The sequence below is a fragment of the Pantoea sp. SOD02 genome, assembly GCF_024707505.1.
Taxonomy (GTDB): Bacteria; Pseudomonadota; Gammaproteobacteria; order Enterobacterales; family Enterobacteriaceae; genus Pantoea; species Pantoea symbiotica.
In genome coordinates, this window is sequence record NZ_CP102604.1 from 3565080 (window position 1) to 4227027 (window position 661948).

At 54.2% G+C, this 661948-nt stretch carries 634 protein-coding genes, 12 tRNA genes, 10 rRNA genes, 1 other RNA gene and 1 riboswitch (1 of these 658 running past the window's edge); of the genes, 261 read left to right on the top strand and 396 right to left on the bottom strand.

Going from position 1 to position 661948, the window contains the following annotated elements; all coding sequences use genetic code 11:
- Nucleotides 1–473 carry the 3' portion of an RNA polymerase sigma factor RpoD gene (gene rpoD, locus NR302_RS16395; RefSeq protein WP_008103440.1) on the top strand. Its footprint begins 1369 nt before the window's first position, so 473 of the gene's 1842 nt are visible here — the last part of the coding sequence; its start codon lies off the left edge, out of view; it ends in the stop codon at nucleotides 471–473.
- A gap of 63 nt (nucleotides 474–536) precedes the next feature.
- Here rpoD and mug read toward each other — a convergent pair whose 3' ends face one another.
- Together mug and NR302_RS16405 are read right to left on the bottom strand one after the other, a co-directional pair.
- Complete coding sequence (gene mug / locus NR302_RS16400; RefSeq protein WP_258143961.1) at nucleotides 537–1052, bottom strand: G/U mismatch-specific DNA glycosylase; 516 nt, start codon at nucleotides 1050–1052, stop codon at nucleotides 537–539.
- Nucleotides 1049–1636 (bottom strand): TetR/AcrR family transcriptional regulator, encoded by a 588-nt coding sequence (locus NR302_RS16405; RefSeq protein WP_258145209.1) that lies wholly within the window; start codon nucleotides 1634–1636, stop codon nucleotides 1049–1051. The genes mug and NR302_RS16405 overlap by 4 nt, the downstream gene beginning before the upstream one ends.
- Before the next feature lie 134 nt (nucleotides 1637–1770).
- Between NR302_RS16405 and NR302_RS16410 the strand changes: the two genes are divergently transcribed.
- From NR302_RS16410 to NR302_RS16425, 4 genes are all read left to right on the top strand, one after another.
- Complete coding sequence (locus NR302_RS16410) at nucleotides 1771–2553, top strand: SDR family oxidoreductase (RefSeq protein ID WP_258143962.1); 783 nt, start codon at nucleotides 1771–1773, stop codon at nucleotides 2551–2553.
- A 189-nt stretch (nucleotides 2554–2742) separates the two neighbouring features.
- Nucleotides 2743–2818, top strand: a tRNA-Ile gene (locus NR302_RS16415).
- A 431-nt stretch (nucleotides 2819–3249) separates the two neighbouring features.
- On the top strand, nucleotides 3250–4476 hold the full coding sequence (locus NR302_RS16420; RefSeq protein WP_258143963.1) for a hypothetical protein: 1227 nt from the start codon (nucleotides 3250–3252) through the stop codon (nucleotides 4474–4476).
- A 22-nt stretch (nucleotides 4477–4498) separates the two neighbouring features.
- A complete protein-coding gene (locus NR302_RS16425; protein WP_258143964.1) occupies nucleotides 4499–5560 on the top strand; it encodes a hypothetical protein in 1062 nt (353 codons plus the stop codon).
- A gap of 268 nt (nucleotides 5561–5828) precedes the next feature.
- Here NR302_RS16425 and NR302_RS16430 read toward each other — a convergent pair whose 3' ends face one another.
- The 26 genes from NR302_RS16430 to NR302_RS16555 all read right to left on the bottom strand — a co-directional run bounded on the left by NR302_RS16430 (nucleotide 5829) and on the right by NR302_RS16555 (nucleotide 24058).
- On the bottom strand, nucleotides 5829–6047 hold the full coding sequence (locus tag NR302_RS16430; protein WP_258143965.1) for an ogr/Delta-like zinc finger family protein: 219 nt from the start codon (nucleotides 6045–6047) through the stop codon (nucleotides 5829–5831).
- A gap of 62 nt (nucleotides 6048–6109) precedes the next feature.
- Nucleotides 6110–7210, bottom strand: coding sequence for a phage late control D family protein (locus NR302_RS16435; protein WP_258143966.1), 1101 nt, complete (start codon nucleotides 7208–7210; stop codon nucleotides 6110–6112).
- The gene (locus tag NR302_RS16440) at nucleotides 7207–7692 is read right to left on the bottom strand and encodes a phage tail protein (RefSeq protein ID WP_049850603.1); all 486 of its coding nucleotides are present in this window, start codon (nucleotides 7690–7692) and stop codon (nucleotides 7207–7209) included. The genes NR302_RS16435 and NR302_RS16440 overlap by 4 nt, the downstream gene beginning before the upstream one ends.
- Nucleotides 7689–10838, bottom strand: a complete 3150-nt coding sequence (locus NR302_RS16445) for a phage tail tape measure protein (RefSeq protein ID WP_258143967.1) — start codon at nucleotides 10836–10838, stop codon at nucleotides 7689–7691. The genes NR302_RS16440 and NR302_RS16445 overlap by 4 nt, the downstream gene beginning before the upstream one ends.
- A complete protein-coding gene (locus NR302_RS16450; protein WP_258143968.1) occupies nucleotides 10831–10950 on the bottom strand; it encodes a GpE family phage tail protein in 120 nt (39 codons plus the stop codon). Before NR302_RS16450 ends, NR302_RS16445 begins: the two co-directional genes overlap by 8 nt.
- 14 nt (nucleotides 10951–10964) lie before the next feature.
- Nucleotides 10965–11267, bottom strand: coding sequence for a phage tail assembly protein (locus tag NR302_RS16455; protein WP_179452110.1), 303 nt, complete (start codon nucleotides 11265–11267; stop codon nucleotides 10965–10967).
- Nucleotides 11268–11334: 67 nt separating this feature from the next.
- Nucleotides 11335–11850, bottom strand: coding sequence for a phage major tail tube protein (locus NR302_RS16460; protein WP_258143969.1), 516 nt, complete (start codon nucleotides 11848–11850; stop codon nucleotides 11335–11337).
- Between the two features lie 12 nt (nucleotides 11851–11862).
- A complete protein-coding gene (locus tag NR302_RS16465; protein ID WP_258143970.1) occupies nucleotides 11863–13032 on the bottom strand; it encodes a phage tail sheath protein in 1170 nt (389 codons plus the stop codon).
- A 111-nt stretch (nucleotides 13033–13143) separates the two neighbouring features.
- Nucleotides 13144–14112, bottom strand: a complete 969-nt coding sequence (locus NR302_RS16470) for a DUF6602 domain-containing protein (protein ID WP_258143971.1) — start codon at nucleotides 14110–14112, stop codon at nucleotides 13144–13146.
- A gap of 80 nt (nucleotides 14113–14192) precedes the next feature.
- Nucleotides 14193–14597, bottom strand: a complete 405-nt coding sequence (locus NR302_RS16475) for a tail fiber assembly protein (RefSeq protein ID WP_258143972.1) — start codon at nucleotides 14595–14597, stop codon at nucleotides 14193–14195.
- A gap of 2 nt (nucleotides 14598–14599) precedes the next feature.
- On the bottom strand, nucleotides 14600–15598 hold the full coding sequence (locus NR302_RS16480) for a phage tail protein (RefSeq protein ID WP_258143973.1): 999 nt from the start codon (nucleotides 15596–15598) through the stop codon (nucleotides 14600–14602).
- Nucleotides 15595–16203, bottom strand: a complete 609-nt coding sequence (locus NR302_RS16485) for a phage tail protein I (protein WP_258143974.1) — start codon at nucleotides 16201–16203, stop codon at nucleotides 15595–15597. The genes NR302_RS16480 and NR302_RS16485 overlap by 4 nt, the downstream gene beginning before the upstream one ends.
- The gene (locus NR302_RS16490; RefSeq protein ID WP_258143975.1) at nucleotides 16200–17114 is read right to left on the bottom strand and encodes a baseplate J/gp47 family protein; all 915 of its coding nucleotides are present in this window, start codon (nucleotides 17112–17114) and stop codon (nucleotides 16200–16202) included. The genes NR302_RS16485 and NR302_RS16490 overlap by 4 nt, the downstream gene beginning before the upstream one ends.
- Nucleotides 17101–17454, bottom strand: coding sequence for a GPW/gp25 family protein (locus NR302_RS16495; protein ID WP_258145210.1), 354 nt, complete (start codon nucleotides 17452–17454; stop codon nucleotides 17101–17103). The genes NR302_RS16490 and NR302_RS16495 overlap by 14 nt, the downstream gene beginning before the upstream one ends.
- Nucleotides 17454–18032 (bottom strand): phage baseplate assembly protein V, encoded by a 579-nt coding sequence (locus NR302_RS16500; RefSeq protein ID WP_258143976.1) that lies wholly within the window; start codon nucleotides 18030–18032, stop codon nucleotides 17454–17456. The genes NR302_RS16495 and NR302_RS16500 overlap by 1 nt, the downstream gene beginning before the upstream one ends.
- Before the next feature lie 591 nt (nucleotides 18033–18623).
- Nucleotides 18624–19070 carry a phage virion morphogenesis protein gene (locus NR302_RS16505; protein ID WP_258145211.1) on the bottom strand — a complete coding sequence of 149 codons (447 nt, stop codon included), beginning with the start codon at nucleotides 19068–19070 and terminating at the stop codon, nucleotides 18624–18626.
- Nucleotides 19063–19503 carry a phage tail protein gene (locus tag NR302_RS16510; RefSeq protein ID WP_258143977.1) on the bottom strand — a complete coding sequence of 147 codons (441 nt, stop codon included), beginning with the start codon at nucleotides 19501–19503 and terminating at the stop codon, nucleotides 19063–19065. Before NR302_RS16510 ends, NR302_RS16505 begins: the two co-directional genes overlap by 8 nt.
- The gene (gene lysC / locus NR302_RS16515) at nucleotides 19466–19714 is read right to left on the bottom strand and encodes an Rz1-like lysis system protein LysC (RefSeq protein WP_258145212.1); all 249 of its coding nucleotides are present in this window, start codon (nucleotides 19712–19714) and stop codon (nucleotides 19466–19468) included. The genes NR302_RS16510 and lysC overlap by 38 nt, the downstream gene beginning before the upstream one ends.
- Nucleotides 19599–20027: an Rz-like lysis system protein LysB gene (gene lysB / locus NR302_RS16520; protein WP_258143978.1), complete on the bottom strand. Its 429-nt coding sequence runs from the start codon at nucleotides 20025–20027 to the stop codon at nucleotides 19599–19601. Before lysB ends, lysC begins: the two co-directional genes overlap by 116 nt.
- Nucleotides 20024–20539 carry a lysozyme gene (locus NR302_RS16525; RefSeq protein ID WP_061720351.1) on the bottom strand — a complete coding sequence of 172 codons (516 nt, stop codon included), beginning with the start codon at nucleotides 20537–20539 and terminating at the stop codon, nucleotides 20024–20026. The genes lysB and NR302_RS16525 overlap by 4 nt, the downstream gene beginning before the upstream one ends.
- A complete protein-coding gene (locus NR302_RS16530) occupies nucleotides 20520–20732 on the bottom strand; it encodes an HP1 family phage holin (protein WP_009127601.1) in 213 nt (70 codons plus the stop codon). The genes NR302_RS16525 and NR302_RS16530 overlap by 20 nt, the downstream gene beginning before the upstream one ends.
- 3 nt (nucleotides 20733–20735) lie before the next feature.
- Nucleotides 20736–20939, bottom strand: a complete 204-nt coding sequence (locus NR302_RS16535; RefSeq protein WP_258143979.1) for a tail protein X — start codon at nucleotides 20937–20939, stop codon at nucleotides 20736–20738.
- Nucleotides 20939–21403, bottom strand: coding sequence for a head completion/stabilization protein (locus NR302_RS16540; protein ID WP_258143980.1), 465 nt, complete (start codon nucleotides 21401–21403; stop codon nucleotides 20939–20941). Before NR302_RS16540 ends, NR302_RS16535 begins: the two co-directional genes overlap by 1 nt.
- Before the next feature lie 98 nt (nucleotides 21404–21501).
- On the bottom strand, nucleotides 21502–22152 hold the full coding sequence (locus NR302_RS16545) for a terminase endonuclease subunit (RefSeq protein WP_258143981.1): 651 nt from the start codon (nucleotides 22150–22152) through the stop codon (nucleotides 21502–21504).
- 3 nt (nucleotides 22153–22155) lie between these two features.
- On the bottom strand, nucleotides 22156–23211 hold the full coding sequence (locus NR302_RS16550; RefSeq protein ID WP_258143982.1) for a phage major capsid protein, P2 family: 1056 nt from the start codon (nucleotides 23209–23211) through the stop codon (nucleotides 22156–22158).
- Between the two features lie 16 nt (nucleotides 23212–23227).
- Nucleotides 23228–24058, bottom strand: coding sequence for a GPO family capsid scaffolding protein (locus NR302_RS16555; RefSeq protein ID WP_258143983.1), 831 nt, complete (start codon nucleotides 24056–24058; stop codon nucleotides 23228–23230).
- Nucleotides 24059–24199: 141 nt separating this feature from the next.
- Here NR302_RS16555 and NR302_RS16560 point away from each other — a divergent pair, with 141 nt between their 5' ends.
- Nucleotides 24200–25966 carry a terminase ATPase subunit family protein gene (locus NR302_RS16560; RefSeq protein ID WP_258145213.1) on the top strand — a complete coding sequence of 589 codons (1767 nt, stop codon included), beginning with the start codon at nucleotides 24200–24202 and terminating at the stop codon, nucleotides 25964–25966.
- The gene (locus NR302_RS16565) at nucleotides 25967–27004 is read left to right on the top strand and encodes a phage portal protein (protein ID WP_258143984.1); all 1038 of its coding nucleotides are present in this window, start codon (nucleotides 25967–25969) and stop codon (nucleotides 27002–27004) included.
- A gap of 29 nt (nucleotides 27005–27033) precedes the next feature.
- Here the strand turns inward: NR302_RS16565 and NR302_RS16570 are convergent, their stop codons facing one another.
- The 11 genes from NR302_RS16570 to NR302_RS16620 all read right to left on the bottom strand — a co-directional run bounded on the left by NR302_RS16570 (nucleotide 27034) and on the right by NR302_RS16620 (nucleotide 33527).
- Nucleotides 27034–27684, bottom strand: coding sequence for a hypothetical protein (locus tag NR302_RS16570; RefSeq protein ID WP_258143985.1), 651 nt, complete (start codon nucleotides 27682–27684; stop codon nucleotides 27034–27036).
- Complete coding sequence (locus NR302_RS16575) at nucleotides 27681–28109, bottom strand: hypothetical protein (RefSeq protein ID WP_258143986.1); 429 nt, start codon at nucleotides 28107–28109, stop codon at nucleotides 27681–27683. Before NR302_RS16575 ends, NR302_RS16570 begins: the two co-directional genes overlap by 4 nt.
- Before the next feature lie 12 nt (nucleotides 28110–28121).
- Nucleotides 28122–29228 carry a hypothetical protein gene (locus NR302_RS16580; protein ID WP_258143987.1) on the bottom strand — a complete coding sequence of 369 codons (1107 nt, stop codon included), beginning with the start codon at nucleotides 29226–29228 and terminating at the stop codon, nucleotides 28122–28124.
- Between the two features lie 298 nt (nucleotides 29229–29526).
- The gene (locus tag NR302_RS16585) at nucleotides 29527–29784 is read right to left on the bottom strand and encodes a hypothetical protein (protein ID WP_210082113.1); all 258 of its coding nucleotides are present in this window, start codon (nucleotides 29782–29784) and stop codon (nucleotides 29527–29529) included.
- 112 nt (nucleotides 29785–29896) lie between these two features.
- A complete protein-coding gene (locus NR302_RS16590; protein ID WP_049850574.1) occupies nucleotides 29897–30085 on the bottom strand; it encodes a hypothetical protein in 189 nt (62 codons plus the stop codon).
- 101 nt (nucleotides 30086–30186) lie between these two features.
- Nucleotides 30187–32196, bottom strand: a complete 2010-nt coding sequence (locus NR302_RS16595; protein ID WP_258143988.1) for a replication endonuclease — start codon at nucleotides 32194–32196, stop codon at nucleotides 30187–30189.
- The gene (locus tag NR302_RS16600; RefSeq protein WP_258143989.1) at nucleotides 32189–32506 is read right to left on the bottom strand and encodes a DUF5405 family protein; all 318 of its coding nucleotides are present in this window, start codon (nucleotides 32504–32506) and stop codon (nucleotides 32189–32191) included. The genes NR302_RS16595 and NR302_RS16600 overlap by 8 nt, the downstream gene beginning before the upstream one ends.
- On the bottom strand, nucleotides 32503–32730 hold the full coding sequence (locus NR302_RS16605) for a TraR/DksA family transcriptional regulator (protein ID WP_258143990.1): 228 nt from the start codon (nucleotides 32728–32730) through the stop codon (nucleotides 32503–32505). Before NR302_RS16605 ends, NR302_RS16600 begins: the two co-directional genes overlap by 4 nt.
- Entirely contained in the window at nucleotides 32730–32960 is a 231-nt protein-coding gene (locus NR302_RS16610; RefSeq protein ID WP_258143991.1) for a DUF2732 domain-containing protein, read from the bottom strand. Before NR302_RS16610 ends, NR302_RS16605 begins: the two co-directional genes overlap by 1 nt.
- Before the next feature lie 67 nt (nucleotides 32961–33027).
- A complete protein-coding gene (locus NR302_RS16615) occupies nucleotides 33028–33366 on the bottom strand; it encodes a DUF5347 domain-containing protein (RefSeq protein ID WP_258143992.1) in 339 nt (112 codons plus the stop codon).
- The gene (locus NR302_RS16620; RefSeq protein WP_258143993.1) at nucleotides 33330–33527 is read right to left on the bottom strand and encodes a phage filamentation protein Fil family protein; all 198 of its coding nucleotides are present in this window, start codon (nucleotides 33525–33527) and stop codon (nucleotides 33330–33332) included. The genes NR302_RS16615 and NR302_RS16620 overlap by 37 nt, the downstream gene beginning before the upstream one ends.
- 37 nt (nucleotides 33528–33564) lie before the next feature.
- Between NR302_RS16620 and NR302_RS16625 the strand changes: the two genes are divergently transcribed.
- Nucleotides 33565–33816, top strand: coding sequence for a hypothetical protein (locus NR302_RS16625; RefSeq protein ID WP_258143994.1), 252 nt, complete (start codon nucleotides 33565–33567; stop codon nucleotides 33814–33816).
- A 201-nt stretch (nucleotides 33817–34017) separates the two neighbouring features.
- Here NR302_RS16625 and NR302_RS16630 read toward each other — a convergent pair whose 3' ends face one another.
- Both NR302_RS16630 and NR302_RS16635 read right to left on the bottom strand, forming a co-directional pair.
- Nucleotides 34018–34527 carry a phage regulatory CII family protein gene (locus tag NR302_RS16630; RefSeq protein WP_258143995.1) on the bottom strand — a complete coding sequence of 170 codons (510 nt, stop codon included), beginning with the start codon at nucleotides 34525–34527 and terminating at the stop codon, nucleotides 34018–34020.
- A 34-nt stretch (nucleotides 34528–34561) separates the two neighbouring features.
- On the bottom strand, nucleotides 34562–34798 hold the full coding sequence (locus NR302_RS16635; protein WP_061720369.1) for a hypothetical protein: 237 nt from the start codon (nucleotides 34796–34798) through the stop codon (nucleotides 34562–34564).
- Nucleotides 34799–34887: 89 nt separating this feature from the next.
- Here NR302_RS16635 and NR302_RS16640 point away from each other — a divergent pair, with 89 nt between their 5' ends.
- The 4 genes from NR302_RS16640 (at nucleotide 34888) to NR302_RS16655 (ending at nucleotide 37854) form a co-directional block, all read left to right on the top strand.
- Nucleotides 34888–35493 carry a phage repressor protein CI gene (locus NR302_RS16640; protein WP_258143996.1) on the top strand — a complete coding sequence of 202 codons (606 nt, stop codon included), beginning with the start codon at nucleotides 34888–34890 and terminating at the stop codon, nucleotides 35491–35493.
- A gap of 9 nt (nucleotides 35494–35502) precedes the next feature.
- Nucleotides 35503–36522: a tyrosine-type recombinase/integrase gene (locus NR302_RS16645; RefSeq protein WP_258143997.1), complete on the top strand. Its 1020-nt coding sequence runs from the start codon at nucleotides 35503–35505 to the stop codon at nucleotides 36520–36522.
- 37 nt (nucleotides 36523–36559) lie between these two features.
- Nucleotides 36560–37174, top strand: coding sequence for a hypothetical protein (locus NR302_RS16650; RefSeq protein ID WP_258143998.1), 615 nt, complete (start codon nucleotides 36560–36562; stop codon nucleotides 37172–37174).
- A gap of 485 nt (nucleotides 37175–37659) precedes the next feature.
- On the top strand, nucleotides 37660–37854 hold the full coding sequence (locus NR302_RS16655; protein ID WP_258143999.1) for a general stress protein: 195 nt from the start codon (nucleotides 37660–37662) through the stop codon (nucleotides 37852–37854).
- A gap of 380 nt (nucleotides 37855–38234) precedes the next feature.
- Here the strand turns inward: NR302_RS16655 and NR302_RS16660 are convergent, their stop codons facing one another.
- The 29 genes from NR302_RS16660 to NR302_RS16800 all read right to left on the bottom strand — a co-directional run bounded on the left by NR302_RS16660 (nucleotide 38235) and on the right by NR302_RS16800 (nucleotide 75013).
- A complete protein-coding gene (locus NR302_RS16660; RefSeq protein WP_258144000.1) occupies nucleotides 38235–39578 on the bottom strand; it encodes a VasL domain-containing protein in 1344 nt (447 codons plus the stop codon).
- Nucleotides 39579–39621: 43 nt separating this feature from the next.
- Nucleotides 39622–40032, bottom strand: a complete 411-nt coding sequence (locus NR302_RS16665; RefSeq protein ID WP_258144001.1) for a DUF1283 domain-containing protein — start codon at nucleotides 40030–40032, stop codon at nucleotides 39622–39624.
- A gap of 21 nt (nucleotides 40033–40053) precedes the next feature.
- A complete protein-coding gene (tssE, locus tag NR302_RS16670; RefSeq protein WP_258144002.1) occupies nucleotides 40054–40494 on the bottom strand; it encodes a type VI secretion system baseplate subunit TssE in 441 nt (146 codons plus the stop codon).
- Between the two features lie 2 nt (nucleotides 40495–40496).
- Nucleotides 40497–41030, bottom strand: a complete 534-nt coding sequence (gene tssJ / locus NR302_RS16675; protein WP_258144003.1) for a type VI secretion system lipoprotein TssJ — start codon at nucleotides 41028–41030, stop codon at nucleotides 40497–40499.
- The gene (gene tssG, locus NR302_RS16680; protein WP_258144004.1) at nucleotides 41005–42102 is read right to left on the bottom strand and encodes a type VI secretion system baseplate subunit TssG; all 1098 of its coding nucleotides are present in this window, start codon (nucleotides 42100–42102) and stop codon (nucleotides 41005–41007) included. Before tssG ends, tssJ begins: the two co-directional genes overlap by 26 nt.
- Nucleotides 42057–43820: a type VI secretion system baseplate subunit TssF gene (gene tssF, locus NR302_RS16685; protein WP_258144005.1), complete on the bottom strand. Its 1764-nt coding sequence runs from the start codon at nucleotides 43818–43820 to the stop codon at nucleotides 42057–42059. Before tssF ends, tssG begins: the two co-directional genes overlap by 46 nt.
- Nucleotides 43821–43849: 29 nt before the next feature.
- On the bottom strand, nucleotides 43850–44347 hold the full coding sequence (locus NR302_RS16690; protein WP_258144006.1) for a DUF805 domain-containing protein: 498 nt from the start codon (nucleotides 44345–44347) through the stop codon (nucleotides 43850–43852).
- A 46-nt stretch (nucleotides 44348–44393) separates the two neighbouring features.
- Nucleotides 44394–45110 (bottom strand): hypothetical protein, encoded by a 717-nt coding sequence (locus NR302_RS16695; RefSeq protein ID WP_258144007.1) that lies wholly within the window; start codon nucleotides 45108–45110, stop codon nucleotides 44394–44396.
- 20 nt (nucleotides 45111–45130) lie between these two features.
- On the bottom strand, nucleotides 45131–46714 hold the full coding sequence (gene tssA / locus NR302_RS16700) for a type VI secretion system protein TssA (RefSeq protein ID WP_258145214.1): 1584 nt from the start codon (nucleotides 46712–46714) through the stop codon (nucleotides 45131–45133).
- Nucleotides 46711–50100, bottom strand: coding sequence for an ImcF-related family protein (locus tag NR302_RS16705; RefSeq protein WP_258144008.1), 3390 nt, complete (start codon nucleotides 50098–50100; stop codon nucleotides 46711–46713). The genes tssA and NR302_RS16705 overlap by 4 nt, the downstream gene beginning before the upstream one ends.
- Nucleotides 50087–51247, bottom strand: a complete 1161-nt coding sequence (locus NR302_RS16710; protein ID WP_258144009.1) for a hypothetical protein — start codon at nucleotides 51245–51247, stop codon at nucleotides 50087–50089. Before NR302_RS16710 ends, NR302_RS16705 begins: the two co-directional genes overlap by 14 nt.
- 3 nt (nucleotides 51248–51250) lie before the next feature.
- Entirely contained in the window at nucleotides 51251–51517 is a 267-nt protein-coding gene (locus NR302_RS16715) for a PAAR domain-containing protein (protein ID WP_258144010.1), read from the bottom strand.
- Nucleotides 51518–51547: 30 nt separating this feature from the next.
- The gene (locus tag NR302_RS16720; RefSeq protein WP_258144011.1) at nucleotides 51548–51754 is read right to left on the bottom strand and encodes a hypothetical protein; all 207 of its coding nucleotides are present in this window, start codon (nucleotides 51752–51754) and stop codon (nucleotides 51548–51550) included.
- Between the two features lie 49 nt (nucleotides 51755–51803).
- Nucleotides 51804–52304 carry a hypothetical protein gene (locus NR302_RS16725; RefSeq protein ID WP_258144012.1) on the bottom strand — a complete coding sequence of 167 codons (501 nt, stop codon included), beginning with the start codon at nucleotides 52302–52304 and terminating at the stop codon, nucleotides 51804–51806.
- 179 nt (nucleotides 52305–52483) lie between these two features.
- Nucleotides 52484–53230 (bottom strand): hypothetical protein, encoded by a 747-nt coding sequence (locus NR302_RS16730; RefSeq protein WP_258144013.1) that lies wholly within the window; start codon nucleotides 53228–53230, stop codon nucleotides 52484–52486.
- On the bottom strand, nucleotides 53227–55104 hold the full coding sequence (locus tag NR302_RS16735; RefSeq protein WP_258144014.1) for a lipase family protein: 1878 nt from the start codon (nucleotides 55102–55104) through the stop codon (nucleotides 53227–53229). Before NR302_RS16735 ends, NR302_RS16730 begins: the two co-directional genes overlap by 4 nt.
- Entirely contained in the window at nucleotides 55104–57650 is a 2547-nt protein-coding gene (locus NR302_RS16740) for a type VI secretion system Vgr family protein (RefSeq protein ID WP_258144015.1), read from the bottom strand. The genes NR302_RS16735 and NR302_RS16740 overlap by 1 nt, the downstream gene beginning before the upstream one ends.
- A gap of 556 nt (nucleotides 57651–58206) precedes the next feature.
- Nucleotides 58207–58854, bottom strand: a complete 648-nt coding sequence (locus tag NR302_RS16745) for a hypothetical protein (protein WP_258144016.1) — start codon at nucleotides 58852–58854, stop codon at nucleotides 58207–58209.
- A 5-nt stretch (nucleotides 58855–58859) separates the two neighbouring features.
- A complete protein-coding gene (tssH, locus tag NR302_RS16750; protein ID WP_258144017.1) occupies nucleotides 58860–61466 on the bottom strand; it encodes a type VI secretion system ATPase TssH in 2607 nt (868 codons plus the stop codon).
- Between the two features lie 285 nt (nucleotides 61467–61751).
- Nucleotides 61752–62243: a type VI secretion system effector Hcp gene (hcp, locus tag NR302_RS16755; RefSeq protein ID WP_008105313.1), complete on the bottom strand. Its 492-nt coding sequence runs from the start codon at nucleotides 62241–62243 to the stop codon at nucleotides 61752–61754.
- 4 nt (nucleotides 62244–62247) lie between these two features.
- The gene (locus tag NR302_RS16760; protein ID WP_374990649.1) at nucleotides 62248–63771 is read right to left on the bottom strand and encodes an OmpA family protein; all 1524 of its coding nucleotides are present in this window, start codon (nucleotides 63769–63771) and stop codon (nucleotides 62248–62250) included.
- A 134-nt stretch (nucleotides 63772–63905) separates the two neighbouring features.
- Nucleotides 63906–64559, bottom strand: coding sequence for a type VI secretion system protein TssL, short form (tssL, locus tag NR302_RS16765; protein WP_258144019.1), 654 nt, complete (start codon nucleotides 64557–64559; stop codon nucleotides 63906–63908).
- Entirely contained in the window at nucleotides 64556–65893 is a 1338-nt protein-coding gene (tssK, locus tag NR302_RS16770; RefSeq protein ID WP_258144020.1) for a type VI secretion system baseplate subunit TssK, read from the bottom strand. Before tssK ends, tssL begins: the two co-directional genes overlap by 4 nt.
- Before the next feature lie 15 nt (nucleotides 65894–65908).
- On the bottom strand, nucleotides 65909–67456 hold the full coding sequence (tssC, locus tag NR302_RS16775) for a type VI secretion system contractile sheath large subunit (protein ID WP_258144021.1): 1548 nt from the start codon (nucleotides 67454–67456) through the stop codon (nucleotides 65909–65911).
- 29 nt (nucleotides 67457–67485) lie between these two features.
- A complete protein-coding gene (gene tssB / locus NR302_RS16780) occupies nucleotides 67486–67983 on the bottom strand; it encodes a type VI secretion system contractile sheath small subunit (RefSeq protein ID WP_154157404.1) in 498 nt (165 codons plus the stop codon).
- A 551-nt stretch (nucleotides 67984–68534) separates the two neighbouring features.
- Complete coding sequence (locus tag NR302_RS16785) at nucleotides 68535–69239, bottom strand: MgtC/SapB family protein (RefSeq protein ID WP_008103447.1); 705 nt, start codon at nucleotides 69237–69239, stop codon at nucleotides 68535–68537.
- Nucleotides 69240–69582: 343 nt separating this feature from the next.
- On the bottom strand, nucleotides 69583–71457 hold the full coding sequence (locus NR302_RS16790; RefSeq protein ID WP_258144022.1) for a TolC family protein: 1875 nt from the start codon (nucleotides 71455–71457) through the stop codon (nucleotides 69583–69585).
- 5 nt (nucleotides 71458–71462) lie between these two features.
- Nucleotides 71463–72704, bottom strand: coding sequence for an HlyD family type I secretion periplasmic adaptor subunit (locus NR302_RS16795; protein ID WP_258144023.1), 1242 nt, complete (start codon nucleotides 72702–72704; stop codon nucleotides 71463–71465).
- Nucleotides 72701–75013: a type I secretion system permease/ATPase gene (locus tag NR302_RS16800; RefSeq protein WP_258144024.1), complete on the bottom strand. Its 2313-nt coding sequence runs from the start codon at nucleotides 75011–75013 to the stop codon at nucleotides 72701–72703. Before NR302_RS16800 ends, NR302_RS16795 begins: the two co-directional genes overlap by 4 nt.
- Before the next feature lie 267 nt (nucleotides 75014–75280).
- Between NR302_RS16800 and ddlA the strand changes: the two genes are divergently transcribed.
- Nucleotides 75281–76375, top strand: a complete 1095-nt coding sequence (gene ddlA, locus NR302_RS16805) for a D-alanine--D-alanine ligase (RefSeq protein ID WP_258144025.1) — start codon at nucleotides 75281–75283, stop codon at nucleotides 76373–76375.
- Between the two features lie 14 nt (nucleotides 76376–76389).
- Here ddlA and NR302_RS16810 read toward each other — a convergent pair whose 3' ends face one another.
- The 3 genes from NR302_RS16810 to NR302_RS16820 form a co-directional block, all read right to left on the bottom strand.
- Nucleotides 76390–77814, bottom strand: a complete 1425-nt coding sequence (locus NR302_RS16810) for a sensor domain-containing diguanylate cyclase (protein ID WP_061720376.1) — start codon at nucleotides 77812–77814, stop codon at nucleotides 76390–76392.
- Nucleotides 77815–78108: 294 nt separating this feature from the next.
- Nucleotides 78109–79584 carry a SulP family inorganic anion transporter gene (locus NR302_RS16815; RefSeq protein ID WP_258144026.1) on the bottom strand — a complete coding sequence of 492 codons (1476 nt, stop codon included), beginning with the start codon at nucleotides 79582–79584 and terminating at the stop codon, nucleotides 78109–78111.
- A gap of 682 nt (nucleotides 79585–80266) precedes the next feature.
- Nucleotides 80267–81076: a 5'-nucleotidase, lipoprotein e(P4) family gene (locus NR302_RS16820; RefSeq protein ID WP_256698452.1), complete on the bottom strand. Its 810-nt coding sequence runs from the start codon at nucleotides 81074–81076 to the stop codon at nucleotides 80267–80269.
- A 109-nt stretch (nucleotides 81077–81185) separates the two neighbouring features.
- Between NR302_RS16820 and NR302_RS16825 the strand changes: the two genes are divergently transcribed.
- Entirely contained in the window at nucleotides 81186–81905 is a 720-nt protein-coding gene (locus tag NR302_RS16825; RefSeq protein WP_258144027.1) for a polyphenol oxidase family protein, read from the top strand.
- Between the two features lie 30 nt (nucleotides 81906–81935).
- On the opposite strand, the gene NR302_RS16830 is transcribed toward NR302_RS16825, so the two are convergent.
- The 4 genes from NR302_RS16830 to NR302_RS16845 all read right to left on the bottom strand — a co-directional run bounded on the left by NR302_RS16830 (nucleotide 81936) and on the right by NR302_RS16845 (nucleotide 86012).
- Nucleotides 81936–83255, bottom strand: a complete 1320-nt coding sequence (locus tag NR302_RS16830; protein WP_008103467.1) for a gluconate:H+ symporter — start codon at nucleotides 83253–83255, stop codon at nucleotides 81936–81938.
- Between the two features lie 79 nt (nucleotides 83256–83334).
- Entirely contained in the window at nucleotides 83335–84099 is a 765-nt protein-coding gene (gene idnO, locus NR302_RS16835) for a gluconate 5-dehydrogenase (RefSeq protein WP_061720380.1), read from the bottom strand.
- A gap of 9 nt (nucleotides 84100–84108) precedes the next feature.
- The gene (gene idnD, locus NR302_RS16840) at nucleotides 84109–85140 is read right to left on the bottom strand and encodes an L-idonate 5-dehydrogenase (protein ID WP_154155036.1); all 1032 of its coding nucleotides are present in this window, start codon (nucleotides 85138–85140) and stop codon (nucleotides 84109–84111) included.
- Nucleotides 85141–85310: 170 nt separating this feature from the next.
- Complete coding sequence (locus NR302_RS16845; protein ID WP_222185364.1) at nucleotides 85311–86012, bottom strand: response regulator transcription factor; 702 nt, start codon at nucleotides 86010–86012, stop codon at nucleotides 85311–85313.
- A gap of 487 nt (nucleotides 86013–86499) precedes the next feature.
- Here NR302_RS16845 and NR302_RS16850 point away from each other — a divergent pair, with 487 nt between their 5' ends.
- From NR302_RS16850 to NR302_RS16860, 3 genes are all read left to right on the top strand, one after another.
- Entirely contained in the window at nucleotides 86500–90174 is a 3675-nt protein-coding gene (locus NR302_RS16850) for an ATP-binding protein (protein WP_258144029.1), read from the top strand.
- Nucleotides 90175–90273: 99 nt separating this feature from the next.
- Nucleotides 90274–90897, top strand: coding sequence for a response regulator transcription factor (locus tag NR302_RS16855; RefSeq protein WP_258144030.1), 624 nt, complete (start codon nucleotides 90274–90276; stop codon nucleotides 90895–90897).
- A 322-nt stretch (nucleotides 90898–91219) separates the two neighbouring features.
- On the top strand, nucleotides 91220–93223 hold the full coding sequence (locus NR302_RS16860) for an NADPH-dependent 2,4-dienoyl-CoA reductase (RefSeq protein WP_258144031.1): 2004 nt from the start codon (nucleotides 91220–91222) through the stop codon (nucleotides 93221–93223).
- Here NR302_RS16860 and rlmG read toward each other — a convergent pair whose 3' ends face one another.
- Entirely contained in the window at nucleotides 93224–94342 is a 1119-nt protein-coding gene (rlmG, locus tag NR302_RS16865) for a 23S rRNA (guanine(1835)-N(2))-methyltransferase RlmG (RefSeq protein ID WP_008103480.1), read from the bottom strand.
- An 81-nt stretch (nucleotides 94343–94423) separates the two neighbouring features.
- Between rlmG and NR302_RS16870 the strand changes: the two genes are divergently transcribed.
- Nucleotides 94424–94924 (top strand): M48 family metallopeptidase, encoded by a 501-nt coding sequence (locus NR302_RS16870; protein ID WP_258144032.1) that lies wholly within the window; start codon nucleotides 94424–94426, stop codon nucleotides 94922–94924.
- On the opposite strand, the gene NR302_RS16875 is transcribed toward NR302_RS16870, so the two are convergent.
- Nucleotides 94921–96609, bottom strand: a complete 1689-nt coding sequence (locus tag NR302_RS16875; protein ID WP_258144033.1) for a chloride channel protein — start codon at nucleotides 96607–96609, stop codon at nucleotides 94921–94923. The two genes, NR302_RS16870 and NR302_RS16875, sit on opposite strands and share 4 nt — an antisense overlap.
- Before the next feature lie 139 nt (nucleotides 96610–96748).
- Between NR302_RS16875 and NR302_RS16880 the strand changes: the two genes are divergently transcribed.
- From NR302_RS16880 to sstT, 3 genes are all read left to right on the top strand, one after another.
- Complete coding sequence (locus NR302_RS16880; protein ID WP_258145215.1) at nucleotides 96749–97735, top strand: Gfo/Idh/MocA family protein; 987 nt, start codon at nucleotides 96749–96751, stop codon at nucleotides 97733–97735.
- Nucleotides 97736–97993: 258 nt separating this feature from the next.
- On the top strand, nucleotides 97994–98965 hold the full coding sequence (locus NR302_RS16885) for a TerC family protein (protein ID WP_258144034.1): 972 nt from the start codon (nucleotides 97994–97996) through the stop codon (nucleotides 98963–98965).
- A 232-nt stretch (nucleotides 98966–99197) separates the two neighbouring features.
- Nucleotides 99198–100445 carry a serine/threonine transporter SstT gene (gene sstT, locus NR302_RS16890; RefSeq protein ID WP_256697548.1) on the top strand — a complete coding sequence of 416 codons (1248 nt, stop codon included), beginning with the start codon at nucleotides 99198–99200 and terminating at the stop codon, nucleotides 100443–100445.
- Between the two features lie 42 nt (nucleotides 100446–100487).
- On the opposite strand, the gene NR302_RS16895 is transcribed toward sstT, so the two are convergent.
- The 3 genes from NR302_RS16895 to uxaC are packed head-to-tail and all read right to left on the bottom strand — an operon-like array spanning nucleotide 100488 to nucleotide 104849.
- Nucleotides 100488–101978, bottom strand: a complete 1491-nt coding sequence (locus NR302_RS16895; RefSeq protein WP_258144035.1) for a UxaA family hydrolase — start codon at nucleotides 101976–101978, stop codon at nucleotides 100488–100490.
- A 4-nt stretch (nucleotides 101979–101982) separates the two neighbouring features.
- A complete protein-coding gene (locus tag NR302_RS16900) occupies nucleotides 101983–103431 on the bottom strand; it encodes a tagaturonate reductase (RefSeq protein WP_258145216.1) in 1449 nt (482 codons plus the stop codon).
- Nucleotides 103432–103433: 2 nt separating this feature from the next.
- Complete coding sequence (gene uxaC, locus NR302_RS16905) at nucleotides 103434–104849, bottom strand: glucuronate isomerase (RefSeq protein WP_258144036.1); 1416 nt, start codon at nucleotides 104847–104849, stop codon at nucleotides 103434–103436.
- Nucleotides 104850–105222: 373 nt separating this feature from the next.
- Here uxaC and NR302_RS16910 point away from each other — a divergent pair, with 373 nt between their 5' ends.
- The 11 genes from NR302_RS16910 to NR302_RS16960 all read left to right on the top strand — a co-directional run bounded on the left by NR302_RS16910 (nucleotide 105223) and on the right by NR302_RS16960 (nucleotide 113267).
- Complete coding sequence (locus NR302_RS16910; RefSeq protein WP_008103499.1) at nucleotides 105223–106524, top strand: MFS transporter; 1302 nt, start codon at nucleotides 105223–105225, stop codon at nucleotides 106522–106524.
- A gap of 88 nt (nucleotides 106525–106612) precedes the next feature.
- Entirely contained in the window at nucleotides 106613–107386 is a 774-nt protein-coding gene (gene exuR / locus NR302_RS16915; RefSeq protein WP_008103503.1) for a transcriptional regulator ExuR, read from the top strand.
- Nucleotides 107387–107721: 335 nt separating this feature from the next.
- Nucleotides 107722–108399 carry a DedA family protein gene (locus NR302_RS16920; protein WP_008103505.1) on the top strand — a complete coding sequence of 226 codons (678 nt, stop codon included), beginning with the start codon at nucleotides 107722–107724 and terminating at the stop codon, nucleotides 108397–108399.
- On the top strand, nucleotides 108396–108764 hold the full coding sequence (gene mzrA / locus NR302_RS16925; RefSeq protein WP_154155024.1) for an EnvZ/OmpR regulon moderator MzrA: 369 nt from the start codon (nucleotides 108396–108398) through the stop codon (nucleotides 108762–108764). The genes NR302_RS16920 and mzrA overlap by 4 nt, the downstream gene beginning before the upstream one ends.
- Before the next feature lie 174 nt (nucleotides 108765–108938).
- Nucleotides 108939–109310, top strand: coding sequence for a DUF1090 domain-containing protein (locus NR302_RS16930; RefSeq protein ID WP_139221405.1), 372 nt, complete (start codon nucleotides 108939–108941; stop codon nucleotides 109308–109310).
- 35 nt (nucleotides 109311–109345) lie between these two features.
- On the top strand, nucleotides 109346–109651 hold the full coding sequence (locus NR302_RS16935; protein WP_008103512.1) for a YqjD family protein: 306 nt from the start codon (nucleotides 109346–109348) through the stop codon (nucleotides 109649–109651).
- 2 nt (nucleotides 109652–109653) lie between these two features.
- The gene (locus NR302_RS16940) at nucleotides 109654–110052 is read left to right on the top strand and encodes a phage holin family protein (RefSeq protein WP_175501688.1); all 399 of its coding nucleotides are present in this window, start codon (nucleotides 109654–109656) and stop codon (nucleotides 110050–110052) included.
- Nucleotides 110049–110333 carry a YqjK-like family protein gene (locus NR302_RS16945; protein ID WP_258144037.1) on the top strand — a complete coding sequence of 95 codons (285 nt, stop codon included), beginning with the start codon at nucleotides 110049–110051 and terminating at the stop codon, nucleotides 110331–110333. Before NR302_RS16940 ends, NR302_RS16945 begins: the two co-directional genes overlap by 4 nt.
- 206 nt (nucleotides 110334–110539) lie before the next feature.
- Nucleotides 110540–110950: a DoxX family protein gene (locus tag NR302_RS16950; RefSeq protein WP_008103518.1), complete on the top strand. Its 411-nt coding sequence runs from the start codon at nucleotides 110540–110542 to the stop codon at nucleotides 110948–110950.
- Nucleotides 110951–111030: 80 nt separating this feature from the next.
- Nucleotides 111031–112005, top strand: coding sequence for a glutathione S-transferase family protein (locus NR302_RS16955; protein ID WP_258144038.1), 975 nt, complete (start codon nucleotides 111031–111033; stop codon nucleotides 112003–112005).
- Between the two features lie 203 nt (nucleotides 112006–112208).
- Nucleotides 112209–113267 (top strand): NAD(P)-dependent alcohol dehydrogenase, encoded by a 1059-nt coding sequence (locus tag NR302_RS16960; RefSeq protein WP_258144039.1) that lies wholly within the window; start codon nucleotides 112209–112211, stop codon nucleotides 113265–113267.
- A 36-nt stretch (nucleotides 113268–113303) separates the two neighbouring features.
- On the opposite strand, the gene NR302_RS16965 is transcribed toward NR302_RS16960, so the two are convergent.
- From NR302_RS16965 to rsmI, 5 genes are all read right to left on the bottom strand, one after another.
- Nucleotides 113304–114263 (bottom strand): AraC family transcriptional regulator, encoded by a 960-nt coding sequence (locus tag NR302_RS16965; RefSeq protein ID WP_258144040.1) that lies wholly within the window; start codon nucleotides 114261–114263, stop codon nucleotides 113304–113306.
- A 92-nt stretch (nucleotides 114264–114355) separates the two neighbouring features.
- Nucleotides 114356–114685: a multidrug/spermidine efflux SMR transporter subunit MdtI gene (gene mdtI / locus NR302_RS16970; RefSeq protein ID WP_061720161.1), complete on the bottom strand. Its 330-nt coding sequence runs from the start codon at nucleotides 114683–114685 to the stop codon at nucleotides 114356–114358.
- Nucleotides 114672–115022 (bottom strand): multidrug/spermidine efflux SMR transporter subunit MdtJ, encoded by a 351-nt coding sequence (gene mdtJ, locus NR302_RS16975; RefSeq protein WP_061720162.1) that lies wholly within the window; start codon nucleotides 115020–115022, stop codon nucleotides 114672–114674. Before mdtJ ends, mdtI begins: the two co-directional genes overlap by 14 nt.
- Before the next feature lie 410 nt (nucleotides 115023–115432).
- An RNA gene (gene rnpB, locus NR302_RS16980) (RNase P RNA component class A) lies at nucleotides 115433–115811 on the bottom strand.
- A 33-nt stretch (nucleotides 115812–115844) separates the two neighbouring features.
- The gene (gene rsmI, locus NR302_RS16985) at nucleotides 115845–116708 is read right to left on the bottom strand and encodes a 16S rRNA (cytidine(1402)-2'-O)-methyltransferase (RefSeq protein WP_154154988.1); all 864 of its coding nucleotides are present in this window, start codon (nucleotides 116706–116708) and stop codon (nucleotides 115845–115847) included.
- A 62-nt stretch (nucleotides 116709–116770) separates the two neighbouring features.
- Between rsmI and NR302_RS16990 the strand changes: the two genes are divergently transcribed.
- Genes NR302_RS16990 through dolP form a run of 4 tightly spaced genes read left to right on the top strand, consistent with a single transcriptional unit; the run spans nucleotide 116771 to nucleotide 120331 of the window.
- The gene (locus tag NR302_RS16990; protein WP_258144041.1) at nucleotides 116771–118789 is read left to right on the top strand and encodes a penicillin-binding protein activator; all 2019 of its coding nucleotides are present in this window, start codon (nucleotides 116771–116773) and stop codon (nucleotides 118787–118789) included.
- Entirely contained in the window at nucleotides 118747–119142 is a 396-nt protein-coding gene (locus NR302_RS16995) for a YraN family protein (RefSeq protein ID WP_008103534.1), read from the top strand. Before NR302_RS16990 ends, NR302_RS16995 begins: the two co-directional genes overlap by 43 nt.
- A 14-nt stretch (nucleotides 119143–119156) precedes the next feature.
- Nucleotides 119157–119744 carry a DnaA initiator-associating protein DiaA gene (diaA, locus tag NR302_RS17000; protein WP_007890352.1) on the top strand — a complete coding sequence of 196 codons (588 nt, stop codon included), beginning with the start codon at nucleotides 119157–119159 and terminating at the stop codon, nucleotides 119742–119744.
- Nucleotides 119745–119758: 14 nt separating this feature from the next.
- Complete coding sequence (gene dolP, locus NR302_RS17005; protein ID WP_008103536.1) at nucleotides 119759–120331, top strand: division/outer membrane stress-associated lipid-binding lipoprotein; 573 nt, start codon at nucleotides 119759–119761, stop codon at nucleotides 120329–120331.
- A gap of 54 nt (nucleotides 120332–120385) precedes the next feature.
- Here the strand turns inward: dolP and NR302_RS17010 are convergent, their stop codons facing one another.
- Nucleotides 120386–121087 carry a pirin family protein gene (locus NR302_RS17010; protein WP_258144042.1) on the bottom strand — a complete coding sequence of 234 codons (702 nt, stop codon included), beginning with the start codon at nucleotides 121085–121087 and terminating at the stop codon, nucleotides 120386–120388.
- 129 nt (nucleotides 121088–121216) lie between these two features.
- Between NR302_RS17010 and NR302_RS17015 the strand changes: the two genes are divergently transcribed.
- Complete coding sequence (locus NR302_RS17015; protein WP_008103540.1) at nucleotides 121217–122116, top strand: LysR family transcriptional regulator; 900 nt, start codon at nucleotides 121217–121219, stop codon at nucleotides 122114–122116.
- Between the two features lie 184 nt (nucleotides 122117–122300).
- Here the strand turns inward: NR302_RS17015 and NR302_RS17020 are convergent, their stop codons facing one another.
- The 11 genes from NR302_RS17020 to pmbA form a co-directional block, all read right to left on the bottom strand.
- Entirely contained in the window at nucleotides 122301–124211 is a 1911-nt protein-coding gene (locus tag NR302_RS17020) for a transcription antiterminator (protein ID WP_179452061.1), read from the bottom strand.
- Between the two features lie 24 nt (nucleotides 124212–124235).
- Complete coding sequence (locus NR302_RS17025) at nucleotides 124236–124973, bottom strand: KDGP aldolase family protein (RefSeq protein ID WP_008103543.1); 738 nt, start codon at nucleotides 124971–124973, stop codon at nucleotides 124236–124238.
- On the bottom strand, nucleotides 124970–126091 hold the full coding sequence (locus NR302_RS17030) for a DgaE family pyridoxal phosphate-dependent ammonia lyase (RefSeq protein ID WP_258144043.1): 1122 nt from the start codon (nucleotides 126089–126091) through the stop codon (nucleotides 124970–124972). The genes NR302_RS17025 and NR302_RS17030 overlap by 4 nt, the downstream gene beginning before the upstream one ends.
- On the bottom strand, nucleotides 126075–127208 hold the full coding sequence (locus tag NR302_RS17035) for an amidohydrolase/deacetylase family metallohydrolase (protein WP_258144044.1): 1134 nt from the start codon (nucleotides 127206–127208) through the stop codon (nucleotides 126075–126077). The genes NR302_RS17030 and NR302_RS17035 overlap by 17 nt, the downstream gene beginning before the upstream one ends.
- 96 nt (nucleotides 127209–127304) lie before the next feature.
- Nucleotides 127305–127952 (bottom strand): DUF4310 family protein, encoded by a 648-nt coding sequence (locus tag NR302_RS17040; protein WP_258144045.1) that lies wholly within the window; start codon nucleotides 127950–127952, stop codon nucleotides 127305–127307.
- Nucleotides 127953–127964: 12 nt separating this feature from the next.
- Nucleotides 127965–128741 carry a DUF4311 domain-containing protein gene (locus NR302_RS17045; protein ID WP_007892190.1) on the bottom strand — a complete coding sequence of 259 codons (777 nt, stop codon included), beginning with the start codon at nucleotides 128739–128741 and terminating at the stop codon, nucleotides 127965–127967.
- 27 nt (nucleotides 128742–128768) lie between these two features.
- On the bottom strand, nucleotides 128769–129065 hold the full coding sequence (locus NR302_RS17050) for a DUF4312 family protein (RefSeq protein ID WP_008103551.1): 297 nt from the start codon (nucleotides 129063–129065) through the stop codon (nucleotides 128769–128771).
- Nucleotides 129066–129067: 2 nt separating this feature from the next.
- Nucleotides 129068–129424, bottom strand: a complete 357-nt coding sequence (locus tag NR302_RS17055) for an SFCGS family glycine-rich protein (RefSeq protein ID WP_008103553.1) — start codon at nucleotides 129422–129424, stop codon at nucleotides 129068–129070.
- A 17-nt stretch (nucleotides 129425–129441) separates the two neighbouring features.
- Nucleotides 129442–129780 carry a glycine dehydrogenase gene (locus NR302_RS17060; RefSeq protein ID WP_008103555.1) on the bottom strand — a complete coding sequence of 113 codons (339 nt, stop codon included), beginning with the start codon at nucleotides 129778–129780 and terminating at the stop codon, nucleotides 129442–129444.
- Nucleotides 129781–130033: 253 nt separating this feature from the next.
- Nucleotides 130034–130423, bottom strand: a complete 390-nt coding sequence (cybC, locus tag NR302_RS17065; RefSeq protein ID WP_258144046.1) for a cytochrome b562 — start codon at nucleotides 130421–130423, stop codon at nucleotides 130034–130036.
- Nucleotides 130424–130496: 73 nt separating this feature from the next.
- Complete coding sequence (gene pmbA / locus NR302_RS17070) at nucleotides 130497–131837, bottom strand: metalloprotease PmbA (RefSeq protein WP_008103558.1); 1341 nt, start codon at nucleotides 131835–131837, stop codon at nucleotides 130497–130499.
- Between the two features lie 115 nt (nucleotides 131838–131952).
- Here pmbA and yjgA point away from each other — a divergent pair, with 115 nt between their 5' ends.
- On the top strand, nucleotides 131953–132495 hold the full coding sequence (gene yjgA, locus NR302_RS17075) for a ribosome biogenesis factor YjgA (protein WP_258144047.1): 543 nt from the start codon (nucleotides 131953–131955) through the stop codon (nucleotides 132493–132495).
- Nucleotides 132496–132581: 86 nt separating this feature from the next.
- Here yjgA and mpl read toward each other — a convergent pair whose 3' ends face one another.
- Entirely contained in the window at nucleotides 132582–133937 is a 1356-nt protein-coding gene (mpl, locus tag NR302_RS17080; protein WP_008103563.1) for a UDP-N-acetylmuramate:L-alanyl-gamma-D-glutamyl-meso-diaminopimelate ligase, read from the bottom strand.
- 166 nt (nucleotides 133938–134103) lie between these two features.
- Here mpl and fbp point away from each other — a divergent pair, with 166 nt between their 5' ends.
- Nucleotides 134104–135111 (top strand): class 1 fructose-bisphosphatase, encoded by a 1008-nt coding sequence (gene fbp / locus NR302_RS17085; protein ID WP_008103565.1) that lies wholly within the window; start codon nucleotides 134104–134106, stop codon nucleotides 135109–135111.
- A gap of 26 nt (nucleotides 135112–135137) precedes the next feature.
- Here fbp and NR302_RS17090 read toward each other — a convergent pair whose 3' ends face one another.
- On the bottom strand, nucleotides 135138–135416 hold the full coding sequence (locus tag NR302_RS17090) for a helix-turn-helix transcriptional regulator (RefSeq protein WP_036648151.1): 279 nt from the start codon (nucleotides 135414–135416) through the stop codon (nucleotides 135138–135140).
- 91 nt (nucleotides 135417–135507) lie between these two features.
- Between NR302_RS17090 and NR302_RS17095 the strand changes: the two genes are divergently transcribed.
- Nucleotides 135508–135780 carry a helix-turn-helix domain-containing protein gene (locus NR302_RS17095; RefSeq protein WP_008103569.1) on the top strand — a complete coding sequence of 91 codons (273 nt, stop codon included), beginning with the start codon at nucleotides 135508–135510 and terminating at the stop codon, nucleotides 135778–135780.
- 103 nt (nucleotides 135781–135883) lie between these two features.
- Here the strand turns inward: NR302_RS17095 and NR302_RS17100 are convergent, their stop codons facing one another.
- Entirely contained in the window at nucleotides 135884–137446 is a 1563-nt protein-coding gene (locus tag NR302_RS17100; protein WP_008103571.1) for a methyl-accepting chemotaxis protein, read from the bottom strand.
- A 169-nt stretch (nucleotides 137447–137615) separates the two neighbouring features.
- Here NR302_RS17100 and NR302_RS17105 point away from each other — a divergent pair, with 169 nt between their 5' ends.
- From NR302_RS17105 to ppa, 3 genes are all read left to right on the top strand, one after another.
- Entirely contained in the window at nucleotides 137616–138029 is a 414-nt protein-coding gene (locus tag NR302_RS17105) for a lysozyme inhibitor LprI family protein (RefSeq protein WP_258144048.1), read from the top strand.
- A gap of 70 nt (nucleotides 138030–138099) precedes the next feature.
- Nucleotides 138100–138549 (top strand): DUF441 domain-containing protein, encoded by a 450-nt coding sequence (locus NR302_RS17110; protein ID WP_008103576.1) that lies wholly within the window; start codon nucleotides 138100–138102, stop codon nucleotides 138547–138549.
- Nucleotides 138550–138649: 100 nt separating this feature from the next.
- A complete protein-coding gene (ppa, locus tag NR302_RS17115; protein WP_007892166.1) occupies nucleotides 138650–139180 on the top strand; it encodes an inorganic diphosphatase in 531 nt (176 codons plus the stop codon).
- 53 nt (nucleotides 139181–139233) lie between these two features.
- On the opposite strand, the gene NR302_RS17120 is transcribed toward ppa, so the two are convergent.
- Genes NR302_RS17120 through NR302_RS17130 form a run of 3 tightly spaced genes read right to left on the bottom strand, consistent with a single transcriptional unit; the run spans nucleotide 139234 to nucleotide 145096 of the window.
- Complete coding sequence (locus NR302_RS17120; protein ID WP_101762883.1) at nucleotides 139234–139587, bottom strand: gamma-glutamylcyclotransferase; 354 nt, start codon at nucleotides 139585–139587, stop codon at nucleotides 139234–139236.
- Nucleotides 139588–139589: 2 nt separating this feature from the next.
- Entirely contained in the window at nucleotides 139590–143360 is a 3771-nt protein-coding gene (locus NR302_RS17125; RefSeq protein WP_258144049.1) for a translocation/assembly module TamB domain-containing protein, read from the bottom strand.
- Entirely contained in the window at nucleotides 143357–145096 is a 1740-nt protein-coding gene (locus NR302_RS17130) for an autotransporter assembly complex family protein (protein ID WP_179452050.1), read from the bottom strand. The genes NR302_RS17125 and NR302_RS17130 overlap by 4 nt, the downstream gene beginning before the upstream one ends.
- 452 nt (nucleotides 145097–145548) lie before the next feature.
- Here NR302_RS17130 and NR302_RS17135 point away from each other — a divergent pair, with 452 nt between their 5' ends.
- A complete protein-coding gene (locus tag NR302_RS17135; protein WP_008103583.1) occupies nucleotides 145549–146886 on the top strand; it encodes a hemolysin family protein in 1338 nt (445 codons plus the stop codon).
- A gap of 76 nt (nucleotides 146887–146962) precedes the next feature.
- On the opposite strand, the gene NR302_RS17140 is transcribed toward NR302_RS17135, so the two are convergent.
- Nucleotides 146963–147169 (bottom strand): DUF1107 domain-containing protein, encoded by a 207-nt coding sequence (locus tag NR302_RS17140; RefSeq protein WP_007892150.1) that lies wholly within the window; start codon nucleotides 147167–147169, stop codon nucleotides 146963–146965.
- A 314-nt stretch (nucleotides 147170–147483) separates the two neighbouring features.
- On the opposite strand from NR302_RS17140, the gene NR302_RS17145 reads away from it, so the two are divergent.
- Entirely contained in the window at nucleotides 147484–148047 is a 564-nt protein-coding gene (locus NR302_RS17145; protein WP_008103585.1) for a YtfJ family protein, read from the top strand.
- A 34-nt stretch (nucleotides 148048–148081) separates the two neighbouring features.
- On the opposite strand, the gene cysQ is transcribed toward NR302_RS17145, so the two are convergent.
- On the bottom strand, nucleotides 148082–148828 hold the full coding sequence (gene cysQ / locus NR302_RS17150) for a 3'(2'),5'-bisphosphate nucleotidase CysQ (protein WP_154154959.1): 747 nt from the start codon (nucleotides 148826–148828) through the stop codon (nucleotides 148082–148084).
- 293 nt (nucleotides 148829–149121) lie between these two features.
- Here cysQ and NR302_RS17155 point away from each other — a divergent pair, with 293 nt between their 5' ends.
- Nucleotides 149122–151068 carry a bifunctional 2',3'-cyclic-nucleotide 2'-phosphodiesterase/3'-nucleotidase gene (locus tag NR302_RS17155; protein WP_258144050.1) on the top strand — a complete coding sequence of 649 codons (1947 nt, stop codon included), beginning with the start codon at nucleotides 149122–149124 and terminating at the stop codon, nucleotides 151066–151068.
- A gap of 34 nt (nucleotides 151069–151102) precedes the next feature.
- Here the strand turns inward: NR302_RS17155 and fklB are convergent, their stop codons facing one another.
- Nucleotides 151103–151723, bottom strand: a complete 621-nt coding sequence (fklB, locus tag NR302_RS17160; RefSeq protein ID WP_008103590.1) for an FKBP-type peptidyl-prolyl cis-trans isomerase — start codon at nucleotides 151721–151723, stop codon at nucleotides 151103–151105.
- A 216-nt stretch (nucleotides 151724–151939) separates the two neighbouring features.
- On the opposite strand from fklB, the gene NR302_RS17165 reads away from it, so the two are divergent.
- Nucleotides 151940–152593, top strand: coding sequence for a LysM-like peptidoglycan-binding domain-containing protein (locus NR302_RS17165; RefSeq protein WP_308713586.1), 654 nt, complete (start codon nucleotides 151940–151942; stop codon nucleotides 152591–152593).
- 56 nt (nucleotides 152594–152649) lie between these two features.
- Here NR302_RS17165 and rplI read toward each other — a convergent pair whose 3' ends face one another.
- The 4 genes from rplI to rpsF are packed head-to-tail and all read right to left on the bottom strand — an operon-like array spanning nucleotide 152650 to nucleotide 154090.
- Nucleotides 152650–153099 carry a 50S ribosomal protein L9 gene (gene rplI, locus NR302_RS17170; protein WP_008103594.1) on the bottom strand — a complete coding sequence of 150 codons (450 nt, stop codon included), beginning with the start codon at nucleotides 153097–153099 and terminating at the stop codon, nucleotides 152650–152652.
- Between the two features lie 39 nt (nucleotides 153100–153138).
- Nucleotides 153139–153366, bottom strand: coding sequence for a 30S ribosomal protein S18 (gene rpsR, locus NR302_RS17175; RefSeq protein WP_002210155.1), 228 nt, complete (start codon nucleotides 153364–153366; stop codon nucleotides 153139–153141).
- A gap of 4 nt (nucleotides 153367–153370) precedes the next feature.
- Nucleotides 153371–153688, bottom strand: coding sequence for a primosomal replication protein N (gene priB, locus NR302_RS17180; RefSeq protein WP_007892027.1), 318 nt, complete (start codon nucleotides 153686–153688; stop codon nucleotides 153371–153373).
- Between the two features lie 6 nt (nucleotides 153689–153694).
- Nucleotides 153695–154090 carry a 30S ribosomal protein S6 gene (gene rpsF / locus NR302_RS17185; RefSeq protein ID WP_007892026.1) on the bottom strand — a complete coding sequence of 132 codons (396 nt, stop codon included), beginning with the start codon at nucleotides 154088–154090 and terminating at the stop codon, nucleotides 153695–153697.
- A 386-nt stretch (nucleotides 154091–154476) separates the two neighbouring features.
- Between rpsF and NR302_RS17190 the strand changes: the two genes are divergently transcribed.
- Nucleotides 154477–154683 (top strand): hypothetical protein, encoded by a 207-nt coding sequence (locus NR302_RS17190; RefSeq protein WP_061720184.1) that lies wholly within the window; start codon nucleotides 154477–154479, stop codon nucleotides 154681–154683.
- A 47-nt stretch (nucleotides 154684–154730) separates the two neighbouring features.
- Here NR302_RS17190 and yjfP read toward each other — a convergent pair whose 3' ends face one another.
- On the bottom strand, nucleotides 154731–155480 hold the full coding sequence (gene yjfP, locus NR302_RS17195; protein WP_008103597.1) for an esterase: 750 nt from the start codon (nucleotides 155478–155480) through the stop codon (nucleotides 154731–154733).
- A gap of 158 nt (nucleotides 155481–155638) precedes the next feature.
- Between yjfP and NR302_RS17200 the strand changes: the two genes are divergently transcribed.
- Nucleotides 155639–157570, top strand: coding sequence for a methyl-accepting chemotaxis protein (locus tag NR302_RS17200; protein ID WP_258144051.1), 1932 nt, complete (start codon nucleotides 155639–155641; stop codon nucleotides 157568–157570).
- Nucleotides 157571–157624: 54 nt separating this feature from the next.
- Nucleotides 157625–157948 carry a biofilm peroxide resistance protein BsmA gene (gene bsmA / locus NR302_RS17205; RefSeq protein ID WP_154154942.1) on the top strand — a complete coding sequence of 108 codons (324 nt, stop codon included), beginning with the start codon at nucleotides 157625–157627 and terminating at the stop codon, nucleotides 157946–157948.
- Here the strand turns inward: bsmA and NR302_RS17210 are convergent.
- From NR302_RS17210 to nnr, 15 genes are all read right to left on the bottom strand, one after another.
- Nucleotides 157925–159553: an isovaleryl-CoA dehydrogenase gene (locus NR302_RS17210; protein WP_258144052.1), complete on the bottom strand. Its 1629-nt coding sequence runs from the start codon at nucleotides 159551–159553 to the stop codon at nucleotides 157925–157927. The genes bsmA and NR302_RS17210 overlap by 24 nt on opposite strands.
- Before the next feature lie 185 nt (nucleotides 159554–159738).
- Entirely contained in the window at nucleotides 159739–160473 is a 735-nt protein-coding gene (gene rlmB / locus NR302_RS17215) for a 23S rRNA (guanosine(2251)-2'-O)-methyltransferase RlmB (RefSeq protein ID WP_007892019.1), read from the bottom strand.
- Nucleotides 160474–160581: 108 nt separating this feature from the next.
- The gene (rnr, locus tag NR302_RS17220; protein ID WP_154154936.1) at nucleotides 160582–163032 is read right to left on the bottom strand and encodes a ribonuclease R; all 2451 of its coding nucleotides are present in this window, start codon (nucleotides 163030–163032) and stop codon (nucleotides 160582–160584) included.
- Nucleotides 163033–163048: 16 nt separating this feature from the next.
- Nucleotides 163049–163492, bottom strand: coding sequence for a nitric oxide-sensing transcriptional repressor NsrR (gene nsrR / locus NR302_RS17225; RefSeq protein WP_008103609.1), 444 nt, complete (start codon nucleotides 163490–163492; stop codon nucleotides 163049–163051).
- Nucleotides 163493–163682: 190 nt separating this feature from the next.
- Nucleotides 163683–164981, bottom strand: a complete 1299-nt coding sequence (locus NR302_RS17230) for an adenylosuccinate synthase (protein WP_008103611.1) — start codon at nucleotides 164979–164981, stop codon at nucleotides 163683–163685.
- Between the two features lie 181 nt (nucleotides 164982–165162).
- A complete protein-coding gene (locus tag NR302_RS17235) occupies nucleotides 165163–165360 on the bottom strand; it encodes a DUF2065 family protein (protein WP_008103612.1) in 198 nt (65 codons plus the stop codon).
- 57 nt (nucleotides 165361–165417) lie between these two features.
- A complete protein-coding gene (gene hflC / locus NR302_RS17240; protein WP_258144053.1) occupies nucleotides 165418–166422 on the bottom strand; it encodes a protease modulator HflC in 1005 nt (334 codons plus the stop codon).
- 3 nt (nucleotides 166423–166425) lie between these two features.
- The gene (hflK, locus tag NR302_RS17245; RefSeq protein ID WP_008103614.1) at nucleotides 166426–167661 is read right to left on the bottom strand and encodes an FtsH protease activity modulator HflK; all 1236 of its coding nucleotides are present in this window, start codon (nucleotides 167659–167661) and stop codon (nucleotides 166426–166428) included.
- A gap of 171 nt (nucleotides 167662–167832) precedes the next feature.
- Nucleotides 167833–169113 carry a ribosome rescue GTPase HflX gene (gene hflX / locus NR302_RS17250; protein ID WP_258144054.1) on the bottom strand — a complete coding sequence of 427 codons (1281 nt, stop codon included), beginning with the start codon at nucleotides 169111–169113 and terminating at the stop codon, nucleotides 167833–167835.
- A gap of 80 nt (nucleotides 169114–169193) precedes the next feature.
- Complete coding sequence (gene hfq, locus NR302_RS17255) at nucleotides 169194–169511, bottom strand: RNA chaperone Hfq (RefSeq protein ID WP_008103618.1); 318 nt, start codon at nucleotides 169509–169511, stop codon at nucleotides 169194–169196.
- Between the two features lie 110 nt (nucleotides 169512–169621).
- Nucleotides 169622–170563, bottom strand: a complete 942-nt coding sequence (gene miaA / locus NR302_RS17260) for a tRNA (adenosine(37)-N6)-dimethylallyltransferase MiaA (RefSeq protein WP_036648157.1) — start codon at nucleotides 170561–170563, stop codon at nucleotides 169622–169624.
- Nucleotides 170556–172412, bottom strand: coding sequence for a DNA mismatch repair endonuclease MutL (gene mutL, locus NR302_RS17265; RefSeq protein WP_258144055.1), 1857 nt, complete (start codon nucleotides 172410–172412; stop codon nucleotides 170556–170558). Before mutL ends, miaA begins: the two co-directional genes overlap by 8 nt.
- A gap of 43 nt (nucleotides 172413–172455) precedes the next feature.
- Nucleotides 172456–174117, bottom strand: a complete 1662-nt coding sequence (amiB, locus tag NR302_RS17270) for an N-acetylmuramoyl-L-alanine amidase AmiB (protein ID WP_008103623.1) — start codon at nucleotides 174115–174117, stop codon at nucleotides 172456–172458.
- Nucleotides 174114–174590, bottom strand: coding sequence for a tRNA (adenosine(37)-N6)-threonylcarbamoyltransferase complex ATPase subunit type 1 TsaE (tsaE, locus tag NR302_RS17275; protein ID WP_258144056.1), 477 nt, complete (start codon nucleotides 174588–174590; stop codon nucleotides 174114–174116). Before tsaE ends, amiB begins: the two co-directional genes overlap by 4 nt.
- A gap of 3 nt (nucleotides 174591–174593) precedes the next feature.
- The gene (gene nnr / locus NR302_RS17280; protein WP_258144057.1) at nucleotides 174594–176111 is read right to left on the bottom strand and encodes a bifunctional ADP-dependent NAD(P)H-hydrate dehydratase/NAD(P)H-hydrate epimerase; all 1518 of its coding nucleotides are present in this window, start codon (nucleotides 176109–176111) and stop codon (nucleotides 174594–174596) included.
- Here nnr and queG point away from each other — a divergent pair.
- On the top strand, nucleotides 176110–177249 hold the full coding sequence (queG, locus tag NR302_RS17285; RefSeq protein ID WP_258144058.1) for a tRNA epoxyqueuosine(34) reductase QueG: 1140 nt from the start codon (nucleotides 176110–176112) through the stop codon (nucleotides 177247–177249). The genes nnr and queG overlap by 2 nt on opposite strands.
- A 433-nt stretch (nucleotides 177250–177682) precedes the next feature.
- On the opposite strand, the gene NR302_RS17290 is transcribed toward queG, so the two are convergent.
- The 4 genes from NR302_RS17290 to orn form a co-directional block, all read right to left on the bottom strand.
- Nucleotides 177683–177758: transfer RNA gene (locus NR302_RS17290), tRNA-Gly, on the bottom strand.
- A gap of 72 nt (nucleotides 177759–177830) precedes the next feature.
- A tRNA-Gly gene (locus NR302_RS17295) sits at nucleotides 177831–177906 on the bottom strand.
- Nucleotides 177907–177934: 28 nt separating this feature from the next.
- Nucleotides 177935–178010: transfer RNA gene (locus tag NR302_RS17300), tRNA-Gly, on the bottom strand.
- 299 nt (nucleotides 178011–178309) lie between these two features.
- Nucleotides 178310–178858, bottom strand: coding sequence for an oligoribonuclease (gene orn, locus NR302_RS17305; protein WP_008101955.1), 549 nt, complete (start codon nucleotides 178856–178858; stop codon nucleotides 178310–178312).
- Nucleotides 178859–178961: 103 nt separating this feature from the next.
- Here orn and rsgA point away from each other — a divergent pair, with 103 nt between their 5' ends.
- The 3 genes from rsgA to mscM all read left to right on the top strand — a co-directional run bounded on the left by rsgA (nucleotide 178962) and on the right by mscM (nucleotide 184345).
- Nucleotides 178962–180005, top strand: coding sequence for a small ribosomal subunit biogenesis GTPase RsgA (rsgA, locus tag NR302_RS17310; RefSeq protein ID WP_007891997.1), 1044 nt, complete (start codon nucleotides 178962–178964; stop codon nucleotides 180003–180005).
- Nucleotides 180006–180098: 93 nt separating this feature from the next.
- Nucleotides 180099–180995, top strand: coding sequence for an archaetidylserine decarboxylase (asd, locus tag NR302_RS17315; RefSeq protein WP_256697595.1), 897 nt, complete (start codon nucleotides 180099–180101; stop codon nucleotides 180993–180995).
- Between the two features lie 14 nt (nucleotides 180996–181009).
- A complete protein-coding gene (gene mscM, locus NR302_RS17320; protein ID WP_179452036.1) occupies nucleotides 181010–184345 on the top strand; it encodes a miniconductance mechanosensitive channel MscM in 3336 nt (1111 codons plus the stop codon).
- A gap of 52 nt (nucleotides 184346–184397) precedes the next feature.
- Here mscM and mdh read toward each other — a convergent pair whose 3' ends face one another.
- A complete protein-coding gene (gene mdh, locus NR302_RS17325) occupies nucleotides 184398–185333 on the bottom strand; it encodes a malate dehydrogenase (RefSeq protein ID WP_008101961.1) in 936 nt (311 codons plus the stop codon).
- A gap of 424 nt (nucleotides 185334–185757) precedes the next feature.
- Between mdh and argR the strand changes: the two genes are divergently transcribed.
- The 4 genes from argR to yhcN (NR302_RS17345) all read left to right on the top strand — a co-directional run bounded on the left by argR (nucleotide 185758) and on the right by yhcN (NR302_RS17345) (nucleotide 187707).
- Nucleotides 185758–186228 carry a transcriptional regulator ArgR gene (gene argR, locus NR302_RS17330; protein ID WP_008101964.1) on the top strand — a complete coding sequence of 157 codons (471 nt, stop codon included), beginning with the start codon at nucleotides 185758–185760 and terminating at the stop codon, nucleotides 186226–186228.
- Between the two features lie 489 nt (nucleotides 186229–186717).
- Complete coding sequence (gene yhcN, locus NR302_RS17335; protein ID WP_008101965.1) at nucleotides 186718–186981, top strand: peroxide/acid stress response protein YhcN; 264 nt, start codon at nucleotides 186718–186720, stop codon at nucleotides 186979–186981.
- 90 nt (nucleotides 186982–187071) lie between these two features.
- A complete protein-coding gene (locus tag NR302_RS17340; RefSeq protein WP_154154906.1) occupies nucleotides 187072–187338 on the top strand; it encodes a YdgH/BhsA/McbA-like domain containing protein in 267 nt (88 codons plus the stop codon).
- Nucleotides 187339–187440: 102 nt separating this feature from the next.
- A complete protein-coding gene (gene yhcN, locus NR302_RS17345; RefSeq protein ID WP_008101968.1) occupies nucleotides 187441–187707 on the top strand; it encodes a peroxide/acid stress response protein YhcN in 267 nt (88 codons plus the stop codon).
- 50 nt (nucleotides 187708–187757) lie between these two features.
- Here yhcN (NR302_RS17345) and NR302_RS17350 read toward each other — a convergent pair whose 3' ends face one another.
- From NR302_RS17350 to aaeX, 5 genes are all read right to left on the bottom strand, one after another.
- A complete protein-coding gene (locus NR302_RS17350) occupies nucleotides 187758–188027 on the bottom strand; it encodes a hypothetical protein (protein WP_036647722.1) in 270 nt (89 codons plus the stop codon).
- A gap of 25 nt (nucleotides 188028–188052) precedes the next feature.
- Nucleotides 188053–189507: an NAD-dependent succinate-semialdehyde dehydrogenase gene (locus NR302_RS17355; protein WP_258144059.1), complete on the bottom strand. Its 1455-nt coding sequence runs from the start codon at nucleotides 189505–189507 to the stop codon at nucleotides 188053–188055.
- A 111-nt stretch (nucleotides 189508–189618) separates the two neighbouring features.
- Nucleotides 189619–191571, bottom strand: coding sequence for a p-hydroxybenzoic acid efflux pump subunit AaeB (gene aaeB / locus NR302_RS17360; RefSeq protein WP_154154900.1), 1953 nt, complete (start codon nucleotides 191569–191571; stop codon nucleotides 189619–189621).
- A gap of 11 nt (nucleotides 191572–191582) precedes the next feature.
- Nucleotides 191583–192512 (bottom strand): p-hydroxybenzoic acid efflux pump subunit AaeA, encoded by a 930-nt coding sequence (aaeA, locus tag NR302_RS17365; RefSeq protein WP_008101975.1) that lies wholly within the window; start codon nucleotides 192510–192512, stop codon nucleotides 191583–191585.
- Nucleotides 192513–192522: 10 nt separating this feature from the next.
- The gene (gene aaeX / locus NR302_RS17370; protein ID WP_007891984.1) at nucleotides 192523–192726 is read right to left on the bottom strand and encodes a p-hydroxybenzoic acid efflux pump operon protein AaeX; all 204 of its coding nucleotides are present in this window, start codon (nucleotides 192724–192726) and stop codon (nucleotides 192523–192525) included.
- A 259-nt stretch (nucleotides 192727–192985) separates the two neighbouring features.
- Between aaeX and aaeR the strand changes: the two genes are divergently transcribed.
- Nucleotides 192986–193903, top strand: a complete 918-nt coding sequence (gene aaeR, locus NR302_RS17375; protein WP_008101977.1) for an HTH-type transcriptional activator AaeR — start codon at nucleotides 192986–192988, stop codon at nucleotides 193901–193903.
- 331 nt (nucleotides 193904–194234) lie between these two features.
- Here aaeR and tldD read toward each other — a convergent pair whose 3' ends face one another.
- The 8 genes from tldD to csrD form a co-directional block, all read right to left on the bottom strand.
- Nucleotides 194235–195680, bottom strand: a complete 1446-nt coding sequence (gene tldD, locus NR302_RS17380; RefSeq protein WP_061720201.1) for a metalloprotease TldD — start codon at nucleotides 195678–195680, stop codon at nucleotides 194235–194237.
- 64 nt (nucleotides 195681–195744) lie between these two features.
- Nucleotides 195745–199563 carry an AsmA2 domain-containing protein YhdP gene (gene yhdP / locus NR302_RS17385; RefSeq protein WP_258144060.1) on the bottom strand — a complete coding sequence of 1273 codons (3819 nt, stop codon included), beginning with the start codon at nucleotides 199561–199563 and terminating at the stop codon, nucleotides 195745–195747.
- 46 nt (nucleotides 199564–199609) lie between these two features.
- Entirely contained in the window at nucleotides 199610–201079 is a 1470-nt protein-coding gene (gene rng, locus NR302_RS17390) for a ribonuclease G (RefSeq protein ID WP_061720203.1), read from the bottom strand.
- Nucleotides 201069–201662, bottom strand: coding sequence for a nucleoside triphosphate pyrophosphatase (locus NR302_RS17395; protein ID WP_258144061.1), 594 nt, complete (start codon nucleotides 201660–201662; stop codon nucleotides 201069–201071). The genes rng and NR302_RS17395 overlap by 11 nt, the downstream gene beginning before the upstream one ends.
- Before the next feature lie 8 nt (nucleotides 201663–201670).
- Entirely contained in the window at nucleotides 201671–202159 is a 489-nt protein-coding gene (mreD, locus tag NR302_RS17400) for a rod shape-determining protein MreD (protein WP_008101987.1), read from the bottom strand.
- Nucleotides 202156–203190, bottom strand: coding sequence for a rod shape-determining protein MreC (mreC, locus tag NR302_RS17405; RefSeq protein ID WP_008101989.1), 1035 nt, complete (start codon nucleotides 203188–203190; stop codon nucleotides 202156–202158). Before mreC ends, mreD begins: the two co-directional genes overlap by 4 nt.
- Nucleotides 203191–203346: 156 nt before the next feature.
- Nucleotides 203347–204390: a rod shape-determining protein MreB gene (gene mreB, locus NR302_RS17410; RefSeq protein WP_007891976.1), complete on the bottom strand. Its 1044-nt coding sequence runs from the start codon at nucleotides 204388–204390 to the stop codon at nucleotides 203347–203349.
- Between the two features lie 310 nt (nucleotides 204391–204700).
- Nucleotides 204701–206647 (bottom strand): RNase E specificity factor CsrD, encoded by a 1947-nt coding sequence (csrD, locus tag NR302_RS17415; RefSeq protein WP_258144062.1) that lies wholly within the window; start codon nucleotides 206645–206647, stop codon nucleotides 204701–204703.
- A 324-nt stretch (nucleotides 206648–206971) separates the two neighbouring features.
- On the opposite strand from csrD, the gene msrP reads away from it, so the two are divergent.
- The 16 genes from msrP (at nucleotide 206972) to NR302_RS17495 (ending at nucleotide 221855) form a co-directional block, all read left to right on the top strand.
- Nucleotides 206972–207976, top strand: coding sequence for a protein-methionine-sulfoxide reductase catalytic subunit MsrP (msrP, locus tag NR302_RS17420; RefSeq protein WP_008101993.1), 1005 nt, complete (start codon nucleotides 206972–206974; stop codon nucleotides 207974–207976).
- On the top strand, nucleotides 207977–208579 hold the full coding sequence (gene msrQ / locus NR302_RS17425; RefSeq protein WP_258144063.1) for a protein-methionine-sulfoxide reductase heme-binding subunit MsrQ: 603 nt from the start codon (nucleotides 207977–207979) through the stop codon (nucleotides 208577–208579).
- A gap of 232 nt (nucleotides 208580–208811) precedes the next feature.
- On the top strand, nucleotides 208812–209264 hold the full coding sequence (gene aroQ / locus NR302_RS17430) for a type II 3-dehydroquinate dehydratase (protein WP_007891972.1): 453 nt from the start codon (nucleotides 208812–208814) through the stop codon (nucleotides 209262–209264).
- A gap of 21 nt (nucleotides 209265–209285) precedes the next feature.
- Nucleotides 209286–209756, top strand: a complete 471-nt coding sequence (gene accB / locus NR302_RS17435; RefSeq protein ID WP_008101997.1) for an acetyl-CoA carboxylase biotin carboxyl carrier protein — start codon at nucleotides 209286–209288, stop codon at nucleotides 209754–209756.
- Between the two features lie 11 nt (nucleotides 209757–209767).
- Nucleotides 209768–211117 (top strand): acetyl-CoA carboxylase biotin carboxylase subunit, encoded by a 1350-nt coding sequence (gene accC / locus NR302_RS17440; RefSeq protein WP_008101999.1) that lies wholly within the window; start codon nucleotides 209768–209770, stop codon nucleotides 211115–211117.
- A gap of 72 nt (nucleotides 211118–211189) precedes the next feature.
- Nucleotides 211190–211432 (top strand): YhdT family protein, encoded by a 243-nt coding sequence (locus NR302_RS17445; RefSeq protein ID WP_008102001.1) that lies wholly within the window; start codon nucleotides 211190–211192, stop codon nucleotides 211430–211432.
- The gene (panF, locus tag NR302_RS17450; RefSeq protein WP_258144064.1) at nucleotides 211422–212867 is read left to right on the top strand and encodes a sodium/pantothenate symporter; all 1446 of its coding nucleotides are present in this window, start codon (nucleotides 211422–211424) and stop codon (nucleotides 212865–212867) included. The genes NR302_RS17445 and panF overlap by 11 nt, the downstream gene beginning before the upstream one ends.
- Nucleotides 212868–212878: 11 nt before the next feature.
- Entirely contained in the window at nucleotides 212879–213763 is an 885-nt protein-coding gene (prmA, locus tag NR302_RS17455; protein ID WP_258144065.1) for a 50S ribosomal protein L11 methyltransferase, read from the top strand.
- Nucleotides 213764–213958: 195 nt separating this feature from the next.
- Complete coding sequence (locus NR302_RS17460) at nucleotides 213959–214687, top strand: carbonic anhydrase (protein WP_258144066.1); 729 nt, start codon at nucleotides 213959–213961, stop codon at nucleotides 214685–214687.
- 126 nt (nucleotides 214688–214813) lie between these two features.
- Entirely contained in the window at nucleotides 214814–215557 is a 744-nt protein-coding gene (locus NR302_RS17465; protein ID WP_258144067.1) for a carbonic anhydrase, read from the top strand.
- 310 nt (nucleotides 215558–215867) lie between these two features.
- Nucleotides 215868–216833: a tRNA dihydrouridine synthase DusB gene (gene dusB / locus NR302_RS17470; protein WP_036648759.1), complete on the top strand. Its 966-nt coding sequence runs from the start codon at nucleotides 215868–215870 to the stop codon at nucleotides 216831–216833.
- A 24-nt stretch (nucleotides 216834–216857) separates the two neighbouring features.
- Nucleotides 216858–217154 (top strand): DNA-binding transcriptional regulator Fis, encoded by a 297-nt coding sequence (gene fis / locus NR302_RS17475; RefSeq protein ID WP_007891954.1) that lies wholly within the window; start codon nucleotides 216858–216860, stop codon nucleotides 217152–217154.
- Between the two features lie 544 nt (nucleotides 217155–217698).
- Nucleotides 217699–218724 (top strand): amino acid ABC transporter substrate-binding protein, encoded by a 1026-nt coding sequence (locus NR302_RS17480; RefSeq protein WP_008105971.1) that lies wholly within the window; start codon nucleotides 217699–217701, stop codon nucleotides 218722–218724.
- Nucleotides 218725–218790: 66 nt separating this feature from the next.
- Nucleotides 218791–219969, top strand: a complete 1179-nt coding sequence (locus tag NR302_RS17485) for an amino acid ABC transporter permease (protein WP_008105973.1) — start codon at nucleotides 218791–218793, stop codon at nucleotides 219967–219969.
- Nucleotides 219970–219984: 15 nt separating this feature from the next.
- Entirely contained in the window at nucleotides 219985–221085 is a 1101-nt protein-coding gene (locus NR302_RS17490) for an amino acid ABC transporter permease (RefSeq protein ID WP_061720212.1), read from the top strand.
- 8 nt (nucleotides 221086–221093) lie between these two features.
- Entirely contained in the window at nucleotides 221094–221855 is a 762-nt protein-coding gene (locus NR302_RS17495; RefSeq protein ID WP_061720213.1) for an amino acid ABC transporter ATP-binding protein, read from the top strand.
- Nucleotides 221856–222005: 150 nt separating this feature from the next.
- On the opposite strand, the gene rrf (NR302_RS17500) is transcribed toward NR302_RS17495, so the two are convergent.
- The 7 genes from rrf (NR302_RS17500) to NR302_RS17530 form a co-directional block, all read right to left on the bottom strand.
- Nucleotides 222006–222121, bottom strand: a 5S ribosomal RNA gene (gene rrf / locus NR302_RS17500).
- Between the two features lie 36 nt (nucleotides 222122–222157).
- Nucleotides 222158–222233, bottom strand: a tRNA-Thr gene (locus NR302_RS17505).
- Between the two features lie 15 nt (nucleotides 222234–222248).
- A 5S ribosomal RNA gene (gene rrf, locus NR302_RS17510) occupies nucleotides 222249–222364 on the bottom strand.
- 106 nt (nucleotides 222365–222470) lie between these two features.
- Nucleotides 222471–225378: ribosomal RNA gene (locus tag NR302_RS17515) — 23S ribosomal RNA — on the bottom strand.
- 202 nt (nucleotides 225379–225580) lie between these two features.
- A tRNA-Ala gene (locus NR302_RS17520) sits at nucleotides 225581–225656 on the bottom strand.
- A 116-nt stretch (nucleotides 225657–225772) separates the two neighbouring features.
- Nucleotides 225773–225849, bottom strand: a tRNA-Ile gene (locus tag NR302_RS17525).
- Between the two features lie 73 nt (nucleotides 225850–225922).
- Nucleotides 225923–227462: ribosomal RNA gene (locus NR302_RS17530) — 16S ribosomal RNA — on the bottom strand.
- The 16S, 23S and 5S rRNA genes sit together here with 3 tRNA genes alongside, the layout of an rRNA operon.
- 491 nt (nucleotides 227463–227953) lie before the next feature.
- On the opposite strand from NR302_RS17530, the gene NR302_RS17535 reads away from it, so the two are divergent.
- Entirely contained in the window at nucleotides 227954–228508 is a 555-nt protein-coding gene (locus NR302_RS17535) for a gamma carbonic anhydrase family protein (RefSeq protein ID WP_008104705.1), read from the top strand.
- A gap of 9 nt (nucleotides 228509–228517) precedes the next feature.
- Here the strand turns inward: NR302_RS17535 and aroE are convergent, their stop codons facing one another.
- From aroE to dprA, 5 genes are read right to left on the bottom strand one after another with little or no spacing between them, the layout of a single operon-like run.
- Nucleotides 228518–229339: a shikimate dehydrogenase gene (gene aroE, locus NR302_RS17540; protein WP_258144068.1), complete on the bottom strand. Its 822-nt coding sequence runs from the start codon at nucleotides 229337–229339 to the stop codon at nucleotides 228518–228520.
- A 3-nt stretch (nucleotides 229340–229342) separates the two neighbouring features.
- Nucleotides 229343–229918 (bottom strand): L-threonylcarbamoyladenylate synthase type 1 TsaC, encoded by a 576-nt coding sequence (gene tsaC / locus NR302_RS17545; RefSeq protein ID WP_258144069.1) that lies wholly within the window; start codon nucleotides 229916–229918, stop codon nucleotides 229343–229345.
- Nucleotides 229915–230469, bottom strand: a complete 555-nt coding sequence (locus NR302_RS17550) for a type I DNA topoisomerase (protein WP_154157674.1) — start codon at nucleotides 230467–230469, stop codon at nucleotides 229915–229917. The genes tsaC and NR302_RS17550 overlap by 4 nt, the downstream gene beginning before the upstream one ends.
- A gap of 27 nt (nucleotides 230470–230496) precedes the next feature.
- Nucleotides 230497–230970, bottom strand: coding sequence for a DUF494 family protein Smg (smg, locus tag NR302_RS17555; RefSeq protein WP_007891699.1), 474 nt, complete (start codon nucleotides 230968–230970; stop codon nucleotides 230497–230499).
- Nucleotides 230942–232066 (bottom strand): DNA-protecting protein DprA, encoded by a 1125-nt coding sequence (gene dprA / locus NR302_RS17560; protein ID WP_154157675.1) that lies wholly within the window; start codon nucleotides 232064–232066, stop codon nucleotides 230942–230944. The genes smg and dprA overlap by 29 nt, the downstream gene beginning before the upstream one ends.
- Nucleotides 232067–232181: 115 nt before the next feature.
- On the opposite strand from dprA, the gene def reads away from it, so the two are divergent.
- The 5 genes from def to mscL all read left to right on the top strand — a co-directional run bounded on the left by def (nucleotide 232182) and on the right by mscL (nucleotide 236924).
- Nucleotides 232182–232694 (top strand): peptide deformylase, encoded by a 513-nt coding sequence (gene def, locus NR302_RS17565; protein ID WP_008104717.1) that lies wholly within the window; start codon nucleotides 232182–232184, stop codon nucleotides 232692–232694.
- A gap of 21 nt (nucleotides 232695–232715) precedes the next feature.
- On the top strand, nucleotides 232716–233660 hold the full coding sequence (gene fmt / locus NR302_RS17570; RefSeq protein ID WP_258144070.1) for a methionyl-tRNA formyltransferase: 945 nt from the start codon (nucleotides 232716–232718) through the stop codon (nucleotides 233658–233660).
- Nucleotides 233661–233705: 45 nt separating this feature from the next.
- The gene (gene rsmB / locus NR302_RS17575) at nucleotides 233706–234992 is read left to right on the top strand and encodes a 16S rRNA (cytosine(967)-C(5))-methyltransferase RsmB (protein ID WP_258144071.1); all 1287 of its coding nucleotides are present in this window, start codon (nucleotides 233706–233708) and stop codon (nucleotides 234990–234992) included.
- Nucleotides 234993–235023: 31 nt separating this feature from the next.
- On the top strand, nucleotides 235024–236400 hold the full coding sequence (trkA, locus tag NR302_RS17580) for a Trk system potassium transporter TrkA (RefSeq protein ID WP_007891694.1): 1377 nt from the start codon (nucleotides 235024–235026) through the stop codon (nucleotides 236398–236400).
- 110 nt (nucleotides 236401–236510) lie between these two features.
- Nucleotides 236511–236924: a large-conductance mechanosensitive channel protein MscL gene (gene mscL, locus NR302_RS17585; RefSeq protein WP_008104721.1), complete on the top strand. Its 414-nt coding sequence runs from the start codon at nucleotides 236511–236513 to the stop codon at nucleotides 236922–236924.
- On the opposite strand, the gene NR302_RS17590 is transcribed toward mscL, so the two are convergent.
- The 42 genes from NR302_RS17590 to fkpA form a co-directional block, all read right to left on the bottom strand.
- Nucleotides 236909–237160, bottom strand: a complete 252-nt coding sequence (locus tag NR302_RS17590) for an alternative ribosome-rescue factor A (RefSeq protein ID WP_008104722.1) — start codon at nucleotides 237158–237160, stop codon at nucleotides 236909–236911. The genes mscL and NR302_RS17590 overlap by 16 nt on opposite strands.
- A gap of 50 nt (nucleotides 237161–237210) precedes the next feature.
- On the bottom strand, nucleotides 237211–237648 hold the full coding sequence (gene zntR / locus NR302_RS17595) for a Zn(2+)-responsive transcriptional regulator (protein WP_154157681.1): 438 nt from the start codon (nucleotides 237646–237648) through the stop codon (nucleotides 237211–237213).
- Between the two features lies 1 nt (nucleotide 237649).
- Entirely contained in the window at nucleotides 237650–238021 is a 372-nt protein-coding gene (locus NR302_RS17600; protein WP_258144072.1) for a DUF1992 domain-containing protein, read from the bottom strand.
- Between the two features lie 113 nt (nucleotides 238022–238134).
- On the bottom strand, nucleotides 238135–238521 hold the full coding sequence (rplQ, locus tag NR302_RS17605) for a 50S ribosomal protein L17 (RefSeq protein WP_008104728.1): 387 nt from the start codon (nucleotides 238519–238521) through the stop codon (nucleotides 238135–238137).
- A 40-nt stretch (nucleotides 238522–238561) separates the two neighbouring features.
- Nucleotides 238562–239551, bottom strand: a complete 990-nt coding sequence (locus NR302_RS17610) for a DNA-directed RNA polymerase subunit alpha (protein ID WP_007891688.1) — start codon at nucleotides 239549–239551, stop codon at nucleotides 238562–238564.
- Nucleotides 239552–239576: 25 nt separating this feature from the next.
- Nucleotides 239577–240197, bottom strand: a complete 621-nt coding sequence (rpsD, locus tag NR302_RS17615; RefSeq protein WP_007891687.1) for a 30S ribosomal protein S4 — start codon at nucleotides 240195–240197, stop codon at nucleotides 239577–239579.
- Between the two features lie 32 nt (nucleotides 240198–240229).
- On the bottom strand, nucleotides 240230–240619 hold the full coding sequence (gene rpsK, locus NR302_RS17620) for a 30S ribosomal protein S11 (protein ID WP_004160563.1): 390 nt from the start codon (nucleotides 240617–240619) through the stop codon (nucleotides 240230–240232).
- Nucleotides 240620–240635: 16 nt separating this feature from the next.
- A complete protein-coding gene (gene rpsM, locus NR302_RS17625; RefSeq protein ID WP_034830736.1) occupies nucleotides 240636–240992 on the bottom strand; it encodes a 30S ribosomal protein S13 in 357 nt (118 codons plus the stop codon).
- Nucleotides 240993–241138: 146 nt separating this feature from the next.
- Entirely contained in the window at nucleotides 241139–241255 is a 117-nt protein-coding gene (gene rpmJ / locus NR302_RS17630) for a 50S ribosomal protein L36 (RefSeq protein WP_004160566.1), read from the bottom strand.
- Between the two features lie 32 nt (nucleotides 241256–241287).
- Complete coding sequence (gene secY / locus NR302_RS17635; protein ID WP_007891686.1) at nucleotides 241288–242619, bottom strand: preprotein translocase subunit SecY; 1332 nt, start codon at nucleotides 242617–242619, stop codon at nucleotides 241288–241290.
- Nucleotides 242620–242626: 7 nt separating this feature from the next.
- On the bottom strand, nucleotides 242627–243061 hold the full coding sequence (rplO, locus tag NR302_RS17640) for a 50S ribosomal protein L15 (protein ID WP_007891684.1): 435 nt from the start codon (nucleotides 243059–243061) through the stop codon (nucleotides 242627–242629).
- A gap of 3 nt (nucleotides 243062–243064) precedes the next feature.
- Nucleotides 243065–243244 (bottom strand): 50S ribosomal protein L30, encoded by a 180-nt coding sequence (gene rpmD, locus NR302_RS17645; RefSeq protein WP_007891681.1) that lies wholly within the window; start codon nucleotides 243242–243244, stop codon nucleotides 243065–243067.
- Nucleotides 243245–243249: 5 nt separating this feature from the next.
- On the bottom strand, nucleotides 243250–243750 hold the full coding sequence (gene rpsE, locus NR302_RS17650) for a 30S ribosomal protein S5 (protein ID WP_007891679.1): 501 nt from the start codon (nucleotides 243748–243750) through the stop codon (nucleotides 243250–243252).
- A gap of 14 nt (nucleotides 243751–243764) precedes the next feature.
- Nucleotides 243765–244118, bottom strand: a complete 354-nt coding sequence (gene rplR / locus NR302_RS17655) for a 50S ribosomal protein L18 (RefSeq protein ID WP_008104733.1) — start codon at nucleotides 244116–244118, stop codon at nucleotides 243765–243767.
- A gap of 9 nt (nucleotides 244119–244127) precedes the next feature.
- The gene (gene rplF / locus NR302_RS17660) at nucleotides 244128–244661 is read right to left on the bottom strand and encodes a 50S ribosomal protein L6 (protein WP_008104735.1); all 534 of its coding nucleotides are present in this window, start codon (nucleotides 244659–244661) and stop codon (nucleotides 244128–244130) included.
- Between the two features lie 13 nt (nucleotides 244662–244674).
- On the bottom strand, nucleotides 244675–245067 hold the full coding sequence (gene rpsH / locus NR302_RS17665; protein ID WP_007891668.1) for a 30S ribosomal protein S8: 393 nt from the start codon (nucleotides 245065–245067) through the stop codon (nucleotides 244675–244677).
- Between the two features lie 32 nt (nucleotides 245068–245099).
- Nucleotides 245100–245405, bottom strand: coding sequence for a 30S ribosomal protein S14 (gene rpsN, locus NR302_RS17670; protein WP_007891666.1), 306 nt, complete (start codon nucleotides 245403–245405; stop codon nucleotides 245100–245102).
- A gap of 14 nt (nucleotides 245406–245419) precedes the next feature.
- Entirely contained in the window at nucleotides 245420–245959 is a 540-nt protein-coding gene (rplE, locus tag NR302_RS17675; RefSeq protein WP_007891665.1) for a 50S ribosomal protein L5, read from the bottom strand.
- 14 nt (nucleotides 245960–245973) lie between these two features.
- Complete coding sequence (gene rplX / locus NR302_RS17680) at nucleotides 245974–246288, bottom strand: 50S ribosomal protein L24 (RefSeq protein WP_007891664.1); 315 nt, start codon at nucleotides 246286–246288, stop codon at nucleotides 245974–245976.
- A gap of 10 nt (nucleotides 246289–246298) precedes the next feature.
- Entirely contained in the window at nucleotides 246299–246670 is a 372-nt protein-coding gene (gene rplN, locus NR302_RS17685; protein WP_006120590.1) for a 50S ribosomal protein L14, read from the bottom strand.
- 169 nt (nucleotides 246671–246839) lie between these two features.
- The gene (gene rpsQ, locus NR302_RS17690; RefSeq protein ID WP_008104738.1) at nucleotides 246840–247094 is read right to left on the bottom strand and encodes a 30S ribosomal protein S17; all 255 of its coding nucleotides are present in this window, start codon (nucleotides 247092–247094) and stop codon (nucleotides 246840–246842) included.
- Nucleotides 247094–247282 carry a 50S ribosomal protein L29 gene (rpmC, locus tag NR302_RS17695; protein WP_007891662.1) on the bottom strand — a complete coding sequence of 63 codons (189 nt, stop codon included), beginning with the start codon at nucleotides 247280–247282 and terminating at the stop codon, nucleotides 247094–247096. The genes rpsQ and rpmC overlap by 1 nt, the downstream gene beginning before the upstream one ends.
- A complete protein-coding gene (gene rplP / locus NR302_RS17700; protein WP_002438716.1) occupies nucleotides 247282–247692 on the bottom strand; it encodes a 50S ribosomal protein L16 in 411 nt (136 codons plus the stop codon). Before rplP ends, rpmC begins: the two co-directional genes overlap by 1 nt.
- Before the next feature lie 12 nt (nucleotides 247693–247704).
- Complete coding sequence (gene rpsC, locus NR302_RS17705) at nucleotides 247705–248403, bottom strand: 30S ribosomal protein S3 (RefSeq protein WP_007891660.1); 699 nt, start codon at nucleotides 248401–248403, stop codon at nucleotides 247705–247707.
- Between the two features lie 17 nt (nucleotides 248404–248420).
- Complete coding sequence (rplV, locus tag NR302_RS17710) at nucleotides 248421–248753, bottom strand: 50S ribosomal protein L22 (protein ID WP_007891659.1); 333 nt, start codon at nucleotides 248751–248753, stop codon at nucleotides 248421–248423.
- 13 nt (nucleotides 248754–248766) lie between these two features.
- On the bottom strand, nucleotides 248767–249045 hold the full coding sequence (gene rpsS, locus NR302_RS17715; protein WP_001138115.1) for a 30S ribosomal protein S19: 279 nt from the start codon (nucleotides 249043–249045) through the stop codon (nucleotides 248767–248769).
- A 16-nt stretch (nucleotides 249046–249061) separates the two neighbouring features.
- Complete coding sequence (rplB, locus tag NR302_RS17720) at nucleotides 249062–249883, bottom strand: 50S ribosomal protein L2 (RefSeq protein WP_007891654.1); 822 nt, start codon at nucleotides 249881–249883, stop codon at nucleotides 249062–249064.
- A 17-nt stretch (nucleotides 249884–249900) separates the two neighbouring features.
- Entirely contained in the window at nucleotides 249901–250203 is a 303-nt protein-coding gene (gene rplW / locus NR302_RS17725; protein ID WP_007891652.1) for a 50S ribosomal protein L23, read from the bottom strand.
- On the bottom strand, nucleotides 250200–250805 hold the full coding sequence (gene rplD / locus NR302_RS17730) for a 50S ribosomal protein L4 (RefSeq protein WP_007891650.1): 606 nt from the start codon (nucleotides 250803–250805) through the stop codon (nucleotides 250200–250202). Before rplD ends, rplW begins: the two co-directional genes overlap by 4 nt.
- A gap of 10 nt (nucleotides 250806–250815) precedes the next feature.
- A complete protein-coding gene (rplC, locus tag NR302_RS17735; protein ID WP_008104741.1) occupies nucleotides 250816–251442 on the bottom strand; it encodes a 50S ribosomal protein L3 in 627 nt (208 codons plus the stop codon).
- 32 nt (nucleotides 251443–251474) lie between these two features.
- Nucleotides 251475–251786 (bottom strand): 30S ribosomal protein S10, encoded by a 312-nt coding sequence (gene rpsJ, locus NR302_RS17740; RefSeq protein ID WP_006120582.1) that lies wholly within the window; start codon nucleotides 251784–251786, stop codon nucleotides 251475–251477.
- 322 nt (nucleotides 251787–252108) lie between these two features.
- Nucleotides 252109–252591 (bottom strand): bacterioferritin, encoded by a 483-nt coding sequence (gene bfr, locus NR302_RS17745; protein ID WP_258144073.1) that lies wholly within the window; start codon nucleotides 252589–252591, stop codon nucleotides 252109–252111.
- 104 nt (nucleotides 252592–252695) lie between these two features.
- On the bottom strand, nucleotides 252696–252890 hold the full coding sequence (bfd, locus tag NR302_RS17750; protein ID WP_008104746.1) for a bacterioferritin-associated ferredoxin: 195 nt from the start codon (nucleotides 252888–252890) through the stop codon (nucleotides 252696–252698).
- Between the two features lie 178 nt (nucleotides 252891–253068).
- Nucleotides 253069–254253 (bottom strand): elongation factor Tu, encoded by a 1185-nt coding sequence (gene tuf / locus NR302_RS17755; RefSeq protein ID WP_179453205.1) that lies wholly within the window; start codon nucleotides 254251–254253, stop codon nucleotides 253069–253071.
- Between the two features lie 69 nt (nucleotides 254254–254322).
- On the bottom strand, nucleotides 254323–256437 hold the full coding sequence (gene fusA, locus NR302_RS17760) for an elongation factor G (RefSeq protein WP_008102189.1): 2115 nt from the start codon (nucleotides 256435–256437) through the stop codon (nucleotides 254323–254325).
- A gap of 93 nt (nucleotides 256438–256530) precedes the next feature.
- Nucleotides 256531–257001 (bottom strand): 30S ribosomal protein S7, encoded by a 471-nt coding sequence (gene rpsG, locus NR302_RS17765; RefSeq protein WP_007886246.1) that lies wholly within the window; start codon nucleotides 256999–257001, stop codon nucleotides 256531–256533.
- A 96-nt stretch (nucleotides 257002–257097) separates the two neighbouring features.
- On the bottom strand, nucleotides 257098–257472 hold the full coding sequence (rpsL, locus tag NR302_RS17770) for a 30S ribosomal protein S12 (RefSeq protein ID WP_006120575.1): 375 nt from the start codon (nucleotides 257470–257472) through the stop codon (nucleotides 257098–257100).
- 126 nt (nucleotides 257473–257598) lie between these two features.
- The gene (tusB, locus tag NR302_RS17775) at nucleotides 257599–257886 is read right to left on the bottom strand and encodes a sulfurtransferase complex subunit TusB (protein ID WP_154183308.1); all 288 of its coding nucleotides are present in this window, start codon (nucleotides 257884–257886) and stop codon (nucleotides 257599–257601) included.
- 9 nt (nucleotides 257887–257895) lie between these two features.
- Complete coding sequence (tusC, locus tag NR302_RS17780; protein ID WP_258144074.1) at nucleotides 257896–258255, bottom strand: sulfurtransferase complex subunit TusC; 360 nt, start codon at nucleotides 258253–258255, stop codon at nucleotides 257896–257898.
- Nucleotides 258255–258641 (bottom strand): sulfurtransferase complex subunit TusD, encoded by a 387-nt coding sequence (gene tusD, locus NR302_RS17785; protein ID WP_258144075.1) that lies wholly within the window; start codon nucleotides 258639–258641, stop codon nucleotides 258255–258257. Before tusD ends, tusC begins: the two co-directional genes overlap by 1 nt.
- Nucleotides 258641–259363 (bottom strand): transcriptional regulator, encoded by a 723-nt coding sequence (locus NR302_RS17790; RefSeq protein WP_007886240.1) that lies wholly within the window; start codon nucleotides 259361–259363, stop codon nucleotides 258641–258643. The genes tusD and NR302_RS17790 overlap by 1 nt, the downstream gene beginning before the upstream one ends.
- A 174-nt stretch (nucleotides 259364–259537) precedes the next feature.
- Complete coding sequence (fkpA, locus tag NR302_RS17795; RefSeq protein WP_008102198.1) at nucleotides 259538–260368, bottom strand: FKBP-type peptidyl-prolyl cis-trans isomerase; 831 nt, start codon at nucleotides 260366–260368, stop codon at nucleotides 259538–259540.
- Between the two features lie 280 nt (nucleotides 260369–260648).
- Between fkpA and NR302_RS17800 the strand changes: the two genes are divergently transcribed.
- Nucleotides 260649–260867: a protein SlyX gene (locus NR302_RS17800; RefSeq protein WP_008102200.1), complete on the top strand. Its 219-nt coding sequence runs from the start codon at nucleotides 260649–260651 to the stop codon at nucleotides 260865–260867.
- Nucleotides 260868–260910: 43 nt separating this feature from the next.
- On the opposite strand, the gene slyD is transcribed toward NR302_RS17800, so the two are convergent.
- The 4 genes from slyD to kefG all read right to left on the bottom strand — a co-directional run bounded on the left by slyD (nucleotide 260911) and on the right by kefG (nucleotide 264250).
- Complete coding sequence (gene slyD, locus NR302_RS17805) at nucleotides 260911–261465, bottom strand: peptidylprolyl isomerase (RefSeq protein ID WP_049851962.1); 555 nt, start codon at nucleotides 261463–261465, stop codon at nucleotides 260911–260913.
- Between the two features lie 191 nt (nucleotides 261466–261656).
- Nucleotides 261657–261851 (bottom strand): YheV family putative zinc ribbon protein, encoded by a 195-nt coding sequence (locus NR302_RS17810; protein WP_008101839.1) that lies wholly within the window; start codon nucleotides 261849–261851, stop codon nucleotides 261657–261659.
- A gap of 45 nt (nucleotides 261852–261896) precedes the next feature.
- On the bottom strand, nucleotides 261897–263699 hold the full coding sequence (gene kefB, locus NR302_RS17815) for a glutathione-regulated potassium-efflux system protein KefB (protein ID WP_008101837.1): 1803 nt from the start codon (nucleotides 263697–263699) through the stop codon (nucleotides 261897–261899).
- A complete protein-coding gene (gene kefG, locus NR302_RS17820) occupies nucleotides 263699–264250 on the bottom strand; it encodes a glutathione-regulated potassium-efflux system ancillary protein KefG (RefSeq protein ID WP_008101835.1) in 552 nt (183 codons plus the stop codon). Before kefG ends, kefB begins: the two co-directional genes overlap by 1 nt.
- 114 nt (nucleotides 264251–264364) lie before the next feature.
- Between kefG and NR302_RS17825 the strand changes: the two genes are divergently transcribed.
- Entirely contained in the window at nucleotides 264365–266269 is a 1905-nt protein-coding gene (locus NR302_RS17825; protein WP_154194085.1) for an ABC transporter ATP-binding protein, read from the top strand.
- A gap of 85 nt (nucleotides 266270–266354) precedes the next feature.
- On the opposite strand, the gene tauD is transcribed toward NR302_RS17825, so the two are convergent.
- From tauD to tauA, 4 genes are read right to left on the bottom strand one after another with little or no spacing between them, the layout of a single operon-like run.
- Nucleotides 266355–267194 (bottom strand): taurine dioxygenase, encoded by an 840-nt coding sequence (gene tauD, locus NR302_RS17830; protein ID WP_258144076.1) that lies wholly within the window; start codon nucleotides 267192–267194, stop codon nucleotides 266355–266357.
- Nucleotides 267191–268018, bottom strand: coding sequence for a taurine ABC transporter permease TauC (gene tauC, locus NR302_RS17835; RefSeq protein WP_008101829.1), 828 nt, complete (start codon nucleotides 268016–268018; stop codon nucleotides 267191–267193). Before tauC ends, tauD begins: the two co-directional genes overlap by 4 nt.
- A complete protein-coding gene (tauB, locus tag NR302_RS17840; protein ID WP_258144077.1) occupies nucleotides 268015–268782 on the bottom strand; it encodes a taurine ABC transporter ATP-binding subunit in 768 nt (255 codons plus the stop codon). Before tauB ends, tauC begins: the two co-directional genes overlap by 4 nt.
- Nucleotides 268783–268793: 11 nt before the next feature.
- Nucleotides 268794–269774 carry a taurine ABC transporter substrate-binding protein gene (gene tauA, locus NR302_RS17845; protein WP_374990632.1) on the bottom strand — a complete coding sequence of 327 codons (981 nt, stop codon included), beginning with the start codon at nucleotides 269772–269774 and terminating at the stop codon, nucleotides 268794–268796.
- A gap of 233 nt (nucleotides 269775–270007) precedes the next feature.
- Here tauA and NR302_RS17850 point away from each other — a divergent pair, with 233 nt between their 5' ends.
- Nucleotides 270008–270988: a LacI family DNA-binding transcriptional regulator gene (locus NR302_RS17850; protein ID WP_008101823.1), complete on the top strand. Its 981-nt coding sequence runs from the start codon at nucleotides 270008–270010 to the stop codon at nucleotides 270986–270988.
- 1 nt (nucleotide 270989) lies between these two features.
- Here the strand turns inward: NR302_RS17850 and NR302_RS17855 are convergent, their stop codons facing one another.
- Nucleotides 270990–271592, bottom strand: coding sequence for a LysE family translocator (locus NR302_RS17855; RefSeq protein WP_008101822.1), 603 nt, complete (start codon nucleotides 271590–271592; stop codon nucleotides 270990–270992).
- 60 nt (nucleotides 271593–271652) lie between these two features.
- Here NR302_RS17855 and NR302_RS17860 point away from each other — a divergent pair, with 60 nt between their 5' ends.
- The 3 genes from NR302_RS17860 (at nucleotide 271653) to NR302_RS17870 (ending at nucleotide 273821) form a co-directional block, all read left to right on the top strand.
- Nucleotides 271653–272669: a hydrolase gene (locus NR302_RS17860; protein ID WP_154157205.1), complete on the top strand. Its 1017-nt coding sequence runs from the start codon at nucleotides 271653–271655 to the stop codon at nucleotides 272667–272669.
- A 2-nt stretch (nucleotides 272670–272671) separates the two neighbouring features.
- Nucleotides 272672–272890 (top strand): YheU family protein, encoded by a 219-nt coding sequence (locus NR302_RS17865; protein WP_008101818.1) that lies wholly within the window; start codon nucleotides 272672–272674, stop codon nucleotides 272888–272890.
- A 61-nt stretch (nucleotides 272891–272951) separates the two neighbouring features.
- Nucleotides 272952–273821, top strand: coding sequence for a phosphoribulokinase (locus tag NR302_RS17870; RefSeq protein ID WP_008101816.1), 870 nt, complete (start codon nucleotides 272952–272954; stop codon nucleotides 273819–273821).
- A gap of 51 nt (nucleotides 273822–273872) precedes the next feature.
- On the opposite strand, the gene NR302_RS17875 is transcribed toward NR302_RS17870, so the two are convergent.
- A complete protein-coding gene (locus NR302_RS17875) occupies nucleotides 273873–274277 on the bottom strand; it encodes an OsmC family protein (RefSeq protein ID WP_008101814.1) in 405 nt (134 codons plus the stop codon).
- A 304-nt stretch (nucleotides 274278–274581) separates the two neighbouring features.
- Between NR302_RS17875 and crp the strand changes: the two genes are divergently transcribed.
- The gene (gene crp, locus NR302_RS17880; protein ID WP_003852956.1) at nucleotides 274582–275214 is read left to right on the top strand and encodes a cAMP-activated global transcriptional regulator CRP; all 633 of its coding nucleotides are present in this window, start codon (nucleotides 274582–274584) and stop codon (nucleotides 275212–275214) included.
- Between the two features lie 58 nt (nucleotides 275215–275272).
- Entirely contained in the window at nucleotides 275273–277351 is a 2079-nt protein-coding gene (locus tag NR302_RS17885) for a YccS/YhfK family putative transporter (RefSeq protein ID WP_179453216.1), read from the top strand.
- On the opposite strand, the gene NR302_RS17890 is transcribed toward NR302_RS17885, so the two are convergent.
- The 5 genes from NR302_RS17890 to ppiA all read right to left on the bottom strand — a co-directional run bounded on the left by NR302_RS17890 (nucleotide 277348) and on the right by ppiA (nucleotide 280697).
- Nucleotides 277348–278568 (bottom strand): aspartate aminotransferase family protein, encoded by a 1221-nt coding sequence (locus NR302_RS17890; protein ID WP_258144079.1) that lies wholly within the window; start codon nucleotides 278566–278568, stop codon nucleotides 277348–277350. The two genes, NR302_RS17885 and NR302_RS17890, sit on opposite strands and share 4 nt — an antisense overlap.
- Nucleotides 278569–278655: 87 nt before the next feature.
- A complete protein-coding gene (locus NR302_RS17895; protein ID WP_258144080.1) occupies nucleotides 278656–279231 on the bottom strand; it encodes an aminodeoxychorismate synthase component II in 576 nt (191 codons plus the stop codon).
- A 41-nt stretch (nucleotides 279232–279272) separates the two neighbouring features.
- The gene (locus NR302_RS17900) at nucleotides 279273–279866 is read right to left on the bottom strand and encodes a putative adenosine monophosphate-protein transferase Fic (protein WP_258144081.1); all 594 of its coding nucleotides are present in this window, start codon (nucleotides 279864–279866) and stop codon (nucleotides 279273–279275) included.
- A complete protein-coding gene (locus tag NR302_RS17905; RefSeq protein ID WP_008101805.1) occupies nucleotides 279856–280026 on the bottom strand; it encodes a YhfG family protein in 171 nt (56 codons plus the stop codon). The genes NR302_RS17900 and NR302_RS17905 overlap by 11 nt, the downstream gene beginning before the upstream one ends.
- A 98-nt stretch (nucleotides 280027–280124) precedes the next feature.
- Nucleotides 280125–280697 carry a peptidylprolyl isomerase A gene (gene ppiA / locus NR302_RS17910; protein ID WP_008101803.1) on the bottom strand — a complete coding sequence of 191 codons (573 nt, stop codon included), beginning with the start codon at nucleotides 280695–280697 and terminating at the stop codon, nucleotides 280125–280127.
- A 262-nt stretch (nucleotides 280698–280959) separates the two neighbouring features.
- Here ppiA and tsgA point away from each other — a divergent pair, with 262 nt between their 5' ends.
- Nucleotides 280960–282138, top strand: coding sequence for an MFS transporter TsgA (gene tsgA / locus NR302_RS17915; RefSeq protein WP_008101801.1), 1179 nt, complete (start codon nucleotides 280960–280962; stop codon nucleotides 282136–282138).
- Nucleotides 282139–282171: 33 nt separating this feature from the next.
- Here the strand turns inward: tsgA and NR302_RS17920 are convergent, their stop codons facing one another.
- On the bottom strand, nucleotides 282172–283455 hold the full coding sequence (locus tag NR302_RS17920; protein ID WP_154157210.1) for a cytosine deaminase: 1284 nt from the start codon (nucleotides 283453–283455) through the stop codon (nucleotides 282172–282174).
- A 372-nt stretch (nucleotides 283456–283827) separates the two neighbouring features.
- On the opposite strand from NR302_RS17920, the gene nirB reads away from it, so the two are divergent.
- From nirB to NR302_RS17945, 5 genes are all read left to right on the top strand, one after another.
- Nucleotides 283828–286368 (top strand): nitrite reductase large subunit NirB, encoded by a 2541-nt coding sequence (gene nirB, locus NR302_RS17925; protein ID WP_258144082.1) that lies wholly within the window; start codon nucleotides 283828–283830, stop codon nucleotides 286366–286368.
- Nucleotides 286365–286691 carry a nitrite reductase small subunit NirD gene (nirD, locus tag NR302_RS17930; protein WP_258144083.1) on the top strand — a complete coding sequence of 109 codons (327 nt, stop codon included), beginning with the start codon at nucleotides 286365–286367 and terminating at the stop codon, nucleotides 286689–286691. The genes nirB and nirD overlap by 4 nt, the downstream gene beginning before the upstream one ends.
- Before the next feature lie 30 nt (nucleotides 286692–286721).
- Nucleotides 286722–287525 (top strand): nitrite transporter NirC, encoded by an 804-nt coding sequence (gene nirC, locus NR302_RS17935; protein ID WP_258144084.1) that lies wholly within the window; start codon nucleotides 286722–286724, stop codon nucleotides 287523–287525.
- A 44-nt stretch (nucleotides 287526–287569) separates the two neighbouring features.
- A complete protein-coding gene (gene cysG, locus NR302_RS17940; RefSeq protein ID WP_258144085.1) occupies nucleotides 287570–288934 on the top strand; it encodes a siroheme synthase CysG in 1365 nt (454 codons plus the stop codon).
- Nucleotides 288935–289009: 75 nt separating this feature from the next.
- Nucleotides 289010–289456 (top strand): hypothetical protein, encoded by a 447-nt coding sequence (locus NR302_RS17945; RefSeq protein ID WP_154157214.1) that lies wholly within the window; start codon nucleotides 289010–289012, stop codon nucleotides 289454–289456.
- A 50-nt stretch (nucleotides 289457–289506) separates the two neighbouring features.
- Here NR302_RS17945 and trpS read toward each other — a convergent pair whose 3' ends face one another.
- From trpS to pilM, 12 genes are all read right to left on the bottom strand, one after another.
- Complete coding sequence (gene trpS / locus NR302_RS17950) at nucleotides 289507–290511, bottom strand: tryptophan--tRNA ligase (protein WP_154194058.1); 1005 nt, start codon at nucleotides 290509–290511, stop codon at nucleotides 289507–289509.
- Nucleotides 290512–290526: 15 nt separating this feature from the next.
- Nucleotides 290527–291204 carry a phosphoglycolate phosphatase gene (locus NR302_RS17955; protein WP_061719727.1) on the bottom strand — a complete coding sequence of 226 codons (678 nt, stop codon included), beginning with the start codon at nucleotides 291202–291204 and terminating at the stop codon, nucleotides 290527–290529.
- Nucleotides 291188–291871, bottom strand: coding sequence for a ribulose-phosphate 3-epimerase (rpe, locus tag NR302_RS17960; protein WP_008107883.1), 684 nt, complete (start codon nucleotides 291869–291871; stop codon nucleotides 291188–291190). Before rpe ends, NR302_RS17955 begins: the two co-directional genes overlap by 17 nt.
- A gap of 65 nt (nucleotides 291872–291936) precedes the next feature.
- Nucleotides 291937–292749, bottom strand: a complete 813-nt coding sequence (gene dam / locus NR302_RS17965; RefSeq protein ID WP_008107884.1) for an adenine-specific DNA-methyltransferase — start codon at nucleotides 292747–292749, stop codon at nucleotides 291937–291939.
- A 97-nt stretch (nucleotides 292750–292846) separates the two neighbouring features.
- Complete coding sequence (locus tag NR302_RS17970; protein WP_258144086.1) at nucleotides 292847–293884, bottom strand: SPOR domain-containing protein; 1038 nt, start codon at nucleotides 293882–293884, stop codon at nucleotides 292847–292849.
- Between the two features lie 61 nt (nucleotides 293885–293945).
- Nucleotides 293946–295034 (bottom strand): 3-dehydroquinate synthase, encoded by a 1089-nt coding sequence (aroB, locus tag NR302_RS17975; RefSeq protein WP_061719729.1) that lies wholly within the window; start codon nucleotides 295032–295034, stop codon nucleotides 293946–293948.
- A 39-nt stretch (nucleotides 295035–295073) separates the two neighbouring features.
- Nucleotides 295074–295595: a shikimate kinase AroK gene (aroK, locus tag NR302_RS17980; RefSeq protein ID WP_008107887.1), complete on the bottom strand. Its 522-nt coding sequence runs from the start codon at nucleotides 295593–295595 to the stop codon at nucleotides 295074–295076.
- 481 nt (nucleotides 295596–296076) lie between these two features.
- Complete coding sequence (hofQ, locus tag NR302_RS17985; protein WP_258144087.1) at nucleotides 296077–297336, bottom strand: DNA uptake porin HofQ; 1260 nt, start codon at nucleotides 297334–297336, stop codon at nucleotides 296077–296079.
- Complete coding sequence (locus NR302_RS17990; protein WP_258144088.1) at nucleotides 297281–297658, bottom strand: DUF2531 family protein; 378 nt, start codon at nucleotides 297656–297658, stop codon at nucleotides 297281–297283. The genes hofQ and NR302_RS17990 overlap by 56 nt, the downstream gene beginning before the upstream one ends.
- Nucleotides 297648–298142 (bottom strand): hypothetical protein, encoded by a 495-nt coding sequence (locus NR302_RS17995; RefSeq protein ID WP_258144089.1) that lies wholly within the window; start codon nucleotides 298140–298142, stop codon nucleotides 297648–297650. Before NR302_RS17995 ends, NR302_RS17990 begins: the two co-directional genes overlap by 11 nt.
- Nucleotides 298135–298677 (bottom strand): PilN domain-containing protein, encoded by a 543-nt coding sequence (locus NR302_RS18000; protein WP_258144090.1) that lies wholly within the window; start codon nucleotides 298675–298677, stop codon nucleotides 298135–298137. Before NR302_RS18000 ends, NR302_RS17995 begins: the two co-directional genes overlap by 8 nt.
- Nucleotides 298677–299486 (bottom strand): pilus assembly protein PilM, encoded by an 810-nt coding sequence (pilM, locus tag NR302_RS18005; protein ID WP_258144091.1) that lies wholly within the window; start codon nucleotides 299484–299486, stop codon nucleotides 298677–298679. Before pilM ends, NR302_RS18000 begins: the two co-directional genes overlap by 1 nt.
- A 149-nt stretch (nucleotides 299487–299635) precedes the next feature.
- On the opposite strand from pilM, the gene mrcA reads away from it, so the two are divergent.
- Complete coding sequence (mrcA, locus tag NR302_RS18010) at nucleotides 299636–302182, top strand: peptidoglycan glycosyltransferase/peptidoglycan DD-transpeptidase MrcA (protein ID WP_008107896.1); 2547 nt, start codon at nucleotides 299636–299638, stop codon at nucleotides 302180–302182.
- Nucleotides 302183–302233: 51 nt separating this feature from the next.
- Here mrcA and nudE read toward each other — a convergent pair whose 3' ends face one another.
- Nucleotides 302234–302800, bottom strand: coding sequence for an ADP compounds hydrolase NudE (gene nudE / locus NR302_RS18015; protein ID WP_008107898.1), 567 nt, complete (start codon nucleotides 302798–302800; stop codon nucleotides 302234–302236).
- Nucleotides 302801–303197: 397 nt separating this feature from the next.
- Here nudE and NR302_RS18020 point away from each other — a divergent pair, with 397 nt between their 5' ends.
- From NR302_RS18020 to pckA, 5 genes are all read left to right on the top strand, one after another.
- Nucleotides 303198–305339: an intracellular growth attenuator family protein gene (locus NR302_RS18020; protein WP_008107900.1), complete on the top strand. Its 2142-nt coding sequence runs from the start codon at nucleotides 303198–303200 to the stop codon at nucleotides 305337–305339.
- Between the two features lie 53 nt (nucleotides 305340–305392).
- Nucleotides 305393–306061 carry a GMP/IMP nucleotidase gene (gene yrfG, locus NR302_RS18025; RefSeq protein WP_258144092.1) on the top strand — a complete coding sequence of 223 codons (669 nt, stop codon included), beginning with the start codon at nucleotides 305393–305395 and terminating at the stop codon, nucleotides 306059–306061.
- A gap of 18 nt (nucleotides 306062–306079) precedes the next feature.
- A complete protein-coding gene (gene hslR / locus NR302_RS18030; protein WP_008107905.1) occupies nucleotides 306080–306481 on the top strand; it encodes a ribosome-associated heat shock protein Hsp15 in 402 nt (133 codons plus the stop codon).
- A 23-nt stretch (nucleotides 306482–306504) separates the two neighbouring features.
- Nucleotides 306505–307377, top strand: coding sequence for an Hsp33 family molecular chaperone HslO (gene hslO, locus NR302_RS18035; RefSeq protein WP_154157223.1), 873 nt, complete (start codon nucleotides 306505–306507; stop codon nucleotides 307375–307377).
- Between the two features lie 274 nt (nucleotides 307378–307651).
- Nucleotides 307652–309271, top strand: a complete 1620-nt coding sequence (gene pckA / locus NR302_RS18040) for a phosphoenolpyruvate carboxykinase (ATP) (protein ID WP_258144093.1) — start codon at nucleotides 307652–307654, stop codon at nucleotides 309269–309271.
- A gap of 90 nt (nucleotides 309272–309361) precedes the next feature.
- Here the strand turns inward: pckA and envZ are convergent, their stop codons facing one another.
- On the bottom strand, nucleotides 309362–310726 hold the full coding sequence (gene envZ, locus NR302_RS18045; RefSeq protein ID WP_008107911.1) for a two-component system sensor histidine kinase EnvZ: 1365 nt from the start codon (nucleotides 310724–310726) through the stop codon (nucleotides 309362–309364).
- The gene (gene ompR, locus NR302_RS18050) at nucleotides 310723–311442 is read right to left on the bottom strand and encodes a two-component system response regulator OmpR (protein WP_001157751.1); all 720 of its coding nucleotides are present in this window, start codon (nucleotides 311440–311442) and stop codon (nucleotides 310723–310725) included. Before ompR ends, envZ begins: the two co-directional genes overlap by 4 nt.
- Nucleotides 311443–311954: 512 nt before the next feature.
- Between ompR and yjbE the strand changes: the two genes are divergently transcribed.
- Nucleotides 311955–312197, top strand: a complete 243-nt coding sequence (gene yjbE / locus NR302_RS18055; protein ID WP_008107912.1) for an exopolysaccharide production protein YjbE — start codon at nucleotides 311955–311957, stop codon at nucleotides 312195–312197.
- Nucleotides 312198–312260: 63 nt separating this feature from the next.
- On the opposite strand, the gene greB is transcribed toward yjbE, so the two are convergent.
- A complete protein-coding gene (gene greB, locus NR302_RS18060) occupies nucleotides 312261–312749 on the bottom strand; it encodes a transcription elongation factor GreB (RefSeq protein ID WP_154157225.1) in 489 nt (162 codons plus the stop codon).
- A 192-nt stretch (nucleotides 312750–312941) separates the two neighbouring features.
- Here greB and NR302_RS18065 point away from each other — a divergent pair, with 192 nt between their 5' ends.
- Together NR302_RS18065 and NR302_RS18070 are read left to right on the top strand one after the other, a co-directional pair.
- Complete coding sequence (locus NR302_RS18065; protein ID WP_154157312.1) at nucleotides 312942–315266, top strand: Tex family protein; 2325 nt, start codon at nucleotides 312942–312944, stop codon at nucleotides 315264–315266.
- A gap of 116 nt (nucleotides 315267–315382) precedes the next feature.
- Nucleotides 315383–317068, top strand: coding sequence for an alpha-amylase family glycosyl hydrolase (locus tag NR302_RS18070; protein ID WP_258144094.1), 1686 nt, complete (start codon nucleotides 315383–315385; stop codon nucleotides 317066–317068).
- On the opposite strand, the gene bioH is transcribed toward NR302_RS18070, so the two are convergent.
- A complete protein-coding gene (bioH, locus tag NR302_RS18075; RefSeq protein ID WP_258144095.1) occupies nucleotides 317052–317822 on the bottom strand; it encodes a pimeloyl-ACP methyl ester esterase BioH in 771 nt (256 codons plus the stop codon). The two genes, NR302_RS18070 and bioH, sit on opposite strands and share 17 nt — an antisense overlap.
- 35 nt (nucleotides 317823–317857) lie before the next feature.
- Here bioH and gntX point away from each other — a divergent pair, with 35 nt between their 5' ends.
- Together gntX and nfuA are read left to right on the top strand one after the other, a co-directional pair.
- The gene (gene gntX, locus NR302_RS18080) at nucleotides 317858–318535 is read left to right on the top strand and encodes a DNA utilization protein GntX (protein ID WP_258144096.1); all 678 of its coding nucleotides are present in this window, start codon (nucleotides 317858–317860) and stop codon (nucleotides 318533–318535) included.
- Nucleotides 318536–318593: 58 nt separating this feature from the next.
- Nucleotides 318594–319169, top strand: a complete 576-nt coding sequence (gene nfuA / locus NR302_RS18085; protein WP_008107927.1) for a Fe-S biogenesis protein NfuA — start codon at nucleotides 318594–318596, stop codon at nucleotides 319167–319169.
- Nucleotides 319170–319208: 39 nt separating this feature from the next.
- On the opposite strand, the gene malQ is transcribed toward nfuA, so the two are convergent.
- The 5 genes from malQ to glpE all read right to left on the bottom strand — a co-directional run bounded on the left by malQ (nucleotide 319209) and on the right by glpE (nucleotide 325930).
- Nucleotides 319209–321263 (bottom strand): 4-alpha-glucanotransferase, encoded by a 2055-nt coding sequence (gene malQ, locus NR302_RS18090; RefSeq protein WP_258144097.1) that lies wholly within the window; start codon nucleotides 321261–321263, stop codon nucleotides 319209–319211.
- Between the two features lie 50 nt (nucleotides 321264–321313).
- Nucleotides 321314–323719 (bottom strand): maltodextrin phosphorylase, encoded by a 2406-nt coding sequence (gene malP, locus NR302_RS18095; protein WP_258144098.1) that lies wholly within the window; start codon nucleotides 323717–323719, stop codon nucleotides 321314–321316.
- A gap of 226 nt (nucleotides 323720–323945) precedes the next feature.
- Nucleotides 323946–324704 carry a DeoR/GlpR family transcriptional regulator gene (locus NR302_RS18100; protein WP_008107931.1) on the bottom strand — a complete coding sequence of 253 codons (759 nt, stop codon included), beginning with the start codon at nucleotides 324702–324704 and terminating at the stop codon, nucleotides 323946–323948.
- A gap of 42 nt (nucleotides 324705–324746) precedes the next feature.
- The gene (glpG, locus tag NR302_RS18105; protein ID WP_258145219.1) at nucleotides 324747–325571 is read right to left on the bottom strand and encodes a rhomboid family intramembrane serine protease GlpG; all 825 of its coding nucleotides are present in this window, start codon (nucleotides 325569–325571) and stop codon (nucleotides 324747–324749) included.
- Between the two features lie 32 nt (nucleotides 325572–325603).
- On the bottom strand, nucleotides 325604–325930 hold the full coding sequence (gene glpE, locus NR302_RS18110) for a thiosulfate sulfurtransferase GlpE (protein WP_008107933.1): 327 nt from the start codon (nucleotides 325928–325930) through the stop codon (nucleotides 325604–325606).
- 351 nt (nucleotides 325931–326281) lie between these two features.
- Between glpE and glpD the strand changes: the two genes are divergently transcribed.
- A complete protein-coding gene (glpD, locus tag NR302_RS18115) occupies nucleotides 326282–327790 on the top strand; it encodes a glycerol-3-phosphate dehydrogenase (RefSeq protein WP_008107935.1) in 1509 nt (502 codons plus the stop codon).
- 80 nt (nucleotides 327791–327870) lie between these two features.
- Here glpD and iolE read toward each other — a convergent pair whose 3' ends face one another.
- The 3 genes from iolE to iolD all read right to left on the bottom strand — a co-directional run bounded on the left by iolE (nucleotide 327871) and on the right by iolD (nucleotide 331854).
- Nucleotides 327871–328767, bottom strand: a complete 897-nt coding sequence (iolE, locus tag NR302_RS18120) for a myo-inosose-2 dehydratase (protein WP_061719747.1) — start codon at nucleotides 328765–328767, stop codon at nucleotides 327871–327873.
- Between the two features lie 65 nt (nucleotides 328768–328832).
- Nucleotides 328833–329846: a Gfo/Idh/MocA family protein gene (locus NR302_RS18125; RefSeq protein ID WP_008107937.1), complete on the bottom strand. Its 1014-nt coding sequence runs from the start codon at nucleotides 329844–329846 to the stop codon at nucleotides 328833–328835.
- 73 nt (nucleotides 329847–329919) lie between these two features.
- Nucleotides 329920–331854 carry a 3D-(3,5/4)-trihydroxycyclohexane-1,2-dione acylhydrolase (decyclizing) gene (gene iolD / locus NR302_RS18130; RefSeq protein ID WP_258144099.1) on the bottom strand — a complete coding sequence of 645 codons (1935 nt, stop codon included), beginning with the start codon at nucleotides 331852–331854 and terminating at the stop codon, nucleotides 329920–329922.
- A 549-nt stretch (nucleotides 331855–332403) separates the two neighbouring features.
- Here iolD and iolC point away from each other — a divergent pair.
- The gene (gene iolC / locus NR302_RS18135; protein ID WP_258144100.1) at nucleotides 332404–334317 is read left to right on the top strand and encodes a 5-dehydro-2-deoxygluconokinase; all 1914 of its coding nucleotides are present in this window, start codon (nucleotides 332404–332406) and stop codon (nucleotides 334315–334317) included.
- A gap of 288 nt (nucleotides 334318–334605) precedes the next feature.
- The gene (locus NR302_RS18140) at nucleotides 334606–335451 is read left to right on the top strand and encodes a MurR/RpiR family transcriptional regulator (protein ID WP_008107943.1); all 846 of its coding nucleotides are present in this window, start codon (nucleotides 334606–334608) and stop codon (nucleotides 335449–335451) included.
- An 82-nt stretch (nucleotides 335452–335533) separates the two neighbouring features.
- Here NR302_RS18140 and iolB read toward each other — a convergent pair whose 3' ends face one another.
- Together iolB and NR302_RS18150 are read right to left on the bottom strand one after the other, a co-directional pair.
- Nucleotides 335534–336349: a 5-deoxy-glucuronate isomerase gene (gene iolB / locus NR302_RS18145; protein WP_222235071.1), complete on the bottom strand. Its 816-nt coding sequence runs from the start codon at nucleotides 336347–336349 to the stop codon at nucleotides 335534–335536.
- 24 nt (nucleotides 336350–336373) lie between these two features.
- Nucleotides 336374–337879 (bottom strand): CoA-acylating methylmalonate-semialdehyde dehydrogenase, encoded by a 1506-nt coding sequence (locus tag NR302_RS18150; RefSeq protein WP_061719751.1) that lies wholly within the window; start codon nucleotides 337877–337879, stop codon nucleotides 336374–336376.
- A gap of 424 nt (nucleotides 337880–338303) precedes the next feature.
- On the opposite strand from NR302_RS18150, the gene NR302_RS18155 reads away from it, so the two are divergent.
- On the top strand, nucleotides 338304–339119 hold the full coding sequence (locus NR302_RS18155) for a TIM barrel protein (protein WP_258144101.1): 816 nt from the start codon (nucleotides 338304–338306) through the stop codon (nucleotides 339117–339119).
- Between the two features lie 153 nt (nucleotides 339120–339272).
- Here NR302_RS18155 and NR302_RS18160 read toward each other — a convergent pair whose 3' ends face one another.
- Nucleotides 339273–340496 (bottom strand): MFS transporter, encoded by a 1224-nt coding sequence (locus tag NR302_RS18160; protein ID WP_154157235.1) that lies wholly within the window; start codon nucleotides 340494–340496, stop codon nucleotides 339273–339275.
- A 226-nt stretch (nucleotides 340497–340722) separates the two neighbouring features.
- Between NR302_RS18160 and NR302_RS18165 the strand changes: the two genes are divergently transcribed.
- From NR302_RS18165 to NR302_RS18180, 4 genes are all read left to right on the top strand, one after another.
- Nucleotides 340723–341436, top strand: coding sequence for an ABC transporter ATP-binding protein (locus NR302_RS18165; RefSeq protein ID WP_154157236.1), 714 nt, complete (start codon nucleotides 340723–340725; stop codon nucleotides 341434–341436).
- Complete coding sequence (locus NR302_RS18170) at nucleotides 341414–342385, top strand: ABC transporter substrate-binding protein (RefSeq protein ID WP_176972628.1); 972 nt, start codon at nucleotides 341414–341416, stop codon at nucleotides 342383–342385. The genes NR302_RS18165 and NR302_RS18170 overlap by 23 nt, the downstream gene beginning before the upstream one ends.
- 3 nt (nucleotides 342386–342388) lie before the next feature.
- Complete coding sequence (locus NR302_RS18175; protein WP_154194025.1) at nucleotides 342389–344038, top strand: iron ABC transporter permease; 1650 nt, start codon at nucleotides 342389–342391, stop codon at nucleotides 344036–344038.
- Nucleotides 344039–344170: 132 nt separating this feature from the next.
- The gene (locus NR302_RS18180; RefSeq protein ID WP_008108172.1) at nucleotides 344171–345217 is read left to right on the top strand and encodes an AI-2E family transporter; all 1047 of its coding nucleotides are present in this window, start codon (nucleotides 344171–344173) and stop codon (nucleotides 345215–345217) included.
- A 35-nt stretch (nucleotides 345218–345252) separates the two neighbouring features.
- Here the strand turns inward: NR302_RS18180 and NR302_RS18185 are convergent, their stop codons facing one another.
- Nucleotides 345253–346197, bottom strand: a complete 945-nt coding sequence (locus NR302_RS18185; protein WP_258144102.1) for an ABC transporter substrate-binding protein — start codon at nucleotides 346195–346197, stop codon at nucleotides 345253–345255.
- A gap of 10 nt (nucleotides 346198–346207) precedes the next feature.
- On the bottom strand, nucleotides 346208–346972 hold the full coding sequence (locus NR302_RS18190) for a class II aldolase/adducin family protein (RefSeq protein ID WP_258144103.1): 765 nt from the start codon (nucleotides 346970–346972) through the stop codon (nucleotides 346208–346210).
- Between the two features lie 238 nt (nucleotides 346973–347210).
- Between NR302_RS18190 and NR302_RS18195 the strand changes: the two genes are divergently transcribed.
- Together NR302_RS18195 and NR302_RS18200 are read left to right on the top strand one after the other, a co-directional pair.
- Entirely contained in the window at nucleotides 347211–348815 is a 1605-nt protein-coding gene (locus tag NR302_RS18195; RefSeq protein ID WP_258144104.1) for an EAL domain-containing protein, read from the top strand.
- On the top strand, nucleotides 348790–349749 hold the full coding sequence (locus NR302_RS18200; protein WP_258144105.1) for a D-2-hydroxyacid dehydrogenase family protein: 960 nt from the start codon (nucleotides 348790–348792) through the stop codon (nucleotides 349747–349749). The genes NR302_RS18195 and NR302_RS18200 overlap by 26 nt, the downstream gene beginning before the upstream one ends.
- Here the strand turns inward: NR302_RS18200 and NR302_RS18205 are convergent.
- The 3 genes from NR302_RS18205 to NR302_RS18215 all read right to left on the bottom strand — a co-directional run bounded on the left by NR302_RS18205 (nucleotide 349741) and on the right by NR302_RS18215 (nucleotide 351595).
- Nucleotides 349741–350220, bottom strand: coding sequence for a hypothetical protein (locus tag NR302_RS18205; protein ID WP_258144106.1), 480 nt, complete (start codon nucleotides 350218–350220; stop codon nucleotides 349741–349743). The genes NR302_RS18200 and NR302_RS18205 overlap by 9 nt on opposite strands.
- Nucleotides 350221–350331: 111 nt before the next feature.
- Nucleotides 350332–350802, bottom strand: a complete 471-nt coding sequence (locus tag NR302_RS18210; RefSeq protein WP_258144107.1) for a hypothetical protein — start codon at nucleotides 350800–350802, stop codon at nucleotides 350332–350334.
- Nucleotides 350795–351595: a hypothetical protein gene (locus NR302_RS18215; protein ID WP_258144108.1), complete on the bottom strand. Its 801-nt coding sequence runs from the start codon at nucleotides 351593–351595 to the stop codon at nucleotides 350795–350797. Before NR302_RS18215 ends, NR302_RS18210 begins: the two co-directional genes overlap by 8 nt.
- Nucleotides 351596–351954: 359 nt before the next feature.
- Here NR302_RS18215 and proP point away from each other — a divergent pair, with 359 nt between their 5' ends.
- The 3 genes from proP (at nucleotide 351955) to NR302_RS18230 (ending at nucleotide 355635) form a co-directional block, all read left to right on the top strand.
- Complete coding sequence (gene proP / locus NR302_RS18220) at nucleotides 351955–353460, top strand: glycine betaine/L-proline transporter ProP (RefSeq protein ID WP_008108164.1); 1506 nt, start codon at nucleotides 351955–351957, stop codon at nucleotides 353458–353460.
- Between the two features lie 116 nt (nucleotides 353461–353576).
- A complete protein-coding gene (hemB, locus tag NR302_RS18225) occupies nucleotides 353577–354554 on the top strand; it encodes a porphobilinogen synthase (protein WP_258144109.1) in 978 nt (325 codons plus the stop codon).
- A 109-nt stretch (nucleotides 354555–354663) separates the two neighbouring features.
- Nucleotides 354664–355635, top strand: a complete 972-nt coding sequence (locus NR302_RS18230; protein ID WP_258144110.1) for a diguanylate cyclase — start codon at nucleotides 354664–354666, stop codon at nucleotides 355633–355635.
- A 30-nt stretch (nucleotides 355636–355665) separates the two neighbouring features.
- Here the strand turns inward: NR302_RS18230 and NR302_RS18235 are convergent, their stop codons facing one another.
- Nucleotides 355666–356688, bottom strand: a complete 1023-nt coding sequence (locus NR302_RS18235) for an alpha/beta fold hydrolase (RefSeq protein WP_258144111.1) — start codon at nucleotides 356686–356688, stop codon at nucleotides 355666–355668.
- Between the two features lie 317 nt (nucleotides 356689–357005).
- On the opposite strand from NR302_RS18235, the gene NR302_RS18240 reads away from it, so the two are divergent.
- Nucleotides 357006–357497: a helix-turn-helix domain-containing protein gene (locus tag NR302_RS18240; protein ID WP_258145220.1), complete on the top strand. Its 492-nt coding sequence runs from the start codon at nucleotides 357006–357008 to the stop codon at nucleotides 357495–357497.
- Between the two features lie 110 nt (nucleotides 357498–357607).
- On the opposite strand, the gene yfaU is transcribed toward NR302_RS18240, so the two are convergent.
- From yfaU to NR302_RS18270, 6 genes are all read right to left on the bottom strand, one after another.
- Nucleotides 357608–358408 carry a 2-keto-3-deoxy-L-rhamnonate aldolase gene (gene yfaU / locus NR302_RS18245; protein ID WP_258144112.1) on the bottom strand — a complete coding sequence of 267 codons (801 nt, stop codon included), beginning with the start codon at nucleotides 358406–358408 and terminating at the stop codon, nucleotides 357608–357610.
- Nucleotides 358409–358421: 13 nt separating this feature from the next.
- Nucleotides 358422–359708, bottom strand: a complete 1287-nt coding sequence (locus NR302_RS18250) for an MFS transporter (protein ID WP_258144113.1) — start codon at nucleotides 359706–359708, stop codon at nucleotides 358422–358424.
- Nucleotides 359709–359756: 48 nt separating this feature from the next.
- On the bottom strand, nucleotides 359757–360959 hold the full coding sequence (gene rhmD, locus NR302_RS18255) for an L-rhamnonate dehydratase (protein WP_258144114.1): 1203 nt from the start codon (nucleotides 360957–360959) through the stop codon (nucleotides 359757–359759).
- 13 nt (nucleotides 360960–360972) lie between these two features.
- A complete protein-coding gene (locus tag NR302_RS18260) occupies nucleotides 360973–361755 on the bottom strand; it encodes an IclR family transcriptional regulator (RefSeq protein WP_061719770.1) in 783 nt (260 codons plus the stop codon).
- Between the two features lie 177 nt (nucleotides 361756–361932).
- Nucleotides 361933–362514 (bottom strand): DUF1640 domain-containing protein, encoded by a 582-nt coding sequence (locus NR302_RS18265; protein WP_258144115.1) that lies wholly within the window; start codon nucleotides 362512–362514, stop codon nucleotides 361933–361935.
- Nucleotides 362515–362676: 162 nt separating this feature from the next.
- The gene (locus tag NR302_RS18270; protein WP_258144116.1) at nucleotides 362677–363678 is read right to left on the bottom strand and encodes a GlxA family transcriptional regulator; all 1002 of its coding nucleotides are present in this window, start codon (nucleotides 363676–363678) and stop codon (nucleotides 362677–362679) included.
- A gap of 100 nt (nucleotides 363679–363778) precedes the next feature.
- Between NR302_RS18270 and NR302_RS18275 the strand changes: the two genes are divergently transcribed.
- Entirely contained in the window at nucleotides 363779–364474 is a 696-nt protein-coding gene (locus tag NR302_RS18275; protein ID WP_008108153.1) for a cysteine hydrolase family protein, read from the top strand.
- Here NR302_RS18275 and NR302_RS18280 read toward each other — a convergent pair whose 3' ends face one another.
- Nucleotides 364475–364822 (bottom strand): hypothetical protein, encoded by a 348-nt coding sequence (locus NR302_RS18280; RefSeq protein ID WP_258144117.1) that lies wholly within the window; start codon nucleotides 364820–364822, stop codon nucleotides 364475–364477. It abuts the gene before it with no gap.
- 215 nt (nucleotides 364823–365037) lie between these two features.
- Here NR302_RS18280 and NR302_RS18285 point away from each other — a divergent pair, with 215 nt between their 5' ends.
- On the top strand, nucleotides 365038–366384 hold the full coding sequence (locus tag NR302_RS18285) for an autotransporter outer membrane beta-barrel domain-containing protein (protein WP_258144118.1): 1347 nt from the start codon (nucleotides 365038–365040) through the stop codon (nucleotides 366382–366384).
- On the opposite strand, the gene NR302_RS18290 is transcribed toward NR302_RS18285, so the two are convergent.
- Nucleotides 366381–367565: an NAD(P)/FAD-dependent oxidoreductase gene (locus tag NR302_RS18290; protein WP_071531663.1), complete on the bottom strand. Its 1185-nt coding sequence runs from the start codon at nucleotides 367563–367565 to the stop codon at nucleotides 366381–366383. The two genes, NR302_RS18285 and NR302_RS18290, sit on opposite strands and share 4 nt — an antisense overlap.
- 242 nt (nucleotides 367566–367807) lie before the next feature.
- Here NR302_RS18290 and pitA point away from each other — a divergent pair, with 242 nt between their 5' ends.
- Complete coding sequence (gene pitA / locus NR302_RS18295) at nucleotides 367808–369307, top strand: inorganic phosphate transporter PitA (protein WP_139221449.1); 1500 nt, start codon at nucleotides 367808–367810, stop codon at nucleotides 369305–369307.
- A gap of 45 nt (nucleotides 369308–369352) precedes the next feature.
- Here the strand turns inward: pitA and uspB are convergent, their stop codons facing one another.
- Entirely contained in the window at nucleotides 369353–369688 is a 336-nt protein-coding gene (uspB, locus tag NR302_RS18300) for a universal stress protein UspB (RefSeq protein ID WP_008108136.1), read from the bottom strand.
- 417 nt (nucleotides 369689–370105) lie between these two features.
- Between uspB and uspA the strand changes: the two genes are divergently transcribed.
- Entirely contained in the window at nucleotides 370106–370543 is a 438-nt protein-coding gene (gene uspA, locus NR302_RS18305) for a universal stress protein UspA (RefSeq protein ID WP_007889892.1), read from the top strand.
- A gap of 46 nt (nucleotides 370544–370589) precedes the next feature.
- Here the strand turns inward: uspA and rsmJ are convergent, their stop codons facing one another.
- The 4 genes from rsmJ to NR302_RS18325 form a co-directional block, all read right to left on the bottom strand.
- Nucleotides 370590–371339, bottom strand: a complete 750-nt coding sequence (gene rsmJ / locus NR302_RS18310; protein WP_258144119.1) for a 16S rRNA (guanine(1516)-N(2))-methyltransferase RsmJ — start codon at nucleotides 371337–371339, stop codon at nucleotides 370590–370592.
- An 8-nt stretch (nucleotides 371340–371347) separates the two neighbouring features.
- The gene (prlC, locus tag NR302_RS18315) at nucleotides 371348–373390 is read right to left on the bottom strand and encodes an oligopeptidase A (protein ID WP_258144120.1); all 2043 of its coding nucleotides are present in this window, start codon (nucleotides 373388–373390) and stop codon (nucleotides 371348–371350) included.
- Nucleotides 373391–373530: 140 nt separating this feature from the next.
- Nucleotides 373531–374505 (bottom strand): FKBP-type peptidyl-prolyl cis-trans isomerase N-terminal domain-containing protein, encoded by a 975-nt coding sequence (locus NR302_RS18320; RefSeq protein ID WP_258144121.1) that lies wholly within the window; start codon nucleotides 374503–374505, stop codon nucleotides 373531–373533.
- 127 nt (nucleotides 374506–374632) lie between these two features.
- Nucleotides 374633–375082, bottom strand: a complete 450-nt coding sequence (locus tag NR302_RS18325) for a hypothetical protein (RefSeq protein ID WP_258144122.1) — start codon at nucleotides 375080–375082, stop codon at nucleotides 374633–374635.
- A gap of 331 nt (nucleotides 375083–375413) precedes the next feature.
- Between NR302_RS18325 and NR302_RS18330 the strand changes: the two genes are divergently transcribed.
- Both NR302_RS18330 and NR302_RS18335 read left to right on the top strand, forming a co-directional pair.
- Nucleotides 375414–376256, top strand: a complete 843-nt coding sequence (locus NR302_RS18330) for a 23S rRNA (adenine(2030)-N(6))-methyltransferase RlmJ (RefSeq protein ID WP_258144123.1) — start codon at nucleotides 375414–375416, stop codon at nucleotides 376254–376256.
- 39 nt (nucleotides 376257–376295) lie between these two features.
- Nucleotides 376296–377108: a CPBP family intramembrane glutamic endopeptidase gene (locus NR302_RS18335; protein ID WP_258144124.1), complete on the top strand. Its 813-nt coding sequence runs from the start codon at nucleotides 376296–376298 to the stop codon at nucleotides 377106–377108.
- Here the strand turns inward: NR302_RS18335 and rnz are convergent.
- Entirely contained in the window at nucleotides 377105–378016 is a 912-nt protein-coding gene (gene rnz, locus NR302_RS18340) for a ribonuclease Z (RefSeq protein WP_258144125.1), read from the bottom strand. The genes NR302_RS18335 and rnz overlap by 4 nt on opposite strands.
- 126 nt (nucleotides 378017–378142) lie before the next feature.
- Between rnz and gorA the strand changes: the two genes are divergently transcribed.
- From gorA to NR302_RS18355, 3 genes are all read left to right on the top strand, one after another.
- Nucleotides 378143–379495 (top strand): glutathione-disulfide reductase, encoded by a 1353-nt coding sequence (gorA, locus tag NR302_RS18345; protein ID WP_258144126.1) that lies wholly within the window; start codon nucleotides 378143–378145, stop codon nucleotides 379493–379495.
- Nucleotides 379496–379744: 249 nt separating this feature from the next.
- Nucleotides 379745–380677: a nucleoside recognition domain-containing protein gene (locus tag NR302_RS18350; protein ID WP_258144127.1), complete on the top strand. Its 933-nt coding sequence runs from the start codon at nucleotides 379745–379747 to the stop codon at nucleotides 380675–380677.
- 260 nt (nucleotides 380678–380937) lie between these two features.
- The gene (locus NR302_RS18355) at nucleotides 380938–381717 is read left to right on the top strand and encodes an L-threonylcarbamoyladenylate synthase (protein ID WP_258144128.1); all 780 of its coding nucleotides are present in this window, start codon (nucleotides 380938–380940) and stop codon (nucleotides 381715–381717) included.
- A gap of 61 nt (nucleotides 381718–381778) precedes the next feature.
- Here the strand turns inward: NR302_RS18355 and NR302_RS18360 are convergent, their stop codons facing one another.
- Nucleotides 381779–382600 carry an SDR family oxidoreductase gene (locus tag NR302_RS18360; RefSeq protein ID WP_258144129.1) on the bottom strand — a complete coding sequence of 274 codons (822 nt, stop codon included), beginning with the start codon at nucleotides 382598–382600 and terminating at the stop codon, nucleotides 381779–381781.
- 95 nt (nucleotides 382601–382695) lie between these two features.
- Between NR302_RS18360 and NR302_RS18365 the strand changes: the two genes are divergently transcribed.
- The gene (locus NR302_RS18365; RefSeq protein WP_258144130.1) at nucleotides 382696–383598 is read left to right on the top strand and encodes a LysR family transcriptional regulator; all 903 of its coding nucleotides are present in this window, start codon (nucleotides 382696–382698) and stop codon (nucleotides 383596–383598) included.
- A 1-nt stretch (nucleotide 383599) separates the two neighbouring features.
- Here the strand turns inward: NR302_RS18365 and NR302_RS18370 are convergent, their stop codons facing one another.
- Nucleotides 383600–384241, bottom strand: coding sequence for a hydrolase (locus NR302_RS18370; protein WP_008108119.1), 642 nt, complete (start codon nucleotides 384239–384241; stop codon nucleotides 383600–383602).
- Nucleotides 384242–384494: 253 nt separating this feature from the next.
- Between NR302_RS18370 and NR302_RS18375 the strand changes: the two genes are divergently transcribed.
- On the top strand, nucleotides 384495–385412 hold the full coding sequence (locus NR302_RS18375; protein ID WP_258144131.1) for a bestrophin family protein: 918 nt from the start codon (nucleotides 384495–384497) through the stop codon (nucleotides 385410–385412).
- Between the two features lie 57 nt (nucleotides 385413–385469).
- Here the strand turns inward: NR302_RS18375 and NR302_RS18380 are convergent, their stop codons facing one another.
- The 4 genes from NR302_RS18380 to NR302_RS18395 form a co-directional block, all read right to left on the bottom strand.
- Nucleotides 385470–386366, bottom strand: coding sequence for an alpha/beta hydrolase (locus NR302_RS18380; protein WP_036649417.1), 897 nt, complete (start codon nucleotides 386364–386366; stop codon nucleotides 385470–385472).
- A gap of 160 nt (nucleotides 386367–386526) precedes the next feature.
- Nucleotides 386527–386874, bottom strand: coding sequence for a hypothetical protein (locus NR302_RS18385; RefSeq protein WP_008108113.1), 348 nt, complete (start codon nucleotides 386872–386874; stop codon nucleotides 386527–386529).
- A gap of 26 nt (nucleotides 386875–386900) precedes the next feature.
- The gene (locus NR302_RS18390) at nucleotides 386901–388250 is read right to left on the bottom strand and encodes a sodium:proton antiporter (RefSeq protein WP_061719793.1); all 1350 of its coding nucleotides are present in this window, start codon (nucleotides 388248–388250) and stop codon (nucleotides 386901–386903) included.
- A 53-nt stretch (nucleotides 388251–388303) separates the two neighbouring features.
- Nucleotides 388304–389509: an MFS transporter gene (locus NR302_RS18395; protein ID WP_258144132.1), complete on the bottom strand. Its 1206-nt coding sequence runs from the start codon at nucleotides 389507–389509 to the stop codon at nucleotides 388304–388306.
- 92 nt (nucleotides 389510–389601) lie between these two features.
- Between NR302_RS18395 and NR302_RS18400 the strand changes: the two genes are divergently transcribed.
- Nucleotides 389602–390534 carry a LysR family transcriptional regulator gene (locus NR302_RS18400; RefSeq protein WP_258144133.1) on the top strand — a complete coding sequence of 311 codons (933 nt, stop codon included), beginning with the start codon at nucleotides 389602–389604 and terminating at the stop codon, nucleotides 390532–390534.
- 79 nt (nucleotides 390535–390613) lie between these two features.
- Here NR302_RS18400 and NR302_RS18405 read toward each other — a convergent pair whose 3' ends face one another.
- From NR302_RS18405 to NR302_RS18440, 8 genes are all read right to left on the bottom strand, one after another.
- Nucleotides 390614–391123 carry a TIGR00645 family protein gene (locus NR302_RS18405; RefSeq protein WP_008109449.1) on the bottom strand — a complete coding sequence of 170 codons (510 nt, stop codon included), beginning with the start codon at nucleotides 391121–391123 and terminating at the stop codon, nucleotides 390614–390616.
- A 54-nt stretch (nucleotides 391124–391177) separates the two neighbouring features.
- Nucleotides 391178–393850, bottom strand: coding sequence for a two-component system sensor histidine kinase KdpD (gene kdpD / locus NR302_RS18410; protein WP_258144134.1), 2673 nt, complete (start codon nucleotides 393848–393850; stop codon nucleotides 391178–391180).
- A 45-nt stretch (nucleotides 393851–393895) separates the two neighbouring features.
- Nucleotides 393896–394465 carry a potassium-transporting ATPase subunit KdpC gene (kdpC, locus tag NR302_RS18415; protein WP_258144135.1) on the bottom strand — a complete coding sequence of 190 codons (570 nt, stop codon included), beginning with the start codon at nucleotides 394463–394465 and terminating at the stop codon, nucleotides 393896–393898.
- Between the two features lie 11 nt (nucleotides 394466–394476).
- Nucleotides 394477–396525, bottom strand: a complete 2049-nt coding sequence (kdpB, locus tag NR302_RS18420) for a potassium-transporting ATPase subunit KdpB (RefSeq protein WP_258144136.1) — start codon at nucleotides 396523–396525, stop codon at nucleotides 394477–394479.
- 7 nt (nucleotides 396526–396532) lie between these two features.
- Complete coding sequence (gene kdpA, locus NR302_RS18425) at nucleotides 396533–398212, bottom strand: potassium-transporting ATPase subunit KdpA (RefSeq protein ID WP_258144137.1); 1680 nt, start codon at nucleotides 398210–398212, stop codon at nucleotides 396533–396535.
- Nucleotides 398212–398301, bottom strand: a complete 90-nt coding sequence (gene kdpF, locus NR302_RS18430; RefSeq protein ID WP_081113208.1) for a K(+)-transporting ATPase subunit F — start codon at nucleotides 398299–398301, stop codon at nucleotides 398212–398214. Before kdpF ends, kdpA begins: the two co-directional genes overlap by 1 nt.
- 109 nt (nucleotides 398302–398410) lie before the next feature.
- Complete coding sequence (locus NR302_RS18435) at nucleotides 398411–399574, bottom strand: HD-GYP domain-containing protein (RefSeq protein ID WP_258144138.1); 1164 nt, start codon at nucleotides 399572–399574, stop codon at nucleotides 398411–398413.
- Nucleotides 399575–399737: 163 nt separating this feature from the next.
- Complete coding sequence (locus NR302_RS18440) at nucleotides 399738–401117, bottom strand: MFS transporter (protein ID WP_258144139.1); 1380 nt, start codon at nucleotides 401115–401117, stop codon at nucleotides 399738–399740.
- Between the two features lie 413 nt (nucleotides 401118–401530).
- Between NR302_RS18440 and NR302_RS18445 the strand changes: the two genes are divergently transcribed.
- On the top strand, nucleotides 401531–402445 hold the full coding sequence (locus NR302_RS18445; RefSeq protein ID WP_008109461.1) for a sugar ABC transporter substrate-binding protein: 915 nt from the start codon (nucleotides 401531–401533) through the stop codon (nucleotides 402443–402445).
- 93 nt (nucleotides 402446–402538) lie between these two features.
- Here the strand turns inward: NR302_RS18445 and NR302_RS18450 are convergent, their stop codons facing one another.
- Entirely contained in the window at nucleotides 402539–403030 is a 492-nt protein-coding gene (locus tag NR302_RS18450; RefSeq protein WP_258144140.1) for a GNAT family N-acetyltransferase, read from the bottom strand.
- A 64-nt stretch (nucleotides 403031–403094) separates the two neighbouring features.
- Between NR302_RS18450 and NR302_RS18455 the strand changes: the two genes are divergently transcribed.
- Nucleotides 403095–404927 (top strand): ABC transporter ATP-binding protein, encoded by a 1833-nt coding sequence (locus tag NR302_RS18455; RefSeq protein ID WP_061719804.1) that lies wholly within the window; start codon nucleotides 403095–403097, stop codon nucleotides 404925–404927.
- On the opposite strand, the gene NR302_RS18460 is transcribed toward NR302_RS18455, so the two are convergent.
- The gene (locus tag NR302_RS18460) at nucleotides 404924–406048 is read right to left on the bottom strand and encodes a GNAT family N-acetyltransferase (protein WP_258144141.1); all 1125 of its coding nucleotides are present in this window, start codon (nucleotides 406046–406048) and stop codon (nucleotides 404924–404926) included. The genes NR302_RS18455 and NR302_RS18460 overlap by 4 nt on opposite strands.
- Nucleotides 406049–406235: 187 nt before the next feature.
- Here NR302_RS18460 and NR302_RS18465 point away from each other — a divergent pair, with 187 nt between their 5' ends.
- From NR302_RS18465 to NR302_RS18475, 3 genes are all read left to right on the top strand, one after another.
- Nucleotides 406236–407135, top strand: a complete 900-nt coding sequence (locus NR302_RS18465) for a LysR family transcriptional regulator (RefSeq protein ID WP_154157279.1) — start codon at nucleotides 406236–406238, stop codon at nucleotides 407133–407135.
- 99 nt (nucleotides 407136–407234) lie between these two features.
- Nucleotides 407235–408176, top strand: coding sequence for a glutathione S-transferase family protein (locus NR302_RS18470; protein ID WP_258144142.1), 942 nt, complete (start codon nucleotides 407235–407237; stop codon nucleotides 408174–408176).
- Nucleotides 408177–408187: 11 nt separating this feature from the next.
- Nucleotides 408188–408793 (top strand): alpha/beta hydrolase, encoded by a 606-nt coding sequence (locus tag NR302_RS18475; protein ID WP_258144143.1) that lies wholly within the window; start codon nucleotides 408188–408190, stop codon nucleotides 408791–408793.
- Here NR302_RS18475 and NR302_RS18480 read toward each other — a convergent pair.
- The 5 genes from NR302_RS18480 to NR302_RS18500 all read right to left on the bottom strand — a co-directional run bounded on the left by NR302_RS18480 (nucleotide 408790) and on the right by NR302_RS18500 (nucleotide 411890).
- Nucleotides 408790–409587 (bottom strand): sugar phosphate isomerase/epimerase, encoded by a 798-nt coding sequence (locus NR302_RS18480; RefSeq protein WP_258144144.1) that lies wholly within the window; start codon nucleotides 409585–409587, stop codon nucleotides 408790–408792. The two genes, NR302_RS18475 and NR302_RS18480, sit on opposite strands and share 4 nt — an antisense overlap.
- Nucleotides 409588–409693: 106 nt before the next feature.
- Entirely contained in the window at nucleotides 409694–410071 is a 378-nt protein-coding gene (crcB, locus tag NR302_RS18485; protein WP_008109473.1) for a fluoride efflux transporter CrcB, read from the bottom strand.
- Between the two features lie 48 nt (nucleotides 410072–410119).
- Nucleotides 410120–410461, bottom strand: a complete 342-nt coding sequence (locus tag NR302_RS18490) for a type II toxin-antitoxin system RelE/ParE family toxin (RefSeq protein WP_258144145.1) — start codon at nucleotides 410459–410461, stop codon at nucleotides 410120–410122.
- 9 nt (nucleotides 410462–410470) lie between these two features.
- Nucleotides 410471–410698, bottom strand: coding sequence for a type II toxin-antitoxin system Phd/YefM family antitoxin (locus NR302_RS18495; protein WP_154193944.1), 228 nt, complete (start codon nucleotides 410696–410698; stop codon nucleotides 410471–410473).
- A 163-nt stretch (nucleotides 410699–410861) separates the two neighbouring features.
- Nucleotides 410862–411890: a zinc-binding alcohol dehydrogenase family protein gene (locus tag NR302_RS18500; protein ID WP_258144146.1), complete on the bottom strand. Its 1029-nt coding sequence runs from the start codon at nucleotides 411888–411890 to the stop codon at nucleotides 410862–410864.
- 135 nt (nucleotides 411891–412025) lie between these two features.
- Between NR302_RS18500 and NR302_RS18505 the strand changes: the two genes are divergently transcribed.
- Together NR302_RS18505 and NR302_RS18510 are read left to right on the top strand one after the other, a co-directional pair.
- Nucleotides 412026–412928, top strand: coding sequence for a GntR family transcriptional regulator (locus NR302_RS18505; protein ID WP_008109475.1), 903 nt, complete (start codon nucleotides 412026–412028; stop codon nucleotides 412926–412928).
- Nucleotides 412929–413102: 174 nt separating this feature from the next.
- On the top strand, nucleotides 413103–414455 hold the full coding sequence (locus tag NR302_RS18510; protein ID WP_008109477.1) for an MFS transporter: 1353 nt from the start codon (nucleotides 413103–413105) through the stop codon (nucleotides 414453–414455).
- Nucleotides 414456–414864: 409 nt separating this feature from the next.
- Here the strand turns inward: NR302_RS18510 and NR302_RS18515 are convergent, their stop codons facing one another.
- Nucleotides 414865–415779 carry a LysR family transcriptional regulator gene (locus tag NR302_RS18515; RefSeq protein WP_258144147.1) on the bottom strand — a complete coding sequence of 305 codons (915 nt, stop codon included), beginning with the start codon at nucleotides 415777–415779 and terminating at the stop codon, nucleotides 414865–414867.
- 2 nt (nucleotides 415780–415781) lie between these two features.
- Nucleotides 415782–416837 (bottom strand): dipeptidase, encoded by a 1056-nt coding sequence (locus NR302_RS18520; protein WP_258144148.1) that lies wholly within the window; start codon nucleotides 416835–416837, stop codon nucleotides 415782–415784.
- A 198-nt stretch (nucleotides 416838–417035) separates the two neighbouring features.
- On the opposite strand from NR302_RS18520, the gene NR302_RS18525 reads away from it, so the two are divergent.
- The 6 genes from NR302_RS18525 to NR302_RS18550 all read left to right on the top strand — a co-directional run bounded on the left by NR302_RS18525 (nucleotide 417036) and on the right by NR302_RS18550 (nucleotide 423687).
- Nucleotides 417036–418631 (top strand): ABC transporter substrate-binding protein, encoded by a 1596-nt coding sequence (locus NR302_RS18525; protein WP_258144149.1) that lies wholly within the window; start codon nucleotides 417036–417038, stop codon nucleotides 418629–418631.
- The gene (locus NR302_RS18530) at nucleotides 418631–419641 is read left to right on the top strand and encodes an ABC transporter permease (RefSeq protein ID WP_008106687.1); all 1011 of its coding nucleotides are present in this window, start codon (nucleotides 418631–418633) and stop codon (nucleotides 419639–419641) included. Before NR302_RS18525 ends, NR302_RS18530 begins: the two co-directional genes overlap by 1 nt.
- Nucleotides 419638–420537 (top strand): ABC transporter permease, encoded by a 900-nt coding sequence (locus NR302_RS18535; RefSeq protein WP_154157288.1) that lies wholly within the window; start codon nucleotides 419638–419640, stop codon nucleotides 420535–420537. The genes NR302_RS18530 and NR302_RS18535 overlap by 4 nt, the downstream gene beginning before the upstream one ends.
- Entirely contained in the window at nucleotides 420538–421365 is an 828-nt protein-coding gene (locus NR302_RS18540; RefSeq protein WP_258144150.1) for an ABC transporter ATP-binding protein, read from the top strand.
- Nucleotides 421366–421438: 73 nt separating this feature from the next.
- Nucleotides 421439–422179, top strand: coding sequence for an ABC transporter ATP-binding protein (locus NR302_RS18545; protein ID WP_258144151.1), 741 nt, complete (start codon nucleotides 421439–421441; stop codon nucleotides 422177–422179).
- Nucleotides 422176–423687 (top strand): serine hydrolase, encoded by a 1512-nt coding sequence (locus tag NR302_RS18550; RefSeq protein WP_258144152.1) that lies wholly within the window; start codon nucleotides 422176–422178, stop codon nucleotides 423685–423687. Before NR302_RS18545 ends, NR302_RS18550 begins: the two co-directional genes overlap by 4 nt.
- Before the next feature lie 233 nt (nucleotides 423688–423920).
- Here the strand turns inward: NR302_RS18550 and NR302_RS18555 are convergent, their stop codons facing one another.
- From NR302_RS18555 to mntP, 10 genes are all read right to left on the bottom strand, one after another.
- Nucleotides 423921–424757 carry a fumarylacetoacetate hydrolase family protein gene (locus NR302_RS18555; RefSeq protein ID WP_179453133.1) on the bottom strand — a complete coding sequence of 279 codons (837 nt, stop codon included), beginning with the start codon at nucleotides 424755–424757 and terminating at the stop codon, nucleotides 423921–423923.
- Nucleotides 424758–424865: 108 nt separating this feature from the next.
- Nucleotides 424866–425687: a M55 family metallopeptidase gene (locus NR302_RS18560; RefSeq protein ID WP_258144153.1), complete on the bottom strand. Its 822-nt coding sequence runs from the start codon at nucleotides 425685–425687 to the stop codon at nucleotides 424866–424868.
- 49 nt (nucleotides 425688–425736) lie between these two features.
- The gene (locus NR302_RS18565; RefSeq protein ID WP_154193930.1) at nucleotides 425737–426783 is read right to left on the bottom strand and encodes a P1 family peptidase; all 1047 of its coding nucleotides are present in this window, start codon (nucleotides 426781–426783) and stop codon (nucleotides 425737–425739) included.
- Nucleotides 426784–426785: 2 nt separating this feature from the next.
- Nucleotides 426786–427670, bottom strand: a complete 885-nt coding sequence (locus NR302_RS18570) for an ABC transporter permease subunit (protein ID WP_007891891.1) — start codon at nucleotides 427668–427670, stop codon at nucleotides 426786–426788.
- Nucleotides 427670–428599 carry an ABC transporter permease gene (locus NR302_RS18575; RefSeq protein WP_154193928.1) on the bottom strand — a complete coding sequence of 310 codons (930 nt, stop codon included), beginning with the start codon at nucleotides 428597–428599 and terminating at the stop codon, nucleotides 427670–427672. The genes NR302_RS18570 and NR302_RS18575 overlap by 1 nt, the downstream gene beginning before the upstream one ends.
- 92 nt (nucleotides 428600–428691) lie before the next feature.
- Nucleotides 428692–430233: a glutathione ABC transporter substrate-binding protein gene (locus NR302_RS18580; RefSeq protein ID WP_258144154.1), complete on the bottom strand. Its 1542-nt coding sequence runs from the start codon at nucleotides 430231–430233 to the stop codon at nucleotides 428692–428694.
- Between the two features lie 21 nt (nucleotides 430234–430254).
- Nucleotides 430255–432117 (bottom strand): ABC transporter ATP-binding protein, encoded by a 1863-nt coding sequence (locus NR302_RS18585; RefSeq protein ID WP_258144155.1) that lies wholly within the window; start codon nucleotides 432115–432117, stop codon nucleotides 430255–430257.
- Between the two features lie 18 nt (nucleotides 432118–432135).
- Complete coding sequence (gene dgcA / locus NR302_RS18590; protein ID WP_258144156.1) at nucleotides 432136–433101, bottom strand: N-acetyl-D-Glu racemase DgcA; 966 nt, start codon at nucleotides 433099–433101, stop codon at nucleotides 432136–432138.
- Nucleotides 433102–433103: 2 nt separating this feature from the next.
- Entirely contained in the window at nucleotides 433104–434111 is a 1008-nt protein-coding gene (gene dgcN, locus NR302_RS18595) for an N-acetyltransferase DgcN (protein WP_258144157.1), read from the bottom strand.
- A gap of 478 nt (nucleotides 434112–434589) precedes the next feature.
- Nucleotides 434590–435159, bottom strand: a complete 570-nt coding sequence (gene mntP, locus NR302_RS18600; RefSeq protein ID WP_008106659.1) for a manganese efflux pump MntP — start codon at nucleotides 435157–435159, stop codon at nucleotides 434590–434592.
- Nucleotides 435160–435443: 284 nt separating this feature from the next.
- Here mntP and NR302_RS18605 point away from each other — a divergent pair, with 284 nt between their 5' ends.
- The 4 genes from NR302_RS18605 to NR302_RS18620 all read left to right on the top strand — a co-directional run bounded on the left by NR302_RS18605 (nucleotide 435444) and on the right by NR302_RS18620 (nucleotide 438867).
- Entirely contained in the window at nucleotides 435444–435683 is a 240-nt protein-coding gene (locus tag NR302_RS18605; protein ID WP_007891898.1) for a DUF1158 domain-containing protein, read from the top strand.
- A gap of 534 nt (nucleotides 435684–436217) precedes the next feature.
- A complete protein-coding gene (mqo, locus tag NR302_RS18610) occupies nucleotides 436218–437828 on the top strand; it encodes a malate dehydrogenase (quinone) (RefSeq protein WP_061719828.1) in 1611 nt (536 codons plus the stop codon).
- A gap of 257 nt (nucleotides 437829–438085) precedes the next feature.
- A complete protein-coding gene (locus NR302_RS18615) occupies nucleotides 438086–438523 on the top strand; it encodes a DUF417 family protein (RefSeq protein ID WP_154193920.1) in 438 nt (145 codons plus the stop codon).
- A gap of 38 nt (nucleotides 438524–438561) precedes the next feature.
- Entirely contained in the window at nucleotides 438562–438867 is a 306-nt protein-coding gene (locus tag NR302_RS18620) for a hypothetical protein (protein WP_008106651.1), read from the top strand.
- A gap of 74 nt (nucleotides 438868–438941) precedes the next feature.
- Here NR302_RS18620 and NR302_RS18625 read toward each other — a convergent pair whose 3' ends face one another.
- Entirely contained in the window at nucleotides 438942–439529 is a 588-nt protein-coding gene (locus tag NR302_RS18625) for a LysE family translocator (RefSeq protein WP_154157301.1), read from the bottom strand.
- A gap of 136 nt (nucleotides 439530–439665) precedes the next feature.
- Between NR302_RS18625 and NR302_RS18630 the strand changes: the two genes are divergently transcribed.
- Nucleotides 439666–441156: a PLP-dependent aminotransferase family protein gene (locus tag NR302_RS18630; protein WP_008106646.1), complete on the top strand. Its 1491-nt coding sequence runs from the start codon at nucleotides 439666–439668 to the stop codon at nucleotides 441154–441156.
- Here the strand turns inward: NR302_RS18630 and NR302_RS18635 are convergent.
- Nucleotides 441123–441746: a glutathione S-transferase family protein gene (locus NR302_RS18635; protein WP_008106644.1), complete on the bottom strand. Its 624-nt coding sequence runs from the start codon at nucleotides 441744–441746 to the stop codon at nucleotides 441123–441125. The genes NR302_RS18630 and NR302_RS18635 overlap by 34 nt on opposite strands.
- A 113-nt stretch (nucleotides 441747–441859) precedes the next feature.
- On the opposite strand from NR302_RS18635, the gene NR302_RS18640 reads away from it, so the two are divergent.
- Nucleotides 441860–442708, top strand: coding sequence for a PhzF family phenazine biosynthesis protein (locus NR302_RS18640; RefSeq protein WP_258144158.1), 849 nt, complete (start codon nucleotides 441860–441862; stop codon nucleotides 442706–442708).
- A 70-nt stretch (nucleotides 442709–442778) separates the two neighbouring features.
- On the opposite strand, the gene NR302_RS18645 is transcribed toward NR302_RS18640, so the two are convergent.
- Nucleotides 442779–443537 (bottom strand): SDR family NAD(P)-dependent oxidoreductase, encoded by a 759-nt coding sequence (locus NR302_RS18645; RefSeq protein ID WP_061719832.1) that lies wholly within the window; start codon nucleotides 443535–443537, stop codon nucleotides 442779–442781.
- A gap of 115 nt (nucleotides 443538–443652) precedes the next feature.
- Here NR302_RS18645 and NR302_RS18650 point away from each other — a divergent pair, with 115 nt between their 5' ends.
- The 3 genes from NR302_RS18650 to NR302_RS18660 all read left to right on the top strand — a co-directional run bounded on the left by NR302_RS18650 (nucleotide 443653) and on the right by NR302_RS18660 (nucleotide 447229).
- Complete coding sequence (locus NR302_RS18650) at nucleotides 443653–444552, top strand: LysR family transcriptional regulator (RefSeq protein WP_036648956.1); 900 nt, start codon at nucleotides 443653–443655, stop codon at nucleotides 444550–444552.
- A gap of 45 nt (nucleotides 444553–444597) precedes the next feature.
- Nucleotides 444598–445605: an inner membrane protein YhjD gene (gene yhjD / locus NR302_RS18655; protein WP_154157305.1), complete on the top strand. Its 1008-nt coding sequence runs from the start codon at nucleotides 444598–444600 to the stop codon at nucleotides 445603–445605.
- Nucleotides 445606–445894: 289 nt separating this feature from the next.
- Nucleotides 445895–447229: an MFS transporter gene (locus NR302_RS18660; RefSeq protein WP_061719834.1), complete on the top strand. Its 1335-nt coding sequence runs from the start codon at nucleotides 445895–445897 to the stop codon at nucleotides 447227–447229.
- Nucleotides 447230–447396: 167 nt separating this feature from the next.
- On the opposite strand, the gene ilvC is transcribed toward NR302_RS18660, so the two are convergent.
- Complete coding sequence (gene ilvC / locus NR302_RS18665; protein ID WP_008106632.1) at nucleotides 447397–448872, bottom strand: ketol-acid reductoisomerase; 1476 nt, start codon at nucleotides 448870–448872, stop codon at nucleotides 447397–447399.
- Between the two features lie 161 nt (nucleotides 448873–449033).
- Here ilvC and ilvY point away from each other — a divergent pair, with 161 nt between their 5' ends.
- Entirely contained in the window at nucleotides 449034–449915 is an 882-nt protein-coding gene (gene ilvY, locus NR302_RS18670) for an HTH-type transcriptional activator IlvY (protein ID WP_008106630.1), read from the top strand.
- Here ilvY and ilvA read toward each other — a convergent pair whose 3' ends face one another.
- The 6 genes from ilvA to ilvL all read right to left on the bottom strand — a co-directional run bounded on the left by ilvA (nucleotide 449916) and on the right by ilvL (nucleotide 456476).
- On the bottom strand, nucleotides 449916–451463 hold the full coding sequence (gene ilvA / locus NR302_RS18675; protein WP_179453147.1) for a threonine ammonia-lyase, biosynthetic: 1548 nt from the start codon (nucleotides 451461–451463) through the stop codon (nucleotides 449916–449918).
- Between the two features lie 3 nt (nucleotides 451464–451466).
- Complete coding sequence (gene ilvD, locus NR302_RS18680) at nucleotides 451467–453317, bottom strand: dihydroxy-acid dehydratase (RefSeq protein ID WP_061719837.1); 1851 nt, start codon at nucleotides 453315–453317, stop codon at nucleotides 451467–451469.
- A 62-nt stretch (nucleotides 453318–453379) separates the two neighbouring features.
- Nucleotides 453380–454309 carry a branched-chain amino acid transaminase gene (locus NR302_RS18685; RefSeq protein ID WP_007888821.1) on the bottom strand — a complete coding sequence of 310 codons (930 nt, stop codon included), beginning with the start codon at nucleotides 454307–454309 and terminating at the stop codon, nucleotides 453380–453382.
- A gap of 18 nt (nucleotides 454310–454327) precedes the next feature.
- On the bottom strand, nucleotides 454328–454585 hold the full coding sequence (gene ilvM, locus NR302_RS18690) for an acetolactate synthase 2 small subunit (protein ID WP_008106624.1): 258 nt from the start codon (nucleotides 454583–454585) through the stop codon (nucleotides 454328–454330).
- Nucleotides 454582–456228, bottom strand: a complete 1647-nt coding sequence (gene ilvG, locus NR302_RS18695; protein WP_258144159.1) for an acetolactate synthase 2 catalytic subunit — start codon at nucleotides 456226–456228, stop codon at nucleotides 454582–454584. The genes ilvM and ilvG overlap by 4 nt, the downstream gene beginning before the upstream one ends.
- 149 nt (nucleotides 456229–456377) lie before the next feature.
- Nucleotides 456378–456476, bottom strand: coding sequence for an ilv operon leader peptide (gene ilvL, locus NR302_RS18700; protein ID WP_071531048.1), 99 nt, complete (start codon nucleotides 456474–456476; stop codon nucleotides 456378–456380).
- A 328-nt stretch (nucleotides 456477–456804) separates the two neighbouring features.
- Here ilvL and NR302_RS18705 point away from each other — a divergent pair, with 328 nt between their 5' ends.
- Nucleotides 456805–458325: a YifB family Mg chelatase-like AAA ATPase gene (locus tag NR302_RS18705; RefSeq protein WP_258144160.1), complete on the top strand. Its 1521-nt coding sequence runs from the start codon at nucleotides 456805–456807 to the stop codon at nucleotides 458323–458325.
- Between the two features lie 30 nt (nucleotides 458326–458355).
- On the opposite strand, the gene NR302_RS18710 is transcribed toward NR302_RS18705, so the two are convergent.
- A complete protein-coding gene (locus tag NR302_RS18710) occupies nucleotides 458356–458694 on the bottom strand; it encodes a DUF413 domain-containing protein (RefSeq protein WP_008106616.1) in 339 nt (112 codons plus the stop codon).
- Nucleotides 458695–458815: 121 nt separating this feature from the next.
- On the opposite strand from NR302_RS18710, the gene hdfR reads away from it, so the two are divergent.
- Entirely contained in the window at nucleotides 458816–459637 is an 822-nt protein-coding gene (gene hdfR / locus NR302_RS18715) for an HTH-type transcriptional regulator HdfR (protein ID WP_008106614.1), read from the top strand.
- 105 nt (nucleotides 459638–459742) lie between these two features.
- On the opposite strand, the gene NR302_RS18720 is transcribed toward hdfR, so the two are convergent.
- The 9 genes from NR302_RS18720 to btuB all read right to left on the bottom strand — a co-directional run bounded on the left by NR302_RS18720 (nucleotide 459743) and on the right by btuB (nucleotide 468296).
- Nucleotides 459743–459818, bottom strand: a tRNA-Trp gene (locus NR302_RS18720).
- An 8-nt stretch (nucleotides 459819–459826) separates the two neighbouring features.
- Nucleotides 459827–459903, bottom strand: a tRNA-Asp gene (locus NR302_RS18725).
- A gap of 102 nt (nucleotides 459904–460005) precedes the next feature.
- Nucleotides 460006–460121, bottom strand: a 5S ribosomal RNA gene (rrf, locus tag NR302_RS18730).
- 105 nt (nucleotides 460122–460226) lie between these two features.
- Nucleotides 460227–463134 (bottom strand): 23S ribosomal RNA (locus NR302_RS18735).
- Between the two features lie 202 nt (nucleotides 463135–463336).
- Nucleotides 463337–463412, bottom strand: a tRNA-Ala gene (locus NR302_RS18740).
- 116 nt (nucleotides 463413–463528) lie between these two features.
- Nucleotides 463529–463605: transfer RNA gene (locus NR302_RS18745), tRNA-Ile, on the bottom strand.
- A gap of 73 nt (nucleotides 463606–463678) precedes the next feature.
- Nucleotides 463679–465218: ribosomal RNA gene (locus NR302_RS18750) — 16S ribosomal RNA — on the bottom strand.
- Nucleotides 465219–465613: 395 nt separating this feature from the next.
- Entirely contained in the window at nucleotides 465614–466465 is an 852-nt protein-coding gene (gene murI, locus NR302_RS18755) for a glutamate racemase (protein ID WP_008109644.1), read from the bottom strand.
- Nucleotides 466410–468296, bottom strand: a complete 1887-nt coding sequence (btuB, locus tag NR302_RS18760) for a TonB-dependent vitamin B12 receptor BtuB (protein WP_258144161.1) — start codon at nucleotides 468294–468296, stop codon at nucleotides 466410–466412. Before btuB ends, murI begins: the two co-directional genes overlap by 56 nt.
- 68 nt (nucleotides 468297–468364) lie before the next feature.
- A riboswitch (cobalamin riboswitch) is annotated at nucleotides 468365–468546 on the bottom strand.
- A gap of 112 nt (nucleotides 468547–468658) precedes the next feature.
- Here btuB and trmA point away from each other — a divergent pair.
- On the top strand, nucleotides 468659–469762 hold the full coding sequence (trmA, locus tag NR302_RS18765; RefSeq protein ID WP_258144162.1) for a tRNA (uridine(54)-C5)-methyltransferase TrmA: 1104 nt from the start codon (nucleotides 468659–468661) through the stop codon (nucleotides 469760–469762).
- A gap of 76 nt (nucleotides 469763–469838) precedes the next feature.
- Here the strand turns inward: trmA and NR302_RS18770 are convergent, their stop codons facing one another.
- Both NR302_RS18770 and fabR read right to left on the bottom strand, forming a co-directional pair.
- Nucleotides 469839–470192 carry a YijD family membrane protein gene (locus tag NR302_RS18770; protein ID WP_008109647.1) on the bottom strand — a complete coding sequence of 118 codons (354 nt, stop codon included), beginning with the start codon at nucleotides 470190–470192 and terminating at the stop codon, nucleotides 469839–469841.
- Nucleotides 470193–470210: 18 nt separating this feature from the next.
- Complete coding sequence (gene fabR, locus NR302_RS18775; RefSeq protein WP_008109648.1) at nucleotides 470211–470855, bottom strand: HTH-type transcriptional repressor FabR; 645 nt, start codon at nucleotides 470853–470855, stop codon at nucleotides 470211–470213.
- 194 nt (nucleotides 470856–471049) lie between these two features.
- On the opposite strand from fabR, the gene sthA reads away from it, so the two are divergent.
- Nucleotides 471050–472450 (top strand): Si-specific NAD(P)(+) transhydrogenase, encoded by a 1401-nt coding sequence (sthA, locus tag NR302_RS18780; protein WP_008109650.1) that lies wholly within the window; start codon nucleotides 471050–471052, stop codon nucleotides 472448–472450.
- On the opposite strand, the gene oxyR is transcribed toward sthA, so the two are convergent.
- The 5 genes from oxyR to argC all read right to left on the bottom strand — a co-directional run bounded on the left by oxyR (nucleotide 472433) and on the right by argC (nucleotide 478112).
- On the bottom strand, nucleotides 472433–473350 hold the full coding sequence (oxyR, locus tag NR302_RS18785; RefSeq protein ID WP_008109652.1) for a DNA-binding transcriptional regulator OxyR: 918 nt from the start codon (nucleotides 473348–473350) through the stop codon (nucleotides 472433–472435). The genes sthA and oxyR overlap by 18 nt on opposite strands.
- Before the next feature lie 287 nt (nucleotides 473351–473637).
- Complete coding sequence (gene argH / locus NR302_RS18790; protein WP_061720278.1) at nucleotides 473638–475011, bottom strand: argininosuccinate lyase; 1374 nt, start codon at nucleotides 475009–475011, stop codon at nucleotides 473638–473640.
- Nucleotides 475012–475086: 75 nt separating this feature from the next.
- Nucleotides 475087–476304, bottom strand: a complete 1218-nt coding sequence (locus NR302_RS18795) for an argininosuccinate synthase (protein ID WP_258144163.1) — start codon at nucleotides 476302–476304, stop codon at nucleotides 475087–475089.
- A gap of 14 nt (nucleotides 476305–476318) precedes the next feature.
- Nucleotides 476319–477092 (bottom strand): acetylglutamate kinase, encoded by a 774-nt coding sequence (gene argB / locus NR302_RS18800; protein ID WP_007885411.1) that lies wholly within the window; start codon nucleotides 477090–477092, stop codon nucleotides 476319–476321.
- A 15-nt stretch (nucleotides 477093–477107) separates the two neighbouring features.
- The gene (argC, locus tag NR302_RS18805; protein WP_110868176.1) at nucleotides 477108–478112 is read right to left on the bottom strand and encodes an N-acetyl-gamma-glutamyl-phosphate reductase; all 1005 of its coding nucleotides are present in this window, start codon (nucleotides 478110–478112) and stop codon (nucleotides 477108–477110) included.
- 167 nt (nucleotides 478113–478279) lie between these two features.
- Here argC and argE point away from each other — a divergent pair, with 167 nt between their 5' ends.
- Both argE and ppc read left to right on the top strand, forming a co-directional pair.
- On the top strand, nucleotides 478280–479428 hold the full coding sequence (gene argE / locus NR302_RS18810; protein ID WP_258144164.1) for an acetylornithine deacetylase: 1149 nt from the start codon (nucleotides 478280–478282) through the stop codon (nucleotides 479426–479428).
- Between the two features lie 257 nt (nucleotides 479429–479685).
- Nucleotides 479686–482337, top strand: coding sequence for a phosphoenolpyruvate carboxylase (gene ppc, locus NR302_RS18815; RefSeq protein WP_008109660.1), 2652 nt, complete (start codon nucleotides 479686–479688; stop codon nucleotides 482335–482337).
- Nucleotides 482338–482422: 85 nt separating this feature from the next.
- On the opposite strand, the gene metF is transcribed toward ppc, so the two are convergent.
- The 3 genes from metF to metB all read right to left on the bottom strand — a co-directional run bounded on the left by metF (nucleotide 482423) and on the right by metB (nucleotide 487133).
- Nucleotides 482423–483319 carry a methylenetetrahydrofolate reductase gene (gene metF, locus NR302_RS18820; RefSeq protein ID WP_154157428.1) on the bottom strand — a complete coding sequence of 299 codons (897 nt, stop codon included), beginning with the start codon at nucleotides 483317–483319 and terminating at the stop codon, nucleotides 482423–482425.
- Between the two features lie 218 nt (nucleotides 483320–483537).
- Nucleotides 483538–485970 carry a bifunctional aspartate kinase/homoserine dehydrogenase II gene (locus NR302_RS18825; RefSeq protein ID WP_008109663.1) on the bottom strand — a complete coding sequence of 811 codons (2433 nt, stop codon included), beginning with the start codon at nucleotides 485968–485970 and terminating at the stop codon, nucleotides 483538–483540.
- A gap of 2 nt (nucleotides 485971–485972) precedes the next feature.
- Entirely contained in the window at nucleotides 485973–487133 is a 1161-nt protein-coding gene (gene metB / locus NR302_RS18830; RefSeq protein WP_008109665.1) for a cystathionine gamma-synthase, read from the bottom strand.
- Between the two features lie 274 nt (nucleotides 487134–487407).
- Between metB and metJ the strand changes: the two genes are divergently transcribed.
- Nucleotides 487408–487725 carry a met regulon transcriptional regulator MetJ gene (gene metJ / locus NR302_RS18835; protein WP_007885403.1) on the top strand — a complete coding sequence of 106 codons (318 nt, stop codon included), beginning with the start codon at nucleotides 487408–487410 and terminating at the stop codon, nucleotides 487723–487725.
- Between the two features lie 77 nt (nucleotides 487726–487802).
- Here metJ and rpmE read toward each other — a convergent pair whose 3' ends face one another.
- Nucleotides 487803–488018, bottom strand: coding sequence for a 50S ribosomal protein L31 (gene rpmE, locus NR302_RS18840; RefSeq protein ID WP_007885402.1), 216 nt, complete (start codon nucleotides 488016–488018; stop codon nucleotides 487803–487805).
- 210 nt (nucleotides 488019–488228) lie between these two features.
- On the opposite strand from rpmE, the gene priA reads away from it, so the two are divergent.
- The 6 genes from priA (at nucleotide 488229) to rraA (ending at nucleotide 495304) form a co-directional block, all read left to right on the top strand.
- Nucleotides 488229–490427, top strand: a complete 2199-nt coding sequence (gene priA, locus NR302_RS18845; protein ID WP_258144165.1) for a primosomal protein N' — start codon at nucleotides 488229–488231, stop codon at nucleotides 490425–490427.
- A 199-nt stretch (nucleotides 490428–490626) separates the two neighbouring features.
- A complete protein-coding gene (cytR, locus tag NR302_RS18850; RefSeq protein ID WP_374990650.1) occupies nucleotides 490627–491631 on the top strand; it encodes a DNA-binding transcriptional regulator CytR in 1005 nt (334 codons plus the stop codon).
- A 151-nt stretch (nucleotides 491632–491782) separates the two neighbouring features.
- On the top strand, nucleotides 491783–492697 hold the full coding sequence (gene ftsN / locus NR302_RS18855; protein ID WP_061720337.1) for a cell division protein FtsN: 915 nt from the start codon (nucleotides 491783–491785) through the stop codon (nucleotides 492695–492697).
- Nucleotides 492698–492786: 89 nt separating this feature from the next.
- Nucleotides 492787–493323 carry an ATP-dependent protease subunit HslV gene (gene hslV / locus NR302_RS18860; protein ID WP_008109674.1) on the top strand — a complete coding sequence of 179 codons (537 nt, stop codon included), beginning with the start codon at nucleotides 492787–492789 and terminating at the stop codon, nucleotides 493321–493323.
- Nucleotides 493324–493328: 5 nt separating this feature from the next.
- Nucleotides 493329–494666: an HslU--HslV peptidase ATPase subunit gene (hslU, locus tag NR302_RS18865; protein ID WP_008109676.1), complete on the top strand. Its 1338-nt coding sequence runs from the start codon at nucleotides 493329–493331 to the stop codon at nucleotides 494664–494666.
- 152 nt (nucleotides 494667–494818) lie between these two features.
- Complete coding sequence (rraA, locus tag NR302_RS18870) at nucleotides 494819–495304, top strand: ribonuclease E activity regulator RraA (protein ID WP_061720294.1); 486 nt, start codon at nucleotides 494819–494821, stop codon at nucleotides 495302–495304.
- Nucleotides 495305–495354: 50 nt separating this feature from the next.
- Here the strand turns inward: rraA and zapB are convergent, their stop codons facing one another.
- Nucleotides 495355–495594, bottom strand: a complete 240-nt coding sequence (zapB, locus tag NR302_RS18875; protein WP_007885384.1) for a cell division protein ZapB — start codon at nucleotides 495592–495594, stop codon at nucleotides 495355–495357.
- 420 nt (nucleotides 495595–496014) lie between these two features.
- On the opposite strand from zapB, the gene NR302_RS18880 reads away from it, so the two are divergent.
- The 3 genes from NR302_RS18880 (at nucleotide 496015) to glpX (ending at nucleotide 499509) form a co-directional block, all read left to right on the top strand.
- Nucleotides 496015–496863 carry an MIP/aquaporin family protein gene (locus NR302_RS18880; RefSeq protein ID WP_258144166.1) on the top strand — a complete coding sequence of 283 codons (849 nt, stop codon included), beginning with the start codon at nucleotides 496015–496017 and terminating at the stop codon, nucleotides 496861–496863.
- Nucleotides 496864–496893: 30 nt separating this feature from the next.
- Nucleotides 496894–498402, top strand: a complete 1509-nt coding sequence (glpK, locus tag NR302_RS18885; protein WP_008109683.1) for a glycerol kinase GlpK — start codon at nucleotides 496894–496896, stop codon at nucleotides 498400–498402.
- Between the two features lie 96 nt (nucleotides 498403–498498).
- Nucleotides 498499–499509, top strand: coding sequence for a class II fructose-bisphosphatase (gene glpX / locus NR302_RS18890; RefSeq protein ID WP_008109685.1), 1011 nt, complete (start codon nucleotides 498499–498501; stop codon nucleotides 499507–499509).
- On the opposite strand, the gene emrD is transcribed toward glpX, so the two are convergent.
- Nucleotides 499499–500695, bottom strand: coding sequence for a multidrug efflux MFS transporter EmrD (emrD, locus tag NR302_RS18895; RefSeq protein ID WP_008109687.1), 1197 nt, complete (start codon nucleotides 500693–500695; stop codon nucleotides 499499–499501). The genes glpX and emrD overlap by 11 nt on opposite strands.
- A gap of 289 nt (nucleotides 500696–500984) precedes the next feature.
- On the opposite strand from emrD, the gene fpr reads away from it, so the two are divergent.
- The 3 genes from fpr (at nucleotide 500985) to tpiA (ending at nucleotide 503316) form a co-directional block, all read left to right on the top strand.
- Nucleotides 500985–501731, top strand: coding sequence for a ferredoxin--NADP(+) reductase (fpr, locus tag NR302_RS18900; RefSeq protein WP_154194964.1), 747 nt, complete (start codon nucleotides 500985–500987; stop codon nucleotides 501729–501731).
- 106 nt (nucleotides 501732–501837) lie between these two features.
- A complete protein-coding gene (locus tag NR302_RS18905; RefSeq protein ID WP_258144167.1) occupies nucleotides 501838–502428 on the top strand; it encodes a YiiQ family protein in 591 nt (196 codons plus the stop codon).
- A 120-nt stretch (nucleotides 502429–502548) separates the two neighbouring features.
- Entirely contained in the window at nucleotides 502549–503316 is a 768-nt protein-coding gene (gene tpiA / locus NR302_RS18910; RefSeq protein WP_008109693.1) for a triose-phosphate isomerase, read from the top strand.
- Nucleotides 503317–503459: 143 nt separating this feature from the next.
- Here the strand turns inward: tpiA and NR302_RS18915 are convergent, their stop codons facing one another.
- From NR302_RS18915 to cpxP, 5 genes are all read right to left on the bottom strand, one after another.
- Nucleotides 503460–504218, bottom strand: a complete 759-nt coding sequence (locus NR302_RS18915; protein WP_258144168.1) for a CDP-diacylglycerol diphosphatase — start codon at nucleotides 504216–504218, stop codon at nucleotides 503460–503462.
- Nucleotides 504219–504326: 108 nt separating this feature from the next.
- The gene (locus tag NR302_RS18920; RefSeq protein ID WP_061720313.1) at nucleotides 504327–505316 is read right to left on the bottom strand and encodes a sulfate ABC transporter substrate-binding protein; all 990 of its coding nucleotides are present in this window, start codon (nucleotides 505314–505316) and stop codon (nucleotides 504327–504329) included.
- A 143-nt stretch (nucleotides 505317–505459) separates the two neighbouring features.
- Complete coding sequence (gene pfkA, locus NR302_RS18925; protein WP_007885343.1) at nucleotides 505460–506422, bottom strand: 6-phosphofructokinase; 963 nt, start codon at nucleotides 506420–506422, stop codon at nucleotides 505460–505462.
- A 209-nt stretch (nucleotides 506423–506631) separates the two neighbouring features.
- A complete protein-coding gene (gene fieF / locus NR302_RS18930; protein WP_008109699.1) occupies nucleotides 506632–507534 on the bottom strand; it encodes a CDF family cation-efflux transporter FieF in 903 nt (300 codons plus the stop codon).
- Nucleotides 507535–507736: 202 nt separating this feature from the next.
- Nucleotides 507737–508249 (bottom strand): cell-envelope stress modulator CpxP, encoded by a 513-nt coding sequence (gene cpxP, locus NR302_RS18935; RefSeq protein WP_008109700.1) that lies wholly within the window; start codon nucleotides 508247–508249, stop codon nucleotides 507737–507739.
- A gap of 150 nt (nucleotides 508250–508399) precedes the next feature.
- On the opposite strand from cpxP, the gene cpxR reads away from it, so the two are divergent.
- The 3 genes from cpxR to trmL are packed head-to-tail and all read left to right on the top strand — an operon-like array spanning nucleotide 508400 to nucleotide 510980.
- Nucleotides 508400–509098, top strand: coding sequence for an envelope stress response regulator transcription factor CpxR (cpxR, locus tag NR302_RS18940; protein WP_007885339.1), 699 nt, complete (start codon nucleotides 508400–508402; stop codon nucleotides 509096–509098).
- Entirely contained in the window at nucleotides 509095–510471 is a 1377-nt protein-coding gene (cpxA, locus tag NR302_RS18945) for an envelope stress sensor histidine kinase CpxA (protein ID WP_008109701.1), read from the top strand. Before cpxR ends, cpxA begins: the two co-directional genes overlap by 4 nt.
- A 35-nt stretch (nucleotides 510472–510506) precedes the next feature.
- Complete coding sequence (trmL, locus tag NR302_RS18950) at nucleotides 510507–510980, top strand: tRNA (uridine(34)/cytosine(34)/5-carboxymethylaminomethyluridine(34)-2'-O)-methyltransferase TrmL (RefSeq protein ID WP_154194958.1); 474 nt, start codon at nucleotides 510507–510509, stop codon at nucleotides 510978–510980.
- Here trmL and cysE read toward each other — a convergent pair.
- The 5 genes from cysE to NR302_RS18975 all read right to left on the bottom strand — a co-directional run bounded on the left by cysE (nucleotide 510977) and on the right by NR302_RS18975 (nucleotide 514090).
- Entirely contained in the window at nucleotides 510977–511792 is an 816-nt protein-coding gene (gene cysE / locus NR302_RS18955) for a serine O-acetyltransferase (protein ID WP_008109705.1), read from the bottom strand. The genes trmL and cysE overlap by 4 nt on opposite strands.
- Before the next feature lie 69 nt (nucleotides 511793–511861).
- Complete coding sequence (gpsA, locus tag NR302_RS18960; protein WP_154194956.1) at nucleotides 511862–512881, bottom strand: NAD(P)H-dependent glycerol-3-phosphate dehydrogenase; 1020 nt, start codon at nucleotides 512879–512881, stop codon at nucleotides 511862–511864.
- A complete protein-coding gene (gene secB / locus NR302_RS18965) occupies nucleotides 512881–513345 on the bottom strand; it encodes a protein-export chaperone SecB (protein WP_007885330.1) in 465 nt (154 codons plus the stop codon). The genes gpsA and secB overlap by 1 nt, the downstream gene beginning before the upstream one ends.
- A gap of 40 nt (nucleotides 513346–513385) precedes the next feature.
- Complete coding sequence (gene grxC / locus NR302_RS18970; RefSeq protein ID WP_007885328.1) at nucleotides 513386–513640, bottom strand: glutaredoxin 3; 255 nt, start codon at nucleotides 513638–513640, stop codon at nucleotides 513386–513388.
- Between the two features lie 18 nt (nucleotides 513641–513658).
- Nucleotides 513659–514090 (bottom strand): rhodanese-like domain-containing protein, encoded by a 432-nt coding sequence (locus tag NR302_RS18975; RefSeq protein ID WP_008109709.1) that lies wholly within the window; start codon nucleotides 514088–514090, stop codon nucleotides 513659–513661.
- 249 nt (nucleotides 514091–514339) lie between these two features.
- On the opposite strand from NR302_RS18975, the gene envC reads away from it, so the two are divergent.
- The 3 genes from envC to NR302_RS18990 all read left to right on the top strand — a co-directional run bounded on the left by envC (nucleotide 514340) and on the right by NR302_RS18990 (nucleotide 517749).
- The gene (gene envC / locus NR302_RS18980) at nucleotides 514340–515641 is read left to right on the top strand and encodes a murein hydrolase activator EnvC (protein ID WP_258144169.1); all 1302 of its coding nucleotides are present in this window, start codon (nucleotides 514340–514342) and stop codon (nucleotides 515639–515641) included.
- 3 nt (nucleotides 515642–515644) lie between these two features.
- On the top strand, nucleotides 515645–516541 hold the full coding sequence (locus NR302_RS18985; protein ID WP_258144170.1) for a divergent polysaccharide deacetylase family protein: 897 nt from the start codon (nucleotides 515645–515647) through the stop codon (nucleotides 516539–516541).
- Between the two features lie 131 nt (nucleotides 516542–516672).
- A complete protein-coding gene (locus tag NR302_RS18990; RefSeq protein WP_258144171.1) occupies nucleotides 516673–517749 on the top strand; it encodes a glycosyltransferase family 9 protein in 1077 nt (358 codons plus the stop codon).
- A gap of 87 nt (nucleotides 517750–517836) precedes the next feature.
- Here the strand turns inward: NR302_RS18990 and NR302_RS18995 are convergent, their stop codons facing one another.
- From NR302_RS18995 to rfaD, 4 genes are read right to left on the bottom strand one after another with little or no spacing between them, the layout of a single operon-like run.
- Nucleotides 517837–518736 (bottom strand): sugar glycosyltransferase, encoded by a 900-nt coding sequence (locus tag NR302_RS18995; RefSeq protein WP_258144172.1) that lies wholly within the window; start codon nucleotides 518734–518736, stop codon nucleotides 517837–517839.
- Nucleotides 518737–519699: a lipopolysaccharide heptosyltransferase RfaC gene (gene rfaC, locus NR302_RS19000; protein ID WP_258144173.1), complete on the bottom strand. Its 963-nt coding sequence runs from the start codon at nucleotides 519697–519699 to the stop codon at nucleotides 518737–518739.
- Between the two features lie 2 nt (nucleotides 519700–519701).
- Entirely contained in the window at nucleotides 519702–520745 is a 1044-nt protein-coding gene (gene rfaF, locus NR302_RS19005) for an ADP-heptose--LPS heptosyltransferase RfaF (RefSeq protein ID WP_258144174.1), read from the bottom strand.
- A 17-nt stretch (nucleotides 520746–520762) separates the two neighbouring features.
- Nucleotides 520763–521695 carry an ADP-glyceromanno-heptose 6-epimerase gene (gene rfaD, locus NR302_RS19010; RefSeq protein ID WP_008109718.1) on the bottom strand — a complete coding sequence of 311 codons (933 nt, stop codon included), beginning with the start codon at nucleotides 521693–521695 and terminating at the stop codon, nucleotides 520763–520765.
- A 231-nt stretch (nucleotides 521696–521926) separates the two neighbouring features.
- Here rfaD and NR302_RS19015 point away from each other — a divergent pair, with 231 nt between their 5' ends.
- Both NR302_RS19015 and tdh read left to right on the top strand, forming a co-directional pair.
- Nucleotides 521927–523135: a glycine C-acetyltransferase gene (locus NR302_RS19015; RefSeq protein WP_258144175.1), complete on the top strand. Its 1209-nt coding sequence runs from the start codon at nucleotides 521927–521929 to the stop codon at nucleotides 523133–523135.
- Nucleotides 523132–524160, top strand: a complete 1029-nt coding sequence (gene tdh, locus NR302_RS19020; protein ID WP_101760674.1) for an L-threonine 3-dehydrogenase — start codon at nucleotides 523132–523134, stop codon at nucleotides 524158–524160. The genes NR302_RS19015 and tdh overlap by 4 nt, the downstream gene beginning before the upstream one ends.
- A 33-nt stretch (nucleotides 524161–524193) precedes the next feature.
- Here tdh and NR302_RS19025 read toward each other — a convergent pair whose 3' ends face one another.
- Nucleotides 524194–525276 carry a glycosyltransferase gene (locus NR302_RS19025; protein ID WP_258145221.1) on the bottom strand — a complete coding sequence of 361 codons (1083 nt, stop codon included), beginning with the start codon at nucleotides 525274–525276 and terminating at the stop codon, nucleotides 524194–524196.
- Between the two features lie 205 nt (nucleotides 525277–525481).
- Here NR302_RS19025 and NR302_RS19030 point away from each other — a divergent pair, with 205 nt between their 5' ends.
- On the top strand, nucleotides 525482–526447 hold the full coding sequence (locus NR302_RS19030; protein WP_258144176.1) for a polysaccharide deacetylase family protein: 966 nt from the start codon (nucleotides 525482–525484) through the stop codon (nucleotides 526445–526447).
- Here NR302_RS19030 and NR302_RS19035 read toward each other — a convergent pair.
- The gene (locus NR302_RS19035) at nucleotides 526428–527459 is read right to left on the bottom strand and encodes a glycosyltransferase family 9 protein (protein WP_258144177.1); all 1032 of its coding nucleotides are present in this window, start codon (nucleotides 527457–527459) and stop codon (nucleotides 526428–526430) included. The two genes, NR302_RS19030 and NR302_RS19035, sit on opposite strands and share 20 nt — an antisense overlap.
- Before the next feature lie 165 nt (nucleotides 527460–527624).
- Here NR302_RS19035 and NR302_RS19040 point away from each other — a divergent pair, with 165 nt between their 5' ends.
- The 6 genes from NR302_RS19040 to coaD all read left to right on the top strand — a co-directional run bounded on the left by NR302_RS19040 (nucleotide 527625) and on the right by coaD (nucleotide 533512).
- Entirely contained in the window at nucleotides 527625–528614 is a 990-nt protein-coding gene (locus NR302_RS19040; RefSeq protein WP_258144178.1) for a glycosyltransferase, read from the top strand.
- A 73-nt stretch (nucleotides 528615–528687) separates the two neighbouring features.
- Nucleotides 528688–529764, top strand: coding sequence for a putative lipopolysaccharide heptosyltransferase III (gene rfaQ, locus NR302_RS19045; protein ID WP_258144179.1), 1077 nt, complete (start codon nucleotides 528688–528690; stop codon nucleotides 529762–529764).
- Complete coding sequence (locus NR302_RS19050) at nucleotides 529757–530890, top strand: glycosyltransferase family 4 protein (protein WP_258144180.1); 1134 nt, start codon at nucleotides 529757–529759, stop codon at nucleotides 530888–530890. The genes rfaQ and NR302_RS19050 overlap by 8 nt, the downstream gene beginning before the upstream one ends.
- An 85-nt stretch (nucleotides 530891–530975) precedes the next feature.
- Complete coding sequence (gene waaA / locus NR302_RS19055) at nucleotides 530976–532250, top strand: lipid IV(A) 3-deoxy-D-manno-octulosonic acid transferase (RefSeq protein ID WP_008109734.1); 1275 nt, start codon at nucleotides 530976–530978, stop codon at nucleotides 532248–532250.
- 3 nt (nucleotides 532251–532253) lie between these two features.
- Nucleotides 532254–533030 (top strand): glycosyltransferase family 2 protein, encoded by a 777-nt coding sequence (locus NR302_RS19060; RefSeq protein WP_258144181.1) that lies wholly within the window; start codon nucleotides 532254–532256, stop codon nucleotides 533028–533030.
- Nucleotides 533027–533512 (top strand): pantetheine-phosphate adenylyltransferase, encoded by a 486-nt coding sequence (gene coaD, locus NR302_RS19065; protein WP_008109737.1) that lies wholly within the window; start codon nucleotides 533027–533029, stop codon nucleotides 533510–533512. The genes NR302_RS19060 and coaD overlap by 4 nt, the downstream gene beginning before the upstream one ends.
- A gap of 1 nt (nucleotide 533513) precedes the next feature.
- Here coaD and mutM read toward each other — a convergent pair whose 3' ends face one another.
- The 4 genes from mutM to radC all read right to left on the bottom strand — a co-directional run bounded on the left by mutM (nucleotide 533514) and on the right by radC (nucleotide 535708).
- Complete coding sequence (gene mutM / locus NR302_RS19070; protein WP_154183186.1) at nucleotides 533514–534323, bottom strand: bifunctional DNA-formamidopyrimidine glycosylase/DNA-(apurinic or apyrimidinic site) lyase; 810 nt, start codon at nucleotides 534321–534323, stop codon at nucleotides 533514–533516.
- A 69-nt stretch (nucleotides 534324–534392) separates the two neighbouring features.
- Nucleotides 534393–534560, bottom strand: coding sequence for a 50S ribosomal protein L33 (gene rpmG, locus NR302_RS19075; protein WP_001051798.1), 168 nt, complete (start codon nucleotides 534558–534560; stop codon nucleotides 534393–534395).
- 11 nt (nucleotides 534561–534571) lie between these two features.
- Entirely contained in the window at nucleotides 534572–534808 is a 237-nt protein-coding gene (rpmB, locus tag NR302_RS19080; protein ID WP_007885297.1) for a 50S ribosomal protein L28, read from the bottom strand.
- Between the two features lie 243 nt (nucleotides 534809–535051).
- A complete protein-coding gene (gene radC / locus NR302_RS19085) occupies nucleotides 535052–535708 on the bottom strand; it encodes a DNA repair protein RadC (RefSeq protein WP_091004304.1) in 657 nt (218 codons plus the stop codon).
- 185 nt (nucleotides 535709–535893) lie between these two features.
- On the opposite strand from radC, the gene coaBC reads away from it, so the two are divergent.
- The 3 genes from coaBC to slmA all read left to right on the top strand — a co-directional run bounded on the left by coaBC (nucleotide 535894) and on the right by slmA (nucleotide 538263).
- Entirely contained in the window at nucleotides 535894–537114 is a 1221-nt protein-coding gene (coaBC, locus tag NR302_RS19090) for a bifunctional phosphopantothenoylcysteine decarboxylase/phosphopantothenate--cysteine ligase CoaBC (protein WP_258144182.1), read from the top strand.
- Complete coding sequence (gene dut, locus NR302_RS19095; RefSeq protein ID WP_258144183.1) at nucleotides 537092–537550, top strand: dUTP diphosphatase; 459 nt, start codon at nucleotides 537092–537094, stop codon at nucleotides 537548–537550. Before coaBC ends, dut begins: the two co-directional genes overlap by 23 nt.
- A gap of 116 nt (nucleotides 537551–537666) precedes the next feature.
- Nucleotides 537667–538263, top strand: a complete 597-nt coding sequence (gene slmA / locus NR302_RS19100; RefSeq protein ID WP_110868216.1) for a nucleoid occlusion factor SlmA — start codon at nucleotides 537667–537669, stop codon at nucleotides 538261–538263.
- 72 nt (nucleotides 538264–538335) lie between these two features.
- Here slmA and pyrE read toward each other — a convergent pair whose 3' ends face one another.
- Nucleotides 538336–538977: an orotate phosphoribosyltransferase gene (gene pyrE / locus NR302_RS19105; protein WP_008109749.1), complete on the bottom strand. Its 642-nt coding sequence runs from the start codon at nucleotides 538975–538977 to the stop codon at nucleotides 538336–538338.
- Nucleotides 538978–539026: 49 nt separating this feature from the next.
- Complete coding sequence (gene rph / locus NR302_RS19110) at nucleotides 539027–539743, bottom strand: ribonuclease PH (RefSeq protein WP_061720334.1); 717 nt, start codon at nucleotides 539741–539743, stop codon at nucleotides 539027–539029.
- A gap of 144 nt (nucleotides 539744–539887) precedes the next feature.
- Between rph and NR302_RS19115 the strand changes: the two genes are divergently transcribed.
- Nucleotides 539888–541072, top strand: a complete 1185-nt coding sequence (locus NR302_RS19115; protein ID WP_154157454.1) for a NupC/NupG family nucleoside CNT transporter — start codon at nucleotides 539888–539890, stop codon at nucleotides 541070–541072.
- Nucleotides 541073–541104: 32 nt separating this feature from the next.
- Here NR302_RS19115 and NR302_RS19120 read toward each other — a convergent pair whose 3' ends face one another.
- Entirely contained in the window at nucleotides 541105–541548 is a 444-nt protein-coding gene (locus tag NR302_RS19120; protein WP_179453168.1) for a DUF3574 domain-containing protein, read from the bottom strand.
- Between the two features lie 156 nt (nucleotides 541549–541704).
- On the opposite strand from NR302_RS19120, the gene NR302_RS19125 reads away from it, so the two are divergent.
- From NR302_RS19125 to NR302_RS19155, 7 genes are all read left to right on the top strand, one after another.
- Complete coding sequence (locus tag NR302_RS19125) at nucleotides 541705–542568, top strand: YicC/YloC family endoribonuclease (protein WP_258144184.1); 864 nt, start codon at nucleotides 541705–541707, stop codon at nucleotides 542566–542568.
- Nucleotides 542569–542749: 181 nt separating this feature from the next.
- A complete protein-coding gene (locus NR302_RS19130; RefSeq protein WP_258144185.1) occupies nucleotides 542750–543976 on the top strand; it encodes a site-specific integrase in 1227 nt (408 codons plus the stop codon).
- A 45-nt stretch (nucleotides 543977–544021) separates the two neighbouring features.
- Complete coding sequence (locus tag NR302_RS19135; protein ID WP_258144186.1) at nucleotides 544022–544738, top strand: hypothetical protein; 717 nt, start codon at nucleotides 544022–544024, stop codon at nucleotides 544736–544738.
- Nucleotides 544739–544856: 118 nt separating this feature from the next.
- Nucleotides 544857–545090, top strand: coding sequence for an AlpA family transcriptional regulator (locus tag NR302_RS19140; RefSeq protein ID WP_258144187.1), 234 nt, complete (start codon nucleotides 544857–544859; stop codon nucleotides 545088–545090).
- Nucleotides 545083–545451 (top strand): hypothetical protein, encoded by a 369-nt coding sequence (locus tag NR302_RS19145; protein WP_258144188.1) that lies wholly within the window; start codon nucleotides 545083–545085, stop codon nucleotides 545449–545451. The genes NR302_RS19140 and NR302_RS19145 overlap by 8 nt, the downstream gene beginning before the upstream one ends.
- Complete coding sequence (locus NR302_RS19150; RefSeq protein WP_258144189.1) at nucleotides 545448–547166, top strand: phage/plasmid primase, P4 family; 1719 nt, start codon at nucleotides 545448–545450, stop codon at nucleotides 547164–547166. Before NR302_RS19145 ends, NR302_RS19150 begins: the two co-directional genes overlap by 4 nt.
- Nucleotides 547167–547589: 423 nt before the next feature.
- Nucleotides 547590–548072: a type VI secretion system tube protein TssD gene (locus NR302_RS19155; protein ID WP_258144190.1), complete on the top strand. Its 483-nt coding sequence runs from the start codon at nucleotides 547590–547592 to the stop codon at nucleotides 548070–548072.
- A gap of 395 nt (nucleotides 548073–548467) precedes the next feature.
- On the opposite strand, the gene NR302_RS19160 is transcribed toward NR302_RS19155, so the two are convergent.
- Nucleotides 548468–548980 (bottom strand): DUF2778 domain-containing protein, encoded by a 513-nt coding sequence (locus NR302_RS19160; protein WP_258144191.1) that lies wholly within the window; start codon nucleotides 548978–548980, stop codon nucleotides 548468–548470.
- A 285-nt stretch (nucleotides 548981–549265) separates the two neighbouring features.
- On the opposite strand from NR302_RS19160, the gene NR302_RS19165 reads away from it, so the two are divergent.
- On the top strand, nucleotides 549266–549712 hold the full coding sequence (locus NR302_RS19165) for a P27 family phage terminase small subunit (RefSeq protein ID WP_258144192.1): 447 nt from the start codon (nucleotides 549266–549268) through the stop codon (nucleotides 549710–549712).
- 465 nt (nucleotides 549713–550177) lie between these two features.
- Here the strand turns inward: NR302_RS19165 and NR302_RS19170 are convergent, their stop codons facing one another.
- Both NR302_RS19170 and NR302_RS19175 read right to left on the bottom strand, forming a co-directional pair.
- A complete protein-coding gene (locus tag NR302_RS19170) occupies nucleotides 550178–552778 on the bottom strand; it encodes a S8 family peptidase (protein ID WP_258144193.1) in 2601 nt (866 codons plus the stop codon).
- Between the two features lie 21 nt (nucleotides 552779–552799).
- Nucleotides 552800–553771 carry an AAA family ATPase gene (locus NR302_RS19175; RefSeq protein ID WP_137386787.1) on the bottom strand — a complete coding sequence of 324 codons (972 nt, stop codon included), beginning with the start codon at nucleotides 553769–553771 and terminating at the stop codon, nucleotides 552800–552802.
- A 1060-nt stretch (nucleotides 553772–554831) separates the two neighbouring features.
- On the opposite strand from NR302_RS19175, the gene dinD reads away from it, so the two are divergent.
- Complete coding sequence (gene dinD / locus NR302_RS19180) at nucleotides 554832–555662, top strand: DNA damage-inducible protein D (RefSeq protein WP_258144194.1); 831 nt, start codon at nucleotides 554832–554834, stop codon at nucleotides 555660–555662.
- Nucleotides 555663–555722: 60 nt separating this feature from the next.
- On the opposite strand, the gene NR302_RS19185 is transcribed toward dinD, so the two are convergent.
- Together NR302_RS19185 and NR302_RS19190 are read right to left on the bottom strand one after the other, a co-directional pair.
- Nucleotides 555723–556235 carry a hypothetical protein gene (locus tag NR302_RS19185; protein WP_258144195.1) on the bottom strand — a complete coding sequence of 171 codons (513 nt, stop codon included), beginning with the start codon at nucleotides 556233–556235 and terminating at the stop codon, nucleotides 555723–555725.
- Entirely contained in the window at nucleotides 556235–557083 is an 849-nt protein-coding gene (locus NR302_RS19190) for a winged helix-turn-helix domain-containing protein (RefSeq protein ID WP_258144196.1), read from the bottom strand. The genes NR302_RS19185 and NR302_RS19190 overlap by 1 nt, the downstream gene beginning before the upstream one ends.
- A gap of 623 nt (nucleotides 557084–557706) precedes the next feature.
- Between NR302_RS19190 and NR302_RS19195 the strand changes: the two genes are divergently transcribed.
- From NR302_RS19195 to NR302_RS19235, 9 genes are all read left to right on the top strand, one after another.
- Entirely contained in the window at nucleotides 557707–558240 is a 534-nt protein-coding gene (locus NR302_RS19195; protein WP_258144197.1) for a fimbrial protein, read from the top strand.
- A gap of 76 nt (nucleotides 558241–558316) precedes the next feature.
- Entirely contained in the window at nucleotides 558317–560848 is a 2532-nt protein-coding gene (locus NR302_RS19200) for an outer membrane usher protein (protein ID WP_258144198.1), read from the top strand.
- A gap of 54 nt (nucleotides 560849–560902) precedes the next feature.
- A complete protein-coding gene (locus NR302_RS19205) occupies nucleotides 560903–561655 on the top strand; it encodes a fimbria/pilus periplasmic chaperone (RefSeq protein ID WP_258144199.1) in 753 nt (250 codons plus the stop codon).
- A 34-nt stretch (nucleotides 561656–561689) separates the two neighbouring features.
- Nucleotides 561690–562166: a fimbrial protein gene (locus NR302_RS19210; RefSeq protein ID WP_258144200.1), complete on the top strand. Its 477-nt coding sequence runs from the start codon at nucleotides 561690–561692 to the stop codon at nucleotides 562164–562166.
- 10 nt (nucleotides 562167–562176) lie between these two features.
- Entirely contained in the window at nucleotides 562177–562665 is a 489-nt protein-coding gene (locus NR302_RS19215; protein ID WP_258144201.1) for a fimbrial protein, read from the top strand.
- Nucleotides 562666–562701: 36 nt separating this feature from the next.
- Nucleotides 562702–563133 carry a fimbrial protein gene (locus NR302_RS19220; RefSeq protein ID WP_258144202.1) on the top strand — a complete coding sequence of 144 codons (432 nt, stop codon included), beginning with the start codon at nucleotides 562702–562704 and terminating at the stop codon, nucleotides 563131–563133.
- On the top strand, nucleotides 563133–563657 hold the full coding sequence (locus tag NR302_RS19225; RefSeq protein ID WP_258144203.1) for a fimbrial protein: 525 nt from the start codon (nucleotides 563133–563135) through the stop codon (nucleotides 563655–563657). The genes NR302_RS19220 and NR302_RS19225 overlap by 1 nt, the downstream gene beginning before the upstream one ends.
- Nucleotides 563623–564501, top strand: coding sequence for a hypothetical protein (locus tag NR302_RS19230; protein ID WP_258144204.1), 879 nt, complete (start codon nucleotides 563623–563625; stop codon nucleotides 564499–564501). The genes NR302_RS19225 and NR302_RS19230 overlap by 35 nt, the downstream gene beginning before the upstream one ends.
- Before the next feature lie 274 nt (nucleotides 564502–564775).
- Nucleotides 564776–566269 (top strand): PglL family O-oligosaccharyltransferase, encoded by a 1494-nt coding sequence (locus tag NR302_RS19235; RefSeq protein WP_258144205.1) that lies wholly within the window; start codon nucleotides 564776–564778, stop codon nucleotides 566267–566269.
- Here the strand turns inward: NR302_RS19235 and NR302_RS19240 are convergent.
- Complete coding sequence (locus NR302_RS19240; RefSeq protein ID WP_258144206.1) at nucleotides 566249–566656, bottom strand: hypothetical protein; 408 nt, start codon at nucleotides 566654–566656, stop codon at nucleotides 566249–566251. The genes NR302_RS19235 and NR302_RS19240 overlap by 21 nt on opposite strands.
- A 485-nt stretch (nucleotides 566657–567141) precedes the next feature.
- Here NR302_RS19240 and lpxP point away from each other — a divergent pair, with 485 nt between their 5' ends.
- From lpxP to NR302_RS19270, 6 genes are all read left to right on the top strand, one after another.
- On the top strand, nucleotides 567142–568065 hold the full coding sequence (gene lpxP, locus NR302_RS19245; RefSeq protein ID WP_008109757.1) for a kdo(2)-lipid IV(A) palmitoleoyltransferase: 924 nt from the start codon (nucleotides 567142–567144) through the stop codon (nucleotides 568063–568065).
- Between the two features lie 138 nt (nucleotides 568066–568203).
- A complete protein-coding gene (locus tag NR302_RS19250) occupies nucleotides 568204–569643 on the top strand; it encodes an efflux transporter outer membrane subunit (protein WP_258144207.1) in 1440 nt (479 codons plus the stop codon).
- Nucleotides 569644–569759: 116 nt separating this feature from the next.
- Nucleotides 569760–570902, top strand: coding sequence for an alanine racemase (locus NR302_RS19255; protein ID WP_258145222.1), 1143 nt, complete (start codon nucleotides 569760–569762; stop codon nucleotides 570900–570902).
- Between the two features lie 111 nt (nucleotides 570903–571013).
- Nucleotides 571014–571409, top strand: a complete 396-nt coding sequence (locus NR302_RS19260; protein WP_258144208.1) for a polyketide cyclase — start codon at nucleotides 571014–571016, stop codon at nucleotides 571407–571409.
- Between the two features lie 435 nt (nucleotides 571410–571844).
- A complete protein-coding gene (locus NR302_RS19265; RefSeq protein WP_008109761.1) occupies nucleotides 571845–572111 on the top strand; it encodes a hypothetical protein in 267 nt (88 codons plus the stop codon).
- Between the two features lie 74 nt (nucleotides 572112–572185).
- Complete coding sequence (locus NR302_RS19270) at nucleotides 572186–572830, top strand: oligosaccharide flippase family protein (RefSeq protein WP_154194915.1); 645 nt, start codon at nucleotides 572186–572188, stop codon at nucleotides 572828–572830.
- 80 nt (nucleotides 572831–572910) lie between these two features.
- Here NR302_RS19270 and NR302_RS19275 read toward each other — a convergent pair whose 3' ends face one another.
- Nucleotides 572911–573603 carry a LuxR C-terminal-related transcriptional regulator gene (locus NR302_RS19275; RefSeq protein ID WP_008109763.1) on the bottom strand — a complete coding sequence of 231 codons (693 nt, stop codon included), beginning with the start codon at nucleotides 573601–573603 and terminating at the stop codon, nucleotides 572911–572913.
- Between the two features lie 290 nt (nucleotides 573604–573893).
- Between NR302_RS19275 and NR302_RS19280 the strand changes: the two genes are divergently transcribed.
- The gene (locus NR302_RS19280) at nucleotides 573894–574511 is read left to right on the top strand and encodes a trimeric intracellular cation channel family protein (protein WP_008109765.1); all 618 of its coding nucleotides are present in this window, start codon (nucleotides 573894–573896) and stop codon (nucleotides 574509–574511) included.
- Here NR302_RS19280 and ligB read toward each other — a convergent pair.
- Entirely contained in the window at nucleotides 574449–576194 is a 1746-nt protein-coding gene (gene ligB / locus NR302_RS19285) for an NAD-dependent DNA ligase LigB (RefSeq protein ID WP_258144209.1), read from the bottom strand. The two genes, NR302_RS19280 and ligB, sit on opposite strands and share 63 nt — an antisense overlap.
- A gap of 240 nt (nucleotides 576195–576434) precedes the next feature.
- Here ligB and gmk point away from each other — a divergent pair, with 240 nt between their 5' ends.
- The 5 genes from gmk to recG are packed head-to-tail and all read left to right on the top strand — an operon-like array spanning nucleotide 576435 to nucleotide 582297.
- Nucleotides 576435–577058 carry a guanylate kinase gene (gmk, locus tag NR302_RS19290; RefSeq protein ID WP_008109768.1) on the top strand — a complete coding sequence of 208 codons (624 nt, stop codon included), beginning with the start codon at nucleotides 576435–576437 and terminating at the stop codon, nucleotides 577056–577058.
- Between the two features lie 57 nt (nucleotides 577059–577115).
- Nucleotides 577116–577391, top strand: a complete 276-nt coding sequence (rpoZ, locus tag NR302_RS19295; RefSeq protein ID WP_007885265.1) for a DNA-directed RNA polymerase subunit omega — start codon at nucleotides 577116–577118, stop codon at nucleotides 577389–577391.
- 20 nt (nucleotides 577392–577411) lie between these two features.
- A complete protein-coding gene (gene spoT, locus NR302_RS19300; RefSeq protein ID WP_061720533.1) occupies nucleotides 577412–579523 on the top strand; it encodes a bifunctional GTP diphosphokinase/guanosine-3',5'-bis pyrophosphate 3'-pyrophosphohydrolase in 2112 nt (703 codons plus the stop codon).
- A gap of 3 nt (nucleotides 579524–579526) precedes the next feature.
- On the top strand, nucleotides 579527–580222 hold the full coding sequence (gene trmH, locus NR302_RS19305) for a tRNA (guanosine(18)-2'-O)-methyltransferase TrmH (RefSeq protein ID WP_258144210.1): 696 nt from the start codon (nucleotides 579527–579529) through the stop codon (nucleotides 580220–580222).
- Nucleotides 580219–582297, top strand: coding sequence for an ATP-dependent DNA helicase RecG (gene recG / locus NR302_RS19310; RefSeq protein ID WP_179453161.1), 2079 nt, complete (start codon nucleotides 580219–580221; stop codon nucleotides 582295–582297). The genes trmH and recG overlap by 4 nt, the downstream gene beginning before the upstream one ends.
- On the opposite strand, the gene NR302_RS19315 is transcribed toward recG, so the two are convergent.
- A complete protein-coding gene (locus NR302_RS19315) occupies nucleotides 582294–582779 on the bottom strand; it encodes a MarR family winged helix-turn-helix transcriptional regulator (protein ID WP_258144211.1) in 486 nt (161 codons plus the stop codon). The two genes, recG and NR302_RS19315, sit on opposite strands and share 4 nt — an antisense overlap.
- 70 nt (nucleotides 582780–582849) lie before the next feature.
- On the opposite strand from NR302_RS19315, the gene NR302_RS19320 reads away from it, so the two are divergent.
- The 3 genes from NR302_RS19320 (at nucleotide 582850) to NR302_RS19330 (ending at nucleotide 587065) form a co-directional block, all read left to right on the top strand.
- Complete coding sequence (locus NR302_RS19320) at nucleotides 582850–583785, top strand: zinc-binding alcohol dehydrogenase family protein (RefSeq protein ID WP_258144212.1); 936 nt, start codon at nucleotides 582850–582852, stop codon at nucleotides 583783–583785.
- Nucleotides 583786–583877: 92 nt separating this feature from the next.
- Nucleotides 583878–585263, top strand: a complete 1386-nt coding sequence (locus NR302_RS19325; RefSeq protein ID WP_008109781.1) for an NCS2 family protein — start codon at nucleotides 583878–583880, stop codon at nucleotides 585261–585263.
- Nucleotides 585264–585385: 122 nt separating this feature from the next.
- Nucleotides 585386–587065, top strand: a complete 1680-nt coding sequence (locus NR302_RS19330; RefSeq protein WP_258144213.1) for an AsmA family protein — start codon at nucleotides 585386–585388, stop codon at nucleotides 587063–587065.
- A 51-nt stretch (nucleotides 587066–587116) separates the two neighbouring features.
- Here NR302_RS19330 and fabY read toward each other — a convergent pair whose 3' ends face one another.
- The 5 genes from fabY to typA all read right to left on the bottom strand — a co-directional run bounded on the left by fabY (nucleotide 587117) and on the right by typA (nucleotide 592032).
- Nucleotides 587117–588064 carry a fatty acid biosynthesis protein FabY gene (gene fabY, locus NR302_RS19335; RefSeq protein ID WP_008109787.1) on the bottom strand — a complete coding sequence of 316 codons (948 nt, stop codon included), beginning with the start codon at nucleotides 588062–588064 and terminating at the stop codon, nucleotides 587117–587119.
- Between the two features lie 59 nt (nucleotides 588065–588123).
- Nucleotides 588124–588561: a D-aminoacyl-tRNA deacylase gene (gene dtd / locus NR302_RS19340; protein WP_007885252.1), complete on the bottom strand. Its 438-nt coding sequence runs from the start codon at nucleotides 588559–588561 to the stop codon at nucleotides 588124–588126.
- Nucleotides 588558–589427, bottom strand: a complete 870-nt coding sequence (locus tag NR302_RS19345; protein WP_154183215.1) for a virulence factor BrkB family protein — start codon at nucleotides 589425–589427, stop codon at nucleotides 588558–588560. The genes dtd and NR302_RS19345 overlap by 4 nt, the downstream gene beginning before the upstream one ends.
- A 3-nt stretch (nucleotides 589428–589430) precedes the next feature.
- A complete protein-coding gene (gene yihX, locus NR302_RS19350) occupies nucleotides 589431–590027 on the bottom strand; it encodes a glucose-1-phosphatase (protein ID WP_258144214.1) in 597 nt (198 codons plus the stop codon).
- A 184-nt stretch (nucleotides 590028–590211) separates the two neighbouring features.
- Nucleotides 590212–592032, bottom strand: a complete 1821-nt coding sequence (gene typA / locus NR302_RS19355) for a ribosome-dependent GTPase TypA (RefSeq protein WP_008109794.1) — start codon at nucleotides 592030–592032, stop codon at nucleotides 590212–590214.
- Nucleotides 592033–592471: 439 nt separating this feature from the next.
- Here typA and glnA point away from each other — a divergent pair, with 439 nt between their 5' ends.
- The 3 genes from glnA (at nucleotide 592472) to glnG (ending at nucleotide 596609) form a co-directional block, all read left to right on the top strand.
- A complete protein-coding gene (glnA, locus tag NR302_RS19360; protein ID WP_008109796.1) occupies nucleotides 592472–593881 on the top strand; it encodes a glutamate--ammonia ligase in 1410 nt (469 codons plus the stop codon).
- A gap of 261 nt (nucleotides 593882–594142) precedes the next feature.
- Nucleotides 594143–595192 (top strand): nitrogen regulation protein NR(II), encoded by a 1050-nt coding sequence (gene glnL, locus NR302_RS19365; protein WP_008109798.1) that lies wholly within the window; start codon nucleotides 594143–594145, stop codon nucleotides 595190–595192.
- A 7-nt stretch (nucleotides 595193–595199) separates the two neighbouring features.
- Nucleotides 595200–596609 (top strand): nitrogen regulation protein NR(I), encoded by a 1410-nt coding sequence (gene glnG, locus NR302_RS19370; protein WP_008109800.1) that lies wholly within the window; start codon nucleotides 595200–595202, stop codon nucleotides 596607–596609.
- Nucleotides 596610–596658: 49 nt separating this feature from the next.
- Here glnG and hemN read toward each other — a convergent pair whose 3' ends face one another.
- Together hemN and yihI are read right to left on the bottom strand one after the other, a co-directional pair.
- On the bottom strand, nucleotides 596659–598032 hold the full coding sequence (hemN, locus tag NR302_RS19375) for an oxygen-independent coproporphyrinogen III oxidase (RefSeq protein ID WP_258144215.1): 1374 nt from the start codon (nucleotides 598030–598032) through the stop codon (nucleotides 596659–596661).
- Between the two features lie 236 nt (nucleotides 598033–598268).
- Nucleotides 598269–598790: a Der GTPase-activating protein YihI gene (gene yihI / locus NR302_RS19380; protein WP_258144216.1), complete on the bottom strand. Its 522-nt coding sequence runs from the start codon at nucleotides 598788–598790 to the stop codon at nucleotides 598269–598271.
- 555 nt (nucleotides 598791–599345) lie between these two features.
- On the opposite strand from yihI, the gene yihA reads away from it, so the two are divergent.
- Nucleotides 599346–599987, top strand: coding sequence for a ribosome biogenesis GTP-binding protein YihA/YsxC (gene yihA, locus NR302_RS19385; RefSeq protein ID WP_008109805.1), 642 nt, complete (start codon nucleotides 599346–599348; stop codon nucleotides 599985–599987).
- A gap of 395 nt (nucleotides 599988–600382) precedes the next feature.
- On the opposite strand, the gene polA is transcribed toward yihA, so the two are convergent.
- From polA to NR302_RS19405, 4 genes are all read right to left on the bottom strand, one after another.
- On the bottom strand, nucleotides 600383–603175 hold the full coding sequence (gene polA / locus NR302_RS19390) for a DNA polymerase I (RefSeq protein ID WP_258144217.1): 2793 nt from the start codon (nucleotides 603173–603175) through the stop codon (nucleotides 600383–600385).
- A 367-nt stretch (nucleotides 603176–603542) separates the two neighbouring features.
- The gene (gene dsbA / locus NR302_RS19395; RefSeq protein ID WP_008109808.1) at nucleotides 603543–604172 is read right to left on the bottom strand and encodes a thiol:disulfide interchange protein DsbA; all 630 of its coding nucleotides are present in this window, start codon (nucleotides 604170–604172) and stop codon (nucleotides 603543–603545) included.
- Nucleotides 604173–604198: 26 nt separating this feature from the next.
- A complete protein-coding gene (locus NR302_RS19400; protein ID WP_258145223.1) occupies nucleotides 604199–605185 on the bottom strand; it encodes a serine/threonine protein kinase in 987 nt (328 codons plus the stop codon).
- Nucleotides 605186–605231: 46 nt separating this feature from the next.
- The gene (locus tag NR302_RS19405) at nucleotides 605232–605507 is read right to left on the bottom strand and encodes a YihD family protein (protein ID WP_061720519.1); all 276 of its coding nucleotides are present in this window, start codon (nucleotides 605505–605507) and stop codon (nucleotides 605232–605234) included.
- 72 nt (nucleotides 605508–605579) lie between these two features.
- On the opposite strand from NR302_RS19405, the gene mobA reads away from it, so the two are divergent.
- Together mobA and mobB are read left to right on the top strand one after the other, a co-directional pair.
- Entirely contained in the window at nucleotides 605580–606155 is a 576-nt protein-coding gene (gene mobA / locus NR302_RS19410) for a molybdenum cofactor guanylyltransferase MobA (protein WP_258144218.1), read from the top strand.
- Complete coding sequence (gene mobB, locus NR302_RS19415; protein WP_258144219.1) at nucleotides 606152–606655, top strand: molybdopterin-guanine dinucleotide biosynthesis protein MobB; 504 nt, start codon at nucleotides 606152–606154, stop codon at nucleotides 606653–606655. The genes mobA and mobB overlap by 4 nt, the downstream gene beginning before the upstream one ends.
- 75 nt (nucleotides 606656–606730) lie before the next feature.
- On the opposite strand, the gene rrf (NR302_RS19420) is transcribed toward mobB, so the two are convergent.
- From rrf (NR302_RS19420) to NR302_RS19440, 5 genes are all read right to left on the bottom strand, one after another.
- A 5S ribosomal RNA gene (gene rrf / locus NR302_RS19420) occupies nucleotides 606731–606846 on the bottom strand.
- Between the two features lie 104 nt (nucleotides 606847–606950).
- A 23S ribosomal RNA gene (locus NR302_RS19425) occupies nucleotides 606951–609857 on the bottom strand.
- Between the two features lie 214 nt (nucleotides 609858–610071).
- Nucleotides 610072–610147, bottom strand: a tRNA-Glu gene (locus tag NR302_RS19430).
- An 89-nt stretch (nucleotides 610148–610236) separates the two neighbouring features.
- Nucleotides 610237–611776 (bottom strand): 16S ribosomal RNA (locus NR302_RS19435).
- Between the two features lie 402 nt (nucleotides 611777–612178).
- Complete coding sequence (locus tag NR302_RS19440; protein ID WP_258145229.1) at nucleotides 612179–612391, bottom strand: hypothetical protein; 213 nt, start codon at nucleotides 612389–612391, stop codon at nucleotides 612179–612181.
- Here NR302_RS19440 and mdtD point away from each other — a divergent pair.
- Entirely contained in the window at nucleotides 612330–613733 is a 1404-nt protein-coding gene (gene mdtD / locus NR302_RS19445; protein ID WP_154156969.1) for a multidrug transporter subunit MdtD, read from the top strand. The genes NR302_RS19440 and mdtD overlap by 62 nt on opposite strands.
- On the opposite strand, the gene rbsR is transcribed toward mdtD, so the two are convergent.
- From rbsR to NR302_RS19480, 7 genes are all read right to left on the bottom strand, one after another.
- The gene (gene rbsR, locus NR302_RS19450; protein ID WP_374990633.1) at nucleotides 613730–614722 is read right to left on the bottom strand and encodes a ribose operon transcriptional repressor RbsR; all 993 of its coding nucleotides are present in this window, start codon (nucleotides 614720–614722) and stop codon (nucleotides 613730–613732) included. The genes mdtD and rbsR overlap by 4 nt on opposite strands.
- A gap of 4 nt (nucleotides 614723–614726) precedes the next feature.
- Nucleotides 614727–615656: a ribokinase gene (gene rbsK, locus NR302_RS19455; RefSeq protein ID WP_258144220.1), complete on the bottom strand. Its 930-nt coding sequence runs from the start codon at nucleotides 615654–615656 to the stop codon at nucleotides 614727–614729.
- Between the two features lie 64 nt (nucleotides 615657–615720).
- Nucleotides 615721–616596: a ribose ABC transporter substrate-binding protein RbsB gene (gene rbsB, locus NR302_RS19460; RefSeq protein ID WP_008106759.1), complete on the bottom strand. Its 876-nt coding sequence runs from the start codon at nucleotides 616594–616596 to the stop codon at nucleotides 615721–615723.
- A gap of 26 nt (nucleotides 616597–616622) precedes the next feature.
- Nucleotides 616623–617594, bottom strand: coding sequence for a ribose ABC transporter permease (gene rbsC, locus NR302_RS19465; protein ID WP_008106756.1), 972 nt, complete (start codon nucleotides 617592–617594; stop codon nucleotides 616623–616625).
- Nucleotides 617591–619099, bottom strand: a complete 1509-nt coding sequence (rbsA, locus tag NR302_RS19470; protein WP_258144221.1) for a ribose ABC transporter ATP-binding protein RbsA — start codon at nucleotides 619097–619099, stop codon at nucleotides 617591–617593. Before rbsA ends, rbsC begins: the two co-directional genes overlap by 4 nt.
- Nucleotides 619100–619106: 7 nt before the next feature.
- Complete coding sequence (gene rbsD, locus NR302_RS19475; protein WP_008106751.1) at nucleotides 619107–619526, bottom strand: D-ribose pyranase; 420 nt, start codon at nucleotides 619524–619526, stop codon at nucleotides 619107–619109.
- Between the two features lie 172 nt (nucleotides 619527–619698).
- Nucleotides 619699–620094 carry a YgiW/YdeI family stress tolerance OB fold protein gene (locus NR302_RS19480; protein WP_154156966.1) on the bottom strand — a complete coding sequence of 132 codons (396 nt, stop codon included), beginning with the start codon at nucleotides 620092–620094 and terminating at the stop codon, nucleotides 619699–619701.
- Between the two features lie 180 nt (nucleotides 620095–620274).
- Between NR302_RS19480 and qseB the strand changes: the two genes are divergently transcribed.
- Together qseB and qseC are read left to right on the top strand one after the other, a co-directional pair.
- A complete protein-coding gene (gene qseB, locus NR302_RS19485) occupies nucleotides 620275–620937 on the top strand; it encodes a quorum sensing response regulator transcription factor QseB (protein WP_154156965.1) in 663 nt (220 codons plus the stop codon).
- Nucleotides 620934–622265: a quorum sensing histidine kinase QseC gene (qseC, locus tag NR302_RS19490; protein WP_258144222.1), complete on the top strand. Its 1332-nt coding sequence runs from the start codon at nucleotides 620934–620936 to the stop codon at nucleotides 622263–622265. Before qseB ends, qseC begins: the two co-directional genes overlap by 4 nt.
- 11 nt (nucleotides 622266–622276) lie before the next feature.
- On the opposite strand, the gene kup is transcribed toward qseC, so the two are convergent.
- Nucleotides 622277–624145: a low affinity potassium transporter Kup gene (gene kup / locus NR302_RS19495; RefSeq protein ID WP_008106742.1), complete on the bottom strand. Its 1869-nt coding sequence runs from the start codon at nucleotides 624143–624145 to the stop codon at nucleotides 622277–622279.
- A 297-nt stretch (nucleotides 624146–624442) separates the two neighbouring features.
- Here kup and ravA point away from each other — a divergent pair, with 297 nt between their 5' ends.
- The 24 genes from ravA (at nucleotide 624443) to NR302_RS19615 (ending at nucleotide 651205) form a co-directional block, all read left to right on the top strand.
- Nucleotides 624443–625939, top strand: a complete 1497-nt coding sequence (ravA, locus tag NR302_RS19500; protein ID WP_258144223.1) for an ATPase RavA — start codon at nucleotides 624443–624445, stop codon at nucleotides 625937–625939.
- Entirely contained in the window at nucleotides 625936–627396 is a 1461-nt protein-coding gene (gene viaA, locus NR302_RS19505; protein ID WP_258144224.1) for an ATPase RavA stimulator ViaA, read from the top strand. Before ravA ends, viaA begins: the two co-directional genes overlap by 4 nt.
- 67 nt (nucleotides 627397–627463) lie before the next feature.
- On the top strand, nucleotides 627464–629590 hold the full coding sequence (gene ovoA, locus NR302_RS19510) for a 5-histidylcysteine sulfoxide synthase (RefSeq protein ID WP_258144225.1): 2127 nt from the start codon (nucleotides 627464–627466) through the stop codon (nucleotides 629588–629590).
- 106 nt (nucleotides 629591–629696) lie between these two features.
- Nucleotides 629697–630158: a transcriptional regulator AsnC gene (asnC, locus tag NR302_RS19515; protein WP_258144226.1), complete on the top strand. Its 462-nt coding sequence runs from the start codon at nucleotides 629697–629699 to the stop codon at nucleotides 630156–630158.
- 154 nt (nucleotides 630159–630312) lie between these two features.
- On the top strand, nucleotides 630313–630753 hold the full coding sequence (gene mioC / locus NR302_RS19520; protein ID WP_064738315.1) for an FMN-binding protein MioC: 441 nt from the start codon (nucleotides 630313–630315) through the stop codon (nucleotides 630751–630753).
- Between the two features lie 442 nt (nucleotides 630754–631195).
- Nucleotides 631196–633085 carry a tRNA uridine-5-carboxymethylaminomethyl(34) synthesis enzyme MnmG gene (gene mnmG, locus NR302_RS19525; protein ID WP_258144227.1) on the top strand — a complete coding sequence of 630 codons (1890 nt, stop codon included), beginning with the start codon at nucleotides 631196–631198 and terminating at the stop codon, nucleotides 633083–633085.
- Between the two features lie 47 nt (nucleotides 633086–633132).
- Nucleotides 633133–633750, top strand: coding sequence for a 16S rRNA (guanine(527)-N(7))-methyltransferase RsmG (gene rsmG / locus NR302_RS19530; RefSeq protein ID WP_258144228.1), 618 nt, complete (start codon nucleotides 633133–633135; stop codon nucleotides 633748–633750).
- Nucleotides 633751–634463: 713 nt separating this feature from the next.
- A complete protein-coding gene (gene atpI / locus NR302_RS19535) occupies nucleotides 634464–634844 on the top strand; it encodes a F0F1 ATP synthase subunit I (RefSeq protein ID WP_008106725.1) in 381 nt (126 codons plus the stop codon).
- Nucleotides 634845–634852: 8 nt separating this feature from the next.
- Nucleotides 634853–635671, top strand: coding sequence for a F0F1 ATP synthase subunit A (gene atpB, locus NR302_RS19540; RefSeq protein WP_007893608.1), 819 nt, complete (start codon nucleotides 634853–634855; stop codon nucleotides 635669–635671).
- Between the two features lie 49 nt (nucleotides 635672–635720).
- A complete protein-coding gene (gene atpE / locus NR302_RS19545; RefSeq protein ID WP_003849523.1) occupies nucleotides 635721–635960 on the top strand; it encodes a F0F1 ATP synthase subunit C in 240 nt (79 codons plus the stop codon).
- A 107-nt stretch (nucleotides 635961–636067) separates the two neighbouring features.
- Nucleotides 636068–636538: a F0F1 ATP synthase subunit B gene (gene atpF / locus NR302_RS19550; RefSeq protein WP_007893603.1), complete on the top strand. Its 471-nt coding sequence runs from the start codon at nucleotides 636068–636070 to the stop codon at nucleotides 636536–636538.
- 14 nt (nucleotides 636539–636552) lie between these two features.
- Nucleotides 636553–637086: a F0F1 ATP synthase subunit delta gene (gene atpH, locus NR302_RS19555; protein ID WP_008106723.1), complete on the top strand. Its 534-nt coding sequence runs from the start codon at nucleotides 636553–636555 to the stop codon at nucleotides 637084–637086.
- A gap of 14 nt (nucleotides 637087–637100) precedes the next feature.
- Nucleotides 637101–638642, top strand: a complete 1542-nt coding sequence (gene atpA / locus NR302_RS19560; RefSeq protein WP_008106721.1) for a F0F1 ATP synthase subunit alpha — start codon at nucleotides 637101–637103, stop codon at nucleotides 638640–638642.
- A gap of 52 nt (nucleotides 638643–638694) precedes the next feature.
- Entirely contained in the window at nucleotides 638695–639561 is an 867-nt protein-coding gene (gene atpG / locus NR302_RS19565; RefSeq protein ID WP_007893596.1) for a F0F1 ATP synthase subunit gamma, read from the top strand.
- A 63-nt stretch (nucleotides 639562–639624) separates the two neighbouring features.
- Nucleotides 639625–641022: a F0F1 ATP synthase subunit beta gene (gene atpD, locus NR302_RS19570; protein ID WP_008106718.1), complete on the top strand. Its 1398-nt coding sequence runs from the start codon at nucleotides 639625–639627 to the stop codon at nucleotides 641020–641022.
- A 24-nt stretch (nucleotides 641023–641046) separates the two neighbouring features.
- Nucleotides 641047–641466 (top strand): F0F1 ATP synthase subunit epsilon, encoded by a 420-nt coding sequence (locus tag NR302_RS19575; protein WP_008106717.1) that lies wholly within the window; start codon nucleotides 641047–641049, stop codon nucleotides 641464–641466.
- A 209-nt stretch (nucleotides 641467–641675) separates the two neighbouring features.
- Complete coding sequence (glmU, locus tag NR302_RS19580; RefSeq protein WP_258144229.1) at nucleotides 641676–643046, top strand: bifunctional UDP-N-acetylglucosamine diphosphorylase/glucosamine-1-phosphate N-acetyltransferase GlmU; 1371 nt, start codon at nucleotides 641676–641678, stop codon at nucleotides 643044–643046.
- 250 nt (nucleotides 643047–643296) lie between these two features.
- Complete coding sequence (gene glmS / locus NR302_RS19585) at nucleotides 643297–645126, top strand: glutamine--fructose-6-phosphate transaminase (isomerizing) (protein WP_008106713.1); 1830 nt, start codon at nucleotides 643297–643299, stop codon at nucleotides 645124–645126.
- Between the two features lie 175 nt (nucleotides 645127–645301).
- Nucleotides 645302–646345: a phosphate ABC transporter substrate-binding protein PstS gene (gene pstS, locus NR302_RS19590; protein WP_008106709.1), complete on the top strand. Its 1044-nt coding sequence runs from the start codon at nucleotides 645302–645304 to the stop codon at nucleotides 646343–646345.
- 89 nt (nucleotides 646346–646434) lie between these two features.
- Nucleotides 646435–647397, top strand: coding sequence for a phosphate ABC transporter permease PstC (gene pstC, locus NR302_RS19595; protein WP_061719978.1), 963 nt, complete (start codon nucleotides 646435–646437; stop codon nucleotides 647395–647397).
- Nucleotides 647394–648281 carry a phosphate ABC transporter permease PstA gene (pstA, locus tag NR302_RS19600; RefSeq protein WP_008106705.1) on the top strand — a complete coding sequence of 296 codons (888 nt, stop codon included), beginning with the start codon at nucleotides 647394–647396 and terminating at the stop codon, nucleotides 648279–648281. The genes pstC and pstA overlap by 4 nt, the downstream gene beginning before the upstream one ends.
- 43 nt (nucleotides 648282–648324) lie before the next feature.
- Nucleotides 648325–649098, top strand: a complete 774-nt coding sequence (gene pstB / locus NR302_RS19605; RefSeq protein WP_007893584.1) for a phosphate ABC transporter ATP-binding protein PstB — start codon at nucleotides 648325–648327, stop codon at nucleotides 649096–649098.
- A gap of 14 nt (nucleotides 649099–649112) precedes the next feature.
- Complete coding sequence (gene phoU / locus NR302_RS19610; protein WP_007893583.1) at nucleotides 649113–649847, top strand: phosphate signaling complex protein PhoU; 735 nt, start codon at nucleotides 649113–649115, stop codon at nucleotides 649845–649847.
- A gap of 119 nt (nucleotides 649848–649966) precedes the next feature.
- A complete protein-coding gene (locus NR302_RS19615; protein ID WP_154195007.1) occupies nucleotides 649967–651205 on the top strand; it encodes an MFS transporter in 1239 nt (412 codons plus the stop codon).
- 83 nt (nucleotides 651206–651288) lie between these two features.
- Here the strand turns inward: NR302_RS19615 and yieH are convergent, their stop codons facing one another.
- Nucleotides 651289–651951, bottom strand: coding sequence for a 6-phosphogluconate phosphatase (gene yieH / locus NR302_RS19620; RefSeq protein WP_258144230.1), 663 nt, complete (start codon nucleotides 651949–651951; stop codon nucleotides 651289–651291).
- A gap of 151 nt (nucleotides 651952–652102) precedes the next feature.
- Between yieH and NR302_RS19625 the strand changes: the two genes are divergently transcribed.
- Nucleotides 652103–653416, top strand: coding sequence for an NCS2 family permease (locus NR302_RS19625; protein ID WP_258144231.1), 1314 nt, complete (start codon nucleotides 652103–652105; stop codon nucleotides 653414–653416).
- A 28-nt stretch (nucleotides 653417–653444) separates the two neighbouring features.
- On the opposite strand, the gene NR302_RS19630 is transcribed toward NR302_RS19625, so the two are convergent.
- Entirely contained in the window at nucleotides 653445–654191 is a 747-nt protein-coding gene (locus NR302_RS19630) for a 4'-phosphopantetheinyl transferase superfamily protein (RefSeq protein WP_008105307.1), read from the bottom strand.
- 295 nt (nucleotides 654192–654486) lie between these two features.
- Here NR302_RS19630 and NR302_RS19635 point away from each other — a divergent pair, with 295 nt between their 5' ends.
- On the top strand, nucleotides 654487–654996 hold the full coding sequence (locus NR302_RS19635) for a flavin reductase family protein (protein ID WP_061719984.1): 510 nt from the start codon (nucleotides 654487–654489) through the stop codon (nucleotides 654994–654996).
- A gap of 46 nt (nucleotides 654997–655042) precedes the next feature.
- Here NR302_RS19635 and NR302_RS19640 read toward each other — a convergent pair whose 3' ends face one another.
- The 8 genes from NR302_RS19640 to rpmH form a co-directional block, all read right to left on the bottom strand.
- Nucleotides 655043–655633 carry a malonic semialdehyde reductase gene (locus NR302_RS19640; protein WP_154156954.1) on the bottom strand — a complete coding sequence of 197 codons (591 nt, stop codon included), beginning with the start codon at nucleotides 655631–655633 and terminating at the stop codon, nucleotides 655043–655045.
- 142 nt (nucleotides 655634–655775) lie between these two features.
- Nucleotides 655776–657095: a type II toxin-antitoxin system HipA family toxin gene (locus tag NR302_RS19645; RefSeq protein WP_258144232.1), complete on the bottom strand. Its 1320-nt coding sequence runs from the start codon at nucleotides 657093–657095 to the stop codon at nucleotides 655776–655778.
- Entirely contained in the window at nucleotides 657095–657355 is a 261-nt protein-coding gene (locus NR302_RS19650) for a helix-turn-helix domain-containing protein (RefSeq protein WP_061719987.1), read from the bottom strand. The genes NR302_RS19645 and NR302_RS19650 overlap by 1 nt, the downstream gene beginning before the upstream one ends.
- Before the next feature lie 157 nt (nucleotides 657356–657512).
- Nucleotides 657513–658877: a tRNA uridine-5-carboxymethylaminomethyl(34) synthesis GTPase MnmE gene (mnmE, locus tag NR302_RS19655; protein ID WP_008105304.1), complete on the bottom strand. Its 1365-nt coding sequence runs from the start codon at nucleotides 658875–658877 to the stop codon at nucleotides 657513–657515.
- A gap of 84 nt (nucleotides 658878–658961) precedes the next feature.
- The gene (gene yidC, locus NR302_RS19660; RefSeq protein WP_258144233.1) at nucleotides 658962–660608 is read right to left on the bottom strand and encodes a membrane protein insertase YidC; all 1647 of its coding nucleotides are present in this window, start codon (nucleotides 660606–660608) and stop codon (nucleotides 658962–658964) included.
- A 2-nt stretch (nucleotides 660609–660610) separates the two neighbouring features.
- On the bottom strand, nucleotides 660611–660868 hold the full coding sequence (gene yidD / locus NR302_RS19665) for a membrane protein insertion efficiency factor YidD (protein ID WP_007893564.1): 258 nt from the start codon (nucleotides 660866–660868) through the stop codon (nucleotides 660611–660613).
- Entirely contained in the window at nucleotides 660832–661191 is a 360-nt protein-coding gene (gene rnpA / locus NR302_RS19670) for a ribonuclease P protein component (RefSeq protein ID WP_036648555.1), read from the bottom strand. The genes yidD and rnpA overlap by 37 nt, the downstream gene beginning before the upstream one ends.
- Nucleotides 661192–661205: 14 nt before the next feature.
- Nucleotides 661206–661346, bottom strand: a complete 141-nt coding sequence (gene rpmH / locus NR302_RS19675) for a 50S ribosomal protein L34 (RefSeq protein ID WP_003849659.1) — start codon at nucleotides 661344–661346, stop codon at nucleotides 661206–661208.
- Nucleotides 661347–661948: the final 602 nt, after the last annotated feature.

Here is a 661948-nt window from a genome sequence, read left to right on the forward strand (position 1 = left end):
TTGAGACCATCAACAAACTCAACCGTATTTCGCGTCAGATGCTGCAGGAAATGGGCCGCGAACCGACGCCGGAAGAGCTGGCTGAACGTATGCTGATGCCTGAAGATAAGATCCGCAAGGTGCTGAAAATCGCTAAAGAGCCAATCTCTATGGAGACGCCAATTGGTGATGATGAAGATTCGCATCTGGGCGATTTTATCGAAGACACCACGCTGGAACTGCCGCTGGATTCCGCTACCTCGGAAAGCCTGCGCTCAGCGACCCACGACGTGCTGGCTGGCCTGACCGCGCGTGAAGCGAAAGTTCTGCGTATGCGTTTCGGTATCGATATGAACACCGACCACACGCTGGAAGAGGTTGGCAAACAGTTTGATGTAACGCGTGAGCGTATTCGTCAGATCGAAGCCAAGGCGCTGCGTAAACTGCGTCACCCAAGCCGCTCAGAAGTACTGCGTAGCTTCCTCGACGATTAATCTTTGTCGAGACGAAAAAACCCCGGCTTGCCGGGGTTTTTTATTGCCTGAAGAGTCACTCTATCAAGCATTACTTTGCAGCCAATCATGCAGTTGACGATAGGATGCGGCCATCTCTTCCAGCGTCGCACGATTTAACCCGCTCGGATTAGGCAGCACCCACAAACGCGTTTCACCCAGCGTTTGCGGCTGCTCACCCCACTCAACTTTGCGCTGACGAAATGCTTTCTGGAAGGCATCTTTGCCCAACACCGCCAAGGCACGCGGTTGATAGTGCAAAATCTTTTGCTGCAAGCGTGAACCACCGTCGCGTAATTCATCGCCGTCCAACTCGTTAGCCTGCACCGTCGGACGCTCCACCAGCATGGTAATGCCACAGCCGGTTTCCAGCAGCCGCTGCTCCTGCTCGGGCTTGAGTAACTCGCGCGTAAAGCCCGCTTGGTAAATCACCTTCCAGAAGCGATTGCCGTGATGGGCGAAGTGAAATCCAGTGTGCGCCGACGACTTGCCCGGATTGATGCCACAAAACAGCACCTGTAAATCAGGCGCAATGATGTCGCGGATATCGTGCTCACTCATGCCATCTCCAGTCCGGCGCGTTGTTTTACCGATCGACGACTACTCGCCAGCATAGTGCGCGCTTCCTCGTCGTCCGGACAAGCGCGAGCCATTGCCACCGCACCAACCATCTCAGCCAAGATAGTGGTCGCCGCGTCATCCGCATGCGGATGATTAAGCTCATTTAGCGTCAACGCCAAACGCTGCCGCATTGCTTCACGCCGCTGTGAAAACAACGTACGCGCCTCGACGGGTAAATGCGCCATCTCACTCACCAGCGCAGGCAGCGGACAGCCTTCCCCCGGCGTGTTGCAATGCCGCTCGGATAAATAACTATCAATCAGCTGATTCAGTCGTTCAGCGGGATCGTTAATTGAGGTGATATCCGCAAAGCGTCGCGCTGAATCGGCAAACATCTCAGCGATCACCGCTTGTACCAGATCTTCGCGGGAGGCGAAGTGGGCATAAAAGCCGCCGTGCGTTAGACCGACGCGCTTCATCAACGCCGCTACGCCAATGCTTTCAGTGCCGTTCTCGCGCATCACCACCGAGGCTTCATCCAGAATGCGCTGTCGTGTACGCGCTTTATGGCTCAGCTTTTCCATCTTCATTGACTCCGACATCGTTGATGGCAATCAGTGTAATTATTACAACCATCATATTCTAGCTTGACGACAAATATTATGATCGTCATATTAAATCTCGTAAATATGATAATCATCATTTAGAGGAACACACCATGTCACAACAACTGGCTTTGATCACCGGCGCATCAAGTGGAATTGGCGCGACTTATGCGAAACAACTGGCAGCACGTGGCACAAACCTGATTCTAGTGGCACGCGATGAAGCCAGGCTCAATCTGTTGGCACAATCGCTGCGTGAAGCGCATGGCGTTGAAGTCAGCGTGCTGGCTGCCGACCTCACCAACCACGATGATTTGCTAAGAGTTGATCGCGAAATCCAGCAAAACAAAGCGATTACGCTGCTGGTAAACAATGCTGGTATGACTGTCGAAGGCGAATTCATTGACGGTGACATCGCGAAAATACAAACCATGCTGACATTAAATATCGTTGCGCTAACACAGCTGGCCCACAGTGCTGCACAGGCATTTCGTGCACGTCGCAATGGCACGATTGTGAATATTGCTTCAGTGCTAGCGCTGGTGAGTGAATCAGCTAATGGTGCATACAACGCCAGCAAAGCGTATGTGCTTTCCCTGACTCGTAATCTTCATCGAGAATTAGCCGAAAGCGGTGTGCGTATGCAGGCTGTGTTGCCAGGCTTAACGCGCACTGAGATCTTCGAGCGCGTAGGAAAATCTATTAACGATCTTCCCGCTGAGATGCTGATGGAAGTGGATGATTTAGTCTCGGCAGCGCTGCGTGGACTTGATGCCGGCGAGCTGGTGACAATCCCATCCGTGGAAGATGTGCAGCTTTGGCAGACTTATGAAGAGGCACGCATCGCCATATTGCCCTTCATCTCGCTCAACAAGCCTGCAACGCGCTATTTGTAGTATCGACAAACTTTCGAATGAGCCTGGTCTCAAAAAACGCTGATGATTGGGCGCTTAATAAGCGATAGAGCGTGGGATAGTAGATTTTTCTTTTTGAGATCAAAGAGTCAGCTATTGCTGTAATTTTCACCATCCAAATGGTGAACTCTGGATCACCCTAACAAGATACTCTATAATCCCCGCTCCGCTGGCCCCTTAGCTCAGTGGTTAGAGCAGGCGACTCATAATCGCTTGGTCGCTGGTTCAAACCCAGCAGGGGCCACCAAATTTAGTGATGTAAATCATGCAGTTAAGCCACCTTTTATGGTGGCTTTTTTGTTTTTTGAATCTATCATTGGCAGCAAAATGGCAGCAGATTTTTTCTATCACCACTCACTGCAGTATAATTCGACGAACCTAATCTTAGTTACAGGGTTAGAAAGGTAGTTTTCAGCACAAGTTGGCAATACTTATATCATCAGCTATAGATAGACCAATGCTAATGAGGAATGTTGTAGTTAGAAAGATCAGTTCAATTTGAGGAATACAACATTTGTCATTGAGATCATTGATACAAATTAGGTTTATTAAAGCTCTTTTAAAGATAAATTCGCTTGTAAACTAAAGTTTTTGTTTTCAAAAGGTGACTAGATCAGTTAAAAATAGGAATGAATAATTGGTTATCCTTCATACTGTTCAAAGGACTTGGAGCAAGAAATGTCAGAACAAAATTATATAAGCAAAATACAGGATACAAGGGTTGACTGTTGGTCTGCCTTAGTTGAATTCGATGTAAAAGATTATCTTGAACTTGCTGAGAAAGCTTACAAGGAAAGAGGTGGGATAAAACATCAACGTGATGCTTTGAAAACCACTACAGCTAAACGGATCCGTAGCAGGCTTGTCGAAGACTTAAGAAGAGGTGCGGTCATCCCTCCGTTGGTAATTGGCATAGTTGCTGATGACGAAGACTGGACAAGAATCGCGAGTATTTCACAAGCCGATCAAGTAAAGGAGTTACTTAAGAAATACTACGAAGATTTGTCTATTATTGATGGAATGCAACGTACAACTGCTCTTAAAGAAGCATTAGCTTTGGACGGCGAGGTTGGGGACCACCTAATAAGAGTTGAAGCATGGATTGCTAAAGGTACTGAAAGTTTAATATATCGAATGCTCGTTCTTAATACGGGACAGGTGCCTTGGAATCTTAAACAACAACTTGAAGTAGTTTACGCTCCATTAGTAAAAACAATCAGAGAAAAAGTTAGATTTCATAGACTCCTGTCTGGTTCTGATAGACGATGGAAAGGCGGGGAGTTCAAAACGGATTCATTGATTGAGTCTTATATAGCTTTTGGTTTACGCCGAACCGAGGTAGATACCCAAGAGAGTTTGGCTGATGAGTTCTCAAGGCTGGATATTGCAGAAGCACTAACAAATAAAAAGTATGATCATTATTTCTATAGAGTAGTACAAATGTTAGTAAACTTCGACATTGCTATATCAAGGTATAATGAAGTTGTCAATGAAGATACCGCAGATCCTTCTGATAGCTCTGATAGTTTAGAAGTCGGAATAAAATCGAGAAAACTGGTCAGGGGAAGGAATATATTTGATACTCAAGCTGCACGAGTGGGTTTCATAGTAGCTTGTGCCGTTAGTATTCTTGGCAGAGTAGGAATGGATAAAGAAGAAGATATTAGTGAAGAGAGATGCACCTCTTTAGAGAACTCTTGTAGTGAATTAGTTCAAAGGATAAATTCATTAGAGGTACAAGAATTAGAGAGCTTTTTACTATTAGATGTTTTAGCTGAGAAACTATCACGTAGACCGAGTTCTGCTGTGGGTAGATGGGAACGTTCTTTCTTTGAGTCCGCATTCCGTGTGCTAATTGAAGAAAACTTTAACGTACCAAATATGGAACCATGCTGGCGAGCTTGATATGTCTAGACAAAGAATTGAAATGTCAAAATATATTTTTGATAAAATACATGAATCCGCATCTTTACAGGATCCAATGTATACATCCGATGATCACGCAAGATGGCTGGTTCGTAAAGACCAAGCGGATATTGATATTATGAGTGATGCTGAGGTCAAATTTATTTTATTAGGTGTTAATAAACTTGTAGCAACTATCAAATATGAAAATGAAAATTACTTTTGTTTCAGTGGATTAGGTGAAGCTGTTAACCTTCCGGCCAATCTAGAAGAAATTGAGTCCACTCCGGGATTATTCGCATGTGTCATCTACTGTGCACAATTGAAATCTTTTGCCACAGCATCCCAAGCTAGAGACGCATTAGAGCAGCAATATAGAGGGGTTGATGAATATTCCGGGCATGCGCTTGAACAAATAGAGGATCTCTTCCAGAAATTATATTTTGCAAAAGCAAACATAGATGCCAGTTCAACTTACTTAAATAACTTAGATCGTGTGGCAGGAGCGTATATTGCGTCACAATATTTAAGTCATCCATTAGAAATTAACTATAATTTGCGTTCTAGACTTATTACATTTTTCGAAGCTGGTGATGAAACCATACCATTTAATTTACCTTTACAAGGTATTTTATCTTACAACTGGCCATCATTATTTCTAGACCTTTATCGATGCCTAGAGCAATTATACACAGTTATAAAATTAAAAAGTTTGGTTGAAAAATTACCATACAATGGCGCTCTTGCGGAACTAGCATATTTGCTTGAAGATCAATTATCATGGAGGCCTAAGGAGCAGGATGCATTAGCAAGTATATTATCCAGTTCAAATGAGGCAACTCGCTCAAAGGTAATATCTGCTTTTAATCCTGATACACAAAGCGGAATGGAGTATTCTGCAAGTAAATGTGCAGCCCACATTTATAAACTCAGAAATTCTCATGTCCATTTTCGTCCCGCAATGAAAGCTGAGACTAGATCAACGGAGCAATGGAATGAAATTGTAATAGCTATGTGTGATATGGTTGATGAAGTTTACGAGGCTCTTGGTAATGAGTTCCTCAAAAATAGGGTTAGCTCATAGTAATTAAAACTAAGTCGTTGATTAAATTTACATCTTCTTTAACCCTATCCTTCAGAATACATTACTAACAATAACTCCTGAAGGATAGCTATAAAAATAAATTAAAATCACATCTTCAATACTATTCGTTTACTCCCCCCTTCAATTAAATTATCATAAATCGCCCATTCATTTTTTAAGGTTAAATAATTATGCATTAACTAATGAATACTAAAACCATAATATTCAAACAGTCAAAGCCTAACGGGCAATAAATAAATCGCAATATTTAAAACCATAATTTTTGCTGCTGGTTTCTTCCCGGATGCGGAGGCACGGGTTTAACACTACCAGGCTTCATAATGATCTCAGAAACCGTTTCATGAGATTTAAACGTACAGCTGCAATTGATGTTCTGGCACTGGTTATATCGTTCTTTAGTTGTTGCTGATACCTGAAAGCTGCTGCGGGTATGTGCGGCATTCCCGCACAAAGGGCAATTCATCATAATGTCTTCTCCAAAACCCAATTGAGATTAATATTACTCAATTTAACCATTTTGAGATAGCACTATTCCATTTCAAGTGAATCTATTTTCACTTCAAGTTCAATACTTGTCGCATAACCGTTTTCCGCGCTCAGGCTGTGCGTCAGCGTTGTGATAATCCATTCCCCGGCATCAATCTGCTGTTTAAACCCGCTCACCTTTACAGGCATTTCCGTGTAGAGATCTGCGCGACCACGCGCCAGCTGAATAGAGAACGTAGCCACCCCGCGCTGTAGCCTTTCCCACTGCATTTTTGCGGCGCGCTCGGCGTTGGCCCGGTTCGCATAGGTGCGGCTCAGTACCAGCACGTTTTCATCCGTGCCGATCAGGTAGTCGCCCTGCTTCGCCTCCGGCTCCTTCTTCTGCGCGGCGGGCTTGCGGCGTTTACGCTTCACCGTGGCTTCCGGCTTTTTCTCCGGCTCACGGGTGTGCAGCCAGCTTGCGATCACGCCGGTGTAGGCGTCGCGGTCAGCCAGCGTAAAGCGATGGCCGTCGCCGTCCTTGCGCACGAGGGTGATGGCGGGCAGCACTTTGCCGCTGGCCGTTTTCCCCTGTCCCTGCCGGATAAACAGCAGGTTGCCGTTCTTGATGCAGGCCACCGCGCCGCACTGTTTCGCCAGCCGCATCAGGAAGCTGGCGTCTGACTCGTTGGTCTGGTCGATATGGTCCACGGCCATCTTCGCCACATCGTCGCCCATCGCCGTTTTAAGCTTGTGCCGCCCGGCAATCTCTTTCACCACCTCGCCGACGCTGGTCTGGTGCCACGACTTTTCGCGCTTCGTGTTGAGCGTCTGGCGGAAGTCCGCGCTGCGCGCGCGCAGGGTCAGCCGGTCCGGCGTGCCGCTGTGCTCGATTTCGTCCACGGTGTAGGTGCCTTTCGGGAAAAGCGCCTCACCTTTCCAGCCGAGCGCCAGCGACAGCTCAACGCCCCGGCGCGGCATCAGCAGCTGCCCGTCCGCGTCGTCCAGCTCGATGTCCAGCTGGTCCGCCTCAAAGCCGCGGTTATCGGTGAGCGTCAGGCTGATAAGCCGCTGCTCTATCTTCTGCGTGACGTCCGCCCCGGCAAGCTTCAGGCGAAAGGCGGGCGCGTTCGCCTGGTCGTTAATCCAGCTGCCCGCCATCATGAGAACAGCCCGCCCACTGCGGCGCCCACTTTACCGGCGGCGTCGGTGGCCGCGCCCTGCATGGCCGACAGCTGATCGCTGAGGCTGCCGAACATCTCACCCAGCGATTCGTCGGTGCGCTTCAGCGTCAGCGTGAACTCAATGCGCCGGCACACACCGTTGCTGAAAAATTCCGCCTTAGTCTGGCTTAGGCTCTCGATCACGAACATGCCGTAAATCGTGCCGCTGCCCTCAATCAGCGGCCACGCGCGGCCCAGCTCGGCAATCTGCTCCAGCGCGAACAGCGACAGCCTGCCGCCGGTGATTTCCGGCAGCAGCACGCCCGACAGCGTGATCGTGTCGTTATCCGGGCCGAGGAACTGCAGCGCGGGACGCACGCCCACGCGGCTGTTCGACGGGAAGCGCCAGCTGCGCTGCAGCTGCAATTCCTGATACGGCACCGTCTTGAGCATGAAAACAAACAGGCCCAGCGTCATCATCATGATTCAAATCCTCCACGGTCTCGGTAACTGCTGCGGGCGCGGGACTGCGCCTGCCGCTCTTTCGCCTCCAGCCTGCGCATCACCTCATCCACCACGTCCTGCGCGCTCTGGCCCGGCTGCTGCACGATGGTGATCGGCGCGTGAATGCTTACGGGTGCGGTAGCTGCTGCGGACTGCTGGCGCGGCGCGTCCTGCCGGTAGCTCTGCGCGGGCAGGCTCAACGGGTGCAGCGGCTTCGCCTCCGCCGTTCCGGCCGCCATGCCAAGCGTCATGGCCGCCATGGCCGCCAGCTGCGCGGTGCGTTTCCGGCTCGTCACGCTCACCGGTCCGCCGACGATTTCCGGGCCGTTCTCACCCACGACGCCAAACTGGCCCGCCGGGATATTGCCGCCGGTGTCGTACATGCCCGCAAACGCCGGGAAGCCGCCCGCTGGCAGCTTAACCCCGCCACCACTGACGCTGGCGGCCTGCGGTGCCTGCGGCAGCTTCGTGTTAGCCGACGCCTTGCTGACGAGGCCGAACTTATCCAGCAGCTCGCCGATCCCGGCCTTCAGGCTGTCCAGCGGATGCATGACCATGTTCAGCCCGTCGGCCAGCGCCTGCCCGAATGCTTTACCCTTCGCGGCGGCGCTGTCCAGCTCGGCCGCCGTGGACTGCACCGGCGACAGCAGGTCTTTAAACCAGCCGAACATCGCCTGCACTTTGTCACCAATCCACTGGAACACCGGCTGCAGCGGTGAAAACGCCTCGCTGATGGGACCGGCGGCGGCCCGGAAGCCGTCCACCACGCCGCCTAAATACGCTTTAATTGGCGCCCAGTATTTCCAGATAACCAGCGCCACACCCGCAAGTGCGGCTACGGCCAGCCCGACGGGACTCAGCAGCGCACCGAGCGCCCAGATTACGCCGGTCAGCACCGTGCGCAGCAGCGCCAGCGGCGACTTCACCAGCCACATCAGCGCACCACCGGCACCGCGCACCGACGCAGCCAGCGGCGCAAGGGCGGCACCGGCCAGACCGCGCACCTGCGCGCCCAGCGCCCGCACACCGGCCATCGGGTTACGGAAGGACGCAACCAGCGTCTGCCCGGCGTCCTGCGCCTTCTCATTGATTTTCTCCAGCGCGCCCTCGCGGAAGGCGTTGAGAATGCCGCCACCCTCTTCGTCATCATCACCGCCGCGCAGGGACGCCAGCGCGTCGCGGATTTTCTCCAGCCAGTTCACCGACTCCCCGGCCTCGCCGCCGCTAAACAGTGAGAACAGCTTTTTGATGCCGTCGCCGGACGACGCCAGACCGGGCGCAAGTTTTGAGAATGCCTTGCCCAGCCCGCCCAGCAGCGGCGAGAGCTTCGCCAGCCCTTTCAGGCCGAGCATGCTTAACCCGAAGCGCAGCATCAGGATCGGACCGAGCACGGCGGCCATGCCCACGGCGAGCGTGCCGAGCGCCAGCGTTACCGTTGCCACCACGGCGGCGATCTTCATCAGCCTGCCGACCAGCTCGGGATTGGACTCCACCCAGCGGCGCATGGTGCCGGTAACGCGCTTCACCGCGTCCATGATTTCCATCAGCGGCGCGCGCAGCGTATCGCCGAGGCTGCTCAGCGTGTTGGCCGCGCCGGTTTTCACCAGCAGCCACTGCGCGGACAGCGAATCCTTATTGATATCGGATTCTTTCTGCATGGAGCCATTGGCCGCGTTGCCCTGCGTCAGCTGCAGCTGGCGTCGCAGCTCCGGCATGTTGTTGGCGAGCTTCGCCGCGTCCTTGCCGAACTCCTTGCCGAATACCATGGTCATCGCGGTCAGGCGCTTGTCAGCAGGCAGATTGTTGACCTTCTCCAGCACGCGCTGGATGGTGCCCATCGCATCGGTAGTCATCTGCTTTTCAATGGCTTTCGGGTCCAGCTTCAGCAGCTCCATGCCGCCCATAAACGTCTTGCCCTGCATGGTGGCAACGGAGAGTTCGCGCACCATGGCGTTCGCCGCGCTGGCGGCGGTTTCCGACGTGGCGCCGAGGCTCAGGAACGTTGAGCCGAGCGCGGCCGCCTTGCGGTAGTCCAGCCTGTCCGCCACGCCGCCCATACGCTGCAGCACGTCGATGATGTCCGATCCCTTGGACATCGCATTGTCGTCCAGGTAGTTCAGCGCGTCGCCCAGCTGCTCGATGTTGCGGGTGGGGATTTTGTAGAGCTGCGCAATCTTGCCCAGCCCCTCGGCCAGCTCACCGGCGGGCAGCTCAAACGCGGTGGATGCCTTCGCCGCCGTGGTGGCAAACGCCAGCAGGTCGCGCTTCTGGTCCTCGTAGGAGTCGTTCTGGTTGGTCACGCCCATGCGCGCACCACCTTCGACCAGTGCGGCGTAGTCAATCGCGCCGTTGTCCATCGGCAGCTGCTCGCTGGCGACCTTAATAGCGGCCTGCATGTCGTAAAACTGCGCCGTGCGGTTGCCGTCGTTGTCGCGCAGGCCGTTAACCTGCTTCGCCACGCCCTTCATGGCGTCTTCCATGTCCGCCGAGGATTTTACGGCGGCCAGCACCGGCGCGCCCATCGCCAGCCCGGCCACGGTGGTCGCCGCACCGGCACCGGCAATTTTATCGCGCACCTCAAGCGAGCGGGCGTGGCGCTCCCGCAGCGCGTTGATTTTGGCCTGCTGCTCGCCGAGCCGCTTCAGCGACTTCTGCTGCCGGTCAATCGCCGCGCGCGTCTCGTCCGCACGGCTTTTCAGATCGCGCTGTGCCTGACTGAGTTTTTTAGTATCAACGCCGGATTCAGTGAGGGCGGCGCGCTGGCGCTGCACCGAACCCAACAGGCCGTTATAGGATTGCTGCAGCTCGCGCACGCGGTTCTTCGCCTGCTCCAGCACCCTCGCCTGCGCGGCGGTGGGCCGGTTAGTGGCGCTGAACTGCGTCGCCAGCTTCGCCGCCTCTTCGCGCGCGCCCTTGAGGTTATTGGCGGTAATAGCCAGCTGCGAGCGGGCTTTACGGAAGCCGTCGATGCGCGCGGCCTGCGCGTCGAGGTCCTTCAGGCTGGCGCGCGCGGTGCGCAGGGAATCGGCCAGCTCGCGGGTGCTGGCCTTTGCAGAACGGAAGGGGCGGGTCAGTTTGTCTACCGCGTTAAGAACAACCTGCAGGCGCAAGTCTTTATCACTCATCGCTGGTCCCTTGTCGCATTATCGCCTTATGCCGCCACTCCAGTACCTCGGTCAGCGTCATGAACTCGGTAACGGACGGCGGCCAGTGAAAGACGGTGGCAATGTCCGCCACCAGATCGTCTACCGTCAGGCCGTCGCTAAATCCGACAGCACCGACTTCTTCAGTAAAAAAGTGACCACCTCAACGGACAGGCTCACCAGATCGGCGGGGTCCATCTCGGTGATTTCCTGCGTGGTCAGCGCCGGGGTGGTGACGCGCGGCAGCACGGTGATCATCGCGTTTACGTCCATGTCCATCAGCGCCTGCAGGCGGGTGCCGCGCAGCGCGCCGGACTGCGGCTTGCGCACGACGATGCTTTTAATCTCGGTTTTGCCGCGCAGGATTGGGGTGTCCAGCTCAACGGTTTTTTCGGTGGTTTTGTCAGTCATGGTTATGGCTCGCTAAAAGGGTTAAAGGCGGCAGGGTTTCTCCTGCCGGTTTATTGCTACTGATTGATTACAGGCCCAGCGCGTTACGGTGCGCTTCCATCAAATCAACGCCATCAACGATGTGAACCATGTTCACCAGGTCAATCTCGTAGAGCACTTCGCCGTTAATGGTCAGCTTGGCGTAGCTGTTGGTGCCGGACACCTTGGTGGTGCTGGATTCGCCGGTCTTCCACTCGCCGGAGTCCAGCTCCTTGTGACGGCCACGCACGACCAGCTCCACCGCCTGCACTTCGCCGGTGTCGTCTCGCTGAATGGAGCCGGTAAAGCGCAGCTGCACGCCGTCCACGGTCAGGGTGCCCATCTGCTTGAACAGCTTCGCCTCAACGCCGCCGCAGGTGAATTCCGTATCCAGCGCGCCGTCGTCCAGGCCCATGTCGATGTCCACCGCACCGGCCATGCCGCCGCCGCGATACTTCTCGAACTTGCGGGTGACTTTCGGCAGCGTCACGGACTCGATCAGCCCCTGCCAGTTGTCGCCTGCGTTGAACAGGTTGAGGTGCTTGAGCTTGCGAGGTAATGCCATGATTCAGTCTCCTTATGCGCTGACGCGGCTGGCGAAATCGACCAGATACTGATCGGAAATGCGCTGGCGCAGCAGCAGGTTTTCCAGCGGCGGCACCGGCGTGTAGTCGTAGTCGATGAGCAGCTTGCCCGCTTTAAGCGTGTCCTTGTCGTTCACGCTCTCGTCCAGCCAGCAGTCCGCGCCGATGAGATAGCCCTGACTCACGAGGCTGCGCAGCTTGGCGCGAATGCCCTCGATAATGTCGCGGGCCAGCGACGGATTCAGCGCGCCGTCCACCGCCCACATGTGCGCCTCGGCCATGGTGTCGGCCAGCACCTGCGCGGTGCGGGTGTAGCACTCAAACGCAAACAGCGGGTCATCGCTCAGGCAGCGCGAACCCCAGAAGCGGAAGCCGTCTTTGCGAATCAGCGTGGTGATGTCGTTCTGGTTCAGCAGGCCGGAATCGGTGGCCGGATCCTGCAGGTCCCAGAACACGTCTTTGGAAATGCCGGTCACGCCGTTCACGCCGACGTTCGACAGGGATTTATGCCAGCCGGTTTGCTCGTCGATTTTGGCGCGCAGGCCCAGCGCGCGGGCGGTGGCGAAAGCGGTCGCGTCCGCCTTCAGCACGGTGTCAAAGTTGATGAAGTCCGGCCAGATGAGCATGCCCTCGCGCTGGCTGAAGTTCGCGCGGTAGGCAATCGCCTCTTCCACGCTCTGACAGCCGTACGCCGACAGGTAGGAAAAGCCGCGCAGGCTCTGCGCCACGCTCAGCAGCTCGGTAGCCACCGCCTGCGTATCGTGACCGGGCACGCCGAGAATGCGGGGTTTCACGCCGCACACCGCCTGCGCGGCCAGCAGCGCTTTCATGCCGGTGCGCTGGCCGTTGCTGACGCCGCCGATGATGTTGGCGGTGGTTTCAGCTTCGGTTTCGCCCTGCGGCACGCGCACGACGACGGTGACGGGTTTCGCCTGGTCGGCGATGGCGTCCAGCGAGCGCGCCAGCGTGCCGGACTCGCCAGCCTTACCGCTCGCGGTGAGTACGTCGGTCAGCAGTACCGGACGATTAAGCGGGAACGTGGCCGCGTCGGCGTCGTCGCCGGTGCAGACCATGCCGACAATCGCCGTGCTGATGGTTGTGATGGTTCGGGTGCCCTCGTTGATTTCCTCAACGCGCACGCCGTGGTGATAATCCTGTGCCATATGGCGGTTCTCCTGTGAAGGGGTTCCGCTATGGTTGGATAAATTTTTAATCAGTGCATTACGCTGGCGTTGTGCTATCTATCAGACAATCCATGAGTTAATTATTAATTATTACATGTTTTGCTTTGGATTAATTTCATGCAATCGCCCCTTCTTAAAAACATAGTTAGCATCTTCTGAACACATATCTCCACCACACTCCTTACACTTTTGATTTGAAATGATCCTCCCATTAAGAACCATATCTTTTCTGCCAAAGTTAGGAACGAAAAATTTCTTTTCCCCACACACTTGGCAAGTTATTTTTAGAGTAGGGAGTTCATATGAGGATACTACTGTGATTTCATTACCATTAGGAACAATATACTGCCCTAAAGAGGGTTGCCCTCGACTAAAAGCAACTGATTTATAAGTATTTGTCACCCCACCAATAAAGCTTAGAATTTCATCAAAATCATGGGTGCTCGTGAAACCGATCCAGTTGCCGTCATCTTCATACCAATACTCTCGACCAGCAACACAAATAGACCTTACAGGAATTTTACCTTTGCCATATATTTTTTTGTAACGTTCCGCCTCATTGATTTTTTTTCCACTTAAGTCAGAACTCAATGCAAACACAACAGAGCGCACTTTATCTATAGAATGTTCTTTATCATTACCTTCTTCATCTTTAATCCCATAAAGATAACTTAATTTATCCTCTAAAAATAAAGCGCTATTATGTGCAACTCTTAATTCTTTTGCAGTTAAATTTGTTTTGACCTCTATCGCATATAACACTGATTCAATTGGGAAAACACCAAGCTTACCATCGATTAATATTGGTGGGAGTATTGCCTTATTGTAAATTATGATATCTACTTGGTTAGACATTTTATTACCAAAGCAATCGATTATTTGTCCTGTACCTATACCTACGTCCGCAGGTAATAGTGGTTCAAATAGCTGACTAATCAAAATCTCCAAAACATTACCTTTAACCCCCTGATGGCTCAAGGTAGCTACTGCTTTTGCCTGAGCAATGGCTGATGCAACGCGACTTCTTAATAACTTTTGATACTGATTTTCTGAATTCATAAATTGATTCTCAGAACCATTCTAAGAGGAATTTTTTTGATTCTATAAAGCCAAATCAAATAAATAAACAGGATTGATAATTATACTGGCTGCTTAGGCCAGATAATCTTTAGCACTTCGCCAGAATTCGTGTCAACGCGGTTAAGCAGGACGCGGTACGTCATCCACGCTTTGAGGCTGGCGCTTTCATCGTCCGTCGCTATTCCGAGGCTGGCGGCATCCTGTAGCGGTGCGATGGCTTTATCGGCCACCGCCCGCAGGTCAAGCTTCATGGCGTCCAGCTGCGCGAGTTTTTCCTCATCGGTAAGCACCCGCTCGATAAGAATGGGTTTGCCGTCCATATCCGGCGTGATAAGCCTGCCCGCTGACTGACCATTAAGTAAGTCCATCCACTCTTCGTCAGTAATTGTAATGGCATCAACTGGAATGGCTGTATTGATTTCAGAATCATAAAAGGCGTTTGAATTAGCTGAATATTTCTTCATTTTTAGTACCCTACAACCAGCCAGAAAATACCCTGCGTGGTTGAACCCGCAGCTGCGGTATTTGTTATATCTATCGTCGATTTATTTCTGAGCTGTATGCCAACCGAATATTCCCCCGCGAGGTTAATCGACGAACCTTTGTTAGCAACGGCAACAAAGCCTGCGTTAGGAAACTCAATCGGCAACGTTACCGTCGTCATTGCCTGCTTGGTGTAAGTGCCCGATCCCCACTGAATAATCAGGCCGCCCGGCAGCTTCACGTAGCCAATTGCAACAAATGACTTTTCCAGACCGAGATTTTTTAGCGCTTCGGCGACCAGACCGGCATCGGCCATCTCTTTCAGGGCGTTTTTGGTCAGAGGATATTGCGTGTGTGGATTGGCGGCATCCGTGTGCTGCTTCAGTGCGTCGCCGCTGTACTTTTTCGCCTGCTCCAGCAGGGTGTCGGCATACTGCTTTGCCTCGGCCTGCAGCTGTTCCGCGTACTGCTTCGCCTGCTTCTGCAAATTATCGGCGTACTGCTTCGCCACAATCACGCCGTCGTCCACATACTTACGCGTTGCCAGCACCACCGACGGGTCGATTTTCAGCGTTACCGCGCTGGTGCTGTTCACGATGATAATCATGCGCACCGTCTGCGTGCGCCCGCTGCCCTCAGCAAGCTGCGGCTTGTAGGTTTCGGCGCAGTTAGCCACGGCAATCATCACGCCGTCGGCGTCAAACAGGCCAATCTCGCGGATCCAGAAGCCGCCCTCGCCCTCCGGGATAATCTGCTCGGCAATAATCTGGCTGCCGTTGGCGGCGTCAATCGTCAGCGAGTTTAGCGACGCGCGGCGCTTCTCACCGATGAGTTTCGTCTGCGCCGGGTCAGGCGTGGGCAGCGTGCCGCCACCGTCGCCGACGGCCAGCTGCGTGATGTTCACTTTAGTGCCGAGCGCGGCAGCATTGGCAAGCTTAGCCGCGCCCTGATTGGTCAGCAGGGCAAAATATTTTGTCGTCATGCGCTCACTTCCGTCAGGTCGATAAGATGCACCGTCGCGCCGGAATACACCGGCCCGCCGACGCTGATAAGTTCAGGGGTATAGGGATAAACGGTCAGCTCGTCGCCGCTGTAGCTGGCAACGGCCACCGGCACCGTGCCGTTTGCGTCCAGGGTGATTGAAAGCCCGATAAGATGGCGGCTGCACGGCTTGGCGTCCGCAATCACGCGTTCCAGCTCGTGATACATTTCCTCGGTGATGCCGGTATCCAGCACGCCCACGTCCAGCCGGAACGTGCCCGGCGCATCATTGGTTTTCCACCACTCAATCACGCGGATGAGATAGCCCAGCGGCTCCACCACGCGCCGGATCGCGCTGACGGTGCCCTTGTGCTGATGGATATAAAACGCGTCCTTCACCACCTTGCGCTTCACGCTTTCCGGCCAGCTTTCGTCCCAGCGGTCCACCGAAAACGCCCAGGCAAGATAGGGCAGAAAGTTCACCGGGCAGGTGTCCGGGTTCCACAGGGCGCGCAGCGGCACGTTCAGCCCGGAAATCCCGCTGCACGCCTGCGCCAGACGGCGCTCCAGCGCGGATGAGCCGGGCGGCAGCAGGCTGTTACTCATGACGCCACCCCGTCGTCCGCCACAGTTACGACGGTGCCGGTGCAGTTGCCCGCCTGCGTGCGGTCCATGATGATGTCGGCGGCGGGTTCAGTGATTTCCACCCAATCCACACCGGCCACGCGCAGCACCGCCCCATAAGACTCGCGGCGCACGCTGCGACCCAGCTTTTTCTGCTCAATAAGGTAGGCGGCAAGCCGCTCGTTTGCGGCCTCAAGACAGGGCGCGGCGGCCACGCCGTCGAACAGGTGCAGCTTCGCCTGCACGCGGTAGTCGTTGATGGTTGCAGCCTGCACGGATACGCGGTCTGCCACCGGGCGCACGCTTTCGTCATTCAGCGCTTTGTCCACTGTACTCAGTAAATCAGCGTCTGCCGCGCCGTTGCCTTCCCGGCTCAGCACGGTGACAAGAACCGTCGCCGGTGACGGGCTGATGGCGGACACGTCCTGCACACGCCCGTCCGCGCTGCGGGCGTGAAACTCGTAGGCCGCCGTCGGACCGGCAACCGATAAGCCTTCAAACGCTTCCGGCACGCGCACGCGCAGCGCGTCGTCCGATTCCATCACCGCCTCAACGGGCGGCACGGCGTCCGGGTTGGCCGGGGTGATGGTCAGGCGCTGCACGTTACTGCGCGCGGCCAGCTGGTCGAGGTCGCTGCCGAGCGCGTAAGCCACCATGACCGCCTGCGCCGCCTCGTTGATGCGCTGGCGTAGCAGGATTTCCCGGTAAACGCTTTCCTGCAGGCACTTCACAATCGGCTCAGATTCAAGCGCCAGCACGCGGCGGGTGGCGGCCTGCTCGTCCTCAGGATAGAGCGCAATCAGCGCCTCCTTACGTTCGGCCAGCAGCGTTTCAAAGTCCGGCACCTCGATCACTTCCGGTGCGGGCAGCTGCGAAAGGTCAATTACTGCCACTGTTCACCCCCGTAGGCACTGACATTGCGAGCGGTGAGCCGTCGGCGCGCTGGCCGGTCAGCTCAACCACCATGGAGCCATCAAAGGCGCTGGTTATGCCTAAAGAACTGAGGCGGATACGCGGTTCCCAGCGGCTCAGCGCCGTGTACGCCGCCGCCATTACCTGAAGGCGCACTACGTCGTTCTGCGGCTGGTCAATCAGCACCGATAGCAGCGAGCCGTATTCCCGTCGCCCGATACGGCTGCCTTCCGGCGTGATCAGGATGTCGCGCACGCTCTGGCGAATGTGCTCGGTGTCGGTGATGGCTGCTCCGGTGTCGCGGTTCATGCCGAGATACATCACATTGGTTCTCCTGAAATGTCGCCACCGGCTTTCACTTTGTCGTGTGCGTGCTTGTCAGCAATCACGCCGTTTGAACTCATTGGGCCGCCGCCCTGCGTCACCGCGCCGTTCATCACGGTTTCGCTATTGATGAGCATCTGACTTGCATCAACGCCCAGCTGGTCAGTGATCAGCTGAATGCCGTCGGCGGCTTCAATGCGCACGCTTTTGATGTTCTTAATCAACAGCTGGCCGGTGTCCGGCTCATACTGGAACCAGCCGCCGTCGTTGAACACGGTGGTGCTGCCGTTCTCTGAATAATCGGGCGGCGGGAAGGCGTCGGCATAAATGGCCGGCAGCGCGAAGGCAGTTTCGAGATTGCCGCCGAGGCTCAGCAGCACAACCTGCTCGCCAATGGAGGGTTGCCACCATGTGCGAGTATTCCCGGCGCGGAAGGTGAGCCAGTTAATCCAGTTGGTTTCAAGGTCGCCCGTTTTTACCCTGCATTGCCATTTATCCGGATCCACCTCGGACACGGTGCCGGTGCGGATCAGGTTGGTGATGAGGCGCATGATTTCGGTGAGTTGTGCATTCATTTGATTAGCTTGCGTCGAAAATGTCTCTATGGCATCTATATGTGAATGTTTGATAGATGGCACAACGCTTATAGAGGGAACATGAGGTTAATTTTCAACTTGCCAAACAGATTAATTGTCACCATAGGATTTATTGTTTTTTGCCTGATATTTATATTTAAACTCACACCCAATGATTTTAAAAACGAGTTTTACCTTGCAATCGCTATGTTTGTTTTATTAACACTACTGTCTGGCGTTCGAATTAGAATTGGACGGTCAGACACATTAAAAAACACCATTAACGCTTTGTGGAACTTTGAGACAGCCTGTGCCTTTTGTTATGGACTATACTTATTCGTCGACTACACAATTTATGGTATTGAGCAACCAGCACTTCTTACCTCATGGGCAAGAGAAAACCCGATCATGTTTACCTCTATGAGTTCTGCTCTTGCATTTGTAGCAATATTTCGCGCATCAATATCAATAGCCGAAATATTCAAAGACTCCATTTCTAAATCAAAACCTATAGGAAATACTCAGACGAAGGACGTTCCCGAAGAAATTTCATAATAGAATGAGGGGATAAAAGCACCTTTTATTAGGTGCTTATTGAGATAGCCAATTAGAAAGGATAACCTCAACATTATGCTCAGCCTCTGAATTAAAGCCAAGAAGCGGTCGGGATGCATATTTTACTTCTAGACCCTGCTTATTTATCCGCTCTCGCAAGCCGTAGTGGTGCACGCGAACCAGTCGCTGAACCGCAGGCAAAAACTCAATCACAGCTTCATTAGCATTTGCCCTCGCCTTCAGATATTTAGCAGTTTTCAGCTTCGCAAACATCTTGCGGCGAATGCGCCCCGGCTTGGTTCGCGCGGTGACGCGGCGCGGTTCCCATGCCGTGCCGTCCGGGCTGCGCTGCAGCGTGATGTTATTCTGCTGGATGCGCCGTACGTCGCGCGCCACTTCACGCAGCATCTTTGTGCGCATGGCCGGTTCAAGCTGCGACAGCAGCGCACCCAGCCACTCCTCGACCTCATGCAACTCAGCCACGGCGCACCGTCCAGCCTTCGTCAGCATCATCCGGCGCTTCCAGCTCCGGCACGGCCTCAACCGACATAACGCCGTCCACTTCTTTCACGATAACTCGCTCCGTCAGCTTCAGGTTTATGCTGATGTCGCAGCGATCATTGCCGAGAATGTCCGCCTCAAAGGTGAAAAGGCGCTCGCGCTCGGTTGCGTTCTGCAGCGCGTCCGGCTGGTTGACGCCGAGCCAGAATAAAACGGGCGCCATCAGCAGATTCTGGTCGCCGGTGAAGTCCGTCACCACCACGTTCAGGGTGTAACGGTACTCCCACGAAATCGACGTGGCGGAGGTGGCAACCACCGCGCCATTGTCCACGAACAGATGCAGGCGATCAGGGTTGTCGGCCACGTAAGGCACGGCTTTATTCAGGGCGTTTCGCAAGGACTGCGGCTTGTTCATCGTCTTTATCCTGACAGCTAATGATGGTGTCTACCTTGTCGGCGCAGGCCGCCCATGCGGCTTCGGTGTCGTCCAGCAGCGCCAACATGTCGCCATTACGGCGTGGCGCGGCTTCGTCCAGGCGGCACGGGGTGATTCGAGGACAGCCACTCACGGTAAGACTGACCTCCGGTGAGGGCCGGTCGCTGGCGCAGCCGGATAACAGGATCAGGCAAAGGGGCATCAGCCCAGCGGCGAAGCTCGTCATTTTCACGTTTGAGTTCCTCAATGGTGCGCTGCCGGTCACGCAACAGCGTGCCGTTCTGCTCGGCGGCGGCGTAAAGCTGCGTCTGCGCCCGGCTGCTGGTCTGAGTCAGAATGTTGAGGGCAATCAGCTGGCCGTTTTTCTGCGACAGCTTTTTGCCCTGCGCGGCTAAATCTTTCACCTGCGCGTCAATTTTGTTGTGGGCGGTACTGAGCCGCCACGACTGCACGCCTAGCGCGGCAATCAGAACGAGCACTATCGCCGCCAGCGCGCGCATCATGCTGTTACTCCTTTTAAGCACCATGCCAGCTCACGCTGTCGCCGGTTATCCAGCCCCTGATTAAATATGCCCTTCACGTACACCCAGCGCGGCAGCTGATAGCAGGCATCGCGCCAGCGCCCCTTTTTGATAAGCGCCACCATGGTTGAGCCGCAGGCGTTGCCGGTGCCGACGTTAAACGCCAGCGACACCAGCGCGTCGTAAAGTGACTGCGGCATAGAAACCGCAGCGCAGCGCGCCAGTGCCGCCTCAACGCGTAACACGTTGGTGATGAAATTCCCCGCCGCCTGCCGCTCGGTGATGATCCGGCCTGGCACCACACCAACGGTGTTACCAATGCCGTCGGTCCATTTTCCCGCGTCGCACAGGTACGGCTTCAGGCGGCAGCCCTCATAATCGGCGATCAGCTTCAGCCCCTCGACGGAGGTGTGCAGCTGCTGGAAACCCGGCATCGTCGCGGCGATAGCCAGCACCATGCCGACGGTGCAGCGCTTAACGGTTTGCAGATTCATACTCCTCCCGCGTGATGCGCCCGGCGGCCAGCAGCTGATAGGTTTTGCGCTTGTAGTACCAGCTGATGATTGCCATCAGCAGGCCGATTAATACCCCGGCCACGGTTGAAACGTCTTTTAGCGACATGTCGCCCAGCCATGCCATACCGACAGCAATAAACCAGACGATCCCGGCGCGGATTCTTTCCCACATGATTCAGTCCCATAGCTGGACGGCCTGCACGGTGGCCGCCGTCGTCACGTCCGGCAGCTCCACCTCCAGCCCGTGAGGTAAAATGGGGCCGTGCTCCGCCAGCCCCGGATTGGCCTGCAGCACCTGCTCCGTCATGCCCTGCGTGCGCCCGTAATGACGCCAGCAGATTTCGTCCACCGTGTCGTACTGCTGCGCGCGTACCTTCATCAGATCAGCTCAACGGTGCAGTGCGGCGCGTTCTGTACGCGGCTGATGGCCCAGCGAGCGTCGCGCCACAGGTCGCCGGTGGCGTCTTCCAGCTCTTCTCCGCGCTTCGCTGCGGCAGCGGTGGCGTCAAAGTCCTGATAACGCTCATTCAGCACCGCGCGCGCCCAGCACCACACCGCATTTTCATAGTGATGCAGCCGTACGCTGCGCCCGGCCAGCTGCTCCGACGGTACATCGGCCAGCCCGTTAAAGCCGCGCAGCTCCTGCTGTTCGCGCCACGGGTACAGCTCCGCGTTCACTTCCGCCATCGCGGTAAGCACCACCTGCTTCAGACGCTGCGGCGTCACCGTGCCGTCAACGCGCATCACGCTGCGAAACGTTGCCAGATCGATGTCCGGCCAGAATGAGTTGTTGGGAATAATTTCCGGCGTTCCCGTCGCCTTTTCCGGCGCTACAAACTGCATGCCTTATTTCTCCTGAATAGGTGGGCGGTGGACGGGGTTTTGATGCGGCGCTGCCTGTCGCCACCCCGTGCCGCCCCGCGCGTGGGCACGTCCGGTTATCAGCTGGCGTTGCGGATTTTCCGCTCCAGCTGCTCAATGTCTTTTTTCACCCCGCAGCGCTCGTCGAGCTGCATGGCCTGCTGCAGATGGTTCAGCGCGGAAACCGGCTGGCTTTCACGCAGCACCCAGCCGAGCGACTTATGCAGGCGGGCGCGCGACTGATCGGGCATATCCAGATCGCCAATCACGTCGAGCGTCTGCATCAGCAGTCCGGGGTCAAAGTCGTTTTTTGCCACAAGGGCGTTTTTTGCGGCGTCAGCCATCTCCTCGGCCAGCAGCGTCTGCACGTTGCGGTTAAAGCCCTGCGGCATAGACCAGCCGTGGCGGGTAGCGTGGCGGCCAATCTTGAGCGCCCCGGCATAATCACCGGCATCAATGCGCCACAGCATTACGTACATCAGCACGTCGTCCTGCTGCGCGCCGTCGGCGGCCAGCACGCCATCCACCCACGGCACGTATTTCGGCAGGACTTCCACCTTGATTTCGGCCTTCTTCACGGTGGACTGAATGCCCTTAAGGCGGCGGCGGTCTTCGCCAAGCTGCATCAGCATCAGCTCATAGCCGCTGGCGTGGCGAACACTGCCGCCCTGACGGGCGGCCTGTTCAGCCTGGACGCGCTGGCGGTGCTGCCGTGCGGGACTCAGGCTCATTGATTACGCTCCCGCGCCAGCGTTTGCTGAGAAGTCACCAATGGTGATGTTTTCAACCAGCGCGGCGCAGCGGTAGTCCTCAACCACATAGGCCTCATTGACCGATTCAAAGTTTTCAATGCGGTCACGTTTCGGGTTGTCGATGAGTGAGCGGCGGCGGGATTCTTCCTGCCAATAAATCGACAGGTTATCGAGGCGGGTGATCAGCACCGCATTAGCCGGGAAGTACGGCGCGCGCACCGCCTGCAGGCCGCCCATGCGTTTCTGGCTGATGATGAGATCGGCGGCCAGCTTGTTGGTGTTGTCCTGCTCGTTGTTAACCAGCGGGAAATACTTGTCCGCCAGCAGCTCGCGGCCACAAATGACCACCAGTTCGTCGTCATCCTGGAAAATCGGGTCAATCAGCTCGTTAACCGCATCCATCACCAGCGCGTCGAGGTTGGCATATGCGCCGCCGTTACCCACTTTCACCGGCTCGGCGGTGGTTTCGCCGTCTTTGGTGACGCTGCCCAGCACGTTGTCCGGCGCATCCTCACGCACCTTCTGCAGCCAGCCTTTATTCACGTCCTGCAGCAATGGGTTGGCGGTGCGGTTGGATGTTTTAGCGCGGGCAATACCGTTAAAGCCGATCATGATGCGGTCCAGCGCCTGACGCTTGACGATGGCGTCACGGATGCGTGTCTGGAAGTCCTGAAATTTCGCCCACAGGTCCAGCTTCGCGTAGGTCAGCGCTGTGTCAAAGTTGGTCTGCTCGCAACGGTATTCAACATCCGTCATGACCGTCGGATCGGTTGGCTCACGGTCTTTAGCCGTGGTGTCGGTGGTGCCAGCAATGGTGCTGCCGACGCCAAGCCCCAGCAGTTGGCCGGATTGCTCAGGCACGCCGATCACGTTGACCAGCGTCAGGAAGGCCGCCGACTGCTGAATGGTGTCTTCCAGCGTCTGCGCCACTGATGGCTCAACGTTAAACTTGCTGGACAACTCTTCAACCGGCACGCCGTTGAGTTTTGCCAGCTGCATCAGGTAGGCGTTGAAGGCAAAGCGGGTATTCTTTTTCATTGGATATGCTGCTCCTTTAGCAGTTGGTCATGTTCGCGGCTGGCGCATTGCCACCCGGCGCGCGCTGGCGGTAATCGGCACGGCTGTCTTCACGGCCCAGCTGTTGCTTTAGTTCGGTGAAATCGTTCACCTGTGTTTCCAGCAGGGATTCAAGCTTGCTCAGGCGCTCCGCCTGCTCGTCCAGCGCCTTGTCGGTGCGGGTGCTGAATTCCTGATGCTCGGTAGCAACCAGCTCAACCGCCTGATGCACGTCAGAAAATCGCGCGTCATCGGACAGCTGCTTTTTGCTGAACAGCGCGGTGATGCGGGCAAACAGCGCGGGCTTGTCCTCCACCTCTTCCAGCTCGATCGCAGTTTCAGTGGCGGCGGTGAACAGGTTTTCCGGGTGCTGTTTGCGGTTTGCCAGCGGGTTGTGTTGCGCGCTGGCGCTGAAGGCCAACATTTCGGTGCCGAGACTTGCCGGGTCGTCGGTGGCAGCCAGGCCAACCAGGTAGGCTTTGCCGGTGTCGGCAAACTTGGTGCTGACTTCCATGGAGGTGAAAAGCTTCTGGCCCTGCTTTACCAGCGCCACAAGAGAATCCGTCGGCAGGATGTCGGCATACAGCGCCAGCTTTCCGGCCAGCGGACCGTCGGTGATCTCCTCGGTGCCCAGCGCGCTTACCGTGCCGTAACGGTTAAAGGTGCTGTCTGGCGAGTACGATTTGATGTGTTCCAGATTGATGGTCGCGGTGTAAACCGCCGGGTTGTAGGCGGCGGCCATCTGCTCCAGCCATTCGCGGGAAATTTCACGCCCGTCCGTGGTGGCACCTTCCACCCCGATACGAAAACGCTTTGCTTTAACTGCCATAGGTCAGGCTCCGTTGGGTAAATCGCTTTGAAGCCTTATGTTTGCGGTTCAGAGGGGGTCAAACAACGCGGACACATTGTGCGGGCAGCCACACAACGGGAGACGGCAGAAAAGGGATCGGCGGGGCCGTATTTTGTGGCCATGACAACGACACTCGCCCCCGAAGACCTCGATCCCCGCAGGCAGGCTATGCTGCTGTACTTTCAGGGATACCGTATCGCCCGCATTGCTGAAATGCTGGGAGAGAAACCCGCAACCGTTCACAGCTGGAAGAAGCGCGACAAGTGGGGCGACTACGGCCCGCTTGACCAGATGCAGCTGACCACCGCCGCGCGTTACTGCCAGCTGATCATGAAGGAGACAAAAGAAGGGAGAGACTTCAAGGAGATTGACCTGCTGGCGCGTCAGTCCGAGCGCCATGCCCGCATCGGCAAGTTCAGCAACGGCGGCAACGAGGCGGATCTCAATCCGAACGTGGCGAACCGCAACAGCGGGCCGCGCAAGCCGCCGGAAAAGAACGTGTTTACCGACGAGCAGGTGGAGAAATTACAGGAGATTTTCCACGACTCGATGTTCGGCTACCAGCGCCAGTGGTGGGACGCGGGCAACAAGCACCGCATTCGCAACGTGCTGAAGTCGCGCCAGATTGGGGCCACCTACTATTTTGCGCGTGAGGCGCTGCTGGATGCGCTAACCACCGGACGCAACCAGATTTTCCTGTCAGCCAGTAAGGCGCAGGCGCACGTTTTCAAGCAGTACATCATTGAGTTCGCAAAAGAGGTGGACGTAGAGCTGAAAGGCGACCCGATGACGCTCAGCAACGGCGCGTGCCTGTACTTCCTCGGCACCAACGCCCGCACCGCGCAGAGCTATCACGGCAATCTGTACCTGGATGAATACTTCTGGATCCCGAAGTTTCAGGAGCTGCGCAAGGTGGCGTCCGGCATGGCGCTGCACAAGAAGTGGCGGCAAACCTATTTTTCCACCCCGTCCAGCCTCACGCACAGTGCCTATCCGTTCTGGTCCGGCGGCCTGTTCAATCGGGGCCGCGCCAAAGCGGACCGCGTGGACATCGACCTGTCGCACATGAACCTGTCGCCGGGCCGCTTCTGCGATGACGGCCAGTTCCGCCAGATTGTCACAGTAGAGGACGCCGTGCGCGGCGGCTGTAACCTGTTTGACCTCGACCAGCTGCGCCTCGAATACAGCCCGCCGGAATATCAGAACCTGCTGATGTGCGAATTTGTGGACGATCTGGCGTCCGTGTTCCCGCTGCAGCTGCTGCAGAAGTGCATGGTGGACAGCTGGGAAATCTGGAGCGACTTCGAAGCGCTGGCGCTGCGGCCGTTCGGCTGGCGTGAAGTGTGGATCGGTTATGACCCGGCGAAAGGTACGCAGAATGGCGACAGCGCCGGGTGCGTGGTGATCGCCCCGCCTGCCGTTCCGGGCGGTAAGTTCCGCATTCTGGAGCGTCACCAGTGGCGCGGCATGGACTTCCGCGCGCAGGCCGAGTCCATCAAAAAGCTGACGCAACAGTACAACGTGACCTATATCGGCATCGATTCCACCGGCGTCGGCCTCGGCGTGTACGAGAACGTGAAGATGTTTTATCCAGCGGTGAAGGAGTTTGTTTATAACCCGAACGTGAAAAACGCCCTGGTACTAAAGGCGTTCGACATCATCAGCAGCGGGCGTCTGGAGTTCGACGCCGGACATCTCGACATCGCGCAGTCATTCATGGCAATCCGCCGCGCCACCACGGCCAGCGGCAACCGCCCGACCTACGAAGCCAGCCGCAGCGAAGAAGCAAGCCACGCCGATCTGGCGTGGGCGACCATGCATGCGCTGGCAAATGAACCGCTACAGGGCGAAGCCGCCCATACCGGCAACATCATGGAGATTTTTTAAATGAGCAAACGCAGGAACCGCACGCGCACGCAGCCCGTGCAGCAGGAACTTATGACCGGCAGCCCGGCGGCAGAAGCGTTCACCTTTGGCGACCCGGTGCCGGTGCTGGACCGCCGCGAGCTGCTGGACTACGTGGAATGCGTGGTCATGGATAAGTGGTACGAGCCGCCGGTGAGCTTTGACGGGCTGGCACGCACGTTCCGCGCCGCCGTACATCACAGCTCGCCGATCAACGTGAAGCGCAACATTCTGACCAGCACCTTCATCCCGCATCCGCTCTTGAGCCAGCAGGCGTTCAGCCGCTTCGTGCAGGACTATCTGGTGTTTGGCAACGCCTACCTGGAGAAGCGCACCAACAGGCTCGGCGGCGTGCTGGCGCTTGAGCCGGCACTGGCTAAATTCACGCGACGCGGCACCGACTTAGACACCTACTGGTTTGTGCAGTACGGCATGAACACGCAGCCCTACGAGTTCACCAAAGGCAGCGTGTTTCACCTGATGGAGCCGGATTTAAATCAGGAAGTTTACGGCCTGCCAGAATACCTTTCGGCGATCCCGTCCACCCTGCTAAACGAGTCTGCAACGCTGTTTCGTCGTAAATACTACCTGAACGGCAGCCACGCCGGTTTCATCATGTACATGACCGACGCGGCGCAGAATCAGGAGGACGTAAACAATATCCGCCAGGCAATGAAGAGTGCCAAGGGGCCGGGCAACTTCCGCAACCTGTTTATGTACTCGCCGAACGGGAAGAAAGACGGGATTCAGATCATCCCGCTGTCAGAGGTGGCTGCTAAGGATGAGTTTCTGAATATCAAGAACGTGAGCCGTGACGACATGATGGCCGCGCACCGCGTGCCGCCGCAGATGATGGGGATTATGCCGAATAATGTGGGGGGATTTGGTGATGTGGAGAAGGCAAGTCGAGTCTTCGTTCTTAATGAATTGATTCCTTTGCAAAAAAGGATTTACGAGTTAAATGAATGGATTAGAGATGAAGTGATAAAGTTTGAAGATTACAACTTATTATTTAAATAGATACATTAAGCTCGGACTTTCCGAGCTTTTTATAAATCTGGATCTATTGGTTTATGGTGGAGAACAACTGGATAATGTACCACTTGATAATTTAGTTTTGTAACAGTGTGCATATGCTGACTATAGAAAACCAGTGGATTTTTCTCACAAGCATTGACATCAACTTTTTTGCAAGCATGAATTCTGGGAGCATTCTTTGTCAAAAAACCTTTCCAAGAAGCCATCATATCTGAGCAAAGTTTATTTTTGGTATAAATAATAAGTCCACCAGAAGAACTGTTTACTGTTCCGGTGCTGTAACGTTCGGTAAGCTGAGCATAACCTTTAAAAAGATAACGATATGATGAATGTTTTTTTGCTTCACCATGCCAGATGAAGTCACCAATTGTTATAGATATATCACAATGTCCACGTTGATTCTTTTCGTGACTTGCATCAATTCCCAGATGTCTATTTTCAATATGTGAAAGTAAGAAAAGGGTTAATTGGTCCTCTGACAAATCAAACGTTATCTTATTGCTATTTTGCTCGAGTTTACTTACTGCATAATCCAGCTCTTTGCGAATAAAAGAATTGAAATTTGCATGCGAGCACAAAGCGAACTGAACTCTTTGAATTGCATAATGAACTTTACTAAGTTGAAAGTCATTATCTAAATCATCAAGATTCATTGACATCATTCAGGGACCCTTTTGATATTACAAACAGTAAAAAAAGGGAACACATATTTTTTATAATCGCGCACTAACTCGCCGGTATAAGGATGCTCTAATAAATTACTTTCATTAGCATCAATAACGTCGGCTAGGCTAAGATTAATTGGGTCGTAATGGTCATCTATGAACTGATAATTTAACTTTAAGAAATTAATTTTTGGACTGCACAATACCTGAATAGCGGAATACAAATCAGATTTATCGTAATTAAAATCATTTTTTATATTCTTTCTGGTTATATCAAAAAGCAGATTGTAACTAATAAAAGTATTAGGCGAACGACGTGCTAACTCGCTGAGTTTTTCATGAAGCAGGCAAGCCAAAGCCTCGGCTTTAGGGCTTTCTGAGCAGACTTCATGTATGGTCGTATGCAAGTTAGCATCCTTCATTTTGATCTCCAGCTATAGTATCAGCTTCGTGAGAGTTTCAAAATCCTCTCTTGAGATGCATTTGCTCAGTATAGCAAAGTTTATCGGCGTTCCAGCGCTTCCATGAAGATAGCGACGGAGTGTTCCAGGAATGATTAACTCTACATTATCAGCTAGTTGTAATAACGGATTTTCCCTTTCAACTCTAATGCCGATTCGATACAAACCTATGTTACCTACGGCTTTAATACCTTCAAGATTAAAGATATCATGCCTTAAGTCTTTGTTAGAATCATTTTTCTTTTCTTTGTGTGTGGTGCCTTCAGGAGTAAGAAAAGATAGTTCGAACACCTTATATTCCAAGAGTGAAAAGGGCTTTTCTTCTTGCTTAAAAATTGGTTCGATGAGTGAGAAAAAGTCTCGTTCTTCGGACTCAAAACCGAACCCAGCAATGTTATAAAGTTCTCGAATGACCGTACCCTTGGCAAAAAGTAAACTTTCTCCAGCTATATTATTCCCAGCATCAATCAGCACGTGGATACTTGAGTTGATCTTATCAAAAATACACACATCAAAGCATTGAAGCTTTTCTTTTTTCGTAGCTATTATCTCATCATAATTACTATATTCAGGGATATTTTTAGGGGATATCTTTTCCCTAATTTTTTGCTCACGAACAGAACTAAAAAGAACTAATGACTGCTCATCGCTTTCAGAATAATGAATAACATCCAATCCATTTTTATTAGAGTTAATAATATCTTGCTCACTGAGAATAACATCAGACACTGACTCAGGATGCGATGCGACGTCCCAGTCAAAGTTTAATACTTTTGTTAGCTTGCTAATTACACTCTCATGAACTTTGAGACTGAAAAAGGCTTTATCTCCATATACCATTTGACCAAAAATCAAATTATTAATTGATTTTATTATCTCTTCAAATTTATCAACATTTCTTTCTTTAAGAGATGCAAGCTCCTCAATAATTTTCAAATGAGTTGCATCTCTACCTTTGCCACGCGCAAGACCTAAAGCAGAAATGATAGGTTTCGCTACATTCCATGGAAATCTTGTGACTAACGTCATTATTGATTTCATTTCTGCTTCACTAAGTACTGCCGGGACAATGCCTGTCATGTTAATTACCTGTCGAGAGTTCAACTGATGGTTGATGGCGAAAATTCTTAAAATAATTTTACAATTTACCCCATCATTAGAAAATGTTTCAAGCTTAAGCCACTTTTAATCACAATATCCTCCCACTATCAGCGAAACCTTCAGGCGCGCGCTCGTACCCCCGCCACGCCTGCCCGCTTTATGATGCGGTTTTCATGCACCTGCATAACATAAACGAAAGCCCGCCAGAACTGGCGGGCCGAGGGTAAAGCGATCCTTTTCGGATCATGCGAATTCATGCGGCATAGTCATGCACTCTTCACTCCAGTTTGAAGTCGTCCACAGAAGCGAGTTTGTGGGTGCCAATTCCTTCTGCTTCATTCAGAAAATCCATGCCCTGCCGTAAAGAAATGGGATATGGAATCTCAAGCATGAAAACGAAGTCGTAGGTTTTACCGAGCCAGTAACCACCGCCGCATTCTTTCGGCCGTTGGAAAAACACCCATTCACCTGGCTTGTAGTAAGTGAGTACCTCACCTCGGTAAACGATCTGGAATTTTTCGGGATTTTTAGCCATGGCTTAACGCCTCGCAACTCTCGTTATGTTCGGACTCACCTTCCGTAAGCATCCCGGCGTGATATGTAGCTTCCATCCGATCACATCTTGCTACGCGTGACATCTGAAAAAACTAATCTGAAGCGTGCATCATGCGCGAATATTCGTGGCTTCTGACTTTCCGCATCAGCTCATCGGTCAGTTCAGAGACCCACTGAATGGCAAGCTGCTTCTCGTCATCCGTGCAATCACTAGCAGCAACAAGTTTCATAAATAAATCAATACGCTGGAGCTTCATCGACTCCAAAAAATAATCTTGCATATTCCCTCCGCACAATGAACAACTGGTTATACGTACAGTATATTATGAGTTTCGAAATGTGAAATGTTTTTTTACCTTCCGTGAGAAATCCTCTGGACTAATCAGATGGTTATCTTTTGTTCCTGAAGTCTGCCGTTTCGGTAAAACAGCCGCATTCGCGCGCCGGAATTTATGCTGCACCCTCGGGAAAGGAGGCTAATTTCCTCTTCATGCCCCTCAAAACCACGGGCTTTTAGTTCCAGCTCTAACCGCCGGCGCTCCGGCCCCGTACAGTTATTGACAGAACTCCAAGGGGCGGCGATGCCGCCAGAAGGGCCAGCCTCCGCTGACGCATCGGCTAATTTGGCAACCGCTTCCCACTTCACCAGACGCGTAAATACTTCAGAATCTTGATAGTGAGGCGAGTAGATGCCCTGAACGCGCTGCACATCCTCCGCGTATTCGTTGCCCATTTCGGTAATCTCGTAGCAAAGGCGGATCACCAAATCATCACGTGCGACCAGCGGGCCACCCTGCGCCATGGTGTAAGACGCCCAGCAGCTGGCAACAGAAGCAGACGCCAGCACGGCGTCCATCTTCTCGTTTGGTAGGCGCGTATCGCCGAGACGGCGCAACTCGCGCCAAACAGTGACCGGCGCGCCGCCAATCTGCTGAAACTGGCGGATGCGCCAGCGAGACGCCCACGCGCAAACGGCTTTCGCCATATCACGCATGTTTGAGCCGGTTTCATCGTCCTTTTCGCCGTCCATTGCAAAGCCGTCGATATTTTTGGAGATGTATTTAGCGATGTAACCCGTGGCGCTGCCTTTGGTGGGATCGATAGGCTCAGCGTGAAAACGCGCTTTGCGCGCCTGCGGCGTGCTCAGTTCGTCGGCGTCTTCTTTGCTGGCATGCTCACGCATGATCTGCTGCACACACTCGCGATGTTCCGGCAGCATAAACAGTAGCATGTGCCAGTGTGGCGTGCCGTCATGATGCGGCTCCACCACGCGGAAACCGAAAACATGGATTTCTTCGCGTGACAGCGCGGCGCGAATGCGCGCCCAAACGCGGCATAAATAGCGCTGCGTATCGCGTGGGCTTGAACCGTTCCATTTGGTAATGAAACCGCCCTGGCTATAAACGGAGTGATAACGCGACGGCGCGGTGATTGTGTAAAAGTCCCCTACGCAGCCGGTTTCGTTGGCGATGTCTTCAAAGCCACGCATTCTAGTCATCAACTCGCGGCGGCGCATGGCCGGGTTCGCGGTGCTGCGGTTGACCATCTCATCCATCGCGACACGATCACCGGTCTCTTTGTTCATCAGGTCGTAGCGTTTGAAGAACTCGCGATTGCGTTTCTTCTGCTCGACCCATTCCGCCAGTGTGCCGCGTGAAACGTAAGGTGAAGCAGATTTTTGCACCTGCCCAACAGCGATTGCCATATGCTCACGCTGGAGATCACGCATCTGCTTAAGACGGCCGCGCCACCATTCAGGCGCCATCATGCGCAATAAACCGGATTGCGCCTTGCGCAGACTCAGCTCACCTTTGCAGGCTTTAAACTCCGCCCAATATGGCGGCTGCGTGCCGGTCAATGCGGCCAACTCAGCGACGTAGCGATAAGCAATGCAGGTTATGGTTTGCTCGTCCGCTTCCTGCGGCATTGAGGTTTTATCGACAAACTCAGCCAGGCTAAGCGAAAGATAGGATGCGACTTTATAAGCCAGATCGCGCACGTCCTGCCGGTCAAGCATGGGCAGACGATCAAGCAGCTTTATGAACGGCAGTTCATGTTGAGCGGCTTCATCAAGGCGATAGCGACTGCGAACCAGCTGCAGGCGTGGCAATACGTTCTGACCGATAGTCTGGCGCAGAAACGCATTGGCCCGACGGCGGCCATTATTTGCTGAGAGGATTTTGCTGTAGCGATCGGCAAAGTAACCTGCCAGATAATCCGGCATATTTTGCAGATATTGGCTGCGCCAGTTGTGGTCCTCTGGATTCACATTCCAGAGACGGCGCTCAGAAAGGGACATATCCGCCGGAGCGGACATGCCAAAGACTTCACGCCGCTGCTGATTTACGGCGTGATATTCACCAGTAAGGAGATCAGGAAGACTTTCAGACATGCGCGGCCTGAAGTTCAGCCAGCTCTTGCACTGCAGCCTCGACCAACTCAGCAATGCGGCGAGTTTCCGCTACAAAGGCCGCAGTTGTTTTCATCTGGCCGTGCAAAACATGGCGACCAATGACATCAACAGCCAAATCGCGCATGAGGAGCACTGCCGACTCATATACGGCCATGGTTTGCGGCACGCGCTGACGGACACCATCAACCTCAAGCCAGCTGAATTTCTCCAGCACCAACTGTTGCGGCCTGCCCGGCTCACTGGATTTCAACGCGCGCACTGCATAGCGATCATCAACCGGGACTCTCAAAGCGCGCCTCCTTTGTAATGCACGCTTTTCAGTTCGCTAATCTCTTTGCAGGTAACGCATAGCTCGACACCCGGCAATGCTCGGCGACGTGCTTCTGGAATAGCTGCATCGCATGACAGGCAGAAAAACTCACTCGCTCCTGCAGGACGGTGAATAGCCGTTGCCAGGTTGCGCGCCAGTTCTTCCTGAACGCGCTGCTGAACCAGATCCATTGAGTCGGCCATTAGAACGCCACCTCGATTTGCGCCTGTAGCTTTTCAACTTCTTGCTGTAGCAGCTCAGCAGCTTCAACGCATGACATCTCATCACGGCGAATAATCCAAGCCAGCATTTGAAGGCGAGAGATCATTAATTCCGCACGGTTTTGACGCTCCTCTTTACGTGCGTAATTAAGCATCATATCGAGTTCAATATGCGACTTAGTTTGTTTGGTTTGAGAGGTATTATTCAGCATGTATTCTTTCCTTGTTTAGGCAAAGTGAATCCCGGCGGGTTTACGCCATTTAATTTCTTTGGGTTAATTAGTTTGGAAGTGTTAGCTTCTTGGGAAATAAACTCACGACTGCGCGAAAGTGATTCATTGCACCTATCAGCGCGGAAATTTCGTCACTCGTCAATTCACTGTATTCAACGTTGTGACGTTCTTTATTGATGTTTGCCAAAAAGAAAATGGCACTCATCGCCCGGTTATTTTTTTCGTACTGTGGATCACGAGTATTACGCATATCACTAATGAACCGCTTTAGCTCATTACCGCAATCGCCGTACATCATGGTGCGAAGTGCGGCAATATGATTAAGCGCGCTAACTCGCTGCCCGGCGCTCATTTGAACAGTGATGCTTTCAGCTTTGTAAGCCATGTCGTTTTTTTCCTGTTGCCAGTTAAACCTGCCAGCAATTCGGCTTGAGAGTTTGCCGGATGCCAGCGCCTGCCTTCGTCATTCATAATCCAGCCGTGACCAAAGTGTGGAAGCTGCTGGCTTGGAGACTGGCGTTTCAAAAACCTCACAAAAACCTGCATAATTGTTCCCCTCTGCATGGAACGTAACGAGGACGCGATGCTTAACGAAAAAGAGATAGAACGCTTTGAACTCCTTGAGGAAGAAATTCACAAGCTACGAACTGAAACCAAAATCCAAAACTTAGTTATTTCGGGACTTCTTAATTGCCTCTTTAGTGATAATTCTAAAGATCACTCTCTTTTCTATTCTGCTATTCGTGAAGAACTACAAAAGGTTCAGCACGGTTCAGATATGCACCACGAATGTGTAAAAGGTGTTGAACGTTGGGTTGGTAAATACAACAGCTAACATTCAATAAGAGGTGATATTTTATTGCGTATCACTTCTTTTACTTTTTCACCGCGAAATCTTGTTCCATCATTCAATGTGAAGAAGTAACTCCCATCACATGTTATTGAAGGAAAACATATTGCAACGTCAGAGCTTTTCACTTCAGCCTGCCGCCCCTTCAGAATGAACTGATAAGTAAGTTCTCTAACCATAACCACCTCACCCAATGCCTATAGAAGCGCTAATTCCGCTGAGTACATCAGCAGTACCTGTAAGAGCTGGATTCGATTGAACTCGAGTCTGAACAGCTATCGCAGCTAAGGTCAGGCAGCGAATGCCGGCATTAACGTTCTGCACAAATCCACGCCGACAGGCCGAGGTAAATTTCTTCTGACTCACAACGCCCGCGGCTAACTGCCCGACTTCGGCGGTAGCTTTGAGGACATAAGCCGGTAAGTTCTCCTGAGCGATTTCGTTTACCGGGACGCATGGTAGGCATTGCAGTTGAGCCAATGCGCCATCAACCAACGTAGAGTCTTCCGTCAGGTCGGTCAGGATCAGCATTTCACGAACGGTAAGCTGATGGACCTGATCCGGGTTTAGCTTGTTACGGATGGTTTGCGGATTAAGCCCCGCCTTTTTAGCCAGCTGAATGATGTTGTGCTTTGCGGAAAACGCGCGGCACGCTTCATCAAAATGGCTTTGTGTGGAGACACTGAAATCAAACATGCTTAATACCTCACGTTATCCCAATATGGATGCATCAAGCCTGCATTGTGATTTCATGACCGGCTGCTGCTTCGATAATTAGGGCAAGCATGTTGATTTCGATAAGGCCGTTAACCCCATCCTTATTCCTGATAGGTAGGCGGTTTTCGCGGTACATCTGGCGAACAGTTCCTTTCTTGTAACCTGTGCGACGGCAGAACTCTTCGACAGTAATGTACGGTTCCGAAATCACGAGATTGATTGATGGGCGCATTGAAAGTTTACGGGTCATGATGCACTATCCTCTGTTGAGTTCTAGCCAACTCTATTCATCACTATTAAACACGTCTTGATACGACGAGTGAATATTAGGATCACAAATTGGAAAGGTCAACGAAAGATTTTACGAGTCGTAAAGCTCCAACTTTACCAGAGGGTGGTAAAGATCCCATTGAGCGCATCGTCCAGGCATACGGTTTTGCATCTCGACAGGCGCTGTGTCGGCACTTAGATGTGTCTCAAAGCACTATGGCTAACCGCATAATGCGTGGGAACTTTCCTGCTGATTGGGTTCTGATTTGCTCGATGGAAACCGGCACTTCCCTTGAGTGGCTGACATATGGACGCGGTGATTCAAACATCACAAATCAAGATCAATCATCAACCAAAATCGAACTCAGAAAAATCACAAATGGGAACTTCTCATCATCTGATTGGGTTGAATATGACGCTCTACTCTTACCAAGTGATATTAAAGCCCCACTGTTAGTACATTTCGAGAAACAGGATTACCTGGTAGATATGACCGCCGCAGAAATCACCGACGGTCTATGGCTCATTGAGATTGATAAGCTCATTAGCGTTAAAGAGCTGTACCGTTTTCCCGGCGGGCGCATCCGCGTTGAGAATGGAAAAGCCTCATTTGAATGCAAGGCAGATGACATCAAGGTTTTGGGCAAAGTCGTTGCCCGCACTGAGTACCTCTAAAGGCAAAGCATGGCAATAAACAAATTACCCAACGGGAAATGGCAGGCACAGGTTTTCCCAAACGGCCGTGATGGCAAAAGGATTCGCCGACAATTTGCGACAAAGGGCGAAGCACAATCTTATGAGAAGTTCGTAAAAGAGCAGGCTCATGATAAGCCTTGGCTGGGAGAGAAAGCAGATAAGCGGCGGGTAATTGAGTTGGTTGAATTGTGGTTCAACACGCATGGCATTACGTTGGCGGATGGTGAGAAGCGGCGAACCACAATGGCGTTCGCTTGCGAAGCAATGGGAAACCCACTCGCAACCGAGTTTAACGCGAAAATTTTTGCGTCTTATCGCGAGCAGCGTTTAAGCGGGAAGATCACCCGCTCCAGTCGAGTGAAGACGGTTACGCCGCGTACGGTGAACTTAGAGTTGGCGTATTTCAGGGCGATGTTTAACGAACTACGTCGGTTAGATGAGTGGACCGCACCGAACCCGTTAGAGAACGTGCGCGAGTTTAAAATCAGTGAATCGGAGATGGCGTATCTCACCATTGAGGAAATTAGAACCCTACTCGCCGAGTGTGAGAACAGCCGATCTAAAGATCTGACGACTATTGTGAAAATTTGCCTGGCAACTGGTGCACGATGGAGTGAAGCCGAAGGCTTGAAGGGCAACCAGATCCGCGCCGGTCAGATCATCTACGTGAAAACTAAAGGCAAGAAAAACCGCGCGGTGCCGATAACTGAAAAATTACAGGCTGAACTGCCATCCAGTAGGAAAGCGCAGGTGCTCTTTAAACCTTGTTACTCAGCCTTTAGAAAGGCCATGCAACGCGCTGGCATCGAGACACCTGCTGGGCAGCTAACGCATGTTTTACGTCACACTTTCGCATCTCACTTTATGATGAATGGCGGCAACATCCTTGTGCTCCAGCGTATATTGGGACATACAGATATCAAGGTTACAATGCGGTATGCACACTTTGCCCCAGATCATCTTTCAGAAGCGATGTTATTCAATCCATTACATCAGATGGATAGGTGAGGTAAATCCAAAATAGCTATTTGGTTATGGAGAGAATATGCCGACAATTGGAGAAAGAGTTAAGTACGCAATCGACCACATGGATCGCGGAGAGACCTATGCAGCATTAGAGCATGCTTGTAATGCTCTTGATGTAACATCACAACGTTACTACGGCCAAAAGAAGAGTAGTCGTAGTTATTTCAAAAACATCATCAAAGAATATTCTTGGCTAATTGAGTTTATGTCGCTTGGAGGAATAAATCTCGATGAAACAACATTCGACAACTTTCCAATTATTGAAGGTGTGCGTCAACCAATTCTAAAGCCTGATTTTTCAGATTTGATGTATCATGTTGTAAGATGTGGTCTTGTTCATAGTGATTCTTTATCAGACGGATTTTCATTCCATAAAGAAGCAACGCTTTTACTCGCAGAAAATACGATTATATTTCCTGAGAGTGTAGTTTGGGGAATACTTTCAATTACTATATTTTGCCCCATAAATAAAGACCAAACTACTGCTCCAGGCTATTGGATAGGCTCTTTTGAAAATCGGTTAGTCATCAACGATTTTTGGGGCAATGAGGGCATAGCACATCACCTTGCTAACAGATATCCCCGTCCAAGAGTAACTTTGGCCGATTTATCCAAACTTAAAAACGATCAATAAGTTTAGTAAAAGTGGCAGCAGAGCTCAACGCTATGTGCCACTTTTCATCACTACTCGGCCTAAAGAAAACATTAAAATCAGTAAGTTACTGATTTAACTCGCTTCGAATCGGAAATCATAGTCCGGATTTCGGATTAGCCATTCATCAATTAGTAGGCTCTGGCGCCTCAAAGAATTGCTATATTGCTGAGCTGATGCAGAAAAACTAGTGTAAGCAATGGCTTTTTTTTCATGTAACACCCTCCTGAATTTAGCAAAATTTTGGCATGCGTCCTGGGTAAAGAATGTGAATTAGCTCATTTTCATGCAATGGACTGACACGTTTTGATAGTGCCACTTGAATATTTAGTTGCCCCATCACTCAAGACGTTTAGTCGATAAACACCTACCTTTAATTTGAAAATATTTTTTACGACAAATATTGATATTTTCCAAGCCTACTACTATTAATTTTGATACTTATCTCAAATCATGCGGGGCAAGCTATGACAGAAAATACGCTTAGAGGCGGTTCCGGGAATTTCGCAGCTAATCGCGAACGCGCGGCTGAAGCGGGCCGTAAGGGAGGACACATCAGCGGTGGCAATTTCCGCAATGATCCTGACCGAGCTAGGGAAGCGGGTAGGAAAGGAGGGCAAATTAGTCGGCGTGGGAAATCATCCCCACTTACTACGCAATAAAAACTTTCCTCAAAATTTGCTATTCGCTATCTGAACGAGCGCTATAAGACCAAAATCTGGATGTGATGAGTTAGCTTTTATTGTCCTCAAAATTTACCAATAAATTGGCAGCAAAGTGGCAGCAGAGCGCAACGCTATGTGCCACTTTTCATCTCTATTCGGCCTGAAGAAAACATAAAAATCAGTAACTTACTGATTTTGCTCGCTTAAAAATGGGACTCATAATCGCTTGGTCGCTGGTTCAAACCCAGCAGGGGCCACCAATAAATTCAAAGGATTGCATTAATAATGCAAGCCTTTATTTTTTCTGGGGGTTCCATGGGGGTGCCAACCAAATTTTACTGAACCCGGACTTAAGATATTTAGTTCAACCGCAAATGCTACTCTCTTACAGTTGTGACCAACTGATGGTAACTAGCGATAAGCTGCTTTAAGTGCATTTCCGCTTGTGCTAATTGCTGTTGTGGAACTTCGCCACCTGATTGTTGTAACACGCGCAATTCCTCTTCCAGTGGCACCGTTCCGTTGAACGCCTGCGTCATATCATAGACCGCAGTTTTAAGCTCGCTAACCGTCAGATATTTACCGCGCTTCTCATCCAGCCCATTCAAACGCTGCGATAACGTATTTAGCTGTTCCATGCCCTGCTGCCATCCCTGCATTTTATCGGCAGGCAGCGCTGCAGCCTTTAGTTGTTTATTCCAGCGTTCACCCATCGTTTTAACGGTACCAGAATCCGGCAATAACTGATTGGCCTGCATCATTAGCGCATTACCGTGCTGTAGATTCCAGTCTGGCGGTTCGGCCAGCAGCCAGTTCAGTTGCTGCTGCGTTTGCTCCAACCATGCACCGTCGTTCAGCCATTCAGATGAATTAGCCTGCAGTTCAGCAACCATTTCCGGCTCAAGCGGCACTGGGAGCAGTGATACCGACGCCAGTAATTCCTGCTGCAACCGTGATTTCTGCTTAGCATGTTGTTCAACGAAATAACAAGCGGCGACGATGAGTGAGACACTCAGCAGCGTTGCGCTTACACCACTCATAAAAGCCCGGCGGCGAAGCCGTCCCATATCTGGCGCAGGTGCACCCGGCGCGGGTACGTACACCCAACCGCTGACTTCGGCATCCGCTAACGCCAGTGCAGGTTTCGCAGCCTGAATCTCTTCAGACAGAACGGCCATGGCTTCAGATGGCAACGCATCACAGCGCTCTAGCATCACCACCGCGCTGCGAATGCGATCCAGCAGCGGATCGATCTGGCTGAGCTGTCGCAGTTCAAGGCGTTGCAGATGATCGCCGGCTTCGCTGAGTAAGCGCGCTGCCTGACTGAGCGCCGTTAAGTCGGCTTCGGTTATGGTCTGAGTTCGTAAGAACTGCTGCAACCGACGACTCAGTCCGGCCAGCAGTTCGATACGCGTATGCGCCGGTTGCGGCCATAGCGTCGGCCATTCGCGGGTGATCAATGCCACCAGCACAGCCAAGCCTTCCGTCATGCCTGCCGTTCCGGCCGTATTAGCGCGCGAAAGCGTGTACCAAATGGCGCTTTGCAATTCGACTCCATTTTGTTCAAACAGCGTCAGGCAGAGCGCAGAGACATGCGGCCAATCGACATCCGGACGCGCCGGATGCGTTAGTTTCTGCATTTCCTGGCGCAGCGCGACATATTCTGCGAACGCGCGTGGATCGCCACCGGTTTTCACGTAGCGAGGTTGAGATGAAGTCATTGCTGTGTTCCGAAAGCCTTAATCAGGCGAAAAAGAAAGTTATTCAGATGGTAAGTTCGCGCCCAGTTTTGCTATCAAGACAACGTTTGGTTGACGGCTCCCAGTAGGCGTAAATATTTTGGCTGCTGACGCAGCGCTGCATACGCTCCTGTGGGTTATCCACAGCGCGCTGCGGCACTTTATTTTCAGGTTTTTGTGTAGTAATCGAAGATCGAGGAGTTGTGTGCGATGGTTTTTTATTAGCGGGTTTCTTTTCGGGGCTTCTCGCCGGCGCTACTGGTTCGCTTGCGAAGTAGTCAGCAGACTTTCTTTTTGCGCCATGACAGTGATAGCCGCCATTCTTACGATCGTTATGACAGCCTTCGGAATTAGTTCTGCCTGGATGCGCGCTGGCATCATTAACGGCACCGATACTGAGTAAAACCAGCATTCCGGATAACAGTAATTTCTTCATTTTCGACTCCATTCGTTCGTCTTAAACAGAAGCTTTAGCATCCAGATACTGTTGCTGTTTCATATGACGAATTAGCACACGCCCCTCCGGCATAAATGCCGTACCGTAGCGTACCAACCCTACATCCTTTAACTCGGCATCAATCGCGTAGCGCAGTTCACCGGGCTGCGTCTGCTCCAGCATCACCACATCAATGCGCTTCAGGCGCGGTTCATATTTCAGCAGCACACCAGAGAGCGTGTGCATCAACTGGTGCGCGGTGCCGGGCATGCCCTGGAGAATGCGCGTCATGTCCGGCAGGCCGTAATCCGGCAGGTGCGCCAGCGAACCGGCGCGGCTGTTGAGAATGCGCTGCATGTTGTCCAGCACCGATAAAATCACCTGGTTCTCTTCGCTGACACTCTCCAGCTCCAGATCACCTTCAAAATTGCCGTACAGGATGTCGTAAAGTGAAGGTGTCATAATTACTCCTTCTTCACGGCCAGCAACGTCAACGTCCCGTCGCCCAGCTCAATAATGCGCGCCTTGTCCGGATCGAGGTCGTCGCGCGTCAGCACCAGCCGCCATTTTTCATTCTGCTGGTCCGGTGACAAGAACATGCCAGCTACCGCGACAAACTGTGCATTCTCTTCCATTGGTACGTCGAGGCTCACCGATTCGCCGGGACGCACGCTCACCGCTTTCTCCGCCACTAAATCAGCCTTCAACGCCTGGCTGTCGGCAGCCAGCAGCGACGGATAATCTGAGCTATCAAACGCCTTGCGGTCTTTCAGCTGCCAGACGCGCACCACAGTGGTCAGCGCCGCGCCCTGCGCGTTGCGGTTAACGCCTTCGCGCGCGACAAAGTCGAGGTGCAGCGTTTTAATCTGTTTGTAGAAAATGGCTTTGGTCATCGAAACAGTGCCATCCGACACTTTCTGCGTCAGGCCGCATCCGCTGACGCTCAGCGCCAGAATAACGGAGAGTAGAGTTTTACCAGCGGTAATCACCTTCTTCATCGGTCTCAGTCCTTGATGTGTTGACCCGGACGCGCTCATAGCGGCCGAGCTGAATAGTAATGACGTCTTTTATTTTTGCACTCTGCTCCGCTAACTGCGGCAGCACGGCGGTGCGCCCCAGCTGCACAGCGCTGGCACTTTTGCAGCTTAGCTGCGTATCCGGCAGCAGCTGGCGCTCCACGCACAGCTCTAGCCGCGCATCTAGCTTCGCCCCGAGATAAACGTGCAGCATCGCCATAAAATCGCCGTGCAGTTGTCCGCCTGGCAGCCAGCCATTCACTTCATCGGGATTGCGGGTAAACAGCCGAATCAGCACCTGGCCGTTGACGTCGGTGGCGTGTGTGCCCATCACCGGGCGATTCTTCATGCTCACCGGCTGACGTACGCTCATCGCCAGTACGTTACGCTGCTCAATGCGGCGCGGCTCCCAGTGCTTAACTTCGGCACGTGTATCCGGTGCCAGCAGACTGATCAGCGAACTGACGCCCTCTCCAGTGCGACCCGGCAGCAGCATCACCGGCAGCAGCGCCAGAAAACGCGAGACTGGCGTTGCCACATTTTCGGCGCACCCTTTAATGCCCAGTCCGGCCAGCCCCAGCAAATACTGCGAGGTATTATCGCGACCACCATCTGCGAAGGTTGCCGGATAGGAATACTTGCGCCAGATGCGGTAGAACTGCGTGGTAAGACGGTGGTTGAAGATATCGAGGAAATCCTGCATCGCTTCATGCCCATCGCGACGCTGGGCGATGTCATCGATATACCGCGTTGGCAGCGGCGATTCGGTGCCATATAACCCCATAAAATTGACGCGCACCGTCGGCGGCAAACCAGGACGTGCAGGGTTTTCATAGCTACGGATTTCGCCCGCCGGGAAGCCCATGCCCGGATGCGGACGGAAGCGCACCGGCTCATGGCGTACCTGCCAACCGCTGCCGGGCACTGGCGCGTCGGGATTGCTTTGCTCAAGCAGCTGGCAAAAGCGGTAAAAGTTCATGTACGGCAGCCGGTCACCCAGCTGCGCAATTAGCCGGGCAGGCGCTGGCTGTGATTCTCTTTCCACCGGATGCATTTTCCTTCTGGCCGGATGATAAGGGAGAGCTGGATGAACTGGTTCATGTCGGCGTAAAGCGACAGGAAGCGGTTGAGCATCTCGCCGAAAAGGTTGATGTCGCCGTCACCGGTGAAACCGTTGCTGTCCAGAGTGATTTCCACCTCAAGACCACGCAGCAGATAACCGTTTTCAAAGCGCTGCAGGCGGTGATGCTGCACGTCGAGAATGGCGTCGAGCTTGCGGTTACACAGCTCGTCATCCTGCCAGTTGTAGAGCGCCAGCGTGCCGCATAGCACTTCTGCACTGCTCATCATATTGATGAAGCCCGAGCCAAGGTGGCTCAGCACGCGCCAGTGAAAGCGATCTTCTGCCGGTGGATAAGCGGGCAGCGTTGGACGACACAGGTTGCGCACCGTCACCGGCGTCTGTAATACCTGTTCGCAGCGATCCAGCAACGTGCTCTGCAGCGCCCGACGCGGCAGTTGACCGTTGGTGCCAGTGATGCGCAGCGACAGCGTATCTTTAGCCAGCTCCTGCCCCGCTTCCCATTGCTGCCCGCCGAGGATAAGCCAGGTATCGTGCAGTCCGGTGACGCCACGGCGCACGCGAGTGTGGAAGTAGCGCTCAGGTGCCTGACGACGCATCATGCCGCCCTTGTGGCGGAAACTGGAGAACGGCACATAATCCGCGCTGCCGCCAATCCCCGAACCGTTAACCGCATCCACCGCATAAATTTCGGTATGCCCATCCTGCAGGCGTTTAGGCCGCAGCAGATATTCACTCTCCAGCCCGCTGACCGTCAGCGGATCGGCTTCCAGCGTGAACAGGTTAATCACCGGCACGCAGTGCAGCCGCAGTGATTCATCCGTCACAGGCAGGTCGCTCTGCCACTGCGCGCTGAACACCACCTCAATATCGAAATACGTGAGGCCCGTCGGCAACGTAACGTTCTCCAGCCCGTTGAGATGTACGAAGCGGAATTTCTCCGGGAAAGTGAAATACTCCAGCAGCAACTGATAGCCGCTGAAAGCACTGTCGCCTTTCGGCCACAGGCGATCATCGTCACCAAAGCCGCCGGGACTGAACCAGCCGTCAAGCCGCGCACGCTCTTCCTGACCCGCGAGGCGGATATACAACGCCGCCTGGCGACGCGTCAGCATCTGGTGCAAAGCATTGCCAACCGGCACGTCTTCGCCCAGCCAGAAGCGCAGGCGGCTCAGATCGGTCTGATTCCAGTCGGCCTGACCGCTGCTGTTAATGCGGATGCGCAGCAGCGAGCGCCCGTCTGGTTCGGTTGCCATGGTCACGCCGGCTACTTCCAGCGGATTCAGCGTTAGCGCCTGCGTGGTGCGATAGCGGCACACGGTATTTTTCGGGCCAACCGGACGCGAATAGACTTCCAGTCCGGCTGGCGCGACCTCCGCCATTTTCATTTTTGGCAGGTCCGGCGTCAGCGCTACCACCGACAGCGACGGAATGGTGCGCAGGTAGTGCGGCCAGAGCATGCTGACCAGCCCTTCGGTCAGCTCCGGCAGGTCGTCATCAATTTTCTGACGCAGGCGACCAACGGAAAAGGCAAAGCCCTCCAGCAGACGTTCAACAAACGGATCCGGCGCGCCATCCCGATAAAGCTTGAGCATCGCAGCGCGATCAGGATGCGTGGCGGCAAATTCCTTCGCGGCATCACGCAGGTAGCGCATTTCGGTATCGTAATAGCGCAGGGTGAGATCTTTCATTATGTAGCTCTGATTTTATTTTTATTGCGTTAATGTGGAAGCGGTGATGGTCTTACTGAAGGTTTGCAACACAAATATGTCAGGTAAAAAATAACGCTCAAATTCAATACGAGACTTGCCCAAATCGATATAGAGAGTGCAATATTCCATGAAAAATGATTTGCAATACTGCTGACCAGAGCACCAAGGAATGCAGGAATAATAAAAATATTGCTAAGTAGCAGGCTACTAAACCACCAACCACTCCGACCAATATCATGCATTCTTCTTACGCCCAAAGACATAACAGGGATGATAAGGATGCTTATAAATAAAAGTTGAAGAGAAAACCCCATCGAAAGGAACAATAAAACATCAACTATGCCACTTCCGGTCAGAGTTAGCATTCCAGTTAATGCAGAATAGAAATTGAGAAACATTAAATTAACCAGAATGAAAACCCAAAATTCTTTCCGAGTCGCATATCCTTTATAGTTAAAGGTGTTGCGCCAGCCAGAAATGTAACATCGAACAATGATTTTGAACACCTCAAACCTCACTTATTGACATAATGCATATAATTAAAACCTATAATCATTGCATCGCATAAATCAAATAAAGAGGACTGAGAATGACATCACCTATCAAAGTAACAGGTGTCATTGCAAGGTTGAATGCCAGCTTTCCAGCATCAATGTTACTGGAAAAATAATCAGAGTAAAAACGGACTTGATAACTATCATTTAGAGATGAAGCATCCGGGAATGAATTTCCTAAGCGCTGTCTGTTTATGATAATTCCTTCGATGCTTACCAGTCGATGATAGTAACCATTAGTTGATTTAAATCCATTTCTTTCAAGCAATGTTTTTTGCGATGCCGTTAATTCAGCCACAGACTGTCTGGTCATGACATTCATTACTTGCTTAAAGGCAGCATTAACATTTTTATCATAATAGCTATTCACGCCGATATTTATGTATTTCTCATGATCATTCATTTTCAATGGGATATTTTTGATGATCGCATCTAAGGCGAGCAACTCATTACCATTAACTGTCACGAAGTAAATATTTTTCTCACCCACAAATCCAACACCATTTTCTGGAAGTCTGATGAAGTCTTTTTTATCTTTCCCCCCACTTACTGTCAGGCTTATGTTGTTATATTTAAATATGCCATTAACCCTGTCTGAAATTTTTATTTCTCGGTTATATCCTTTTGATTGATAGTCATTTAAAGTCCATAAGAGCTGAGTGCAACCGGTTAATAAACACACCATAACCAGAGCGAGTACACGAATAGATAACATTGCAACATCCTTTTGAATTATTAACCCAACAGCACCACAGCTCGCGCTGCATCAATATCCACCAGCCCGGCCAGCAGTAATTCCATTTCCGGCTGCATTCGTGCTTTATCCGCTTCACTACGCCCGGCGCGAGTGCGTAGGAGTTTTAACCGCCTCGATTTCACTTCAAACAGCAGCGACGGTTCCCACTGGCTAAGCGTCATGTCATCTGCGCTGCTATCCAGCCCGCTAAGCAGGTGCAGCGCCATTTCCTGACGTCCGAACTGCTCGGCGACGCGCGCCATCAGCAGGCGCAGCAGCCACCGCTGACGCGGTGAAGCATTTCCCGGTCGTTGCTGCAGCCAGTTCAGCGCGGTTTCAATGCCTTCACGGTCAGCCAGTTCCACCGCTTCGCTTTCCAGTTGCAGGATGTCATCTTCATTGCTGGCACCAGCTGACGCTGACGTCCCCTCACCCCAGCCAGGTTCGGTGTTCATCACCTGCTGCTGTATCCAGCCGAGCGTTACCTCATCGGCAAACGGCGTGCCGTCGCTGAACGCCAGCGTTTCCAGTCCAGTCAGGCGCGACAACAGCCCCTTGAGATCTTCCTGCACGATGGCGGCAAGCGTGGTATTGCCCGCGCGCGTCAGCGCCTGATGGATGTACCACTGCAGGTCAAGCCAGAAGTGATTGCCGCCGCGCGAAAACAGGCTGTCGGCCTGCTCGGTCAGCTCCTGCCAGCTCTGCTGTAGCCAAAGACGTTTAAGCTGCGCGCGCTGGTCGGCCTTTGGCGGCTCGATACGGCTTTTACCGTCGCCGGAAAGCGGCGGCAGTTGCAGCAGCGTGTCGTGGCGCAGGGATTTCATCAGACGGTGCGCAGCAAGCCAGCCGCCAGGTTGATCGCGCAGGTATTTCGACAGCGTGCGCGCCTGATCCAGCAACTCGCGCCCGGAGGCAATCGCCCCCATCTGTGGCGCAGCCGGACCGCTGGTTTGATGCTTATCGCCTTCACCCGCCGCCTGCGGCACCACCGCATCCGGCCCCCCCGCCTTGAGCAGCCGATTTTCCAGTGCCGCATACAGACTGCCCAGCCCGGCACCGCCGTGCTCCAGGCTCGCGTCTTCAATCAGCAACAGTGCGCCTGCGATACGCAACGCATCCTGTTTGGTGACTTCAGGATAGAGTGAAAGCGTGTCGAGCATGCGCGAACCGGCGGGCCAGCGCAGCGCCGCTTCACGGCTGCGCGCGCGTTGTGGATGCAGGCTGCTGCCAAACTGCGTCAGCAGCCCGGCCATTAATGAAAAGCCATCAGCCAGCCCGGCTTCGCCATCAAGCTGCAGGCGTGCCCAGCTGTACCAGGCCGCCACGCGGATGTCTTTGGTAGTGGTGGTGAGCAGATTTTCCGCCAGTTCGCAGATAAGTGTGGTGTCCGCCCCGGAAAGGCGGTTCACCTCCTCCTGCATCTGCTGAAAACCGTCGTGATAGGTCGGGTCTTCACCGGCGGGATTGTCCGCCGATATCGGCTGCAGCCAGTTATTCCACAGTGCAGTCTGCTGTTTTGCCAGGGCGCGCAGCGTCTCAGCATCGACACCGCAGGCGCTGATTAAGGATTTAAGCGGCATTATTCGTCCTCCGTGACGTTCAGGTCTTCCGGCGCGGCAGTTGTGGCGCTCTGAAGAAATATGTCTGACGGCAGCGTGAAATTGCGCAGCCGCAGTAGCGCCAGCGGGCCATCACCGGCCTCGGTGCGCAGAATGTAATTCAGCGAGCGGCCATCGGGCGCGGCCCAGCTCAGTTGCCAGCTGCTGCTGATACCCGGATTGGCGGTGACCTGCGCTTTGTCCAGCAAACGAATCAAGCCCCAGCCTCCCGGCATATCGCCATACAGGCGGGTGCCCGCCTCGGTGCTGACCCAGCTCAGCGTTGCGCCCGGCGCTTCGGTGTCTGCCGGCCAGGTGAAACGCTTCCAGGCGGGCATCTGGTTCACGTACTCCAGCTTCTGGCTGTCGATGGTCAGCGTCGTCTGCGAGACGCCTGCCGCCGTACCGGGACGCAGCTCAAAGTGCAGTCCCGCTTCACCGGTGGTGAACACCACGTCGGAAATCTGGCTCAGGGCGTTAATCGCTTTCAGGAATGCCGGGTTGAAGGTCAGCTCCTGCGCATTGATGCTGTCCGGCACCCAGCGCGTGCCTTCGCGGTGCAGCACGCCGTTAAGCCGGGTTTGCAGGAAACGAGTAATGCGGCCGGTATCGCTGTTGAGGTATTTCGCCAGCAGCGGCAGGGAAACTTCACTGCTGACGTTTTTAAACGGATAGCGACCGCCAAAGGCGCTGTTCCACTCGCTCACTACCGCCTGCTGCCACTGGGCGTTAAGGCTTTCAGCCGCCGGGCTTAACACCTGCTGCCAGGCCTGCTCCATCGGGCGCACAAACACCGTCTGACCAAAGCCGCTCCATTCCTGCCCCAGACCGGCGGCAATCAGGCTGCCGTAGTCGCGGGTTTCAGTCAGATCGACGGTTTTGCCCTGAAAAACCGTCTGTGCCAGCGTCTGCGTCATCGCCTGCGGATCGGCGGCGTTGGTGACCTGCTGCAGACGCAGGCGCACCTGCGTTACGCGGGTGAGGAAAGTGCGCAGATTCATCGACGACGAGTTGCCCTGTGCGTCGGTCAGCGACAGCAGCGGACCGAAGGTCGCATCCAGCGGACCGCTCGGCCCGGCATTCTGATCAATTGCCGGCAGCTTCTCTTTGCTGAACAGGTTCTGCGCCGACTTCACCAGCGAGTCGGCCAGCGCCCCGCCGGTCTGACCGGTACGCCCCTGCACGTTCAGCGTGTTCATCAACGCCACCAGCGGCGACTGGCGCACGTCGGCCATCAGCGTCAGCTGGTCAATGGCATCCGACAGCGTCGGCGCGGGCTGCAGGCGCAGGCTATTAAGAAAGTTCAGCCAGGCTGCGCTGTAGTCGGCAAAGTAGCGACTGGTAAGCTGTGCTTCCAGTGCATCAGGTGAGGATGTCTTACTGCTGGCGGGCGGATTATCGCCCAGCACCCAGTCCATCTCCTCGCGCCGGGCATTGGCCACTTTATCAATCGCGGGTTTCACGCCGTCGTCCCACGCCTGACGGGTGAACATACCCGGTACCACTTCATCAGTGCTGAACAGCAGCGCCGCATCGGTATCACCGGTCATATCGGCCAAGCGCATATCGGCGTAGTTGCGCGACACCTGCGCCAGCACCTGCTGATACAGGCGCGATTCACTGTTGCTGACGCCTAGCTGACGCACCAGCAACGCGCGCACCTGGCCTGTCAGTTCCTGGTCCGCCTTTAGTTTCCATTCAGGATGCGCAACCAGACCTGCGCCGTAAAACGCCATCAGTCCTGGAGCTGCGCCCTGCCAGTAGCCCGTACTGACATCCGCGCGCTGCGCCCAGTCCTGCATCAGCGCCTGGCTGAACCATGCTGCATCCATACGCTCTGGGCGCACCAGCATCAGCCATAGCTTGAGCTGGGCATAAGCCGGTTTGGCGAGCGTGTCACGCAGCGGGCTGTCTGGCGGCAGGTCAGCGACCGTCTGCAGCTCCTTACGCAGATGCGTGGCTGCCGCATCGCGCAGTAACGGCAGCGCCGCCTGCGCGTAACGCGACCAGAGCGCCGCCAGCAGCGCGTCGTTTTGATTCAGTCCAAGACGACTGTACCAGGGCGCACCGTGCTCCGCACGATGTTGCAGGCGCTGCATGGTTTTCTGCAGATCATAAAGCGCCATCAGACGCTGCTGCAGCGGTTGTCCGGTATCGGCCGCCTGCATTGCCTGCGTGTGGGCGTTGCTGATAACGCTGCTGTTGGTGGTGAATGACACCAGCAGGCCCGCGCCCCAGGCAATCACCGCCAGGCACGCCACGGATGCCAGCAGGCGCGCCCAGGAAAAGCCGCGACGCTGCGGACGCAGGTGCGCTGGCAGCGAAGTGAATGTGGACGGCAGCGCATCCCAGCGATTATCGCGGCCCCAGTGATTGGGCACCGCGCGTTCTGCACCTTCAGACGGCGGGCTGAATACCAGCCCCGCCAGCGGTAGCGGTCGGTACGGATTCTGCAGTGGTGCAATCAGCGCATTGAGTGTTTCAGGTTCACGCGTCAGCTGGTCTGCCAGGCTCAACAGGAAACGATGCTGCGGCGAACCTGCCGCCTGCTGAATGCCCTGGGTGGTGAGCTGCGCTGCCAACTCCACCAGTAACTTGTCTATTTTACCTGTAGTGAGTGTCTGAACGCCCACCGCCTGAGTCATGCGGCCCAGCTGCTTTTCGGCGCGCGGATGCAGTGACCAGACATAAAGCGGCAGTCGCCAGCCCAATTTCTCATAGCGTGCAGATAACGCGTGCGCAGTGGCGTCCATCATGGCAGCAGAAGGCAGCGCTGTGGCAGGCACGCCGGAAGTGTTGGCAAGATGGTCAGCAGCGGAGGTAACCCAGACCATCGCATCCACAGGTCGACGACGCAGACGTTTGAGGGCAGTCAGCCAGCTTTCATCGGGTGAGGATGCGGGATCGCCGCCCCACAGCAATAATGTGCCGCGATCTTCCTGCCAGAGCTGAGCCGTAAGACCTGGAGTCAGTTGCTCCACTTCAGCGGCAGTACCGGTTATCAGCAGGATGCGTGTTTTACGTCCCCAGGGCCGACCGTAGAGGTTACGCATGGCGTTACGGATGGTATCAACGGTGACATTGTGGGGCGGAGTCTGCCTGACGCGGCCTTCATCAGCGGGTAGCACATTTTTACGTTTTGCCTGTAACCGTGACCACTGTAATTTCATTGCGAGGCCGATTGTTTTGCCATGAAAAACGATCAGAAGCAGGAGCAGCGATACAGCAATTCCTAACAGCTTTGGTCCAATGCTGTAAAGCCCGATCGTCCCGCCCTTTGTCCAGATGACCAGCGCTATTGCCGCAGCAATCAACACAGTAAGGCTAAGGCGTCCCCACTTGCCACGCCACACTGAACTATCCTTCGCCATTCATCATATTTCCTATAGTTACGGTATTTATAAAACGTTTCTCACTATCCCTTGAAAGCATCAGGCAGTTCTCTTTCGTCAGCGCAGCAATATCGCCGGCGACAGCTACCAGAATCCAAGGTGAAAAAGGGCCACTAAGTCCAGCGTACTTTTCCAGCCAGTGGCATTGCTCTGGCCTCCAGGAGCCTTCATATTTGTTGGCGCAGGCCAAGAGAGTAGAAAAGTCATCGCCCCACTTCATGCTGTCACCCACAATTGCAGCCGTAGTGATCGCCTGTGACTGAATGGAAAAAAAGGTATCGAGTTCTGCCTTCAATGTTATACCCGTATCAAGCGACATAGGCCGAAGCAAGCGCGCATGATGGCTAAGCCTGTATTTTGTAGCCACATCATCAGAGGTCAGTAGGAGGGCTGCCAGCGCGTCACTGTATTTATCCCTGCCCTGAGTCTGATGAACCAGAATCAGATCCACATCCAGGGTCGGCGATTTAAGCCGCTCTTCGAGAGAGAGAAAAGACTTTGATTTCAAAATATTCACCACAGGAACCGGGCGAACAGAAGGCATATTTTTCTGCCAGGCTTCAGAGAAGTTTTTCCGCAGCAATAGATCTTCACTATGTGAATCAGTCAACAGTGTGACATTAAGGGGTAAATCAGTTGGAAGTTTTTCTAACGCATCGCGAACGCTACAAATTAATAAAGAAAGCCCATTTGTATTTTCCTGAAAATTGATGCGAATGGCTTGCTTAATAAATTGCTCGACATCCGGAAATGCCTGAAGCAGAGTTCCCGATGTCAGGTAGCGGGGGAGAATGGCACCGTGGTGCAGCACTGCGATATGACGTTTCGCCCACGTAGACCATTGTTGCTGGGCATAATTGGCTTCATCTAATTCAAATTGATACTTATCAAGAACATTATTATAACGCCAACCGCGTAGGCAAATGAGGACAAACCAGACAAATAAAGGACCTGCAGTAACTAACCACAGATTATACTTTTGGATTTCCCCTAACATCTGGTTAGCATGAAGCACAAATAACAGCACTCCAGTGACTAGAGCAGCAATACCAACAATAAGCCACATGATAAGTGAAGGTTCTTTGGGTAAACCTGCAACATTAGATTTCTGACGTTCCCAGCCCATCACTTATCCTATTGCGCAATCCGGCGCACTGGAAATAACCTGGCAACCACATTCACAATGGCAGCCGTCCACAACAATCGCTTTACCATCAGATAACCACTCCGTAGAGCCTTCAATAATCTGATTAGTACCGTGATCCTTTACCGGACAACTTATGTCATCTCCTATGAGAGCTACTTTTTTACCATTGACGATCATGGTTGATGATGCCGATATAACCTGACCTCTATGTGTTGTTTTATCGCCGAGCAATACAAATCCCTTAGACATATATCTCCTTATCATAAAATTTACAGTTTATTACTTAGCGAGCTTTTGTTTTACAAAATCATATTTTGTTTTTTCTGAATTAGGAAAGTGATGGTCTACGATTTTTTCACCATTTGGATAGATGAGAGTAAAACCCTCTCCTTTTTTTGCAGGAGGAATAGCCGTCACAAGCATATCTGGATGAAAAGTAGGCTTAAAAACAATGCTATTCGCATCATAAACACGGTAAGTCAACATTGGTTGACCTTTTATAGTTAGTGTTAATGTATCTTCAGCAGAGTTCTTCCTAATTAGAGGGAAGTAGTTTTTTTTCAATTTCTACAGCACCATAGACATTGTCATAATTCCCATCCCCTCGAGGAGGTGCATTTTTATCAAAAACAAAAACAATATCTGCTGGTATATTATTCTTAACACTTCCGCCAAAATGTTTCATGTTATGATATTGAAAATCAAACTTTATATTGCTCAACTTCCATTCACACCTACCTCCACCATCTATGGCAATACTACTACTTACCCTGTAGCTTCCCGTTTCTTTATAAAAAGGAACAGTCAAAAGGTGATAACCTGCCCGGGTCGTTACCCCCCCCGAAGAAGTGAATATTTTATCTCTGCATTTTTCAGAGCGGTAAATGATATCCATTGGTAAAATATCTACATCTACTGGTTTAACTACCGATAATTTAACCGTCTTACCATTTGTTGGTGGGGATAGTTCCTCTCCTCGCGTACAGCCGCTCAGGATTAAGAGCGGCATCAGGCATAGTATGTTTAATATTTTCATTACTCATATTCCTTACTTTCGCACGGAAACGTTCCAGGGCAGCTCTTCCATCAGGCATTTGCTCTGTTACTCTCAGGTGTCCCACGACTAAGCCGTGCAACGTACAAAACAGCCGGTTTATTTATTTTTAGAATAATGTAATGAAACGAGTGGCGGGTGATTTTTCGACATATATTAATTTAATTCATTAAATGTAGTTTCTTAAAATTAATCGGATCAGGTCCATTGGCATTGGTCGTTTGAGTTCCATCAGGATAAGTCGTAATCGAGTCCTCACCAAATTTCTCTGGTCCTAAAACATTAATAATCTTTTTAGAATGAACATTGGGTTTGAAAACAATAAGTTCAGAATTGCTAACTCTGTAAGTTAACATATCTTCATTTATTAACCTGAGGATTTTAGCATGGTCTATCATGCGGTCATTTCTGATAAGTGGGTAATAATCATCATTTATTTCAACGTTGCCAGACACGTTCATGTAGTGCCCATCTCCCCGAGGGGGAGGATTATTATCAAAAACAAAAACGATGTCATTGGAAATATTACTTTTAATATCAACCCCAAATTTCTTCACATCACTAAATTTAAACTGAAATCGTATATTACTGAGTTTCCATTCACACCTACCACCACCATTAATGGAGACATTGCCACTCACTAAATCATCAACGAACTCTTGTTTAAAAGGGACTGTAAGTAGGCGATAACCAGCACGGGTAGTTATTGAACCCGCAGAGGTGAAAACTTTATCTCTGCATTTTTCAGAGCGGTAAATAACATCCATCGGTAAAATATCCACGTCGGCAGGTTTAATTACCGATACTTTTACAGTCTTACCTCCAAATGGAGGAGATAAATCTTCTCTAAACACACAACCGCTTAGTAATAATAATGGCGGTAAGAATAATACATTTATCATATTCATTCGTTTAATTCCTTTTTTGTCTTGTCGAAACGATCCAGAATAGCATCTGACTCTGGCATCCGCTCTGTTACTCTGATGGTTTCTGCTACTAAACCCTGTAATGCAGAGAACATCCGATTTCTTTCCTTTTCATCATCAGGAATACCAGAATCTGACATCTGTTTCTCAAATGCGATCCTGCTTTCTTTTCGTTTCAGAGTGATATCATGAGACACCAACTCCACCAGTTGATTGTTAATATATGGCAGATAGGCTGAAGACATAGAGTGATTTCTAGGGTCGGTAAGTATAGAATCCAGATCCGGATTGGTATTTTTAGGGAAAAACTTCTTCATGCTTTCTATATTTAATGATCGAATAAATTGCACGTTATGATTTCTTGCCGAAATACTTTTATCTTCAGCCAGGGAAGGAATTAAATAATATTTTGTTTTTTTAGGTAATCTATACTTTATTCTGCGACATCTGGGAGCACTCATAGAGCCTTCGCATTGCAGGCTTTCCACCACCTGTGTGGTGTAATAGAACAGCACAATATCACCATGATGCCAAAAACTGTCGCCGACGGTTACACCGGAGATTTTCTGCGAAAGCAACTCAGCTACAGACCATGTAAAACCCAGCATGGTACCAACAGGGCCATAAATCTCATAAAACCAGTTATACAGGTTTACATCCATCGGGACGCTGGTGATACTATCTGAGTCATTAACGTGTCGGTAGTGAGTTATTTCAGAAAGATGCAAGATGGCATCAGCTGTAAAAACTCTAGGCATTCCATAGGTGTATAATAAAGGTTTAGTCGATTTCAACTCTGCAGCATAAGTTAACGCCAGCGCCCCGCCTAAGCTATGTCCACATAAGAATAATTTCTTCTTTTCATTTATAAATGTTTTTATGTCGTCAAAACTTGAAGGTGACTTATCCTTGGCACACTCAAACGCATCCAAAAAACCCTTATGAATTTTACCCGTTGGAGCGAGATAAGATGGGCACGCCTGTGGACTAAATGTGATGTCAGTTAACCAGTCTCTCACCTCTTGAGTACCACGCCAAGCTACAACGACATGTTCATCATTTGAGACATAAAATAACTGAGTATCATGCTGAATGATATTCCCGGCAGTGGTAACGAAGCGTGCGTTGATGTATCGCTGACTGAAGGGGACGTCTTTAACCACGACATAATAGTCGTTTTTATCACTTAATTTTGGGGCCGTGGATAGATCGATATATGCCTGTTCGAAATACTGAATGATCTTTTCTTCTGTTGAATAAGAAAGATCGGCCATTATCCCTAGATTATAAGCATTAACTATCGAGTAATCTGTTTGATGGTGCAGTATCAGTGACCAGGCCCGGAATGGACACACTTCAAAAACGTAACGACAGTTTAGCTTTTTTATCGTTTGACCGGAAAAGCGCAAATCCGGAAAGTGATATTTCGGTGGATTCGCTTTATCTTTCCATTCCGGCATCATATCAGGAAGGCTATCGCATAGATGACCTATTTTTAGATAACGATATTCGTATCCTTCCACAACCGCTTTGGGTTTTACGGTTGAATCATCCTCAGCACGTCCAAAGGGACGCAATGCCCTTTTTTCCATCTCGTCTGCAAGCGACTTTGCTTCAATATGTAAAATCAGCTCTAGCGGATGTAAACCCTCGATTCGAATGATGCCACTGGCGTCGCTTTTACCGGTATATGAAGCGCACTGACTACGTGTAGCGGCATTTTCGGCCACATACGGCATATTAGGGATGGGTTCTTCACGTTCATCCAGAAGCTGAATCTCAACCCAGTATTTTTTTTGTTTACCTGTCCAGGCATCTGGATATTTGCATTCCAGAGACGTAGTTGCTGTGCTCATTATTTTTCTTCCTTGATATCGGTCATTTCTTCATCCGGGAACTCAATTTTCAATGCTGATGGCATAGCTGTGAATATCCGCATTGTTTTTCCATGTTCATCAGAAACGCCTTCATACACCTCACCTTCTCCGGTGGTGACCCTGTAAAATGTAAAGGGTTGGATTTCACCACTTTCTAAATCTTTTAATGTAAAACCTTCACCGTATCCTTTAGGAAAGGTATGTGGTGGAGAGTCTAGCGTGGCTGGTCCCATTTTCTGCGCATTGGCGCATTTCAGAAGAATATTTCCAGGCGCACCTATCTCAATATTGCCACCGCTGAGTTTTATATAGGCTCCGCCACAAGTGATAGTCAGTTCCTGACTAGCGCTTACAGTGACTTTCCCTTCGGCGCTGCTTATCGTGATGTCTTGTTGTGCTGCTGCGTTAAGCTCGCCTTTCTGAGCCTGGATATCCAATTTCCCTGCGCCAGCAATCAACTGCATTCCCTCTCCCTGCGCAAACACGCTGACAGTTTTAGTAGCCGCTAGCGTGATTGACTCTCCAGCACTGATGTCCGTATTTTTCCCCGACATCAGACCAACGCTTGCTCCACCTGAAGCCATACGTACTGATTTGGGGCTGACAATTCCAATGCCTTCAGGAGCATGAGCCAAAATCCCTGCTTGCTTCAAATCTTCCAGCGCATTATTAAGTTCTTCATGAGAATCTGAGTCACCTTGGGTTGCTTCAGCTTTTTGAGCAATTTCGTTTAAGCTTTTTGCTAGCGATAGCGCGTTTTTAAGTTGCCGTATTGCCTCTTCCATATCCATCATGCGCCCTTGTGCACTTTGTTGTGCATCAGCCGAGATGAATACACCTTTGCCACCGCGAACGGCAACCCAGTCATCTGTTCGCAATTCCGCGCCTTCTCCCCGGAGCAGCCTGTCATCGTCGACGTTGTGGCCCAAATTCAGCTGAGTTTTACCAGCATATTCGGTACTGAGTTTGATGTGCTCCTCACCGCGCTTATCTTCCATGCGCAGCTTATTCAGCCCTGCGGTACGAATGACGTTGCGGGTGCTGTTTTTCTCTGTAACGTGATCGACGTGTCGCGAATCATGCAGCGCGTGAGCAATATAGGGTTGGTCAGGATCCCCTTCACGGAAGGCAATCGCCACCTCCGTGCCCTGTATCAGCGGGAAGTGGAAACCATACATATCACCGCCATAAGGTTTGGCGAGGCGCACCGGCATGCTTTCCTGGCCGCGATCTTTTCTCTCTTCATCTGCATCAAACACCACGCGGTACAGACCGGATGCATCCTGCCAGGCATAGATATCATTGTCTTTTGCGCTGGTGATGCGTGCGGTCATGGTGCCGCTGACTTTTGGACGCTCAAGCAATTCAGGACGCCAGCAGATCGTTTCACTGTAAGGAACTGCGCCTATCAACACACGCATTGCCGACTTTCTGCTGGCGATAAATCCCAGACGTACCAGAATCAAGGGATTCAGGAATAACTCTGGTAATGAAGGCGGGAAATTGGTGTCGGTAACAGTGATTACCTGACCTGCTGCGAGGCAAGGATCAGTGCTCGCTCCCGTTATCAGCGTTTGGCTGGCAAGGAAGCGTTCATGGTCGAGTCGCGCATAAAAGTTAGCTGTTTCTGCCGATGGATCGTACTTATCACCTGACTGTGGATGACGGGCTCGGTAGTTGTAAACCTTGCCGTAATTAGTTTCATCACCATCGCCACGCGTCATGTCTGCTTCCACAGAACGTAAAATATATTGTGCCTCACGATGGTTATAATCTTTAGCCGTAACACCCGCCTGAACTACCTGATGGTGCTGGCTCAGCCCCCAGATCGAATCAGTGCCTCCATCCCCCATTCCCGAAGGACTGCTTAGCGGCAATGTTTTACCTGCTTCGAATGCTGCCTGACTATCACCAAAATGAATAACTTCAGTACGAGCATCTTCCTGTACGCGGAAGTAATAGAAAATACCGACTTCTGCCAGCAATCGCTGGATAAAGGTCAGGTCACTTTCCTGATACTGATTAATTTGTTCGCGTTTCGGATAATCCTTTTTCAAGGTAAATTGATATTGCCAGCCCGCTAATCCATGCTCAGCGAGTATTTGCGCTACCACTTCAGGTACGGATTTATTGACGAAAAAACGATGGCTGCGAAATTGCTTTTCAAGTAGAGAAATAAAAGGCTTTATCTCAATTTCGTACAGAACTTGATCGGCTGATCCTTGCAAGCGACGGAAGCCAGTAACAATGCCATGCACAGTTTTACGCGTTATGCCCGGTAAAACTTTATCCAGAATGCCCGGGGTGTCCTGCATATGTAGCCAGACATTTTTTCGCAGCATTTGCTGCGGTTTAATATCTGACTCATCACTGGTGAACTTGATCGTGTAGCGATAGAGTTCACTCAAGTTTTCCTCAGCATCAAACTCTTCGACATCCGTTTGAAATACACAGTCAGGAACCTCAAGATAATAGCGATTGAGAGAAACCGGAAAGACTTTATTCAATAAGCTGGACAGGTTCATTTGTCCTCCATGACAAGAAAAGTTCTATTTATAGCTGGGCGTGATTAAATTCTGTTGCGACCGAATCTCGTAAGCAACCACATAAGAACACATCCGACAACTGTGATTGTTAATGATCCAATTCCCCACATCATCCGCTGAGGAAGTTCAGAAATAAAAAAGAAGTAATATGATAATACTGCACCTAAAAGGGCAATCTACATGCCTGATGCTAACAGAGTTTGGAGCACTACGAGATTATTCCATTGATTATCTTGCTAATGATATTGGACAATTTTTTCTTGATATTATTTGTGATGATCAAATTCATTGTACATCCTCTCAAAACTGAATTTGACCACTCGATAACCAATATACATTTGAACAAAAAAATAAATAGCAATAATATACTTATACTCTTTGCTTGAGAAAAATGAGTACCAGACCAGCATGACGACACCAGTTGTGCTAAGGATCGCACCTACTGCACGAACTGAAAGAGATGCTAGTATTAGCCCGGTTCGCTTAATGAATGAGTATTTCATAAATTAGCCTCGAATGAATTTCATCGATAGATTTAAGCCTTCAACCCTAGAAAGAAGAGCTCGCAAATCTTTTCAAATTCAAGCGGATTCTCATCGTGCATAATACAGGCTTTTTCGAAGGGGCCAACAATATCTTGAACAATGAAGTACAATAAATCCAAGTCCCCCATTCTCCTTAACTTGAAATAAATTTTAGGATTCGTTAACTCCAAACGCCTTGATGTATATATAGCTCTTGACGCCTCACTACCAAGGTATAATATCGTACCAACCACTGCACCAGCGAAAAAAGCACTTGTAGCATTGGCAGTTAAGGCCCGACCAAGGCTAAAACCTGTCAATTGAGAAAATGCCAACTTCCCAATCAAGTTTGCGCCTGTTCTATCAATCATGTCGGTTGTCTTTTCAAAATTAATTCTCGAAGTGAAATCATCCATAAACACGCCGATCACACGTTCAATGACTTCTTTCCTGAATGTACCCCGCTCTACTAATCCAGCTATTCGGTACTTGTCATTTTTATTATTTCTATAATGCTCTGTATCTAAACGGTCATACCCTAAGTACGCAATACTCACTGAGAAAGAAATGAACCCCTTTGCAAAATTTACTAAAACACCTGAATCGTCAAGACTAATCGCTCTAAGCATATCCCGGGCAATTTCTTTTGCGCTATCCATTGAGCTTATTCTCCAAACTCCATCACTACGCCCTCTTCATCATCCCAACCCAGCAAAAGCGTTTTGGGGCGTTGACTGGCGGCAATGTATTGCAGCAGTTGCTGACTCAAAACCGGCAGGATCTGCTGATTGAGCAGGCTGTCGACATTGCGTGCGCCGGTGTCTGGTAATAGACAAGCCGCAGTCAGTGCATCATAGAGACTCTCATCAATGCTCACGTTCAGGCCGTAATGGCGTTGCAGACGCTGGCTGACCTGGCTGAGCTTCATCTCCACGATGATGCGCATGGCGTTACGCGCCAGCGGGCGGTAAATCACCGTCTGGAAGCGCGCCAGCAGCGCGGGCTGGAAGTGGTCGCGCAGGATCGGACGCAGGCACTCCTGAAGGTCGGATTCGGCGGCTTCGGGCATTTCTTCCAGCAGCGGCATCAGCGCGTCGCTGCCGAGGTTGGATGTCATCAGAATCACGGTGTTGCGGAAGTCGATTTCGCGCCCTTCGCCGTCGCGCATAAAACCACGGTCAAACACCTGATAGAACAAATTGATGACGTCGCGGTGCGCCTTTTCCACCTCGTCGAGCAGCACCACGCTGTACGGACGCTTGCGCACCGCTTCGGTGAGGATGCCGCCCTGGCCGTAGCCGACGTAACCCGGCGGTGAGCCTTTGAGCTGGGAAACGGTGTGCGCTTCCTGGTATTCGCTGAGGTTGATGGTAATTAACGACTTCTCGCCGCCGTACAGCAAATCAGCCAGCGCCAGCGCGGTTTCGGTTTTGCCGGTGCCGCTGGTGCCGACCAGCAGGAACACGCCCTGCGGACCGTTTTCCGAAGTGAGTCCGGTTTTCGAGGCGCGCAGGCGCTGGGCAATGGCATTCAGCGCCGTGTCCTGCCCGACCACGCGGCTGGCGAGCTGGGTTTCCAGCGTCAGCAGCTCCGCCTGCTCATCCTTCATCAGCGACGACAGAGGCACGCCGGTCCAGTCGGCAATCACGCCCGCCACGATGCGCGCGTCGACGTCGGCGGTCAGCAGCGGCTCGCCGGGTTGTAATGCGTCGAGTTCGCTCTGGAGCTGCGCGATGGTATTGCGCTGCGCTGAGTCTTTGCGGGAGTCGAGCAGTTGCTGCATGCGTGCCTGCACGTCGGCGTAACGCTGCTCCAGCGCTTCAAGTTCTTCATCGGTTGAGGCAATCTGCGTGGCGATTTCAGTCAGGCGCTCCTGCGAAATAGCGCCGCCTAACGCTTCGTCGTCGAGGATGGCGCGCTGCTCGATGTTCAGCGCGTCGAGCTTCGCTCTTAAGCGGGTGATGGCTTCCGGTACCGTGTCCTGACTCATGCGCACGCGCGCGGCGGCGGTGTCGAGCAGGTCAACCGCCTTGTCCGGCAGCTGGCGGCCTGTAAGGTAGCGGCGCGACAGCGTGACGGCCGCGCGCACCGCCGCGTCGGTGATGTGCACGCCGTGGTGCTCCGCGTAGCGGGACTTGAGGCCGCGCAGCATCAGGCACGCGGCGTCGTCGTCCGGCTCGTCCACTTTGACCATCTGGAAGCGGCGCTCCAGCGCGGCGTCCTTCTCAAAATACTGTTTGTATTCGCTCCACGTGGTGGCCGCGATGGTACGCAGCTCGCCGCGCGCCAGCGCCGGTTTCAGCAGATTAGCCGCGTCCGCGCCGCCCGCTACGTTGCCCGCGCCGATGATGGTGTGCGCTTCGTCGATAAACAGCAGCACCGGATTGGGCGCGGCCTGCACTTCGGTGATGATGTTTTTCAGGCGCTGCTCGAACTCGCCCTTCACGCCCGCCCCCGCCTGCAGCATGCCGAGGTCCAGCGTGTGCACACTGACCGGCTTCAGGCTGTCCGGCACGTTGCCTTCAGCGATGCGCAGCGCCAGCCCTTCCACCAGCGCGGTTTTGCCCACGCCCGGCTCGCCGACCAGAATCGGGTTGTTCTTGCGGCGACGCGACAGGATATCGACCATCTGGCGGATTTCGTTGTCGCGGCCAAAGACCGGGTCGATTTTGCCGCTGCGCGCGTCGGCGGTGACGTCGCGGGTGAAACGGGCAAGCGCTTCGGTGGAGGAAGTTCTGGTTTCGCCAGGGGCGGTCTGTTCGATAGTGCTGACCGGCATCTCCGGTTGCTCCGCTTCCGCACGCTCGTCGGACTGTGCGTCCAGCATCGGCTGCAGGCGCTCAAGCTGGCTCATGCGCAGGTTGAGCAGCGGCCACAGGCCTTCGCACTGCGCAATTTTTGGCTGCTCGGACAGCGCCATCAGCAGATGAATGCTGCGGATTTGCGGGTTGTTATCAGATGCGGAGGCCATCAACCACGCCTGTTTCAGCAGTGCTTCGAGCGAAGAAGAAAGCTGCGGACGTCCGCGCACCGCGCGTGGCTGCCGGTCGAGAAACGCCAGCAGGTCCTGCCAGATGGCGTCCATACCCCACTCGTAGCGGCGCGCGATGATGGTGATGTCGCCCTCGCCCTGCTCCAGCAGCTTGAGCAGCCAGTGCTCTGGCTGGATTTCAGCGTGCGCGCGGGTCTGACACAGCGAGGCGGCGGATTCCAGCGCCTGCGCGCAGAACGGGTTGAGACGGCGCAGAAGCGCGGCTGACTGACTGTCCATAGCAAAATCTCCTGATTGGGGGCACGCTACCGCCCGTCGCCGTGTACCGAAGCGCATAGGGTCAGCAGATCTGAGGTGGAAATGACTTGTGGTTTCACCCGTCGAAGATGAAAGCAAAAGGCATCTGGCGTGGTGGGTATTAAGGTCGCCATAAATGGCGACCTTACGATCCGCCGGGTGTAAAAATCCCGGCCCGGCGGAGGAATTACGCTAAATAGTTCGTGTCGCAGGAAGGCGGCAAGCGAGCGCAGCCAACGCACCTGCGGCGCGAAATATGACGCGTAATCAGGCGGTGGCGCGTTCGTTCCAGGAATCGGAATGAATGATGTTGCCGTCTTTGTATGTCCAGGTGATTTTTTCGTAGCGCAGCTCAATCTGCTCCAGATGGTTGTGCTTCTCTTTCGACGGATCCTTCACGTCGTGCATCACCGGGTTGACCTTCACCACCTTCACGTTTTCCAGCTTGGTGTTGAAGTACTCCACTTCCTGGCCGGCGTCGCTGATGCGGTACCATTTGAACTCGGCAGACTTCAGCGTCTGGCCGGTGGTGACCGCCTTGTAAAGGTACGGGCTGGACGAGTCGATTTCCTTGGTGAACAGGAACGGCGTGTGAATACGCGTGCCGGTCAGTTTGCCGGTGTTGTTGTCGGTCGGGATGTACAGGTTATGTTCCTGCGCCACCACTTCGATGCTGCCTTCACGGTCCTGCACGTCCACCGATCCCTTGATGTCCGCACCGCCGTCGTCCTTCAGCCACAGATAAACCGGAATTGCCATGTTGTTACTCCTTTTCTTCATGATTGCCGTCACCATCCTGTGATGACGGAGGGATTGCGTCCGCTGCCTGGCAGGCGTCGGCCTGCGGCACCAGACTGATTTCTACCCGCCGGTTGGCCGCGCGACCTTCGGCGGTGTCGTTGCTCGCCATCGGGCGACTCTGACCGAAGCCCTGCACCGCGAAGCAGCTTTCGTCTACGTCGCCGGTGTCACGCATCCAGTCGCGCACGGATTCTGCCCGCTTCAGCGACAGGCGCTGGTTCAGCGCCGGATTGCCGGTATCATCGGTGTAGCCTGCCACCACAATCAGCCAGCCCGGCTTCGCCTTGATGCCGACCAGCGCGTTGACCAGCACCTTGGTTGAGCCGGTTTTAAGGTCAGACTTGCCGGAGTCGAACAGCGACAGGCTGTCGAGTCGTACGGTCTTCGGCCCTTCAACAATTTGCTGGATAACCGGCAGCGGTGGCGGCGGAGGCGCCCAGCTGTTGATGGCGGCGTCGACCGGCGCGAACAGGCGCATGCCCTGATACAGTCCCAGGCCGAGACGCAGCGGTTCACCGCCGCGCTGCCAGCCATCAAGCCGTGTGCGATCGGCGATTAACTGCGCGCGCGCGTTAACCTTCGGCTCTGCCGGTTCACCAGACAGGTGTGCCCACAGCGTCAGGTGGTCACCAATAGTGCGGATCAGCCGCTGGTTGTTGAGGAACGACGCCAGCAGCGCCAGTGCCAGAAATACCACCACAATCATGCCCGCCGCGCGCGCCAGCCGCAGGCGTCGGCTGATACCCTGCCTGCGCGGCAAGCCAGCCAGCAACGCATCTGGCAACGGCAGCGCGACATCGGTGCCTGCGGGAGCATAAGGCAGCGTGGTCAGCCCGGTGAGATGCTGCGCCCACAGGTTGTCCGCCAGCGCCGTCACCGGCGTCAGACAAATCCCTGCGCGGCAAGGCTTACTCTGCGTCAGCGGCGTAATGTGCTTTTCCTGCCACATCAGCAGACTGTCCAGCCACTGCATTTGCACCAGGCGCGACGGCTGCTCCCGGAACCATTCAGCCAGCGGCATCGTATCGTTGCCGGCGATGCACGCCTGCAGCGCCCCCTGGCCCGGCGTGATGCTGAACCATTCTGCTTCGTGGTTCGGATGTGATACCCAGCATGCAGTCCACAGCGGTGGTGCGCACTTCAGCACGCGGCGACACTGCAGCAGCGCACGCTGCCAGCCGTGAAAGTGGGAAGTAAAATGCTCAGCAGATGTGTGCTGCTCCGGCACCACTGCCAGCAGCAGCGAGACCTGTGGCAGCAGCGCCGGACGCTGAGTGGTGATGTAATCAGCCATCGCAGCGAGTTGCCCGGGCGCATCAACCGGCAGATACCAGCCCTGCGCGGTTTCACGCGGCTGATTGCCGGAGAACAGCGATGCACTGTCGCCACACACCAGCACTACCGCACCGCGAAAATCTTCAGGAGGCAGACGATCATCGGCCACAGCGATTTCCACATCACGCTGGCGTGCCTGCCGCCACAGCATCAGTCCGGCGACCAGCAACACCAGCAGGCACAGCGCCGCCGCAGTAATGCCCGAAAGCGGCCAGAAGCCGAGGATCAGCCACAATGTAAGCACTAAGGCCAGCACGATCAGCGCGTAATTACCGATACCGCGTCTCACTTGCCCATCCCCGATATACCGGACACCATCTGCGCCAGCCAGCCGTCGAGGACGAACCACAGGCCGCCAAGCAGCACGGCGGCGACCACCCAGCTCATCCAGTAAAAACGGCGACCTGTGCGCATGCCTGCCGGACGCACCACCAGCGGCGCATCCTGCGCCAGGGCAAACGGTGGCACATGCGTCGCCAACTCGCGCACCACGTCCTCGCGGCGTTCATCATCCTGCTCGCGATAATGGCCAACAAAACCCAGTTGTAACGTGCGATACAGACATGTCAGCACCGTCTCGTCCGCAGCGGGTTCGCGCAGCAATTCGCGAATACGTTCCCACAACGCCTCGCCACCGTTAAGCGAGTTAAAGAAACGCACCTGCAGCGGGTCACGGCTCCAGCGCAGCCAGCCGTCATCCTGCTGACCGCGGTTCAGCACCGCTTCGTCCAGCAACACACAAAAGGCGTACAGCATGTGGTCGCGATTGGCTTCGCTAAAACCCGCCTCCGTCAGCGCCTGGCGGGCATCGTTCACCCAGCCGGTAGCGCGACGATAGAGCGCATCGCCATTGTCAATCTGCTGACCGCAGCGTAGCTGGCTGACCATTAGCCAGCCGGCAAAGAAAAGGCGCTCGGTCAGCGCGTTATTGCTGTTCATGAGCGCAGTACCGCATAGAGTTCAAGTTTCAATTCGCCCAGCGATTCCGGGGTGTAGAAGGTGCAGCCGCCAGAATCGAGCATCGCGCGCGCCGCCGCCGTTGACAGGTCGAGCGCGAAATACTGGTTCTCCAGGCGCAGCGGGATAGCGGCAGGCACGTGCGGCAGCGGGCGGATGGTCATGCCGCTTAGCGCGATGTTGACCACCTCCGACACGTCGTCATGGCTGCCTGCTTTACACAGCAGCGGGAAGCGGCTCTGCAGCTCGTGGTTTGGCAGCGTGGAGCGCACCGACAGATAGAAATCTGCCCCTTCGCGCAGCCGCGCGTCGTGGAATCGCCCCTTCCACAGCACGCCTTCACGGCTTAGGTCGATGGAGATGACGCGCGATGGCAGGCTGGCTTCCAGCAAAGAATCCAGCAGCGAAAACAGCGGCGGAAACACCTGCTCCGGCGCGTCGTGCCGATAAGCCGGGATATTTCCGGCATCGTGTTCGAGAGAGAAAGTCAGCAGGCCGCCAGCCAGGCGCGCCAGCTCTCGGTACAGCAGTTCCGGATGACGGGTTGGTGACTGGAACAACTCCAGCAGCACCGGCTCGGCGCTGTTCAGTGCGTTGAGCAGCCAGAACAGCGAGACGTCGGCGACAGCAAAATCGGCCATGCGCTCGTTGCTCTCGCGGCGCAGCGCCATCAGTCGCTGACGGCGGGCACTCAGACGATGTAGCAGGTCACCCAGCGCTGTCAGCACCGCCGGACTGGCCGACAGCGACAGCATCGGTGGAATAAAGGACGCATCGCGTGTCCACTGTCCCTGCGCATTACGCACAAGGCGCGCCACCGGACAGGTGAGATACGCGCCGTTTTCCTGATTCGCAAGACGCAGACGCAGAGCAAAATGCTGCACGGCAATGCCGGTGCGCTCCTGCCCCGCCAGCTCTTGCACCTCTTCACGACCGGCCACCCAGCGGCGCGGACGTTCGCTGTCGCTGCCGTCGTCGAGATTACCGCCATTGGCGCTCAGCAACGGCAAAGCCAGCACCACTTCAACCTGTTCCTGGCCGGCTGCAACGGACAGGTCGCAGGCCGGTGGCAGGTTGTCGGAGAGCGCGGTGTCCGTCAGCGTTCCGTCGGGAAAGCGCACCGTCAGGCGGGTGGCGTTAAGACGTGACAGCGCCAGCGCGCCATCGTCAAATTCCGCATGGACCACGCCCCACGGATGCGCCAGGCCCATACGCGCCACTGTGTCGGCGACGTGAGCGTCCCACAGCGACTGCTGCTGAAACTGCTGCGGCGTCAGAAACGCCCCGTCTTCCCATAACGGTCGGTAGATTTTCATCGCGCCTCCTGCGCCTTAAGCCTTGGCCTTCGGCATCTGAGATACCAGCGACAGGTTCACGTCCATGCCTTCCACCTGGAAGTGCGGGATGGCGAACAGCTTGACGCGGAAGAAGCCCGGGTTGTCCTCGATATCTTCAACCAGCACCTTCGCATCGCGCAGCGGATGTGAAGACTGCAGCTCGTCACCCGGATCGGTCATCTCGGTCACCAGCGTGCGCACCCAAGTGTTCAGTTCCAGCTCCAGCAGGCGGCGATCTTTGGTGGTGCCGATGTTTTCGCGCTGGATCAGCTTCAGGTAGTGCGCGATGCGCGACAGCAGGAAGATGTACGGCAGACGCGCGTTGATGCGGCTGTTAGCGGTGGCATCGGCGGTGTCGTAGATTGCCGGTTTCTGCGTCGAGTTAGCTGAGAAGAAGCAGGCGTAATCACGGTTCTTGTAGTAAGAAAGTGGGATGAAGCCGAGGTTGGCGAACTCGAACTCGCGGGTTTCCGGGATCATCACTTCAGACGGGATTTTTACCTGGTTGCCGGTACCGAGATCGTACAGGTGGATTGGCAGATCCTGCACCGCACCGCCAGCCTGCGGGCCACGGATTTGTACGCACCAGCCGTTGCTGATGAAGCTCTGCACCATGTTAGCGGCGAAGGCGAACGAGGCGTTGGTCCACAGGTATTTATCATGGTCCGGGCCTTTCACCTCTTCGATGTAGTTGAAGCTGCGCACCGGCACGGTATCCGGGCCATACGGCAGACGACCGAGCACGCGCGGCATGGTCAGGCCGATGTAGCGTGAATCATCGGTGTCGCGGAACGACTTCCACTTGATGTATTCGGCGCGGTCAAAGTAGTTGCCGATGTCTTTAATCGCCGCCACTTCTTCCATCGACTCTTTGAGGAAGAACTGCGGACCAACAGAACCGATAAACGGCATGTGCGCGGAGGCCGCTACTTTCGACAGGTTGCGCAGCAGCGCGATGTCCTGTGCAGAAGCATCGAACTCGTAAGCTGAAATCACCGCGCCAATCGGCTCGCCGCCCGGCGTGTCGTATTCTGCCACGTAGGTCTGCAGATAGAGCCCGCTCTGGATGATTTCCGGCGCGTCTTCAAAGTCCTGACGCAGGTCGTCTTTCGACACGTCCAGCACTTCGATTTTCACGTTCTGGCGGAAGTCGGTTTTATCCACCAGCGACTTCAGGCCTCGCCACGCCGATTCCACTTTCTGGAACTCGTCGTGATGCATCACCGCGTCGAGCTGGCGGCTGATCTGGCGGTCCAGCTCAGCGATATGGTGATCCAGCAGGTTTTTATCCAGCTTCTCCACTTTCGCGCCGCTGATTTTCAGGCGCGTCAGGAACACCTGCATCGCGGCTGTCACGCGTTCGTCGGCGGTGGCATCAGACATCGCCTGATTGTCCTGCCAGACGTTGAGGTCGCTCAGCTCTGACACCGGATTGAGGTTGATTTTTTTTAACAGCGACGCGTAGACGCCGCCCGCAGCCGGGCGATCCAGCACGGTGGTTGCGCCGTTAGCATGGGTTTCATTCTGAACTGACATCAGCATTCTCTCTCTATAGTCCGTTACGGGGATGATCAGGCTTGATCGGTGGCTAACGCAGACAGCTCGCTGCGCAGTTCATCGCTGAGTGCCGGGTCTTTCAGGATGGCTTCCAGCTCTTTGCGGAAAGTGACGTTATCCAGCAGGTTAGATTTGAGGTCGCGCAGCAGATTGCGCATCGCCAGCATGGCGCGCAGCTGAGGGATTTGGCGGGCAACCTGCTCCGGCTCGAAGTCCTTCATATCGCGGAAGTTCAGTGCCACGTTCTCTTCGCTGCCGTCTCCGGCCAGCGTGTTCGGCACGGCAAATGACACCGCAGGCGCGATATCGGCCAGCACGCTGTTGAAGTTGTTTTTGTTGACGTTGATTTTTTCGCGTTCAGACAGCGGGCGGTCTTCCGCACCGTTACTGAAATCGCCGGTCACCAGCAGTTTGAGAGGAAGCTCGGTCTTCTTTGCCGCTCCACCTGTGTGCAGGTCAAGCTTGAGGTTGATGCGGGCTTTGGGGATTTCGTTCTGGTAAGAGTTGCTCATGTTTACTCCTTGTAAAAATGGCGCGGAAAGCACGCGTAGGCACACTTTCCCTGTGTGTTACCGCGCGAATATATAGCTGGAAATTTTGGAAGGCAACAAAGCAAGCTGATCTTTGCGAGCTGATTTATATAGGAAATTTCTTAAGATTTGAGTTAAATGACTGATGACAATTGAAATAACACCTAAGATAATTCTCGAAAAAATATTTTCACACTGGAACCTACTCACACAGCGGATACTTTTACGCGAATCAATAATTCAGTGTTGTTAACTTTTAACGAAGAGTGATTTTCTGGAACCTAAGTATTGTAACCATCGCTCCCGCTGGACGGTGCTGCGAGCGTCGCATCGAAGCTGGGCAGAACATCTATGTAAAAACTCATGGCAAGAAAAAACGAGCGGTGCGGATAATTGGAAAATTACAGGCTGAATTGCCATCGAGCAGGAAAGCGCTGAGCAAATAAATTCATATTATTAAGCCACCTCTTTCAAGATGGCTTTTTCTTCTTCATTCAAAGTGGCGATTAAATGGCGTCACGTTTGCTAAAAGATTAATCACGCTCCAACTCACTCACCTGCCATCTTACCGAACTCACCCCTTTCTCCAGGCTAATACGGCTCACCAGGCTTTCAAGCTGATCGGTTAACGTCGGATTACCAATCACCTCGGCATTTACTTCCATGCGATGCGGCGGATCCATATCTTCACTGTGCAGTGATTGTAGCCGTAGGCCGCTGCCGCCGAGCGTGTGCAGCATCAAGCTGCGAACCTGAACTTCATCCTGCGCGAGGCAGATGATTTGTACTTTGTAGTGTTGTATCGCTTCGGCGGCTGAGACGATGGTTTGACGGTTAATTCCCAAAGCCAATTCACGCAGCAGAATATTCGCGCACAAAATCACCATGCAGCCGATTGTTGCCTCCAGCAGCAATCCCATGCTGCACAGCACGCCAATGGCGGCGGTGCACCACAAGGTGGCGGCGGTATTCAATCCGCGAATGTTTAAGCCATCCCGCATGATCACGCCACCGCCGAGGAATCCGATACCGGATACTACATATGCTGCAACGCGCGACGCATCGGTGGCGATACCTGGCACGCTTTGTGTCATCAGAACGAAGAGACAAGCGCCGGTGCTGACCAGCGCATTGGTGCGCAATCCGGTCATGCGTTGACGTAACTGGCGCTCACTACCAATCAGCGCGCCCAAAACCAGCGCGACTGTGACGCGCAGTAAAAAGATTTTCCAATCCATGATAGACCTCACTCCGCAGCTCTTTATTTGCGGAACAACAGGTTAAAAAATGGATTACAGACAGTGCGAATACCGCTGGGAATCAGCTGCATTGTGCTTATGAAAAGGGGTGATTCTGGAAGGAAATCCACCGTCTTAACGCGCAGTTAAGACAGCGTGAAAGCTATCTTACCGCGAGGTCCTGCTGTAATCGTGTGGGACAAGTGTCCAATGCCGTTCTCCTCTTGGGTAAAAATTCGCCGCGATTCTAAAGTGGTTTGCGCCGCGTTGCCAACTCAAAAAGCCCGTTCGTTTACGTTGGGTTAAGGACAAGAAACCCGCCGAAGCGGGTTTATGTGCCAGTTTATCGTCCGGTCGTTAACCAACGACTCAATGTGCCCGAGTTAGCATACCCGCTGATAATGGCGGCATAGCTATCGAAACGGTTGCTGACTTCACTGACCTGGTTGTTGTACAGATCGCTTTCTGCGCTCAATACGTCCAGCAATGAACGGCGGCCTAAGTGATACCACTGATCAAAGAAGTCCTTGCGAATACGGTCGGATTCCACAATCAGGTTTTTGTACAGCACGGCGCGTTCCGCTGTTGAGTGTGCATTCTGGCTGGCAGCGCGTACACGGTTTTCCAGATCGCGGCGCTGCTCCTGCACCTGCTGACGGCTCGCTTCGGCACGCTTAATCGCCGCAATTTCCTGTGCATTGGTCGAACCACCGCGGAATAAGCCCCAGCTCACGTTGAGGCCGGTTTGCCATGCCTGCTGGCGCCCGAGCTGATCTTCACGGGTGTTTTTGCTAACCGTCCAGTTGAGCTTTGGCAGACCCGAAGCTTTGATCGCCTCCGCCTCTTTGAAGGCCGCTCGCTCTTCGGCGCTGGCGCGCAAGATCAATGGATGCACGTCCAGGCTAGTCAGTTGGCGATTTAAATCGCCAAAGGAAAGTGCCCACTTATCGCTGGCTGGTAAAGTCACGCGGCTGTTGCCCATCAGGCGATTCAGGGTGATTTCTACATCACGTGCGCGCGATTCGGCATTTTCCAGATAGCTTTGCGCTTGCAGCAAACGCCCTTTTGCCTGCGTCAGTTCACTACGACGTCCGGTATCTGACTGAACAATGCCGCTGAGCATTTTAGTCAGTTCTGCCATACGCCCCAGATATTGTTTGCTGATGGCAATGACATGCTGCTGTTTATTCCACTCAATCAACGCATTACTTACCTGCATCGCCAGATCTTCACGCTGTGCCTGCACTGACTGTAAGGCTGATTTAACGCGCTCTTCACGACTTTCAATGGTGCGACTGGTTTGGCCAAAGTCGATAAGGTTGGTCGCCACTGAAACACCTAATGATGGCGTATTCCCCTGGTATTCATAATTCTTCGTGCCACTACCAAACTCTTTGGTGGCGGATGCGGCGCTGACATCAACCTGCGGCCAGCGCTGGCCTTTTGCTTCATCTACGCTGGCTTCAGCCGCATCACCCTGAGCGATGTAGGACTTCAGCGAGGGGCTAATACGCCAGGTAATGCGCGCCGCTGAGAGAAACTTTTGACGAATTTCACTCTCGGCAACCGTTTCATTAGCCCCACCGCTCAGCGTCACCGGGGAAGTCACTGCAGCATCGGCTGAAGGCGTGCTTACAAAATTGATATTTGCCTGTGGGCTTTCCACTGGAGCATAAGTTGAGGTTTGCGCAGGTTGAGGCTGACTCACGTTCCGCGCCGGTTGCAGCGGATTGAACGGCTTTGGCTCGGGACGACGCTGTTCCTCAGTCAGGAAACCGCCACCCTGAATTTCAGCCGGCTGGCTCGGGTTGGCGCTGATCGTTGCCGCACGTTCGACGGCCTTAAGCTGTTGCGGAGCTTCAGCTATCGCAATTGGCGCAGCTGACGGCTGAACCGGCTGAGTAATAGCGGCCGCAGGTATCTGCCTTTCAGCGAAGATCGGCTGCTGCGCTGGCGTAGCGATTACTGGTCGCGCAACGTTTGCCGCAGATGCCGGTGGAGCAGACACTGGTGCCACAGGAACCGGCAAAGGCTGAGTTCGCACCGGCGCTGGAGCTGGTGCCACCGGACGTTGACCACTCATTTCCGCAAACATCATCAACTCACTGGTGGAATCAGCCATTACGTTGACAGCAGGTGCCATCACCACCGCAACACAAACGGCAAGCAGAGAGAGATGACGCGCCTGTGCATGGCGCATCTTGTTATTATTTTTCATGATTATTAACGCTCGCGGAATGCTTCTTTGGCTTTCAGGACCGGCTTCAGCAGGTAATCGAGAATGGTTTTCTCACCCGTGCGCACTTCGACGGTAGCGATCATGCCGGGAATGATCGGCAGCTCTTTATTGCCCGCGTGCAGCGTGCTTTTGTCCGTCAGGATCAGTACCCGATAGTAGGTATCATCCGGGCGTCCACTGGCCGCTTTTTGATCGTCTTTCAACGTGTCCGGACTGATGTACTCCACGTGCCCATCAAGTCCGCCGTAAATGGCAAAGTCATAGGCAGTGATTTTCACCTTCGCAGGCAAACCAGGACGCAGGAAGGCGACATCCGACGGACGGATTTTCCCTTCCACCAGCAGCTGCTCTTCCAGAGGAACGATTTCGAGGATGTGCTCACCAGGCTGAATAACCCCGCCAATGGTGTTCACGCGCACGTTTTTCACTGTACCGCGCACCGGCGCCACAATCGTGGTGCGATCAACGATATCGGCACGACCAATAAGGTTTTCGCTCACCTGGCTCAGTTCTAATTCCAGGCGGCCCAGCTCGGTGTGAGCATCAGATTGATAGCGGTTACGACGTTCAACGATTTGCGCCTGGATGTCATTTGCCTGACGCTGCATGCGCAGTAGTTCGACTTCCGACAACAGACCTTTGGCCGCTAATGGCTCAGCCAGATGAATCTCACGCATCGAAAGTGCGTAACTACGTTGCAATGAATTGATGCTGTCACTTAACGCACGTTTACGCGATTCATAGGCTTTGGTTTCCTGCGCCACCACAGCTGGATCGCTCTTCACCTGCTCATCAAACGCCAGTGGTAGTGAATAGGCTTCAGCACGAAGGCGCGCAATACTCCCCTTCAGACCCACCACTTTGCTCAGGACTTCGCGATAGCTGGATTGCGCGCGCGTCGGGTCAATTTTCAGCAGCACATCACCGCGATCCACCACCGTACCTTCACGCACATTCATTTCCGCCAGAATGCCGCCCTCCAGGCTTTGAATGACCTGTTCACGACTGCGTGAAATGACCTTGCCATCGCCTTTGGTGATCTCTTCCACCCGCGCGTAGTTGGCCCAGGTAATGCCCACGCCTAACACCGCGATGATGATCCACATCACCAGCTTGGAACCGGGCGTGGTTTGTGAAAGCAGAGAAGCCTGCACGTCATTCATAAATTCGGCATCAGCGGCGGACATCCCTTTCGCGCTCTTACGCCATGGCATTAACTTGCTCATACTGCAGCCTCCTCTGCTGCTGCTTCCGCTGGCATTGGCACCGCCGAAGCATCGTTAGCGGGAGCTGGCTCACGTACCGCCGGTTCAACCGCCTGACGCGGTTGTTGGCGCGCTTTATTTTTTCCTTCCAGCGCCGCCAGAACCTGCTCTTTAGGTCCGTCCGCGACCACTTTTCCTTCTTCCACCACGATGATGCGATCAACCAGCGCCAGAATGGATGGGCGATGCGTCACGACAATCAACGTGTGTCCTTCACTGGCACGACGTAAATGCGCGAGGAACTGATTTTCCGTCATGCTATCCATGGCGCTGGTTGGCTCATCCATCAGCAGTACTTTGGGACGCGTTAACAGTGTTCTCGCCAGAGAAACCAACTGACGTTGACCGCCGGACAAGCCTTCACCGCCCTCGCCGACCGTTAAATTGATCCCGCTTGGATGACGTGCGGCGACATGATCCAAACCGGTGAGATTCAGTACGCGCAGCAACTCATTAGCGGTAGCGTCTGGACGCCCAATCATCACGTTCTCGCGCAGCGTGCCGTAGAACAGGCGCGCATCCTGCCCGACAAAGCCAACAGCCTTGCGCCAGTCCGCAGGATCAATCTGGTTTACATCCAGACCATCGGCTGAAAGCTGGCCCTTCACCGGCTGGTAGAGACGCGCCATCACACGTAATAAGGTGGATTTACCGCTACCGATGCGGCCGAGAATCGCTATGCGTTCTCCGGCTTTGATGCTCAACGAGATATCTTTGAGAATCTCCGGGTTCGGCTTCATAGGCGGTGCTGGATAGGAGAAGTTGACGTTGGTCAGCGTGATCTCGCCACTTAGCGGCGGATCGGTGAGATAGGTTTTGCTGCTGTCACGATCGACAGGCATCTCCATCAGCTTATTGAGCGAGGTTAACGCGGCTTTTGCCTGCTGATAACGTACCGCCAGACCAATAACCTGGCCGAGCGGGCCGGTGGCGCGGCTGGCTAACATTACGGTGGCGATCATCGCACCCATGGTAAAGGTGCCTTCGTTGATCAGATAAACACCGGCCACCACCAACATCACCGTCTGGAACTGCTGCAGGAACGTCACCACGCCGGTCGCCAACGTCGAGTAGCGTTTGGATTTCATCGAGTTAGCCGATTGCAGTGCGCTGAAGTTTTCCCAGCGGCGCTGCATGTGCGCTTCGCCGCCAACTGCTTTCAGCGTTTCCATTCCTTCAACCGACTCGATCAGCACACCTTGTTTCAGTGAAGCGTCACGCAAATTCTCTTTCATGATGCGCGCCAGTGGCCACTGGATCGCCGCACTGACGATGATGATCAGCGGGATCATCATGAGTGGAATGATCGCCAGCGGACCGCTGATAAAGAAGATCACGCCGACAAACATCAGAATGAAGGGTAGATCGGAAATCGCCGCCAGCGTGGCGGACGCCACGAAGTCACGTACCGATTCATACTCACGAATCTGGTTGGCGAAGGTACCCGAGGAAGCCGGTTTATGCTCCATCTGGATGGAAAGCGCCTGGCGGAACAGCATACTGCCGAGCACTAAATCGGCTTTTTTACCGGCCATATCCAGCAGATGCGCACGCACAAAGCGCGTAATTGCTTCGAAGATCATCGCAATGGTGACGCCAATGGCCAGCGACCACAGCGTCACGAATGCCTGGTTCGGTACCACGCGGTCATAAACGTTCATGGTAAAGAAGATGCTGGAAAGACCGAGGACGTTGATCAATACCGCTGCAATTGCGGCGCTGCGGTAATAACGGCGATAACGCCACAACGTGCTAAATAGCCAATGGCCCTTAACTTCCGGCAGCATTTCACTGGCGCGCTCATCAATGATCGCCGTGGGCTTCGCCATAACAGCAAAGCCGGCGTAGATCTCATTGAGTTCTGCCAGGCTCATCTCGACTGCGGCCGCGCTGACTTCTGGCATCACCAGTTGGAAGCGCAACTCGCGTTGGTTCTCCTCATTGGTATGAATACGCCGTGACAGAACAATGCAACCGCCGCCCTCTTTGCGCAGCAGAATCATCGGCATTAACTGTTCCGGAAGATCCTGTAGACGACGCTCGACCATGCCGCCTGTGATACCGGCATTCTCTAACGCTGTCATGGCTTGTGATGGGGAGAGCAATGTCGCTTTTGGCAACCCTGCCACCAGCGCTTCTTCACTTTTCTCGCGTTTGTAGTGTTTGCAGATCCAAGCCACACTTTTTAACAGCGTGTCATCTACCGTGGTTTCAATACGAGCAACAGAACGCGCATCCTGCTCCACAGCATCCTGCTTCTGGTCGACCATTTCCCGACTCCTGTAAACCTGACAAAAAACGGTGAGCACATTGCCCACCGTTGCACCTGTTTGAATTGGGAAAATTCTGACAGAAGGCAGGTTTTCAGCCGTCCAAGACTTGTCTCAAACGGTTATGAATAATTGTTTAAACTCGTGACTGAGCGCGCTGAGAGGGGTTGTTTTACACGGTGTTATTCAGGAAAAAGCAAGGCTGTTGATGGCTGTCCTGGGCGTGTTATCTTACTGGCTCGCTTTATCGCAATCGGACGAATAGCAATGGTAAAACAGCGCGTAGGGATCGTGTTTGGCGGCAAATCAGCCGAGCATGAAGTGTCATTACAATCAGCCAAAAACATCCTCGAAGCCATCGATAAGAGCAAGTATGACGTGGTGTTACTGGGCATTGATAAACAGGGTGAATGGCATCTCAATGATGCATCAGGATTTTTGCTCAACGCTGAGAATCCGAAGCTGATTGCCCTTAATCGTTCAGGTGAAAATGTCGCGCTGGTACCAGGAAGTTCGTCCCAGCAGTTGATTACCCGTCAGCAAGCGCAGCCGTTGTCACAGCTGGATGTCATTTTCCCCATCGTGCACGGCACGCTGGGTGAAGATGGTTCGCTACAGGGCTTATTACGTATGGCGAATCTGCCGTTTGTCGGCTCTGACGTGCTCGGTTCTGCAGTCAGCATGGACAAAGATTTCACCAAGCGCCTGCTGCGTGATGCCGGGCTGAACGTCGCCCCCTGGCTGAGCGTGACGCAGGCACAGCGTGCGAGTATTAATGCTGAGGCCGTGATTGCGCGCTTTGGTCTGCCGCTGTTTATCAAACCGGCTAATCAGGGATCGTCCGTCGGCGTAAGCAAAGTGGACAGCGCTGAAGCGTTCGATGCTGCGCTGGATCTGGCCTTTACGTTTGACCGCAAAGTCTTAATCGAGCAAGGGATCAAGGGACGCGAGATTGAGTGTGCGGTGCTCGGCAACGATGCACCAGAAGCCAGCCCGTGCGGCGAAGTGGTAGTCCATGATGCCTTCTACTCCTACGACACCAAATATATCAGCGAAAGCGGCGCGCAAGTAGTGGTGCCAGCAGCGATCAGCGATGAAGCCAGCGAGGCAATTCGTCAAGTGGCGATTACCGCGTTTCAGGCGCTGGAGTGTTTTGGTATGGCGCGTGTTGACGTGTTCCTGACGGAAAGCGGCGAGATCATTGTTAATGAAGTGAACACCTTGCCCGGCTTCACCAACATCAGCATGTATCCGAAGTTATGGCAGGCGGCGGGCTTAAGCTACAGCGATCTGATTTCACGTCTGATTGAGCTGGCACAGCAGCGCCATCAGCAGACCAGCCAACTGAAAAGCAGCGTGTAAAAGGCGGACGTGGCTCAGGCCACGTCATTCATCATGCTTCGCGGCTCCATCGCCGGTGAGGTTTGATTACGGCCATTACGTTTAGAGAGATAGAGATTCTTATCCGCCGCTGACACTAAACGATTAATTACGCCAGGCCATTCACGTTCGCTCTGCGCACTGCCGCGCGCCAGACCTAAACTGGCGGTTACCGTTACCGTGTTGCCCTGAATCCAGAACTTCTCTTTAACCATCGCCTGGCGCACTGTCTCAGCAAGTTGATAGAGCTGGCTATGGCTACAATCGAACATCACCATCACAAACTCTTCGCCACCGAATCGACATACCATGCCACGATTACCGACCACGCGCTGAATGCGCCGCGCAATCTCTTCCAATACGCAATCACCGGCATCGTGGCCGAAATTGTCGTTAATAGCCTTGAAATAGTCGACATCGAGCATCACTACGCCCGCTTCCCGCTGTAACGAAAAAGGTTCATTTCTTAGACTTTCATACAGACCGGAACGGGACAGCAATTGGGTGAGGAAATCAAAATTAGCGCGCAGAGCAAGGCGATGATTCAGCTGGCGGATGGCATCCATGCTCACCGCCACCAGCAATGGGCTGAGCGCGACGGTAGCGACGCCGAGGCGTGCGGAGGTGAGATGGCTAATCGGCAGCAGTGCATCGTCACCCTGAATGTTCATGACGCCGTGCGACACCAGCACAATCTCGGTGATACCGGTTATCAGGATTACCAAACTGGTCAACGGAATCGGCAACACGATAGCGCACCAGATAAGCGCAGGAACCGGGAATGTCAGGCTGCCTGCCCCGCCAATCAATGCTCCAACGATCAGCGACAAGATGACCGCTGCCAGCGGCAGCAGTTTACCGGGATGCAGCAAGGTGCGCGGTGAAACGGTGCGCAGCGGGCGCGCCAGCATCACCGGCAGCAGCATCAGCGAAGTGGAGAACTGTTCGCTAAACCAGTCGCCCCACGCCACGATAAAGCGCGCATTGAAATCGATATCCTGCGCCCATGCGCCCCAGGTCGCACACGCCGCAGCGCCAAGAAAACAGGCGGGAAATATGCGCATCGCATTGAATACCTGACTGTTAGCGGAAGGACGCTGCAGATGTTTGATCAGCATGCTGACCGCGACGAGGATAAACAGAATATTGGCAAAATTGACGGTAAACGCTGGTAGCGCCCAGCCGGAAAATACCGTGTCGTTAAAAACCATCGCACTGAAACACACCAGATAACTGGAGGTGGTGTGCAAAAACGGATTCCGCACTATCAGTCCCGCCACCAGCGCATTCACCGGCCAGAACAGAGAGAACTCTTCGGGGATGCGTAAATGGCTGCCGATAAAGCAGAAAAACAGCGTAATGAAGAACAGCGTGAGAGCATTCTTTTTAAAATTATTCTCTTCAAACAGCATAACGCGCATACGTCTGAACCCTGTAACCTGGAAAGTGCCGCCATCAGCCATAGGCATCAGCAAGCATTAAACCGGAAATAACCGTGCGATGATTCGGTAATTAAGCAAGTGTTCGTCATCCTACTCTGCGGCTGGACGGCGCTCAACCTGCCATAAACAGCAGCGTCGGGCCAAATGGCATTGTGGAAACACCAGAGACAAAGGATCAAACTTGCGGCAATTATGCCCTGTAAAGAAAAAAATCGGCTATCCGAGATATCCGATTTTTCGTTTTAAAACCGCTATTCCAGCGCGGACTTATTGCTATTTCACCGCAACAGGCCACTGACTTAGACGAATGCCACGTTCACGCGCGTTTTCACCAAAGTCTTTTAGCACCGCTTTAACGTCGGGATCCATATACTCGGCGTTATCGTTATCCACAACGACCACGCTGTTTTCCGGAATCTCCGCCAGCAATCCCTGCAGTTTCGGATTGTGCATAAAGGTCAGATTTTGCTTGAGGCGTAAAACGTAGTGACCATCATGACGCGTGAGCTGCAAGGCGTTGCGATGGCTTTTATAGATGCTGTAGAGAATTTGGGTAGCGATGCCAATTCCAATGCCGGCCAGCATGCCAAACACAATAATCCCGCCGATAGTGGCAAGGAATGGCACATATTGCTGCGGCCCCATGCGTATCTGCTCAATGAACAGGCGCGGCGTGGCCAGCTTATAGCCGGTATAAAGTAGTACCGCCGCGAGGCTGGCAAGGGGAATCGCGTTGAGCAGATTACTGAACCACAGGCCGCAGATTAACAGCAGCACACCATGAATCAGAATCGACAGCTTGGTTTGCGCGCCAACGCTCACGTTCACCGAACTGCGCACGATCACCGCAGTAATCGGCATCGCGCCAAGGAAACCAGCCGTCAGGTTACCAACGCCCTGCGCAAACATCTCTTTGTTGGGAGAAGGAGCGGGATTTTGCGGACGCAGTTTCTTCAGCGCTTCCTGGCTGAGCAGGGTTTCAAGGCTCGCGACCAGCGCCAGCGTTATCGCCACCATCCACACCGCAGGGTTCTGCCACGCTTGCCAGTCTGGCGTTTCCAGCTCCTCAATCAGCGCCGACATGCTATCGAACGCAGGTAGCGTGATGCGCGGTAAGCCTTCTGCCAGCGCCGGGAACAGACGATCGCCAAATACCGTGGCGGCACAGCCCACCAGCACCGCCACCAGCGGACCGGGCATCCAGCTCAGCGCTTTAACCGATTTAATCAGCGGCGTGGTCCACAGCCAGAGAATGACTAAACCCACGCCAGCAACCAGCATCGCGCTGCTCGAAAATTGAAACTCCCCGTTAACCAGCGACAGCAGCTCGACATCGCCGGCCGCGCCGAATGCCACCGGAATTTGCTGCATGATCAGCAGAATACCAATCGCCGCCAGCATGCCTTTAATCACGCTGCTCGGCACCAGCGCGATAAAACGTCCGGCACGCAGTAAGCCAAACAGGCACTGCAACACACCCGCCAGAATCAGCGCGGTGAGAAAGGCGGAAAAGCTTCCTAGCGTGGCGATCGATGCGACCACAATCGTCACCAAACCCGCCGCCGGGCCGCTGACGGCAAAGCGCGACGGGCTCAGCGCAGTAACCAGCAAACCGCCAATCACACCGGTTAACAGACCAGCAAAGGGTGGCAATCCACTCGCCTGCGCGATGCCAAGACAGAGCGGCAGCGCGACCAGAAACACCACCAAACCAGCCGGAATATCCTGACGAAGCGTGCTTAAATTCATGGCGTTGATTCCTCTGCAGATTGCTGAATTAACCGCGCGCGGCGCTGCAAAGCCAGACTGCGATTTATCGCTAATAAGGGTTTCAGGGTCGTCACAATAATCTTCTCTCAACGTTTATAAATATCGCTTTCAGGAAAATAGCGACGTCATTAAACGCGGCCATGGAGAACAATTGAGGATGAAAGCAGAACTTCCTCACAGAAATTGTTTATAGACGCTTAAGCATAGTGTTGCATCAGGAATATTTCTGACGTCGACAAAGCGAGTCTTTTGGTAAGCAAAACTTCAGTAAACGTATGAATTCTGTAAGTTTATGCAATTGGATAAGCAATCGGCGATATCGATAAAAATCATTATTAACAGTTAAATAAGAGCATCTTTAAATATAATATTCGTAATGCAATTACAAAAATATACACGTAATAATGTTATGCCTTTCAAGTGGCGATAAGAATTAAACCTTTTGAGCTGGGAAGATTCCTAATTACAAAACTTATGATTAGCGGTATTCACTGCCATTGCGCCAGAAAGGCAATATAATTCACTATTCATTCTCAGTAAATTAAGCAAGAGATCAGGAAAACAATGAGGGGAATAATAGTTACGCAGGAGTGTAAATATAACTGGACCTGAAGAGGACATGAATGCGCCTGCCTAAGCAGACGCTATTTCACCTGACGAATTATTTACCGTTCCACGCTTTCATACGCGCTTCACGCACCTGCAATTGCTGTTCAGGCGTTAGTTTGTTGTAGTTTTCTGCCATGCCACTTTCCCAGTCGCCATACAGCGGGTTCGGTAACACGATGAATTGGGTGCCAAAACGCTGATGGTTGAGGCTCACGAACTGCTGACGCTGCGCATTTCCCTGATGCCAGGTTGAACCGCCAAAGTCATTCAGGTTGTCGCCCACATACAACACCACGTTGTAACCGGCGTTTTTCACCGCATCGAAGCGCTCTTGCTTGTTGGAATTGCCGGTGCTCAGGCGCACCGTCTTCTCACTCACGCCGCTGAAGCCCAACTTATTCAGGTTCTCCACCGTTGCGGCATAGTCTTTTTGATCGCGGTTGGAGATATAGAACATGGTGCCACCGTGGCTGTTGACGTAGTTAGCAAACTCCACTGCGCCCGGCACGGCGGTTGCCTGACGTGCCTGCGTCCATGCTGACCAGGTTTTACCCGAGAAGGGCTGGCCATTTTTTGCCTGCCACGCGCTGTAGGCGCTGTTATCGATCATCGTTTCATCTAAATCGACGATAACCGCTTTCGGTTTACCCGCCAGCGATGGCGCCTGATCAAAAGCCATGCGCGCGCTGTTAAACGCCTGCCAGCTCAATGCCTGATATTCGCCGGATTGCTGGAACCAGTTCACTGCCAGTACCGATTGCTGGCCGAGCTGTTGCTGAGCCTGCTGTTTGGCAGGTTGCGCGCAACCGGTCAACGCCAACGCGATTAAGCCGGACGCCGCCAGCAAAGTGGTTTTCTTCATCATTTCATCCTTAAGTGATTAGGGTCAGTTTTTGTAAAGCTTTAAAAATGTAGCAGTTAACGTAAGCTGTGGGCAGCAGAATGCAGCCGTTTGGTGAGAGGAGACACTTATGGCACAGCACCCGCACAGCGGACCACGATCAAGACTATTGAATGAGTTTTCCTGGCTGGAATATGCCTTTCAGCCGGCGGGCCAACCCGTTCCAGCCAATGCCGCTTACGGCCAACAGCGTCACAGCGCCAATGTGCTGCTGGCTAATCAAAACATCCCGCCTAAGCGTTGCGAATCAGATGGTTTGATTGGCGAAGATCATCTGCCGGTCGCGGTGTATACCGCCGATTGCCTGCCGGTGTTATTTGCCGATCCGCAACAGCAGCAAGTGGCGGCAGTGCACGCCGGATTAAAAGGCACGCTCGGCGGCGTGTTGAACAACGCGATTGATCGTCTGCTGGAACGCGACGCCAGCCGTGAAACGCTGCGTGTGGTCATCGGTCCGGCGATCGGGCCGTGCTGCTATGAGCTGGGTAACGATCTGGTGACACAGATGCAGGATCGTCACGATCTTCCGCCGTTACCCTATTCCACTCAGCAGCCGCATAACGCACAAGCGATCCGTCCGCAGGCGCGTGCCCAGCAAGATGGAATCTGGTTTGATTTGCCTAATCTGGCGCGGCGCTTGTTGTTACAGCGGGGAATAGTGGCGGAACATATTGAGGTGTTGAACGTCTGTACTTATTGCATGGCGGAATCGGGTTCCAGCTATCGCTACAACACCCATTTTGACAGCGGCTATCAGTCACGTTTCTCGTGGATCCGCACGCGTGGTTGAGGGCTTCACATCCTTGTGAAGCCTTGTCGATCAGTGAATTATTGCGTTGAGCGCCAGTACGCCGGCTAAACCGAGAATCGAGATCAACGTTTCCATCACCGTCCAGGTTTTCAGGGTTTCCACCACACTCAGGTTGAAGTAGCCTTTGAACAGCCAGAAGCCGGGATCGTTAACGTGTGAAGCGATCACGCTGCCGGAACCCACCGCCAGCACCATTAAGGCCGGATCGGCGTGCGTGGCTGCGATAATCGGCGTCACAATACCGGCGGTGGTGATGGCCGCCACCGTAGCTGAACCCAGCGCCACGCGCAGCATCGCCGCCACCGTCCAGCACATCAGCAGCGGTGACAGTGACGATCCCTTCATCATATCGGCGATGTAGTTACCCACGCCGCTGTCCACCAGCACCTGTTTGAACGCGCCGCCGCCTGCGATGATAAAGATGATCATGGCGATGGCGGCAATCGATTCGCCGCACATATCCATCACTTCTTCCATCTTACGGCCATTGCGCAGCCCCAACGTCAGCACCGCAATTACCACCGCGATAAATAGCGCTACCGCCGGATTACCGATGAATTCGAAGAACTGACGCAGCGCGTTCTCTTTCGGCGTGGTCAACTCGAAGACGGCGGCAATCGCCATCAGTACCACGGGAATGACTGCGGCAAAGATACTGATACCAAAGCCCGGCATCTCCTCTTCGGTGAAGATTTTTGGGTTATACAAACCTTCCGGTGGTGACTTCTCGAAGCTTTTAAGGAACTTCGAGAAAACCGGCCCGGCAATAATCACTGTTGGAATGGTGATTATCATGCCGTAGAGCAACGTTGTACCGAGATTGGCGCCAAAGATGGTGGCAATCGCCGTTGGGCCAGGATGCGGCGGCAGGAAGCAGTGTGTGACCGAGAGCGCGGCCACCATCGGCACACCAACATACAGCAGCGGCAAACCGGCAGCCGCCACGATAGTGAATACCAGCGGCAGCAGCAGTACGAAGCCGACCTCATAGAACATCGCCAGCCCGACGATCAGTCCGGTCACTACCAGCGCCCATTGCAGCCGCTCTTTACCAAACGCGGCGATCAACGTGGTGGCCACCCGTTGAGCGGCACCGGTATCGGAAACCAGCCGCCCCAGCATGGCGCCGAAGCCGAGGATCATCGCTAATCCGCCTAACGTGGAGCCGATACCTTTCTGGATCGAGGCCATCACATTCAGCGGCGTCATGCCTTCGGCGATACCGACCACCGCCGAGACAAACACCAACGCAATGAAACCATTGACCTTAAATACAATCATCAACACCAGCAGCAGTATCACACCCAGCACAATGATGGTTATTGGCATTTTTTATTATCCTTAGGAATACAGAGGGGTGATTAAGGTTTAGGCGCGGCCCGACGATAACGCCAGCCGCGCACAGGCATCACACCGCGACGCGCATGCCACCGTCAACGAACAGTAGATGCCCGTTAACGAAGTTCGACGCACCTGAAGCGAGGAATACCGCCGCGCCAATCAGCTCTTCCGGCTTGCCCCAGCGTGCGGCTGGCGTGCGCTTGGTGAGCCAGCCAGTAAAAGCAGGATCGTCAGCCAATGCTTGAGTCATCTCAGTAACGAAATAGCCCGGCGCAATAGCGTTGACCTGAATATTGTGACGCGCCAGCTCTACGCACATGCCGCGTGTCAGCATGGTCACCGCGCCTTTGGAGGCCGCGTAAGGCGTGATGGTGTCGCGCCCTAATTCGCTCTGCATCGAACCAATATTGATGATTTTACCCTGCTGACGCTCAACCATTTTTTTCGCCACGGTTTGTGAAACCAGGAATACGGCAGTCTGGTTTACCGCAATGACGTCATTCCAGTCCTGCTCCGGGAATTCCAGGAAAGGTCGGCGGCGCTGAATGCCGGCATTGTTTACCAGCACATCAATCGCGCCCCACTCCGCTTCAATCTCATCCACCGCCTGCTTAACCTGCGCCGATTGGGTGACATCAAACGCTTTGGCATGTGCACGGAATCCGAGCTCGCGCAATTGGGTTGCAGCTTTCTCTGCGCCTTCATGCGTGGTGGCGTTGACGATCACTTCGGCACCGGCTTCCGCTAAGCCGCGCGCCAGCAGGAATCCAATACCACGCGCCGAACCGGTTAGCAGCACACGCTTGCCTTCGAGGGAAAATAACTGGCTCATCACTGCTCCTTAGAAAGTTAACTGAACTTTAGCGGCACGGGTTTTATCGCCGGCAAACTGCAGCGCGGCATCAATATCCTGCAAGGCGAACTCGCCGCTGAACAGCGGCAACGGATTTACCACGCCAGTAGCCAGCCATTCGACGGCGGTGTTGAATTCATGGGTAAAGCGGAATGAGCCGACCAGATTAATCTCTTTGGCAATCAGCGCCATGATCGGGAAATTGGGGATGGTGCCGCCCATGCCAACCTGCACCAGCGTGCCTTTGGCGCACACCACATCAAGGCAGCGCTGCAGCGAAGAAGGATGGCCTGAGGCTTCAAACGCCACATCGAAATAGCCTTTGTCGGCGAGGTATGGCGCGAAATCGCCCTCTGCGGCATGAATCACGTCGGTTGCGCCCATCTGCTGCGCCATCTCCAGTGAACGCTCGCTGATATCGCTGCACACAATGGAGGCGGCACCGCGTGCTTTTGCTGCGGCCGCAATCAGGCAGCCAATTGGCCCCACGCCCGAGATAAACACGTGCTTGCCGGTGAGATCGCCCGCCTGCTGCGTGGCGTGAATGCAAACGGCCAGCGGCTCAGCAAATACCATGACTGTTTCATCAGCATCCTGCGGGAATGGCACGCATTGCGCGCTATCGACCACTTTATATTGAGTGAAACCGCCATCAACGTGTGGCACATACATGGCGCTGCCGAAGAAGCGCATAGTAGTGCACTGGTTTTCCTGATCGCGCTGGCAATATTTGCACGCACCACAGGGCTTGGAGGGATTAACCGCGACTTTTTGCTCAGGCTTGAGATTCGGGTTATCGCTCTCGACCACGTAGCCGATCACTTCATGCCCAAGGATCATCGGCATTTTGATCTCAAAACTGCCGACCTTACCTTCCTGATAGTAATGCAGATCGGAGCCACAAATGCCGCCGCGCGTAATGCGAACCAGCGTACCTTTGCCGTCCCATTTCACCTGCTGCTGCGCAACGCTGACTTGTTTTTTTCCGGTGATTACGCCGGATTGCGTATCGATATTCATAACATCCCCATAAGTGCTGTCGCAATGGGGGCCATCAGACCGGGTTATGCAGCTTTAAACTGTGATGAGGATCACCTAAAGGCATGTTACGGGAAGGTGTTACCTGGAACGTGAAGTATGTGATGTAGAAAGGAAAAAAGGCGGCCGTAATTGGCCGCCGCAGAACAGAATTAATAGCCTGACATCAGGTCGTGGCTGTATTTGAACAGCTCAGAATCGGAGCGCAAACCGAGTTTTTTCAGCGCAGATTGTTTCTGTCCGCTCACGGTTTTACGACTGCGTTTAAACTTCACGGCAATTTGCGACACGCTCAAACCGTCGAGGAAACAACGCACCACTTCCACTTCGCGCGGACTGAGGGTTTTCACCTTCTCATACATGTTGCCTTTGCTGCTGAAATCGAGGCTATCATCCAGTGACTCTTCGCTCATTACATAGAGATTCTCCACTTCGTAAGCGACTTCTTTGGACAAGAACAAACGTCCCTGCGCCACCTGACGAATCGCATGCGTAATTTCCTGCATGTTGTGGCTTTTACCAATAAAACCTTTCACACCCGCGCTGAGCACCATTTTGACGATGGCAGGACTTTCCATTGAGGATGAGATGAGAATTTTTTGCTGCGGATAGTGATTACGCAATTGTTTCACCAACGCCAAACCATCCAGTTCACGCTCACCCAGCAGGAAATCCAGTACCAGCACATCAACCACGGTATTTCTTAGCTGATTGAATAATTCATTACTTGAAGCCCAGGTTCCCACCAAATGAATATCGGGCTCATGTTTTAAACACAACTCGAAAACGGTACGGACCATTGGGTGATCATCAAGGACAGCAACACGCACTTGTTTATTGTGTGCATATACCATTTAAACATTCCTTTATTGCAATTTTAACTTTGTCCAATTGTGATAACCACACCGGTTGAAGTGACCTGATGATATTGAGACGTGAAAATTGAGATAACTTATTTATCTCATCATTATAATTCACAAAACTATTTCGCCAGAGAGTGAATAATTCACATTGCTTGACTGGTTTTCTATTCTCAGCGTAATGGATTTTTAGGCTGTCCACTCACGTCAAACTGCGAAAATTCTGACTTAACTACACAATAAGACCACATAAGAATTGTCTTGAAAGGATGATTTGCAGTTAACACTTTGAATAAAATGAACAATTAACAAAAAACACACTTTTAATTACTCAAGCATTTTCTTTATCAGCAGGCTGTTTTTTTGAGAATGGTCGCAAAACATTGATGCCACTTAAATAGAACGAGAGAAGCATTCAAATATCTCTATACTCCAATTCCCTCACTGTAATTAATATCATTAATTTTTTCGAGATGTTGCCGTGCTCAATTCGATCGCAAGTTTTCGCCGGACAGTGCTATTGCTGGTCGCTTTATTTTCCTGTACATCATCTGCAACGGAAAAAACACTGCAGCTTCTGGCTCGATATGATACTGCGCAACCCGCATTGCAATTAGCCGAACCCATTCCTTCGGAATTTCGCAACAAAGTGATCAAAGTCGCAGTAGCGGGTCAGCCGCAGCCTCCTTTATTTATGGATACCGACACGCGACGTTTTGAAGGGCTGAGTGCCGATTATCTCTCCCTGATACAAAGCATGCTCGATACCACCATCGAGCTCTATTACTACCCTGACTACAGCGCCGCGCAGAAAGCCGTGCTCAGTGGCGAGATGCAGATGCTGGCGATCAATGTTGTGTTACCCACTTCATCGCCACAACAGTTGATCTCAAGTGCACCATGGATGTTGGATTACAGCGTGGTTGGCTTTAAAGCAGAACACGCAATCAGCCTGAGTCCTTCACAGGGCCAACGTATCGCCTGGTCCGGAGCACCGCAACGACGCGAATATCTGGAAAGTAACTATCATGGCGACCAACTGGTGCGCTTTCCTGGCTATTATGATGCAGTTGCGTCCGTGGTTTTTAATCAGACTGGGCAGGTTTGGGGAAATGCCGCAACGCTAAATCATCTCAACCGATATCTGTTTGCTAATGCGCTTAAAATAGCGCCAGACGCACACAGTATTCCAATGAACGTTAGCTTTGGCATTAGTCCACACTTTCCCTTGCTGGCGAAAGCGGTTGATAAGGCATTGCAGCAAATTCCGCTGTCTATTCGCATGCAGATAGCCAAACGCTGGCAGCTTGATGTTCACCATGTTTTGCAACGTAATCCACTCGCATTAACCCTGGAAGAGGAGCAGTGGCTGAAGGATCACTCACGTATAAGCACCTTATTACCGACCAAATTAGCCCCGTTAAGTAGCCGTACAGCGAAAATGCCCTTCCTCGGCATGAGTGTTGATGTGCTGGAACTGATCGCCAATCTGACCGGTTTGAATTTCAGTAATCATGCGTTGGGAGCAGCATCACCTTCCAGCGATAAATATAATTCTCCTCGCCTGTTTCCCATGGATATCCTGGATCGGGAAGACGAGGCGCATCCTCAGTTAACAACCCGACCATGGCTGGTATCGCATTGGGTGATCATCCGCAATCAGAAACCCCGCAATATCGTCGGACGCGATTCCTTCCCCTTTGGCTCAGTACTAATGCTGAGCAATCAAACGATGAAAGAGTGGATGTTGCAGCATTATCCCCACCTTAGTTTAGCTAACAGTGATGATCCAATTGATGCCCTGCGCCAGTTGCAAGAGCACAAGATTGATGCCGTAGTGCTGCCAAAAATTTTTGCAGATTATCTGCTACGTAATCATTTTGGCGATGCGTTACATGTTGAGAGTACGCTGGGTGCCGATCCAGCACGTTTCGTTATGCGTGTTGAGCCCGGTAATGAAATGTTGGTCAGCATTCTCAATAAAGCCTTATTAGCGATCCCTCCAGAAACACTGTTCAAACTGCTGGCGCAGTGGCGGCAGGCAGAAACCCCTTTTATTAGCGCTTCATGGCAGAACTATAAACAGGCGATCCTGATGATTGTTTCAGTTTCGTCCGGGCTGATTGTGCTTATTTTGTTGTGGAACCGTCATTTGCGTAAGGTCATTCAACAGCGCATTCAGGCCGAAAATGCGTTAAAGAATCAACTCAATTTCACCCATACTCTATTTAATGAATCGCCGGTCGCGATGTATATTCGCGACAAAAATACCCGGTTGGTTGACTGTAACAAAGCCTATTTGCGCTATATGAATTTCCAGCGTGAAGAGGTGATTGGCAAACGGCTATCCGACGTATTTACAGGCAATAATGCCAGCATCCAAAGTATTGAAGAGGGTTATCAGCAAACCTTGCGCGATGGCGAAGCCGTGATGCGCGATATCCATATGGTATTTGATCAACAACCTCTCCAGCTCTACAACTGGACATTACCTTTTCGCGATCGTCTCGGCGATGTAGCAGGCGTAATTGGTGGCTGGCTGGATGTGACCGAACGTAATGCGCTGTTGCAGGAGTTGCAGCTGGCAAAAGATGCGGCGGATAAAGCGAATCGTTCCAAAAGCGAATTCCTCGCCAGTATGAGCCATGAGATCCGCACCCCGTTGCATGCCATTATTGGCTTGCTAGAGCTGGAAACACGTTCGCAGTCCACGGATTCACTTTCAGAGAATATTCGTGTTGCCTACAGTTCAGCACACGCATTGTTATCATTAATTGGTGATGTACTCGATCTTTCAAAGATCGAATCCGGTATCTATCAACCCACGCCGGAAACTGTCTATTTGCCGGATGTCATTGAGCAAGCTGTCGCACTGTTCCGCAACAAAGCCGAAAGCAAAGGGATTGATCTGCGAGTGGAAATGGATATTGCTGCCTATTGGGTGAAAACCGATCCATTAATGATCAATCAGATCCTTTCCAATCTTTTAAGCAATGCCATTAAATTTACCGACGAAGGCACGGTCACTGTGGTGCTAATGCAAGGTATCGCGCAGGAGGAGGAAGGCAGCGAATTTGTTATTGAGGTGAGCGATAACGGCTGCGGTATGACGGAAGATCAGCAATGTGCCATCTTTGAGCCTTTTGTGCAGGTTGGCGAACGCCATCAACAGCAACTTGGCACCGGATTAGGGTTGAGCATCTGCCGTAATCTCGCACATTTACTGGATGGAGAACTGATTGTGGAAAGTGCACCAGGCGAAGGAGCTGTCTTCTCCTTTTACTTTCGTGCTCCGCAAGGCGAACCACGCGATCAGACACAACCACATCTGTCACATCCCTTGTTTTCTGACAAACTGTCAGTGCTGGTGATTGACGATCATGCCCCAAATCGCTTGTTACTTGGCAAGCAGCTTGAGTTGTCAGGTCATCAGGTGGTTGTCAGCGAAAGTGCTGCCGAGGCCCTGACGCTTTGGCAGCAAGCACCACTGCGTTTTGATTTAATCATAACTGATTGCAATATGCCGACAATGAACGGCTTCCAGTTTGCCGAGGCACTCCGGCAATATGAGCATCAGCATCATTTACCGCCCATTATGTTATTTGGCCTTACGGCCTCAGCCGAGCAGCACATAATGCAACGCTGTTTACAATCCGGCATGGATGACTGTCTTTTTAAGCCTCTAAATCTGGATAGACTGCTGGCGCAGATTGCACACTGTACCCGGCGGAATCCTACTAATGCAGAGCAATCTTCTGCAGCAGTAGAGCTCATTGAGGATGAAGATGCCGCCGGGATGATAGAAACCGGTATTACCCATTTCCCACCGCTCTTAACCCAGTTAGCCGAGCGCGATGCTGAAAGTTGTTTAGCGTTGATTGCCAGCATCCGTAATAGCCACGATGAATTAATGACTGAATTACAACATACGCAAGAAGCGAGTTCGCTCTCCCAGCTCGGTCACAAACTTAAAGGTGGTGCCGCGATTCTTAATGCGCATGCACTGGTAAAATTAGGACGCCAATTAGAGGTGCATCAGGAGGAGGGTTATGATGCGCAGATATTAATGCAGAAAATCAGATTGGAACTAGACCGTGTAAATCTAAATCTATTAGAATTCTCAGAGCTTCACCTTAAAAATCTTCCCTTTTCTTAGAATCATAATCTTATCGAGACATTTCTCGGTTCGCCCTATTAATTCGCCGGACATAATGACCTCCAACGTCATCATTATGGTGCCGTTAAAGGGAGAGATATGTTTAATGCAAAAATTCTCATCATCGATGAGCATCGCTTGGTTGCCTCCGGCATGCAGGCTTTATTATTAATGAATGGTTTTAATTGTGTCACTACTGCGCACACAATTAACGATGGAATTGATGACGTCATTCATCAACACATTGATATACTAATATTAGATCCTGATTTTAAAGAAAAAAATGGCATTGCATTTTTACGAGACATAGTTAAATCAAAAACTTGGATGAAAGTTATTATAATAAGCCAGGGAGGAATTAATCCCTCTTCCATACAGTCACTTAGTCAGGGTGCAAATGGATTCGTATCAACATATGATCCCATCCAAACGCTGATCGCCGCCATTGGCTGTGTATCAAACAACGTCAATTATCTACCGGGTGACATTCTGGATAAACGCCAGCGTTATGCGAATGAGCAAGACATGCTCTCAAGACTTACTGACCGTGAAAATTTTATTCTTAGACAGTTAGCTCAAGGAAAGTCAAATAAAACCATCGCTTGCGAACTGGGATTAAATAATAAAACAATTAGTACTTACAAAACAAAAATATTCCAAAAACTTGAGTCAAAAAACCTGGTTGATATCATTGAGCTTGCACGTCGAAATGGAGCATGTTGAAAGAAAAATCAAGACTAGTCTTGCGGATTGATTGTGTTATGACATGGCATGATACGCCTTGTCCTTACCCCGGACAGTTTTTAAAAAGATTGAGTTTTAATGGAATTAACAACCACAGAGCTAATTTATTAGCCCCTTCTTCATGCTATTACAGGGCGAGTAGGTTTCTTCCCGTGCCTGGCGAGAGAAATCCTATACTTTCGTCTGCGACTTACCGCCCTGCTTTTTTTTGAAGTTTCTCACAGGCTGAACGCCACATACTTCCTTCCCTGCAAAATCCCGCTAGAGTTCACTCATCCGACCACTTTCTGAGTATGTGATCATGTCTGAACATTATGCCCACCTGTTCGCCCCGCTGGATTTGGGCTTTACCCAACTTAAAAACCGTTTTCTGATGGGCTCGATGCATACCGGATTGGAAGAACACGCCGATGGCGCAGAGCGTCTCGCCGCCTTCTACGCTGAGCGCGCGCGTGAAGGCGTGGCGCTGATTGTCACCGGCGGTATTGCGCCCAATCCGCAAGGCGTGGTGGCACAAGGCGGAGCGATCCTAAACCAGGAGAGTCAGTGCAACTGGCACCGCGTCATCACTGATGCGGTGCATGCAGAAGGTGGGAAAATCGCGCTGCAGATTCTGCATGCTGGCCGCTACAGCTATCAACGCGATCTGGTTGCCCCTTCGGCGTTGCAGGCACCGATCAATCCTTTTACGCCGCAAGCGCTTAGCGATGCGGATATCCATCAAACCATTCAGGACTTCGCGCACTGCGCCAAACTGGCGCAACAGGCTGGCTATGACGGCGTGGAGATCATGGGTTCGGAAGGTTATCTGATTAATCAGTTTCTGGTAGCACATACCAACCAGCGTGAGGATGACTGGGGCGGCGATGTGGCGCGACGTCAGCGCTTTGCGTTAGCTGTGACGCAAGCGGTGCGCGATGCCGTTGGCAGCGACTTCATCATTATCTTCCGCCTGTCGATGCTCGATCTGGTGAATAACGGCAGTTCGCTCGAGGAAACGCTGTCGCTGGCGCAAGCGCTGGAGCAGTGTGGCGTTACGCTGTTTAACAGCGGTATTGGCTGGCATGAAGCGCGCATTCCTACCATCGCCACTTGCGTGCCGCGCGCCGGTTTTGCCTGGGTCACGCAGCATCTGCGCGAGCGCGTGTCGGTGCCGGTCATTGCCACTAACCGCATCAACCATCCCGATGTGGCAGAACAACTTCTGCGTGACGGCATCGCCGATATGGTTTCGATGGCGCGCCCTTTCCTCGCCGATGCGGCTTTCGTTCGTAAAGCAGGAACCGGCCAGCCCGATGCCATCAACACCTGCATTGCCTGTAATCAGGCCTGCCTCGATCAAATCTTTGTCGGCAAAGTCACCTCTTGTCTGGTGAATCCACGCGCCTGCCATGAAACGCTGATGCCGGTGATCGCCACCGAACAGCCGAAGCAGTTAGCGGTGGTGGGTGCTGGGCCCGCAGGCATGGCGTTCGCGCTGCAGGCGGCGGAGCGCGGCCATCAGGTCACGCTGTACGAAGCCGACGCACAAATTGGCGGGCAGTTTAATATCGCCCGGCAGATTCCCGGCAAGGCCGAATTCAGTGAAACGCTGCGCTATTTCCGTCATCAGCTTGCTGCCGCAGGCGTAACCGTTAAGACGGATCACCGCGTAGACGTAGACGAACTGGAAGCTGCTGACGAAGTGATTATCGCCACCGGTATCTTGCCGCGCCAGCTGGCGATTCCCGGCATCGATCATCCCAGCGTGCTGAGCTATCTCGACGTCATACGCGATAAAAAACCGGTGGGTAAACGCGTGGCGATTATCGGCGCGGGCGGCATTGGTTTTGATACCGCCGAGTTTCTGCTGCATCAATCCAGCCATGATGATTTTTACCAAAGCTGGGGCATCGACCGAAGCCTGCAGGCGCGTGGCGGTTTGATTGCGCCACAGCCACAGCCCGCCGATCGGCAAATCTGGCTGCTGCAACGTAAATCCGGCAAGCCGGGCGCAGGCTTAGCGAAAACTACTGGCTGGATCCACCGCGCCAGTTTGCAGGCGCACGGCGTGCAGATGTGGGGCGACGTAGAGTATTTGCAGATTGATGATGCCGGATTACATCTGCGTCATCAGGGCGAAGCGATAACGCTGGCGGTAGATAACGTGGTGATTTGTGCCGGACAGGAACCGCTGCGCCTGCTGGCGGACCAGCTCAGTGCGCGAGGTAAATCAGTTCGGGTGATTGGCGGTGCAGATGTGGCGCAGGAGCTGGATGCTCGCCGCGCCATAGCTCAGGCGACCGAACTGGCGCTGAATATCTAATTAACGCAGTTTGACCGAACGCAGCACCACGAACTTGGCGTTGGACGCCACCAGTTCGCAGTTACCAAACAGCTTTTTCATTTTGACGTGATAGCCGAGGTGGCGGTTGCCGACGATGCGCAACTCGCCGCCATACTGCAGGCAGCGTTTGGCATCACGCAGCATTTGCCACGCCAGATGATCGGTCACCGCGTGCTGCTGATGGAATGGCGGGTTGCACAGTACCGCGTGCAGGCGATCGGACGGGAAGCCACTCAGCACGTTGTTAACGCGGAACTGACAGCGCGCCATATCCTGCGGACGGTTCACTTCTACGTTCAGTTTGCTTGATGCCACCGCCATGTAGGATTCGTCATAAAACAGCACGTCCGCGTTCGGGTTCTGTTCCAGCGCCAGCAAGCCAATCACGCCATTGCCGCAACCCAGATCGAGAATCTCACCTTCAATGTCAAAAGGCAGATGCTGCATAAAGAAGCGTGCGCCCACATCCAGCGACGCGCGGGAAAACACGTTGGCATGGTTGTGGATTTGGTATTCAGAATCATCCAGCGGCCAAACGGTGGTCGCAGGCTGATCCGCTAATTGAGGCGCGGTGTAGCGGCTATAAATCAGACGCGCTTTTTTCCACGCCAGCGAGGTTTTGCTCTCGCCGAGGATACGCTCGAACAGCTGCAGCGTGGAGTTGTGAATGTCTTTGGCTTTCGCCGCCGCCAGAATCAGCGTGTCTGGCGTGATCACTTCGCGCAATGCACGCAGTTGATGCTCCAGCAGCGCCAGCGCTTTGGGGATTTTGATCATCACCACCGCCGGCGCGGCGGGCAGTGGCGCCAGGCTATCGATAAAGTGCACCTGATCTTCATCCATCTCATTGAGACGCAGGTTCTGTTTTGCCGCCTGTTCGCTCAGCAGCGAATCGCTGACGTGCCACACAGGACGTGCGCCCAGCCCGCAGGTCAGCGCACCAAAGCTGTCGTTGAACACCAATACCGGGCCCTCTGGCAGCTCTTGCTGCAGCAGATATTCATCGGCGGAATCCCACGCCTGTAGCGGGCTTTCCTCACGCATTGGCGGGAAGCGGTGCAGCGTCAGCGTGCGATTGGTCAGTTCAAGTTGGCTCATGGAATCTCCGGCGTGGTACACTTTGCGCGATTTTCGCCCTAAAAAGGGGGCGCAGTATACTGTCTTTCGCCGGGAATCCCAATGTCATTAATCTATCTGCAGGGTTACCCTGAAAACATCCTCGAGCAGGTTCAGACGCTGATCGAACATGAGCGTTTAGGTTCATTTCTTCAGCAACGCTATCCCGATACGCACAATATCGTCAGCGACCGCGCGCTCTATGATTACACCCAGGCGCTGAAAAACCGCTACATGCGCAGCGCGCCGCCGGTGAGCAAAGTGATTTGGGACAATAAGATCAAGGTGATGAAGCACGCGTTGGGGCTGCATACGGCGATTTCGCGCGTGCAAGGCGGCAATCTCAAAGCCAAAGCGGAGATACGCATCTCCACTTTCTTCCGCCTCGCACCGGAAGCGTTTTTGCGCATGATCGTGGTGCACGAGCTGGCACACCTCAAAGAGAAAGATCACGACAAAGCGTTTTACCAACTCTGCTGCCACATGGAACCGGATTATCATCAGTTGGAGTTTGACGCCCGCTTGTGGATGACCGACCAGGCGATGCGCGGCAACGCGGCTTAAAGAAACTCCTGCGCTTTTTGAATCAAACTGGTTTTGGTCAGTGCGCCCATAAAACGGCGCTCCTGCGGATTATTCAGCACCGGCAAGCGCTCAAGCGTGACGCGGGCAAAAGCTTCCCAACCTTCACGCATGCTTTGATTCTGATAAATGCAGGGAAAATTATTGTCCATCACGCTGCTGACTGGCGAATGCAGCGTGATCTCCTGCGACAGCACCTTGCGTGAGATATCGTGAATCGACACCACACCAAGAAATTGCCCTTCGCTATTAATCACATACACATAACGTTCACGCTTGAGTGAGCTCACCGCCAGCGCCTGTCCCACCGACTCTTCCGGCTGCAGCGCCGCGCCGGGAATGATCAATTGGTCGACGCGCATGTTATCGAAATCATACTTGGCTTCGGAACGGCTGAAATGACTGCTCACCACCGGATAAGTGCTGGACGATTGCAGGCGATAGACCACCATCGACGCCAGCACCGACGCGATCATGATCGGGAACAGTAGGCTACTATTCAGCGTCATCTCTAACACCATCAGCATCGCCATTAACGGTGCCTGACTGACCGCCGCCAGCACCGCCGCCATGCCGATTGCCGCATACAGCAAGGTATTGCCAACCGGTAAATGCAGCATCACGCCCATCTGCGCCAGCGCCACGCCGAGCAGTGCGCCGATCAATAATGAAGGCGTGAACAGCCCGCCCACCGCGTTGGAGCCAACCGATAACGTTGTCGCCAGCGTTTTCAGCACCAGCAATCCCAGCAAGCCCATCAGTAGATATTGGCCATCGATGATTTTGACAATCACTTCGTAACCGTTACCGAGAATATCGGTGGAGATCAGCGCCAGAAAGCCCACCGCTAATCCACCCGCGCCCAGCCGTAACGGCAGCGAACGCACCCGGCCAAACAGCGCCTTGCTGCGCGCAATGAGTTTTATTAGCAGCCAACCGGCGATTCCAGCGACAAAACCAATCAGCAACGTCATTAGCAAGCTGCTGATATCCATCTGAAACAGCGCTTCGGATAACGGATAGAGCGCGCTGCGGAAACCCAGCGACCACATGGTCATTACCGCCACCGCCGACGAAACAATCAACGGAATCAAGCGTTGCAGCGCCGAGATACCAAACGCGATTTCCGCCACAAATATCGCCGACGCCAGCGGAGCGTGATACACCGACGACAGCCCGGCAGCAGCGGCCATCGCCACGATATCGCTGTTGCGCAGATTGAGCGATTTGGGCAGCCAGCGCCCGATTAAACTGCCGCTCAGCGCCGATAGCTGCACCATCGGCCCCTCTTTACCAATCGATGCGCCGCTGCCGATACTGGCAATCGACGACAGCGCACGGAACAGCGAAGTTTTGGTCGGCACCGCATCAAGGCGCGCATTAATTACTTCCAGATAATCGGTCTGCACCGTTTCCTGTTTCTCAATCGCCACCGCATAGCGCAGGAAAAAACCGGCTATAACGCCACCCGCGCCCACCAGCAGCGGCCAGAAGATCCACGGCCAGACATGCATCGCCACGGTGATTTCGTTATCGCTGTTGAACAGCAGGCGGTTAATGACATCGATCACGCCGCGAAAAGCCAGCGTCACCAGCGAGGCCACGCATCCAACGGGGATGGCGATCAGTAATGTGGTCCAGTTCAGAGCATGTTTACTTCCACTCACCCGCGCGTCCCCGCTAAGTCGGTTAAAAAGTTGTGCGGCATCATCATATTGGAATGCGGATCTCAGGATCAAATTTCGCCTGCCTGGCGCTCAGATGAACATGTTACTCTGCCGTTTTACTTTAGCAGGAGAGCAGCACGTGATTCGTTTCGCCATCGTGGGAACCAACTGGATTACCCGCCAGTTTATCGACGCCGCGCATGAAACCGGCAAGATGAAGCTGAGCGGCGTCTATTCGCGTAATCAGCAGCAGGCCGACGCTTTTGTGGTGGATTATCCCTGCAAGCTGACCTTCACCTCACTGGATGAACTTGCCGCCAGCAGTGAGATTGATGCGGTGTATATCGCCAGTCCGAATGCGCTGCACAGTGAGCAGGCGATACTGTTTATGTCGCACGGCAAGCATGTGATTTGCGAGAAGCCGATGGCGTCTAACCTGCGTGAAGCCGAGGCGATGATTGCCTGCGCACGCCAGCATCAGGTGGTGCTGTTCGAAGCCTTTAAAACCGCCAGCCTGCCGACGTTCCTGCAACTGCAAAAAACGCTGCCACAATTGGGCAAACTGCGTAAAGCCCTGATCAACTATTGCCAGTACTCCTCGCGTTATCAACGCTATCTGGATGGCGAGAACCCGAATACCTTTAATCCTCGCTGGTCGAACGGCTCAATCATGGATATCGGCTTTTACTGCCTCGCCGCCGCCGTCACCTTGTGGGGTGCGCCGCAGCAGGTCAAAGCGCAAGCTTCCCTGCTGGAAAGTGGCGTTGATGCGCATGGCGTGGTGGTGCTGGGCTACGGCGATTTTGATGTCACGCTGTTGCACTCAAAAGTCAGCGATTCACTGATCCCGAGTGAGATTCAGGGTGAAGCGGGATCGCTGATAATTGAAAAGATATCCGAATGCCAGCAACTGCGCTTAATCCCGCGCGGCGGCGAGAGCCAAAACCTGACGCAGCCGCAGCACATCAACACCATGCTGTATGAAGCCGAAACCTTCGCCAAATTGGTAGAAGCCGGTGAAGTTGAGCATGCGGGGTTAGAAACCTCGCGCATTACGGCGCAACTGCTCACGGAAATCCGCCGCCAGACCGGCGTGGTATTCCCGGCAGATCAGGCTGAAGTGTAAATATTGCAAAACATTTCTGGAGCCCTCTTGAAAGCGATTATCGAACTCCGTATGTTGAGCGCTGCAAAGGGGAGTAACTTGTAAGCTGATTGATCGTCATTACGATGCGCCACGCATCCGGTCGTCAGGCAACCCGGAACCTATTCTGAGTTGTAAGTGAGACCTTGCCGGAAGGCGAGGTTTGCTTGCAGCACGATCAAAGCGGCTGACGTCTTCTGACTTCAGCCGCTTTTTTTATTTCTGGAAAAGGATACGACTATGCACTCAGTTGGCACACCGTTACTTTGGGGCAGCTTCGCTGTTGTAGTGCTCATCATGCTGGCGATCGACCTGCTATTGCAGGGCCGACGCGGCGCACAAACCATGTCATTCAAACAAGCAGCGGTTTGGTCGCTGATTTGGGTTTCAGTTTCACTGCTGTTCAGCGCCGCCTTCTGGTGGTATCTCGACGGCACCGCCGGGCGCGAAGTCGCTACCGCACAAACTCTCGCCTTCCTCACCGGCTACGTTTTAGAAAAAGCGCTGGCGGTGGATAACGTTTTTGTCTGGCTGATGCTGTTTAGCTACTTCGCCGTTCCAGCCAATTTGCAGCGCCGCGTGCTGATTTATGGCGTATTGGGCGCGATTGTACTGCGTACCATCATGATCTTCGCTGGCAGCTATTTGGTTACCCAGTTCAGCTGGATTCTTTACGTATTCGGTGCCTTCCTGCTGTTCACCGGCCTGAAAATGGCGCTGGCGAAAGAGGATGATGACAGCACGGTTGGCGACAAGCCGGTGGTGCGCTGGCTGCGAAAGCATCTGCGCATGACCGATAGCCTGGACGGTGAGAAGTTCTTCACCCGCAAAAACGGCGTGCTGTTTGCTACGCCGCTGCTGCTGGTGCTGATCATGGTTGAACTGAGCGATGTAATTTTCGCCGTGGACAGCATTCCCGCCATCTTCGCGGTGACCACCGATCCGTTCATTGTGCTGACTTCAAACCTGTTCGCGATTCTTGGCCTGCGCGCCATGTACTTCCTGCTGGCTAACGTGGCAGAGCGCTTCTCGATGCTGAAATATGGCCTGGCGATTGTGCTGGTGTTTATCGGTATCAAGATGCTGATCGTCGAGTTCTATCACATTCCTGTCGGCATCTCGCTGACGGTGGTGGGCGTGATTCTCGGCGGTACGCTGCTGATCAACGCCTGGGTGAACCACAGAAACGACCAGAAGAAGATCTCACCATAATCTTCTGCAGGGGCGCTAATCTCCCCTGCTTTGTTTCGCCAGTGGCAACCTTCGCCTTTTATATATCTGTCACACTTCCCATCATCAGCAGATCAAAAAACCGATCTGCCACGCATGCACAGAATTATCTCTTTCCTCATAAGCTCTTTTCCTTATACTCCGCCGGGCAAACCGTTGTGCGTGGTGGAACCGCGCACAATACTCATGACCGCAAATATAAAAAGACTGTGATATGCAAAACAACTTTATTGGACGTCTGGGCGCGCTGTTCGCAGGAAGCCTGGTAAAACAAATCATGATCGGCCTGGTGGCGGGCGTGGCGCTGGCGTGGTTCTCACGTGATGCCGCACTGGCCGTTGGCTTGCTGGGCGAGCTGTTCGTGCGTGCGCTGAAAGCCGTCGCGCCGCTGCTGGTTCTGGTGCTGGTGATCTCCTCGATCGCCAACCATCAGCAGGGACAGAAAACCAATATCCGCCCGATAATCATGCTGTATCTGCTCAGCACGTTCTTTGCTGCGGTTGTGGCAGTGATCTTCAGCCATCTGTTCCCTCAGACGCTGTCGATGAACGTCGGTGCCACGCAAATTACGCCGCCGTCGGGCATTGCCGAAGTGCTGCACGGTTTGCTGATGAGCATGGTATCGAATCCGATTGAAGCGCTGATGAACGCCAACTACATCGGCATTCTGGTGTGGGCGCTGGGATTGGGCCTGGCGTTTCGTCATGCCAGCCCAAGCAGCAAAGCGTTTCTTAATGACGCGTCAAATGCCGCGACCTGGGTGGTGCGCTGCGTGATCCGTTGTGCGCCGCTGGGGATTTTTGGCCTGGTAGCTTCAATCCTTGCCTCAACCGGTTTTGATGCGCTGTGGGAATACGCCAATTTGCTGGCGCTGCTGCTCGGCTGCATGCTGATTATGGCGCTGGTGATTAACCCGATGCTGGTGTTCCAGAAGATCCGCCGCAACCCTTATCCGCTGGTGTTTACCTGCATGCGTGAAAGTGGCGTCACAGCATTCTTCACCCGCAGCTCCGCGGCCAATATCCCGGTGAATATGGCATTGGCGAAGCGTCTCAATCTGGATGAAGACACTTATTCCGTATCGATTCCGCTGGGTGCCACCATCAGCATGGCCGGTGCTTCGATTACCATCACTGTGTTGACGCTGGCTGCGGTACATACGCTGGGTATTTCGGTGGATGTTCCAACCGCCATTCTGTTGAGTCTTGTAGCGTCGCTGTGTGCCTGTGGCGCATCTGGCGTGGCGGGCGGTTCGCTGCTGCTGATCCCGGTAGCCTGCAACATGTTTGGTATTCCGAATGATTTGGCGATGCAGGTAGTGGCGGTGGGCTTCATTATTGGCGTATTGCAGGATTCCGCCGAGACTGCATTGAACTCCTCGACGGATATTCTGTTTACCGCGGCCGTATGCCAGGCCGAAGCCGAGCGCGAGCCGCGTCGTACGGTTTCAGAATCGGAGTAAGGTGCGGTTATTGATTGGGTCGCCATGAATGGCGACCTGGTTCTACAACGTCACTCCGCTTTTAAAGATGGCTAACTCGCGGAAATCATTGGTTTCATTGCGCGCCGGTTGGCCATTGGCAATCGCCACAATCATATCGACGAAGTCCTTCAGCATCGCCGCCATACTCATCCCTTCAATCAAACGTCCGGCATTAAAATCGATCCAGTGCGGCTTCTTCTCGGCGAGCTGCGTATTGGTGGCGATTTTCACCGTCGGCACAAAACCGCCATACGGCGTGCCTCGTCCGGTGGTAAACAGCACCATGTGACATCCCGCGCCCGCCAGCGCGCTGGTGGCCACCGCATCGTTGCCCGGCGCGCTTAACAGATTGAGTCCCGGCGTATGCAGGCGCTCACCGTACTTCAGCACGTCCACCACCTGACTTTGCCCGGCCTTCTGCGTGCAGCCGAGCGACTTCTCTTCCAGCGTGGTGATGCCGCCGGCTTTGTTGCCGGGTGAGGGATTCTCGTAAATCGGCTGCTGGTGATCGATAAAGTAGCGCTTGAAGTCGTTAATCATCGCCACGGTTTTTTCAAAGGTGGCTTCATCGCGGCAGCGACTCATCAGGATACGCTCTGCGCCAAACATCTCTGGCACTTCGGTCAGCACCGTGGTGCCGCCGTTGGCAATCATCTGGTCGGAAAAACAGCCCAGCATGGGATTGGCGGTGATACCGGAAAAACCATCCGAACCGCCGCACTCCAGACCAAACTTCAGCTCGCTGAGTTTGCCCGGCTGGCGCTGATCTTCGCGCATGGCGCGATAGAGTTCGTGCAGGCGTTCCAGCCCCGCTTCCACCTCATCATCCTGCTTCTGACACTCCATGAACTGCACGCGATCGCTATCGAAACCACCAAGCGTTTCACGGAACACATCGACCTGATTGTTCTCGCAGCCAAGGCCAATCACCAGCACCGCGCCAGCATTGGGATGGCGCACCATATTTTGCAGCATGGTGCGGGTGTTCTCGTGATCTTGTCCAAGCTGCGAACAACCAAACGGATGGCTGAACAGATGCACGCCATCAATGCCTTCGGCGTCATTGGTCTCTTTCATAAAGCGCGTCAGGATTTGCCGTGCGATGCCATTCACGCAGCCGACGGTGGGCAGAATCCATAACTCATTACGGATGCCCACTTCACCGCTGGCGCGGCGGTAGATCTGCACGTCGCGGTCGCCTGCTTGCGGCGGCAGTTCGAGGAAATCGGGTTGATAGTCGTACTCATCCACGTCGCTCAAATTGGTGCGCGCATTGCTTGAGTGGATGATCTCACCGGCCGCAATCGGCTGAGTGGCGTGCGCGATCGGCAAACCGTATTTGATCACCAGCGCATCAGTCGCTAAAGGCTGCAACGCAAATTTATGCCCGCGCCCAACCTCCTGCTGCAAGGTGATCGTCTGTTGATTGATTTCGACCTGGGTATTGGCTGGCAAATCGCGCAACGCCACAGCAACGTTGTCGCGTGAATGTATTCTAATGGCATCTTGCATAGCGTTATCTCAGTTGTGTCAACGCCGTCCGCATCCCGTGGACGATGATGTTTTGCAGGTGTTGGCTGACCGCGGCGACTAATCCGGGCCGCTGAGTGAGATCTTCGCCCCAGTGATTGGCATCGCTGAGTACCGCGCGCACCAACTGTTCCGGAGTCTGTTTATCGTTATTTACCGCTGGCCACAGCTCAGCAAAACGCTGCAGCCAGTGTTCGTCATCCTGCAGCGGCCAGTGACGCTCGCCCTCTGCACCGCGATAAAAGGCCAGCAGCGCGGCAAAGGCGAAAGTCAGGCGCACAGGCCATTGACCGTTTTGCTGCTGCGACATCAGCAGTTGCGGCAGCAAACGGGTGCGGAATTTGGTCATACCGTTGAGAGCGATGGAGAGCAACGCATGGCGAATAAAGGGATTGCGGAAGCGACGCTGCACCGCGTCGGCAAAGGCGTGCAGCTCATCGCGTGGCAGATCCAGCGTGGGGATCACCTCGTCACGCAGCAGCGCATCGACAAAACCGGCCATCTGCGCGTCATCCATCGCTTCTCCGACGCTCTCCAGCCCGGCCTGAAACGCCACCGGCACCAGCGCGGTGTGTGCGCCGTTGAGGATCGCCACTTTTTGCGCTTTGTACGGCGTGATGTCGTCCACCAACTTCACTTCCGGTGCCAGCGCGTGCAGCTGCAGTTCCTGCGCCAGTGCGTCCGGCCCCTGAATCACAAACTGGTAATAGACTTCGCCCGCCACCAGATAGCGATCTTCATAGCCCAATGAAGCTTCGATCGCCGCGCTATCCGCCGGATAACCGGTGACAATGCGATCCACCAGCGTGTTGTAGAACGCGCAGTGATCCTGCACCCAGCGGGCAAACGCCGGCGGCAGCTGCCAATGCTGGCTGTAGCGCAGCACCAGCTCACGCAGCGTGTCGCCGTTGTAATCGATCAGTTCACAGGGCACCACCAGCCAACCTTTATCACTGGCGCCAGCAAAATGGTTGAAGCGCGCCCACAGCAGCTGCGTCAGCTTGCCGGGGAAGGAAGAGGCGGGCGTATCGTCCAGCCGATCCTGCTCTGCGAAGGCAATGCCCGCTTCCGTGGTATTGGAGAAGACAAAACGCATTTGTGGCGCGCGTGCCAGCGCGAGAAATTCGTCAAACTGTTGATACGGCTGGATTTCACGATTCACGCTGCGGATCAGGCGGGCTTCACTCACCTGCTCGCCCGCCGTATTTAGCCCGCGAATCAGCGTGGTGTACAAGCCATCTTGCTGATTAAGCGTCTCTTCCACCACGCGATTGCGCGGCCGCACCACCACCACGCCCGCATCGGTGTCTTGATGTTGATTAAGCCAGTCGAGTTGCCAGTCGATAAAAGCGCGCAGGAAATTGCCTTCACCAAACTGGATAACGCGTTCGCTATAGTGCGCGCCGGGAAAATCGTGACGGTTGAGTCGCTGCATCATCAGGCTCCCAGCTCAATGCCGAAGTAATCGCGCGCATTGTTGAAACTGATGTTCTGTACCATCTGCCCTAACAACGCTTCGTCGGCAGGCGCTTCGCCCCGCTCCACCCAATTGCCGATCATCTGGCACAGCAGACGACGGAAATATTCGTGGCGCGTGTAGGAGAGGAAGCTGCGGCTATCAGTCAGCATGCCGACAAAGCGGCTCAGCAGGCCGATTTGCGCCAGCTGTGTCATCTGGCGCTGCATGCCATCCAGTTGATCGTTGAACCACCACGCCGAACCAAATTGCATCTTGCCCGGTTCGCCTTCACCCTGGAAATTGCCCGCCATGGTCGCCAGCACTTCGTTATCGCGCGGGTTGAGGCAGTAAAGGATGGTTTTTGGCAGCGCGTTATTGCGGTTTTGCGCATCCAGCAGGCGCGCCAGCGGTATCGCCAGCGGTGCATCATTAATCGAATCGAAACCAACATCCGGGCCGAGGATATCGAACTGGCGGCGATTGGCGTTGCGTAGCGCGCCAATGTGATACTGCTGCGCCCAGCCACGGCGCGCATATTCGCTGCCGAGCCACACCAGCACGGCAGTTTTGAATTGGGCCGTCTCTTCAGCGGAAGGCGCTGCGCCTTGCAGTCGGTGCGCCAGAATGCCGTCCAGCGTGGCCTCATCCGCTTCCGCAAACAGCACCACATCCAGCGCGTGATCGGAGATTTTGCAGCCATGCGCAGCGAAGTGATCGAGTCGCTGGCTTAAGGCGCGGCGCAGATCGTCAAAGCGCAGCACGCTGACATCCGCTACCTGCTCTAAGCGCTGAATCCATGGCAAGAAGCTCTCCAGCTCAATATTGAAGGCTTTGTCCGGACGCCAGCTCGGCAGCACTTTGACGTCAAAGCTGTTGTCCTGCGCCAGCTTGCGGTGATGCTGTAAGTCATCGAGCGGATCGTCGGTGGTGCCGACCATTTTCACCTTCATCTGCTGCATGATGCCGCGTGCGCTGAATGCGTCCTGCGCCAGCAATTCATTGCACTGCTGCCAGATGCGTTCCGCGCTCTGTTCGTTCAACAGCACATCGGTGATGCCAAAAGGTCGACGCAATTCGAGATGCGTCCAGTGATAGAGCGGATTGCCGATGGTATGCGGCACGGTGCGCGCCCAGGCATTAAATTTCTCACGGTCGCTGGCATCGCCGGTACACAACGCTTCCGGCACGCCATTAGCGCGCATCGCACGCCATTTGTAGTGATCGCCTTTGAGCCAGATGTCATAGAGGTTGGTGAAGCGGTAATTATCGGCAATCTGCTGCGGCGGTAAGTGACAGTGATAGTCAAAAATCGGCTGGTCTTTGGCGTAGTCATGGTACAGACGACGGGCGAACTCGGTGTCGAGTAGAAAATCCTCACTCATAAAACGCGACATACCTGCTTCCTCATTTTGTAGCCAGATGGCTTTTAACTAAAAGTTATCATACCAATTTAGGCGAACGGCAAAATTGTTTGCGATCCGACTCACAATAATGACAGTTTCACTGTGGGTATATGGACGATCCTGTTGTGGATATTGCGTTAAATGGCTGTTTTAACGATCTTTCGTCCTATCACACACGCGCCGCAAGGTTTATGTGATGGCATTCAACTTTTGAAGCTGTATAACAAGTTAACCTCTCGCTCCGTTGCTAACGGGATTAATGGCACAGGCAAGGAACTGCGGGAGTGAGCAGCGCTGTTCACATCTTCCCGCTCCAGATAACTACAGCGGTAAAACCGCAACGACAGACTGGACGAGGTTAATAATGCGTAAGATCAAAGGGCTACGCTGGTACATGATTGGGCTGGTGACGCTGGGCACGGTGCTCGGCTACCTGACGCGCAATACCATTGCCGTTGCGGCGCCCACGCTGGAAACGCAGTTGGGTATCACCACGCAACAATATTCCTATATCGTCGCCGCCTACTCGGCGTGCTACACCATCATGCAGCCGGTGGCCGGTTATGTGCTGGACATGCTCGGCACCAAAATCGGTTATGCGGTGTTTGCCGTGCTGTGGGCGATCTTCTGTGCCGCAACCGCGATGGCGGGCAGCTGGGGCGGCTTTGCGCTGGCGCGCGGTGCGGTTGGCGCCGCCGAAGCAGCTATGATTCCGGCCGGCCTGAAAGCCAGTAGCGAGTGGTTCCCCGCCAAAGAGCGTTCGGTGGCGGTGGGCTATTTCAATGTGGGATCGTCGATTGGTGCGATGCTGGCGCCGCCGCTGGTGGTGTGGGCGATCATGGCGCACAGCTGGCAAATGGCGTTCATTATTACCGGCGTGCTGAGCATGGTGTGGGCCATCTGCTGGCTGGTGTTTTACAAACATCCCAAACAGCAAACCAAGCTGAGCGATGAGGAGCGTCACTACATCATTGCCGGCCAGGAACTGCAGCATCAAACCGGCAATAACAAGAAGATGTCGGCGCGCCAGATCCTGCGCAATCGTCAGTTCTGGGGCATTGCGCTGCCGCGTTTCCTCGCCGAACCGGCGTGGGGAACTTTCAACGCGTGGATACCGCTATTTATGTTCAAGGTGTACGGTTTCAACCTGAAAGAGATTGCCATGTTTGCCTGGATGCCGATGCTGTTCGCCGATCTCGGCTGCATTGTCGGCGGTTACTTGCCGCCGCTGTTCCAGCGCTGGTTTGGCGTCAATCTTATCGTCTCGCGCAAACTGGTGGTCACCATGGGCGCAGTGTTGATGATTGCGCCGGGCACTATCGGTTTGTTCACCAGTCCGTATGTCGCGATTGGGCTGCTGTGCGTCGGCGGTTTTGCCCATCAGGCGCTTTCTGGTGCGCTGATCACGCTCTCTTCGGATGTGTTTGGCCGTAACGAAGTGGCTACCGCTAACGGCTTAACCGGCATGGCGGCCTGGACTGCGAGCACCATGTTTGCGTTGGTGGTCGGGGCGCTGGCCGATACGCTGGGCTTCAGCCCGCTGTTCGCGGCGCTGGCAGTGTTTGATCTGTTAGGCGCGGTGGTTATCTGGACCGTCCTGAAAAACCAGCCGGTTTCTGAACTCGACGATCAGCCTGCGGTGCAGTCCGCTGCGGTACGCACCTAAGCTCATCGGGCTGGCATCGGCCAGCCCATTTCCTCTGTGCGGCTGAAGTGGTATAACAACTCAACTTTCTCCCACAGCGGACCGCGCAATGGACCTGACCGAATCACGACGCCTCTATCAACAGCTCGCCAGCGAACTCAAACGCCGCATTGAAGCAGCCGATTACCGGGTTGGCGACAAGCTGCCTGCTGAACGTCTGATTGCGGAAGAGATGCAGGTGAGCCGTACCGTGGTGCGTGAAGCGATCATCATGCTGGAAGTGGAAGGTTACGTGGAGGTGCGGAAAGGTTCCGGCATTCACGTGATCAGTAGCCAGCAGCAGAACCGCGTGGTGACCTCCAGCCAGCTGGAGTTCGCCAATTTCGGTCCCTTCGAGTTATTGCAGGCGCGCCAGCTGATTGAAAGCAACGTGGCTGAGTTTGCCGCCACGCAGGTAACGCGTCAGGACATCGTGGCATTGATGGCGATTCAGGAGAAAGCGCGTCAGGAAGATCATTCGCGCGATTCTGCGTGGGATATGGAGTTTCACGTGCGCATCGCACAATCGACGCAGAACAGCGCCTTAGCGGCGATTGTCGAGAAGATGTGGCTACATCGTCTGCATAATCCTTACTGGCTGAAGCTGCACGAACACATTGATGCCAAAAATATCACTAGCTGGTGTGACGATCACGACCAGATCCTCAAAGCCCTAATCCGCAAAGATCCCGCCGCCAGTAAGCTGGCAATGTGGCAACATCTGGAAAATACTAAGCAGATGCTGTTTAACGCCACCACCGACGATTTTGAATTTAACGTCGACCGTTACATGTTTGCTGAAAATCCGGTCATCCTGCCTGAAGGTAGCGAAAACCCACGCTGATCCTGCTTATTTTTCAGCCGTTTTGTTGCCGAAAAAGTCAGTTAGTCTGCAATAGTGTCAGCTCATGTAAAGCTCCTTTGGACCACCTGCGTCTAAAGGTAAAACTCCTGTGCGGCAGGCACTTTCCCCTGTCTGGATAACGTTATTTTTGTTACAGTTATCGCCCTTTTATTACCCTTTGCGACAGGGCTTTTATAAAGTCGCTGATTTAACAATCAATTCTGGAAGGATCCGGAAACTCCTGCTCAGGCTGCTTATCTAAAATGTATAACCAACGCCAGTCTGCGCCTAAGCCCCTCACGGGCACGTTTAACAATGATGTTCAGGAATGATTGATGGATATTTTGCAAGCATTGCTGCATGCCTTATGGCAGCAGGATTACGAAATGCTCTCCGACCCGACGCTGGTTTGGGCCATTTATGGCGTGCTGTTCATGATTCTGTTTCTGGAAAATGGACTGCTGCCCGCCGCGTTTTTGCCCGGCGATAGTTTACTGATTCTGGTGGGTGTACTGATTGCTAAAGGCACCATGGGTTTCCCGCTGACACTGCTGATTCTGACCACCGGCGCCAGCCTTGGCTGCTGGGTCAGCTACATTCAGGGTCGCTGGCTCGGTAATACGCCTACCGTGCAAAAATGGTTATCGCACCTGCCTGCGCAATATCATCAACGCGCCCACCGACTGTTCCATCGCCATGGCTTGTCTGCATTGCTGGTGGGTCGCTTTATTGCCTTTGTCCGCACCTTGCTCCCGACCATCGCCGGGCTTTCTGGCCTGAGTAATGCGCGCTTTCAGTTCTTCAACTGGGTAAGCGGCTTCCTGTGGGTGCTGATCCTTACCGTGCTGGGCTTCGCGCTGGGCAAAACTCCGATTTTCCGTCGTTACGAAGATGAACTGATGTTGTGCCTGATGCTGCTGCCACTGGTGCTGCTGGTGATTGGTCTGGTCGGTTCTTTAGTGGTGATTTGGCGCAAACGTCAGTCGACGCGTAACGGGAATTCACAGTCATGATCAAATTCCGTGGATTCCCAAGGCGTTTCCTGCCTTGGGCGCTGGGTGGCGCGTTGGCGCTGCTGGCGATCTGTTTCGTTCCGACCCTGATGCAGCATGAAACCGTGGTGCAGATTCGTGTCGCCAACAGCGGCACCAATCTGCCTGATGGTTTTTATCTCTATCAGCAACTTTCCGCGCAGGGCGTGCGTATCAAAAGTATTACGCCTTCAGGCGATGCGCTGGTGATTCATTTTGAGAATGAAGAACAGAGCCTCGCGGCGCAGAAAGTGTTGAAGCGCCTGTTGCCACAAGGCTTTGTCGTTGCCGCTGGCCCGCAGGCTTCGCAGCAATATCCCGACGCTAATCGCCCAACTTACAGCTAAATTTCACCGCCTGACGCTAAGCCAGGCGGTGAGCTAATCCTCGCTATCCCCGCGTCTTCTTTGAATTTTTTCGTCTGCTGTCTATCCTTAGAGGTAGCGTAAGCCTAAGACATGCTGGGAAGCCTCTCCTGTCTGCTCTCAGGCAGGTCATCAACAATGGAAGGTCACAACCTGATGAAACATCAATTACTGCTAGGTGCTATTCTTTTTTCACTCTCGGGTTCGCTGCTGGCGGCTGAATCGCTCTGCCAACAAAAAGAGCAGGATATTCAGCGCGAGATCGATATGGCGAAACAGCACGACAACCAGCGCCGCGTCACCGGGCTGGAGCGCGCGTTGACCGAAGTCCGCGCAGGCTGCACCGATGAGAAGCTGAAATCCGCACACAGTGAACGTATCGCCGATCAGAAGCACAAAATCGCCGAACGTGAGCGTGAGCTGAAAGAAGAGCGTCAGGACGGCGACAAGGACAAAATTGAGAAGCGCGAACGTAAGCTGGAAGAGGCGCAGCACGAACTGAAAAAGCTTGAAGCTGAACCTTATTAATCGGACTTAACTAAATGCTGTAAAAGGAGATTTCCATGGCTAAAGAATCAACATCTGAACATCTGCGCGCTGAATTGAAAAATCTGGCTGATACCCTGGAAGAAGTGCTGAGCAGCTCAGCAGATAAATCCAAAGGTGAGCTGGATAAGCTGCGTCATAAAGCGCGCGGCGCTATTGAAAGCTCCCGTGAACGTCTCGGCGATTCCGGCGAACGTATTGCACAAACCACGCGTGAAGCGGCGGAGAAAGCGGACGAATACGTGCGTGATAATCCGTGGCACGGCGTGGGTATTGGTGCAGCGGTAGGTATTCTCATCGGCATTTTAATCTCACGGCGTTAATGATGAGTGATAGTCAGCAAAGCCACGGCCCCGGCAAAGGGGTCTTTAACATCGGTCAACGGATAGTTACCACGCTGGTCAGCATGGTCGAGACGCGTGTCCGACTGGCGATTGTGGAACTGGAAGAGGAAAAGGCAAACCTGATTCAGATGCTGATGATGGTTGGCCTTACCATGCTGTTTACCGCTTTCGGTCTTATGAGCCTGATGGTGCTGATCATCTGGGCGGTGGATGCACAATATCGTTTGATGGCGATTGCGATTACCACTGCAGTACTGTTTGCGCTGGCGCTGATCTTCGGTTTGTGGACGTTATACAAATCGCGTCAGTCAACGCTACTGCGCCATACGCGTAAAGAGCTGGATACCGATCGCAAACTGCTGGAGGAGCATCGCTCATGAGCCGCCGCGAACGTGAAGCACGCATTCACGAACTGCTCAATCAGGTGCAGCAGCAGCGGCTTGATCTCAGCGCCGACAGCCGCGACTGGCTGACCAGCACCGCGCAATACGATCGCGGATGGTTAATCATCATCGGCATGCGTCGTTATCTGGCGATTGGCAGCAGCGCATTGGCGATTTGGTCGATTCGCAGCCCCAATCGCCTGCTGCGCTGGGCCAAACGTGGTTTCGGCGTCTGGAGCACCTGGCGCATGATCAAATCAACCCTGAATACTCGCTAATTCCTCTCTCTAAAACCGGATCTAGTCGATTCGGTTTCGCCCTCCTCAAATTTACTGAATAACATTGACAGTTTATCTCGCTTACAACTCTTTCAACCTGCGATTATCATCTTCCTCCATCAGCCCACTGAACTGAAACAACCGGTTCAAGGGGATTCAAAACCCGCAGGCCAACAACCTGCAACAAAACCTTGTTGGAGTAGATGATGAAAAAATTCGAAGACTCAGGCCTGCTGGTAGCTCGCGTATTAATGACCATTCTGTTTATCACCGCAGGCTGGGGCAAAATCACTGGCTACGCCGGTACCGCACAATACATGCAGGCGATGGGCGTCCCAGGCTTCCTGCTGCCGCTGGTTATTCTGCTGGAGTTCGGCGGCGGTCTGGCGATTCTGTTCGGTTTCCTGACGCGCTTTACCGCCCTGTTCACCGCTGGCTTTACCCTGCTGACCGCGTTCCTGTTCCACAGCAACTTCGCGGAAGGTGTTAACCAGCTGATGTTCATGAAAAACCTCTCCATCGCCGGTGGTTTCCTGGTGTTGGGTCTGGTTGGTCCAGGCGCTTACAGCATCGACCGTCTGATTCGTCAGCGCGTTCAGCCAGCGACCGCACGCTAAGCAGCATAAGCGTTAGAGAACACATATACTGAATAACAGGGGCGGGGATTTTCCTCGCCCCTTTTTATTATGGAGGGCTTATGGGACAGCTGATTGACGGTGTCTGGCACGACACCTGGTACGATACGAAGTCAACCGGTGGCCGCTTCAAACGCACAGAAGCCGTCTGGCGTAACTGGGTTACCGCCGATGGCAGCGCCGGTCCAACCGGCAAAGCGGGCTTCGCCGCTGAGCGTGGTCGCTATCATCTTTACGTCTCGCTTGCCTGCCCGTGGGCGCATCGCACGCTGTTGATGCTTAAGCTCAAGGGATTAGAAGAGATGATTTCAGTTTCGGTGGTGCATCCGCTGATGCTGGAGAACGGCTGGACCTTTGACGCCAGCTTCCCGGACGCCACCGGCGACGCGCTGTATCAAAAAGAGTTTCTCTATCAAATCTATCTGCACGCCGATGCGCACTATTCCGGCCGCGTGACCGTGCCGGTGCTGTGGGATAAAACCCAGCAAACCATCGTTAGCAATGAATCCGCCGACATCATGCGCATGCTCAACAGCGCGTTCGATGCGCAAGGTGCCCGTGCGGGTGACTATTATCCGGCGGTGCTGCGCGACAAGATTGATGAAGTGAACAGCTGGGTGTACGACACGGTTAACAATGGCGTGTATAAAAGCGGTTTTGCCACTTCGCAGGCAGCTTACGATGAATCGGTGACAGCGCTGTTCCATTCATTAGCGCGTCTCGAACAGATTCTCGGTCAACACCGTTATCTCACAAGCGACCAACTGACCGAAGCGGATTTGCGCTTGTGGACCACGCTGGTGCGCTTCGATCCGGTCTACGTCACCCACTTTAAGTGCGATCGTCACCGCATCAGTGATTACCGCAATCTGAGCGGCTTCCTGCGCGACATCTATCAAATGCCGGGCATCGCCGACACGGTCAATTTGCCGCACATCCGCCATCACTACTATTGCAGCCACAAAACCATCAACCCAAGCGGCGTGATTTCGCTGGGCCCAGCCTTTGACTGGGATGAGCCACACGGGCGAGGTTAACTTCCTCACCCAAACCCTCTCCTACAGGGAGAGGGAACTGTTAGTGCGATTAATCTTTCTCGCTCTGGGAGAAGGTTAGGATGAGGGTAAACCGCGCCGCTCCCGCCTCAGAGAAACAGGCAATTATCAGGCAGAATCAGACTCACTCTCCCGCCATCACCCTGGCTACAGTTGACGAACATTCACCGTAAACTGGAGCGACTATGAAAACCTACGGTTATGCTGCCCTGAGCGCTGACGCGCCGTTAACCCCGTTTGCCTTCGAGCGCCGCGCACTGCGCAGCAATGATGTGGCCATCGAAATCCTTTACTCCGGCGTATGCCACAGTGATTTGCATCAGGCGAGAAATGACTGGCAGGAGTGGGGCCCAACGGTTTATCCGCTAGTGCCCGGCCATGAAATAATCGGCCGCGTAATGGATATCGGCAGCGACGTTAAACGCTACAAGCCCGGTCAACTGGTGGCGGTCGGCACCATTGTTGATAGCTGCCAGACTTGCGATCAGTGTCGCCGCCAGGAAGAGCAGATGTGCCGCGAATTTCCAACGGTGACTTACAACGGCCGCGATCGCCAGACCGGCGACATCACTTACGGCGGCTATGCCAAACATGTGGTGGTGCGTGAAGAGTTTGTCCTGAATGTGCCGGAAGGACTCGATCCGGCGCGCGCTGCCCCCTTGCTGTGCGCCGGCATCACCGTATATTCGCCGTTACGCACCTGGAATGTTGGGCCAGGATCGCGCGTTGGCGTGGTGGGCATCGGTGGATTGGGTCATCTGGCGGTGCGGCTGGCGGCGGGCTTAGGTGCGGAAGTCACAGTAATTACCCGCAGCGCGGCCAAAGCCGAAGAGGCGCATCAACTCGGCGCAGAACATGTGCTCCTTTCTACTTCAGACGAGGCAATGCAGCAGGCAGCATCATCGTTTGATGTGATCATCGATACCATTCCAACCCGTCACGATGTCTCACCCTACGTGCAATTGCTGGATGTCGAAGGTGCGCTGGTGATTGTGGGCGCGCTCGGCAATATGGAAGCATTCAGTTCGTTACCACTGATTATGGGCCGCCGCCGCATTACCGGTTCACCTTCGGGTGGTATTGCGGAAACGCAGGAGATGCTGGATTTCTGCGCGCGCAAAAACATCCATCCGGATTGTGAAACCATCAATATGCAGCAAATCAATGATGCTTTTAAGCGCATGGAGCGAGGCGATGTGAAGTATCGCTTTGTGATTGATATGGCATCATTAACTGCCGATTAATGGCCGTTCAGCATCAGCCGGTGCACCCGGCTGATGCTAGCGTATCGCAATAGCCAGATTGCCTATTCCCGCCAGAAGTTGCTCCTTATCCCGCATCGGCGTCGCGCCAAACATGCGCTTATATTCACGATGGAATTGCGTCACGCTTTCATAGCCGACGCGGATTGCCGCACTTGATGCATCCACCGGCTCTGCAATCAGCAACCGGCGCGCTTCATGCAGGCGTAGCTGCTTCTGAAATTGCAGCGGGCTCATGGTAGTCATGCGGCGGAAATGGTGATGCAAAGTAGAAACGCCCATGCCCGCCAGTTGCGCTAACGCTTCGACTTTCAGCGGTTGTTCATAGTTTTCTCGCAGCCAGTTAATGGCAATTGAGACACGCTGGCTACTGGTTCCCGTCAAAACCGTTTCACGAAACACGCTGCCCGCTTCACTGGTTAAGATGCGGTACAGGATTTCGCGCTGAATGAGATCGCTGACATAGCTGCTGTTATGCGGCGAATCTTGATTAGCGAGATAGCGCAGCACCGCATGTAACAGAGCGCAGTCTGCCGCGCCCAGCGACATGCCAGTATTCTGCCGATTAATGCGGTTGCCATGCTGCTCCATATCGGCAATCACTTCCCGAGCCAGCGGTAAATTTAGCTGGAGCAGCAATGACATAAACGGGGCTTCTGCGCTGGCGTACGGGACTTCTGCAACGGTAGGCAAATTGACGGCGGTGAGGAAAAAACGCGACTCGTTATAGGTGTAAAGCGTATCGCCAAAGGAGACGCGTTTTTCACCCTGAATAATCAGCGAGAGGCTGGGCTCATAAATGTAGGACATTGGCGGTGTCGGCTCATGCAACTCGGCCATCATCACGCCGCGAAATGGCGTCACGATATTGGTCCGGTTGCCGGTATAGCGCTGTAAGTGTGCCGCAATCTCCTGACGCAACGTGGCGGTTTCCTCGCGTAGCGTGTTTGGCCAGCGATCGATCTGCTGAAGATGCATGCTATGTTCACCCGTGATTGAGCAGAGCAGAATGATCGCTAGCCTAAACTATTGCCGTCGCTAAGTTGAGGTGGATTGTGCGACCGGGCTCTTTAGGCAAACTTAATCAGCACCATACCGAGCAACAACAATCCCACGCCCAGCCAGCCAACCCGACTAAGACGCTGGCCAAACAGAATCCAGCCTGCTGCCACGGTGGCGACCAATCCCAGCCCGCCCCACAATGCGTAGGCTACCGTCAAATCAATCCCTTTCACCGCCTGCGCCAGCGCGCTGAACGCCGCCAGCACCGCCACCAGCGATAACACGCCAAACAGTGGACGGCGGAAACCGTTGGAGTATTTCAAGAAGATATTGGCGACAATCTCCAGGCCAATGGCCAGCGCCAGCCACGCGATATGTAGCCAGTTAAACGTTGCCATGGCGCAGCTCCTTGCGACTCAACGTGCCTGATTTGATTAGCACAATACCGAGGATCAGCGTCAGCAGGCCGGCGACTTTGACGGCGGATAAGGCTTCATCGAACAGCAGCACGCTAAACAGCGTAATAAACAGAATGCCAATGCCTTCCCACATGGCATACGCCACGCCAAGGGCAATCCGCTTGATGGCGAAGGATAAACAAATATAAGACAGCGCGATCATCACCAGCATAAAAATATAGCCGGCGTTGCCACCGTTTACGCTGGCCCATTTCATTGAGACGGTGCCAATAATTTCCGCGGCGATCGCCAGCGCCAATAAAATCCAATACAGCATGATTTCTCTCCTGAACGAGAAATAAACGCCACCCACGCGAAAATAAGCGTGTTAGCAAAGTTAAATTAAGAAGTCAGAATAGGAGAGAACGGAACTAAAGCGCGAAACGCCAGTGCTGATCGCAGATTGAGCAGTTTGATACAGAAAGGAAGGAAGAGAGTGAAGCCTTATTTGGCGCAAACATTTTGTCCATAAAATTACAACTTATCCACGTTGTTGCTTCTCGTCAGTGTGGATTAAATTTGTCCTCAGTAGTTAAACACGCGCTTATTCTGGCATAGCGGCAATAATGTTTTCAGGGATTTTCATTTCTTTACGTGGGAGAGTTTAATTAATTATGTGCGGGTTGATGCCCTCATCCTAGCCCCAGAAAACACAAAACCCGCCGAAGCGGGTTTTGTGTTTAAAAAAGTCGAAACTGACCGATAAGCCGGGTTCTGTCGTGGACAGTCATTCATCTAGGCCAGCAATCGCTCACTGGCTCAAGCAGCCTACCCGGGTTCAGTACGGGCCGTACCTTGTGAACCCCTATTTGGCCTTGCTCCGGGTGGAGTTTACCGTGCCACGAACTGTTGCCAGCCGCGCGGTGCGCTCTTACCGCACCCTTTCACCCTTACCTGATCCCATTACTGGGCCATCGGCGGTTTGCTCTCTGTTGCACTGGTCGTAGGCTTGCGCCCCCCAGGCGTTACCTGGCACCCTGCCCTATGGAGCCCGGACTTTCCTCCCCTTTGCCCGTCTCCCCCCGAAAGAGGACGACGACAAAGCGGCGACTGTCTAGTCAGCTTCGGCGCGGGATAATAGGCGATCTGCCAGCGTTTGTCACGCCTCTTGCTGCTCCAGCGCGTACTTATAGAGTGCGTTCTTCTTCACGCCATGAATTTCCGCCGTCAGCGCGGCCGCTTTCTTCAATGGCAGCTCTTTTTGCAGCAATGCCAAAGTACGCAGCGCCTCAGCCGGCAGTGCTTCTTCATCAGCTTTATGGCCTTCAACAATCAGCACCATTTCGCCTTTGCGACGGTTTTCATCTTCCAGCACCCACGCCAGCAGTTCGCCGACCGGCGCGCCTTGAATGGATTCCCACGTTTTGGTGATCTCACGCGCCAGCACCACGTAGCGCTCGCCGCCCCACACGCTGACCATATCTTGCAGGCTATCGATCAGGCGATGGGTTGATTCATAGAAAATCAGCGTACGCGGCTCTTCACCCAGCGCGCGCAGCACATCGCAACGTCCTTTGCTTTTGGCCGGTAGAAACCCTTCGTAACAGAAACGATCGGACGGTAACCCCGCGGCGCTTAATGCTGTAATCGCCGCGCAGGCGCCTGGCAACGGCACCACGCGCACGCCAGCTTCCCGGCAGCGACGTACCAAATGGTAGCCGGGATCGTTGATTAACGGCGTGCCGGCATCGGAGACCAGCGCGATGCTCTGGCCCTCTTGTAGCTTGGCTAACAGCACCTCAGCTTTCTGCTGTTCGTTGTGGTCGTGAAGTGCGAAGAGTCGCGCATTGATGGCGAAATGTTGTAGCAACAGCCCGGTATGACGTGTATCTTCCGCTGCGACTAGATCGACGCTTGAGAGCACCGTCAACGCTCGTTGAGTGATATCACCCAGGTTACCGATCGGGGTAGGAACGATATAGAGCGTGCTGGCAGAAATCTCTGCCCGATCGAGTTGTTTCATTGTTTCATCCGAATTGCCGATTTAATATTGAGCATCTTGAAAAAAACATCACTGGATACAGTATGCTTCCTTCAAAAGTCGTACGTCATAAAGCAGGACGCTTAGTACCTGTTCTTCTCGCTGGGCTGATTTTAGCCGCCTGTAGTGGTCAGGGACCGCAACAAACCTCTAACGTCAATATTCAGGGTCCTGCGACTGGCCGGTCTGACTATTATCTGCAACAGGTGCAGCAAAGCAGCGATGATAGCAAGACCGACTGGCAATTACTTGCCATCCGTGCCCTGTTGAAGGAAGGAAAGTATCCGCAGGCGGCGAATCAGCTCAATCAGCTGCCGCAGCAGTTAAGCGATGTGCAACAGCAAGAACTGCTGCTGTTGCGCGCGCAGATGCAGGTTGGTCAGCAGAATTACAGCGGTGCGCAACAACAGCTTGCTCAGGTCAAAACTGGCGATCTATCGCAGGATCAGCAGGTGCGCTACTACGCGTTGCAAATCGCAGCGGCACAGAATCGTCCTTCACTTCCGCTGCTGCGTGCCTATATTGCGCAGGAGCCGCTGCTGAAAGGTGCCGATCACCAGAGTAATATCGATGCAACCTGGCAAGCGCTGACGCAGATGACGCAGGATCAGATCAACAGTCTGGTGATCAATGCTGACGAAAATACGCTGCAAGGTTGGCTCGATTTGCTGAATACCTGGCGCGCAAATAGCCAGGATCCACAAATGCTGAAAGCGGCGATTCAGGACTGGCAGACGCGTTATCCGCAGAACCCAGGCGCGAAGACGCTGCCAACCCAGCTCAGCCAGGTGCAGAACTTCACCAAAGCGTCGACCAACACCATCGCGCTGCTGCTGCCGCTCAACGGCCAGGCGCAGGTATTTGCTAACGCGATTCAGAAAGGCTTCAACGATGCGCGCAATGGCGTGCTCAACGCGCCGGCACCGCAAGCCGCGCCAGCGCCTGCTGCAGCCGATGCCAGCGCACAGCCGCCAGCCGATGCCAATAGCGTTGTCAGCCCCGCCGTTGCCGGTAACACTCCGCCGCAAACCGAGCAGCCACAGCCAGCCGCACAACCAGCTGCGGCACAGGGCAACAGCAATGCGCAGGTAAAAGTGTATGACACCAGCAGCCAGCCGATTGCGCAGGTGATGCAGCAGGCTCAGCAAGATGGCGCCACGCTGGTGGTCGGCCCACTCCTAAAAAATGACGTTGAAACCGTTGCCAATAGCAACACTCCGCTAAACGTGTTGGCGCTTAACGAACCCGAACAGATCCAGAACCATCCGAATATTTGTTACTTTGCGCTTTCTCCTGAAGACGAAGCGCGCGATGCCGCGCACCATATCTACGAGCAAGGTAAACGCCAGCCGTTGTTACTGGTGCCGCGCAGCAGTTATGGCGACCGTATCAGTAAAGCCTTCGCGCAAGAGTGGCAAACGCTGGGTGGATCAACCGTACTGCAGCAGCGTTTTGGCGGTGTCGGCGAACTGAAGCAAGGCATCAACAGCGGTGCGGGTATCGCGTTAAGCGGCACGCCGCTGAACGTTGAGCCTGCGCAGTCGCAGAGCGTAGCGATTGCTGGCCTGACGATTCCTGCGCCGCAAACCAGCGCACCGGCACCAGCCGCTGATGCCAGCAGCGGTAGCGTGGATGCGGTGTACATTGTTGCCAGCCAGGATGAGCTGCAGCTGATCAAGCCGATGATTGCGATGCGTACCAGCAGCCGCAACAACACCGCGCTGTACGCCAGTTCACGCAGTGCGCAGGCGGGCGCAGGCCCGGACTTCCGTCTGGAGATGGATGGCTTGCAGTTCAGTGATATCCCGCTGTTGTCCGGTAGTAATCCGGGCCTGATGCAGCAGGCGGCGAAGTCGTTTAACAACGATTATTCGCTGGTTCGCCTTTACGCGATGGGCATTGATGCCTGGACGCTGGCGAATCACTTTAACCAGATGCGTCAGGTGCCAGGTTTTGCCATTGATGGCAACACCGGCAAGCTGAACGCCGACACGGATTGCGTGATCAACAGGAAGTTGGCATGGAACCAGTATCGTCAGGGACAGATCGTTCCGGTGCAGTAAACCGCCAGCGCATTGGCGCTGAGCAGGAACAACTGGCGCGTCGCTATCTGGAGCGCGCCGGGCTGCAGTGGTTCGCCAGCAATGTACGCTGTCGCAGCGGGGAAATTGACCTGATTATGCGCGACGCCGATTGCTGGGTATTTGTTGAAGTGCGCTATCGACGCGATGCGCGCTACGGCGGTGCCGCCGCCAGCGTAACGCGCCAGAAACAACAAAAGCTGCTGCGTGCCGCCGCACTCTGGTTGCTGGCGCGTGGCGGCAGTTTTGATACGGTGAATTGCCGTTTTGACATCATTGCCATTACCGGGCGTGAGCTGGAGTGGCTGCCCGATGCCTTTAATGCCGATGGATAGAACCAGGTGGTCTTGTGCAGGACAGAATTAAAGCGTGTTTTACCGAAAGTATTCAGACCCAAATCGCCGCGGCCGAAGCGCTGCCCGATGCGATTTCCCGCGCCGCGATGACGCTGGTGCAGTCGCTGCTGAACGGTAACAAAATCCTTAGCTGCGGTAACGGTGCGTCGTCGGCAAATGCCCAGCATTTTGCCGCCAGCATGATTAACCGTTTCGAGACGGAGCGCCCTAGCCTGCCTGCGCTGGCACTGAGCGCTGATAATGTGATGCTGACGGCAATTGGTAACGATCGTCTGCACGATGAAATTTACGCCAAGCAGGTTCGAGCGCTTGGTCAGGCTGGTGATGTGCTGCTGGCCATTTCCACCCGTGGCAACACCCGCGATATCGTCAAAGCGGTTGAAGCTGCGGTTACCCGCGATATGACCATCGTTGCGTTAACCGGCCACGACGGCGGTGAGCTGGCGGGCCTGTTGGGTCCGCATGATGTGGAAATTCGCATTCCATCACATCGCAGTGCACGCATTCAGGAAATGCATATGCTGACGCTGAACTGCCTGTGCGATTTGATTGATAACACTTTATTCCCACACCAGGAATGACTGAAGGAGCTCAAATGAAAGCATTGAACGCTGTCGCCATTCTCTTAACCGCCATGCTGCTGCAAGGCTGTGTTGCCGTGGTTGCAGGCGGCGCTGCCGTCGCCACCAAAACCGCCACTGACCCGCGCACCGTGGGCACGCAGGTCGATGACGGCACGCTGGAGCTGCGCGTTTCAAACGCGCTGGCAAAAGATGAACAAATCAAAAACCAGGCGCGCGTAGTGGTCACCGCCTATCAGGGCAAAGTGCTGCTGACCGGCCAGTCGCCAACCCCAGATCTGGCAAGCCGTGCCAAACAGATCGCCATGGGCGTTGACGGTGCCACCGAGGTGTACAACGAAATCCGTAGCGGACAGAAAGTCAGCCTTGGCACCTCGTCATCCGATACCTGGATCACCACCAAAATCCGCTCTCAGCTGCTGGGCAGCGATCAGGTGAAATCTTCGAACGTCAAAGTGACCACCGAAAATGGAGAAGTGTTCCTGTTAGGTCTGGTCACTGCAGAAGAAGCGAAAGCGGCGGCTGATGTTGCCAGCCGTGTGAGCGGCGTGAAGCACGTGACTACCGCCTTCACCATTCTCAAGTAAGCGTTACCGCAAAGTATCAGGGCGACTTAGGTCGCCCTTTTTTGTGCGTAAGGGTTAGGCGGGAAGGTCAATCACCAGCGCGCGCAGCGGCGTTCTGGCCTGCAGGCTAATCTGATTCTCATCGCTGAGGAACGCGCCGTCGCCGCAGCTTAGAGGCTGCTGATTGGCGCTGCTGGCCTGCACATCCAAAGAACCATGGATCGATTGCAGATAAGCGCGCGGCCCGTGCAATTTCACCGTGTACTGCTCGCCCGGCGCTAGCGTCACCTGATGCACCCAAACCTGCTGGCGCAGTTGCAGGCTGCCCTGCGCGCCATCGGGCGAGGCGATCAGCACGCTGGTTTGCTGCGGCAAATCGCGCTTCTGCAACAGCGGGTTTTCACGTTCAGGACAGGCTGCCAGCCACAGTTGCATGCGGGTTAACGGGCGATCTTTGCTGATGTTGATTTCGCTATAATTCACGCCCTGACGCGCAGAGAGCAGCATCGCCTCGCCTTCACGCGTCACCAGATGATTGCCTTCGCTGTCGCGATACTCGGCTTCACCTTGCAGCACCAAATTCAGCACATCGACTTGCGGATAGCTGCGCGGCTGGAAGGCGGCGCCCGGTGCCAGAATTTCCTGGTTGAGCACGCGCAGCGACGCGTAGCCCATTAATTTTGGATCGAAATAGTGGCCAAATGAGAAGCTGTAGCGCGCCTGCAACCAACCGAAATCGGCCTGGCCACATGCGGACGCGCAGCGGGTTGTCATCATGATAATCCTCCGACGCGCTGCGGTGAGATTCGACCGCAGGCTTGATGGGATCATGGTAAAAGTCTGGACGCCGGATTGTAAGCCAGTTAATCTGCCTGGCATGTTCAAATTTACTGACAGAGAATCGGCATGGCAAAAGACCGCGCGTTAACCCTTGAAGCTTTACGTGTGATGGATGCTATTGACCGTCGTGGCAGCTTTGCCGCTGCGGCCGATGAACTGGGTCGCGTCCCTTCCGCGCTGAGTTACACCATGCAGAAGCTGGAAGAGGAGCTGGATGTGGTGCTGTTTGACCGCTCCGGCCACCGCACCAAGTTCACCAACGTGGGCCGTATGCTGCTGGAACGTGGCCGCGTGCTGCTGGAAGCCGCCGATAAACTCACCACCGATGCCGAAGCGCTGGCGCGCGGTTGGGAAACGCATCTCACCATTGTTGCCGAGGCGCTGGTTCCTACCGAGCGTTTGTTCCCGCTGGTTGAGAAGCTGTCAGAAAAAGCCAATACGCAGATTTCGCTGATCACGGAAGTGTTAGCCGGTGCCTGGGAGCGGCTGGAACAGGGACGCGCCGATATCGTGATTGCGCCCGATATGCACTTCCGCGCTTCAACCGAGATCAACACCCGCAAGTTGTACAGCATTATGAGCGTCTACGTTGCCAGCCCGGATCATCCAATTCATCAGGAAGCTGAGCCGCTATCAGAAGTGACACGCGTGAAGTATCGCGGCATCGCGGTGGCAGATACCGCGCGCGAGCGTCCGGTGCTGACGGTGCAGTTGCTGGATAAGCAGCAGCGTCTGACGGTAAGCAGCATGGATGATAAACGCCGCGCGCTGCTGGCAGGTTTGGGTGTGGCGACTATGCCGTATCCGATGGTGGAGCAGGATATCGCTGAAGGTCGTTTACGCGTGGTGAGCGCCGAGTATACGCGAGAAGTGGATATTATTATGGCGTGGCGCCGCGACAGCATGGGTGAAGCCAAAGCCTGGTGTTTGCGTGAGATTCCGAGGTTGCTGGCGAAGCGCGGGTAATCTGATTGAGCAGGTCGCCATGAATGGCGACCCTACGGATTGCGCGTTTTGTAGGGTCGCCATTTATGGTGACCTCGTTGCAACCGCACCTATTACAACCCCAGGTCACCATAAATGGCGACCCTACGGATCGTGCGTTTTGTAGGGTCGCCATTTATGGTGACCTCGTTGCAAACCGCACCGATCACAACCGACTCAAACAATCGATCGCCACCGCTTTAAAACTGACAAAATCCGCGCAATCGCGCAGCCGCGTCATCGCTCTTTCGCGCAGGAAGGTGACGAACAGATCGTAAATCGCCATCGCCTCTTCGTATTCGCTCTTGCTGATCGCCAGCAGGAAAATCACCGACGCGGTTTCCTCGCCCCAGCTTACGCCGTGCGGTGCCAGCACCGTGTAGACCACGGTTTTCTGCGCCAGCAAGCCAAGTGAATGTGGCAGCGCGATGCCTTCGCCGAGCATGGTGCTGACAATCGCTTCGCGCTCTTCCACCGACGGATAAAAATCCGCATCGACAAAACCTTCGCTCTCCAGCTGATCGCACAGTAGGCGGAACAGATCCGACTGCGCCATCGGCTTATCCAGCACCATAAAGTGCTGGGCGTCGAAGTACTTCTCCAGCATGTAAGGGCGCGTGCGATCCACCAGCACCAGCTTGCCGAGCTGCTCCAGCTGGAACTCGGTTGGGAATGGCGACATCACCGCAATCGGCTTGTTCTTTTCAGAGAGCCGCGCGGTGGAGATGACAAAGTCTTCATCAATATGCTCGCGCAGTTCATAGTCGCGCTGAGACAGCCGCGCCGTTACCACCAATTGCGGGTATTTGCGCAGCAGCAGCGCCTCAATCATGCGTAGCGTCGAGTTGCCGCTGTCGCACACCAGCAGCACCTGCGGATGGCGTTGATAGCCAACGTCGTAATGCCTCTCCAGCCCGACGCCGATGTGCAGCACCAGAAAACCGATCTCGTTCTCACTGATGGTGTAAGGCGTGTATTTACCCCAGCTGGTAACCGCCGCCAGCGTCACATCGTAGGCCATTGGATAGTGCTGCTTGATATTGCTGAGCAGCGGATTGGGGATGTGAATCTGGTAGCGCACCCGCGTGATCATGGTTTTGATATGGGTGAGCAGATCGGCGCGCAGCTGTTCGTCGTGCTGCAGCCGATAGTTGTAATGGGTGTTGATGTAGTTCAGCAGGTAATCGACCAGCGCATCGGCGTCGTCGGCGTTGATGGTGCTGGGTGCCAGCGCCTGAATCTGGCGCGCAGCGATGTTAACCCGCAACCAGTTCTCTTCCGCCTGTGAAATCGGCTTGCCGACCAGCGGACGCATCAGGTTAATCAGATCGTGTGCCGCTTCGCGCACCTCATCGCCGACATCTTCCGCACCAGGATCGTTGAGCGGGAAACCTTCGCTGATGCGCCGTACCGCCACCGCGCAGTAGATTTGCAGATAGCGATCGCCCTCATCGCTGAGGCGAATAGCGTGCTGAGCAAAGCACTGTTGCAGCAAAGGTTCAAGCTGCGCCAGAATGCCGCTGTGCAGCGCTTCCACCGTCAGCAGCGGGCTGTCCGGCGTTTCCTGGTCGATCTGCCACAGTAAGTCGGTTAAGCAGGTGCGGATCGCCGCCTCGCTGCCGAACAGCTTCATGCCGTAATGTGGTTTGGTTTCGATATTGAGGTGATAGCGGCCCAGCCATTCGCGCACTTCCGCCATATCACTTTGCAGCGTGGCGCGGCTAACAAACCACTCTTCCGACAGATCTTCCAGCTTGATCGAATACGCCGCCGTCAGAAAACGCGTCAGCAGATAACGCACGCGCTCCTGCGAGGTTCGCGGCACGCGCAGCGGCGTGGCGCTCTCTTGCTGTAAGCGGCCAAAGCGCGCCGCATCGTCAATTTTGAGTTGATATCCCGCGCCGCGCGCCAGCACAAACTGCGCGCCGTGCTGTTCCAGCAGCGCGTTCAGCGCGGTGATATCGGTGCGCACCGTGCGCGTTGAAACGGAAAAGCGGCGTGCCAGCTCATCCTGCGGCAGCGTTTCATTTTGCAGCGCAGCAAAAAGCTGAGTCAGACGCTGATTGGGAAATCTCACGGAGCCTCACCTGTTACTCATTTGTTACAGCAGTTTCTTGCACGTTGCCAGAAGCTGACGCACATCGTCAATGCGCGTGTCGCCGCTTGCGCTATCGATAATCGAACTGTAGACGTGCGGGATCACTTTGCTGACGCCTGCGTCGAGCGCAATACGCACAATCTCTTCAAAGTTATTGAGATCGATGCCGCCGGTTGGCTCCAGCCAAAAGTCGTGACGCGCGCAGGCTTCCGCCACCGCACGATACTCATTCACCGCCTTCAGGCCGCCCATCGGGAAGTATTTCACCGAGCTGCCGCCCATGTCCTGCAACATGGCGATGGCGCTGTCGATTGGCACAATCGCGTCGGCGTTCTTTGAGCTGCGTGGGCCGGTAGAGATTTTCACCATGCCCGGCGTGCCGGTCGGTGAAATCAAACCATTCACCACGGTTTGGTTCTGGCCGAGCAGCGCACGGCTGGTCGCTACGCCGGTGAATACCTGATTGACGTGCTGCGGTTGCAGTACCGCCGAGATCTCACTCACCATCGCCGATTGGTTCGGATCGCCTGCGCCCAACCCCACGGACAGCGCATTGTCGATCAGCGCCGCATACTCGCGCATATCGGCAATGGCTTCTTCATTGCTGGCGTAGTTTTTTGACAACACGCCCACCAGCACATGGCCTTCTGCCGCCTGCCAGATCTCTTTGGCGTTCTGTTTAGAACCGGCCAGCACGTTGAGGCACAGGCGATCCTGATAGAAATTAGGGTTCAGACTCATGCGCGTTTTCCTCCGCTGATCAACGCCTGAATAGCGCTAAAGATGATGTGCAGCTGATCGGCGCTAACGCTGCGCACATCGGCTTCGATAATGCCTTCGTTGGCTTTGTAGCCACGGAAATAGATGGCGATGTCGCCGGTTTTCAGCGCCTGCACCAGTTCGCCGGTCGGCCAGCCGGTGATCGCTTCATCAAACTTGATTTCGGCACGCGCGATATCGCGTCCCGCCGCATCCCACACCACGCGCGCGCTGACGCCGTTCAGCGTGTTGAGGTTATCAATGAAAGGCTTCATGTTGGCGACCATTTCAGCGCCGGTGGTTTTTGGCTGCACCAGATAGTTTTCAATCGCCTGCGTCAAACCAAGAATGCCCTCTTTGCCGACCTTCATCGCGCGGCCAATACCGTTGCTCTGACGCTTCACCCACTCAACGTATTGCGTACGACCAATCACTAAACCGCTGGTCGGCCCTTCAATCGCCTTGGCACCGCTGTAAATCACCAGATCCGCGCCCATTTGGTAGTAGCACTGCAAATCTTCTTCTGCTGCTGCATCGACGATCAATGGAATGCCGTGTTTGCGCGCCACAACCGCCGCCTGCTCCACGCTGAGATGACTTTTCTGCACGCAGTGATGCGATTTGATATACAGCAGCGCCGCCGTGGTGGGCGTAATCGCCGCCGCCAACTGCTCAGGCGAACATTCGTTGCTGTAACCGGCTTCGATCAAACGACCGCCACCCAGCGCCACCATGCTGCCCACCGGCGCGCCGAAATTCACGTTGTGCCCTTTTGGCACCACGATGTCGTGCGGCACGTTGAGCGGCGCGGCGTGCAGGTTCTCCAGCAGCCAGTCGTTATCTTTCACAATCACCGCCGCCACGCTCTGCGCAATGCCCGCCGAGGCGCACGACACCACTACCGCGTTTTCTACATCCAGCAGTTTGGCGATGTAAGCGCCGGTCTTGTTGACCAGATCTTTCATCTCGAAGTAGTGATTCAGACCGTAGCTAACGGTATCCACCACATCCGCAGACGGCGTGGAAACACCGAGAATGGTCATGCGGCCCGAGGCGTTGATGACCTGCTTCAGGTCATATTTTTCATAAATCGAAGACATGATTCGCTTTCCCTTCATCAGTCAGATGCCAGTGACCGGCGATAACCACGGCCTGCGGCAAAATGTGTTGCTGACCCAAAACCTGTTCGCCTTCAGCATCGACGAACGGGCGGGCTTCCTCTTTGACGGTAAAAATGGTCAGGTCGGCGTCATAACCGGCGGTTAAGCGCCCTTTGCCCGCCAGACGCAGACCAGCAGCGGCATTTACGGTGACGCACTCGATGATTTGCGGCAGCGTCATGCCAATGCTGAAGAATTTCGACATCACGTGCGCCAGGCTATGTACCGGGCCGTTGATGCGGTTGCGGCAGTAAATGTCGGAACTGATGGTGTCGGGCAGAATGCCCTGCGCGATCGCCTGACGCGCTACCTCAAAACTGAAGCTGGCACCGCCGTGGCCGATATCCAGCTTCACGCCGCGCGCGATGGCATTTTTCACCGCCGCTTTCAGCTCGCCCTGCGGCGACAAGATACGGTTCGGCTTGCCGTTAAAGCAGTGCGTAATGATGTCGCCGGCGGTCAGCAGATCGGCGATCTCTTCCAGCACTGGCGGGTTGTTGCCGATGTGCACCATCAGCGGCAAATTGCCGGCTGCCTGCTGAATCGCCTTGGCGCGCACCAGCGGCTGAATGCCGTTCTCGCCCACCACGCTGCTGCTCATGCGCGCTTTCAGGCCGACGATAAAATCCGGACGGCGTTTCACCGCCTGCACCACCGCATCGCTATCGATCTGCGCCATATCGGCCAGCTCGTTTTGCGTCACAATGCCGGTGCGCGAAATGTTGATCAGCGCGCGCACTTCGGTGGTAGCCGAACGTGTGAGCTGATAAAAGTCGTCGATGTCATCAGCGCCGGTGCTGCCGGCATCCACCACCGTGGTGACGCCTTGCGCCATGCCAATGGTGTCGGCTTCGTCGTGATAAATCGGGGATTTGGGATAACAGTGCACGTGGCTGTCAATCCAGCCAGCGCTGACGTAGTAACGTCCCGCGAGATCGCGCTCCTGCTGTGCCGGGCCGCTTACCTCGCCGACGGCGGCAATTTTGCCGTGCTGGATGGCAATATCCACCAGCTGTTCGTCGCACAGACGTGCGCGGCGCAGAATCAGATCAAACATGCTTACTCCTTACTCATTAAGGTGCGCATAAATGCGCACCCTACGAAAATCGCTCCAACCCGCCGTAGGGTCGCCATTCATGGCGACCGTCCAGCATCAGAGAGAGATTGGGAACATCGCACCCAACACCATCGCGCCCAAAATCGCGCCGCCGGTGATCGGCTTATTCCACAGGTAGAACAGCAGCGCGCCCACCAGCGAACCGAGGCCAATCGGAATCGACGCAGCCATAGCCGACAAGATAATCAACGGCCCAAGGAAACGGCCCGATGCGTTACCCGCGCCCATCATCACGTCGGCGCCGTAGGTTGAGTCGCTCTGATTGATGGTGAACTTACGCGCCAGGATGATCAGATAACCAATCGCCAATCCCACCACCAAACCGGTGGCCAGTGAAGCGGCGAAGTTGGCGACCGGGAACACAATGCCTGCACCAAGCAGCAGCGCAGGTACGCCAAGGCCGACGCCGGTCTGGATCGCGCCGCCGATATCGAGAATCCCCACCAGCGAACCTTCGATAATGCGCGCGAACAGGAAGCTGGCACCGAATGCAGCCACCGCGCCGTACACCCCGGTTTCCATACCGGAACGCAGCATCGAGACAAACGCCACTTCGTTAAAAGCACCAATGCCGTACAGGTAATACATGTGCGTACCGGCAAACACGCCGGACGAGAGCAGGCCAACAAAAATCGGGAAAGACCAGTCGGCGTACCAGAACCCTTGGTTTTCGGTTTCGTTCATGCTGATGGCTCCTTATTTGCCGCTGACGCTGTTGTGGATCATATCCAGCCAGCCCGGAATACCCAGTTGGAAGGATTGCAGCAGTTTCATGTCGAAACCGCGGAAGAAGCCGCTCAAAGCAAACAGCAGCACGATGGCGAACATCATCACTTTGGTGACTTTGTTCCAGCCGCTCTCTTCCACACCTTTACCGATCAGGATACCCAGCACCAAACCCGGTACGGCGTTGCCCATGATCAGCTGCGCCAGGCCGCCGAAGATGGTGGCCCAGAAGCCGGATTTCTTACCGGCATCAATCGCTGCCAGCCAGAAGATCACTGGCATCACGGTGTTCACCAGCAGGTTAGCTGCCGGCACCAGCACTTTCACTGCGGTGACCTGCAAGGCCGCCGGAACTGCAGATGCGGTGCTGTTAAGGAAGGCCACCACAATCATGCCGATGATGCCGCAGGCAATCGCCATGCGTTTCGGGTTGTGCAGCGTTTCCGCCACGTTGCGGTTTTTCACCATCAATGCCGCCGCGCCCCAGTTCGGCAAAATGCGGTGATCGACGTCCTGCGTGAAGGAACCCGCTGCAACGGATGAAGCCCAGGCGTTAAAGAAGAAGCCGAGACCAAAGGAGAAGTGCGATGCTGGATCGCCTTCACAGGAATTGAGTTCACCCAAGGTACGGAACGCGCCCATACCTTGCGTGGTCGGTGCGTGGAACATGCGCGCTGCGCCCGCTCCTACCCCGACGCCAACCAATCCACCAATGATTAACGACTTAAACAAAATGATTAAAAACATGTCGTCGTACCCTTGTTGTCGTTTTTATTAAGTCGCTATGAAGTCCACCTTGTCGGTGTCGATCACAGTGACGCTGACGGTAATTTCCAGCTCAACGCTGTAATTCCGTCGCTCACGCGCGAGGAAGAAGAACAAGAATTTTTCCTTGCGCACGCTCTCCTGCGCGCGCAGCACCCGCACATCCATGGGTTCAATGCGCAACAGAATCTTTTGGCTGGTGCGCAGCACTTGCTGCTGCACCTTGCTCAGCGCATCGGCAAAGGCTTTTGCTTTACTGTCGCCTTTGCCCTGCACCGTTACCTGCGTCTCGTATTGCTGTTTCATACTTAGCTGCCGTGTTTTTTAGTCCAGGCCTGCACCAGACGCTCACCCAGCTCTTCTTTATCCATAAAGCCGAAGCCCAGCACGGTGGCACCTTCATTGATGGCGGTAACGCCTTCGTCAATCGAACGCATGCCGTGTTTGGCTTTGTAGCCATATTTGTTCTGCGCGGTAATCGCACCGGCGCCGCCGCTGCCGCAGAAGGAGATGCCGAAGTCAGCGTTTTCCGCTTTCATTACGTCGCCCAGCTTCATGTCGGCTGCCACGCCCGGCACCACCACCGCACGACCACCGGCTTTCTCGATGCCCGCAGCTACTTTCTGACCTTTACCCAGACGATCGCCAATCACTACAGTTACCATGTTGAATTCCTTAAAATTTAAGCTTCGTTTGCACGTGCAACTTCGATATGTACGGATAACAGCCAGGCTTCCTCTTTGGGCAGATTGCCAAACAGATCAACTACCTGCTGCGCCAGCGCCATGGTTTCCGGCGAGATATCTTCAAACAGCTCAGCTTCTACTTCCGGCAGCGCTTCGCCCGTCAGGGAGCGCGATGCCATCGCCCGGACATGCGAAGCCAGCATCTGCTGCTGCACGGCGTTGGCTTCGATGTGATGCGCGGCGTAGATCGCTGCAATTTGGCTTAACACCTTATCCGCCAGCGCCTGAATCGCTTCCGGCGTGCTCTGTTTCAGCGGGACAGCTTCACTCCTCACCTTGTTACTCCTGTTTACAGCGGACAATTACAGATAATTCGCGTTGAAAAGAAATTACGCTTTCCGCTGCAGGCTGTTGAGACGCATCTTTTCCACCTCAAAGTGGAAATCCCACGGGCGAGTGTGCGCCAGATCTCAGGACGCACGAAGTGTGCGAAACCGGTCACAAAATGCGAGAAATGATTGATTTACGCGGGTTAAAACGGAGAGAAGGCAAAGAGGAATAAGGCCAGCCGCAGGGCTGGCCGGTTTATCAGCGGAATTTCTTATGGTTGGCGTTGCGAATATCTTCCAGTTTCTTCGCTTCAGCCTTGGCTTCGTCCAGCTTGTTGGCTTGCGCCAGCTGATCGACCACATCGATCTGAGCAATCAGTGAATCCAAACCGGCGTGATAATCCTTGATCTGCGCGCTATCGGCCGCCTGACCTTCCAGTTTTTCCGGCGTGGATTGCTTAGCATCCGTCGCCGCCTGACGCATTTTGCCCAACGCAGTGTGCATTTCCTGCGCGTCGGAGGTTTTCTTCACCACGCTCAGACCATCTTTAAGCGCATCCATATCTTTTTCTAAATCGGCCGCAAACACGCTAGCCGTGGAGAACAACAGCGATAACGACAACACTGCAATCACATGCTTATTACGCATTGGTATTTCCTTTTATTATTGTCGGGCCAAAAAAAAAGCAGCCTTGCGGGCTGCTTTCAGAAAGCGATGACTCTTATTGTCCGGCGATTTTCATCTCCGGCAGCAGCACCGAACCGCATTGTATATTGCTGCGGGTTTCAATGTCGTTACCGACGGTTACCATATTGAGCCACATATCCTTGAGGTTGCCAGCGATTGTGATCTCGCTCACAGGATATTGAATCTCACCGTTTTCCACCCAGAAACCGGATGCACCGCGTGAATAGTCGCCGGTCATACCGTTGATGCTAGAGCCCATCATCTCGGTTACCACTAAACCGGTGCCCATCTGCTTCAGCATGTCGTCAAAGCTGTGGCCCTGGCCGGCAATACGCCAGTTGTGGATGCCGCCTGCGTGGCCGGTACTCTGCAAGCCCAGCTTGCGCGCCGAATAGCTGGTTAACAGCCAGTTCTGCAGCACGCCATCTTTAATGATGTCACGCGATTGGGTGCGCACGCCTTCGCTGTCGAATGGCGTGGACGCCAGGCCTTTCAGCAGGTGCGGATGCTCTTCAATAGTCAGCCACTCCGGCAGAATCTGCTTACCGAGCGAATCGAGCAGGAAGGTCGATTTGCGGTAGACGCTGCTGCCGCTGATCATGCCCACCAGATGACCAAACAAACCGGTCGCCACTTCCGGCGCAAAAATTACCGGCGCTTTCATGGTCGAGAGCTTGCGCGGCGCCAGACGTGCCAGCACGCGGCGGGCGCACTCGGCACCGACCCAATCGGCGCTTTTCAGATCGTCAAAAGAGCGGCCAATGGTGTACGCGTAATCGCGTTCCATGTTGCCATCCTGCTCTGCAATCACACAGCTTGAAAGCGAATGGCGGCTTGAGCAGTAGCTCTGCAACATGCCGTGGCTGTTGCCGAAGACTTTGATGCCAACGTGGCTGTTGAAGCTGCCGCCTTCGGTATTGGTGATGCGCTTGTCAGCTTGTAATGAAGCCTGTTCTGCCTGAGCGGCCAGTTCGATAGCGCGATCGGCATCGATCTCCCACGGATGGTAGAGATCGAGATCCGGCGCTTCAAACGCCAGCAGTTCGGGATCGGCCGGTGCGCCGAACGGATCCACCGAGGTGTAGCGCGCAATGTCGATCGCTGCCTGCACGGTGCGTTTGATCGCATCCGGGCTGAGATCGGTTGAGGAAGCGCTGCCTTTACGGTTTTGATGGTAGACGGTGATGCCGAGCGCACCATCGCTGTTGAATTCGACGTTTTCCACTTCGCCATAGCGGGTACTGACGCCGATGCCGGTAGTTTTCGTGACCGCCACTTCAGCACCATCGGTGCTGGCTTTTGCCAGTTCCAATGCCTGCGCGACAGCCTGTTCCAACACTTTACGTTGTTCTGCAACCTGAGTAGATACGTTCATCGACCTGCCGTCTAATCTTAAGTATGAATTGTTTGAGTCTATCAGACTCAGAGAACAATTTCGCAGTCGCCCGATAAACTGGTAGGATTAGCCTCTTTTTTTTGGGAGCCAAGAGATGACCAAGCAGCCCGATGACTGGCTCGACGATGTGCCGGATAATAATGACGAAGAAGACGAAGAGATTATCTGGGTCAGCAAAAGCGAAATTAAACGCGATGCCGAAGAGCTGAAACGCCTTGGCGCCGAGTTAGTTGATCTGGGGAAAAATTCCCTCGACAAAATTCCACTCGACGAACAACTGCGCGACGCGATTGAACTGGCGCAGCGCATCAAGAAAGAAGGCCGCCGCCGTCAGCTGCAGCTGATCGGTAAGATGCTGCGTGCCCGCGATGAAGATCCGATTCGTCAGGCGCTGGATAAGCTGAAGAACCGTCACAACCAGCAGGTTGCGCTGTTCCATAAGCTGGAGATTTTGCGCGATCGTTTGATCGAGCAAGGTGATGACGCGGTCGCTGAGGTGTTTAACCTCTATCCGCACGCCGATCGTCAGCAACTGCGCAGCATGATCCGCAACGCGCAGAAAGAGAAAGCCACCAATAAGCCACCAAAATCTGCCCGCCTGATTTTCCAGTATCTGCGCGAGCTGGCAGAAGCTTAAGCTTTCTGCGGACATGAAAAAGGTCGGCATGAATGCCGACCCTACGATGTCTTGTTGCAGGGTGGCCATTTATGGCCACCGCACCATCACCGCCCTAACCGCTCCAGCAGTTTCTGGTGAATACCACCAAACCCGCCGTTACTCATCACCAGAATCGAATCGCCTGGCTGGGCTTTCTTCGCCACCATTTCCACTAGCGTATCGATATCCGCGCTCCACTGCGCCGGCTGAATGCACGCCTCGGCCACATCGGAAACCTGCCACGGAATATGGTGCGGCTGGAACAGGAACACTTCGTCTGCGCGACCCAGCGATGGTGCTAACTCGTTCTTGCTCACGCCCATCTTCATGGTATTTGAACGCGGTTCCAGTACCGCCAGAATGCGTGCCGTGCCGCCCACTTTGCTGCGCAGCGCCGCCAGCGTGGCGAGAATCGCAGTCGGATGGTGAGCAAAATCGTCGTACACCTTGATGGCGTTCACTTCACCACGCAGTTCGAGACGACGACGGGCATTAATGAAGCTGCTCAGCGCTTCACCCGCATCCACAGGTTTCACCCCGACATGACGCGCCGCCGCAATCGCCATCAGGCCATTGTGCATGTTGTGCTCGCCCACCAGCGCCCAGTTCACTTCTCCAACTTTCTCGCCGTCGAGCCAGATCTCCCAATGTGACGAGTCCGGCGTCAGCTTTTTCGCCTGCCAGTGACCGTTATCGCCCACGCTTTCCTGCTCGCTCCAGCAGCCCATCGCCATCACTTGCTTGATGTTGTTATCGTGCTCCGGCAGCAGGATCTTGCCCTGGCCCGGTACGATGCGGATCAAATGATGGAACTGCTTCTGGATGGCGCGCAGATCGTCAAAGATATCCGCGTGATCGAATTCGAGATTGTTGAGGATCAGTGTGCGCGGGCAGTAATGCACAAACTTGGAACGCTTGTCGAAGAACGCGCTGTCGTACTCATCCGCCTCGATGACGAAGAATGGACTTTTTCCTAATTTTGCCGAAACCTCGAAGTTTCCTGGCACACCACCGATGATAAAGCCCGGTTCCAGGCCGCAGGCCTCGAGAATCCACGCTGCCATGCCGGCTGTGGTGGTTTTGCCGTGGGTTCCCGCCACCGCCAGCACCCAACGATCGCGCAGCACGAAATCGTGCAGCCATTGCGGGCCAGAGAGGTAAGGAATGTTGCGTTCCAGTACCGCTTCCACACAAGGATTGCCGCGCGTCATCGCGTTACCAATGATCACCAGATCCGGTTGCGGATCGAGCTGGCTGGCATCGTAACCTTCTGTCAATTCAATGCCTTGCTGTTCCAGCAACGTGCTCATCGGCGGATAGACATTGGCGTCTGAGCCGGTAACTTCATGTCCCAGCGAGCGTGCCAGCATCGCCAGTCCGCCCATGAAAGTGCCACAAATCCCGAGGATGTGAATACGCATAAAGAGATCCATTACTCAAAAGTTCGGCGCACAGTGTAACGCCGAGTTGAGAGGGAAGAAACGGATTAGGACTATGGTTTTTAAAGTTCAATCGGCTAAACTGCGCTCATACGTTGGTAGCTTGTTACAGCTGCTGCCACTCCATCGTAGATGCAGGGAATGTGTTATGAAAACGTTAGGCGAATTCATCGTCGAGAAGCAACACGACTTTCCACACGCCACAGGTGAACTGACGGCGCTGATTTCTTCCATTAAGCTTGGCGCTAAAATTATCCACCGCGACATCAATAAAGCGGGTCTGGTGGATATTCTGGGTGCCAGCGGCGTGGAAAACGTGCAGGGTGAGCAGCAGATGAAACTTGATCTGTTTGCCAACGAAAAGCTGAAAGCCGCCCTGAAAGCGCGCGGCGTAGTAGCCGGTATCGCGTCGGAAGAAGAAGACGAGTTCGTCATCTTTGAAGGCTCAGAGAATGGCAAATACGTTGTGTTGATGGATCCACTGGATGGTTCTTCCAATATCGACGTTAACGTTTCCGTCGGCACCATTTTCTCAATCTACCATCGCATCAGCGAGCCGGGCACGCCAATCACCGAAGCTGACTTCATGCAGCCGGGCAACAAGCAGGTTGCAGCGGGTTACGTGGTTTACGGTTCTTCCACCATGATGGTTTACACCACCGGCGTGGGCGTGCATGCGTTTACTTACGATCCGTCGCTCGGCGTGTTCTGCCTGAGCCACGAACGCATGACCTTCCCGGAGAAGGGTTACACCTACTCGATCAACGAAGGTAACTATATTCGCTTCCCGCAGGGCGTGAAGAAATACCTGAAGTTCTGTCAGGAAGAAGATATCGCCACCAAGCGCCCGTATACCTCGCGCTACATTGGTTCACTGGTGGCCGATTTCCACCGTAACCTCTTGAAAGGTGGTATCTACCTTTACCCAAGCACCGCAAGCCATCCGAAAGGTAAGTTGCGTCTGCTGTACGAATGCAACCCAATGGCCTTCCTGGCGGAGCAAGCGGGCGGTAAAGCCAGCGATGGTGCTAATCGCATCCTCGACATCCAGCCAGAAACGCTGCATCAGCGCTGCCCGTTCTTCTGCGGCAACGACGCGATGGTGGGCGACGTTGAACGCTTCATCCGTGAATATCCGGACGACCATTCAGCGTAATTTTTTCCCGCTGTACCAAGCCCGCCTTAGTGCGGGCTTTTTGTTTTCATATTTCTGATTTTGGCCTGCCGATCAATTAACGCGCCATCTTCCGCATAATAACGACTCGGCCAAATTTCTGCGGGTGAAATACCAATCGCTTCGGCAATTAATAATTCCCCTTTTGGCCACGGCCGCACTAATGCATTGGCGAGCGTGGTTGAACATAATCCAGATTGCCGCGACACCGCCGCCATTGAAGTTCCTTTCTTTCGCAGAGCAGCAATAATATCGGCAGGATGCCAGTCTTGTTTTGCATTATTCACGTAACTCTCCTTAGTCCGCTTATCTGTTCTATTTACGATACTACGTTACTCGTAGTATCTGACAAGCAGTAAATCTACGATTCTCGTAGCCATGAAATCGACCTCCTCTCTCCAGCTAACCTTCCAAAGACGCTTGAAACAAGCGCGTCTGGCTAAGGGTTTGTCTCAAAAAGGATTGGGGATTGCGGCGGGGATCGATGAGTTTGTTGCCAGCACGCGAATTAATCGTTACGAGAATGGAATTCATCAGGTTGATTTGGATACAGCGCAGCGATTGGCGGACGTATTAGAAATACCCGCAGCTTATTTTTACGCGGAAGATGATGCGCTAGCGGAAATCATTCGCACGCATAAAAGTAATTAAATTCCGGCTTAATGATTCGCTACGTCTAAATACGCGCTGCGATAAATTGATTATTGGGTCGCAATTTATAGCGACCCAACTTATTTCACACCTATTAACTTTATTACGCCGCAGACACGCGGAATTGCGCCATCGAATCCTGCAACTGCTGCGACTGCGCTTCCAGCGACTGCGTTGCGGCGCTGGCCTCTTCGACTAACGCGGCGTTCTGCTGCGCAGCCTCATCCATCTGCGTCACCGCCTGATTCACCTGCTCGATACCGCGACTCTGCTCTTCCGAGGCGATGGAGATCTCTTTCATCAACGTGGTGACACGCATTACTTCGCTGGAGATCTCATCCATGGTTTCACCGGCGCGCGTGGCCATGTCGCTGCCCTCTTGCACTCGCGTCTGCGATTCCGCGATCAGCTCGCGGATCTCTTTGGCGGCGGTAGCGCTGCGACCGGCCAGCGTGCGCACTTCATTGGCGACCACGGCGAAGCCGCGGCCTTGTTCACCTGCACGCGCGGCTTCGACCGCAGCATTCAGCGCCAGAATGTTGGTCTGGAAGGCAATGCCATCAATCACGCTGAGGATGTCGCCAATGCGATTGGAGCTTTGAGTGATCTCCTGCATCTTCTCCATCACGTAGCCAACCACTTCGGCACCACGATCGGCGCTGTCGGAGACATTGCTGGCAAGCTGATTGGCCTCTTTGGCATTGCTGGCATTGAGACGCACGGTGGCGGTGAGCTGTTCCATGCTGGCGGCGGTTTGCTCCAGCGAGGCGGCTGACTCTTCGGTACGCTGGGAAAGATGCACGGTGCCTGCCGCTAATTCGCGGCTGCCCACATCAATCTGCAAGCTGGCTTCGCGCACCTGACTGACCGAACTGCTAAGCGCCAGCTGCATATTCGCCAGCGCCTGATTGAGACGACCTAACTCATTCTTTCCGGCGGCTGGCAGCGGCTGTGATAAATCGCCCGCCGCAATTTGCTCCAGATGCAGAATTGCGCCGTCGAGTGGACGCAGCAGCAGACGACGCAGCAACTGCCAGGCCAGCGCAATCAGCAGCAAGGTCAGCGCCACGGAAACGCCAATCAGAATCTTCAGCTGCAGCTCATCATGCGCGGCCTGCGCCAGACGCGCCGCCGAGACTTCATTGGCGTAGATGCTAAAATCATTCACCGCTTTCGAGTAACTGGCCGCCAGCGCCGACTGTTTGCCCTCCAGCACCTGATAATATTCATCGGTGTACTGCTTTTTCAGGGCATCAATCATCGGCGTGATGCCCTCTTTCTCGTACGCGTTATAGGTCGCGACGACGGCATCAGCCAGCGTTTTGCCGTGAGCGGTGACCGTTCCGGCCTCCACAAAGGCCTGCAAATACTTATGAGAACTTTCTACTGCCGCCTGGGTTTGTTTGGTGACAACATCGCCGTCATCCAGTAAACCAATTTCAATTTTACGCACCGCCAATGCAGCGTTGGCGCGAGCGCGCATCAGTTCGGAACGACTTTGATACAAGGCGTTGAGCTCAATCCCCTGTATGCGGTTGAGCGCATCCAGTGATTGATTGCCTGCGTTGATGGCCGAGATGCCCATCGCGCTGACTGCCAGCAGCAGCAGCGTCATAAAAGCCAAAAGCGTGAGTAATGCAGTACGAATTGATAGCTGTTTGAACATGATTATCCCCGTTTGCAAGAAAAGGCAGAAATCCGCTAGCCCTAAAACGGAAAGATTATCGGCAGTTGATCGCGGAAACTTTATCCATTGTTGATGGTCAATTGGCTGACGATCACCCAGACTTCACTTTTACTGAAGTCTGCCCCAGCAAAATTTAAGGATTGAAACGATGAAAAAATGGCTCTCGATGGCGTGTTTGTTGGTCAGTGGTTTTGCTGCAGCGCAACAAAATCCTATCGATCAACAGCTCGAGCAGTGTCTGAATAAGGAATCCAGCACCGCCGGCATGTCTCAATGCTACGGCACGGCCAATAAAGCCTGGGATAAAGAGATGAACGCGCAGTACACCCAAGCGATGAAAAAATTAACTGGCGCGCCTAAAGACAAATTGCGCAGCGCCCAGCGCGCGTGGCTGACTTATCGTGACAGCTGGCTGGATGCCAGCCGCAGCTATTTTGTTAGCAGCCAGGGCACGATGGCCGCGCTATCGGTCGGTGCGCAGGGCGTGAGTCTGGTGCGCAATCAGGCGCTGATGTTGCAATCAATTAACAAAGGCAGTTGCGCCAACCCCGACGATTGTTGATTAATGTAAGCGTTTAATACGCTTAGCGCTGGCATCGGCCAGCGCGCCCATTAATCTGCAGGGAGAAACCATGGCTGCTTATGCCTCCACCATCATTCTTGTTTGCCTCGCCGTCCTCAGCTATTTCGTTCATAACAGCGCCGTTACCATTTCGATTCTGATCCTGCTGGCGATTAAGCTCACTCCGCTGTCGCAATTCTTTCCCTATGTGGAAAAACAGGGCATTCAGATCGGCATTATCATCCTCACCGTTGCGGTGATGGCGCCGCTCGCCAGCGGCACGCTGCCGGCTTCTTCGCTGTTGAAATCGTTCGCCAACTGGCAATCGATTATCGCGATTGTGGTGGGCGTTTTTGTCGCCTGGCTGGGCGGACGCGGCGTCAACTTTATGAGCGTGCAGCCGTCGGTTATTGGTGGGCTGTTGATTGGTACGGTGATTGGCGTGGCCTTCTTTCGTGGTGTGCCGGTCGGACCACTGATTGCTGCGGGGATCGTCTCGCTGTTTGTCACCGCGAAGTAGCGCCTTGGAGCATTCCGAAACGCCAAAAAGGGGGCATACTTTCAGAGTCAGTTGGCTATAATAGCCGTCACTCAACATATGACTAATGAAGGAAAGCCAGATGAGTTTGAACCAGGTGCCTGCAGGTAAAGAGTTGCCAGAAGATATCTACGTTGTCATTGAGATCCCGGCTAATGCCGATCCGATCAAATATGAAGTCGACAAAGAGTCTGGCGCCCTGTTTGTAGACCGTTTCATGTCTACCGCCATGTTCTATCCGTGCAACTACGGTTACATCAACCACACGCTGTCTCTGGATGGTGATCCGGTTGACGTACTGGTGCCAACCCCGTATCCGCTGGTGCCGGGCTCAGTGATCCGCTGCCGTCCAGTTGGCGTGCTGAAAATGACCGACGAGTCTGGCGAAGATGCCAAACTGGTTGCGGTTCCGCACACCAAGCTGAGCAAAGAGTACGATCACATCAAAGATGTGAACGACCTGCCAGAGCTGCTGAAAGCGCAGATCACCCACTTCTTCGAGCACTACAAAGATCTGGAAAAAGGCAAATGGGTGAAGGTTGACGGCTGGGACAACGCAGAAGCGGCCAAAGCTGAAATCATCGCCTCTTACGAGCGCGCGCAGAAGAAATAAGCCTCTTTTCTGCCATGCATAAAAAAACACCGTCCATTGGACGGTGTTTTTATTTATGCCTCTGTTTCGCCATCTCGCCTTAACCAGTCACCGCTCGCGATATGCGTGCGACCCGCGACTGAACGCTGATAGACATACAGCCAGGCACTGCCGTAAGGCGTCTGAATAAGCTGGCGTTTGTATTCGCCATTTTTGGTGCGCAAGGCATCAAGTTCGCCGAGCGTGCTGGCGTCAATGCGATACACCTCGCAATAGACGCTGCCTTCTCCTTCCACCACGCCCGGATAGTGACCCAGATTGTAGAGATCAAACCCCACAATCTGATGGTCGCCGAGCCACTGCGCATTCGTCATCCAATGACTGTTTCCCTGTTTGCGCCGTAAACTGCCATAGACAATTATTCGCATTGCTAAAACTCAAACTGATAGAGCAGATCCAGTGCCTGATCGAGACCCGACACGGCTTCTAAATAGAGTTTGGGCATCAGGCGATAACGCAAGGTTAAGGTCGCCAGTGAATCAAATATGCCAACACCGTATTTTACTTGTAGACCCGGCAACACGTAACCACTCACCTGCACCTGCTGGCTATCGCCTACGCCAGCGGTATCAACCGCGAGATTACTGACACCGAAGGTCTCGCCGATTTTACCCACAACCTGACCACTTTGCGCAACCCCCAATCCAACAAGCGCTGAAGTTAATGCGTTGCTGTCGCCATCGCTGTTGAGTCCCTGACCACGTAACAGGTAAGAAAGCGCTTCCTGCTGCGACATCGCCGGATCGGAGAACACTTCCACTTTCGGCTCATCCGCCAGGCCGGTTACGCGTAATCCGGCGGTGACATCGTCTTCGGTAGCCTCTGGATTACGGATCGCCTCGAGGTTGACGTAAGGCTGATCCGGCGGCCCAGCGAACTGCAGCTCACCTTTACGCACCACCAGATCCTGACCATACGCATGGAAGCGGCCGGATGGGATATTGATCTGGCCGTTTAAGCCCAGGCCATTTTTATCCTGCACCAGTTTGAGATCGCCATTCAGCTTGGCTTTCAGGCCAAACGCCGAAAGGCGCACATCATTACCGACGTGGATCACCAGATTGCTGTTAATCGGTATCGCGGCGGTTTTCGGCTGAATCGGCTTGAGATTTTGATCCAGCATCACCTCATCAGAAGAGACGCCGGTGGCGCTTTCCGGCACTTCCTGCACGGTGATGCGCGCCCACGGAATATCCACTCTGCCGTCGAGACTGAATGCGGCTGGTGTGGCCTCAAACACCAGATCCGGCGAGACATCCATGCGCACCATCGGCGGCACGGTGACGCGGATGCGGCTGCCTTGCGCTGCAACGCGCGCACGCCAGTTATCCAGCTGGCTCCAGTCGGCGTTACCGCTCAGGTTAAGATTGCCTTGCGCCGTCTGAATCATGCCGTTGAGCGTTGAGCTCATGCCGTTGAACACCATGTTGAGATTGGCGGCGGTGAGATCGACCGGCATAAAGCTGCCATCGACATCCACATCGCTCAGCCCCAACTGACCAAACACCTGCGGCTGCTGCAATGTGCCGCCAAGGCGCAGATTGCTGTTCAGATTGCCTTTGATTTTCTCGCCCTGCATCAGCGCCGGATTCAGCATCGCCAGCGAAATATTGCTGATGCCAATGTTGCCCGACAGCTGACGCTGGTTCTCCGGATCTGCGATCTGCACATTGCCGCTCAGCTGGCCGTTGTTGACGATATGGATCAGCCAGTCAAGCTGGGCGCGACCGTTACGCAGCGCGGCATTCAGGTTCAGCGTATCGAAGGCGATCGGCAAGGTGTTGCCCTGCACGTCCTGCTCCACTTTCACGCCGCTGCCTTTCAGCGCGACGGTGCCGGTTGGCAGCGCGCCGTCGGCGGTCCAGTTGACGCGCGCATCACCGCTGAACACGCCGTTCAGTTTGGTGGCATCGGTGAGGAACGGTTTGATCATCGCCAAATCGAAGCGGTTGAGCACCACATGCGCATGTCCGCTGGCACCGGCTTCAATCGGTTCCGGTACGCACAGCTGCGCGTTCGGATTCTGCCAGCAGTGCGGCCCAATGGTGGCGGTTTGCTTGCTGTTGAGGTAATCAATCGCCATCGCGCGCGTCAGTCGCCATTCGCCTACCGGCGTGTCGAAACGCGTGTTGTTGAGATTGCCCTGCCAGCGTTCGGTTTTGCGATCAAAGCTGCCGTTCAGCGCCAGCTGACCGGAAACCGGTTCGCCCTGTACGTCGAGCTTCAGCTGATGCTGCTTTTCGTTGCCGTCAGCGTTCAGCGTCAGCAGATTCACTTTCAGCGCATCCTGCTGCAATTGTTCCACACGCAGTTGCAGCTTACCGGCGATCTGATCGCTGGATTTCACATCGCCCTGTAACGCCACACGACGGATTTGCAACTGCTGCCAGCGCAAACCGGTAGCGGTGAGATCGGCCAGCAGCTGCGGCGCCTGTAAAGTACCGCGCGCTTTGACTGTGCCTTTGGCGACGCCGCCCAGGCCCGGCAGCGCGTTATCCAGATTTGGCGCATCAATGTTGGCATCAAGGTTAAGCGTGTCGCCCAGCTCGCCTTTCACGTCCAGATGGTTGCGGCCCAGCGCAATGTTAAGACCGGGCACTTTCCACTGGTTGTAGCTGTTGCCGGTCAAGGTACCTTTGGCGCTCACCGCGTTCTGTTTGACGTTCCCTTTCAGCTCCAGCTGCGGCACGCTGAGCTGCCATGTTCCGCCGTACAGGCTGCCGCGCGTGGCAATTTTGCCATCCAGCTTCGCTGGCCAATCCGGATACTGTTTGGCGGTGTTGATGCCGGAGAGCGTCAATTCGCTGCGCCAGCTGATGGCTTTGCTCCAGTCCACCAGCGCCGTCAGATCGATATTGCCCTGCAGCGCCGCCACGCGCAGCTTATCGAGGTTGAACTGCTGCTCGTTGCCTTTGCCGTCCAGCGCAATAGTCGCGGGCGGCACGCCTTCGCCTTTCACTGCGGTGCGCAGCGACATCACGTAATCGGTGGCTTTGCCTTTGAACTGATAATCGAGATTATCCGCCTGATACTGCACCGCGCCGGTGAGCGGCCAACGCAGCTGCGGGCTGGTGAGTTTCAGCGCCAGCGGTAAACCGGCAACCGCAAGTTGAGTGGTCGCATCCAGCTGCGCACGCACTGGACCGGAAAGATTCAGCCCAAGTTTCAGCTCATCACGCATCGCACCCGCGAGGTTCATTTTGATCTTCTCGCCCTTGATCGGGTCGAGATTGAGCGTGCCGTTAAGCGCGAAATTCACCGGCCAGTTATCGGCCAATGTTGCTTCACCGCTGGCGTTCACCTGCCCTTGCGGCGAATCGACATCGAAGGTTTCCAGCTGCAGATGGCGATCGGCGGTTTTGGCTTTTAACAACAGACGCGTGATTGATACGTCGGTATCGCCGGTAATGCGCAGCTGTTCACCCAGCAGCTCCTGCACGGTGATATCCAGCGGCAGCTGGAAGTCCGGCATGTCTGGTAACAGCGGCTTAGCGAACATGGCCTGCAACGTTTCTCCCAGCGGCTTTTCATCCGGCTGCGGCTGCTGCACTTTTGGCTGCACCACTTGCTCATCTACCACTTTGGCCGCTTTCGGCAGCGCAATCAGCAGGCTTTGGATATGAGTTGGCGTCAGCGTCAGCGCGCGATCCTGCCACTGCAGTCCGGTGGTGAAATCGAGCAGGGAAATCGCCGTGTCATCAACTTTAACGTTGATGTTGTGCAGCCCAACTTTGCTGAGCGTAATCGGATACGGCGTGCTGAGATTGGTGCTGCCGCTCTGCTCTTCCGGCGGCGGTGCGCTGGCCGGCGCCATTTTTTTGCTATCCACCACCACGCTGACATCCTGCAGCGCGATGTCATTCACACACACTGACGAATGCAGCAGGCAGTTGAGATTCAGCGCCAGATGAAAACGTCCGGCATCCACGCTGACGCCCGGCATTTCATACTTCACGCCGCTTAGCGTCAGGTCGCGCCAGCCACCTTCAATCTGTTTGATCGACAAACCTGGCACCCAGCGATCGGCGCCTTTCAGCAGCAGATGCAAACCCGGCGTGGTGCCCACCAGAAACGCGATGCTGCCAAACAGCAGCACCAGAAAAATACCGATGCCAATCAGGACCTTTTTCCACAGCTTCATAGTTCAGGCCCCAATCCTACATAAAATTGCAATCCATGCTCCTTGTCGTCGCCAATCGGCCGCGCGATATCAAACTTGATCGGCCCTACCGGAGATGACCAGCGCACGCCGAAGCCGGCGCCGGTTTTCAGGTTGCTCTGCTTGATGTCGTTGACCGCTTCACCAGAATCGACGAACACCGCGCCCCACCATTTGCCGGTCACATTGTATTGATACTCAAGCGAGCCGGTAGCCATTTTCGAGGCGCCGGTTAGCTTGCCATTGTCATCACGTGGCGATACGTCTTTGTATTTGTAACCGCGAATACTGCGATCACCACCGGCGAAGAAGCGCAGATCCGGCGGCACTTTGTCGAAGTCGTTGGTTTCAATCCAGCCAACATTGCCGCGCGCCACAAAGCGATGCTTATCGGCGAGCGTGCGAATCCAGACGTTTTGCGCCTGCAGGATGACGAAATCAACGTCCGAACCCCATGTGGTATCCGACACGTCGACCGAGTAACGCTGCGAATCGCCCCACGTAGGCATCAAACCGCCGCGCGAACGGGTGCGGTTCAGGCTGACGCCCGGATAGAGCAGCATGGTGGTGTTGGTGACGCTGGCCTGGGTAAAGTGATCGAGGCTCCAGCGCAGGTTGATCGCCTTCTGCCAGCCGCTGCTGCTGTCCCAATTACGCGACATCGCCAGCGTGGTGGTATCGGCTTTGGTGTCGTTGAGATCGGTGCGCTTCACGCCGCCGGAGAAGGTGTAATACTGCTCGAGCGGACTTTTCAGCAGCGGAACTTTGTAGCTGAGATCGAGCTGCTGCTCCGGCGCAGAGACGTAGGCGCTGGCGGCCAGGCTGTGGCCGCTGCTGTTAATCCACGGTTTTTTCCACGTGCCTTTAATGCGCGGCCCGACATCGGTGGAGTACCCGACGCCGGTTTCAATGGTGTTTTCCACGCGTGGCGATACCACCGCATTCAGCGGCAGCACTTTGGTTTGACGGCCTTTATCAAATTCAGGCGCGACCACCACCGAGTTGAACCAGCCAGTTGCCGATAAGCGGCGGTTGAGTTCCGCCAGATCGCGCGAGCTGTAGTGATCGCCCTTTTTGAACGGCACCAGATTTTGCAGATAGGCTTCGTCGATTTGCGAGCCCTGGAAACCGACATCGCCAAAACGGTAGCGCGGGCCGCTATCGTAATTGATGTCCCAGAAGGCTTCGCGTCGTTCGACTGAAACGCCAAGCTGGCTTTGCTTAAAGTCACCGTCGAAGTAACCATTACGCAATGCCAGGCTGGAGAAGCCGTTTTTAAATTTGTCGTAGTCGCCGTGATTGAGCTGCGTACCGACTTTCGGCGTGCCCTGTTTGACCCAGGCTTGATAATCCTTGTCGGTGCGGGCTTCACCTTCAATCACGATGGTGCTGCCGCCGATCTTGACTGGTTCGCCGGGCTTAACGTGCGCGATCAATACCGGACGACCACCTTGTGGCGGTGCCGGGCGCGATTCGAAATCGATCTCAGGTTCGTAATAACCCAGCGCACGCAGGCCTTCTTTGATCGCTTCTGCAACGCGCGCCTGGAAACGCCCGTCGTTCGACACCTCGTCAGTGCCGATAGTGGACAAGCGTGCCCTGACGTTCTTCTGTAAATCCCCGGTAAGACCGTCCAGTTGCAAGCGCACTTTGGCTGCCTCAACGGCAGGTGCAGCAAGCAACAGGCTGGCCAAACAATAAATATGAAATCGTGGCACACGTACTCCTGTTAATAATGCCGGCCCCTATTCCGCAGGGGCGTTTATTCTCTGGAAGGGTATCATCACCGCGCGTGTACCCATCAGCATAGCCGCCTTTTTTCTGCCTATCGGCGTAAACCCAGCGACTAAGCCAAATTGTGACCTATTGTCGGTAAATGGAGGAAGCGATACAACTGCCACGCCATTCTTCTGCGCCTGACAGCCGCTCACTCGGATTAATCCGAGCGCTTATCATGCCCCTATAGCGGCATGATAAGCGCTGCTGCTATAATCAGCGACCAGCAGGCCTCGCCTGCATCTTTTTCTGCCCCGACGTTAACCTTATCTTGTCGATATGGCGCAGACATTTTTGGCACGGATAGCCTGTTTGACTGGCAAGTACCGGACGTACGCCCACTCCCGCGCTGCCCAGGCCAAAAATGACAAGTGATTAACCCAACGGATCTTTTATGCTCGATAGCTTGCTTGTCATTCTTTTACTGATAGTCATCAGTTCATTTTTTTCCCTTTCGGAGATCTCGCTGGCAGCCGCCCGTAAGATCAAGCTGAAGCTGCTGGCTGACGAAGGCAACATCAATGCCCAGCGTGTACTGAAGATGCAGGAACAACCTGGCATGTTCTTCACCGTGGTGCAGATTGGCCTGAATGCCGTTGCCATCCTCGGCGGTATCGTCGGCGATGCCGCCTTCTCGCCCGCCTTTAATAGCCTATTCAGCCGCTTCGTGGCACCCGAATTGGCTGAACAGCTCAGCTTTATCTGCTCCTTCACCATCGTAACCAGCCTGTTTATTCTGTTTGCTGACCTGACGCCAAAACGCGTCGGCATGATTGCCCCGGAAGCGGTGGCGCTGCGCATCATCAACCCGATGCGCTTCTGCTTAGTGGTGCTGCGTCCGCTGGTGTGGTTGTTCAACGGCCTGGCGAACGTCTTCTTCCGCCTGTTCAAACTGCCGATGGTGCGGAAAGACGACATCACCTCAGACGATATTTATGCGGTGGTCGAAGCCGGTGCGTTGGCGGGTGTGCTGCGTAAGCAGGAACATGAGTTGATTGAGAACGTGTTTGAGCTGGAATCACGCACCGTGCCGTCATCGATGACCTCGCGCGAGAATGTGGTGTGGTTCGATTTACACGAAGATGAAACCACGCTGAAAACCAAAATTGCCCAGCATCCGCACTCCAAATTCATTGTCTGCGATGGTGATATCGACCACATCGTCGGTTATGTCGATTCCAAAGAGCTGCTGCTGCGTGTGTTGGGCAATCAAAGCCTGACGCTGAATAGCGGTGTGAATATTCGTTCTGCGCTGATTGTGCCGGATACGCTGACGCTCTCCGAAGCGCTGGAAAGCTTCAAAACCGCCGGTGAAGACTTCGCGGTGATCATGAACGAATACGCGCTGGTGGTCGGCATCATTACCCTGAATGACGTGATGACTACACTGATGGGCGATTTGGTGGGCCAGGGCCAGGAAGAGCAGATTGTCGCGCGTGATGAGAACTCATGGCTGGTGGAAGGCGGAACGCCAATTGATGACGTGATGCGTGTGCTGGATATCGATGATTTCCCGCAATCTGGCAACTACGAAACCATCGGCGGCTTCATGATGTACATGCTGCGCAAGATTCCGAAGCGTACCGACTTTGTGAAGTTTTCCGGCTACAAGTTTGAAGTGGTGGATATTGATAGTTACCGCATCGACCAGTTGCTGGTCACGCGTATTGATGAACGCCCGCCGGTGCTGAATGTGACCAAAAATACGGTGGATGATACAGAATCACTGTAGGGTCGCCATTCATGGCGACCAACCAACAACCGCACAAAAAACTGAGGGCGCCATCGGCGCCCTTTCTTATGCTTACTTAGTTGTACTCGGCTTGCAGCCGCAGCACCTGGCGATTGATTTCTGACATCACGCTGAGATGCTGTTTATCTTTGACACGCGGCAACATCACTTTGCCTTTATCAAACTCGAACGCGCCCACATCCTTGATGTACAACCTTCCTCTAAATAGCGTTTTTACATATTTCGCAATTTGCAGCGGATTATAGCGCTGGAAGATCTTCATGCTGTTTAACTCCTGAAAATGTTTAATACGCTCCGTCGTGACCAAATTTGGTACGAACCCATGAAGCGCAAATGAGGCATAACTATAGAGCATCCTTTCTTACCAATGTTCCGAAAAGGTGAATTATTTACTGAATTGACACATCATTACAGAATACTCTGTTATCAGCCTCACGAAACCCAGTATAAACCTTCACTCATTATGGAATTGTGGCATAGGTTGCAAACCTGTTAACTCATTGCGACAGACGCATCATCCATGCCTAATATTGCAGGAACATGAACAACTGGTCGGATCACCAAGGAGTTTGATAAATGCGTTTGAGACACACTGTGATAGCACTGGCACTACTGCTGCCTGGCCTGGCTTCGGCACATGCATTCAAACTGGGTGAACGCGTGCCCGCTGTTGGCGTTAACGACAAAGGAGAGCTGGTTTATCAACAAGATGAAGATAAGTTTAGCTATAAATCCTGGAATAGCGCGCAGCTGAGCGGAAAAGTTCGCGTTATCCTGCACATTGCCGGTCGTTCTTCGGCGAAAGAGCAGAACGCGGCGTTAATTGAAGCCATCAAAGCCGCGCATCTGCCGCACGATCGTTATCAAACCACCACTATCGTCAATACCGATGATGCGATTCCTGGCACCGGCATGTTTGTGCGCAGCAGCATTGAGAGCAATAAGCAGCAGTATCCGTGGTCGCAGTTTATCGTCGATAGCAACGGCAGCGCGCGTCAGGCATGGCAATTGGAGAAAGGGGGATCGGCGATTGTAGTGCTGGATAACACCGCACATGTGCGTTACGTCAAAGATGGTCCGCTGACGCAGGATGAAGTGCAGCAGGCGATGAAGTTAATTCATGAGTTGTTGCAGAAGTGAGTGAAGGTCGCCATAAATGGCGACCCTACAAATCTTAAAACAGTGATACGCGGAAACCAGGATTGAGGAACGATTCGCGCGGGGCGTAATCGAGAGTTTTGCCCTGCCAATCGTGGACATGCGCGCCGGCGGCAATCGCCACCGCATGGCCTGCGCCGGTATCCCAGATGTTAGTTGGCCCGAAGCGCGGATAAAGCTGCGCGCTGCCTTCGGCCACCAGACAGAACTTCAGCGATGAGCCAATTGCGGTGGTTTGATGCTCGCCAAGCTGATGCAGATACTCCTGCAACTCGGTATCGCTATCAAAATGCGAACGGCTTACCACCACCAACGGTGGACGCGCTTCACGCGCGTGGATCTGCGTCTGATGGCCGTTTTCTTCTTTCCAGGCTTTACCTTCAGCAGCCGAATACATCACGCCCAGCACGGGCGCGTACACCACGCCCAACACTGGTTTGCCGTTTTCGATTAGCGCGATATTGACCGTGAACTCGCCGTTGCGCTTGATAAACTCTTTGGTGCCATCCAGCGGATCGACCAGCCAGTATTTCTGCCAGTGCTGACGGACGTCCCAGCTCGGTGGATCCTCTTCAGACAGCACCGGCACCTCCGGCGAAAGCGCCTTCAGGCCTTGCACAATAACGCGATGCGCCGCGAGATCGGCCGCGGTGACTGGAGAATCATCCGACTTGCGGGTCACATCAACCGGCTCTGCACCGTTATAAACCTGCATAATGGCATCGCCCGCATCACGCGCCAGCTGACAAATTTTATCTAACATTCTTTACCTCTTTTCTGCTGATTCTGCCCGTCAGACACCAACCGCCAATCTGTTCTTATTTTAGCAGTTGTCATTCAACAGCCTGCGACTGCGCTGTCTGCTCCGGCAATCTATATGATTATCAATACCATAGTTCATCAGCGGCGGCTATGGCGGGATGCTGAATGCGCTTTTACCGCAGCCCGGCGGCAGATATTGGATGAAAGTCCGAGCTTCATCACAAATTGAAATGATAATTCGTCATGGTTTTACATTATTTTGAGAGGCCCATTGGACCGAACAAGGAGCAAGCGATGTTCAAAGCGAGCATGTCGTTATTGGCACTCTGTATTACTGCCGCCACGGTACAGGCTGCTACGGTGGATTTACGCATTCTGGAAACCACCGATCTGCACAGCAATATGATGGATTTCGATTATTACAAAGATACGCCGACGGAGAAGTTCGGCCTGGTGCGCACCGCCACCTTAATTCAGCAGGCGCGCGCCGAAGCGAAGAACAGCGTGCTGGTCGATAACGGCGATATTATTCAGGGCAGTCCGCTGGGCGATTACATGGCGGCGAAAGGGCTGAAAACGGGCGAAGTACATCCGGTGTATAAAGCGATGAACACGCTGGATTACACGGTCGGAAACCTCGGTAATCATGAATTCAATTACGGCTTACCCTATCTGCAAAAAGCGCTGGCCGGCGCGCGTTTTCCTTACGTCAATGCCAACATTATCGACGAGAAAAGTGGAAAACCGCTGTTTACGCCCTACTTAATCAAAGAAACCACGGTAACAGACCGTGACGGCAAGCCGCATACGCTGAAAATTGGTTACATCGGCTTCGTTCCGCCACAGATTATGGTGTGGGATCGCAACAATCTGCAGGGAAAAGTACGGGTTGATGACATCACTGAAACAGCGAAGCGTTATGTGCCGGAAATGCGCGCAAAAGGTGCTGAAATAATCATCGCTATTCCGCATTCCGGTTTGAGCAGTGAACCCTATCACGCCATGGCAGAAAATTCGGTTTACTACCTCAGCCAGGTTCCCGGCATCAACGCCATCATGTTCGGCCACGCTCACGCGGTGTTCCCGAGCAAAGAGTTTGCGGCAATTAAAGGCGCTGATATCGCCCAAGGCACGCTCAACGGTGTTCCGTCGGTGATGCCTGGCATGTGGGGCGATCATCTTGGTGTGGTCGATCTGGTGCTGAATAATGAGGGCGGCAAATGGCAGGTCGCGCAGGGCAAAGCCGAAGCACGCCCAATTTATGACAGCGCAGCGAAAAAATCGCTGGCGGCTGAAGATGCCGATCTGGTGAAAGTGCTGGAGCAGGATCACCGCGCTACGCGCGAGTTTGTTGCCAAACCGATCGGTAAATCTGCCGACGTGATGTACAGCTACCTGTCGCTAGTGCAGGACGATCCTACTGTGCAGATCGTTAACAACGCGCAGCGCGCTTACGTTGAGCATTTTATTCAGGGCGATCCTGATCTTGGTCGCTTGCCGGTGCTCTCCGCCGCCGCGCCGTTTAAAGCCGGTGGTCGTAAAAACGATCCCGCCAGCTATGTCGAAGTGGAAAAAGGTAATCTCACCTTCCGTAACGCCGCCGATCTCTATCTCTATCCCAATACGCTGGTGGTGATGAAAGTCAGCGGCGCGCAGGTGAAGGAGTGGCTGGAGTGCTCAGCGGCGCAGTTTAATCAAATCGATCCGCACAGCAGCAAACCGCAATCGCTGATTAACTGGGATTTCCGCACCTATAACTTCGATGTGATCGATGGCGTGCAGTATCAAATCGATGTCACACAACCGGCGCGCTATGACGCGGAATGTACGCTAATCAACAAAGGGGCTTCGCGCATTAAGGATCTCAGCTGGCAAGGCAAGCCTATCGATCCTGATGCCACTTTCCTGATTGCCACCAATAACTACCGCGCTTACGGCGGCAAGTTTGCCGGTACCGGCGATAAGTATGTTGCTTTCGCCTCACCAGATGAGAACCGCTCGGTGGTTGCCGCCTATATCAGCAGCGAAACCAAAGCGCATGGCGAAGTGAAACCGCAGGCCGATCACAACTGGCGTTTAGCACCGATTAATAGCACCACGCCGCTGGATATCCGTTTTGAAACCGCGCCTGGCGAAAAAGCGACGAAATTTATCGAGCAGCATGCCGATTACCCGATGAAAGCCGTGGGCAGCGATGAGATAGGTTTTGCGCTGTGGCAGGTGGATTTGCAGAAGAAATGACTAATAAGGGCGGCGATTGCCGCCCTCTTGCTACTTACAGAATTTCCAGCAGCTCAACTTCGAAGATCAGGGTGCTGAATGGCGGGATAGAGGCGCCAGCGCCGCGCTCGCCGTAAGCGAGGTTGTGTGGAATCGCCAGTTCCCACTTGGAACCGACTGGCATCAGCGTCAGCGCTTCGATCCAACCGGCGATTACGCCGCTAACCGGGAATTCTGCCGGCTCGCCACGTGCCACTGAGCTGTCGAATACGGTGCCATCGATCAGTTTGCCGGTGTAATGCACACGCACACGATCCTGACGTGAAGGGATTGGACCCTCGCCCTGGGTGATGACGCTGAACTGCAGACCGGTTTCGGTGCTGCTTACGCCTTCGCGCTGTGCGTTCTGCTCAAGGAAAGTCTGACCTTCTGCCGCCATCGCTTCTACACGCTCACGACGCACGCCTTCAGCGCGTTCGTGCACTTCACGCAGTGCGCGATGTACCACGTCAACCGGGACGGCCGGTGAGTTCCCTTCCAGCGCGTCGCGCAGTCCGGCGAGCAGTGCTTCTGGCTGCAGACCCTGCAGTCCAGACTCTTGCAGCTGCTGGCCTACCTGTAAACCGATACCGTAACTTGCTTGTGATTCGACGCTGTCGAATGAAGGGGTCGTCATCTTGATTCCTTAATCCCGGAGAAAAATAGAACCGGCAGCATACCAGCGCGGGCGGCTGGCGTAAAATCTCACGCGCCGCAGATGACATTTCCCGGCGAAACGGAAACAATACAGCGGTCAAATTTTTCAATGCTGCCAGGCACTTCCTGTCAGCATTGCTCATACTATAGCTGTGGCGAGGTTTTCACCTGCCACCGTCGGAACAAGAGAGAATACATGGGCCAGATCGCCCCACGACGTCGCAGGACGCGCGCACCGCGTACTTTATTACCTTGGTTGCAACGTTGGCTGCAGCGCATTCCGCGCAAAGCCGCCAGCGAGGAGGATTCACGAATGGCTTCCGATCACCCTTCCCGCGTTCCCGTCGCACTGCAGCGCGTCTGGCATTTGCTGGATGATGTGCGCTGGATGGATCCGCTGCCCGCTTTGCATCGTCGCGGCATTGTTATTGCCCTGCTGGTGCTGCTGCTGGCATTTCTTTGGCCGAGCAGTACGCCGCAGTATCCGGTTGAGCGTCCGGCAGACACTAACGCTAAAGAAGTACCAATGCAGGCGGAGATTTACGATAACAATCAACAGCAGAACACGCCGCCGAAAACCGATTCGCAGGGCGAATGGCGCACCTACAATGTGGCATCAGGCCAGACGCTGGCGCAGCTGTTCCGCGACAACAATTTGCCGGTGAATGATGTGTTTGCCATGGCGCGAGTCGAAGGTGATGGGCAGCCGCTGAGCGCATTGCAGAATGGTCAGCAGGTGAAGATTCGTCAGAACGCGCAAGGCGTGGTAACCGGTTTAACGGTGGATGGCAGCAACGGTCCGGTGCTGTTTACGCGTCAGCCGGATGGCAGCTTTATCCGCGCTCAGTAAAACGCAGAAACAAAAACGCCGGCGCAAGGCCGGCGTTTTCGCATTACTGAGTGAACTTACTCAGCAACTACATTCACAACCAGTTTAGCGAATACTTCGCTATGAATCTGGAAGTCAACTTCGTGCTCACCGGTGGTGCGCAGTACGCCTTCTGGAAGACGAACTTCGCTTTTAGCCACTTCAACGCCAGCTGCAGTTACTGCATCAGCGATGTCACGGGTACCGATGGAACCGAACAGTTTACCAGCGTCGCCTGATTTAGACGCGATGGTTACGTTGCCCAGTGCGTTGATTTTCTCTGCACGTGCGTTAGCAGCAGCCAGAACGTCAGCCAGTTTGGCTTCCAGTTCAGCGCGACGTGTTTCGAAGAACTCAACGTTTTTCTTGGTAGCAGGAACAGCTTTACCCTGTGGAACCAGGAAGTTACGAGCGTAGCCCGCTTTAACGTTAACCTGATCACCCAGGCTGCCCAGGTTTGCTACTTTATCAAGCAGAATAACTTGCATTACCTTATCCTCTTAAAGTCGTTAATGGACAACTACCGATTACTGATGACGATCAGTGTACGGAAGCAGGGACAGGTAGCGAGCGCGCTTGATGCAACGAGCGAGCTGGCGCTGGTATTTTGCACGAGTACCGGTAATACGGCTCGGGACAATTTTACCGCTTTCGGTAATGTAGTTTTTCAGTGTAGCGATATCTTTGTAATCAATCTCTACAACGCCTTCCGCGGTGAAACGGCAGAACTTGCGACGACGGAAATAACGTGCCATTTGGCTAGTCTCCAGAATCTATCAAATCAATCTGCTCGGCATGTAACACCATTCTGCTCTGACCATTGCGTGCCTGATGGCAGCTAATGAAGCCTTCGAGAGTGAGTTGCGTGCCGACCGTTATATGTTGAGTAATCACCTGATGGGTGCTGCCGCTGATAATCACCGGCATTTGACACCAGGCTTGCCGGTGGAAACCGGCTTCCTCTTGCACAGAACGATGCTCAAGCACGAACTGGCAATGAGGAATCCCTGACGGACTGACTTTTCGAACCGGCGTCTTGCACACAGTGCCAGACAGGCGCAGTCGATTTGCCGTCATGTCGGATTACTCTTCAGAATCCCCAGCATCTGAGTCATCAGCCGATTCGTTAGCAAAGTCTTCGCGGCGATCACGACGCTCGTCTTTAGCTTTAACCATCGGAGATGCTTCAGTTACCGCGTGCTTAACGCGCATAACCATGCTGCGGATAACGGCGTCGTTGAAGCGGAAGTTAGTTTCCAGCTCGTCAATCACTTCCTGCGGCGCTTCTACGTTCAGCAGAACATAGTGAGCTTTGTGCAGTTTGTTGATTGGGTAAGCCAGCTGACGGCGGCCCCAGTCTTCCAGACGGTGAATCGTGCCCTGTGCACCGGTGATAGCACCAGTGTAACGCTCGATCATACCTGGAACCTGTTCGCTCTGGTCAGGGTGGACCATAAATACGATTTCGTAATGACGCATCGATAGCTCCTTACGGATTATTCAGCCTCCTGTCAGGGTCAGCTGCGGCCCACGGAAGCAAGGAACGTTATAGGTTGCGAATCATTTAAAAAATGAAACACACCTCTGAATGCAGCTGAAAAATTGACGCGTAATCATACTGGCGTCCTCGCGGAAACTCAAGCGCACAATTCATCAAATGGCGACTATCGTGCCAGCTGATGCGACTTTTGTGCTATGTGAGATGCGTCAGAGAGTTAGCGAGCGTTTGATCAAATTCTCTGAACAAGGCGTTCAATGGGACGATCTGGCGGCAAGTTGGTTAAGAACTACACTATTTACAGGCGCAACGAATAATCCTATTTGCCGCGTCTGAGAGTGCAATCCCTGTGAGTCTGGAGTCGATTATGAAAATGATCATTTTCGCCACTTTACTGGGTCTCTTCCTGTCTCCACCCGCTTTTGCCAGCTCCGCTGACTACGCGCAGCAGATGAGAAGTAACAGCAACGCGGCATCAGGCTATGTCTACGTTAATAGGTTGGATGCGCCTGCAAGCAGTAACCCAGTCAGTGCCAATACCAGCGCCGCCGAACGGTTGTCATCACAACTTTAGTTCGGCAACTTAAACGGGCTGGCGCCAATCACGCCAACCCGCATTTTTTATAAATGGTGTTTAAAGAAACTGACCAGCGCCGTCAGGGCCGAAGGCGTGATTTTGTGGCCGATGTTCTTTTCGGAAAGCGCAGTCATCTGTTGATCGAGTTGCGCCTCGCCTAACGCTTTCTGCAGACGCGCCGTTTCGGCAAAGGGCACCACTTCATCCGCTTCGCCGTGCCACAGCAGCAAAGGTCGATTCGCCAGTTTCTCCAGTTGCTCGCTGGGATCGTACGGCGCCAGCGGCGCTAAACGCGCGGCAAAAGCCTCTTTCTGTTCTGGCGTACGCGCCACCAGCGGCGGAAACAGCGTATGACTCAGCTGCATGAAGTAGCCGGACCCCATTAAACACGCCACGCTGTGGATTTGCGGATAGCGCGCCATTGCGCCCAGCGCGGTCATGCCGCCCATCGAGGCTCCCGCCACGGCAAAACGCTCATCGGCAATCCAGTCGTTATCGCGCAGCACCTTTTCCAGCAACGGCACTTCATCGATGTTCTGTTTGAGGATCTCCCAGAAGTGGGTCATACGTGCATCGGTATCGCCGTTGTAGCGCGCGCCGTGCATGTCCGCATCGGGCATGATCACGCGGAAACCGGCCTGCGCCAGCGCCACGGCAAAGTAGCTGTAAACCTCTTTCGATGAGGTAAAACCGTGATAGAACAGCACCGTGGGTAAGCGCGCCTGGCGCTGCCCGGCCGGTGCTGCGTGAATACATTCGATGCCTGCCAGATTCTCCGTTGCCAACTCAATCATACCGCCTCCATTGAGAATGATTATCACTGGACTCAGTGTAAGCGCTGCCGGACAAAATGCGAGCCACTTCACATTAAGTTTGAATAATTTCTGCCCTAAACATTTAGCCCGCTTTGCCGTTGATCTTGTACCCCTTCAATAATCTCAAAAGGTACTTTATGAAGCGTCTTTCTCTCAGCGCCATGGGTCTCGGAATCAAGCTGTCTGTATTGACGTCTTTGAGCGTGGCAATTGTGCTATTTACTCTGACCTTAACCCTGAGCCATAACGCGGCACGTCAGCTGGAGCAGCTGGCAACCGATGATATGCAGAATCAGGTGCAAGGCATTAATGAAATGGCCACCATGTTCAACGCCACGCTGTCGGAAGAGGTGGCGAATTACACCAAACTGTTCCAAAGCTTCCTGCCAAAACGTTTTAGTCGCGACGACAGCGAACGTGTTCAGGTGGGCGAATTCAGCACGCCAACACTGCGAGCGGGATTGAAAACCCTCAACCTCGATCAAATCGCAGTGGATGATTTTCTCGATCGCACCGGTGCGGTATCCACCATCTTCGTGCGTGACGGCGAGGATTACATTCGTATCGCTACCTCGCTGAAAAAAGAGGATGGCAGCCGCGCGGTGGGCACCAAACTGGATCGCAGCAGCGCTGCCTGGCGCAGCATCAATCAGGGCACGGTGTATCGCGGCCTGGCGACGCTGTTCGGCCATCGTTACATCACGCAGTATCAGCCGGTGCAGGATAGCAGCGGTACGGTGATCGCCATCCTGTTCGTCGGGGTGCAAATCGATGCGCAGTATGCGCTGATGCGCGACAAAGTGCTGGCGCGCCATCTTGGCGACAGCGGCACCTTCTCGGTTTTGAACGGTGCGCCGGGCAGCAGCCAGGGCCAATATCTGTTTGATCGTCACGCTGAAGGCAAACTGCCGCGCTGGGATAACGCCACGCAGCAGCAACTACTTAGCCAGCCGAAGGGATTAGTGGCGGTTGAACTGGATGGCGAAACTAAACTGCTGGCGTGGCAGCAGTTGCCGGGGTGGAACTGGATTATCGCCGGTGAGGTGAGCCGTGCCAGCCTGCTGGCGCCGATCACACACAGCCGTAACCTGTTTATGACGATTGGGCTGGCGCTGGTGATCGCTTTTGCCATGGGCTTTATGTGGTACAGCTGCCGCGCCATCACGCGTCCTCTGCAGCAGGTGATCCATCTGGCAGAACAGTACGCCGCCGGTAATCTGCAGGCACATCTCGACTCTTCACGTCGTGATGAGATTGGTCAGTTGGTCAACGCGATTAACGGCATTGGCGATGGGCTGGAGAAAGTGGTCAGTCAGGTGCGTTCGGCGGCGCGTGAAATCAGCAGCGGCACCGATACCATCGCCGCCAGCAGCTCCAGCATCAGCGAGCAGATTGGACGCCAGGCCAGCAGCGTGGAGGAAACCTCGGCCAGCATGGAGCAGTTTGGCGCCACTGTGGCACAAACCGCGGCCAATGTGCGTCAGGCGATGGCGCTGGTCGGTGAAGCGGCTAACACCGTGAATCACGGCGGCAGCACCGTGGCACGCTCGGTGGAAACCATGTCGGAGATTCGCGTGGCATCGCAGAGCATCGCCGATATCACTCACGTGATTGAGTCAATTGCCTTCCAGACCAACATTCTGGCGCTCAATGCGGCGGTTGAAGCGGCGCGCGCCGGTGAACACGGTAAAGGCTTTGCGGTGGTGGCGGCGGAAGTGCGTGCGCTGGCACAGCGCAGTGCCACGGCAGCCAAAGAGATTGATGGCTTGATTGCCAGCTCAATCGATAAAGTGGCGGCCGGCCATACGCTATCCGAGCAGACGCGTGATGCGATGAGCCATATCGTCAATCACATCGAGCAGGTTAAAACGCTGATGGGCGAAATCAATATTGCCGCGCAGGAACAGGCGGCGGGCATTGGCCAGGTGAATCTGGCGATGAATCACATCAGCCAGGCCACGCATCAAAGCAGCGATATGATTAACCAGTCAGAAACCACCGCCAATCATTTGAGTAAGAAAGGTCATCATCTGACGCAGCTGGTGAGCATTTTTCATCTGAAGGACTAAAAGCCACAGGAAGATGGCTTACACTTGAGCCATCTTCCTGCTTCAGGAGTTGCTATGCGTACTCTCTATTTGGCCTTAACGCTGCTGCTCAGCGGCTGCGCCGCGTTCACCACCACGCCACAAGCTCCGCCGCCGCCCACGCAGCAAGCGCAGGAGATTTCACGCGCGCAAAGTTATGGTCTGCCAAAGCTCGGCAATATCACCGCCACCACACGCGGATCGCCGGATGATGCGCAGCGCGCTATTGCTGCTAAGGCCAATCAGGCGGGCGCGGTTTACTATCAAATTTTGATGCTGGATGAAACCACCATTCCCAGCTTCTGGTACGCCACCGCCATTCTGTATGGCGCGCCGTCAAGCGGCGCTGCAGCGCAATAGTAAGCGTGCGCAGAGATCGTCGCTCAATGCACACGTGCCGCGCAAATCAAGATGCTGCTGACACCAGCCATCAGCCAGCGGCGGCTCTGCCACTTTGAGCAGAATCGCGGCACTCGCCAGCGGCAGTAACTCGCGTGTGATCTCCCGCGCCTGCCCTTCGCGCGGATTCGCGAGCTGCAAGCGTAACTGCCGCCAGCGGCGATCAAAGTGACGATTACTGCCTTTCACCGCATCAAACTCATCATGCAGCATGGTCATCACCTCGGCGTGGCGGCCGAGCACGCGCAGGACATCCAGGCACATCACATTGCCGGAGCCTTCCCAAATGCTGTTAACCGGCATCTCACGATAAAGACGCGGCAGCTCGCTCTCTTCGCAATAGCCAATGCCGCCCAGCACTTCCATCGCTTCTGCCACAAAGGGCATGCCCGCCTGACAGACCACGAATTTGGCGGCCGGTGTGAACAAACGTGCGTACAAGCGTTCATGTTCGCTGGCCGGAGTTGACCAGGCGCGCGCCAGTCGCAACAGCAAAGCGGTTTGTCCTTCCAGCTGTAGCGCCTGTTGCGCCAGCACTGCGCGCATCAGCGGCTGATCGATAAGGTTCTTGCCCATCACCTGACGCTGCTGCGCATGGTGTACGGCAATCGACAGCGCACGGCGCATCTGGCCGTGGCTGCCCAGCGCACAGTCGAAGCGCGTCATGCTGCCCATCTTGAGGATCAGTCGCACGCCGTCGCCCTCTTCGCCCATCAGCCAGCCGATCGCATCCTGAAATTCCACTTCAGCGCTGGCGTTGGAACGATTGCCGAGCTTGTCTTTCAGTCGTTCGATGCGAATGGCGTTGCGCGAGCCATCTGGCAGCAAGCGGGGCAGGAAGAAGCAACTTAGTCCTTGAGAAGTCTGCGCCAGAATCAGATGCGCATCGCTTTGCGGGACCGAGAAAAACCATTTATGGCCGGTGATGCGATACGCTTCACCCGGCCCGCGCACGCCGAGCGGTTCGGCGCGTGTGGTGTTGCTCAACACATCGGTGCCGCCCTGCTTTTCCGTCATGCCCATGCCAATCAGCAGGCCGCGTTTCTTATTGCCCGGCAGATGATGCGCATCGTAACGATCGCTGAGCAGCGCTTCGCGCCAGTCAGCGTAGGGTTCAGGCAGATGATTTTGCAGCAGCGGAATGGCGGCGTGCGTCATGGTCACCGGACAGAGCGAGCCCGCTTCCACCTGTGCATGCAGGATAAAACGTGCGGCACGCGCCACCATCGCCTGCGGCTGTACATCGGGCTGCCAGCTGAGATTGTGAAGCCGGCTAGCGCACAATCCCTGCATCAGCAGATGCCAGGCAGGATGAAAACGCACTTCGTCGAGACGTTCGCCGCGCGCGTTGTAGCGCAGCAGCTCCGGCGCTTCAACGTTCGCTAAGCGGCCTAACTCAAGGGATTCGGCGCTGCCAAGTTGCAGGCCGACTGAAGCCAGCCATTCGCGATCCCAACTGGCGCCTTCGCGTGCAACGGCCTCGCACAGGGCGATATCACGCGTGAACAGGTTGCTGTTGCTGAGCGGATCGGGCTGGTTGAATACGGTGTGGGTGTGCCAAATCATACATATCCCCGTCATACTTCGAGCTACAGGTGCGTTGGCTGCGTGTGTTCACCCCAGTCACTTACTGATGTAAGCTCCTGGGGACTCACGCACTTGCCGCCTTCCTGTAACTCGAATTATTTAGGGTATAAGTATGTAGCTGTTTTGCAGTTATGCCTGGCCTGGAAATTTTTTTGCGGTGGGGATCACGCCTGACGCTGGCGAACGGCTTCGAACAAGCAGACGCCGGTGGCAACCGACACGTTGAGTGACGAGACGCTGCCGGCCATTGGGATGCTGATCAGCTCATCGCAATGCTCACGCGTCAAACGACGCATGCCTTCACCTTCCGCACCCATCACCAGCGCCATTGGGCCAGTCATTTTGCTTTGGTAAACGGTGTGATCGGCTTCGCCTGCGGTGCCAACTACCCAGACGTTGTATTCCTGCAGCAAGCGCAAGGTACGCGCCAGGTTGGTGACGCGAATCAACGGCACGTTTTCTGCCGCGCCGCTGGCGACTTTCTTCGCGGTGGCATTCAACGGTGCTGCACGGTCTTTTGGCACGATGACCGCATGCACGCCAGCGGCATCCGCGCTACGCAGGCAAGCGCCGAGATTGTGCGGATCGGTAACGCCATCCAGCACCAGCAGGAACGGCTTTTCGAGGCTCTGCAGCAGATCCGGCAAATCACCTTCCTGATACTGCTTGCCTGGCTTCACGCGCGCCACAATGCCCTGATGTACGCCGCCTTCAACCTGGCTATCGAGCCATTGACGGTTCGCCACCTGCACCGGGATTCCCTGAGCTTCCAGTGCGAGGATCAGCGGCTGCAGGCGACGATCTTCGCGGCCTTTAAGGATAAAGACTTCCTGAAAACGCTGAGGATCGCGCTCCAGCAGCGCCTGCACGCTATGAATACCAAAAATTATTTCACTCATTACTTTGCTCAAGGTTGGATTTAGATCGTTGAATACGGAGATTCGGGTGCGCATTAATGCGCACCCTGCAACGTTTTCGTCTGGTCGCCATACAAGGCGACCAAACTATCAGGCTTCGTCAGGCTGCTTCTTCGACGCACGCTTGGACTTGGTGGCGGCGGCGATTTTACGGGTTTTCTCGGAAACTTTTTTGCCTTTTTTCTCGCTTTTAGCCGGTTTCTCAGCAACGGCAGGCTTTTTCTTGTCGCCACGGAACGCTGAATCAGGCTCGAAAGTGCCCTTCTTACCGGCATCACGACGACGTTTAGCTGGCGGTTTGCCGCCGCGTTTCTCACGCTCGCGCTCGGTTTTGCCTTCGCCGCGCGGTACACGCTTGCTGGAAATCAGCGCGAAGTCGATTTTACGCTCGTCCATATGCACTGCATCTACGCGCACTTCCACCGCATCGCCCAGACGATAAGTGCGACCGCCGGATTCGCCAATTAGACGCTGCCCCACCGCATCGAAGCGATAATAATCATTATCCAGCGTCGAGACGTGCACCAAACCATCGATAAACAGATCGTTGAGACGCACGAAGAAACCAAAGCCAGTCACGCTGGAGATTACGCCGTTGAACACGGTGCCAACCTGATCCTGCATGAAGTCGCACTTCAGCCAATCAGCAACATCGCGCGTGGCTTCATCAGCACGGCGCTCGGTCAGCGAGCAGTGCTGGCCCAACTGCAGCATTTGCTGCATGTCGTAGTGATAACCGCCGGTCGGCGTGGTGATGCCATCCACTTCGCCGCGCTCTTTTGCCAGCAGATATTTGATGGCGCGATGCAGCAGCAAATCCGGATAACGGCGAATCGGCGAGGTAAAGTGCGCATAAGACGCCAGCGCCAGGCCGAAGTGCCCCCGGTTTTCAGGATCGTAAACGGCCTGCTTCATCGAACGCAGCAGCATGGTTTGCAGCATTTCCGCGTCTGGACGATCGGCAACTTGTTTCAGCAGAGCAGCATAATCGGTCGGATGCGGCTTAGCGCCGCCCGGCAGGCTTAAGCCCAGCTCATTCAACACGGTACGGAAGCTTTTGATGCTGTCTTCGCTTGGACGATCGTGATCGCGGAACAGCGCAGGCTCTTCATTTTTCTCAACAAAACGTGCCGAGGCGATGTTGGCGAGAATCATGCACTCTTCAATCAGCTTGTGCGCATCATTGCGTGAGGTGCGCTCAACGCGCTCAATGCGACGCTCGGCGTTGAAGATGAACTTGGCTTCATCGGTCTCAAACGAAATGCCGCCACGCTGCTCGCGCGCGGTTTCCAGCACCTGATACATGTTGTGCAGTTCTTGCAAATGGGGAACCTGCGCCGCGTATTGTTCACGCAGATCGGCATCACCTTGCAGAATGTTCCACACTTTGTTGTAGGTCAGTCGCGCATGGGAATTCATCACCGCTTCATAGTGTTTGAAACCGGTGAGTTTGCCGCTGGAGGAGATGGTCATCTCGCACACCATGCACAAACGATCAACCTGCGGATTCAACGAGCACAAGCCGTTGGAGAGAATCTCCGGCAGCATCGGGATAACCTGCGACGGGAAATAGACCGAGGTGCCGCGCTGATGCGCTTCATCGTCCAGCGGCGTGCCCGGACGCACGTAATAGCTGACGTCAGCAATCGCCACCCACAAACGCCAGCCGCCGCCGCGCTTCTTCTCGCAGAAAACAGCATCATCAAAGTCGCGCGCATCTTCACCATCAATGGTGACCAGCGGCAACTTACGTAAATCAACACGCCCAAGCTTCGCCTCTTCCGGCACTTCTTCTTTCAGCTTAGCGATCTGCTTCTCAACTTCTTCCGGCCAGGTGTGCGGGATTTCATGAGTGCGCACCGCCATATCGACCGCAAGGCTGGTGCCCATATCGTCGCCAAGCAGTTCCGTAATCTTGCCGAGCGCCTTGGTGCGACGCGTGGCACGTTGGGTGATTTCCACCACCACCACCGAACCCATACGCGCGTTGAGCGTTTCTTCTTGCGGGATCAGAATATCAAAGCTCAGGCGGCTGTCGTCTGGCACCACAAATCCGGTGCCCGCATCGGTGAAGTAGCGACCAACGATCTGGCTGTTACGCGGTTCAAGCACACGCACAACGCGCGCTTCGCGACGACCTTTACGATCGGCGCTGCCCGGCTGCGCCAGAATTACGTCGCCGTGCAGGCAGAATTTCATCTGTTCGGCAGAGAGATAGAAATCATCTTTCTGGCCTTCCACGCGCAGGAAGCCGTAGCCATCGCGATGACCAATCACTTTTCCGCGCAAGAGATCGAGACGTTCTGGCAGGGCGTAACATTGACGACGCGTAAACACCAGCTGACCATCGCGCTCCATGGCGCGCAGACGACGACGCAGCGCTTCCAGCTGCTCTTCGCTAGTGATATTCAATTCCTGCGCGATGTCATCGCGGTTGGTCGGTTTTTCCCGTTTTTCTAGCAGTGCCAGAATAAATTCGCGGCTTGGAATTGGGTTTTCGTATTTTTCAGCTTCTCTATCCTGAAAAGGATCTTTTGACATTACGGTTCCTCCGATGTCATTTAATTTGGATTGCCACCGGCGGTTCGGACAATAAAAGTTGGTACAGCGAATCGTTATCTTTGACCAAATCGGCCAGCGTATACTTGTCCAGTTCCTTGAGGAATAGCTGGACCGCATCGTGCAATGCTTTACGCAAACGACAGGCCGGCGTGATCACACACTCGTCGCAGTTCACGAGCTGCAATGGCTCCATTCTTCGCACCACATCGCCAATGACGATTTTTTCCGGGTCCATGCCTAAACGAATTCCGCCGTTTTTACCGCGTGTTGCGGCGACAAAGCCAGCCCGGCTCAGTTGGTTGATGATTTTAACCATATGGTTACGCGACACCCCGTAGGTATCGGTGACTTCGGTAATGTTGGTCTGCTTACCTTCCGGTAACGTCGCCATGTAAATCAGGGCACGCAGACCATAATCGGTAAAACTTGTTAGCTGCACATATACCTCAGTGAATCATCGAACGTTATGGTTATGCGCCGGTCGGCGTGATGTTTAAATATGATGATAAACCAGAGCGTGGTGGCCGGTGCGTTTTTTCTGGCAAGTATCGATATCTGCAAGAAAAAATAGAGTGAGTGGAGTCAAAGATTAGAAATACAAAGGCCGGACAGAGTCCGGCCTGAGGAGATTATGCGTCGAACGGGTCGCGCAGAATCATGGTCTCACTGCGGTCTGGGCCGGTAGAAATAATATCAATCGGCACACCGGTCACTTCTTCTACACGTTTGATGTAGTCACGTGCAGCTTGCGGCAGACCTTCCAGCGTCTTAACGCCGAATGTGGTCTCGCTCCAGCCTGGCATGGTTTCGTAAATCGGCTCAATGCCTTCCCAGCCTTCAGCCGCCAGCGGCGTGGTGGTCATTTCGCGGCCATCTGGCATGCGATAAGCCACACAGATTTTCACTTCTTTCAGGCCATCCAGCACGTCCAGCTTGGTCATGCAGAAACCTGACAGCGAGTTGATCTGTACTGCACGGCGAACGGCAACCGCATCCAGCCAGCCGGTACGACGACGACGACCGGTGGTCGCGCCGAACTCGTTACCTTGTGCACACAGGAACTCACCGGTTTCGTCGAACAGTTCGGTCGGGAATGGACCTGCACCAACGCGCGTTGAGTAGGCTTTGACGATACCCAGCACGTAATCAACATAGCGAGGACCAATACCTGAACCCGTCGCTACGCCGCCTGCGGTAGTATTCGATGAGGTCACGTACGGATAGGTACCGTGATCGATATCCAGCAGCGTACCCTGTGCACCTTCGAACATGATCAGGTCGCCACGCTTACGCGCGCCGTCCAGCAGATCAGACACATCAACCACCATGCTGGTAATGATATCGGCAACCGCCAGCGTATCACTCAGCACTTTTTCGTAGTCAACAGCGTCAGTTTTGTAATAGTTAACCAGCTGGAAGTTGTAGAAATCGACGATCTCTTTCAGCTTCACCGCAAAGGTTTCTTTATTGAAGAGATCGCTCACGCGCAGACCGCGACGTGCCACTTTATCTTCATAGGCAGGACCGATACCGCGACCGGTGGTGCCGATAGCTTTGGCGCCACGCGCTTTCTCGCGCGCCACATCCATTGCTACGTGGTATTGCAGAATCAATGGGCAGGCTTCAGAGATCAACAGACGTTCACGTACCGGCACACCGCGCTCTTCCAGACCTTTCATCTCTTTCATCAGCGCTTCAGGCGACAGTACAACGCCGTTACCAATGATGCTGGTGACGTTTTCACGCAGGATGCCAGATGGAATTAAGTGGAGGACGGTTTTTTCACCGTTGATGACAAGTGTGTGGCCTGCATTATGGCCACCTTGGTAACGCACGACGTAATTCGCGCGCTCTGTCAGAAGGTCTACGATCTTACCTTTACCTTCGTCACCCCATTGGGTGCCCAGTACGACGACGTTCTTACCCATTTTTTCAAAATCACCGATTGCTTAAAAATGGATTCTACCACCTGACTTTTACTCTTTCAGCACTTTTAGCATACGATTGCGCTGTTTTTTGCCTGAGTTTTGCTCAGCTCACAACATGTTGGGGGAACAGCGGCCAACAGACACAATTGAGTCGCGCGGCATCACAAAAAATTTACGCTGATTAACGCGCATGCATACTGATCATCGCGTAGATCACCACGCCGGCCACCACTAAACCGCCACCAAAACGATGCAAGAGGCGATCGGGTAACTGCGTCATCGCCAGGATCATGCGTCGCCAGGCGCGCGGCATAAACATCGGTCCAAGTCCTTCCAGCACCAAAACCAAAGCCAGCGCCATCCAGATGGTTGAATTCATGATTTTTTCCCAAAAAAAAGGCCGACAACATTGTCGGCCTGGACTTTATATCAGTTCTTAACGCGTGGCGTTAGAGGGCGCTTTCATATAGCGGAAGAAATCGCTATCCGGGCTTAGCACCAACACATCCTGATTATCTGAGAAGCTATTCTCATAGGCACGCAGGCTGCGGATAAAGGCGTAGAAATCCGGATCCTGGCTGAAGGCATCAGCAAACAGTTTTGCCGCTTCACCATCACCTTCACCGCGAGAAATCAGCGCTTCACGCTGTGCCTCTGCCAGTGTACGCGTGACCTGATAATCGGCCTGCGCACGCAGTTTCTCTGCCTCTTCCTGACCTTGTGAACGCTGACTACGCGCTACCGCTTCACGCTCGGCGCGCATACGGTTGTAGATCGCGTCAGAAACTTCAGTCGGCAGGTTGATCTGCTTGATGCGCACGTCGACAACTTCAATACCCAACGCAGCCATACTGTTCGGGTTTGGTGCCGGCTCGGTGCTGTTGGTTTCACGTTCTACACGTGCTGCCGCATTCGCAATTGCGTCATCCGCAGCTGGCGTCTGAACGTCATCATCATTACCTGCGCTACCGGTGTTCAGGGCATCACGCACGTCGGTGGTCAAACGGCCACGCGAATCGGTCACGATGTCTTTTACATCCAGACGCCCCATTTCAGAACGCAAACGGTCACTGAACTTACGTTTCAGCAGCACTTCAGCCTGAGAAACGTCGCCACCACCGGTTGCCAGGTAGTAACGGCTGAAGTCACTGATACGCCATTTGATATAAGAATCAACGATCAGGTCTTTCTTCTCTTTGGTAACAAAGCGGTCAGCCTGGTTATCCATGGTCTGAATGCGCGCATCCAGTGATTTCATGGTTTCGATAAACGGAATTTTGAAATGCAGACCCGGTGCATACACCAGCGGTTTGTTTTCGTCATCACGCAGAACCTTACCAAAGCGCAGCACGATGCCGCGTTGGCCTTCCTGCACCACGAACAGTGACGCGTAAAGCACCACCAGCACTACAATAATTACGGCGATGATTGGCTTACGCATCGATTACTCCCTCCCCTGGCGCTGGGTATCGTTGCGCAGCGCATTGGCGCGACGCTGATCCATGATGCTGTCTGGACTGTAAGATGAAGTATCTCCCCGATTCGCATTGCTATCGGACGACGAAGGAGACTTCATTAAATTCGTCATTTTCTGACCGCCCTGGCCAGATGCCTGACCACCGCGCATCAGTTGATCCAGTGGCAGAACCGTCAAATTGTTACCACGATCGCTGATCAACACCTTGCGGGTATGACTCAGCACGCGTTCCATGGTTTCAATGTAGAGACGTTCTTTCGTGATTTCTGGTGCAGCTTTATATTCCGGCAGCAAGCGGGCAAAACGTGCCACTTCACCCTGCGCTTCTAACACCGTACGTTCTTTGTAAGCACGACCCTCTTCGAGGATACGCTGCGCCTGACCATTAGCACGCGGCTGAACTTCGTTCGAATAAGCTTCAGCTTCACGAACGTACTGTTCACGGTTTTCACGCGCGGCAATCGCATCGTCAAATGCGGCTTTAACTTCTTCCGGTGGACGCGCCGCCTGGAAGTTTACGTCCAGCAGGGTAATACCCATGTTGTACGGACGGATGGTCTCGTCGAGCTCACGCTGAGTTTCGCTACGCACCACGGTACGGCCTTCCGTCAGGATGCGGTCCATGGTTGAGCGACCAATAACGCCACGCAAGGCGCTGTCAGTGGCCTGACGCAGGCTGTCGTCAGCGCTGGTCACGGCATACAGATAACGCTCAGGATCGGTCACGCGGTACTGTACGTTCATCTCAACGCGCACCACGTTCTCATCCGACGTCAACATCACGCCAGACGCGGCCAGTTCACGTACTGCTTCTACGTTTACGGCGCGAACCTGATCGACGAAAGTCGGTTTCCAGTTGAGGCCTGGCTCAACCAGATGGCTAAATTTGCCAAAGCGCGTGACGACGCCACGTTCCGCTTCTTTGATGGTGTAGAAACCGCTAGCCGCCCAGATAACGACCGCCGCTACAGCAACAATGCCAACTATTTTGCCACCGCTACCGCCGCTGCGTTGGCCATTGTCATTCTGTTTGCCACCGCCCAGTCCGCCGAGTTTTTTACTCAGCTTTCGGAAGATATCATCCAGATCAGGTGGTCCCTGATCGCGACCTCCTTTATTTCCCCCAGAGTTGCCGCCTTGATTATTGCTGCTTCCCCACGGGTCGCGGTCCTGTCCGTTATTTCCGGGCTGATTCCACGCCATGTTTCTACTCCATTTATTGTATTTACGGCTTACCCTTCATCTTTCAGATTGTAGCGGCGTTGGCTGCTTTCACTCATCCCGATCACTTACTGATGTAAGCTCCCGGGAATTCGTTCAATTGCCGCCTTGCTACAACCTGAAATCTTTTGGGTAAGATCGGTTAGGCAACGGTCAAACAATATAACTGGCTAGCGACGGCTCTTGTTTACACAGACGACGCCAATCAACGATCGGCATACGCACGTGTAAACTCACACAGCCATCATCTTCATTCCATTCTTTTTCTATAGCATGCAACTGATAAAAACGACTGCGTAAACGGCCTGCTTCCGGCGGCAGACGTAAATCGTACTGCGCAATTTCACCGGCTAAACGCTCAGAAAGCGCCTGCCACAGTAACGGCAGACCCACGCCGCTCTGTGCAGATAACCAAACGCGAATCGGTTGGTTCTCTTCGTTGCGATCGATACGTGGCTCAAAGCCCTCCAGCATATCGATTTTGTTCATGACCATCAGTGCTGGAATTTCATCGGATTCTATTTCTGCCAGCACTTCATTCACGGCTTCGATGTTGTCATTGATACGTAAATCAGCCGCATCAACAACATGGAGCAGCAGCGCTGCCTGACGCGTTTCCTGCAACGTAGCTTTAAACGCGGCCACTAAGTCATGTGGCAAATGACGAATAAATCCCACTGTGTCAGCCAGAACCACTTCACCAACGTCTGCAACGTTCAGGCGACGTAATGTCGGATCAAGCGTCGCAAACAGTTGATCTGCCACATAAACATCAGCGGAGGTTATTGCATTAAACAGGGTAGATTTGCCTGCGTTGGTGTAGCCCACCAGAGAAACGGTTGGCACGTCAGCTTTAGCACGTGATTGGCGGCCCTGATCGCGCTGCTTCTCAACACGCTCAAGACGGGAAAGGATCAGGCTAATTCGATTGCGTAGTAAACGACGGTCCGTTTCCAACTGGGTTTCACCCGGGCCACGTAAACCGATACCACCTTTTTGGCGTTCAAGGTGCGTCCATCCACGCACTAAACGTGTTGCCATATGGCGTAACTGTGCCAGCTCGACCTGTAATTTACCCTCATGGGTACGGGCGCGCTGAGCGAAAATATCAAGAATTAGGCCGGTGCGGTCAACGACACGACATTCGCACACACGCTCTAAATTACGTTCCTGGGCAGGAGTTAAGGCATGATCGAATAAAACGACCGATGCTCCACTCGCTTTCACCGCATCGGCAATTTCAACTGCCTTTCCTTCACCGACAAAATATTTGGGATGTGGCGCTTTACGGCTGCCCGTAATGACTTGCAGCGCTTCAACGCCCGCAGAAGAGACAAGAGTTTCAAACTCCTGCAAATCTTCCAGCTCTTTGTCTTGGGAGAACCAGATGTGTACCAGTACGGCCTGCTCACCGGCTTCATAACGGTCAAACAAGCTATAACCTCGCTAAAATAAAATAACCAGGACAGGAAAACGTGCTCGTTCTCCAGCCCTGGCTTTACGGCAGCGCAAAATTATTCTGCGTTATCGCCGTCTTGTTGTGGCTGCGACTGAGCGCCTTGGTTGCTTCCGCTGTGATGATAGTTGCTGCTACCACCGCTGCCGCCCGCGTTATTGCTATGGTGCGACACTGGGCGAGAAGGAACCACTGTAGAGATGGCGTGCTTATACACCATCTGGCTGACCGTGTTTTTTAACAGAATGACGAACTGATCAAAGGATTCAATTTGCCCTTGCAGCTTAATACCATTCACCAAATAGATCGAAACCGGTACACGTTCACGACGCAATGCGTTCAAAAACGGGTCTTGTAAAGATTGCCCCTTAGCCATTCTATCTTTTCCTTATATGCTTGTTGTTTGTTGCTTTAAGAACCGTGGTTCAGAAAAACTGCGTAAAAATTTGCGCACGATAACCAATCAATTGTACACAATCATCCCTGCTACGCACTAACTACCTTAAGCACCGCATTACGCGCTAACTCTGGCTCATCACTGTTTAACCAGTGTACTTCAGGCCAGCCACGTAACCAGGTCATCTGGCGTTTAGCGAGCTGCCGAGTGGCGCAAATTCCCCGATAAACCATTTCGTCGTAATCGATTTCGCCTGATAAATAAGACCACATCTGGCGATAACCTACACAACGAATGGAAGGCATGTCCGTATGCAAATCACCTCGCGCAAACAGTGCACGAGCCTCCGCTTCAAATCCTGACGCTAGCATCTGGTCGTAACGCAACGCAATGCGTTGATGTATCAGTTCGCGACTCGCAGGTGCGATTGCAAACTGGTACACGTCGTAGGGTAACGCTTCGCCGGAGGTTTTTGTCAGTTCCGTTAAAGTTTTACCCGAAATAAAAAAAACTTCCAGTGCTCGCGAAAGTCTCTGCGGATCATTCGGATGAATACGACTACCGGCGACCGGATCGATTTCACACAGCTGACGGTGCAGGGCTTCCCACCCTTTCTCCGCCGCCATTTGCTCTATTCGCTGACGCACCTCGGGATCGGCCGAGGGCAACGGCGACAATCCTTCAAGTAACGCCTTGAAGTAGAGCATGGTTCCACCAACAAGCAACGGAATCTTCCCCTTACGGGTGATCTCCGCCATTTCTGCCAACGCATCGCGACGAAATTCTGCGGCGGAATAGGCTTCCGCCGGATCGCGAATGTCCAGCAAACGATGGGGCGCCAGTGCTAACTCTTCTGCCGACGGTTTCGCCGTGCCGATATCCATCCCGCGATAGATTAAGGCAGAGTCAACGCTAATAAGTTCCACCGGAAGTTGCTGACGCAGCGAAATCGCTAATGCCGTCTTACCGGAGGCGGTAGGCCCCATCAAAAAAATTGCCTTTGGCCGGCTAGCCTGGTTTAGTTCACTCATGCTTCAACGCGTTCAGCGCGCTCTCAATCTCAATGGTCTGTAACAGACCTGAAGGCGGCGACTTCAGCAGTTGCGGGCAAAGCCTTTCCAGCTCTGCCAGCAGTGCAATCGCCTGCGAGTGATTCCAGTGAGCGTCTTCTGCATCATCGCGACGCGCCAGCCATTGGGCCAACGTGGATGCAGAAACCTCTTGCTGCCGGGCCAGGTAGCCTAACAGTTCTGGAATCAAGATTTGTAAATTTTGTGTTCGTAACGGTAAAGGCACCGCACGTAGCGTGACGTGCTGCCCTTCTCGTTGTAAATCAATGCCCATCTGGCTTAGCAGCGCGGCGTGCTCGGCGATAGCGGCCAGCTCCGGCGCGGCAATTTTCAGGCGTACCGGGATCAGCAATGGCTGCGGTTTTAAGCCCTCTTCGCCTGGTTGCAGCTGGGCCTGTTTTAGCCAGCGTGCCGCCACGGCCAGCGATAACAGTTGCAGCGCACTACCACGTTCCAGCAGCGCATAACGATCCTGTAAAACGCTTAACACGCGGCCAAAACTTTGCGCGTGGGCGGCCAGCGGTGCTTCACGTGTTTCCGGCTGACGCACTGGAGCCGCCGCAGGAACTGGCGCAGCGCGCGACGTTTCTACCACCGGCGTTTTCATCAACTGCTTATACGCATTGCCTTCACGCGCACTGTAAACCGGCTCCTTACTCTGCCAGCTCGCACCCGCCGCTGCAGAAGCGCCGCCGCTGCTGCGTGACGTGTTGCTGGGCTGGGCAAAGTGGTTCGCACCTGCCGCCTGACGGTTTTCTGGCTGCCACTTCGGTGCCGGTTCTTCGGCATGAGCGATGGGCAATTCCGGCACGCGGCTGGCTTGCAGCGCGCTCATCACGCCTTGCCAGATAAAATCATGTACCAAACGCGACTGATGGAAACGCACCTCATGCTTAGCCGGATGAACGTTGACATCCACCTGATGCGGATCGATCTCCAGATAGAGCACGTAAGCCGGCTGCTGATCGTCGCCAAGCTGCGTTTGATACGCCTGACGAATCGCGTGATTGATCAGCTTGTCGCGCATCATGCGTCCGTTGACGTAGCAATATTGCAGGTCGGTAACCTGGCGCGAGCCGTTGGGATCAGCGACCCAACCGCGCAGCGCTAAATCGTCGTGCTGCCACTCAATACGCAAAGCGTGCTGCATAAACGTAGTGCCGCAAATGGCACCTAAACGCCGCTCCCGCTGCGTATCTTCACTGACCGCGCGATACTGGCGCATCAACTTACCGTTGTGGCTAAGCGAAATGGCGACGTCAAAGCGTGCTAGCGCAATGCGACGAATCACCTCATCAATATGGGTAAATTCGGTCTTTTCGGTACGCATGAATTTGCGGCGTGCGGGCGTGTTATAGAATAAGTCGAGCACTTCCAGCGATGTGCCTACCGGATGCGCAGCCGGTTTCACCGTCACATCCATGTCGCGCCCTTCCGCATAGGCTTGCCAGGCTTCGCTTTGATCGGCGGTGCGTGAAGTCAGCGTTAAACGAGAAACAGAACTGATACTGGCGAGCGCTTCGCCACGAAAACCGAGGCTCATGATCGCCTCAAGGTCATCGAGCGAGGAAATTTTGCTGGTCGCATGCCGCGCCAATGCCATCGCCAGTTCGTCTTTGGCGATGCCGCAGCCATTGTCGCGAATGCGGATGAGCTTCGCGCCACCTTTCTCAATATCGACATCAATGCGCGTGGCACCGGCATCCAGGCTGTTTTCCACCAGCTCTTTTACGACCGACGCCGGACGCTCAACCACTTCGCCTGCGGCAATCTGGTTCGCCAGCTGCGGCGGTAAAATCTGTATTGGCATGGTGGTGATCCTTCTGGCTGGTTGGCTCACGAGGAGCCAACAATCAGGATTGCGGAATTTTTAAGTTTTGCCCCAGCATCACATTACTCGACTTCATATTATTCGCCTGCATGATGGCTTTCGAACTCACGCCATAGCGCGCGGCAATGGCCGTCAGCGAATCGCCGCGCACCACTTTATGCCGGGTTGGACGACTCGCCGCCGCCACGCTAACGCTGGATTTAGCGGGCACTTTCAGGCGCTGTCCTACCCAAACCACATCGCGCTTCAGGCTATTCATCTCACGTAACGTCGCCATGCTCACGCCATATTTTGCCGCGATGCCGGACAATGTTTCGCCACGCGTCACGGTATGACGCTGCGTCGCGCCGGTATATTGCACCGTGCCGGTCGCCGGGTTGCTGGCGACGCTAACCGCTGGTGCGCTGTCCAGCGGCCGGTTTTCCTCCTTTGGGATCGATTGCAGCGGATGCGTAAGGAAATAATTGCGCAGGCCTTTATAAATCGACTGAGCAATCTTCTCCTGATACGCGCTGCTGCCAAGCAGCCGCTCCTCCGCGGCATTACTAATAAAGCCGGTTTCGACCAGTAAAGAAGGAATATCCGGGGAACGTAAAACGCCAAGGCTGGCATGTTCCGGCAGACGTTTATGCAGCGGCGTAATACCGCGCAGCTGCTGCAGGACTTTGACGGCGACGTCATAGCCTACACGCTGTGAATGACCAAACTGCAAGTCCAGAACCGCCTGGCTGAGATAGGGATCGGCCTGGCTATTCGCCAGCAGATCGCCTGCGCCGCCCAGCAGCTCAGATTGTTTCTCTTTCTGTTCCAGCCAGTTCGCCATTTCATTATTTGCGCGCCGGTTAGACAGCACCCAAACTGATGCGCCGGTCGCCGAATGGTTTGGCGCGGCGTCAGCGTGAATGGATACCAGCAGGTTCGCGTTCTCTTTACGCGCCACTTCCGAACGGCCCATCACCGAGATGAAATAGTCGCCGTTACGCGTCAGCACCGGTTTGAACATCGGATCCTGATCCATCAGCGCTTTCAATTTACGCGCAATCGAGATGGTGACATTTTTCTCATGCAAACCATGCTGGCCTGATGCACCGGGATCCTGACCGCCGTGTCCGGCGTCAATCGCCACAATCACCACATCGTTGCGGCTAACCGAGTTGCCGGGACGCACGGTGGTATTGCTGCTGGTTACCGCAGTCACCTGATTGGCGTTGAACGGGTTGCCCTGGCTGCTGCTCTGCGGCTGGCTTTCACGCGCCGTGGTGACAGGCGCGGCAACGGCCGGACGTTTCGCTGGCTGCGTCCCACGAATGGTGAACACCACGCGATAATTACTGCCATCACGCTGGGTGCTGGCGCGCGTCTGTGCAGGCTGCGTCAGTTCGAACACCAGACGCAGACTTTGCTTATCTTTCGGTTGGCTATGACGAATGCGCTGCACAATATTTTCGCCGCTAAAATTCAGCGGCAGACCTTTAATCGCGCCGCTTTGACGAATATCGAGCACCACACGATTGGGATTATGCAGTGGGAAAAAGCCATACACCGGCTGACCGTTAAAGCTCAGTGTGACGGTGGCCTGGCTATCGCCATTTTCGACTTTGATATCCGATAACGTGGCAGACAACGCCGAGGCAGAAAACAGGCACAGCAAGCCCAGTACAATGATTCTCATCCGTGACATCATGCCGGATCCCTGCCTTGCTGGAATTGGGTTAACAGCGTTTCGCCCGTGGCGGAAACCGCACTAATTTCGGCTTCACGCGCCGCATCAACATAGCGCAACGTCAGCGCTAAATCGGGCTCAGGCAGCACGCCAGTTCCCTGCTGCGGCCACTCCACCAGACAAAGCGCATCGCCGGTGAAATAGTCGCGGATGCCCATAAACTCCAGCTCTTCGGGATCGGCAAGACGATAGAGATCGAAATGGTACAGCGTGCGAGAGCCGAGCTCGTAGGGCTCGACCAGCGTATAAGTTGGGCTTTTTACATTGCCTTGATGGCCGAGCGCCTGCAGAAAACCACGACTAAAGGTGGTCTTACCGGCACCCAAATCGCCATAAAGATAGATCACCAGCGCGCTGTTGCAGACGCGCGCCAATTGCGCACCCAGATTCAGGGTTGCCGCCTCATCGGGCAAAGGGATAACACAGGTCTTCATGCTTTATTGTTGGATCATCTCTGGATTAACAAACTGCCACAGCAGCTCGAACAAATCAGTGGCTAACATGCCGCGAGTACCGCGCTGACGCGCGACGGCATCGGCTGTTGCCCCATGCGCGACACAGCCTGCGCAGGCTGCATCAAGTAATGTCAGTTTCTGGCCGAGCAGAGCGGCAATAATCCCGCTCAGCACATCGCCCATGCCGCCGGACGCCATGCCCGCGTTGCCCACATCGGTAATCGCGATGTCACCCGCCGCGCTGGCAATCACCGTGCCCGCACCTTTCAATACCACCACGCCGCCGTAGCGTTTCGCCAGGGCGCGCGCAGCATGTAAGCGGTCACTCTCAATCTCGCTGGTTTTCACTCCCAGCAAGCGTGCAGCTTCGCCGGGATGCGGCGTAATGATGCGATTCTGACGGTTATCCTGCTTGATTGCCAGCAGGTTAAGCGCATCCGCATCCCAAAGCATCGGCTTTTCACTGGCCGCGATCTTTTTCAGTGCCTTCTGAGCCCAATCACGCTGGCCAAGCCCCGGCCCAACGGCGATTACATCCGCCCACTCCAGCGCCTGATCCAGACGTTCATCGTTCAGTGCATTAACCATTAGCTCCGGTCGCGCGGTGAGAATCGGGCCAATATTATCTTCATGCGTCAGCACGCGCACAAGTCCGGCACCGCTTCGCAATGCGGCTTCACCAGTCATGCGAATCGCGCCCGCCGTGCCGCTATCGCCGCCGACCACCAACAGCCGACCTTGGTCGCCTTTGTGTGAGGTCGCACGACGCGGCTTCAGCCAGCGCGTTAAGTCCCCGGCGTCATAGCGTGAAATCGGTGCCTGTTCAGCGGCAAGATACGCCGACAAACCCAACTCATGGTTATGCAGCACGCCAACGTAATCACGCGCTTTCCCGGTCAGTTGGCCGGGTTTCAGCGCAATCATGCTCAGCGTGTGATCGGCGATGACCGTCTCGCCCGGCGCCGTGCCGTTAGCCGCCAGCAAACCGGAGGGAATGTCGATCGCCAGCACCGGTGCGGCATGCGCGTTAATCAGCGTAATCAGGCGCTCGTAGGGATCCGCAGGCGCACGATTCAGGCCGGTGCCGAGCAGTGCATCAACAATCACATCAACCTTTTCCGGCCACGGCGCATCTGCCGCGTGAATCACACCGCCCGCCGCCAGCCATGCGTCTTGCGCCTGCTGCGCCTCTTCTGGCAAGGCTTTGCTGCCCGCGCACGCCAGCAGCGTTACGTTCAATCCTGCTGCTTGCGCCAGTCGCGCCACCACAAAACCATCGCCGCCATTGTTGCCGTGCCCGCACAGCACCAACCAATGATGCGCCTGCGGCCACAGTTGGCGGACTAATTCATAGCTAGCCTGGCCAGCGCGTTGCATCAGCTCAAACAGCGTTAAGCCCAGGCTATCGGCGGCATCGCGTTCCAGTTGTGCCATCGCCTGCGCAGGCCAGACAGAGTGTGGTAAACTGCGCGCGTTTGCTTCAATTGCCTGGTTTCTCATGTCATATCCTCTCGATCTTCAACAGCTCGCTCAACAAATCAAACAGTGGGGACGCGACCTCGGCTTCCAGCAGGTGGGTATTTGCGATACCGATCTGAGCGCCGAAGAGCCCAAACTGCAGGCGTGGCTGGATAAGCAATATCACGGCGAGATGGATTGGATGGCGCGCCACGGCATGATGCGCGCAAGGCCGCATGAGCTGCTGCCCGGCACGCTGCGCGTGATTAGCGTACGCATGAATTACCTTCCAGCCAAAGCCGCCTTTGCCAGCACCTTGAAAAATCCGCAGCTAGGCTATGTAAGCCGCTATGCGCTGGGCCGCGACTATCACAAAGTATTGCGCAATCGACTGAAAAAGCTCGGAGAAATGATTCAGGCGCACTGTGGCGAACTCAATTTTCGCCCGTTCGTCGATTCCGCGCCGATTCTTGAACGCCCGATTGCCGCTAAAGCCGGTTTAGGCTGGACCGGCAAACATTCGCTGATCCTAAATCGTGAAGCCGGCTCCTGGTTCTTCCTCGGCGAACTGCTGATTGATCTGCCGTTACCGGTTGATCAGCCGCAGGAAGAGCAGTGTGGACGTTGTGTCGCCTGCATCACTATCTGCCCCACTTCCGCTATCGTCGAACCTTACGTGGTCGATGCCCGGCGCTGCATCTCCTATCTCACCATCGAGTTGGAAGGCGCAATTCCCGAAGAGTTCCGTCCGCTGATTGGTAATCGAATTTATGGCTGCGACGATTGCCAGCTGATCTGCCCGTGGAATCGTTACGGTCAGTTAACCGATGAAGATGATTTTTCACCGCGCGCGGTGCTGCATGCGCCACCGCTCACCGAACTGTTCAAATGGGATGAAGCCAAATTTCTGCGCATCACTGAAGGTTCAGCGATTCGGCGTATTGGGCATTTGCGCTGGTTGCGTAACATTGCGGTGGCATTGGGCAATGCGCCCTGGGCAGAAGAAAATATGGAGGCATTAGCATCGCGTAGCGGCGAACATCCACTGCTTGATGAACATATTGAATGGGCGATTGCACAGCAGTTGCAGAAACGCGCGGCGCAAGCGGTGGAAGTGCAACCAGCGAAGAAACAGCGGCTGGTGCGCGCGGTTGAAAAAGGCCTGCCACGTGATGCTTGATTGAGCAGTCGCACAGAATAAAACGCTTTTCCACATGCTGTGAATAAAATTATCCAACGGAATAGTGACGGAGATCGTAATTTCGTCTAAAGGGTAAGATCACAGTCTGAAATACGTTTAACCACTTATAAATCAATCAATTAAACGATTATTGTAAATATTCACGTCGTGTTTAGCGCGCAGGGGTTTGTCCAGAGCTTGTGGATAACTCTGTTCAAAACAGTTTTAAACAACGGGGAAAACGCCGTCAGAACCTTGCAGGCACATTGTGGATAACCTGTAAGATAACTGCGTCAGACAACAAGCATTATCGGTGCTAGCGAGGCGTGCAAAATTTCCAGAAAAAAACGGTTTTGCATGCGATAAAAATATCAGCAGCAGTTTTAATTCTGATTGCGCCTAAGGGCAAATAACATTAGTGAATATAAAAATTTGGAGCGGGAAACGAGACTCGAACTCGCGACCCCGACCTTGGCAAGGTCGTGCTCTACCAACTGAGCTATTCCCGCATAATCTTCGTATTTTAGTTCGCTACTGCGTTGGCAAACTAAATCCGTGATTTGGATGGTTTACTGCAACTCTGGAGCGGGAAACGAGACTCGAACTCGCGACCCCGACCTTGGCAAGGTCGTGCTCTACCAACTGAGCTATTCCCGCATTAGAGGTTTACTACGCAACGAAAGTTTGGAGCGGGAAACGAGACTCGAACTCGCGACCCCGACCTTGGCAAGGTCGTGCTCTACCAACTGAGCTATTCCCGCATAATCTTCGCCTGTTTATTTGCTGCTGCGTTGGCTGCCTTCACTCGCACAGGTCACTTACTGATGTAAGCTCGCTGTGACTCGTTCAGTTGCCGCCTTGCATCAAACAAACATGCTCGATTCTGAACTTCGTTTTACTTCTCCGTTCCGAATTCCGAATCAAATTCTTCACCGGTACGGGGTGCGCATTATACGAGAAATCCTTTCAGTCGCAAGAGTCTAAAAGCAAAATTTTGCGCTTTCCGCGCGTTCGCTGCTTTTATCGACAACCTGATGATTTCCTGCGCACCCACTGTCGATTAAAGCTGCAAGAAGTGCTCGCGGTAGTACGCCAGCTCGGCGACGGACTCGCGAATGTCATCCAGTGCCTGATGGCTACCGGACTTTTTGAAGCCAGGCAAGATATCCGGTTTCCAGCGACGCGCCAGCTCTTTCAGCGTGCTGACGTCAAGATAGCGATAGTGGAAATAGGCTTCCAGTTCAGGCATGTACTTAAACAGGAAGCGACGATCCTGACCAATACTATTGCCGCAAATCGGCGAGGTGTTCGCCGGCACCCACTGCTTCAGGAACTCGATGGTGGCCAATTCTGCTGCACGGTCGTCATGCTCGCTGGCTTTAACACGCGCCACCAATCCGCTATTGGTGTGTGTGCGCACGTTCCAGTCATCCATCAAGGCCAGCTGCTCGTCAGATTGATGCACTGCGAACACCGGGCCTTCTGCCAGGATGTTCAGGTTGGCATCGGTCACGATGGTGGCGATCTCAATAATGCGATCGCGCTCCGGATCTAATCCGGTCATTTCGAGGTCGATCCAAATCAGGTTGTTTTCATTTCCAGCTGTCATGCGTTTCCCGCCTGTTGCCAAAGTCGTCATTAAACTCATTTCAGGTGTATCATAGACGTTTTGCCCAGCAGGGCGAAGCCTGGCGAAAGCCGTGAGAGGATGCGTGAGTAAAAACAAACTGTCGAAAGGTCAACAACGTCGCGTAAGCGCCAACCATCAGCGTCGTCTGCAGCAACGGAGCGATAAGCCGGAGCCGGATGATAGTCTGTTTGGAGAAGCGGCTGATGGCGTGGTGATCAGCCGTTTCGGCATGCACGCAGACGTGGAAGATAGCGAAGGCGTTGTGCATCGCTGTAACATCCGCCGCACTATTCGCTCGCTGGTCACCGGCGATCGCGTTTTATGGCGCGTCGCCATTGGCGGCGGTAAAGGGATCGTCGAAGCAGTACACGATCGCAAAACCGTACTAACGCGCCCAGACTTCTATGACGGCGTGAAACCGATCGCCGCCAACATCGATCAGATCATTATCGTTTCGGCGATCCTGCCGGAACTGTCACTTAACATTATCGATCGCTATCTGGTCGCCAGCGAAACGCTCGGCGTGGAACCGCTGCTGGTGCTCAACAAAACCGATCTTTTGGATGCCGAAGGCCGCGCGTTTGTTGACGAGCAGATGGAGATCTATCGCAATATTGGTTATCGCGTATTGATGGTTTCCAGCCACGCCAAAGATGGTTTGGTTGAACTGGAAAGTGCCTTAACCGGCCGCGTCAGCATCTTTGCCGGTCAATCTGGCGTAGGCAAATCGAGCCTGTTGAATAACCTGCTTGGCCTGGATGTGGCAGCGGAAATTCTGACTAACGATGTGTCGAACGTTTCTGGTTTGGGTCAACACACCACCACCGCCTCGCGCCTTTATCACTTCCCGGCGGGCGGCGATGTGATCGATTCACCAGGCGTGCGTGAATTCGGTTTATGGCATCTGGAGCCGGAACAAGTGACGCGCGGATTTGTCGAATTCCGTGAATTCCTTGGCAGTTGCCGTTTCCGCGACTGTAAGCACGATACCGATCCTGGCTGCGCCATCCGCGAAGCGGTAGAAGAAGGCAAGATCGACATCTCGCGCTTCGATAACTACCACCGAATTCTGGAAAGTATGGCGCAGGTAAAGACGCGTAAAAACTTTTCCTCCGACGCGGATTAAGCAGTACAACGGCACATTCGCCAACGCGCTGGGGCGCTGCTACAATCCGCCCCCCTTTTTGTTAACGATACGTAATTAAGCCAGGAGGCAACGGTGTTTGATCGTTTTAAACTCGGCCTGAATCATATTTTGCCCAAAAAAGGGCTCACCGAACTCGCCGGTTGGGGCGCCAGCCGTCGTGGTGGCTGGCTCACTAAAGCGGTCATCGACATATTTGTCTGGTACTACAAAGTGGATATGGCAGAAGCCAGCAAGCCACATACCGGCAGCTACCGCACCTTCAATGATTTCTTCGTGCGTCCGTTAAAAGAGGGCGCGCGTCCTGTCGATCCTGACGCCTCTTTACTGGCGCTGCCCGCCGATGGCGCGATCAGCCAGCTGGGCCGCATTGCCGGCGATCAGATCTTCCAGGCCAAAGGCCACACTTACAGCCTGCAGGCGCTGCTGGCCGGTAACGACGATCTGGCGGATCAGTTCCACGACGGCGAGTTTGTTACCACTTACCTCGCCCCGCGCGATTATCACCGCGTGCACATGCCGTGTAACGGTGTCCTGCGCGAAATGATCTATGTGCCTGGCGATCTCTATTCGGTCAATCCGCTGACCGCGCGTAACATCCCGAATCTGTTTGCGCGCAACGAACGCGTGATCTGCGTATTCGATACCGATCATGGCCCGATGGTGCAGATCCTTGTCGGTGCCACCATTGTCGGCAGCATCGAAACCGTGTGGGCGGGCACTATCACGCCACCACGCGAAGGTGTGATCAAACGCTGGCGCTATCCGTCTGCCGATCATGACGGTGCGGTCGTGCTGCTAAAAGGCCAGGAAATGGGTCGCTTCAAGTTGGGTTCAACGGTGATCAACCTGTTCGCTCCGAATCGCGTGAAGCTGGCGGAAAGCCTTGAAGCCGAAAGCAAAACCCGCCTCGGTCAGCCGCTGGCCATCGCCCTGCCTCAGCCTGGCGACAGCGTCTCACTAAGCAAATAACCGGAACCTCTCCCGTGCGTGTTCTCCTCTCCCTGCTGCTGAGCCTTGTGCTCAGCAGTTCTGTATTTGCAGCGACCGTTCCGCAATCCAGCCAGCTTAAGCAGGAACTGGATGCGGCTAAATCCGCAAAAAGCTCACCCGCGCAAACCGAACAGGTGCAGGCGCTGGAAGCGGCAATCAACTTCCTCAACGAGCGCGATGAGTCGCTGGAACGCGCGAAGCAGTATCAGCAGGTGATTGATGATTTCCCGCGCCTGGCGCGTGAATTACGCCAGCAGATCGCCACGCTGACGGATAGCAGCAAGGCGGTGCGCAGCAATATGAGCAGCGCCGAGCTGGATCAAGAGTTGTTGCAGGTCAGCAGCCAGCTGCTGGAGGAAGGCCGCCAGGCGCAGCAGGAGCAGGATCGCGCGCGCGAAATCAGCGATTCACTGTCGCAGCTGCCTCAGCAGCAAACCGATGCACGCCGGGCAATGACCGAAAGCGATCGCCGCGCGCAGAGTTCCTCAGCGGCGACCACGCCGTTAGCGCAGGCGCAGATTTACGCGCGTCAGGCGGAAAACGCTGCCAACAAAGCGCGCGTGGACGAGTTAGAGCTGGCACAGCTGTCGGCGAATAACCGTCAGGAACTGGCGCGTATGCGCGCCGAAGTGCATCAGCGCAAAGCCACCCAACTGGATAACTATCTGCAGGCGCTGCGCAATCAGCTCAACAACCAGCGCCAGCGCGAAGCTGAACTGGCGCTGGAGCGCACCGAGCAGCTGGCAGAAAACAGTGGCGATCTGCCGAGTTCGATCAGCGATCAGTTCCGTGTAAACCGCGAACTCTCCGCTGACCTCAATCAACAAGCGCAGCGCATGGATTTAGTCGCCTCGCAGCAGCGTTTAGCCACCAATCAGACCTTGCAGGTGCGTCAGGCGCTGAGCACGCTGCGTGAGCAGTCGCAATGGCTGGGCGCGTCCAATCTGTTGGGTGAAGCCTTGCGCGCGCAGGTCGCGCGTCTGCCTGAGATGCCGAAATCTCAGCAGATCGACAGCGAAATGGGCCAGCTGCGCGTGCAGCGTCTGCATTATGAAGATCTGCTCGAGCGCCAGCAGGATCTGCGCAAGTCCAAACAGGATGATGGCACGCCGTTCAGCAGTGATCAGGTACGCATTCTCGAAGCGCAACTTAAAACCCAGCGCGAGCTGCTGAACTCACTGATTTCCGGTTGCGATACGCTGATTCTGGAAATTACCAAGCTCAAAGTTTCCAATACGCAGCTGCAGGATGCCTTAGCTGAAGTAAAAGATGCGACGCATCGCTATCTGTTCTGGACCGCCGACGTTAACACCATCGGCCTGAATTTCCCGGTCGAGATGGCGCAGGATCTTAAGCGTCTGCTGTCGCTGGATACGGCTGGTCAGCTCGGTAAAGCGCTAGCGATGATGTTTACCAATCGTGAAACCGTGCTGCCGATTATTGGTGCCGTGCTGCTGGTGGGCTTCAGCATCAGCTCACGTCGTCACTACAACGCCTTTATGGAGCGCTCCGCCAGCCGTGTCGGCAAAGTCACGCAGGACCGCTTTAGCCTGACGCTGCGCACGGTATTTTGGTCGATTCTGGTGGCGGTGCCGCTGCCGGTGCTGTGGGCCGCGCTCGGTTACGGTTTACAGCATGCCTGGCCTTATCCGTTCGCCGTGGCGATTGGCGATGGCATCACCGCCACGCTGCCGCTGCTGTGGGCCTTTATGATCAGCGCCGCCTTTGCGCGTCCCGACGGCTTGTTTGTGGTGCACTTCCGCTGGCCGCAGGCGCGCGTGGCACGTGCGATGCGCTATTACTCGCTGTCGGTTGGGCTGATTGTGCCGCTGATCATGCTGCTGATCGCCTTTGCAAACCTGGACGATCCGCAATTCTCCGGCACGCTGGGGCGCGTGTGCTTCATCCTGATTTGTGGCGCGCTGAGCATCGTTACCGTTAGCCTGAAACGCGCCGGTATTCCGCTCTATCTGGATAAAGAGGGCAACGGCGATAACTTCGTAAACCGCATTCTGTGGAACCTGATGATCGCCCTGCCTCTGGTTGCTGCCCTCGCCTCCTGCATCGGTTATCTCGCCACCGCGCAGGCGCTGCTGGCGCGTCTGGAAACCTCAGTGGGCATCTGGTTCTTCCTGTTGGTGGTGTATCACATTATCCGCCGCTGGATGCTGATTCAGCGCCGCCGCATCGCCTTTGACCGCGCACGTCAGCGTCGTGCCGATATGCTGGCCAACCGTGCGCGCAGTGAAGAAGAGAAAGAGCAATCGACGCCGGCAAATGCCGACACCATCGAAATCGATGAGCCCAGCATTGACCTCGATGAGATCAGCGCGCAGTCACTGCGTCTGGTGCGTTCAATCCTGACGCTAATCGCCCTGGTTTCGGTGATTGTGTTGTGGTCAGAAATTCACTCGGCGTTTAGTTTCCTCGATAATATTCCGCTGTGGAATGCCAGCACTACCATTCAGGGCGTCGATAGCGTGCAGGCGATTACGCTGGGTGCGGTGTTGATTGCGATTCTGGTGCTGATTATTACCACGCAGCTGGTGCGCAATATGCCCGCGCTGCTGGAGCTGGCGCTGTTACAGCATCTCAGCCTGGCGCCGGGCACCGGCTACGCTATTACCACCTTGACCAAATATGCGTTGATGCTGATTGGCGGCTTGATTGGCTTCTCGATGATGGGCATTGAGTGGTCGAAGCTACAGTGGCTGGTTGCTGCGTTAGGTCTGGGTTTAGGCTTCGGGATGCAGGAGATTTTCGCCAACTTTATCTCTGGCCTGATTATCCTGTTTGAGAAACCGATCCGTATCGGCGATACCGTAACCATTCGCGATTTGACCGGCAGCATCACCCGCATCAACACGCGCGCCACCACCATTACTGATTGGGATCGCAAAGAGATCATCGTGCCGAACAAGGCCTTCATTACGGAGCAGTTCGTAAACTGGTCGCTGTCGGATTCGGTGACGCGTGTGGTGCTGACGATTCCGGCGCCGGCCAGAGTCAACAGCGATGAAGTGACCAACATTCTTAAGCAGGCGGCAGATCGCTGCACCTACGTGCTGGATATGCCGGCACCGGATGTGTTCCTGGTCGATTTGCAGCAAGGTATTCAGCTGTTTGAACTGCGTGTGCATGCGGCGGAGATGGGACATCGCATGCCGCTGCGCCATGAACTGCATCAGCTGATTCTGCGCGGCTTTGAGGAGCACGGCATTGAGATGCCATTCCCGCCGTTCCAGGTACGCATGGAGACGCTAGGAAAACAAAATCCCGCCAGCAACGGCGCGCCCGCCAATAAGACCTTCAAATCTGGCGGATTATAGAAACAAAACGCCCGGCAATTGCCGGGCGTTTTTTATTACTGCTAAGAGCCGATCACTTCACAAACTCTTCGCCCTGCGCGATATCTTTCTTCAGCGTTTCCAGCATGCCGTTCAGCGCCTGCTGTTCAAAGGCACTCAGCGTACCCAGCGGACGGCGCTCAACGATGCCGTTTTTACCCAGCAGCAGCGGCTGCGAGAAGAAGCGGGCATATTCGCCATCGCCTTCCACATACGCGCACTCCACGACGTTGGCTTCACCTTGCATGGCGCGAATCAATGACAGGCCAAAACGGGCCGCCGCTTGTCCCATCGACAGCGTTGCCGATCCGCCACCGGCTTTGGCTTCCACCACTTCGGTGCCCGCGTTCTGAATACGTTTGGTGAGATCCGCCACTTCCTGCTCGCTGAAGCTCACGCCTTTTACCTGCGACAGCAGCGGCAGAATGGTTACGCCTGAATGCCCGCCCACCACCGGCACTTCAATCTCGTTAGGCTGCTTGCCTTTCAGCGCTGCGACAAAGGTATTAGCGCGGATGATATCGAGGGTGGAAACGCCAAACAGGCGATTTTTGTCATACACGCCAGCTTTCTTCAGCACTTCGGCCGCAATCGCCACCGTGGTGTTGACTGGATTGGTGATCACGCCAATCAGCGCTTTCGGCGCCGTGCTGGCAACCTGTTCAATCAGGTTACGCACGATACCGGCGTTAACGTTAAACAGGTCGGCGCGATCCATGCCCGGCTTACGTGCCACACCTGCAGAGATCAGCACCACATCGGCACCATGCAGGGCAGGCGTAGCATCCTCACCGCTAAACCCTTCCACGGTGACTGCCGTTGGGATGTGACTGAGATCGACCGCCACACCCGGCGTTACCGGGGCAATATCGTAAAGTGAGAGAGCTGAGCCTGCGGGTAATTGCGTTTTGAGCAGCAGTGCGAGCGCCTGGCCAATACCACCAGCGGCACCGAGAACGGCAACTTTCATCCTGAACTCCTTATTAAGGTGGGGCAGAGATATGCCGAAAATCCATCAGGTTACGAGTTTAATCAACTTCTCAGGCGATAGCGACTAAACCTGTCGCGCCCTTAACACTACGCCGCAATCGGCTCCCGAGACATCTCCACTTCAGAAGTCGCCTGAATGATTCATTCGCAGCCAGAAGACAATGGACGGCAATGATCATCGATATTGTTGTTACCACCTCAATAATATAACAACTTTGCAACCTTCGCTTTGCGCGTCCACCCGCGATTTTGGTGCAACCTCATATTCTGTTATTATGCCCGCCCCGCAGGTCATTACCGCGATTCTCTCATCAGACTTATTGCATAAAAATTCATCTAAATGCATAATAATTTATCTGCCGTGGGCCTGTTGCCCTCTGCAACCCTCTTTTAATTGGTAGCTTATGCGAAACCCATCGAAACAAGACGACTTGATTAAGGCGTTTAAAGCCTTATTGAAGGAAGAGAAATTCAGCTCCCAGGGCGAAATCGTGCAGGCGTTGCAGGAAGACGGCTTCGAGAATATCAATCAGTCCAAAGTTTCTCGCATGCTGACCAAGTTCGGCGCGGTGCGTACGCGTAACGCCAAGATGGAAATGGTTTATTGCCTGCCTGCTGAACTCGGCGTACCCACCACCACCAGCCCGCTGAAGAATCTGGTGCTGGATATCGATTACAACGATGCATTAGTAGTGATTCACACCAGCCCGGGCGCTGCGCAGCTGATTGCGCGCCTGCTGGATTCGCTGGGCAAAGCGGAAGGGATTCTCGGCACCATCGCCGGTGATGACACCATCTTTATTACCCCTGCGCGCACCTTCTCAGTAAAACAGCTGTACGACGCGATTCTGGTTTTATTCGAACAAGAGCTATAAAACCCTGCTGCATACCGGCAGATCCTCTGCCGGTTATCTTGCCCTTCCCGCTTCATTCGTAACCAACCTGTGACAAACCCCTTTGTAAATAATAAGTTATCCATATGCTTAGCGGTTCTTTTCAAGCTAATAGATTGGTACGACCTTTGCGCCTGCTTAACCTTATGCGCTATTTTACACTGCTTTACACATCGTTCTCAGTGCCTTTCCCTTCTCCATGCGTATCAGCCAGCGAGATCAACCATGATCTTTCGCACTAAAAGATAATTTGATGTAGATCATTGTTTTTACGGCTAAATAACCACCTATGGTTAAGATCCAGGCGTTTTTTATAACTTCAGGTTCTAAAAAAGTGCCATAAGGATAAAGAATTACAACCAAACATTATTAGCTGGATATTAATTTCATGGGTGATTAGATCTATACTTAGTTTCGTGATGCAAATCACACGAAAGAAAAAGATAAAAATAGACGACGAGGAAAAATATTATGAACGTTAAAACTACTATCGCAACCCTGAGTGTTCTATCTGCTCTGTCATTTGGTGCTTTTGCAGCAGATTCTATTAATGCCGAACAGGCAGCGAATCTGCAATCCGCAGGCACCATCAGCGTCAGCGGCGTGGGCGGTTCTCCAATGGATATCCGTCAGCAGTTAAACGATAAAGCCGATCAGCAAGGTGCGAAAGCATACCGCGTGATCGAGGCGAATACCGGTGACAGCTACCACGCAACCGCTGAGCTGTATAAATAAGTTACTGACTTAAGACGCAATGTGAACGGCGACCCGTTTGAGACGCTCTTGCCTCTCAGGTTGCCGACCCCAATTTCAGGAGAGTGAATCATGAAAACCAAATTAGCTATCGCAGTACTGGGCCTGGCTTCTGTTCTTTCTTTTGGCGCGAGCGCCGCAAGCCTGGTTTCAAACGAACAAGCTGAACAGCTGCAATCCCTGAACCAAACCATCAGCGTGAGCGGTGTTGACGGCGACCAAACCAACGTTCGTCAGGAACTGTCACAGAAAGCCGATGCGCAGGGTGCTAGCCATTACCGCATTATTGAGAGCAACCGTGGCGATACCTTCCACGTTACTGCTGAACTCTACAAATAATCACTAATTGAACGTCCGGCGCCTTGAAGGCGCCAGGCAATAGATCGACGACCCGCCTACCCCTTTTCTGCCGCAGGTTGTTGATTAAACGAGGAGAAAATTATGAAAATCAAAACAACCATCGCAACTGCTACTCTGCTTTCCCTGTTCGCCTTTGGTGCTTCTGCAGCACAGCTGGTGACTGAACAACAGGCGCAGAATCTGCAACCTACCGGCAGCACTATTTCAATCAGCGGAACCGGCGGTTCGCCAATGGATTATCGTGCCGAGCTTTCTCAGAAAGCGGATGAGCAAGGTGCCAGCGCTTACAAAGTGATTGAAGCGAAAACCGGCGACAGCTATCACGTGACAGCTGAGCTGTATAAGTAATTCCTCGTCAATTAAGACGAACCCTTTGGCCCCGCTCGCCGGGGCCCTTTTTACTTTATATTGAAGCGGAGCTGGCCCTCCAGCTCCTCTTCTGCTTCATCAAATAGCAGGATCAATGCGCCATACCGGCGTTTCTGCCCTTTCCCCAGATTTACAAACTCAATCTCCAGCGGCAACGGCAGTTGCTCACCCACAATCGCATCCCAAAGATCGTCAAGATCGTTGATGGCGAGATCGGCTAGCGCAAAACGATCGCTAAACTGTCGATAAAAATGGGCTTGATCGACAATCTCATCGAAATCGAAACGCTCGGTTCTCATCATGACGCCCTCTTAGTTGTCGCGGCTAACTGAGTCCGCCGAGGTGCAACGCTTTGACTTCCAGATACTCTTCCATCCCCAACACCGAGCCTTCGCGTCCCAAACCGGACTCTTTCACGCCGCCAAACGGTGCCAGCTCGGTTGATACCGCGCATTCGTTAATACCGATCATGCCCGCTTCCAGCGCCGCTGAGACGCGGAATACTCGCTGCAGATTCTGCGTGTAGAAGTAAGCCGCTAGGCCATATTCAGTATTGTTGGCGCGCGCAATCACCTCGGCTTCATCGTCAAAGCGGAAGCAGGCTGCAACCGGACCAAACGTCTCTTCCTGCGCCAGCTTCATCTCTTCATGTGCTTCGGCGATGACCGTCGGTTGCCAGAAATTGCCGCCAAGAGGATGACGTTCGCCGCCAACCAGCAATTTGCCGCCTTTGCTTAACGCATCTTTGACGTGCTCTTCCACTTTCTCCAGCGCGGACTGCTCAATCAGCGGGCCAACAATCACGCCCTCTTCCACGCCATTACCGACTTTAAGTTTACCCACCGCATCGGCCAGCTGAGTGACGAAGCGATCGTACACCGCGTTATGCACATAGAAGCGGTTAACGCTAACGCACACCTGTCCGGCGTTGCGGAATTTGTTGGCAATCGCGCCCTGCACCGCCGCATCAATATCGGCATCATCAAACACGATATAAGGCGCATTGCCGCCTAACTCCATTGAGACTTTTTTCATGGTTTCGGCGGCATTACGCATCAGCGTTTTGCCCACCGCGGTGGAACCGGTAAAGGAGATTTTACGCACCGCTTTGCTGGCCATGATCGCGTCGCTGATGGCATGCGTATCGCCCGCCACCGCATTGAGCACGCCATCAGGCACGCCGGCTTTTTGCGCCAGCGCCAGCAGCGCGAAGGCGCTTAGCGGCGTGTTGTTAGCAGGTTTGATGATGCCGGTACAGCCAGCGGCCAACGCAGGACCGAGTTTGCGCGTCAGCATCGCCATCGGGAAATTCCACGGCGTGATCGCTGCGACCACACCAATCGGTTCACGCGTCGCCAGAATGCGCGAGCCCGGTTTTGCTGGCGGGATGATTTCACCGTTGGCGCGTTTCGCCTGTTCGGCAAACCACTGAATAAAGCTGGCGGCGTATTCCACTTCACCTTCGGCTTCTTTGAGCGGTTTACCCTGCTCGGCGGTCATCAACTGGCCGAGCCAGCTTTTGTTCTCAATGATCAGCTGATACCAGCGATTGAGGATTTCGGCACGCGCCTTGGCGGTTTTGTCGCGCCAGGCGGGAAATGCACGCTGCGCGGCGGCAATCGCCTGTTCGGTTTCGTGCTGACCGGCTTTCGCTACGTTGGCAATGACTTCGCCGGTAGCGGGATTGGTTACCTCAAAGGTCGCGCTGGCGTTACGCCACTGACCATCAGCGAAATAGCCGGTCTTGAATAATTCATGTTGTTGCAGGGAAGTGGACATCGGTTTTCTCCTGTCAGTTTGCGTCCTGTCAGGAAAGTATAGATGCCAATATCAGAGGTTTTTGTGTCAGCGTGGGATCTAAAAGGCCGCTGCACGTTGCAGCGGCCAGTTTCAGATTTGTATTAAGGTGTTCTGATACTTATCCAGCATCAGCGCCAGGCGTTTCACCGGTTCGGTGACGTTATCAGGTGCCGCATAGTGCTGCAGCTTCTCCTGATACACATCCAGCTCCTGCAGAAGCCGCTCGAAGTAATAGCGCCGCTTTTCATCGCTGGTCGCGGAGATAATGCGATCGGCGGTGTAACGCAGCTGGCGGTGATAGGCCGAGAGATCGGCATTCACCGGCACTTCGGCATTACGCAGGCGTTGATGGCCGATAATCAGCGTCAGCGCGATACGATACTTATCGATATCGCCGGGGAACAGGTTGAGCAGCAAGAACAGTTGCTGATACAGCGCCGGCAAGTGGTTTTCACGACGACGCGCCTGATTAGTAGTAAGCGCGGCAACCGCTGCATACATAAAGCGGTTCAGCAGCTTACGTCCGGTACGATCGCGCGATTTATCACGAATCAGCAGAATCACCATCATCGCCACAAAGCAGCCAATCACCTGGCCCAACACGTTATCAAGGAACACGTTGAACTCGAACTTCATCGGGTTATCCAGCACCAGCACATTGATGGTACCAATCAGCGCGCCTAGCGTACCTAACTGGCGGCGCTGCACGAAGATGCCGCCGATAAAACCCAGCGCGCCGATGGCGATACACAACAGCAACGCACTTTGCTGGGTCGCGGGCAGAATAAAGATGAAGTAAAGCGCGCCGAGCGGCACCGCAACCGTCATGCCGTAAAGGAAGTCTTTTGCCATCATCAACGGATTCGGCATACGCATTGCCAGCGCGGTAATCACCGCCAGCATCACCATGCAGCCGCTGCCGGATGTCCAGCCGGTATACAGCCAGAACAGAGAACCCAGCGCGGTGGCGACAAAGGTACGCACGCCGTTGATCATTGCGTGATGGGTTTCAGCGGAGCGCGCCTGAATCACCACTTCGCGCTGCAGAATGCTCTCTTCCAGCGTGGTAATGCGGCTGTTGCTTTTGATGCCGTTAATCAGCAGCAGATATTCGGTAGCTGCGCCGACCCAACTCGCCAGCGTCACCGGCACGGTTTTGCTGCTCACACCAATCAAGCGACGCATCACCTTCATGCGCTTATGCACATCGTTGACGTCGTTGACCTCTTTTTCGATCAGCAAACGATAGTGCGGTGGAATATATTCCGGGCGCGAGTTTTGAATCAGGAAGGTTTCGGCGGCCTGGGTGATCAGCGTCAGCGATAAGGTGTTGAGCATTTGCAGGCGGCGACTGGAGTTTTTCCAGCGTGACGATTCCATCATCAGTTGGCCGCGCATGCCGTTGAGCGCCGTGGTGCGACGCACTAACGCGCTCCAGGCTTTATCCACTTCGTCTTTATCTTCATGCGCAACGCACAGCTGTAGCAGTTTGTAGTGCGCCACCAGCAGCGCATCCACTTCCTGCTCAATCACTTTTTTGATCGAACGCGGCGAGAACAACATGTCGGCGAGAATCGCACACAGAATACCGATGACGATTTCACTGCAGCGCTCAACCGCAAACTGAGGAGCCAGCGTTAAGCCGCCGCTGGCATCCGCCGTGACCACGATGATCAGCGCGGTATAACCGGCGAGGCCGAGCGCATAGGAGTTTTCGACTTTGATCAGCGACGAGAGCCACACGCACATGCCAGCCCACATACAGCACAGCAGCAGCATCACCACCGGCGCACGCACCGTGGCAATCATGATGGTGAGCGCGGCAATACAGCCAATGAAAGTACCGATGATGCGCAGAATGCCGCGATAGCGCAGTGCGCCAGAATAGGGATCGCCCCCCGCAGCAAAGGCGGTACCACCGGCCACGATGCCGGCGGTCATCACCGCCCAACGCGGCGTTTCCAGATTGAAGTGAAAGCCAATCATCAACGCCGCAACCAGCGCGAAGGTGAGCTTCACCGGGAAACGCAAAAACTCAATCATATCGCCCTCGCTTAACCAAACTCACGCAGGCGATTGAACAACTGCGCCAGCGGCGAGACTTTGGTTTCGCGATCCTGCGCACCGGTGATCACCACTGTTGCGGTGGTACCCGCCGGGAAGCGGTTGCCCGGTTGCTCATCAAGACGAATACGCACCGGCACACGCTGCGCCAGACGCACCCACTCAAGATTCGAGTCGATGGTCGCCATGCCTTTGCTGTCGCTGCTGCTGCTGCTGTTGGTTACGCCTGCCGCGATGCTGTCGACGGTGCCGCGCAGCACTGCGTTGCTACCCAACGGCGTGATTTGCGCGCGGAAGCCAGGACGCACGCCATCCAGCTTGGTCTCTTCCATATAGGCCAGCACATAGAAGGAGTGCTGCTGTACCAGCGCCACGGCGACTGAACCGCGCGTGATAAATTCGCCCTGATAAACATTGAGGTTGGTGACCCAGCCGTCAGATGGCGCTTTGATGGTGGTGCGATCGAGGTCGATCACCGCCAGATCGCGCGTGGCAACGGACTTCGCCAACTGATGCTCGCTGGTTTGCAGATCGTTGTTGGATTGCTCAATCGCTTCACGCGACATAGCGCTGGTACCCAACTGATTGCGACGCGTGGCTTCACGGCGTTTTTCACTCACCAAAGCCTGGTAATATTCGACATCCGCCTGGGCTTCATCCAGCGCTTTTTGGTAGCGCGGACGGTCAACCACAAAAAGCGTATCGCCTTTTTTCACCAGTTGGTTATCGTGCACCGGCACGTCAGTGATGATGCCGGTGACGTCAGGCGAGATCGCCACGACATCGGCAGAGAATTTGGCATCACGCGTCCACGGTGATTCGGTGTAGAACACCCACGCGCGGAAGATGATCACGATGGCGATGACAACCAGCAGGAGTGTAATCGCGTATCGCGCGATTTTTCTTATTAGCGCTTTCACTTAAAGAACCTCAGACGAATAAACGGGATACAAGGTAAAACACACAGCAATACAGTGCGGTGTTAAACAGTGCGGGATGCCAAACCAGATCGTAGATCCCGCTGGGCGTCAGCACGCGTTTCACCAGCCAGAACAGCGCCAGTGAAACTAATAGTTCAACGAAGATGGGCGGAAAACTCAGCCCGAATACGACAAATACCGGAAGCACACTCATTTCGGATCCTTAGTTCGACCTTGCCGGATTGCACCGATACCTGCCCACATGCCGTGCGGCACGTTGGGTTTACGATCAGGGGATGACGGATAAACTGATGGCAACATTCAGGCCGCGTTGAGCTAATCATAGCGTATCATCGGGTTAACACAGCCATGTACAGGTGCAGTGAAGAGACCCAGCGACGCGTATAGTAACGCGCTTGACTATACGTTTTCTACATATTGTGAGCTAAATCACTTTTTAGCCAGAGTAAACAATGGATCGACTCAAAAGCATGTCCATTTTCGCCAAAGTGGTTGAATTGGGTTCATTTACCGCCGCAGCGCGCCAGCTACAGCTTAGCGTTTCGTCTATCAGCCAGATTGTCGCCAAACTGGAAGATGAGTTACAGGTCAAATTGCTTAATCGCAGCACGCGCAGCATTGGCCTGACCGAAGCCGGAAAGATCTATTTTCAGGGCTGTCGCCGCATGTTAGCGGAGGCTTCGCAGGTGCACGAGCAGCTGTATGCCTTCAACAATACGCCGATCGGTATTCTACGCATCGGCTGCTCATCGACGATGGCGCAAAATGTCTTATCGGCGATGACCAGCGAAATGTTACGCGAATATCCGGGTTTGAGCGTCAATCTGGTGACAGGCATTCCTGCACCCGATCTGATCGCCAACGGTTTGGATTTGGTGGTGCGCGTAGGTGCGTTGCAGGATTCGAACTTGTTCTCGCGTCGGCTGGGCGCGATGCCGATGGTGGTGTGCGCGGCGAAGAGCTATCTGGCGCAGCACGGCACGCCAGAGAAGCCCGGCGAGATCGATAATTTTTCCTGGCTGGAATACAGCGTGCGACCGGATAACACTTTTGAACTGGTTGCGCCCGAAGGATTAGTGACGCGCCTGACGCCGCAGGGCCGTTTCGTCACCAACGATTCGCAGACGCTGATTCGCTGGCTAAAAGCAGGTTGCGGTATCGCTTATGTGCCGTTGATGTGGGTGATTGATGAGATCAGCGCGGGAGAAATCGATATTCTGTTCCCGCAATATCACTCGGAGCCGCGCCCGGTGTATGCGCTCTATACCGAGAAAGATAAGCTGCCGCTGAAAGTGCAGGTCTGTATTGATTATCTGACCGAGTATTTCAAACAGGTGGCGCAGCAGTATCAGCAGCATCGGAAGGGTTGAGTTATTTTGTGATTAGTGCGGAAGCTGCAACGTCTGCTGCCACTGGATAGTGAAAACTGTGAATTTATCTAACACTGCAACAATGTTGAAAAGCTGACAGAGCCGCGCTGGGTTGTGGCAATCCGCAGCGCTGAACAGAGTGAGGCGGCCAGGATAAGCTCGCAGGACGCGAGCTTAAGGCGAAGCCGGGGCAGGAAGCCCCGTCTAAGCCGGTCCGTAAGGCTGCCAAACGGCGTGAAGGTACCGCGTAAGCGGCGCGAGGACCGCCACAACCCAGCGTGGTTCTGGCAGCGATAGCACCAAGGTCGCCATGAATGGCGACCCTACAGCATTAGGCTGTGCCACCTACGGTGATTTTATCCAGCTTCAGCGTTGGCTGGCCCACGCCAACCGGCACGCTTTGTCCCTCTTTACCGCATACGCCGACACCTTTATCCAGCGCCAGGTCGTTGCCAACCATTGAGATCTGCTGCATCGCCTCAATGCCGGAGCCAATCAGCGTGGCGCCTTTGACTGGCGTAGTCACTTTGCCTTTTTCGATCAGGTAAGCTTCTGAGGTGGAGAACACGAACTTGCCGGAGGTGATATCAACCTGGCCGCCACCGAAGTTCGGCGCATAAATGCCGTACTCCACACTTTCGATGATATCTTGCGGCGTCGATTTGCCCGCCAGCATGTAAGTGTTGGTCATGCGCGGCATTGGCAGGTGCGCGTAAGATTCACGGCGACCGTTACCAGTTGGATTAACGCCCATCAGGCGCGCATTCAGCTTGTCCTGCATGTAGCCTTTCAACACGCCATTTTCGATCAGCATGTTGTACTGGCCCGGCACGCCTTCATCATCGACCGCCAGCGAACCGCGCAGACCTTCAATGGTGCCATCGTCAACCACGGTACACAGCTCTGAAGCCACCAGCTGGCCCATTTTGCCGCTGAATACCGATGTCGCACGACGGTTGAAGTCACCTTCCAGACCATGTCCAACCGCTTCATGCAGCAACACGCCCGGCCAGCCCGCGCCCAGCACCACCGGCAACATGCCAGCGGGTGCCGCCACGGCAGAAAGATTGACCAGCGCCATGCGCACCGCTTCACGCGCCCAGGCATCGGCACGCACATCACCGCTCTCATCGGCGAGGAAGAATTCATAACCGGTACGCGCACCGCCGCCGCTTGAGCCACGTTCGCGTTTACCTTGATCTTCGACCTGCACGCTGATGGACAGACGCACCAGCGGACGAATATCTGCCGCCAGCGTGCCGTCAGTTGCCGCCACCAGCACTTGTTCGTAGACGCCGCTCAGGCTGGCATTCACTTCCTGCACGCGCGGATCGGCAGCGCGCGCCACTTTATCAACGCGATGCAGCAGAGCAATTTTGTCTTCACGCGTCAGGCTATCCAGCGGATTAACCGGCGCATACAGCGAGCGGTTCAGGACCGCCGATAAGGTATGCGCTTTGCCGTTGCCTTGCTCACGCACGATGCTGCGCGCCGCTTCAGACGACTGACGCAGTGCATTCAGGGAAATCTGGTCAGCGTAGGCGAAACCGGTTTTCTCGCCGCTAACGGCGCGGACGCCCACGCCCTGATCGATATGGTAAGAACCATCTTTGATAATTTTGTCTTCCAGCACCCAGGATTCGTGGAAACTGGACTGGAAATAGAGATCGGCATAATCCAGACGACGTTCTGAAAGCTGCCCTAACAGGGAGTAAAGGTCCTGCTGATTAATGCTGTTCGCAGTTAGCAACTGCTCACTTACCAGATTCAGAGTCATCGTTTCTCACTCATTATGTGCTCGGATAGTCATAGCCTGCGGCAATTACCCGACGGCGTCAAATTCACTTCTTATCGTCTTCGCGCGGTTTGCGCAGTACTTCATTGATTTCAGGCTTATCCAGCGGTCCGCTGATGTGGTAACGCAACAGCGAAATCTTATTCCACAGCGGCCCCAGTACTTTACTGGCCGCGAACACTGCTGCGCCAACCACCGGATTGATCACAAAGGCGGTGGCGACGCCGACCGAGGCGGAGATTTCCGGGGCAACCACCGCTTCCATGTCGATCTGACGCTTCACCAAATCGATGTTGCCCTTCATGGCGATATCCGCTTCAAGGCCATCCACCAGCAGGTTATCGGTGCGCATCACGCCGTTTTCAATCCACGCTGTGCCGTTAATCGAATCGAAATAGAAACCATCACTAAAGGTGTCGCTGAAATCGAAGCGCATCTTACGTAGCAAGGCATCAAAGCTAAACAGACGCAGCAACTGTCCCGCGCGACCGGTATTAACATCGGCGATCTGGCCTTTGCCAAAGTGGCTTTTCAGCGTACCGCTCAGCGTCTCTACCGATGGTTGCCACGGCGCAGAACGCCAGTGCAGATCGTAATCGAGTTTGAACGGTGCGTCGCGCAGCGGCGTGTTCATGCCAAACCAGTTGGCGGCGTCGTTAATATTTTCGCCGCTTAGGCTGCCCTTCAGCGAAGTGCGCTGATCGCCGGGTTTATTCACCCATTCGCCCGCCACATTCAATTTTGAGCTGCCAGAATCAATCGAACCGTTAGTAAGTGCTAACGTATCGCCTTGCGGCTGTAGCTTCGCCTGCATGTGACCGAATTTCTGTCCGCGCAGCCAGCACTCATCACAGTTAAGCTGTAATGCTGGCCAGCTGCTGAAGTTGATGTTGCTACTGTTACCGCCAAACGGCGATGATTTTCCGTCAGTTTTCTCAGCCCATTCAGGATTGTAGTAAAGATAGCTTAGGTTGATCTGCCACGGAGACTGCTGTGACGTCTGCAAACTACCACGTGCTTCACGGCTCTCCACCTGCAAACGCGTGTTGCCGCCTGTGCCCTGCGTCACGGTGGCGTTAACGTCGTGCCACTGCTGACCGCCGAGCGTCAGCGCTGGTGTGCGCAGAATGAAGTCGCCAGGCAGCAATGCACCGCCCACTTCAGGTTCGCCCTGCGCATTGCGTGAACTGCCTGCGCCAGCCATCATCCCCATCCAGGCTTCGCCATCCAGCGGCGGGAGATTCAGCTCCATGCCGCGTTTTTCCGGCAGCTTCGGTGTGCTTTTCGCATCGTTAAGCCAGATACCGCGATCAACGCGCAGCTGCGGCTCCAGAATCCAGCGGCTATTGAAACGATGGTGCTCGCGCACGCTACCGTTCAAGGTAAAGCCTTTTAGATCGCCATCCGCGTTGATGGTAATCGGCATCACTTCACCGGCCGCTTTATCCAGCGGCGCAGGTAAGTGACTACTTACTGCTTTACCCTCGCCTTGCAGTGCAACTTTGTAGGTCGCACCACCTTTGTGCGGCAACGTGATATCCACATTGCCCTGCCACGGTAAAGAGCCGCCTAACTGACGCGTGATGGCGTCCGGCAGCACCTTGAGTTTACCTAGCTGCCAATCGCCCAGCAGCTTGACGTTCACGCCAAAATCGTTGGGATTCTCTTGCGTGCTAAAACTCACGCCGGTTGGCTGCCCGAACCAGTTGGCTTGCAACTCTTCACTCTCCAGATTGCCGTTGTTGTAACGGAAGCGGCCGGTGAGATTGTTCAGCGTGGTTTTTAACGGTTTGATATGCAGCGTGTTGTTGTTCAGCACCACATTGCCGCTGGCGTGCACCTGCTCGCCATCCAACGGAATATCGAGATTGAGTTTGCCGCGCACATTGCCGCCAATCTGCAACTCCTGCAGCGCCGCGCCGAGTGTTGGCTTCAGCGGCGTTTGCTCGAAATAGTCGGCGATTTTTTTGCCTTCGCCGCTGATATCGCCATCGATAATCAACTTCTCTTTCAGGTAATCCGGAATCACCGCGCTGACATTGCGCGCATCAACTTCGCCGAGCTTGGTTTGCTCGGCTTTCATCCACAAACCGTTGTTGAGGAAGTCGAGATTGATGTCGAGATTTTCCAGTACAGGCCAGCCGGGCTGGAACTGGAAGGTGGAATTGCGCAGCGGTACCCAAACTTCAAACATGCCGTCATTGTGTTTGAACGGGAACAGCGCGGGATCGCCAGCAAACAGCAGCGTGGCGTTATCCACCTGCCCGCCTTTAATCGCATCACTGAGATAGTGTGTAAGATCGTGGCCCATTAGCTGCTGCGGGAAGTAGCGCCACGCATCGCCGGCATCGGTGACGCGAATCCCGGCGAGAATATCAAGGCGAGGCGCGGTCCCCAAATTCTGCTGGTAGCGGAAATCGCCGCGTGCCCACAGCGAACGCGCCTGCACATCCAGCTGATGTCCATCCAGCGTTAAGCCGTTGGCATCACGCAGCCAGTTAAGCTGGCCGGTGATCTGTTTGATTTGCAGCGGAGCCTGGAACATATCGCCGTACGGCACTTCCGCCTGACCCATCGCCACATCCAGCAAGCCATTGTTTAAGCTGCCGCTGGCGCTACCGCTGAGATTGCTGATACCCGGCAGCAATTCCCACTGTTGCCAGGCGAGATCGCGCCACTTCGCCTGCAAACGCGTTTGCTCCGGCTGCTGCAACGGGATATCCAGCGCCAGCGCATCAATGTGGCCGCGCGGTTGCAGTGAACGCCAGTTATCCAGCAAAGTCGGCGAAAGTGGCTTAAACAGCGGCACGATCGGTGCCAGACGTTCTAAGTCGAGTTGGGTGGCACGCACGCGCACTTCCGCCGCGCTGTTGGCGCCGAGCATCTGCTTATCTTCCGGCTTCCACAGCAGAGAAAAATGCCCCGGCGCCCACGCGATGCCGTCGGTGCTCAGGCGAGTTTGCGGTACCGAAAGGCTCCAGCCATTTTGGTAGCGCGACAAGTGTGCAGTTAAGCCATCGACCTGTAATTGATGATCGCCCTGCTCGCCGCGCCAGCGCGCACCGCCTTTGCTCAGCAGCAAATCACCGGCGTAGAGATCGCCATCACGCAAATTCGCCCACGCAGCCAGACTGAAACGCGCGCTTTCAAGGCTGGTGTTGTCACGCAGCCACGGACCAATCCACGGCCGCACATCCACATCATCGGCCTGCATCCAGATGCGGCCATCGCTGAGTAAGCCGTTGCTGTCGTTGAGATCAAGTCGTACCTGCACCACGCCATGCTGGCCGGTAAAGCTGGAAAGGCTCACTTCGCCTTCAGCGCGGTGACGGGTATTTTCGTTCAACCAGGTAAGGCGCGGAATCGCCAGTTCGGCGTGTTGGCCGGACGGCGTCAGAAAACGGATGCTGCTGTCGCGCAGATCGAAGTGATCGAACTGACGCAAAAACAGATCGTTGATTTGCGCCGGTTTGAAGCTGTTCTTCTGTTCGTCGCTGGTGAACAGCGGATGATTGGTTTCGAGATGCAGCTGCCAGAAGGTGAGATCGCGGAATTGCCAGCGCCAGTGCAGCAGCGATTGCCACACGTTGAGCGCCAGATTGACGCGGCCGATGGTGAGTTGACCATCTTCCTGCATCGAGATTTTGAGATCGCGCACCTGCAGCGTCGGGCCGAAATTCTCCCATTTCCCTTGCAGTTCGCTGGCATCGACCGTGACGCCGCTGACGCGTGAGATCGTCTGCAGAATATCGCTGCGATAACTGTTGAGGTGCGGCATCACGAGGCGCAACCCGCTGACCAGCAGCGCCACAATTACGATGATTGCGGCGAGCAGCAGTAACAAAATCCTCGGCAACCGCCTCACACACCTCTCCTTGCTGTCCGTTGGCTTACGGAACTTAACCTCACGATCACATCATGACGACATCAAACTGCTCTTGGGTATAGAGCGGTTCAACATGAACTTTGACCTGCTTACCGACGAAGATTTCCACTTCCGCCAGCGCGTGTGACTCTTCGCCCTTCAGCGCGTCGCCCACCGCCGGGGAAACGTACACCAGGAAGCGGTCGGAATCGTAGGCGTGATGCACGCGCACAATTTCACGCATGATCTCATAGCAGACGGTTTCCACCGTTTTCAAGGTGCCGCGCCCTTTGCACACCGGGCAATCGGCGCACAGCACATGTTCAATACTTTCTCGCGTACGCTTGCGCGTCATCTCCACCAAACCCAGCGCCGAGAAACCGTTGATGCCGGTTTTCACCCGATCTTTGCTCAGCGCACTCTCCAGCGAATGCAGCACGCGACGGCGATGTTCGTCGTTACTCATGTCGATGAAATCGATAATGATGATGCCGCCGAGGTTGCGCAGTCGCAGCTGACGCGCGATAGCTTGCGTCGCTTCAATGTTGGTATTGAAGATGGTTTCGTCGAGATTACGGTGTCCGACAAACGCGCCGGTATTGATATCCACCGTGGTCATGGCTTCGGTTTGATCGATGATCAGATAACCGCCGGACTTCAGCTCGACCTTGCGCTCCAGCGAACGCTGAATTTCGTTCTCGACATCGAACAGATCAAAAATCGGCTGCTTGCCGCTGTAGAGCTCCAGCTTGCTGGCCATTTCCGGAATGTATTCGCTGGTGAATTCCACCAGCAAATCGCAGGTCAAACGCGAATCCACGCGGATGCGATCCAGCGCGGCACCGGCGAAATCACGCAGTACACGCTGCGCTAACGCCAGCTCACCGTACAGCAGGCAACGCGTCTGATTACGTTTTTTACGCTCGCTGACTTTGGTCCACAAACGTTTCAGGAAAGCGGCATCCTGCGACAACTCTTCCGAACCAATGCCTTCGGCGGCGGTACGAATAATAAAGCCGCCGAGATCGTCACAGTGTGCCGCAACCACCGTTTTCAGTCGTTCGCGCTCGGCTTCGGTCTCAATACGCTGTGACACGCCAACGTGTGATGCGCCAGGCATGAACACCAGATAGCGCGAAGGCAAGGTAATATCGGTGGTTAGGCGCGCGCCTTTGGTGCCAAGCGGATCTTTCACCACCTGCACCATCAAATCCTGGCCGGGACGCACCAGTTCGCCGATGTCGCGCACCACAAAATTTTTCTTCTCATCACCCGCCACGCATTCGGTGTGCGGCATGATGTCGGAGGCGTGCAGAAAAGCGGCTTTTTCCATGCCAATATCGACAAAGGCCGCCTGCATACCCGGCAAGACGCGACTGACGCGTCCTTTATAGATGTTGCCCACGATGCCGCGTCGTGCTTCGCGCTCAATGTGGATTTCCTGCAGAATGCCGCCATCAATGTAGGCAACACGGGTTTCCGAAGGTGTCACATTTACCAGCAGTTCAGCCGTCATCTTGTCCCCTTAACGCCCGCAGTGACTGAAAATGACTCAGCAGCTCACCGGTCTCAACCAGCGGCAATCCCACTACGGCGTGATAGCTTCCATTAATCTTGCGGACAAAATTGCCGCCAAGGCCCTGAATTCCGTACGCGCCGGCTTTATCCATCGGCTCGCCACTGGCGATATAGTGCGAAATTTCCTCCGCCGTCATCTTGCGGAAGGTCACGTCCGTGGTCACCAGGCAATCCAGTTCACGCTGTTTATCAGCCAGCGCTACGGCGGTCATTACCTGATGGGTTTGTCCTGAAAGCTTACTCAGCATCGCGGCGGCGTGCGCGGCATCCTGCGGCTTTTCCAGTACCTCACCGTTCAGTACCACAATGGTATCGGCACCCAACACCGGCAGATCCTGCGGTGCTACCGCGACGCCCGCGCGCGCCTTATCTGACGCCAGACGACGCACGTAAACTTCAGCCGCTTCTTCTGGCTGACGCTGCTCTTCTACGTGGGTAATCAGGCGTTCAAATTGCAGACCAAGCTGCGTTAACAGCTCACGTCGACGCGGTGAACCGGATGCGAGGTACAGGCTAATCATAGTATTCCTTACTGAACAGCGAATTGACGGCGAATCTTTCTCATCAATAAGAATAGCCAGGGCCACAGGACGCCGTCGACCACACTACTCCAGAAGATTTCCGGGCGGAATGAGACGTTAATAACCAGGAATTCTGCCCAGAAAACAATCACATCCACCGCAAGGGACAGCACCATAACCATTAATGCCTGCTGCCACAACGCTAAGTTTCGGAATAACTGAAATTTAAAGGCCACCAGATACGCGATGATGCTGAATGCCAGCGCACGCACGCCCAGCGTTGAACCTGCTACCAGATCCATGATGCCACCGAGGAAAAAACCGGTACCAACATTCACCCGATGCGGCAGCGCCAGCACCCAGTAAATCAGGATCAGCAACAGCCATGAAGGCCGGAACATGAAGATCTGTTCCGGCCACGGCATGATTTGCAGGATGAGGGCAATCAGAAAGGACAGCCAGATAACCCATCGGCCCTGGCTGCGATATCGACTCAAGGCTGGCCTCCGCGTGTGTTCGCAGAATTCCCTTGCGAACGACTGCTATTAGCGGGTTGCGGTGGCCCCATTTGCTGTGATGACTGCAAAGTATCCGGTGCCGGTGGGCCCATTTCGCCTGCTGGCGGCAGAACCTGCGGCATCATCTGCATCAAACGTTCGTTGGCAACGCGATGCACTTCGTCCGGCGCCATTGGTGCTACGCCGTTACGATCTGCGCCCCACAGCAGCAGCAGATAGCGCAAACGCTGCAAGCCAGCCGCTGGACGCGCCTGAATCACCGTGTAAGCACGCTGTGTATCGACTTTCACCGAGGAGACCACGCCAACCGGATAACCTTCCGGGAAGCGGCCGCCCAGGCCAGACGTGACCAGCACATCGCCCACGCGAATATCGGTGTTGCCCGGCAGATGTTCCAGCTGCAGATCTTCGCTGCAGCCATTACCGGCGGCAATCACGCGAATATCGTTACGCAACACCTGAATCGGCAATGCATGCGATGCATCGCAAATCAGCAATACGCGGCTGGTAACCTGACCGACTGCAACCACCTGACCAACAACCCCTTTATCACTGATCACCGGCTGGCCTTCGTAAACACCGTTTACGCTGCCTTTGTCGATAACCACTTGATCGGTATAAGGATCGGTGCCGGTGGAGATCACCTGCGTCACCATCTTGTGCTCATCCTGGCGCAGCGGCGAGCCAAGCAGTTCACGCAGACGCGCGTTTTCCTGCTTATATTGCCCCAGCATCAGCAAGTCACTGTTTTTCAGGAAGAGCTCACGGCGCAGTGCTTTGTTTTCCAGCTCCAATTGCTGACGTGACGCCAGCGTTTCGGAAACGCCATCAAGAAGTTGTCTTGGCCCGTTGGCCAAAAAATAAAATGGACTGACCGACGTGTCCAGGTAGTTGCGAATCTGGGAAAAGGAGCTCACGCGGCTATCAGCGATAATAATCGCGATAGCCACAATGACTGCCAGAAAGAGGCGCAACTGCAGGGAAGGTCCCCTGCTAAAAATCGGCTTCATAAATTCTGCGTGTTCCTCGACATCAGGGAAGAAGCGTTAGCCGTATAGCCAACGCCTCCAGGGCTGGACGCATCTCGCCGTCGTGCGTTGCAGCAGCAGCGTCAGCATAGGCGCTATTCCCTGCGCAATTTGACCAGGGCCTTAGCCGTTGAGGAATTACTCCTCGCTGAACAAATCGCCGCCATGCATGTCGATCATTTCCAATGCTTTACCACCGCCGCGTGCTACGCAGGTCAGTGGATCTTCTGCCACGACCACCGGAATACCGGTCTCTTCCATCAGCAGGCGATCGAGGTTACGCAGCAATGCGCCACCACCGGTCAGCACCATGCCGCGCTCGGAGATGTCAGAAGCCAATTCTGGCGGGCACTGTTCCAGTGCAACCATCACCGCGCTCACGATACCGGTCAGCGGTTCCTGCAGCGCTTCAAGAATCTCGTTAGAGTTCAGGGTAAAGCCACGAGGTACACCTTCTGCCAGGTTACGGCCGCGCACTTCAATCTCATGCACTTCATCGCCCGGATAAGCAGAACCGATGCCGTGCTTGATGCGCTCCGCAGTCGCTTCACCGATCAGTGAACCGTAGTTGCGGCGGACATAATTAATAATAGCTTCATCGAAGCGGTCACCACCAATACGCACAGAAGAGGAGTAAACCACGCCATTCAGCGAGATCACTGCTACTTCAGTGGTACCACCACCGATATCAACCACCATCGAACCGGTTGCTTCAGAAACCGGCAGACCTGCACCAATCGCCGCAGCCATTGGCTCTTCAATCAGGAAGACTTCGCGCGCGCCTGCACCCTGTGCAGATTCACGGATGGCACGACGCTCAACCTGGGTCGCACCCACCGGTACGCAGACCAGCACACGTGGGCTTGGACGCATAAAACTGTTGCTATGCACTTGCTTAATGAAGTGCTGCAGCATTTTTTCGGTGACGAAGAAGTCGGCGATAACGCCATCTTTCATAGGACGGATAGCAGCGATGTTGCCCGGCGTACGGCCAAGCATCTGCTTAGCGTCATGACCGACAGCCGCTACGCTCTTTGGGGAGCCGGCACGATCCTGACGAATGGCAACCACAGAAGGCTCGTTCAACACGATGCCTTGTCCTTTCACGTAAATCAGGGTATTCGCGGTACCCAGGTCAATGGACAAGTCATTGGAAAACATGCCACGAAATTTTTTAAACATACTAAGGGATAATCCTGCAAGCTGGGGGCGGAAAATAAAATCCGCCTACTTTACCAACCACGCGAAGCCGCTACAAGGCGCAAAAACGTTCTGCTTCGGTGAAAAAATACGCTGAATACTTTTTTGGCCTGATCGTAGGGTCTTTTGCCGCAGTTAAATGGCGTTAACACGCCGTTTTAACCTAAATTCTCCCGGCGATAGCGGGCAAATTTCGACATAAAATCTAACATTTCCAGCCGCCAGCATCGCGCGCTCCGGCACTAATAAGCGAGAAAAACAGCCATCAGCCCGCAGTTCGCGCGCTGAAGGTTTAAATTCGATAACGTTGCGAGTGTTTCTTTACATTACTGTTGACCGGCAACGAGGGCGCAAAGAAATCGCCTTGCCCGCCAGAAACACCCAATCCCGACAGCGTTTGCCACTCCGCGCGCGTACGCACACCTGCGGCGAAAACCTGCGTTGGTGATGACTTACACACTTCAAGCAAACTCTGCACAAACAGCTGGTTCTCGGTACGTCGCTCAATGTTGCGTACCAAACCCGGCGCAAGTTTAATCACTTCAATCGGGAATTGCTTGATATAAGCGCTGCTCACCACCGTCAATCCGGCCTGATCCACCGCAATGCGACAGCCAAATGCCGTTAACATATGGAAAACCGGCACTAAACGGCTGATGTGTTGACAAACATCGGCCTCAGCAAGTTCAAATAAAAAACGTTTTCTTTGCGTTTTGCTGCACTGCAGCAGCAGTTTTTGCAGCCAGCGTTGGAAAGGCCGCTGCAACAGCGAGTCAATATTCACTGGTAGTGCCAGGGTTTCATCCGGCCACATTTCAGAGAGCGCCGCAATACGCGCCACCAGTTGGCGATCCCAGCTATCGGTCATACCCAGCTGCAACACCAGCGGCATAAACTCCGCCGACACCACTTCTTTGTCGCCATCGAACACGCGCGTCAGTAATTCGCGATGATGGACTTTTCCATCCAGCAGCACCGCCGGTTTTTGGTACATTCGCGGGCCACCACGATTGAGCGTGTTCTCCAGCAAGGTCCGCCAGCGCACGCTGCCGCGCCCCATGTCCAGCGTATTGCCTTCGCCAACCGACCAACTGTTGCCGCCCTGCAATGCCGCACGCCGCGTGGCCATCTCCACATTTTCCATCACCTGCGAGACACTTTGTCCGCTGCGCCACGCGCTGATGCCGATGTGGATGAGATCATCGCGATCGACCATGCGCATCGGCGGCAGTGAATCGACGGCATTGATCAGTTGGTCGGCAATGCTGTTGGCCTCTTTTAGAGTGCGATGCGGCAGCAAGACGGCGAAATCACTGCGGAAGTAACGTGCCAGCAATGCGCCCGGATAGCGCAGCACAAAGGTCGACAGCATATTAATCAGGTCAAACAGATACTCTTCCACCAGCGTTGGCCCAAGGGTTTCGTGCAGGGTATCGAGATCCGGCAGGCGCACCATCATCACCACGCCGTGCGTGCCGACATCTTCCTGATCTTCCAGCAACGTCGCCAACTGGTTATCGAAGAACAAACGATTGTTGAGACCGGTACGCGAATCCTGCGCCGCAAAGGTGCGAATTAAGGTATCGATGCGTAAACGCTGCTCGCCCGCTTCCTGCAAATCGCCCAGAAGCGTATCGATGGCGCGACTGGCTTTCGGCGGCCACTCCGCCGCATGCTCATCCGGGGAGCGGCGTTCCCCGGCCAGAATGCGATCGGCGCGCGCTTCTAGTTGTTCCATATTGTGCCAGCGCCGATTGAGCCAGCGGTTGGTCATAACCAGCAGCACACACATGATAGCGACGACAGTAAACAGGACCACCAGCGTATAAGTGCCGGTAAAGGAGCGAAACAGGGTTTTGGCGGGATCGAGCACCACTACGCGCAGTTCAAGGCCCGGCGAATGCGTCAGGGGCAAATCGAATTGCACAAAGCGATTGGGCTCATCTTCTAACATCGGATTTTCGTGGCGGGCTAAACTGAACACTAAGGTATCGCCATTCAGCAGCTGCATCTGTTCGGCATTGACCACCGGCATCATGCGCGTCAGCCACTGCGTGATCTCCTGCGGCGATTGTGAAGCCAGGGCTTTATCCACTTCAGTCGCCAGCGTTTGCATGCGCGTTTCTACACGCTGCTGCGACAGCCAGATAAAACTAAAAGCGCAGCCCACCAGCATCAATATCATCGCCAGTAAGCTTAATAAGGTAATAAACGCAGAAAATTTAGTTGTTAATCGCATCCCTGTGCCTGCATCACTGCGGTTATGAACGGTGTTAATCCGTAGGCGCCACTCTGACCACTGGCGCAAACCTGAGCAAAATAGCACAAATCAAGGTGTGATTCAGCGCCAGACTGGCATCAAAATCGCACATAACACAGCTTGATAAGCGCTACGGCGCGAGTATAGCGTTAAACCGTGATGGCCTGACTTTGCTACGGGCTTTTTCGTCCTATTCTCAAAGAGTGTGTTTTGCCAGGAAATTTCACATTTTTCCCCGCAAGTTCGCGCCTGACGCTGAAGTTGAGCATGCTGGTTATAACTTACTATTCACAGGAGAACGTCATGAACCTGAAGCACTTGCTCACAGAAGCCGACGTCACGCCAGAAAGCGTCTTTAATATGCGCCGCCGTCAGGTGCTGAAAGCGTTGGGATTAGGCGCAGCAGCAGCCAGTTTGCCAGGCACGGCGCAAGCCGATGTATTGAGCTGGTTTAAAGGCAATAACCGCCCGCCCGCGCCTGCTGGCAGAGATTTAGATTTCACTAAACCGGCCGAATGGCAGGCTGATTTGCCGCTCACGCCGTTTGATAAGGTGTCGGGTTACAACAACTTCTACGAATTTGGTCTGGATAAAGCCGATCCTGCCGCCAATGCCGGCACGCTGAAAACCGATCCATGGAAACTGCGCATCGAAGGGGAAGTTGCCAAACCGATCACGCTGGATATGGATGACATCTTCAAGCGTTTCGCAATGGAACAGCGCATTTATCGCATGCGCTGCGTCGAAGCCTGGTCGATGGTGATTCCGTGGGTCGGCTTCGAGCTTAACAAGCTTCTGAAACTGGCTGAACCCACCAGCAATGCACGCTATGTGGCGTTTGAAACGCTGTATGCACCTGACCAAATGCCCGGTCAGAAAGATCGCTTTATCGGCGGCGGGCTGGATTATCCCTATGTAGAAGGCTTGCGTCTTGATGAAGCGATGCATCCACTGACGCTGCTGAGTACCGGCGTATATGGCAAAGCGCTGCCACCGCAAAATGGTGCGCCGATTCGCCTGACGGTGCCGTGGAAATATGGCTTCAAAGGGATTAAATCGATTGTGAAGATCACGTTGACGCACGATCGTCCACCAACCACCTGGAGCCAGATCGCCGCCAATGAGTACGGTTTCTATGCCAATGTGAACCCGCATGTGAATCATCCGCGCTGGTCGCAGGCTACCGAACGCTTTATTGGCGCGGGCGGCATTCTAAAGGTTGATCGCCAACCTACGCTGCTGTTCAACGGCTACGCGAAAGAAGTGGCTTCACTGTATCGCGGGCTGGATTTACGGGAGAACTATTAAGTGCGCCTCACTTTACGCCACATCACTGCGTTAAAAGTCGTGCTGCATCTGGCGGCTTTTCTGCCGTTTGTTTATCTGTTTATGGCGGCGAGTCAGGGCTGGCTGAGCGCCGATCCGGCGAAAGATATCCAGCATTTTACCGGCAGAATGGCGCTGAAGTTACTGCTTGCCACACTGCTGGTCAGCCCGTTAACGCGCTACCTGAAACAGCCGCTGCTGATTCGTACTCGCCGTCTGCTCGGCGTGTGGTGTTTCGCCTGGGCCAGTTTGCATCTCACCAGCTACTACTTGCTGGAACTTGGCTACGATCATCTGCGTTTACTCGGCAGTGAGTTGATTTCTCGTCCTTATTTGTTACTGGGGATGATCAGCTGGACGATTCTCTTCGCCCTCGCTATCACCTCATTTCAACGCATGCAGCGCAAACTGGGTCGTCGCTGGCAAACGCTGCATAATGGCGTCTATCTGGTCGCGATCCTCGCACCTATCCACTATCTTTGGTCTGTGAAAGTATTGTCCCCGCAGCCGGTAATCTACGCTTTGCTGGCCATTGCGCTGTTAGCGTGGCGTTACAATAAGTTGCGTAAACTTCTCTCCAGATAATCCCCGCACGGTTGTGTTCCTCCCGCGAGATCTGTTAAAAAGTGTGGCCTTCGGGCCGCATTCGATCAACTTCGCAGATAAGACCAGTATTTTGCTGCGAATGTCGACGAAACGGATATAATGCCCGGCTTTATTGCAAGCGAAGTCTTCTTTTTCATCCTCAAGGGTGACAAACGCAAGATGGCGCGGTATTTTACGCGATGCCTTACTGATTGCAGGAGATAGCAGCAAGATGGCGCACAAATTTCACATACTGCTTTTGAACGGTCCCAATTTGAATTTACTGGGAACGCGCGAGCCTGATAAGTATGGTCACACCACGCTGGCGCAAATCGTCGGCGATCTGACGCAACAGGCCGATCAGCACCATGTGAAATTGAGTCATTTGCAATCGAACGCAGAGTTTCAGTTGATTGACCGTATTCACGAAGCCCGCGGCAACGTGGATTACATCATCATCAATCCTGCTGCGTTTACGCATACCAGCGTTGCACTGCGTGATGCCCTGTTGGCGGTTAGCATTCCTTTTATTGAGGTGCATCTCTCGAACGTGCATGCACGCGAACCGTTCCGACATCACTCCTATCTTTCCGATGTATCTGCCGGCGTCATCTGTGGACTTGGCGCTGATGGATACTCGTGGGCTTTACAAACGGCAGTAAAACGCCTGTCACATTCCAATTAAACAGAGTACGGAACCACACTCATGGATATTCGTAAAATTAAGAAACTGATCGAACTGGTTGAAGAGTCTGGCATCTCCGAGCTGGAAATCTCCGAGGGCGAAGAGTCCGTTCGTATCAGCCGTTCGCCTGCAAATGCCGGCTACCCAATGATGCAGCAAGCTTATGCTGCGCCAATGATGCAGCAGCAGCCTGCGCTGGCGACCGCTGTGGCACCTGCCGCACCGGCTGCAGCAGAAGCCGCTAAACCAGAAATCAGTGGCCACATCGTGCGTTCACCGATGGTGGGTACCTTCTATCGCACCCCAAGCCCAGACGCGAAAGCCTTCATTGAAGTTGGCCAGAAAGTGAATGCCGGCGACACCCTGTGCATCGTTGAAGCGATGAAAATGATGAACCAGATCGAAGCCGACAAATCCGGCGTCGTGAAGGCGATTCTGGTCGAAAGCGGCCAACCGGTTGAATTTGACGAGCCGCTGGTCATCATCGAATAACGAGGCGAAGCATGCTGGATAAAATTGTCATTGCTAACCGTGGTGAGATCGCGCTGCGCATTCTGCGTGCCTGCAAAGAGCTGGGCATTAAGACTGTTGCCGTGCACTCCACTGCGGACCGTGACCTGAAGCACGTGCTGCTGGCAGACGAAACCGTCTGCATTGGCCCGCCACCTTCGGTCAAAAGCTACCTGAACATCCCGGCACTGATCTCCGCCGCTGAAATTACTGGCGCGGTCGCTATCCATCCGGGTTACGGCTTCCTCTCTGAGAACGCCGATTTCGCCGAGCAGGTTGAGCGCTCAGGCTTTATCTTCATCGGCCCGAAAGCCGACACCATTCGCCTGATGGGCGACAAAGTGTCTGCGATTACCGCCATGAAGAAAGCCGGCGTACCAACCGTACCAGGTTCTGATGGCTCGCTGACCGACGACATGGAAAAAAACCGTGCCTTCGCTAAGCGCATCGGTTATCCGGTGATCATCAAAGCTTCCGGCGGCGGCGGCGGTCGCGGTATGCGCGTCGTGCGCAGCGACAAGGATCTTGAGCAATCCATCAACATGACGAAAGCGGAAGCCAAAGCGGCTTTCAACAACGACATGGTGTACATGGAGAAGTACCTCGAGAATCCACGCCACATCGAGATTCAGGTGCTGGCCGACGGCCAGGGTAACGCTATCTATCTGGCCGAACGTGACTGCTCAATGCAGCGTCGTCACCAGAAAGTTGTCGAAGAAGCGCCAGCGCCAGGCATTACGCCGGAACTGCGCCGCTATATCGGCGAGCGCTGCTCTAAAGCCTGTATCGACATCGGCTATCGCGGTGCGGGTACGTTCGAGTTCCTGTACGAAAACGGTGAGTTCTACTTCATCGAGATGAACACCCGTATTCAGGTTGAGCATCCGGTGACTGAAATGATCACCGGTGTCGATCTGATCAAAGAGCAGCTGCGTATTGCTGCTGGTCAGCCGCTGTCGATCAAACAGGAAGACGTGGTGATTCGCGGCCATGCGGTGGAATGCCGTATTAACGCCGAAGATCCGAATACCTTCCTGCCAAGCCCAGGCAAGATCACCCGCTTCCACGCGCCGGGCGGCTTCGGTGTTCGTTGGGAATCGCATATCTATGCCGGTTACAGCGTGCCACCGTACTACGATTCCATGATTGGTAAGCTGATTACCTACGGTGAAAACCGTGACGTGGCAATCTCGCGCATGAAAAATGCGCTGGCGGAACTGATCATCGACGGCATCAAGACCAACATTGAGCTGCAGATGAAAATCATGTCCGACGAAAACTTCCAGCAGGGTGGCACTAACATCCACTATCTGGAGAAAAAACTCGGCCTGCAAGAGAAGTAATCGCAGCGCAGAGCAAGACAGAGGCCGGTTAACTCCGGCCTTTTTCATTTTTGTCGCCTTTGAGGTTACATAATGGATTGGCGTTTTTTACAAGCGAACAAAGAGGCGCGCTGGTCGTTTTATCTGACGCTGGCCTACCTTGCCGTTTGGGGACTTTCTGCCTGGCTGGGCGGCAATGAGATCGGCTTCTTTGGCTTACCAAGATGGTTCGAGCTTTCGTGTCTGTTCGCCCCGCTGCTGTTTATTGTGTTGTGCTGGCTGATGGTGCGCGTGCTGTTCCGCGACATGTCGCTGGAGGATAACGATGGACTCTGAAATCATTCTTCCGCTGTTGGCCTATCTGGTGCTGATCGCCGCACTGTCGGTGTTTGCGATGCGCAAGCAGCGTCAGGGCAACTTCCTGAGCGAATACTTCCTCGGCAGCCGTTCGATGGGCGGCTTTGTGCTGGCCATGACCATCACCACCACTTACATCAGCGCCAGTTCATTCATTGGCGGCCCCGGCGCAGCCTATAAATATGGTCTTGGTTGGGTGCTGCTGGCGATGATTCAGGTGCCCGCCGTCTGGCTTTCTCTCGGCGTATTAGGCAAGAAATTCGCGATTCTGGCGCGTCGTTACAATGCTGTGACGCTCAACGACATGCTTTATGGCCGCTACGGCAGCACGTTGCTGATTTGGCTCTCCAGTATCAGTTTATTGGTGGCGTTTATTGGCGCGATGACCGTGCAGTTCATCGGTGGTGCGCGTCTGCTGGAAACCGCTGCGGGTATTCCTTACGACACCGGCCTGCTTATCTTCGGCGGCACCATCGCGCTCTACACCGCTTTCGGTGGCTTCCGCGCCAGCGTGCTGAACGATGCGATGCAAGGCATGGTGATGCTGATCGGCACCTTCCTGCTCCTCTTCGCAGTAATCCACCAGGCGGGCGGGCTGGAAAGCGCAGTAACCAAACTGCATAACATCGATCCACAACTGACGTCGCCGGAAGGCGTTGGCAATGTCATCAATCCAACCTTCCTTAGCTCGTTTGCGGTGCTGGTATGTTTCGGTGTGATTGGCCTGCCCCACACTGCGGTGCGCTGTATTTCGTATAAAGACAGCAAAGCGATGCATCGTGGCATTGTACTTGGCACCATTGTGGTGGTGATCCTGATGCTTGGCATGCATCTGGCCGGTGCGCTGGGCCGCGTGATTTTGCCCGATCTCACCATCCCCGATCGCGTGATCCCCACGCTGATGATTACCGTGTTACCGCCGATGGCGGCGGGCGTATTTCTTGCGGCGCCAATGGCGGCCATTATGTCGACCATTAATGCGCAGCTGCTGCAATCCTCCGCTACGCTGATCAAAGATCTCTACCTGCGTATTGCACCGCAGCACAGTGAAAATGAGGCGCGCCTGCGCATGCTGTCAGGCACTATCACTTTCGTGCTTGGTGTGCTGCTGCTGCTGGCGGCGTGGAATCCGCCCGATATGATTATCTGGCTGAATCTGCTGGCATTTGGTGGTCTTGAAGCGGTGTTCCTGTGGCCGCTGGTACTGGGATTGTATTGGGAGCGCGCCAATTCGACGGGTGCGATCAGCGGCATGCTGGTCGGTGCGGGATGCTACACGCTGCTTGCCAGCCTGAAAATTGAGTGGTGGGGTTTCCACCCAATCGTTCCGTCATTGACCTTAAGCCTGCTGGCCTTCCTGGTGGGTAATCTGTTTGGCCGCACGCCTGCAACGCATGCAGCGGCACTGGAATAAAGAGAAACGCTATGCCTTGGATTCAAATCAAAATTAACAGCACCGGCGAAAACGCCGAAACCCTGAGCGATGCGCTGATGGATGTTGGCGCCGTGTCGGTCACTTTCCAGGATACGCACGACAATCCTGTTTATGAGCCGCTGCCAGGCGAAACGTTGCTATGGGGCGATACCGATGTCATCGGCCTTTTCGACGCCGAAACCGAGATGAGCGATGTGGTGGCCGAGTTAAGTCAGCACCCGCTGCTGGGATCCGCGTTTCGCCATAAGATCGAGCAGATCGAAGACAAAGATTGGGAACGTGAATGGATGGATAACTTCCACCCGATGCGTTTCGGTGAGCGTCTGTGGATCTGCCCGAGCTGGCGCGATGTGCCGGATCCAGATGCCGTCAACGTGATGCTGGATCCGGGGCTCGCGTTTGGTACCGGCACGCACCCCACCACGTCGCTGTGTTTGACCTGGCTTGATGGCCTGGATCTGCAAGGCAAAACGGTGATCGACTTTGGCTGTGGCTCCGGCATTCTCGCTATTGCCGCACTAAAATTAGGCGCAGCGCAGGCGATCGGTATTGATATCGATCCGCAGGCGATTCAGGCCAGCCGCGATAATGCCGAACGTAATGGCGTCTCTGAGCGTCTGGCGCTTTATCTGCCTCATCAGCAGCCTGATAACTTGCAGGCTGACGTGGTGGTCGCCAACATCCTCGCTGGGCCGCTGCGCGAATTGGCGCCGCTGATTAGCGTACTGCCTAAAGCGGGTGGGCATCTTGGTTTGTCCGGCGTGCTAGAGAGCCAGGCTGAAAATGTATGCGAAGCCTATGCACAACAATTCGCCCTCGATCCTGTTGCAGTTAAAGAGGAATGGTGTCGAATCACCGGATTAAAATCGGCTTAAATACACTTAAAAAACTCATTTTTCGGCCTGAATTTACATTTCAGGTTGAGACCCATCTCAAAAAACCTTAATACTCGCTGTTAAGGTTTTCCTTTAGTTTTTTTGCTTTAAACTCCCGCCCAGGTATAGCGCTATCCCTATTTACGGTGCCATTTAGCGGCACATTGATCTCAATTATTTCCAGGTCACCCTATTATGAAATTTAAGATGAGTCTGGCTGCGCTGCTGATAGCGATGGCTCCCTTTTCCTATGCACACGATATCCATTGGTCCTATGAGTCACCTGAAAAATGGGGAGATTTAGGCGCTGCTTATCAAACTTGTAAAACTGGTGTAAATCAGTCACCTGTCAATATTCATAATGTTGTTAACGGTCAATTAAAATCACTGGATCTTGAATATCACGCAAAACAAAAATCCATCGTTAATAATGGACATACTATTCAAATCGATATTAATGATGGCGATACCTTCAAGCTGGATGATGAAATTTATACGCTCCGTCAATTCCATTTCCACGCACCAAGTGAAAACCGTATAGAGGGTAAATCTTTCCCTCTGGAAGTTCACTTTGTCCATTCAAATGAACATGGACAACTTGCGGTGGTCGGTGTGATGTTTGAAGCCGGCGAAGCCAATCCAGCCATTGAGTCCATTTTGCAGAACGTCCCATCCAAAGTTAACCAAGTGAAAGCGCTCAATAAGCCGTTAAACCTCGCAACGCTTATCCCAGACAATAAATCCTACTATCGCTTCAGCGGTTCTCTGACCACACCACCGTGTTCTGAAGGCGTGCGCTGGTTGGTAATGAAAGATTCCGTGCATGCTTCTTCAGCACAACTCGCTTCCTTTGCGCGCTTGCTTGGCGAACACGGTAACAGCCGTCCTGTGCAACCGTTGAATGGTCGTTTGATCGTCGAATAACTACCAGACAATCCAAGCCCGGTCTGGTTCTACCCTGTGACGTCTGTTACAGGGTAGTCATTTTCTCATCGCCACGTAATATCTGCGGCACGCCGCTTGCCGGTATACTTATTACTGAGATTGAGAATGAAAACCTCTCTTTTACTTAGCGTAATGTTGGCTTACAGCATTGGTGCGCAGGCAGCCTCTTCCCCTTCCGCACCACACTGGAGTTATGAAGGCAACGCTGGTCCAGATCATTGGGCCGAACTCTCTGCTGATTTCCAGACCTGCCATAACGGCAAGTTTCAGTCGCCAATTGATATTCGCCATACCATCGAAGGTCGACTGCCGCCCCTTAAGCTAGAGTTTCACACCGCAGCAGAAAACCTGGTCAACAACGGGCACACACTGCAAGTGAACGTGGATGATGAAGATGATTTTATGCTGGATGGCGAAACCTTCCGCCTCAAGCAATATCATTTCCATACCCCGAGTGAGAATCAAATCGACGGCCACTCTTATCCGTTCGAAGCGCATTTCGTTCACGCAAATGCAGATGGGGAAATAGCGGTCATCGCCGTGATGTTCGAGGTGGGGAAAGAGAACACCGCCCTCAATCCGATTATTGCTGCCATGCCTAAGCAGATAAATCAGGAAGTGGTCGTTAAACAGCGCATGGATTTAAAACCTCTCTTCCCAGAGGATCGCCATTACTATCGTTTTAGTGGATCGCTCACTACTCCACCCTGCACCGAGGGTTTACGCTGGCTGGTCATGAAGCATCCCGTCACGCTCTCACAATCACAGTTGCACGACTTCCAACTGGCGCTGAAAAACAGTAATAATCGCCCCCTGCAACCATTACATGGTCGACTGATTGTCGAATGATGATCTGACAACCCTTACGCTTATAAATTAGTACAATTAATAATCACATTGCCGTCATTTCTCTGGCTAATTACCTGAAGTGGCGGTTTTTATGTTGTGATTTCGGTCATGTTTTGAGAAAAATTTTTGTACACAATTTCAGCATATATTTTTAATCATATGAAATATAAAGATTAATACCTTTCCTTGTGCCTGATAAGTTGATTTCCCTGTTCTCTAACGGCGAATTGTTCAAAGTTTGGCCTTTCATCTTCTTTAAAAAATGCGTAATATACGCCGCCTTGCGAACAGTTAGGGTCACTTCTTTTTCATGCGCATTGGACAACATCAGCTACGTAATCGACTCATTGCTGCGCCTATGGCCGGAGTATCCGATAAGCCATTTCGCACCCTGTGTTATGAGAACGGCGCCGGTATGACTGTCTCCGAGATGCTGTCGTCGAACCCGGAAGTTTGGGCCAGTGACAAATCCCGTTTGCGTATGGTGCATAGTGACGAGCCTGGTATCCGCGCCGTGCAAATTGCCGGTTGCGATCCTGATGAGATGGCTGCTGCCGCGCGCATTAATGTGGCGTCTGGCGCGCAGGTTATCGATATCAACATGGGCTGCCCGGCCAAAAAAGTGAATCGTAAGATGGCAGGTTCAGCGCTGCTGCAACATCCGCAACTGGTGGAGTCGATTCTCACCGCGGTCGTCAATGCAGTGGATGTACCGGTTACGCTGAAGATTCGCACCGGCTGGGACAAAGAAAATCGTAATTGTGTAGAGATTGCCCAATTGGCTGAACGCTGTGGCATTCAGGCTCTCACCATTCATGGCCGCACGCGCGCCTGTTTGTTTGAGGGATTTGCTGAATACGACAGCATTCGGACAGTTAAGCAGAGCGTTTCCATTCCGATCATCGCGAATGGCGACATTACTGACCCGCATAAAGCCAGAGCGGTGCTCGACTATACCGGAGCCGATGCTCTTATGGTTGGCCGTGCCGCTCAGGGAAGACCGTGGATCTTCCGGGAAATCCAGCATTATCTGGACACAGGGGAGCTGCTGGCACCGAAGCCGCTGGCTGAAGTGAAGCAAATGCTGATTGGACATATACGGGAGCTGCACGACTTTTACGGTCAGCGCAAAGGATACCGTATTGCCCGAAAACACGTTTCCTGGTATTTGCAGGAAAGTGCTCCTGATGACCAGTTTCGGCGCACATTCAACGCCATAGAGGATGCCAGCGAACAGCTGGAGGCGTTGGAGGCATACTTCGAAAATCTTGCGTAAACGAAATAAAGAGCTGAAAGAACTATGTTCGAACAACGCGTAAATTCTGACGTACTCACCGTTTCTACCGTTAACTCTCAGGATCAGGTGACCCAAAAGCCACTGCGTGATTCGGTTAAACAGTCACTGAAGAACTATTTTGCTCAACTGAACGGTCAGGATGTGAGTGACCTGTATGAGCTGGTATTGGCAGAAGTCGAGCAGCCTCTGTTGGACATGGTGATGCAGTACACCCGTGGCAACCAGACCCGTGCAGCTCTGATGATGGGTATCAACCGCGGTACCCTGCGTAAGAAGCTGAAAAAATACGGCATGAACTAATCTGTTCGTTGCTGCGATAACGCCAGCCTTGCGGCTGGCGTTTTTGTTTCTGCATCACGAGTAATTTCCTGACGTTAGCAACGCATGAAACAATTGGCGCGATAATGGTAACGATAGTTGCAATTGCCGCAGTGATATCCTGCCCCTCTTAGCAACGCCTTTTCCTCCATTTTACTTCGCACTTATTTATCCTTTCATCACGCTTCAGCCCGCTCTCTCTGTGATCATCAACCGCTTCGGCCGTAAGCGTGAAAACTCATACATCCACTCCTGAGCGTTAGCTCACACTGCTTCCATATAGTGAAACTTTTTGCACTATTTGTGATCGTGTCGTCTCGTCATGCTGCCTTTTGGTGCGCCATATTAGCCAGAATCTTCTGAGTGCTTCAGTTTATTAAAAGATCTTTCCAGAGAATTCAGGATTCTGCAAACCTGGCATCAGGTTTGCAGAGTTGTGGATGGCTAACCACCACAGACAGAAAAAAGCGCACATTAAAGTGCGCGCAAACATAACAACACACGATATCGCCACACAGGATGCTTTATGAAAAAGATGATGCTTTCCACTCTGGTTGCTGCAGCCTCGCTGTTAGCCGTTGCTCAACAAGCGCACGCTGGCACCACGCTGGATGCCATTAAGAAGAAAGGTTTTGTACAGTGCGGCATCAGTGACGGCCTGCCAGGCTTCTCTTATGCTGACTCTAACGGCAAATTCACCGGTATTGACGTGGATGTGTGCCGCGCGGCCGCTGCAGCGGTATTTGGCGACGCAACCAAAGTGAAATACACCCCGTTGACCGCGAAAGAGCGCTTCACCGCGCTGCAGTCTGGCGAAGTGGACATCTTGTCTCGTAACACCACATGGACCTCATCGCGCGATGGCGGCATGGGCTTCCTGTTTGCAGGCGTGAACTATTACGACGGTATCGGCTTCCTGACTCACCAGAAAGCCGGTTTGAAAAGTGCTAAAGAGCTGGATGGTGCCACCGTGTGTATTCAGGCCGGTACAGATACCGAGCTGAACGTGGCTGACTACTTCAAAACCCACAAAATGCAGTACACGCCAGTGACCTTTGACCGCTCTGACGAATCCGCCAAAGCGCTCGACAGCGGCCGTTGCGACACCCTCGCTTCTGACCAATCTCAGCTGTATGCGCTGCGCATTAAACTTGGTAAGCCAGACGAGTTCATCGTACTGCCAGAAGTGATCTCCAAAGAGCCGCTGGGTCCGGTTGTGCGTCGCGGTGATGACGATTGGTTCACCATCGTTAAATGGTCGCTGTATGCCATGCTGAACGCGGAAGAGATGGGTATCAGCTCTAAAAATGTCGATGACATGGTAGCTAAGCCAACTACGCCGGATATGGCACATCTGCTGGGCGCGGAAGGTGACTTCGGTAAAGACCTGAAGCTCGATAACAAGTGGGCTTACAACATCATCAAACAAGTGGGTAACTATCAGGAAGTGTTCGACCGTAACGTCGGTAAAGACAGCGCACTGAAAATTAAGCGCGGCCAGAATGCGCTGTGGAATGCGGGCGGCATCCAGTACGCTCCGCCAGTTCGTTAATTCCGTCCTGCCAGTCGGGCACCGCATCCTGCGGTGCCCACGCGTAATCTTCACTGAGGTTTTAACATGTCGCAACGCCCAACCGTAAAAAGGGATTTTTCGTTCGGTAATCCTACGGTTCGCGCCTGGCTTTACCAGATCGTCGCGATTGTTGCCGTGCTTGCTGTGGTGGGATATTTAATCCACAACACCGTAATCAACCTGGCCAATCGTGGCATCACTTCCGGATTCGGGTTTCTGGATCGCAGTGCCGGCTTCGGCATTGTCCAGCACCTGATCGATTACACCGAAGGCGACACCTACGCGCGCGTGTTTATGGTGGGGTTGACCAATACCCTGCTGGTTTCCGCGCTCTGTATTGTATTCGCTTCGATCCTTGGCTTTGCCGTTGGTCTGGCTCGCTTGTCTGAGAACTGGCTGCTGCGCAAGCTTTCAACCATTTATATCGAGACCTTCCGTAATATCCCGCCGTTGCTGCAGATCTTTTTCTGGTACTTTGCGGTACTGCGTAACCTGCCCGGCCCGCGTCAGGCACTCAACGCTTTTGATTTGGCATTCGTCAGCAATCGCGGTTTGTATATCCCGTGGCCCGAGTACGCGCCTGGCACCTGGCCATTCCTGATCGCGCTGGCGTTAGCGGTGCTGGGTTGCGTGGCGCTGTTCCGCTACAACCGCAAGCATCAGTTAAAAACTGGCCAACTGCGCCGCACCTGGCCAGCTGCGGTTGGCCTGCTGGTGTTACTGCCGCTGATTGCTCATACCTTGTTTGGCGTTGCCATGCATTGGGATGTGCCGGAACTGCGTGGATTTAACTTCCGTGGCGGTTTCGTGATGATCCCTGAGCTCGCCGCGTTGACTCTCGCGCTGTCGGTTTATACCTCGTCGTTCATCGCCGAAGTGATTCGCTCCGGTATTCAGTCGGTACCGCATGGTCAAAATGAAGCCGCACGTTCGCTCGGCTTACCTAATCCAGTGACCATGCGTCAGGTGATTATCCCGCAGGCCATGCGTGTGATTATCCCGCCACTGACCAGCCAGTATCTGAATATCGTGAAAAACTCATCGCTGGCGGCCGCTATCGGCTATCCAGACATGGTTTCGCTGTTTGCCGGTACCGTGCTGAACCAAACCGGTCAGGCGATTGAAACAATCGCGATTACCATGGCGGTTTACCTGATTATCAGCCTGATCATTTCACTGCTGATGAACCTCTACAATCGCAAAATTGCGCTGGTTGAGCGTTAAGAGAACGGGATCATTATGTCTGTTACTACACATGAAACACCGCCGATTCCGACCAATCCACTCAGTAAGGCTTGGCTATGGGCACGCAAAAATCTGTTCTCCAGCTGGCTGAATACGCTGCTGACGTTGTTCAGCATCTGGCTTATCTGGAATGTGATTCCTCCAGCACTGAACTGGCTGGTATTTCAGGCTAACTGGATTGGTGAGACCCGTGCAGATTGCACCAAAGAAGGCGCATGTTGGGTGTTTATCCATGCACGCTTTGGCCAGTTTATGTATGGGCTCTATCCGCATGAGCTACGCTGGCGCATCAATCTGTCGCTGGTCATCGGCTTACTGTCGATCATTCCGATGTTCATCAAATCGATGCCGCGTCGCGGTCGCTATATCGCCTGCTGGGCGGTGGTCTATCCGATTGTGGTTTGGTTCCTGATGTATGGCGGCTATTTCGGTTTAGAGCGCGTAGAGACTCGCCAGTGGGGCGGCCTGACATTGACGCTGATTATCGCGTCAGTGGGGATTGCCGGCGCGCTGCCGTTGGGGATTTTACTGGCGCTGGGCCGCCGCTCAGAAATGCCGGTGGTGCGTACACTTTCGATCATCTTCATTGAGTTCTGGCGTGGTGTACCGCTGATCACCGTGCTGTTTATGTCATCGGTGATGCTGCCGCTGTTTATGGCGGAAGGCACCACCATCGACAAACTGGTGCGTGCACTGGTTGGCGTGATCTTGTTCCAGTCTGCGTATGTTGCGGAAGTGGTGCGCGGCGGTTTGCAGGCGCTACCGAAAGGCCAATATGAAGCTGCGGAATCGCTGTCGCTGGGCTACTGGAAAACCCAGATGCTGGTGATTTTACCGCAGGCGCTCAAGATGACCATTCCCGGCCTGGTGAACACCATCATTGCCCTGTTTAAAGATACCAGCCTGGTGATCATCATCGGCCTATTCGATCTCTTCAGTAGCGTGCAGCAAGCCACCGTCGACCCAACCTGGTTGGGCATGTCGACAGAAGGCTATGTGTTTGCTGCCATGGTTTACTGGATTTTCTGTTTTAGCATGTCGCGCTATAGCCAGTATCTGGAGAAGCGTTTTCACACCGGGCGTGCATCGCACTGAGGTTTAACATGACACAAACTATGACTAATGCGGCTGATGCCATGATGATTACACTCGAAAACGTTAACAAATGGTACGGTCAGTTCCATGTACTGAAAGACATCAATTTAAAAGTAAAACCACGTGAACGTATCGTATTATGCGGACCTTCTGGCTCGGGTAAATCGACGACAATTCGTTGCATCAACCACCTCGAAGAACATCAGCAAGGACGCATCGTGGTGGATGGCATTCATCTCAATCACGATGTGCGCAATATTGAACGTGTTCGTACTGAAGTAGGAATGGTTTTCCAACATTTCAATCTTTTCCCGCATCTTACCGTTCTGCAAAACTGTACGCTGGCGCCGATTTGGGTACGCAAAATGCCGAAGAAAGAAGCGGAAGAGTTGGCCATGCATTACCTCCAGCGTGTGCGCATTGCCGAGCATGCGCATAAGTTTCCTGGCCAGCTTTCCGGCGGCCAACAGCAACGTGTTGCGATCGCCCGCTCACTCTGTATGAAGCCGAAAATTATGCTGTTTGATGAGCCAACTTCAGCGCTCGATCCTGAGATGGTGAAAGAAGTGCTCGATACGATGATTGGCCTGGCAGAAGATGGCATGACCATGCTGTGTGTTACCCATGAGATGGGATTTGCGCGTACCGTGGCGGACCGCGTGATCTTTATGGATCGCGGTGAAATTGTTGAAGAAGCTCCACCTCAGGAGTTCTTCGCTAACCCGAAATCAGAACGTACGCGTGCATTTCTGTCGCAAGTAATTCATTAATATCCAGATAGTGAGATTGAAAATCGCCTCTGCCTCAAAGCAGGGGCTTTTTTATAACTGCAATTTTAATGGGGTGCTTTTGGGTGGCATTGAAGGTTTTGATGCATACAAAAAAGCCCTGAACTTTCGTTCAGGGCTTCTGTGTTTGATGCCTGGCAGTTCCCTACTCTCGCATGGGGAGACCCCACACTACCATCGGCGCTACGGCGTTTCACTTCTGAGTTCGGCATGGGGTCAGGTGGGACCACCGCGCTAAAGCCGCCAGGCAAATTCTGTAATTTACCGAACTCACGCTTTAAAACTGGTGCTGATACCCAGAGTCGAACTGGGGACCTCACCCTTACCAAGGGTGCGCTCTACCAACTGAGCCATATCAGCACACTTTAATTTGATGCCTGGCAGTTCCCTACTCTCGCATGGGGAGACCCCACACTACCATCGGCGCTACGGCGTTTCACTTCTGAGTTCGGCATGGGGTCAGGTGGGACCACCGCGCTAAAGCCGCCAGGCAAATTCTGCTGCAAAAACGAATAACATTCGCTTCCGCTAAATCTTTAATCCGTAAAACAAGCTGAAAATATCCGGTCTCTCAGACCAAAACGCCTCTGGCGTTGTAAGGTTAAGCCTCACGGGTCATTAGTACCGGTTAGCTCAACGCATCGCTGCGCTTACACATCCGGCCTATCAACGTCGTAGTCTTCAACGTCCCTTCAGGACTCTCAAGGAGTCAGGGAGAACTCATCTCGGGGCAAGTTTCGTGCTTAGATGCTTTCAGCACTTATCTTTTCCGCACTTAGCTACCGGGCAATGCCATTGGCATGACAACCCGAACACCAGTGGTGCGTTCACTCCGGTCCTCTCGTACTAGGAGCAACCCCCCTCAATTCTCCAGCGCCCACGGCAGATAGGGACCGAACTGTCTCACGACGTTCTAAACCCAGCTCGCGTACCACTTTAAACGGCGAACAGCCGTACCCTTGGGACCTACTTCAGCCCCAGGATGTGATGAGCCGACATCGAGGTGCCAAACACCGCCGTCGATATGAACTCTTGGGCGGTATCAGCCTGTTATCCCCGGAGTACCTTTTATCCGTTGAGCGATGGCCCTTCCATTCAGAACCACCGGATCACTATGACCTGCTTTCGCACCTGCTCGAGCCGTCACTCTCGCAGTCAAGCTGGCTTATGCCATTGCACTAACCTCCTGATGTCCGACCAGGATTAGCCAACCTTCGTGCTCCTCCGTTACTCTTTGGGAGGAGACCGCCCCAGTCAAACTACCCACCAGACACTGTCCGCAGCCCGGATCACGGGCCTACGTTAGAACATCAAACATTAAAGGGTGGTATTTCAAGGTTGGCTCCACGCAGACTGGCGTCCACGCTTCAAAGCCTCCCACCTATCCTACACATCAAGGCTCAATGTTCAGTGTCAAGCTATAGTAAAGGTTCACGGGGTCTTTCCGTCTTGCCGCGGGTACACTGCATCTTCACAGCGATTTCAATTTCACTGAGTCTCGGGTGGAGACAGCCTGGCCATCATTACGCCATTCGTGCAGGTCGGAACTTACCCGACAAGGAATTTCGCTACCTTAGGACCGTTATAGTTACGGCCGCCGTTTACCGGGGCTTCGATCAAGAGCTTCTCCTTGCGGATAACCCCATCAATTAACCTTCCGGCACCGGGCAGGCGTCACACCGTATACGTCCACTTTCGTGTTTGCACAGTGCTGTGTTTTTAATAAACAGTTGCAGCCAGCTGGTATCTTCGACTGGCTTCGGCTCGGGGAGCAAGTCCCTCTACCTACGCGCCAGCGTGCCTTCTCCCGAAGTTACGGCACCATTTTGCCTAGTTCCTTCACCCGAGTTCTCTCAAGCGCCTTGGTATTCTCTACCTGACCACCTGTGTCGGTTTGGGGTACGATTTCGTGTTACCTGGAGCTTAGAGGCTTTTCCTGGAAGCAGGGCATCAGTTACTTCACCACCGTAGTGGCTCGTCGTCACGCCTCAGCCTTAAGATATCCCGGATTTACCAAAGATATCAGCCTACACGCTTAAACCGGGACAACCGTCGCCCGGATAACCTAGCCTTCTCCGTCCCCCCTTCGCAGTAACACCAAGTGCAGGAATATTAACCTGCTTCCCATCGACTACGCTTTTCAGCCTCGCCTTAGGGGTCGACTCACCCTGCTCCGATTAACGTTGAACAGGAACCCTTGGTCTTCCGGCGAGCGGGCTTTTCACCCGCTTTATCGTTACTTATGTCAGCATTCGCACTTCTGATACCTCCAGCACCCCTCACAGGACACCTTCAACGGCTTACAGAACGCTCCCCTACCCAACAACACATAGTGTCGCTGCCGCAGCTTCGGTGCATGGTTTAGCCCCGTTACATCTTCCGCGCAGGCCGACTCGACCAGTGAGCTATTACGCTTTCTTTAAATGATGGCTGCTTCTAAGCCAACATCCTGGCTGTCTGTGCCTTCCCACATCGTTTCCCACTTAACCATGACTTTGGGACCTTAGCTGGCGGTCTGGGTTGTTTCCCTCTTCACGACGGACGTTAGCACCCGCCGTGTGTCTCCCGTGATAACATTCTTCGGTATTCGCAGTTTGCATCGGGTTGGTAAGCCGGGATGGCCCCCTAGCCGAAACAGTGCTCTACCCCCGAAGATGAGTTCACGAGGCGCTACCTAAATAGCTTTCGGGGAGAACCAGCTATCTCCCGGTTTGATTGGCCTTTCACCCCCAGCCACAAGTCATCCGCTAATTTTTCAACATTAGTCGGTTCGGTCCTCCAGTTAGTGTTACCCAACCTTCAACCTGCCCATGGCTAGATCACCGGGTTTCGGGTCTATACCCTGCAACTTAACGCCCAGTTAAGACTCGGTTTCCCTGCGGCTCCCCTATACGGTTAACCTTGCTACAGAATATAAGTCGCTGACCCATTATACAAAAGGTACGCAGTCACCCTGATAAATCAAGGCTCCCACTGCTTGTACGTACACGGTTTCAGGTTCTGTTTCACTCCCCTCGCCGGGGTTCTTTTCGCCTTTCCCTCACGGTACTGGTTCACTATCGGTCAGTCAGGAGTATTTAGCCTTGGAGGATGGTCCCCCCATATTCAGACAGGATACCACGTGTCCCGCCCTACTCTTCGAACTCACAGTATGTGCACTTTCGTGTACGGGGCTATCACCCGGTATCGCGCGACTTTCCAGACGCTTCCACTAACGCACAAACTGATTCAGGTTCTGGGCTGTTCCCCGTTCGCTCGCCGCTACTGGGGGAATCTCGGTTGATTTCTTTTCCTCTGGGTACTTAGATGTTTCAGTTCCCCAGGTTCGCCTCGCAACACTATGTATTCATGTTGCGATGATGCACTGAGTGCACCGGGTTTCCCCATTCGGACATCGTCGGCTGTAGCGGTTCATATCACCTTACCGACGCTTTACGCAGATTAGCACGTCCTTCATCGCCTCTGACTGCCAGGGCATCCACCGTGTACGCTTAGTCGCTTAACCTCACAACCCACAGGCGTTTTGCAACGCTGCAGACTGCAAGCATTTGAGAGACTCGAACATGTTGTTATTCATTTCTTATTACGGAGAAATGAACCAACACGTCGTTTCAATTTTCAGCTTGTTCCGGATTGTTAAAGAGCAATAACTTCGCAATGTACCCGAGGATACATTCTGAAGTTAGTTATCAACGTGGGGTCGTTGATGGTGGAGCTAAGCGGGATCGAACCGCTGACCTCCTGCGTGCAAGGCAGGCGCTCTCCCAGCTGAGCTATAGCCCCATAGAGTTTTGCAAAACGCGTGCTTACCAGGAGAATTCTTTCAGGTTCGAGGCGTGTCGATACGAAGCATACTCAAGTATGCGAGCTATCGGCACAACGTGGAAACTGGAAGAATTTGGTAGGCCTGAGTGGACTTGAACCACCGACCTCACCCTTATCAGGGGTGCGCTCTAACCACCTGAGCTACAAGCCTGCAGGCGTTTTACGCTCTTCTTTAATTTCATCAGACAATCTGTGTGAGCACTGCGCGGGAAGGTATCTTCAGGTAAGGAGGTGATCCAACCGCAGGTTCCCCTACGGTTACCTTGTTACGACTTCACCCCAGTCATGAATCACAAAGTGGTAAGCGCCCTCCCGAAGGTTAAGCTACCTACTTCTTTTGCAACCCACTCCCATGGTGTGACGGGCGGTGTGTACAAGGCCCGGGAACGTATTCACCGTAGCATTCTGATCTACGATTACTAGCGATTCCGACTTCACGGAGTCGAGTTGCAGACTCCGATCCGGACTACGACGCACTTTATGAGGTCCGCTTGCTCTCGCGAGGTCGCTTCTCTTTGTATGCGCCATTGTAGCACGTGTGTAGCCCTACTCGTAAGGGCCATGATGACTTGACGTCATCCCCACCTTCCTCCAGTTTATCACTGGCAGTCTCCTTTGAGTTCCCGGCCGAACCGCTGGCAACAAAGGATAAGGGTTGCGCTCGTTGCGGGACTTAACCCAACATTTCACAACACGAGCTGACGACAGCCATGCAGCACCTGTCTCAGAGTTCCCGAAGGCACCAAAGCATCTCTGCTAAGTTCTCTGGATGTCAAGAGTAGGTAAGGTTCTTCGCGTTGCATCGAATTAAACCACATGCTCCACCGCTTGTGCGGGCCCCCGTCAATTCATTTGAGTTTTAACCTTGCGGCCGTACTCCCCAGGCGGTCGACTTAACGCGTTAGCTCCGGAAGCCACTCCTCAAGGGAACAACCTCCAAGTCGACATCGTTTACGGCGTGGACTACCAGGGTATCTAATCCTGTTTGCTCCCCACGCTTTCGCACCTGAGCGTCAGTCTTTGTCCAGGGGGCCGCCTTCGCCACCGGTATTCCTCCAGATCTCTACGCATTTCACCGCTACACCTGGAATTCTACCCCCCTCTACAAGACTCTAGCCTGCCAGTTTCGAATGCAGTTCCCAGGTTAAGCCCGGGGATTTCACATCCGACTTGACAGACCGCCTGCGTGCGCTTTACGCCCAGTAATTCCGATTAACGCTTGCACCCTCCGTATTACCGCGGCTGCTGGCACGGAGTTAGCCGGTGCTTCTTCTGCGGGTAACGTCAATCGGTGAAGCTATTAACTCCACCGCCTTCCTCCCCGCTGAAAGTACTTTACAACCCGAAGGCCTTCTTCATACACGCGGCATGGCTGCATCAGGCTTGCGCCCATTGTGCAATATTCCCCACTGCTGCCTCCCGTAGGAGTCTGGACCGTGTCTCAGTTCCAGTGTGGCTGGTCATCCTCTCAGACCAGCTAGGGATCGTCGCCTAGGTGAGCCATTACCCCACCTACTAGCTAATCCCATCTGGGCACATCCGATGGTGTGAGGCCCGAAGGTCCCCCACTTTGGTCTTGCGACGTTATGCGGTATTAGCTACCGTTTCCAGTAGTTATCCCCCTCCATCGGGCAGTTTCCCAGACATTACTCACCCGTCCGCCACTCGTCACCCGAGAGCAAGCTCTCTGTGCTACCGTTCGACTTGCATGTGTTAGGCCTGCCGCCAGCGTTCAATCTGAGCCATGATCAAACTCTTCAATTTAAGTTTGATTTGCTGAAACACGTTCAGCGATGCTCATCTGTAAAACGTCATAATGAATTTCATTATGTGTTCACTCGTGAGGCTTTGATATTTTTTACGTCCGGAGACGCTGATATCAATCCTGCGAGTGCCCACACAGATTGTCTGATAAATTGTTAAAGAGCGTTGCGAACAGCGGCTGAACCGCCTGTCGCGAGGTGGCGTATATTACGCTTTCCTCTTTCGGAGTCAAACACTTTTTTCAGCGTTTTCATCCGGCGGGATGAATTTTTTCGCTCCCTGCTGAGCCGTCTGCGTTGCCGCTTTGCCGTCTCAGTGGTGGCGCATTATAGGGATCCGAATTTTTTGCACAACCCCTTTTTTCGATCTTTTTAATCGACTGGCGAGTTTTCACTCTTTTCGCTGCGATCGCGAGCGATCCGCTCAAAAATCATCTTGTTTATCCGCCTATTAAGCCGCAGGCTTGGGTAAAAACGTAAAAGGAGAAGATCATGTCTACAGCCCTACGACCTTATAAGAACCATTTTCCGCAACAAGGCGATCGCGTGATGATCGACAGCAGCAGCGTGGTGGTGGGTGAAGTACAACTTGCCGATGACGTAAGCATCTGGCCGCTGGTTGCGATTCGCGGTGACGTCAATAAAGTCGTGATAGGTAAAAGAAGCAATATTCAGGATGGCAGCGTACTGCATGTCACTCACAAGTCCACCAGCAACCCAGAAGGTTATCCGCTGATTGTCGGCGAAGATGTCACAGTAGGGCATAAGGCGATGCTGCACGGCTGTACTATCGGCAATCGCGTATTGGTTGGTATGGGATCCATTCTACTGGACGGCGTGATCGTTGAAGATGATGTGATGATTGGCGCTGGCAGTTTGGTGCCGCCGGGTAAACGGCTGGAAAGTGGCTACCTGTATTTAGGCAGCCCGGTTAAACAAGTGCGCCCGCTCAGTGAAGCGGAGATTGCCGGGCTGCTTTATTCGTCCAACAACTATGTGGGTTGGAAGAATGAATATCTCGATCAGGAAAGCCAAACTCATCCCTGATCGCCAACCTTATACCTGCTGCATCGATTGCTTCAGTTTGGCAATCACTGGCGTGATCTCTGGCATCACGCCATGCCATAAATGGAAAGCGTGAGCGGCTTGCCCCACTAACATGCCAACACCGTCCGCAAGATGTTGCGCGCCCTGCTGCTGACACCACACTAAGAATGGTGTCAAACCTTGTTGATAAAACATGTCGTAGCACCGCGTTTGCGCCTGAATTAGCGATGTGCCCAACGCCGGAACTTTGCCATCAACACCGCTTGAGGTGGCATTAATGATCAGATCAAATTGCTGATCTGCTAATTGCTCAAAGCTGGCCGCTTTAATATCTCCGCTATGCTGGAAAATCTCTGCCAGCTGCTCGGCGCGTTCCACGGTGCGATTCACCACCACCAGCGAACATCCGAATGAAAGCAGAGGCAGGATCACGCCACGCGCAGCACCACCGGCGCCCACCAGCAGAATTTGATCGCCGGGATGGATCATCTGCAATCGTTCCAGATCGCTGAGCAAACCGATGCCATCCGTGTTATCGCCGAAGATCTTGCCCTGCGCATCTTTCTTTAAGGTGTTAACCGCACCAGATAATGCTGCGCGCTCGCTGAGCTCATCAGCAAATTCCCACGCCTGCTGTTTAAAAGGCAGTGTGACATTGGCACCTTTACCGCCTTGCGCAAAGAAATCCGCGATCGACTGTGGAAATCCCTCAAGTGGCGCGCACTCCTTGCCATATTGATGCTCAATGCCAGTTTGCTCAGCGAACAGGCGGTGAATGAAAGGAGATTTACTATGCGCAATGGGATGACCAAAAACGGCAAAATTTTCCATGAATTAGCCCTGACGAATAAGTTCACCGCTAATGACGTCGCGGATTTCAGAAGGATTCAGTCGCCCACCTGTTTCAGCATGCAAGACCGGGAACTGCGGACCAAATTGCTTAGCAACCTCATCCGCATTACGGCATGGCGGTTCGCCGGAAAGATTGGCGCTGGTCGAAACCAGAGGTTTACCAAAACCACGACACAAAGCCTGTACGTCCGGATGATCGCTAACGCGAATGGCCAGTGAGTCGAAACGCCCGGTTAACCAGCGCGGCGTATGTGGCGAGGCGGGCACCACATAGGTCACCGGGCCTGGCCAACTTGCAAACATACGCTCGCGCTGCAGCACCGAGAGTTCACGATCTGCGATATAAGGTTCCAGCTGCGCGTAATCGGACGCAATCAAAATGAGTCCTTTCTCGACTGGGCGCTGCTTGAGCGCCAAAAGCGCCATTACGGCCTCTTCGCTATCGGGATCGCAGCCCAATCCAAATACGGCTTCGGTTGGATAGGCGATAACTTCCTGTTGCTGTAGCTTCTCAATGCAATAATCGAGACTACCCGCTGGATACTGACTTGGCTTCATGATGATGATTCGTCCTGGACGATAGGCTTACCGCAGCGTTTGCTGGCGCAGAAGCGCTTCATGCCTTGTGCGGTTTTCTTCTCTATTAATAATGGGAACTGGCAATGCGGGCAAACGCCTTCAACCGGCGCTGCGTTAAGGACAAACTGACAATCTGGATAGCGATCGCAGGAGTAGAAGGTTTTGCCATAGCGCGAGCGCCGTTGTACCAGTTTACCGTTCTGACATTGCGGACAGGCGATAGCTGTTTCATCTGGCTTATCGATGGTTTCGGTGTAATCACATTCCGGATAATGACTGCAACCCACGAACATGCCAAATCGTCCCTGACGCAGAACTTTGTCTGCGCCACACTGAGGGCACGCATGGCCTTCCAGTACTTTAACGACATTACCATCTCCCTGACTTTTCAATGGGCGGATGTAATCGCAGGTGGGATAATTCACACACCCCAGAAAAGGGCCGTGTTTGCCAGAACGTATAACTAATTCTGCCCCGCAAGCGGGGCAGGGATCGTGTTTAGGCACGGAGAATAGTGCTGATTTACTCATATTACCGGTTGCATCAATCGCAGATTATTAATGCAGCATACCTTCATTGACGTCGAATAACAGTTCTTCCATTTGCTGATAGGCGTTTTCACATCCTGGGATGTTAAACAGCACCATCAACACCACCCATTTGAGATCTTCAAGATCGAATTCGAGGGTATCAAGGGCCATTACACGTTCGATGACCATTTCGCGCGTTTCCATATTCAGCACCTGGACCTGTTCCAGGAACAAAATAAAACCGCGACATTCTGCATCTAAGCGCTGGTTTTCCTCTTCGGTGTAGATTCGCATTGAGAGCGGATCGTTTGCCATGAGTACAGGCGCAACCAAGCCTTCCTGATAATCCGCTAACCGTTCAAGCCAATTCAACGCATTGTAGATATCTTCACGATGAAAACCGGCATCGGTTAAATCATCGGTCAATTTATCCTGATCAACGCGCATTTCAGCTTCGTTGTGGATATACGTCTCAAACAAGTACATAAGTACGTCGAACATGGCATGCCCTCCTCAATCGGACATAGCCGCCGGGTACAGCTGCGATCCATCCTGCTAACTCCAGCTCCAGCAGGTGAGCTGCGATAACTGGCACAGGTTGGCCGGCACGTTCAGCGACGACGTCAACAGGTGTAACCTCATCACCTACGTTAGCCAACACAGTTGCAAATGGCAATGGCACATCGTCACTGTGTTGTGAATATATTGTTTCTGAACTGCTATCAGGCAACCATTGAAGTGTTGAATGTAAATCTTCAAGGATATTGTTGGGATGCGCCACCAGCAGCGCGCCTTGCTGGATAAGCCAGTGCGTTCCTTCACTGCCGGGATTGCCTAGCGCGCCGGGTAACGCATAAACGTTACGATTTTGTTCCAAAGCGTAGCGTGCCGTCACCAGCGATCCGCTTTTCAAAGTGGCCTCAATCACCAATACGCCAAGGCTTAAACCACTGATGATGCGATTACGTCGGGGAAAATTCACCGCATGCGGTGCCGTATCAAGGGGGAACTCCGAGATCAGTGCGCCACCGCCGGTGATGATCTCGCGTGCCAGCGCTTGATGACTTTTAGGGTAAATATGCTGTAGTCCGCTACCTAACACCGCCACAGTTTTACCCTGCGCTTCTAGCGCGGCATGATGCGCCACACCATCAATTCCACGCGCCAGGCCGCTGGTGATGGTCAATCCACTCAGCGCCAATTGCTGTGTAAACCAGCTTCCCCACTGCTTACCATAATGCGTGCAATGACGGCTGCCCACGACACCGATTTGGGGCGTCTGCAAGGCATCCAAACTTCCAGCGACATACAGCAATGAGGGTCTTCGACTGATTTCCGCTAACGTTGATGGATAATGTTCATCGATACAGGAAACTAGCTGATGCTGTTCATCCTGCAGCCACAGATGCGTTCGTTCTAACTGGCGTGGACACAGCACTTTAAACTGTTGTCGCTGGGTTTGGTTTAATCCCTGATCCTGTAAAAGATCGTCATCAACCTGAGCATTACTCTGCAATGCCTCCGCTAAATGTCTGACAACCTGACCGCTTAAGCCTTTCACATTTGCCAGCCTAAGCATCCATTCAATTCTCTCCATGCTGCACTCCCTGTCAGCCGCGCTATCATGCGGTGCAATGCTGTCAATCAGGCATCAAAAAGTCTACAATATGAGGCAGTAATCTTTTCTTTAACGCATACAGATCTGGATATTTATGTCAGTTTTGCAGGTATTACATTTCCCTGATGATCGCCTTCGCAAAATCGCTGCGCCGGTGGCAACCGTAAACGCAGACGTTCAGCGTATTGTCGACGACATGTTTGAAACCATGTACGCCGAAGAAGGTATTGGTTTAGCGGCGACTCAGGTCGATATTCATCAGCGCATCATTGTTATTGATGTTTCAGAAAACCGTGACGAGCGTTTGGTGCTGATCAATCCGGAACTGCTGGAAAAAAGCGGTGAAACCGGTATTGAAGAAGGCTGCCTTTCCATCCCTGAACAACGTGCTTTTGTGCCGCGTGCAGAGTGGGTAAAAGTGCGTGCGCAGGATCGCGACGGTAAAAGCTTTGAGCTGGAAACCGACGGTCTGCTGGCGATTTGTATCCAGCATGAAATCGATCATCTCGACGGCAAACTTTTCATTGATTATCTGTCGCCACTGAAACGTCAGCGTATCAAACAGAAGCTGGAAAAATTGGCCCGCCTTAACGCACGCGAAGATTAAGTGCTAATAGAAGGTTAAACTGTGTCTGCACCGCTCAAAATTATCTTTGCCGGTACACCTGACTTTGCAGCGCGTCATTTAGACGCGCTGCTTGCTTCTGAGCATCAGGTTGTTGGCGTCTTTACCCAGCCCGATCGTCCAGCCGGACGCGGAAACAAGCTTACGCCAAGCCCAGTCAAAGTCCTGGCACAGGCGCACGATATTCCCGTATTTCAGCCAAAATCCCTGAAGCCTGAAGAGAATCAGCATCTGGTTGCCGATCTGCAGGCCGATATTATGGTGGTGGTCGCTTATGGCTTGATCCTGCCAAAAGCCGTCCTGGTGATGCCGCGCCTGGGCTGTATTAATGTGCATGGTTCGCTGCTGCCACGCTGGCGCGGTGCGGCCCCAATCCAACGCTCTCTCTGGGCCGGCGATACCGAAACCGGTGTCACCATCATGCAGATGGATGTTGGCCTTGATACCGGCGATATGCTGCATAAACTCTCCTGCCCGATTACGGCTGAAGATACCAGCGCTTCGCTGTATGAGAAGCTGGCGCAACTCGGTCCACAAGGCATGCTGTTAACGCTGGATCTGCTGGCAAGTGGTAATGCCAAGCCTGAAGTTCAGGATGAAGCGCTGGTCTCTTATGCCGAGAAGCTGAGTAAAGAAGAAGCGCGTCTCGATTGGTCACTTTCAGCAGCGCAGTTAGAACGTTGTATTCGTGCCTTCAATCCATGGCCAATGAGCTATTTCATGATTGAAGAACAACCGGTAAAAGTCTGGCAGGCAACTGTTTTGCCGCATCAGAACAAACAACCCGGTGAAATCGTTCATGCTGATAAACAAGGCATTCAGATTGCAACGGCCGATGGTGTGCTGAATCTGGTATCGCTGCAACCTGCCGGTAAAAAAGCCATGTCCGCTCAGGACCTGCTCAATTCACGCCGCGAATGGTTCGTACCTGGAACCGTTCTGGCCTGATCTTCCAAGCCCGGTTTGACCGGGCTTTTTGTTTGATGAAATAACATGAAAAAAGCTACCAACTTGCGCAGCCTGGCCGCGCAACTCATTGAACGCGTTGTGGACAAAGGCGAATCGCTAAGTGCCATTTTGCCGGGCGCGCAAAAGACCTTATCCGATAAAGATAGCGCGCTGCTGCAAGAGCTATGTTTTGGCGTGATGCGCACGCTGCCGCAGCTGGAAGCCTTAATCGGCAAACTGATGGAGCGCACGTTAACTGGTAAGCAGCGAGTATTGCATTACCTGTTGATGGTTGGCCTTTATCAGCTGCTTTATACCCGCGTGCCGGCCCATGCTGCACTAGCAGAAACCGTAGCAGGTGCTGAAGTGCTGAAGCGTACGGCTTTGAAAGGCCTGTTAAATGGCGTGTTGCGCCAGTTCCTGCGTCAGCAAGAAGCGCTGTTAGCCGAAGTCGATCAGGGCTCGCAACGTTACTGGCACCCAAGCTGGTTGCTGAAACGTCTGCAAGCAGCATGGCCAGAACAGTGGCAACAGATTGTTGAAGCCAACAATCAGCGACCACCGATGTGGCTGCGCGTCAATCGCCAGCATCACAGTCGTGATGCCTGGCTGGCATTATTGCAGGCAGAAGAGAAAGTTGCTTTTCCTGGCGATGCGCAAGATGCATTGCGTCTGGAATCACCTGCTCCAGTTAGCCAGCTGCCGGGCTTCGATCAAGGTTGGGTAACGGTGCAGGATCTTTCAGCGCAACGTTGCGCACTGCTGCTTGAGCCAAAAGACGGGGAATCTATTCTCGATCTCTGCGCTGCTCCGGGTGGTAAAACCACACATATCCTCGAAATCGCGCCGCAGGCCAAAGTATTAGCGGTCGATGTTGACCCGCAACGCCTGCTCCGCGTGCATGAGAACTTACAGCGCTTAGGCATGCAGGCTGAAGTGCGTCAAGGCGATGGCCGTACACCGGCAGAATGGTGCGGTGATATGCAGTTTGATCGCATCCTGCTCGATGCGCCCTGCTCTGCCACAGGTGTAATTCGTCGTCATCCAGACATCAAGTGGTTGCGTCGCGATCGTGATATTCCTGAGCTGGCGAATCTGCAGCGTGAAATTCTTGAGGCCGTTTGGCCGCGTCTGAAATCTGGCGGCACGATGATTTATGCCACCTGCTCCATATTGCCGGAAGAGAACCACAATCAAATCAGCGCCTTTTTGGCAGCGCACAGCGACGCCGTGGCTGAGACGTTGCCACAGGGACAAACCAATGGCTGGCAGGTTTTCCCGACCATCGATGGCGGCGACGGCTTCTTCTACGCTAAGCTGATGAAAAAATAGTGCTGCGCACGCTGACAAGAGCATCTAAGCCATGAAAATCATTATCCTCGGCGCCGGCCAGGTCGGCGGAACCCTGGCAGAAAATTTGGTCGGGGAAAATAACGATATTACCGTCGTCGACAGCGATGCCACGCGTTTGCGCGTGTTGCAGGACAAATTTGATCTGCGCGTAGTGCATGGTCACGGATCCCATCCGCGTATTTTGCGTGAAGCCGGTGCTGAAGATGCGGATATGTTGGTGGCGGTAACCAACTCCGATGAAACCAATATGGTGGCTTGTCAGATTGCGTATTCGCTTTTCAATACGCCCAATCGTATCGCGCGTATTCGTGCCGCTGAATACTTACGCGATGCTGAAAAGCTGTTTGTGCCGGAAGCCGTGCCGATTGATCATCTAATCTCTCCTGAGCAGTTGGTGATCGACAATATCTACCGTTTGATTCAGTATCCTGGCGCACTTCAGGTGGTGAATTTTGCCGAAGGCAAAGTGAGCCTCGCGGTGGTAAAAGCCTATTATGGCGGCCCGCTGGTCGGAAATCCTTTGTCGATCATGCGTGAACATATGCCGCATATTGATACGCGAGTCGCGGCGATTTTCCGCCAGGATCGCCCAATTCGGCCGCAGGGTTCTACGATTGTGGAAGCCGGCGATGAAGTCTTCTTCATTGCTGCCAGCCAGCATATTCGCGCGGTAATGAGCGAAATGCAGCGTCTGGAAAAACCGTATAAGCGCATCATGCTGGTTGGCGGCGGAAATATCGGCTTTGGATTGGCGCAGCGCCTCGAAAAACAGTACAGCGTGAAATTGATTGAACGTAATCAACAGCGCGCGGCAGAACTAGCAGAGCGTTTGCACGATACCATCGTGTTTTACGGCGATGCTTCGGATCAGGAATTGCTGGCCGAAGAGCATGTCGATCAGGTGGATCTCTTCATTGCGGTCACTAACGATGATGAAGCAAATATTATGTCGGCCATGCTGGCCAAGAAAATGGGCGCTAAGAAAGTGATGGTGCTGATCCAGCGCCGCGCCTATGTCGATCTTGTTCAAGGCAGCGTGATCGACATTGCGATCTCGCCACAACAAGCCACCATCTCGGCGCTGCTTAGCCACGTACGTAAAGCAGATATCGTTGGCGTTTCTTCACTACGCCGCGGTATTGCAGAAGCCATCGAAGCTATCGCACATGGCGATGAAACAACTTCTCGCGTGGTTGGACGCCTTATAGAAGATATTAAGCTGCCGCCGGGAACCATTATCGGTGCTGTGGTGCGCGGTGATGAAGTGATCATCGCCAATGATAATGTGCGTGTTGAACAGGGCGATCACGTAATTATGTTCCTGACGGATAAGAAGTTTGTGCCCGATGTTGAGCGTCTGTTCCAGCCAAGTCCATTCTTCCTGTAAAAGCTGCGGGCGAAAGCCCGTCGTGAAAGTTTTGCTTAATCCATTGTTCTAATGGCAATTGCAGAAAGGTTTGTTAGACTTTAGCCATTGGCCAAGGCAAGGAGATAACAATGAGTTTATTCAAAGAGTTTCGTGATTTTGCAATGCGTGGGAACGTGGTTGACCTGGCAGTCGGTGTCATCATCGGTGCCGCTTTTGGTAAGATTGTTTCTTCACTGGTTGCCAATATCATCATGCCGCCACTTGGCTTGCTGATTGGTGGCGTCGATTTCAAACAGTTCAAGTGGGTACTAAAGCCAGCAGAAGGTGATATTCCTGCTGTAGTGATGGAGTACGGTAACTTTATTCAGACTGTATTTGATTTCGTTATTGTTGCCTTCGCAATCTTCCTGGCAATTAAAGTAATGAATAAGCTTTATCAGAAAAAAGAAGTTGAGAAAGCGGCACCTAAGCCAACAAATGAAGAATTACTGCTTACTGAAATTCGTGACCTGTTAAAACAACAAAATCACGATAAATTATGATGAAAAAGCCGCCCAAATGAGGCGGCTTTTTTGTCTCTAAAGAAGAAGACCAGTGATAAACTTTTCTGCTTATCACTGGCCTCCCAGTTACGTCCTTTAGCATGTTTGTTTTTACGTTGATAGCTGCCTTTTCCTTTCTGATTCTTTTCAACGCGCTGCCTAAACAGTGGATCATGTAATAATGCTTCAAGTGCATTGTCGTTGATTTTACCTTTTTGGTGCTGATAGCGAGTCATCTCTTCCTCCGGTTATTAACGGCGCAACTATATTCCTTCCAGCGCAAAATTCAATCCTTGCTACAACAAATTTCAGGCTGCGGCTCTTCACCTCTTTCCAGAGCTTCAAGTATTGAACAGCAGGCGCTGCTATGTGCGTCGCCGCAGCAGGTATCAGCCAAACGATGCAATGAACGCTGGATCGTCTGCAGTTCAGCGATCATGCCATTCACTTCATCCAAACGCTTCGCCACAATGGCTTTGGATTCCTGGCAAGTGTGATGTTCAGGATCGATGCGGATCGACAATAAACCACGAATTGATTCTAAGCTGAAGCCGAGTTGGCGGCCATAGCGAATGAAACGCAGTCGCTGTAAATCATCTTCATTATAAAGGCGAAAGCCGCCCTCAGTACGTACCTCGTGATTCATCATCTGCTGTTTTTCATAAAAGCGAATGGTGTCTGGCGTGACATCCGCCATTTTTGCCAGCTGGCCAATTCGGTACATGCTATTTCTCCCGCTGAAAATGATGATGGATGACGTCGCCATAATCGCCTCGCAAGAAGTCGGTACTGATTCCGGCTTGCTGGATTTTTATTTCTAACAGTGCTAAGCGTTTCGATAATTCACGTGCCTTGCCATCATCAGGATTCAGTTCACGAAGCAGATCATTTAACGCTAACGCTTCCCGACGCATTTCAAGTTCCGGTGGTAAGTGACCAAAGTTTTTCAATAGACGATATGCCGTGCGCAGTTCAACCGGCACTCCGCGGTCATCATCTAACTGTAAAGGCGCGCCTTCGCCGGGCAGATTACTCAGTTCACCTTTTTCCTGAGCTTCACGGATATGCTGCTCAACAAGTTGATCAATTAGCCACATAAGAACGTTCCTGACGGGTATATCTGCCATCAGCATAGCGAAAGGGGAGTAAATGGGAAGGAATTACGGACAATAAAAAACCCGCCGAAGCGGGTTTTTTACGATACTGCAAATTACTCTGCAGTAGCTTCTGCTTGAGCTTCTGGACGATCAACCAGCTCGATGTAAGCCATCGGAGCGTTGTCACCAGCACGGAAGCCACACTTCAAAATGCGAGTGTAACCACCGGCACGGCTCGCGAAACGCGGGCCCAGCTCGTTAAACAGTTTTGCCACGATCTCGTTATCACGAGTGCGGGCGAATGCCAGACGACGATTAGCTACGCTGTCGGTCTTGGCAAGAGTAATCAGCGGCTCAACTACGCGGCGCAGCTCTTTGGCTTTCGGCAGAGTCGTCTTAATGATCTCATGACGAACCAGAGAACCAGCCATGTTGCGGAACATAGCCTGACGATGGCTGCTGTTGCGGTTCAGTTGACGACCACTCTTACGATGGCGCATGACCTTATCCTTCTCAGTGAAACCTTAACCTGTGATCGGGTTATTCATCAGCAATGCTTGCTGGTGGCCAGTTTTCCAGGCGCATGCCCAGAGACAAACCACGTGAAGCAAGCACATCTTTAATCTCAGTAAGAGATTTTTTACCCAGGTTAGGCGTTTTAAGCAGCTCAACCTCGGTACGCTGTACCAGATCACCGATGTAGTGGATAGCTTCTGCCTTAAGGCAGTTAGCAGAGCGGACAGTCAATTCCAGATCGTCAACAGGGCGCAGCAGGATCGGATCGAATTCTGGTTTCTCTTCTTTCACTTCCGGCTGACGTACATCACGTAAGTCAACGAAAGCTTCCAGTTGTTCTGCCAGGATGGTTGCCGCACGACGAATCGCCTCTTCAGGATCGATTGTGCCGTTGGTTTCCATTTCGATGACCAGCTTGTCCAGGTCGGTACGCTGTTCTACACGCGCTGCTTCAACATTGTAGGCGATACGGTCTACAGGGCTGTAGCAAGCGTCAACCAACAGACGGCCGATTGGGCGCTCATCTTCTTCCGAATGAATTCGGGCAGAAGCCGGCACATAACCACGACCACGCTGAACTTTGATACGCATGCTAATAGATGCGTTTTCATCGGTCAGGTGGCAGATCACATGCTGCGGCTTGACGATTTCAACATCACCGTCGTGGGTGATGTCGGCTGCAGTCACAGGGCCAATGCCAGATTTATTCAGAGTAAGGATGACTTCATCTTTACCTTGAACTCTTACCGCCAACCCTTTCAGGTTAAGCAGGATTTCCAGGATATCTTCCTGTACGCCCTCTTTGGTGGAGTACTCATGAAGCACACCATCAATCTCAACCTCGGTCACCGCGCAACCCGGCATGGAAGAAAGCAGAATACGGCGCAGTGCGTTACCAAGAGTATGGCCAAAGCCACGCTCTAACGGCTCAAGGGTCACCTTGGCGTGCGTCGAACTCACTTGCTCGATATCTACCAGGCGCGGTTTTAGAAACTCTGTCACAGAACCCTGCATTGTGTCCTCTCTTTGGTACTAAGCTTTACTTAGAGTAAAGCTCGACGATCAGGTGTTCGTTAATGTCCGCAGACAGATCAGTACGTTCAGGAATACGCTTGAACACACCTTCCATCTTAGTAGCATCAACTTCCAGCCAGGTTGGCTTTTCACGCTGCTCAGCCAGCTCCAGAGCGGCCTTCACGCGAGATTGCTGTTTGGCTTTCTCACGGATGCTTACGACATCATTCGGAGATACCTGATAAGAAGCGATGTTAACAACGCGACCGTTCACCAGGATAGATTTATGGCTAACCAGCTGACGTGCTTCTGCACGAGTGGCGCCAAAGCCCATACGGTAAACAACGTTATCCAGACGACCTTCCAGCAGGGCCAGCAGGTTTTCACCTGTGTTGCCTTTCAGACGTGCTGCTTCTTTATAGTAGTTACGGAACTGACGCTCCAGCACGCCGTACATACGACGAACTTTCTGCTTTTCACGCAACTGGCCGCCGTAGTCAGACAGACGCGGTTTGCGCGCACCATGCTGACCAGGTGGTTGTTCAATTTTGCACTTGGTATCGATCGCGCGAACGCCAGACTTAAGGAATAAGTCGGTACCCTCACGACGGCTCAGCTTGAGCTTAGGACCCAAATATCTTGCCATTTTCTTTCTCCAACTAACCTAAAAACGGGCGATTAAACGCGACGTTTTTTCGGCGGACGACAACCGTTGTGAGGGATTGGAGTCACATCAGTAATATTAGTGATGCGGAAACCAGCAGCGTTCAGAGCACGAATTGTTGATTCGCGACCCGGACCCGGACCCTTAACCATAACTTCCAGATTCTTAATACCGTAATCTTTCACTGCTTCTGCACAGCGCTCTGCAGCTACCTGAGCAGCAAACGGAGTAGATTTACGTGAACCGCGGAAACCGGAACCACCGGCGGTTGCCCAACCCAGTGCGTTACCCTGACGATCAGTAATGGTAACGATGGTGTTGTTAAAAGATGCATGGACATGAGCCACGCCATCTGAGACTTGTTTTCTTACACGCTTACGTGCACGAACTGGTGCCTTTGCCATTATTTACTCACCCCGATTATTTCTTGATCGGTTTACGCGGACCCTTACGGGTACGTGCATTGGTCTTAGTACGCTGACCGCGAACTGGCAGACCACGACGATGGCGTAAACCACGATAGCAACCAAGGTCCATCAGACGCTTGATGCTCAGGGTGATTTCACGGCGCAGATCACCTTCAACAACGAATTTACCAACTGCTTCACGCAGCTGTTCAATTTGTTCTTCAGACAGCTCTCTGATCTTAACATTTTCAGCAATACCCGTTGAAGCGCAGATGGCTTTAGAACGAGTTTTACCGATACCGAAAATCGAAGTTAATGCGATAACGGTATGTTTTTGATCAGGAATGTTAATGCCTGCTATACGGGCCACTATGCACTCCTATAATTAAACAAATGCGTCCCATGCTGAAAAGCCCGTTTTCAGGATACTCAAATGGTAACGCATCGACATACAAAAGATTGGCTGGCTAATCTAGCCAGCTCAACCCGACTTTGCAAGAAAAATATGTGACAATATCAGCCTTGGCGCTGTTTATGCTTTGGCTCGGCGCTGCAGATCACACGTACGACACCGTCGCGGCGAATGATTTTGCAGTTACGACATAATTTCTTGACGGAAGCACGAACTTTCATTTTTACTCTCCGTAACTTCTCAAGCACCCGAATTAACGGCCGTAGCCTTTCAGGTTAGCTTTCTTCAATGCAGACTCGTACTGACTTGACATCATCAGAGTTTGCACTTGAGCCATAAAGTCCATGATGACGACCACTACAATGAGCAGCGATGTGCCGCCAAAGTAGAATGGAACTTTCATAGCATCACGCATGAACTCCGGGATCAGGCAGATAAAGGTAATATACAGTGCGCCGATTAAGGTCAGACGTGTCATTACTTTATCGATGTACTTCGCCGTTTGCTCTCCCGGACGAATTCCCGGTACGAATGCACCAGACTTCTTCAGGTTATCTGCTGTTTCACGTGGGTTGAAGACCAACGCCGTGTAGAAGAAACAGAAGAAGATGATTGCAGTCGCATAGAGTAGCACATAAAGCGGCTGTCCTGGTTGCAAATACAGCGAAATTGTTGTCAGCCAGTTCCAACCGGTACCGCCCCCGAACCATGATGCTATGGTCGCCGGGAACAGAATAATGCTGGAAGCAAAAATAGCTGGGATTACGCCCGCCATGTTCACTTTCAACGGTAAATGTGTGCTCTGTGCAGCATATACACGACGACCTTGCTGACGTTTAGCGTAGTTGACCACAATGCGGCGCTGGCCACGCTCGACGAAAATAACAAAGAACGTCACTGCAAATACTAGAACTGCAACCAACAGCAACAGAAGGAAGTGCAGGTCACCTTGCCGCGCTTGCTCGATGGTATGGCCAATGGCCGGCGGGAGGCCCGCAACAATACCTGCGAAGATAATGATCGAGATACCGTTACCGATACCTCGCTCAGTAATCTGTTCGCCCAGCCACATCAGGAACATTGTCCCGGTAACCAGACTTACAACAGCGGTAAAGTAGAATGCAAAGCCTGGATTCATTACCAGTCCCTGCATTCCAGGCATATTCGGTAAACCGGTAGCAATACCGATCGACTGGAATACAGCCAGAACCAGTGTGCCGTAGCGAGTGTACTGGCTAATCTTACGACGACCAGCTTCACCCTCTTTCTTAATCTCAGCTAACGCTGGATGAACCACCGTCAGCAGCTGGATAATAATAGAGGCCGAAATATACGGCATAATACCCAGTGCGAAGATTGAGGCACGACTGAGAGCACCACCAGAGAACATGTTAAACATTTCAATGATGGTGCCACGCTGTTGCTCAAGCAGTTTGGCAAGTACAGTGGCATCGATACCGGGGATTGGAATAAAAGAGCCAATTCGGAAGACAATGAGTGCACCGATTACAAACAACAGTCTGCGCTTCAGTTCACCAAAGCCACCTTTGGCACTTTGAAAATCTAATCCCGGTTGCTTTGCCATCTGCTACTTATTCCTCGATTTTACCGCCAGCAGCTTCGATTGCAGCACGAGCACCTTTGGTGACACGCAGACCGCGAACCGTTACCGGTGCAGAAACTTCACCAGAAAGAATCACTTTCGCGAATTCAATCTGAACACCGATAATATTGGCCGCTTTCAGCGTATTCAGGTCAACAATACCGCCTTCAACTTTCGCCAGATCAGACAAACGAACTTCTGTCGTGATCATTGCTTTGCGAGAGGTGAAACCGAATTTCGGCAGACGACGGTACAGAGGCATCTGACCACCCTCGAAACCGCGACGTACGCCACCGCCAGAACGAGAGTTCTGACCTTTGTGACCACGACCACCAGTTTTACCGAGGCCAGAACCGATACCACGACCCAGACGCTTAGAAGCGTGTTTAGACCCTTCGGCCGGAGACAGAGTGTTTAAACGCATCTCTTACTCCTCCACTTTCAGCATGTAGGAAATCGCGTTAATCATACCGCGTACAGCAGGCGTATCTTCACGCTCAACGGTGTGATTGATGCGACGCAGACCCAAGCCAACCAGAGTCGCTTTGTGCTTAGGCAGGCGGCCGATTGAACTGCGGGTTTGTGTAATTTTAATTGTCTTAGCCATCGTGATTACCCCAGAATTTCTTCAACGGATTTACCACGCTTGGCAGCGACCATTTCCGGAGAATTCATATTGCCCAGGCCATCGATAGTTGCACGAACCACGTTAATCGGGTTAGTAGAACCATACGCTTTAGCCAGAACGTTATGTACTCCAGCAACTTCTAAAACAGCGCGCATTGCACCGCCGGCGATGATACCGGTACCTTCAGAAGCTGGCTGCATGAACACACGAGAACCTGTGTGAGCACCTTTAACAGGGTGCTGCAGGGTGCCGTGAGTCAGCGCGACGTTAATCATATTGCGACGGGCTTTCTCCATCGCTTTCTGGATCGCTGCTGGAACTTCACGCGCTTTACCGTAACCAAAACCAACGCGGCCGTTACCATCACCCACTACAGTCAGTGCGGTGAAGGAGAAAATACGACCACCTTTTACAGTTTTAGATACACGGTTTACCGCGATCAGTTTTTCCTGCAGTTCGCCAGCTTGTTTCTCGATGTTTGACATCTTAGACCTCTACCTTAGAACTGAAGGCCAGCTTCACGGGCAGCATCTGCCAGTGCCTGGACACGACCATGATATTGGAACCCGGAACGGTCGAAAGAGACATTAGTAATGCCTTTCTCAACAGCGCGCTCAGCCAGAGCTTTACCTACAGCTGCAGCGGCGTCTTTGTTACCGGTATACTTCAGTTGTTCGGCAATAGCTTTTTCTACAGTAGAAGCAGCAACCAGAACTTCGGAACCGTTCGGGGCGATCACCTGTGCGTAAATATGACGCGGGGTACGATGTACCACCAGGCGAGTAGCACCCAGCTCTTTGAGCTTGCGACGTGCACGGGTCGCACGACGGATACGAGCAGATTTCTTATCCATAGTGTTACCTTACTTCTTCTTAGCCTCTTTGGTACGCACGACTTCGTCGGCGTAACGAACACCCTTGCCTTTATAAGGCTCAGGACGACGGTAGGCGCGCAGATCAGCTGCAACCTGACCAATCAGCTGTTTATCAGCGCCTTTCAGCACGATCTCAGTCTGAGTTGGACATTCAGCAGTGATGCCGGCCGGCAGTGCATGGTCAACAGGGTGAGAGAAGCCCAGGGCCAAGCTCACAGAGTTGCCTTTGACAGCTGCACGATAACCAACACCAACCAGTTGCAGCTTCTTGGTGAAGCCTTCGGTAACACCGATAACCATGCCGTTCAGCAGCGCACGAGCAGTACCTGCTTGTGCCCAACCATCCGCATAACCTTCGCGTGGAGCGAAAGTCAGGGCGTTGTCTGCATGCTTAACTTCTACAGCACTGTTGATAGTACGAGTCAGCTCGCCGTTTTTGCCTTTGATCGAAACTTCCTGACCGCTGAGTTTTACCTCTACGCCCGCAGGAACAACGACAGGTGCTTTTGCAACACGAGACATTTTATTCCTCCGATTACGCTACGTAGCAGATAATTTCGCCACCAAGACCAGCTTGGCGCGCTGCACGATCAGTCATGACACCTTTAGAGGTAGAGATTACAGCGATGCCCAGACCAGCCATTACTTTTGGCAGCTCATCTTTTTTCTTATAGATGCGCAGACCTGGACGACTAACACGCTGAATGCTCTCTACCACAGCCTTGCCCTGGAAATACTTTAAAGTAACTTCCAGCTCAGACTTGATATCGCCTTCGATTTTAAAATCTTCAATATAGCCTTCTTCCTTCAGCACGTTGGCAATTGCCACTTTCAGCTTGGAGGAAGGCATAGAGACCGCAACTTTGTTCGCGGCCTGACCGTTACGGATACGGGTCAGCATATCCGCGATCGGATCTTGCATGCTCATCTGTGTTACTCCCGTGATTCAAATGGTGACAATTACCAGCTAGCCTTTTTAAGACCCGGGATCTCACCGCGCATTGCGGCTTCACGGACCTTGATACGGCTCAACCCAAACTTCCGCAAGAAACCGTGCGGACGACCTGTCTGACGGCAGCGGTTACGCTGACGGGAAGGGCTGGAATCACGCGGCAGACTCTGCAGCTTGAGAACGGCATCCCAACGATCTTCGTCGGATGCGTTCACATCAGAAATGATCGCTTTCAGTTCTACGCGCTTGGCGAAGAACTTGTCTGCTAATTTCACACGCTTAACTTCGCGTGCTTTCATCGATTGCTTAGCCATTAAGTAACCCTACCTTACTTGCGGAATGGGAATTCAAAGGCAGCCAGCAGAGCACGGCCTTCATCATCAGATTTCGCAGTAGTGGTAATGGTAATATCCAAACCACGAACGCGATCGACTTTGTCATAATCGATTTCTGGGAAGATGATCTGCTCACGAACGCCCATGCTGTAGTTACCACGACCGTCGAACGACTTCGCAGATAAACCGCGGAAGTCACGAATACGTGGTACAGCAATAGTGATCAGACGCTCAAAGAACTCCCACATACGCTCACCGCGCAGAGTTACTTTACAGCCGATCGGATAGCCCTGACGGATTTTGAAGCCTGCAACTGATTTGCGTGCTTTGGTGATCAGCGGTTTTTGACCGGAGATTGCTGCCAGGTCAGCTGCTGCGTTATCCAGCAGTTTCTTGTCAGCGATCGCTTCACCAACACCCATGTTCAGGGTGATCTTCTCGACCCGAGGGACTTGCATGACAGAATTGTAGCCGAACTCTGTCATGAGTTTCTGGACTACTTCGTCTTTGTAGTAATCATGCAGTTTCGCCATCGTACTACTCCAAATTACTTGATAGTTTCGCTATTAGACTTGAAGAAACGGACTTTTTTGCCGTCTTCGAATCTAAAGCCTACACGGTCAGCCTTGCCGGTTGCCGCATTGAAGAGTGCAACGTTGGAAGCTTGAATAGCAGCTTCTTTCTCAACGATGCCACCTGGTTGGTTCAGGGCCGGAACCGGCTTCTGATGTTTCTTAACCAGGTTGATACCTTCAACGATGACTTTACCAGAAGTCAGGACGTTCTTTACTTTACCGCGTTTACCTTTGTCTTTGCCGGTAAGCACGATAACTTCGTCGTTACGACGGATTTTCGCTGCCATTGCTCGCTCCTTAGAGTACTTCTGGTGCCAGAGAGATAATTTTCATGAACTTTTCAGTACGAAGTTCACGAGTTACCGGCCCAAAAATACGCGTACCGATAGGTTGCTCGCTGTTATTGTTTAAAATAACGCATGCATTACCATCGAAGCGAATGACAGAACCGTCCGGGCGACGAACACCCTTCCTGGTGCGCACCACTACCGCTTTCAGGACATCACCTTTTTTCACCTTGCCACGAGGAATTGCTTCCTTGATGGTCACTTTGATGATATCGCCGACGCCTGCGTAGCGACGGTGCGAGCCACCCAGAACCTTGATACACATTACGCGACGTGCACCGGAGTTGTCGGCGACGTTCAGCATAGTCTGTTCTTGGATCATTTTAGTGCTCCGCTAATGTCAACTACTACTTCGGGACCCAAACCTCAGGTCGTTAAAAAGCCCCATAATTGAGGGCGCGGCATTATAACACCGGTTCTCGCACATGGGTAGAAAAAATGAACGGCTCACACGAGCCGTTCATTTTATTTTTTAGAGGAAGCGGATTCTATTACAGAACCGCTTTCTCTACAACGCGAACCAACGCCCAAGACTTAGTCTTAGACAGTGGACGGGTTTCGCGGATTTCTACCACGTCACCAATACCACATTCGTTGTTCTCGTCATGGATGTGCAGCTTAGTCGTACGCTTGATGAATTTACCGTAGATCGGGTGTTTCACGACACGTTCGATAGCAACAACTGCAGATTTCTGCATTTTGTCACTAATAACACGACCCTGCAGAGTACGGATTTTATCGGTCATTACGCCGCCTTCTCAGTCAGTAAAGTCTTAACACGTGCAACATTACGACGAACTTCTTTCAGCAGATGGGTTTGCTGAAGTTGGCCGGATGCTGCTTGCATGCGCAGGTTAAACTGCTCACGCAGCAGGTTAAGAAGCTCAGTGTTCAGCTCTTCAACGCTTTTTTCACGCAGCTCATTTGCTTTCATTACATCACCGTCTTAGTAACAAAGGTGGTTTTGATAGGCAGTTTTGCTGCTGCCAGCTTGAAGGCTTCACGGGCCAGCTCTTCCGGAACGCCGTCCATTTCATACAGGACTTTACCCGGTTGAATGAGGGCAACCCAATACTCCACGTTACCCTTACCTTTACCCATACGCACTTCCAGCGGCTTCTCGGTAATTGGTTTGTCCGGGAATACACGGATCCAAATTTTACCTTGACGCTTAACTGCACGGGTCATAGCACGACGTGCTGCTTCGATCTGACGAGCAGTCAGACGACCACGGCCAACAGCTTTCAGACCGAAAGTACCGAAGCTGACATCCGTACCTTGCGCCAGACCACGGTTGCGGCCTTTGTGCACTTTACGGAATTTCGTACGCTTTGGTTGTAACATCAGCGACTCTCCTTACTTACGGCCTTTACGCTGCTGCTTTTTAGGTTGAGCAGCCGGTTCCGGTTGTTCAACAGCAGCCATACCACCCAGGATCTCGCCTTTGAAGATCCATACCTTAACGCCGATTACACCATAAGTGGTGTGCGCTTCAGAGGTGTTGTAGTCAATGTCTGCACGCAGTGTGTGCAACGGTACGCGACCTTCACGGTACCATTCGGTACGTGCGATCTCGGCACCGCCCAAACGGCCGCTGACTTCAACTTTAATACCCTTCGCGCCCAGACGCATTGCGTTCTGTACAGCACGCTTCATAGCACGACGGAACATCACACGACGCTCCAGCTGTGAAGTGATGCTATCAGCAACCAATTTAGCGTCCAGTTCCGGCTTACGGACTTCGGCGATGTTGATCTGTGCAGGAACGCCAGCGATTTTCGCGACGACCGTACGCAGTTTTTCTACGTCTTCACCTTTCTTACCGATAACGATACCCGGGCGAGCAGTGTGAATAGTCACACGGATGCTCTTAGCCGGACGTTCGATAACGATACGAGATACAGACGCTTTAGACAGTTCCTTAGTAAGGAACTGACGGACTTTAAAATCGCTGTCCAGGTTGTCAGCGAATTCTTTGGTGTTCGCAAACCAGGTAGAGTTCCATGGTTTTACAATACCCAGGCGAATACCATTAGGATGTACTTTCTGACCCATTGCTAGTCTCCAGAGTCTCAGCGATCGGACACAACCACAGTAATGTGGCTGGTGCGCTTCAGGATGCGATCTGCACGACCTTTCGCACGCGGCATAATGCGCTTCATGCTTGGGCCTTCGTCTACGAAGATTTTCGCGACTTTCAGATCGTCGATATCAGCGCCATCGTTGTGTTCGGCGTTCGCAATGGCAGATTCCAGGACTTTCTTAACCAACACAGCAGCTTTCTTGTTGGTGTAGGTCAGAATATCCAGAGCCTGCGACACTTTCTTACCGCGAATCAGGTCTGCCACCAGGCGAACCTTCTGAGCAGAAGAACGAGCATGGCGATGTTGAGCAATAGTTTCCATCTCTTCCTCCTACTTATTTCTTCTTGGCTTTCTTATCTGCAGCATGGCCGCGATAAGTACGTGTCGGTGCAAATTCACCCAGTTTGTGGCCGACCATTTCGTCGGAAACAAAGACAGGAACGTGCTGACGACCATTATGGACAGCGATGGTCAAACCGATCATGTTAGGGAAGATCGTTGAACGACGGGACCAAGTGCGCAGGGGCTTCTTGTCACCGCTTTCCACCGCTTTCTCTACCTTCTTCAGCAAGTGCAGGTCAATAAAAGGACCTTTCTTGAGAGAACGTGGCATGGCTTATCCTCTAAAATTATTTGCTACGGCGACGTACGATAAATTTATCAGTACGCTTGTTGCTACGGGTCTTCTTACCTTTGGTCTGAACGCCCCACGGAGTTACCGGGTGCTTACCAAAGTTACGACCTTCACCACCACCGTGCGGGTGATCGACTGGGTTCATCGCAGTACCGCGAACGGTAGGACGAACACCACGCCAACGGGTTGCACCAGCTTTACCCAGTACGCGCAGCATGTGCTCAGAGTTGCCGACTTCGCCGAGAGTTGCACGACATTCGGATTCAACTTTGCGCATTTCGCCTGAACGCAGACGCAGGGTAACGTAGGAACCTTCACGCGCAACGATCTGCACGTAAGTACCAGCTGAGCGAGCAATCTGACCGCCTTTGCCTGGTTTCATTTCTACGTTATGAACGGTAGAACCCACCGGGATGTTACGCATCGGCAGGGTGTTACCTGCTTTAATCGCAGCATCAACGCCAGATTGAATCTGATCGCCGGCTTTCAGGCCTTTAGGGGCCAGGATGTAACGGCGCTCGCCATCTTTGTACAGAACCAGTGCGATGTTCGCAGAACGGTTCGGATCGTACTCAAGACGCTCAACAACTGCTGGGATACCATCTTTGTTGCGTTTGAAGTCAACAATACGGTAAGCCTGCTTGTGACCACCACCGATATGACGGGTAGTGATACGACCATTGTTGTTACGACCACCGGATTTGCTGTTTTTTTCTACCAACGGAGCAAATGGTTTGCCCTTGTGCAGCTCTGGGTTCACCACTTTAACTACGTGGCGACGACCCGGAGATGTCGGTTTACATTTAACAACTGCCATTGTCTTTCTCCTCCGACTTACTCAGCGCCGCCGACGAAGTCCAGATTCTGGCCTTCCTTCAGGGTGACGTAAGCTTTTTTCCAGTCGCTACGACGACCGATACGCTGTCCGTGACGCTTAACTTTCCCTTTAACTACCAGGGTGTTTACGTCTTTAACTTCCACTTCGAACAGCTTCTCAACAGCAGCAACGATCTCTGCTTTGGTCGCGTCTTTAGCAACTTTGAGAACGATGGTATTGGTTTTTTCCATCGCAGTAGATGCTTTTTCTGATACGTGCGGTGCACGCACTACTTTCAGCAGACGTTCTTCACGGATCATGCCAGCATCTCCTCAACTTGCTTAACTGCTTCCGCAGTCATAACGACTTTGTCGAAGGCGATCAGGCTAACTGGGTCGATGCCCGCTGCATCACGCACGTCAACCTTGTACAGGTTACGCGCAGCCAGGAACAGATTCTCATCCAGTTCACCGGTGATGATCAGCACATCTTGCAGCGCCATGTCTTTCAGTTTCTGTACCAGCAGCTTAGTTTTAGGCGCTTCTACAGAGAACGTCTCGACAACGATCAGACGGTCCTGACGTACCAGCTCGGACAGGATGCTTTTCAGCGCGCCGCGGTACATCTTTTTGTTAACTTTTTGACTGTGGTCCTGTGGACGTGCAGCGAAGGTCACGCCGCCTGAACGCCAGATCGGGCTCTTTACAGAACCTGAACGCGCACGGCCGGTACCTTTCTGGCGCCAAGGCTTTTTGCCTGAACCAGTAACTTCAGCACGAGTCTTCTGCGCACGAGTACCCTGACGAGCACCAGCGGCATAAGCAACAACAACCTGGTGAACCAGCGCTTCGTTGAAATCACGACCGAAGGTAGTTTCGGAAACAGTCAGCGCGCTCTGCGCGTCTTTCAGTACTAATTCCATTGCTATCCCCTTACGCCTTCACAGCTGGTTTAACAATCAGATCGCACCCAGTTGCACCCGGGACGCCACCTTTGACCAGCAGCAGGTTGCGCTCAGCGTCAACACGTACTACTTCCAGGCTCTGAACGGTTACGCGCTCATTACCCAGCTGACCAGCCATTTTCTTGCCTTTGAACACTTTGCCCGGAGTCTGGTTCTGACCGATAGAACCCGGAACGCGGTGTGACAAGGAGTTACCGTGTGTAGCGTCCTGGGTACGGAAGTTCCAGCGCTTAACGGTACCTGCGAAACCTTTACCTTTAGAGGTACCGGTAACGTCTACTTTTTTAACGTCAGCGAAAATCTCAACACTGATGCTCTGGCCAACAGAGAAATCTTCACCTTCGGTGCGGAATTCCCACAGACCACGGCCAGCATCAACGCCAGCTTTAGCAAAATGACCTGCTTCAGGCTTGCTCACACGGCTTGCTTTTTTAGCACCGGTGGTAACCTGGATAGCTTGGTAACCATCGTTGTCCAGGCCTTTGACCTGAGTAACGCGGTTTGCTTCAACTTCGATAACGGTTACTGGGATTGAAACGCCATCTTCAGTGAAGATGCGGGTCATACCCACTTTTTTACCGACTAAACCAATCATTGTATCAACCTCTCAATCGCTCGATGACCTGATTAACCCAGGCTGATCTGCACGTCAACACCGGCAGCCAGGTCCAGACGCATCAGAGCATCAACGGTTTTTTCAGTTGGCTCAACGATGTCTACCAGACGCTTGTGAGTGCGGATTTCGTACTGATCACGCGCGTCTTTGTTAACGTGCGGAGAGATCAGAACGGTAAAACGCTCTTTGCGGGTTGGCAGCGGGATCGGACCACGTACCTGCGCACCAGTGCGCTTGGCAGTCTCAACGATTTCCGCGGTTGATTGATCGATCAGGCGATGATCAAACGCTTTAAGACGGATACGGATTCTTTGGTTCGACATGAGACCAAGGCTCCAAACATTTTATAAACGAAAAGAATTACTACCCACATCCATTACGATTGATGGAGGAGTGTAATCGTTCAGCATATAACTCCCCAATTGGGAGTATTGTTAGGCGATACATAGACAGCTATCCCCTGCGATTCTGCTCGAATCGCGCCGCACCAATATCGGCAGGCCCGCGCATTATACGTAAATCTGTTTAGGAAGCAACCCGTGTTGTGTTTTTAACCACATCTATCTGGCTTAAGTCCCAAAAAAACCCGCGGCAATCGTTTTTGACTGGCGCGGGCTTGCATGACATTGCTGATTGGGCATAAGGCTAATGTTCGTTTTGATCTTTTAATTGAGACTGAAGATAATTTTGCAGGCCGAGTTTGTTCACCAAATCGAGTTCAGTTTCCAGCCAGTCAATGTGGCCCTCCTCTTCCGTCAGAATTTCAATCATCATGTCTCTGCTGACATAGTCATGAACCTTGTCGGCATAGGCTATCGCTTCGCGCAAATCCTTTGCGCCTTCCAGTTCTAATGTCAGGTCAGACTGCAGCATCTCCGGCACGTCTTCACCGATGCGTAATCGACCGAGATCTTGCAGGTTAGGAATCCCTTCAAGAAAAAGAATGCGTTCGATGTACTTATCAGCATGCTTCATTTCATCGATCGACTCATGATACTCAACGTTATTGAGCCGGGTCAGACCCCAATTTTTGAACATACGCGCATGAAGGAAGTACTGATTAATCGCAACCAGTTCATTCCCCAGCAATTTGTTGAGATGATTTATGATTTTACCGTCGCCCTTCATTTTGCTTCCTCCGCTTCCAACTAAATAGAGCGTAGATGCGGATGAAAGGAAGTCAAAAAAACGCGACAGTTATTGTGGGTATTTCGGAGTGCAGAATTAAGCTATCAGGCTATCTCTTTGTAGAGCGGCACGTTTTGCAGTTCATCTTCCATAATTTCCCGCGCAAAGCGCACGCACTTCCCACATTGCTTGCCAATGGGCACCAACTGGCGCAATTGTTGAATCGATTTGGGTTGATAGCGGCGAACCACTTCGCGCAGAGTTTTATCACTCACGGCATTACACAAGCAGACGTACATTTACTGCGGACTCCCGTACAATTTATGATCAAATTGTAAATGAGAATGGTTTTTATTTCAAACGCAGCTTTTATGTGGGATTAATCGAAACGGCAAAATTCAGACATAAAAAAAGAGCACCGAAGTGCTCTTTTTCATGCTGCGATGACTGCCGAAACAGCCATCGACATTAACGCAATTAAGCGATAATTTCAGCAACAACACCCGCACCAACAGTACGGCCGCCTTCACGGATTGCGAAACGCAGACCCTGATCCATAGCGATTGGCTTGATCAAAGTTACGGTCATTTTTACGTTGTCGCCTGGCATTACCATTTCAACGCCTTCTGGCAGTTGAACGTCACCGGTCACGTCAGTAGTACGGAAGTAGAACTGAGGACGGTAGCCTTTGAAGAACGGAGTATGACGGCCGCCTTCATCTTTAGACAGAACGTAAACTTCTGAAGTGAACTGGGTATGTGGCTTGATTGAACCCGGCTTAGCCAGAACCTGACCACGCTCGATGTCTTCACGCTTGATACCACGCAGCAGAACACCACAGTTCTCGCCTGCCTGACCCTGGTCCAGCAGTTTGCGGAACATTTCAACGCCAGTACAGGTTGATTTCACAGTATCTTTCAGGCCAACAACTTCAACTTCGTCGCCCACTTTAACGATACCGCGCTCAACACGACCGGTAACAACAGTACCACGGCCAGAGATTGAGAATACGTCTTCGATTGGCAGCAGGAACGGCTTGTCGATTGCACGTACTGGCTCTGGGATATAGGTATCCAGATGACCAGCCAGTTCAATGATCTTAGCTTCCCACTCAGCGTCGCCTTCCAGCGCTTTCAGAGCAGAACCACGTACGATTGGAGTGTCGTCGCCTGGGAAGTCATATGCTGACAGCAGGTCACGTACTTCCATCTCAACCAGTTCCAGCAGCTCTTCATCATCAACCATGTCGCACTTGTTCAGGAACACGATGATGTAAGGAACGCCAACCTGACGACCCAGCAGGATGTGCTCACGGGTCTGTGGCATTGGGCCATCAGTCGCAGCAACAACCAGGATCGCGCCGTCCATCTGTGCAGCACCGGTGATCATGTTTTTCACATAATCGGCGTGGCCTGGGCAGTCAACGTGCGCATAGTGGCGATTCGGGGTTTCATATTCAACGTGAGAAGTGTTGATGGTGATACCACGTGCTTTCTCTTCTGGCGCTTTATCGATCTCGTCGAATTTGCTTGCCTTACCGCCGTAGGTTTTAGCCAGAACGGTGGTGATTGCTGCAGTCAGAGTGGTTTTACCATGGTCAACGTGACCGATGGTGCCGACGTTTACGTGCAGTTTGTTACGCTGAAATTGCTCTTTCGCCATGGCGATAATTCCTTACGTTGTGCCTTCATGAGTCATGAAGGCATCAGTTCACAATTTTTAAACCGTAGCTTATTTGCTACGAGCTTCAATAACGGCCTGAGCGACGTTGTTCGGCGCATCATCGTACTTCAGGAACTCCATGGAGTAAGAAGCACGGCCTTTGGTCAGAGAACGCAGCTGGGTTGCATATCCGAACATTTCAGACAGCGGAACTTCAGCATGGATCTGAACGCCAGTAGCGTTAGATTCCTGTCCTTTGAGCATACCACGACGACGGCTAAGGTCACCGATAACGTCACCGGTGTTCTCTTCCGGAGTCTCTACTTCAACCTTCATGATTGGCTCAAGCAGCACTGGTTGTGCTTTCTTAAAGCCATCTTTAAAGGCCAAAGATGCAGCCAGTTTAAACGCCAGCTCAGAGGAGTCGACATCATGGTATGAACCGAAGTGCAGACGAACACCCAGATCTACTACCGGATAACCAGCCAGTGGACCTGATTTCAGCTGCTCCTGGAGACCTTTATCAACCGCAGGGATGTATTCAGTTGGAATCACACCGCCCTTGATATCGTTGACAAATTCGTAACCTTTCGGGTTAACACCTGGCTCCAGTGGGTACATGTCGATAACAACATGACCGTACTGACCACGACCACCAGACTGCTTGGCGTGTTTACCTTCGATATCGGTAACTTTCGCGCGAATCGCTTCACGGTAAGCAACCTGAGGTTTACCGACGTTCGCTTCAACGTTGAATTCACGCTTCATGCGGTCAACGATGATGTCGAGGTGCAGCTCACCCATACCAGCGATGATGGTCTGGTTGGTTTCTTCATCAGTCCATACGCGGAATGATGGATCTTCCTTCGCCAGACGACCCAGAGCCAGACCCATTTTTTCCTGGTCAGCTTTGGTTTTCGGCTCAACGGCGATTGAGATTACCGGCTCAGGGAATTCCATACGCTCAAGAATGATGACGTTGTCTGGGTCACACAGGGTGTCACCAGTAGTTACGTCTTTCAGACCGATCGCAGCGGCGATATCGCCTGCACGAACTTCCTTGATCTCTTCACGCTTGTTCGCGTGCATCTGAACGATACGGCCCAGACGCTCACGGTTTGACTTAACCGGGTTGTACACGGTGTCACCGGTGTTAACAACACCAGAGTAAACGCGGAAGAAGGTCAGGTTACCAACAAACGGGTCGGTAGCGATTTTGAACGCCAGTGCAGCAAACGGCTCTTTGTCATCGGAATGACGCTCAGCCGGCGTGTCTTTACCGTCGTCCAGCATACCGTTAATCGCGGTAACGTCAGTCGGTGCTGGCAGGTATTCAACTACCGCATCCAGCATCGCCTGAACACCTTTGTTCTTAAATGCAGAACCACAGGTAACCAGGATGATTTCGTTTTTCAGAACGCGCTTACGCAGAGAAGTTTTGATCTCTTCTTCTGTCAGTTCTTCACCGCCGAAGAATTTCTCCATCAGCTCATCAGAACCTTCAGCAGCGGCTTCAACCAGATTTGCACGCCACTCTTCAGCCAGTTCCTGCATATCAGCTGGGATATCTTCGTAAACGAAGGTAACGCCCTGATCGGCATCGTTCCAGTTGATCGCTTTCATTTTCACCAGGTCAACAACACCGGTGAAACCTTCTTCTGCGCCGATAGCCAGCTGAAGCGGAACTGGGTTTGCACCCAAGCGCACTTTCATCTGGTCAACAACTTTCAGGAAGTTAGCACCCATACGGTCCATTTTGTTAACGAACGCGATGCGTGGAACTTTATATTTGTTAGCCTGACGCCATACGGTTTCAGACTGTGGCTGAACACCACCAACTGCACAGTAAACCATTACTGCGCCATCAAGCACACGCATAGAACGCTCAACTTCGATGGTGAAGTCAACGTGTCCCGGGGTGTCGATGATGTTTACGTGGTGTGGTTCAAACTGCTTAGCCATACCAGACCAGAAACAGGTAGTCGCAGCGGACGTGATGGTAATACCACGTTCCTGCTCCTGCTCCATCCAGTCCATGGTTGCTGCGCCGTCATGAACTTCACCGATTTTGTGGTTTACACCGGTGTAGAACAGAACACGTTCGGTAGTTGTAGTCTTACCGGCGTCGATGTGCGCACTGATACCAATGTTACGGTAGCGCTCAATGGGTGTTTTACGAGCCATTTGATTCCTCTGATTCTTAGACGTTCTAAGTTAAAAAAGCCCAGCAGGTGAGTCACTGGGACGCCCGCTGGGTTTATAACAACTACGTTGCTGTTACCAGCGGTAGTGTGCGAACGCCTTGTTGGCTTCAGCCATGCGGTGAACGTCTTCACGTTTCTTAACTGCAGTACCTTTGTTCTCTGCAGCATCAGAAAGTTCGTTCGCCAGGCGGAGAGCCATAGATTTATCACCGCGTTTACGAGCAGCTTCTACGATCCAACGCATTGCCAGGGCATTACGACGAACCGGACGGACTTCAACTGGAACCTGGTAGGTAGAACCACCAACGCGACGTGACTTAACTTCGACAGTCGGACGTACGTTTTCGAGAGCAACCTCGAACGCTTCCAGGCCATCTTTACCAGCGCGTTGAGCCAGGGTATCAAGCGCGGTATAGACGATAGATTCAGCAGTAGATTTTTTACCATCTACCATCAGGATATTTACAAATTTAGCCAGCAGCTCTGATCCGAACTTAGGATCCGGCAGAATTTTACGCTGACCAATGACGCGACGACGTGGCATGGAAATACTCCGTTGTTAATTCAGGATTGTCCAAAACTCTACGAGTTAAGTTTGACATTTAAGTTAAAACGTTTGGCCTTACTTAACGGAGAACCATTAAGCCTTTGGCTTCTTCACGCCGTACTTGGAGCGTGACTGCTTACGGTCTTTAACACCTGAGCAGTCCAGCGCGCCACGAACGGTGTGGTAACGCACACCTGGCAAGTCTTTAACACGACCGCCACGGATCAGGATCACTGAGTGTTCCTGCAGGTTATGACCTTCACCACCGATGTAGGAGGTAACTTCAAAACCGTTAGTCAAACGCACACGGCAAACTTTACGCAGTGCTGAGTTTGGTTTTTTAGGGGTAGTGGTGTACACACGAGTACATACACCACGTTTCTGCGGGCAAGCTTCCAGCGCAGGCACGTTGCTCTTTGCAACTTTGCGTACGCGTGGTTTGCGAACCAGCTGGTTAACTGTTGCCATTAAATAGCTCCTGGGATTTAGCTTTTTGCTTCGTAAACACGTAATAAATCGCCTCGTATTACTACGAGGAGGCAGAATTTTAGGGCTGTGTCAAAAGGGTGTCAAGAAATAACCAGGTTTTCGCTCTTACCAAGCCACTTGTTGTTGGTGCTTCGCTGTCAACGCAACGAAACCAGTATAGTCCAAACGTGCTACTTTGGTCGAAATTTGCTCAATCAGGCCGCGCGCCGCCACATCTTCTTCTAATACCCACAGCGTAGCCGGCGATGCGCTAAGCCTGATTAACATCTGGCTGCCAGCCAACGCGGCGGTTACGCCATCCTGCAGTAAAAGCAGGTCGTCGCCTTCCTGCAATAAAAGCAGCAGGCTATCGATATCGCATTGCCAGGGAGATTGCAGCAACGTGTAGAGCATGATCAGTTCTCAGAATCGAATAACACGATGATAGGTAGCCAGCTTCTCGCGTAGTGATAAGGCATCCAGCACCTCAGCAGCCAGCACGCGTTCAGCCGCTAAACTTTGTCCGCGCGCCAGCAGCGAATCGGCGCAGACAAAACACTGGTCGATATCGTATAGCGCCAGCACGCCAAAGGTCGCGATGTAGTTGCGCGCCAGAATCTGCTCGGGTTGCTGGTCGCGATTGAGCTGTAGCACGCCATCCCCGATAAAGAACAAACCGATATCTTCGCTTAGCGCACCCGTCGAAAGTACCGCATCGAGCCCTTCCCTGCCCGCACTACTTCCGTGCGGTGCCTGAGTAAACAGAAACGCCACTCGGTTCATTAGAATTGCACCAGACGATCGCAGCCGAGCGCGGCTTCAGCCAGTGCACCCAAACCGCTGAGTTCAAAACCTCGCTGTAAATTGCTGCCCGCGAGTTGTAAGCGCGCGGCTTCCTGCGCGTTGGTTACTCCACGACGAAGTGCTGCGGCCACGCAGATATTCAACTCGGCACCACTTTCAGCGCGCAGTTGCTGCCATTCACGCACCATATCCACTTCATCGCTGGCCGGCGCGCTCAGTTGGTTAGCGTTCAACACGCCTTCACGATAGAAAAACACGCTCTCCAGCTGATGTCCGGCCTTGACTAGCGCACGGGCAAACAGCAGCGCGCTACTGGCGTGTTGCGTGCCGTATGCCGGTCCGGTGACCAGCAAGGTATAGCGCATCAGCGATCCTGCCCCTGAAAATCACCGCTTTTGAACTGGCGGATATAGAGGTAAACCGTGTGCTTGGAGATATTGAGGCGGTCAGCCACCTGGTTAATCGCGTCTTTAATGTCGAAGATGCCCTTTTCATACATATTGAGCACGATCTGGCGATTCTTAGCATTATTGGAGACGTTACGGTCAGCACTCACTTCTTCAATCGCGAATTCCAGCGTCTGCATCACCAGGTCTTCTACCGAACTGGCAAAGTTGACGTTGGAATCCACCTGCTGCATTTCCGGCGGCATAAAGGTCGACATAATTTGCGAGAACGGCACGTCGAGATTCATGTTGATGCACAGCAAGCCAATGACGCGCTGCTGACGATTACGAATCGCGATAGTGACCGATTTCATCAGCACGCCGCTTTTCGCGCGCGTGAAGTAGGCTCTGGAGACATTGCTATCTGCACCGTGCATATCGTGCAGCATACGCAGGGCCAAATCGGTAATCGGCGAACCCACTTTACGCCCGGTATGTTCACCGTTGGCGATACGCACCGCAGAACACTTCAAATCCTCCAGCGAGTGCAACACGATTTCGCAGTGCGAGCCAATCAGCATCGCCAGGCCATCGACAACGGCTTCGTATGATTTGAGGATATCGTAGTCTGCTTGCTCGAACGGACGTTGCTCCAGTAAATCGAAGTCAGTCAGTTCACCGGGATTGAATGGATTAGACATCGAAGACATTACCCTAAATGGCTGGAGCCTGTCTCGACAGCATTGGGGCAGACTCATATGGTGATAGTTAAGCAGGCGTTAGTCTGGCAAATGTCATGGTCTTTAGCCAGACCTTTACCTCTATCTCCGAAATAAAAACGCCGCCCGTAGGCGGCGTTATGCAGAAAGGTCAGATTACTGCGCTTTCTGATCGCCAGCGACTGGAGCTTGCGCTTTTTCATCCGCTTTCGGCGCGGGTTTGATGTCGAGCAGTTCAACATCAAACACCAGCGTGGAGTTAGCCGGAATACCCGGAACGCCATTTTTGCCGTAAGCCAGGTTCGGTGGGATCACCAGCTTAATCTTGCCACCTTTCTTCACGTGCTTCAGACCTTCGGTCCAGCCCGGAATCACACCGTCCAGACGGAACGACAGCGGCTCGCCACGAGTATACGAGTTATCGAACTCAGTACCGTCGATCAGCGTACCTTTGTAGTTCACAACCACAGTGTCGCTGTCTTTAGGCACATCACCGGTACCTTCTTTCTCTACCTGATACAGCAGGCCAGATTCGGTTTTCTTCACGCCTTTTTCTTTGGCGAACTTGTCAGCGTAAGCAGAGCCCTTATCGGAGTTCTCTTTCGCGTCTTTTTCCATCTTCGCCTGAGCTGCACCTTTCACGCGGCCTTCAAAGGCCTGCAGGGTTTGCTCGATCTCTTGATCAGAGAGTTTGCTCTTGCCGCCAAAGGCGTCCTGAACACCCGCGATCAACTGATCTTTATCCAGTTTGATGCCCAGCTTCTCTTGTTCCTTCAGAGAGTTGTCCATGTAGCGACCAAGGGACGCGCCAAGTGCATAAGCTGATTGCTGGTCTTCGTTTTTGAAGGCAGCATTTTTCGGTGCTTGCGGCGCGGCCTGAGCGGCGTCTGCTGGAGCAGCGGCGGTTTCTGCTGCCATTGCCAGCGGTGCATTCAGCGCGAAGGCCATGGTGGTAGCTAACAATGTGACTTTAAACAGTGAATTCATCCTTTCTCCAAAACCGAAGCCTCTAACCTCGGGAATCATTGCGGACTGAGGCCCACACTATAACTTTACGTGGCAGCGGCGAACACTCCCACAATGTAATTACCCGTTCAACCTCCGACCTTTTTTGCTTCAGGAAGTTTCATCAGAGATATAGGCGTTATGCGCCGTTTCAATGCAGCATGACGCGGAAAGGTAAAATATCAGGTGATTCTGAAGTGAAAGGCCGTAGAATCACGCCCGAAACAGACTAACGCGCAGCACCGCAAGATGAGGAAAGATCATGCAACCAACAGAATGGGAACAACGCCTTGAGGCGCTGGAGAGCAAGCTGGCTTTTCAGGAATACACCATCGATCAGCTCAATCAAACGGTGGTTCAGCATGAACTGGAGATGATCAGACTGCGTGAGCAAGTGCGTCTGTTAATCGATAAAGTGAAAGATAGCGCGCCGTCGATGATCGCATCACAGTCAGAAGAAACGCCGCCGCCACATTACTAAAAGAAAAGGCCACCCGAAGGTGGCCTCGCCAGCATCACACTGATTAGTGGCTGCAGCCGCAACCGCCAGTGCCACAGCCGCCCTGGCCGTGATCGTGACCATGGTCGTGGTCATGATCGTGATGATGACCATCCGCGCCATGCACGTGACCGTGCGCCAGCTCTTCTTCGGTCGCTGCGCGAATCGCCACAACTTCCACGTTGAAGTTCAGGTTCTGACCCGCCAGCATATGGTTACCATCAACCACTACGTGCTCATCTTCAACTTCGGTGATTTCAACCGGTACTGGACCTTGATCGGTTTCTGCCAGGAAGCGCATGCCAACCTGCAGTTCATCAACGCCCATAAACACATCTTTTGGTACGCGCTGTACGAGGTTGTCATCGTATTGACCGTAAGCGTCGTTCGCCGGGATATGCACGTCAAACTTATCGCCTACATCATGATTTTCCAGCGCTTTTTCCAGACCAGAAATCAGGGAACCATGACCGTGCAGATAGTCCAACGGTGCACTCACCGGTGACTCGTCAACCAACACACCGTCTTCGGTACGAACCTGATACGCCAGGCTCACCACCAGGTCTTTTGCTACTTTCATGATATCTCCTAACCGTTGAGAACTAAGATCCCGTCCCATTGGTCAATTTTGCGTGCAATAAACCAACCAGAAAGGTTCAAGACTGAGGATGCCAATAGTGTTGCGGCATACTGCTCAGCGTTAATGGCGCCGATTGTAGCGGAATTCAATCCCGCTGTAAGTTCAAGCTTAAAAAAAGCTGCGCCATTGCGCTACTCAGGATGAAAAACTCCGATCACTTGCTCGTTAGTGCGAACCTGATCGCGCACCTGCTTGTCAGCTTCACGCATCTGATGACCGCACTGAACACATTCCACCACTTCAACGTTGTTTTCACGCCACAACGCCAAGGTATCTTTTGCCTGGCACTTTGGACAAACCGCACCGGCTATAAAGCGTTTACGCATACTGTTTCCTGCCGTCGTTAATGAACGGATTAAGTAAGTATAGATCTACTCGTCATCCCAGCCGTCGAACTGGCGTTTTTCGTGCTGCATTTCGCGCTGGAAGATATCCTCCAGCTCGCGCCGCGCCTCACGCACACGTGAAACCTGCGCGCTGTCATCATGGCTTGGCACCAGTTCACGCAGCATGCGCATATCCAGACGACGGAAATGCTGCTGTGCGCGCTGCGCCTGATGCGGATGCATGCCCAGCGAGATCAGCGTTTTACGGCCCAGCTCCAGCGCACTGGAGAACGTCTCACGTGAGAACAGCGTGACGCCAGCCTGCAACAGTTCATGCGCCTCAACACGGCCACGCGCGCGCGCCAGGATTTCCAGCTGCGGGAAATGCTGCTGACACAGCTGCACGATGGTCATCGAGTCTTCCGGATCGTTACAGGTAATGACGATGGATTGCGCATTCTCGGCGCCCGCTGCACGCAGCAGCTCTAGCTCGGTGGCGTCGCCATAATAAACCTTATAGCCATATTTACGCATCAGGCTCACTGCAGAGATGTCGCGCTCCAGCACCGTAATACGCTTGTTGTTGGCCATCAGCAAACGGCCAACCACCTGACCAAAACGACCAAATCCCACCACAATGACCTGCGGCTGATCGTCTTCGACAAAGTGCTTCTCGGCATTTTCATCGGGTTCATTAAAGCGATGCGCCAGTAAACGGTCGATGCCGTTCATCAGCAGCGGCGTGGTCATCATCGACAACGTCACCGTTACCAGCAGCAGCGGCATTTGGTCGCCGCTGAACATTTTGGCCGAAGACGCCGCCGAGAACAGTACAAAGGCAAACTCGCCGCCCTGACTTAACACACCGGCAAACTGCTGGCGCTCTGAACTGCGCAGGCCATAAATGCGCCCCAGCACATACAGGACCAGCGTTTTCACCGTCACCAGAATCAGCACGCCCAGCAAGATTTCAGTGATGTGGGTATAAAGCACGCCGAGATTCAGCGCCATGCCAACCGAAATAAAGAACAAGCCCAACAGCAAGCCTTTGAACGGTTCGATGGCCACTTCCAACTCGTGACGATATTCACTTTCCGCCAACAGAATACCGGCGATAAAAGTACCGAGCGCCATCGACAGGCCGAGCGCGTCCATAAACAGCGCCGAACCCAGCACCAGCAGCAGCGAGGCGGCAGTAAACACTTCGCGTACACCGGATGCGGCAATAAAGCGCAGAATCGGTCGCAGCAGATAACGACCACCAATCAGCATCCCGCCAAACGCCAGCACTTTCATCCCGACTTTCAACCAGTCAACGTGACCGCTATCGCCGCCCGCCAGCAGCGGCACCAATGCCAACGCGGGAATCACCGCCAAATCCTGGAACAGCAGCACCGAGAAACCAAGCTGTCCCGATTCACTGCGGTTCATGCCTTTATCGCGCATCAGCTGCAGCGCCATCGCCGTGGATGACATCGCCAGGCCAATACCGCCAATCACCGCCGCCTGCCAGCTAAAGTCGGTCAGCCACAGCAATCCACCAAGAATGGCGGCGGAGATCAGCACCTGAGCGGCGCCCACGCCAAAGATAGAACGGCGCAGCGCCCAAAGTTTCGACGGATTCAGTTCCAGCCCGATGATGAACATCAGGAACACCACGCCGAGTTCGGAGAAGTGCAGAATCTCCTCAACGTCGCTGATGAAACCCAAACCCCACGGACCAATCGCAATACCGGCCAGCAAATAGCCCAGCACCGCGCCAATGCCGAGACGCGCCGCAATCGGCACAATCAGCACCGCCGCAACCAGATAAATGACGCCCGCCGTCAGTAACGTTTCGCCTTCCATCACACACCTCCTTGCGGCAGCGGTGAAGCCAGCCAGTCGCCGTACGCTCGCGCAAAATTACGCATCACTTCCGGCGTCTGCCGACGCGCCCAATGAATCACCATCGGCGTCATCCAGTGCATGCGACACATCTGCGCCGTCAGCTCAAACGGACGCATGATGTCACTCATCGGATAGCGATTCAGGCCGCTATGGTGATACGCCGCTTCCGGTTCGCCGGTGGTCACCACGCTGCGCCAGTATTTCCCTTCCAGCGCATTGCCATCCGGACCGCTGGCAAAGCCGCGCGACAGCACACGATCCAGCCACTCCTTCAGGAGCGCCGGGCAGCTGTAGGTATAAAGTGGATGTTGGAATACAACGATTTGATGTTCGCGCAGCAACTGTTGCTCATGGTGAATATCAATAAAGAAATCCGGATAGTGGGCGTATAAATCGTGCACCGTGACGTGGTCCAGTTCCATAGCCGACTGCAGCAAAACCCGATTAGCAATCGAATCCTGTGATTCCGGATGGGCGTAAAGCAGCAATATTTTGGGTGGCTGCGACATCGTTCCCCTCCAAAGCGTCGTCACGGCACAGGAATTCCGCTACCATGCTCGACGCAACAAATTTTCTCGAATTATGTTGCCGGTAAATTAACATATTCTGACGATACGGCGCTTATGATTGTCTTTTCAGCACTACAAATTCGCCGCGGCACCAACGTGCTGCTGGATAACGCAACAGCCACCATTAACCCAGGCCAGAAAGTGGGCTTAGTGGGTAAAAACGGCTGCGGCAAATCGACGCTGCTGTCATTGCTGAAGGGCGAAATCAGCAGCGATGCAGGTAACGCCACCTTCCCGAGCAACTGGGCGCTGGCGTGGGTCAATCAGGAAACCCCGGCGCTGAGCAAACCCGCGCTGGAGTATGTTATCGACGGCGACCGTGAATATCGTCAGCTTGAATCCGAATTAGCCGACGCCAATGCGCGCAACGATGGCAACGCCATCGCCTTGGTGCACGGCAAGCTGGACGCGATTCAGGCGTGGAGCATACCTGCTCGCGCCTCAAGTTTGTTGCACGGTTTGGGCTTTAGCCAGGAACAATTAATGCGGCCGGTGAGTGACTTCTCCGGTGGCTGGCGCATGCGCCTTAACCTTGCGCAGGCGCTGGTGTGCCGTTCCGATCTGCTGCTGCTCGATGAACCGACCAACCACCTCGATCTCGATGCAGTGATCTGGCTTGAACGCTGGCTGAAAAGCTACGAAGGCACGCTGGTGCTGATTTCGCACGACCGCGACTTCCTCGATCCGGTGGTCGATAAGATCATCCACATCGAACAGCAAACGATGTTTGAATACACCGGCAACTACAGCTCGTTCGAACGTCAGCGCGTCGCCAAGCTGGCGCAGCAGCAGGCGCTGTTCCAGAGCCAGCAGGAAAAAGTGGCGCACCTGCAGAAGTATATCGATCGCTTCCGCGCGCAGGCCACCAAAGCGAAGCAGGCGCAAAGCCGTATCAAAATGCTGGAGCGCATGGAGCTGATTGCGCCGGCGCACGTCGATAACCCATTCAGCTTCAGTTTCCGCGCGCCCGAAAGCTTGCCGAATCCGTTGCTAAAGATGGAGCGCGTCACCGCCGGTTATGGCGAACGCATCATTCTCGACGCCATCAAACTCAATCTTGTGCCAGGTTCGCGTATTGGCCTGCTGGGCCGTAACGGCGCGGGTAAATCGACGCTGATTAAACTGCTCGCCGGTGAGCTCGAGGCGCTGGATGGCAAAGTTGGCCTGGCGAAAGGCATCAAGCTCGGTTACTTCGCCCAGCATCAGCTGGAATATCTGCGCGCCGATGAATCACCGTTGCAGCATTTATCACGCATCGCGCCGAAAGTGCTTGAGCAGCAGCTGCGCGACTATCTTGGCGGCTTCGGCTTCCAAGGCGATAAAGTCAGCGAAATCACTGAACGTTTCTCTGGCGGCGAAAAAGCGCGTCTGGTGCTGGCATTAATTGTCTGGCAGCGCCCGAACCTGCTGCTGCTTGATGAACCGACTAACCACCTCGATCTCGATATGCGTCAGGCGCTGACCGAAGCGCTGATTGATTTCGAAGGCGCGTTGGTGGTGGTCTCGCACGATCGTCATCTGCTGCGCGCCACTACCGACGATCTCTATCTGGTGCACGACGGCAAGGTCGATGTGTTTGAAGGCGATCTGGAAGATTATCAGCAGTGGCTGAGCGATCTGCAGAAGCAGCAAGCGCAACAGGATGCCGCGCCGAAGCAGGATAATGGCAACAGCGCACAATCCCGTAAAGATCAGAAACGCCGCGACGCCGAACTGCGTGCACAAACGCAGCCGCTGCGCAAAGAGATCGAAAAGCTTGAGAAGCAGATGGCGAAGTGGCAGAGCCAGCTCAGCGATGCCGAAGCACAGTTGGCCGACAGCGCGATTTACGATCAGAGCCGCAAAGCCGACTTGAACGTGGCGCTGCAGCGTCAGGCCGAGAGTAAAGCCGCGCTGGAAGAGGTCGAAATGGCGTGGCTGGATGCGCAGGAACAGCTGGAGCAGATGCTGGCGAGTTAAGTGCAGTCTTTCCGGTCAGCATAAATGCTGACCCTACGCGCCCGCAGGCAGTTGTAGGGTCGGCATTCATGCCGACCTGGACTCATCAAAACGGCTTATCCCCCAACACCGTCGCACGATGCATTACTCTCCGCGCCGGATAATAATCCGCGTTGGCATAATGCTGCGTCACGCGGTTATCCCAGATCGCCACATCATTCTCCTGCCAGCGCCAGCGCACCTGGAACTCCGGTTTAGCGCTATGCCAGAACAGGAAGTTAAGCAGCGCATCGCTCTCTTTTTCGCTTAAGCCCAGCAAACGCGTAGTAAAACCTTCGTTGACAAACAACGCCTTGCGTCCGCTCACCGGATGCGTACGGATCACCGGATGCTGCACCGGCGGATTTTTGGCAACCGCTTGCTGCCAGCGCTGATGCTCTTCCTCGGTTTTACGGTATTTGTACTCCTGGAACGACTTCTTAAAGTCATGCTCCGCCTGCAACCCATTCAACAGCGTCTTAAACGGCTCAGACAGTGCTTCATAGGCCGCAATGCCGGTTGACCACAAGGTATCGCCGCCGCTTTCCGGCAGCAGTTTGGAAGCCAGAATCGAAATTGCCGGTGGCGTTTGAATAAAGGTGACATCGGTGTGCCAGTTGTCATTATCCGGCGGATTATCCTGATGGGTATCCAGCACGATGATCTCTTCTACGCCTTCCGCATGCGGATAGACCGGATGGATATGCAGATCGCCAAAGCGAATCGCCAGCGCGCGCTGCTGTTCCGGGGTAATTACCTGATTGCGCAGGAACAGCACCTGATGGCGCAGCAGGCCATGATAGAGCTGTTCAAACTGGGCATCACTCAGCGGACGGCTGAGATCGACATCGCTAACCTGCGCCCCGATATGCGGGCCCAAAGCGGTAAAAGAAAGTCGTTCGTTCATTGCTGTTCTCCATTCCAGGGCGTCAGTCGGCGCTGCAAGGCGCGCAGACCCAGTTCTAAGCCAAAGGCAATCAGGGCAATCACGGCGATACCGGCCAGTACCACGTCGGTGGCGAGGAACTCACCCGCCGACTGCACCATAAAGCCGAGTCCACGCGTAGCGGCAATCAGTTCCGCCGCCACCAGCGTTGACCAACCTACGCCGAGACCAATGCGCAAGCCGGTGAGGATTTCCGGCAGCGCGCCGGGCAGAATCACGAAGCGCAGCAGCTGCCAGCGCGATGCGCCCAGCGCCTGTGCCGCGCGAATCCGTACCTGCTGGGCATTCTTCACGCCCGCCAGCGTCGATAAGGTCACCGGCGCGAAAATCGCCAGATAAATCAGTAAGATCTTCGAGGTTTCGCCAATGCCAAACCAAATCACCATCAGCGGCAAATAGGCCAACGGCGGCACCGGGCGATAGAGTTCGATCAGCGGATCAAGCAAGCCGCGAATCGCCGGGCTCAGGCCCATGGCAATCCCGACCGGAATGCCAATCAGCGCGGCAAAGAACAGCGCCACCAGCATGCGCGCCAGGCTAGCGCCCAAGTGCTGCCAAAGCGTGGCATCCATAAAGCCTTGCGGGCTGGCAATCAATATCAGCTTCTGCAGCACCACTTGCGGCGGCGGTAAAAACAGCGGCGCCACTAAGCCGAGCGCGGTTATCGCCCACCACAACAGCAGCAACAGGCCAACGCTGAGCAGGCTGAGTGAGAACTGGCGCGAGAACGGCCAGCGCAGTCCGCGACGACGCGCTTGGGTTTTCTCATCAATCACCGCACTCATATAAACGCCTCACGCTGGGAAAACACCTGATTCAGTACATATTCGCGACGTTCGATAAACGCCGGATCGGATTTGATGCTGCGGCAAGGTTCCCCGGCGGCAAAGCGCTGGCCGAAATCGAGTTTCAAACGTTCCACTACGCGGCCCGGTCCCGGCGACAGCAGCACCAGTTCGCTGGCAAGGAACACCGCTTCTTCGATGTCGTGGGTGATCAGCAGAATCTGTTTACCGGTATCACGCCACAGCGTTAGCAGCAGGGTTTGCATCTGTTCGCGGGTAAAGGCGTCCAGCGCACCGAACGGCTCATCTAACAGCAGCAACTGAGGATCAGCCGCCAGCGCACGCGCAATGCCCACGCGCTGACGTTGACCCCCAGAGAGCTGCCAGATAAAACGCTTTTCTGCACCTTCCAGTCCTACTTTGCGGATTAAACGGCGTGCAATGCTATGGCGCTCCGCCTTCGCCATCCCCGCCAGTTGCAAGCCGAACGAAACGTTATCAATCACGTTGCGCCACGGCAGCAAGCCTTCATTCTGAAATACCACGCCGCGTTCCGCGCCCGGCCCTTCCACCTTTTTGCCATCCAGCGTAATGCTGCCGGATTCCAGCGGCAGAAAGCCGGCGATGAGGTTCAGCAGCGTGGTTTTGCCACAGCCGGAAGGGCCTAACACCACCAACAGGTCTCGGCTGCCCAGCTGCAGGTTGATGTCCTGCAGCGCGGGTTGTCCGGCGTAACGCGGATTGAGATTGGTGATGTTAAGCATGCGGCCTCCGGTTATTTCGCTAAGGGTGCAACGAAGCGCGTGGTAACGAAGCTGCTGTAATCGCTATCCGCTTCTGGCACTTTGCCCTGCTCTTTCAGGAAGCCGGCGGTATCGACAATCGCCTTGTTCACCGGCTTGCCGAGCTGCTCTACCTGCTGCTGCGCGGTGAGATAGGTGTTGCCTTTCACCAGCACCGGCACATCCGCTTCGGGTACACCGCTCAGGCGCGCCAGCTTGCTCAGATTGTCTGACTGCTTCAGCCATTGCTCCGGATTGGCAATGTAAGCTTGTTGCGCTTCAACGGCGCTGCGGGCAAAGGCGGTGACGATTTCTGGATGCTGCTGCGCGAAGTCTTTACGCACCACCCACACATCAAGCGTTGGCGCGCCCCACTTGCCAACCTGCGAAGAATCCGTCAGCACCTTGCCATCTTTCTCCAGCTCATTTACCGCCGGAGACCAGACGTAAGCACCGTCAATGTCACCGCGTTTCCAGGCAGCAATAATCGCCGGTGGCTGCAGGTTGACTAAGGTCACTTGCGAAGGCTTGATGCCCCAATGCTTGAGCGCGGCGAGGAAGCTGTAGTGCGTAGTTGAGATGAATGGCACGGCGATGCGCTTGCCAATCAGGTCTTTGGGATCTTTGATGGTTTTCTTCACCACCAGCGCTTCGGAGTTACCGAGCTGTGAGGCCAGCAGGAAAGCTTCAATCGGCAGCTTTTGCGTGGCGGCGACCGCCAGCGGGCTGGAACCGATATTGCCAATCTGGACGTCGCCCGATGCCAGAGCACGCAACACGCTGGCTCCGCTATCAAATTTGCGCCAGTCCACGGTGGCACCGCTCTCTTTGGCGAAGGTGTTATCCGCCTGCGCCACTTTGGCCGGTTCCGCCGACGTCTGATACGCCACGGTAACGTTGACCGCTTGCGCCTGGAACGCCATCAGGGCCAGAGCCGCTGCGACCGCCGTTATTGTTTTTTTCATCGCCATCATCATTCACCCCAATGTGTTTTTGTCTGAGCAGTTTCTCCAGCAAGAGTAATTTCATAAAGGAATTAAAAATTATCCCTAATGACGATCCGTTCTTAGATCAACATCGGGTAAGGCTATGCAGGAAATGCAAATGGAAAGAAAAGGGAAATCGGTAAATATGTCACGCGCTCACATAGCAGCTGTGATATTGATAGACATCTCATTTTTCACTCTTAACGAGCGGTCCTGAATCCATGTCGATTGAGAAAGTCGCACACCTGGCTGGCGTGTCAAAAGCCACCGTTTCACGGGTTTTGAACCAGAATCCCGGCGTGCGCCCGGACACGCGCGCCAAAGTGCTGGCGGCCATCGACATCTGCGACTATCAACCCAACTTACTGGCGCGTCAGCTTCGTACCTCGCAAAGCCATATGTTGTTAGTGCTGATCCCTGACATCACCAATCCGTTCTGCTCACGCGTGGTTCAGGGCATTGAAGCCGAAGCGGAAGCGCAGGGTTACCACATTCTGCTGTGTAACTCAGGATCGCAGCTGCGGCGCGAAGCGGCCTACATCGCCCTGCTCACCGGCAAAGTGGTTGATGGCGTGATCACCATGGATGCCGCCAGCAGTTTGCAGGAGCTGAAAGAATTGATTGGCGATGCGCCTTGGGTGCAGTGCGCCGAATACGATCCGGCGATCGCCGCCTCAAGCGTAGCGATTGATAATAAAGAAGCAGCTTTCGAAACCGTGCGTTATCTGGCGAGTAAAGGCCGACGCCGTATTGCGCTGGTCAACTGTGATATGCGCTACCTCTATTCGCATAAGCGCGAAGAGGGATATCGCGCGGCGCTGGAGCAGCTGGAACTCAGCTGGTGCGGCGTGGCTTACGCCGAGAATGTCACCTGCGAATCGGGCAGTGCGGCCTTGCGCGAACTGCTGACACAGCCGGAACGGCCTGATGCGGTGTTTGCAGTGTCGGATGTGTTGGCGGTTGGCGTAATACACGCAGCGCTGGAAGCGGGTTTACGCGTGCCGGAAGATTTAGCGGTGGTGGGATTTGATGGCATCAACTTTACCAGCAGCCTGAATCCACCGCTGACGACGATTGAGCAGCCGATGAATCGCATGGGTGTGCGCAGCGTACAGCTGCTGCTGCAACGCATCCGCCAGCCCAACTCGTCGGTAGTACATGAAGTGTTGCCGTGGAAGCGCGTTGAACGCGCTTCCAGTTAACTCAGCGCCAAATCAGCAATACGCACGCGGCGGTGAGCAAGCCCATCGCCAGATTGAACATTTTCCACGCGCGTGGGCTGCGCAGCAGACGTCCAATCAGCGAGCCAAAGCCCATCCAGATCACCCCGGAAACCACATTTACCATGAACATGCCGAGGCTGATCGCCAGCACCGAATGCAGATATTCGCTCCCCGCCAGGCTGAAGCTGGCCACCGCACCGAGCGCCATCAGCCAGGCTTTCGGGTTGATCAGCTGCAGCAAGCCGCCTTGCCAGAATGGCATCTGCTTCACCGTCACATCGTCGGTTTCCAGCTTTTCATACTCGGCGCTGGCGATTTTCCACGCCAGCCACAGCAGATAAAGGCTACCGGCAATCTTCAGGATGAGATGCAGCGAAGGATAAAGCAGGATGAGACCGCCAATGCCAAATGCCACCATCAGCAACATGACTTGCATACCAATCATGATACCAATGAGCAGCGGAATGGTGCGCAGGAAGCCAAAATTAGCACCCGAGGCGGTAAGTAACATATTATTGGGCCCGGGCGTGATGGCCGCGACCCAAAGAAAACCTAACATTGATAAAAAAAGACTCAGTTCCATGTATATTCGGGTGCTCCTCACCCAGTAAAGCGAACAACCCATCGAAGCTATCAGCGACTTATGCATCAGACAAGCCTTTACCCAAGCTATTTTGATCGCCCCAGCGGCGAGCGCTTTAAACCACTGCGCGGATTCAGTAACGCGCATCTTCAAACGCTGCTGCCGCGCATTCTGCGCCGCCGCGTCACGTTGCGTCCGCACTGGCAGCGTCTTGACCTGCCGGACGGCGATTTTGTCGATTTAGCGTGGAGTGAAGATCCGGCGCAGGCGCGTCATAAACCGCGCATGGTGATGTTTCACGGCCTGGAAGGCAGCTTTCGCAGCCCGTATGCGCACGGCCTGATGCAGGCGTGTCAGGCGCGCGGCTGGCTGGCGGTGGTGATGCACTTTCGCGGCTGCAGCGGCGAGCCAAATCGCTTAAAGCGCATCTATCACTCCGGTGAAACTGAAGACGCCACCTACTTCCTTAACTGGCTGCAACGCGAATGGGGCAGCGTGCCGACCGCCGCTGTCGGCGTTTCGCTGGGCGGCAACATGCTGGCTTGCCTGCTGGGTCAACAAGGTCACGATGTGCCGATTGATGCCGCCATCGCCATCTCGGCGCCGCTGGCGCTGGAGCCGTGCAGCGGCAAGTTGGACGTTGGCTTCTCGCGCTTCTATCAGCACTATTTGCTGACGCAGCTGAAAAAGAACGCCACGCGCAAACTGCGCGCCTGGCCCGGCACGCTGCCGGTCGATCTCAGCCAGTTACGCGCTTTCCGCCGCTTACGTGAGTTCGATGATGCGATAACCGCACGGGCGCACGGTTTTATTGACGCCAACGACTATTATCAACGAGCCAGCGCGATGCCGCTGCTCACCGGCGTGCGCAAACCGCTGCTGATCATTCATGCGCAAGACGATCCCTTTATGACCGATGCCGTGATCCCGCAACCTGACCAGCTGTCAGCTTCCATTCAGTATCAGCTGACGCAGCAAGGCGGCCACGTCGGTTTCGTCGGCGGCACCTTGCTTAAACCGAAAATGTGGCTGGAACAGCGCGTGCCCGACTGGCTCTCAACCTATCTGGATGTGTAATTGTGATTATTCCCTGGCAAGAACTCGAAGCGGAGACGCTGGAAAACCTGATTGAAACCTTCGTGTTACGCGAAGGCACCGATTACGGCGAGCAGGAACGCAGTTTACTGCAAAAAGTCGCCGATGTGCGCCGCCAGCTGGAGCGCGGCGACGTGGTGCTGGTGTGGTCGGAACTGCATGAATCGATCAATATTATGCCGAAGGGTGAATTCCGCGGCTGATGCACCCAGCGGCAATTCGTGGTAACAATGCTCATCGCCGGACCTCACAGGGAGCTCTGTTATGTCAGCCAGGCATCCAATTATTGCCGTCACCGGTTCCAGCGGCGCCGGAACCACCACCACCAGCCTCGCCTTCCGCAAGATTTTCCAGCAGCTGAATCTGCATGCGGCGGAACTCGAGGGCGACAGTTTCCATCGCTTCACACGTCCCGAAATGGACATGGCGATCCGCAAAGCGCGCGATCTCGGTCGCCACATCAGCTACTTCGGCCCGGAAGCCAATGATTTCGGCCTACTGGAGCAGACGTTCAAACATTACGGCCAAACCGGCCTCGGCGAATCACGCAAATATCTGCACACCTACGATGAAGCGGTGCCGTGGAATCAGGTGCCGGGCACTTTCACGCCGTGGCAGCCGCTGCCGGAAAACACCGATGTGCTGTTTTATGAAGGCTTGCACGGCGGCGTGGTCACGCAGCAGCAAAATGTGGCGGAGCATGTCGATTTGCTGGTTGGCGTGGTACCGATTGTTAACCTTGAGTGGATTCAGAAGCTGGTGCGTGACACCGGCGAGCGCGGCCATTCACGCGAAGCGGTGATGGATTCGGTGGTACGTTCGATGGAGGATTACATTAACTTCATCACGCCACAGTTCTCGCGCACCCACATTAACTTCCAGCGCGTGCCGACCGTTGATACCTCAAACCCGTTTGCCGCCCGCGAAATTCCCTCGCTCGACGAAAGCTTCGTGGTGATTCATTTCCGTGGCCTGGAAGGCATCGCGTTCCCCTATCTGCTGGCGATGATTCAGGGATCGTTTATTTCCCACATCAATACGCTGGTGGTGCCGGGCGGCAAAATGGGATTGGCGATGGAGCTGATTATGCTGCCGCTGGTTCAGCGACTGATTGAAGGGAAGCGAATTGAGTAGGTTTGGTGCGGGCTGTGAAAAGGGAGGCATGAATGCCTCCCCTACGACCGATTACAACTCGACAACCTCATAGCTGTGGGTAATTTCCACGCCTTTTCCGAGCATGATCGCCACCGAGCAATATTTTTCCGCCGACAGATCAACCGCGCGCGCAACCGCTTTATCGCTCAACGCTTTGCCGCTGACAATAAAATGTAGGTTAATGGTGGTAAAAATGCGTGGCGCCTCTTCACGGCGTTCTGAGGTGAGTTTCACTTCGCAATCGGCCACATCGCTGCGCCCTTTTTGCAGGATCGAAACCACATCAATGGCGCTACAGCCGCCCGCGGCCATCAGCACCATCTCCATTGGACTTGGCGCTTTATCACCGGAATTACCGTCCATTAATACCTGATGGCCAGATGAGGATTCTCCGAGAAAGGTAAGACCTTCCACCCATTTCACTCGTGCCTGCATTATTCTCTCTCCTGAAGCGGCGGTTTTGCCGCCAGAGTACGCTTTCACCTGACAAACAGCAATCCAGAGTAATCCCCCTTCTGCTGAAGCGAGACAACACAAGACAGCTCGCAAAAGCTGTGCTACAAACAGTGCTGAAAATATTTTCGTCATCACAGACGAAGGCCGGAAGAATCAAAAGCGTAGCTTAAGAGTCCACCCGGAATAATTTTTCCTTTACTGGAAACGCTCGACGATTAAACCGCCTGACAGGGAAAAATGCCCCCTGTATTTTGGGCACGATTACAACAGAGGATAATAGCGAATGGTTCTCGGCAAACCGCAAACAGACCCTACACTCGAATGGTTCCTGTCCCATTGCCATATTCACAAATATCCATCCAAAAGCACGCTCATCCATCAGGGTGAGAAAGCGGAAACGCTGTACTACATCGTAAAAGGTTCCGTAGCGGTACTGATTAAAGATGAAGAAGGCAAAGAGATGATTCTCTCCTACCTCAATCAGGGAGATTTCATTGGCGAACTCGGTCTTTTCGAAGAAGGCCAGGAACGTAGTGCCTGGGTACGTGCGAAGTCTGCCTGCGAAGTGGCTGAAATTTCATACAAAAAATTCCGTCAGCTGATTCAGGTAAACCCGGATATTTTAATGCGACTTTCGTCGCAAATGGCGCGTCGTCTGCAAGTCACATCTGAGAAAGTGGGCAACCTTGCCTTCCTCGATGTAACCGGACGCATCGCGCAAACGCTGCTAAATCTGGCCAAACAGCCAGATGCGATGACTCACCCAGACGGGATGCAAATCAAAATCACCCGTCAGGAGATTGGTCAGATCGTGGGTTGCTCACGCGAAACCGTGGGTCGTATCCTGAAAATGCTGGAAGATCAGAACCTGATCTCCGCACACGGTAAAACCATCGTCGTTTACGGCACCCGCTAATTTCTTCTCACCCACGGCGTGATGGCAACATCGCGCCGTTTCTATTTGCGATGAGCTGATGTGGCGCCGAATCATCTATCATCCCGAAGTTAACTATGCGCTGCGGCAAACGCTGGTGCTGTGCCTGCCTGTGGCTCTCGGCTGGCTGTTTGGCGATCTGCAAAAAGGTCTGCTGTTCTCATTAGTGCCGGCCTGCTGCAACATGGCGGGGCTGGATACGCCGCACAAACGCTTCTTCAAACGCCTGATTGTGGGTGGTTCGCTGTTTGCCACCGGCAGTTTCCTGATGCAAATCCTCACCGCTTACCAGATTCCGCTGCCGCTGATTTTGCTGGCGCTACCATTGCTGATTGGCGTGACCGGCGAAATCGGTCCGCTGCATGCGCGCTTGCTGCCCGCAACTTTGATAGCCGCCATCTTTACGCTCAGCTTAGTGGGACGCATGCCGATGTGGGTGCCGCCGCTGCTCTACATTGGCGGCACGCTGTGGTACGGCTTATTCAACTGGTTCTGGTTCTGGCTGTGGAAAGAGCAGCCGATGCGCGAGTCGCTCAGCCTGCTGTTCCGCGAACTGGCGGATTATTGCGATGCCAAATACACCTTACTGACGCAGTTAACCGATCCAGAAAAAGCGCTTCCACCGCTGCTGGCGCGTCAGCAAAAGGCGGTCGATCTCATCACCACCTGCTATCAGCAAATGCATATGCTGTCGGCCAGCCGCGATAACAGCCACAAACGCCTGACGCGCGCTTTTCAGGTGGCGCTGGATTTACAGGAACACATCTCGGTGAGTTTGCATCAGCCGGAAGAGGTGCAGAAGCTGGTTGAGGAGAGCCACGCCGAAGCGGTGATTCGCTGGAACGCCAAAATCATCTCGGCGCGGCTGCGCGTGCTGGCGGATGCGATTCTCTACCATCAGCTGCCAGACCGTTTCCACATGGAGAAACAGCTCGGCGCGCTGGAGAAAATTGCGCGCCAGCATCCGGATAATCCGGTCGGCAACTTCTGCCTGTATCACTTCAGCCGCATCGCCCGCGTATTGCGTACGCAGAAACCGCTCTACACGCGTGACCTGATGGCCGATCGCCAGCGCCGTTTGCCGCTGTTGCCGGCGCTGCGCAGTTATCTGTCATTCAAATCCACCGCGTTACGCACCGCGGCACGCTTCGCCGTAATGCTGATGTTTGGCAGTTCGCTGGCGCTGTTCTTTAACATCCCCAAACCTTACTGGATTCTGATGACCATCATGTTCGTCAGCCAGAACGGTTACAGCGCGACGCGCGTGCGTATCCAGCACCGTGCGCTGGGCACCTTTGCCGGTTTGCTGATCGCCGCCGCCTCATTACGGCTGGCGGTGCCGGAATCGATCACCTTGCTGTTTATGCTGGGGATCACGCTGGCGAGTTATCTGATCACGCGTAAATATTACGGCTGGTCGATGATTGGCTTCACCGTCACGGCGGTGTATTCGCTGCAGCTGCTGTCGCTCAATGGCGCGCAGTTTCTGCTGCCGCGCATGATGGATACCTTGATGGGCTGCTTGATTGCCTTCGCCGGGATGATTTGGCTGTGGCCGCAGTGGCAAAGCGGGCTGCTGCGCAAGAACGCGCACGATGCGCTGGAAGCCTATCAGGAAGCGCTGCGAATGTTGTTAGGCCCGGAACAGTCGCCGGAGAAACTGGCTTATCAGCGCATGAAGGTTAATCAGGCGCACAACGCGCTGTTCAACTCATTGAACCAGGCATCGAGCGAGCCAGGCTTTAATTTGCAATACCTGAAAGATATGCGCATGTGGGTTACGCACAGTCAGTTTATCGTCGAGCATATTAACGCCATGACGATTCTGGCGCGTGAGCACACCATGTTGACGGCGAAGCTAGCGGAACGTTATCTGCAATCCTGTGAAATCGCGCTGCAGCGTTGTCAGCAGCGGCTGGCGTATGACGGGCCGGGCAACGACAGCAATATTCTGGAAGCGCCGGAGAATCTCAATGAAGGGCCGGTGACGATTGTCGAACAGCATGTGAAGCGGATTTTGCAGCACCTCAGCGTGATGCACACCATCTCTTCGCTGGCGTGGAGCCAGCGACCGCATCATGGTCGCTGGCTCAAGGTGTTACGTCCGAAAGCGGATTAAGCAGCCAGCACCTTTTCAATCGCGCTGGCGAAACGCGTCATGCCTTCGGCGATATCGGTAGGTTCAATCACCAGCGACGGCACAAAACGAATCACGTCGGTACCGGCGGTGAGAATCATCAGCCCTTCCGCTGCAGAAGCATTGAGGATGTCACGCGCCTTGCTGGCGAACTGCGGCTTCAGCGCGGCACCAATCAGCAGACCTTTGCCACGAATTTCGCTGAAGATATCGAATTTGCTGTCGATGGCTTGCAGCGCTTCAACAAACTGCTGACGACGCGCTTCCACACCTTCCAGCACTTCTGGCGTATTGATGATATCCAGCGCAGTTTCAGCGATGGCACAGGCCAGCGGATTGCCGCCGTAAGTGGTGCCGTGAACGCCCGGCGCCATCACCGAGGCAATTTCGTTGGTGGTCAACATCGCACTGACCGGGAAACCGCCGCCCAGCGCTTTCGCGCTGGTAATAATATCGGGCTTGATACCGTAATGCTCATACGCAAACAGTTTGCCGCTACGTCCCATGCCGCTCTGCACTTCATCGAGTACCAGCAGCGCATTATGTTCATCGCACAGCGCGCGCAGACCTTGCATAAATTCTGGCGTGGCCGGCATCACGCCGCCTTCGCCCTGAATCGGCTCGACCACGATGGCGCAGGTGTGATCATCAATCACCGTTTTCACCGCATTGAGATCGTTGAACGGCACATGCACGATATCCGCCGGTTTTGGACCGAAGCCATCGGAGTATTTCGGCTGGCCGCCAACCGACACGGTGAACAGCGTGCGGCCGTGGAAGGCGTTATGGAAGGCGATGATTTTGCTTTTAAACGGGCTGTGTTTTTTGCAGGCGTAATAACGCGCCAGCTTGAATGCTGCTTCGTTAGCTTCCGCGCCGGAGTTACCGAAAAACACCCGATCGGCAAAGGTCGCGGCAATCAGTTTACTCGCCAGACGCAGCGCCGGTTCGTTGGTGAACACGTTGCTGGTGTGCCACAGCGTTTCGCCCTGGGTTTTCAGCGTTTCCACCAGCGCCGGATGACAATGCCCCAATGCAGTCACCGCGATCCCGCCAGAGAAATCGATATACTCTTTGCCCTGCTGATCCCACACTCGGCTGCCTTTACCTTTTACCGGCACAAACTGCGCAGGTGCATAAACAGGCAAAATAACGTTATCGAACGTTTCCCGGGTTACCGCTAGTTTTTCCGCTGCCATTGACGACCTCATCGGGTTATTTGTTGAGCTGATGTGAAAATATAATCACAAAATATGCATAAAAAATCACACGAAGGCAAACATAAGTTACGCGTTGAGGAAATTAGCCAGCAGCTGATGCCCTTGCTCACTGAGGATGCTTTCCGGATGGAACTGCACGCCTTCCAGCGGCAAGGTGCGATGGCGGAAACCCATGATCTCATCCGGCTGGCCGTCGCGCAGGGTCCACGCGGTGACTTCAAACTCAGCGGGCAGCGTATCGCGCGCCACAATCAATGAGTGATAGCGCGTCACGGTAAGCGGATTATTCAGATCGCGAAACACACCTTGATTAGCGTGCTGGATCAGCGAGGTTTTGCCGTGCATCACCTGGCGCGCGCGCACCACCTTCGCTCCATAGGCTTGCGCAATCGCCTGATGCCCAAGGCAAACGCCAAGGATCGGCACGCACCCGGCGAAATGGCGAATTGCCGCGAGCGAGATGCCAGATTGATCCGGCGTACACGGGCCCGGCGAAATCACCAGATGCGTCAGCGGCAGCGCTGCCATCTCTTCCAGCGTAATGGCGTCATTGCGCACCACGCGCACCTCCGCGCCCAGTTCGCAAAAGTACTGATAGAGATTCCAGGTGAAGGAGTCGTAGTTATCGATTAGCAGCAGCATAGCGCCCTCAGGCCAGTAAAAGCGACGCAATTCTACCCATTTTAGTTCGCCGGGCTCACCACTTTCGCAAACTGCGCGGTAAGCGGCGCCAGATCGCCTGCGACACCAGCCGAGATCGCGGCGCGCCACGCATCGCGTTCGAGTGTTTCCCACGCAAGCTGATAACCGGCATGCAGTGCCAGCTGCTCGAAGAAGATGCGCTGCGCGCGGCCATTGCCGGCGCGGAACGGGTGCAGTACGAAGATCTCACAGTAATAATGCGCGATACGCGCCACGAAAACTTCCTGCTCAAGGTCAGCCAGGCCGCGCTCTTCCTCCAGCGCCTGCATCAGCGTGTTGCCCTCTTTCTCGATGTACTCGCAATGACAATACGGCGTTTCATCGCGCCAGATATCGATGGTGCGCAATTCCCCCGCCCAGCTGTAGAGATCCTGAAACAGCCTGTGATGAATATGGCAAAGACGTGGCAAACCGATGCTGCGCTGGCCAAGTTCTAACGTCGCCAGGCGCGCGGTGCTGAAAGCCAGTTCCGCTTTGCGCAGTTGGGCTTCATCATGAATATCGAGACGATTCTTCAGCACACTGTCGTTGTGCCACAGATAGGGATCGCGAACCGCTAAGCTGTTATCCGCCATATTGCCTCCTCAGTGACGCCAGGCGTTCTTCGGCATGTTCGGCCTCGATGAGCGGCTCACTGGACGTGTAACCGGCCAGTCGGCAGCTGGCTTGATAGCTCGCAGCACGGCGCTGCTGCCACAAGGTGGCTTTCTGTTTCTCGGTGAGTTTGCTGGTCATAGCGCCTCCGGCAAGCAGTGAGCCCTAAGTATAAGCAGCAATTTTTTGCTTTGCCGGAGTGCAAATGACGCGCCAAAGGAAAATGGCGCGTTTAAGAATTAAGGCAGGACTTTGGCGGAGAGGATAACAATCGGTTTTGATGGCACATTTTGGTACGGACCGACATCTTTAGTCGGGACCTGCGCAATCTTGTCGATCACATCCTGGCCTTTCACAACTTTACCAAACACCGCATACCCGAAATCACGCTGACCGTGATCGAGGAAAGCGTTATCGGCTACGTTGAGGAAGAACTGGCTGGTGGCGCTATCTTTATCTGCGGTACGCGCCATCGAAATGGTGCCGCGCAGATTACGCAAGCCGTTGTCGGCTTCGTTTTTGATCGGCGCTACCGTTTGCTTCTGCTGCATATCGGTAGTGAAACCGCCGCCCTGAATCATAAAACCAGGGATCACGCGGTGGAAAATGGTGTTGTTGTAGAAACCATTGTTGACGTAATCAACGAAGTTTTTCACCGAAACCGGGGCTTTCTGGTTGTTCAGTTCGAGTTCAATATTGCCTGCAGAAGTGGTGAGCAGCACATGTGGATCTCCTTTTGCGGCAAGCGCGGCAGAAGATACAGAAGAGAGCGCTAACAGGGCAACCGCCGCTGTCAAAGTACGTTTAAGCATGAAAGATTCCTTACCATGGAGAGCTAGCTCAAAAACGAGATTGATTGTAAAGAGCATGTGATCCAAGAGCCAGCGTTTTACCGATATTTACGCGGATGTTGCTATTGTCATACTTTTGCCACCACGCAATCATTTGCGTGACTAAAATCACACTCTCAATGAAATATTTCCGCCTTGTTACACTCGTTGTTTATTAAGATCACAGCAACACTTACAATTCATGACACTTTTTGCCAATCTCGGCGCTTAACAGGTTCAGAACATGACAAACCGTAATCGCATTGGCCTTACCTGGATTAGCTATTTCTCCTATGCGCTCACCGGCGCACTGGTGATCGTTACCGGTATGGTGCTGGACAATATCGCGCAGTATTTCCAGCGCCCTATTTCAGAAATGAGCAACACCTTCACATTCCTTAATGCGGGCATTTTGGTGTCGGTGTTCCTGAACGCCTGGCTGATGGTGATTGTGCCGTTGAAGCGCCAGTTGATCTTTGGCTTCGTGCTGATGATCCTCGCCGTTGCGGGTCTGATGACCAGCCACGATCTCACCGTCTTCTCGCTGTGCATGTTCATCCTCGGCGTGGTGAGCGGCATCACCATGTCGATTGGTACCTTCCTGATCACCCATCTTTACGATGGTCGTCAGCGCGGCGCACGTCTGCTGTTTACCGATTCGTTCTTCAGCATGGCAGGCACCATCTTCCCGATCATCGCCGGTATTCTGCTGGCGCGCGCGCTGCCGTGGTATTGGGTTTACGCCTGCATCGGCATCATTTATGTCGCCATCTTTGTGCTGACGCTATTCATTGAGTTCCCGGTGCTGAAAAGCGAAGCGGCTAAGCCAGGCGTTGAGAAAGAGAAATGGGGCATCGGCGTGCTGTTCCTGTCGATTGCGGCGCTGTGCTACATCCTCGGTCAGCTCGGCTTTATTTCATGGGTGCCGGAATATGCCACCAAATCGATGGGCATGGATATCGCCGCTGCCGGTCAGCTGGTGGGTAACTTCTGGACCGCGTACATGGTCGGCATGTGGGTGTTCAGCTTCGTGCTGCGCTTCTTCGATCTGCAGCGCATCCTGATGGTGCTGGCCGCGCTGGCAACCGGTTTGATGTACTGGTTTGTCACCTCTAAAGACGCCAGCATGCTGCACTGGATCATCATGACACTGGGCTTCAGCTCAAGCGCGATTTACACCACCATCATCACGCTGGGTTCGCTGCAAACCAAGGTCTCTTCACCGAAGCTGGTGAACTTCATCCTGACCTGCGGCACCGTCGGCACTATGCTGACGTTCGTGGTAACCGGCCCAATCGTGGCGCAAGGTGGCGCACATGCCGCGCTCTCTACCGCTAACGGTTTGTACGCCGTGGTGTTTGTGATGTGTGTTCTGCTCGGCTTTGTGACCAAACATCGCCAGCACGGCCACGTAACGCACTAAGTTTGATGGGCGGACCTCGGTCCGCCCTGCTCCTCAGCGTTTGAAGGTTACCGCTTCTTTTTCCGCTAAATAGATCTCGCTGCTGGCGGGCTGCGTCGCTGCCACCAACACGCCTTTCCGCAGTGAATAACGTACCGGCACCTGACGCCGCACCGCATCAAATCCACTCTCCGCCGGCAGAATAATCAAACTGGCATCATTACCTGCCTCAATACCGTAATTCGCCAGCTGCATGGTTTTGGCGCTGTTCGCGGTAATCAGCTGCAAACCATTATCAATCTGCTCGTAGCCCATCAGCTGACAGACATGCAATCCCATATGCAGTACCTGCAACATGCTGGCAGTGCCGAGCGGATACCAGGGATCGAACACATCATCGTGCCCGAAACAGACGTTGATGTTTGCTTCCAGCAGCTCTTTCACCCGCGTGATGCCACGACGTTTCGGATAGCTATCAAAGCGCCCTTGCAGGTGGATATTCACCAGCGGATTGGCAACAAAGTTGATATTTGAGAGCTTGAGCAGACGGAACAGCCGCGAAGTATAGGCATTATTGTATGAGTGCATCGCCGTGGTGTGGCTGGCGGTGACGCGCTCGCCGTTGCCATCACGGTGCGCCAGCGCCGCCACGGTTTCCACAAAGCGCGACTGCTCATCGTCGATCTCGTCGCAGTGCACATCCACCAGCCGATCGTAGCGATTAGCCAGCGCAAAGGTTTTATGCAGCGACTCCACGCCATATTCGCGAGTGAATTCGTAGTGCGGAATCGCGCCCACCACATCCGCGCCCATGCGCAGCGCCTCTTCCAGCAACGCTTCGCCGTTGGGATAAGAGAGAATGCCTTCCTGCGGAAACGCCACAATCTGGATGTCGATCCACGGCGCCATTTCCGCTTTCACTTCCAGCATCGCTTTTAACGCGGTGAGCGTGGGATCGGAGACATCCACGTGAGTACGCACATGCTGAATGCCGTTGGCGATTTGCCACTTCAAGGTTTGCTGCGCGCGCTGTTTCACATCGTCATGGCTCAGCAGCGCTTTGCGCTCCGCCCAGCGTTCGATGCCTTCAAACAGCGTGCCGGATTGGTTCCACGCGGGTTCGCCGGCGGTTTGCGTGGTGTCGAGGTGAATATGCGGCTCGATAAACGGTGCGCTCGCCAGTCCGCCCTGCGCATCAAGCGCGTCTGGCTGTGCTGCGGTTTGCGGCGGCTGCGGGCGAATCTGCGCAATCTTGCCGTTATCGATTTCGATCTGCCACAAGCCCTGCTGGCCCGCTAAGCGCAGGTTGTTGATCCACTTCAGTGACGGGTTTGCCATGCCGTACTCCTGTAAAACACAAAACCTAAAACTAGCATGAAAAAGGAAAACCAACGTAGGGTTGCCGCGTATGGCGTAAGGCTTGTCAGATAAGCGTAAATCGGTCGCCATGAATGGCGACCCTACGGTGATTTTGTAGGGTGCGCATTCATGCGCACCTGGTTACATATGCAATTTATTGCTTAACTGAGCGGCATTACGCCATTTATGGCAACCAGAACAATAATCAACCAAATAAGCCACTTAACTAATTCGTTCAAAATCAGCCACATACCTCAAAATGGGTATATAGGGGCGCGCTTGATGTACATCAATAAGCGCCAAAAGCGCCGCGTTAAGGTAGGCGCAGATACCGCAATTTTTGAGGCAAGCATGAGCAAGCACAGTGTCGTTATTATTGGCAACGGCATGGTCGGCCACCGCTTTATAGAAGAACTTATCGACAAAGATCAATCCAGTGAGTTTGCGATAACCGTTTTCTGTGAAGAACCTCGCGTCGCCTATGACCGCGTCCACCTTTCCGCCTATTTTTCCCATCACACCGCCGAAGAACTCTCGCTGGTTCGCGAAGGATATTACGAAAAGCATCAGGTTAATCTGCTGCTCGGCGAACGTGCCATCACCATCAACCGCGACGAAAAACTGATTCACTCGAATACCGGTCGCGCGGTGCATTACGACACGCTGATTTTCGCCACCGGCTCTTATCCGTGGATTCCACCGATTAAAGGCGCGGAAGGCAGCGATTGCTATGTCTATCGCACCATTGAAGATCTCAACGCCATTGAAGCCTGTTCACGCCGCAGCAAACGCGGCGCGGTGATTGGCGGCGGCCTGTTAGGGCTGGAAGCGGCAGGCGCGCTGAAAAACCTTGGCGTCGAAACCCACGTCATTGAGTTCGCGCCGGTGCTGATGGCGGAACAGCTCGATCCTCAAGGTGGCGAGCAGCTGCGCCGTAAGATTGAGCAGATGGGCGTGCGCGTTCATACCGGTAAAAACACCCAGCAAATCGTCCATCACCCACAAGGCGGTAAAACGCTGGAGTTTGCTGACGGCAGCGCGCTGGATGTCGATTTCATTGTCTTCTCCACCGGCATTCGCCCGCAGGACAAGCTGGCTAAACAGTGCGGCCTGCAGCTTGGCGCACGCGGCGGTATCGCCATTGACGATCACTGCCAGACCAGCGATACAAACATCTTCGCCATCGGTGAATGTGCCGCCTGGCAGAACCGTATTTATGGCTTAGTCGCGCCAGGCTACAAGATGGCGCAAGTCGCCAGCGACCGGCTGGTTGGCCGCGATAACGCGTTTGCCGGAGCGGATATGAGCGCCAAGCTGAAACTGCTGGGCGTTGATGTCGGTGGCATTGGTGATGCGCATGGCCGCACGCCGGGCGCGCGTAGCTTCGTGTGGCTCGACGAGCAGAAAAATATCTATAAGCGCCTGATCGTCAGCGAAGATAACCGCACGCTGCTCGGCGCGGTATTAGTCGGTGATACCAGCGATTACGGCAATCTGCTGCAGCTGGCGCTGAATAACATCGCGTTACCGGAAAATCCGGCCTTGCTGATCCTGCCCGCAGGCAGCGGCGAGAAGCCGGTGATGGGCGCTGATGCGCTGCCGGACAGCGCGCAAATCTGCTCCTGCTTCGACGTCAGCAAAGGCGATATCGTCAAAGCGGTGCAAGGCGGTTGCCACACCGTCGCGGCGCTGAAAACCGAAACCCGCGCCGGAACCGGCTGCGGCGGCTGTATTCCGTTGATTACTCAGGTGCTGAATGCTGAACTGAGCCGTCAGGGCATCGAGGTCAACAATCATTTGTGCGCGCATTTCCCTTACTCGCGTCAGGAGTTGTATCACCTGATTCGCGTGGAAGAGATCACTTCGTTCGACGCGCTACTGGCGAAATATGGTCAGGGCTACGGCTGCGAAGTGTGTAAACCGACGGTCGGTTCGCTGCTGGCGTCCTGCTGGAATGAATATGTGCTGAAGCCACAGCTCGCGCCGCTGCAGGACAGCAACGACTTGTTCCTCGGCAATATCCAGAAAGACGGCACTTACTCAGTGATCCCGCGTTCGGCCGGTGGCGAAATCACGCCGGAAGGATTGATGGCGATTGGCGCCGTAGCGCGGCAGTACAATCTCTACACCAAAATCACCGGCTCGCAGCGTATTGGCCTGTTTGGTGCGCAGCGCGACGATCTGCCGGCTATCTGGACGCAGCTGATTGATGCCGGTTTTGAAACCGGACAAGCGTATGCCAAAGCGCTGCGCATGGCGAAAACCTGCGTCGGCAGCGTCTGGTGCCGCTTTGGCGTGGGCGACAGCCTCGGCTTCGGCATTGAGCTGGAGCATCGCTACAAAGGCATTCGCACCCCGCACAAGATGAAGTTTGGCGTCTCCGGCTGCACGCGAGAATGCGCCGAAGCGCAGGGCAAAGACGTTGGCATCATCGCCACCGAGAAAGGCTGGAACCTGTATGTGTGCGGCAACGGCGGCATGAAGCCACGTCACGCCGATTTGCTGGCCGCCGATCTCGATCGCGATACGCTGCTGCGCTACCTCGACCGCTTCATGATGTTCTACATCCGCACCGGCGACCGCCTGCAGCGCACCTCGCTGTGGCTGGAAAGCATGGACGGCGGCATTGATTATCTGCGCAGCGTGATTATCGATGACAAACTCGGCCTGAATTCACAGCTGGAAACGGAGCTGGCGCGTCTGCGCGCGGCGGTGGAATGTGAGTGGACCGCAACGGTGCAGGATCCACAACAGCAGCGCCACTTCAGCACCTTTATCAACAGCGATCGGCGCGATCCGCTGGTGCAGCATATCAACCAACGCGATCAGCATCGTCCGGCGCAACCCGCCGAGCGCATTGCGGTCACTCTGATTGAGGAGATCGACGCATGAGCCAGTGGCATTCGGTGTGTGAACTCAGCCAAATTCTGCCTGCGACCGGCGTATGCGCGCTGATCAACGGCCAGCAGATTGCTATCTTTCGTCCGCATGACGATGAGCAACTCTACGCCTTAAGCAATATCGATCCTTTCGCCCAGGCCAGCGTGTTATCACGCGGCCTGATTGCGGAGCACCAGCAGGCGCTGTGGGTGGCAAGTCCACTGAAGAAACAGCGCTTCCGCCTGAACGATGGCCTTTGTCTGGAAGACGAAGCGCGCTCGGTGGCGAGCTATCCGGTGCGCGTTAGCGATGGCAAGGTCGAGATCTGCGCCTGACAGCATTCCTTCACTTTATGAGACGTCACTATGTTTACTGACACCCTGAATAAATGCGCCGCCAACGCGGCGCGCATTGTGCGTACGGCGCAGCACAGCCCGCTGGCCTTCTGGATCAGCTCGGCGATGGCGGGCGCCTATGTTGGCCTGGCGATTATCCTGATCTTCACGCTCGGTAATCTGGTCGAACCGGCTTATCGTCCGCTGCTGATGGGAGCGACTTTCGGTATCGCCTTAACGCTGGTGATCATCGCCGGTTCCGAGCTGTTCACCGGTCACACCATGTTCCTGACCATCGGCGTGAAAGCGGGCAGCATCAAGCAAGGTCAGATGTGGTGCGTGCTGCCGCAAACCTGGCTGGGTAATCTTATCGGTTCAGTATTGGTCGCACTGATTTATTACTATGCGGCAGGTCCGCTGCTGCCGAATGCCGGATCGCTGCTGCACAGCGCGGCACTGGCGAAAACCACGCAGCCAGCCATGGCGCTGTTCTTTAAAGGCGCGCTGTGTAACTGGCTGGTTTGTCTGGCGATTTGGATGGCGGTGCGTACCGAAGGAACGGCGAAATTCATCGCCATCTGGTGGTGTTTGCTGGCGTTCATCGCTTCCGGCTACGAACACTCGATTGCCAATATGACGGTCTTTGCGCTGTCGTGGTTTGGTCAGCATAATGCGGACTTCACAATGAGCGGCATCGGCCACAACTTGCTGTGGGTGACGCTGGGCAATATGTTCTCCGGCATGGTGCTGATGGGCCTCGGTTATTGGTACGCCACACCGCAGGCGCAGCGCCCGCAGGCCGAAGCGCAAGCCGCGCCGCTTAAAACGGCATAACACTTTTTCAGCCCGCCTTGCGCGGGCTTTTTTCAGGATGAGCTATGGACTACTTTCCGCTGTTTTGCCGCCTGCAAGGCAAACGCTGTTTGCTGGTTGGCGGTGGCGATGTAGCAGAACGCAAAGCGCGTTTGCTACTGGACGCCGGTGCCGATTTGCAGGTTGGCGCGCTGGATTTCTCCCCCGCTTTTCAGCAGTGGGCACAACAGGGAAAGGTGACCTTATTACCCGGCGCGTTTAATGAGCGCTGGCTCGAGGATTGTTGGCTGGTGATTGCCGCCACCGATGATGATGCGGTTAATCAGCAGGTTGGCGATGCGGCGGAGTTGCGTCGCATCTTCTGCAATCTGGTGGATGCACCGCAGGAAGCCAGCGCGATAATGCCATCGATTGTCGATCGTTCGCCGCTGATGATTGCCGTGTCGTCTGGCGGTCGCGCACCGGTGCTGGCGCGTTTACTGCGCGAAAAACTCGAAGCGATGCTGCCACAACATCTTGGTGAGTTAGCGTCATTAGCTGGATCGCTGCGCAGTCGCGTCAAACGTACCTTTAACAGCATGGCGCAGCGGCGCGCCTTCTGGGAACGCTTCTTCGTGAGCGATCGGCTGGCGCAAACGCTGGCGAATGGCGATCGGCCACGCGCGCAACACATCGTCGAAACCTTGTTCGATGCGCCGCTGTTGCAGCAAGGCGAAGTGGTACTGGTCGGCGCCGGGCCGGGCGATGCGGGACTGTTGACGCTGAAAGGCTTGCAGCATATTCAGCAGGCCGATGTGGTGGTGTATGACCGCCTGGTCTCCGAACCGATTCTCAATCTGGTACGCCGCGATGCGGAGCGCATCTTTGTCGGCAAACAAGCCGGCAATCACTGCGTACCGCAATCGCAGATCAACCAGGTTTTACTTGAGCAGGCACAGAGCGGCAAGCGCGTAGTGCGCCTCAAAGGCGGCGATCCCTTTATCTTCGGTCGCGGTGGTGAAGAGCTGGAACTGCTGGCGCAGCACAACATCCCGTTTAGCGTGGTGCCGGGTATTACGGCCGCATCGGGCTGTGCTGCCTATAGCGGCATTCCGCTGACGCATCGCGACCACGCGCAGAGCGTGCGTTTCGTCACCGGCCATTTGCAGCAGCATGGCGAAATCGAGTGGCGCAAGCTGGCGGCAGAACAGCAAACGCTGGTGTTCTATATGGGGCTGGCGCAGGCGCCGGAAATCCAGCAGCAGCTGTTACAGCACGGCATGGATGCTGCGATGCCGGTAGCGATTGTGCAGAATGGCACCACGCCGCAGCAGCGCGTAGAGACCGCAACGCTGGCGGAACTGGCCACGCTGGCGCAGCAGTTTGCCAGTCCGGCTCTGATTATTGTTGGTCGCGTAGTGGAACTGCGTTCACAGTTACGCTGGTTCTGACACGGCAAAAAACTGTACAGCGCTGCGCTTTGTCGCCAGACTACAGGCCATCTTTCTCATCAATAAGGAGTTTCCATGCGCGTTGCTTCACTGGTTTGCGCGTTGTTATTGCCGTTGAGCGCGGTTGCTACCGCTGCACCCGTTACCTGGTCGAACGTGGTGGGTGAATGGCAAGTGGTGGCGGTAACGCCTAAGAAGGAAGTCGGCCAACTGTATATCAAGAATGATCCGCAGTTTATGGGCGCGCGCGTGGCGTTTAAGCCAAATGCGATAACCTGGACGCGCGGTACTGACGAGCGCAGCATCAATCCTTCCGTCGATAACTGCAACGCTAAACCACGTCTCAGCGCCGCCAATGGCGCGGGACAGGATCGTGATTTCACCTTCCGTTATGGCTTCAATGTGAGCTGTGGCAATCAGGCGTGGGGACCTGCGCCAGGCGCGGTGATCAGCGTGCTGGCTGACGGTAACGCCCGCTTGTTCTGGGATGGCGCGGAACTGGCGTTACATCGCATCAAATAAAAAACGGCGGGTCAAAATGACCCGCCGTTCTGTTCTATCCCACTAGCCGCTTACGGCTGTGCGACAAAGCCTACCGCTTCGTACACTTTCTTCAGCGTTTCCTGCGCATGGGCGCGGGCTTTCGCTGCGCCATCGCGCATCACCTGATTCAGCAGCTCTTCGTCGTTACGGAAACGATGATAACGCTCCTGCAGTTCGGTCAGCATGCCGGAAACCGCTTCAGCCACTTCACCTTTCAGGTGGCCGTACATTTTGCCTTCGAACTCTTGCTCCAACTGCGCAATGCTTTTACCGGTCACGCCCGCGAGAATATCCAGCAGGTTAGAAACGCCGGCCTTCTCTTTAACGTCGTAGCGCACCACTGGCGGCTCGGCGGAATCAGTCACCGCGCGTTTGATCTTCTTCACCACCGCTTTGGTGTCTTCCAGCAGGCCAATCACGTTGTTACGGTTGTCGTCTGACTTGGACATTTTCTTGGTCGGCTCAAGCAGCGACATCACGCGTGCACCCGATTTCGGAATGAACGGCTCAGGCACTTTGAACACATCGCCATACAGCGCATTGAAACGCTGGGCAATATCGCGGCTCAGCTCCAGATGCTGCTTCTGATCTTCGCCAACCGGTACCTGATTGGTTTGATACAGCAGGATATCGGCCGCCATCAGCACCGGATAATCAAACAGGCCTGCGGTGATGTTTTCCGAGTAGCGCGCGGATTTATCTTTAAACTGCGTCATGCGGCTCAGTTCGCCGAAATAGGCGTAACAGTTCAGCACCCAGCTCAGCTGCGCATGCTCTGGCACGTGCGACTGAACAAAGATGGTGCTTTTCGCCGGGTCGATGCCGCAGGCAAGATAGAGCGCTAAGGTATCCAGCGTGGCTTTACGCAGCGCGGTTGGATCCTGACGTACGGTGATGGCGTGCAGATCGACGATGCAGTAAATGCAGTGGAAATCATCCTGCATCTGCACCCACTGACGCAGCGCACCCATATAGTTGCCAATGGTCAGTTCACCGGAAGGCTGGGCGCCGCTGAAAACGATGGGTTTGCTCATGTTATGTCCTGATAATCACAGCCCGATAGCGGGCAAAAGTTCGTCAAAAGAGTCGAGAGTTAAATCGGGTTGGCTTGTCGCAATCGGCTCACCGTAGTTGTAGCCAAATGTCATACCGATGTTTGGTACGCCTGCCGCCTGGGCCGCGAGAATATCATTGCGGGAATCGCCGACAAACAGCAATTGTCCCGGAAGCACGCCAAAATGGCCGAGGACGAGGAAAATGGCCGCCGGATGGGGCTTTTTCACAATCACGTCGTCACCGCCGATAATCTGCGTGAAGTACTCAGCAATCCCGAGCGACTTCAACAGCGGCGCCACAAACGGCGTGGGCTTGTTGGTGACGATCGCCAGCGGCAGGCCTTTCGCCTGTAAAGCCGCCAGCGTCTCCTTCACCTGCGGGAACAGCGTGCTGCCCGCTTCCACCGTTTGCGCGTAATACTTATCAAATAGCGCACGCGCATCGCGTTGCTCTTCGGCATGCGGCTCGCGTCCCAGCGCCCAGGTCAGTGCGCGGGTCATCATCACGTCGGCGCCGTTACCAATCCAGGTCGAGGCCAATGCCAAACCCGGCGGCGGTAGCTGCAGATCGCTCAGCGCATGATCGATGGCTTGTGACAAACCGGGCGCGCTATCAACCAGCGTACCGTCGAGGTCAAACGCCAGCGCGCGGATATCAGTGAAATGAGCCATTAACTTTCTCCAGTTCGCCACGCATCTCATCGATCACTTTTTTGTAATCCGGATGACCAAAGATCGCCGAACCGGCCACAAACATATCAGCACCGGCGGCAGCAATCTGGCCGATGTTATCGATCTTCACGCCGCCATCCACTTCCAGACGAATGTTGTAGCCACTCTCATCAATCAGGCGACGCGCCTGACGCAGTTTGTCGAGCGTACCGGGAATGAAGGATTGACCGCCGAAGCCTGGGTTCACCGACATCAGCAGAATGATATCCAGCTTATCCATTACATAATCGAGGTAGTCGAGTGGCGTCGCAGGGTTGAATACCAGACCCGCTTTGCAACCGTGCTCTTTGATCAGCTGCAGCGTGCGATCAACATGCTCGCTGGCTTCCGGGTGGAAAGTGATGAAGGTGGCGCCCGCTTTAGCGAATTCCGGGATCAATGCATCCACAGGTTTAACCATCAGATGCACATCAATAGGTGCAGTGATGCCGTAATCGCGCAGCGCTTTCAGCACCATCGGCCCCATCGTCAGATTGGGAACGTAGTGGTTATCCATCACATCGAAATGGACCACATCACCACCTGCCGCCAGCGCTTTAGCTGTGTCTTCACCCAAACGCGCGAAGTCAGCAGCCAGAATTGAAGGGGCCAGTAAAAATTGTTTCATCCGATTCTCCCAATTTTGTGCGCCAGCCTGAGCTGGCGTAATGCCTTGGTCGCGGACGAAACAGGCTAGCGGAAAAGCGCCAGCAGTTCGTCGACTTGCGTGCGACCACTTATGCTTCGGCTGATGGAACGCCGGGCTTTGACTACATGTAAATCCGCATTCTGATACCACTCACGCGTGAGCAGCGTATCGTGATTTGAAATCAGTACCGGGATGCGGTTTTGCTGCGCCAGCTTATTGGCCAGTTCCGCCAGATGCTGCTGCTCGCGCAGACTAAAACTGTTGGTGTGGTAAGCGGTAAAATTCGCTGTCGCCGAAAGCGGTGCATACGGCGGATCGCAATAAACCACTGAGCCTTCAACGGCGTTGTTCAGAGTAACATCGTACGATTCACAGACAAAGGTCGCTTTTTGCGCCCGTTCGGCAAACCATAACAGCTCTGCTTCCGGGAAGTACGGCTTGCGATAACGACCAAATGGCACGTTAAACTCACCGCGCAAATTGTAGCGGCAAAGCCCGTTATAACCGTGGCGATTGAGATATAGGAACAGCACCGCGCGCTGGTATTCATCTTTGCTCGCATTAAAGGCGATGCGCTGCGCGTAGTAGGTTTCTGCCGTGTTGCCTTCAGCGTTGAAGAGCTGACGCGCGTCTTCTATGAAAGCCGCAGTTCGCGTTTTGACGATGTTATACAGATTGATGAGATCACCGTTGATGTCCGCCAGGTGATAGCGGTCATAATCGGTGTTGAGGAACACGGAACCGGCGCCGACAAAGGGTTCGATTAGACAATCACCTTGTGGCAAATGACGACGGATGTCATCAAGGAGCGGGTATTTTCCTCCGGCCCATTTCAGGAAAGCGCGATTTTTTTTCATGCTGTCGTGGTTATTACATCTTAATTATTGGCTGTGGTGAAACCGACAGCAGCTCTGCGCTTTAAACGGGGCCGCATGGTTGCGGCCCCACATCTCATTACTGACTTTCTTTCTTCACCTGGCTAAGCGGTTTTACCCACGGATTGGCTGCACGCACTTCCGCTGGCAGCGATGCCACGGCGCGTTTCGCATCGGCTGGCGTGGCGTAAGCGCCGCTCACCAACACATACCAAGGCTCGCCGTTACGCGTGGTTTTATACACGTGATAACCGCTCAGGTTCTGTTTTCTCGCCCAGGCGTTCAGGCTCTCTTCTTTCGACGCGCCACTTAACTGCAGCGTGTAGTTTCCGCCTGATGGCAGCGATTTGCTGGCACCGCTCGAACTGGCAGGCGCGGGATTACGCGTCGCGGTGGTGCGGGTATTGTTCTCTTTCACGGGTGCCGGTTTGGTGGCGGCCGGTGTTTTGTGCGGAGTCGATGCGTGCGTCTCGCGTGTACCGTTGTTGCTGGTGCGCGCTGGGGTCTCTGAACGCATCGCAGGCGGCGTAATCGCTTTACCGTTGCCGCTGACCGTGGCCGGCGCGGTTGGCAGCGAGCTATTACCCTGCGCGCCTTGTGCTGCGGCATCGACAGAACCTTGCTGATTGTTCAGCGCAGTATTGAGATCGCCCGGCAGCGTGACACGCTGCTGGTTGGCTGGCGTATCCACAGGTGCAGCTTGCGTCGGCGTAGAGGAGACTGATGGCATCGAGATGGATTGGCCGTCGCTGCCCGCTGGTGCAGCCGTGCCCGCTGTGTTTTGCGGTGCGCTGCCATCAGCAGAAGGCGTGGCGTTTTGCTGGCCGCTCATGGACGTCGATCCCGAAAGGTCGATGTTCTTTTCGCTGCCACCGGCAGAAGGTGCCGCGCCGTTATTTGCGGTATTGGTTGCAGGTTTCTTCTCGTCTGGGCCGGTTAATGCTGAACCAATCCCCAGCACCACCAACAGCAGAACCAAAATACCAATGCCCATCATCATATGTTGACGAGAAACCGGTACTTTCACTTTCGGCGCAGAAGACGATTTACGTGGCCGCGTCGGACGGCGGTCACTGGCGTCAGGTTTTAACTCGTCTTCCGGTTTGAACTCATCCATTTAGCCTCCTCCGTAAAACGACGCGCTTCCCACACGCCGCATCACCACTCACTTCTAATAATCAGGGTTTCTGGCAATCGTTGATTGCTGCCAGCACCATATCATGTGCCACACCGCCACGCACTTCAGAGCGGCCAATAGCGAGAGGCAGCACCAGACGCAGCTCGCCCGCCAGCACTTTCTTATCGCGCATCATGTGTGGCAAATAATCTTCCGCCGCCATGCTCGCCGGGCCATGTACAGGCAAACCAGCACGCAGCAACAGCGCGATAATGCGATCGGTTTCAGCAGAGGTGAACTGCCCTAAACGTTCAGCGGTACGTGCGGCCATCACCATGCCAGCCGATACGGCCTCGCCGTGCAGCCAGTTGCCGTAGCCCATGTGCGCTTCAATCGCATGACCAAAAGTATGGCCCAGATTGAGCAGTGCACGTACGCCAGTTTCGCGCTCATCAGCCGCAACCACTTCTGCTTTCAATTCGCAGCAGCGACGGATGCAGTAAGCCAGGGCTTTTTCATCCAGCGCCAGCAGAGCATCAAGGTTCTGCTCCAGCCACTGGAAGAATTCGCCATCAAGGATAATGCCGTATTTGATCACTTCCGCCAGACCGGACGCTAATTCGCGTGGTGGCAGAGTGGCCAGGCAATGGGTATCCACCACGACAGACGCGGGCTGATAAAACGCCCCAATCATGTTTTTGCCGAGTGGATGGTTAACCGCGGTTTTTCCACCAACGGAGGAGTCAACCTGAGACAGCAACGTGGTCGGCACCTGAATAAAGCGCACACCACGCTGATAGCTGGCTGCAGCAAAGCCGGTCAAGTCACCAATCACGCCACCACCAAGTGCAATCAACGTGGTATCACGACCGTGCGGCTTTTTCAGCAGCGCGGTGAATACCTCGTCCATAACCGCCAGCGTTTTGTACTGCTCACCATCAGGCAAAATGACCTGATCTACCTTAATGCCGGCATTGCTGAGCAGCGCTGACAGAGATTCAAGATAGATCGGCGCCAGTGTCTGGTTTGTCACCAGCATGGCATTGTCGCCTGCTTTGAGCGGCCAAAAAGAAGCCGGATCGTTAAACAGTCCGGCAGCGATGGTGATGGGATAACTGCGATCCCCGAGTGAGACAGTGATCTTCTCCATGATGACCGATACCTATTGCTGAGCCCTCAGGGCGCTGGATTAGTTCTTTTCCAGCATGTTGATGATCTGATTGGCCACCACTTTTGCACTTTGATCGTCAGTGCGAATAGTGACATCAGCGATCTCTTCATAAAGCGGATTACGTTCACCTGCGAGCGCTTCCAGTACTTCGCGCGGCGGTGATTCAACCTGCAACAGCGGACGCTTTTTATCACGCTGGGTTCGAGCAAGTTGCTTTTCGATGGTGGTTTCAAGGTATACGACCACACCGCGGGCGGAGAGACGATTACGGGTCTCGCGGGATTTGACTGAGCCGCCACCGGTCGCGAGGACAATGCCTTGCTTCTCGGTCAGCTCATTAATGATCTTTTCTTCACGATCGCGGAAGCCTTCTTCGCCTTCCACATCAAATACCCAGCCTACATCCGCTCCGGTGCGTCGCTCAATTTCCTGATCGGAATCGAAAAATTCCATATTGAGTTGCTGAGCCAACTGACGACCAATAGTGCTTTTGCCGGCACCCATCGGCCCAACCAGAAAGATATTGCGTTTCTCTGCCATTTTATCGGTATTACTAAGAATTCGTTGATGATACCCCGCGTTCAGCGTAGCTGGCGGGACAGGAACTGAGACCTCATGAGCGTTAACAAGAGTCAGACGGAAAATTATCTCAACACTCATGGCCGTTTGGCAACCGAATAAATTGCCCCCGGCGACCTCTTAACAGGACCGGTCTGTGGTTCGCGAGACGGTAACGCACCTCCGCTAATCCGCTATATTTCGTGCTACAGGCACGCTGGCCGGGGTCATCCACTGTAATCGCTTACCGATGTAAGCACAGTGCATTCACTCATTTAACGTCTTACTGGAGCTCGAATTATTTTGGAGATATTTCTTTTGACGTCAGTATCGCTTGTGACCAACGTCATTCGGAAGGTTATTCTGCCGCGTTCCGTTACACCGTTTTGAAAATCGCTAAACCTTGTAAGCTAATTCCAGCCCTGCGTCAACGCAGTTGGCCTCACAGAGCGAATTTTCCGCTTTATCCGGCAGTAAGCGCTGCTTCCCTGACCAGTCGGGGAGTAATAAAGATCACCAGCTCCTTTTTCTTCTGCTCATCGGTTTGCTGACGGAACAAATTGCCCAGTAACGGCAGATCGCCAAGCCAGGGCACGCGTTTTTCACTCTGCGAACGTTGCTGCTGGAAAATGCCGCCCAGCGCTAAGGTTTCGCCATCGCGCAGCGTCACCTGAGTCTCGATCTCCTGCTTATCAATACTTAGCACCTGATTGTCACCAATGTTCAGGCTGCGCCCCGGCAAATTCTGGCTCAGCCGCAATTTGAGCTGGATGCGGCCATTTCCCAGCACCACCGGTGTTACTTCCATACCCAAAACCGCTTCCTTAAATTCAATGGCCGTCGCGCCGCTGTTGCCTGATTTCACCTCATAAGGGATTTCCGTGCCCTGCTTGATGCTGGCGGTTTGCTGATGCGAGGTAAACAAGCGCGGACTGGCGATGATTTCGATTTGGTTCTCCTGCTCCAGCGCGCTCAGCTCGAGGTTGAGCAATTCGCCGCTGACCTGGCCCAACGTCACACCAGCGCGAAACGCCGTATTGCTCACCGCCAGTGGAATCTCAAGCAACGGGTTGCGAAGCGCTTGCGTCACCACTTCGGCCGGTGACGTGCCCCAGTTAACGCCCAGCTCACGCAGATGCTCTTCATTGATGGTGACGATGTGTGCGGTGAGCTCAACCTGCTCGAGCGGTAAATCCAGCGCTTTTAACCAGCGTTCGGTGTCACGCAGCGCCTCAGCCGTGTCACGCAGCAGCAAACTGTTGGTGCGGCTATCGACCGTGACGCTACCGCGCGGCGTCATCAACGAACGCTCGGCTTGCAGGCTACGATGAATATCGCTGGCGCTGGCGTAATGCAGCGTCACGGTTTGTTGCTCCAGCGGCGTTTGCTGTTTTTCCTCCTCGCGTTCCTCCTTTTCCTGTTGCACCTGCAGCTGTTGCCAGCTTTCCGGGTAGACCAACAAAACGCCCTCTTCCTGCACCACGGTGAGTTTTGCCAGCTGTGTGACCAGAGCAAGTGCACGATCCCAACCAACATTATCTAATCGCAGCGACAGTCGACCTTCAACGCCTGGCGCAATCAGCAGATTAGTCTGCTGATAATCGGCCAGCGCCTGCAAAATACGTTCAACTGGCGCATCATCAAACGTCAGGCTTAATCGGTCGTCATTAGCGCGCAGCGGCATGCTCAGACACAGCAGCATCAGTAACGTCATCCATTTCATAGAAACCTCCTTTTATTACCCATGTGATTTGCTGCGGCGTGCAGCTTTGTGCTGCACTCAATACCAGCGTGCGCGACGTAAGCTGCACGACCTGCCAGGGCGGCTGGGGGAAAGGCGCTTGATCATTCAGCCGATGGCTTTTGCCTTGTGGCGACACCAGCCACGCCACGTAGTGCGTCGCCGTGCCAATAATGCCCTGCAAACGCCAGCCTTCTGGGGCAGCCACCTGCGCCTGACACAGCGTTTCTGCCAGCGGCTGAAAAGGGTCGCGCGCCAACGCCAGCGAGCTACAGAGCAATAACAGTAATGCGCTACTCCGCATCGTCACTCTCCAGCCAAAGTTGCGTGTTCAATACGCCCTGCTCGGCTTGCAGCTGAAAGCGTTGTGGCACCGGTAATCGGGTGTTGGCTAATTCGCTAAACAACGGCAGAAATTGCGGCCAGATCAGCCTTAACTGCAGCTGTTGCGGCTGGCTATCCGGATGCCAGGCTTCCAGCTGATTGCCGCGCGCCGCCACGATTCGCTCCAGCGTTTGCTGAGCGTCTGCATCCTTTTTAGGTTGCTGAAGCAGACTAATCTCGCTCTGCAAGTCATCAATCGCCGGAAGTGAAGCCAGCTGTTTTAGCCGCTGTTGCTGCTGTTGCCGCATCTGTTCCAACTGCCGCGCTTGCACTTCACGCATCTGCTGTTGCGGACGAAGCAGCACAATCCACATCAGCGCAAACAGCAGCAGCGATAACATCAGCAGCCAAACCATACGCAGCGGCAGCGTTAGCATCAGCCAGCGCTGCAGGAGTTCATTCATCTGTCGCCTCCTGCACCCGCGCATGCAAAGCAAAGCGATAGTCGCCACCCGTCTCGCGCTTTACACTGCCCTGCTTTACGCTGCTGAACAGCGGCTGAGTCATGAGCTGATGACGAAAATCACTGACAGCCGCCATGCTCTGCGCCCGCCCTTCCAACACCAGTTGCCCTTGCCGACGTTCGAGGCGATTGAGCCACAAGGTGTCTGGCATTAACTCCGGCAGTTGCTGCCAAAAATGCTGCCAGCGCTGATGCTGATCTTGCCGTTGCAGCTGTGCCTGCTGCGCCTGAAGGAGTGATTCACGCAGCTTCAACAGCGATTGCTGCTGTTCCAGCTGTTGCTGCAGTGCGCTGAGGAGAGAGGTGATATCCATCAGCGCGTCCGTTTGTTGCTGCCGTGCAATGACGCCGCGCCACCACAGTAATGAGAGGATCAGCAAGGTGCAGGCCAGCGTGAGCGACAGCAGCGAGACACTCTGCTGGCGCCGCCGCTGCGATTGCTGGATGCGCCAGGGAAGCAGGTTGACCGCCAGCATCAGATATCCTCCGGGCGCAGCGCCAGCCCAAGCGCGATGGCAAAAATACCTTCCTGTGCAGGCAACGGCGGTTGCAGATAGTGCAGCAGCGAAAACGGCTTGCAGCGTTTAACCTGCTCCCCAGGCAAAACCTGAGTTGAGGTGCAGAATACGCTTTCCATCTGCGGGAAGGTTTCGCGCAGCTGCGCGAGGGTGAGAGGTTCAGTGGCCGCACCTGAAGTGGTGCTTTCCCCCACCAGCGTCCATAGCCAATGATCGCTAAGCGGATGAACCAATAAGTGGTTGTGGCGTAACGGCAGGCGCATGGCGATCTGCGTCAGCGCCAGGCTACTCAGCTCAAACACGTCCGGTCGCAGACCTGCCTGTTTGAGCGGCGTCAGCCATTGCGTAATCACCTCGCGCCGTGCCGCGGTAACGTAAAGCGGTGCATCCTTGCCCGGTGAGCGATAATCCAGCGACAGCGAAGCGGGTTCGACGGGAAACAGACGCTGTGCGGAAGCCGCCACATAGCGCCCCAGCGCGGGTTCACGCAGCGAGGTTTCCGGCAGCGGCAAAGTGCGTTGCAATACCAACTGCGGCGGCAGGCCAACGCGCAGTGAATAGCGCCTCGGCAGATGGCGCTGCCAGCGCCCTAACATATCCAGTAACGCAGGCGTGGTTTGCAGCACGCCGTTTCTTAACGTATCTTGCGGCAGCGTTTGTTGCCACCAGTGTCGCAACTGCCAACCATGACGTCGGCGTTCGATGCCAAGGGCACACAGTTGTCCGTTTTGGATATCCAGTCCAATTTGCCAGCGCTGAAAAGCCATACGCGCGATCTCCTTATCATTAAAAGGTCAGAGTGCTGATACCCCGGCAACTTCAAGCCTGACAGGTATATGAATGCGTCAGGCTTGTCTTTATACTACCGCGCGGTTGCTTATAAACTGCTCAAACGACAACAGATGGGAATTCTCAGGTGAAGTTCGTAAAGTATTTATTGATCCTTGCAGTGTGTTGCATTTTGCTGGGAGCCGGCACGGTTTATGGTTTGTACAAATACATAGAGCCGCAGCTGCCTGATGTGAACACATTGAAAGATGTGCGCCTGCAAACTCCTATGCAGGTTTACAGCGCGGATGGCGATCTAATCGCCCAGTACGGCGAGAAGCGCCGTGTCCCGCTGACCCTACAACAGATGCCGCCTGAGTTAATCAAAGCGTTTATTGCCACCGAAGATAGCCGTTTCTACGAGCATCACGGTGTCGATCCGGTGGGGATTTTCCGTGCAGCCAGCATTGCGCTGATGTCCGGTCACGCCTCGCAGGGTGCCAGTACCATTACTCAACAGCTGGCGCGTAACTTCTTCCTCAGCCCGGAACGCACCTTGATGCGTAAGATTAAGGAAGCGTTCCTCGCGATCCGTATCGAACAGCTGCTAAGCAAAGATGAAATCCTTGAGCTCTACCTCAACAAGATTTATCTCGGCTATCGCGCGTACGGCGTAGGCGCGGCGGCGCAGGTCTACTTTGGTAAACCTATTGATCAACTGTCGCTGAGTGAAATGGCGATGATTGCAGGATTGCCGAAAGCCCCTTCGACCTTCAACCCGCTCTACTCTCATACGCGTGCGCTGGCGCGTCGTAATGTGGTGCTGGCGCGTATGCTGGACCAAAACTACATCACGCAGCAGCAATATAACGACGCGCGTAACACGCCGCTGGCGGCCAGCTATCACGGCCCGGAAATCGCTTTCTCTGCACCATATTTAAGTGAAATGGTGCGTCAGGAGATGGTGAAGCGTTACGGCGACAGCGCTTATGAAGATGGCTACAAGGTTTACACCACCGTTACTCGCCATCTGCAGGAAGCTGCGCAGCAGGCGGTGCGTAACAATGTGATGGCGTACGACATGCGCCACGGTTATCGCGGCCCGACCAACGTACTGTGGAAAGTGGGCGAAGCGAGCTGGGATCAAACCCGCATCCAGAACGCGCTGAAAAATCTGCCGACTTACGGACCGCTGAATGCTGCGGTGATCACCAGCGCCAGCGCCGATCAAGCCACGGCAATGCTGAAAGATGGCAGCAGCGTCACGCTGAATATGGCGGGCGTGCGCTGGGCGCGTGCTTACAAATCTGACACGCTGCAAGGCCCAACGCCACGTAGCGTGACGCAGGTGCTGCAAGCCGGCCAGCAGATTTGGGTGCGCAAAGTGAATGATGATTGGTGGCTCGGCCAGGTTCCGGCGGTGAACTCCGCGCTGGTGTCACTCAATCCAGAAGATGGTGCGGTTCGCGCGCTGGTCGGCGGCTTCGACTTCAACCAGAGCATGTTCAACCGCGCAACCCAGGCGCTGCGCCAGGTGGGCTCCAACATCAAGCCATTCCTGTATACCGCAGCGATGGATCGCGGTTTAACCCTGGCATCGATTCTCAACGACGTGCCGATTTCGCGCTGGGATGCCGGTGCGGGTGCTGACTGGCGTCCGAAGAACTCACCGCCTACTTATGCGGGCCCAATCCGTTTGCGTCAGGGCTTAGGCGAGTCGAAAAACGTGGTGATGGTGCGTGCGATGCGTGCGATGGGCGTGGATTACGCGGCGGAATATCTGCAGCGTTTCGGCTTCCCGGCGCAGAACATCGTGCATACCGAATCGTTAGCGTTAGGCGCCGCGTCCTTTACCCCAATGCAGGTGGTTCGTGGCTACGCGGTGATGGCGAACGGCGGCTTCCTGGTCGACCCGTACTTCATCACTAAGATTGAGAACGAACAAGGCGGCGTGATCTTTGAAGAGAAACCGAAGATTGCCTGTCCGCAGTGCAACTTGCCGGTGATCTATGGCGATACTAAAAAGTCGGTCGCGCTGAACGAAGAGAGCGTTGAGAATGTCGCTACTTCCGATCAATCGCAGAACCAAACCGTGCCGCAGCCGGAGCTGGAGCAAGTTCCTGCCCAACCGCAGCCGGGTGGCGAGCAGCAGTATGCCCCGCACGTGATCAACACGCCGCTGTCATTCCTGATCAAGAGCGCGCTGAACACCAACATCTTCGGCGAGCCAGGCTGGATGGGAACGGGCTGGCGTGCCGGTCGTGACCTGAAGCGTAATGATATCGGCGGCAAAACCGGTACCACCAACAGCTCAAAAGATGCGTGGTTCTCCGGTTACGGTCCGGGCGTGGTGACGTCGGTGTGGATTGGTTTCGATGATTCACGCGCGCTGGGTCGCTCAACTATGTCCGGCGCGATTCCGGATCAGATCTCCGGTTACGAAGGTGGTGCGAAGAGTGCGCAGCCAGCGTGGGATGACTATATGAAATCTGCGCTGGAAGGCGTGCCGGTGCAGCCGCTGACACCGCCAGATGGCGTGGTCACCGTCAACATCGATCGCGGCACCGGCAAGTTGGCCAATGGCGGCAACTCGCGTCAGGAGTACTTCATCAACGGCACGCAGCCGACGGAGTATTCGGTGCATGATGTGGGCACCACCATCATGGACAACGGCCAAAGCCACGAACTGTTCTGATCAAAAAAGCCGGCAAATTTGCCGGCTTTCTTTTTTATACCATGATTAAATTTAGTAGCTTAAACGGCCCTGCTTCACCAGCCACTCGCGCACCATAAAAAGCGCACTGACGTTACGCGCTTCGCGGAAGTCCGGTTCCTCCAGCAGCGCCAGCAGATTATTCAGCGGCCAACGATGGACGATTAGCGGCTCCGGCTCATCACCTTCCAGTTTCTCTTCGTACAACCCTTCCGCCACCACAATGTTCATCTTGCTGGAGAAGTAAGAGGGCGCCATGGTCAGTTTGCCCAGCGCTTCCAGCTTTGTGGCACCAAATCCGGCTTCTTCTTTCAGTTCGCGATCGGCCGCTTCAAAGGCGCTTTCGCCGGGATCGATCAGCCCTTTCGGAAAGCCCAGTTCGTAACTTTCCAGACCAACGGCGTACTCCTGAATCAGGATCACGTCATCGCCAATAATCGGCACAATCATCACCGCTTCACGATCGGAAGGTTTCATGCGTTCATAGACGCGGCGCGCGCCATTACTGAAAGCGAGATCGACCGCTTCGATAGTGAACAGGCGGGAGCGGGCCACCGCTGCCACATTGAGGATGTCAGGTTTTTTCATTGGGGTTTTCATATCAGCCTCAAACTTAGCACAACCCTGTGAAACGTGATGACGCCAGCATACCGAAGCCAGAACTATTGTGCGACACGCAGCGTAAGTAAACTATGGTGACACACATTCACTTACGGCTGCTAACAACTTCTTGTTATCTATGCAGTTAAAAATTCACAATAAGTCAACGGTGTATTGTTAAATTCAGAAAATACCGATATTTAATTGAGTCATGTCTGGTTAACATCCCGTTGAGGAATAATCTAACAAACTATAATTAAATGATTTTGCGCGTTATTTTATCTGACTTTTCCCTTGTCAGAATGACATCTGCTCGCCAAAATTGACTTGTATTGATGGATTCACCGGGAGTAAATCGTTAACGTGAAGGCAGTTTTTTGGCTGGATTGAGCAAAGCATGAGCACTTATATTGTCATTCTGGCTGTCATGCTCGCCTGTTCCCTCTTAGCAGGTATCGGCTATTGGTACGCTATGCGGCATCGTCCGCCGTTGGCGAAACCACTGCCGTTTATCAGTCCGCCTAATCGCAAGCTCACCGACGAAGAACGCACCGCTGTTGAAAAGTACATTGCGCTCATCGCCAAACAGCAGCAACACAGCAGCGCACGCTCGGCAAAGAAGTCGCGCGAGCCTGAAGCGCTGACGCTCACCGCGCAAAGCAACAATGTTTACCCTGTCACCCGCTCCATCACCCGCTACGGCCTCTCCACTGACGATCCGCAGAAATGGCGTTACTACCTCGACGAAGTCGAAGTGCATCTGCCGCCGCTGTGGGAACAGTACATCGCCGAAGAGAACTACGTAGAGCTGATCCGCACGCAAACGCTGCCGCTGGTGATTTCGCTCAACGGACATTCGCTGGTGAATTACGCCGTGGAACAACCGGCGCTGCCGCCGCTGGTGCGCCCGATGTCCACCAACGCATCGATTCGCAAAGAAGAGAGCGAAAACGTTGAGTTGCTGCAGGTACGCAAAGAGACCTCGGAAGAGTATCAACTGTCACGCGCCGACGGCACGCGCGAAGCGGTCGCCATCTGTTTCGCGTTCCTGCTGTTCTTCCTGAGTCTGGTGCTGCCCGGCAGCCTGATGGGTTGGATTGCCCTGCTCGGCTGCCTGATGATTGCGGTTAGTCTGTGGTTCCTCTATCGCTTCCCTGGCGCCAAAGGCTTACGTGATGTGCATTGCCTGCGCGGTGCACCTAAACGCTGGGGCCTGTTTGGTGAATCCAATCAGGAGCAGAGCAACATCTCGCTGGGCATTATCGATTTAATCTATCCCGCACACTGGCAGCCGTATGTGGCGCATGATTTAGGCCAGACCACCGACGTCGAGATGTATCTCAATCGTCAGGTGGTGCGTCAGGGTCGCTTCCTGTCGCTGCAGGATGAAGTGCGGAATTTCCCGGTGCAGCGCTGGCGTAAAAATCTGGTGCTGGCATGCGGTTCGCTGCTGGTGCTGGTGATGCTGTTCACCTGGATTCCTCTTAGCATGCCGATCAAACTCAGCCTTGCGTGGGTGAAAGGCACCGAGAGCATTGAAGTGAATAGCGTGGATAAGCTGAATGCGCTGCCGCTGCATATCGGCGACAGCCTGAAAGTGGCTGGCACCGGCATGTGTTCGGTACCGGGCAATTACCAAAGCAATCGCAGCTACGCTTATATGCCGTTCGACTGCTCGGCGATTTACTGGAATAACGCCGCGCCGCTGCCACAGCCGCAATCGGATATCATCGATAAAGCCTCCGCGCTGCTCGATACCACCACGCGCCAGCTGCATCCCGAAACCAACACCGATCCCAAACTCAACCCGCAGCTGGCCTCGGCGATTCAGAAATCCGGGATGATTCTGCTGGATGATTTCTCCGATTTGGTACTGAAAACTCAGGATCTATGCAGCCAGCAGCAGGATTGTGTACGCCTGAAAAATGCGCTGGTGAATCTCGGCAACGCCAAAGATTGGGATTCACTGATTCACCGCGCGGATTCCGGCAAGCTGAATGGCATGAACGTGCTGCTGCGTCCGGTGAGTGCCGAAGCGCTGGAAAACCTGGTGAACACCGCCACGTCCAGCTTCTTCGCGCGTGAAACGCGTCGCGCGGCGGAAAACCTCAACAGCCCGCCGCCGGGTGGCTTCCTGATTATCAGTGATGAAGGTCGTCAGATGGTGACGCAGCCGCAGCCGTCGGTCGCGCTGTTTGATCTTGATGCACCTTCACAATGGCGCGAACTGCAACGCATGTCCGGCATGCTGCTGCACACACCGTTCGCCGCCAGCGGCATCATCACCAGCATTACCACCGATGCCAACGGCACACGCCATATCGCGCTGCATAACGAGCCGGATGCCATGGCGCAGTGGCGCTATTTGGGCACCGCGCTGTTGATGCTGGTGCTGATTGCCAGCGCGGTGATCAACGGCTTGCTGGCGCTGCGTCGTATTCATCGTAATCGCCTGCGCATGGCGGAAATTCAGCAGTATTACGATAAGTGCTTCAACCACAATCTGAACACTATGCAGAGCGTGCGCTCGCTGTTCTGAGCCCTTCCCTTCTGTGCTACCCTGTCGCCCACTTTTTTGCGGCGAGAAAGAAAATGCAGGTTACGCTTAACTGGTCAGAGATTGATACCGTGCTGCTGGATATGGACGGCACCTTGCTCGATCTCGACTTCGACCGCCACTTCTGGCTGGAACATGTTCCGGAAACCTTGAGCCGCGAACGCGCCATCACGCTGGGCGAAGCGCATCAGCTGATTGAGCAGAAGTATCAGGCCGTGGTGCATACGCTAAACTGGTATTGTCTCGATTACTGGTCGCAGGAGCTGGCGCTGGATATTCGCGCCATGACGTGGGAGAAGCGCCACCGCGCGGCAATGCGTGAAGATACGCTGCCGCTGTTGCAGGCACTGCGTGCCGCAGGTAAACGCACCATTCTGCTGACCAATGCGCATCCCTACAATCTGGATGTGAAACTGGAGCAGACCGGATTAGCTGCCCACCTTGATTTATTACTTTCCACCCATACCTTTGGATATCCGAAAGAGGATCCGCGTCTCTGGCAGGCCGTTCAGCAACATACTGCGTTTGACAGCGCGCGCACGCTATTCATTGATGACAGCGAAGCGATTCTGGATGCAGCGACAAGTTGGGGCATTCGCTGGTGCTTAGGCGTCAGCAATCCGGATTCCGGTCGGCCCGATCAATCTTTCCAGCGTCATCCGGCGGTAGGCGATTATCGTCAATTGTGCGAGACGCTGCGTTAAAGCAGGAGCCGCAATACCATGAAAGAGAAAGTGAGCGAAGGCGTGCGCCTCGATAAATGGCTGTGGGCCGCGCGCTTCTATAAAACCCGTGCGCTGGCACGTGAAATGGTGGAAGGCGGCAAAGTGCACTACAACGGTCAGCGCAGCAAGCCAAGCAAACTGGTGGAGCTGAATGCCGAATTAACGCTGCGTCAGGGCAACGATGAGCGCACGGTGGTGATCACCGCAGTGACCGATCAGCGCCGCCCGGCCAGCGAAGCCCAGGCGCTGTATGCCGAAACCGCCGCCAGCATCGACAAGCGCGAGAAAACTGCGCTGGCACGTAAGATGAATTCACTAACCATGCCGCACCCCGATCGCCGCCCGGATAAGAAAGAGCGCCGCGATCTGATGAAATTTAAATTGTCGGGCGATAAATAACGCGCCCCAACGAGAGAAACACTATGTCTACAAACGATCAACTGCACCGTTATCTGTTCGAAAACGTCGCCGTGCGCGGCCAGCTGGTAAATGTGACCGAAACCTGGCGTGAAATCGTCGAAAATCACGACTACGTTGAGCCGGTAAAAACCTTGCTGGGCGAGCTGCTGGTGGCCACCAGCCTGCTGACGGCAACGCTGAAGTTTGACGGTGATATCACGGTGCAGTTGCAGGGCGACGGTCCGCTGACGCTGGCGGTGATCAACGGTAATAACCGTCAGGAGTTGCGTGGCGTGGCGCGCGTACAAGAAGACGCAGAGATCGCACCGGGCAGCAGCCTGAAAGAGATGGTTGGCAACGGCTATCTGGTGATCACCATCTCGCCAGAGAAAGGCGAGCGCTATCAAGGCGTGGTTGGCCTGGAAGCGGATACGCTGGCGGGTTGTCTGGAAGATTATTTCATGCGTTCTGAGCAACTGCCAACGCGCCTGTTTATCCGCACCAGCGACAAAGGCGCAGCCGGTATTCTGCTGCAAGTGTTGCCTGCGCAAGAGTCGAACCTCGATGATTTCAATCACCTCGCTACGCTGACGGAAACCGTGAAAGGCGAAGAGTTGATCGAATTGCCAGCGACCGACGTATTGTGGCGTCTGTACCATCAGGAAGAAGCCACGGTGTTTGACCCAACGCCGGTGAGCTTTAAGTGCACCTGTTCACGCGAGCGCTGTGGCGAAGTGCTGAGCACGCTACCAGTGGAAGAAGTAAACGAAATCCTCGAAGAGGATGGCGAAATCGACATGAATTGCGACTATTGCAATTCGCATTACGTGTTTGATGCGGTAGACATTGCCGCCCTTCGCAACGCGCCAACCAACAACAGCGATCAAGTACATTAATCACCTGCCGGGCGGTTCATCCGCCCGCTTTCCTGCTGAACGTATCCCTATCATTTATCACGGTTATTAGCTAAATAACGCTGACTTTAGTTTCATAAGTGGCAGATTTCTCTACTTGTCACGTTCCAGCTCGCATTTCTGACTATCTTCTCTTTTCCGCCGTGCTCAGAAGAGTACACTGCGCGCGATCTGCCCTGCGTGGCTATGCAGGCAGGCAGCAGAATCACCCCATAAAAAATATGCAGTAACAGATACCGATTAAAGGAGCAGTCACATGCGCGTTAACGGCCTGACATCGCAAGACCTCGCCTCTATGGGCATCAGCGGCACCACTGAAGTGGTGTACAACCCTGATTTCGACACCCTGTTTCAGGAAGAAACTCGCCCAGAGCTGGAAGGTTATGCGCGAGGCATTCTGACGCAGAGCGGTGCTATTGCCGTGGATACCGGCATCTTCACGGGTCGCTCGCCTAAAGATAAGTACATCGTTCGGGATGACACCACGCGCGACACGCTGTGGTGGAACGATGTCGGCAACGGAAAGAATGATAACCAGCCGCTGTCACAGGAAACCTGGCAGGCGTTGAAAGATCGCTGCACCCAGCAGCTTTCCGGCAAACGTCTGTTTGTGATTGATGCATTCTGCGGTGCCAATCCCGACACGCGCCTCAGCGTGCGCTTTGTGATGGAAGTGGCGTGGCAGGCACACTTCGTAAAAAACATGTTTATCCGCCCGAGCGAAGCCGAACTGGCTCACTTCAAACCGGATTTCGTGGTGATGAACGCCGCGCAGTGCACCAATCCAGACTGGCAGGCGCAAGGACTACACTCCGAGAACTTCGTCGCCTTCAACCTGACCGAACGCATGCAGCTGATTGGCGGCACCTGGTACGGCGGCGAAATGAAGAAAGGTCTGTTCGCCATCATGAATTACCTGCTGCCGCTGAAAGGCATCGCTTCGATGCACTGTTCGGCTAACGTCGGTAAAGCGGGCGATGTGGCGGTGTTCTTCGGCCTGTCCGGTACCGGCAAAACCACTTTGTCCACCGATCCGGATCGCCAGCTGATTGGCGATGATGAACACGGGTGGGATGACGATGGCGTGTTCAACTTTGAAGGTGGCTGCTACGCCAAAACCATCAACTTGTCTGAGCAGGCGGAGCCGGAAATCTACCGCGCGATTCGTCGCGATGCGCTGCTGGAAAACGTGGTGGTGCGCGCCGATGGCACTGTTGATTATGCTGACGGCAGCAAGACCGAGAACACCCGCGTCTCGTATCCGATTGAGCATATCGAAAACATCGTGCAGCCGGTGTCAAAAGCGGGCCACGCCAAGCGAGTGATTTTCCTCACCGCCGATGCCTTTGGCGTGCTGCCGCCGGTTTCGCGCTTAACGCCGGAACAGACGCAGTATCACTTCCTGTCTGGCTTTACCGCCAAACTGGCCGGTACCGAGCGCGGCGTTACGCAGCCAACGCCAACCTTCTCCGCCTGTTTCGGTGCGGCGTTCCTGACGCTGCACCCCACGCAATATTCCGACGTGCTGGTGAAGCGGATGGAAGCGGCAGGTGCGCAGGCGTATCTGGTGAATACCGGCTGGAACGGCAGTGGTAAGCGTATTTCGTTGAAAGACACGCGCGCCATTATCAACGCGATTCTGGCCGGTGAGCTGGATGAGGTTGAGTCTGAAACCTTGCCGGTGTTCAACCTGCAGATGCCTAAAGTTCTGCCGCAGGTGGAAAGCGCGATTCTCGATCCGCGCCGCAGCTGGCCGACAGAAGCGGCCTGGCAGCAAGCCGCGCAGGATCTGGCGCATCGCTTTATTACGAACTTCGAGAAGTATACGGATAACGACGCCGGGAAGGCGTTGGTGCAGGCGGGTCCGCAGTTGTAAGTTAAAATCTGATGGGGCATTTGTGCCCATCAGATTTTGTAGGGTGGGCATTTATGCCCACCTGGTCAATAACCGCAACATTCCCAATGATCACGAACTGTGATTAATACTCACCACCGCCGTACTACTATTACCTTCCGGAATCGGCAACCACGCACGAATCCGTAATCCGCCGCGATCGCTATCACCAATCTCCAGCGAACCTTCATGCGCATCGATAATACGCTGCACAATCGCCAAACCAAGACCGGTGCCGCTGGTGCTGCGCGCGCTGTCGCCGCGCACAAATGGCTGGAACAGATGCTGTAGCTGATCCGGCTTGATGCCCGGACCATCATCTTCCACCTGGAACCATGCGCGGTTCAGCTCCTTGCCGCTGCTGACCTTAATCCATCCGTTGCCATAACGCGCCGCATTGACCACCAGATTCGCCAGCGCGCGCTTGATTGATAGTGGGTTGATATCCAGCATCAAATCCTCGGACATCACCGCATTCTCAATCTCGCGCTCGTAGCCGCTCTCTGCCGCCACCACTTCGCCCAGTACGCTGTTCAGATCGGCGCGCTCGGTCTGCATCTCCTGACCGGTGCGCAGATAATCGATGAACTGCTCGATGATCGCGTTGCACTCTTCGATATCTTTGTTGATCGACTCCGCCAGATAACCATCCTGCTCGCCCATCATCTCGGTGGCGAGACGAATACGCGTTAGCGGCGTACGCAAGTCATGGCTGACACCCGCCATCAACAAGGTACGATCGTCGGCCAACTGCTTCACGCCGGCCGCCATCTGGTTAAACGCCCGCGTCACCGAACGCACTTCCGACGCGCCGTATTCACGCAGCGGCGGCGGAATAATGCCTTTACCAACCTGTAACGCCGCATGCTCCAGATCCACCAAGGGTCGGTTCTGGATGCGAATAAACAGCCAGGCGCCGCCAATCGCCAGCAGCATAATCGCCAGCGTGTAGCGGAACAGCGGTGAGAAGTCGCCCTGATGAATTTCGGTGAGCGGCACGCGCACCCAGATATCTGGCGACAGCCAGGTTTTCAGCCACACCACCGGCGAGTTTTTATTCACCTCGACACGGACATCGGTGGGACCGCCCAGCTGCTGGCCCATCTGCTCACTGAGGAATTCGTAATGTTGCGCCCAGCGCAAACCGCTCTCTTCCGCCGCCGCGTTGGTATACAACGAGATGCCCAGCTCACGATAAATTTCGCGTCGGAAGGCCGGCGGCACTTCCAACTGAGTTCCATCTTCCAGCTGCAGCCGATCGGTCATCAACATACGCACTTCGTACGCGAGGACCTTATTGAACTGCTGCAAGCTGGGAAGAATGGCGAAATTGAGCACCACCAGATAGGTTGTTACCAGGCTGACGAACAGCAAGGTAACAATCAATAACAAGGTGCGGGCAAACGAACTGCGGGGTGAGAAGCGCAATCGCCTCATGCTTTGCTGCCGTCCGGAACGAATACGTAGCCAAGACCCCAAACGGTCTGAATGTAACGTGGATGCGCTGGATCTTCTTCCACCATGCGGCGCAGACGCGAAATCTGTACGTCGATGGAGCGTTCCATGGCGCTGTATTCACGGCCACGCGCCAGGTTCATCAGCTTATCGCGTGACAGCGGCTCACGCGGATGGCTCACCAGCGCTTTCAGCACGGCAAACTCACCGCTGGTCAGCGGCATTGGCTCATCTTCACGGAACATCTCGCGGGTGCCGAGGTTCAGCTTGAACTTACCGAAAGCGATAACCGCTTCTTCCTGCGATGGCGCGCCTGGCAGCTCATTGGCCTGACGACGCAGTACGGCACGAATACGCGCCAGCAACTCACGCGGGTTAAACGGTTTTGGAATGTAGTCATCCGCACCGATTTCCAGACCGACGATACGATCCACTTCCTCGCCTTTCGCGGTGACCATGATGATCGGCATCGGGTTGCTTTGACTGCGCAAACGGCGGCAAATAGACAAACCATCTTCGCCCGGCAACATCAAATCAAGCACCATCAAGTGGAAGGATTCGCGGGTTAACAGACGATCCATTTGCTCGGCGTTGGCAACGCTACGCACCTGAAAGCCCTGCTCGGTGAGATAGCGCTCCAGCAATGCACGCAAACGCATATCATCATCGACGACCAGAATTTTGTAGTTCTCTTGCATGTTCAACTCCCAAAGGCGCCATTGCCTGAGCCAATATTGTTAAAAAAAGAGGCCTCAGTGTGACAGTCATTAATGGTTTATATTCTAGCCGAAATTGTTACAAAGCATATTAAACAGCAGCTTATATTTATTTTTAGCCCTGAAATGCGCTTCGCTTCGCGTTTTTTATCTGTGCTTTCAAGCCGCTTAGCGCTTATCTGAAAATTTGGCGCGTTTTCTTTCTGTTACTGGTTCATGACAAAAAATCCCGCTACCAGAGAGGCGTTCAGAGCGATTTGGCTTAAGGTGATGGTGAAGAATAGGCCTGAGTTGTGGTGATGGCAGCATAAAATAGGGCATTTCTCATCGGGAGTGCGCATCTGTTTTCGGAACAATTCCCGAGCGCTGAAAAACAAGGCCAGCGTTAAATTAATTCCTACAAATCAATCAGTAATCTCCTCTTTCCTCTATTCTCACGATCTCCGACACTGGATTCGTACCTGCTGTTATTGAGTTCATGTGGAGAGAGAAAAATGAAAAAAACGGTAATTCTGCTGGGCGCACTGGTACTGACCAGCTTCACTCAGGTTCAGGCGGCCACCAGCGCGGGCGAAGCGGCTGGCGCGCAGGCATCCACCACGGCGAAAGGTAACTCAGACGCGATCGGTGTTGGCGCAGTCGGCGCACTGCTCGGCGTGGCGCTGGCAACCATGGGCGGCGGCGATAAAGGTGGCAGCAGCACCTCAACCACTACCGCGACCACGCCAGGTAAATAATGTCCGTAGGGTCGCCATTAATGGCGACCGCTTCACCCTTAACTGACCATTCATAACGCCCCGTTAAGGCGCCTCTTTCACATATTCAATGCTGTTAACGAACCACAACTTCTGCCCTTCCGGCGTGTTGACCACCACTTCGTCATCCACTTCTTTCTTGATCAGCGCGCGAGCCATCGGCGAATCGATTGAGATGTACTCTTTCATGGTCTCGCCATAAATTTCATCCGGACCAACAATGCGGAAACGCTTCACATCGCCCTGCTCATTCTCCACTTGCACCCAGGCACCAAAGAACACTTTGCCCTCCTGCTGCGGCGCGTAATCAACAATTTTTAGATCGGCGAGGCATTTGCGCAGATAGCGCACCCGGCGATCGATCTGGCGCAGCAGACGTTTGTTGTAGGTGTAATCGGCGTTTTCGGAACGATCGCCGAGGCTGGCCGCCCATGAGACGATTTTGGTGACTTCCGGACGCTTTTCATTCCACAAATGGTCGTGTTCGGCACGCAGCTTGTTATAGCCTTCGCGGGTAATCAGTTGGGTTTTCATGACTTCAACTCGTGGTGACGGCGGTTCTTCGCAGCAAAGAGGCTAACAATAAGCGACCGATTGACCATCAGCAAGATTGCGCGCGCTGCATTCAGAAAAAGACGGATTCGCGGGCCACTGGCTGGCAATTTTCGGCCTCATTCCGTATAACTGTCCGCTATTTCCAACCCTGTGTAAGCATTGTTAATGATGATGAAAGATTCACTGAGCCAGATTATCGCAGGTGAGCTGAAGGCACGCGCCGACCAGGTTGATGCTGCCGTTCGCTTACTTGATGAAGGGAACACCGTGCCGTTTATCGCACGTTATCGTAAGGAAGTGACCGGCGGACTCGACGACACCCAGCTGCGTTTGCTGGAGAGCCGTCTGAGTTACCTGCGCGAGCTGGACGATCGTCGCCAGTCGATTCTGAAATCCATCGACGAACAGGGCAAACTCACGCCTGAACTCGCCACCGCCATCAACAGCACGCTGAACAAAACCGAGCTGGAAGACCTTTACCTGCCATACAAACAGAAACGTCGTACGCGCGGACAGATCGCTATTGAAGCCGGTCTGGAACCGCTGGCCGACACGCTGTGGCAGGACCCATCTCAGGATCCCGAGCAGCTGGCCGCTGGCTACGTTGATGCCGACAAAGGTGTCGCCGACGTGCGCGCTGCGCTGGATGGCGCGCGCTACATCCTGATGGAGCGCTTTGCCGAAGACGCTACGCTGCTGGCGAAAGTGCGTGAATATCTGTGGAAGAACGCGCATGTGGTAGCGCGCGTGGTGGAAGGTAAAGAGGAAGAAGGCGCGAAATTCCGCGACTACTTCGATCACCACGAAGCGCTGAGCGGCGTACCGTCGCACCGTGCGCTGGCGATGTTCCGTGGCCGCAACGAAGGCGTGCTGCAGCTGTCGCTGAATGCCGATCCGCAGTTCGACGAAGCCCCGCGTGAAAGCTATGGCGAAACGCTGATCGCCGAACACCTCAAGCTGCGCCTGAATAACGCGCCGGCGGATAGCTGGCGTAAAGCGGTGGTGAGCTGGACCTGGCGCATCAAAGTGCTGCTGCACCTCGAAACCGAATTGATGGGCACCATTCGTGAACGCGCCGAAGATGAAGCCATCAACGTGTTTGCCCGTAACCTGCACGATCTGCTGATGGCCGCGCCTGCCGGCATGCGCGCCACCATGGGCCTCGATCCGGGCTTGCGTACCGGTGTGAAAGTTGCGGTGGTGGATGCCACCGGCAAGCTGGTCGCGACCGATACTATTTATCCGCACACCGGCCAGGCGGCGAAAGCGGCCACCGCCGTGGCGGCGTTGTGCGCTAAACATCAGGTTGAACTGGTGGCGATTGGTAACGGCACCGCCTCGCGCGAGACCGAGCGTTTCTTCCTCGACGTGCAGAAGCAGTTCCCGCAGATCAACGCGCAGAAAGTAATTGTCAGCGAAGCCGGTGCATCGGTCTATTCGGCATCCGAGCTAGCGGCGCTGGAGTTCCCGGATCTCGACGTTTCAATTCGTGGCGCGGTTTCCATCGCACGTCGCCTGCAGGACCCGCTCGCCGAGCTGGTGAAGATCGACCCGAAATCGATCGGTGTAGGCCAATATCAGCACGACGTCAGCCAAAGCCAGCTGGCGAAGAAGCTGGATGCGGTGGTGGAAGACTGCGTAAACGCCGTCGGTGTCGATCTCAACACCGCATCTGTGGCGCTGCTCACCCGCGTGGCCGGTTTAACCCGCATGATGGCGCAGAATATTGTCAGCTGGCGCGATGAAAATGGCCGCTTCCAGAACCGTCAGCAACTGCTGAAGGTGAGCCGCCTCGGGCCAAAAGCCTTTGAGCAGTGCGCGGGCTTCCTGCGCATCAACCACGGCGATAACCCGCTGGATGCCTCAACCGTGCACCCGGAAGCCTATCCGCTGGTCGAGCGCATTCTGGCCGCCACCGAGCAGGCGCTGAATGAGTTGATGGGCAATCCAGGCGGTCTGCGCGATTTGAATGCACGCGACTTCACCGATGAGCGCTTCGGCTTGCCAACGGTTACAGACATCATCAAAGAGCTGGAAAAGCCGGGCCGCGATCCGCGTCCGGAATTTAAAACCGCGCAATTTGCTGAAGGCGTGGAAACGCTTAACGATCTGCTGCCGGGCATGGTGCTGGAAGGCGCCGTCACCAACGTCACCAACTTCGGTGCTTTCGTTGATATCGGCGTGCATCAGGATGGTTTGGTGCACATCTCTTCCCTTTCCGACAAGTTCGTTGAAGATCCTCATCAGGTGGTGAAGGCCGGCGATATCGTCAAAGTGAAGGTGATGGAAGTGGATATGCAGCGTAAGCGTATTGCGCTCACCATGCGTCTGGACGAGCAGCCCGGTGAAAGCAATGCGCGCGGCGGCAACCGTAGTGCGGGCAAAGAAAACGCCCGCCCTGCGGCCAATAACAAAGGTCGCGGCAAACCGGCCAGCGCTCCGGCGGGCAACAGCGCGATGGGTGATGCGCTCGCCGCCGCCTTCAAAAAACGTTAAGTTCCTGCCTTAAACACGCGCGGAGACATCACGTCTCCGCGCGCATACCGCCTTGATAAATCTGCTCGTCCATCTACGCTTTGAAAAAATGACCTGCCGCGTGGCCCTGCGATCCAATGGATATTATCAACGCCTTAATCGATGAGATTTATCACGGCAGCTTTCCGGTCGCGGCACGTGAACGCCTGCTTTCGCACATTCGTGCCGCGCGCGATACGGTAAAACTGCCGCGCAAGGCACACTGGGATGAGAAAGATGTGGTGCTGATCACTTACGCCGATCAGTTCCGTGAACCCGAACAGCCAACCCTCGCCAGCTTCTCGCGTTTTTATCAGCAGCATCTGCAATCCACTTTCAGTCTGGTGCATTTGCTGCCGTTCTTTCCCTACTCATCGGACGATGGTTTCTCGGTTATCGATTATCACCAGGTCAATCCGATCTGCGGCGACTGGCAGCACATCAGCGCGCTGCACAGCGAAACGCGCCTGATGTTCGATTTTGTCTGCAACCACATGTCGGCACACAGCCGCTGGTTTCAGCACTTTCTGGCGCTGGATCCCGGTTGGGATGATTTCTTTATCAGCATGCCGCCCGCCACCGATCTCAGCGCGGTGACGCGCCCACGCACTTCGCCGCTGCTCACGCCGTTTGCAATGGCCAACGGCGAAACGCGCTACATCTGGACCACCTTCAGCGCCGACCAGATCGACCTCAACTTCGGCAATCCGGAAGTGCTGATTCGCATGGTCGATGTGCTGCTCGATTACCTGATCAAAGGCGCGGATTATGTGCGGCTCGACGCAGTCGGCTACATGTGGAAAACGCCGGGCACCAACTGCATTCACCTGCCGAAAACGCATCAGCTGGTGAAGCTGTTTCGCGCCATCGCCAATGAGGTGGCGCCTGGCACGGTGATCGTCACCGAAACCAACGTGCCGCATAAAGACAACATCAGCTATTTCGGCAACGGCAAAGATGAAGCGCAAATGGTGTATCAGTTTTCGCTGCCGCCGCTGGTGCTGCACGCTATTCATTCCGGATCGGCACGTGCGCTGCGTCAGTGGGCCAGCACGCTGGATTTAGGCGGCGGCACCACCACTTTCTTTAACTTTCTCGCTTCGCACGACGGCATTGGACTGAATCCGGCACGCGGCATTTTGTCGGAAGTGGAGATTGTGGCGTTGGTGCGCGATTTGGCGCTGGAAGGCGCGCTGGTCTCGTACAAGAACAATGCTGATGGCACCACCAGCCCATATGAAATCAACGTCACCTATTTTGATGCGCTGAATCAGCAAGGCGATGACGATGACACGCGGCTACGTCGCTTCCTGTTGGCGCACGCCATTCTGCTGTCGTTTCCCGGCGTACCGGCGATCTACATCCAAAGTATTCTTGGCTCGCGCAACGATAACGACGGCGTGCGCGCCGCCGGTCACAACCGCGCCATCAATCGTCAGAAATATGATCTGCATGAGATGGAGCAGTGGATCAGCGGCGGCAACCCGCTACGTCAGCAAGTGTATGAACGCCTCAGCGCACTGATTCAGCTGCGTACCCGACAATCCGCATTCCATCCCGATAACCCGATGACGCTGCTGGAGAGCGAGAATACCGTGCTGATGCTGCGTCGCCATCAGCCGGATAGCGAAGAGGGTTTGCTGTGCGTGTTTAATCTCAGCCACCATGACGTGACGACGCAGTTACCGCTGACGCGGCTTGTGCAGGATGTGATTAGCGGGGAGAAGCTGGATGGCAGCCAGCCTTTGACGCTGGCTGCGTGGCAGTTTATGTGGCTGCGGTAAACTCCGTGATCAGCTGCGTAAATTCATCCGGGTGAGAGATGAAAGGCGCATGCGCGGCTTTCTCCATTACCACCGAGGATGAATCTGGCCAGCGAGCATCCAGTTCCTCTGCAATACGACGCGGCACCAATCCATCGAGATAGCCGTAAATGCGCAGGAACGGCAGCGGCAGATCGTCGAGCCCGGCGCGCACATCATCCTGACGCAAAATCTCTAATCCCCCTTCCAGCACCTCAACCGACGGCATCGGCTGTGATAACACCACCTCTTTCAGCTGACGCGCATCCTGTCGTGCGTTTTCCGTGCCCATGGTTTGCAGTGCCAGAAAGCGCTCCACGGTGCGCTGGAAATCAGTGCTGAGCTGCTGCTGAAAACTTTGCAGCGTTTCGGGCTTGATGCCCGGCCATTCATCACGCGCGGTAAAACACGGCGATGAGGCGACGGTGATCAGCGCTGCAACGCGCTGCGGTTGGGTTAACGCCAGCTGGCTGGCAACTAATCCACCCAGCGACCAGCCGAGCAGCACCGCGCGATCGGGTAACTGTGGCAACAACTGTTGCGCCATTTCCGCTAAGGTCAGCGGCCCAAAACCCTGGCTGCGGCCAAAGCCCGGCAGATCCACCAGATGCAGGCGAAAATGCGGGGTGAGTCGCGGAATCATGTTTTGCCACACTTCGGCATTCAAACCCCAGCCGTGCAGCAGCACAAGATCGCGATCGCCCGTGCCTGTGGTGTGCCAGTAAAGCGAACTCATCGGTTACACTCCGGAAAAGTGAAAAGGAGGTCGCTATGCTACCAATCCCGGCACTGTGTTGGCTATGCCGCCTGCCGCTACAGATTGCCAGCCACGGCTTATGCAGCCGCTGCGTGCAGCAGATTCCGCGCCTGCCGGAACTCTGTCCTTGCTGCGGTTTACCCGCCAGTGGAACGCAACCGTGCGGGCGCTGCCTGCGCCGTCCGCCTTCGTGGCAGAGCCTGAGCTGCGTCAGCGATTACCTGCCACCGCTGAGTGATTGGGTGCAGCAGCTGAAGTTTTCTCGCGTAACCGCACTCAGAGTGATGCTGGCGCGGCTGATTTTGTTAAAATTGTTAACAATGCGTCGTGATTACCGGCTGCCGCGTGTAGATTTGGTGCTGAGCGTACCGCTGCATCGTCGGCGCGCCTGGCAACGCGGCTATAATCAGGCGGCGCTACTGGCAAAACCGCTGGCTCGCTGGCTGGGCTGTGAATATCGCGAAGGGGTAAAGCGTGTACGACACGGCGCGGTGCAGCACTCATTGAGCGCCAGCGCGCGCAAAAAGAACCTGCGCGGTGCCTTTCGCCTTGAAATGCCGGTGCGCGGACGCCATATCCTGCTTATCGACGATGTTGTGACGACCGGAAGTACCGTGGCGGAAATTAGCCGCATCCTGCTGGCGCAAGGCGCGGCCAGCGTACACATTGGTTGCCTGTGCCGTACCTTGTAGAGCGTCGGTGTTGGGCGTATTATAACCAAGTAATTTAGTCAACTATTGAGCAATCGCCATGATCGTTATTACTGATGCTGCGCAAGAGCACTTCTCAAAATTGCTGTCCAAACAAGAAGATGGCACTCAGATTCGCGTATTCGTCATTAATCCGGGTACGCCAACCGCAGAATGCGGAGTTTCTTACTGCCCACCCGATGCAGTAGAAGCGACTGATACCGAATTTAAGTTCGAAAAACTGTCAGCCTATGTTGATGAGCTGAGCGCACCGTACCTCGATGACGCAGAAATCGACTTTGTTACCGACAACCTCGGTTCGCAGCTGACGCTGAAAGCGCCAAACGCCAAAATGCGTAAAGTCTCTGACGATGCGCCGATGGTGGAACGCGTGGAATATCTGCTGCAAGCGCAGATTAACCCGCAGCTGGCTGGACACGGCGGTCGCGTATCGCTGATGGAAATCACCGATGACGGCATCGCCATTCTGCAATTCGGCGGTGGCTGCAACGGTTGTTCGATGATCGACGTGACGCTGAAAGATGGCATCGAGAAAGAGCTGCTGGCAGCCTTCCCTGAGCTGAAAGGCGTGCGTGATTTGACCGAGCACCAGCGCGGCGAACACTCGTACTACTGATTTAGCACGCGGCAGCGACCCGACGCTGCCGCGCGTTCTCTAACGCTTCCTGCGCCCTGTATTGACCGCAGTTAGCAAGCCCGGCACTTTTCCTCTAAACATCTCTTCTAAAGTGACGCTTAACTTGCGCCGCCAGTTCGGATATTCATCCACCGTGCCCGGCACATTGACCGGTGAAGACATAGCCAGCCAATCTTCTGGTTGCAGCCCCAGTAATGCGCTGTTAGTCCGCGCCAGATAGCGGTGGAAGCCGCGATTGAGCACCGGTGTGAAGGACACTCGGCTGGCAACGAAGCTTTGGCGCGCAGGCAACGTATTCATCTGATGCAGCGCATCTAATAGCGCCTGTTTTTGTTTATCCCTTTGTCCCAGCAAGGGAATCAACACGCTTTCTTTGTACAAGCCCAGTTTGTGCCCCAGAGAAAGATCCTTAAATCCCCAGAATCCCGCCAACGTCGGCAAATCATGCGTACTGGCGCTGGCAATCGACTGTGCGGGATACTCGTGCGGCTGACGGTAACTGCCATCGCCGTGCTGCTCGAAGAACAACACTTTCCACGAGAAAATACCGCTGTTGCGCAGCAGGCTGACGATCTCTTTCGGCACCGTCCCCAGATCTTCGCCGATCACCATGCAGCGATGGCGCTGACTCTCCAGTGCGAGGATCGCCAACAGATCGTGCACCGGATACGCCACGTAAGCGCCTTTATCCGCGCTTTCACCGTAGGGAATCCACCACAAACGCAGCAATGCCATGACGTGATCGATACGCAAGGCGCCGCAGTCGCGCATATTGGCGCGCAGCAGATCGATAAACGGTTGATAGCCACGCGCGCGCATCACATGCGGATCGAGCGGCGGCAAACTCCAGTTTTGTCCCTGCGGACCGAGACGATCCGGCGGCGCGCCGACGGATGCACCGAGTTTATACAGTTCCGGATCCTGCCAGGTTTCCGCGCTGCCCTGCGCCACGCCGACCGCCAGGTCGCGGTATAGTCCTACTTCCATGCCAAGTTGCTGACTGATCTGACAGCAGATGGCGAACTGCTCTTGCGCTACCCACTGCAACCAGCTCCAGAACTGAATTTCATCCTCGTGCTGCGCGCACCATTGCTGCACCTCCGGCAACAAGGCATTGCGCCAGCCTTCCGGCCAGTTCGCCCAACCCCATTCATCGGGATGTTGCTGGCTGCGCTCGGCGAGAATGCCATCAAACGCCGCCTGATAACGCAGATGATCGCCGCCTTCAACGATAAATTGCTGGAACGAAGCATCATCAGCGGCGCGAGGCTGAAAGCGCTGCCACGCAAAGCGCAGCGCCGTCAATTTCAGTTCGGCCACCGCGCTGTAATCGACAAACTTGGCCGCGCGCGCTTGCTCCAGCGCCTTACGTGTTTTCGCCATTTGCCACCAACGCTGCGCTGCTTCGCTGTGCTGGAAATCCTCCAGCCGGTTCACGTCGATATACAACACGTTGAGCCAGCGCCGCGAGGTTGGGCTGTAAGGACTGGCGTTTTCTGGCTGTGCAGGATAAAGCGCATGCAAAGGATTGAGGCCGACAAAATCACCGCCATAATCGGCGACCTTCTCCAGCATTTGCGCTAAATCGCCGAAGTCACCGATGCCCCAATTGTCATCCGAGCGCAGCGTGTAGAGCTGCACCAACGCGCCCCACAGTTTCTCGCCTTGCTCGATGGATTCGGGGATAAAGCAACGACGTGGCGCGATGATAATGCGCGTCTGCCACTGTTGGCGGCCTTTGCGCAACGTGAGCTGGTGATAACCTTGTGACAAACGCGGCGGCAATGTCAGCAATTCCCCGCCTTGCACCTCGCCTTTGAAGCTTTTGCCCTGTTCGGTTTGTAGCTGCCAGGAAAAAGTGCCGCTGCCTTGTGGCGTCAATTGGCGCTTGCTGCGTGCGGCAAAGACCTGCACCGGCGGCAGCGGTGGCGCTTTGCCGGTTGGCGTTTCCATGACCGCCAGCAGCGCGCGTTTGGTCTCATCGCTGATGGTTTCCGGCTCGCCGTGAGCGTTGATAAAGCGCAGCGAAATGCCGGCATCCTGTGCCGCCTGATCCAGCTTGTTAAGCGTCATTGCTTCTCCGAAATTTGTAGGATCGCCATTCATGGCGACCGAAATATCGATTATCGTGCCGCCTGCCAAATCCGCTGCTGGTAATCACGAATCGAGCGGTCAGAACTGAAACGGCCAGTATGTGCGGTATTCAGAATGGCCGCGCGCGTCCAGGCTTCCTGATTCTTCCACAACGCTTCCACCTGCTGCTGTGCGGCGATGTAGGCATCAAAGTCAGCCAGCACCAGCCAGGGATCGCCATTTTTGGTCAGGCTTTGCAGCATCAGGTCAAACGCGTGCTTATCGCCGTCGCTGAACTTGCCCTTCTCCAGCTCCTTCAGCAAACCATCCAGATAAGGATTCTGTTTGCGCAACTTTTTCGGGCTGTAGCCGCCCGCCTTCAGCGCCTTCACCTCGTCCACGCTGTTACCGAAAATAAAGATATTCTTCGCACCCACCGCTTCGGCAATCTCCACGTTGGCGCCGTCCAGCGTGCCAATGGTTAACGCGCCGTTCAGCGCCAGCTTCATATTGCCGGTGCCAGAAGCTTCATAACCGGCGGTAGAAATCTGCTCGGAGAGATCGGCGGCCGGAATCATCAGCTCTGCGGCGGTGATGCGGTAATCCGGGATAAACACCACTTTGAGGCGATCGCCGACACGCGGATCGTTGTTGATCACCTCCGCCACTTTGTTGATGGCATAGATGATGTTTTTGGCGAGGTAATAGCCGGGCGCGGCTTTGGCGCCAAACAGAAACACGCGCGGTACAAAATCGGGGTTATCCGGGTTATCGCGCAGCTGGCGATAGCAGTGCAGCATATGCAGCAAACTGAGGTGCTGACGTTTGTACTCGTGCAGCCGCTTAATCTGTACGTCAAACAGCGCATCCGGATTGATATCAATGCCGGTCACGCGCTTGATGTAGAGCGTCAGCCGCTGTTTGTTTTGCTGTTTGATGTCGCGGAACTGCTGACGAAACGCTTTTTTGCGGGCGAAAGGTGCCAGCCACGCCAGCGCATCAAGATCGTTGGCCCACTCAACCTGCAGGCTGTCATCGATCAGCGTCGACAGCAGCGGATTGCATTGTTTCAACCAGCGGCGCGGCGTAATGCCGTTGGTGACGTTATGGAATTTATTCGGCCACAGCAGGTGATACTCCGGGAACAGATCTTTCACCACCAGCTCGGAGTGCAGCGCCGCCACGCCGTTGACGGCGAAACAGCTCACCACGCACAGATTTGCCATGCGAACCTGACCGTCGGCCACCACCGCCAGCTTGTGCCAGGTGGCTTTGTCGTCCGGCCACTGTTTCTTCACCACCTTTTTCAGGCGGCGATTAATCTCACGGATAATCAACATATGGCGCGGCAGCAGGTCACGCACCAGCTTCTCATCCCAACGCTCCAGCGCTTCCGGCATCAGCGTGTGGTTGGTGTAGGCAAAGGTGCGACTGGTGATGTGCCACGCATCGTCCCAACTCAATTGATGCTCATCCAGCAGCACGCGCAGCATCTCCGGAATGGCGATGGTGGGATGCGTGTCGTTAAGCTGGATCACTTCGAAATCAGGCAAAGTGCGAATGGCGCGCCCGGCGAGATGATGACGCCGCAGAATATCGCCCACCGCGCAGGCGCACTGGAAATACTGCTGCATCAGGCGCAGCCGCTTACCTTCGGCATGATTATCATTGGGATAGAGCACTTTGGTCAGCTTGTCGGCTTCGATGCCTTGCTGCTCAGCCTGCAGAAATTGGCCGTTGTTAAACGCGGTGAGATCGAACGGCTGCGCGCTAGTGGCTTTCCACAGTCGCAGCGGCAAAGTAATGCCGTTGCGATAACCGACCACCGGCAAATCCCAGGCTTCACCTTTGAGGTGAATTTTAGGTCGCCAGAGGATGCTGCCATCGTGGTTCTCCTTTACCTTGCCGCCGAGGCCAACCTGCACATCCAGCGCGGCGTTATGGCGGAACCACGGATAGCGATCGCGCTGCCAATCATCCGGCGCTTCCTGCTGCTGTCCATCGGCAAACGTCTGGCGAAACAAGCCGTATTGATAATTGAGGCCGTGGCCCATCGCCGCCTGGCCGACGGTCGCCATTGAATCCATATAGCAGGCGGCCAAGCGCCCCAATCCGCCGTTGCCGAGTGCTGGATCCACTTCCTCTTCCAGCAGTTCGCTCAGTTCAATCTGATGTTCCGCCAGCGCGGCTTGCACCTCGTTGTACCAGCCAAGATTGAGAAGATTGTTGCCGGTTAAACGCCCCAGCAGAAACTCCATCGACAGATAGTTGACGTGGCGCTGCCCTTGTTTCGGTGGCGCAGGTGGTTGCGTCGCCAGCATTTCTGCCAGCACGCTACTCAGCGCCTGCCACCATTGGTGCGGTGTCATTTGCTGAGCGGAAGTGAGTCCAAGATGTTGCCATTGGCGAGTAAGAGCGGCGTCGAAACGTGTTTTATTGAATTTTTGCTGCGACATATCAATCCCTTCGTGTCCGTTAACGGTAAAGCCGGGGCGAGCGCAAGAGGTGAAAGGATAAGTAAAGCTGGGGCCGCAGAAAAAAGCGACAGGGAAATGTCAGTACCAGGAAAAAAATCGTGCACGCTGGGTATCGAACGGTCGCCATTCATGGCGACCTGGTGCGCATAAATACGCACTCAATCCTTTGTAGGGTCGACATTCATGGCGACCGTTTACCACGCTATCAACACAATTCGAGATGAACTTCGTGCTGCTCAATCACTTTCAGCACGCTAGCCGGCGGGCTTTGATCGGTATACATGTAATCAATCAGGCTCATATTGCCGAGGTTGACCATCGCATTGCGGCCAAACTTCGAGTGATCCACCACCAGCATCACGCAGCGTGAGTTTTCGATAATGGCGCGTTTGGTGCGCACTTCGTGATAATCGAACTCCAGCAGCGAACCATCCATATCAATGCCGCTGATACCGAGAATGCCGTAATCGAGGCGGAACTGCGAAATGAAGTCCAGCGTCGCTTCGCCCATGATGCCACCATCGCGCGTGCGCACTTCGCCACCGGCGATAATCACGCGGAAATCCGGTTTCGCCATCAGCAGAATCGCTACATTGAGATTGTTAGTCACTACGCGCAGATTGTTGTGGTTGAGCAGCGCATGCGCCACCGCTTCCGGCGTGGTGCCGATATCAATAAACAGCGTCGCGCCATCGGGGATCTGGCTCGCTACACGCTCGGCGATGCGCGCTTTCTCCGCCGACCACATCATCTTACGATCCTGCCATGCTGTATTTTCTGAGCTGGACGGCAACGCCGCCCCGCCGTGATGACGCATGATTTTGTTCTGATCGGCCAGGTCGTTCAGGTCACGCCGAATGGTTTGCGGGCTGACTTCAAAGTGATCCACCAACTCTTCGGTACTGACATATCCCTGACGCCGGACCAGATCGATAATGGCGTCATGACGTTGCGTCTGCTTCACATCTCTCTCCTCGGCTCGTAGCCGCTTCTTTTATTGGTGCTGCTAACGACGCGTAATCTTACGCGTATCAACAAATGCCATCGCTAAACCCACCAGCAAGCCGGTGACGTGCGCGGCGTTGGCGATCGACAGACCAAATGCGCCGTACCAGCCAATCACCAACCATACGACCGCGAAGCCAATCAGGCCGCGCTCAAGATAAATACCACTTTCGGGATCGCGCTCGCCGCGCAGCCAGCAGTAACCCATCAGCGCGTAAACCACGCCCGATAAGCCACCAAACAGCACGCCGCTAAACTTGGCCTGCATCCAGCCGGTTAGCAACGCCGAGATCAGCATAATCACAAACAGCTTGCCGCTGCCGAGACGCTTTTCGACCGCACCGCCGAGATACCACCACCACATCAGGTTGAACAGGATGTGCAGCAGCGAGAAGTGCAGCAACGCATGGCTAAACCAGCGCCACACCTGGAAATATTGCGAAGAGTCCGCCGGCCACGCCAGCCAATCCAGCGCCACATCATCACCAACGATCTGCATCAGGATAAACACCGCGATGCAGGCGACCATGATGGTCATGGTGAGCGGACCTGCGCGTTCGCGAATGCTCGCCCAGATGTTAGTGCGCTCGTAGCGCAAGCCACTTTCGGTACTGCCGCTATGCCAGCTGGCAGCCTGATAGCGCGGATGGTTGGGATCGCGCACAAACTGCGCGAGTTCGTTTTCGACCATCTCAAACTTACTGTCATCATCCAACATGATGACGAAGTGGCTTTCGCGCTCAATGCGTAGCGTCACGCCGCGTGTCGCCATGTAGTCGACAAACGCCTGCGCCATGCGCGGATTGTTAAACTGGGTGATGCGCATCATGCGGTGCTCTCCTTCCTTATGCGATGGGCTTAGGCGTCGCCGAGGGCAACCTGCGCCGGGAATGCCGCGCGCCAGGCGTCAAATCCGCCGTCAATGCTGTACGCCGCGCTGAATCCCTGGCCCAGCAAGAACTGCGCCGCGCCTTTGCTGCTGTTGCCGTGATAGCACATCACCAGCACCGGCAATGCCTGATTCGCGTTGGCGATGAAATCCGCCAGATTGTCATTGGTCAGATGCTGCGCGCCCGCCGCGTGGCCCATCATAAAGCTCTGCGGATCACGGATATCCACCAGCTGCGCACCTTGTGCCAGATGCTCTTGCGCCTGCAGGACATTAATACACTCGAAGGTTTCCATGGTGTCTCTCATTACTTGGTCACAATTAGCGGTTAAAAAATTACCGGTGTTGCTGCCAGGTCGCCATGAATGGCGCCCCTACGATTGCCCGGTGTAGGGTCGCCATTCATGGCAACCTAAACATGCTCAACTCATAAGCATTACACAATTAGCGCCTAGTTTAACCTGAGAAGCCGCCGCGATAACCTGACAACCTTTATGGTTATGTGATTTTTTTCCTGTCGGAATGTTAGCTATATCACGCAAAAATGTTTTTATTCAGTTAACCGCTGGCGTCGATGTTGGTTTCCGATTATTATTACGCTCGAAAACGAACATTTTAGAACTATTCCGAACATCGGAGGAGATGACGTGGAAACCAAAGACCTGATCGTGATCGGCGGCGGCATTAACGGAGCCGGCATTGCAGTGGACGCTGCAGGACGCGGACTGTCGGTGCTGATGCTGGAGGCGCGGGATTTGGCCTGTGCAACCTCCTCCAACAGCTCGAAATTGATTCACGGCGGCCTGCGCTACCTTGAGCACTATGAATTCCGCCTGGTGGGCGAAGCCTTAGCAGAACGTGAAGTGCTGCTGAAAATGGCGCCGCACATCGCTTTCCCGATGCGTTTCCGTCTGCCGCACCGTCCGCATCTGCGTCCGGCGTGGATGATCCGCATGGGCCTGTTTATGTACGATCGCCTCGGCAAACGCACCACGCTGCCGGGCAGCAAAAGCCTGCGCTTTGGCGCGGATTCGGCCCTCAAGCCGGAGATCACGCGCGGATTCGAATATTCTGACTGCTGGGTTGATGATGCGCGCATGGTGGTTCTCAACGCGCAGGAAGTGGAAAAACAGGGCGGCGAAGTGCGTACCCGCACTCGCGTGACCCGCGCCTGGCGTGAAGCCGGTTTGTGGATGGTAGAAGCCGAAGACATTGATACCGGCAAAACCTACACCTGGCGCGCTAAAGGTCTGGTCAATGCGGCCGGTCCGTGGGTAAAAGAGTTCTTCGACGATGGCCTGAAGCTGAAATCGCCGTACGGCATTCGTCTGATCAAAGGCAGCCACATTGTGGTGCCGCGCGTACACCGCGAAAAGCAGGCGTATATCCTGCAGAACGAAGATAACCGTATCGTGTTTGTCATTCCGTGGATGGACGAGTTTTCCATCATTGGTACCACCGACGTGGAGTACAAAGGCGATCCGAAAGACGTGAAGATCGATGACAACGAAATCAGCTACCTGCTGAAAGTGTTCAACGGACACTTCAAACAGCAGCTGAGCAAAGATGACATCGTCTGGACTTACTCAGGCGTGCGTCCGCTGTGCGATGACGAATCGGATTCGCCGCAGGCCATCACCCGCGATTACACGCTGGATGTGCATGACGACAACGGCCAGGCGCCGCTGCTGTCGGTGTTCGGCGGTAAGCTGACTACCTATCGTAAGCTGGCGGAACATGCGCTGGAGAAACTGACCAAGTACTACCCGAACATCGGCCCAGCGTGGACCAAAAACGCGGTATTACCGGGCGGTGATTTCTCTGGTTCACGCGATGATTACGCCGCTGGTCTGCGTCGTCGCTATCCGTTTATCAGCGAAGGTATGGCGCGTCACTTTGCGCGTACTTACGGCAGCCGCACCGAAGAGCTGCTGGCAGACGCGAAGAGCATCGACGATCTGGGCGAGAATTTCGGTCACGAGTTCTACGAAGCCGAGCTGCGTTACCTGGTGAAAAACGAATGGGTACGCGAGCTGGATGATGCGATTTGGCGTCGTACCAAACAAGGTATGTGGCTGAGCGCTGCCGAGCAGGCACGTATTGCTGAGTGGCTGGCGGTCAACGCACAGAAACCCGCGTTGTCGTTAGCGTCATAATATAAAAAAGGGGCGTCGTAAGTGACGCCCCGTTTATGTAGGGTCGCCATTCATGGCGACCTTTTCAATTCCTGCACTATTTACAAACCCGCATTCTCACGAATGTACTTACGCGCTTTCACCGCATATTCGAACGGATTGGCCAGCGCCGGATCCTGTTCTGCTTCCACCACCATCCAGCCTTTATAGCCGTAATCGTCGAGGATTTTAAACACCGGTTTGAAATCGATCACGCCATCGCCCGGCACGGTAAAGGTGCCTTTCTTCACGCCATCGAGGAACGACAGGGATTTCTCGCGCACTTCCGCGACCACGCTGTCGCGCACGTCTTTTAGATGCACGTGGAAAATACGCGGCAGATATTTGGTCAGCACATCCAGCATTGCCTGCTGTGAGCCTTCGGAATAGTAGATGTGGCCGGTATCGTACAGCAGGCCTACATTCTCATTGGTCGATTCCATAAAGCGATCAATCTCGGCTGGCGTCTGGATGCCTGTGCCCATGTGATGGTGCAGCGTCAAACGCATGCCTTTCTTCGCGGCAATCTCCGCCAGCTCGTTGTAGCCTTCCGCCGTTAAGCGCCACTCTTCATCGCTGAAAATCGGCTTCTGCTCCAGCACAGCCAGCGTGGTGCCCTGAATACTTTTGCTCTGCTCGGAGCAACCAATCACACGCGCGCCCATCGCATGCAGGAAGTTCATGTGATTGGTGAATTCGTCGATAGTTTTCGCTTTTTCGCCGTTGGCGAAGAAGGTGCTGAACCACGCATTGCAGATCTGAATACCACGGATATCCAGCATCGGCTTGAGAATCGCCGGATCGCGCGGGTATTTGCTGCCCACTTCGCTACCGGTAAAGCCTGCCAGCGCCATTTCACTGACGGTTTGCTGGAAGGTGTTTTCGCTGCCCAGCTCCGGCATGTCGTCGTTGGTCCAGCCGATTGGCGCAATCGCCAGTTTAACGTTGTCTTTGTTCATCTTGTTGTCCCTGATTCACAGAGGCGGCCGCTGAGCCGCCGAGGAGTATTTAGCGCACAGCTCAGTTATTTGGCGTAGAAATCCGGACGCGGCGGCATGGTAACCGGCTCGATTGCGCCGCTGTTCTGCGCTTTCTGGCAGGCATCGGCGGCCACGGAGGCAGCGAAACCATCCCAGGCAGAAGGTCCGGTAAGTTGGCCGTCTTTCACGTCATTAATAAACGCTTGCAGCTCAACGTCATACGCATCGATGAAACGATCTTTCCAGTCGGTCAGCAGCGGCACACCGAGACGCGCGTTTTTGCGTGTTTGGATCGCCGAAGGCTCAGGCAGCTTAGCGATGCCCTCTTCGCCCACCACTTCACACTGAATGTCATAGCCGTACGCACAGTTAACGAAGATCTCCACGTCAATGCGGATACCTTTCTGCGTTTCGAACAGCACGATTTGCGGATCTTTCAGCTTGGCGTGAGACTTCGACGTGGTACGCGGGAACACCACCTGCACGGTTTTGTAGTCGTCTTCCGTCAGCCAGCGCAGCACGTCCAGCTCGTGAATCAGAGTGTTGGTGATCGCCATGTCGGTGGTGTAATTCTCGCCGACGCTCTGGTTGCGGTGTGCGCAGTGCAGCATCAGCGGCTCGCCGATTTCACCGTCGGTAATCACTTTTTTCAGCGCGCGATAGCCGGAATCGTACGGACGCATAAAGCCAACCTGCACCAGACGTTTACCGTGTTTGATCTCGGCATCGACAATGCGACGGCAACCTTCCGCGCTCAGCGCCAGCGGCTTTTCACAGAACACCGGTTTGCCGGCCGCGATTGCCGCCAGCGTGAACTCTTCGTGGGTCGGATCCCAGGATGTCACCAGCACGGCGTCAACGTCTGGCGAGTTGATCACCTGATGACCATCCTGATAAACCTCGGCTTCGATATTCAGACGTTGCAGCGCAGCGCGCGCACCTTCCACGTTGATATCAGAAACTGCCACCACTTTCGCACCCTGCAAAACGTTATTGCAGCGACGAATGTGTTCCTGACCAATTGCACCGGTACCAATTACACCGAGTTTGAGCGTCATAATTACACCTGTAGATGTAGAGTCGGAAGAGTAAGGGTTAAGCAAGGCCGACGAACGCCGGCCTAAAAAAGATTTAGTACTTACGTGCTTGTTCGATATGCACGTTAAGGTTATCGGCCACTTTTTGCGTGCGCGTGGACGTCGAGGTTTGCGCCACGCCGACGTGCCACCAGCTGAAGTATTTGTGCACCATGGTTTTTGGCAGCACTTTGATGTCGAACAGCACGGAAACGGTCTGCTTCTGCGCATCGATCAGCGCGGCTTCCAGCTGCTCAAGCGTGGTGATGCGGTAGGTTTTGCAGCCGTAACCGCCGGCGATTGCCGCGAAGTCCACCGGCACAAAGCCGCCATCCAGCTTGCCGCCTTCCGGATTACGGAAGCGGAACTCGGTAGTGAAACTGTCCATGCCGTGTTCCATCTGCAGGTTGTTGATACAACCGTTGGTCATGTTATCCAGTAGCACCACGTTGATTTTCGCCCCTTCCTGAATCGACGTGACCAGCTCGGAATGCAGCATCATGAACGAGCCGTCGCCGACCATGACGTAGACTTCACGCTGCGGCTGCGCCAGCTTCACGCCCAGCGCGGCATTCACTTCGTAACCCATGCAGGAGTAGCCGTACTCAACGTGGTACGAGTTGTAATCTTTGGTGCGCCACACGCGTTGCAGGTCGCCCGGCAGACTGCCCGCTGCCGCGACAATCACCGCATCCTTTGGGAGCTGCTCGTTTAAGGTGCCCAGCACGCTGCTCTGCGTCAGCACCGATTTCGTCAGGCGCTCAAACTCCGCAAACAGCGCTTCGCGATCGGCGTGGTCGGCGATTTCCGGAATGAAATCGTCGGTGTTGTAGGTCGCGGCATAGACGCGCTGCGTCTCTTTCAGCAGCTTGCTTTGCGACAGCTCAATCTGGCCGCCCCAATGGTTTTCGAAACCTTTCAAACCACTTTCCAGCGCGGTTAAACCTTCACGCGCATCCGCCAGCAGCTGCACCGCATCCAGCTTGTAGCTGTCGAAGTTGCTGACGTTGAGGTTCAGATAGCTGACATCCGGATTCTGGAAAATCCATTTCGACGCGGTGGTGAAGTCGGTGTAACGCGTACCGATACCAATCACCAAATCGGCCTCTTTTGCCAGCAGGTTGGCCGCCAGACAGCCGGTTTCGCCCACGCCGCCGACATTCAGCGGGTGATCGGAAACGATGGTGCCTTTACCGGCCTGAGTTTCGGCAAATGGGATGTTGAAGCGCTCGGCAAATTTCAGCAGCGCATCACCAGCGTCGGAATATTTCAGGCCGCCACCGACAATGATCAGCGGCTTGTGTTTGCGTGCAATCAGCGCCAGCGCATCTTCTAATTGCGCGGCGGTTGGCAGACGGCGATCCAGACGGTGCACACGCTTCTGGAAGAAGTATTCCGGGAAGTCCCAGGCTTCGCCCTGCACGTCCTGCGGCAGCGCAATCGTCACCGCGCCGGTTTCTGCCGGATCGGTCAACACGCGCAAGGCGTTGATGCAGGCGGTCATCAGCTGCTCTGGACGGCTAACGCGATCCCAGTATTTGCTTACCGCGCGGAACGCGTCGTTGGTGCTGATGCTGAGATCGTGGCTCTGTTCGATCTGCTGCAAGACCGGATCCGGTTGGCGCGTGGCGAACACATCGCCCGGCAGCAGCAATAAAGGAATGCGGTTGGCAGTCGCGGTGGCGGCAGCGGTAATCATATTGGCCGCGCCGGGACCGACCGATGAAGTACAGGCGATAATCTGACGACGCAGCGACTGCTTGGCAAAACCAATGGCGGCGTGCGCCATGCCCTGCTCGTTACGGCCCTGATGCACCACCAGATCGCCGCTATCCTGCTCCAGCGCCTGTCCCAATCCCAGCACGTTGCCGTGACCGAAAATGGCAAAAATGCCTTTCACAAACTTGGTTTCAACGCCGTCAACGTTCAGGTATTGGTTATCAAGAAATTTTACCAGCGCCTGTGCCGTGGTGAGTCTGATTGTGCCCATATGCTTCTTCCTTTACATGCTGGTACCTGCGGCGAGGTACATCGCGGTTCGGGTAAAAACTGCCGTTCACGGCGCCCGCGGATTAAGTGAAACGTGAGGCGATTATAAACAAATATTTTTTTCATTAAACACGATTACAGAAGAAACATTTCATTTTGCGATGGAGATCAAATTCAGCAATGAAACGTGGGCTGCGCGAGACGCAAAAGGGGGAAAAGTGGAACAGTAAAAGGTCATTTGCCGGTCATAACGAAATTTCATTTCACTTCAGTAGCTTCCTTGATTCGCCAGCACTTTCCTGAGACCTGGCTCACAAGCCTGACTATCACTGAAACTCTCGGTGAATGCGCGGCCGCTTTGCGGCTTCGTCAGAGTTTTACCTGGCTCACAAAATCGTGATGGATGTTTCATTTCATATTGAATTTGGAATTTTTATTCCTCATACTGCGACCAAAGCCAATCAGGCACCTTGAGAACCCGGAAGCAAAGCGCTCGACGTTGGGCGGCAGCGCCCGCAGTGTCTGCTTATCACAGAAGGAAACAATAGGTATGAGTACACAACAGAAGCGGCTTGATGTGATTTGTATCGGACGCATCGCCGTCGACCTCTACGGTCAGCAAATTGGATCACGTCTGGAAGATATGACCAGCTTCAACAAATATCTCGGCGGATCTTCCGGCAACGTGGCCTACGGTACGGCCATTCAGGGCCTGAAATCGGCGATGCTGGCGCGTGTAGGTGACGAACATAACGGCCGCTTTTTGCGTGAAGAGCTGCAACGTGCAGGCTGCAACACCGATGGCCTGATTACCGATAAGCATCGCCTGACCGGGCTGGTGATCCTCGGGATCAAAGATGAAGAGAGCTTCCCGCTGATCTTCTACCGCGACAACTGCGCCGATATGGGGCTGGTGCCGGAAGATATTAACGAAGAGTTCATCACCTCTTCACGTGCGGTCGCCGTTACCGGCACGCACCTGTCGCATCCACAAACGCGCGCCGCAGTATTGAAAGCGCTGGAAATCGCCAAACGCAACGGCCTGCGCACCGCGCTGGATATCGATTATCGTCCGGTGCTGTGGGGACTGACTTCCCTCGGCGACGGCGAAACGCGTTTCATTGAATCGGGCGAAGTGACGCAACAGCTGCAGGAAGTGCTGCACTATTTCGATTTGGTGGTCGGAACGGAAGAAGAGTTCCATATCGCCGGTGGCAGCACCGATACGCTGACCGCGCTGAAAAATGTGCGTAAATCGAGCCAGGCCACATTAGTTTGCAAACGCGGTCCGCTGGGTTGCGTGGTGTTTGAGGGCGAGATCCCGGATAGCTGGGAACAGACCAAACTGCAGAGCGGCGTGCGTGTAGAAGTACTCAACGTGCTGGGCGCGGGCGATGCCTTTATGTCTGGCCTGCTGCGCGGCTGGTTGAACGATGAAAGCTGGGAGCAAGCGTGCCGTTACGCCAACGCCTGTGGCGCATTGGTAGTGTCGCGCCACGGCTGCGCACCAGCGATGCCAACCAAAGAAGAGCTGGATGATTTCCTCAGTCGCGATAAAGACGTGAAACGTCCGGATCTCGATGCGCGTCTCAATCACCTGCATCGCGTTACCACGCGTAAACAGCAGTGGCCTGAGCTGAATGTCTTCGCCTTCGACCATCGCAAGCAGTTGGCTGATATGGCGCGCGAAGCGGGCGTCAGCGAAGAGCGGATTCCACAATTGAAACTGCTGCTGCTACGTGCAGCAGAAGAAGCGGCTAACGAAGCCGGTCTGAATGAGAAGAGCGGCATCCTCGCGGATACCACTTACGGCCAGAAAGCGCTGAACGCGATTACCGGTAAAAACTGGTGGATTGGGCGTCCGATTGAACTGCCAAGTTCACGTCCGCTGCGCCTGGAGCACGGCAACATCGGCTCGCAGCTGGTCGACTGGCCGGCCGAGCACGTAGTGAAATGCCTGGTGTTCTACCATCCGCACGACAGCGCTGAGCTGCGTAAAGAGCAGGATGAGCTGGTGCTCGATGTGTGGAATGGCTGTAACAAGAGCGGGCACGAACTGCTGCTGGAACTGATTCTGCCGGAGAGCAATCCGGACCGTCATGAATCTTACTATTACGACATGCTGAGCCATTTCTACAGCCTTGGCATTCAGCCGGATTGGTGGAAACTGCCGCCGCTGTCTGCCGAGAGCTGGCAGGCGATCAGCGGACTGATCGAGCAGAACGATCCGCACTGTCGCGGCATTCTGTTGCTGGGCCTTGATGCGCCGGAAGAGACACTGAAAGCCGGTTTCGCCGCCGCCGCGCAAGCGCCGTGGGTGAAGGGTTTCGCGGTAGGTCGCACCATCTTCGGCCAGCCGTCACGCCAGTGGCTGCAAGGCGAGCTGGATGATAAAGCGCTGATTGAGACAGTTAAAGGCAACTACCTGCGATTGATCGGCTACTGGCGCGCTGTGCGCGGCTAATGATGCGTTCAATGATGATGAAGCGGCCCTGATGGGCCGTTTTTTTTGGTCACGCACCTTGTCCAGGTCGCCATAAATGGCGACCCTACGTGTCTGTTTGTAGGGGCGCCATTTATGGCGACCTGGTAACAGCATAACTCCCGCCCTGTTTGCCCCTCTTTTTGTGAGGCATTTCATAAACCGATGAAATAAGCGTCACGATGATGTCAAACAAATGAAATTTTCCATCCATCTGGTACTATAGCGCTCATTATCCAGCCATATTTTCTTTTTTAGCGGGCCGAAGTAATGACCAATAATCCAACGCAATTAACCTTGTTACAGGACGAGATCCGTCGTCGCTATGAGACGCTGAGCAAACGCCTGAAGCAGGTGGCTCGTTATATCCTTGATAACAGTAACAGCATCGCTTTCGATACCGTTGCCTCTATCGCGCAACATGCGGATGTCCCCCCTTCCACGCTGATCCGCTTTGCCAACGCGTTTGGCTTCAGCGGCTTCAACGAAATGAAACAGGTTTTCCGTCAGCACCTGATGGAAGAGACCGTGAACTACACCGAGCGCGCACGTCTGTTCCGCCAGACCGCCACCGACGACAGCGCCACCTCACCCGAGAGCCCGGCCGAAATCCTCAACGTCTTTACCATGGTGAACAGTCAGGCGCTGCAACAGCTGGCGATGCAGGTCAATCCAGATCAGCTGAATCGCGCGGTGAAAATGCTCGATGAAGCTGAGAACATCTACATCATCGGCCTGCGTCGCTCATTCAGCGTCGCATCGTATCTGGTGTATGCGCTGCGCCATCTGGAGCGTCGTGCGTTCCTGATCGACGGCCTCGGCGGCATGTTCACCGAGCAGTTGAGCATGGTGAACCCGAAAGACGTGGTGATCGCCATCAGCTACTCGCCGTACGCGCGTGAAGCGGTGGAGTTGGTTGAGCTAGGCGCTAAGCGTGGTGCGCATCTCATCGCCATCACCGACAGCCAGGTCAGCCCGCTGGCCGCCTTCAGCGATGTGTGCTTTGTGGTGCGTGAAGCGCAGGTGGATGGCTTCCGTTCGCAGGTGGCTTCGCTGTGTCTGGCACAAACGCTCGCCGTATCGTTGGCGCTGAACAACAACGTCACCAGCGAATAACTCTCGTAGGGTCGCCATTCATGGCGACCACCCAACAAAAAGGGCAGCCACCTGGCTGCCCTTTTTTACGTTGGTGCGCATGTTACGAACGCGGATACTGGTCGCTGTTCACCCAGGCGTGATCTTTCTCCCAGGTAAATTTCCACAGACGTTTTGGACCCGCCATCACGTTGAGATAGTAGTTATCGTAACCGGCAATGGTCGCCACCGGATGATAACCACGCGGCACCGTCACCACATCGCGATTATATGGCGCCATGCACTCGTCGAGTGAACGGTCGTCGGTATAAACGCGCTGCATGGCGAAACCTGGTTCAGGATCGAAACGGTGATAATACGTCTCTTCCAGATAGGTTTCGTCCGGGCTGTTTTTCTGGTCGTGCTTGTGACTTGGGTACGAACTGGTCGCGCCTTCATCGGTGTACACTTCCACCACCAGCAGACTGTCGGCCTCTTTGTTATCCGGCAGAATGTTGTGCACCAGACGCTGGTTACGCCCTTTACCACGCTGCTCAACGCCAACATCTTCCGGCGCAATCAGTCGCGCCGGCAGGTTGCCGCTGCTTGGTGCATTACACACCGCCAGCTCCAGATCGCTATCCGCATACACTTCCACTTCGTCGTTATGCGGGACGTACACCGAATAAGGTGGAATGCGTTCAAACGGCGACAGACGTTTACCGAGATTGGGGAATTCGGCGTGACGGGTTTTCACCGAAGCGAAGCCCGCCACCAGCACCAGACACAACTCTTTGTCGCCACTGCTCAGCTTCAGGCTCTGCCCTTTTTTCAGCAGATAGGCATCAAAGCCGACGTATTCCCAGCCCGCGCTTTCCGGCGTGACGTGCTGAATACGGCCGTTGCTGTCGGGTTTTTGCGCTTTCGAAATCAGAGACATCCTGTTCCTCCTTGTTGAGCGAAATTAGCCCAGCGTCGGCATGCTGAACTCAGATACGGTCTGCTGACCGCTCGGCCAACGCACGGTGGCGGTTTTCATGCGGGTATAGAAACGCACGCCGTCTGGACCGTGCACGTTCAACGCACCAAACACCGAACGTTTCCAGCCGCCGAAGCTGTGGAATGCCATTGGTACCGGAACAGGCACGTTAACGCCAACCATGCCGGCTTCGACGTTTTGCACGAACTCACGCGCGGTGTGGCCGTTGCTGGTGAAGATGGCGCTGCCGTTACCGAATTCGTGGCTGTTCACCAGCTGCAGTGCGCTGTCGAAATCGCTGGAACGCATGATGCTCAGCACCGGTCCGAAGATCTCTTCGCGCCAGATGGTCATATCCGAAGTCACGTTGTCGAACAGCGTGCCGCCAACGTAGTAACCTTCTGCATGGCCAGCAACCTGGATGCCGCGGCCATCAACCACCAGCTTCGCGCCTTCCTGCTCACCTTTGTCGATGTAGCCCAGCACTTTCTTCTGGTGCGCAGCAGAAACCACCGGCCCCATTTCATTCTCTTCGGCACCTTTCTGGATGCCAGGACCGACGCGCAGCGCTTTGATCAGCGGCGTCAGACGCGCAATCAGCTTGTCTGCGGTGTCGTCACCAACGGCGACAACAACTGGCAGCGCCATGCAGCGTTCACCCGCTGAACCAAACGCGCCGCCCATAATGGCGTTCACGGTGGCATCGAGATCGGCATCGGGCATCACGATGGCGTGGTTTTTCGCTGCGCCGAACGCCTGCACACGTTTACCGTGGGCGCTGGCAGTTTTGTAGATGTGCTCCGCCACGCCGGAAGAGCCGACGAAGCTGACTGCGGCGATACGCGGATCTTTGTACAGCTGCTCGGCATCTTCGTTAGACGAATGCACCACGTTGAATACGCCATCCGGCAGGCCGGCTTCTTTCAGCAGTTCAGCCATGCGCACAGAAGCCGATGGATCCAGCGCCGGTGGCTTGAGGATAAAGGTGTTACCGCACGCCAGCGCGATTGGGAACATCCACAATGGCACCATCGCCGGGAAGTTGAACGGTGTGATACCAGCAACAACGCCGACCGGTTGCATCAGCGAGTAGCTATCAACGCCGGTGCCGACGCTCGGTGAGTTCTCACCTTTAATCAGATGCGGAATACCGCAGGCATATTCGATCACTTCGATACCGCGCGTCAGTTCACCCAGCGCATCGGACCACACTTTGCCGTGCTCAGAGACGATCAGTGCCGCCAGCTCTTCGCGATGTTTTTCCATCAGCGCTTTAAAGTTGAACATCACACGGGCACGACGCAACGGCGCGGTTTTCGACCATTCCGGGAACGCGGCATGAGCGACTTCAATCGCCTTTTCCACTTCAGCAGCGGTGCTCTGCGTCAGTTCACGCACGACTTTGCCGGTCGCCGGATCGTACACGGGAATGGTTTCATTGCTGGCGCTGTGGGTAATTTTGCCGCCGATAAAGTTTCCTACGATAGTCATGTCGTTGCCTCTTAGATGTGAAGTTCCCTGCAGATAGCCCGTTCGAACCGCGACGCTGCGTGTGCAGGCAATACTTAAAGCGTGCTATGAAGCTATCGTAATGAAATGAATTTTTCAAATACTTCTTTTTGGAAAATTTCCTTTTAGCGGCATGGATCGCATTTTTTCCGCCTGCGCTGACAGCCGGGTGCAAATCCGCCCGTAGCGCTTCCCTACTGGCGCTACAGGTATGCCAAACCGCATCACAGCTAAGCCGTTGCGCGCACAGAATTTGTGTCTGAAATCTAGCTTCCACATGCAACGCGAAACGAAATATGAAATTTTTGCGAGGCAGATCCAATATCTGATATTTCATAATTCAATAATAATGAAATAAATGTTCTCTTTGCAGCACCGATACCGTATCCGTTTACAGGAGCCGCCTATGGCCATCGATCCAACCCGTTTCTGTATTAACCGTAAAATTGCGCCAAGGCTGTCGCTGGAAGTTTTCTTTCAGCTAGTGCAGCGTCTGGGATTGAGCAAGGTTGAACTGCGTAATGACATGCAGAGCGGCAAGGTCACCGATGATCTCAGCGTGGCGCAGCTGCGTGCGCTAACGGATAAGTACCACATTGAAATCGTAACGATTAACGCGCTCTATCCGTTTAACCGTGCCGATGAGGCGTTGCTGGCAAAAGCCGACGCGCTGCTGCAGGAAGCTCAAGCCATCGGCGCAAAAGCGCTGGTGATGTGTCCGCTGAATGAAGGGATTAAGATTTCGCCCCAGCAGACACTGGAAGCGCTGCAGGTGCTGGCACCGCGCTTTGAGAAGTATGGCATTCAGGGGCTGGTGGAACCGCTGGGCTTTCCGGTCAGTTCGCTACGCTCGGCGGTGCAAACGCAAAAGCTGATTCAGCAGGCAAAAGTACCGTTCAAAGTGCTGCTCGATACGTTCCATCATCATCTGTATGAGAACGCCGAAAACGAGTTCCCGCAGGAGATTGATATCAACCATATTGGGCTGGTGCATTTGTCTGGTGTGGAAGATACCCGCCCGACGGCGCAACTGACCGACGAAGAACGCATCATGCTCAGCGACCGTGATGTGCTAAACAGCGTGGCACAGGTGAAACGTCTGGAGATGCTGGGCTACAAAGGCGTTTATGCGTTTGAGCCGTTTTCGTCGGAACTGGAGACGTGGAATACCGCTGAGATTGAACGCCAAATTCGCTACAGCATTGAGTTGCTGCAAGCCTGAAAACGAACCCTTATCTGTGTCTGAAAAAAGACACTTTTTGTTAGTGTTGGCCTCGGTCGGAGGCCTTTTTTTTACACCGTTCATCTTTGCTAAACCAGGTGCGCATGGATGCGCACCCTACGTTGTAGGGTCGCCATTTATGGCGACCGCCTACTACGCGTTCTCTTTAATCTCCACCACAGGCTCTTCCGGCATCCGCTTAATCATCCGCAGCGTGCAGAACAGCGCTAAACACACCAGCAGCGCGGTGAGGAAATAGACCAGCGACACGCCAGCATAACTCATGATGAAACCGGCAATCGGCCCGGTGATACCCAGCGACAAATCCATAAAAGCGGTGTAAGTCGCAAGCGCGCTACCCTGATTCTGCTGCGGCACCACTTTTACCGCCACTACGCCAATCGCCGGGAACACCAGCGAAAAACCCGCGCCGGTGAGGAATGCGCCCATCTTCGCCATCCACGGATCGAACGAACCGGCCACCAGAAACAGGCCAACCGCTTCCACCGCGAAACAGATACTCGCCACGCGCAAACCGCCGAGCTTATTGATGGCATTGGGGAACAGCAGGCGCGTGCCGACAAACGCGGCACTGAACATGGTCAGCGCGAAGGCAGCGCCATCCCAGCCTTTATCCTGATAAAACAGCGTGATGAAGGTGGCGATCACGCCAAATCCGGCGGAACCCATCGCCAGAATCAGGCCAAAACCGTACACCTTGCTCAGCACGTCACGGAACGGCAGCGGCTTGGCTTTGCTGCCTTTCACCGGCGCACGCGGCAGCGCCAGCGCAATCGCCAGCACGCAAATAGCAATGATGATGCCGGAGAGCAGTAGCAAGCCGCCGCTGCGGAAAATCACCACGCCGAGCGGCGCACCGATCGCCATCGCACCGTAGGTGACAATGCCGTTCCACGAAATCACCCGGCCAATATGCAGCGAACCGACGCGCGCCACGCCCCACAGCGACGTACCGGTGCCGGAAAAGCTTTGCCCCACGCCGAGAATCACGCGCCCCAGACACAGCAGCACCAGACTCAGCACGCCCTGCCCATCACTGAGCGCCGAGAGCAGAATACAGATGCCGCTCAGCAAACAGCCCACCAGCCCCAGCACCACCACTTTTTTCGGCCCCCACAGATCGGCATAGCGTCCGGCGTGCGGACGGCTGAGCAGCGTGGCGATGTATTGCAGGCTGATCACTAATCCGGCCCAGAAGGCGTTGTAGCCCAGTCCGTCATGGACAAAGCCGGGCAGCACCGCCAGCGGCAAGCCGATAGTGAGATAGCTGGCAAAGTTAAACTTCACGATGGAAAGGATCAATAAATTGAGGCGAAAACGGCCGTGTTCAGGTGCGGCGGCAGGCAGGTCAGGCATGAGTGATTGCGCTCGTGGGTGACGGAATTTTCATAACAAGAGGATAACTATACGCCTTTTGGTTTTATCCGCATCAGTGAAATGCCCAGTTTTACGGTCATCATTTCGTCATATCGCGCTCGTAGACTCGCCCTCAATCAAATCCCAAAGAGGATAACAATCTGATGACGCCCCTGATTTCTCAGGCGCGCGTGCGTAACGCTAACTCCTTCGCGGGAGGTGGCCGATGACGCATGCCGCGCTGCCTATTGAACTGAAAAATCTCAGATGGTCGGTGGGTAACCTGACTATTCTGCACGATCTCTCCCTGACCATTCCCGCAGGCGAAATCCTGGCGCTGCTCGGCCCGAGCGGCTGTGGCAAAAGCACGCTTTTGAAACTGCTGGCGGGTTTGCTGCAGCCAAGCGCCGGTGAACTGTGGATTGGTGAACGCTGCGTGGCCTCGCCGCGCCACTGCGATGCGCCGGAGAAGCGCAACCTCGGCATGGTGTTCCAGGATTACGCGCTGTGGCCGCACATGTCGGTAGCGCAAAACGTCGCCTTTCCGCTGCGCATGCGCGGCATGAAAAAAGCCGCCGCGCGGCAACAGGCCGATGCCGCACTGGCTCAGGTTGGCCTCGCTGATTTTGGCGATCGCAAACCGGCGTTGCTTTCCGGCGGCCAGCAGCAGCGCGTGGCGCTGGCGCGCGCGCTGGTGGCGAAACCGGCCATTCTGCTGTTCGACGAACCGCTCTCTAACCTCGACCGCGACCTGCGTGAAACCCTGGTTCACACCATGGCGGATTTGCTGCGCGCGGCGGGCATCACCGCTGTTTACGTTACGCACGATCGCGAGGAAGCCAACACGCTGGCCGACCGCATCATTCACCTGGCGCAGGGCCAGATTGTTTCCGTTACTCACCTCTCAGGGGACCGCAATGCCATCTCTCAAGTCAGTTAAAACAGGAGCCATCAGCGCGATGATTTTGACTTCCGCCATCATGATCAACGATGCCCAGGCGCTGACGGTGTACACCGCCGGTCCGGGTTCGCTGTCGAAAAGTCTTGCCGCCGGGTTTGAAAAACAGACCGGCATCAAAGTGAATATTTTCCAGGCCACCACCGGCAAAGTGATGGCGCGTCTGGAAGCGGAACAGGCCAATCCGCAGGCCGATGTGCTGATCTCGGCTTCGTGGGATACCGCCGAAGATCTGCAACAGCGCGGCTGGCTGCAACCTTTCGAAAGTGCTAATGCAGCGAAGGTGCCGGATCAGTTCAAAACTGCCAACTATGTCGCGCAGGGAATTTCCGCGCTCGGCATCGTGTGGAATACGCAAAGCAATACGCCAGAACCGAAAACCTGGCAGGATCTCACCGCGCCCGCCTTTAAAGACAAAGTCACCACACCGGATCCGGCGCTGTCTGGCGCGTCACTCGATCTGCTGATTGGCCTGCAAAACAGCGAAGGCGAAAAAGCCTGGCAGCTGTTTGATCAGTTAAAAGCCAACGGCATGGTGATGAGCGGACCGAACGCGCAGGCGGTGACGCCGGTGCTGCAAGGCGCGAAAGCGGCGGTGTTTGGCGCGGTCGATTACGTTACCTATAACAACATCGCGCAGGGCGAGAGCGTGAAGGTGATCTTTCCGGAAAACGGCACCGTGGTCGCGCCGCGTCCGATGATGATCCTGAAAAGCAGCCAGCACGCAGATGATGCGAAGAAATTCGTCGATTACGTGCTGTCGGATGAAGGTCAGGAACAAGTAGCAAAAGCCTGGCTGATGCCAGCACGCACCGATATCAAAGCGCAACGTCCGCTGTTCACCGAGATCAAATTGTTGCCGACTAATCAGGATGGTAGCAGCGAGCGCTCGGCGGTGCTGAAGCGCTTTGGCGCCCTGTTCGGACAGTAAACGATGTCGCGTGCCCTGAATGGCTTGATTCTGCTGGCGTTATTGCTGCTGGTGGCGCTGCCGCTGCTGTTTATCGTGCTGCAAGCGCTGTTTCCTTACTTCGGTGAAGGCAGCTGGCGCGGCGCTTTTAGCGCTTTCCCGGCGCTGCTGGACGATCCGCAGCTGGCATCGATGTGGCTGGGCACGCTAAAAATCGGCGGCGGCGTGGCGCTGTGCAGTTTGCTGCTGGGCTTACCGCTCGGCGCACTGCGCGGCCTGTTCCGCCTGCCGGGCGCGGCGTTGTGGGATTTGCTGTTTCTGATCCCGTTTCTGACGCCGCCCTATATTGTGGCGCTGTCATGGACGCTGGCGCTGCAACGCAACGGCTATATCGAACAACTTACCGGCATCAACTTCGACAGCCTGCTGTTTAGCAGCAGCGGCATGATTGGCGTGATGACTCTGAACATCTTCCCGGTGGTCTATTTCGCGGTGTCGCGTTCGCTGCTGGCGAGCGGACAACGTCTCGCCTGGGTAGCGCGCGTGCACGGCGCATCGGCGTGGCGCGGCTTCTGGCACATCACCTTGCCGCTTACCTTACCGGCGTTGGCGGGTGGCGTGCTACTGGCGTTTACGCTGGCGATTGAGGAGTACGGCGTGCCCGCAGCGCTGGGTGCGCAGGCAAAGCTGACGCTGATGACCGTCGGCATTGAAACCAAACTCGCCGACTGGCCGATCGATCTGCCCGGCGCGGCGTCGTTGTCACTGATGTTGAGCCTGGTGGCGCTCACGGCGTGGCTGCTGCAGCGCAAACTGACCGGCAGCAGCGATGTCACGGCGGTTGGCGGTAAACCGACAACTCAGGAACTGGCGCATGCCGGCGGCTTACAAAACCTGATGCTGCTGCCGTTTGCTCTCACCGTGTTGCTGGCGGTGGTGCTGCCGCTCGGCGCGATGACCTTGAGCGGCTTACTGAATACGCTCTCCGGTGGATTGCATCTCAGTAATCTGACGCTACGCCACTTCGGCGCGCTGTTCAGTCAGCAAGGCGATGCGCTGGCGGCCTTCTCCACCAGCATCGGCCTGGCGCTTGGCGCGGCGCTGCTGACAGGCGCGCTGGGTTTTCTCATTGCCTGGCGCGTGTCGGAAGGAAAAACCCGTTTGCTGGCAATGATGGATGGCCTGGCGCTACTGCCTGCGGCGATGCCGGGCGTGGTGGTTGGCGTGGGTTTGATTCTGCTGTGGAACCGCGGTTTCTGGCCGGTTTCGCCCTATAACACGATGTTTATTCTGCTGCTGTCGTACAGCTGTTTGCTGCTGCCATGGCCGGTGCGCTATGTCAGTAGCGCGCTGCGTCAGCTGGCCCCAACGCTGGAACCGGCAGCGCGCGTGCACGGCGCATCACGTTTGCAGGCGCTGCGGCTAGTTGTGCTGCCGCTGGTGGCACCCAGCTTGCTGGCAGCAATGATGATGGTGTTTGCCGTGGCATCACGCGAGCTGGTGACCTCGCTGCTGCTGGCGCCGGCGGGCACGCAAACCGTGGCGATCTTTATCTGGCGTCAGTTCGAACAAGGTTCGGTGGGACAAGGTATGGCGATGGCTACGCTGACGCTGCTCGCCAGTTTGAGTTTGATGTTAGCTGCGACGGTATTGATGCGGCGTCAGGCCCGGTGATGATAATAATGGCGGTCGCCATAAATGGCGCCCCTACGGCACGGCGATCCGGATTTCTCTTTATCTTAAAAAACAGATGGTTAATTTCCATCAACTACACTCTCCTGAGCAAAAACCGTCTCAGGAGAGAGAATGAACAACCTGCTACAGGAAAAAATTGGCCAGAACATCCTGGTAAAACTGGCGATGCTGGTGATTATTCTGGCGGGCATTCGCGCCGCCTCGGACATTCTGGTGCCCTTCTTACTGGCCAGCTTCCTGGCAATCGTGCTCAATCCGCTGGTGACGATGTTGATGCGGCGCGGCGTCAAACGTGGCCTGGCGATTACCTTGGTGATCAGCGTGATTTTTATCGTCGTGCTGTTACTCATCGCTGTACTCGCCAGCTCGGCCAGTGACTTCAGTGATACCTATCCGCAAATCCGCGCCATGCTCGAACAGAAGCTGGCGGTGGTGCAACATTTTGCCGCGCGTTTTCATATCAACATCTCTACCGAAGCGCTGGCGGCACGCCTCGATCCCAACGTGGTGATGGACATGGCCACATCGGTATTGAAACAGCTGTCCGGCGCGATGACCAACGTGCTGCTGCTGATTCTCACCGTGGTATTTATGCTGTTTGAGGTGCGCCATCTGCCGTACAAAATGCGTAACGCGATGGTCAATCCGCAGATCCGCATCGCCGGTCTGCATCGCGCGTTGAAAGGCGTGACGCACTATCTGGCGCTGAAAACCTTGGTGAGTTTGATTACTGGCGTGGCCGTTTGGCTGTCGCTGCTGCTGCTCGGCGTGAAGTTCGCGCTGTTCTGGGGCGTGGTGGCGTTCATCCTTAATTTCATCCCCAATATCGGCCCGATCATCGCTGGCATTCCGCCGTTTATTCAGGCGCTGGTACTGAATAATATTTATGACGCCATGCTGGTGGCGGCGCTGTTCAGCGCGATTCACATGGTGTTCGGTAATATGCTGGAACCCAGATTGATGGGACGCGGGCTGGGACTCTCGACGCTGGTGGTGTTTCTGTCGTTGATTTTCTGGGGCTGGTTGCTGGGTCCGGTCGGCATGTTGCTGTCGGTGCCACTCACCAGCGTGACCAAGATTTTGATGGAAACCACGCCGGGCGGCAGCCGATTGGCCATTATGTTGGGTAATGGGCGGCCGGGTAAACGGGCGCGATAACAGCCAGGTCGCCATGAATGACGACCCTACGCCGCTTATTGAAACACGCTGTTATCAGTGATCGCCTGCACATCGACTTTGTTCGGCAGGATGTTTAACTCGCTGAACAAGTCCGATACCTTCTGCACCTTCGCCACATCATCCGGCGTCACGCCACGCACGCCGTGGGAAATACGCGCAGTAATCTGCTGCGCGTCCGCCGATTGCAGGCGCGTTAACTGCGCATACACCTCGTTATACTGCTGCGGATGCGCCAGCGCCCACTCGCGCGCTTTGGCAAGACGATGGGTGAAATCGGCAATCGCCGCGCGCTTGGCGGGATCGTCGAGCGAGCTTTGCGTGGCGGTGACAAACGACAGCGCGGTCGTCAGCCCTTTGCCGTCACGCAGCAGACGCGCGCCATGCTTTTCCGCAATGCCTAAATAGGGATCGAAGGTCGCCCACGCGGCAATCTGTCCTGAGTTGAACGCCGCGCTGGCGTCGGTCGGCAACACAAATCGCACCGGCACCGTATCACGCGGCACTTTCGCCTCTTCCAGCGCCTCATACAGCAAGTGCTGCGAGATACTGCCACGCGCCGACGAGACGACAACCTGCTTGCCGGCCAGATCCTTCACGCTGTGGATCGGCGAGTCGGCGGGCACGATCAGCCCGTTCGAACCGGCGTCACCGACATTGGTGGCGATGATCTTCAGCGGTACGCCGCCCGACGCCGCCATCAGCACCGGCAAATCGCCCGCGTACGAGGTATCCACCGCACCGGCACGCTGCGCTTCAAACAGTGGCGCCGCGCCCTGGAAGTTCGCCCAGCGATATTGATAAGGCGCGTCTTTCATCACATCAGCCGCTTCGATCAGCGAACGCAGATTGCGCGCCTGATCGCCCAGCACCAGCGTGACTTTACTTAAATCAGGCGCCGCCTGACTGCCAAACGCCGCGCACAGCAGCAGCGCAGAAAATACCGGTTTCAGCCATTTCATTGGGTGATTCTCAAAGTGCGTTGCGGTTGAGCTGGCGGATGTAAGCATCCCAGTGCAGCTGATATTTGCGCTGGCGAATGCTGTTATCAAACGCCTGCGCGGCTTTCTCGGCAACGGCATCTGGCAGAATAATCAGATCCGCGCCGCCCGATTGTGCCGCCAGTTGGGCCTGGCAGGCGCGCTCGAGGTAATAGAGGTTGTAGAAAGCTTCTTCAATGCTGCCGCCGCTGGTCAGCAGGCCGTGATTGCGCAGGATCAGCGCGTTGAGATCGCCAAGATCGGCCACGATGCGCTGCTGCTCGTCGAGATCCAGCGCGATACCTTCGTAATCGTGATAGCCAAGGCGATTATGGAAACGGGTGCTGTGTTGCGAAATCATCAGCAGGCCGTTGCGCTGTGCCGAGACGCCAATTCCCGCCGCAGTATGCGTATGCAGCACCGCATGGGCATCGGGCCGCGCGCGGTGAATCGCACTGTGAATAACAAATCCGGCAAGGTTAATTCCTAGCCCGGTTGGGTCGTCAATAATATTGCCGTCGATGTCGATTTTCACCAGCGTTTCCGCCTGGATTTCATCGAAGGTTTGCCCGAAAGCGTTGATAAGAAAGTGCGGCTGATCGCCCGGTACGCGCAGGGAAAAATGGGTGTAAATATGGTCGGTCCAGCGCAGCTTGGCCGCCAGATGGTAAGCCTGTGCCAGCTTGGTACGCGCCTGCCATTCGCCTTCGCTGATGCGCTGCCGTAACGATGTGACATCCAGGGTTTCAGTGCTCATTTCCGCTCCTCATTTCAGGTCAATGTGCTTACCTAACATCGTGGCATAGCGTTTTTGCCGCTGGGAAATGCCAATAACGGCAAAACATTGTCAGTAAACGCAAAGTGAGATTGATCATTGACCTGTATCAGACCGGTTTATTCTTAAATCGCTACCCTACACAGCCCTGTGAAAATGGTATGCTGCTGACGCCGCAACCGCAGCTTATGCGCGGCGTAAACCCACCGAGGATTGTCTGGTGCCACTAAAAAAACGACATCACGATTTTGGCTGGCTCTTAATTGTCTGCGCCGGGTTGTTACCCTTGGTGCTCGGCATCCTTTGTACCGCCATCGAAGCGCGCCATACCGTCCACCAACAGCAGATTTCCACCGCCAATACCTTGCTCACTCAGGCTGAAAAGATGAGTGATAACGCATGGGATATGATCACTGAGCTGCGTCAGTATCACTATCAACCTTGTGCACAAATCGAAGATCAGCTGCAGCGCGCCGGCACGCTCAATCCCTATTTCCGCTCCATTGGTATGCTGAAAGGCGGTGACATCAGCTGCTCGTCCGCCTTTGGCCTGAAACACGGCACATTAACGGAAATGATGCTGCAGCAGCCGCCGACGACCGGCAAAGCCTGGTGGAGTATTTCGGTGCGCGGCACTTACGGCGTACAGAATCGTCCTGCCGTGGTGTTTGTGCGCCAGCTCCCCGATACCAGCGGTTTTTGGGCGGTCATCGATGGCCAATATCTGATGGACTTTATGAACGCTATCGGCGGATCGCGTGGCTACCACATGAGCCTGCAATTTAGCGGCGGCGCGGTGATTGCCAGCGGACCGACTGACACGCGGCCTAAGCTGTATATGAAAAGTGAAGCTTTTCAGGCCGAATCCAACCGCTATCCCATCACCGTTAGTGTGACGGTTCCGGCTTCTGAGTTGCTGAAAGCCTGGCGTCAGGCGCTGTTCATCTTCCTGCCAATGGCGGCGATTTTCTCGATTCTGTTGATGATCCTCACCGCCAACTGGCTGCGTCGCCGTATCTCCTGGCACGATGAGATTGGCCGCGCCATCCGCGCGCGTCAGTTCTCGGTGCACTATCAGCCGGTTTACAGCAACACATTGCACGCCTGCGCCGGCGCCGAAGCCTTGCTGCGCTGGCAGCGCCCCAATGGCGACATGATTCGCCCGGATATCTTTATCAGCGCCGCTGAAGCCGAAGGCATGATTGTGCCGCTGACGCAGCATTTGCTGGAGTTGATGGCGGAAGATATTCAGGACTGGCAGGTCGAACCCGGTTTTCACATTGGGCTGAATCTGGCGGCGGAACATCTGCAACATGCCGATTTCGTGGCAGACATTGAGCTGTTTGCTGAGCGCATCAAAGATAAACAGATGTGTATTACTCTGGAGCTGACCGAACGCAGCCTGATTGAAGACGGTGAAATGGTGGCGCGTAAACTGCGCCATTTGCGCGCGCAGGGCATGAAAGTCGCGATTGATGATTTCGGTACCGGACACTGCTCGCTGACCTATCTGCTCACCTTCCCATTGGATTATCTGAAAATCGATCGCGGCTTTATTAACGCCATTGAAGGCCTCGACGTCGAAACGCCGGTGCTGGATGCGATTATTAATCTGTGCCACAAGCTGGAACTGGATGTACTCGGCGAAGGCGTAGAGACCGCAACACAATTTGAGTACCTGCGGCAGCGTGGTGTGATATTTATTCAGGGCTACTATTATGCCCGTCCGCTGGATAATGACCGGCTGCGTGCCTGGCTCAGCGAGCAAGGGCACAAGCCACTTCTCGTTGAGGAACATCATGAGCCTGAACTGCATCATTCTTGATGATTATCAGAACGTCGCCCAGTCGCTTGCCGATTGGGCGTCTCTCGCCCCGCTGGTTAACACCATTTCCCTGACTGAACACTTCGCCGACCAGGATGAACTGGTTAAGCACATCGTCCACGCCGACATTCTGGTGGTGATGCGTGAACGCACGCCGCTCAGCGCCGAGCTGATTGGCCGCTTGCCCAATCTGAAAATGGTCGTCACTTCCGGCATGCGTAATGCTTCCATCGATTTAGATGCCTGCGCAGAGCGCTATATCGCGGTATGTGGCACCGCCAGCAGCAGTGCGGCACCGCTGGAACTGACGTGGGGATTATTGCTTGGGCTGGCGCGCCATATCGTGCCGGAGAATCAAGCGCTGCGCAGCAACGGCGCGTGGCAGCACACCTTAGGCATGAGTCTGCAGGGCAAAACGCTGGGCTTGCTCGGACTGGGCAAAATCGGCGGCGAGATGGCAAAAGTAGCGCAGGCGTTTGGCATGAATGTATGTGCGTGGAGCCAGAATTTAACCGCTGAACGCGCCGCCGAATGTGGCGTTGAGCGCTCGTCATCGCTGGCTGCGCTGCTCAACCGCAGCGATGTGGTGTCGATTCATCTGGTATTGAGCGAGCGCTCACGGCATTTGATCGATGCGGCGGCGCTGGCGCAGATGAAGCCTGGTGCGCTGCTGATTAACACTTCGCGTGCCGGGATTGTTGATCAACAAGCGATGATCGCCGCGCTGCAATCGGGTCATTTAGCCGGTGCGGGATTGGATGTGTTTGAACAGGAGCCACTTCCTGCGGATCATCCGTTGCGTCTGCTGCCGAATGTGCTGGCGACGCCGCATCTCGGCTATGTTGCCGACAGCAATTATCACACCTACTTTACGCAGGCGGTGGAAGATATTCAGGGATGGTTGACCGGTGCGCCGCTGCGCTCGTTACTCTGAACGGCCTGCGCGACGTTTTTCCGCAATACGCAGCGCCACTTCAAGGCTATCTTCCGCCACTGCGCCATTCGGCAAATCCCGCTGGGCGTTGAGACGTTGATTAATGCGCTCCAGCGTCGGCGTTAACTGCCCCACTAATTGCTGATATTCATCAAGCTGGGTGATGGGTTGGTTACGTGCGATGCTGGTTTGTGTCAGCCGTTGTAGCTGACGAAAGCTCTCCATCGCCTGGCTGGTGAGTAATCCGGCCTGGCGCCAGCTTTTCAGGCGTTGCAGCAGTTCATCGGGTTGTTGCGCCAATAATGCCAGCTGCGCATCGGCTCGTTCGCCACAGTTAATCCACTCAATCGAGGTACTGGAAACGGCAGCCGTACGCGGTGCCGCAGGCACAAGATTGATAAGATTCCTTTCTACACTGTCGATCATCGACAGCCAGGGATTCTTAAAAGACTGGGCGTTTTTCCTCGACATGAACACTCCACCAAAGCACGGCGGCAGAGTATTACTGAATGCTTACAAACTGGCAAGCGGTGCTTACCGCCTCGCTTAATGGTAAGTTTTTCTTATTTATTTGCGCAACAATCAGGTATGGCAATAAAGCCGCGGCATACCAGAATAATTGATTATTTGATCGCCGTTCGGGAGTTGATACATCTGATAATAATCATTATGAGCGGCACGTGCTGAAGTGAAGAGAATTTGTATTGCGAGCGCTTCTGGCACCGTATCATCGGTCATCGCTTGCACTCTACGGGTATTCACCAGCATGAAATCCCCCTGACGATGCCAGGTACTGACAGAAACGCGGTTCAGCCGATATTGGCGATCTTGTAATGAGACCGTGCCGATAATCGTCGATGTGCCACTCCCATCCGCTTTAAAACGAGTGCGTACTGTCGCATTCAGCGTACCTGTGGGTTTTCCTTGATTGTCAATGCGATAGGGTACTTCGCACCACTCTGGTACCGGTACGCTTGGCCGAACTAACAAAACCAACGCCCACGGTAGGATGAACGCAACAAAAACAGCCAAACCCGGCAATAATTTACGCATCCGGTAACTCCTGAACAAACACCATCCACGATATGCACTCATTATCCTTTTGAGCAATCGGTCTGGCGCAGAGAAAAGCGCTGGTATGCACGCGGGTGCGCGACTGATTAATGTAGAGTAATGGCGGCGTCGCACCATCCATCAGGTGAGGCTTTAACTCATTAAAACGTCGCAGAGCGTCTTTAACGATAAAAGAGTTCTCTGAGAAGCTCTCTGCAATGAAGATCTGCGTTTGCGCCTCCTGACCATAAAATTTGTATTGCGTACCTTCATGCCTGGTTGGCGCAAACTCCTGACGCGCCACCAGCGCGAGCACCGCATTGATCACTAATACTGCCAACACAATTCCGCGCAACAGCCATGATTTTTTCTTCACAGCGGCCGCTTTTTTAACAGGTTCAGGCTGCAGCGTGACCGGCTTTGCAACTTCAGCTGCAGGCGGTGGAACATCACTGCAGGATTCAACGTCCACCTGTTCCGCCAACACACAGCCAATCAGCGGCACCTGATGAATGACGGCGCCCGGCGCATGAGCCTGTTGCGCCAGACGGTTAATCTCGGCAATTGAATGGGTTAACCGATCGGCAAACGGAATATCTGAAGGTTCACGCTGAAAGAGTACATGCAACGCCTGATTGCGCACCAGCTTCCCCTGCGCATTAAGCACGCGACGCAATACCGCGCTTTGCAGCGGACTTAACGCCACACGTTGTGCAGGAGAATTGAGTGGATAAAACACCTGTTGGTCGGCATCAAAGCAGAGACTTTTGGCAAATAAAACAAAGCGCGCCATATGAAACCTGATTTCCAAAAAAGCAACTCACGCAAGTATATGTAGTTTCGCCAGATGGCGCACGCTTACTGCAAACGGCGGTATGAAGTCGCGGCTTTTTTTCGACGCGTTTAAGAGGCTAACAGGCCACAGCATTAGCTAAAAAATAGCCAGTTAATGGTGAAAACATGACAAATATCACACTAAATCGGTATACTCTGTCGCGGTTGGCAATCATTACCCCCCTAATAATTGCCCGGCAGGCCAGGGAAAAACGTTATTTCCCGGCTATGCTTTAATTTTCTCAACGCCGCGGACTGTTGGCAGTTATTGAGTCCGCAGCGTTGAGGATTTTTCGAATTCCAATACAGGGTATCTGCATGAAACTACGTAGGAAGCGTGTAAAACCTATCGGGATTGATGATGTCACGATTATCGATGACTCCCGTTTACGTAAAGCCATTACCGCAGCCTCGCTGGGCAACGCGATGGAATGGTTTGATTTTGGTGTTTATGGCTTTGTGGCTTATGCGCTGGGTAAGGTGTTCTTCCCGGATGCTTCACCAAGTGTACAGATGATTGCTGCACTGGGTACGTTCTCAGTTCCGTTCCTGATTCGTCCACTCGGTGGTTTGTTCTTCGGCATGTTGGGCGATAAATATGGTCGCCAGAAAATCCTCTCTATCACCATTGTCATCATGTCGATCAGTACCTTCTGTATTGGCTTGATACCCTCTTATGCCTCGATTGGTATCTGGGCACCGATCCTGCTGCTGTTGGCAAAAATGGCGCAGGGCTTCTCGGTCGGCGGTGAATACACCGGCGCATCGATCTTCGTTGCCGAGTATTCGCCTGACCGTAAGCGCGGCTTTATGGGCAGTTGGCTCGACTTCGGTTCGATTGCGGGCTTCGTGCTGGGTGCGGGCGTTGTGGTACTGATCTCTACCATCATCGGTGAAGAGAAGTTCCTCGAGTGGGGCTGGCGCATTCCGTTCTTTATTGCGCTGCCGCTGGGCATCATTGGTTTGTATCTACGCCATGCCCTGGAAGAAACGCCGGCGTTCCAGCAGCACGTTGAGAAACTGGAACAGGGCGACCGTGAAGGACTGCGCGATGGCCCGAAAGTGTCGTTTAAAGAGATCGCGACCAAACACTGGAAAAGCCTGTTGGCTTGTATCGGTCTGGTGATTGCCACCAACGTCACCTACTACATGCTGCTGACCTACATGCCGAGTTACCTGTCGCATAACCTGCACTACTCGGAAGATCACGGCGTATTGATCATTATCGCCATCATGATGGGTATGCTGTTTGTGCAGCCAGTGATGGGTATGCTGAGTGACCGTTTTGGCCGTCGTCCGTTTATCATCATTGGCTCTATCGCGCTGTTTGCCTTCGCGATTCCGTCCTTTATGCTGATCAACAGCGGCGTGTTGGGCCTGATTTTTGCCGGTCTTCTGCTGATGGCGGTGATTCTTAATGCCTTTACCGGTGTGATGGCGTCGTCGCTACCTGCGATGTTCCCAACCCACATTCGCTACAGCGCGTTAGCAAGTGCCTTTAATATTTCGGTGCTGATTGCCGGTTTAACGCCGACACTCGCCGCGTATTTAGTTGAAGCCACTAACAATCTGTATATGCCAGCTTACTACCTGATGGTTGTCGCGGTGATTGGTTTGATTACCGGTATCTACATGAAAGAGACCGCTAACAAGCCGCTGCGCGGTGCCACTCCGGCGGCGTCGGATCTCGAAGAAGCGCGTGAAATCCTGCAGGAGCATCACGACAACATCGAGCAGAAAATCGAAGATATTGATGACGAGATCGCCAAGCTTGAGGCGAAACGTAAAAACCTGGTGCAGCAGCACCCGGACATCAACGAGTAATCTTCCCCACTCCCGCCGCCCGGCGGGAGTTTTCGTTTCCGCACACAATCCTTCATCCGCAGCTACGAAAAGGGGTAAACTATTGCCACTTTTTTAACCTGCATAAGTTGTAGAGCATGTCTGAATTTAATCTGATCCAGCGCCCAAGAAGGCTGCGTAAAAGCGCGTCAATGCGCGAAATGTTCCAGGAATCCAACCTCAGCATCAACGATCTGGCACTACCGATCTTCGTTGAAGAAGGTGTGGACGATTACGTGCCAATTAACGCCATGCCGGGCGTGGTGCGTATTCCAGAAAAACGTTTGGCGTATGAGATCGAACGTATTGCCAAAGCGGGTATTCGTTCAGTGATGACCTTCGGCATTTCCCACCATACCGACGCCACCGGCAGCGATGCCTGGAATGAAAACGGTTTGGTGGCACGTATGTCGCGTATCTGCAAAGACACCGTGCCAGAAATGATCGTGATGTCTGATACCTGTTTCTGCGAATACACCAGCCACGGCCATTGCGGCGTGCTGTGCGATCACGGCGTTGATAACGACCAAACGCTGATTAATCTCGGTAAGCAAGCCGTGGTGGCAGCGCAAGCCGGCGCCGACTTTATCGCCCCTTCTGCCGCGATGGATGGCCAGGTGAAAGCCATTCGTCAGGCGCTCGACGCCGCAGGTTTCACCGACACCGCTATCATGTCGTATTCGACCAAGTTCGCCTCCTCCTTCTACGGCCCGTTCCGTGAAGCAGCAGGCACCGCGCTGAAAGGCGATCGTAAGACTTATCAGATGAATCCAATGAACCGCCGTGAAGCGCTGCGCGAGTCGCTGCTTGATGAAGCGGAAGGCGCAGATTCACTGATGGTGAAACCAGCGGGTGCTTACCTCGATATCCTGCGCGATATCCGCGAACGCACCACGTTGCCGCTGGCGGCGTACCAGGTGAGCGGTGAGTACGCGATGATCAAATTCGCCGCACAGGCGGGCGCCATCGACGAACGTAATGTGATTCTGGAAAGCCTGGGCGCGATTAAACGTGCCGGTGCCGATCTCATTTTCAGCTATTTTGCCCTTGATCTCGCCGAGCAAAAAGTGCTCTGATTATCATTACGCCTGGCATCGGACATCGCATCACGTTGCCAGGCGCTTTCAGCCTTTATGGCACCAACACCAGTGTTTCAGTAATTCCATAATTAATAAGAGTAACGCGATGAAAGCACCTGCACTGCCTGCGGACGAGTCACATCGTCTGGCCCAGTTACGTGCGCTCAACATTCTGCACACGCCGGCAGAAGAGCGTTTCGACCGATTAACCCGCCTTGCTCGTCGTTTGTTTGGCGTGCCCGTCGCGCTGGTCAGCCTGCTGGAAGAGGACCATCAGTGGTTCAAATCAGCGGCCGGTTACGCTGCTACCACCGCACCACGTAATACCTCATTTTGTGGCCACGCAATCCTGCAAGATGATGTGATGGTGGTTGAAAACGCGCTAGAAGACGAACGTTTCCACGACAACCCATTGGTGAGCGGTGAAAACAGCCCAGTGCGTTTTTACGCCGGGTGTCCACTGCGCACGCCCGCCGGAGCCAAAATCGGCACGCTGTGTATTATCGATCACCATGCGCGCCAGTTCGATGCAGACGATATTCATACACTGCGCGATTTGGCCGCAATGGCGGAAGCGGAGCTGGTGGCTTTCCAGACCGCGACCTCAGATGAATTGACGCAAATCACCAATCGCCGCGGCTTTATGACGCTCGGCCAGCTGGCGCTGAATGAGTGCCAGGTGAAGCAGTTACCCGCCAGCCTGACGTTCCTCGATCTCGATCGCTTTAAAGCCATCAACGATACCCTCGGCCATCGCGAAGGCGACCGCGCGCTGATGGATTTTGCCGATGCCATGAAAGTGAGTTTCCGCCATGCGGATATCTTTGCCCGTTTGGGTGGCGATGAGTTTGTGGTGCTGTTTAACGGCTTGCAGCTCGCCGATGCCGAAGGCGTGTTGGCGCGCTTTGATGGTTTTCTGCAACAGCAAACCCAGAATCTTGAGCGGCGTTACGCCCTGCACTTCTCATCGGGCATTGTTGAGTTCGATCCTGACCATCCGCAATCGCTGGAACAGTTGCTGGAAGGTAGCGACGAACGGATGTACGCCGCTAAGAATGGGAAAAAGAAGCTGAGTTGATGTTGGTCGCCATGAATGGCGACCCTACGGTTAATTGCCAGCTAAATCCGCGATTAATGTCTGATTAAACTTCTGCGGCTCTTCCATTTGCGGCGCGTGGCCCATGCCGGGGAATTCGATTAAGCGTGCGCCAGGAATCAGCTGCGCCACCTGCTTGCCCAGCACGTTGTAATGTCCGAGTTTTGCTTTCACGTCCGGCGGCGCGATATCGCTGCCAATCGCCGTGGTGTCAGCGGTACCGATCATTAAGGTGGTTGGCACGCGCAGATCTTTAAATTCGTAATAAACCGGCTGTGTGAAAATCATGTCGTAGATTAACGCCGAGTTCCACGCCACTTTCTTGTGGCCCGGTCCGCTGTTTAGTCCGGCCAGCATATCGACCCATTTGTCATACTCCGGCTTCCACTGGCCGCTGTAATAAGTCTGCTGTTCATACTTCTTGATACCCGCCGCATCCAGCTTGAGTTCACGTTGATACCACTGATCCACCGAGCGCCACGGCGCGCCTTTGGCTTTCCAGTCTTCTAAACCAATGGGATTAACCAGCACCAGCTTCTGCGTTTGCTGTGGATACATCAGCGCATAGCGCGTCGCCAGCATGCCGCCGGTGGAATGCCCAACAATAATGGCGTTGTCGATACCTAGCTGCTGCAACAGCTGATGGGTGTTCTGCGCTAGTTGCTGGAAGGTGTATTGATAGTTAGCTGGTTTGGTAGAGCTACAGAAGCCAATCTGATCCGGCGCAATCACCCGATAACCTTTCTGGCTCAGCGCTTTGATGGTGTCGTCCCAGGTTGCGCCACAGAAGTTCTTGCCGTGCATCAGCACCACAGTTTTGCCGTTGGCTTGCTGCGTGGGTTTGACATCCATGTAACCCATACTCAGTGCTTGCTGCTGCGAAGAGAATTTAAAGTGCTGCAGTGGATAGGGATAGTGGAAGCCTTCCAACTGCTCGCCATACACATTGGCAGCGAGCGCCGGGGCGGTACCGCAGAGCGCGATTGATGCCAGAATAACGGCAAGTGACTGTTTTGGCTTGAAACGAAAATCCATAGCGCCATTCCTCAAGAGTGAAAACCTTCAGTCTGGCACGTTAATTCGCGTTAAGTATTGATGAAGTGTGCCGACAAAAAGCACACCTTTTACTATTAAGCATCACGATGCGATGAAAAATTTGAGTTAATAATAACGCCCGTTATTACGATAAATATTCAACACCATCACAACAAGAAAACCTGTAAATTCACGAAAACCAAGACCGGTCTTGATGACAAATAACAAAAGAGCCGAATAATCAGAAAACTTTACATTAATTGCAGAATGGAAAGATTAATTAAATTACACTCTGCAATTGTTAATGGAGGACTATGATGACACAGCAAAAATATAATGAAGGGGTAATTGATTCGGTAACCGAATGGATTATGGCTAACCTGGATCAACGTTTAAGCATCGATGATATCGCACTGAAGTCCGGCTACTCTAAATGGTATTTGCAGAAACTCTTTGCCCGCTATCACAATGAAACCCTGGCACGCTACATCCGCAAAAAGAAATTGGTTTACTGCATCAATGACTTAAAAGACAGTAACGCGCCGATTATCAGCCTGGCGGTTAAATACCATTTTGAAAGCCAGCAATCATTTACCCGGTCGTTTAAGCATGTATTGGGCTGCACGCCGCTTTATTGCCGCAAGCGCCAGCTCGATGATAAAACCAAACAAGCAATGCGTGAAAGTAGCGATCCCTGTGTGCTGTGTCGTCAAGCGGGTTTTGATGCCACAGAACGTGCTAAAGAGGTTGTTACGCCGGTAGCGCGCAACGATAGATTTCTGCCCCGGCTCAGTTGTGTGATGCGTTGATAAATAACGGTTCTTTTATTAACGCCTTTTAACGTCAACAGACTTATTCATTTCAATTAAATGACCTATTTCATCAATGAAAAACGGATGGCGCACCATCCGTTTACTCATTAGTAGTTCGATTTATTCGGCGCGATTAAACGCTTTTTAAAATGCGCGAGCCGATTATCTAGTGCATCGGTATAAAGCATGGTATCCACACCAACAGCAACAAAGTTTGCCCCCCAACTGATGGCGCGTTCTGCCATTTCAAGATTCACTGCCAGAAAACCGGCCGCTTTTCCTGCGCTGCGGATGCGTTTAATACTGTGCTCAATCACCTTCTGCACTTCAGGATGCGCTGCATTATCGGGATAACCTAATGAGGCGGATAAATCTGCCGGGCCAATAAATATCCCGTCAACGCCTTCTACTTCCAGTAACGCATCCAGATTATCAATCGCCGTTTTGCTTTCGGCCTGAATCAACAGGCATAACTCTTCATTGGCGCGCGCCATGTAATTTTCCACGCGTCCCCAACGCGCCGCCCGCGCCACGCCCGCTCCAACGCCGCGCGTACCGTAAGGCGGATAGCGCGTCGCCTGCACCAACGCTTTTGCCTGCTCGGCGCTATCGATCATCGGTACCAGCAAGGTGCGCGCACCGATATCCAGCACCTGCTTAATCAATGCGGTCTGGAATTCAATCGGACGAATCACCGGCTGGCTGCGATAAGGCGCGACCGCCTGCAATTGATGATAGAGATCCTGCACGGTATTCGGAGCGTGTTCGCCATCAATCAGTAACCAGTCGTAGCCGCTGGTGGCGGCAATTTCGGCCAGATACGACGAGGTGCTGCTCAGCCACAAGCCAATCTGCGTTTCACCTTTAGCCAATCCGGCTTTGAAAGGATTTTTTAATGGGTCCTGCATAGCTTCTCCTTACTCAATGACTTGCCTGCTGAGAGTGCGGCAACTGACGCTCCACTTTCAGGCTGAGGATAATGAGTGAACCGATGGCGGCAATCAGCGCCAGCGCCAGCAATCCGGCGGCGCTGCTGTTAAATTGCATCTCGGCATTTACGCGAATCAACGGCGCGAGGAAGCCACCCACAGCGCCAAACAAGTTAACGAAGCCGATGCCTGCCGCCAGCGCGGTACCAGAAAGCAGCTGCGTCGGCATGGTCCAGAACACCGGTTGCACGGCAATAAACCCCACCGCCGCGACGCTAAGCGCGATGATGGCCAACAGCGGCGAAACCAATCCGGACAAACCAATCCCGACCGCCGCCGCCAGCAAGGTGAACGCCGCCACCCGGCGACGCTCGCCGCTGCGGTCGGAATAGCGTGGAATCAGCCAGGTGCCAAACAGCGCGGCAACCCACGGAATCGCCGCCACCAGCGAGGCGAGGAAACCGACTTTGGTACCCAACAGCGCCGCCACTTGCGATGGCAGGAAGAAGATCAGCCCATATACCGCAATCTGGATGGTCATATAGATGATGGCGAGTTGCCAGACACGACCATTGCGCAGCGCATCACGCAGATGTGACGTCGGCTTTTGCTGCTCTTCGCTGTCCAGCTGACGTTGCAGCGCCTGCTTCTCCTCTGCGCTGAGAAAACGCGCTTGTGCTGGCGTGTCGTCGATATAGCTGAAGGTGAAAACACCGGCCGCCACCGCCAACAATCCTTCAATGATAAACATCCAGAACCAGCCGGGATGACCCAGTACGCCGTGCATTTCCAGCAGTGCGCCAGAAAGCGGTGAACCCAGCGTCAACGCCAGCGGCGCGCCCATATAGAACAGCCCCATTACGCTGGCGCGCTGCTGCTGCGGGAACCACAGCGAGGTGAGATAAATCATGCCGGGGAAGAAACCTGCCTCAGCAGCGCCGAGCAAGGTGCGCACCAGCAGGAATTTGGCTTCGGTATCAGCAAATGCCATCGCCGCCGAAAGAAATCCCCACAGCAGCGTGGTGCCGCCAATCCAGCTGCGCGCGCCGAATCGCTTCATCAGTAAATTGGCCGGTACGCCAAGCAGCGCGTACACCACAAAGAAGATTCCGGCACCTAACGCGTAAGCTTCATTACTCAGGCCGGTATCAAGTTGATACGCCTCTTTGGCAAAACCGATGTTGGCGCGGTCCAGAAACGCCAGCACGTAGAGCATCAACATGAAAGGAATAAGACGTGCGCGGTTCTTTTTAACCGCGCTTAACACCAGATTATCCATGGTAAAACCCTCACGCACGGCTGCGACGCGTCGTCGCAGCCGATGCGGTTAGTGTTGATAAGGACGCTTCAGTCCATCGCGATTCAGTTCCACGCCGAAGCCCGGTTTATCCAGCACCGATTTGTGCATGCGACCGTTAACCGGCACCGGTTCGTTGATCAGTAGCGGATCAAACTGCGGGCGCAGCGTGCTGCAATCCGGGCTGGTCATCAGGAATTCACTGAATGGGCTGTTGGTGAAGGTGATCACCGCATGATGCGAGTAAACCGAAGAGCCATGCGGCACTACCAATTGGCCGCGTGATTTCGCCAGCGCCGCTACCTCAACCAGCGTGGTCAGGCCGCCGCACCAACCCACATCCGGCTGCAGAATATCGATGCCGGTGTCTGCCAGCGTGCGGAACGATTGCAGCGTGCCGTGATGTTCACCGCTGGTGATCAACATGCCCTGCGGCGCTTGCTGTTTCAGCTGTGCGTAACCTTCGAACTGTTGCGGCGGCAAACACTCTTCCAGCCACTTGACGTTATAAGGCGCGCAAGCGTGCGCCAGTTTGGTGGCGAAATTGACGTCCTGACTCATCCAGCAATCAAGCATCAGCCAGAAATCCGGGCCGCAGGTTTCGCGATAGTGAGCGATGCGCGCCACCTCTTTTCGGATACCTTCATCGCCATCGTGCGGTCCCCACTGCACCGCCATTTTGCCACCGATAAAGCCCATCTTCTGCGCCAGATCCGGACGCGCACCGGTGGCGTAGAACTGCAGTTCATCGCGCACCGCGCCGCCCAGCAATTTGTAGACCGGCAGATCGGTGACTTTGCCGAACAGATCCCACAGCGCCAAATCGACGCATGAAATGGTGTTCATCACCAACCCGCCCGATCCGGCGTAGTACATGGTGGCGTTCATCATCTGGTCGTGAATCAGTTTGATATCGCTGACGCAGCGCCCTTCAAGAAAGCGGTTGAGATGCTTTTCCACGATGAAGCAGCCCATTTCGCCACCGGTGGTAATGGCGAAACCGGTTTGGCCGTTATCGGCTTCAACTTCAACAATTAGCGTGCCTAACACGTTGATGCCAAAGGATTGACGCGACTGCTCATACTGTTTGTATTTGCTCATTGGCGTGGCGACGTGGTCGTCAATCCAGTGATTGGCACCTTGATCGTGATAATCGCCGCCAGCCGCCGCTTTATCAGCGGTAGCGCCACCGGCAAAGTAGGCGCGGACAGTTTTAATTTTAGGTAGGGACATGCTCTTCTCCTGGTTACGAGGCGTGTTTTTCCGCCGGGCTACGCCAGCCCAGCAGACGGGAAATATCGCGGGCGCAGGCAATCACCTGACCAGCAAGGTAATCGCGTTTGTCGTCGTCAATCTCGAGTCGGGTACCCACCAGTGAAATGGCGGCAACTAATTGCTGGCGGGCATTGAAGATCGGCGCGGCAACGCAGCGCACATCGGGATAATCTTCACCGTTATCAAAGCTCCAGCCCTGACGGCGAATGCGTGCCAGCTCGGTGCGGAGCGCATCGGCATTGCGCAGCGAGGTTGGCGTCACAGCTACAAAGCGCATGTCGCTAATGATGCGTTCCTGCTCTTCAGGCCGTTGCCACGCCAGCAGACACTTGCCAATGCCCGAGCGATAGAGCGACAGGCTTTTCCCTTCGTGCGAGCGCACGCTGATGGTGGCGGCAGATTCGAGTTTGAGGATGTAGCAGGCGTGGCCGCCATCGAGGATGCCGAGGTGACACAGCAGATTGGTCTGCTGCATTAAGCGCGTCAGACGTGGACGCGCGATATCGCGGATATCCATGTGCTGCAACGCGTGGCCGGCAAACTCCACCAGCCGCGTCCACAGGCAGTAGTTGTTGTTGCGATCGATGGTGATCAGACGCTGTTTTTTCAGTTCAGCGAACAGCAGATAGGCGCTGCTTTTGGGAAGTGCCAGCGTTTCAATGATCTCGGCGGCGCTGCACGGTCCGTGCTGGGCAATAAAGTCGAGAATCGCAATGGCGCGCGTCAGCGCGGGGACAGGCGTAATTTCCAACATGCTGGACTCCAGTCTGATGATCTGGAGCGCAGTGTTGTGGTTTTAACCTCTAAGAAGTGTGCGCCGCTTCAAATTACGTGGCGCACAGTGCGTTTGGCGGCAACGGGTGTGCGGGAATGTGAATCGCGCCGCGCTACGAGTACAGCCGACTGTACTTGCAGCGCACAATCAGGAAATTTAAGAGAAAATGTATTTGATGGCTGCAATGACCATCGTAGTGGCCATCACCATTAACAAACGCTTTATCCAGCGCATATCGGTTTTCAGGGCAGAGACATCGGCTTTGATAACCTCAATGTCTTTTTCAATGCGATCAAGGCGAGCTTCGACTCTGGTCAGGCGCACATCTAACGCTTTTATTTCACCACTTAGTCGAACATCCAGATCTTTAATCGCATTAGTAAGCCGAAAATCAAGCTCCCTAATTACACCACTAAGTCGGTCATCCAGTTCTCGAATAGCACCGCTAAGCCGATCATCTAGTTCTTTAATCGCACCAGTAAGTCGAACATCCAGTTCTCTAATATCGCCACTTAGCCGGTCATCTAGCTCTTTAATCGCACCAGTAAGTCGAACATCCAGTTCTTTAATACTCCCTGTAATGCCTTCTCCGGCCTTCATCAAATCGGTACGAGATAACGCATTATCCTGCTGCATCTCGGTAAAGATCTCGACCATGGCTTCAGCTTGCTGGTCGCTGACGCCGGCCAGCTGCAGTGCTTTAAAAGCTTTATGTGTATTCATCATCGCGAGTGTCATCCGTGAAGCTCCTGAGTTGAGGTGAGGCGTAAGCCGACATCTTGCTCAGCGAGCGATTGTTGCACCATGTGACTGTTGGTATTTTGCGCGGCATTGCGAAAAATATCAATTAGTACAACAAGTAACGTGCGGACGGATGCGGGGCATCTCGCAAAATGGGCGTCAGGATCTGCCGCGAAAAGTTTTGCGGTATTGCAGCGGGGAGGTGTTGAGTTGCTTCTTGAAATGACGGCGCAGCATCAGCGGCGAGGAGAAGCCTGCTTTCTCGGCAATCAGTTCCACCGGCTGATCGGTTTTCTCGAGAAAACGCTGCGCCAGTGCCAGGCGCTGATTGACTAACCACGTGCTAAAACAGCCACCGGTGGTTTGATTGAAGCGCCGGGTAAAACTGCGGCGGCTCATCAAGGCTTTATCCGCCAGTTGTTCCAGCGTGAGCGCCTGCTGCAGGTTTTCTGTTGCCCAACTCAGCGCCGACATAAAACGATCGTTGCCCGCCGAATGATAAACCGGCTGTTCAATATATTGCGCCTGCCCGCCCTGCCGATGCGGCGGCACCACCAGCATACGCGCCACGCTATTTGCCACATCGACACCGCACTGTTCGCGCACCAGATGCAGACAGCAATCAATGCTCGCCGCCGTACCTGCTGAGGTCACAATTTGACCTTCGTCGATATACAGCACGTCGCGATCAATCGCCACATCCGGATAGAGCCGTTCGAAATCTGCCATCCAGCGCCAGTGCGTGGTGGCGCGGCGCTGACATAATAATCCGGCGGCACCTAATACGAATGCACCAAGGCACAAACCCACCACCTGCGCACCGCGCTGCGCCGCCTGCTGCAAAGCCTGCAGTAATTCTGACGGTGGCAGCACGTCAGGATCGCTCCAGCTTGGCACCACCACCATATCGACATTGGCCAGTTGATCTAAGCCGTGTTCGGCCAGAATGGAAAAGCCACTGTTGGTTTTTAACGGTCCGGGATGCGTGGCGCAGATCAGCAACTGATAGCACAACGCGCCGTCATCCTGAGCGGCTTTTTCAAACACCGCGCAGGGCACCGAAAGGTGGAAGGGAATGATGTCATCGAACACCACGATACCCACTTTGATGGGCGCAGCCGTGCCTGGCATTTTTGGCGCAAATTGAACGCTATTTGTCATCCGTTGTACTCCTTCACTCACGGCGAAATCGCCATACTGCACCACATCGGAGGCCGCGATGGCCTCTTCTTTCCGCTAAACCATCAAAGGATTATTAATCATGAAAAACATTTTCGCTTCAGGAACCTTAGCGCTGGCGATGGCGATTTCTGGCAATGCGTTCGCCGCCGAGACTAAGTCAGAAAAAGCACCAACCATCCGCACCATGAGCGGCGCCACTGCTACCACTTCACTTAACGCGAAGCAGACCGCGGTGATTGTCATCGATATCCAGAATGAATATTTCCCTGGCGGCAAGATGCCGATTCCTGATGGCATGCAGGCGCTGAACAACAGCAAACGTCTGGTGGCATTCGCGCATAAACACAATATGCCAGTGTTCTTTGTGCAGCATTTGGGTGAGGCGAATGGCCCGCTGTTTGCTAAAGGCAGCCGTTTCGCCGAGTTCCACAAAGATTTGCAGCCAGCTAAAGGTGACCGCGTGATCAGCAAAGCCACGCCAAGCTCGTTTGTGGGCACCGATTTGCAGAAACAGCTGGATGCGCTAGGCATCAAACAGTTGATTGTCACTGGCCTGATGACGCATATGTGCGTGTCATCAACCGCACGTGATGCCGTACCGCTGGGTTATTCGGTGATCATTCCGGAAGATGCCACCGCCACACGTGATTTGGCGACCTGGGATAACAAAGTGGTCGATCACAAGGTGTTACAGCAAGCCGCTCTGGCAGGTGTAGCCGATGTGTTCGCAGAGATTAAAACCACCGATCAGGTGCTTGCGCTGCCGGTGCAATAATCACTGAACCGGTTGGCCCGGTAGCAATTTCTCAGACATCAAACGGCGGCAGGATAAACTTTCCTGCCGCGCTTGCTGCTGCTGTTCAGGCGACAAATCCTGCCACACCGCTTGCAGATGATCAGCCAAACCCTGTTGGAAATGAATCTTCTGCAATGCGTAATCTGAATTACTGCCTTCAATTATCTGCTGCATATCCTGCGCGGTATTGCCGCGTCCATCGTGAGTCAGCGTACAGAACATGGCGATGTAATAGCCTTTGTCCTCATCGCTGTAATGCGGCATCAGCCACCAAACTGCAGCACTGATGATGATCAGCAACGGCACAATGAATTTGAGTTTTAACATGAATGGTTTATCCGCTGGAAAAAGGAAACGCGCGATAGTAACAGCATTCGGCTGGCCGCACATATTTTGCCGGCCGCATCCATAACGTAACCAGTTAACTGTGATCAGCTTCCGAGCAATTCATTTTGCCTGTCAAAACAAGACAGGTCTTAAATAGCTCGACTAACAGGTCACTATAAGTTGCAAACCCTTTCGCAATAAATCGACCAGATACGATGAACCTGACTCAGCTGACGCTGGCTATCGGTGCACTTTGTAGCTTCGAGCCGTTATATGCTAAAGAGATAAAACCCTTTTCTTCAGACATTCCACCGCTTCCTGTAAACCCCCTTTCTCACTCATCAACCGAAGCGGTTTTAGCGCCTTTATCCGAGCATCTCCATTCCGATTCGCTGTTGCATAACGCTAAACATGCAGCCGCTGACAGCTTAAAAATGGTGGGGAAATTTTTCGCACGAAACAGCTGGTATGATGATTTCAATCCGGCGGCCAATCGCCCGCATTTTCAGGGAAAGCTTGCCGGTAACAGACCCCACTTATTTTGGTTTTACCGTCTGCAGAGCTCAGTGATTGCTCCGCTTCCACCCGATCCGGATCTGATCGACCCCGTGCTCGATGGCAATCCACCTCCCCCGCCGCCACCCTTCGTGCCAAGACCTAAGCCACAAATCCCAGCCTATACCGCTCTGCCTGCCGCACTCTTTGGTATGGATGAAAATCTGCAAGCACGCTTCATCTATGATGCACAACTTGCAGGCCGGGATGGTCGCCCTAACCTGTTCATTTCTGGTTTCAGCGTTGATGAGCGCTATCGCAGCGAAGCCAATCACAACCAAAGTGAAAACCACTATTACGGCTGGCTGGTAGGCTTACGTGGATTACTGACGGAAGATGAGCAACGACAGCTGGCACTGAGTGTGGCGATCAGTAAAGGTCACTTCACTCTGGAGCCTTCACAGTCCAGCGGCAACAGCCACGGGCAGGTTGATACTCAAGGTATCAATGCGATGTTGAGCTGGCAGCCGCAGCATGGCCTGCAACTGGCTCTGCCGATTAGCTTCGGTCACTATCGCGGCAATATAAGCAGTGATGAAAAAGATAAAGTGGCGCAGGTAAAAGCCCGCAGCGCCAATATAGGTGTGGATGTTGGCTGGCGCTGGCAAGAAGGTTCACATGCTTTCACGCCGATGTTGGGCACCACCATGCAATGGGCACGCATCAAGGATATTCATGACAACGACAATCTACATATTGGTTATTCTCAGCAAAAACAGCTGCAGTTCTCTGGCGGTATGAAATATGACTTCAGCCCGACAGATAGCCTGAAATTTGGCCTTGAAACACGCTATATGCAGTACAGCGGCCATGCGGGCAATGTTGCGGTGGATAAAGATAATTTGCGCACAGGGCGTGGTGGCGAACACCTGGAGTTTAGCGGCGACGTTGGCTGGCAGCTGACTGAGAATGTTCAGCTTAATAGCCAGCTTAAGTGGCAACATCGCCTTAGTCAGGAAGGTGCCAGCAACTGGCAGACACAACTGGGTGTACAGATTGCCTTCTAAAGCGCCTGCGCGCACGCCCAGGCCGAGCTCCATGCCCACTGGAAGTTGTAACCGCCCAGCCAGCCGGTAACGTCCACCACTTCGCCGATAAAGAACAATCCCGGCACACCGCGCGCTTCCATGGTTTTTGATGACAGCTGGGTGGTGTCAACGCCGCCCAGCGTCACTTCGGCGGTGCGATAGCCTTCGGTACCGTTCGGCTGTACGCGCCACTGATGCAGCGTATTAACCAGCTCGCCCTGCTGCTTGCTGTTCAGCTGCTTCAGCGTGACGTCAGGAATCTGCTTCAGCTCCTGCAGCACCTCAACCAAACGTTTTGGCAGAATCTTCGCCAGGCTGTTTTTCAGGCTGAGGTTGGGATGCGCCTCGCGCTGCACATTGACGAAATCATCCAGCGAGGTGGCGGGTGATAAATCAATGGTGACGAATTCGCCCGGCTGCCAATAGCTGGAGATTTGCAGCACCGCAGGGCCCGATAAGCCGCGATGGGTAAACAGCATCGCCTCTTTAAATAAGGTGCCATCCTGCGCGGTGATGGTGGTTGGCAGCGCCACGCCCGACAGCGTATTGAGCTGTTCTAGTAGTGGTTTATGCAGGGTGAACGGCACCAATGCCGCGCGCGTGGGGAACACTTTCAGGCCGAACTGTTCCGCCACTTTGTAGCCAAACGGCGTGGCGCCGAGGCCCGGCATCGAGAGCCCGCCGCTGGCGATCACCAGTTTTTCGGCCTGCACCGAAGTACCGTTCAGCTGTAAGGTATAGCCGCTGTCGTCGCGCTCGACGCTCAGCACTTCACTGCGCAGGCGCAACGTCACCTGACCGGCATCACACTCTTTCAACAGCAGATCGACAATCTGCTGCGCGGAGTCATCGCAGAATAATTGCCCCAGCGTTTTCTCGTGATACGCAATGCCGTGACGATTGACCAGATCGATGAAATCCCACTGGTTGTAACGCGCCAGCGCCGATTTGCAGAAATGCGGATTGTGCGACAGGTAGGCCGCCGGTTCGGTGTGCATATTGGTGAAGTTGCAGCGACCGCCGCCCGACATCAAAATTTTGCGACCGGCTTTTTTGCCGTTATCCAGCAGCAGCACACGGCGACCCAATTGTCCCGCCTGCGCCGCGCAGAACATGCCAGCTGCGCCTGCACCAATAATGATAACGTCAAACTTTTCCACTGCTTTTATCCGCCTTGCCCGAAAGGCGCTGATTGTAGGGATTTGCGGCTTTTAGCGCCAGCTTCAAAAAAATGCCGTAAATGTGTCATAATGTAACTCACTAATTTTTAGCCGTTTTCAGCTAAATCTATACGCTGCATTACAATTTTAAGACAATAAAGAGCTATATTTTTCTTTCATATCGCGCACGTTGTCGCAGATAATGCGCCGCGTTCATGTCCTCCCAAAATGGCGTAACGTTTATGCTACATCTGTTTGCTGGTCTCGACCTCAGTACCAGCCTGTTACTGATTCTTGCTCTGCTGTTTGTATTGTTTTACGAAGCAATCAACGGTTTTCACGACACTGCTAACGCGGTCGCGACTGTCATTTATACCCGTGCGATGCGGGCGCAACTGGCGGTTGTCATGGCGGGTGTTTTCAACTTCTTAGGTGTTTTGCTTGGTGGATTGAGCGTGGCGTACGCCATCGTTCACATGCTTCCGACCGATTTACTGTTGAATGTCGGTTCGGCCCACGGTCTCGCCATGGTCTTCTCCATGCTGCTGGCCGCGATTATCTGGAACCTCGGCACCTGGTATTTGGGTTTGCCCGCCTCCAGTTCTCACACATTGATTGGCGCTATCATCGGTATTGGTCTCACCAACGCCCTGATGACCGGCACCTCGGTGGTTGACGCACTCAACCTGCCGAAAGTCATCAATATCTTCATGTCCCTGATTCTTTCACCGATTGTAGGTCTGGTGATTGCAGGCGGTCTGATCTTTATCCTGCGTCGCTACTGGAGCGGAACCACCAAACGTTCCCGCATCCACATGACGCCTGCTGACCGTGAAAAGATTGATGGCAAGAAAAAGCCACCGTTCTGGACGCGCATTGCCCTGATCGTTTCCGCGATTGGCGTGAGCTACTCTCACGGCGCTAACGATGGTCAGAAAGGCATCGGCCTGATTATGCTGGTGCTGATCGGCGTTGCGCCGGCGGGATTTGTGGTGAACCTGAATGCGTCAGGTTATGACATCACCCGCACGCGCGATGCCGTCAATCATCTGGAGCAGTATTATCAGCAGCACAACGAATCGCTGACGCACATGATGCAGCTGGCGCCGCCTGTGGTGCCAACGCCGGATGAATCGCTTGGCGGTCCGCAGGAGTTCCATTGCGACAGCAGCCGTGCGCTGCAGGCCATCGATCGTGCGCAACTGCTGCTGAACAATCTGCAGAGCTACGATCAGCTGACGGTTGATCAACGCAGCCAGATGCGTCGTCTGCTGCTGTGCGTTTCCGATACCGTGGATAAAGTGGCCAAGCTACCGGAAACCAGCGCGGAAGATAAGCGCTTCCTCAACAAGCTGAAAAGCGATTTGCTGGGCACCGTTGAGTACGCTCCGATCTGGATTATTGTTGCAGTGGCGCTGGCGCTGGGCATCGGTACCATGATTGGCTGGCGTCGTGTTGCCACCACCATTGGTGAGAAAATCGGTAAGAAGGGCATGACTTATGCGCAAGGTATGTCGGCGCAGGTAACAGCCGCAGTATCGATTGGCGTGGCCAGTTACACCGGTATGCCGGTTTCGACCACGCACATTCTGTCATCGTCGGTGGCCGGTACCATGCTGGTTGATGGCGGTGGCTTGCAGAGCCGCACCATCAAAAATATCGCTATGGCATGGGTCTTCACCTTGCCGGTGTGTATTTTGCTGTCAGGTGCGCTCTACTGGATTGCACTGAAACTGATTTAAGCAAAGCGCAGAAATATTCGAGGGCGACAGCGATGTCGCCCTTTTTTATTGCCAGATCGCCATCGCAATCAAGCTCACCACCACCAAAAAACAGAGCCCGCTGGTCAGTACAAACTGCCCGCGCACACGCTCACAGCGGCGAATGAACTCGTCGTCATGATGATCGTGATAGCGCTTCTCCCAGATATAGCGCACCAGCCGCACCTGCTTACTCGGCTGCCCGTGCGACGTGAAGAAACCCGCGCCATCCACATATTGATATAACAGCGGATCGCAACCGCGCAAAACGGCCAAAAGTGAGCGCAAAGAAGAGAAATAGCGCGCCATATTCACCAGACAAACCACACACAGAGCCCAAAAAAGCGCGATAGTGCTGATCATGTTCCCCTCCCGGCTGGAGCCACAACGACGTCGAACGCAGCGGGGAATTGCTGTAGACGCCGCACGGGAAATAAACCAGCCACTGAATGATGTCGATTGCATTGTTGTTATGCGAACCTGAGTGCGCGACTCATACGGCAGTGGCACTTATTTTCAGTGTAGGAGATCTGTTCAATTTTTTTCCAGCGATGATTTTCGTTCAGGGCGAGTGAAAAAGCCGATAACGCTTGATCTTCCTCACATGCGAACTTTCGCTTGCAGCATTTGTTAACAACTCTGGCTATACTCAGGACATAACAAAAACCGCCTGCAAGGCTGAAAAATTGGTTGGTGGCGCTTCATCGCCGTCTCGCGCAAAGGAATCGCCTACCGTGAAAGCAGGAAGATTGCCCCGAATCTTGAGAAAGGAGTTTTATCATGGCTTATAAACACATCCTGATTGCAGTAGACCTTTCCCCGGAAAGCCAGTTGCTGGTTGATAAAGCCGTTTCGCTGGCCCGTCCTTATGATGCAAAAATCTCGCTGATCCACGTTGATGTGAACTATTCAGACCTCTATACCGGGCTGATTGACGTCAATCTGGGCGACATGCAGAAGCGTATTTCTGAAGAGACGCACACCGCGCTGAAAGAGCTGTCGATCAATGCCGGCTATCCGATCAGTGAAACCCTGAGCGGCAGCGGCGATCTTGGCCAGGTGCTGGTGGATGCGATTAAGAAATATGATGTGGATTTGGTGGTGTGTGGTCACCATCAGGACTTCTGGAGCAAGCTGATGTCATCGGCGCGCCAGTTGATTAACACCGTGCATATCGACATGTTAATTGTTCCGCTGCGCGACGAAGACGAAGAGTAATCCGTAGGGTCGCCATTCATGGCGACCTTCCTCAAAACCACTCGATCTACCCCAGCGGCGGATAAATATCAAAACGATGGCTTTTGGTAACCACTGCATCCTGCGTCACCACGCCCGCTAACGGCGGCGCATAATCCGGACGCTTCACCACAATGCGCTTCTTCGCCAGCCGACGCGCCGGTTCCAGCAGCGCATCCGCATCGTTATCCGCACCCACCAGCGACTGAAACACGCGCATCTCTTTCTTCACCATCGCGCTTTTCTGGCGATGTGGATACATCGGATCGAGATAGACCACATCCGGCGCGGGCGTAATATCGCTCAGCGCTTGCTGGCTGACGGCGTGTAGCAGCGTTAGCCGATCGCGCAGCCAGCCGCCAATCTCCGCATCCTGATAGCCGCGACGCAAACCATCGTCCAGCAAAGCCGCGACCACCGGATGACGCTCCAGCATGCGCACGCGACAGCCCAGCGCCGCCAGCACAAACGCATCGCGCCCTAAACCGGCCGTCGCATCAACCACGTCTGGCAGATAACCGCTTTTAATGCCGACCGCTTTCGCCACCGCTTCGCCGCGACCGCCGCCAAACTTGCGCCGATGCGCCATCGCGCCCGAAACGAAATCCACGAAGATGCCGCCGAGTTTCGGCTCATCCCGCTTACGCAGCTCAAGGTGCTCGGCGGTTAACACCAGCGCCATCGTTGCCTGATCGTCCTGCTGCAAACCCCAGCGCTCGGCTAAATGTAATAAGGCGCCGTCTCCGGCGCCTGTTTCATCGATTAAACCAATTTTCACAAGCCGGCTTATCCCTGAATTCCGTAGTGTTCCAGCATCGCATCGAGCTGCGGCTCACGGCCACGGAAGCGTTTGAACAGCTCCATTGGCTCTTCGGAACCGCCACGCGTCAGGATGTTATCGAGGAACGACTGACCAGTCTGACGATTGAAAATGCCCTCTTCTTCGAAGCGCGAATAGGCATCGGCAGCCAGCACGTCGGCCCACAGATAGCTGTAATAACCGGCCGCATAACCGCCAGCAAAGACATGGCTGAAAGCGTGCGGGAAACGGCCCCATTCCGGGCTTGGCACCACGGCAACCTGCTTCTTCACTTCACGCAGGGTTTCGAGGATGCGCGCGCCTTGCGCGGGATCGAACTCGGTATGCAGACGGAAATCGAACAGGCCGAACTCCAGCTGACGCAGGATAAACAGCGCCGCCTGATAGTTTTTCGCCGCCAGCATTTTATCCAGCAGCTCTTTCGGCAACGGCTCGCCAGTTTCGTAGTGCCCGGAGATAAACGCCAGCGCTTCCGGCTCCCAGCACCAGTTTTCCATAAACTGGCTTGGCAGCTCGACGGCATCCCACGGCACACCGCTGATACCGGATACGCCCGGCGTTTCGATGCGCGTCAGCATATGGTGCAGACCGTGACCGAATTCATGGAACAGCGTGATCACTTCATCGTGCGTGAACAGCGCCGGCTTGCCCTGCAGCGGACGATTAAAGTTACAGGTGAGATAGGCCACCGGCTTCTGCAGGCTGCCGTCGGCTTTACGCATCTGGCCGACGCAATCGTCCATCCACGCGCCACCACGCTTGTGTTCGCGCGCATAGAGATCGAGAAAGAAACTGCCGCGCAGTTCGCCGCTTTCATCGAACAGGTCGAAGAAGCGCACGTCTGGATGGTAAACATCGACGTCTTTGCGCTCTTTAGCGGTGATGCCGTAAATGCGTTTAACTACCTCGAACAAGCCGCTCACCGCGCGCGCTTCCGGGAAGTACGGACGCAGCTGCTCATCGCTGATGGTGTAGAGATGCTGTTTCTGTTTCTCGCCGTAATACGTCAGATCCCACGGATTCATCTCGTCGACGCCGTGCTCTTTCTTCGCGAAGGCGCGCAGCTGAGCCAGCTCTTTCTCACCTTGTGGACGAGCGCGTTTCGCCAGATCGGTCAGGAAGTCGATCACCTGCGCCGGATTTTCCGCCATTTTGGTCGCCAGCGATTTGTCAGCGTAAGAGTCAAAGCCCAGCAGCTGAGCCAGTTCATGGCGCAGCGCCAGCTCTTCCGCCATCACCGGACCGTTGTCCCATTTGCCAGCATTTGGGCCCTGCTCGGAAGCACGCGTTGAATACGCGCGGTACAGCTCTTCACGCAGCGCAGCGTTGTCGCAGTAAGTCATGACCGGCAGATAGCTTGGGATATCCAGCGTCAGCAGCCAGCCTTGTTGCTCTTTGGCTTCGGCCTGTGCTTTGGCGGCGGCCAGCGCACTTTCCGGCATACCGGCCAGTTCCGCTTCATCGGTCACCAGCTTGCTCCAACCCATGGTGGCGTCGAGCACGTTGTTGCTGTAGGTCGAACCCAGTTCAGAAAGACGCGCCGCGATTTCGCCGTAGCGCTTCTGCTTCTCTTTATCGAGGCCGATACCGGACAGCTCGAAATCACGCAGGCTGTTATCCACCGCTTTCTTCTGCGCGGTATCCAGCGCCGCGTAGCTATCGCCCTCTTTCAGGTTGCGATACGCCTGATACAAACCTTCATTCTGGCCAACCCAGGTGCTGTATTCAGACAGCAGCGGCAGCGTTTGCTCGTAAGCTTCACGCAGCTCCGGGCTGTTTTTCACTGAGTTCAAATGGCTGACCGGCGAGAACAGGCGACCTAAGCGATCGTCGACTTCAGCCAGCGGCTGCACCAAATTTTCCCAGGTATAAGGCGCGCCTTGTGCCACAACGCGTTCTACCACTGCGCGGCAGTCATTTAGCGCTTCGGTAACCGCAGGAACCACATGTTCAGGTTTGATGGCAGAAAACGGAGGCAGCGAAAAAGGCGTGAGTAACGGATTGGTCATAAGCGCAGTCCTTTCATGATGAAGTAGTGGCGCGAACTTTCGCGCGACGCATTTTACTAACATGCGGCTTGATGGCATGAAAATCAATGCCACTAAGCCTGGACCAACGAAGAAAAGCCCGCCAGAAGGCGGGCTGAAGATTATTTAATCGCGAGTTGGTAGTGAATCACATCGTAAGGCGCCACCCACGGTGGCAGCGGTTCGCGTTCGAAGATATCTTTCGCCAGCGCCCATCCTTCTACGGCACCGCCGGTTCCCGTTAACGACATGCCTTCATATAGTAAAGGTGGCAGAGTGTTATCAAACGGCACTTTGTCATCAGCAAAATCGTTGATCACCTTGCCGCTCAACGTACTGACTTTCACACTCACCTGCACTTGCTGTTCAGGGATCAGCTTTGAATTAACTGATTTAACCGCAAACCAGTGTACGCCATTTTGGGTTGGCAGACTTTTGCGCTTATCGAGTTGCTTGTTCAATTGCGCATAGCCTTTCTCGATCAGCGAGCCCATATTTTTATTGATGGCGTCCTGCATTGCCGCATATCGCCGCGACATCTCTTCACTGCTCATAACCGAAGTGCCGGTTTGCAGTTGTGTGCTAAATCCCGCAATGAGCTGTTCAAGACTGATGGTGAGGCCGGTATCTTTCACCATCTGTAATTGAACAACCGCGTTGCTGGCGATGGATTGCCCCAGCATATAGCCATCGCGCTCGGCATCGGTTTTGGGTTCTGATAGCGGTGCCGCAGCTACAACGGTCTGCTTTTTAGCTGTTTCAAGTTCTGCGGTGAGTTTATCGCTGCTCGCATGTAGCCTCTTTTCCTGCTGTTCGTTCTCTAATTGCAGAGCGGCTTTCTGCTTTTCCAGTTCGATAACTTGCGCGCGCAGTTGGTTGAGCTGCGTCTGGAGTTCCGGCTGAACGGCGGGTTTTTGAATTATTTTTGGTGCAACCGGTTTTGGCTGCGATTTTTGAGTTTGTACTGGTACAGAAGGTAGCGTGCGCGCCGCATCGCCAAAGGCGTGCAACATCTCATCTTCTGCGGCCGCACAGGCCAACGCAGGTAATAATAATGCAGTGCAGAAAAGGACAAACGGCAGATGACGTTGTGTCATCACAATCTCCTGTAGCAGCCCTAAGAACACAAAAGGCTTCATCTCTATTATCAAAATAGAGATGAAGCCCATCCACAGCGCGAAATTTCGCGCTGCTACTTAGCGAGTGTGGTTAAAAACGCGAGGTTTAACCGGCCTGGCGAATAATCAGTTGCGACAGACGAGTCTTAATGCGGAAGCACAATTCACGAATCTGGAATTGATAACGTGGCATCACTAAATCATTAATATCCGCGCCAATCGTATCTTTAATTTGCAGATATTTATTGGTCTGCGCACCGATTTTCTGGAATTCAGCTTGATAGCTGGCATAGGAAGCCTGGCTATAAAGACGCATCGCGTCGAGCTCTTTGCGGCACTGCTGAATGTTGCTGGAACGGTCGTCACTGAATGAGGCAGTTGCTGGCTGAGCCGGAGCTGAAGCCACAAATGGCGTACCTTGTTGCTCTGGCGCATTTTGCGCTGCAGGCTGCTCTTCCGCGGTCGGCGGCGTAACCAAACTATGAGTGGGTTGTTGTTTCGCGCAGCCAGTCAGTACCAACAGGCTTGCCACCGCGACACCAGTCATTTTTTTCATTATTGTCACCAGGAGTTGTTTGAGATGCTTTAAGCAAAAAATTATACGGCTTTAACCGAAAAGTTTCCTGCCAGAAACACCTGGCATTTCGCTCGCGACCGTTTCGCTACCGGAAACTAACTTACTTAATCTGTAGTGAAATTTCGAGTATCGCGTTATTACACGGCTAACTTTCCTGAAGCAGGCTTGATCGCAATCGGCAAAAGCGACCCGTAGCCCGCAAACTTAAGCCCCGCGCCAAAACGTCAGCAATTTTTATGCAGCGCGGCTATAATCGCGCCACACACGATGTTTTGACTCCCTTTGATCCAACCGCGGACCCCCTTTCTTTATGCTGAGTTATCGCCACAGTTTTCATGCCGGCAACCATGCCGACGTGCTGAAACACACCGTTGAAAGCCTGATCCTCACCGCCCTGATGGAGAAGGAAAAACCTTTCCTCTATCTGGATACCCACGCCGGTGCCGGACGTTACCTGCTGAGCGGAGAGCACGCCGAGCGTACCGGTGAATATCTGGAAGGCATTGGCCGCATCTGGCAGCAGCCAGATGTGCCGGAGTTGCTCAAGCCGTATCTCTCGGCGGTGCGTAATCTCAATCCGCACGGCACCTTAAAGTATTATCCGGGTTCACCGTTGATTGCCCGCTTCCTGCTGCGTGAAGAGGACAAAATGGAACTGACCGAGCTGCATTCCAGCGATTATCCGCTGTTGCGCACCGAGTTCAGCAAAGATTCCCGTGCGCGCGTGGCGCGTGGCGATGGCTACCAACAACTGAAAGCCAAGCTGCCGCCGCTGAGCCGTCGCGGCCTGATTCTGATCGATCCGCCATATGAGATGAAAAGCGATTATCAGGATGTGGTGAAAGGCATTCAGGAAGGTTACAAGCGTTTCGCCACCGGCGTATTTGCGCTGTGGTATCCAGTGGTGATGCGTCAGCAGATCAAGCACATGGTTAAAGATCTGCAGGCCACCAATATCCGCAACATTCTGCAGATTGAGCTGGCGGTACGTCCGGACAGCGATCAGCGCGGCATGACGGCCTCCGGCATGATCGTGATTAACCCGCCGTGGAAGCTGAAAGCGCAGATGGAAGAGCTGCTGCCTTGGCTGCATCAGAAATTGGTGCCCGCCGGAACCGGTCACTTCAGCGTCACGCAGATCGTGCCAGAGTAAATTCGCTTACTACGTCGCCAGCCTATCAGGACAATTATCATGTGGATCATTCTGGCTGGCGCACTTGCTATGCTGTCGCCCGCCAAACGTTTTTCGGTACTGCTGCTCACGCTCGCCACTATTTTGGGGCTGTTCGAGGATGTGCTGGATTGGCCAGCGATGGTGCTGCTCGGCGCGATTGCCGTCATCGCCTGGATTCGCGTAGAAAATAACGCACGCTGGATTCAGCTGGTGAGCGAAGCCGCGCTGGTTGCCATCGCCATCGGCCTGTTTGTACACTTTTTCCCCGGTTTCAAAAATCCGCGTCAGGTGGAAGATGTGCAAACCGGGCCGCTCAGCCTGCCCTTTAGCTTCTCGTATAACTTCGATAAAGCGCTGATTCCGTTTGTGTTGCTCATATGCTTGCCGCAGCTGTTCCGCACTAAATCCGCGCCGCCGCGACTCAAAATCTTGTGGCTGGCGCTGCTGGCGGCGATTCCGCTGCTGCTGTATATCGCGGTTAAGTTGGGTGGCCTGGCCGTTGAACCACATTGGCCGGAGTGGTTGGGCAGTTTTATGCTGGCGAACCTGTTCTTCGTGTCACTGGCAGAAGAAGCGTTCTTTCGCGGCTATCTGCAACAGCGCCTGCGCCAGAAAGGCGGCCCCGTTGCTGCGCTGTTACTGACTTCGCTGCTGTTTGGCGTGTCGCATTTTCCCGGCGGGCCGCTGCTGATGGTGTTTGCCACCTTCGCCGGGCTGATTTACGGCCTCGCATGGCAGTGGAGCGGACGCCTGTGGGTCGCCACCGGCATCCATTTCCTGTTCAACATGACGCATCTGCTGTTTTTCACCTATCCGGCGCTACAGCACTAAACCTCGAACACCGCAAAATCATGTGCCAGCTCGGTCGCTGCAAACACCGACTGGCACTCCGCCAGCAGTTTCTCCCGATCCTTAGACAAATAACGCGAGCTGAAATGCGTAGCGATCATCCGCTTCGCGCCCGACTGTTTCGCCACTTCGGCGGCCTGAATGGTGGTTGAGTGGCCGCGTCCATTGGCTTTCTCCGCCAGCGCCGCCTCCAGCGTGGTTTCGTGCACCATCACATCGGCATTCGCGGCCAGCTGCAGCGCCACCTCGGTTGGTGCGGTATCACCAAATATCGCCAGCACTTTGCCTTTGGTTGCCGGGCCAAGATAATCGGCGCCATTGATCTCACGGCCATCTTCCAGCTGGATGCGCTTACCGGCTTTCAAATCCTGATACCACGGTCCGCGCGGTACGCCTTCTGCTTTCAGACGCGGCGCATCGAGGAAGCCCGGTTTATCATGCTGCTCGATGCGATAGCCATAACACTCAATGACATGATTCATCGGCCAGGCCGTCACGCGCACTTCACCGTCATCCAGCACCAAACCGGCTTCAATCTCGATAATTTCCAGCGGATAAGAGGTGTACGAGCCGCTCAAACTGAGCGCCGTTTCGATAAATTGACGAATACCTTTTGGTCCGTAAATAGTCATCGGTTCGGGGATGCCGGCCATTGAGCGGCTGGTAAGCAAGCCTGGCAGCCCAAAGATATGGTCGCCGTGCAGATGGGTGATAAAGATTTTCTCCAGCTTGCCCGGCTTTAGCGCAGAACGCATGTATTGATGCTGCGTCGCCTCGCCGCAGTCAAACAGCCAGGTATCGCCGCGTTTTGACAGCGTCAGCGCTATCGCGGTGACGTTACGTTGCAGGCTGGGCGCACCGCCGCCGGTGCCGAGAAATGTCAGTTGCATGCTATGCTTCCCTGTAATCGGACATAAAAATCAATGCTATTACAATCATAGGTGCAATCTTTGCGTCAATAATCGTCCTAGCGTTAAACTCTATGCCAATTTTCTTCCAACAGATGGACATAACGGATGACCAGACATTTTGACTACCTCGCCATCGGCGGCGGCAGCGGCGGTATCGCCTCGATTAACCGTGCAGCGATGCATGGCCAGAAGTGCGCGCTGATTGAAGCCAAAGAGCTGGGCGGCACCTGTGTCAACGTCGGCTGCGTACCGAAAAAGGTCATGTGGCATGCGGCGCAAATCTCTGAAGCTATTCATCTTTATGGGCCAGATTATGGCTTCGACACCACGGTAAACCGGTTTGACTGGTCAGTTCTGGTGAAAAACCGCAGCGCCTACATCGACCGCATTCACAGCTCGTACGACAACGTGCTGGGTAAAAACAAGGTTGAAGTGATCAAAGGCTTCGCGCGCTTTATCGATGCTAATACCGTGGAAGTGAACGGTGAAACCATTACTGCCGATCATATCCTGATCGCCACCGGCGGACGCCCAAGCCATCCCAACGTGCCGGGCGCGGAATACGGTATCGACTCTGACGGTTTCTTCGAGCTCGATGCGCTGCCAAAACGCGTGGCGGTAGTGGGCGCGGGTTATATCGCGGTGGAACTGGCGGGCGTAGTTAATGCGCTGGGCGCGGAAACACACCTGTTCGTGCGTAAGCATGCGCCGCTGCGCAGCTTCGATCCGCTGATCGTCGATACGCTGGTAGAAGTGATGCAGGCCGAAGGCCCAACGCTGCATACCGAATCGATTCCGAAAGCCGTGATTAAAAATGCCGATGGCAGCCTGACGCTGCAACTGGAAAGCGGCCACGAACAAACCGTCGATTGCCTTGTGTGGGCGATTGGCCGTGAACCAGCGACCGATAACCTCAATCTGGCGGTAACCGGCGTGGCGCTAAACGACAAAGGCTACATCAACGTCGATAAGTTCCAGAACACCAATGTCAAAGGCATCTACGCGGTGGGCGATAACACCGGCGCGGTGGAACTGACGCCGGTGGCCGTTGCCGCAGGTCGTCGTCTTTCCGAACGTCTATTCAACAATAAGCCGGACGAGCATCTGGATTACAGCAACGTGCCAACCGTGGTGTTCAGCCATCCGCCAATTGGTACCGTGGGCCTGACCGAACCGCAGGCGCGCGAACAGTACGGTGACGATCAGGTGAAAGTGTACAAATCCTCCTTCACCGCGATGTACACCGCCGTGACCCAGCATCGCCAGCCGTGCCGCATGAAGCTGGTGTGCGTTGGCCCGGAAGAGAAGATTGTCGGCATTCACGGTATCGGCAACGGTATGGATGAGATGCTGCAAGGCTTCGCGGTGGCGCTGAAAATGGGCGCAACCAAGAAAGACTTCGATAACACCGTAGCGATTCACCCAACGGCGGCGGAAGAGTTTGTGACGATGCGTTAATATTTCCTGTCGGAAATGAAAAACCAGCCATTAATTCATGGCTGGTTTTTTTATGGCTGCAATTTACATTCCGTTTTCTTCACTACTCAATAATGCATGCACAGGATAAGATTTATTTCTTTGCTGGCTGTCGCCATTAATGGCGACCCTACAACGCAGGGGGCGCATTAATGCCACCGAAAATTTAATGGCATTGCCAGTTTATATATTTTACGGGGAGAACGGTGTGAACAAAGGTCGGAAGCGGGCATGAATATTATCGATATCATTATGTCCGCAGGCAAAGCTTCGGTAGACGTGGCACTCTACACGTTGATTCCGATTATGGTGGTGATGTTATTCATCATGAAATATCTGGAGGTCAAAGGTCTACTGGATTTTGTCGTCCGTCATGCCACGCCGTTATTAAAACCCTTCGGTATTACCGGGCTGGCATTTTTTGCCATGATTCAGCTTAACTTCGTCAGCTTTGCGGCCCCGCTGGCGGCGCTGGCTATTATGGAGAAGCGCGGCACCTCCGATCGTCATATGGCGGCCACGCTGGCGATGCTGTTTGCCATGGGCCAGGCCAGCACCTTTTATCCGCTGATTCCGGCGGGATTACACTGGAGCACGGCGCTGATTATTTCGATCTGCGGCGGCGTATTAGCGGCAGCGGCAACCTATCACCTGTTTGGCCGTAAACTCTCCGATGCGGCGCTGTTAAATGAAGATGAAGCCGCCACCAGCAGCGAAACTAAAATGGGGCTGATTGGCATCATTAATAGCGCCGGTTCCGATGCGATTCGTCTGGCGCTGGGTTCGCTGCCGATGCTGATTATCTCGTTATCGGTGGTCGGTATTTTGAAGGAAGCGGGCGGGATTGAAATGCTGACGCGTCTGGTGTCGCCGCTGCTGGATAAGCTGAATATTTCCGAAGTCTATATTCTTCCGGCGCTGACCAAATGTCTGGCGGGCGGCACCGCCTATTACGGCGTGGTCGCGGGATTGGTGGAGAAGGGTTTATACAGCGCGCACAACATCAACGCGTCGGCCGGATTACTGATTCAAACCTTTGATTTACCCGGCATTGGGATTTACCTTGGCCTGTCGAGCCGATTCCCGCGCCTGTTCCGCTTTGCCGTGCCTGGCATTGTGCTCGGTATTGCGCTGCGTGCGACGGTGCACGCCATCCTGTTCTGATTATTGCTGGCGCTGAATCCACTTTTCAGCGCCATTGAGTAAATAACACTACAATTCTCAGGCGTTATTTATTATTAACCCTATTAATTTCATCGTTATTTTCACCCATTGCATTAGCGATAATTTTAGTACTATTATCGCAACAGACACATCTAAAATATAATTAATCCTGATGAAAGATCGGGTTAATTTACCAAACCCTTAAATTCATTGCAGGTAATATTCCTGTATATCCTTTTTATTGCAGGCGGGGTAAATCCATGAGCGGTAAGCAAATAACCTGGAATGGCGGATTACAATCAGAAGCCATCGATATTCTGGCGCAAGATGGCGGCATGATCGTTAGCCCAACCAAAGTGGGCTACATCATCATGACCTCCGACAAAGCCGGACTGGAGCGTAAGTTTGAAGCCAAGCAACGCAAGCGCAACAAGCCGGGCGTGGTGCTGTGCGGCTCGCTCGAACAGCTGCGTTCGCTGGCGCAACTCACACCAGAAATCGACCAGCTTTACCAGCGTCACTGGGATGAAGATATTCTGCTGGGCTGTATTTTACCGTGGCGCGACGATGCGCTGTCGCGTATTCCCGATGATGGCTCAAAAGAGCTGATGATGGATGGCCGTCAAACCAGCTGCTTCGTGATTAAATTCGGCAAGCCAGGCGAAAATATCGCAAAAGCATTGTGGGATACTCACGGGAAATTCTCCTTTGCCAGCTCAGCAAATCCATCTGGCCAGGGAAATCGCGGTTTGGTCGAAGGTATTGGCGAGCGCATTGAAGCCCGCGCCGATTTAATTATTGAAGCCAATGCTTACGTGAAATCCATTCAGCCTAACGATGCCAATAAAGTGCGCTATGAACAAGGCGTTATGGTATCGATGGTGGATAACGAAGGTCGTCTGATTCCACAGCAAAATGGCGAGCGCAAAATCACGCCGTGCCCGGTGCTGATTCGTAAAGGGTTGGATGTGGATAAAATTATGGCGCTGCTGTCCGAGATTTTCCCTTCATGGGATTACCGCCACGGCGATTATTATTGATTTGCGGTTTGGCGAGGTTTTCGTAGGGTGCGCATTCATGCGCACCTGGTTGCAGCCCTGATTACACATCCGCTCCAAACGCCACATCCCGTTGCCCGCGCAGTTCTGCCAGCCGGCTTTCCAGCGCCGTTTCGATATTCTGATACGCCGTGCTGCCGAGCGCTAATCGCAGCGGCATGCTGGGCTGATCCAGCGTGGCGATCATCGCCGTGACACATTTCCCGGCATCGCCGGCAATGGTGAAATCGCCCGAAAAAATCGCCTGACGCAGCTGGCCTGCGGCGTTATCGCGATAAACCTCCAGCGCATCGGCCACATCCAGACCAGCACTAAAATTGGTTGCGGTCGGGCCGGGCTCCACCAGCAGGAAATCAATGCCGAAGCTGGCAACTTCCTGGCGCACCGCTTCGACAAATCCTTCAATGCCCCATTTCGTTGCGTGATACAGGCTGAAGTTGGGATACGCGACTTGGCCGCCTTCGGAGGAAACCTGCGCGATGCGCCCGCCGCCCTGCTGGCGCAGGAAAGGGATCACCGCGCGAATCAGCTGGATTGAGCCGGTGAGATTGGTGACGATCTGACGCTCAATCTGCGCATCGCTCAACTCTTCAGCCGCGCCGAACAGACCGTAAGCCGCGTTGCTCACCACCACATCAATGCGATCGACGGCGGCAAAAGCGCGTTCAATCACGGGCGCGATGCTGGCGGTGTGCGCCAAATCCAGCGCAATAACCTGCAGCTGTTCACCATAGGTTTGCTGCAGATCGGCCATCGCCTGTTCACGCCGCACCGTTGCCAATACGCGATCGCCGCGCGCCAGTAAACGTTCACTCATCAATCGGCCCAGCCCGCTGCTGGCACCGGTAATTAACCAGGTTTTCATGTTGTGCTCCTCATATTGAAAACCTGATGGTAGATCGCTTTACTGGTGGAGATAATCCACCTAATCGCGCATGACCCGGTGAGGAAAAACCACCAATGAGACGTCCTTCCTGGCACGAACTGCAGGCCATCAAAACGCTGGGCGAGCAGCGCAGCTTTCGCCGTGCCGCTGAAATGCTCGGCTTAAAGCGCTCGTCGCTCAGCCATCTGGTAAAAACGCTGGAGCACAATCTTGGCGTACAGCTGTTTCAACGCACCACGCGCAGCGTGTCGCTCACCGATGCCGGGCAGCAGCTGCTCGATCGGCTTTCGCCGTTGCTGAATCAGATGGATGATTTGCTACACGACATCTCCGCCAGCCGTCATCAGCATTACGGCACGCTGCGCATCAGCGCCAGCGATGCCTCGATCGGTTTGCTGCTGGATCACGTAGTAGCGGACTTTAGCGCGCGCTATCCCGATATTCAGCTCGATTTCGCCGCGCAAGGTACGTTGGTGGATATCACCGCCGCCGGTTTTGATGCCGGCATTCGGCTGATTGAGGATGTGCCGCAGGATATGGTGGCCGTGCCGCTCGGCGGCCCGTTGACGTTTGTGACCGTTGCCGCGCCCGCTTATCTGGCAAGAAACGCATCGATTCTTCATCCGCGCGATCTGCTGCAACAGCAGTGCATCCGCCAGCGCTTGCCGAGCGGTAAACGTTATCAGTGGGAATATGCACAGGCGGGCGAAAAGCATGATATTGACGTACCAGGCACGCTGACATTAGACAGCAACGCGCTGATGGCGCAGGCCGCCCTCGCCGGTTTGGGCATTGCTTATGTGCCTTCGCTGTATGTGGAGAAAGAACTGCGCAGCGGCCAGCTGGTGGAGCTACTGGCCGATTGGCGGATGCAATCGGCGGGGATTGCGCTGTGGTTCCCGCCCAACCGACATCAATCCATGGCGCTGCGGCTGTTTATCGATGCGCTGAAAGTCAGCCTGCCGCGCCCAGTATGATTCAGGCGCTGCGCTGCGGCGCTTTGTGCACCATGGTGTAAGCGTAATCGACGCCCATGCCGTAAGCGCCGCTGTGTTCACGCACCAGATCCATCACCGCATCGTAGGTCTCTTTGCGTGACCAGTCACGCTGATACTCAAGCAGCACTTGCTGCCAGGTCACCGGCACCGCGCCAGCCTGCACCATGCGCTGGATAGAACGTTCGTGCGCATCGACGCTGGTGCCACCGGAAGTATCAGTCACCACATAGACTTCATAGCCCTCTTTCAACGCCATCAACGCCGGGAACGTCAGGCACACTTCGGTCCACAGCGCAGAGATAATCAGCTTTTTACGGCCGGTTTTCTCAACCGCTTCAACAAACTTCGCGTCTTCCCATGAGTTCATTGAGGTGCGCTCAATCGGCTTGGCTTCGGGATGGACCGCCAGCAGTTCAGGCCAGATGTAGCCGCTGAAGCTTTCCGTCTCCACCGAAGTGTAAATCACCGGCACGTCGAAAATTTTGCCGGTCTTCGCCAGAGCGACGGTGTTATTTTTGAGCTGCTGGCGATCGATATTCGCAACGCCGAAAGACATCTGCGGCTGGTGGTCGATGAAGATCAGCGTGGAGTTCTGTGGGTCGAGCAGATCGAATTTAGACATGATGTATTCCTCTAAAGTGGTTTTAAATTTGTGTGTTGTGCTGCTGGAATGAACTTTAGAGAAGGCGAGCAGGAAGAGATAACGCAAAGAATTTTACAACTTGTTCAAAGTGTTTTTAGAAGATTGATTTAAATAAATAAAATGGCATTTTCACCGTGTAATCTTCCTTAAAAAGACCCGGATTTAGCGTTGTTCAAGGGCACTGACCGGCGTAACCTGTCGCCACAAAACCTAAAAAATACACCATCGCAAAATGATCGTACGTCCTCATCAACACTGGTTTCTCCGGCTGTTTGACTGGCATGGATCGGTACTCAGCAACATCGTGTTCCGCCTGTCGCTCAACCTGCTGATGTCACTGATCGCCATCTTTGGCTATCCGTGGTACTCCACTTTCGGCATTCACCTCACCACCGCGCCTTTTAGTTTGGTTGGTGTGTCGATCGCCATCTTCCTCGGCTTTCGTAATAACGCCAGCTATGCGCGTTTTATCGAAGCCCGCACCTTGTGGGGCAGCCTGCATATCACCCAGCGCTCGCTGCTGCGGCAGATCAAAAGCATTCGTGGCGTGAGTGAAGAACAGGTGCGGGAATTTACCGGCTTGCTGCTGGCATTCTGCTGGTGCCTGAAACATCGCCTGCGTAAAACTGATGTGCAGGCCGATTTACAGCGTTTGCTGCCGGCCAACTGGCACAGCAAAGTGCTGCATCATCCCATGCCGACGTCGCAGATTTTATTGTGCCTGAGTGAATGGCTGGCGCAGCGCCGCGATGAAGGGTTGGTGTCGGACATTGTCTGGCAGAGCATTGATGAAAATCTTAATCAGCTGTCGGCGATTCTGGGCGGTTGCGATCGCATCGCCAGCACGCCGATTCCGTTCGCCTACAGCCTGATTCTGCATCGCACCGTTTACCTGTTCTGTACGCTGCTGCCGTTTGCGCTGGTGGCGGATTTGCACCTGATGACGCCGCTGGTGTCGATGTTTATCTCCTATACCTTTTTGTCGCTGGAAGCGCTGGCAGAGGAGCTGGAACATCCGTTTGGCACCGCACCAAATCATCTGCCGCTTGATGCGCTGTGCGTCAATATCGAACGCAATTTGAAAGCGATGAATGGCGATACACCGCTGCCGGAACCGCTGCAGCCGGACGCGAATTTTAATTTGACGTGATACGTAAGGTCGCCATTCATGGCGACCTTCCCAACACACGCACCAACCCGACCCGCTTTAACCCTGATTATCCAACCAACGCACATACGCCTGATCCCACAACGCGGCAGGCGTGCCCGCTTTGCCGAGACCAAATCCATGCCCGCCGCTGCTGAGCTCAATCAGCTCAACCGGCACGCGCATGCGGCGACAAGCGTCACGCATCATTTCGGTATTGTGGGGATTGGAGGTGTGATCGTCCTCGGCCTGCGCGAGGAAGGTCGGCGGATATTGGCGCGTCACGTAGTTTTGCACTGACCAGTTGGCTTCCTGAGTCGGCGTGGCGTTTTGGCCCACCATCATCAGATGCGTATTGGTGCGCTGATACGGCGCTTCAAGGGTGATCACCGGATAAATCAGCCCAACGCTATCCACATTCGGTCTGATCTGGTCCAGCGGATCCTGCGCCGGATAGGATTCGAAATCCGGACGCGCCGCCGCCATGCCGAGCAGATGGCCACCGGCAGAAAAGCCTAGCACATGCACTTTGCGCTCCATCGACCGCACCAGACGAATGGCGCGTTGCGCATCCTGCAGCGGCGCCAGATTGCCCGCCTGCCACTTCTCACCCGGTAAACGGTAGCTAAGCACATACACGGTATAGCCGCTGCCATTCAGCCAGCGCGCCACCGGCCAGGCTTCGCGGCCCATGCCGATAAAACGATAGCCGCCGCCCGCCGCCACAATCACCGCTTCGCCGTTGGGATTTTCCGGACGGAAACGCTGAATCGCGGGTGAGACAATATTGGTCCAGGAGCCGTGGCGATCGACTTTGAGCAAGCCTGAAGGGCCGCCGCCGCCGGGCGGATCGTCGGGCCACAGCGGAATGACGTCATCGCGAGCAAAGAGTTTGCCCGTGGTCATTGAGAGAACGGTTGCTCCAGTAGCCAACAAAAAGTGACGACGTGTAATCATCTTGCCCAGTGCCAGTATGCAAAAAATGCCAGCTTCAACAGCTGAATCTCATTATGTGACGCATGTCTGATTTCGACGTTGGCGATTATGTACGTAAATCGTACAAAAAAGCCATAAAAAAACGCGCCTGAAAAGGCGCGTATTCTTGCGATAAAGACAATCAGTCCTGTTGCTGGAACTGCGTCATTACCGTTTGTTCACATTGCGATTGGTCATGACGCAGTTTGCCGCGCTCATCCTCGCCCAACTCCAGCCACGCGCTAATCACTTCCTGCGCGATTTCTTCATTAAATTCAGGTTGCTGCATGGACGATGAAGACTGGCTGGCCGCGAGTTGTGACTTCAGCTTCTCCGTGTAGCCATCTAAATCGCTGGTCTTCTTTTCACTGCTCACCAGATGACACAGCTGGCTGGCATAAACATTCTCTTCCTGATTATTGTCACCGTCGGCAGCCAAGGCACCGGCCGACAGCGACAGCCCAACGAGGGCGAGTAATAACGCTTTCATAATAGGCTCCAATAATTTCCAATAAATCAGTTTTCGTTTTGTTCGGCGCGTGCGGCCTGACGGGCAGCACGCCAGTTTAACAAAGGCGTGACCGTGATGCCGTGCAACACAATGCTGCATACCACTAACGTCAGCGCCATATCCACCATCTGCTCCGCCTGCGGTCCACGCATGCCGTGCACCCATGCATAGGCAATATAATTGATACTGCCGATGCCGCGAATACCCAACCAGCCAATCAGCAAGCGTCGCATCAGCGGAATATCGCAGCGCCACGTGGTGATCCATACCGCCAGCGGACGCACCACCACAAACAGCAGCAGCGCGAGTCCGATACCGGTGAGATTCCAGTGCTGCGCCAGCGTAATGCCCAGCACCACCATCATGCCCGCCGCCAGCAAGCGCTCGATAGTATCACCAAAGGAGAGCGCATCGCCGATCACCAAACCCACCGATTTCACCATGCCGCTGCTGCCCTGCGCCATGCGCTGACCGGTATTAACGCGCGCTTCTGCCGGTAAGAAGCGCTCCTCTTCAGACATCTCATCTTGCGGATAGTGCTTCACCACGCGCAATTCCGCGCGACGTAACCCGACGCCGGCCGCAAAGGTGGCGAGGAAGCCCGACGCATCAACCGACTGCGCGGCGGCATAGCTCAACGCAATCAGCGCCAGTGCGAACAGATCGTTGGGTGCCACATCCTGATTGGCGGTACGTAAATGCGTCGCCAACTGGCCGATCAGCCAACCCAGCGCAAAGCCGATTCCCAGTCCGCCGCCAATCGCCCACAGCGCATCTTTGGCGAACCATTCGCCCAGCGCAGCGGTGCTCAATTCGCCCGGCTGCAACAGCAAAATCGCCAGCATCAGCAGCGGTAGCGCGGAACCGTCGTTCATGCCCGCTTCGCTGGAGAGCGCCACGCGCAGGGCGTCGTCGTCACGCGCATCATTCACGGAAATCAGGCTGGCGAGCACCGGATCGGTCGGCGCAACAATGGCACCAAACGCCAGCGACATCGCCCAGTCAAAGCCAGTGATCCAGTGCACCAGCAGCGTCATGCCGCCGACGGTAAGCAGCATCGCCGGAAACGCCAGCCTGACGCCAATCCGCCAGGCATGCGCGTTGAGCGGCAAGCGCAGTTTCAGCCCGGTGATAAACAGCGAGGCCGCCATGGCGATTTCGGTGAGATGCGCGGCGAGATTGGCGTGACCGATGATGTCGACTTGCAGCAGATTGAGCATCCACGGGCCACACAGGATGCCCGCGAACAGGTAGAGACCAAATGAGGTCACTGGCCCACGGTGAATCCACCCGGAAGCCAGTGACATAAGAAGTAGCAGACCGCCGGTGGCGGCGGTCCAGGCCAGGAAATTCATAACGCTCCGTTTTTAAATAACATTCTCCCTTAAGCCTGGCACATGTTAGGCGATCAGTTTTTCAGATGACGGCTGGCGAGGCGAATCATCAGGGCAAGCGCAGCGGCCAATGTTGAGAGTGCCACCACGCCGGTCCAGCCCCAATGTGCCAGCGCCAGGCTTCCCAGCGCCGCACCGGTTGCCATGCCGATAAACACCACGGTAAACATCAAGGCGTTAAGGCGGCTGCGTGCTTCCGGCGCCAGGCTGTAAACCAGCGTCTGATGCGCCACCAGCGTGGCCTGCACACCCAAATCAAAACCGATGGTGCTGATGATAATCAGACCCAGCTGAGCCGGCAACGGCAGCAGCGGCAACAAGAACATCAGCGCAAATGACACCATCACCAGCGTGGCACCGTACTGCGTAACACGCGCTGGACCGATGCGATCCGCCACGCTACCGGCTAACGGCGCGGCTAGAGCACCTGCGGCGCCCGCAAGACCGAATGCCCCGGCGACGGCGCTGTCCAGATGGAAGTTTTGACTGAGCATCAACGCCAGCGTTGACCAGAAGGCGCTAAAGCCCACCGACAACAAACCTTGCGCCAGCGCGGCGCGGCGCAGCGTTTGGTGGTGCTGCCACAGATGCGCCAGCGACAGCAGCAAACGCGGATAGCTCACCGAGGTGCCCGGCGTAAAGCGCGGCAGCACGCGCCACAGCGCAACGCTTATCAGCAACACCGCGACCGCCGCAATCATGTACATGGTGCGCCAGCCGAAATACTCCGCCACTACGCCGCTCACCACGCGTGACAGCAAAATCCCCACCAGCAATCCCGTCATCACCGTGCCGACGGTTTTGCCACGACTGCGCTCCGGCGCTAACGCCGCTGACGCTGGCACGATGTCCTGCGCCACGGTGGCGGTTAAACCGGTTACGAAGCTGGCGATCAGTAAGGCATTCAATCCGCCCGAGAAGCCACACAGCAGCAGCGCAGCAACCAGCAACAAGCCCTTAATCAGAATAATGGTGCGACGATCGTGACGGTCGCCGAGCGGGGCCAGCAGCAAAATCCCCAGCGCGTAACCGGCTTGCGTCAGCATTGGCACCATGCCGACGCTGCCGATCCCGACGTTGAACTGTTTGCTGATGATATCCAGCATCGGCTGGCTGTAATAAATCGATGCAACGCTGAGTCCGGCACCGGCTGCGAGCGTGAAGACCAGCGGCGCGGGCAGTTTTTCAGCTGGCATGGCTGACGTTGAGATGGCTGACATAGTGGATTCCCCCGTGAATGTGCGCTTATTAAAGCGCGTCGCCGCCATACGCGGTAGACTGCTCAAACACAGAACTGTTATGCGTGGTGCGTATGAACAACATCTCCAGCCTGGATCGCATCGAACTGATGCAGACCTTTATCCGCATCGTCGAGAGCGGATCGCTGTCAGCCGCAGCCACCCAACTCGGTACCACGCAGCCCACCATCAGCCGTCGCCTGCAGGCGCTTGAGCAGCGGCTCGGTCTCAAACTGATTATGCGCACCACGCATGCGCTGAAACTTACCGACGATGGCGAGCGCTGTTATGCGCAGGCGCGTCAGTTGGTGGCGACCTGGCATGCGCTGGAGGATGATCTCACCGGCGCCAGCGACGACCCGATTGGCACGCTGCGCGTGCGGGCGCCGCATGCGTTTGGGCAGGATCAGCTGATTGAACCGCTGATTGATTATCTGCATCGCTATCCACGCTTAAACGTGGAGTGGACGCTGAATGACCGCACGCCAGACTTCATCAGCGAAAACATCGACTGCGCGATTCAGGTGGGTGCGCCCAGCGATGCGTCTATCGTGGCGGTGTTATTGGCGGAAGTGCCGCGCTTTGTGGTGGCGGCACCGTCGCTGCTGGCCGCGCATCCGCCGGTTGAAGAGGTTTCGCAGCTCACCAATCTGCCGTGGCTGGCGCTGACCAGCTTTTATCGCAACGAAATTGCCTTGCAGCGTATTAGCGATGGTCAGCCGCTGAATCTGGCGATTGCGCCGCGTCTCGCCAGCGACAGTTTGTACGCGGTGCGCAAAGCGGCCATTGCGGGCATGGGCGCGGCGGTGGTGTCGTCGTGGGTGGTACAGGAGGATTTGGCGAAAGGGGATTTGATTCAGCTGCTGCCGGAGTGGCAAGCGCCGCCGCTGCCGGTGTGGCTGACTTATCCGTGGGCCAGCTATTATCCGGCGCGGTTACAGAAGTTTTTCGCCATGATTCGGGAAGTGATGCCGAAGTTAGCGGGAGCGCAGCCGCCAACGCGGTAGCGGAAATGAAAAGGTCGCCATAAATGGCGACCCTACGCGATGGTTTTGTAGGGTCGCCATTTATGGCGACCTGGATTCATCACATCTTCACCGCTTTCTTATCCCCCTTCGACATATTATCCAGCCAGCCCATCACAAAGGCCGACAGCACAAACGTCAGGTGGATAATCACGTACCACATCAGCTTTTCATTCTCGATGTTGCGCGCGTCCATAAAGATACGCAGCAGGTGAATCGATGAAATCGCCACAATCGAGGCCGCCACTTTGTTTTTCAACGAGCCGGAGTCCATTTTACCGAGCCAGCTCAGCTTCTCTCTGTGCTCATCAATATCCAGCTTGGAGACAAAGTTCTCGTAACCCGAGAGCATCACCATCACCAGCAAGCCGCCGACCAGCGTCATATCCACCAGCGATAGCAGCAACAGAATCAAATCGTTCTCCGCGATGGTGAAGACGTGCGGCAACAGGTGAAAAATTTCCTGGAAGAATTTGATGGTCAGCGCCAGCAGGCCCAACGAAAGTCCCATGTAAACCGGAGCCAGCAGCCAGCGCGATGAATACATCAGGTTTTCGATAAAACGTTCCATAAGTTCCCATTAATCAACAAACAAGTGGGCGAGTATAACCGAACTTATGTGAAGTTATTTCAGCCCTTCTTCAGAAATTTCCGGTGCGGCGGGCAGCGGCAATGACAAACGGAACACCGCGCCGCCTTCCGGCCGATTCTCCGCCCAGATGCGCCCGCGATGGGATTCGATAATGGTTTTACCGATCGCCAACCCCAATCCGACGCCCGGCACCGCTGACTCTTTATCGCCGCGCGCAAACTTGTCAAAAATACGCGTGAGGTTCTCCGGCGCGATGCCGGGACCGCTGTCCCACACCGCGATCTCCAGCCGATCGCGATCGCGCCACGCCCGAATACCGTGCTGCGCCGCGTTGCCCGCGTATTTCAGGCTGTTTTCGATCAGATTGGTAAACACCCGTTCCAGCATGGCGCTGTCGCCTTTGATCAGTACCATATCGGGCAAGTCGAGCATAAATTCATGGCCCTTCAGCGACGGGCCCATGCTGCTCAGCGCGCCGCCAATCACCTCATCCAGCGCCACCCACTCTTCGCGCAGATTGAGTCCACCTGATTGAATGCGCGCCATATCCAGCATGTTGCTCACCAGCCGGATGGTGCTCAGCGTCTGTTCGCGAATCTGATTGGCCTGGCCGACATACTTCGACTCTTCGCTGGCCAGATCGAGCATCAGCATTTCTGCCTGACCAAACAGCACCGTCAGCGGCGTACGCAGGTCGTGCGACAGCGCCGACAGCAGCGCATTGCGCAGCTGCTCGCGCTCGGCGGCCAGCCGCGATGCGGCTTCACTGTGCGATAGCGCCATGCGTTCCAGCGCGTTGGCGATCAGCACGGTGAAGGTTTCCAGTAAACGCTGCTGTTCGGGAATCATCAGCTGGCGCAGGTTTTCCGGTTCTACCACCAGCAAGCCGCGACAGTGATTGCCACTTTTCAGCGGCAGAATCTGGTACGGCACCGCAGGCAAGGTATCGGTGCCCGCGCCCGCCGGTTGGCCTTTGCTGTAACTCCATTTAGCGATGGCCAGATCCGGCGGCGTACCAATCGCCGTGTCGCCCACGGTTTGCAGCTCGCCCTGTTCATCCGGCAGCAGCAGCAAACTGCGCGCCTGCAAGGTGACATCAATGATGCGCTGGCTGGTGCTGGCGATATCCTGCGGCGTCAGGTCGCTGCCGAGCGCTTTCGCCATCTCATATAGATGCCGCGCGCGCTGTTCTCGATAGCGCGCCACTTTGGCCTGATAGCGCACGCCAGCGGTGAGATTCCCGACAATCACGCCCACCGCCAGCATCACCGCGAAGGTCACCAGATACTGCAAATCCGACACCGCAACGGTGCCGGTCGGCGCGACAAAGAACAGGTCGAAGGCGATGATGTTGATCACCGTGGCGAATACCGATGGCCAGCGGCCATAGCGCAGCGCCACCAGCACCACCGCCAGCAGATAAATCATCACGCTGTTGGCGGGATCAAACTCAACCAGCAGCCAGCGTCCAACGCCGGTGACCAAAATGCACAGCAGCAGCGCCATCAAGCAGCCGCGCAGATAGAGCCGCCATTTTTCGCTGCTGGCACGCTGGCCGCTGAGTGGATGCGGCGCATCGCGCACCGGTTCATCCAGCGCCACCACCAATAAATCGAGATCCGGGCCGAGTTCGCCGAGGCGCTGGGCAAAGCTGTCGCGCCGCCAGCGCCGTTGCGGCTGGCGACCGGTTACGATTTTGCCGAGATTGTGCTCGCGCGCGTAGCGCAGCACCGCGCGTGCTTCATCGGGATCGGAGAGCGTGGCGGTTTCCGCGCCAAGTTCCTGCGCCAGCTGCAGCGTACGCAGGATGGCGCGACGACGCGCTTCCGGCAGCCGATTGAGGCGCGGCGTTTCGACATACACCGCGTGCCATTCGCTGCCAAGTCGCGCCGCTAAACGTGCGGCGGTGCGCACCAGCTTTTCGCTGCCGGTATCGTCACCGATGCACAGCAGAATGGCATCACGCGTATGCCACACTTTGTCGCGGCCTTGCTGATCGCGCCAGGCGCGCATCTGGTCATCCACGCGATCGGCGGTGCGGCGCAGCGCCAGCTCGCGCAGCGCGAACAGATTGCCTTTACGGAAGAAGTTTTCGATGGCGCGTTCGGCGCGGTCGCCGACGTAGACTTTGCCCTCTTTCAGCCGCTGGCGCAGATCGTCCGGCGGCAGATCCACCAGCACCACTTCGTCGGCGCTATCGAAGAAGGGATCGGGCACGGTTTCACGCACCTGAATGCCGGTGACGCCGCCGACCACATCATTCAGGCTTTCCAGATGCTGCACGTTAACGGTGGTGATGACGTCGATGCCCGCTTCGAGCAGCTCTTCAATGTCCTGCCAGCGCTTGGGATGGCGCGAACCCTGCACGTTGGTGTGCGCCAGCTCATCCATCAGGATCACCGCCGGATGACGCGCTAATGCCGCATCGAGATCGAATTCAGCATGACGTGAACGCCCAGTGGCACGACGTGGTAACAGCGCCAGCCCGTTGAGCAGCGCGGCGGTCTCTGCGCGATCGTGGGTTTCCACCACGCCAGCGAGCACGTCGAGGCCTTGCGCGCGCAGACGCTGCGCCTCCTGCAGCATGGCGAAGGTTTTTCCCACGCCCGCGCAGGCGCCGAAGTAGATTTTCAGCTTACCGCGATGGCTGTCGCTGTGGTTTAGCAGTAGCGCATCGGGATCGGGGCGGGCAATTTCGTCGTTCATCGATCGTCCATTGAAAACGGTCGCCATTAATGGCGACCCTACGGTTTATTGCAAATCATCCAGCGCCAGATTGAGGCGCAGCACGTTTACCGTCTCTTCGCCGACAAACGGCAACAGCGGGCGTTCGGTATGGCGCACAATCAGCGCCTCAACATCCGTCAGCGCCATATTGCGCGCGGCGGCGATGCGCGGTGCCTGCCACAACGCGGCTTCTGGCGAAATGTCCGGATCTAATCCGCTCGCCGACGCGGTCACTAACTCCACCGGTACTGCTTTGGGTGCTTGTGGATTAGCCGCACGCAGCGCGGCGACGCGTTCCGCCACCGCTTTGTCCAGTGCCGGATTGCTGCCTGCCAGATTGCTGCCGCTTGAGGCCAGCGCATTATAAGGCGCATCGCCGGTCGCGGAAGGTCGGCCCCAAAAGTGGCCCGACTGATTAAATGCCTGGCCGATCTGCTCGGAACCGCGTACCGCACCATCCTGCTCAATCAGCGAACCGTTGGCCTGTGATGGGAACCACCATTGCGCCAGACCGGTAGTGAGCAGCGGATAGACCGCGCCGGTGAGCAGCGTAAGCACTATTAACAATACAATAGCCGGACGTAACTGACTCATTTCTCTTCTCCTTAAGCCAGACCAAGCAGCGTCAGCAGCAGGTCGATGGCTTTAATACCAATAAATGGCACCACTAATCCGCCCGCACCGTAAATCCACAGGTTGCGACGCAGCAGCGCCGCCGCGCTCAGCGGGCGATAACTCACGCCTTTCAGCGCCAGTGGAATCAGGAATACAATCACCAGCGCGTTAAAAATCACCGCCGACAGAATCGCCGAGTTCGGCGAATGCAGCCCCATCACGTTGAGCATATTGAGCTGCGGATAGGTGGCGGCAAACGCAGCTGGAATAATGGCGAAATACTTCGCCACGTCGTTGGCGATACTGAAGGTGGTGAGTGAACCGCGCGTCATCAGCATCTGTTTACCGATGTGCACTACTTCCAGCAGCTTGGTCGGATTCGAATCGAGATCGACCATGTTGCCGGCCTCTTTCGCCGCCTGAGTACCGGAGTTCATCGCCACCGCCACGTCAGCCTGCGCCAGCGCTGGGGCATCGTTGGTGCCGTCGCCGGTCATCGCCACTAAACGCCCTTCGGCCTGATACTGGCGAATCAGCGCCAGCTTGGCTTCCGGCGTCGCTTCCGACAGGAAATCATCGACGCCCGCTTCCGCCGCAATCGCCGCCGCCGTTAACGGGTTATCGCCGGTGATCATCACCGTTTTAATGCCCATCTTGCGCAGCTCGGCGAAGCGCTCTTTGATGCCGCCTTTAACGATATCTTTCAGCGCCACCACGCCCAGCACCTGCGCGCCTTCCGATACCACCAGCGGCGTGCCGCCAGCACGCGCCACCTCTTCCACGGCGGCATTCACTTCCAGCGGGAAACGGCCATGATTGGCTTCGATGTGGCGACGAACCGCATCGACCGCACCTTTGCGGATTAGGCGATCCTGCACGTTGACGCCACTCATACGCGTTTGCGCCGAGAACGGAATAAAGCTCGCGCCCATGCTGCTGAGATCGCGCTCACGCAGGTTAAATTTCTGCTTCGCCAGCACCACGATGCTGCGCCCTTCCGGTGTTTCATCGGCCAGCGACGCTAGCTGCGCCGCATCGGCCAGTTGCTGTTCGCTGACGCCCGGCGCGGGCAGGAACTGCGTCGCCTGACGGTTGCCGAGCGTAATGGTGCCGGTTTTATCCAGCATCAGCACATCGACGTCGCCTGCCGCTTCCACCGCACGGCCGCTGGTAGCAATCACGTTCGCGCCCAGCATGCGGCTCATGCCCGCCACACCGATGGCCGACAGCAAGCCGCCGATGGTGGTCGGAATCAAACATACCAGCAGCGCCACCAGCACCGTGATGCTGACCGGCGTGCCGCCATACGCCGAGAACGGCCACAACGTGACGGTTGCCAGCAGGAACACAATCGTCAGCGACACCAGCAGAATGGTCAGCGCCACTTCGTTCGGCGTTTTGCGGCGTTTCGCGCCTTCCACCATCGCGATCATGCGATCGAGGAAGGTTTCACCCGGATTGACGCTGCACTGAATCACCAACCAGTCGGAAAGAATGCGCGTACCGCCGGTCACTGAGGAGAAGTCACCGCCCGATTCACGGATCACCGGCGCGGATTCACCGGTAATGGCGCTCTCATCCACCGATGCGCCGCCCTCCAGCACTTCGCCGTCACACGGAATGATGTCACCGGCTTCCACCAGCACCACATCGCCTTTGCGCAGCGTATCGGCCGCCACGTTGTGCCACGCTGCGCCGTAGCGCGCTTCGGCCAGTTTTTTTGCATCGCTGGTTTTGCTGATGCCTTTCAGGCTGTTGGCCTGCGCCTTGCTGCGCCCTTCCGCCAGCGCTTCGGCGAAGTTGGCGAACAGCACGGTGAACCACAGCCAGATGGCGACGCCAGCGGTAAAGCCCGCGTTGCCGCTGAGCGTGCCACTGGCCATGCCCACCGCCAATACTGAGGTCAGCACGCTGCCGATCCACACTAAAAACATCACCGGGTTGCGGAACTGCACGCGCGGATCGAGTTTTTTCAGCGCATCCAGCATGGCAACGCGGGTTAGCGCCGCATCAAACAGCGCCAGTTGTTGACGACTCATGATTCCGTTATCCCTGAATAAGTTGCAGATGTTCCGCGACCGGGCCTAATGCCAGCGCGGGGATGAACGTCAATGCGCCCACCAGCAAGACGGTGCCAATCAGCAGCGCGATAAACAGCGGGCCGTGCGTTGGCAGCGTACCGTTGCCGACCGGCTGAATTTTCTTCGCCGCCAGCGAACCGGCAATCGCCAGCACCGGAATGATGATGCCGAAGCGGCCCACCAACATGCAGAAGCCGAGCAGCAGGTTCCAGAACGGCGTGTTGGCGCTCAATCCGGCAAAGGCGCTACCGTTGTTGTTAGACGCCGATGACACCGCATACAGCACTTCGCTGAAGCCATGAATGCCGGGATTGGCCATGCCGGCGCGACCGGCGTCGGTCATCATCGCCAGCGCGGTGCCAAGCAGCACCAGCGTCGGCGTCACCAGAATCGCCAGCGCGGTCATCTTCATCTCCCACACGTCGATTTTTTTACCCATGTATTCTGGCGTGCGACCGATCATCAACCCGGCGATAAACACGCCGAGCAGCACGAACAGCAGCATGCCGTACAGGCCAGCACCAACGCCGCCAAACACCACTTCACCCAGCTGCATCAACCACATCGGTACCATGCCGCCGAGCGCGGTGAAGGAGTCATGCATGGCGTTGACCGCACCACACGACGCCGCCGTGGTGATCACCGCAAACAAGCTGGAGTTGAGAATGCCGAAGCGCGTCTCCTTGCCTTCCATGTTGATGGCGCTGTCCGCGCCGAGCGCGAGGAAGTGCGGATTACCGCGCAGTTCGGCCCACATCACGGTGATCACCGCCAGCACGAACATGATGGTCATCGCCCACAGCAGCATGTGGCCCTGACGACGATCGCCCAGATGCTGACCAAAGGTGAAACAGAGCGCCGCCGGAATCAGGAAGATGCTCAGCATCTGCACGAAGTTGGTCAGCGCCGTCGGGTTTTCGAACGGATGTGCCGAGTTGACGTTGAAGAAGCCGCCGCCGTTGGTGCCGAGCATTTTGATCGCTTCCTGCGACGCCACCGGACCGAGCGGCAGCGTCTGCTGCGCGCCTTCCAGCGTGGTAAGCGCATGGTAAGGTTCGAAGGTTTGAATGCTGCCCTGGCTAACGAAGAACAGCGCCATCAGCAGGCTGATTGGCAGCAGCACGTAAACGGTAATGCGCGTCAGGTCGCGCCACGCGTTGCCGAGCGTCGCCAGCGAACGGTTGGCAAAACCACGAATCAGCGCAAACGCCACGGCGATACCGGTCGCCGCCGACAGGAAGTTCTGCACCGTGAGGCCCGCCATCTGACTGAAATAGCTCAGCGTGCTTTCCCCGGCGTAGGATTGCCAGTTGGTGTTGGTGACAAAGCTGATGGCGGTATTGATCGCCAGATCCCAGCTCAGATTAGGCAAATGCTGCGGGTTCAGCGGCAGCGCGGCCTGCGTCATCAACATCAGCAGCAGCAAGGCAAAACCCAGCGCGTTGAACAGCAGAATCGCCAGCAGATAGTGCGGCCAGCGCATGGCGTCGCCGTCGGCTCCGGCCAGTCGCCACAGCGCGCGTTCGGTACGCGGCAGCAGCGGCTTGTCAGCCACAAACAGGGCGAGATAACGTCCCAGCGGTTGTGCCAGCACCATCAGTACCAGCAGAAACACCGCAATTAGCATGAATGCATTCGCAGCCATCAGAATGCCTCCGCATTAAGCAGGGCATAAATCAGGTAGCCCAGAAGAACAAACACCAGCACGATGCCGGCTATCACGCCCACGCTCACAGCAACCTCCAGAGGATTTTGGTAGTGCTGCAAGCATGCGCGGCGCGGCATAAAGAAGAGGTAAAAAGGCGGGAAGCGGGCGTAAATAAAGTATAAAAATGGTGAAGAATTAAGCGCTTTCTAACGCCCAGATGCGGTTCAGATCGATGTTCTGCCACAAGCCGCTGTCTTCCGCGCCGGTGATGCTGTCGGTGCAGAAGCTGTCGCCGAGATCGAGCTCTTCCGGTTTCACTTCACGTTGCGCGTGCAGCGACCAGAACACATGCACTTTGGGCTTGAGCAACGATTTTTCGCCCGCCTGCACCACCAGCGCCACGCGCCCGGAAGCCAGTCGCACCAGCGATCCTACCGGATAGATGCCGATGGTGCGCACGAAGGCGTGCAGCAGCGAGTTATCGAAGTGGCCACGCCAGCTCAACATGTTGTGCATCGCTTCGGCAGGCGTCCAGCCTTTACGATAAGGACGATTCGAGGTGACGGCATCATAGACGTCGCACACCGATGCCATGCGCGCATACAGTGAGATCTCCTCGCCTTTCAGACCGTGCGGATAACCGTTGCCGTCGTATTTTTCATGGTGATGCAGCGCAATATCCAGCAGATCTTCACCGGCGTTAGCTTCCATTAGCATCTGCGCGCCGACAATCGGGTGCTGGCGCATCACGGTGAACTCTTCATCGCTGAGCTTGCCGGGTTTATTCAGAATCTCCAGCGGCACCGCGGCTTTACCCACATCGTGCAGCAAACCGCCCATGCCAACACGGCGTAGCTGATGCTCATCGAGGCCCATTTTTTTGCCCAGCGAGATCATCAAGCCGCACACCGCCATCGAGTGCAGATAGGTGTAATCGTCGTGATTCTTCAGACGCGCCACGCTCAGCAGCGCAGTGGGTTCGCGGGTGATCGAACCGGCAATTTGATCCACCAGATCAAGGGTGTAATCGAGGTCGAGGCCTTGCCCCATGCGCGCCTCGTTAAACATCGCCAATACCTGCGGTTTCCCCTGATTGAAGATGCTTTGCGCCTGATCCATCTCCTGGAAAAACGGGGTTTTAGGAATATCTTTTTTCGGCACAGGCGCAGCGGGCGCCTGAACCGATTTGTCGAGATCGATCCATAACTGCAGGATCCCCTCATTGCGGATCATCGCGATCTGGCGTTTATCAGTGATCAGCATTTGGTTGCGAATGCGCTTATCTTTGACCCACCAAACCTCAAGTTTGTGGATAAACATTCCCTGCCGCAGTTCGTCAACGTTAATCAGCTTTATCACGATATCGCTCCTTAATATCAGTGGGTGGTAAGGAGGTATCGGCAGCTGAGCAAAAAATCTTCAGGAGTGATTTGTGCGATCGGTGAGGTTTGCGAGATGGGTGCGCATAAATGCGCACATTACGATGGTGCGGGCTTTGACCAGGTGCGCATGAATGCGCACCCTACGTCGTAGGGTCGCCATTCATGGCGACCTGGGTTGAAATCTCCTGCTCCTCGCCAACGCGTTCAATCGGTCCCATCACCAGCAGGAACAGTAAAGCAGCGACTACGCAGTGCGCGCCGACAAACACCAGCCCAATGCTGTAGCTGCCGGTTAAGCCGACGATGATGCCGAACAGCAGCGGCGTGATAAAGCCCGCCATGTTGCCGATGCCGTTGAAGATCGCGCCCGCCAGGCCAACCGCTTCTTTCGGTGCGGTATCGCTGACAATTGTCCAGGTTCCGGCACCTGCAGCCACGCCTTTACCGAAGAAGGCGAACGACATAATGGCGATAATGCCGACGTTGCTGGGGATCACCGCCGCCAGAACCAGCGACGCCGCCATCAGCATGCCGACGATGTACGGCGTTTTACGCGCCCAGGATAAACTCCAGCCGTTTGCCAGCAGTTTGTCGGAGATATAGCCGCCGCTGATGCCGCCGAGGAAGCCAAACACCGCCGGTGCGATGGTGGCAAATCCGGCGTCGAGAATGTTCATGCCGCGCGCCTGCACCAGATAAATCGGGAACCAGGTGATAAAGAAGTAGCTGAGCGCGATGATGCAATATTGGCCGATGTAGGCACACCACAGCATGCGGTTGCTGAGCAGCTTTTTGAACATCGCTTTGCTCAACGGCGGACGCGCTTTCAACGTTTGTGCCGAATCGATATCGACCAGCGCGCCGCCCTGCTCAATGTAGCGCAGCTCATTTTCCGATACCCGCGGGTGATGGCGCGGGGTGCGCATAAAGCCCATCCAGACAAACACCGCCAGCACGCCAATGCCGCCCAGGACGAAGAACGGCCATTCCCAGCCGAAGCGCGACACCAGCCAGCCGGAGAGCGGTGAGAAGATGGCGACGGCAAAATATTGCGCCGAGGCGAAAAGTGAAGAGGCGCGGCCGCGTTCGGCGCTGGGGAACCACATGATCACCGCGCGCGCATTGGCGGGAAAACTCGGGGCTTCAATCAGGCCCAGCGCGAAACGCAGCGCAAACATCAATGTCAGCGCCATGGTCATGCCGCTGGAGAACTCGCCGACAAAGCCCATCAGCAGCGTGGAGATTGACCACAGCGCCAGCGTCACGCCATACACTTTTTTGGTGCCAAAGCGATCAAGGAACAGGCCGCCGGGGATCTGGCCGATCACATAGGCCCAGCTAAACGCCGAGAGGATCAGGCCAAGCTGGATCGCCGAAAGTCCAAACTCATCTTTGATCGCCGATCCCGAGATCGACAGGATCGAGCGGTCGGCATACGCCACCACGGAAAGAAACAGGATCAGGCAAAGGATCCAAACGCGTACGTGGCTGTTCTGTGGACGATTATTGGCTTTTAGCATGGGCTGAATTCCTCAAATGAAACACACTGGAATACCGCTTTATTTCCCCTGTGCAGCAACTATAGGAAGCGGTTTCAGCCGTGGTCATTGGGCGAATGGCGGAATCGACAGTGCTAATTAGCGCCAGATTTAGCAGCTGGCACAAAGTGAGGTGCGGCGCTGCACAGAACCTTAAAGATCCGCAAGCCTTTGCACCGCAATGTGCGCCAGCTCTAAGAAAATCCTTCTCAGCGCAACTATGAGCGCGCAAAGCAAAGACGCACCCGAGAGCAAAGTGTGCGCCTGGCTGCAAAATCCAACCTTGCTGATTGTCAGCCACGTAGCGGGCTCGTAGGCTGAAAATGATTTCATTGAGCCATTTTTTATCTTGATGAAACATTCATTCTAATAACAAGCTTACTCTGGAGTCTGCGATGAAAACCCTCAAGGCGATTGTGTTGCTCGGCCTGCTCTCAACATCAGCCTCGGCGCTGGCGGAAAAAATTGGCGTGTCGATGGCCTACTTCGATCAAAACTTCCTCACCATTATTCGCCAGTCGATTGATAAAGAAGCCAAAGCGCGCGGACTCGATATTCAGTTTGAAGATGCACGCGGTGACGTCGGACGTCAGACCGATCAGGTGCAGAGTTTTATCGGCGCGGGCGTGGATGCGATCATCGTTGATCCGGTTGATTCTGCCAGCACGCCGCAGCTCACCAAGCTCGCGCAGCAGGCAAAAATTCCGCTGGTGTACGTAAACCGCACGCCGGGCGATAAATCGCTGCCGGCCGGCGTGGTGTTTGTCGGCTCCGACGAGCGTGAATCCGGCACCTTGCAGATGGAAGCGCTGGCGAAAATGGCCAATTACAAAGGTAATGTGGCGATCATGATCGGTAATCTGACCGATGCCGGTGCGCTGCAACGCACTAAAGACGTTGAGCAAGTGGTGGCGAAATATCCCGGCATGAAAGTGGTGCAGAAACAGCCCGCCAACTACGCGCGCAACGAAGGCATGGATTTGATGAATAACTGGCTGGGCAATGATGAAGCAATTGATATCGTAGCGGCAAATAACGATGAGATGGCGATCGGCGCGGCGATGGCGCTGGCCAAGGGCAATAAAAAGGTGCTGGTTGGCGGCATCGATGCCACGCCAGATGGCCTGAAAGCGCTGTCGCAGGACAAAATTCAGGTCACAGTGTTCCAGGATGCGGTCGGCCAGGGCAAAACGTCGGTGGATGTGGCGCAGAAGCTGATCAAAGGCGAGAAAGTCGATTCACACGTATGGATCCCGTTCGAGCTGGTGACCAAAGAGAATATGCAGAAGTACGTTGATAAATCACAATAATTGCCGCCAAATCGTAGGGTCGCCATTTATGGCGACCGTAATGCGGGTTGGGTGCGGTTATCTACAAGGTCGCCATGAATGGCGACCCTACGGTTAACGTAATTGCGCCATCTGCACGATATCGTGATACTCGCCGTCGCGCAGGCAGGCTTTACGCTTCACGCCTTCGCGCTCAAAACCCAGCTTCTGATACAGACGCAGCGCGCGTTCGTTATCGTGGAACACTTCCAGCTCGATGCGCATAATGCCGAGCCAGTTAAAGGCGTAATCCATCGCGTTGCGGATTAGCTTTTCGCCAATGCCGCGCCCGCCAAACGCCGGATCGACGCCGATACCAAAACTGATGCTGTGACGCGTGCGTGGACGCTGCTCGACAAACAGCGTGAGCTCGCCAACTATCGCGCCATCGATCTCCGCAACAAAGCCGATGTATCCCAGTTCATCCATCTTTTCGAATTTTTTCTGCCAGGTCGCCACGCTCGGGCACGGCAGTTGCGTGGTCCAGCGATAAACGTCAGGATGGCTGTAAAGGCGTTGGTAGGCGGCGGCATCGCCCGGCTCACGGCCGCGAATGTGTAAATCCATGTCGGTAATCCCTTTTCACTTGCACTAAGCTGTTAACTCTCACCATTTCGGGAAGAGTGACTCTATGTTGTATCGCCGTTTTGAACGTTTTATCAATATTTTCCAGGATGCGCCAACCGATTCCCCGCCCGCCAGCGTCTGGCCGTTCTACTTCTACTATCTGCGTCAGGTGTGGCCGAGCTTCGTCGCGCTGCTGATTGTCGGGCTGGTGCAGGCGCTGATCGAAGTGGCGCTGTTTAGCTATCTCAGCCGCATCATTGACCTGGTTAATCACTCGACGCCCGCCTCGTTGTTCAGCGATAACTGGCAAATATTGTTGTGGATGGGCTTTGTGGCGCTGATTCTGCGGCCAGTGGTGATTGCCGCGCACGATATGCTGGTGCATCAAAGCATCAACCCAAGCATGACCAGCATGATCCGCTGGCAGCATCACAACTACGTGCTGCGCCAGAGCCTGAACTTCTTCCAGAACGATTTTGCCGGGCGCATCGCCCAGCGCATCATGCAAACCGGTAACTCGCTGCGTGATTCGGCGGTACAGCTGGTGGACGCCATCTGGCACGTGGTGATTTATGCGGTGACCTCGCTGGTGCTGTTTGCCGAAGCGGACTGGCGCCTGATGATTCCGCTGGTGATTTGGATTGTGGCGTACAGCGTGTCGCTGAGCTTCTTCGTGCCGCGCGTGAAACAGCGTTCGGTGGTGTCATCGGAAGCGCGCTCAAAATTGATGGGCACCATCGTCGATGGCTACACCAACATCGCCACCATCAAACTGTTCTCGCACAACGATCTGGAGAAGCGTTACGCGCGCGAAGCGATTCAGGAGCAAACCGACAAAACCCAGCACGCCAGCCGCATGGTCACCACCATGGATATCACACTCTCGACGCTCAATGGCTTGCTGATTGTCAGCACTTCCGGCCTGGCGCTGTGGTTGTGGAGCCAGTCGCTGATCAGCGTCGGCGCGATTGCGCTGGCGACCGGTTTGGTGATCCGTCTGGTGAATATGTCCGGTTGGATCATGTGGGTGGTGAACGGCATCTTTGAGAATATTGGCATGGTGCAGGATGGCCTGAACACCATTGCGCAGCCGCTGAGCGTGCAGGATCAGCCGAACGCGAAAAACATGCAGGTGACGCGCGGCCAGATTCGCTTTGAGGATGTGCGTTTTGATTATGGCGGCAGCCGTCAGGTAATTAATCGCCTCAACCTCAATATCAAACCGGGCGAGAAAATCGGTTTGATTGGGCCGTCCGGCGCCGGTAAATCCACCTTAGTGAATCTGCTGCTGCGGCTGTATGACATCAACAGCGGCCGCATTGTGATTGACGATCAGAACATTGCCGAAGTGACGCAGGAAAGCCTGCGCGGGCAAATCGGCATGATCACCCAGGACACGTCGCTGCTGCACCGCTCAATTCGCGAAAACTTGCTGTATGGTCGTCCGGATGCGACGGAAGAGGAGCTGCAGGCGGCGATTATCCGCGCACGCGCCGACGAGTTCATTCCGCTGCTCTCCGATCCGCAGGGCCGCACCGGCTTGGATGCGCACGTGGGCGAGCGCGGCGTGAAGCTGTCGGGCGGTCAACGTCAGCGTATCGCCATCGCGCGCGTGCTGCTGAAAGACGCGCCGATTCTGATCATGGATGAAGCCACCTCCGCGCTGGATTCCGAGGTGGAAGCGGCGATTCAGGAGAGCCTGGAAACGTTGATGCAGGGCAAAACGGTGATTGCCATTGCGCACCGTCTTTCAACTATCGCCAAAATGGATCGTCTGGTGGTGCTGGAGAAAGGTGAGATTGTCGAGATGGGCAACCACCGCGAGCTGCTGGCGCACGGCGGACTTTACGCGCGCCTGTGGCAGCATCAGACCGGCGGTTTTGTCGGCGCGGATTAATCACCACGCCGATACGGTAAGGCGTCGCGCGCTTCAATTGCCCAGCCGCGCACGCCTTCCCGTTCCTGCAGCAGAAAATCCCCCACCGCATCACGCAAGCCGGGATGGCACAGATAGTGCCATGAGTGCGTGATATGCGGTTCAAAGCCGCGCACTAGCTTGTGCTCGCCCTGCGCGCCCGCATCAAAACGCTGCAAACCTTCCGCGATGGCGAAATCCATGCCCTGATAGAAGCAGGTTTCGAAATGCAGCCGATCAAACTCCGCCAGACAACCCCAATAGCGGCCATACAGCGTGTTGCCGTCCATTAAGCAGAACGCCATGGCGGCTGGTTGGCCTTGCAGCGTCGCGATCACCACGCGAATCGAACGCGGCATGCGCTCCGCCAGCAGGCTAAAGAAGTGGCGCGTCAAATATGGTCGCTGGCCGCGCACCGCATAGGTGTTGGCGTAGCAGGTGTAGACGAAATCCCACTGATCTTCGCGCAGCTCATCGCCGCGATACCAGCTGAATTCAAAGCCGCTGCTCATCACCTGCTCACGCTCTTTGCGCAGCTGTTTGCGCTTGCGCGACATCAGCGTGTCGAGGAAATCCTGAAAATCACGATAGCCTTTGTTGTGCCAGTGATACTGCAAGCCAAGGCGCTCCAGCCAGTCCGGCTGCTGCTGCATGATTTGATTGGCGAACGGCGTGGTGAAGTTGATGTGTGCGCCGCTCAAACCCTGTTCGTAGAGATTATCCGGCAGCGCGCTGAGCAATTTCAGCACCGCGTCTTCGTCGCCCAGCAGGCGTGCGCCGGTCACCGGACTAAACGGAATCGCGCCCAGCCATTTCGGATAGTAAGGAATGCCGGCGCGTTGGCAGGCATCCGCCCACGCATGGTCAAACACATATTCACCGCGCGAGTGCCGTTTGCGATAGCCCGGAATGGCGGCACGCAGCGTGCCGTTTTCCCGCCACAGCAGGTGATCCGTCTGCCAGCCGTTTTCGGGCCGCACGCTGCCGCTCTCTTCTAATGAAAGAAGAAAGGCATGGCGTAAAAACGGTTGATCGTCAGGTAACAGCGCATCCCATTCGACGGCGGAGATCTCCGCCAGCGACGACAGATGTAGCAAAGACATTCACGGCTCCCGGCCAGATGAAAGCAGGCGCCTAGTTCAACAGGTTTTCCCGTGTGGGAAAAGGTGCAGCGCACTGAATGTGTAATCAGCAGATTTGACCCGATGCGCATTAATGCGCACCCTACGACGTAGGGTCGCCATTCATGGCGACCGATTAACATAAAACGCTGAACTAACAGGAAACGCCATGGATCGACTCGATTGTGACCGCATGTTTGTCGCCGTGCTGGAAGTCGGCAGCTTTGCCGGTGCGGCCGAACGCCTCGGCACCAGCAGTGGCCAGGCGTCGAAGCTGGTCTCCCGGCTGGAGCAGGAACTTGGCGTGCAGCTGTTTAAACGCAGCACGCGTGCGCTTTCGCCCACCGAAGTCGGTCGCGCCTATTACGAGCGGGTAAAAACGCTGCTGGAAGCCTTTGATACGCTGGATGCCACAGTGCGCGACAGCGCCACCACGCCGACCGGCCGCCTAAAAATCAGCGCGCCCGGCACTTTCGGTACGGCGGTGTTAGCCAGCGTGCTGGTGGAGTTCGCGCGCCATTATCCGCAGATCGAACTCGACGTGAATTTCTCCGATCGTGCAGTAAACATCGTCGATGAAGGCTTCGATATGGCGATCCGCATCGGCAAACTCGACGACAGCAGCCTAATTGCACGCCGCCTCGGCGATGTGCCGATTCGCGTGGCGGCCTCTTCCAGTTATCTGCTGCAACACGGCACGCCACAGCACTGGCGTGATTTGGCGGCACATCAGTGCATCAGCGATACCAACTTCCGCGATCCCTGGCATTGGCCGTTTGTCACGCCGTGCGGCGACAGCGTCAGCATGCCGATTCGTGGTCGTCTCTGTTTCTCGAATACTGAAGCCTGTTTGCAGGCAGCGATTGCCGGGCTGGGCATTGCGCGGCTGCCGGGTTTTATTGCCGCGCCCGCTCTGCAACGCGGTGAAATCGTCTCGATATTAGAGGAGTTCGCCACACCGCCGCTCGGCTTGTTCGCGCTCTATCCGCCGGCGCGTCATCTGGCGCAGAAAACCCGACTGCTGATCGATTTCCTCGCCGCCCATTTCCAGCAGCATCCGCCCGGCTGATTCCTTCCAATTTGGAAGCAATGAAAGCCATTTTGCCCGGATTATCACCCAACCAGCAGCGCTGTATGCTCACTCCATCAACACATAGGAGAGAAGACGATGCTGGTAAACGGTAAGTGGAGTGCAGAGTGGCATCCGGTGCAAGCCACCGATAAACAAGGCGGTTTTGTGCGCCAGACATCCAGTTTTCGTCACTGGATCACCGCAGATGGTTCCAGCGAATTTGCTGCCGAGCCGGATCGCTATCACCTCTATGTGGCACTGATTTGTCCGTGGGCTTCGCGCACGCTGCTGGCGCGCAGCCTGAAAGGGCTGGAGAAAGTGATCAGTGTGTCGGTGGTGGAACCGCAGCTTGGCGCGCAAGGCTGGCGCTTCGGTGATTATCCCGGCGCGGACCGCGACTGGCTAAATAAAGCCGAGTACATCCACGAGCTTTACACCCGCGCCGATGCCGATTTCACCGGCCGCGCCACCGTGCCGGTGCTGTGGGACAAAAAGGCGCAGACCATCGTCAACAACGAGTCGGCCGATATCCTGCGCATGCTGAACAGCGGCTTTGGCGCGCTGGCGGACGATCGCATTGATCTTTATCCCGAAGATCTGCGTGCAGAGATCGACGCGCTGAACGAATCGATCTATCCGCGCCTGAATAACGGCGTGTATCGCACCGGCTTCGCCACCACGCAGGTCAGCTATCAGCAGGCGTTTAACGATGTGTTCAGCCAGCTGGATGAGCTGGAGCTGCGTTTGCAGGATGGCCGCACCTTCCTGCTCGGCGAGCGCTTAACCGAAGCGGATATCCGCCTGTTCGTCACGCTGGTGCGCTTTGACGCCGCCTATCACGGCCTGTTTAAATGCAACCTGCGCCGCCTGCGTGACTATCCGCTGCTCGATCGTTATCTCAAGAGTATGCTGTCGGTTTCTGGCGTGCGTCAGACGGTGAATATCGACCATATCAAGCAGGGCTATTATTCGATTAAAGCGCTGAATCCCAACGGCATTGTGCCTGTTGGCCCGGATATGGCGGCCTACGGTTTATAAGGAGCTGTGCGATGGCAAAAGCGTTAGTGATTTTTTTACATGGCGTCGGGAGCAACGGCAACGACCTCGCGGTGCTCGGCGAACATTGGGCGCGCCTGCTGCCAGATGTGGCGTTTGCCTCGCCGAATGCGCCCTATCCTTTTGAACATGCGATGGGTTATCAGTGGTTTAGCCTGACCGGCATCACGCCTGAAAATCGCCCGGCGCGGGTGCGTGAAGCGCGCGCTGCCTTTGATGACACACTGCAACAGCTGATGGCGCAACACGGCATGGCGGATGCGTGGGACAAAGTGATTCTGGTGGGCTTTTCGCAGGGTTCGATCATGGCGCTGGATGCACTGGCTTCAGGCCGCTATCCGCTGGCGGGCGTGGTGGCATTTTCCGGTCGCCTGGCGTTTGATGGCGCGTTAACTCCGCAACAGTATACGCCTGCGCTGCTGATTCACGGCAAAGCCGATGATGTGATTCCGTTTAGCGAAAGCTCCTCAGCGGAGCAGCGTTTGCAACAGGCTGGCGTGACGGTGGAAGCGCGCTATGAAGCGGCCACCGGCCACACCATTTCATCGCAGGGTGCGATGGATGCCGCCGGTTTCATCGCGCAATGTTTGCAGGATTAAGGCCAGTAACGATTTAACGCCTGCCACGCCTTGTGCGCAGCCACCTCTGCTGGCTGCGCTTGCAACTTATCGTTAAACACTTCAATGCCGACCGGCCCGCTGTAACCGGCACTTTTCAGCTTATCGACAAAACGTTCCACTTCGATGATGCCATCGCCCGGCAACAAGCGCTGATGACGCGCATACTCGCTGAGCGGTTGCTTATCCTGCGGCGGCATTTCGGCCATGTCACACAACTGCACTTCGTAGATACGATCGGCAGGAATGCCATCCAGCTGAGACGCATCGCCGCCTAACGCGCAGATGTGGAACAGATCGACCACCAAACCGATATTCGGCTGGTCCAGCCGTTGCAGCCGTTCCCATGCCAGCGGCAGCGTATTATCCACGCTGCACCACGCCATCGGCTCATACATGATGCGCATGTTGTAGCGCGCGGCTTCCGACGCCATCCAACGTAAATCTTCATCAATGCGCGATGCTACGCAATCTTCACGCGTGCTGGCAGGTGCCTGAATGGTGTCGCAGCCAATGGTTTGGGCAATTTGAATGAACTGACGCAGCTCTTCGCGTTTTTGCTGGCGCTCACGATCCGGTGCACCGGTGAAATCGCGCAGCACCTGAACATTGGTGAAGCCAAGCTGTAACTGCTTTGCTAACTGTGGCGTACTGGCTTGCACATCGTCGCGCCAGATCTCAACCTGCTCGAAACCGGCGGCGCGTGCGGCACGCAGCTTCTCCTCAGGTTCACCGTTTAACAACACCAGGTTAAGGAATTTGGGGTTACGACGCATGACACAGCTCCTTAATCGTCCGGATAATCGGTGACACATTCTGTGCGTCACGCGCACAGAATGGCGATTAGTATCTACCTCTGAGGAGTTATTTCAAGCCTGAAGGTTATCCCAGCAGGTTTACAACGGCAAAACCGGCGAAGGTCATCAGCAGCGAACCGATGACATGCACCATCACGCTCGACATCGCCCACAGGTATTTGCCGGTTTGCAGCAGCCCGACAATTTCTGCTGAAAAGGTTGAGAACGTGGTTAAGCCGCCGCATAAACCGGTGACAATCAGCAATTTCCAGAAGGGATCGATGTGCGGGTTACGCATGAAGAAAGCCAGCGCCGCACCGATGATAAAACCGCCCACCAGATTCACCATCAAGGTGCCCGGCGGCAGATTGGGAAACAGCGCGTTAAAACGTAATGAGATCAACCAACGCAGCGAACAGCCAACCGCACCGCCCAGTACCACCGCCAGTAACGACTTCAACATAGTTTGGAGCTCCTGAAATGAATTACGCGCAGGGCCGCGACATGGCGATTAATGTACGAGTAAGCGTTTGAAAAGCAATTGTTGAATGCTTTGACGTTGTGACAACAGCACGTGAGCAGAAACGGTTTGATGCTCAACGGAGAATAAAATTCGATAGTTTTCACTGCTGTTAAATTCGCGGTAGCGTGTCACGCCCAAGGCGGCTAATTCTGAACATACCGCACAACTCAAAGGAAATTGATTCACTCGCGTTTCAAACTCATCAATCACACGTGCAATGATGGTTTGGTAGTCGTTGCCCAGGCGGCGATGGAAAGTGACGATCTCTTGCAGGCTCAAGCGAACCGTTGGCAGGTAGATGATGTTGAAGGGCTCTTCCGTGTGCGACATAGCTTGTCCTTAAAGATCCTCTAACAGCTGCTGGCGAGTCATCCCTTTACCGGCTGCTTTGTCTTCTTCCGACAGCGCCAGCAACTTCAGTAATGCCAGCGTCTCATCTCGTTCCTGACGCGCTTCCCAGGATTCAATAACGTAAGCAGGATTGCCGTTCTGTGTCACAAGAATCGGCTCAGAGAGATCGAGCGCGGCGGCATTTTTTTTGATGTAGCTAATGGTTTCAATTTTCATACACTCCTCCGAATCAGTCCAAATTTAGACTTTTTATAGATATTCGGCAATGACGTTTTGTGTGCTCAGGAGTTGAATCCAGGTGCGCATTAATGCGCACCCTACAAAACGTCACCGATCTGTCGTAGGGTCGCCATTCATGGCGACCGAACATCCCGGAGAATTACCGCTCGAAGTGAATTACGCCTTTAATCAGCTCCCGGTTATTAATCACATCCGCTTCAAAACGCTCCACCAGCGTTGAAAAATCATAATGACGATTCAGCATCATATCGGCACGAAGCTGCCCTTTCGCCATCAGTTCGCCGACTTTAGCGAAATCTTCCAGCGTGGCGTTGCGGCTGCCCATCAGCGTGGTCTCTTTTTTGTGGAACTCGATATCCGGGATCACCATATCGCCTTTATGCAGGCCGACAAACACGATGGTGCCGCCGTGACGAATCAGTTTCACCGCGCCGTTCATCGCCGCTGGACTGCCGGTGGCATCGATCACTTTAGCGGCCAAACGTCCGCCAAACTCCGCTTTAAGCTGCGCATCAAAATCGGCGTCTAATGGATTCACCGTCGCCAAACCCAGTTTCTGCGCCACGTGCGCACGGCGCTGCTCGCTGGTATCGGCCACCACCACTTTGGCACCCGCCGCCGCCGCAATCGCGGCCACGCCAAGACCAATCGGGCCTGCGCCCACCACCAAAACCTGCTCATCCGCCGCCACGGCCGCACGGCGCACCGCATGTGCGCTGATGGCGAAAGGTTCAATCAGCGCGGCGGCTTCCGGATCAACATCATCCACCGCCAGCAAATTGCTGCTCGGCACACTAAGAAATTCGCAGAAACCGCCATCCTGATGCACACCAATCACCGAGATGTTTTCGCAGCAGTTGGTTTTGCCGCTCAAACAAGCATCGCACTGCTGACAGGCAACGTAGGGAATCAGCGCCACGCGCTGGCCCAGCCTGAAGCCGCTGGCCTGGCTGCCGAGTTCCACCACTTCACCGCACAGCTCATGCCCCAACACGCGTGGATAGCTGAAGAACGGCTGATTGCCGGCCCAGGCGTGGATATCGGTGCCGCAAATCCCGGCGGCGATGGGTTTGATCAGAACTTCATTGGCGGCGGGTGTTGGCTTCGCGCGCTGCTGCCACACCATCTGGCGCGGCTCGGCGACCACCAGCGTTTTAATTGTTGTCATGGGCTTCTCCTGTGCTGTTGTCGCAGTTATGGCGAAAATCGCCGATGACAGCGTTTTGCGTTGGGGGAAGTGTGAAGCCAACCGCTTTTTTTGGGCTTTGTATGGTTTTTAATAGATAAAAAACCGGAGACGCGCATGAGCCGCAGCCAGAACCTACGTCAGAACGTGATTAACCAGATGCTGGAAGGCATTGCCAAACGGCATATCCGTTCGCCATTGCCACCGCAGGCGGCGCTGGCCGAAATGTTCAATATCAGCCGCACCACGGTGCGCCACACCTTGCAGCATCTGCATGAGCGCGGCGTGCTGGAAAAGGTGGATGAAACCTACGTTATCGTGCGCGATCCCAGCGATGAAGATGGTTTTAACGCCCTGACGCCGCCGATTGATCAGCAGGCGCTGCAGTTTGAGCAGACCTTTTTCAACCTGATTAATCAGCGTCAGCTGATGCCGGGCGATACTTTTAGCGAGCTGCAGTTAGCGCAGCAGGTGAAGGTCAGCCCGATTGTGGTGCGCGAATTCCTGCTGCGTTTTATGCGTTATGACCTGCTGGAGCCAGTGAGACGCGGACAGTGGCGCATGAAGAAGTTCGATCAGAAGTATGCCGAGAACCTGTTTGAGCTGCGTGAAATGCTGGAAACCCACGCGCTGACGCGTTTTCTCAATCTGCCTTCGCAGGATGAGCGCTGGATGCAGGCGCGCGACCTGCTGGATCGCCATCGTTCAATGCGCGACACCATCGCCAGCAATTACCGCCACTTTGCCGCGCTGGATAAAGAGATGCACACGCTGATTCTCTCCGCCGCCAACAATCCGTTTTTTAATCAGTCGCTGGAGATAATTTCCGTGATTTTTCACTCGCATTATCAATGGGATGAAACCGATCTTAAGCAACGCAATATCGTGGCGCTGGAGGAGCATATGGCGATTCTGACGGCGCTGATTAGCCGTCAGGATGTCGAAGCCTTGTGCGCCCTGCACAATCATCTCGGCACCGCTAAGACATCGATGATCCGATCTATCCGTCAGTACAATTAAAAACCGATTAAAAACCACAAAGCATTAGCTCCCGCACGAATCTGAAACATCTCCGCAACATCCCGATCTGATTGCTTCTAGTCTCGAAGTCAATCCGTTGGGGCAGCACCTTTTTGCTGCCGCAGGATCCCACTCAAACGCATAACGATAAGTACCCAGATCCGGGAGGTCGCAATGGAAAATACTTCGGCTCGTGGCCGCGAAAACGCGCCACAACCGGCTGCAGACGGGCAAGATTTTATCCCGGCACGCAGTGACGTGGTGCGCTCGCCGCGCATCAGAAAGATCCAGATTACCGCCATGTTGCTGCTGCTGTTCGCCGCCATGATCAACTATCTCGATCGCAGCTCGCTGTCGGTCGCCAATATGACCATCCGGGGAGAACTGGGTCTATCTGCGACCGAAATTGGCGTGCTGCTGTCAGCGTTTTCACTCGCGTACGGCTTAGCACAGCTGCCGTGCGGAGCGCTGCTCGATCGCAAAGGGCCGCGCATCATGCTGGCGATTGGCATGTTCTTCTGGTCGCTTTTCCAGGCGGCCGCCGGTTTGGTGCATAACTTCACCCAATTTATTTTGGTGCGTATCGGTTTAGGTATTGGTGAAGCGCCGATGAACCCGTGCGGCGTCAAGGTGATCAACGACTGGTTCAACATCAAAGATCGTGGCATGCCGATGGGTATGTTTAATGCCGCCTCGATGATTGGTTTATCCATCGCGCCACCGATTCTGGCCGCGATGATGATGGTGATGGGTTGGCGCGGCATGTTTGTCACCATCGGCGTGCTCGGCATGTTCCTCGCCATCGGCTGGTATCTGATGTACCGCGATCGCGATAACAACAAGCTGAGTGGCGAAGAGATTCACTATCTGCAGGCGGGCAGCGTGGCATCGCGCAAAGAGCCGCTGAGTTTTGCCGAGTGGCGCGGCCTGTTCAAGCAGCGCACCATGTGGGGCATGATGATTGGCTTCAGCGGCATCAACTACACCGCATGGCTGTACATCGCGTGGCTGCCGGGCTATCTGCAATCCACTTATAACCTCGACCTGAAAAGCACCGGTTTGCTGGCGGCGATTCCATTCCTGTTCGGCGCGGCGGGCATGCTGCTGAACGGTTATGTGGTCGATGCGCTGGTGCGTCGTGGCCATGATGCGGTGAAAGTGCGTAAGGTCTCTATCGTCACTGGCATGCTGTTGTCTGCTGCGTTTACCGCTTTCGTAACGCGTGCCACCGACACCACCAGCGCGGTGACCATGATCGGTATGGCGCTTTTCTGTATCCACTTTGCCGGTACATCGTGCTGGGGTTTGATTCACGCCAACGTCACGGCGCGCATGACCGCCTCGGTCGGCAGCATCCAGAACTTCGCCAGCTTCGTGTTCGCCTCGTTCGCGCCAGTGATCACCGGTTGGGTGCTGGATACCACCAAGTCGTTTAGCCTGGCGTTGATGATTTGCGCCGGTGTCACAGTGGTGGGTGCGCTGGCGTATTTGCTGCTGGTGCGTAAACCGATTACGGATGGGGTTTGAATGGTCGCCAGGAATGGCGTAATACATGTCCATTAAGCGCAGTGCGACTTTCGTTCGCCATGTGCTGAGGCAGTTGCAGCACCTTCGTGCGGCGACCGAGCAGAGGGCGTCTGGCCACGCCCTCTGCACTCCCGGGCCCTGCGCCAGCCCAACCCGCCGCTGCGCGGTACCTTCACTCATTCGCGATTCCTGACGGACCGGTGTCGATTCGCTCCTGCTCAACGCCACCTCTCGCCGCATCCATGCGGCTCATCCTGGAATCCCTCACTCGTTCAGCGGATTGGGATGTCGCCTCAACACCCGCGCTGCAGCAGCATTGCGTTTTCTTAACTCACAATCGCTACAAACTCCGTAGGGTCGCCATTCATGGCGACCTGGTGCGCATAAATATGCGTACCGGCAATCGGCATTACGTTGGGCGGGTGAAAAACTGCGATTCACACTGGCGCGCGATCTCCCACAGCTTGTTGCGAATCACCTGTTTTAGCTGCAGCGTGGATTGCGACTGCGGCTGATCGCGGCGGCTGATTAACATCACTTCAAACGGTAGCGGCTGCGCGACCGGCAACAGCTTGAGCTGGTCGGCATAGCGGCAGGCGGTAAACAGATCGACAATCCCGACGCCGCCGCCCGCCAGCACCATATCGGCAATCACCGAATAGGTTTTGATCGACAGCGAAACCGCTGGATTGAGTCCTTTATCGCGCAGCGCGCGGTGCAGCACGCGACCGAGCGGATCCTGATTCTGCATCATCAGCAGGTTGTTAGCGCACAGCCACTCCAGCGTCACCGGCTCATTGTGGGTGTGATTGCGCGGCAGCAACGCCACCATCGACGACTGAAACAGCGGCTCCGCCAGTAAATCCGCATCCACCTGCTGACCAAACACCAGCGCGAAATCGAGCTGATTAGCCATGATCATGCCGCACAAGGTGCTGAAATGCTCGGTAACCAATTCCACGCTGACCGACGCCGCCTGTTGTCGCCAGTTCACCAGCGCCGGTGCTAACACCATCTGACCAAACGCATGAGCGGCACCGACGCGCACCGTTTGCCCTTCGCCGTGCCGCAGTTGCTCGGTGAGCTGGGTAATCGCCTGTAAACGCTGATAGATATCTTCCACTTCCGGTAGCAAACGCCGCCCTTCTGCGGTCACCACCATGCCCTGCGCGCGCCGCTCAAACAGCGCAAAACCAAGCTGCTGCTCAGCGTGATTGAGCACGCGGCTGACATTCGGCTGCGACACATTCAGCAAACGCGCCGCCGCACTGATGCTGCCGGTCTGCACAATCGCCTGAAACACTTCAATATGCCGCAGCCGCATGATTATTCGCCCCAGGTGGCTTCAAGCACGCGCAGCCAGTTGCCGTGGCAAATCTTCTCCAGCAGCTCACGCGAATAGCCGCGTGCCGCCAGCGCCTGCACCAGCAGCGGGAATCCGGCCACGTCTTTCAGATCGCCCGGCATGGTGGCGCCATCGAGATCCGAACCAAAACCAACGCCATCTTCCCCGACTTTTTCCAGCAGATACTCAACGTGGCGCACGATGGCATCGACGCCGGTCGGCGCATGGCGATCGCCATCTTCACGCAGGAACGGCACGGCAAAATTGACGCCGACAAAGCCGTTGGTCTCGGCAATCGCCGCCAGCTGGCGATCGGTGAGATTGCGTGACTGCGCGCTGATCACATGCGCGTTGGAGTGGCTCGCCACCAGCGGCGCATCGCTGATTTCCGCCGTATGCCAGAAGCCTTTCTCATCCATATGCGACAAATCAACCATGATGCGGCGGCGATTACAGTCGCGTACCAGCTGCTTGCCCGCGGCCGTCAGGCCGTTGCCGATATCCGGCGACGAAGGATAGAGGAACGGCACACCGTCGCCGAACTGATTCGGGCGGCTCCACAGCGGCCCCAGCGTGCGCAAGCCGCTGGCATACAGCATGTCGAGCAGCTCGCCGTGGGTATCCAGCGCTTCAGCACCTTCCACGTGCATCACCACCGCTAACACCTTGTTTGCCATGCAGTGGCGGATATCGCGCACGCTGCGGCAAATCTTCACCTGGCCGTTCGAGGCCTGCTCAATGCGTAGTAGCAGCGCCAGCATAGAAAAGGTCGCGTCGCGCGCTGAGTTGATAATTTCCTGAGGAAAATCTGCGAGGTCTGGCGCACTTCTTGCAATCAGAGGGTAGGACGGCACCCAGGTGGCGAAAATGCCACCTAACATATTTCCCTGACGGATACGCGGAAAGTCCATTTGGCCCGTTTTGGTGCCAGTGAAAAATGCATTAACCGCGTCCGGCTGATGGTGCTGCCACAGCTTATTCAGCACATCGTTGTGGCCGTCAAAGACCGGAATATCGAGGGCAATCGAGTCAGACATGTTGTTCAGTTCCATGTTCGGGGGAAAGCGCAGCACTGCCAGCTGGCGGAGCAAATTGCACCAAAAAAGGGCGAGCACACGCGCGTGAAACAAATGGCTTAGAGCCGGTATTAATCCTCCGGCAGGTGCGTAAAGTCAAGACAAAAAACAATCAAATAACAATTTTTTATTTTACTTATCAATCAGTTGGGAGTTTACATGGTTACCAGAAGACGTTTTCTTGCAGGATGCACTGCTGTACCTGTTGTTTCCTACCTCAGCCTGAATTCTTCCTTTGCCGCGACGCCGCCGACCATGCTGGTGATCGCGATGCAACTCGATAACATCACCAGCCTCGATCCACACGAAAGCTTCGAAGCCACCGGCGGCCAGATTTGCGGCAACCTCTATCAACGTTTAGTCACGCCCGATCCCAAGCAAGCCGACAAAGTGATTGGTCAACTGGCGCAAAGCTGGGATGTCAGCAGCGATAACGGCACTTACACTTTTCATCTCGATCCGGCAGCTAAATTCGCCGATGGTTCGCCGCTCACCGCAGAAGACGTGGCGTTCTCGATTGAACGAATCGTCAAGCTGGATAAGAGCCCGGCCTTTATTATCAACCAGTTCGGCTTTACCAAAGATAACGTGACGCAGCTGGTGACCGCGAAAGATGCGCACACCGTTGAGATGAAACTCGGCGCGCCTGCTGCCGAAACCTTCCTGCTCTACTGCTTATCCGCCACCGTCGGCAGCATCGTGTCGAAGAAAGCCTGCCTGGCGAACCAGCAGAACAATGACTTCGGTAACGGCTGGCTGAAACAGCACAGCGCCGGTTCCGGTGCCTTTACCCTGCGCACCTGGAATGCCAGCGAAACGGTGATTCTGGAGATTAGCCCGCAATATGCAGGATCTAGCAAAACCAAACGCGTGATCCTCAAACACATCGCCGACCCGGCCGCGCAGGCGCTGATGCTGAAAAAAGGCGATGTCGATGCCGCGTATGACCTCACCACCGAACAGCTGCTGCAGGTGAAAAACGACAGCAGCGTGTCGCTGGTGAATCAGTCGCTGTCGGCCATCATGCTGATGTCGTGCAACACCAATAATCAGTACCTGAAAAAACCGCAGGTGTGGCAGGCGCTGAAGTGGGCGCTGGATTACGAAAGCATCCAGAAAAACATTCTGTCGATGAGTTTTGTCACCCATCAAAGCTTCCTGCCGAGCGGCTTCCCGGCGGCGCTGGACGATACGCCATTCCACAAAGATCTGGCGAAAGCCAAAGCGCTGCTGGCCGAGGCGGGTTATCCGGACGGTTTCGAAATCACCCTCGATCACTACTCAATGCAACCGTATCCGGACATCGCGCAGGCGATTCAAACGCAGTTGGGCGCGATTGGCATCAAAGTGTCGCTGATCGCCGCCGAAAACCGTCAGGTTCTGACCAAAATGCGCGCGCGTCAGCATCAGCTGGCATTGACGGTTTGGGGCGCCGATTACTTTGATCCTAACTCCAACACCGAAGCCTTCTGCGTTAACACCGACAACAGCGATAACGCGCGTGCGCGCACGCTGGCATGGCGCTGCAGCTGGTCAGACGAAGAGTTCAATAAACTCACCGAAAAGGCGTTGCATGAGCCAGATCCAGCGAAGCGCATCGCGCTCTATCAGCAGATTCAGCAGCTAGGCCGCGAGAAGAGCCCGTTCATTTTCATGATGCAGAAGACCAAAAACGTGGCCACCAGCAAAGCGCTGAGTGATGTCCACATGACCGTGCTGGAGCAGTGGCCGTATGCGCAGGTGAAAAAAGCCTGATGCCGTTACTGAAGAGAATCGTCAGCACCCTGGGAAGCCTGGTGCTGACGCTGTTTGGTCTGTCGGTTTTGACCTTTTTCATTGGCCGCGTCATGCCCACCGATCCGGTGCTGGCGGCGGTCGGTGATAACGCACCGCAATCGGTAGTTGAGCGCGTGCGTGCGGAAATGGGGCTGGATCAGCCCCTTTACGTGCAGTTTGGTCACTACCTTAATCAACTGCTGCATGGCGATCTCGGTAAATCGATTCTCACCTCGAATCCGGTGATTACCGATATCGCCCGCTTCTTCCCCGCCACCATGGAGCTGGCAACGGCGGCGATCATCATCGCGGCGCTGATCGGCATTCCGCTTGGCGTGTGGGCGGCGGTGCGTCAACGTTCGTGGGTCGATCAAACCATTCGCGTCATCTGTCTCGCCGGCCATTCACTGCCGGTGTTCGTGCTGGCGTTGCTGAGCCTGCTGGTGTTCTACGCGGTACTCGGCATTGCGCCCGGTCCCGGACGGCAGGACATCATCTGGCAGGATATGGTGCCGCAGGTCACTGGCTTTCTGACTATAGATTCGCTGCTGGCCGGGGAAACGGACGCCTTCTGGGATGCGCTGGCGCACATGGCGCAGCCGGTGCTGATTCTGGCCTACTTCAGCATGGCCTACATCACGCGTATGACGCGCACCTTTATGCTTAACGCGCTGAGCGGCGAGTTCGTGATTACCGCGCGCGCCAAAGGTTTGTCGTCACGGCGGGTGATTTGGCGGCATGCGTTTCCCACCGTGGCGGTTCAGCTGGTCACGGTGCTGGCGCTGACCTACGCCGGATTGCTGGAGGGCGCGGTGGTGACGGAAAACGTCTTCGCCTGGCCCGGTATCGGCCAATATCTCACCACGTCGCTGATGAACGCCGACATGAACCCGGTAATCGGCGCAACCTTGCTGGTCGGCACCGTGTATGTGCTGCTCAATCAGCTGGCTGACCTTCTCTATCGACTTTGGGACCCGCGCGTAAAATGATCTTCTTCTCACGAGAATGGCTGCTCGACGACACGCCCGCCAATCGTCGCCAGGCGGTGTGGGGACGGCGTTATCGCCTGTGGCTCAGCCTGCGCAGTAATCCACTGGCGATGGCCGGACTGCTGGTGGTGGCGGTGATGCTGCTGCTGGCGCTGTTTGCGCCGTGGCTGACGCCGTTCGATCCCGGCGTGCAGCATCTGGAAAACCGTCTTGCGGCACCTTCCGCCGCGCACTGGCTCGGCACTGATGAACTGGGCCGCGATGTCTGGACGCGCATTATCTACGGCGGCCGCACCACGCTCGGCATGGTGATCGCTGTGGTGCTGCTCACCGCGCCGCTCGGTCTGCTGATTGGCTGTATCGCCGGTTATGCCGGAGGTTTCATCGATAAAGCGCTGATGCGCCTGACCGATATCTTCCTCGCCTTCCCGCGTCTGATTCTGGCGCTGGCGTTTGTTGCCGCGCTGAAACCTGGCGTTGAGAGCGCGATTCTGGCGATTGCCCTGACATCGTGGCCGCCGTATGCGCGCCTGGCACGCGCTGAAACGCTGCAGTTCCGCCACAGCGACTTTATCGCCGCCAGCCGTCTGACGGGCGCGTCGCCGCTGCGCATTATTCTGCGCCACATCATGCCGCTGTGCGTGCCGAGCCTGATTGTGCGCGTCACGCTGGACATGAGCTCCATCATTATCACCGCCGCCAGCCTTGGCTTCCTTGGCATGGGCGCGCAGCCGCCGTCACCGGAATGGGGCACGATGATCGCCACCGCACGTCGCTTCCTGTTCAGCGAATGGTGGGTGCCATTGATGCCGTGTATCGCGATTTTTCTGACGTCGCTGGCGTTTAACTTTCTCGGCGACGGTCTGCGTGACGTGCTGGATCCCAAGGAGCGCTAAATGTTGGTGGAAATCGAGAACCTGCGCGTTGCTTTCCGCTCGCGCAGCGAAACCTTTGAAGCAGTGCGCGGCGTCAGTTTTAGCGTGGGCCGCGAGAAGTTCGCCATTGTCGGCGAAAGCGGTTCCGGCAAGTCGCTGACCGCGCGCAGCCTGATGCAGTTATTGCCGGGCAATGCGGAAGTCAGCGCCGATGTGCTGCGCTTCGACGGTATCGATCTGCGCGGTGCCAGCGAGAAAGTGCTGCGCAAAATTCGCGGCAAGCGCGTCGGTTTTATCCTGCAGGACCCGAAATATTCGCTCAACCCGGTGATGACCATCGGCCAGCAGATCGCCGAAGCCTGGCGCGAGCACAAAGGCGGCAGCCATAAAGCGGCGATGCAGGCGGCGATTGAGCTGCTGGAGCAGGTGAAGATTCGCGACCCTGAAGCCGTGGCAAAACGCTATCCGCATGAAGTCTCAGGCGGCATGGGCCAGCGCGTGATGATTGCCATGATGCTGGCGCCCGATCCGGAACTGTTGATCGCCGATGAACCCACCAGCGCGCTGGATGCCACGGTGCAGGCAGAGATCCTCAAGCTGATTGACGAATTAGTCTCGGCGCGCGGTATGGGGCTAATCCTGATCAGCCACGATTTGCCGCTGGTGTCGCACTTCTGCGATCGCGTGGCGGTGATGTACGCCGGCCGCATCGTCGAGCTGCTCGATGCCGGGCAGTTGCAGCAGGCGCAGCATCCTTATACGCGCGGTTTGCTGGCGTGTTTGCCGTCGTTGCGCCATCCGCGCGAGCGTTTACCCGTATTGCAGCGCGATGCCGCGTGGCGCGATTAATTATCGGCGCACAGCGTAGGGTCGCCATTCATGGCGACCGTTTAAATGGACGCACAGAATTTACAGGCTTCCCATGATTCAAATCGAAAACCTGCGCATCAACTTTGGTGCGCACACGGCGGTGAAAGACGTCAGCTTCTCGGTCGGTAACGGCGAAAGCTTTGGCCTGGTCGGTGAAAGCGGCTCGGGCAAATCCACCATCCTGCGCGCGCTCGCCGGACTGAATGCCGACTGGCAAGGCAGCATGTTGTTTGGCGGCATGCAGCTCAGCGCCAAACGCAGCCGCGCCTTCTATCGTCAGGTGCAGATGGTGTTTCAGGACCCGTTTGGTTCGCTGCATCCGCGTCAAACTATTGATCGCATCCTGCACGAACCGCTGCTGGTGCATCAGCTCGATCGCGCCGAACAGCGCATCAGCCAGGCGTTAGCCGAAGTGGGCTTGCCCGCCTCGGTACGTTTCCGCTATCCGCATCAGCTGTCGGGCGGCCAACGTCAGCGCGTGGCGATTGCACGCGCGTTGATCGCCGAACCGGAAGTGCTGCTGCTGGATGAGCCGACCTCGGCACTTGATGTGTCGGTGCAGGCCGAAATCCTGAATTTACTCAGCGACCTACGCAGCGAGCGCAAACTCACCTACATTATGGTGACGCACAATCTCGCGGTGGTAACGCACCTGTGTCAGCGCATTGGCGTGATGCAGAATGGCGAGATGGTGGAGCAGCTGAGCGCCGACGATCTGCGCGCGCGGCGCATCCAGCATCCGCATACCGCCCAACTTTTCGATCTCAGCATGACGCTGGAGGAACCGGCATGACCGCTAACTGGCAACGCGCCGCGGATGTCGCACAACAGATCACTGAAAGCTGGCAACAGCCGGGCGCGCCGGGCGGCGCAATGGTTCTGTTTGATGCGCACCAGATTCACTCAACCCACTGCGCCGGATTGGCCGATTTGGCGCAGCAAACGCCGTTCAGCGCCGACAGCGTGGTGCGTTTCGCCTCGATCACCAAACATCTGTTTGCCGCGCTGGTGACCGGGCCGGGACGCCGCTACCTCAAGCTCGACGATGCGCTGGCGCAGCATCTGCCGCAGCTGAGCGGAGCCAACGGCCAAATCACCGTCGGCCAGGCGCTGGATATGAGCAGCGGTTTGCCGGACGTGCGCGAAACCTTATCGCTGCTGGGATTGTCGGTGTACAACGCCACCCGCGCCGACGACCTGCTGGATTTTATCGCACGCGAAGGCGAGCTCAACTATGCGCCCGGCAGCGAAATCTCCTACACCAACACCGGCTATCGGCTGGTGGAAGAGGCGCTGAAAGCCAAAGGCGTGTTATTCAATGATCTGCTGCAGCAGTACATCTGCGATCCGCTGGATATCAATCTGATTGCGCCGGAAAGCTGGTTCGATATCGTGCCTGGTTTGGTGCCTGGCTACTGGCAAAACGGCGCGCAGTGGCAGCTCTCCAGCGCCGGTTTGCATCTCTCGGCATCGGGAAGCGTGACCGGCAGCCTGAATCATCTGACGCGCTGGCTGCAAAGCCTGCTGGCCGATAGCGGACCGGGCGCAGGCGTGCTGCAGCGCCTGAGCGCGCCGCGTAATCTCAACGATGGCCGCACCAGCGGATACGGTTTGGGCATTACCAGCTCGACGCTTGGCAGCCAGACGCTGTTTGGTCACGGCGGTTCGCATGCCGGTTATAAGAGCTATTTCCTGCTGCATCCGGAACTGAAAATCGGCGTGGCGCTGGTCGCCAACCGCGAAGATGTCACCACGTCGGAAAGCGTGCTGCGGGTGATGGCGGCGCTGCTCAACCGCGCGTTACCGGAGAAAGGACACGATTTAACGCCCGGACTTTACGTGGCGCAAGACGCCGCCGACTGGCTGGAGATCAAAGGCGTGACCGCCACCTGGCTCGGCGCAGGCGAAACCTTGTGGCGTGACGATGTGCACGGCACGGCGGTGTCGCTCTCCAGCACTTTCCCGATGCGGTTACGTCATGATGGTGCGGCGATTGTGGGAGAGATTGGCCATGCCGCACGACGTTTTGTACCGGTGCAGGCCGATCTGGCCAGTCTCGATAATCTGCAAGGCCGCTGGTTCGCGCCGCAGTGGCGCAGCGAGTTGGTGATTGAGGGCGACAGCTTAATCATGGGCATCGGCCCGGCGGCGATTCGCGCGCGTTTGCAGTCGCTGGGCAACAATCGGCTATTAGCCACCGCGCAGGATGGACCGTGGGAGAAGAGCTTCGCGATTGCGCGCGAAGGCGACACGCTGCGGCTGCTGTTGAACCGCAGCCGCGTGGTGACGTTTACACGTTAACGCATCATAATATTCCAGGTGCGCATTAATGCGCACCCTACAAAACCGCCGTAGGGGCGCCATTTATGGCGACCGTTTCGCGCACTTTCACGCCAGGTGCGCATTAATGCGCACCCTACAAAACCGTCGTAGGGGCGCCATTTATGGCGACCGTTTCGCGCACTTTCACGCCAGGTGCGCATTAATGCGCACCCTACAAAACCGTCGCAGGGGCGCCATTTATGGCGACCGTTTTATGCGATACGGTGACGTAATTTTCCGATCTTTTCGATTTCCACTTCAATCTCATCGCCGGGGAACATAAACAACGGTGGCGTGCGTTTTTTACCGACGCCGCCCGGTGAACCGGTGATGATCACATCGCCTGGCGATAGCGGGCTGAACGCGGAAATGTACTCAATAATCTTCGCCACCGGATGCACCATGCTGGCGGTGGTGTCGTTCTGCACTTCGCGCTGATTAAGCCAGGTTTTGATCGCCAGCTGCTGCGGATCGGGGATCTCGTCGGCGGTGGTCATCCACGGCCCGAAACCGCCGGTTTGCTGCCAGTTTTTCCCGGCGGTGAACCAGGTAAACTGCATGTCGCGCACCGTGGCATCCATAAAGCAGCTGTAACCCGCAACGTGATTCAGCGCATCGGCGGCTTTCACCTGATAGGCCGCTTTGCCAATGATCACCGCCAGTTCGCCTTCGTAATCAAATTCCTGCGTGGTAGCGGGTTTCAGCAGCGGCTGCTCGTGCGCCGCCAGCGAATCCGCGAAACGCACAAACAGCGTCGGCGCTTCAATCGTCTCGGCGAACTCTTTGCGTTTGTCGGCGTAGTTCATGCCAACGCAGAACACTTTGCCAGGATTTTCTACCACCGGCAGGAAGCGAATAGCGCTAAACGGATGATCAATGGGCTGTGAAACGAAAGCATCGAGATCGCTTAACGCGCCGCGTTGCAGCAAGGTTTTGAGATCCGGGCAGTCAGCACCGAGACGCGCGCCGATATCAATCACGCCCTCTTGCTGCACGATACCGTAACTTTTTCTTTCCTGGTCAATAAGATAAAAACTGCAGAGCTGCATGACTGCCTCGTTGTTATATATAAATTGCGCGCAGGTTAGCAAAATTCAGCAGGAAATGCGGACCGACCTGATGATTTAGCGCGGCCGCCATAAATGGCGCCCCTACGATCACGATTGTGTACTTGCCAGATAGGAGAAGGCACTCAGCAGGCTGATTAACGTGTTCATGTTGTCCGCGCGATAACCAACGGTGACCGCGTCAATGCGCGTCACGCCGGGAATCAGGCTAAACAGATCCGCCAATACCGGTTTGCTGGCTTGCAGCTGCATCTCATAAGGCGCGCTCAGCCGCGTGGTGCTGATCTGGCGTTTGCGCTGCACCGCAGCAGTTGCCGCAGCGCGAATGGCGTTTTGCGCTGCCTGCGGGCTGATGGATTCTGCACAGGTATGCGAGATGGCGCGTTTCACACAGACGTAATCCACCGAGGGATAATGCTCGGCAATCCAGCCTTTGAGCTGATCGTCACCGCTTACCAGCCACAGCGGCGTGCCCTGTTCGGCAGCGGCTGCGGCGTAGATGTCGGTCTCGCCCATCACCTTGCCGTTGATGTGAATGCGCCAGAACGCACGGCCATTAATGGTGTGCGCCAGCACGCCGGGTTCGCCCGCCGCGCTGTGATAGCCGATAAAGAACAGGCCATCAAACGGTTGCTGCTCAATGCCTTCCACCATTGATAAGCCGCGCGGTTTGCCCTGCACCATGCGCGCGCGGGGATCAATATTTTCCGCGCGCAGGTTGGTCATCTGCGCGTGGCTGTCGGCCACCACCACTTCCGTCGCGCCACCGGCAAAGGCGCCATCAATGGCGGCGTTGACTTCTTGTTCCATGAGTCCGCGCGCCAGTTGGTATTCCGCGTGGCCGGGAGAACACTGTTCCGGGCGCATTACGCCGGCGATGCCTTCGATGTCGGCAGAGATGAAGATTTTCATGAGGTTGGTTCCGTGCGGTTATTGGCAGAGGTCGCCATGAATGGCGACCCTACGATGCAGCTAATCGATCTAATACTTCGGTTAACGACGGGCGATGATGGCCGCGGAAACCGGTGACGGCTTCGGCGCTGAGTAAGGCATCCAGCACCGCGTGTTCGGTGGCATCGGCGGCGGCGGCGAGCATCGGTTCCAGCGTGGATTCTTCTGGCGGTTGCGGCTGTGGCTGGGTGGAAAATGCCACTGCAATATCGCCCGAACCGTGGCCCCAATAGCTGCCCAAGCGCCCCAAACCGGCACCGGCGCGTTTGGCGATGCGCTTCAGCTGACGCGCATCAAGCGGTGCATCGGTCGCCATAATAATGATGATGGAACCGGCATCGCGTTGCGGCGTCAGTTCCGGCAGCAGCGGCGCGATCATCTCACCCAGGCGCACGCCATCCAGCGTCAGCGCGGTCAACGCGCCGAAGTTCGCCAGCACCAGCACGCCCAGCGTGGCGTTGAGCGACGGAATGATGCGCGAGGCCGTACCAATGCCGCCTTTTAAACTGAAACAGCTCATGCCGCGCCCGGCACCAACGCTGCCGCGATCGAAATCTGCCGTGGCGTCATAGAGTGCTTGCTGCGCCATCGTCTCGGTGATCGCCAGCGCCTGAATATCGTTGAGCCAGCCGTCGTTGCACTCCAGCGCCAGCGGATTGACCGTGGGCAAGCTGCGGCCCAACTCGCTGTTACGGCTGATGGCATCGCGCACCAGTGTGGTAAACAGCGTGCCGACCGCCAGCGTGTTGCTTAGCAATATCGGCGTTTGCAGCACGCCCAACTCTTCAACCTGTACCAGGCCAACTGGCTTGGCGAAACCGTTAAACACCGCCGCCGCACAAGGCAGCGGCTGGGTAAACAGATTGTCGCCCGGCGGCACAATCGCGGTGACGCCGGTTTGCCGCTCGCCGTCGGCTAACGTGTAGTGGCCGACGCGCACGCCCGGCACATCGCTAATGCGATTGGTTGGCCCGCTGGCGCTGCGCGGTTGTCCCAGCTGGCGCTCGCTGCGCCAGCGTTGCAGCAGCAGGTCGCGCTGCAGTTGTTGAAAGTCCATGCTTAGCTCTTCAGTTTGGGATCGAGCGTGTCGCGCAGCGCATCACCCAACAGGTTGAACGCCAGCACGGTAATAAATATCGCCAGACCTGGAAACACGCTGACGTGCCACAAGCCAGCCATCATCATGCTGCGGCTCATCGCCAGAATATTGCCCCACTCCGGCACATCGGGTTCCGGTCCGAGGCCGATAAAACTCAGCCCGGCGGCGGTCAGAATACTGGTGCCGATACGCATAGTGAAATAGACAATCACGTTTGACAGCGTGCCCGGCAGAATGTGGCGCAGCAGAATCACGCGATCCGGCGCACCGGCACAGCGCACCGCTTCAACATACGCTGCCTGTTTCAGCGACAGCGTGGACGCACGCACGATGCGGGCAAACACCGGCACGCTGAAGATCGCTACCGCGATGATGACGTTGTTGAGTCCCGGACCGAGAATCGCCACCACCGCAATCGCCAGCAGCATGCCGGGAAAGGCGAACAGCACGTCGGAGCCACGCATAATCAGCATATCGATCCAGCGTCCGTAATAGCCCGCCAGCAGGCCGAGCAGCACACCAACCACCATGCCGAGCGTCACCGACAACACGCCGACATACAGCGAGATACGCGCGCCAAAGATGATGCGGCTGAACAGATCGCGGCCGAGTTCGTCGGTGCCCATCCAGTGCGTGCTGGACGGCGGCGATGATAGCGCCATCCAGTCCGGCGCCATTGGATCCCATGGCGCTAACCACGGTGCGAAAATGGCCACCAGCACCAGCAGCAGCACAAAGCCGCCGGAGACCAGCGCCAGCGGATTACGCACCAGCGCGTGCAGGAAATCGCGCCACGGCGAACGGATCGCCTCCTGCGCGTGGGCAGGCAGAGATTGCAGACTCATCAGGGCTCCTGTCGCAGGCGAATCGCTGGGTTGACCACGGCGTACAGCAGATCGACCAGCAGGTTAATGACAATAAATTCAAACACAAACAGCATAACTAACGCCTGGATCACCGGTTGATCCTGCGCTTTGATCGACTCGATCAACAGCCAGCCCAATCCCGGCCAGTTAAACACGCTCTCGACCACGATCGATCCGCCGAGCAGAAAACCGAACTGCAAACCGAGCATAGTGATCACCGGGATCAACGCATTGCGCATCACGTGTTTCCACGTCACCAGCCGATTGCGCAGCCCTTTGGCTTTGGCGGTGCGCACGTAATCTTCCTGCGCCACTTCGAGAAATGCCGAGCGGGTGAAGCGCGCCATCACCGCCGCCACCGAGGAACCGAGCGTGATCGCCGGTAATACGATGTCGCTGGGTTGGTTGAAGCCGCTGACAGAGAACAGGCCAAACGGCATGGCGACGAACTGGATCAGCAGCAGACCGAGCCAGAACGTGGGCATCGAGATGCCGCCGACGGCGACGCTCATTAAGGTCCAGTCCTGCCATTTACCGCGTTTCAGGGCGGCAAACACGCCGAGGAATAGGCCCAGAATCACCGACCAGGCAAAACCGGCCAGCGCCAGCCACAGCGTGGGCATAAAGCCCTGTTTGATCACCTCCAGCACCGGCTGTTGAGTGCGATAAGTGACGCCCAGATCGCCGCGCAGCAGGCCGCCGATCCAGTTGATATATTGCTGCGGCAGCGGATCGTTGAGTCCGAGATGCTGACGCGCTGCTTCCACCGCGGCCAAAGGCGCATCCGGTCCGGCGTAGATACGCGCCGGATCGCCAGGCAGCAGTTTGATGAAGCCGAAGACCAGCAGCGAGACCACCAGCAATACGGGGATCATCTCCAGCAGTCGGCGAATGATGTATGCGAACATGCGGTTCCTTTTGGTTGGGTGCGGATTGTTCCAGGTGCGCATGAATGCGCACCCTACAACGTAGGGTCGCCATGAATGGCGACCGCCAACCTTTACTTAAACGTCGCCTGATTAAACAGGAAGTTGCCATCCGGCAGCATCGACACTCCGCTCAGCGTGCTGCGTTTGCCGACCAGATTGTCTGGCGTGCCGAGGAAGGCGACTGGCGCCTCTTTCCACAACACTTTCTGTGCCTCGGCGTAGGCCTCGCCACGCTTAGCCGGATCGGCGGTGGCTAAGCCGCCAGCAATCGCTTTGTCGGCTTCGGCGTTGCTGAAGTACGAGACGTTATACGAGGTCGGCACCCAGGATTCGGTGGCGTAGAGTGGACGCAAGGCCCAATCAGCATCACCGGTTGATGTCGACCAGCCGCCGTAATAGAGATCAAATTCCGCCGCTTTCGGGTCCTTCACGCCCCACAGTTTGGCGTTGCGCGTGCCGGAATCCATCGGCGTTACCGTGGCGCGAATACCCACCGTTGCCAGCTGCGCTTTCAATACCTGCGCGGCACGCACGCTGGCGGTGGCGTTGGTGACCCACAGTTTAAGATCGAGGCCGTTCGGATAACCGGCGGCTTTCAGCAGCGCTTTGGCTTCATCCGGCGCATAGCGATAGTTCGGCGCGCTCTGCTTCTGGTAGAACTGCACGCCTTGCGGAATCGCCGAACTGGCCGGTTTGCCCATGCCGGCAAACGCCACTTTCAGCCACAGATCGCGGTCGATGGCATAGTTGATCGCCTGACGCACTCGGACATCAGCCAGCGGTTTGTGCTGGGTGTTGATCGCCATGTAATAGAGATAAATGCTCGGATCGCGCTGCACCGCCAGTTTGCTGTCGCTCTGCACGGTGGCGATCAGATCGGATGGCAGCGGCCAGATCGCATCCACCTGACCGGACTTCAGCGCCGCCACGCGCGTGGCATCTTCCGGGCTTGGCGAGAAGATCACGTTATCCACTTTCGGCCAGCCTTTTTGCCAGTAGCCGTCGTACTTCGCCAGCGTCACGGCTTTACCCGGCTGCCAGGTCACGAATTTGAAGGGACCGGTGCCGACCGGATGCAGGCGCAGCTGCGCTTCTTCCGGATACTGTTTGAGAATCGCCGGGCTCCACATCACCGCCGACGGATGCGCCAGCGTGTTGATGAAGGCACCAAAGGATTGGTTCAACTCGATTTTCACCTGATCCGGTGCCAGCACCGTCACTTTCGCAATCATCTTGTAGAGGCTGTTGCGCTTGAGGCCTTTGGTCTGATCGGCAAGGCGATCGAGGTTGGCTTTTACCGCTGCGGCATCGAACGGCGTGCCGTCCTGGAAGGTCACGTCTTTACGCAGCGTCAGGGTAAATTCGGTGGCGCTGTCGTTGCTGGTGTAGCTGGTGGCGAGCCACGGCTGCAGCTTCATCTTTGCATCAAACTGGAACAGACGTTCGAAGATGCCGCTCTGCACCGAGTAGCTGACGTTATCGGAGGTATCGTGCGGATCGAGGCCGGTGATGTCGGCATACATCGAAATGCGCAGATCCTGCGCCTGAGCAGCGGCGGCCAGCGAGAGGGTCAATCCCAGCGCGAGCGCAGTACGGCGGAAAATCGGGTTCATGAAATCTCCTGGTATTGAGGGTTAGCGCGAAACAAAATCAGCGACCCAGTGTTGCGGAGCAACCTGGCGATAACGCGGTTTAACGACCGTTTCTCCCACCTTGCGCAGCGGCGAAGGAATTTCGCCGTCCTCGAAAGTGCGGGGTTGACGGTTCTGGGGATCGGCCACCGGCACCGAGGCCAGCAGACGTTGGGTATAAGGATGTTGCGGCTGGTTGAACACCGATTGACGCGGCCCCAGCTCAACAATCTGGCCGAGATACATCACTGCCACGCGATTAGCGATACGTTCCACCACCGCCATATCGTGCGAGATGAAAATCCACGCCACGCCGGTTTGCTGTTGCAGATCCATCATCAGGTTCACCACCTGCGCCTGAATCGACACGTCCAGCGCTGAGACGGCTTCATCGGCGATGATCACTTTGGGTTTCAGTGCCATGGCGCGCGCAATGGCGATACGCTGACGCTGGCCGCCGGAAAATTCATGTGGATAGCGCTGCGCGTGTTCCGGCAATAAGCCCACGCTTTTCAGCAACGCATCAACCTGCGGCGACGCTTCTTCCAGCGACTTCACCATGCCGTGCAGCAGCAGCGGTTCGGCAATGGTGAAACCGACGGTGAGACGCGGATTGAGCGAGGCGTAAGGGTCCTGAAACACCATCTGGATTTCACGGCGCAGCGGCTGGAACTGCGCCTCTTTCAGGTTGGCGATTTCATTGCCCTGGAAATGAATGCTGTCGGCGTCGCTGTTGATCAGCCGCATCAGCGCACGACCGGTGGTGGATTTACCGCAGCCGCTTTCGCCAACAATCGCCAGGGTTTCGCCCGGCCACAGGCTGAAATCGATCTGCTCTACCGCGTGCACCTGATGGGTGAGCGCCGAGAAAATTCCGCTGCGAATCGGGTAGTACACTTTCAGGCCGCGTACATCCAGCAGCGGCGTTTCGTCGTAGCGCGCGGTGCGCTGCTCGCTGTTATCGCTGGAATTACTGCCCAATAGCGGAAAGCGCTGCGGCCATGCGTGTTCGCGCATATCGCCGAGCTTCGGCACTGCGGCCAATAATGCTTTGGTGTAAGGATGCTGCGGCGCGTTGAAGATTTCAGTTACCGTGCCCTGCTCAACTACTTCGCCGCGCAGCATCACCACCACGCGATCGGCGATTTCTGCCACCACGCCCATGTCGTGGGTGATGAACAGCACCGCCATCTGCTTCTCGCGTTGCAGGTCACGCAGGATATGCAGAATGCGCGCCTGCACCGTGACATCCAGCGCGGTGGTCGGCTCATCGGCGATCAGCAGTTGCGGATCGCAGGCCAGCGCCTGCGCAATCATCACGCGCTGGCGCATGCCGCCCGACAGCGAATGCGGATAACTTTTCATTACGCGATCGACATCGGCGATGCGCACCTGGCGCAGTAATTCACGTGCGCGCGCGTCGGCCTGACTTTTGTCGCTAATCTGATGATCCCGCAGCGCTTCGGTCAGCTGATCGCCGACGCGCAACACTGGATTGAGCGAGGTCATCGGCTCCTGAAAAATCATTGCCATTTCGCGGCCACGCAAAGCACGGCGCTGGGTTTCATTCAGTGTGGCAAGCTGATGCGCGTTGCCCTGACGATCGCGGAACTGCATGCTGCCGCGATCGATACGCCCGGATGCGGCCAGCAAGCCCATTACCGCCAGCGAGGTGACCGATTTACCCGAGCCACTTTCACCGACCACGGCGACAATTTCGCCCTGATGAATGTTAAAACTGATGCCTTTCAGCGCCTGATTTTCGCCGCTGCGGCCGCGAAAACTGACGCTGAGATCCTGAATCGCGAGCACCGGTGCTGAACCGGCAACGCTGGCGGCGTTGGGTGTAAGTAAGGTGTCCGTCATCGTTGCTCCGCGTGCGGGTTAAAGCCAGATTTGGCCTTGAGCGTAAGAAAGGAAGGGCGAGCTATCGGCGGCCAGCCAGATTGGGCCATCGAGATCGATATGCTCAGCGGCAATCGCCACCGGCAGCGCTGCTTCCATCGCCAATGAAGAGCCAAGCATGCAGCCGACCATCAACCGCATATCGCGCTTCTGCGCCTCTTCCACCATCGCCAGCGCTTCGGTTAAACCGCCGCACTTATCCAGCTTGATGTTGATCATCTCGTAGCGATTGCGCAGCTGCGCGATGTCTTCACGTGTGTGGCAGCTCTCATCGGCACACACCGGAATCGGGTGCGCGAAGCGCTGCAACTCCTGATCCTGGCCCGCCGGAAGCGGCTGCTCGACCATCGCGATGTTAAAACTCGCCAGCGCGTTGAACAGGCTGGGCAAATCCACGCCCGACCAGGCTTCATTGGCATCAATGATTAAGGTGGCGCGCGGCGCTGCCTGTCGAATCGCGGCGACTTTTTCCAGAATCTCGTCGCGATTGAGTTTGATTTTCAGCAGGATGGCGCCGCGTGATACCGCATCGGCAGCGGCGGCGGCCATGTTCTCGATGGAATCGAGGCTAAGGGTTTCGGCGGTGATCACCGATGGCGGCTGACGACGCTCGCACTGTTGCCACAGCGTGTGCTTCGCCAGCGCGGCATCAAGTCGCCACAGCGCGCAGTCCAGCGCATTACGCGCTGAACCGGCAGACAAACGGCTTTGCAGATCGAGGCGGCTCAGGCCCGCTTCCATGTCGGCGCGCAGCGCTTCCAGTTCAGCGTTGACGCTTTCTGGCGTTTCATCGTAGCGCGGCGTGGGCGTACATTCGCCGCGGCCAATAAAGCCGTTCTGCTCCAGCGTCACGCGAATCACCGTGACCGCCGTGCGTGTGCCGCGCGAGATGGCAAACGGACGCGCCAGCGGCAGCTCCAGCACTTCAATCTGCATGCGCCGCATAATTAGCCTCGCTCCTGCAGCAGCGCGGCGATATCCGTAATGCCAAAACGCACCGGATCGGTGGCTGGCACGCCGAATTGTGCGCTGATTTCGGCGCAATAGGCGCGCGCTTCTTCTTCGCTGTAGTTTGAGGTGTTGATGGCGAAACCGGCCAGTTGCACCGCGTCGCTGGTAACGTGCGCCGCGCGCAGGTTGGCTTCGACGCAATCTTTCAGGCTGACCATCGGCTGATGCGGCAGATGACGCATATGCGGACGGCCCATTTCATGGCACATCACCAGCCAATGCGGCTGCGCACCGTGAATCAGGCCCATGCTGACGCCAGCGTAGGAAGGATGGAACAGCGAACCCTGGCCTTCAACTATATCCCAGTGATCGGCGTCATTGGCCGGTGACAGCGCTTCGACCGCACCGGCGATGAAGTCGGCAATCACTGCATCAATCGCGATACCTTCGCCCGCCACCAAAATACCGGTCTGACCGGTGGCGCGGAAATCGGCTTTCATGCCGCGTTCACGCATCGCGGCTTCCAGCGCCAGCGAGGTGTACATCTTGCCTACCGAGCAGTCGGTGCCGACAGTAAGTACACGCTTACCTGTGCGCTTCTTACCGCTGCCTACTTCCAGTTTTGGACGCATGTGGCGCAGGTCGAACAGCTCAACACCGAACTCTTTAGCCAACGCCACCAGCTCTGGCTCATCCACCAGACGATGGTGCAAACCGCTGGCAACGTTCATCCCGGCAGAGATGGCGCTTTTTACCGTGTCGAGCCAATGCGTGGGCAAGTAACCGCCGGCATTCGCGGTGCCGAGCACCAGCGTTTTAGCACCGCGCGCTTTGGCAGCGGCAATGTCGAGGACCTCGAGGCCCAGCGATACGGTGCAGCCCGGCAATTTGATTTCGCCAACGCACTGCTCTGGACGCCAGACGTGGATGCCGCGTGCGGTTTTAGCGGCCAGTGGATCGGTTACGTCGCCGAGGAAGAGTAAATAAGGTTGTGGGATCAGCATGATGTTTCTCGTTTCAGACGGTTTATAGGGCCTGAATTGACTATTTCATGCAGGAGATGGGGTGACGAATGCTTGTTTAGTTGCGGGGTATAACGTGCGGCTATAGCCAGATCGAAATCTGATGGCTGAAGGGTTTTATCAGCGAGTTAGGGTAAAAATGGGCGGGTTTACGGCTGGAGAGATAAGAAAACAGTTGATAACCACAGGTCGATCCCTGACCGCGATTATCGAGGGTATTCTGTTAGCGCTGGATTAATGCTGTGCGCCTGGCGGTACGTGCTTGAAGGTTTCAACGTAAGCGTTAAACACGTAGCGGAAAAAGCGTTTCATAAGGCACCTGGTTCAAAAATTGTTGAAGAAATACGCAAAAAGTATAGCCGCGGAGCGTTTTTACCGCAATTATTTTTGAAGTAGATCACAGAATTGGGGTTTGGTGCGGATGTGAAGAAGAGGTCGCCATGAATGGCGACCCTACAAATTAAAACCAGCCTAAATGCTCGCTTAAAATGGTGCAGCCAATGCTGATCAGCACTACGCCGCCCAGCACTTCGGCCCATTTGCCCATCACCGGACCGATAAAACGGCCCACCAGCACGCCGGTGGTCGCCATAATAGTGGTAGCGGCGCCAATGGTGATGGCGGTCATGATGATATTCACCTGCAGGAACGCCAGGCCAACACCCACTGCCAGCGCATCAAGACTGGTAGCGACAGCAGTTAACGCCAGCACCATAAAACCGTGACGCTGCGGCGCTTCGCAAGGCTCATCGGCGGTTTGACGGAAGCCCTCCATCATCATACGGCCGCCCAGCACGGTTAACAGCACGAACGCCACCCAGTGATCCCACGCCATGATGTAGCGGCTGGCCGCAAGACCAATTGCCCAGCCAATCAGCGGCGTTAACATCTCGATGACGCCAAAGATCAAACCGGTACGCAGCGCTTCTTTGAAATTTGGGCGATGCAGTGATGCGCCTTTGCCCAATGCTGCGGCAAAAGCGTCCATCGACATGCCAAAGGCCAAAATCAGGGTTGCGATAAATGTCATGGGTTTTCAATCAATGCTGCGGAACAGGCGCTAAAGCCGCTACTTCTCCGCATTTATTGTTCAGTAATGAAAAAGTGCGCGCAGTCTAACACGCAAAAACGGCAAAAAAAAGACAGTAAAATCAGGGATTTAAGTATAGCAAAGGCTATAACTCTTAACTTTCGCTATTTTTGACGCTAAGTGAATGGAATAGAAGAAATTTCTTAGAGCGATTCGGCGCGGGGATTGCACCGTAGCGCGGTTTTATGCGCTAATGCCCGCGCTAACTGATTTGGAAAATGACCATGAATAACCCATTCGAAACGCTGATCATCCCAGGCGGCATTCTGCTGCTGGGCTTTCTTTCTGCCCTGCTGCTGCCCGCGCCTTCATTTGGTATTGAGCTGGCAAAACAGCTGCAGGAAAGCCTGCATCTGATGGATGTTAATCAGCTGTATACCATCGTCTTTAGTTTGTGGTTTTTACTGCTGGGCGCGATTGAGTTTTTCGTGATTCGCTTCCTCTGGCGCCGCCGATCGCGCTGATCATTTTTCCGGCAAGGTGATGCATTTTTCTTCTGGCGGCACCCACGCCCAAGCTGAAATTCATCACCACAAAAATGTAACATTACTTTTACACGATATGGCGAAATATCGCGCAACATAAAATCCGCATAAATAATCAATTTAGTTAAAAGTCATAATTTTCAACACATTAAAATGTGACACGCCTCACTCACCGTTTTCAACCCCACCAAAAGCACTCACAATAGCGTAACAACTGCATTACTCTAACCGTCTGATTAAGAGATAAAAATCCCTTATGACCGCGGGGTTGAGCTGATTAATTCTTATGCTGAATCATTTCCGCCTTTAAAAAATAAACAAACGTTTAATTCCGATACGAGAATGTTATATTCGAATGCATATGCATAACGTGCAGTTAACCGTTATCGTCCCCATGACTTATACCTGAGTCTTAACCTTTGAGAGATAGCGCCACGCGCTCGAAAGAAGCGCGGCTATTTCGCCTGCGAACCTGTTGAGCTTCAGGTCAACAGAGAGAGGAGATGTCGCCTCATGAGTACTACTGCGGTAAATCTGGCGCTCGCCGCCGCTGGCATGGAAAGTGCAAACCTTCAGGAACGAAAAGACGTCGACGTACTGCTGATTGGCGCAGGCGTGATGAGTGCGACTTTGGGCGCATGGCTGCAAGATCTCGAGCCTGACTGGTCGATTGAGATGGTTGAACGTCTTGATGACGTGGCTGTTGAATCCTCTAATGGCTGGAACAACGCCGGAACCGGACACGCCGCGCTGGCGGAGCTCAACTATACGCCGCAGAAGGCGGATGGCAGCATCGACATCGCCAAAGCGGTGGCGATTAACGAATCGTTCCAGATTTCGCGCCAGTTCTGGGCCTATCACGTTCAGAAAGGCAACCTGCGCAATCCTAAAAGCTTTATCCACAGTACGCCGCACATGAGCTTCGTTTGGGGCGACGATAACGTTGAATTCCTGCGCAAGCGTTTCAATGCGTTGCAGAAAAGCACGCTGTTCCGTGGCATGAATTACTCTGAAGACCGCGATCAAATCACCGAGTGGATTCCGCTGGTGATGAACGGGCGTGACAGCAAGCAGAAAGTGGCGGCTACCTGGACCGAAATGGGCACCGACGTGAACTTCGGTGAAGTAACGCGTCAGCTGATTGCTTCTTTAGAGAAGAAAGCCAATTTCCGTCTGCGTCTGCGCCAGGAAGTGCGTGATATCAAACGCCTGAGCGACGGTCGCTGGCAGGTCACGCTGCATAATCTGGCCAGCGGTGAAAATCGCATGCTGACCACGCGCCAGCTGTTTATTGGTGCGGGCGGCGCGGCGTTGCCGCTGCTGCAGAAATCCGGCATTCCGGAAGTGAAAGGCTACGCCGGTTTCCCGGTGGGCGGTTCATTCCTGGTGACGGAAAATCCTGACGTCGTGAAACAGCACATGGCGAAGGTTTATGGCAAAGCCAGCGTCGGCGCACCGCCGATGTCGGTGCCGCACGTCGATACCCGCGTGCTGGATGGCAAGCAGGTGCTGCTGTTTGGGCCGTTTGCGACCTTCTCTACCAAATTCCTCAAGCAGGGTTCGCTGCTGGATATGTTCGGCGCGATGAACACCAGCAACCTCAAGCCGATGGTGCAGGTTGGCCTGAAGAGTTTCGACCTGGTGAAATATCTGGTTGATCAGGTTTTGCAAAGCGACAGCGATCGTATGGAAGCGTTGCGCGCTTACGTGCCGCAGGCGAAGCAGGAAGATTGGCGTTTAGTCACTGCCGGCCAGCGCGTGCAGATCATCAAGAACGATGCCGTTGAAGGCGGCGTGCTACGTCTTGGTACCGAAGTGGTGACCTCGGAAGATGGCTCGATTTCCGCCTTGCTGGGTGCTTCGCCGGGTGCTTCCACCGCCGCACCGATTATGCTTGAGCTGATGGCGAAAGCCTTCCCGGAACAGATGCGTTCACCGGAATGGCAGACCAAAATCCGCATGGTGATCCCATCGTGGGGCCGCAAGCTGAACGGCGACGTCGCATTGACCGAGAAAGTGCTGGCCGATACCAGCCGTGTGCTGCAACTCGATTACGAGCCGGTGATTACACCTGATGCCGCCAACGATGAAGCGCGCGAAACGGCGCACGTGGTGGGGAAGTAATAAGGTAGTTCTATCCTGGTCGCCATGAATGGCGACCCTACAAGGGGTGAGCGTCGCTCGCCCCTTATTCCTTTTTTCTATTCCCCCGTAATTAATGACATCGTTGATTATATTTAATGATTGCGTTAATTAAATGCTAAAAAACCTTTCCCTGTATAAAATTGATTTAACTGACTTCGCATACTCTCTATACGCGAATTGATGCAATCATATTAACCCGCATCAAATATCTCTTAATGTATAATGAGGTCATTGCGATGACAGTGAAAAATGATTATTTATCCTGCGCCATTCGTTTTCTCAATAAAAAAGATACCATCGCCCTGCGGTTATCTTTGATCGTTGTTTTCCTATTTTTTGGTATCGCCAAGTGGTTTGAATTTGAAGTGGAGGCGCTGACTCCGATAATTACCACAACATGGCTCAGTATTTTGAAGGACATGCTGGGACTGCATGGCACCAGCTACTTTCTTGGCGTAGTGGAATTAACCACCGTGGCGCTGCTGGTGCTGGGATTCAAAAATCCGATGGCGGGTGCCGCTGGCGCCACGTTGATCGTTTTAACGGGTGTGGTGACATTGAGCCTACTACCACAGCTTGGCACGATCGATAGTTTTATACTAAAAGATATTATGGTTGTAGCTATTGGTTTAACATTGCTTAAAAAAGATTTAATTCGCTGGCAGCAAGCTTAAGCTCACCTCCCAAACAATGAATTATTCAAAGAGATAATATGATCATGGAACAACAATTCTCTGAAGCTGATGAAGCTTATATGACAAAAAAAATACCTCAATATATAGATGCGTTGGTTGAGAAGATTAATGACAAAATTATTGAAACAGAAACGACTGCCAGCTGGGATTTTGTTTCGCGCGGCATTACCTTTAATGACCACTTCCCCGCTAATGCCGATTTTTTGACAATCAGCGTGGTTGAAACGCTTTTTCATAAACTCCACGCCGGAGATAAAGACTTAGCTGAATTAATGCTGACGATGATGGGTAAACAAGCAGGAATTGAGCTAAAACGGTGTTAATATTTTATCGCAATGAAAACGCTTTTAAACCCACGTTGCTGCGTAATAAGCAGCAACGTGGATAATGAATATGATTAACTCAACAATACCGCGTCGTACAACATCCAGCCCGTTGTCGCCACCAGCGATAGCGCCATTAAGCTGTTAAACGCCTGGCGCTTCCACGCGATTTGCAGATGATTGCGTAAACGATCGCCGAGCGCTGCCCAAATCAAAATGCACGGCAGATTCAGTGCCGCAAATCCCAGCAATACCGTCAGCACGCCGTTGCTGTTGGCGTACATCAGCGCCACGTTGGTGACCATCAGCCAGGCTTTGGGATTGACCGCTTGAAACAGGATGCCGCCCACCAGCGTCATCGGACGCGGACGTTCACGCAGTTGCGGCGCGCCGGCACGGAAAATCTTCCACGAAAGCCACAGCAGATAGCTACAACCAACCACCGTCAGCGGCAGGCGAATCGCACCCATCCAGTGCAGCAGCGCATCGAGCGCCACACTCGCCAGCAGCATCTGTATCGCACAGCCCAGCAGGATGCCAAACAGCATCGGCAGCGTGCGTTTAAAGCCAAAGTTAACGCCCGACGTCGCCAGCAACAGGTTGTTCGGGCCTGGCGTGATCGACATAACGGTGACGTAGCTGAAGAATGAGGGATCAAGCATGATGCGCTTCCTGAAGAATCAATGATGTCTTCATGCTAGTGCGAACGCTGCAATGGAAACAGAGACACAAAACCACTATTGTAATGGATACAGTTGTCTCAAAAATGAATTGTACCTATTGCGCGCGGAGGCTTTTGTGTCCCTTCCACTTTCATCTGGTCAAACGCTGTATCAGCAGCTGGTCGATAGCTTTGCCGAGTCGATTCATCAGGGCACGTTGAAGCCCGGTAAGCGGCTACCGGCGATACGTCGCGTGGCACAATCGCATCAGGTGAGTATCAATACCGTACTTAATGCCTGGCAAATTCTCGAAGATCGCGGCTTGATTGAATCGCGTCCGCAGTCGGGTTATTACGTGCGTGGCGTGCTGCCCGCCGTGACGCGCCCGGTAAAACCGCTGCCAGCAAAAATCAACGATCCTAGTGCGCAGAAGCTGGAGCTGATTGAGCAAGTGTTCGCGGCGCAAAATAATCCCGATTACACCAATATCTCGCTGGCCTGTCCGCAGGATGGCACCTTCTATCCGGCGGCGCGAATAGCGCGAATTACTGCGTCGATTTTGCGCCAGAATCCCGACATTATCGGACGCTATGCGCTTCCGCCTGGTAGTGAGCGCTTACGGGAGGAGATTGCGCGTCGCGCCCTGCACAACGGCATCAACCTGCCGCCGCAGGCGATCACGCTGACGCATGGCTGTATGGAAGCGCTCCAGTTGGCGCTGCGTGCGGTGACCAAACCCGGCGATTGCATTGGTTTAGAGTCGCCAACCTATTTCTTCCTGTTCCCGCTGCTGGCGTCGCTGGGTTTGAAGGCGCTGGAAATTCCCACCGATCCGCAGCAGGGACTGTCGCTGGATGCGCTGGAGATGTTGTTACAGGAGAAGCGGATTCAGGCGGTGATCGCCATGCCGGGCGCGCAGAACCCGTTGGGATACGTGATGCCGCTGGAGAACAAAAAGCGGCTGGCGAAGTTAGTGAATACTTACCACGTTCCACTGCTGGAGGATGGTTTGTATGACGAATTGCAGTTTGAGTGGCCGCTGTCGCCGCCGGTTAAGGCGTTTGATAGCGATGGCTGGGTGATTTACTGCACCAGCTTTACCAAAACCGTGGCGCCCGATTTCCGCGTCGGCTGGACTGCCGCCGGGCGTTTTCATGACGCCATCGCTCACCTCAAAGCGGTTTCGTCGATGGCGGAATCACGCTTGCTGAGTGAAACCCTGGCCGAATTCCTTGCCAGCGGCGGCTACGATCATCATCTGCGCACGCTGCGTCGGCGCTATGCCGCCAATCTGGATGCGGCGCGCGGTATCCTGGCCCGCCACTTTCCGCAGGGCACGCGCGCTACCCTGCCGCGCGGCGGGTTTGTTTTTTGGGTCGAACTGCCGGGAAATATCGATACCGTGGAGATGTTCCATCGTCTGCTGCAGGAGCAAATCTGTGTGACGCCAGGCGCGCTCTACTCGCTGAGCGATCGTTATAAACACGCCTTGCGTCTCTCCTGCTGCTATCCGTTCGATGAGCGTTATACGTGGGCATTGCAGCGTACCGGCGCGCTGGCCTGCGAGATGACAGGTCTGGCGCCGGGACAGGATCAGGGTTTGCCGTTGCGGCCCCAGGTGGTGTAAGGCTCGCGCTCGGTCAGACGCTCGTAATAGGTCTGGACCGCCGGGAAGTTAGGATGCTCCAGCGGGGTTTCAAACCAGCGATTCACCGCCAGACCAACCGGAATATCTGCCAGCGAGAAGTTGCGGCCTGCGACGTAGCGCCCGGTTTTCTCCAGATGCTGGTTGAGAATGTTCATGGTGTGCGTCCAGCCTTTAACGGCCGCCGCCAGCAAACGGGGATCCTGATGCGCTGGCGAGTTGCGCACCAGTGACATAAACGCGTAGCGCCATGAGGTATTGAGTTCGGTGGCTTGCCAATCCATCCACTGATCGACCGGCGCGCGTGCGCGTGGATTGTCAGGATAGAGCCATTCGCCGCCATTGCTGTTGGCGAGATAGCGCAGAATGGTGTTGGATTCCCACAGCACGAAGTCGTCCTCAATAATTACCGGGACCATGGCGTTGGGATTGAGCGCCATAAACTCTGGCGAGTGCAGCGATTGCGGATCATCGCCCCAGGGTTCTAATTCGTACGCAATATCGAGTTCTGCGCATAGCCACAGAACTTTTCGCACGTTAATTGAAGAAGTACGGCCAAGAACTTTTAACATTGCGGACTCCGATTCCAGAATTCTTAATCTATTCATAGCCCTGTTGCTGGCCTTTCGCAATCAGCAGGATGTAAATCCCGATTTCAGACAACCTCAACGAGGAAGGAGTGACAATGAAGGTCGCATTTAAACAGGTGGATGTGTTTACCTCATCGGCGTTTAAAGGTAATCCGCTGGCGGTGATTATGGATGCACAGGGATTGAGTGACGCGCAGCTGACGGCGATTGCGCGCTGGACCAATCTGTCCGAAACCACCTTTGTGCTGCCGCCACAGGATGCGGCGGCAGATTACCGCGTGCGCATTTTTACCGTGGAAGGCGAACTGCCGTTTGCCGGACATCCGACGCTCGGCACGGCGCATGCGCTGCTGGAAGCGGGCTGGCCGCTGAAAACGCCGGGCAAAATCGTGCAGGAGTGCGGCGTAGGTCTGGTTGAGGTGAAAATCAGCGATGACGGCGCGCTGGCCTTTGCGGCACCCGCCGCAAACTTAACGCCCTTCAGCGATGCGCTGATGAGCAGCGCGCTGAACAGTGAAGCTTTCGATCTCAGCCAAACGTCGACCATCGTTGATATGGGCATTCGCTGGTTGCTGATTCCGATGAGTAGCGCGCAAGCGGTGCTGGATGTGGTGCCGTCAGCTGCCGATTTACACCGTTTACAGCAGCATGCCGAGGTGAACGGCACAGCGATTTTTGGTGCGTTACCGGCGGACGAAAACGAGCAGTATGAAGTGCGCGCATTGCTGGTTGAGAACGGCAGTTTGACCGAAGATCCCGTGACCGGCAGCGCCAACGCCTGTCTGGCACGTTACTTCGAGGCGAACCACCAAACGCGGGATTATCGGGCGCGTCAGGGCAGCGCGATTCAGCGTGAAGGTCGGATTCAGGTGAGTTTTACGGATAAGGCGATCTGGATTGGCGGCCAAACGGTGACGGTGATTGATGGGACGATTGATCTGTAAGGTTGCCATTTATGGCAACCTGGCTGGCATCGCTGTTTAACGAGGTCGCCATGAATGGCGACCCTACGGATTACAGGCCTTGGCCGCCGGATGCTTCGATGCGCTGCGCGGTGATCCAGCCGGTTTCATCGCTGAGGATCGCGCTGATGGCATCGCCGATATCATCCGGCAAGCCGACGCGGCCCAGCGCGGTCACCGAGGCGATATGATCGTTGAGATCTTTGGTATCACGCACGCGACCGCCGCCGAAGTCGGTTTCAATCGCGCCTGGCGCCAGAATGTTGACGCGGATATGGCGCTCGCCCAACTCTTTTGCCTGATAGCGAGTTAATACTTCCATCGCGCCTTTAATTGAGGCGTAAGTGCCTGAACCCGGCAGCGTCAAACGGGTTAAACCGCTGGAGATATTCAGGATGCGTCCACCATCAACGATCAGCGGCAGCAGTTTTTGCGTCAGGAAGAACGGCCCTTTGAAGTGCACATTCACCAGCGCGTCAAACTCATCTTCGGTGGTCTCGGCGAACAGCTTGTAGTGACCATGACCGGCGTTGTTCACTAAATAATCAAAGTTGTTACGCTGCCAGGTTTTCTGCAGCGCTTCTTTCACCTGCGCCACGAAGCCGTCGAACGTGCTGGTATCGCCCACATCCAGCTGCAGCGCCACCGCACGCGCACCCAGCGCTTCAATCTCTTGCACTACCGCCTGCGCTTCTTCCGCGTGACCGCGATAGGTAAACAGGATATCGGTGCCTTTGGCGGCCAGTTTCAGCGCCCCATTCTTGCCTAAACCGCGATTTCCGCCGGTAATCAATGCAATTTTATGACTCATGTTTCGCTCCAGTTGGAAAATTGAACACGTGTTAAGGATATTCGTGAATAATTGATCTATAAACGCAGAGGAATACGCAGCACTGTTTCACTAACAACAACAATCGGTGAACAACATGGATAAAATTCACGCAATGCAGGTTTTTGTGCGAGTGGCAGAAATGGGCAGTTTTACCCGTGCGGCAGAAAGTTTAGGTTTACCGAAAGGCAGCGTATCGCGCCAGCTGCAGGCGCTGGAGAATCAAATGGGGACGCGCCTGCTGCATCGCACCACGCGACGCGTGCATCTGACGCAAGACGGCCTGGTTTATTACGATCGCTGCCTCGATTTACTTTCGATGCTCGACGACATGGACAGCCTGTTCCAGCACGATCCCGGCACCTTAAGCGGCAAGCTGCGCGTGGATATGTCGGTGGCGATGGCAACCGGCTTTGTGCTGCCGCGCCTGCCAGAATTTTTGCAGCACTATCCCGGCCTGGAAATTGAGCTGAGCAGTAGCGATCGCCAGGTCGATGTGATTCGCGAAGGCTTTGACTGCGTGGTGCGCGTTGGCGAGCTGAAAGATTCCGGGCTGATTGCGCGGAAAATCGGTTCGCACGCCTTGATCAACTGCGCCAGCCCCGGCTACCTTTCCCGCTTCGGCATGCCGGTGCGGCTGGAAGATCTGTCACAACACGCGATGGTGCATTACACCCAGCAGCTTGGACAACCTTCGCTGGGCTTTGAATATTTTGATGGTAAACAGTGTCATTACGTTCAAACCGGCGGCGTAGTGACGGTAAACAGCACCGAAACCTATCGCGCGGCGTGCATGGCCGGGCTCGGCATTATTCAGGTGCCGGCGATTGGCGTGCAGCCGCTGCTGGAGTCAGGACAACTGGTTGAAGTACTGCATCACTTCCCGGCGAAACCGATGCCGATCTCGCTGCTTTACCCGCATCGCCGTAACGTGGCGCGTCGCGTACGCGTGTTTATGGAGTGGTTAAGCCACGTCTTGCAGGAGTACGTCACATAAGGCGCTATAATTGTATTTTCGCAGTGAACAGGATGACTATCGTCTATGACGGACAAAAAACCTATAGAGACAGCGGCCAAGGCAGAAGCCAAGCCGCTAATTGATATTAAAACCGGCAATAAAACCGTGGATGGCTCGATTCAAAATGTGTCGCGCTTCGCTGCCTGGTTTCAGGCGATTCCGGCAGTGGCGCATTTTATGCGCGCGCTGGAACGCTTTAACGATCGCCTTGGCAGCCAGTTTGGCGCGGCGATCACCTACTTCTCATTTCTTTCACTGATACCGATTTTGATGGTCTCCTTTGCGGCGGTCGGCTTTGTGCTGGCGTCGAATCAGGATTTGCTCACCGAGTTGATCAACAAAATCGTTAACAGCATCAGCGATCCGACGCTGGCAACCACGCTTAAGAATACGGTGAACACCGCGATTCAGCAGCGCGCCACAGTGGGGATAACCGGTTTGCTGCTGGCGCTCTACTCCGGCATTAACTGGATGGGCAATTTGCGTGAAGCGGTACGTGCGCAGTCGCGCGACGTGTGGGAACGCACGCCAGACGATCAGGAGAAACTCTGGAAGAAGTACGCACGCGATCTGCTTTCGCTGCTGGGTTTGATGTTTGCGCTGGTGATTACGCTGTCGCTGACCTCGATTGCCGGTGCGGCGCAGGCGGCGATCGTTAATGCGCTCGGGCTGGAAGACATTGAGTGGCTGCGCCCGGCGATGACGGTGATTGCGTTATCTATCTCCATCTTTGCTAACTATCTGCTGTTCCTGTGGATCTTCTGGATTCTGCCGCGCCACAAGCCTCGTAAAAAAGCACTGTTCCGTGGCACGCTGCTGGCGGCGATTGGTTTTGAGGTGATTAAGTTTGTGATGACGCTGACGCTGCCGAAGCTGGCGACTTCTCCATCGGGTGCCGCTTTTGGTTCGGTGCTCGGCTTGATGGCGTTCTTCTACTTCTTTGCGCGTTTGACGCTGTTCTGCGCCGCATGGATCGCCACCGCTAAATACAAAGATGATAAAGAGATGCCGCAGCCGCATCAGGCTAAATAAGCCGACGAAGTTGTTACAATTGCCGTACTAGCTAAAAATGTTTCCTGCTGGCTACTTTTTCAGCAAAAACCAGCAGGAAACGCTAAAGGGTCACTTTAATTTGGCCCTTTTGCAGAGATTCCCGCCAAAAAAATGACACTTCCCGTTCCCATCCGCCACTGATTGCAGCAACTCAGAAATTATCCACTTATTCGCCGAAAAAGCCCGGTCTGACGCGGTTTTTCGCCATTGAATGCCGCAAACCAGGTGCGTAAGATTCTCTGTCTACATTTACAATTAAGAAACACTTATGCAAGCCTCCATCACAGAAACACTCGACAAAAAACACGACGACGCGCCGGTCAATTCACGTGGCAAAGTGGTTGTGGCATCGCTTGTCGGTACCGCCATTGAGTTCTTCGATTTCTATATCTATGCCACCGCCGCGGTGATTATTTTCCCGCACATCTTCTTCCCGCAGGGCGATCCGACCGTGGCCACGCTGCAGTCGCTGGCAACCTTTGCGATCGCCTTCGTGGCGCGTCCTATCGGTTCTGCCGTGTTTGGACATTTTGGCGACCGCGTTGGCCGTAAAGCAACCTTGGTGGCATCGCTGCTGACCATGGGCGTTTCGACGGTGCTGATTGGTTTGCTGCCAGGATATGAAACCATTGGCGTGGCAGCGCCACTGCTGCTGGCGCTGGCGCGTTTTGGTCAGGGCCTTGGACTCGGTGGCGAATGGGGCGGCGCAGCACTGCTGGCGACCGAAAATGCCCCGGCGAAAAAACGTGCGCTTTATGGCTCATTCCCACAGCTCGGCGCGCCGATTGGCTTCTTCTTCGCTAACGGCACCTTCCTGCTGCTTTCATGGTTGCTGACCGACGAGCAGTTCATGAACTGGGGCTGGCGCGTGCCGTTTATTCTCTCTGCGGTATTGGTGTTAATTGGCCTGTATGTGCGCGTTTCGCTGCATGAAAGCCCGGTATTCGCCAAAGTGCAGAAAGAGAACAAGCAGGTGAAAATGCCGATTGGCACGCTGCTGAGCAAGCATCTGACCGCCACCATTCTCGGCACTTTCATCATGCTCGCCACTTACACGCTGTTCTACATCATGACCGTGTACTCGATGAGTTACGGCACCGCGCCCGCGCCGGCAGGTCTTGGCTATTCGCGTAACAGCTTCCTGTGGATGCTGATGGTGGCGGTAATTGGTTTTGGTGTGATGGTACCGATTGCCGGTCTGCTGGCCGATCGCTTTGGTCGTCGTAAAACCATGATCACCATTACGTTGATGATTATCGCCTTTGCATTGATGTTCCCAATGCTGCTGGGTTCTGGCTCTCAGGTGCTGGTGATGGGCTTCCTGATCCTTGGTCTGAGCATTATGGGCCTGACGTTCGGTCCGATGGGCGCTCTGCTGCCAGAACTGTTCCCGACGGAAGTGCGTTATACCGGTGCATCCTTCTCCTACAACCTGTCGTCGATTCTTGGGGCCTCTGTGGCGCCTTATATCGCCACCTGGCTTAATGCTAATTACGGTTTGCAGGCGGTGGGTTTCTATCTGGCTTCGATGGCGGTGTTGACGTTGATCGCGCTGATTGCCTGTAAAGAGACGCGTAATCAGACGCTGTATGAAGCGGTGTGATTGATTGAGCGTTGAGAGAACCCGGCTTAGGCCGGGTTTTTTATTGGGTGCGGTTTAAACCAGGTCGCCATGAATGGCGACCCTACGTTGTAATCGACAATCTTACATAACAAAAAACCCCGGCAAGCCGGGGTTTTTATTGTGCTGAAAACGGTGTCTTGCGTGGCTTAGCCAGCGACAGCGATACGCTTCATATCGGTCATGTAGCCACGCAGTTTGCGGCCTACAGATTCGATTGGATGCTGACGAACGGCTTCGTTGACGTCACGCAGCTGTGCGTTATCAACCTGAGTACCTTCAACTGCTTTGCCCAGATCGCCCGGCTGCAGCGTGGTCATGAACTCTTTCAGCAGTGGAACTGCCGCGAAGGAGAACAGGTAGTTACCGTATTCTGCGGTATCCGAGATAACTACGTTCATCTCATACAGACGCTTACGTGCGATGGTGTTGGCAATCAGCGGCAGCTCGTGCAGTGATTCGTAGTAAGCCGACTCTTCGATGATGCCCGCGTCAACCATGGTTTCGAACGCCAGCTCAACGCCTGCTTTCACCATTGCAACCATCACTACGCCTTTGTCGTAATATTCCTGCTCTTCGATTTTGCCATCAAACTGCGGTGCGTTTTCGAATGCGGTTGCGCCAGTCTCTTCACGCCATGTCAGCAGGTTTTTGTCGTCGTTAGCCCAGTCAGCCATCATGCCTGAAGAGAATTCGCCAGAGATGATGTCATCCATGTGCTTCTGGAACAGCGGTGCCATGATGGTTTTCAGCTGCTCAGACAGCGCATAAGCACGGATTTTCGCCGGGTTAGACAGGCGATCCATCATCAGCGTGATGCCGCCGAACTTCAGTGATTCGGTGATGGTTTCCCAGCCGAACTGAATCAGTTTTTCGGTGTATGCCGCGTCGTGACCTTCAGCCACCAGCTTGTCGAAGCACAGCAGAGAACCGGCCTGCAGCATACCGCACAGAATGGTCTGCTCGCCCATCAGGTCAGATTTCACTTCCGCAACGAAGGAAGATTCCAGCACGCCCGCGCGGTCGCCGCCGGTCGCTGCTGCCCAGGCTTTAGCAATCGCCATGCCTTCGCCTTTTGGATCGTTTTCCGGGTGAACGGCGATCAGCGTAGGAACACCGAAACCACGCTTGTACTCTTCACGTACTTCAGTACCCGGGCACTTCGGTGCCACCATCACTACGGTGATGTCTTTACGAATGGTTTCGCCCACTTCAACGATGTTGAAACCGTGTGAGTAACCCAGCGCAGCGCCATCTTTCATCAGCGGCTGAACAGCCTGAACTACCGCGGAGTGCTGCTTGTCTGGCGTCAGGTTTACTACCAGATCGGCCTGTGGGATCAGCTCTTCGTAAGTACCGACTTTGAAGCCGTTATCGGTCGCTTTGCGGAAAGAGGCACGCTTCTCAGCAATCGCTTCAGCACGCAGGGCATACGCCACGTCCAGACCAGAATCACGCATGTTCAGGCCCTGGTTCAGACCCTGAGCACCACAACCAACGATGACCACTTTCTTGCCTTTCAGGAAGCTAGCGCCATCTGCGAATTCGTCGCGTGACATGAAACGACATTTGCCCAGCTGCGCTAACTGGTTGCGCAGATTCAATGTGTTGAAGTAATTAGCCATGGGTACTCCGGTTAGATGTTGTGTTTGTTTTTGTTCAGTAACGACGTTGTCTCTTACGCCGCGAATGACCCCATCATATGACAGGAAATCCGTTGCTTAAATTGATATATTAGCAAGGTCACATTGCAAAATTTGCAACATAACCTTGAGGCGATACGCGCATGGATTTACGAGACCTGAAACTCTTCCTTCATCTGGCTGAAAGCTGCCACTTTGGCCGCACTGCGCGTGCCATGCACGTCAGCCCTTCAACCCTATCGCGCCAGATTCAGCGCCTGGAAGAGGATGTCGGTCACGCGCTGTTCCTGCGTGATAACCGCACCGTGACGCTAACCGAAGCCGGTGAGCGCCTGCGCCAGTTTGCGCAGCAGACGTTGCTGCAGTATCAGCAGTTGCGCCATGTGATGGATCTTAACGGCCCTTCACTGAGCGGCGAGCTGCGCCTGTTTTGCTCGGTGACCGCCGCTTACAGCCATCTGCCACCGATTCTTGACCGCTTTCGCGCCGAACATCCGCAGGTAGAGATCAAACTTACTACCGGTGATGCCGCCGATGCGATTGAGATGGTGCAATCCGGTGATGCCGATCTCGCCATTGCCGGTCGTCCAGAATCGCTGCCCGCCAGCATAGATTTTACGCCACTGGGCCTGATTCCGCTGGTGCTGATCGCCCCGGCGCTGCCTTGTCCAGTACGCAATCAGGCAACGCAGGAGCAACCCGATTGGGCGCAAATTCCGTTTATCCTGCCGGAACAAGGACCTGCGCGCCGTGGTATCGATTTATGGTTCCGCCGCCAGCGCATTCCCAATCCGCAGATTTATGCCACGGTTTCTGGTCATGAAGCGATTGTGTCGATGGTGGCGCTGGGATGCGGTATTGCGCTGTTACCGGATGTGGTGCTGGAGAACAGCCCGGAACCGGTGCGCAATCGCGTACTAACGCTAGAGAATGTGGAGTCTGTTGCGCCGCTGGAACTCGGCGTTTGCGTACAAAAAAAGCGGCTCGGAGAGCCGCTTATCAATGCGTTCTGGCACCAGCTGTAATTACTGCCCGGCGAGGAAGAAACGGAACGCCGGGTTGTTCGCTTCGTCATGCCATTCGTAACCCAACGCGGTGAGATGGGTTTCGAAATCCGGTTCCTGATCGTTGGCTTCAAAGGCTGCCAGCACGCGGCCGTAATCGGTGCCGTGGCTGCGATAATGGAACAGCGAGATATTCCAGTGCGCGCCAAGCGTCTGCAGGAACTTCAGCAGCGCGCCCGGTGCTTCCGGGAATTCAAAGCTAAACAGGCGTTCGCGCAGCGGCTTCGATGGACGTCCGCCCACCATGTAGCGCACGTGCAGCTTGGCCATTTCATCATCCGACAGATCCACCACGTTATAACCGGCTTCGCTCAGTTGGCTGATGATCTCACTGCGTTCCTCCAGCCCGCGCGTTAAGCGCACACCGACGAAAATGCAGGCGTTATCCGCATCCGCGTAGCGATAGTTGAACTCGGTGATAGAGCGTCCGCCGATGGTCTGACAGAACTTGAGGAAACTGCCCTGCTGCTCTGGAATGGTGACCGCCAGCAGCGCTTCACGCTGTTCGCCCAGTTCGCAACGCTCGGAGACATAGCGCAAGCCGTGGAAGTTCACGTTGGCACCCGACAACACGTGCGCCAGGCGCTCGCCTTTGATGTCGTGCAGCTGGATGTACTTCTTCATCCCCGCCAGCGCCAGCGCACCAGAAGGTTCCGCCACGGCGCGCACATCTTCGAACAGATCTTTCACCGCTGCGCAAATCGCATCGCTATCCACGGTGATGATGTCATCGAGATACTCCTGACACAGGCGGAAGGTTTCGCTGCCGATGCGTTTGACCGCCACGCCTTCAGCAAACAAACCCACGCGCGGCAAATCAACCGGCTCACCCGCATCGAGCGCCGCCTTCAGACAGGCCGAATCTTCCGACTCCACGGCAATCACTTTGATCTGCGGCATAAGCTGCTTGATCAGCACCGCAACGCCCGCCGCCAGACCGCCGCCGCCGACCGGCACGAAGACGCGATCGAGATGCGCATCTTGCTGCAGCAGTTCCATCGCCAGCGTGCCCTGCCCGGCGATCACCGCCGGATGGTCAAACGGATGAACGAAGGTGTAACCCTGCTGCTCTGACAGCTCAATCGCCTTAGCTTTCGCCTCGTCGAAGTTGGCACCAAACAGATAAGCCTCACCGCCAAATGCGCGTACTGCATCAACCTTGATGTCTGCCGTGGCCAACGGCATCACAATCAGTGATTTGATGCCAAGCGTGCTGGCCGAGAGCGCCACGCCCTGCGCATGGTTGCCGGCCGAAGCCGTCACCACGCCGCGCGCTTTTTGCTCTTCGTTCAGCCCGGCAATCATCGCGTAAGCCCCGCGCAGCTTGAAGCTGTGCACCGGCTGACGATCTTCACGCTTCACCAGAATGGTGTTGCCAAGACGCGATGAAATTTTTTCCATTTTTTGCAGCGGCGTCACTTGGGCAATTTCATACACCGGTGAACGTAACACTGCGCGCAAATACTCCGCGCCGTTTGGCTTTGCGGAGAGCGGTTGAGACTCAGCCATTGGTTAGCCTCCCAGCTTAGACTTATCGCGCACCGCGCCTTTGTCTGCGCTGGTCGCCAGTGATGCATAGGCGCGCAGGGCAAAGGAGACTTCACGCACACGGCCGTGCGGGGTATAAGCCGCATCGCCACGCGCTTGCTCTTCTTCACGACGTGCGTGCAATTCGTTATCCGGTACCGCCAGCTTGATGCCACGGTTCGGGATATCGATTTCAATCATGTCGCCATCTTTCACCAGCGCGATAGTGCCGCCGCTCGCCGCTTCCGGAGAGGCGTGACCAATCGACAAGCCCGACGTACCGCCAGAGAAGCGACCATCGGTGATCAGTGCGCAGCTTTTGCCGAGGCCCATGGATTTCAGATAGGTGGTCGGATAGAGCATTTCCTGCATGCCCGGTCCGCCTTTCGGTCCTTCGTAGCGAATTACTACGACATCGCCAGCCACAACTTTGCCGCCAAGGATCGCTTCAACCGCATCATCCTGGCTTTCGTACACTTTGGCCGGGCCTTTGAAGGTGAGGATCTCTTTGTCTACGCCCGCGGTTTTAACGATGCAGCCATCTTCCGCAATGTTGCCGTAAAGCACGGCTAAGCCGCCATCCTGCGAGTAAGCGTGTTCGCGAGTACGAATACAACCTTCGGCACGATCGTCATCCAGCGTGTCCCAACGGCAATTCTGCGAGAACGCCTTGGTGGTACGAATACCAGCAGGACCGGCGCGGAACATATCCTTCACCGCCTGATCTTTGGTCAGCATGATGTCGTACTGATCCAGGGTTTCACGCATGCTCTGCTGCAAGATGTTGCGCGCGCTGGTGTCGATCAAACCGGCGCGATCTAACTCACCGAGAATGGCGATAACGCCACCCGCACGGTGCACATCTTCCATGTGATATTTCGGCGTGCTTGGCGCCACTTTACACAGCTGCGGTACTTTGCGAGACAAGCGATCGATATCGGAGATGTTGAAGTCGATTTCGCCTTCCAGCGCCGCTGCCAGCAGGTGCAGAACGGTGTTGGTGGAACCGCCCATGGCGATATCCAGCGTCATCGCATTCTCAAATGCGGCTTTGGTGGCGATGTTACGCGGCAGCATGTTGACGTCATCCTGCTCGTAATAGCGTTTGGTCAGGCTAACGATGCGCTTACCGGCATTGATGAACAGCTCTTTACGATCGGCGTGCGTGGCCAACAGTGAACCGTTACCTGGCTGCGACAAGCCCAGCGCTTCGGTCAGACAGTTCATCGAGTTGGCGGTGAACATACCGGAACAGGAACCGCAGGTTGGACAAGCAGAACGTTCGATCTGGTCGCTGTCGGCATCGCTGACGTTCGGGTTGGCGCCCTGAATCATTGCATCAACCAGATCCAGTTTGATGATTTGATCAGACAGTTTGGTTTTACCGGCTTCCATCGGGCCGCCAGACACAAAGATCACCGGAATGTTAAGGCGCAGTGACGCCATCAGCATGCCTGGGGTGATTTTGTCGCAGTTGGAGATACAGACCATGGCATCGGCGCAGTGCGCGTTGACCATGTACTCCACTGAATCGGCAATTAGCTCGCGTGAAGGCAGTGAATACAGCATGCCGCCATGACCCATGGCGATACCGTCATCCACCGCAATGGTGTTGAACTCTTTAGCCACGCCGCCAGCTGCTTCGATTTCCTCAGCAACCAGTTTGCCAAGATCGCGCAGGTGCACGTGGCCCGGTACGAATTGGGTGAATGAGTTGACCACGGCGATAATCGGTTTACCGAAATCATCGTCGGTCATTCCTGTCGCGCGCCACAAGGCACGGGCACCGGCCATGTTACGTCCATGGGTGGTGGTGGCGGAACGGTACTTAGGCATGCTCTATTTACTCCAGTAATAATCAGGTTGCGGGCGCCATCTGACGCCCGCAAAAAATCTCGTTATGCGTTAACCGGATCCAACCAGCCCCACTTGTCTTCCGTCTCGCCAGTGAACAGGCCAAAGAATGCCTTCTGGATACGACCGGTGACCGGACCACGTTTACCTTCGCCGACCTGAATGCCATCGACGCTACGCACCGGAGTGATCTCCGCTGCAGTACCTGACATGAAGACTTCGTCTGCCAGATACAGAGATTCGCGCGACAGAACCTGCTCACGCACTTCGATACCCATGTCTTGCGCCAGCTTAATGATGGCGTCACGGGTGATGCCTGGCAGCGCTGAAGAGGTGAACGGTGGCGTGAACAGAATGCCATCTTTCACTTCGAACAAGTTTTCGCCAGCACCTTCTGAAATATAGCCGTTGGTGTCGAGGGCGATACCTTCCTGATAGCCGTGGCGGCGCGCTTCGCTACCGACCAGCAGAGAAGAAAGATAGTTACCACCCGCTTTCGCGGCGGTCGGCAAGGTGTTTGGTGCAACGCGATTCCACGAAGAAACCATGGCGTCGATGCCGTTTTCCAGCGCTTCAGCGCCCAGGTAAGCACCCCAAGGGAAGGCGGCGATGATTACATCGGTGGTGTAGCCATCTGGCGGGTTCACACCCAGACCCACGTCACCGACGAAGGCCAGCGGACGGATATAAGCGCTTTTCAGTTTGTTCACGCGGATTACTTCGCGGCACGCTTCCATCAACTCATCAACGCTGGCTTTAATCGGGAAACGGTAAATTTTGGCGGATTCATGCAGACGCTTCATGTGCTCACGGTGGCGGAACACTACTGGACCTTTGTGTGAGTCGTAGCAACGCACGCCTTCAAACACAGAAGTACCGTAGTGCAGTGCGTGGGACATAACGCTGACCTTGGCGTCTTCCCACTTAACCATCTCACCATTGAACCAAATAAAGTCTGCTTTCTTCGTACTCATTGCTTTTTCCTTTGGCGACTATGCGCGGATTTGTTGTGTTGTCTGTTGTTGGATCTCGACGCAAGCGACATCCATAAGTTTGCTTAACTGCGAAGACAGTAAATCGACTGAGCGTTGGCTGGCAACGGTCATTTCGATATTAATGTTCTCGGCATTGACCGCAGAGGCCATATTCATCGCACACACCTGGAAACCACGGTGACGCACGACACGCAAAATGCGCTCCAATATTTCAGGACGAAAGCGGGCTTCGATAGACAATTGATGCTGATTCATGCGGTTTTCTCCATCATGTTTGCGTTGCTGGCACCCGGCGGTACCAATGGCCAGACGTTTTCATGCTCATCTATCGAAACATGCAGGAAGTAAGGACCTTCACTGTTCAGCAGAGCATCGAGGGCGGCGTCGACCTGATCTTTACGGCTAATGCGCTGGCCTGGAATATCAAAGGCGCTGGCCAGCGTGAGGAAATCGGGGTTATCGGTCAGGATGGTTTCGCTGTAGCGACCATCAAAGAACAGTTGCTGCCACTGGCGCACCATGCCGAGACGCTGGTTATCCAGCAGCAGAATCTTCACCGGCAATTTGCCGCGCTTGATAGTGCCCAGCTCCTGAATGTTCATCATGATGGAACCGTCACCAGATACGCAGATAACCGTATCTTCTGGACGTGCAACCTGCGCACCAATTGCAGCCGGCAAGCCAAAGCCCATGGTGCCGAGGCCGCTGGAGGTGATGAAGTTTTCTGGCGCGGTGAAACTCATGTGCTGTGCGGCCCACATCTGGTGCTGGCCGACGTCGGTGGTGACCACTGCGCTATCCGCTTTACGATCGGACAACTGCTTCAGCAACAACGGCGCGTAGATTGCTTCGCCTGGGTGATCGTAACGCCAGTCAAACTCGCTTTTCATCGCGCTGACTTCTTTGCGCCAGCCATCAATATGCATCGGCATGCTAAGTGCGGGCAGCACCTGATTCATATCGCCCTGCAGTGAAACGTGCGCGCGGCGCAGTTTGTTCAGCTCGGCAGGATCGATATCGATATGGATGACACTAGCGTGCGGTGCGAAGGTATCCAACTTGCCAGTAACGCGGTCGTCAAAGCGTGCGCCGACGGCAATCAGCAAATCACAGGATTGTACTGCGAGGTTAGCGGCTTTGGTGCCATGCATGCCCAGCATGCCGAGATAGAGATCGCTGCCGGCATCCGCGCTGCCGAGCCCTTTCAGGGTGGAAACCATCGGGATGCCGGTTTCCTTCGCCATGGCACGTAAGGCAGGAACCGCCTGCGCCATACCAACGCCGCCACCGATATACAGCATCGGCTTATGCGACTGCGCCATCAATGCGCGCGCCTCCGCAATATGCTGCGCTGAGTGGCTGACTTGTTCCTCAACCGGCAGCAGATGTGGCGTCAGTTCGCCGTTGGCGATCTGAATGTCTTTTGGGATATCAACCAGAACCGGGCCGGGACGACCAGATTGCGCGATGGCAAAAGCTTCTGCCATCACTGAAGGTAAATCATCAAGCGATTCAACGAGGAAACTGTGTTTGGTGCAGGCTAAGGATAAACCGAGAACGTCAATTTCCTGGAAGGCGTCGGTACCGATAAAGGCCGATGAGACCTGGCCAGTGATCGCTACAACCGGGATCGAATCCATCATCGCATCCGCCAGACCGGTGATCAGATTGGTGGCGCCCGGACCCGAAGTGGCGATACAGACGCCAGTCTTGCCGGTTGCGCGGGCATAACCGATGGCCGCCATCACCGCACCCTGCTCATGACGGCACAGTAGGTGTTCCACGCCGCCATCGTAGAGCGCATCGTACACTGGCATGATTGCGCCGCCAGGATAGCCAAACACTGTATCGACACCCTGCGCGCGTAAAGCCTGAACTACCCACTGTGCACCTGTCATGGTTATTCTCCTGTATTCCTAGGGGAACAACAGAATTTTATGCTACTGCTCATAATCTGTTCCTCGCTAATTTGCTGATATTTAGGCTGGTTAAAAAAAAACCCCCGAACCTTTCGGTGCGGGGGTTTTTGGAATTCCAGACTTGATTTTTAAGCCTTTCTTTCTCCAAGCGATGCCCCGCACGGTGGAATAATAATCACCACCACGCTAATCACGACTAGGCTAATCACTTGTAGAAGGGCTTTCATGTGTTGTTTGTTTTTTCGATTGTTCGAAGTAATACCTACAGAGTTATCATAGTTAGCACGTCATTGACAATAATTTTCATTGGGAATTTTTATGACGGCGCTGGCGGTTGTGCGTTATCACATTGTAAGTAAAAGGTTATTTACATTTGTGATAAAAATTCATAACGCCCGCTTCGTAATCTTCATTTGCGGTTTACGAACAGGCTCTGATTTTTAGTGAAACCGCTGCAATTCTCAGCGAATGTCAGGAATCTGGTTCTGATGTTGAGCAGTTAGCCATTGTTCATCCACCTGGCTGCTCTCAAGATAAAGACAACAAGGAGCGGTTATGTCTTTATCCAAAGTATTAACACGAGCTGCGCTAGGTGTTCAGGCTCCGCTGGTGACGGTGGAAGTACACATCAGCAACGGCTTGCCGGCCCTGACGCTGGTTGGACTGCCTGAAACCACCGTAAAAGAAGCGCGGGAACGGGTGCGTAGCGCAATTATTAATAGCGGATTCACCTTCCCGGCGAAACGCGTCACCATCAATCTGGCACCTGCTGATCTGCCTAAAGAAGGCGGACGCTATGATCTTCCCATCGCTATCGCCATTCTGGCAGCCTCTGAGCAGCTGCCAGACGCAAAACTAGGGCAATATGAATTCCTGGGGGAGTTAGCGCTTAACGGCGCGCTCTGTGGCGTTCAGGCCGCTATTCCGGCGGCGATGGCGGCGCTGCATGCGGGCAGACAAATGGTGTTAGCTGAACAGAATCAACAGGATGTCGGGTTGATTCAACAAGGCGAGACGCTGGTTGGCAAACATCTGGTAGAAATCTGTGCGTTTCTACATAACAAAACTACCCTCACCGTTGCGCATTATCACCCTGAAACGCTTGAACAGGAAAAGCAGGACCTCAGCGATATCATTGGTCAGGATCAGGGCCGGCGTGCACTGGAGATAACCGCAGCTGGCGGGCATAACCTGTTACTGATTGGACCGCCGGGCACGGGCAAGACCATGTTGGCGACGCGTCTGCCCGGTATCATGCCGCCGTTAGACGACCAGGAAGCGCTGGAGTGCGCCGCTATTGCCAGTCTGGTAAGCAGCGGCAATCTCCATCATCAGTGGCGCAAACGGCCGTTCAGAGCGCCTCATCACAGTGCATCACTCTATGCGCTGGTTGGTGGTGGTTCATTGCCACGACCGGGGGAAATATCTTTGGCACACAACGGTGTGTTATTTCTCGATGAGCTGCCAGAGTTTGAGCGCAGAACGCTGGATGCATTGCGCGAGCCGATCGAATCCGGGGAAATCGCCATTTCACGCACACGCGCTAAAGTGACTTATCCCGCGCGCTTTCAATTGATCGGTGCAATGAATCCTAGCCCGACCGGGCATTATCAGGGCAATCATAATCGCTCATCACCTCAGCAAGTGTTGCGCTATCTCAATCGCCTATCAGGACCTTTTCTCGATCGCTTTGATTTATCTTTAGAAGTTCCACTTCTTCCGAGCGGATCGCTGAGTAAGAAACAACAAGTCAGCGAAAGCAGCGCTGAAGTTTTAACTCGCGTCCTTGCCGCGCGACAGATTCAAACAACCCGCAGCGGAAAAGTGAATGCTCATCTCTCAAACCCGGAGATTTTACGTTGGTGTCCATTGAAGCAGCAGGATGCTGAATGGCTGGAAGAGGTGTTGAATTCGTTGGGGCTTTCGGTACGCGCCTGGCAGCGGATTTTAAAGGTGGCGAGGACAATCGCTGATTTAGCAGGTGAAGAGCTGATTACGCGGAGTCATTTGCAGGAAGCAGTGGGATATCGCAGCATCGACCGCTTAATGATCTATCTGCACAAAACTCTGGAATAAAAAACGGGGCTTATATAAGCCCCGCTATTCTTAGTCATCGCTATCGCTAAAATCTTCCACCGTGTCCATCTGCGGCTTGCCGCCAGATAGCGTGTGGAAACGCTTAGGTCGTTTGATACGTGCGGTATATTTCGACCATACACGTTCAGCTTCCGTTTGCGGCTCACGAAGACCACGACATACTTCTAAAAATGAACGCTCTTCTTCTGTAATGGGTTCACGCTTAGCGAGATCCAGTTCATTAAAGGCGTAACCGTGGCGCTCCAGAAGCTGAGCTTCTTTAATGGTGAAATCACCATGACGCGAAAAACCACGTGGGTAATGTTTGTTATCAAAGAAACGATTCGTTGTTGCGAAGCTATCCGCCATTTTACACGCTCCTGACTCTCATATGGCCGTGCTATTTATGGCGCGGAGTATTAGATAGGCTTGACAGAGTGTAAAACAAAACATTTAAATCAGTACGACAAACAATTTTTGGGAGAATGCAGTGGATACGGAATTACTGAAAACTTTCCTCGAAGTGAGCAGAACACGCCATTTCGGGCGTGCTGCTGAAGCGCTTTACCTCACGCAATCTGCCGTTAGTTTTCGCATCCGTCAGCTGGAAAACCAGCTGGGCGTAAATCTTTTTACTCGTCACCGTAATAACATCCGGCTGACTTCAGCGGGCGAGCGTTTATTGCCCTATGCCGAAAGCTTGATGAGTACCTGGCTGATGGCCAAAAAGGAAGTTTCACATACACAGCAGCATCATGAGCTTTCGATAGGAGGTAGCGCATCCCTTTGGGAAGCGTATTTAACTCCTTGGTTGCAAACACTTTATGAGAATCGCGAAAGCCTCCATCTTGAGGCGCGCATCGCCCAGCGACACTTGCTGGTTAAGCAGTTGCATGAACGTCAGTTGGACCTGTTGATCACTACCGAAGCACCAAAAATGGATGAGTTAACCAGCCAGCAAATAGGTCATATTTCTCTCGCATTATTCCGGGCGCGCAAAACTGAGAAGCGTGAAAAATATGACTATATCAAGCTGGAATGGGGCGCAGATTTTCATCAGCATGAAAGTTATCTGTCCAGTGATGATGTCCCCGTATTAACCACGACATCGGCACATTTAACGCGCGAATTACTGCATACCACCGGTGCATGTGCATTTTTACCTGATTTTTGGCACGGCATTTATAGTGATTTGATGGTTATTCCAGATACACCCGTCGCCGTGCGACCGTTATATGCGGTGTGGCTGCAGAATAGCGATCAGCAAAGTCACATTCGTCAGCTGCTTAAATATCCGGTTTTGACACAATAAGATAATAAACGAGGGAGTTTGAGTGGATCACAGTGAAACTCAAACTCATTTCACTGCCGAATTTTGGACAAAAAAAATCCTTTGCCGAAGCAAAGGATTATTTTCTGGCAGGGGCGGAGGGACTCGAACCCCCAACACCCGGTTTTGGAGACCGGTGCTCTACCAATTGAACTACGCCCCTAATTAGGGTGGCGGAACGGACGGGGCTCGAACCCGCGACCCCCTGCGTGACAGGCAGGTATTCTAACCAACTGAACTACCGCTCCACCGATTCTGTACTGATATCAGACAATCGTTCTGATTTCAGGTGTTTCGCCCTTCCCGCGTCACTGGGAAGGTCACGACCCGATAGCGGGTCTTAAATTGATGCCTGGCAGTTCCCTACTCTCGCATGGGGAGACCCCACACTACCATCGGCGCTACGGCGTTTCACTTCTGAGTTCGGCATGGGGTCAGGTGGGACCACCGCGCTAAAGCCGCCAGGCAAATTCTGCTGCAAAAACGAATAACATTCGCTTCCGCTAAATCTTTAATCCGTAAAACAAGCTGAAAATATCGGTCTCTCAGACCAAAACGCCTCTGGCGTTGTAAGGTTAAGCCTCACGGGTCATTAGTACCGGTTAGCTCAACGCATCGCTGCGCTTACACATCCGGCCTATCAACGTCGTAGTCTTCAACGTCCCTTCAGGACTCTCAAGGAGTCAGGGAGAACTCATCTCGGGGCAAGTTTCGTGCTTAGATGCTTTCAGCACTTATCTTTTCCGCACTTAGCTACCGGGCAATGCCATTGGCATGACAACCCGAACACCAGTGGTGCGTTCACTCCGGTCCTCTCGTACTAGGAGCAACCCCCCTCAATTCTCCAGCGCCCACGGCAGATAGGGACCGAACTGTCTCACGACGTTCTAAACCCAGCTCGCGTACCACTTTAAACGGCGAACAGCCGTACCCTTGGGACCTACTTCAGCCCCAGGATGTGATGAGCCGACATCGAGGTGCCAAACACCGCCGTCGATATGAACTCTTGGGCGGTATCAGCCTGTTATCCCCGGAGTACCTTTTATCCGTTGAGCGATGGCCCTTCCATTCAGAACCACCGGATCACTATGACCTGCTTTCGCACCTGCTCGAGCCGTCACTCTCGCAGTCAAGCTGGCTTATGCCATTGCACTAACCTCCTGATGTCCGACCAGGATTAGCCAACCTTCGTGCTCCTCCGTTACTCTTTGGGAGGAGACCGCCCCAGTCAAACTACCCACCAGACACTGTCCGCAGCCCGGATCACGGGCCTACGTTAGAACATCAAACATTAAAGGGTGGTATTTCAAGGTTGGCTCCACGCAGACTGGCGTCCACGCTTCAAAGCCTCCCACCTATCCTACACATCAAGGCTCAATGTTCAGTGTCAAGCTATAGTAAAGGTTCACGGGGTCTTTCCGTCTTGCCGCGGGTACACTGCATCTTCACAGCGATTTCAATTTCACTGAGTCTCGGGTGGAGACAGCCTGGCCATCATTACGCCATTCGTGCAGGTCGGAACTTACCCGACAAGGAATTTCGCTACCTTAGGACCGTTATAGTTACGGCCGCCGTTTACCGGGGCTTCGATCAAGAGCTTCTCCTTGCGGATAACCCCATCAATTAACCTTCCGGCACCGGGCAGGCGTCACACCGTATACGTCCACTTTCGTGTTTGCACAGTGCTGTGTTTTTAATAAACAGTTGCAGCCAGCTGGTATCTTCGACTGGCTTCGGCTCGGGGAGCAAGTCCCTCTACCTACGCGCCAGCGTGCCTTCTCCCGAAGTTACGGCACCATTTTGCCTAGTTCCTTCACCCGAGTTCTCTCAAGCGCCTTGGTATTCTCTACCTGACCACCTGTGTCGGTTTGGGGTACGATTTCGTGTTACCTGGAGCTTAGAGGCTTTTCCTGGAAGCAGGGCATCAGTTACTTCACCACCGTAGTGGCTCGTCATCACGCCTCAGCCTTAAGACACCCCGGATTTACCAAAGATGTCAGCCTACACGCTTAAACCGGGACAACCGTCGCCCGGATAACCTAGCCTTCTCCGTCCCCCCTTCGCAGTAACACCAAGTGCAGGAATATTAACCTGCTTCCCATCGACTACGCTTTTCAGCCTCGCCTTAGGGGTCGACTCACCCTGCTCCGATTAACGTTGAACAGGAACCCTTGGTCTTCCGGCGAGCGGGCTTTTCACCCGCTTTATCGTTACTTATGTCAGCATTCGCACTTCTGATACCTCCAGCACCCCTCACAGGACACCTTCAACGGCTTACAGAACGCTCCCCTACCCAACAACACATAGTGTCGCTGCCGCAGCTTCGGTGCATGGTTTAGCCCCGTTACATCTTCCGCGCAGGCCGACTCGACCAGTGAGCTATTACGCTTTCTTTAAATGATGGCTGCTTCTAAGCCAACATCCTGGCTGTCTGTGCCTTCCCACATCGTTTCCCACTTAACCATGACTTTGGGACCTTAGCTGGCGGTCTGGGTTGTTTCCCTCTTCACGACGGACGTTAGCACCCGCCGTGTGTCTCCCGTGATAACATTCTTCGGTATTCGCAGTTTGCATCGGGTTGGTAAGCCGGGATGGCCCCCTAGCCGAAACAGTGCTCTACCCCCGAAGATGAGTTCACGAGGCGCTACCTAAATAGCTTTCGGGGAGAACCAGCTATCTCCCGGTTTGATTGGCCTTTCACCCCCAGCCACAAGTCATCCGCTAATTTTTCAACATTAGTCGGTTCGGTCCTCCAGTTAGTGTTACCCAACCTTCAACCTGCCCATGGCTAGATCACCGGGTTTCGGGTCTATACCCTGCAACTTAACGCCCAGTTAAGACTCGGTTTCCCTGCGGCTCCCCTATACGGTTAACCTTGCTACAGAATATAAGTCGCTGACCCATTATACAAAAGGTACGCAGTCACCCTGATAAATCAAGGCTCCCACTGCTTGTACGTACACGGTTTCAGGTTCTGTTTCACTCCCCTCGCCGGGGTTCTTTTCGCCTTTCCCTCACGGTACTGGTTCACTATCGGTCAGTCAGGAGTATTTAGCCTTGGAGGATGGTCCCCCCATATTCAGACAGGATACCACGTGTCCCGCCCTACTCTTCGAACTCACAGTATGTGCACTTTCGTGTACGGGGCTATCACCCGGTATCGCGCGACTTTCCAGACGCTTCCACTAACGCACAAACTGATTCAGGTTCTGGGCTGTTCCCCGTTCGCTCGCCGCTACTGGGGGAATCTCGGTTGATTTCTTTTCCTCTGGGTACTTAGATGTTTCAGTTCCCCAGGTTCGCCTCGCAACACTATGTATTCATGTTGCGATGATGCACTGAGTGCACCGGGTTTCCCCATTCGGACATCGTCGGCTGTAGCGGTTCATATCACCTTACCGACGCTTTACGCAGATTAGCACGTCCTTCATCGCCTCTGACTGCCAGGGCATCCACCGTGTACGCTTAGTCGCTTAACCTCACAACCCACAGGCGTTTTGCAACGCTGCAGACTGCAAGCATTTGAGAGACTCGAACATGTTGTTATTCATTTCTTATTACGGAGAAATGAACCAACACGTCGTTTCAATTTTCAGCTTGTTCCGGATTGTTAAAGAGCAATAACTTCGCAATGTACCCGAGGATACATTCTGAAGTTAGTTATCAACGTGGGGTCGTTGATGGTGGAGCTAAGCGGGATCGAACCGCTGACCTCCTGCGTGCAAGGCAGGCGCTCTCCCAGCTGAGCTATAGCCCCATAGAGTTTTGCAAAACGCGTGCTTACCAGGAGAATTCTTTCAGGTTCGAGGCGTGTCGATACGAAGCATACTCAAGTATGCGAGCTATCGGCACAACGTGGAAACTGGAAGAATTTGGTAGGCCTGAGTGGACTTGAACCACCGACCTCACCCTTATCAGGGGTGCGCTCTAACCACCTGAGCTACAAGCCTGCAGGCGTTTTACGCTCTTCTTTAATTTCATCAGACAATCTGTGTGAGCACTACGCGGGAAGGTATCTTCAGGTAAGGAGGTGATCCAACCGCAGGTTCCCCTACGGTTACCTTGTTACGACTTCACCCCAGTCATGAATCACAAAGTGGTAAGCGCCCTCCCGAAGGTTAAGCTACCTACTTCTTTTGCAACCCACTCCCATGGTGTGACGGGCGGTGTGTACAAGGCCCGGGAACGTATTCACCGTAGCATTCTGATCTACGATTACTAGCGATTCCGACTTCACGGAGTCGAGTTGCAGACTCCGATCCGGACTACGACGCACTTTATGAGGTCCGCTTGCTCTCGCGAGGTCGCTTCTCTTTGTATGCGCCATTGTAGCACGTGTGTAGCCCTACTCGTAAGGGCCATGATGACTTGACGTCATCCCCACCTTCCTCCAGTTTATCACTGGCAGTCTCCTTTGAGTTCCCGGCCGAACCGCTGGCAACAAAGGATAAGGGTTGCGCTCGTTGCGGGACTTAACCCAACATTTCACAACACGAGCTGACGACAGCCATGCAGCACCTGTCTCAGAGTTCCCGAAGGCACCAAAGCATCTCTGCTAAGTTCTCTGGATGTCAAGAGTAGGTAAGGTTCTTCGCGTTGCATCGAATTAAACCACATGCTCCACCGCTTGTGCGGGCCCCCGTCAATTCATTTGAGTTTTAACCTTGCGGCCGTACTCCCCAGGCGGTCGACTTAACGCGTTAGCTCCGGAAGCCACTCCTCAAGGGAACAACCTCCAAGTCGACATCGTTTACGGCGTGGACTACCAGGGTATCTAATCCTGTTTGCTCCCCACGCTTTCGCACCTGAGCGTCAGTCTTTGTCCAGGGGGCCGCCTTCGCCACCGGTATTCCTCCAGATCTCTACGCATTTCACCGCTACACCTGGAATTCTACCCCCCTCTACAAGACTCTAGCCTGCCAGTTTCGAATGCAGTTCCCAGGTTAAGCCCGGGGATTTCACATCCGACTTGACAGACCGCCTGCGTGCGCTTTACGCCCAGTAATTCCGATTAACGCTTGCACCCTCCGTATTACCGCGGCTGCTGGCACGGAGTTAGCCGGTGCTTCTTCTGCGGGTAACGTCAATCGGTGAAGTTATTAACTCCACCGCCTTCCTCCCCGCTGAAAGTACTTTACAACCCGAAGGCCTTCTTCATACACGCGGCATGGCTGCATCAGGCTTGCGCCCATTGTGCAATATTCCCCACTGCTGCCTCCCGTAGGAGTCTGGACCGTGTCTCAGTTCCAGTGTGGCTGGTCATCCTCTCAGACCAGCTAGGGATCGTCGCCTAGGTGAGCCATTACCCCACCTACTAGCTAATCCCATCTGGGCACATCCGATGGTGTGAGGCCCGAAGGTCCCCCACTTTGGTCTTGCGACGTTATGCGGTATTAGCTACCGTTTCCAGTAGTTATCCCCCTCCATCGGGCAGTTTCCCAGACATTACTCACCCGTCCGCCACTCGTCACCCGAGAGCAAGCTCTCTGTGCTACCGTTCGACTTGCATGTGTTAGGCCTGCCGCCAGCGTTCAATCTGAGCCATGATCAAACTCTTCAATTTAAGTTTGATTTGCTGAAACACGTTCAGCGATGCTCATCTGTAAAACGTCATAATGAATTTCATTATGTGTTCACTCGTGAGGCTTTGATATTTTTTACGTCCGGAGACGCTGATATCAATCCTGCGAGTGCCCACACAGATTGTCTGATAAATTGTTAAAGAGCATGCCGCGATTTCTCTAGCGGCGCGGGATGCGTATATTACGCTTTCCGCATTCTCAGTCAAGCATTTATTTTTGCTTTTCTGAAGGTTGCCTTGAAGGCCACCTCCTGAACACATCGCTTCGTAAGCCGTTGTTCCGTGTCAGTGGAGGCGCAGTATAGGGATTTCTTCAGGGCTGACAAGTGCTAATTTCAAATTAATTTCCGAGTGCTGATTTTTTCGTCGAAACGCCACTAAACTGCTAATTTTTCCAGCAACGGGAAGCCATAACGCTGCAAAATCGGTGACAATTTCGTCACTTCATCATCCATACGCGTACAGAACGCTAAATTCTGCCCGGACGAAACCGCCTGCGGTGCTTCATGCTCTAATAACCAAACGGTACGACGCGCGATAGCAGCGCCCGAATCCACCAACCTTGTCCCTTCCGGCAGTACCAATTGCAGCTCATCACGTAATAAAGGGAAATGCGTACAGCCGAGAACCACGGTATCGGGCGGTTCTTTCATACGTAGCCAGGGTTGCACGGCGCGGCGCACATCGGCCAGCTCAACATCTTCGCCATGCAGCTTGGCTTCCGCCAGTTCCACCAGCTCAGCAGAACCGAGCATTTCGATTTTGCAGTCTCGGGCAAATTGCGCCACCAACTCATGGGTATAAGGACGTTTCACCGTGCCACGCGTGGCCAGCAATCCCACCACGCCGTTACGCGTCAGACGCGCAGCAGGTTTAATCGCAGGCACCACACCCACAACCGGGAATTCGAAGCGCTCACGCAGAGCCGGCAAAGAGATGGTACTGGCCGAGTTACAGGCGATAATCACCAGCGCAAGCGGAAAACGCTGAGTGATAGCCGTCACCACCGCCACTACACGCTCGACAATAAAGTCTTCAGATTTTTCGCCGTACGGGAAACCTTCATTATCGAAGGCGTAGAGATAGTGAAGATCCGGCAGTAGATGCCGGACCTCATCATAAACAGACAGCCCACCCACGCCGGAGTCAAACACCAGCACGGTGGGACGCAGATCAGAAGCTGTAGCTGGCGCTGAGGTAATACTCCGTTCCTGGAGTTGGATAGCCATACGCTGTCTCATAATCTTTATCGAACAGGTTGGCAATTCTACCACGAACGGTGAGCTGTGATGTGACCGGATACGAGACAGCGAGATCTACCGTGCTGTAACTCGGTAAACGACGTTGCTCGCTGGCATATTCGCTGGTGTTGTTATCGTAGCGCTTACCAAAGTATTGGTAGATGACATCGATATCAAAGTCATACACCGTCATACCCAGCTGATATTTGGCCTGCTCACGCGCGCGACGCGCCAGCGTTTCACCATCTGAATCACGACGAGCATCCAGATAACCCAAAGTGATCTGGTGATGAAGGAAGCTGGTATCAAAATCAGCGGTGGCTTCAATACCTTTCATCGTAACGGCTTTTTCATTGTAATAGCCGCCCTCAAAAGTCACAGGATCAGAAGCGTAAGTAATGAGATCGCTGACTTTATTATGATACGCCGCAACACGCCAATTGACCGGCCCGGTTAAACCTTCCAGCGCAGCTTCCCACTGTTTTGATTTTTCAGGATTGAGATCGGGATTAGAGCTGATACCAAAACGCTTCAGGCCATAAAGCTGACCTAATGTCGGCGCCTGGAAACCCGTACCGTAAGAGAGTGAAGCCTTGTAGCCCGGCACAAACTCCCAACCCGCAGCCGTTTGCCAGGTGCCATGACGGCCAAAGTCTTCATTATCATCGCCACGCGCCGAACCTTCGAGGGTGACATTGCCAAACTGCTGCTGAGCCGTCAGGTAAGCACCTGTGTTGTCTTGCTTGTAGCCATCTTCATCACGCGGTGCGCCAGAATAGAGTTGTCCAACCGAGCTCAGTTTCTGCTGCTGCCAATCCAGACCCGCGCTGACCATGCCATGTCCCACCGCAAAGGTGTTGCCCCATTGCAGGTTGCGCTGCTCCATGTCATCCAGACTATTGGAATCCGCATAGCGGCCGTCAGACCCAACGTAGTTGTAGATTTTGTACTTTTGATAGCTGGCGGTCAGCTGCGAGGAGTAATCCTCTTTATTAAAGCGCAGACCGGTATCGAACGAGTGATTGTAGATCTGTTGCTCATCCTGACCACCGACGTAACCCGCATCGTAATCTGAGTTAGCGGCGTAACCGTAACCACGGAAGAAGCCAGAGAACGCATCATTAAACTTGTGATCAACGCCGGCCCAGAACGCCTTATTGCGCCAGCCATCACGATCGCGATCGGTTGGCGATGTTGAGCCCGGCTGAACGTTGTAGCCATTGGTGGCCTGATAAGAACCCGCCACCGTTACGCGCGTCTGGTCCGTGACATTTTGATTGATGCCGCCGCTGTATTCCTGATACCCCTTCGAACCAAAGCCAGCCGTCAGCGAGTTTTGATTATTCGGGTTTTGCGTAATGACATTCACCACGCCGCCAATCGCATCAGCGCCGTAAACGGCAGAACGCGGGCCGCGAATAAACTCAACGCGCTGGATAATAGAAACAGGGATTTGGTTAAAGTCAGCAACGCCGGTTATACCCGGTTTAGAGAACGGCACGCCATCAACCAGAATCAGCGTGTGACGCGCTTCCGAACCTCGCACATACATAGAAGCGCTTTGCCCAATGCCGCCGCTTTGCGCGATATCCACGCCCGGCAAGCGACGCAACACTTCCAGCAGGTTCTTAGATTGCCACTGATCGATCTCGTCGCGGGTAACAACAGAAGTCGAAGCCAGCACCGACGAGACTGGCTGTGCGAAGCGGTTAGCGGTAACGATTTGCGTATCATCATTCTGCTGCGCGTAGCCAAATTGCGCCCAGAGAGACAACGCCGTTGCACTGAAGGCAAACAGCGAAGCATGTGTTTTTTTCATTGTTATAGCATCCAAAAGACGAAGCAGGATGCCGCACGACTACGACCAATAGCTCGCGATGGTCGTATGTATTGCGACGTCACACCGGCAGGTCTTCGGGCTGAGAATCATAAATGGTGAAAAACTTCCCATCCGGCTGGACAGTGTTTGTAAGTGCCATCACCACGACATTCTTTACCGCTGCGCGTCAGCTCCAGATTCACACTGGATTCCCTTTTAACTCAAGGAGGCCGGCAGGCGCAGTCTACGGCCAGGAAGGCCGGAAATCCAGACTTCCAGCCATCTTGTTTTCTGCAGGGCTGGACATCAGCAGTTGAATGCCTACAATCGCCCGGCAAGCCAGCTTATTACCAGGATTAAAGATGACACCCGAACAGCTCCCGATTGAACAATACGACGCGCAACTGGCGGAAAAAGTCAGCCGCTTACAGGCGATGATGGTGCCCTTTGCTGCGCCCGACGTGGAGGTATTCCGTTCGCCGGTCAGCCACTATCGGATGCGTGCCGAATTCCGCATCTGGCACGACGGAGACGATCTCTACCACATCATCTTTGATCAACAGACCAAGCAACGAATCCGCGTCGATCAATTCCCGGCGGCCAGTGAATTGATCAACCAGCTGATGCCCAAACTGATCGCGGCGATCCGCGACAACCGCGCGCTGCGTTTTAAGCTGTTCCAAATCGATTACCTGTCGACGATGAGCAACCAGATCGTCATCTCGCTGCTCTATCACCGTAAGCTGGAAGAGGAGTGGACCGCCGCCGCCAGCGCCCTGCGCGACAGCCTGCGTGCCGAAGGCTTTGACGTGCAGCTGATTGGTCGCGCCACCAAAACCAAAATCTGCCTCGATCGCGATTACGTTGATGAGCGCCTGCCAGTTGCGGGTAAAGAGATGATTTATCGTCAGGTGGAGAACAGCTTCACCCAGCCAAACGCGGCGATGAATATTCAGATGCTGGAGTGGGCGCTGGACGTGACGCAGGATTCGCGTGGCGATCTGCTGGAACTCTATTGCGGTAACGGCAACTTCTCGCTGGCGCTGGCGCGTAACTTCCGCCGCGTGCTGGCCACCGAGATTGCCAAGCCGTCAGTCGCGTCCGCGCAATACAACATTGCCGCCAACCAGATTGATAACGTGCAGATTATTCGTATGGCCGCCGAAGAGTTTACTCAGGCGATGATGGGCGTGCGCAGCTTCAATCGTTTAGAAGGCATCGACCTAAAGAGCTATCAATGCGAAACCATTTTTGTCGATCCGCCGCGCAGCGGGCTGGATGAGGAAACCGTGAAAATGGTGCAGGCGTATCCGCGCATCCTTTATATCTCCTGCAACCCGCAAACGCTGTGCGACAACCTCGCGGTGCTGGGAGAAACGCATGATGTCACGCGTTTGGCGCTGTTCGATCAGTTCCCGTATACCCATCATATGGAATGCGGCGTGCTGCTGACGCGCAAGGCCTGATGAATCGGTCGCCATAAATGGCGACCCTACGGTTTGTAGGGTGCGCATTCATGCGCACCGAACAGCAGTCGAAGCCTTAATTACGGTTTTTACGGCGGAAACGCATCCCAATCCAGAACACCAGCGCCACCATCAGAATGGTCGGGATGAAGTTGGAGCCGATATCCGGATATTCCGCCCGCACCAGCGCGCTATAAACCAAAATACCCAGCAGGAAGAACGCCGCCGCCAGAGAAGGCATACCGTCTGGCATATTGCGGTTGAGATAACGCTGATGCAGACACCAGGCCGCGAGGCCAAGCGCGATCAGCGGGAATATCGAAAAGGGAACAAACGTGCTGAACAGCACCGAAAAGGAGCCGTTGATCGCTAAACCGGTGATAAAAGCCAATAAAAGCGTTCCTTTATCGCGTGGGTTTTGCTCAATCATTTCATTATCCTTATCACATTACTCTTCGGGTTTTTCCAGGGTAACTGCCAGGCGCTCTTGCTCCCGGCGATACCAGTAATAAGCGCCTTTGGCGATCATACGCAGCTGCAGCACTAATCGATCCTCCAGCTTGCGGCGCTGCTCAATATCAACGTCCAGCGCTTCGGCACCCGCGCTAAACACAATCGTTACCATTGCTTCGGCCTGCGCTTCGGTGAAGCTGCGCGGCATGCGATTTTCCAGCTCAAGGTAATCGGCCAGTTCGGCGATGAAGTGCTGAATCTCACGGGCAACGGCGGCACGAAATGCTGCCGAGGTTCCGGAGCGCTCGCGTAGTAAGAGCCGAAAAGCGTTGGGATTGTTCCCGATGAACTCCATAAAAGTTGCCACCGAGGTTTTAATGATGCTGCCGCCCTTGGCAATACGCTGGCGCGCCTGACGCATTAACTGGCGCAGCATCAAGCCGCTTTCATCCACCATGGTCAAGCCCAGCTCGTCGACATCGCGGAAGTGACGATAAAATGAGGTCGGCGCAATCCCCGCTTCGCGTGCAACTTCGCGCAAACTCAGGCTGGCAAAACTCCTTTCTGCACTTAACTGACTGAAGGCAGCTTCAATCAGTGAACGTCGTGTACGTTCTTTTTGTAGCGCTCTGACGCCCATTTTCCCGGCCTTTTAGGTGATTTGGCAGGCACTATAACAAACTTTTCAGCGTACAGCGGTGCAAACTTTGTGAACGCCTGTGAACCTCACGCTTTGTCAAACTTCAGCAATTTACGCTGTTAGAATTCAGATGTGCGCGGCGAGATGTTAGAATCTCGTTGTAAAAATGTGATAAAAAAATAGGACGTACTGGTATGCAAAAGTCTTACGATTACGATGCCATTGTGATTGGCTCCGGTCCGGGCGGCGAAGGTGCGGCGATGGGGCTGGTGAAGCAGGGAGCGCGTATTGCAGTGATCGAACGCTACCACAACATCGGCGGCGGTTGTACTCACTGGGGAACCATCCCTTCCAAAGCCTTGCGTCACGCTGTCAGCCGTATCATCGAGTTCAATCAAAACCCACTTTACAGCGATCACACTCGACTCCTGCGCTCCTCATTCGCCGACATTCTCAACCACACCGAGAACGTGATCAGTCAGCAAACCGCGATGCGTCAGGGTTTCTACGAGCGCAACCGCTGTGAACTTTATCAGGGCGATGCCCGTTTTGTTGATGCCAACACCATCGAAGTGGAACAACCCGACGGCACCCGCGAGCGCTTAACCGCTGAGAAATTCGTTATTGCCTGCGGTTCTCGCCCGTATCATCCAGCGGATGTCGATTTTACCCATCCACGCGTTTACGATTCCGACTCCATCCTCAACCTGCACCATGAACCTGGCCACGTCATCATTTACGGCGCCGGCGTGATTGGCTGTGAATATGCCTCGATTTTCCGCGGCCTGAACGTCAAGGTTGACCTGATCAACACCCGCGACCGTCTGCTGGCGTTCCTCGATCAGGAGATGTCAGATTCCCTCTCCTATCACTTCTGGAACAGCGGCGTGGTGATTCGTCACAACGAAGAGTTCGAGAAGATTGAAGGCGTCGATGACGGGGTGATTATTCACCTTAAATCGGGCAAAAAAGTGAAAGCCGATTGCCTGTTGTACGCAAACGGTCGAACCGGTAACACCGATTCACTGGCGCTGGAGAACGTGGGACTGGAAGCGGATGGCCGTGGCCTGCTGAAAGTGAACAGCATGTATCAAACCGCGCTGCCGCATATTTACGCAGTCGGTGACGTGATTGGTTATCCAAGCCTGGCCTCTGCTGCTTACGATCAGGGCCGCATCGCCGCGCAGGCAATTATCAAAGGTGAAGCCACCGCGCATCTGATCGAAGATATTCCAACCGGGATTTACACCATTCCGGAGATCAGCTCCGTTGGTAAAACCGAACAGCAGCTGACGGCGATGAAAGTGCCGTATGAAGTGGGCCGTGCGCAGTTCAAACATCTGGCGCGTGCGCAGATTGTTGGTATGCACGTCGGCAGCCTGAAGATTCTGTTCCACCGCGAAACCAAAGAGATTTTAGGGATTCACTGCTTTGGCGAGCGTGCTGCGGAGATCATTCACATCGGCCAGGCCATCATGGAACAGAAGAACGGCGGCAACACGATTGAGTACTTCGTGAATACCACCTTCAACTATCCCACCATGGCCGAAGCCTATCGTGTGGCAGCGTTAAACGGCTTAAACCGCCTGTTTTAACGAGGTATCCAGATAACCCTTCATGTGGGTTTTGATTGCTTCTGCCAACTGCTCATAGCGGCTGCGCAGAGGCGATCCTGGACGATAGACCAACGCAATGGTGCGCTGTGGAACAGGCTTGTAGCACGGTAAATAGCAGACGCCATCACGTTCGCGCTCATTCGGCACGGACAGCGCAGGCAGCAAGGTAATGCCGCTTCCGGCGGCCACCATGTTGCGCAGCGTCTCCAGACTGGTGGCGCGGAAATGCGTGTCTTCATCGGCACCGGCTTCGAAGCAGAAGCCCATCGCCTGATCGCGCAGGCAGTGCCCATCTTCCAGCATCAGTAATTTCTCACCGGCCAGATCCGACATCGGCACGCGATCGCGATCGCGCCACGGATGATCGGCATACACCGCCAGCGTCATTGGCTCATCAAACAGTGGCACCTCAATAAAGGCTTCACTCTCTTTCACCAACGCCACGATGGCGCAGTCCAGCTTGCCGCTGTCGAGCTGTGCCAACAGTTGCTGCGTCTGTGCTTCATGCAGGTACATTTCGAGTTTGGGGAAGGTTTTGTGCAGCATCGGGATGATGTGCGGCAGCAGATACGGCCCGGTGGTTGGAATCAAACCAATGTGCAGCGGTCCAGACATCGCTTCGCCTTGCTGGCTCGCCATCTCCTTCAGCACTTTCACTTCGCGCAGCACGGTTCGCGCTTGATCCACCAGCAACAGTCCAGCCTGAGTAAACAACACCTTACGGCTGGTACGCTCCAGCAGCATCACACCAAGTTCATCTTCCAGCTTACGAATCTGTCCACTTAAGGTGGGTTGGCTGACATGACATGCGTCAGCTGCACGCCGGAAATGGCGATGCTCCGCAAGTGAAACCAGGTATTCGAGATCACGAATATTCATTGAAATCCTCCAAACCACGATAGCCCGTGGCGATAGATAGAATAGCAATGAACGATTGGCCCTATCAAGGCGTGAGCGGGAATAATGCGCGCATCAAATGATCTGGAGCAGAACCTGCAAACTGCTTAAAACAAATCACTGTGCTGGCCGGGAGTGGCCTGCCCTTGATGATGTGCCTATAACAAAATGTAATTCCGAAGCTAGAGGTTGGCGGGCTACCGAAGAGGTGCCCGCTTTTTTTTGCGTTGGATTTATTGGTCGCCATGAATGGCGACTCTACGAAGAGATTAACCTAAACGCTTCTGCGCTTCGCCGATGGCGAAGGCGACCTGCTGAGGCGACACGCCACCCTGCGCATTACGCTTATCGAGACAGGATTGCAGCGACAGAATCGGATACACGTCATCCTCAATCACCGCACTGAACTGCTTTAACTGCGCCAAAGTCAGTGCTTCCAGCGCCACGCCCTGCTTGATCGCTTCCACCACGGTTTCACCGACAATGTGGTGCGCTTCGCGGAACGGAACGCCTTTTGCCACCAGATAATCGGCCAGCTCGGTAGAGTTAGCGTAGCCCTGCTCAGCGGCTTCCTGGCAACGCGGACGTTTTACCTGAATGCCATCCAGCACCAGCACCGACATATGCAGGCAGTCGAGCCAGGTATCAAGCGCATCGAACAGCCCTTCTTTGTCTTCCTGCATATCTTTGTTGTACGCCAGCGGCAGGCCTTTCAACGTCATCATCATGCCTGTCAATGCGCCCTGCACACGGCCACATTTGCCACGGATCAGCTCCAGCGCATCCGGGTTTTTCTTCTGCGGCATCAGCGAAGAGCCGGAAGTGACTTTATCAGAGAGCTCAAGGAAGCCCGCTTCACCGGTGTTGAAGAAGATCAGGTCTTCGGCAAAGCGTGAAAGATGCACCATACCAATCGAGGCGTCTGACAGCAGCTCCAGCACGTGATCGCGATCGGAAACGGTATCGAGGCTGTTACGCGTGGCAGAAGCAAAACCTAACCAGCCGGCCAGCTGCTGACGATCAATCTCGTAAGCGGTACCGGCCAGCGCGCCGCAACCCAGCGGACTGACATCCATACGCTTCAGTGCATCCTGCAAACGGCTCTCGTCACGCGCCAGCATTTCAACGTACGCCAGGCACCAATGCGCGAAAGTCACCGGCTGCGCACGCTGCAGGTGCGTATAACCTGGCATCACCGCGTCCTGATTGGCTTCTGCCGTGGCAACCAGCGCCGACTGCAGTTCGCGCGTCGCCTCCAGCAGCACGGCAACCTGCTCTTTGCACCACAGTTTCAGATCGGTCGCGACCTGATCGTTACGGCTACGGCCGGTGTGCAATTTCTTGCCCAGCGCGCCGACTTTATCGATCAGCTTGCCTTCCACCCAGCTGTGAATATCTTCCGCATCGCTTTGCAGAATCTGCTCCGGATTGGCGCGTACCTCGGCCAGCAGCTCATTTAACGCGCTTTCCAGCTGTTGCTGCTCTTCATTGGTCAGCACGTTGACCGTTACCAGCGCTTTTGACCAGGCAATCGAGCCGGTAATGTCCTGCTCGGCCAGGCGATAGTCAAAACGCAGCGAGTCGTTGAACTGTTTGAACCGTTGGTCTGCTGCCTGCGAAAAACGTCCGCCCCAAAGTGCCATCTGAATTACTCCTGAATCCGTTATAGAAAAGGCGGCCCGAAGCCGCCCTTGCAAATTATGTCGATTGCCGCGGTATTACTTCTTCTGCTCGTTCAGCGCGCGAATGCGTGAAGAGAGTGAGAACAAGCGGATAAAGCCGCCCGCGTGACGGTGATCGTAAACTTCGTCTTCGCCAAAGGTAGCGAACTCTTCTGAATACAGGCTGTTAACAGAGGTTTTCTGAATCGCCGTGGCGTGGCCTTTGTACAGCTGCAGTACCACTTCGCCGTTCACCTCTTCTGCCAGTGATTCAGCAGCGGCCTGGATGGATTTACGCAGCGGCGCGAACCAGCGGCCATCGTAAACCACGTAAGACATTTCATGGCCCAGTTGCTCACGCCATTTGAAGCTATCGCGATCCAGCACCAGCTGTTCAACCGCACGCAGCGCATTCACCATGATGGTGCCGCCCGGGGTTTCGTAGCAGCCGCGAGACTTGATGCCTACCAGACGGTTTTCCACGATGTCGATACGACCGACGCCGTGTTTCGCACCCAGCACGTTGAGTTTTTCCAGGCACTGGAACGGGCTCAGCTTCTCGCCGTTCACTGCGACAACGCGACCTTTCTCAACGGTAACGGTGACGTTTTCTGGCTGATCTGGCGCTTCCAGTGGATCAACGGTCCACACCCAGCAATCTTTGTTCGGGGCATTGGCTGGGCTTTCCAGCACGCCACCTTCGGTAGAGATGTGCCATGCGTTCTCATCACGGCTGTAGATTTTTTCCAGCGACGCGGTGGTCGGGATATTGCGCTCTTTCAGGTAATCCAGCAGCGCCTCACGTGAACGCAGGTCCCATTCACGCCATGGCGCAACCACTTTCAGCTGTGGTGCCAGCGCGGTGTAGGTGGTTTCGAAGCGCACCTGATCGTTACCTTTACCGGTTGCGCCGTGGCACAGTGCATCTGCGCCCACTTTCAGCGCCAGCTCAACTTGGGCTTTGGCGATAATCGGACGCGCCATTGAGGTACCCAGCAGGTAAGTACCTTCGTACAGTGCGCCAGTTTGCAGCACCGGATAAACGTATTCGCTGATGAACTCTTCACGCAGATCGGCCACGTGGCACTCAGATGCACCTGACTGCAGTGCTTTCTTCTCAACGCCTTCTAAATCTGCCGGATCCTGGCCAATGTTCGCCACGAACGCCACCACTTCACAGCCGCCGTAGTTCTCTTTCAACCATGGAATGATGGCTGAAGTATCCAGACCGCCTGAGTAGGCCAGAACGATTTTTTTGATGTTTTGCGTGCTCATGTCTTAATCCTTGATTATGCGAGAATCCGGGTGCCAATCGACACGCCGTTGAAAAGGGTTGGCAGTTGTTCAGCATGACGCCAGCTGGCGATATCGACCGGGCGACCGAGCGTGCGAGCGGCATCGAGCGCCGCGTTCACTTTCACGATCATGCCATCGGTGATGATGCCCTGCGCAATCAGCTGTTCCGCTTTCGCGGCGGTCATCTCTTCAATGCGTTGACCTTTGCCATCGAGAATGCCGCTAACGTCAGACAACAGCACTAAATCGGCACCAATGGTCGCCGCCAGCGCAGTCGCCGCCTGGTCAGCGTTGACGTTCATCAACTCGCCGCCGTCGGTAATGCCAATTGAGCTGATTACCGGCATGTAGCCCGCCGCCAGCAGCGTGTTCACCAGCGCCGGATTGCCAGGCGTTGCGTTGCCAACATGTCCCAGCTCTTCATCGAACTGCGCCACATTAACCAAACCGGCGTCGCCGAGGCACAAACCCACTGCGCCGATGCCATATTTCTTCGCCCACGCCAGCAGCGTTTTGTTGGCGGTACCGGCTAACGCACCGGTAATAATGTCAATCTGATCGGCTGGCGTCACGCGCAAACCGTTCTTCTTTTTCACCGGCAGCGCGAGCTTCTTCATCAGCTCGTCCACCACGCAACCACCGCCGTGCACAATGATCAGCGGACGCTGATGTTCATTGCGGTACGCCAGCAGGGCATCAAACAGACGGGCCAGCGCTTCTTCGCTATCCAGCAGCACGCCACCCAGTTTAATGATCAATGGATTCATTGCGTTATCCGTTCGTTAAATCAAAGACAGCGTTTCGGGGAAGCCGAAACGAATGTTCAAACACTGAACCGCCTGCGATGAGGCGCCTTTCAGCAGGTTATCTTCGGCAGCCACCACAATCAGGTGCTCGCCTTGCATGGCGAAGCCGATGTCGCAAAACGGCAAACCGACCACCGCTTTCAGCGCCGGTACGCCTTTGTCATACACGCGCACCAGCGGTTTGTCGTGGTATGCATTATGGAAAGCATCCGCCACATCCTGCTGCGTCACGCCCGCTTTCAGGCGGCAGGTAGTGGTCGACAAAATACCGCGCGGGAAGCTGCCCAGATGTGGCGTGAAGATCACCGGCGTACCGAGATGTGCCACGATTTCCGGGTGATGACGGTGATTAAACAGGCCGTACGGCTGCAAGCTCACTTCACAGAAGCTGGTGCCAACGTTGGCTTTGCGCCCTGCACCGCTCACGCCGCTGGTGGCGTTAATCACTGGCCACTGTGCATCGTTAAGCAAGCCCGCTGCGATCAGCGGTTTCAGCGAAAGCTGGGCTGCGGTTGGGTAGCAACCCGGCACCGCAACCAGCTCCGCATCTTTGATTTTGTCGTGCTGCCATTCGGCCAGGCCGTAAACCGCCTTATCCAGCCAATCCTGATGCTGATGGCTGAAACCGTAATATTGGGTATAGAAAGCGTCGTCGTTTACGCGGAACGCGCCGGAGAGATCGAACACCACGCAACCGGCTTTGAGGAATTCAGGTGCCAGATCGTGGCTGACTTCATGGGCGGTGGCGAGGAACACCACATCCACTTTGTCGGCCCATTCAGCGGCGTCGCTCAGCGGCTGCAGCGGCAAATCGACAATGCCTTTGAGTTGCGGATGCAAATCCGACAATAACTTTCCAGCATCCGGGCTTTGCGCTGAAACCGCCAAAGCGGTTATGTTCATATGCGGATGGCGATTCAGGTAGGTGGCAAGCTCTACGCCAGCGTAACCACTGGCACCAACGATCAGCGTATTCAACATCAGGCTGTATACCTTATTACAGTCACGTATCGGGTCGCGGCCTTGCCCCGTTGCCCAGAATGCCGTTTGCAGAAGATTTGATGCTTCACATGCAAGCGACGTTATTGTATTTTTATTCACTATTAATGCATGAATATTGATACATCCTAACCCAAGGACCGTCAACAGTGAAGACAAAATTACCACCTTTTATCGAACTCTACCGCCAGTTGATTGCCACGCCATCAATCAGCGCAACCGATAGCGCACTGGATCAGAGTAATGAAACTTTAATCAATTTGCTGGCCGGCTGGTTCCGCGATATTGGCTTCAGTGTAGAAGTGCAGCCTGTGCCTGGCACGCGGCATAAATTCAACATGCTGGCGCGCAGCGGATTGGGCACAGGCGGCCTGTTACTGGCCGGTCATACCGACACCGTTCCCTACGATGATGGCCGCTGGACGCGCGATCCCTTCACGCTGACGGAACACGACAACAAGCTTTACGGCCTGGGCACCGCCGATATGAAAGGCTTCTTTGCCTTTATTCTGGATGCGCTGCGTGACGTTGACGTGACCAAACTCAGCAAGCCGCTCTACATCCTCGCCACCGCCGATGAAGAGACCACCATGGCGGGCGCGAAGTATTTCTCTGAATCAACGCAACTGCGTCCGGATTGCGCCATCATCGGCGAGCCAACCTCGCTCAAGCCGGTGCGCGCGCACAAAGGTCATCTGTCGAATGTGATTCGTATTCAGGGACAATCGGGCCACTCCAGCGATCCGTCACGCGGCGTCAACGCCATTGAGCTGATGCATGAATCCATCACCCAACTGATGCAGTTGCGAAACACGCTGAAAGAGCGTTACAACCACGATGGGTTTGCCATTCCTTATCCAACCATGAACTTCGGCCATATACATGGTGGCGACGCCGCTAACCGCATTTGCGCCTGCTGTGAATTGCATATGGATATTCGTCCGCTGCCGGGCTTAACCCTGAGCGATTTAGATGGTCTGCTGAATGACGCGCTGGCACCGGTGAGTGCACGCTGGCCAGGACGATTAACCGTGGGTGAACTGCATCCGCCGATTCCAGGCTACGAATGCCCGGCCGATCATGAGCTGGTGCAAGTGGTGGAGAAGCTGCTGGGCGTGCCAACCGAAGTGGTGAACTATTGCACTGAAGCGCCTTTTATCCAGCAATTGTGCCCAACGCTGGTTTTAGGCCCGGGATCTATCAATCAAGCCCACCAACCTGATGAGTTTATTGATACCGCATTTATCAAGCCGACTCATGCGCTTATCACTCAAGTCGTGCAGCATTTTTGTCATTGATGAACAACAGATGGGGCATTTCACTGTTAAATCAGCAAATTGCCCCGTCATTGTTCGGGATTTGATAATAAGAATAACTTATCTCGCTTCGCTGCAAGCAAATTCTTTGAATTTCCGCCATTTAGCAGCACATTTACGTAGATTTAAGGCAATTGACGTGCAGGAAGATACGTGGCTAGATAAAAGACGATGTTATGCCCGTGGGTAAATAATTCCCGTGGGGATATTTAAAAAGATGATGAGGGTGTCAGGGTCCAATGAACGAACAATATTCCGCAATGCGAAGTAATGTCAGTATGCTCGGCAAACTGCTCGGGGATACGATTAAGGATGCACTAGGAGAGAACATCCTCGACCAGGTGGAGACCATCCGTAAACTCTCTAAGTCATCCCGTGCGGGAAATGACACCCATCGTCAGGAACTGCTGACCACGCTGCAAAATCTGTCGAATGACGAGCTGCTGCCGGTGGCGCGTGCCTTTAGCCAGTTCCTTAATCTCACCAACGTCGCTGAACAGTACCAAACCATTTCGCGTAGCGGTGATGGCGCGAACCATCCTGAACTGCTGAAAAAGACTTTCGAGCGCCTGAAACAGCAAGGCGATATCAGCGAAGCGGCAATCCGTCAGTCGATTGAAGAGCTGTCGTTGGAGCTGGTGCTGACTGCGCACCCCACCGAAATTACCCGCCGCACGCTGATCCATATGCTGGGCGAAGTGAACAGCTGCTTGCAGCAACTCGATCACAGCGATATTTCCGATTACGAGCGCACGCAGGTGATGCGCCGTCTGCGCCAGCTGGTGGCACAAGCGTGGCACACCGACGAAATCCGCAAATACCGTCCAACGCCAATCGATGAAGCCAAATGGGGCTTTGCCGTGGTGGAAAACAGCCTGTGGCAAGGCGTGCCAGCCTTCCTGCGTGAGCTGAACGAGCAAGTTGAAGAGACCTTTGGCATTAAGCTGCCGGTCGATTTCGTGCCGATTAAATTTACCTCGTGGATGGGCGGCGACCGTGACGGCAACCCGAACGTCACCGCACCGATTACCCGCCACGCGATGCAGCTGAGCCGCTGGAAAGCCGCGGACCTGTTCCTGCGCGATATCGGCGTGCTGGTTTCTGAGCTGTCGATGTCCGAATGTAGCGACGAAGTGCGCGAGCTGTGCGGCGATCCGGAAGCGCTCGAGCCGTACCGTATGGTGCTGAAGCGCATTCGCAGCCAGCTGATGACCACGCAGGCCTATCTTGGCCGCCGTCTGAAAGGCGAGCGCCTGCCGCGTCCGGCCGATCTGCTGGTCTCCAACGATCAGCTGTGGGAACCGCTGTTCGCTATCTACCAATCTCTGCAACAGTGCGGCATGGGCATCATCGCCAACGGCCAGCTGCTGGACACGCTGCGCCGCGTGAAGTGTTTCGGCGTGCCGCTGGTACGTATCGATATCCGTCAGGAGAGCACCCGCCATACCCAGGCGATTGCCGAAGTGACGCGCTATCTTGGCCTCGGTGATTACGAAAGCTGGTCAGAAGCCGATAAACAAGCCTTCCTGATCCGCGAACTGAATTCTAAGCGTCCGCTGTTGCCGCATCAGTGGGAACCGGGCGATGAGACGCGTGAAGTGCTGGATACCTGCAAAGTGGTGGCCGAAGCGCCGCAGGGTTCAATTGCTTCCTACGTGATATCCATGGCGAAAACGCCGTCGGACGTGCTGGCAGTGCATCTGCTGCTGAAAGAAGCCGGCATTCCTTACGCCATGCCAGTTGCGCCACTGTTCGAAACCCTTGATGACCTGAACAACGCCAACGATGTGATGACGCAGTTGCTGAACATCGACTGGTATCGCGGCTTTATCAACGGCAAACAGATGGTGATGATTGGCTATTCCGACTCAGCGAAAGATGCCGGTGTGATGGCCGCCAGCTGGGCGCAATATCAGGCGCAGGACGCGCTAATCAAAACCTGCGAGAGCGCGGGCATTACGCTGACGCTGTTCCACGGACGCGGCGGCTCAATCGGTCGTGGCGGCGCGCCAGCCCATGCTGCGCTGTTGTCACAACCGCCAGGCAGCCTGAAAGGTGGCCTGCGCGTGACCGAACAGGGCGAGATGATTCGCTTCAAATACGGTTTGCCAGAAGTCACCATCGCCAGCCTGTCGCTGTATACCGGTGCGATTCTGGAAGCCAACCTGCTGCCACCGCCGGAACCAAAGCGCGAATGGCAGGAGATCATGAATGGTCTGTCGGCGCACTCCTGTGCGATGTATCGCGGTTATGTGCGTGAAAACCCAGACTTCGTGCCCTATTTCCGTTCAGCCACGCCAGAGCAGGAACTGGGCAAACTGCCGCTGGGTTCACGTCCGGCTAAACGTCGCCCAACCGGCGGTGTGGAATCGCTGCGTGCTATTCCATGGATCTTCGCCTGGACGCAGAATCGCCTGATGCTGCCAGCCTGGCTGGGCGCGGGTGCCGCGTTGCAGAAAGCGATGGATGAAGGTCATCAGGATGAGCTGGAGAACATGTGCCGCGAGTGGCCGTTCTTCGCCACACGTCTTGGCATGCTGGAGATGGTGTTCTCGAAAGCCGATCTGTGGCTGGCGGAATATTACGATCAGCGTCTGGTGGATAAATCACTGTGGCCGCTCGGCAAGCAGCTGCGCGATCAGCTGGATGCGGATATCAAAGCGGTACTGACCATCGCTAACGATGCGCATTTGATGGCCGACCAACCATGGATTGCTGAATCTATCGCGCTGCGTAACGTCTATACCGATCCGCTGAACGTGTTGCAGGCTGAACTGCTGCATCGTTCGCGTGCGCAGGAAGAGCGCGGAGATGAGCCTGATGCGCGTGTAGAACAAGCGCTGATGGTGACGATCGCGGGTGTCGCGGCGGGAATGCGTAATACCGGTTAATCGAGTGAAATGATGTGAAAAAGGAGCCAACCGGCTCCTTTTTTATTGGATTTTGTAGGGTCGCCATTCATGGCGACCGCCAATCTTAACCACCCATCGCCGGACGCACGCCCAACGTGTGACAAATCGCGTAACTCAGCTCTGCACGGTTCAGCGTATAGAAATGGAAATCCTTCACCCCTTCTCGCGACAGGATTTTCACCATGTCCATGGCAACACTGGCACCGACCATTTTGCGCGTTTCCGGATCGTTATCCAGACCTTCAAACATCGCACTCATCCAGCCCGGCACACGCACATTGGTCATGGTGGCGAAGCGTTGTAGCTGCTTGAAGTTAGAAACCGGCAAAATACCCGGCACGATTTCCACATCGATACCGGTTGCGACACAGCGATCGCGGAAACGCAGGTAGCTTTCCACATCGAAGAAGAACTGGGTGATGGCGCGGTTAGCACCGGCATCAATTTTACGTTTCAGATTGATCAGATCGGCCTGCGCACTTTTCGCTTCAGGATGCACTTCCGGATAGGCCGCCACCGAGATATCGAAATCGCCGACGTCTTTCAGCAATTCAACCAAATCCGAACCGTACATTTCCGGCTTGCCGCTGCCCGGCGGTAAATCACCGCGCAGTGCCACGATATGACGAATGCCGCTATCCCAGTAATCACGTGCGATAGCGCGCAGCTCATCACGCGTGGCATCGATACAGGTGAGATGCGGTGCCGCTTCCAGACCGGTACGATCTTTAATGCCTTTAATGATGCTGTGCGTACGGTCGCGTTCGCCAGAGTTGGCACCGTAGGTGACGGAGACGAATTTTGGCTTCAGGCTGCTCAGTCGATCGATTGAGCTCCACAGAGTTTCTTCCATTTCACTGGTGCGTGGCGGGAAAAATTCGAAAGAGACATTAATTTGCCCGTTCAACTCAGCCAGGCTCTGGTTCAACGCTTCGCGTTGATTGGCGTGAAAGAAACTCATCCTAATTACCTCGTCATCACATATCGATTATTTTGCGGCCTTCGAACATCCATACGTTTAGACGTCCAGATGCACAAAATGAACGATTCGCGCGCCAGCGTCAACAGAAAATTAATGTACGGGCGTGACAAATCTTCAATCAAGGTGAAAGCGTTTCATTATGCGCGGGAGAAGGTGAAGAGTGCAGACGGACGATGCCGTCTGCAGAGTGAGACAGATTACAGCAGCTGTGCGAGGCGGTTGATATCCGATTGCAGCGCGCCCGCTGTGACATCCCGGCCTGCGCCCGGTCCGCGAATCACCAGCGGATTATCGCGATACCAGCGGCTTTCGATGGCAAACACGTTATCGCACGGCAGCAATGCGGCCAGCGGATGCTCGGGGCGTACCGCTTCCACGCCGACGCGCGCTTTGCCATTGGCATCGAAGCGCGCCACGTAACGCAGCACTAAGCCCATCTCTTGCGCCGCTTCCAGACGCTGCAGCATCTGGTCATTCAGTTCGTCGGCGTTTTCGAAGAAGTGATCAATCGATTCACCGTCGCAAATCGCCGGCACCAGCGATTCAACACGCACCTGATCCGGCTCGATGTCGTAGCCCGCTTCACGCGCCAGAATCACCAGCTTGCGCATCACGTCCTGCCCGGACAAATCAACGCGCGGGTCCGGTTCGGTCAAGCCTTGCTGCCACGCCTGATCGACCAGCTCACTAAATGGCACCGTGCCGTCAAATTGCAGGAACAGCCAGGAAAGCGTGCCGGAGAAAATGCCGCTGATTGCCAGAATGCTATCGCCGCTTTCGCGCAAATCGCGCACCGTGTGATTGACCGGCAAACCGGCACCGACGGTGGCGTTATACAGCCAGTGACGACCGGTTTTGGCGAAAGCATCGCGCACCTGACGCCAGCTCTGACCACTCGACGCACCGGCAACCTTGTTGGCGCTGATAACGTGGAAGCCGTGGCTGGCGAAATCGTGATACTGCTGCGCCAACTGCTCGCTGGCGGTGACGTCCAGCACCACTAAATCATCGAACGGGTGCGCACGCATCCACAGGAACAGCGACTCTTCATCACGCTCGACCGCTTCATCATCAAAGAACGCCAATGCGCGGCTGGCTTCCAGACCGTCGTAGCTCAGCAAACTGCGGCTGCTGTCTGCGACGCCCGCCAGCACATACTCAAATCCCGTACGCGCCGACAATGTTTCCTGCTCGCGGGCAAACAGCTCCAGCCAGCGTGAACCGATGTTGCCTTTGCCGAATAGCATCAAACCGATGCGTTTTTCTGCGCGGAACAGCGACTGATGCAGTCCCTGAATCAGGTGCTGCGTCGGGCCGACGCGCAAGACCGCCACGATGCTGATGTGATCTTCCGATTGCCAGACAAACTCCACCGGCTGATCTTTGATTTGCTGCCAGAAGCGATGGCTGTGCAGCGGATTACGCGTCACGCCTGCGCCCACCAAGGCCACCAGCGCTAAACCGTCGCGCAGCTGCAGATGGCCCGGCAGTGCGGCATCCTGCAATAGGTTGAAGGCGCTATTCACCACTTCCGAGGTGTAACACAGCTGCAGCAGGCGACGATCGGGATGCACGCCGATCGCCAGCGGACGCAGCTGCGCACGCTTCAGCAGCAGATCGATCTCTTTCTGCTGCGTTTTGAAATCGTGATTGTCGGGAATTTGAATCTCCACCAGACATACATCATCGTGGCTGGTGACGATACGCGCGCCGGTGCCGGAGGCCAGCACGCGCTCAATGCGCGTCGAGCCCTGCTCCGGTTGATAGCTGCAACGCAGCTGCAAGTCGATGTCGCTGTTGGAAACCGGCTGCAAGGTACGAGTGTGCAGCACCGGCGCAGCCAGACGCGCCAGCTCGCTGGCTTCATCAAGACGCAGCAGCGGCAGCAGGCACGCATCAGAAACTTTGCGCGGATCGGCACTGTAAACGCCCGCCACATCGCTCCAGATGGTCACGCGCCCCACGCCCGCCAGCGCACCAATCTGCGTTGCCGAGTAGTCCGAGCCGTTACGTCCGAGCAGCACGGTTTCACCCGCTTCGCTACGGCTGATAAATCCTGTCACCACCAAACGCTTATGCGGATGCTGCGTTAACAGCTCCTGCAGCAGCGGCCATGATTTGCCTTCATCAACCTGCGGCTGCGCGGCACGTTCAGCACGCAGGAAGTCACGCGCATCAAGCCAGGCGGCTTCGATCTCGCGCTGGCTTAGCACCGCGGCCATCAAGCGCGCCGACCAGATTTCGCCGTGCCCCACCACTTCGGCATAGACCGCATCGGTGATGGTGCCATCGAGCAGCGCCGCCAGTCTTTCCAGATCGCGTATAAAGGAAGACGTCAGGGTTTCGGCATATTCAGCAGGCAGCAGCGCAGCAATTAACTCGCTGTGAAAACGCCGTAAAGCCTGTTGCACCTGATGGGCAGATAAGCGATCGCTCTGGCTCAATTTCAGCCAGCTGATCAACTGGTTAGTGGTGCTGCCTGCGGCAGAGACCACCATTAAGTCGCCTGGCTGGCTGTAATCCGCCATGATGCTGGCCACGCGCTGATAGCAACGTGCGTCGGCCAGGCTACTGCCACCAAATTTATGCAACTGCTTGATCGGCGTTCCCGCGCCCACTGAACTCGTCATGATTACTCCTCGGCTGCGATCCGGAATGCATTATCCAGATCGGCGATTAAATCTTCGTGATCTTCAATCCCAACAGAAATACGCAGCAGTGTTTCCGAAATTCCCGCTGCCGCGCGCGCTTCTGCAGACATGCCGGCATGCGTCATGGTTGCGGTATGCGAAATCAAACTCTCTACGCCGCCGAGCGATTCGGCCAGCGTGAACAGCTGCAGCGCTTTCAGGAAGCGGCGCAGGCGAGCCTCATCGGCATCGATTTCGAAACTCAACATGGCACCAAAGCCACGCTGCTGACGTACCGCAAACTCATGACCGGCATTTTCCGGCAGAGACGGATGATACAGTTTTTTCACCAGCGGTTGTTGCTTCAGGTAATCAACAATCGCCAATGCATTGCGTTGTGCTGCGGCGATGCGCGGCGACAGCGTGCGCAAACCGCGCAGCAGCAGGTAGCTATCAAACGCTGCGCCGGTTACACCAATATTATTCGCCCACCACGCCAGATCGGTGGCCATCGCCGGATCTTTCGAAATCACCGCGCCCGCCACCACATCAGAGTGACCATTCAGGTATTTGGTGCAGGAGTGAACAACCAGATCGGCACCCAGCGCCAGCGGGTTTTGCAACGCCGGGCTGAGGAAGGTGTTGTCCACCACGCTAATGGCGCCCGCTTCACGCGCGGCGGCGCAGATGCTGGCGATATCCACCACGCGCAATAAAGGATTGCTTGGGCTTTCAACCAGCACCAGTTTTGGCTTCTCGGCCAGGGCAGCGGCCAGCGCCGCTTTGTCGCCCTGATCGACAAACTTAACGCGATACGCACCACGCTTGCTCAGGCTATCGAACAGACGATAGCTGCCGCCGTAACAGTCGTGTGGCGCAACCAGCAGATCGCCCGGCTTCAGGAACACAGTTGTCACCAAATGAATCGCCGACATGCCGGTATTGGTTAATACCGCGCCTGCACCACCTTCCAGCTCTGCCAACGCGCGCTGCACCACATCACGCGTTGGGTTACCACGACGTGAATAGTCATGCGCACGCGGCTCATTGAAGTCGAGGAAGTTATAGGTGCTGGAGAGATGAATCGGTGGGACAACGCAGCCATATTGCTCGTCATCATTCAAACCGCTACGTACTGCGATGGTTGCCTGTTTACGCGTCATGGTGCTTACTGTTCCTGAAGAAAAAGAAGAGCAACAGAATAACATTCCGCACATAGACGTCAATACATCTGGACATCTAAATGTCTTTGCGTATAGATTGAGCAAATCATCAATAACCGCTAAAATTGTCCGTCATCGCCTGGTGTTCAGCGCGCTTTCCTTTGCAGAAGCGGTGCTCAAGCATAAAACCTGCGGTTTAAGGGGTCAGGCATCGAAAAATCGGGCATAATCAACGGATTTCCCCATATTCAACTTTTATTGATTAAGGTAACCCATGGCTGAATGGAACGGCGAATATATCAGCCCTTACGCTGAACATGGCAAGAAGAGCGAGCAGGTTAAGAAAATCACAGTTTCTATCCCGCTGAAAGTGCTGAAGATTTTAACGGATGAGCGCACCCGCCGTCAGGTGAATAACCTGCGTCACGCCACCAACAGCGAACTGCTGTGTGAAGCCTTTTTGCATGCTTTCACCGGGCAGCCTCTGCCGAACGATGTCGATTTGCGTAAAGAACGCAGCGATGAGATTCCGGAAGAAGCGAAACAGATTATGCGTGAAATGGGCATCGATCCCGATAGCTGGGAATACTGAAGCCAGAAATAAAAAAACCCAGCCGAGGCTGGGTTTTTTCTTGCTGCCGAATCGCGAAGATTCGACGGCCAAAAATCTTATTTCTTGCTTGCTGGCACGCTGAAACGCTTGTTGAAGCGATCTACACGGCCACCGGTGTCAGCAATACGCTGCTTACCAGTGTAGAACGGGTGGCATTTGCCGCACACGTCCAGGTTCAGACCAGAAGCCATGGTTGAACGGGTGTTGATCACGTTACCGCAAGAGCAAGTCATGGTTACTGCTTCGTACTTAGGGTGAATACCTTGTTTCATGGGAGAACCTCATAAAAGGCCGTGTCGCTCTCCGTGCCAGGCTCAGCCTGCACAGCACCACACGCGGTTGAACATTAAGTGTATGCTCCGACAAGCGATCTCATCGAAGGCGGCATAGTATACAGAAATTAACCGGTTTTAGCAAATAGCCGCTTCCTAATTAGGCGTGTACACTACTTCTCCTTAATTCAGAACTGGATAGAGATTCAGATGCCCGTTGTTCAGGTTGCCCTGCCCGTTCCGCTACCTCGCCTGTTTGACTACTTGCTGCCTGCCGATGCGCCGCAGCCGGTGGCGGGCGCACGCGTGAATGTGCCGTTCGGCAATCGCAAAATGATCGGCATTGTGGTCGGCACGCGCGAGACCAGCGATCTGCCACTGACGCAGCTCAAGCAGATAGAAAGCGTGCTCGACGATCAAAGTCTGTTCTCGCCCGCCCTGTGGCGCATTTTGCATTGGGCCGCCACCTATTATCATTCTCCGCTCGGCGAAGTGCTGAACCATGCGCTGCCGGTGCTGCTGCGTCAGGGCAAACCGGCGCAGGAAGCGCCGCTGTGGCAATGGGTGATAAATGATGCTGGCCGTGAAGTGGCGATGGAGAGCCTGAAGCGCGCGCCGAAGCAGCAGCAAGCACTGGCGATGCTGCGTCAGCGACCGCTCTATCGTCATCAGGTCAGCGAACACGATTTTACCGATGCCGCGCTGCAAGCGTTGCGCGCTAAAGGCTTGTGCGATTTGCGTGAACATACGCCGCAGATGTACGACTGGCGCACCAGCTTTGCCGTCAAAGGTGATCGCCTGCGCCTGAATACCGATCAGGCGATGGCGGTGGGCGCGATGCGCAGTGAAGACGATCACTATGCGCCGTGGCTACTGGCCGGCATTACCGGTTCGGGTAAAACCGAAGTGTATCTCAGCGTGCTGGAAAACGTGCTGGCACGCGGCAAACAGGCTTTGGTGCTGGTGCCGGAAATCGGCCTGACGCCGCAAACCATCGCCCGCTTCCGCGAACGTTTCGATGCGCCGATTGATGTGCTGCACTCAGCGCTGAATGATAGCGAACGCCTGGCCGTCTGGCTGCGCGCGCGCAGCGGCGAAACCGCGATTGTTATCGGCACACGCTCGGCGCTGTTCACGCCGCTGGCGCGTCCCGGCGTCATCATTATTGATGAAGAGCACGACAGCTCGTACAAACAGCAGGAAGGCTGGCGCTATCAGGCGCGCGATCTGGCGGTGTTCCGCGCGCATGAGGAAGACATTCCGATTGTGATGGGTTCGGCCACGCCGGCGCTGGAAACGCTGCACAACGTGCGCGTCGGCAAATATCGCCAGCTCAATCTCACCAAACGCGCGGGCAATGCTAAACCGGCGTTGCAGCAGCTGATCGATCTTAAAGGCCAGCAGCTGAAAGGCGGGCTGGCACCGGCGCTGCTCGGCAAAATGCGCCAACATCTACAGGCCGACAATCAGGTTCTGCTATTCCTCAATCGCCGCGGCTTCTCTCCGGCGCTGATGTGCCACGATTGCGGCTGGCTGGCGGAGTGTCAACGCTGCGATAGCTACTACACGCTGCACCAGAACCATCGCCAGCTGCGCTGCCACCATTGTGATAGCCAGCGCCCGCTGCCGAATCAGTGCCCGAGCTGTGGTTCGACGCATTTGATGCCGGTTGGCGTCGGCACCGAACAGCTGGAACAGCAGTTGGGCACGCTGTTCCCCGGCGTGCCGGTATCGCGCATCGATCGCGACACCACCAGCCGTAAAGGTGCGCTGGAGCAGCATCTGGCCGATGTGCATCGCGGCGGCGCGCGTATTCTGGTGGGCACGCAAATGCTGGCGAAAGGTCATCACTTCCCGGATGTCACGCTGGTGTCGCTGCTGGATGTCGATGGCGCGCTGTTCTCTGCTGATTTCCGTGCCGCCGAGCGCTTCGCTCAGCTTTACACGCAGGTCGCGGGCCGCGCAGGTCGAGCCGGTAAACAGGGCGAAGTATTGCTGCAAACTCATCATCCGGAACATCCGCTGCTGCAAACGTTGCTGCATCGCGGCTATTTTGCTTTTGCCGATCAAACGTTGCTGGAACGTCAGTCGGTGCAGCTGCCGCCGTGGACCAGCCATGCGCTGTTCCGCGCTGAAGATATGGATAACCAACAGGCGGCGGAATTCCTTACTCAGCTGCGCAATTTGCTGGAAGCCAGCCCGCTAAAAGATGAGGCGATGTGGCTGATGGGGCCGGTTCCGGCATTGGCACCGAAACGCAGCGGACGCTGGCGCTGGCAGCTGCTGTTGCAGCATCCGTCACGCAAACGTCTGCAACAGCTGCTGAGCGGATCGCTGCCGCTGATCGCCACCTTGCCTGCTTCGCGCAAAGTGAAATGGACGCTGGATATCGATCCCACTGAGAGCTAAGCCGCGCCACATCTGCGAGCCAGATCGAAAAAAGTCGCACAAGTCACAATTTTTATGCAAATTAAGTAACAACCCGGCGCGACCTTGGGTTAACAATAGTGCCGACCCGGTTGAAGCCCGGTAATGTCAGAAAATCAATGCGCTGTACCGCGTCAGGAGTTATACGTTGGACCAGAAGCAACCCTCCACCGCCGCCACCATGAAAGATGTGGCCGAGAAAGCAGGCGTTTCAACCGCCACGGTTTCACGTGCGTTGATGAATCCAGAAAAAGTCTCTGCTGCGACCCGGCTCAAGGTCGAAAAAGCCGTGATTGCCGTGGGTTATGCGCCGCACGGTTTGGCGCGCAATGCCAAACGCGGTGAAACGCAAACCATTCTGGTAATTGTGCCGGACATCTGCGATCCCTTCTTCAGTGAGATCATTCGCGGCGTGGAAGTCACCGCTGCGCATGAAGGTTATCTGGTACTGATTGGCGATTGCGCGCATCAGAACAAACAGGAAAAAACCTTCCTGAATTTAATGCTGACGCGCCAGATCGACGGCATGGTGCTGTTGGGTTCACAGCTGCCATTTGAGGCGGGCATTGAAGATCAGCGTAACCTGCCGCCAATGGTGATGGGCAACGAATTTGCGCCGGAAATGGCGTTGCCAACGGTGCATATCGATAACCTGACCGCCGCTTTTGAAGCAGTAAATCACCTGTTGCAGCTCGGTCATCGCCAAATCGCCTGCATCACCGGGCCAGAACATATTCCGCTGAGCCAATATCGTTTGCAGGGCTACATTCAGGCGCTGCGTCGCAGCAACATCGCCATCGATCCGACGATGATTGTGCACGGCGACTTCACCTTTGAAGCCGGTGCAAATGCGCTTAAGCAGTTGATGAGTTTGCCGCAGCCTCCGAAAGCGATCTTCTGCCATAGCGATTTAATGGCGCTGGGCGCGATGAATCAGGCACGCAAACTCGGCATGCGCATTCCACAGGATTTGTCGGTAGTGGGCTTTGATGATATCGAACTGGCGCAGTACTACGATCCACCGCTGACCACCGTGGCGCAGCCGCGCTTTGCCATTGGTCGTGAAGCGATGCTGCTATTACTTGATGAGCTGCAGGGCAAACGCGTGAATAACGGTTCGCGCCTGCTGGATGCAGAGTTGCGCGTGCGCGGCAGTACGGCACCGGCGGCAAAACGGGAAAAATAGCGCGTAGAAGCCTGCATTTTCAGCGGATTCTGAAGGCAGACTGTGCTGGTCAAAGTTCCAGCCCTTGCGTAACATGGCGCATTCATTGCCGGGCAATTAACAGCACATTTACATGCCCATTGGCATTTTTTTGAAGGGTAGCAGAACGAAAGTGGCACAGAAAGATTATGTAGGCCGCGGGCGTTCAACAGGGACGCGTCGCAAAAAACCCGCCAGCCGCAGCAAGAAAAGCAAAGGCGGATCAGGCACTTCAAAGCTCATGATGGTACTGGCCGTGGCCGTGCTGGTCACCTTTGCCGGTGGTTTATGGTTCATCTCGCATCATAAGAAAGAAGAGATTGAGGTCATTCCAAACCACAAAGCCAACGGTAACGGCCTGCCGCCGAAGCCGGAAGAGCGCTGGAAGTACATCAAAGAGCTGGAAAATCGCCAAATTACCGTTCCGTCGCCGACTGAGCCTTCGGCCGGTGGCGTGCAATCTCAAACTCAGCTGACCGATGAACAGCGCCAGTTGCTGGAGCAGATGCAGGCCGATATGCGCCAGCAGCCGACGCAGTTGAACGAAGTGCCGTGGAACGAACAAACCCCGGCGCAGCGCCAGCAAACGCTGCAGCGTCAGCAGGTGCAGCAACAGCAGCAGCAGGTTCAGCAGCAACAACAGCAGCAGTTGCAACGTCAGCAGCAACAGTTACAACAGCAGCAGCGTCAGCAACAGTTGCAGCAACAACAGGCCGCGCGTCAGCAGCAACAACAGCAAGCTGCGCCGATCACGCGTGAGCCAACGCAGCAGACCAAACCGCAGGAAACGGCCAAGGCGAAAACCGAAGAGAAAGCCTCTTCACAGCGCTGGATGGTGCAGTGTGGATCGTTCAAAGGTACCGATCAGGCGGAATCAGTACGCGCCGGTCTGGCATTTGAAGGATTCGAGAGCCGCATTACTACCGGCGGTGGCTGGAATCGCGTGGTGATCGGGCCGTTCAAAGATCGCAGCAGCGCCGACAGCACAGTCAAACGCTTACACAGTTCCGGCCACGGAAGTTGTATTCCCCTCGCTGCTGGGGGTTGAAACCCCTTTTTCCTACCCCATATCTGGTTGCATGATACTCCGCGCCGAGTGCGCGGAGTTCCTTTTCTACTGCAACAAGGGGTCTGCCCGTGACAACAATAGTAAGTGTACGACGCAACGGCCAGGTAGTGATTGGCGGTGATGGCCAGGCTACGCTCGGCAATACCGTAATGAAAGGCAACGTTAAAAAAGTCCGTCGTCTTTACAACGATAAAGTGATCGCCGGTTTTGCTGGCGGTACCGCAGATGCCTTCACCCTGTTTGAACTGTTTGAGCGCAAGCTGGAAATGCACCAGGGCCATCTGGTGAAAGCGGCGGTCGAACTGGCTAAAGATTGGCGTACCGATCGCATGCTGCGCCGCCTCGAAGCGCTGCTGGCGGTAGCCGACGAAAACTCCTCATTAATCATCAGCGGCAACGGCGACGTTATCCAGCCGGAAAATGACCTGATTGCAATTGGTTCTGGTGGGCCTTACGCCCAGGCAGCGGCACGCGCGTTGTTGGAAAACACCGACATTGGTGCGCACGATATCGTGGAGAAAGCGCTGAACATCGCTGGCGATATCTGTATCTACACCAACCACAATATTAACTTCGAAGCATTACCGTCTAAGGCTAAGGACTAAACATCATGTCTGAGATGACTCCACGCGAGATTGTCAGCGAGCTTAACCGCTTTATTATCGGCCAGGACGGCGCAAAGAAGGCGGTCGCGATCGCCCTGCGTAACCGCTGGCGCCGCATGCAGCTCGACGAAGAGCTGCGCCACGAAGTGACGCCGAAAAACATTCTGATGATTGGTCCAACCGGCGTCGGTAAAACCGAAATCGCCCGTCGCTTAGCCAAACTGGCTAACGCACCGTTCATCAAAGTGGAAGCCACCAAATTCACCGAAGTCGGTTATGTCGGTAAAGAGGTGGATTCCATCATTCGCGATCTGACCGATTCTGCCATCAAGATGGTGCGCAGCCAGGCGATCGAGAAGAACAAATACCGCGCGGAAGAGATGGCGGAAGAGCGCATCCTCGATGTGCTGATCCCACCCGCGAAAAACAACTGGGGCCAGGCTGAACAAGCGGCTGAGCCATCAACAGCGCGTCAGTCCTTCCGCAAGAAACTGCGCGAAGGCCAGCTGGATGACAAAGAGATTGAGATCGATCTGGCCGCTTCATCGGCTGGCGTTGAAATCATGGCGCCTCCGGGCATGGAAGAGATGACCAGCCAGCTGCAATCGATGTTCCAGAACCTCGGTGGCCAGAAGCAGAAACCGCGTAAGCTTAAAATCAAAGAAGCCATGAAGCTGCTGATTGAAGAAGAAGCGGCCAAGCTGGTGAACCCGGAAGAGCTGAAGCAGGATGCAATCGATGCCGTTGAGCAGCACGGTATCGTGTTCATCGACGAAATCGACAAAATCTGTAAGCGCGGCGGCCAGAATGCGGGCGGTCCAGACGTATCACGCGAAGGTGTGCAGCGCGACCTGCTGCCGCTGGTTGAAGGCTGCACCGTTTCCACCAAGCACGGCATGGTGAAAACCGACCACATTCTGTTTATCGCTTCCGGCGCGTTCCAGGTCGCTAGCCCGTCAGATCTGATCCCAGAACTGCAAGGTCGTCTGCCGATTCGCGTTGAACTGCAGGCGCTGACCGTCAACGACTTCGAGCGCATCCTCACCGAGCCAAACGCCTCGGTTACCGTGCAGTACAAAGCATTGATGGGCACCGAAGGGGTCAATATCGACTTCACCGATGACGCCGTGCGTCGTATCGCCGAAGCCGCCTGGCAGGTGAACGAAACCACCGAGAACATCGGTGCGCGTCGTCTGCATACCGTGCTGGAGCGTCTGATGGAAGATATCTCGTATGACGCCAGCGATCGTAACGGCGAATCGATCACTATCGATGCCGAGTACGTTGGTAAGCATCTGGATGAGCTGGTGGCCGACGAAGATCTCAGCCGCTTCATTCTGTAAGCTTTACCCGCGAAATCGCTGCCCGGCCACTGTGCCGGGCTTATTTTACGCAGGATATTGATGCAACGCTTTTTTGGCGGTTGATGATTTTGCCAACAATCGCCAGATAGCGATATACTTAGCGCTCCTGTGGCAAACAGACGAAAACCCTCATGAAATACGATACATCTGAACTCTGTGACATCTACCACGAAGCTGTGAATGTTGTTGAACCGCTTTTTTCGAACTTTGGTGGGCGCAGCTCATTCGGTGGTCAAATCACCACAGTGAAATGTTTCGAAGATAACGGCTTACTCTACGATTTGCTGGAAGAGAACGGTCGGGGTCGCGTATTGCTGGTGGATGGCGGCGGTTCGGTCCGTCGCGCACTGGTCGATGCTCAGCTGGCAAGTCTGGCGGCACAAAATGAGTGGGAAGGCATTGTGGTTTACGGCTCGGTGCGTCAGGTAGACGACCTTGAAGAGCTGGAAATCGGCATTCAGGCGATTGCGGCGATTCCGGTGGGTGCAGCGGGTGAAGGCATTGGCGAAAGTGACGTGCGCGTTAACTTCGGCGGCGTGACCTTCTTCTCTGGTGACCATCTGTATGCCGACAACACCGGCATCATTCTGTCTGAAGACGCACTCGACATCGAGTAAGCCGCAACAAAAACGGGTGCCGCGGCACCCGTTGGTTTAAGCATCGACGCTTAAACTTCTTCCATTTTTCCCAGCAGTGCCCGCAGACGATCCTGCCAGACATGCTGCTCTTCTTTCAGATGCTGATTTTCACGCACCAGTGCATCCTGGTTACCTGAAGCCTGGCTGACTTCGTTTTTCAGCGTATTGTTTTGCTCTTTCAGCTCTTCAATTTCCATCTGCAGCAGAGTGATGGTATCAATCGCCTGCTGTACTTTCGCTTCCAGTTTCTCGAACACTTCAAATGACATCTTTCTGACCTCTCCTAAATCTTGCAAGGCGTTGATGGGGCTAGTGCATGCCTTATTATGGTGCGCTCAGCCACGATGACTCGATTGTATGTAGCCGAACCCAGCAAGTCCAGCGCCACAAGGCCTGCGAGGGCAGTCTGTAACACTTTTCAGTCTATGCCTAAAAAAATGCGCATCTTCGCGCATCTGTGTGCGCGATCACATCAGCATCGACCAGCAAAGCGGAAAAAATGGGTCTTAAAGCAACGCAAAAGACGCGAAAACGCGCATTTTTATGATGGAGTACACAGTTTTCAATTTCGCTATTTCTCGTTTATGCTCGTTAACGATAAATTCACATCAACCCTACATTGATAGCTGGGTGACTCATGGATGAGAACAAAAACTGATAAAATTTAACCTCGCTTCAGGAATGCCATTATGAGTCAGACAACTAACACACTAAAAGGTCAGTGCATCGCTGAATTTCTCGGCACAGGTTTGATTATCTTCTTTGGTGCAGGCTGTGTTGCTGCACTGAAACTGGCCGGTGCGTCATTCGGTCAGTGGGAAATTTGTATTATCTGGGGTTTAGCCGTCTCCATGGCAGTCTATCTAAGCGCAGGCGTTTCTGGTGCGCATCTTAACCCAGCCGTTACCGTCGCGCTGTGCCTGTTCGCTAATTTCGAAGGTCGTAAAGTTATTCCTTATATTCTGGCGCAGGTTGCCGGCGCGTTCTGCGCTGCCGCGTTGGTTTACGGTCTCTACTACAATCTGTTCTTTGATTACGAAGCGGGCCATCAAATGGTGCGCGGCAGCGTTGAAAGCCTCGATCTGGCCGGTATCTTCTCTACCTACCCGAACCCGCACATCAGCGTCGCTCAGGCGTTCCTGGTTGAGATGGTGATTACAGCTGTATTAATGGCGGTGATCATGGCGCTGACCGATGACGGCAACGGTGTACCGCGTGGTCCGCTGGCTCCGCTGTTGATTGGTTTACTGGTCGCGGTAATCGGTGGCTCAATGGGTCCACTGACCGGCTTCGCACTCAACCCGGCGCGTGACTTCGGTCCAAAACTGTTCGCCTTCTTCGCTGGCTGGGGCAACGTCGCCTTCACCGGTGGCAAAGATATTCCTTACTTCCTGGTTCCGATTTTTGGCCCGCTGGTCGGTGCTTGCCTCGGAGCCTTTGGTTACCGTTCGCTGATTGGCCGCCATCTGCCAGTTAACGTCGCGGAAGCCAGCACAGCAGAAAAACCGGTTGCGCGCGCTCAGCAGCGTAAAGCGTAAGTTTCATCGATACCACATCAGGAAAGCACAATGACTACTGATAAAAAATATATAGTTGCACTCGATCAGGGCACAACCAGCTCACGCGCCGTGGTGCTTGATCATGATGCCAACATCGTCGCGGTTTCTCAGCGCGAATTTACCCAGATCTACCCGAAAGCGGGTTGGGTTGAACATGACCCAATGGATATCTGGGCGTCACAAAGCTCAACGCTGGTTGAAGTGCTGGCACACGCCGACATTAACTCCGATCAAATCGCGGCGATTGGTATCACCAACCAACGTGAAACCGCCATCGTCTGGGATAAAGAGACCGGCAAACCGGTTTACAACGCCATCGTCTGGCAGGATCCACGCACCGCAGATTACTGTAACAAGCTGAAGAAAGAGGGGCTGGAAGAGTATATCCAGCACACCACCGGTTTGGTGATTAACCCGTACTTCTCAGGCACCAAGGTGAAGTGGATTCTGGATAACGTGGAAGGCGCGCGTGACCGTGCTAAACGCGGCGAACTGCTGTTCGGTACCGTTGATACCTGGCTGATTTGGAAAATGACGCAGGGACGTGTGCACGTCACCGATCATACCAACGCCTCACGTACCATGATGTACAACATCCACAAGCTGGAGTGGGATGAGCGCATGCTGGAGATCCTCGATATCCCGCGTGAAATGCTGCCAGAAGTGAAAGGCTCTTCTGAAGTGTACGGCCAGACCAACATTGGTGGTAAAGGCGGTACGCGTATTCCAATTGCCGGTATCGCGGGTGACCAGCAAGCGGCGCTGTATGGCCAGCTGTGTGTACAACCGGGTATGGCGAAAAACACTTACGGCACCGGCTGCTTCATGCTGATGAACACCGGCACCGAAGCTGTGACTTCAACACACGGCCTGCTGACCACCATCGCGTGCGGCCCACGCGGCGAAGTGAACTATGCGCTGGAAGGTGCGGTGTTTATCGGTGGTGCGTCGATTCAGTGGCTGCGTGATGAGATGAAGCTGATCAGCGATTCAACCGACTCTGAATACTTCGCGTTGAAAGTGAAAGACACCAACGGCGTGTATATGGTGCCAGCCTTCACCGGTTTGGGTGCGCCATATTGGGATCCGTATGCACGCGGCGCGATTTTCGGTCTGACGCGCGGTGCTAACGCGAACCACATCATCCGTGCCACGCTGGAGTCGATTGCTTACCAGACGCGCGACGTACTGGAAGCGATGCAGAACGATGCTGGCACCCGCCTGCAATCACTGCGCGTGGATGGTGGTGCGGTTGCCAACAACTTCCTGATGCAGTTCCAGTCTGACATTCTCGGCACGCGCGTTGAGCGTCCCGAAGTGCGTGAAGTTACGGCGCTGGGTGCGGCCTATCTGGCTGGATTAGCGGTTGGCTTCTGGAACGATCTGGAAGAAGTTCGCGCTAAAGCGGTGATTGAGCGTGAGTTCCGCCCAAGCATCGAAACCACCGAACGTAACGTCCGTTACGCCGGCTGGAAGAAAGCGGTCGCTCGCGCCAAAGCGTGGGAAGACGAAGAGTAAAATCCTGCTAACCCGCGGCGCCCTGCCGCGGGTTTTTCCCCTGCCACGTTTCCCCGCTGTGTTAAACTGCCTGCCTGTTTTTTATCAGGTGCCACCATGAAACGAGAACTCGCGATTGAATTTTCCCGCGTGACCGAAGCCGCCGCTCTGGCGGGCTATCACTGGTTAGGACGCGGCGATAAAAATGCGGCCGACGGCGCAGCCGTTCACGCCATGCGCATTATGCTCAACACCATCGATATCGACGGCCAGATTGTGATTGGCGAAGGCGAAATCGACGAAGCGCCGATGCTGTATATCGGTGAGAAAGTCGGTACCGGCCGTGGCGATGCCGTGGATATTGCGGTCGATCCGATCGAAGGCACGCGCATGACGGCGATGGGCCAGGCCAATGCGCTGGCGGTGCTGGCGGTGGGAGACAAGGGCAGCTTCCTGCACGCACCTGATATGTACATGGAAAAGCTGATTGTTGGACCGGGCGCACGTGGCGCCATCGACCTCAATCTGCCGCTTGATATCAACCTGAAGAATATCGCGCTGGCATTGGGCAAACCGCTCAGCCAGTTAACAGTGTCGATTCTGGCTAAGCCACGCCACGATGCGGTGATTGCCCAACTTCAGCAGCTCGGTGTGCGCGTGTTCTCCTTCCCGGATGGCGATGTCGCGGCCTCGATTCTGACCTGTATGCCGGATAGCGAAGTGGATGTGATGTACGGTATCGGCGGCGCACCGGAAGGTGTGGTGTCGGCGGCAGTCATTCGCGCGATGGATGGCGACATGCAGGCGCGTTTATTGGCGCGTCACGAGGTGAAAGGCGATAGCGAAGAGAATCGTCGCCTCGGCGAGAATGAACTGCAACGCTGCGCCGAGATGGGCATTGAAGCCGGTCAGGTTCTGAAGCTGGATCAGATGGCGCGCAACGATAACGTTATCTTCGCTGCCACCGGCATCACCACCGGCGATTTGCTGAAAGGCATCACGCGTAACGGCAACATCGCCACCAGCGAAACCCTGCTGGTGCGCGGCAAATCACGCACCATTCGCCGCATCCAGTCAATCCACTATCTGGATCGCAAAGACGCGGCGCTGCATCAATTTATCCTGTAATCGCCTGCTTGCCGCTCTCCGGATGACGAGAGAGCGGCCACCAGCACAGCAACATTACCAGCGACGTCACGAACATCAGCATGCCAAGGCTGGATTGATCGTGCTGCGGCAACAGCGCAGAAAGCCACGCCACCACGCCGGAACCGAGGTTCTGCAAACCACCGATTAATGCACCGGCGCTGCCCGCCAGCCAAGCATACGGCTCCATCGCGCCCGAGGTTGCCAGCGGAAACAGCATGCCCGCGCCGAAGAAGAACAGCGCAGCCGGCACCAGCAGCGTCCAGATGTTCATCACGCCAAACCAGGCTGGAACCCACATCAATAATCCAGCCAACAGGCAGCTGTTCACGCCGTACCACATCAGCGTGTGCCAGGATTTCTGCTCACGTCCAGCAAACCAGGCGCCAAAGAACGCCGCCGGGATTGGCAGGATAAACAGGATGCTGACGGTTAATCCATCCAGCCCCAAAACGCCACCCATCAGCACGCCGCAGCTGGCTTCAAACACCGCGATACCAGCCAGTGCGCCAATCAGCAGCAGCAGATAACGCACGAAGTTGCCGTCGCTCAGCAAAGTGGCATAACGGCGCAGGAACGGCGTGGCGGGCGTATCAACAGGACGCGTTTCCGGCAGCCAGCGCGCCATCGAGGCGGTGACGCCGACGCACAACAGCAGCAGGAAGGCGAAACAGGCGTGCCAGCCAAACAGATGCGTCAGCAGCGCACCAATCACCGGCGCCAGCAGCGGACTCACCAGAATACCCATATTCAGCAGGCTGTTCGCCTGACGCAGGGCGATGCCAGAATAGAGATCGCGCGGCATGGTACGCGCCATCACGCCCGCGACGCCGGTCCCTAAACCTTGCACTGCGCTGCCGAGCACCAGAATATCGAGCGAGGGCGCGAACATGGCGATCAATGCGCCGACGGCAAAGATCGTCATGCCAATCAGGATCACCGGACGACGGCCAAAGCTGTCCGAGAGCGGGCCGTAGATCAACTGCGATCCGCCGTAGGTCATCAGATAGGCGGCCATCACCTGCTGGATCGCCCCGCTGCGCACATTGAGCGTTTCGGCCATGTTGGCCATCGCTGGCACATAGATGGTTTGCGCCATCTGCCCGACCGCCACCAGCACGATCAGCATGAATAACAGAAAGCGATTTTGCGTTTTACTTATCAACATGGAACAAAATGTCTGCCTGAGAAACAAAGAAAAAGCAGCACAAAACAGGCCACCTCGGATTTATGGCGGCAAAAATATCAGGATTCAGTGACAAATCGAGAGGCGCGGACAAAGCTGTATGTCTTAAGCCGTCAAGTTGATAGTCCAGATTGTAAACTGCCCGCTACAGTTGCTGATCTGTGCGCTGCGTTTGTCGCTGAGAGCCCTTTGACGCTGTACCGACTGGAAATCCATCAGGCCGATGGCGATGATAGTAACGAGCCTGAATAATCATTAATAAGGAGCCAACATGGCAGAGTGGATCAATGCTGAAGTTAAAGAAGTAAAAAACTGGACCGATGCACTGTTCAGCCTGCGCGTCGAAGCACCGATTGATACCTTTACGGCGGGACAGTTTGCCAAGCTGGCGCTGGAAATTGACGGTGAGCGCGTGCAGCGCGCCTATTCTTACGTCAATGCGCCGCAGGATTCGCTGCTGGAGTTTTATCTGGTCACGGTGCCGGAGGGCAAATTGAGTCCGCGTTTGCAGGCGCTGCAACCCGGCGACCAGGTAATGATCACCAAAGAGGCGGCGGGTTTCTTTGTACTCGACGAAATTCCAGACTGCCAAACGCTGTGGATGCTGGCGACCGGCACAGCGATCGGCCCCTATTTATCGATTCTGCAACAGGGCGAAGATCTGGATCGTTTTGATAACATTGTGCTGGTACATGCCGCGCGTTTCGCCGATGACCTGAGCTTCCTGCCTTTGATGCAAGAGCTGCAGCAGCGCTATCAGGGCAAATTGCACATTCAAACGGTAGTCAGCCGCGAAGAGATCGCCGGTTCGCTACACGGTCGCGTACCGCAGCTGATTGAAAGTGGAGCACTGGAGCGTGCAGTTGGCTTGCCGCTGACGGCAGAAACCAGCCATGTGATGCTGTGCGGCAATCCACAAATGGTGCGCGATACCCAGCAATTACTGAAAGACACGCGTGAGATGCGCAAACATTTCAAACGTAAACCCGGCCATATGACCAGCGAGCATTACTGGTAATCGGCGCGGCACAAAGAATGTGAGATTTTTCCCAGTGTGGGTTTTGACTTTGCCCGGTAAAAACCGTTCTAATCGTGGGCTAAGTGAATGATTTAGGGCCGAAGCAATGAACAACCTGCCAGTCGCGCTGCTGCTTGGCCTCGCACTGACATTTCCCGTCTGGGCGGAGGATGCCCCCACGTTAGATCGTAGCGATCATCTGCCTGCTGCGCCCTATCTGCTCGCGGGTGCGCCGACCTTCGATATGACCGTTGCTCAGTTCCGTGAGAAGTACAACGCGGCCAATCCCAATGAACTGCTGCAGGAATATCGCGCTATTGATAATCGCGGCGATAAAAGCAACCTGACGCGTGCCGCCAGCAAAATCAGCGAAACGCTGTATGCCTCAACGGCGCTGGAGCAAGGCACCGGCAAAATCAAAACTCTGCAAATCACCTGGCTGCCGGTTCCCGGCCCCGATATGAAAGCCGCGCAGGCACGCGCCATGGATTACATGACCGCCCTGCTGCGCTTCTTCATCCCCGGTTTATCGCCCGAAGATGGGCGTAAAAAACTCGATTCCCTGCTCAGCGCCGGTAAAGGTGCACGCTATTTTGCCCGCACCGAAGGTGCCTTGCGTTTCGTGGTAGCAGACAACGGCGACAAGGGTTTGACCTTCGCCGTTGAGCCGATAAAACTGGCGCTCTCGACGCCCTGATCGCACCGGCAAAAATGACGAAAAGCAAAGCCAGCAACGCATTTGATCTCTATACTGTCTCGCAGACATCGCTGCCCGATGGCAGCGCTATTTCATGAATCGCGTTATGCGGAGGAAAGAATGCGACATCCACTGGTTATGGGTAACTGGAAACTGAACGGTAGCAAGCAGATCACTAAAGAGCTGATTGAAGGCCTGCGCAAAGAGCTGTCTGGTGTTGATGGCTGTGGCGTCGCGATTGCACCGCCAGCCATCTATCTGGATCTGGCGAAGCACGCCATTTCCGGTAGCCACATTGCTCTGGGTGCTCAGAACGTTGACGTTAATCTGTCTGGCGCATTCACTGGCGAAACTTCCGCAGACATGCTGAAAGACGTTGGCGCGAAATACATCATCATCGGCCACTCTGAGCGCCGCACCTACCACAAAGAGAGCGACGAGTTCATCGCGAAGAAATTTGCCGTAGTGAAAGAAGCTGGCCTGGTGCCGGTTCTGTGCATCGGTGAAACTGACGCAGAAAACGAAGCGGGCAAAACGGAAGAAGTGTGCGCACGCCAGATCGACGCCGTGCTGGAAACTCAGGGCGCTGCAGCGTTCGAAGGCGCGGTTATCGCTTACGAGCCAGTTTGGGCTATCGGTACCGGCAAATCAGCTACTCCAGCGCAGGCTCAGGCGGTGCACAAATTCATTCGTGACCATATCGCGAAGAAAGATGCAGCTATCGCTCAGCAAGTTATCATTCAGTACGGCGGCTCGGTCAACGACAAAAACGCCGCTGAGCTGTTCACCCAGCCAGATATCGATGGCGCGCTGGTTGGCGGTGCTTCACTGAAAGCGGATGCTTTTGCGGTGATCGTGAAAGCGGCAGCAGCAGCGAAAAACGCGTAATTTCTCGTTTTCGATGCAGAAAAAGGCGGCTGATTAGCCGCCTTTTTTATTGGTCGCCATGAATGGCGACCCTACGACAAATGGAGCCGTACGTCGGTTTTGTAGGGTGCGCATTCATGCGCACCTGGTTATCGCCTCAACGATTATTGCGGCAATATGCTGCAGTTATGATCCTGCAGCTCTTCCGCCGAGCCGCTGTTCAGTTTCAGCCAGTTACGCTCCAGCGCCAACAGCGCTAAACGGCCATCCGGCAATTGTGCCAGCGCCAGCCCGTATTTACCCATCTCGGTGCGCGCATGCGGCACTTCATCCGCCAGACGGATAAACGCACTCTGCTGCGCCAGTTCTTCCTTAGAAATCGAACGCACCAGATAACCATGCTTACGCAGCGTTTCACTCTGCCATTGCGCGTTCAGCCTTGGTGCCAGCGCATCCAGCTGTTGACGCACATCCGGCCGCAGACAGGAAATATGTATATGCAGCTGATTTTGCGTACGCCCATATTGCGCATTGATGGCCAGCGACAGCGCGCTATCGGGGATCGGCGCGCCGTGCTTCTGCGCCAGCAATGTGCGTTGCTGCCAGGCCTCGGCAAACAGGTTCGGCGTTGCGGTTTCAAGAAGGATCGGACTTTCCATACCGGTAATTTTTTCAATCGGCATCAGCAGATACTGCAACGGACCGTTGAGATCTTTCAGCGTGACGTAACCCTGCGCGCTGTTCACCTGCTGGCATGGCGCGGGTTTGCCCGTCGCCGCCATATTTGGCACGCACTTCTCGCTGATAATCTGCCACAGGGCGTTGGAGTTTTTATGGAAATGGATGGCGCCGGCGATCAGTCCAACAATCAACACCACCAATAATGCGGTAAGTAACTTCAGGGTACGACGACTGCCCTGCATAGCCCGATTCCTCTGTTCATCACCTGCCAGCATCCTCGCCTGGCAGGTGATGAAAGTCACGGACTAAAACAAAACGGCCAGCATTCTCGCTGGCCGTTTTTTTATTCGTTATGGCTTCATCACCTGATCGTAACTGCCGCCATCGGCGAAGTGGGTTTTCTGGGCTTGCGTCCAGCCACCAAACTTGCTGTCGATAGTGAACAGTTTTACCGGCGCGAATTTATTGGCAAATTTCTTCGCAACGGCCTCATCACGTGGACGGTAGAAATTCTCCGCCGCGATGGTCTGGCCTTCCGGCGAGTAGAGATACTTCAGGTAATCTTCGGCCACTTTACGGGTGCCCTGCTCGTCAACCACTTTATCAACCACTGAAACCGTTGGCTCCGCCAGAATCGATTCGCTTGGGGTGACGATTTCAAACTTGTCTTTACCCAGCTTATCTACCGCCAGATAGGCTTCGTTTTCCCACGCAATCAGCACATCGCCAATGCCGCGTTCTACGAAGGTGTTAGTCGCACCGCGTGCACCGGAATCCTGTACTTCTACGTTCTTAAACAGCGATTTCACGTAAGCCAGCGCTTTGGCCTGATCGCCATGATTCTGATCCAGCGCCCAGCCCCATGCAGCCAGATAGTTCCAGCGTGCGCCGCCCGACGTTTTCGGGTTTGGCGTGATGACGGAAACGCCCGGTTTGATCAGATCCGGCCAATCATGAATGCCTTTCGGGTTGCCTTTACGCACCAGGAACACGATGGTCGAGGTGTATGGCGCGGAGTTATCCGGCAGGCGTTTAATCCAGTCTTTATTAATACGACCACGGTCAGCAATAGCATCTACATCAGATTGCAGCGCCAGCGTAACCACATCAGCACGGATGCCATTGATCACTGAGGTCGCTTGTTTACCGGAACCGCCGTGCGACTGGCGAATTACCACGTTGTCGCCGGTTTCCTGCTTGTAATGCGCGCTAAACGCTTTGTTGTACTGTTCGTACAGCTCACGGGTTGGATCGTAAGAAACGTTTAACAGCTGAATATCCTTTGCCAGAACACTGGTTGAAGCCAGTAACAGGGTGACACCAATACTCCACTTATTCATTGCTTGCTCTCCCGAGGTCGTTATAGAACAAGACTGACACAAACTTATCCACGGATTAAAGAATTAAAAATAAGCTGTTATAACTGGAGGGAATATAAGCAGGCATTAAAAAGGCGCGAATCTCGTCGCGCCTTGATAGGGTATTAGTAGAGTTTTTTCGCGGTATCCAGCCAGTCGCGTTTGAATGGACGCTTCATATTTTCAATCGCATCGATGATGTCGTGATGCACCATCTTCTCGTTCTGAATACCGACGCAGCGGCCGCCATAACCTTGCAGCAGTAGCTCGATGGAGTAAGAACCCATGCGCGATGCCAGGATGCGGTCATAGGCACAAGGTGCGCCGCCACGCTGAATGTGACCAAGAACGGTGGCGCGGGTTTCGCGTTTGGTTTCAGCTTCAATGAAGTGCGCCAGATCGTCGATATCGCAGATGTGCTCGGTAATCGCCACGATGGCGTGTTTTTTACCTTTGGCGATGCCCGCTTTGATCTCTGAAACCAGCTCTTCACGGGTATATGGGATTTCAGGCAGCACGATGAACTCACAACCACCGGCAATCGCTGCCGCCAGCGTTAAATCGCCGCAGTAACGGCCCATCACTTCTACGATGGAGATGCGCTGGTGAGAAGATGAGGTGTCGCGCAGACGGTCAATCGCTTCAACTACAGTTTCCAACGCAGTGAAGTAGCCAATGGTGTAATCGGTGCCTGCTACGTCGTTATCGATGGTGCCCGGCAAGCCGATGCATGGGAAGCCCATTTCGGTCAGGCGCTTCGCACCCATGTAGGAACCATCACCGCCGATAACCACCAGCGCATCAATGCCGCGCTTTTTCATGTTATCTATCGCGGTCTGGCGTACTTCATCGTTGCGGAATTCTGGGAAGCGTGCGGAACCCAGGAAGGTGCCGCCACGGTTGATCATGTCTGACACGCTGTAGCGGTCGAGGTTGATCATGCGATCTTCGTACAATCCCAGATAGCCGTCGTAAATACCAAAAACTTCCAGTCCTTCACTCAGCGCGGAACGTACAACTCCGCGAATGGCTGCGTTCATGCCTGGGGCGTCGCCGCCGCTGGTCAGTACTCCGATTTTTTTGATCATGACAACCTCTGGATTGTTCAAAAACTAAGGATTATTCCTGCCATGTGTCCGGCGTGGACCAGCTCGCGATCGCATGGCTTAATAGTTGCAGAATAGTATATCAAAGGCTTGATGCTGAATTGATTCAGGTCAGACAAGTTTTCGCTAATTTTTTACAGAGTTGTTAGCGTTACGTCACTTTTTTTGTGTAATTGCATGATTTTAAATCGCTAACCTTGAAAAAAGCCGTGTTGATTGCTCGGCACAACAGAACAGGGATCTTGATGGATGATCACGTCTGAGCCGGGAAACTTCTTCAGTAATGCCTGCTCAATTTGATCGGCCACCTGATGCGCCTGCACCAATGGCAACTGATCTTCCATCTCCAGATGCAGCTGGATAAAACGCGTAGGACCCGATTGCCGTGTGCGCAATGCATGTGCGCCACGTACGCCCGGCCAGTTGGTCACCACATTGATGATCTCCTGCGTTTCATGCTCGGGCAGTACACGGTCTAGCAGCGCCTGTACCGCGTCATAGCCCATCCGCAACGCGTTATAGAGAATGTAAACGCCGATGCCGAGCGCGAACAATGCATCCGCCCGTACAAAACCATAGCTGCTCAAACCGAGGGCGACCAATATTGCGCCGTTCATCACCACATCAGATTGATAGTGCAGCATGTCCGCGCGAATCGCCTGGCTGCGCGTGCGGCGCACCACCCAGCGCTGGAAGGCAACCAATGTCAGGGTTGAAAACAGCGCAATCACCGTAACCACAATGCCCACCAGCGGCGCATGTAAGGTTTCGGGCGATGCCAGATGCTGAATACCGGTGAGAAACAGAAACAGCGCCGAGCCGGAGATAAACATGCTTTGCGCCAGCGCGGCCAATGATTCGGCTTTACCATGACCAAAGGTGTGATCGTCATCGGCCGGCTGCAATGAATAGCGCACCACCAGCAAGTTGGTGAGTGAAGCGGCAATATCCACCAATGAATCCACTAACGCCGCCAACATGCTGACTGAACCGGTGTGCCACCAGGCAAAAATTTTCACGATTAACAGTAGCGTCGCCAGCGTAGTCGCCGCTAACGCCGCCCGATTGACTAACTTTGCATAGGAAGAATCCATGCTATGCCTCGCCGGGTCGCACGCTTTATGGGTGCGGCCTTTAGGTCTCAAGATGGCTAAAGTTTATCATCGGCAGAAGTGTGCTGCGTGATTGAATTTTAAGACAATGATGTTAGAGAGAAATGACAGGCAAAAAAAACCCCCGCATCATGCGGGGGAAGACAGGGATGGTGTCTATGGCAAGGAAAACAGGGATACTATGTTACTGGTTACTGCTGGTACTACTCACTGCTTGCAGCGGTGATGATGGCTGCAATCCTGAGAGTCGACGAACTTCAGCCAATCGTCGCTCATAATTTTTCTGCAATGTCGCTTGCTGTGCAGGCGTTAGCAGGTGGTACATCTGATTACGAACCCGAGCCATCTCGACTTGCTGTTCTATCGCTGCGCGGGCTTGTTTCTCTGCCTGCTGTCGAATAGCCGATTCGTTAAATTTGTCTGCAATCACAAGGTCATGCATAGTTTCTATATCTTGAACGCTGATTGTTGGGCGTTCGTGTCGCGCTTGCTGCATCAGGTCTCGCATCTGTTGCCGCTGTTGTTCAGTCAGCTCAATGCCATCGAACATGTAGCTTTGCGGATTTTGCGTCATACTGCCTGTCGTCAATCCGCTGTTCGGATGCATCTCGTCAATCGTCGTCGTGTCTGCTGCTTCGGCGCTGGCGTGACTGAGAACCATCGCTGAGGCAATGACGACGGCGGTTAAGTAGCGCATCGTTAACTCCCAGTTCGTTCCGTTTTGCGATTCAACGAGAGCCAGTGTACGGCGGTGGCTGCAAACATCCGTCAGGGGGTGTAAAACTACGTAAAGCGTTGGATTGCAAGTCAAGGAACACGGTATTTTGCCTGCGGAGGGCAATAAAAAATGAATAAAATCCTGTTGGTTGATGACGACCGCGAATTAACTTCGCTGCTTAAAGAACTGCTTGAGATGGAAGGTTTTGAAGTCATTGTGGCAAGCGATGGTGAGCAGGCGCTTAACCTGCTAGACAACACCGTGGACTTGTTATTGCTTGATGTAATGATGCCGAAGAAGAACGGTATCGACACGTTGAAAGAACTACGCCAACAGCACCAAACTCCGGTCATTATGCTGACTGCACGTGGCAGCGAACTGGACCGCGTTCTGGGCCTTGAACTGGGCGCAGATGACTATCTGCCTAAACCGTTTAACGATCGCGAACTGGTGGCGCGTATTCGTGCCATTTTGCGCCGTTCAAACTGGAGCGAGCAGCAACAGCAGCACGATAACAGCTCACCGACGCTGGAAGTCGACTGCCTGCGCCTGAATCCGGGTCGTCAGGAAGCCAGCTTTGATAGCGAGACTTTGGATCTCACCGGCACCGAATTCACCCTGCTCTATTTGCTGGCACAGCATCTGGGTCAGGTGGTATCGCGTGAGCACCTTAGTCAGGAAGTTTTAGGCAAACGACTGACGCCGTTTGACCGCGCTATTGATATGCACATTTCTAATCTGCGTCGTAAATTGCCGGAACGTCGTGATGGTCATCCGTGGTTTAAAACCCTGCGCGGACGCGGCTATCTGATGGTTTCGGCATCATGATTGGAAGTTTAACCACTCGCATCTTCGCCATCTTCTGGCTCACGCTAGCATTGGTGTTGATGCTGGTTTTAATGGTGCCCAAACTCGATTCGCGCCAGATGACCGCGTTACTGGAAAGCGAGCAGCGTCAGGGCACCATGATTGAACAGCACGTTGAAGCGGAGCTGTCACAAGATCCGCCAAACGACTTAATGTGGTGGCGTCGCCTGTTCCGTTCCATCGACAAATGGGCGCCGCCCGGCCAGCGCTTGTTATTGGTGACCAGCGAAGGCCGGGTGATTGGCGCGCAGCACAATGAAATGCAGATCATCCGTAACTTTATTGGGCAGTCGGATAACGCCGACCACCCACAAAAGAAAAAGTATGGTCGCGTTGAAATGGTTGGGCCTTTCGCGGTACGCGATGGCGAAGACAACTATCAGCTCTACCTGATTCGTCCTGCCACCAGTTCACAGCTGGATTTCGTCAATCTGCTGTTTGACCGCCCGCTACTGCTGCTGATTGTCACTATGCTGATCAGCTCGCCACTGCTGCTGTGGCTGGCGTGGAGCCTGGCGCGTCCCGCCCGCAAACTTAAATATGCGGCGGATGAAGTGGCAAGCGGTAATTTGCGTCAGCATCCGGAACTGGAATCGGGGCCGCAAGAGTTTCTGGCGGCGGGTTCGAGTTTCAACCAAATGGTGAGCGCACTCGAACGCATGATGACGGCGCAACAGCGTTTGCTATCTGATATCAGCCATGAACTGCGTACGCCGTTGACTCGCTTGCAGCTGGCAACCGCGTTACTGCGTCGCCGTAATGGTGAAGGCAAAGAGCTGCAGCGCATCGAAACGGAAGCGCAGCGTCTTGATGGCATGATTAACGATTTGCTGGTGCTGTCGCGTACGCAACATAATAACGCACTGGTTAGCGAAGCGATGAAGGCCAACCAGCTGTGGAACGGCGTGCTGGAAGATGCCAAATTTGAAGCCGAGCAGATGGGCAAGCTAATGGAAGTGCCCTATCCGCCTGGCCCGTGGCCGCTGTACGGTAATCCACATGCGCTGGAGAGTGCGCTGGAGAATATCGTGCGTAATGCGCTGCGCTATTCGAATTCGCATATCAGCGTCAGCTTCTCGGTGGATATCGAAGGCATTACCATCCACGTCGATGATGATGGTCCGGGCGTCAGCCCAGAAGATCGCGAGCAGATTTTCCGTCCGTTCTACCGCACCGATGAGGCGCGCGATCGTGAATCAGGCGGCACCGGATTAGGCCTGGCGATCGTCGAAACGGCCATCCAGCAGCATCGCGGCTGGGTCAAAGCCGATGACAGCCCGCTCGGGGGTTTACGCCTCACGCTGTGGCTGCCGCTGTACTCCGCCCGTCAATAATTTGTTATGCTTCGGCCCTCGTTTCTGGGGGCCTTATGCTAAACATTGTCTTATTTGAACCTGAAATTCCGCCAAATACCGGCAACATCATTCGCTTGTGCGCAAATACCGGTTTCCAGTTACACCTGATTGAACCGCTGGGCTTTGCCTGGGATGATAAGCGCCTGCGCCGCGCCGGGCTGGATTACCACGAATATACCGCCTTGAAAAAACACGCCAATTACGCGGCATTTCTGGCGACGGAAGCGCCTCAGCGCATGTTCGCACTCACCACCAAAGGAACGCCTGCACACAGCGCAGTGAGTTATCAAAAGGGTGATTATTTGGTGTTTGGTCCGGAGAGTCGTGGTTTACCCACAGATATCCTCAACGCACTACCCGCTGAGCAGAAAATCCGTATTCCGATGATGGCGGAAAGCCGCAGCATGAATTTGTCTAATGCGGTTTCTGTGGTGGTGTATGAAGCGTGGCGCCAGCTCGATTATGCTGGCGCACTGATCAAAGGCTAGATGCCGTCGCCGTACTCAAAGCCCGCGCCGTTGAAGTGCTGATCCATATCCATCGACGGTTTATCGCTTGTCGGTTTCCCGACAATGCGCGCTGGCACGCCGGCCGCCGTGGTATGCGGCGGTACGGGCTGCAGGACAACGGAACCAGCACCGATTTTCGCACCGCGCCCCACTTCAATGTTGCCAAGAATCTTGGCACCCGCGCCAATCATTACACCTTCACGGATTTTCGGATGGCGATCGCCGCTGGTTTTACCGGTACCGCCGAGCGTCACCGATTGCAGGATTGAAACGTCATTTTCAATGATGGCCGTTTCGCCGATAACAATGCCGGTGGCGTGGTCAAGCATGATGCCGCGACCTATCCGCGCCGCCGGGTGAATATCCACGGCAAACGAGACGGAAATTTCATTCTGCAGATAAACCGCCAGTGCGCGGCGACCTTCTCTCCATAACCAGTTGCCAATGCGATAGGCCTGCAGGGCGTGGAAGCCTTTGAGGTAGAGCAGCGGCGTAGAGTATTTATCAACGGCGGGGTCACGCTGGCGCACAGCCTGAATATCGTAGGCCGCGGAGACAATCATCTCTGGGTCTTCACGGTAGGCTTCTTCCACGATTTCGCGGATGGCGATAGCTGGCATGATCGGGTTCGCCAGCTTGTTGGCGAGCATGTAGCTGAGCGCACTGCCGAGGTTTTCGTGTTTAAGCAATGTCGCATGGTAAAAGCTGGCCAGCATCGGTTCACAGTCGGCCAGGGCTCTGGCTTCGGCTTTGATATGGTTCCAGACCAGTTCTAACTCTTCAGACGACATTGCTGTTTGCTCCCGATAAAAAAAGCGCCTGATGGGGCGCTACAGGTGGTGACGCTGGCGCATCCTGCTTCAGCTTTGGCTGTTTTCGTCCTTCCTTGCACGGCCAAGTAAAGTCAATGCTGCCTCTCGCGCTGATTTTCCGCAATAGAGCACCTGATAAATCTGCTCGGTAATCGGCATTTCTACGCCAACACGCGCGGCCAATGCTTTGACTTCTTTGGTGTTTCTGTAGCCTTCTACAACTTGTCCGATAATGCGTTGCGCATCGTCTACGCTCTCGCCTTGCCCCAGCATCATGCCGAAACGACGGTTGCGCGACTGATTATCGGTACAGGTCAGCACCAAATCGCCTAAACCGGCCATGCCCATAAAGGTGGTGGCATCGGCTCCCAGCGCTGCGCCGAGACGGCTCATTTCCGTCAGGCCACGCGTGATTAAGGCGGTACGCGCGTTGGCACCAAAGCCAATGCCGTCAGAAATCCCCGCACCAATCGCAATCACGTTCTTCACCGCGCCGCCTAACTGCACGCCAATGAAATCCTGATTGTTATAGACGCGGAAACTTTTGCCGCAGTGCAGCTTCTGCTGCAGGTCTTCAGCGAACTCCGCATCGGTGGATGCCAGTGCGATAGCCGTTGGCATACCAGCAGCCAGCTCTTTAGCAAAGGTTGGTCCGGAAATCACCGCTAACGGAATTGCATCGCCGAGGATTTCACGCGCCACATCCTGCAGCAAACGGCCGGTCTCTTTTTCCAGTCCTTTAGTCGCCCAGACAATCCGTGAATCGGCACGCAAATGCGGCTTGAGCTGCGTCAGCACGTCGCCAAATACGTGGCTCGGCACCACGACCAGCAGATCGCGACTGGCGTTAACAACGGTAGCCAGATCGGCTTCAGGAACGAGATTATCAGGGAAAGGAACATCGGGCAGGAAAGCGGCATTGCAGCGGTCAGCTTGCAGCTGCGCCACGCTTTGAGGATTGTGGCCCCAGAGCAGAACCGGATGGCCATTACGGGCCAGCGTGATGGCCAATGCGGTGCCGTACGAGCCGGCACCGATGACGCTAATCGAAGCGTTGAGTGTAGTCATCAGGCATCCTGATGTGGCGCTTCGCCTTCACCTTGCTGCTGCAGATAGTTCATGAACAGCGCATCAAAGTTAACTGGCGCCAGGTTGAGCTGCGGGAAAGTACCACGAGACACAAGGCTGGTTACGCATTCGCGTGCATACGGGAACAGAATGTTCGGGCAGTACGCGCCGAGGCAATGTGCCATCTGCGTACCTTCGATACCGCTGATAGTGAAAATACCCGCCTGCTGGACTTCGCACAGGAATGCGGTTTCTTCGCCAACGGTTGCGGTTACGGTAACACGCAGAACGACTTCAAAAACGCCATCAGCCAGCTGAGAAGAGGCGGTGTCCAGGTCCAGCTTCACTTCCGGTTCCCACTCTTTCTGGAAAACCTGCGGTGCGTTTGGCGCTTCGTAAGAAACATCTTTGGTGTAAACACGTTGAATCTGGAACTGCATTTCGCTGTTGCTTTGCTCTGACATGTGTCTAAATCCTGTGAGTTAAAATTGTCTGACCGAAAAGTTATGCCTGGAGTAGAGGATCAAGTCCCTGACGCCCATCCAGCGCGTAAAGATCGTCACAGCCGCCAATATGCTGCGCATCAATAAAAATCTGTGGCACCGTCGTACGGCCGCTGCGTTGAATCATCTCTTCACGTTTCGCCGCGTTCCCGTCAATGGGAATCTCCTGGAACGACACGCCTTTCTGATCCAACAACGCCTTTGCACGGTGGCAATAAGGACAAGTGACTTTGGTGTAGATCTCTACATTCGCCATACGGTTACCTCAAAGAAGTTATTTGCCGCGCACCAGTGGCAGATTTTCACCACTCCAGCCGCTCACGCCATCTTTCAGTACGGAGACTTTCTCGAAGCCCGCTGCGCTCAATTTCGCCGCAGATTCGCCCGCACTTTGACCGGTCGCGCAAACTACAATTATGTGCTGTGACTTGTGCTTTTCCAGCTCGCCAAAGCTCTCTTTTTTGATGTCTGCTGCCGCTACGTTGATAGCCCCAGAAATGTGTCCTTTGCGGTAATCGTCACGTGAACGAACGTCTACCACCACCGCGTCCTCTTTGTTAATCAGGTGGGTTGCTTCACCACGACTGATGGTTTTTACTTTAGAGAACATACCTTTAACGGTGGTCACAATCACGAGAACGAGTAAAGCGACCCATGCCAGACTGAGGATGGGGTGATTGCTTGCAAACTGCATAATTTCTTGCATGAGGGGTAACGACTCCAAACCGGGCTGATAAGCTAAAACAAGGGTTCTGAGTATACCTGCGCCACTTCGCATGTACAGTCGCTAAGGGAACAGAGTTACGATTTGTGCGTCATTTTCCAAAAAAAGTGTTCTAATCCCAAAATTAAGACAAAGTTTATGCCGGTAAGCTCGGTACAGACATTTTTAGCAAAGTAAAACCCGGCCGGGCTAACTGGTAAGCGGCTGTTCATCGTGGAATAATTATCGACTATGAAGGGAAAAGCGACCGTTACACACACAAGGACCCGTCACAACGGCACTGCGCTTCCGTTGTCATTTCGCTGGTCCGAAATCTCCCTGAGTCTGCTTCTGGCGGGCACATTATTACTTCCTGCTGCCGCTCGCAGTGCGGATGACAGTAAAACGCAATTGAAGTCCATTCAGCAGGATATCGCCGAGAAAGAGAAAAGCGTTAAAGCACAGAAAGTGCAGCGCAGTAAACTGTTGGATCAACTGCAAAGTCAGGAAAAAGTGATTGCGCAGGCCAGCCGTCAGCTACGCGAAACGCGTAACAGCCTCAGCACGCTCGAGGGTGAAATCGCGCAGGTCACTTCCTCTATTTCGCGGCTGGAAAAGCAGCAAACGCAGCAGGAAAAACTGCTGGCACAACAGCTTGATGCCGCCTTTCGTCAGGGACAGCACAATGGTCTACAGTTGCTGCTTGGTGGCGAAGAAGCCCAGCGCAGTGAGCGTATCCTTGCCTATTTCGGCTATCTCAATGCCGCTCGCCAGAAAAACATCGACGATCTCAAGCAAACCCAACAGCAATTAGCGGAACAGCGCCAATCATTGCGGGGTAAACAGGATCAGCAAAAATCGTTGTTAGCTCAGCAGCAGACGCAGCAAAGCAAGCTGGAAGTGGCCAGCGCGGCGCGTAAGAAAACGCTCACCGTACTGGAAAGCTCGCTGGAGAAAGATCAGGCTGACCTGGTTGAGATGCGTGAGAACGAAAGCCGACTGCAGAGCAAAATCGCCAAGGCTGAGCGTGAAGCGCGTGAACGTGCCGAACGGGAAGCGCGCGAGGCGGAAAAAGTGCGTCAACGTCAGGCACAGGCGAAAGCCAAAGGATCAAACTATCAGCCAACGCAGAGTGAGCGTGAGCTGATGGCGCGTACCGGAGGATTAGGCAAGCCCGGCGGGCAAGCGGTTTGGCCGGTACGTGGACGCATTGAACATCGCTTCGGTGAATCGATGCAGGGCGAATTGCGCTGGAAAGGTCTGGTGGTTGATGCGCCAGAAGGCACCGAAGTGAAAGCCATCGCAGATGGACGCGTACTGATGGCCGACTGGCTGCAAGGCTATGGTCTGGTTGTGGTTCTGGAACACGGTAAAGGTGATATGAGCCTTTATGGCTACAACCAAAGCGCACTGGTGAGCGTGGGTGCTCAGGTGAAGGCAGGACAGCCTATCGCCCTTGTGGGCACCAGCGGCGGCCGCGGCACGCCTTCGCTCTACTTTGAAATCCGACGCCAGGGACAGGCCGTCAATCCACTACCGTGGTTAGGAAGATAAGTTTTGTTTCAACCCTCTAAGCTCTCGGCCGCCCTGTGCGGCCTGTTTCTATCACTTTCCGCCCATGCGGGAAAACTCTCCATCGTGATCGACGACTTCGGTTATCGGCCAAAAGAAGAGAATAAAGTGCTGCAAATGCCTACCGCGATTTCCGTTGCGGTCCTGCCGAATGCGCCACATGCACGGGAGATGGCTACCAAAGCGCATCAGGGCGGTCGCGAAGTTCTGATTCACCTGCCGATGGCGCCGCTGAGCAAACAGCCGCTGGAGAAAGACACGCTGACGCCAGAGATGAGCAGCACGGAAATCGAGCGGATTATTCGTGAAGCCAGTGGCAAAGTGCCTTACGCCGTCGGGCTGAATAACCATATGGGCAGCAAAATGACGTCCAGCTTGCCCGGTATGCAGAAAGTGATGCAGGTGCTCAATCATTACAACTACTACTTTCTCGATAGCATGACGATTGGCAACAGTCAGTCTATCCCGGCCGCGCAAGGCACTAACGTTAAAGTACTGAAGCGTCGCGTATTCCTTGACGATAGCCAGGATGAGGCTTCAATCCGCACGCAGTTTACCCGCGCGGTGAAACTGGCGCAGCGCGATGGTTATGCCATCGCGATTGGTCATCCGCATCCTACGACGGTGCGCGTCCTGCAGCAGATGCTGCCGACATTACCTGCCGATATCACGTTAGTGCGGCCTAGCCAGTTATTGAATGAGCCGCTGCATCAGGGCACTACTCCGCCGCCATCCAAAACGCAGCCTCCACGCTTCCGCGCGCCAGGCGTATGTAAACCGAACAAACCGTTGGCGCCGGTGCCGCAAAGCCACGCCGTTGAGTTGATCAGTGACAGCATTGTGCAAAGCTCATTATTCAAGCATTTAGAATCATTATTTTAAATCGAATCAAAATGAAAACAGACCTTCAGCGTTGGCCTCTATACGGGGCTAACATTTTTTTCGTTATAATCGCGAAATTATTTTTTACTATGGCTGTCGAATAGTCAGATTCTCTAGGGTAAGCCGTATTAATGAAAAAGCGTTGGAAAATAAATCTAATTAACTCAGTGTTGAGCTTGCACGCTAAGCTGAGCCAAATCGATAGAAATAAGTCCCAGCTGAGCGCGACCCATGAGTTCGAGCGCATCGTTATTTTTTCGACGACAGCATTAGGTGACCTGCTGTTTAACACACCAGCAATAAAAGCGATTAGGCGCCGTTATCCATCCGCAAAAATCATGCTGGTTTCCAGCGATAAAAACCGTGATCTGGTTGAAGATAGCAAATGGTTTGATGAAGTGGCTATTTGGGACAATAAAATTGTCCGTGCGCCTAATCTGATCAGAAAACTACGCCGCTTCAAACCTGATCTGACACTCCTACTGCACTCCAGCTTAGGCTACGATATTCTTTGCGCGCGGTTAAGCGGCTCAAAATATCTGGTTCGGGATAATTTCGGTAGCGATAGCCCTGTATTCAATCATTGGCTTGATCTCTACTCACCGCGAGCTGAATCGCACATTATTCAACGTAAACTGAATCTTGTCGGTACATTAGGCTGTGACACCACTGATATCCGGATGGAATTTCCGATAAAAGTTGATGATGTTCAGCAACAGGAAAGCTCGACAATTCTTGGCTTTCAAATGGGCGCATCAGGAGATAACCGTCGCTGGCCTGTGGAACACTTTGCAGAATTGGCAGAGCGTATTTTTAGCTATAGTCCAAAATCAACTTTGGTTCTGACTGGAGCCGGCCAGGACCGCCCGATCGAAATCGCCTTTTTTGCGCAACTTCCAGAAAAGTATCATCATCGAGTCACTTCATATATTGGCAAAACACGGCTGCCCGAACTGCTTCAGCTTATTAAGCGAATTGATGTATTGATAACGGGCGATACGGGGCCATTACATATTGCTGTTACCGCACAAACGTCGACGGTAAGTCTGTATGTGGGCGCCAATCCTCGCCATACCGGACCTTATCAGGATCTGGATATTCATCAGATAATACGTATTGAGCCTGAGAAAAATGATGACCCACAATTTCCTATGCGGAAAATCAGTGTGGAGCAGGTTTATAACGCGGTGTTAAAAAAATTAAATTGATAATATATACCAGGTTTTAACGTGAAGCCTGGTATCATTTTATTTCAAGGATTTGGTAAATAATTAAACTTCAGGTTTTTACATACTTTAAAAAATAGCTTCTGGCGCTGCCTTCTCAAAAACATTCTCATCTAGAGCACTTTCTAAGGAAAGATTATAGGCTTTGATCCCCGCTCGCTCTAACTCCCGGCTTGCATGAATGAAGGCGGGTTTGATAACAGCGCTAAAGTTAGATTCTAGCAGGCTCGGAAGCTTATCATTTTCGTTTTCATAAAATCGCGGCGCTGAAAAATTATTCATGTCAACACCCGCTAATAAAATACGACTGGCACCCAGCCAGACGGATATCTGCAACGCCCAATAAGCAACCGTGCCGGCATCAAAAACCCCCTGACAAATATCCCAGGAAAAACCAGAAATCAGTGGCGTTTCAGAAAGAGAAATCCCCATTTTCCCCTGGTAGTTGAGGGCATATTCTTCAGGGCGAACGATACCTCTAAATACTTTAAAACTGAGATCTTCAATAATTGCCAGGCGGCACTTCACGTCCCGTAAATCAGCGCGCTGCAAGATATCATTGAAGCAGTGCACGGTTGTAAACAGAACCAGCTTGTCGTCATTAATAATATCAGTGACAAGATCGAATCTTTTATCGATAAATCCCCGATCGACGATGACATAATATGAAAAATTAATTCTATCGCGCAAATAGTAGGCGCCATTCACGCCCACAAATGTGGTGCTCGCCAGTTTTTCAATGTCTAACAATTTAACTGAAGGGCCAGTTGCCAGGATAGTCACATCTCCCGATATCGTGGCACGCAATGCATTGAGATCCTCAATCTTAACTTGCTTTCCCCAGTAGCTCAGCCGCTGAATATTATCGGTTTTGGCTCTCCGGATCTTAATATGTGGCCACAAGTTTTCGTTATGTCTCAAAGCTCTGGCATGAGTATAACGATAGATTTGTTTAAAAATTGAGGTCATTCAGAGCAGTTCCTTCAATTTTTCCATAACCATCTCGGCCGTAATTGCCTTCATGGTACCATCGCTTGCTTTTAATTCATGCTGATTCTTGCCATATCCACCAATTAGTCCTGGATCGGTGGGACCAAACAAGGTGATATTCGGGCGGTCCAGCGCTGCCGTAAGATGACTCAAACCGGTATCCACCGACACCACCGCGCGCGCGCCGGCTAACTGCTGCGCTACCTGCTCCAGCGTTAGCTTTGGCAGCACCTCAACATGGTCAAAGCCTTCCGCCAAACGTTGTGCGCGTTGATGTTCATGCTCAGCGCCCCACGGCAACTTCACGCGCAAACCTGTTGGCTGCACTAACTCAATCAGCTCACGCCAGTGTGATTCGGGCCAGTGTTTGTTATCACGCGTGGTGGCGTGCAGAAACACCAGATAAGGCTGAGCATCATCAGTCTGCGTTGACTGGAAATGGCCAGCAATCGCGTAGTCGCCCTGCGATGCAGGCTTTTCATAGCCGAGGCTTTTGGCAAACAGCTCGCGCGTACGTTCCACCGCATGCTGCTGCTTGTTGATTTCATGGCGTTTGTCATACCACCAGCTGGCGAAAGGTTCGCGCGCGCTGCGGCTGTCTTGTCCGTGCTTCTCGCCTTTGGCCAGGCGCGTAACCAGCGCGGCGCTTTTGATTAGGCCTTGCGCATCCAGCACCACATCATACTGACGCGATTGCAACTCACGCTTAAATTGCACACGCTCTTCACGCTGCTGACTGCCGAACCAATGCTTACGCCAGCGGCGAATCGCCACCGGTAGCACTTTATCGACCGCCGGATGCCAGGCTGGGATTTGAGCGAAGTTCTCTTCAACCACCCAATCAAACCTGATGCCTGGAATCGCCTGCATCGCATCTGTCAGCGCCGGTAAGGTGTGCAGCACGTCTCCCATTGAGGAAGTTTTAACAATCAAAACGTGCATCTTTACTCCTGCACCGGATGCAACAGCGCGCTCAGTTCCTGATGAACGCGCGCTGGCTGAATATCAATCAGGCTCTGATGATAACCTTGCTCGGCATCACCTTTGCGGACTTTGTGATAGCCGGTGATCAAACGAATAATGCGTGCTTGATGGGACAACGGCGGCGTGAAGTCCGGACTACTTGGGCCATACAGCGCCACCAGCGGACGATTCAATGCAGCAGCGATATGCATCAGGCCGGAATCGTTACTGACAACCGCCGCGCAGTTCGCCAACAGAATCACCGCTTGCTCAAGTTGCGTATCGCCGGCCAGATTTTTGCAGTGCGCACGCGCCGCTTCGGACAGCGTCTGCACAATGGTGTCGCCGGTTTCGCGGTCTTTCGCTGAACCGAACAGCACCACCTGATAACCTTCGCCAATCAGCTGCTCTGCCAGCGCGGCATAATGATAATGCGGCCAGCGCTTCGCCGGGCCAAACTCCGCGCCTGGGCAAAACCCAATCACCGGACGATCGGCCGACAGCGCAAACTGCGCCGCCGTCATCTGTTTTTCATCGTCATCAACGCGCAATTGCGGCCACAGCAATGGCTGCGGCAACTGCTGCGCGGAAGCAACTGGCTTGTCGTAGCCAAGCGCCACATAGCGCTCAACCATCAACGGAAACGCCGCTTTGTCCAGCACGCGCACATCATTCAGCACGCCATAACGCATTTCGCCGCGCCAGCCGGTGCGACGTTTGATCCCGGCAAAAAACGGCACCAGCGCAGATTTGAAGGAGTTCGGCAGCACATAGGCGCGGTCATAGCCGCTGGCCTGCAGGGTTTTCCCCAAACGACGACGTTCACCCAGCGCTAATGCGCCGTGGCCGAGCGGCATCGCCAGCGCCTGATTCACTTCCGGCATACGCGACAGCAATGGGCGGCACCAGGCTGGCGCCATCACGTCGATCATCGCTTCAGGATGCTCAGCCTTGAGCGTGCGATAGAGACTTTGCGACATCATCATATCGCCGACCCATGATGGGCCAATTACCAGAATTTTCATCGCTGCTGCCGATTTCCTTATGCGTTACGGTTCAGCCAGGCCATGTATTCGCCGACGCCTTGCGCGACGGTTTTAAACGGCTTGTCGTAACCCGCCGCACGCAAATTGGTGAGGTCAGCTTGGGTAAACGCCTGATAACGGCCTTTCAGCTTGTCCGGGAACGGAATGTATTCAATCTGGCCTTTCTGATGGAAGTTCAGCACCGCATCCGCCACTTCCTGGAATGATTCCGCACGACCAGTACCGCAGTTGTAGATACCGGAAACACCGTTTTCCCAGCACCACAGATTTACCGCCACCACGTCATCAACGTGGATGAAGTCGCGGCGGAAGTCGTCGCTGCCTTCGAACAGTTTTGGATTTTCACCGTTGCTGATTTGCGTGTTGAGGTGGAACGCCACGCTCGCCATGCCGCCTTTGTGGCCTTCACGCGGACCATACACGTTGAAGTAGCGGAAACCGCACACCGGCGATTCAGCTTCAGGCAGAATCTGGCGCACATAGTGATCGAACAGCATTTTCGAGTAGCCGTATACGTTCAGCGGCTGCTCGTACTGGCGCTCTTCGATGAAGTTCTCATTGCGCCCGCCGTAAGTGGCAGCGGAAGAGGCGTAGAGGAACGGAATTTCACGCTCAAGGCAGAAGTGCAGCAGATCTTTCGAGTACTGATAGTTGTTATCCATCATGTACTTACCATCCCACTCGGTGGTTGCGGAGCAAGCACCTTCATGGAAAACCGCTTCAATGGGGCCGAGATCTTCGCCAGACATGATGTAACTGAGGAATTCCTCTTTATCCATGTAATCGGCGATGTCGAGATCCGCCAGATTCACGAACTTGGTGCCATCCTTCAGATTATCCACCACCAAAATGTCGGTCAGACCGCGGTCGTTCAGCGCTTTAACAATGTTGCTGCCAATCATGCCAGCGCCACCGGTTACGATAATCATATGCTTTGCCTTTAAAGAGTTGGGGGGAAACAGGAGGTTTCACCCACGAATGCCTATCATCATAACATTTCAGCCAGACGCAGGCAGCCAGATGACTGCCTAAGCGCTGCACAAATCCTGTCCGCAGCGTGAACTATGCTGCAAAACCGAGATATTGATGGCTAAAATGTCGTTGATTCGCTTTTCGATCAGTAATATGTGCCAAATATTTGCTATCTGAGGAGCATAATCATGTCCAGTCAGTTTTATTCGCAAATTCGTCAACAACTTGAGACAACACGTCAGGACGGATTGTTCAAACAAGAACGCACCATTACGTCGGCGCAGCAGGCAGAAATCAACGTTGCCAATAACCCGCCCGTTATCAACTTTTGCGCCAATAACTATTTGGGTTTAGCTAATCATCCGGCATTGATCCAGGCGGCGAAAGACGGCATGGATTCGCACGGTTTTGGCATGGCCTCGGTGCGCTTTATCTGCGGCACGCAGGACATCCATCAGCAGCTGGAACACAAGCTGGCTGAGTTCCTCGGCATGGAAGACGCGATTCTGTTCTCGTCCTGCTTTGATGCCAACGGCGGCCTGTTTGAAACGCTGCTTAGTGCCGAAGACGCAATTATTTCCGACGCCCTCAATCACGCCTCGATCATTGATGGCGTACGTCTGTGTAAAGCGCAGCGCTATCGTTACGCTAACAACGACATGAGCGAGTTGCGTGCACGTTTACAGGAAGCACGCGACAAAGGTGCGCGTCACATCCTGATTGCCACCGACGGCGTGTTCTCGATGGATGGCGTGATCGCCAATCTGCAGGGCATTTGCGATCTGGCCGATGAGTTCGATGCGCTGGTGATGGTCGATGATTCTCATGCGGTGGGCTTTGTCGGTTCTGCCGGACGCGGCACGCACGAATATTGTGACGTGATGGATCGCGTCGACATTCTGACCGGCACGCTGGGCAAAGCGCTGGGTGGTGCATCGGGCGGCTACGTGGCAGCAAAGAAAGAAGTGGTTGAATGGCTGCGTCAGCGCTCGCGTCCGTATCTGTTCTCCAACTCGCTGGCACCGGCAATTGTTGCCGCCTCGCTGCGCGTGCTGGAGTTGCTGAGTGAAGGCGACGGTTTACGTCAGCGCCTGTGGGAAAACGCCCGCTTCTTCCGCGAACAGATGACTGCCGCAGGCTTCACGCTGGCCGGCGCCGATCACGCCATCATCCCGGTAATGCTGGGTGATGCCAAAGTGGCGCAGCAGTTTGCCAGCCTGTTGCAGCAGGAAGGTATCTACGTCACTGGCTTTTTCTATCCGGTGGTACCGCAAGGTCAGGCACGCATTCGTACACAGATCTCTGCCGGACATACGCAGGCGCAGCTGGAACACGCCGTGGCTGCCTTTACCCGCATTGGTCAACAGCTGGGCGTTATTTCAGGAGCCGGAAAATGAAAGCACTCGCCAAATTAAAAGCCGAAGAAGGCATTTGGATGGTTAAGGATGCGCCGATTCCCGAACCTGGCCATAACGACCTGCTGATTAAGATTCGTAAAACTGCTATCTGCGGCACCGACGTGCACATCTACAACTGGGATGACTGGTCGCGCAAAACCATTCCAGTGCCGATGATCACTGGCCACGAATATGTCGGTGAAGTGGTGGGAATGGGTCAGGAAGTTAAGGGCTTTGCCGTTGGCGATCGCGTTTCCGGTGAAGGCCATATCACCTGCGGCCATTGCCGCAACTGCCGCGCAGGACGCACGCATCTTTGCCGCAATACGGTAGGCGTTGGTGTCAATCGTCAGGGCTGCTTCGCCGAATATCTGGTGATCCCGGCGTTTAACGCCTTCAAAATACCTGACAACATTTCCGATGAACTGGCGGCGATTTTCGATCCCTTCGGCAATGCGGTGCACACCGCGCTGTCGTTCGATTTGGTGGGTGAAGATGTGCTGATCTCTGGCGCCGGGCCGATTGGCATTATGGCGGCGGCGGTGTGTAAGCACGTCGGCGCGCGCCATGTGGTGATCACCGACATCAACGACTATCGCCTCGATCTGGCGCGCAAAATGGGTGTAACGCGCGCCGTGAACGTGGCGCAGGAAAATCTGCGTGACGTGATGGCTGAACTCGGCATGACCGAAGGCTTTGATGTCGGTCTGGAGATGTCCGGTGCGCCACCGGCGTTCCGCACCTTGCTGGAGGTGATGAACCACGGCGGCCGTATCGCGCTGCTGGGTATTCCGCCGGGCGAGATGTCAATCGACTGGAATCAGGTGATCTTTAAAGGCCTGTTCATCAAAGGCATCTATGGCCGCGAGATGTTCGAAACCTGGTACAAAATGGCGGCGCTGATTCAGTCCGGCCTCGATCTCACGCCGATCATCACCCATCGCTATCACATTGATGAGTTCCAGCAGGGCTTTGATGAGATGCGCTCGGGAAGATCCGGCAAAGTGGTGTTGAGCTGGGATTAAACACAAAAAAGGGAGCACTGCTCCCTTTAATGATTATTCGGCCAGCGCCAGATAGCGCTGGCAAATGACTTTGGTATCAAAAGCAGCAAACTCATCAGCATAGAGCTGAGGCGGGCGCTGATAAATCTCCAGCATCTTTTCTGCCAGCGATTCAGGTGTTAAATCCGCCAGGCCACGCGCCAAATCGCCTTGCAGTAAATAAGACGGCCCACCCGGACAGCGCGTACTCACCACTGGCGTACCGCACAGCATCGCTTCAATCAGGACATTACCAAAACCTTCACTGTCCGAGCTAACTATAAGCATCGTTGCCCGGCTAATCCACGAATAAGGATTGAGAGTAAATCCCTGAAAGATGACGCGATCCGCAATACCTAACTGCTGGGCCAGCGTCTGCAACTCGGCTTTACGCTGTGGTGAACCCTGGCCTAATAACACCAGCGGCAGCGGTATGTTGCTCAGCGCATAGGCCTGTAACAGACGATCATGGCGCTTGGTTTCGTGAAATCGCCCAACATGCACCAGGAATCCCTGCGGCGGCACATCAGCCGGCTCGGCTGCACGTTGCTTAATATCTTCGATATCGAATGGATTACCAATCACGGCCTCGCGTGCTGGAGTCACCGCAAAAGCAGACTTTAAATCTTCCACCACCGCGGGAGACACACCAATCACATTGCGTCCTTGATAGACACGGTAAATTTTGCGTGCTTTTAACCAGCGCGATAGCCCCTTACGATGGCCCAGATAGGAGGCGGAGAAAACACCGTGCAGACAAAACCAGGTTTTACGAGGCAAGAGCGTTCGACAACGACGCACGATACGATCGGTTTTGTGTAAATGAGAAACTACCAAATCGAATGCTCCCGCGCTCTGCTCTGCCCGGAGAACAGCGTCATCCAGCAATCTGGCGCGACGCGTTAATTCAGTCAGCTTGCGCCATGGCTGACGATTAGTATCCTGGATGACCTGATAATCAACGCCGTCAGGCAAAGGGTAATCGCACACTTTACGCAGCGAAAACAGCGATACCCGGTGTCCCAGCTCAAGCATACCGGCCACCAACGTCAGCACGACTTTCTCGGCTCCACCGCCCGGTAAACCATCAATTACCATCAGTATGCGCTTTGACAAAATGCTCCACCTGTCTGATTTTAAAAGCCTGTTTAACTGAATAATACCGCGTAAATCTTAACGCAGTCTGCTAGCAAATCCGATTCCTCACGGCGCTATTTTAAACCTACGCATGCGTAGCAATTAGTTTTGCGTCACTGAAAAGCACAGCGTAACATTGCGATTTTATTGGCCTCAGGCGGCAAACATGACCCGGCATGCTTTCCTTATTACCATAGATACCGAAGGCGACAATCTTTGGCGCAATCATCGCTCCATCACCACTGAAAATACCGGCTATCTGCCACGCTTTCAGGCTTTGTGTGAGCGCTATGGTTTTAAACCTACCTGGCTTACCAACTATGAAATGGCAATGGATCCTGCTTTTGTCGAATTCGGCAAAGATGTGATTGCACGCAAGCAGGGCGAAATTGGCATGCATCTTCATGCCTGGAACAGCCCACCGGAAGCGCCACTCACTGATGATGACTGGCGCTGGCAACCTTTTCTGATTGAATATCCCGACGCAGTACTGCGGGATAAAGTTGCCTATATGACCGATCTGCTGGAAGAGAAGTTCCAGATAAAAATGCTCAGCCATCGTGCCGGACGCTGGGCTTTTGACGAGCGCTACGCGGCGATCTTAACTGAACTGGGCTATAAGGTAGATTGCTCGGTCACACCGCGCGTTAACTGGGCTTTCACCCGAGGTGCGCCGCAGGGGAAAGGCGGCACGAACTACACTCACTTCCCGCATAAACCTTACTTTATCGATCCTGACGACATCTCACGCAGCGGTCACTCCTCGCTGCTCGAAATCCCTATGAGCATTCAATACAAGTATTCACCACTGATGAATACGGTAAAACAGGGCTTGTACCGCTTACGCGGCAAACAGAAGAGCCCTGCCGTTTATTGGTTACGTCCATCAGGGGGGAATCTGGCAGACATGAAACGCGTGGTTGAAATGTCGCTGGCCGAAGGCCAGGATTACGCCGAGTTTATGCTGCACAGCTCAGAATTTATGCCTGACGGCAGTCCAACGTTCAAAAACCAACAGGATATCGAGCGACTGTACGAAGATTTAGAAGCATTGTTTAGCTGGTTAGCCCCGCGCTTCGTCGGACAGACACTGTCGGAATATCACGACAACTTCAAACTTCAACAGGCTTAACGCTGAGTTGCTGCCATGCTTCCCAGACTGCTTCTAGCGAGACATCGCGACATTCGCCCGAAGCGGTCTGCATAATTCGATAGTCACCTGACCACGGATGCCACACACTGGCATTGGTATCACCAAAAAACACCACCTGCTTTTTGTGCAGCCCGGCGGCAAGGTGCATCTGCCCGCCATCGCTACACAGAATCTGCTCACAGCGATCAAAGCCAGCCACCAGTTCGCGCACTGATGCGGTGGGATAGCGCGCCACACGCGGCGAATTGACCAACTGCATCAGCTCATCAGTACGTGCTGCATCACCTTTATCATTAAGATCGAGGGTTCCCTGCGGCGACCAGAATACCAGTACGCGTGCCTGCTCATCCTCCAGCAGCTTAGTGATAAACGCCGCATAGGATTCAACCGGCCAGCGACGCTTTGGGCTGCGGCTACTAATGTGCACGCCATAAATCTTGCCCGCTGCCGGGAACAGAGTACTGATCCGTTTACTAGCCTCATCACTTTCGCTTGCTGAGAGATAGAGATTCACTGCGGGTACAGCGGGCGGCGTGCGGGTCAGCGCGGAGAGATAAGAGTAGGTGTGTTCAACCTGATGCTCGCCGTGAAAATCACTTTTCTGGAACGGATGATCCAGCTGCGCGTCAGCCTGAGCCGCGCCAATCACGTTCCCTGCACCGGCCATTTTCGCCAATCTTAGGCTGTATTTACAGGGAACGGGATTTGCCAGAATCGTGGCATCAAAGCGCGTTTTACGCAGCGCCAGCATCACCTTTACTCGCTGCCAATACACGCCCAGCGTGGTTTCATTCTTAGCGCGATGCTTGGCTTTCTTGTAAACATAGAGGCGATCAACATGCGGATTATGGCTCACCACATCCTCAGCAACTTTGTTCACCAACAGGGTAAGTTTTGCCTCGGGAAAAGCCTGTTTTATTCCTTCCAGTAGCGGCGTGGTACACACCATGTCGCCAATGTTATCGCGCCTAATCACGAGAATATTTTTCATGCTGATGCCCAGATTGAGGAGTTCTGTCGCGTTTATCCGCGAAGACTAATTCTGAAAAAATGCGGAAAATCAGATTACAAAAGGCATTTGACCATTAATGTGCAAAAAGTTCTGAATTCCTTACTAATAATTGATGTAATAAATTTGTAAATTATTAGATGAACAATGTCGCAAAATACTCCTTTGCTCTCGGTCATTACGCCCCTATTCAATGCTGGCGTGATGTTTGAGACGTTTATGAATTCGCTGCTGGCTCAAACTCTCAGCTCACTGGAAATCATTGTTGTCGATGATGGCTCCACGGACGGTTCCGGCGAACGCGCCGACGCCTATGCGCAGCAGCACCCAAATGTGCGAGTGATCCACCAGGCCAACGGCGGCGTATCGCGTGCCCGCAATGCCGGCTTAGCGGTAGCGCGCGGTAAGTACGTTTCGTTTCCAGATGCCGACGACACCATGGATCCGGCGATGTATCAAACGCTGGTTGAGATGGCCGAACGCGACAATCTCGACGCCGCGCAGTGCAACGCAGAGTGGTTTTTCAAAGCCAGCCAGCAAGTGAAACCGCTGATTCCCCTTGATCGCCTCACCAGCACCGAAGTACTCGGCGGCCCTGAGTGGCTCAATAAGGCGCTGCAAACGCATCGCTATATGCATGTGGTTTGGCTGGGGATTTATCGTCGCGACTTGATCGAACGGCTCAAACTCTACTTTGAACCTGGCCTGCATCATCAGGACATTCCCTGGACTACTGAGTTCATGCTGAATGCCCAACGCGTGCGCTACACCGATCGGGTGCTTTACCGTTATTACATGCATGATGCCTCAATCAGTAACCGTAAACGTACTGGCCAGCGCAACGTCGAGTATCAGCGTCATTACCTGAAAATTGCGCAGTTACTGGAAGAACTCAACGCACGCTATCGCCATCAAGTGAAAATCTACCCGGCGTTTCATTATCAGATTACGCATGAGGCGCTCAGCGTCTGTCACTGTATCCGACGCGAGCCCGAAGAAAGCGCGCGCCAGGCGATGATTGCCGATCTATTCGCCACGCAAACCCATAAGCGCATGCTGCGTAATGCGCGCGGCGTACGCCAATGGTATCAACTGCTGTTGTGGCTGAGCCGGATTTACCGCTGGCGTAAGAAATAAGCGCCGCGTCTGGCTTTCACGCCTTTGGGGTTTGCCCTACAATCAGCTGACTGAATTCTGAGATCATTTGAGTATGGCAAGCCCGATTCCAGACCAATTTGCACCGAAAAATATTCTGTTGATCAAGCTGCGCCATCACGGCGATATGCTGCTGACTACGCCCGCTATCAACGCTCTTCGCCAGCGCTATCCGCAGGCCAACATTGACGTTCTGCTGTATAAAGAAACCCGTCCGATGCTGGAAGCGCATCCGGCCATTCGCCAGTTACACATCATCGATCGCAACTGGAAGAAGGAAGGCGGCTGGCAGAAGTTCCGACATGAAATGGCGCTGCTTTCAGCGGTGCGTGCTTGCCATTATGACCTTGTGATTAACCTTGCCGATCAGTGGCGCAGCGCCATTATTACCGGATTCTCTGGCGCGCCAGTGCGCATTGGGTTTGCCTTCCGCAAACGTGATAACGCCTTATGGCGCTGGATGCACAATCAGCTGGTCAGCACGGAAGATCATAACCAGCTGCATACGGTCGAACAGAATATGGCGGCACTGAAGCCACTGGGCATCAGTGCCGCAGGCGCAAAAGCCTCAATGCATTTTAGCGCAGCCGATCAACAGAAAGTGCAGGATGTGCTAGCGCAGCACGCGGTGAAAATGCCGTTTGTTGTGGTGCAACCCACCTCACGCTGGCTTTTCAAATGCTGGGAAGATGAAAAAGTCGCACAGCTGATCGATGCGTTGGTCGCCGAAGGCCGCACCGTGGTGCTGACTGCGGCGCCGGACCAGAAAGAAATGGCGATGATCGCCAATATTCAGTCGCTGTGCCATAGCCACAACGTGGTGTCGCTAGCCGGTGAATTATCCTTGCCGCAGCTGGCGGCGTTGATCGATGCGGCACAGCTGTTTATCGGTGTGGATTCTGCGCCGATGCATATGGCCGCCGCGCTGGAAACACCTTGTTTGGCGCTGTTTGGTCCTACCAAACTGCAACACTGGCGTCCATGGGGCGATAACAACCGCGTGATTTGGGCCGGCGATTATGGTCCGCTGCCCTCGCCAGACGCCATCGATACCAACACGCAACAGCGCTATCTTTCTGCCATTCCCGTTGAGGATGTGGTAACTGCCGCCCGGAGTTTTTTGCATGAGTAAGTTACGCCTGGCGATCGTCCGGCAGAAATACCGCCCAGACGGCGGCGCAGAACGTTTTATTTCGCGGACGCTGGAAGCGCTGGATAGCGAGCAGCTCGATCTCAATATCATCACCCGCAGCTGGCAGGGCACGCCGAATCCGGCCTGGCATCTGCACATCTGCAATCCAGCAAAATTCGGTCGCATTTCGCGCGAGCGCGGTTTTGCGCGTGCCGCACGTGAATGTTGGGAACGCGAGAAGTTCGATATTGTGCAGAGCCACGAACGCATCGCCGGTTGCGATATCTTTCGTGCCGGCGATGGCGTGCACCGCGTTTGGCTGGAGCAGCGCGCGCGCATCGTGTCGCCGTGGCAGCGCTTAAGTGCCCGCCTCAGCCCTTATCATCGTTATGTGTTGCTGGCGGAAGCCGAAATGTTCAACGCGCCGTCGTTGAAAGCGGTGATCTGTAATTCAGAGATGGTGAAGCAGGATATTTTGCGGCACTTCACGCTTGATGCCAGCAAGATCCATGTTATTCACAACGCCATTGATAACCAACGCTTCCAGCCAGCCAGCGAAGCGCTGCGCCATGCAGCACGCCAGCAGCTCAAACTGCCGCAAGATGCCACGGTAATGATTTACGTAGGTTCGGGCTTTGAGCGCAAAGGGCTGAAAGCGGCAATTGAAGCGGTGGCTAAGAGCGATCGTTATCTGGTGGTGGTCGGCCAGGATAAGCAACTGTCGCGCTATCAGCAGTTGGCAAACCAGCTAAATTGCCTCGACCGCTTACGCTTTGTTGGCGTGCAGCAGGACGTGCAACCGTTCTACCATGCAGCCGATGCGCTGCTGCTGCCCACGCTTTATGATCCCTTCCCGAATGTGGTGCTGGAAGCGATGGCCTGTGGTTTGGCGGTGATCACCAGCACCGGCTGCGGCGGCGCGGAGTTTATCACTGCAGGCCAGGAAGGTTTTGTCTGCGATGCATTAGATATCAAAGCGTTAAACGAAGCCGTAAAAGCAACACCGGCGCTTTCACACAATTCTGCCATGGGCGAAGCCGCACGTCGCAGCATTGAACCATATGGCCCGCAGCGGCTGGCGCAAGCGCTGACCTCGCTGTATCAGCAAGTGCTGCAGACCCGCTGACGAAGTGGTATGAGCAGGCGGTTAATTTCTGATAACATGCCGCCTTTCCTCTGTTTTTTGACGCGATTCTGTCGTAACGGTAACTATGACGACTCTATACACAGCCTTGCTCTATCTGATTCAGCCACTAATCTGGCTGCGCCTGTGGCTGCGCGGTCGAAAAGCACCGGCCTATCGTAAACGTTGGGCAGAACGCTACGGCTATTGCACTGGAAAAGTGCTGCCGCATGGCATTGTGTTGCACTCGGTTTCCGTCGGCGAGACGCTGGCGGCAGTGCCGCTGGTGCGCGCGCTGCGTCACCGCTATCCGACGCTACCGATTACCGTCACCACCATGACGCCGACCGGCTCCGAACGTGCGCAGTCAGCGTTTGGCAAAGATGTGCACCACGTTTACCTGCCGTACGATCTGCCAGGTTCCATCAACCGTTTCCTTGATACCGTCGATCCACGCCTGGTGATCATCATGGAAACCGAGCTGTGGCCAAACATTATTCGTATTCTTCATCAGCGCAAGATTCCGCTGGTGATTGCCAACGCACGCCTGTCTGAGCGCTCGGCCAAAGGCTACAAAAAGCTCGGCGGCTTTATGCGTGACTTGCTGCAGCGCATCACGCTGATTGCCGCGCAAAACGCCGAAGATGGCGACCGTTTCCTCAGCCTTGGCCTGAAGCGTTCGCATCTCACCGTTACCGGCAGCCTCAAATTTGATATTTCCGTGACGCCAGAGCTGGCGGCAAAAGCGGTCACGCTGCGTCGTCAGTGGGCATCGCGTCGTCCGGTGTGGATCGCCACCAGCACCCACGAAGGCGAAGAAGCGATTGTGCTCGATGCACATCGTCGCCTGCTGCAACAGTTCCCCGATCTGTTGCTGATTTTGGTGCCACGCCATCCGGAACGTTTCAAAGATGCCTGCGACCTGACGCAAAAACGTGGCTTCAGCTTTACCCTGCGCAGCAGCGGCGAAATTCCTTCAAGCTCCACGCAAGTGGTGATTGGCGACACCATGGGCGAGTTGATGATGCTGTACGGCATCGCCGATCTCGCTTTTGTGGGCGGCAGCCTGGTCGAGCGCGGCGGTCACAATCCGCTGGAACCGGCAGCACATGCCATTCCGGTGTTGATGGGCCCGCATATCTGGAACTTCAAAGATATCTGCGCCAAGCTGCAGCAAGCCGAAGGGCTGATTACCGTCACTGACGTGGTATCACTGCAGAAGGAGGTCGCCAATCTGCTGCAGGATGACGATTACCGCCGCTATTACGGCCGCCATGCTGTGGAAGTGCTGCATCAAAATCAGGGCGCATTACAGCGTCTGCTACAGTTACTCGAACCTCACTTACCGCCGCGAGCTCACTAATTCATGTCGCAACGCCAACGTCTCTCCGTGGTGATGATCGCCAAAAACGAAGCTGAACTGCTGCCGGAGGCGCTGGCTTCTGTCAGCTGGGCTGATGAGATTGTGGTGCTGGATTCCGGCAGCAGCGATAACACGGTGCAGGTAGCTCGCGAACATGGCGCGCAGGTTTTCCAGGCTGAAGGCTGGCAGGGATTTGGCAAGCAGCGCCAGCGCGCGCAGGCCCATGCGCAAGGCGAAATGATTTTGATGATTGATGCCGACGAGCGTGTGACGCCAGAACTGCGTCGCGCTATCGAGCAGGTTCTCGCGCAGCCCGCATCGGACAACGTTTACAGCCTTGGCCGCAGCAATCTGTTTCTCGGCCGCTTTATGCGCCACAGCGGCTGGTATCCCGACCGCGTCATGCGTCTTTATCCGCGCAAGCTCAATTACAACGACAATCTGGTACACGAATCACTGGAGACGCAAGGTGCGCCGGTGGTGAAGCTGGCGGGCGATCTGCAACATCTCACCTGCCGCGACCTGATTGCATTTCAGCGTAAGCAGATGAACTACGCCGAAGCCTGGGCAAAAGAGCGTTTTCAGCGCGGCAAACGCTGCGGCTTGTTCTCGATCTTTAGCCATACGCTCGGCGCGTTCGTTAAAACGCTGCTGCTGCGCGCCGGTTTTCTCGATGGCAAACAGGGCTGGATTCTGGCGGTGGTTAACGCGCAGTACACTTTCAACAAATACTCGGCGCTCTGGGCGCTGCATCACACCTCAACACAAGGCCGCGTATGAGTACCAAAGCGATTTATCCCGGCACCTTTGATCCCTTTACCTTAGGCCATCTGGATATTGTGACGCGCGCAGCGAAGATGTTTGACCGCATCGTCGTGGCGATTGCCGCCAGCCCGAGTAAAAAGCCGCTGTTCACTCTGGATGAGCGCGTGGATATGGCGCGTCAGGTGACGGCACATCTGCCGAATGTCGAAGTTATTGGGTTTAGCGACCTGATGGCGAACTTTGCCCAGGCGCAGAATGCCAATGTGCTGGTGCGTGGATTGCGTGCGGTGTCGGATTTCGAATATGAGCTGCAGCTGGCGCAAATGAATCGACATCTGCTGCCCACGCTGGAAAGCGTGTTTCTGATGCCGTCAGAAGGTTTCTCGTTCGTCTCTTCTTCACTGGTCAAAGAAGTGGCGCGCCATGCCGGTGACGTGCAGGCATTTCTGCCTGCCGTGGTGCACAAGGCGTTACTGGCGCGACTGGCACAGCCTTAACTCAATGCTGGCAGCGTGGACACCAGAAGGTGCTGCGCTGGCCATGCTTGCCGCTGACAATCGGCGTACCGCAGGCGCGGCAAGGTTCACCGGCGCGACCATAAACCTGCAGCTCTTGCGCAAAGTAGCCAGGTTTACCGTCAGTTTGCAGAAAATCACGCAGCGTGGTGCCGCCCTGCTCAATCGAGCGTAGTAACACCGCTTTGATGGTATTGACCAGCAGTTCCGCCTCTTCCTGACTCAAACTCATCGCCGAACGATCGGGCAAGATCCCGGCGGTAAACAGCGATTCGCTGGCGTAGATATTCCCGACGCCTACCACCACTTTGTTATCCATCAGCCACTGTTTAATCACGGTGCGTTTGCCGCGTGACTTTTCAAACAGATAAGCGCCATCAAATTCGTTGCTGAGCGGTTCCGGACCGAGATGCGCCAGCACGCTGCTGCCTGCGAGGTCATTGCTCCACAGCCAGGCGCCAAAGCGACGTGGATCGGTGTAGCGCAGCACTTTGCCGTTGCTCATCACCAAATCGACGTGGTCATGTTTAGCGGCCGGTTGTTCGCCGGGAAGCACACGCAGGCTGCCGGACATGCCGAGGTGAATGATGATCCAGCCATGCGGCAGTTCGAGCAGCAGATATTTAGCGCGACGCTGCACGCTCAATACCGGTTGATCGCTCAGCGCGTGGATTTCATGCGAGACCGGCCAGCGCAAACGTGGATTGCGCACCACTGCATGCAGAATCGTGGCACCCACCATATGGGGTTCGATACCGCGACGACTGGTTTCTACCTCAGGTAATTCAGGCATCTCATCTCCTCAACGAATCGCAGAAACAAAAAACCCGGCCGAAGCCGGGTTTTTCACAGAACACTAAAATTACTTAATTTTAGCTTCTTTGTAGATCACGTGCTGACGTACAACCGGATCGAACTTTTTCAGTTCTAATTTCTCTGGTTTAGTACGCTTGTTCTTCGTGGTGGTATAGAAGTGACCTGTACCAGCAGAGGAAACCAGCTTGATCTTCTCACGAATACCTTTAGCCATGATTCAGTTCCTTAGTACTTCTCACCACGGGCGCGGATTTCGGTCAGAACCGTATCGATGCCCTTTTTATCAATAACACGCATACCTTTAGCAGATACACGCAGAGTAACGAAGCGCTTTTCGCTCTCAACCCAGAAACGGTGAGAGTGCAGGTTCGGCAGGAAACGGCGTTTCGTCGCGTTCATTGCGTGGGAACGGTTGTTACCCGTTACCGGACGCTTTCCAGTTACCTGGCAGACTCGTGACATTTCTATTCTCCAAAAATCAAATCAGCTCGAGCTTTAAAAACTAGGTTTTGGCCGCCTCGTCAGGCCTTAGCCCGCCCAGGCGAGTTCCATGTGAACCCGCTAAGCTGGCCCAAACGCCAAACCCGAGATTCTCAAAGGTGGCGTAGTATACGCCGCTCAGCCCGAGTGCTCAAGTCCCGAACAGATAAAGATCCCTCTGGATCGCGCAAAAATGCCTCATTTCTGTTCAGTTGAATCGATGAATTACAACCAACCGCGCTCGGCGAAAGAGGTAAACTCGCCGTGACCGATCACCAAATGATCAAGTAAACGGATATTGAGCAGCGCGCAGGCTTGTCCTACTTTTCCGGTAATCTCGCGATCGGCTCGGCTGGGTTCAGCGATGCCTGACGGGTGATTGTGCGCCAGAATCACCGCTGCCGCGTTGAGTTTCAGCGCTTCGCGCACGATTTCGCGCGGATGAACTTCCACGCTGGCAATCGAGCCGGAAAACATCTTCTGCGCCTGCAACACTCGGTGCTGGTTATCAAGGAACAGCGCCATAAACACTTCGCGCTCCTGATGCGCCAGCACGCTTTGCAGGTAATGGCGTGTCACCTGTGGATTCTCCATCACGTTCTCCCGCGCCAGTTGGCTGGCAAAAAACCGTCTTCCCAATTCGGCTATGGCATACAGCTGCGTCATTTTGGCGCTGCCCACACCTTTAATCTGCCCGAGCTCCTCTTTGCTGGCCGTCATAATGCGATAGAGCGAACCAAACTCGTTCAGCATCTGATGTGCCAACAGCAGCACGCTGGTGCCGCTGATGCCGGTGCGCAAAAAAATCGCCAGCAGCTCAGCATCACTCAGCACTTCTGCGCCCATTAACATCAGTTTTTCCCGTGGTGCCAGTTCCGTCATGACCTTCTCCTCCCTGCGTTGCGGCGATTCTGCGCGTCCACCACATTCAGCGCCAGCACGCATTGAACGATTTCAGAGCCGGCTCGCAAAGGCCGCAGGCAGTGAAAAGGCGCGTTGCGGATTTTGTGATAAAGTTGCCTGCATCTGCCGCCCCTGACGCGGCAATCTGCTTTGAGGCGAACAACATGACGGGATTAGCCGGAAAGAAAATTCTGCTGGGCGTGAGCGGCGGCATCGCTGCGTATAAAGCGCCGGAGCTGGTGCGTCGGCTGCGCGATCGCGGCGCTGATGTGCGCGTAATGATGACCGAAGCGGCCAAAGCTTTTATTACCCCGCTGAGCCTGCAGGCGGTTTCCGGTTATCCGGTATTTGATGATTTGCTCGACCCGGCGGCGGAAGCGGCGATGGGCCATATTGAATTGGCAAAATGGGCCGATTTGATTGTGCTGGCGCCGGCAACAGCCGATCTGATTGCTCGCGTGACTGCGGGTATGGCGAATGATTTGGTCACCACCGCGTGCCTGGCAACCGCAGCGCCCGTTGCCATCGTCCCGGCCATGAATCAGCAGATGTACCGCGCGGCGATCACGCAAGAGAACCTGCAACGTCTACATCAGCGCGGCGTGCTGATTTGGGGGCCAGACAGCGGTAGTCAGGCGTGCGGCGATATTGGTCCGGGCCGCATGCTCGATCCACTGGCGATTGTGGCGCACGCGCTGGAGTGGGCTGCGCCCGTCAACGATCTGCAACATCTCAACATTATGATCACCGCCGGTCCAACACGCGAAGCGCTGGACCCGGTGCGTTACATCAGCAATCACAGCTCGGGCAAGATGGGCTTTGCGATTGCGGCTGCGGCAGCAAAACGCGGTGCGAAGGTGACGCTGGTTGCCGGTCCGGTGGCGCTGCCAACGCCAACCGGCGTGCAACGCGTGGACGTCGACAGCGCGCTGGAGATGGAAGCGGCGGTGATGGCGCAAATCCAGCAACAACATATTTTCATTGCCAGCGCAGCCGTGGCAGACTACCGGGCGGCTAACATTGCCGCAGAGAAAATCAAAAAACAGGGTGGCGACGATAGCGTCACGCTGCAGTTGGTGAAGAACCCCGATATTGTCGCAGGCGTGGCAGCGCTGCAGAAAAATCGCCCTTACGTTGTGGGATTTGCTGCCGAAACCCAGAATGTGGAAGAATACGCGCGGCAAAAACGGGTGCGAAAAAACCTGGATCTGATTTGTGCCAACGATGTGGCGCAGGCGGGTCAGGGCTTCAATAGCGACACCAATGCTCTTCACCTTTTTTGGCAGGAAGGAGAAAAAGTCTTACCGCTCAGTGATAAGACGCTCCTTGGCCAACAATTAATAGACGAGATTGTCAGCCGTTATGATGAAAAAAATCGACGTTAAAATTCTTGATGCACGTGTGGGCAACGAATTCCCGCTGCCGACTTATGCAACCTCTGGTTCCGCAGGTCTCGATTTACGCGCCTGCCTGGATAATGCACTGGAAATCGCACCGGGCATGACCACGCTGGTTCCAACCGGTCTGGCGATTCACATTGGCGATCCAGGTCTGGCAGCCGTGATTCTGCCGCGCTCCGGCCTTGGCCATAAACATGGCATCGTGCTGGGCAACCTGGTCGGTTTGATCGACTCCGATTATCAGGGCCAATTGATGGTTTCCGTCTGGAACCGTGGCCAGGACAGCTTCACGCTGCAGCCAGGTGACCGTTTGGCACAGCTGGTCTTCGTGCCGGTCGTGCAGGCCGAATTTAACCTGGTGGAAGATTTTGACACCAGCGATCGCGGCGCAGGCGGCTTCGGTCACTCAGGCCGTCAGTAACACGCGACACTTTTCGCTAAGCCATCTTTTTATTTCTTGTCGCCACAGGCCGCTATGTCTGTGGCAGATGAGGCAGTATTGCCTGTTTTTGGTGAATTTCAGGGGTGTTGAAGGTCATGGCAGAAAAAAAAGTCGCGAAACGGAATCGTCGCGAAGAGATTTTGCAGGCGCTGGCGCAAATGCTGGAGTCGGGCGATGGCAGTCAGCGCATCACCACCGCGAAGCTGGCCGCTAATGTCGGCGTGTCGGAAGCGGCGCTTTATCGCCACTTTCCCAGCAAAACGCGCATGTTTGACAGCCTGATCGAGTTTATTGAAGACAGTCTGATTACCCGCATCAATCTGATCCTAAAAGATGAAAAAGAGACACTGACGCGACTGCGTTTAATCGTGCAGCTGATTCTGGGATTTGGTGAGCGTAATCCGGGGCTGACGCGTATTTTGACCGGCCACGCGCTGATGTTTGAACAGGATCGCCTGCAAGGGCGTATCAACCAGCTGTTCGAACGTATTGAAGTGCAGCTGCGTCAGGTGATGCGCGAGAAGAAAATGCGTGATGGTGAAGGTTTCCAGAACGACGAAACGCTGCTGGCGAGCCAGTTGCTGGCGTTTTGTGAAGGGCTGTTGTCGCGCTATGTGCGCTCGGAGTTTCGTTTTCGTCCGACCGTGGATTTCGATAGCCGCTGGCCGCTGATGGCTGCGCAGTTGGTTTAAAAGACCAGGTCGGCATAAATGCCGACCCTACGTCGTAGGGTTGCCATTCATGGCAACCTCATTACCGAATAATTAAATCCCGTACTCTTTGCGATACGCGCGCACTTTCGCCAGATGATCAGCCATCTCCGGCTTCTCTTCCAGGTAATCAATCAATTCAGCCAGCGTAATAATCGCGGTGACTTTGCATTTATAGTCGCGTTCCACTTCCTGAATCGCCGAAATATCGCTGCGGCCGCGTTCCTGACGATCCAGCGAAATCAGCACGCCCGCTAACGTCGCGTTATGCGCACTGATGATATCCATTGATTCACGAATCGCGGTGCCGGCGGTGATCACATCGTCCACCAGCATCACTTTGCCTTGCAGCGGGCTGCCGACCAGCAAACCGCCTTCGCCGTGATCTTTGGCTTCTTTGCGGTTAAAGCAGTAAGGCACGTCACGCTCATGATGATCGGCCAGCGCTACCGCAGTAGTGGTGGCAATCGGAATACCTTTATATGCTGGACCAAACAGCAGGTCGAAATCGACGCCGCCATCGACGAGCGCCTGCGCGTAGAAACGACCTAACAGTGCTAAATCGCGACCGGTGTTAAACAGACCGGCATTGAAGAAATAGGGGCTTTTACGTCCCGATTTCAGGGTGAACTCACCAAACTTCAGCACCCCTTTGTTCAGGGCGAATTCAATAAACTGACGCTGCCAGGCTTTCATTTCTCACTCCTCAAATAAAGAAAAGGCGACTCTGTGGTCGCCTGTTACATCAATTAGTTAGCGCCGCTTTCTGCGCCTGAATCAACTGCTCAATGCCGCCTCGCGCCAGCGCCAGCAGCTGCAGTAACTCGTCGTGGCTGAAGGGCTCACCTTCTGCGGTACCCTGCACTTCAATCATGCGACCGTCTTCGGTCATCACCACGTTCATATCAGTTTCTGCGGCGGAATCTTCCACATACTCCAGATCGCACAGCGCTTCACCGCCGACGATACCCACAGAAATCGCCGCCACCATGCCTTTCAGCGGGCTGGCTTTCAGCTTGCCAGCAGCAACCAGCGCGTTCAACGCATCGGCCAGCGCCACGCAGGCACCGGTAATCGATGCGGTACGCGTGCCGCCATCGGCCTGAATCACGTCGCAATCCAGCGTGATGGTGAATTCACCCAGCGCTTCCAAATCCACTGCCGCGCGCAGTGAACGGGCGATCAGACGCTGAATCTCCAGCGTACGGCCACCCTGTTTGCCTTTGGCCGCTTCACGCGCCATGCGGCTGTGGGTAGAACGCGGCAGCATGCCATATTCTGCGGTAATCCAGCCTTGACCTTTGCCTTTGAGGAAACGCGGCACGCTCTCTTCGACGGTTGCGGTGCACAGCACTTTGGTTTCGCCGAACTCAACGAGCACAGAGCCTTCTGCATGTTTGGTGTAGTGACGAGTGAGTGTGACGGGACGTGTTTCAGATGCACTACGGCCTGCTGGACGCATGGTTTCTCTCCGGCTTGCTTAGGTTTGGCTGCGCATTATACGGACTTCAGCTGCGGCTGTCCTGCCCACGATCGCCACAATCCTGGATGAAATTCTGTGGTGGCTGTGGCTAAATGCGCGTTTCACCCCAAAAAAAGATAAATGATGATCGCGATACTCCATTTCCTGCTGGCGCTGGTGGTGATCTTTGCCCTTGCGCTATTGGTCAGCCACGACCGCAAACGCATTCGTCCCCGCTTTATTATTCAGCTGCTGATTGTTGAAGCCGCGCTGGGCTGGTTCTTCCTGCATTCGGCGGGCGGCCAATCGGTGGTCTCTGCGGTGGGCGGCTTCTTCGAAACCTTATTAACCTACGCCGCGCAAGGGACCAACTTTGTCTTCGGTAATATGGCGGATCAGGGATTAGCCTTTATTTTCCTCGGCGTGCTCTGCCCGATTGTGTTTATTTCCGCACTGATCGGCATTTTGCAGCACTGGCGCATTCTGCCGCTGCTGATTCGCGCCGTTGGTACTCTGTTGTCGAAGGTGAATGGCATGGGCAAGCTGGAGTCGTTTAACGCTGTCAGCACCTTGATTCTCGGCCAATCGGAGAACTTCATCGCTTATAAAGGCATTCTCGCCGATATCTCCGCTCCGCGTATGTACACCATGGCGGCGACGGCGATGTCGACGGTTTCGCTATCGATTGTTGGCGCGTATATGTCGATGATTGATGCCAAATATGTGGTCGCGGCGCTGCTGCTCAATATGTTCAGCACCTTTATTATCCTCTCGATCATCAATCCAACCCGTCCGGAAAATGAAGAGCAGATTGCGCTGGATAAGATGCACGAAGATCAGAGCTTCTTTGAGATGCTGGGCGAATATATTCTCGCCGGTTTTAAAGTGGCGATGATCATCATGGCGATGCTGATTGGTTTTATCGCACTGATTGCAGCGATCAATGCGCTGTTTTCTGCGGTATTTGGCTACAGCTTCCAGCAGCTACTCGGCTACGTTTTCTATCCGTTTGCGTGGCTGGTTGGCATTCCGTCCGCTGATGCCTTGCAGGCGGCGAGTATTATGGCCACCAAACTGGTGGCGAATGAATTTGTCGCGATGATCGAGCTGAAGAAAGTGGCGGCTGAGATGACGCCGCGCGGATTGGGGATTCTGTCAGTGTTCCTGGTTTCGTTCGCTAACTTCGCCTCAATCGGCATCGTTGCCGGTGCGATTAAAGGCCTGAACGAGAAACAGGGCAATGTGGTTTCACGCTTTGGCTGGAAGCTGGTGTATGGCTCCACGCTGGTGAGCTTGCTCTCGGCCGCATTCGCCGGGCTGTTTATCTGATAACGCATGGCGGCTGCATGGCCGCCATTTTTTTAAAACGCCACGCACACCAATGAATCAACTCGCATCACCGATTCCTGCTCAAAGCGCTTTTTATACACGTCACGCAGCTTATTGATGCTCTCAGAACTCGCTAAATCCGGATTGTGAATCAGCATCAGCGCTTTGCTGTTTTCCCGCGCCAGCTTGCCGTTCTCGCCCAGCCACTGCCCTTTTGCGTCATATACCGATAAACCGTCTTTGAAACGCGGCGTCACATCGTTATCAACAAACTGCTGCCATTCGCTGCTGCTGACGATGCCACCTTTCGGTTTGTTCATGCCAAACCACAACGTGGTTTGCATCATCACGTCACCCGAACCGCATACCGCGACCGGCGCAGTGTTGGGCGGGATCTGTTGCGTTGCTGTCGACGGTGCCTGACAGCCGGCGAGCAGTAAGGTTAATAAAGCAGGAAGAGCCAGAGAGCGGAACATCACTTCATCCTTTTAAGCGAACCAGCGCTAAGCATAAGTGTCTGTCGGCAAAAGGGGTAATTTTTTGTTATTCAAGCTTAAGTGCGCTTATGCCTGTTAGCGTTGAGGCTGCCTCGCTATACTTCACCCAACATTTCTGAAAAAGAGAAGACGACTATGATTCGCAGTATGACCGCTTACGCCCGCCGCGAAGCCAAAGGCCACTGGGGCAGCGCCGCCTGGGAAATCCGTTCGGTTAACCAGCGCTATCTGGAAACCTATATCCGTCTGCCGGAGCAATTTCGTGGTCTGGAGCCGGTAATCCGCGAGCGCATCCGCAATCGCCTGACGCGCGGTAAAATCGAGTGCAACCTGCGTTATGACGCCGATGCCAGCGCGCAAGGCGAACTGCAGCTGAATGAATCGCTGGCCAAGCAGCTGGTGCAGGCCGCCAACTGGGTGAAGATGCAGAGTGATGAAGGTGCGATTAATCCGCTGGATATTCTGCGCTGGCCGGGCGTGATGTCCGCGCAAGAGCAGGATCTCGACGCTATCAATGCTGAACTGCTGGTCGCGCTGGATGGCGCATTGGATGACTTTATCGAAGCGCGTGAAAGCGAAGGTACAGCGCTGAAAGCTATGATTGAACATCGTCTGGAAGGCGTATCGCACGAAGTCAGCAAAGTGCGCGCGCAGATGCCAGAAGTGATCAAATGGCAGCGCGAGCGTCTGGTGACCAAGCTGGAAGAAGCCGAAGTGCAGCTGGAAAATAATCGCCTCGAGCAAGAGCTGGTAATGATGGCGCAGCGCACCGATGTTTCAGAAGAGTTGGATCGTCTGGATGCGCACGTTAAAGAGACCTACAACATCCTGAAAAAGAAAGAAGCCGTTGGCCGCCGCCTCGACTTTATGATGCAGGAGTTCAACCGCGAATCGAACACGCTGGCTTCGAAATCGATTAACGCCGAGATCACTACTTCAGCGATTGAGCTGAAGGTGTTGATTGAGCAGATGCGTGAGCAGATTCAGAATATCGAGTAAGAAATCACGAGAATGCATCAGCTAGCATAAACCCTAAAAGCCCGCACCATAGCGGGCTTTGTTGTCTCTATAGACTAGCATTAAGAAGCAACAAAGCGCACACTTAGCGCGTACCCAAGATTGTACCCACAAGCTTATGGGTACATCTCTTTGTGTACACCTTCTTAATCAGGTTCTAGTAATGCCAAAACTCACCGACATCCAGATTCGTGCCTGGATCAAAAACAGGGAATTTTTCGAAGGCCGTTCCGATGGGAATGGGCTTTACCTTCGTCACAGGGAAGTGGACCGGGCACCTAGCTGGCGTTTTCGCTACAAGCTAGCAGGTAAAGCACGCATCATGCTGATTGGCTCGTATGGTGAGGTATCTCTATCAAAAGCTCGCGAAATAGCCAAAGAGTTATCGGCTCGGGTTGCACTTGGCTATGACGTCGCGGGCGAAAAGCAGCAACGCAAAACTGATGCGCTAAAGAAAATAGAAGACGACAAAAACGCAATGCGCGTTTCTCAACTCGCTGCTGAGTATTACGAACGGCAGATCCTCCCGCGCTGGAAACACCCTGACATCTTGCGACGCCGTATCGAGAAAGATATCAATCCCTGCATTGGCAAAATGCGCGTCGAAGATGTGAAACCACGCCATATCGACGCGATGCTTAAAGGCATCGTAGACAGAGGCGCACCCACTATCGCTACTGATGTGCTGCGCTGGACGCGTCGGATTTTTGATTACGGCATCAAACGGCATGCACTGGAGATCAACCCTTGCTCGGCATTTGAGGTTTCTGATGCTGGTGGAAAAGAAGAAGCCCGTACGCGTTGGTTAAGCCGGGATGAACTGGTGCAGCTCTTTAAAGCCATGCATAAAGCCAAAGGTTTCAGCCGCCAGAATGAGCTGACGTTTAAGCTATTGCTCGCCCTGTGCGTAAGGAAGATGGAGCTTTGTGCGGCTCGCTGGGAAGAGTTCGATCTAGAGGAAAAGATTTGGCATTTACCAGCGGAACGAACCAAGAATGGCGATGCCATTGACATTCCATTGCCCGAACAAGCCGTGGAGTGGCTAAAAGAACTTCATACCCACTCACTCAACAGCAAATGGGTGTTACCTGCACGCAAAATGCAGCACCGCATGATCCCTCATATTCAGGAAAGTACGCTGCCCGTAGCCCTAGCGAAAGTCAGAGCTGAGATGCCCGGCGTCCCCAATTTCACCATTCATGATTTCAGACGCACTGCCCGCAGCCACCTTGCGGCATTAGGCGTCGATCCTGTGGTTGCTGAGCGTTGCCTGAATCACCGTATTAAGGGTGTTGAGGGCATTTATAACCGGCATCAGTACTTTGAGGAAAGGAAAGCAGCGTTAAAGCTTTGGGCTAACCAATTGGATGCATTAGAGCGGGAAAATTAATATTCCCCCGCAGTTAAACATCAAGTAATTATCAGAGGATTTCACATGGTTAAGAAACCAGCTTTACCGGAACGTCTCTTCTATAAACTTCCCTATCTTGCCAAGAAATTGAATTGTGAGATAGACGATCTTGTTCATTTTGCAGCCTCTTCAGAAATGAAGCTATCCGTCTTCATTGATAAGCTGGAGATGAAGCCCTCAATGGCATTATGCTCCTACAAGCCATTTGAATTACTAGATGAGATTAACGAAGGCTGGTCTATTTATGGCATAAATGCACGAAGTGATTCGTGTGGAAAAATAATATCAAACACTTATGATTTTGAGAGTATTCAGGGGTTCTTCTATATTATACCCAAAGATCTATTCGCACTTGAGTTCACCGCAGATAAAAAACATGTTGATGTCGCTTTTCTACTAACGCATCCAGATACTGAAGAAGGCTATTACATCACGCAAACATCCGGATTTTTGTCAGTTAATTTCGATAATATTTGCATAATGGCTAGTGAATTAAGAAAAATCGGTAATAAGCTTGAAATGCCCTTTTTAAAGTCGGTTCCAAAACCCGAATCGAAAAAAACCATTAACAAGCAAGCTGAAATTATCCATGCTTTAATGACAATTATCTTTCATGATATTGAATTAGATAGCTATTCTCCTGCAAAAATCAACGCGATGCTTCAAGCTTCAGCAGCTGAAAAAGGCAAAAAATTTCCTGAAATCACTGACAAAATTCTCGGTGAATACATGAAAATCTGAACATTTTATAAGGAATATTCCACCTGAGCCGTTGGAATATTCCATTATCAATGCCCTTTCCTCAGCAGAGTTCCCTCTTGTAGGACCCATTAACAACTGCTGAGGAGCAACGAAGTTTATGAACCATCAAGAACACTCAGATTCAGGTCTGCCCACTACCGGTTTCATCCGTCGTCATCGCCTGGCTCAATTGCTCGGCGTCCACGTCTCAACCATTGATCGTAAAGTAAAAAATGGCACCCTTCCTCGCCCGATCAAGCTCTCTGACAAAGTGACCGCTTTCGATGCCGCCGAGTTGCATCGCTGGCTTGAAGATCGCATCGCTATTTCAAACGGAGGCGATCATGATTAGTAGCTTAAAATTCAATAAGCTGCACAATCAGGTTGCAGCGTTAACAGAGCGTGTTGAGCAACTCGAAATTCATGTCGAAGCGTTGAATAACAATGAAAGCAACCAGATCCCATTAGGCATGAGCCTTCTCTCTACACTCGCGGCAGAATACGGTATCAGTACCAAAAAAGCCGAAGTGTTAGCTCGCAATACTGGTGTTCTTCTAGCTATGACTAAAAACGGTCGCTACATTGCCCAGGAAGAAAAATTTCATGAAGCGGCTAAACGAGTTCTGAGCCAAGCTAAGCGCAAATACGGATCAGCATACTGGCAGCATCCATTGATCGGTAAATTTCTGATGAGCGGAGGGCAAGCAAAATGAGCCAGCCATCCATCATTATCGAGGACATGTCTGATGCGTTGTTCTCATGCGTATATAGCTGGGTTAACGGTCACAACCTCAGCGATGATGACATCTGCGCCGCTGCGGTACGACACAGCAGCCCTTCATCGCGTTATGCGGCTCTTGTTGAATACCTTAAATCCACGTTATTGAAATCGCCCGGTCAGTACGAAGAACAGTGCAATGCAGGGCTGATCGTAACCGACCGCGACAAGCAGAAAAAAAACCGTGTTGCCGCAGTTGCCAGCCTGATTGGCAATGATGAAACGAAAGCGATCCTGTGTGACGCCGAACGTATAAACCAAGTGTTTGGTCACTCCACGCCCACGATTGCAGAATTAACCGCAAGCGCTTCACTCCCATCATTAGCTCAAATGGCACCTAACCAACGTGCCGACGCCTTGCTTGCCTTAAACCAAGGACTCCTCTGCATCCACCGTGAATCAGACACGGCTTTTAAATACAACGGTTCACACTGGCACCCCATCTTGGATGCTGAGCTGGAAAGCCAAATGGCAAAGCTGTTCCGAGAATCGGACTGCCCCTTTTCTAAAAAGTCGGTTACTGCCGTAGTCCAAACGTTGAAGATTGAACTAACAGCGCTAGGCGTTCCTAACAAAACTCTGCTCGGCTTTGCTAATGGCGTGTTCAACATTGAGACCGGAGTATTTCGCAAGCACCAACGGGATGATTGGCTGCTAAGCGTCAACGCTGTCAATTACTCACCAGCAGCTCAGGAGGAGACTTTGCAATCCCATGCTCAAGCCTTCTGGAAATGGCTGATGGAGTCGGTATCGCATGATGCTGTCAAAGCTAACCGGCTGCTAGCTGCGTTTTATATGGTGCTCACCAAGCGTTACGATTGGCAGCTCTTTCTTGAGATCACTGGCCCAGGCGGTAGCGGTAAAAGCATTTTCGCCAGCATTTGCCGCATGCTGGTGGGTGATGATAACTGTGTATCCGCAAGCATTGGTGCGCTTGAGAAGCCTCGCGAACGTGCCTTATTGGTTGGAAAATCACTGATACTGCTGCCTGATATGGCCCGCTACGTTGGCGAAGGGGCTGGCATTAAAGCGATTACAGGTGGTGATAGCGTAGATGTCGATCCTAAATACAAGGCTCCTTACTCAACCTCTATCCCAGCGGTTATTGTTGCCGTTAATAATAATGCCATGTCCTTCAATGATCGTAGCGGTGGTATCAGCCGCCGACGCGTGATTTTCAATTTTCCCAATGTTGTGCCTGAAGCCGAGCGCGATCCGTTACTGCTTTATAAAATCCAGAATGAACTTCCCGCTGTGACTCGCCATCTTCTTGGACTGTTCGAAACTCCACAGGAGGCCAAACATCTGTTACTGGAGCAACGGAAATCTAAAGAAGCTCTTGCTGTCAAACAAGATGGTGATTCGCTGGTGGGCTTTGCCAGTTATCTTGCAATTGCAACTGACGGTCGCGGCATGTTTATTGGTAAAGCCGATATGACACCTCAAAACCCCCGCCGCTATCTCTTTCATGCGTATCAGAAATATATGAGTTCATTGGGGCACGCTAAGCCACTTAACCTGACACGATTCGGAATCGATATTAAAGGGGTATTGAAAGAGTATGGCATCGACTATAGCAAGAAGCGGTTCTCTGATGGCTACCAAACCAACGTCATACTCACTAATGATGCTGAAGAGTGGTTGAATTGATTCACTGGTGTGTTTATTTTTTAATACAAAGTATTCATCACTGTTCATTTGGGAACATGTTTTTATATTCCAACTAGGTAGATGATGAATACTTTCCCTTATCCTTACATAAGTATGCATCACTGTTCACATTAGACATGAAGAGATCATGAACATCACCGCCAGCCGGATGAATGGGATTTATCATTATTTTTCATGCTGTAGAGACGGATTATGAATAGGTGAACACTTTTCCCGATCAATAACTCAACTCCTGGACTGATGCTGGTGGCAGCAACGCCTCTGCCTTTGGATCTGTCAAATTGTGTCCTCAAAACAACGCCAGGTTTGAAGCTCAAGCCTAATAGCCATACAATAACCAGGCGTTACTATGGGTGTGACTGATTGCACCTTAATGGATAAACAATCAAAGGACGAATGAACATGCCAATTCCAGCTTATCTATGGCTTAAAGATGATGGTGGTGCGCTGATTAGAGGCAGTGTTGATGTGCAGGACAGAGAAAGCAGCGTAGAGGTTATCGGTTTTTCCCATGCGATCACGCTCCCTGTAGATTCTCAAACAGGTAAAGCAACGGGCAAACGCACACATGCCCCAATATCCTTCGAGAAGGATTTCGATTCATCCAGCCCCTATCTTTTCAAGGCTGTGACCACCGGCCAGAAACTTCAATCAGCAGAATTTAAATGGTATCGCATCAATGATGCCGGGCAGGAACAAGAGTACTACAACATGCTGTTGGAAGGCGTCACTGTCATTTCGTTTAATCCGGGAATGCCTAATACCAAAATGTCAGGGATTAGTGGCGCGAATCACACAGAATCGGTTGCATTAATGTACGAGAAAATCACACACAAATATTGTGACGGAAACGTACAACACTCCGATTCATGGAATGAAAGATAATATTAAGGGGCTAACGCCCCTATTCACATTATAGGCGGTCTAGTAATTCAACGATCAAGTTTATTAATATCATTAAAATAATCACGATCACATTAAGTTTAATATAATAACGCAACCATTCTTTTGTTATTAGCTTAATACAACAGCATTTTCTTATGGCACACTCGACTGAAATTCGAATCAAAGAGAATGGTAATAACGACGCTAATATTAATACGTGCATTACAACCCATTCTTTGAAATTCATTATCGATTCGCCATCTGGGAAAACGTTTAATAACTCCGCCAGTGTGTATATAAACTCTGAATTTCTATAGCTTTCGCTCACGCTAAAATAATAGTCAATCCTAACCATGCAAATGAGCACGACAACAAAAACTATGAACCATAAAAGACTAAGGGCAGAACGTCCCATTACTGATAACCTCAATTTTTCCATAAGATTTAATTTTTGTTCCCGGTATATAAAATTGAGGCTGGTTTAAAATGGCCGTTTTAATTCTGTAAAAATCGGTTCGATGTACCAGCGTTATGCAACCTTCTGATACCTGACCTGGATGTAATCTAAAGTTTCCACGTGCTACACCCTCATAAAACGTGTCATCATCAATAATGCCATCGTCTCTATAGAGAGCGAACCATTCATAATGATCCACGATTGTGCCACGCTTTATTGATAGAGCGATGTCAGCCGCTGCTGCACGCAGCATATTGCCAGGTCTCCCCCAAGGGCGATCAACTATGTAGTAATTACCCGGCGGTGTTGGCCCTAAACTTTTGATGTGTGCGCACCCGCCTTTGTTGATGTAGTTTTGCTGGCCTGAGAAAGCCATAAACGTACCAACTCCGTAGATCGTCAAAGGCGCTATATCTGCACCATTCAAAATAAACTTCCCTTGTATAGCCATCCGTCGCCTGCCTCCATTTTAATAAACCATGTTTATTATATGGATAAGAGTAATATTTGAAAGCAGACATCGGCTTAAGAGCAGTTTAAAAATGCGGTCTGTGCTGGCGGGCACAAAAATGGATTTGATTATAGGGAGGGTGGGTTAAACGTTTTGGCCGCTATCTGTCACGTACTGCCCGCCCCATCGTATTTTTCCGCACGCTAAATAAGGATCAAATTTTCTGATAGCTTTCATCATTGATATGTGATCAATTATATGTTGAAACCTATCACAGGAGGGCTTATGACTATTCGCGCAAGTGGTGCGGGACGTAAGAAGAACGTTGTTCAACTCCCTAAAAAACGGTCTGTTAGCATTCCGCCTCCTCAAGAGCTGCTTAGTGATATCGCTAAAGAGATGTGGCGTAAACAAGCCAAAGTATTAACAGAACGCGGCTCATTCGAGCCAGCGCACTATCCTATGCTGGTTCTTTACTGCAACGCTTGGCATTACATGATAATGGCTGATCAGTGCGTCACAGCTAAGGCAGAAGCTCACCCAAATAGCAATGGATTGACCAGTGAAGGTGGTTCTGGCGGGGAGAAAACCAACCCAACGTTTACGGCTCGAAACGTCGCGTTTAATCAAATCATTCGGGCAGGCTCACTTCTAGGGCTTGATCCGCTGAGCTCAATGCGCTTTTCGGCGAGTTCTAAGGGTGATGCCTACGGTGAGTTTGATAAGTTTTAAAATGGGATGTGACGGGCTCCCCATCAAGCGACTTGATGTCGACTGCATTCATAAATGCTATGACAATCGCTTAAAATCCGTGTATCAAATAACGCGGAAATCTGCTCTAGCTTAACTCTCCGCTGGCTAATAAATTATATACAATTTTAAGTGTTCCAGATATTTAACTATCTTTAAGACAAAGCAAAAAGTCTGGATCAACAATCTAAATTTATTAGCCAGCATCAATTCATCTGATGGCGCATACAATGTAATAGCATTATAAACAGCTATCCATCTTAAAATATGTTATTGAATGGTAATTAAATATCATCGCAATCTCTTAAATTGTGAGAGGGGCAGATGAGGTCAAAAGGCTCATATGCGGAGTTGCGCGTAAAGAAATTACTCCTTCTTAACGCGCCGCCAACCGTTACTCTTAGAGCCATTCTGTATTACCAGCTTCATTCCGGCATGAAACAAGAATTAAGCGTTTTGCTGCGCCGCAATCTGCAATGCCGCACGAACCTCTTCATAGACGGGTAACGCAACGCCCGGCGTATCCAGTGTCGCAATCACAACATAAGGGACTTTGAGTTGCCTGATACCGGCACGTCCATAGCAGTTAATTCGGATTGCAAGCTGATCGCCTTTAGTAAACGCCGAGGCACGATTTCCTCTACGAACCTCGTGATAAACAGTCCCATTCTTTAGATGGGAGGGGTAGTTATCGAATTCATCCAGATCAATAGCGCCAAAAGCAGGGCTAGCCCAGAGCTGAGCTCCCCGATAATCTTTATGTCCATGATTTACAGGTGAAAACCAAGCTACCGTTACAATGAGGCGACGATTTATTGTCCGCGCGGCTAAGCTGGGGGGAAGTGGAAGGAAGAAATCTTGAGCCTTTTCACCCTCGATAACGTTGGTGTAAAGCAGCGTGGCTTGGTTGTCATCGCAGAAATGAATACGGCTTTCATTCACACGGCCAAAGCCTAAATACTGATTAAGGTCAGACTTGAATGTCCGGCTACCATTTACGTCAAGATGGCGGCTGATAAGTTGTCTTGACAACACATTGTGCTCAGCTCCATGGATCATCATGGCTTTAAGGATCAGCGCTTCAGGGGCTTTAGAGAGCGCATCCCCATAGCCTAATTCTTTCATTTCCTGGAGTGTCTCATGAAGAATGCCAAGCCTGCGAGTTGCCAGTGCCGCTGCATTACTAGTGCCGGATGTAAATCCATACTGATTAATGGCACCTCCAGCTCCAGGCATGGCGGACTGAAGCCCTGGCCCAAAGCGAGGAGTCTGAGAGATAACCAGCCTAACAGGATCTCGGGCTGTAATGGTTTTGTTAATATAGGTCTGCCTGCCGCCGGGCATATGAATTTCTGGCTTAACCGATTTACGTCTGCCGAGAGCAACGGTGTTAATGGGGGAAAACATCCCCTGCGTTCTAAAAATATCCACCTGATTAGCAGGAATGACACCTTTATAGCCGTCGTGATGTGTTGCTCCAACGGTTAAAGCATTAATTGACTCTGCCGGTGAGAGCAAACGTCGAAGCGGGCGTTGTATTGCAATTGCTTTTAGAGCATGTTCTTCCAGTTCATCAGGAGTAAGTGCTCCAAAATCGTCGCCTGCAACATTATCAAGAACCAGTTGCATCCCTGAATTGCCTGCACTTACTACAAACAGCACCTGAAACTCGACAGAAAGCCAATCAAGCATTCGCGCCCAAGGACTCATATGCGCATCAAACATTCTGCTGGGATCCCCCACGGATAGGTTAATCACCGAAACATTAGGCGCAGTTGGGGGTTGCCCGTTTTCCCCTATTTTCATTCTAACTACGGCCCGATGGATAAGATCAGCCGGAAGATAATGAGTCGGAATCTGCTCAATGACGCTGCCATTAAAACTTGCGCTACCTGGTGCCATAATTGGCCTGATGTGAATGCGGCGTCGGAGTGGAGGCTCTCCAGGGTCTGACAAATCACCATGCACAATCAATGAAGCCATTGAAGTCCCGTGGCTCTGGTGAGAAGGAGAAGTATAGAGTGACTCAAAGTCATCTGGGTCATCAATTTCGAGTCTGCCTCTGAGTGCCTGATGATTCTCAAGCGGCAGACCATCGAGCAAAGCAATCACCGGACTGGCATAGGGATCAGGTAAAGACTGATGGCCAATTGGCAACTCTTCATTAGCTACCGTATCCTCACTGTTCACTGGCATCGCGCACTGCCCAAGGGGTCTGAAATACATAACATCATCACACCGCATAAGTTCCAGAACTTCGGCTCCCTCGGCCAGCACCTGCTGAACACTGCTGACAGGCAGTTGACCAACTAGAGCGTGATAGCTGATCCCTTGGTGTAGACATCCGCCAGAAATATTCCCACCTGCCTGGGCAATAAGGCGTCTTATGCGCGTTTCCGCTCTCGCCTGCTCTACCGATGACGCCCGATACCAGAGTTCGATTTCAAAGGGTACTGGCGTGTCATATCCTGCCGCAGCATCTTCTACAAGAGTCTGCCAATTTTCAACTACCGACGTGGCATCCAGCCTATCCCGCGTATCCCAAAACCTTATATCTATCAGCCTGTTGAATACTTCTTTAAGGGCCCCATAGCCGCGTTCAACCGTACTGGTTCTTTGATATTCGCGCCACAAAGCCAAAAGTCGGCTCAACCCGGCTTGGTTACTCATAGTGAGGTAAGCATTTTTGGAGGTGGGAGAACGTTTATTGTTACTCAGCGTGTAGTAATCTTCGCTGTCAAAAGATTTTTCAAGAAGGGATGATGAGAGATATTCAAAACCTTTAACTCGTGCAAGTGCATTAGCAACACCTTGAATTTCACCTGCAACTTCAAGGACGAGCACTTTTTCTGGCAAGAAACCATCAGCAGTATCAGCAAGCTCAATGTATTCTGCAAATTTACGTTCGAGCCTCTCTACTTTGGGCAGTATACGATTGGCCTGTATATTCAAGGGAGGTGATTGTATTGATGATACAAAGGGCGGAAGCACATCCCTCTCTCTGACTGTTTTCGGGGCGGTAAATATCAGTAGAGGGTTCTTCGCCATTTCACGTTCCTTTTATGTGAATTAATCTTCCTGTCGGTATCTCTCCATCCAGAATTTAAGACAATGAACGGAAATATCCTTCAGCTTGTTTTTACTTGCAGGGAGGCCGAGCACGTATTTACGTTGCACGTCGAGAGCAAACTCTTCAAGTTCGGCAAAACTCAATCCTGACAATTTTCTGGCAAGGGTAGCAGGTGCCAATCCAAAAGAGTGGCCGACACGCTTTTCAAATTCTTCAAACCATTTCGTCGCCATTCTCTGTGTTGGTGCAGGCACAGTTATCTGTAACTGAAATCTTCGCCAGATGGCTTTGTCGAGCATTGATTCATGGTTTGTGGCCCCAACGACCACCACATGACTTGGCAATAGATCTATCTGCTTAAGTAGTGAGTTCACTACACGCTTCATCTCGCCGCTGTCATTAGCATCTTCGCGCTCTTTCCCGATGGCGTCAAATTCATCGAAGAAAAGGACACAGCGTTGAGTTTTAACGAACTCAAATAACTTATCAATCTGCTGCGCTGTCTCGCCGAGATAACGGTTAATGATTCCTTCGTATTTAACAGTGAAGAATGGTAGAGACAGATGATTTGCAAGGGCCTCGGCAATAGAAGTTTTACCATTGCCTGGAGGGCCTGATAAAAGGAGTTTATGTCGGGGCTCAAGATTGTACGATCGGAGAATATCACGGCGGGCGTGTTCTTCAATAAGCTCCATAAACTGCGTAACAACAGATTCAGGAACAATGAGGTCATCCAGAGTTTTGCGGGGTTGAATTTCATAAAACGCATTCTGAAGATCATTATCGTAGGTGTAACGACGTGCTTCACCCGAGCCTGAACTGGTAAGAATATTTTTCAGCTTGTCAGCCAGTTGATGTTGGTGGCGTGCCGTAGCCTCCGCAGCGATAGCTTCTGCGGTAATTTTGAAACGAGGCAGGTCACCCTTCATTCCCGTTTCAACTAAATTCAGTACTAAGTCGGCTCTGGCCATTGCTCACCTCACATTACTACAGAGTGTAGTTTATCAAGCCGATCAACCCCAGCAAACACATATCTGGTTGAGCCCTGCAATCAAGACTCCTATGTTGCTTCTCTATACCAAACCAAGATTGATCTCTAAAAAAATGTTAAATGATCATTGGACATTCAGGGTTCTGACAAACATCCTCCTAGGGCATTATAGCCTTTGATGTCGGTGACTAACTTCTAATTTCACTAGATGATTTTTTTAACGGTTTGATGAAAACCATTATATTTTATATGGTTAGAATACTCATCAACGCAATCACTCGTTGAAAATTGAGTCGTTAATTTTTTTGAGCTTACGTAAGCGAATGCACTTTTAACCAACACCTTCGTCAATTTGTAAGGCTTAATGTTCGCCTTTCGGGAACAGTTGACAGCTGTGTTTGAAGATTGTTAACAACTTCAGAAACCTAGGAAGGAATCTACTTAACTCATTGAATTTTAATAATAAAAACTCCCATGCGGTTATCAATCTGTTAATCTGCCACATAAAAACATCGATAGTTGCTATCCATACAAGTAAACCTCTTCGTCAGCAAATGGATTTAGATTTTAGGAAGGCGGGAATAAGAACGTATAAAAAAACACTCTTCGTACTCAGAGCTGGCGAAATTCAGATTATGGTTAAAAGAAACTAACACCCTGCCATAAAGTGTACACAGGAGTGTACAAAAACAAAGACCATAAAAAAACCAACCATTAAAATCAATGATTTATTAGCCAACTCAACAATCAGATTCAGAATATTGAGTAACGATGTTTGAAAATAACATTAACGTATAAATAAGCAGTAAGACGTTATTGTTAATAGATTTCCAATTAACTACTTTATTAAAACGCTTTTAACCATTATGGTTGGGAGCGTCTTTCATGGCCTATATTTCAATGTGGTTAACTTCTAAATACTAAATATGCTTTTGATCAATTTTAAATATTAGTATTCTGAGATATTGGCAGACGGCTTCACAAGCGATACGACTAAAAGCTGTCATCGATACTAATTATTCAGATAAAAGGAGTTAGCGATGAATGAGCATCATCAGCCATTTGAAAATTTACGACAACAAGTCAACGAAGACCAAGAGTACTGGTCAGCAAGAGATTTAGCACCTCTACTTGACTATCGTGACTGGCGCAACTTTTCGAATGTTCTGTCAAAAGCCGCACAAGCGTGCGAAAGCAGTCATCAAAAGGTTGCAGACCATTTTGTTGATACTACCAAAATGGTAGTACTTGGCTCTGGTGCTCAACGAGAACTTGATGATGTCCATTTATCACGATATGCATGCTATCTGGTTGTGCAGAATGGTGATCCAAGTAAACCTGTCATCGCTGCAGGACAAACATACTTCGCAATTCAGACAAGGCGGCAAGAGCTAGCGGATGATGAGAAATTTAAACAACTCCGCGAAGATGAAAAACGCCTTTTCCTTCGAAATGAGTTGAAAGAACACAACAAACAGTTGGTAATCGCTGCACAACAAGCTGGGGTTGAAACGACACTCGACTTTGCCATTTTTCAAAATCATGGATATCAAGGGCTATATGGTGGGTTAGATCAGAAAGCAATCCATCTACGTAAAGGATTAAAAAAAAGTCAGAAGATTCTTGACCATATGGGCTCAACTGAATTAGCTGCCAACTTGTTTAGAGCAACACAAACCGAAGAAAAACTCCGCAGAGACCAAATAGACTCGAAGCAACAGGCAAACCAAACGCATTTCGACGTTGGTCGGAAAGTTAGACAGACGATCGAAGAATTAGGAGGAACAATGCCAGAGAATCTATCGGTGCCTGAAAAGGGCATTAAACAAATCGAAACCGCCACCAGAAAATTGAACAAAAAACAGGGCTAACTGAATTAGTTCTGGCCCGATGAATATTAACGCCCCGATTGGGGCGCTATACTACTAAAGTCAGTCATCCTGAGACGCGCACAACGCACGGGGAAAGTGGCTACTACCTGCCGCGAAACCACCCTGGGCAATTTTCACGATTACGCCATAGGAGTTGTGTCCCACTTTAAATCCAGGAAAAACGTATTTCTCAGCATCGCTGTCACTGATTTCATCGCCCTGAATACGCGTGGAATTCAACGTGGAGGATTTTAAAATCCCCTGCATCAATCTCCAGGAGAATTCAAATGCGCGATGAATCGAAAACTCCTTTACGACTTTTCCCTGCTCATCCAGATAGTACAAACGGCCAACATAGGTTCCTACGCCGTTACCATCTTTATAATACGAAAGCTGCATGCTGCCTTCGGAGGTCACAACGGAACTATTGCTCTCGTTGTGATATTTAAAACCAAAGCGGGATTCACAATGGTAGGGGTAACTAATCTGCGAAAAGGTATACACACGCTCAATAACCCACGGAACAAGCGCGATGATCATCGCTGCGCCCACCATCCATTTTGGCTTACACATCAATTTCCTTCCTTAATTGAGGTATATGAGCGACACCCTTCGGGATGAAGTTGTATCTCATCACTGCAAAGAAAATAACTAAACACGTCGCGGTTATAGGAACCATTGATATAGATAAAGCGAATATCGTCGCCGATTTGTCTGTGCAGCCAGGTATCACGCTCAAACTGGCTGATGGCATCCTTCAGGTAACCACCTTGCTGCTCAATGCTGTCATTAAAAAATACGTTGAGATCGTTAAATTGGCTGGTCACCGGCAGATAATTCACCGTATGGAACTTCGTCATCATCTGATGAATCACCGGTTTCTGTGTGAAATAAAACAAGGCATAGCTGGCAATGATCAGTGTGCAAAGGAAAATCATCGGATGAAGCATAATGAATTGCACCACGTTGTGACGCTTTGCCATGACCACATCACTGCGATTTTCACCATGCGACGTATTCACCAGTGCCAAATGATGCCGCGATGACGTTTCCTCTACTATTGGTTGCCCTGTGGGTTCATCTGTTTGTTGCTCAATCGTAAACATGCGCGAGATTTTATAACCCAGTCGCGGCACCGTCATAATCAGTTCGCCTTGCATGGAAAACTCTTTAAGCACCTTGCGTAGCTGCGTAATTGCCTGATTTAAACTGTTATCACTCACCACTTGCCCAACCGAGCCCCAACCCGCATGCATGAGTTGCTCGCGCTGTACGGTTTCCCCGCTGGCTTCGATCAGCAGCACAAGACAGCGTGCCGCCGCCGCACTAATAACGCTGGGATCCTGCTTACTCCTTAATACTGCTAACGACGGCATATCTGAATCAAATACAATAGTGCGTTCAATAATGTAAACAGACATAACGATTTCCCGTGGCTGCGCCCGTTCATAATGATGAAATAGTTATGAAAGAGGCAATGCGCCTTCATAACTCACCACTAACTCTTTGTAAAAACTACACTTCGACCTTGAGTAACACTCTCTTTCATACAACTAGCCAGGCTCTAAAGCATATTTATTTTTTGTTCTTAAACCGGACTAAAAAATTATGAAAAAAAATCCTTAATAAATATCAAAAGTGACATTAATCAATATTGCCTAACTAATGGCGACTAAAAAACACACAATCTTAAATTTTAGCTGGAAAGAAGCTTAAAATTATCACTACGAATCAAAGAAAAAAACAAGACCATATTAAAATTATAATTAAATGAAAAATAAAAGCATTGTTTTACATAGGTTTGATTTTAATTCATAGCTTTCACATAGCCGTTTTTGACAGATCGTTATCTCTTCCTGATAATTCGTCCCACTTCAACCCGCCGATGACTTTCGTTTATTTAATGACGAAAATCATTAGCAGGCGAAGCACTAAACAAAGATTCAATCTTTTAAAGATCAGCTGTATTGCACATACATTAAATAGCGTCGCAATACTGCATTGAACTTATCCGCGGTTTTAATACATACAGGAAGAAGTTGACATGAAATTGAATAAATTAGCTATGGCTCTGGGTTTTGGTCTGGTAATGGCTGCTGGTGCAGCAAGCGCTGCGGTATCTGATCAAGGCCACGGCAGTGTAACTATTAAAGGTTCAATCATTGATGCACCTTGTTCAATTACCCCAGAAACAATTGATCAAACTGTTGACCTTGGTCAGATTTCTAATAAACAACTGCAAGACAGCGGAAAATCCAGCCCAAAATCATTCGCTATCAAACTGGAAAACTGTGACTTAGCAGCAGGTGACAATACTGCACAAATCACCTTCACCGGTATGGCATCTAAAGGTAACCCTGCGTTAATCGGTATGACGGGTTCAGCTGAAGGTGCAAGCATTGGTTTAACTAATGGCGCTGGTGAACTGATTACTATGGGTCAACCAACGGATATTGACCTGGCAAACGGTAATAACACTCTATCATTCTCTGCTTATCTACAGGGTGACGGCGCATCAGCCACTATCGTGCCGGGTTCATTCCAGAGCGTAGTTGATTTCAATCTGGTTTATCCATAATCCCGGATTGACGTTTATAGATGGCATGCGAATTTTTCGCATGCCTTTATATGATACAACGTAAAAAAGATTATTTATGTCAGAAAATAAAACACAACGAACAATAACCGATAAGCGCACGCGTTTAACGCCGTTGGCGCTGGCTATTTTTCTGACATTACCAGCAGCGGGACTGCATTCTGTCTGGGCGCAAAAGGTCGAGTTTAATCTCGATAATCTCGACGTCAGCGATCGCGACAATATCGATTTAACTCAGTTCTCGCGTGCCGGGTTTATTATGCCAGGCCAATATGATCTGGTGGTTCATGTTAATAAATCTGAATTACCAGAAATGCCAATTAATTTCCTGCCACCCGATAACGATCCTAAAGATAGCGTTGCCTGCCTGACGCCAGAAATAATGATGCAGCTCGGCTTAAAACCCAATTCTTTAGCCAACGTGAGTTATTGGCATAGCGGAGAGTGCGCCGATCTCATATCGCTGCCGGGTACGCTAGTGCGTGGTGATTTAGCCGGCTCAGCACTGTATATCAGCGTGCCGCAAGCCTATCTGGAATATAACGCGCCAGATTGGGATCCGCCTTCACGCTGGGATGAAGGCATTCCCGGTGTGCTGTTCGACTACAACGTTAACCTTAACTATACCGATGCCAAGCGTGATGAAGATTCCACCAGTGGCAGCGGCAATGGCATTGCAGGTGCCAACATTGGTCCGTGGCGAGTGCGCGCTGACTGGCAGGCGCACTACAGCCGCAATCCGCGCGGTACCACTCAGCAGATGAGTTGGAGCCAATATTACGCCTACCGCGCAATCAAAGCGTGGCGCGCCAAACTGATGGTTGGTCAGAACTATCTCGCCACCGATCTTTTCGAAAGCGTACGCTATATCGGCGTGAGTTTGACGTCGGATGACAGTCAATTACCGCCCAATCTGCGCGGTTATGCGCCGGAAGTGAGTGGCGTGGCACGTACTAACGCCAAAGTCACTATCAGTCAGTTGGGTCGCGTGTTGTATGAAAGCCAGGTCGCCCCCGGTCCGTTCCTGATTCAAGACTTGAGCGAGGCGGTGTCCGGTACACTGGATGTGAAAGTGGAAGAGCAAGATGGCTCGTCGCAGCAATTCCAGGTAGATACCGCCAGCATTCCCTACCTAAGTCGCCCTGGTCAGGTGCGTTACAAAGTCTCCGCTGGGCAGCCAGCCGACCAGCAGTTCCATCCGCATGGCACCTTGATGCACACTGGTGAGTTCTCCTGGGGTATCAGCAATGGTTGGTCACTGTTGGGTGGCGGGGTTGCGGCAGGGAAATATAATGCGTTATCGGTGGGCGTTGGCCGTGATTTGCTGGCGCTGGGTGCAATTTCCTTTAGCGCCACACAATCGCGCGCCGAACTGCCGCGCAGTGGTAAACAAATTGGTAGCTCATACAGCGTGAGTTACTCCAAGCGTTTCGAAGAGTACGACACTCAGGTTACCTTTGCTGGTTATCGCTTCTCCCAGCGTAACTTTATGTCGATGAGCAGCTACCTCGATGCGTTGTTAAACGATGAAGGCGGCAACAATCGTGGCAGCAGCAAGCAAACCTATTCGTTGACGCTGAACAAACAGTTCCGCTCGCTCGGATTAAGCGCGTTCCTCAACTACAACTATCAAACCTATTGGAATCGCCCTGCTACCAGCCGCTGGAATATGTCATTGGCGCGCTATTTCGACCTCGGCAATATCAAAAACATGAGCGTCAACTTGTCGGCGTATCGGACTCAATTGCGTGGCAAAACTGACGACAGCCTGTATCTCAGCCTAAACGTGCCGTTTGGCAGCTCCAGCTCGATCAATTACAGCGCGCAGAATGGCGATTACGGCACCACGCAGAATGTTGGTTGGTATGACCGTGTCGATGAGCGCAATAACTATCAGGTAAGTACCAGTACCAGCAGCGGGACTTCACCGACGTTCAGCGGCTTCTACAGTCACACCGGTAACTATATGCAAAGCAACACCAGTGCCAGCTATCAAAGTGGCGGTTATCGCTCGGCTGGTTTTTCTGCTCAGGGTGGCGTAACGGCCACGGCACAAGGCGCGGCACTACATCGCACCAACTTTGCCGGCGGCACGCGCTTGATGGTGGATACCGAAGGCGTAAGCGGCGTGCCGGTGCAGGGCAACGGCGCAGTGACCTATACCAACATGTTTGGCAAAGCGCTAATCGCCGACGTAAACAGCTATTACCGCAATCAGGCCAGCATTGATATCAACAAGCTGGCCGACAACGTCGAGGCCGAACGCCCGATTACCCAAGTGACGCTAACCGAAGGTGCGATTGGCTACCGCACCTTTGGCGTGATCACCGGACAAAAACTGATGGCAGTGATTCGCCGCGCCGATGGCAGCTTCCCGCCATTTGGTGCCAGCGTGCTGAGCAAAGGGCGCGAAACAGGCATCGTGAATGACAACGGCAACGTATGGCTAAGCGGCGTCAATCCCGGTACCAAAATGGACGTTAAGTGGAGCGGAAAAACACAGTGCACGATTTCACTGCCGAATGTGCTGCCCGAGGATGCAATGGGCGAAACCAATTTACTGCTGCCGTGTATCGACAGCGTTGAGTAATAACGGATAGCGCAGTGCCGCTATCCCAACTATCTGAATGAGAAAGTAAACGTTATGAAACTGAATCACCGAGTTATCACCTGGACCGGGCTAATACTAACCGCGCTAACCGCACAGCAGTCGCTGGCAGCCATTTCTCTTGATCGCACGCGTGTGATTTATAACGGCAGCGAGCGATCGATAAGCCTGAGCATTGGTAACGAAAATAAAACGCTGCCGTATCTGGCGCAGAGTTGGCTGGAGAATGCGCAGGGCATCAAGGTGAATTCGCCTCTGTTGGTGCTGCCGCCAGTGCAACGCGTCGAGCCAGGTCAGAAAAGCGCCATCAAAATTCAGGCGCTGCCTGCGGTGAAGATGCTGCCGCAGGATCGTGAAAGCTTGTTCTATTTCAACCTGCGTGAGATTCCGCCACGCAGTGATAAAGCCAATGTGCTTCAGATTGCCCTGCAGACGCACATCAAGCTGTTTTATCGCCCGGAAGCGATTGCGGTGAAATCCAGCAATGATGCCACACCGTGGCAAAATCAGCTGACGCTGACAAAACGAGGCGAGGGTTATCAGGTGCATAACCCAACGCCTTACTACATCACTTTAGTCGGCGCTGGTGCGAATAAAGAGGCGCAAAAAAACAGCAACTTTAAGCCGCTGATGATCGAGCCAAAAAGCAACGCCATGCTGGGCATCAATGCCGCCGTTATGGGTGCGCATCCAGTACTGACGTATATCAACGACTACGGCGGTCGGCCGACGCTGAGTTTCAATTGCAGCGCAGCGGATTGCCGTGTTGATAATCAGAAAAGCGAATAACGCAATGAAATGTCTCATCGCGTTGGGATTATTCATGTCGATCAGTAGTGCGATGGCAAACGGGCTTACTCCATCAGAACGCGGAGTGAGAGTTATTGCTGACACTCCCTTTGAAGTGTCGGGAGAGGTTTCTGCTCCGCTTTGCCAGATCAATGAAAATAAAGCGATAGATATTGAATTTGATAATGTCGTGATACAGCAGATTAATGGCATTAATTTTGCGAAAACAGTTCCCTTTAATATCACTTGCTCTGACGGATTTAGTGGTGAGGTGGATCTTATGATCAAGGCTAATTCTTCATCATTTAATAGTGATGCGATTGCTACCAACGATAGCAACCTGGCCATTCAATTATTAATTAATGAAAAAGTGCAAATACTTAATGCTTTACAGCCAATTAATTGGCGTGAATCTATGGAGCTAAAAGCGGTTCCCATCAAAAATACACTCATCAATCCAAGTGCCGGTGACTTTACTGCTGTCGCGACACTGTCGGTTGAAGTTCATTAAGGAGTTTTCAATGAAGCGTTTATTTATGTTAACAATAGGCATGATGCTGAGTTTGCTTTTTTCACCACTTAGTTTTGCTGCCACCGATATGACGTTGCACGGTACGCTGATTAACCTTACTTGCAAAATTGGCGATGAAAAACCGATCGATATTGATTTTGGTGAGGAAGTGGTGACTGATTTGATTGATGGCGAACACTACCTTCAAGCGGTACCGCTGCAGGTTGCTTGCAGCCAAGATTATAGCGGCGATTTGAATTTCAGTGTTGTCGGCACCGCATCATCTTTTGAACCCTCGGCACTGGTCACCAATGTACCAGGACTGGGCATTCAGTTTCTTGATGCCAGCTCTAACACGCCAATTGAGTTGAATAAAGCGTATAGCCACAAAAATAATGACAGCGTGGATCTCAATGTCGTGCCGATTAAAGAGGCAAGCGCTTCTCTTCCCGGTGGCGCCTTTACTGCCAGTGCACAATTACTGGTTGAGCCACAGTAAATGTTAATGCGCGCATTTTGCCTCGCAAGCATTTCAATGCTCGCGCCGTTGCACGCCGCAGAGATCAGCCTGCGCGGCACCTTGCAGGTCATTAATTGCAGCGTGAACAATGGTAAACCCACTGACGTAAGTTTTGGCGAGGCGGTGGGTGTGAATAAGGTTGACGGCGTACGCTATCGTCAACCGATGCCATTAGAAATTACCTGTTCACAATCACCCGGCAATTTACTGCATTTGATGTTTGCGGGTACACCAACCGATTTTGATAAGGCCGCGATTGCCACTGGTATGAACGATCTTGGTATTCGACTGTTACAAGACGACATGCCGATTGAGATTAACCAGACGCTACCAATTGATGATCAACTGTTACCCGCCTTTTTCGCCGTTCCGGTTAAACGTCCGAAAAGTCAACTGACCGGCGGTACATTTTCCGGGTTGGCGACACTAATGATTAGCCTGGAGTAATGATGAAAGCCACGTTTGTTATTGCACTACTCGTAATGATTCAACCCGCAGTAGTGCACGCCGACGCCGAAATGCGTTTTAGCGGAACCTTAGTTGAAGAACCGTGTTCGTTAGCGCCGGAAGATACCGCGATTGAAATTGATTTTGGCACTATCGTTAATAAACAGCTTTACAGCCACCAGCGCACACTCGGCAAACCATTCACGCTGCATTTGATGGACTGTGACTTATCGTTGGGTGATGCGTTTTCAATTATGTTTACAGGCATTGAAGATATCGAACAGCCAGGTCTCATAATGCTTGATCCCAGCAGTAGCGCTAAGGGTGTTGCCATTGGTATTGAATCCTCTCAGGGGGATTTTTTACCTGTCAACATCCTGTCTCCCTGGAAGACGTTAAAGGAGGGTAAGAATGAAATTAATTTGCAGTCCTATATATCAGCCAGCAATGAATCTTTAATAGATAGAAGCATTATTTCTGGATCTATCTTTGCGATCTTTCATTTATCTATTAATTACAACTAACAACCTCAAAAAATTCTCAGATAATATTATCATGATAAAAAAATATCATCTTTTGTTCACTCTAGTATTTATCGCTTTCAATTCTCATGCGGTAATGAAAGTTACAATTACAAAAAAAGAGCCTATATCTTATGGATATATGTATTATTATACACTTAATCAGTGGGACCTAAACGATCCAACACCAAACCCTTGTTTCTACGATACAAAACCAGATTGCTCAGTTGGTATTGCACTTGTGGACGTCAAGCCTAATACAGCTAATCAAGTGCTATTACAAATGCAATATAATACAGAAGGTCTCAAGACCTTAGGGGAGGTAGGGAAAAAATGGCGTGAAACATGGGGCTCAATACCATTTAATGGCTCGCATGATGCAGCTGGCGGTAGCGGATTAGATTTATGTATTACATTCGTATTTCATCACTCCTCCGTTAGGAATGCAAGCCCAATTCCCGGTTCAAATATTGGATGTGGATTTCCGCCACCGTTCACTGTTAACTGTGTTTTTCGTGGAAATCTAGCATTAAATCACGGTTCTCTTCCTGAAACAGAATTAGACACACATCGAGTAGACAGCGTATTAAACCTTTTATGTAACGATAATGTGAGCGCCAGAGTTTCGTTAAACGGTTCAGATGGCAAAAAGATCGTGCTAAGGCCAGATGGAAGTTTAGAATCAGCGCTGTTAATCAATGACCAGGATGCCGCTAATGATATTAGCGTCCAGCTACAAACTGCTGTTGCAACGCCGATAAAAATTTCATCCGTTCTGGTGAAACATGGTGCAGTGGAACCCGGCCCTTTTAAAGGAGCAGGAACAATTCGCGTTTTAATTGATTGAACATTGTTCATTTATCATGATTAAAATAATAAAATCAGAAGAAATCGATAGCAAGATTATAATTTCCATAGCATGGGCATTCCTAATAATAGTAATGCATTTTTACATCCCAAACATGGGAGGACACGGTCTAGGTTTACCACAAAATATCGTCACGCTTGGCGTGTTAGGAGTACTGATCTTATTCATTAGCTTCAGTGTCAAAAAGGAAACACTGACGCTTTCTCCCGGCATCAAATTCTTCTTGCTCGGCTGCCTGCTTTTAAGTCTACCAGTGCTGTGGACACCTTCCGCCGCCTGGCGCGCCAACGCGCTGCCTGCGGTATTGGGCTATGCGGTGGCGGCGCTGGTGTATCTGGCACTGCTGCAAATATCGCTTAGTCGGCGACAGAAACGCCTGTTGCTAGGTTTGATTGTTGCCTCTGCGGTTATAGAAGCACTGCTGGCGCTAATGCAACTGTGGGTGTTTGATGCCGATAACAGGATGGAATATCCGTTTACGGTGGCGCGCGCCTATGGCAATTTTCAGCAAACCAACCTGCTCGGTAGCTTCCTCGCCACCGGCTTTGGTATTGCGCTGTATCTGCTGATCACCACACGCCATAGCTGGGTGCGAAGCGTTAATGCATTGGCGATGCTGCTGCTGCTGATCATCATTATTCCGGTGCAATCGCGCGTCGGTTGGTTGGGTGCATTGACGGTCACCCTGCTGCTCTTATTCCATTTTCGTCACCATAGACAAACCCCGCGCATCATCGTTATCGGCGCGCCTTTAGTCTTGTTATTGATTGCGACGTGGCTAACCATCGTGAAATCGCATCATCATGAATCGCTGCCTCAATCAGTTACCGAGATGATCACCCCGCTTAAGGGCAAACCCGCGTTAGCCTTGGTGGATAAATCCACCTCTAACATGCTGCGCTGGCAGATGTTGAAACATTCACTGCAAATGGTGGCAGAGCATCCGCTAAAGGGCTGGGGAATGGGCGGTTTCGAACACGCCTTTACGCAGTATCTGATTCAGCACTCGCCTGACGGCCCGCTAGCCGGCCCCACGCCGACTCATCCGCATAATGAAATACTCTATCTGTGGATTGAAGGCGGGATTATGGCGCTGATTGGCGGCATGTTGCTGGTGCTGGCGTGGCTGAGATTAGCGATAAGCGGTTGTCGATTACGTCGTCATCGCGCGTTCCCGCTCTGGTGTTTGACATTGCCCATCGCGCTACACACGCTGTTTGAATATCCGCTGTATCAATCTGCTGCGCACGGTTTGGTGCTGCTGCTGCTGATCAGGCTGACGATCGCAGAATCGGTGCTGAAAAAAGTGACCTTGAGGCCATCAGTGCAGATTGTGGGACGCAGCGTCACCACTTTTATTGCCAGCGCCATTGTGGTGTTCGCGGTAACAGGATTGCATACCAATAATGTGCTGACGCGTGCTGAACGCAGCGGATTTCGCGACACCGCTGAGATGCATGAGCTGATTAATCCGTATGCGCAGTGGGATCGCTACGTTTACGATTCGCATATGCTGGATTTGAAGCAATTCACTCTCAAGCAGGATTATCGCTACTTAGCGGCCTTTAAAATCTGGGCGGATAACTACGTAACGGTGCATAACGATGCCAATATCTATTACACCTTGATTCGCATTGCCGATGCGCAGCAGAGCCAGATTCGTAAATCTCAGCTTATCCAGCGCGCCAGACAATTGTTCCCAGCCGATGAACGTTTTGTCGAACCTTCACTGATAAGCAAGGGTTAGCTGGGTGATGCCAGATGATGCCGCGCTGGCGGTGAAATCCAGTGTGCGCTGCTGGCTTAAGGCGAGGTTACGTGGTGTCGCATTCATCAACTGGCCGCGGCTGTTTTTGATTGCGATTGTGTTGGCATTTGATGAATTAAAAGAAGCGGTAATGCCATGCAAGGTTTCAACACCACAGCGATTAACCTTCAATGAAATCGCGCTGGTTTTAGTGGCAGACAGAGAAATCGCCCGATCGTTGTCGGCGTAGCCAATTAAACAAGGTGAATCGCCATCAACAATCTGTCCAGTAAAGGTGACACGTCCGCTATCATCAGCGGCCATTGCTGGTGCGTTAAAGAGGGAGAATCCGATAAGTAAAGCTGAAGTCGCAGTGCTGAGTTTCATGCTGTGATCCTTGTTAATTTTGTTACTCATTCCCTGACATGCTGATTTATCGAACTTTTTAAGCAGCATGTTTTTCTGTGCGGGAAAGATAACTGAGATCAACCATTAACGAAGGCAGGACTTGTCTTAAAGAATTTAAGCCGGGTCGTATAGATGCCATTTTTTGGCGCTTAGGGTAAAAAAAGTGTCAGCAATATTATAAAAACATTTCAACCGCAGTTTTAAGCGGCGAAAAAGCATGAGAAAATTGCTCGATGTCCGCCGTTTAACCCATTGTTAATCATCTTAAATATCTGGTAGATGGTCGTTAACCTGCTAATAGTCGCCTCATCAATGATTTCCATTAATCTTAAAGATTGTGGAGATCGCGTTTCTTTGACGGCACTATTTGTTAATCTACTGGTCGTAATTAGAACAGTTGTACCGCCAGGAACTCATGGACTCTCTTCTTAGTGCGATACATTTTCTCCCGACATGAAGGCGTTATGACGAAATCCAGGCAGTTCCGTTCCAAACTTCTGCATCCCCGCTATTGGTTTACCTGGTTTGGGCTAGGTGTGCTGTGGCTGCTGGTGCAACTTCCTTACCCCATTTTGATCCGGCTTGGTGCGGGCGCTGGCAAATTGTCGCGTCACTTCCTAAAGCGTCGCGAACGCATCACTCGTCGCAATATCGAGCTGTGCTTCCCTAATATTGATGAAGAGAAGAAAGAAGCGATGATCGCCGGCAACTTCGAATCACTGGGAATGGCGCTGGCAGAAACAGGCATTGCCTGGTTCTGGTCCGATGCACGCGTGCGTCGCTACTTCAAAGTCAGCGGACTCGAAAATTTGCAGCACGCGCAAAGCCACCAGCGCGGCGTGATGGTTATTGGTGTGCACTTCATGTCGCTGGAGCTGGGTGGCCGCATTACCGGTTTATGCCAGCCAATGATGGCGATGTATCGTCCGCACAACAATCAGGCGATGGAGTGGGCACAGACCAAAGGTCGCATGCGCTCAAATAAGGCGATGATCGACCGCCGCGATTTGCGCGGCATGGTGCAGGCGCTGAAAAAAGGCGAAGCGGTGTGGTTCGCACCGGATCAGGATTACGGCCCGAAAGGCAGCGTGTTTGCCCCACTGTTTGCGGTTAAACAAGCGGCGACCACCAACGGCACTTTCGTGCTTTCTCGTCTGGCGAAACCGGCGATGTTAACCATCGTGCTGATTCGCAATCAGGATAAAAGCGGTTATCAGCTGATCATTCAGCCTGAACTGGAAAATTATCCGTATGAAGATGAGGCCGCCGCCGCTGCTTACATGAATCGCGTTATCGAGAAAGAAATTCTGCGTGCACCCGATCAATACCTGTGGCTGCACCGTCGCTTTAAAACCCGCCCGCCGGGTGAAGCGTCTCTTTATATCTAATCTCTTGATGCAGCAGGTTTTCGCCTGCTGCTCATTTTCTCTACTCACATTTAACAACCATTCTTAACGAAAAACAGGTTTGTCAAAATCTGTCCTGCCTCTTGTAATGGTCGCCTCCTCCTCTCTTTGACCAGAACCATGACACAGCACTTTCATTGCAAATTTCTCGCGCTAGCCGTTGCCACTGCGCTGCTGGCCAGTTGTGCCAATTCACACGGCTTACACACCAAAAACACCCTGCTTGATGCCAACACTCTGCAAGCCAATCAATCCCTAAAAGATGCGCACTTCAGCGCCGCGAATTGGCCGAAGAGCGAATGGTGGCAAAGTTTTAACGATGCTCAACTCAATCGACTGATTAATGATGCGATGGCTTCCAGCCCGGATTTGCAGGTGGTCAACGCGCAGGCGGATAAAGCCAATGCACAGGTGATTGCCGCCGATGCCGAGCGCTATCCGGATGTCGATCTCAACGCTGGCATTACGCGCTCGCGCGTGGCAAAAGTGGATGATCCGCTGCTGGAGGGCAAAAGCTACAGTACGCTGCGTACCGCTAACGTTGGATTGAGCTACACCTTCGATTTGTGGGGCGGCAAAAAAGATGCCGCTGAAGCCGCGCTGGGGCAAGCACGCGCCAGCGAGCTAGATCGTCAGGCCAGCCAGTTAACCTTAGCCGCAAACGTGACGCGAGCGTGGAACAACCTTAATCTCGCCTGGAATAATGCCGAACTGGCACAGCAGAATCTCGAACGTGCTGTGGGTATCGCCAACATTCAGCAGCAATATGTCAGCGCCGGACTCACTTCCGATTACCAATATAAGCAGGCGCTGTCGCAGCAAAAAACGGCGCAAGCCGGACTGACTGAAGCCAAACAAGATGTCACCGATGCCGGTATTCAGCTTTCGACATTGATTGGTAAAGGCCCGGATTACTGGCACCAGTTAAAACCGGCGCAGATGAATGTGCCGGTCGCCGCCATGCTGCCAAACGCCATCCCGGCAGAACTGCTGGGACGTCGTCCTGATGTAGTGGCCGCGCGTTGGCGCGTTGAAGCGGCATCGAAACAAATCGCCGCCAGCAAAACCGAGTTCTATCCCAACATCAATCTGGTGGCTGAAGCCGGCACCAAATCACTGCTCGGTGATGCCTTCCTTGGCGCGCCAAGTCGTTTCTTTAACGTGGGCCCGAGCCTGTCGTTGCCGATCTTTGACGCGGGCAAACGTCGCGCTGATTTAGCCGAGAGCGACGCCAACTGGGATCTGGCGGTGGCGCAGTACAATAAGCTGCTGATCGGTTCATTAGGTAATATCAGCGATACCATCACGCAGCTGCAGTCGATTCAGGATCAGTTGGCGCAGCAGGAAAGCGCCAACCAGCTGATTCACAGTGCGTGGGATGATTTGCATCGCGAATACGCGGCGGGCCTGCGTCCGTATCTGGATGTATTAACCATTCAAAATCAGCTGATTGAATCCGACCAGAAACTGGTAACGCTGAAGGCACAACAGATTAACCTTGCGGTAGTGTTGATTGAGGATTTGGGCGGCGGATTCCAGAGCGGCAGCTCTCAAGTTTGAAAAGGTCGCCATGAATGGCGCCCCTACGCAGGAATGTGCAGGTTTTGCCGGCTGGCATTCTGCCGTGCATTGATGAATCATAGTCCGCACTGTGTAATCACCTGCGGACTATTATGATGGAACAGAATATTGAGGCTGGCTGGTTGCGGCCTCTGATTGCCGATCGACTGACGCCTTACCTCGAAATTGACGCCGCGCGCCTGCAGCGTAACCTGCAACAGATGCAGCAAAAAGCCGATGCCGCTGGCGTCACGCTACGTCCTCACATCAAAACCCATAAAAGTGTCTGGATTGCTGAGCAGCAGCGCATGCTCGGCGCGCGCGGCATTACCGTATCTAAGCCGAGTGAAGGCATCGCTTTTATTCTGGGTGGCGAACGCGATCTGATGCTGGCTTATCCTATTGTGCATGCCGAAACACTGAAAGAGTTTTTGGCGGTGGCCGCACAGCATCAGGCGCGCATTACCTGCATTGCTGATTGCGCCAATGGCGTGGCGGCAATAGCGGCTGCACATCAGCGCCAGCCCGATTGTAAGCTGGCGTTAGCCATCAAGGTGGATGTGGGATTACATCGCATCGGCGTTGATCCGCACAGCGATGCTGCCATTACGCTGGCGCAGCAGATTCAGGATGCGGGCCTCACTTTTGCCGGACTAGTTTCACATGCTGGTCACGCGTATGGCGCAGGTAACGCCACGGCGATTGCAGAAGTAGCCTTGCAGGAAATTGCACTGATGCAGGATCTTCAAAAGCGCCTGATTGCCGCCGGTTTTGCGCACTGCCCGATTTCTGTCGGTTCAACGCCAACGGCATTGGCAGCGCCCGTCGCACAGGGCAGCGATGAAATCCGTCCCGGCAATTACGCATTGCTCGATCTCACCGCATGGCGTTTGGGTCTCTGCACGCCAGATGCATTGGCGTTGAGCGTGGTGACGCGTGTGGTAGCCGTCAATCCGCACTTCGCCATTATTGATGCCGGTTCCAAAATGCTTAGCTCTGACAAAGGCCCGCATGGCACCAATGCCAGCGGATTTGGTATCGCCGTGGATGAGCAAGGCAATCACTATGAAGTGTTGAAGCTGTCGGAAGAGCATGGCTTCCTGCAATACGCTGAACAGGCACCAGCCGTTGGTGCGCTGCTGCGGATATTCCCTAACCACAGCTGCGCGGTGGTTGCGCAGTCCGATCGCTTTGTGTTGCGCCATGCTGATGGTGCGGGCGAAGAGCAGGATATTCAGGGGCGCGGCAAGTTTATCTGATTACAGCGTTTTCACGGAAACCGCTGCTGTCCCACACTTCCATGACCGGGCCGTTTGCAGCCCGGTATCAGCGTGCTTTAATGACTTCTTGTTTGCTCATTAGGAGGTTCCATGCTGCCATCTCAGACAGTCACACTCACGGTTCCACGCAACTGGTTAGATTTGTATGAAACCATCTGGAAACCTGAATGCTTTGCAAAATGGGCGAGCGGGCTGAGCGCAAGTACGCTGACGCAGGAAGGGAACATCTGGAAAGCCAAAGGCCCCGAGGGAACGGTGAAGATTCGCTTTACCCCACACAATCCGTTTGGCGTGATGGATCACTGGATTGATACCGGAAACGGTAAAGAGATTTATATGCCGATGCGGGTGATTGCTAACGAGCAAGGTGCGGAAGTGGTGATGGTGGTTTACCGTCAACCGTTCATGTCTGACGAGAAGTTTGCGGGGGATGTTGCATGGGTAAAACGCGACCTGGAACAGCTCCTCCTTCTGTTAACTCATTAGAATCAATGGATTATGCAGCGCTCGCCTCTTTAACGCATGCTGGAATCAATCAATAAAAATCGGTTACTTTTTTGCTCAGTAGCGTTTAACTGTTTCACTCAAACCTTCTCGTGTTTATCTGTTATTCACCAGCCCGGCTTAAGCATCCTCAGCAGGAAAATTCCTGGTGAGGATGCGCATGAAAATGCTGAGTCACTCTGATTTATCGAAGTTTTTTCAAATTGCCTCGAACACTTCTTGATTAATCAGCCTGGAATGAAGAAAAGCACTAATAAATAGTAAATCACTCGCCTTATATATTCTGATGCAAATTCTGAAACCATTTATTCCTGTGGTCTATTTATAGGAGTTTTCTGATGGTGTTAATTTAATTAAAACACGGTATAACTCATTCACACACAGCAGTAACCATAATAACAACAGCAGGGAAATAACATGGATCGCTCAACCTATCCTTTGTTGTCAGAAAAAGAATTCGTTGAGATTGCCAGGCGGATGCTGGCCGGGGAATATATAAACGCAAAGGGATTTTATAATGATCTTACGGATTTCCTCCGCACAGGAGGAGATACCATTAAGACAACAACACCATTAAGCGCCAGGGGCATCTTAATAAATTCAGAACATCATTTAATTGAAAGCATCTTTACGTGGCAAAACCTGAAAGGTATATCAGGGCTGCGTCAGGAAACGCTGCATTAATGTGAGCTGTGCTTTGGCCTACGGCCAGGGTAAACCCTTAATTGCACTGGTACATGTACCATAATGAGCAGAGTATGGCGATAAGAGAAAAAAATCTGGCTAACACTAAATGGTCAATTTTGTCATCGATTAAAATCGTCGGCATTGGTGTTTTACAACTTTCACTTCTGGCACAAATACTCCAGGCAAACGAGTTAGATCTACTCGCCATTGCCATTGTGATGTTATTAATTATTGATACGCTGGCCGATCGCGGATTTGGCAATAGAATTATTAGAAGTAAAAACCTGAATAACAGCGATCTCTCAATATTATATTGGGGAAATGTATTAAGCGGCCTGGCCATTTTTGCCGCACTGTTTATTGGTAGCGATATTTCCAGTCGTATAATGAATCAGCCCGAAATGGCAATCATGCTGGAGATGATGTCGGTCATTTTCATCATTATTCCGCAGGGACAACATTATCGCGCCATATTACAGCGGGAAAACCAATTTTCGCGCATCGCTTTTGCGGAAATAGCTTCTGTACTGGTGGGATTGGGCGTCACACTGTTTACCGTGTGGCTGACACCTTCAGTGCTGTGCGCCATCTGGGGCTACCTCGCGATGGTATCCATCAGAATGCTGATCTACTGCTACTACGGTCGCTCCTGGTTCCAGCCAGAATACCGTTTTAGCCTGAAAAGTTTCGCTAACGTGCGAGCAAGAAACGGATAATAAAAACAAGTCTGTATGGTGGGCTCTGGGCATCTGAAAAGATGCGTTCGCGTGCTGGTTGCCAGCACGCTTTTTTCTTTTTAGGCTTCCAGTAACTCTTCAAGCGAGTAAAAGTTAAGCTCACTTAACTTACCGTTACCCTGCAAGCGCAGCCAACTCACCAACATGCGCAGTTCATCAATCACCATAAACAGATCGGCCATATCATTCTTGCTTTTGATCTGCAGCCGCGTCAGTGCATTGAGCTTGTGTGCATTAACCGTTTTGTGACTAATTCCTAAGCGAATGCCGATGTGTTCCATGCTGTACCCCCACGCCATCATCAGGAGCACCCGCAATTGCCGGTCGGGCAGAATAATATCCGCGCCTTCTAATAACTGTACCTGGGCATGGGTATTGATGCTGGTGAGCAGTCGGCTGGAAAGCATTTGGCGCGAGGATTTTAAATCCAAAACAGTGAGCGAAGGCAGATAACGACTGAGCGCATGCATCAGCGGTAACAAGCGTCGCGTAAGCACCAGCATTTGCATCGCGGGGAATTGCTGCTGTAAGGCGTAAAGCACCTTTAATGTCCCTGCGAGGGGCATGTTTTCATGAAAGATACATACCAGTAATCGCGGTTTGAGTTTTTCACACTGAGCTATAACAGTGCTAAGAGACCACAATTCATGTATCTGTCCCGCGCAAGGTAACGTGGACAAAAGACTCTCCAGCCCAAGCGCCGCCAGTTTGTCAGAAGAAAAATAGAGAATGTCTTCGTTACGCGTTTTCATGCCTGTCCAATAGTTGCTTCGTCTGATGCCAATGAGTGATAAGCCCGGTTGAGCAGGCAGTAATCACTTACGACACAAAAAGAATGGAACTTAAGAAGACAGTTTCAGGCCCATTCGCATCATTTATACTCATGCGAAATTATCATTAAAAGCGGATGTATCCCGCCAAATAAGCCTGTTAGCATGCTCGCCATCAAAATGCCTAATCCGATAGCGCTGTATTTAGAAAATCTCAGTGGTCTACACTCTGGGAAATCTTTAGCCTTGCCGCCAATTTATTGGAGTGCTCTATGTTATTAACCGTTCTCTATATTATTGGTATTACAGCCGAAGCCATGACCGGCGCGTTGGCGGCAGGACGTCGTAAAATGGACCTGTTTGGCGTGATTATCATCGCCTCGGTCACCGCCATTGGCGGCGGGTCGGTGCGTGACATTCTGCTGGGCCACTATCCGCTCAGCTGGGTTAAGAACCCGGAATACATCATGATCGTTGCTGCGGCGGCGGTGGTGACCACCTTTGTTGCGCCGCTGATGACGCACCTGCGCAAAGTGTTTCTGGTGCTGGATGCGCTGGGTTTGGTGGTGTTCTCGATTATTGGTGCCCAGGTCGCGCTGGATAGCGGACACGCCTCCATCATTGCCGCCATCGCCGCCGTGATCACAGGCGTGTTTGGCGGCGTGCTGCGCGATATGTTCTGCAACCGCATTCCGCTGGTGTTCCAGAAAGAGCTGTATGCCGGGATCGCTTTCGCCTCAGGTTGGATGTACATCCTGCTGCTGAAAACGCCGCTGGCGCATGAAGCGGTGGTGATCATCACGCTACTGTTCGGCTTCTTCGCCCGCTTACTGGCGCTGCGTTTCCGCCTCGGCTTGCCGATCTTCAACTATCCCCATCCTGAACATTGAGTCAGTGGCAGGAATCTCCTGCTGCTGTAGAAAGTGAATCAACTGTTGCAGGTGCGCATCCTGCAGCATCATCACAATCCGCTGCGCCAGCACGCTTCCGATGACGGGCAACTGCTGCCAGCTTTCCGCCTTTCGCGTCAGCAACTGCGACCACTGCACATCCGGTAAAGCCTGTAACGCTGCGCGCGGCAACGGCAAGCCAAGCGCACTCACCCAGCGCCGCAGCGGCTGCTGCCGCGTCAGGTTAAAGCGGTGCCAGATAAGTTGCGCACGAACTGCCGTGATGCCATTAGCCTGCGCAATCTGCTCCGGCGTCAGCGTCAGCCAGGAAAAGAGATGAGTGATAGCACCGCTATCCAGCAGGCGCTGCCAGCTGCTGCGCTGTACGCCCGCAATATCGAGTACCGATTTCTGGCTTAGCCAGCTAAGGCGAGACAAAAACTGCGCCCGGCAATCGGCGCTAAAGTGCAAACAGGTTAAGCCGTTGAATTCGCCATCCAGTGGCGACGCAGGATAATCGCGCTGCGCCACGCGCCAAATCACTCGCTCCAGTCGCGGAATGCCTAATCCCGCCAGTGTGAGCGTCACCTCATCACCCGCGATCACATCCAATTCACGCCAGCGTCGCAGTGAACCAATGTTTACCCGGCGTACCGTTTTGTCCTCCAGTTGCACCGGTATTAGATTCAGCACCACGGCGATCTTGCCCGTGCGCCCCACATTGAAATCCACTGACAGCACTTCACTGCTGACTTCCGCCGGTTGATATTTCCATGCCGCTGACCAACTGCCCTGACCAGGCTGCCAGTCGCGCCCTGCGCTGAGCGGTGATTGATGGATCACCACACCATCGGTGACAAACGGCAATGATTCATGGAACCAGCGATCGCGCCACACCGCGACTTCCTCTTCATTACTCACCTGACGGCTCCAGCTCTGCGCCAGTCCAAATCCCCATTGTGTGAGTTGCGCCAGACGATCGGGCATCGAATTAGGCCCATCCGGCCACGCCCAGATAAAGATGCCAAGTCGCGCAAGCAGCGGGCTATTGTCGTGACGCATCATCGCCCCCGCCACCTGAGCACGTGCGTTCTTACCGCCGTCTCGCGCCTGTTGATGATCGGTCATTTGCAGAAACAGCTCACCTTGCAGCACCACTTCCTCACGCAAAGTATCCAGCCGCTGCGGAATGGCGGGAATATGTGCGGATTTGGCCAGCCACTCTTCGCCACGCAAACCATCGCCGCGGCTGATCAATGACACTAGCTGGCCTTGCCGATACACCAAGGTGACGGCAACGCCATCGACTTTCGGCTGCAGCCATAGCGCAGATTTATCCTGCATCCAGTACGCCACAGCCAGCTTGTCGCGCAGTTTGCGCACGCCGGTATGCGCCACCGGATGATGCGTGCTGCCATCGGTGGTGAGTTGTGCATCGTAGGTGGCTTGCGCCGGGGTGAAACAGCGCTGCCACTGCTGTAATCGCTGTTGCAAACTGTCGTAATCGGCATCGGTCACCAGATTGGTGCCCTGCCGGTAGTACGCGTCATCCCATTGTCGTAGCTGGGTTTGCAGTTGTGCGATTTCCTGCCCCGCACGCACCGGCGACCAGTTCGGGCAGAGCGCTTCGGCCCAGCAACCGATGCTGAATAAGCAGCATATTAAACTCAGACATCCTTTCATCTTCGCTCTCCTTTTTCGCTATTTGAGAGCGCAGCGCAGCCATTTACCAGCCATGAAAATCGCGCGCTGGAAGCAGATTCCAGAGATTAATTCGCTGTTGCAGCCTGCTACATCAGCCTCTGGCGCGGCCTCACAGAAAAAAGAATTGCCTCAGCCAAGCGGCAAACGCTGCGTGACCACCCCAAGCCGTGTATACTGTGCAGGAAATCGACTCCGCTCTTTACTCAATTCAAGATAACCATGGCTCAAGGCACGCTTTATATAGTTTCCGCCCCCAGCGGCGCGGGTAAATCCAGCCTGATTCAGGCGCTGTTAAAGACACAACCGCTGTACGATACGCAGGTGTCTATTTCTCATACCACCCGTGGCGTGCGTCCCGGTGAAGCTCATGGTGAGCACTACTTTTTCGTCTCTAAGTCCGAATTCGAGACCATGATTGCCACAGACGACTTCCTCGAACATGCGGAAGTGTTTGGCAATTATTACGGTACGTCACGCGCGGCGATTGAGCAGGTGCTGGCGACCGGCGTGGACGTATTCCTGGATATCGACTGGCAAGGTGCGCAGCAAATTCGCCAGAAAATGCCTGCCGCACGCAGCATCTTTGTGCTGCCGCCTTCTACCGAAGAATTGGATCGTCGCCTGCGTGGCCGCGGTCAGGACAGCGAAGAGGTGATTGCCCGTCGTATGCAACAGGCTGTGGCAGAAATGAGCCACTACGCCGAGTATGACTATTTAATTGTTAATGATGATTTCGATTTGGCGCTGTCAGATCTGAAAACCATTATTCGCGCAGAACGTCTGCGTATGGGTCGCCAAAAATCGCGACATGATGCTTTAATCAGCAAACTATTGGCAGTCTGAATTCACTTTCAGTATTATGCCCAGTCATTTCTTCATCATCTGTGGAGTAGCACACCTATGGCACGCGTAACCGTTCAGGACGCAGTAGAGAAAGTTGGTAACCGTTTTGACCTGGTGTTGGTCGCTGCACGTCGTGCACGTCAGATGCAGGTAGGCGGTAAAGATGCGCTGGTTCCGGAAGAGAACGATAAGCCAACCGTTATCGCCCTGCGCGAAATCGAAGAAGGTCTGATCACTACCCAGATTCTGGATGTCCGTGATCGTCAGGAACAGCATGAGCAGGAAGCCGCTGAGTTACAAGCCGTTACCGCTATCGCTGAAGGTCGTCGTTAACAGCACTTCGCAGGTCGCCCTTGTATCTGTTTGAAAGCCTCAATCAACTGATTGAAAAATACTTGCCTGAGGAGCAAATTAAGCGCCTCAAGCAAGCTTATCTAGTCGCGCGTGATGCCCACGAGGGTCAAACACGCTCCAGCGGCGAGCCTTATATCACCCATCCTGTTGCTGTCGCCTGCATTCTGGCCGAGATGAAACTCGACCATGAAACGCTGATGGCGGCGCTGCTGCATGACGTGATTGAAGATACGCCCGCCACTTACCAGGATATGGAACAGCTGTTTGGTAAAAGCGTTGCCGAACTGGTGGAAGGTGTATCCAAGCTCGATAAGCTGAAGTTCCGCGACAAGAAAGAAGCGCAGGCTGAAAACTTCCGCAAAATGATCATGGCGATGGTGCAGGATATCCGCGTCATCTTGATCAAACTGGCTGACCGCACGCACAACATGCGCACGCTCGGCGCGTTACGTCCGGATAAAAAACGCCGTATCGCGCTGGAAACGCTGGAGATTTACAGTCCTCTGGCGCACCGCCTTGGTATTCATCACCTAAAAACAGAACTGGAAGAGCTCGGCTTTGAAGCGCTCTACCCGAACCGTTTCCGCGTGATTAAAGAGGTGGTGAAAGCAGCGCGCGGTAACCGTAAAGAGATGATTCAGAAGATCCTTGCTGAAATCGACGGTCGCTTACAGGAAGCAGGCATTCCCTGCCGCGTAAGTGGACGCGAAAAACATCTCTATTCGATCTACCGCAAAATGCACCTGAAAGAGCAGCGTTTCCACTCGATCATGGATATCTATGCTTTCCGCGTCATCGTGAAAGATCTGGATACCTGCTATCGCGTGCTCGGACAGATGCACAGCTTGTACAAACCGCGTCCCGGACGCGTGAAAGATTACATCGCCATTCCCAAGGCCAACGGCTATCAATCGCTGCATACCTCAATGATTGGCCCGCACGGCGTGCCGGTTGAAGTGCAGATCCGTACCGAAGATATGGATCAGATGGCAGAAATGGGTGTGGCAGCACACTGGGCGTATAAAGAGAGCGGCGAAGTCAGCGGCACCACCGCGCAGATTCGTGCTCAACGCTGGCTACAAAGCCTGCTGGAGCTGCAACAAAGCGCCGGTAGCTCATTTGAATTTATCGAAAGCGTGAAATCCGATCTCTTCCCGGACGAGATCTACGTGTTCACGCCAGAAGGCCGCATTGTCGAATTGCCGGCTGGCGCCACGCCAGTCGATTTCGCCTATGCAGTGCATACCGATATCGGTCATGCCTGCGTCGGTGCACGCGTCGATCGCCAGCCTTACCCGCTGTCACAATCGCTGACCAGCGGTCAAACCATTGAAATCATTACCGCGCCGGGCGCTCGCCCGAACGCTGCCTGGCTCAATTTTGTCGTCAGCTCGAAAGCGCGCGCCAAAATCCGTCAGCTGCTGAAAAACCTCAAGCGTGAAGACTCCGTCAACCTTGGCCGTCGTCTTTTGAGCCACGCGCTCGGCGGCAGCAAGAAGCTGGCAGAGATTCCGGTTGAGAACATTCAGCACGAACTTGAGCGCATGAAGCTGACGGCCATTGATGATTTGTTGGCAGAAATCGGCTTAGGCAACGCCATGAGCGTGGTGGTGGCGAAGAACTTGCTGCAGTCGGGCAGTGAAGAGCCGCAAAGCAACAGCAAACGCAAAAAGCTGCCGATTAAAGGCGCGGATGGCGTGCTGATTACCTTCGCCAAATGCTGCCGTCCAATTCCTGGCGATCCGATTGTGGCGCACGTCAGTCCCGGCAAAGGTTTGGTGGTGCATCACGAATCCTGCCGTAACATTCGCGGCTACCAAAAAGAACCTGAAAAGTTCATGCCGGTTGAATGGGATAAAGTGACCGATCAGGAATTTGTCGCTGAGATTAAAGTCGACATGTTCAATCATCAGGGCGCACTGGCGAATCTGACTGCGGCAATCAACACCGCCGGTTCCAATATTCAGAGCCTGAATACCGAAGAGCGTGATGGTCGCGTGTATAGCGCCTTTATCCGCCTCACCGCGAACGATCGCGTCCATCTGGCGAATATTATGCGCAAAATCCGCGTAATGCCGGACGTGATCAAAGTTCACCGTAACCGTAACTAGTCGATGAACGCTCAACGTTTTGCCCGAATTCAGGAGATGCTGGCCCTGCGCCAGCACGATCTCACCGTCTGCATGGAACAGGTGCATAAACCACATAATGTCTCGGCGGTGATTCGTACCGCCGATGCGGTGGGTATTCATGAAGTGCACGCGGTCTGGCCAAGCGTGCGAATGCGCACCATGGTTGCTGCTTCGGCGGGCAGTAACAGTTGGGTGAAAGTTAAAACGCATCAGCATATTGCAGATGCGGTGCGTCATCTGAAAGATGAAGGCATGCAGGTGCTGGCGACCAATCTGTCGGCCAAAGCGGTAGATTTTCGCGAGATCGATTACACCAAACCGACCTGTATTCTGATGGGTCAGGAAAAAACCGGAATTACTGCTGAAGCGCTGGCGCTGGCCGATCAGGACATCATTGTGCCGATGGTCGGCATGGTGCAGTCGCTCAATGTCTCAGTGGCTTCCGCGCTGATTCTGTATGAAGCACAACGTCAGCGACAGAATGCCGGCATGTATCAACGCACCTACAGCCTGCTGGATAAAGATGAGCAACAGCGTTTGCTGTTTGAAGGCGGTTATCCGGTGCTGGCGCGCGTCGCCAAACAAAAAAATCTGCCTTATCCGTACATCAATGGCCAGGGCGAAGTGGAAGCCGATGCCGATTGGTGGGCCACCATGCAATCGACAGGTAGAAAATGAAAGGCCGTCTGCTGGATGCCATCCCGCTCAGTACCCTGACCGGCGTCGGCGCCAGTCAGGCGGGCAAGCTGGCCAAACTTGGCCTGTTTACCATTCAGGATTTACTGCTGCATCTGCCACTGCGCTACGAAGACCGTACCCAACTGTATAAAATCAATGACCTGCTGCCGGGCGTTTATGCCACGGTGGAAGGTGAAGTGCTGAGCAGCGAAATCACTTTTGGTCGCCGCCGCATGTTGGTGTGCCAGATCAGCGATGGCAGCGGCATGCTGACCATGCGCTTCTTCAATTTCAATGCCGGGATGAAAAACAGCCTGTCGCCGGGCCGTCGCGTTACCGCCTATGGCGAGATTAAACGCGGTCAGCGCGGTGCTGAAATCATTCATCCCGAGTATCGCGTGCAGGGCGAACAAGGCGGCGTTGAGCTGCAGGAAACCCTTACGCCGGTCTATCCCACTACCGAAGGCATTCGCCAGGCGACACTGCGCAATCTCACCGATCAGGCATTGACGCTGCTGGAGAGTTGCCCGATTGCCGAGCTGCTGCCCTCTGAACTGAGCGGCGGGCTGATTAGCCTGCCGGATGCACTGCGCACGCTGCATCGTCCGCCGCCGGATTTGCGTCTGAGCGAGCTGGAAACCGGCCGCCATCCGGCACAAAAACGTTTAATTCTGGAAGAGCTGCTGGCACATAACCTCAGCATGCTGGCGGTACGCGCCGGTGCGCAGCGCCATCATGCGTTGCCGATGACGGCGCGCCACGAGCTGGTTGATCAGCTGCTGGCGGCGCTGCCCTTCTCGCCAACCGGTGCGCAAAATCGTGTGGTGGCAGAAATCGAAAAAGATCTGGCCAACGATTTTCCGATGATGCGTTTGGTGCAGGGCGATGTCGGCTCCGGTAAAACGCTGGTGGCCGCTCTGGCGGCACTGAACGTCATCGCGCACGGCAAACAGGTGGCGCTGATGGCGCCGACTGAACTGCTGGCCGAGCAGCATGCCAACAATTTCCGCCAGTGGTTTGCTCCGCTGGGAATCGAAGTGGGCTGGCTGGCGGGCAAGCAGAAAGGCAAAGCGCGTGAAGCTCAGCAGGAAGCCATCGCCAGCGGCCAGGTCGCGATGGTGGTTGGCACCCATGCGCTGTTCCAGGAGCAGGTAAAATTCAACGGCATGGCGCTGGTGATCATCGACGAACAGCACCGCTTTGGCGTACATCAGCGCTTAGCATTGTGGGAAAAAGGCGAGGAACAAGGCTTCCATCCGCATCAGCTGATCATGACCGCCACGCCGATTCCGCGCACGTTGGCAATGACCGCTTACGCCGATCTTGATACCTCCACCATCGACGAATTACCGCCAGGCCGTACGCCGGTCACCACGGTGGCGATTCCCGACAGCCGCCGCAGTGAGATCATCACGCGCGTGCAAAGCGCCTGTCACGAAGGGCGTCAGGCTTATTGGGTGTGTACGCTGATTGAAGAGTCGGAAGTGCTGGAAGCGCAGGCGGCGGAAGCAACCTGGGAAGAGCTTAAAGTGGCGCTGCCCGATTTGCAGGTTGGTCTGGTACACGGCCGCATGAAGCCCGCCGAAAAACAGGCGGTTATGGCGGCGTTCAAAGCCAATGAAATCCAGCTGCTGATCGCCACCACGGTTATCGAAGTGGGCGTGGATGTGCCGAATGCCAGCCTGATGATTATCGAAAACCCGGAACGTCTCGGTTTGGCCCAGCTGCATCAGCTGCGCGGCCGCGTGGGCCGTGGTGCAGTCGCCTCGCACTGCGTGTTGTTGTACAAAGCGCCGCTCAGCAAAACCGCGCAGAAGCGTTTGCAGGTGTTGCGCGATAGCAACGACGGCTTCGTGATTGCTCAGCACGATCTGGAGATTCGCGGTCCGGGTGAGATGCTCGGCACACGTCAAACCGGCAACGCCGAGTTTAAAGTGGCTGATTTGCTGCGCGATCAGGGCATGATTCCCGAAGTTCAGCGCGTGGCGCGTCATATCCACCAGCATTATCCAGAGCAGGCGCAGGCGCTGATTGAGCGCTGGCTGCCGGAAACCGAGCGCTACAGCAACGCTTAATCCGCCGTTATCGCTTTATCGATAGCCATAAAATCCCCGACAAACTTCTGCAGCAGACGCGCCAGCTGGGCGCGCTCTTCATCAGGCCAGCTGGCAAACAGGTTCTGATAGATCTGCGCACGCGCCGCATCGATCTTGTCGGTCATCGCTTTACCTGCTGCCGTGATCACCGCTTCATTCACCCGTTTGTCTTTGGCATTTTTCTGCCGCTGCGCCAACCCTAACTCCTCCAGCTTCGCCACCTGCCGACTCACCGTGGTGTAATCGCGCCCGGCACGCTCCGCCAGTTCGACCACGCCAATCGGGCCGAAGCGACCGATCTGAATCAGCAGCGGAAACAGCGCGCGATCGAGCTGGATATTCGACTCTTTTATCAGTAATTCATCACGTTGCGGACGGTTGAAGGTTCCAACAATCATCAGCAGCGCATTATGCAGATCATCAAATGCTGCACTATTATGTGTATTTTGCACACTTTTCATTGACGTCATCCCGAGGCAAGCCTAATGTGTGCATATTACACATAGTTTCCGATTTACTGAAGGTGAAAGCATGAAAGCAGCGATAGTTTCTGCGGCAGGTGAACTGCCCGTTTACGGTGATTTCCCTGAACCGCAGGCTGATGAAAGCCATGTGGTGGTGACAGTAAAAGCCGCCGCCGTCAGCCAGCTAGCGAAAGCACGCGCCGCCGGTACGCATTACAGCGCGGCCGCGCACTATCCCTTTATTACCGGCATTGATGGTACCGGCACGCTGAGCAATGGCGATCCGGTTTACTTCCTCGCCTTTAATGCGCCGTGGGGCAGCATGGCAGAAAGAACCTTAGTGCCCGCCGCAAGCATCGTTTCGTTGCCGGCCACACTGGATCCGGTGCTGGCCGCTGCGCTGGCGAATCCGGGCATGTCATCGTGGGCGGCACTAACCCGACGCGCTCAGCTGCGCGCCGGTGAAACCGTGCTGATCAATGGCGCAACGGGCACGTCGGGCGGTTTAGCGGTGCGCATCGCGCAGCATTTGGGTGCAGGAAAAATCATCGCTACCGGCCGTAATCGCATCGCGCTGGATCAACTGCGCGCGCAGGGCGCTGACCTTACTTTAACGCTGGATGAATTACCGGGCGCATTACCGGCATTGATGAAAGAAGGCATTGATGTGGTGCTGGATTATCTTTGGGGCCAGAGCGCGCTTGATATCATGCAGGCCGCCGTGGCAGGCGGTGAGAAAACGGTGCGCTTTGTGCAAATCGGTTCGTTGAGCGGGCAGGAAATTACCCTGCACAGCAAACTGCTGCGCTCGTCCGGGCTGACATTAATGGGCAGCGGCCTCGGCAGCGTGTCGGATAAAGAGTTGATTGCCTGCATCGGTGAAATGCTGACGGCCGCCGCCGAGAGCGATTTTTCCATCGCCTTCCAGATGCGCCCGCTGAGCGATGTTGCGCTGGCGTGGCAGGAAGATGATAGCCGCTGCCGCACGGTGTTTACGCTCTAGATCAACGGAAGTAAAAAGGGGCATTGCAAACGATTGCTTTCACAACGCAACCGTTTAAAATCGCCCCTTTGTTGTAATTGAGAACGTCCACCATGTCCGTCAACACCGCTGAAACTCGCCAGCCTGCCAGCGCTGCAAGCCCGAAAAGTGAACTGATTTATCGCCTCGAAGACCGTCCACCGTTACCGCAAACCTTGTTTGCTGCCTGTCAGCATTTGCTGGCGATGTTTGTCGCGGTGATTACGCCCGCGCTATTAATTTGCCAGGCGCTGGGTTTACCGGCGCAGGATACGCAGCACATCATCAGCATGTCGCTGTTTGCTTCGGGCGTGGCATCGATTCTGCAAATCAAAACTTGGGGACCGGTGGGTTCCGGACTGTTGTCGATTCAGGGCACCAGCTTTAACTTCGTCACGCCGCTGATCATGGGCGGCATGGCGCTGAAAAATGGCGGCGTCGATGTGCCGACCATGATGGCGGCGCTGTTTGGCACGCTGATGGTAGCGTCTTGTACCGAAATGGTGCTTTCACGCGTGTTGCACCTGGCGCGCCGCATCATTACGCCGCTGGTTTCCGGCATTGTGGTGATGATTATTGGCCTGTCACTGATTCAGGTCGGTTTGACCTCTATCGGCGGCGGCTTTGCTGCGATGAGCGATCACACGTTCGGTGCCCCGAAAAACTTATTGCTGGCGGCTTCGGTATTGGTGGTGATTATCCTGCTTAATCGTCAGCGTAATGCTTATCTGCGCGTGGCTTCGCTGGTTATCGCGATGGCGGTAGGTTATGCGCTGGCCTGGGCACTGGATATGCTGCCCGCCACCAGCACGCCAGCCGATCAGCCGCTGATTGCCGTGCCATCGCCACTCTATTACGGCCTGGGCTTTGACTGGAATCTGCTGATCCCGCTGATGTTGGTGTTTATGGTGACCTCGCTGGAAACCATCGGCGACATCACCGCGACCTCTGATGTTTCCGAGCAGCCGGTGAGTGGCCCGCTGTATATGAAGCGTCTGAAAGGCGGCGTGTTGGCAAACGGGCTTAACTCCTTTGTCTCGGCGCTGTTCAATACCTTCCCGAACTCCTGTTTTGGCCAGAACAACGGCGTGATTCAACTTACCGGCGTTGCCAGCCGCTATGTGGGGTTTGTCGTGGCGCTGATGCTGATCGTGCTCGGCCTGTTCCCGGCCGTGAGCGGTTTTGTGCAGCACATTCCAGAACCGGTACTGGGCGGCGCGACCATTGTGATGTTCGGTACCATAGCCGCATCTGGCGTGCGCATTGTTTCACGCGAGCCGCTGAATCGTCGTGCCATCATGATTATCGCGCTGTCGCTGGCGGTAGGTTTGGGCGTTTCTCAGCAGCCACTGATTCTGCAATTTGCCCCGGACTGGCTGAAAACCCTGCTTTCATCTGGCATTGCGGCCGGTGGTATTACCGCCATCGTGCTGAACCTGATCTTCCCGCAAGAAAAGTAATCCAGACGGCAGGCTTCGGCCTGCCTGATATTTATCCGCATTTACATCCAGGCTGTTGAGCTGTAACGGTAATTCAGGCATAACAACCACTCACCGGATAAATATCGGGATGGATGAGTGCGATGAAATTTTTAGGCAAGTTTTTCCTTACCTTACTGCTGCTAATTCTGCTGGCGCTGGTAGTGCTGTATGTGTTGCTGCAAACACAATGGGGCGCAGGTTGGTTTAGCCGCTGGGTAAGCGATAAAACCGCCTGGCATCTCTCTCTCAGCAAGATTGAGCACGACTTCTCCTCCCCTTCGCACATCATTCTCGATGACTTCAGCTTTGGCCACGATGGCCAGCCCGCCGTGTTAGTGGCGAAACGCGTTGATCTCGGTCTTGCGCTGGTTCAGTTCAGCGATCCGCTGCACTTCAACAGCATCGAAATACGCGACGGTGAAATCAATCTGGCGAATCAAGCGCCCGATACCACGCTGCCCATCCAAGCCAATCGCCTGCAGCTGAATAATGTGCGCATTGAGAATCCACATAGCGCGTTGCCGATGACCGCTCAGCGCGTCAACGGCGGTCTTCTGCCGTGGAAACCGCTGCCTAACGACGTGCTGGGCAGCGACGCGCAGTTCCAGATCAGCGCCGGCACTCTGACGCTGGATGGTGTGCCGGGCAACAACGTGCTGCTGCAGGGCAGCATTAAGCAACGTCGACTGGTGCTGAGCAATATCGGTGCCGATCTGGCGCGTGGTTCGATGACCGGCAACGCCGAGCGCGATGCGCAGGGTAACTGGAAGATCGACCAACTGCGCCTCAACGATATCCGCCTGCAAACCCATCAAAACCTGAGCGACTTCCTCAATCCGCTGCGCGATGTGCCTTCAGTGAGCATCAACCGTCTGGATATGACCGATGCGCGCCTGCAAGGACCGGATTGGGCGGTGACCGATCTCGATTTAACCCTGAAAAATGTCACGCTGCGCGGCGATGATTGGGAAAGCGATGGCGGTTCACTCTCCATGAACGCCGGGAATTTTATTAACGGTGGCTTTGAGCTCAACGATCCTATCGTCAATGCCGACCTTTCGGCGCAGGGCATCGCGCTGACGCAGTTCAGTTCGCGTTGGGTGAATGGCGTGGTGCGCGCCAGCGGCAACTGGTCGCGCAGCAACAAGCGTCTGACACTGGATGAACTGGCGATCGCCGGGCTGGAATATACCTTGCCGCAAAACTGGCGTGAGCGCTGGCAGCAAACCTTACCGGATTGGCTGGATAGCGTGCTGATAACGCGCGCCACCGCCAACCGTAACCTGATTATTGATATCAATCCGGCGTTCCCGTTCCAGATGACGTCACTGGATGGCAGCGCGGATAACCTGCTGCTGGCGCGTCAACATCAGTGGGGAATCTGGGCCGGTAAAGCGAGCTTTAACGCAGCTGAAGCCACCTTCAATCGCACCGATCTGCGCCATCCATCAATTGCGCTGAATGCCAATGACCAGCAGATTCAGGTAACGGAGTTGAGCGCCTTTAACGGCAGCGGTTTACTGGAAGGTTCAGCAACGGTTGGGCAGGATGCGCAACGTCCGCTGACGCTGAATCTGAAAGGCCAGGCTGTGCCGGCAAACGTGCTGGGAAATTGGGGTTGGCCAACGCTGCAGTTGAGCGGGAACAGTAATTTGCAGCTGCAGGTGAAAGGTTCGTTGAACGCCAGCGCGCCACTGCGCCCAAGCGTGGATGGTACGTTGTCGGTGACGACCGATGCACAGTCGGTGCAGCAGACGATGCGGGGCGGGCAGGTTCAGTAAGGGTTCAGTGAGTTTAAATAACAAGGTCGCCATGAATGGCGACCTTACATGCTAGTTGATACGGGCCCCGGAACCGCCCTCTTCCAGCGCTCCGTCAGAATCGGCGGGCAGCACGATATACACGCCTTCGAATACCGCACCCAGCTCATCATCGCCAAACAGCTCCACTTCCATCTGCACGCGCGCTTTGCGGCCACGTGCCAAACGGTCAAGATCGCCGCTGAGTGAGCCGAGATCGGCAATTGCGCCCGGACGGCCGCTGATCGGTTTGCTGTAGCGAATGTGCGCATCCGCCAGAATAATGGTGCCGCCAAGATGACGCTCGCGCAGCAGCAGCCAAATCAAGCCCCAGCCGGTTAACGTGGCGAGCGAGAACAGGCTGCCCGCAAATAAGGTGTGATGAGGATTCTGGTTACCCGCTTCAGGCATGGTGGTAACGAATTTCTGCCCGGTGTATTGCAGAATGCGCACGCCCATTTTTTCACTCAGCGGGATGTGCTCATACCAGGCTTGTTGCAGCTGCCCGCACCAGTCGGCGCGATGCAGAATATCGTCAAGCGTCACGACCGGTTTGATCATCAGGAAGTGGCGCACCGGCGTGGTTTGCGGCGCGGTGATTTCACCCTGATTGACATAACCAAGCTTGGCAAAGAATTCGACCGCGTCTTCACGTGCGCTACAGGTGACGCGTTTCGCCCCTTCCTGACGCGCGACCGATTCCAGCGTCATCGCCACCAGCGTGCCAAGACCTTTGCCCTGCACGGAAGGGTGCACGGCGAGGAAGCGAATCGCCGCTTCGTTCTCGGCGTTGATGTAAAGACGGCCGATCGCCACCGGTTTGCCCTGCTCATCTACCACCATTTGATGATGCGCCAGCGCATCCCAGGCATCACGCTCAGAACCCTGCGGCTGACGCAGCGGCTTTCGTAACATTTCCCAGCGGAACTGGTAATACATATCCAGCTCTTCCGCCGTTTGCGGTACGCGAAGATGATACATAAAGTGATTCTCTCGTTCGGAGCTTGCGTGGCTAAGTCCTTGCCGCTCGGCTGAAAACCTCACACCTGTAACCAGAAGGTCACCGGACCATCGTTTACCAACGAAACCTGCATATTGGCGGCGAAGCGCCCGTTTGCGGTGGTCACGCCCTGTGTTCGGCAGCAATCGCTAAAGTATTCATAGAGGCGCTCGGCTTCCGCCGGTTCTGCGCCGCCAGAGAAAGAGGGACGCATCCCTTTATTGGTATCCGCGGCGAGAGTGAATTGCGACACCACCAGCACGCTGCCACCCGCCTGCTGCACATTGAGATTCATTTTGTCATTCTCATCCGCAAAGATGCGGTAGCCCAACACGCGCTCGGTTAGACGCTGCGCTTTTTGTTCGTCGTCGCCCTTTTCCACACCTAATAGCACCAATAACCCATTGCCAATTTCGCCCACTGTCGCGTCGTCAACGCTAACACTGGCGCGGCTGACGCGCTGAATCAAAGCAATCATGTTTCCTCACGTTCTTTTTCGCGTTCCTGCTGTTTTAGCTGGCGATAGTCATCCAGCGTGACGGTGATTTCCGCGCCTAACAACACAATACACCACGACCAATAGACCCAAAGGAACAGAATGGGGATGACCGCCAGAACGCCGTAAATTAACTGATACGAAGGGAACATCGTAACATAGAGCGCAAAGCCTTTTTTGCCCAGCTCGAACAGCAATCCGGCAACGATGGCGCCGATCAGCGCATCACGCGTGGGCACGCGCCGCGTCGGCACAATGCTGTATAGCAGCCAGAAAGCGAGGATGGAGAGACACAGCGGGAAAATACGGAGCAGCTGATCAACCAGACTGGTTACGCCTGTCACACTCAACCAGCGCAGCGACAACAGATAGGAGCTGAGCGCTAAGCTTGCGCCGGCCAGCAGTGGCCCGAGCGTTAAGATCATCCAGTAAACGGCAAAGGAATAGACCATCGGACGCGGCTTATCGCTGCGCCAGATGGCGTTCAATGCGCTATCCACCGAATGCATCAGCAGCAGCGCGGTGACGATCAACCCCACAATACCGATCGCCGTCATCTTATTGACGTTAGCGACGAACTGGTCGAGATAACGCTGAATGACGTCACCCGTTGCCGGGATGAAGTTGGTAAAGATGAAGTTCTTCAACTGCACGCTGATATCCGAGAACATCGGAAAAGCAGCAAACAGCGCGAACACCACGGCAATCAGCGGCACCAATGCCAGCAATGAAACGTAGGCGAGATTACCCGCCTGCGTCGTCATGTTGTCATCGTCAATGCGTCGCCACAGCAGTTTTACCCACAAATAAAAGGCATGCGCCGAGTGGCGCAGATGTCGTTGGTTCAGCACTCAGAGACGACCCGCAAACCAGTCCGGCACGGTTTTTTCATCAACTACCAGCACGCTTTCAATGCCAAGCGCGCGCGCAGCGTCGATATTGGCCTGGTTATCATCGAAAAACACCGCCTGATTGGCCTGATAACCTTCGTGCTGCAGCACATAGTTATAGATGCGCGCCTCCGGCTTACGCATGCCAATATCCTGCGACATATAAAGATGATCGGCAGCCTGTTGAACATCGGGATATTGGGTTGGCCAGAACTCAAAGTGCAGCTGATTGGTATTGGACAGGATCACTACGCGCTCGCCATTGGCACGCAGTTTGTTCATGATCGCCAGCGTTTCCGGACGCACGCCGACAAAGACCGCCTGCCAGCCAGCGGTGAATTGCGGATAGCTCAGCGCGATATCCAGCTGGTCGCAGATACGTGCAGCAAATTCCGGATCGCTGATTTCACCGCGTTCGTGTTGCTCAAAAGCCTCATCCATGCGGAAACGACTTTGCAGCGTGGATAACGGCACGCGCCCCAAATCGCTCCAGACGCCGAGCACACGATTGAAATCGATATCAACAATCACATTGCCTAAATCAAAGATGTACAGCATGACGCCTCTCCTTTTCGTTCCCTGGATCATTCACTTTAGCGGCAAAAGTGGGAGCTGAACAGGGACGAAAGGTGGGAAATCAGTAATCTGGAAGCGGAGCCAAACTTCATTAAGCGAGCGTTGCAGCGGGTTGCAGGCATAAAAAAGCCCCGCAAGTGCGGGGCTCAATATCAGACTGTTTCGCTTACTCTTTGCTGCCGCGAGAAGAACGCTTACGATCGTTCTCGGTCAGGTGACGTTTACGAATACGGACTGACAACGGAGTCACTTCTACCAGTTCGTCATCATCAATGAACTCGATAGCCTGTTCCAGCGTCATTTTCTGCGGTGGAACCAGAGTGGTGGCTTCGTCAGTACCTGACGCACGCATGTTGGTCAGTTTCTTACCGGTCAGGCAGTTTACTGTCAGGTCGTTAGAACGGCTGTGAATACCGATGATCTGGCCTTCATATACTTCCGCACCGTGACCCAGGAACAGCTTACCGCGATCCTGCAGACCGAACAGGGCGAACGCGACTGCTTTACCCTGACCGTTTGAGATCAGCACGCCGTTCTGACGCTGGCCCACTTCGCCTGGACGAACGTCGTCATAGTGGCTGAAGGTGGAGTACAGCAGACCGGTACCTGAAGTCATGGTCATGAATTCGTTACGGAAGCCGATCAGACCACGGCTTGGGATCATGTAGTCAAGACGTACACGGCCTTTGCCATCTGGATCCATGTTTTTCAGGTCGCCTTTACGCTCACCCATCGCTTGCATCACAGAACCCTGATGGGTTTCTTCGATGTCGAGGGTCACGTTTTCGAATGGCTCCTGCTTACGGCCTTCGTGCTCACGGAAGATTACTTTCGGACGGGATACCGCCAGCTCGAAACCTTCACGACGCATGTTCTCGATCAGAACCGACAAGTGCAGCTCACCACGACCAGAAACGCGGAACGCATCCGAATCTTCGGTTTCTTCAACGCGCAGTGCCACGTTGTGTACCAGCTCTTTGTTCAAACGCTCCAGAATCTGGCGCGAAGTCACGAACTTACCTTCTTTACCGCAGAACGGTGAGGTGTTCACGTTGAAGAACATGGTTACAGTTGGTTCGTCGACGCTCAGGGCTGGCAACGCTTCCACATTCTGCGTGTCGCAGATGGTGTCAGAGATGTTCAGCTCGCCCAGACCGGTGATCGCGATGATGTCGCCCGCTTCCGCCAGGGTGCTTTCGATACGCTCCAGACCAAGGTGGCCCAACACTTTACCGACTTTACCGTTACGGGTTTTGCCTTCGCTATCAATGATAGTGACTTGCTGGTTCGGCTTCACGGTACCGCGCTTGATGCGGCCGATGCCGATCACGCCCAGATAGTTGTTGTAGTCCAGCTGCGAGATTTGCATCTGCAGTGGCGCTTCAACTTCAACCTGGGGTGGAGAAACGTGGTCAACGATCGCCTGATACAGCGGGGTCATGTCGTCAGCCATGTCGGTGTGTTCCAGACCCGCGATACCATTCAGCGCCGAAGCGAAGATGATCGGGAAGTCCAGCTGCTCGTCAGTCGCATCCAGGTTAACGAACAGGTCAAATACCTGATCAACAACCCAATCAGGACGCGCGCCCGGACGGTCAACTTTGTTGATAACCACAATCGGCTTCAAACCATGAGCAAATGCTTTCTTGGTTACGAAGCGGGTTTGCGGCATAGGGCCATCCATCGCATCTACAACCAGCAGCACCGAATCCACCATGGACATGACGCGCTCCACTTCACCACCGAAGTCGGCGTGTCCTGGGGTATCAACGATGTTGATACGGTAGTCATTCCATTTGATGGCGGTGTTTTTTGCGAGGATGGTAATCCCACGCTCTTTCTCCAAATCGTTGGAGTCCATTACGCGCTCAGTCGCTTCGGTACGAGCATCAAAAGTACCGGACTGTTGGAGCAGCTTGTCAACCAGGGTGGTCTTACCATGGTCAACGTGCGCGATGATGGCGATGTTACGCAAATTTTCGATCACAGCTTTGCCTCAGGCATTATAGAAATAACGCGGTATTGTACACGGATTAAGCGGAAGACTGAACATGATCACAGATTTCGCCGAAAGTTTCTCGTAGCGCTGGTTTTTAGCACCGTTTACGGTGCATTAATCTGCACTGCGATGGCAATTTGCACCAATTTAGTGCTTAACTTCACCTGTGGCGCACCATAACGATGCATGCAATCCATCCTGGTGCAGCCTTCGACTCACGAAAGGGCGCATTGTAGCGCCATTTTCACCATTGTCATAAAGTTGGCACAGAATTCGCTTTATATATTTTAAGCGAAAACGACAGTTATAAAACGGTTGATAGAGCTTGCCGAGATCTTTGGTTAGGAATGGTCAGCAGTCGTGACACATTCCCGGCAACGAAGTTCTCTCACCATGACGATAATGACCATTTCCAGGAGAGTTGAGTATGTCCGCTGAACACGTTCTCTCGATGATGAACGAGCATGAAGTTAAGTTTGTTGACCTGCGTTTTACCGATACCAAAGGTAAAGAACAGCACGTTACTATCCCTGCTCACCAGGTTAACGCTGACTTCTTCGAAGAAGGCAAAATGTTCGATGGCTCCTCCATCGGTGGCTGGAAAGGCATTAACGAATCAGACATGGTGCTGATGCCGGATGCAACCACTGCAGTAATGGATCCGTTCTTCGAAGACTCGACCCTGATCATCCGTTGCGACATCCTTGAGCCAGGCACACTGCAGGGCTACGACCGTGACCCACGCTCCATTGCTAAGCGTGCAGAAGAGTTCCTGCGTTCTTCAGGCATCGCGGATACCGTGCTGTTTGGACCAGAGCCAGAGTTCTTCCTGTTCGATGACATCCGTTTCGGTTCTTCTACTTCAGGTTCACACGTTGCTATCGACGATATCGAAGCAGCATGGAACACCGGTAAAGAGTACGAAGGCGGTAACAAAGGTCACCGTCCAGGTCTGAAAGGCGGTTACTTCCCAGTGCCACCGGTTGACTCAGCACAGGACATCCGTTCTGCCATGTGTCTGACCATGGAGCAGATGGGTCTGGTGGTTGAAGCACATCACCACGAAGTAGCAACTGCTGGTCAGAACGAAGTGGCAACCCGCTTCAACACCATGACCAAAAAAGCTGACGAAATTCAGATCTACAAATACGTGGTGCACAACGTTGCTCACGCGTACGGCAAAACTGCAACCTTCATGCCTAAGCCAATGTTCGGCGATAACGGTTCTGGTATGCACTGCCACATGTCCCTGTCAAAAGGCGGCGTGAACCTGTTCTCTGGCGACAAGTACGGCGGCCTGTCCGAAACTGCTCTGTTCTACATCGGCGGTATCATCAAGCACGCTAAAGCGATCAATGCCCTGGCGAACCCAACCACCAACTCATACAAGCGTCTGGTTCCAGGCTACGAAGCACCCGTTATGCTGGCTTACTCTGCCCGTAACCGTTCTGCTTCTATCCGTATTCCAGTGGTTGCTAGCCCGAAAGCACGTCGTATCGAAGCACGCTTCCCGGATCCAGCGGCTAACCCATACCTGGCATTCACCGCGCTGCTGATGGCCGGTCTTGATGGCGTTATCAACAAGATCCACCCTGGCGATGCGATGGACAAAAACCTGTATGACCTGCCTCCGGAAGAAGAAGCTGAGATTCCAAAAGTTGCAGGTTCTCTGGAAGAAGCACTGAACGCACTGAACGAAGACCGCGAGTTCCTGACCCGTGGCGGCGTGTTCACTGATGACGCTATCGATGCATACATCGAACTGCGTAAGCCAGACGTTGACCGCGTGCGTATGACTCCGCACCCAGTTGAGTTCGAACTGTACTACAGCGTTTAATCAGCATTAAAGATTCGCGGATTTTGCATCGCCGCAAGGCGGCAATCGAGAGAATCCCGGGGAGCTGAGATAACTCAGTGACTCGGGTGAACGAGTGCAGCCAACGCAGCGGCGGTGTAAAAGACGCCGAAGATTTTATATTGCCGTGGAAACTTTAGCCCATCTCCGGATGGGCTTTTTTCTCCGCGCATTCATGGTTCGAAGCACAGATTTCCGTCCTGAAAGGCTATAATGCACTAAATTAGTGCAGAGGAACGCTGTATGGCAACTGGCACGCTGCCCGACGCGGGGCAGATTCTCAACTCCCTGATCAACAGTATTTTGCTGGTCGATAACGATTTAGTTATCCATTACGCCAATCCGGCGGCTCAGCAATTACTGGCGCAAAGCTCACGTAAATTGTTCGGCACGCCATTACCGGAATTAACCGGCTATTTTTCGCTGAATATTGAGGTGATGAGCGAGAGTCTCGGAGCTGGCCAGGGCTTTACCGATAGCGAAGTCACGTTGGTGGTTGATGGCCGCGCGCACATTATGTCGCTCACGGCACAGCGCTTACCGGATGGCTTTATTCTGCTGGAAATGGCGCCGATGGATAATCAACGTCGTCTCAGCCAGGAACAAATTCAGCATGCTCAGCAGGTCGCTGCCCGCGATTTAGTGCGCGGTTTGGCGCATGAAATCAAAAACCCGCTGGGAGGATTACGTGGCGCCGCGCAGTTGCTGACTCGCGCGTTACCCGATCCTTCCCTGCATGAATATACGCGCATCATCATTGAGCAAGCCGACCGACTGCGTAATCTGGTCGATCGCCTGCTCGGCCCGCAACAGCCGGGCTTGCACGTAACGCAAAGCATTCATCAGGTCGCCGAGCGCGTGGTGAATCTGGTGTCGATGGAGTTGCCGGATAACGTCTCGCTGGTGCGTGATTACGATCCAAGCCTGCCGGAACTGCCGCACGATCCCGACCAGATTGAACAGGTGCTGTTGAATGTGGTGCGTAACGCCCTGCAAGCTTTAGGCGATGAAGGCGGCACCATTGTGATTCGCACGCGTACTGCCTTCCAGCTCACGCTGCACGGCACGCGTTACCGTTTAGTTGCACGTATTGATATTGAAGATGATGGCCCAGGGATTCCGGCCCAGCTACAAGACACCCTGTTCTATCCGATGGTTAGCGGACGCGAAGGCGGCACCGGTTTAGGTCTGTCCATCGCCCGTAGCCTGATCGATCAGCATTCAGGGAAAATAGAATTTAACAGTTGGCCAGGACACACCGAATTCTCGGTTTACCTGCCTATTCGCCAGTGAGGTTTCTATGCAACGAGGGATAGTCTGGATCGTCGATGACGATAGCTCCATCCGCTGGGTGCTTGAAAGGGCACTCACTGGAGCCGGTTTGAGCTGTGCAACCTTTGACAGCGCTAACGAGGTATTGGACGCGCTCGCAAGCAAAACCCCAGACGTATTATTGTCAGACATTCGTATGCCTGGCATGGATGGACTTGCGCTGCTGAAACAGATTAAGCAGCGCCATCCGATGCTGCCGGTCATCATTATGACCGCGCACTCCGATCTGGATGCCGCCGTCAGCGCTTATCAGCAAGGTGCGTTTGATTACCTGCCAAAGCCGTTTGATATTGATGAAGCGGTGGCGCTGGTTGAGCGTGCGATTAGCCATTATCAGGAACAGCAGCAGCCGCGTAATCAGCCCGTCAGCGGCCCGACCACCGACATTATCGGCGAAGCGCCGGCCATGCAGGATGTGTTCCGCATCATTGGTCGTCTTTCACGCTCCTCAATTAGCGTGCTGATCAACGGTGAATCCGGTACCGGTAAAGAGTTGGTGGCACATGCGCTGCATCGTCATAGTCCGCGTGCGAAGTCCCCTTTTATCGCGCTGAACATGGCGGCGATACCCAAAGATTTGATTGAATCAGAGCTGTTTGGTCACGAGAAAGGCGCATTTACCGGTGCTAACCAGATTCGTCAGGGACGTTTTGAGCAAGCCGATGGCGGCACGCTGTTCCTCGATGAAATTGGTGATATGCCGCTTGATGTGCAAACCCGCTTATTGCGCGTTTTGGCCGATGGCCAGTTTTATCGCGTTGGCGGCTATGCGCCGGTGAAAGTGGATGTGCGTATCATCGCGGCAACCCACCAAAATCTTGAGCTGCGCGTGCAGGAAGGCAAATTCCGTGAAGACTTGTTCCATCGTCTTAACGTGATTCGCGTTCATCTGCCGCCGCTGCGTGAACGCCGCGAAGATATTCCGCGCCTGGCGCGTTACTTCCTGCAGGTCGCTGCGCGTGAGTTAGGCGTGGAAGCGAAGATTTTGCATCCGGAAACTGAAACCGCGCTGACGCGTCTGCATTGGTCCGGTAACGTGCGCCAGCTGGAAAATACCTGTCGCTGGTTGACGGTGATGGCAGCTGGCCAGGAAGTATTGATTCAGGATCTGCCGCCTGAACTGTTTGAATCCAGCACACCAGACAATCCGGTGCAGTCGTTGCCGGACAGCTGGGCTACGCTGCTGGCGCAGTGGGCAGATCGCGCCTTGCGTTCCGGTCATCAAAACCTGTTGTCGGAAGCACAGCCGGAGATGGAGCGCACGCTGCTCACCACAGCGCTGCGTCACACGCAAGGGCACAAACAGGAAGCGGCACGCTTGCTCGGCTGGGGACGTAATACCTTGACGCGTAAGTTGAAAGAGCTGGGAATGGAATAACGCGCACGTTGTGCGTGTTAATACAGGGGAGCGAATGGGCTCCCCTTTTTTATATCACTCGCGAGAACTGCTGCATGCGCACCTTTTGGCGCATATACACATCGAAGCACATACAGATGTTTCGAATCAGCAAACGGCCGACGCCAGTAACGTGCAGGCTGCGACCGCGCTGCTCCACTAATCCATCCGCCACCAGCGGCGCTAACAGCGCTAAATCCTCGGCAAAATAACGTTCAAACTCAATCGGGTATTGCGCTTCTATCGCGGTAAAATCCAGTGCGAAATTGCAGATTAAGGCTTTAATCACATCGCGGCGCAAACCATCATCGTCACTCAACGTGAGCCCGCGCCACAGCGCATTGCCGCGCTGCTCGACATCTGCGTAATAGGCTTTCAACTCTTTGTGATTTTGCGCATAGCTGTCGCCCAGCATACTGATGGCCGACACGCCCAAACCGAGCAAATCGGTTTCGCCCTGCGTGGTGTAGCCCTGAAAATTACGATGCAGTTCGCCGGCGCGTTGTGCCACCGCCAGTTCATCATCCGGACGCGCGAAATGATCCATGCCGATAAACTGGTAACCTTCGCCGGTTAAGGTGGCGATGGTTTGCTGCAGGATTTGCAGTTTCTGTGCGGCGCCTGGCAGCTCGTCATCTTTAATCTTGCGCTGCGCAGCGAACAGCGCTGGCATGTGCGCATAGTTGAAGACGCTGAGGCGATCGGGATTGATTGCAATAACGCGCTGTAAAGTGAAGGCGAAGCTTTCCGGCGTCTGCAGCGGCAAGCCATAAATCAGATCGAGGCTAACCGAACGGAAGCCCCGCTCACGCGCACGCTGCACCAGCGCAAAGATGGTTTCTTCATCCTGCACACGATTCACGCGCTCCTGCACCGCTTTATTAAAGTCCTGCACGCCCATGCTCAGACGATTAAAACCTTCCGCGCGCAGATGATCGATCATCTCCAGTTCGATTTCACGCGGATCAACCTCGATCGACATTTCGACATCATCGGCAATGGTAAAATGATCGCGTAGCAGCGCCACCAGCCGGCTCACCTGCTGCTGGTTGAGGAATGTCGGCGTACCGCCGCCCCAATGCAGTTGAGTGACGCTGCGCCCCGCAAACAAGGGCGCACGCTGGCGGATTTCCTGCTCCAGTACATCGAGGTAGCGATCGGCTTTATGCAGCTGGCGCGTCACGATTTTATTGCAGCCGCAGAAGTAGCAAAGACGATGGCAAAACGGAATATGCACATACAGCGATAGAGGACGATCGGGATAGCGCTGCACGGCGTGCTGAAAATCTGCCTCGCCAAAGTTCTCACTAAACTCAAGCGCGGTGGGATAAGAGGTATAGCGTGGGCCAGCGTAATTGTATTTTTCGATGAGGCGCTGATCCCAATCAATCTGCTGCGATGACATGCTCACTCCTTACGGTGACGTCGTCTGAGAGAGGGTCGCGTAGCAGAAGAGTGGACGAAGCGATGGGCTGAACGCCGACGTAAACGCGACTTCAGACGCGACAGGCGGCGTAGTTTAAACAATAACCAGAGCAGATAACATGTCAGTAGCAGCGCGAAAATTGATCCAGGCCAAAACATAGGTGAATACCTGTTTAGCGCGGCATGCGCGAAAACGCATGCCGATCAAGATTGGCCTTAATTGCCTTTGAGCAGGCGCATCATATCTTCTTCGGCCTGCTCATCTTCCGCTTCGTCATCCAGCGCGATGCCCAGCGTTTCCATTAGCTCGTCAATGCGGTCTAAGGTTTGATCCAGCCAGGCCTGATCTTCGCCACTCAGGGTTTCACCGTTTTCCAGGCGATCCAGCAGCGTATCCAGACGTTCGTCATTTTCCAACTTCGCCAGCTCTTCTTGCGGCGTCAGGCGGACTTTTTCCACTTTTGGCTTTGGTTTCGCTTCAGGCTTTTTCGCCGGCTGGGTTTTACCATCAGCGACTAATGCGATCGGCGTTTTGCTGCCCAGGCGTGGATCCTGAGCTTTTTTACCCTGACCTTTGCCAGCGGTTTGCGTTTCCGGATTGGCACGGCTGCCAGATTTATGGCCGCTATGCTTTTTATCGCGTTTGCGATCGCGCGCTTCCTGATTAAGATCTTCACGCGATTTGCGTTTGGCTTTCGCAGCAGGTTTGCCACGCGGGGCTGATGCAGGTTGCTTCATGGTGTCCGGTCTCGGCGGTGCTTTGTGAGTTCAGTATAGAATTGCGGCGAAATCTAGCAGAAAGTAAGCAAAGAAAAAAGGCGATAGCCTATGCTATCGCCTTTTATCGCACCTTCATACGAAGGAAACACTGAATAAATCCTTTACGGCTCACAACGTCCCGGTTGCTCCATCGCCACATCGCTCCTGCGATTATTCCCTGTCCTTGTCCGATTCCTGCCTGAATCGCTTCCCGCCATGCTCTTGGTCATCCCCGACACTCCTGAGCTCATCATCCTGATGGGTGCTGCCGTGCACTGACAACAAATGTAGACTAATAGGTAAAATGAACAAGTGAGACTTGTCTCTATTTTAGAGTGGCATTTCCTACAAACATCTCAAGCCATTGAAATTAAATGCATAAAATGATTGTTAATATTCCATGAAGCGGTAATCACTGGCAGTAAAAATCATAGATCTCTTACAAAATGACGCGTTTAGACGCTATCGGGCACTTTTGCGCCATTACAGGTATAATCAGCCCAATTGCCCGATTCATTTTGCTGGAGTTTCACTTTGTCTGCTTTGAACTATCACATGACCCATTTCATGCTCAGCGCCCCGGATATTCGCCATTTACCGGCGGATGTGGGTATTGAAGTTGCTTTTGCCGGGCGCTCGAATGCAGGCAAATCCAGCGCGCTGAACACCATCACCAACCAAAAGGGTCTGGCACGTACCAGTAAAACGCCAGGTCGTACTCAGCTGATCAACCTGTTTGAAGTGGTTGAAGGTAAATGTCTGGTCGATTTACCCGGTTATGGCTATGCCCAGGTTCCGGAAGAGATGAAGCGCAAATGGCAAAAGTCTCTGGCGGAATATTTACAGAAACGCCAGGCATTGAAAGGCTTGGTGGTATTGATGGATATTCGCCATCCGCTGAAAGACCTCGATCAGAACATGATTGAATGGGCTGTACAGAGCCAGATTCCCGTGCTGGTCTTGCTGACCAAAGCCGACAAGCTGGCATCAGGCGCGCGTAAAGCACAACTGACGATGGTACGCGAAGCATCGCTGGCCTTTAACGGTGATGTGCAGGTAGAAATGTTCTCGTCATTGAAGAAGATGGGCGTTGATATTGTGCGTAAGAAGCTGGACAGCTGGTTTAGCGAACTGGAGCCTGCTCAAGAAGGCGACGGCGAAGAAACAGCAGAGTAATTTTGGTGCGGCTTTTGCGAAAAAGCCCAATAAAAAACGCCCCAGTCATAAATGACTGGGGCGGCTAAATATTCAGCCAAATCCGATTACGTGAAGTAAAAGGTCTGAAAGATAGAACATCTTACCTCTGTACCCTACGCGACAAACTCTACCTGATTTTCCGCGCCCTACAAAGGGTTTTTTGTTGTTAAGTTTCAGGATTCGACATCTTTTTTACTAAGTTCATCACACTTTCACATGTGCGATGTAGTTTAATTACTAAAAAAATGCTTAGCCGATAAGCAGTTACAAAACGCGCATTTAATAGACCGCTTTGTCGAGTTGCTGAACCGATTAAGTAAACTTTTTTCTTATGATGATGTCAGCGACACGCAAGTGCCGCTGAATGCGCGTAATTAATGCGCCTCATCCCAGTTATTGCCGGTTCCGACTTCAACCTGCAATGGCACATCCAGCTTCATGCTGTTCTCCATCAGGTCACGGATGGTCTTAATCGAGCCATCTATCGCGTCGCTGCGGATCTCAAACACCAGTTCATCGTGTACCTGCATAATCATGCGCACAGCATCGTCTTTTTGCTCTAACAGCCAGCCATCCACCGCAATCATCGCGCGTTTGATGATGTCTGCCGCCGTGCCTTGCATTGGGGCGTTGATCGCCGCACGCTCCGCCGCTTTACGACGAATGGCATTGCTGGAGGTGATATCAGGTAGCCACAAGCGACGACCATCAAGCGTTTCTACATAGCCTTTCTCTGCCGCCTTCGCGCGCGTCTCTTCCATATAACGCAGCACGCCCGGGTAGCGTTCAAAGTAGAGATCCATATATTTTTTCGCCTCACCCGCGCCGATATTCAGCTGGCGGGAGAGACCAAATGCGCTCATTCCGTAGATCAGGCCAAAGTTGATCGCCTTAGCACTGCGGCGCTGCTCACCAGAAACTTTGCTCAACGCCACACCAAACACCTCTGACGCGGTGGCGCGGTGAATATCTTCGCCCTGGGCAAACGCATCCAGCAGGCCTTTGTCTTGCGACAGATGCGCCATGATGCGCAGTTCAATCTGTGAGTAGTCCGCAGCAACAATACGATTGCCCGGCCCGGCGATAAACGCCTGACGAATACGGCGCCCTTCTTCGTTGCGCACCGGGATATTCTGCAGATTGGGATCGGTTGACGAGAGTCGTCCTGTCGCGGTTACCGCCTGATGATAGGATGTATGCACGCGGCCGGTAACCGGATTGATCATTAGTGGCAGCTTATCGGTGTAAGTTGATTTCAACTTTGATAAACCACGATGTTCAAGAATCACTTTCGGCAATGGATAATCGAGCGCCAGCTCAGCCAACACCTCTTCGCTGGTCGACGGCGCGCCGCCCGGCGTTTTCTTGGTTGGCTTGATTCCCTGCTTTTCAAACAGAATGGTTTGCAGCTGTTTAGGTGAAGAGAGGTTAAATGGTTCGCCCGCAAGCTCGTGCGCTTTCAGCTCCAGCTCGGCGACACGCGTGGTCAGCTCCTGCGAGTGTTTCGCCAGGATATTCTGGTCAATCAGCACGCCATTGCGCTCAATACGCGATATCACCTTCAACAACGGCATTTCGATCTCTTCAAATACCTGTTTCGGTCCCGCTTCCGGCTCCAGCTTATCCCACATTTTCAGATGCAATTGCAGCGTGACATCGGCATCTTCCGCCGCATAGTGACCGGCTTGCTCGATAGCAATTTGGTTAAAAGTGAGCTGGTTTTTGCCTTTGCCCGCGATCTCTTCGAAAGTCACCGTTTTATGGTTCAGCCAGCGCGCGGCCAGGCTATCCATATCGTGTTTTCCACCCACGCTGTTCAGGCAATAGGATTCCAGCATGGTGTCGAATTTGATGCCGTTCAGTTCAATGTCGTAGTTCTTCAGCACGCCGCGATCGTATTTGAGATTCTGGCCAACCTTCGCCGCTTTGCCATCTTCCAGCAGCGGTTTTAGCTGCTTCAGTACTTCGCTACGATCCAGCTGATCTGGCGCATCCAGATAATCGTGAGCGACCGGCAGATAAGCCGCTTCACCCGGCGCGACGGCAAACCCAATACCGACAATATTGGCGCTTAAGGTATCCAACGAGTCGGTCTCAAGATCGAAAGCGAAGAGCTCGGCGCTTTTCAGCTTTTTCAGCCATTCAGCAAATGTCGCTTCATCGAGGATAGTGACGTAGCCATCTGCAGAGAGCACGCTGGTCGCTTCGGCAGCGGGCGCAGCAGGTTCACTGAGCTGCGCTTTCTTAGCCTGCGCGTTGCTCTTTTTGCCTTGTTGCAGCCATGAACCATCCTGTAAATCGGTGATCCAGCGCTTAAATTCATACCGGCTAAACAAGGTTTGCAATGCTTCTACATTGGGTTCATTGACGACAAGCTGATCGCACGTCAGATCCAACTCAACGTCGGTTTTGATGGTTGCCAGCCGATAAGACAGGAAAGCGACATCGCGATTTTGCTCCAGCTTCGCCGCCATGGTTTTCGCGCCGCGGAACGAGAGATCGGCCACTTTATCGAGATTGTCATAGATTGACTGCATACCGCCCAAGCCTTGCAGCAGCGCCTGTGCGGTCTTCTCACCAACGCCCGGCACGCCCGGAATGTTGTCCGAGCTGTCGCCCATCATGGCAAGGAAATCGATAATCAACGCGGGTGGCACGCCATATTTCTGCTCGACCTCTTCCGGACCAAGCACGGTATTGGTCATGGTGTTGATCAAGGTGATCGCAGGCGTCACCAACTGCGCCATATCTTTATCGCCGGTGCTGATCAACACCGGGCGCCCGAGTTTTTCCGCCTCTAGCGCCAGCGTACCGATGACATCATCCGCCTCAACGCCAGAGACCGCCAACAGCGGCAGGCCCATCGCTTTGACCATTTCATGTAGCGGCTCAATCTGCGCTCGCAGATCGTCTGGCATCGGCGGACGGTGCGATTTGTAGTGCTCAAAGAGCTCATCGCGGAAAGTTTTGCCTTTGGCATCGAAGACCACAGCCACATGGCTTGGCTGATACTGCATCAACAGGCTCTTCAGCATATTGAGCACACCATACATGGCGCCAGTTGGCTCGCCTGCACTGTTCGTTAGCGGCGGAAAGGCATGATATGCACGGTACAGATAAGATGAGCCGTCGACCAGAATCAGGGGATTTTCTGCAATTTGCGCCATAGGTTCGTATTTTCTTCGTTGCGATAATGAGGGCTATAAGGATGCCACAACCGGAGGAGAATGTTGAATGCACTCGGGGAAGTCAGGATCTTTTTCGTCGTTACGCGGCACGGATCGCAAGGATCAATCTGTGGATAAGTTTGTGCGTAAAAATCATAACGTATTGTTATTTACGTTAATTGTAATTACTTTAATATTAAAAATTAAATTATATCAGTTAGTTAAATACTTACTGTGACCTTATTCGTCCTAATGAAAAGACGATCGTCCATGTGGATATTAAGCGGAGGGTTAATAAATACATCGTATAAGCAACACGAAAAAGGCAATAAAAAACGCCGGCAGTGCCGGCGTTCTTAAAACTAAATTACTTCTTTTCTACCAGGAACTTCACTACGTTGGCGTAATCAGCAACGAAGTTGTCCATTGAGCTGGTATCCAGGCCACCGTTGTTAACCATATATTTGCCGTTAACAAAGATTGCTGGCACACCTTGCAGGTTGACGTCTGCTGCCGCTTTCTGCTGCTGGGCAACCAGCGCTTTTACTGCGAAGCTGTTCCACGCTGCATCGTAATCCTCTGAAGAGATACCCGCCGCTTTAATAAAGGTCTCTTTCAGGCTTGCTGCATCGGTCACGGTTTGGGTTTTCTGAATACCGTCGAAAATCGGTGCAGTAACTTTGCTTTCTACGCCCAGCGCCATGGCAACAGCCCATGCCTGAGTGACAACCGGACCGAATTGACCGCCAAGGAAATCAACGTGGTATTTGGTCACTTTCGTGTCCGCCGGCAGGTTCTTTTTCACTGCATCGCTCACGTGATAAACGCGTTCGAACTGGTAGCAATGTGGGCAGAAGAAGGAGAAGAACTCCAGAACCTGCGGCTCACCCGCTACTGGCTTTGGCAAAGTAACGAACTGCTTACCATCGTTGAACTGTGCCGCTGAGGCGCCAAATGCCAGCATTAAACCTACCAGCGCAAACATGATCTTTTTCATCGTGAAACAATCTCCTGAGTACTTCATTAATATTGCGGGCTAAGCTGCAACGGCGGTTCGTGTAGCAGCCTTTCCTGCTCGATAAATAATGCAATCTGCCGGCGCCAAAAATCCTCATCTGTCATCCAGGGGAAGGCGCGCGGAAAAGCGGGATCCTGCCAGCGGCGTACCACCCAGGCCAAATAATAAACCATGCGCATAGCGCGTAAAGGTTCAATCAGTGACAATTCATGTAAATCAAAATCACCGAATTCATTATAGGCTTCCAGCAAAATGTCCCATTGAATCAACTGTTCCTGACGATCGCCATTGACCAGCATCCACAAATCCTGCACTGCTGGCCCGTTACGGGCATCATCAAGATCGACAAACATCGGGCCTTCACGCCACAGAATATTGCCGGGATGGCAATCGCCATGCAACCTTAACGGCTGCCATTGGCTATGCCAGCGCTGCTGCAGCGTCGCGCTGAGCTTATCAACGGTAGCAAGCAGTAAGTCTTTGAGCGAAGCCGGTACTAACGCGCTTTGCTCTAGCTCCCGACGCGGTTGAAACACATACTCTTCAAGGCCGATAGTTGGTCGCTGCTGAAATAGGATTTGCTTGGCGGTTTGATGGATGCGACCCAGAAAGCGGCCAACCCATTCCATCTGATCCTCGTTATCGGTTTCATATTGCCGTCCACCTAAACTGGGAAAGACCGCGTACATGAAGCCGGCATGATGATTCAGCGTACTGCCCTGCAGAACGATCGGCGCGGCAACCGGCACTTCATCCTTTAATAAATCCTGAGTGAACTGATGCTCTTCGAGGATCTGTTGCGCGCTCCAGCGCTGCGGACGATAAAACTTAGCCACATAGCGGCGTTTATCATCATCGCTGAACTGATAGACGCGGTTTTCATAGCTATTGAGGGCGGTTAAGCCTGATTCGACACGCAGACCCGCATCCCAAAGTGCATCAAGGATGACATCGGGATTCAGCGTCTGGAAATTAAAGGCGGCTTCGCTCATCATTTGGCCTGTGTGTTACCTTTGCGATTAATGCGCAAGGATAACATTACTCATCATCCTTAATCACACCGCGTGCACGTAATAGCGCGGTTTTGAAATCCACTTCATAATCCTTTTTCAGGCCGGGTATGACACTCTGGCTGTCTGTATCACGCATTTTGAGATGGTAAATCAATACATCATCGGTTAATTCACTTAATGGGCCACTGAAACCAGATTCCTGCGCCAGTTTTTGCAAAAATGCCAGCAAGTTGAGATCGGGATCCTTTTGCCATGCGGGTTGCAGGAGCTCGAGCAGTTCATTGAGTCGGTGATATTTCATCATTGATTCCTTTATGCAGATGGTACGCTGCCGCTCAGTAAGTATCGTCCAGAATGAAGCAAGGAGACGAAGATGACAGCATTTACTGGCGTGATCCTCGCGGGTGGTCAAGGCAGCCGTATGGGAGGCCAGGATAAAGGGTTGTTGATGTTACAGGGCGAACCCCTTTATCAGCACGTTTTGCGGCGATTCCGGCCGCAGGTCAATATTGTGTTGATAAGCGCTAACCGTAACATTGATCGCTATCAGGCAAGTGGTTGTCAGGTTGTTACCGATTTATTGCCCGATTATCCCGGACCGCTGGCTGGCATACTCAGTGGTTTACGCAGCAGTGAAACCGAATGGGTCGCTTTCTGCGCTTGCGATACGCCATGGATCCCCAATGATTTCGTCGCGCGTTTATGGCAGCAGCGTAATGATGCGCTCGCCGTGTGGGTGAAGTCTTCCCTGCGTGATCATCCAGCCTTAGCGCTGGTCAATCGTGCGCTCGCTGTTGATCTTGAAGCCTGGCTACTGCGCGGCGAGAGACGCTTAATGCAGTTTTTACATGAGCATGGCGGGCATGCCGTTGCGTTTTCGGATCCAGAATCTGCGTTCCGCAATATCAATACGCCAGACGACCTCGTCAATGAGGAAAAGTGTTTATGAGCGTGCGCTTACTGGCTATTGCCGCGTGGAGCGGGACCGGAAAAACGACCTTGCTCGAGCAAGTTATCCCGCTGCTCAAAGCTCGGGGGATTCGCTCAGGCTTAATTAAGCACACACATCATCAGATGGATATCGATACGCCGGGGAAAGACAGCTATTTGCTGCGCAAAGCTGGGGCGGACCAAGTGATTGTCGCCAGTAATCAACGCTGGGCGTTAATGGTTGAAACACTCGATAAACCGTTAAATCTGATGCAATTAGCTTCGCAGATGGATAGCTCGACGTTGGATCTGGTGCTGGTAGAGGGTTTTAAAGATGAGGCGGTCCCCAAAATTGCACTTTGGCGGCGTGGCGTTAAAGGTGAGATTGAGGATTTGCTGGATCAGTATGTGATTGCAGTCGCTACTGATGAAGATATAGAACTGAATTTGCCGGTGTTGGATATTAATCAACCAATGCAGGTTGCTGATTTTATTGCTCTGTGGCTGAAGAAACGTTGAAATAGTAGATGTTTAGCCAATATCCAGACGTAAAAAAGCCCCGAACTCTCGTTCGGGGCTTCTTCACTATTTGATGCCTGGCAGTTCCCTACTCTCGCATGGGGAGACCCCACACTACCATCGGCGCTACGGCGTTTCACTTCTGAGTTCGGCATGGGGTCAGGTGGGACCACCGCGCTAAAGCCGCCAGGCAAATTCCTGCGCAAAAACGAATAACATTCGCTTCCGCTAAATCTTTAATCCGTAAAACAAGCTGAAAATCCGGTCTCTCAGACCAAAACGCCTCTGGCGTTGTAAGGTTAAGCCTCACGGGTCATTAGTACCGGTTAGCTCAACGCATCGCTGCGCTTACACATCCGGCCTATCAACGTCGTAGTCTTCAACGTCCCTTCAGGACTCTCAAGGAGTCAGGGAGAACTCATCTCGGGGCAAGTTTCGTGCTTAGATGCTTTCAGCACTTATCTTTTCCGCACTTAGCTACCGGGCAATGCCATTGGCATGACAACCCGAACACCAGTGGTGCGTTCACTCCGGTCCTCTCGTACTAGGAGCAACCCCCCTCAATTCTCCAGCGCCCACGGCAGATAGGGACCGAACTGTCTCACGACGTTCTAAACCCAGCTCGCGTACCACTTTAAACGGCGAACAGCCGTACCCTTGGGACCTACTTCAGCCCCAGGATGTGATGAGCCGACATCGAGGTGCCAAACACCGCCGTCGATATGAACTCTTGGGCGGTATCAGCCTGTTATCCCCGGAGTACCTTTTATCCGTTGAGCGATGGCCCTTCCATTCAGAACCACCGGATCACTATGACCTGCTTTCGCACCTGCTCGAGCCGTCACTCTCGCAGTCAAGCTGGCTTATGCCATTGCACTAACCTCCTGATGTCCGACCAGGATTAGCCAACCTTCGTGCTCCTCCGTTACTCTTTGGGAGGAGACCGCCCCAGTCAAACTACCCACCAGACACTGTCCGCAGCCCGGATTACGGGCCTACGTTAGAACATCAAACATTAAAGGGTGGTATTTCAAGGTTGGCTCCACGCAGACTGGCGTCCACGCTTCAAAGCCTCCCACCTATCCTACACATCAAGGCTCAATGTTCAGTGTCAAGCTATAGTAAAGGTTCACGGGGTCTTTCCGTCTTGCCGCGGGTACACTGCATCTTCACAGCGATTTCAATTTCACTGAGTCTCGGGTGGAGACAGCCTGGCCATCATTACGCCATTCGTGCAGGTCGGAACTTACCCGACAAGGAATTTCGCTACCTTAGGACCGTTATAGTTACGGCCGCCGTTTACCGGGGCTTCGATCAAGAGCTTCTCCTTGCGGATAACCCCATCAATTAACCTTCCGGCACCGGGCAGGCGTCACACCGTATACGTCCACTTTCGTGTTTGCACAGTGCTGTGTTTTTAATAAACAGTTGCAGCCAGCTGGTATCTTCGACTGGCTTCGGCTCGGGGAGCAAGTCCCTCTACCTACGCGCCAGCGTGCCTTCTCCCGAAGTTACGGCACCATTTTGCCTAGTTCCTTCACCCGAGTTCTCTCAAGCGCCTTGGTATTCTCTACCTGACCACCTGTGTCGGTTTGGGGTACGATTTCGTGTTACCTGGAGCTTAGAGGCTTTTCCTGGAAGCAGGGCATCAGTTACTTCACCACCGTAGTGGCTCGTCGTCACGCCTCAGCCTTAAGATATCCCGGATTTACCAAAGATATCAGCCTACACGCTTAAACCGGGACAACCGTCGCCCGGATAACCTAGCCTTCTCCGTCCCCCCTTCGCAGTAACACCAAGTGCAGGAATATTAACCTGCTTCCCATCGACTACGCTTTTCAGCCTCGCCTTAGGGGTCGACTCACCCTGCTCCGATTAACGTTGAACAGGAACCCTTGGTCTTCCGGCGAGCGGGCTTTTCACCCGCTTTATCGTTACTTATGTCAGCATTCGCACTTCTGATACCTCCAGCACCCCTCACAGGACACCTTCAACGGCTTACAGAACGCTCCCCTACCCAACAACACATAGTGTCGCTGCCGCAGCTTCGGTGCATGGTTTAGCCCCGTTACATCTTCCGCGCAGGCCGACTCGACCAGTGAGCTATTACGCTTTCTTTAAATGATGGCTGCTTCTAAGCCAACATCCTGGCTGTCTGTGCCTTCCCACATCGTTTCCCACTTAACCATGACTTTGGGACCTTAGCTGGCGGTCTGGGTTGTTTCCCTCTTCACGACGGACGTTAGCACCCGCCGTGTGTCTCCCGTGATAACATTCTTCGGTATTCGCAGTTTGCATCGGGTTGGTAAGCCGGGATGGCCCCCTAGCCGAAACAGTGCTCTACCCCCGAAGATGAGTTCACGAGGCGCTACCTAAATAGCTTTCGGGGAGAACCAGCTATCTCCCGGTTTGATTGGCCTTTCACCCCCAGCCACAAGTCATCCGCTAATTTTTCAACATTAGTCGGTTCGGTCCTCCAGTTAGTGTTACCCAACCTTCAACCTGCCCATGGCTAGATCACCGGGTTTCGGGTCTATACCCTGCAACTTAACGCCCAGTTAAGACTCGGTTTCCCTGCGGCTCCCCTATACGGTTAACCTTGCTACAGAATATAAGTCGCTGACCCATTATACAAAAGGTACGCAGTCACCCTGATAAATCAAGGCTCCCACTGCTTGTACGTACACGGTTTCAGGTTCTGTTTCACTCCCCTCGCCGGGGTTCTTTTCGCCTTTCCCTCACGGTACTGGTTCACTATCGGTCAGTCAGGAGTATTTAGCCTTGGAGGATGGTCCCCCCATATTCAGACAGGATACCACGTGTCCCGCCCTACTCTTCGAACTCACAGTATGTGCACTTTCGTGTACGGGGCTATCACCGGTATCGCGCGACTTTCCAGACGCTTCCACTAACGCACAAACTGATTCAGGTTCTGGGCTGTTCCCCGTTCGCTCGCCGCTACTGGGGGAATCTCGGTTGATTTCTTTTCCTCTGGGTACTTAGATGTTTCAGTTCCCCAGGTTCGCCTCGCAACACTATGTATTCATGTTGCGATGATGCACTGAGTGCACCGGGTTTCCCCATTCGGACATCGTCGGCTGTAGCGGTTCATATCACCTTACCGACGCTTTACGCAGATTAGCACGTCCTTCATCGCCTCTGACTGCCAGGGCATCCACCGTGTACGCTTAGTCGCTTAACCTCACAACCCACAGGCGTTTTGCAACGCTGCAGACTGTAAGCATTTGAGAGACTCGAACATGTTGTTATTCATTTCCTATTACGGAGAAATGAACCAACACGTCGTTTCAATTTTCAGCTTGTTCCGGATTATTAAAGAGCAATATCTCACACAAAGCTCGTAAGCTCAGTCTGAGATACTTCGTGGAGACACCTTTCACCTGTCACCAAGCAAGTGGCGTCCCCTAGGGGATTCGAACCCCTGTTACCGCCGTGAAAGGGCGGTGTCCTAGGCCTCTAGACGAAGGGGACACGAGTAGTGTCACGACTTCGCAGCCGTCTTGCTCATTACTTTCTATCAGACAATCTGTGTGAGCACTACGCGGGAAGGTATCTTCAGGTAAGGAGGTGATCCAACCGCAGGTTCCCCTACGGTTACCTTGTTACGACTTCACCCCAGTCATGAATCACAAAGTGGTAAGCGCCCTCCCGAAGGTTAAGCTACCTACTTCTTTTGCAACCCACTCCCATGGTGTGACGGGCGGTGTGTACAAGGCCCGGGAACGTATTCACCGTAGCATTCTGATCTACGATTACTAGCGATTCCGACTTCACGGAGTCGAGTTGCAGACTCCGATCCGGACTACGACGCACTTTATGAGGTCCGCTTGCTCTCGCGAGGTCGCTTCTCTTTGTATGCGCCATTGTAGCACGTGTGTAGCCCTACTCGTAAGGGCCATGATGACTTGACGTCATCCCCACCTTCCTCCAGTTTATCACTGGCAGTCTCCTTTGAGTTCCCGGCCGAACCGCTGGCAACAAAGGATAAGGGTTGCGCTCGTTGCGGGACTTAACCCAACATTTCACAACACGAGCTGACGACAGCCATGCAGCACCTGTCTCAGAGTTCCCGAAGGCACCAAAGCATCTCTGCTAAGTTCTCTGGATGTCAAGAGTAGGTAAGGTTCTTCGCGTTGCATCGAATTAAACCACATGCTCCACCGCTTGTGCGGGCCCCCGTCAATTCATTTGAGTTTTAACCTTGCGGCCGTACTCCCCAGGCGGTCGACTTAACGCGTTAGCTCCGGAAGCCACTCCTCAAGGGAACAACCTCCAAGTCGACATCGTTTACGGCGTGGACTACCAGGGTATCTAATCCTGTTTGCTCCCCACGCTTTCGCACCTGAGCGTCAGTCTTTGTCCAGGGGGCCGCCTTCGCCACCGGTATTCCTCCAGATCTCTACGCATTTCACCGCTACACCTGGAATTCTACCCCCCTCTACAAGACTCTAGCCTGCCAGTTTCGAATGCAGTTCCCAGGTTAAGCCCGGGGATTTCACATCCGACTTGACAGACCGCCTGCGTGCGCTTTACGCCCAGTAATTCCGATTAACGCTTGCACCCTCCGTATTACCGCGGCTGCTGGCACGGAGTTAGCCGGTGCTTCTTCTGCGGGTAACGTCAATCGGTGAAGCTATTAACTCCACCGCCTTCCTCCCCGCTGAAAGTACTTTACAACCCGAAGGCCTTCTTCATACACGCGGCATGGCTGCATCAGGCTTGCGCCCATTGTGCAATATTCCCCACTGCTGCCTCCCGTAGGAGTCTGGACCGTGTCTCAGTTCCAGTGTGGCTGGTCATCCTCTCAGACCAGCTAGGGATCGTCGCCTAGGTGAGCCATTACCCCACCTACTAGCTAATCCCATCTGGGCACATCCGATGGTGTGAGGCCCGAAGGTCCCCCACTTTGGTCTTGCGACGTTATGCGGTATTAGCTACCGTTTCCAGTAGTTATCCCCCTCCATCGGGCAGTTTCCCAGACATTACTCACCCGTCCGCCACTCGTCACCCGAGAGCAAGCTCTCTGTGCTACCGTTCGACTTGCATGTGTTAGGCCTGCCGCCAGCGTTCAATCTGAGCCATGATCAAACTCTTCAATTTAAGTTTGATTTGCTGAAACTAGTTCAGCGGTGCTCATCTGTAAAACGTCATAATGAATTTCATTATGTGTTCACTCGTGAGGCTTTGATATTTTTTACGTCCGGAGACGCTGATATCAATCCTGCGAGTGCCCACACAGATTGTCTGATAAATTGTTAAAGAGCGTTGCGAACAGCGGCTGAACCGTCTGTCGCGAGGTGGCGTATACTACGCTACTCTCCTTCGGAGTCAAACACTTTTTTCAGCGTTTTCATCCGGCGGGATGAATTTCTTCACTCCCTGCTGAGCCGTCTGCGTTGCCGCTTTGCCGTCTCAGTGGTGGCGCATTATAGGGAGTTATTCGGAGGTGACAAGGGTTAATTGCAAAAAAATGACTGAGCGCCTCTTTTTTAAACGAACGCGTTAAAAACAGACATTTCCCGGCGAAGAATCAGTCAAAATCGCCGCTTCATCGGCACAAATCAGCGCCATCACCTTAAACACCAATGCTATTCTCTTTAACCAAACGTAATTTCTTTGTCGCAGGCTGACAATTATTCGAGAAGGATTTTCAATGATTCGCTCCGCGCGCAGTATGGCCGGCTTGCCCTGGATCGCCGCCATGGCGTTTTTCATGCAAGCACTTGATGCCACCATCCTGAATACTGCGCTTCCTGCTATCGCCACCAGCCTTGAACGTTCTCCTTTAGCCATGCAATCCGCCATCATCAGTTACACGCTAACGGTGGCAATGCTGATCCCGGTGAGTGGCTGGTTGGCCGATCGTTACGGCACACGCAAAATCTTCATTCTTGCGGTATCGCTATTTACGCTCGGTTCACTGGCCTGTGCCTTGTCCGGCTCGCTGAGCATGTTAGTGGTCTCGCGCGTGGTGCAAGGGATTGGCGGAGCGATGATGATGCCCGTCGCGCGCCTGGCACTGTTACGCGCTTATCCGCGCAGTGAACTACTGCCGGTGTTGAACTTCGTTACCATGCCGGGTTTAGTGGGGCCGATTCTCGGCCCGATGCTGGGCGGATTGTTAGTGACCTACGCCAGCTGGCACTGGATATTTCTTATCAACATTCCCATCGGTATCGCCGGCATCTTTTACGCACGCAAATATATGCCGGACTTCACTACCCCAAAACGCCGCTTCGACTTTTCAGGCTTCCTGCTGTTTGGTTTGGGTCTGGTGTTGATCTCGGTCGGCATCGAACTGTTCGGCGAGCGCGTGGTATTGCCATGGCAAGCTTTGCTGGTGCTGTTTAGCGGCATTGCATTGCTTCTTCTTTATATAGTGCACGCGCGCCGCCATCCGGCACCGCTGATTAATCTGCCAATGTTTAAAACCCGCACCTTCTCGGTCGGCATCCTTGGCAACATCGCTTCGCGTCTGGGAACCGGCTGCATTCCATTCCTGATGCCGCTGATGTTGCAAGTGGGCTTTGGTTATCCCGCGCTGATTGCCGGTTGCATGATGGGACCGACAGCGATTGGCGCGCTGCTAGCCAAATCCACGGTGACGCAAGTGCTGCGCCGCTTCGGTTATCGCCATACGCTGGTTGGTATCACCATCATCATTGGCATATTGATCGCCACCTTCTCACTGCAATCGCCGGGAGGCAGCGTGGTGATGTTGCTGGCGGCACTGTTGATTCTGGGGATGGCGATGTCAACGCAGTTCACCGCGATGAACACCATTACGCTGGCGGATTTAAATGATGAGAACGCCAGCGGCGGGAACAGTGTACTGGCGGTAACGCAGCAGCTGTCGATCAGCTTTGGTGTGGCAGTGAGCGCCGCAGTGCTGCGTTTCTATCAGGATGTCGAGGCTACAACCGTCGCACAATTCCACGCCACCTTCCTGACGATGGGCGTCGTCACGGTGTTGTCAGCCTTTACCTTTATGATGTTACGTCCGGGCGATGGCCGTAATCTGATCGCCAACCGCGAGAAAAAGAAGAAAACGGCTTAGACCGAACCGCGCTCCACCAACTCCGGCGTCAGCACCAGCGTTTGCTGACTGGCGTCGGGATCGCTCATACGATGAATCAAGGTATCAATCGCCAGTTCGCCCAACTCATCTTTCGGCTGATGGATGGTGCTGAGCGGAGGCGTCAGGTAACGCGCCAGCTCGATGTTGTCATAGCCCATCACCGCAATATCCTGCGGCACACGCAATCCAGCCTGGAACAAGGCGTGATAGACGCCAACCGCCATCGCATCGTTGCTGGTGAATATCGCTTCTGGCAGCGTATCCAGCGTCAGCAATTGATTCATGGCGTTGAAGCCGCCCTGAAACTCAAAATCGCCATCAACCACATAACCCGACGGAACCGCTAATCCGCTACTCGCCATCGCTTTATGGAAACCTTCAAGACGCAAACGCGCCGGCGTTTTATCCTGCGGCCCGGCAATACAAGCAATGCGCGTATAGCCGCGATCGATAAGATGCTGAGTTGCCAGCTCGCCACCGAGCAGCGCATTATCCTGAATAATGTCGCCGCGCCCTTCAAATGGCGCCCAGTCCATCATTACCATCGGCACCGACGGATAGCGATTGAGGATCTCCGCTGAAGGCAGATGGGTTTCGGTGCACATCATTAACAAACCATCGACGCGCTTTTGCATCAGCGTCTCGAGGCTGCGATTCATGCGTTCTTCATCGCCTTCGGTATTACACAGAATCAAGCTGTAGCCGCGTTCGTAGCAGCTGTTTTCCACGCCGCGCACCACTTCGGAATAGAACGGGTTACTGCTGGCGGTCAGCAGCATGCCGATGGTGCGAGTTTGTTTGATCTTCAGGCTGCGGGCCAGCGCGGACGGCGCATAGTTAAGCTCGCGAATCGCCTGATCCACCTTTTCACGCACCTGCTCGCTGACAAAGCGATTGTTATTGATGACGTGTGAAACGGTGGAGGTAGAGACGCCCGCCAGGCGGGCGACATCTTTCATGGTAGCCAAGCGCTTAGCCCTGTTGCTGCAGGAAGGCGTCGATCTCAGTGCGCCACGGCACTGAGGGCTGCGCGCCCGGACGCGTTACCGCAATCGCGGCGGCGGCGTGGGCGAAACGTACGGCATCGTGCATTGGCACACCTTCCAGACGTGCGGTAATAAACGCACCGTTGAAGGTATCGCCTGCCGCGATAGTATCGATGGCCTGCACGCTGAAGCCCGGAATACGCACGCCGTTGCCTTGCTCACTCAGCCACACACCGCGACGACCTAGCGTAATTAACACGGTAGCAATACCTTTGGCATGCAATGCCGCAGCAGCACGCGCGGCATCTTCATCGCTCTTCACCGCAATGCCGGTGAGAATTTCTGCTTCGGTTTCATTTGGCGTGATGATGTCGATAAGCGCGAGCAGCTCATCAGAGAGCGCGGTGGCCGGAGCGGGATTCAGGATCACTTGCGTCTGCTGCGCGCGAGCAATCTTCGCGGCGGCCAGAACGCTTTCCAGCGGAGATTCCAGCTGCATCAGCAACGCATCGGCTTCGGCAATCACTTGCTGATGCTGCGCAACGCGAGCTGGCGTCAGCGCGGCATTGGCACCGGAATAGATGCCGATATTATTTTCGCCTTCGCCATTCACGAAGATCATCGCTACACCGGTCGATTCATCAGCGACGGTTTCAACGGGTGCGGTATCAATACGGTCTTGCTGCAACTGCTGACGAATGCGCTCGCCGATATCATCAGCGCCGACGCAGGCAATAAAGGCAATATCTGCACCAGCACGACCCGCAGCCACCGCCTGATTGGCCCCTTTGCCGCCAAAGGCAATTTGGTACTGTTTCCCGATCACCGTTTCGCCCGGACGTGGAAAGTGGGCGAGGTTAAGGATGTGATCGGCATTGATGCTGCCGAGAACGGCCAGTTTTGCGCTTGTGGTCATTGGGATTCATCCAGAAAGATGCGCCACCAGGACGGTGGCGCGTTGCCCTGCTTTTCTTTACTTATTATTTGGTAACCAGCTTCAGGTCAACCGGATTAACCGCCTGCACCTTCTCGCCTTTCAATACTTTATCGGCCGTCTGCACGCCAATCACACCAATCTTGTCTGGCATCTGAGCCACAGTGGCGGTCAGTTTACCTGATTCGACAGCTTTCACACCGTCAGCGGTGCCGTCAAAGCCCACCACCAGCACGTCGGTTTTCCCGGCAGTTTGCAGCGCACGCAGCGCGCCCAGCGCCATTTCATCGTTCTGAGCGAAGACGGCCTGCACATCCGGATGTCCCTGCAACAGGTTCTGCATTACGTTCAGACCTTTAGTACGGTCGAAGTCAGCAGGCTGGCTCGCCAGGATGTTGAATTTGTGCGCATCAGCCGCTTGTTTAAAGCCTTCGCCACGCTCGCGCGCCGCAGACGTACCGGCAATGCCTTGCAGTTCAATAATTTTCGCGCCATCACCCAGTTTTTTGGCGATGAAGTCACCGGCCATTTTGCCGCCGAAACGGTTGTCAGAAGCCACGTGGCTCACTACGGTGCCCTGTGCTGCCACGCGGTCCAGCGTGATCACCGGAATATTCGCCTGGTTTGCCATCTTAACGGCGTTACCCACCGCATCAGAATCGGTTGGGTTGATCAGCAGCAGCTTGGTGCCGCGCACCGTCAGATCCTGCACGTTCGCCAGCTCTTTCGCCGGGTTGTTCTGCGAATCCAGCACCACGAGGTTATAACCCAGTTGGTCAGCTTCTTTCTGTGCGCCATCTTTCAGAGACACAAAGAACGGATTATTCAGGGTTGAAACCACCAGAGCAATGGTGTCCTTTGCCATCGCGCCAGCACTGAGGGTGGCGCCAAGAATGACGGCCAATGCAGTTAACTTTTTCATTTTTAAATCCTGTGTGAAGGTCAGAGTTATTTACTGCTTTTGTTATCCACCAGCACCGCTAGCAGAATTACGACGGCTTTAACAATCATTTGGTAGTAAGACGATACGCCCATCAGATTCAGGCCGTTGTTCAGGAAACCGAGGATCAACGCACCAATCAGCGTGCCCATGATGCGACCTTTGCCGCCCGCCAGGCTGGTACCGCCTAGCACTACCGCCGCGATCGCATCCAGTTCATAACCGGTGCCCGCGGTAGGTTGTGCGGAAGAGAGACGCGCCACTTCGATGGTGCCCGCCAGTGCCGCCAGCAGGCCGCACAGCGAATAAACGATGATTTTGACGCGATTAACGTTGATGCCCGACAAGCGAGTCGCCGCTTCGTTGCCACCCAACGCATAGATGTAACGGCCAAGGCGCGTGTGATGCAGCATGTACCACGCCAGCCCAAACACCGCGACCATCAGCCACACCGGCGTTGGGATGCCAAGCGGACGACCGATACCGAACCAGCCAAACAGATCGGCGTTATCGTTGAAGCCGGTATTGATCGGGCTGCCGTTGGTGTAAACCATGGTGACGCCGCGCAGCAGCAACATCATCACCAGCGTGGCGATAAAAGCCTGTACCTTGCCGCGCGCCACAATCACGCCGGTAATACCGCCAATTGCCGCTCCCAGCGCCAGCGAAGCCGCAACGGCCACCAGCGCATTGACTTCTAATCCGACAATCGATGCCGCCACCGCGCCGGTTAGCGCCAGCAGCGAGCCCACTGAAAGATCAATACCTGAAGTCAGAATCACCAGCGTCATGCCGACCGCCATAATGGCGTTGACCGACGTCTGCTGCAGAATGTTGAACATGTTGGCCAGCGTGAAGAAGTTCGGGCTCTGGCTGGCAACCACGGCGATCAGCACGATCAATGCAATTAGTGATTTCTGCTCCAGCAGCCAGGCTTTGCTGAACCAGCGACGGCTGGCGGGTAAGGTTTGGGTGCTCATACAACTAACTCCTCGCTGTGTTGCTTACCGACTGCCGCCGCCATCAGGGATTCCTGGGTAGCTTGCTCACGGGAAAATTCGCCACTCAGATGGCCTTCATGCATCACCACGATGCGGTCGCTCATGCCCAGAACTTCCGGCATTTCCGACGACACCAAAATGATGCTTAGCCCTTCGGCTTTAAACTGGTTAATTAACTGATAAATTTCTTTCTTTGCCCCGACATCGACGCCGCGCGTTGGCTCATCAAGAATCAACACATCAGGGCGCGTCATCAGGCCGCGCGCAATCGCCACTTTTTGCTGATTACCGCCGGACAGCAGGCCAATCGGCTGCTCCATTGAAGGGGTTTTGACGTTGAACAGGCGGATAAAATCGCCCACTGCCAGCTGCTCGTCGCTGTGTCTCAGGTTGCCTGCGCCGGTGCTGAAATAGCGCAGCGCGGTTAGCGACATGTTCTCTTTCACCGACATGCCCAATACCAAACCATCGCGCTTACGATCTTCGGAGATATAAACGATGCCGTTCGCCAATCCTTCTTGGGGGGAGCGAGTGGTGATTTCGCGGCCATTCAGCGTGACTTTACCTTTGCTGCGCGGCAGCGCGCCGTACAGCACTTTCATCAGTTCGGTACGTCCCGCGCCCATCAAGCCCGACACGCCAAGTATTTCCCCTTTGCGCAGCGTAAAGCTGACATCATCAACACCCGGACCGCTGAGGTTTTCGACTTTTAAACGGATCTCACCCGGCTGTTGATCGATACGTGGATATTGATCTTCCAGCTTGCGGCCGACCATCATCTCGATCAGGCTCTCTTCGCTGAGATCGCTCACCGCGCGCTCGGCAATAAACTGCCCATCACGGAACACCGTGACGTCATCGCAAATCTCGAAGATCTCTTTCATGCGGTGCGATATATAGACGATGCCGCAGCCCTGCGCTTTCAGTTCGTTGATGACGCGGAACAGCGACAGCGTTTCGGTATCGGTCAGCGCATCGGTCGGTTCATCCATAATGATGACTTTCGACTCGAAGCTGAGCACTTTGGCGATCTCGACCATCTGCTGATCGCCAATCGACAAATCGCCCACCAGCTTGTGGCTGTTGAAGCGCAGATTGAGGCGCTTTAATAGCGCATCCGCCTCGGCGTACATCTTTTTCCATTCGATGCGGCCAAAGCGGTTAACAAATTCGCGGCCAAGGAAGATATTCTCGGCGACGGTCAATTGCGGAATCAGGTTAAGTTCCTGATGGATAATGCCAATACCCGCTTCCTGCGACGCTTTCGGGCCAGAGAACGCCACATCCTTACCGAGCCACTGCATAGAACCGGCATCCATGCTGTATATGCCGGTCAGCACTTTCATCATGGTGGATTTGCCCGCGCCGTTTTCGCCCACCAGCGCCATTGCGCGTCCCGCATAAACGGCGAGCGATGCGCCATTCAGCGCTTTAACGCCAGGAAACGACTTTTCAATCCCTTTGAGTTGCAATAACGGTTGCATAGCGGCCTCAGAAGGTCACGCCGGCGCTCAGGATGACATTCGCATACGGAGAACACTCTCCGCTGCGAATGACCGCCTGACTACGCTGCGTTTGTTGTTTGAATTGTTCATGGCTGGTGTAACGGATGGTGATGACATTTCCCTGGTGCTGTTGCAAGGCTTCGAGCACGGCGAGCAGTGCGCTATGGAGCTGCGGATTGTGCTGCTTAATCTCCTCCGCCATCAGGGCGCTTTCGACCTGCATCTCCTGCGTGACAACCTCAACCACCTGTAAAAATTCGGGCGTACCCGGCGTTAACGCCAGATCGATGCGCTGTGGACCAGCCGGAATCGGCAAGCCTGCATCGGCAATCGTCAGCGTATCGGTGTGCCCCAGGCGAGCAATCACATGAGAGACTTCAGCGTTTAACAAGCGACCTTTTTTCATTTATTCCACTCCACAGCGAAACGTTTCGCTGATCGGGAGTGTATAAAATGCGCATGGCAACTCAATGACGGCATCACGGAAATGTGATCGCCATCGAAACGTTTCGCTTGTGCCAGAGAGAATTTGAGTTTGGTGGGATGTTGGAGCCGCTGCTGCGGCCCCGAAGCAGTGATTAAGGCAGTTTACGTACCTGTTTCACGTCCAGTTCGATGGAGTTGAAATCTTTATCCAGTTCACCGGTCAGTTCTACCTGATCCTTCGGCGTGATGATCAAACCGTTCCAGCGTTTATGATCGATCTCGACCTTCATGGTGCCGGTGGCATCACGGAACAGATAATCCTCATCACCGATTTGCTTTTCAAGCGTACCGCGCACGGTGATCCAGCTATCGTCCTTCATCTCTTCGGCCTGTTTCACCGTGACAACGCTGGTGTTATCGGCTTTGAAACCACCGGACTTCACCTGCGCGGATGGCGCATTCGGGTCAACAAATCCACCTTGCTGAGCGGCAAGAACCGGCGTGGCGGCCAGAGCGATGATAGCTAACAGGGCTGCAGATTTTTTCATATTTCACCTCTTTTCCATGAATGTGTCGGTTTACGGCAGCTATTTCACCATAAGGTTCTTAACAGGATCTTAAGAGAATCTGTTGGGCTAACATTCATGAAAAATAGTCTATTTGCCGGGATTTTCGCTGTACAAGAGCGATTGTGCTTCGTATAACTCCGCTTAACAGAAGGAGAGTTGATGCGCATTTTACTGATTGAAGATGACACGCTGATTGGCGACGGGTTGAAAGTCGGGTTGACCAAACTCGGTTTCAGCGTGGATTGGTTTGTCTCCGGCGAAGCCGGGTTTCAGGCGTTGACGGCCGCGCCCTGGGACGCGGTGGTGCTGGATCTATCGCTGCCAGAACGCGATGGTCTGGATATCCTGCGTCAGTGGCGCCAGCAAGGACAGGATGTACCGGTGCTGATTCTCACCGCGCGCGATGCGCTCGATCAGCGCGTACAAGGATTGCAGCTCGGTGCCGACGATTACCTGTGCAAGCCGTTTGCGCTGACAGAAGTGGCGGCACGCTTGCAGGCGCTGATCCGTCGCCGTCACGGCCAACTGCAGCCGGAACTCAAACACGGCAAAGTGGTTATGGCGCCCGGCAGCCACAGCGTGCTGTGCGATGGCGAAGCCATCAGCCTGAAGAGCCGCGAACTAGCGCTACTGGAACTGTTTCTGCGCAATCCCGGCCGTGTGCTGACGCGCAGTCAGCTGGAAGAAAAGCTCTACAGCTGGGATGAAGATGTCTCCAGCAATGCGGTTGAAGTGCACATTCATCATCTGCGCAAGAAACTCGGCAGCCAGTTTATTCGTACCGTACACGGCGTCGGTTATACGCTGGGAGCGGCGGAATGAGTCTGTTTCTGCGCCTCGCCATCGGCTTTGTACTGCTGATTCTGCTGTGCGGCGGCCTGGCCAGCCTCAGCGCCTGGCACCAAACCCGCGATACGGTAGACGAGCTGTTTGATACTCAGCAAATGCTGTTCGCCAAACGCCTGATTACGCTCGATCCCACCTCGCTGCAGGACGAAAAACTGCCTAAAACCAAGTCGATCCTGCGTCATCATCGTGGCGATCAGGATGACGATGCGCTGGCGTTTGCCATCTTCAGCGCTGACGGCCAGCCGCTGCTCAATGACGGCGAAAATGGACGTGATTTACAGTTTGATTACCAACGTGATGGCTTTACCGATGGCCGCCTGCGCGGCGATAAAGAGAGCTGGCGCTTGGTGTGGCTCACCTCAGCGGATAAGCGTTATCGCGTGGTGGTTGGGCAAGAGTGGGAATACCGCGAAGATATGACGCGCGATCTGGCGCTCAGTAGCCTGCTGCCATGGTTGATCACCATGCCTTTTATGCTGCTGTTGCTGCTGGCGCTGGTGTGGTTCGAGCTGCGCCCGTTGAAACGGCTTACGCTTTCACTGCACCAGCGTGCGCCGGATGATGCCACGCCATTACCTGAAACGCGTTTGCCTAAAGAGGTGAAGCCGCTGGTGGTGGCGCTCAACGGTTTGTTCAGCCGTATGGCGCATCTGGTGCAGCGCGAACGTCGCTTTACCTCCGATGCCGCCCATGAACTGCGCAGCCCGTTGGCGGCGCTGCGCGTGCAGAGCGAAGTGATTCAGCTGGCCGATGATGATGAAGCGATGCGTAAACGGGCGATTCAGCAGCTGGACAGCGGCATTGTGCGCGCCACGCGTCTGGTGGATCAGCTTTTAACGCTGTCACGCGTGGAAGCTGACGATCTGCGCAGCGAGTTTCAGCCGGTGGCGCTGGCGCCGCTGCTGCAAAACCTGCTGGCGGAGCACTTCCCGCAGGCGGAACAACAAAACACCGCTTTGCAGTTCACCAGCCACGCCGAACCGGTGATGAACGGTCATCCGCTATTGCTGGGATTGATGGTGCGGAACCTGCTGGATAACGCGCTGCGCTATTCGCCGTCGGGCAGCACTATTGATGTACAGCTCAATGCGCGCGCCATTACCGTTGATGATAACGGGCCAGGCGTTAGCGATGAGCAGTTGGCAAGGTTGGGTGAACGCTTCTGGCGACCGCCGGGACAGGCACAAACCGGCAGCGGATTGGGGCTTTCAATCGTGAAGAATATTGCCCAGCTGCACGGCATCCGCTTGCAGTTCAGCCAGCGCGCCAGCGGAGGATTGCGCGTCACCTTGAGTTGGTGACGCGCGCAGCGTTAAATCTCGACCTGGGTTCCCAACTCGATCACGCGGTTCGGTGGGATTTCAAACTGATCCGGCGCGCGCAGCGCATTGCGTTGCAGCGCGAGGAACAGCTTGCCGCGCAGGCGCAGATACCACGGACGATCGCCGATAATCAGCGATTCATGCGACATAAAGAAGGAGGTTTCCATCATGCGGCAGTTTAGGCCTTCAAGGCCGCAGCGGTGGAAGATCTCTTCGACGTTTGGCGTTTCGCGCCAGCCGTAACTCGCCACCACGCGCCAGAAGGTCGGCGATAACTGTTCAATGGTCACACGACGCACATTGTGCACGTAAGGCGCATCTTCCGTACGCAGCGTCAGCAGCACCACACGCTCATGCAACACTTTGTTGTGCTTGAGGTTATGCAGCATGGCAAACGGAATCACGTTCAGCGCCCGCGACATATACACTGCGGTGCCCGGCACGCGTACCGGCGGCGATTTCTCCAGCGACGCAATCATCGCTTCGAGGGAATTGCCGTGCTCATGCATACGACGCAGCAGGCGGAAACGCTCGCTTTTCCAGGTGGTCATGATGATGAACATCATCAACGCCAGCGTCAGCGGCAGCCAACCACCGGAGAACACCTTGATCAGGTTCGCGGAGAACAGCGACACGTCGATGATCAACATGGCAATCAGAATCAACACCACCAGATAGCGGTTCCAGTGCCAGTTTTGAATCGCCACGGTTGAACAGAGAATGGCGGTCAGCACCATGGTGCCGGTTACCGCGATGCCGTAAGCCGCCGCCAGATTGCTGGAGTGCTCGAAGCCGACAATCACAATCACCACCGAGAAATAGAGCAGCCAGTTAATCACTGGAATATAGATCTGCCCGGACTCCTCTTCTGAGGTGTGCACAATGCGCATCGGCGGCAAATAGCCGAGACGCACCGCCTGACGCGTTAATGAGAACACGCCGGAAATCACCGCCTGCGACGCAATCACCGTGGCTAAGGTCGCCAGAATCAACATTGGGATCAGCATCCAATCCGGCGCGAGCAGGAAGAACGGGTTTTTGATCGCTTCGGGATGTTTGAGCAGCAGCGCGCCCTGACCAAAGTAGTTGAGCACCAGCGAAGGCAGCACCACGATGAACCAGGCGAGACGAATCGGGAATTTACCGAAGTGGCCCATATCGGCATACAGCGCTTCTACGCCGGTAATCGCCAGCACCACCGCGCCCAGCGCGAAGAAGGAAACGGTTTTATATTGGATGAAGAAGTGCACCGCCCAATACGGGTTCATCGCATGCAGGACGTCAGGATTGTCGATAATGCTGCGCGCGCCCAGTACCGCCAGCACCAAAAACCACAGCAGCATTACTGGCGCGAACAGCTTGCCGACGATACCGGTGCCGTGTTTTTGGATAACAAACAGTAAAGTCAGCACTGCAATCGCCAACGGCACGATGTAGGCATCAAGACTTGGCGCGGCAATTTCCAGACCTTCAATCGCCGATAACACCGAAACCGCCGGCGTAATCACCACTTCCCCGTAGAAGAAGCTGCCGCCAATCAGTCCCATGATCACCAGAATTGCCGTAGCTCTGGCACCGGTATGGCGTCCGGCCAGCGACATCAGCGTTAAAATCCCGCCTTCACCGGCGTTATCCGCGCGCATCACGTAGCTGATGTACTTCAGCGACACCACCAGAATCAGCAGCCAGAAGATCAGCGACAGGAAGCCAAATACCGCTTCGCGCTCTACGCCAAATCCAAACTGACCAGAGAGACATTCACGCAATGTATAGAGCGGGCTGGTACCAATATCGCCATACACCACGCCAATTGCCGCCAGCGTGACTGCCCCAAGGGACTGTTTCTTATCCGAGCTCATAAGTTGTCTTTTGTTGGAGCCGGAGGCACTTGCCTTCCGCTCAAGCCATCAAAAAGCGCACAGTATGCACATATTCCCAAAAAAACCTACTCTTACAAAGTGTCACCATCGCGTTGGTGACGCGGTTTTTCGCCGAAAATAGCGCCAAAAAACCGTTGGAAGCGGCGAGTTCTCTCGCATCAACCTTCTGAAACAAAAAAGCTGACGGCTATCAACGCAATCGCGCATGATAATCAGTAGAGTATTGCGCTCGCCAGAATATGACGGCACCAGGATCAAAAGGATAATGATGTGATTATGGCTCAACCCCATCTTTTGGCAGAAAGAATTTCTCGCCTGAGCAACGCTCTGGAAAAAGGGCTGTATGAACGCCATCATGCGATCCGCCTCTGTTTGCTGGCAGCCTTAAGTGGCGAAAGCGTGTTTCTGCTCGGGCCACCGGGCATCGCCAAGAGTCTGATTGCCCGCCGATTAAAATACGCCTTCCAGCACGCCCGCGCTTTTGAATACCTGATGACCCGTTTTTCCACCCCTGAAGAGGTGTTTGGTCCGCTGTCGATTCAGGCCCTGAAAGATGAAGGGCGTTATCAGCGTCTGACCAAAGGCTATTTGCCGGATGCAGAAATTGTCTTCCTCGACGAAATCTGGAAAGCCGGCCCGGCGATTCTGAATACCTTGCTGACCGCCATCAACGAACGCCGTTTCCGTAATGGCGACAGCGAAGAAAAAATTCCGATGCGCTTGCTGGTTACCGCTTCCAACGAACTGCCGGAAGCCGATAGCGGACTGGAAGCGCTTTATGACCGCATGTTGATTCGTCTGTGGCTGGATAACGTGCATGAGAAGCAGAACTTCCGCAGCATGCTCACCCACCAGCAGGATGAAAACGACAATCCGGTGGCGGAATCGCTGCGCATCAGCGATGAAGAGTATGAACAGTGGCAGAAAGGCATCAGCCAGGTCAGTTTGCCGGATCACGTGTTTGAACTGATCTATCAGCTACGTCAGCAGTTAGAAACGCTGCCGGACGCGCCGTACATTTCCGATCGTCGCTGGAAGAAAGCCATTCATCTGTTGCAGGCCAGCGCCTTTTATAGCGGTCGCGTGACTATCGCGCCCATCGACTTAGTACTGCTGAAAGATTGCCTGTGGCATGACGTGGCATCGATGAAACTGCTGGATCGCGAAATCGATACGCTGATGTCGCAACATGCGTGGCAGCAACAGGCGCTGTTGCACAAGCTGCAGCAGATCAAAGGCCGCCGTCTGGCGCTGCAACAGCAGCAAAGCGTGGCGCAAGCGCTGACGCTGGAGAAACACAGCGGTATGTTCAGCCGCAAACCGCATTACGAATTACCCGCCGCCATTACCGATGAGCAGTTGACGCTGATGCTGCAACAGCCGTTAATGCTGCACGACATGCAGGTAACGCACATTCTGATTGGCCGTGAAGCACTGGATCAGTGGCTGCTGAAGGGCGGTGAAATTCGCGGCAAGCTGAACGGCATCGGCTTTGGTCAAACGCTGGATATGCTGGTGGATACGCATCATTGTCTGACGCTGCGCGATGTTAGCCTGCAATCCACGCGTCTGACGCTGCCGGGCGCCAGCAGCAGCAGCGAGATGCCGCAGGAGATCGCCGATGAATATGACGCGCTGGAAACCCAGTTGCGCGCGCAGCGCACGCTGTTCAGCCAGCATCAGCGCTGCCTGTTCATTAGCGATGACTGGCTGGCACGCATTGAAACCAGCCTGCAGGATGTCGCGGAACAGCTGAAACAGGCGAGAAAATGATCTCACTGGAGACGCTGAGTGCGCTGCTGTCGATTGGCGAAACCGAGTTAATCGAAGAGTTGATTATCGCGCTGCTCGCCTCGCCACAGCTGGCGCTGTTCTTTGAGAAGTTTCCCCGCCTGAAGCAAGCCATGATGCGCGATCTGCCACGCTGGCGATCGGAGATCGCCGAGCAGATCAAAGTCACGCCGGTGCCAGAAGCGCTGGCGCAGGAGTTTCAGCTGTTTCAGCAGATGCAGCTGCTCAGCACGCAACATTTCACCCAGCAGTTACCCAACATCATGACGCAGCTGAAAAGCCTGCCGTCGCCGTTCATCGAAGAAGCCAGCAAACTGCTGTTGAATGCCGAAAGCGACCAGCTCAGCAACGCGCAACACACGCTGTTCCTGCAACGCTGGCGTCTCAGCCTGACGCTGCAAACGCTGACGCTGAATGAAACTATTCTCGAAGAGCAGCGCGAACGCTTGATGGCCGAGCTGCAACAGCGCATGGCGATCAGCGGTCAGCTGGCGCCAATCCTTACCGATGATGATGAAGCCGCCGCCGGACGCCTGTGGGATTTGAGTAAAGCGCCGCTGCAGCACGGCGATTACGAACTGATCGTGCAATACGGCGATTTCCTCGCCCAGCAGCCGGAGCTGATGAAGCTGGCGCAGCAGCTGGGTCGCAGCCGCGAAGCCAAATCGGTGCCATCGCAGGATGCGCCGCTGGAGGAGTTTCACCAGCTGGTACGCGAACCGGATAACGTGCCGGAAGAGGTCAGCGGCATTCATCAAAGCGATGATGTGCTGCGTCTGTTACCGCCTGAATTGGCGGCATTGAGCATCAGCGAGTTAGAGCTGGAATTTTATCGGCGCTTAGTCGAAAAACGCTTGCTGACTTATCGTCTGCAGGGCGATGCGTGGCATGAAAAAGTCACTATGAGTCCGGTCAGCCACCAGCAGCATGAAGAGCAACCGCGCGGCCCGTTTATCGTCTGCGTTGATACGTCCGGTTCGATGGGCGGTTTCAACGAACGCTGCGCCAAAGCCTTTTGCCTGGCGCTGCTGAAAGTGGCGCTGGCGGATAAGCGCCGCTGCTACATCATGCTGTTCGCTCATGAAGTGATCGGTTATGAACTCACCGCCGACAACGGCATTGAGCAGGCGCTCCGTTTCCTCAGCCAGCGTTTTCGCGGCGGCACCGATCTCGCTGCCTGCCTTGCGGCGGTGGTGAAACGCATGGAAGGCAGCGCCTGGCAGGAAGCGGATGCGGTGATCGTCTCTGACTTTATTGCCCAGCGTTTGCCAGATGACATCGTCAGCACCATCAAGCAGCGTCAGCGCCAACATCAACAGCGCTTCCATGCGGTGGCGATGTCGCTGCATGGCAAACCGGGCATCCTGCGCATCTTCGATCACATCTGGCGCTTCGATACCGGCCTGAAAAGCCGTCTGCTGCGCCGCTGGCAGCGCTAATTCATCTGACGGAAATGCTAATTTGCTATATTGATAAGTTCGAGCACATAGCAAACTGGAGCACCTTGTGACAACCGCCCAACTTCCCACACCGACCCGCACGCTGAAACTTTCCGGCCAAAACTCCGAACAAAAACGGGCCGAGCTGCTGGCGTACTTCACCCAAACCTGGGAACTATATGAAAGCCTGTTTGATTGCCTGACGGACGAGCGCGCCTGGTTTAACAAAGCCATTTCGCTGCGCCATCCGCTGATCTTCTATTTTGGTCACACCGCGACCTTCTACATTAATAAGCTGATGGCAGGCCGCTATCTTGATCAACGCGTTGACGATCGCATCGAAGCGATGATGGCGATCGGCGTGGATGAGATGAGTTGGGACGATCTCAACGACAGCCATTACGACTGGCCGAGCATCGCAGAAGTGCGCGACTATCGTGGCAAAGTGAAAAGCCTGGTGAGTGAGTTTATTCGCACCCTGCCGCTGGAACTGCCAATCGGCTGGGACAGCCCGGCGTGGGTGGTTTTGATGGGCATTGAGCACGAGCGTATTCATCTGGAAACCTCCAGCGTGCTGATGCGCCAGCTGCCGATTGAATGGGTCAAGCCGCAGCCGCACTGGCCGGTTTGTCCGCAGGCGCGTCACGATCGTCAATCGGTGCCGGAGAATTCTCTGATCGCGATGCCTGGCGGCCGCGTGCAGCAGGGCAAAACCGACGATACCTATGGCTGGGATAACGAATACGGCAGTCAGCAGACCGAACTTAAACCGTTCAAGGCCAGCAAAATGCTGGTCAGCAATGCCGAGTTTTATCGCTTCATTGCTGCGGACGGTTATAACCATCGACGCTGGTGGGATGACGAAGGTTGGGGCTGGCGTGAATTCTCCGGTGCACAGATGCCGACGTTCTGGGTCGGTGACCAAAAGCTGCCCGATCAGCTAAAACTGCGCGTGCTGGCCGAAGAAGTGGCGATGCCGTGGGATTGGCCAGCGGAAGTGAACCAACTGGAAGCCGCCGCGTTCTGTCGCTGGCTGGCCGAAGAGACCGGTAAATCTGTTCAGCTTCCCTGCGAGGCCGAATGGGCGCAGCTGCGTGAGCAGGTTGGCGGCGATCAGCCGGATTGGACTGAAGCGCCGGGCAATATCAATCTGGCATATTGGGCTTCCTCCAGCCCGGTCGACCGTTTCACGCAGGGTGAGTTTTACGACATCGTTGGCAATGTTTGGCAGTGGACCACGACGCCAACCAACGGTTTCGAAGGCTTTAAAGTGCATCCGCTGTACGACGACTTCTCCACGCCGACCTTTGATGGCAAACATGCGCTGATCAAAGGTGGCAGCTGGATTTCCACCGGCAACGAAGCGCTGAAATCTGCGCGCTACGCTTTCCGTCGTCACTTCTTCCAGCACGCCGGTTTCCGCTATGTGGTTTCTTCCCATGAAGAGAGCATGGCGCTCAATCCTTATGAAACTGACAGCATGGTGTCGCAGTATCTCGATTTCCAATACGGGCCGAGCTACTACAACGTGCCTAACTACGCGGCGGCGCTGGTGGAAAAACTGCTGCCGCACTGCACTGCGCGCGGTCAGGCGCTGGACATCGGTTGCGCTACCGGGCGTGCCAGCTTTGAACTGGCGCGACACTTCGACGCAGTAACCGGCATGGATTACTCGGCGCGCTTTATTGATGTTGCGCTGCAGCTGACCTCCGGTGAGGATTTCCGCTATGTAGTGCCAGAAGAAGGCGAGCTGGTGGAGTATCGTCAGGTGCGGCTGAAAGAGTTTGGTCTGGAAGCAGAACAGGCGCAGCGCATTCAATTTGTGCAGGGCGATGCCTGTAACCTGAAGCCGCAGCCGGATCGTTACGATCTGGTGCTGGCCTCTAACCTGATTGATCGTCTGCGTCAGCCAAAGCGCTTCCTGCAGGATATTACCCCGATGATCCGCGCCGGCGGTTTGCTGGTGCTGTCATCACCGTATACCTGGCTGGAAGATTTCACGCCAAAAGAGAACTGGCTGGGCGGTGTGCGCGAAAATGGCGAAGCGCTGACCACCTATCAGGCGCTGCAGCGTCTGTTGCGTGATGCCTTCGATGAAGTGGCACCGCCGCAGGATGTGCCATTTGTCATCCGCGAAACGGCGCGCAAATTCCAGCACACGCAGGCGCAAGTGACCTTCTGGCGTAAGCGCTAAAAAGCACGCAGACAACGGCCTGCCTGTTGTCTGCACCTTGCCTGCACCGCTAATTTGCTGCACATTCTCCTCTATTCATAGAAGAAGAACTTAACGAGGATGGACAATGGCGGATCACCTTCAGCTGGATAACCTGGATCGCGGCATTCTCAATGCGCTGCTGCAAAATGCGCGCACCGCCTATGCCGAGCTCGCCAAACAGTTCAACGTCAGCCCCGGCACTATTCATGTGCGAGTGGAGAAGATGCGTCAGGCGGGCATTATTTTGGGCACGCGCGTGGAGATCGATCCGCGTCAGCTCGGCTTCGATGTGTGCTGCTTTATCGGCATTATCCTCAAAAGCGCGCGCGATTATCCGGCGGCGCTGAGCAAACTCGACGCGCTGGATGAAGTGGTGGAAGCCTGGTATACCACCGGCCACTACAGCATCTTTATCAAAGTGATGTGCCGATCGATCGATGCCTTGCAACAGGTATTGATCAACAAGATCCAGACCATCGACGAAATCCAATCCACAGAAACCCTGATCTCACTGCAAAACCCGATCATGCGCACCATTAAGCCGTGATCCCTCTCTAAGCTGTGCACAAACTTATCCCCGGCAGATCGCGCGTATGGCGCGACTTGTCGCCTGATGCTTTCATCTATCAACCCTGTTTTCCACAGGTGGATCACGGCTTGATCACAGCGTACAATGCTCGCCTTTAGTGCGGGAGAGCATCATGGCCGATATTACGTTAATCAGTGGAAGTACCCTTGGCAGCGCCGAATATGTTGCTGAACATCTGGAAGAAAAACTGCAGGAAGCGGGCTTCTCAACCGAGGTGCTGCATGGCCCAGAGCTGGATGAGCTGCAACCGGAAGGCATCTGGCTGATCGTTACCTCCACGCACGGTGCCGGTGAACTGCCTGATAATTTGCTTCCTTTATATGAAGCACTGCAAGAGACAAAACCGGACCTCTCGGGCTTACGTTATGGTGCAGTAGGCATCGGAAACCATGAATACGATCTTTTCTGCGGCGCGATCAAGCTGCTGGAAGAGCAATTGAACCAGTTGGGCGCCAAACGCATTGGCGATCGCCTGGAGATCGACGTGCTGGAGCATGAGATCCCGGAAGACGCGGCTGAAGTGTGGGTCGCCACATGGAAAACGCAGATTTAAAACGATCTTCGATGGCTGGGGATCGGGAAAATAGAATGATCCCCAGTTGATTGCGCTGTTTTTTCACTTTAAACACGCGATCGACTGTGGATAACATGGCCTGTTTCATGCGTATAACCAGTAGTTATCCAAAGAACAACTGCTGTTTCTTTTTTAGGCTGTGCATAAGTGGCTATTTTGATCCCAGCTTATACGGATCAGGATCACCGATCATTCACAGCTAATGATCCTCTCTAATCTGCTGTTAAGCCTGCGCTTTTCGGGGTTATCAACAGCAAGGTGCGATCCTAATAGTAGATCTAACAGAGAGATCATATAAAAGACTTAAGATCCTTTCTTTTAAACCTCAGGATCCCGCGACTTTCGCCGCCGACATTATTTCAGTAGAATCCACCGCCCAGGGCAACGATCCCTGTCCGAAACATTAACGAGGACCCACTTCATGTTTTATCCAGATCCTTTTGACGTCATCGTAATCGGTGGTGGTCATGCGGGCACAGAGGCCGCGATGGCCGCAGCCCGAATGGGTCAGCAAACCCTGTTACTCACCCATAACATTGATACGCTTGGACAAATGTCCTGTAACCCCGCGATCGGTGGCATCGGGAAAGGACATCTGGTGAAGGAAGTGGATGCCTTAGGCGGTTTGATGGCCACGGCAATTGACCAGGCAGGTATCCAGTTTAGGATACTAAACGCGAGCAAAGGCCCCGCCGTTCGTGCTACTCGTGCTCAGGCTGACCGTGTACTGTATCGCCAGGCGGTACGCACTGCGCTGGAGAATCAGCCGAACCTGATGATCTTCCAGCAGGCGGTTGACGATCTGATTGTGGAAAACGATCGTGTCGTTGGTGCGGTAACGCAAATGGGCTTGAAGTTCCGCGCCAAAACCGTGGTACTGACCGTCGGGACCTTCCTCGATGGCAAAATTCACATTGGCCTGGATAACTACAGCGGTGGCCGTGCAGGCGATCCGCCATCAATCCCATTGGCAAAACGCCTGCGTGCACTGCCGCTGCGCGTAAACCGTCTGAAAACCGGTACGCCGCCACGTATCGACGCACGCTCGATTGATTTTTCGGTGCTGACACCGCAGCACGGTGATAATCCGATGCCGGTGTTCTCGTTCATGGGTAAAGTTTCGCAGCATCCACAACAAGTGCCGTGCTGGATCACCTACACCAACGAACAAACGCATGACGTGATCCGCAATAACCTCGATCGCAGCCCGATGTATGCCGGGATCATCGAAGGTATTGGTCCACGTTACTGTCCGTCGATCGAAGACAAAGTGATGCGCTTTGCCGATCGTAACGCGCACCAGATCTTCCTGGAGCCGGAAGGCCTGACCAGCAACGAGATCTACCCGAATGGTATCTCCACCAGCCTGCCGTTTGACGTACAGATGCAGATCGTACGTTCGATGAAAGGATTGAAAAACGCGAAGATCATCCGTCCAGGTTATGCCATCGAGTATGATTTCTTCGATCCACGCGATCTTAAACCGACGCTGGAGAGCAAATTTATCCACGGCCTGTTCTTTGCCGGCCAGATCAACGGCACCACCGGCTACGAAGAAGCGGCAGCGCAAGGTTTGCTGGCTGGTCTGAACGCAGCACGCGCTTCCGCCGACAAAGAGGGCTGGGCGCCACGCCGCGATCAAGCTTATCTCGGTGTGCTGGTCGACGATCTTTGCACACTGGGCACGAAAGAGCCGTATCGCATGTTTACATCGCGCGCGGAGTATCGCTTGATGCTGCGTGAAGATAACGCCGACCTGCGTTTGACCGAAGCCGGTCGCGAACTCGGTCTGGTTGATGATGCCCGCTGGGCGCGCTACAACCAGAAACTGGAAGCGATTGAGCAGGAGCGTCAACGTCTGCGCGATCTGTGGGTGCATCCGAAATCGGATAACGTGGCTGAAGTGAACGCGGTAATCAGCGCGCCGCTTACCAAAGAAGCCAGCGGTGAAGATCTGCTGCGTCGTCCAGAGATGACCTATCCGCTGCTGACGTCACTCGCCAGCTACGGTCCGGCACTGCCTGATGAACAAGCCGCTGAGCAGGTGGAGATTCAGGTGAAATACGAAGGGTACATTGCGCGTCAGCAGGAAGAGATTGATCGCCAGCTGCGTAATGAAAACACCTTGTTGCCTGTTGAGCTCGACTATCGTCAGGTGAATGGCTTGTCGAATGAAGTGATCGCCAAACTCAACGATCACAAACCGACGTCCATCGGCCAGGCTTCGCGTATTTCGGGTATCACGCCTGCGGCAATCTCAATTCTGCTGATTTACCTGAAAAAACAGGGCCTGCTGCGTAAAAGCGCCTGATAGACTTTGGGGCGAGGCAACTCGCCCCCGTTAATGGAATTCTCGTCGTGATCAACAAACTCTCCTCGCTGCTGAATGCGGCAAACATTTCCCTTATCGATCAACAAAAACAGCAGTTGGTTGGCTATGTTGAGTTGCTGCATAAGTGGAATAAGGCCTATAACCTGACATCGGTGCGCGACCCGCAGCAGATGCTGGTGCGCCATATTCTCGACAGCGTGGTGGTTGAGCCACATTTGCAGGGCGAACGCTTTATTGATGTGGGCACCGGTCCGGGCTTACCGGGTATTCCGCTGGCCATTGTGCGGCCGCAATCGCATTTCACCTTGCTGGATAGCCTTGGCAAACGCGTGCGTTTCCTGCGTCAGGTACAACATGAGTTAGGACTTACTAACGTCACGCCAGTGCAGAGCCGCGTTGAAGAGTTCCCGTCTGAGCCGCCATTCGATGGTGTTATCAGCCGTGCATTTGCTTCACTGGAAGATATGCTGAACTGGTGTCATCACCTGCCGAGCCCTGAAGGTCGATTTTATGCCCTGAAAGGCGTGCGTCCGGATGATGAGATTTCTGCATTACCGGCGGGCTTTACGGTAGAGAAAATTCAACCGCTGCAGGTACCCGAACTGGATGGTGAACGTCATCTGGTGGTGATTACCCGCCAATAGCCTTTTAAACGGTATGGATTTGAGCCAGTTCATGCCGTTTGCCTTAGTCTTTTCCCTGAACGAAAAAGCAGCGATTGAACACTTTTAGGTAAAAGCTTTTATTTAGCAGGGCAGGGCGAGCGAGTTAACATCTCCGACGGAAATTATCCGAAAAGCTCTGTTACATTTAACGAACATTTCACATTTCATTATCACTTAGATCACTTTATTGCGTGTATTTACCCAACCAAATAATCACTGGGGAAAATATAACTTTGCAATAAATTGGCGTGCGTAATATCAGTTTTGCGTTTTTATTGCAGCGCATGATGTCAATAGAGTGTTTTTCTCGAAAATCGTAGTCCAACACCTAATAAATAAATTTAATGCACTGATTTATAGATGCTTTAGTCGAATTTGAAATCGTATGAATCTTAACTGGTACAAATTCAGTCAGGCATTCCTTGTTTATTATGTGATCTAAAGCACGCTTTAAAAGCAAGTCGATCGGGCATTTTCAGCATTTAAGTCAGACATTGCCTAATGACGATGTTTTGAAAAATAGCCCTTCAGAAAGAAATTTAAATAATTGTTCACCTTTTCGCTACTTACCGATTGAAATCGCAGGTGGCGCCCGTATAATTTGCACGGCTTTTGCTGCTTGACTCAAATGAGTAAAGGCAGTCTTATACGACACGCGACATACCCCGTTCGGGGCAGGAGAGTTCAGCGTCATGTCAGTGTCTCTTTACAGTGTGAAATTAGCCCGGGCCGTGCTGATCATTCAGCTGGTGACCTTTGTCATCATCGGTGCGCTCTTTACCCTGAAAGAGGTTACCTGGGGCGCCTCCGCCTTCGCGGGTGGAGTGGCAGCCTGGCTGCCGAACGTGTTGTTTATGTTTTTGGCCTGGCGCCTGCAGGATCAAACGCCTGCGAAAGGACGTGTTGCCTGGAGCTTCGCCCTCGGTGAAGTGTTGAAGGTGTTCACAACCGTCATTTTCCTCGCGGTGGCGTTGGGTGTGTTTGGAGCGGTCTTCTGGCCACTCGCAATCACGTGGTTATCGGTGCTGGTGGTGCAGATCGTCGCTCCGGCTGTAATTAACAACAAAGGGTAAGAGGCATCATGGCTGCTGGAGAAATCTCTACTCCGCAAGAATACATAGGTCACCACCTGAATAACCTTCAGTTGGACCTGCGTACTTTCGAGTTGGTGAATCCGCACGACGCTCCCGCGACGTTCTGGGTATTAAATATCGATTCCATGTTTTTCTCTGTGGTGCTGGGACTGATTTTCCTGGTGTTGTTCCGTAAAGTGGCGAAAAGCGCTACCAGCGGTGTTCCAGGGAAATTACAAGCGGCTATCGAACTGGTTGTCGGCTTCGTTGATAACAACGTGCGCGACATGTACCACGGTAAAAGCAAACTTATCGCCCCGCTGGCTCTGACGATTTTCGTCTGGGTCTTCCTGATGAACTTCATGGATCTGCTGCCTATCGATTTGCTGCCGTTTATCGGCGAGCACTATTTAGGCCTGCCGGCGCTGCGCGTCGTGCCGTCTGCAGACGTGAACATCACGCTGTCTATGGCGCTGGGCGTATTTATTTTGATTCTGTTCTACAGCATCAAAATGAAAGGCATTGGCGGCTTCACCAAAGAGTTGACGCTGCAGCCTTTTAATCACCCGATCTTCATCCCCATTAACCTGATTCTTGAAGGTGTTAGCCTGCTGTCCAAGCCTGTTTCACTGGGTCTGCGACTGTTCGGTAACATGTATGCGGGTGAGTTGATCTTTATCCTGATTGCCGGCTTGCTGCCGTGGTGGTCGCAGTGGTTGTTGAATGTGCCTTGGGCCATTTTCCACATCCTGATCATTTCGCTGCAGGCTTTCATTTTCATGGTCCTCACGATCGTCTATCTGTCGATGGCATCTGAAGAACATTGATTTTTATCTCAACACTTAAGCTTTTAACTGAAACAAACTGGAGACTGTCATGGAAAACCTGAATATGGATCTGCTGTACATGGCTGCCGCTGTGATGATGGGCCTGGCGGCAATCGGTGCTGCGATCGGTATCGGCATCCTCGGAGGTAAATTCCTGGAAGGCGCCGCGCGTCAACCGGATCTGATCCCTCTGCTGCGTACGCAGTTCTTTGTTGTAATGGGTCTGGTGGATGCAATCCCGATGATCGCTGTAGGTCTGGGTCTCTACGTGATGTTTGCTGTCGCTTAAACCTGGTAGCCTTGTTCACTCATGGCACCTGGTGTGATGAGGGACGGATTCTGCCGTTTATCTCTGATAGCGGCAGAGCAAGTTAACTTAATAAGAGGCATTGTGCTGTGAACATTAATGCAACAATCCTCGGCCAGGCCATCGCGTTCATTCTGTTTGTCGCGTTCTGCATGAAGTACGTATGGCCGCCGATTATGGCTGCCATCGAAAAGCGCCAGAAAGAAATTGCTGAAGGCCTTGCTTCTGCTGAGCGCGCGAAGAAAGATTTAGATCTCGCGCAGGCCAATGCGACCGACCAGCTGAAAAAAGCGAAAGAAGACGCTCAGGTCATTATCGAGCAGGCGAACAAACGCCGTGCCCAGATTCTGGACGAAGCGAAAACCGAAGCTGAGACTGAACGTAACCGCATCGTGGCACAGGCGCAGGCAGAAATTGATGCCGAGCGTTCGCGTGCCCGTGAAGAGCTGCGTAAGCAAGTCGCGTTGCTGGCATTAGCTGGCGCCGAGAAAATCATCGAACGTTCCGTGGATGAAGCTGCTAACAGCGACATCGTTGATAAACTGGTCGCTGAACTGTAAGGAGGGAGGGGCTGATGTCTGATCTGATTACTGTAGCTCGCCCCTACGCCAAAGCAGCTTTTGACTTTGCTGTTGAGCATCAAAGCATCGATCGCTGGCAATCAATGCTGGCGTTTGCCGCAGAAGTGGCTCGCAACGAACAGATCGCAGATCTTCTTTCCGGTGCGCTTGCACCGGAAGCGTTATCTGCTTCTTTCATTGCAGTTTGTGGCGATCAACTTGATGAAAACGCCCAGAACCTGATTAAGGTAATGGCCGAAAACGGACGTTTGACAGCGCTTCCAGCGGTACTGGCTCAGTACATTCAACTGCGTGACGCTTATGAAGCGACAGCCGAAGTTGATGTGATTTCTGCCAGCACGCTGAGTGACAGTCAGCTGACTAAAATCAGCGCCGCGATGGAAAAACGTCTGTCACGTAAAGTTAAGCTGAATTGCAAAATTGATAAGTCTGTAATGGCAGGTGTGGTTATCCGTGCGGGTGACCTGGTCATTGATGGCAGCGTACGCGGCCGTCTTGATCGTCTGGCAGACGTCTTGCAGTCTTAAGGGGACTGGAGCATATGCAACTGAATTCCACCGAAATCAGCGAACTGATCAAGCAGCGCATTGCTCAGTTCAATGTCGTGAGTGAAGCTCACAACGAAGGTACTATTGTTTCTGTAAGTGACGGTATCATCCGCGTACACGGCCTGGCCGATGTCATGCAGGGTGAGATGATTGCCCTGCCGGGCAACCGTTACGCTATCGCACTGAACCTCGAGCGTGACTCGGTTGGTGCAGTAGTGATGGGCCCGTATGCTGACCTCGCGGAAGGCATGAAAGTAAAATGTACGGGTCGTATTTTAGAAGTTCCAGTTGGCCGTGGCCTGCTGGGCCGTGTGGTGAACACCCTGGGTGCACCGATCGACGGTAAAGGCGCAATCGAAAACGACGGCTTCTCGCCTGTTGAAGTGATTGCACCGGGCGTTATCGACCGTCAGTCAGTAGACCAGCCTGTTCAGACCGGTTACAAATCTGTCGATGCGATGATTCCAATCGGCCGTGGCCAGCGTGAGCTGATCATCGGTGACCGTCAGACCGGTAAAACCGCAATGGCAATCGACGCCATCATCAACCAGCGCGATTCAGGCATCAAGTGTGTCTACGTTGCGATTGGCCAGAAAGCGTCAACCATTTCTAACGTAGTTCGCAAACTGGAAGAGCACGGCGCGCTGGCTAACACCATCGTGGTTGTCGCTTCTGCTTCTGAATCTGCAGCACTGCAGTACCTGTCACCGTACGCCGGTTGTGCGATGGGTGAGTACTTCCGTGACCGCGGTGAAGATGCACTGATCGTGTACGATGACCTGTCTAAGCAGGCTGTTGCTTACCGTCAGATTTCTCTGCTGCTGCGCCGTCCACCAGGTCGTGAAGCATTCCCTGGCGACGTGTTCTATCTCCACTCTCGTCTGCTGGAGCGTGCATCACGCGTTAGCGCTGACTACGTTGAGCGCTTCACCAACGGTGAAGTGAAAGGCCAGACCGGTTCTCTGACCGCACTGCCAATCATCGAAACTCAGGCGGGTGACGTTTCTGCGTTCGTTCCGACCAACGTAATCTCGATTACTGATGGTCAGATCTTCCTGGAATCTAACCTGTTCAACTCCGGTATTCGTCCAGCCGTTAACCCGGGTATCTCGGTATCCCGTGTTGGTGGTGCTGCACAGACCAAGATCATCAAGAAACTGTCCGGTGGTATTCGTACCGCGCTGGCACAGTATCGTGAACTGGCTGCGTTCTCTCAGTTCGCTTCCGATCTGGACGATGCAACGCGTAAACAGCTGAGCCACGGTCAGAAAGTGACCGAGCTGTTGAAACAGAAACAGTATGCGCCGATGTCCGTCGCGCAACAGGGTCTGGTGCTGTTTGCTGCTGAGCGCGGCTATCTGAACGATGTTGAACTGGCGAAAGTCGGCAGCTTCGAAGCCGCTCTGCTGGCGTTCGCGGATCGCGATCACGCTGAGCTGATGGCTGAAATCAACCAAGCGGGTAACTTCAATAACGAAATCGAAGAGAAGCTGAAAGGCCTCCTCGAAACGTTTAAAGCAACCCAGTCCTGGTAATGTCTGGCGGCTTGTCTGAAAAGGCAGGCCGCAAGGCTTTGAGGAGAAGCTAATGGCCGGCGCAAAAGAAATACGTAGTAAGATCGGAAGCGTAAAAAATACGCAGAAGATCACCAAAGCGATGGAAATGGTCGCCGCCTCCAAAATGCGTAAAACGCAGGAACGCATGGCGGCCAGCCGTCCGTATGCAGATACCATGCGCAAAGTGATTGGTCACCTTGCTCTGGGTAATCTGGAATACAAGCACCCTTACCTGGATGAGCGTGACGTTAAGCGCGTCGGCTACCTGGTCGTTTCGACTGACCGCGGGCTTTGTGGTGGTTTGAACATTAACCTGTTCAAAAAATTGCTGGCAGATATGAAAGGCTGGGCTGATAAAGGCGTACAGAGCGATCTGGCCGTTATCGGTTCGAAAGGCAATTCATTCTTCGGCTCTGTAGGTGGCAACATCGTGGCACAGGTCACCGGTATGGGCGATAAGCCTGCACTGTCTGATTTGATCGGCCCGGTAAAAGTGATGTTGCAGGCCTATGATGAAGGTCGCATCGACAAGCTGTATATCGTTGCCAACAAGTTTAATAACACCATGTCTCAGACTCCGACCATTACCCAACTGCTGCCGTTACCGCCAGCGGAAGGTGAAGAAGAGATGAAGGCGAAGACCTGGGATTACCTGTACGAACCCGATCCGAAAGCGCTGCTGGATACCCTGCTGCGTCGTTACGTCGAATCGCAGGTTTATCAGGGTGTGGTGGAAAACCTGGCCAGTGAGCAGGCCGCACGTATGGTTGCGATGAAAGCTGCAACCGATAACGGCGGAAACCTGATCAAAGAGCTGCAGTTGGTTTACAACAAAGCTCGTCAGGCCAGCATCACCCAGGAACTTACCGAGATCGTCTCGGGAGCCTCCGCGGTTTAACCAGGCATATATCCTGTCGCGCGAGCGCGGCTGGGTATTTTCGTATTAGGTAGAGGATTCAAGATGGCAGCTGGAAAGATTGTCCAGATTATCGGCGCCGTAGTTGACGTCGAATTCCCTCAGGACGCGGTACCGCAGGTATACAGCGCTCTCGAGGTGAAAAATGGTGATGCTCGTCTGGTGCTGGAAGTTCAGCAGCAGCTGGGTGGTGGCGTGGTTCGTACCATCGCCATGGGTACTTCTGACGGCCTGAAGCGCGGTCTGGAAGTTACTGACCTGAAAAAACCTATCCAGGTTCCGGTTGGTAAAGCAACCCTCGGCCGTATCATGAACGTATTGGGTGAGCCAATCGACATGAAAGGCGACCTGCAGAATGACGACGGCACTGTAGTAGAGGTTTCCTCTATTCACCGTGCAGCACCTTCTTATGAAGATCAGTCTAACTCGCAGGAACTGCTGGAAACCGGCATCAAGGTAATCGACCTGATGTGTCCGTTCGCTAAGGGCGGTAAAGTCGGTCTGTTCGGTGGTGCGGGTGTAGGTAAAACCGTAAACATGATGGAGCTGATCCGTAACATTGCGGCTGAGCACTCAGGTTATTCGGTATTTGCTGGCGTGGGTGAGCGTACTCGTGAGGGTAACGACTTCTACCACGAAATGACTGACTCCAACGTTATCGATAAAGTAGCGCTGGTGTATGGCCAGATGAACGAGCCGCCGGGTAACCGTCTGCGCGTAGCACTGACCGGCTTGACCATGGCGGAAAAATTCCGTGATGAAGGCCGTGACGTTCTGCTGTTCATCGACAACATCTATCGTTACACCCTGGCCGGTACTGAAGTATCAGCACTGCTGGGTCGTATGCCATCTGCGGTAGGCTATCAGCCAACGCTGGCAGAAGAGATGGGTGTGTTGCAGGAGCGTATTACCTCCACGAAGACTGGTTCAATCACTTCTGTTCAGGCCGTTTACGTTCCTGCGGATGACTTGACTGACCCGTCACCAGCAACCACCTTTGCTCACTTAGACTCAACCGTTACGCTGAGCCGTCAGATCGCCTCTCTGGGTATCTACCCAGCCGTTGACCCGCTGGATTCAACCAGCCGTCAGCTGGATCCACTGATCGTGGGTCAGGAGCACTATGACGTTGCGCGTGGCGTGCAGTCTCTGCTGCAGCGTTACCAGGAACTGAAAGACATCATCGCCATCCTCGGTATGGACGAGCTGTCTGAAGAAGACAAACTGTTGGTGGCACGTGCGCGTAAGATTCAGCGCTTCCTGTCTCAGCCGTTCTTCGTTGCTGAAGTCTTCACCGGTTCTCCAGGTAAGTACGTGACCCTGAAAGACACCATCCGTGGCTTCAAAGGCATCATGGAAGGCGAATTCGACCACCTGCCAGAGCAGGCGTTCTACATGGTCGGCGCTATCGAAGAAGCCGTAGAAAAAGCGAAGAAACTGTAATTTAGGTTTCCCAGGAGGAATGGTATGGCTATGACTTATCATCTGGACGTGGTCAGCGCGGAGCAACAAATGTTCTCCGGTCTGGTCGAGCGTATCCAGGTGTCAGGTAGCGAAGGTGAGTTGGGGATTCGTCCTGGCCACGCCCCGCTGCTGACAGCCATCAAGCCTGGTATGATTCACATCGTGAAACAGCACGGCGAAGAGGAGTTTATTTACCTCTCTGGCGGCGTGCTGGAAGTTCAGCCTGGCAGCACCACCGTTCTGGCCGACACCGCGATTCGCGGCGAAGATCTGGACGAAGCGCGCGCGCTGGAAGCGAAACGTAAAGCAGAAGAGCACATGAACAGCAGTCACGGCGACGTGGACTATGCTCAGGCTTCTGCGGAACTGGCGAAAGCCATCGCGAAACTGCGTGTCATCGAGCTGACCAAAAAAGCGATGTAATCAGGCTTTATGCGTCACGAAATGCCAGCCCTTTGGGTTGGCATTTTTTTTTGCCCAATAAACATCATCTCGTAGCGTCGCCCTTGATGGCGACCACCAGCCGACCTCGATCCGCTTTCCCCAACCCCGCTAATTTCGACCCGAGAAAAATGTAGTAATCTCAGGGCTAAACCTTACACTTTCGACAGTTGAAGAGAATCAGGATAGTTATGTCTACGAACGCGATGAGTGTGGTGATCTTAGCCGCTGGCAAAGGCACCCGAATGTATTCCGACCTGCCTAAAGTTCTGCACACCCTTGCAGGTAAACCGATGGTTCAACACGTGATTGATGCCGCAACCGGTTTGGGCGCCCAGCAGATCCACTTGGTTTATGGCCACGGCGGAGATTTGCTGCAATCGACGTTAGCGCCTAACGCACTCAACTGGGTGCTGCAGGCCGAACAACTCGGTACCGGCCACGCGATGCAGCAGGCTGCACCTTTCTTTGCCGATGACGAAGATATTCTGATGTTGTACGGCGACGTGCCGCTGATTTCGCAGGCCAGCTTGCAACGTCTGCGCGACGCGAAACCCGCAGGCGGCATTGGCTTACTCACCGTGGTTCTGGATAACCCAACCGGCTACGGCCGTATTGTGCGTGAAAACGGCACGGTGACCGGCATTATTGAGCAGAAAGATGCCTCGCCAGAACAGCTGAAAATTCAGGAAATTAACACCGGCATCCTGATTGCCAACGGCGGCGACCTCAAGCGCTGGCTGGCGCAGCTTAACAACAACAACGCGCAGGGCGAATTCTATATCACCGATATCATCGCCATGGCGCACCACGAAGGCCGCGTGATCAATGCGGTGCATCCGGCGCGCATCAGCGAAACCGACGGCGTCAACAACCGCCTGCAGCTGGCAACGCTTGAGCGTGTCTACCAAAGCGAGCAGGCAGAAAAGCTGCTGCTGGCGGGTGTGATGCTGCGCGATCCGGCGCGTTTCGATCTGCGCGGTTCGCTGCAACACGGCCGCGATGTTGAGATCGACACCAACGTGATCATCGAAGGCAAGGTCACGCTCGGCAACCGCGTCAAAATCGGTGCCGGCTGCATCATCAAAAACAGCGTGATTGCTGACGACTGTGAAATCAGCCCCTATTCGGTGATCGAAGATGCAACCTTAGCCGCCGCCTGTACGGTTGGGCCTTTTGCGCGTCTGCGTCCGGGCAGCGAGTTGGCGGAAGAAGCGCACGTGGGCAACTTCGTAGAGATGAAGAAAGCCACGCTCGGTAAAGGCTCCAAAGCCGGTCATCTCTCTTATCTTGGCGATGCGGAAATTGGCGCGGGTGTGAATATCGGCGCGGGCACCATTACCTGTAACTACGATGGCGCCAACAAATCCAAAACCATCATTGGCGACAACGTGTTTATCGGTTCGGATACCCAGCTGGTGGCGCCGGTCAGCGTGGCGAGCGGAGCGACCATCGCCGCAGGCACCACAATAATGAAAGATGTGTTAGCTGCGGATCTGGTCTACAACCGTAAAGAGCAGAATCAAAAATCGGGCTGGCAGCGCCCTGTTAAGAAAAAATAAATTTTAAAGGCCGACAACGATCGGCCTGTTTGCAGTGCCAATTACCCTTAATAATTCGAGTTTTAGGAAGGCGGCAAGAGTGTGAATCCTCAGGAGCTTACTTAAGTAAGTGACTGAGGTGAGCGCTCGCAGCCAACGCACCTACAACTTGAAGTATGACGGGTAAAATATCCCCACTCTCTACAAGGCTCGGGGAAATCAGGTCGTATGACAACGCAATGGCCGAAAGCCATGAAGTCAGGAAATTACTATGTGTGGAATTGTTGGTGCAGTAGCGCAGCGTGACATTGCAGAAATTCTGCTGGAAGGTTTGCGTCGTCTTGAGTATCGCGGTTATGACTCAGCGGGATTAGCCGTCGTCGATCGTCAGGGCCATATGACGCGCCTGCGTCGTCTGGGTAAAGTGCAGAACCTGGCGGAAGCCGCAGAGCAGCAGCCGCTGATTGGCGGCACCGGTATCGCACACACGCGCTGGGCGACCCACGGTGAACCGTCGGAGGCCAATGCGCATCCGCACGTTTCTGAGCACATCATCATCGTGCACAACGGCATCATTGAAAACCATGAGCCGCTGCGCGCGCAGTTGCTTGAGCGCGGCTATCACTTTGCCTCAGAAACCGACACCGAAGTGGTGGCGCATCTGGTGCATTGGGAGCAGAAGCAGGGCGGCACGCTGCGTGAAGTGGTGCTGCGCGTCATTCCGCAGCTGCGCGGTGCGTATGGCATGGTGATCATGGACAGCCGCGATCCTTCGCTGCTGGTGGCGGCGCGTTCCGGTAGCCCGCTGGTGATTGGCCGTGGCGTGGGTGAAAACTTTATTGCTTCCGATCAGCTGGCACTGCTGCCGGTGACGCGTCGCTTCATCTATCTGGAAGAGGGCGATATTGCCGAGATCACCCGCCGCGAAGTCACCATTATCGATCGTGATGGTAAAACGGCTAAGCGCGCCGAAATCGAATCGACTGCGCAGTACGATGCTGGCGATAAAGGCATCTATCGTCACTACATGCAGAAAGAGATTTACGAGCAGCCGAACGCGATTAAAAACACCATCACCGGTCGTTTCAATCACGGTGAAGTCGATCTCAGCGAGCTGGGCCCGGATGCTGAGAAGCTGCTGAGCCAGGTCGAACATATTCAGATCATCGCCTGCGGTACGTCATACAACTCCGGCATGGTTTCGCGTTACTGGTTTGAGTCGCTGGCTAATCTGCCTTGTGATGTGGAAATCGCTTCGGAATTCCGTTATCGCAAATCTGCGGTGCGTAAAAATAGTCTGCTGATCACGCTGTCACAATCGGGTGAAACCGCCGATACGCTGGCGGCGTTGCGCCTGTCAAAAGAGCTGGGTTATCTCGGTTCGCTGGCGATCTGTAACGTGGCCGGTTCATCGCTGGTGCGCGAGTCAGATTTGGCGCTGATGACCAAAGCCGGTACCGAAATTGGCGTTGCCTCGACCAAAGCCTTCACCACGCAGCTGGCAGTATTGCTGATGCTGGTGGCGAAACTCGGGCGTCTGCACGGCATGAAAGCCGAAACCGAGCACGAGATTGTGCACGCGCTGCAGGCTTTGCCGAGCCGCATCGAGCAGATGCTGGCGCAGGACAAAGTGATCGAAAATCTGGCGGAAGGTTTCTCGGATAAACATCACGCGCTGTTCCTTGGCCGTGGCGATCAGTATCCAATCGCTATGGAAGGCGCGCTGAAGCTGAAAGAGATCTCCTACATCCACGCCGAAGCCTATGCGGCGGGCGAGCTGAAGCACGGCCCGCTGGCGCTGATTGATGCGGATATGCCAGTGATCGTGGTCGCGCCGAACAACGAACTGCTGGAGAAGCTGAAATCCAATATTGAAGAGGTGCGCGCGCGCGGCGGTTTGCTGTACGTGTTTGCCGATCAGGATGCAGGTTTCAGCGACAGCGATGGCATGAAAATCATCTCTCTGCCGCATGTAGAAGAGGTGATTGCACCGATCTTCTACACCGTGCCGTTACAGCTGCTCTCGTATCATGTGGCGCTGATTAAAGGCACCGACGTTGACCAACCACGTAACCTGGCGAAATCGGTTACCGTTGAATAAACTGCTATAAGAGTGGGCCCGCAACGGGCCCGCTTCATTTCTGCACGCTGTCATATAACTGTCATATTTCGTACATTTCACTGTCATCAAACTGTCCTATTTTCCCTCCAGCAGCAATCACGACTCCTACTAAAATGGCATTGAGCCTGATTTTTTTAAATCCCCTGGAGGGAACATGACACTGATGCGTAGCACCGTAGCCCGAATCCTCGCCGCCACCTTCGCAGTAAGCGCGGTCTCTGCTTTTGCAGCAACCGATCTGACGGGCGCAGGCGGGACATTCCCGGCGCCGGTTTATGCCAAGTGGGCAGCCGAGTACCAGCAAGCCACCGGTAGCAAAATCAACTATCAGGGTATTGGTTCTTCAGGCGGCGTGAAGCAAATCATCGCTAAAACCGTCGATTTCGGTGCGTCTGATGCGCCAATGAAAGAAGAAGATCTGCAGAAAAACGGCCTGTTCCAGTTCCCTACCGTAATCGGTGGCGTGGTGCTGGCAGTTAACATCCCAGGTGTGAAATCAGGTGAACTGACTCTCGACGGTAAAACCGTGGGCGACATCTACCTCGGTACCATCAAAAAGTGGAACGACCCGGCGATCACTAAACTGAACCCAGGCGTGAAACTGCCAGATTCCAACATCAACGTGGTTCGCCGCGCTGACGGTTCCGGTACTTCATTCGTCTTCACCAGTTACCTGGCGAAAGTGAACGAAGAGTGGAACAGCAAAATCGGTAAAGGTAACACCGTTAACTGGCCGACCGGTCTGGGCGGTAAAGGTAACGACGGCGTGGCCGCATTCGTACAGCGTCTGCCGGGTTCAATTGGCTATGTGGAATACGCTTACGCCAAGCAGAACAACCTGACCTACACCAAACTGGTTGATGCCGACGGTAAAGCGGTCGCACCAAGCGAAGAGAGCTTTGCGAACGCCGCGAAAGGCGCAGACTGGAGCAAAACCTTTGCTCAGGATCTGACCTTCCAGAAAGGCAACGCAGCATGGCCGATCACCTCAACCACCTTCATCCTGATTTACAAAGATCAGGCGAATGCGGAGAAAGGTAGCGAAGTACTGAAGTTCTTCGACTGGGCTTACAAAGGTGGCAGCAAAACCGCAACCGACCTGGATTACGCCGCGCTGCCAGAAAGCGTAGCTAACCAGATTCGTGCAGCGTGGAAAGCGAACATCAAAGATAGCTCCGGTAAAGCGCTGTACCAGTAACAGATTTACCTGGCCAGCCGAGACGGCTGGCCAACCCCAATGGGCGGCCTGCGTGCCGCCCTGACATCCCCCTGAGAACAGAGAATTCTATGGCTGCCACTAAGCCGACGTTCAAAGCCCCCGGTAAACAAGGCGACATGATTTTCGGCGCGCTGGTGAAGCTATCCGCGCTTATCGTGTTGTTGTTGATGGGCGGCATTATCGTCTCCCTGATTTTCTCCTCCTGGCCAAGCATCCAAAAATTTGGTTTCTCTTTCCTGTGGAATAAAACCTGGGATGCGCCAAACGAACAATTTGGTGCGCTGGTACCGATTTACGGCACCCTCGTCACCTCGATTATTGCCTTGATCATTGCCGTGCCGGTGAGCTTCGGCATTGCGCTGTTCCTGACGGAACTGGCGCCAGGCTGGCTGCGTCGCCCGCTGGGCACCGCCATTGAGCTGCTGGCGGCGATCCCCAGCATCGTTTACGGCATGTGGGGCCTGTTTGTTTTCGCCCCGCTGTTCGCCGAATATTTCCAGACGCCGGTGGGTAACGTGATGTCGAATATCCCGATTGTCGGCACGCTGTTCTCTGGCCCGGCATTCGGTATCGGTATTCTGGCGGCGGGCGTGATTCTCGCCATCATGATCATTCCGTACATCGCCTCGGTGATGCGCGACGTGTTTGAACAAACGCCGGTGATGATGAAAGAGTCGGCTTACGGTATCGGCTGCACCACGTGGGAAGTGATCTGGCGCATCGTGCTGCCGTTCACCAAAAACGGCGTGATTGGCGGCGTGATGCTCGGCCTGGGCCGCGCATTGGGTGAAACCATGGCGGTGACCTTTATCATCGGTAACACCTACCAGCTCGACAGCGCCTCGCTCTTTATGCCGGGCAACAGTATTACTTCCGCGCTGGCCAACGAATTCGCCGAAGCGGAATCCGGCGTCCACGTGGCAGCACTGATGGAACTGGGTCTGATCCTGTTCGTGATTACCTTTATCGTGCTGGCGATCTCCAAACTGATGATCCTGCGTCTGGCGAAGAGTGAAGGAGCCCGTTCATGACCGCTATTGAAGTTCAGGCTCGCGCTGAGCTGGAAGCCTCGCGCCGCAAAATGCAGGCGTGGCGCAGTACCAAAAACAAAATTGCTCTGACGCTGTCGCTGATGACCATGGCATTCGGTCTGTTCTGGCTGGTGTGGATTCTGTTCACCACCATTACGCGCGGTGTTGATGGTTTGAGCTGGTCGCTGTTTACCGAATCGACGCCGCCGCCGAATACCGCGGGCGGTGGTTTGGCAAACGCCTTAGTCGGCAGTGGTTTACTGATTTTCTGGTCGACGATCGTCGGAACGCCGCTCGGCATCATGGCCGGGATTTATCTGGCGGAATATGGCCGTAAACACTGGCTGGCGGAAGTGATTCGCTTCATCAACGACATTCTGCTGTCAGCACCGTCGATTGTGGTGGGCCTTTTCGTCTACACCATCGTGGTATCGCAGATGCAGCACTTCTCCGGTTGGGCTGGCGTGGTAGCGCTGGCGCTGCTGCAAATCCCGATTGTGATTCGTACCTCCGAAAACATGCTGCGTCTGGTACCAGATAGCATGCGTGAAGCGGCTTACGCGCTGGGTACGCCGAAGTGGAAGATGATTTCGGCGATTACGCTGAAAGCGTCAGTTTCCGGCATCATCACCGGTGTGCTGTTGGCCGTGGCGCGTATCGCCGGTGAAACCGCACCGCTGCTGTTCACTGCGCTGTCGAACCAGTTCTGGAGCACCGACATGATGCAGCCGATTGCAAACCTGCCGGTCACCATCTTTAAATTCGCCATGAGCCCGTTTGCCGAGTGGCAAAGTCTGGCGTGGGCAGGTGTGCTGATTATTACCGTGTGCGTGCTGCTACTGAACATTGTGGCGCGTGTGGTTTTCGCCAAGGGCAAACACTAATTTCCCGGCGCGGCTTCGGCGGCGCTGCTTATGAGAGACGAGAATGAGTAACGTGACTTCATCAGCCGGTAAAATTCAGGTCCGTAATCTGAACTTCTATTACGGTAAGTTTCACGCGCTGAAAAACATCAACCTGGATATCACCAAAAACCAGGTGACCGCGTTTATCGGCCCATCAGGCTGCGGTAAATCCACTTTGCTGCGCACCTTCAACAAAATGTACTCGCTCTATCCGGAGCAGCGTGCAGAAGGTGACATCCTGCTGGATGGCGATAACATTCTGGCTTCTAATCAGGATATCGCCCTGCTGCGCGCGCGCGTCGGCATGGTGTTCCAGAAGCCGACGCCGTTCCCGATGTCGATTTATGACAACATCGCCTTCGGCGTGCGTCTGTTTGAAAAGCTGTCGCGTGCCGATATGGATGAGCGCGTTCAGTGGGCGCTGACCAAAGCCGCGCTGTGGAATGAAACCAAAGACAAGCTGCATCAGAGCGGTTACAGTCTCTCCGGCGGTCAGCAGCAGCGTTTGTGCATCGCGCGCGGCATCGCCATTCGCCCGGAAGTGCTGTTGCTGGATGAGCCTTGTTCAGCGCTGGATCCGATCTCAACCGGTCGTATCGAAGAGCTGATCACCGAACTGAAGCAGGATTACACTGTGGTAATCGTGACCCACAACATGCAGCAGGCCGCGCGTTGTTCTGACCACACCGCTTTCATGTATCTGGGCGAGCTGATTGAGTTCAGCGATACCGATACCTTGTTCACTAAGCCCGCACAGAAGCAGACCGAAGATTACATCACCGGTCGTTACGGCTGATTCAGGAGACGCACATGGATAATTTAAATCTGAACAAACACATCTCCGGTCAGTTCAACGCGGAGCTGGAGCACATTCGCACGCAAGTGATGATCATGGGCGGCATGGTTGAGAAGCAGCTGATGGACGCTATCACCGCGATGCACAACCAGGATGGCGAGCTGGCGCGTCACGTGATCGACGGCGACCAGAAGGTCAACATGATGGAAGTGGAGATTGATGAAGCCTGCGTGCGCATCATCGCCAAACGCCAGCCCACCGCCAGCGATTTGCGTCTGGTAATGGCGATCATCAAGACCATTTCTGAACTGGAACGCATTGGCGATGTGGCGGAAAAAATCAGCCGCACCGCGCTGGAGAAGTTCAGCCAGCAGCATCTACCATTGCTGGTGAGTCTTGAAGCGCTCGGACATCACACCGTGCAGATGCTGCATGACGTGCTGGATGCGTTTGCGCGCATGGATCTCAACGAAGCCATCAAAATCTACCGTGAAGACAAGAAGGTGGATAAAGAGTACGAAGGCATCGTGCGTCAGCTGATGACCTACATGATGGAAGATCCGCGCACCATTCCAAGCGTGCTGACCGCGCTGTTCTGCGCGCGCGCCATCGAGCGTATCGGCGATCGCTGCCAGAACATCTGCGAAATTATCTTCTATTTCGTTAAAGGTCAGGATTTCCGTCATGTGGGCGGCGACAAGCTGGATGAACTGCTGTCGGGCGACGACGGCAGCAATAAACCCTCTTGATTGATGTGTCGGCGGCCCGTTGCCACTGTGGCTAACGGGCTGCCTGCTTAAATTCTGTCTGTTCTCGGCGATTCCCTCTCTTTATACTTGGCGCACTTTTTTCTGCCAGGTGCTGTTACATGTCCTCCCCAACTCCTAAAAAACAAGCCATTACACCGGCGAAAGCCATGGTGGCCGCGATCAGCGGCTACGCGATGGACGGATTCGATCTGCTGATTCTTGGTTTTATGCTGCCGGCGATCAGCGTCTCGCTGGCGCTCGATCCTTCTCAGGCCGGTTCGCTGGTGACCTGGACGCTGATCGGTGCGGTGATCGGCGGCATTGTGTTTGGTCATCTGAGCGATCGTTATGGCCGCATCCGCATTCTCACCGTCACCATTTTGGTGTTCTCGGTGTTCACTGGATTGTGCGCGGTGGCGCAAGGTTATTGGGATCTGCTGGCGTATCGCACGCTGGCGGGTGTGGGATTGGGCGGTGAGTTCGGCATCGGCATGGCGCTGATTGCCGAAGCCTGGCCGAAAGAGAAGCGCAACCGCGCCTCGGCGTGGGTGGGCATTGGCTGGCAGCTCGGTGTATTGTTGGCGGCCTTTATCACGCCGCCGCTGCTGAGCGTGATTGGCTGGCGTGGCATGTTCCTCGTCGGTTTGCTGCCAGCGCTGGTGTCGTTTGTGATTCGCCGCAGCATGGGCGAGCCGGAAGGCTTTACCCGTCACGTTGAGAAAACGCCGCAGCTCTCCTTTGGTGCACGCATTAAATTGCTGTTCGCCGATCGCGCCACCAGCAAAGCCAGCCTGGGGATTTTCATTCTCTGCTCGGTGCAGAACTTTGGTTACTACGGATTGATGATCTGGATGCCGAGCTATCTGTCATCCAACTTCGGTTTCAGCCTGACCAAATCTGGTTTGTGGACCGCCGTCACGGTGGTGGGCATGACGTTCGGCATCTGGCTGTTTGGCGTGCTGGCCGATCGTTTCGCGCGCTGGAAAATCTTCCTGCTGTATCAGTTCGGCGCAGTGGTGATGGTGGTGGTGTATGCGCAGCTGCGCGATCCGACGGTGATGCTGTTTACCGGCGCGCTGATGGGAATGTTTGTAAACGGCATGATTGGCGGCTACGGCGCGCTGATTTCCGACACCTTCCCACCGCAGGCACGCGCGACGGCGCAGAACGTGTTGTTTAATTTGGGACGTGGCGTAGGCGGATTTGGTCCATTGGTGATTGGCCTGCTGGCGACCAATATCTCTTTCACCGCCGCGATTACGCTGCTGGCGCTGATTTATCTGCTGGATATCGCCGCCACGCTGTTCCTGCTGCCGAAGAAGCAGAGCAACGAGGATTCGTTAGGCGCGATTGGTTAAGTTTGTGGTCGCCATGAATGGCGACCCTACACCTGAACGAATGTAGGGTCGGCATTTATGCCGACCTGGTTGATTACCGCACCTTACTTCAACAAATCCCAGCCACGCGCGCTCCACAGATCCGGCAACTGCGCCATATCATCAAAGCGCGTCACCAGCGGATGATCTAATTCAGGATTGTGCGCATCGGCGCAGTAGTAAAACACCGGAATCCCGGCCGCGATCCCCGCGCGCGCGCCAGCCTCGGAATCATCCACCAGAATGCACTTCTCAATCGGCACCTGCATCTGCTCGGCGGCGTGATACATCAGCTCAGGATCTGGCTTCCAGTGATTAATGTCATAACCGCTATACAGCTTGCCATCGAGATACGGCAGCATGCCGGTCAATCCCAGCGAATGCTGCATCTTCTTCACCGTGCCGTTTGAAACCACGCACATCGGCACGTTGACACTTTCCACCAGCGCTTTGGCACCGGCAATCGGCTTTAAATCGAGATCAAACAATCTAGCCACTTCGGCACGATAGGCGGTTTCCACCTCTTCAAGCGGCAATTCAACCTGATGTTCTGCCGCCACATCGCGGATGATGTCGTAGAGCTTCACCCCTTTATACTGCTCAAACATCTGCTGCAGAGAGCGTTCAATACCGTAGCGGGCAAAGGTGTTGACGTAAGCTTGCGTACAGATCACTTCGCTGTCGACCAGCGTGCCGTCGCAATCAAAAAAAATACATTCAACCGACATCGCACATCATCCTTTTGTTAAACAATAAGCTGACACTCTAGCGCACTGAGCGCAGAAAGCGACCCTGAGCAACCGGTTGCGAAAAATCAGTGTTTTGCCGCGCTAAACTCTATAGGATACGCGGCGATAAATTTTTTAGCGGAACAGTGGAATGACTAATCAGGGCCTTTTGCAGCGCATCTTCAAACTGCAGGAACACGGAACCACCGTGCGTACCGAAGTGATTGCCGGTTGCACGACTTTCCTGACGATGGTGTACATCGTTTTCGTTAACCCGCAAATTCTCGGTGTGGCGGGCATGGATACGCAGGCAGTGTTTGTTACTACCTGCTTGATTGCCGCGTTCGGCAGCATTCTGATGGGGCTGGTGGCGAATCTGCCAGTGGCGCTGGCACCGGCGATGGGCCTGAATGCCTTCTTCGCCTTTGTGGTGGTCGGTGCCATGGGTTATTCCTGGCAGATTGGTATGGGTGCGATTTTCTGGGGCGCGCTGGGTCTGCTGATCCTTACGCTGCTGCGCGTGCGTTACTGGATGATTGCCAACATTCCGCTCAGCCTGCGCGTGGGTATCACCGCCGGTATCGGCCTGTTTATCGCCATGATGGGGCTGAAAAACGCCGGTATCATCGTGCCAAACGCCGATACCATCGTTGCCGTTGGCAATCTGACCTCGCATAGCGTGCTGCTTGGGGCGCTCGGTTTCTTCATCATCGCGATTCTGGCTTCTCGCAATATCCATGCGGCGGTGCTGGTGTCGATTGTGGTGACGACCGCGCTGGGCCTGATCATTGGCGATGTGAAATTCAGCGGTGTGTTCGCGGCGCCGCCTGCGATCACTTCCGTTGTCGGCCAGGTCGATATCAAAGGCGCGTTCAACATCGGCATGGCCGGTGTGATCTTCTCCTTTATGCTGGTAAACCTGTTCGACTCATCCGGTACGCTGATTGGCGTAACCGATAAAGCCGGGCTGACCGACGAGAAAGGCACTTTCCCGCGCATGAAGCAGGCGCTGTACGTTGATAGCATCAGTTCGGTGACCGGTTCGCTGATTGGTACCTCATCGGTGACCGCCTACATTGAAAGCTCGTCCGGCGTGGCGATCGGCGGTCGCACCGGCCTGATGGCGGTGATTACCGGCATTCTGTTCCTGCTGGTGATGTTCCTGTCACCGCTGGCGGCGATGGTGCCTTCTTATGCGGCGGCGGGTGCGCTGATTTACGTTGGCGTATTGATGACGGCGTCGCTTTCACGCGTGCCGTGGGACGATCTCACCGAAGCGGTGCCAGCGTTTGTTACTGCGGCGATGATGCCTTTCAGCTTCTCGATCACCGAAGGTATCGCGCTGGGCTTTATTTCTTACTGCGTGATGAAGTTGGGAACCGGCCGCTGGCGTGAAATCAGCCCATGCGTGGTGGTAGTCGCGCTGCTGTTCGTGCTGAAAATTGTCTTTATCGACGCTCACTAAATAGAAGAGGCCGCTGATGCGGCCTTTTTTACGGATGTCCCATCTCATGCGGCGTGACCAAACTGGTCAGGCGCAGTGTACGCGGCCCGATGTTGGGTTTGCTCATCTCGACATCGCGCAGCGCTTGCCACTGCTGCGCGCCATCAATCTCCCACAAGTGTAAGCGTTCGGTGCCGGGCGACAGCGCGCACGACCACACCAACGTCGGCTCAGCATCACACACCGCCTGAATATCGGGGAACACAGTGGAACGTAGCCGACCGGCTGCAGGGTGCAAACGCAGTGAATCAATGCCGCTATCGGTTTCGCCGGTGAGCTTGAGAATGCTTTGGCGCAGCGTCCAGATTTGCGTCAGCGCTTCCATAAAATCCTGCTGCGCGTTGATCCAGGCTTTTTCGCCGGAGGAGAGATCCTGCGTCAGCATGTCCTGCGTTTGACGGCTGTGCGCGCGCACAATTTCCATATCCAATCCGGCGCGACCGCCTTCTTCGGCCAGCAGCACACCGATGGTGTTTCCGGCGTAGGAAATGCTGAAGTCGGGCAGGTTGGCATCGGCAAAGCAGGGGCGTCCGCTGCTGGAGGTCGTCAGCGCGGGGAGTTCGCGAATGCCGTAAACGCGTAACATCAGTTGCGCCAGCAGTTCGCGCGCGGCAAGAAAGCGTCCGCGACGCTTGTCAGCGAAGCGCTGAGCGCTGTTGATCACTTCCTGTGGCACCCGCATATTCCCGGAAGAAAAGGGCGGATTACCTATCCAACGTACAAAATGACTAGCCATCTGTCGCTCCGTGAAAATGGTCGAATAATCATCAGTGCTATTGTAAGAATTTTCTCATGGGTTTGCATCCGGCTTAAGATGGAATAGGCGATATTTCAGATAAGGACGAAGCCAGGCGGCAATCCCATTTGGCAACTTTGCATAGAACGCTTTTGCAGATTCGTGTCTCAACGGATGCCGAACGGCCTGATGTGGTGTAGGATTTGGACAGTAAAAAGGCACAGTGAAGTGCGCTAACCAATTCATTCATCTGCCAATCGTGCGCATCTTAGAAGCATGCACGTCGGAGTTTTCTATGTCAGTTACCGCTATTTCTCGCCAGGAATCGATCTCGCTTGATGAGTTTCGTCACGGCATGCGTCGCTTAACCGCGGGTGTTTCTCTGGTTACCACCGAATTTCAGGGCGAAAAGCTGGGGCTGATTGCGACGTCGGTCAGTTCGCTGGCGGCTGAGCCACCAAGTCTGCTGGTTTGCGTTAATCGCAGCGCGTCCAGCCATGATGCCTTTATCGCCGCCGGCCATTTTGCCGTTAACGTGCTGCGTGAACAGCATGACGACTTATGTGCCCAGTTCAGCCAATCCTCACGCCGCGACGAGCGCTTCCAAAGTGGTACGTGGCAGACATTAAATACCGGCGCGCCGATTTTAGCTGATGCGCTGGTGAGCTTTGATTGTCAGCTGGAGAAGGTGGTGGAGTGGAACACGCACAGCGTGCTGCTGGCGCGTATCGTCGGCATTGCTCTGCCAGGTGAAGCGGCAGAGCCGATGATCTACTTCAACAGCGGCTTCCATTCACTGGGATAACCGCTTAAAACCGGCGTCGTGGGCTCAGCCCGACGCCTTTTCTCAATCAGGCAAAGGTGCTGGCTTCATCAAAGCCGAGACGCGGCAGACGCGCGTGCAGTTTGCTGGCTTCGCCATAGCCCAGATTGATCAGTAAGTTCACCTGCCATTTGCTCTCGCTGAAGAACGCATCGTTCACTTTTGACGGATCGAAACCGGACATCGGGCCCGCATCCAGGCCCAGCGAACGCGCGGCCAGAATCAAATAACCTGCTTGCAAGCTGCTGTTACGGAACGCGGTTTCTTTCGCCAGATCCGGGCTGCTGGTAAACCAGCTGCGCGCATCACCGTGCGGGAACAGCTTCGGCAGCGCTTCGTAGAATTCAGGATCCCACGCCACGATCACCGTTACCGGCGCGGCCATGGTTTTATCGACGTTGCCCGATGAGAGCGCGGGTTTCAGCTTCTCTTTGCCTTCCTGCGAGGTCACAAATACAAAACGGCCTGGCGAGCAGTTAGCGGAGGTTGGGCCCAGCGCGGTCAGGTTATAGAGCTGTTTCAGCACGTCCTGCGAAACCGGTTTGTCCTGCCAATAGCTGTGGGTGCGGGCTTCATTGAACAGCGCGTTCAGCGCCACGCTGTCGAGCGTTGTACTCATGTTTCTCTCCTGTTCAGGCAGCAACTTGCGCCCAATATTTAGCATGAATAATGAATGTACCCAGCAGGACCTGTTCGCCGGGCAGTGATCGTTATACTGCAAAGGCGTTGGAGAGCCAAATAACAAAGACGCATGTATAGGGTTAGTCTTGTTCTGGTTTCAAGCGTGTTGCACGCATCTTAAGACCATCAAGAATGGTGGCCTGGATAGAGGGAGGAAAATCTTCCGGAAGCTGTTGGCACACGCGCTCAATAACATCATCCACGCTTTCGCTTAATTCACGCAGAACACGTTGCATGGCAGCAGGATCAAATCCGACTGCTTTGGCGGTCTCAATAAAATGGCGTGGGAAAATTTGCTCAACCGCATACTTTTTGCCTTTGCTTCCTTTTAGTCCCATTGCCAATTTTGCATCGCGAATATTTAACCCTTTGCCGCCAATCATGGGATAGACGGAGAGGATGTCGTAAAAAGGCGCCAGGCGAAAACGACCTTCGGCTTCAATAAAGATGGAGAAATTTTTAGCATGTCCATCTGTTGCGGCCAGCAGCCAGAATAATACTTGCGCCTTCATGAAGTCGTAGCGATCTTGCTCTACTGCGACTGAACTCAGCAGATAGTCCATTATTTGCGCGATACCGGGTCCGCCCTGGGTTTCATATTTAGCGGCCGCAGGTACATTCAATACCTGGCAAAAATCCTCTTGCGGTAACCGCATGATCCAGCTGCCATCTGCCGCATATTTACGATCGAATCTCTCTACCGCCAGCGCCTTAACGTCGCCTACACGAACAATGAAGCAATCGGGCACAGATAAGCCAAACTCTTTAGCAATTAATGTACAAAGCCACTCATTCTCCACGCTTCCCGTGAGATCAATGCTGTAAGAGTGGCTCTGAATTTTACCAATTGGCAGTTTGAGGATATGCGTTGTGGGGGTTGTACCTTGCGGCAGACACCATTTATCGTTGATGCGTAATAACGCGGTTTTTTCCTGCGCACCTGCCAGTGAAATTCTGAAGTCATCAATTTCTTCGATCATGCCGAGCGGTGCGCCAGCTTGATAGCCGGTTAGGATCTTCTCAAGTTCAGCATCATCGAGCGCTTTATAGTGTATTGATTGCACATCACGTGGAGGCGAGTCATGAGCCAGCAGCTGTAATGCTCCAACAGTATCTGCGCCAATTTTATACAATAAATCAAATTGTTGACTGGATTCAGCTTGGTGTCGAGTGAGAATTCTATTACGAATTTCGATATTGTCTGGCAGTAGGTTATCGAAGAAGTTGTAGACTTCACTGCCTGTATAGGGTGGATGGCGTAACGGCATTGAAAGAGAAATAGGGCGGCTTCCCGGTTGGTTTAACCACTCTTCTAAGTAGCAAAACTGATGGGCGCCCGTTGCGGCTCGCGCGAAAATACCCACCTTGTAGCCGTTCATATAGACATCCAATTCTGTCATCACCACTCCTCCTTCCAGCCGCTACTCTTTTGCTGGGTGTGATCGGAATTGCCGCGCGGTTTTATCTCCAGTTCTAAATTCAAGGCGGCGAGAATGCGAAAGAACGTATCGAGTTTTGTGGTGCCGGGTTGCAGTTCAAAATTAGAGACCGTGTCTTGCCGGATCCCCACTTTGTTGGCCACTTTTCCCTGGGAAAGGTGCTCAGACTGTCTTACGTCCTTGAGATATGCACTCAATTGTTTGGCATTGGTGATTTTCATTGTGGCACTCCTGCAATCAGCAAGGCACCACATTTACACGCTATAACCGGTATATCAACATTTACCTGTTTTAGCGTGTAAAAATGAATTCACACGCTTTAACCGATAAAACATCATTCATCCGCTATAGCGCGTAGAGAATCTCTAACCTGACGTGTTACTTACCAATACAGAAACTGGAGAAGATTCTGCCCAGCAGATCGTCGGAGGTGAATTCGCCGGTGATTTCGCTCAGCGCCTGCTGCGCTAACCGTAGCTCTTCTGCCAGTAATTCGCCGGCCCACGCGCCTAACAGTTGATGCTTGCCTTGCTGTAAATGCGTTGCGGCTAACTCCAGCGCTTGCAGATGGCGACGGCGGGCGAGGAATCCGCCTTCCATGTTGCCGGCAAATCCCATGCTCTGTTTCAGGTGATCGCGTAGCGCTTCCACACCTTCACCGGTGCGCGCCGAGAGACGAATCAGTGAGTGACCGTTCACTTCAGTGAGGCCCAGTACTTCGCCGGTCATATCCGCTTTGTTGCGCACCACGGTAATCGGCAGCGCTTCCGGCAGACGCGCAACAAAATCCGGCCAGATCGCGGCGGCTTCGGTCGCGTCAGTGGTGGTGCCATCAACCATAAACAGCACGCGGTCGGCCTGCTCGATCTCTTGCCACGCGCGCTCAATACCGATGCGCTCGACTTCGTCACTGGCTTCACGCAAACCGGCGGTATCGATGATGTGCAGCGGCATGCCGTCGATGTGGATATGCTCGCGCAGGACGTCGCGCGTGGTGCCAGCGATATCGGTGACGATCGCCGCTTCGCGCCCGGCTAAGGCATTCAGCAGGCTCGATTTACCGGCATTGGGACGACCGGCAATCACCACTTTCATCCCTTCGCGCAGCAGGCTGCCCTGACGCGCTTCGGCACGCACGCCATCAAGGTCGCCGATCACCACATTGAGCTGGGCTTCAATTTTGCCGTCGGAAAGGAAATCGATCTCTTCATCCGGGAAGTCGATAGCCGCTTCCACATAGATGCGCAGGTGAGTAAGTGCTTCCACAAGCGCGTTGATGCGCAGGGAAAAAGCGCCCTGCAAGGAGTTGACCGCCGAGCGGGCGGCTTGCTCTGAGCTGGCATCGATCAGGTCAGCAATCGCTTCGGCTTGGGCTAAATCGAGCTTGTCGTTGAGGAAGGCGCGTTCCGAGAATTCGCCTGGCTGGGCAATACGCAAGCCGGGCAGCGCCACGATGCGTTTCAGCAGCAGGTCGAGAATTACCGGGCCGCCGTGGCCTTGCAGCTCCAGCACATCTTCGCCGGTAAAGGAGTTCGGGCCAGGAAACCACAGCGCGATGCCCTGATCGAGCACGCTGCCATCGGCATCGGTAAAGGGCAGATAGTCGGCATAGCGCGGTTTTGGCAGCTTGCCGAGCACGGCTTGCGCCACCTCGGCGGCTTTGGCGCCGGAGATACGCAGAATGCCGACGCCGCCGCGGCCGGGAGGCGTCGCCTGGGCAACGATAGTGTCGCTGTGGCTCATGATTCACCTTTTCTCGAAACAAAAAAACAGGGCGACATAAATGCCGCCCCTTAATTATACGCTGCTGCTGGTTGCAGTCAGACGTTACGCTTTCTTCTTGTCGCGGCTATGCAGACCACGTTTTTCCAGGCCGCGATAAATCAGCTGCTGCTGGAGAATGGTTACAAGGTTGCTGACGATGTAGTACAGCACCAGACCTGATGGGAACCACAGGAAGAACACGGTAAAGATAACCGGCATGTAGGTCATGATCTTCTGCTGCATCGGATCGGTCACGGTGGTCGGTGACATCTTTTGAATGAAGAACATGGTGATACCCATGATGATCGGCAGAATGTAGTACGGGTCCTGCGCAGATAGGTCATGAATCCAAAGAATAAACGGCGCATGACGCAGTTCAACCGAGCCTGACAGCATGTAGTACAAGGCCAGGAAGATTGGCATCTGAATAACCAGTGGCAGACAGCCGCCCAGCGGGTTCACTTTCTCCGCCTTATACAGCGCCATCATTTCCTGGCTCTGCTTCTGCTTATCATCGCCCAGACGTTCACGCATCGCCTGAATCTTCGGCTGCAGCATACGCATCTTCGCCATCGAGGTGTACTGCGCTTTGGTCAGCGGGTACATGATGCCACGCACGATGAAGGTGATAACGATAATGGAGAAGCCCCAGTTACCGATGAAGCTGTGGATGAACTTCAGCAGCTTAAACAGCGGCTGAGAGATGAACCACAACCAGCCGTAATCCACGGTCAGATCCAGGTGCGGCGCGATGGCTGCCATCTGGTCCTGAATTTCCGGGCCGACCCACAGCGTTGCGCCAAGATCTTGCTGTGCGCCTGCGCCAACGGTAACCGGTGCAGATTTGTAGCCAATTGCCGCGATGCCATTGCCGAGGTTGCTGGTGTACAGCGTGTTGTTACCCTGCGTGCGTGGCACCCATGCGGTAGCAAAGTACTGCTGCAGCATCGCCACCCAACCATCGCTGGTGGTGGTGTTCAGGTTCTCGTTATCCGCGATGGTGTCGAATTTATATTTTTCGTATTTCGCATCGCTGGTTGAGTACGCTGCGCCACGGAAGGTGTGCAGAGCAAAGTTGTTGCTGCCGGTGTCGCGGTGCTTAGGCACGTCAATGGTCTGCTTCAGCTGACCAAACATCGACACTTCCAGCGGCTGCTGAGTGGTGTTGTTGATGTTGTAGTCAACGTTTACCGCATACTCACCGCGCTTGAAGACGAACGTCTTGGTGTAAACCACGCCGTTTTCACCGGTCCAGGTCAGCGGCACGCGCAGTTCGCTCTGGCCATCCGCCATGACGAAGCTATCTTGCGAAGTGGTATACAGCGGACGTGCGCCATTGTTCGGGTTATCCGGACCGTTACGGCCAGTTAAGCCGCTCTGCGCCTGATAAACGAAGGCAGGTGTGGTTTCAAGCAGCTGGAACGGTGCGTCTGAACCCAGTTTGTCCGGGTAAGTCAGCAGCTGAGCCTGCTCAATATCGCCACCACGCGTATTGATGTTGAGTGACAGGACATCTGTCTTAACGGTGATCGTTTTGCCCTGTCCGCTAGCCGGCACGCCGGAAGTGGCGGCATCACCCGCTGCGCTGCTTGTGTTTTGCGTGGTCTGGGTTTGCTGTGGCTGCGGAGCGTGGTCCGTCTGCCAGGCTTGCCAGATCATAAAAGACACGAACAGAAAAGCGATGAGAAAGAGATTGCGTTGCGAATCCATCGTTAATGTTCTCTGGTATCAAAGGTTTTTGGCGGCACAGGATCGTCACCACCCGGGTTCAAAGGGTGGCATTTTAATACGCGTTTTATCGTCAACCAACTGCCTTTTACAACGCCAAAGCGGCGTAAGGCCTCAATCCCATACTGCGAACAGGTGGGATGGAACCGGCAATGAGGTCCCAGCAGTGGGCTGATGGCGCGTTGATAAACGCGTATCAGGGCAATCAGGAGCCGCGAGCCAGGCGACAGTGACGACGCCATAGTTTCTCCAACGCTTCCGTCAGCGCACGGTTATCCAGGTCAGCAATCCCTTTTTTAGCCACGATCACAAAATCCATCGCAGGGAGCTCATGTTGACGCAGACGAAAGCTTTCGCGGGTCAATCGCTTGATCCGGTTGCGTTCATGGGCACGTTTTACATGTTTTTTTGCGACGGTGAGACCGATGCGGGGATGCCCCAGCGCGTTAAGTCGGCCGAGTATGGTGATTTGCGGCGTACCGGCTCGTTGTGGCTGCTGGAAGACGAAAGTGAAATGAGTGGGAGTTAACAAACGTAACTCCCTGGGAAATGCGAGCTTAACCACGAGGGTTAGCTTTATTACTTAGAAACGGTCAGACGAGAACGGCCTTTAGCACGACGACGTGCCAGAACCTGACGACCATTTTTTGTTGCCATACGAGCACGGAAACCGTGTGAACGGTTGCGCTTCAGTACGGACGGTTGAAAAGTGCGTTTCATGGCGATTTCTACCTAAACTTGAAAATTTTCACTGGGTGACGCGTTTTCGGGCCAGTAAATCGACCAACGCCTCAATGTGTCTTTAATAAAGAGGCGGGATTGTAATAATTGTACAGTCCAGAGTCAATTTACTTCGCTGGTCGCGGCACCTGGAAACCCAGATACAGCCCGCTGATTCCGGGCATCAAGGCTTCACGCAATAATGCCGGGTGGGGAATTATACGGGCTGTGGGTTAAAGCGCAAGGATCGCGCAGGATCTTCTTGCGATCAATTTGCAGATTTGTTGCGCAGAAACGAGAGCTCGCCAGAAAAATTACCGCTTTCAGCCACATTAACGCTGGCTTTTTTCGCAGAAAGCGTAAACTCATTATCGCATCAGCAGCCTGTGGATAAATTGGATCAAAACTGTGTAGAAAGGGAAGATCTCTGTGCGGCTTTACGTTATGATCCGCCCTTCCGCTGACGATCCTCACTGCGATCGCCGGGGAAGACTACCGCGAATAGCGGTCGCAGGCGCTTTCCAACCGTCTGTGTCTAAAAATTACGTTTCTATTTATTAGCGCCTAAAATTCTTATCGATTTTGTACGAGTGGAGTCCGCC

What these genes read in the sequence shown, in the direction of transcription:
- NR302_RS19145 (WP_258144188.1), top strand. Translation starts at nt 545,083, where the DNA reads ATGATTAGTAGCTTAAAATTCAATAAGCTGCACAATCAGGTTGCAGCG.
- NR302_RS19195 (WP_258144197.1), top strand. Translation starts at nt 557,707, where the DNA reads ATGAAATTGAATAAATTAGCTATGGCTCTGGGTTTTGGTCTGGTAATG.
- NR302_RS17995 (WP_258144089.1), bottom strand. Translation starts at nt 298,142, where the DNA reads ATGAATGAACTCCTGCAGCGCTGGCTGATGCTAACGCTGCCGCTGCGT.
- envZ (WP_008107911.1), bottom strand. Translation starts at nt 310,726, where the DNA reads ATGAGGCGATTGCGCTTCTCACCCCGCAGTTCGTTTGCCCGCACCTTG.
- NR302_RS16530 (WP_009127601.1), bottom strand. Translation starts at nt 20,732, where the DNA reads ATGTGGGAAAGAATCCGCGCCGGGATCGTCTGGTTTATTGCTGTCGGT.
- NR302_RS16885 (WP_258144034.1), top strand. Translation starts at nt 97,994, where the DNA reads ATGCACTCAGTTGGCACACCGTTACTTTGGGGCAGCTTCGCTGTTGTA.
- yieH (WP_258144230.1), bottom strand. Translation starts at nt 651,951, where the DNA reads ATGTCGGTTGAATGTATTTTTTTTGATTGCGACGGCACGCTGGTCGAC.
- NR302_RS18575 (WP_154193928.1), bottom strand. Translation starts at nt 428,599, where the DNA reads ATGTTCGCATACATCATTCGCCGACTGCTGGAGATGATCCCCGTATTG.
- NR302_RS16650 (WP_258143998.1), top strand. Translation starts at nt 36,560, where the DNA reads ATGCCGACAATTGGAGAAAGAGTTAAGTACGCAATCGACCACATGGAT.
- dinD (WP_258144194.1), top strand. Translation starts at nt 554,832, where the DNA reads ATGAATGAGCATCATCAGCCATTTGAAAATTTACGACAACAAGTCAAC.
- rplQ (WP_008104728.1), bottom strand. Translation starts at nt 238,521, where the DNA reads ATGCGCCATCGTAAGAGTGGTCGTCAACTGAACCGCAACAGCAGCCAT.
- NR302_RS19140 (WP_258144187.1), top strand. Translation starts at nt 544,857, where the DNA reads ATGAACCATCAAGAACACTCAGATTCAGGTCTGCCCACTACCGGTTTC.
- NR302_RS16945 (WP_258144037.1), top strand. Translation starts at nt 110,049, where the DNA reads ATGAGCCGCCGCGAACGTGAAGCACGCATTCACGAACTGCTCAATCAG.
- aaeR (WP_008101977.1), top strand. Translation starts at nt 192,986, where the DNA reads ATGGATCGACTCAAAAGCATGTCCATTTTCGCCAAAGTGGTTGAATTG.
- NR302_RS16845 (WP_222185364.1), bottom strand. Translation starts at nt 86,012, where the DNA reads ATGGTATATGCACACAATAAACAAGTGCGTGTTGCTGTCCTTGATGAT.
- mdtD (WP_154156969.1), top strand. Translation starts at nt 612,330, where the DNA reads ATGATTCGCTCCGCGCGCAGTATGGCCGGCTTGCCCTGGATCGCCGCC.
- NR302_RS16735 (WP_258144014.1), bottom strand. Translation starts at nt 55,104, where the DNA reads ATGAGCACAGCAACTACGTCTCTGGAATGCAAATATCCAGATGCCTGG.
- cysG (WP_258144085.1), top strand. Translation starts at nt 287,570, where the DNA reads ATGGACTACTTTCCGCTGTTTTGCCGCCTGCAAGGCAAACGCTGTTTG.
- NR302_RS18270 (WP_258144116.1), bottom strand. Translation starts at nt 363,678, where the DNA reads ATGACAAATAGCGTTCAATTTGCGCCAAAAATGCCAGGCACGGCTGCG.
- NR302_RS19615 (WP_154195007.1), top strand. Translation starts at nt 649,967, where the DNA reads ATGTCCTCCCCAACTCCTAAAAAACAAGCCATTACACCGGCGAAAGCC.
- NR302_RS17095 (WP_008103569.1), top strand. Translation starts at nt 135,508, where the DNA reads ATGAAATCGACCTCCTCTCTCCAGCTAACCTTCCAAAGACGCTTGAAA.
- trmL (WP_154194958.1), top strand. Translation starts at nt 510,507, where the DNA reads ATGCTAAACATTGTCTTATTTGAACCTGAAATTCCGCCAAATACCGGC.
- mutL (WP_258144055.1), bottom strand. Translation starts at nt 172,412, where the DNA reads ATGCCAATACAGATTTTACCGCCGCAGCTGGCGAACCAGATTGCCGCA.
- polA (WP_258144217.1), bottom strand. Translation starts at nt 603,175, where the DNA reads ATGGCGCAAATTGCAGAAAATCCCCTGATTCTGGTCGACGGCTCATCT.
- cpxR (WP_007885339.1), top strand. Translation starts at nt 508,400, where the DNA reads ATGAATAAAATCCTGTTGGTTGATGACGACCGCGAATTAACTTCGCTG.
- bfd (WP_008104746.1), bottom strand. Translation starts at nt 252,890, where the DNA reads ATGTACGTCTGCTTGTGTAATGCCGTGAGTGATAAAACTCTGCGCGAA.
- rplB (WP_007891654.1), bottom strand. Translation starts at nt 249,883, where the DNA reads ATGGCAGTTGTTAAATGTAAACCGACATCTCCGGGTCGTCGCCACGTA.
- pstB (WP_007893584.1), top strand. Translation starts at nt 648,325, where the DNA reads ATGAGTAACGTGACTTCATCAGCCGGTAAAATTCAGGTCCGTAATCTG.
- rplO (WP_007891684.1), bottom strand. Translation starts at nt 243,061, where the DNA reads ATGCGTTTAAACACTCTGTCTCCGGCCGAAGGGTCTAAACACGCTTCT.
- rplC (WP_008104741.1), bottom strand. Translation starts at nt 251,442, where the DNA reads ATGATTGGTTTAGTCGGTAAAAAAGTGGGTATGACCCGCATCTTCACT.
- asnC (WP_258144226.1), top strand. Translation starts at nt 629,697, where the DNA reads ATGGCGGATCACCTTCAGCTGGATAACCTGGATCGCGGCATTCTCAAT.
- NR302_RS19280 (WP_008109765.1), top strand. Translation starts at nt 573,894, where the DNA reads ATGTTATTAACCGTTCTCTATATTATTGGTATTACAGCCGAAGCCATG.
- aroQ (WP_007891972.1), top strand. Translation starts at nt 208,812, where the DNA reads ATGGCGCACAAATTTCACATACTGCTTTTGAACGGTCCCAATTTGAAT.
- NR302_RS17025 (WP_008103543.1), bottom strand. Translation starts at nt 124,973, where the DNA reads ATGAGTCTGAACCCTAATTTCTATCAGGATCGCCTGTGCCTCAACGTG.
- tssJ (WP_258144003.1), bottom strand. Translation starts at nt 41,030, where the DNA reads ATGAAGAAGGTGATTACCGCTGGTAAAACTCTACTCTCCGTTATTCTG.
- NR302_RS18825 (WP_008109663.1), bottom strand. Translation starts at nt 485,970, where the DNA reads ATGACGAGTTCAGTGGGCGCGGGAACGCCGATCAAGCAGTTGCATAAA.
- atpH (WP_008106723.1), top strand. Translation starts at nt 636,553, where the DNA reads ATGTCTGATCTGATTACTGTAGCTCGCCCCTACGCCAAAGCAGCTTTT.
- pmbA (WP_008103558.1), bottom strand. Translation starts at nt 131,837, where the DNA reads ATGAACGTATCTACTCAGGTTGCAGAACAACGTAAAGTGTTGGAACAG.
- pstS (WP_008106709.1), top strand. Translation starts at nt 645,302, where the DNA reads ATGACACTGATGCGTAGCACCGTAGCCCGAATCCTCGCCGCCACCTTC.
- NR302_RS17920 (WP_154157210.1), bottom strand. Translation starts at nt 283,455, where the DNA reads ATGGCAAACCCGTCACTGAAGTGGATCAACAACCTGCGCTTAGCGGGC.
- NR302_RS18460 (WP_258144141.1), bottom strand. Translation starts at nt 406,048, where the DNA reads ATGTCTTTGCTACATCTGTCGTCGCTGGCGGAGATCTCCGCCGTCGAA.
- NR302_RS18495 (WP_154193944.1), bottom strand. Translation starts at nt 410,698, where the DNA reads ATGAAAATTGAAACCATTAGCTACATCAAAAAAAATGCCGCCGCGCTC.
- NR302_RS18525 (WP_258144149.1), top strand. Translation starts at nt 417,036, where the DNA reads ATGGTTACCAGAAGACGTTTTCTTGCAGGATGCACTGCTGTACCTGTT.
- nnr (WP_258144057.1), bottom strand. Translation starts at nt 176,111, where the DNA reads ATGAGAAACCAGGCAATTGAAGCAAACGCGCGCAGTTTACCACACTCT.
- mdtI (WP_061720161.1), bottom strand. Translation starts at nt 114,685, where the DNA reads ATGGCAACGTTTAACTGGCTACATATCGCGTGGCTGGCGCTGGCCATT.
- rpsG (WP_007886246.1), bottom strand. Translation starts at nt 257,001, where the DNA reads ATGCCACGTCGTCGCGTCATTGGTCAGCGTAAAATTCTGCCGGATCCT.
- idnD (WP_154155036.1), bottom strand. Translation starts at nt 85,140, where the DNA reads ATGAATATCGATACGCAATCCGGCGTAATCACCGGAAAAAAACAAGTC.
- accC (WP_008101999.1), top strand. Translation starts at nt 209,768, where the DNA reads ATGCTGGATAAAATTGTCATTGCTAACCGTGGTGAGATCGCGCTGCGC.
- mobB (WP_258144219.1), top strand. Translation starts at nt 606,152, where the DNA reads ATGAGCGTGCGCTTACTGGCTATTGCCGCGTGGAGCGGGACCGGAAAA.
- NR302_RS18150 (WP_061719751.1), bottom strand. Translation starts at nt 337,879, where the DNA reads ATGACTATCGTAGGAAACTTTATCGGCGGCAAAATTACCCACAGCGCC.
- NR302_RS16940 (WP_175501688.1), top strand. Translation starts at nt 109,654, where the DNA reads ATGAGTGATAGTCAGCAAAGCCACGGCCCCGGCAAAGGGGTCTTTAAC.
- kdpD (WP_258144134.1), bottom strand. Translation starts at nt 393,850, where the DNA reads ATGAACGACGAAATTGCCCGCCCCGATCCCGATGCGCTACTGCTAAAC.
- queG (WP_258144058.1), top strand. Translation starts at nt 176,110, where the DNA reads ATGTCATATCCTCTCGATCTTCAACAGCTCGCTCAACAAATCAAACAG.
- NR302_RS16485 (WP_258143974.1), bottom strand. Translation starts at nt 16,203, where the DNA reads ATGAGTAACAGCCTGCTGCCGCCCGGCTCATCCGCGCTGGAGCGCCGT.
- tssH (WP_258144017.1), bottom strand. Translation starts at nt 61,466, where the DNA reads ATGGACAGTCAGTCAGCCGCGCTTCTGCGCCGTCTCAACCCGTTCTGC.
- panF (WP_258144064.1), top strand. Translation starts at nt 211,422, where the DNA reads ATGGACTCTGAAATCATTCTTCCGCTGTTGGCCTATCTGGTGCTGATC.
- yidC (WP_258144233.1), bottom strand. Translation starts at nt 660,608, where the DNA reads ATGGATTCGCAACGCAATCTCTTTCTCATCGCTTTTCTGTTCGTGTCT.
- NR302_RS18990 (WP_258144171.1), top strand. Translation starts at nt 516,673, where the DNA reads ATGAAAAAGCGTTGGAAAATAAATCTAATTAACTCAGTGTTGAGCTTG.
- crcB (WP_008109473.1), bottom strand. Translation starts at nt 410,071, where the DNA reads ATGTTGAAGTCGTTACTGGCGGTGGTACTGGGCGGTGCGGTTGGCTGT.
- NR302_RS16990 (WP_258144041.1), top strand. Translation starts at nt 116,771, where the DNA reads ATGCTTCCTTCAAAAGTCGTACGTCATAAAGCAGGACGCTTAGTACCT.
- NR302_RS19120 (WP_179453168.1), bottom strand. Translation starts at nt 541,548, where the DNA reads ATGTTCCGCTCTCTGGCTCTTCCTGCTTTATTAACCTTACTGCTCGCC.
- NR302_RS19405 (WP_061720519.1), bottom strand. Translation starts at nt 605,507, where the DNA reads ATGAAATATCACCGACTCAATGAACTGCTCGAGCTCCTGCAACCCGCA.
- NR302_RS18450 (WP_258144140.1), bottom strand. Translation starts at nt 403,030, where the DNA reads ATGGATTTACACATTCGCGGCCGTGAGCCGGGCGATGCCGCCGCCTAC.
- qseB (WP_154156965.1), top strand. Translation starts at nt 620,275, where the DNA reads ATGCGCATTTTACTGATTGAAGATGACACGCTGATTGGCGACGGGTTG.
- rraA (WP_061720294.1), top strand. Translation starts at nt 494,819, where the DNA reads ATGAAATACGATACATCTGAACTCTGTGACATCTACCACGAAGCTGTG.
- trpS (WP_154194058.1), bottom strand. Translation starts at nt 290,511, where the DNA reads ATGAGCAAACCCATCGTTTTCAGCGGCGCCCAGCCTTCCGGTGAACTG.
- NR302_RS19270 (WP_154194915.1), top strand. Translation starts at nt 572,186, where the DNA reads ATGGCGATAAGAGAAAAAAATCTGGCTAACACTAAATGGTCAATTTTG.
- ppiA (WP_008101803.1), bottom strand. Translation starts at nt 280,697, where the DNA reads ATGCTTAAACGTACTTTGACAGCGGCGGTTGCCCTGTTAGCGCTCTCT.
- NR302_RS18335 (WP_258144124.1), top strand. Translation starts at nt 376,296, where the DNA reads ATGTGGATCATTCTGGCTGGCGCACTTGCTATGCTGTCGCCCGCCAAA.
- NR302_RS19480 (WP_154156966.1), bottom strand. Translation starts at nt 620,094, where the DNA reads ATGAAAAAATCTGCAGCCCTGTTAGCTATCATCGCTCTGGCCGCCACG.
- NR302_RS16540 (WP_258143980.1), bottom strand. Translation starts at nt 21,403, where the DNA reads ATGCAGTTTGTAGCGCCGGAAAAGGCGACGGGAACGCCGGAAATTATT.
- NR302_RS16695 (WP_258144007.1), bottom strand. Translation starts at nt 45,110, where the DNA reads ATGTTATCTATTCGTGTACTCGCTCTGGTTATGGTGTGTTTATTAACC.
- fkpA (WP_008102198.1), bottom strand. Translation starts at nt 260,368, where the DNA reads ATGAATTCACTGTTTAAAGTCACATTGTTAGCTACCACCATGGCCTTC.
- rpmC (WP_007891662.1), bottom strand. Translation starts at nt 247,282, where the DNA reads ATGAAAGCAAATGAGCTGCGTGAAAAAAGCGTTGAAGAGCTGAACACT.
- NR302_RS18915 (WP_258144168.1), bottom strand. Translation starts at nt 504,218, where the DNA reads ATGCAGGGCAGTCGTCGTACCCTGAAGTTACTTACCGCATTATTGGTG.
- yidD (WP_007893564.1), bottom strand. Translation starts at nt 660,868, where the DNA reads ATGGCGTCGTCACTGTCGCCTGGCTCGCGGCTCCTGATTGCCCTGATA.
- glpG (WP_258145219.1), bottom strand. Translation starts at nt 325,571, where the DNA reads ATGCGCATCACCCAGTTTAACAATCCGCGCATGGCGCAGGCGTTTGTC.
- fpr (WP_154194964.1), top strand. Translation starts at nt 500,985, where the DNA reads ATGGCAGAGTGGATCAATGCTGAAGTTAAAGAAGTAAAAAACTGGACC.
- NR302_RS18170 (WP_176972628.1), top strand. Translation starts at nt 341,414, where the DNA reads ATGCCATCTCTCAAGTCAGTTAAAACAGGAGCCATCAGCGCGATGATT.
- NR302_RS16935 (WP_008103512.1), top strand. Translation starts at nt 109,346, where the DNA reads ATGGCTAAAGAATCAACATCTGAACATCTGCGCGCTGAATTGAAAAAT.
- NR302_RS16870 (WP_258144032.1), top strand. Translation starts at nt 94,424, where the DNA reads ATGTCATTAATCTATCTGCAGGGTTACCCTGAAAACATCCTCGAGCAG.
- envC (WP_258144169.1), top strand. Translation starts at nt 514,340, where the DNA reads ATGAAGGGAAAAGCGACCGTTACACACACAAGGACCCGTCACAACGGC.
- NR302_RS18190 (WP_258144103.1), bottom strand. Translation starts at nt 346,972, where the DNA reads ATGAGCACTGAAACCCTGGATGTCACATCGTTACGGCAGCGCATCAGC.
- NR302_RS19200 (WP_258144198.1), top strand. Translation starts at nt 558,317, where the DNA reads ATGTCAGAAAATAAAACACAACGAACAATAACCGATAAGCGCACGCGT.
- malP (WP_258144098.1), bottom strand. Translation starts at nt 323,719, where the DNA reads ATGTCGCAGCAAAAATTCAATAAAACACGTTTCGACGCCGCTCTTACT.
- NR302_RS16435 (WP_258143966.1), bottom strand. Translation starts at nt 7,210, where the DNA reads ATGATGGCGGGCAGCTGGATTAACGACCAGGCGAACGCGCCCGCCTTT.
- NR302_RS18320 (WP_258144121.1), bottom strand. Translation starts at nt 374,505, where the DNA reads ATGACACAACGTCATCTGCCGTTTGTCCTTTTCTGCACTGCATTATTA.
- rpsQ (WP_008104738.1), bottom strand. Translation starts at nt 247,094, where the DNA reads ATGACCGATAAAATCCGTACTCTGCAGGGTCGTGTTATTAGTGACAAA.
- NR302_RS16575 (WP_258143986.1), bottom strand. Translation starts at nt 28,109, where the DNA reads ATGAAGGATGCTAACTTGCATACGACCATACATGAAGTCTGCTCAGAA.
- mnmG (WP_258144227.1), top strand. Translation starts at nt 631,196, where the DNA reads ATGTTTTATCCAGATCCTTTTGACGTCATCGTAATCGGTGGTGGTCAT.
- tusD (WP_258144075.1), bottom strand. Translation starts at nt 258,641, where the DNA reads ATGCGCTATACCTTGCTGGTCACCGGACCGGCATACGGCACGCAACAC.
- prmA (WP_258144065.1), top strand. Translation starts at nt 212,879, where the DNA reads ATGCCTTGGATTCAAATCAAAATTAACAGCACCGGCGAAAACGCCGAA.
- aroK (WP_008107887.1), bottom strand. Translation starts at nt 295,595, where the DNA reads ATGGCAGAGAAACGCAATATCTTTCTGGTTGGGCCGATGGGTGCCGGC.
- NR302_RS18585 (WP_258144155.1), bottom strand. Translation starts at nt 432,117, where the DNA reads ATGACGGACACCTTACTTACACCCAACGCCGCCAGCGTTGCCGGTTCA.
- pitA (WP_139221449.1), top strand. Translation starts at nt 367,808, where the DNA reads ATGCTACATCTGTTTGCTGGTCTCGACCTCAGTACCAGCCTGTTACTG.
- accB (WP_008101997.1), top strand. Translation starts at nt 209,286, where the DNA reads ATGGATATTCGTAAAATTAAGAAACTGATCGAACTGGTTGAAGAGTCT.
- tsgA (WP_008101801.1), top strand. Translation starts at nt 280,960, where the DNA reads ATGACAAACCGTAATCGCATTGGCCTTACCTGGATTAGCTATTTCTCC.
- NR302_RS18605 (WP_007891898.1), top strand. Translation starts at nt 435,444, where the DNA reads ATGAATAACCCATTCGAAACGCTGATCATCCCAGGCGGCATTCTGCTG.
- hflK (WP_008103614.1), bottom strand. Translation starts at nt 167,661, where the DNA reads ATGGCGTGGAATCAGCCCGGAAATAACGGACAGGACCGCGACCCGTGG.
- NR302_RS17045 (WP_007892190.1), bottom strand. Translation starts at nt 128,741, where the DNA reads ATGTTTTTAATCATTTTGTTTAAGTCGTTAATCATTGGTGGATTGGTT.
- fbp (WP_008103565.1), top strand. Translation starts at nt 134,104, where the DNA reads ATGAAAACGTTAGGCGAATTCATCGTCGAGAAGCAACACGACTTTCCA.
- uspA (WP_007889892.1), top strand. Translation starts at nt 370,106, where the DNA reads ATGGCTTATAAACACATCCTGATTGCAGTAGACCTTTCCCCGGAAAGC.
- NR302_RS18510 (WP_008109477.1), top strand. Translation starts at nt 413,103, where the DNA reads ATGGAAAATACTTCGGCTCGTGGCCGCGAAAACGCGCCACAACCGGCT.
- NR302_RS16860 (WP_258144031.1), top strand. Translation starts at nt 91,220, where the DNA reads ATGTCTGAACATTATGCCCACCTGTTCGCCCCGCTGGATTTGGGCTTT.
- mnmE (WP_008105304.1), bottom strand. Translation starts at nt 658,877, where the DNA reads ATGAGCCACAGCGACACTATCGTTGCCCAGGCGACGCCTCCCGGCCGC.
- tauB (WP_258144077.1), bottom strand. Translation starts at nt 268,782, where the DNA reads ATGCTTAACATCACCAATCTCAATCCGCGTTACGCCGGACAACCCGCG.
- NR302_RS17210 (WP_258144052.1), bottom strand. Translation starts at nt 159,553, where the DNA reads ATGATTTGGCACACCCACACCGTATTCAACCAGCCCGATCCGCTCAGC.
- NR302_RS16440 (WP_049850603.1), bottom strand. Translation starts at nt 7,692, where the DNA reads ATGATGATGACGCTGGGCCTGTTTGTTTTCATGCTCAAGACGGTGCCG.
- NR302_RS16405 (WP_258145209.1), bottom strand. Translation starts at nt 1,636, where the DNA reads ATGGAAAAGCTGAGCCATAAAGCGCGTACACGACAGCGCATTCTGGAT.
- NR302_RS19320 (WP_258144212.1), top strand. Translation starts at nt 582,850, where the DNA reads ATGAAAGCAGCGATAGTTTCTGCGGCAGGTGAACTGCCCGTTTACGGT.
- dprA (WP_154157675.1), bottom strand. Translation starts at nt 232,066, where the DNA reads ATGGAGAGAATTGAATGGATGCTTAGGCTGGCAAATGTGAAAGGCTTA.
- NR302_RS18360 (WP_258144129.1), bottom strand. Translation starts at nt 382,600, where the DNA reads ATGAAAACCTGGTTAATTACCGGTGCCAGCAGCGGGCTGGGCCGATTG.
- NR302_RS17485 (WP_008105973.1), top strand. Translation starts at nt 218,791, where the DNA reads ATGTCGCAACGCCCAACCGTAAAAAGGGATTTTTCGTTCGGTAATCCT.
- orn (WP_008101955.1), bottom strand. Translation starts at nt 178,858, where the DNA reads ATGACAGCTGGAAATGAAAACAACCTGATTTGGATCGACCTCGAAATG.
- yjfP (WP_008103597.1), bottom strand. Translation starts at nt 155,480, where the DNA reads ATGATTGAGTTGGCAACGGAGAATCTGGCAGGCATCGAATGTATTCAC.
- NR302_RS17125 (WP_258144049.1), bottom strand. Translation starts at nt 143,360, where the DNA reads ATGAAGCTGTGGAAAAAGGTCCTGATTGGCATCGGTATTTTTCTGGTG.
- NR302_RS19630 (WP_008105307.1), bottom strand. Translation starts at nt 654,191, where the DNA reads ATGGCTAGTCATTTTGTACGTTGGATAGGTAATCCGCCCTTTTCTTCC.
- kup (WP_008106742.1), bottom strand. Translation starts at nt 624,145, where the DNA reads ATGAGCTCGGATAAGAAACAGTCCCTTGGGGCAGTCACGCTGGCGGCA.
- NR302_RS16715 (WP_258144010.1), bottom strand. Translation starts at nt 51,517, where the DNA reads ATGTCTAAGGGATTTGTATTGCTCGGCGATAAAACAACACATAGAGGT.
- metJ (WP_007885403.1), top strand. Translation starts at nt 487,408, where the DNA reads ATGGCTGAATGGAACGGCGAATATATCAGCCCTTACGCTGAACATGGC.
- lysB (WP_258143978.1), bottom strand. Translation starts at nt 20,027, where the DNA reads ATGATGCGCGCGCTGGCGGCGATAGTGCTCGTTCTGATTGCCGCGCTA.
- gpsA (WP_154194956.1), bottom strand. Translation starts at nt 512,881, where the DNA reads ATGACTACACTCAACGCTTCGATTAGCGTCATCGGTGCCGGCTCGTAC.
- NR302_RS17200 (WP_258144051.1), top strand. Translation starts at nt 155,639, where the DNA reads ATGAAGCGTCTTTCTCTCAGCGCCATGGGTCTCGGAATCAAGCTGTCT.
- NR302_RS17460 (WP_258144066.1), top strand. Translation starts at nt 213,959, where the DNA reads ATGAAATTTAAGATGAGTCTGGCTGCGCTGCTGATAGCGATGGCTCCC.
- ddlA (WP_258144025.1), top strand. Translation starts at nt 75,281, where the DNA reads ATGGTAAAACAGCGCGTAGGGATCGTGTTTGGCGGCAAATCAGCCGAG.
- NR302_RS17945 (WP_154157214.1), top strand. Translation starts at nt 289,010, where the DNA reads ATGCGCGTTGCTTCACTGGTTTGCGCGTTGTTATTGCCGTTGAGCGCG.
- NR302_RS16480 (WP_258143973.1), bottom strand. Translation starts at nt 15,598, where the DNA reads ATGACGACAAAATATTTTGCCCTGCTGACCAATCAGGGCGCGGCTAAG.
- cpxP (WP_008109700.1), bottom strand. Translation starts at nt 508,249, where the DNA reads ATGCGCTACTTAACCGCCGTCGTCATTGCCTCAGCGATGGTTCTCAGT.
- NR302_RS17165 (WP_308713586.1), top strand. Translation starts at nt 151,940, where the DNA reads ATGGGCCAGATCGCCCCACGACGTCGCAGGACGCGCGCACCGCGTACT.
- NR302_RS19035 (WP_258144177.1), bottom strand. Translation starts at nt 527,459, where the DNA reads ATGAAAAATATTCTCGTGATTAGGCGCGATAACATTGGCGACATGGTG.
- NR302_RS19640 (WP_154156954.1), bottom strand. Translation starts at nt 655,633, where the DNA reads ATGAGTACAACGCTCGACAGCGTGGCGCTGAACGCGCTGTTCAATGAA.
- pyrE (WP_008109749.1), bottom strand. Translation starts at nt 538,977, where the DNA reads ATGAAAGCCTGGCAGCGTCAGTTTATTGAATTCGCCCTGAACAAAGGG.
- NR302_RS16630 (WP_258143995.1), bottom strand. Translation starts at nt 34,527, where the DNA reads ATGTTTGATTTCAGTGTCTCCACACAAAGCCATTTTGATGAAGCGTGC.
- NR302_RS19155 (WP_258144190.1), top strand. Translation starts at nt 547,590, where the DNA reads ATGCCAATTCCAGCTTATCTATGGCTTAAAGATGATGGTGGTGCGCTG.
- yhjD (WP_154157305.1), top strand. Translation starts at nt 444,598, where the DNA reads ATGACGGACAAAAAACCTATAGAGACAGCGGCCAAGGCAGAAGCCAAG.
- crp (WP_003852956.1), top strand. Translation starts at nt 274,582, where the DNA reads ATGGTTCTCGGCAAACCGCAAACAGACCCTACACTCGAATGGTTCCTG.
- NR302_RS18445 (WP_008109461.1), top strand. Translation starts at nt 401,531, where the DNA reads ATGAAAACCCTCAAGGCGATTGTGTTGCTCGGCCTGCTCTCAACATCA.
- NR302_RS19215 (WP_258144201.1), top strand. Translation starts at nt 562,177, where the DNA reads ATGAAGCGTTTATTTATGTTAACAATAGGCATGATGCTGAGTTTGCTT.
- NR302_RS17230 (WP_008103611.1), bottom strand. Translation starts at nt 164,981, where the DNA reads ATGGGTAAGAACGTCGTCGTACTGGGCACCCAATGGGGTGACGAAGGT.
- NR302_RS17885 (WP_179453216.1), top strand. Translation starts at nt 275,273, where the DNA reads ATGTGGCGCCGAATCATCTATCATCCCGAAGTTAACTATGCGCTGCGG.
- NR302_RS16445 (WP_258143967.1), bottom strand. Translation starts at nt 10,838, where the DNA reads ATGAGTGATAAAGACTTGCGCCTGCAGGTTGTTCTTAACGCGGTAGAC.
- NR302_RS19150 (WP_258144189.1), top strand. Translation starts at nt 545,448, where the DNA reads ATGAGCCAGCCATCCATCATTATCGAGGACATGTCTGATGCGTTGTTC.
- smg (WP_007891699.1), bottom strand. Translation starts at nt 230,970, where the DNA reads ATGTTCGACGTACTTATGTACTTGTTTGAGACGTATATCCACAACGAA.
- metB (WP_008109665.1), bottom strand. Translation starts at nt 487,133, where the DNA reads ATGACGCGTAAACAGGCAACCATCGCAGTACGTAGCGGTTTGAATGAT.
- NR302_RS16815 (WP_258144026.1), bottom strand. Translation starts at nt 79,584, where the DNA reads ATGAATTTAAGCACGCTTCGTCAGGATATTCCGGCTGGTTTGGTGGTG.
- NR302_RS18400 (WP_258144133.1), top strand. Translation starts at nt 389,602, where the DNA reads ATGAACAACATCTCCAGCCTGGATCGCATCGAACTGATGCAGACCTTT.
- NR302_RS16585 (WP_210082113.1), bottom strand. Translation starts at nt 29,784, where the DNA reads ATGGCTAAAAATCCCGAAAAATTCCAGATCGTTTACCGAGGTGAGGTA.
- NR302_RS16565 (WP_258143984.1), top strand. Translation starts at nt 25,967, where the DNA reads ATGAGCAAACGCAGGAACCGCACGCGCACGCAGCCCGTGCAGCAGGAA.
- NR302_RS18580 (WP_258144154.1), bottom strand. Translation starts at nt 430,233, where the DNA reads ATGAACCCGATTTTCCGCCGTACTGCGCTCGCGCTGGGATTGACCCTC.
- secB (WP_007885330.1), bottom strand. Translation starts at nt 513,345, where the DNA reads ATGTCAGAGCAAAGCAACAGCGAAATGCAGTTCCAGATTCAACGTGTT.
- NR302_RS18770 (WP_008109647.1), bottom strand. Translation starts at nt 470,192, where the DNA reads ATGATTGAGCAAAACCCACGCGATAAAGGAACGCTTTTATTGGCTTTT.
- rpsE (WP_007891679.1), bottom strand. Translation starts at nt 243,750, where the DNA reads ATGTCAAACATCGAGAAACAAGCTGGCGAACTGCAGGAAAAACTGATC.
- mpl (WP_008103563.1), bottom strand. Translation starts at nt 133,937, where the DNA reads ATGCGTATTCACATCCTCGGGATTTGTGGCACTTTCATGGGCGGACTG.
- NR302_RS18375 (WP_258144131.1), top strand. Translation starts at nt 384,495, where the DNA reads ATGATCGTACGTCCTCATCAACACTGGTTTCTCCGGCTGTTTGACTGG.
- NR302_RS17140 (WP_007892150.1), bottom strand. Translation starts at nt 147,169, where the DNA reads ATGAAGATCTTCCAGCGCTATAATCCGCTGCAAATTGCGAAATATGTA.
- NR302_RS16720 (WP_258144011.1), bottom strand. Translation starts at nt 51,754, where the DNA reads ATGTTGACTTACCGTGTTTATGATGCGAATAGCATTGTTTTTAAGCCT.
- NR302_RS18385 (WP_008108113.1), bottom strand. Translation starts at nt 386,874, where the DNA reads ATGAAAGCGTTATTACTCGCCCTCGTTGGGCTGTCGCTGTCGGCCGGT.
- NR302_RS18215 (WP_258144108.1), bottom strand. Translation starts at nt 351,595, where the DNA reads ATGGCGCGCTTTGTTTTATTTGCCAAAAGTCTCTGCTTTGATGCCGAC.
- NR302_RS18555 (WP_179453133.1), bottom strand. Translation starts at nt 424,757, where the DNA reads ATGCAGCTCTGCAGTTTTTATCTTATTGACCAGGAAAGAAAAAGTTAC.
- gmk (WP_008109768.1), top strand. Translation starts at nt 576,435, where the DNA reads ATGGCTCAAGGCACGCTTTATATAGTTTCCGCCCCCAGCGGCGCGGGT.
- dgcN (WP_258144157.1), bottom strand. Translation starts at nt 434,111, where the DNA reads ATGCTGATCCCACAACCTTATTTACTCTTCCTCGGCGACGTAACCGAT.
- rplV (WP_007891659.1), bottom strand. Translation starts at nt 248,753, where the DNA reads ATGGAAACTATTGCTCAACATCGCCATGCTCGTTCTTCTGCTCAGAAG.
- hslU (WP_008109676.1), top strand. Translation starts at nt 493,329, where the DNA reads ATGTCTGAGATGACTCCACGCGAGATTGTCAGCGAGCTTAACCGCTTT.
- NR302_RS17900 (WP_258144081.1), bottom strand. Translation starts at nt 279,866, where the DNA reads ATGGCGGATAACAGCTTAGCGGTTCGCGATCCCTATCTGTGGCACAAC.
- NR302_RS17870 (WP_008101816.1), top strand. Translation starts at nt 272,952, where the DNA reads ATGTCAGCCAGGCATCCAATTATTGCCGTCACCGGTTCCAGCGGCGCC.
- NR302_RS17955 (WP_061719727.1), bottom strand. Translation starts at nt 291,204, where the DNA reads ATGGCTCATTTCACTGATATCCGCGCGCTGGCGTTTGACCTCGACGGT.
- NR302_RS19255 (WP_258145222.1), top strand. Translation starts at nt 569,760, where the DNA reads ATGGAACAGAATATTGAGGCTGGCTGGTTGCGGCCTCTGATTGCCGAT.
- NR302_RS16470 (WP_258143971.1), bottom strand. Translation starts at nt 14,112, where the DNA reads ATGAATTCAGAAAATCAGTATCAAAAGTTATTAAGAAGTCGCGTTGCA.
- NR302_RS18560 (WP_258144153.1), bottom strand. Translation starts at nt 425,687, where the DNA reads ATGAAAATCTTCATCTCTGCCGACATCGAAGGCATCGCCGGCGTAATG.
- rhmD (WP_258144114.1), bottom strand. Translation starts at nt 360,959, where the DNA reads ATGTCCCTACCTAAAATTAAAACTGTCCGCGCCTACTTTGCCGGTGGC.
- NR302_RS16605 (WP_258143990.1), bottom strand. Translation starts at nt 32,730, where the DNA reads ATGGCCGACTCAATGGATCTGGTTCAGCAGCGCGTTCAGGAAGAACTG.
- cybC (WP_258144046.1), bottom strand. Translation starts at nt 130,423, where the DNA reads ATGCGTAATAAGCATGTGATTGCAGTGTTGTCGTTATCGCTGTTGTTC.
- priA (WP_258144165.1), top strand. Translation starts at nt 488,229, where the DNA reads ATGCCCGTTGTTCAGGTTGCCCTGCCCGTTCCGCTACCTCGCCTGTTT.
- NR302_RS18250 (WP_258144113.1), bottom strand. Translation starts at nt 359,708, where the DNA reads ATGGATAATCTGGTGTTAAGCGCGGTTAAAAAGAACCGCGCACGTCTT.
- ilvA (WP_179453147.1), bottom strand. Translation starts at nt 451,463, where the DNA reads ATGGCTGAGTCTCAACCGCTCTCCGCAAAGCCAAACGGCGCGGAGTAT.
- rplP (WP_002438716.1), bottom strand. Translation starts at nt 247,692, where the DNA reads ATGTTACAACCAAAGCGTACGAAATTCCGTAAAGTGCACAAAGGCCGC.
- zntR (WP_154157681.1), bottom strand. Translation starts at nt 237,648, where the DNA reads ATGTACCGAATTGGCCAGCTGGCAAAAATGGCGGATGTCACGCCAGAC.
- NR302_RS18540 (WP_258144150.1), top strand. Translation starts at nt 420,538, where the DNA reads ATGTTGGTGGAAATCGAGAACCTGCGCGTTGCTTTCCGCTCGCGCAGC.
- NR302_RS17875 (WP_008101814.1), bottom strand. Translation starts at nt 274,277, where the DNA reads ATGCAGGCACGAGTGAAATGGGTGGAAGGTCTTACCTTTCTCGGAGAA.
- NR302_RS16795 (WP_258144023.1), bottom strand. Translation starts at nt 72,704, where the DNA reads ATGAGCAAGTTAATGCCATGGCGTAAGAGCGCGAAAGGGATGTCCGCC.
- bfr (WP_258144073.1), bottom strand. Translation starts at nt 252,591, where the DNA reads ATGAAGGGCGACGGTAAAATCATAAATCATCTCAACAAATTGCTGGGG.
- NR302_RS16790 (WP_258144022.1), bottom strand. Translation starts at nt 71,457, where the DNA reads ATGAAAAATAATAACAAGATGCGCCATGCACAGGCGCGTCATCTCTCT.
- NR302_RS19170 (WP_258144193.1), bottom strand. Translation starts at nt 552,778, where the DNA reads ATGGCGAAGAACCCTCTACTGATATTTACCGCCCCGAAAACAGTCAGA.
- NR302_RS18175 (WP_154194025.1), top strand. Translation starts at nt 342,389, where the DNA reads ATGTCGCGTGCCCTGAATGGCTTGATTCTGCTGGCGTTATTGCTGCTG.
- NR302_RS16615 (WP_258143992.1), bottom strand. Translation starts at nt 33,366, where the DNA reads ATGGCTTACAAAGCTGAAAGCATCACTGTTCAAATGAGCGCCGGGCAG.
- tsaC (WP_258144069.1), bottom strand. Translation starts at nt 229,918, where the DNA reads ATGAAGCCAAGTCAGTATCCAGCGGGTAGTCTCGATTATTGCATTGAG.
- rpmH (WP_003849659.1), bottom strand. Translation starts at nt 661,346, where the DNA reads ATGAAACGCACTTTTCAACCGTCCGTACTGAAGCGCAACCGTTCACAC.
- rplN (WP_006120590.1), bottom strand. Translation starts at nt 246,670, where the DNA reads ATGATCCAAGAACAGACTATGCTGAACGTCGCCGACAACTCCGGTGCA.
- trkA (WP_007891694.1), top strand. Translation starts at nt 235,024, where the DNA reads ATGAAAATCATTATCCTCGGCGCCGGCCAGGTCGGCGGAACCCTGGCA.
- rng (WP_061720203.1), bottom strand. Translation starts at nt 201,079, where the DNA reads ATGACGGCTGAACTGCTGGTAAATGTGACACCTTCGGAAACCCGTGTT.
- rpe (WP_008107883.1), bottom strand. Translation starts at nt 291,871, where the DNA reads ATGAAACAATTTTTACTGGCCCCTTCAATTCTGGCTGCTGACTTCGCG.
- NR302_RS16820 (WP_256698452.1), bottom strand. Translation starts at nt 81,076, where the DNA reads ATGAAGAAAACCACTTTGCTGGCGGCGTCCGGCTTAATCGCGTTGGCG.
- NR302_RS18265 (WP_258144115.1), bottom strand. Translation starts at nt 362,514, where the DNA reads ATGACACTCGCGATGATGAATACACATAAAGCTTTTAAAGCACTGCAG.
- NR302_RS19625 (WP_258144231.1), top strand. Translation starts at nt 652,103, where the DNA reads ATGACTAATCAGGGCCTTTTGCAGCGCATCTTCAAACTGCAGGAACAC.
- rpmE (WP_007885402.1), bottom strand. Translation starts at nt 488,018, where the DNA reads ATGAAACAAGGTATTCACCCTAAGTACGAAGCAGTAACCATGACTTGC.
- prlC (WP_258144120.1), bottom strand. Translation starts at nt 373,390, where the DNA reads ATGACCAATCCGTTACTCACGCCTTTTTCGCTGCCTCCGTTTTCTGCC.
- NR302_RS18065 (WP_154157312.1), top strand. Translation starts at nt 312,942, where the DNA reads ATGAAAGATTCACTGAGCCAGATTATCGCAGGTGAGCTGAAGGCACGC.
- tssL (WP_258144019.1), bottom strand. Translation starts at nt 64,559, where the DNA reads ATGAACAGCAATAACGCGCTGACCGAGCGCCTTTTCTTTGCCGGCTGG.
- atpG (WP_007893596.1), top strand. Translation starts at nt 638,695, where the DNA reads ATGGCCGGCGCAAAAGAAATACGTAGTAAGATCGGAAGCGTAAAAAAT.
- NR302_RS16830 (WP_008103467.1), bottom strand. Translation starts at nt 83,255, where the DNA reads ATGCCAATAACCATCATTGTGCTGGGTGTGATACTGCTGCTGGTGTTG.
- NR302_RS18000 (WP_258144090.1), bottom strand. Translation starts at nt 298,677, where the DNA reads ATGCTGGCGGTCAACCTGCTTCCCTGGCGCATCCAGCAATCGCAGCGG.
- NR302_RS18260 (WP_061719770.1), bottom strand. Translation starts at nt 361,755, where the DNA reads ATGTTGGAAATTACGCCTGTCCCCGCGCTGACGCGCGCCATTGCGATT.
- rph (WP_061720334.1), bottom strand. Translation starts at nt 539,743, where the DNA reads ATGCGTCCAGCAGGCCGTAGTGCATCTGAAACACGTCCCGTCACACTC.
- yrfG (WP_258144092.1), top strand. Translation starts at nt 305,393, where the DNA reads ATGCAGGTTACGCTTAACTGGTCAGAGATTGATACCGTGCTGCTGGAT.
- NR302_RS18550 (WP_258144152.1), top strand. Translation starts at nt 422,176, where the DNA reads ATGACCGCTAACTGGCAACGCGCCGCGGATGTCGCACAACAGATCACT.
- NR302_RS16895 (WP_258144035.1), bottom strand. Translation starts at nt 101,978, where the DNA reads ATGCAAGATGCCATTAGAATACATTCACGCGACAACGTTGCTGTGGCG.
- NR302_RS16730 (WP_258144013.1), bottom strand. Translation starts at nt 53,230, where the DNA reads ATGAATATGATAAATGTATTATTCTTACCGCCATTATTATTACTAAGC.
- tssE (WP_258144002.1), bottom strand. Translation starts at nt 40,494, where the DNA reads ATGACACCTTCACTTTACGACATCCTGTACGGCAATTTTGAAGGTGAT.
- glpK (WP_008109683.1), top strand. Translation starts at nt 496,894, where the DNA reads ATGACTACTGATAAAAAATATATAGTTGCACTCGATCAGGGCACAACC.
- tauD (WP_258144076.1), bottom strand. Translation starts at nt 267,194, where the DNA reads ATGAACGAACGACTTTCTTTTACCGCTTTGGGCCCGCATATCGGGGCG.
- tauC (WP_008101829.1), bottom strand. Translation starts at nt 268,018, where the DNA reads ATGAGTGCGGTGATTGATGAGAAAACCCAAGCGCGTCGTCGCGGACTG.
- rpsJ (WP_006120582.1), bottom strand. Translation starts at nt 251,786, where the DNA reads ATGTCGAACCAAAGAATCCGTATCCGTCTTAAAGCGTTTGATCATCGC.
- NR302_RS19115 (WP_154157454.1), top strand. Translation starts at nt 539,888, where the DNA reads ATGATCGCGATACTCCATTTCCTGCTGGCGCTGGTGGTGATCTTTGCC.
- hflC (WP_258144053.1), bottom strand. Translation starts at nt 166,422, where the DNA reads ATGCGTAAGCCAATCATCGCCGTAATTATTGTAGTGCTGGTGGTGCTT.
- yihX (WP_258144214.1), bottom strand. Translation starts at nt 590,027, where the DNA reads ATGCTGTACATCTTTGATTTAGGCAATGTGATTGTTGATATCGATTTC.
- argB (WP_007885411.1), bottom strand. Translation starts at nt 477,092, where the DNA reads ATGAATCCATTGATCATTAAACTGGGTGGCGTGCTGCTGGATAGCGAA.
- NR302_RS16645 (WP_258143997.1), top strand. Translation starts at nt 35,503, where the DNA reads ATGGCAATAAACAAATTACCCAACGGGAAATGGCAGGCACAGGTTTTC.
- NR302_RS16465 (WP_258143970.1), bottom strand. Translation starts at nt 13,032, where the DNA reads ATGGCACAGGATTATCACCACGGCGTGCGCGTTGAGGAAATCAACGAG.
- aroB (WP_061719729.1), bottom strand. Translation starts at nt 295,034, where the DNA reads ATGGAGAAGATCACTGTCTCACTCGGGGATCGCAGTTATCCCATCACC.
- NR302_RS17040 (WP_258144045.1), bottom strand. Translation starts at nt 127,952, where the DNA reads ATGAACGAAACCGAAAACCAAGGGTTCTGGTACGCCGACTGGTCTTTC.
- rplX (WP_007891664.1), bottom strand. Translation starts at nt 246,288, where the DNA reads ATGGCAGCGAAAATCCGTCGTAACGACGAAGTTATCGTGCTTACCGGC.
- NR302_RS18070 (WP_258144094.1), top strand. Translation starts at nt 315,383, where the DNA reads ATGGATATTATCAACGCCTTAATCGATGAGATTTATCACGGCAGCTTT.
- iolD (WP_258144099.1), bottom strand. Translation starts at nt 331,854, where the DNA reads ATGGGCACAATCAGACTCACCACGGCACAGGCGCTGGTAAAATTTCTT.
- rpsN (WP_007891666.1), bottom strand. Translation starts at nt 245,405, where the DNA reads ATGGCTAAGCAATCGATGAAAGCACGCGAAGTTAAGCGTGTGAAATTA.
- rpsL (WP_006120575.1), bottom strand. Translation starts at nt 257,472, where the DNA reads ATGGCAACAGTTAACCAGCTGGTTCGCAAACCACGCGTACGCAAAGTT.
- NR302_RS17535 (WP_008104705.1), top strand. Translation starts at nt 227,954, where the DNA reads ATGTCTACAGCCCTACGACCTTATAAGAACCATTTTCCGCAACAAGGC.
- NR302_RS18660 (WP_061719834.1), top strand. Translation starts at nt 445,895, where the DNA reads ATGCAAGCCTCCATCACAGAAACACTCGACAAAAAACACGACGACGCG.
- rpmD (WP_007891681.1), bottom strand. Translation starts at nt 243,244, where the DNA reads ATGGCTAAGACAATTAAAATTACACAAACCCGCAGTTCAATCGGCCGC.
- NR302_RS18210 (WP_258144107.1), bottom strand. Translation starts at nt 350,802, where the DNA reads ATGCGTAAATTATTGCCGGGTTTGGCTGTTTTTGTTGCGTTCATCCTA.
- zapB (WP_007885384.1), bottom strand. Translation starts at nt 495,594, where the DNA reads ATGTCATTTGAAGTGTTCGAGAAACTGGAAGCGAAAGTACAGCAGGCG.
- kefG (WP_008101835.1), bottom strand. Translation starts at nt 264,250, where the DNA reads ATGTCGCAGCCACCCAAAATATTGCTGCTTTACGCCCATCCGGAATCA.
- ilvY (WP_008106630.1), top strand. Translation starts at nt 449,034, where the DNA reads ATGGATTTACGAGACCTGAAACTCTTCCTTCATCTGGCTGAAAGCTGC.
- NR302_RS19575 (WP_008106717.1), top strand. Translation starts at nt 641,047, where the DNA reads ATGGCTATGACTTATCATCTGGACGTGGTCAGCGCGGAGCAACAAATG.
- uspB (WP_008108136.1), bottom strand. Translation starts at nt 369,688, where the DNA reads ATGATCAGCACTATCGCGCTTTTTTGGGCTCTGTGTGTGGTTTGTCTG.
- NR302_RS16745 (WP_258144016.1), bottom strand. Translation starts at nt 58,854, where the DNA reads ATGGATAGCGCAAAAGAAATTGCCCGGGATATGCTTAGAGCGATTAGT.
- fis (WP_007891954.1), top strand. Translation starts at nt 216,858, where the DNA reads ATGTTCGAACAACGCGTAAATTCTGACGTACTCACCGTTTCTACCGTT.
- NR302_RS19250 (WP_258144207.1), top strand. Translation starts at nt 568,204, where the DNA reads ATGACACAGCACTTTCATTGCAAATTTCTCGCGCTAGCCGTTGCCACT.
- NR302_RS17825 (WP_154194085.1), top strand. Translation starts at nt 264,365, where the DNA reads ATGATTGTCTTTTCAGCACTACAAATTCGCCGCGGCACCAACGTGCTG.
- csrD (WP_258144062.1), bottom strand. Translation starts at nt 206,647, where the DNA reads ATGCGATTAACAACTAAATTTTCTGCGTTTATTACCTTATTAAGCTTA.
- nfuA (WP_008107927.1), top strand. Translation starts at nt 318,594, where the DNA reads ATGATCGTTATTACTGATGCTGCGCAAGAGCACTTCTCAAAATTGCTG.
- NR302_RS19060 (WP_258144181.1), top strand. Translation starts at nt 532,254, where the DNA reads ATGTCGCAACGCCAACGTCTCTCCGTGGTGATGATCGCCAAAAACGAA.
- mioC (WP_064738315.1), top strand. Translation starts at nt 630,313, where the DNA reads ATGGCCGATATTACGTTAATCAGTGGAAGTACCCTTGGCAGCGCCGAA.
- aroE (WP_258144068.1), bottom strand. Translation starts at nt 229,339, where the DNA reads ATGGAAAATTTTGCCGTTTTTGGTCATCCCATTGCGCATAGTAAATCT.
- ravA (WP_258144223.1), top strand. Translation starts at nt 624,443, where the DNA reads ATGGCTCAACCCCATCTTTTGGCAGAAAGAATTTCTCGCCTGAGCAAC.
- NR302_RS18505 (WP_008109475.1), top strand. Translation starts at nt 412,026, where the DNA reads ATGAGCCGCAGCCAGAACCTACGTCAGAACGTGATTAACCAGATGCTG.
- dtd (WP_007885252.1), bottom strand. Translation starts at nt 588,561, where the DNA reads ATGATTGCTTTGATTCAGCGCGTCAGCCGCGCCAGTGTTAGCGTTGAC.
- NR302_RS16665 (WP_258144001.1), bottom strand. Translation starts at nt 40,032, where the DNA reads ATGAAGAAATTACTGTTATCCGGAATGCTGGTTTTACTCAGTATCGGT.
- NR302_RS16960 (WP_258144039.1), top strand. Translation starts at nt 112,209, where the DNA reads ATGAAAACCTACGGTTATGCTGCCCTGAGCGCTGACGCGCCGTTAACC.
- ompR (WP_001157751.1), bottom strand. Translation starts at nt 311,442, where the DNA reads ATGCAAGAGAACTACAAAATTCTGGTCGTCGATGATGATATGCGTTTG.
- glmU (WP_258144229.1), top strand. Translation starts at nt 641,676, where the DNA reads ATGTCTACGAACGCGATGAGTGTGGTGATCTTAGCCGCTGGCAAAGGC.
- NR302_RS19650 (WP_061719987.1), bottom strand. Translation starts at nt 657,355, where the DNA reads ATGAAAATCACCAATGCCAAACAATTGAGTGCATATCTCAAGGACGTA.
- NR302_RS17055 (WP_008103553.1), bottom strand. Translation starts at nt 129,424, where the DNA reads ATGGTAACTGTAGTGATTGGCGATCGTCTGGGTAAAGGTCAGAAAGTA.
- atpB (WP_007893608.1), top strand. Translation starts at nt 634,853, where the DNA reads ATGGCTGCTGGAGAAATCTCTACTCCGCAAGAATACATAGGTCACCAC.
- NR302_RS19325 (WP_008109781.1), top strand. Translation starts at nt 583,878, where the DNA reads ATGTCCGTCAACACCGCTGAAACTCGCCAGCCTGCCAGCGCTGCAAGC.
- rsmI (WP_154154988.1), bottom strand. Translation starts at nt 116,708, where the DNA reads ATGAAACAACTCGATCGGGCAGAGATTTCTGCCAGCACGCTCTATATC.
- ilvM (WP_008106624.1), bottom strand. Translation starts at nt 454,585, where the DNA reads ATGAATCAGCATCAATTGTCTATCGAAGCCCGCTTTCGTCCTGAAATA.
- bsmA (WP_154154942.1), top strand. Translation starts at nt 157,625, where the DNA reads ATGCGTACTCTCTATTTGGCCTTAACGCTGCTGCTCAGCGGCTGCGCC.
- ilvD (WP_061719837.1), bottom strand. Translation starts at nt 453,317, where the DNA reads ATGCCTAAGTACCGTTCCGCCACCACCACCCATGGACGTAACATGGCC.
- NR302_RS19330 (WP_258144213.1), top strand. Translation starts at nt 585,386, where the DNA reads ATGAAATTTTTAGGCAAGTTTTTCCTTACCTTACTGCTGCTAATTCTG.
- iolB (WP_222235071.1), bottom strand. Translation starts at nt 336,349, where the DNA reads ATGTCTCTGATTTCGAAAGCGCAAAAACCCGACAGCAACGGCCGTATT.
- sstT (WP_256697548.1), top strand. Translation starts at nt 99,198, where the DNA reads ATGCAAAACAACTTTATTGGACGTCTGGGCGCGCTGTTCGCAGGAAGC.
- miaA (WP_036648157.1), bottom strand. Translation starts at nt 170,563, where the DNA reads ATGAGTGAACTAAACCAGGCTAGCCGGCCAAAGGCAATTTTTTTGATG.
- NR302_RS18515 (WP_258144147.1), bottom strand. Translation starts at nt 415,779, where the DNA reads ATGCGGCTGCGGCATATTGAAGTGTTTCAGGCGATTGTGCAGACCGGC.
- yjgA (WP_258144047.1), top strand. Translation starts at nt 131,953, where the DNA reads ATGACCAAGCAGCCCGATGACTGGCTCGACGATGTGCCGGATAATAAT.
- NR302_RS16710 (WP_258144009.1), bottom strand. Translation starts at nt 51,247, where the DNA reads ATGGGCTGGGAACGTCAGAAATCTAATGTTGCAGGTTTACCCAAAGAA.
- NR302_RS18905 (WP_258144167.1), top strand. Translation starts at nt 501,838, where the DNA reads ATGAACAACCTGCCAGTCGCGCTGCTGCTTGGCCTCGCACTGACATTT.
- NR302_RS17445 (WP_008102001.1), top strand. Translation starts at nt 211,190, where the DNA reads ATGGATTGGCGTTTTTTACAAGCGAACAAAGAGGCGCGCTGGTCGTTT.
- tusC (WP_258144074.1), bottom strand. Translation starts at nt 258,255, where the DNA reads ATGAACCGAGTGGCGTTTCTGTTTACTCAGGCACCGCACGGAAGTAGT.
- NR302_RS16410 (WP_258143962.1), top strand. Translation starts at nt 1,771, where the DNA reads ATGTCACAACAACTGGCTTTGATCACCGGCGCATCAAGTGGAATTGGC.
- NR302_RS18645 (WP_061719832.1), bottom strand. Translation starts at nt 443,537, where the DNA reads ATGAGTCATAAAATTGCATTGATTACCGGCGGAAATCGCGGTTTAGGC.
- NR302_RS18880 (WP_258144166.1), top strand. Translation starts at nt 496,015, where the DNA reads ATGAGTCAGACAACTAACACACTAAAAGGTCAGTGCATCGCTGAATTT.
- NR302_RS16810 (WP_061720376.1), bottom strand. Translation starts at nt 77,814, where the DNA reads ATGCGCGTTATGCTGTTTGAAGAGAATAATTTTAAAAAGAATGCTCTC.
- rfaF (WP_258144174.1), bottom strand. Translation starts at nt 520,745, where the DNA reads ATGAAAATTCTGGTAATTGGCCCATCATGGGTCGGCGATATGATGATG.
- NR302_RS16705 (WP_258144008.1), bottom strand. Translation starts at nt 50,100, where the DNA reads ATGGCGAAGGATAGTTCAGTGTGGCGTGGCAAGTGGGGACGCCTTAGC.
- tusB (WP_154183308.1), bottom strand. Translation starts at nt 257,886, where the DNA reads ATGCTCTACACGTTGCTGCAATCTCCCTGGCAATGCGATATCGATAGC.
- metF (WP_154157428.1), bottom strand. Translation starts at nt 483,319, where the DNA reads ATGAGTTTCTTTCACGCCAATCAACGCGAAGCGTTGAACCAGAGCCTG.
- NR302_RS18625 (WP_154157301.1), bottom strand. Translation starts at nt 439,529, where the DNA reads ATGCTTGATCCCTCATTCTTCAGCTACGTCACCGTTATGTCGATCACG.
- tssF (WP_258144005.1), bottom strand. Translation starts at nt 43,820, where the DNA reads ATGAAAGATCTCACCCTGCGCTATTACGATACCGAAATGCGCTACCTG.
- hslO (WP_154157223.1), top strand. Translation starts at nt 306,505, where the DNA reads ATGTCTACAAACGATCAACTGCACCGTTATCTGTTCGAAAACGTCGCC.
- NR302_RS18395 (WP_258144132.1), bottom strand. Translation starts at nt 389,509, where the DNA reads ATGTCAGCCATCTCAACGTCAGCCATGCCAGCTGAAAAACTGCCCGCG.
- tpiA (WP_008109693.1), top strand. Translation starts at nt 502,549, where the DNA reads ATGCGACATCCACTGGTTATGGGTAACTGGAAACTGAACGGTAGCAAG.
- NR302_RS16580 (WP_258143987.1), bottom strand. Translation starts at nt 29,228, where the DNA reads ATGACAGGCATTGTCCCGGCAGTACTTAGTGAAGCAGAAATGAAATCA.
- NR302_RS19440 (WP_258145229.1), bottom strand. Translation starts at nt 612,391, where the DNA reads ATGAAAAACGCCATGGCGGCGATCCAGGGCAAGCCGGCCATACTGCGC.
- NR302_RS16535 (WP_258143979.1), bottom strand. Translation starts at nt 20,939, where the DNA reads ATGAAGGTACGCGCGCAGCAGTACGACACGGTGGACGAAATCTGCTGG.
- rplW (WP_007891652.1), bottom strand. Translation starts at nt 250,203, where the DNA reads ATGATCCGTGAAGAACGTCTGCTGAAAGTAGTGCGTGCACCGCACGTA.
- lpxP (WP_008109757.1), top strand. Translation starts at nt 567,142, where the DNA reads ATGACGAAATCCAGGCAGTTCCGTTCCAAACTTCTGCATCCCCGCTAT.
- pilM (WP_258144091.1), bottom strand. Translation starts at nt 299,486, where the DNA reads ATGGCTTTTCAGCGCTGGCAAATTGGACTGGATATCCAAAACGGACAA.
- NR302_RS17850 (WP_008101823.1), top strand. Translation starts at nt 270,008, where the DNA reads ATGTCGATTGAGAAAGTCGCACACCTGGCTGGCGTGTCAAAAGCCACC.
- NR302_RS18285 (WP_258144118.1), top strand. Translation starts at nt 365,038, where the DNA reads ATGAACCTGACTCAGCTGACGCTGGCTATCGGTGCACTTTGTAGCTTC.
- NR302_RS18275 (WP_008108153.1), top strand. Translation starts at nt 363,779, where the DNA reads ATGAAAAACATTTTCGCTTCAGGAACCTTAGCGCTGGCGATGGCGATT.
- NR302_RS17550 (WP_154157674.1), bottom strand. Translation starts at nt 230,469, where the DNA reads ATGAGTAAATCAGCACTATTCTCCGTGCCTAAACACGATCCCTGCCCC.
- dsbA (WP_008109808.1), bottom strand. Translation starts at nt 604,172, where the DNA reads ATGAAAAAGATCATGTTTGCGCTGGTAGGTTTAATGCTGGCATTTGGC.
- kdpB (WP_258144136.1), bottom strand. Translation starts at nt 396,525, where the DNA reads ATGAGTCGTCAACAACTGGCGCTGTTTGATGCGGCGCTAACCCGCGTT.
- NR302_RS19130 (WP_258144185.1), top strand. Translation starts at nt 542,750, where the DNA reads ATGCCAAAACTCACCGACATCCAGATTCGTGCCTGGATCAAAAACAGG.
- dgcA (WP_258144156.1), bottom strand. Translation starts at nt 433,101, where the DNA reads ATGCGGCGCATGCAGATTGAAGTGCTGGAGCTGCCGCTGGCGCGTCCG.
- NR302_RS16460 (WP_258143969.1), bottom strand. Translation starts at nt 11,850, where the DNA reads ATGGCATTACCTCGCAAGCTCAAGCACCTCAACCTGTTCAACGCAGGC.
- rfaC (WP_258144173.1), bottom strand. Translation starts at nt 519,699, where the DNA reads ATGCACGTTTTGATTGTTAAAACTTCCTCAATGGGAGACGTGCTGCAC.
- NR302_RS17810 (WP_008101839.1), bottom strand. Translation starts at nt 261,851, where the DNA reads ATGCGTAAACGCTTTATAGCCGGTGCGGTTTGTCCAAAGTGCCAGGCA.
- NR302_RS19050 (WP_258144180.1), top strand. Translation starts at nt 529,757, where the DNA reads ATGAGTAAGTTACGCCTGGCGATCGTCCGGCAGAAATACCGCCCAGAC.
- NR302_RS18530 (WP_008106687.1), top strand. Translation starts at nt 418,631, where the DNA reads ATGCCGTTACTGAAGAGAATCGTCAGCACCCTGGGAAGCCTGGTGCTG.
- NR302_RS19210 (WP_258144200.1), top strand. Translation starts at nt 561,690, where the DNA reads ATGTCGATCAGTAGTGCGATGGCAAACGGGCTTACTCCATCAGAACGC.
- rplR (WP_008104733.1), bottom strand. Translation starts at nt 244,118, where the DNA reads ATGGATAAGAAATCTGCTCGTATCCGTCGTGCGACCCGTGCACGTCGC.
- NR302_RS18795 (WP_258144163.1), bottom strand. Translation starts at nt 476,304, where the DNA reads ATGAGCACGCAAAACATCAAAAAAATCGTTCTGGCCTACTCAGGCGGT.
- NR302_RS18620 (WP_008106651.1), top strand. Translation starts at nt 438,562, where the DNA reads ATGATCATGGAACAACAATTCTCTGAAGCTGATGAAGCTTATATGACA.
- NR302_RS19185 (WP_258144195.1), bottom strand. Translation starts at nt 556,235, where the DNA reads ATGTGTAAGCCAAAATGGATGGTGGGCGCAGCGATGATCATCGCGCTT.
- NR302_RS18140 (WP_008107943.1), top strand. Translation starts at nt 334,606, where the DNA reads ATGACCAATAATCCAACGCAATTAACCTTGTTACAGGACGAGATCCGT.
- rpoZ (WP_007885265.1), top strand. Translation starts at nt 577,116, where the DNA reads ATGGCACGCGTAACCGTTCAGGACGCAGTAGAGAAAGTTGGTAACCGT.
- NR302_RS18240 (WP_258145220.1), top strand. Translation starts at nt 357,006, where the DNA reads ATGACACAGCAAAAATATAATGAAGGGGTAATTGATTCGGTAACCGAA.
- cysQ (WP_154154959.1), bottom strand. Translation starts at nt 148,828, where the DNA reads ATGTTAGATAAAATTTGTCAGCTGGCGCGTGATGCGGGCGATGCCATT.
- NR302_RS18185 (WP_258144102.1), bottom strand. Translation starts at nt 346,197, where the DNA reads ATGAAATGGCTGAAACCGGTATTTTCTGCGCTGCTGCTGTGCGCGGCG.
- mreB (WP_007891976.1), bottom strand. Translation starts at nt 204,390, where the DNA reads ATGTTTAAAAAATTTCGTGGCATGTTTTCCAATGACTTGTCCATTGAC.
- NR302_RS18685 (WP_007888821.1), bottom strand. Translation starts at nt 454,309, where the DNA reads ATGAGTACGAAGAAAGCAGACTTTATTTGGTTCAATGGTGAGATGGTT.
- NR302_RS19175 (WP_137386787.1), bottom strand. Translation starts at nt 553,771, where the DNA reads ATGGCCAGAGCCGACTTAGTACTGAATTTAGTTGAAACGGGAATGAAG.
- hemN (WP_258144215.1), bottom strand. Translation starts at nt 598,032, where the DNA reads ATGTCATCGCAGCAGATTGATTGGGATCAGCGCCTCATCGAAAAATAC.
- NR302_RS17890 (WP_258144079.1), bottom strand. Translation starts at nt 278,568, where the DNA reads ATGGCAGCGGAAAAACTAGCGGTAACCCGGGAAACGTTCGATAACGTT.
- hfq (WP_008103618.1), bottom strand. Translation starts at nt 169,511, where the DNA reads ATGGCTAAGGGGCAATCTTTACAAGACCCGTTTTTGAACGCATTGCGT.
- yihI (WP_258144216.1), bottom strand. Translation starts at nt 598,790, where the DNA reads ATGAAGCAACCTGCATCAGCCCCGCGTGGCAAACCTGCTGCGAAAGCC.
- NR302_RS18330 (WP_258144123.1), top strand. Translation starts at nt 375,414, where the DNA reads ATGCTGAGTTATCGCCACAGTTTTCATGCCGGCAACCATGCCGACGTG.
- emrD (WP_008109687.1), bottom strand. Translation starts at nt 500,695, where the DNA reads ATGTTGATAAGTAAAACGCAAAATCGCTTTCTGTTATTCATGCTGATC.
- NR302_RS17035 (WP_258144044.1), bottom strand. Translation starts at nt 127,208, where the DNA reads ATGTTTGATCTGATTCTGCGCCGCGCACGTCTGTGCGACGAACAGCTG.
- NR302_RS18370 (WP_008108119.1), bottom strand. Translation starts at nt 384,241, where the DNA reads ATGTCTAAATTCGATCTGCTCGACCCACAGAACTCCACGCTGATCTTC.
- mdh (WP_008101961.1), bottom strand. Translation starts at nt 185,333, where the DNA reads ATGAAAGTTGCCGTTCTCGGTGCCGCTGGTGGTATTGGCCAGGCGCTC.
- tssK (WP_258144020.1), bottom strand. Translation starts at nt 65,893, where the DNA reads ATGAAAATCTACCGACCGTTATGGGAAGACGGGGCGTTTCTGACGCCG.
- NR302_RS16550 (WP_258143982.1), bottom strand. Translation starts at nt 23,211, where the DNA reads ATGAAAAAGAATACCCGCTTTGCCTTCAACGCCTACCTGATGCAGCTG.
- NR302_RS18180 (WP_008108172.1), top strand. Translation starts at nt 344,171, where the DNA reads ATGAACAACCTGCTACAGGAAAAAATTGGCCAGAACATCCTGGTAAAA.
- rpmG (WP_001051798.1), bottom strand. Translation starts at nt 534,560, where the DNA reads ATGGCTAAAGGTATTCGTGAGAAGATCAAGCTGGTTTCCTCTGCTGGT.
- aaeB (WP_154154900.1), bottom strand. Translation starts at nt 191,571, where the DNA reads ATGATTGAGTTTTTGCGTTTCCCGGTGAAGCTCACCTTCGCGCTGGTT.
- NR302_RS18125 (WP_008107937.1), bottom strand. Translation starts at nt 329,846, where the DNA reads ATGACGCTCAAACTCGGTGTAATTGGTACCGGTGCAATTGGTCAGGAA.
- NR302_RS16570 (WP_258143985.1), bottom strand. Translation starts at nt 27,684, where the DNA reads ATGATGTCAATGAATCTTGATGATTTAGATAATGACTTTCAACTTAGT.
- fklB (WP_008103590.1), bottom strand. Translation starts at nt 151,723, where the DNA reads ATGACGACCCCTTCATTCGACAGCGTCGAATCACAAGCAAGTTACGGT.
- phoU (WP_007893583.1), top strand. Translation starts at nt 649,113, where the DNA reads ATGGATAATTTAAATCTGAACAAACACATCTCCGGTCAGTTCAACGCG.
- NR302_RS17395 (WP_258144061.1), bottom strand. Translation starts at nt 201,662, where the DNA reads ATGATTAGCCTGTACCTCGCATCCGGTTCACCGCGTCGACGTGAGCTG.
- yfaU (WP_258144112.1), bottom strand. Translation starts at nt 358,408, where the DNA reads ATGCAGGACCCATTAAAAAATCCTTTCAAAGCCGGATTGGCTAAAGGT.
- amiB (WP_008103623.1), bottom strand. Translation starts at nt 174,117, where the DNA reads ATGATGTCACGGATGAGAATCATTGTACTGGGCTTGCTGTGCCTGTTT.
- NR302_RS16610 (WP_258143991.1), bottom strand. Translation starts at nt 32,960, where the DNA reads ATGCTGAATAATACCTCTCAAACCAAACAAACTAAGTCGCATATTGAA.
- rplI (WP_008103594.1), bottom strand. Translation starts at nt 153,099, where the DNA reads ATGCAAGTTATTCTGCTTGATAAAGTAGCAAACCTGGGCAGCCTGGGT.
- cpxA (WP_008109701.1), top strand. Translation starts at nt 509,095, where the DNA reads ATGATTGGAAGTTTAACCACTCGCATCTTCGCCATCTTCTGGCTCACG.
- rbsC (WP_008106756.1), bottom strand. Translation starts at nt 617,594, where the DNA reads ATGAGCACCCAAACCTTACCCGCCAGCCGTCGCTGGTTCAGCAAAGCC.
- NR302_RS18365 (WP_258144130.1), top strand. Translation starts at nt 382,696, where the DNA reads ATGAGACGTCCTTCCTGGCACGAACTGCAGGCCATCAAAACGCTGGGC.
- coaBC (WP_258144182.1), top strand. Translation starts at nt 535,894, where the DNA reads ATGACGGGATTAGCCGGAAAGAAAATTCTGCTGGGCGTGAGCGGCGGC.
- NR302_RS16500 (WP_258143976.1), bottom strand. Translation starts at nt 18,032, where the DNA reads ATGAATGCACAACTCACCGAAATCATGCGCCTCATCACCAACCTGATC.
- NR302_RS18325 (WP_258144122.1), bottom strand. Translation starts at nt 375,082, where the DNA reads ATGAAAAAAATGACTGGTGTCGCGGTGGCAAGCCTGTTGGTACTGACT.
- NR302_RS17600 (WP_258144072.1), bottom strand. Translation starts at nt 238,021, where the DNA reads ATGTGGCTAATTGATCAACTTGTTGAGCAGCATATCCGTGAAGCTCAG.
- NR302_RS18480 (WP_258144144.1), bottom strand. Translation starts at nt 409,587, where the DNA reads ATGCGTCGTAACCCCAAATTCCTTAACCTGGTGTTGTTAAACGGTGAA.
- NR302_RS16510 (WP_258143977.1), bottom strand. Translation starts at nt 19,503, where the DNA reads ATGAACAAGCCGCAGTCCTTGCGAAACGCCCTGAATAAAGCCGTGCCT.
- NR302_RS18405 (WP_008109449.1), bottom strand. Translation starts at nt 391,123, where the DNA reads ATGGAACGTTTTATCGAAAACCTGATGTATTCATCGCGCTGGCTGCTG.
- NR302_RS17970 (WP_258144086.1), bottom strand. Translation starts at nt 293,884, where the DNA reads ATGGATGAGTTCAAACCGGAAGACGAGTTAAAACCTGACGCCAGTGAC.
- NR302_RS18565 (WP_154193930.1), bottom strand. Translation starts at nt 426,783, where the DNA reads ATGGACTTTCAACAACTGCAGCGCGACCTGCTGCTGCAACGCTGGCGC.
- NR302_RS18615 (WP_154193920.1), top strand. Translation starts at nt 438,086, where the DNA reads ATGACAGTGAAAAATGATTATTTATCCTGCGCCATTCGTTTTCTCAAT.
- priB (WP_007892027.1), bottom strand. Translation starts at nt 153,688, where the DNA reads ATGACGGCAAATCGACTGCGCCTGTCTGGCACTGTGTGCAAGACGCCG.
- nirC (WP_258144084.1), top strand. Translation starts at nt 286,722, where the DNA reads ATGTTTACTGACACCCTGAATAAATGCGCCGCCAACGCGGCGCGCATT.
- kdpC (WP_258144135.1), bottom strand. Translation starts at nt 394,465, where the DNA reads ATGAGTCAGTTACGTCCGGCTATTGTATTGTTAATAGTGCTTACGCTG.
- NR302_RS19260 (WP_258144208.1), top strand. Translation starts at nt 571,014, where the DNA reads ATGCTGCCATCTCAGACAGTCACACTCACGGTTCCACGCAACTGGTTA.
- tsaE (WP_258144056.1), bottom strand. Translation starts at nt 174,590, where the DNA reads ATGAAGACCTGTGTTATCCCTTTGCCCGATGAGGCGGCAACCCTGAAT.
- glpE (WP_008107933.1), bottom strand. Translation starts at nt 325,930, where the DNA reads ATGGAAACCTTCGAGTGTATTAATGTCCTGCAGGCGCAAGAGCATCTG.
- rfaQ (WP_258144179.1), top strand. Translation starts at nt 528,688, where the DNA reads ATGGCAAGCCCGATTCCAGACCAATTTGCACCGAAAAATATTCTGTTG.
- hslR (WP_008107905.1), top strand. Translation starts at nt 306,080, where the DNA reads ATGAAAGAGAAAGTGAGCGAAGGCGTGCGCCTCGATAAATGGCTGTGG.
- NR302_RS18235 (WP_258144111.1), bottom strand. Translation starts at nt 356,688, where the DNA reads ATGGATTTTCGTTTCAAGCCAAAACAGTCACTTGCCGTTATTCTGGCA.
- NR302_RS19275 (WP_008109763.1), bottom strand. Translation starts at nt 573,603, where the DNA reads ATGAAAACGCGTAACGAAGACATTCTCTATTTTTCTTCTGACAAACTG.
- rlmB (WP_007892019.1), bottom strand. Translation starts at nt 160,473, where the DNA reads ATGAGTGAAATAATTTTTGGTATTCATAGCGTGCAGGCGCTGCTGGAG.
- NR302_RS18440 (WP_258144139.1), bottom strand. Translation starts at nt 401,117, where the DNA reads ATGCTAAAAGCCAATAATCGTCCACAGAACAGCCACGTACGCGTTTGG.
- trmA (WP_258144162.1), top strand. Translation starts at nt 468,659, where the DNA reads ATGACACCCGAACAGCTCCCGATTGAACAATACGACGCGCAACTGGCG.
- btuB (WP_258144161.1), bottom strand. Translation starts at nt 468,296, where the DNA reads ATGAAAAAAACACATGCTTCGCTGTTTGCCTTCAGTGCAACGGCGTTG.
- cysE (WP_008109705.1), bottom strand. Translation starts at nt 511,792, where the DNA reads ATGTCGTCTGAAGAGTTAGAACTGGTCTGGAACCATATCAAAGCCGAA.
- dam (WP_008107884.1), bottom strand. Translation starts at nt 292,749, where the DNA reads ATGAAAAAAAATCGCGCTTTCCTGAAATGGGCCGGAGGAAAATACCCG.
- fusA (WP_008102189.1), bottom strand. Translation starts at nt 256,437, where the DNA reads ATGGCTCGTAAAACACCCATTGAGCGCTACCGTAACATTGGTATCAGT.
- slmA (WP_110868216.1), top strand. Translation starts at nt 537,667, where the DNA reads ATGGCAGAAAAAAAAGTCGCGAAACGGAATCGTCGCGAAGAGATTTTG.
- tssC (WP_258144021.1), bottom strand. Translation starts at nt 67,456, where the DNA reads ATGCTGATGTCAGTTCAGAATGAAACCCATGCTAACGGCGCAACCACC.
- NR302_RS16760 (WP_374990649.1), bottom strand. Translation starts at nt 63,771, where the DNA reads ATGCTGTGGCGGCAGGCACGCCAGCGTGATGTGGAAATCGCTGTGGCC.
- NR302_RS16955 (WP_258144038.1), top strand. Translation starts at nt 111,031, where the DNA reads ATGGGACAGCTGATTGACGGTGTCTGGCACGACACCTGGTACGATACG.
- NR302_RS19265 (WP_008109761.1), top strand. Translation starts at nt 571,845, where the DNA reads ATGGATCGCTCAACCTATCCTTTGTTGTCAGAAAAAGAATTCGTTGAG.
- NR302_RS17490 (WP_061720212.1), top strand. Translation starts at nt 219,985, where the DNA reads ATGTCTGTTACTACACATGAAACACCGCCGATTCCGACCAATCCACTC.
- NR302_RS16420 (WP_258143963.1), top strand. Translation starts at nt 3,250, where the DNA reads ATGTCAGAACAAAATTATATAAGCAAAATACAGGATACAAGGGTTGAC.
- mreC (WP_008101989.1), bottom strand. Translation starts at nt 203,190, where the DNA reads ATGAAGCCGATTTTTAGCAGGGGACCTTCCCTGCAGTTGCGCCTCTTT.
- NR302_RS19040 (WP_258144178.1), top strand. Translation starts at nt 527,625, where the DNA reads ATGTCGCAAAATACTCCTTTGCTCTCGGTCATTACGCCCCTATTCAAT.
- nirD (WP_258144083.1), top strand. Translation starts at nt 286,365, where the DNA reads ATGAGCCAGTGGCATTCGGTGTGTGAACTCAGCCAAATTCTGCCTGCG.
- NR302_RS18350 (WP_258144127.1), top strand. Translation starts at nt 379,745, where the DNA reads ATGAATATTATCGATATCATTATGTCCGCAGGCAAAGCTTCGGTAGAC.
- NR302_RS18545 (WP_258144151.1), top strand. Translation starts at nt 421,439, where the DNA reads ATGATTCAAATCGAAAACCTGCGCATCAACTTTGGTGCGCACACGGCG.
- NR302_RS17050 (WP_008103551.1), bottom strand. Translation starts at nt 129,065, where the DNA reads ATGAAACAGCAATACGAGACGCAGGTAACGGTGCAGGGCAAAGGCGAC.
- NR302_RS18380 (WP_036649417.1), bottom strand. Translation starts at nt 386,366, where the DNA reads ATGATTACACGTCGTCACTTTTTGTTGGCTACTGGAGCAACCGTTCTC.
- rfaD (WP_008109718.1), bottom strand. Translation starts at nt 521,695, where the DNA reads ATGATTATCGTAACCGGTGGCGCTGGCATGATTGGCAGCAACATTGTT.
- tdh (WP_101760674.1), top strand. Translation starts at nt 523,132, where the DNA reads ATGAAAGCACTCGCCAAATTAAAAGCCGAAGAAGGCATTTGGATGGTT.
- NR302_RS19125 (WP_258144184.1), top strand. Translation starts at nt 541,705, where the DNA reads ATGATTCGCAGTATGACCGCTTACGCCCGCCGCGAAGCCAAAGGCCAC.
- NR302_RS19315 (WP_258144211.1), bottom strand. Translation starts at nt 582,779, where the DNA reads ATGAAAAGTGTGCAAAATACACATAATAGTGCAGCATTTGATGATCTG.
- dut (WP_258144183.1), top strand. Translation starts at nt 537,092, where the DNA reads ATGATGAAAAAAATCGACGTTAAAATTCTTGATGCACGTGTGGGCAAC.
- NR302_RS17235 (WP_008103612.1), bottom strand. Translation starts at nt 165,360, where the DNA reads ATGAATTCAACCATCTGGATGGCGCTGGCTTTGGTTTTGGTGCTGGAA.
- rbsK (WP_258144220.1), bottom strand. Translation starts at nt 615,656, where the DNA reads ATGACCACAAGCGCAAAACTGGCCGTTCTCGGCAGCATCAATGCCGAT.
- NR302_RS18230 (WP_258144110.1), top strand. Translation starts at nt 354,664, where the DNA reads ATGAAAGCACCTGCACTGCCTGCGGACGAGTCACATCGTCTGGCCCAG.
- rpmB (WP_007885297.1), bottom strand. Translation starts at nt 534,808, where the DNA reads ATGTCACGAGTCTGCCAGGTAACTGGAAAGCGTCCGGTAACGGGTAAC.
- recG (WP_179453161.1), top strand. Translation starts at nt 580,219, where the DNA reads ATGAAAGGCCGTCTGCTGGATGCCATCCCGCTCAGTACCCTGACCGGC.
- NR302_RS18920 (WP_061720313.1), bottom strand. Translation starts at nt 505,316, where the DNA reads ATGAATAAGTGGAGTATTGGTGTCACCCTGTTACTGGCTTCAACCAGT.
- rbsD (WP_008106751.1), bottom strand. Translation starts at nt 619,526, where the DNA reads ATGAAAAAAGGTCGCTTGTTAAACGCTGAAGTCTCTCATGTGATTGCT.
- atpD (WP_008106718.1), top strand. Translation starts at nt 639,625, where the DNA reads ATGGCAGCTGGAAAGATTGTCCAGATTATCGGCGCCGTAGTTGACGTC.
- NR302_RS16965 (WP_258144040.1), bottom strand. Translation starts at nt 114,263, where the DNA reads ATGCATCTTCAGCAGATCGATCGCTGGCCAAACACGCTACGCGAGGAA.
- NR302_RS17135 (WP_008103583.1), top strand. Translation starts at nt 145,549, where the DNA reads ATGCTCGATAGCTTGCTTGTCATTCTTTTACTGATAGTCATCAGTTCA.
- NR302_RS16950 (WP_008103518.1), top strand. Translation starts at nt 110,540, where the DNA reads ATGAAAAAATTCGAAGACTCAGGCCTGCTGGTAGCTCGCGTATTAATG.
- NR302_RS16475 (WP_258143972.1), bottom strand. Translation starts at nt 14,597, where the DNA reads ATGAAGAAATATTCAGCTAATTCAAACGCCTTTTATGATTCTGAAATC.
- NR302_RS18500 (WP_258144146.1), bottom strand. Translation starts at nt 411,890, where the DNA reads ATGACAACAATTAAAACGCTGGTGGTCGCCGAGCCGCGCCAGATGGTG.
- rpsF (WP_007892026.1), bottom strand. Translation starts at nt 154,090, where the DNA reads ATGCGTCATTACGAAATCGTATTTATGGTCCACCCTGACCAGAGCGAA.
- rplE (WP_007891665.1), bottom strand. Translation starts at nt 245,959, where the DNA reads ATGGCGAAACTGCATGATTACTACAAAGACGAAGTAGTCCAGAAACTC.
- NR302_RS18155 (WP_258144101.1), top strand. Translation starts at nt 338,304, where the DNA reads ATGGCCATCGATCCAACCCGTTTCTGTATTAACCGTAAAATTGCGCCA.
- NR302_RS19645 (WP_258144232.1), bottom strand. Translation starts at nt 657,095, where the DNA reads ATGACAGAATTGGATGTCTATATGAACGGCTACAAGGTGGGTATTTTC.
- rlmG (WP_008103480.1), bottom strand. Translation starts at nt 94,342, where the DNA reads ATGAGCCAACTTGAACTGACCAATCGCACGCTGACGCTGCACCGCTTC.
- NR302_RS16855 (WP_258144030.1), top strand. Translation starts at nt 90,274, where the DNA reads ATGTTTAATGCAAAAATTCTCATCATCGATGAGCATCGCTTGGTTGCC.
- argR (WP_008101964.1), top strand. Translation starts at nt 185,758, where the DNA reads ATGCGAAACCCATCGAAACAAGACGACTTGATTAAGGCGTTTAAAGCC.
- rpsH (WP_007891668.1), bottom strand. Translation starts at nt 245,067, where the DNA reads ATGAGCATGCAAGATCCGATCGCGGATATGCTGACCCGTATCCGTAAC.
- NR302_RS16595 (WP_258143988.1), bottom strand. Translation starts at nt 32,196, where the DNA reads ATGTCTGAAAGTCTTCCTGATCTCCTTACTGGTGAATATCACGCCGTA.
- tuf (WP_179453205.1), bottom strand. Translation starts at nt 254,253, where the DNA reads ATGGCGAAAGAGCAATTTCAGCGTAACAAACTGCACGTAAACGTCGGC.
- NR302_RS18490 (WP_258144145.1), bottom strand. Translation starts at nt 410,461, where the DNA reads ATGTCGCACACGGAAGAGCCCTTCAACATCATCTACCTGCCAACGGTT.
- mntP (WP_008106659.1), bottom strand. Translation starts at nt 435,159, where the DNA reads ATGACATTTATCGCAACCCTGATTTTGGCCTTTGGCATGTCGATGGAC.
- waaA (WP_008109734.1), top strand. Translation starts at nt 530,976, where the DNA reads ATGACGACTCTATACACAGCCTTGCTCTATCTGATTCAGCCACTAATC.
- NR302_RS17480 (WP_008105971.1), top strand. Translation starts at nt 217,699, where the DNA reads ATGAAAAAGATGATGCTTTCCACTCTGGTTGCTGCAGCCTCGCTGTTA.
- NR302_RS17105 (WP_258144048.1), top strand. Translation starts at nt 137,616, where the DNA reads ATGAAAAAATGGCTCTCGATGGCGTGTTTGTTGGTCAGTGGTTTTGCT.
- pckA (WP_258144093.1), top strand. Translation starts at nt 307,652, where the DNA reads ATGCGCGTTAACGGCCTGACATCGCAAGACCTCGCCTCTATGGGCATC.
- NR302_RS18640 (WP_258144158.1), top strand. Translation starts at nt 441,860, where the DNA reads ATGAAGGTCGCATTTAAACAGGTGGATGTGTTTACCTCATCGGCGTTT.
- NR302_RS18165 (WP_154157236.1), top strand. Translation starts at nt 340,723, where the DNA reads ATGACGCATGCCGCGCTGCCTATTGAACTGAAAAATCTCAGATGGTCG.
- ligB (WP_258144209.1), bottom strand. Translation starts at nt 576,194, where the DNA reads ATGAAAGGATGTCTGAGTTTAATATGCTGCTTATTCAGCATCGGTTGC.
- NR302_RS18635 (WP_008106644.1), bottom strand. Translation starts at nt 441,746, where the DNA reads ATGTTAAAAGTTCTTGGCCGTACTTCTTCAATTAACGTGCGAAAAGTT.
- radC (WP_091004304.1), bottom strand. Translation starts at nt 535,708, where the DNA reads ATGACGGAACTGGCACCACGGGAAAAACTGATGTTAATGGGCGCAGAA.
- NR302_RS17190 (WP_061720184.1), top strand. Translation starts at nt 154,477, where the DNA reads ATGAAAATGATCATTTTCGCCACTTTACTGGGTCTCTTCCTGTCTCCA.
- NR302_RS17145 (WP_008103585.1), top strand. Translation starts at nt 147,484, where the DNA reads ATGCGTTTGAGACACACTGTGATAGCACTGGCACTACTGCTGCCTGGC.
- NR302_RS19025 (WP_258145221.1), bottom strand. Translation starts at nt 525,276, where the DNA reads ATGGTAATTGATGGTTTACCGGGCGGTGGAGCCGAGAAAGTCGTGCTG.
- ilvG (WP_258144159.1), bottom strand. Translation starts at nt 456,228, where the DNA reads ATGACAGGTGCACAGTGGGTAGTTCAGGCTTTACGCGCGCAGGGTGTC.
- rnz (WP_258144125.1), bottom strand. Translation starts at nt 378,016, where the DNA reads ATGCAACTGACATTTCTCGGCACCGGCGGCGGTGCGCCCAGCCTGCAA.
- mscL (WP_008104721.1), top strand. Translation starts at nt 236,511, where the DNA reads ATGAGTTTATTCAAAGAGTTTCGTGATTTTGCAATGCGTGGGAACGTG.
- NR302_RS16740 (WP_258144015.1), bottom strand. Translation starts at nt 57,650, where the DNA reads ATGAACCTGTCCAGCTTATTGAATAAAGTCTTTCCGGTTTCTCTCAAT.
- NR302_RS16725 (WP_258144012.1), bottom strand. Translation starts at nt 52,304, where the DNA reads ATGAAAATATTAAACATACTATGCCTGATGCCGCTCTTAATCCTGAGC.
- NR302_RS18020 (WP_008107900.1), top strand. Translation starts at nt 303,198, where the DNA reads ATGAGCACTTATATTGTCATTCTGGCTGTCATGCTCGCCTGTTCCCTC.
- rsmB (WP_258144071.1), top strand. Translation starts at nt 233,706, where the DNA reads ATGAAAAAAGCTACCAACTTGCGCAGCCTGGCCGCGCAACTCATTGAA.
- NR302_RS17610 (WP_007891688.1), bottom strand. Translation starts at nt 239,551, where the DNA reads ATGCAGGGTTCTGTGACAGAGTTTCTAAAACCGCGCCTGGTAGATATC.
- NR302_RS18570 (WP_007891891.1), bottom strand. Translation starts at nt 427,670, where the DNA reads ATGAGTCTGCAATCTCTGCCTGCCCACGCGCAGGAGGCGATCCGTTCG.
- rplD (WP_007891650.1), bottom strand. Translation starts at nt 250,805, where the DNA reads ATGGAATTAGTACTGAAAGACGCGCAGAGCGCGCTGACTGTTTCCGAA.
- dusB (WP_036648759.1), top strand. Translation starts at nt 215,868, where the DNA reads ATGCGCATTGGACAACATCAGCTACGTAATCGACTCATTGCTGCGCCT.
- mobA (WP_258144218.1), top strand. Translation starts at nt 605,580, where the DNA reads ATGACAGCATTTACTGGCGTGATCCTCGCGGGTGGTCAAGGCAGCCGT.
- NR302_RS19220 (WP_258144202.1), top strand. Translation starts at nt 562,702, where the DNA reads ATGCTCGCGCCGTTGCACGCCGCAGAGATCAGCCTGCGCGGCACCTTG.
- NR302_RS18455 (WP_061719804.1), top strand. Translation starts at nt 403,095, where the DNA reads ATGTTGTATCGCCGTTTTGAACGTTTTATCAATATTTTCCAGGATGCG.
- NR302_RS16635 (WP_061720369.1), bottom strand. Translation starts at nt 34,798, where the DNA reads ATGACCCGTAAACTTTCAATGCGCCCATCAATCAATCTCGTGATTTCG.
- nudE (WP_008107898.1), bottom strand. Translation starts at nt 302,800, where the DNA reads ATGAAAACCCCAATGAAAAAACCTGACATCCTCAATGTGGCAGCGGTG.
- pstA (WP_008106705.1), top strand. Translation starts at nt 647,394, where the DNA reads ATGACCGCTATTGAAGTTCAGGCTCGCGCTGAGCTGGAAGCCTCGCGC.
- hofQ (WP_258144087.1), bottom strand. Translation starts at nt 297,336, where the DNA reads ATGAAATGGATGACGTTACTGATGCTGCTGTGTCTGAGCATGCCGCTG.
- dolP (WP_008103536.1), top strand. Translation starts at nt 119,759, where the DNA reads ATGAAAGCATTGAACGCTGTCGCCATTCTCTTAACCGCCATGCTGCTG.
- NR302_RS19400 (WP_258145223.1), bottom strand. Translation starts at nt 605,185, where the DNA reads ATGAGCGAAGCCGCCTTTAATTTCCAGACGCTGAATCCCGATGTCATC.
- NR302_RS16920 (WP_008103505.1), top strand. Translation starts at nt 107,722, where the DNA reads ATGGATATTTTGCAAGCATTGCTGCATGCCTTATGGCAGCAGGATTAC.
- glpX (WP_008109685.1), top strand. Translation starts at nt 498,499, where the DNA reads ATGAAACGAGAACTCGCGATTGAATTTTCCCGCGTGACCGAAGCCGCC.
- rpsS (WP_001138115.1), bottom strand. Translation starts at nt 249,045, where the DNA reads ATGCCACGTTCTCTCAAGAAAGGTCCTTTTATTGACCTGCACTTGCTG.
- proP (WP_008108164.1), top strand. Translation starts at nt 351,955, where the DNA reads ATGAAACTACGTAGGAAGCGTGTAAAACCTATCGGGATTGATGATGTC.
- mqo (WP_061719828.1), top strand. Translation starts at nt 436,218, where the DNA reads ATGAGTACTACTGCGGTAAATCTGGCGCTCGCCGCCGCTGGCATGGAA.
- NR302_RS18705 (WP_258144160.1), top strand. Translation starts at nt 456,805, where the DNA reads ATGTCTTTATCCAAAGTATTAACACGAGCTGCGCTAGGTGTTCAGGCT.
- tssB (WP_154157404.1), bottom strand. Translation starts at nt 67,983, where the DNA reads ATGAGCAACTCTTACCAGAACGAAATCCCCAAAGCCCGCATCAACCTC.
- glnG (WP_008109800.1), top strand. Translation starts at nt 595,200, where the DNA reads ATGCAACGAGGGATAGTCTGGATCGTCGATGACGATAGCTCCATCCGC.
- NR302_RS17465 (WP_258144067.1), top strand. Translation starts at nt 214,814, where the DNA reads ATGAAAACCTCTCTTTTACTTAGCGTAATGTTGGCTTACAGCATTGGT.
- rnr (WP_154154936.1), bottom strand. Translation starts at nt 163,032, where the DNA reads ATGTCAAAAGATCCTTTTCAGGATAGAGAAGCTGAAAAATACGAAAAC.
- NR302_RS17790 (WP_007886240.1), bottom strand. Translation starts at nt 259,363, where the DNA reads ATGTCTAATCCATTCAATCCCGGTGAACTGACTGACTTCGATTTACTG.
- NR302_RS18710 (WP_008106616.1), bottom strand. Translation starts at nt 458,694, where the DNA reads ATGGCGGATAGCTTCGCAACAACGAATCGTTTCTTTGATAACAAACAT.
- NR302_RS19165 (WP_258144192.1), top strand. Translation starts at nt 549,266, where the DNA reads ATGACTATTCGCGCAAGTGGTGCGGGACGTAAGAAGAACGTTGTTCAA.
- NR302_RS16545 (WP_258143981.1), bottom strand. Translation starts at nt 22,152, where the DNA reads ATGAGCCTGAGTCCCGCACGGCAGCACCGCCAGCGCGTCCAGGCTGAA.
- rbsA (WP_258144221.1), bottom strand. Translation starts at nt 619,099, where the DNA reads ATGCAACCGTTATTGCAACTCAAAGGGATTGAAAAGTCGTTTCCTGGC.
- msrP (WP_008101993.1), top strand. Translation starts at nt 206,972, where the DNA reads ATGAACCTGAAGCACTTGCTCACAGAAGCCGACGTCACGCCAGAAAGC.
- uxaC (WP_258144036.1), bottom strand. Translation starts at nt 104,849, where the DNA reads ATGTCGCGTTTTATGAGTGAGGATTTTCTACTCGACACCGAGTTCGCC.
- NR302_RS18160 (WP_154157235.1), bottom strand. Translation starts at nt 340,496, where the DNA reads ATGCCTGACCTGCCTGCCGCCGCACCTGAACACGGCCGTTTTCGCCTC.
- glmS (WP_008106713.1), top strand. Translation starts at nt 643,297, where the DNA reads ATGTGTGGAATTGTTGGTGCAGTAGCGCAGCGTGACATTGCAGAAATT.
- NR302_RS17015 (WP_008103540.1), top strand. Translation starts at nt 121,217, where the DNA reads ATGGCAAAAGACCGCGCGTTAACCCTTGAAGCTTTACGTGTGATGGAT.
- NR302_RS16655 (WP_258143999.1), top strand. Translation starts at nt 37,660, where the DNA reads ATGACAGAAAATACGCTTAGAGGCGGTTCCGGGAATTTCGCAGCTAAT.
- aaeX (WP_007891984.1), bottom strand. Translation starts at nt 192,726, where the DNA reads ATGAGTGTGCTTCCGGTATTTGTCGTATTCGGGCTGAGTTTTCCGCCC.
- NR302_RS18390 (WP_061719793.1), bottom strand. Translation starts at nt 388,250, where the DNA reads ATGAATTTCCTGGCCTGGACCGCCGCCACCGGCGGTCTGCTACTTCTT.
- NR302_RS16660 (WP_258144000.1), bottom strand. Translation starts at nt 39,578, where the DNA reads ATGACTTCATCTCAACCTCGCTACGTGAAAACCGGTGGCGATCCACGC.
- NR302_RS17860 (WP_154157205.1), top strand. Translation starts at nt 271,653, where the DNA reads ATGCATCAGACAAGCCTTTACCCAAGCTATTTTGATCGCCCCAGCGGC.
- mzrA (WP_154155024.1), top strand. Translation starts at nt 108,396, where the DNA reads ATGATCAAATTCCGTGGATTCCCAAGGCGTTTCCTGCCTTGGGCGCTG.
- NR302_RS17030 (WP_258144043.1), bottom strand. Translation starts at nt 126,091, where the DNA reads ATGTCTTCGATTTATGAAAAATATGACCTGAAGCAGGTCATCAACGCC.
- rpsK (WP_004160563.1), bottom strand. Translation starts at nt 240,619, where the DNA reads ATGGCAAAGGCACCAGTTCGTGCACGTAAGCGTGTAAGAAAACAAGTC.
- nirB (WP_258144082.1), top strand. Translation starts at nt 283,828, where the DNA reads ATGAGCAAGCACAGTGTCGTTATTATTGGCAACGGCATGGTCGGCCAC.
- coaD (WP_008109737.1), top strand. Translation starts at nt 533,027, where the DNA reads ATGAGTACCAAAGCGATTTATCCCGGCACCTTTGATCCCTTTACCTTA.
- NR302_RS16560 (WP_258145213.1), top strand. Translation starts at nt 24,200, where the DNA reads ATGACAACGACACTCGCCCCCGAAGACCTCGATCCCCGCAGGCAGGCT.
- NR302_RS17990 (WP_258144088.1), bottom strand. Translation starts at nt 297,658, where the DNA reads ATGCGGAGTAGCGCATTACTGTTATTGCTCTGTAGCTCGCTGGCGTTG.
- NR302_RS17100 (WP_008103571.1), bottom strand. Translation starts at nt 137,446, where the DNA reads ATGTTCAAACAGCTATCAATTCGTACTGCATTACTCACGCTTTTGGCT.
- glnA (WP_008109796.1), top strand. Translation starts at nt 592,472, where the DNA reads ATGTCCGCTGAACACGTTCTCTCGATGATGAACGAGCATGAAGTTAAG.
- viaA (WP_258144224.1), top strand. Translation starts at nt 625,936, where the DNA reads ATGATCTCACTGGAGACGCTGAGTGCGCTGCTGTCGATTGGCGAAACC.
- NR302_RS16455 (WP_179452110.1), bottom strand. Translation starts at nt 11,267, where the DNA reads ATGACTGACAAAACCACCGAAAAAACCGTTGAGCTGGACACCCCAATC.
- sthA (WP_008109650.1), top strand. Translation starts at nt 471,050, where the DNA reads ATGCAAAAGTCTTACGATTACGATGCCATTGTGATTGGCTCCGGTCCG.
- NR302_RS18535 (WP_154157288.1), top strand. Translation starts at nt 419,638, where the DNA reads ATGATCTTCTTCTCACGAGAATGGCTGCTCGACGACACGCCCGCCAAT.
- gorA (WP_258144126.1), top strand. Translation starts at nt 378,143, where the DNA reads ATGACCAGACATTTTGACTACCTCGCCATCGGCGGCGGCAGCGGCGGT.
- NR302_RS17155 (WP_258144050.1), top strand. Translation starts at nt 149,122, where the DNA reads ATGTTCAAAGCGAGCATGTCGTTATTGGCACTCTGTATTACTGCCGCC.
- argC (WP_110868176.1), bottom strand. Translation starts at nt 478,112, where the DNA reads ATGTTGAATACGCTGATCGTTGGTGCCAGTGGTTACGCTGGCGTAGAG.
- NR302_RS18650 (WP_036648956.1), top strand. Translation starts at nt 443,653, where the DNA reads ATGGATAAAATTCACGCAATGCAGGTTTTTGTGCGAGTGGCAGAAATG.
- NR302_RS18475 (WP_258144143.1), top strand. Translation starts at nt 408,188, where the DNA reads ATGGCAAAAGCGTTAGTGATTTTTTTACATGGCGTCGGGAGCAACGGC.
- NR302_RS16995 (WP_008103534.1), top strand. Translation starts at nt 118,747, where the DNA reads ATGGAACCAGTATCGTCAGGGACAGATCGTTCCGGTGCAGTAAACCGC.
- ilvL (WP_071531048.1), bottom strand. Translation starts at nt 456,476, where the DNA reads ATGAAAGCCCTTCTACAAGTGATTAGCCTAGTCGTGATTAGCGTGGTG.
- NR302_RS18470 (WP_258144142.1), top strand. Translation starts at nt 407,235, where the DNA reads ATGCTGGTAAACGGTAAGTGGAGTGCAGAGTGGCATCCGGTGCAAGCC.
- NR302_RS16900 (WP_258145216.1), bottom strand. Translation starts at nt 103,431, where the DNA reads ATGCAGCGACTCAACCGTCACGATTTTCCCGGCGCGCACTATAGCGAA.
- NR302_RS18200 (WP_258144105.1), top strand. Translation starts at nt 348,790, where the DNA reads ATGAGCCTGAACTGCATCATTCTTGATGATTATCAGAACGTCGCCCAG.
- pstC (WP_061719978.1), top strand. Translation starts at nt 646,435, where the DNA reads ATGGCTGCCACTAAGCCGACGTTCAAAGCCCCCGGTAAACAAGGCGAC.
- NR302_RS16800 (WP_258144024.1), bottom strand. Translation starts at nt 75,013, where the DNA reads ATGGTCGACCAGAAGCAGGATGCTGTGGAGCAGGATGCGCGTTCTGTT.
- idnO (WP_061720380.1), bottom strand. Translation starts at nt 84,099, where the DNA reads ATGAGCCAGTTATTTTCCCTCGAAGGCAAGCGTGTGCTGCTAACCGGT.
- NR302_RS16930 (WP_139221405.1), top strand. Translation starts at nt 108,939, where the DNA reads ATGAAACATCAATTACTGCTAGGTGCTATTCTTTTTTCACTCTCGGGT.
- murI (WP_008109644.1), bottom strand. Translation starts at nt 466,465, where the DNA reads ATGGCTATCCAACTCCAGGAACGGAGTATTACCTCAGCGCCAGCTACA.
- NR302_RS16825 (WP_258144027.1), top strand. Translation starts at nt 81,186, where the DNA reads ATGGCACAGCACCCGCACAGCGGACCACGATCAAGACTATTGAATGAG.
- NR302_RS19225 (WP_258144203.1), top strand. Translation starts at nt 563,133, where the DNA reads ATGATGAAAGCCACGTTTGTTATTGCACTACTCGTAATGATTCAACCC.
- yhcN (WP_008101965.1), top strand. Translation starts at nt 186,718, where the DNA reads ATGAACGTTAAAACTACTATCGCAACCCTGAGTGTTCTATCTGCTCTG.
- iolE (WP_061719747.1), bottom strand. Translation starts at nt 328,767, where the DNA reads ATGAACAAAGACAACGTTAAACTGGCGATTGCGCCAATCGGCTGGACC.
- rpsD (WP_007891687.1), bottom strand. Translation starts at nt 240,197, where the DNA reads ATGGCAAGATATTTGGGTCCTAAGCTCAAGCTGAGCCGTCGTGAGGGT.
- NR302_RS19030 (WP_258144176.1), top strand. Translation starts at nt 525,482, where the DNA reads ATGACCCGGCATGCTTTCCTTATTACCATAGATACCGAAGGCGACAAT.
- NR302_RS17340 (WP_154154906.1), top strand. Translation starts at nt 187,072, where the DNA reads ATGAAAACCAAATTAGCTATCGCAGTACTGGGCCTGGCTTCTGTTCTT.
- def (WP_008104717.1), top strand. Translation starts at nt 232,182, where the DNA reads ATGTCAGTTTTGCAGGTATTACATTTCCCTGATGATCGCCTTCGCAAA.
- atpE (WP_003849523.1), top strand. Translation starts at nt 635,721, where the DNA reads ATGGAAAACCTGAATATGGATCTGCTGTACATGGCTGCCGCTGTGATG.
- NR302_RS17855 (WP_008101822.1), bottom strand. Translation starts at nt 271,592, where the DNA reads ATGGAACTGAGTCTTTTTTTATCAATGTTAGGTTTTCTTTGGGTCGCG.
- NR302_RS18205 (WP_258144106.1), bottom strand. Translation starts at nt 350,220, where the DNA reads ATGTCGAGGAAAAACGCCCAGTCTTTTAAGAATCCCTGGCTGTCGATG.
- fieF (WP_008109699.1), bottom strand. Translation starts at nt 507,534, where the DNA reads ATGGATTCTTCCTATGCAAAGTTAGTCAATCGGGCGGCGTTAGCGGCG.
- NR302_RS16620 (WP_258143993.1), bottom strand. Translation starts at nt 33,527, where the DNA reads ATGCAGGTTTTTGTGAGGTTTTTGAAACGCCAGTCTCCAAGCCAGCAG.
- exuR (WP_008103503.1), top strand. Translation starts at nt 106,613, where the DNA reads ATGGACCTGACCGAATCACGACGCCTCTATCAACAGCTCGCCAGCGAA.
- rpsC (WP_007891660.1), bottom strand. Translation starts at nt 248,403, where the DNA reads ATGGGTCAGAAAGTACATCCTAATGGTATTCGCCTGGGTATTGTAAAA.
- NR302_RS17895 (WP_258144080.1), bottom strand. Translation starts at nt 279,231, where the DNA reads ATGCTGCTGCTAATCGATAACTACGACTCCTTCACCTGGAATCTCTAT.
- NR302_RS16785 (WP_008103447.1), bottom strand. Translation starts at nt 69,239, where the DNA reads ATGGATTGGAAAATCTTTTTACTGCGCGTCACAGTCGCGCTGGTTTTG.
- rbsB (WP_008106759.1), bottom strand. Translation starts at nt 616,596, where the DNA reads ATGAAAAAGTTAACTGCATTGGCCGTCATTCTTGGCGCCACCCTCAGT.
- ppa (WP_007892166.1), top strand. Translation starts at nt 138,650, where the DNA reads ATGAGTTTGAACCAGGTGCCTGCAGGTAAAGAGTTGCCAGAAGATATC.
- NR302_RS16625 (WP_258143994.1), top strand. Translation starts at nt 33,565, where the DNA reads ATGCTTAACGAAAAAGAGATAGAACGCTTTGAACTCCTTGAGGAAGAA.
- qseC (WP_258144222.1), top strand. Translation starts at nt 620,934, where the DNA reads ATGAGTCTGTTTCTGCGCCTCGCCATCGGCTTTGTACTGCTGATTCTG.
- NR302_RS17905 (WP_008101805.1), bottom strand. Translation starts at nt 280,026, where the DNA reads ATGACCAGCAAACTCACCGAGAAACAGAAAGCCACCTTGTGGCAGCAG.
- NR302_RS18465 (WP_154157279.1), top strand. Translation starts at nt 406,236, where the DNA reads ATGGATCGACTCGATTGTGACCGCATGTTTGTCGCCGTGCTGGAAGTC.
- tssG (WP_258144004.1), bottom strand. Translation starts at nt 42,102, where the DNA reads ATGCATCCGGTGGAAAGAGAATCACAGCCAGCGCCTGCCCGGCTAATT.
- NR302_RS17355 (WP_258144059.1), bottom strand. Translation starts at nt 189,507, where the DNA reads ATGTCCACTTCCCTGCAACAACATGAATTATTCAAGACCGGCTATTTC.
- yhcN (WP_008101968.1), top strand. Translation starts at nt 187,441, where the DNA reads ATGAAAATCAAAACAACCATCGCAACTGCTACTCTGCTTTCCCTGTTC.
- NR302_RS16555 (WP_258143983.1), bottom strand. Translation starts at nt 24,058, where the DNA reads ATGGCAGTTAAAGCAAAGCGTTTTCGTATCGGGGTGGAAGGTGCCACC.
- NR302_RS17590 (WP_008104722.1), bottom strand. Translation starts at nt 237,160, where the DNA reads ATGACTCGCTATCAGCACCAAAAAGGTAAAATCAACGACAATGCACTT.
- oxyR (WP_008109652.1), bottom strand. Translation starts at nt 473,350, where the DNA reads ATGAATATTCGTGATCTCGAATACCTGGTTTCACTTGCGGAGCATCGC.
- NR302_RS17120 (WP_101762883.1), bottom strand. Translation starts at nt 139,587, where the DNA reads ATGCGAATAATTGTCTATGGCAGTTTACGGCGCAAACAGGGAAACAGT.
- fabR (WP_008109648.1), bottom strand. Translation starts at nt 470,855, where the DNA reads ATGGGCGTCAGAGCGCTACAAAAAGAACGTACACGACGTTCACTGATT.
- slyD (WP_049851962.1), bottom strand. Translation starts at nt 261,465, where the DNA reads ATGAAAGTAGCAAAAGACCTGGTGGTGAGCCTGGCGTATCAGGTTCGT.
- fabY (WP_008109787.1), bottom strand. Translation starts at nt 588,064, where the DNA reads ATGTATCATCTTCGCGTACCGCAAACGGCGGAAGAGCTGGATATGTAT.
- rplF (WP_008104735.1), bottom strand. Translation starts at nt 244,661, where the DNA reads ATGTCTCGTGTTGCAAAAGCACCTGTCGTTGTTCCTGCGGGCGTAGAG.
- rpsR (WP_002210155.1), bottom strand. Translation starts at nt 153,366, where the DNA reads ATGGCACGTTATTTCCGTCGTCGCAAGTTCTGCCGTTTCACCGCGGAA.
- mdtJ (WP_061720162.1), bottom strand. Translation starts at nt 115,022, where the DNA reads ATGCTGTATTGGATTTTATTGGCGCTGGCGATCGCCGCGGAAATTATT.
- hcp (WP_008105313.1), bottom strand. Translation starts at nt 62,243, where the DNA reads ATGGCAATTCCGGTTTATCTGTGGCTGAAGGACGACGGCGGTGCGGAC.
- yjbE (WP_008107912.1), top strand. Translation starts at nt 311,955, where the DNA reads ATGAAAAAAACGGTAATTCTGCTGGGCGCACTGGTACTGACCAGCTTC.
- NR302_RS16590 (WP_049850574.1), bottom strand. Translation starts at nt 30,085, where the DNA reads ATGCAAGATTATTTTTTGGAGTCGATGAAGCTCCAGCGTATTGATTTA.
- atpA (WP_008106721.1), top strand. Translation starts at nt 637,101, where the DNA reads ATGCAACTGAATTCCACCGAAATCAGCGAACTGATCAAGCAGCGCATT.
- iolC (WP_258144100.1), top strand. Translation starts at nt 332,404, where the DNA reads ATGAGTACACAACAGAAGCGGCTTGATGTGATTTGTATCGGACGCATC.
- NR302_RS16495 (WP_258145210.1), bottom strand. Translation starts at nt 17,454, where the DNA reads ATGTATCTCGGCATGAACCGCGACACCGGAGCAGCCATCACCGACACC.
- malQ (WP_258144097.1), bottom strand. Translation starts at nt 321,263, where the DNA reads ATGACGCTTAACAAGCTGGATCAGGCGGCACAGGATGCCGGCATTTCG.
- NR302_RS17495 (WP_061720213.1), top strand. Translation starts at nt 221,094, where the DNA reads ATGACACAAACTATGACTAATGCGGCTGATGCCATGATGATTACACTC.
- kdpA (WP_258144137.1), bottom strand. Translation starts at nt 398,212, where the DNA reads ATGGCTGCGAATGCATTCATGCTAATTGCGGTGTTTCTGCTGGTACTG.
- NR302_RS16425 (WP_258143964.1), top strand. Translation starts at nt 4,499, where the DNA reads ATGTCAAAATATATTTTTGATAAAATACATGAATCCGCATCTTTACAG.
- pfkA (WP_007885343.1), bottom strand. Translation starts at nt 506,422, where the DNA reads ATGATCAAAAAAATCGGAGTACTGACCAGCGGCGGCGACGCCCCAGGC.
- grxC (WP_007885328.1), bottom strand. Translation starts at nt 513,640, where the DNA reads ATGGCGAATGTAGAGATCTACACCAAAGTCACTTGTCCTTATTGCCAC.
- NR302_RS18355 (WP_258144128.1), top strand. Translation starts at nt 380,938, where the DNA reads ATGAGCGGTAAGCAAATAACCTGGAATGGCGGATTACAATCAGAAGCC.
- NR302_RS19015 (WP_258144175.1), top strand. Translation starts at nt 521,927, where the DNA reads ATGTCCAGTCAGTTTTATTCGCAAATTCGTCAACAACTTGAGACAACA.
- bioH (WP_258144095.1), bottom strand. Translation starts at nt 317,822, where the DNA reads ATGAGTTCGCTTTACTGGCACACCACAGGCACGGGCGATCGCGATCTT.
- NR302_RS18975 (WP_008109709.1), bottom strand. Translation starts at nt 514,090, where the DNA reads ATGCAAGAAATTATGCAGTTTGCAAGCAATCACCCCATCCTCAGTCTG.
- NR302_RS17350 (WP_036647722.1), bottom strand. Translation starts at nt 188,027, where the DNA reads ATGAGAACCGAGCGTTTCGATTTCGATGAGATTGTCGATCAAGCCCAT.
- hemB (WP_258144109.1), top strand. Translation starts at nt 353,577, where the DNA reads ATGTCTGAATTTAATCTGATCCAGCGCCCAAGAAGGCTGCGTAAAAGC.
- gntX (WP_258144096.1), top strand. Translation starts at nt 317,858, where the DNA reads ATGCTACCAATCCCGGCACTGTGTTGGCTATGCCGCCTGCCGCTACAG.
- NR302_RS18280 (WP_258144117.1), bottom strand. Translation starts at nt 364,822, where the DNA reads ATGTTAAAACTCAAATTCATTGTGCCGTTGCTGATCATCATCAGTGCT.
- NR302_RS18995 (WP_258144172.1), bottom strand. Translation starts at nt 518,736, where the DNA reads ATGACCTCAATTTTTAAACAAATCTATCGTTATACTCATGCCAGAGCT.
- tauA (WP_374990632.1), bottom strand. Translation starts at nt 269,774, where the DNA reads ATGATGGCGATGAAAAAAACAATAACGGCGGTCGCAGCGGCTCTGGCC.
- ilvC (WP_008106632.1), bottom strand. Translation starts at nt 448,872, where the DNA reads ATGGCTAATTACTTCAACACATTGAATCTGCGCAACCAGTTAGCGCAG.
- greB (WP_154157225.1), bottom strand. Translation starts at nt 312,749, where the DNA reads ATGAAAACCCAACTGATTACCCGCGAAGGCTATAACAAGCTGCGTGCC.
- cytR (WP_374990650.1), top strand. Translation starts at nt 490,627, where the DNA reads ATGAAAGATGTGGCCGAGAAAGCAGGCGTTTCAACCGCCACGGTTTCA.
- NR302_RS16430 (WP_258143965.1), bottom strand. Translation starts at nt 6,047, where the DNA reads ATGATGAATTGCCCTTTGTGCGGGAATGCCGCACATACCCGCAGCAGC.
- NR302_RS17800 (WP_008102200.1), top strand. Translation starts at nt 260,649, where the DNA reads ATGCAACCAACAGAATGGGAACAACGCCTTGAGGCGCTGGAGAGCAAG.
- NR302_RS19205 (WP_258144199.1), top strand. Translation starts at nt 560,903, where the DNA reads ATGAAACTGAATCACCGAGTTATCACCTGGACCGGGCTAATACTAACC.
- kefB (WP_008101837.1), bottom strand. Translation starts at nt 263,699, where the DNA reads ATGGAAGGCGAAACGTTACTGACGGCGGGCGTCATTTATCTGGTTGCG.
- NR302_RS19135 (WP_258144186.1), top strand. Translation starts at nt 544,022, where the DNA reads ATGGTTAAGAAACCAGCTTTACCGGAACGTCTCTTCTATAAACTTCCC.
- NR302_RS18520 (WP_258144148.1), bottom strand. Translation starts at nt 416,837, where the DNA reads ATGTCTGACTCGATTGCCCTCGATATTCCGGTCTTTGACGGCCACAAC.
- mutM (WP_154183186.1), bottom strand. Translation starts at nt 534,323, where the DNA reads ATGCCTGAATTACCTGAGGTAGAAACCAGTCGTCGCGGTATCGAACCC.
- trmH (WP_258144210.1), top strand. Translation starts at nt 579,527, where the DNA reads ATGAACGCTCAACGTTTTGCCCGAATTCAGGAGATGCTGGCCCTGCGC.
- atpI (WP_008106725.1), top strand. Translation starts at nt 634,464, where the DNA reads ATGTCAGTGTCTCTTTACAGTGTGAAATTAGCCCGGGCCGTGCTGATC.
- rpmJ (WP_004160566.1), bottom strand. Translation starts at nt 241,255, where the DNA reads ATGAAAGTTCGTGCTTCCGTCAAGAAATTATGTCGTAACTGCAAAATC.
- tldD (WP_061720201.1), bottom strand. Translation starts at nt 195,680, where the DNA reads ATGACTCTGAATCTGGTAAGTGAGCAGTTGCTAACTGCGAACAGCATT.
- NR302_RS19240 (WP_258144206.1), bottom strand. Translation starts at nt 566,656, where the DNA reads ATGAAACTCAGCACTGCGACTTCAGCTTTACTTATCGGATTCTCCCTC.
- NR302_RS16910 (WP_008103499.1), top strand. Translation starts at nt 105,223, where the DNA reads ATGCGTAAGATCAAAGGGCTACGCTGGTACATGATTGGGCTGGTGACG.
- argH (WP_061720278.1), bottom strand. Translation starts at nt 475,011, where the DNA reads ATGGCACTTTGGGGCGGACGTTTTTCGCAGGCAGCAGACCAACGGTTC.
- NR302_RS19160 (WP_258144191.1), bottom strand. Translation starts at nt 548,980, where the DNA reads ATGGCTATACAAGGGAAGTTTATTTTGAATGGTGCAGATATAGCGCCT.
- ppc (WP_008109660.1), top strand. Translation starts at nt 479,686, where the DNA reads ATGAACGAACAATATTCCGCAATGCGAAGTAATGTCAGTATGCTCGGC.
- mug (WP_258143961.1), bottom strand. Translation starts at nt 1,052, where the DNA reads ATGAGTGAGCACGATATCCGCGACATCATTGCGCCTGATTTACAGGTG.
- secY (WP_007891686.1), bottom strand. Translation starts at nt 242,619, where the DNA reads ATGGCAAAGCAACCGGGATTAGATTTTCAAAGTGCCAAAGGTGGCTTT.
- NR302_RS19635 (WP_061719984.1), top strand. Translation starts at nt 654,487, where the DNA reads ATGTCAGTTACCGCTATTTCTCGCCAGGAATCGATCTCGCTTGATGAG.
- glnL (WP_008109798.1), top strand. Translation starts at nt 594,143, where the DNA reads ATGGCAACTGGCACGCTGCCCGACGCGGGGCAGATTCTCAACTCCCTG.
- NR302_RS19190 (WP_258144196.1), bottom strand. Translation starts at nt 557,083, where the DNA reads ATGTCTGTTTACATTATTGAACGCACTATTGTATTTGATTCAGATATG.
- NR302_RS17010 (WP_258144042.1), bottom strand. Translation starts at nt 121,087, where the DNA reads ATGATGACAACCCGCTGCGCGTCCGCATGTGGCCAGGCCGATTTCGGT.
- NR302_RS17110 (WP_008103576.1), top strand. Translation starts at nt 138,100, where the DNA reads ATGGCTGCTTATGCCTCCACCATCATTCTTGTTTGCCTCGCCGTCCTC.
- NR302_RS16525 (WP_061720351.1), bottom strand. Translation starts at nt 20,539, where the DNA reads ATGAATCTGCAAACCGTTAAGCGCTGCACCGTCGGCATGGTGCTGGCT.